This is a genomic window from Paenibacillus lentus, assembly GCF_003931855.1.
Taxonomy (GTDB): Bacteria; Bacillota; Bacilli; order Paenibacillales; family Paenibacillaceae; genus Fontibacillus; species Fontibacillus lentus.
In genome coordinates, this window is the sequence record NZ_CP034248.1 from 2,768,234 (window position 1) to 3,690,979 (window position 922,746).

The following is a 922,746-nucleotide window of genomic DNA, read 5'->3' on the forward strand; positions in this document are numbered from 1 at the left end:
CGGAGCGGACATATGGATTGACGGATTTCAGTCCTTCACCCCGCAGGAATATAAAGCGATTGGCGCGCTCATGTCGGTGGCCTCCTCGATGACCGTATCGCTTACTTTGGATCGGCCTTACGATGATGGAGCTTTGCCGCATGAGCTAAACCTGTTCCATACGACGGCGATTACCTACATGAAGCTCCGTGCACTAGCTGAGGAACACGGTGTTGAACTGAAGGCGGCGGAGGTGCTTGGAACGCGTCCCTTCCCCCGTTTCAAGGATAACGAAATCCTGTCTCATCTGGAATACGCTTATGAGCATCGAATTCCATGGAAGGGATCGGATGCACCCGAGGATTTGGGTTCGTCCTTATCACTACGCTCTGCAGGCAATCGGCGCACGGAAACGGAAGGAGCCGCGCGTGCCATGGTGGCTCTGGCTAGGGAGCAGGGGGCTAGATGGCGGGATATGGCCCTATTCGTTAGAAATTTGGAGGATTATGATCATCTTATTGGGCCGGTGTTTGAGGAATACGGTATTCCTTATTTTCTGGACCAGAAGCGAAGCGTGCTTTATCACCCCATGGTTGAGCTGATACGCGGGGCCATGGATGTTGTATTGAAGTTTTGGAAATATGAAGATGTATTTCGCTGCGTCAAAAGTGAGTTTCTGCTGCCGCTCGATGGCAGCTTGACGCGAAACCATATGGACCAGCTTGAGAATTACGTATTGGCCAGCGGAATTCATGGTTATCGCTGGACGGACGGCCGTCCATGGAAAGGGGCGCCCAGCCTGTCGCTGGATGCCATGGATCATCCGGCAGAGCAAGCGGAGAGCGAGGCAATGCGGCTTCTGGAACGCTGCCGAGAGGCGGTCGTCACGCCGCTAGCCGCATTTGAGACAAGATTGAAGCGGAGCCGCAATGCCCGAGAAATGTGCACTGCCGTCTACAGATTGCTGGAGGACGTTGAGGCAGCCCACCGTCTGGACAAGCTGGCTCATGAAGCTCAGCGCAGGGGACTGCCACAGGAAGCGATGGAGCATCGCCAGCTATGGAATTCTGTCCTTGGTCTTCTCGATCAAATCGTAGAAATGATGGGAGATGAAGAGTTAAGCTTAGACATATTTACTGGAATCATGGAGACGGGCTTGCAGGATCTCAAGCTATCGCTCGTTCCTCCTTCCCTGGATCAGGTGTTGGTTGGGAGTACGGATCGGACGCGCTCCAGTCATGTCAAGCACTTATTCCTGCTCGGAATTAACGAGGGTATTATGCCTGCTAATATACAGGAAGAAAGTGTGCTGAGCGATCAGGAAAGGGTGCGGCTCTCCGAAATAGGCATGGAGCTTGCTCCCGGCCTAACGCGGAGGCTGCTTGATGAGCGCTTCCTCATTTATGAGGCTTTGTCGGCTGCCAGCCATTCTTTATGGCTTAGCTATCCTCTGGCTGATGAAGACGGCAAGGCGCTGCTTCCCTCCGAAGTGATTCGGCATGTGAAAACAATCTTCCCGACGTTATCGGAGCAATTTGTGGCTGAAGCCCCGGCGACGATGGATAGCGAACAGCAGCAGCTGGAGTATGTCAGCCGGCCAGCGCCGACCTTATCGCGGTTAATAGATCAATTACGCTTATGGAGAACCGGTGAGCCTGTATCGCCGCTATGGTGGAGTGTCCTGAGATGGTATAAAGGCCAATCCGAATGGGACGCGAAGGTGACCTATCTGCTTGGCTCGCTGGATTACCGCAATCGGGTTCGCGGACTTACGGCGGCTACGAGCCGCAGATTGTATGGCAAACGTCTTCGCACCAGCGTGTCGAGAATGGAGAAATTTTCGGCATGTCCATTTTCGCATTTCGCGTCTCATGGCTTGAGACTAAAGGAACGGCAAATCTACCGTTTGAAGGCGCCGGATATCGGCCAACTGTTTCATGCGGCGTTGAGCTCGATGGCAATTACGTTTAAGGAGCAGAACCGCAGCTGGGGGAGCCTTACCGCAGAGCAATGCCTGGAGGAAGCGGCGATCGCAGTTGATCGGATTGCACCGAAGCTTCAGGGTGAAATATTGCTAAGTTCAAAGCGTTATGGCTATATCTCCCGCAAGCTCAAAAATATCGTCGGACGTGCCTCCATAATTCTCGGCGAACAATCCAGGCGAGGCAGCTTTGAGCCGATCGGATTGGAGCTAGATTTTGGGCCGGGACAAGCTTTGCCGCCGCTTACGTTCGAGCTCCCGAACGGCTGTGTAATGGAAATCGTCGGGCGTATCGATCGGGTTGACGTGGCGGAGGGGGAGCAGGGGATACTGCTTCGAGTGATCGACTATAAGTCAAGCCAGACGGATTTAAAGCTGCATGAGGTCTATTATGGTCTGTCACTGCAAATGCTGACATATCTCGACGTGCTGCTAACCTCGGCCGAGTCTTGGCTTGGAGAACGCGCTTTGCCCGCGGGCACGCTGTATTTCCATGTTCATAATCCGCTGCTGCAAAGCAGTAATGGCATGCGTCCCGAGCAGGCCGATCTGGAGATGCTGAAACGATTCAAGATGAAGGGGCTATTGCTTGCGGATCGCGATGTCATTTCTAAGATGGACAGTGTGCTAGACAAAGGATATTCCGATATTTTACCGGTTGCTGTCAAAGCGGACGGAGGATTCTACAGCAATGCTTCTGTCGCTACAGAGGAGCAGTGGTATAAGCTGTTACGTTCGGTAAGGCAGAGGATAACTGAAATTGGGACAAGAATTACGGACGGGGACGTACGGATTACGCCCTATCGCATGGGCACAGAAACGGCATGCACCTATTGCGCCTTCAAGCCGGTTTGTCGCTTTGATGAATCGGTGGATGGAGGTTCTTACCATGTACTGAGCAAGCCGGGTAAGGATAAGCTCTGGGAGCTGTTTGAACAAAATGAAGGAGAGGAGGGGCAATGATGAGTAAACCGAAGCCACCAGGCAGCTATTGGAGCGATGATCAGTGGAGAGCGATCTCGCTGTCCGGGAGCAATATGCTGATCGCGGCAGCAGCCGGCTCCGGCAAAACGGCGGTGCTTGTGGAGCGGATTATACAAAAGCTTTGCAATACGGAGCATCCGCTGAGTGTTGACCGCTTGCTTGTCGCTACTTTTACCAAGGCGGCTGCTTCTGAAATGAGGCAGCGTATTCGGGAAGCGCTGGAGAAGGAGCTGGAGCGGGATCCCGGAAATGAGCATCTAGGACGGCAGCTGGCGATGTTGGGCCGTGCTTCGATAACGACCCTTCACTCCTTCTGTATGGAAGTAATCCAAAGATATTATACGTTGATTCCGCTTGATCCGGGATTTCGTATTGCATCTGAGAGCGAAACGGCTCTGCTTCGGCAGGAAGTGCTGGAAGAGCTGTTTGAAGAAAAATATGCGCTTGAGCCGGAGGGCAGCCCCTTTTTGCGGCTAGTTGATTGGTTTGGCGGGGAGCGCGGCGACGATGCCGTGTTTTCGCTTGTCCAGAGACTCTATGATTTCTCGCGAAGCCATCCATGGCCGGATTATTGGCTCCAGCGGGCGGCAGGGGTATTTACTGCTTCGAGCGTTGAGGATTTGGAGAAGAGCGTTTGGGTTAGCAGCATTTTGAACGATACAAAGCTGACGCTGGAGGGGGCTGCACAGCTCCTGCGCCAGGCTCAGACATTGGCCTTGTCTCCCGGCGGCCCGCAGCCTTATGCGGGCACGCTCGAAGAAGACATCGCAATGGTTGAGCATATGCTGGTTTCCGTTAATGAAGGGCAGTGGTCTTCGCTGCATGGACAATTTGATCACATCGTATTCGGGAAGCTGAAGCCCTGCAAGAAGGATCAAACCGATCCTGCGCTGCAGGAGCGGGTTAAAGCGCTTCGTGAGGAAGCGAAGAAGACGATGACCGAGCTGCGTACGCAGCTATTTGGCCGTTCGCCGGAGGCTTTCCTGGAGGAGATGAATCAATTGGCTCCGCTGATGGCTGAGCTGTCTTTATTCGTTACCTCCTTCGCTGAACGATACCGGAAAGAGAAAACGATCAAGGGTTGGCTCGATTTTTCCGATTTGGAGCATTATTGTCTGCAAATTTTACGTCACCCGGACTCGTCGGCGGATAGAGTGGTTCCTTCGGATGCCGCGTTTGAATACCAGCAGCAATTCGAAGAAGTGCTTCTCGATGAATATCAGGATACGAACACGGTGCAGGAGGATATCGTCCGGCTTATTTCGCGGGGAGAGCCAGGCAACCGTTTTATGGTTGGCGATGTGAAGCAGAGTATATATAGATTCAGATTGGCCGAGCCAGGATTATTTCTGCAAAAATACCGGAGCTACGGCGATGACGTAGCGGCGGAAGGGCTTAAAATTGACCTCGCCCGCAATTTCCGCAGCCGTCGGGAAGTGATCGATGCGGTCAACTATTTATTCCGCCAGGTCATGAATGAACGGGTTGCGGAAATATCTTACGATTCACGTTCAGAGCTCGTCTATGGGGAAGGTTATCCTGAGAATGCCGGGGAAGATTACCGCCCTGAGTTGCTCCTGATTGATCGGAGCGCAGATACAGCCGCGGATAGTGAGATGCTGAGATCCGAAGGCGACGGGGAAGGGTCATTGATCGAGGAGGATTTGGCTGATTTGGAGGCAGTTCGCCTGGAAGCTAGGGCAATTGCGGCCAAGATTCGGGAAATGCATCAAAAACCGTTGCGCATTTATGACAAGCACTTGAAGGGATTGCGTCCTGTGGAGTACCGGGATATGGTCATTTTGCTGCGATCAACCCTAACCTGGGCTCCTGCCATGATGGAGGAGCTGAGAAGGGAAGGAATTCCGGCCTATGGAGAATTGAGCCAGGGGTACTTTGAGGCCTCTGAGGTGGAGACGATGTTGTCGCTGCTGAAAGTCATCGATAACCCGATGCAGGATATCCCTTTGGCAGCTGTGCTTCGTTCGCCTCTTTACAATCTATCCGAGGAAGAACTGGCCGAAATTCGATTGGCTTCGCCAAGGAGTAATTACTACGGGGCTCTGCAGGCTTTTATTGCCCGTGATCAAACGCCAGCAGACACTGCGGAAGCTATAGCTATAGCTGCAGGGGAAGCAGATAATATCGGGATGAAATACGATGAGCTGAAGGCTAGGCTAGTCGCCTTTATGGAACAGCTGGAATCATGGAGAAATAGCGCTAGAGAAGGTGAATTGGGCGATCTGATTTGGGATATTTATCGGCAAACGGGATTTTTGGACTGGGTTGGGGGCTTGCCCGGGGGCGGTCAGCGACAGAACAATTTACGAGCGCTGCTTGATCGAGCTAGACAATTTGAGAAATCCTCCGCGTCGCGAGGGCTGTTTCGCTTCTTAAGATATATGACGAGGCTGCGGGAAAGCGGCGGTGATCTCGGAGCAGCAGCTTCTGCCGGCGAGCAGGAAGACGCGGTAAGAATAATGACCATCCATAAAAGCAAAGGGCTGGAGTTCCCGGTTGTTTTTGTGGCGGGATTGTCTAAAATGTTCAATCGGCAGGATTTAAATACGCCATTTTTGATGCATAAGGAAATGGGATACGGACCAAAGTTTGTAGATGAGGCTACGAGAGTGAGCTATCCAACGCTTCCAAACTTGGCGATTCGCCGCCGGGCGCAGCTCGAATTGTTAGCAGAAGAGATCCGGGTGCTGTACGTTGCGCTGACAAGACCGAAAGACAAGCTAATTCTTATTTCATCTGTCAAAAATTTGGCGAAGTCGGTTGAAGCGTGGGGGAATATTCTCGATAGTCGGGATGAGCGGCTTCCGGACTACTTAATCGCTCGTGGGCGCAGTTATCTGGACTGGATCGGCCCTTCGCTCATTCGCCACCCAGCGGCTGAGCAACTGCGGGAATATGCCGGATTGCCGAATCCTGCTTTGGAAGATCAGAACCGCACCGCGCCGGATTGGGTTATCGGCTTCATCGCTGCCGAGCAGTTCATGACCGCTGGTGCCCAAGCAGCAGCAACCAAGACCTGGGCGCCGGAGGAAAAGGCGATGCTGCAAGCACTGGTGTCGGGCGGCCCTGTGCCCATTCGGCCAACGGACGACGCGGAGCTGGACCATGCCGTTCAATCCCGGCTGGATTGGCGTTATCCTTATGAGCTGGCCGGGCGCATTTCGGCCAAAACTTCAGTCACTGAAATGAAGGCGCTGTTGACGCTGCAGGAAGAACCGTCACTAGATTGGTTTGCTGTGGAGGAAGCGCGTGTTGAGCGGCGGAATGCCCTCGAAGAGAAGGTCGAGTATAAGCTGCACTTAAGACGGCCGCGCTTTATGGAGGAGAAGCGGATGACGCCGACCGAACGAGGCACCGCTTATCATGTGCTCATGCAGCATTTACCTTTTGACGGTCAGGCAAGTGAGGATACCGTTCAACTAACACTGCAGCAGCTAGTGGAGAAGCAGATCATGTCCCAGGAACAGAGCAGGGAGATGGATGCTGTGCGGGTTGCTGATTTTTTGCGGAGTCCGCTTGGCGATTTACTTCGACAGGCTGACTGGATCAGACGGGAGATGCCATTTAGCTACGGCTTGTCCGCCGCAGAGGCATATCCGCGCTTTGCTTCGCCTCACGTCGATCCGGATCAACAATCCAAGGCAGCAGGTGGGCTGTCTGTATCCGGCGAACTAGAGGGAACGGAAGCATCGGGACAACTCTCTTTCCAACAGCTTGAGGGCGAGACCGTGCTAATTCAAGGAATTATCGACTGTATATTCGCTGTAGGCGACAAATTATATCTGCTGGACTATAAAAGTGACCGCGTTCTGGAGCATCTTGGGGGCGTGCCCGTCTTAACGGAAACTTATCGCTTTCAGCTTGAGCTGTATGCTAAGGCGATTGAACATATCATGGGGCGCAAGGTAGATGAAAAATGGCTGTACTTTTTCGATCATGGGGAAGCGGTCAAATTATAAAGCCGAGAAGTAGAAGTAGAACCAATTTATAGAGGGGGAGCAGGCCATGCGTATTTTGCATACGGGAGACTGGCATTTAGGGAGGACACTGGAAGGGCGCAGCCGTTTTAGGGAACAGGAGATGTTCATGGATGAGCTGGTACAGCTTTCAAGTGATCAGCAAGTCGACATGATTTTGATGGCTGGCGATGTGTATGATAGCGTAAACCCGCCGGCCGCTGCTGAGGCATTGTTCTACGATACGGTGGCCCGGCTAAATGATCAGGGCTGCCAACTTGTTGTCATTGCTGGAAATCATGACCAGCCCGAACGGATTTCCGCTGTTTCTCCGCTTGTTTCGCAGCGTGGGATTACGCTTGTCGGCCTTCCCTCCTCCCGAAGCGTGACTGTAGATATAGCGCGAAGCGGGGAGCGAGCCGTCATTGCCGCCCTGCCATATCCTTCGGAATCGAGATTATCCGAGCTGCTGGCCGAAGATGGAGATGAGCGAGAGCTTCGCTTGGCATACAGCGCCAAGGTCGGCAAACTTATGCGGCAATTGGCTGGGGAGTTCCGGGCGGATACAGTAAACCTTGCGATGAGCCACATTTATGTGCTTGGCGGCGTGGAATCGGACTCCGAGCGTCCAATTCAAGTCGGCGGCGCTTACACGGTAGATCCTTCAGCTCTGGATGTTGGCGCGCAATATACGGCATTAGGGCATCTGCATCGCCCACAGCTTGTCAAAGGCAGCGGGTTGATTCGTTATAGCGGTTCTCCGCTTGCCTACAGCTTCTCGGAGGCTGGGCAGGCGAAGTCCGTTATGCTGCTTGATGTAGCGCCAGGAAGTATCCCGGTGACAGAGGAGCTCCATCTGAGCAGCGGCCGTCCCCTGGTGCGATGGTCATGCCGGGGGGGATTGGAGGAAGCGCATCGCTGGCTGGAAGAGGGACGGGATAGCCATGCATTTATTGATTTAGAAATCAGTCTGACCGAAGCGATGTCGATGAGCGAAATTCAGGCACTGCGTAAAGCGCATGAAGGAATTGTGCATATCCGCCCGATTTATCCTGGACGTGATGAGGAACAGGCGGTTGCTGCACGCGCCCAAATGCCGGTGCATGAGTTGTTCCGTAAATTTTATCAGCGGCAAAGCGGGGGAGCGGAGCCAGAGGAAGAATTGGTCGACTTGTTTATGTCGCTTGTAGCGGATGAAGAAGCCGCCGTTCATAAAGAGGAGGAGGAGCTATGAAGCCGATATCGCTAAAGCTATCCGGCCTGCAGAGTTATCGAAGCATGCAGGAGATTGATTTTACAGCTCTGTGCGATACGGGGTTGTTTGGGATATTCGGCCCGACTGGAAGCGGAAAGTCCACGATTCTCGATGCGATTACGCTAGCGATGTATGGTAAAGTAGGCCGTGCCTCGGGAGGAACGCAGGGAATTATGAACCATTCGGAGGATTCGTTGTTCGTGGCTTTTACCTTTGAATTGGCATCGGCGCAGGGCGAGGAGCGTTATCGGGTTGAGCGCCGCTTCAAGCGGCAAAACGATATTTCGGTCAGCAACACGATTAGTCGATTCATCGAAATATCACCTGAAGGCGAAAAGGTTGTGGCTGATAAACTGGCCGATGTGACGCGCTGCGTGGAAGAGAAAATTGGGCTGAAGATGGATGATTTTACGCGGGCAGTCGTCCTTCCCCAGGGTAAATTCGCTGAGTTTCTCTCGCTCAAGGGGGCGGAGCGCAGAGCGATGCTGCAGCGTCTGTTTCACTTGGAAAAATATGGCGATTTACTTGCTCAGAAACTGAGCCGTAAAGTGAAGGAGAACGATCAAGCGCATAAAGAGCTTGCTGCAGAGCAGCAGGGACTGGGCGACGCCTCGGAGACTGCGCTGCGCGAGGCGGAGGCTGCGCTGAAGGCGGCCGCGGCATTGGCCGAGGCGCGTCGGCGCGAGCTTGTCGAGGCGCAGCAGCGCAGCGAGAAGCTCGCCAAGGTGCGCGAGCTTAGCCTCGAGCGCAGCGCGCGTGCCGCGCAGCTCGCCAAGGTGCGCGAGCGCGATGGCGCCGTCGCCGAGCTGGAGGCGCGGCTTGCGGCCGCTGCTGCTGCGGAGCGGATCAGGCCGACGCTGGCGGCCTGGAAGGAAGCGCAGCAGCTTGCCGCTTCGCGAGCGGCGGCCGCAGGACAGGCTCGCGAGGCCGCTGCGGTGGCGGCGGAGAGCGCCCGCGCGGCGACGGAGGCGGCTGAAGCGGCCGCGGCTGAGCTTGGGCGCGAGGAGCCTGTGCTGCTGCTCCGCATGGATCAGCTCGAGCAGGCGAAGGTGCTGCAGGCGGAATGCGATGAACTGCAAGCGGAAGTGAAGCAACTGCAAGCTAAGCGTGAGCAGGGAAGTGAGCAGCACCGTCAGCTCGGCGAAGAGCTGGGCAAGCAGGAGCAGCTGCTAGCCAAGGCGCAGCAGCGCAAGCAGGAGCTGGAGGAGCGGTTGAAGCAGAACGAGGTGAAGGCCTCCGATCGCAGACACATCCAAGATGCGCTTTCCCGGCAGCAAAGAATAAATAATGCTCGTGAGGCTCTGAATAAGGCCGAAACGGATGAGCATAAGCATTTGCAGCAGTCTACAGAGGTTAACACCCGCCTGGAGACGCTGATCAAAGAGGAAGCAAGGAATATAGAAGAGCGTCAAGAGCTAATCGGCAAGGCTTGGCAAGTGAAGGAGAGGTTGGCAGGGCTTAAAGCTGCGACGATTGGACTTGAAGAACGAATAGAGCTCCATGACACAGCGTTGAGGCGCTTCGCTAAAGAACGGGACGAGCATCAGTGGTCCTTGCGATTAGCCGAGGCGCTAAGCAGTGGGCAACCATGCCCGGTATGCGGCTCCACTGAGCACCCGTTACCAGCGGCTCCAAATACAGATACAAGCGGCCTTCAATTAGGTGAGTCAGAACTGGAGAAGGTCAGAGTCCTGTTAGCACAGGCACGCGATCTCCGCTACGAGGTGTCCAGAGATTCGGATGCATACAGCAGTATGTTAAGTACGATAGAGGCTCAGGTTGGGAATCAGGCTCATGCTTCAAACCAGGAGCAAGGTGATTTCGCTCTTTTTGCGGCATATCAGGAAGCTGCAGCATCGCGTTCCCTTGAAATCCCTGCATTGCAGCCCATTACTTCTGCTGATGCAGTAGATACACACCAAGTAGATTTGATTATGGAATCTCCTGAAGCAATAACTGTATTGGTACAGCAATATGAAAGCTTGAAGAACGAGCAGGCTGATTGGCGCGATGAGTTCGATGCTATTGAGAAACAAGCTCAATCATTACATCATAAATTAGCTGAAATACAGAGCAAGCTGGCCACGGCTAGGGCAGAGGCGGCCTCGGCTGCCACGTTGGCCGAACAGTCTCGTCAAACCTGTCTGGCATGCCGGGATGACCTTGCTAAACTAGTTCAGGAATGGGAGGAAGAGCATCCTGGTTTTTCTCCTGAGGAAGCAGTAAGCCGAATGGAACAAATTCACGAACGCGACCAGATCACGGAGGAGATCAAGCAACGTTTGCTTCTTAGCATACCTTTTATCGAGGAGAAGACAGCGAAGATCGTTCAGTTACAGCGTGAAATCACCGAACTCGATAAATTATTGCTGCAATGGGAAGTTCAACTCCAGGGCAAAGAGGATTTGCTCCGTGATAAAAAGGCAAGGCTCACGACGTGGATCGGTGAGGAATCCGTCGAAATTCTACTACAGAAAACTCGACAGCGCATTGAGTTGCTGCGGACAAGGGCCGAAGCAAGCAAGCAGCGTCAATCAGCAGCGGAGATAGAACGTCAACGGCTGAGTCAGGAAGATGTGCTGGCGCAGCAAGCTGCCTTGGCCGCTCAGGAGCAGGAAGCGAAGCAGCTGGAGCAGTGGCAGGCAGAATTGGCAGCTTCTCCATTCGATCATGAACAGCAAGTCTCGGAGGCGCTCATGGACGGGGAGCAGATGAAGTCCCTGGAGCAGCAAATTCAATCGCATCGGGATGCCGAGCGAGAGCTGGTGATTAATCTCAAGGAGCTAGAGGCTAAGCTGGAAGGCCGTAATGTAACGGAAGAGGAGTGGCAGGAGTGCAGCGAAGCCTTACGATTGGCCAAAGAGCAGGACGAGGCTGCATTGCAACTGAAGGCAAGGACACAGCGAGATTTAGAGGATCTTGAAAAGAGGCATATCCGCTGGCAGGAGCTCGAGGGAGCTCGATTGAAGCGAGTGCATGAGGCTGAATTGCTTGCAAAGCTTCAATCTTCTCTCCGGGGGAATGCATTCGTGGAGTATGTAGCGGAAGAGCAGTTGATGAATGTCAGCCAGGCCGCCTCACAGCGGCTGCGATTTCTGACGAACCAGAGGTATGCGCTGGAGTGCGATTCCGGTGGCGGATTCGTGATTCGCGACGATGCTAATGGCGGAGTAAAGCGGCCCGTAGCTACTCTGTCAGGCGGAGAGACATTCCTTACTTCCCTGGCCCTAGCATTGGCTCTATCCGCGCAAATACAGCTTCGCGGCCAGTATCCGCTACAGTTTTTCTTCTTGGATGAAGGCTTTGGAACACTGGATCCAGAGCTGCTGGATACGGTTATAACTTCTTTAGAACACCTTCATCACGACCATCTGTCCGTCGGAATTATTAGTCACGTGGCTGAGCTTCGCGCTAGATTGGCCCGTAAGCTGATCGTCATCCCTGCAGAAAGCGGTGGCGAGGGCTCGCGGGTTATGCTGGAGAGCTTGTAGCAGAAGGCCAGCAGATGGAAAGTTTTTATTAAGAAGAGACAACTATTTAACTCGAATTATTATGATTAAAAAAAGGCGTAAAACAATTTCGTGAAAGCGTGATGTACATCACAGATACAGTTTCATCCGGCTGTTATACTACAGTTAGCCGACATCATTTTGCAAGCACCCCGTCGGACGTATTGGTGACAGAGACTCTTTTGGGTCCAATACGTCCGTACGATCAGCGAACTCGTTCTCGAGGGAGCTGGGTGCTTCTTTTTTTTGCTAATTTTAGGTATGATGGTACATATATATTCGTAGGAGGCATTGAAATGGAAAATTGTTTGTTTTGCAAAATTGCGAATGGATCCGTCCCATCAAACAAAGTGTACGAAGATGATACTTTTCTCGTGTTCCATGATATTCAGCCGGCAGCGCCCACACATGTGCTAATTATTCCCAAAAAACATATTGCAACGATGAATGATGTGGGGCCTGAGGATTATGCAATGATCGGAGAATTACATCGTGTAGCCCAGGAGGCGGCGAAAAAGCTGGGGGTTGCCGAGACGGGCTATCGCCTCATCAATAACTGCGGCCCTGACAGTGGACAAGCAGTCTATCATATTCACTACCATTTGATAGGCGGAGCGAAACTTGGTGCGCTTGTTCAAAGTTCCGATTCACACGCCATCTAAAAATTTCAAGTTGAAAATGAATGATAAAAACTAGGTGTTTGGTTGACACCCTATTTATTTTTCCCCTATAATGAAGTGTGATGAACCGTGTTATGCTCTTGGACGGTCTGGTCGGAGGGAGGGAAAACTGGTGTCTGAAACTAAAGTTCGCAAAAACGAGACGATTGATGCTGCACTTCGTCGCTTTAAGCGTTCCATCGCAAAGGATGGCGTATTGGCTGAGGTGAAGAAACGCAAGCATTATGAAAAGCCAAGCGTAAAGCGCAAGAAAAAGTCCGAGGCTGCTCGTAAGAGAAAGTTTTAGGAGGAATTAGCTACCAATGAATCTTAGCGAGCGATTGAACGAAGATATGAAGCAAGCGATGAAGAGTCAAGACAAGTTCAAACTCTCCACCATTCGAATGGTTCGTGCTACGATCAAGAATCTTGAAATAGATTTGAAAAGACCTTTGAACGATAATGAAGTGCTTGATATCCTAAGTCGTGAAATCAAACAGCGCAAAGATGCCCTCCAAGAATTTGAAAATGCAGGACGCGATGATCTTGCTGCAAAGGTCAAAGCTGAAGCTGAGATTATTGCCGTGTACCTTCCTGAACAGCTTACAGAAGAAGAAATTAAAGTCATTGTACAGCAGACCATCCAGGAAACCGGTGCTTCTTCGAAGGCGGATATCGGGAAAGTCATGAGCGCCCTAATGCCCAAGGTCAAAGGCCGGGCAGACGGTAAGCTTGTGAATCAAGCGGTTCAGCAGCTTTTGCAATAGCATACGCAAATGAACACCTTCTACATTCTGTAGAAGGTGTTTTTTGTGTGTAATTAAAGTTAGTGATGTAGACACATGAAATACTGTTGCTCTACGAAACAGCAGCATATGAATTCAAATATAAGCATAATCCAGTTAAACTCCAAGCTGAATTTTATAAAAAGGGTACCTGTTAAACAGTTTATCTCCCCTGCCTCCTTTTTATCCGGCTCTCATAAATTCATTCTCTCTCATAAATTCATTCTTGGGCGCATATTTTGTAGGGTAGAGGAAGGAGGGTTGCCTCAAATGAGCCAGCTATCACGGAGAATTCGCAAATGGGCGGTCGAAGCGCTCGACTTGCCGGGGGATCTTGTATTCGATTTACCGAGGCTCACCATGATCGGCAACAAGCAACTGCTGATTGAGAATCATCATGGCCTAGTTCACTTCTCTCCAGAGGAAATGCATCTTGAGTTAAAGCAGGGGATGCTGAAGGTGGAGGGAGCAGAGCTTGTGATCAAGGCAATCATGCCCGAGGAAATCATGATTGAAGGCCGGATTTTCGGCATTAAATATCAGGGAGTGGAGGAGTGAATCGCGTGAAATCATCGGTGTTATCCCGTTTGCGCGGCAGCGTGACGATTGTCGTCCGTGGTCAGCATCTCGAGAAGCTGATTAATGAGCTGGCCAAGGAAGGCATAGAGATATGGAATGTGCGTTCCCTACCGGAGCGAAAGATGGAGATGGACGTTCATTTGGACGATTATTTCTCCCTTCGTCCATTATTAAAGCGGACAGGCTGCAGGATGTCCGTAAAACACCGCATCGGTATGCCCTTTTTACTGAGCAGGTTGTGGCGCCGCAAGATTTTCATCGGCGGGTTTGCTATGTTTATCGCAACAGTATTTGCTCTCTCCTCGCTTGTGTGGGATATTGAGGTACAAGGAAATGATAAAATATCTACGGAAGATGTACTGCTTGCTGCTCGCGAAGAAGGAATTTATCCTTTTCAATGGATATTCCGCATGCCTAAGCAGGACAAGTTATCGGCTGAATTAACGCGCAAGCTGGCGGGGACATCCTGGGTTGGCGTATCTCGAAGCGGAACGCGAATTACCATCCAGGTCGTGGAAGCAACGCGTCCGAAGGAAGAGGAACTGTACAGCCCAAGCCATCTTATAAGCAATTCTGATGCCATTATTACGCACATTTATGCCGAGCGAGGTCAGCTTGAAGCGAAGAAGCATGATCGGGTAAGGAAAGGCCAGGTACTTATTGCTGGGGTTCAAGGGGATAGCTATGTCGTGGCTAAAGGGGAAATCAGGGGAATTGTTTGGCACGAGTACAACATTGAGGTACCGTTGGTGCGGAAACAGAATGTATATACCGGCGACAAAAAGGTGAAGGGTTATTTGTTTTTTGGCCAAACGGCTTTTCAAATTACCGGCTATGGAAGCAACGGGTTCGCCCATTTCCAAACCCTGACCGAGCTAGACCCGCTAACTTGGAGAAGTCTGAAGCTCCCAATCGGCTGGATGAGCGAGAAGCAGCTGGAGACGACGGAAATTCAATTGAAGATTTCGGAAAAACAAGCAAAAGAAGACGGAATCCAAAGAGCTTTGAGGGACGTTTACGCGAAACATGGTGTCGAATCGAAAATAATAAGTCAAAAAATTTTGCATGAGAAGTCAGACAATGGTAAAGTTTATATGAAAGTGCTTTTTGAAGTAGAGCAGAATATAGCGGAAGAACTTCCGATAGTACATGAGCAAGGAGAATGAGTCTATTTGTCAGAACAAATTTTGCATACAAAAATCACATTACAAAATGCATCTGAAGGGTTATCGTTATTCGGACCACAGGATACCTTTTTGAAGCTGATCGAGCACAACGTAAGTGCTGGAATCGTTTTGCGGGAGTCGGAGATTTCAATCCGTGGCGAGTCCCGTCAGGTGGGAATTGCTAAGCAGTTGTTTGAAGTTCTGCTGGAGCTGATCCGTAACGGCTACATATTGACAGAGAGGGATGTACTCTACGCCATCGATTTGGCGAAGGATCTCCGTGCGGATCAATTGCTTGATTTATTCAAGGGTGAGATTGCTATAACCTATCGTGGAAAGCCGATTCGGGTCAAAACGATTGGTCAGAAGCATTACGTGACGACGATTAAGAAGCGTGACATTGTATTTGGCGTTGGCCCGGCAGGCACGGGAAAAACCTATTTAGCGGTTGTCCTTGCAATTGCTGCTCTTAAGGAAGGCACGGTTAAACGGATTATTCTTACCCGGCCTGCGGTAGAGGCGGGAGAGAATCTCGGATTTCTACCAGGTGATTTGCAGGAAAAGGTAGATCCTTATTTGCGTCCTTTGTACGATGCTTTATATGATGTGATGGGCCCTGAGCAAACAGCTAAAGCTTTGGAGCGGGGCCTAATTGAGATTGCACCGCTCGCCTATATGCGCGGCCGGACGCTTGACGATTCTTTTATTATTTTGGACGAGGCCCAGAACACGACACCGGAGCAAATGAAGATGTTCCTAACGCGACTTGGCTTTGGTTCCAAAATGGTCATTACGGGTGATGTAACACAGATTGATTTGCCCAAAGGAAAGAAGTCGGGGCTGATCGAAGCGAAGAATATTTTGCAGGAAATTGAAGAAATCGGGTTCGTTTATTTTACGGAATCAGACGTTGTACGTCATTCGCTTGTACAGAAAATTATCGTTGCTTATGACCGTGCTGCTGAAAATCAGAGTTAGCCGGATTAGCTTGGAGCAACAGTTAAACTGATCATAGTCTCGTATCTGCTTTAAATGTTTAAATTATTTATATAAGGTTGCCGGGCTTTAAATTTTTCAGGAGGGCTGTCACTATGACCTCAAACGAAACGCAAACGCAAAAAGGTAAAATGCTGCAATCCCGAACAGCCGGATGGAAACATAGCGTATCTGTACGCTATGTTCTGTTTGCGCTGCTTATTATTATGTTCTATGCTAGTTTGGCGCCAAAGCTGTTGCCAGAAACTTATGATATTGCGGTCGGTTTGCCGAGCGACAAAGAAATCCTGGCTCCTATGGAGATTCCGGATACTAAGGCGACATTGAAGGCGCAGGAAGAGGCAGCTGAAAAAGTAGGACAAGTCTATACGATTCTGCCGCTGCGAAATGAGGTTCTCATTGGGCAAATGCTCGATCGGATCTTCCGCCTTAACCAGGATGATCAGGTGTCGACTGAAGATAAGATTAAAATTTATCGTGAAGAACTGCCGCAGCGGGCTGAAGATCATATTCAGAATTTTATTCGAAACAACCGGAATTCGCCCAGTTATTCCGATAAGCTGTTCGAGGAAGTGAACGAGCGGATTAGTGAGCAGGCTTATCAGATTTCTGAGGAGACGTTTATTAAAATCCCTCGCCTGACACCGGAGGATATTAATGAAATGAAGCCTGTGGCTGCTGATATTGTAGCGAGGCTGACTACTGATCAAATTGTGGATGCTCAGACAGCACGTGCCAAGGTTGCAGAGCAGGTGAGCACAAGCTCGTTAAGCAAGCGCGTTTCACGTGAAGTCGTTCAGGAGCTGGCCCGTCTCGCGATTACGGCCAACAAATTCTACGACGAGGAAGCGACAAAAGCAGCTAAAGTGGAGGCGCGGGAGAATACGCCGACCGTATTTATCAAACAAGGGGATGTCCTGGTGCAAAAAGGGGAGAAAATTACCCCGGAGATGTACTCCTTACTGGAAAAGAATGGACTACTTAAGGATGAAGTAAACTACTGGCCGCAATTCGGCTTAGCTATTCTGTCCTCGCTGCTGGCGTTGGGTCTTATTATGTATATCCGCCAATCGGAAGGTGTTAGTCGCTTCAAATATAACAACGCGCAGTTCGTCATGCTGCTGCTGATTATTTTAATTACGATTCTGTCGATGCATGTGGTTAATATCGTTCAGAATGAGCAGCGTCCTTATATCGGCTACATTGCGCCGATTGCAGTAGGAGCTATGCTGATAACACTACTGCTTGACATGTCACTGGCTTATATTTGTTCTATATTGTTTAGTATATTGGCTAGTATTATTCTTAATGTGAACAAAGGACAAATATTTGATTTTCAATTCGGATTTTTTGCTGTTGTGATTTCTTTTGCAGCTATATTTGCGATACACCGAGCTAGTCAGCGTTCGACGCTGCTAAAGGCAGGAATTATGATTACGCTGTTCGGCGCTCTCGCGGTATTTACGCTGATTCTGGTCGATAATAATGGCTGGACGGAATCAAGTACGTTGTATGCTATTGGATTTGCCGTGGCGGGCGGGCTGCTGACGACGATCCTTGTGATTGGTCTCATGCCGTTCTTTGAGGTTACCTTCGGTATCCTTTCTGCCTTGAAGCTGGTTGAGCTATCCAATCCAAACCATCCTTTGCTACGCAAGCTGCTTACGGAGACGCCGGGAACGTATCATCATAGCGTTATGGTCGGTAATTTGTCGGAGGCGGCCGCAGAATCGATCGGTGCTAACGGACTATTGTGCCGTGTCGGATCGTATTATCATGATATCGGGAAAACAAAGCGTCCAAGTTATTTCATCGAGAATCAGAATAATATGGAGAATCCGCATGATTTCATCGATCCTAAGCTAAGCAAATCAATCATTATCGCCCACGCCCGTGATGGGGTGGAGATGCAGAAGGATTATAAGCTCCCTAAGCCGATCCGTGATATTGCGGAGCAGCACCATGGAACGACATTTCTTCACTATTTTTATCATAAGGCGCTTAGACAGGCTGAGGAGCAGGGCATTGAACCGGACTTTACAGAGGAGGACTTTCGCTATCCTGGGCCAAAAGCGCAGTCGAAGGAATCAGCCATTGTCGGTATTGCCGACAGCGTAGAGGCAGCGGTTCGTTCTTTGCGTAAGCCAACCGTGGAACAGGTCGAAACGATGATCGAGAAGATCATTAAGAGCCGTCTTGACGACCACCAATTCAATGAATGCGATCTGACGATGCGAGAGCTGGATGTTATCGCTCAGACGCTCAAGGAAACGGTGATGGGCATTTTCCATTCGCGGATTGAGTATCCGGAAGAAATTAAAAAAGTAAGCAATGGAGAGAAAGACGGGGGGCAGGAAGGCGATGGGGCTAAAGCTTGAATGTAATAATGAGCAGGAAATCCTCGAAATCGGGGAAGATTTAATAGAGTTATTGAATACACTACTGCAAAAAGCGGGAGAGGCTGAGGGAGTCGCCGAAGGTGAAGTAGCCCTGACTTTTGTAGATGATGAGGAGATTCATACGCTTAATCGGGAATACCGGGGGGTTGATCGCCCGACGGACGTGCTCTCTTTTGCTATGAATGAGTCGGTGGAAGATGAACAGGAAATTATTTACGAGCTGGAGGAAGGCGAAGAGCTGGACGGTTTTGGTGATATGCTCGGAGATATCATAATTTCGGTGGAGACGGCGAAAGCACAAAGCGAAGAGTATGGCCATTCCTTGACTCGGGAAATTGGATTTTTGTTCGTCCATGGCTTCCTGCATTTGCTTGGCTACGATCATCAGGATGAAGCAAGTGAGGCGGAGATGATGGGGAAGCAGGAAGCTATTCTCGCCCAAGTAGGGCTGACTCGCTAATGAAGCCCGCACCGAAATGGAGCGACACATTCAGATATGCCGCTGAAGGTATTGTGTCGGCGCTGAGGTCGGAGCGGAATATGCGGATACATTTGATTGCCACAGTTATTGTGCTGCTGGCCGCTATGTATTTTAGGCTTTCAGGCCGTGATATTGCGGTGCTTCTTATTGTCATTGGTCTTGTCATTGCGGCAGAGCTGATTAACACAGCGATTGAATCCATTGTGGATCTTGTCTCGCCGGAGTGGCATCCGCTCGCGAAGAAGGCGAAGGATACGGCAGCTGGTGCTGTGCTTGTCATGGCAATGGTTGCGGTATGCGTGGGATGTTTGTTATTTTATGAGCCGATTAAGGGTTATTTTCAGTAGCTTGCTGATGACGAATTGCGAGAGGGAAATTTTTTTATCGCCTGAGGAGATGATGACAATGGAGAACACGAATTTGCTGTTAGAAGCAATTAAGGCGCGGGCTGCTGCTTATACCCCTTATTCGGGTTTTGCAGTTGGTGCCGCGCTGCTTGATGCGGACGGTCATGTTCATCACGGCTGCAACATCGAGAACGCGGCATACGGCCCGACCAATTGTGCAGAGCGCACGGCGTTATTTCGTGCCATAGCAGATGGACTGGCTCCGCGAAGCTTCCAGGCGCTGGCTGTCATTGGCGAGACAGATGAGCCTATCACACCGTGCGGCGTATGCCGACAGGTTATGCTGGAGCTGTGCAGACCGGACATGCCCGTTATTCTTGGCAACATGAAAGGCGATGTTAGGGAAACAACGGTTGCTGAATTGTTGCCCGATGCCTTCGGCCCTTCGGATTTGCAAAAAGCGTAATTTCGCATGAAATGTAGTATTGCACGAAGAAAGGACTTGACAAAATGGCGAAAACAAAATTTAAATCCGGGTTTGTGGCTATTGTCGGCAGGCCGAATGTCGGTAAGTCGACATTGATGAATCATGTCATCGGGCAAAAAATTGCAATCATGTCCGATAAGCCGCAGACGACGCGGAACAAAATCCACGGTGTATATACGACAGATGACATGCAGATCGTGTTCCTGGATACTCCAGGCATCCATAAGCGACAATCGAAGCTTGGGGATTATATGAATACGACTGCTTTGAATACATTAGGCGAAGTCGAAGCTGTATTGTTCCTCGTAGACGCTTCTGAGGGGCTTGGCGGAGGCGACCGATTTATTATCGAGCGATTGAAGGATATCAAGACTCCCGTTATCCTCGTGATGAACAAGATCGACCGGATCGAACCAGAGCAGTTATTGCCGATGATCGAGCAGTATCGGGATCTGTACGACTTTGCAGAAATTGTGCCGATATCCGCGATGCTTGGCAATAACGTGACCACACTGCTTGAGCAGATCGGTAAATATTTGCCGGAGGGACCGCAATACTACCCCGAGGATCAGATTACAGATCATCCGGAGCAATTTGTCTGCGCTGAATTGATTCGCGAGAAAATTTTGCACTTAACCCGTGAGGAAGTGCCGCACTCCATTGCAGTGACGATCGAGGATATGCGGGTGGAAGACAATGGGATCGTCCATATTTCCGCGGTTATATTTGTAGAACGAGATTCGCAGAAAGGGATCATCATCGGCAAACAGGGTGGGCTGCTGAAGGAAGTTGGAAAGCAAGCCAGACAGGATATTCAAAATCTACTCGGTTCGAAAATTTTTCTTGAGCTGTGGGTCAAAGTAAAGAAGGATTGGCGAAATCAGGAGCGGATATTGAAGGATCTTGGCTTCCACCGAGACGCTTAGCCCATTGATAGATTCGTTTAGGCAAGAATGAGTAGTTAGGGGCTTTGTTTCCCAATTAATTAATATTTGCTAGGAATGGTAGTTATTACATCACATAGTCCAGGCTTGCTGGGTCATCCTATTCTTCATAATGCAGCTTCATTTCCGAAGAAAGGATGAATACGTATGCGAGATTTTTCGTGGAAGTATTTTGCGATGACTGGAGATGTTGATGCTTACATGCTATACAAAGAATCCGTCAGCGATTCCTCAGAGGAAGCTGCGGTAGCGGTGGAGCTAGATACTACGGAGCAGGATGTAGACTCAGCTCTGCTGTAACATCAAGCAGGCTTGGGGGAGGAACATGCTCTACAGGGTGGAAGGAATCGTCATCCGCAGCATGGATTATGGTGAGGGGAACAAGATCATTACGCTGTGTACAGCGACGCATGGCAAGATCGGGGTTCTCGCCCGCGGGGCAAAAAAGGTTAAGAGTCGTCATGCTGCTCTGACCCAGCCGTTTACTTACGGGGAATACACGTTCTATAGACAGAAGGAAGGTCTTGGGACGCTTAATCAAGGTGAGATTATAGAATCTCACTTTTCTTTACGTGAAGATTTATATTCTGCGGCCTATGCGTCCTATGCGTGTGAGCTTCTAGATCGGACACTACAGGATGAAGAAGTTGGCAGCTTCTGGTTCAATCAGCTTAAAGCTTGTCTGGATGGATTATCCGCAGGCAAGGATCCGGAGATCGTCATTCATTTATTTGAAATGAAAATATTGCAGGCGGCTGGTTACGGGCCTGTTATAGAAGAGTGTTTGTCCTGCGGTCGGCAGGACGACACGCATTTCATCAGTCCTCGTCTTGGCGGAAGGCTATGCCGGAGCTGCAGGCACCATGATCCTGCCGCGATGAAGGTTGCTCCGGGAACCTATAAGCTGCTTTCATTGTTTGAACGCATGGATCTTCGCCGCTTGGGCAACGCTGAGGTGAGGGATTCGACGAAAGCAGAGTTAAAAAAGGTCATGCGTGCTTTCATCGATATGCAGCTCGGCCTGCAGTTGAAATCCAGAAATTTCCTTGATCAATTAGACAAATATGAAATTTGACTTTATATTCGTCATTCATGTATTATAGAAAAGATTTCTACTATTATAGACTCGTGCGTTGAATGGGAAAAGTAATGGTTCTTCAACCGGATTAGCGACTTGGGGATAGTGAAAGCCCAAGCCGGAGAGATTCATGAAAGGGCGGCCCAGGAGCACGGTCACGGTCGTGAAAAAGCGGATTTAGCGCAAGCAGTTGCTCATTTGTCAGCCTGCTGTATTGCAAATCAAGTAGGGTGGAACCGCGGGAAGTAACAGCTCTCGTCCCTACGTCTGAACAGCAGGCGTAGGTGACGGGAGCTTTTTGCACGTCATTTACCGTCAGCTGAACACGAACAAGTGTGAAGGAGTTGTGGTTCATGAATTTTCAACAAATGATATTAACGCTGCAGGAGTTCTGGGCAGAGCAGAGTTGCATCGTCGTGCAGCCTTATGATGTGGAGACCGGTGCAGGTACGCTCAATCCGATGACATTTTTGCGTTCAATTGGGCCGGAGCCATGGAATGTCGCTTATGTAGAGCCTTCCCGCAGACCAGCGGATGGCCGGTATGGCGAGAATCCGAATCGGTTGTATCAGCATCACCAATTTCAGGTTATTCTTAAGCCGTCGCCTGACAACATTCAGGAGATATATCTGGAGAGCTTAAAGCGGCTTGGCATTAATCCGCTGGAGCATGACATTCGTTTTGTTGAGGATAACTGGGAGCATCCAGGACTCGGCGCCTGGGGACTCGGCTGGGAAGTATGGCTTGACGGTATGGAGATTACGCAATTTACGTATTTTCAGCAAGTTGGGGGCATCGAGACGAATCCTGTCGCCGTTGAAATTACATACGGAATGGAACGACTCGCTTCATATATCCAGGAGAAGGAGAACGTATTCGATCTGGAATGGGTTAAGGGAACGACCTATGGCGATGTATTCCATCAACCGGAGTTCGAGCATTCTAAATATACGTTCGAAATTTCCGATGTAAAAATGCTGTTTACCTTATTCAACATGTACGAACAAGAGGCGTCCAAGGCCATGGAGCAGCACCTTGTATTTCCGGCTTATGATTACGTCTTGAAATGCTCGCATACGTTCAATCTGCTAGATGCGCGTGGAGCGATTAGTGTAACGGAGCGAACAGGATACATTACGCGCGTTCGAAATTTGGCTCGCCAGGTGGCGGCAACATATCTAGAAGAGCGTGAGAAGCTTGGATTTCCATTGTTGAAGAAAGGGGGCGAAGTCCATGGCTAAAGATTTATTATTTGAAATCGGTCTTGAGGAAATGCCGGCCCGTTTTATTCGTGGTGCTATGGAGCAATTGAGCGATCGGACGGTGAAATGGCTGGACGAGCATCTGATCCAGCATGGAGAAGTTGCTGTATATGCAACCCCTCGTCGCCTGGCCGTACTCGTCAAAGATGTCGCTGAGAAGCAAGAGGACGTTCACGAAGAGGTGAAGGGTCCCTCGCGTAAAATCGCCTTGGACGAAAATGGACAGTGGAGCAAGGCAGCGCTTGGTTTTGCGCGGAGTCAAGGCGCAGATCCGGAGCAATTCACCTTTAAAGAGCTCGGAGGTACCGAGTACGTATATGTCAGCAAGAGCCGAACCGGCGTTGAGACTTCTTCGATCATAGCGGGGGGATTGTCGGAAATTTTGCATGCGATGAATTTCCCTAAAAATATGCGTTGGGGCAGTTATGATTTTAAATTTGTCCGGCCGATCCGCTGGTTGGTAGCTTTGTTTGGAAATCAGGTTGTCGATATCGAAATCGCGGGTGTAAAGTCAGGAAATGTTACGCGCGGACATCGTTTCCTCGGTGGTGAGATCGAGATCGGACAGCCAGCTGATTATGTGGAGGCGCTCCGTAAAGGACACGTGGTCGCCGATGTGGGTGAGCGGCAGGAAATGATACTGCAGCAAATTAATAGCTTGGCAAAAGAGCAAGGCTGGAATATTTCGGTGAAGGAAGATTTGCTGGAAGAGGTACTATTCTTGGTGGAGACGCCGACAGTGTTATATGGCACGTTTGAGGAATCATTCCTTCATATTCCACAGGAGGTACTGATTACTTCAATGCGTGAGCATCAACGTTATTTCCCGGTACTGAATGATGCGGGGGAGCTTCTTCCTTATTTTGTGACCGTGCGGAATGGTAATGCTGATCATATAGAAGTTATTGCCAAGGGCAATGAGAAAGTACTGCGGGCTCGGTTGTCCGATGCTAAATTTTTCTATGAAGAGGATCAGAAGCTGGCAATTAAGGATGCTCTATCGAAGCTGGAAAGCATCGTCTTCCATGAGGAGCTTGGCACAGTTGGCGATAAAGTACGCCGTATCCGGCGTAATGCCGAGAAGCTGGTAATCGAGCTAGGGACCGATACGGGAACCGCTGAAGCGGTTAACCGCACGGCGGAAATTTGCAAATTTGATCTCGTTACCCAAATGGTCTACGAATTCCCTGAGCTGCAGGGCGTGATGGGCGAAGATTATGCTCGCAAGGCCGGAGAATCGGATGCTGTGGCGAAAGCGATCTTCGAGCATTATCAGCCTAGATTTGCTGGCGATGCGGTTCCGGCCTCGGAAGTAGGTTCGATAGTCAGTATTGCTGATAAGATCGATACCATCGTAGGCTGCTTCTCCATCGGCATTGTTCCGACGGGGTCGCAAGATCCTTACGGTCTTCGCCGCCAGGCTGCGGGAATCGTGCAGATCATTCTAGAGCACAAACTATCGTTAACGCTTCCTGCGCTATTCGGAATCGCCTTGGAAACACACCAGCATTTCCATGATTTGAAACGCTCTAAGGAAGAGATATTAAAAGATTTGACGGACTTCTTCGGACTTCGTATTAAGAAGACGCTGTCCGATCATGTCCGTTATGATGTCGTAGATGCGGTTATCTCGGCGGGCTATGATGATGTTGTTTCCGTGATGGCCAGAGGTGAAACGCTGATGGCCGCGGTGAACAATCAAGATGATTTCAAAACGACGGTTGAATCGTTTGGCCGAGTCAGCAACTTGGCCATGAAGGCATCTTCTGAGAAAGTGCGCTCGGATTTATTGAATGAGCCGGCAGAAACACAGCTGTATGAAGCCTGGAAGTCGTTGACGAATGAATATAACGAGGCGTTGGGACAACGGGATGCCGTCAAGGCTCTGCAGTTGATTTCTAGCCTGAAAGGCGATATTACTTTGTTCTTCGACAATGTCATGGTTATGGCTGAGGATGAAACGATTCGGGCCAATCGTTTGGCCTTGCTTAAAGCCATCGATGAAGATTTGAGCATATTTGCTGACTTTAGCAAGCTTGTTTGGGCATAATATCAGATTAAAGGTTGGGAGTCTAATGAATACACGAATTGTTGTTGACGGGGACTCCTGTCCTGTTAAAACTGAAATTGTTGATACAGCTGCAAAGTTTGGTGTCGGTGTACTGATGGTATCCTCCTATGACCATGTGATTAAGCAGGCCAGGGGGGTTACCGTTGTTCAGGTTGACCGCAGCCAGCAAAGCGCAGATCTATACATTGCCAATCATATTGCCAGAAATGATGTGGTGGTTACTCAGGATTATGGACTGGCCGCGATAGCTTTAGCCAAATCTTGCCGGATCTTGTCGCCGAGGGGCGACGAGTATCACTCCGGTAACATTGATTATTTGCTGGAGCGTCGTCATCATCACGCAAAAGCAAGGCGTGGTGGGCGTTATTTCAAAGGTCCGAAGCCATTTACGGATGAAGACCGAAAAAAGTTTATTCAAGTGCTGTCAAAAGTTTTGCGAGATATGCAGGAGAATGTACAATTTTAGCGAATTACTATTTACGTGTTATATAGAGATGAAGGTGATTTGGATGAGTGTCGGACGAATTCCAGAGGAGATCATCGAGGCAGTGCTGCAGCAGCATGATATCGTCGATACGGTAGGCAAGCACGTTCATCTAACTAAACAGGGCAAGTATATGAAAGGTCTTTGCCCTTTTCATTCGGAGAAGACGCCGTCCTTTACGGTTACGCCCGAACGACAAATGTTCCATTGCTATGGTTGTGGCAAAGGTGGAAATGCCATCAGATTCAGGATGGAAATCGAAGGACTATCCTTCCCCGAAGCAGTCAGAGCCATGGCGGAAGAGGCCCATATTCCATTTGAGGATAGAGCCTTTCGGCCAGGGGGTTCCCCTGTAAGCCGGGAAATGGAACAATTACTGCAGGCCCACGAATGGTCTTCCAAGCTGTATCATTTTCTGCTGAAAAATACAGAGCATGGCAAACCAGCCATGGACTATTTGAAGTCAAGGGGGGTTAGCGATAAGGCTATCGATACTTTCCAAATCGGTTATGCTCCGGCACGCTGGGATACGCTTGTACAGTTTTTGGACAAACGCTCGTTTGATCTCAGTGCGATGGAAAAAGGCGGTTTACTGTCGTCTAAACAAGACGGAACAGGATTTGTTGACCGCTTTCGCGACCGGATCATCTTTCCGCTGCATAACCGAAGCGGTAAAGTGATCGCTTTTGCAGGCCGAATACTCGGGGAAGGCCATCCCAAATATTTAAACTCCCCTGAGAGCAGGTTATTCACTAAGAGCCGGACGCTCTACAATCTTCACCAGGCTAAGACGGAAATCCGCAAGTCACGTCAAATCGTATTATTTGAAGGATATGGCGATGTGATCAGTGCATGGGAAGCTGGAGTTCATAACGGGGTGGCTACGATGGGCACGGCGCTGACTGAAGGCCATGCCAGTATGATGAGGACTCTCGCTGACGAAATTATCGTGTGCTATGACGGTGACAATGCTGGACAAGCAGCCGCCTTGAAGAGTATTCCTATATTGGAGGCCGCAGGTTTCCAAATTAAAATTTCACTGATTAGTGAAGGACTTGACCCGGATGAATTTATTCAAAAGTACGGGGCCGAGCGTTTCAGAATACAAGTCTTAGATGGAGCTGTTTCAGCAGTTAAATTTAAGCTTATATATCTGAAAAAAAACCATATACTGCTAGAAGAAGATGGAAAGGTCGCATATATCAAGGATGCTCTGGAAGTTATTGCGCCTCTGCCGTCGCCGACAGAACGGGAGATTTATTTAAAGGAATTGTCTGCCGAGCTGCAGGTTTCATTCGATAGCTTAAAACAGGAATGCAACCAATTCCGCCAAGCCATGCAAAAAAGGTCATCCTATGGGGATAATAACGCCAAAAGGTGGAATAATGTTAGGCATAAAAAAGGCAAGGCTTCCATGCCGACATTACTGCCTGCTTATCATGTCGCGGAAAGGAGATTGTTATCCTTTATGCTCCAGGATTCAGAAGTTGCCCGCTATGTGGGCGATCGCCTTGGAGATAGTTTTAACATCAATGATCATGCGGCGGTTGCTGCTTATCTATACGCCTATTACGCAGGAGGGAAAGAGCCTGACGTCAGCCGCTTTATATCATCCTTGCAGGATGATCGGCTGGAGCAAGTAGTCACTTCCATCGCAATGATGGATACTCCCGAGGAGTGGACGACTCAGGAGTTGGACGATTGTATCCGGGAAATTAAGCGGGTTCCGCTGCAGGCCCAGATTCAGCGTAAGAAGGAAGAAATGGTTTCGGCAGAGCGTGCCGGGGATTTTCTGCGAGCGGCACAAATTGCAAGTGAGATTATAGCCCTAGAGAGACAATAGCTGGATGAATTTTCGCGGATGTTTCTAGGGAGGAGGGAGTCAAGTATGGCGAACGATCAGCATACGGAATCTGAAACAGAACTGACTTTGGATCAGGTTAAAGATCAGCTGATTGAATTAGGTAAGAAAAGGTCTTCGTTGACGTACAAAGAGATTATGGAGAAGCTTTCGCCTTTCGATCAGGATCCGGAGCAAATGGACGAGTTTTTTGAGCATTTGGGGGATTTGGGGATAGATGTTGCCAATGATAGCGACGAGGAGCTCACTCATCGCGGCAGTGATGATGAGGGTCGTGGAGAAGGCGATGAATTTAGCTTTGATGACGATTTGACATTACCTCCCGGAATCAAAATAAACGATCCGGTGCGTATGTATTTGAAGGAAATCGGCAGAGTACCTCTACTATCTGCTGACGATGAAGTTGAACTGGCCAAACGCATTGAGAATGGCGATGAGGAAGCAAAACGGCGTCTGGCAGAAGCTAACCTTAGACTCGTGGTCAGTATCGCCAAGCGTTATGTAGGCCGCGGAATGCTCTTTCTCGATTTAATTCAAGAAGGAAATATGGGTCTGATTAAAGCGGTGGAGAAGTTTGACTTTAAGAAGGGCTTTAAGTTTAGTACCTATGCAACATGGTGGATTCGCCAGGCCATTACACGGGCGATTGCCGACCAAGCTAGAACGATCCGTATACCTGTTCACATGGTAGAAACGATCAATAAATTGATTCGAGTATCCAGGCAATTGCTGCAGGAACTTGGGCGTGAACCGACGCCGGAAGAGATTGCTGCTGAAATGGAGCTAAGTGTTGAGAAGGTTCGTGAAATTATGAAGATTGCTCAGGAGCCTGTTTCGTTAGAGACGCCAATTGGTGAAGAAGACGACTCCCATCTGGGTGACTTTATCGAAGATCAGGAGGCGCTGGCTCCAGCCGATGCCGCCGCATATGAATTGTTGAAGGAACAATTGGAGGACGTGCTCGATACGCTAACCGAGCGTGAAGAGAACGTTCTACGCCTGCGCTTTGGACTTGATGACGGACGGACGAGAACACTGGAGGAAGTCGGCAAAGTGTTTGGAGTAACGCGGGAGAGAATCCGCCAAATTGAAGCGAAGGCACTGCGCAAGCTTCGCCATCCGAGCCGCAGTAAACGGTTGAAGGATTTCCTGGAATAGTTGCGCAACCTTGACCCTTCTGCAGCAGCAGAAAGGTCTTTTTTTTAAAAAGTTGCACAAGTTACCATTACATTTACTTTTTGCCTATTTTTTCTTGCTGATTTTATTTTAGCTTTTTTTCTGGCCTATTGCAAATGAAAATGGTGTGGAGATTTGTTGGATGGAGGGAGTAGTTACTCGGATGAAATTGTCATCAAGATTGCAGCATATCGCAGATCGGCTGCCGCCAGGCTGTCGTTTTGCGGATATCGGTTCGGATCATGCGCTGTTGCCGGTATGGGCGGTAAAGCACGAAGCGGCGTTATCCGCGGTGGCCGGAGAGGTGAATGACGGGCCATTGAAAGCCGCGAAGAGACAAGTGGCCGAAGCCGGGTTAGGTCAGAGGATCGCTGTTCGTAGGGGAGACGGGCTTCAAGTTATTGATTCTGGTGAAGTAGATACGATTACGATTGCTGGAATGGGCGGAGCTTTGATAGCTTCCATTCTGGAGGCGGGACAGGATAAGCTTGCAGGCGTGAAGCGTCTCATTCTACAACCTAATGTGGGAGAGGAATTGGTTCGGCGCTGGCTATTGGATCATGATTGGTATGTAACGGACGAGACGATTCTGGAGGAAGACGGGAAAATTTACGAGATTATTACAGCCGATGCTGTACCTGATGCCAGTAAGCTGAATGAGGAGCTGTATAAGGAGAGGCCATTGCAGCAGGGGAAGGACGATGCAGCGAGCAAGCTGTCGTTGACGAAGGAATTGTTATTGCTGTTGGGGCCCAGGTTAGCGGCAGAAGCAAGTGATGTCTTCTTGGAGAAATGGAATTCTGAAATTGTTAAGCTGGAAAGAATACATCATTCCGTTGCAGCTTCTCAGCTTTCGGCCTCCCAGGATAAGGCGCAGGAATTAAGCTTGATGATTAAGCAACTTAAGGGGGTGCTGGCATGTTTGCCAAAGGTCAGACGGTAATCCAATATATGGAACAATTGGCTCCAAAGCATGTAGCCATGGAAGGCGACAAAATTGGTTTGCAGCTTGGAACGCTGCAGAAAGAAATTCGTAGTGTGCTCATTGCCTTAGATGTAAATGAAGAGGTGGTCGATGAGGCGATTTCATTAGGCGTTGATTTAATCATCGCACACCATGCGATCATATTCAGACCGCTTACGGGACTGCAAACGGACACGCCGATGGGTAAGGTATATGAGAAGCTAATTAAAAACGACATAGCTGTCTATATTAGCCATACAAACCTGGATGTCACCGAAGGCGGGATGAATGATTGGATGGCTGAGGCATTAGGCATTGAGGATGCGACTCCGCTCGAGGATATCCACACAGATAAGTTATATAAGCTCGTTGTTTTTGTCCCGAAGGATCATCATCAGAACGTATTGGATGCTATTCTTAATGCTGGGGCAGGCTGGATTGGAAATTACAGCCACTGTAGCTTTAACCTTGAAGGCTATGGTACATTTATGCCTCGTGAAGGAACCGCCCCTTATTTGGGTCAGCAGGGGAAACTGGAACGCGCGGAGGAAGTTCGCATTGAGACAATTATTACGGACAGCGTACGTACTAAAGTCATTCAGGCCATGCTCAAAAAACATCCTTATGAAGAAGTGGCCTATGATCTTTACCCGATGGATCTCAAGGGTCGCACACTAGGGCTGGGAAGAGTAGGGCGAGTAGCTGAGCCGGTCACGCTGGAACAGTTTGTCGAACGGGTAAAAGAGAAGCTGAATGTTCCGGCGGTACGCGTCACCGGGAATTTGAATCGGCAAATTAAGAAAGCCGCTGTCGTTGGCGGCTCTGGTGGACGCTATTGGAAGCACGCACAATTCCGCGGCGCCGACGTGCTAGTTACCGGAGACATTGATTATCATACGGCGCAAGATGCCTTAATGGCGGGCATTACGCTGATTGACCCTGGGCATAATGCGGAGAAGATTATGAAGCCGAAGGTAGCGGACTGGCTTAAGGACAAACTTGCAGAGCACAAGTATGAAACGAAAGTGCATGCCTCGGCTGTCGATACAGAGCCGTTTATGTTTCGATAACAGCGCATCAGGTAGGTATTGGCGTAAATCGCCAATACTGGCGGTGATTCATACTTGTCATTATGGAGCAATCCTTGTATACTAACAAGTGTTGCCTTCGAAAGTTTGACAGACAATCGCCGGCGGCTTTGCAGCCGCGGGAGGAAAGTCCGGGCTCCGCAGGGCAGGGTGCTGGATAATGTCCAGTCGGCGCGAGCCGAAGGATAGTGCCACAGAAACGGACCGCCGATGGCCGCCGCAAGGCGAGCACAGGCAAGGATGGAACCGAGGTGTAAGAGACCCCGAGGAACGCAGGTGACTTCGTTCCTGGTAAACCCCACTTGGAGCAAGACCTAATGAGACGCAGTTTGTCACCCGCTTGGGGGACAAGCAGCTTTTGCCCGAAGCGCGTCTAGGTTGGTCGCTGGAGCCTTGCAGTAATGTACGGCCTAGATAGATGATTGTCGCTTAGTAGCGGAAGGGTAGTTCCCGATTGACCGCGAACGGTACAGAACCCGGCTTACGGCAAACTTTCATCACTGCAACACGTTGTTACATCGTGAACAGACACTGTGCTGTTCTTACTCCAACAATCAGAGAAGATCGCTAGCATTGCCCGATGGCAGCCAAGCGATCTTCTTTTTATTTATGCTATCTAGTTTCTAATGCCCATTAACGTGGCATCGTCTCCTCCATTAGCTGATTAAGCTTCTGGTCTATATGCTGGGGCCACAGCTGAAGCGGGGCGGCGCTGCCCCCGGCGGCTTCCAGTGCTGCATAGACATCGATTTGTCCATGACCATACAAATTGTCATGTCCAGGATCGCCTAGGTCGATGACATTGCTGCGGATAATGTCCATTACTTCTGTATTCTTCAGGTCCGGATTTACGGAACGAATTAGAGCGGCAAGCGCAGCAACATGGGGGCTTGCCATAGATGTGCCGGATAATGCAGCGTACTGGTTGTCCGGATAAGTACTGGCAATACTCTCTCCTGGAGCAACGACATCGACATAATCGCCATAATTGGAGAATGAAGCTTTTTGCAAATTGTAATCGGTAGCAGATACGGACAGTACTTCCGGATAGGCTGCGGGATATCCCGGGCGTTCCGTATTATCATTTCCGGTAGCCGCGACGAGAACGACATCTTTGTCAAAAGCATACTTGATCGCTTCATGTAAAAACTGGGCGTCAGCGTAATTTCCAAGGCTTAAGTTGATAACTTTGGCCCCGTTGTCCGTAGCCCAGATAATCCCTTGTGCAACGGAGTAGGTCGTGCCCGATCCAGATTGATCCAGTGCTTTAACCGGTAGAATTTTGCCGCCCCACATCATCCCAGCAATTCCTTCTCCGTTGTTGACATTCGCTGAAATAATGCCGGCAACATGTGTGCCGTGACCCACATCATCGATAGGCTCTTCGTCAGGAGCAACGGCGTTATACCCCTTTAGAAGCCGACCTTTCAGATCTGGATGAGATAGATCCACTCCTGTGTCTACTACAGCGACGATGACATCGTTGCTGCCCTTGGATAATTTCCAGCCCCGATTCGTCTCGATAATGGGCAGGTTCCATTGGTATTCCGAGAACAGCATATCGTTAGGAATTTCCAAGGTATCGGCTGCCCTAGCCGTTTCGTTCGTTAAATATAAGTAATGCGGCTCAATAAAGGCGGGCTGCCATTTCTGGACGAAGTATTTTTTCAATTCCTCCATGCTCATGGTTTTGGATTGAAAAATATAGGTGTTGCGAATGGCTCTTGGCTGTTTTGTTGTATCTGATTTAATTTCCGCTTGAATTTGTGCGAGCTGCCGCTTGGATGGGGGCTCGTTAAAAGTTACCACGATTTCATTTTCGTAATAATGGCTTGCTTTCTCATTGTCATGACCGGTTTTTACCGTAATGTCTTTAAGTGTATCGGTATGTACCGATTCAATTTTATATTTCCCCTCTTTTGGATATGGGATCAGGCGCAGGTTTTTGTCTTGGTGTTCCTTTACTCGCTTTAGGATGTGAGTATCCATGATGGCGATGATCCCGTCTTTGTTATGCTTGGAAGGCTCGGCAATGACAAAAAAATGAGGATCCTTCTCGGGAAAGGCGGGTGATTCGTACGCCTCGGATTTGCGGAGTGCTTTGCGCGCTAGTCCTACGTAGTATTCCATTTGCTTCTGGATTTCTGGAGAAGTTCGTTCATTCGTGCTGCGAAACTGCTTGTCCTGCTTTCTCGCCGAGCTATGCAGCATGATTGTATGGAATTGCTTATGCCCTTTTTGGAGCTCCTTAATATCGGCGGTCAGCTTAGGGAGAGATGTGTCTTTCAACTCTGTGGCTAGCTTCCTTAAATGGCCTTTCGAGTCGAGTCTGGCCAGCCTCTCTGTAGCGGTCACGTCCCGACGCAGCATAAGCTGCTTTAATTGTTTTTCCTCGGCCCGTTTGGGCACATTCATCTCCTTGGATTGCTGTATTTGTGGTTTCGTTTGTTGCCTTCCCTGTTGCTTTGGACCCGAATTATGCGTCGGAAAAAATGAAAAAATCGCTATGGCTGTGGATGCGCATACCGCTATTACAACCCATCTACCCCATTTCATGGACATCCCTCCTGCTGAAATAACATGTATCTTTATCTGTAGGTTGAGGAATTCACCTTCATATTATTCTTAATGCCGCTGTATCGATTTGACATTAATTCGGTCGCATAGCCGTCATGTCGGCGGGGGAAAATGTAGACGAGGTGATCATAATGCCAAATGGCAATAAACCGATTGTTAGATGTAGCGTCTCTAATTGTTCGTATTGGGGAGAACAGAATTATTGTAATGCGGATTTGATTATGATCGATATCGACAAGCATGCGGATCGCAAATATGATGCGGAATTCGCAGGCGAGGAATTTGACAGCGATCATAAGGACACCGCCGATTCATCTGCTGCTACTTGCTGTCATACGTTCAAGCCGAAATCATCGTAAGGAGCAGAAAACATAATACTTGGAGGTGTTGAAGATGACGGACGACAACAAGAAGGATAAAGTGGAATTGCTTGATGATGGATTCGAGAGTGATCCGGAGCGCGTGGATTATCCTCGTCGCACCCATCAGGAGGAATACTCTGCCGAGGTAGCACCAACTGGTACGTTCCAAAGTTCACGAGGTGATCGCGAAGCCGATCGGGACGATACGGCTGGCGATACCGGCACAGCCGGTCGTACTGTTGGTTATGTAGGTGTGGGTCTCGGTATTGCCTCCTTTTTTATATGGTCGATTATTTTAGGCCCTCTTGCCGCTATAATGGGCTTTTACGCTTATAGTCAAGGAAACAGGACGTCGGGGGCCTGGGCGATCGGATTGGGGGCAATTGCTACGTTAAGTTATTTCTTTTTGATGCCTTTTACTCGATAAACTATTTTGTTTTAATGCGGACTTTCGTCTTTACACGACGAAGGTCTTTTTCTGGTTAAAGATTTAATTATTTTCGAAAAAAGGTGGTTATTGTCGCATTTCAGGTGTAAAATGTAGGGTAGATTATTCCATGGAGAGAAAGAGGAGTTAAAGAATAAGATGGAAATCGATACGCGCACAATGGGACAGCTGATCCAGCTCCAAATGATGAATGATATCGACCTTCAAGGAACTTCTGTTCAAAGAACCACTTCAGGTAGCGAAAATTCTTTATTTGATATATTGCTGCAAGAATTAATGTCGGCTGAAGGGGAAGAGAAGACCATGACGCAAGACGGCATGCTAGATGCGGGCCAGATGTTGTCAGGTTCGATGGATAATGCCCTTTGGTATATTATGGGAGATCAGATGTATAATGATGCTGAATTTTCCCCTCTTCCTGTTGAGGGTACCTATTCTGCTGGATTGCCCGTTACGACAGGAGTTGGACGGGATATTGACGAGCTTATAAGCCGAGCAAGCAAGGCTTATGGCGTTGCGGAGAGTTTAATTAAAGCCGTCATTGAGACGGAGTCTTCTTTTAACGCTAGTGCCGTCTCGCCTGCAGGAGCTAAAGGGCTGATGCAGCTTATGGATGGAACGGCTAGAGGACTCGGAGTAAGCAATCCGTTTGATCCTGCTCAGAATATCGATGGAGGGACGCGTTACTTGTCCTCTCAGTTGAAGCGTTTTGGCGGTGAGGAGAAGACGGCCTTGGCAGCTTATAATGCAGGTCCTGGACGAATCCAGCGTCTTGGGATCAGCAATGACGTGGAATTGATGGAGAAATTGCACTTGCTACCGAAGGAAACGCAGAACTACATTACTAAGATCGAAAACGCTCGATTAAAGTACGAAATATAACGGTTCGTAGTACAGTTACCCGTATATTGGATTTGCAATAAGTCAGAGATCATTTGAGAAAACGCTGATTCGCTGCGATTTCCCATTTGGTCTTTTTTTTGACAATGACGACATCGCTATGATTCCGGTACAATAGACAAGAATTATATTGATAACTAGGGGGAAGAAATGAAGTATTTTGATCATGCTGCCACAACCCCGCCCCGAGAAGATGTCATTCGTACGGTCACGGAAGTGATGGCTCAGCATTTTGGCAACCCCTCCTCCTTGCATCGTCTGGGGGAAGACAGCAGCAAGCTGCTGAGTAAAGCGCGAGAGGTTTGCGCAAATGTACTCCAGGTGAAGCCAGGTGAAATTGTATTTACGTCTGGAGCAACTGAGAGCAACAATTTGGCAATCAGGGGCATTATGTCCAAGTATCGTCATCGCGGTAATCATATCGTTACAACTTCTATAGAGCATCCTTCAGTATTCGAGACTTGTAGACAATTAGAAAAGGAAGGCTGTGAGGTTACTTACGTTCCGGTTCAGCCTGATGGCACAGTGACTGCGGAGGATGTTCTATCTGCGGTAAGAAACGATACCGTGCTTGTAACTGTCATGCATGTCAATAACGAGACCGGGTCCATTCAGCCGATTGAGGAAATTGGCAAGGACATAAAAAGCCGCCATCCACTCGTTTTCTTTCATGTCGACGGTGTACAAGCATTTGGCAAGCTGCCCTTATCTATTCGAAACAGCCGTATTGATCTGTATAGCTTATCCGCTCATAAATTTCGCGGGCCCAAAGGAGCCGGACTGTTGTATGTCAGGGAAGGAGTAAGCCTTGCGCCGCTACTGACGGGCGGTGGACAAGAAGGTGGCTTGCGCTCCGGAACCGAGAATATCCCTTATATTGTCGGCATGGCCAAAGCGGTCAGATTGGCTGCAGAACAGCAGCCTCACCTTGCTAAGCAGCTAGCTAAGCTGAATCTTGAACTACATGAGGGTCTGCAGCACTTGGGTGGACTTGAGATAAACTCATCTCCACAGGGGGCGCCACATATTGTTCACTTCTCTTATCCGGGGATGAAGGCGGAAACGATGCTTCATATGCTAGAGGAGGAAGGCTTCTTCGTCTCTACGCAATCCGCCTGTTCTTCGAAGCGTAGCGAACCGAGCCGTGTATTGCTCGCCATGAACAAAGAGATGGATTGCGCCCTGTCGGGGATCCGCATCAGTCTGGGGGAAGAGCATACAGAAGAGGATATCAGACAACTGCTGCGTGCCATAGAGCGTACGATGGAGCGCCTGCAAAGAGTGAAAGGTGGAAACAGTTAATATGCTGCAATATGATATGCTACTGTTGCGCTTTGGCGAAATTACCGTTAAAGGGAGAAATCGCAGCCGCTTCGAGAAAGCGGCCTTAGCGCATGTGCAAGACTTGCTGAAGGCTTACCCGGCAACTGAGATCAAAAAGGAATACGGCCGGATCTATGTAGTGCTCCATGGAGAGCCTGCAGCAAAAATTATTGATTTGCTTAAAAATGTATTTGGGGTAACGTCTATTAGTCCCGTTAAGGTGGCGAATTCCGAGATTGAGGAAATTACCGCTCAGGCGGTCAGTTTCATCGAGAGTATGAACATCGCGAAGGAAACGACCTTTAAATTAAATGCGAGAAGAGTGTGGAAGAAGTTCCCTGTCTCTTCTCATGATATGAATCAAATTATTAGCTCACCGATCCTTAAGGCCTGTTCTCATTTAAAAGTCGATGTCCGTAATCCGGAAATTGAGCTGCGGATTGAGGTTAGAGAACAGGGCACCTATCTGTTCTCAGAGGTTGTTCCCGCTGCGGGCGGATTCCCGAGGGGGACGAATGGCAAAGCCATGCTACTGCTGTCTGGGGGAATCGACAGCCCTGTCGCCGGCTGGTCGGCGATGCGCCGGGGGTTGGAAATCGAATGCGTGCATTTCCACAGCTATCCGTTCACGAGCAAGAAAGCGGAGGAGAAGGTTATCGACCTAGCTCAGGTGCTATCCGGGTATTACGGACAAATCAAACTCCATCTCGTACCGTTTACGGAGATTCAGACGACACTGGCACAGGGCAAGCATGACAGCGTTATGATTACGCTGATGCGAAGAGCAATGCTCCGAATCGCCTCAGCCCTTGCGGAGCGGAACAACGCGCTTGCTCTTGTTACCGGAGACAGCCTCGGACAGGTTGCCAGCCAGACACTAGCCAGCATGAACGTGATCGGCCGTGCGACTACGCTACCGATCCTTCGTCCGTTAGTTACGACTGATAAAGAGGAGATAGTTAGCTTAGCACAGCAGATCGGTACTTATGAATTATCTATTCTACCTTACGAGGACTGCTGTACTCTGTTTGTGCCACGGTCTCCATCGACGAATCCCAATTTGCACGTAATTGAGAAGATTGAGGCAGCGCTGCCTCAACTGGACGAGCAAATTAATGAAGCTGTATCGGGAACTGAGACGATTATGATTAGGCCGGGCGAGGCCGTAATCAGAAGATCTGAGGCAGAGCCGGTCGTTCAGGATAAATGGTTTTAGAAAACAAGGTTGCCACTCGCATATGAGTGGCAACCTTGTTTTGCTGTGTGTGCCCGGTCGCGAGGTTTGCTTATCCCTTTTCTAAAACCAGTTTCGATTACAAAGTAAGGTATAGCTTGGCACCTCCAAACATACATCTGTAATGGAGGGATAAGCCTATGGAGCATTTGTTATTGTTATTCGAAATACTTATTATTAATTTAGTACTTAGTGGCGACAATGCGGTAGTTATTGCCATGGCCAGTAAGCATCTTCCCCCTCAACAGCGTAGGCAAGCCGTATGGTGGGGATCGTTCGGTGCGGTGCTGATGCGGTGCATCCTAACATGGCTTGCGGCGATTTTGTTGAAAATTCCCTTTATTCAAGCAGCTGGGGGAGTAATGCTAGCTATGATCGCTTTTAACCTGCTCCAGCACCGCCAGCATACTACTGAAAAAAGGCAAGCCGATACAATCTGGAAGGCAATTCAAACGATTCTCGTGGCCGATTTCATTATGAGTTTGGATAATGTGCTGGCAATTGCCGCATTGGCCGACGGGGATGTTGCGATATTAGTTATCGGCATTGCTGTCAGCATACCAATTGTCATTTGGGGTAGTAACTTAATTTCGGTCTGGTTGCAGCGGTTGCCGATATTGACGTTTGCCGGAGCGGGGATATTAGGTTATACGGCAGGAGATATGATGCTGAAGGATGCAAGATTAGGCATTTTCCTGACAGAAATGCTTCCCTCTATGCATACTTGGATTCCGTTAATCATGGCTGTGGTTGTTATCATTTTCGGATGGCTGGGTAATGGTAGGGCGGCATGAGAGAGTGGCATTTTCGATCATCTTCATATAAACTGGAATTAGGTGGGATGTCACAAAATTGGTGGCCATGTCCCTAATTGTCAACTGGAAGGTGAGTGACGGAAATGTCCGACAACAACAAGCTGATGACCGGAATAATGATTTTGGCTGCTGGCATTATCATCTTACTTGGAAAGTGGGGAGTGTTCAGCTTTCTCGGCAAAGCGCTTTGGCCGCTGATCTTGTTAATTCCGGGCATACTACTGCATATTTGGGTATTTGCCAGAAGAGGTTCTTCTGAACTGCTGCTGCCTGCAGGTATTCTCGTCGTATACTCCATCCTGTTTTTTATTGGCATCATCTGGGGCTGGACGTTTCTGTTTTACAATATGTGGCCTGCGTTTATACTTGGCATCTCGATTGGGTTGTTTGAATACTATGCTTATGCACCGCAGCGTCAGAACGGCATGCTATTGATGGCTGTAGTGCTGGGGGCTTTGTCTATTATTTTGCTGGGGTGGAGCATGTTCTCCTTCTCCTTTGTTTATTTGCTAGCCATCTTGCTTATGGCCGTTGGAATCTGGCTTATTGTTAGTCGTGGGAATAACCGTCGAATCTGGTAAAGGTCTGGAAAGTTCTTGAATTATTTCTGGTTTTGCGTATAATATTAAGGATACGATTAGCGTCGGAAGTTTTCGTCCGACGCTTCTTTGGGTGGTAAATAGGGCAGCTTTTTGTAATACTGTAAAGACACAGAGACGAAAGGATTTGGAGAAATCATATGCACACAAGAAATCATATTCGCAATATAGCCATCATCGCTCACGTCGACCATGGCAAGACAACACTAGTTGATAAGCTGCTACAGCAGTCTGGAATTTATCGGGATAATGAAACAGTGCAGGATCGCGTTATGGATTCCAACGATATAGAGCGTGAACGGGGCATCACGATTCTGGCCAAGAACACAGCAATTACGTATAAAGATTATTTAATTAATATTGTTGATACGCCGGGACACGCCGACTTCGGCGGAGAAGTGGAACGGATTATGAAAATGGTAGACGGTGTTCTGCTCGTGGTCGACGCTTATGAAGGCTGCATGCCGCAGACAAAATTTGTGCTTAGCAAAGCGCTCGAGCATCAGTTGACCCCGATCGTCGTCGTTAATAAGATCGATCGTCCGGCTGCCCGGCCGTCGGAAGTGATCGATGAGGTGCTTGATTTGTTCATCGAGCTGGAAGCCAATGATGAGCAGCTAGAATTCCCCGTGGTATATGCTTCCGCATTGAACGGCACTTCCAGCCTTGATCCAGAACAGCAGGACAGCAATATGCAAGCACTTTATGATACGATCGTTCAGCATATACCAGCACCGACCGAGAACGTGGAAGAGCCGCTTCAATTCCTGGTCACGCTGATGGATTATAATGAATATTTGGGGCGCGTCGCTATTGGCCGGGTCAACCGCGGAATAATTCGCCAAGGGCAGCCGGTCGCAATCATGACGCGGGAGGGCGGCAAAAAATCCGCCCGAATTGAGAAGCTGTTTGGCTTCAAGGGTCTGAATCGGGTGGAAATCGCCGAAGCCGGTGCGGGTGATATTGTGGCGATTGCCGGCATTAAAGACATCAACATCGGGGAGACCATCGCCGACCCGAACCAACCAGAAGCGCTTCCGGTGCTCAAAATTGATGAGCCGACGCTGCAGATGACGTTCCTCGTCAACAATAGTCCGTTTGCGGGCCGTGAAGGGAAATGGATAACTTCCCGCAAGCTGAGAGAACGCTTGATGAAGGAGCTTGAGACCGATGTATCCCTGAGGGTGGATGAGACGGATAGTCCGGATGCCTTTATCGTATCAGGGCGCGGGGAGCTTCACTTGGGTATTTTGATTGAAAATATGCGTAGAGAAGGCTACGAGCTTCAGGTTTCTAAGCCAGAAGTTATTGTAAAGGAAGTCGATGGCGTCAAAATGGAACCGATCGAGCGCTTATTCATCGATGTTCCTGAGGAACACATGGGAACGGTGATGGAAAGTCTAGGCTCACGCAAAGCGGAAATGGTCAACATGGTTAACAATGGTATGGGCCAGGTTCGTTTGGAATTTCTTATTCCTGCACGGGGATTGATCGGATATGGTACGCACTTCCTGACTCTGACTCGCGGTTATGGGATTATGAACCATGCATTTGATAGTTATGGCCCATTCGTTGGCGGGCAAGTCGGTGGACGCCATCAGGGTGTTCTTGTATCGAGCGAGAATGGCGTGTCGACGACGTACGGCATCCTGTCCATTGAGGATCGAGGTATTCTGTTCCTTGAGCCAGGCAGTGAAATTTACGAAGGAATGATCGTCGGTGAACATAACCGTGACAATGATATCGTCGTGAATATTTGCAAAGAGAAGCAGCTTACCAATGTTCGTTCGGCAACCAAGGAAGATACAGTTAAGATGAAGACGCCGCGGCTTCTCTCCTTGGAGCAGGCGCTGGAGTACCTTAATGACGATGAATACTGCGAGATTACACCTAAAAACATCCGTTTACGGAAGAAGCTTTTGAACAAGAGCGAGCGCGAGCGTGCTGAAAAACATCGCAAAATGTCCGAAACCAATTTATAATGGTAAAGTAAGGTTGTAAGAAACAATAATTACTTTACTACCTCGAAGGAGGGAATTGTCTTGCAACAATGGTTTGCCGATCATCCGGTGATTGCGTATATTCTCATTTTTGTATTGGTTACTTTCGTGTACAATAAGGTGTTTCGGGCTCAGCAGAAGCTTCCTTTATGGAAAGAAATCATCTTGTACGTGCTGATGGCGATCGGCTCCTTCATGCTGCTCATCTTTCAAATCGACAAGCTGCCGATTATTCAATGTCTTCTGGTAGCTGTGGTGCTTATGCTTATGGTGCGCATTCGCTATTTCGTAGAAGGGCGCCGCAATAAGAAGAACGCCTCATCTGTTGTTGAAGGTGACGGCGGGACTAATCCGTAGAGGCCGGAAACGGACAAGCGAAACTTTTTGATGTGCTGATACGTTTTTAGACTGAAGGTTAATTTGCTAATTCACATGAAAAAAGGTGTATTAATCCATGAGTTCTACACGAAGTGGCCTGCCTCCTCGGGAGCAAAGCCATAGAAGACCAATGAAGAAAAGCTCACGTAAGAAGAAAAAGAAAGCTAGTGGTTTTAAAATATTTCTAAAAACGCTGCTAACGCTAATGATTGTATTGGCTCTCGGTGTAGGTGTGTACATCGGGTATTTGACTGTGACGCTGGATCAGGTTATTCAAGAAGCGGGAACTGACGAAAAGGTTGCGCCCGAGCAGTCCGCCAAGGTTAAACCATTGACGATGCTGCTTATGGGGACGGACTATCGACCTGAGACGGGAACGTATCTCACCGATGTGATGATGGTTATGGCGATGAATCCGGAGACAAAATCGGCTACCGTCGTCTCGCTTCCTCGGGACACGTTGGTAGAGCTGAAGGGCTATAAAGCGAATAAATTGAACCATTTCTATCCGAACTTTCGCGTCCAGGAGAAGAAAACGGGCATTTCGGCTAGCTATGAAATGAAAACGATGATGAGCAAATATTTCGACCTGAATATTGATTACGTTACCGTAATAAATTTCCAAGGGTTTCGGGATGTTGTCGATTCGCTCGGCGGTATCGATATTAACGTTGATGCAGATATGTGCTATAAGGACACCGCGGATAACACGGACATCAATTTGAAAAAAGGCCAGCAGCATTTATCGGGAGAGGAAGCACTCGGATATGTTCGCTATCGCAAGTCTAATTGTAGGCCGAAAACCAAGGCTTCCGATGATTTCGACCGCAACCGCCGACAGAATGAAGTGCTGCATGCGCTTATCGACCAAGCTAAATCGTTGGATGGTGTCCTTGGAGCCGGGAAGGTGATTCAGTCGGTCGGCAAAAATATGGAGACGGATCTGGAATCCCAGCAAATGAAGAACATCATTTCCGCTTACTGGAGTATTTCTAAGGAAAATGTAGCGTTCATGCCGATCACGGGTCAATGGAAGAGTCCTTATGTCTATTTGAATGCTGATGAACTCGAAAAAGCCAAACAAGCGCTTAATGATGAACTGGCTGGTAATCGGGTGTTAGTTGAGGACAACGGAGAATCTGAGCAGGACGAAGCAGGCAGCTGATGATTGAAGGCAAGTTTTGCCGCGTGATATAATACAATCAAATAGAAGGATTGTATGGGAGGGCTGGTTCATGTCCGAGATTGTTACGCAGTTATCCGAACCGTTGTACAGTGCATTCCAGTCCGAGATGTTTGTGCTGCTGAGCACGGTAGATGCCGAGTCTGGCGGCCCGACTTCAAGTGCGATTTCCTGGATTTATGCTCTTGATCATTCCACGCTGCGCCTTACGCTTGACCATCGCTCACGGCTGGTTGGGAATATCAAGGCTCATCCAAAGGTTACCATTACAGCTTTTGGCGAGGGAACGATTTATGCCATTAACGGCAGTGCGTCCGTCGCTCAAGATCCGCTTAAAGGAGTTCCTTTCCAAATGTGCTGCTTCGATGTGCGCATCGAAGCCGTTCGCAACGCTCTGTTCTACGGAGCGCAGCTTGTATCTGCTCCTGTGTACAAAAAGGTTTACGATCGTCGTGCAGCGGACATGCTGGACACTCAAGTGTTTGATGCCATGAAAAAAGCCTAGCGAGTTGTTTCTCGCTGGGCTTTTTTCGTTGTCTTATCGATTATTTATGTCCTGTGGGGTCCTTTGCATGTTGTTGTTATTGTTGTTTTGCTGATTTTTATTTTGTCGCGATTTAGATTTGTAGGTATGACTTTCCGTGGAAGGTTGGCTTCCTGCTCCTGGCTTGCGTCCCTGCATATCATTTTCGGTTCTCGGAACCGTGTCCCTTGGCATTTGCGGAATGATCCTACCGATAATATCGGCTAACTCTGTCGCAAATCCGGATACGGGATGTCCTGCACGCATTTTATCGCCGATTTCGGCAATCCGATTGTTCAGATCGATATCAGCCGTTACGATAGCACCGGCGCCCTGTGGATCTTTCCGTAACGCCTCAGCCACAGTGTACTTAATATTGCCGACACTAGCTCTTTCCAGATTACCGTCCACATCGATGCCGACAATGGCCGTGTTGCCCATAATAACGCAGTGAGCGCCTTTAACGCCTGGGACTCGCATTACGAGCTGTTCTAGATGAGCTTGCTTCGTAAGCTGACCTTGATTATTGGCATTGGTTACGTTGTTGTTCATATTGTTGGCATTGTCAGTGATAGGCATTCCGTCATTTTCGATGCTCTGAGCCCGCGGGCTATTGTTTTGTTGACTTTGGGGGGAGGGTGATGCCTTTTGTGAAGCTGTTCCACAGCCTGTAAGAAGAATAGCCGTCAATAACAAATACAGCCCTATTCGCATGTTAGATCGATCCTTTCGGGAATAATGTCTGTCTTTACGTTTCCCGTGCATGGGATGAAATATGTATGTGAAGTCAAGAGGCTGCAAAGACAAGCGGTGGAGGGGATAACTGTGAAAAAAATATTTGTATTGGATACGAATGTACTTCTGCACGATCCCAATGCTATTTTTTCCTTTGAAGAAAATGAGGTCGTCATTCCGGCCATAGTCTTAGAGGAGATCGACTCCAAGAAGCGAAACGCTGACGAGCTCGGCCGTAATGCACGGGGAGTCTCCAGGTTACTTGACGGACTGCGTGAGACGGGTCATCTTCACGACGGTGTAAAGTTGAATAACGGCGGAACGGTAAGGGTGGAGCTAAACCACCGTAGCTTCGCCAAAGTACAGGAAATGTTCGGGGACATGTCCAATGACAATCGCATACTCGCCGTTGCCCTTAACTACCATCTCGAGGAGATCGAGCTTGGCTCATCCAGGACGGTCGTGCTCGTCAGCAAAGACGTCCTTGTTCGCATCAAGGCGGACGTGCTTGGCCTTATGACTCAAGATTACCTATCTGACCGTACGGCAGGCCTTAATGAGCTGTATGCAGGACATTCCACCGTTAAAGTACATCCAGCCGTTATTGATGAATTTTATTCTTACCGTTCCCTTCCGATTCAACCGCTGGGGCTAAGCTACGCTCTCTATCCTCATGAATTTGTCATTCTGAAGGATGAAATGGGGAGCGGGAAGTCGGCCCTATTGAAGGTCAGTGAGGATCGCTTGAAGCTTGCGCCGCTATTTCTTAGCAATGAGCCTATCTGGGGGATCAGCGCACGCAATGCCCAGCAGCGGATGGCGCTTGAGCTGCTGTTGAATGACGAAATCCCGCTTGTAACTATTACAGGTAAAGCTGGAACCGGAAAAACCTTGCTTGCACTTGCAGCTGGCTTACTGAAGGTAGAAGATGAGCATAAATATAAAAAATTGTTAATTGCCCGTCCCGTAGTTCCGATGGGCAAGGATATCGGATATTTACCCGGGGAGAAGGAAGAGAAGCTTCGGCCGTGGATGCAGCCTATTTACGATAATTTGGAGTATTTATTCGATACGAAGAAATCAGGGGATATCGATAAAATTCTCTTGGGACTAGGCAGCATCCAAGTTGAGGCGCTCACTTACATTCGCGGCCGATCCATTCCGGGACAGTTTATCATTGTCGATGAGGCTCAGAATCTGACTCGTCATGAAGTCAAAACGATTGTCTCTCGCGTCGGAGAAGGTAGTAAGATAGTACTGCTAGGGGATCCAGAACAAATTGATCATCCTTATTTGGATTCCGCGAGCAATGGGTTAACTTATCTCGTTGAACGCTTTAAGGAACAGGGGTTGAGCGGTCATATTACTTTAGAGAAAGGCGAACGCTCCAAGTTGGCTCAGGCTGCTGCTGATTTACTCTAATGATGATTTGAAGAATATAATAAGTAGCTTAATTGAGCCGCCGGACTTAGTTTCGGCGGTTTTTACCATGTTTTGTAGGGGACAAAGTATGAGGTAATTTGTTACAATAGGGTTTGATTAATGTCGACTGAAGATTGGAACGCGGAGAGGAAGAACAGTTGTGAAGCGTAGAAATCATTGGGTACTTTTTGCTATCCTATTACTTGCTTTGATTAACTTGTCTCCAAGTAAGCAATCAACCCTCATTCGCAATGAGGGAGATACAATTCCAGAATCTATGTCACTTCCGAATCCTAAAGAAGTGCAGGAGCCAGGCCATTTCCGGGTTGCTGTTCAGATGAATGAAGGGGAATTTCTCCGGTTGCAGCAAATGAATGATGAATATATGAATCAAACTGCGGATCAGGTGGATTTAGTAAATATCCCTTTGGGCGAGCAATCGCATCTGACTTTACTGCAGCAATTTGAGCTGGGCGATTCACCCGACGTCCTGTTGCTCCCAAATGATTGGATCCGCAAGTTTGCATCTAGCGGCTACCTCATGCCTGCGGAGCGCTATTACTCCAGTCCTTTGACTGGGGAGGTGCTAGGTGCTTTGTTAGCCCAAAATGAATGGAATGGATATATCTGGGGTGTTCCTTTTGATGTCGATCCTTATGTATTCGCATACAATCCTGACTTGATTCAAGAGCTGGGGTTCGATCAGCCGCCGAAATCAGTTGATGACTGGGAGAGACTCTTATCTGCGTTTAAGAAGCAAAGCCAGATACCAAATCTTCTTGCCGTTGATCAAACCGAGCCTTATGCGGCTTTATCGTTATTATGGCAGTTTGGAGGAAATACGGCTACGGGCAGCCCGTCCATTTTTGAAATCACGGAAGGAATGCAGCGAGGAATACGGTTCTTGGAGGAGATACGGCCTTATTTGCTTCGTTATCATGTTGAAGCACAGCCTTCGCCAAACGTTTGGAAACGAATGTACGACGGCGAAGTTGTGATTTGCCTTGTACGTGCCTCTGACATCAAAAACGGGCAGCATCCGAGAATGAAAATATTTATGCCGGAACCAGGGAATACGGGGAAAGCGATGTGGAACTATGGCCGGAGCTTTGTAGTATCCTCCAAGAGTAGCAATGCTGAAGCAGCTGGGAATTGGATCATGGAAATGACCGTGGCCAGTAAACAGCGGGAGTGGTATGAAATTACGGGACATATGCCTGTATTAAAATCGCTGTATTTTGATTTTGAAAAAAACAAAATACCAGCATGGGTTCCGGCGTCGCTAGTGGGCAGCAAATCAGACGCCCTGCCTGTAAGCAGCATATTGCCTGAGCAAATAGAGCAATTTTCACGCCTATCCATAGAGTTTATGAATGGACATATCGGTCCAGAGCAATATATGAAAGAAATATCGCAAATTGGCGATGAAAAATAAAATAAAGCCAAAAGCAAGAAGCCCTCTAAAGAGAGAGCTTCAGCTTTACCGTTAAGGTTCCCTTCTGAATAGCGGCCTCGTAAGCTTTCACGAAGGGAACTATTTTTTGCGGGTAAAAACCGAGATCAAAATCATTTTGCAGCTCTGTGCGCGTTGTATCGGGTAACTCTAAACCGTTAAATACAAGTCGATCTACATGGAATATAAGGGCGTTTTGAGGTTCGTCCTCTACGGTATAATGACCTTCTACTCGAAGATTGAGGCCTTCCCGGCTACCTGTAGCAACGATTTTCTCTTTCTCGAATATGAAAGCCATGTTGCTGAGAAGCGCATTTTTGCTGTGCAGAAAAGCATTCAAATCTTCCTCGCGAATCACAAGCACATATCCTCCGTTTTCAGAGACTAGGCTGTCTTGATGATCCTTTAAAAAGTCCTGAAAATCCATCATGGCAGAAGCGAGGGCACTGAAGTAACGGCGCACTTCATGTAAACCGACATTTTCCCAATAGGTCGTCAGTTCTTCAATCATAACTCGCAAATGCTCCGGATCGGTGCTCGCTCCCAATTTGCTGTCCACGCTCCGCTGCAGCTCTATCACACGTTCACGCTGCTTCAATAAGTTCTCTTTCATTTGTGTGAGATTGTTGGTTAGCGCCGACAGCTGTTTCTTCGATTTGTTCAGTTTGGCAAGATCTTTCTTGTATGCCGTCAGAATATCTCGATCCCTCTCCATGATTAATTCGTAGTAGTCCAATACCTTAAAAAAGTCCTTCCAGCTGTTTGTCGACAACAGAGCGGTAAGCAAGTCCTCGCGCTCCCCCATATAGTAAGCTTTGAGCCGGGCGCCAGCACGCTCCTGACTGACAAGCATCTTTGCTTCCGTCGTGACTAATGCTTCGGTTAGGTCAAGCAAGGAACGTTCAGCTTCCTGCCTCCTAATCTCAATCCGGGCGATTTCTCTGTCAATTTCGACGATGGACAAACTCTTCTCCAGAATTTCCTGCTCCTCGTTGGAGAGCGGAAATGCGCTGACTGGAGGAATAGGAAAGATCCATGTCAGGAATAATGATGCAATAAGTGCGCTAGAGAAGCAGAAGGATTTGATACGTCTGTTCAAGAGCGTTCCTCTCCTTGGGTTAAATCTATATATATATATGATAACAGTAATTGAAATAGTCTTCACGAAAAAGGGCGCTTCGGCATCGGCCGAAGGCGCCCTTGATTGAAAGAGTGAGTTGAATATACTCGTCCAGCACGCTTATAGATTAGAGAGGTAATCCCATTTGGAAGATCGTCCAATAACTGAAGCCTGTGAAAGCGACGATCATATATCCCCAAAATAGCAGGATATACGTCTTTTCCGTGAATTTCAAGTAACCGAAGATGACGAAAAAAGCAGTTTGCAGGAAAAATAGCAGGGCCATTTCAATATGATTACCAGCGAAGGCCATAAGTCCAATCGTTAACGTGAAAAAGCCTAGGACGCGGTACATGCGTGCCACAAATAAGTCCCCCTTTCGTATGTATCGGCGACATCTCATTTTCTATTCCTCATTATACCCGTTACCCTAACAACTGTAAACGAAAAGTCATAAAAGTTTAACGATTTAGTCTTGATTAGTGATTTGTATTATGGACTGTAAGGAGCGTTTGGGTTGAATTTTCCTCTTTTTATCAAATGAGGTATGACAGCCCATTATTTTGGATATACAAAATAGTATCAAATAGATTCTATGAACTCTATGAGAGGCATAGGATGGAGTAAGAAGCTTTTTTACCGATACACCGGCTCCGGAATCGTGCCCGGAAGACGGTTATATTAGGATGTCGTTAGGAGGTTTTTATAGCATGACAGCTGTGAGACAAGATGCATGGAGCGCGGAGGATGACTTGATTTTGGCCGAGGTAACCTTACGCCATATCCGCGAAGGCAGTACCCAATTGACTGCGTTTGAAGAAGTGGGGGAGCGAATCGGGAGAACGGCAGCAGCTTGCGGTTTTCGCTGGAACAGCTGTGTCCGTAAAAAGTACGAAGCGGCTATTGGCATCGCCAAAGCACAGCGGCAGAAGCGGAACTATATGAAAAAGCAAGGTTCGGTTGCGAATCATTCTTCAATGGCCTCCTTGGCCTCTGTAGATCTAGAAGAGGGACTCTATAAAAGTGAAGGTGCTACAGAAGAGACAATTTCTATCGATGCGGTGATTCGTTTTTTACGTGGGTGGAAGAACACGGTTCAGGAAACGAGCAGATATGTGAAGCAGCTAGAGAAAGAGCTACGCGAGAAAGACGAGGAACTGGCCATTCTGCGTGAAGAGAAGAACCGTCTATCGAATCAAGTGAATGAAGTGCAGACGGATTATCGTGTCGTTAACGATGATTATAAGGCGTTGATTCAAATTATGGATCGGGCACGTCGGCTTGCATTCCTCAACGAAGAGGACGAAGAACAGAAGACAAGATTCAAGATGGATGCGAACGGAAATTTGGAGCGAATCGAATAATGAAATTGTGGTTTAAATCGAAATTCCGGCATGGTCATGCCGGAATTTTTTTGTGCTGCATAGGCAAGGTTTGGTATAAAGGAAATAACAGAAATGCGAAGAGGGTGGACGAAATGAAATTCGACGTGGTTGGAGCCGGGGCGCTCGGTCTAATGTTCGGCTGCAAACTGGCAGCTAGCGGACAGGGGGTACGGTTTTGGACGAGAACAAATGAACAGGCTAAGTTGCTCGTAAAGGAAGGGATTATGCTTCTGGAAGGAGAAGGAAGTTCTCCCATGAATATCACCAGTTTGACAGCTTATTCCCTTCAGGAAGCATCAACCCGATTAGAGACTCAAATGCATGCAGATTGGATAATATTGGCGACAAAGCAGCGGCACATCGACAACGCACTAGTGAAGGCGATGAAGCCAATAATAGGTCATGACACGAAAATACTCTGTCTTCAAAACGGAATCGGACATGTGGAGTTTTTGAGCCAAGCCTTTCCCAAAACCCCCCTTTATGCCGTCATTACGACTGAGGGAGCAAAGCGGAGTGGTTCTTATCAAGTGATTCGCGCTGGCAAGGGAGTAACTACTGTTGGGCATGTAGGGAGTAGTAGTATATGGAAGGAGATAGACTTACAAAATGCAGCGGAAAAATTAATTGATACCTTTGATGCAGCAGGATTTTGCTCGCTTCTGTCGAAAGACATCGATAGGGAGATTTACAGAAAATTATTGATTAATTCAGTGATTAATCCGCTTACCGCCATGTGGCGTATTACCAATGGGGAATTGTTGGAAAGCGAGGAACGGAGAAAGCTGCTTCAGCAGCTATGCGAAGAGGCTATTGCGATTTATGAGGCAAGAAACATCCCGTTTGAGGGAGATGCTTATGATATCGTATCGGAAGTGTGCCGCTCTACGGCGATCAATATGTCCTCGATGCTGAAGGATGTACTGCAGGGAGTACCTACAGAAATCGATTATATTAACGGTCGTCTTGTAGAGATGGCTAAACAATCCGGCATGTCAGTTCCAGGTCACGAAATGATATGGCGGTTAGTTCGCGGATTATACAAATGATATGCCAATTAAGGCATTTTATTACGGAAGTTTATTGAATTGATTTGCACTATTTGCAGGAGGTGGAACCATGAGTCTGCTAAGTAACACATTGGCCGTTCTCGCTATTGTACCTATCATTCCTTTTTTTCTTGCCTATTTTATCCATTATTATTTGAAGAGAGATAAGAAAGCGGCTCTGCTTCTCGCGATGGATGTAACGACGCTATTTCTAATTCTGGCAGCTGCAGCTCTGTTTAATGTCGTGTTTAAATCCGGCTTTGGTCTTTATTTGATTATGATCATTCTGCTTATCGCTGGCGGACTGATCGGCGGTGCCCAGAATCGCCTGAAAGGGAAAGTGGATATCAAGCGTTTGCTTCGCGCGGTTTGGAGGCTTGCGTTTGCTGGCACGGGCGTTGCTTACATTATCTTGTTTTTGATCAGTTTTATTACATATATTTCGGCAGTTTGAACCAACATAACGTAGTGCGAGAAATATATTCATAACTTGCTACTTTTAGCGCTCAAAAATCAAGCATATGATGAAGCCGATAATGTTAAAAGGACTATTTTGTTAAGAAAAAGGAAAGGATTTTATTGACAATAGTTCAATTTTTGAAATTATGTATTGGTTTTTTTGACCGCTGGTTGTATAATCTAAAAACATATACCACAAATTTTTAAGGGGGATATTGCTAGATGAAGAAGAAGAAGAGTCTCTTGCTTCTTTTGACATTGGTATTGGCACTCAGCACATTGCTTGCTGCTTGCGGATCCAATGACAAGGGTGCCTCTAACGGCGGCAAGAACAATACACCAGCTGAGAATGCGAACAGCGGTGAGGTGAAATTGGCTGCGGATCAAACGCTTAGAGTTAACTTGAGTGCAGAACCGCCAACTTTCGATCCTGGCCAAGCACAAGACAGCCAAGCTAACACTGTCCTCAAAACTATGTATGAGGGTCTTGCTCGGATTGACGATGATGGACAACCTGTTCCTGCAGCAGCGGAAAAGTGGGATGTGGACGGTACGAAATATACATTCTACCTGCGTCAAGACGCGAAGTGGAGCAATGGTGACCCCGTAACAGCGCACGACTTTGTATTTGCTTGGGAGCGTGTTCTGAGCCCGAATACGACTCCGGCAGCACCTTATGCATACCAAATGTATTACCTGAAAAACGGTCAAGAATATAATGAAGGTAAAATTACTGATTTTAGCCAAGTTGGTGTAAAAGCAGTTGATGACTACACGTTGGAAGTTGAACTGGTTGCACCAACGCCTTACTTCCTAGGTCTGACTTCTTTTTACACGTTCTACCCTGTTCACCAGTCTGTTAAAGATGATGCGAAATGGGCAGTAGACGCAAGCAAAATGATTGTTAATGGTCCTTTTACATTGACAAGCTGGATTAAAGGTCAAACGATCGAAGTGACTAAGAATGAAAATTATTGGGACAAAGACAGCATTAAGCTGAACAAAATTACGATGTCCCTTGTAAATAGTGGCGCAACTGAAATCACGAGTTACAGAAATAATGAATTGGATCGTGCAGGGCACCCGAACGGGGAAATTCCTACCGACCAAATTCCAATTGTTCAAAAAGAACTGAAAGACGAATTTAAAGTTAAAGGTATTGCAAGTACGTATTACTATCAATTCAACCTGACAGCTAAACCATTTGATAATGAGAAAATCCGCAAAGCATTTGCAATGGCGATCGATCGTCAAATCATCGTCGATAAAGTTACACTCGGCGGACAGCTGCCGGCATTCGGATTTATTCCTCCAGGCATCGCAGGGGTAAATGACGAATACCGTAAAGAGGTTAAAGATGACTACTTTACAGAAAATGTAGAAGAAGCTAAAAAACTTCTCGAAGAAGGCATGAAAGAAGAAGGATACACCAAGCTTCCTGACATTACATTGACATACAACTCCAGTGAAGCCCATAAGAAAATCGCTCTTGCTGTAGCGGATATGTGGAAAAACAACCTTGGCGTTGATGTAAAAACGGAAAACCAAGAGTGGGCTGTATTTATTGAGAACCGCCAAAACCTGAACTACCAAGTAGCACGTGCTGGCTGGAGTGCGGACTATAACGACCCAATGACATTTATCGACATGTGGACTTCCAATAGTGGAAACAACGACATCGGCTTTAAGAATGAAGAGTACGACAAGTTGATCGCTGAAGCGAAAGCTATGGAAGATAACACAAAACGTAACGAAAACTTCAAAAAAGCTGAGGAGATCCTTGTAAAGGATAATATGGCGATTATGCCAATCTACTACTACACGAATGTAGCTGTAGAGAAGCCGTGGCTCAAAGGCGTAACGCTTGATTTCAGCGGTGCGATCGACTATACTCGCGCATACATTACGGATCAACGCAAGTAATCTGAATAAATACTCCGGGATATATATGTGGGTATTCCATATATATCCCGTTTTTTTGTATGTGGTCAAGAAACTTCCAAGCTTTATATAGTTATGGCAATTATATTAAATAGACATTGTGAAAGAATTATCCTAAAATCGATATGTGTCGAAATTTATCAAAGGAGGTGCTAACGGGCATGGTTCGTTATATTGCCAATAAGTTTTTCTATATGTTGGTCTCATTGTTCATTCTGATCTCGGCCACCTTCTTTCTGATGCAAGCAATTCCAGGGGATCCCTTAACCTCAGAGAAACAGGTGCCACCTGCCATTAAGGAGCGTCTGTATGAGCAATTAGGTTTGGATAAGCCCGTTTATCAGCAGTATTTAAAATATTTGGGGAATGTCGTTCAAGGTGACTTCGGAATTTCGATGAAGAAAATCAATCAGGATGTCTCCGACATTATCGGACAAACTTTCTCGACCTCATTGAAGCTCGGGCTGGTTGCGATTGTCGTGGCGGTTATCGTTGGTGTACTGCTCGGAATGCTGGCAGCGCTGTATCATCGCAAGCTGATCGATAATGTGGCGATGGTGCTAGCGGTGCTTGGCATTGCTGTTCCCAGCTTCGTTGTCGCCACCTTGCTTCAGTACGTCTTTTCATCGAAGCTTCAATTGCTGCCAACAATGGGCTTTAATGGGCCGTTGTATTATGTTCTGCCAGTAGCAGCATTGACGGCTCAGCCGATCGCTTTCATTGCCCGCTTGACACGTTCAAGCATGCTGGAAGTGCTGCACGCTGATTATATTAAGACGGCTAAAGCGAAGGGCTTGGGCTGGATGGCTATTTTGTTCCGCCACGTCATTCGAAATGGAATTATGCCGGTTGTTACTTATTTAGGTCCGATGACGGCGAATATCGTTACCGGTTCCGTTGTTATCGAACAAATTTTTGGAATCGGCGGTATCGGCAAGCAGTTCGTTGAGGCCATTAGCACCCGCGACTATCCGGTCATTATGGGGATTACGATATTCTATGGAATCCTGCTGATGGTGGTCCGGTTTATTACGGATATCGCTTATGTATTTGTAGATCCACGAATTAAACTCAGCAAAGGAAAGGAGGGGTAACGGATGGATCTAAAACCAATGAAAATAATGCCGGCCCCTGCTGACCTGAAGCCGGAAGATTTTCGCAAAATCGGCACGGACGAGAGGGAAGCTGAAGTCATTCAGCGTGAAAGTATTTCGGCATGGAAAGATGCTTGGTATCGTTTACGCAGCAACAAACTAGCGATGGGCGCCCTTGGTATGTTGATATTGATTACGCTTGCCGCTATTTTTGGCCCGATGATTTCAGAGTATAACTATTATTCTAACGATTATATGAATACGAACTCACCGCCGTCGGTCGAGCATTGGTTCGGAACTGACGACCTCGGACGCGACGTGTTTGTCCGTACCTGGATGGGTGCAAGAATTTCCCTGATTGTAGGTTTGGCTGCCGCTTGTATCGATTTGTTGATCGGTGTTATATACGGAGGCATTATGGGATATTTTGGCGGACGTGTGGATGAGATCATGAATAAATTTTCAGAAATTCTATATTCGATTCCTTATCTATTGGTTACGATACTGCTTCTCGTCGTGATGGAGCCAAGTCTGGGCACGATTATACTGGCTTTAACCATTACCGGATGGATTAATATGTCCTGGATTGTCCGCGGTGAAATTATGCAGCTGAAGAACCGTGAATTCGTACTGGCTTCTCGTTCGATGGGTGCCGGCTCGGGGCGTCTTTTGTTCCGTCACCTCCTTCCGAATGCGGTTGGTCCGATCATTGTTACGGTTACATTGTCTGTTCCGAACGCGATTTTTGCTGAAGCGTTTCTTAGCTTCCTCGGTCTCGGTGTGCAAGCGCCGATCGCTTCTCTAGGTTCGATGATCAATGATGCGCTTACGGGCTGGTTGTACTTCCCTTGGCGGATGTTGTTCCCAGCTATTCTGATCAGCTTAATTATGCTGTCGTTTAATGTTTTCGGCGATGGTCTTCGTGATGCGCTGGATCCAAAAATGAAAAAATAGGAGGTGGAATGATGGAACCGATTTTACAGGTTAAGGATCTGCATGTATCCTTTCAGGTTAAAGGCGGAGAAGTAAAAGCCGTTCGCGGCATGAACTTCGAGATAGGTAAAGGGGAAACGGTTGCTATCGTTGGTGAGTCAGGCAGTGGGAAAAGTGTCACAGCCCAAACAATCATGCGCCTAATCCCGTCCCCTCCATCGATAATCAAGCAAGGTGAGGTTCTATTCCAAGGACAGGACTTGCTGAAGAAAAGTATTAAACAAATGGAAGCTATTCGCGGTAAAGATATCGGTATGATATTTCAAGACCCGATGACTTCCCTGAACCCAACGATAAAGATCGGTAAGCAAATTACCGAAGTGTTAGTCAAACATCAGAATATGTCAGCGGCTGAAGCTCAAGCTCAAGCGATTGAGATGCTGAAACTTGTCGGCATTAAAAATGCAGAAGCCCGCTTTAATCAATATCCTCATGAATTTTCCGGAGGGATGCGTCAACGTGCGATGATCGCGATTGCGCTGGCTTGCCGGCCAGCTCTGCTGATTGCCGATGAGCCGACGACTGCCCTTGACGTGACGATTCAAGCACAAATTATGGATGTCATGAAGGACATGCAGCAGCGTCTTGGCACATCTATCATTCTAATCACGCATGATCTTGGTGTCGTAGCAGGCATGTGTGATCGCGTAATTGTTATGTATGCTGGCGAGGTGGTCGAAACGGGAACGAAATGGGAGATTTTCAAAAATCCACAGCATCCCTACACTAAAGGATTGCTTCGTTCCATGCCGCGTCTGGATCAGAAGAAGGGTGAGCCGCTTATTCCGATTATCGGGACTCCGCCGGACTTGATTAAACCGCCGCTCGGCTGTCCGTTTGCTGCCCGCTGCGACCAGGCGATGAAGATTTGTGGACGGATTGATCCGGAGGCTACCGTATTTAGCGATACGCACACCGCACGCTGCTGGGATCTGCATCCGATGGCGAAGGAGGCGCAGTCGTCTTGAGTAAAAACTTGATCGAAGTCGAAGGTTTAAAGAAATATTTCAATGTCGGCGGCGGAAACGTGCTGAAGGCCGTGAATAATATTAGCTTCTCTATTGCGGAAGGCGAGACGTTAGGACTCGTTGGTGAGTCCGGTTGCGGCAAATCGACGGCCGGTCGTACGATTCTTCGTTTGTACGAGCCTACTGCAGGTAGCGTGAGATTTAATGGGACGGACATTAACAAGCTGCCTCCGAAGCAAATGAAGGCGATGCGTCGCGATATGCAAATGATCTTCCAGGATCCTTACGCTTCGCTTAATCCTCGGTTTACCGTCACCGATATTATCGGTGAGGCGCTGGACATTCACAAAATGGCCGGCAGCCGGGCGGAACGGAAGAAGAGAGTAGAAGAGCTGCTGGATATGGTTGGGCTTAACCCGGATCATGCGACGCGTTATCCGCATGAGTTCTCCGGCGGACAGCGTCAGCGCATCGGAATTGCCCGTGCGCTCGCGGTTAATCCTAAATTCATTATTTGTGACGAACCGATCTCTGCACTCGACGTGTCCATTCAGGCGCAGGTCGTTAACCTGCTCAAAGACTTGCAGGATCGTCTAGGGTTGACTTATTTATTCATCGCTCATGATTTGTCCATGGTGAAGCATATTAGCGACAGAGTGGCGGTTATGTATTTGGGTCGCATTGTGGAGCTTGCGGAAAGTGAAGAACTGTACGCTAATCCGATGCATCCGTATACGAAGACGCTTTTGTCCGCTATTCCGATCCCTGACCCGGAAATTGAGGCAAACAAGAAACGCATTCTGCTTGAAGACGACGCCAATGGCCCGATTCAGTCGGCGAAAGACGGCGCTTCGAGCGGAGGAGCTTTTGATTTGGAGAATTCGGAGTTGGTTGAGGTATCCAAGGGACATTGGGTATCCATGCCGAAGAAATAAAAGTAGTGCAGATAAGCTCTCTTTGTGACGCGTTGCGCCACGAAGAGAGCTTTTTGCCGGATCCATGAGAATCACTTTGACGGGGAAGGAGTACATTCGGTACAATCGAATGGAGGTTTCCGATAGAACAGGAGGATATGAACCCGATGAACGTTGTTCAAGAGCCTTTACAATCTGGTCAACCGCTGGCGGAGTCTTATTTATCAGACTTTCAAGCAGTGGAGCATTTATTTGGTGGGCATCCGGCTGAAGAAGGAAGTTGGTCGGCTAGACTGCAGTGGCTCGATCGGACGGAGCATCTTCGGGCCGGGCGGAGAGAGCTAGTTCAGCGACTGCGGCAATATAATGAACGGTTTAACCCCAATCCTGCTGTAACGAAATCATTGAGCAAGCTGGGGCAGCCGGGAACCGTGGTTATCGTTGGAGGACAGCAAAGCGGGCTGTTTACAGGGCCTCTGCTTGTCATATATAAAGCCATAACCATCATTAAGGCGGCTGAGCGGGCATCCAAGCAGCTGGGCCGCGATGTTGTTCCGGTATTCTGGATCGCCGGTGAGGATCATGACTGGGATGAGGTAGACCATACATACGTACTCTCGCCCGAGCTTGAAGTGTCCCGAATTCGTATTCCGCGTGAGGATGGTCGCAGAGGCTCGGTCAGCTATACTGTAGTCAAAGCCGAGGAATGGGAGAGGGCAGTCAGAGATCTAGACCAATTACTTCCAGATAGTGAATTTAAAGCGGATCTGCTAGGACAATTAAGGGACGCATTATCCGTTTCCGCTTCATTGACTGAAGCATTTGCAAGATTACTTGGTACCTGGTTTGGAAAGTACGGACTTGTATTGCTTGATTCTGCTGATCCGACGCTGCGTAGGCTGGAGGTGCCGATGTTTGAAGCGATGATTCGAAGCAATGATGAGCTGGAATCTGCTTATCATGCTGCCTCTAGAGACATTACCTCGCTGGGCTACCGCCCACAGGCAGAAGTCGCGGAGGGTGGAGCGAATCTTTTCTATATCGCAGAGGGGGAGCGCTTGCTGCTGTTTAAGCGGGGGGATGTGTATACTGACCGTAAAGGCTTGGTCGCTTTTTCGCGGGAGGCACTTATTGCCGAGCTGCACAGACATCCCGAGCGGTTTAGTAACAATGTGTTAACCCGACCTCTCATGCAGGACTATTTGCTTCCTGTACTTGGCTCTGTCCTTGGTAACGGGGAAATTGCCTATTGGGGTCTTACCGGTAAAGCGTTCGAGCTGCTTGAGCTGCGAATGCCGCTTTTACTGCCTCGAATGTCGTTTACGATCATGGATGACACGACGCAAAAGCATATGGACAAATATAGTTTGTCATGGGAAGATGTAATAGATCATACCGCATTTACAAGGATTAAGGCCGATTGGCTGGCAAAGCAGGATAAGCTGCAGCTTGATGCGCAGTTTGCAGAAATGAAGAGGGCATTTGCCGGCTTATACGATCCGTTAATTGAGCAGCTAGGTCAAGTTGAGAAAGGTTTGATCAAGCTTGGGAACACTAATAAAACGAAGATAATCGAGCAAATGGACTTTTTGCAGGTGCGCGTCAAAGAGGCGATGGAAAGAAGCAATGAAGCTGGCCTGCGACATTTTGACCGCATTGAATTTACCTTGTTTCCCCAGCATAAGCCGCAGGAGCGAGTTTTTAATATTTATGCCTATTTGAATCGATATGGAATTGACTGGATTGATCGTCTGATGGAGGTTCCGTATGAAATGATGGGGCAGCACAGAATGGTTTATGCTTAATGTCGGCTTACGCGGTAGAAAAAGGGTATTCGAGCAGATATTTTTAGGAGGGAATTAACTTGACGACAAAATCGATTCAGAACAGCGTGATTACGGATTTGAAGCTGGCCCCGGAGGGCCATTTAAAAATCGACTGGGTTGAAGCCCATATGCCCGTGCTTAGTCGTATTCGCAAACAATTCGAGCAGGAGCAACCTTTTAAAGGCTTGAAAGTGGCAATTTCTTTGCATTTGGAGGCGAAAACAGCTTATTTGGCTAAAGTCGTTCAAGCTGGCGGCGCCGAGGTTACGATTACGGGGAGCAATCCGCTGTCCACCCAGGATGATGTATGTGCGGCGCTTGTCGAAGATGGCGTAACGGTATTTGCGAAATATAATCCTGATCCGAAGGAATATAAGGAACTGTTGATTCGCGCACTGGAGAACAAGCCGGATCTCATTATTGACGATGGTGGGGATCTCGTCAGCATCCTTCATTCCGAGCGTCCTGACCTGCTTGAGTACATACGCGGCGGCGCGGAAGAAACAACGACCGGTATCCTCCGTCTTAAAGCAATGGAGAAGGAAGGTCAATTAAAATTCCCTATGGTGGCGGTAAATGACGCTTACTGTAAATACTTGTTTGACAATCGTTACGGAACAGGCCAATCGGTTTGGGATGGCATTAACCGGACGACAAATCTTGTCGTTGCCGGAAAAACCGTTGTTGTCGTAGGTTACGGTTGGTGCGGCAAAGGGGTTGCCATGCGTGCGAAGGGGCTCGGGGCGAACGTCATCGTGACTGAGATTGATGCAATCAAAGCGGTCGAGGCTTACATGGACGGTTTTCAAGTTATGCCGATGGTTGAGGCGGCCAAAGTTGGCGACTTCTTCGTAACGGTAACGGGCAACCGCGATGTTATTCGCGGTGAGCACTATGACGTAATGAAGGACGGAGCTATTCTGTCCAACGCAGGCCATTTCGACGTTGAGGTGAACAAGCCGGAGCTGGAAGAGCGTTCCTCCTCGGTGCGGACCGTACGCCGTAATATTGAAGAATATCAATTAAAGGATGGGCGTAAAATGTACATTCTGGCGGAAGGGCGTCTAGTGAACCTGGCAGCAGGTGATGGCCATCCAGCAGAAATTATGGATATGACCTTTGCGCTTCAAGCCTTGTCCTTGAAATATGTAAATGAGCATTATAAGGAAATCGGTGCTTCTGTTGTCAACGTGCCATATGAATTGGATGAACTCGTGGCTCGGAACAAACTGGAAAGCCTTGGAGTCAGCATTGATCAGCTTACTGAAGAGCAGCGTGCTTATTTGGATAGCTGGCAGGAGAACTAAGGTAAGCTTAAATAGGTAGTTGTATTTATTTGTTGACTAAGGCAGTCAGGAAATATACTTTCCTGGACTGCCTTTTTTTGCTTATATCATGTAGCAGGTTTCATGCGTCATGCTTCTCATGCTGAGCAAGAGTATAGGTCATATGCATAATTGAAACCAGGGACTTTAGTCCTTTTGTCAACGCACTTTATACCTAACTGCTTTATGTAAAACCTGGTATTATGCATAGGATTCTAAAAATCAGGGCTTTCTTTAAAAAATAATTTGCTTTCTAGGAGGATTTTAAGCTAGAATGCAGAATAACTAGTCATGAGTGGTGGAAAGTGGTGCAAAGTGGGGGAAAGAGGTAAGGAGTGACGGTTCAATGTTTATGGGGGAATTCCAACATAGCATTGATGACAAAGGTCGGATTATTATACCGGCTAAATTTCGTGAGCTTCTTGGAGCCTCTTTTGTGGTTACCCGCGGTTTGGACCAATGCCTCTTTGTGTATCCGATGGAGGAATGGAGCGTGCTGGAACAGAAGCTCAAAGCCCTCCCTTTGATGAAGTCTGACGCTCGTGCCTTTACCCGCTTTTTTTTCTCGGGTGCGACGGAATGCGAGTGGGACAAACAGGGAAGGGTAAATTTACCGGGAAATTTGCGGCAGTACGCTAAGCTGGAGAAAGATTGTGTTGTTCTGGGTGTCTCTAATCGGGTTGAAATTTGGAGCCGTGACACTTGGGAGCAGTATTTCCAGCAGTCGGAGGATACCTTTAATGACATTGCAGAGAAGCTGGTTGATTTTAATTTTGATTTGTAAACGGTCTGGAGGGCTGCAGCTTGTTTCATCACATCACAGTACTTAAAGAAGAAGCAACAGAAGGGCTGCGCATCAAGCCGAATGGTATTTATGTAGATTGTACCTTGGGGGGCGGAGGGCATAGCTCGGTTATACTGTCCAGGCTTGGAAGAGAAGGCAGGTTAATTGCCTTTGACCAGGATGATTGGGCGCATGATCATGCCAAAGCTAAATTGTCTTCTTATGGGGAGCAGTTAACCTTGGTGCGAAGCAATTTTAGATATTTACAGGAAAAATTGTCCGAATTGGAATGGGTGCCGAAAAAGGAGGGCGTGCCGCAAGTTGATGGCATACTGTTTGACTTAGGCGTATCATCTCCTCAATTTGACGAGGGCGAGCGAGGGTTTAGCTATAATGCGGATGCGCTGCTGGATATGAGAATGGATCAGACAGCCAGCCTCACAGCCAGAGAAATTGTCAATGAATGGCCTGAGCGTGAGATAGCTCGCATTTTGTTCCAGTACGGGGAAGAGAAGTTTTCAAGGCGGATCGCGAAAGTGATCGTAGAGAGGCGCTCAGAGCACCCAATTGAAACGACGGAGCAGCTCGTGGAACTCATTAAAGAGGGGATCCCGGCAGCGGCGCGCCGAACGGGTGGGCATCCGGCTAAGCGAAGCTTTCAGGCCCTGCGGATTGCAGTCAACGATGAGCTCGGTGCATTCGAAGATGGTTTGCACGCTGCGATTCGCTGCCTGGCGCCAGGCGGCAGGGCTTCAGTGATTACCTTCCATTCGCTAGAAGACCGGATTTGCAAGCAGATTTTCGCGAAATTTGTCGAGAAATGCACTTGTCCTCCTGATTTTCCGATGTGCGTTTGTGGGGGAAAGGGAGAGCTGAAGCTCATCAACCGGAAGCCGGTAGTTCCTACAGAACAGGAACTTGTTGATAATCCCCGGGCGCGTTCAGCAAAATTACGCGTAGCGGAGAAATTGCAATCTGTAGCGGAGGAGTAGTGAAATGGCCTATACACGGGGTAATTTGGCGGTAAAAGAAAAAACACAACAACGCGGCTACCAGTCACAGCGCTATCGCGAAACGACCAAGGTCGTCACTCGTAAATCCACGCTTCCTGTGCGGGAGAAGCTGCTGTACATGTTTACAATTGTGTTCTGCGTAGCCGTTATGGGCGGTCTGCTATGGCAAAATTCTAAACTTTATGGCATGAAGCGGGATATGTACAATATAAATTCTGATATCCAGAAGATGAATGCCGAAATGAACGAGCTGATGATTCGGAAAGAAAAGCTGGAGGTGCAAATCCCTCAAGAAGCTGCTAAGCTCGGTTACACAGAACCGAACGAAGAAGGATTTCATGTACAAGTTTCAACGGGGGCAGGCAGCGAAGCTGCGAATTCGGGAGACGCCGCAAAGATCACCCGGAAATAAGGTTTAAAGAGGTTCTAGCCATGATTAAGAGAATTAAATTGCGGACACTACTTATAGGGGGAATAACGACCCTCTTTTTTGCTGTATTGATGGGAAGAGTGTTTTGGATTCAGGTTGTTGAGGCAGATTTTTGGCAGGCCCATGCGGAAAAGGTGTGGTCGAAGAAGAAGACGATTCCGGCTACCCGAGGCAAAATCACAGATCGGAATGGAGAAATATTAGCAGTGGATGCTCCCGCCTACACGGTGGCCGTTAATCCCCAGCTCGTTCATGAGCTTGGCATTCAGGAAGATATCGTGAAGGGACTTCATGAAATTCTAGGGAAGAAAGAGGACGAGCTTCGCGAGCTGTTGAATGCCAAAAATGCAGATGGGAAGTATTACCGGCAGAGAGAAGTGCGTAGTGAAGGCTGGAAGGTTGATCAGGATGTCAAGGTGAAGGTCGAGAAGTTAAGAGATGATCTGGAAAAGAAATATGAGCTTGAAGATGTAGGAATTATTCTCATCAAAGAACAGAAGCGCTATTATCCGAGACGGAGTCTTGCTGCGCATATTCTTGGTTATGTCAATCGTGAAGGCCAGGCCGTTCAAGGGACGGGGATCGAAGCTTCCTACGATGAGCAGCTTAAAGGTCAGGATGGCTCGCTTGAATATAAGAGCGATGGCCGTGGTATAGAAATTCCCAAAGCAAGCGAAATATATACGCCAGTAAAAAATGGCAATGATTTACAGCTGACGATTGACTATACAATCCAGTATTATATCGAAGAGGCGATGAAGGAAGCTTATGCCGAGCTGAACCCGATCAGTATGACGGCGATCGCCGCAGATCCCAACACGATGGAGATTCTGGGCATGGCGAATATGCCGACCTTCGATCCGAATGAATATTGGAAGGACGTCGATCAGAGGAATTTTTACAATCATGCGATTAAATCAGTGTACGAGCCAGGGTCTACATTTAAGATCATTACCTTGGCAGGAGCGGTTCAGGAAGGCTTGTTCAACCCTAACGAAAGCTTTATGTCAGGTAGTATTCGCGTACCCGGCCAAACGATTCATGACGTAAAGCGTTCAGGATGGGGAGCTATTTCGTATTTGGAAGGGGTTAAGCGTTCTAGTAACGTTGCTTTTGTCAAGCTTGGTTATGAGAAGCTGGGACCTGAACTGCTCGAGCAATATGTCCGTGACTTTGGTTTCGGCCAACAGACAGGCATTGAGCTGTCCGGCGAGGCCAAGGGGACGGTAAGTCCTGTATACCAGGCCGACTATGCCGCAATGTCCTATGGGCACGGTAAATTGCTCGTAACCCCGCTTCAGCAGGTAGCAGCGGTAGCGGCGGTGGCTAACGGCGGCAAATTAATGGAGCCGCACATCGTCAAATCCATCACTGACCCGCATACCGGGGAAACGGTAACTACGAAGCCAAAAGTCATACGTGAAGTCATGTCGCCCGAGAAAGCGAAGGAAGTAAGCGGCTATTTGGAGCAGGTCGTCTCGGATAAGGTAATTGGAACCGGGCGTCATGCCTATATCGAAGGATATCGTATAGCTGCTAAGACGGGTACGGCGGTTAAACCGGCCAAGGGCGGTGGATATGATTACTCCAAACAGGTTGTTTCCTACCTTGGATACGCGCCTGTAGAAGATCCGAAAATCATTATTCTCGTACTTATTGACGAACCGAGCAATTCCGAACTGGGCGGCGGGTCTGCTGCCGGGCCGATTGTTAAGAAAATTCTAAATCAAGCGTTGCAGTATATGGGAGTGCCGAAGCAACTAGACAATGCAGAGAATCAGGCAGCATCGCTTACAAGTGACAAAAAGGCCCCGAATCTTAGCGATTTGCCTGTCCAGCAAGCGAAGGATTTGCTGGCAAGCAAGGGGATTTCTTACGCTACTTTGGGGAATGGAAGTAAGGTCGTGTCGCAATTCCCGAAGGTTGGGACTTATATGAAGACAGGGCAGCATATGTACATTTTGACGGAAGAAGGCCAGAACTTGAATATTCCTAACTTAAAAGGCCAATCACTGCGCGATGCGATGGAGTTGTTGTCGGTGCTGCAGGTGTCTGTGAAAACGGTAGGTGAGGGGTATGTTGTTGACCAACAGGTGGCTCAGGTTCAAGGTCAAAGGCAGGTGACGCTTGTACTGGAGCCTCTTAGCAAAGAACTGGTTGATGAAGAAACGGACGAGGCTGCTTTGGATGAAGGGGAAGAGAACCGAGCGGAGGCTGCGGATCAGGATGTTGATAGCTCCACCCCATAGCTTGTTCTAACCCCTGTTTGTCCTGAATAGTCATGATAGCAGTATGATCATGTCTTGAGGAATAAACAGGGGGGGCAATCTATGAAAGTATCTAAGGTTACGGTCAGACGAAGACTGTTGCTGTTGCTGCTGCTGCTGGTTCTGCTTTTTGCGGCCCTGGTCATCAGGTTAGCTTATGTTCAATTAGGCCAAGGAGCGGAACTGTCGGCCAAAGCGGAGGACTCATGGCGCCGTAACATCCCTTTCTCTGCCAAACGCGGAGAAATCAGCGATCGTAACGGGGTTACGCTCGCCTATAATATAACGACGCCGACGGTCATGGCGATTCCGGTACAGATTAAATCCCCAGAGACTACAGCTCGCAGCTTGGCGCCCTTGCTCGGAATGAACGAGGAAGAGATTCTAAAAACGATCACGAAGCGACAATCGATAGTTAGGCTGCAACCCGGCGGACGCAAAATTACGATGGAGAAAGGACAGCAAATTCGTGATTTGGCTCTCCCGGGTATTGTTGTTGCTGAGGATAACAAAAGGTATTATCCTTATGGAGGGCTTGCTGCCCATATTCTTGGATTTACGGGAAGCTACAACCAGGGGCTTACGGGGGTCGAGAAAAAATACGACAGCCAGTTAAATGGGATGAATGGCAGCATTTCGTACTTATCTGATGCCGGCGGCAGGCTGATGCCGGGTTCATCGGAGAAGTATGTCCAGCCGAAAGATGGGCTGAATTTGCAGCTGACGATCGACAAGACGATCCAAAGCATTATGGAGCGGGAGCTCGATCAGGCGATGGCTAGATTGCAGGCAAATTCTGCGATCTCTATTGCTATGAATCCAAAAAACGGAGAAATATTAGCAATGGCAGCGCGTCCTGGATATGAGCCAGGTCTCTACCAGGAGTACCCTGCAGAGGTATACAATCGCAATCTGCCGATTTGGATGACGTATGAGCCGGGTTCTACGTTCAAGATCATTACCCTTGCAGCTGCCTTGGAAGAGAAGAAAGTAGATCTTCTGAACGAAAAGTTTTTTGATCCAGGTTATATTAAGGTGGCTGGCGCTTCGCTTCGCTGTTGGAAAAGGGGCGGACATGGCAGTCAGACTTTTCTTCAGGTCGTGGAGAATTCCTGTAACCCAGGGTTCGTTACGCTTGGACAGCGGCTTGGCAAAGAAACTTTGTTTAAATATATTAAAGATTTTGGTTTTGGCAGTAAGACGGGGATTGATCTTAGCGGTGAAGAGAATGGTATTTTGTTTAAGCTCTCTCAGGTTGGTCCGGTAGAGCTGGCAACAACTTCTTTCGGCCAAGGGGTGTCGGTAACCCCGATTCAGCAGATTACTGCCGTTTCGGCGGCAATTAACGGCGGCAAGCTGTTTAAGCCGTATGTCACGAAATCCTGGATCAATCCTGATACCGGACAGGTTGTCGACGAGGTAGAGCCGACCGTCGTTCGGCAGGTCATTTCCGAAGAAACCTCGAAGCAAGTGAGGAATGCGCTGGAGAGCGTCGTAGCAAATGGGACGGGGGGGAATGCTTTTATCGACGGATATCGTGTAGGCGGCAAGACGGGAACCGCCCAGAAGGTCATAAATGGAAGGTATTCGACGAGCGAGCATATCGTGTCCTTTATTGGTTTTGCGCCTGCGGATGATCCGCAAATCGTCGTGTACACTGCCGTAGATAATCCGCAAGGCATTCAATTCGGGGGTGTTGTGGCTGCGCCGATCGTTCGAAATATTTTGACTGATGCTCTGGAATATATGAAAATCCCTCCTCGTAAGGAGCAGGTGGCAAAGAAGTATAAGTACGGGGAAACGAAAATCGTGGTGGTTCCGGACTTGATTGGCCACAGTGTGCAGGAAATATATGAGGATTTAAATATGAACTTTTCTTTGGCTAAATCGGGGGTAGGCACTATTGTCATCAATCAAGCACCGAAGCCTGGTACAAGGGTAGAGAGCGGCTCGACGATCCGCATCTACATGGGTAAGGAATCGGAAGCTGAGATCGAGCATGAGCATAGTGAATAATATTCCTGAAACGCCATACTCTTGGTGATAATATAAGTGAGTGTAAAAACGAAAGAAATCGACGGAGGGGTCTTATGCTGCTGACAGAGCTGGCTACATATTTAATAGCATCTAGAATACATGGCGATGGAGAGACGCTGTGCCAAGGCATTGCTATTGATTCGAGGCAGGTGAAGGCGGGGGATTTATTCATTTGTCTGCCGGGTTATACGGTGGATGGGCATGATTTCGCTCCTCAGGCTGCTGAGCAGGGGGCAACAGCGCTTGTTGTTGAACGGTATTTGGAACATGTGGATCTTCCGCAGCTTCAGGTCAGGGATAGCAGGCTTGCTATGGCGATCTTAAGCAACGTGTTCTATCATACGCCGAGCTCACGCATGAAAGTGATCGGAGTAACAGGGACGAACGGCAAGACGACGACGACTTATCTCATAGAACGTATTCTTGCGGATCAACAGATGAATACGGGGCTGATCGGCACCATTGAGCGAAAGTACGCCGGGAAGGCTGTTCCAATGCCGAGAACGACTCCGGAGTCATTGGATCTGCAGCATTATTTAAATGAAATGACGGAGAGTGGAGCGGACTATTGTGTGATGGAAGTATCCTCCCACGCGCTCCAGCAAGGACGGGTCAAAGGAACGAAGTTCCGCACCGCGGTCTTTACGAATTTAACGCAGGATCATCTCGATTATCATCATACGATGGAAGAGTATCGGGCTGCGAAAGGGCTGTTCTTCTCTCGACTTGGGAATACCTATGAGAGCGACCCCGAACAGCGCATTTATGCCGTGCTTAATGCAGACGATCCGGCTTCTGACTATTTTGCGAAGCAAACGGCAGCTGAAGTCGTGACTTATGGCGTGGAGAAAGCAGCGGATATTCGGGCTTCGAATATCGTGATTACTGCGCGAGGGACCTCCTTTCACGTTGATACCTTTCAGGGCAGCACTGACATTTCGCTTCGAATGGTGGGCAAATTTAATGTTTATAACGCTTTGGCCGCGATTGCTGCAGCTTTATTAGAAGGTGTTACGCTGAATCGTATCAAAGAGAGCCTGGAAGCTCTGAAAGGGGTCGACGGACGCGTTGAGGCTGTGGATGAAGGCCAATCATTTGCTGTCATCGTTGATTACGCCCATACGCCCGACGGTCTGGAAAACGTGCTGCGTACGGTTACTGAGTTTGCTGTTGGGCGGGTAATTTGTGTATTTGGCTGCGGTGGGGATAGGGATCGGACGAAGCGACCGATTATGGGTCAAATAGCCGCCCGCTATGCACAGCATGTCATCATCACGTCAGATAATCCTCGCACGGAGGATCCTGAAGCGATTCTAGTCGACATTGCCGCTGGACTGAAAGAGGACAACGTGGCCGAGGAGCGCTATGAGCTCATTGTAGATCGGCGTGAGGCGATCCAAAAGGCTATTGAAATGGCAAGCAGTGAAGATGTAGTATTGATTGCGGGGAAAGGTCATGAGACCTATCAATTGATCGGAACAGCGGTGCATGATTTTGACGATCGGATCGTCGCTAAAGAAGCGATAAGGGGCTTGAGCAAGTGATAAAAAGAAACTTGAGAGAAGTAGCAGCCATGTGCGGCGGAGAACTTCGCATGGCGGATGATGCCGAATTGACGATACAAGGTGTTACCACGGATTCTCGAAGTATTTCAGAGAACTGCTTATTTATTCCACTCACAGGAGAGCGGTTTGATGGGCATGATTTTGCAGCGGATTGTCTGGTGTCAGGTGCTGGCGCAGTACTGTGGGACAAAGCTAAGGGGCTGCCGCCAGGCCCTGCTGTTATCGTAGATGATACGCTCGGAGCTTTACAGCGGCTTGCCCAGAGTTATTTGCGGGAAAGCCGGGCAAGGGTCGTAGGAATTACGGGAAGCAATGGCAAGACGACGACGAAGGACATCGTATTCGCTCTGCTCTCCACCACATTTAAGGTGCATAAGACCCAAGGGAATTTCAACAATCATATCGGGCTGCCGTTGACCATTCTTGCGATGCCTGCGGATGCGGATATTGTCGTGTTGGAGATGGGGATGAGCGGGCGCCACGAAATCGAATTGCTATCGAAGCTGGCCGAGCCGGAAGTGGCCGTCATTACGAATATAGGGGAAGCTCATTTGCTGCAGTTGGGCTCTAAACTGGAAATCGCCAGAGCTAAAATGGAAATTTTGGCGGGGTTGAAGTCGGGAGGGTTGCTTGTTTATGATGGCGATGAACCACTCCTTGCGGAGGTACTCCGTGAATCAGCTGCCTCCAACCCGGTTCACTTCAATACGACGACCTTTGGGCTCGATCCTCAGAATGATGATTACCCCGTAGAATTAATGTATATGGATGATAGTATGGTATTTACGTCCAGCGCTGGTGGCGATTCACAGCTTCACTTGCCTCTTCTGGGGCAGCACAACGTTATCAACGGTCTCGCGGCAATCGCCGTGGCTCGTTATTTCGGCGTGTCGGAACAGGCGATTAAGGAGGGGCTATCGGGAGTAAAGCTCACCGGTATGCGGATCGAGGTTGTAAAAGGACGCAGTGGGATTACAATTTTGAATGATGCCTACAACGCCAGTCCAACCGCCATGAAAGCTGCTATCGGGGTGCTGGAGAATATGAAGGGCTATCGGAATAAGATTGCCGTATTGGGTGACATGCTGGAGCTAGGGCCGACCGAGAATGAGCTGCATCGGGAGATTGGTGGCTATATTTCCGCCGGCAAATTGGATCGATTGTTCACCTATGGCGCATTGGGAGCCAAAATTGCCGAAGGCGCTGCCGAGCATTTGGACCAAGAGAGCATTCACGCATATACTGATAAAGCTGAACTCATATCGGAACTGTTGAGTGTACTGCATCCTAAAGATGTAGTGCTCGTTAAGGGATCTCGGGGAATGAGGCTAGAAGACGTCGTGGAGGCTGTCAAAAGCAGCGAACTACATCAATAATACCGGCGAAAGGGGGGGAACCCGTGGATTTTGGACTTATACTGCTAACGATTGGAGTATCATTTATACTGGCTGTCATTTCAGCGCCACTGCTTATTCCACTTCTACGGCGAATGAAATTCGGACAACAGATTCGCGGTGAAGGACCGCAAAGCCATCAGAAGAAAGCGGGTACGCCCACGATGGGCGGTATTGTCATCATATTGGCATTCACACTGGCTTTCCTGAAATTTTCGGTCATTAATACGGATTTTTATATATTGCTCGTAGCAACTCTAGGATTCGGCTTGATCGGTTTTCTGGATGATTATATTAAAATCGTATTTAAGCGTTCCTTAGGACTAACGCCGAGACAGAAATTGTTCGGACAGCTGCTTTTCGCCGGCATCATATGCGCCCTGCTTATTTCTGACGGGCATAGTACTGCGTTAGGTATACCAGGTACGAAAATCTCGTTTGATTGGGGGGCATGGTTCTACTATCCCTTTATTATTCTTATGATGCTTGCTATCAGCAATGCCGTGAATTTTACTGACGGACTTGATGGATTGCTGTCAGGAGTTAGTGCCATCGCTTTCGGTGCTTATGCCGTAATTGCAATGCAGGCCACATCCATCCCGGCTGCAGTATGTGCTGCCGCGATGATTGGCGCGGTACTAGGATTTCTTGTGTTTAATGCCCATCCGGCTAAGGTGTTCATGGGAGATACCGGGTCGCTGGGTATCGGCGGCGCTATCGCTGCCATTGCGATTATAACTAAAAGCGAATTGTTGTTCCTGGTGATCGGCGGGGTATTCGTCGTCGAGATGTTATCTGTGGTGCTTCAGGTGATTTCATTCAAAACACGGGGCAAACGAATATTTAAAATGAGCCCGATTCACCACCATTTTGAGCTTTCGGGCTGGTCGGAGTGGCGGGTCGTCGTTACCTTTTGGGCTGTTGGTTTAGTGCTAGCGGGGTTTGGACTTTATCTATACAAGGGGTTGTAAAATCATGAAACATCCTGAACAATACCGGGGTCGGCAGGTTGTTGTCCTGGGCCTTGCGAGAAGCGGCGTTCAAGTTGCCAAAACCCTGCATCGCCATGGCGCGGTCGTAACTGTAAATGACAAAAAGGACAGAGATCAATGTCCCGAAGCTTCTGAATTGGAGGCTTTGGGAATTTCTGTTCTATGCGGGGGGCATCCCGATGAGCTGATCCATCAGGAGATAGAGCTCGTTATTAAAAACCCGGGTATTCCCTATAGTGCACCGCCCGTCGTTAAAGCGCTGGACCTGGGCATCGACGTCGTCACCGAGGTTGAGGTCGCCTATCATTTATGCGCAGCGCCTATGATCGGCATTACAGGATCTAACGGAAAGACGACGACAACGACATGGATCGGCAATATACTGCAATCAGCTGGCCTACATCCGATTATCGCAGGCAATATCGGAACGCCGCTTTGTGAGTCTGCGGAAGAAGCGCATACGGACAACTGGATGGTCGTAGAGCTTAGCAGCTTCCAGCTAAAGGGGATAGCGCAATTTCGTCCAGCAATCGGCGTGCTGCTCAATGTAGCAGAGACGCATCTGGATTATCACGGTTCAATGGAAGACTATATTTCTTCCAAAGCAAAGCTGTTCGTGAATCAGACGGAAGAGGATACCGCCGTCATTAACTGGGATGACCCGGTTTGTCGTGAGCTTGTCCCTTATATTAGAGCAAAACTTCTCCCGTTCTCTATGACGGAGCGACTACAAGCGGAGGGGGTTTACATTGAACCTCCGTATTTGCCGCATGAACAGCATGGAGGGCTAAGAACTATTGTCTACAAAAGTTCTGAAGGAACTGTGACTGATATTATTCAGGTGGATGAGATCGGCTTGCCTGGTCGTTTTAATGTGGAGAACGCGCTGGCGGCAATTGCCGCCTGCCTCGCAGCGGGGATGAGTTCGGAGCAGCTTGCTTCGCCACTTCGTTCATTCCGGGGTGTGGAGCATCGTCTGGAATATGTAGGTGCCAAAGATGGCGTAACCTACTATAATAACTCGAAAGCGACGAATTCAAAGGCGACAATGATGGCGATCGAGGCGCTGGATGCGCCGATTGTGCTCGTTGCCGGAGGGTTGGATCGCGGTTCTGATTACGTGGAGCTGGTTCCTGCATTTAAGGACAAGGTTAAAGCCGTGGTAGCTCTGGGAGAGACGAAAGAGAAAATAGCTCATATTGCAAAGCTGGCCGGATTACCGGACGCGTTGCTTGTCGATACTGGAGACAGTGCTGCCGATACACTGCGTACGGCTACTCGCAAGGCTGCCGAGCTGGCAGAGCCGGGGGATATTGTTCTGCTATCACCTGCCTGCGCCAGCTGGGACATGTTTGCTTCTTACGAGGAACGGGGACGCATTTTTAAAGAGGCAGTGCATACCCTTTAAGTAGGGGGGTGGAAAAGCCCCTACTTTCAGTTAAGAGGTGGCTTCCACGATGAGCAAAAATCGCATGGCGCCGGATTTCTGGCTAATGTCCAGCATATTGGGACTGCTGGCAATAGGGATTATCATGGTATATAGCGCGGGCTCTGTTCTCGCTTTTCATGATTACGGGGACTCCTTCTATTTCGTCAAGCGGCAGCTGCTATTCGCCATACTAGGGCTTGCGGCGATGTTGTTTATGATGAACCTGGATTATCGCCATTTGCGCAAGTTTGCAAAAATCGGCTTGCTGGTCTGTTTCGCCCTGCTCATCATCGTGCTTATTCCCGGAATAGGCGTCGTTCGCGGCGGAGCCCGGAGCTGGCTCGGCATAAGCTCCTTCGGCATCCAGCCCTCCGAGTTTATGAAGCTCGGGATGATTTTGTTTCTATCCTATTGGCTCAGCAAGGAAGATTACAAGATTACGATGTTTACGAAAGGGCTATTGCCCCCGCTGGGCGTGATGGGCCTTGCGTTTGGCCTCATTATGCTGCAGCCGGATTTGGGGACTGGCACGGTTATGATGGGAGCGGCCCTGCTTATTGTGTTTACCGCGGGAGCAAGGGTTAAACATCTGGCTGGACTGGCTGCAGTTGGCGTAATAGGGTTTGCGGGGCTCATATTGGCTGCTCCCTACCGTTTGCAGAGAATTACCGCCTTTCTTGATCCATGGTCTGACCCGCTTGGAGCGGGGTATCAAATTATTCAATCGCTTTACGCGATCGGGCCAGGCGGATTGGCAGGTCTTGGGCTAGGAATGAGCCGCCAGAAATACAGCTATGTTCCTGAGCCACAGACGGATTTTATCTTCTCTATTTTGGCAGAGGAGCTTGGCTTTATTGGTGGATTGCTAGTTCTCCTTCTATTCCTCATATTAGTATGGAGGGGTATGAGAGTGGCGATGACAGTGGAGGACAGCTTTGGGAGCTTGCTTGCCGTCGGTATTGTCGGTATGGTTGCTGTACAGGTTGTCATCAATATCGGCGTCGTCATCGGTCTCATGCCTGTCACAGGCATTACTTTGCCGCTGATCAGCTATGGGGGCTCCTCGCTCACGTTAATGCTGACAGCGCTTGGTATTTTATTGAATTTATCCCGTTATGCGAGGTGAGAAACTATGCGCGTCGTGCTAAGCGGCGGCGGAACGGGGGGGCATATTTATCCCGCTCTGGCGATTGCGAATCAATGCGGTGCGGAATACCCTGATTCTGAATTTTTATATATTGGCGGAGAACGAGGGCTAGAGAGCTCTTTAGTACCCAAGGAGAATATTCCTTTTAGAGCTATAAATATTACCGGCTTTCGACGAAAACTATCATTGGATAACGTCAAGACAGTTATTCGTTTTATGAGAGGCGTGCGTACTTCCAAGCGCCTATTGCGCGATTTCAAGCCGGATGTCGTGATCGGCACGGGGGGGTACGTTTGCGGTCCGGTTGTATATGCGGCGGCCAAGCTAGGCATTCCGTGCATCATCCATGAGCAGAATGCGGTACCCGGACTAACGAATCGCTTCCTGAGCAAATATGTTTCTACGGTAGCCGTCAGCTTCGAAGGCTCCGGGGCCTCCTTTCCGGCGGCGAAGAAAATAATTTATACCGGAAATCCGCGGGCCACAACTGTATTTGAAGCGGATAAAAATAAGGGATATGTCTCTCTTCGGCTTCCCCAAGGCAGTCCGATCGTTCTTGTAGTCGGCGGTAGCCGCGGAGCGAAGGCCATTAACGAAGCGATGATTGATATGGCCCCTTCTATCGGCAAGCTTGGACATGTTTCATTTATTTATGTTACCGGAGAAAGTTACTATGAAAATACGAAAACAGCGATTGCTGCTAAGCTAGGTGAGATGCCCGGTAATTTGCGGATACTGCCTTACGTGCATAATATGCCCGAGGTACTGGCATGCACCTCGTTAATCGTAAATCGGGCGGGAGCATCTTTTTTAGCGGAAATCACAGCTTTAGGAATACCGTCTATTTTGATTCCTTCCCCGAATGTCACGAATAATCATCAGGAGAAAAACGCGAGATCGCTAGAGATGTCAGGAGCATCTGAGGTGATTGTTGAGCCGGATTTGAATGGCAGCTCATTATTTGCGGCTATAGAACGCATTATGACTGATTCCTCTCTTCACCGTTCGATGTCCGCTGCAGCCAAGCAGCTCGGGAAGCCGGAATCGGCTCATTTGGTCGTGGAAGAAATGCGAAGGCTCGTTCGAAATCAAGGAAAACGTTAAGGATTTGCGGGGGCTGGGCTTTTGTCACACTCTTACTTGAGAGGGCATAAGATACCATATAAATCGTGACAATCCATGCGGGGCAGAAGGATGAACGTCAATCTGCGTCTACGCAAACCCATGCAGCCGGTGAAATTATATGGATAAACCGATCATCGGACGGCCTGATTTCCGTACGGGATTCGGCATGTTAGTCAAGGAGGGATTTTCAGATGCAGCAGTGGATTTCGAAATTGTCAGAACAGGAAGTGGGCGAGGTCATTCCTAATGAGCCAATGTCGAAGTATACGACTTGGAAAATAGGAGGACCGGCCGACGCTCTGATCGTCCCAGAGAACAAATGGCAGCTGGCCAACTTGATACGCCGGCTTTATGAAGAGCGGATTCCTTGGTTAATGGTGGGGAAAGGCTCTAACATGCTTGTTTCCGATAAGGGCATTAGAGGTGCGGTGATCAAACTGGGTGGAGAAATGGAGCAGATCCAATTTCGGGGAACCGAGGTCGAAGCGGGGGGAGGCGCCTCGTTTGTAAGACTGAGCATTATGGCGGGGAAGGAAGGCATGACCGGTCTGGAATTTGCTGGGGGGATTCCGGGAACCGTCGGTGGAGCCGTATATATGAACGCCGGCGCTCACGGGTCTGATGTGTCACGGATATTTAAATCCGCTGAAATTGTTCTGGAGACGGGTGAGTTGGTAACTTATCATGCACAGGATATGGACTTTTCATACCGCCATTCCATCTTGCATGGGAGCCGAGGCGTGGTGGCGAATGCCATCTTCACCTTGGAGGAGGGGGATCGCCTGGAGATTGCGGCCGCCATGGCTTCCTATAAGGATCGCCGCCGAAAGACTCAACCGCTGCAGCAACCGTGCGCGGGGAGCGTATTCCGAAACCCGGCAGGGGATTATGCAGCTAGGTTGATTGAAGCGGCGGGCCTCAAGGGGCGGAGCATAGGCGGAGCGCAAATATCCGAGCTGCATGCCAATTTCATTGTCAATACGGGGCAAGCGACAGCAGAGGACGTTCTCGCGCTCATGGAGCTAATCAAAGATACCATTGCTACTAGGAATGAAATTGCTTTGGTGCCGGAGGTTTACTTCGTGGGTGAACGGTAAACTCGGAGGTGATACATTGGACAAATTGGTGATTGAAGGTGGGAATCCCCTATCAGGAACCATTCAAATCCATGGAGCTAAAAATGCCGCACTGCCTATTTTGGCTGCCAGCCTACTGTCTGAAGGGGCGGTGCAACTTCGAAATGTTCCTCGTTTGCTCGATATTGATGTTATGCTTGGCATTTTGAGCCGATTAGGCTGTAAAACGGTTCACATGGGCGACACCGTCATGGTTGATGCCAGAGGTGCTGATTCCAGCCATGTGCCAGAGGATTTGATGAAGCAAATGCGTTCTTCAATTTTTTTAATGGGGCCGCTGTTAGCGAGATTTAAAGAGGTATGCATCTATCAGCCTGGCGGCTGTGCGATCGGCGAGCGGAAGATTGACTTACATTTGCGAGGACTACAGGCGCTTGGAGCCGTGATTGAAGAGCAAGATCAACAGATTTGGTGCAGGGCAAACAAGCTTGTGGGCAGTGATATTCATCTTGATTACCCGAGCGTGGGCGCCACGGAGAATATTATGATGGCTGCAGCGCTCGCAAAAGGTACAACTGTAATTACGAATGCGGCACGGGAGCCTGAAATTCAGGATTTGCAAAATTTCCTTAACGCGATGGGTGCAAGCATAATGGGGGCCGGCACGGATACCATTACAATACAGGGAGTCGACCGTCTCTATCCCTGCGATTACGAGATTATTCCAGATCGAATTGTGGCGGGGACAGCACTAATCGCTGCAGCAGCCACGAGAGGGACGGTTACCTTAACCGGCTGCAATCCTTCTCATCTTGCCTCATTGCTGCATGTGCTGCGCCGGGCTGGTGTTCAAATCAGTACCTACAATGATATAATAACTGTAAGCAGTATAGGCCGCCTTAAAGCGGTAGAACGCATCGTAACCTCGCCCTATCCATCTTTTCCGACGGATTTGCAGTCTCAGGTTATGGTCTTACTATCTTTAGCAGATGGGGTAAGCTTAATGAAAGAGACAGTGTTTGAAGGTCGTTTCAAACACGTTGATGAATTGGTACGGATGGGTGCAGATATTTCTGTGGATATGAACGCAGCAATTATTCGCGGAATGCCAAGATTGTACGGTGCTACTGTGGAAGCGACGGATTTGAGAGCCGGTGCCGCACTCGTGATTGCCGGATTAGCCGCACAAGGCAAGACGATCGTTGAACAGGTGTACCACATTGACCGTGGATATGATCGGATAGAAATGATGTTTCAGCGATTGGGGGGCATTGTAAGGCGTGATGCTCCTGTGCTGAAGCAGTTGGATCTAGCATGATGATGCCTTGAATTATCCCCTCCAGAGGAGGGGATAAAGGCTTTGTACATTACAAATATATCGGAGAAATGTTATGTCTAAAGCCAATGTACCCGTGTTAAAGCAACCCAAACCGAAGAGGAAAAACAGCAAGAAAATAACCGGGATTTTGATTTTATTATGTTTGTCTCTGCTTGCTGTGCTCTTTTTCCGTTCTTCTTTAAGTAAAATTTCCAGTATAACGTTTGAAGGCAGCGCGTATACTTCCGAGGAGAAATTATTGGAAATTAGCGGACTGGAGCTAGGTGCTCCGTTCTTTGGAACGAGCTCGGAGACGATTGCGAAGCGTATGAAGAAAATTCCATCCATTGAGGTAGCGGAAGTGGACAAGCTTTTTCCTGGAGGAATTATGATCCGTATCAAGGAATATCCGCTGGCAGCCTATGAACTGACCGTCGACGACGGCTTGAAAGGCCTTCTTGCGAACGGGACGAAGATCAGCTTGGGTATCGGATCGATGCCGATGCAGAGGCCGATTTTGACCGGATGGAGGGAGGATGACCCGAATTTGGCTAAGCTCTGTGAGGCATTAGCGCAAATTCCGGAAGAACAGGTCTCTGATATTTCAGAAATCGTACCCTCTCCAACGTTGTCTTATCCTGATAGGGTCAAGCTGTACACAGGCTCTAAATTCGAAGTGGTGACGGCCATTTCATTGCTCCCGGCAAAGCTGGAATACATGAACTTTATTCTGGAGTCTCAGGATCCTGGCATACTTACGATGCTGGAGGCTGACTCGTATGTACCCTACGAGCCTCATGAGGAACAAAATGATACTACTCATGAGTGAAAAACAATGGTAAAATACATTTTATGGGCTAGTTTTTAAAGATGCCTTTTTTCGAAGCTCGTATAAATGGACATAGAGGACTGTAAACCTACTCTATCGCTACCTTTATCCTACTTTTATGCAAAAGATGGAATTCAAAAAAATTGTAGAAAAAAGAGGGAAAGGTAAAACGGCGTTGAATATGTAGAGAGTGCATTTAATATGGTTATAACAATTTTGAATGGGAAATAGGAGGTGCCAGAGCTTGAGCAACAATGACATCATTGTTAGTTTGGACATCGGTACATCCAAAGTTCGTGCTATTATTGGGGAAATTAGTAATGGAACCTTTAATATTATTGGAGTTGGATCTGCCGACTCGGAAGGAATTCGCAAAGGTGCGATTGTAGATATTGACCAAACCGTACAATCGATCCGCAGCGCTGTTGATCATGCGGAACGGATGGTAGGTATTCAAATATCGGAAGTATACGTCGGCATTTCAGGCAATCATATCGGACTCCAAACGAGCCACGGAGTAGTAGCCGTACAGAATGAAGACCGGGAAATTGGGGAAGAGGATATCGAGCGCGTACTGAAAGCGGCGGAAGTGATCGCACTGCCTCCCGAACGGGAAATTATCGATGTGGTCGCCAAGCAATATGTCGTGGACGGACTGGAAGGGATCAAAGATCCTCGCGGCATGATCGGAGTTCGTCTGGAAGTCGAAGCAACAATTATTACAGGCGCTAAAACAGCGATACATAATTTGCTTCGATGTGTCGAGAAGGCCGGGCTGAAGGTAAGTGATCTCGTACTGTTGTCTCTTGGAGCAGGGCAGCTTGCATTATCCAAGGACGAGAAGACGATGGGTTCTGTGCTGGTAGATGTTGGCGCAGGCTCCACCACAATCGCAGTGTTCGAAAGCGGCACAATTATTGCGACATCTACGCTTCCGATAGGGGGAGAGTTTATAACGAATGACATTGCTTACGGCCTACGTACATTAACAGATCAGGCGGAGAAGGTGAAGTTGAAATACGGCTGCGCCTCCATTGAGGATTCGGCGGGAGATGTTACGTTTAAGGTTACGAGAATCGGAAGCAATGTAGAAAAGGAATTTACTCAAGAGGATCTAGCAGCCATCGCAGAGCCTCGCGTCCAGGAAATATTCCAGATGATTCGGCAAGAAGTCAAACGACTTGGTTACAATGAATTGCCCGGAGGTTATATACTAACGGGAGGAACGGTATCCATGCCGGGGCTTCTCAAAGTTGCACAAGAGGAACTGGCTGCTTCCGTGCGGATCGCTGTACCGGATTATATCGGTGTTCGTGATCCTGGCTATACGGGAGGCGTGGGCATATTGTATAAAGTGATCAAAAATATACGCGTACGGAATACCGGTAATGGGCCAAAGAAGGCAACCAATCGGAATAAACCGGTAAGTACCCAGGAAAGCGCGAGCAAACCGGGTATCATGGAACGTCTAAAGAGTTTATTCAGTGAATTCATATAACTTGAAGATGGACGGGCCATCTATGCACAATGAGGGGGAGATGGAAGAGTATGTTGGAGTTTGATTTCGAAATGGAGAGTTTGGCTCAAATAAAAGTCATTGGTGTTGGCGGTGGCGGTAGCAACGCTGTGAACAGAATGATTGAGGGCGGGGTACAAGGCGTCGAATTCATTACGGTGAATACGGACGCGCAAGCCCTGCATTTAGCCAAGTCCGAGCATAAGCTGCAAATCGGGGATAAACTTACCCGTGGACTCGGGGCAGGAGCTAATCCTGATGTGGGTAAGAAAGCGGCAGAAGAATCACGCGAGTTGATTGCCAATACGTTGAAAGGCGCAGATATGGTGTTTGTAACTGCTGGTATGGGCGGGGGCACAGGAACGGGAGCAGCTCCGGTCATTGCGGAGATTGCCAAGGAATGCGGCGCACTGACCGTAGGCGTAGTTACTCGCCCGTTTACCTTTGAAGGACGCAAGCGTTCTTCTCATGCTGAGCTTGGGATCGAAGCTTTGAAGGAGAAGGTAGATACACTTATCGTGATTCCAAATGATCGTCTCCTTGAAATCGTCGACAAGAAGACTCCGATGCTGGAAGCTTTCCGTGAAGCGGATAATGTATTGCGCCAAGCGGTACAAGGCATTTCCGACCTGATCGCCGTACCGGGTCTAATCAACCTTGACTTTGCTGACGTGAAGACGATTATGACGGAGCGAGGTTCGGCTCTGATGGGAATCGGTGAAGCAACGGGTGAGAACCGTGCAGCCGAAGCAGCGCGCAAAGCGATTATGAGTCCATTATTGGAGACATCAATCGAAGGAGCTCGCGGCGTCATTATGAATATTACAGGTGGATCGAACCTGTCTTTATATGAAGTTAACGAGGCAGCTGAGATTGTCATCTCCGCATCTGATCCCGAAGTAAATATGATTTTTGGTGCTATTATCGATGAGAATTTGAAAGAAGAGATTAAGGTAACGGTCATCGCGACCGGATTCGAGCATAAGTCCTCGGAAGTGCTGATCCGCAAGCCGGCAGTAGGTGTTACCGAAACGCAGGATAGCCGAGCAGCATCCTCCTTAAGACCTTTCGGGAATCAACCGAGCGGTGATCAGTTGGACATCCCAACCTTCCTTCGCAACCGTTCACGTCACAATAACGAATAATTTTGACCAAATCTCCCCACTATCTAAACCTCCATTCCACAATAATGTGGAATGGAGGTTTTTTGCATTGCTCGACAAAAGTAGAACTAATCTTCACTCAATTTTAGACAGACTTTACAACTACTTCTCTTTATACTGAGAACAACTCCTCTGGTGCAGGAACGCTTTTCTAGTATCGCGTAAGAAGATTAGGAAGGTTTAGGCAGGTGAGTTAAGTGGTCGTCTATATCGATCTCATATTCCTTCTGAACCTGTTGATCGACGCGAGCTTGCTGCTGATGACAGCCTGGATCAGGAAACAGCGTATAAGGGTGTGGCGAATTACGGTCTCGGCAGCTGTGGGGGCTGCTTATGTTGTTATGATGTTTCTCCCAGAGCTATCCTTCCTATTTACGTTCCTTGTAAAGTTTGCATTCTCTGTCGTTATGCTATGGATTGCATTTGGTTATGCGAGTCTGCAAAACTATTTGCGAAATATGGGAGCTTTCTACATGGTGAACTTTGCGGCTGCTGGCGGTATATTGGGCATTCATTATTTGTTGCAAAGTTCTGGAGAAGTGTGGAATGGAATATGGTATTCAGCTTCCGGGGGACTCGGCTTCTCGCTTGAAGTCGGTTCAATATTTACAGTATTCGTTTTCCTCATCGTTATTGTCTGGTTTAAGATGGTTGTCTCCTCAAAGCGCAATACTGAGCGTGTAGGAGCCAGCTTGGCTGAAGTCAGAGTTCGGATTGAGGAAATAACGGTACAGTGTACAGGGTTGGTCGATACTGGAAATCAGCTTAAAGATCCGCTTACAAGATGGCCGGTTATGGTCATGGAGGCCTCGTTATGGGATCAAGTGTTGCCGGACGATTTTCTTGGCAAATTAGCTGCTGAGCAGGCGGACAACCTTATTATGGAATGGAGCGACGAGGAATTGTTTCCGTGGAGGGATCGCTTGCGGTTAGTGCCCTACCGGGGAATTAATAAAGGTTCTCAATTTATGATTGCTTTGAAGCCGGATGAAGTGTCGATTGTTCGGGAGGGGCGAATCATGACGACGAACCGGGTGCTTATCGGTTTAGATGGGGGGCGGTTGTCTGCAGAGCTGACGTATCGTGCTATTATTCACCCGGTGCTGATCGAAGGCATCGAAGAGGCGGAAGAAGATCATCTTTTAAGTACATCAGGATCGTGATATAGGAGGAAAAAGAAATGCGTGTTCGATGGAAGTTGATGTTGCAATTGCAGTATTATCGGCTTTTGTTCCTATTCGGGCTCAAAAGTGAAGAAATCTACTATATCGGTGGCAGCGAGGCGCTTCCTCCTCCTTTGACGCGAGAGGAAGAAGAATATTTGCTTCAGCGGCTATCCACGGGAGATTCTGCGATTCGGGCTATGCTCATTGAGCGAAATTTGCGTCTTGTTGTTTATATCGCCCGCAAATTTGAGAATACGGGAATTAACATTGAGGATCTTGTGTCGATCGGTGCAATCGGGCTGATTAAAGCTGTTAATACGTTCGATCCCGAGAAGAAAATTAAGCTGGCAACGTATGCATCCCGCTGTATTGAGAATGAAATACTGATGTATTTACGTCGCAACAGTAAAATACGTACAGAAGTGTCTTTTGATGAACCACTTAACATCGATTGGGACGGTAATGAATTGCTCCTCTCCGACGTGCTTGGCACGGAGAATGATACGATCTACCGCAATATTGAAGAGCAGGTCGATCGCAAGCTGCTGCATAAAGCGCTGGATAAGCTGAGCGAACGGGAGAGATTGATTATGGAGCTGCGCTTCGGCCTTGTAGATGGTGATGAGAAGACGCAGAAGGATGTTGCTGACTTGCTTGGAATTTCACAATCTTATATCTCTCGTCTGGAGAAAAGGATCATTAAACGTCTCCGCAAGGAATTCAACAAGATGGTTTAAGCAACCTGATTTGAAGGAATAAAAATACATCCCTAGGAGATAATGATCATTAAGTTTCTCCTTGGGAGGTAAAGACACGATGACCCGAAACAAAGTCGAGATTTGCGGTGTAGATACTGCAAAATTGCCCGTTCTAACCAATGTGGAAATGCGCGAGTTGTTCCGCTCCTTGCAGCAGGACAATGAAAGATCGGCCAGAGAAAAGTTAGTGAATGGCAACCTTAGGCTGGTGCTGAGTGTCATCCAGCGATTCAACAATCGGGGGGAGTTTGTAGACGATTTATTTCAGGTCGGCTGCATCGGACTCATGAAAGCCATCGATAATTTTGATTTATCGCAAAACGTAAAATTTTCCACCTATGCTGTGCCGATGATTATCGGTGAAATTAGACGGTATTTAAGGGATAATAACCCGATTCGGGTATCCCGCAGCCTGCGCGATATTGCCTATAAGGCGCTGCAGATGCGCGACAGCTTAACCAATCAAAATTCCAGGGAACCGACGATCTTCGAAATTTCTGAAGCGCTGGGTTTGCCGCAGGAGGATGTGGTCTTTGCCCTGGATGCAATCCAGGATCCAGTTTCTTTGTTCGAGCCGATTTATCATGATGGGGGAGATCCGATCTACGTCATGGACCAAATCAGCGATGATAAGAACAAGGATGTGTCCTGGATTGAGGAGATTGCCTTGCGTGAAGCGATGCAGCGCTTAAACCGCCGGGAAAAAATGATTTTGTCGATGCGATTCTTCGAAGGGAAGACGCAAATGGAGGTCGCGGATGAAATCGGCATATCTCAGGCCCAGGTATCAAGACTGGAGAAGTCCGCTATTTTGCAAATGCAAAAGCATGTTAAGTCCTAAGCTAGAGGCTCCCTTGGGAGCCTTTTTTTGCTGCTGGGGTACGGGGATTATTTTTATGTTCTTTTAAATGTTTTGCGGACGATCATCATATACATCATACATATGGCTACAGTGAAAGCAGGAAATTGTAAATTTGAACGATAGGCGGGGGGCTAGTATGAAAATTTCTGACTTTCAAACCAAGGATGTTATTAATGTCGTAGACGGAAAACGACTTGGACATATTAGTGATTTGGAGCTTGATTTACAGCAGGGGATCATTGAAGCAATTGTTGTTCCAGTTAATAGCAAGTTCATGGGATTGTTCGGAGGGGGGAGCGATTTAATCATTCCATGGAAAAATATTGTGAAAATCGGTTCTGATGTCGTGTTAGTCAAGATGGACGGCTTGGCCCAGAACGGAACCCAGCAATTCGAAACAACTGTTTACATTGATCGGGATGGGAGAGCCGAGCGCCGAGGCTAGCTGACAATCAAGGCTGGAGTTCAGTCCCTTCGTAAACCCGCCTGCCTTATGGTAAACTGAAGTCTATAGTCTATTTCAGGAGATGCACGAAAGAGGTGGATGATGGAGCCGTTTAATTGGAAAGCTATAGAGATTACCGGGGAGCCGGAAAAGTTCATTCTGGAGAGCTGGAGTAATGCAAGCCCTATGCTTAGTGCAGGGTTTAGCGGACGTAGGGGAGGAGTGAGCGGCTCGCCTTATGATACATTGAACCTGGCCTATCATGTCGGCGACGATCCGACAGAGGTACTGGAAAACCGCCGTATTTTGGCGGAGTCGCTTGGCTTTGAACCTAGCGCATGGACTTGCGGCGAGCAGGTTCATGGAACGCATGTAGCCGTTGTGACGAAGGAAGACAAGGGCCGAGGATACTTTGATCGTGAGGGAGCGTTTCAAAACACGGATGGGCTGGTCACAAACGTTCCCGGAATTTTACTGACTTCATTTTATGCCGACTGTGTCCCGCTTTACTTTTTTGACCCGGTTCATCAAGCCGTAGGCCTGGCTCACGCGGGCTGGAAGGGAACGGTAGGTTATATTGCCGCAGCAGTAATCGAAACGCTGGAACGGGAGTTTGGAAGCCGCAGAGAGGATGTTCGGGCTGCGATCGGGCCATCGATTGGGGATTGCTGCTATGAGGTGGATGAAGTGGTGATGTCGAAAGTAAGAGCAAGAATGGGAGAGGGCGAGAACATCGCTGCATTCGCCACTCCCTCCATCAATCCGGGCAGATGCATGCTGAACTTGAAAGAATTGAATCGAATCATTATGATAAAAGCAGGAATATTGCCGACTCATATCGAATGTACAACATGGTGTACAAGCTGTCATTCCGATAAGTTCTTCTCTTATCGCAAGCACAACGGGGTAACCGGAAGGATGGCTAGCTGGATTGGCATGAAAGTGAGGTGATCCTTTCTTTGTCACTCAAAGATCGGATTCAGCAGGTGGAGCGCCTTGTTCAGGCCGCGTGTGAGCGAAGCGGACGTGACCGGGACGACGTCAATGTGGTCGCGGTGACAAAGTATGTGAGCATGGAGACGACAGGCTTGCTTCTGGATGAAGGCATCGTTCATATTGGGGAGAATCGCCCACAGAAGGCGGTACCAAAATGGGAGGCGCTTGAAGGGCGAGGAGTATGGCACTTCATCGGCCATCTGCAGAGTAATAAAGTCAAGGACGTTATTGGTAAATTTCAATATATTCATTCTCTGGATCGTCTGTCCCTGGCCAAGGAGCTTGAGAAACGGGCAGCGGCTCAAGGAATTACGGTATCTGCATTTCTGCAGGTCAACGTATCTGGAGAAACATCCAAGCATGGAGTCCGTCCAGAGGATGCGGCTCAATTATTGCGGGAAATCGACTCTTTTTCTCACATTAAGGTTATTGGACTAATGACGATGGCTCCAATCGAGGACGATCCGGAGCTAACGCGTCCAGTATTCCGGGGGCTTCGTGAGTTAAGAGATCAGCTGAATGCCCAGAAAATTACGAAGGAACCGTTAACCGAACTGTCGATGGGGATGTCGGGAGATTTTGAAATAGCGATTGAGGAAGGGGCGACTTGGGTACGCCTGGGGACTCTTTTGGTAGGGAAAGGGGAGGAGACGTAATGGGAGTAATGAATCGGTTTATGAATTTTCTGGGCCTTCAGGAAGAAGAAGAAATCGTGGAGCGTGAGAAGCTGCAGGAACAAGAGGAAGTTGAATTTGAGGCGCCAAGCTTTGAAGCTCGCAGAAATCAAAAGATCAACAACGTAGTCAGCATCCACTCACAGAAGAACGTGAAGGTTATCTTATATGAACCGCGTTCCTACGACGAAGCACAGGAAATTGCCGACCATTTGCGCTCGCACAGGTCGGTTGTCGTCAATTTACAAAGAGTACGCAATGATCAAGCGATGCGCATTATTGATTTTCTAAGCGGCACGATCTATGCGCTTAGCGGCAGTATTTCCAAAATCGGCGGCAACATATTTCTCTGTACGCCGGATACGGTAGAAATACAAGGCTCGATTACAGAAATCCTGACAGAAGATCAGGAATATAATAACAGAATGAGGTGAAGGCAGCTTGGGAATTGATATTTATAGAATAATATGGATGCTTCATGATATATATTTTTACATGGTTTTGATTTATATCTTGATGTCTTGGGTTCCGAACGTCCGTGAGAGCTTTATTGGAGAGCTGCTGGGCAAGCTGGTCGAGCCTTTCTTGGCTCCGTTTAGACGATTTATCCCGCCGATTATGGGTGTGATCGATATCTCGCCGATCGTCGCTATTTTCGTCCTGCGGATGGCTGTATTTGGTTTGATTAGCGTGTTGAACTTCGTGTTGAGGTGATATGACCTTTATGCGGGCAAATATATACGAACATTTCCTTCCGGAGGAGCGTCCGTTTGTAGACCGGGTCTGGGAGTGGGTTGTCAATGCGGGGGATTATCATGAAGCGAAATTAAGCGACTTCCTGGATCCACGTCAATGCCACATTGTGGAGAGCCTGGCAAATCGACATGCCGATGTCCACATCCGTCTGGACGGCGGATTCCCGGAAGCGGAGCGGCGGCGGGCACTGATCGCTCCGGATTATCGGGATATTGAAGCAGAGCCGATGGGAATGAAGGTGCTTAGCATTTCCTCCGATGATCAGAAACTGGCCTCGCTTCAGCATGGCGATTACTTGGGGGCCATCCTTGGCCTTGGCCTTAAACGGGACAAGGTTGGCGATATTCATGTCCGCGAGGATGGATGTCATGTCATCGTCACGGAGGAAATATCCGTGTTTCTGGATATGAATCTCCGTCAGGTTCACCGGGTTAACGTTATGACCGAGGTGCTTGAACTTAAAGCGCTAAGAACGGCAGACGCTACGCTTGAGCCGCTGGACATCACGGTGGCTTCTTTACGTTTGGACGGGATTGCGGGCGATGTATTCCGCCTGAGCAGGAGCAAGATTGTTGTGCCGATTAGAGCGGGACGCTGCCGGGTGAATTGGAAGACGGAGGAAGATCCATCCAAGCCGTTAAAATCTGGCGACATTGTAGCACTTCAAGGATTCGGCAGATTCAAGGTGTTGGAGACGGACGGCATGACGAAAAAAGGAAGACACCGTGTCCGAATCGGTAAATTTGTGTGACTACTTTGCAGGAGTTCAGAGATTCCTGTCGAATTTAACAACAACACTTGTGCTGTACATGCTTCCCTTCAGGGGAGGTTTCGAATTTTTTAGGAGGTGCACAACATGCCATTAACGCCGCTGGATATACATAATAAAGAATTTTCCAGACGTATTCGCGGTTACGATGAAGACGAAGTTAATGAATTTCTCGATCAGGTGATTAAAGATTACGAGATTGTGATCCGGGAGAATAAGGAGCTTCAAAGCCAATTGTTGGCTGTACAAGAGAGACTGGATCATTTTGCAAATATTGAAGAAACGCTCAGCAAAACTATCATCGTAGCGCAAGAAGCGGCGGATGAAGTGAAGAATAATGCGAAGAAAGAAGCACAGCTTATCGTCAAAGAAGCTGAGAAGAACGCGGATCGCATCGTCAATGAGTCGTTGGCCAAATCGCGAAAAATCGCTATGGAAGTCGAGGAGCTGAAGAAGCAGGCCTCGATTTACCGCGCTCGCTTCCGGACATTGGTCGAGGCTCAGCTTGATCTGCTCAGCCATGATGGATGGGAATCGCTTGAGGATCGCGATCGGCTTGAGGATCATGAGCGCCAACGCGAGCGTGAAATCAAAGAAATTTACTAATCGTCAGTCTTGTTGACAGGGCGGGTAATAATAAGTTATAACTATAGACATATTATAACGTGCATATGTAATTTGATGATGGGAACCAGTACGCTGTGATTTTGTTCTCAGAGAGTTGATGAATTGCTGCGAGTCAACGTTCAAGACACAGACGGAATATCATCCCGGAGAAGATAAGCTGAGATTTCAGTAAGGAAAGCGTAAGCTTTATCCGGCTGCCGGCCGTTATACCGGCCCCATATGAAGCGTATGGGAGCAAAGTGTCATGTCGGTCGAAAGTACTTCAGAATTGGAAGGACTTTGACGACATGGAACAAGGGTGGTAACGCGAGCACAGGTCTCGTCCCTTATGGGGCGGGGCTTTTTTTGTTCCTAATAATTGTTTGCTGTAAATACTATGGATTGAAAGGAAGTCGCTTTAGAATGAAAAAAGTAGATGTTAAAGAACAGGCGAGAGCTCGTGACCAGCGCATCCTCCATAAATGGAAGCAGGAGAATACATTTAAGCGCAGTATGGAAAATCGTGAGGGGCGGCCGAATTATGTGTTCTATGAAGGTCCGCCTACGGCTAACGGTGCACCGCATATCGGTCACGTTCTGGGTCGGGTAATCAAGGATTTTATTGGCCGCTATCAGACGATGAACGGCTATCGTGTGGTTCGAAAAGCAGGTTGGGATACCCATGGTCTGCCTGTCGAGCTCGGTGTCGAGAAACAGTTGGGTATTTCCGGCAAGCAGGAGATTGAGAAGTATGGTGTAGAGAAGTTCGTGAAGAAGTGTAAGGATAGCGTATTCGAATACGAGAAGCAATGGCGAGAGTTAACGGAAGGGATCGCTTATTGGACCGATCTGGATAACCCATACATCACGCTGGAGAATACGTACATTGAGAGCGTGTGGAATATTTTATCGACAATTCACCAGAAGGGATTGCTCTATCGCGGCCATCGTGTAAGTCCGTATTGTCCATGCTGCCAAACGACGCTTAGTTCCCATGAAGTCGCACAAGGGTATGAAGACGTAAAAGACCTGAGTGCGACCGCAAAATTCAAGCTGAAGGACAGCGGAGAATTTGTGCTTGCCTGGACGACAACGCCTTGGACGCTGCCTGCTCACGTAGCTCTTGCCGTCAACCCGGAGTTGGAATATGTTCGTGCCAAGCAGGAGGATGGTGTATATATCGTTGCCAAAAATTTGGCCGATGATGTCCTCAAAGGCGAATTTGAAGTACTGTCAACGCTGAAGGGCGCCGAGCTTGTAGGCCAATCTTATACCCCGCCGTTTAGTTACGTTGCGCCGGAGAACGGACTCGTTATTTTAGGGGCGGACTTTGTTACAGATGCCAGCGGTACAGGGATCGTCCATATGGCTCCTGCTCATGGTGAAGACGACTATAGAGTGTGCCGCGAGAACGGCGTTCAATTCGTCAGCGTGGTTAACACACAGGGGCGTTATACGGATGAAGTAGCCGATTTCACCGGCCGTTTTGTGAAAGATTGCGATCTGGATATCGTAAAATGGCTGTCTGAACGCGGTCTGCTGTACTCCAAAGAAAAATACGAGCACAGTTATCCGTTCTGCTGGCGCTGCAAATCGCCGCTGTTGTACTATGCAATGGAAAGCTGGTTCATTCAGACAACGGCGGTGAAGGATCAGTTGATCGCCAACAATAATGGCGTACAGTGGTATCCAGGGCATATTCGCGAAGGCCGTTTCGGTAAATTCCTTGAGGATCTAGTAGATTGGAATATTAGCCGCAATCGTTACTGGGGGACCCCGCTTAACGTGTGGATGTGTAACTCTTGTAAAGGCGAATATGCACCTTCCAGCCATAAAGATATGCGAGAGCATGCCGTAGGTGACGTATCCGAAGATCTTGAGCTGCATAAGCCTTATGTGGATGAAGTGAAGCTGCACTGCCCGCATTGTGAAGGCGGAATTATGGAGCGTACATCCGAAGTGATTGACGTGTGGTTCGACAGCGGCTCCATGCCATTTGCGCAGCATCACTACCCGTTCGGCGATAATAAAGTATTCGAGGATCAGTACCCTGCCGATATGATTTGCGAAGGAATTGACCAAACGCGCGGCTGGTTCTACAGTTTGCTTGCGGTATCTACGCTCTTTAATGGTAAAGCTCCTTATAAGGCTGTCATTTCAACAGGCCATATCCTCGATGAAAATGGACAGAAAATGTCTAAATCCAAGGGCAATGTCATTGATCCGTGGGATATTATCAACGAATTTGGAGCGGATGCTTTCCGCTGGGCCTTGCTGTCTGACAGTGCGCCATGGAATAGCAAGCGATTCTCCAAGGGTATTGTCGCCGAAGCGAAATCCAAAGTGGTGGATACGCTGGTCAACACGCATTCCTTCCTGACATTGTATGCTGGAATCGACGGATTCAATCCAGAGGAGCACGAGTTCCGGCCGTCCAAGAGCAAGCTGGATCGCTGGATTCTGTCCCGTCTCAACAGCTTGATCCAGGTCGTGAATAAAGGGCTGGCTGTAAATGACTTCCTGAATCCGGCCAAAGCGATTGAAGGCTTTATCGATGAGTTAAGCAACTGGTATATCCGCCGCTCTCGTGATCGTTTCTGGGGCAGCGGCCTTGGGGAGGATAAGGTATCCGCTTATCAGACGCTGATTCATGTGTTGTTGACACTCTCCAAGCTGATGGCACCGTATACGCCGCTATTATCGGAGGATATTTACACGAATCTTGGCGGCGGGGATAGCGTACACTTAGCGGATTATCCAAAGGCGGATGAAGCTTTGATCGACCAGACGCTTGAAAAGGATATGGAGACTGCGCGTCAAATTGTTGAATTGGCTCGAAATGTACGGAATGAGACTGGGATCAAAACGCGTCAGCCGCTAACGAGCTTGATCGTTTCTATGGATCGTGAATTTGCGGTTGCTGAATACGAAGGAATCATCAAGGATGAGATCAACGTCAAGAGAATCGAGTTGGAGACAAGTGACAGCGGCTTTGTCGATTTCACGCTTAAGCTGAATTTGAAGGTGGCCGGCAAGAAATACGGCAAGAATGTGGGCTTCCTACAGGGCTTTCTGAAGGGACTAGCACCTGAGGAAACTCGCCGTACGGTTGAGAGCGGCTCGATCAAAGTAACCTCTCCGGAAGGGGAAGAACTTCATATTACTTCGGAAGAGCTACTGATCGACAAACAGGCGAAGTCTGGTTTTGCTTCTGCATCGGGTTATGGCATCACGGTAGCGCTGAATACCGATATTACGCCGGAGCTGGAGCAGGAGGGCTGGGTACGCGAGGTTGTTCGCGCGGTCCAAGATACCCGCAAGAAGCTGGATCTGCCAATTGAGAAGAGAGTGCATTTGACTCTCGATGTAGACGATGAACTGAAAGCGGCCATCGAAGCTTTCGAGCAGGTACTTCGCGATAACGTGCTGATTACGGATGTGAAGTTCGCCAAACTGGAGGGCGAAGTTGAGAGCGCAGATCTTGGCACGAAGAAGATTGGAATTCATATCGAAGCTTAATCGTTGAATGGTACTCCCGACTGGCGGCAATAATATTTAGAACGCAAACACAAACGAGCTTAGGCATTCCCTGTTTTAAGGGAACCCTGGCTCGTTTGTGTTCAGTAGTACTTCTAAGTCTGCCTTCAGTAAAGGATGGGATAGCCGGATGATTCAGCGTAGACGGAAAGAAGACGCAGGAAATGCAGTGAATACAGTAAATATAGCAAGTGCACCAAATACACCAGCAGACCCAGCAAACTTAGCAAATACTAATAAGATTCATGATCATGTTGGAAATCCATCGGCCGACGAGAAAATGAACGTCATGTATAACCTGACCTTAAAGTGGGCGCATCAGCTTGAGCAATCGCGAATTACCGAATACTCTGAACTGCTGTATCGTCCATGGAGCTTGATCTGGCGCAATATTCTAGCCGGGACAGCTAGGGGCGTGGGGATCGCCATTGGCTTCACTTTTTTTGCGGCAACGATCATTTATATCCTGCAGATTCTTGGGGCGTTGAATTTGCCAATTATCGGAGACTACATCGCCGATATCGTTCGAATTGTCCAGCGGCAATTAGAGCTCAATACGTATTAGCTTAAGGTGGAGCAATTAGCGGTTCAGGTAGTTTAGTACGTATTCGGCCCGTCGCCTAATGACTCCTCGCTGTCCAAATATTCCGTGGCGCTCATATGCTTGCGGTACTGGCCATTACGATAAAAGAATACCTCTTGACCATAAATGTCTGTAGCGACAAAGCTTTCATAGGGCTCGACGAAGCCATCCAGCTCATTGCTGGCCTCGATTTCCATGTCATTGTAATCATCGATCTCGTCCTCCTCCGCCATAGCCGGGGAGTTCGATGTACCATAGCTCTCGACGATTTGCCAAGCGTCCTTTCCGTCGAATTCTGTCTCGTCAGCACGCTCATCTAGACTGGTGCGGCCGAATGGAGGATGCAGGAATTGCTCCTCGACAGGCCGATGCATGGATACGTTAGACTGGGGACTGTGCTCTTTACAGTAAGCTGTTTCTGGTATCGCCTTTAGGCGCTGAATATCGATCGGCTTCTCGCAGGTCAGGCAGTAGCCGTAAGTTCCATCGGCTATACGTTCCAGCGCGTCTTCTACGCGAGTCAAGTGCAGCTCATCGTGATCAGTGAGTGCCAAATCCTTGCCTCGTTCGAATAACTCTGTTCCGATATCAGCAGGGTGGTTGTCGACCGCGCTGAGTTCGCTGGTATTATCGCGAATGCTTCGGTTCAGACCGTAGTGATCGTTGGCGGACAGTTTGGTCTTGATGGATTGTTGCTCGGAACGCAGCTCGGCTTCAAGCTCTGAAATAAGCTGCTTTGTAAGGTGGGGCATGGTCAGATCTCCTTTCAGCCCGAAAAGTAGTCGCATGGGCATTGGTCATATTCTATTTTGCGTCAATGTACGACAATTTACCTACGGAAAATACTATCTTACATGGACGACTTAATTCCTGCTGTGCTACAATATACAGGGCTTACATGTGGTTAATCCTTCCGCCAGAAGATGCGGGGGAAATGAAAAACGAGGTGACTTGCCGCATGATTTATTTTTTGATAGCGTTTGTTATTTTCCTTATTGATCAGGGAACAAAGTATTTGATAGCTACACGAATGACAATAGGAGAGCAAATTCCCATCATCGGGGACTTCTTCCTGATTACTTCACATCGTAACCGGGGCGCGGCTTTTGGGATTTTGGAGAATCAGCGTTTGTTTTTTATCATATTTACGATCGTTGTCGTTATAGGCGTTGTTTGGTATATGCAAAAAGTGAAGGGATCCCCTAATAAATTGCTGCCGGCCGCTCTTTCCCTTGTATTGGGAGGAACGCTTGGAAATTTCCTGGATCGGTTGTTGACAGGAGAAGTCGTCGATTTCTTGCAGTTTAATTTTGGCAGCTACACATTTCCAATTTTTAATGTGGCCGATACGTCGATTGTCATCGGTTTCAGTTTGATTGTTCTGGATTCATTTCTGGAAATTAAGCGGGAGAAGAAGGCATCAACTGCTCTTGCCGCAGATCAAGAGGATAAGTCATGAATAAACTAACATTGAATGAACATGCAGAAAACAACCCCATGGAATGGCAGGCAGACGAGGCAGCAGCCAAGACGCGGATTGATAAATATGTGAAGCAGCAGCTAGGCGATGATACTTCGCGTACCCAAATCCAAATTTGGATTGAGAATGGGGCTGTGCTGGTGAACGGTTCAACAGTGAAGACGAATTATAAGCTCGAAATCGGAGATTGCGTTACACTAACGGTTCCCGAGGCTGAGTCTGTAGAAATTGTGCCGGAGGATATCCCGCTGGATATTTACTATGAAGACAGTGATGTCATCGTTGTTAACAAACCGCGCGGAATGGTCGTTCACCCAGCGCCAGGGCACTCTTCAGGCACGCTAGTGAATGCCCTGATGGCGCACTGTAAGGATTTGTCTGGGATTAACGGAGAGCTGCGTCCAGGCATCGTTCACCGAATTGATAAGGATACGTCGGGACTGATTATGGCAGCGAAGAATGATAAGTCTCATGCTTCGTTAGCTGCTCAACTGAAAGAACATTCCGTGACAAGGAAGTATTTGGCGCTCGTTCATGACAACCTGAGCCATGATCAGGGAACGGTGGACGCTCCCATTGGGCGGGATCCACATGATCGCAAGATGTATACTGTCATCGATCGCAATAGCAAGCATGCGGTGACTCATTTTCATGTAGTGGAGCGTTTTGGCGATTACACGCTACTGGAATTGAAGCTGGAGACCGGAAGGACACATCAAATTCGCGTGCATATGAAGTTTATCGGGCATCCGTTAGTTGGGGATCCGATGTACGGGCGGAGCAAAGGCATTAAATTTGAAGGCCAAGCGCTTCATGCGGCAGTACTTGGCTTTGTCCATCCAGCAACAGGTGAATATATGGAGTTTACGGCCCCATTCCCTGCAGATATGGAGGATCTGCTGCACTCGCTGAGAAGTCGCTAAGCAGATCGAATTCAATAACACCTTCTGACTGGATTTCGCTGAAATGCGAGTCCGGTGCAGAAGGTGTTTTTTTGTGTTGTTTCATGGTTTCCGGCAAAAAGTGCAAACGATCACGCGATTTATCCATTCTCCGTCTCCTTGGCTTATATGATCATATAACCGTAGACTGTGTGAAGGAGATGGAGGATATGAAAGTAGCAGTAATAAACCAAAACCCGTTTAAAGAAACCTATATTATGCAGCAGCTTGCCGAACGAATCGGCGGAGCTGATTACGGCAAGGAAACAGCCATTTACAAGTTTGAGAAAATCAAGCGCGCTAAGGCAGCTGCAAGAAAGGAATTTCCTGATATTGAACTGATTGACATGGGTGTGGGAGAACCCGATGAAATGGCAGATGCAACTATAGTAGGCAGGCTGGCCGCGGAGGCGGAAAAGCCGGAGAATAGAGGTTATGCCGATAATGGTATAGCTGAATTCAAGGAGGCTGCTGCGCAGTATTTGCAGGATGTCTTCAATGTTCAAGGCATAGATCCGGTGACGGAGATCGTTCACTCGATCGGCTCCAAGCCGGCTTTGGCGATGCTTCCATACTGCTTTATTAATCCGGGCGATTTAGCCCTATTGACGGTTCCGGGATATCCGGTACTAGGAACTCATACGAAATATTTAGGCGGGGAAGTGTATAAGCTATCGCTGACGGAAGAGAATGCTTTTCTGCCTGATCTGGAGACGATCCCGGAGGAAATTGCGCGTAAGGCTAAACTACTTTACTTGAATTACCCGAATAATCCAACCGGAGCCAGCGCGACTTATGAATTTTTTGCTAAAGTTGTTGATTGGGCCCATAAAAATAAAGTCATCGTTGTTCATGATGCTCCTTATGCGGCTCTGACATTTGACGGACTTAAGCCGTTAAGTTTCTTGTCTATTCCTGGTGCTAAAGAGGTCGGTGTCGAGCTTCACTCTTTATCCAAGTCTTATAACATGACAGGCTGGCGCATCGGCTTTGTTGCAGGGAATCCGCTGATTGTAAAGGCCTTTAGTGATGTGAAGGATAACTGTGATTCGGGACAGTTTATCGCGATTCAAAAGGCAGCAGCTTATGCGCTTGCTCATCCTGAAATTACGGAAAGAATAGCAATGAAATATTCAAGGCGGCATGAGCTGCTCGTAAATGCACTGAACAAACTCGGATTCAAGGCGCGGAAGCCGCGAGGCTCTTTTTTTCTATATGTGAAAATACCTAAAGGAATAACAGGCGGTGAAACGTTTGAGACGGCGGAGGATTTTTCCCAATATTTAATCCGGCGCAAATTAATTTCAACGGTGCCTTGGGATGAGGCTGGTCCATATGTGCGGTTCTCAGTTACTTTTGAAGCCAATGGGATTGAGGAGGAGGAAGAAGTCGTCAAGGAGATCAAGCGTCGTCTTGGAAGTATCAAGTTTGAATTTTAAACGGTTTAGTTAATATGTGTTGTATAATTATTAGTATATGTGTATAATTATAAATAAAGTTCTTGGCGATGTGCTTTTCAGCGCAAGGATAAACATCCAATCCTCGTTAAGGTGCCATTCTTTTTTTATCTAGGTTGCCTTCTTGACAAGTTAAGGTGCTTTCTGTCATAATTCACTTAAATCAATAAGCACCTTTAAATCAGTCCCGTGAGGCTGGCAAGGTAACGTGAATGGGTTGTGGGAGACCTGCGCTTTTTATGTGCGGTGGTCTCTGTCATTATACCCACATGATAGTCATGGTCATTTACTGTGGCTAACGACTCCTTGTCTGATTCAGGCAAGGAGTTTTTTTGTGCCTATCACGGAACCAGGTGAACTTATCGTCTTTAGGAGGCTAAAATGATGAGCATCGATACACATGTCATTATGGATGAGACTGCGATTCGGCGGGCACTTACAAGAATTGCGCATGAAATATTGGAACGAAACAAAGGTATTGAGGGATGTGTACTTGCAGGGATCAAAACCCGAGGTGTTTTTCTAGCCAAGCGCCTTGCCGAGCGTCTGGAAGAGATTGAAGGAGCAAGCATCCCATGGGGAGAGCTGGATGTAACATTCTACCGTGATGATCGGAATAAGACGGTGGGAGCAACGAATGATAATTCCTTCAAGCTGCCGATTCATGGCAAGAAAGTCATTTTGTTCGACGATGTACTTTACACGGGACGCACGATCCGCGCGGCGATGGACGCGATTATGGATTGCGGACGACCGGAGAGCATTCAGCTTGCGGTGCTTGCGGACAGAGGTCATCGTGAGCTTCCGATCCGCCCGGATTATATCGGCAAGAATGTTCCAACCTCCAAGTCTGAAGAGATCGAGGTGCTTCTGCAGGAAATCGACGGCTGCGACGTGGTTCGGATTATGCACCATCGGGAGGAGAGCTGATATGGCGATGGCAGCTTCCGCTTTGAGAGAACGCAGCTTGCTCGGCTTGAAGCATTTGAGCAGTGCAGAAATTAACTGGATTCTTGATCGGGCCGCTTATTGGGAAGGTCAAACGGAGAAAGTTATCCCGATTTTGAAAGATCGTTTTATCTCCAATATGTTTTTTGAAAATAGCACACGAACGCGTTTTTCCTTTGAAATGGCGGAGAAGCGGTTAGGCGCGGAAGTACTTAACTTCACTGCCTCCTCCTCCAGCGTTGAGAAGGGCGAATCCATCTATGACACGGTTCGCACGCTGGAATCGATGGGCATCGATGCCGGAGTCATTCGCCTTAAGCCGATTGGCCTCCTCGAGGAGCTCGCCGAGAAAGTCTCGATTCCGCTCGTTAATGCTGGAGACGGCAATAATGAGCATCCGACACAAGCGCTGCTGGATCTGTACACAATGAAGCAGCATTTCGGCGAGCTAAAAGGGTTGAAGGTATCGATTATCGGCGATATTAAACACAGCCGGGTAGCCCGCTCAAATCTTTGGGCTCTGCAGAAATTAGGGGCGCAAGTGAAGTTCTGCGCACCCGTGAGCATGAGAGCGCCGGAGCTGGAGCGCCATGCTCCATATGTATCCATTGACGAGGCGATGTGCAGCGATGTAGTAATGATGCTTCGCGTGCAATTGGAACGTCATGCAGGGGCAGGCATTATGAGCTCGGCCGAGGAGTATAGACTGAATTACGGAATGACGGAGGAGAGAGCAGGTAGGCTATCCCCGCACGTCATTATCATGCACCCCGCACCGGTGAATCGGAATGTAGAAATCGACGACAGCGTGGTGGAGCATTTCCAATCCCGGATCTTTAAGCAAATGGAGAATGGGGTGCCGATTCGGATGGCAGTTATGGAACGAGCGATGAGACACTAGCATGAACATGTTGAATCATCCAGCTTGGTACAGAATGTCTGAACATACCAGTTATATTGAACAGATGTCTAGATTACAGCAACTCAATGAGCGGAGGTAAGTTATGCTACTCAAAATAATAAATGCCAATGTATTGGACGAAAGCGGTCAGCTGCAATTGAAGGATATTTATGTCCGGGACGGAATGATTGCAGAGATTATAGATGCAGGAAGCCAAGGTCAAACGAATGCAGAACAGATCGTCGATGCCGATGGCAAGCTGGTAACTCCTGGGTTTATCGATATGCATGTCCACTTGCGCGAGCCCGGATATGAGCATAAAGAAACGATCGAGACAGGCTCAAGATCGGCGGCTAAGGGCGGCTTTACAACGATTGCTTGCATGCCTAATACACGCCCGGTTATCGATACGCCGGAGACGATTGAGCTTGTGAAGAGCAAAGCTGAAGAGGCGGGACTGGTTAACGTTCTACCCTACGCCGCGATTACTAAGAGTGAGCTTGGTCGTGAGCTGACGGATTTTGCAGCGCTGAAGGCAGCGGGTGCGATCGGCTTTACTGATGATGGCGTCGGCGTGCAAAGCGCGCAAATGATGAAGGACGCTATGGCTCTTGCCGAGTCGCTCGGCATGCCGATTATCGCTCATTGCGAGGATAACTCGCTTGTGGAAGGCGCTCCGGTCAATGAGGGGGAATTTGCCAAGCGGCACGGTTTGAAGGGCATTCCGAACGAGTCGGAAGCAATCCATGTCGGCCGAGACATTCTTCTCGCGGAAGCAACAGGGGTACATTATCATGTATGCCATGTCAGCACAGAGCAATCGATTCGGCTGATTAGACAAGCGAAGGAAATCGGTATCCGGGTGACGGCCGAGGTATGCCCGCATCACTTGCTGCTGGCCGAGACGGATATACCAGGGCTTGATGCCAATTGGAAAATGAATCCCCCGCTACGCTCCCAGCGGGATGTAGAGGCCTGCATTAAGGCTTTGGAGGACGGTACGATCGACATGATCGTTACGGATCATGCGCCGCATAGCGAAGAGGAGAAAGCCAAAGGCATGCAGCTCGCACCGTTTGGAATTGTCGGTTTTGAGACGGCTTTCCCGCTTCTCTATACCAAGTTTGTCTTGACCGGACGTTGGGATTTGTCCCTGCTCGTTCAGCGCATGACGGCTGACCCGGCTCGGGTATTCGGACTTTCCGCCGGCAGATTGGAGCCCGGAGCTCCTGCAGATCTAACGATCGTGGATCTTGATAAGGAACAGGAGGTCGATCCGAGTACATTCGCTTCGAAGGGGCGTAACACTCCTTTTGGCGGGTGGAAGCTCAAAGGTTGGCCTGTTGCAACAATCGTAGGCGGCAAGGTCGTTTGGCAAGAGCAGTAATTATAGTGAATGCCAGCAATTGCAATCATTAAATAGATAGATGAATTAAAAATGAGATGCAGACAAGGGGAATAATATTTCCAAACCTATATTATCTTAAGAAGTTTGGGAACAACAGTGATCGTAGGACATTTAACGTACTTGCCTACATCGATTTCAATAGTTCAACTTAAATTCATACAAATAGATACCAAAGTCGAGCATAAAGGAGTGCGGGGAAATGCAGGCAAGATTGTTATTGGAGGATGGCACGCTATTTATCGGTAAGTCATTTGGCGCAGAGGGCGAATTGACAGGTGAGGTCGTTTTTAATACAGGAGTTACTGGTTACCAGGAAGTTGTATCCGATCCTTCCTACTATGGACAAATCGTCACGATGACTTATCCGCTCATCGGCAACTATGGCATTTCCAGAGATGATTTCGAATCGCTCGTACCATCGATTCATGGATTGGTTGTACGCCGCTATGAGCCGATTCCAAGTAATTGGCGCGCCCAATACAGTCTGGGAGATTTGCTTAAAGAGCATGGCATTCCTGGAATTTCAGACATTGACACGCGAATGTTGACGAGAAAAATTCGCCAGAAAGGTACAATGAAAGGCATCATAACGACTTCTGCAAAATCAGTAGAAGAGCTTCAAGCCATGATGGCTGCAGTCAGCGTTGAGGAACTGCATAACCAAGTAGCAAGCACTTCCACATCATTTTTGTACCATAATCCGGGAGTGAATGAACGGATCGTGCTTGTTGATTTCGGAGCGAAGAATGGGATTCTCCGTCAGCTGAATCAGCGCGGTTGCGATGTAGTCATCGTACCGCATGACACGACGGCGGAGGAGATTCGCCGTCTCAACCCGGACGGCATTCAACTGTCCAACGGTCCTGGCGATCCGAAAGATGTGCCACATGCTGTGCAAATGATCTCCGAGCTGCTTGGTGAATATCCGATTTTCGGGATTTGCCTAGGGCATCAGCTGCTGTCCCTAGCCTGCGGGGCAGATACGGAGAAGCTGAAATTCGGCCATCGTGGCGGGAACCACCCGGTCAAGGAATTGGCAACGGGAAGATGCTATATTACATCCCAGAATCACGGCTACGCGGTGACGGAAGCCTCCATTGCCGGGACGGAGCTGGAAATTACGCATATCAACAATAATGATAAGACAATTGAAGGGGTAAGGCATAAGAAGTATCCGGCCTTTTCAGTGCAATATCACCCAGAGGCATCGCCGGGTCCTCAGGACAACAATTATTTGTTTGACCAGTTCCTGGAAATGATCAGGGAACATAAACAACAAAATCCAAAAAGATCACGTCAGGCTGAAATAATGGCCGCTGCGAAGGGAGAGCTATAATATGCCGATCAATAAAGACCTCAGGAAGATTCTCGTCATTGGTTCCGGACCCATTGTGATCGGTCAAGCGGCCGAATTCGATTATGCTGGAACTCAGGCGTGCCAGGCCTTGAAGGAAGAGGGCGTAGAAGTCGTTCTAATCAACAGTAATCCGGCAACTATTATGACGGACACCAACATGGCAGACAAGGTATATATAGAACCGATTACGCTTGATTTCGTCACCCAAATCATTCGCCAGGAGCGTCCGGATGGATTGCTGCCGACCCTTGGAGGACAGACCGGGCTTAACATGGCGGTTGAGCTGGCTCGCGCTGGTGTGCTGGAGCGCGAAAATGTGAAGCTTCTCGGGACGCAATTAACTTCGATCGAGAAAGCCGAGGATCGGGATTTGTTCCGCGAGCTGATGCGCGAACTGGAGCAACCGGTGCCAGAGAGCACCATCATTACTTCGGTGGAGGAAGCTTTGCGGTTCGCGGAAGAGATCGGTTACCCGGTGATCGTTCGTCCGGCTTATACGCTGGGCGGTACGGGCGGTGGGATCTGTGCGACGGAGGAAGAGCTTAAGGAAACCGTCGCTTCCGGAATTCGGTATAGCCCGATCGGGCAATGCCTGATCGAGAAATCGATCGCCGGCATGAAGGAAGTCGAGTATGAGGTTATGCGCGATGCGAACGATAACTGCATCGTCGTATGTAATATGGAGAACTTTGATGCTGTCGGAGTTCACACGGGAGACAGCATCGTTGTTGCTCCGAGCCAAACCTTGTCGGATCGCGAGTACCAAATGCTCCGCTCCGCATCGCTTAAAATTATTCGCGCTTTGAACATCGAGGGCGGCTGTAACGTACAGTTTGCTCTAGACCCGCAAAGCTTCCAATACTATGTAATTGAAGTGAACCCACGGGTCAGCCGCTCCTCCGCTCTGGCTTCGAAAGCGACTGGCTACCCGATTGCCAAAATGGCTGCGAAAATTGCGCTGGGCTATACCTTAGACGAAATTGTCAACCCGGTTACAGGGCAAACCTATGCTTGCTTCGAGCCAACTCTTGATTATATCGTCAGCAAAATTCCGCGCTGGCCGTTCGATAAATTCGTCCATGCCAACCGTAAGCTTGGAACGCAAATGAAAGCTACCGGTGAAGTGATGGCCATCGGACGGACGTTCGAGGAGTCGATTCATAAAGCCGTTCGCTCCTTGGAGATCGGCACGCACCGTCTATACTTGAAAGGCACTGATCAGTTAACTCAGGAAGTATTGGAGCAAAGGCTCGTTCAAGCGGACGATGAAAGATTGTTCTTGATTGCTGAAGCATTTCGTCGCGGTTATAAGCTCCAACAGATACAAGATTTAACGAAAATCGACTGGTGGTTCCTAGATAAAATCGAGCGCCTTATACAGTTTGAGAAGCAGATTGCATCCGAGCCGATATTAACATATGACACGCTATATGAAGCCAAGCGTTTGGGCTTTACTGACCGCGCGATTGCCGAGTTGCGGGCAGCAGGGCAACCGGGGGGAATGCATATAACGGAGGAGAGTGTGGCTGGGTTCCGTAAGGAGCATAACCTGCGACCGGTATACAAAATGGTTGATACGTGTGCAGCAGAGTTCGAAGCCTCTACGCCTTATTATTACTCGACTTACGAGACCGAGAATGAAGTATTGCAGACCGAGAAGGAGAAGATCGTCGTGCTCGGCTCCGGCCCAATTCGGATCGGCCAAGGAATTGAATTCGACTACTCTACGGTGCATGCTGTCTGGGCGATTCAGAAGGCGGGCTACGAAGCAGTCATCATCAACAACAATCCGGAGACAGTATCGACGGACTTCAACACATCGGACCGACTCTACTTCGAACCGCTTTTCTTTGAAGACGTAATGAACGTGATTGAAGAGGAGAAGCCTGTCGGTGTTATCGTTCAGTTCGGGGGACAAACGGCGATTAACCTTGCCGCCCCGCTTGAAGCAGCCGGCGTCCGCATCATCGGTACCTCCCTGGAGAGTATCGATGAGGCAGAGGATCGGAAGAAATTCGAGGCGTTGTTGTCCAGATTGAAAATTGCCCAGCCTAAAGGCAGTACAGTAACCTCTGTGGATGAAGCGGTCGGTACAGCGCAATCGCTAGGGTATCCGGTTCTAGTACGTCCATCCTACGTGCTTGGCGGGCGCGCCATGGAAATTGTATATTCCGACCAAGAATTGTTGAAATATATGGAAGAGGCAGTTAACATCAACCCACAACATCCAGTGCTTATCGATCGCTATATGCTCGGCAAAGAGGTGGAAGTCGATGCAATTTGCGATGGAGAAACCGTGTTAATTCCGGGGATTATGGAGCATGTGGAAAGAGCTGGGGTACACTCCGGCGACTCCATCGCCGTATATCCGCCTCAGCATGTATCTCCGGAACTGAAACATAAAATAGCAGACATCACGATCAGGATTGCTAAAGAATTGAAGACGGTTGGGCTTGTTAACATTCAGTTTGTTATTTACAATGACGAAGTATATATTATCGAGGTAAATCCACGCTCTTCACGGACTGTTCCGTTCTTGAGCAAGGTGACGAATATTCCGATGGCTAACCTAGCTACACAGTGCATTCTTGGCGCGAAGCTGAAGGATCTGGGATATACAGACGGGCTGTGGCCTGAGACGGATTATGTCTCCGTGAAGGTTCCGGTATTCTCTTTTGCGAAGCTGCGCCGTGTGGAGCCAACCCTGGGGCCTGAAATGAAATCGACGGGCGAGGTAATGGGACGCGATCCGCAGTATGCGAAGGCACTGTATAAAGGTCTTGTAGGGGCTGGAATGAAAATTCCGACGACAGGAGCGATTATCGCTACCATAGCGGATAAAGATAAGGAAGAGGCCGTAGAGATTCTTCGCGGATTTTCCAATCTGGGCTATAAGATTCTAGCGACTGGCGGCACGGCAGCTGCGCTCCAAGCCGCAAATATCCATGTCACAACAGTCAACAAATTAAGTGAAGGATCTCCGAACATTCTGGACTTGATTCGCAATGGGGAAGCTCACTTCGTCATCAATACACTTACTAAAGGCAAGGAGCCTGAGCGCGACGGATTCCGCATTCGCCGGGAAGCCGTCGAAAATGGTATCGTATGTATGACTTCGCTTGATACGGTACGTGCGCTGCTGAACATGCTTGAGACGATCAACTTCTCGTCACAAGCCATGCCTGTTCTGTAAAAGGTTATCCGCTATAATCAAGGAAATTAACGCGGCTCCGGAAGCTTTATGCTTCGGAGCCGCAAGTATGACGGGGGGACAAGTTAAATAATGAGTACATTTGAACAAGCTGCTGGGCGCCTGATGATCGCACTCGATTATCCGACGGCGGAGGAAGCGCGGAAGCTCATTACTGATTTGGAGGGCATTCCTTGTTATATGAAGCTGGGGATGCAGCTGTATTATGCAGTAGGCCCAGACTTTGTTCGGGAACTGAAGAAGCGTGGGTATCGGGTGTTCCTGGATTTGAAAATGCATGATATTCCGAATACCGTGAAGGGTGGAGCTAACAGCGTGACCCGGCTTGGCGTCGACATGTTCAATGTACATGCTGCTGGGGGACTTAAAATGATGGCTGCTGCTTTAGAAGGGGCGAAGACGGCACTTGAAAGCGATCCGTCTCTTGCAATGCCTACTATTATTGCTGTGACTCAGCTAACGAGTACTAGTCAGGAAACCTTGAATCAGGAAATCGGGATTCCAGGAACGATGGAAGAGGCTGTTGTCGCTTATGCGGCATTAGCTAAAGCGGCTGGTTTACATGGAGTCGTCGCCTCCCCGTTGGAAGTACAGGCGATCAAAAAGCACTGCGGGGAAAGTTTCAAGACGATAACCCCAGGTATACGCCCGGCGGGCAGCGCTGCGGGAGATCAGTTCCGCACGCTTACTCCAGGGGACGCAATGCGTCAAGGAACGGATTTTATCGTCGTTGGGCGACCGATTACCCAGGCACAAGATCCACGACGCGCTGCTGAGCTTATTATTGAGGAGATGAAGGAAGCATGGTAAATACTAATCAAATTGCTCTAGAAATAGCTGGGAAATTGCTGGATATTGAGGCGGTCGCTCTGCGTCCTCACCAGCCTTTTACTTGGACATCAGGAATCAAATCACCAATTTATTGCGACAATCGTCTAACGATGTCCTATCCAGACATCCGTGACCTGATCGCAGAATCATTTGCTGCAATCATTCGTCGTGACTATCCACAGACAGAGGTGATTGCAGGAACGGCTACCGCAGGAATTCCTCATGCCGCCTTCGTCTCCCAGAAGCTTGGATTACCGATGATTTACGTACGTGATAAAGCTAAGGGACACGGCAAGGAGAATCTGATCGAAGGCTTGATCAAACCGGGGCAAAAGGTGATCGTCATCGAGGATCTGATCTCGACCGGTGGCAGCTCTATTAAAGCAGCACAGGCTGTTCGAGAGGCCGGTGCCGAGCCGCTGGCCGTGCTCGCCATATTCAATTATGAACTGGACAAGGGCACGCTAGCCTTCCGGGAGGCAGGTCTTCCGCTGCAGACGCTGTCCAATTATGCTTCACTTATCGAGGTTGCTGTGGAGAAAGGCATCGTCAAGCAAGATGATTTGGCATTGCTTAAATCCTGGCGTGAGGATCCGGCGTCATTCGGAGTATAAATTTAAATCAAGCAAAAGAACCATTCCTGCACGAAGGGGAATGGTTCTTTCTATCAAGTTTATTGGTTTAATAGAATGAGTACGAGGAATAACGCTCGGCATTGCTCAGACTTGTCCAAATATCCGGGGTCTCACCGCCGATATGCCAGTAGGCAAATCCGGCGACATCTCGCTCTAAAGCCATCTGGTATTTAAGTGATAGAGAGCGGGAATCCTCCAGCCATATCTGGTGGTGAAGCCCTTTGTTAAAATAAGCCATAGTATACTGAGACAGTGTGCTATTCCAGGAAGGGCTTAGTCTATAACTTTGCATCAGTTCGGTTTGCTCTTCCATGGTAATATAAGTGGAATTGGGAACAGTGACCGAGTTGTTATTAGCTTTGATCACCCAATCGCGGTTATATAAGGGCACCCCGAGAATGATCTTATGATCGGGAACATCCTGCCGCAAAGTATCAAGACCGCTGCGTACCCAAGGCAAAGAGGCAACAGGTCCAGCAGTTGGCCCTCCAGTCCAATGTTCATCATATCCCATCAAGACAACATAATCGGCATATTGTCCTATAGCCTTGTAATCGAATGCTGCCGTCCAATCTGTACCAAGCTCTGGTGACACATCGACTGAGAGAACAGCTCCAACCTCATGCATTTGCTCACTGAGCAGTTTGATAAAGCGGGTGAAGTTAGCGCGGTCATCCGGATGTACATTTTCAAAATCGACGTTGATCCCCTGCAGTCCATACTTTTGCACAAATGCAATAATACTGCGCGTGAAGCTTGTAGTTTTGGACTGCGAGGACAGAAGATCATGCGTCGCTTCCATATCAAAACGGTTGCCGAGCATAGCCCATATCGCTTTGTCATGCTGCTTGGCCCATGTAAGAAGAGAAGTATCCGTATAGTCATCCAGTTGTCCGTCTTCTTTAAGGAAGTACCATCGAGGGGACATCACGTTAACATTGGAATTTAGCAAGCTTTGCTTATACTGCTCGGCCGTTTGTCCATATTGCCAGCCAAGTTGAATTTTGGATGGAATCGTTCTGTCGAATTCTTCGCTCCATGACTTATAATCTAGTATACGATAAAGAAGAGAAGCGGCTTCTTGCCGGGATAACTGTTGCTTGGGTTGAAAAGAGCCCTCGTAGCCAACCATGAATTGCAGCTTAGTTACTGTCTGTACATAAGGAAGCGCCCAAGGGGCAATTTCTGATTGATCCCGGTATGGCGGCAAGGAAGCAGTAGGAGCAGGGTGCTGTTTGAATGCTCGTATGATCCATGCGGCGGCCTCCTGCCGGCTAAGGGGCCGATTAGGGCTAAACGTTCCAGAGCTCGTTCCCGCAGCAAGGCCGATTTCCGTAGCTGCTTGTATGTAGCCGTAGTACCAACTAGATGAAGGAACATCGCTGTAAGATGGCACTTGGGCCTGCACCGGAGTGAGGCGAAGCAAGCGAACTAGTGTTGTCAGAAATTCAGCGCGTGTGATTGATTGTTTGGGAGCAAATCTATCAGGCTCGGTTCCTGTCATTATATTGTTGTTATATAGTGCAATAATTTCTTTTTTAGCATAGCTGTTGTCGATGTCCTGAAAAGGATTGTTCTGCTCCATCGCTATAATGGGCGGCTGCAGACTGCAACTAATACAGATAAAAAGCGTTAGAGTAACTAGAAGTAGTGTTTTTGCGTTCATGCGGCGTATCATGATAATAATCTCCTTTGATCGATAAAGTTCGAGCCACCGTCATCTTAACAAACTTACGCCCGCAGTTCAGTGAATAAATAATGGAAATTATATCTCAATATCGTAAAAAATGTTGTAACTTTTTGCCATGATATTTCGTTTATAATGCTAGACGTGATGGAATTGATAGAGGCGTAAAAATAGGAAGTATAGGAGAACGATAGACAATGATGCGATGGTTTCGCAAAACTGTAAAATCAGAACAATCCGATGATGTCAGCGCAATCTCATATGAACCGCCGCAAGAGGATCATCATGATCAGCTTGACGAGGCGGAACCTGGTCAGGAAGAAATTGCCGCCACAAATGTGTCGACAACGGAACCCGGGGATATTGAAAAATCCGTCGATTCTTCGGAAACTATTTTGTCTGTAAGGGAGGTTCACCGGATGTTTCCGGTAGGCGGGACTGAGCTTCATGTGCTAAAGGGCATCAACATGGAGGTTCGGTCTGGCCAGCTTGTGATGCTTAAGGGAAGATCCGGCTCCGGGAAAACGACGCTGCTTAACATGCTGGGCGGACTGGATCAGCCCTCGAAAGGAGAAATTCTGTTTTGCGGGCAACCGCTGCATCAGCTTAGCGATGACAAGCGTACGATTCTGCGCCGTGATCAGATCGGATTCATCTTTCAGGCCTACGCCTTACTGCCGCTCTTATCGGCATGGGAGAATGTAGAGCTGTCGCTGCGTATGGCAGGCGTGCCTTCCAGCCAATGGAAGGAGCGTGTAACGCAGTGTCTTGAACTGGTTGGACTTGGAAAAAGAATGTTTCATCGCCCATTCGAAATGTCCGGAGGAGAGCAGCAGCGCGTAGCGATTGCCAAAGCGATTGCACATCGCCCTAAGCTGCTATTAGCCGATGAGCCTACGGCGAACTTGGATTCTCAGATGGGCGCGCAGGTGATGGCTGTATTCAAAAATATCATACATACGGAACAAGTGACGATTTGTATGACTACTCATGATCCTACAATCCTGGAGGTAGCAGACCATGTTTATGAAATGGTGGATGGAAAATTTATCGAATAGGAAGACATGGATTCGGACGTTAAGTCTGGTGTCCTTATGTATCGTTCTCATTGGCGCATCCGGTTGCGGATTGCTGCCGAATGAAGAGGAAGAAGAGGATTTGCTGATCATTACCCCACCTACGATTTCGAAGAAACCGGAATACGAGGTGCGCAAGGAACCGATCGAGCTGGATGTGAAGGCTACGGGGAAAATACTTAGCCAGCGGGAGGAGCCGCTGTATTTTTCCAACGATAAGGGTGCAACGCATATTAAGAACGTTCGGGTGAAGGCAGGGGATAAAGTTGCTGCCGGCGATATTCTGATCGAGCTCGACGTTGAAGATTTGCAAAGGCAGCTTCGCAAAAAGCGTCTGGATTTCCGTAAGCAGGAAATCGCGATGAAAGAGGCGCTCCGTACGAAGGATGAGAAAGAGGAATATGAGTTCGAGGAAGCCGCAATTGTATTTGAGGAAGCGCGGCAGGAACTGGTCGATCTCGAGCAGCAGATAGCCGACGGTACTTTGAGAGCGCCATTTGCCGGCACTATCGTATCATTGAAGGCGGAGAAGGGTGCTACGATCAAGGCCTATGAGTCTTTGGGCGTGATCTCAGATACTTCTGCGCTTGTCGTTGGAGCCAGCTTCAGCAAGGAGGATTTGGAGAAACTTGCAGTTGGGATGAAGGCGGAAGTAGATATTAACACGTTTGGCAAGTTTAACGGCAAAGTCAAGGTAATGCCTTCAGCTGTCGATAGCAGCGGAGGGAGTAACAGTAACAATTCTGGCGGGCAAAACGGCAACGCACCCGAGAAGGATTCTATTGATAAATACCTGATTGTTGATTTAGAGAAATGGCCTGAAGATTTGGGACGAGGAACGATACTGACCGTGAGAATCGTTACTCAGCGCATTGAGGATGCAGTGTTAATTCCGATTTCGGCATTGCGGACTGTTGGTTCACGTACGTACGTGCAGGTGGTCGAGCCGGATGGAACGAAACGTGAAGCCGACGTGGAAGTGGGGATTCAGACATCTACCGATGTTCAGATTCTTCAAGGACTAGAGCCGGGGCAGAAAGTAGTGGGTCGCTAATGGGGGTTCCTCTGATACGCTTGCTGTTCCGCAAAATGTGGAACACGAAATGGCTGACGCTTAGTACGTTACTGGGACTTGTCGTCGCCGTCTCTTTCACGGTGAGTATTCCGATGTATTCGGACGGCGCGTTGAAGCGAGTTGTTTCGAACTCCTTAAAGGAAGAAAGTAAAGGCTTGCCCGCAGGTTCACTACTGATGAGTTATCAGGCGGCAGGCGGGGCGAAGACGGATTTTACCGGGCTGGAGAGCGTTCACTCGTATATCGTAAACGAGGTTCCCGAGGAAATCGGGTTCCCGCAGCAAGCTTACGTCAATACACGCTCAATAAGGACATCTGAAGTATATCCGCAGGATCCGACCAAGGTGGACGCCAGCCGTAAAAGACCGATGTCGATCGTCTCCATGAGCGGCCTTACAGATCATATTTCCATCACGAACGGAACTGCATACTCGGATAAAGTTGAAGACGGGGTTATTGAAGCGCTGATGCTGGAAGAAGCGATGTTCCGCCAAGATTTGCATGTAGGTGCAGTGATGGAATATCCGGTGATCGGCAAATCGGATCTGACCCTTAAAGTGAAGATCGTAGGTACTTTTCAGGCTCTGCAGGAGAATGATGCCTATTGGTATCAGGGCTTTGAAGTTATGATGAATCAGTTTTATGTCAGTGAGAAAGCATTTAATGAGGGGTTGCTCCAAACGCTTTCTGTACCGCTTCATAACTCAGGATGGTACTACGCGTTTGATCTCCGGGAGATCAAAACAAGTCAGTTGTCTCCTCTTCAGAGCACGCTGGATCGTCTGAACGTGGAGTTGTACCAGAAGCTGAAGGATACGAAGGTAGATATCTCCTTCGGTAGCCTCCTGGGCGATTTTCGCAAACAAAGCTTGCAGATGCAAACGCTGCTGTTCACTTTGGCCGCACCGATGATTGCTATGGTTTTTTATTATATCGTGATGAATGCGCGCCAATCGCTGGACAAACAGCAGAGCGATATTGCGGTCCTGCGAAGCCGGGGAGCTTCTACTAAACAAATCATATTCATATATCTGCTTGAAGGGCTGCTGCTTGGGCTGGCAGCGATGATCATCGGGCCGATGATCGGATGGTTTATGTCGAAGAGTATTGGCGCGGCGGACGGCTTCCTTGCCTTCGTGAACCGGAAATCGATTCCGGTCGGCTTTAATATGGATGCGATTGCTTTGGGCGGAGCGGCGGTAGTTATTGCGATATTGGCCACGCTAATTCCGGCCATTTCATATGCGCGATCCTCCATTGTTAATGCCAAGCAAAAGCAGGCCCGCTCTGACCGGAAACCAGGCTGGCAGCGATATTTTGTGGACATTGCCCTGCTTGGTATAGCTGGCTACGGTTATTACTTGTTCCTGGATCGTCAAATGATTACGTTCCAAACAGGGATGACTACGGATGAGTTGCAGGTTCAGCCATTTCTGTTCTTTGTGCCTGCAATAGCTATTTTCTCCATGGGATTGTTCTTTCTGCGCGTTTTCCCTTGGCTGCTGAAGCTGATTGGCTGGCTCGGAAAAAAGTGGCTGCCAGTTCCTTATTATTTAAGCTTGACACAGCTGTCGCGTTCGTCGACATCATATTATCCGTTGATGATTTTACTCGTACTGACGCTAGGGCTCGGGGTTTACAATGCTTCGGCTGCCCGGACGATCGACGTGAACTCAACGGAGCGGACGCTTTATAAATACGGCGCGGATGTCATTATGCAGGCTGTGTGGACGGGAACGCCTGAAAAAACAACGAAGCCACCAACTCAGGGACAGGGAAGCGGCCAAGGCGGCGGGCAGCAGGGAGGAAATCCTGGCGCTGGCGGTCCTGGAGGTGGAGGCGGCGGTCAAGGCGGCAATACGCCGCCAGCGAAGATCGTATACAATGAGGAGCCGCCGTTCCAAGCTTTTCGAGAACTTGACGGGGTAAAGCATGCGGCACGGGTGCTGCAAACGAAAGGGAATATTATCGTTTCAGGCCGCTCAGCAGGACAGGGTACCTTGATGGGGATCGATAATATCGATTTTGCCGAGGTAGCATGGTTCCGAAATGACTTGTTTCCTGCGCACCCCAACCAGTACTTGAACCTGCTCGGAATGAATGAAGCCGCTGCGATCATTCCGTCTAATTTTGCCGAGAAGCACAAATTGAAGCAGGGTGACATTTTCTCTGTATCTTTAACGGACGGCGCTCTTGAATTGGCCGTATATGGTATTGTTCCCTATTGGCCGAGCCAGTATCCGGATGATAAGCCTTTTATTATTGCGAATTTGGACTATATTAATGACCAGCTCCCGCTTATTCCTTATCAGGTATGGCTTAAGATGGAGGAAGGGGCTAAGGTAGCTCCACTGATAGAGAAGTTGAAGGAGAAAGAAATTGAACTTTACTCTGTGGAGGATGTTCGCAGCGTATTGGCTGTTCAGAGCAAACACCCTACCCGCGGCGGTGTTTTCGGGATTCTTAGTCTCGGATTCCTGGTCTCTGTCATTGTGTCTTTGATTGGATACGTGCTGTATTGGTTCTTTAATTTATCAGGCCGAGTCGTTCAATTCGGTATTTTGCGAGCGATGGGATTGTCACGTAAGCAGTTGACGTTTATGCTGTTGGCTGAACAAATATTGACTGCTGGCTTGTCTATAGTGCTTGGTATTGCTATCGGTAAAATCGTTGGTAAGCTGTACTTGCCGTTCCTGCAAACTGCAGAAAACGTAACGACTCAGGTGCCGCCGTTCAGGATTATCTTCGATTCCAAGGATACGTTCCAGCTGTATATTGTCGTATTTGTAATGCTGGCCCTAGGCGCCGGGTTGCTGTTCTGGCAAATTCGAAGACTGCGTGTGCATCAAGCGGTCAAGATGGGGGAGGAGCGGTAAGATGGCGATGATTCATTGCGAGGGACTCGTTAAAATCTTTAAAACCGAGGACATTGAAGTTGTTGCTCTTCAAGGGTTGAATTTAACTGTGGAGCAAGGAGAAATGATGGCAATCATCGGGAATAGCGGCAGCGGTAAGTCTACGCTGCTGAATATTCTCGGTGGTCTTGATCGGCCTTCGGCTGGTCAGGTGAGCGTCGGCGGCTGGGATTTGCTAAAAATCCAGGATGAGCAATTGGTTGAGTACAAGCGCAATACGGTCGGGTTTGTATGGCAGAACAACGCCCGTAACCTGCTCCCGTATTTGACGGCGCTGGAGAACGTGGAAATGCCGATGCTTCTTTCCGGCAAGCTGGATCGCGACTACGCGAAGCAATTGCTGGAGTGGGTCGGTCTGAAAGATCGGATGCATAACAAGCTGCACCAGTTGTCCGGGGGAGAGCAGCAGCGTGTTGCGATTGCGATCTCCCTCTCCAATCGACCGAAGATGCTGCTCGCGGATGAGCCGACAGGCTCGGTCGATACAGCAACTTCAGACCAGATTATGCGAATTTTTCGGGAAGTAAACAGGGAACTTGGCATCACTATTGTTATTGTTACACATGATCTGGAATTGGCAGGTAAGGTAGACCGAGTCGTGGCCATACGGGACGGCTTAACAAGTACGGAGTTTTTGAAGCGCAATCCGAATTTGGATCAGGCTGACGGTGTGGCCGGGAGCGATCAAGGGGGGCTTCAGGAGGTTCATGAAGCATTCGTTGTGGTAGACCGAGTTGGCCGCCTTCAGGTTCCAAAAGAGTATTTAGAGGCTGTTGGAATCGGAGGCCGAGCCAGTATGGAATTCGATGGAGAGAAAATTGTGATTACAGCACCTAAACCATTAGAGGGGGATGACAAATGAACAGCAGGTATGGTGGGAAAGGGAAAGTTAGGAAGGTACTAACCTTTGCCTTGGCTGCTAGCTTAACCGTAGGCTTGTTAGCCGGCTGCAGCAGCACGGATAAGGGAAAGGACAGCAAAGAAGAGAAGGTACTGCGTATCGGCATGCTGCATGGCTCGAATGATGATTCCTGGTTCCGGCAGCAATATACAGATATATACGAGTTCAACAATAATGTACGCATCGAAATCGTGCCAGCGGTTGATTCATCCGAATACCGTTACAGAGATTACAGCAATGAACAGTATGTCGAGCCGGACTATTATGAGGGTATGAAGAAATTGATGACGAGCAGCAATCCGGTGGATATCGTCATTGCAGATACAAATACCTTGAAACGGCTGGCCGAGGAGAATTTGCTTAAGCCGCTCGATCCCATGATTCAGGAGGATAAATTCGATACTTCCGATTTTGTCCCTGCGGTCATCGATTCGATCAAGGATATCGGCGGAGACAATAAATTATATGGACTGTCTCCGACCTTTAGCTCGTCCGCACTGTATTATAATAAGAAAATATTCGCAGATGCAGGTATTGAGCCGCCAACGGATGGCATGACATGGGATGAAGTGTTTGAAAAAGCCCGCCTGGTCTCCAAAGGGGAAGGAAAGGATCGGGTATATGGCTTCTCCTTCAATCGCTATCTAGGCAGCGAGCCTTATTGGGATATGCAGTATAGCTATGTATCCACATTGCAGCTGAGAGTGCACGACGAGAAGGCAGAAAGAATGACTGTAAATTCGCCGCAATGGCAGAAGGTATGGGAAACGATCAGCAAGCTCGCGAAAGATAAAATCATCCCGAGTTCGATGAATATGAACATGGATGAGTATTATTCTGAGGAGAATTACAGCCCGATTAGCGGGGATTTGTTCCTGTCGGGCAAGCTTGCCATGATGCTCGGTGAAAGCTACTACATAAATGAGATCACGGAAGCGAACAACAATGCGGATAAGATCAAAAATTTTAACCCTGTAGATTGGGATATCGTTACAATGCCGGTTCATCCAGAAAATCCGGGTATTGGTGGGAATATTTGGGTGGGGAATACATTCTCCATTAACAGCACAGCGCCGAACGCCGAGGTTGCTTGGGATTATATTAAATTCGTGAACGGAGAGGATTTCGCCAAGCTGAGATCCCGCAGTAACTCGTACGAGATGGTGTCCCGTAAATCGCATATTACGCCGAAGGCAGGATTGTCCTATAACATCGAAGCATTTTACCAGTTAAAGCCTATTCCGCCCGACAGTGCCGCGGAAGAAAAGCTCAAGCGTGAGATACCAGGACTGAATAACATACCTCATTCAGGCCGACCGCATTTCCAGGAAGTGCTTGAGAATAAGAAGACGCCGGAAGAAGCACTTAAGGATTGGGAAGAGAAGGGAAATAAAATGCTGCTGGAGCTTAAGAAAAATCCGAACGCGCATTTTAACGAGGATGGCTCGGTATATCAAATGAACTAATAATAAAATCTCGCTGGATTTTAAGCCGGCGGGATTTTTTTTTACTCGATGTTGGGTATTCTATAGCTATGATGACGTCGTATGAAGGTGATCAACAACATGTTCATCGACAAAATACATGAAGGGCAGGAACATCAGATGAAATGGGTGTATTTCAACAAGCTTTACAGAACGAAATTCCAGGCAGGCTGCTTGGCGAAAAGGCTTGTTCAGGACGGTTGGATTTACGGATTTGAGGAAATGAGGGAGGTAGAAATATTTCGTTCGCGTAAAGGAAAATACGGTGTTCGCTTTATTCCATAATTTTTGATGTAAAAGCTTGACGTCATGTATGGTTATCGTGTATATTATTAGTTGTCGCTATTTATTGACGCGGGGTGGAGCAGCACGGTAGCTCGTCGGGCTCATAACCCGAAGGTCGCAGGTTCAAATCCTGCCCCCGCAATTAATAGTCACCCCGTTCCCGGGCCCTTAGCTCAGTTGGTTAGAGCGGTCGGCTCATAACCGACTGGTCGGGGGTTCAAGTCCCTCAGGGCCCATACGAAAGCAAAACCCTTGCTATGCAAGGGTTTTTTGCTGTTTACAGGATTGGTAGATGGTAGATTTGCTCAATAGGGGCAATAAACGGCATCATTATAATCAGTCCTTGTGAGCGACGGCACTGATTTCGATCAGTTGCTCAGGGAACGCAAGAGATGTGACACCAATAAGACTCCCGGCAGGCCGATGTTGCCCCATATAGTCTTTAAATAGTTGAATACAAGGCTCAAAATGTTCTTTCACATTTGTCAGATAAATCTCAACATAAGCGAGATTAGACTTCGTAGCACCAAATCCTGCTAGCACCCGATCAAGGTTTTCCAGCGTCTGCCTGGTTTGCGCCTCGATATCCCCTTCGCCGATGAACGTGCTCTGCATATCATGGGAAAATTGCCCGGAAATGTAGATCGTGCCGTTGACGGAATAACCTTGGGAAATGCCGCTGTTTTCTTCCCAGGCAACACCGTGATTATAAGTTTTAGCCATTTTATTTTTACACTCCTTTAGCTCAAGGTACGATTAGTATAAAATGGAGATAGCAAAAAAAATAGTACGCACTTTATAGATAGATACTATCGGAAAGGATAGTGTAAACATGGGAATGGCGGATTACAAAGGTAAGGTTAAAAATATACAAGATACTCCGTTCGGATATACGTTATCAATCATTGGCGGGAAGTGGAAGATGGTGATTATTTACCTCCTGGCAGAAAACGAACCGATTCGTTTTAACGACCTGAAGAGACAAATTGGGGCCATTACTTATAAAATGCTGAGTTCACAACTTAAAGAATTGGAGGGAGATGGGATGGTCGAACGGAAAGAGTATCCTCAAATCCCACCAAAAGTCGAGTACCGTCTTACAGATAAAGCGAAAACACTGCTGCCTATTTTGGAAGGGTTATGTGAGTGGGGAGCGAAAAATCAACATCATTAAATTTGGTATTAGACAGAAATAAAGGAGGCATGCCGATCGTACCGGGGGCCGCTTAGTTCATACCGCCTTGTCGCTGTCGTCAGCACGAAGGATCGTTGGCGATAGCGCGGCAATTTTGATATTACTTCATATCGATAGGCATGGTGCACAAGCTATGGTTTCATGATCAGTGGCTTGCCTCTTCAAAGTAAATTAAGAATGCCGCCAATCAAAAAAATTGAGCCAAGCATAATAGCAACGACCCCACTAAGTTTTACAGAGTCGATATACATGTCGCTTGGTTCGGACTCACCTTTTACTTTCCATCCTTCGCTCATTCGCCATCCGAAGGTTGGTCTAAGAAAAGAGAATATGCCAATCCCAATAGTAAGTAGCCCTATTAATATAAGTGAAATGGCAAAGGACATCGAATCATCTCTCCCTATTATTGATTATTATTGATTATTATTGATCTGCAAATATTTTAATCATTAAATATTAAACTCCATCCCCCCTTACTTGATGTACCTACTGAATGCTGGAAAGAACAGCTCCAGTAAAGCGGGAATATTGAATAAAAGCAATACAAAAAATGTTATTCGAGTCAACGCCTTACTATAAATACGTTAAGAGCAGGAGTTTGTTTCAATATAAATTTGAAAAGGCCGCTGTCTAATGACAGCGGAGCAGAAACAATGTTATACATTAGCTGTAAATTGGTTATGTCGAAAAGAGCGATACCTAATTTCAGTTATTTTGCTTTAAAATGAAAAAAGGGAGTAGAAAGATATCCTGATGCGTTGCGGCAGTATGGATTTGGAAGGAGCTGCCTCGTCCATGTTGAATAATCATCCCTTTGTAGGTGTCAACATTTGATCGACTAAGTCGCTCATCCCTTGCCAGGAATCCTTGAGTTGATATTCATGCTGGATGTGCGCGTTCCAAGGGCGGGGGATCAGGATCGTTTTTTTGCCAGCTTCACTAGCAGCGATTATATTATGCGGACCGTCATCGATCAGAAGGTCAAAGCCAACCAAGTACTTGCGTTTCGCGACAAAAAAGTTCTCATAGGGGATAAAGGGAAGATGCTTCTGCATCCAATTCCATTTCTCCGGGACTGAAGCGGGGCGAGCTGCCGTGATAACAATAACATCATATTTCGTTGTCATTTTACGAATTTCTTCAATTGTATATTCATCAAAGATATCTAGCTCTTCATAAAGGCCAGGTCTGCCAAAGAAAGCTTCCTCTGTGCATTCCGGATGCCAAATACTGCTGAGGTCGAAGCTGGTAACCTGCTCCATCATAAGTTGAAGGTTTGGATATTGCGTATTATGATAATAGAGTGCTTTAGGTATTAAATGACAGATCGTGTCGTCCATATCGATGGCTACAATTTTTTTGCTCATAATAATAGGGTCTCCTAGCAGTTGACGTAATGTTTATTAATGATTGTATCGAACATCAAGTCCGTTGGCAATTTTAGGTTGCAGGGTGTGTAAACATGTTGATTCTGAATAATAACCTGGGGGTGGGGGTCTTGAAGAATGAATTCTATGTGGGATGGGGAACGTTGGCCTTAATTAATGCCGGTCTCGCGCAAGGGAAGAACAGAAGTGGATTGAACTGGTTCTTGCTTTCTTTATTACTTGGGCCGATTGCGACGCTTATTCTTGTTATTTCCGAGAAAAAGTAATTGAGATTAGCGTTTTTATACGGCAAATGGAGGTCACATTTGTTCCTCCTTCACTATTTCATAAACCACCGGACAATATAGCTGATCAATGACAGAATTACACTAATTAAAATACAGGTTACGATTGGAAAATAAAATTTGACGTTACCCTTATCGATAACAATATCCCCTGGGAGACGTCCAAGGTGGATGAATCTGCCCAGAAAAGACCAGAGCAAGCCCACGATGATGAGGGCTGCTCCGGCAAAGATCAATATTTTCGGCATGTTGTTCATTGAAGCTCTCTCCTCTAAGTCGAATGGTCATTCTTTTTCTGATTTTTCGTAAGCGATTAAGGTAACCTCGTTCCCGGTCGCCCTTGTAATAGCCGCCTCGGCTTCTTTGATGATCGATACTGCCGTTTCCTCTTCATTCAGCAGGGCAACTTGGTAATGGTCAGATGTAATTTCCATCAAATTAACCTCCAGTCGAAATGGATGATACGATGTAGTGTGTCCTGAGATTTCGGCTTGATGTAAGGAGGAGGGAAGGGATACCTTACCAATACCCTATCAAAAAAAACGGCAGATGACTATATCCTAAGCGGTGTCAGTTTTTTGTTAAAAGGACTTGCAACTCTGTACAAGATCGTGTTATAATCATCAATGCAGGATTTTTTGATTTTAATTTTGAAGACATTTAAGAAGGCACTAATTTATGTGCCGGGGTGGCGGAATTGGCAGACGCACAGGACTTAAAATCCTGCGGTAGGTGACTACCGTACCGGTTCGATCCCGGTCCTCGGCATTACGAGAAACAAAATGGTCATTTCAACGTTAAATGTGCGTTGAGATCGCGCAGGTCCTGCGGTGCTTTGCGACAGCTAATTTTTGACGACAGAACTATGAAAACAAACGTCTCACCGTTATATGCGGCGGAGGCGTTTTTTCATGGTAAGATCATGGCAAGATTAAGCTCTCTTGAAAGCGAGCGGCAGTTCTTATACAGATGGATTACCTTGAAGCAATAAATACTTCGTTTGAATTATGAAAAGGGGAATCATCATGAGTGAAGAGATATTCGGCAACGATTGGGATCAGGTACTTGCTGCCGAGATAGGCAAGCCGTATTTCCATGAGCTGATGAATTGGCTGAATGAAGAGTATAGGGTACATACCATTTTTCCGCCTCGATCATACTTATTTCAGGCATTAAAGCTGACGAGCTACAACGATACAAGAGTAGTAATACTCGGACAGGACCCCTATCATGGTGCAGGGCAGGCGCATGGATTAAGTTTCTCTGTGCTGCCGGGTGTGAAAATACCCCCATCGCTGCGAAATATCTATAAAGAGCTATCCAGTGATTTGGGGATCTCCATACCCCCGGAAGGGACTCTGACGGCCTGGGCTGAAGAAGGCGTGCTGCTGTTGAATACGGTGCTGACCGTTCGTGAAGGGCTTCCCGGCTCACACCAGGGCAAAGGATGGGAGAAGTTCACGGATGCGGTTATTGAGGCGCTTAACGAGAGAGAAGAGCCCGTAGTGTTTATTCTGTGGGGGAATCATGCTCAGAAAAAAGGAGCTCAAATTAATACGAAGCGCCATCTTATTATCGAATCGGCTCATCCAAGCCCGTTGGCGGCAAGACGGGGTTTTTTTGGTAGCCGTCCCTTTTCAAGGACGAACGTATTTCTTGAAGCTCAAGGTAAGCGCCCGATCCATTGGGAAGCAATCAATTCCCATGAAATGACGAAAAAGTAGGACAAACGAATTATTTTTTATGAAAAAGGTTACGAAATTAAGCCTAAATGACGATATAAACTCAGTAGAGCTGGGTCTTTACCCCGGTAATAAGTGACAACAAAGGAGAGAAATGGATGATTCCGAACAGGAAAATGACGAAGTGGCTCCTCACTATGGTGCTGCTCATTGCCGCTGTATTCCCGACTAGCGTCTTTGCTGCCTCCGGCGATGTCTTATCAATTGATATTGAAGGCTCCGGGGCAACGCTAGAACTTACGGTAGGCAAAGGAACAAAGCAATTGAAGGTATGGGCGACGGTGGAGGGTTCTTCGGTCAAGAAGGACATTACTCGCGCCGTTAGCTGGTCATCGGATCAGCCTGATACTATTAAAGTAGATAACGGGCTCCTAACGCCGCTGAAGAGCGGGACCGCTACAATTACGGCTGTCTACAACAATTCCGCGGTAGATACGATTGCCGTCAAAGCAGTGGATACATACAAGGATTTGACTCTAGAGTATGCACTGAAGGGGAAATATAAGCTTGGAGCTGACGAGGCGGACCTTAATGTTCAAGCTAAGGCAACCATCGAGAACACGAACGGTTCGTTGGCCGACGTAACTCAGGATACCCAGTGGACCTCCTCTAATACGTCCGTGCTAACGATCGAGAAAGGTAAGATCACGCTTGTTGGAGAAGGTAAAGCGACAATTACAGCTAAGTATGCCGGTTTGACGGCTTCTTTCGAGGCCACTGTCACATCTCCATACTCCGAACTAAAACTTGTGTATGCGAATAACGATGAGCTAGCTGAGGACATTGAGCTGGTTGTCGGTGATCATGAGATTGAACTCAAGGCTAACTCTATTCAAGCGAGCGATCATTCAACGCTGGACGTAACCAGCAAAGCTGAATGGTCGACCTCCGATAAAGGCGTTGCCACAGTTGAGGAAGGCAAGATCAAAGCTGTTGCCGTAGGTAAAGCGACGATTACAGCTGAATATCTGGGAGCAAAAGGTCAAGTGGACGTTTATGTGCGCACTCCATATGAAGTGATTGTACTTAAACCGTCATCCGACCAAGCGCTGTTCATCGGTGAGCGTTTGGAAGCCAAAGCTGAAGTCAGAAGCAGTGCCAATGCGACGGATGATGTAACTGCAGCAGCTGAGTGGACGTCTTCCAATCCCCTGGCTGTTACGGTAGAAAAGGGAGTAATCTCTCCTAAAGCTGTAGGCACTTCTATGGTTAAAGTAGACTATCAGGGCATCAGCAAAAGCATCAAGGTAACAGTTCAACCGACGATTACCAAGCTCGAAGCCGATAAAACGGAGCTGGAATTGTTCAAGGATGAATCGCTAAGTGTACCCAAGGTAAAAGCCACCAAGCTGGATGACGAAGAAACTGATTTCAGCAAGGAAGTTGTTTGGACTTCGAACAATGAGGACATCGTGAAAATTGAGGACGGCAAAATTGTAGCGAAGGATACGGGGACGACCAAGATCATCGCAAAATTGCCTGAATCCAAAGTTACAGCCGGTTCTGCACTCGCGGTTCGCAGCAGTTCGGTCGAAGTAGAGGTTACTGTAAAAGAAAGGGTACTCGCTCTTATCAGCGAAGAGGAAAGGCTGAACCTTGTAGTCGGCGAAGAAAGCCCGTTCCCTAAAGTAGCCGTTGTGTGGGAGAACGGAAATGAAGAAGCAGATATCTCCAGTGAGATAACATGGACGATTTCCAATAGCAATGCGGTTATCAAAGACTCCGCTAACGGTAAAACGATCAAAGGCTTGATTAAAGGATCGGCAACTTTAAAAGGAACGTATTCGAACAAGACGATCAGTATCCCGATTACAGTAGAACAAAAAATTACGAAGATTGTTGTCGAGCCGGTGAACATTGAGCTTAACCTAAAGAGATCCAAGGCGATTAAAGTGACGGGGTACTATTCGAACGGACAGAAAGTAACCCTATCTTCCAAAATGAACTGGCAATCTTCCAATACAAATGTTGCGACAATCAGTTCTACATCGGTTAAGGCCGTTGGGGAAGGCTCCGCTACTTTGACTGGTTCCTACCAAGGTCATAATGCAACTGTCAATGTCAAGGTTGTGCCTAAACTGACCAAGCTGACAGTTGACGAGAAGAAGCTTACGTTAGCCCCTGGAGCTAGCAAGTCAGTTGTCGTAAAGGCCACATATGATACGGGTGTGACATCCGTTGTAACTGGAAGCGCGGAATGGACAAGCTCAAAGCCATCTGTAGCCAAGGTAACAGCCGGAAAAATTGAGGCGGTAGGCAAAGGCAGGACATCGATCAAAGGTAAGTTAGGTGGAAAAACTGTAACAATATCCGTAACGGTAAAATAAAGTATTCATCATTCATCCCAAACATTACTCCAAGTAAAAATAGGGGCGTCCAATAAGTCCCCAAAATAAAAAGTTGAGCGGAAAAACCTAATGTTCTCCGCCCAACTTTTTTTTATTCTGTCGCTTTTCCAGGAAAGCAGTGAGGCGGATGCCCGCCACCTTCAGTAGATTGTGGGCCAAGGCCAAAATCCCTTTTTGTAAATGATTGAAAAGCTAATGGTTGATTCTGGTTAGAGCATCGAATATAATAAGAAGAACAAATGTTCTAATTTGTTCGTTGTCAAAGCGCAAGGTTAGAGCAACTAGAAAAGGACAATGATAATTCAATGAAGAAACGTTATTCAAGTTTTAAGTTTAGTGCAATTATTGCGGGTTTGTTGGCTATGCTGCTGGTGTTATCTGGCTGTTCCTTGGAATGGGAGCTGGATCATTCGGCGAATTTTGACCGTAGATCCACGATAGACTCGGATCGCTTACGCGTCATTTTTCTTGATGTGGGTCAAGGTGCGTCTCAATTGCTAATCAGTCCTTCCGGAAAGACAATGCTTATCGATGCCGGGAATAATGATCAGGAGCAGGCTATGCTTGATTATTTGAAGCAGTACGGTGTCAACCGTCTGGATATTGTGATAGGGACACATCCAGATGCAGATCATATTGGCGGTTTGGATCGAGTGATTGACCATATCGATGTTGGTGAAATTTATATGCCCAAAATTCAAGCAAATACGAAAACCTTCGAATCTTTGCTATTGTCAATTAAAAATAAGGGACTTAAGGTCAAGACGGCAAAGGCAGGCCTTGTCCTCGATTGGGATGACGAGATCAAGGTGACGATGGTTGGCCCTGTTAATGTCTCGGACAGCAAGAACAATATGAGCGCTGTAGTTAAAGTGGTATACGGCAATACCTCCTATTTGCTGACTGGCGATGCTGAGCGTGAGAGTGAGAAGGATATGATGGAATCGGGAGTAGATTTACAGGCAGATGTGCTGATGATCGGGCATCATGGCTCCAAGTCTTCTTCTACGTTAAGTTTCCTGAAGAAGGTTGCGCCGCAATTCGGCGTCATTCAGGTCGGTGATAACAATTATGGACATCCGACTTCGACTGTATTGGAACGGCTTAGCAAGCAGGGGATTGAGGTATATCGCAATGACCTACATGGAACTGTGGAAATTGCTTCAGACGGACATACATACCGGATCACGACCGAGAGGTGAGCGTAATGAAGGTTGGAATCATAGAAGGGTTTGAAGGTGAATATTGCATTATTGAAGTGGATGGCGTTACGAGGGACGTGCCTCGCAGGTTGGTGAGTGTCAGCGCCAAGACCGGCGACGTCGTGGAATGGAACGGGAGTCAGTGGAATACGAATATTCAGCAAACGAAGGAACGAAGCGATTATATAAAGTCTTTGATGAATGACGTGTGGGACGATTAATTGATCGATGTTTGGGGGATGAGTGATGAAATTGTCTAAGCCACTAATTGGGGAGTATCCCCAGCATTTTGAGGAATATATTCGTGATGTGCCCGAGAGTCAGTTATTATCTATACTGGAGCTTCAGCCAGAGGAAGTTATGCTTAAACTGGGTACGCTCTCAGAGGAAGCCGGTAATTATAAGTATGCCGCAGGAAAGTGGAGCCTCAAGGAAGTGCTCGGACATGTAACAGATACGGAGCGCGTGATGAGCTATCGTCTGCTGCGGATTGCCAGAGGGGATAAGACGCCGCTTCCGGGCTTTAGCGAGGAGTTGTTTGTTAGCTATGCTAACTTTGATCGCTTGTCGATCTTACAGCTTCTGAAAGACTTCTCGACCGTTAGGGGAGCTACATTGGCTCTTATCCGTCAGTTAGATGATGAAGCCTGGCAGCGAACAGGTACTGCGTGCGACGAACTAATATCCTGTAGAGCGCTGGCATTTATTATCGCAGGTCACGCGAAGCATCACTTTAAGATGATTCGTGAACGCTATTTACAGCATTAAGGCGAGTACCTTGAACTGTACTGAATTATAAAAGAGCTGCTTATCGATGTATCGTGTACTCGATAGCAGCTCTAATTTAATATGTTTTATGTTATTCTGAGGAAATGATTAATGTCATAGTCCCACTAAGCACGTATGGGCCAAAGGAGACGGGAAGGATAAAATGATCCCCTTTGCTCAACGCATATTGATGATCGCCAAGGAGTAATTGACCCTGGCCTTCAATCACGCTGCATATCGTGTATTTTGTGCTGGCCTCGAGGCTAGCAGCGCCATGGACATCCCATTTTTGCACGGTAAAAAACTCATTCGATACAAAGGAAGTTATCGTTATTCCTTCTCGGCTAAAGGTATCATAGGTTTCCTGTTTGTACGATTGGGGGACTGTCGTGACTTCAATCGCTTTTTCCAGATGAAGCTCGCGGGTATTTCCATCCTTGTCTTTACGATCATAATCGTAGACACGATATGTTGTATCGGAGCTCTGCTGTGTCTCAAGGACAACAATTCCTCTCCCCAGCGCATGAATTGTGCCGCTAGGTACGTAGAAGAAATCGCCAGCCTGCACGGGAACCTTGGTCAGTAATCCCTCCCAGTTCCCTTCCTCTATCCACTTGACAAGCTGCTCCTTGGAATTGGCCTCATGACCGTAAATGATCTCTGCGCCAGGCTCTGCATCGACAATATACCAGCATTCGGTCTTGCCTAATTCGCCGTTCTCATGCTCACCTGCATATTGATCATTCGGATGAACTTGTACGGATAAATCGTCAGATGCGTCTAGAATTTTAGTCAACAAAGGAAAAACTGGTGACTTGGAATGGAATAATTCCTGATGGGAGGACCATAGCTCTCCTAGAGTTAAGCCTTGGTAAGGCCCATCCTTGACAACGCTTTGTCCGTTGGGGTGCGCAGAGACGGCCCAGCATTCTCCTGTTTTCGTATTGGGGATCTCATAGTTGAACAGTTCGGCCAGCTTGCTTCCGCCCCAAATACGCTCTTGAAATACAGGCTTTAGAAAAATTGGCTGTTGATTCATTAGGGGTAACTTCCTTTCTTCTCTTTCAGTGTTTTTTAATATTTCATATGGATTAGGGCTGCAGCCCCGATCAGACCAGCATCCTGATTCAATGCCGCCGGCACAATCGGTGTGCTCTGCCCGGATGGGTTCAACGCGCAATTTTGCACATAGTTCTGTACGGCCTTAAACAGGGGTTCGCCTACTTGTGACACACCTCCCCCAATGACCAACTTCTCCGGATCGAACGTATTGATCAGCGTAACGCAGCCGATGCCGATATAGCGATATACTTGATCGACGAGCTTCCTCATGTCAGTATGCCCTTCCTCAGCCAGCTTGAACACTTCTTTGGAGGTGACATCCCTGCCTAGCAGGCGGGAGGCTCGCTTAGCGATTGCTGTGCCCGAAGCGATAAATTCCCAACAGCCTTGCTGGCCACAAACGCAGTCTCCGGCAGAAGGATCGATAACGAGGTGTCCGACGTCTCCGGCATTACCTGTCGAGCCGGTAATCAGTTTGCCGTGAGAGAATATCCCCGCGCCGATCCCGGTGCTGATCGTAATGAAAATAAAATGCTCGGTATCCTGAGCAGCCCCTTGCCATTTCTCTGCAAGGGCAGCAGCCGTGGCATCATTCTCGAACGTAATCGGCGACGCAAAATGTCTTTTCAAGGAATCAATTAAGGGGAAATTATGCCAAGCTGTCATATTTGGAGGCTTTACGATATGACCTGTCTTCGTATTCAGTGGGCCGGGTGCTCCCACCCCGATGCCAGCTAAATGAGCTTCGTTCAGCTTTTGCTCCGCAAGCATTTGCTTGGCTGCATCGGCCATGCGGCTTACCATATGATGCGGGTCAATCGATAGATCAGTAGGCAGAGATGTCTTAGCACATACTGTTCCAAGCGAGTCGACGATCCCGATGGCTGTCTTGGTACCGCCGATATCGATGCCTATCGCGTATTTTAGTTCCAAGTCGAATACCTCCTGTGTTGCATCTATTTTACTTTACAAACTTGACAAAAGTAAATTATGTAAAGTATATTTAGGTCAAGTTTATCATGTTTTGAGAGGATTGAAAAGAATGGCCCGGAGAAAGAGAGTATCTATGCAGGATATCGCGGATAAGCTGGAAATTTCTAAAAATGCTGTATCGCTTGCTCTTACCAACAAGAAAGGGGTAAGTGATGAATTGCGCAGCCGAATTATTCATACGGCAAAGGAAATGGGGTATGGGCCCTATGCGATCAGCGAGAGCGGCGAGTCTAATATTCTTGTGCTCGTTCCCGAGCGAATTATGAGTTATCAGGATAACGATCATTTTCAATTTTTCCATGATATGATCTGGGGACTAGAGAAAAGCATTCGAAGCAAAGGCTTCAATGCCGTCATTGCTCCCATCGACCGCGAATCCGAACATCGCCTTCAACTGCCGCGCTTGTTTACGGATATTTCTTACCGAGGCATTATATTATTTGGAATTACACATCCTGAATACGCGCGAGTTGTCTGGGAGCAGGAGGTTCGGCTCGTGATGATGGATTCTTACTATCGGGAGCTGCCTTGCCCAGTCGTAACTTCGGCGAATATGGAAGGCGCATATGAAGCTGTGTCTTATCTTATTGACTGCGGACATAAAGACATTGGATTTATCGGCCCTGTCAACTTAACGACTAGTCATGAGGAACGTTGGCTAGGTTATTGGAAGGCAATGCAGAGCGGCGGGCTTAAGATTCGAGGAGAGAATTGCTTGACATCATCGGCAGGTTATGATTATACGGCAGAGGAAATAACGTCTTTCCTGTCCGGGCTTTCTGAGCTGCCTAGTGCTTTTTTTTGCAGCAATGACCGGATTGCCTTTATCTTGGCTGAACTTCTGCAGGAACGGAACATCGCTGTCCCTGAGGAGTTATCCATTGTGGGTTATGATGATCTCCAGTATGACAGCAGCTCGGGCGTGAATATGACAACGATGCGTGTAGAGAAAGAGAGGATGTGTGATGCTGCAGCGACGCTGCTTCTGTCCCTGAATGAACCATCTCGGGAGGCTATTCGCTGGAGTGTAGCTCCAACGCTACTTGTGCGCTCATCTGTGCAAATGAAGGGAGATTGAGCCGTAAGGCAGAGGAGAAGTAAAAATAGTCTGTCATTGTAACATTGCGTAAAGCAAAATAAACGGCTGTCTCTATAAAGAGACGGCCGTTTATTCAATGATGAAATTATTATTTGCTTAAAGCTGCTTCATAACGCTTCTCAACTTCAGACCAATTGATAACGTTGAAGAATGCTGCAATGTAGTCAGGACGCTTGTTTTGGTATTTTAAATAGTAAGCATGCTCCCAAACGTCCAGACCCAAAATAGGGGTTTTACCTTCCATAATTGGGGAATCCTGATTAGGCAAGCTGTAAACAGACAGTTTACCGTCTTTGTCGACCGCCAAGAATGCCCAGCCGCTTCCAAAACGAGTTGTAGCTGCTTTTGTAAAGTCCTCTTTGAACTTGTCAAAGCCGCCAAGCTCGTTGTTGATGGCGTCAGCAAGCTTTCCGGATGGTTGCCCGCCGCCGTTTGGTCCAATCGTTTCCCAGAAGAGGGAGTGGTTGGCATGGCCGCCGCCGTTGTTGCGAACCGCTGTGCGGATGCTCTCAGGAACGCTATCCAGGTCAGCGATCAGATCCTCCACAGACTTGGATTGAAGTTCTGGAGCAGATTCTAACGCAGCGTTCAGGTTCGTTACGTAAGTATTGTGATGGCGATCATGGTGAATCATCATCGTTTGCTCGTCAATATGTGGTTCTAGAGCGTTATTTGGATAAGGTAGAGCAGGTAATTGGTGTGCCATAATTTAAATCATCCTCTCTATTATATGTAATGCCATTTTTTATCCTCACAATGCTTATTATAAATATTACCGAACACTTAGTCAACTTAAATGTATGTTAAGTATATTAAATGGGTAGTTAGTATTGACAAACGGTAGGGCGTTCATCATAATAATTGAACTGTAACGACATCGTACATTTGGGGTGAATACCGTGGGCTTGGGGATCGTTGTAGTTGAAGTATGCGATAGCAATTTGCTTAGTTCGCTAGAGCTGGAACAGCTGGAGGAGGAATATCCCGAAATAGCTGTTCTTCGCTTGGATTGTCTAAGCTTATGCGGGCTCTGTAAGTTAAGACCTTATGCTATGGTTAATGGCAAGCGTGTATTCGCCAAGACGGCCGGAGAGTGCGTGCAGCTCATTAAGCAGACCATCGAGGAGGAGCTTCGAGCTTTTGACAATACAGACGGTTTAGATGATTTAGACATATAGCTTAGTGTTACCTGTTTATTTATACCCTATAGCAGGCAAAAGAAAACCTTCGGCGCTAAAATTAGCGGGCCGAAGGTTTTTTAATATTATGGACTAGAACTTGGTAAAAAGACTTATTCACGATTGGAAATGATATAAATGCATCTTTCCCCATCTTGGGCTAGGCATTCTGTACGTTTGACCTCTGTATTCAATAAAGACTTGAATAGGCTTAATTCGCAATCACAAGCTTGGTTATAGCGGTTAGCGATTTGGGAAATCGGACAGTTATGCTCCTTTAGAACATAATTACCGTCGTCATTTTGCTCGAATTCCGTCATATAGCCATTTTCGTTTTGAATTTGCGCGAGCTTTTTTACTTTCTCGGCAAAAGGGATTCCTTCCATGCTGCTCTCATACTGCAGTTTAAGCTTATCTCGGCGTTTCTCGAAGAGAAGCCTGATCGTTTCTTCGCCAACCTCATTCTCCAGTTCTCCAAGCAAATCAAGGGTCAGTGTATGATAGTTTTTTGGAAAAAGGCCTTCGGCCAATTCAGTTAGCCCATATACCGATGTCGGCCTGCCCATCGTCTGGCGAATCAATTTGGACTCAATCAGTCCGTCTCGCTCCATTGTGCTGAGATGACGCCTTACGGCCATTTCTGTAATTTGCAATTCGGACGTAATTTCTTTGGCGCTGAGGGAACCGGACATTTTCAGCATGTGCAGAATTCGTTCTCTCGTCGGCAGCTTATTTAGTTGGTTCATAATGACACTCCTTGCTAGAATGACATTAGCTGTTGTTCACAGCTAGGACTGCTTCCTGACACTCGCTGCTGCAAAATCCGTGATGCTCATCCTCGCAGGTTTCACAGCAAACATATTGGAGATTGCAGACAGGACAGTTGATATAACGGTCATTCGTATCACCGCAATGGTAGCAGCTGGCGATAACGATATCCTCGTCGGTTCGGTTAATCGGTACGGAGATCCGTTCGTCAAAAACATAACATTTGCCATCGAATAGACGTCCCTGAACTTCGGGATCCTGGCCATATGTGACGATTCCGCCTTCCAACTGGGCTACGTCTTTGAAGCCTTCGTTGAGCAGGAAGCCGGTTAATTTCTCGCAGCGGATTCCTCCAGTACAATAAGTTAAAACTTTCTTATCCTTATATTGGCTTAAGTTATCACGGATCCATTCCGGGAACTCCCGGAATGATTCGACCTCGGGACGAATGGCGCCGCGAAAATGGCCGATATCGTATTCGTAGTCGTTGCGGCCGTCAATGATAATGACGTCGTCCTGCTGCAGCTGTTCATGGAATTCGACCGGTGACAGCCGTTTTCCACTAATTTTATTCGGATCAAGCTCATGCTCATAGCGGAAAGTGACCAATTCTTTCTTGTGGCGGACGAACATTTTTTTGAAGGCATGGCCTTCGACTTCATCGATTTTAAATACGATGTCGTGGAACAACGGATTGGCCCGCAGGTGGTCCATGTATTTCTGCGTTTGCTCTATCGTTCCGGATACGGTTCCATTGATTCCTTCAGACGCGATAAGAATGCGCCCCTTAAGTCCGAGATGTTTGCAATATTGCAAATGCTCGGTAGTAAAAGTTTCTGGAGATTCGATGTGTACAAATTTATAATATAGTAACACGCGGTATGCGGGTTTGCTCATTTTGATCACCTATCTATATTGGATTCTTCTGCATTGTAGTGAATTTTAACTACTTAGTCAATATTAAAGTATAGTAAGTATAGTAACGAAAATCTACAGGATAATTAAAGGAGATATACTTATGCCTCGAACAGTTGGCTTTATTTATGCACACCCAGATGATGAAACGTTTGGCTGCTCTTTTCTGATTCGGCAGATTTCGGATGAGGGTACGAAGGTAGTTTTGCTGACCGCGACGCAGGGTGAAGCAGGGAAGAGTGGCAGGCTTGGTGCAATGACACGAGAAGAGCTGGCCGCAATCCGGGAACAAGAATTGCAGAGGGCCGGAGAGATTTTGGGCATCAGTGAGATTGAGCACTTAAGGATGGGAGACGGTAGGCTTCAGGAAGTGAAGCAGGAGGTGCTTGCTGACCGTATTATCGAATTTCTCAATAAGCATCAAGCTGAAGTGGTCGTTACTTTTCCCGCTGACGGCATATCAGGCCATCCTGACCATATTGCCATTCATCATGCGGTAAATCAGGCGGTTTTCAGCGGGGCATGCAGTTCCGTTCAAAAGCTTTATTATAACGTGATGGGGATTCAGGAGTCCCAAGCTATGGGAACGGCGGTGCTGGAGATCAAAGGAGGGGGGCATGAGGAGGTGAAGGCGAAGGCTTTGACGGCTCATGAATCCCAGATTCTATCGATCGAGCGAGTATTCGGCAAGTTGGACGAGGGTCCGCCTTGGCATTTCTCGCCGGAATTATTCCTGCTCGTGTGGGAGCGGGGGAGCTTTTACCCGGCAAAGCAAGAGCGTTCCATTTTTGATGATTTGCTATAGGGAGTCCAAAGAATTATAAAAAGGCTGCTCCTCGAGAGGAACAGCCTTTTTTACGAATTGTAGTGTTTCAACTTGTGGCTTATGCACCATGGTTAACTTTCAATTGTGGCTTTCCGGCAGGCGCTTCTGTTTTGGTTACTGCTTTGTCTTTGTTGAACAGCCCGCGAAGGTAAGGGAGAACATAGTAGTCTAATCCGATTTTGCCTGCATTAGCTGCGGCTACGATGATCAGTACTTCAAGCAGAAGCATTTGCGCATTCGTGCTTACGGTTCCCGAGAAAAGGAACGCGGCGTTCATTACGAGTCCCATCAGCGCTGCAAAAGTAGTGAAGGTGCCTAGAATCAAACCAAGACCGACTAGAAACTCTCCATAAGGAACGAGGATGTTAAAGACATCTACGCCTGGAAGTGCAACATTTTCTAGGAATACCCCCCACCATCCCTGTACTGTCGGATTCTCACCAGTACTTTTAGCGATAGCTCCAGCGAGGTAGCCTTCGGCATTAAATCCGCCTGTAATTTTGCCCCAGCCTGCTTTCATCCATGCTATACCAAGATAAATTCGAATGACTGTCAGGAACCACATTGCAAATTTATTTGTTCTGAGGAAATTGTTAAACATAATTACCACTCCTTGTTTATAATCCAATTTTGTTTTTTGTTTTTGGGATGATCATCTTTGATGTCTTTATTATAAGTGATTTTTTTCACAACATATGTGATTTAAATCACAATTATTAAATTTTTAATAAATTAATTTTTAACTGTTATAAAAAAAGAAAGCGGAGAAGGATGAGCTTCTCCGCTTTACCTTAAGATCTAGGCGAAACATCTGTCCGCACGACGCCAACATCGGACGCATTAATGGCAAATGAATTGCCGCCCTGTCCTGTGCTGGAGCGAGCGGACTGGGTAACATGGACAACATTCCTGCCATTTTTCCAATGACGTCGCTTATTTGTTTTTTTTGAACGCATTCTCTTCACCCCCCTTCATCAGAGGCTTGGCTCGTTAACTAAGGGAGAAGTCAGCGCTCACGCTTTTTGAAAATTTTCACGTTAATTGCATTGCTTGCTAGGGCGTTTCCTAAATGTGCTTTAGCCTGCGCAGATTGGATGATTTGGATGATCAGATAGCGGTTTTTTCCGACTTTGCGTCGGTAAGTCTTCACATTTGTCCGGATCAATTCCTTCGTCTCCTTTCCGTGAAACGGAACTGATTATAACTATGCAAGGAGTAAGGACAAAGGTATCGGCGAATGGCTAGGAAGCCATAGAACTCCGGAAAATCAGTGGGTGACTTTTTCCAGCAGGTGATCAGGCGTCACTTTGTGGGACAGCAGTTCAGATACGGTCACGAAGGAGTAGCCCCGCTTTTTGAGCTCGGGCAAGATCTGTTTAAGGGCCTCGATAGTTTGATTGCTATTCGCTACATAATCATGCATGAGGACGATGTCGCCGCTGCGTGCACCCGAGAGCACTCTCTTGACGATTTTATTCACACCGGGAGCTTTCCAGTCTTTCGTATCCTGATGCCAAGACCATAGGATGAACTTCAAATCATTCTGTTTGGATACCTGAATGAGCTCTTCATTATAAAAGCCTCCCGGAGAACGAAAGAGTGCTGCTTTATAGCCGGTTGCTTGGAAAATAATCTGCTGGGTTTTGCTGAGTTCATTTTGCATTTTACTTTTCGCCATACCTCGAAACGAAGGATGCTGGTAGGAATGGTTGGCTACCTCATGTCCACGGGCCAGCTGCAATTGAACAATTTCAGGGTACTTCTCGACTCGTTCCCCTACTACGAAAAAGGTAGCTTTAGCGTTGTATTGATCCAGCACGTCTAGAATTTGCGGCGTCTGGCGATGATCCGGGCCATCATCGAACGTCAGGGCAATATACTTGTCTTCGGTAGGTACCTCCCAAACGATATCCCCGCGTTCCTCATAATAGGCTCTATCCTTGAATTGGGATGCTGGTTGAGCGGATGATTGTTGCGGGGTTAAGGGGAAGACCAGGGTAAATATTAGAATCAGCAATCGTGTGTATTTAGACATTTGCCTGCATTCCTCCATTATGCGGTCGTTAACTAACGTTTGTTATTTTGCTGCAATGCAAAGATTTTATCCCTGTTTTAACATAACCGCACATCCAAGCAGGCTTGTTGAAAGACGATGTCGAATAAGATGATTGCGGGGAGGTGATGAGGATGAAGAGAAACCGTGTAAAAACATTCTTCAACACAAATATTGGTGATCTTGAAAAGGAGATCAACGACTGGCTCTACGAAAATAGAAGATTTACCGTCCAGTCTATACAGTATTCTTCACAAGGGGACCATTTTAGCGCCCTCGTATGGTACTTAGTGTAATCATTCTTTTTTCCTCGTATAGACGAACCAAAAAACCTTTGAAGCCAACGGCTTCAAGGGTTTATGGTAGTACGTTCTCAGTTAACCCGATCCTCTCAAAGTAACGCTACAAAGAATAGTTTTTAAGTTTGTTTCTCGCTTCAACCTGCTTGAATAAGCAATATTTAATAATATCCGAGCGAGTCGATTCCTTCATATGAACAAATTCCAGTGATACTTTAAAGTTGTTGTCCGGCAGTTTTGCACAGTTTACAATTTTCCCATAAAACTCGATCGTATTTTGGGAATTGTTTGTCTCAAGGTGCATAATGCCGGCTATGAGCTTCTCTGTCTCAACTGCAAAGCTGCAGAGAAATGATAGTCCTCCCCCACTAATATCCTTTGTCGTCACCTTTATAAATTCATCAATTTCAGAATGCTCTATCGATTTGAGGTTCAAATTTAATTCCACCTCGACGGGGACGCGAAAGAATCGCCTTCTCTGTGCCTTTTTTATACGATCGACGGAGGGGGCTTGGAACCATAGCTGACTATGCAGTAAATTAAGTTGGGTATCAAAGGAGTACAGTGCCCGCTCCTCATTATGAAAATATACAGTTACAGACATATGGTTTGTCACAGACAAATATCGGTTCATACGATTGATTGGTTTTTGTATGTAAATGCGATTGTGATCTTGATGGTTAACTTGTGTTTTATACATGACTCCTTCAAACGTTTGAAGCTCGAGCAGTTGGCCTTTCCAAAACTCGACTATAGCCGATCCTTCCATGATTTATCTCCTTTCGCCAGTATTGCTCTTATTCGATTACAACAAATTCAACTCTACAATACCTATACATGTAAGCGATTCCCGGGGCTGTCAAGTTTTTGTAGAGCCCATTCTTGTAAAATATGGGGTAAGGGGGGGAATCAATGAACATAGAAGGCAGTTATAATTTGTATATTGTGGCACTTTCAGTAGTTATCGCCGTATTAGCATCATACTCCGCATTAAACATAGTGACAAAGATTTCTCTCGCGAAGGGAAAAACCAGGTTCTTTTGGTTGCTGGCGGGCTCCTTAGTGATGGGCAACGGCATTTGGTCAATGCATTTTGTTGGAATGCTGGCTTATCATACGCATATGACGGTTCATTACGATATCTGGTTTACGTTAGGTTCGCTGCTAGCAAGTGTAATCGCTTCATTCATAGCATTTTATATCACCATGCCTCGAAATACGAATTGGTATAAAATCGCCGGCGGCGGCTTCATTATAGGCAGCGGAATCGTCACGATGCACTACATGGGAATGGAAGCCATGATCATACCCAACGCTATCTATTACGATCCAGTTTTGCTGGTGTTGTCGATAATTATTGCATTAGTGGCTTCTTACTTGGCTTTGCTGCTCTTCTTACATTTTCAAAGCGAATCGAAGACAAGTTGGGTTAAGTGGTTGTCGGCAGCCCTCATGGGCATTGCCATTTGCGGGATGCATTATACGGCTATGGAGGCCGTCAAGCTTCAGCATCCTGCAGCGGCCAAAGCGATGGCGCCAACGCCTGCCGGGCAAGAACTATTTTTGCTGCTCTGTGTTATGATTGTCATCTTCATTATTCTGCTCGTATCCTGGGGAGCGCTAATCTTTGAGCGGCACGTACTGGAAAAGTTGGCTTACCTGGACTCGGTTACCGGATTGCCCAACCGCAACGAAATGAACCGCTTCTTCGATTCGCATGTCGGCACTGAAAAGATTGGAGTTCTATTTCTAGATTTAGATCAGTTCAAGGCGATAAATGATACGCTCGGTCATAACATCGGCGATTTGCTCATTCAAGAAGTCGGCATTCGCCTTCGTCAATTCATTCGCGAGGACCAGCAAGCATTTCGCATTGGCGGCGACGAGTTCCTATTCATTATCAAGCAATGCAATACGGCGCGCGCAGAGCAACTTGCCCACAAAATTTTGTACAGCATTAAGCAAGTATACTATATTGAGGGTAATGAATTATACGTCACAGGCAGCATTGGGATCAGTATTGGCTCGATTCAGGATTCCAACCGATCTGTATTGCTCAAGACAGCGGATACGGCAATGTATAGAGCTAAAGGGTTAGGCAAAAACCAAATCTGCTTCTATAGCGAAGAGATGGGCCTTCAGTTAGTTCGTAAAATGGAACTGGAGAAGGATCTCCAGCTCGCCTTGGAAAATAATCAGTTTTTCATTATGTATCAACCTAAGTGGAACGTAAAAACCAACAGCCTGGTTGGATTCGAGGCGCTAATCCGTTGGCAGCATCCAAGACTCGGCCTGGTTGCTCCGGGGGAGTTCATTCAAATTGCAGAAGGGACAGGGCTTATCGTGCCGATGACTAAATGGGCGTTGGAGCAGGCCTGTCGCCAATGCAAAGAATGGCAGTCTCAAGGATTGCAGCAGCCGGTTTCTGTTAATCTGTCGGTTCGGCTGTTTCAAAATGATAGTCTACAGGAACTAGTGCAAAACGTGTTGGATAAATTTGAACTAGCACCTCACTTGCTCGAACTGGAAATTACCGAGTCGATGGTTTTGTACGATATTAACGATATTATTCGTCAGCTCCAAGGCCTTCGTGAGCTTGGCGTACGGGTATCCATGGATGACTTTGGAACAGGATACTCCTCGATTGGCCTGCTTGACCGGCTTCCGATCGACGCATTGAAGCTGGATCGTTTATTTACTAATGATTTAGAGAATCCGAGCAAACGGGCGGTCATTAACGCGATCATTATGATGGCTAACAATCTCCAGCTTGATATCATTGCTGAAGGCGTCGAAAACCAGGAGCATATTGATCTTTTGGCTCGTCTTGGTTGCTATGTGATGCAAGGTTATTATTACGGCGAGCCGATGAGAGAAGCAGAAATTCACGAATGGGTCAGAACCAATGAACACAATATGAGTGTAGTCTGACTGCCGGGATTTTGCAAAATCATTCCATCAATCGGTAGAATTCTTGCAAATCAGTGATGCAGCAAGGATCAATTCTCGTGTTCGATTTTCCAATTGTCGTACCAATCCGTAATATATGTACTTGGCTGTTCATTGAACTCCTCAAGCAAAATAGCAACAAGCAGGCGATATTGCCGGTGGACAGCCAATGAATTTTTATTCGAAGCAAATATTTTCATTAGTGCAAAATGCGCTTCCTCCGCAATAGGGTGCTGATGACATATTTCCAGGTATTTTTCCACGGCCTTCGATTGCTGATGGTTCGACATATACCATTCCGCCATTCGAAATGAGGTGCGGAGCCATAGCATTTTTAACCTCTGTCGTTCACTTTCCGCCCACCAGTAATCGTATTCCTTCAAATAATCATCTTTAAATAATTTCATCATATTCACATAATCGGCAATTGTCGTGTTCTTTAAAGGTAGGCTGGACATCATAAAATTCTCCCATTCCTCGACATCCAGAAGCACATTGTTTAAATTTAAAACATATCCGTCTACAGAGTTCGTGAGCGAAAAATAATCCTCAAATTGCTCCAAAGTTTTTCGAATATGATAAATGATTGTATACAATAAGGAATACGCTCTGTTGGGTTCATATTCGGGCCACAGCAATTCAATTAAAGTCGATTTACGGATGAATTGTCCACGGCATTGCAGCATATATAAGAACAATTCCTGGGCTCGGGTTGTCCGCCAACGCAGCGGCGGTAGCTGCTTTTCTTTAAGAATCATTTGAAAATGGCCTAGCATTTTAATTTGCAGCGATTGGTTTTTCTGGGCCAGCCGATCTAAATCAAACTCGGTATGTGAACGATCAATACGCTGAATTGTATTCATCAACCTTTCCAATTTGACAGGCTTGAGCAGATAATCCAATGCGTTTAACTCAAATGCTCGTACGGCATATGATTCATATCCAGTGACGAACACAATTTTCAAATCCGGTTTCACTTGTAAAATTTCTTCCGCTAATTGAATCCCATCGATTTTCGGAAGTTGGATATCGAGGAAAGCCAGATCGATCGATTGATTAAGTATCTCTTTCTTGCCCAAATCCGGATCGGAAAACTTCCCCACGATTTCAATTTCAGGAATCTGCATTAGCTGGTGTTCTAGATAATCCAGTGCAATAATATCATCATCCAGAAGAATAACTTTCATCGCGCTCTCCCTACATATGTAATAACATCTGTAACAAACTAACAATTCATTAAAATACTATAGACTATCCATCTATACAATCTCTGAACAATTGATTAATTGTTGGCAGGATATGAGATTTTTTGGGTGATGTGGGGGATAAAGCTCTTAACGATATAATCGGCAGCAGGTTCATGATGTATAAATCGAAAAAATAGCGAATCATCACATTTAGTCTGCTGAACCGCTGCTGCCGATTCATTCGTGGCTATTTGCATCCGTGAAAAACAAATAGGGGCTGTCCAATAAAAGAGCTGATACCAAATATGGAGCAATGAAGCAGGAGGCTAGCACTTTTGATAATATGTTATTTCCTGCTGTAAGTCGTAAATCACAGAAGATCATTGACCTTACAAGAACCGGATACTATAAAGTTGAATTTAGGTTTGCCATTTATATACAATCTTGGTTTGCTGGATACTAGGAGGAATTTATCTGAGATGCACTCTAACTTGCAAACAATTTTAGATGGATTAAGGAAAAGAGCAAATAGTAAAAATGAAATATTAATTCAATTATCAGGCGGTGAGGTTGAAATTGCGAAATTTGAATTAAATCCACCCGCCCGAAAAGAAGAGGTTGACTTTATTTCAAAGAAGTATAATGTTAATCTTCCAAATGATTATGTAGAATTTATGTGTATTCATAACGGAGCAATACTATTTGACGTTGGTTTTGGAGAGTTCACCGAAATATATTACTTAAATAAAGTTGACGAATATTCTGAAATAATGCCTGATACAATCAGTGGAGGTCTTATTCCAGTTGCCCATTATCCTTCAGGGACTATTTATTTAGATACTACTCGAGAAAAATGTGTTTTTACGCATGATTCAAGTTCAGATTTCAGTTTTATGTCAATGAATTTTGAAGAGTGGCTGGAAGCTTTAATCTTAGCCAATGGGAAATACTTCTGGGAATGGACTCCACAAATGTTGTATAGGACTATCGACAATAGAGAGTTAATGGTCAAAGAATGGTTAATAAACGGATTTGATTAATAGCTGGATTAATTATGACTAAGGAAAATATTGCGTATTACCAAGAAGACCGCATAGGCTTATGCCTCGGCGGTCTTCGTTATGTTATTAATATATAAATATACAAAAACCCCTAATTAATCTACGGCCGTATTCCAGGCAAGCCCCAATTTATCCCCAGAGCCTCTAAAAGCTCGGACTGGGGTGGTTGAGAACAAAGAAAGAGCCCTTGATACACAAGGGCTCTCGGCTATGATCTGTAGTGGGCTCGAACCACTGACCCCCACCCTGTCAAGATGGTGCTCTCCCAGCTGAGCTAACAGATCAGATATAAATAGTGAAGACAAGAAATATCATAACAGGATTAATTGCTCCTGTCAAACCCTTTTTTACGTATAAAGGCTGGTACGGAGGACGACAATGTTGACAAGCGATGATCTGATGCAGTAAATAAGCAGAAAGGAGGAGAAGGTGTGCGGGTTAAGAGGTATGCGGCAATCGGGAAGCAAGGCACATCGAACATGAAAAAGGCTACAGCGATTGGGGGGATTCTCCTGATGCTGTTAGTCAGCGGCTGCGGTTTGCAGCCCAATGAAGAGACGATGCATAGGCAGCAGCAGTTCCCTTCATGGATCGGTCAATCCGTACGCGGCAAAGTGTATGGGCAATCCGTGCGGGAGCATGTGTACTCAAAGGAAGTAATCACGCCACCATAATAACTATACATTAACAGCTTTTTTTTGTATAATGATGCAGTTTGCAGAGTAAGAAGCAGGGGGAGGGGTATCCATGGCTGCTGTTATTATTGCCGTTAATTCGGAACAGCAATTAGAGAAATGTTTGGAGATTCGCAAGGAAGTTTTTGTGGAAGAGCAGAAGGTGCCGGTCGATCTGGAGATCGATGAATATGATGTAATCAGTCCGGACGCTAATCATGTGTTGGTTGAATTGGAAGGCACGGCTGCAGCAACAGGGAGAATTACGTACTATAAGGATAATAGCGCAAAAATGCAGCGGATCGCTGTTCGCAAATCTTTTCGTTCCCAGGGCCTAGGCAGAATATTGCTCCTTGCTATGGAAGAGCGGGCTAGAGAACTGGGGCTTACGAAGGCCGTGCTGGATGCCCAATGCCAGGCAGAGGAATTTTATGCCAAGCTCGGTTATGAGACGATATCCACAGAGCCGTTTTATGACGCAGGCATACTGCATGTTCGAATGGAGAAGTCCTTATAAACCCTAATATAAATGGGGAACTCGGGCTAAACTATACGCATCCCTTCTTTCTGGGGAACTCATCATGATGAAGGAGATGTGCAATAGATGGCTGTCGATAGCAGAGAGACGTTTATCGCGGTTCAAAGAAACGGGGATGGGAATTTAACCCGATTTAAAACCTCTAGCGGTCGTATTTTAAATTATGAAGACGCGCTGCGAGAAGTGAATGCGGGGGCGATTGCGGGCGTAAACATCTTTAAAGGAAAAGACGGAGAAATGTATATCCGCGGCGATGCGGATGGGGATCCATCGAACAATTTAGACGCACTGCCTACATTTGAATAAGAAGCGTGAGAAGCAGCCTCGGAAAATAATTCCTTGGGCTGCTTTGTTTTTTTCGCAAATTAATGTCCTATAGCTCATATATTTCGTGCTGGCGAAGAAATTCCATTTCCATCGTTTGGCCAATAAAAGCTTCCATTTCATCGCCGTAGTGCATAAGGGATATTAACTTCCGAATATCCGCAGGAAGGGACAGAAGCTCTGCCAGGGTAGTATGAACCTGACCGGGGCCTGTCAGCTGCACCTCATGCAAAATTTTACGGCAGCCGCGCTGATTAACAAGCTCCTCGAGCAGCTTGGGTTGAAAGATCATATCCGCACTATAGAAAATCTCGCCATTGAAGTATAAAGAGTAGCTGTTTTTCCCGGGAATATGAGGTGTGCGGATAATTTCCACAGTGAGGCCGGGAACGAGCTCGGTGGCCTGTCCTTCGCGAAGCAGATGAACATAAAAAGCATCTTCCAGAGATTCTATGCCGTCCTGGCCTAATCCCCCCTTCAGGGTGTTCTCCCATAGCGGCTCTGCCAACTGCTCAGGAACGTAGAGCACGGGTTTTCGTCCATGGCCGTATTTTAAGCGGAAAGCGTACTCCTCGAGTCCGCCCACATGGTCACCGTGAATATGAGTGATCAGGACGGCGTCGATGGTTTGCATCGGCTTGCCTATATGATGTAACGCAAGTGGAGCCGTTATTCCACAGTCGATCATCAATGTAAAATCGTCTGCATACAGCAGCCCGTTATTGTTAAAGTATTGCTTGGCAAAAGCGCCGCCCGTACCAAGCATTTGAAGGCGTAGCGACAATCAATATCCCTCCTGTACGTTCTATGGTATTCCATTTTAATTTACACGATTTTCCTAATCAGTGAAAGCGTCTCTTGTATTCTCGCAAAAATTAAGAGTGATTTTATAGAAAACACCGCAACTTGAGCAGCTTGCAGGAGTATAAATTAACATCAACATGAATCAATTGGAGGGCTATTGATGAATTTGAAATGGAGAAGAGTAATGGTGCTAGTATTGGCATTCTCCCTTACGGGCGGATCCATGCTTTTTGCAGACTCAGCAACACAGAAAGTTAAGCTTTATATGGATGGCCGCGAAGTGGAAGACGGCGGTTACGTGATCGATGGCAAAACATACGTCCCGGTCAGAGAGCTGGAGGGATTAGCTGAATATGATGAAACGACGAAGCAGGTAAACTATTATAAACCCAATGTTCATATTTTCTTGTTCAAGGGCAAGGGGGAGATTTTCTCGGATATCGAGAAAGCCGGCAAGCTTAAATTTAGCGTCTTCTCGCAAATCGACAACCTGAGAACGGAAATATCCGCGGTCAAAGTAGCGATTACAGCGCCGGACGGCACATCCAAAACAATTCAGACCAAGGAAGTTAGTGACACAGGAAGCAACTTTTATTTCGTCACGGATGATTATACGTATGATTTCAAAACTGCAGGTAAATATACACTAGGCTTCTATATGAAGCCGGCTTCAGGCGGTTCCGATTTCATGCTGGTGTCTGAGAAAAGCATCAACGTGCTTAAATAATTCATAATAATTAATATTGTAGGTAGAATGGTTGAATATCGAATTGACCTGCCCTGTGTAAAAATGATACGATACGGAGGGAAACTGACAGGTTCATCCAACACTAACTACAAAACTTTTAAAGTGAGGTATTTCAATGAGCGATCACAAGCATGAACACGGCGAAGCTTGCGGCTGTGGACACGACCACGATCATGACCATGAGCACGAGGAGTTTGTGCTCACGCTGACGGACGAAGAAGGCAATGACGTGGAAATGGTTCTAGTCGAAACGTTCGATGTAGCGGAGAAAGTATATGCGTTGTTGCTTGAGCGGAACAATCCGGAAGCGGACGGCATCATCCTTCGTCTGGAAGAAGAGAATGAGGAAATGGTTCTCTACAACATTGAAGATGAGGACGAGTGGCGTCAAGTGGAGGCGGCTTACAACGAGCTGGTCTCTGGTCAAGATGAAGTGTAAAATGCTTGTCTATAGATCTATCTAAATCTATGGCCTGAATTGAAGAGAAGCTCCCCGGCAAGGGGAGCTTCTTTGGATGTAACGTTTTTTTAGAAAATGGGATCTGCCTCTACAATGACCTTGACCTGATTAATATCTCGGTCTTCCGGCCCCTTGACAGGTAGTCCTACTTCCACGTGATCGACAATATAATCAATATTGTCTTGCGAAATGACTTCCCCAGGAAGGAGAATCGGAATGCCTGGCGGATACACATAGATGAATTCGGCAATAATCCGACCTGCAGACTCTTTAAAAGGCACGACCTCGGTATCGGCATAGAAGGCGTCACGCGGAATGAGTGAGAGCTGCGGAATTTCCGGGATTTTTACGATTAGCTCATTGGCATTATTTTCTTTATAATACAATTTAGACAATTCACGCAGTGCTGTTAGGAGAGTTTTTATCGTTTCCTCCGTATCTCCCGCGGTGATGAAGCAGAGAATGTTGTACATGTCGCTGAGCTCTACTTCGATATTGTAGTGTTTTCTGAGCCAGTTCTCTGTTTCATAGCCGGTAATTCCGAGATGGCGAACGTGAATCGTAAGCTTGGTCGGGTCATAATCATAGGTGGCCTCGCTGCCGAGTATTTCTCGCCCGAAGCAGTACAAGCCTTTAATATTATTAATTTCACGGCGCATATAATGCGCCATGTCCAGTGCTCTTTGGATCATTTCACGGCCATGAAGCGCTAGGTTCCTTCTTGCCGTGTCCAGCGAAGCGAGTAGTAGGTACGAGGTAGACGTCGTCGTCAGCATGCTGATGATGGTTTGAACACGCTGTGGATTTACATAACCGTTCTTTACGTTCAAATTAAGCACGGAGCTTTGCGTCATCGAGCCGCCCAGCTTGTGTACGCTTGTCGCGGCCATATCGGCTCCAGCCTCCATCGCTGACATCGGAAGCTCCTCATGGAAATGAATATGCACGCCGTGTGCTTCATCAACGAGTACAGGCACATCAAAGCTATGGGCCAAGTCCACGATCTCCTTCAGATTGGCACATACGCCAAAGTAAGTAGGGTTGATGACCAGCACGGCCTTGGCATCCGGGTGACGCTGCAAAGCTCTTCGTACGGACGAGGTCGTAATCCCATGGTCGATCCCCAGGTTCTCATCCTGAGCGGGGGAGACGAAGATGGGTTTGGCGCCTGCGAATATAACGGCAGACATGACGGACTTGTGCACATTTCTCGGTACGATGATTTTATCACCCGGAGAACAAATGGACAGGATCATCGTCATGATGGCGCCGCTTGTCCCTTGGACAGAGAAATAAGTGAAGTCAGCGCCGAAGGCGTCCGCTGCCAGCTTCTGAGCTTCTTCAATGACGCCGGTAGGCTGATGTAAATCATCGAGCGGAGCAATGTTAATCAAATCGATCGATAGGGCGTCATCACCTATAAATTCTCGAAACTCTTTATCGGTTCCAAGCCCTTTTTTATGCCCGGGAATATGAAACTGAACGGGATTGCCGGACGCGTGTTTTTTAAGCGCGTTAAACAGCGGTGTGACTTGATGATCCATGAAGGCCATCCCTGCCTTTCCATGCAAAATTTTCAAACAAAATTGAGTATAGCAAAAAGTGAATGGAATGCAAGCGAAGAATGGGGACGAGATAAGATAAAATCAAGCTACTGGGTGTAAGTTACCGCTGTATGCGGATAAACTAGAAGTATCTTACGTTATAGAAGAAAAGGGAGAACGACTGTGGAAATAACGTCCAAACTCGTAAATAGAAAACTGCTAACTCCGACTTTTATTTGCTTGTGGATTATCATGTTCCTGGTGGAGTTCGTGAAGGGAGCTTTAATTGTATCGATATTGCCCGTGTATATGGGCGATGTACTGAAATTGAGCGCGTTTGCGATCGGTTTATCTTTCTCACTGCAATATATTGGCGATAACGTATTTCGCAGCCCTGCCGGCTGGTTTATTGAACGGGTCGGTTTTCGGCTAACGATGTTGTTCGGGCTTCTGATCACCTTTGTTGCCGTATTGATTATTACGGTGGCGGATAAAATGGGAATGATTGTGTTAGGCTGTGCTCTGATTGGAGCTGGCACCGCGCCGCTATGGCCATGCGTTCTTATGGGAATATCAGACGTAACACGCGAGAATAATAATTTCGGCATGGCGATGGGCGTAATTCAAATCTCTAGCTTGGGCGGAACGGGTTCTGGCCCTGTTATCATCAATTTTTTCGTTGATGGCTCTTATCAGCCTGTCTTTTGGTTTCTGCTTGCTCTAATGGGTGTCGTTGTTATTGTCTCCCTGTTCCTGCCTGGTAAAACGAAGCAAAAGATAGACCAAGCGGAGCTGTCCTCAGGAGAGCCTTCCCTCTGGGAAGGAGGAATCCGAGGTGTATGGAATAATGTTCAGCAATCGATTCGGCATATTAAGAAGAATTTGCATGTCAGTCGGCTTTTATTCCCGGCTCTCTTTTTGCAGACCTTTTCGATCGGCTTACTGACTCCCGTCATTACATTATTTGTCCGGACAGAGCTTGGATTGTCTCCCGAGGCTTTCAGTGCACTGTTAGTGACCGGGGGAGGCATTACTGTTATCGGGCTGATCCCGATTGGCCGGCTGGTGGATCGCTATGGAACGAAGTGGTTTCTGCATATCGGCTTCTCGCTGGCTGCCGTGGCGATCGGGCTATTTGCGATGACGCGATCCATTCCGTTTGTGTGGCTGCTCGTCATCCTGATCGGGGTCAGCTATGCCTGTATTTTGCCTACGTGGGATACGATGATATCCCATATGCTGCCCGAAGGGGAGAAGGGGACGGTTTGGGGGTTGTTCCTGACGATTCAGGGCTCAGGGATGGCCGTAGGTCCTATTGTTTCAGGGAAACTATGGGATATGCTTGGCCCCTCTGCACCATTTATGGCCAGTGCCATCGTGATGGCCGCCCTGTTTTTTGTTCACGTCATCATATCACGGCAAAAAAGCAGCTTCCCCCGGGTTAAATAACGGGAAAGCTGCTTTTTTTCTTTAGAAGGAGCCCTTGTATAACGGCAATAGCGTTTCAAAGGTCTGTTCGATCTTACGGGTTAAACCGGCGCCGTCTTGAAGAAGAGGATGATCCCGATCAAGGCGCAATCCGCAGAGCAGCTCGGATTTCTTTACGGTTTTGAGCTTGTCGGCTATTTGCAGCAGGGCATCCTTATCCATATCACGATGGAGCGTACCCTCTGGCTTCATATGATCGGTTGACCAATAAAAATCGGAAGGTACAAGTTTTTGAACTTGGTCGGTATTCTTCTCGAAGAATTTAGCGACAGCTACCTTATTCGGGCTTTCATAAATGACCGCAAAAATAACGAAGAGATGGGTTGAGAACATCCCCACTTGGAAATGGGGCAGCGCCTTATATCCGCGCTTGCTGCTGCTCCAGGCAATCCACGTGTCTTCAGGCGGGTTAATGGTTCTCCTTGCATGCTTGGCTACATGCGGGAACATTTCCTCGCCGCATAAGGCGGACAAATAAGGAGCGATTATCCCTCCAAGCGCTGCGAGCTTAGGCCGAATATTGGCGATGATCGCTTCCATCCGGGGCTCCAGCCCAGGAATAGTCAAGCTATCGAAATCTTGTCCTGTAAAGCCGGCAAATGTCATGATGGTAACCTCCAGCAAAATTATATTGAGCTATACAGCTTGTTTTTTAGACGTACCATGCCAGTATATCATTTTTTAATAAATATAAGCGATTTTATAATTATTTGCGTCACAATGAGCTCAAAACGGGTAAAAATAATCAATATTCTAAGTTACCTCTACATAAGATGAAGTATAAGATAAGGTAAGGAGGGAGTGCCGTGAATAAAAGTTATGAGGTAGAGTATTGCAACCTGGAACTCCGTTTCGAACGTCGGCACATTCAGCAATTGATCCGCGATTTGATTCAAGACGGATATTCGCTTTATTGGAGCGAAAACGAATCTATTTTCATTATTTCCGTTCGTACAGGACGTAAATTGACCAAGCTGCGTTTTCAGCGTCTGGCTAAAGGATACAAGCTGGCAGGAGATTATGTGATTAAGGATGCGAAGCTGGCGGAATGGCTTGAGAAGCTGATTGGGGATCTGCGCGGTCATGCTGTCGTTAAACGGTTTAAGGATCGGCAAATTTTCGTCGAAAGCATTCTGTTTGGTGAAGTTATTCGCTTAGTGGAAATTACGGGTGTAGAGCATAAGGTCATTTTTCAAAAGGGGCCGATCTTGGATATGGAGCGGATAGTGGAACTTCTTGCATCCCAGTCGGCGGAACGTCAAATGGAAAGCTTGCAGAAAGAGCTGGATGAGGAACTGGATCATCTTTATGACGCGATGCAGTCTGGTGACGAGCAGATGATTGAGGACTGTAAAGAGAAGCTGCGCAAGCTTCGTATTCAACTAATTCAACTGGAGTGGTAAGTGAAACGATGCGAATCATAAAAGGGGATTGAAGCGGCTCTTTGAATCATGGAGGAGCCGCTTTTAATATTGTGAGTAAGATGAGAGTTAGATGAAGGGGTTCACTTCTGTACTTCAAAGAGTTAAAATGATATTATTGAAAAAAATATAGATTGCAAAGGATGGAGACCATGTCGAAACAACAAATTGGCGTTATCGGCCTTGCCGTTATGGGCAAGAACCTCGCCCTTAATATTGAAAGCAGAGGGTTCACCGTTTCGGTGTTTAACCGCTCCCCGGAGAAGACACACGATATGCTCGCGAACGAAGCGAAGGGCAAAAATGTGGTCGGTACATTCTCTATTGAAGAGTTCGTTAATTCCTTGGAAGTACCTCGCAAAATTCTGATTATGGTACAAGCTGGTCCAGCTACAGACGCAACGATCGAGCAGCTCCTTCCTTATTTGGATCAAGGCGACATCATTATCGATGGAGGAAACGCCTACTTCCCTGACACACAGCGTCGCAGCAAGGATCTTGAGGCTAAAGGCTTCCGCTTTATCGGTACCGGGGTATCCGGCGGCGAGGAAGGCGCGCTGAACGGTCCGTCGATCATGCCTGGCGGCCAGGAAAGTGCATATAAATTGGTAGAGCCGATTCTGACAGCAATTTCTGCCAAAGTAAATGGCGATCCATGCTGTACATATATCGGTCCAGATGGCGCAGGACACTATGTCAAAATGGTGCATAACGGCATTGAGTACGGGGATATGCAGCTTATTGGCGAAGCTTACCACTTGCTTAAGGACGTACTTGGCCTGGACGCTAAAGAATTGCACGAAATTTTCTCAGAGTGGAATAAGGGCGAGCTGGATAGCTATTTAATCGAAATTACCGCGGACATCTTCTCTCAATACGATGAAGAGACTGGTAAGCCGATGGTTGACGTCATTCTTGACGCTGCAGGACAGAAGGGGACAGGCAAATGGACAAGCCAAAGCGCTCTTGACCTTGGTGTGCCGTTGTCCATGATTACGGAATCCGTATTCTCCCGCTTCTTGTCTGCAATGAAGGATGAGCGCATCGCTGCTAGCAAAATTTTGAGCGGTCCTGCGGCCTCCTCTTTTGATGGTGACAAACAAGAGTTCATTGAAAATGTACGCAAAGCCTTGTTCGCAAGTAAGATCGTCTCTTATGCTCAAGGTTTTGCCCAAATGAGAGCGGCTTCCGATGAGTATGGCTGGGATTTGAAATATGGCAACATTGCGATGATTTTCCGTGGCGGTTGCATTATTCGCTCCCAGTTCCTGCATAACATCAAAGAAGCTTACGACCGTGATCCTGGACTGAAGAACCTGCTGCTTGACCCTTACTTTAAAAATATTGTCGAGACGTACCAGGATGCATGGCGCCAAGTGATCACGGCTGCAGTATCCCGCGGAATCCCTGTTCCGGGCTTCTCCAGCGCATTGTCTTACTACGATAGCTACCGGACAGAGCGTCTGCCAGCCAACCTGCTTCAAGCGCAACGCGACTACTTTGGAGCGCACACCTTCAAGCGCGTCGACAAAGAGGGCGTATTCCACCATCAATGGTTCTAATGCTAATAAACGGTTAAATAAGGCGTCAAAGAGTGGTCTTACCCCTGTCAAGTAGACAGTAAAAAAAGAGGATCAATTTATGCGGCGATCGCTTTCCGGTACTCAACTGGAGAACGGTCGCCGAGTTTTTTTTGGAAACGCTCATGATTGTAAAATTCAATATATTCCTCAATGAGACGACGTGCTGAATGCTGATCGTTCGGACGTTTAAGGTACAGCTGTTCGGTCTTCAAATGGGAGAAAAACGACTCCATGCAGGCATTGTCGTAACAGTTGCCTCGCCTTGAGTGGCTGCCCTGGAGCCCTTGTGCGAGCAACTGAGTCTCGTAAGCCTTGTGCGTGTATTGGAAGCCTTGGTCAGAATGTAAGACTGCATCCTTGCGAGTACCGAGTTGCTTTACTGTGTCCAGCACAAGTTGCAAGTCATTGCGCTCAGAGAGTTCCCAAGCGACAATCTCATTGTTATGCAAATCCATTACAGTCGACAAATAGGTGAAATCGTGACCGATCCGTACGTAAGTAATATCCGTGACTAGCTTGGTAAATGGAGCAGATGCTTGAAAGTCCCTGTTCAAGACATTAGCAAACACGACAGAAGGCTTGCGCCCTGCATTTGGACGCTTCTTGCGGATGACTGACCGGATCCCGAGCTCACGCATAAGCCGTCTGACTTTCTTGCGGTTAACAAGCAATCCTTCCCTACGTAAAGCCGTACACATACGGATGTAACCGAAATAGGGCCGCAAACGGTGAATGGCAAGTATATGCTCCTTCAGATCAGCATCTCGCTCCTGACGTTGTTGCTGGTTACTTAGAGCAGCTTTCCACTTGTAATACCCGGCACGAGACACTTCAGCAATCTTACACAGCATGACTATCGAGTGGTTCCCAATCATTTTTTCGATGGTCCTAAACCGGGCTTGCTTATCCAACTTCCCTCCCCATGTAGATTCGGATTGAGCTTTTTTAGATATTCGACCTGCGCTTTCAGATGCTCGTTCTCTTCCTCGAGACTGCTGAAGTGTTTTTTCGCCCAACGCCCCCGATAATCCTTGAACGATTCACCATTCATATGTTTGCGTACCCAAGTTACAATCTGAGCATCGCTTTTGATCCCCAACTTTTCCTTGATCTGAGTATAGCTCCATTGCTCTTCAATTCGTAAACGAACGGCTTCTCGCTTCGTTTCTTCGTCGTATCGATTAAACTTCTGACCCTTCTTTGGTGGCATAGAAAAATCCCCTCCGGTCTACAGTGTTGAATTCATAATATCATGAACTCTTTTTTCACTGTCTACCGTAAGGGGATAATATCAGAGCGGTTTCGCACTTTGACGCTTTTTTATGTGCCGAAATGTCGGCGCCTGTGTTATGATATGAAAAATAGTTTGCCACCAGCACAGGGATAAAGTAGGTGAAATATTGAGTGTACAAAGAAACAATATTATACTGGTAGGAATGATGGGCACCGGCAAATCGACGGTAGGGGCTGTGCTAGCCGAAATGGCGGGGTATCGCCTCATCGATCTTGACAAGCGTATCGAGGAGGAAATGAGCTGCACGATTCCCGAGCTGTTTGCCAATCAGGGGGAACAGTACTTCCGGGATATCGAGTCGGCTTTACTGCGCAGCGTACTGCAAGAGAGCGATGTTGTGCTGGCTACCGGCGGGGGAGCCGTCCTTCGCGAGGAGAATCGTTTGGCTATGCTGGAAAATGGCTGGGTTGTTGCCCTGACTGCCGATCTAGAGAGCATCCTCATGCGCGTTGGTGAGGATCCGGGCAGACCGCTGCTTGCCGGGGGAGCGAGAGAGAAAGTAACCGTACTTTTGGAGGAACGCAAGCATGCCTATGATTTTGCCCATGTCAAAATCGATACTTCGGGTAAAAATCCGGACACTTTAGCGTCTGAGATTTTAATGCATTACCGCGGTCAATCAAAATAATATTGAGATAAAAGGAGAATATAAATGGACGTTATTGTTAGACCTACTCCCGAGCTAGGCGGTGAAATCGGGGCGCTATCTTCGAAAAATTATACGACTCGTTATTTGTTAGTTGCTGCTCTAGCTGAAGGCACGAGCACGATATACTATCCTGCGCACAGCGAGGACAGCGATGCGATGCGCCGCTGCATCGCCGATTTAGGCGCCGTCTTGGAAGAGGACGATGAGAAAATCGTTATCACCGGCTTCGGCCGAAATCCGAAGGACGTTAAGGAACTGAATGTGGGTAATGCCGGTGCTGTGCTGCGGTTTCTGATGGGAATTGCTTCGCTTTGTCCTGAGGTGACTTTTGTCAATACGTATCCAGATTCTCTCGGCAAACGCCCGCATGACGATTTGATCGTATCGTTGCAGCAGCTTGGCATTGAAGTTGAGCATCAAGGGGGACGACTTCCGATTACGATTCGCGGCGGAAAGCCGAAGGGTGGCAAAATTACGGTATCGGGTGCAGTCAGTTCGCAATATTTAAGCGCCCTGTTGTTCTTAACTCCACTATTGGAGGAGGACAGCGAGATTGAGGTGCTGGATGATTTGAAATCCAAAGTTGTAATTGGGCAGACGCTAGAAGTACTCGAGCAGGCCGGGATTATTATCCATGCCAGCGAGGATTATATGAGCTTCAAGGTTCCTGGGCGTCAGTCTTATCAAGCGAAAACCTATACGGTTCAGGGCGACTATCCAGGCTCGGCGGCTATTCTCGCGGCAGCTGCGGTTACTAAGTCCAATGTAAAGGTGCATCGTCTGGCCGAGCGCAGCAAGCAAGGCGAGCGCGCCATCGTGGATGTACTGCAAATGATGGACGTGCCGTTAACCCACAAGGATGACACCGTGCACGTTCAAGGCAATGGCCGTTTGCGGCCTGTTGAGTTCGATGGCGATGCCGCGACAGACGCCGTGCTTGCCATGGTAGCAGCCGCCGTATTTGCTGAAGGAACATCCCGTTTCTACAACGTGGAGAACTTAAGATACAAGGAATGCGACCGGATCACAGACTATTTAAACGAGCTTAGAAAGGCCGGGGCCAATGTAGAGGAACGCCAAGCCGAAATTATCGTTCACGGCCGTCCTGGCGGCCTTGAGGGGGGCGTAGAGATCAATGCTCATTATGACCACCGCGTCATTATGGCTTTGACGATTGTCGGCCTTCGCTGCCGCAAACCGCTGGTTATTAAGGATGCTCATCACGTCGCCAAATCCTATCCGCAATTTTTCGACCATATTACTGCGCTTGGTGCTTCGGTAGAATGGGTATAACTATCTAGAATAGAGCATACTAGAAAAATTCGAGAGGAGGAGTTAGCAGATGGCCTTTGAAAATCCTAGTCGTGAGGAAATTAAAGAAATTTTAGAAAACGCTGGAAATATTGCCGTTGTTGGCCTGTCTGATAAAACGGATCGCACTTCTTACATGGTAGCACAGGCGATGCAGAGCAATGGTTACCGCATCGTCCCGGTAAACCCGGTGGTGCAAGGACAAATTCTAGGTGAACAGGTTTATGCTGCATTAGCGGACGTACCGGAGCCAATTGGGATCGTCAACGTATTCCGGCGCAGTGAATACACACCAGAGGTGGCTCGGGAGGCGGTTGCAGTCGGAGCTAAGGTGCTATGGCTGCAGCAGGGAATCATTAGCGAGGAAGCTGCAAAAATTGCCGAGGAGGGCGGCCTTAAGGTCATCATGGATCGGTGTATCAAGGTAGAGGACAGCATTTTGCTCGGAAAAAGCCGTCAATAAATCAAAAATGAAGGACCCGCCATTTAGACGGGTCCTCTTTGGACTTTACAAGCACAGACTTAATTCCTTTGACAAATTTGCAAGCATAGGATTACCATAATAGTGCGTGCCTGAATAGCATCGTGATTTTTAGAGAGATGATATCCTATAACAGAGCAGGACATAGGGGGTCTAAACATGATAAAGGGCATCGGTGCAGCAGCGGGCGTCGCCATCGGCAAAGCTTTTGTGCTGCCTGCCTGGGAATGGGATGTGCCGGATCGCCAGATGGATAAGGTGGATTTGGCTGCGGAATTCGAGAGATTATATGAAGGTATACAAACATCCAGAACAGAAATTGAAGTGATGAAGAACGAAGTTAAGGAAGCTGTAGGCGAGGAGGAGTCAAGTATATTTGATGCCCACCTTGCTATATTGGAAGATCCCGTGTTCATGAGTGAAATTCGCGGGATAATCGAACGGCAGTATAAGGCGGCTGAAGTCGCTGTAAAAGAGGCGATCGATCATTTTGTCGCAATGTTTGATCTGCTGGATGATGAATATATGAAGGAGCGGGCGCTTGATATTAAGGATGTAGGCAATCGCCTACTGAAGCATTTGCTAGGCACGCCGGACATTACTCTTCCGGCCGACACCCAGCCATATATCCTCGTGGCTAGGGAATTGTCACCCTCACAGCTCGTACATATGAATCCTGACAATGTTTTGGGCATGGTCACGATGGCCGGAGGCAAGACCTCGCATTCTGCTATCATGGCCAGGGCACTTGGGATACCTCTCGTGTCCGGGCTCGAACATAAGCTTGGGACGCCGTTAAAGACAGGTGATCTGCTTGTCGTTGACGGCGATGAAGGACTTATTTATGTTGAACCTGATCAGGAAATTATTGATCGGTATACGGAAGTAGCTGAAAGACTGCAAAAACGCAAGGAGCAGCTGCAGGTGTTGGCGACGGTCGAAGCAGTCACACGAGACGGTGTCCCATTCCGCCTGGCGGGCAACATCAGCTCTGTCAAGGATTTGGAACAGGCACTCAAATACGGTGCTGAAGGTGCGGGGTTGTTCCGAACCGAGTTTTTATACATGGATCGCACGACCTTTCCAACCGAAGAAGAGCAGTTCGAAATTTATAGACAAGTTGCCGAGAAAGCAGGAAAGCATTCCGTCGTCATTCGAACCCTTGATATCGGAGGGGATAAGCAGCTTGAATATTTTGAGCTCCCGGAAGAAGATAACCCTTTTCTCGGTTATCGCGCAATTCGAATTAGTCTGAATAGTAAAGAAATGTTTAAGACCCAATTGACCGCTATACTCCGGGCCAGCGCTTTCGGAAGCTTGAAAATTATGTTGCCCATGATTTCCTCGCTTGAAGAAGTACGGCAGGCCAAGCAAATATTGGCCGAGGCCAAGTCTGACCTTGACGAGCGCGGTGTCGTGTATGATAATCATATACCTGTCGGTGTCATGATCGAAGTACCGGCAGCGGCGGCTATAGCCGATTTGCTGGCCAAGGAGGCCAATTTCTTTAGCATCGGCACGAATGATCTCGTGCAATATGTTCTTGCTGTTGACCGGATGAACGAGACGATCGCCCATATGTATCAGCCGTTTCATCCCGCTGTACTTCGTATGTTGCGCCAGGCGATTTCCGCAGCACTGGAAGCAGGCATTTCGGTCAGTGTCTGCGGTGAGCTTGCGGGGGATGAGAAGGCTATTCCTCTCTGGCTTCACTTAGGAGTGCGCGACCTCAGTATGTCGCCCCAATCGTTATTGAGAGTGAAGCACCGGATCTTAAATGCCGTAGCTTCCGCGGGGGAGAAAGTCGGTGCCCGTTGTTATCGACTTGCAACAGGCACTGAAGTGGAGGCTGAGCTGACACGCTTTGCCGAAACCTGTATTTGGGAGAGCAGCTAAAGTAATAATAAGAACCAAGAACCGCAAGGAGAAGCGATGAGCAACTTCTTGCGGTTCTTTCATGGCTATAATAAAAGTTATTGGGCTAGATTATAATTTGGCCAAGGCATCGACGAACGCTTTGCCGTATGGAGGCAAGTCCGGTGGGCGACGAGCTGAAATAATATGACCGTCCACGACGACCGCCTCGTCCTTCCAAGTCGCCCCTGCATTTTCCATGTCATCGCGGATTCCCGGCGTAGAGGTTACGGTAACCCCTTGGAGAATTCCGGCAGAGATGAGAACCCATCCCGCATGGCAGATTTGCCCTATCGGCTTTTTGGCCGCATGAAGATCTTTAATGATGTCAAGCACCTTACTATAGCGGCGTAGCTTGTCCGGAGCCCAACCGCCTGGAACAAGAATGCCTTCATAATCGCTGGCATTGATTTCCTCGTAGCTATATTCCGCCTCGGCAGGCACGCCGTACTTGCCGATGTATTTTTTGCCTTTCTCCAGTCCAACGAGATGAACCTCGGCGCCTTCTTCACGAACCCGGTAGATCGGGTACCAGAGCTCCAAATCCTCGAATTCTTCATCCACCAATGCGATGACTTTTTTACCAGTTAGTCTCAATATCCACGCCTCCTCTTTCCATTCGGTCTTGACGAAAATCGATTTCGATATTTTAATTGTATCAAAAATAGAGTTGTTTTTCATATGCCATGCTCTGCTGGCTAGGAAATATTCCTTGCCAATCAAGGAAATAACAAGCATTTGTATCTTCGGACAGGAGATTGTCTCATAAGGGTCGAATACATCAATCATCATCCAAACTCACATTTTTTTGTCTAGACATAAGGAGCCTGACGGGCAGCATAATGAAAAATGATTGTAAGAAGAGGTGGTACTGTGCGCAAACTGTGTCATTGCGGGCAAAAAATGAGCCTCGATTTTAGAGTGCTTATTTTTGGAAGAGTTATTGAAATTGACAGAGTACCGATATTTGAATGTCAGCTATGCAGTCACTACGAGGTGCTTCCGGCCGTCAAATCGGATCTGCTTGCCCTGCTGGATGAGCTAAAGGAGAGTAATGAGCAGGGGCTAGTGCTTTTTAATGAGGTCAATGAATTGGCCGATGTAATGTTTAGTATCTCTCGAACATGGAATCAGATGGAATCTACGTCTACCTCCTTTGAAGTGCTTTTCGAACAAAAATGTAAGGAGCGTATTAATCTTCTGCTAGACGTGTATGGGTGTGCTAAAGAGATGAATGACCGCCAGTGGATGGATGAAATCTCTAAGAGATTGTTGCAAATCTCCGACTTTGTAAATTACAGTCAGTTTTCAGGAGCGAATTAAGCACGGTTTTGGTAAAAATGCTGAGATGAGTTGTGTTTATCGTCTTTTTTTTGTTAATATATCTTATGAGCATGTTTATATATGTCTTGTCGGAAAAAGGGATGGGTATATTATGGCTGCTTTGAAAAGAATTGCTTTCATAGATGAGCTATCAAAGGCTATAGAAGACTCCGTGCGGAGGCCGCTGTTGTTATTCAAACATAGTACCCGTTGTCCCATTAGCTCTGGAGCGCACCGGGAAGTTGTAGCATACTTAAGTCATGATCCCAATGAAGCTGTTACTATGGTGTTATATATGTTGTTGAAGACAGGCTTGTCTCGAATGCAGCGACAGAACGTCTTGGAGTGAAGCATGAATCGCCCCAAGCCATTTTAGTCAAAAGCGAGCAAGCCGTTTGGCATACTTCCCATTCCGACATTACTTCAGAAGCCCTACAGGGAATTCTAGCTGAATAAAGCGCGAACATTGCACAAAGTAAAATTTTGTCGTATCATAAACCTAATTGGAGCTTGAAAATACGGGATGAATGAGTGAAAATCTATTGGCAATGGAGAGAAGAATGTGACGGTTACCATTTATGATGTGGCACGTGAAGCAGGCGTCTCAATGGCCACGGTTTCACGGGTTGTTAACAACAACCCTAACGTGAAGCCGCAAACCCGGAAGAAAGTATTTGAAGCAATTGAACGTTTGGGATATCGTCCGAATGCGGTCGCAAGAGGGCTTGCGAGCAAGAAGACAACTACGGTCGGCGTAGTGATTCCGGACATCTCAAATTCAATCTTTGCAGAAATCGCTCGGGGCATTGAAGACATCGCTAACATGTATCACTATAACATTATTTTATGTAATGCAGATAAGAAGAAGGAGAAGGAAATTCGCGTCATTAACACGCTGCTTGAGAAGCAGGTGGACGGGCTTCTCTTTATGGGCGGAGCAGTGACGGAAGAGCATATGCAAGCTTTCCAAACCTCCTCTGTTCCTGTTGTTTTGTGTGCGACTAGCGACGAGAACGGCTCGATTCCTTCTGTCGATATCGATCATGAGGCAGCAGCCTTCGACGCTGTCAGCACATTGATTCGCCACGGACACCGTGAAATCGCAATGATTAGCGGGACGCTGCAGGATCCGGCAAACGGCTACTCAAGATTCCAAGGATACAAGCGGGCATTGGAAACAGCGGGCATTGAGTACCAGGAGGATTTGGTGCGAATTGGCAACTATCGTTACGAATCCGGTGTCGAAGCTATGAAATATTTCCTAGGTCTTAAGAAGCGTCCAACAGCAATTTTTGCGGCTACGGATGAAATGGCAATTGGGGCGATTCATAGTATTCAGGATGAAGGCTTGAAAGTGCCGGAAGATTTCTCTATTATTAGCGTGGATAATATTCGCATGGCATCGATGGTACGGCCACAGCTGACTACGGTAGCTCAGCCGATGTACGACCTCGGTGCGGTGGCCATGCGTCTATTGACCAAATTGATGAAGAAAGAGACAGTGGAGAGCTCAAAGGTTATTTTGCCGCATGAGACGATTCTTCGATTGTCGGTCAGCCACGTATAATTGACTCGGCTGAATCATCAATTATAGATAGAGAAGAAGATTAAAGACAAATATATGAAAAAGGTTATACGGAAAAAGCTCCTTTACAGGAGCTTTTTTTAGGGAAAAAAAGAGGAGGAGATCTTACAATGGCCGCAACGATCGGGCTCATGGGCGCTATGGATGAAGAAATAGCTCTTCTGCTAAAGCAGGTGGAGCGGCAGAATACGGTTGTGTTGGCTGGAATCAACTTTGTGACCGGCTTGTTTCATGGCAAAGAAGTTGTCGTGTGCAAGTCCGGCGTCGGAAAAGTCAATGCCGCTGCAACAACGCAAGTATTGATTGACCGCTTTGAAGTAGATACCATTCTATTTACAGGAGTTGCTGGCGCGGTACATCCTGAGCTCAATATCGGAGATATCGTAATTTCCTCTTCGTGTCAGCAGCATGACATGGATGCGACGCCTCTTGGTTTTGCTCGAGGGATAATTCCCTATCAGGAAGTTTCGGATTTTCCAGCCGATCGGAAGCTGGTTCGACTTGCGGAAAAAGCTTGCTCCAAGCTGTGCACGGATAACAGCTTTATTGTTGGTAAAGTGTTGTCCGGGGATCAGTTTATCTCAGATTACGACGTTGTGCGTGAGCTCCATGAGAAAATGGAGGGGGCTTGCGTCGAAATGGAAGGCTCTGCGGTTGCCCAAGTGTGCCATATGAATCAAATTCCTTATGTCATTCTTCGGTCGATGTCTGACAAGGCGGATGGTACGGCTGACGTTAATTTTGCCGAATTTACGGTGCTGGCTGCTCAGAAATCCTTCGAAATATTAAATGAGATGGTAGCCGGGCTAAGCCGTTAATCAGGCTCAGGGAAATCCTGTAGTGCAACCGCGAGACTCTCGCGGTTTTTTGCTGTGATTTCAGCTCTGCGAGGAATTCCTTCCCAATGCGTCAGGTCATCGAGCCATTCGGTGGGGAGGCTCACGGAGCTTTGATCCTGCCACCGCTCTCTCCAGGCCTGCGGCAGTTGTGTTCGAGGGTGCTGCTTCAAAGAGCGCTTTAAGGGATGATCAGTCATCTCCAGCCAAAGCAGGCTCCAGGCCCGTGGGACGACGCGCCATATGTCATATCCGCCTCCGCCTAAGGCAACCCATCGTCCACTGCAATACTTATGAGCAAGGCTGTGTATGATGGCAGGCATTTCGTTATAGATGGCCATGCTGCACTGCATATGGGAGAGCGGGTCGAGCGCATGCGCATCACAGCCATGCTGACTGAGGATGAGATCAGGTTTGAAGTAATCTGTTAGGCGTCTAATCGATTGCTCGAAGCATTCCAACCATGATTCGTCCTCGGTGTAGGGCTGCATAGGAATGTTGACGCATGCGCCATAGCCCTGATGCTCGCCCCTTTCCTGAACAAAACCCGTTCCCGGGAATAAATACTTTCCGGTCTCGTGAATGGAATAGGTGCATACCTCCGGATCCGAATAGAAGCTCCATTGTACGCCATCTCCGTGATGCACATCTGTATCGATATAGAGCACTCGTGCTTTATAATGCTGCCGAAGATAGGCGATGGCCACAGAGGCGTCATTATAAACGCAGAAGCCTGCTGCTTTGGCCGAGAGAGCGTGATGCAGGCCACCGGCTAAATGCAAGGCGTGCTGGCAGTGGCCGGACATAACTGCTTCTACAGCTGTAATTGAGCCCCCAACTACATAGGACGCAGCCTCATGCATGCCAGGGAAGAAGGGGGTATCCCCGTCCTCCAGTCCATACTGGGTGGCACGCTTCAGCCAATCGATTTCGGGGGAACCTGAGCTTAACGCTTTAACTGCCTCGATATAGGCCTTTTGATGAATTTGCAGCAGCTCCGACTCCGTAGCCTGGCGGGAACGCAGCATCGATGAGGGCTCCAGAGCACCCATTTCGCTGAGGAGATCAAGCGTTAATTTAAGCCGAATGGGGTGAAAAGGATGGCTGTCGTGAAAATGATAATATATAGCTTTATCGTGGTAAATGAAAAAAGCGCTTCCAGTCATCAGCGCCACTCTCCTTGCTCTCGTGTCATCATCTGTCTGAGCTCTCTCAATACATGAACCGCTGCTGAAAACGAATGCGGTCGAATTGCTCTTCAGATGCCAACGGAACATCACTGCCGATACGAACCATCAGGCAATTTGCCGGGTGGGAGCAAATTTCTGGATCATCGGTTGCATACCAGACCATATCGACGGTTTTCATCAGCCGCTCCATCATTTTACGATAGTCCCACACGCTGAGTCCGCTGCTTTTTAAATCCCAGTGCCAATAATACTCTGTCGTAAACACGATGTACGGCTCCATCTGACCCTGCTCGAAGGCCGTTTGGATCATTTTGGAACCGAGCCCCAAAGAGCGATAGTCATTGGCTACTTCGATCGCTCCAAGCTCAATGAGATCGGGCATGCTTCCTTGGGACCAGCGTTCCATTTCGTCCGGATAATGAAACGTGACATAACCGACGATGATGTCCTGCTCCCTAGCGATGATGATTCGGCCTTCCGGGAGAGCTGCAATTTCTATTAATGCCTCATGCTGGTCCTGGGGTCTGCGGAAAGCGTCCAGATCTGCATGCATCTGAAAGCGTTGCACTAGCTCTGGAGCGACAGGGCCTTCAACAATGATCTCGCGCTCCCCTTTAGATAGGCTATGGCGGATATGCGTTTTATGATGTTCCATTATCGCCGCCTCCTTTGCTCGTTCCCCTCACTTATAACAGAAAAATGAAAATTTGAAAAGTATAGCTCCCTTCAAAAGCGTGTGATATAATGTAATCCGACATAAAACTTTCACAAATAACTCTTGACATTATATTTACAATGGCTTGAAAAATGACACACCGACCTCATAGACGAGTGGATACCGCTTCAGATTTTGAAAATAAGTTGACAGCAATGATCCCTACTCTGAAATCCGCTAATGTGTAGCCGTTTTCATGATGAATTTGCTTTTATGACGAGTTCTAGACAGATTCAAGGGAGGATGAAACAATGAGTCAGCTGCAAGGTGAGTTTATTTCTGAGGTAGCTTCCTCGTCCAACTTAGGGAATTACGAGAAAGCTTGCGCGGAGTTCGATTGGGGCGATGTGGAGAAGCAGTTCTCCTGGTATGATACGGGGCGTGTCAATATGGCTTATGAAGCAATCGATCGTCATGTGGATGCCGGAAAAGGTGACCGCGCGGCTCTGTTATTCAGCGATCCGACGAGGAATGAATCCTACACTTATCAAGAGCTGAGCAAGTTGTCGAACCAATTTGCAAATGTGCTTCGCAGCTTCGGGGTGGGCAAGGGCGACCGTGTTTTTGTGTTTATGCCGAGAAGTCCAGAACTGTATATCAGCGTGCTAGGTGCGCTAAAGGTAGGTGCCGTAGTCGGGCCGCTTTTTGAAGCGTTTATGGAGACGGCTGTAAAGGATCGGCTGGAGGACAGCGGTGCGGTGGCTATTGTGACAACGCCTGCCTTGCTGCCCCGAGTCAAACGGGATGAGCTGCCTATCCTGAAGCATGTATTTCTCGTGGGTGAGAATCTCCCACAGGAGGCAGGGCTGATTGATTTTATGGCTGAGCTGAAGCAAGCTTCTCCGGAGACCGAGATCCAATGGGTTGATCGGGAGGATGGAATGATCCTTCACTACACTTCCGGTTCCACGGGTAAGCCTAAGGGGGTTTATCATGTTCATAACGCGATGATTCAGCACTATCATACCGGAAGGGTCGTTCTAGATTTGAAGGAAGGCGATATTTACTGGTGCACGGCAGATCCGGGCTGGGTGACGGGTACCTCATACGGTATTTTTGCACCTTGGCTTCTTGGTGTGACGAACGTCGTTCGCGGGGGGCGCTTCAGCCCGGGGGACTGGTATCATACGATACAGCAAAATAAAGTGACGGTCTGGTACAGTGCTCCAACCGCGTTCCGGATGCTAATGGGAGCAGGAGAGGACATTATCGGGCAGCATGATCTGTCGTCCTTACGACATGTTCTTTCCGTTGGGGAGCCGCTCAATCCTGAGGTTGTACGCTGGGGCAGCAAAGTATATGGGCTGCGTATTCATGATACATGGTGGATGACCGAGACGGGCGGACAACTAATTTGCAACTATCCCTCGATGCCGATAAAGCCAGGCTCGATGGGCAAGCCGGTGCCCGGCATCGAAGCGGCAATTATTGATGACAATGGTAAGATTTTACCGCCAAACCGGATGGGGAATCTGGCGATTCGAACGCCTTGGCCCGCCATGATGCGGCTCATTTGGAATAACGCTCCGAAATACGAAGAGTATTTTCGTATCCCGGGATGGTATATTTCTGGGGACACGGCATATATGGACGAGGATGGGTACTTCTGGTTCCAAGGCCGGATCGATGACGTCATTAACTCCTCAGGAGAACGGGTCGGTCCTTTCGAAGTAGAGAGTAAGCTGTTAGAACACCCGGCTGTTGCGGAGGCAGGCGTAATCGGCAAACCTGACCCAACGAGGGGCGAAATCATTAAGGCCTTTATCTCCCTGCTGGATGGATATGAGCCTTCCGACGAATTGAAGGCGGACATCGCGCGATTCGTGAAGGAAGGGCTGTCTGCCCATGCGGCACCGCGGGAAATCGAATTTAAGGATAAATTGCCGAAGACACGCTCTGGCAAAATCATGCGCCGTGTTCTCAAGGCATGGGAGTTGAATTTGCCGACTGGAGATCTGTCGACGATAGAGGATTAGCTCATTCTTCTAGGCCCATGGGGGCAAGGTTGAGGTGCGGAGCATGATTGGCCAGGGGACATTAATCGCGGGAAGATTCGCGAAATAGGGAGGGGACGTTCGGCAGACCCTACCTGGATCTAGCTGAACGTCCCGAATGAGGAGGATATTAAATAGATCTGAAACCGCTTGGCAAAGTGCCCGTTCTGCGAATCGTCCGGATTTCTGTCAGGCTTAGACGAGTATTAGAGATGATAATTGAATCAGGATCATTACCTGCAATGATGTCATCCAGATCAGCAATATTGGTTGTACCTCGGAAAACTCGGAAGTTTCCTCTGAAATTCGTCCGGGAGAACAGAACTAAGGTAGCGCCCGAGTTAGGAGAGAAGAAACGCAGGCTTTCAATGTCGCCGAAAGAGCGCTCTAGATTCCGTATACCGACATTGCCGCGAATTACGAATCTGCGCCCTGTGTAGTTCTCGTCTCTAAACAAACGAAGTCTTGGGAAAGTAGCTTGAGAGATATAAGCTTTTTTCATGTCTGTCACCTCCTTCTCGAACAGTATATGAATCCTTCATATGGCTGCTTGGACAGAGTGACCAGTGAAAAAAATAAATTGAGTTTCATAGAAAAAGCTTCCACAGGAACATTACGTTCCATGGAAGCTTTTTTGCTTTAACTTAGCTATTTATTAAATTGTACTGATGCAGAAGGGGTGGATTCACCCAGTGCGTTTATAGCCGTTATTCTAATCCATCCGCTTGCCGCATCGGTTTTAAAAGAGAATTGTGTAGATGGGGTGGAGCCCAATCTGGAATACGTACCGTCTACAGTATCCGAGAAATAGACCTGATAATTCGCAATATATTCTTCGGAAGCATTTGCCCCCCAAGTTACTGTAATTTCCTGATCATTACTTAGCACGCCTACTTGAGCCGGTGCACTAGGCGACACTAAATTATCTAAATCGGGTTCTGGTAACTCATCCTGGCCTGAATCATCCGAATTATGAATCCCTTCCCAACTATCGAAGCTTATAACCGCGCTAGGGGCAGATTCACGTCCTGCAACGTCTACAGCCGTAATGTGATAGGCATAATTTCCACTGGTGCCGGAGTCTGTGAACGTGGTGTCCTGACCAGTCAGCACCACCTTCCCGGTAGACTGGAAGGGCCCTCCGCCTATGGAACGATAGAGTCGATAACCGACAACATCTTTCTCGGTATTTTTGGCAAAGGTAATTTTTGCTGAGCCACCCACCGAAGTCATTTGGACATCGCTAGGTGCCGCCGGATCTTTGCCATCGTCCACCCGGGGATCTAGCTTAGTCGGCGCATCCTCGCCTGCATCCTTCGGCATATAGAAGCTGATCGATTTATGGCCTCCTCTCATACTGGAGAAGGCTTTCTGAAGATCGTCGACTAGCTCTTTAATCGGTTTCTCGCGCTTCATAACCACTTTCTCCAGCAACATATCCGAAGGAGTCGTGTCATGCGGAATATAGTTCACGCCTTCATATATTACATATTTCGCTCGAACCAGCACGTCATCCGGTTCGGTAGGGACGTATTTTGCATTAAATATGTCCGTTACCGTTTTTCCGGCTTGCTTTGTAAGCGCCGTAGGGAGCTTGCCGCTGTAGCCTGAAACGGTCTTGCTCACGATGCCTTCCGGCTTATCGAATTGTTTCTTCTCAAATAGCTCGGGTTTGCTCTCAGTCACTTCGTTCATGACCTTGGCCCAAATAGAGCGAGCTCTTGATTTGCCTGCGTTAGACAGTGTGTTGATAGGTTCCTTGTAACCGATCCAAACACCTAGCGATACGTCTGGGGTGTAGCCCATGAACCACACATCCGCATAATTTTGCGTGGACCCCGTTTTGCCGACGATCGGTATCTTCCCATAGTTTTTAAAATCGCTTTTCAGTGATCTTCCCGTTCCATTGGTAATGACTGTACGAAGCATGTCGGTCATTAAATAAGCTGTCTGTTCAGAGAAAACGCGTTCGGGCTCGACCTTGTGCTTATAGATGACATTGCCTTTAAAGTCGGTAATTTTCTCGATCATATACGCGTCGGTAAATTCGCCCCCATTGGCGATCGTGCTGTAAGCATTCGTCAACTCCTCGACGGTAACCCCATACTTCAGCCCGCCGAGCACGCCGGTTTGCGCACCATAATCTTCTTCCTCGAGCGTGGTGATGCCGAGCTTCTTCGAGAACTCCCAGGCCTGCTCGATGCCCACCGTTTGATTGAATACTTTGACTGCGGGAACGTTCCGTGATTCATTGAGGGCCGTCCTTGCCGTAACTAGGCCCTTATAACCGCCGCTGGCGTTCACGGGAATGTGATAGCCCTTTGAATAGTCTCGCAAAATAATCGGCGAGTCATCGATGATGCTGGCCGGCTGGATGAGCCCAAGCTCCATTGCAGGTAAGTAAGCGGCAATAGGTTTCATCGTTGAGCCGGGTTGTCTTTTCATCTGTGTAGCATAGTTCATTTGCTCGGTATAGAAGTCCCTGCCTTCAATCATACCGAGAATGGCGCCGGAACGATTATCAAGCATAATCGCTGCAACCTGCTCCAGTCCTTTTTTCTCGCTGTATGGGCTGAAGTTGTCAGCGTTCTCGGATACTTTATGCATGGAGTTATACACTTGCTTGTCAATCGTTGTGTATACGCGGTAGCCGCCTGTCAAAAGCTGTTGCCGGGCTTCCTCGAGCAGTTGCGGGCTAGCAAGCACTTCTTCCTTGCTCATTTCAGGGTTATTCATCATAGCGAGAACGAGAGCGCCCTGCCGCTCAGTTTCGAGCATAAGATAAGGGTAAGTCTCATAAGCCTTCTTCGTCTGCTGTGCCAAAGAGGCTTTAATGTCGAAGGCTAAGGCCTCGTTATATTGCTCCCTGCTGATTTTGTTCTCTTCCAGCATTCGTAACAGCACTAGCTGCTGTCGTTTGATTGCACGCGCAAAGGCCTCTTCGTTAAACTCTCCTTTGCCATTAAAAGCAGAATAGGTAGAGGGGAGTTGAGGCAGACCCGCCAAATACGCGGTTTGAGCAATATTGAGATCGTTCAAGTTGGTGATGTTAAATATACCCTTGGCTGCAGCCTTAATCCCATATACCTGGTAGCCATTTGAGCCGTTGCCAAAAGGAACCTTATTTAAATAAGCGGTAATGATTTCCTGTTTGGATAAAAAGCGTTCCAGACGTACGGCAAGCAAAATTTCTTTAACCTTTCGGTTGGCGGTTTTGTCCAGATTAAGGAATACGCGTCTGGCTAGCTGTTGAGTTAGCGTGCTTCCGCCAGTCTGAATATCTTCCTTTAGAAGCCGCTGTTTAACCGCGCGCATTGTTCCTTTGAAATCAACGCCGATATGATGATCGAAGTTATTGTCTTCAATGGCAATAACCGCATCTATTACGGAAGCAGGAATTTCATTGTAACTAATCGGTCGCCTATCTTCTTCCGAACGAAGCTGACCGATTCCTGAACCGTCGCGGAAATAAGCGAAGCCGGTCATCTCATTATGGTTGATTTTCGCCTCTATATCGGCGCGGGAGCGTACAGGATCATCCTTAACGATCGAGGAGACATATCCGAACACGGCGCCTCCCGCAAAGAGAACGGCAGCGAATCCGAGCAGGGTTAACCAGCCTAACGTCGCTCGGACATAGCGCCATTTCGAGCGCTTCGGCACTTTTGCCTTGTTTCTCTGTTGCTTTTTGTTGGAGCTTGTATCGTTATCGCGAGCCATGAAATATCCTCCTTTTTAACAGCAACATTATAGCACAAATTAAGGGATTTGAATGCTCTTTCAAGGAATGGTCATACAGAAAAAACTTCAGATGCCCAGGGGCAGGGGGTTTTCTTAAAAGTATGTATGTAATGACTAACTAAAATCCATATCAATAAAAACCTGGTAAGACATCCTTCATAGTGGGATTCTCAATCAGAAAATATGCAGCTCTTTTCGGGAATAAAAAAACCGACTCTCGTCATAAGGACGAAGTCGGTTTTTGTTCTTATTAACGGTTGTAGAACTCGACGATTTGTGTCTCATCGATGTCCTGGGACAACTCGGAACGTTCTGGCAAACGAATGAATTTGCCTTCCAGTGCCGTGTCGTTGAACTCAAGGTAAGCAGGAACGTGCGAACGGTTCTCCAAAGCTTCCTTAATTGTAGAAAGATTGCGGCTTCTTTCACGAAGACCGATTACATCGCCAGGGCTTACAGAGTAAGAAGCGATGTCGACTTTCTTGCCGTTAACAGTAACGTGGCCGTGGGATACCAATTGGCGTGCACCAGCACGAGAGTTGGAGAAGCCCAGGCGATACACAAGATTGTCTAGACGAGTCTCGAGGAGGAACATGAAGTTCTCACCCGCGATACCGCTCATTTTTTGCGCTTTGTTAAACAAAGTGCGGAATTGTTTTTCGCCAAGACCGTACATGTGGCGAAGTTTTTGTTTTTCTTGAAGCTGCATGCCGTAGTTGCTAATTTTTCTGCGTTGGGTTGGGCCATGCTGTCCCGGAGGGAAAGGGCGCTTCAATTCTTTTCCAGTGCCGCTCAAGGAAATGCCGAGACGGCGGCTAAGTTTAAATTTAGGACCAGTGTAACGTGCCATTGTATAGGTAGACTCCTTTAATTTAAAATTTTCGTTATAGGGTTCTACTTGCGCGGACTTTGTTTATGTGAGCGAAGGATAGAATAAGATTACACTCATCTGCCAGGAAAGTTCAGCCGCTGTCCCGACAGCAACAAAATCCAGAGGGTGCCGCATGCGTTACGCCCCAATCAAAGACCTATCCAGTCTTCATCAACAATATATATTATATGAAATCATTGAATAAAGTCAAGATGTGATTTTTGTATGAAAAGCGAGGTTTATGTCGATAGGGCTTTCGGCCTAAAATAATGTGGTAAAATGATGTGAATTTAATGCAAAAAGACAAGGAAGATAGTAAAATAAACATATAGTCACAGAAATCGGAATCGCAAAAGCAATCATAAAAGTGGAATGGAATTACAAGACGGAACTGACGACCATAGCAGCTGTACTAAATGGACAGAGTTGAATAGCTTAGGTTACCAATAAATCGCCGTATTTCAAGTGCGACGAAAAGGAGTTTTCCTATGGCCAAACAATCAAGAGATGACCCGATGATAGAACCAATTCCGAATTCTTCGCTGTCTATGTTATTTGAAGAAGCTAGCGAACATATGAGTTGGCTGGAGCAGCTTGATATTACAGAGCATGATTACTTATATATTGAACCATTCATTCAGAAAGGCTACGCCGATTGGAAGCAAGAGGTGTCTGAATTACCCGAAATTGGAGGGGCGCGGTGGTTTGTGGCCAATCATCAGGGAGCAATCCTTGAGGCGGATATGCCGATTCTGCCGCTCGTTGCAGAGACGCTGACCGCCAGCGTGCAAACTCTCCAGTGTGCCGTTAGGTCATTTGAGCAACACAGCTGTATTGCTGTTCCGGTTTTTACACGGACGAAAGGTCAATTGTTTACCATATTCGGCTGTGTGTTAGGAGAGGGGCTGGATGCAACGGTGTCTACTCTTCTGGTAAAAACGAATGCCCATTATTTTCGTGCGTGTTTTTACAAGAGAGTTGAAGCCTGGTTCGTGCTTGATTTGCTGACGATTCAGAAGCAGGCAAAACGTGAGGAGCATCGCCGCTCGATATTATTTCAGGCCGTTCAGAAGCTGCATGGCAAAATTGATGTTGACTCCATCTTGTCCGAAGTGTTTGAGAGAATTGCTGGAATGTACCCGGATGCCAAGGTGGAGCTATTGATGTCTCAGGATCATTTAAGCCGCGATCCGAGAGTGAAGTCCCTCCTGCTGCATGGGGAGCAGGAGCATGTATGCGTCCGGGCATTTATGGAAGGCAGAATGCTGCGTAAAGAACTTGAAGGCGCTGAAGGGGAGCCTTTTCTTGAAATTGGAGTACCGCTAATTGGCAAGCAGGGGGTCTACGGGGTGTTTCATTTGCTCCTGCCGCAGGATCAGGTGGAGGAAGTCGATTTACAGCTGATCAGTATGCTAGCCGACACGGCAGGAACGGCATTTGAAAATGCAAAGCTGTATGAGCAGTCCAATCTGTTAATTAGCGAACTACGGCTCATTAATGAACTGACTAAACGGTTGAATCAAAGTCTGCGTCCTAAGGAAGTATTTAAATTCGCAACTGAAGAATTGCTGTCGATCTTTAAGGCCGAATACTGCTGCATATCGCAAATTGCCAAAGAGAACGAGCATTTCGAAGTCATGTCTAGCAATGTACCGTCATTGTCCCAGAAAGAATTTTTTCCGAAGGATTATGGCTTTAGCGGTTTGGTCTACTCTACCCAAGAACCGATTATATTGTCCGATTATAAGGCTTATGGCAAATTTGCATCTAAATTAATGGAGGATACGGATTCCCGCTCCCTTATCGCGGCCCCTTTAATCGTAAGGGGAGAAGTGAACGGCGTCATCATGTTGTCTCACCGGGAAGAGCGATTTTTTTCATATGAGAATTACAAATTGCTGCAAGTTCTGGCTTCCCATATCGGACTAGCCATCGCCAATGCTTCTCTGCATGCCGAGGTGAGAAGAATGGCGAACCGGGATATGCTGACAGGACTGTATGCTCGCCATTACTTGGATGATACGATTCAAGAGTTTCAGAAGAAGGATAACAACGGTTCATTAATCATTGTTGATATTGACCAATTCAAGGGGGTCAATGATACGTATGGGCATCAAACGGGGGATCAAATACTGAAGCAAGTTTGCTCGGTCATTACTGGTACGATTCGCAAAACGGATATTGCCGCCCGGTGGGGCGGAGAGGAGTTGGCCTTGTATTTGCCGGGAGCGAGCATTGAACACGGCCATCAAATTGCAGAGATGATCCGTTTGCGGGTGGAGCAGGAGACAGAGCCCAGGGTGACCGTTTCCTGCGGCATTGCGGAATGGAATCGGGATGATGAGAAAATTAGCGTCGAATCGTTGTTTTATCAGGCGGACATGGCATTGTATAAGGCGAAAAATAACGGAAGAAATCAAACGCAAATAGGTTAATCATAGGAAATTTAAAGTAAGAACTGCCTCACAGTGTGAGGCAGTTTTTGCGATTTTCAGTGAATAGATTCTTGGGGCAGGGACAGCCTACAGCTAACAGTGTATAAACAGTGTATAGCCCGAAGGGAGGAAACAGCAGATGAGTATGAGTCTACTTCACAGGTTCATCCTGACGAGCTTTTGCTTTCTAACCGTAATTATGATGTCGTCCTGCGGATTACAAGAAGCCGAGACCGGCGAAGAATGGTTTAATCAGACTTGGTCTGGCTTGGCTGGTGTTGACACTTTGACTTTTCAGGGCCAGGCTGCACTGTGGCGCGGGGAGCAAAGGGTGCTGGAGCAAAATTTGAGTTATACCGGAAAGTTGGATGACCATCATCGTCTGACGATACGAACGGTGTTATCGGAAGGAGATCCGAGAAGCCTGCTGGCATTTGGGCAACGTACGGGGGAAGTATACGAGACGAAGCTTCAGGCGGTTGAACGGCGTTGGCACATCGAGTCTGATGAAGAGGCTCTCGGTAAAGGCTTGGCAAGGCTAAATCCCCTGGAACAGCTGGAGCATATCCGCAAGGCAAGCAAATCGGTTAAGCTGGAAAGCGGGGCGGCGAGAGGAACAAAAGTGCTGCGCATTGAGCTCGAACCCCAAGATGCTCTTGCTTTGATTAGTGGAGAGCTGGAAGAGGAAATGAGTCAGGTTAAACAGAAATACGAGGGGAAGCTGGCAAAACTACCTGACGCGCAGCAGGCAAAGTTAGCGAGCCAGGCGGAGCGAGTATGGAGCGCCGGGCGGGACCAGCTTGTGCAAATGCTGGATCAAGCCGAATTCCAAACGGTCTACCACCTGACCATCAATGCCAAGACTGGCCTCCCGGTTCGCTTGACCTTGGAATCCAAAGCAGCCTATTTAAGTCCGCAAGGAGTTTCGCAGCAGGAAATATTGCGGACGGATAATCGATTTGCTGACTATAAATAACGACAGAAGCATTATCGAATCAATCCTTGATCTCTTGGAAGAGAATGGGCCATCGTGCTACAATAGAGAATGAATTTACCACTGTTCAACTAGAGAAGCAGCGCCTTATCCTAGTTTATCAGATGCTGCTTATGTAAATCAGAGGAGGCGTATGTCTGTATGCGAGATCCAAGAATACAGAAATTGGCAGAGAATTTGGTTGGATATTCAGTCAATGTTCAACCAGGAGAGAATGTGCTTGTTGAAATGATCGGTAATGAACGGGATTTACTGATCGCGATCATCGAAGAGGTTGGCAAAAAGGGCGGGAATGCTTTCGTTGAACTAACCGACCGAACGGTGCAACGTTCACTTTTCAAATATGCAAGTGAAGAGCAAATGAGAACGTGGGCAGAGATTGATCTGAACCGGATGAAACAGATGGATTGTTATATCGGCATCCGTGCAGGTACGAATGTAAACGAGCTGTCTGATGTTCCAGAAGATAAAATGAAGCTTTACAATTCACTCTACTCTCATCCGGTACATAGTGAGCAGCGAGTGAAGCATACGAAGTGGGTCGTTCTTCGTTACCCGAATGCTAGTATGGCACAATTGGCCAATACTAGCACTGAAGCATTCGAGAATTTTTATTTCGATGTGTGCAATCTGGATTATGCTAAGATGGATCGGGCTCAGGACGCGTTGGCTGATTTAATGAAACGTACGGACAAAGTCCGGATAACTGGTCCAGGTACTGATTTGTCCTTCTCCATTAAAGGGATAGGAGCCATTAAATGTTCAGGAGAGCACAACATCCCAGACGGTGAAGTCTACACCGCGCCGGTAAGAGACTCCGTAAATGGAACGATCAGTTATAATACGCCTACTTTGTATAATGGAATTACGTTCGAGAACATTAAATTCCGTTTCGAGAAGGGGAAGATCGTTGAGGCAACCAGCAACGATACGGACAACCTGAATAAAATTTTGGATACGGACGACGGCTCCAGATTTATCGGTGAGTTTGCGATCGGATTTAATCCTTATATTTTGCATCCGATGAAGGATATTCTGTTCGATGAGAAGATTGCCGGCAGCCTTCATTTCACGCCAGGGCAAGCTTATGAGGAAGCGTTTAATGGGAACAAATCGTCGATCCACTGGGATTTGGTGCTGATTCAACGTCCGGAATATGGCGGCGGGGAGATTTATTTCGATGATGTACTCATCCGCAAAGATGGCATTTTTGTATTGCCGGAACTAGAAGGATTGAATCCGGAGAACTTGAAATAAACGATAATTGAACTTGCTAGGGAAGCGGATTCAATGTATCATGGTAATATATTTATTCCAAAGTGAGACGCGGAGGGATTCTAAGTGGCGAACAACAATCAAGCGGTAGTTGAAATTGCCCAAACAGCGGGCAAATTTGCATCATCGATCGTTCTTCAAGCAGACAATAAGTATATTGATGTAAAGAGTATTTTGGGTCTCTTCACGACGCTCGTGAACACGCAAAGCTATGAATTGCACGTTCACGGACCAGATGCGGACGAAGCGAAGGCAGCCGTATCCGAAGTTTTTAAGAAGCATGGTTTGAACGTGAAGGTCGTAGCCGAATAAGATTCGTTCAAAGAAGCACTCTTGCCGCTTACAGGCAGGAGTGCTTTTTTTGAGAATTTGTGTCTTTTGGCATAGTTGTGGCAAATATCATATCTATTTGGAGACACTTGGGAAGCGGATTATTTTGAGAGGTTCTTGTATTGGCTTCCGATTTCGTCTAATATTAAGAATAGAGTAGATGAGATCGACTTTATGGACATAGGGGGGAAGAAACATGACTTCATCTGATTTGCAGGAGCAACTGAATCTGAAAGCATTAAATCTTCTGCAGGAAGATGCAGATAAAATACAGAAGCTGATCGAAGTACAGATGGAGAACCTGGCTACGCGTTACTGCCCTCTCTATGAGGAAGTATTGGATACCCAGATGTACGGTTTCTCCAGACAGGTTGATTATGCGGTTCGTGTCGGGCTCATTCAAGAATTAACAGGCAAACAGCTTGTGAATAAGCTGGAACGAAATTTAGCTCTGTTATACGAAGCGATGAACAATAGAGAGTAGCCTGTTTAGTAGTAGACAGGCTTACATACTAACAGAAAGCGTACAAGCTGTGAGAGCCACATGCTGTACGCTTTTTTATTTTTATCCTGTTATATTTGGTTTTAAGCATTGCCCGCCATCCTGTCAAACGAGGAAGAATGAAACACCGAGAATCGCGTAGACAGTAAGTAAAAGCAAACCTTCGTACCAGTTCGTCTGCCCATCTTGGGTAATCGATTTGGCGATGAAGACCGATACGCCAATGGCTGCGCTTTACCAAGAAATCCGGCAACGAAGATGACGGAAATAGCGGATATGATAAACTGCAAAGTGGCTGACCAATGTAAGTAATGTCCTACGGCACTGAGTATAAAGAAAATCATTAATAGAGACGGCGTCAAATATTTTCGCATTTGCATCATGGCTCCTCGGCTTGAGTGAAATGGGGTTGCGGATAGTATAACAATACGAATTGAGTTCAAATTAGTATAACCATTTCGTGGAAATAAAAACGATGCAAAAAAAGAATATTCCCCATTTGCTTTAAAAGAGCGAAGGATTTACAATAAATAATAATGAGGTTGAAGGAGGAATGAACCATGACCGAACAATTACAGTTAGATAATGGGCTTATTCGAATTTCAGATGACGTCGTTGCCAAAATCGCTGGGATGGCTGCCCTCGAAACACCGGGAATCGCAGCAATGTCCGGTGGCTTGTCCGAGGGATGGGCGAAGCGGTTAAGTGGCAAGAACGTGCAAAAAGGCGTCACCGTAGAAGTCGGTCAGTTGGAAGCAGCAATCGATCTCCGTATTATTGTGCTGTATGAGACGCCGATTCATGAGGTATGTCGCATGTTGCAGCAGAATGTCCGTGAAGCAGTCGAAAGCATGACAGGACTTAAAGCCGTGGAAGTCAATGTGAAAGTAGAGGGCGTTGCATTTAAGGATGATGAAATCTAACAGTGCAGCGGTTTCGGTACATAGATGGTTTGTGGCAATCTGACCGAACCTGGAATTAAGAAGAAGACTACGGATTCCCGTAGTCTTCTTTCGATTTTATACGATTAGCGTGAATATCTCGAATTCCCCGGTCCACGGGAGGCTTCCTTTACAACGATGGATTTGGTTCGCTCCTGCTTTACAGGAAGAGAGGAGTCGCGCGAGATGCTGAGCACGATGCCCATCGCTCCCATCATAACGAGTAGAGAGGAGCCGCCGTAGCTTATGAATGGCAGAGTCACCCCTGTTATAGGAATCGTACGCGTTACGCCCCCAATGTTGACAAAGGCTTGAATAGCGATCAGTCCCATAATGCCTACGCCTGTTAACAAGCCGAACGTACTTGAGCAGCGCAGTGAGACAAGGAGACCCCTCCATATAAAATAGATGTACAACAATAGGAAAATAATGCTGCCAATGAACCCGAATTCTTCACCAATGACCGAGAAAATAAAGTCATTATAGGCATTCGGGAGGTAGTGTAGCTTTTGAATGCCTTGGCCGAAGCCTGCCCCTGTCACGCCGCCATGTCCAAGTGCGGTCAAGGAATGGATAATGTTATACCCTGTATGCTGCGGATCCGCCCAAGGGTTAATGAATGATGTAATTCGTCCTACTCTATAGCTGCTGCCCATTTGTTTTTCGCTTGGATTGATTTGCTCCAAGAGGGCACCGGCACCGAGTACGATGCTGGCTCCAAGAATAAGCAAAGCGATAGAACCTAAGATATGTTTCAAGTTTGCTCCGCCGGCAAATATAATCAGGCCTGCGGTAGCGACTAGAATCATGCATGAGCCAAAATCGGGCTGTAGCATGATAAGACCAGCCACAAAGCCGACGATGACCATTACGGGAATGTAGCCTGTTCTTAAATCCCGAAAACGATCCCCTTTTTTCGAAATCAGGGCAGCCAGATAAAGTATTGTAGCTATCTTGGCCAGCTCGGTAGGTTGAACGCCGAGGCCGAAAATCATAAACCAGCTTCTTGCCCCAAAGATATCATCAGCTAAAATTGGCACAAGTATGAGCATAATGATAGTTACAATAAAAACGGGAATAAAAAGCTTTTTGAACTTGTCATAAGGAATGTTCATCGTAATGAACATAAGAATCAGGCCGACTCCTCCGAATGCTATTTGACGTTTTGTGAAATACATCAAATCATAACCAAATTTCTCACTTACCAAAGTAATGCTGGAGCTGGAGCTGAACACCATGACAATCCCGAAGCCAACCAATAACAAGGTGAGAATAAGCAGTTGAAAATCGGGAGCTCCGCGTTTGGGCTCTGATTTGCTGTCTCTCATGCCAAGATCCTTAGGCTTCTAGGAGTTGTTTTAGTTCAGTTAGCTTAAGGTTGGCTGTCTTCTGCACGAATGCCGGAATTTCCGATTCGTATTCTAGACCATGCGGGAATGTGGCACGTCCGATATAGACGGCTTCAACTTCCAATACCGTGTCAGGACGCTCCAATTTGCCCTCAATGGCACGGGTGTTGATACGAAGGAAGTATTCGTTGTCATTTGATTCTATTTTGTAATCGTATGTAGCCCGGTAATATTCCCATTGCCAGCGAATAAACCCGACTTTCTCAGCAGATTCGTCCAAATAGGACAAGTCGCTCTTTAATCCGTTTAAACCGGTATTTTCGAGAATCATCGTGTAAAATGCCTCCTTAAAAGTTCTTCTCTCATGATATTATGTTTCAATCACTTGTGCAAGCATAGGAAACGCTTCAAAATAGTGAGGTGACGCTGTTTGTTGCTAATTGCAACATATTGGGGGCTCGAGATTTCTGATACAATAATACTTAATGTTTGACGGCAGGCTTGTTGCCGTTAATTGGGTACGTTATTGACCAAGAAGGAAGTGGAATTCAATGATACAGGAAACGCTAAAAACGTTCTTTCCGGCTATGGTTGAACGGAGGCGGTATTTGCATCGATATCCGGAATTGTCATTTCAAGAGCAGAAGACATCGGCCTATGTTGCAGATGAGCTGAGGAAGCTCGGCTTGGATATAGTTACAGGTGTTGGCGGGAACGGAGTCATTGGAACCATTAAGGGGCAATTACCCGGTAAAACGGTCGCGCTTCGCGCAGACATGGATGCGCTACCGATTCAAGATGAGAAGGCTTGCGAGTATGCTTCACAGGTTCCGGGTGTGATGCACGCTTGCGGACACGATGGACATACTTCGGTATTGCTCGCTGTGGCCGAGTATTTCAGCGTCCGAAAAGAGACGCTGAAAGGTGAAATACGCCTTCTATTTCAGCCGGCCGAGGAAGTATGTCCCGGAGGGGCGCTTTCGATGATTAAGGATGGTGCGCTGAATGGAGTCGACGTCATTTACGGCGTGCATTTATGGACACCGATTCCGGTCGGTACGACAGCTAGCAGACCTGGGGCGTTTATGGCTTCGACAGATGAATTTTTTATCGAGCTGACTGGAAGAGGAGGACACGGCGGAATGCCGCATACCGCGGTAGACAGCGTTGTGGCAGGGGCGGCGTTAGTGCTTCAACTGCAAAGCGTCGTCAGTCGCTCTGTCAATCCACTCGATCCCGCGGTCCTTACGGTCGGCTCGATTCGTGGCGGGACAGCTCAGAACGTAATTGCGGATACCTGTCGATTGGCGGGAACGGTTCGCTGCTTCCATGAGGAGACGCGGAAGACAATTCGCGAACGAATTGAGCAGTTGGCCCATGGAACGGCACAAGCTTATGGAGCGGGCGCGTTCATCGATTATATGGCCGGTTATCCGAGCCTCGTAAATCATCGGGAAGAATTCGAGAGATTTCAACATATTGCGGCGACAGAAGTCGGGCTTACCGTAGAGCATTCTCCGCAAATTATGCCTGCTGAGGATTTTGCTTATTATTTGCAGCAGGTTCCGGGCTGCTTCATGCTCGTAGGGGCCGGAAATCCCGAAAAAAACGCTGTTTATCCGCATCATCATCCGAAATTTGATTTTGATGAAGAAGCGATGCTTCATGCAGCGAGCCTCTTGATCGCGATGACCCAGGCCTTTCAATCGGATCGGCAATAATGCGAAATTGCTTTTATTCTAAATTGCCGAGTGATGAATAATATTGCTGCCTCCTAGGAAATCTAAAAATCATGGAGGGATGGCATAATGAGAAAAGTAAAGGATATCATGACAGATCAAGTAGTTACTGTATCGCCGCAAGATAATATATATGAAGTCGCGGTAAAAATGAAGGATCATGACACGGGCTTCATTCCTGTAGTAGAGGATGGAAGTCGGCTGATCGGCGTTATTACTGACCGCGATCTCGTCATTCGCGCGATTGCGGAGAAGCATCCCGGTTCAACTGCGGTAGAGACGGTGATGACTCGGGGGATCCGCGCTGCATCACCGGACACTCGGGTCGATGATGCGGCTGAATTGATGGCTGAACAGCAAATTCGCCGCCTGCCTGTAACGGAGGGGGAGCGATTGATCGGTGTAGTCTCGATCGGGGATTTAGCTGTACGTAATAATTTTGCTGATGAAGCAGGGGAGGCGCTTAGCGAGATTTCTCATCAAGTTCACTAAATTTATTTTCTGCCCTGAGCAAATTTAAGAGAAGGAGTTCGCATAATGCTTGCGGGCTTCTTCTTTTCCATATCGCATTTTGTTAAGTCATGCTGAATACAAAGCAACTTAAGAACGGTCCTAGAAGAAGGGGGCATTGTTATGGATGGAACGGGAGCGTGTATCGTGCAGCGTGATTTTACCGTGCTGCTGGAAAAGGAGCATCCTGGTTTTGAACAAGCCAAATTGCAGCTGGCTCGTTTCGCAGAGCTGGTCAAGAGCCCGGCTTTGTTTCATACATACCGAATTACGCCGCTTTCGCTGTGGAATGCGGCTGCAAGTGGATGGACTGCGGATGATGTGGTGGAGCGGCTGCGAAATTTGGCGAGATGGGAGGTGCCTGGCAAGGTGGTCTCGGATATACGCACCTGGATATCCCGCTATGGTTCGCTAGCTCTGGTTAAATCTCAGGATGCGCCGAATACGTTCTGTCTTAAAATCCGTGGCACGGATCCATCGCTGCTCCGGCAGTTGGAGAAGGAGCCCGCCCTAACTCCGTTTAGACTGGAGCGGGATGGCAGCAGGCTGCACTTTCCGGCTGTATTCCGCGGTCTGCTCAAGCAAGAAATGGCCCGGCTTGGTTACCCGATCATCGATGAGGCGGGTTACCATAGTGGACACACTCTGTCGCTTGCCCTTCGATCAGTGCTTCCCAACGGTCAACCATTTGCCCTAAGAGATTATCAAGTGGAAGGGGTTCAGGCGTTTGCAGGATCGATAACTTCGGACGGATACCAAGGTAACGGGGGCAGTGGAGTTATTGTACTACCGTGCGGAGCCGGGAAGACGGTCATTGGAATCGCTGCGCTTGAACGCCTGCAGTGCGAGACACTGATCTTAACCTCGAACGTCACTTCTGTGCGGCAATGGATCGCCGAAATATGCCAGAAGACAACGTTAGCACGTGAGGAAGTCGGGGAGTATTCTGGAGACATGAAACAGGTACGGCCTGTCACGGTGTCGACCTATCAGATTTTGACCCATCGGCATAGGAAAGAGGAAGAGTTCAGGCATATGAGCTTGTTTAACGAGAGGGATTGGGGACTGATTATTTACGATGAGGTTCATTTACTCCCGGCGCCCGTATTTCGTGCTACGGCAGACATTCAGGCGACGAGGCGCCTTGGATTGACGGCAACGCTCGTTCGGGAGGACGGGTGCGAGCGAGACGTATTCTCGCTCATCGGGCCGAAACTGTATGAGGTTCCCTGGCGCGACCTGGAGAAATGCGGCTATATCGCTAAGGTTGAATGCCAGGAAATTCAGGTCGCGATGTCTCCTTCCCTTAGAGAGGAATATGAAGCCGCCCAAGGACGCGATAAGTTTCGAATAGCGGCAGAAAATCCCCGAAAAATAGTCTGGCTACAAAAATTGCTTCGTCTGCATGAAGACCGGCAAGTTTTAATCATCGGCCAATATTTGCAGCAGCTGACCCAGGTGGCCGGAGTTCTGCATGCTCCGCTGATTACCGGAAGCACGCCACAGGAGGAGCGAGTCCGGTTGTTTCAGGGTTTTCGCGAACGGCGATTTCAAGTGCTCGTCGTGTCTAAGGTTGCTAACTTTGCGGTGGATCTCCCGGATGCATCCGTGGCTGTGCAAATATCGGGCAGCTTCGGCTCAAGGCAGGAGGAGGCGCAGCGACTAGGTCGGATATTGCGCCCGAAAGCAACGGGAGATGTCGCGTATTTCTATAGTTTAGTATCAGTGGACAGCAGGGAGCAGCACTTTGCTTTGCGTCGGCAGCTGTTTCTCGTAGAGCAGGGATATGAATACTCTATCCGCCCCGATGACGTATCCTGCTTAGATGCTGTCTCCCGGAGGGAGGTGCTTTGAAATTGCAGGGCTATCATCAGTACAACGAGCCCTTCGCAGGGAAGGGGACTCGGAAGTGGAATATAAATGACAGTCATCACGACCTAAAGGATCTGGCGCTGCCTGCACGTTGTGCCCTAGAATTGATCTTTCGCCAGTTCGCCGGAGTCCCCTTTAAGCTGGAGCATTTGTCCAAGGCTGCCAATGGCCGGATAACACCTGCTGATTTACGGGCAGCAATTCCAGAGTTACTTCGTCAGCAATATATAGTTTCCGTATGCAAAGCCTGGGGCGACCGCTTATACTTCATTCCTCAGGAGCTTCTGTACCTGCTTCAACAATATTGGATCAGACCAGGGCTTACGCCGAGGAGCAGCTGCGATGTAAGGCTTGTGAAGGAAGCCAAGCGGGGGCTGGCATTGGATTTGTTCCGGAGTCTCGTCTGGATCGCCTGTAATGAGCTTCCAATTACGGCTAAAGGAACTATTCATCAAAGAGTCTTGACAAAATTAAGTCAGCAAATTGCACTAAGGCAAGAGGATGTGAAGGGCTTGGCCCTTAAATATCCTCATCAGGATGTTTACCCAGAGCATATCGCTATCATGCTAGATATGCTGCTCGAGCTCAACATAATCAATCAGGGTTTAAAGGTATGGGAACTGAATGTGCACGAGCTCGGTCTGTGGTTTAACCTAGATCTAGCCGAGATGAACGAAGTGCTTTATCAAAGGGTTCTATTGAAATTTGTCCCGGCGGACACGGAGCTGCAGCATTTTGTTTTTGTTTTATCGTCGCTTGAATGGCTAGAAGGCGAATGGTATTCGTATGAAAGGTTCATTACTTGGCTTCAAGAGGAACGTCTGCTTCGTCCGGAGATTTCCGAGGACCGGCAAAACTGGATGTGGAGCTGGGTGGAGGCTATGTGCGGGTTCGGCTGGCTGGAGCTGGGCTGCGACCATGCTGGCGGTCATGCTTTTCGCTGGATGTATAGACCTCGGGGCAAGGGATTATCCCCGTCTGCTAGTGCTAAGCCAAGTGAGGATGGACAAACAAATATCCGATTTTACATTCAACCGGATTTCGAAATAATTGTGCCCCCGGAGGTGCCATTTGCTGTTCGCTGGGAGCTGGAGGTCTTCACCGAAAGCGTTGTGACAGACCGCCTGTCCATTTACCGGATTACAAACGATAGTGTTGCTAAGGGGATTCGCTTGGGCCGCTCTCGGGCAGACATATTGTGTTATCTGCATCGATACTCCGCAGGGATTCCAAATAATATAGCCAGTGCATTAGAGGAATGGGGGAGTGAAAAGGGAAAGCCGGGGAATGAAGTGATTTTTCCAAAACTTGATTCTCCTACATCAGGGGCCTGGGAACAAAAAGGGAATCTGTCCGAAGCGGTGATTCCGTGGGGCATCCTCTTTTGTGGGGAAAATATGGCTGCCTGCCGCCTATATGATGCCATTCCTGAGAAGGCTGAATTATTTCCGGGTTTAGAGCAGATTCCTGGAATGTGGCTTAAGATGGCGAGAATCTACCATCCTTCCACGGCCCGACAATTGGTAAGCCAAGCGATACAATGGCAAACGCTGCTTGTACTGCAGATTTGCGGAGAAATGGTCGAGTACCTCCCAAGCCGTTTAGAGGGTGGGGAGGATTGGAGGGTATCTGGAAAATTGTTCACACCCTTCGATCCTGAGGGATATGAGGCTATGCTGGCTCCGAAGGATTGGGAGAACATGTACATACAGCTTCCGGAGATCGACAATAGCTTGGGATAGAAGGCAATCGCAATGAAACCCTTCTGCTCAGAAACTGAATATGTTATTATAATGGAGTCTACTGAAAACTTAATTTGCAGGAATAATATTTGAAGTAGACCATTCTATATAGAATCGAGTTGAAATTCATGAGCGTAACCGAGCTAAAGACGGTCGACATGGCCGAACTTTTGACATGCGCCTATGAATTAGGCGATATGATAAACAATTCTACCGTGGTTTCAGAATATTTGTTCTGGAAGAGACGGGTGGAGGAGGACCCGGAAATTCAGGTTTACAAGAGAAAGCTTGCTGCGCAGAAAGAGCTTTTTGAGGAGACTCAGCGTTTTGGTCACTTCCATCCTAATTACCATGAGGCGAAAGACAAAGTCGCCGAGGTGGAGAAGGAGCTGGAGCAGTTCGAGGCCGTACGCAATTTCAAAGCGGCAGAGAAAGAACTAGATGAATTATTGCATCAAATGTCGGAGACGATTGCTTATGCCGTATCCGACACGATTAAGGTGCCGAGCAATGATCCCAATCCGATCGGCGGCTGTGGAAGCGGTGGGAAGTGCAGTTGTGGATAGGGCAGCCGGATTTTCCATCGGTGAACTAGGAATGAATTGCATCGCAGGCGCAAATGATGAATGGGCGACGAAATAGGGGGGGTCACATGTTTCCGGAACGTACAGGCTATATTATTTGGGTAAGCGATTTAAAGGCGGCAAGAAATTTGGAGAAGTACGGGAGCGTGCATTATTTATCCCGACGAATGCATTACGTCGTCATGTATGTAAATACCGATCGAGCAGAAGACATTATGCGAAATATCCGTAAGCTATCTTATGTTCGCAAGATTGAACGATCCTACCGCAATGAAATAAAGACGGAATATAAGAGAGAAGTTCCAGATAAGACGCAGTATTATGGACTTTAGGTTTTTTTAATATGAAAATTTATAGCCCGTTTGGTGTAAACCTTACAAGAACGACGACGGGATTAATGATGAGCGCCCCTAGGGCGCTCATTATTTTTTTAGATGAGATTATCTTTTCGGTAAAATTTAGTTCTAAGATAAACGCCTCCCTTGTAGAATAATGGAAAGTGATGTATGATTATAGGTAAATATACTTAGTCACAAAGACCTATCAACTACAAGACATGAGGTGTGCGTCATGAGAGACAAGGTTACGGAGCGATGGGGAACTTACGAGGCTTTTCACGTAACTTTAGGCGATAAGAGAGTCTCCGATATCGTGATCACTAACCATGCCATGATGCGGTATCGCGACAGAATAGATCGTACGAATAAAGGATTTGAGAAAATAGCTGGCTGGGCTTGGGAATGTCTCAAGCAGGGACGTATCAAACATTATTATCGCAATGAAGAAGATGTTTATTTGGTAGACGATGATTTGGTGATGGTCGCTGAGTTTGCTGAAATTCCCGGCGAGTATGATTTGGTCGGGAGACCTATGCATCGAATGATTATCGTTACGTTTTTGGGGCGTATGTCCGAAACGATTGAACTTCGAGACCTCAGATCCTATTATTCCTGGCTTAGGCATTCGCGGCGCATGACGCTGATCAAGAACAGCCGTAAACGGAGATAAGTATGAATCCGGCTAGTTCTGGTAAGAGGAAGCTTAAATAAAAAGAGCAGACACGATAAGAGTGTTTGCTTTTTTTGTTGGTCTAGACATGCTATGGTATTGGATAAGAAGGAGTGAAGTCAAGATGGCCTTGAATTATCACCAATTACATATTTTTTATACTGTCGCCCAGCGAGGTAGCTTTTCAGCGGCCGCTCAGGCACTACATATGACACAACCTGCGGTAACAATGCAAATTCAATCGTTAGAGGATTATTTCGGCACGAAGCTGCTGGTTAGATCGACGAAGCGTATTGACTTGACTGAAGCGGGAAAAGCTCTATATCCGTATGCACAAAAAAGCATTGAATTGATGCGCGAGACCGAAAAGGCGATGTCGCAGTTTACCTCCATGCTGGAGGGCCGTCTGCTGCTCGGTTCCAGCCTCACGATTGGGGAATATGTTCTTCCACGATTGTTGGGGCCGTTTGGACGCCAATATCCGCATATTTCGATTGTGCTGAAAGTAATGAATACGACGCAGATTATTGATGAAATCGTCAGCCATCAGCTTAATTTCGGACTGGTTGAGGCTCCGGTGCATCATCCGGATATGATATCTGAACCAGTTATGGAAGATGAGTTGAAGCTGGTCGTGCCTGCCGGACACCCGCTTTCCAGCAAAGGTAAGTTGAGGCTGGAGGAAGTGCTGTCTTATCCATTCGTTCTTCGGGAGAAAGGGTCTGGAACCCGTCAGGTTATGGAAGAACAATTGGAGCGCAGCGGCATCGATCTCGGCGAACTGGATATCGTGATGGAGCTTGGAAGCACGGGCGCTGTAAAATCGGCGGTCGAGGCGGGCTTTGGGCTTACTTTTTTATCGCCCTCATCTGTGAAGCATGAACTAGCTCTCGGATTACTGAATGTACTGGAGATCGAGAATGTAACGTTTAAGCGGCAATTTTATTCGATTCACTTGAAGTCTACGCTGCTTCCGGTATCTGCAGTTACGTTTTTAACTTTTTTACGGGAACAGAAGCTTCCTTTGTAATAATGTTAAGGAGGGATTGGCAATGAATGATACTGCACTTCGAAATCTATACGATCTGCACACTCACACTCGGGCTTCCGATGGCATGAACGCTCCGGCGGAAAATGTACGTTTGGCTAAAGAAAAGGGCTTAGCAGGAATAGCGATAACAGATCATGACACAGTTGCGGGGATTGAAGAGGCGTTTGAGACCGGACAGCAATATGGCATTACGGTAGTTCCTGGCGTTGAAATCAGTACCGTAGCAGATGGACGTGATATTCATGTGCTGGGCTATTATATCGATATCGCGGATAAGAAACTGCTAAGCAGGCTTCAGAAGCTGAGAGCTACGCGTGAGATCCGTAATGATCTGATTCTGGAAAATCTTCAATCTTTAGGAATGCCGCTGACGCTACAAGAAATCAAGGACGGGCTCGGCCGCCCGCTTCACCCCGATGAGAGCATCGGCCGCCCGCATATCGCCGATGCCCTGGTTCGCAAAGGCTATGCCGATAATATGCGAGATGCCTTCGATCGTTATCTCGGTGAAGGTAAGCCGGCATATGCAAGTGTCCCAAGGATATCGCCGGAGGAAGCGATGCAATGGATTCGAGAGGCGGGAGGCGCTCCCGTGCTGGCCCATCCCGGTTTGTATGGGGATGATGAGCTGGTCAAACGAATTATTGCCAGCGGGCAGCCCGTGGGAATTGAAGTATACCACTCCGATCATGGTGTGAGTGAGGAACAGCGTTATTTAGAAATCGCTAGTCAATTTAACTTAGTTCCGACCGCCGGCTCCGATTATCACGGCGTAAGGCAGGGCATTGTATTTCACGGGGACATCGGTTCGCGTTCGGTGCCGCTGCGCGTTTTGGATGAGTTGCGTGTCCGTGCGGGAAGCAAATAGAACAAACCTAAAAAATCCTTCGACCTTGTTCACGGTAGGAATAAAGAGTCGAAGGATTTGTTGTTTTGATCGTTATTTGACTGCATTTGGCAGGCTCTTAATCAGTGTTTCATCCGGCGTGACGAACAGGGTCCGCTGTTGCTCGTAGATGACGAAGCCCGGCTTGGCACCATTTGGTTTGCGAACATGCTTGATCAGCGTGTAGTCAACAGGGACGCTGCTGGATTCTTTCGCTTGGCTGAAATAAGCCGCTAACTGGGCCGCTTCATTCAAAGTTGCCTCTCCGTAGGAAGCGCCTCGAATAACGACGTGGGAGCCCGGAATGTCCTTGGTATGCAGCCAGGTGTCATTATGGCTAGCGAGCCGATTTGTAACGTATTCGTTTTGTAAATTATTTTTACCGACGTAAATTTCGATGCCTTCGGATGAAGTATAGACATGCAGTGTCGGTCGATCATTTTTTTTCTTTTTCTTGTTTTTTCCGCTGCGTTCTCTCAAATATCCTTGCTGGATCAATTCCTCACGTATTTCATCGACATCGTTTAGTGTGGCATGAGCTAATTGCTGGAGCAAGCCTTCTAAGTAATTAATTTCTTTGCGAGCAATGTCCATTTGCTCATCAATGATTTCCAGGCTGTTCTTGAATTTATTGTATTTTTTGAAGTAACGCTGCGCATTTTCGGAGGGGGTGAGCAACGGGTCGAGTGTTATGGTCACCGATTTCTGCTCCTCATCATAATAATTGATGAGCTCTACCTTTTTATCGCCTTTCTCAATTTGGTGGAGAGAAGCGAGAAGCAATTCCCCGGCAATCCGGTAACGCTCGGCGTCCTCGGCTTCCACGAGGTCCTCCTGAAGTTTGGTCAGCTTCTTTATGTTCTTGCTGCGCTCATTTTGCAGAAAACGCAATAGGTCGCTTGTTCTTTGCTTTACTGTGTCGCGCAGCGCTTTTTCCCCATAATAATCCTCCATGCAGGCGCTAATCGAAGGATATGTACGGATATCCTCCTGCACCATGCTCAAAGATACGGCAGAGAATACATGCTTTCCCTTGCTATTGCTCCCGGACATCGGTTGATATTGATGATGGGCGATATCAAGCATCATTGCAGAAAATGCCGACCATATGTCTTCAAGCTCCGGGGTTACCTGGTGACTTTGCTTCATAGCGGAATCATCAGCGCAACTAGCACGGTGGTAGATTTCTTCCGCGATGAGCGGACTGAGGCCGCTGTAAGCTTGAACTAGCCAGAAGCTTGATTTGGTTTCTTCCCCTGCTTTGTGCCAAGCCGATAGAAAGTCCTCCTTGCGAGCTTGGATTGGATTCAGCTTGTGCTGCTCCGGAGGTTCAGTATAAGTAAAGCCAGGCATAACAACCCGGTAGCTGCTGATGGAAGGGGTTACGTGATGGATTCCGTCGTACTGGGTTCCCGTGCTTGGATCGACGAGAATGATGTTGCTGTGACGGCCCATTAATTCGACAATGATTCGTTTAGACGAGATGTCTCCAAGTTCGTCGCGCTGCCTGATATCAAACGCGATAATCCGCTCCATCCCGTATTGGGTGATCGCTTCAATGACGCCCCCTTCGCAGTGCTTGCGCAGCAGCATGCAGAACATGGGAGCTTCCTGCGGGTTCGGAAAGGATTGCTCCGTCAGATGTACTCGCGGATAAGTCGGGTTGGCCGATAATATAAGCCTCCGATTGCCGCCCTGTGAGCGCAGGTTAATAATTATATCGCTGGTGGATGGCTGGTGTATTTTATTAATGCGTCCGCCCACACAAATTTGAAGCTCGTGAACAATAGAACGCGTAACGATTCCGTCAAGTGCCATAAATGTGTAATCTCCCTCTATAAATGCCTTTGCGCTTAGCGCGCTCTCTCTATGATGCCATACTTCATGTAAAAACTTAAGTCCTTCCCTGTGATAATTTAGGACTGGCCCGAATACATTTACCCTAGGTGGAAAAGCCTTCACTCTGTAAAATTGCGTAAATTACGGGAGGGGAATAGAGAGGATGGAACTAAAAAACTGGCACCAGTGGAGTGGAGATGAGCTTCTCGAACGGTTCGGCGTCTCGCGTGAGCAAGGTCTGACCGAGGAAGAGGTTCGGTTTAGACAAGAGCAAAGCGGGTGGAACGAGCTGCAGGAGATGCAGAGTGTGTCGCCGTTGCTCCTCTTCTTGAATCAATTTAAGGATTTTATGATGCTCGTACTGATGGCAGCGACATTGATTTCGGGACTTCTCGGCGAATACTTGGACGCCGTTACTATTATAGCCATCATTATTTTGAATGGGGTGCTTGGTTTTATTCAGGAATTTCGCGCAGAGCGGTCGCTCCGGGCACTCAAACAGCTGTCTGCTCCCCATGCCAAAGTTCTGCGGGAAGGACGCGTCAAAGATATTACGGCTCGAGAGCTTGTACCCGGTGATATCGTCATCGTGGAGAGCGGTGACCGTGTCCCGGCTGATATTCGCTGGCTCGCCACCAATAGTCTTGATGTGGAGGAATCCGCGTTAACCGGGGAATCTCATCCTGTAAATAAGCATGCCGAGACGATCCGGGAGGAAGAGGTTCCGCTTGGCGACCAGAAGAATATCGGTTTTATGGGGACTATGGTGACCCGAGGGAGCGGCCGGGGAGTTGTCATTCGTACGGGGATGGAGACGGAAATGGGGAAGATTGCCGACCTCATCCAGAACACGGAGGTACAGGAAACTCCGCTGCAGCGGAGGCTCGAGCAATTGGGGAAAATACTGATTTATTTGGCGCTCGGTCTGACTATTCTCGTTGTCGTGGTAGGGATCATTCACGGACAACCAGCCGGAAGCATGTTCTTTGCCGGTGTGAGCCTTGCGGTTGCAGCCATTCCTGAAGGCCTGCCTGCAATCGTGACGATTGCTCTGGCATTAGGAGTACAGCGGATGATCAAGCGCAAAGCGATTGTCCGTAAGCTGCCTTCCGTGGAGACGCTTGGCTGTGCCTCGGTGATATGCTCTGACAAGACGGGAACGCTGACGCAAAACAAAATGACAGTAACGCATCTTTGGTTGGAGGGACGTCCGCTGGAAGTGACGGGCGATGGCTATGAGCCGATTGGCCAAATCATGGAGCAGGGTCAGTCTTTGGATATAAAACAAGATCAAAGCCTTCGCCGCCTGCTACAAATTAGCGCCCTATGCAGCAACGCTGAAATTTATGAGGAGGAAGAAGAGGACAATGCACGTAATCGGCGAAAAGACAGGGAAGAGGCTGCTGGCTCCCGCTGGAAACTGAAGGGAGATCCTACGGAAGGCGCACTCGTTACAGTTGCGACTAAAATGGGACTCACTGCGAACTCGTTAAGCAGCATATACAAGCGTGAGAAAGAGCACCCCTTTGATTCTAAACGTAAAAGAATGTCCGTCGTCGTATCCCATCAAGGGGGGACTCTCGCCTTCGTCAAGGGGGCGCCTGATATGCTGCTGGAGCGCTGCTCTTATATATTATGGGAGGGCAAAGTTGTTCCCTTTACGGGCACATTGCGTCAGAAGGTGCAGGCAGCGAATGAAGAAATGGCACGCCGTGCATTGCGCGTTCTGGGGCTGGCGTATCGGGAGCTTCGGCCGCAGGAAAATGTGAACAGCGAAGAGACTGTAGAGTCGCAGCTTGTATTCGTCGGCTTGACCGGCATGATCGATCCTCCGCGGCGTGAAGCGAGGGAAGCGATAACGACCTGTCGCAAAGCGGGAATCAAGACAGTGATGATAACGGGGGATCACGGCTTGACCGCCGAAGCGATCGCCCAAGATTTAGGTATTTTACAGCGGGGTGGGGTATCGATCTCAGGTGCAGAACTGACCTTGATGAGCGATGAAGAGCTGGAGCAGAAGGTGGACAGCACGGTCGTCTATTCTCGTGTATCTCCAGAGCACAAGCTGCGTATTGTAAAAGCGCTCCAGCGCAAAGGCCATGTCGTTGCCATGACGGGTGACGGCGTGAATGATGCCCCTGCCATTAAAGCGGCCGATATTGGAATTGCTATGGGCATTACGGGGACGGATGTATCCAAGGAAGCCTCCTCCCTCATTTTGAGCGATGATAATTTCTCGTCGATCGTTGCTGCTATTGAGGAAGGCCGGAACATTTACGAGAATATCCGCAAATTTATCCGCTATCTGCTTGCTTCCAATGTGGGTGAAATATTGACGATGCTGTTTGCGATGCTGGCCGGCTTACCGCTGCCGCTCATGCCGATCCAAATTTTGTGGGTCAATTTAGTGACGGATGGCCTTCCTGCCATGGCGCTGGGCGTTGATCAGCCGGAGAAGGATCTCATGGAGCATAAGCCGCGAGGAGCGACGGAGAATATTTTTGCCAGGCGGCTCGGTTGGAAAATACTCAGCCGCGGACTGCTCATCGGTTTGTGTACGCTCGGTGCATTCTGGATCACACTGCAAAGCCATTCGGGAGCTGAGAATCAGCTCGTCAAGGCCCAATCTGTAGCGTTTGCCACGCTGGTCATGGCTCAACTGATCCATGTGTTCGACTGTCGAAGCTCCCGCTCTATTTTTCACCGCAACATTTTGCAGAATCGTTTGCTTGTCATCGCGGTACTATCTTCGATTATCCTGCTGCTTGGAGTTATCTACCTTGAACCGCTACAGCCGATTTTCAAAACGATGCCGCTTTCGCTAAGGGATTGGTCTATTACGCTAGTGGCTGCGGGAATTCCGACGTTTCTGCTTGGTGCGGGCAGCGTCTGGTCAGGTCGGAAGAAGCGGCGTAAATACAATAATTCGGGTCCTTTCATGCCAGCAAAGAGTACAAATTTTCGTGCATAAAGTCAATACCTTTCCGAGCCCTTGAAATATAAACTAACCCCATAGTTTAGCTTTGCAGCGCAAAGCGATGAAGGGGTGGTTCAGATGGAGTTCACGAAAATGCATGGGCTCGGAAATGATTTTCTCGTTTTTTATGGGGAGAAGGCCTTGCCTAAGGAAGCTTCTTATCTTGCGCAGAAATGGTGCAATCGCAATTTTGGTATCGGGGCTGATGGATTGGTGTTCATTTTGCCGTCCGAACAAGCGGATTTCAACATGAGAATCATTAATTCGGATGGTACGGAAGCGGAGCAGTGCGGGAATGCCATCCGCTGCGTCTGTAAATATGTTTATGAGAAGGGCTACGTCAGAAGCGAACGGGTAACCATTGAAACGTTGGGTGCAGGCGTACAACAGGCAGTGCTTCAAACTGATTCCGGTGTCGTCACGTCCGTTCGCATTGATATGGGGGAGCCGATCCTTGCCGGCAGAGCTATTCCGACGAAGCTTGATGCCAGCCCGGTATTGGATTGGCCCATAGAAGCCGCTGGCCAGAAGTTCAACGTAACGGCCGTCTCGATGGGGAACCCCCACTGTATTATCTATGTTGAAGACGCAGCATCGTTTGATTTGAACACCTGGGGACCGAGGCTCGAGACCCATCTTTTTTTTCCGCAAAAAACAAACGTCGAGTTCGCTACGATTATTTCTCGCAATCGAGTAGAAATGCGGGTGTGGGAGCGCGGAGCTGGAGCTACGCTCGCTTGCGGAACCGGTGCCTGTGCAACACTGGTCTCCTCTGTTCTTCACGGATATACGAACCGGGCCGCATGGATCGGTCTGCCAGGTGGAGATTTATTCGTAGAGTGGGACGAGGTGGATAACCATGTGTATATGAACGGACCGGCGGAGACGGTATATGAGGGCAGCGTAAATCGGTAATTTAGAAAAAGGCTTGAGACCCGTTTTGATAAGCTGGGGAAGGGGAGCATAGTTAAGTATGGAGATATAGCCACATCATAAATGGACGCCTTTCGGCGTTTTTTTATGATTTCGAAAGAATAAGATGTTCTGGTGGACAAATGTCGCTGTGTACGAATTCAGCAGACGCTTTTTCTAACCATTCAGCCTGAATTTATGGTACATTAGAGTGAAAATATGAAAGTCAGTCCATTTATGAGGCATCATGTTCGCTAGCTTGTGCTAGAGTTCATGGAATAGGTTAAAAGATAAGTTTGAAATAGAATGAGGGCAGTGGAGGTAAGCTATGAGGCCGAACTTACGCGTAAGAATGCAAGAAGAGGTGTTGGTTGGGGATGGTGCGCTGGGTACTTATTTATATCAATTGGGTTTTCCCGTCGGCATTTCTTATGAAGAGTTTAATCTGTTAAGACCTGAAGTAATCGGCGATGTGCATCGCCGTTATATAGAAGCTGGAGCGCAGTTGCTGGAGACGAATACATTTTCGGCGAATTACTATAAGCTTGCGAAATTTGGACTGGAATCCAAAGTGGAAGAAATCAATAAAGCTGCTGTACGGATCGCTAGAAGTGCGGCGGGCGCAGATGCTTATGTCGCTGGTGCCGTAGGATCGATTCGTGGTGGCAAGAGAGTTAATGTCTCCGTACAGGAGCTCAATCAATTTTATGAACAGCAAATTTCCGCGTTGCTGACAGAAGATGTTGATGCGCTGCTATTTGAGACCTTCTATGACTTGCAGGAGATGCGAATTGCGCTCGGTAAGGCTCGTAAATCCACGCCGATTCCGATCATCTGCCAGTTTGCTGTTGATCAGCTTGGCCGTACGCTGGATGGCTATAGTATTAAGGAAGCTTTCGGAATTTTGCGTGAGGAAGGCGCAGACGTTCTCGGCTTCAACTGTCACTCCGGTCCTAAAGGGATTATGAGTGTGATGGAGGACTTAAACGGGCCGCTCGATATTCCGTTGTCCGTATTCCCTAATGCGGGTTTAGCCGACTATGTAGATGGAGAGTATGTATATGGAGCAACCCCGGAGTATTTCGGGGAGAGCGCGGTTTCATTCGCGGATCTTGGAGCGCGGCTTATTGGCGGCTGCTGCGGTACAACACCTGAGCATGTTTCGGCGATTGCCGAGGCGCTCTCCAATTACGCACCAAAATCCCTACAGGAAGGAACGGCACTGCCTCCGGTGCAGCCTTCCATAATCGTGGAGGAGCCGGAGACGTCAATTAAGGACGCTTTCAGCGGACAAGTGTCTGATCCGAGCATCGTCGAACTCGTTAAGGAGAGACATACCGTAATTGTGGAACTGGATCCTCCGCGCGATCTGGATATCCGCAAGTTTATGGACGGTGCAGCCGCGCTAAAGGAAGCGGGTGTCGACGCTTTGACTCTGGCCGATAATTCGCTGGCAGTTACCCGGATGAGCAATATGGCTTTGGGTCATCTTGTTCAGTCTGAGGTTGGACTGCGACCGCTTATTCATATCGCTTGCCGTGACCGCAATCTGATCGGCACCCAATCTCACATGATGGGTTTCGATGCTCTGGGCATCGACCACGTGCTGGCGGTAACCGGCGATCCAGCCCGCTTCGGCGATTTGCCTGGATCAAGCTCGGTGTATGATTTAACATCTTTTGAAATCATCCGTATGATCAAACAATTGAATGAAGGAATAGCCTTTTCTGGCAAGCCGCTGAAGCAGAAAGCGAAGTTCGTCGTCGGTGCGGCATTTAACCCGAACGTGAAGCATTTAAATAAAGCTGTCGAGCGTTTGGAGAAGAAAATAGCTTCCGGTGCTGATTATATTATGACACAACCGGTGTACGACCCAGAGTTGATCGTTGCGGTTAAAGAAGCAACAGCGCATTTGGATATTCCGATTTTCATCGGCATAATGCCGCTGGCTAGCGGGAAGAATGCCGAATATCTGCACAATGAGGTTCCCGGCATTCGGCTTTCGGACAGTGTCAGGAAGCGGATGGAAGGGTTGCAAGGCGAAGAAGGGCGCAAGGTAGGAGTGGAAATTGCCAAGGAACTGCTGGACACGGCATTGGAGCATTTTAACGGCATTTATTTAATAACTCCGTTTATGTTTTATGAAATGAGTGTCATTTTGAGCAATTATGTCTGGGAGAAAACCGCACCTCGACCATGCCACTTGTCTCGTTCATAATTATCAATTACAATAGGGTAACGGATGTGATACCTTTGTCTCACAGTATGACAGGATACGGACAGTCCGCCAGACAATATGGTGGTTATGTTATTCAATTTGAAATTAAATCCGTCAATCATCGATATGCTGAAATCGTTTTTCGTATGCCACGGGAGTGGACGTGCTATGAAGACGGACTACGGCGCATCGTTCAGCGCCATGTTAAGCGTGGCCGGATTGATGTATACATTAGCAAAGAGCGTGATGATCACAGCTCTTTGCCATTTGTATTGAACTCTTCCATCGTGCAGTCTTATTTGCAGGCTGCTGAAGAGCTCAGCCAGGAGTATGGTGTCAGCGCCAATTTAACCGCAAGGGACATTTTATCACTGCCCGATGTGCTTACGGCTCCAGATTTGTCCCAGGATGATCCGTCATCGCAGGACGATGGATGGGAGACGGTCCTGCACGATGGGCTGGAGGAAGCGGTGTCCGGGCTTTTGCGCATGCGGGAGCAGGAGGGTCTTCATCTTGCTCGCGATTTGGAGAGTCGGCTGCTGAAGCTGGACGAATTACACGCAGAGATCTCCAGGCTTGCTCCGGAAGTGGTCAGCGATTACCGTTTCCGCTTGCAGGGGCGCCTCAATGAATTGTTTGAGGGTGCGGTGGATGAGCAGAGGTTTGCGATGGAGATTGCGCTTTTTGCGGATCGATCCAACATCGACGAGGAATTGATCCGACTGAAGAGCCATTTTGAGCAGTGCCGCGGATTACTGAATGCCGGTGAGCCGATCGGCCGCAAACTGGATTTCTTAATACAGGAAATGAATCGTGAAACCAATACGATCGGATCAAAGGCGAATCATTTGGCCTTAGTCAACCATGTTTTAGAAATGAAAGCGGAATTGGAGAAGATTCGCGAACAGGCAGCAAACATGGAGTAACATATACCTACTGAAGCGAATCGAAAAATTAGGGGGAACTACCTAACCATGGCAATTAAACTTATTAACATCGGTTTTGGAAATATCGTATCGGCGAATCGAATCATTTCCATTGTCAGCCCTGAATCGGCGCCTATAAAGCGGATTATTCAGGAGGCGAGAGACCGTCATATGCTGATTGACGCCACTTATGGGCGTCGCACTAGAGCAGTCATCATAACGGATAGCGACCATGTCATTTTATCGGCGGTTCAGCCGGAGACGGTCGCGCATCGTCTATCTATCAAAGACGACGACAACGACGAATAATGGAGAGAACAATGGCAAAAGGGCTACTAATCGTATTATCCGGGCCGTCCGGCGTAGGAAAAGGAACGGTTTGTAATGAACTTAGACATCGTTTGCCAGACCTGGTGTATTCCGTGTCTGCGACAACAAGGCAGCCGCGGCTAGGCGAGGAGCACGGTGTAAATTATTTTTTTAAAACCCGTGAGCAGTTTATGGACATGATTGATAATGACCAGTTGTTGGAATATGCCGAATATGTCGGCAATTATTATGGAACCCCGCGCGATTTCGTTGAGCAGACGATTGAGAGCGGCAAGGACATTATTCTGGAAATTGAAGTCCAAGGCGCGCTTAAAGTGAAGGAGAAGTTCCCTGAGGGGATCTTCGTGTTTCTCCTTCCGCCATCTTTGGACGAGCTTAAAGGGCGTATCCAAGGGCGAGGTACGGAGAGTCAGGCGACGATTGATCATCGGATGTCGGTAGCTGCGGATGAAATCGCACTGCTTAAAAACTATGATTACGCAGTCGTAAATGACGAAATTGACTTGGCATGCAAAAGAATTGAAGCGATCATTACAGCAGAGCATTGTAAAATTAGAAAATAGCGGAGCACGGCTTTGCTGTGATTTGATGATGAATAACTAAAGAGGTGTTGATGAGAATGTTGTATCCATCTATTGATAGAATGTTGGATAAAGTGGACAGCAAATATTCGCTGGTTGTCGCTGCATCCCGTAGAGCAAGACAGCTTAGAGAAGGGGATAAGAGCGAGCTGCAGCAGCCGAAATCCCATAAGCAGGTTGGTGTTGCTCTTGAGGAGATTTACGGCGACTATGTGCGGATCAAGCGAGATGCCAACGGAGACCCCTTAACCGACGACGAATAATGGGCACCGCCTCCGGGTGCTATAGAACACTTTTTTAAGTGCTTTATTTACGACAACCGCGAGGTTGTTGTTTTTTTCTGTAATGAATAGGAGCGAAAGAGAGGGGATCACGTTGTTAACTGGCAAAAAAATATTGTTAGGGATCACCGGCGGTATCGCTGCATTCAAGGCAGCGTCGCTCTGCAGCAAACTCGTGCAACAAGGTGCCGAGGTTCGCGTCATTATGACGGAGTCCGCGACCAAGTTTATTACGGAGCTGACGCTGCAGGCGCTTTCCAAGCATCCTGTCTACACGGATACGTTCGATGAGAAAAATCCGCAAGTCATCGCGCATATCGACCTCGCGGATTGGGCTGATCTGGTGCTGGTTGCGCCGGCTACTGCCAATATTATCGCCAAGATGGCCGTAGGGTTAGCGGACGATATGCTGTCCACGACGCTGCTTGCCACCGAGGCTAAGATCATGCTCGCTCCAGCGATGAACGTTCATATGTATACGCATCCGACTGTGACGCGTAATTTAGCAGAGCTTGCTGCGCGTGGAGTGCTGATGGTAGAGCCGGGCAGCGGCCAGCTGGCCTGCGGCTACACGGGAAAAGGACGAATGGAAGAGCCGGAAAATATCATTTTGGCTGTCGAGGCTTATTTTGCCCGTGAAAAACGTGCGGCTAAGCGACCGTTAGCGGGGAGGAAAGTTGTCGTTACGGCCGGTGGAACTGTAGAGCGACTGGATCCGGTACGCTATATTACAAATGATTCATCCGGAAAAATGGGATTTGCCATTGCAAAAGCGGCTTTGGATTTAGGGGCGGAAGTAACGATTATCGCGGGCAGAACGGATGTGGCTCCTCCGCTTAACTGGGCTGGCTTGACCTTTACTCGCGTGGAGTCTGCACAAGATATGTATGAAGCGGTCAATGCCGTTTGGGCGGATACGGACATCCTTGTTAAAGCGGCAGCCGTGGCGGATTATCGTCCTAAACAGGCGGCTGAGCATAAAATCAAGAAGTCGGGGGATTCCATGACATTGGAGCTGGTCAAGAACATCGACATTTTAGAGACGCTGGGTCAAAAGAAGAAGGCTCAATTCCTGATCGGCTTTGCTGCCGAGACGGATCATCTTGAACAGCATGCCATGGATAAGCTGCGCCGCAAAAACTGTGATCTCCTCGTAGCAAACGATGTGACTGCGGAGGGCGCTGGTTTTGGCGCCGATACGAATATCGTGAATGTCTATGATGCGAATGGGCTGGTGGAATCTATTCCTCGGGCGTCCAAGGACGAAGTCGGGCTGCATATTATGGAGCTGGCTGCGACACGTTTGACGGGAGAGTCGAAGTAATGCATAAAATGGCAAAAGTAATTGTCGATGTGCCGAGCCGGGAAACCGACCGGCCTTTTGACTATTTAATCCCAGAGTCGATGAGCGGCTGGATCGAAGTGGGGAGCCGGGTCGGAGTGCCATTCGGCCGCCGAACCGTACAAGGTTTCGTCGTATCCTTGCATGATCAGTTGGAAATGGATTCGTCCCGGATGAAGCCGATCGATGAACTGCTCGATCTCCTGCCGCCGCTGCCTTCTGATTTGGTGCAATTGGCGGCTTGGATGAGCCGAAAATATGCCTGTAGCATGATATCAGCCTTGCAGGCTATGATCCCATCTGCGTTGAAGGGCAAAGCGGAAAGATATATCCACGTCGCGGATGAGCACCAGAGGGAAGAGGAGCGAACGAGTGAGGGTGTGCTGTTTAATTCGCAGGCTCTGCTAGGTGAAGCCGAACGGGAAATTGTTGCATACATTAATCACTCCGGTTCCGTGACAATGGCTCATTTAAGCGCTCGATACCCGGATCGGATCGAAGTGATTAAAAATTTGCTTGGGCAAGGGATTTTGTTTGAAAGCCAGGCAATTAAGGATAGAGTAAGGAAGAAGACAGTGAAGACCGTAGCTGCGGCAGTCAGTGGGGAGGCTGCGAAGGAGGCGCTGGCCTCGTTCGGAGGGAAGGCTCGCCGCCAGCGTGAGGTGTTGGAGTTCTTGCTGGAAGTGGGTGCTCCCCTATCGATGAAGGAAGTACTGTCTACGCTGCGTGTGACGGCCGGGACGGTTAAGAGCCTTGCAGACAAAGGGTATGCGACGATCGAGGATGTGGAGGTATTCCGCGATCCTTATCAAGATCGACACTTCAAAGCAACGAAACCACTGGAGCGCACACCCGAGCAGGAAGACGTATATCGTTATCTTACGGAAACATTGGATGATCATAGGCACGGTGTGTTTCTTCTCCACGGCGTGACTGGCAGCGGGAAGACGGAGGTATATCTCCAGACGATTGAAAGATGCATCTCACTTGGCCGCCAGGCAATTGTTCTCGTTCCAGAAATATCGCTAACCCCGCAGATGGTGGAACGCTTTAAGGGACGATTCGGCAGCAAGGTTGCTGTCATGCACAGCCGTTTGTCTACAGGCGAGCGTTATGATGAATGGAGAAAAATCCGTGAAGGCCGGGTGCAGGTCGCAATTGGAGCCCGCTCTGCTGTGTTTGCTCCATTCGCCGATTTGGGTCTTATCGTCATGGATGAAGAGCACGAAACGTCTTATAAGCAGGAAGAAACGCCAAAGTATCATGCCCGAGATGTGGCAGTGGAACGAGCCCGTCAGCATGGTGCGGCGGTTATATTAGGGTCGGCAACACCTTCGTTGGAAAGCTATCATGCCGCTCGATCGCAAAGCAACGATCATTTTGCTCCAATGATTCTGGAAATGAATCAGCGGCCTTCTGGCAGTCGATTACCAGGGGTCCATATTATTGATATGCGCGAGGAATTGAGGGAAGGGAACCGTTCAATGTTCAGTCGGGCTCTGCATCAAGGAATCGCCCAAAGGATCGAACGTGGAGAACAGACCGTGCTGTTCCTGAATCGGCGCGGTTACTCGACGTTTGTCATGTGCCGAACCTGCGGTTATGTAGCTGGATGTCCAGAGTGCGATATCTCGCTTACTTACCACCAGAAGTCTGATAATTTGCGCTGCCACTATTGCGGTTACGCCACTCCCGCCCCATCTGTATGTCCCGAGTGTCAAAGCGAACACATTCGTTATTTTGGAACGGGAACGCAAAGGGTAGAGGGTGAACTGTCCAAGCTGTTTCCGGGTATTCGGGTTATCCGCATGGATGTGGATACGACGAGCGAGAAGGGGGCGCATGAACGATTACTGCAGGCTTTTCGAGACAAGAAGGGGGATGTGCTGCTCGGCACGCAAATGGTTGCCAAGGGTCTGGACTTCCCGGATGTGACGCTAGTCGGGGTCATTGCTGCGGATACCGCACTGAATTTTCCAGACTTCCGATCCGCGGAAAAAACATTCCAACTGCTCACTCAGGTCGCGGGCCGAGCCGGGCGCCATCAACTGCCGGGTGAAGTCTATATTCAGACCTATATGCCTGAGCATTACTCGATCATCCATTCGAGCAGGCATGATTATCATTCCTTCGTAAGGGAGGAACTGCAGCATCGCAGAACTTTGCATTACCCACCCTATAGCCGTCTAATTCTTGTGACACTCTCGCATGAACAACTTCCCGTACTGCTTCGTATGGCGGAGAATTTTGCAAGCGAGCTTAGAGGAAGGGCGCAGCGTCTAGGATGGTATGGCGACTTGGATCGGCTGACGCCGGAGGCGCTCGATATACTCGGGCCCGTAGCCTCGCCGCTCCCGCGCATTAAGAACCGCTACCGATTTCAATGTATGGTAAAATATCGGGGAGATCTCGATGCGGTAACCCTGGTCCGCGAGACATCGGCGGCAACGATGGATCAGCTGCGGGACGCCTCGCTGCAAATCAGTATTGATGTAGATCCACAGATGCTGATGTGAGGACGGTCTGTTCATTTTTGAAAGTCCCGATTCTGCCGGAGCATCGATGTGGACAGTTGCATATATATTTTGTAATAAGCAGGTAAATCTATAAAGAGGCAAGAGGAGGATGTTCCCAGAATGGCAATTCGGATTATTGTCCACGAACCGGATGAAGTGCTGCATCAGGTAGCCAAAGAAGTAAAGAAGATTACCCCCAATGTGCAAAAACTCCTGACAGATATGGCGGATACGATGTACGATGCGGAAGGAGTGGGGCTGGCGGCTCCGCAAATCGGAATATTGAAACGGATGATCGTTATTGATGTTGGGGATGATCATGGACTAATAGAGCTTATTAACCCGGAAATTGTAGCATCGGAAGGGGAGCAATTTGGGCCCGAGGGCTGCTTGAGTATTCCCGGATACCGCGGCGATGTGCGCCGGGCTATGGAGGTTACGGTTAAAGGTTTGGATCGTAACGGCAAGGAAGTGACTTATACCGGGACGGAGCTGCTTGCCCGGGCATTCCAGCATGAGATCGATCACTTAAATGGTGTGTTGTATACAGATATCGCCGAAAGAGTGTATGAAATTACGCCAGAGGGCGAAGAGAAGGAGTGACTCGCTGTGAATATCGTGTTTATGGGTACTCCCCAGTTTGCTGTACCCTCTCTCGAATCGTTGCTCCGTGAGGGATACAACGTGGTCGGCGTGGTAACGCAGCCGGATCGGCCGCAAGGTCGGAAAAGAGTATTAACGCCCACGCCAGTGAAGGAGGCCGCATTAAAGCATGGTCTTCCCGTGCTGCAGCCGCAGCGCATGAGAGCGCCGGAAGCGATTGAGGAACTGGCTGCGCTGAAACCAGATCTTATTGTTACCGCAGCGTACGGCCAAATTCTGCCGAAGGCTGTACTTGATTTGCCTAAGCATGGCTGTCTGAACATCCACGGCTCGCTGCTTCCGAAATATCGGGGTGGCGCGCCGATTCAACGCTCGATCATTAACGGCGAGAAAGAGACGGGAATCACGTTGATGTATATGGCGGAAGGATTGGATACCGGAGATATGATAGCAAAATCAGTCGTGCCGATTGAGGATGAGGACACCGCGGGCACGATGTTCGAGAAGCTGAGCATGGCCGGAGCTGAGCTGCTGCTGGAGCAATTGCCGCTTATTGTTGAAGGCCGGGCCGAACGTATTCCCCAGAATGATGCGGAGTCTACATATGCCCCCAATTTATCGCGGGAGGATGAGCGGATCGATTGGACGTCATCTTCGCGGGCGATTTACGACCGGGTTCGAGGATTAGTTCCTTATTCTGGCGGCTACACCCTATGGAATGACGAGGTATTCAAAGTGTGGGCCGTAGCTAAGCCTGTTGCTAGAGCGGAAAACTCTGCCGGCGGACCAACGCCCGGGACAGTATTGAATTTGTCGGAGCAAGGGATCGAAGTGAAGACGGGAGACGGTTCGGTGTTGTTAACTCGGGTTCAGCCAGCCGGCAAAAGGGCGATGGATGCCTCTGAGTTTATTCGCGGCGGGGTTATGCAGCCAGGGACGGTTCTCGTATGAGCAGGGAAAAGGGAAGCCGTCCGAGCAGTGGAATGGAAGGACGGCACGGGAGCGCAGGGAATACTGCGTCCAAGGCTGTCCAGCGGGGTGCCAAGGGCAGCTCTCGTCGCCAGCATAAGTCGTCGGCACGGGATGCTGCGCTGCATGTGCTGACAGGGGTGGAGCAGGAGGGTGCTTACAGCAATTTGCTGCTAAACGCTGCGCTGCAGAAATCGGGCTTGACCGGCCCTGAAGCCGGACTTGCTACCGAGTTAGTTTACGGTACGATATCGCGCAAGAATACGATAGATTATTACTTGGATCAATTCGTAGCGAAGGGAGTCGTCAAGCTGCAGCCCTGGGTGCGGAACTTGCTGCGGCTGAGCTTTTACCAAATCTTTTATTTAGACCGGATTCCGCCGCATGCCGCTGTCAATGAGGCGGTGAACATCGCCAAGCGAAGAGGACATCAGGGAATCTCGGGAATGGTTAACGGGGTGCTTCGGAACGTGCTGCGCCGTAAAGAGGAGCTGAAGCTGCCGGAAGATATGCCCTCAGTGCGCCGGATTGCGTTGGAACATTCCCATCCCGAGTGGTTGGTATCCAGGTGGATCGAGCAATATGGCGAGGAGACTGCGGAGGCCATTTGCCGAGCGAACAATGAGTCTCCTCCCGTTAATGTTAGGGTCAATGGAATGCAAATCAGCCGAGCCGAGCTAATGCATAGAATGGAAGAACAAGGGCTAAAGGTAGCGGCCTCACGGGTTTCTCCTGACGGGATCATTGTGTTGAGCGGTGGCAATATGGCTTTAACCGATTGGTATCGGGACGGTCTGTTGTCCATTCAGGACGAGAGTTCGATGCTTGTAGCCGAGGCTGTTGATCCGAAGGCTGGCATGACGGTGCTGGACTGCTGCGCCGCTCCCGGCGGTAAGACCTGCCATATGGCCGAGCGCATGGAGGGCGGTGGTCGAGTTATCGCGAACGACATTCATCCGCATAAGGTAAAGCTGATCGAGGATCAGGCTGCCCGTTTGCAGTTAGGCAATGTACAAGCTCAATCAGGGGATGCCTTGGAGCTCGATAAACGCTTTGCCCCGGAATCCTTTGACCGTATCTTGTTAGATGCCCCTTGTTCCGGACTCGGCGTCATCCGTCGCAAGCCGGATCTAAAATGGGTGAAGACACCGGAGGATATTTCTGAAATCATCAAGATTCAACAGGATTTACTCGATCGAGCCAGTGTCCTTCTTAAGCCGGGCGGGGTGCTCGTCTACAGCACCTGTACGATTGAACCTGGCGAGAACGAAGAAGTGGTGAAGCAATTCCTTAGCCGTCACCCTGAATTTGAGCCGGCTCCTAAGCTGGCAGAGTGGCAACGATTTAGTCAAGAGGTAAGCAGGGAGAATAATCAAACCGGGATAAACACCGATTCTATCGGTTTGCAAATCCTGCCGCAGCACTTTCATTCGGACGGTTTTTATATCGTTCGTCTGATGAAGCGTACAAATGCCTAACTCAGGCTTGGTAAATGTGGGATTTAATTCCAGGCGATATCCTATATCATAGCCGAAAATGAAGCACATCTCTCGAATCGCACGAAGCGATTAGAAGAGATGTGTTTTTTGCTGATTCAATCTTTTAATTCAGCGCGTATAAGTCTGCCTGCGGACCCGTAATGCAGTGAATTCCGGGACGAATGTCGCAGAGGATGGGTGTATCCAACGGCTTGGAAGGAGAAGTCACCGATTTTTTGAAGTCGGGTAATATTGTGGTCGAAATTTAAGGACGGCGGACGTTATATTGTCATGTCGATCACTTTAGCCGAGATGATTTCCCCACGATGGTGAGAGACACGATGGTGACACATTGATATAGTTAAATAGTCTTAGCAGATTTCTGAGCGGCTTTCACCGGGAATTGTTCGGTTTCTCTTTTCATATGGAAAAACTAGCAGTAAGGCTTGAAACTTACCGCACTTTAGTGTAAAAATGATTTGTGCTAAAATAGAAAGAATGAGTGGGCAACTGCATACGATATACTAATAGGACAGGTGTGTGAAAATGAAACCTTTTATATACGACTACACTTATGAACAACTGCGAGACTGGGCTGTCGAGCAGGGTGAGCCAGCGTTTCGTGGAGGGCAAATCTTCGATTGGCTCTATGTCAAGCGTGTAAACTCTTTTGATGAAATGACGAACCTGTCTAAGTCGCTCCGCCAAAAGCTGAATGATCAGTTTGCCTTCGTCACTTTGAACGAAATTACAAAGTTTGAATCGAAGGATGGAACGGTCAAGTTCTTGTTCGGGCTGCATGATGATCATGCGATCGAGACGGTGATCATGAAGCATAATTACGGCAACAGCATATGCGTAACGACGCAGGTGGGCTGCAAGGTCGGCTGCACGTTCTGCGCATCTACGCTTGGTGGATTAAAGCGAAATTTAACAGCAGGAGAAATCGTTGCTCAAGTTGTGCAGGCCCAGAAAATCCTTGACGCTCGCGACGAACGCGTAAGCAGTATTGTCATTATGGGAACCGGGGAGCCGTTCGAAAATTACGATGCCACGATGAACTTCTTGAGAATTATGATTCATGAGAAAGGCTTGAATATCGGTCAAAGGCATATTACGGTGTCGACAAGTGGAATCGTTCCGAACATTTATAAGTTCGCGGATGAAGATACGCAAATTAATTTGGCCATTTCTATTCACGCGCCAAATGATGCGCTTCGTTCCAAGTTGATGCCCGTGAATCGCCGGTTTCCTTTTGATGATGTGATGGAGTCATTGCGTTACTACATCGCCAAGACCGGGCGTAGAATTACGTTCGAATACGCGTTGATTGGCGGTGTTAACGATCAGGCGGAGCATGCGGAGGAGCTAGCTAGCGTAATTAAGGACATGCTTTGTCATGTGAATTTAATTCCCGTCAACCATGTGCCGGAGCGAAAATATGTGAGAACTTCAAGAAATGATATATTTCAGTTTCAACGCATATTGGCGGATAAGGGAATTAATGTTACGATTCGCCGTGAGCAAGGGCACGACATTGCGGCGGCCTGCGGTCAGCTGCGAGCGAAGCATATGGAGTCTGGTGCGAGGTGATCTGATCTAATGAAAATGGTGTATGTAAGTGACGTCGGGCGTGTGCGCCCTGTGAATGAGGATAGCGCCCGGGTATCCCGCCTGGAGCAAGGCTATACGTTAGGTATTGTCGCTGATGGCATGGGCGGTCACCAGGCTGGGGACACGGCCAGCCAATTGGCGGTAGAGACGATAATTCAGGATATCGATTCACTGGCCCCGGGCCTGTCTTTACAGGCATGCGCCGAAGCGCTGAAAAATGCGATTTTACATGCCAATGAAGTTATTTTTCGCAAAGCCTCGGAGCATGATGAATACCACAACATGGGAACGACCGTCGTCGCCGTGCTTCTTAGCGGTCAGGAAGGAGTCGTCGGGCATATTGGCGATAGCCGAGCATATCAGTACCGCCAGGAAGATCTGACCTTGCTGACGGAGGATCACTCGCTAGTGAATGAGCTTGTGAAGAGCAAGCAGATTAGCGAGGAGGAAGCTAGCGTCCATCCGCGGCGCAACGTGCTGACCAGAGCGCTGGGTACGGATTCGAAGGTGGAGGTCGATTTAGACCACATCATTTTAGAATCCGGGGATATTTTACTGCTCTGCAGCGACGGACTCAGTAACTATGTATCAACGGAACAAATGACCCTCACGCTGGGATTGAACGATCTCTCCTTAGAGGATCGGGCTAACCGCCTGCTTCAGCTTGCCTTGGATGCAGGAGGCGATGACAATATTACCGTCGCCCTGCTTGAACATCAAGAAGCAGCTGGGTCAAGCATAAAGGAGTGGAATTCATGATCGGACACGAATTGGGCGGTCGTTATCAAATTATCGAGCGAATTGGCGGCGGGGGAATGGCGCTGGTCTATAGAGCGCAAGACATTCTTCTTAATCGCAATGTAGCGATTAAGGTGCTGCGTCAACAATTTGTGAACGACGAGGAATTTATACGCCGATTTCGGCGGGAAGCGCAGTCCGCTGCGTCTTTATCGCATCCCAACGTAGTGAGCGTCTACGATGTAGGACAGGAAGAGGATATTCATTTTATTGTCATGGAATATGTGGAAGGCCAAAATCTGAACGAAATCATTAAGGAGCGTGCACCGCTGCAGGTGGACGAGGCCGTTCGCATTGCCTCGCAAATCGCGGATGCTCTGGATCATGCCCATCATAATCAAATCATTCATCGCGATATTAAACCTCATAACATATTAATCGGCCGAAATGGCCGGGTAAAGGTAACCGATTTCGGCATTGCCCGTGCAGTCACGTCTACTACGATTACGCAGACTGGCTCTGTCGTAGGCTCGGTGCATTATTTTTCGCCGGAGCATGCGAAAGGGGTAGCCACAGGGGAGAAATCGGATTTATACTCGCTGGGTATTGTGCTGTACCAAATGCTGACAGGTCAGCTTCCGTTCCTGGGAGAGAGCCCGATCAGCGTTGCTTTGAAGCATTTGCAGGAGCATTTCGAGGAGCCGCGCTCCGTCAATTCGATGATTCCGCAGAGTGTCGAGAACATTATTCTGAAGTCGATGCGCAAAAATCCCGGGGAACGCTATCAATCTGCACAGGAAATGCTGCTTGATTTAGAGACATGTCTGCTGCCTGAAAGGCGGACAGAGTCCAAGCTTTTGTTCATGGACGATGACGATGAGGACAGCACCCGAATCATTCCAGCAATTAAACCTCAAATGATCTCGAATACTAGAAGCGGCTCCAAGCTAACGAGAGATTCACAGCCGGATGAAGAAAGAGCTGAGCCGAAGAAGGCGAGTTTCTGGTCCAAGCCTGTGCTTTGGGTAAGTCTGACCGTATTGCTGCTCCTAGCGATGGGGGGAGTCGTATGGTATGTAAACAAAACCTTCACCTTACCTGAGGTTACGGTTCCAAACGTCATAAATATGAATGAGACGGACGCCGTTAGAACGCTGCAGGAAAAAGGCCTGGAGGTCGGTATCGTAAAACAATTGTATAAAGAAGGCTTCGATGAAGGAATTGTTCATCAACAGAGCAGGCCGGAAGGCGCAGTGGTCAAGGAAGGCGCAATTATAGATTTAACGGTAAGCATAGCCAAGCCGCTGGAGAAGATGCGATCCTTAACCGGAAAAACCTACGAGGAAGCTGTAGCCGAGCTCGTTCAGGCTGGGGTAGATGAGGATCGGATTAGTAAAACCGAGGATTTCAGTGAGGAAGTAGAGACAGGCAAAGTCATGGGCCAAAGTCCGGATGCCGGTTCGGACTATGATCCGGCTACGGTAAGCATTACTCTTAAAGTGAGTAAAGGCAAGAAGGAATTTCCTATGGAGAATTTGGTCGGAATGAGTCAGGAAGATGCGGAAGCCAAAATCAAGGAGCTGGGGCTGAAGCTGGCTAAGGATGGCATCAAGACGGAGCCTAGCTTTGAAACTGAAGCTGGCTTAGTTATCGGACAATGGCCCTATGCGCCTAATAGCTTGGCAACTCCGGGAACCGAGATGGTGTTAACGGTGAGCTCCGGCTATCCGCCGGAAGCTATTAAGTATACGTTTGAAGTACCGGCAGCCCCGGTTGAAGAAGGCAAGAACAGCAAGATTCGAATCGTATACGGAGACGCTCGCGGGGATAATAAAGAATGGGGTACAGAAACGATTAATACGACCCGCACATTCTCCGTAGACTTGGTCTTGGCGCCTAATAAAAACGGTGCAGTCTCCGTCATCCGGGATGGCGAGCTGTTTGACACCTATCTGGTCTCATATATTGATGCCAAGCAGGGGACGGTTCCCGTTCCTCAGCTGCCAGGCAGCCAATATGATGAGAACTCTTATGATCACTGGGACGAGGAAGAGATAGAGAACCCGGAGACGGGACGGATTGATCAAGGAGCTGTAGCTCAAGTCGTTAAGGACAATAAAAATAAAAATAACGGCAATGGCAAAGGAAATGGAAAAGGTAAAGGAAATAAGGTACGGAACAGCAATAACTAGGTACTAGGGAATAGCTAGAAAGAAAACGAAAGTGAGGCCGGCAGTATGCCTGAAGGTTTAATTGTTAAGGCATTAAGCGGATACTACTATGTGAAGCCCCAAGCCTCGGCGGAGGAGAATACCCTCCAATGCCGAGGCCGCGGCATTTTCAAGAAGAAAGGCATAACTCCCCTTGTAGGCGACCGTGTCCTGTATACGCCAACCGAGAATGGGGAGGGCACAGTGGACGAGATCTTGCCACGAGACACAGAGCTCATTCGTCCGCCGATTGCGAATGCCACTCATGCGGTTTTGCTCTTCTCGGTAAGGGAGCCGGATTTGAATCTTCCACTTCTGGACAAGTTCCTGGTACATATCGAGCATGCGGGACTTCACCCGCTCATTTGTCTGACGAAGGAAGATTTGCTGGACGAGGGAGTAAACGGAGCAGAGCGTGATTTGACGAGTCAAGTGGGCGAGCTGTATGAGAAGGTAGGCTACAAGGTCATCGTGACGAGCTCCTTGACGGGAATCGGGACGGATGAGGTAAAGGAGTGGCTTGCTGGAAAAATCAGCGTGTTTGCTGGGCAATCAGGTGTAGGTAAATCATCCTTGTTGAATGCTATGCTTCCAGGACTATCTTTAGAAACAAGCGAAATCAGCCTAAAGCTAGGTCGCGGGCGTCATACCACGCGCCATGTCGAGTTAATTGAGCTTGGTAATGGAGGTTATGTTGCAGATACTCCCGGCTTCAGCCAGCTGGATTTCCTGGAGCTTGGCGTAGAAGAACTCTCCTCTTGTTTTATTGAGTTCCGTGATTATGCGGAGCGGTGTAAATTTCGGGGCTGCAGCCATTTGCATGAACCGGGATGCCAGATCAGAGCCGCCGTAGAGGCAGGCGATATTGTCGCTAGCCGCTACAAGCATTACATGCAATTCTATGAGGAAATGAAAGAAAAAAAACGGAGGTACTAACTTCATGACGAAAATCAACATAGCACCGTCTATTTTGTCTGCAGATTTTGGGAAATTGGCTCTGGAAGTCGCTGAGGTAGAGCGAAGCGGCGCTGACTGGCTCCATGTCGACGTAATGGACGGACATTTTGTACCCAATATAACGTTTGGTCCGCTAGTACTGGAAGCCGTAGCTCCTCATACGAAACTGTTGCTGGACGTACATTTGATGATCGAGCATCCGGAGCGGTATATTGCCGCTTTTGCGAAGGCCGGGGCGAATTTGATCACCGTACATGCTGAAGCCTGCGTACATCTGCACAGCGTCATCCAGCAAATTAAGAAGCTGGGTGTGAAAGCTGGTGTGGCGATTAATCCAGCTACGCCAGCGCTGGCAGTTCGTGAAGTTATTGAGGATCTCGATCTCGTTCTTGTGATGACGGTGAATCCAGGGTTTGGGGGACAAGCATTTATACCGGGGACACTTCGCAAAATATCGCAGATCGCTGAGTGGAGAGAGCAGCTGGGATTAACGGGGCTGCATATTGAAGTAGATGGAGGAATTACCGCCGCTACGGCTCCACTCGTTGTAGAGGCCGGAGCGGACGTGCTTGTCGCTGGAAGTGCCGTGTTTGGCCGAGAGGATCGGGCTGAAGCGATAGCGGAAATTCGTGATAGTTTGAAGTAAACTGTTGCTAGCGAATCATCTTGTCAGGTTGGTATAGGGATGGGCTGTTTCGCATACAATGGGTTACATGAGCAGGGTTCTCATGTAGCCTTTTTTTGTGTCCTTAATACACGGGAAGCAGACTTGGAACATAGACTACAGGTGAAGGCATGAGAATGATGGGGAGGGTGAAGGATGAAATTTTATACATTCAAGCTGCCTAAGTTTTTGGGTGGATTCGTCAAAGCGGTATTGAACACATTTCAGAAAAATTAGGGGAGGGACTTCGTCCCGAAGGCTAATGCGGGAAGGACGCGGCCAAATCCGCTGATCGTGGGCGTTTCTTGCTAGGCAGAGCAGGCAGTGGGACAAAAGACAATTTCGACGTACCTCTTCTACGGAGCCAGACCGCGTTTGGCGGTAGTTTTTCTTGCGATTATAGAATGATTCAACTGTGCTGAGGGTTTATTAATTCTATAATCCACAAAAAAAGCACCTCGAATGACAAGGTGCTTTTTGCTTATATACTTATTACAACCCCTACGCGCGGGTTACTTTACCGGATTTCAAAGCCCGTGTGCTAACGTATACGCGTTTTGGTTTCCCGTCTACAAGAATACGGACTTTTTGTACGTTTACGCCCCAAGTACGCTTATTGTGATTGTTGGCGTGGGATACATTGTTGCCCGTGCTTGGGCTCTTGCCTGTCACATAACATTTGCGAGACATTGATTACACCTCCTAATAACAACCTCTTAAAAACAACACTTATCTATAATATCACAGTAAAAAAAGCGGCGTCAACCAGTGACTTCACTTTATTTCTGGCTTCATTGCTCTTCTTTTATTTATTTCTCTTTCTTCTTATAGTACAATGTTGATTAGTCCATAATAATTTTAGGGAAGGGGAGAGTCGGAAATGGCTATTGAACTGAATACGGAGTATGGGACAATACATATATCCGATGAAGCTATAGCGGAAATTGCCGGATCTGCCGCCATGGAATGTTATGGATTGGTAGGTATGGCAAGTCGCAAACAATTCAAGGACGGCTTCGCCGAATGGATTGGGCGAGAGAACTTGGCCCGTGGTGTGGAAGTGAACCTGGAGAATAATCAATTGTCGATTCATCTTTATATTATAGTAAGTTATGGCACGAAAATTTCCGAGGTCGCACACAACATACAACAAAAAGTGAAATATGTACTAACCGAAGTCATTGGACTAGAAGTTGCGTATGTCAACATCTCGGTACAAGACGTACGTGTATCAAGCTAGGAAGGGGAATTTTCATTGAGTAAGCGTTCTCTGAATGGAACAGATTTTGCCGCTATGGTACTAGCCGGGGCGGAGAGGCTTCACCAGCATGCCGAGCATGTCAACGCCTTGAACGTGTTTCCGGTTCCCGATGGAGACACCGGAACGAACATGAATTTGACGATGACTGCAGGCGTAACTGAACTGAAGAACAATGGTACTGGAGGCGTAGGCAGCCGGGCAGGCGTGCTATCCAAGGGATTGCTAATGGGCGCGCGCGGGAACTCGGGCGTTATTTTATCCCAGTTATTCCGCGGCTTTGCCCGCTATGCTGCTTCTTATGAAGAGCTGAATACCATCCATTTTGCTGCTGCGCTTCAGAGCGGAGTGGATACGGCTTATAAAGCTGTTGTTAAACCGGTAGAAGGCACGATCCTCACCGTCGCTAAGGAAGCGGCCAAGCATGCCGTATTCTATGCCAGACGGACGACGGATATTACAGAGCTGATGACGGAGGTGCTGGCTAAAGCCAAAGAGGCACTCGCTTATACTCCTGAACTGCTGCCTGTTTTGAAGCAGGTCGGTGTCGTAGATTCCGGTGGACAGGGACTCGTATATATTTATGAAGGATTTTTGCAAATATTAACAAACGGAATCATACCAACGGCAGCACCTGAACAGGGACAAGCTGTATCTGTCACATCATCGGCTCCCGCGGCGCCTCGAATTACGTCGAATGCTCCAATTTCCGCTCAGGCGAGATTGGAGACCGAGGACATCGAGTTTTTATATGATATGGAGTTTTTCATCAATCGAATGCTTGGTGAGGCTAAAGACACGCCATTTAATGAAGATCAGTTCCGAGAAGCGCTGTCGAAAAATGGAGATTCTATTATAGTTATTGCGGATGATGAAGTGATCAAGGTGCATGTGCATTCCAAAGCGCCAGGAGAGGTGCTGAATTTAGCTCTGAATTATGGCGAGATTACGCAAATTCAAATTTTGAATATGCGCGAACAGCATCGCGACCTGCTATCGGCGGGAATGGATGCAGCTCCGATGCCGGAATTGTTCGCCGATATACCGGCGGAGAGCTTGCGTCAGGCCGAACGTGCCGAGATGCCTGCAGATGAGTTGGCACCTTACGGTTTTATCGCTGTAGCATCAGGGCAAGGCATCTCCGATATTTTTACGAGCCTAGGGGTCGATGTCGTTTTGTCCGGGGGACAAACAATGAATCCGAGCACAGAGGATTTCGTGAAGGCGATTCATTCAATTTCGGCCCAGCATGTGTTTATTCTGCCGAATAATTCGAATATTGTACTTGCTGCCCAACAAGCGCGTGATCTGCTGGAGGGCGAGCGCGAGGTTACGGTCATTCCAAGCAAGAGTATCCCGCAGGGAATTGCAGCTGCATTCGCGTTCCAGGAAGAAGAAAGCGTTGGGTCGAACAGCGACAGCATGATGAATGCTGTGCTGCATGTGAAGACGGGGCAGGTTACTTATGCCGTGCGCGATACGGTGTTCGATGATCTGGAGATCACAGCCGGACATTACATCGGTATTGCCGACTCTAAAATCGTAGCAACGGAAGAGGGGCTGCTGGAGACGAGTCAGGCTCTGCTTGCTAGAATGCTGGAGGACGGCGACGAGATCGTAACGGTTCTTGTCGGGGAGGAAGCTGCACCCGAGATGACGAATGCACTGGTTTCATGGATTCATGAGACTTATCCGGACGTTGAAGTGGAAACCCATAATGGCGGACAGCCGATATATTATTATTTATTCTCTGTAGAATCTTAGATTTTGCCTAGGAATGGCAACAGAGTTGAAAGGATGGGGGACTCATGAGCCAGGTTGTCATCGTTGCTGATAGTACGGCTGATGTGCCGAAATCTACGGCAGTGGAGTACGGCATTCAAATCGTACCGATGCGTCTTGCGTTTGGCGAGGAATCTTTTTTGGAAGGGATCGACATCACGGCGGAAGAGTTCTATGATAAGCTGACAAAGTCTCGTGAGCTGCCGAAGAGCTCCCAGACATCGCCGTCCCAGTATGCTGAGGTCTACCGTAATTTGCTGGAAGCCAATCCGGGCTCGCCGATCGTATCCATTCATATTTCTTCCGGCATGAGCGGAACGTACCAGTCAGCTTTGCTGGCGAAGACGATGTTGGAGGAAGAGATGGCCACGGATCTGGACATTACTGTCATCGACTCTCTGTGCGCTTCCTATGGTTTTGGCCTTCAAGTGGTTGAAGCCGCAAGGCTGGCGCGGAAGGGGGCTTCCGTAGAAGAGATTAAATCAGAATTAGAACGCCTTGGCCGCAGCCGCAGGCTGTATTTCCTGGTTGATACGCTGGAGTACTTGCAGAAGGGCGGGCGGATTGGCAAGGCAGCAGCTATTCTAGGCACGCTGCTGAACATTAAGCCGATTCTGTCTGTTGATCAAGAGGGCATTATCTACGCGGTGGATAAAGCGAGAGGCCGCAAGAAGGCTGTGTCGCGGGTCATTGAGCTGTTTGTGAACGATTTTGGTAATCACAAGGATTTGAATGTTGCGGTTTGCGACGCTGTGAATCCGGAGCTTGGGCAGGAGTTTGTTGCTTTGCTTTCCCAGCACTTTACACTGCACGAGGTGGTACGGACGAACATCGGTGCCGTCGTAGGCTCACATACCGGCCCGGGAGCGGTAGCTATTTTCGTATGGCCGGCTTGAAGCGAGGGATTTGAATGAGTTTGGATTTGAATGAAATTCGAGTTAAGCAAGTGAACGGCGTGAGTGCTCTCAAAGAGGGAGAGCTTCACGCCTTTGGCGTCTTTACGGTAAATGATTTAATGGAGTATTATCCGTTTCGGTACGAGGACTATCGGCTGCGCTCGTTGGCGGAGGTCAAGGACGGGGATCGGATTACCGTTCAAGCCAAAATTATGGGGATGCCCGTATTGCAGCGCTATGGCCGAAAGTCGAGGCTGACGTGCAAAATGGTTGCTGAGGATTGGATGTTCACGGCCACGTGGTTTAACCGCCACTTTTTGAAGGATCAGCTGACGGCGGGGCGTGAAATCGTGCTCACGGGCAAATGGGATCAGCGGCGCAGCCAGTTGACGGTATCGGAATCGGAATTTCCCGACCGCGGTACGCTGCGTAGCGGGAGCCTGCAGCCGGTATATTCGGTAGGCGGGAAAATTACGCAGAATTGGATGCGCAAGACGATTGGTCAGGCTTTGCAGCAATATGGGGAGATGATTCCGGAAATTTTGCCGCCGGAGCTTCTAAAGAAGTATTCATTGATGCCGAGGCGGCAGGCGATTTGGCGCATTCATCAGCCTCAGGATAGTGAGGAAGGCCAGCAGGCGCGGCGGCGCATGGTCTATGAAGAGCTGTTCCTGTTTCAACTGAAGCTGCAGGCCTATCGGGCGATGAATCATGAACGGATGGATGGAGTCAAGCATGAGGTCGATAATGCGACGATCCGCGAGTTCGTTCGCAGCCTTCCCTTCGAACTGACGGATGCGCAGAAGAAAGTGGAGCTGGAGATATTGCAGGATATGCGTTCGCCATTTTGTATGAATCGACTGCTCCAAGGGGACGTAGGCTCCGGCAAAACGGTCGTGGCAGCCATCGCGCTATATGCGGCCGTCAAATCGGGCCATCAGGGCGCGTTTATGGTGCCGACCGAAATATTGGCGGAACAGCATATGCGCTCATTGTCCCGATTGTTTGAGCCCTTTGGTATTACTGTTGGTTTACTTACAGGAAGTGTAACTGGACGCAAGCGTAAGGATTTGATCGCTTCGATGCAGATGGGGCTGACGGATATCGTGGTTGGCACTCATGCGCTTATTCAGGAGGATGTGTTCTTCCGCTCGCTCAGCCTCGTTGTGACTGATGAGCAGCATCGATTTGGCGTCAACCAGCGCAGCATATTGCGGCGTAAAGGCTTCAACCCGGACGTGCTGACGATGACGGCCACCCCGATTCCCCGGACACTGGCGATTACGGCCTTCGGTGATATGGACGTGTCCACGCTGTCGGAGCGGCCGAAGGGGCGCAAGCCGATTTCGACCTATTGGGTGAAGCACCATATGATGGATCGGGTGCTCGGGTTCATCCAGCGCGAGGTATCCGCGGGTAGGCAGGCTTACTTGATCTGCCCGCTGATTGAGGAGTCCGAGAAGCTGGACGTGCAGAATGCCATCGATCTGCATGTATCGATGCAGCAGGCGTTCCCGAACCTCAACGTCGGACTGCTGCATGGGCGGATGACCGCGGCTGAGAAGGATGAGGTTATGCGTTCGTTCTATGACAATGAGGTGCAGCTGCTCGTTTCGACGACCGTGGTTGAGGTCGGCGTCGATGTGCCGAACGCGACGCTGATGATCGTTATGGACGCGGATCGCTTCGGCCTGTCGCAGCTGCACCAGCTGCGCGGCCGGGTTGGTCGGGGGGAGCACGCTTCGTATTGCGTGCTCATCGCCGAGCCGAAGTCGGAGGTTGGTCAGGAACGAATGAAGGTCATGACCGAGACGGACGACGGCTTCGAAGTGGCCCGACGGGACCTGGAGCTGCGCGGTCCCGGGGATTTTTTTGGCACCAAGCAGAGCGGGGTGCCGGAATTCCGAATCGCGGACATGGTCAGCGATTTCGCGGTGTTGGAGGCGGCGCGGGACGATGCCGCCCAGTTGGTCGGCGACGCGTCATTTTGGACGTCGCCGCAGTATGAGCCGCTGCGTGGATACTTGCAGCGGGAACAGGTGTTTCAAGGCGAGCTGATCGATTGACGCGAGACATAGCCATGGCTTAGTTATAGCGATGGTCACATAGGCCAATACGAGCAATGCCTTCCGTAAGCTGATTTTCAAGTTTACGGAGGGCATTTTTTTGCCCATATGAAGGGGTAGGGGTAAGTTTTGAAATAATATTTTATATATATAATTATATATTGATATTAAGTATCAAAGGAGATATAATGTTAATAAAGAAAGCGATTTCAAAATGAATTAGGAGGTGGGAGGATTTATGTTGGATAAATTAACTACGGAAACCCGAAATGAACGAACGATGCACTTGGATCGCATGAATATAGAAGAGCTGTTGATGGTCATGAATGAGGAGGACGCCAAAATAGCAGGAGCGGTGAAGCAGCAAATTCCCCAGATTGCTAAAGCGGTTCGGGCGATTACGAAAGCACTACGTAGTGGGGGGCGGCTCATTTATATGGGGGCAGGCACGAGTGGGAGAATTGGACTATTGGATGCGGTGGAATGTCCGCCGACCTTCGGGATTTCTCCGGAGCAAGTCATAGGTTTGATTGCTGGGGGAACCAGTGCTTTTATCAAAGCGGTAGAGGGGGCGGAGGATTTGGCGGAGCGCTGCTTGGGCTGTTCGCCATGTCGGAACGGTTCATTGGCTCTGTGGCGATCGGTCCATCTGGCCTCGTTCTTATTCCGCTGATGAAAGGGCCGATGGATTTTGGTATGACGGTATTGGCTTATTTAGCCGGGCTGCTCATATCCTATACCGCGGGGTTTTTGCTTACTTATTTCTTCGGTTTTACAAAGCAGATGCTTGTAGAGCATAATAAGTAAGAGAATCATGGACAGGGGAGATGACGAGTGACGGGAAGCATCGTAGTGCAAATCGAGGCTATGCTGCCGCAACTGCCGGAATCTGAACGGAAGGCGGCTCAATATATTTTGGATGCGCCAGAGGAAGTTTCGAAGCTGAGCATTCATGCCATGGCGGAAAAGGCAGGGACGAGTGCGGCGGCGATTACACGTCTGTGCCGCTCCCTCGGTTTAACTGGCTTTCCGGACTTGAAGGTGCGGCTTTCGGTAGATAATGCCAAGCTGCAGAAGCCGGGCTATTATGATATTGAGCGCGGCGAGACAGTGCATAATGTGATTCAAAAAACGGTGGCCAACAGTCTGCAGGCTATTCAGGATACGGTACTGCATCTGCAGCCGGAACTGATTGAAAAGGTCGTCGGCCTTTTCCGCAAAGCCCCCGTCATTTACATGTACGGAGTCGGAGCTTCCGGGATTGTTGCAGCGGATGCCGCCCAGAAATGGCTTCGCCTTGGTAAACAGGCCTCAGCGCTGCAGGACGGACATTTGCTTGCTGCCGCATTGGCAAGCGCTCCTGCCGATGCGTTGTTTATGGGTGTTTCTTATAGCGGAAATACGAAGGAAGTTGTTCAGTTGTTTCGAGTGGCGAAGCAGTATGGGGTGCACAGCATCGGTATATCCCGGTTCGGAAATCATAAAGTATCCGAATTAGCAGATAGCATGCTGTATACGCCACTTGCACCGGAAGCTACGCTGCGCAGTGGAGCTACTGGTTCCCGGCTTGCGCAGCTCGTCGTCATCGATATACTGTTTTTTGCTTATGCATCTACGCAATTTGAAGCGACCATAGCTAGACTGGGACAAACGCACGAAGCGATTTCCTTCCTAAAATAAAATCTTAATGGATGTTCTGATTAGAAGCAGAGCAACATGTACATCCTATCCGTCATATATTAGTGGGATAGTATGTGACGGGAGGTGTGCAGTCTTGAGTTATCAGCAATATGGGATTAGTCCGCAACTAGTGGAGCGCATTAAGCTGAAAATGAAAAATCCGGCCGTAAAGGAACGCATTAAGGGTCTCGTTGATGGCCTCACGAAAGCGGATTTGCAGGATCGGAGCAAGGTGAGACGCTTGGTTAAATCAGCATCATCGATCCTGAACGAACGATTGACAAGTGTACAGGAGGAGCAGATCGTTCAGTTTGTTATCGCTCAAAGGATTGACCCGCGCAATACGCTTCATTTAATTAAATTGTGGGGGATGTTTAGGTAAGCCTGTAAAGCATGGAATCATTCATTCGTCTATTTTCAAGCTGGTATTATCCCCTTTAAGTAGATACTCAGAACTTGGAGGGGATTCTACATGGCTAAAAGGGCAAATATTTTAAACAAGTCCGTCCATTTCAAATCATAATCTGGTTTAGGCAGCCAAAAGATGACTTCTGATGAATTCAGAAGTCATCTTTTTTAAAGTGCGCTCGGCATGAGCGATACCCGGTTAAAGTTACCTTTTCATCTGTTTACTTGATAGAAGTATGACAGTCCTATACTCAGAATGCTAGCCTTTCATTAGTTCAGCTTCGCTGAGAAAGCGGCGCACAATGTCGATTTGATATTGCACACGGGTTGAAAAAGGAAGGCTCCAGCCCGTTTCTATGGTAACTGCCCTGGCTCCCAAAATGCGGGCCGCGGCGGTGCGGGAAGAGCCGGGGAGTTCATGCAGCCGAAGGTTAAAGTAATGGGAATGGTTGGCGATGCTGCGATTAATGGTTTTGATGACCTTTCGGGCAGCAGGCACGGCAGGGCTGCCCGGATTGGTGATCAGCGTCTGGCCCAGCACTTTGGCATTGCGCTGCGACAGTCCATTTGCTTCATGGAGATCCAAGTACCAGGACGGACGATAGCGTTTTGCGGCTTCAAACAACGCTGCGGACAACGGATGCTTCGCCGCTTGGCCTGCTTTCCGGGGAAAGGTGCGATTCAAATCCGGCACACCGCGAATACGCTGGCGATATGCTTTTTTATTGACGATAGGCACGATCATTAGACTGCCTTTATGAATCAGCAGCTGATCTTTGCCGATCATGCGGACGAGCTTGTTGGCGGCCTGAATGCTGGCGGTTTCATTGCCGTGTATGCCTGCAACGATCATAACGGCCGGTCCAGGGCGGGCGCTTCTTGCCATGTAGTATAAGGTAGAGTAGGGGGTGTTCGGTGATAACGTATATTGTTGTACAAGTATAATCCTCACCTCCACTTCAAATGGGGAGTTGATGGTGAATATACCATTATACATATGCTTAAGAAGGGAGGATGAATTGGACAGGTATCCTATGGATTCAGCCCGTAAAAAGGATCGGATTACCGGCTTTTTGTTCCGCGCAGAATCGCGATCAAATTATTCGTGTATTGTCCAATCGTCAGGCTGACCTGGGATTTTAAAAAATCCTTCGTCATCGTAAACCCATTTTCAGCTCCGCGGCAGATGAAGCGGTAATGAACGTCCAGGCCGTCCATCGATGGCTCGAAAATGCGGATTTGCTGCTCGACCAGCGATTTTCGGCAACGCTGCATATCCTCTCTGATATGTTGGGCGAGCACATTCGTCGCCACGGCATAAAGGGATCTGAAGGTCTGGGATGACATTTCAACCTCCCGCTTCTTCTTCTCGACGACTTGGAGGGCGACAGGCAGAACGATGTATCTTCTGATGGCTTCCATGTCTTTGGCTGTTGGGGGAAAAGGGGCTGGAATCGCTGAATCGTTTGCTGCCGAATTTGTCCCGGATTCACGCCTAGTCAATACGGACTGTTCCTTGTGCTGAGGAAGCATCATCCGGCTTGATTCCCATAGGCCGTTGCCTGTAAGCTTTTTACTCATTTATAGTGTCCTCCAATCTTGCGTGCCCGTTCTCTTGCTTGCCCTGATGTCGTTAATGAGGAGGCCCGGACTATAGCTGCACTACCATAGCGGTCTTTGATCTGATCGGTCACTCGATCCAGTGCACGAAATTTCACCTGATCTTCGAAAAGGGTCAATTGGTATCCGCTATCCGCTGCAAGATTGCTAAGCGCAATCCCTAATCGGCGTACTGGCAGGCTGTTCCAATAACGGTAAAACAGCTTCTTGGCTGCTTCATACACGGTGTTCGTGTGATGGGTCGGATCCGGCATTTTCATTTGCCGGGAGAAACCGATCCGCGCGTCATAAGGGCTGCATAGGCAGCTGACGGTAATCACCTGTCCCATATACCCCTTGCGCCGGCAATCTCGGCATACTTCCTCCACAAGCTCCAGCAAAATAGTGTCGATTTCCTCAGGCTCGGTGTAGTCTCTCGGCAGCGTCATCATGTGGCTGACCGATTTTGGCGCGGCGTCGAAGGTGCGCGGCGTAACTGGGGAATCATCCAGTCCGTTCGCCGTTCTCCACATCACTTCCGCCTGAATATCGCTTTGCTTTCCGAAGCGTGCGCGGAATTTATTTTTCAGCACGGGTAAAGGTGTTTTGGCGATATCGCCAATCTGATACATCCCGAGCCGTGTGAAGTGAGCGGCCATCCGTGAGCCGACTCCGAACATTTTGGGGATCGGCTGTGGCCAAAGTGCGGATGGCACGTTAACGCTGGGTAGAACATACAGCCCGCTCTCATTTTTCTTTGCCCAAATGTCCGTTGCCAGCTTAGCAAGCATTTTGTTAGAGCTGATGCCGATCCGAACCCAGACTCCAGTTTGCTTTAGCACTTTCTGCTGAATGGATTTAGCCATAACGAGCGGATCGTTTTGAAATAGATGAAGGCTTCCGGATACGTCAAGAAATTGCTCATCAATCGAGAAAATTTCGACCAGGTCGGTATATTCCCGATAAATATCCGTAATCATCAGCGATACATCGATGTAATGCTGCATCCGCGGACGCATAACGACGAGCTCAGGACATTTCCGAATCGCTTCACCTAATCGTTCTGCAGTAGTTACTCCGAAGCTTTTGGCGATGGGGCAGGCCGCCAGGATAATTCCTGAACGGCGGGCCGGATCGCCGGCTACAGCCACGGGCTTATTCTTGCATTCCGGATGATCGGCTTTCTCAATGCTGGCATAGAAGCTCTGGCAATCTGCCAAAAAAATAGTTCTATCGCGTGCGTTCTTCATCTCTTGGTGCCTCCCATAGTCTTGTTAGAAGAATCATTAGCTCCGCTTTTACTAAACTTCTCAGCATCCTGAAATGATGAATATAGCCTCGAACCCTATATTCTACCTCGACCCCCAACGTATTCATCGTCGTATGAAGCACTTGAATGTGATACTGGCGCATTTTGCTTCTAAGCATTTTCAGTTCAAGGTGAATGCTGTTCTCAATCTTCTTGAGGTTAAAAATAACCAGATTATAAATTAGCTTGTTCTGATGCAGGCTTAACTCCTGGATATCCCTTGCCAGCATATCGAGTAAAATAGGCAGCAAGGTGTACTCTTTGATGATTTGAATATCTTCTTCTGTCTCGATCATTGAGTTAGTCATGATATTACACCACCATAATGCGAACGTATATTCGTTTATCTATTATATACCGAACGTAGGTTCGTTATGCAAGTGAATTTTATGGAAAATGGATACTTGGCTATAGTTCCTTAATAATATATTTTTTGCAACTAAATGGTTATTTTTTTAGACAGGATTGGTGGGTAAGAAGTCATCTGTAGGACCTTAAAGTCCCATGGGAAATACTGGAATAAAATTACTTGGCATCTATTGAGCCTAGAATAGGACTAGCGTACGTTTTTTGATGGGATTACATAAATTGGAAAAATGATCAAAAACCGCGCCGTTAAGCGATTTTACATCGAGACTTTGGTATCAAATTTGTAACCTTTATGGAAACCGGTGTAAAAATAGAACGAAACTTCGAAAAAAGTTGCGCGTCTAATATGAGCGAACGGCAGGGGCACGGTGTTCTGTGAAAACAGCGACTTGGAAATGTAGCAAGGTATTGCTTCGTTTTTCAAGTCCTTTTCATAAGGACGAGAGGTCCAGTAATTTAAAGGCGATGATGGAATTAACCGGGAAAACCGTGCTAAAAGGCTTTGAATGCACAAGAAAGGGCCCAGATACAAAACGCTTCTATCAGCCTAGTTACTTTATTAGAGTACTTGGTTAATGATAGAGGTAATACGTGAGGAGTGGAGGTGTGAGGGGATCGTACTGGTAAAATCGCCTGCATACAAAAAAATAGCGAGGTGACAGGAGCAAAACCGATGACAACATTAGCACGAAAAAGGCTAGTTATTTTACTTGTACTTGGCGGTATTTTGATCGCCGGGGGAATTTACCTCATCATCTCAAGCCTGCCTCCGTCCCATACAACTTACCAAGCTTCAAATGGTGCAAAAATCAAGTTCCAGACTTCGGGGGACCGATTTATGGAGTATAAGGGCGAGGGCAAATGGCAGGAGATTTTCGTGAAGGGCGTCAACTTGGGAGCTACGGTTCCTGGTCATTTTCCAGGGGAATTCCCGATCACAGAAGAGGATTATTTGCGCTGGTTCAAACAGATCGATGATATGGGCGCAAACGTAATCCGTATTTATACGGTGCATAACCCGGTGTTCTATACGTCCTTAGTTAAATACAACAGGGATAAGGGAGACGATCCATTGTATTTCATTCAGGGTATTTGGTCGCCTGAAGAGCAATTGATCGAGCTTAAGGATGCATATAATCCTGGAATTAAAGATACGTTCCACAAGGAAATCGAAAAAGCGGTAAAAGCGGTGTATGGAGATTTGAAAATACCGGTGCAGCCAGGAGCTTCGGGAGGAAAGTATAGAGCGAATGCAGGGCCTTATTTGATGGCCTGGCATATCGGTACGGAGTGGGATCCCGAAATGGTTGACAACACGAACACGCTTTATGCATCGTCAATTCCGCCTTATAAAGGCAAGCATTTCTCGGCGCTGGAGAAGGCCAGTCCGTTCGAGAGCTGGCTTGCTGAACTGATCGATCAGACGGCTGAACTGGAAGCCGGCTACGGCTGGCAGCATCCGATGACCTTTACGAACTGGGTCACGACGGATGTGCTTGAGCATCCCGGAGAGCCATTGTTCGAGGAGGATTTGGTTAGCGTAGACGCTACGCACATCGAACCGGTGGACTGGGAGGCAGGGTATTTTGCAGCTTATCACGTTTATCCGTATTACCCGGACTTTTTCCATCTTGATAAGACACTGGAGACGATCCCTGACGGGAACGGCGGGTTTAATACGTACAAAGCTTATTTGCGGAAGTTAAAGGAGCATTACAAGGATATGCCGGTCATGGTTACGGAGTACGGCGTACCTGCGTCTTTAGGCGTATCGCATATTGGTCCCGGTGGACGGAATCAAGGGGGGCATAGCGATGCTGAGAAGGCGGAGATCGATGTGTCTTTGACAAAAGATATTTATGACGAGGGCTATTCCGGAGCTATATTGTTCATGTGGCAGGACGAGTGGTTCAAGAAGACATGGAATACGATGCGCTTTGAAATTCCCGAGGATCGCCGTTCTTATTGGCTGAACGTTCTGACGAACGAGAAGCTGTTCGGCATCGTATCCATGGGGCCGGGTAAAGAAGACGACATTATCATCGATGGCGAGCTCAGCGATTGGGATGCTTTGCCGGAAGGTGAAGTCAAGTCGTGGAATAATCCCGCTCCTGGCATCGAACGATTTCGTGTGACGCATGACGAGGCTTACGTGTACGTAGGGCTTACGTTAGCTGAGGATTTTGATCCGGATACCCGACCCATTTATCTGGGGACACATACGCAGCCCGGAGGTAATGAGCCGATTACGGAGCTCCCCGGTATTAAGCTGAGCGATGGGCTCGAAAATTTGGTTGTGATCGGACGGGATGAGGAGACAGAAGTTAGGACGGCGCCGAACTATGACTTCCATCGCCGTCTATATGGACGATATGGTTATTGGATGCTCGATGAACCGACAGAGGAGCAGAAGGTGCAGTTCCAGCCGTGGAAGCTGGCCGTCAGCCTGACGATGTCACCGCCGGATACTCGGTTTAGTCAACCATTTAAGGATATGACGGTTGGCAGTCTCGTACGGGGGACCTCCGATCGGAATGATGCAAATTTCAGTTCACTAACTTCATGGCAATACAGCGGCAATGAAGTAGAGCTCCGCATACCATGGATGCTGCTCGGCTTTGCGGATCCAAGTTCACTTCAGGTCATTGATTATGGCCCGCTGAAGAAAGACCGTACGTTTACGACGGCGGAAGTCGATGGGATTACGTTCGTGCCATGGATGAAGGATCGTCAGAGTCAGGAGGTTTATGGACCAGGCAGTCATGGAGCCGTCGAGTTGGCGGAGCAGCCGAAATATACTTGGTCGCCTTGGGAAACCGTGAATTACACCGAGAATTTAAAATCCGGCTATTATGCGCTGAAAGAGTATTACGAGAGCTTGCCGGAACATCAACCTGAATAATCCGGTGTTTGGTATATAGAAGGGGGAATGTTCTTTATGTATACGCATCTTACCTTGGCTATCTATTTTATTTACGTATGCCTGGGGCTGATCGGGACTGGAATAGTACTTTTATTCATTTTAAAGTTCAATCACTTGCACAAAGTAAAAAAAACTAAGCAATATCTACAGAAGCATCAGGATTATTTTAAATTCATTCAATCTCACTTGAATGGAACCTCGGAGCTTCCTTTGCCGCCGGGCAAGCTGAATGAGCTCGAAGGACGAGTTATTCAACAAAAATTCATCGATTGGATTGACCAGTTCAAGGGCGAGTACCGTGAGAAGCTGGTCAAGCTTTGCCATGATGCGGGTTTTGTCCAGCAAGATATCAAGCTGCTGGATAGCTTGTTCTATGGACGGCGAATTGCGGCAGCGTACCGCCTTGGCGGAATGCGCGCAGCTAAGGCCGTGCCCCGGATGCTGATGATGCTGAAGAACGAGCGTTATACTCCGCTTACGATCGTCGTGGCTCGGGCAGTGGCTAAAAGTGCGGAGCAGGAGGAGCAGCTGAAGGAAATGCTGCAGAACCTGCTTCGCCATGGCAAGCCGATCCACAATATGGCCGCGGATATCTTGATGGAGACCCAGCTTGATGCCAGTCGCTTATTGCTGAAGCTGTTGGATGACGAGAATCCGGATCTCGTAAAAGTGGCGCTCGTGGCGATGTGGGGACAGGCGATTCCAGAGGTGGTTCCTTCCCTGGATCGTTTGGTCGGAGCCGAACAGACGGATGTTCGGGCCGAGGCCGTCAAGCTTTATTTAAGCTCTAACCCGGTGCTTAAGGATGACACGATTAAGAATCTGATGTCCGACAAGGACTGGGAGGTACGTGCCGCCGTGGCGAAATCCCTCGGCTCCCTGCACGCTGCCGGCAGTATTCCGCTCTTGCGAAATGCGCTGAAGGATGCGAATTGGTGGGTAAGGAACAACAGTGCAGAGAGTTTAACGAAGCTGGGAGAGACAGGCTTCGAGGTACTTTGTCAAATTGCGATGAATGGTTCGGGCGTTGAGCGGGAGACCGCGATGTACCATATCGAAAAAGCGATGCTTCAGGATAATGAGCATCAAAAACTCGATCAAATGGTCGCCTATAACAAAAAAAAGCTGCTATACGAACGGTATTTCGGTGTAACCGAGCGCAAACCGATTCGTCAGGTTGCAGCGGTCGGAGGCGATTACACTGCTTAGAGATATATTGCTTATTTACGGACTGTTTGCCATTTACTACGTAATGACGGTCAATACGATTTACTTTACAATCATGGCTTTCTCGTTCCGCAACATTATGACGATTTTTCGCCGGTCGGCTTATTCGAAATACAACACGCTCTCCGGATCGGAGCTCGTGCCTTCGGTATCTTTGCTCGTTCCGGCCTATAACGAGGAGCTTACGGTCATCGAGAACGTGAAATGTTTGCTGACCTTGAACTATCCGACCTATGAAGTGATCGTCATTAACGACGGCTCCAGTGACAATACGCTGGGGGTGCTGCGGGAGGAATTCGGTCTTGAGCCGCTTCCGAATCCGGAAATCCGGAATGCGATCGATTGCCAGCCGATTACTGCTGTCTATTACAATCCTCAGTATCCGCATCTGTATGTAATAGATAAGCCGAACGGCGGAAAGGCGGATTCTCTAAATGCGGGTATCAACCTATCCCATTATCCGCTCATTTCATCCATCGATGCCGACTCTTTGCTGGAGAAGGATGCCTTGATCCGAATGGCTCGGATGTATATGGAGAATCCGGAAGAGACGGTAGCGATCGGCGGGGACGTGCGAATTGCCAACGGCTGCCTGATCGAGAACGGCGCGGTCAAAGAAGTGTCGCTGCCACGCAAAATGTGGCCGATGTTCCAGGCGGTCGAGTATTTGAAGGCGTTTCTGGGCGGCCGCATCGGCTGGAGTTCTATTAATGGACTAATTATCGTGTCCGGAGCGTTCGGAATGTTCCGCAAGGACTATGTTATCGCCGTAGGGGGATATCGCGGAGGATACCCTGGTGAAGATATGAACATCATTATCAAGTTGCATCGCTATATGCTAGAGAACAAGCTGAAATACAGGGTCGCCTTCTGTCCGGAAGCCGTATGTTGGACGCAAGCGCCCGACACTTACCGTATTTTGTCAAACCAGCGAAAGCGCTGGGGACGCGGTAACCTGAAGAACATGATCGAGAATTACGATATGGCCTTCAACCCGAAATACAAGGTGATGGGTTTGCTAACCATGCCGTATAACATTTTTTTCGAAGCACTCAATCCATATTTCAAAATTACGGGATTGCTCGCGTTGATTGGTTATACGTTCATGGATATGACGAACTGGAGAATACTCGTCGTATTCGGGCTTATCAACATATTGAGCGGATATTTGCTTAGCATTGGCGCCCTGTTCCTCGAGGAGCTTGCGTTCAAGCGGTTTACGAAGGTATCCGACCTGGCCCGACTGCTGCTCTTCTCCGCACTGAAATTTGTGGGATATGCCCAACTTGGGGGATTATGGCGAATTCAAGGTCATATTCAGTTTATGCGCAATAACAACTCCTGGGGGACGATGACTCGTACCAGTTGGAAGGAAGAGAGCAAAGCCAAAACGGCTTAGCTTTAGAAATTCTAGGAGTTCTGGAAGGGAGTTGATAGCCGACATGCCTTAGCCCTAGGCAAGGGCTCATTGATCCAAAATGAAAGAAAGGTGGGAGTTCAGATGCCAAATATGGCAGCATTGCAAACTGAAGTCCAGCAATCCAGTTTGTATTTAACTATTGAGCAGTATGTAAAGGAGTCTCCCCAAGAGGCGAGCGGAATTCTATTCATTTATTCCGCAAATGCTCCGTCTTATTTAGAGACGCAAATTCGCGGGGTTTTGGAAACTCAGCCCGGCGTATCCTTTGAAATGTGGAATGGCAACGAGCCTGGAAGTTATATTGTTCTGCTGCCTGGACAGCAGCTCGATGCTGTGCATTTTCAAGGCTTGCTGCTTAAACAGCGGATTCAGGAAACGAATGGAGAGTTGGATCTCCATATAACATTATCGAGTTTTCCGGAGCAAGGGGAACTAAGCGAGCAGGTAATGAAGCAAATGGAGGAGTCCGCCAAACTGAGCCCTTCTGGAGATATTCATATTTTTACGAGACAAGAGTTACGCTCATTGCAAAGCCGTATTCTTATCGTCGAAGGCGATGCTACCGTTCGTGAATTTCTGCAGATCCGCTTGCAGATGCAGGGGTATGAGACGGCTGTTGCCGATAATGGAATCTCTGCGCTCGAGCTTATCGAAAGCTGGAATCCTGATCTGGTGTTGACTGAATTGAACCTGTATGGGATTGATGGTCTGCCCTATATCCATCATATTCAACAGCTCAACGTCAAAAACGTGCCTAAAATCGTAGTATTGACTGAGCAACGCGTGGAGCAGACGATCAGTCTGTGCTTCCAAAATGGCGTGGACGACTATATTACTAAACCGTTCTCGCCGGTAGAACTGGACGCGCGGATTCGACGCTGCATTCACTAACTAAAAAAAATAGATAGAAAAAATATAAACATACTAGATAATAAACGGAGGTTGAAACCTGTGAATAAACAATACCATAATTTGTTGGAAGCTATTGAATCGAAGGAAGCTGTGCTATGTGTCGTGGGCCTTGGATATGTTGGACTGCCGCTGGCTGTGGAGATGGTCAAGCAAGGATTCAAGGTTGTAGGTATTGATTTGGATTCCAGAAAAATTGACAAGATTTACCGTGGGGAATCTTATATTCACGATATCTCCTCCAATACGTTAAATGAAGTGGTGCAATCGGGACGTTTCATTCCAACTACCGATTATGCAGCTCTGCGTGACGTAGACGCTGTCAGCATCTGTGTGCCGACTCCGCTTAGCGAAAATCAGGATCCGGACACTTCTTATATCGTAACTGTAGTGGAGAACATCAAACGTTATATGAGAAAAGGCATTCTGATCACGCTGGAAAGCACGACTTACCCAGGGACGACAGAAGAGCTGATCCAACGTGAATTGGAAAGTATGGGCTACGTGGTCGGAGAGGACTTCTTCCTCTGCTTCTCTCCGGAGCGGGTAGATCCGTCGAACTCAAAATTCAATACGTTTAATACGCCGAAAGTTATTGGCGGAACGACAGAGGCATGCCTAGCGCTCGGCGTTGCTGTATACAGCAGATATGTCGAGACGGTCGTTCCTGTATCGTCGCCAAAGGTAGCTGAAATGTCCAAACTTATCGAGAATACATTCCGCAGTGTGAACATTGCCTTTATCAATGAAATGGCAATGATGTGTGATCGGATGGGTATCGATGTATGGGAAGTTATCGATGCTGCGAAGACGAAGCCATTTGGCTTCATGCCGTTCTACCCGGGTCCGGGAATCGGCGGACATTGCATTCCGCTAGATCCGATGTATCTATCGTGGAAAGCAAAAGGATTCCGTTTCTATAGTCAGTTTATTGAGCTCGCTCAATCGACAAATGATAATATGCCTTATTATGTAGTTAATAAAACATCGAAAATTTTGAATGAGTATGCAAAGTCTATTAAAAAATCGAACATTCTTATTCTCGGTATGGCTTACAAACCGGATATCGGCGATCTGAGAGAGTCTCCGGGACTTGAAGTATATGAATTGTATAAAGATAGCGGTGCGGCCGTGGAGTATTACGATCCGTATGCGACAAGCTTCAAGGATAAGGCTGGAGTCACCGTGCATAGCGTGGAGTATGATCTCGAGAAGTTCAAAACTTATGACTGCATGGTTCTAGTGACGAATCATACCAACCTCGATTACAGTGCCATTGTATCACTGGGCGTTCCGATTCTAGATACACGCAATGCATTCAAGGAATTCAAATCGCCTCACGTCTATAAGCTCGGTCATTCCGTGCAGCATGTGGACGAACAAGAAGAAGTACTTGTTGTAGGCTAGGCCAGAATAATAGCATAGATAAAAACATCAAGAAGGGCTTGGCCCCAATTAAGAAGCGGAGGCGGAGATGGATATCAAATCATTGTACACACGGTATAGAGGGCTAATGATGATAATATCAGGAACAGCTATCTTACTTGCTGCTTTGGTTGTTGTTCTACTTCGTCCTTCCGTCCCGGAAGCGAAGGCGACTTGGCTTTGGGACACTCGGCTAGTGGAGAACCATACGGAAGATATTATTGAATTTGCCAAGGAACAAGGCGTAACGATTATTTTTCTGCAGATTGGAAATGAAGTGAACGACGCCTCCTACCGGCGTTTTGTCGCGGCTGCCAACAAAGCCAAAGTAGAGGTTCATGCCCTGAACGGTCACCCGGAATGGGCTCTACGCGAGCGGCGCAAGGAAGCAACTCGTTTTTTGAACTGGGTCAAACAGTATAATAAGGAGTCCAGGCCAGAAGAGCGGTTCGCAGGCGTTCAGTTTGACGTAGAGCCCTATTTATTAACAAGCTGGAGTACCGAGCAGGAAGCGATGGTTGAGCAATGGATGGAGAGTGCCCGGGTATGGGTTGAGAGCGCCCAGCGCGATCAGCTGAAAATCGGGGCTGCACTTCCGTTTTGGCTCAATGGCATTGAACATGAGGAGCTGGGTGAAGGCCGCGACTTGCGGCAGTGGATGGTGGATAAATTCGATTATGTAGCAATCATGGCCTACAGGGATGCTGCCGAAGCGATCTATGAAGTGGCGCGCGCTACTTTGGAGGAAGCGGATGAGCAGAACAAGCAGGTTTGGGTTGGTGTTGAGCTTAACGAGAGTATGGAGGGCCCGGGAGTTTCTTTTTACGAGCAGCCATTACCATCTGTGAAGCAGGAGTTAAATGAACTCGTCTCGCTAGTTGACAAACACTCCTCGTTTGAAGGCATCGCGGTGCATAGCTACGAATCATGGCGGAATAAGCATGAAACCAAGATTGCACAAAAAACGGACGATACATCTGCGGAAGATGCATCCCCATAGCAATGGCTATACCAACAAGCCCAGCGCCTTAAAGGCACTGGGCGATTTGTTATTGTCGTCTATTAGCAGAAGGAATAATACGATCAGGATATATTTTTTGATATAATGATGGCTATGAGAGTTTATAAAAAGCGATTGGAGCGATTTTTGATGATACTGCATAAAGGAGAGATTTTATTTCGCCAAGGAGACGATGGAAAGTATTTATACCATATTAAAAGCGGCTTATTTAAAGTAACGCGGCTGCACGAGAACGGCAACATGGTTTTGTTTAACATCTTGTATCCCGGCGAAACAGTGCCGCATCATTCCCTAATTTCTCCTAAGGAAATTCACGGCACCGCAATCGCTCTCATTCGCAGCGAAGTAGAGATCATTTCCGCCCAGGAGTGGTATCGCGAGCTGGAAGAGAACCCAGAGAAGCCGCTTGAGGTGGCCCGCCTGCTTCAGGAGAAGGTTCGTTTTATGCAAGAGCGTCTAGACCATCTTACGGTAGGTACTCCAGGCGAGCGATTGGAGCTGCTGCAAAAATGGCTTAGCCATCATGCGAACGGGGCCCCACTAACTGATTATTTGACCCAAGAAGAGATCGGGCAGCTCATCGGGATTAGACGTGAAACGGTTAATCGGCTGTTGCGGGGACAACAGGTATAGTCGTGCAGATTTAGTTTGGGTTGGAGGCGGAGCTGTCCAGGCTGCCGGCAGGCCCAAAAAATTCATAATGGATATTTTCTTCGGGCACGTTCATTTCGTGCAGCGCATGATAAATCGCTTGCATAAACGGTACTGGCCCGCAGAAGTAGAAGTCGGATTGTAAAGGCACTATTGTCGAAAGCCAAGTAGCATCGATGTATCCGCTCTTGTCGCATAGATCGTCAGCGGTTGATGTTTCGTATACCGTATAGCATTTCAGGCGAGGAAAATCGGCGGCAAGTGCCTCGACATGTTCTTTCATAATATGATGCTCCCTGCTGCGGGCGGCGTGTATATACACAATTTCGCGTTCGGAATGCTGCAGTAGTGTCTCCAGCATACTGATCATAGGTGTCAGACCGACGCCTCCGCTGATTAGCGTGACAGGGGATTGCAAATTTTGATTCAACGTAAAATCGCCAGCAGGCGCGCTAAGTTCAAGGATGTCACCTTCCTGTACCCGTTGATGCAAGTAGGTAGATACTATCCCCGCTGGACGATTTGCATCGCCATCCTCGCGCTTTACAGTAATCCGGTAATAGGCAGCTCCTGGAGCTGTAGACAGACTGTAGTGGCGGAGGTGGGTGAATTCCTGCCCTTCCGGCTTTACTTTTACTGTAATATATTGGCCAGGCTCGTAGGTAGCAATAGGATTACCGTCTTGAGGCACGAGATAGAAGGAGGTTGCTTCTGCGGTTTCCTGGACTTTGCGATCGACAATAAAGCGGCGGAAGCCGCGCCATCCTCCTGGCAGCTGTTCAGAATGCTCGTACATATCGGATTCTACACTGATAAACACATCGGCAATGATACCGTAAGCTTTGCTCCAAGCCTCGATAATTTCATCGGTTGCTGCTTCACCAAGTACGGTCTTGATCGCGCCAAGCAGGTTCTCGCCTACAATCGGGTAATGCTCTGGAAGGATACCGAGCGCGCGGTGTTTATGAGCGATGCCGCGAACGACGGGGAGGATTCGCTCCAGTGCATCGATATTTGCAGCAGCGGCATATACAGCGTTGGCCAATGCTGTTGGTTGTTTTCCCTGACGTTGGTTGGCATGATTGAAGATATTCAGCAGCTCGGGATGGTTTTTGAACATCGTTTGGTAAAATGTGCGGGTTATCGTTTCGCCATGTACTTCTAACACCGGAACTGTGGACTTAATGATTTCGATTGTACGGGAGTCAAGCATTACATTACCTTCTTTCCAATTGAATTATCGTTCAAACTTTCTACAAGTATAGAGCGGTGAAACTCCATGAAAGGTGATTATCGTCACACGAAAATTCCCTAAAATGTGAACAAATTGACAAATGCAATGATATTCATCACAAAATTCAAGGAAATAAATATCGGAGATCGAGCTGTTTTGACATCATTGCTGCTGTGTTATAATAAAAATAGATACAAAACCAAAAAAGAAAGGATCAGGATACCATGTGTTCCCGAAGGACGAAATCCCTAAGGACGATTTGGAAACGTTGTGATCTCTCTTACACTTAGCTTCTTCTCGTAGTTATGTCGGTTATTTGACTAACCACCCTACGAAGGAAGCGTGGAATGATGCGAAGGATGATCTCCTCACCAACCATCTTCGTAGGGTGCTGCCGTAAGGTTAACCAAACTACGATAAGAGGGATTGGAAATGGGGAAAAGAGTAAACTGGCAGGCTATTAGCTTCCAGGTAATGATGATGCTGTTGGGTACGTTTTTATTGGCCTTTACGTACTATCATGTCAACTTTCAGAACGGTTTATCTGAGGGCGGATTTGTAGGCCTAGCTTTGCTAGGCAAGTATTTGTTTGATCTGCCGCCAGCCTTGAGTATCATTGTGCTGGATATTCCGGTATTGATTGCCGCTTTATTTTTAAAAGGACGCAAGTTTATTGTTAATACGTTATTTGCATCACTGGCATTCTCGGCATTTTATGAGCTGTGCGAACAGTTCTCGCCGCTCACCTTGAATCTGCAGGCCAATTTGCCAATCGCTGCATTGTTGTCGGGCGTGTTCACGGGAATTGGCGCGGGCGTTGTACTGCGAGTGGGCGGAGCAACGGGCGGAGACGATATGCTGTCCCTCATGATCAGTGAACGATCCGGTCTGAAGATCGGCACCGTCTTTATTTTGATGGATGCCGTAGTATTAGGAATATCCTTGATATATTTACCTTTCACGGAAACGGTATTCACGATTATGGCCGTGCTGATTGCCGGCAAGACGATCACGTGGACCGTCAATTGCGGGAAGCAAGATACCAAAGTTCTCCGTGTGCCATATGCAATCAAAGAGAAAACAGCTCGAGCTTAACTTAAAGCTCGGGCTGTTTTTTTTGCTATGGAACCCAAATAAATAGCCCCGCTTTCCGGGGCTATTCGCATGTTCTATTAATAGGTTCGTTAACTTGATCCGTTATTCTCTGCCTTGTAGATGCTGCGGTTCGTCAAATAAAGGCAAGTATTCTCCGTAGCCTTCCTGCTCCAGCTCCTCCTTGGGAATGAATCGCAGCGCAGCTGAATTGATGCAGTAGCGCAGACCGGTCGGCTGTGGGCCATCTTCAAACACGTGGCCGAGATGAGAATCACTTTCACGGCTACGTACTTCGGTACGAATCATGAAATGGCTCGTGTCCAATTTTTCTTTGATGCTGTAGGATCTCAGGGGTCTTGTGAAGCTAGGCCAGCCGCAGCCAGCATCATATTTATCCTTTGAGCTGAACAGCGGCTCGCCGGATACGATGTCCACGTAGATGCCCTCACCTTCATGATCCCAATATTCACCCGTATACGGTCTTTCCGTGCCGTTATTCTGCGTTACTTCATATTGAATTGGAGTGAGCCGTTGCTTTAACTCCTCTTTGTTGATGGGGCCAGACCAATGGCGTTCGATGAAGTCTTCACGTCCCGAGCCTTTGCGGTATCTACGGTAATGGGCAGGATTTTTCCTGTGATACTGCTGGTGATATTCCTCCGCAGCATAGAACGGGGCGGCTGGCAGAATGGCGGTTACGATGGGGTTGGTAAAGCGTCCGCTCTGCTCCAATGCTAATTTGGATATCTCGGCTTCCCGGCGCTGCTCCTCCGTGTGATAGAAGATTGCGGTTCGATACGAGTCCCCCCGATCATGGAACTGGCCGCCCTCATCGGTCGGATCGATTTGCTGCCAGAATAGCTCCAGCAGCTTCCTGTAAGGAAACACAGAGGGGTCGAATGTAATTTGCACCGCTTCATAATGCCCGGTACGATTAGAGCAAACCTCTTCATAGGTTGGGTTTACCGAATGTCCGCCGGTATATCCGGAGACGATGCCGTAGATGCCAGGTAGCTCTTCAAAGGGCGAAACCATGCACCAGAAACAGCCGCCAGCAAAAGTAGCTAGTTCTTTGTTTGACGTTGGCGTTGTATTCATTATGAACTCCTTTCGTTTCCTTTTAAATTTAATTATATCTTTTTTTGACGAAATCCCCAAACCCATAATAGAAGGATGAGGAGCACGAAATAGGCTACGGCGATAAATGTCGCGATAAAGGGTTGTTCTTCTAGTGTAGAACCTACATAAGCATAAACATAAACGGCTGGCAGCTTGCCAACAAGTGAGCCAAGGATGAAGTGGACGAAGGACATTCCTGTTGCACCGGCATAAATGTTAACCGCTGTCTGGGGAATAACCGGGATTAAGCGGCATATGGCGATCGTTCGGAAAGGTCTGTTGGCTGAGAATTGCGTCAACAGCTCCAATTTCTTGAAACGGGCCAGCCAGCTTGCAGCAGATTCTCGAAATATAGCTGCTCCTCCGTACACGATCGCTCCTGCTAGCGTTGAGCCGAATAGAATAATCGTTCCTCCGCCCAAAGTTCCCATGACATAACCCGCTGCGGCGACCACGATTTTATAAGGCACCACTGGAAAAAGAGCAAGCAGCGTGGAGAGCGCAAACAGCAGCCAGACCGGCGGCGATCCCTGACTCCACGCTGTAAGCTCGTGACGGTAAATATATGTCAGGATGAATAGGATGATATACAGGATTACGACAGACCATTTTTTCATAGGCAGGCCCTCACTTTCTTCCTGTATCATACCAAAGAAGCGATTTACAAGGTGAAGGTTTTTTTGATGTTTGAATGTCGTCTCTGATACCGGCACGTTGTTGTTGGCATTGCACTATCCATTGCTACGGGCACTTTGACGGAACTCCTTGGGAGACATGCCGTAACGCTTGCGGAAGACGCGGTGGAAATAATTATAGTTTGGAAAGCCCGAACTCTCCGCGACATGCTCCAAGGATAATGGACTAAAGATGATACGCTCTCGCGCCATATTCATGCGAATTTCCAGCGTATATTGAATAATGCTGGTGCCGAATGCCTGCTTAAAAAGGAACACTGCCCGGGATACGCTAATGCCGACATGGGAAGCGACGTCCTCCAGTTTAAACGGGGATGAGGCGTTCTCTTCGATATAATTCTTGATACGGTGGGCAAGATAGGTTTGATGTGAGGGAGCCTGATGCTCCTGCAGATTTCGATCGATATCCAGGCATAAAATTTTGAGATAATATTCGGCGATTTTCGGTGAAGGATTAGACATTCTCCGCTGCTCTAGCATGATCTGCCGAAAGGCGCCGAGGATGCCCTCGGACAGCGTGACTTTAAACTTCTGCGGCCGCGCTGTCTGCTGCCACCATTGTTCCACCCAGGCACCGGACAGGAAAATATGATAATCCGCGCTGTCCACCCTATAGTCGCCAGATTGATTCTCCTCGGCTTCAATTTTTAGCTCGTAGGGCTCTTCTGGAGCGAATAGTAGCAAATCACCAGCTTCAAGCAGCTCTAGTTGGCCGTTAATACGCCCGCGGCACCGGCCTGCCGTCTGGAGGCGAATTAAGTAATGTCCTAGTCCATCCTCATTGGTCATGTGGAAAGGCTTGCGATGGATCGAGTAGCCTGCTGTCAGTATTTGCAAGTCATCATGAAGTCTCATGCGTTGTCCTCCATTACTTTGTTAAAAATAATAAGCAGATTGTTCATGTATCAATCATATTATTCATTTTAAATTAGAATCGAATTTATTACTATGTTAATAGAGTGATGGCAAAACAACAACAAGGCTTCGGGGGGGGGGGACCTCAAATGACAGGTATGAGAATCGGAATCATCGGATGTGGTAACATCAGTCCAGCCTATCTGAACTATTTGCAGGATAGCAGCATTGCCAAAGTGACAGCGCTTGCTGATTTGGTCCCGGAGAAGGCAGCGGAACGGGCCAGGGAGTATGGAATTGAGAAGGTGTATACGGTAGAAGAAATGCTTCAGTCCCCAGCCATTGATATCATCCTAAACCTGACGATCCCGGCTTCCCATGCGGCGATTAATATCGCAGCTCTGGAGCATGGCAAGCATGTTTACGCAGAAAAGCCACTGTCTATTTCTCTCAAGGACGCCAAACGTACACTCGCGTTAGCCGAAGCGAAGCAATTGCGAGTAGGATGTGCTCCGGACACATTCCTGGGAGCAGGAATAGAGACCAGCCGCAAGACGATTATGGAAGGACAGATCGGTAGGCCGGTGGCTGCGACAGCGTTCATGATGGGTGATGGGCCGGAGGGATGGCATCCAAACCCGGACTTTTTCTATGAGAAAGGCGGCGGGCCGATGTTTGATATGGGGCCTTATTACTTAACGGCTCTTGTCAATTTGTTGGGACCGATCACTCGCATTAGCAGCTCAGCAGCAAGCCTGATCCCAGAGCGTGTTGTGAAATCCGGCCCGCGAGCAGGAACGCGGATTCCCGTACACACGCCTACACACTATAGCGGAACTATCGACTTCGCAGATGGAGTGATCGGTACCTTAGTAACAAGTTTCGACATTCCTGGGGGCAGTACGCTGCCTCGTATCGAAATATATGGGACGGAGGGCTCCTTGCTGGTTCCCGATCCGAACTGCTTCGATGGCGATGTGAAGCTCCGCAGATATGGCTCGGAAGAATGGAGCATTGTTCCGCCTGCGTTTACGGGAGTCGTCAACGAAAGAGGCAAAGGAATAGAGGATATGGCAAGTGCGATTCTGGAAAATCGGGAGCACCGGGCCAGCGGCAAGCTCGCTTATCATGTGCTTGAAGCTATGCATGCTTTTCTTGCCTCTTCAAACGAAGGAAGGCATATTCATCTGGAAAGCGCTGCCATGTTGCCGTTAGAGGCAGCTTATAGAAGCTTCGGCAAGGCGGTACTTGTATAGGCGAAGAATATTACTGCCCATACTTGAAGGTTATCCAATCCATTAATCATATGAGGTGATAAGTATGACACAATTAGGACTGCAGCTGTATACGGTTAGGGACCATTTGGAGAAGGATTTTGAAGGCACGCTGCGCAAGGTAGCGGAGCTTGGCTATAAGGGGGTTGAATTTGCGGGCTATTACGGGCGTACGCCTGGGGAAGTCACCCAGATATTAAAAGAGACGGGGCTAACCGCCATAGGTGCCCATACACCTTATGATCGTCTTCGGAATGCTCTGGAAGAGGAGATCGCGTTTAACAAGGCGATTGGTAACCGCTATATTATTTTCCCATATTTAGGGGAGGATGAGCGTGACCGTTGGGCGGAAGTCATTGAAGATCTCAAGGTGATCGGCAAACGCTGTGCTGACGCAGGACTTGTGCTTCTTTATCATAATCACGAGTTTGAATTGACGGAGACGCTGGATGGGCAGCCCGTGCTTGATGCGATCTACGAGCGTGTTGATAAAGAGCTGATTCAGGTTGAATTGGACTCGTGCTGGGTATCCTATGCAGGCTTTGATCCGCTAGAGTATATATCGAAGTATAGCGGACGGATGCCATTGCTGCATTTGAAGGATATGGTCAAAAAAGCGGATGGATCGGCGGAGACGGTTGAGCTGGGGCGTGGAATTGTTGAATTGAAGGCGATTGCAGATGCCGCTGTTGACAATCAAGCAGAATGGATTATTGTGGAACAGGACTACTGTGCTAAAGACTCGCTGGACAGCATTGCAGAAAGCATGGAGTGGGTTAAAGCTTATATCCAAGAGGGAGGAAAAATAAATGTCTAAAACATTAAAAGTAGCTATTATCGGTTGCGGGGGAATTGCTAACGGCAAGCATTTGCCAAGCTTGGCGAAACTGCCTGAAGTTGAGATGGTCGCTTTTTGCGATATTATAGAAGAGCGGGCTCAAAAAGCCGCAGCTGAATACGGCGTCGAAGGTGCTAAAGTGTTCACCGATTACCGCGAGGTGTTAAAGGAAGATGTGGATGTCGTTCATGTGTGCACTCCAAACGATTCCCATGCTGAAATCACGATTTCTTCACTCGAATCTGGTAAGCATGTTATGTGCGAGAAGCCGATGGCCAAAACGGCAGAGCAGGCGCGCCAGATGCTTGATGCGGCTAAACGCACAGGCAAAAAGCTGAGCATTGCTTATCAGAATCGTTTCCGCAGTGATAGCTTATTTTTGAAGCAGCTCTGTGAGAATGGTGAACTGGGTGATATTTATCTAGGAAAAGCGCTTGCGATTCGTCGCCGTGCTGTACCAACCTGGGGTGTGTTTTTGGATGAGGAGAAGCAAGGTGGAGGCCCGCTGATCGATATTGGTACTCACGCACTCGATTTAACGCTATGGCTGATGGACAACTATGAGCCAGAAAGTGTTACAGGCTCCGTATTCCATAAGCTGGGCAAGCGGGAGAATGCGGCAAATGCATTCGGTTCATGGGATCCGGAAGAATTCAAGGTTGAAGACTCGGCATTTGGCTTCATTAAGATGAAGAATGGAGCGACAATTATGCTGGAGTCCAGTTGGGCACTGAACGTGGTGGAGACAGGCGAAGCCAAGACACTGCTCTGCGGTACCGAGGGCGGAGCGGATATGAAGGATGGCCTGCGCCTGAACGGGGAGAAGCTAAGCCGGCTGTATGAGACGAAGGTGGACTTCGGTGGTGGCGGCGTCGCGTTCTTTGATGGCGAGGAAGAGTCCGATGCGACTCGTGAAGCAAGATTGTGGGTAGAGGCGATACTGGAGGATAAGGAACCTTTGGTTAAGCCCGAGCAAGCGCTTGTAGTTACCGAGATTTTGGAAGCGATCTACACTTCTGCGAGAACTGGAAAAACGGTATATTTTGACTAATTAAAAAAGGGTTAAGGAGGATTATCCATGAAATTAGGTGTATTTCTCGTTTTGTTTGGCGGACGGCCATTGGAAGAAGCGCTGGATTTGGCGGCAGCTCAAGGACTAAAGGCCGTGGAAATTGGCACGGGCGGGCATCCCGGTAAATCTCACTGTGACCCGGATGTGCTGCTGGAAGACAAGGCAGCTCTGGAGCGCTTCAAGAAAGCGGTAGAATCCCGTGGAATGATGATCAGTGCGCTGAGCTGTCACGGCAATCCGCTGCATCCGCAGAAGGCGATTGCTAAGGAATTTCATGATGCTTTCGTGAAGACGGTACAGCTGGCGGAGCGTCTCGAGGTTCCGGTTGTAAATACATTCTCAGGCTGCCCTGGCGACCACGAGGATGCGAAGTATCCAAACTGGCCGGTAGCTCCTTGGCCAAACGACTTCCAGGAGGTGCTGACCTGGCAGTGGGACAACAAGATCATTCCATATTGGACAGAGTGGGGAAAATATGCTGCTGACCGCAATGTAAAAATCGGCTTGGAGCTTCACGGCGGATTTTCCGTTCACACTCCGGCTACTCTGCTCAGACTGCGTGAAGCCGCGGGTGAAGTTATCGGAGCTAATCTGGATCCAAGCCATATGTGGTGGCAAGGAATTGATCCTGTACAGGCGATTTCTATTCTGGGCCGAGCGGGAGCGATTCACCATTTCCATGCCAAGGATACGTCCCTTGATCCAGTGAATGTCAATATGCACGGAATTACAGATATGCAGCCATATACAGCGATGATGGATCGGGCGTGGCAGTTCCGAACGGTAGGATATGGTCATGATCTCAAGACATGGAGCGATATCATCAGCGCGCTTCGACTGGTTGGTTATGATTATGTCATCAGCATCGAGCACGAGGACGGATTAATGTCCATAGAAGAAGGTCTATCGAAGGCCGTACGCAATTTGCAGGGAATCATTATCGAAGATTCAGCCGCTGATATGTGGTGGGTATAAATGGTTAAGGAAGCAGTATAATAGAATTAGCGGCTACCGCATCGGTAGCCGCTAATTTTTTTGAAACATATTGCGAGAATACGAAAGACCGAGTAGAATTGGAACTTAAAGTGGATTCACTCCTGTTTAATTTTAAGTATAATCAAATATTATCCCAGTGTTCATGTTTAAGAAAATATGATAAGGTTGATATATACTAACTAAACGTAAGTTTTGGGCTTTTTAAGTCCATCGGGTAAAGAGGTGAAGAGCAATGGAAGATGCGCATCATACACTATGTCCGCGTTTTGAGTCTGCTTTCTCGATCTTGGGCAAGCGCTGGAATGGACTTATCATCCATTCATTAATGAATGGACCGAAGCGGTTCAAGGACATTTCTAATCTAATTCCATCGATGAGCGATAAGATGTTGTCTGAACGAATGAAAGATTTAGAGAACGAAGGCATCCTGGTACGACATGTATATCCGGAGACGCCGGTGCGAATTGAGTATGAGCTGACGGAAAAAGGTCTCGCATTGGGGCCAGTTATGGGCGAGGTGCAATGCTGGGCCGAGAAGTGGATCGAATAAGCTGTTCGTGCCGTTACCTGTGACGGATCGGCACGAATAATAAAGAAAGTGGGTGTATTTGTGGCTGAGGTCATTGTGATCGGAGCAGGGCCAGCGGGAGCTAGCGCAGCTTTGTTCCTGGCAAAAGCGGGGAAGGAGACCCTTGTTCTTGACAGCAATACGAGCATGACGAAACGGGCTTGGATTGACAATCATTACGGAGCTGCGGGACTCTCCGGTCCGGATTTACTTCAAATTGGACGTGAACAGGCAGAGAAGTTCGGGGCCAAATTCATCGAAGAGAAAGTAATGGCCATTGATACCAATGGCGGTTCAAAACTGACCGTAAAGACGGAATCAGGCCGCAGCTTTGAAGCATCCCATATTATTTTGGCTACAGGCGTTTTGACCGAATTGGCAAGCTCCATCGGGCTTGAGCTGAAAGATGGTACGGAGCCGCGGATCAAGACCGTCATCCAGACGGACGGCGCGGGCAGAACCAGTAAGCCGCGAATTTGGGCCGCAGGAACGGTGGCAGGAGTGAGCGTCCATACGATTATTACGGCTGGAGATGGAGCCAAAGTAGCTATAGAATTAATTAGTGAAATGAACGGTGAGCGGTATGTTGACCACGATATCCTAAAATAGCATCAAACGAAGTTATATCTTATGATTGATTGAGGGCTGCCCCTGGATAGGGCGAGCCTTTTTTTCGTTTGTATTAAGCACATTGTACAAATGTTACTTTAAGTTAGTCATAAAAAATAGACATTTCATGTGACTGCAATCACAAAGTGTGCAAAGCAGCTCATTTACGATAATTGTATCCTGGAGTCTAGGAGAAATAACTCATGATATGGAGGGCGAGTATCTGTAATTCGCAGGAATTGATTAACCCAGTTATATGTATTAAATATGGATTGCTTATGTTTTTAGGTTTGAGAACTGTCCACCAGTCCGGTATGCTAGAGTAAGAAACTCGATTTGGCATTTACGGAAAGCAGGTGCAGTCATGAGCTACAAATCTGGTTTAATACTAATAATGATCGTAATTACCGCTCTGCTTAGCACAGCCTGTGCAGCACAGCCTATAGAAGAGCCGGAGCCGCTGGTACAGGTAGAAGAGGATAATCATGATGATGACATTACCTTGAAAATCGACGGCAGCACGTTGATCCCGGATGTAACGAGCAACCTTCACTTTGATTATATGGAAGGAATTACTTTGCGACAGGCTCTAGAGAGCAGTCAGACAATTCAGCTTACGAATGAAGGCAAGGGGATATCGTCTGTTGGAGACGTGTCGTTGGATTCTACCTTAGAGTGGGGCGTAAAATTAAATAAGCAGGATTTGAAGCCTGAAGAGTGGAATACGAAGCTGAAAAAAGGCGATGTTATTCTCGTCTATGTCAAGACGGTCAATAACGAGGCGGATCTATCGGAGCAGGGAGCGCTTATTTTAACGGTTAACAATAGCTTAGTGAATAGCGGAGAGCGTCTTCATTATGTGAGCCGTTATGAAGATAATATTACGGTTAGGGATTTGCTGAGAATGAGCGGAATCGTCACATTCAATTTAAACAATAAGCGGATTATCGCCGTAAACGGGCATCAACCGGGAATGAATGAGAAGTGGATCTTAAAAGTGAATCATAAAGAGCTCAGGGAGAGCGGCTTGGAGATGCGCTTGAGGCCGCATGATCATGTGCAGCTGGAGCTTGTTAGAATGTAACAATCCAATCTGTAGGTTCTCATTTCGCGAAAACACAACTGGAATGATTTTTAAGTTGATTTTCGCGAAATGTACTTTTCAAGATGAATGGAAAGAAAAACTATGACAATTATTGTGATAATATTCACAATTGGTGTGAATTAAATCACAATGTATCCGAAATTTTAAGTATATAATTAAAACATCACTTTAGGAAAACGAAGGCTCTAGTCAGAAGGAGGCATTCCTCAATATGAACAATAACAAACAAAAACTAGTCGTCATTGGGAATGGGATGGCGGGAATCAGTACAGTTGAACAAATTTTGAAGCTGTCAACACAATTTGAAATTACCGTTTTCGGAAGCGAGCCGCATCCGAACTATAATCGGATCATGCTCTCGTATGTTTTGGAAGGAAGTAAGACGCTTGATGATATCGTTCTAAACGACTGGCATTGGTATGCTGATCACGGTATTACGCTGCACACGGGAACCAAGGTCGCGAAAATCGACCAAATGAGCAAAGAAGTGGTCACCGAGCAGGGGATGCGGGTACCTTACGATAAGGTCATTATCGCGACCGGCTCCAACTCGTTTATTCTCCCGATTCCTGGTAGCGATAAACAAGGGGTTATCGGCTTCCGCGATATCGCAGACTGCAACCAAATGCTGGAGGCTGCAAAGACGTACAAAAAAGCGGCGGTGATCGGTGGGGGACTGCTTGGTTTGGAAGCCGCCAAAGGATTGGTCCAATTAGGAATGGACGTTACTGTCGTTCACCTGATGGAAGATTTGATGGAGCGGCAGTTGGACCATCAGGCTGCGCTTATGCTGCGTCATGAATTAGAGCGCCAAGGTATTAAGTTCAAGATGGAAGCCCAGACGGTTGAATTGCTTGGAGATGAGAGAGTAAGCGGTCTGCGTTTTGCCGACGATACGGTTTTAGAGGCCGAGTTCGTTGTTATGGCTGTAGGCATCAAGCCGAACGTTGAAGTTGCTAAGAATAGCGGCATTGAGGTGAACCGCGGCATTGTTGTTAATGATTATATGCAGACCTCGATGGAGGATGTATATTCCGTAGGCGAGTGTAATGAGCACCGTGGCGTATGCTATGGACTCGTGGCTCCGCTATTCGAACAAGGCATGGTTCTTGCGAAGCACATTTGCGGCGTGGATACAGCTCCTTACGAGGGTTCTGTCGTATCGACGAAACTGAAAATATCGGGCGTAGATGTATTCTCCACTGGGGAGTTTATCGATGGGCCCGAGCATACAGTCATTGTTAGTAAAGATGACTGGAAGCGCACATATAAGAAAATATTACTCAAAGACGGTGTCATGGTCGGTGCCGTGCTCTACGGAGATATCAATGATTCGGCGGAGCTGCAGAAGCTGATCAAGCAACAGACAGTGATGACCGATGAACTGTATGACACACTGATGGGCTCGGGCTGCTGCGGCGGAGGTGCGAAGAAAACCGCCTCGATCGAGGCCATGCCTGATGAAGAGATCGTCTGCGGCTGTAATGGGGTAACGAAAGGGAGTATCATCGAAGCGGTAACGAGTCAGGGACTGACGACTGTCGATGAGATCAAGGCCTGCACCGGGGCGACCCGTTCGTGCGGCGGTTGCAAGCCGGTCGTAGAGCAAATTTTGCAATATGTGCTGGGAGACGGGTTCGAGACAGCGGCCAAAGAGGGCATCTGCGGCTGTACGACATTGGATCGCGACGAAATTGTTGCCGAAATCAGAACAAAAGGCCTGCAGACGACCAAAGAAGTTATGAATGTGCTGGGCTGGAATGAGCCTGAAGGCTGCTCGAAGTGCCGTCCTGCGCTCAATTACTATCTCGGCATGGTCTATCCGGATACCTATGAGGACGAGAAGGAATCGCGCTTTGTGAACGAGCGTATGAACGCCAACATTCAGAAGGATGGAACGTATACGGTTGTTCCGCGGATGTATGGGGGCGTAACGACGCCGGAGGATTTGAAGAAAATCGCCGATGTCTCTCTCAAATATGATGTAAAAGTGGTTAAAGTCACTGGAGGACAACGCCTAGACTTGATCGGTGTGAAGAAAGAGGATTTGCCGAAGGTTTGGGAAGAGCTGGATATGCCGTCGGGTTATGCCTATGCGAAATCGTTGCGTACTGTTAAGACGTGCGTAGGATCGCAGTTCTGCCGCTTCGGCACCCAGGATTCGATGAGTATGGGAGCGTTGCTGGAACGCAAGTTCGAACGTATTGATTATCCTGCTAAATTTAAAATGGCTGTCAACGGTTGTCCGCGTAACTGTGCGGAAGCCTGCACGAAAGATATCGGCATCGTCGGCAACGATGGAGGCTGGGAAATCTTTATCGGCGGGAACGGGGGCATTAAGGCCCGCCTTGCGGATTCACTGTGTAAGGTGAAGACGGATGAAGAATTAATCGAGGTGTGCGGCGCAATTATTCAGTATTACCGGGAAACTGGCAATTACTTAGAGAGAACCTCGGAATGGGTTGAGCGAGTCGGATTGGAGCACATCAAGGCGGTCGTCGTTGACGATCTAGAGAATCGCCGGGCGTTGATGGAGCGTGTTGAATTTGCTCTACAGCAAGCGGAAGAGCCATGGAGCAAAATGCTGAACGATGACAGCAGCCGCAATAAAATGTTCGACACTGTGGAATTGAAGGGATAATGACCGGAAGGGAGTATAGATATGGGAGCAGAGCAGGAAACACTGTTATATGTAGGAACGCTGGATTTGTTTATGAAGCAGATCGGACGGGTCGTGGAGTGGAATGGCGAGCAAATTGCTATATTTCGCGATTCTGGCGATAACTTGTACGCTCTAGAGAACAAGAATCCGCATCCGAAGGGCGGGCCGCTTGCCGAAGGCATCGTATCGGGCCATTACCTGTACGATCCACTCTATGATTGGAAGATTGATCTGAAGACGGGGCTGGTTCAAGCCCCGGATACCGGGCAAGTCAAGGTATATTCAGTCAAAATAGAAGACGGAAACGTATGGATCGGAGCATAGAGAGAAAATTCATTTAATTGAAGATGGGAGCAAAGGGGAGAGGGCTGTTATGTATACACAGAATCTAGAGGCTATTATCGAAGCGGCAGTAAAGAAAAGGGATGCGATGAAAGAGAGCTTGCCCCGTTATATCGTATCTGCCTTATTGGCCGGCGCTTATGTAGGACTAGGAATCATCCTCATATTTAGTCTCGGCGCTCCGCTGGCAAAGGTGGAATCTCCGATCCAATCGCTTGTAATGGGGGCATCCTTTGGTATTGCCCTCACCCTGGTGGTGTTTGCTGGTTCGGAGTTGTTTACGGGCAATAATATGTTCTTTACAATCAGTACGCTTGCGAAGAGGACAACGCCGACTGATACGCTGAAAAACTGGGTGATTGTTTTCCTGGGCAATTTGGCGGGCGCAGTGGCGTTAAGCCTGCTCATTGTCGGTACCGGCCTGTTCAAGACGGCTGGACCGGATCATTTGATATTCGCTGCTTCTGCGAAGAAAATGGCGGCCCCGATGTCGGAACTATTCTTTCGCGGCATCTTGTGCAACTGGCTGGTTTGTCTGGCGCTTTGGATGGCCAACCGAGCCAAAGATGATATATCCAAATTGGTCCTCATCTGGTGGTGTCTCTTTGCCTTCATTGCCAGCGGCTATGAGCATAGTGTTGCTAATATGACTCTGCTCAGCTTATCTGTCCTGTTGCCGAATCATCCGGAGACGATTTCGATCGCGGGATGGCTGCACAATATGATTCCTGTAACACTAGGCAATATGGTAGGCGGTGTTGTGTTTGTAGGTATGGCCTATTGGTTCATCTCCCCTGTTCGTAACCATCAAGGTATTTCAAAATCGAAATAATACGTTGCATCATATTCCATCAATTAAGGCGTCCTACCGGCGAAATACGGCCGGAGGGCGTCTTTTGTTTATATTACAGCCGTGCCTGGACGACCCCGATAAAGTCCATAGAAATATCTCCTCGAATAGTGGATTTGTCATCCTTACAGCTAGGAAGCCTTATTTTATAATGAGGGTGCAAAGCAATATTACTCATAAATTAGGGAGGTCAAACCGTGAGAAAAAGTTGGATCATGATGTTAAGTCTGATTTTCGTGGCAAGTGTTTTGGTAGCAGGCTGCGGAAAAGGCGACAACTCGGGGGGAACGGTGAGCACGGGTACAAATGGCGGGAATACACCACAGGAAAGTAAATCGGATCCGTTCGAATTAAAGATGCGGCACATTGAAATCGGCGAACCCAACAAAAATCGCCTGGCTCGTTTGGAGGCTGTAAAGAAGAAAGCCGAGGAGCTGGTTCCTGGGTTAACGATTAAATTGGATGGCGTGGATAGTGAGGTGAATCGGAAAGACAAGCTGAGAAGCGAGATGGCTGCGGGAAATCCTCCGGATATTTTCGATGCCTTTGGCAGCCCGGATATCGGCGTTTACGCCAAAGAAGGACTGGTTCTCGACATTGGCCCGATTTTAGATGAGCTGAACTTGAAGGAGCGGTTCATCAACCTGGATCCCTGGACATATGATGGCAAAATTTACGGCTTACCAAAAGGCGGATCGATTGAAGGATATTTCTACAATAAAGAATACTTTGCTGAAAAAGGGCTGGAAGTGCCAAAAACTTTGGCGGAATTGGAAGCGCTTGCTGAGAAAGTGAAGGCTGATGGCAAAGTTCCCTTCGCCCAAGGTTCTAAAGACGCCTGGGTTCCGCTTATGACAACGAATAACTTATGGTCATATTATGCTGGAGCAGATTTCACGGCTGGATTCAAGACCGGTGATTCCAAATGGAATGATCCGAAAATGGTTGAAGCGGTCAGCAAGCATCAGGAGTGGGTGAAGAAAGGTTATTTTAAAAAAGGCGAGCTGGGCATCGACTACAACAGCCAGCGCAACCAACTGCTGACGGATGAAGCCGTCATGATGTATGACGGATCCTGGGCATCCTCGGTGTTCAATGATGCTTTGGGCGCAGATGGTAAGAGCAAGTTCGGTTTCTTCGTTATGCCTCCTGTAAATGAAGGGGATGGATTAAGCACGATGGTTGACTCGAACAATGGTTATGCATTCTCCGCGAAAGTAGCGGACGATCCGAAGAAGCTGGAAGCAGTTAAAGCGTTCATTACGAGCTTCTTCAGTGATGAGGTTCAGCTGCAAAGCCTGAAGGAGGATGGGCTGCTTCCTTCGATGATTCTCAGCGAAGAAGATTTGCAAGCGAATGCCGCTAATGATCTGATCAAGGAAATCATCCTGCGCATGAATGAAGTCGAATATAAATGGCCGGCCTTTGATGCCTTGGTTCAGGCTGAAGTCAATACCGAGCTTAGCAGCGGGATCCACCGCGTGATTGAAGGCGTACAAAATCCTAAAGACATGCTTGATGCCGTGCAAAAAGTGCAAGAAGAAGCGAATGCCGCCGGCGAATAGTTACTGGAATCGCATGAGGAGCACCCCGGGCTAACGGGTGGTGCTCCTTTTCAAAACATAGCTGAATTGCGACCAAGTCAGAATCTGGAGGGTATTTATGAACAAGGCGATGAGAAATCCGCTGATGTATACATTATTTTTAATTCCAACTTTTATCGGTATTATATTGTTTTTCATCTATCCCGTAATCAATGCCGCGTTTTATAGCTTTACCGACTGGAACGGGATTGCGAAGACGTACAATTTTACTGGATTCGCGAACTACACGAAGGCGATGAGTCAAAGCGCGTTTTGGGTGTCAGTCAGAAATAACGGCTTCTTTATTCTGTTTTCAGTGTTTATTCAAGTTCCGCTTATCATCCTGTTCTCGCTCTTAATTGCGAACGTCAAGAAACTGAAGGGGCTGTATAAAACAGCTGTATTTATGCCTTCGGTGATGTCTACGGCAGTCATCGGTATTTTGTGGGGCTTCATTTATGAGCCGGATATCGGATTGTTTAACCATGTACTGGGACTGTTTGGTATTGAGAAAATATATTGGCTGTCGGATCGCAGTTGGGCTATGATTTCCATCCTGATCACGAATGCCTGGCAGTGGACCGGGTTCTATATCGTGATGGTGCTGGCCGCAATCATCTCTATTCCCAAGGAGCTGGACGAGGCTGCGATGATTGACGGGGCTACCGGCTTCCAGCGCGCCATGCGGATCACAATGCCGCTGATTATGCCGATCGTGTCGGTCGTCATTATGCTGTCCATTGCCGGGGCTATGAAGGCTGCGGATATCATTATCGTTATGACCAAGGGCGGCCCGGCAGGTTCAACCGAGGTGATGGCTACCTATATGCTGAAGCACTCCATCACCAGCTTCAAATACGGATATGGGAACAGCATCGCGGTCTTGATCTTTATTTTCACGCTGATCATTACGGCACTCTATCAAGTCCTTGTGGCGAGAAGAACGGAAAGGATCGAATATTAATGACGAAAAAATTCAAGGGCAGCCTGGCTCATATTCTGCTGATGATTTATCTGCTAGTAATTCTCTATCCCTTTTTATTTGTGCTGTTCTCGTCAGTGAAGACGGATAACCTCGCGATCGCAAAAAATCCGTTCGGATTTCCACAGGAGTTCCAGTGGTCCAATTATGTAGAAGCCTGGGTCAACGCGAAAATCAGTACGTATTTCTTGAACAGTTTGTATATCGCAGTGATTGCCGCGGTGGCGACTATCATTATGGCTTCCATGGCTTCTTTTGCAATGACTCGGATGCGGTTCACAAAGGTTAGCCCTGTTCTGTATCAGATCATTATTCTCGGTATTCTTATCCCAGGCAACGCATTGCTGCTGCCGGTATACAATCTGATGCGCACAACCCATTTGCTCGATACGCACTGGGCATTATTAATTCCGTACGCGGCAAACTCTATTCCATTCTCGGTTGTCATCTTAACTGCTTTTATGAAATCATTGCCCAGCGAGATCGAGGAGGCAGCTGTTGTAGACGGACTAAGATTATCTGGTATTTTTACCAGAATCGTGATGCCGCTTACCGTTCCGGCCCTCGTTACCGTCTTTATCGTGAATTTTCTCGGCAATTGGAATGAATTTTTGCTCGCTAATTACTTCTTGTCCGAGGATTCGCTCAAAACACTGCCTGTCGGGATGGTAGGCTTCCGGGATGCCTTTAATATCAACTATGCGCAAATGTCGGCAGGAATTGTCTACAGCGTCGTTCCAGTAATGGTCATCTATGCGATCCTGCAGGAGAAAATTATTGAAGGTTTGACGGCCGGAGGGGTAAAAGGATAGATTAACAGTAGAACGGTAAGACGGTGACAACGAAATGGGGTAGTACTCTGTGGATATCAAGGCGCTGCTCATTGATGATGAGCCTCTAATTCTGAATCATTTGAAGAATGCGCTACCTTGGAATGAGCTTCAGATTGATCTTGTTGGAACGGCTAGGAACGGGGTAAAAGGGCTTGAGCTAGTCATAGAATTCGAACCTGATATAATCCTGTGCGATATTCGAATGCCGCTGATGGACGGACTGGAGCTTCTCCGCGAAATTCGCAAACGAGGCTATGAGACTGAGGTCATTATGTTGACCGGTTATCAGGAGTTTGAATATGCCCGGCTGGCATTGCAGCATGGCGTCAAGGATTATATTCTGAAGCCGATTGATTACTCGGAGCTGAAGAAGGCGGTCGGTAAGCTGGCGAATGAGGTTCGATCCCGAAGATCGGAAAAGCGTTCCGTCGAGAGGCAGATGCAAAGGATGCTCGGACTGGCTCACGAAAAAATGATGTTCGATGTGCTGATGGGCTTTGTGGAAGATCTGCCGGCGTATTGGTTCGCCGAGGATGAACGGGGGAATGGACTTCTATACTCGTTGATTCTCGTAGATCTCGACGGTTATGCGCAGCGTACGGTGTCCTGGACGGATCAGGAGCGCAAGCTGTGGAACTTTGCGGTTCGAAATGTGCTCCAGGAGGCGATTCCGGATCAAGAGCTTCAATATACCGTCGTCCAGTTGCGTCAAGGAGAATGGTGCATGCTGCCGCAGTTTGAGCGCGCGCGCTATGCTGCTGTTTCGGAACAGATGTATGAATGGGCTCGGAAAATTCAGTGCGCCGTCAAGGAGCATATCAAGCTAACGGTCAGTTTAGCCTGGGATCACGGGCCGATTGAAATGAAGGAACTATCCCAGACTTATTTGAAGCTGCAGCGCGGTTTAATGCTGCATGCCGATCATGAGCAGTTGCTTCCTTTTACAAAAGAGAATTCGTCCGGCGATTTGGGAGCGATATCGGAATGGCAGCTTGTGGAGGAAATTACCTCTGGCCTGAGAATGTACGACAAAGCAAAAGTCGAGCAAGGGTTAGAGAGACTAAGGGCTAATCTGCCGCATATTTCTGAGCATTCCGCGCTTGGGATTGAGAAATTTCTGCAATATGGCATTATTCATTTGCTGCGAGAGATGCGAGAGCTGGACTTCATGAATTCCCATGAAGAGGGGATGCTGTGGCAGCATTTGCAGCACAGTCATAATGTGAAGGATCTGCTGAATGTGATTGCAGAGTTGGAAAACCATATTAAAGAGCTTGAAATCAATAAGAAGTCCAGCGAATTGCTGATGATCTCGGCCGGTGAATTTATTGAACGCAATTTGAGTACTGATATTGGGGTCGACGATATTGCGAATTATCTGAATATAAGTTCAAGCTATTTCAGCCATTTGTTTAAACATCATTACGGGGAGACATTTGTTGAGTATTTACGAAAGCAGCGCATGGAGCTTGCCAAGAAGATGCTGCGCCTAACCTCCCGCAGTGTTACCGAAGTGGGGACGCTAGTGGGCTACAGTGATCGGCGTTATTTTTCTAAAGTATTTCAGCGCTATACGGGTGTGACACCGACGGAGTACCGGGAGCAGGAAGAACTGGCGGAGGAGAGCGAAGAAGCGAGAAATGAGCCTGATGGGCAAAAAAATAAACAGCAGGTATAGGATGCACAGCACGTAGAATCTGAATTTAATTGTATCAGCTAAAACCGCCATCGCCGAACAGATCGTTAAACTACATTTGCTGAACTTATGACGCCGCACAAATCGAAAAAGCAACCTCCTCCGGATCGAGATGAGGTTGCTTTATCCATTTGCCTGCCATTAAATCCGGCATATTTCGTTAGGGCATAGCTCACAGTGACAAATGTCCTGCAGCATAACAAGATCTTTAATAAGGATCATACCGTTTACGTACTCGAGCGCGTTTTTCTTGCGTAAATCACTGAGCATCCGGTTGACGCTTTCGCGAGTAGCGCCGATCATGTTGGAGAGATCCGTGTGTGTAATCTTTTTGTTGATGAGAATGTTATCGCCGTGCTTCTCGCCATAGGTATTGCTTAGACGAATCAGGGTCGAGCAGAGCGCTCCCGGCTTTCCGTACATCATCAAGTCCCGGAATTTAGTTTGCGTCAGCCGATGGTGAATACCCATCCATTTCATGAAATCAATGGCGAAATCACAGTGCTGGCAAATCAGAATTTCCAAATCTTTTTGTTCAATAATGCCGATTTCACTGTCTTCAATAACTTCGGCGGTAAAGCTGTGCTTCGTACTAAAGAAGGGATCAGCCTGGCCGACCATGTCACCGCGTCCATACATATAAAGGATAAGTTCTTTGCCTTCGTCCGTAGATTTGGTTAGTTTAATCCGCCCGCGTTTTACGAAGAACAATTTATCGGAGAAGTCTCCTTCCCAGAACAAATGCGTTCCTTCCGGATACGTCTTATCTTTCATAGTTACAAGAAGACGATTGAAATTTTGCTCTGAAAAGCAGTTGGTATTCCCACGGGTCGGGGTTGCTGTTGCAAACTCAGTCATTTTATAATCCCCCTCATACTCCAAATTTTTCTGAAAATTTTAAATTAATTTAAATTAATTATATAACGAACCAGAAGCTTTGGGGCGGCTTACAAGGGCTTAAAAGTGTCTAAATTCTAACATTGTGACTATTTTCACTATCTTAACACCAAAATTCATTGCACAATAGGCGATCGCATGAACGTAATTCAGCGTCAGATTTGTGGTTGAAGGATGTAAGAAGGACGCTCAAGACTCGTTACCTTAATTAATTGTAAATAAGGATGGAATCTGTGAAAAGAAATCGATAATTATGAAAGTTTTTCACTTTTTCTAAAGTTTGTGAAATTATTCACTATACAAACTTAAAATTATATGTTATGATCGATGTAACAAAAAGAGAAGCAAAAGCTTCCGATGGATGAACCAGAAAGTGAAATTATTCACAATACTATCTTATGTAGAGATGAATCACGAATCAGGTTGATCCAGATGAAACTTAGGAGGATGAGAGAAATGGCCGTAAAGAATAATGTGACCACGAAGCAGCAGCCTAGCCCAGAGGATTATATCCAATCACTGATCGACAAAGCGAAGAAGGCAACTGATGCTTTCATGGGAATGGATCAAGAGCAAATCGATAAGATTGTACAAGCGATGGCTCTTGCGGGTCTCGACAAGCACATGCACTTGGCAAAAATGGCTGTAGAGGAAACTGGACGCGGAGTATATGAAGATAAAATTATTAAGAACATGTTCGCGACTGAGTACATCCATAACAGCATCAAGTATGATAAGACGGTTGGTGTCATTGAGGATAATCCTTATGACAGCTTCCAGAAAATCGCCGAGCCGGTCGGAATTATTATGGGGATTACTCCGGTAACGAATCCGACATCCACTACAATCTTTAAAGCGATGATCGCCATTAAGACTCGCAATCCGATTATTTTCGGATTCCATCCTTCCGCACAGCGTTGTAGTGCTGAAGCAGCGAAGATTTTGCTGGAAGCAGCGGTGAAACATGGCGCGCCAGCTGACTGTATCCAATGGATCGAAGATCCTTCCATGGATCGCACGAATGCATTGATGAATCACCCTGATGTGGCATGCATTTTGGCGACAGGCGGTTCTGCAATGGTTAAAGCGGCATACAGCTGCGGTAAGCCGGCACTTGGCGTAGGCCCTGGTAACGTACCTTGCTTCATTGAGAAGAGTGCTGACCTGGATCAAGCTGTTAATGACCTGATTCTATCTAAGACATTTGATAATGGTATGATCTGTGCTTCCGAGCAAGCGGTTATTATCGAAGAACCGATCTTTGATCAAGTGAAGAAGAAAATGATTGCGAACGGCTGCTACTTTGTTAACAAAGAGGAAGCTGCTAAATTAACAGCTGGCGCGATCATTGCTGATAAATGTGCAGTGAACCCTACGATCGTAGGTCAGTCTGCAACCAAAATTGCTGAACTATGCGGTATCGATGTACCTGCCGGAACGAAAATTCTCGTTGCTGAAATTGAAGGTGTCGGACCTAAATTCCCATTATCTGCAGAGAAATTGAGTCCGGTGCTGGCGTGCTACAAAGTGAAAACAGCTGAGCAAGGCATTGACCGCGCACTGGAAGTCGTTCAATTTGGAGGCATGGGACACTCGTCGGTCATCCATTCCAATAATGAAGAAATTATTCAAAAATTCTCGGATCGCATGCCAACTTGCCGGATTCTGGTGAACCAGCCATCTTCGCAGGGCGGTATCGGTGACATCTATAATACGAACCTGCCATCGCTTACGCTGGGCTGCGGATCTTACGGACGCAACTCGACTTCGTCGAACGTAACAGCTGTCAATTTGATCAACGTGAAAAGGGTGAATCGTCGTACCGTGAATATGCAGTGGTTCAAAGTGCCAAGCAAAATCTATTTCGAGAAAAACTCGACGCAATATCTTGCTAAAATGCCGGATATCAGCCGCGTGCTGATTGTAACTGACCCGATGATGGTTCAACTCGGATACGTAGAAAGAGTGGAGCACTACTTGCGTCAACGCCAAACTCCGGTTGCGATCGAAGTATTCTCGGAAGTTGAGCCGGATCCATCGACAACGACGGTAGAACGTGGTACCGAATTGATGGCTAAATTCCAGCCAGACTGCATTATCGCACTCGGCGGCGGATCGCCAATGGACGCTGCGAAAGGAATGTGGCTATTCTACGAATATCCGGATACTGAATTCCATAACTTGAAGCAGAAATTTATGGATATCCGCAAACGGACTTACAAGTACCCACGTCTCGGTCAAAAGGCGAAGTTCGTGGCGATTCCTACCACTTCGGGTACAGGTTCGGAAGTTACTCCGTTCACAGTAATTACAGATAAAATCAACGGCAACACGAAATATCCTTTGGCGGATTACGAGCTGACTCCAGACGTTGCGATCATAGACCCTGAATTTGTATACAGCTTGCCTAAAGTAGCAGTAGCAGACACAGGTATGGACGTTCTGACGCATGCGATCGAGGCATACGTATCGGTCTTGGCTAACGACTATACGGATGGACTGGCGATTAAAGCGATCCAACTAGTATTCCAATACCTGGAGAAATCGGCGCTGACTGGCGACAAGCTGGCTCGCGAGAAAATGCATAATGCCTCGACACTGGCAGGTATGGCCTTTGCCAATGCGTTCCTGGGCATTAACCACAGCTTGGCGCATAAATGGGGCGGTCAATACCATACCGCACATGGTCGTACTAACGCGATCCTAATGCCGCACGTTATTCGCTACAATGCGAAGAAACCTACGAAATTCGCGACATGGCCAAAATATACGAACTTCGTAGCTGACGAGCGCTATGCGGAAATCGCCCGTATTCTTGGATTGCCTGCACGCACGACAGAAGAGGGCGTGAAGAGCTTGATCAAAGCGATCCGTGAGCTGAACAAGAAGCTGGGCATTCCTGAAAGCTTCCAAGAACTTGGCTTCGATGCGAAGGATTTCGAGTCGCGTGTGGATTACTTGGCAGACCGTGCATTTGAGGATCAATGTACGACAGCGAATCCGAAGCTGCCACTCGTAAGCGAGCTTGCTGAAGTATACCGTGACGCGTTCTATGGCCGCTTTGAAGAGTAGAAATTAAAAAGATTAAAATTCTAAAAACTAAAAAATCGCTTGTTCATTAAAATGTGACAAACATCACTCGAAATGTGATGTTTGTCACAATCCTTTTATTCGATCTGTACTATCATTACAAGTATAAGGATCCTTTATACGTTGATGAGTTAAGTGGATTCGAATAAAAGATTTAATAGCTTATCAGTGTCAAAGTTGTGAAAATTATCACAAATTTTAGGGATCCAAGGATGCGGGATTTATAAACCTTCAACCCCGCATACATTATATAAATGGAGGGAATAAAGATGTCGGTGATTGAAAAAGAAGTAAAAGAAGTACAGTCCGCATGGAGAGGCTTTAAAAAAGGCAAATGGATGAAGGAAGTTAATGTTCGCGATTTTATCGACAATAACATTGCTCCTTATCTAGGAGATGAATCTTTCCTGGTAGGACCAACAGATAACACGGTTGCCCTATGGGATATCGTATCCGACCTAACTAAGAAAGAACGGGAAGCTGGCGGAGTACTTGATGTTGACGTGAATACGCCATCCACGATTGTATCTCACGCTCCAGGCTACTTGGATAAAGAAAAGGAGCAAATCGTTGGTGTACAAGGCAGTGAGCCATTCCAACGCACGATCCGTCCGTTCGGCGGTATTAACATGGTGTTCAATGCATGTAAGGCTTATGGATTTGATCTGCCAGAGAGCATTGTTGAGATGTTTACAACGATTCGTAAGACGCATAACCAGGGCGTTTTTGATGCATACACTTCCGAGATGAGAGCGGCCCGTAAGGCTGGGATTATTACAGGTCTTCCAGACGCTTATGGACGCGGTCGGATTATCGGCGACTATCGCCGTGTTGCCCTATACGGGGTAGATTTCTTGATCAAGCAAAAACAAAGTGAGCTGAAAAGTCTTGAAGTCGATGTGATCGACGAGGATGTTATCCGCCTGCGTGAAGAGCTGTCTGAGCAAATTCGCGCACTCGGTGAATTGAAGCAGCTAGGCGAAATGCACGGCTTCGATATTTCCAGACCAGCAACAACGGCGAAGGAAGCATTCCAATGGCTCTATTTTGCTTACCTGGCTGCTATTAAGGAGCAGGATGGCGCGGCAATGTCTCTTGGACGCGTATCATCTTTCCTTGATGCTTACATTGAGCGTGATCTTGCCGAAGGAACGATTACTGAGGTGGAAGCGCAAGAGCTTGTCGACCATTTCGTAATGAAGCTGCGTATCGTCAAATTCCTGCGCACGCCGGAATACAACGAACTGTTTAGTGGTGACCCTACATGGGTAACGGAGTCGATTGGCGGAATGTCTGTACAAGGCACTACTCGGGTAACAAAGAACAGCTTCCGGTTCCTGCACACCCTTTACAATCTGGGTCCTGCGCCTGAGCCAAACCTGACCGTGCTATGGTCTGAGCAATTGCCGGAAGCGTTCAAGAAATATTGCGCCAAAGTATCCATCGAGACAAGCTCAATCCAATATGAGAATGACGATTTGATGCGTCCGATTTATGGAGACGACTACGGAATCGCCTGCTGTGTATCCGCGATGGAAATCGGGAAACAAATGCAATTCTTCGGCGCTCGTGCGAACCTTGCCAAAGCGCTTCTGTACGCGATCAACGGCGGTAAGGACGAGAAATCCGGAGTGCAGGTCGCTCCTGAATATCCGGCCATCACTTCCGAATATCTCGATTATGATGAAGTAATGAAACGTTTCAAGCCGATGATGGAATGGCTTGCTAAGCTGTATGTAAATACACTCAACGTTATTCACTACATGCACGATAAATACTGCTACGAACGCATTGAAATGGCCTTGCATGACCGCGATATTCTTCGTACGATGGCTTGCGGCATCGCCGGTCTATCCGTAGCAGCTGACTCACTTAGCGCTATCAAGTATGCTAAAGTTAAACCGATCCGCGATGAGAACGGCATCGCTGTAGATTTTGAAATCGAAGGCGAATTCCCTTGCTACGGCAACAACGATGATCGAGTGGACCAAATCGCAGTTGAGCTTGTGGAAAGCTTCATGGGCATGATCCGCAAGCATAAAACATATCGCAACTCGCTGCCAACGCAATCTGTATTGACGATCACTTCCAATGTAGTGTACGGTAAGAAGACGGGTACTACACCAGATGGTCGTAAAGCGGGTGAGCCGTTCGCGCCAGGTGCTAACCCAATGCATGGACGGGATAAGAAGGGGGCACTTGCATCCTTGAGTTCTGTCGCTAAATTACCTTATGAGCACAGCCTTGACGGTATTTCCAATACTTTCTCGATCGTGCCTAAGGCGCTAGGGAAAGACCCAGAAATCCGCAAGAATAACCTGGTGTCTATGATGGATGGTTACTTTGGAAGCAATGCGCATCATTTGAACGTCAACGTGTTCGATCGCGAGCAATTGATGGATGCGATGGAGCATCCGGAAAATTATCCGCAGCTGACAATCCGCGTATCCGGTTATGCTGTTAACTTCATCAAGCTGACACGTGAGCAGCAACTGGATGTTATTAACCGCACATTCCATGGATCGATGTAAACAAAATAGGGTATAAAGGCAGTACATGCAGCCATTTTAGAAAGGGTGACGAAACATGCTTAAAGGTCGCATACATTCATTGGAGACATTCGGAACGGTTGATGGCCCGGGCATTCGCTTCGTCCTCTTCATGCAGGGCTGCTTGCTGAAATGTCAATATTGCCATAATCCAGATACATGGAGCCTGACGGACGGGAAGGAAATGACATTAGAAGAGGTGCTGGCTGAAATCGAGCCGTATCTTAACTATTACCGCTCGTCAGGCGGCGGGTTGACTGTCTCCGGTGGGGAGGCTACATTACAAGCGCCGTTCGTTACGGAATTGTTCCTTGAGGTGAAGAAGCGCTGGAATTTGCATACGACGCTTGATACGAACGGTTATAATGATGGCCCTAAAATCATCGACCTTTTGAATGTCACGGATTTGGTCATGCTCGATTTGAAGCATATCGACAACGAGAAGCATATCAAGCTAACCGGGAAACCGAATGAGCGCATGCTGAACATGGCTAGATGGCTATCTAATGAGAGACGTAATATGTGGATCAGGTACGTACTTGTTCCAGGGCTCACCGATGATGAACAAGATTTGCTAAATCTTGGACGATTTATCGGGGAGCTACACGCTGTAGAGAAGTTTGAAATACTTCCTTATCATCAGATGGGCATATACAAGTGGCAGGAGCTAGGCTGGAGTTATCCATTGGAAGGCGTGCCTTCGCCGACGGAAGCGGAGGTTCAGCGGGCACACGATCTGATTGAAGAAGGAAGAAAGCAGACGGTAGCCAAAGTTTTATAATTTTATAAATTTACAGTCAGGGCTGTTCCAATTAGTTATTACTAGTTGGGGCAGCTCTTTTACTTGCTCTTGCATCATCTAATCCTCCCCCTTTTCAAGAGATTTGTTCCCTTACTAAAGAGGAAGGCAGAGTCTATAATATAGATAGCTTCGTAGATAACTTCATAGAGAGCTTGATCAAAATAGGGGGCTTTTCCAAATGAGAAATCGTTTTATGTTAGGGCTGCTCCTGCTTTTTTTCGTATTTGCCTTAACTGTAGCCGGCTGCAAGAGAAGTATTAGCAACAGCAACATCGTAGCAGGGGAGAAAGCTGCATTAATGAATAGGCAAACACAGCTTCAGGATGAGCCTTTTGAAGTTACGCTAAGACACACGCAGGTCGGGGAATCCAAAAAATTTCGGTTAGCCATTCTAAAGGATGTTGTTCAGCAGACTGAAGCGGATATTCCTGGTTTAAAAATACGGCTGGACGGCGTCGATTCCGAGGTCAATCGCAAGGAGAAGCTGCGAGGTGAGATGGCCGCCGGCAAGCCGCCGGATATCTTTGATGTGTTTGGCAGCCCGGATTCTGATATATATGCCCGGGAAGGACTTCTGCTTGATCTGACACCGATCTTGGAGGAGCTTGGACTAAAGAACAAGATCAAAGGACTGGAGCCGTATACACATGACGGAAAGATTTATGGTTTGCCTGCGGGAGCGTCCATCGAAGGCTTCTTTTATAATAAAGCGTATTTTGAGGAAAAGGGGCTTCATGTTCCAAGGACGCTTGCGGAGCTGGAACAGCTGGCAGAGGTCATTAAAGCAGACGGTAAAATTCCCTTTGCCCAGTCCTCTAAGGAAGCCTGGGTTCCGTTAATGACGACAAATAATTTATGGTCATATTTTGCTGGTTCTGAAGTGACATCAGGCTTCCGCTCCGGACAGGCAAAGTGGACTAATCCTGATGTCGTAAAGGCCTTTGAGAAACATCAGGAATGGGTTGAGAAAGGGTACTACAAACCGGGCGAGTTAGCCGTGGAATATATCGATATGAGGAACCAGATCATTAGCGGGGAAGCGATCATGATGATGGATGGTTCCTGGGCGAATTCCGTGTTTCGAGATCCGGTTCAAGCAGGCGAATTAATCGGAAAAATCGGTTATTTTAACATGCCGCCCGAGGCTGAAGGTGATCCTTATATCGTTATGAATGATTTTAACAATGGGTACGGGTTTTCTAGCGCTATAGCTGATGATCCGCGTAAATTGCAAGCGGTTAAACAGTTTATCCAGAACTTCTGGACAGAAGAGATGCAGCTTCGAGGGTTGAAGGAGGACGGGGTGCTTCCCGCCTTAATCATTGACAGTGAGCAATTGTTGGATACTGTGGAGGATCCCTTGATAAAAGATATTTTTAACGGCGTGGAGCAAATCGATATATCCTATCCTGCCTATGACGCGCTGGTGCAGACGCCAGTGAACGAGGCTTTGGGTCTTGGTATTCAGCAAATGATCAGCGGAGCGGTGGAGCCGAAGACGATGCTCGAAGCTCTGGAGCGTACGCAGGACGCAGCAAATGCAGAACTTCCATAGCATTAAATGCCGCAAGGAGATAACTTATGAATCTAAGGATCAAAATGTTGACAGCTTTTCTTGGACTTGTCATTGTGCCGCTATTCATTCTTGGCATCGTTACTTTTCTCGTTACTTTTCAATCGATAGAAAAGAAGCATAGCCAGCAAGCGGAGTATTCCCTCAAGGCGATTAGCTACAGCATTAAAAAGGTCTTTCAAGAGATGGACAATGTGACGGATAACGGAATTTCCAATGAAATTTTTAAAATGGCGCTAACGGCTGAAGATCCTGACTCCCAAAACCTGGTTAGTCAAATCCGGTTGAATGAGAACCAGAAGAACTTTCGGTCGCTGTTGTACAACCATCCTGCGATTGATTACGCCTTTTTATACAGCGAGCGGGGGAATGGTGAGGCCTCTAACGTAGTAACATTATTTAATAAAGAAAGCTTTCAAACTCTTCCTTACGAAAAGTTCAAACTGCATCCTTTGTATGAGGAGGTAAAGGCGCTCAAGGGGCAATCCAAGTGGATCGCTCCATACGAATATCCCGAGTTGACAGGATCTGAAAACGTATTCACACAAATCAGGCTGATCAAGGATAAGCATACGATGAAGGCGCTTGGCATTCTTGCGGTGCAGATAAAGAACTGGGAGTTTGAACGTATTTTTCAAAACTTAAAGCTGGGCAGCGAAATGAAGGATACCCGCTTCATGCTGGTCAATGACGACGGGCTGGTGCTATATGATCATCAGTCTGAATTTGACGGACTAAACATCCAGGCTCACATCGATCATGCATTTCATCCAAGCGATACATATCAGAGCTTTAAAGGGAAATTCAACGGGCAAGAGAGCATTATCTCCATATATAATTTGCAGGCTTATCCTTGGAGCCTAGTGTCTATAACGTCATGGAGCTATTTGTCGCAGGAAATTACGACCTTTGCGAAATGGTTTATCGCCATTCTCTTTATTTGCTTGGTAACGGCGATCCTATTCAACGTGCTGTTTATGAACAGAATCACCGGAAATATCGGTAAAATCGTCCGGTTTATGCGTAAGGTTGAAGCGGGAGATCTGCAGGCCAGGGTGGAAGAAAAGGGCGATGATGAACTATTTTTGCTACAAAAGGGCTTTAACAATCAAATGAATAAAATCAATGAGCTATTCGAGCAGGTTAAGATGGAGCAGAAGCAGAAGGCTAATGCAGAGTTACGGGTGCTGCAGGCGCAAATCAAGCCGCACTTTCTCTTTAATACGCTAGAGTCGATTAACGTTCTGGCGATTCAGAATGAAGGACGGAAGGTGAGCGAGATGGTGCTGCGTCTTGCCAGCATTTTGCGAATTAGCATTCAGGAGAAGGAAGAGATCAAGCTTCGTCTTGAAATCGAGCATTTGTACAGTTACTTGGAGATTCAAAAGAGTAGGTTTGACGATCTGTTTGATTATTCGATCGATATTCCGACAGAAATGCTGCAATATCGGCTGCTTAAGTTAACGCTTCAGCCCTTGGTGGAGAACAGTATCCAGCACGGTTTCGACGGGATTGAATATCCCGGCCAAATTGCTATTACCGGCTTTCTAGAAGAGGACAGGATGGTGCTGCGCATTGAGGATAATGGAATTGGCATCACGGGTGAGCAGTTATCATCCATACAATACACAGAGTTGGAACAGGTGAAATATGAAGCGCTTAAGCCTTATCCTAGTCCGGAGAGACAGGGCCTGGGACTGCGAAGCGTCCACGATCGGCTGCGATTGCAGTACGGGCGAAGATACGGTTTATTTATTTGTTCTGCACCTGGTCAAGGTACGATTATCCAATGCATTATTCCGAAGCAAAGTTAAATCTAGTAAAAAATAATTGAGAAGGCGGGTGTACAGGTTTGGAGACAGCGAAACTAACGCTAGAGCAAAAAATCGGGCAGATGTTTATTTGCGGCTTTCCTGGGATTGTAGCGAATGAAGGGATCAAGGCATTAATCGCCGAACATCATTTAGGCGGGATCATTTATTTTCGACGAAACATTGATAGCGTGGGACAACTGGCCAAGCTTTCCCAGGACTTGCAGCTGTTACCTCGCAGCACGCCAGAAATCCCTCTCTTTATCTCGATGGATCAGGAAGGCGGCATGGTGGCGAGATTGGATCATGATGGCATCAGTCGGATTCAGGGCAATATGGCGCTCGGAGCCGCAAATGATCTGTCGCTAACCGAGGAGGCAGCCGTATTGGCGGCTAAGGAATTATTTTCTCTTGGTATTAATCTCAATTTTGCGCCTTGTGTTGATGTCAATAATAATCCGGCCAATCCGGTAATTGGCGTCCGCTCTTTCGGCGAAGATCCGCGTCGAGTTGCTGAGCACGGAGCCGCCGCAATCCGTGGATATCAGAGCCAGGGAGTCAGCGCTACAGCTAAGCATTTCCCCGGGCATGGCGATACGGCCGTTGACTCGCATCATGGCCTGGCCAGTGTGCCGCATAGCCGGGAGCGGCTGTACAGCGTGGAGCTTTCGCCTTTTTGTAAAGCGATTGAGGCTGGCGTTGATATGATCATGACAGCACATGTTATATTTCCAGCTTTCGAGCCCGAGGCGATTCCAGCGACGCTGTCCCGGCGCGTCCTGACAGACTTACTGCGTAATGAGCTTGGCTTTGAAGGCGTCATTATCACAGATTGCTTGGAAATGCACGCGATTTCCAAAAGCTGTGGGATTGCTGAGGGAGCCGTTCGCGCCATTGAGGCCGGAACTGATATCGTTCTAGTTAGCCATACCTTGGAGGAACAGGTGCGGGCGATCAAAGCGGTACGCGCTGCCGTTCAATGCGGACGACTGACAGAGGCACAAATCGATACATCGGTGGCGCGCATACTGGCATTGAAACAGAAGCGTATCAGTAAATCGCAGGGGATCAATCCTGCTCAATCCACTCGTATTCCGCTCACTCCAAAGAAGGAGAGCGAGCCGCTACTACAACGCATAGCTGAAAAAAGTGTGACGCTTGTAAGCGATCGCAGCGGCAATTTACCTTTGGCGAAGGGAGAGCCTGTGCTCGTCGTTTGGCCGGAGCTGCGTCACCGAACCGAGGTGGATGAGCCGGCTGTTCATCGGTATACGCTAGTCGATGCACTCGCTCCTTACAGAGAGGTGGCCCTAGCTATCGTTGGCACTGCTCCCGACAATTTCGAAATTCAGGACGTTATAGAGAGCAGCAGGAAGTTTAAGCAAGTTATTGTAATGACTTATACCGCGGAAGGAGAAATTTCTAAGGGGCAAATATCCTTAATAAAAGGATTGAATGAAATACATGGTTCTAGTATTATAGTTGTATCTACGCGGAATCCATATGATATTAATTCTTTTCCTGAGATAGGAACATATTTGTGCCTGTACGAGAATCGACAGTATTCACTTGATGCACTTGCAAAAGTGCTAGTTGGGCGGCTTCGGCCACAAGGCAAGCTTCCGGTAGGCCTGAGTTCACATTTTCCGATTGGACACGGCCTGTAGCCTGGAGAGCTGTACGATTCTAATATGGAACTCGTTACCTATAAAACCGGTAAAAGTCCGTATTAATAACGGATTTTTATTGGTTTTTATTTATGTATGCTAAAAGTAGCAACTTTTTATGCTAATCGGCGTTTAACTATAAGCGTACAAGTGACAGTCTTAACAATGGGAGCAAAAGGAGTTTATCAATGAAGTTGAAAAAGATGGTCCTCATCACCGTATCGATTGCTTCACTAGTGACCATGGTTCTACCTGTTAGTGCGGCAAGTACCGTACCTGGAAGTACCCTAAGCACTGAAGACATTGCAGCAGGGCAAATGAACACATTATCAGGTTTGTCGAATACTCAGTCAGGCATACCCGATATAGAAAAGGTAGAGACAGAACAGCCCAGGGAGACAACCCCTTCTGCGGAGGCCGAGGAAGAAACAGGACTTATGGCAATGGGGAACATAAATGCTACTTTAAGCTCTGATGTTAGTCAATTGGTTCTTTTGATGAATAGTAATAAAATGTATCAGAATGGCAAGCTATACTTAGCCTCTCATCCAATGACCGTCAAGGACGGGGTTTCCTATATATCCATTCGAGCGATCGTGGAACGTGCGGGATTGAAATTATCTTATGACAATAAAACGAAAGAGACGATTATTCGGCGGGGCGGTGATGAGCTGCGATTCAAGCTGAACAGCAAGAATTATAAAGTGAATGGAGTCGTCAAGCAAATGAGGGGCGCGTCCTACTCCTCTAAAGACATATTCATGGTTCCGCTGACTTCGATTACGCAGGCACTTGGCATCCCCTACACGGTAAACCAGCAGGAGAAGAAGGTCATTCTCAGCCTGTCGACCAAGCCAGTTGCTTCTTTTAGCATCGGTAATCCGGAAATCTTTGCAGGCGAGACTTTGGTGCAGTATATGCCTAACGCGTACTCTCCTAAGGGACTGCCTATTGTGGAAGAGCAGTGGGAAGGCAGAGAGGAAATATTCATGTCTCCGGGCAGGTTTGTCGTCGGCTATCGCGTCAAGGATTCCAGCGGCCAATGGAGCGATACGTTCTGGCTAACCGTAACGGTGAATAAGCCACATACGCCTCCAGTTGCCAATTTTACGACGAATAAAGACACATACAAAATGGGGGAACTCGTTACCTACACAGATTACAGCACGGACGAAAATAACGCTATTGTGTCCCGGGAATGGTTCAACAATGAGATGGCATTCTTCCTGCCAGGGCCAAAGACCATTCGCTTAACCGTTAAGAATAAATACGGACTCTCTTCGACCGCGGAGAAAACGATCATGATTACGAACGAGACATTGTATTCGCGGGATGATTTCTACAAAATTTATACACCGGTCGGTAGTAAATATTCGTTTGACGGTACCAAGATTCCTACCTGGGAGAAGGTTCCTTATCAATACGAGAGCGAGCCCGTAACGCTAATTCGCAGCAACAGTCCAGAGACGGTCTATTCCGAAGGGATCTTATATCGTGATTCGGCTATCGGGAATACGAGATTTATGCTGCATCATGTGAATGCAACCAGGAAAAGCGTGAAAATGTACGTCGTAGCCACAAACCGTAGTACCGAAACCGCACGCTTGAGCCAGACGAGCTTGGGAATGGGCGGGCCCACGAAATATGCAACGGCCTCAGGCAAAATGTCTGTGCAGCGTTATTTCGAATCGATGCAGTTCGGTAATAAATATAAAGACGTATGGCTTGCGCCAGGCCAGAGCAAAGTCATTTTCAGCGAACTGAGTTCAAATGTAATGCGGCAGGGAGACGTCATATCCTTATTTGCAGACTTATATAGCGATCAAATGATTCAATATCATGTCATTATGCTCCAGAGCACCAGAGATCCCATTAAAGCTCTACAAAATTTAACCGTGCTACCTATGGATAATCACAACCGGGGTAAGTATTATGAAGCGACAAAAAATATTCAATACGGTGAGCTTGTCGGTTTGACACCATCCCGGCTGATGATCGGTGACAATTCCCAAGACCCCTATTTGATCGGGACAGATGGGGCAACGGGAACCTACCAAATGAACGCAGGTAATTTTGGGGTATTGTACCGAATCAAGCTACATCGGGTTGCCCCTCAGACTATCATTACGTTCAACCCGCGCGGAGGACAATATGATGGAGTGATCATGGTGAACGGCAGGATGGTTCAGTTGCCTGAAACTAGCGGGCTGAGGGCTCCTCACGAAGCGGCTGTGCTGCATCGCACGGGTGATCGCGAAGAGACGGTGGAAATGCTCTTTACGGCGGCACCGGGCAGCAGCTTATCTGTTAATTTATTATTCCAGCCTTTACCTGAAATTAAACATTAATTATGGTTATAATCTATGTTTTCGAGGCAGATCAACACAAATTTCGTTGGTCTGCCTTTTTCTGACGCACCCACGGTTGAGAAGGGGCAGCTTCATTGACGCTGCTGTTTTTTTCGGGCATTATTATTAGTGACGCATGCATAACGCAAGTTCAGACGGGAGGTATGCACATGCTGTCGAATGAACAAATTATCGGGATTATGTCTGCCCAGGGTCTGCGGATTACGGATCAACGAAGAACGTTAGCCAAGCTGTTCGCTGAGCGTGATGGTTATTTAACGCCGAAGGATGTTTATGAATATATGGGGAAAATATATAGTGGTCTTAGCTTCGATACCGTATATCGTAACTTGCGGGTAATGGAAGAGCTGGGGGTGCTGGAGCAGGTCATGTTCGAGGATGGTCTTAAATTCCGAGCCAGCTGCAATGAAGAGCATCACCATCACCATATGATCTGTCTGCAGTGCGAGCGAACCTACCCGATTCATTTTTGCCCGATGCCCTTGACGAATGCCCCTGAGCAATTTCAAGTGGTCAAACATAAATTTGAAGTGTTCGGTTACTGTAAAGATTGCCGCCCTGAGCTGGATGGCAAGCGCTTGCCCGAGCACAGCGAGACATACTAACATGGGGATAGTTCGCAAAGCGGCCAAAGGACCGATTATTTTCTATCGCAAATTTATTTCACCGCTTAAACCGCCGACGTGCAGATTCTATCCAACCTGTTCGGCTTATGCTTTGGAAGCGATTGAGATACATGGCGTTCTGCAGGGCTCTTGGCTTGCGGTTAGGCGAATTGCCCGCTGCCATCCATTTCACCCGGGTGGATTGGATCCTGTTCCTCCCAAGAAGACAGGGGGAAGCAGGGAGGTCACAGCTCGACCTGAAGACTAGGCCTCAGACAATCTTGCTCACCTTAATCCATTAGACTGCTTGACAGCCTTTACGTCTTTTTCTAAGATAGAAGATAAACACATGTATATTGTAATGAATATATGATTATTCCGAAGAACGGATGAGTACAAAGAAGGATTCAGTGACAGAGAACCGGGGGAGCTGCAAACCGGTCTGGATCGACTTTGGAAGATGGTCCGGGAGGAACTGCTTTCGAGCTACCTGGCTGATGGGCTAAGGAGGTAAGGGAGTGGCGCGCAATCCGGCGTTAATGGAGGGTCGCAAAGACCGAGTGAGCCTGCTGTCTGTGAAGACGCAGGGAAATTGGGTGGTAACGCGTGAGTCATCTCTCGCCCCATAGGGGGCGGGAGTTTTTTGTTATTTTTGGGGTTGATTATGAAGGAGGAAGATGAAATATGGCTGAGAAAAAAACGTTCTATATTACGACACCGATTTATTATCCTAGTGATAAACTGCATATCGGTCACGCTTACACGACGGTGGCTGGTGACGCGATTGCACGTTACAAACGGCTGCGCGGCTACGATGTGCGCTACTTGACGGGTACGGACGAGCATGGGCAAAAAATTGAACGCAAAGCTCAAGAGAACGGAAAAACTCCGCAGCAGTTCGTCGACGATATCGTTCTCGGCATTAAAGACTTGTGGCGGAAGCTGGACATTTCGAATGATGACTTCATTCGGACAACAGAGCCGCGGCACAAGGCTGTCGTTGAGGAAATCTTTGATCGTTTATTGAAGAAAGGCGACATTTATAAGGGGGAGTATGAGGGGTGGTATTGTACACCATGCGAGTCGTTCTTTACGGAGCGCCAGCTTGTAGATGGCAACTGCCCGGATTGCGGACGCCCGGTAGAGCTTGTAAAGGAAGAGAGCTATTTCTTCCGAATGAGCCATTATGCGGATCGCCTTCTGCAGTATTATGAGGAGAATCCGGATTTTATTCAACCGGAGTCGCGCAAAAATGAGATGATTAACAATTTCATCAAACCGGGATTGGAGGATCTAGCAGTATCACGAACGACGTTCGATTGGGGCGTTCGAGTAAAAGAGGATCCGAAGCATGTTATTTATGTATGGATCGATGCTTTATCCAATTATATTACGGCGCTTGGTTACGGTACGGAAAATCCGGAGCTGTATGAGCGTTACTGGCCTGCGGATGTCCACCTGGTCGGAAAGGAAATCGTCAGATTCCATACGATCTATTGGCCGATCATGTTGATGGCGCTCGATCTTCCGTTGCCTAAGAAAGTATTTGGGCATGGTTGGCTGCTGACCAAGGGCGGCAAAATGTCTAAATCCAAAGGGAATGTCGTCGATCCAAACATGCTGATCGATCGCTACGGTCTTGATGCTACGCGGTATTATTTGCTCCGCGAGGTTCCGTTTGGCTCCGACGGTTCGTTTACACCGGAGAGCTTCGTGCAGCGCGTCAATTCTGATCTGGCTAATGATCTTGGCAATTTGTTGAACCGCACGGTGGCTATGATCGGCAAGTATTTTGACGGTGAGCTGCCAGCGTATCGTCCAAATGTTACGCCATACGATGCGGAGCTGTCGGATCTGGCATTGCAGACGATTCAAAAGGTCGAGGAGGTTATGGAGAATTTAGAGTTCTCTGTGGCTTTGACAGCGATCAGTGCGTTTATCGGGCGGACGAATAAATATATTGATGAGACACAGCCATGGGTGCTTGCCAAGGATGAAGCTAAGCGAGGAGAGCTGGCTTCGGTTATGGTGCATTTGGCCGAGTCACTGCGAATAGCTTCAATCTTACTGCAGCCATTCCTAACTCAGGCCCCGGCGAAAATCTGGTCGCAGCTCGGGATTGAGCCTGGCAAGTTGACCTCCTGGGAGAGCGCAAAATCCTTTGGTTTGATTCCGGCTGGAACGAAGGTTGGTAAAGGCGAGCCTATTTTCCCTAGACTTGATGTGGAGGAAGAAATTTTGTATATCGTAGATTCAATGTCTGGAGGTGCAGAGTCCGTCTCAGAGGCGCCTGCGAAATTACAGGGTACGGATGCTGCTGAGAAACAGGAGACGAAGCCGGAGATTGGTATCGATGATTTTGCAAAAGTTGAGTTGCGCGTAGCGGAGGTTATTGCCTGTGAGCCGATTCCGAAAGCGGATAAGCTGCTTAAGCTGCAATTGGATCTCGGATATGAGCAGCGCCAGGTTGTTTCCGGAATCGCGAAATTTTACAAGCCGGAGGAGCTGATAGGTCGCAAAGTAATCTGTGTCACCAATCTGAAGCCTGTCAAGCTGCGTGGCGAGTTATCGCAGGGCATGATATTGGCAGCTTCCCAAGGAGATAAGCTTACACTGGCGACGGTTTCCGAATCGATGCCGAATGGGGCTGTCGTTAAGTAGGCAGGCCGCGCGATTAACTGATGCTTCGCTGCAGAAAAGTTGTGTTCGATTATTGATTGTTTGTAGATGAGCTATCGAAGTACAGGTTGCTGATGATATGAATGTAACCGCCAAGAGTGAACTGTCCCCCAATCGTTAGAAACATATTAACAGGGGGAGTTACGGTTCGGAGCTTGGCGGTTCGTTTTTTGTTTGTTTCATAATGGCAGTCCAAACCTCCAGCCTTAAAATACATGTACCACCGTTGCCTGCTTGGCCAGTCTGTTTATTTAACCGTCTGGGCGACAACACTAGATGAGACAAGTTGCCAAAAAAATATTAGGCGTTGACAACAGCTTAATGTTGACCCTATAATCCTATTAGTAATAATTACGATTAAGCGAAAATAGGAAGGAAGATTATAATGGCGTCATATATGAAAATAAGAATGGGCTGGAAGTTTGGCGTATTGCTGTTGGCAGCGTTGCTTTTATTGTCCGGATGTGGGAGCAGTAACAGCGAAAGCAAGATTGTTGAAGGCAAGGTCAACGTCGTGACAAGCTTCTATCCAATTTACGAATTTGCAACAGAAATTGGCGGCGAAGATGCGAATGTTCTTAATTTAATGCCTGTCGGCGTGGAGCCCCACGATTGGACGCCACGGAGTCAGGAAATTCTCAATACATCGAAGGCACAGTTGTTTTTCTATAACGGCGCAGGACTTGAGGGCTGGATCGATAGCTTTCTCAAGGGTCTCGGAAGTGATTCTAAGGTGAAGACTGTTGAGGTGAGCCAGGGAATTGCTTTGATTGATAGTGAGGAAGAAGACGGACATCATCATGGAGAAGAAGGTCACGATCATGGACACAATCATGGCCACGATCATGGACATATTGATCCCCATACCTGGGTGAGTCCGAAATCGGCAATGATCATGGCGGAGAATATAAAAAATAGTTATATAGAGGTAGATCCGGCACATCGCGAACAGTACGAAGCACGTTATGAACAGCTGAATACTCGCTTACAGGAGCTGGATGCTAAATTTACCGAGGAGCTGTCCAAAACAAATCGGAAAGATATTGTCGTATCCCACCAATCATTCGGTTATCTATGTCGGGATTATGGACTTTCTCAGCATTCAATTATGGGCTTGACGCCGGAAGCGGAGCCTAAAGCCCAGGATTTGGTCAATCTGTCCAAATTGGTAAAAGAGCGGGGTATCCAGTATATCTTTTTTGAGGAACTAGTATCGGATAAGTTAGTCAATACGCTAGCTTCCGAGGCAGGTGTGAAGACGTTGGTGCTTAATCCGGTTGAAGGGCTGACCAAACAACAGGAGCAGGCAGGGGAAAATTATTTCACTTTAATGGAGAAAAATTTGCAAAATCTCGTTCTCGCTTTACAATAAAGAGAGACATTTTAGCGGAAGGACGGTTAAGATGAAACCGCAGAGCATAGCAACATCGGCACTAGCTTGCCATGACAACATTATCGAGCTAGTCGATATCTCCTTCGCGTATAAAGATAAGAAGGTTATCTCGGACTTTAGCTTTAAGGTAAAAGAACGTGATTTCGTTGGTGTGATCGGCTCCAATGGGGCGGGAAAAACAACTCTGCTGCGAATGATGGTAGGGCTGTTATCTCCTACTGAAGGGGAAATTCTCTTATTTGGACAGCCGATTCGGCGTTTTCGCGATTGGGACAGGATCGGCTACGTGCCTCAGAAGAATTCGTTTAATCCGTTGTTTCCGGCAACTGTAAGAGAGGTTGTCATGTCCGGTCTATATAATAATAAGTTGTTTCGTCGCATCGGAAAGGCGGATCAGTCAAAATGTAACGATGCGCTTGAGGTGATGCGCATACGGGATATCGCGGACAAGCGGATCGGGGAGTTGTCAGGAGGACAGCAACAGCGGGTCTTTTTAGCCAGGGCGCTGATCAATAAGCCGGATTTACTTATCCTAGACGAGCCTACCGTCGGAATCGACGCTCAAACGCAGGAGGATTTCTTTGAACTGATTTTTCATATGCACGCACATCATCACATGACATTTTTAATGGTCTCTCATGATGTGGAAATGATTGAGGAGAATTTGGGCGATCAGCCGCTGGATCGTTGTGGAGCAATCAAGTTTTACGTGAAACATTCCCATGATCAAGAATGCGTGATCCCTGATCTTCAACATTCAATCAATTAGCATTTATAACTAGCTTGCGGAGATGGTTTTGCTTAGCAAAACTCTAAGCTTCTGCTTCCCAAGCTAGTTTTTCTGCGCAAATCAAAGCTTATGCTTACGAAGTAGTTTTGCTATGCAAAACTTGGAGCTTCTGCTTACGGAGTAGTTTTGCTACGCAAAACTTGGAGGAGATGTGAAATTTGGAAATATTAACGGCAGAATTCTTTCAACGAGCACTGACAGGAGGGCTGCTCATCGGAATCACGGCCCCCCTGATTGGAATCTTTTTAGTGCTGCGCCGCTTGTCCATGATTGGGGATACGCTGGCTCACGTTACTATTGCAGGGGTGGCCCTTGGTTTCCTCATTCATGCCAATCCTATTTGGGTGGGATTGGCCTTTGCAGTGCTTGCCTCCTTCGCAATTGAGAAACTGCGAAAAGCCTATAAAGCTTACGCCGAACTATCTATTGCGATCATTATGTCAGCCGGCGTGGCGCTGGCTTCGCTGTTCTTTACGCTCGGGATAGGGTACAATACGGATGTATTGTTTGGCAGTATTTACACCTTAAGCAGGGAAGATTTGTATATTGTTGGTGCGGTTACGCTTGTTGTTATCGCGATGGTTGCCCTGTTTTTTAAGGAGTTCTTCCTTCTGACCTTCGAAGAGGACGCTGCTGCGGTCAGTGGATTGCCAGTTAAAATGTTAAATTTGCTAATCACTGTACTTACGGCTCTCGTTATTAGCACCGCCATCAAAATTGTTGGCGCTTTGCTTGTCTCGGCGTTAGTCACCATTCCTGCAGCATGCAGTCTGCTCATTGCTCGCAGCTTTAAATCATCGGTACTCTTCTCTGTCATCATCGCGGAGATCGCTGTCGTGATCGGATTGATTATGGCGGGGATATGGAATCTGGCACCAGGGGCTACGATCGTACTGCTGCTGATCGGCATGCTGATAGTTATTCTCGTAGGTAAAAAAGGATTGGCAGCGTAAAACTGGAACGATACATTCAACCTCAACATGTAGGATAGGAGGCTGCAATGGCTGATATTAATGTATTGGTAGCGTTGGGGGCAGGCATCGCCTCCTTCATCTCACCCTGCTGCTTACCGTTGTACCCGTCTTATTTGTCTTATATTACGGGCATGTCGGTGCAAACACTGAAGACCGAGCAGAATAAGCGGGAAGTTCGGATGAAGACGATGACGCATACCCTTGCGTTCATTTTGGGATTCTCTGTCGTGTTCTATACGCTTGGCTTCGGAGCCGGCCTATTCGGGGAATTTTTCATTAGTAATCGAGATTTGATCCGTCAGATTTCTGCCATATTAATTATACTTATGGGCTTGTTTCTACTCGGGATTTTTCAGCCGCAGTTTCTGCTTAAAGAGCGGAAAATGGATTTCAAATTGAAGAAGACCGGATATGTGGCTTCCTTTATTTTTGGGATTGGTTTTTCAGCCGGTTGGTCTCCTTGCGTAGGGCCAATTTTAGCTGCGATTATTTCGCTTGCTGTCAGTGAGCCGGGAGCCTGGTTAAGTCTGATTACTGCCTATACGCTAGGGTTTGCTATTCCATTTTTCATCCTGGCTTTTTTTATCGGCAGCACGAAATGGATTACGCGTTACTCTGGAGCCATTATGAAAATCGGTGGGGTATTACTCCTCCTGATGGGGGTACTGCTTTTTACAAACCAAATGTACAAAATTACGATATGGCTGCAGCAGATTACTCCGGAATGGCTTAAATTCTAGATACAGACACACTTGCCAACGGACGAGTACAACATGTATCATGAAATATAGTAGCGATGTTGCATGGATGCGAGTCTATGTCAACTGAGGAAAAGAGGTTCATAAGATGCCAACACCTAGTATGGAGGATTATTTGGAGCGCATTTATAAGTTGATTGATGAAAAGGGATATGCGCGGGTTTCCGATATTGCCGAGGGACTGGAAGTACATCCTTCTTCCGTCACGAAGATGATCCAGAAGCTGGATAAGGACGAGTACGTCATTTATGAGAAATACCGGGGCTTGGTGCTTACGAGCAAAGGCAAGAAGATCGGTAAACGTCTCGTAGACCGACATCACTTGCTGGAGGAATTTCTGGAAATGATTGGCGTTGATGAGGAGAATATTTATAGAGACGTGGAAGGGATCGAGCATCATTTAAGCTGGGACTCGATTACCCGGATCGCCGCACTGGTAGATTACTTTAAGCGCGATGAATCCAGAATTCAAGACTTGCGTGATGTGGAGAAAGAACTCATGAACGAGTCCTAGTTAAAGCATCTGTCTAATGAGGGCAGATGCTTTTCTTTTGCTGCTTTCCAGGATGGAATCTATTTTTTTGAGCAATGAACGCAACTCTTAGGGGCTAATTGACGTTAGAAATAAGGAGACGAGTTAATTTGGACAAATGCAATGACTTATTTATTACTGGAGGTTACTGATGAAGTTTCGTGTATGGTTTATTCCATTTTTGATTTTGCTGCTGATCTGGCCATTCTCTGACCCTACGAGCGCCGTCGCGGCTCGCCCGATCGAAATCATTCTGGATGGCAAGGTATTAACAAGCGATTCGCCTCCATATATTAAGCCAAAGAACGGTGTCACGATGGTTCCGCTTCGGGTAATCAGTGAAGGTTTGGGGGCCCAAGTGGACTGGGTACAAAGCTCAAAATCCGTAACGATCATTAAGGATGGGAATAGCATAGTATTGCGCGCTGGAAGCACAACGGCCGAAGTAAATAACGCGGCAATAAGGCTGGATGTATCGGTGGAGATTAACTCGGGCCGGACTATGGTGCCGTTACGCTTTGTTGGAGAGCAGCTTGGTCTGCAAGTAGATTGGAGCTCTGCGGTTCGAACAATTACCTTGACCTCTCAAGGAGGGGGATTTTCACCGATAGTTGAGCCAACACCAACTCCTGTAACACCACCAAATGAGCAGCCTTCGAAACAGCTGCCAAGTAGCGGCGAAAATACGCAGGAACTGCGGGGAGTTTGGATTTCGACGGTGTTTAATCTTGATTGGCCAACGAAGGCTTCCTACGGGAAGGTGAATCAGCAGAAGGAAGAGTATATTAAGCTGCTGGATGAGATGCAGGACATGGGCTTAAACGCTGTATTTGTTCAAGTAAGACCTACGGCGGATGCCATTTATCCGTCCAAGCTTGTTCCCTGGTCGATATATTTGACCGGAACCGCAGGCAAAGATCCGGGTTATGATCCCCTAGCTTTTATGATTGAGGAAACGCATCGCCGGGGTATGGAGTTCCATGCGTGGTTCAATCCATTCCGGGCGAGCGTGAATACGGATCTCAGCAAGCTGCCAAACAACCATGTCGTTCATCAACATCCGGATTGGATTGTGAAGTTTGCCGATAAGCTTTACATTAATCCGGGCATCCCTGAAGCACGTCAGCACATTATCAATGCGATTATGGAAGTTGTGAATGGCTATGATATCGACGGCGTGCACTTGGATGATTATTTCTATCCATCCGGAGAGACAGCTTCAAACAAGTTCAATGACGATGCCACCATGAAGCAATACAATACGAACCAGCTCAGCAAAGGGGACTGGCGCAGGGATAATATCAATCAATTTGTTCGCGACCTCGGTCGGAGTATTCATGCCGTGAAGCCTGATGTATCGTACGGAATCAGTCCGTTTGGCGTCTGGCGCAACAAGGCTTTGGATATTACGGGCTCGGATACGAAGGCGGGGATGACGGCATATGACAGCACTTATGCTGATGTCAGGACCTGGATTCGCCAGGAATGGATTGATTATGTAACGCCTCAATTGTACTGGAGCTTGACGCGTCAGGAGGTACGCTACGATCTCCTTGTAAATTGGTGGGCCCAGGAAGTTAGGGGGACAGATGTGAAGCTGTATATTGGACATTCGCCTTATAAAATAGGTACACCGGAGATCGGCTGGCAATCAGCAGATGAAATTATCCGCCAGTTGGAATACAACGAACGGATCTCTGAAGTGAAGGGCAGCATCTTTTTTAGCGCGAAAGATTTAAAGAAGAACCCGCTCGGACTTATTCCATTATTGAAATCATATTTCGGCACCTAGGATGACATAGGAATAGCCCCCGTGACATACATAAGCAGTAGACTTGTGTATGGAATGGGGGTTGTTTTATTTATGCTGATAAACGGTGTTTTTGAGGGTGGAGGCGTGAAGGGCATATCTCTGGCAGGGGCCGTCCGCGCATCGGAGCGGTATGGAGCGAAGTTCCACAGGGTAGCTGGTACATCATCAGGGGCTATCGTTGCAGCACTGATCGCGGCGGGGTATTCTGCAAAGGAAATGAAGGAGATTATCTTGGGCACTTCATTCGTTGAGTTTTTGAAAAGATCACCAATCTTTAATGTGCGGCTTGTTGGGCCGGCATTCAGGGTATTACTCAAAAAGGGCTTATATTCTGGAGAGGCTTTAGAGGTTTGGATGCGAAAGCTCATGAAGGACAAAGGAATCCGAACCTTTGGCGATTTGCCAAAAGGCAAATTGACTATTATCGCATCCGATATTACGAGCGGCAGAATATTGATCCTGCCCGATGATCTGCAAAAACTTGGTATATCGCCGCGCAAGTTCGATGTCGCCCGGGCTGTGCGAATGAGCTGCAGTATCCCTTATTTTTTTGATCCAGTATTATTGCGGCTGCCACCTCAGTTGTCGCTGGGGAAACCTTTTTCGGATCAATTTTTGCATATTGTTGATGGCGGGCTTCTAAGCAATTTTCCGCTATGGCTGTTCGATGAGGACAGCTGCAAGCCTCGTAGCGAAATGATCCCGACGGTTGGTTTCCAAATGGTCGGGAAGAATTCGAACCAGCCTCATTTGATTTCAGGGCCGTTTACGATGCTTCAGGCGCTGGTAGAAACGATGTTATCTGCGCATGATGAAAGGTACATCGAACAAACTAACCGTTATCGGACGATTAAAATCCCGACGCTTGGCATAGGTACGACCCAATTCGACATTAGCAAAGAAGAAAGCCTGCTGCTTTATGAATCCGGGCTTCAATCCGGCAACCATTTCTTCGACGAGTGGAGCACCCAGTACTACGAAGAACAGTTCATAAAGTATCAGCAGGCTAGTAAATAACATTAATGGTACTTCGGCATATCCTCATCATTCTTCCCTTTATTCCCCTCGATCACCTGGAACGGGTAATGCTTGCGCTTCTGTCCAGAAGATTGGCGCTGCTCGGCAGCCAATTTGGCCATTGTACGAGCAGAAGGCTTAACTTTAGGGTGTCTTGCCCTGTATTTACGGGGCGGAAATTTATAGAGCCAGACTACGATAGCCAAAAGAACGACAGGAATCAGCAATCTGCTCCAATTCATTTGTCCATTTCCGAAAAGTGAATTAACAACACCAAACGCAGCAAGTCCTATAATAATCCAAAATAGGATAGCCTGCTTCTTCATCGTTTATCATCCTTTCACGGGATCAAGAGCCGTATTAGGGGCTGATTGTTCAATAACACCTTCCCGTTCATATTGTGCATCAAGCTCACGCATTCGGTTGAAGGAAGCAATCGATACCTCGACTTGGTCGTCCTTTGGCTCCTTGGTCGTCAGCAGCTGAAGCCATAGTCCCGGGTATCCGAGGAAGCGGAGCACAGGGATATCGCGAACGGCGTTGGTAAGGCGAAGTAGTTCAAAAGACACGCCGATAACGAGCGGCAAAAGCAGTAGACGAATGTACATCCGCTCCCAGACATTATCCCAGTGGAAGAAGGAGTAGATGATGACACCGACTATAACGGTAAGAATGATAAAGCTGCTGCCGCAACGATAGTGCAGTCGGCTGTACTTCTGAACGTTCTCCACAGTCAGTTCTTCTCCGTTTTCATAAGCTGTTATTACTTTATGTTCTGCCCCGTGGTATTGGAACAATCTTTTGATTACTGGGGTTTGCGAGATCGCCCATAAATAGACCAGCAGGAGAATGATCTTGATGACGCCTTCCAATAGCGTATGCAACGCCCGGTTGTTAAAGGCGTTCAGGAACAAATATTCCTCCAGCACGGCTGGCACCAGCGTAAATAAAATTTTTCCAAAGAGGAAGGACAGGACACCGGCGATGGCAACACCTACGATCATCGTTAGGGAGAAGCCGGACTCTTCCTTTTCCTTCTGCTTGGCACGCTCCTCTGGTTCAAGTTCGTCGTCTGCCATCGCTTCGGCAGAGTAATTTAAATGCTTCGAGCCTTTGGCACTGGAATCGATAATGCTGACAATACCGCGAATAAATGGGATTTTGCGAAGCCGCTTCACCCATGACTTGTCCTGTTTAGGTACTTCTAAAAAAGTAATTTCTCCATCTTTGCGGCGTACTGCAGTGACGTTAACATGCTTGCCGCCAAACATGACGCCCTCTATTACAGCTTGGCCGCCATAAATATTCGGTGTAGATTGCTCGGGCAAATATTTCACCTTCCCTAATTAATGTCGTTGTCGCTAGAATAATTCCATTGTATCTAATCTGGAAAGCAAATTCTAGTTTGTTTAGTCTTTTTCGAAATGCGCATACTAAAACGGCAATTGGAAGTCATGGATGAAGCAGGAAAGGAAGGATAGCGAAATGCCGAAACAACAGCATCAAGAAGAAAGTCGGAGAGATGAAGAAAAGGAAGAAAACGGAACGAATCCATGGAGCTTTGGATTACAGCTCGGTTTTTTTGCAGGACTAATCTGGGGTGGGGCAAGGGCACTGATGTATTTCTTCAGCTTCACCGTTATTTTGCCGGGATATTTGGCGGAGCCCTTTTTCAAGACGCGATTTCTGCAAACACAGGGCGGATATTACGTGGGGTGGCTATTCTTCATTCTGTTCTCGATTATAGCCGCGCTGCTATATACTCTGCTTTTCCGCCGTTTGAAGGGCCCTTACCCGGGTATTCTCTACGGCATCATTTGGTGGGGAATCATTTTTATCGTGGTGGGGCCAATGTTCGGAATGATGAAGCCGATTTCAGAGCTGCCATCGAGTACGCTGATTAGCGAGTTTTGTCTATATTTGCTGTGGGGATTGTTTATCGGCTACACGGCAGCGATGGAATATACCGACGAAAGGCATAGAGAACCGCAAAAAGCGCTGCAATAAGCACAAAAGGCTTCTCAACTACCTCACACCTATGTTAAAATTACTTTTGGTTATTTTGCAGGAAGGGTGTGGAAGGATGTACCGTATCCTGGTATTGAACGGACCGAATTTAAATATGCTTGGGATTCGTGAACCCGGAGTCTATGGATCAGAGGGACTTCGTGAAATTGAGGACAGGCTTTCTAAACTGGGTGAGCAGCTGGGGCTAGTTCTTGAGTTCTACCAATCCAACCATGAGGGATACCTGATCGATAAAATTCATGAAGCGCTGGGTAATTTCGACGGGATCATGATTAATCCAGGAGCATTGACGCATTACAGCTATGCGCTGCGCGATGCCTTGGCCACAGTAAATATTCCTTTTGTTGAAGTGCACATGTCGAATATTCATGCCCGTGAATCATTCCGCCACACATCCGTTACCGCCGCCTTGGCGGTCGGGCAAATTGCTGGCTTTGGAGCATACAGCTATGAGCTGGGCCTGATGGCGCTTTTGCGGCATCTGGAAAGTCGGAAATAAGGAGAGCATACGATGGCGAATTCAAGAGTAAGCCGTCTTCGTGAAGCAATGAAGCAGAAGCGGCTGGAAGCGATATGGATTACCGGAGATATTAATCGGCAGTACTTAACGGGATTTACCGGTTCGTCCGGCTACGTGTTGGTTACGTTGGATAAATCCTATCTGTTGACGGATTTTCGTTATATGACGCAGGCGGCGGAACAAGCGACAGGCTTTGATGTTGTAGAGCATGGCCCATCGGTGGCACAAACGCTCAAGGAACTGCTTGCGGAGCAAAAGATCAGTGAACTCGGATTTGAGGAAGAGAAGGTTGTATACTCCACTTATCGAGCCTATCAAGAAGATTTGGAGCCTGTTAAACTGAAGCCGGTGACTGGGCTTGTTGAAGGCCTACGCATCTACAAGGATGACCATGAGCTGGATCTGATGAAGCAGGCCGCAAAATTAGCTGACCAGACGTTTATGCACATGCTGAACGTGCTTCGTCCGGGAGTGATGGAACGGGATATGGCGCTTGAAATAGAAATTTATATGCGTAAGCAGGGTGCTGCTTCAAGCTGCTTCGATACGATTGTAGCTTCAGGCGAACGTTCGGCGTTGCCGCACGGGGTCGCCAGTGATCGTGTGCTGCAAAGCGATGAGTTTGTCAAAATGGACTTCGGCGCGCTATTGAACGGTTATTGCTCGGATATTACCCGAACCGTGATGATCGGCAAGCCTACACCGAAGCACCGTGAAATTTATGACATTGTGCTGGAGGCGCAGTTACATACCCTACAGCATCTCCGTCCAGGAATGACGGGACGAGAAGCAGATGCATTAGCCCGCGATATTATTACACGGTACGGATATGGAGAACAGTTCGGCCACAGCACAGGCCATGGGCTGGGCATGGAGGTGCATGAAGCTCCTCGCTTGTCCAAGCTGAGCGACGACATTCTTCAGCCAGGGATGGTAGTTACCGTTGAGCCGGGGATATATATTCCAGGCTTTGGTGGGGTGCGGATTGAGGACGATGTCGTCATTACGCAAGAAGGCTGCCGCAGGCTGACAGAGTCGAGCAAGGAGTTTACCGTCATTGATGCTTAATGTACGGCTTTAAAATTGGGTAATTTAAATTATCATACATTAGTTGCAAACTTATTTGATCCTATAGGAGGTTCTATTTGTGATTTCAGTCAACGATTTTAAAACAGGCCTAACAGTAGAATTTGAAGGGGAGATTTTTACGGTGCTGGAGTTCCAGCACGTAAAGCCGGGAAAAGGGGCTGCATTTGTTCGCTCTAAGCTGAAAAACCTGCGTAATGGGAACACGGTAGAGAAAACGTTTCGTGCGGGTGAGACAGTGAGCAGAGCGATGATCGAAAACCGCGATGTACAATATTTGTATGCCAGCGGTCAAGACCACACGTTTATGGATAACGAAACTTACGACCAATTCACATTGTCCGCGGAACAATTGGAATGGGAACTTAATTTCTTGAAGGAAAACATGAACGTCAAAATCATTAGCTACCAAGGTGAAATTCTCGGTATCAACCTGCCTAATAGTGTCGAGCTGCGTGTGGTGGAATCCGAGCCAGGCGTCAAAGGGAACACAGCGACTGGTGCTACGAAGAATGCCAAGATGGAGACAGGACTTAATGTTCAGGTGCCGTTATTCATTAATCAGGATGATATCCTTCTGATAGACACTCGTGAAGGCAAGTATATTTCTCGCGCTTAAACTCCCTTCACATGCTTACCCTAGGGAAGGTAGCGTTGTCCTCCACTCCTGCCGAGTGGAGGATTTTTTATTGGTTATTTTGACTGTGAAATATGACGAAAACTTTGAATTTTATATTGAAAAGCAATGGATTATTGCAGCTCTTTCGTATTATACTGGTTTAAAGCGTTACTGCTTGAATTTGAAGCGATTCTATCTTGAGCTAATCGAGAGTTCGTAACTGTACTGTACTTGGATAGGAAAGTCTATTTTTGGGAGGGTCTGATTTGGCTTTATTTGTCATGAAATTTGGAGGAAGTTCTGTCGGCGATACAGAGCGGATGCAGCGCGTTGCCCGGCGTGTAGTGGAGAAGCAAGATGAGGGAAATCAGGTCGTCGTCGTCGTATCCGCCATGGGCGATACGACGGACGATTTGATTGATCAGGCAAAGTTGCTTAGCAAAGAACCGCCTTTGCGTGAAATGGATATGCTGATGACGACCGGAGAGCAAATTTCGATTTCGTTGTTATCGATCGCGATTCATGCTGAGGGCCGCAAAGCTGTTTCATTTACCGGCTGGCAGGCCGGCTTCCGCACGGATAAGGAACATTCGAGAGCGCGCATTACGGATATCCAGCCTCAGCGAGTGCAAGCGGCGCTGGATGAAGGAAATATTGTGGTTGTCGCCGGATTCCAGGGCATTAGTGAGGACGGTGAAATTACGACGTTTGGACGCGGCGGCTCGGATACGACAGCGGTTGCCTTGGCTGCGGCAATATCCGCGGATTACTGTGAAATTTATACGGATGTGGATGGAATTTATTCGACGGATCCACGGATTGTGAAGAATGCCCGCAAGCTGCAAGAAATCTCTTATGATGAAATGCTGGAGCTGGCCAACTTGGGGGCTGCGGTACTTCATCCGCGTGCGGTGGAGTATGCGAAGCATAATCAAGTCCGACTCGTCGTTCGTTCAAGCTTTAATCATAATGAGGGTACGGTTGTTAAGGAGGAAGCGAAGATGGAACAAGGTGTAGTAGTCAGCGGAATTGCTTACGATAAAAATGTAGCCAGAATCAGTATATTAGGAGTATCTCACATTCCTGGCGTATTGGCCCAGGTGTTTGGTACTTTGGCCGAGGCGAAAATTGATGTAGACATTATCGTCCAGAGCGGGGTTCAGGATGGTAAAGCGGATTTCTCCTTCACTGTAGCGCTCACTGACAGGGAGAGGGCACTCCAAGTGATTAACGGTATCCGCAGCAGTTTGCCATTCGACGAAGTGACTTCGGAGGACGGCTTGGTCAAAGTGTCGATCGTGGGTGCAGGCATGGTGAGCCATCCTGGCGTAGCCGCGAAAATGTTTGATGTCATTTCCAAGGAAGATGTGAACATCAAGATGGTAAGTACCTCGGAAATCAAGGTTTCCTGCGTGATTGAAGGAACGAAGCTTAATGAAGTTGTCAAAGCACTTCACACTGCTTATGGGCTGGACACTGAAAGCCAAGTATTTGTTGGCGGGCCGCAGGATCGACGTTGATTTGATCGATTGATTATAAAGAGAACAAGGTCGTCTTAGCTTGCAGCAATAGCTGTAGGCGAGGCGATCTTTTTTTAATTAATTATTTAATTTTGTTATTTTATCCCTTCTGCGAGTTTAAACATAAAGTATAGGCAAGATGCCTATAGAAGTGGATCGCCGACAGGGAGGACTATAAACGTGTTCGATAACAAAGAATGCTTTAAGGAAATGTTTAAGAAAGAACTGGTCAGTCAACTGGGGAAGCCGATCTCTGACGCAACGGACGCGGATGTTTATAACATACTTGGCCTATTGATCCGGGAAAGGATCGGCCAAGATTGGGCGGAGACGAATCAAAGGCTGAAAGATAACAAAGCTCGACAAGTGTATTATTTCTCCATGGAGTTTCTCATTGGGCGGCAGCTCGGGAATAATTTGTTGAATTTGGGGGTGCTTGAGCTCGTTCGTGACGGACTCCAGGAACTGGGCTTCGATCTAGACGCTGCGGAGGAGGAAGAAAGTGATCCTGGGCTGGGCAATGGCGGATTGGGGCGCCTCGCAGCATGCTTTCTAGACTCTTTAGCTGCGCAGCAGTTACCCGGTCACGGCTGCGGTATCCGATACCGCTATGGTTTATTCGAACAGAAAATTGTGGACGGCCACCAGGTGGAGCTCCCTGATTATTGGCTGCAGCGCGGCAACGTATGGGAGGTCTGTCGGGAGGATAAGAAGGTGGAGGTGCGCTTTGGCGGTCAGGTGCATATGTCGGAACGAGACGGTCAGCTTCATTTCGAACTGTCGGGCTTCGAGAGTATTTGGGCGATACCCTTTGATATTCCAGTAATTGGCAGTGGTTCAAGCCACGTCAATACGCTTCGGCTCTGGAGCGCTAGGCCCGGTAAAGGCTCCATCAAACCGTACACGGGTTATGACGGCAGCTATTATAATTACTTGAATTATTACCGATCGGTCGAATCCGTATCTGAATTTCTGTATCCCGACGATTCCGAATTTGAAGGCAAGCTGTTGCGTTTGAAACAGCAGTATTTCTTATGCTCGGCTGGTCTTCAAAGTATACTTAGAACCTTCGACAAGCTCGAACTGCCCATCACATCTCTGCCAGACAAAGCAGCAATACATATCAATGATACGCACCCCGCACTCGTAATTCCGGAGCTCATGCGGATATTGATGGACGAGAAACATTGTTCCTGGGAAGAGGCATGGCATATTACGAGGCAGACAGTATCCTATACGAATCATACAACGCTGAGTGAAGCGCTGGAAAAATGGCCGATAACTCTGGTAAAGCAATTGCTGCCCCGCATTTATATGATTATTGAGGAATTGAATAAACGGTTCTGTGCCGAGCTTCTAGAGTGTTATTCTGGGGATCAGCAACGTATTTCTCAGCTGGCCATCATTTATGGCGATCAAATTCGGATGGCCAATTTGGCTATCGTTGGCAGCTATAGCGTTAATGGCGTGGCCTCCCTTCATACCGAAATATTGAAAAAACGAGAAATGAAAGCATTCTATGAGCTTTATCCTGCTCGGTTTAACAATAAAACGAACGGTATCTCGCATCGGCGCTGGCTTATGCATGCCAATCCTGATTTGTCGAGACTAATTACCGAGGTAATCGGTTCTCGTTGGATTACTCAGCCCCAGGAAATGATCGGCTTAATCAAATACGCCGAGGATCAAAGTTTTATAGAGAGAGTACGTGAGGTCAAACGGATAAACAAGCTGCGGCTCGCAAAATATGTGCAGGATAAACTGCATATCAGCATTGATCCGGACTCGATTTTTGATGTTCAAGCTAAGCGACTTCATGCCTATAAGCGGCAACTGCTTAATGTACTGCATATGATGCATGTATACAACCAGCTAAAGGATAATCCATCAGCCGATATTACGCCGCGAACATTTCTGTTTAGCGCCAAAGCCGCTCCCGGATATTATTTGGCCAAAAACATCATTAAATTGATTAATACGGTGGCAGATACCGTCAATCGTGATCAGGCTGTCCGCGATAAAATGAAGGTCGTTTTTCTCGAAAATTATTCCGTATCCTTGGCTGAGAAGCTTATTCCCGCTGCAGATGTGAGTGAACAAATATCGACGGCAGGCAAAGAGGCCTCAGGAACCGGAAATATGAAATTCATGATGAACGGCGCGCTGACGATCGGAACTTTGGACGGGGCCAATGTGGAAATGTACAATATGTTAGGCGATGACAACATGTTTCTGTTCGGGCTGCGAGCGGAACAGGTGATGATGTACAATCAGAGCGGCGAATATTCGCCTTGGCAAATTTACAATGTGGATTCACGGGTGAAGGAAGTGATGGATCAGTTGATCCAGCCAGGCCGCTTCTGTTCGGAAGGTCAGGACTTTGAGTCTGTTTACCAATCGGTGCTGCATCATCAAGATGAGTTTTTTGTGCTCAAGGATTTTGATAGCTATGTAGAGGCTCACCTGCGAATTGATCTCGCATATGGCAATCCTAATGATTGGTTGAAAAAGTCCATCTTGAATATCGCCCATTCTGGCAAGTTTTCCAGTGATCATACCATTAAGCAATACGCATCGGATATATGGAATATCGATTCATTCTTACTGTGAAGAAAGGAATGGTATTTCCTATTAGAAGGCCACCGAATTATCGGCGGCCTTCTTTCTATTTTTTGCAAATAAAAAGAGATGACGGGGCATAAGGTAATAGAGACTGGACAAGAAGGGGGTTGTTATCCGGCTATGCTCGATAAATTCGTGACCAGTATGGCGACTATACGAGTAATTTCCGGTTCGATCGAAATCGTTGCCGCCATATTGATGCTTAAGCTGGGGCGGGTCGATAAGGCATTGGCGGTAAACTCTATGCTTGCGTTTGTGGGCCCGACAGTTCTTCTCATCACGACGACAATCGGACTTGCCGGTATGGCGGATAAGTTGTCATGGAGTAAATTGATTTGGATCGGCTGCGGCATTTCATGTCTCTTAATCGGCATTTTAAAGAAATGATAGATTTCCCGTCATAAAGACAAAGTACAGGCATAAACATGAGATATAACACAAGCAAAGCAATAGAGTAGCTGGATTTTGAAAAAGAAGTCTTTGGGGGTACATGGATGAACAACCCTAGCTGGTTAACTGTATTTCCCGATAACATCCGCTCAATGCTTCTAAAGCTGCCTCCTGCCTTGTTCGCAAGGCTGGAAGAAATCCGCATTCGTGAGGGACGACCCTTGGAAGTAAATGCCGCAGGTCGGCATTATTTCCTGACCTCGCATGGCGAATTGACCAGTGATCCGGCCATTGCCTTCTTGCCAGGGAAGCAGGAGGGCAATCGGTTCCTTGATTTAATAACGAATCATTCGCTGTACACGATGGAGGAGGAGCTGCGCAAAGGCTTCATAACGATTGCCGGGGGCCACCGAATCGGACTTGCCGGCAGGACCGTTTTGAGCGGAGGAAAAGTAGAGCATATCAGGGACATAAGCGGTTTTAATGTTCGGATTGCAAGAGAAGTGCTTGGCATCAGCGACCGGATATTGCCTAGTTTGCTCGACTTTAAGCATAGAACCATCTTTCATACATTAATTCTGTCTCCACCCCAGCAGGGGAAGACGACATTGATTCGCGATCTTGCCAGGGGAATCAGCAGTGGAGCCTGGGGACATCCAGAGGCAAAGTGGCCAGGCCTCAAAGTTGGCATTATAGATGAACGTTCGGAGATCGCCGGCAGCAAACGCGGGGTACCCAGTTTTGACGTAGGCCCCCGAACGGATGTAATGGATGGCTGCCCCAAGGCGGAAGGAATTATGATGATGATCCGTTCTATGTCTCCGGACGTGATCATTGTGGATGAAATCGGTCGCCCAGAGGACGCAGACGCTCTCGCCGAAGCCTTGCATGCAGGAGTAAAAGTGATTGCTACCGCCCATGGATCAGATGTGAGCGAGCTGACTCATCGGCCCGCATTCTCCAAGCTGGCTGATCCACCTTTCTTTGAGATGTACGCCGTACTTAATCGCAGTGACAATGAGCTTGCTTTTCGACTCTGGGACGGCAAGCGGAGGGGAATAGACAATTCGGGACTGAATGCGAAGGGCAGGGAGAAATATGGTTAAGATGGTGGGCGCGGCATTGGTGATTCTGGCGGCAACGTTAGCTGGATTAGCGAAGGCAAGACAGTTTGCCAGTCGTCCGAATCAGATAAGGCGGCTCATTCTGGCCCTTAAGCGACTGGAAACAGAAATCATGTATGGCTACACGCCGTTGCCTGATGCCTTGCAGCGCATTGCGGATCAAAGCGGTGAGCCAATCAAAGCATTGTTCGAAGGAGCCGCAGCCCAGATGAATCCGCCGTTAAATTGGACAGCCCAGCAAAGCCTGCATCATGCCGTTGAGACTAGGTGGAAGTATACGGCAATGAAGGCACCAGAGAAGGAGGTCATGCTCCAGCTCGGTTTTACTTTAGGAACAAGCGACCGGACGAATCAGTTGGGGCATATCGCAACAGCCATACGCCAATTGGAGAGTGAGGAGCATGCCGCGCGAGAAGAACAAGGGCGTTATGAAAAAATGTCCAAAAGCTTAGGGCTGCTTGGCGGGGCGTTTATCGTTATTTTGCTCTACTAATGCGACTCCCTCCTATCATCGTGATTGTAACCGCAAAAATGATCGTGAGGTGCCAAATCAATGAACTTAGAAGTGAATGCCATATTTCAGATTGCAGGTATTGGCATCATTATCGCCATGATACACACTGTGCTGAAGCAGATGGGCAAAGAGGACATGGCGCATTGGGTGACTGTGATTGGGTTCGTCGTCGTGTTGTTCATGGTCATACGATTACTGGACAGTTTATTTCAGGAAATTAAATCGATCTTTTTATTCCAGTAGGTGATTTGGCAGTGGAAATGATTCAGATCGTAGGCTTGGGACTGATCGCCACCATACTTATCCTCACCATTAAGGAACAGAAGCCGACTTTTGCCTTTCTCATCGCGATTGCTACGGGCATCATGATTTTTATGTATCTGGTAGGTAAAATCGGTGAAATCATCGAGGTGCTGGAGCAATTGGCCGAATCCTCCGGTGTGCAGATGATCTACCTCAAGACGATCCTAAAAATTATCGGAATCGCCTACATTGCCGAATTCGGAGCGCAAATCGTTAGAGATGCCGGTCAGGAGAGCATTGCTTCAAAAATTGAGCTCGCGGGAAAAATACTTATCATGGTTCTGGCTATTCCAATCATCAGCATCATCATTGAAACCGTGATGAGGATATTGCCTGCTTAACGAAACGGGGACAAATGATGAAAAAGACGAAATTGATCTGGCATAACCGATTCATTCATGCTCTCGTCCTCAGCTTTGTCATCTTGTGGTCTTTACCGGTGTTTGTAACAGCCGCCCCTAATGATGATTGGATTAATAAGCAGGCAGAAGAATTGCCTACGGATCAGGTGGAAATTTACTGGCAGGAGCTGATGAAGGAGTACGGTGGCTTTTTTCCGGATCAGAACATGCCTTCCTTTATGGATATGCTGCTGCAGGACGGAAACGAGGGTGCGTTTAGTGTAAAAGCAGGTGCACTAGGATTATTGAAATATATGTGGCACGAGGTATTGTACAACGGACATATCTTGACGACGATAGTCCTCCTTTCTGTATTCAGCACGATTCTGGAAACACTTCAAACTGCGTTTGAACGTAAACAAGTCAGCAAAGTGGCATATGCCATTTGTTATATGGTCATTCTCATTTTGGCGATAAACAGCTTTCATGTTGCGATTTCATATGCCACGGACGCCATTCGAAGCATGATCAATTTTATGATGGCCATGGTGCCGCTGCTATTCACGCTGCTTGCTTCTATGGGCAACTTGGTTACTGTATCCGTTACACATCCGCTTGTGGTATTCATGGTGCATACGGTCGGAACGGTCGTCTACTCAGTTGTTTTCCCATTGCTCTTCTTCTCGGCTGTCCTGCATATTGTCAGCTCATTGTCTGAGAAGTACAAGCTCACTCAGCTTGCCAATTTATTGCGCACAATCAGCATGGCGCTGCTTGGAGTAATGCTGACCATCTTCCTCGGAGTCATCTCCATCAAAGGGATTGCTGGCTCGGTAGCGGACGGAGTGACGCTTCGGACGGCCAAATATTTGACCGGGAACTTCGTTCCGGTTGTCGGTAAGGTGTTTGCAGATGCTACGGATACCGTTATTTCGGCCTCATTGCTCGTCAAAAATTCAATTGGGCTCGTCGGTGTCATTATTCTGCTGTTTTTATGCGCCTTTCCTGCTATTAAAATCATGACATTAGCATTGATTTATAACCTATCGGCAGCGGTTATGCAGCCGCTGGGAGAGACGCCGATCGTAACCTGCCTTGAGACGATCGGAAAGAGCATGATTTATGTGTTTGCTGCCCTCGCTGCAGTAGGATTGATGTTCTTTCTCGCCATTACGATTACCTTAACTGCAGGCAATGTCACAGTGATGATGAGATAGATGGAATGTGGTGGTGATGACTCAATGACCTGGCTAGCAGAATGGTTGAAACAAATTATTTTTGTTGTGCTAATGGCGACATTCATTGATTTGCTGCTTCCTAACCGTTCGATGGAGAGATATGTAAAGCTTGTAGTCAGCCTACTGATTCTACTGACTCTAATTTCACCGGTGATGCGTTTGTTTGCCCCTGATTCGCAGCAGAAGCTGGAAACGGTTCTTATGAATAGTACGGGAGAAGGGACTTCAGCGTCGGTCGGTACAGACGAAATATTGCATCAAGGAGAGCAAATAAGGATGAGAAGAGAACGTGAAGTGATTGAAATGGCTAGCGAAGAAGCAGCGAAACGGATCCAAGAGCAAATTGAACGGGAAACCGGTCAACGGGTGGACCGAGTAGTCGTTAGACTGGATCGTCCTGAGAGCGGTGCAGAGCCTCTTATCTCGGCCGTTGAGGTGTATATTACTCAGGATCAGGAGTTATCCGGCGCGGACACCCCGTCCAATAATGGACAGGAAGAGGAGCATGAGCAAATATCCATAGCTTCTGTTGAGCCGGTACGCATTCAAGTAGAGCCTCTGGGAGAGGAGGAGGTTGAAGAGGTTGTCAGGAAAAGTGTTCCAGCAATGAGCGAAGAGGCCAGTCCTGGAGCTGAAATGATCGATTCCACAAATAATGCCGCTCAAACATATAGCCTTGCAGAACAAATTACCGATATCCTGCTGCGCAACTGGGAAATCCCCAGAGAACTCGTGCACGTTGTTATCCAAGAAAATAACAAATAACTAGCAAGGGGGGATCATTATGAAGAGTTGGTGGAAGAAGCTGGAGTCGTTCCTTGGGCGAGGTCTGGAGGGCAAGAAGAAACAGAATACCTATCGATTACTTATTATACTCGGATTAATTGGCGTGGCGATCATGTTGCTTAATTCTTTCGTCAATGTAAAAAAGATCGACTCTGGCGGAGCAGGAAGAGAGCCCCCGACAGGACAGGAGGTACTAACGTCAATGTTGACCGAGCAGGGAGCCGCAGCAGGCACCTTTGACGCTATTGAAATGTCGCTTGAGAATAAAACGAAGGAAATTTTGGAGAAAATTGTTGGCGTTGGAGCGGTCGACGTGCTAGTAACGATCGATTCGACGGAGGAGCTCATTATCGGCCGCAATACGAAGGATACGCAGCAATTGACCGAAGAGAATGACAGGGACGGGGGAAAGAGGCATATTACCCAGTATACCCGGGATGGTCAAATTGTTACGAATGAAGAAAGCGGTAGTGAAAAACCGATTGTTACGAAAAAAATCAAACCAAAGGTTCGCGGTGTCTTGATTGTGGCCAGAGGCGCTGAAAATAAGACCGTCAGAAATTTAATTGTTGACGCGGTGGAGAAAGGATTGAATGTCCCCGCATACCGAATATCCGTCGTACCAAGGAAACAATCGCAATAAATGTGAGGGTTCAATTTATTAAAAAATAATTAAAAACAATGATTTAGGAGGAAAACGTAATGAAATCGAAAAGACAGACAATTTGGCTCGTTTCCATGCTCAGCTTAATGGTTATTCTCTCTGCATATTATTTATTTACTGAGGATACCGCAACCAATAAGCCGAAGACGGCTGATGGGAAGCAGGTTACGACGATGGACCAAGCAGCCACTCAGGAAACGATTATCGAGGGTAGCGCATTATCCGATGACGACATTATTGTCTCCGAAGTTACGTTGGAGGATGAGGCCATGGAGGATATGTTGATTTCTCAAGAGCAGCCTGACCAGAATAGCGAGAGCACAGATGCTCCGAAGGAACAGGCAACAAAGAATGAGGAAGCGGAGCAGGATCAGCAGAAATCCGGTGAACAGCCAGAAGCCGCCGACAAGACTGCCGAGGGCATAAAGGATGAAGATGTGCTTAAGAAAGTAGAGTCCGAAGGGATTTTAACGAGGGATTCCTTGACCGCCTATCAGATGGAGCGAGCCGAGCAAAACACGAGAAAGCAGGAACAGCTACTGCAAACGATGAATGATGATAATTTGGAAGAGGCAGTTATGGCTCAGCAACAGCTTAGCACCCTGCAGGATAAGGAAGCGATAATTACAGACATTGAGGAGCGTCTCCAGCAGCAATATGCCAATGCGGTAGTGACCGAGGATAATGATAGCTACAGAGTCGTTGTCATCAGTGAGAAACTTCAGGTGAAGGAAGCTGTCAACATCGTAGACATGGTGATTAAGGAGCTCGGTGTGTCCCAGGACAAAGTCAAAGTACAATACGTTTCTCAATAAGAATTGGGTATTTTAGTCTCGTTTAAATCTACATTTAACAAATGAAGTTGGTGAGTCCAAGAGGAACTTGGACTCTTTCCATTTTGATCGATTGTGATATAATACATAAAGTTATGATGCGAAAAGGCCCGAGCTTTGCGAAAAAGCTGAAGGAGTGAAGTGTAAATTATGTTTAAACTAAATGAAATTAAGGAGCTTATCGAACTGTTGGACAAGACTTCGGTTCATGAGCTTGAAATTGAGAACGAAGGTACAAGACTATGCATTCGCAAGCCAGGCAAAAGTGAGCTTGTTCATGTTCAACCCACGATGGTCTCTCCTGCACCTCAGGCATTAGCGCCAGTGCATGCTGCATCGGTTGCTGTGGACAACGGTCAGGTCGAGGCTGCGGGACAGCATGCGGAAAGCGCGGCTGCCGATGCAAACCTACATAAGATTGTGTCCCCGATGGTTGGAACATTCTATCGAGCTTCTTCCCCGGATGCAAATCCTTATGTAAATGTTGGAGATAAGGTAGGCGTTAAGACTACGGTTTGTATTATCGAAGCGATGAAGCTGATGAACGAGCTTGAGGCAGAAGTCAAGGGCGAGATCGTGGATATTCTCGTAGAGAATGGTCAGCTCGTAGAATTCGGACAGCCTCTCTTTTTGGTGAAGCCGGAATAAATTGCGGTTAAAGGAGACCTTGTTAAAGGTCTTATCTAGCTTTCCAAGGAGGATGGGAGATTAGTGAAATTTCATAAAATATTGATTGCGAACCGTGGTGAAATTGCAGTACGGATTATCCGTGCCTGCCGCGAGCTTGGGATTTCGACCGTAGCCGTATATTCGGAAGCGGATAAGGACTCGCTGCATGTTCGTCTTGCGGATGAAGCTTATTGTATTGGGCCGACATTGGCCAAGGACAGCTATTTGAATTTTACCAACTTGATGAGTGTAGCGACGCTTACCGAATGCGATGCGATTCATCCGGGATATGGATTCCTAGCTGAAAACGCAGATTTCGCAGAGATCTGTGATTCGTGTAACATTACCTTTATCGGCCCCTCCCCGGAAGCTATAACGAAAATGGGAGATAAGTCTGTTGCTAAACAAACGATGAAAAGCGCAGGAGTGCCGGTAATTCCAGGTTCGGACGGATTGATCGACGATTTGGATGAAGCGATTATGGTTGCCCGTGATATCGGCTACCCGGTTATTATTAAGGCTACTGCAGGTGGCGGTGGCAAGGGAATTCGCCTTGCCGAGGACGAAGCCTCGCTCATTCAGCAAATTACGATGGCCCAGCAGGAAGCGCAGAAGGCTTTCGGCAATGCTGGCGTCTATTTAGAGAAATATTTGACAGGCATGAAGCACGTTGAAATTCAGATTGTCGCAGACAAGCATGGTAATGCCGTTCATTTAGGAGAACGGGACTGCTCCGTGCAGCGCAGACGCCAGAAGCTGGTGGAAGAGGCGCCATGCCCAGTGCTCTCGCCTGAGAAACGTCAGGAAATGGGCGAAGCAGCCGTTCGGGCTGCTCTCGCAGTCAATTATTCAGGTGCGGGAACGTTAGAGTTCTTGCTGGGTCCTGATGGTCAATTCTATTTCATGGAGATGAATACGCGCATTCAAGTAGAGCATCCCGTTACTGAAATGGTCACTGGGATCGATCTGATTCAGGAAATGATCTCGGTTGCCGAAGGCAATCCGCTATCATTTAAGCAGGAGGATGTTATCCTGACTGGCTGGTCTATTGAATGCCGGATTAATGCAGAGGATCCGTCACGCAATTTCATGCCTTCTCCGGGCAAGATCGGTTTCTATCTAGCTCCGGGCGGACCTGGCGTTCGCGTAGACAGTGCTGCTTATCCGGGATATGTCATATCGCCGCATTATGATTCTATGATTGCCAAGCTGATCGTTTGGGCTCCAACCCGCGAGGAAGCGATTGCGAAAATGAAGCGGGCCTTGGCCGAATTTGCAATTGAAGGTATTCATACGACCATTCCGTTTCATCAGAAACTATTGGATCATCCCGTGTTTATTAGAGGGGATTTCGATATTAAATTTTTGGAAGAAAATGAGATCTAGATTTCGCTGATTGTTTGTCATAATGATGCTGAAATGATATAGTATTTATAATAAGTGGCAAGCCTCTTTGTCGTGAGGTTTTGTCAAACTTATTGAGAGGTGGATGATAGTTATGAGTACATTGCCTACGGAATTTGAACGTACGGATATCGGAGAAATTCAAATTGCACCCGAGGTTATCGAAGTGATTGCCGGCCTTGCTACGGTTGAAGTTAAGGGTGTTGCTGGCATGAGCGGCGGATTCGCTGGCGGTATTGCCGAACTGCTTGGCAGAAAGAACTTGTCCAAGGGTGTAAAGGTTGAGGTTGGTCAGCGTGAAGCGGCTGTTGACGTTTCCGTTATTGTTGAATATGGCAATCGGTTGCCCGAGGTAGCTACGGAAATCCAACGCAATGTGAAGCGTTCGATCGAAACGATGACCGGACTGACTGTGGTAGAGGTTAACGTACATATTCACGATGTCATTTTCAAGACGGTCGAGAGAAGTGAAGAGACGGAACTGAGCCATAGGGTGAAATAATGATCAAGTTAAGAACCCCCGACGATCACCGTCAGGGGTTTACTATAATTTAAGGAGGCTCTATCCGTCGTGCCCAAAATTTTGGACAGACTTTTGCTATTTATTTACAGCTTAAGTATCGGAATACTATCTGTAATCGCCGTCCTCCTAGTGACGAATGCCGTGCCTGTTGATTTGAAGCAATTTCATGGGAGCTCTTGGATTATTGCTGCGATTAGCGTATCGGCTGTGTTGTTTCTGCTTAGCATTCGCTTCTTTTACATTTCGATCAAACGTGATCGCGGTTCGCTCCCGTCCATTGATCAGCGAACGGAATATGGGGATATTCAAATTTCGGTGGAGACGATTGAGAATTTATCCTACAAAGCAGCTTCCCGGGTACGAGGCATTCGCGACGTGAAGACGCGTATCCGTATTACGGACTCCGGGCTAGAAATTATTGTCCGTGCCCTGGTGGACGGTGAGACTTCCATTCCGGAGCTTACGGAGGAAGTGCAGAAGCAGGTACATGATTATGTCGAGGAAATTACCGGAATTCCCGTTTCTTATGTTTCGGTGTATATTGCTAACCTTGTGCAATCTCCTGTTATCAAAAGCCGGGTTGAATAGGGGTGAAGATCCCGATGAATTGGAAGCAATTGTGGGAGGGTTACAAGGGACGCTTGCTGGGAACGGCGGCAGCGATACTATTTATTCCCATTTATCTGTTTTTCGGATTTTGGAACATGTTATTTTGTGCGCTTCTCCTTTATGTCGGTTATACGATCGGCAAGTATAAGGATCTTGACCAAGGCTCGCTCATCCCATGGAGAGAGCTGTTGGACTGGTTGAATGCGCGCTGGCGCCCTTTTAAATGATTCCCGTGATATGCTGTCCTCCGGAAAAAGAGCTGCATTTTATCTTGCCCATTTTTGTGGAGAGAGCATGTCACGGGTTTTTTTGTTTGAAAATTACGGCGAAATAAGCATTCCAATCGGAAAGGAACATAATAAAATTCAGCAAAGTGTCATAGAACTTGAGCATTTTGGTTCATCATTTAGGATAGGAAGTATAACACGTTGTTCTTATGGAGGTTAAGGAGGAAGCACATGAAACGGAGACTAGCACGAGAAATTGCGATCCAAAGCTTGTACCAAATGGAGATGAACGAGGTTGGTGCGGAGGAAGCAGTATCTATACTTATTGCAGAGGCTGCCGGTGAGAATGAAAGCGAAGTTGAATTGTCAGACGTGAATAAGACGACATCTTTTGTATTGGAGCTCGTAAATGGAACTTGGGAGCACAAGGCAGCTATTGATGAAATGTTGGGCGATTATTTGAAAAATTGGCAGGTTAGTCGGCTGTCCAAGGTGGACAGGCAGATTTTGAGATTAGCTGTATATGAAATGGTATTTCGCAACGATGTGCCCGGCAAAGTAGCTGTTAACGAAGCGATCGAGTTAGCCAAGCATTTCGGCGTAGAGGAATCCGGAAAGTTCGTCAATGGTGTGCTTGGTAAGATGATTCATGAACTGGAAACATTAAAAAACAAAATCTAAAAATGACAAGGGGAGAAGTCTATGTCAGCACCAATTATTAATGGAAAACAGGTTTCGGAAGAAATCAGAACTAATCTTCGCAAAGAAGTGGAGCAGCTTGCTGGGAAGGGCTTTACGCCTGGGCTGGCCGTTGTACTGGTGGGTGAGGATCCGGCATCCCAAGTTTATGTACGCAACAAGGAGAAGGCTTGCCACGATCTGGGGTACTACTCCGAGGTCCACCGGTTGCCTGCTTCCACCACGCAAAAAGAACTGCTTGACCTCGTGGACAAGCTGAATAGCCAAAGCAATATTCACGGTATTCTTGTTCAGCTTCCGCTGCCAGGCCATATCGAGGAGAAGGCGGTTATCGATGCGATCGCAGTGGAGAAAGACGTGGACGGCTTCCATCCGGTCAATGTAGGCAACCTGGTGATCGGCGATGATAGTTTACTTCCTTGCACGCCAGCCGGCGTAATCGAGCTTATCAAGCGTACCGGAATCGAAATATCCGGCAAGCATGCCGTCGTCATCGGTCGCAGCAATATTGTCGGCAAACCGGTGTCCCTGCTGCTGCAGCGCGAGAATGCAACGGTTACGATGTGCCATTCCCGCACGGCGAATATGAAGGAGCTGACGAAGCAAGCAGATATCCTCGTTGTGGCGATCGGAAGGGCTAACTTTGTGGACGCTTCCTATGTGAAGCCGGGAGCGGTCGTAATTGACGTAGGGATGAACCGCCTCGATAACGGAAAATTAGCGGGAGACGTTGATTTTGAAAGCGTGAAGGAAGTATCCGGCCCAATTACTCCAGTTCCCGGCGGTGTTGGCCCAATGACGATTACGATGCTGATGCAAAATACGCTGATTGCAGCCAAGCGGTTTCAGTACTCGCCTGAGCTGAAATGATAAAGGGGGAAGGTAAGACCCCATGGAGCAAAAAATTTATTCGATTAAAGAATTGAATCGCTATATCCGCATGAAGATGGAGTCTGATAAGCTCCTCTCCGAGGTATGGATTCGCGGGGAAATATCCAATTTTACGCATCATTCCAGCGGACATATGTATTTTACGCTGAAAGATAAGGACAGCCGGATTAAGAGCATCATGTTTGCTTCACATAATCAGCGGCTGCCTTTTATCCCGCGGGAGGGAACCCGAGTTATTGCCCGGGGCAATGTGTCGGTCTACGAGCGGGACGGGCAATATCAGTTCTATGCGACACAGATGCAGCCCGACGGGATCGGCAGTCTGTATTTGGCCTTCGAGCAACTGAAGCAGAAGCTGGAGGCCGAAGGGCTGTTCGCGCCGCAGCGGAAGCGGTCTTTGCCTGCGTTTCCTCGCGTGATCGGTGTCATTACGTCCCCGACCGGCGCCGCCGTTCGGGACATTCTGACAACGCTTGAACGCCGCTATCCGCAGGCTAGGGTCGTCCTGCACCCTGTACTGGTGCAGGGTAAGGGCGCGGCGCCGTCCATCGTCAAGGCCATCCGGACGATGAATGCGCTCGGTGAGGCCGACGTACTGATCGTCGGCCGGGGCGGCGGCTCGCTCGAGGAGCTGTGGGCGTTCAACGAAGAGGCGGTCGCGCGCAGCATCTACGACTCGGCGATCCCCGTCATCTCGGCCGTCGGCCACGAGACGGATTTTACGATCGCCGATTTCGTCGCTGACCTGCGGGCCGCCACGCCCACCGCCGCCGCCGAGCTCGCCGTGCCGCACGCCGCCGAGCTACGCGAGCAGCTGCGCCAGCTCGAGAGGGTGCTGCAGCAGGGCTTGCAGCACCAGCTCCGCCAGGCGCGCGAGCGGCTGCGGCGCCTGGCGGCATCGCCGGCGCTGCGCCAGCCGCAGCGCAGCCTGCTCCAGCACGCGGAGCGGCTGGACATGCTGCAGGCGCGGCTTGAGCGCCGCATGCGGGCGCAGGCTGAGCTGACGGGCGCGGCGCATGCTCGCCTGCATCAGCGGCTGCTGCGTTATCACCCGCAGGATACGCTGGCGTTGACGAAGCGGCGCCATGTGGATGCTGAGCGGCTGCTGCGCGCTGCAATGAACGGCACTTTGAAGGAAAAGAGCCAGAAGCTGGCATACAGCATTAGGCAGTTAGATGCCCTAAGCCCACTGAAGGTAATGGCTAGGGGATACAGTCTTGTGTATGACGAGAAAGGGCAGCGCTTGGTGAAGTCGCTGAATGATGTAGAGCCTGGAGATTTGGTCAAGGTAAAGCTGACCGATGGTGAGCTGGATTGCCAAGTATGGGGCATGAGGGGGGAAGGTGACGGCCATGGAGACTGAGAAGCAGAATCAAAAGGAACTGCTGGAGCAACAAGGGCAGGATTACAGCTTTGAGCAAGCGATGAACGAGCTGGAGGAAATCGTATCCCAATTGGAACATGGAGACGTTCCGCTGGAGAAGGCGATCGATCTTTTTCAAAAAGGAATGCAATTATCGCAATTATGCGGCCATAAATTATCGCAGGTTGAACGTAAAATTGAAATGATCATGGAGGCCGACGGAGAGATCGTAAAGAAGCCCTTTGATCCAATGATCGAAGAGAGCGGTGATTCGGTTGGATAAGCTTGCGATCACCCCATATCTCGATGAAATATCTGTTCTTATAACCTCTCATTTACAGCAGGTTCTTCCGGCAGCATGGGAAGTGCCTGCGCGTCTAAAGGAAGCTATGAACTACTCTTTAATGGCAGGCGGCAAGCGTCTCCGTCCGCTGCTTGTTATTGCTGCCGCAGAGGCGCTACAGGGAAGTCGCGAAGCAGCGATCCCTGTTGCCTGTGCCGTTGAGATGGTTCATACATATTCCCTGATTCATGATGATCTCCCGGCTATGGATGATGATGATTTCCGCCGAGGTAAGCCGACGAACCATAAAGTGTTCGGGGAGGCCATGGCTATATTGGCAGGTGACGCGCTGTTGACCCATGCTTTTTATAGTGTCGTTCAGGCCAGCAAGCAACATGGGATTCCCGCTGAAGCCGCGTTGGCCATTGTAGAGGATCTGGCACGTTTTGCCGGGCCTTCGGGCATGGTCGGCGGACAGGTTGCCGATATGGAAGGGGAGCAGGGATTGACTGAACTTGATCAGCTGCGTTATATCCACGAGCATAAAACGGGGGATTTGATCGTATTCTGCCTGAAGGCGGGAGGGCGAATTTCTGCCGCTTCCTCAGAACAGCTGCAAGCCTTGGAGACTTTTGGCCGCTCGATCGGACTCGCTTTTCAAATCCAGGATGACATTCTTGATTTGATTGGAGATGAGAGCAAGCTGGGCAAGAAGACACAAAGCGATGTTAAGCAGCAGAAGGTTACGTATCCTTATTTTACTGGTCTGGAGGGGTCTCGGGCTGAAGTTGAGCGCTTGACTAAAATTGCCAAGGAAGCGATTTCAAATGGAGTCATTCCTCATCCTGAGCGTCTGATCGGCATCGCCAATTACTTAGTGCATCGGGATCATTAGGCAACGAACGTAGAGCTGAACATGGATAACTTCGACAAAAGTTATTCATATGTTATAATTAGTGTCATTATATTAGCAACATGAGAAATCCAATGAAGGAAGCGGGGAATTCGCTTTGCTGCTCTCTCAAATTCATGAGCCCAACGATCTGAAACAATATTCAATCGAACAATTGGAGCCAATAGCTGCTGAGATTCGCCAGTTTCTAATAGAGAAGCTGTCTATGACAGGAGGACATCTTGCGTCCAATTTGGGTGTGGTGGAGCTTACAATCGCGCTGCATTATTGCTATAACAGTCCTAAAGATAAGTTTATATTCGACGTAGGTCATCAGGCGTATGTCCATAAAATTCTAACCGGACGCAAGGATCGCTTTGATACGTTGCGTAAGCATAATGGCTTGTGCGGATTTGTTAAGCGGTGTGAAAGTGAGCACGACGTATGGGAAGCTGGGCACAGCAGCACATCCCTTTCGGCAGCTATGGGTATGGCGCTAGCTAGGGATCTGAAGGGCGAAGACAACAAAGTCGTTGCCATTATTGGCGATGGTGCATTGACAGGCGGCATGGCCCTTGAAGCGTTGAATCATATCGGTCATGAACAAAAGGACTTAATGGTTGTTCTGAATGATAATGAAATGTCGATTGCGCCTAATGTCGGGGCAATGCACAATTATTTGACGAAAATCAGATCTGATAGGAATTACTTGCGTGCCAAAGACGAAGTAGAGCAATTGCTCAAAAAAATTCCAGCGATCGGCGGCAAGCTGGCCAAAACGGCGGAGCGGCTAAAGGATAGCTTGAAATATATGATGGTGCCTGGGGTTCTTTTTGAAGAACTCGGCCTTACCTATTTAGGTCCGGTAGATGGCCATGACCTGGCTGGATTAGTCGATGCATTTAACCAAGCCAATAATGTAAGTGGCCCAGTGTTGGTTCATGTGCTGACGACGAAAGGGAAGGGCTACACGCCTGCGGAAAAGGATTCCCACAAATGGCACGGAATTACGCCGTATAAGATTGAATCGGGTCAATTGCTTAAGGCGGTAGGCAATCCGATGTATACGGAGGTCTTCGGTCAGACGCTAATCGAATTAGCGGAGAAGGATCAGCGTATCGTTGCGGTGACGCCGGCGATGCCGGGAGGCTCCGGCTTAGTGAAGTTTGCGGAACGATTCCCGGATCGGATGATCGACGTAGGTATTGCTGAGCAGCATGCGGCTACGATGTGCGCTGCACTGGCAATGGAGGGGATGAAGCCGGTTTATGCGGTGTATTCCACGTTTATGCAGCGGGCATACGATCAAATCGTGCATGATATATGCCGTCATAATGCGAACGTCATGTTTGCGATTGATAGGGCTGGCTTTGTAGGAGCGGATGGGGAAACGCATCAAGGGGTTTATGATATCGCCTTTATGCGCCACATTCCGAATATCGTGCTGATGATGCCGAAGGATGAGAATGAACTGCGCCATATGATGAAAACGGCGCTAGAATATAATGATGGCCCGATTGCATATCGTTACCCGAGGGTCAATGTTCCCGGAGTCCCGCTCGACAAAGAGTTAGTCCCTATCCCGATCGGGAGCTGGGAGAAGGTTCGTGAAGGGGATCAGGTGGCGATTATTTCTGCCGGTCCTATGGTGCAGGTTGCGGAAGAAGCAGCCGAGGTGCTGAAAAAGGACGGTGTTAATGTAGCTGTTGTAAATGCACGCTTCCTTAAGCCGTTAGATGACAGCATGCTGCTTAGCTTGGCAAACGCTGGTACGCAGCTGATCGTGCTAGAAGAGGCATCGCAAGCAGGCAGCTTGGGAAGTGCGGTGCTGGAGTTCTATGCTGAGCAGGGATTATCAGGAGTCGATGTGTCCTTAATGGGCATTCCGGATCGCTTCATCGAGCACGGCAGCATTAAAGAGCAGCTGGAAGAGGTCGGGTTAACGGCCGAAGCGGTGGTGAAGGAAATACAACAGCACCGTGCAGAACATCAATTTACTTTTGGCAAAAAAGTAAAACCATCATAACAAGACAAAAGTCAGGAGAATGTTATGGCTGTTTCCAAAGAACGTATCGATGTCTTGTTGGTCGAGCAAGGATACTTCGATAGTAGAGAAAAGGCCAAGACCGCTATTATGGCTGGACTCGTATTCGGAAATCAGGAGCGGATCGAAAAGGCTGGAACCAAAGTCCCAAGAGATACAAAAATAACGGTTAAGGGAGCTATTCATCCGTATGTAAGCCGGGGCGGGTTGAAGCTTGAAAAAGCGTTGAAGCACTTCCATATCGATATGAGGGAAAGGGTTATGCTCGACATCGGCTCTTCAACCGGCGGTTTCACGGATTGCGCCCTTCAGCATGGTGCTCGTTACGTGTATGCGATCGATGTGGGATATAATCAGCTGGATTGGTCGCTGCGAAACGATGAGCGTGTGAATGTCAAAGAACGAACCAACTTTAGGTACATGACGCCTGCAGATTTAGATGGTCCGCCCCCTAACTTTGCCAGCATCGACGTATCGTTTATATCACTGCGGATTATTTTGCCGCCGCTCATTGTTCTGTTGAATAAACCAGCGGATATCGTTGTTTTGATCAAGCCGCAATTTGAAGCAGGGCGCGAGAAAGTCGGAAAATCGGGGGTTATCCGCGAGCCCAAGGTGCATCAGGAGGTCTTGGAGAATGTACTTGGTTTCGCGACCGAACTAGGGTACACTTTGCAGGGACTAACTTTCTCCCCAATTACGGGCGGAGAAGGAAATATCGAGTTTTTGGCCCATTTGAGACTACTGCTTCCTGAAGAAACCGAGCAACGTGCTGATGCGGAAATATTACAGCACATTCGCGAAAACTCACTTCGTGTTGTGCAAGAAGCAAAGGATACATTTATTACGAAAAGCCCATCTTATTGATGGGTTTTTTATTTATGTTGCAGATTATAATCTATAACCACCATGACGCTGAAGATTTTTCTATACATTTATTCATGAAGATATTGCACACAGAACATGTGTTCGTTTATAATAGTTTCATACGAATAAATATGTACTGATGTTTAACAATATCCACATGGGAACAGGAGGTTATTCAAAAACGTCGAATTAATCATCTGAGGTGGTTTCGATGGATGAATATACCGATGGTTTTCTCATGGTGGTCATTGCAGGAATTGTGCTCTTCCTCCTTTACAGGGGGGTTAGAATCTGGCTACGTAAACCATTCACGCTCGGCTCAGGGATCGGCTTTGAATTTAATGAGAACATACAGGAGCATCCAGCCGTTGATTTGCTGGAATCTGCGGGCTATGAGATCGTAAGCGACAAGTTGAAGGTTCCGCTGGCATTTCGAGTGGAGGCCCAAGTGATGCACAGTCGGCTATATATCGATTACGTTGTGAGGAAGCATGGAGAATACTATTTAGTGAGGAGAACAAGGGAGCGTCAGCCTTTGGAATGGACAGGCGCTGGACTTCGCAGGGATATTCTGCCTTATCTCCTCCTATATCCTGATTGTGCTGGGGTGCTCTATATCGATGTTGAGATGGGACTAATCAAAGAAATCACCTTAAGTACTGATTTGGATGATGCTGAGCAGGCATCGCATATTACAGATATATGGAGGACGAGATGAAGGGTCAACGGCATATTAAAATTAGGGAAATTATTTCCGGTCATGAGATCGAAACACAGGATGAGCTTGTAGAAGCACTGCGCCAGGCAGGGTTTCAGGTGACGCAGGCGACGGTATCTCGCGATATTAAGGAGCTTATGCTCATTAAGGTGCCTACTGATGATGGAAAGTATAAATATTCGCTGCCCACGGCGCAGCGCTATAATCCGGTACAGAAGCTGCAGCGGGCGCTTGTAGACAGCTTCGTTCATATCGACCATACCGGCAATTTAGTTGTGATGAAATGCTTGCCGGGGACAGCCAATTCAGTCGCAGTTCTGCTTGATAATATGGAATGGCCCGATCTTCTCGGAACGATTTGCGGGGATGATACGATTTTGCTGATATGCCGCGATGAACAGTATAGCCATTACGTTATTGATCAAATTATGGCATTTATTTCGTAATAGGCGGATTAATTATTTATTGTTGTAGATGTAATCATTGGCGAAGGGAGTGCCGTGACTTGCTGGTTCATTTATCCATTCGAAATTTAGCCGTTGTTGAAGCGGTTGATGTCACGTTTGACCGAGGCTTTCATGTGCTAACTGGTGAGACCGGGGCAGGTAAATCAATTATTATAGATGCGCTAGGGCTCATATCCGGCGGCAGAGGCTCTGCCGATTTGATCCGCTATGGCTGCGACAAGGCGGAGATGGAAGCCGCTTTTGAGTTGAAGGAACAACATCCCGTTTGGGCTATTTTGTCCAAGCTTGGCATTGCTGCGAATCCTGGAGATGCGTTAATTATTCGACGCGAAATTAGTGCTCAAGGGAAGAGTACAGCCCGCATTAACGGTCAACTGGTTAATTTGTCCATGCTGCGCGAGGTGGGCGAAAGCTTGATTAATTTACACGGTCAGCATGAACATCAGACCCTATTGCATCCAGAGAGGCATTTGAAGCTGCTTGATGCTTTTGGTGCTGATGACATTTCGCATGTAAAGGCAAGGTATCAGGAAGCTTATTCGGCCTTTCAACAAGTCGATAGAGAATGGAGAGAACTGCAAAGCACTAGTCAACAAGCGCTGCAAATGCTTGATTTATATCGTTTTCAACTGGAGGAAATTGCAGCCGCTGCACTGAAGCCAGGCGAAGATGAATTACTTTCTGAAGAAAAGGTCAAGCTATCCCATAGCGAGAAAATGATGGATTCCGTATCTGGAGCATATAATTTGCTCTATGGTCCCGAAGGACTAGAAGCCATTGCAAAAGCGATATCCCGATTAGAGGACGTGGCGAGTTATGATCCGAAGGGAATTTCGCCGTTGTTAGAGCAATTGAAATCGGCATATTATTTGCTTGAGGATGCTTCGTTTGGATTACGAGATTACCGCGACAACATTGAGTTTAATCCAGATCGTCTAGAGGAGGTTGAGGAACGTTTAGATCTGATCTCCTCGCTCCAGCGGAAGTACGGAGACGATGTCAAAGGAATTCTTCAATATTATGAGCAGATTTCTCTTGATACAGACATGCTTGAGAACAAGGACGAACGATTGGAGAAGCTAACTACGCAGCGGGAAGAACTGCTTCAGGTTGCACTTAAGGAAGCAGCAATGCTTAGCGAGGTGCGTAGGCAAAAGGCTGTAGAGCTTGCGCAGCAAATTGAGGTGGAGCTTAAGGATTTGCAAATGGGTCGTACGAAGATTGAAGTCAAGCTGGAAGTAGCTGACGATCCTCAGGGAGTGGCATGGAAGGGCCGCTTGGTACGTCTTAGCAAACAGGGGATGGATAGTGCGGAATTCCTAATATCGCCTAACCCTGGCGAGCCCCTTCGCTCCCTGAGCAAGATTGCCTCTGGCGGGGAATTATCCCGAATTATGCTCGCATTGAAGAGCATTTTTGCCCGCCATGACGAGGTGCCTGTGTTGATTTTTGATGAGGTTGATACTGGGGTTAGCGGTCGGGCAGCACAGTCTATCGCGGAGAAGCTGTATCGTCTGTCTGGTACGTGCCAGGTGTTCTCAATTACCCACCTTCCCCAAGTCGCGTGTATGGCGGATCAGCAATATTTAATCGAGAAAATCGTGACAGCAGGCCGTACGATGACCAGGGTGGAACATTTGGAGGAAGACGGACGAATTAATGAGCTTGCCCGTATGCTTGGGGGCGTAGAAATTACTGATCGGACACGTCATCATGCGCAGGAAATGCTTAAATTAGCCGAAGCACAGAAGGATGCGAAGTGACGAGTGGAACAATGATTGACAGTAATAAAAGACCACGCCCGGGGTATCTTATAGGTACGCAATTGGCGACCACCTTTTCGTCAAGCGAAAGAAGCTAAGGGAGCGTGACAGCCATTGAACCCGAACCTCAGGAGTAGATTTCTCGGTCTTTTATTTGCCTTCTTCTTTTGTTTTCTTGGCACGTCTGCCGTTGAAGGTCATTCGCCGATACTGCCGGATGAACTGCGTATGTTTCAAGGCCAGGGTGCACAAATCGATTTAGCCATACCGGTACTGGCAGAGGTTAGCGTTGATCGACCGGATGTCGTGATGCTGAACGATCAACCTAACTCTTCTATGAAGGTATCCCTCGGTTCTCCGCTTAAGCTCTCCTCGCTTAGCAGCGGAGAAGCCAAGCTCCGCATGAAGCTTTTTGGACAAATTCCTCTTAAGACAGTTAAAGTAAATGTCATGCCTGATTTAAAGGTCATACCAGGGGGACAAACGATCGGTGTAAAAGTCAAATCCGATGGCATTCTTGTTGTGGGGCATCATTTAGTCAATACAGACAAAGCCAAAATATCGCCGGGGGAGTCGGCTGGAATCCAGCCAGGTGATCTGATTACTCATGTGAACGGTTCTCGTCTTAGAGATGTCCACGAAGTAGCATCTTTGGTGGAGCAGGCAGGCAAGGATAATAAGCAGCTTCAAGTTATTTATAAACGAAACAATCGAAAATTTACTGTATCTTTAACCCCTGCCTTTGACAAACAGGACAAGGCCTGGAGATTAGGGTTATACATCCGCGACTCGGCGGCTGGAGTCGGCACTTTAACCTTCTATGCACCTAATCAGGGTGTTTATGGCGCACTTGGTCATGTAATTACGGATATGAACACGCAGACACCGATTGCCGTAGGTAGTGGGCAGATCCTCCAATCCAGTGTAACATCGATATCCAAAAGTGAGAGCGGAGATCCTGGAGAGAAACGAGCTCATTTTGTCAAAGAAGGCAAAACCCTTGGCACGATAGAGCGAAATACGCCTTTTGGCATATTCGGCAAGATGTCGGAAAATCCAGATTATAGCGTATATAAATCGCCGATTCCTGTTGCATTCTCCGAAGAGGTCAAGGAAGGGCCGGCAGAAATATTAACCGTTGTTGAGGGTCAGCAGGTTGAACGATTTAAAGTGGAAATTGCACATGTGTCCAAGCAGAGTGCGCCTCAGACTAAAGGCCTGGTTATTCGGATCATTGATCCTAGGTTGGTGGAGAAAACCGGTGGGATCGTTCAGGGGATGAGTGGAAGTCCTATCATTCAGAACGGTAAATTAATCGGAGCCGTAACACATGTATTTGTTAACGATCCGAGATCTGGCTATGGCTGTTTTATTGAATGGATGCTGCAAGATGCAGGAATTTTGAAGGGGAATGCGACATCAACCAATCTTAAGGCGAGTTAGCGCCTTAAGATTGGTTTTTTATTTTGTTTTTACTTAGAAAAAGCAGGTTTATAGCAGGTCTATGATTAAAGGCTAAAATTAAGAAATTTTAATTTGGGTGTGATTGTTTTTATTGTTTTTTACCTAGACATTTGCTTCATCAAGGTTTAGACTATATGCTTGTTGAGAATGGAAGGGTGTTTATCGAGGGATAAATTTAATAATTGTGTGTGCGGACGTCAGCATCATGTTAATTACGACATGGATACGTCAAGGCTTGTCGAATAGTGAGGAATTACATCACTATTTGTAAGTAACAATCAATTATATACCAAATGATTAAAAAAATAAATAAAAATAATTTTCGACAGAAGGAATTTACTTTTGAGTGTCGAATCCTTATCCTGGAAGAAGGATTAAGGAAACTCATAACATAAGGAGGAAGTCGTCAGTGCAAAAAATTGAAGTGTTGTTGGCGGATGATAATCGGGAATTCACGAATTTGCTTGCAGAGTACATTTCTGAGCAGGATGATATGGTTGTTTCAGGTATCGCCTATAACGGCGAGGAAGTTTTGGAGATGATTGAACATGCTTCTAAAGTTCCGGATGTGCTGATCCTGGATATCATTATGCCGCACTTGGATGGATTGGGTGTGCTGGAACGTTTACGCGATATAAATGTATCTCCACAGCCAAAGATCATAATGCTGACTGCCTTTGGACAAGAGAATATTACACAACGTGCAGTCCAGCTTGGAGCATCCTATTATATTCTCAAACCATTCGATATGGAGGTTCTTGCCAATCGAATTCGCCAGCTGGTTGGAATTCAAAGTTTATCCTCCAGCAGTTCATCGTCTTCATCCTTTACGAAGTCAAATGTAGTGCCGCTTGGTAAAGGCAAAAATCTCGATGCAAACATTACTTCGATCATCCATGAAATCGGTGTTCCTGCCCATATTAAGGGGTACCAATATTTACGGGAAGCTATCACCATGGTTTACAACAATATTGAAATTTTAGGCGCAATCACCAAAACATTGTATCCTGCGATTGCAGAGAAATTTAAGACGACTCCATCACGTGTTGAGCGGGCGATTCGCCATGCTATTGAAGTAGCTTGGACACGAGGCAATATCGACAGCATAAGTCATCTGTTTGGTTACACGATAAATATTAGTAAATCCAAGCCAACAAATAGCGAATTTATTGCTATGGTGGCTGATAAACTGAGAATTGAGCACAAGGTGAGTTGAAAAGCTGAAGACAAGCGGAATCAAGATGATTGATCTTCCCGATATTTTATCGGAAATTGCTCGGAGACTCCGATAAAGTATTGGGTAATCAGTTTGACATTCCAATTAATATTAACTTCTTCCTTCTAGAGTTAACAACTGCATAAACAATTATGATTTTAGATCGCCCATCTTGTCGGCTACCCCGAGAGATGGGCGATATTATTTTTTTGTAATTAGCGCATTTCACGTCAAAAAACTCCAGAACCATAAGGTAGCTGGAGAGAGAATTAAAAAAAGGTTATGAAGAACAATATCTTCATTCTCATTGTATAATTTTAATAATACAAATTCAAGTAGAATTAGTTGGAAATTTACAAATTCGGCAGCTGCGGCAGTAGGTCTCAGGAATAGTCGAACAGTTGACAAATTTCATACACTCATTATAATGTGAATATGAGCATATGATCATATACGAATGGGGAGTGGGTTTTTAATGGATAAAAATCAACATGCTACATTAAGATCAGACATTATTGACAATGTATCGACCACGTTTAAAGCACTCGCTGATCCGACACGGATTCGTATTCTTTATTTGTTGTCTGAAGAGGAATGCGCAGTGTCCCATATCGCGGAGATATTGGAATTATCACAGTCGGCAGTGTCGCATCAGCTCAGTTTGTTAAGGAATTTACGGCTCGTGAAATATAGGAGAGAGGCTAACACGTTGTATTATTCTTGTGATGATGATCATGTCATTTCTTTGCTGAAGCAGGCGATAAGTCATGTTGATTGTGACTAGGAGGTGAGCTCATATGAAGCATCAAAAGGAATCACATAAACATAATCATGATCATGTTCATGGACATGGACATGGTCACATGCATCATCATTCCGGTCATTTTCACGGTCATACGCATGGGCATGGGTACGAAGGTGCGAGAGCAGGAAATATTAAAGGACTTGTTATTGCGTTGGTCATTACGTCAGGGATCGCGTTGTTGGAGTTTTTTGGCGGAATTGTGACTCGTAGTTTGGCGTTGCTTTCTGATGCGGGTCATATGCTCAGCGATGCTAGTTCTCTCTTACTGAGCCTACTCGCTATTTGGTTCGCTGGGCGTGCGCCGACAGCCACAAAAACCTTTGGCTACTATCGTTTAGAGATTTTAGCAGCATTTCTGAATGGTTTAACCTTGTTTGTTATTGCTGGATTTATTATTTGGGAAGCCTATCAGCGGATTTTCGACCCTCCTACGGTAGCCAGCGGAACGATGATTCTTATTGCCATGGTTGGTCTTCTTGCCAACCTCATTAGTGCATGGACTCTCATAAGGCAAGGTGATGTTAAGGAGAATCTAAACCTTAGAAGTGCATATTTGCATGTGCTTGGTGATGCTCTTGGCTCGGTTGGTGCGATTCTCGCCGGGATTGTAATGTACTTTTTCGGCTGGTATATTTTTGACCCTATTATTAGTGTGTTTGTTGCCTTACTCATATTGAGAGGGGCATGGGGCATTATTACTCAAACGGTTCATATTTTGATGGAAGGCACGCCTCCCTCCATGAATAAAGATGAGGTGTCAGCTCGATTGGGACAGATTGAAGGTGTGATTGAGGTGCATGATTTGCACATTTGGACGATTACTTCGGGAATCGATTCGCTAAGCTGTCATCTCGTCGTAGAATCAAGCAGGGACAGCCAGGACGTACTTCAAACTGCTATTGATTTATTAGAGCAGCAGTTTTCTTTGACTCACGTCACGATTCAAATCGAAGCTCCGCGGACTAGACATGCAGAGCTGCTGGTGTAATTGAAAAGGAGCTGATTCCTATGGATGCAGTTAATCTGGTAAGTTTCACTTTATTCTTAATTTTTTTATCGAGTTATCTTATGAAATTATGGATGCTTCGAGTCAATAGCCAAATAAAAGCGAATGTCCTTGGAAAGTCAGGAAAACCGCTGCAAACTCGGGTCGCAGAAATGGGCGTTAAGGTCGCGACGATGGCTTGGGGAGTGTTATGGTTCGCGTTAAGTATTTTTGGCGATGCGTGGCTCAAACCAATGTCCATTCCTGGTGGAGATGGGAGGACAGTCCTTTTGTTAAGTGCTGCTGGTCTGTTGTTTATGGGGACGGGAATACTATTTTTCATCACTGCGATGCTTAATATGAAGACATCCTGGAGGGTCGGGATCGACAGTGCCACTTCAACGGATTTAATTACAGGTGGCATATATCGTTTTAGTCGAAATCCCGCCTTCGTCGGATTTGATCTCATGTTTATTGGTTTGTCTCTTACCTATTTGAACTATGTAACCTTACTCGTATGCCTCATCAACATCATCTTTATGCATCTGCTTATTCGCCAGGAGGAACGGTACTTGGAGCGCGTTTTTGGGGATACATATCGAAATTATGCAAAACATACCCCCAGATATATCGGATTTCTGAAGTAAATACACGGCCTAGCTTGTCAAAAATGAAAAATCTAGCTTCAATCGCTTCGCTGTTGGCTTTATTAATGTCTCATCAACCACCCTTGATCTAGTTGAAGAACCCGTATCATCAGTTTGTGATACAATAATTGGAGCGGGCTGTAGCTGTAACTGCAGTTCCTACTTGTAATAATGTTGCTTTAAGAGGAGCAGGACAATGAACAATATTTCATTCGACGAGGAAAAATATAAAGCGCTACTTCATGATCCTTCATTATCGGAGCACCAAAGAACGATGATCGAGGAATTGCTGCAAGCGGCTGGACAACTGTCCGCCGAAAATAGGAGACTCCGGCGGACCTTGTTGCGGGTATCCTCCAGCGGCCCCAGGATGTCTACGAAGCTGAAGGATGCATTATATGAATAGAGGTTGACCGCGGAACTCTATCGAAAAAATAACAAAACCCTCTTAACTTGGCTTATAAGGCCTGGTCCAAGAGGGTTTTGTTGTTTATGAAGTCGTATGAAGAGGGAATTGCTTTAAGAAGATGGGTTATTGGTTTTTTTCTTGAAGCGCGGGCCTAAATAATTTCGTTTATGATCGCGGAAATAAATCCAGCCGCCCAAAAAACCGATTCCAGCTGCGAATAAGACAACGCCGAAACCGAAATCAAGCCAATCGAAATGGACATGGGTTAAAGAATCATCACCGTGTCTCGACATGTATAGAAATAAAGCATCCTTCATTTTGAGGAAGCCGACCATTGCTGCAATACCGGGTATTACGAGAATAATGATTGCGATAAAACGGGATATGATTAATTTCATGAGCTCAATAGTTCCTTTCCCCTTAAAGTAAGTCGTGTAAATGATCGATGCTCAGTTATGCTCAGTTTACGTTAATCATACCTTCTTCTTATGAGGCTGTCTATTTCGTTCTTTGTTTGTAATGTGATGAAAACGAGGTACAATAATAAACAAGAAGTATGTCTGGTAATTTTTTGGGGATAGGTGGAGATTGGTTATGACAATAACATGTGATGTAGCGATTCTTGGCGGAGGAACAGGAGGTTATGTGGCGGCGATTCGCGCGGCCCAGCTCGGCAAGCAAGTGGTTATCATCGAGCAGGACAAGCTGGGAGGGACGTGTCTGCACCGCGGTTGTATCCCGAGCAAGGCGCTATTGCGCAGTGCGGAGCTATACGCTCAAATGAAGGACAGCGCTAGCTATGGAATTGAGACAAGTGGGTTAACTCTTGTTTTCCCAAAGGTGCAGCAAAGAAAGCAAGATATTGTGAATCAGCTTCATAGTGGAGTTCAATATTTGATGCGTAAACATAAAATCCAGGTTATCCATGGAAGAGGCAGAGTGACAGGCCCTTCTATCTTTTCGCCTAAAAGCGGGGCTGTTGCAGTTGAGCTGCATGACGGAGAAATGGAAACGATTGTGCCAACCAATCTGATCATTGCGACCGGATCGCGGCCACGAACATTACCAGGGCTGGAGCCCGATGGGCAGTACGTGCTGAGCAGTGATGAGGCCCTGTTGCTGGAAGTGCTGCCATCTTCCATCATTATCGTTGGCGGGGGCGTAATCGGGGTGGAGTGGGCTTCCCTTCTTCACGATTTTGGCGTGAAGGTAACGGTGGTTGAGTCAGCCTCACAGCTTCTTCCGAATGAGGATGAAGAAGTGGCGCGTGAGTTGCAGAGACAACTGCAGCGTCGAGGCATTGAAATTATGACCGGCTATCAGGTACAGCCAGACTCAATGTCAAAGAACGACAAGGGATTGGTCATAATGGCAGCGAAAGGCGAAGAAACGGTACAATTGCAAGCGGACAAGCTGCTGGTATCGGTTGGGCGGCAAGCGAATATCGAGAATATTGGGCTTGAAAATACAGATATCGGTTTGCATCAGGGATTCATCCGCGTAAATGATGCGATGCAAACGACCGAACCTCATATTTATGCGATAGGTGACTGCATCGGTGGATTGCAGCTCGCCCATGCGGCTAGCCATGAAGGGCTGGTAGCTGTGCATCATTTAGCCGAACAGCCGCCTCACGGTTACAATGATCGTCATGTGCCTCGCTGCGTGTACACTCGGCCCGAGGTGGCTTCTGTAGGATTTACGGAAAAGGAGGCAAAGGAGCAGGGGAGGGACGTAAAAGTTGGAAAAGTCCCGTTCTCGGCGATTGGCAAAGCGCTTGTACACGGCGAAAAGGAAGGGTTTGTAAAGGTGATCGCTGATCGTAAGACCGATGATATTATTGGCGTGCATATGATCGGTGCTCATGTAACGGAGTTGATTAGTCAAGCGGCGCTTGCTCAGGTATTGGATGCAACCCCTTGGGAGATAGGTCAGACCGTCTTTGCCCATCCATCGCTGGCCGAAATATTGGGAGAGGCCGCATTAGCTGTGGATGGCATGGCTATTGGAATATAGGCCAGAAATCGAATTAGTCACATAAACAACACAAAGGGTTTAAAGAACATTTTCTTTTTGGGAGGAAAGGGATTATAATAAGGTTAACCCAAGTCTTAGTACCAGGTTTTAAGATAAGAGCAAACATGAATCAAAGACTAGAGGGTTCTAATCAAAGGAGGTAACTCCCATGAACGCAAAAATTTCAACGAAGACACAGCCTAAGCATGAGCAGCTTGGGTTATCAGATGCTGAAGTCGTGGACATGTACAAATATATGCTGATGGCACGCAAGTTCGACGAGCGTAACTTGTTGCTGCAGCGGGCGGGCAAAATTAACTTCCACGTTTCTGGCATCGGACAGGAGGCTGCGCAGGTTGGGGCAGCTTTTGCTTTAGATCGCCAGAACGATTATTTCCTTCCGTATTACCGCGACTATGGCTTTGTTATGTCAGTGGGAATGACGCTGGAGGAATTAATGCTGTCCGCCTTTGCCAAAGCGGATGACCCGAACAGCGGGGGACGGCAAATGCCGGGCCATTTCGGCAGCAAAAGGCTTCGGATCGTTACCGGTTCGAGCCCGGTAACTACCCAGGTTCCGCATGCTGTTGGCATTGCGCTTGCCGCAAAAATGCAGAAGAAGGAATTCGTATCCTTTGTTACTTTTGGAGAAGGTTCCAGTAATCAGGGAGATTTTCACGAAGGATTGAATTTTGCCGGCGTTCAGAAGTTGCCGGTCATTTTCATGTGTGAAAACAATCAATACGCGATCTCGGTACCCGTGAAGAAGCAGCTTGGCGGTAAAGTAAGTGACCGAGCGCTAGGCTACGGATTTCCGGGCATTCGAGTAGATGGTAACGATGCCCTGGAGGTGTACCGCGTCGTGAAGGAAGCCCGCGAGCGGGCGGTTCGCGGTGAAGGGCCGACGCTAATTGAAGCGATGATGTATCGTCTGTCTCCGCATTCTACCTCAGACAATGATCTCGTATACCGCACGAAGGAAGAAGTTGAGGAGAATTGGAAGAAGGACGGAATCCCGAAGATGAAGAACTATTTGATTGAGAATGGGCTTTGGAGTGAAGAGCAGGACGAGGCACTTGCGAGACAAATTCAGTCGCAGTTGAAGGAAGCGATCGAGCGGGCAGAGAATGCGCCCTTTCCTAAGCCAGAAGATACGCTACTGCATGTGTATGCGGATAGCGAAGGGGAGGAATAATCATGCCGGTAATGGAATATATCGACGCTATTCGTCTTGCCATGAAGGAAGAAATGGCGCTTGACGACAACGTATTCGTGCTTGGAGAAGACGTTGGAATTAAGGGCGGGGTGTTCACCACGACGAAGGGACTGCAGGAGCAATTTGGTGAGCAGCGCGTACTGGATACGCCTTTGTCGGAATCTGCAATCGCTGGTGTAGCGATTGGGGCCGCTATGTACGGAATGAAGCCGATCGCCGAAATGCAATATTCCGATTTTATGCTGCCCGCAACAAATCAAATCATCAGCGAAGCAGCCAAAATCCGCTATCGCTCCAATAATGACTGGAGCTGCCCGGTCGTCATTCGCGCGCCGATCGGCGGGGGAATATTCGGCGGCCTGTATCATTCTCAATGTACGGAATCAATTTTCTTTGGAACGCCAGGGCTCAAAATTGTAGCTCCATATTCGGCATACGATGCGAAAGGGCTGCTTAAAGCAGCGGTTCGCGATCCGGATCCTGTATTGTTTTTTGAGAACAAGAAATGTTATAAGCTGATCAAAGAAGATGTGCCTGAGGATGACTATGTCGTTCCCATTGGCAAGGCGAATGTGCTGCGGGAAGGAACGGACATTACCGTAATTGGGTATAGCTTGCCGCTGCATTTTGCGATGCAGGCTGCGGAGGAGCTTGCAGCAGAACAAGGAATCAGCGCTCATATCTTGGATTTGCGTACGCTGCAGCCGCTAGATCGGGAATCGATTATCGCATCAACACGCAAGACTGGAAAAGTATTGATTATACATGAGGATAATAAGACCGGCGGTGTCGGCGCGGAAGTATCGGCTATTATTGCGGAGGAATGCTTATTTGAGCTGGATGCGCCAATTGCGAGGCTCTGCGGGCCGGATGTTCCGGCAATGCCGATCAGCCCGCCGATGGAGAAGTTCTTTATGCTAAGTAAAGATAAGGTCAAGGAAGCCATGCTTCAATTGGCTCTGTATTAATGGGAGTGAGACGATATGTCATCAAATAAAACAGTACAGGATGTCGTGATGCCACAGCTTGCGGAATCGCTCGTATCAGCGACCATTGCCAAGTGGTTGAAGAAGCCGGGAGATTCTGTAGAGCAGTATGAGCCGATTTGTGAGGTTATTACTGATAAGGTAAATGCTGAAATACCATCTACCCTGGATGGGGTCATGGGTGAGTTGCTGGCTGAAGAAGGACAAGAGATCGAGGTTGGAGCCGTGATTTGCAGAATCGAGACAGGAAAAAATGAAGCTGTTAACGCCTTAGCCGGAGCCTCTTCGGCAACTGCTTCTACGGGCCAGCCTCCGGCAGCATCTTTGGATACTGAAGTGCCAGGAGCAACAGGCGATCAATCACAGCGCAGTCGATTTTCTCCTGCCGTTCAGACGCTAGCACAGGAGCATGGTCTAGATCTAAGGGCTATTTCCGGTAGTGGACTTGGCGGCCGAATTACCCGTAAGGATGTGCTGAATTACTTGGAGAGCAACAAAGGCGCAGTTGCGGGCGCCGGGCAAAATGATTACCAAGCCTCCGCCCCGGCCCAAATGTCTCCAGCATCCCGGCAGGTACCAGCGAATACACCGCCTGCAGAGGCATCACCTTCGCTGGCTGATCTAAGCCAGGCGTCCGTGGAGCCCGTGCGCAACTCTGGCCTGCATTTGTCGGAGACGCCGAAAATTCCGACGATTGAAGTTGAGGGCAGCGACCGTTCAGAGTATTTCATCGATGTAACACCAATTCGAAATACGATTGCTACGCGAATGCGCCAAAGCGTGTCGGAAATTCCTCATGGCTGGATGATGATCGAGGTCGATGTGACCAATTTGGTGCAGCTGCGCAATAAGCTCAAGGATGAATTCAGGCAAAGAGAAGGTGTGAACCTAACCTATCTCGCTTTCCTACTTAAAGCCGTTGTCGGCGCCATTAAGGACTATCCGATTATGAATTCCGTGTGGGCGGTCGATAAGATTATCGTCAAGCGCGATATTAACATTTCACTTGCCGTCGGTACGGAGGATTCCGTTATGACCCCGGTTATCAAGAAGGCGGATCAGAAGAATATCGCTGGACTGGCCAGAGAGATCGAAGATCTGGCGACGAAGGTCAGAGCCGGCAAGCTTAAGCTGGATGACATGCAGGGCGGAACGTTTACGGTTAATAATACGGGGTCGTTCGGCTCTATCCTAACTCAGCCGATTATCAATTATCCGCAAGCGGCGATTCTGACGTTTGAATCGATTGTGAAGAAGCCCGTTGTCATTAACGATATGATTGCCGTTCGGTCGATGGCGAATTTATGTCTGTCACTTGATCATCGTATCCTGGATGGGGTGATTTGCGGCAGATTCATGCAGCGAGTCAAGGACAATATGGAGAGCTACTCTCTAGATACACAAGTTTATTAATACAGCTTCATTAAGCCATATGATGTAAGTCTTCATGAATCAATAGAAAGGCGATGAACCGTATGACGAGATCTTTGGAAGTCAGATATTTCCCGATGATGGAATACGGAGAGGCCTGGGAGAGGCAGAAAGAGATCGTGAAGGCGATTGACGAGGGACAGCAGCAGGGACACCTGCTGCTTCTTCAGCATCCGCCAACGTATACGATTGGCTCTTCGCGCCATCCGGAGCACTTGCTGCTGAGTCCGGAGGAGCTGAAGGAACGTGGGATTTCCCTGTTTGAAATCGATCGGGGAGGAGATATTACATATCATGGACCTGGTCAGCTTGTCGGATACCCGCTGCTTTGGCTCGACGGGAATAAGGGGATTGATCTGCATGGTTATTTAAGAGAAATCGAGCAGGTTATCATCAATTACTTGGCTCAGTACGGAATTACAGGTCAGCGGAAATCGGGGTACACCGGCGTGTGGGTGGGGGATGCTAAAATTGCTGCGATCGGCGTGAAATTCAATAAATGCCGCCAGAGAAAAGGATTTATTACAAGCCATGGCTTTGCGTTCAACATTAAATCCGGGATTCAGGAAGAGGGATTCCGCGGTATCATCCCCTGCGGCATTCAAGAATTTGGCGTAACATCTTTGGAGGATATGACAGGGCTTGTCCTTTCGGTAGAACAGGTTGCCCGTGAAATCGTGCCGTATTTTAATGAGGTGTTTCAAATTAACGAGCTTAACGCATACTGGGAATAGCTTGCTCTAGCGAATAAGCAGCGGCTCAAGGAACGCCAGCAGCATAGAGCCAATCATGGCGGATAGCATAAGGTATACGACGAATTTGAACCATTTTTTTTGCATCATAAATTTTAGAAGCTCCTTTAACTTGTACTTGATCTATATATCTTAATATTAGCGTAAAAAAGAAAGCGAGGAAAGTCCAGTGATTAACAAGGACAGAATCATCGCACAGTTTATGCAATTAGTGCAAATCGATAGCGAAACGAAGAATGAGCGAAAAATAGCCGATTTCTTAAAATTCAAGTTCACCGAGCTTGGATTAGATGTCGTCGAAGACGACTCACAGAAGAGAACCGGACATGGAGCAGGCAATTTAATAGCTACTTTGCAAGCAACATCAGGTATCCAAGTGGAGCCGTTTCTGTTCACCTGCCATATGGATACCGTTGCACCTGGAAATGGAATTAAGCCAATCGTTGGGGAGGATGGTTGGATTCGCAGTGATGGAACAACGATTCTCGGTGCGGATGATAAGGCGGGTTTAGCTGCTCTGCTTGAAATAATTCAGGTGTTGAAGGAACAGCAGCTTCCCCATGGGCAGATCCAGTTTGTCATCACTGTCGGGGAGGAATCGGGGCTTCTCGGTGCGAGAGCCATGGATCGGAATCTTGTTGATGCTAGCTTCGGCTTCGCGATGGATTCGAATGGGGAAGTCGGCTCGATTTGTGTGGGCGCTCCGACCCAAACACGAATCGAGATTGAAATATTTGGCAAATCTGCACATGCCGGTGTAAACCCTGAGGATGGGATCAGTGCGATTCAGGTAGCAGGCAAGGCAATCGCCCGGATGAAACTAGGGCGCATCGATGAGGAAACAACGGCCAATATCGGCAAGTTTGAAGGTGGCGGGCCAACGAATGTCGTTACTGATTATGTCAAGCTATATGCCGAAGCACGCAGTCTGTCCCAAGAGAAGGTGGAGAAACAGCTCGCGCTGATGAAGGATGCTGTGGATACGGCTTGCCGTGATTTTGGCGCCAGAGGGGAGTTTACAAGCACTACGATCTACCCAGGCTTTCATCTTAGAGAGCAGGACGCCGTCGTTCAGCTGGCTCAAAAAGCAGCAGGCAAGCTCGGGCTTTCCGGACAAACCTTCACCTCTGGCGGAGGCAGTGATGCTAATATCATCAATGGATTCGGAATTCCAACGGTAAATCTTGCTGTAGGATATGAAGGGATTCATACGACGGAGGAACGCATCAAGAGCGAAGATATCGTGAAACTGGCTGAGTATGGTCTGGAAATCGTTGCGCAAACGGTGAATTCCTAAATGGCGAATCCTTAGTAAAAATTTGATGAAGGTGTCCTGATAACTGAACCTGGGTTGTCTGTGGCACCTTCTTCCTATTAGTTCAGATGGACGGCTCTGGAGTGTTGTAAATTTCTTTGTTGGGCGGGACTCCATATTGTATGCCAATTTGATTTGTTAACAACGAGCAAAGTTTGTTGAATCTTGTCTAGATACTTATCGATTTTGAGCCTGGCCTCTTCGGCAGGATGGTAAAGCTCAATGCGTCTATACAGGTTGGTTATCGTTTCGTGCAAGTAGCAGGATGCCGCGCCAAAACGTGCCTGTGCCATATCGGGGGCTTGCTGAATGAGTGCATTAAAAATGTGGGAAGCTTCCGCATAGTTTGCATCATCATGTAGCATTTCCGCCGAAATAAACGCGGCCTGTTGGAATATGCGCTGGGCGCCTAATGAAAGCGGATCGGGAAGCCGGGAAAGATGATTTTTCGCAGCAATGTTATACCCTTCTCGGTAAAGAGCATCAATGAACAGGCATTGCAGATAATGATCGCCAGATGAAGCCAGCTTAAAGGCTAATTCATTCAATCCATACTTGACTGCTTGACCGATGAAAGCAGCTAAGCGGGAAAAAGGGATGTTCTTGGGCAGGCTGCCTCCCTGAATTTGAAGCTGGCAAATATCGAATAACTGATTCATTTTATTACTGAGCTTTGCATCATCGACCTGTGTAGTGTTTTTCAGGCATCTCTCGATGAAGGCAGTAGCTTGCTCTACGCAGCCGATATGGATCAATGCTTCGGCATACTTCAATCGCATGGGCTCCTCGTGCAGCAGCTCCGGGGTAATCAGCGCTGCAGCGCTATGATAGGCTCCAAGCTGATATAAGATGGAGACGAGTAGATTTTTGCCGTTCGGAAGCTTGTCCTGCTCTATGAGATCCCTTAGCGTATTACAAATATCTTCATCGCTTGTATGGGAGCGATGCAGGTTAAGCCCGATTTGCAGCAATCGCTGCTCATATTTTGGTAAGGGAACTGTCGCGGCTTGCATGAAGGATTCACATCTCTCACTCGTATTCACGGTCGATCACCTTCGAATATAAATTCAGCCGACACGCAATAAAATCTTTCAACTTTCTAGTTGGTTCAGATTGCTGCTGCCATTGGTTTAGCATTATACGAATTTGCCAGGCCTTGCCTTGGGCGCGAAGAGAGTTGTCCGAGAAATAGCTCTTCATCAGCGATACCCCTTTCTTATTCGGGTTTAGTATAATAACAACATATGTTTATAAAGGACAAGTTATGAATGCGAATCATTAGGGAGGATTTCAATGACATCAGCAAACGATAAGTTAAAAGAAACTACCGTATCTACGGAGCATATTTTTGCGGGTAAAGTCATCTCTTTGCAAGTGGATACGGTTCAGTTGCCCGACGGTACCCAGGGTAAGCGGGAAATCGTGAAGCACCCGGGCGCCGTAGCCGTCCTGGCTGTCCATAATGGTCGATTGCTGCTCGTGGATCAATATCGCCAAGCGATGGGGCGCTGTGAGTTGGAAATTCCGGCAGGGAAGCTAGAACAGGGTGAGGATCCGCTGGAGGCGGCAAGACGCGAACTGGAGGAGGAGACGGGGTATCGCTGCAGCCAGCTGACTCTTCTGCATTCCTTTTACACGTCGCCAGGATTTGCCGACGAATTGATTCATTTATATTGGGCCGATGACTTAACTGAAGGTGAAGCATCACCGGACGAGGACGAATTTCTGGAAATCATTCAAGCAACCTTCGAGGAGACGCAGCAGTACATCGCGGAAGGGCGAATTTCGGATGCTAAGACGATTTTAGCCGCCTATATATGGCAGCAAAGACGGTCTGTTCATCACGGAAACCAAGGTATATGAGTATGACCGATAAAGTATCAGTCACAAGCACCGATAGTGTCTGCGGTGGGGAATCCTTAGGAAGGTGCTTCGCAGATCTTCATGTACACATTGGGCGGACCAACGCGGGTAATCCCGTTAAAATCAGCGGCAGCCGGAATTTGACTTTTGGCAATATCGCAAGGGAAGCAGAGGAACGCAAAGGGATCTCCCTGATTGGGATTATCGACTGCCATTCTCCGGGCGTACAGCAGGATATCGATAATTATCTCCAGGCCGGCGAGATGAAAGAGCTGCAGGAGGGGGGGATCGCCTACGGAGGAACGACGATTCTGCTGGGCAGTGAGCTTGAAATTCGCGAGCCGGGGATGGGGCCGGCTCATTTGCTCGTTTTTTATCCAGATATAGCATCGATGAAATCCTTCACGAAATGGCTGGAGAAGTATATGAAGAACGTGCATTTGAGTTCGCAGCGCGTATATGTCCCTGCTCGAAAGCTCCAGCAAGAAGTGTACGAAAGAGGTGGCCTTGTTATCCCGGCGCATATTTTTACTCCTCATCGCAGCATATACGGCAGCTGTGCGCCTCAAATGGCGCAGGTGCTGGATCTTGAGCGGGTTAGCGCTGTGGAACTGGGTCTGAGCGCGGATAGCGAAATGGCGGGTTTGCTCAGCGAACTGGATCCCTACACGATACTTACGAACTCAGATGCTCATTCCCTGGGTAAAATCGGCAGGGAGTATAATGAGCTGCGGATTGCCAAGCCAAACTTCCAGGAGTTTGAGAAAGCTCTGAAAAGGAAAGAGGGAAGAGGGGTAGCTGCCAATTACGGTTTGAATCCGCGTCTAGGAAAGTATCACCGGACATTTTGCGGCGGATGCAGCTATATTATCGACGAGGCGGACATCGCGGTTGAACGTTGTCCATATTGCGGCTCTACGAAGCTGGTGCGCGGTGTACAGGATCGGATACGCTCTATCGCGGATCGGAGAGAACCTGCAGTTCCGGCGCATCGCCCGCCTTATCATTACCAGGTGCCGCTAGAGTTCATTCCGGGTCTCGGGCCTGCAAAATTTGAAGCATTGCTGCGGGCCTTTGGAACGGAGATGAATATTTTGCATCAGGTGTCTGAGCAGGAACTGTCTGAGGTCGTCGGCAGCGAACTTGCCGGAAGCATCTGTGCAGCGCGAGTAGGACGCCTAGCCCTATCTTCGGGCGGTGGCGGAACATACGGCAAGGTTGATAAATCAAAAGGATTGAGCAAATAGAGCATAAGCGAGCGGGCTTGTTCATATTTTTACTAAAGAGGTTTTCGTTCGTTCTAGTAAATCATGTGAACAAATCATGTGAACATTGAAAGGAGTATGCCCGCATGCTTCGACCTTTTCGTTATGCTCTGAAGGATCAGACCCCTTTGTATGTATTTGTATCGGTGCTTTTTCTAATGGGTGTCGTGTTCGGCGCGCTGATGGTCAATGCTCTTACATTTGAGCAGCAGCAGGATTTGTCTCGTTATTTGGGGAATTTCTTTATGTCCGTCAACGAGGGTGGAGCTGATTTTTACCCATTAACGTTATGGGAAGTTGCACTCCTGCATTTGAAATGGCTGGGATTGATTTGGATTTTGGGGTTATCAGTCATCGGACTTCCGGGGATTCTTATTCTGGATTTCCTGAAGGGCGTTCTGATCGGTTTTACCGTTGGTTGTTTAGTGGGCCAATTTACGTGGAAAGGCCTGTTGTTCGCTATGGTATCCGTCGCTCCGCACAATTTGCTTATTATCCCTGTGCTGCTGATTGGCAGCGTGGCGGCTATCGGCTTTTCACTGAATATTATTCGAAATCGAGTGCTGATGAACCGTAGCGGGAGCGCCGCACGCCCTTTTTTGACTTATACGGCGCTAACTCTAGTTCTGGCCGTAGTCATGCTGGGTGCCTCATCCTTTGAAACCTGGGTTACCCCGGTCATGATGGGATGGGTTACTCCGATGATGCAGTAAATAGCCTTGAATCTATTGGTTTTATTGGGTTTGTGGACGGTATAAAGAACAATAAAAACACGAAAAAATCACATTTACTGCGTTTCTTCTGGATTAAGGATACTCCCAAAGTGAATTTTCACTTTTTCGGTAGCATCCTTTTTCATTTTTTTAGTTACATGTGTATATGCCTAAAAATATGGGGAGTCGTCTTCTATGCGACAGATGTTCTCTTTAAGATACGATTTATTCGTTCCAAAAGTAATTTGCTATTTTTGCGAATTTAATTATCTCATAGAAGTAAAACTTTCATCGTAAAAATCCTGGTTGGATTTTTACAACGTCCTCACCTGGTCGCTAGATTTTAATTCCGTTGGCATTATAATTATACTATCCTCATGCTCAATAGTTTTAATTGATCCGACAGTCTTTGGTGGTGTAAGCTCATAATTGTACATATTGTTCTCTGATGAGTACAAAGTTTTCGTTATTCGTAGCTCGCGAGTTTTGAAGTTAATGTTGGTCCATTTAGGGCACAAAGTTCCCCAGAACGTAATCCGCTGAAAGCAAACAAATAAAAAGCCTCTTTATCCCCATAAAGACCGCAATTTACAGCTTCGAGAAATTCACGAAGCTCCTCGTTCTTCAGATATTTCTCTCCAATTAACACGACCAGCAATGATAACCAAACTAATGAGAATTTATCTTCTATTTCCCCTCTAGCAGGAAATGGTTACTACATCAAAAAAGTTACAGGGCCAAACAACAGCTAACGCAGCAAATACGGCAGCAGCGGCAGCGGTTACCGGAATACCGTTTGCATTACGTAATATTATTGTGTATAAACCTCCAATCGATGCTATTTTTGGAGTTTATAGCCTAGATGCGCCCTCATTGATTTCAGTAAATACTTTGAATGTGGGCGGGCGTATCGGAGGTGCTACAAGCCAGCAAGTGTTTGAGATAATTAGCGGAGGGTTTAAGTTTGATTTTATAACATCTATTAGATATTCCGCCACATGGGGGTATACCGTAATGGAGTGAAAAAAATCCCTGTGAGTAGTAACGGGAGGAAAGCTTTGGACTGCATTTCCTCTCGCGGGATATAACAATTCGAAGGGTGTTGAAGATGATCAAAGTGTCTCCCTAAAGTGAAATTTTCTGTCCTCTCCACGTCCCCTTACTGTCCGCACTAAGGCCAATAAATACCTTGTGCTTCTTATAGTATGAATGTAGCAGAGATAAGAATTAGCTACTGAGAACTATAAAAAGCGGAGGTATTTATCCATGGCAAAAACAGATTGGACATTAACAGATACAGTGAAACCGGATGACTTCAATAACATTGGGCGAGAAATTAATCAGTTGCGTATGGATGTGGATCATATTGAGGTTCCAACGGCATCGTTAACGGAAGCGGGGATTGTACAACTTTCGAATGCAACGAATAGTACAAGTGAAGCACAGGCAGCAACCTCAAAGGCAGTAAAGTTGGCCTACGATGCGGCCGCAGCAGCCCAGACTACAGCCAATGCAGCAAACTCAGCATCAGCAGCGGCTTTTCAGCTTGGCAATGAGCGGAAAGCGGAAGTGGTTGCCGCGCTTGTTGCCAAAGGAATTTCGGCATCCACGAGCGAGAGTTGGGATTCGTTGATTGCGAAGATGGCAGGGATTATCAAGGCGACTGGGAATGCTACAGCGGCGCAATTGCTACAAGGTTATACAGCTTCAAACGCAAGTGGGGCATTCACTGGAACGATGATCAACCGTAGCGCAGAAGCACACCACCAACTAGCGACAGATACAGCCAGAGAGCCGGGGATTAGAGTGTTTTTTCAGCCACCAGCTGGGTACTATAATGGCAGCTCGTGGGTATATGCAGCGTCACCGCAGCTTAGTTCGGGTAATCTGCCCAAAGATGTGAACATATTTGGCATACAAGGAATTTTAGAACGGTTAACCACAGCTGAAAAGGAAGCTTTGGCCTATGCTATTACAACTAAAAGTATACCTGCATCGGTCGACGATTCTAACACCGTTTTGGCGCAAAAGATTCACCAAATACCCATGAAGAGAACAGCACAGGGCGAAGGTGTTACAGAATCTAACGGTCATATTGTGGTTCGAGGTATGGATTTTTATCCTCAAACATTTTTCTATCGTTACAAGCGTTGGAGTAATTATTTCGGGGTGGCGCATCGCGGGACTATGTCAACAAGTATCGTAATTGACGACGGTCGTTATAAGACATTCGGAGGTAGTTGGTATCAAGGTGGTCTTAGAATAGATACCAATACAGGCAAAGCTGATGAACCATTCGCATGGTATGCCATCGAATAACGGAAGGAAACTACAACAATTCGAAGGGTGTTGAAGATGATTAGAATTTTTAGATCAACGGATCAACTAGAAGCAATAGAGTTTGCAGATACAGATGCAGTAACCATACAACAAATTATTAAGTTCACAGGGAAAGGAGTTACACTTGATTATGATGCTGATGGCAGTGATAGAGTAGGAATTAAAAAAGATGCTAAAAGTGTCGTCTTAGCTAATCTAGGGCAGTTTATTTACAAAACCAGCAGTAATGAATTGGGCGTTTGTGATTACGAGTACCTGGCATCGAGTTGTTAAGTCTTATTGAAAATGCTGGTCGGTTAGGCGCCCCTATCCCCCCAGGATTGCAAAATGCCGGCCGTCCTGACAGAGTGCTTGTTTATTGATGTTGCGGCCGACGCCGGAAGGTTTAAACGGCCAGAGGTGATCGAAGCGATCATCCAGGGCCATGTGTCTGGACTCGCTAAATACCTGGGGCTAAAACGAAAGGAGGGGGCGGCCGTGGCAAACAAAGCGCCAGATTGGAAAGCAATCGATACGGTAGACATTGGGATGTTGGGAACTATTCTTGGTAGACTGATCAAATAAATGGTATCCGGAAAAAAGGAGCCTTATGACTACGGTCGTGGGGCTCCTTTTCTCGTTTTTAATTATGAAATTATATTTTTTTCAATTCCGTGATAATAGTTAAAACCAGCGTTCAAATACCTCTCTATTAAGTTCTCCTTGATCGTCGGTAATAAACTCCACAACGTCATCATGATTTTTTGCGTTTAATTCATAAATTAAGGCACTGGGATTATCAAGGTATAAGAAATCATACTGCTTCCTTAAAATCTAAACACTTTGTATCAATTAGTCCAGCTTAGAACTCTAGCAAAATGTTTGACTTTGTTGATTAACTCCCCCTATAATGAAAGAAGTGATTGTAGATATGATATCAATGAGCGGCGATTCCTGGGGGAGGGAGAACATGGAAGCAAAGATCGACAAAATCAAGCAGCAGTTACAATCCCAGGGTTATAAATTGACGCCCCAACGGGAAGCTACAGTACGGATACTGCTCGAGAACGAAGACGATCATCTTAGTGCGGAAGATGTTTTCATGCTCGTGAAAGATATAGCTCCTGAAATCGGTCTTGCGACCGTTTACCGTACTCTGGAGTTGCTAAGTGAACTGCATGTCGTTGAGAAAATCAATTTTGGCGATGGCGTTGCCCGCTATGATTTAAGAACCGACACGAGCAAGCATCATCACCATCACCTCATTTGTGTACAATGTGGAGCGATGGATGAAATCCGCGAGGATTGGCTTGGGCCACTGGAAGAAAGGCTGGAGAAAGAGTTTAATTTTACTGTTCTCGACCACCGTCTTGATTTCCACGGGATATGTTATCGTTGTAGAGATAAGGATGATAACAATTCTGAATCCGGCGAATAGAATTTTAAGTCCGAATCTAAAGCTCCACACGGCCGCCGCGCTGTGAGGGGCTTTTTTTAAGGTTACATCATTTAAGAGTTCTTACGGAGCTGAATAATTCAATATTCGCAAGAAAAGTCATCGTCTGTCCCAGTCGATCTGCTGTGAATACTTCGAAAGATATGAATTCTTTTTTGTTATGGAACAAGCCACATAATCCCTCCTCATCTCTTATATAATATACTCAAGGCGTCTGTCCCCGGTCTGCTTTTGCTGGGTGGCAGGCGAGAACGGGTATAGAAAGAGGGAGAGGCTTAATGGTAATCTCACTTCGAAAATGTCTGCAAAGCGTAAAGTTTGTGGCAATTTTTCTAGCTCTGGCTTATTTGTTGTACAAGGTGATGGGGGCATTCGGCGGATATTTGTTCCCGCCAGATAAATACCGTATTCCCGATGGCGCCGCCGTTAAGGCGTTTCAGACGGAGGGAACCGGTGGAAAGGGCTTCGAATATATGGCTAATCGCTTAAAGCTATTTTATTGGTACGGGGAATAAAGAAGAAATACAAGAAAGAATTGGGGGGCGCGAGTCTTGGAACAATATGTTGCCCCATTTATGGGTTATTTAACGGATCATAAAAGGTTGAGTACGGCGACATTGGAATGTTATAAAAGAGACATTGAGCAATTCATCGGTTATTTGCGGGAGCGGGAAATTGTAGAGCCAGGCCAAATGACCAAGGCAGGCGTGAAGCTGTATTTTTCAACGTTAAGCAAGGCGGGCAAGGCTCCGGCCACGATCGCCCGGTCCTCAGTTTCCTTGCGTGCTTTTTTTCAATATTTGCAGCAAGAACGACTTATCGATCATGATCCTGGACATTGGATTGAGTCGCCTAAAATCGACAAGTCTGCACCGCAAACCTTAACCGTGGAGGAAATTGATCTACTGTTGGACAGGCCCGACACTTCGCAAGCACCCGGATTACGAGATAAAGCCATGATGGAACTGCTTTACGCCACGGGCATTCGAGTTTCCGAGTTAATTTCCTTGAATGTTCAGGACGTGGATACTTCGATGCGGTACGTCCGTTGCTCGGGCGGGAAGGAAAGAATTATACCTATAGGTACCCTTACGGCGAATTGGGTTCAGCGATACTTAGAGGAGAGCCGTCCCCGCCTATTAGGAGAGTCTGCCGCCGATGTGCTGTTCACGAACGCGAGAGGAGATCGTCTTACCCGCCAGGGCTTCTGGAAAATCGTCAAGAAGTACGGGAAAGACGCTGGTATCGAGACCGATATTACCCCGCATACGCTTCGTCACTCCTTTGCCGTGCATTTACTGGAAGGCGGTGCAGATGTGAAGTCGGTGCAGGAGATGCTGGGCCATACGGATTTGGTCACGGTGCAAATGTATTTGAACAAAACGAAAACCAATTTGAAATCTGTTTATGAAGCTTTTCACCCTCGTGCCCGAACCCAGGCATCAAAATCATCTGCGGAGTGAGATTTCGTGGAGATTATCAATAATAACCATAGTGATTGAAATGAACCTTGCAAAGGAGATCAAGTATAATGACAACGACATTAACAAAAGGAATGATTCAGGAAGCTGCGGATTATATCCGCTCGAAATCAAGCGTAACGCCGAAGCTAGGACTAATACTCGGCTCAGGTCTAGGAGTACTCGCTGAGCACATCGATGATGCTGTAAGTATCGCTTATCAGGATATCCCTTACTTTCCACAGTCAACGGTAGAAGGACACGCAGGCGAACTGCTGATCGGCTCCGTGCAAGGCACACCTGTAGTGCTGATGAAGGGACGCTTTCATATGTATGAAGGCTACGGGCCGGAGCTAACCGCGTTTCCGGTGCGGGTCATGAAAGCGCTTGGCGTATCCAGGCTGCTTGTAACGAACGCGGCCGGAGGGATAAATACATCTTACGAGCCAGGCGACTTAATGCTGATCTCGGACCATATAAATATGACGGGCAGGAATCCGTTGGTGGGGCCGAATGATCCTGAGCTCGGTGCGCGCTTCCCTGATATGTCGGAGGCGTACAGTCGCAAACTACGTGAGATTGCGAGGCAAGTTGCTTATGAAAAGGACATTCCGCTTCAGGAGGGAGTGTATGTCGGCCTCCTAGGCCCTTCTTATGAGACTCCGGCAGAAATTCGCATGTTCCGTACTTTAGGAGCAGATGCGGTGGGCATGTCCACCGTATCTGAGGTCATCGTGGCGAGACATGCGGGTATCGAGGTATTAGGTATTTCCTGCATTAGTAACATGGCTGCCGGTATTCTTGATCAACCGCTTTCCCATGAGGAAGTCATTGAGACGACGGATCGGGTACGGGAGAAGTTTTTGAACCTCGTGTTGGGAATTATACCGAAGCTGTAAACCGTAATAGCTCTTAATCAATAAAGCGATTTAGTGGCGTTTCCAAATGATCTATATTTAGATCTTCGGAAGCGCCGTTTTTTTATTTTAGCAGGAATATATTGGCTGTGTTTCGCCGATACTAGGTTAGCAGAATCCAATATTTTGTAAAATCTGTTGAAGGAGGACTACTCTTGAGCAAGCGGTTGTTAATTTGGAGTATCGCAGTGCTGCTTACCTTTTCAGTCTGGCCAGGGGCCATCTCTGCCGCTCCGAGCGGGGTACATGAGGAAGGGGATACGCTGCTAGCGGATAGTGCAAACTCTGCGATTTTAATGGATGCCGACACCGGTACGATTATTTATGAAAAGAAAAGCCATGAAAAGCTGCCGCCAGCCAGTATTACGAAAATTATGACGATGCTGCTGACGATGGAAGCAATTGAAAAAGGAACTTTGAAGCTGACGGATAAAGTTACAACAAGTGAATACGCAGCATCCATGGGCGGTTCGCAAATATTTTTGGAAGCCGGAGAGCAGATGACCGTTGATGAACTGCTCAAAGGTATTGCGATGGCATCCGGCAACGATGCTTCCGTGGCGATTGCCGAGAAAATTGCCGGTTCCGAGAAGGCCTTTGTGCGTCTGATGAATGAACGGGCTGCTGAGCTTGGGATGAAGGATACGCTATTCAAAAACTGCAATGGGCTGCCAGTAGAGAATCATTACAGTTCTGCCTATGACATTGCAATCATGAGTCGGGAACTGCTGAAACATCCAGAGGTTACGAAATATACTGGGGCTTATCAGGACTATTTGCGTCAAAATACGCAAAAGCCATTTTGGCTTGTTAATACGAATAAGCTGGTTAGGTTTTATAGCGGCGCCGATGGTTTGAAGACAGGGTATACGTCCGAGGCGAAGTTTTGTTTGGCGGCTACTGCGCAAAGAGACGGGTTGCGGTTGATTGCGGTCGTGCTCGGGGAACCCAATACAAAGACGCGGAATAGCGAGGTTTCCGCAATGTTCGATTATGCCTTCTCCCAGTATACTCTGCTGCCGATCTACAAGGCGGGTGAAATGATCGGGAAGGTTAAGATTCAGAAGGGACAGTCTTCACTGCTGGAGCTGTCCGCTGCGCGCCAATTAAATGTGCTGGTCAATAAGGGAGCAAGCCCGGGCAGCATCACACATAAGCTGGAGGCCCCTGAGAAGCTGGCTGCTCCTATTAAGAAAGGGCAGAACATTGGGAAGCTAATCGTATATCAGGATGATAAGGTGATCCGAGAATTCGAGCTGCAGGCGCCAACCGATATTAATAAGGCAGACTGGTGGACGATGTTTAAGCGCACGGCCTCACACCTCTTTTTTGTAGATTAATAGGTTTTTTCTTCTAGTTTTGTCAAGGAGAAGGAATTCGCGGCAAGCTTATAGAATTGTTGTGTTCATGTCAGGGAGGAGAGTGAACAGACGTGAATTTACATGTGGAAATGGTAAGACACCGTGAGACGCTCATTGTGCGTTTAAGCGGGGAGTTGGATCATCATACGGCCGATGATGTCCGTATGCGAATGGATGAAGAAATTGCACGGGGGGATTGCCGCCATCTTGTGCTCAGCCTGAAGTCCTTGCAATTTATGGACAGTTCCGGGCTTGGAGTTATTTTGGGCAGGTACAAGCTGATCAAGCACAAAGGCGGAAAAATGGTGCTGTGCGACGTAAATCGTTCCGTTTATCGACTGCTCGAAATGTCGGGGCTCTTTAAGATTATGAGTATTGTCGAGAACGAGAGCGCCGCGCTCTCTGAATTGGAGGTCGCATTATGAGCCAAGCCGCCAACAATTTTATGTCGTTGCAGTTTGCCGCAAGGTCGGAAAATGAGTCTTTTGCCAGAGTGGCGGTTGCATCGTTTGTATCGCAGCTTGATCCAACCATGGATGAAATTACAGATCTTAAGACGGTCGTGTCTGAAGCCGTGACGAACTGTATTATTCACGGATACAACAGTGACCCTGAAGGGGTTGTCATGATTTCCGCCCATATTGAAGGGGACACGGTTACTTTAGTGATTGAGGACAAGGGACAAGGAATAGAAGATGTAGAGCTTGCGAAGCAGCCTCTTTACACGTCCAAGCCGGAATTGGAGCGTTCGGGCATGGGCTTTACGATCATGGAGAATTTTATGGACGAGTTCGACGTCACGAGTGAAATGGGTGGCGGTACGTCCATTCGGATGAAGAAGAGGATTGTATCGAAGAAAGCTTTATATAATTAGGGGTTGGATCTATGGATGCTGATGTGAAGCAAACCTCAAGAGAGTTTTTGGGTGATGCCGAAGTGAAGCGGTTGATCGCTCTGAGTCAATCCGGAGATCATGGTGCTCGTGATCGGCTTGTAAACTGCAATATTCGGCTCGTCTGGTCGGTAGTACAGCGGTTTTTGAATCGGGGGTATGAACCCGAGGATTTATTCCAAATCGGCTGTATCGGCCTGCTGAAATCAGTGGATAAATTCGATCTCAGCTATGACGTCAAATTTTCCACGTATGCTGTTCCGATGATTATCGGTGAAATCCAGCGTTTTTTGCGGGATGATGGGACGCTCAAGGTCAGCCGCTCACTCAAAGAAATGGCGAACAAAGTACGCAAGAAGAAGGATGAATTGTCAAAGGTGCTGAATCGACTCCCCACTGTCAAAGAGGTTGCCGACGAACTCGGCTTGACACCGGAGGATGTTGTATTTGCCCAAGAAGCCAATAAACCGCCAACCTCGATTCATGAGACGGTATTTGAGAATGATGGTGATCCGATTACCTTGATGGATCAAATTGCGGATGAGTCGCAGGATCGTTGGTTCGATAAGCTGGCGCTCCACGAAGCTATTCATGGCCTGTCTGATCGAGAGCGATTGATCGTATATTTGCGCTATTTCCGTGATCAAACTCAGTCTGAAGTAGCGAGCCGGCTCGGAATTTCCCAGGTTCAGGTATCCAGGCTTGAGAAAAAAATACTGCAAAATATCCGTGACCAGATTGCTCAATAGTAAGATTGTTCCATAAAGCCTACAAGACCATTTTCAAGAGCGGCTGTCGGTTAATCCGAGAGCTGCTTTTTGCTGTTTGTATAGACGCGCAGTAGCTGCCGCTTTTCATTCACCACGAGTAAAGCCTCCTCTCTATTGGCATACTATGGTCAATTCGTCCTGAAAAGAGGTGTTAGGATGAAACAGAGCCCCGTTATAATCTATTTGCAGCTGCGGAAGCATGTTAAGCTTCCTATTGGCCAGGCTGTACGCCTTCGCGATATAGCGCGCGTTCTAACCGATGCGAAGCTGGAACCAAATCTTCTGGATGTCGTGATCAAAAAGCCCGAGGAGCAAGACGGTAATTTGGTTCTAATCGATATGCTTCAGATTATAGCGAGTATCCAAGCCCGCGCCCCGGCTATGCAGGTGGAGTATATCGGCGAGCCTCAGGTGCTCGTAGAAATGGTCAGGCCGGGCAAGAAACCGTTGTTTCTATTGTTTATACTCGTTTGGCTGCTCTTATTCTTCGGTTCGGCGCTAACGATTATGAATTTTCATGCCGATGTGAGCATGCAGGCGGTTCAAGTCCGCATTGTCGAGATGATTACCGGCGAACGAGATGAACATCCTTACTTATTTCAGGGAGCTTATTCTATTGGTATAGGATTCGGGATGGTCGTGTTTTTTAACCATTTGTTCAAGAAAAAATGGAATGAAGAGCCCACTCCACTGGAGGTGGAAATGTACCTGTATCAAGAAAATCTGAATCAATTCGTGATTTCCGAGGAATATAAGAAGATGTATCGAGCGGCAGAACGGGGTGAGAAGGAGCCGTGATCTCCCCTTGGTCGGCGGTGGTGTTTATTTTCCTTGGCTTGGCTGGTGGTATAGCGGTTGGAGGTGGAATCATTGCTCTTTTCATTGTACTTGATGTCATTCCGAGGCTGGCGCAAATAACGGGCTCTTATGACAAGGTGCATTGGTATGAGGGAGCAATGGTCAGTGGAGCCTTGATCGGTACGGCGGCTGATTTTTATCAGTGGCACTTTCACGGACCGTGGCTGCTCAGCGGTATTATCGGCTTGCTGAACGGCGTGTTTATCGGCTTGCTCGCAGCAGCATTGACCGAGGTGCTTAATGTTTTGCCGATTCTCGCTAAGAGACTTCAAATGCAGCATTATTTGTTCGGGTTACTTCTTGCTATGGTATTCGGTAAAGTAGCCGGCTCATTATTTGAGTTTTTTGTGTATTCCCCTAAGTAGAGGACATCTTGATATGAACGCATGCAGGGAGGTAAAAGTATGACGGATCGGGAGCAAAACGGATTTACGCATAATGAGCAGCATCCACCGGATTTTTTTCCTTATCCGGAGGGATATTCCGTCGAGGAGACGGACAGCGTGGACGAAGAGAAAGGAAAGAGGGACGAGGAGCTACGGAAGGTAAAAATTGAACGTGAACGCTCGGACTCTGTTGAGGAGTCGGTTGTCTATTGGCAGAAAAGCAGTCAGATCAGCGAGGAGTTAGATACAACGAGGAAGACTTTGGAGGAGGTCGTAGGTCTAGGCAAAAGCTTTGATGTCGATTTTCGAGAAATGACATTTGGCGATACGCGAACGGGATTGTTTTTTGTCAGCGGTTTTGCGAAAGAGGATATACTGCAGGAAATACTCAAAAGATTAACTTATTTGTCTCCTGACAATTTGTCCTCTGGTGCTTTGCAAGCCTTTTTTGATCTCTATATCCCGCATATTCAGGTAAAAAAAATCGATAAGCTATCTGATGTCATATTGATGGTATTAGGCGGGATGAGCGCTTTGTTTATTGAAGGAGAGCGGGAAGCTTTAGTGATGGATACTCGTTCTTATCCGATACGAAGTCCTGAAGAGCCTTCGCTCGAACGCGTCGTTAGAGGCGCTCGGGATGGTTTTACAGAGACCTTGCTCACGAACGTTACGTTAGTGCGTCGACGTCTTTGCGACCCAGGTCTAATCTTTGAAATGCACAAAGTAGGACGCCGAACCCAAACCGCGGTTTGCATCGCTTACATCGATGATATTGTAGATAAGACGCAGGTCGAAGCTATACGCGACAAGATTACCTCGATCGATATCGACGGCATTCCGCTTGCGGACAAGCAATTGGAGGAAGCGATTGTACGCAAGGGCTGGAATCCCTATCCACTCGTTCGATATTCAGAGAGACCGGATGTCGTCGCTTCGCATATAATGGAAGGGCGGGTAGTGATATTTAGTGATACATCACCCAGTGTAATTATTTTGCCGACTACATTCTTTGATTTATGCCAGCATGCGGAAGAGAACAGACAGACGGCATTTATGGGGACATATTTGCGCTGGGTGCGTTTTATCGGCATTCTTGCTTCGTTGTTTTTGCTCCCCCTATGGTTGCTGCTGGTTATCCATCCGGAAATGAAGCCGGCTATGATGTCGTTTATCGGCCCGCAGGCTAATGCGAAAATTCCGCTGATCGCTCAATTCCTATTAATTGAATTTGGGGTAGATTTACTACGAATGGCCGCTGTACATACGCCAACGCCGCTGGCTTCGGCCATGGGTCTGATCGCAGCGATATTAATTGGGGATATTGCCGTCAAGACGGGATTGTTCGTCAACGAAGTAGTTCTGTATATGGCTGTAGCGGCAATAGGGATGTTTGCGACGCCGAGCTATGAGCTGGGGCTTGCCAATCGGGCTGTTCGATTGGGTTTGCTAGTCGCCGTAGCGATCTTTGGCGGATCCGGATTTGTAGTAGGTGTAACAGCGTTTGTTATTTGGCTCACCCTAAGACGCTCCTATAACACCTCCTATCTCTGGCCGTTTATTCCATTTAATGCAAAGGCGATGGCAGCGATATTATTCCGTATGCCGGTCATGACATCCAAGCAAAGGCCATCGATCAATAAAACAAGGGATCGTACGCGAATGCCGCGCCAGGAGTAGTTAAATAGGTTGTCTGATAAAAAATACAAATGATCATCGTAAAAATCCATTTTTCAGTTCACCTAATGTTTGTTATACTGGTGTAAAAATTGAAAGTGGAGAGTGCTAAATGTATTTACATGGTACTAGTAAAATTAATGCCAAAGGGCATCTTGAAATCGGCGGTTGCGATACAGTCGATTTGAAGCAGCAGTATGGTACACCGCTCTACATCGTTGATGAAGCACTTGTACGGCAAAGATGCCGCGAATATATGGATGCATTCAAGCAATCGGGTCTTACATTTCAGGTAGCTTATGCGAGCAAGGCTTTCTGTGTGATGGCGATGTGCAGATTGGTGGAGGAAGAGGGGCTGTCGCTGGACGTCGTCTCTGAAGGAGAACTGTACACGGCACTTCAGGCTGGTTTTCCGCCGGAGCGCATTCATTTCCATGGCAACAACAAGACGCTGGATGAACTGGAAATGGCCATTTCCGCGGGTATTGGCTGCTACGTCGTGGATAATTTCACGGAGCTGCATATGCTTCAGGCTGTAGCCGCTGAGAAGGGAATCGCCGTGAACGTTCTGTTGCGTGTAACACCGGGCGTGGAAGCGCACACGCATGAATTTATTTCTACGGGACAGACCGATTCAAAATTCGGTTTTGACATCGGCAATGGCTCAGCTAAAGAGGCTGTCGAGCTGGCTTCCGGCAGCTTGAATCTTCGTTTGCTCGGAGTGCATTCGCATATCGGTTCGCAGATTTTTGAAGTGGAAGGCTTTGAACTGGCCATTGAGCGCGTAGCTCGTTTTGCGAGCGATGTTAAGGAAACGCTAGGTGTCGTTTTCAAGGTGATTAATCTAGGTGGGGGCTTCGGCATTCGCTATACCGGCGATGACCAGCCGCTGCAAGTGTCCCAGTACGTCAAAGCGATTACGGACGCGGTCAAGAAGCATTTTGCTGAAGTTTATGCGCAAATTCCGGAAATTTGGGTAGAGCCAGGCCGCAGTATTATCGGCGATGCTGGCACCACGCTATACACCGTCGGTTCCACGAAAGATATACCAGGCGTGCGCAAATATGTCGCTGTTGACGGCGGGATGACCGATAATCCGCGCCCGGCGCTTTATGACTCCAAGTATGAGGCGATGCTGGCGAACCGGGGAAATGACCCCCATGAAGAGACGGTATCGATCGCCGGCAAGTGCTGCGAGAGTGGGGATATGCTCATTTGGGACCTGGAGCTGCCTAAAGTAAACCAGGCAGATTTACTGGCTGTATCCTGCACAGGGGCTTATAATTATGCAATGGCCAGCAACTATAATCGCATTCGCCGTCCAGCCGTTGTCTTTGTCAAGGACGGGGCCAGTGATGTTGTCGTCAAGCGCGAGACGCTGGATGATATCATTTCCTGCGACGTTATTCCCGAACGTATTTCCAAGCAGCCATCATTTAAATAAGCTCGATAGTTCCGCTGCCAAAATTGGTGGCGGATTTTTTTGCTCATCGCTCAATTTCATAGTAAACTGTAAGAGGTTTGTCTTACTGAGAATAGAGAAGGAAGTGATCCGATATGAAAAAAGGCAAGATCGTACTGGAAAAAGGCGGAGAGGTAGAAATTCAATTTTTGCCGGAAGAAGCGCCGGGAACTGTAGCAAACTTCGAGAAGCTGGCTAATTCTGGATATTACAACGGACTGACGTTCCACCGTGTTATCCCTGGTTTCGTGGCTCAAGGCGGCTGCCCAACTGGTAATGGCACAGGCGGCCCTGGCTACACCATCAAATGCGAAACGGCAACGAATACGACCAAGCACGAGCGTGGAGTGCTCTCCATGGCTCATGCGGGCAAGGATACGGGCGGAAGCCAGTTCTTTATCGTTTATGAGCCACAGCCGCATTTAAACGGTGTACACACGGTGTTCGGAAAAGTAACCTCCGGCATGGAGCTTGTGGACGAAATTCGTCCTGGCGACAAAATGAAGGAAGTTACCGTTTGGGATGAAGCTTAATTTAAGCGAAGCTTGAAGAAGAGTGGCATCGATCGAGAGATCGGTGTCATTTTTTATGAGGATGAGGAGGGTGGGGGGAGGGTGAGGGTGAGAAATAGCGTAGACAGTAATAGAAAAGAGAGAGCACAAGATGAGCATCTTCGTTCTCTCCCTAGAAAGAATCAAACAGGCAGCTACGGATTACTTCTGAGCGTCCGCGGCCTCGTCTTTAACCTCTTCGCGGAAGCCTCTGATACTTTGCAGGCGTCGTTTATTTTTAGCCTCAATTTGGGCTTTCTCATCGCCGCTGATTTCATCGGCATGCTCGCTTAAATAATCCTGTCCCTCGCGGAAATTTTCGATGGTATCCTGAATGGCATCCTGTAACTTTTCCACGTTATCGGAACGATCGTCCGGCTTGGCCATATTAATTACCTCCTTGTCAGTATGTTATTTGTAATTTTCCCGCTGACGAATGCTTTTATGCACACTAGGCCACATGGTTTATTTCTCTGCAAATAGTCCTGCGTGAAACAGTAAGGTCATCATGTTGCAAAAGTCTTGGCTCCGTACGTGGACACTATTTAATACAATACAGGGTTTCTGTTTTTACCCTTCATTTATCTAGCGCATCTAGGGTTGGTTGAGCGTGAGCTGGAACATGCGGCAGGGTCGCTTCGCGCATTAAGCTGGTCACTTGCCCTTTAAGTTCATTTAAAGCCTTTTCATGCCGTCATGGGTTGTTTCATTGTTCCTTTATTTTAATTGTGTTTTTCTTTACCTTTAAGCATGGCGATTTTTTCTTTAATGAATTCTGGAAAAGGAAGCTCTAGCCGTCCATAATTTTCGGCCAGTGAAATAATTTCATTGGCATACCAGAAATAAATACTGCCGATCATGACGGCGTTCGTATTCATCACGATGTCTACATGGTGAGCAATTAACACGGCAAGAAGCATTAAGCCTTTCTTGATCAGTCCCCAGAATGATGCAGCACTGGCGATGCCTCGGCCCTCCTTCAAGCTGGCGAGGATGCCTGTGATATAGTCAGAACCCATTAGAATAATAAGTAATGTCATAGCTGGACTCCAACCTCCATATGTTTGAGCGATAAAACTCCCGATCACGCCAAATATGCCATAGAATCCAATTTCTTTAGCGGTCAGTGGCTTGAGATAGGCGAAGATCAAACCTTTGATCTCGAGTAATTTGGTATAGTTGTTCATTAATCCATCCCCTTCAGTGTAAAAAGTGGAAGAGACCTCTTATGGCAAGAAGTCTCTAGAAACTTACAATATATATACATACCCCTGAGAATCTCCATTAGGATCGTCAATGACAATCCGACTCATTAAGTCGCTAGCCCATTTCACTCGCACCCTGATTCGGGAAGGCTGATCGAAACAGATATGAGTAGGAATAGAGATTCGGCATGGAATATAGGCCGAGATGACATGGATGGTTGCAGGCAAGGTTGCCTTTTCAAATACCCTGATATGGGCAGGAAGGTCCTTATTTTCATTCCTGCGGATAACGATCTTACTAAGTAATAACTTTTCCTCTTGCCCAATGACATGGATAGTACCGGCTAGATATTCGCTTTTTACGACGGAAATTTTAGCACTAAGATTTGGATTTATCACGGCAAGTGTTGTGGGTAGATTTAGTTCTTCAGATACTCTGATGGCTATCCTGCTTGCTAAGCCAATATCTTTCCGTTGTCTTACTCTGATGCGTCCAAATGCAAAATCTCTGCTGACCGTGATTTGTGAGAGGATATCTTCGCTTTTCTTTATTTGAACGTTTAGTTTGGCAGTTAAATCACGCTGCTCTGATTGCCGGACGGTTATTCGTGACAATAAAACGGGAGCTTTAACGATCAAACTGCCATCGATTACTCCCATATTAGCAATCTTGATTCGCGATTTGATGTCTTGATCGTACCAGATTTGATGAATAGTAAGTTTTGCAGTTATGGCTTTGTCATTGCTTTGGCGGACAACAATTCGGTTGTTCCTGAGATCCGCTCTTTCATAGGTGTAAACGGTCTGATCAAGATATTCAATATCCAGTATCGGGCTGTGCCTGCTCTCCTTGGAATAGAACCGCTTGTAGTACTGTTCATTTTCGTCTGCAAGCTTGATCATAAAGCCTTTATTCTGTTGGCTGCCGTTATACCAGTCTTTAACAATGTCGGTAAAATCAACGGAGAGGTAGCCTCCAACGCCGCCTACATCCACCTCCGCAATTTTAATGGTCGGTACCGGCTGGTTGTCCCACGTAACTCCTCGTTCATTCCATTCGCGATCTAACTCATAAATCTCGACCTTCTGAACAGGGGTTCCTTCGAGCTCATGAAATAATTTAAAGTGAGCAGATTTAATGATTTGATCTGCTGGCAGTACAGATATATCAAATTTAACAAAAGAGCGATACTTCTCACTAAACTTAGAGTTGTAACCAACATATAAATCCTGTTCTGTTCCATAGTTGAACTTTGGAGTGCCTTCGCGAACAAAAGCATCTTTGATCGGACTTAGCGATAGCATTTTCGTCGGCGGTTGGACGATTTTGACAATTGCACTGGCTCGGTTGTTAATAGGAATATTAATACGACATGAAAGATTGTCGTGCACTTTGATACTTACTCTTGCTGGTAGATTTTCGTGGTAAATTGGTCTAACGTCTACATAGCCTGTAGCTTTATTGTGCGGCGGTATATATAGCATTGATGGCAAAGATGTCCCGTAAGGAACAATCAGAGAGGACTTGATTTGGTAGCCGTTGCCGTCCACAAGTTCGAAGAGCTCTAGTTCGGTTAGATACGGTCTCTCTCCTGTAGTCATGTAAAGTCTGAAGTATCTATATACTTCATTCGTTTTTAATGGGCTGATTTGTTGAAACAACTCATTGCCCGACCATATCACTGCTGACTGCTCATCAACTGTTACCCAATCCACTCCATCAAAGCTTCCTTCAATCCGAAAACCTGTTAGTCCAGTACTAGAAGCATTTTTTTGAAGGCGATATCCTGATACTGCTTTTGCATTGCCACTTCCTAAATCTAACTGAACATAGGTTCCAACTCCATAGGGCCTCCACATATCATTTAACGAGCTTGGCGATGCTAATCCGTCAAACAATTTCCAGGAGGGATATGAAGTCTCATTTGTGCCAGTTCCAGTTACCACATAAGGAGCAGGCTCATTTGATGAAGTCATTTCAGGAGTAATCTTATTTAATGAATAAGCATTTCGCGGGATGATAATATACTTCTCATCCGTCTTTGGAGTGTCATCAAAGTACATATTAAAGTTATAAAAAGAAGGAACATTGATACTATTAGTTGATAATGCTGTCCTAATCTTCAATCGACCATTGCTTATATCTGTTCCCAGTGGAGCGTTTTGAATAGAGCTTCCATTAGCTAATGGCTTCCACGTAGACCAAGTTCCTCCTCCATCGAGGGATATGGAGGTCTCTACAGTGACGGTGGTGCCAAAAGGGATCTCATCCACCCAAAATGCATTATTTGTTCTTAGTACACCCACTGAAGAAATATCATAGATATGTTCGCGATATGATGTGTAGGATATTCCAGAATATATCTCGCCTTCAGCTAAACGTGTAACATAGGCACTCGGCCTCTTTACTTTGAATTTTAAATATCTAAAACTACCATGGAATGAAGTGACAAAAGTATTAAATGTATTCCCTGTGGAAATTCCATCTTCCCCTAAATAGCTGAAATCAACTCCATTAATACTCCCATAGAATTCAACAAAACGTGGATTTCCTCCAGCCCCTGGATTTAGATTTGTATATAAACAAGCCCCACCCACAGATTGGATAAGGCCGAGGTCAACTACAATATCTTCTTCTATTAAATTGCTATACTGAAACCAAGTAGATTTGTTACCATCTGTGAAAAGTCTGTTTCCAGTGTCTCCGTATCTAGAATCTAAAGGAGAGTTTAATGTCTTTGTATACGGCTTATTCAATGCTAAGTTCGTCTGCATGTTTCGATTTACTAGGGTCAGCTTTCCGTACCCATCAACATATATGTCAGAGTTACTAAAGTATCCTTGCTGCATTTGAGCTTGAGTTTGCTCAATTATTCTAAACATTTTCCACCTTCTTCCATTGTATTGGAATTAGACATAGCCATTTAGACTACATCACATTTAGCCAAGACTTCAAACATTCCGCCTGACTGAGATTGATCTGTTGTTGTAACTCGAATATAAAATGGAACACTCTCTCTTGGATTTAGCGTTTGATTAAAATATAGCGTTTGTTGAGGCATAAAAGGAAGATCACTTTCACTTAGCTCAACTCTAAAATCTTGAGATGGATTTGAAATTGATAATTGAATATTTTTAACGGCATAGTCATAACAATTTTCAAGCAATATTCTCTTTGGGCTTGTGGTTTGACCTGCTACTATTGTTCCAAAGTCGATGAGCATAAGAGTGTTGCCCTTGTTGTCAGAATAGTAGTCTTCAGTGATAGGATCTTTGAAGAAAACATTGTTTTCAGGTTCATAGAAAAATTTATAAAGAAAAAAGTTAGCAGGCGTAGTGGTGTAATAGTGCTTGGTAACGATTAAATGCTCTCCTGTTGGACTAAAATTAATACTTGTAATCGGGTATCCATTTCCAGTTGTTGGTTGGGGCAAATTAGGGTCGATATGAATTTGATCTCCAATGTATGCCGATTCTTTATTGAATTTATATATTGTTAAAGCTCTTTCTGAAGATGAGGATGAGTTTTTAGCTACAACAAGGTAATTCATTTTTTTTGAAAAAGATATTTTGACTCCTGGCATATCTAGTGGGGTATTAGGGAAAATAGGGTCTCCAATCACTCCTGCATTTTCATCGAATGGACATACACAAAAATAAGGGTGTGCTGTTAGAGCAAAGGCTATAAATTTTTCATCAGAAGATAAATCAAAATCATTGATGCGCGAAGCTGCTAGTCCACTAGGCAAAGAAATAGCAGGTCCCATAGAGCCATTTACAATAGAGTTGATTTTAAATTTATCACCAAGGACCTCTATGCGAAGTAGGTATTTATCATTTTTGCTTACTGCGATTTTTGATACTCTATATGGAATTCCACTTGATGTTTTATTAGGTAAAAAAATTCCATTTTCTATATCAAAATCTTGAAATACAATGGAGTAATTGTTTGAATATACGATTCTATTGTTTTTATTGAAAAAAGCTGCAATGTTGTAGCCAGTGCTCGGCTCGTGAGAGATTAGATTTGTAAATCCCTGCTCCAAAGTATTATAGCTAAAAATTCTTAAGTCTGCTCCTGACGTAATATGACTTGCTACTAAGATATACTTTCCGTTTGGTGCAAAATTAACAAATTCAGTTCTGCCGTACCCTCCTTGTGGTGGATTTAACTCAGTAACGGTATTTGTTAAAGGGTCAAACTTATAAGCGCTTGTGGTATAGTTGTAACCAAGAGCAAAAAAATCTCCATTTTCAGACCACGAAGAAAAGTGAATTGCTCCAGTAGGCATTCCAGCGGTAGATATATACCTTAAAGTTGGATCAATCGCTACTGGATATGCCCTGCTAGCATCCTCAATCCACTCATAAGGTGTGAAAATCTTAAGACTAATCACATTTCCGATCTTGATTACTTTATACATACATTGAGTAGTTGCGCTTCCGTTGATTTCATAGGCAACTGGCGGTGGCAAAGTGAAAACAATATCTCCGCTACTGTCCCTAAACTGGATCTCGGAAGAAGTTTCAAACTCATCCTTCTGGATCGTGCCGTCAACGAACATATTAATGTCAGTGGAAAAGTCGATGATTCCATCAACAACAACATTAATTTGTTTACCTGGCAACGTATGATTATAGACTGGTTTAGAGTTCAAAATGGTGTTGTGCTTCAACTCGCCAGCATTCACGATGAACTCATCGTCAATGCCAAGCAACAAATCTTTATAGATCACTTTATTGTCATCAATCTCTGCCTCAGCATCGTTGATTCTTCCAAACCAATCTTCATTACCCTGCTCATCCGCAAATCCTACTCCAAAAGGAGTCCACTCAAAAAAGTGATCTCCGATATCCACTTTGACTGGTGCGTACTCACTAATATTTTTCTTGAAGTAGGTTTTAATTAAGTTCGTTGTATTCTCAAATTCATAGCTGTGCTCGGAGCTTAAAGTAACCTTTAAATCTACGTCTTGTTCATTGCTGCTGGCGTCCAAATATTTCGGCTTCGGAAGCTCGATAGCCTCTAATTTATTTAGTCCTAGACTCATATGCACACCTCCTTATTGAATGATCCAGTTAAGTTCGCTTGCCACGTTTTTCTTCAGTGATGTTTTAATACGATCGATTTCTTTACCGTTTTTTTTGATCACGAATTCTCCGTGCAACGCCTTGTCGGATACCAGTCTGAAATTGAAATGAACGGGATTATCATAGGGAATCACGCATTGTGCCTTGAATTGCAGTGCGTAATTCTCTGCATCCATGCTGGCTTTATAGCCAAAGTTGTAGCTCGTAATTGCAGTATCTCTTACCGATTTCAGCGTTACAGGATTCAACAGGACTTCGGCCGTTTTATAGGAAATAATATCTTTATAATGCAATTGATTTCCCGTAAGGGGAATTGTCTGATCCTTCGTTTCAAAAAATAGCTCATACAATCTTCCGTCGATTTTGAACACGCCACCCCATACCTCGAAATAAAATCTTTTTCCATTGCCGATCAGACCGAATCTAAGCAGTTTGTCCTTGTCGATTGAATTGAAAAGATTTCCAGCCTTGTCATCAAAATTGTATTCAGCTAAATAGGTGTTATCGTTGTATTCGGCCATCCAGATGAACTCTTGCTCCACGGGGGAACAAGGATGAATATGATGAAACATAAAATCGCCTCCCATTGTATTGGAATATGAAAAAGGACACCACAGCGGTGTCCTGAGTGTCATTAAGATATTAAAATTGATAGGCTACCCGGATTAAGAAATCAATGTTGCCAGCGGTCGCTAAAGAGGGCACATTCGCTTGTAGCGTTACTTTAGCATAGTTAGCTTTGGCTCCATCCACCGTACCATTATTAGCTGCACCGGAGATCTTGCCCGCACCGGCACCTTCGGCTTGAATGGTTTTAGTGTTGTTTCCGCCTATTGGAGTATATGAGTTTTCATTCATTGAGTCTACTCGAACCTCGATCCATCGCCCTGTAACGAGTTCTCCTGTATTTCCGCCGTTTTGATCCTGTGTTGTAATCGTACAGTGCTCCATATCCGAAACGTCCGAGGATTTTCCTCTGTTGTTCCAAATTAGTATCGTGAAATCATTTGAAACAGTACCTGCGTCGACAGTCAGAAAATCCAGGGAATTGACCTGAGAAGTCCCGTTGGGTTGCGTAAATTCTACGATTGGTGCGATTGCCATTTATAATCTCCTCCTAAAAAATAATAAAACACTCTAACTAGAGTGTTAAATTTGAATATCAATTTGAACTGTAATGCCTTGAATCTCGGAATCCAGGTCCGTAATATTAAGCCTGAAGTAATCGTTGGTATTTACTTTGTGATCTGAAACTGTATGCGTATTAGATACTAAGCTGCCGATCGGAAAGCTAATATTATCGGTTAGAATATTGTCCCAGATGCCATTATTTTTGAAATTGGCCTCGGAGATTTTTTGTATTTCAATTTCGGTGGGTTGAAATGAGCCGCTGTGTAGACAGAAGGCTTTAATATTTTTTATTTCTCCGGCAAATGGAAAAGAGCTGACCAGCGGCGGAACGCCTGTCAATTTCGGTTTTCCTACCAGGAATATTAAAGTTTTAAGCTCTAATTTATCATGGAATGCAATAAAATCCTCTTTGCTCATTAATCCGTTCACGGTTCTTGAGGCAATAGGGAAGGCCGCCTGAGTAAAATTCTCAATGAGAATCCAATCGAAACCGTCCCAGCGGTAGATATTCCCTGTGTTTCGAACCATGACCGTCCATCCCAGTTCAGGCCTGGGGTAGGTTGTTGCCAAGTCACCAAAATTATTAACTGGAACCTTGTAGATCTTCATGGCATCCCGAATGACAACAAGCGCCTGATCTGCGGCATTCAAGGCCGTCTGAGCTGCTTTGTTAGCATGATCCGCTGAAAGATTGGCTTCTACCGCCGCCTGTGTCGCCGCGGATATTGCATTGTTAATTTCAAGCAGTTTCATATTGTACTTGCTGAGATGATGCAACATTTCGTCAATGATGTCTTGCAGCGTTTTAACGATATCGGGACTTCGTTCAACCATGGCGTACACCCGGGAAGCTGGAAGCAGAATTTGACCTTTTCCCTTGTACTCGCAGAGAAACGTTTTTCCTTCATGGGAGGGATGGAACTGAATTTGCCCATTTCCGTAGTTAACGTGGAATTCATCCGGATCTAGCGTATTCTTATGGATAAAGTCCTCGATATGTACCTCAACCATTCCAGCGATGCGAACTCTGTCCTGAGACGAAGGGATTTCTAACAAAGTAATGATGCCGTTAATGACCGGAAGGGAGTCTGAACGGTCGATGTAAGGCGGGTCCCGCCAAATGACGATCGAGGGATCGTTGTATTGCAATTGTGTTTGCAGTCGTGGCATTGTATCACCTCCTTATAAGTACTTGAATTGGTACCTGAACTGGACTTTGGCTTTCCCGGATAATTTCAATAAATTCGAGCCTGCAGGCAAATTTAAATAGTTATCATTGAAATTGGAATATCTATAGGTGGCTGCCAAGCTGGTTTCAATGTCTTCCTGCTCGTTATCGATATAGATGGTTTCTTGATCGATAAGGTCGCTAAATTTAAATTCCTCAGCTCTACTGGACAGGTTCACGATGCTAAAATCACCGTTCCCTTCTTTGGTAATCCAAATCTCCGGTTTGCAATCCAAGTCTCCGGTATTATCGATGATGATCACAGGTTCAAAGGTGAAAGTAATCTCTTCAAATGCTGGAACGGCAGCGTAATCCGGCGATGATATAATGACTCTATACATCATTTGCGGGTGGTCGATTTTATCGGCGGAGGAGAGATCAGGAATAGCTCCGCCGTTGGTGCAAATCCTCCATTCCGTCCAATCCGCACCATTGCTAAAAGACAGCCTGGTTTGTACGATGATTTTCGTACCAGGTGGGGAAGAGTACTTCCACGATATCTTGGTTAGTGCGCCATCAACTTGCAAAGGTACAGTGAAGGAGGGGGATGTCGAGATGCCTTGCAGATTGCCTAGTTGCAGCCAGTTCATATCATCACCCTTTATTCTATTTTTCCAAATGGACGGAACATGGTCGAAACCCCAGCCTCACGCCATTTGGCAATGCGATAGCTTGACCAGGCGACAGTCCCGTCATTCGTAATATAGCCATTCGAAGTTGCCCACACCGGTTCAAACATCCCCGAATCACCGGCTACGGTGCACACGTAGAAACGACCGTTATCAATCGTGGGGAATACGACTTCGTTCTGAGCATAGGCCTTATTGGCGGTCCAGGTCGTTGCTGCTTTGGTGTCTTCCACTTCAGTTCCGCTGGTTACGGGGAAGGTTGGTTCCTGTACAGCGGAATAACCGGCTTGAATACATTCATAGTAATGTCCGTTATCTGCCGTAGGGACGATAGTTTGGCCAAGCGAGTAGGAGGTTAGGCCTGTCCATGCTGGAGCAGCTCTTCCCGTACGGGTGCAGATCCATCCGGCATATGATCCCACGGCTGGCCGTTCGTTCCAAATCCGATCCCGGATCGTATGATTTCCGCTTATGGGTGGTGCAGGTGCATACCTTTCCGCAGCCGCATCAATGATGTCGAAGTTTTGGCTTAAGTCTAAAATGGTTTGATGTGTTTCATCCGAATGTTCCGGTTTGATGAGTCCTAAACGAGTAGTTAGTGTTGACATTGCAATCTCCTTTCCTTACAGGTCGGTCCAGCGCGTGCCGGAAGGAATATCCGCCCATGTTGTCCTTGATGGGGTTAAAACGAGATGGCCGGCAGGATCAACACCGGTTCTCTCGTGCGTATTATTTGAGAAATGATTTATCCGGTTCGTAAACGGTTGGTCCGCCCAATCGTATTTCTTGGATAAAATGCGCGGCGAATATGCATAGGGCGAATCGCAACGAAAAGTAAGTGTGATGTAGCCTTGCTGCAGGCTATTGTGCACTAATGCTGGTTCATCCACGACCAAAGCATAGTATATTTTTTCAGGCTCCACGCCTAAGTCATTCGTAAAGAATAGCGGCTGGTAGTATTCATGTTCGGTCAGCCATCTTGCTACTTCCCTCAGTTTTTGTGTATTAAATCTTTCCTGGAAGGCAAAAGAAACGTTAAATCGCAGAGGATCTTTCTCTATGCCTTGAAAATAGGGCTGATCTCTTCCTTTGATGGAGACCTCATGAATCTCACGGCTTGCCGCTAAAGGTTCTTCTGACATTCCGTCGCCGCTTAGGCTGACATTTAAGATGCCAAATTCAGCCGACACTCTGCCCGCGTATGAAAAATATAACGAATCGCGAACTGTGATATAGAACACCTCCTTTCCTGGGGTAAAAACTATTGCTTGAAATATTTAATTTTTAGCTGCTGAATTTCATTTTTTCGTTTCCTGTTCTAATAGTGGTAGTTACATCAAGATGAGTTCTTACAGATGATCCAATTAAAGCAATAGGCTGTCCACCTAGCTTGCCCTTTGCACTTCCAGAGATGATTCGACCTTGACCACTACCATAAGTCCCAGGAGATATGTTTCGATAGCGCACGCGCTCAGTGTCAGATGGTACCGGTGGGCTAGCAACCCAAGTTTCATTTGTTCTATCCCCTACTACAGCGACACTAACTCCATCGATTTTCATCTTGGAAGATGCAATCACAGACCCTGTTATCTTAGCATTAGTTTTCCCAGGACTTTCATCCCACTCATATTCGGGATTACCGTGCTCATCGGTACCTGTTCTTCTACGTGTGAAAATATCAAAAGTCACATAATCATCAACAGTCATTTCATACGTCGAACCATCCACAGCCACTCCGGGCATTTAAAATTACCTCCCAAAATATAATAGAGTAAGAAAAAAGCCATCAATAGATGAATCTGTTTAACGGTTAAATCTATCATCATGTGAATACATACTCAGTTCCAGAAAAACTGATTGCGCCAGCAGCTTCTAAACTAATACTATGAGCCTTTATCGTAATATGGCCCTGGCCGTCCGATTGGATCGTAATGCCGTTGTCGGCCAGATCGATGCTTCTTTCGATCGCCGAACCGCTGGAATGGTAGGAAGTTTTTAATCCGCCATCATATTTGTCGATCAACGATTTTCCGCCTTGAGTATTATTCCCGTCCCCGATACCCATTTGAATAAAGGGAGTAGCATTGGGCCTGGTATCGTTAAGTCCGATGACCAATTTATCCCGTTCCTCCATGTCATAAGTCATGACCGGCCAATTCGTTACTTCTGTTGTCATTTGTCCGCTTTGAGAAGCGTTGATCCAATAGAGTAGTTTGCCGTCTGGGAGAGATTTATGCACGGCAGAACCAGGTTTGATGTTTCCTCTAATAAACTTTTGTGTATGGCCGTCAATCCGGATGTAATCCATTGCATTTTCTCGGATCTGACCGGTCAGGGTAGTCATTCTGGATGCGGTTAGATCGGTGACGAAACCGTCCATCGCAGTTACGATGTTGGCAGATAGCAGATCCGTGTCAATGGCTCCGGCGCCTACGATATCCCAGTTGTTCATGAAAATCTTCTTTTGTTCGCTGTCGATCAAAAGTTTGTTGTGTCCATCTGTTACGATTAATTTCTTGAACTTTGCCGTGCCGTCCATGGCTATGCTTGCAATGGCATCGTCAAATTGCTCCGCTCCAAACCAAAGTCCATGGTCAGGATACATCTTGATGACCCCGCCAAGCGCATCACGCAATACGAGGGAAGAGCCTTCAATATGACCATCTTTGAATAGCGAGTTTTTTATTTCAGCGTGATTCGCGAACAAGGAATCCAGCCAGCAATTGCCGTGCATGTCTACACGAAAAGGGGCGTCATTCCAAATGCTTGCGCCCACGCTTATTCCATTGCGGTCCGCGATGAACACTCTTTCATCTTCACCAACCCGCAGATTCCCAATCATATATAAATCTCCGTCCGTGGAGGTGTAGAGCGTTTTTTGAAAAGAACCATTCCGGTTACGTTCCAGTACAAGGCCCTCGTCGGCAGTAATATTCACCCGGTTTAGAATCGTCGTGTTGCTGCAGTCCATAGAAGAAGCATAACGATTCACGAAAATGCCAAACTTATCGGGGGATTCGGACAATAATCCAAGCTTGAGAACTTCCCTTCCGCAGCGGTCATCGATCATGAGCCGTGAGCCTTCAATCGTAAAAACTCCTGTCGTATCGCCGATGACAACCCGTTGGCCGAGGATGATTTTGCCAAGTACCATTTCTGCAATTACACCGTCGGGGGAGATGGCTGTTTCATACTTCAATCCGCCAGAGCGCGTCAAGCCCAATACGCCATGGGTTGCACGCAGAAATCTCAAAGGATCATTAGGGTCGATGATCGTAATGCCTTTGCGGTCAATCACAACGTGTTCATTGGAGGCCATAATAATATCATTGGTGACCTTGTTCCAAAAATTCTCGAACAATTGCGACATTTCGGACACATCGACAATGGCTTTACCCCATTTATGCTTGCTGGTGTCAACGATGATATTCGTATTCGTTGAGTTTTGTATGAATTTCTCCATATCCTTGCTGTCATCGCTAACGTCTTTAATATTGGATAAGGTAAGGCTAATCTCTCGGCCTTCATAGTCGTAGCTGATACTTACAATTCGCGCCGTGACAAATGTATCCGTAGGTTCGTACTTGATATTTACAAAATCGCCGAGTACAAGCTTATGCCAATTTCGTTGTTCGCCGACGATTTCCAGAAAATTCACGATATCGATATCGATCGAAAGCTGAGGCTGCTGCAGCTCTCGCAGCTTTTCCTGAGCTGCATCATAAAGATCATGCTCGTCGACGTACACATCGTCATTGAACTCCCGCTCTATGATAAACTCATTTAGCTCCTGAAGCTGAGCAGGGGAGAAGTTGTTGTTAGCTGCTAAAACAACCTGAAGGGCATCAATCTGATTTTGGATATCGGAAATTTGAGCTTTTTTGTTGTTAATTTCAATTTCCTTCAGCCGCAGCTGATTCTCCTTGTGATCCAGGCTGTATCTCTCCACGATGGCCTGTTCATTGCCTGAACCGGTCCATTCATCGAGGCTGATGTTGGCTACCTGGATGAAAACCCCTGTATTGCCCCCTTGGAGCGTAACCTGAATGGAGGCGACGTCCTTCACTTTGCCAAGCATAGTCCATTGTCCAGAGGGCAGGCTTCGAGGTTGCCCATTGAAGTCGACAGATAGACCGGTTGTATTGTCGGCTTTGATCAATACGGCATAAGCATAAGTGCTGTTTACTTCAAAAGTGTGCGAGGAGCTTCCGGTATGCACATATTTCTCGAAAAACATTTTGCCATCAAATTGCTGACTCAGCACTGTACTTGTTATGACTTTTTCGTTGTTCTTAAGTCTGTTATGCTCAAGGTCTAGTTGATTCAGTTCATCCTCATAGACATTTCGCTGCTTAATGTAGCTTTCAATCAAGCCCGTCTTCGATTGCACAAGCTCTTCGTAGTCGAGCAGGGCGTGGCAAAGGGAGTCGCTCATATGAAAAGAAGAAGAGAGGACTGTTCGTTGGTCATCTCTTCGAAAAGGGTATACAAAGTAGCTAAAGCTCTCAACGTACCCCTGACCCGTGGGATTGACGTGATGGATCGTCAAATCATCTTTTCCTTTTGCCGTAAGCCTAGTGACCATTTGGTCAGCCGAGGTTTGTTTATTCATGCTTTTGAGATATTTGCCGAAGCTGAACGTCAGGCCTCGATTGAGGCCGAATAATTCCGGCTTTTTGAAGCTTACGCTTTTTGCGTCCGTATTAAACTCGACGATGGCATTATATTTGTCAGCAATCGAATATATAGCATCCAAAACTGTACTCGACTGGAACTCAAAAGCGCGATAGGCAAGGTCGAAATCGGCATCGATATAGTCGATGTTCCATACGGTATTGGCCAACATATCCGTCAGTACCTGCCGGCAATAATAGGCTTCGACGCTATAGCTCTTGATCATTTTGTCAGTCAGCATGTGATAGGAGGAATAACATTTTACCGTCATGCTCTCCTGGTCATTCTCGGATGCTTGGGACAGGCTGACCACGATAAACCAGTCGATTTTCCGGCCGCGGACGACTTTGATCAAATATCGCTCACGGATGAGCTCGGCATATTTGTTCTTAATGAGTTTATGATGCCAATTAATTTGCATAGGGATGGTGAATTCTAGTTCGCCTACCTGGTTTAGCGGCTCCTGGATGGAATCATTATAAATATGTTTCAGCTTGCCAATAATTTCACGGTTTGGTTTACAGAGAAAATACTGCGGTTGTATCGGCTTTAAGTTGTAATCAATCTCTCCGAGCACGTGGATATTACCTCCTAAATCGCAAAAAGCAGAGCGGGCCTTCCGAGGAGAAAGCGGCTCTGCCAGCATGTCATTTTTTAAACGTTCCTAACTTAATGGATCTGTTCATCGCGGATTCGAACTTGTTCAACAGGCTGGTTCCCGTCTCGCGGTCATTGGCTTGAATGATGACGGTATCAATCGAGACACCTCCACCAGAAGCCGCTGAAATTGTATTAGCCGTACTGCCGGCTGGCGAGAGGAGAGAGAGCTTCTTGGACATTTCGCCTGCAAAGTTATAAACGAACTGTAGAGGGTTATCCAAGACTACCTCGCCAGTTTTAAGAATGCCTAGTTCTTCATTGGGCCTCAGGGTGCTCTTTATTTTTTTCCACCAGGTTTGAGTCGTGGTTCCAGTTACTCCGACTTCTCCGCCGTTATGGTATAATTGGACGTCATTTTTGTACCATATTCCGGTTTTGTCGTCGCGTGTAGCTCCAATCTGAGCTCCGAGCCGCAGGTTTTCTGCAGCAATCTCATTTCTTCTGTTCTGATTTGTTGCTGCTGCCCAAGCTTTGCTGTTGCCTTTCATGATGCTAATTATTTCTTTTTCTTTATCTGTGAAAGCAGGGGAGATAGAAGATTTGTTGCGGCCAGCATTGTTACTGCTATTATTAGAGTTACTATTACTTCCCATAGGAAAATTGAGTAGCTTATCATAATCCAATTGCATCGCATAGTTTAGGTTCTCGAAAGCCTGGGAAGTATCGAAGGCGTGATTCTTTAGTATAGAGAAAAATGTGTCATACTTGCCCCTTAGTTCATTGAGCGTTGTGTCAACAATTTGAGCATCCTGACTAAGTAGGTTTTTCTTCATTTCATAAAAATACTTCTCATTTTCGAGAATATCTTTATATTTTTGCTGCGTTTTCTCTTTCTCGCTATCGATTTTCTCGAGTGTTTCCTTATGAAGATCGTCTTGATCTTTTTTGATTTTCTCCGTATACTTTTTGCGATCATCCAACTGATCCTGCAGGCCTTCTTTGGTAACAGTTCTTTCACGTTCTAATTTAAAACGCTCGATCTCTTCATCAGCAGCATCCAACTGTTCCTGTAATTCTTTACGTTTGGCTTTGCCTTCCATGGACTGATCCAGGGACCATTTGCCCAGGCTTTCCTGAATCTTCTGCCGTTCTTTGAGTTTTTTCTCCAGTTCGGTTTCATAATCATCCGAGGCATTCTGACGACCGAGCAGTTTGATTTGTTTATTGATATAGTCTTCGAACCGCTTATCTTCCTCGTCGATGTTCTGCATGAACTTTTCGTGCCTTTTGTTTTCTGCTTTGGTGCGTTCTTCAAGGGCATCCAGCTCCAGATCGCGCTGCGTCTCGATCATTTTTTTGAAGTTGCTGATGATCTGATCGGCGTAGGTTTCTCTAATATCCTGGATGGAACGGTTATATTCGTAATTAGCGATTACTAAGTTATGCAGTTCTTTGGTTAATTCTTCTTTGGCTTTTGCTGAGAGATGCTCGGTTTGTATTTGCTCTTCAAGATATTTGATGGCTTCTCGATTAATATCGATTTGCTGACTGGTTAACGAAATTTGCAGAGACAGCTCATTAGAGTATCCAGCAGAATTTTCGCTTACCTGTGCCATTCTAGCTTTAGAAAGCTCAAGCTCCTTATTAACGTTGGAGGCTTTTTCGCTAAATTCATCAAGTTTACTATTAATGATGTCGAGATTTTTACCGTCAATTTCTAATGAAATATCATCGATTTCTTGTAATAATTTTCGCAGATCCGCTTCAAAAAGTTCGGGTTCAAACCCTTTTGCATCGATCGTATTTTGAAACTCTTGATATTCCTGTTTCTTTATATCTCTCTTTTGAATTAAATTACCGACGACATCAGCTTCATATTTTCTCCAATCCTCAGAGTAATCAGAATAATTCGACTGGGTGAATTGAGATTTGTGAATTTTGTCATCTTCGATATCTAGTAAATTTGCATAATAGGCACGAACGCTTTCTAGATAATCCCGCTGACCTTGATAGATTTTGGCATTATTATCGGCTATTTCTTGGACAGCTTGTTTGCCTGCTTCGTCGAGTTCCTTTTGCGAGTGCCCTCCTGTAACAGGATAACTGCTGGATGAGCTGCTGCTAGTTACTCTTCTTGCACCTTGATATTTTTCTGACCAATATTTGCTGTCCAATTTTTGGGTACTTAACCCGCTATTAACACCCATATGGATGAACTCGCCGTTACCCTTATAAATACCGACGTGAGAATTATCTTTGCCCGTGGTATTAAAAAATAAAAGATCCCCTTTTCGCAAGTCTGCTTGATCGACCTTTGTACCTTGTTTGGCTTGTCCAGCGGCAGTACGAGGGAGGTTGATACCTAAAAACTCCTCGAACATTTCTTGCACAAATTGGGAGCAATCCGACACGGCTTGCTTCGTGAATTCCTCATAAGTGCCTTTGAATTTACCAGGGACTTTTTTATATGTGAAAGTACCTTGTAATCCGGAAACGGCAGACAGCATCTTATCGATACTATTTGTTGAACCGCTAGCCCCAGAACTATTAACTTCTTGTTTTACTGGGAGCAATTTAGAAGGGTCTTTTACACCTTCTTCTAAAAGCCTGTTTTTTTCGGCTAATAATTTATTTTCAGCAATTATCGAGTCGCGATACTTTTGAGAATGTTTAGCGTAGCGTTCACGCTGGCTGTTGACTTTATTGATTGCTTCATCAACGGTATTTATTTGCTGTTTAAGCCTTGAGAGCACCTCAATAGTTTCTTTCAAAGTTTCTTTTGATTTCTCGGTTTCTTTTTGATTTTCTTTTTCTGTCTGAGTTAGATCTTTTAAGGCAGCTTCTAATAGCTTCAGCTTGATAGAGTAGTCATCAAGGTTAGCTTCCTCAACGGTTTGCTTAGTAGCGGTACTCCCAAATAGCTGCCTTTCAGCTTGTTTCTCGGTCATTGTACCGTTTGCTATCTTAGCAGCGTATGTCTTGATTAATTCGCTACGTTCTTGTTTAATTAATTCGATTCTCTCAGTTGCATTTTCAATTAAGGTTTGAGTTTCTTTAATATCCGCTTTTATTGACTCTATTTGCTGTTTCTTTTTCGCTTGCAAGAAAAGAAGTATTTCTTCACGACTAAGTTTTGTAACGTCAGCAAAATCGCCATATTTATCATTCAGCCTTTTTATCGTCGATATAGAGAGAGACTGGCCGTCTTCGAGCTCTTTCTCAGCGTCATTCAAAAGTTTCGTTTCTTCTTTAGCATCTTGCAAATACTCGTTCAAATAGCCGATCGTGCCTTGGGTATTTGTTAAGTAACCCGAAAATCCAATGACTTCGTCGTTTTCCCCAAGAACTTCTTTTAATCCACGGAAGCTCTTAGCTGCCTCATCGGCCGCACTTGCTATTCTGCCGATTTCCCTTCCGGTTTTATCATATACCGGCAACCCTGCTTTGCTATTTTTGGATGTTTCGGCTAAAGAAAGGGCCAGATCATCCAAAACTTCAATGTAATCAGGGAATATTAACTTTAAATCTTCAATAATCGCAGCGGTGTCCCCAGATTCAATTGCTTGAGCCAGATCTATTTTATTGTCTTTCAGGTACTGGTTGATATCTGTGGCTAAGTCTTCATATTGAAAGACCAATTCATCTGAATTCGACTTCGTAACATTCATTGTTTCCGAAAAGGAATTACTAAGCTTATCTAGAAAAAGCCTTATATTATGATCTGTCACGTTTGTTTCGTTTACGAGGTTGTTATTGTAGGTTTTAAAAAGATCTGTAAAGTCTTTTAATCCACTATCATATTTGCTTCTAGCATCCTGGAATTCTCCATCAAGTTTGCCCAGTTCTGATCTGGCCGCAGTAACTGCTTGAGTAATGCCGCCATGACCTAATATTTCTTTAGAAAGCCAGCCCTCATCAACGTACTGACCTTTTTCCCTGAATATACGAGCAACTTCATCATTAAGTGACTGAACTTTTTCAATATATTCTTTAGAATTTGTATCCAGCTGGTCGAGAACTGTTCTATTATTATTAATGAATTCTTCAGCGAATAATAGCGCATCAACCCTAGCTGAGGAGTAGTCATGTTTCTGCTGCAACTTACCAACTTTTTTTTGGTTTGAGGTAATTTCTTTCGCGGTGCCTTTTAACGATTCCGCAGATTCTTGATATAATCTTTTGCTTCTTTCTAGATTTAGAGCCTTTTCAGATTCAATAAGCTTATCTATTTCTGCTTTAGATTTGTAAACAGCTTTCCCTTCGGCGGTGTAATAGCTGATGATATCTGGGACAGACTGGGAAGTTTGTTCGAGAGCCTTATTAAAATCTTCTTGAGACTTACTTCGGTCACTGAGTGCTTTACTTAGATTTTCAAGGGATACGATATTGTTTTCAGTATCCGCAATATTTTGCTTTAAATTTTCAAAATACTCTTCTTGAGACTCTTTGGCATTACCGAATAAATTAATGACCTTCTCAAGTACAAAACCTAATGCAGCTAGAGCAAGTCCAACTCCTGTACTTGCCATTAAGCCTCTTAGGGCTATTTTTGCTGCTGTTGCAGACACTCCAAGCGTTGTCATGCCTCGACCAAGCGTTAATACGGCAATCGTGGCTGTTCTAAAGTTTTTACTTACAGTGGCAGCCGAAGTACCAACGATCCCCAGTAGAGTAGGAAGCATACCAAATGTATCAACGCACCGGGTTAGCACCATCATCAAACCTGTCAATACACTCGTTACACCAATAATGGAGTCGTTAATTACGGCATTTCCCATCGATAAGGCGAGCGTGTCCCAGGCGGTTTTCATCGTTTGAATTCTGGCTTCGAGCGAGTTCATGTAGTCGGCATTTTCCCGCATCGCGGATCCTTGAGAGTTGAGGGCCGCTTCGCTTGCTCTCGTGCTGGTGTCATAGTTTTCCATCAGGGCGATGAACCGGGAAAGCTGGGACTGACCGGCCAACTGCAGTGCGGTATTATACTGCTGCTCCTTGCTTAGATTGCTCCATTTGCCGGCAACTTCGTCCAGAACCTCAGATCCATTTTTTACATTGCCATTCATGTCTTTCATGGAAATACCGATGCTGTTCAGTACCTGTTCAGATTCGCCGAGTGTCGTCAGGCGTGAGTAAATCGTGGTCAGTGCGTTCAGGCTGTTACTTTCGGACATATGGCGTCCTACGGACTGCACTACCCTAAATCGAAAAGTGCAGCGGAAACGGTGCTTCCAGGAGTGTCTATACACTCGACCGCTTCTCACACTATTACTAGTGTGTTCAGACTATCGCATCATCTTCACTCTTTAAGCTAAGAAGGGAAGATGTCTCGACATTTAGTCGTTCAGGCTGTATTTAAACTTGCCCCTTGTCGTCCTACTTTGGAAATAGGAGTTCCAAGTCCATTAGTCGAGATTTTCACTGATCAATCACTTGATCAGGCGGCAACGAGTTTACCGATCACTTTACCACTCTCACGCGTGGCCATGGAAATGGCTGTCGTATCACCGATCAGCTTTTCCATGGAAATTCCATAGTTGCTAGCCGCAGTTCCGGCCTGGGTTAAACTGCTGGCTAAATTCTGGCTTGTCACGGAGAATTTATTGTCTACCGCGTTAAGCCTGTCAGCAATTAGAATACTGTCCTCCGCTTCGATATTGAACGCGGACATCGCTGCCGTCATGGTCTGGATCGCTTGATCCGGCTTCAGCTCCGAGATATTTTGAAACAGGGCGGCCGTCTTGGCGAGCAGCATAGTTTGTTTCTCGTCAAAGCCCATACGGCCAACCTTAATCATTAGGTCATTTACTTCACTGATGGAATGTCCCAGCTCATTTGCCGTTTGAATGCTTCCACGCAGCATGCTCTCGAAATCCGTTCCTTCGTTCATGACCCGTTTGAGCTGTGTAATTTGCGTATCGACCTCAAGTATCGTTTTAAGAATGTCCTGCATGCCTTGCTTCAAGAGAGCCTTGTTATTATTAATAAAAGTCTGCGTTTGTTTGTAAATGGTTCTTAATGCTTGGCCGAAGCTTTTCCCGACCTTATCAGTTTCTTGTTTATCGATTTCAATCGTAATCTTGATTTTCTTTAATGAAGGATTCTTTTCGATATCTTTAATGGCTTTGTTCAGCGCGGTGATCGACGGATTTATGTTGATATCGGCCGTAATTAGAATTTTCATATCATTTTCCATGGCTTTCACTCCCTTAAATAGAAAAAATGACCAACCGATGGCCATTTCTACAAACGGTATATTAAATTTCGTCCAGATGGAGTTCTTCAAACTTTGCCGCTAATGCATCGTATTTGAACTGATCGTCGCCTGTGAATTCAAGCCCGCAATGCAGCACAGAATAAGCAACGCTTTTGAGCATGTTTCGGTTGTTATCCGTGACCTCAATGACGAATTCCTCATTCAGCAGAGGGGCAAGAGAGGTCTGGAACGCCTGCAGATCTTTAATGTTGTAACGCTGGACTTCGCCTTCTGTAATAATTTCTGGCTGACCATCGCGATCCAGTACGCAGTGCTCCATGACGAGGTCGAAATATTCTTCCTTATATTGCTGAAAGCGTTCTGCCAATATTTTAATGAATCGAGTTCTCATACGAGAGTTAAAATCCAGCAATTTCAGACGGTATAGAAAAGAGATGACATATTCCAGTTCATGAATAAAAAACTTCAAAACGATTCGCTCCTTTGGCATTTAGTTGTTTTGGATCAGAACGTTTTTAATGACGTCTGTATTTTTTAAATTCGCATGATCGATGTAATCCAGCAGTTCGCTTTGCAGCTCTTTATTGTTTTGGACCAATTCCTCGTACATACTGAATTTTTTCCAGATACGAGAGTAGATTTTTTGGATCTCTGTTTTGTCAAAATGCTCAAAAATGGTCTCGGCGAGCTCACTGTCCAGCATTTTATGGAAAATATCGACTTTTTCCTCAAAGGAATAGTCGGTCCGCTCCGTTAAGGTAGAGAAAAATAATAGAATATGGAGGCTTAAATAATCCATTAATTTATTTTCCTTCATTTCCGAAAATCTGTGATTATACTCGGTGATAAATTCAGAAAAGCTCACGAGCATGTCATCGATTCGCGTGGGCCTGAAGCAGGCATGCACCTCTGTATAGCGCCCATCCTCAAAGCAAACTCGATGAAGCTTGTCGTATTTATCTCCATCTTGAACCAAGTTCTCTAACGTTAGTTTAGTATCTTTTCCTTTATTCGTTCTCGTGGTTTTCTTGCTACTAGCTAGTGTTTTAGCCGTACTGGCCGCTTTGGTCGCCATATTAATCATCTCCTAAGTTCTTATTGATTTGTGTTTGCGATGAGCTGATTTCTTTTCATCTGAAAATGAGCAAAGGATATATTCACTAGCTTTGAGATGAGAAGAAAGGAGGAGGGGTACCCCCTCCAGAGTCCTTACGCCAAATCATCCTCATCGTAAATCCGCATTACGTACAGATCGTGGGAATCGGCCGGCTTCAATGCCTCCATTGGAATATCCAGTGCGGAAGGCTCACCGTCAGGTTGCATGTTGAGGTTCCAGTTGTCCTCGATTTTTGCATTGTCGACCGTAATTTGCGCCGCAAAATCTTTCTGAAGATGATAGTCGCGAACAAGTACGTCTAGGACGAGCTTGAAGCTGCCTGCGAATTTATCGGAGGATGCGCGGATTTCCTTCGTATCCGGACTTGCCGCTGTTTCGTAGTAAACGATGATTTTGCTTTGATCCGGAACTTCGCCGCTCGCGAAGGAAATGGTTTTGCCGCTTACGGTATAACTGTCCGAGGCTGGTGCCGAGGCAATGTATTCGTAGGCTTTGCCCACTGTTCCGTCCGCATGGAGCAGGTTCACGCTGACCAGCGTTCCACTGCTTGCTGGCGTATATGTAAGTGTAGCGGTATCTCCATTCACTACACATACTTCATTTTTAATGACATTCTTTGCACTGGAGGTGACTTCATTGCCAAGCAGCATGCCCAGCATTTCGTTGGAGAACAGAGCATCCTGCAGTACGAATCTTGCAGAACGTCCGCCCGAGAATCCAACCAATTTAGGATTACCGCTGCCGCCCACGGCATATACCGTTTCTGCGGTGTTCTCAATGTTAGACATTTTAAGCGTATCGATTTTAACCTTCAGCTTACCTGTCTCAATATCGAAAAATGATGCTGTTGCAACGTCGCGTACTGCCCATCTATTTGTAACTGCCATAAAAAAACTCCTCCTAATAAATGATTTTTGTCCAATTGATTTCTTGCATATTGATCTTTTTAGCATCGATATTTCCGGTGTAAATGCCTGTGACGACACGGTTGTAATGATCTATATTTTCAAGTCGGTAATAGCCGTCATAGAACTGATAGATGCTCAGCTCAAAAATATTATGGATATTGATGCCGCTGGTTGATTTCCAGGACAGGCCCGATATGATGCTGTGTAAATTCATGACCGGTTTTTTGGCAGGCTTGTTCACCTTGCCCTTCATCAGCTTTTCGATCATTTCTTTGGCTTTGGAATTTCCAGGATTATACTCTTCCTTGTCGTTGGCTAATTCAGCCTTGTTGGCGATTTTTACAATTTCCTGGAAACGTTGAAAATTACCTTCGTGTAAGGTCATCCCATCTCCTAGGTGGAAATAGGGAGCCTCCTCTGCGTCTACAAGCTCGATCTCTTTTTGTAATAGAAGTCTGATCCCGTTGGAAAACGAATTTCGGAAGTGATCGTTCTGCATGAAGAAATAACACGCCAGCACAAATGCCGATTCAGGCACTTTTCCCAAGCCGGATACCCGTGACTTGTCAAACAATAGAGATGACAGTGATTCCATGTAGCTGCTGTATCCCAGCTTAATGACATCTCTCAGCTTCGGTGAGCGAATATAGCCGATATCTGTGACGAACACCGGCTCATTGGCCAGTAAAGCTAGATGAATGTCTTCTTCATGGGTCATTTCGGAGACTCCATCCCTTCCGGTTGATTCATAGTTAAGCACCTCCTTAAAAGCAAAATATTTATTTCAAAGGAATATTACAATTCCTATCACTAATACAAATTAGGATCGATACCGTTAAAGTCTTGATGTATCAACGTTTAAGAGAGTTTTCTATCACTTCACGAACATATGTTCCCTTATTTTTTTCATGCTGTTCCGCTGCCATTCCTTTTGTTTGGCTCGGGAGCATTCGCTGCAGTACTTCTTGCGGTTAGAGGTTTGACGAAGCAGGATGCCGCAGCAGCAGCAGCTCATAATCTTCTCGCCGCGCCACTCCAGGTAGAGATAGATGTAATTTCTGAAATCTCTAATGATGATTCCTGCTGTGTCCTGATCCGCCGCAAACAATACTTTTTTGCTCAATTTCTTGGTATTCAAAGTCGGTTCAATTGCGCCAAGCGTGATGAGATCGTTGACGAGCAGCCCCTGCTTCATGCTATTCGCAGTCACCTTGGCATCTTTGAATATCTCACTACGCGGCGTATTCACCCAATAGGAGTCATTGCCGTTCATCTTGTTGAAAATTTTGCCGTACACCAAGTAGACAAAGGCCAACCTTTCATGAACAAGGCTATTCAAGCTTTTGATGTAGGCCAGTTCTTTGTTCGTGATGACGACTTGCTTAATTTCCAAAAGCGAATGTTCCTGTTTTTCAATCGTTTTAACCCATCGGTCTAAAGTATCCTGCCATTTGACGCTGTTAAATTGGGGATAGTGGGTCTTCATGAAAAGCTCAATCTCCTCGCGAACCTCCAGCCGATTCAATCCAAGCGAATAGTAGTGTTTGATTAAACAGGTTATGGTTTTAGAAATTTTCTGATGGATATAGCCTTCCGTCAGCGCCTGTTGAACCAGCTTTTTTTCGTTAATGATCAATTTCATGCGGGTTTCAGCTCCTTATCATCAAGATCTTTTAACTTTACAGTTTCAAGCGAAAACAAATTTCCGCCGAAGGGAATGCTGCCCTCCAGATCCAGCCGCGGATAAATGATGGTATGACCGTTTCTCTCTAACAAATTGAGTAAGATTTGGTCGCTGCAAATGTCCCAAACGATTTGCTTGGTTGTATTTTTGCTATAGCATAAGTCCAGTAGAATATTGCACACATCTTCTGTGTTGCTGCATTTTTCATACACTTCCCGCTTGAAGGATTGCTTGAACAGCATTCTGGCGGATTTTGCTTCATCTTCCGTCATTCGAGATTTCCTCGCTGATAGGGCATGGCTCTTAACGGCTTCCTGATACCTCTCCAGCACTTCTGCTAATTGTTGATAGCTTCTTTTTGAGTAGGGCTTCGCTGTTTTGTAAATGCTGTAGTCAAATTCCGTTCTGGACGCAGATTCTCTTGTGCGATCGAATGCATCCTCAACCATCCAGCACAATCGGTTCATCACCGAGCTGCTGACGGAGAGGGGCATATAGTTATAGTAATTTTGCAAAAATAATTGTTCGTTGTCTGTTCGTTCTTCTTTGGATATAAGCTCGCTAAGGCTGATTCTGAATCTTTCCATGCAGTTCATTTCATAGGCTTTGATATGACTGCGATATTGTTTTTGCAGCTCGGGATAGATGTATCCGAAAAAATAAGGCTTCTTGTCAGCGAGGATGCGCAGATTCATTTCCCGATCCTTAGAAGCGTCGGCGGCATGGCGGTCATACCACTCTTTGGGCATGTCCTTGCTATTGATGCCTTTCGTTTTATCGATTGCGTTCTGCTGATAATTTTGACCGCATTGAATGCGATAGGTTAATGTTCTATATTCCTTGCTGTCTTTCGGGAACTTGGCGCGGACATCGAACATGGACGTAATCCGGTTTGTGACTTTGCCTATTTCATCGCCGAAGCTGTTTTTGTTCGCTTGGATGGTGTCTTCTTCGGTTACGATTTTTTTCTCGGCGATTTTCTGGACACATACGATGGCAGGCAATTTCTCGATACTATCCAGCAGCACCTTGTTATTAGTAGTGAGAACGGCGTCACCATCCTTGTCCGCTCCGTTCAGTGCATGGGCGGTGGTGTCCCATGAATTGAAAATCGTGACCGTATTCATATATTTGTACCAGTAATTCATTTCCGGTGTATTTTCCAATCGCAGAATTCTGATGTTTTCCGCGCAGGTCATCGGCGCTCTGAAGCAGGCGACCTGGCTGACGTCTCTGTCATTCCAGTATTTTGAATAGAAGGAGCCGGCAGGAAGCAGTCCCGTGACCTCCATGCCGAACATGCTCTGACAGAGGCTGAAGGGATCGCCTGAGATAGTAGAGAAGTTTCCGGCTACTTTTATTACGCCAACCTTGGCGTCGTTAATTCTTTTCCTGATCATTCCGTAAATTTTATTCCTGATGAAAGGATCATGAATGATGCTTGGCTCAGCCATAAGGGCTTTGGAGAAATCATTGCCTTTTTTGTGGAATGTATCTGTTGAAATGTTTTTGCCGTTTAAATACAGGATGCTCTTATAAGGATCGAGTCCTAAAATATCATTGATTTCATCCAGGGTCGGCGTAATTAGCGACCGGATTTGCTCGTCAGACAGATCCAGGGACTGAATGAACTGGTAATTAAGGTTTCGTTCATCCTCCAGCGTCTCCGGAGTCACTTTGGTGACACTGAAGGTGTAGTTGTTTTGCCGGCAGTTCTGGAGATAGTGTTCAAGATGATCATAGGAATCCCATAATTTGAGCATCGAGGCTGTCAGAACAATTTCCACCTGACGGATATCTCTTTCATGTCCCCAAACATCCTTTACGATATAGTTTTCAGCGATCTGCTCCGCAAAAGCATGGAAATCGAATGTAAACAGCATGCCTTTCGCAAATGCATTTCGAATGCAAAAACCGCTAGGTATGTAATTTTCCCCAAGCTGCTTGGCCCATTTTTCGCTAAGGGAAGGGAGGATCAGTCCATAACCATCGCTTTCGTTTAGTTTGATGTCATAATGTTCTTTGTATCTCAATTTGGGAAACTTCTTTGTGACTGAATCGTCAATTTCAATGACATTGTTGAAGAACGAGGTTTCACAATCGTTTACGACCAGAATGCCATTTGGATGGGGCACGGGTGTGCTCGTACTGCATACTAGGGATTTGTAGGCTTCAAGTCTGGCGGGGACAAATGGTATGTTCAGATTCCTGCCGTTATCAATCCTTCTCATTAGCTCGTCGTAGATGTCACAATTTACAAAGACTACGGTACTATTTTTCGCTCCGCTTGTCGTTGCGAGTAATCTTCTATATTTAATACCATTGATATAAAAGCCTTTCTTACTGTTTAAGCGATCATAGTCCTGATTGTTGTCAATAACAACGCTTAGGTAACTGGAAACGAATGAGGCTTTGTATAATTGTTTATATAAAGTGCTGAGCTTTTTTTTATTTGCAGTTATGTTATCTTTCATTTTTAAAGTATGAATCTGATCCCGGATGTTTGATATGTATGGATCTTGATTTTCTTGATGTTCTATTTCCAAAATGAACCGCAGCGCCGTACTATCCGCCAATGCTACGACTTCTTCGTTTCTCATCGCTTCTTCGATCGTAAGGGTAAGATTCCATTTGGCCTTCCGAAGCCTGGAGGAACGAATTTTAAAGACGTAATTTAAAGAAGCTGATAGTTTTCCCAATATAATTACCCCCTGGAGTATAAAGATTCTCTGCTGCAAGGATGATAATTTCCTGCATGTCTTCGTCAAAAATTTCACTTCGGTCGTCGATTTCATCATCGTAGTATAAATCTTGCCAGGTTTGCCTGGAATGTCCGTATCTCATTCATATCACCCCCTCTATTGGTGTTGCCGAAATGGTATTTAAATAAATCGAGATTACTATGAAGATTAAAGATTCTTCTTTAGGAAATATAGATACACACTCGAATATCGCACGTTATTTGTTGGGTTTCCCTATTGAAATCTTAGCCCCAGCATGTTTTAATATGAATGAATCGATGTTACCAATAAGGTAATACTAGCATGGATTTTAACGAAAGGCAAACACTCGTTCTATACAAACCTTTTTATAACTTTATATTAAAATTTGGGCTGCAAAGAGAGCTCGGTCGGAAAAAAGGGGGTGTATTCTTCCTAGTACCTATTGAAAACAATGGCTTGAAAATGATAGCTACTAGAGATATTCTTTTCCTCAAACATTAAAAAAGCGCAAGTATGGATTTCTGTTCGTACTATTTTGCTTAACCATGACCTGTTAGAAAAAGGGAAATTTACAATATATAAAATGAGAGTGATTATATGTATAACTGTATGCATTGTGGCAGTGTTTATTTAAGGAAGAAAGATGCAGATGAGTGTGCAGCAAAAGAGGTTGAAAGCCCGCTCATTGAAGTTGGCAAAGTATTAGTAGACTATTCTTATGACCAGGAAACAATAATCCGATGCTTTAGTATGAGAAGAAGGGGACATAGCATCTCTTATTTATTTGAGTGGCTTGAACCTGAAGATAATGAATGGAAATATGTGTTTACCGTGCATAGCAATAAATGTTTAAAGGAGCAGTTTTTTGATCAATTATTATAAAAAAATGTGACAAGCTTTGTTCTGCAAGGTGTGCTTTTAGATTAGCGCCTTGCTTTTTAGTTTTTTTGATGGTACGATTTTAACGAAGTCAGCAGTTACTTAGAACAAATCCATAATTAAATACTTTAACGTTAACTTCGGGGCAGGGTGAAATTCCCTACCGACGGTGATGACTGCTTCAGCCACTATATGGATGGTTTGAAGCAAGTATAAGTCCGTGACCCGTATGCACTTCATAATAAGCATGCGGCTGAGCCGGTGAGATTCCGGGACCGACAGTATAGTCTGGATGGGAGAAGTAAACGCAGAATATATGACGTATTGAGTACGAGTATATTCAGAACAGTCAAAGCATAACTTGCAAGTTCTAATTTTCACAAAGTTCATTTCGCGGATTGCGGATTATAGCGATCCATTGTGAAATTGAGAGATGCTTGGAGAGTTGGCCGAGTGACGGCGGATTAGGAAGTTAGTCCTTCTATTACCGTTTGTTTGCTTGTATTCAATTCATGCTTTCACTTTGCGTATCATGAACTCTCATTGCCCCATCGGAATTATTCGATGGGGCTTTTGTATTTATTTTTGCATCAGTACAACAGCTGCTCAGTACAGTTTGTCAAGTCAGCGGAGGTGAAACATACTTGGAAATTATTAATGACGAATACTATATGAAATTAGCGCTGGATATGGCGAATCGGTCACAAGGGCAAACCGGTGTTAATCCGGTCGTCGGAGCTGTTGTCGTAAGGGATGGCGAGGTCGTCGGGCTTGGTAGCCATTTGAAGCGCGGAACCCCGCATGCCGAAGTCCACGCGCTGAATATGGCCGGTGAAGCGGCTAAAGGAGGCACCGTGTATGTTACCCTGGAGCCGTGCAGTCATTATGGGGCGACGCCACCATGCAGTGAAGGCTTGATCAAAGCAGGCGTAAGCCGCGTTGTTGTCGCCTGTGAGGACCCGAATCCTCAGGTTGCAGGAAGAGGGATCGAGCTGCTGCGGCGCAACGGGATTGAGGTACAGGTTGGTGTACTGCGAGATGAAGCGATCAAGTTGAACCGTAAATTTATTAAATACATCACGACAAAATTGCCCTATGTTACGATTAAAACCGCGAGCACGTTAGATGGGAAGATCGCTTCAAGAAGTGGAGACAGCAAGTGGATTTCTAATGAAGTAGCACGCGAGCGCGTACATACAATGCGCCACCGTCATAACGGGATCATGGTGGGTGTAGAGACGGTCATCGCAGATAATCCTTCATTAACGACGAGGTTGACAGTACCTGGAATCTCGCCGATTAGAATCGTCGTTGACTCGAAGCTCCGGATTCCCGATGAAGCGACAATGCTTCACGACGGCGCTGCTCAAACGGTCCTGCTTACAACGGCGCAAGCATCCGAAGAAAGACGGGATTCGCTAACCAAGCGCGGTGTGCAAATCATTGTGTGCGGCGAGGGGCCGCAGGTGGATCTTCGCTTAGGTTTGGAGAAGCTTGGTGAGATCGGAGTGTCGTCCGTGCTTGTCGAAGGAGGAGGCCGCCTGAACGGCTCTCTGCTTCAGGAGAAGCTCGTCGATGAAGTGATTCTGTTCCTGGCACCTAAGCTGATTGGCGGCTTGAATGCCCCGGGGAGCTTTGTATTCGACGGCTTTGAGCTGATGAAGGATGCGGTCGCATTAAGCGACTTAACTGTGGAGCAAATCGGCGACAACGTTTGTATCGCGGGGTATCCTGTCTGGGACGCTAATTGAGTGTGCTTATGCTGAACAGCAATGGAATAAAAGCAAACCCTGCATTACCAATTTAACCCAAGGGGTCAGCGTAGTAAACATCAAAAGGAGGAAGCTGCGTGTTTACGGGACTAGTTGAAGAAGTAGGGGCGATTAAGTCGATCCAGAGCAAAGGCGAAGCGATGATTATCCATATAAATGCAAACGTAGTGACGCAAGGAATGAAGCTTGGCGATAGCGTGGCTGTTAACGGAGTTTGCCTGACGGCAACGCAATTCGACCGTTCATCTTTTACAGTTGATGTCATGCCGCAAACGTTTCGCAACACGAATTTAAGCCAGCTTAGATCGGGCAGCAAAGTGAATTTGGAGCGGGCAATGGCTGCAGATGGTCGCTTCGGCGGACATATCGTTCAAGGACATGTGGACGGAGTAGGAACGATCACAGGGATTAAGCAGGATCAGAATGCGGTTGTATTTGAAATAACTCCTGCGGAGAAAGCCTTGTTTAAATACATCATTCCCAAAGGCTCCATTACCATTGACGGGATAAGCCTAACGGTAGTTGCAGCAGAAGGGAATAGTTTCAGCGTATCGATTATTCCACACACGTTGGCAGAAACCGTGCTTGCCTATAAACGTCAGGGTGATTCAGTGAATTTGGAATGTGACATACTTGGCAAATACGTCGAGCATTTGCTCGTCTTCGGCAAGAGCAATACGACTAAGCCGGCAGGGACGGAAGTTCCATCGCCAGGTATTGATATGCCATTCCTAATGAAGAACGGGTTTGCATGACTCGCTTTAATTTAAATATATAAAACAGCTAGAGGAGGGGCATGAATCATGAGTGACATTCAATTGGATCGGGTAGAAGAAGCCATATACGACCTTATGCGCGGCAAAGTGATTATTGTTGTCGATGATGAGGATCGGGAGAATGAAGGGGATTTTGTGGCACTTGCCGAGAAGGCAACGCCGGAAGTCATCAATTTCATGATTAAAGAAGGACGCGGGCTTGTCTGTATGCCGATTACGGCGGAGAGAGCGGAAGAACTGGATTTAAAACCGATGGTTGCGCAAAATACCGATTTTCACGGTACGGCTTTTACCGTATCGATCGACCATATCGATACGACAACGGGAATCTCCGCGCACGAACGTTCATTAACGGTGAAGGCGGTCATGGATCCGGACGCAAAGCCTTCCGACTTCCGGAGACCGGGACATATGTTTCCGCTTATAGCAAAGAAAGGTGGCGTTTTGCGGCGAGCGGGTCATACGGAAGCTGCTGTCGATTTGGCGCGGATGTGCGGATCGTATCCAGCCGGAGTCATCTGCGAGGTTATTAAGGAAGATGGCACCATGGCTCGATTGCCCGATCTTGTTGAAATCGCCAAACAATTTGACTTGAAGCTCATTAGTGTGAAGGATTTAATCCACTACCGGAACGAGAAGGAGAAGCTCGTTACCCGCGAGGTAGAAGTACGTATGCCTACCGATTATGGCGAGTTCCGCGCAATTGCATACAGTAATGACGTAGACTCCAAGGAGCATGTAGCCCTTGTCAAAGGAGAAATCAGCGGTGAAGAACCCGTGCTCGTTCGGGTGCATTCCGAATGCTTGACTGGAGACGTTTTCCATTCGCATCGTTGTGATTGTGGTCCGCAATTCGAAGCGGCGCTACAGCAAATTGAGGATGCGGGTAAAGGAGTCCTGCTGTACATGCGCCAAGAAGGACGGGGCATTGGGCTGATTAATAAGCTGAAGGCGTACAAGCTGCAGGAGCAAGGGCTCGATACCGTGGATGCCAATTTGAAGCTTGGTTTCCCGGCCGATTTGCGGGATTATGGAATAGGGGCACAAATTTTGAAGGATCTTGGCGTGCGAAAGATCCGGCTTCTTACTAACAACCCTCGAAAAATTACCGGACTTGAGGGCTACGGGTTGGAGGTCGTCGAGCGGGTGCCAATCCAGATGAAGGAAAATGAAGACAACAGCAATTATTTGCATACGAAGCAAAAGAAGCTTGGACATCTCCTCAGCTTTGATATTATCGAGCAAAACGAACAGCAATGAAACTAGAAGCTCAGATTAAATATTTTAATATATTAAATAAATAACAAACTAATGGAGGAATTGAATTATGGCACAAGTATTTGAAGGTCATCTCGTCTCGGAAGGTTTAAAATATGGTATCGTGGTTGGCCGTTTTAATGAGTTTATTACGAATAAGTTGTTAAGTGGGGCGCTAGATGCCTTGAAACGCCATGGCGTCAAGGATGAGGAAGTGAACGTAGCTTGGGTTCCGGGAGCCTTCGAAATTCCATTTGCTGCACAAAAAATGGCCGAAAGCGGAAAATATGATGCGGTTATTACGCTCGGCACGGTGATTCGTGGCTCAACTTCCCATTATGATTACGTATGTAACGAAGTCGCTAAAGGAGTGGCGGCGATCGGTCTGAAAACAGGCGTCCCAACGATTTTCGGCATCGTGACGACGGAGAATATTGAGCAAGCGATCGAACGCGCAGGCACTAAGGCAGGGAACAAAGGCTGGGATGCAGCGATGGCTGCCATCGAAATGGCTAACTTGACGAATTTGCTAAAATAGTGCTTATTTAATGTAGTACCCTTTTTAGGGTACTGCATTTTTTATTTAATTCGCGTGTTCAAAGGAAGGCCTTTTGAACTGCCTCTAGGGTGGAGGATGTCCATTGACGACAGTAACCTATAAGCTGGATACCTTTGAGGGTCCGCTGGATCTGCTGCTGCATCTGATCGATAAGGCAGAGGTCGACATATATCAAATTTCGGTAAGTGAAATCACTGATCAATATTTGGAGTATTTGGATAATATGCAGGAGCTGGAGCTGGAAATTACGAGCGAGTTTTTGGTGATGGCCGCTACGCTGTTGTCCATAAAGAGCAAACAGCTCCTACCTAAGCCGCCTGTGATCGAATTCGACGACGATTTCGATTATTTGATGGAGGACGAGGAGGATCCGCGAGACGAGCTGATTCGGAAGCTGGTTGAGTATCGCAAGTACAAGGGAATCGCCGAGCATCTGCATGAGCGGGAATGGGAGCGAAGCCTTATCTTTACGAAAGAGGCTGAGGACTTGACTCCTTTCATGCCTGAGGTCATTGAAAATCCGGTTAAAGGTTTGCATGCCGCCGATTTGATCGCTATGTTCCAGAAGGCTCTGCGCCGCGCCGTAAAACGTAGCTCTGTTGCTCGTATCCATCGGGACGAAATTTCCGTCAAGGATCGGATTCGCGATGTCGTTTCTGCGCTGGAGCGTATGGGAAAAGGGGGCAGGCTGCTATTTTCCAAGCTGCTGCACCCGGAAATGTATCGGCATGAGATCGTCGTAACCTTTCTAGCGATTTTGGAACTAATGAAAATGAAGCAAATCGTTTGTTATCAGAACAAGCTGTTTGATGATATTGTGATGGAGTGGAGAGGGGAAGTAAAGGCAGATGAATTATCGGGACTTGAAATCGATTATTGAGGGATTGCTGTTTCTGGCTGGGGAAGAAGGCCTTAGCGTAAAGCAGCTGGCAGAAGTCACCGAACAGCGTCAAGATATCATTACCGATGCTCTGTTGGATATGAAAGCATCATTTGAAAGGGAGGGCCGAGGACTGCAAATTGTTCAACTTGCGGGAACCTATCAGCTGGCTACTTTGCCGGAGCATGCACCGTTTTTTGAAAGATTGGCATATTCGCCATCCCGTTCATCCTTGTCTCAAGCGGCATTGGAGACGTTATCCATTATTGCTTATCGTCAGCCGATTACTCGCATTGAGGTGGAAGAGATCCGAGGGGTCAAATCGGAGCGAGCGATTCATACGTTGGTGAACAAGGATTTGATTCAAGAGGTAGGACGTGCCGAGGCGATTGGACGGCCGATTTTATATGGAACAACACCAGCTTTTTTAGATTATTTCGGGCTTGGCAGTCTGGAGGATCTACCGGATCTGACCGAGTTTGAAAATACCGACCAGCTAGAGGAAGAAACACAGCTTCTGTTCCAGAAGCTGGAGGAGCAGCAGCTTACATTTGACGACGTAAAAGAGGATTAGCCTGCCAAAAAACGAATGATTTCCTTTTTTTGAAGCATACTATTTCAAGATGTTCATTTGAATTGGTATGGAGGGCTTTCCTGTGTGGATTTGGCTCGGAGTCATCCTGATCCTGCTGCTTGTAATCATCGCTGTAGTCATTATCTTGTTATCTCCGATTAAGTTCCACTTGGTTGTTCGCAAAGTGAAACAGAATGAAGCTGTTCAGCTTGAGGTGACGATGCTTTATGGGGTGATCCGGCTTCGTTACGAAATCCCTTCAATCATATTTAAAAATATGAAAGATGGTTTTAAAGTGGAGCAGCAAAGCTCGAGCAATCTATTGAAAAGTCGGACGGCCAGCAGTGAGCAGGATATTAATAAGGATAAAATTCGCTCTTGGGTAGATCAATTTTATGACTTACTGCAAGCGACGAAGGGACTTAAAAAGTGGACGGCAAGTACGTTAAAGCATATCTCCTTTCATCGATTGGATTGGTCCACGAATGTGGCTCTATCGGATGCAGCCTATACGGCAACTTTATCAGGGGCCCTGTGGGGCTTAAAAACGACCTTAATTGGTGGGTTGTCATGCTACATAGATCTAAAGCAGAGGCCTAGGTTGTTTGTTGTGCCGGTCTTTGACAAGCCGCCGTTATTCGCGACCGAAATGGAAATCAATGGGGAAATACGCTGCGTACGCGCGTTGCATGCTGGATTCGTACTTATTGTTCGGGTATTAAAAATAAAAGGCGGTTTTCAAAAATGGCTGAGTATCGCCGCCCGAGGACAAAAAAAAGGGAGTTCGCGGTCTTAATGGATCGGCGGGCTCCTTTTGTTCTTCAACCCACGCATATTCCGCTTCCTGGCTGCGCAAACTGTAGGAGTGAAGGTAGTTCTTATTATTTAGTTTGAAGAGGAGGAATAATCATGTCAGATCATCCGATCCAAGGGTTAATGCAAACGGCTATGGAAAACATCAAGGATATGGTTGATGTCAATACGATTGTCGGCGAACCGGTGGAAACCCCGGACGGCAGCGTCATTTTGCCGATAAGCCGCGTTGGCTTCGGATTTGCTGCGGGAGGCAGTGATTATAATGTGGATGGAAATAGTGGTGCCTCATCCAGCTCATCAGATAAAGTGCGTCCATTTGGTGGAGGTAGCGGGGGAGGCGTGTCGATCAATCCGATTGCATTTCTCGTTGTAGGCCAGCAGGGTGTGCATATTGTTCCGCTGGATAACCAAACTCATCTGTTTGAGAAAATGATTGATGCCGTCCCTTACGTAATGGATAAAATTCAATCCATGATTCCTAGTAACAGTGCAGGAACGTCTCAGAATGCTGCAAATCAAGGTAATCCTAATGATCATCAAAACAATGGAAATATGTACAGCTAAACACTTAGAGAAGCCGATGAGGTTGACCGATCCTTTCCGCCATTTCGGAAGGGGTCTTTTTTTGCCGGGATAAGTGGACATACTCCCCTTATTTCCCGCATATAGTGTACAAGTATTAGCGCATATAGCGGAGGAGTTTCATAATGATAAAACGGTCGATATTTCGCTTTAGCTTCACAGGAATGATGGTCATATCGCTACTGCTGACCGCAGGTTCCAGTGTTGGAGCTGTAGAAAATAACAAACCTCGTCCACCAAGTATGAATGCCCGGGCCGCTTCTTTGATTGATGTGAAGTCAGGCCGAATTCTGTACAGCCATCACGGAGACGTTGAAATGCCAGTAGCCAGCTTGACTAAAATTATGACGGCCATCGTCGCGATTGAGCATGGGAAGCTGGATGAAATGGTCTCCGTCTCCAAAAATGCTTATCGCAAGGAAGGTTCCTCGATCTATCTGGAGCTGGGGGAAGAGATGACCTTGGAGAACATGCTGTATGGTCTCATGCTTCGTTCGGGTAATGATGCAGCAACGGCAATTGCCGAGCATGTTGGCGGGTCGGAAGAGGGTTTTGTTCATTTGATGAATGAAAAGGTAAAAATGCTGGGGCTTAAACATACCCAATTTCGAAATCCTCATGGTCTTGACGCTAAAGGGCATTATTCCTCGGCCAATGATCTGGCGGTCATTACCGCCTATAGCCTCCAGAATCCGGTGTTTAAGGAAATTGTAAAAACGCCAAGCAAAAAAGCCCCCAACCCGAATAATCCATGGGATTATAAGTGGGATAACAAAAATAAAATGCTTCGTTTATATGAAGGAGCAGATGGCGTCAAAACGGGATATACCAAAACTGCGCGACGCTGCCTCGTCAGCTCGGCAAGCCGTGCCGGGCAGCAGTTAGCTGTCGTTACACTTAATGACGGAGATGATTGGAATGACCATGCAAAGCTGCTTGATTACGGCTTTGCCTATTATCCGCTAAAGGAAATCATCGAGGAGGGGCAGCCCGTTCAGAACGAGTTCGTTACCGGCTCCGGATTCAGTTATGCTTTGGCAAGCGGTGAGTTTGAACGTATTCAGCGAAAGCTGTTTCTTAAAAACGCGCGGGCAAATGATTTTGGCTACCGTGGGCAGATTATAATCTCGTTAGACGGCCGTCAAATCGGGCGGGTGCCTATTTATGAGAAAGGCAGCTTCATTCCCTCGCCGGATCCGGCGAGGGGCAAACCGACATCCAGGTTTGTGATTGCCAGGGGAAGCTTGGGAAATGCGTTTACTGCAGTCATTAGATCACTGTTTTTTGTAGATTAGATTACTTACCCTGTGGGAGAGGGGCTGATCATGTGGTTAATAAAATTTGGCTAGGGCTTATCGTCGTTGGTTTTGCCTTTGCAGCGATAAAAGGGGATATTAATCTTGTCACGCAGGCAGCGTTTGAGGGGGCAGCCACCGGGGTAACCGTGTGCTTCGGACTGATCAGCGTCCTGGTCTTCTGGATGGGCATGATGCGCATGGCTGAGGATGCCGGACTTGTCAAAGCAATATCCAAGCTGCTTGGGCCGGTCGTTACCTATTTATTCCCTGACGTGCCAAAAGAGCATCCGGCGATGGGATATATACTTTCGAACATGAGTGCCAATTTGCTAGGTTTAGGAAATGCCGCGACTCCTATGGGGATAAAAGCGATGCAGGAATTGCAGAACCTTAATCCAGATAAGGAGACTGCCTCGGCTGCAATGTGTACGTTGTTAGCATTGAATACGGCTAGTATCACATTGATTCCGACGACACTGATCGCGATTCGGCTTAACTTTGGCTCTGCCAACGCAGCGGAAATTGTCGGCTCTACGTTGTTAGCTACAGCGATCGCAACAATGGCAGCTATTATTGCCGACCGCTGGTATCGAAACAGAACCTTTCGTCGAACTCCGAATCCGCCTGCTTCTCCATTAACTTTGAAGAGGTGATCGTCCTTGTTAGGTTGGATTAATATGATTTCGGCCTGGGCAGTGCCTGTTATGATTGCGTTTATCCCGCTGTACGCTTTTATGAAAAAGGTACCGGTGTATGAATCGTTTGTTGATGGAGCTAAGGACGGTTTTTCTACAGCAGTAAGCATTATTCCTCACTTAGTGGGCATGATGGTTGCGATCAGTGTGTTCCGAGCATCCGGTGCGTTGGAGTTCTTTGTAGGCTGGATGGGGCCGTTCCTGGAGAAGCTGCATGTTCCCGCCGAGATTTTGCCGCTAGGGATTCTAAGGCCGCTGACAGGAACCGGCTCGCTGGCCTTTACTACAGATCTGATCAAGACGTACGGCCCCGATTCGATGATTGGCCGAATAGCTTCTACAGTTCAAGGTAGTACGGATACGACACTATACGTCCTTACGGTCTATTTCGGAGCCGTCGGGATTCGCAACGGCCGCTATGCCCTGAAAGTGGGGCTTTTCTCGGATATCGTTGGCTTCCTGGCAGCCATCATAGTATGTTTATTGATTTTTGGCTGATGTTGCCGTTTCGACTGTTTATCAACAGCTCGAACGGCTCTTTATTTTTATCGCTATCCTGTCCTATTGTGATTTTTCTTTCATATAGGTATCATGTTTATGAGGTGACTATTAGATAATGGAAAGATTACAGAAAATATTAGCCGGTGCGGGTGTGGCATCGCGTCGCAAATGCGAGGAATTGATTTTGAATGGTCAGGTACAAGTGAACGGAGAAACGGTAACTACGCTCGGGACCAAGGCCGATCCGGCGGTTGATGTTATTACCGTGAATGGAAAACCGATCGGTGCGGAGAAGAAGATCTACATTATGCTTAACAAACCTAAGGGTGTAATAACAAGTGCATCTGATCCGCAGGGAAGAAAAATTGTCACCGATTATTTGAAGGGCATTTCTGAGCGGCTGTATCCAGTGGGCCGCCTGGATTATGATACAGAGGGCTTGCTGTTATTAACGAACGACGGCGACTTTGCCCACCTGCTGACTCATCCAAAGCATCATGTTCCCAAGACCTACTTGGCAACGGTGAAAGGGGTTCCGCACGGAACGGAGCTGGACAAGCTTAAGCAGGGGATTATGCTGGAGGATGGGATGACTTCGCCGGCCGAGGTTGAGTATTACGATGTGGATCCCGAGGGCAAGCAAGCGGTGATCAGTATTACGATTCATGAAGGGCGAAACCGTCAAGTTCGGCGGATGTTTGAAGCGATCCAGCATCCGGTAACGAAGCTGAAGCGGATTTCCTTTGGTGATCTATATCTCGATAATTTAAAAAGGGGGATATACCGCCATTTAAGCAAAGAAGAGGTAGAAGGTCTATTTAAACAAGCTCGTAATGCGGGCAAGCCAAGAAAACGATAGAAGGTCACATAAAGTTCATATTTACCCTAGCTGAATCTATGACACTTTTCTTATAATGTTCATAGGATATTCACTTTTTATCCATATAATATGAGGTTTGTCATAGAAGGGGTGCTGATAATGGGTAGGGCAAGACGTCCAGTACAAATTGTTATTTTGATGCTCATTGTCATTTTGGGCGGCTATGCGATCGGTACGGCCGTATTTGGAGGCGAGGAGGGCATACCTAAAGAAGGTGATAACCCTCCTGCCTTTAATTTGCGAGGTTTAGACGGACAGGTACATAATCTGGAGAAGTACCAGGGCAAGGCGCTGGTGATTAACTTTTGGGCCACTTGGTGTAAGTATTGTGTGAGTGAAATGCCGGCATTACAGACGCAATGGGAGAAATGGAAGGATCAGGACGTGGTCATCCTGGGGATAAATACCGGTGAGGACGATATGACCGTGTCCAATTTCGTGAAGCAGACCGGCGTCGATTTTCCAATATTATTCGATAAGCAGAGTGAAATTGTTGGCAAATATGGAGTAGTACCCATGCCGACAACCTTTTTTGTGAATAAGAGAGGCAAAATAACCTCCATCCATCAGGGTGAGCTAGATTTGAAGACGCTTAACCAACAAATTAACCAGTTGGTGAGATCCCGATGAGAACAGGAGGGCTAGGCATTGATTAAGAATACGAAATGTGAATGCGGGCATCAGAATCCTGTCGGAACGGTGCTCTGCGAAGCTTGCGGCAAACCGCAATACGAGGAGAAGGGTGACAACTCCAGTGAATTATTGGAAATGCGCTATGATGGAGTAGCGCGCCGCTCGCAGCGGGCAAATCCAAATTTTATCGATAAAATCTGGAATTTCTTTTCCTCGGTTAAGGTAGCGGTATACCTGATTACGATTACATTAATTGGGGCTATGCTGGGAACTGTTTTTACCCAGGAAACTATGTTCGTACAAATCGATCCTGAAGCCTACTACAAACGGAAATATGGAACCATCGGTGAAATTTATTATAGGCTCGGGTTATCTGATACGTATAATTCCTGGTGGTTCATTCTGCTGCTCGTCATGATCGGGGCATCGCTCGTCATTTGCAGTCTTGACCGGGTGTTGCCGTTATACAGAGCGCTATCCAAACAGAAAATACGTAAGCATATGCATTTTTTGACCCGGCAAAGGGTCGTATATCAAGGGCCTGTATCTGAGAACGGCGATGCTTGGGTTCAGAAGGCTGTTGCACCACTGAAAAAGAAGGGGTATCGCGTTCATATCGAGAGCGGTGCACTACTTGCGGAGAAGCAGCGTTTTAGCCGTTGGGGGCCGTACGTTATCCATATCGGTCTGATTGTATTTTTGCTCGCTGTTCTATTTCGCGGTCTTCCCGGACTCCATATGGATGAACATTACTGGTTCCCTGAAGGGGAGATTACAGCTATACCGGATACGCCCTATTACTTGAAAAATGAGAAGTTTACTGTGGAATTTTATAATGAGGACGAAATGTCCGAGGAGTTCAAGCAAAGGGGGAAAATCGTACCTAAGCTGTTTGAAACGCAAGCAGTTCTGTATGAATGCGTTGACAATTGCAATGATCCATTGAAGGAACCGACACTTGAGGAGGTAGATCGGCATAATATCCGCGTAAATGATCCACTGAATTATAAGGGCTTCCAAGCATATCAGTTTGATTTTGAAGAAGTGATGCTGCTTCGTTCGGTTCAGGTGACGCTGATCGATAAGCAGACCGGTGAGCACTACGGGAAAATCAAGCTTAGTATGAAAGATCCCCAAACCGAATTTGAGGTCGGGCCATACAAGCTCAAGCTAAAGGATAAGTATTTGGATTTTGGCCTGGATGATCAAAAAAGACCGATTAGCCAATCGGGAGAGCCAAAGGCACCCGCCTTTTTGTTTACGATTACAGGGCCGGGTTTGCCTCCGGACGGAGGACAATACTTTTACTTCCCTTTCTTTGAGCAACAAGCGTTCTTCGAACAAGATAAGCTGAACGAAGCACTTGGCGGAGTGAATGATAGGTTAACGCTCGATGTAATGGCTATGGAGGATGTCGATTATATACGGTTCAAAAGTTATTTGAATATTCGTATCGACCGGGCGATGCCGTTTGTATGGGCAGGCCTTGGAATCGTTATGATTGGACTTATTATGGGCTTCTATTGGCAGCACCGTAGAATCTGGCTGCGTGTTGATGATGGTGTCTTGACACTAGGTGGACACACGACCAAGAATTGGTTCGGTATGAGGCGTGAAGTATCCGCTTTCTTGAAGAATATGGGGATTGAAGTGGATGAGAAGTCTTTGGATAACGGAGGAAACCGGTCATGAATTTATTAGAGATCAGTAAACAGGCATTTGTCATTGCTTTTTTACTCTATTGTGTGGCATTTTGTTTCTATGTGGTGACAATTACGGGGAAAACGTGGAAAAATCGTGATCCGCAGCTTCACGAACGCAAATGGGGCAGAATTTCATTCATCACTTCTACACTAGGTCTTATTACTCATTTGGTTTATGTTTTCACGAGATGGGTCTGGTCGGGACATATTCCAGTCAGTAATATGTATGAATTTATGACCTTCTTGTCTTTAATGATCATATTAGCATTTACGATCTTATATTTAATATATCGTAAATCCTTGCTCGGTTTGTTCGCCACGCCGCTGGCGATCGTCGTCATGGCGTATGCAGCGGTGTTTCCGAAGGATGTGCAGCCGTTGATTCCGTCCTTGAATTCGATCTGGCTGTACATTCACGTGACGCTTGCGGCAGCGGGGGATGCTTTCTTTGCCGTCGGATTTGCCGCAGGACTGATGTGTCTTCTGCGTACGATTGATTTCAAGGGTACCGATAAATCCGCGCGTCGCCAGAAACTATGGCTTGAAATTACGTTTTATTCTATTATTATAGTAGTGGGCTTCATTGTTTCCGTTTTTGCATTCCGTGCCTCGGGTTATGAAGCTATATTTACATCTAATGCTGCTCAAGGTAATGATGCTGGCCAAGTCAGCGTAGCTAAAGAGATCTATAATTTACCGCCGATCGTAGCACCCCATGGCAGCCATTTGGAAAGCACAGATTCTTTCCTTGGTATGAGCAAGCCATTAGTTGAGGTTCCGTCCTGGTTCAAAGGGGTGAATGCAGGTCGAAAGACCAACACTATTGTATGGGCGTTTATTACCGGAACCATTCTATACGGTCTCTTGAGATTTATTATTCGCAAGCCATTAAGCGAAGCTGTGGCTCCGGCTCTGAAGAGCATCGACGCTGATGATTTGGATGAAATTAGTTATCGGGCAATCGCGATTGGGTTTCCGGTGTTTACACTCGGAGCCCTTGTATTTGCGATGATTTGGGCCCAGCAGGCTTGGGGGCGGTTTTGGGGCTGGGATCCAAAGGAAGTATGGGCGCTTATTACCTGGTTATTCTACAGCGTATATCTCCATCTCCGTTTATCGCGGGGATTCCATGGCCGCAAAGCCTCATGGCTAGCCGTACTTGGGTTTATGGTTGTCATGTTCACGCTCGTAGGCGTTAATCTGATCATCGCCGGCTTGCATTCTTACGCGGGCACGGACTAACTGATATAATGTAACCATTACTAGCACAAGCGAATGGGAAGATGATGAAGGGGTTGTTGTTCATGTCAGATCAAGAAAACCGCATTCTCGTAGTGGATGATGAAGAGCGTATTCGCCGTCTGCTCAAAATGTACTTAGAAAAAGAGGGCTATGAAATCGATGAAGCGGAAGATGGTGAGACCGCTCTCAAGAAAGCAACCTCCAATGATTATGGTTTAATTTTGCTAGACGTCATGCTGCCAGGAATCGACGGGGTCGAAGTATGCAGCCGTTTGCGCCAGGTTAAATCAACGCCGGTATTGATGTTAACGGCCAAAGGAGAAGAAATAAACCGGGTACAGGGATTTGAAGTGGGGGCAGATGATTATGTTGTCAAACCATTTAGTCCCCGTGAGGTGATATATCGCGTCAAAGCGATCATGAGGCGTGCTTCGGCTACTGCTTATTTAACCAAGGAGAATGGAACCAGCAATAATATCGTGTTCCCGCACCTTGTAATCGAGCATGATGCTCACCGGGTGACTGCAAGCGGGCAAGAGGTTAGCCTTACGCCAAAGGAGTACGAGCTGCTCCATTACTTGGCAACCTCTCCTGATAAGGTGTTCTCTCGCGAGGAATTGCTGAAGGATGTCTGGAATTACGAATTCTTTGGCGATTTGCGAACGGTGGATACCCACGTCAAGCGGTTGCGCGAGAAGCTGAACAAGGTATCGCCGGAATCGGCTGCCATGATTACTACCGTGTGGGGAGTCGGCTATAAGCTGGAGGTCGCGAAATAAGTGAGCTTCTGGAGAACGCTTGTAGGTAAGCTGTGGATTACGATTATCGGTCTCGTGGCCTTTGTATTAATGAGCATGGGATTATTTCTGTTGCCGTATATAGATACGAATTTCACCGATCCCGTAGCAGTTAAGAAGCTGTTTGTCATCGTTGCCATTATTGGCTTCTCGCTTACGACATTCTTTGCCTTGTTCCTCTTCACGAAGATTACGCAGCCGATGCAGAAGTTGATCGGCGCTGCGGACTCAATTCGTAAGGGGAAATACGACACTCGGCTCTCGTTGCAGACGAGTGATGAAATCGGTGAACTAGCGAATACATTTAATCATATGGCTGAGGAACTGGAGAATACTATCCGCAGCTTAAACCATGAAAAAGAACACCTGTCTAGCGTTTTAAGAAGCATGAATGATGCCGTGATTACATTAGATTGGGAAGGAGCCGTCATTCTGACTAATCCTCCAGGGGATAAGTTGTTATATTTATGGGGCGATTTGCCGGATGAAGAGAATGACGCTCTCCAGTTCAAGGTTCATGGCGAACGATCGATTGCGATCCCCAAGCCTTTGCTCCCGATGTTTCGAAAGGTACTCGATCAGGAAGGCGATCAGAGCGCCAATATTCACGTAAAGCAGAGCGTGTGGTCGGTGCATATGGCGCCGCTCTCGTCGGATGGCGAGATTAGAGGGGCGGTAGCCGTTCTCCGCGATGTGACGGAAGAAGTTCGTCTGGAGAAAATGCGGCGGGATTTCGTTGCCAATGTTTCGCATGAGATTCGGACTCCGCTATCGATGATGCAAGGATACAGCGAAGCATTGCTTGACGGCATGGCTGCTTCTCCGGAAGAGAGTCAGGAGTTGGTACAGGTCATACATGATGAATCACTGCGCATGGGACGCTTAGTGCGCGATTTGCTCGACCTGGCTCGTATGGAAGCAGGGCACACCGACATTGCGATGCATCAGGTTGACGTCAAGGAGCTCATTGAGCGGGTATATCGGAAATTCGCTGTGCGGGCAAAAGAGCACGATGTTCATCTGGAATTGGAGATGGGTACGGGTTCAATGATTGCGGAGGCGGCGAATGAAGATCGATTGGAGCAGGTATTGACCAACTTGCTGGACAACGCCTTTAGGCATACGCCAGAGGGACGTAGCGTCTATATCGCTGCAGCCAGCCAGCAAGGTAAGCAGGGGAAGGAATTGCATATCTCGATCCGAGATGAAGGCTCAGGCATTCCGACAGAGGATTTGCCATTTGTCTTTGAACGGTTTTACAAAGCGGATAAAGCCCGAGTTCGCGGTACAGCGGTGGGCACGGGACTTGGCTTAGCCATAGTAAAAAATATAATCGATGCGCATAACGGCACGATTCAGGTTCATAGCGGAGTAGGCAAAGGGGCGGATTTTCATATCGTGCTTCCTGTCGAAAAGGTACAATAAACGTAAAACATCCTTACTCGTAAGGATGTTTTTGTTGATTTCAGAAGATTAATCTTGTTCATCGTGGAACATCAGTCGAAGGATATACGATAAGCAAAAAAAGAGTTGCTTAGGGGTCGTAATCACACATACGCCTCGAAGCAACTCCTCTTCTAGATATTCAGTTTAGCGCTATTAACCAAATACGATTTGCTGAGCGCTGTTCAACTCTTGAAGACTTGTCAAATCATCAAGCACTTCCTTGGAAACAGTTTTATCCACAGTCAGTACCATGATTGCCTCGCCGCCAATAATTTTGCGTCCAACTTGCATTGAAGCAATATTAACGTCATTTTTGCCGAGCAAGGTGCCTACGCTGCCGACAATGCCTGGCTTATCATTGTGAGAGATAAAGATCAAGTTGCCTTCCGGAGCAATATCTACCGGGAACTTGTCGATCCGTACGATCCGGGCGCCGTACTCTTTTAGCAAAGTACCTGCGATGCGGCGATCCTGGCCGTCTTGTGTCTTCAAAGTAACGCTAATCCGGTTCGTAAAGCCTTTAGTAGCTGAGGATTGCGATACAACCACATCAATGTCGCGCACCTTGGCCAAATGCACCGAGTTGACGATGTTTACCTCGTTTCCGAAGTGACGGGACAATACCCCCTTGATAATGTAGCGTGTTAGTGGTTGAGTATCTACCTCTGCCAGATCGCCGGCATATTCCACATGGATTTCATGTACGGCCTGGTTGTTCAACTGGGCAGCAAACGTACCGATTTTCTCCCCAAGCTCAAAAAACGGTTGTAGCTTGTTCATAACACTTGTCGCGACCGGTGGCATATTAACCGCGTTCTTGAATGGCTCGTTGCGCAGAATGTGCAACACTTGCTCTGATACGTCGATCGCTACATTTTCCTGAGCCTCTACAGTCGATGCGCCCAAGTGTGGAGTAACGATAATTTTTGGATTGTGAAGGAATGGGTGATCCGCTGCCGGCGGCTCCTGCTCGAATACGTCGAAGGCTGCTCCAGCAACGATTCCTTGATCGATAGCTTCAATCAGCGCTTGTTCATCGACAACTCCGCCGCGAGCACAGTTAATGATCCGCATGCCTTTCTTCATCACTGCGAACTGAGGCTGGGAGATCATATGTCTTGTCTCAGGGGTCAGCGGTGTGTGAATTGTAATAAAGTCAGCGTTCCGCACGATTTCATCGATACTGGCAAGCTTCACGCCCAATTTCTCCGCGCGTTCCTCTGTCATAAACGGGTCATAGCCGAGAATGTCCATTCCGAAGGCTTTAGCGCGTTTGGCAACTTCACTGCCGATCCGGCCCATGCCGAGAACGCCCAATTTCTTATTGCGAAGCTCAACGCCGAGGAATTTGCGGTCCCAAATCCCTTGAATCGTCTTGCTGTAAGCTTGTGGAATGTGACGAGCCAGCGCCATCATCATCGCAAAAGCATGCTCGCAAGTTGTAATCGTGTTGCCATCAGGTGCGTTGATGACAATAATTCCACGTTTGGTTGCTGCATCGAGATTGATATTATCAACACCGACGCCAGCGCGACCGATGACTTTCAGATTGGTTGCGGCTTCCATGATTTTTTCAGTAACTTTCGTTTGGCTGCGAACAAGCAAAGCGTCATAGTCAGGAATAATTTGGATGAGCTCATCCTCCGATAGTCCCGTCTTTTTCTCTACTACAACATCGCTTGCGTCCATCAACTGCTGAATACCAAGGTCGCTGATGGGATCTGATACTAGTACTTTGTACATGATTTCTTTCCTCCTAAAAGTTTTGTATATAGCATTGCTTCTTCAGAAAGTCTTCGATACAAAACTTTCTTCGGAAGCATTCGCTTAAGTTTTGTATATAGCATTGCTTCTTTAGAAAGTTTTCGATACAAAACTTTCTTCGGAAGCATTCGCTTAAGTTTTGTATATAGCATTGCTTCTTCAGAAAGTCTTCGATACAAAACTTTCTTCGGAAGCATTCGCTTACGAAACAAATACTATGGCTCGATGCTGTTCCAATGCGTTAGAGAGACGCAGTGTCTGCTTTCAAATAAAGGGTGGTTTACAAAGCATAAAAAAACTCTCAATCCGCACACTACTTCCGTAGTAAGGGACGAGAGTTGTTCGTGGTACCACCCTAATTCGCTGCTTCCTCGCAGATGCAGCCTCAGTTGTCACAAGGACATGTTGATAACGGAGTTCCTCCGACTGCGCCTACTATATCGTTCAACGCAGTTACTCAGGATCGCTGGAGTTCTCATTCCACTACCGGTTTGCAGCACCACCGGCTCTCTGTAAGCTTCGCGATAACTCGTTTCCTTCATCGTGTTTTACAAATTCAATTTTTCATAATGTATCATGACCTGAAGTAAAGTGTCAATACCGTAAATCATGGTGACGGCAGAATCTTGAATAAGCTTGGTATTTTGGTTATGATTTTAGTGTTATCAAAATCCTATGGTTACCGATTATTTACAGGCAGCTGCCTATTGCTCGGTAAAGAAAGGGAGCTCAGGAATGGACTCGCTAGCATAGTAAGTTGATTTCCACCGTAAGAATTCCTTGCCCTGTACCGCTTCAGTATCCATAAGAACGTTGACGATGGATACTAGTGAATTCAGCTTCATCGAGCTCGCTTTGCCGCTATCGATCATTTGGTCAATTTTCGCTGTCATATCCTGAGGAAGGTAAGATACATAAAGATTACTGCTAGTCATTATGTCACTTACAATTTTGTTTTTTACCGCCAGCGGAAAGTTTGTCCATTCTTTGACAGTTATGTTGTCCCGGAAAGAAAAATCGGCAGGAATGGATTTATTGCTCTTGGAAGCCCATTTCATCATCGATGTGTAATATTTTTGCTGGGCTTTCAATCCGTATTTTTCAGCGTTTTTTGTAAATTCGTCGTTGGCTAGCGACTTAACAAGCTCAGCCCCGTTTTTACTTCCGATTTCAATTCGGTCGGCGCTTTCATCAAAGAGCTTCAGACTTTTCAAAACATCAGTTTGTGCATCTTTTAACAAGGGTGAAGACACTGTAATAGAATGCGATTGAATCTGATCATATTGTCTGCTAGCGGCTTCGCGGATTTCCTTCATAATACCGATTGATTTCAATCTGGAGTCACTGCGACTCAATTGATCAACAAGGTCGAAATAATCATCCTTGAATTGCTGGTACGGTTGAAATACCACGTAATAATAGGCGGCCAGATCCTGCTGCTCGTAGGAAGCTGTCGTCTCAAACCCGGAATGATTTGACAGGTGGGCGTATTTGGCCTCGGTCTGGTTAATTCCCATCTTAAAGCCCAGGAAAAAGGTTCCGAAGGCGGCGATTAAGGTAAATAGAAACCCGAGCATAAATAAAATTTCAAAGCGATAAGATTTTTTTTGCATTGTAAGAAACGCTCCTCTTTCAGTATTTTTTAGTCCGAGAGCACTAAGAAAACTTAGAATGCCTGCTAGGATTTTGTGTTTTAACTATAATAAAGGACAGGGTTTGACGAATACTATGAAAAAAAACAAGTTTGGCAAAATAAAAATTCAAAGAGTCGATCCCGGTCAGCTTAATGAGCGCTTATTATTAATTAATCTATACATTACTCAAGGACTTACTTTATTTATCGGTATTATCGTCCTGTTTTTTCAGAAGCGAAACCCGATCTCGGTACTCCAATTTCCAACAAATTATGAATTTTTGCTGTGGGGCTTCGGACTCGCAGCAGTAATGTTCGGTTTTGATTTCATATTGTCGCGTTTCGTGAAAGAGGAGAGCCTCGATGACGGGGGAATCAACGAGATGCTCTTCCGCAATCGTCCTGTTTGGCATATCGTTATCATTTGCGTTATCGTATCTATTTGCGAAGAATTATTGTTCCGAGGGGCGATTCAGCATGCAATTGGTCCTTATTGGACGAGCATTATTTTTGCGCTCATCCATATTCGTTATCTCAGGCATTGGATTCCGACAGGATGGGTTTTTCTAAGCAGCTATGCGCTGGGCTATATTTATATACAGGCGGGTACGTTATGGGCGCCGATTGTATGTCACTTCCTCATTGATTTCATATCGGGACTCGTCATTAAATATCGGAGGGGAAAATGAGTGAACGCTTGAGCAGGATGGAGCGGTATGGTAAGTACCGCAATCCGAAAGACAGACAACATCGATTCAGGGAGAATACCTGGAAGCATCCAGAGCACCAAATATCGAGCGAAGCTAAATCTAGAGTGCAAAGAAGTCGAGTAGTGGGATCGGAAGAGTCATTAAGAGCAAAGCAAAAATCGCAGAAACAGAATCGGGAGTTACCGTTTGATGTTTATACGGAGGGTGTAGCCAAGGCTGCAGCAGAAACTGCATTAAAGAATAAGCAGAGTGATGTTGGGATTTCTGTAAGCCGTCAAGCTCTAGAGGAAGCAGCGCCTACGCTATCAGTAGAGGAGCTGCCCTCAAGGCGGGAGGTATATCCGTCCCAACGGGTAAAGCTGACAAAATATTTTTTTAATACTTTGCTGTTCATCTTTATCGCCGTGATGGTAGCTTTGTTCTGGTGGGGCATTAGCGAATCTCCATGGGGACAGAACCATGGCATGTAAAAGAAGAATTTTGTCAAACGGTATTCAAATGTCATAGACTATGATGAATAATTTCAAAACTGGAACATGCCGATGAAGAGAATCCAACTCGGGGGCGTTCTCGCAAAGAGAACATGGAGATGTGATTCTGCACATACTGCACTAGCTTTCTAAGTTGACCGGCACCGCCCGTTACCGCGGAACCAAAGAGATTGAACGGCTGCAAGCCGTTCGATAAATTGGGTGGCACCGGAGCAGAGTGCTCCTCGTCCCAAAGGATGAGGGCGCTCTTTGTGCTTGTAGGGCAATTAACTAAGAACTCGATTAGGGGAAGGAGCGGTTCAACATTCTATAGATGGGTATTCTATGACATGATATCCATTAAATATAGAGGAGTGGTGCAGCTATGGATCAAGCAAAATTGGAGCAGGATATTATTAAGGCGATTGAGAGCAATAAGTTCGGCTCGTTGGGAACCGTAGAGAATGGCAAGCCGAAGGTGCGTTATATGGCAATTTTTAATGATGGACTGAACATCCATTTGGCAACTAATCGAAAGACGCATAAAGTGGAGGAATTGCAGAAGAATCCCAATATGAGCCTGTTGCTCGGTTATGAGCTCGGCGGGACAAAGGAGCTCGTTGAGATCGAGGGAACTTGTGATATCACAAAGAATGATCAGCTTAGACAGCAAGTTTGGAATGATGATCTGAAGCCTTGGTTTGATGGGCCGGACGATCCGAACTATGTGATTCTCGATGTGACTCCGTCGCGCATAGAGTATACGGCTCAAGGTTCCGAGCCGATGGTGTGGGAAGCGTAAACACATTATTATGATTAAGGGCATTCCGCGTTCGTATCGTCGTGGAATGCCCCTCTTTTAATTGCAACAATTATGTTAGTTAATGCGATTATTTGGAGTCAGCCGAATGCTCAGACTGAACGGATATTGTGTGTGGATCAACGAATCCATAGCCTTCTGCTTTGATCCTGGTGAGCAGCTCATCTAGAGCTTCTGCAGTCCAGGGCAGTTCATGCATGAGGATATTGCTGCCGGGATGAAGCTGTTCCATGACATTTTTGATGATGCCATCTGGCTTGTTCTTGAATTTTGTATCCCAGTCAAGCGAACCGTTAGACCAGGTCATGTAAATCATATCATTTTCTTCAACGATGCCATGGAGCGTGTCATTACCGGAACCGAAAGGCGGTCGAAAAAACCGGGGGCTCTCGCCGATAATTTCTTCGACAATCTGCTGCACATCCTCGACTTGCTTACGGGCGGTGTCTGCGGATTCCTTTTTCAAATCGATATGATCCCAGCTATGGTTACCAATAATTTGACCTCGATCATGAATGAGCTTAAGTAAATCTGGATTGCTCTTGACCCGGTAGCCATTTACGAAAAAAATCGCCTTTGCCTCGTGCTTTTCAAGGGTATCGAGCATTCCCTCCAGCATTGCCTTCTCTTTGGGACCATCGTCAAAAGTTAGCAACACGACTTTCTTCTCGATGCCTTCCGTATTTGGTACTACGCGATACACTTTGTTGATGTGATACTTATACTCTGGAATTACGGGGGCAGCAGGGGTGGAGACTTGCTGCTCCGCACCTCCGGTTGAAGATGGGGCATTTTCTCTGTTTAGCGCGCCCTCATTGCTTTGATCTGTTTCCAGCTCCTTTTGAACAGGAGGGATTACCTCGGAGGACTGGCTTGGGGTGATGTTTGAACCATTCTTCTTAGTGGATGAATGATCCGGGCCGCATGAGCTAAGAATAAGGCAGCAGGCTGCGATGAGCAGCACCTTCTTGTTGAGCAAATAATTCATCTCGCTTTCCGTGTTTCTTCCTGGATTTAATGCGCATGAGTTTGAAACAATACGCGAACACTACAAATGATTTTAACACAATCAAGGAGGTTTTTTTGGATGAAATCTGTCTCATTCTTATGTGGTGCATTGGTCGGAGCGGCGGCTGTTATTTGGTCGACGAAGAGAAACGGTACAAACATGGGCGGTAACAGCAGTAGCGGCATTATGAAACTGGCTGGCTTGTCGACGAGCTCCTCTGGCAAAGAAAGCGGGCAACAGCCTTCAAGCAAAGCAAGCTCTACTACAGCCAGTGAATCCAAGGTGTATCCCAGTTCTCCATCCTCGTCCACTTCGAGTCATTCGAAGGAATACAACATAAAGCAAATTACCGATTTTATCAAGGGAAATGCCGATGTGCGCAGAGAGGTTGAGCAAATTTTAAAAGAGACAAATTCAGTTATTCCCGGGCTATAATTCTTACCGATTTATGGATCATTTTCAGCTCCTTAGAGGTCGAGCAGAAAATGATTCTTTTTTTGTCTATTTTATTGCGTGCATTTAGGTAAGATAAATGATAACATACTTATCAAAGAACCATTTCCAGCACATATTACAGCAGGTTTCATAATCTGTTATAACAAGGCTTGGGGAGGAGGATCCTGTATGAGAATTGAAAGACTTGGCCAAGATAAGATACGGATTTTCCTCACGTTTGACGACCTTAGCGAACGCGGCATTCAGAAAGAGGACATGTGGCAGGAGATTCCCAAGGTTCATGACCTGTTCACTGAAATGATGGATCAGGCTTATAACGAAGTGGGATTTGACGCTACAGGCCCCTTGGCCGTTGAAGTTTTCGCGCTTCCTGCTCAAGGGATGGTCGTCATAGTGACGCGCGGTAAATACGATCACCATCATGGGATCGGATCGCATTATGAGGATGAATTACCGGATGAAGTCTATGAGATGGAAGTAACGCTGGAGCAGAGTGACACCATTCTATATTCCTTTGATGATTTTGAGGTATTGATTGAAGCTGCTCATGTTCTGCAACCTATGCTTACGGAATCTGGAAGACTATTTAAATATAATGGGAAATGGATTCTTCAGCTGGAGCCGGAAGATTTGGAAGAAGGCAGACATCCAGCAGTCATCGCGGTTCTCGCAGAATTTGGCGAGGCAACTTCTGTAACCTCAGCGATACTGGAGGAATACGGCAATAAGGTCATGTCCGAGAATGCGATTGGGGTTATTTGTAGTAACTTCAAACGTCAGGACTAGAACAAGTGCGGTACCCGATGTATCGAAATAGCCAAAGCTTGAATCGTTGTAAGTGGTCGATGAGGGGGGATTACCGTTGATTTTTTTCTCGATTGCGACCGCAGCGGTAGCCCCCGGAATCGCCTTGCTTACTTATTTCTATCTTAAGGACAAGTATGAAGCCGAACCGCTGCATATGGTCATAAAGGTTTTCTTACTCGGCTTTATGATCGTCTTGCCCGTTATGATTGTTCAAAGCGGCTTGATGCTTTGGCTGGGAGAAGGCTCGTTAGTAAATGCTTTTCTAGTTTCGGCCGGCGTAGAGGAAGCGTTTAAATGGTTTGTGCTGTTTCACATGATCTACAATCATACGGAGTTCGATGAACCCTATGACGGGATTCTATATGCCACGGCCATTTCGCTTGGCTTCGCCACCGTAGAGAATGTGATTTACTCTTTTGCACAACAGGCTACAGTAGGAACCTTGCTGATCCGGGCGTTACTGCCTGTTTCAGGGCATGCTATGTTTGGGGTTATGATGGGCTACTATATGGGGCGAGCTAAATTTTCTACGGGAAAAGATAGCCACAGGTTTCTTGCCTATTCGTTGTTACTACCCTTGTTCTATCATGGTCTTTACGACTGGATCTTGGATAATATTACCCACTATTGGATTTGGTATATTGTTCCTTTGATGGCGTTCTTATGGTATGGGGGAATCGGCAAAATGTATAGGGCTAACAAGAGATCACCCTTTCGGCGGCTGCTCAAGGACAGGGTTAACAATACAGAAAATGGGGCATCCTAATGACAGTTATCCATGGTTGATCAATCGTGGAACTGAAAGGGGTGTCTTTTTTTTGTGCGTGTAAAAGTGAAAATTACTTGTAAAACATGTGGTGAGCGATTTATTCTGCGGGGAAAAAAGGAACGTGGAGAAATTGAAACCGGCTTCAAACAATGTCTATGCGATAATCGTCATTTTTTCGACATTGAAGAGGATTTGACTTAATAATTCAGTCAACTAAGCCGCAGGCTATTTTTTTGAATGACTGTAACAAGTGAATAATCTTCCTTCCTTCTAGTCAAACTAATTTCAGTTCTCTGATGGAAGGAGTGTATATGATTTGTATAAACGTTTAAGTGCCATATTGTTTCCGATCGCTGCGGTTCTGCTAGTCGGATCTTTAATGTGGGGTTATCAAGAAAACCAAGAAAAGAATGCGATTCTTATTAAGGCGGAAAATCAGTATCAGCGAGCATTTCATAATCTGTCGTTTCATGTCGACAAGCTGCATGGAGAACTGGGGAATACACTTGCGGTGCATAGTGCTTCCACAGGGGCACAGCGTAAGGGCTTAGTGAACGTGTGGAGAATTACGAGTGAGGCGCAAAACGAAATCAACCAGCTGCCATTGACCTTGCTTCCATTCAACAAAACGGAGGAATTCTTGTCCCGCATCTCTAAATTCTCCTATCAGGCCGGAGTACGTGATTTGACCAAGCAGCCGTTAAGCGAGACAGAAATGAAGAATTTGAAGGAGCTATATAAGAGCTCGGCCCAAATTTCCAAGCAACTGGGGGAAGTACAGGATAAGGTTCTCTCCAAACGTCTTCGCTGGATGGATGTAGAGACAGCGCTCGCGAATCCGAACGATCCACAGGATAATACAATCATTGACGGCTTCAAGACGGTTGATAAGAAAGTTGGGGAATATCCGGAGCTGGACTGGGGCCCGTCCGTCGCAAGCATTTATAACAAACGGTCTGTTAAGAAGCTCGGAGGACATCCCGTAACTGTAAATGATATTAAGAATAAAGCGGCCAGGTTCGCCGGAGTGCAATCCCCGCAAAATATTAAGGTAACCGAGAATGGCAAGGGGACAGAGTGGTCATCCTATACCGCCAAAGTCCAAGGAAACGATCAGTCTGAATCAGTTACGCTGGATTTCACGCGCAATGGCGGCCATCTGATTAACTATTGGAGCGATCGACATATCGGGCCTAAGGCAATCTCTCAAGGTGCGGCGAGAGCAAGAGCGGATCAGTTTCTTAAAAATAAGGGCTATAATGACTTAACGCCGGTGACTTACGACGAGTATGATAATATCGGCAGTTTCACTTTTGTTAGGAAAGATGGAGATGTGCTGATTTACCCAGAGAAAATCTCAGTAAGGGTTGCCTTGGATAACGGTTCCGTTATCGGAATGCAAGCAAGTGATTATGTCTATGAGCATCAAGACGGGATAGAGCGAAAGATGTCTAAGCCCAAGCTTTCGGTCGAGCAGGCTCGCAAATACTTGAATCCGGAATATAAGGAACAATATCATCGTCTTGCGTTAATTGAAAACGATTTGGCTGAAAAAGTGATGACCTATGAATTCGGAGGAGCTATTAACGGCTCGCGGTATCGAATTTACCTTAATGCCGATAATGGGAACGAAGAAGTCGTTGAGCAAATTCGCGATGGCCATGCGAATAGAAATTCAATGTAATATTGCGGTGGCTCAGCAGTTTAGTTAAGTATCAGAGAGACGGATTAGGATGGACGATTCTAATTCGTCTTTTTTGTCATTTTATTCTCTATATTATTTTATTACTCCAATAGACCTATGCCGTGTTATAATCTTATGGTAATAATTATATGATAAGCAAGGTGGTGCAAGATCTTGTTTCCTAGTGTAAATGACCTGTTATATATTCAGGTCGCATCGGTAGATGGTGAGAATACGGATAAGGAATATAAGTCACGTATTGCCGATGTTGAAGACGACACACTCCTGATTGAGATACCGATTGAAAGCGGCAGCGGGCGAATGAGACGGCTGTATATAGGAGATGAGCTGTCGATCTATTTTTTGACCGACCAAGGAATTAAGCATTATTTTAATACATATGTTCTTGGTTTCGCTGATGATATCGTTCAGCTTGTAAGGATTAGAAGGCCTGAACCGGAGATGATTACGAAGGTTCAACGTCGGGATTTTCTGCGAGTTGTGGCCAAGCTGGATCTAGCAGTTAAGCTAAAGGACGGCACTCGTTTCGTTGCTTTGACGGAGGATGTCGGCGGTGGAGGAGTATCTCTCCTCGCGGACAATAAATACGGTTTATCCGAAGGGGAGCAATTATATTGCTGGCTCCTGCTGACATATAAGAATGGTTCCATTGAGCATGTTCCTTTTGAAGCTGAGATCGTGCGTACGAAGAAGCAAGAGACAGGTCGGACTATGCTGATGCTGAAATTTGTCAGTATTTCGGACATGGAGAGGCAAAAGCTAATCCGTTATTGCTTTGAACGGCAATTCGACTTCAAAAATCGCTAAGTATTGAGATGCAAAGCTGCAGATTGCGATTGACTCCCTTCTACTTTGGATAAGATAAAATTATCCAGGAGGGGAGGGAACTTGATGTCGATAGATCAGGATGAGAAGGATTCGACAAATGAGACTGAGGCAGAGGAGTACACCGAGCTGTTTTTAATGTTTAGCAATTGGATGGAGTCGTTGCTTCTCAAGGCTTTAGTCCTCACCATAGCAGGGCTATGCCTTTTTCAAATCTTACTTCGTATGCCTGCGTTGAGAGGCTATATCGCCTCAACGGATCGATTCGAAGGAGTGGCCATCGATCGTCCAGAAGGGCGATAGTGTGGATGGAAAGCAGATGGTCAACGTTTCGATCTTTTGCATCCAACCACGTTGTGTGGTATAATTTTCACGTCGCAGGCAATGCCTGCTTTTTTATTGAGACCGTGTTTTTTGAGGAGGCGTCCCTGTTGGCAAGGACAACGTCATCACATAATGGCAAGATCAACATCGCGATCGACGGACCTGCCGGTGCGGGCAAGAGTACGATTGCCCGGATGGTTGCAAACATGTTGTCATACGTCTATGTTGATACTGGTGCAATGTACCGAGCGGCAACCTGGTATTTGAAAAATCGTGGAATTGAGCCTGAAGAAGTGAATGAAGTGCTTCATACGGTACAAAATTTGGGTATTGAATTAATACCGGGAGAAGACGGACAGCAAGTCCATGTGAATGGGCAAGATGTGACCGCTGAAATCCGCTCGCTTACGGTTAGTTCCCAAGTATCCCGATATGCGCAAATCGAGGGGCTGCGGACCTGGCTTGTGTCTCTTCAGCGGCAAATGGCGCTTCGCAAAGGCGTGGTCATGGATGGACGAGATATCGGTACGACGGTGCTTCCGGATGCTGAAGTGAAAATTTACATGACGGCAACCGTAGAGGAACGCGCTCGTCGTAGATTTAATGAAATGCAAGAACAGCAAGGCATTACGTTGGAAATGATCGCTCGCGATATCGCCGAACGTGATCGGCTGGATCAAGAGAGGGAAGTATCCCCCCTTCGACAGGCCGAGGATGCCATATTGCTCGATACGACGCATTTGACGCCGCAAGAAGTGGCAAACCGTATCGTGTCATTAAGCAGAACTTATTGGGAGAGAGAACAGGAATGATTTATAGCTTTTGCCGTGGTGCATTATTATTGATTTATAAAGCGCTATTCCGTTTGGAGGGGAAGGGGCTTGAGCATATCCCCAAAGAGGGCGGCGTATTACTCTGTTCCAACCATATAAGTTTGCTGGATCCGCCGACGATAGGTGTTCTCTTGAAACGGAAAGTGCATTTCATGGCCAAGAAGGAATTGTTCGACATTTTCGGATTTGGCTGGCTAATTACACAATTAGGCGCGTTTCCTGTCAAAAGAGGTGGCGTTAGCAAGGAGTCAATCAAGACCGCGTTAACCATTCTGCGGACAGGGAAGGTCATGGGGATTTTCCCGGAAGGCTCTCGTGCAGGCGGTATGGGAAAGAAAGGAGCGGCTACCTTCGCGCTTCGCAGCGATGCTGCCATTATTCCTGTAGCCATTGTTGGCAATTATAAGTTATTTAAAAAAATGAAAGTTGTTTACGGAGCTCCAATCGATATTTCGGAGTTCAAGGAGGGCTCGGTTCCTGACGCCGCAGAGCGGGTAACGGAAATCATTATGGCCCGTATTGCTGAGCTTAAGGCTCAGGGTTAGAAGGGCTGGACAAGAGCTTAACATGCATGAAGGCAGGAGGCTTTTGGAAAGCTATCAACATCAAATTGTTTTGAACTTGCTTCAAGCGGGTTTAAATAAATGGGTTGCTGAATTGAGGAGGGTATTGACATGTCGGAAGAAATCAAGAATCAAGAAGCTACTGAGGTGGCGAACCAGGATGAACTGGAACAAATCGTATCCTTGAAAAAAGGGGACACCGTTAAAGGAACGATCGTCAAAATCGAGGACAACCAGGCTTATGTGAGCATTGGATATAAATATGACGGCGTTATTCCTATTCGTGAATTGTCCTCTGTACATTTGGACAGCGCTTCGGATGCCGTTGAAGTAGGCCAAGAAGTAGAGACTAAGGTCGTCAGCATTGACGATGAGAAAGAGCGTCTTGTGCTATCCAAACGTGCAATTGATAGCGAAAATGCGTGGGAAGAGCTGCAAAAACGCTTTGAAAGCCAAGAGACTTTCGAAGTAATTGTTGCCGATGTCGTAAAAGGCGGAATCGTAGCCGACGTTGGCGTACGCGGTTTTATCCCTGCATCGATGGTTGAGCGCCATTATGTAGAGGATTTCAGTGATTATAAAGGTCGTACGCTTCGCGTAAAAGTGAAGGAAATCGATCCTGAGAACAACAAAGTGATTTTGTCACAAAAAGACGTTCTCGATGAAGAGTTTGAAGCGAATAAGCTCAAAGTGATGAGCGAGCTGCAGGAAGGCCAAGTAATCGAAGGTACGGTACAGCGCCTGACTCAATTCGGTGCTTTCGTGGATGTAGGCGGCGTAGATGGGCTTGTTCACGTATCCGAAATTGCTTGGACTCATGTTGATAAGCCATCCGATGTGCTTTCCGAAGGAGAGCAAGTGAAGGTAAAGGTTCTTAAAGTAGATCCTGAGAAAGGCAAAATCAGCCTGAGCATCAAGGCAGCAACACCAGGGCCTTGGGATACGGCTGCAGAGCAATTTAAGACGGGAGATATCGTGAGTGGAGAAGTGAAGCGTCTTGTCAACTTCGGTGCTTTTGTCGAAATTGCGCCTGGAGTAGAAGGACTTGTTCATATCTCACAAATTTCCCACAAACATATCGGTACACCACATGAAGTATTGAAAGAGGGAGAAACGGTTCAAGTTAAAATTCTGGATGTCAACATTGCAGAACAGCGGATCAGCCTGAGCATCAAGGAAACTGAAGAAGCTCCTGCTGTTCAACCGAAGAGTGAGAAGCCGTCCAGAGGCAGCAGTGTTAGAAAAGAAGACTTGAACGATAATCCTAATGTTTCGCTGAACAATCAAGGACTGAGCGTTACTCTTGGCGAACGGTTTGGTGACAAGTTGAGCAAGTGGAAATAGACGGGATTTAGCAGGCATAAAAATCGGCGGCCCCCTAACACGGGTTCGCCGATTTTGTTTTTTTGCCTATGGTTCCTCGGGAGTAAAGAAACCTAGGACGGCTATAATAAATATGTTTACATTTCCGTAATATGGGCAAAATGTACGCTGAAAATGAGCAATGAAACGTTAGCCAATTAATGCTTTTTTTGCTATGATGATAATCGTGAATCATGGACCAGGAGATCAATTTCGTTTAAATATAGGAACAATATAGGAGGTATCCGTATGGCAAGACCCGTTGTGGCTATCGTAGGAAGGCCGAATGTGGGAAAATCCACGATTTTTAACCGAATCATCGGCGACAGGCTCGCGATCGTGGAAGATAAGCCCGGTATTACCCGTGATCGTATTTATGGTGTAGGGGAATGGAACGGGAAGCCGTTTAGTATTATCGATACGGGTGGAATCGAGCTGGGTGATGATGAACCCATTTTGAAGTCGATTCGCATGCAGGCTGAACTGGCGATTGAAGAAGCGGACGTCATTGTTTTCATGTGCGATGCCAAGGCCGGAGTAACGAGCTCTGATGAAGAAGTCGCCAATCTGCTCTATCGCTGCGGTAAGCCGGTTATAGTAGCCGTGAACAAGGTGGATAACATCGGACGAAGCGATCATATTTATGAATTTTACAATTTGGGCTTCGGAGATCCGATAGGCATTTCAGGCAGTCACGGTACCGGTATCGGCGATTTGCTCGATGCGATTGCAGAGAATTTGCCTGAGCAGACAGACGACGAATATGATGAGGATGTCATTCGTGTAGCCTTAATTGGCCGGCCGAACGTTGGAAAATCATCGCTCATTAACGCGATTCTTGGGGAGGAGCGGGTTATTGTCAGCGATGTAGCCGGAACGACCCGCGACGCGATCGATACGCCGTTCGAGAAGGATGGCCAGCGGTATGTGCTCATTGATACAGCAGGTATGCGCAAACGTGGCAAAGTCTATGAGACAACGGAGAAATACAGCGTCATGCGTGCGATGAAAGCGATTGAGCGCGCGGACGTCGTACTTGTATTGATCAATGGGGAAGAAGGCATTATTGAGCAGGACAAGCATATTGCCGGTTATGCTTTTGAAGCGGGCAAGGCATCTGTGTTTGTCGTAAATAAATGGGATGTCGTCGAGAAGGATGATAAGACGATGCAGCAATTCGAACAGAAAATCCGGGATCACTTCCTCTTTATGACCTATGCGCCGATCGTCTTTTTGTCCGCGAAGACCAAGCAGCGCTTGCACAGATTGCTGCCTGTCGTTCAGCATGTCGCGGATCAGCACGCGAAGAGAGTACAGACCCATTTGCTGAATGATGTCATTTCCGATGCAACTGCCATTAATCCGCCGCCAACGGATAAAGGCAAAAGGCTGCGGATTAATTATGCTACACAGGTGTCTGTTAAACCGCCGACGATCGTCGTATTCGTAAACGATCCTGAGCTGATGCATTTTTCCTATGAACGTTATTTGGAGAATAGAATCAGAGCGGCTTTTGATTTTGAAGGCACTCCAATTCGGCTGTTTACCCGCCGGAAGTCTGATGAAGGTTAGGAGAGGGAGAATGTGACATTACCCGTGATTGCAGTAATTTTCAGTTATTTGTTGGGATCGGTCAGCTTCAGTGTTGTGCTGGCGAAGTCCTTGAGAGGAATTGATATCCGTCAGCACGGAAGCGGAAATGCTGGAGCGACCAACACACTGAGAGTGCTCGGCAAGGGGCCGGCGATCATGGTGCTAGCTCTTGATGTACTGAAGGGGATAGCAGCAGTCTGGATCGGCAGATGGCTCGGGGGGGATTATGTGTGGGTTCCACTCCTGTGCGGACTTGCTGCCATCGTGGGCCACAATTGGCCCGTCTATTTCCGCTTTCGCGGGGGCAAGGGGATTGCCACGACGATTGGCGTCATGGCTTCCTTGTTCTTCTTCCCTGCGCTCTACGCAGGAATTATAGCTATTTTATCTATTGTATTTACGAGATATGTTTCTCTCGGTTCTTTGTTGTTTGTTCTTTTGACTCCTCTATTTCTTGTGTTCTCCGGGCAAATAGGTCCTTATTTGTGGACAAGCCTCATTATTTTCGTCTTTGCATTTTGGCGACATCGTACGAATATTGTGAAGCTGGTTCAAGGTAAAGAGAATAAACTAGGCTCCAAGGGAGGTAAACGAGTTGTCTGAGAAAGCGGCCGTATTAGTGGCAGGAAGCTGGGGAACTGCATTAGCCAGCGTTCTAGCTGATAAAATGGATGTGATGATCTGGACTCGTAACGAGGCGCAAAAGGATGAGATTAACGAAGAGCACCGTAATGAACGGTTTTTACCGGGGGTCGAATTGTCGCCGCGCATCGTTGCTACCACGGATATGGGGGAGGCAGTCGCAGGTGCGAAGGCGGTAGTTATCGTTGCGCCTTCCTCAGCGATGCGGGAAGTGGCTCGGTCGCTGAAGGCGTATTGGAACGAAGAAATGACGATCGTGCATGCCACCAAGGGCTTCGAGACGGAGAGCCTCAAACGCATGTCGGTTGTCATTGCCGAGGAACTGGGCTGTGAGGAAGGACGGATCGTCGTTCTATCCGGGCCGAGTCACGCCGAAGAAGTCGTCAAACGCTGCCCAACGACAGTTGTCGTCGCATCTCTAGTTGAGGAGCAGGCACAACGAGCCCAGGATTTGTTTATGAATTCGTATTTTAGGGTGTACACGAATCGGGATATGGTTGGGGTAGAACTTGCGGGTGCGCTCAAAAATATTATTGCCCTTGGGGCTGGCATGTCCGATGGGCTAGGCTATGGCGATAATGCCAAAGCAGCGCTGCTTACGCGCGGGCTTGCGGAGATTACCCGAATCGGGGTAGAAATGGGAGCGAATCCACTCACTTTTGCTGGATTAGCTGGAGTTGGTGATCTAGTCGTGACGGCGACTAGCCGCCATAGCCGCAATTGGCGTGCAGGCTATATGCTTGGTGAAGGGAAATCACTAGATACGGTTCTGAGCTCTATGGGTATGGTTGTAGAAGGAATTCGGACAACGAAGGCAGCGCGTACGATCTCGGAGAAATACCAGGTACAGATGCCAATCGCTCAGCAGTTGTATCACGTTCTGTTTGACGGCATTGAACCGAGGGTCGCTGTGGAGGCTTTAATGGGACGAGATCGGAAGACAGAGATGGAAGTCATGTCATTGGAAACTTGGGAGCAGTGGCATAATTAAGGTTTAGGAATGGGTATTCTCAGGAAGCTCAGCTAAGGATGCACACCTTTTTCGCTTTATTCTCATACAATGTGGGAGAGGAAGGCGAAGGGGGGAGAACATGAGTAAAATTTCCAAAGAGGCCCTGAACGCGATTAACAAAAAAACCGGCAAGCATATTTCCGAAGGTTCTGTAAAAAAGCTGGCGGGCTCAGTGAAGCCATCTACTTTGCAAAGCGAAGCAGAGCTGAGAAAGCTGATTAAACAGGTATCTGCCATGGCTAAAGTACCTGTATCGGAAAATACGATATCGGAAATTATCGGAGCCGTAAAGAAGAGCGGCATGAATCCGAATAATATGGAAGCTCTAATGAAATTAATGCTGAAGAAGTAAGTAAAGGGGCACCGATGAGGTGCTTCTTTTATTTTTCATTAAATGACCGGTATTGCTTCGTTCTGCGTAGCCTGTTTAGATTCAAGATGCTATAATATTCATCATATCAATTATGGTCAATGGGAGAGTTACATTCATGGATGCAATGACGAAGATGTGGTTATCGATTGCAGCAATTCTCGTGATGGGTGTGTCTGTATTTCTGGTAACCTTTGCTCGCACTAAAACGAAGGGCTTAGTGAAAGGCATCTTATCCTTGCTCGCTTTCATTATTATGCTGATTGGTTTTCTAATGGGGCTTGTATCGATAATCTAACAGTTGGTCGGTAAGGACCTACAATGGAAATCCAAGTACAACGGAGCGTAGGAAGAGGTATAAAATGAGTATGGAAATCGCAGAGGAAGGACATCTCCCTATAGTAGCGGCTTTGAAAGAGCTAAGCACCCGGTTAGCTCAAGCTCAGTCTACCTGGCTGCTTGGGGGAAGTTGTGGTTTATGGCTGCAAGGTGTGCCGCTGGAGCGGCCTCCTAGAGACATTGATGTATATTATGATAGAGCTGATGTGAAAAAGCTGCATGCGAGTTTAACTGCGTTGGCGCTGGATGAGCCCATATTGGATGAAAGCGGCTCTTATACTTCCATGCTGAGTCACTATCGGCTGGGTTCGCTAACTATGGAGCTTGTCGGCGGTTTTGAAGTAAAGAAAGGAAACTCCAAGTATCGCACAGAGGTGAACGGCGTATTGTCTGAATATTCCAAATGCATTACGCTAGGGGGTTCAGCGATACAAATAATGCCCCTTGTCCATGAGCTGCTCTTTAATGTGTTGCGGGAGCGTCCAGATCGTTATAATGCTATAGCAGAAGTGATCCGGCAGTCGCCGGAGCCCCACTTAAGTCTGCTGAAAATGCTGCTTGCCCGGAATAAATGGGATGCAGAAACAGTAATAAGCGTGGCGGAACTGTTGGATACTCCAGAAATTGCTGAAGACTGGGAGTCGAAGCGCAAGACATTGGAGGAGCCGAAGTGGAGCTAAGAATCAGATTTTTACCACAGGACAAGTCGGTTAAAGTTCGTTCAGGGACAACCGTTCTTCGAGCGGCACGGGATGCCAGAGTTCATATCACTACTCGTTGTGGGGGTCATGCAGGCTGTCTCATGTGCAAAGTCGAGGTTGAGGCTGAGTACAGTCGAGCCTTAAGCTCTCCTACCTCCGCGGAGCTGCATAAACTGGGTCCGTTGCTGGATCAGGGAATTCGGCTGGCCTGCCAAGCAAAAATTTGTGGTTTGGCTGAGGTTCGCTTGCCGGAAGATCCGCTGAAGGCGGCTATCCGCAAACAGCTCGAACAGCAGCAAGAGGATGATTTATGGTAAGGAAACGCATTGACGTATGATATTGCAAAGGATGAATAGCTTTGAAGAAGACTTTTGTTCGTTATATGTTGCGTACCCTCCTGTTGGTCATGGGTGTATCACTTCTGTCAGGCTGCATGTATCCAGGCGGCAAACGGCAGGAGCAGGGGATATCTTACCGTGAGAGCGTGGAACGAATCCAAAGCGCGGTCGATGCTTTCCAGAAGGATAAAGGGATTTTGCCTATTATTACGGCTGGAGAAGAGGTGCCTAGGTACGAAAAATTCCGAATCGATTTAGATAAGCTGAACAAGCAGGGTTACATCGACGAAATTCCTGCTACGGCTTTCGAGCAGGGAGGAAGCGCTTATTTTCTCGTCATTAATGAGGAAATTGATCCGGTGGTCAAAGTGATGGATCTAGTCACGGTGCAGAAAGTAAACGATGTTCAAAGACTCGTGGATCAATATGGAAGAACTCATTCGGGGCAATGGCCTGTATTAGGAGATTCAGAAGCGTATCCTGGTCTTCATGAGGTCGATTTGCAGAAGATCCGCGGGGAAGAGTATGCGCTGCTTAGTGTATATTCCAGACAGCCGCTACCCTATTTAATTGATGGGGAAGGGCGCGTATATGTTGACTATGCCTGGGATATTATGCAGGTCATCGATACATCCGGCAAAGAGATGAGCGGAGATGAATCCGATCTTAGAGAGCTGCTTACGGAGCAGTCCCACTTTGTGCCGGTGAAATCTCTTCCTTATGTATGGAAGGATGGTTTGCCCATAGCTCAAGTCGACAACTGATTGCCAGTACAAAAAGATGTTTTTAGTTCATGTCCTTCTATGTGTGATCATAGGAGGGCATTTTTCGTATGTCTAGAAATGAAATGACGAACATACAATGGTTATATGGCGGAAACCGTGGTGCGGGAGGTCGCGGCTGAATGGCAAAAAAAAGTAGGCTCGGACGGTATAATCCGTCATAATAGTGCATTTGCTACATATGATGTTACTAGTCCAAATGAATGTACGAGTTATTGTAAATAACGAAGCGGATGCTCTCAAAGCATTTTTCCTTCGGCGAATTTTGAGGAGGGGATATCATTGGTATTGGAGAAAGTGGACATTTACAAGGACATTGCCGAACGCACCGGAGGAGATATCTATCTTGGTGTGGTCGGAGCCGTCCGTACCGGAAAATCGACCTTTATTAAACGCTTCATGGAAACGGTCGTTCTACCGAATATTTCTAGTGAGGCTGATCGGATCCGTGCAGTGGATGAACTTCCGCAAAGCGCAGCCGGCAAGACAATCATGACGACAGAGCCAAAATTCGTGCCGAATAATGCCGTGCAAATCAAAGTAGCAGAAGGATTGGAAGTGAATGTGCGGCTTGTTGATTGTGTTGGCTACGCCGTTGAAGGAGCTAAAGGCTATGAGGATGAGAATGGCCCGCGCATGATCTCTACCCCCTGGTTTGAGGAGCCGATTCCATTCCAGGAGGCAGCGGAAATCGGCACGCGCAAGGTTATTCAAGAGCATTCGACGTTAGGCGTCGTAGTGACCACGGACGGCACGATCGCGGACATTCCGCGCTATTCCTACGTGGAGTCCGAAGAGCGCGTCATTGCCGAATTGAAGGAAGTCGGCAAGCCGTTTGTGCTCGTTATAAACTCTACGCGCCCGACAAGCGAGGAAGCGCAGCAGCTTCGCGGCGAGCTGGCCGTTAAATATGATATTCCGGTTATTGCTTTAAGTGCAGCAACGATGACGGAGGAAGACGTAACAGGTGTTCTGCGTGAGGTGCTTTACGAATTTCCGGTGCACGAGGTCAATGTGAATCTGCCTAGCTGGGTTATGGTGCTGAATGAGAATCATTGGCTTCGCAGCAATTATGAGAATTCGGTCCGCGATACGGTTAAGGATATCCGACGTCTTCGTGACGTCGACCGGGTCGTGAGCAATTTCCTTGAATATGAATTCATCGATCGTGCAGGGCTCAGTGGACTAAACATGGGGCAAGGCGTAGCTGAAATTGATTTATACGCGCCGGATGATCTGTATGACCAAATCCTCATGGAGGTTGTCGGCGTTGAAATCAGAGGGAAGGATCACTTGCTGCAATTAATGCAGGAATTTACGCATGCGAAGAAGGAATATGACCGCTTCGCAGAAGCGCTAGAGATGGTGAAAACGACCGGTTACGGAATCGCTGCGCCGTCCCTCGCCGAGATGGCGTTGGATGAGCCGGAACTTATCCGCCAAGGCTCCAGATTCGGCGTTCGCCTCAAAGCAACAGCTCCATCTATTCATATGATCCGGGTGGATGTAGAGTCTGAATTCGCGCCGATCATCGGCACGGAGAAGCAGAGCGAGGAATTAGTTCGTTATTTGATGCAGGATTTTGAAAATGATCCGATTAAGATTTGGGAATCTGATATTTTTGGCCGTTCCTTGCACTCTATCGTGAGAGAAGGAATTCAAGGCAAAATTGCAATGATGCCGGACAATGCCCGCTATAAACTGCAGGAGACGCTGGGGCGGATTATCAACGAAGGCTCAGGCGGACTGATTGCTATCATTTTATAGAAAAATATTTGTTTATCCCAACCGTGCACTAAGCTGAAATGGCTGTGTACGGTTTTTTATTTTTGCAAATAAGTAAAAACCGATTTACATACTTGGGATTAAGAGATATATTATTCTATATTGAATTTTTTAGATACATATCGAGGGGGAGAAGCAATGAAGAAGATCACATTTTTGCGAAAAAGCCGGATGACAGTGCTAGTTCTTTTATTGGTGCTTGTCGTTAGTGCATGCGGTATTAAGAAGGAGCCAGCGTCAGCTCCGGTTTCGGAGGCGGTGTCAACGTCAGGGCAAAGCGCCGAAGTAGACGTTAGTAATAAGGAGCTTGCAGGTAAGAGGGTAGCCCTAATTATGGAGTTCAATACAGGCACATTCTCGCAGCAGTATGTGCAGGGCGTGACGGAGGAAGTAAAGAAGTTCGGCGGGGAACTGACCACCTTCGTGGCAGAAAATGATAAAGCGAAAATGTCTTCACTACTTGAATCGGCAGTCAATCAAAATTTTGACATTATTTTGACGGATCATGGCGCAGCTGAGTTTTTGGAGCCGGGTATTAAAAAAGCGGTTGAGAAGGGAATCGCGGTTGTCGTGTTCGATGCACAGGTTGAAGTGCCTGGCGTAACGGTGCTGTCTCAGGACGATCAAAGCATGGCGGCATTGTCGCTGGAGCAGTTGAAGAAGGATTCGGGCGGTGAAGGAAATATCGTCAAGGTTTGGGTAGCTGGCTTTGCTCCTATGGAACGCAGGGATGTGGAATATAAGAAGTTCCTAGAGGAGAACCCAGAGATCAAGGAAATCGCGAGTTTTGGAACGGCCTCGAATCCGGCGCTCGATTCCCAGACACAAATGGAGGCGGTCTTGAAGAGATATCCGAAGGGCGAAATCACGGCGGTATGGGCTGCTTGGGACGAATTCGCCAAAGGAGCAGCTAGAGCGATTCAGCTTGCCGGACGTGATGAGATTAAAGTATATGGCATTGATTTGAGTGATGAGGATTTACAGATTATTCAAGATCCAGACAGCCCATGGGTGGCTTCCGCAGCAGTAGACCCGAAGGATATTGGCCGGGTGCAGGTGAGATACGCCTATCAGAAACTGCATGGCGACGAGACGGAGGATAAGGTGGTTCTTCAGGCGGTGCTTGTTACGCGGGATGCGCTGCCTAAAAAACAGGTATCTACAGATGACCTATCCCAATATGTAGAGGGCTGGGGAGGCTCCAAGCAGGGTATTCAAGAATGGATGAAAGAGTATGGCGTAGAGTAGGGAGCTAGGGCTACAACATGCGAAGAGCGCGCCGAATGGCGTGCTTTTTAATTAAAGGGGTGTTGTGAAGTGGTGTCATCGGAAAATAGGACGGAGCAACAATTTATCCTGGAAATGAAGGGAATCACAAAATCGTTTGCCGGTGTCCCGGCACTTCGCGGTGTAGATTTCAGTTTAAGGAGCGGACAGGTTCATGCGCTTCTCGGGGCGAATGGGGCCGGAAAAAGCACATTGATGAAGATCGTATCGGGAGCTTACGAATATGATGAAGGCACGATGCTGTTCAAGGGGCAGGCTGTTAGACATAAATCGCCTGCAGATGCTAAGAAACAGGGGATTCACTGTGTCTATCAGGAGGTAGATGCAAGCCTCGTTCCCCAACTGTCGGTCGCCGAGAACGTCATGCTGGATGCGATCGGAGCCGCGGATAGCAAGGTATGGCTAAGTCCAGGGCGACAGGCCCGAGAAGCCGAGCAAATTCTCGCATCACTCCAAGTGAACATTCCGGTCAAGAAGAAGGTTGCCGATTTAAGTATCGCGGAGAAGCAGATGGTGCTGTTGGCACGCATCGTCCGGCAAGAAGCGAAGGTCATTATTTTTGACGAGCCGACAGCTCCCCTAAGCGGAGCTGAGGCGGATACCTTCTTCCGCATTTTGAGCGAGCTCAAGCATCGGGGGACGGCATGCGTCTTTATTACCCACCGCTTACCCGAAGTGATGGAGCATGCCGATTATGTCACCGTCATGCGGGACGGAAGGAACGTGCATTCCGGTACAGTCGATGAATTAAGCATGGAAGGGCTTGTCACTCAAATGCTGGGTAAAACATTTGCTGAGGAGTTTCCGAAAATCCCGGCAGAAATCGGCGAAGTCATATTGAGCATAAATGGTTTAAAGCAAGGGCGGAAGATCAAAGGCATCGACCTCACGGTGTGCAGAGGACAAATCGTGGCTGTAGTCGGGCTAGTTGGTGCTGGAAAGACGGAAATCACTAGGATACTTGCCGGGGCCGAGCGGCCGGACGGCGGCGAAATTTATATGCAGGGTGAGCTCAAGCGGTTTAAGCAGCCGGCTGACGCGATTCGGGGAGGCATTGTCAGTGTACCTGAAGAACGGCGTAGGCAGGGAATTGTCATTCAGGAGTCCGTGGAGCGTAATATCAGTCTTCCGCTGCTTGATCGAATCAGCCGTTTCAGCTTCATATCTAGAAGGCAGGAGCAGGGGCTTGCCGAGCGTACAATATCCGCGCTGGGCATCAAGACCGCTTCCTCGAAGCTGCCGGTAAAATATTTAAGCGGGGGCAACCAACAAAAGGTCGCAATTGGCAAATGGGTGGAGAAAGAAGCGGATATATTTCTGTTCGACGAACCGACGAAAGGGGTCGATATCGGGGCGAAGAGTGATATTTTCCGCATTATCGGGCAGTTGGCGGCTGCTGGCAAAGGAATAATGTACTTGACAAGCGAATTGGATGAAGGTCTCGGAATTGGAGATATTATCGTGGTCTTGTACGATGGCAGTATAGCCGCCGTGCTGCCGCGCAATGAGGCAACTTTAGAGAAAATTATGTACTTTGCAAGCGGTGGACAGGAGGAAAATTTGTGAAAGATAGATTGATGAATGTAACGTTCCGGTACGGAACGATCACGGTTGTATTGGCGGTCATCGCTTTTTTTTCGATAAAGCTGCCGTATTTTTTTACTTACAGCAACCTGAGCGACATCTTGAACTCGATTGCGATCGTCACCTTCGTAGCGATAGGTGTCACGCTATCATTGGCTGTGGATGGATTTGATCTATCGGTCGGATCGACGGTTTCGCTGACGACTGTTGTCTCGGCATCGCTAATGATTTGGTATCAGATGCCGCTCTATATCGTAATTATTTTTCCGTTATTGATTGGGGCTCTCATCGGTTTGCTTAATGCTTTTCTCATCATCAAAATGCGAATTCCGGATTTGCTTGCAACATTAGCCACGATGTATATCGTTGCGGGTATCCAGAAGACCTATGCCCAAGGCTACACGATTTACAACAATATGCAGTTCCCGGATGGCAGTAAAGCGGCGGGTAAAATGGACAAAACATTTTTGCTGCTAGGTCAAGGCGAGGTGCTGGGCATTCCAATTAGCGTTATTCTTCTATTATTTTTCGTAGCCATCGTACACTTATTTCTAACCCGGACAAAATATGGACGACAAATTTACATTACGGGCGGCAATGAAGAGGCGGCTAGGTTGTCGGGGATTAAGGTGAAAAAAGTTCGGATGTTCGCCTATATGGCATCCGGGGTCTTTGCGGCGATCGGCGGGCTGCTTTTCGCTTCACGGGTCGGCTCCGGGCAAATTGATGCGGGTGCGCCATTATTGATGGAGGCCGTTGCTGCAACTTTTGTTGGTTTCTCCGTCTTCGGCGCGGGAAAGCCGAACATTATCGGCACCTTCATCGGCTCCGTGCTCATCGGGGTGCTCGTCAATGGATTGACGATGATGAACGTGCAATATTTTGCGCATGATATCGTAAAGGGCTCAGTCCTGGTTCTGGCTTTATCCATCACTTTTTACGTACTAAATCGATCTAGGAACTAAAAAGCTTGAAATTATAGATGGGCTGTATTACTATAAGTTTGTTCCGCGCCGTTGTTTGTGGCGGTATATGAACTTTTTTACTGGGCAAAATTCCAGTAATCATGTAAAATAACGTATATTCTGCGGTAAAACGGAAACACAGAATATCAGAGCGACGTAATTTTCTATGGGGAGGTGAATTTTAATGAATAAATCCGATTTGGTAAACCAAGTTGCTGAGAGCACGGAGCTTTCCAAGAAAGATGCAACTAAGGCGGTGGATGCTGTATTTGAGGCGATCTCTACAGCGCTGCAAAACGGTGATAAAGTTCAACTGGTTGGTTTTGGCAACTTTGAAGTTCGTGAACGTTCTGCCCGTAAAGGACGCAACCCGCAAACAGGAGAGGAAATCGAAATCCCTGCGAGCAAAATTCCTGCATTCAAACCAGGTAAAGCGCTCAAAGACGGAATTAAATAAGATTTCTACATATCTTCTCTGATAAAAGAGTCCGTGGGCAATTGTTCACGGCCTTTTCTTTTAGAAGGCTGTAGAGCGTCATTTATCCGATGGGAGGAAGGCACAGGATGGATCAGCACAATCAGAATGCCGGAGGCGGAGACGAGCGCGTAAACAATGGAGATTATTTCGTCGTCAAAGCGAAGGAGCAAGGTGTTCAGGTCATCGGGCTTACCCGTGGCAAGGACACGCGTTTCCATCATACGGAGAAGCTGGACAAGGGTGAGGTGCTCATCGCCCAATTTACCGACCACACGTCGGCGGTAAAAATTAGAGGCAAGGCTGTCGTTATGACTAAGCACGGCAGAATCGATACGGAAGAATGATTTTGATCATGCAGGCATAGCCTGCTTTTTTTAATTGGCGGCGTGCCCAGATAAGCACGCATCTTCTAACTGGTGGAAGTCCAGTCACGGGAAGGGCCAAGCCCCGCGTAGCTAGGTCAATATTCTGTGGGAAAGACATGGGAATGGGATCGGGGAACTTACACGTTATGCGGATGACTTCGTCGTCGTATGCAAGACGAAGAAGGACGCAGGGCGTGCGTACGAAATCATACGTACGATCATGGAGCGATTGGAGCTTACCTTGCATCCAACGAAAACTCGCATTGTCGGACTCTGGACAGAGAAGAAGGCTTCGACTTTCTCGGCATGCACCATCGGAAGGCGAAAGCGGAAACCTCAAAAGGAAAAGTGTACTACACCACCCATCAATGGCTAACCCAGAAAGCAGAAGAATGTATTCGAGAGGTCGTAAAGGAACGTTTGGCACGACCGAATATTAGACATAAGTCATTCCTCGAACATGTGGAATGGCTAAACCCCAAGATTCAGGGATGGCGAAATTATTACTACATGGCCTACAGCCAACAGAGAATGGCAAAGTTGGATTGATACATTTTGCAAAGACTTTCGATATGGTATGCAAAGAAACGGCAACGCTTACGCTGGATGAATTCGTTTCGCGAGGTTAGGTTCTTGGCCACCCATTATGGACTCAAAACGCTCTTGTGATCTGCAAGCACATGAATGAAAGAACGTCGGAAAGCCGTATGAGGGAAAACCTCACGTACGGTTTGATGAGGAGGGGCAGAATGTTCTGCCCTTTACTCTAGTACAATGGGATATAGAGTATGATGAGCATAATATTACTAGGTCATAAACCAAGGAGAATGCCTCATGAAGCGTACCATTATTGTACAGACGCTGTTCATATTATTCGGTTGTCTTGCCTCACTGACAGCCTTATCTTGGCTTACCGGAAAAGCAGGTGATTTTCAACCAGTCAACGCAGCTCTATCAGAGGAGCATGTCCGACCTGCCGAGCTGAAGAATGACAACCTGGTCGATGAGCTCATTGCCTGGCAGCTGCTTGTCCCCGTCGATAAGGTCGAGTTGAGCGGAAGTATCTTAGCGATTGATTTCAAAGTAACAGAGGGAGCGCACAGCGCGGAGTGGCTTTACCAGGGGCTAGCCCAGTCCGTTGATCGTTCATTTCATAACACGAGCAATATTCAGCGGCTGCTGGTAAGATTTATTGCGGAGGATCGGTGGCTTGGAAATAAGTATCTGCTGCTGGCTGCAGATATCCGCAGGGGAGAGTGGCCGGCTGAAGCGCTGGAAGAGCTGAGAACTTGGGGCGACCGCGAACTGAGCCGTGAATTAAAAAGCTGGTTCAGAGTCACGGAGACGAATCTTTGGAAGACGATGATTCACAAGTGAATCGTGCTGGTTAACAAGCTTATATTTTATTGTGAAATAACTGCCGCATCTTGTGCGCAGTGAAATAACATATGCTATAATAGACAGGATTGTGACATCTCTTTGAAATTCATCTGAAATGATGCAGAGATTGTCAGTATTAGCGGCTCGGAGGCAGAGGATGAAACCTTATCGCATAACTGAAATGGCACATAAGTATGTCGAATACGACATGATTACCAACCACACGGCGCTTCCGGATTATCCGGTTGCCCGTGTTCGTTTGCTTTATATGTTTTTAAACATCCGTGACAATGGCAAAATACGGGCGCATGAGACATCGGCGTTAGCGGCATTTCTCGTTCAGCTTGGGCTCGATACGCATGATACCATCGATGTGGATTCGACTTGTAAAGAGGAACGAAGCATGCGTTCCCGCCAGCTAAAGGTGCTGGCGGGCGACTATTTTAGCAGCTTGTTCTACCAGCTGCTTGCGAAGGCCGGACAGATTGAAATGGTGTCTTCCATGAGTTCGGCAATTTGTGAAGTTAATCGGCTGAAGGTAGGACTGTATAACAGGCTAAAAAAGCTCCTGCCTACCGAGGACTATTTGAAGGAATGCACATATATCAAGATGGGATTGTTCCAGTCGTTCTCCCACTTGCTGGATAAGCCGTTGCAGAATTTATGGAGATTGCTGCTGGCTGAGCTTAGTCGCTGCGAGGTTGTGCTTGGCGAGATGAAGGCGAGCAGCCTGTTGCCGGACGAACGCCAAGGCTATGCCTACTTGCGCATTATGGAAACGGGCACTGCGGAAGACAAGGAAGTTCTATCGCGCCGCAAAGTGGACAAGCGCGAATGGTCTTCGCTTCTCGCGAAATATGATGTGAATGAGCAGCTTGCTCATAAGCTGCATCAATCTGTTGAGCGGGTTCAGGCGCTGGTACAGGAGCTGAAGGGCGATAAAGAGCAGTCCGAGCTGACCGCCATCATTGAACCGTTTCGCGCCGCGCTGGCTATGCAGCGGCGTGCGATTCAGGAAGGGTAAGGTGATTGACAAAGATGAGCAATTCTACCTCTGAACCGAAGGAGCAGTTTGTGCATTCGGTGTTTGAGAGCATCGCTCCCAAATATGACATTATGAATGATATCCTCAGCTTCAGGCGGCATAAAGCCTGGCGTCGGTTTACGATGAACAAGATGAAGATGTCGCCTGGGGATACGGCGATAGATCTTTGCTGTGGCACCTGCGATTGGACGATCAGTATGGCGGAAGCCAGCGGCGGGCAAATTACCGGTCTGGACTTCAGTGAGAATATGCTGCAATTCGGCCGTCGTAAGGTAAAAGAACGCGGGCTGGATGATCGTATTTCGCTGGTGCAGGGAAATGCGATGGAGCTTCCGTTCGAAGATAATACATTTGAATATGCTACGATCGGCTTCGGTCTTCGCAATGTGCCGGATCTGTATCAGGTGCTCCGCGAAATGCAGCGGGTTGTAAAGCCGGGAGGCATGGTTGTCTGCCTAGAATTATCTAAACCAACCTGGCAGCCTTTTAAAGGACTTTATTATTTTTACTTCGAGAAGGTGCTTCCACTGCTGGGTAAACTATTTGCCAAACGCTATGAGCAATATAAATGGCTTCCAGATTCGCTGGCTGCTTTTCCTGGAAGGGATGAGCTGGCGGAAATATTTCGAGAGACTGGACTTCAGAAGGTCGAAGCGTATCCTTTAACGGGTGGAATCGCCGCCTTACACATTGGAACGAAGGAGACGCATTATGCTTAGAAAAGCTGTTGTTTTTTTGCAAATGATTAAGTTCGAACATACTGTATTCGCCCTGCCTTTTGCTTTTATGGGTTCGTTGCTCGGCTCGGTAATGATCCATCAGAAGCTGCCGTCCTGGGAGCAGATCGGCTGGGTGCTGCTCGCGATGTTTGGTGCAAGAAGTGCTGCAATGGGGCTGAACCGCCTCATCGATCGGGTAAGTGATAAGAAGAACCCGCGTACAGCCAATCGGGCGATTCCGGCGGGGCTGTTGAAAATCGGGGAGGTCGTTGTTTTTATCATCATATCGTTCGCCCTGCTGTTTTGGGCCGCGGCGGAGCTCGATCCCTTGGCAATGAAACTGCTGCCGATTGCGGTCGTTATGCTTGTGCTTTATTCGTACACGAAGCGCTTCACCTGGCTTTGCCATGTTGTATTAGGCTTAACGATTGCGCTGGCTCCTTTGGGAGGTTGGGTGGCTGTGACGGGCAAGGTGGATCTCACCGCGATGATTCTGTTTGCAACTGTGACGTTTTGGGTAGCTGGGTTCGATATTGTTTATGCATGCCAAGACGAGGAGTTCGATAAAAAGGAGGGGCTGTATTCCATTCCGGTCCGATTTGGAATTGCAGCTTCTTTGAAAATTGCTCAGGCCTTCCATATCGTAACAGCTGTCGGGTTTATCGCCCTGCTGCTGCTGAGTGATCTGGGCTGGTGGTATATTGCTGGAATGATTATCGCTTATCTTATTTTATTCTATGAGCATTATATCGTATCGCCGGGTGATCTTAGCCGATTGCAGACCTCGTTCTTTCTCATGAATGGTGTGCTCAGCATCGTGGTATTCTCCTTTACCTTGATAGATTTGGTGGTGCGGCATAATTGATGACAAGCAGCGAAGGCAGACGTAGGGGGATTGTAGTGGGGGTTACGGGCGCCAGCGGCTCGATTTACGGTGTGAAACTGATTCAATCCTTGCTGCAACTGGGTTTCACGGTGCATCTGGTCATTACGAATGCGGGCTGGAGGGTTATCAAAGAGGAATTGGGCTGGAACACGTCAGATCGCGAAGCTGTGCTTCGCGAGCACTTTGCAGACTGCCCAGGGCAATACATCTACCATCCGATTGCAGATATTGGCGCTTCGATTGCGAGCGGCTCCTATCTGGTCGAGAGTATGATTGTAATGCCGTGCTCCATGGGAACACTTTCTGGAATTGCTCACGGCGCATCGGATAATCTGCTGACTCGCGCAGCGGACGTGATGCTGAAGGAAGGGCGCCCGCTCGTTCTAGTTCCGCGCGAAACGCCTTTGCATGCGATCCATTTGGAGAACATGCTGAAGCTGGCCAGGCTGGGAGTGCGGATCGTCCCCGCCATGCCGGCCTTTTATTTCGGTCCGCAGGATATCGATGACCTGGTCTCTTTTTTGGTAGGTAAAGTATTAGACAGCTTAAGAATTGAACATAATTTGTTTACCAGATGGGGGGAGCAAAGTGAAGAGCAGGGACAATGCTGATGACGTATTGATTGGACGGATAAAATATAGCAATGTCTGGCCTGTATTTCATTATTTTAATCCGAAAGATCTTCCTGGCAGCTCTAGTTTGGTCACCGAGGTGCCTGCGTTGCTAAATCAGAGAATGCTTAAGGGTTCACTTGACATCGCCCCGGTCTCTTCTTTTGCATTCGGACTCGGTTGGGAACGTTTCTTGCTGTTACCGGGATTATCCGTAAGCTCGGACGGCCCCGTCAATTCTATTCTATTATTTTCCCGGAAGCCGGTGGAGGAAATTCGGAATGGCGTCATTGCCTTAACCAATACCTCTGCGACTTCTGTTAATCTGCTTAAAATTATCATGGAGAAGGCTTATGGGGGGAAACCGACATACTGGGACAGTGAACCGAATTTGGATGCGATGATGGAGACCAGTGATGCGGCACTGTTGATCGGCGACCATGCCATAGAGGCGTCCTGGCGCGACCATGATTATATCGTGACGGATTTAGGGGAAGTCTGGAAAAGATGGACGGGTTACGGTATGACTTTTGCGGTATGGGCGGTTCAAAAGTCATTTGCTGAGCAGAACGCTGTTTTTTTATCGTCTGTGTGCTCAGCTTTTGAAGAGAGCAAGCGCCGGAGTTTGAACGATTTAAGCCCATTAGTGCAGCAAGCTTGTTCGCTTATCGGTGGGACAACGCATTATTGGCGTCATTATTTTAACAATCTATGTTATGATTTTAACGATGAGCAGCAGAATGGATTAGCTTTATACTTCACTTATGCTCATGAGCTGGGATTATTGGAGAACGAGGTAAGAATGAATATATGGAGTGACAATACGTTGATACGGGTGAAAGAATGAAACTAATGGATATTTTCGGTACATTGAAGAAAGATATGGACTTCATCGAACGGCAGTTGTACCGGAGCATCGAAGGCGATGAGGAGTTGCTGAATGAGACTTCGCTCCATCTTTTGAAGGCGGGAGGTAAGCGGTTGCGCCCGATTTTCGTGTTGCTGGGCGGCAAATTCGGCACATATGATTTAAATCGGCTGCAGTATGTGGCTGTTCCCCTTGAACTGATCCACTCGGCTTCGCTCGTTCACGACGATGTAATCGATGATGCGGGGACGAGGCGGGGCAAGCCGACGGTGAAGGCAAAGTGGGACAATAAAATAGCCATGTATACAGGGGACTATATTTATGCCAAAGCATTAATGCTGGCCACTCGTTTGCCCGACCCAGAGGTACATCAAATTTTATCTAAGGCACTGGTGCAAATGTCGATCGGCGAAATGGAGCAGATTCGTGATTTTTTCAATACGGAGCAATCCGTCCGCCATTATTTATTGCGGATTCGGCGCAAGACTGCTCTGTTGATCGCGATCAGCTGTCAGCTTGGCGCCGTGGTCGCAGGAGCTTCTCCTCAAATCAGTTCTCTCCTGTATCGATATGGTTACAATATCGGCATGGCCTTTCAGATTCGCGATGATCTGCTTGATTTGTGCGGCACGGAGAAGAGTATCGGCAAGCCCCCGGGCAGCGATATGCGCCAAGGCAACATTACAATTCCAGTAATTTACACGCTTGAACATCGGGAGTTGAGGAAGCCGCTGCTTGAGGCGATCGATGGGATACGCAAAGGCGATGGCGCTGATCATAGTTCCGAAGCGATTAATATTATTAAATCCGGCCCTGGCATAGCGCAGGCGGAGCAGTTGGCAGAGGTTTTTACCGCAAAAGCAATGGCGGCTTTAGACCAGCTTCCAGAGAGTAAGGCAAGAACTCATTTGAAGGAGATCGCTTTATTTGTAAATAAACGTTCTTACTAAGGCAGATGCAGCCTGCAAGCATATGAATTTTGTGGTACCCACATTACCTTTTTTCTGGTAAAATACGCTATAGTTATAGCTTAAATAGATGTGATAATTAAACGAAGTAGTCAATGTGACAACATTATGGGAGGGTAACCATGGAACGGACATTTTTAATGGTCAAGCCAGATGGAGTTCAGCGCGGTTTGGTTGGAAGAATCATTAGCCGCTTTGAAGACAAAGGACTGAAGCTAATTGCAGGCAAGCTTGTGCAAATCACGGAAGAGCAGGCCAAGCGTCATTATGCCGAGCATGAAGGCAAGCCCTTCTTCGAAAGCTTAGTACGTTTTATTACATCGGGTCCGGTATTCGCAATGGTATGGCAAGGGGATGATGTGATTACCTTGTCCCGGATGGTAATTGGCAAGACTCAGGTTACGGAAGCGCTGCCGGGTACGATTCGCGGAGATTTTGCCGCTCATACGCCATTTAATCTGATCCATGGTTCTGACAGCTTGGAGAGCGCAGAACGGGAAATCGCCAATTTTTTTGAGCCTCATGAAATACTTAACTATTCCAGAAGCATTGATCCATGGATATGAGAGATTTGACTTCTGATCCGGTTCGCTTACATCAGGATGACGCTCCCGATCCGGACTACTTAGGTTTTATCCGTAATATTAAACAGCTTACTGGGATTGATTTAGCGCAGTACAAAGAGGCTCAGATGAAACGGCGCTTAACGACGCTTCGAAATAAGAATGGATATTCTTCTTTTACAACATTTTATTCGGCGATGACGACTGACAAGAAGCTATTCTATGAGTTTTTGGACAAAATGACGATCAACGTATCCGAGTTTTGGCGAAATCCGAATCGCTGGGAGACGCTGAGAGATGTTGTTCTTCCCGAGATCGCTGCCGGCAAATCGAGGCTTCGGGTGTGGAGTGCGGCTTGCTCGACTGGAGAAGAACCGTATACACTGGCGATGATCCTGAACGACCTTGGACTTCTTCAGAATACATATTTGCTGGCCACCGATATTGACGATGGTGCACTTGGTAAGGCGGCAGAAGGATTATATCTGGAGCGTTCGCTTAAGGATGTGCCGCCCGATGTGGCGAAAAGATATTTTTCACCAGAAGGCATGATGTTCCGTTTTGACAGTAAGCTTAAGAAGGCGGTTACATTTAAAAAGCAAAATATGCTGCTTGATGAGTTTGAAGAAGGCTTTGATCTCATCGTATGCCGCAATGTCATGATCTATTTCACGGAAGAAGCGAAGCAGAACTTGTACCACCGATTTGCTAAGGCGCTGCGTCCAGGTGGCATATTATTTGTGGGTAGTACGGAACAAATATTCTCTCCTGGCAATTATGGCTTGGAAGCTTCGGAAACTTTTTTCTATCGCAAGAAAGAATGATGTATATTCGTCGGAGACTTGCCCAATACTTGGAATATCCAATGTCGTGGAGGGTTAGTCATGGATAAGAGAAAAGTGATCGATGCTTATCGAAGGGGGTTCCTGACGCCTCAGGAATGCGCGCAAGTGCTCGGTGTGGAACGCGGCCAGTTAAATGGACTGTTGGACTTGCCGACGGATTCGCATCGGATCATCGCGGCTTCGGCAAGCAACCGCCCGGCTTCGAGCTAGTTCTGTAGTAGATTTTATTCGAGCGCACCGTAGTTACTGTGAGGACAGTAACGGCGGTGCGTTTTTAATAGTCTAAGAATTTGTTGGATGAACTTGCATATTCGGAAAGGCTTCCTTGTCAAAAGGAAAGAACGTATACTATAATTAGCAAAGATATGTTCGGATTTTAGCTCTTTACAGTTTAGCGGTTTAAAGGGGGAATGCATCATAAGTTTGCGCTATTTGACAGCGGGAGAGACGCATGGCCCTCAGCTGATTATTGAAGGTACGCCGAGTAATCTCGTATTGGATTTCGAAGCGGGCAGATTGCCCGGGTCTCAAGTTCATGATGAAATCCTGTACACCTCTGAACGCGGATATCACCGAGCTAGCAATCAAGCTTGGCGGCTTTGAGGGCGGAATGACGGATGGAATGCCTATCATCGTACGCGGGGCGATGAAGCCGATTCCTACACTGTATAAGCCGCCACAAAGTGTAGATGACGATACGTGAAGGAGCCGATTACGGCTCAGGTCGAGCGCTCCGACGCATGTGCAGTCCCAGCCTCAAGCGTGGTTCTGGAGCATGTCGTCGCTTGGGAAGTTGCCAAGGCGTTCCTTGAGAAGTTCGGCGGAGATTCTGCTGAAGAGATTGAACGCAATGTGTAGAATTACAATAAACAGATGGAGAGTTATTAATGAGAACGTTAACGGTAGATTTAGGGGATCGTTCATATCCCATATATATTGGTGAAGGTTTGCTGCACAAATCCGGCGATTATTTTCAGCAGCACCAATTAACGACCAAGAGTCCTGTACTGATTGTGTCTGACGAGAATATTGCCCCCAAATATTTGCATGTCGTTGAGAGCTCGCTGCAAGCTAGCGGATATCGTACCGTCAGCTCCGTCGTTAAAGCCGGAGAGAAATCTAAATCGCTGGATGTATTCGAAGAGGTAATGACCGTGGCTATTGAAGGTGGTCTCGATCGTAAATCGACAGTTGTTGCCTTAGGGGGTGGGGTTGTTGGCGATTTGGCTGGCTTTGTGGCGGCGTCATTCATGCGCGGAGTACATTTTGTGCAGATGCCGACTACGATATTGGCGCATGATAGCAGCGTAGGCGGCAAAGTGGCGGTGAATCATCGCTTAGCTAAAAATATGATCGGCGCATTCCATCAGCCTACGATGGTGCTCTATGACGTAGATACGTTAAGAACTTTGCCGGAACGAGATGTTCGATCCGGTCTATCGGAAATGATCAAGCATGGCTTGATCTGGGATGAGAAATTTGCTGATTGGTGCCGGGATAACGCCGAGCGATTGCTGGCGCTTGATCGTGAAGCTCTCACTTATGGACTAACGGAGGGCTGCTCGATTAAAGCAAAGGTGGTGTCCTCCGACGAAACGGAGCAGGGTCTGCGGGCGATTCTTAACTTGGGGCATACGATTGGCCATGCGCTCGAGGCTATAGGCGGATATGGCGAATTCCTGCATGGCGAAGCGATTTCCATCGGCATGGCTGCTTCTGCTTTGCTTGCCGTGAACCGGGGCAGAGATCGTTCTATTTATGAGGAAACGACGGCCTTGCTGCGTAAATTCGGTTTACCTACAACGATTCCCGGACATTTGAATGATGATGACATCATTTCAGCGATGTTGCATGATAAGAAGTTTAAAGAAAATAAAATCGTCTTTGTATTGCCTGTCCGTATCGGAGAGGTAGAAATTGTATCCGACATGACGTTGGATGAAGTGCGTAAAGTGATTACTCAACTGAAGGGGGAAGATCAGCATGTATAATCGAGGCATTCGGGGCGCTACGACGGTCACCCGCAATGATGAGGCGGAAATTTTGCAGGAAACAGCTGTTCTGCTAAAGGAAATTGTAGCTCGAAATGAAATTGAGCCGGAGGATATTTGCAGTGTTTGGATAACGGTGACGGCTGATTTGGATGCTACTTTTCCTGCACGCGCTATTCGTGTGTTGAAGGGGTGGGAGCTCGTGCCCCTCATGTGTTCGACTGAAATTCCAGTCAAAGGGAGCTTGCCAAAGTGTATTAGGTTTTTGATTCAAGTGAATACGAATAAGAGTCAGCGCGAGATGAAGCATGTGTATTTGAATGAAGCAAAGAGTTTGCGTCCAGATTTGGCGGCGTCAAACTCCTAGAAAATTTTAGTTATATACGGTTGCCAACGAGTTTGGAATCATGTATATTTAAAACAGTATTTAGTGTTTGTTTGATGAGCTGAGTAGAGCAGAGATGAGCAGAGTTTAGATGAGAAGCAGTAATTCCTGAGTATAAATAGAAGGACGATCATGATAGATTCGGATATCCGCTTCATGATGAGTAGAGACGTAGTGTCTTTGGCTTATCATTGTTCTTAGGGGATACTGCATTCTGTTGCTGATTTTGTTTCTTGTATTTAAGGAACCTGCGTAGCTGAAGATAAACTTGCGACTCTAACCAACCTCTACTTCGGTAGAGGTTTTTTTTATTTCGGAGTAAAGTCTCTCGCCTAGAGCCGAATGATTTGAAGTGATCATAAACATTGAGGAGAAGGAAGTGAAGGACATGACAACCGCGCATGTAGAAAAGGTAATCAAACTGGCTAAGGAATATAATTTAATCCCTATTGTACGTCCGCTATTGGCGGATATGGAGACGCCGATCCGCATCTTTCGTCGGGTCGCCCAGCGAGATCATGCATTTTTGTTGGAAAGTGTAGAGGGAGGAATCCAATGGGCCAGATATTCCTTCATCGGAACGGATCCTTTCATGATGGTCAAGGCAAAGAAAGGCAAGGTGCTCATCGAGCGGGCGGGAGAGCAGACAGAGTTAGCTGGCAGACCTCTGGAAGAGTTAAAGGCGATTTTACGAAAATACCGGAGTCCGAAGCTACCGGATATGCCTCCGTTTACGGGCGGAGCGATCGGATTTTTCGGTTACGATTTGCTGCAATATTATGAGAAGTTGCCAGCCCATCAAGTAGATGATATGAATTTGCAAGATATTCAGTTTATGTTCTGTGATCGGGTAATCGTGTTCGATCACGTCAAGCAACAAATTTTGCTCGTATCGAATGTTCATATTCAGGAAGGGGATCGGGACGAGGACATCCGCCAGACCTATGAGCAGGCAGAGGGAGCATTGGATGAGATGGCGGATCTGCTGCTGGATGAAGGGCCGGGCGAACGATTGAACCGCAGACCGGTTCCTGGTGATGTTGAACTGGGCGATATCCAGTCCAATATGACCAAGGAGCAATATTTAGAGATGGTGGAGAAAGGCAAGGAATATATCCGGGCAGGTGATATTTTTCAGGTCGTGCTGTCACAGCGCTTCCATATCGAGACAGAGGTGGATCCGCTCCACGTTTACCGGGTTTTACGCACCATGAACCCTTCTCCATATATGTATTATTTGAAAATGGGCGAGGAAATCATCGTAGGAACTTCCCCGGAGGCGCTTGTGAAGGTTGAAGGCGATCGGGTAGAGACGCGTCCTATCGCTGGAACAAGGCCGCGAGGAGCGACGGTGGAGGAAGACCAGGCGTTGGAGGCCGATTTGCTGCAGGATGAGAAAGAGCGCGCTGAGCATGTAATGCTCGTTGATTTAGGACGTAATGACCTTGGCCGCGTCTCCGAATTTGGCACCGTGAAATGCGAAAACTACATGGAGATCGAGCGGTATTCGCATGTGATGCATATGGTGTCCAAAGTATCCGGAAAATTGCGGAGCGACAAGGATTTCTTCGATGCCTTCATCTCTTGTCTTCCAGCAGGTACAGTTTCCGGGGCTCCCAAGCTGCGAGCAATGGAGATCATTGCCGAACTGGAACGGGAAGCTCGCGGTACGTATGCTGGAGCCATCGGATACCTGGGATTCTCCGGAAATATGGACTCTTGTATTACGATTCGGACGATCGTCTTTAAGAACGGCAAAGCGTTTGTGCAGGCCGGCGGAGGAGTCGTATGGGATTCGCTGCCGGAGAATGAGTATCAGGAGTCGATGAACAAGGCGAAGGCGCTGTTGAAGGCGATTCGAACAGCTGAGGCGATGTTTCCGTCCGATCGGGGCGACGAAGCGGTCATCAACCAAGATTATTTATATGAATATACCCCCTAAAGAATATAAGAATGAGGAGGAAGGGACTATGTGTGGACAGCAAATGATACAAACGGTATTTAACCGATTGATACAAGGGCAGAACTTAGAGCGGGAAGAAGCGCGCAGCGTGATGGAGATGCTGATGAACGGCGAACTAACCCATGCCCAGATCGGCGGGCTTTTAACGGCTCTTCGCATCAAAGGAGAGACGGTTGATGAGATTGCCGGATTTGCCGAGGTTATGCGCAATCATGCCAATCGGCTGCATACGGAGACAAAACAACTGCTGGATACCTGCGGTACTGGAGGCTCTGGCATTCATAAATTCAATATTTCCACGACATCGGCTATCGTCGCTTCTTCGGTATCTGTCCGTGTCGCCAAACACGGCAATCGCTCGGCCTCAGGCCGTGCCGGAAGTGCGGACGTTCTCGAAGCACTCGGTGTGAACATTCATCTAAGTGCAGATCAGGCGAAGCATTGTTTGGATGATATCGGCATTTGCTTCCTTTTCGCCCAGTTGTATCATCCTTCTATGAAATATGCGGCGGCTCCGCGTAAAGAGCTGGGTGTGCGTACGGTGTTCAATATGCTTGGGCCTCTAACAAATCCGGCCGGAGCGGATCGTCAGGTGCTGGGCATTTATGATCGGGATAGGACAGAGACGGTCGCTGAAGTATTAAGAGAGCTAGGGCTTAAGCGTGCCCTCGTTGTAACGAGTGACGAAGGATTGGATGAGATTAGCATTTCATCGGCGACGCGCATTTCGGAATTAAGAAACGGCAACGTGACGACGTATGATGTGCACCCAAGCGAGCTTGGGCTTGGAACTTATCCACTAAGGGAGATGATGGGCGGCGACCCGGCCACGAACGCGGACATTATTCGCCGCGTGCTGCAAGGAGAGAAGGGAGCTTATCGGGATGTCGTGCTCGCGAATGCCGGTGCATGCATTTACGTTTCCGGTCTTGCCGACAGTATACGTGAAGGGGTCGTTGTCGCCGCGGAATCGATTGATTCCGGCAAAGCTTATGATAAACTGGAGCAGCTAATTAAAACTACGGAGGCACTTAGCTATGTATCTTGATAAAATTGTTGAAACGAAGCGTCAGGAAGTTGCTGCATTGGCAGCTCAATTCTCACAGGATGAAGCCGAGAGGCTCATTGCAGGCATGAGTCCGACCCGTGGCTTTCACCGGGCACTGACAGAAGGGCGGAAGCGGAAACTTGGACTAATCGCTGAAGTGAAGAAGGCATCCCCCTCCAAAGGCTTGATACGTCCCGATTTCCATCCGGTGGAACTTGCCCGCAGTTATGAGGCGGCTGGAGCGGACTGCATTTCCGTTCTTACGGATGTAGCTTATTTTCAAGGCAGCGGCGACTATCTGCAGGCGATTCGCGGTGCTGTGCAGCTGCCGTTACTACGGAAGGACTTCATTATTGATAAACGGCAAATTTATGAAGCAAGACTGCTTGGAGCAGATGCGGTGCTACTGATCGCGGCTATTTTAGACGATATACAGCTGCGGGATTATTTGCAAATTGCCGCTTCACTGGGCCTTGACTCCCTGGTGGAGGTACATGACCAAGCTGAATTGGAGCGTGTGCTCAGCATGGGAACAGCTAAACTGATCGGCATTAATAATCGTAATTTGAAGACGTTTGAAACAACGCTGCAGGTGACGGCGGATTTGGCGAAGCAGGTTCCTGACGATGTTACGCTGATTAGCGAGAGCGGCATTCAAACGTCGGAGGATATTCAGTTTTTGGCGGGATGCGGGGCCAAAGGCGTGCTCATTGGTGAGACGTTCATGCGCAAGCCGGATGTGGAGCAGGCGGTATATGATGTTATGGGTTCGTTGAACAAAGGCGGACAATAATCTTATAAGTGAAGGGAGCCCCTAAAAAATGAGCAGCATAGCAGTAAAAATTTGTGGACTTCAATCCGTTGAAGTGCTAAAATCTATGGTACACTTACCTATAGATTATATTGGCTTTGTATTCGCCAAGAGCAAGCGCCAGGTAAGCGGGGCTCAGGCTGCTGAATTAATTCCTCTACTTCAGGAATGGATAGCGGGAACCGCCCCGGCAAGCGTTGGCGTGTTCGTTAATCCGACTCTACCGGAGCTTTCGCGAATACTAGCGGAAGCTCCTCTCGATATAATACAGCTGCATGGCTCGGAGACGCCTGATTTTTGCCGGGAAGTGAAGCAAGCGTTTGGAGTGAAGATTTTTAAAGCCCTATCGGTCAAAGATGATGGATCAATTCACAACGAAAGCCCGTTGGCCGGATATGAAGGTGTCATTGACGGTCTGCTATTGGACACGTACGATCCGCTATATGGCGGGGGCTCCGGCAAGACCTTTGCCTGGGAGCGAGCGGAGCCATATAAAGTATGGGCCAATCAACATGGAGTAGAGTTCCTCGCTGCGGGGGGCCTTCACTCCGGTAATGTGGATGAGCTGATCCGCTGCCTCTCGCCGGATGGGGTAGATGTATCCAGCGGCGTAGAGACCGATGGGGTAAAAGATATTACTAAAGTTAGAACATTCGTGGAGAGGGTGAAAGGGAAATGACGCAAGTACCTGACGAACAAGGGCGATTTGGTCCCTTTGGTGGCCGTTATGTGCCGGAGACATTAATGAACGCGCTCATCGAACTGGAGGAGTCCTACCGCAAATACGAGGATGATCCAGAATTTTTGGAGGATATCCGTTATTTATTGAAGCAGTATTCGGGCAGAGAAACTCCGCTATATTTTGCGAAGCGATTGACGGAGCATTTGGGCGGAGCAAAAATATACTTGAAGCGCGAGGATTTGAACCATACCGGGGCGCACAAAATCAATAACGCGATCGGGCAAGCCCTGCTGGCTAAACGGATGGGCAAGAATAAGGTTATTGCGGAGACTGGCGCCGGGCAGCATGGTGTAGCGACTGCGACGGTAGCCGCCTTGCTAGGACTGGAATGCAAGGTGTTCATGGGAGAGGAAGACACAAAGCGCCAGCAGCTTAACGTATTTCGAATGAAGCTGCTTGGAGCAGAGGTCGTTCCTGTTGTGTCTGGTACACGCACATTGAAGGATGCTTGCAACGAAGCGCTACGCTATTGGGTGAGCAACGTTCAGGACACCTTCTACATTCTTGGTTCGGCGACAGGGCCGCATCCCTATCCGATGATCGTGCGCAACTTCCAACGTGTTATCGGCGACGAGACGCGCCGGCAAATTATGGAGGCGGAAGGGCGGCTGCCGGACATGCTCGTTGCTGCGGTTGGCGGGGGCAGTAATGCAATCGGGATGTTCTATCCCTTTGTGAAGGACACAACTGTTCAATTGGTCGGCGTAGAAGCCGCGGGCAGAGGGGTAGATACCGAGTTCCACGCGGCAACGATGACCCATGGAACAAGAGGGGTATTCCAAGGCTCAATGAGTTATTTGCTGCAAGATGATCACGGGCAAGTGCTGCCGGCGCATTCTATTTCAGCGGGCCTCGATTATCCTGGTGTCGGGCCGGAGCATTCGTATTTAAAGGATATTAAGAGAGCGAAGTATGTGCCGATTACAGATGCAGAAGCATTGGATGCGCTTGGGCTGCTAAGCCGTACCGAAGGCATTATTCCTGCGCTGGAGTCTGCGCATGCCGTGGCACAGGTTACAAAACTTGCCCCATCAATGAATCGGGATGAAATTATTGTCATTTGCCTATCTGGACGCGGGGATAAAGATGTTGAGTCAATTATGGCTTATACGGAAGGAGCGGAGCACTTATGAATGCAGCGGCACTGAATGACTTGGATTTGACTTTTGAACGGCTTAGAGCCGAGGGGAAAACAGCGCTTATGCCGTTTATCACCGTCGGTGATCCAGATCCAGAGACGACCGTGGAGATTCTTGTAGCCTTGCAGGATGCTGGGGCTGACATTGTTGAGCTTGGGGTTCCCTATTCAGATCCCTTAGCTGACGGGCCTGTCATTCAGCGGGCTTCCGAGAGAGCCCTCGTGCGGCAAATAACGATCAAGACTTGTCTAGATACCGCGCGCAAGGCCAAGGATCGTGGAGTGACGATGCCGTTTGTGCTATTTACTTACTATAATCCTGCCCTGCAACTTGGGCTTGAGAACTTCTTCGCTATGCTGCAGGAGGCGGAGATTAGCGGTCTTATTATCCCTGATTTGCCATTTGAAGAATCAGCAGAGGTTTTAGCGCTTGCTGATGCGGCTAACATTAGGCTCGTTCCACTCGTTGCGCCGACCTCCAATGATCGGATTGCCCGGATCATGTCCTCTGCAAGAGGATTTATCTACTGCGTTTCGTCCCTAGGCGTTACTGGGGAGAGATCTTCTTTTTATGAGGGCGTAGAACAGTTCATTCATACGGTTAGAGCCCAAACCGAATTGCCGGTAGCGATCGGATTCGGGATCTCAAGCCAGGAGCAGGTTCGTCGCTTCTCGGAAATTTGTGACGGCGTCGTAATCGGCAGTGCAATCGTGCGAAAAATTGAGGAATCCATTCCTCTATTAAAAAATAATGACAGTAAGTCAGAGGGCTTATTGCAAATCCGCAACTTTGTGGCACAATTAAAATCATAGTCGTTATTGAAGGAGGAGCTTTTTGATGCTGCCAAAATCCCGAATAGTCAATCTTCCCGTTTATCAGCCGGGCAAGCCTGCAGAGGAAGTGAGAAAGGAACTAGGCTTGGAGGAAGTTATTAAACTAGCCTCCAATGAAAATCCATATGGCTGCTCTCCACGGGCACGCGCAGCAATTGAAGCGGAATTCGCCAACATCACGCAATACCCGGACGGCAGCTCGGCGGAACTAACTGAGGTGCTTGCCGAGCATTTGGGCGTAAAACGGGAACAAATCATCTTTGGCTGCGGCTCAGATGAAGTTATTGCTTTGATTTGCCGGGCATTTTTGCTGCCTGGGGATGAAACGGTCATGGCTGACCAAACCTTCTCGGTCTATGATACGAATTCACAGATCGAAGGCGCGACCATTATTGAGGTTCCGTTGCAGGGCGGCACGCATGATCTAGAGGGGATGCTGGCTAAAGTCGGCGAGAAGACCAAAATTGTCTGGATATGCAATCCAAACAATCCGACGGGCACTATCGTTTCGGATAATGCTTTGAGGTCCTTCCTGGATCGCGTTCCAGATCATGTTCTCGTTGTAATTGATGAGGCATATGCGGAATACGTTATCGATGAAACCTATACAAACGGGATCAGCTTGTTAAGCAAATATCCTAACGTCATCGTGTTGCGTACGTTCTCCAAAATTTACGGCCTTGCTTCCTTGCGGATTGGCTATGGTGTTGGACAGCCAGAGGTTATTCAGTTAATTAATCGGGTCCGCGAACCGTTTAATACGTCTCGATTCGGTCAAGCGGCTGCCAAAGCTTCTATTGCGGATCAAAAGTTTGTAAAGGAATGCCGCGAGAAGAATGCCGAAGGCATTCAGTATTTAAGTGCCGAGTTTGATCGTCTTGGTCTTGATTACTTTCCAGCTCATGGCAACTTTATGATGGTAAAAGTCAATCAACCAGGCGGAGAAGTATTTCAGGCGATCATGAAGCTTGGTATTATCGTGCGTTCTGGCTTCGGCAAGTACCCGGATTATATTCGCGTCACTGTAGGAACCAAGGAGCAGAATGTTAAATTTATTGCCGCTTTGGAGCAAGTGCTGAACAAAGATCAAGTTCAAGTCTAGCTTGGGTTGGATCACATTGGTTTGGAAATCTAAATCGTAGAAATCGAGTGAGAATTCATGTCAATCAAAGTAGCTATTTTTGGAGTAGGTTTGATCGGCGGTTCCCTGGCACTTTGCCTGAAAGGCAAGCCTGGCATAACTGTTGTAGGACATAGTCACCGTAGGGAATCTCAACGAAGAATTATGGATCGCGGCGTCGTAGACGCCGTGACCTTATCTATGGAAGAAGCGGCGACTGACGCCGACTTCATTTTTTTGTGTGTTCCAGTAAGCAAGCTGGAGCCGTATTTGCAGCAGCTTAGTGAGCTGCCGCTGAAAGAAGGATGCATCATTACAGATGTGGGTAGTACGAAAGCTTCGGTAGCCGCCTGCGCGGCAACATTTAATCGCCCAGGGGTTCATTTCATCGGTGGGCATCCGATGGCCGGGTCGGAACGCTCCGGGGTGGAGGCAGCCTCCTCGCTGTTATTTGAGAATGCGTATTATGTACTGACCCCTTCTGACGATGTTCCCGAGCAATCCTATGAGCGCCTGGAGCAACTCTTATCGCATACGAAAGCACAGATTGTTCGAGTTGATCCGGTGTTGCATGATGAAATTGTCGGAGCAATCAGCCATTTGCCGCATATAATTGCGGTAGCGCTCGTAAATCAAATCCGCGCCTACAATAATGCGGACACCAATGGTTTGTATCGTATGCTGGCGGCGGGTGGTTTTCGAGACATTACGCGGATCGCTTCAAGCGATCCGGTCATATGGCGCGATATTCTCCTCAGTAATCGAGAGATTTTGCTTACTTTGCTGAAGGATTGGAATCGTGAAATGGAGGCCTTCATTCAAGTGTTGGAAGCGAAAGATGGGGAGGGGATTGAGGAAGCGTTTAAAACTGCTAACCAATTTCGCAGCGAACTGCCGGAGCGACGCAAAGGCGTGATTACCTCGCTGTATGATATTTATATTGATGTTCCCGATCATCCTGGTATTATTGGACAGATCGCAACGCAGCTTGGCGATCAGCATATCAACCTTAGCAATATGCAAATCATTGAGAGCAGGGAAGATGTCCCCGGGGTCATGCGCTTATCTTTCCGCCAGGAGCAGGAGATGGAGCGGGCGAAACAGCTGCTGCAATCATTAAATTATAAAGTATATGTGTAATCAGTGCAGGTGCCTAGCACCTTCTGATAAATGTAAATGTAAGCGATTTTAAAAATTGTGTTGACAGGATGAAAACGTATACAATATAATAGAGGTACAGTATGGTTTCTCTCCACTCCTATCCAAATAACTGTTGCTCTAAATTGAGCAGTGACCACTTTGCGAAGTGGTCTTTTTTTTGTTTAATTAAAAATGCTGCAACCATTTGCTTGGCGCTTCCGTCTAGATATTGGAGCATGCTACATAGCTGTTTATTTTTCAAATCCAAATTCTGTGGTATAATATTCAAGGTATGGATGACAGTCTGCTAATTCAGAAATAATTTGGTTTTAAAATATTTTGTTTAGAAACCGCAACTTTTTGGATCCTGTTCGGTAATAAATAAGAGAGAGAGTCGAACGGGAAGAAGCACATGGATGGGCGAGGAGGATCGCACTCAAATGACGGATTCCCAAATGATTCGTGAAATTAAGGAAGGCAATACGGAGCTGTATTCGGAATTAATGCGAAGATATCAACGTAAAATATTGGCCTTCATCTATCACATGTTGAAGAGCGCTCATTTAGAGCTGATGGCAGAAGATTTATGCTCGGAAACGTTCTATAAAGCATTTCGGAGTTTACACTCCTTCCGTGAAGTAGATGCATCATTTTCAACTTGGTTGTATACGATTGCTAGAAATACCGTGCTTAGTGAGTTGCGCAAGCAGCGTGCCGGAAGCGTTCCGTTAGAAGAGAGCGGCATTGTACCGGTAGCACCAAGCGAGCTTGTGCCAGAGCAGGCAATACTTCGGAGCGAGAAAGTTGGATTGGTGCGCGAAGCAATTAACAACCTTCCGGAAAAGCAAAGGTCGGCGCTCATACTCCGCGAGTATGACCAACTGGACTATCAGGAGATCGCGAATGTGCTAGGACAAAGTGTGAGTGCAGTAAAATCTTTGTTATTCCGTGCACGCAGTAGCGTAAAAAGTCAGCTTGAACCCTACTTTTATGAACAGACTTACGAGCCGTATGAAGGGATGAAAAGCAGATGAATTGTAGAGAAGCCCAAGAGCTGTTCGGCTTAATACCCGACTTACCGGACAATCACCCTCAGCGTAAAATGCTGGAGTGGCATATTTTGGGCTGCGAATACTGTGCGGCTGAGTATTCCGTCTGGCAGGAAAGCATGGAGATGTTCCATGAATTGCCGACGGAAGTTTCAGCTGAGGAAGCCGAGCGAATAAACCGTAGAGTTATGGATCGAATCTATGCCGAATCCCCTTGGCTCGCGCCTGGCGGTGAGCATAGTAAAGTGACCAATCGGCTTAGAAGACGTGTGTCGATATGGTCAGCCTGTTTTTTGGCAGTATTCTTGTGCAGCTTTCTCGTTTTTATCATTGGGGGGTACGGCCAGTCCAATCAATCGATCAAACCGGCCACAGGTGTTTTACAGCCTGCAGTGGTAACGGCGGATAGGAGTACCGCTTCGGATTTGCCTATATTTGATCTATCCAGCGTATCAAGGGGGATTGTAGAGCCGTTTGTCGTGCAAATGGGTCCTGCATATCCGCAGTACTGGATGATCCTATCGATGGCAGGAATGGTGCTGGCGTTGATTTCCTTTAAGGGTATACGTCGGTCAAGGAGATAATTGAAATTGAAATTCCAAGCGCTTCTTCCCCTTTACCGGGAAGGAGCGCTTGTATTTAAGAGTGTAACCATATATATTGTTCATCAGCAATGCAAAACTAGGCGGAGGTACTACATGATTGTCGGATTAATTCGTCATGGACTAACAGACTGGAACGCAGCAGGCAAAATTCAAGGACAAAGTGATATTCCGCTCAATGACGAGGGGCGGAAGCAGGCTGTCAAGCTGGCGGAAAGGCTTAAGCATGAAAGCGATGCGCAGCCATGGGATTTTATCATGACTAGCGGTTTATCGCGTGCTCAGGAAACGGGCTCAATTATAGCTGATATTTTGGGCATCCCATTATATGATCCCGATTCAAGATTAATGGAAAGAGCATTCGGTCAAATCGAGGGCTTAACCTCTGAGGAGCGGGAAACGCTCTGGGGCAAAGAGTGGAGCACACTCGATCTTGGCCAGGAGAAGGATGAGGATATTCGCAAGCGCGCTCTTGAATTTATGGAAGAGTTGCACGAACGCTACCCTGATAAGCGAATCCTTGTTGTATCTCATGGCGCATTGCTGGCTCAACTATATATTGCCTTATACGATAATAAATACACGGATCGAATCGGCAATTTATCGCTTACGATTGTGGAGAAGAAGGAACAGCGTTGGGATTTGCTGCTGTATAACTGTACACGGCATTTAGAGGGGAATTAGCAGGGAACGAATAATCCGGCAGAAAAGCCGGGTTATTTTTTTTGCGAGAATTGGAATAAAAGCCGCAAATTTTCCCATAATGGTAGTAAAACAGCGAGGCGGTAAAATATGGACTTGGCGGAAATGCTCACCTTTGCCGATATCGGACAGCTTAGCAGAATAGCGGATCATTATCAATGTGAATGCAATGGAAATTCCAAGCGTGATTTGATACAGTCGATTCTTCAAACGATTGGGCGAAGAGAGTTTATTGAACAACATGTCGATCAATTAAGCCTGGAAGACTTGCGCTTTTTGAATATGCTGCTTTTTGACGGGAGACGCCAGTTCAGTTTGGAAGAGTTGATCGCTTGTGCACAGCAGTCGCGATTCACCCAGGATGCAAAGGATCGTGAGAGTCCCAGGGATGTCATCACTAGATTCAGGCGGCGCGGATGGCTGTTTAACGGTTCGACGGCAAGCACAATGTATTTGTTCGAAGTTCCGGAGGATCTGAAACGACGTTTCAAAGAGACGCTGGAGGCTCGCTTTAAATCAGCGATCCAAGGAGCTGACACAGAGCCAACCGTCTACAGGGAGGAGTACGATCTGCTCCCAAAGGATTTAAGAGAGCTGCTCGATTATGTGCATCAACACGAGATTCCCTTGAATGGGGAGGGTGTCATGTATCGGAGAAATCAGATACAGCTCATGGAGAAGCTCCACGTTGCTGAACCGTTAGTAGGAAGAGGCTGGAGGTTTGGTTATGGCCGCAGGTTCAAGGATTACCCGAGCCGCCTTGCCTTGTTGTATGATTATGCTTATCACATGAAGTGGATTCGGGAGGAAGGTGGGCTATTGGTCTTGACTGCTAAAGGAAACGAGTATCTCGCAGAGAATAAACAGGAGCCGATGATACAGTTTGTTAGCTTTTGGTTAAGACTTTATAAAGGGCCAATCCCTAACTTGCTATCTCTAATGTACTGGATAGAACGATGTTCCACTGAATGGGTAACGGCAGCTTCGCTATTTGAGAGGCTGGAGCTTTTGATCAAACCTTTTTTTTACGACACTCCTGAGTCGATTTTTGAAGAACGCATTTTGCGGATGATGCTGCATTTGGGCATGCTGCGAATCGGTGAAGATGATTCCCGCGAACGATTTGTGCAGACAACTCCATTTGGGAAGCACTGTGTTAAGCAGCTTCAAAAACGTTGAATACTTGTGGAAGTAGGTTCATCTACTTCATTGACAACAGCAAATCATACTGTTACAATCACTCCCAATTAATCGCGGAGGGGTGGTTATCATGTTACTGGAATACCGGGGAAAAAGACCTATTGTAGACGCTTCAGTGTTTGTGGCGGAGGGTGTAAAACTTATCGGTGACGTAACCGTGGGCAAGGAGAGCAGTGTTTGGTTTAACGCTGTGCTTAGGGGAGACCTAGCAGAGATTGTTATTGGGGAAAGAACTAATCTTCAGGACGGAGTTATTGGCCATGTAAACACCGGACAGCCCTTAATTGTTGAAGATGATGTCTCTGTCGGCCACGCCGCGATTATCCACGGCTGTCATATAGGCAAAGGCACTTTAATTGGGATGGGGGCTATCATCTTAAACGGAGCTGCTCTTGGTGAATATGCTTTAATAGGAGCAGGTTCTTTAGTCACGGAAAACACAGTTATCCCCCCTTATACGCTAGTTTTGGGTACACCCGCAAGGGTGGTTCGCGAACTAACGGAAGCCGATTTGCAGCGGATGAAGCTTACAACTGACAGTTATGTAGTGAAAGGAAAAGAATATAGGATCTAGTTGGAGGTGCATCCTATGGATCAGATGAAGGTAACTTACGAAGTGATGCTTGGCCTTGCTGCGGAGATGATATGGGATGAAGCTCTGCGTAAACATCGTTCCGAGCAAATATACAGTGAAATTGATTCCGCTTTGGCCAAGGGTGACGAGGAAGCCTTTCGTGCTTTGACAGAAGAACTGAAAGCGCTGGAAAATTTGAAGGAATGCCGTTAATGGTATTCCTTTTTCTTATTCTTTTAATTTCGTGCGTCCGTGTATATAATGTTTACAGTTAAGGAGGGGGATACATATGAAATTCAGTGATATAGAAGCATCTTCCTGGGAGGAATTGCGTCCATATTTAGATACATGTCTTATTCCGGTTACCGGGCTAACCGGAAGCGAACAACCCTATGAGGTGACGGCTGCGTTGGAGAGATTGAGAGACGTGATGGATTGGATTGAGCTGCCTTTCAAAGGTAGAGTGGTTACTTACCCATCTTTTCAATACGGCAGGGATATTGTTTTGTCGCAAATAAATGAAATATGTCACAATGTCAAGTTGTCTGGTTTTGCCTATATTATTGTCGTGTCCGCTGATGTTGAGCTACCTGCGGATAGGATTACGAATGCGGACCTAATCGTTGATACAAGCTGGATTAAGGGGTTTGAGAGACATGAAGTGGGAGCGGCCTTGGGAAGGGAAATTCAACAAATGTGGATAGAAAACTAAAAAAACTAATTGTGACAAATTATCAACATTTTATACACTCCCTCAGCGTCGGCAGTGCAAAAGGCGATGGATATTCTTGACGCTCTTAGAACCCTAATATATTATTAATATGTCTTACCAAAAGATGTGATATTTATCATTGAAACGGGAGAGAATTGGCTTGCAAAGGGGGTTGGAGAGAGTATGAGTATTCATAACGACGAGCATGAATCATCGCATAAACCGCTTACACGTAAGGAAATGTCCCGCCGGCAGTTTCTTACATATACGCTGGGAGGCGCTACCGCTTTCATGGTGGGTGGGGCAGCACTGCCAATGGTACGTTTCGCTGTAGATCCAATTCTACAGAAGAAAGGCGAGGGGACTTTTGTCAAGGTGGTTGAAGTTAGTAAGATAACCGACGAACCGCAGGAGTTCACATTCGAGTTGCAGCAGCAGGATGGCTGGTACTTGAGTTCAGCGTCACTCGTAGCTTGGATTCGTAAAGACGCCAGCGGAAAAATTTATGCGCTTTCACCGATTTGTAAGCATTTGGGTTGTACGGTTGGGTGGAACAGCAACGCGAATTTTCCTAACCAGTACCATTGTCCTTGTCATGGCGCGTATTATACGAAAGAGGGCAAGCAAATGGCTGTTGCGTCCGCTCCGCTTGACGAATACAAGGTCATGCTGAAGGATGATTGGGTCTATTTGGGGGATATTATCCCGAATAGTATCGTGAAATAAGGAGGCGTAGATTCGGATGTTTAAAAATGTGTACAACTGGATTGATGAACGTCTTGATATCACGCCAATTTGGAGAGATGTGGCAGATCACGAGGTGCCTGAACACGTTAACCCTGCGCATCATTTCTCTGCTTTCGTGTATTGCTTTGGTGGCTTGACGTTCTTTATTACTGTTATCCAGATCTTGTCGGGAATGTTCCTTACAATGTATTACGTTCCTGATATTATTAATGCTTATGCCAGTGTGGAATACTTGCAGACACAGGTCGCATTTGGTCAGATCGTCCGCGGTATGCATCACTGGGGAGCAAGTTTGGTTATCGTCATGATGTTCCTTCATACACTACGGGTATTCTTTACAGGCTCGTACAAAGCGCCGCGTGAGATGAACTGGGTTGTAGGCATGCTCATATTCTTTGTCATGATCGGACTTGGTCTGACCGGCTATTTGCTGCCATGGGACAACAAGGCTTATTTTGCAACGAAAGTAACGCTAGAAATTGCTAACTCTGTGCCGGTTCTTGGGCCGGTCATCAAAGAACTGCTTCAAGGCGGTTCCATCGTAGGGGCTGAGACGCTTACTCGTTTCTTTGCTATTCACGTGTTCTTCCTCCCGGCCGTGCTGCTTATCCTTCTGGTAGGACACTTTATCATGATCCGCAGACAGGGTATTTCCGGTCCACTATAATATTGAGAAGGGAGGCATGAACATGGCTCACGTAGACAAATCGAAATCGAAAGAAAAAGTCGTATTTGTCGGCGATTCGCGCGTACGAAAGGGTAGCGGATTTATCACTCCTCCTGATTATACGGCATATCCCGGTAAGTCGGAGGCATTTATTCCGAACTTTTTGTTAAAAGAATGGATGGTTGGCGTTGTCGTACTTGTTGGCTTCCTAGTATTGACAATTTCGGAGCCGGCTCCACTCGGTTACCCCGCTAATCCAAGCGCATCAGTTATTCCGATGCCGGACTGGTATTTCTTGTTCCTCTATCAGTATCTGAAATATCCATACGCTTCGGGAGACTGGGTTGTACTTGGAACATTGGGTATTCCCGGCGTAGCTTTTGGCGGTTTATTGCTCGCTCCGTTCTTGGATCGCGGGAAGGAACGTCGCTTCTATCGCCGTCCGATCGCCTCCTCGTTGATGTTCCTGTCGCTAGCAGCTATCGTTTATTTGACGAACGTAGCCTGGACGCATTATAAGCATGAGCTTGAAGCGTCTGGAACACAGCCCGAGCATATTCAGCGTGAAGAAGAGGCTCGGGAGAAACGGGAACGAGGGTTGCCTACTTCAAATGCGGTTCGGCAGAAAGAAGTTGCCATCGTGGATAAAGATGATCCTGCTATGGAGTATTATAAGAAGGCAACCTGCATCAACTGCCATGCAGCCGATTTGAAAGGAACCGCTGCTCCTTCACTGCGCGGGATCGGAGACAAGTACAACAAGGACGAAATTCTGACAATTATCAAAGAAGGCTACAACACGATGCAGCCGATGTATCAGGCAGCGACTACCGCGGGTCTGACGGATGAGGATATTGATCATTTGGCTGAATGGCTTGCGAAACAAAAAGCGGAACAGTAAAATAGTAATGAAGTAAAACCTGATCGCTATCATGCGATCAGGTTTTTGGTTTCATAAAACCAAGCAATGCCGGGCGAAAGCATGGTATGGAAGGAGCATGAACGTTGAAGCTTTCTTTGTTATGGGGCCGGGAATTTCTTTCGAGCCGGTTTATATTATGGGCTTTATTTATAAGTAATCTATTAGGAACGATATACGGGTACATATGGTATGGTGCGCAGCTTTGGGATACATGGGCCAACTATCCGCGTTGGCTTATTCCTTTTGTTCCGGATAGTCCGACGGCAAGTCTGTTTTTTACGCTAGCACTGCTTTTTCTAATGTTCCCCAATTCTTTATCAAAGTATCATAGAATTCGGACACTAATTGAAGCGTTAGCAGTCGTGACGAGCGTCAAATATGGCGTCTGGGCTGTAAGCATCATATTCGCCGGGGCTTATCAAGGCGATGTGCTTGTATGGCAGGATTGGATGCTGGTCGTTTCTCATCTGGCGATGGCCGTGGAAGCGTTATTGTTCGTACGACTATTTGCATATGGGTCGATCATGCTGCTTCTCGCCGGTACTTGGACGTTCCTTAATGATTTCATGGATTACTCATTTGGTGTATATCCTTGGCTGCCGCAGGTGCTTTGGGATGATGTCGGAACCGTCATGGTCTTTACCGTGGCCTTAACGGGAATCAGTATAGCTGCTGGATGGATTGCGATGAGAGCCGCAAAAAGAATATAACCCGGTTCTAAGGCGGGACAGCTTGCCATACCATGATTGGTAAGGGGGGATGTCCGTGAATGGGGATAATAATAGACGGGTACTGCTGGTGCTGTTGACAGTGCTGTTATTTATAGGCTGGACTGTACAACTCCCGGGTATGGCCGATGCTATGGGAACGGATTCTACGGTGCTTGCTGAAAAGCGGGATGAGAGATTGAGGAGCCTTGAAGCGGCGACTGAGCGCTTATACCATGCCATGCAGCAGGTGAATACGTCTACAGTTCATCAGGAAATGGATCAATTAATTCGGGCGTTGGAGGGGCTCTCTTTTAAAGGCTTGACATCGGTAGACGGGATTCATGCTTTGGCTGAGTGTATTATGGACACACGCGAGTCTATAAATCAGGTAAAGCTGTCCCCGGAAGCGTGGATGGAGACTTCTGCAAGATTAAGATTGGCTGTAAACAGCTTGACGCATAAACAAAATGCCTTATGGCGGCAATACTATAAAGTGATGTTCAGCAACTTGCAGGATATGGGAAAAGCGCGTTCTGGCGGTAACCGAACGGAATTTAAGGAGGCGCTGCAATCTCTGCAAGCGAACTATGAGTTGATCAGACCAGCAGCAATCATTCAGAGAGAACCTTCGGATGTTCGTAAATTCGATTCATGGCTATCGTATATCGTGAGGCTTGGCAATGAAGCTACCTGGGATGAAGGGGCGCTGAAGGAGGCGATCAGCCAAGGGGCTCCGCTGCTGCAGGAATTGTTCGAGCGCAGGGGGAATGAGCCGGTGTTTCTCCCCCTGATCGGCTCAAGAAGCCCCTGGTATTGGAGCGCCCTGATCGGCGGCTGGATAATGCTCGCTCTGACGTATACAGGAATGCGTAAATATCAAGCGGAGCAAGCCGTTTCTTCTGTACGCAGACCTAAGGGAAATGACGGTTTGTTTAATAAAAGAGAATAAAACTGAAAATAAGCATTACTCTTCGTTTAGCCCTGCTGTGTAACTCAGCAGGGCTAGTCCTCTTTAAAACCCTCTCCGTGCACGTCATGCACATCATTAATGATGATGAATGCTCTAGGGTCTACGGATTTGGCGATAGCCCGTAGACGCCTCATCTCCTGTCTAGAAACGACGCAATAAACCATATGTTTCGCTTGTTTAGAATATGCGCCGACGGCCGGGATTAGGGTGACACCTCGATCCATTTCTTTCGTAATGATATCGGCGATCTCCGGGGCAGAGTCACTAATAATCGTGAATGCTCTGGCCGAATAAGCGCCTTCCTGAATGAAATCGATGACCTTAGAGGCGATGAAGACAGCAACCAGCGTATACAAAATATTCTCCTCCCGAATATAGAAGAGAGAAAGACCGATAATGATAACGTCCAGGCTTAAGATGACTTGTCCCATACTCCAGCCATATTTTCGGCCGAGGATTCTGGCGATGATGTCGGAGCCTCCGGTCGTACCGCCAAACCGGAACACGAGACCAAGACCCGCTCCGAGCGTAACGCCCGCGTAGAGAGAGGCGAGGATATAATCATGCTGGGTCGTAAACGGATTGATCCAGCCGGTGCGAATCATTTTTTCGAATAACCATAGAAAAAAAGACAGAGAAGCGATGCCTATGCCGGTGTAAACAATCGAACGTCCCCCAAGGGTTTTCCAACCTAACAGAAAAAGAGGGATGTTTAGGATGAGGTTGGAGATAGAGGGGGATATCCCGAACGCATAATTCAGCAGGATGGTTATCCCCGTAACCCCGCCTTCCATCAATTGATTGGGAATTATGAAATAAAGCAGCCCAAAGGCGTAGATCGCTGTTCCCAGCATGATGGGAAGTAACGTGCGCAAATAACTTGTAAGTTTGATTGTTCTCATCAAGATCCCTCTCCTGTTAGAAATAAAGTACTGTATTTTCTTATTTTCACCTTATGTAGAGTAGAAGTTAACTCCTATAGTATACCTTTTTACACAGGGATTAAAAAATGATTTGTTTTCAAAACGTCTTTACGATAACATAGGGTTAAAACCTGAGTAAAGACGGGGGAGGCCTAGGCATTGCAAGAGAAAACACTGTCACAAATGCAGCGCGAAGTGGACGAATACATATCACAGTTTAAGGAAGGCTACTTCAGTCCGCTCAGTATGCTTGCCCGAATGAGTGAAGAAGTTGGTGAACTGGCTCGGGAAGTTAACCACCGATACGGTGAAAAGCCGAAGAAACCGGATGAAGCAGACAATTCGATTGAATTGGAGCTTGGAGATATATTATTTATTACAATGTGTTTTGCTAATTCGCTAGGCATCGACCTGACAGAAGCTCATAATAAGGTGATGCATAAATTTAATACCCGCGATGCAGATCGCTGGACCAAAAAGGACACCGATTAGCCTGACTTTTCATATGCTGTAGTAATGACAGCCCATAATCGTGGGGGGACAGCATATGCAGGTGGAACAATATTTGAAGAAAGCCTATCGCAGCATCTTTGATAATGATTTTGAAGGAGCGATTCACTGGTTCGAGCAGGCGCTTTCTGAGGGCCCAGACAATGCGGACATTCATTATCGCCTATCTATTACTTGTGCACGCAGTGATCGATTGGAGAAGGCGATTCATCATGCGCGTTTGGCTGCGACATTAGAGCCCGCCCATTTGGAATATAAATCACATTATGATCGGTTGCAATCCAAAGAGTTGACGGTTTTGGCGAAAAAGCAGCTAGAGCAAGCCAATGCCCGTCATAAGGGCCTGGTTAAATCTGCGGTTACTCTGCTTGAGCGGGCGGTTCATCTAGATCCGCTGTCCGTGATCGCTATGCTGTGGCTTGCGATAGCTTACGGCGAATTGCAGCAGTACTCATTGGCTTTGCGGGCGGTTCAGGAAGCTGCACAGCTTCCTCAGGACGAGGCCATCACAAAGCAGCTTCAAAAATTAGAACAGCGATTTAAATCCGAGATCAATCAATCATCATCCTAGGAAATGTGAGGTAATCATGAAATGACTGAACAAATAAGAGTAGCTGTTGCTGGAGCAGGCGGCAGAATGGGTAAAGAAGTAGTAAAGATGGTATTGGAGGATCCCGATTTTCGTCTCGTAGCCGCCGTGAACTTATCGGATGAAGGATTAGACGCGGGGACACTGGTAGGACTTCCTGCTTGCGGCGTGACGCTAAGCAAAGATTTGGAGCTTGCTTTAGTAGAAGGCAAGCCCCAGGTCCTGGTTGATTTCACTACGCCGCAATCGGCGTATTCCAATACAATGATTGCGATCAAGCATGGGGTCCGTCCGGTGATCGGGACGACGGGGTTCACCCCGGAGCAAATCGAGGATTTGGACAAGCAGTGTCAAGAACGGGGCATCGGCGGGTTGATTGCTCCAAACTTCTCCATTGGAGCCATTTTGATGATGAAATTTGCAGCGCAGGCTGCAAAATATTTTCCTCACCTCGAAATTATTGAATACCACGGAGATCAGAAGCTTGACGCTCCTTCTGGAACTGCGATTAAGACGGCGGAGTTAATCGCTATGAACCGCGAGGAATTGCGTCAAGGTAATCCGGATGAAGAAGAGACGATTGATGGAGCGAGAGGAGGCTATTATAACGGCTTCCGTATCCACAGCGTCCGTCTGCCGGGGGTGTTTGCTCAGCAGGAAGTCATCTTCGGCGGGTTTGGCCAGACCTTGAAAATTCGTCATGATTCATATGAACGTGCAGGCTATATGCCAGGAGTCAACCTGGCGATTAAGAAAGTTCTTGAATATAAAGGCTTGATCTATGGTTTCGAACATTTTGTGGATTGAGATGATCCGCTGCTCAAAAAGGAGATAACGCACATGATGAATATCGCATTTATTGCTCATGATCGTAAAAAAGAAGATATCGTTAACCTGGCTATCGCCTATGAACATGTGTTTAAGGATAAAAAACTTTACTCTACGGGAACGACAGGTGCTCGGATTATGGAAAGCACGAATTTGAAGATTCACCGTTTTCTGTCTGGCCCACTGGGTGGTGACCAGCAAATCGGCTCGCTGATCGCTCAAAATGAAATGGATCTCGTGATTTTTCTGCGCGACCCGCTGATGGCTCAGCCGCATGAGCCGGATATTACAGCGTTGCTCCGTCTTTGCGACGTGCATGGAGTTCCGGTGGCTACGAATATGGCGACAGCTGAAATCTTGATTCGAGCCCTCGACCGGGGCGACTTTGCATGGCGTGAACTAGTAGAGCAGAACAAGCCGGGGTTAGCCTAATGAGCATTAAGCTGGATATACTGGTCATTGGCGCCCATGCAGATGACGCGGAGATTGGGATGTCCGGAACGATCGCTAAGCAGGTAGCGGCAGGGCATAAGGTTGGAATTATGGATTTAACGGAAGCGGAGCTATCATCGAACGGCAATGTTCAGCTGCGGCAAGAGGAAGCTGCTGCTGCTTCGCTGGTGCTAGGACTGGCGCATCGAAGCAATCTGGGACTACCGGATCGTTCACTGCATGCCTCGCCTGAAAATATTGCTGTTGTTACCAAGGCCATTAGGCAATTGTCGCCGGACATTGTGTTTGCTCCCTATTGGGAGGATCGCCATCCGGATCATGTCGCAGCGAGCAAGCTAGTGGAAGAAGCCGTCTTTAATGCTAAGCTGCGCCGGTATATGCCGGAAATCCCGGCAATTTCGGCACCTGATTTATATTACTACTTCATCAACGATTGGAGAACTCCTGATCTGCTTGTTGATGTGACCGCGTACTATTCGCTAAAAGAACAGGCCTTAGAATGCTACCGTTCTCAATTTGGACAGGCCGTTCCTGGAGAGGACGTGGCTCTAACGCCCTTGAACCAAGGTTATGTGGAGCGAGTCAAAGCAAGGGATGCCTTGTTAGGGCAGCGGAAGCTAATTCCCTATGCCGAAGGCTTTGCAGTCAAGTCACCGTATTTAATAGAACTATTCGGATCCAGCAGCACATAAGTTCAAAGAGTAAGGTACAAGAAAATGAAGGAGGTCCCTGAGTATATGGACCCATTTCTAAAAATCGGCATAACCTGTTACCCGACGCTTGGCGGTTCCGGGGTTGTGGCAACCGAACTTGGCAAGCTGTTGGCAGAAAAAGGACATGAAGTTCACTTTATTTCCCACAGTGTTCCTTTTCGCTTAGGAAGTTATCACAAGAACATTTTTTATCACGAAGTGGAAGTTAGTGATTATTATGTATTCCGGTATCCCCCTTATGATTTGTCCCTCGCTACCAAGATGGCACAGGTTGCGAAGCAGCAGAACTTGGATATTTTACATGTGCATTATGCGGTTCCTCATGCGGTTTGCGCTTTATTGGCCAAACAGATGGTGGGAGATAAGCTCAAAATAGTCACCACTCTGCATGGTACGGATATTACCGTGCTTGCGCAGGATGAATCCTTGAAGGATTTAATCAGGCTCGCTATTAATGAGAGTGATGCTGTGACCTCGGTCTCCCGCGACCTTATGAAAGAGACGTGCGAAGTGCTCGACATTACGAGAGAGATAGAACTCACTTATAATTTCGTGGATGAGCGTGTGTACTATCCCCGAGATACGAAAACATGCCGGAGCGAATTTGCCGCTCCCGATGAAAAGGTACTGATGCATATATCTAACTTCCGTCCGGTCAAACGGGTCGGAGATGTAGTCGACGTGTTTCATATGGTGAATGCTGAAGTTCCTTCACAGCTGTTGTTTGTGGGAGAGGGGCCGGATCTGCCGAAGATTCAATGGAAGGTAAAAGAATTAGGAATTGCCGATCGCGTTCATTTTCTTGGTAAACAGGATGATATTGCCCATGTCATTTCGATGGCAGACGTTCTGCTGCTGCCTTCAGAGAAAGAGAGTTTTGGCCTCGTAGCACTTGAAGCGATGGCCTGCGGTATTCCGACTATCGGTTCGCTTGCCGGGGGAATTCCAGAGCTAGTCGCTCACGGTGAAACGGGTTTTCTCTCGCCGATTGGCGATACACGGCAAATGGCCGATGATACGCTCGCACTGTTTAGAGATGAGCAGCTTGCGAATAGGCTGCGAGAAGCTTGTTTGGCTAGAGCGACAGGCGAATTCAGCAGCGACCTTATAACGCTGAGGTATGAGAGTATCTACTACAAAGTGCTTGGACGCAAAATGCCCGTATTGAAGCCGTTGTGTGGATGAGTTTACTGCCGAAGGCAAATCAGTGTATGTGCGAGATTGGTTAATAATGCAAGAGGGCTATACCCTCTGGAGGTTTTGTATCATGTACGATTGGAAACAGGTAGACCCCCTGATGCAGCATCAGGGGGAAAAGGTGCTTAAAACATTGGTGAAATCCGGTCACAGTGCCTATTTCGTTGGAGGCTGCGTGCGGGATGAGCTGATGGGCCGCCCGGTTCATGATATGGATATCGCGACTTCAGCCAAGCCTGAGTCGGTGATGGATTTATTTGAACGAACGATTCCAACCGGCTTGCAGCACGGTACGGTTACCGTAGTGATGGGCGATTATCCTTTTGAGGTTACAACTTTTCGGAAGGAATCCCATTATGAGGATCATCGGCATCCAGCAGCCGTCGAATTTGTAAGCGGTATTGTAGAAGACTTGCAGCGGCGCGACTTCACGATGAATGCGATGGCTCGCAGTCTGGAGGGCGAACTGACCGATCCCTTTCAAGGATTGTCGGATATCCGAAAAGGAGTCATTCGCTGCGTCGGAAAGGCAGAGGAACGTTTTGATGAGGATGCGCTCCGCATGATGCGGGCGATTCGCTTTGCATCGGTGTTCGGTTACCGTCCTGTAAAGAGCCTGTGGCGCGCTTTGATAAATGGAAGGGATAAAATAACTTATGTGGCGATCGAACGCATTAGAGCGGAACTGGAGCGGCTCCTGCTGGGTGCTTATCCGCTCCGAGGGCTGGAGCTCCTACGACGCAGCCAACTGCTGCATCATGCGAAAGCTCCGTTTATAGAACCATGCAAGCTAACTCGGGAAGGTGCAAAGCGGCTTCAAGCGCTGGATTATATGCCGGCCGAGCCCCAAGAGCTTAGGTGGTCGATGCTGCTTCAAGGGCTAGCCATTGCAGCGGCTGAAGCGGAAGTAATCATGAAGGAATGGACGTTCTCGAATCAAGTTGCGATGACAACTTCTCAAATCATGAGGTTCGATGAGGCTTGGAACGAGATAAGGGCCTCCTTGGAACCGGGAGATACCGAGCAGCTTCGTCGCAGTTGGGTGGAGATTGAGCTGCAGTATGGACAGACCATCAGTCGATTATGGTTGGACCGACAAAGCCGCTGGCTGGCTTATCTTGGAGAGGAAGACCGGGCTGCACAGCTTCGTCTTCAGAAAGAAGAAATGCAGTGGCACCTGGCAGTACCTGTGCATGATTTGAAAGAGTTGGCCATTCGCGGCGGCGATGTACTGACTACGTTAGGTTTAAAGGGTGGGCCCTGGCTTGGCGAACTGATGAAGCGGCTATTGCTGCTTGTAGCTGTCGGCGATGTTCCGAACGAGAAGGAAGCGTTGCTTGAATATGTGAAAGCTGTGGTGAAGTGAAAATGAGTCATAGTCGCTTGCTCGATCTGCTGTTATCGCAGCCGGGCCAGTATGTATCCGGTGAGGAGATTAGCCGGAAATTATCGATTAGCCGGACGGCGGTGTGGAAACAGATTAATAAGCTCCGTGAGGAAGGCTATGAATTTGATGCGGTCTCTCGGAAGGGGTACCGACTCATTAGCAAGCCTGAGCGATTAGAATACAGCGGCTTGCTGCAGGCGATGAATACAAAGTCTTTTGGCCGAAAGTTGAAGCTGTTGGAGGTAACGACATCCACGCAAGAGGAGGTTCGCCTGCTGGCGGAGCTAGGAGCTGCGGAGGGGACGCTTGTCATTGCCGAAGAACAGACGATTGGCAGAGGAAGACAAGGCCGGAGATGGCACTCGCCTGCTGGTAAAGGGGTATGGATGAGCTTGTTGCTTCGTCCGCCGCTTCCTTTAACAAGAGCGCCGCAGCTTACTTTGTTAAGCGCGGTGGCGGTATGTCGTGCCATTCGAGCTGTAACGGGAGTAGAGGTGGGTATTAAATGGCCAAATGATCTTCTTGTTCATGGACGGAAAATATGCGGGATATTGTTAGAGTCGATTGGCGAGGATGAAATGATCCGCTATTGTATTGCGGGAGTTGGCATTGATGCGAATCTTGAACCTAGTGATTTGCCGCCTGAGCTACGGACCATTGCGACTTCGCTACAGATCGAAAGCGGCCGAAAGGTTGATCGTGTCGTATTGATCGGTGCGGTTATTGCGGAGCTGGAGAAATTCTATGAGTTATATCTGGAAGAAGGATTTGCCCCGATAGGTCATTTATGGGAGGCGCTGTCGGTTACGACAGGCCAAGATATCACTGTAAAGACGGCTCAAGGAGAAGTGAGGGGTCGAGCGATGGGTCTGGATGAGAACGGAGGACTACTCGTTATGCAAGAAGATCACAGGCTAACCACAATTTTCTCTGGAGAAGTGCAAATTGACGGGTGTAATCCGTAAAAAACTTTGCTATACTGTCCACATAAGGCGGTATCGATGTTTCGAGCTGCACTTATGTGGACATTGTAATGAGGAAGTGAATAACCGTCATGACCGTAAGTATATTCGGTTGCGTCGGATTCTGCTCTGAGCCGAGAAGGACCGAGACAGAAGGGACGAACGAGAAAAGTGACTCTTCTTTGGATTCGGACCTTTTTAGCGCTATAACGATAAAAGGTTTATTTGTCGTTGGCGCGGGGAATTAATCGGTAAACCCATCTATAGGCTTCGAAAACCAAAAGGAGATGAAGAGAATGGCTGCAAAACGCGCTCTAAACATTGTTAATCTAAAAAAGATGAAACAGGATAAAATTCCGCTCACGATGATTACAGCTTATGATTATCCTTCCGCCAGTTTGGCGGAGGAAGCGGGGATCGACATGATTTTGGTCGGAGATTCCCTTGGCAATGTGGTGCTAGGCTATGAGACAACGATTCCGGTAACAGTTGAGGATATGGTCTACCATACTCGGGCGGTAGCACGCGGAGCTCAGCATACTTTTATCGTCACGGATTTGCCGTTTATGACTTATCATGGCAGCATTGATGAGACGCTGCGGGAAGTCAGAAGGGTGATGCAGGAGGGACATGCCCATGCTGTAAAGCTGGAGGGAGGCGCTGAGATCGCCTCTACGGTTCAAGCTGTCGTACAGGCAGGCGTGCCTGTGCTGGGACATATCGGCCTGACACCGCAATCTGTTAATCAAATCGGCGGGTATCGCATTCAAGGCAAAGATGAGAAGGATGCTAGGCGCCTTATGGAGGACGCCAAAGCCTTGGAGCAGGCAGGAGCGTTTGGGATCGTCCTGGAGCTGGTGACCGAAGAGGTTGCTGCCGCGATTTCCAAGGAGCTTGCAATTCCGACGATCGGAATCGGGGCTGGACGAGGCTGTGACGGGCAGGTGCTCGTGTTCCATGATGTACTGAAATATACTTCAGCCTACCGGGAGAAAAAATTTGTGAAGACTTATGCTGACATCGGAGATCAAATCCGCAGCGGCATTTCAGAATATGTAAATGAAGTGAAGACACGAGCTTTCCCAGGGGAGCAGCATGTTTTTGCTGCAGATGAGAAAGTAGTGGATGGTTTGTACGGAAAAGGGAAGGTGGACAGGCAGTCATGATTGTTTTGACGGATATAGAGGACGTAAGAGCGCATTTGCGAGCTGAACGCCTTGCTGCAGCTAGAGAAGGGAAGGAGCTGCAGGTCGGATTTGTTCCTACAATGGGATTTTTGCACGATGGACACGCCAGTCTGCTGCGGAATGCCCGGATGGACAATGATCTCGTCGTATTGAGCATCTTTGTAAATCCGATCCAATTCGGACCAAATGAAGATTTTGAACGTTATCCGCGCGATCGGGACAAGGATATGTCGCTTGCCAAGCGCGAGGGAGTAGACATTGTATTTCTGCCAACGGTAGAAGAAATGTATCCGGAGCCGACCAAGACGAAGGTTCTCGTCTCTGAACTGACGGATCATTTGTGCGGCGCGGCGCGTCCGGGTCATTTTGACGGAGTGACGACAGTAGTTAACAAGCTTCTCAATATCGTCGCCCCGCAGCGAGCGTATTTTGGACAGAAGGATGCGCAGCAAGTTGCAGTAGTCACGCAAATGGTTATGGATCTCAATATGGATGTTGAGATTATTCCGTGTCCGATTGTGCGTGAGGAGGACGGCCTTGCCCTCAGTTCCCGCAATGTATACTTAACGCCAGACGAACGACAGGCCGCGCTTGTGCTATCGCGCTCCTTACGGCAAGCTGAGCAGTTGGCTAGGGAAAGCGAGGAAGCTACGGTAGAGGATCTCTCTCAGGAACTGGTCCAAATGATCGAGTCTGAGCCGGAGGCGAAAATCGACTATGCGGAAGTCCGCCGTTTTCCTTCCTTGGCGTCTTTGCCCGGTTCTATGCGCGTTAAGGAAGTAGAAGGAAAAATATTGCTGGCTGTTGCCGTTAAATTCGGAACGACCCGGTTGATTGATAATGTTATTTTAACGATGGAGGGAGATAAATAGCTATGTATAGAACAATGATGAAATCCAAAATTCATCGGGCTACGGTAACCGAGGCAAATTTGAACTATATAGGAAGCATCACTATAGATGAGGATTTGATGGAAACCGCAGATTTGCTCGAGAATGAAATGGTGCAGATCGTAAACAATAATAATGGCGCGCGCTTAGAAACTTATGTCATTCCAGGACCGCGCGGCAGCGGGGTAATTTGTCTGAATGGGGCTGCAGCCCGCCTGGTTCAGCCTGGAGATCATGTCATCATCATCTCCTATGCGCAAATTTCTGCGGAAGAGCTGAGAAGCCATAAGCCTACAATCGTGTTTGTCGATGACAACAATCGTCCATTGGAGACCGTGGAGCAAGAAACCCACGCCACGGTTCGTTAGAGAAGAAGGCTTCTTGCTGTCCTCTGTCATGCAATTTATGCCTTCGGGAATGAAAAGCCCGCCTGAAACAAAAAATGAACATAAGGCCTCATACTGATTTCATTTTCGTTAAAGGGTGGGTTGCGGATGATGTTTCAACATGTATTTGCGGAAATGAATGAAATGTTGGATGAAATTGCCCGTCATTATCCAATCGCTCAAGGTGTTCATAAACACGAACTCTCCAGGAAGTGGCATCTTCTGCAGCAAATGAGCGACTCCATGATTGAAGAATGGCTTAATTTTGAGGAGAAGATGGGGACGCTGCGCCAAAGCGGTATTCGTCTTGAGGAGAAATGCGAGCTGGATTATCCGGAAATGAACGACGATGCATTTGTGAAAGGTCAGGGGTATTATAAGTTGCTGATGTTTTCTCAATCTCTACTGCAGTTTCAAGCTGTTCTAGAGGAATATCCGGAAAGCTTGATCGGCCGCACTTATTTGGCGATGTGCCACCTTCATTTGGATCAAAGCGATGAGGCTGTGCATTATTTTGAAGAAGTCCTCAAGGCTGCGGCTAATAAACGGCTGCGCTCCATTATTTACAATGCGCTTGGCTGTATTGAGGTGAAACGGGGAGCCCGCAGCAAAGCGAGGGAGTATTTCACCCTGGCTTATCATAGCGACCCCACTTTGCCGGAGCCGTTAGCAAATTGGGAAGCTTGTCTGCACAGTACAGGAAAGCTTCAATATGGCACTCAGCTTATATCTTTGCTGTAGCCGACTTGCAGAAGCGATGCGCGATTCGTTATATTACGGCGCATCGCTTCTTTTGTATTTATCTGTATTAATTTTCAAAACGTCCATCTTCTGTTATGCTGTTAAGAGAAGTAAAGACTGGAACGAAAGGGACCATGGAACGAAAAATGAAATATGCTGTACTTGACTTTGAGACGACAGGCAATCAGTCCTCCGATGAGATCATTCAAGTTGGACTTGCAATTATAGATCATAATTTGACCGTATCCCAGGTATATCATTCATTTATCAAGCCGACGATACCGATCCCACCTTTCATTACGGGATTAACGGGAATTACTGAGGACGACGTCAAAGATGCACCGGACTTGGATGAAGTCATGATGGAAATGGTCCCGCTCCTCAACGATGTTGTGCTCGTGGGGCACAATGTGGCTTTCGATTTTAATTATCTGCAAAGCGCATTGGACAAGACGGGGTATCTTCCGTTTACGGGACGCATTCTGGACACGATGGATTTCTTGAAAATATTTTACCCATCGCTCAGTTCTTACCAGTTAGGGCTCGTTGCCGCCGAGTTTGGCGTTGAACATGAACGGCCCCATCAAGCCGATAGCGATGCGCTGGCGACGGCATATGTGTTTCTGAAATGTTTGGAGGAATTGGCCGGTTTGCCGCTTCTTACCGTACAGCGGTTAGCTGATTTGTTCGCAGGAGAAGACAGCGATTTGGGCTGGTTCTTTGATGCGGCATTGCAGGAAAGAGAGCTGCAGGGCGAACAGAGTACGGATGGATTTGCCTATTACCGTCAATATGCGCTGCAAGTCGAGGATTGGAAGGATATCGTTCCAGCCAGAGATCATATGGTTGACAACCCGCTCGAAAATATCAGCTTCGAACAGTTTATGGAGCAGGTGAGAGAACGGCTGCGCTTGAAGCTGCCTCAGTATGAGGAGCGTGAAGCGCAGAATATGATGCTTGAGGATGTGATGCAGGCCTTCGATGAGGAGAAGCACCTTCTTGTGGAAGCGGGTACGGGTACAGGGAAATCGCTGGGCTACTTACTTCCAGCCATCTATCATGGCGTAAAGCATAATGAGAAGGTCATGGTAAGCACGCATACGATTAACCTGCAGGAGCAGCTCCGGGAACGTGATGTCCCGTTGCTGACCGAGGCTGTGCCTTTTCCTTTTCGCGCAGCAGTGTTCAAGGGAAGAAATCATTATTTGTGTCTGCGTAAATTTGAACATAAAATAAGTAGGAAAGACTTTGCATCTCCCAAAGAAGAAATCATGATCGCGGCGCAAATGGTCGTGTGGCTTACACAAACCGAGACGGGGGATGATGAAGAGCTTAATTTAGGCAATCGCGGCGGAGATTTCTGGGACACCGTAGCGAGTGATTCGGATTCCTGCCTTGGCCGATCATGCCCGTGGTTTAGGAAATGCTATTACCATAGAGCTAAACATGAGGCCGGGGTTGCCGATGTTGTGATTACGAACCATTCGAAGCTGTTCACGGACATTCAGGCTGGGCATCAGCTTCTTCCGGGATATGAGCGGCTTGTCATCGATGAAGCGCATCATTTGGAGGATGTCGCAGGCAAGCATCTTGGCCTTCATATGAAATATTTCACAGTAGTCCATACATTGACCCGTTTGTTCAAGGATAGTAAAACCGGACAACTGCCTAATCTAAGAATCCTGCTTCAGAATACACCAAGTGAGAAGTCGGTGGACTGGTGCGGGATTATCGATGGCATTTATCCGGCGCTTATAGACGTGAAGGAGAGCTGGGATAAGCTCAGCGAGATGTTATTCTCGTTGATGCCCGAACGCAGTGACGCGGCTCCTGGCGATCCTGGACAGTTCGTTCTCCGTTTACACCCGCAGAAGAAGCCTAAGGATTGGGATACGCTTAGCGCGCTCGAAAATCATATTTATGTCCTGCTTGGCGAGGTAGTCCGTAAGGGTGAACGCATGATGAACGATATTCGCGAAGAGCAGGAGGATTATGGAGCAGACAGCTTGCTAACGGATATTAATGGTCTGTTCAAAGACCTGGCAACGGAGCGGGAAGCTATTCGTACGTTTATGAAGCTGGATGACGAGGAAACCGTGTATTGGATCGAAGGAAACGGGAACTACCGCAGTCGCTCTTTGCAGATATATGCGGTTCCAATCGATGTCAGTAAACAGCTCAAAAATTACTTCTTTGACAAAAAGAAGAGCGTGGTCATGACCTCGGCTACTTTGTCCGTGGATAAGTCGTTTCAGTATATGATTGATCAACTGGGACTGCAGGAGGCTGCCGATACCGATCGGCTGCTAACCTCGATGCTTCCTTCTCCGTTCAACTATAGGAACCAGGCTCTGCTGGTCATTCCTCGGGACTTTCCGAGTGTAAAGGGCAGTGTGGGGGACGAGCATTTCGTAAATATGCTGGTGCAGTCACTGGCAGATACGGCAGTAGCTACGCGCGGACGTATGCTGGTGCTCTTTACGTCTTACCGTATGCTGCGACAGGTTTATGAACCGCTGAAGGAGCATTTATCCTCCGAGGGTATTACCGTCATTGGCCAGGGCATGGATAGCGGCAGTCGCACGAAGCTGACTCGTAGATTTCAAGGCCAGGAAGCCTCTGTTTTGCTCGGTACGAGCAGCTTCTGGGAAGGTGTGGACATTCCTGGAGAGGCGCTGACAAGCCTGGCGATCGTTCGCTTGCCTTTTCAGCCGCCCAATCATCCGCTTGTAGAGGCGAAGAGCGAACGGCTGCAGAAGGAGAAGAAGAATCCGTTTATGAAGCTGTCCGTACCGCAGGCCGTCATACGTTTCAAGCAAGGATTTGGGCGCCTGGTTCGCTCTTCGCAGGATCGCGGCATAGTTGTAGTTTACGACACGCGCATCTTGGAATCTTACTATGGAAAGTATTTTTTATATTCACTGCCTGGGCCTAAAATGGAACATATGCCGACCGAGCAAATGGTTCCGAGAATTTCCGAATGGCTTGACGTTTGCGAAGTCCAGGAAGTAAAGGAGCAATAACCGTAATTCATATCGCGCCATTTTAAGGGGAGAAAAGCTATGAAATCAGAGAAAATTTCCGATGCGGTTGTACGCAGATTACCTGTTTATTTGCGTTTCCTCAATGAGCTGAGCCTGCGTGAAGTGCCGACGGTGTCCTCTCAGGAACTAGGTCAGAAACTTGATCTCAATCCTGCGCAAATTCGTAAAGACCTAGCTTATTTTGGGGATTTTGGTCGTAAAGGCATCGGATACGATGTATCATATCTCATTGAGAAAATAAGACAAATCCTAAATTTGGATCAGCAAATCAACGTAGCTCTTGTAGGAGCTGGTAATTTAGGTCAAGCATTGTCCAACTATAATGCATATTTAAAGGATAATATGAAAATCGTGGCGGTGTTCGATGCAGCACCGTCTAAAATCGGTAGCAAAATCAACAATATTACTGTACAGCCGATCGATGAACTCGTTGAAACAGTAAAGGCATTAGGTATTCGGATCGGAATTATTACCGTGCCCCATTTTGAAGCTCAGCGGGTTGCCGATCAACTTGTGGCTGCTGGCATCGGGGCGATTCTAAACTTTGCGCCAACGATATTGAAGGTTCCGCCAGAGGTAAGAATTCATGCGGCCGATTTCACGACGGATTTGCTCAGTCTAGCTTATTATTTGCATGATGGAAAGGAACTAACTTCTAATGAGTCGTAAAATGTTAATTGAGAACGGCACATTTGCCGTTTTGGAGCAGGATCAAACCGTTATCGACGGCTTTATGCTCGTTGAGGATGATCTTCTTACCTATATTGGTTCTGAGCGTCCGGATCACTGCGATGATGCCGAAGTGCTGGACGGCAGAGGACTGTTGTTTCTGTCAGGCTTAGTCAATACGCATGGTCATGCGGCTATGTCGCTGCTCCGCGGCTATGGGGACGACATGGTGCTGCAAAAATGGCTGCAGGAGAAAATGTGGCCGATGGAAGCAAAGTTTACAGGGAGCGATGTATACTGGGGGACGGCGCTGTCTGTACTGGAAATGATCAAAGGAGGCACAACGACCTTTCTGGATATGTATGACCATATGGATCAGGTTGCCCAGGTAACGGAGGAATCGGGTATTCGTGGCGTGCTTATGCGCGGGGCAATCGGTCTTTGTCCGCCGGAGGTCCAGAAGCAGAAGCTGGATGAAGCCGTGGCTTTTGCCCGGAACTGGCACGGAAAAGCCAACGGCCGGATAACGACGATGATTTCGCCGCATGCTCCTTATACTTGTCCGCCGGACTACATCGAGCAATTCGTGCAAGCCGCGCATGATCTCGATTTGCCGATGCATACCCATATGTCAGAGACTCAAGCCGAAGTAGAGCAAAATGTAGCCGATTACGGTGCGAGGCCGGTAGAGCACTTGCTTAAGCTGGGAATGTTCTCTCGCCCGACCTTGCTTGCGCATGGCGTGCATTTGACGGATGAGGAAATTGAAGTGCTTGCCGCTCATAAAGTCGCTATTTCCCATAACCCGGGAAGTAACTTGAAGTTGGCGAGCGGTGTGGCTCGAGTTCCTGAGCTGCTGAAAGCAGGAGTTACTGTGTCCTTGGGAACTGACGGCGCAGCGAGCAATAATAATTTGGATATGTTCGAGGAAATTCGGCTTGCCGCTTTGATCCATAAAGGGGTATCGGGCGATCCAACGGCTGTGCCGGCATTGGAAGCTTTGCGAATGGGCACGGAATACGGCGCGCAATCGGTGTTCCTGAACAATACGGGCAAGCTTGCTGCGGGAATGAAGGCGGATTTCATCGCTCTTAATACAGAGCAGGCGCATTTTGTGCCTAGAACCGATTATGTGTCTCATGTCGTATACTCAGCAGGCCCGAAAGATGTTGAGCATGTATGGGTTGATGGGAAACAAATCGTGAAGCACGGCGTTTGTCTCACATTGGATGAAGAGCGGATTCGCCACGAAGCTCAAGCGGCATTTGAGGGCTTGTTGTCCAGATAATCAGATAGCATTGAGATAGATTTAAGTTTGGTATTAGAGAGGAAGAGAAGGTTGAAGAAGAGAACCCAATGGATCCTGCTCTCTATTCTCATTCTGCTGCTGGTACTCTTCGGCCTTCATCGTTTTTATGTATATATACAGCAGGATATTTGGATTGAGGAGAAGTCGGCGATTCAGTCGGCTAAGCAGCAAACGAGTATTATTTCGGTCGATAAGACGTGGAAATCGGTTTGGGATGAGGTTTGCTGGGTCATTAAAGGGAAGAATGAGAACGGTGAAGAGCTGATGGTTTGGCTTCCGGAGAGCGGAGAAGCCCATGAAGAGCTTCTGGCCAATGGAAAGTCGGAGCAGCAAATCCGGAATATCATCAACCAATCGCTACCCGGGATCAGAATTGTCAGACTCATGCCCGGGATCTATGAGGATGAGTATGTATGGCAGTTGTTTTACAAGGAAGAAGAGCATCATTATTATCAATTCTTCCGGTTCAGCGACGGCTCGGCTTTGCCTGATAAATTCACGCTACCCAATCGATGATCAATGGTAGAGTTTAAGGTTATAAGACACACAGCACTGTGCATCAATAAATATAACAGTTAACAGTAGAAATACCCTCGCTCCATAGAGCCAGGGTATTTTTTATTTTCTAAAAATTTTAAATATATTCATACTTTGGCTTCGATATACGATGTACTAGTATGTTATACTTTTATTTGTAAGTTTTGATAGATCAGAGTATATCAATATTCGCAAGTATTTATATATACTATATAGAAGGAGGCCGCGAATGAAATTACGAATTAGACAAATTGTCGCCATCGCAGCATTCTCTGCTGTATTGTTGTTTGGAGGATGGTTTGGCTACAGCCAATGGGCGATCGAGGCTCCGTTACACAAGCTGGTACAGCAATATGAAGGCGTAAATCATGTTAAATTGAATATTACCCCCAAAGAGGTGGGGGTGAAACTTGATCTTGAAGCTGGTACGGATATAGGCGGGCTTGTTCGCTATATTGAGAAGGATGGCCAACAGCTTTTAGGCAAGCGTTCATTAAAGCTGGAAGTAAAAGATCATTCTTCAGCGGCTTTGGATCAAATTTGGAGTGAAGCACTGTTTTCTGTTGCTCAAGCTATGGAGAGCAGACAATATACGGAAATACAGAGCACGTTGACGCAATTGGAGCAGAAGTATGATACGCTGCGGACAACCGCCGTTATGGACAACGATAACGTCTATCTGACGCTAACCGATGGAGCGGCGAGCAAATACGTTATTTTGCCCCGGATTCCGCAGAAATTGGGGGTGTGGCCCAATGCGTAAATGGATGTGGGAAGTTATTGTCGGATTTGTTCCTGTGCTATTGGTTTTTATGGCATTTATTGGCTTGAATGTAGTTCCGCTTATTATTGCCACGCTCATGGCAGGTGCGGTATTTGCCGCGCTAAAAATGCGTGGAGGCATCACGATTGGTGCGGCTCAGGAGCGGAAGCGGAAAAAAGCAGGTCCTGCCAAGCTGACCTTTGAAGAAATTGGAGGCCAGGACAGCGCGAAACAAGAGTTACAGGAAGCGCTGGACTTCATGGTTCGCCATGAAGAAATTAAGCAATTTGGAATTAGACCGATCAAAGGAATTCTGCTCACCGGCCCTCCGGGAACAGGAAAAACGCTGATGGCAAAGGCAGCGGCGCATTATACGAACTCAGTCTTTGTTGCCGCTTCGGGCAGTGAATTTGTAGAAATGTACGTCGGGGTCGGTGCGGGAAGGATACGTGAATTGTTTAAAGAGGCGCGAACCCGAGCCGCGAAAGAGAACAAGGAGAATGCAATTATTTTTATCGATGAAATCGATGTGATTGGCGGCAAAAGAGAAGGCGGTCAGCAGCGCGAATATGATCAAACGCTGAATCAATTGTTGACAGAGATGGATGGTATCTATTCGGCAGAAGCGCCGCGTATTTTGCTTATGGCGGCGACAAACCGCAAGGAAATGCTGGATGCAGCGCTGTTGCGCCCAGGTCGATTCGACCGCCATATCCAGGTCGATTTACCCGATAAGAAAGGCCGTTTGCATATATTGGAGCTGCACGCGAAGAATAAACCGCTGCAAGAGGGTGTTAGTCTGGAGAAGCTCGCCGAGGAGTCCTTTGGATTTTCGGGCGCACAGCTGGAAAGCGTCATGAACGAGGCAGCGATCTATGCGATGAGAGAAGACAAGAAGGAAATTGAGCAACGCCATCTATCCATGGCGATCGATAAGGTAATGCTCGGCGAACGGACAGACCGGGAATCAACGGAGGAAGAGAAGCGCCGTGTGGCGATTCATGAGCTAGGCCATGCGATAGCAGCCGAAGCAGTGGCACCGGGCAGCGTCAATCAGGTTGCGCTTAGCCCGCGCGGAAGGGCGCTTGGCTATGTCCGCCATAATCCGCAGGAAGATAAATATTTATATACAAAAGCTTATTTAGAAGGCCAAATTATTATCGCCTTGGCCGGGGCGGCCGCCGAGGAGATCTATTATGGCGAGCGCAGCACTGGCTCTAGCAACGATTTTGAGCAAGCGATCAACATCGTGCATACGATGATGACCTCCGGGCTGACTTCCCTTGGTATCGTCAACATGGATATGATGACCAAGGAAGTCCTCATGAGGGAAAATTCGGCGATATTGGATGAACTCGCAGCCAGATCGAAACAATTGCTGATCGATCATTCCACCGTGTTCGACAAGTCGCTGGAAATTCTTTTACGGGAAGAGCGCCTTTCCGGAGAGCAATTTAGATGTCAATTTGGTGACAGTGTCCTTTTACCGGCATAAATCTTGTGCCGGTTATTTTTTTTACTTTTTGTCCGTGCTAAGATATTATTATATGTTGGGTATTAAAAAATTGTATTATTCGACATGAAGGGTACAATATTATGTGTAGACGATGAAAGGATGGAGCGAAGGAACCATGAACTTCAAAAGAATAGGTGTCATTGGCGGCGGCACGATGGGTCAGGGAATTAGCGAAATGCTGGCAGCCAAAGGACTCGATGTGCTTCTCGTAGAAGAATCACCTGAAAAATTAGACCACGCTTATAATATGATAGAAACGAGCTTGGATAAGCAGCTTGAGAAATGGGCTATTACCAAGGCCGAGAAAAAGCTGATTTTGTCTAAAGTCCATAAAGTAACCCATCTTGCTGAATTGGGTACCTGCGATATGGTCATCGAGACCATTTCGGAGGATTTGGATGCCAAAAAAGAGGTGTTCAAGGAGCTTGATCATGTGTGCCCAAGCAACATTATTCTGGCCAGTAACACGTCAACGCTCAGTCTGACAGAAATTGCCGGTTCAACAATGTATCCCGAGCGGGTAATTGGCATGCACTTTATTTATCCGGTATCCAAAATTAATCTTGTGGAAATCATCCGCGGACTCAAAACATCGGATACAACGTTTGAAGAAACCAAGCATTTCGTGGAGGAAGTTGTCGATAAACGCGGTATCATGGTGTATGAATCACCAGGATTCGTTACTTCTCGCATCATTTGCGTCATGATTAACGAAGCGCTGCACGTGCTTGGTGAGGGCGTTGCAACTGCCGAAGATATCGACAATGCCATGCGCGTTGGGTATCAGTTCCAGTACGGGCCGCTTGAAATGGCTGACCGTTTTGGTCTGGACTCCGTATTGGCTGCACTCGAGCGCATGTTCCGTGAATTCGGCGATCTAAAATACCGTCCTTCCTTTGTATTGAAAAAAATGGTCCGCGCTGGAAGCTTAGGTGTGAAGACGGGCGAAGGATTTTTCAAATACGACAAGGATGGTGACCGGTTATGAAAGTTCTTGTAATTAACGCGGGAAGCTCTTCCCTGAAATATCAACTGTATGACATGACGGATGAATCTGTATTAGCTAAAGGTCTAGTCGAACGGATCGGTATGGATTCTTCGATTCTCACTCATAAGCCGACAGGCAAAGAGGAAGTGACCGAGGTTAGTGATATTCTGGAGCACACGACAGCGATTCGTAAGGTACTCGAAAAGCTTACTCACAAAGAGCATGGCGTGCTCCAAGCGATTGATGAAATCGAGGCAGTGGGCCACCGGGTAGTACATGGCGGCGAAGCATTTAAAGGTTCGGCTCTAATTACCGGGGAAGTAAAATCCGAAATTCGCCGTTTATTCGATTTGGCTCCACTACACAATCCAGCATGCATGATGGGGATTCAGGCTGCCGAGGCAAACCTGCCGAACGTCCCGCAAACCGTTGTGTTTGATACGGCATTCCACCAGACGATGCCAGAAAAAGCTTATTTATATGCGATTCCTAAGGTACTGTATAAGAAGCATAGGGTTCGTCGTTATGGATTCCATGGAACTTCGCATGAGTATGTAAGCCACACTGCGGCTGAATTTTTGGGGCAGAAGATTGAGGACTTGAAAATCATCACCTGCCACATTGGAAATGGAGCTAGCTTGACGGCTGTTAAGGATGGCGTCTCTGTTGATACTTCTATGGGCATGACTCCGCTGGAAGGATTGATTATGGGGACGAGAAGCGGAGATTTGGATCCGGCTGTAGTGCCTTTTGTAATGAACAAAGAAGAGCTTACAATTAACGAAGTGAATTCTATGCTGAACAAGCACAGCGGCTTGCTGGCGATATCTGGATCGAGTAGCGATATGCGAGATATTACCGATGGGATGGAAGCCGATGAACCAAATGCTACGCTCGCTTTTGAAATGTATGAATACCGTTTGCGCAAATACATCGGTTCTTATGCGGCAGCGATGAACGGCGTAGACGTGATTGTATTTACAGCAGGAGTAGGCGAGAATTCAGCAATAGTACGCGAGAAGGTATGCGAGAACTTAACTTATCTCGGCGTTGAAATTGACCTTGAGCTGAACAAAATTCGTTCCGGAGATCCGCGTCGCATTTCTACGCCGAACTCTAAGGTAGAGGTTCTTGTTATCCCTACGAATGAGGAACTGGTCATTGCTCGGGATACGCATCGTATCGTTAAAGAAGGGCAATAAAACGAAAGAAATCAGTACAGAGATAGAGGAGATGTTCATGCATGACGAATAAAACGGTGATTCGTCAGGTTAACGAGCATGTCGGTGAGAAGGTCGTCATCGGCAGCTGGCTAAACAACAAACGCTCAAGCGGTAAAATTCAGTTTTTGCAACTTCGTGACGGAACGGGCTACATCCAAGCTGTTGTCGTTAAGAGCGAAGTATCCGAAGATACCTGGAATGCAGCCAAGAGCTTGACGCAAGAGTCTTCGCTTTATGTAACGGGTGTCATTCGGGAGGAGCCACGCAGCCAATCCGGCTACGAAATGACGGTTACGGAGCTTGACATTATTCAATTGACGGAAAATTATCCGATTACACCGAAAGAGCATGGCGTCGATTTCCTGATGGATCATCGTCATTTGTGGCTTCGTTCCCAGAAGCAGCGGGCGATCATGGTCATTCGTGCGGAAATCATCAGAGCGATTCAAGAGTTTTTCGATCAGCACCACTTTACACTTGTTGACCCGCCGATCCTGACCCCAACGTCAGCGGAGGGAACAACGAACCTGTTCCATACGAAATACTTTGATGAGGATGCTTATTTGACGCAAAGCGGTCAGCTTTATATGGAAGCTGCGGCAATGGCCCTAGGCAAGGTTTATTCCTTCGGGCCGACGTTCCGCGCGGAGAAATCCAAGACCCGCCGTCACTTGATCGAATTTTGGATGATTGAACCGGAAATGGCTTTTACCGATCATGAGGAGAGCCTTGTCGTTCAGGAACAGTTCGTTACACATGTCGTCCAATCCGTATTGAAAAATTGTCGATCCGAGCTAGAAGCTATCGGCCGTGATATTACCAAGCTGGAAAACATCCAGGCACCGTTCCCGCGGATTACTTATGATGAAGCTATCGATTTCCTGCATACGAAGGGCTTCGATATTCCTTGGGGAGAAGATTTTGGTGCGCCACATGAAACGGCGATTGCCGAGCAGTATGACAAGCCGGTATTTATCACGCATTATCCGGCTGGCATCAAGGCATTCTATATGAAGCCTGACCCAAATCGGCCAGAGGTCGTGCTTTGCGCGGATATGATCGCTCCAGAAGGCTATGGAGAGATTATAGGCGGATCGCAACGGATTGATGATCCGGAGCTGATGGAAGCCCGTTTTAAAGAGCACGAGCTGTCACCGGAAACGTATCAATGGTATTTAGATTTGCGCAAGTATGGTTCAGTACCGCATTCCGGCTTTGGACTTGGACTGGAGCGGACCGTCGCATGGATTTGCGGACTTGAACATGTTCGCGAGACGATTCCGTTCCCACGGATGTTGTACCGTCTGTATCCGTAAAAGAAAGTAGCCCGGAAATCATCTTTTTCGTTATACAATACAAGTACGGGGTTGCTAGGGATAGGAAAGGTGAGGACGTATGGCATTGACCGAAGGCTGGAAGGTATGGGCCAAAGGAGTCGCTTACGGCATGGAAACCGGTGTTATTTCTGTGCCAGCGGCTCTGATGATCCATTACCGGAAACTCGGTTTAAGTGATACCGAGGTCATGCTACTGCTGCAACTGATTGTCTATAAGCAGACGGAGCAAAATGATTTTCCATCGATAGACCAGTTGGAGGAACGAATGGGAGGAGCGCCTGGTGAGGTCTCCTCCGTCATCCAACGCCTGATGAAGGATCACTTCATCAGCATCGATGTAGAGCTTGATGAACAAACCGGCATCCAATTCGAAAGCTACAACCTGACAGGGATGTATGAACGTTTGGCTCATTGCATTACTGAAGAACGATCAGCGATGCGGCAGCGGACAAGTCAGCGGGAACGTGAGATAGCTGCTGTCCAGCAGGAGGTAAACGAGCGAAATTTATTCGTCATTTTTGAGAAGGAATTCGCCAGACCCTTATCACCGATGGAATGCGAGACGATTTCCGGTTGGGTGGATCAAGATGGATATCCGGAGGATCTTATTTTACTCGCATTAAAGGAAGCCGTCTTTGCCGGTAAGGTGCATTTTCGCTATATCGATCGAATTTTGCTAGAATGGAGCCGCAATCGCGTACAGACGGTTGAGGATGCCAAGGCATATGCTCAGAAATTCCGGAGTATGGGACGTTAGCTACTTAATAGTTATATAGGATTTCAACAAAGAACCTCTTCTTGAGGGAGTGGCAGCCAGTCATTATAATTGCCAAATCTCCGCAAGGAGAGGTTTTTCTTCCTAGCAAACTACTGGATGCTTACGATCGAGGGACGAGCTGTAGCAGCTATGAAGCATCATTCTGATAGTGACAATATGAAGGCGAATTTTTTGCGGGGCGGTCTAGAGGATACATAGATTGAAGAGCGAGTAAGGTATGTTCGTAGTTAATGCAGCAGCGACCTAGCAGCAATACTGAGCGGTTACATTCCAAGAGGATAGAGACGCTAGCGATTACCGAAATCGTCAGCGTCTTTTTTGCGAGGAGTACTTTCAAAGATTTTTTAATAAATATGCAGGGGCAGTGCCAGATGACTTCGTCTATATTTATGGAAGGAGGGGAGAGTCATTGAGGAAAAGACACTTATTCTAAAAATAAAGCAGGGCGACCGCAGTGCATTTAGGGAATTGGTGAAGGCATACGGCACATATGTATTTCGGATTGCTTATTCTGTTCTTCATGATGCAAATGAAGCCGAGGACGCCTCGCAGGAAATATTTTTGCAAATTTACAAATCTCTCCCCGGTTATCGTAATGAAGGCTTTAAAACCTGGTTGACGCGTATTGCAATTCATAAATCAATTGATTTGAAGCGGAAGCGGGATCGCCGTAAGGAGGAGCAGTGGGATCCCGCGGAAGTGTTACATATTGCGCCAGTTCAAGAGGACGATACCTTGCAGCAATTAATGCATGAGGAGCGTAAGCTTCGGCTTCGAAGCCGAATTAAGGAGCTGCCGCCAGGACATCGCGATATAATTACGGCCTTTTATTTAGAAGGAAAAAGCTATGACGAAATTGCCGCAGAATATTCTATTGCTGTGAAATCGGTGGAATCAAGGCTGTACCGGGCGAGATCATGGATTCGGGAGCATTGGAAGGAGGAAGAGTGGCGATGAATGAAAGGGAACTGAATAAAGTAAGCACCAAGGGCAAGAACAATGAGGACAATTTGCTCATCTGGAGCAAATACATTCTTGGCGAGCTGGATGAGCAACAGTCCAAACATGCGGAGTCATTGCTTGTACATGATCCTAATGCACTTGAAGCATACATGGCAGCACTATCCAGCCTTGAGGAGAGGCTGCCCGGACTGCAGCAGGAGGATGCATTCATCGAAGAGCTGATGCATAGGCTTCCTGCTTCAGGTGAGGCGCAGCAAGCAAGAGGGGAAGTTAAGCGGCAAGCTGGTAAACGCCGCATACGCGAGCACCCGCTATTTAATTATGTTATTGCTGCGTCAATTACGTTGTTTCTGTTATCGTTCGGGGTATTTGACCACATGACTTCAGGTGCTTATCATGTCGTCCCTCCTTCCTCGGAGCCGCCATTAAGCGAACGGATTATGGAGAAAACGTCAGGTTGGATTGATCAATTGAAGCCATAAAGTACTCTTTAGAAAGGATGGGTTTATATTGCCAAGATACCGTAACCGCATGCTGGCGTTCATGTTAAATTTTATTCCCGGCCTGGGCCATTTATATTGGGGGCGTAAAGTCCGAGGAATTTTGTACCCGTTATTTTTCTTCGGCGGATTGATGCTCGGCTTCCTGGTAGCCGTTGCAAGCAATGACGGGGGATTTATGCTGGCTGCCGCCATATGCGCTTTTGTGCTTTGGTGCATCAGTATGCTGGATATTACGATTACTCTGCTTAGAGCTCCTGCTGCGGATCTGTCGAGCTATCCGTACGAATCAACGCGTAAAGGCGAGGCGGATGCTGAGCGCTTCTATACGATTTTATTATCGTTTGTGCCTGGTCTAGGCCATTTTCAGCTTGGTTTGATGCAGCGGGGATTATCATTTTTGATCAGCTTCTTCGGCTTGATTACAATAATGTTCGTTATTACCGGCTTGACCAATGAGACCGTATTTCTGTTATTCCTCGGCCTGCTACCGATTATATGGCTATACTGCATGTTCGATGCCGTCCAGCTGGTTCATCGCAAACAGGCTGGAGAGCTGCTGGTTGATCGCACGCTGTTCGACGAGTGGGAATCAGGGCGAGGCGAGGGGAAGCGCAGCAAAGTGCTGGCAACGCTCTTATCCGCCTTCCCGGGGGCGGGACAGATGTATCTCGGAATGCAAAAACGGGGTCTCCAGCTGATGGTATTATTTCTAGGAAGCTTCTATATTATCGATGTGCTGCGACTGTCGTTATTTTTGTTTATCGTGCCGGTCATATGGTTCTACAGTTTTTTTGACGGGCTGCAAGCGACGAGCAGGTACGACCATATACCCCTGGAGGATCGCCCGCTTTTTGATTGGAAAGGGGACAACCAGAACTGGATTGGTTTAATTTTGCTGCTCCTGGGCATCTATTACGTGACAATGAGCTTAATCGTTCCGATATTCAACCGCTTCCTTCCGGAATTTCGAATCGAGTATTTTATTGACACGTATTTGCGACCGGTTATTGTATCCCTAGTGCTCATAGGGGGCGGGTTCAAGCTGCTTTCAAGAAGCAAGAACAAAGGAAGCCGTTATGATGATTATTAATTGGATTAAGAAGAAGAGGCTCTGCATTTCGGCAGAGCTTCTTTTTCGCCTCTAGGGGCTTTTTTTTGCTAAGATAGAGGAGGGTTAACTAGGAGTGAGTAATTTTCCGTTAATAATAAAGGAGAGCGAGCATGTTTAAAATTTTCATCGTTGAAGATGATCCGGGACTGGTCAAATTGCTGGAGGCTTATTTGCATAAGTTCGATTACGACACCTTTGCAGTAACGGATTTCGATAGCATTAAAATACAGTTTCAGCAATTTGCGCCTCACCTCGTGCTGCTGGATGTAAATTTGCCCAAATATGACGGATATTATTGGTGCCGGCAAATACGTAATTTGTCGACATGCCCCATCTTATTCCTATCGGCGCGTGATGGCAAAATGGATCAGGTGATGGCACTGGAAAATGGGGCAGATGACTATATAACAAAGCCTTTTGATTATGATATCGTGTTGGCTAAAATAAATAGCCAGCTCCGCCGGGCCTATGGGACATATGCAGCGGCGCCTGCTGATCGTCCTGTGGATGTATATGGTCTCCATCTGGATCGGGAACGGTTCTGCTTACGATTGGATGAGACTAAGATTGAACTTAGTCATACGGAGATGAAAATCATGGACGAACTGATGATGAAGGTGGAACAGGTTGTAAGCCGAGATCGCCTGTTGGAAAAAATATGGGATGATCAAGTGTTCGTGGATGACAATACGTTAAACGTGTATATCACCCGGGTGCGGAAGAAGCTGTCTACATTAGGCATTGAGGATGCGCTGCAAACCGTGCGCGGCCAAGGCTATCGGCTCGTGCCTAGTTGGGGAGAGCGACGATGAAGCTGTTTTTAAGAGAGCAGCGACCTGTCATCATGATCTATTTTGTACAATTGATTGTAGTGACCTTTGTATACTGGCTGGACGGTTACCGAAATGTCGCAGTCAGTTTGTATGCCGTGCTGTTAAGCAGTTGTCTGCTGACGGGATATCTCGTATTTCGCTATATGACCCACCGCAGCTTCTATCGGAGACTGGAGCAGCCTGTTGCATCGATAGGCGATTTTACCGATGTGAAACCCGAATCTCCTTTGTCTGAAGCATTGCACCGTCTGTTGAAATTGCAATACCGCCATTATTTATCCGAGTTGAACGAGCATACGGAAAAAATCGAAAGCCATATTCAATTCATTAACCAGTGGGTGCACCAAATGAAGACGCCGATTTCCGTCATCCATTTAATGATCCAGCAGGAGAGCGATCCGCGCTCGATGGCGATTGCCGATGAATTGGACAGGCTGAGAAAGGGACTGGACATGGTTTTATATACCGCTCGACTTGATCTGTTCGAGCATGATCTCTACGTTGAGACCCTTGCGCTTGAGAAGGTGGTACGCAGGGCGACCTCCACGCAGAAACGATTGTTTATTCGCGGTAAAGTATTCCCTGTTCTCCACATGGAGCAGCAGTTGTCCATCGTCTCTGATGAGAAATGGCTGGACTTTGTGTTGACCCAGCTAATCAGTAATGCTGTCCGCTATACAACGAAGGAGAACGGTAAGCTGTATTTTCGGGCCAATCAAGAGGGCGGGCGAACCATCCTTGAAATAGAGGATGAAGGTATAGGCATTCCCGGGAGCGATCTGCCACGCGTGTTTGATGCTTATTTTACGGGGGAGAACGGCAGGAAATTCCAAGAATCCACAGGCATGGGCATGTACCTGGCCAAAGAAATATGTCATAAGCTCGGTCATGAGATAGAACTTGAATCGATCGAGGGTAAAGGAACGGTCGTACGAATCTTGTTCTAGTTACATGCGCATAAACGGCTAGCTTACAGAGTTGTAAGAGAAGTGTAAGGTAATAATGTGGCTTATCGGAGCCTAAAAATCGTATACTGTTAGCATCCCTACATTCCTACCAGACAGGAGACATGGACATATGCCGGTGCTAGAGGTAAGTTCATTATCTAAAATTTATGAAGGCAAAATATCCACCAGGGCTCTTCAGGGCGTCTCCTTTCGAATGGAACGCGGGGAGTTCGTCGGCGTAATGGGGCCATCTGGTAGCGGCAAGACGACTTTGCTGAATGTAATTGCCACGATTGATGAACCGACCTCGGGAAAAGTAATGATCGAGGGGCGGGATCCCCACCGGATGAGCGATGATGCAGCCGCATTGTTCCGCCGTCGGGAGCTGGGCTTTATTTTTCAGCAGTTTAATCTACTGGATACCTTGACGATCGAGGAGAACATTGTACTTCCCTTAACCTTGGATGGTACGCCTGTTCGTGAAATGGAAAGCAAGGCCGCTGCGATTGCGCAAAGGTTAGGGATCAGCGAGTTACTGAACAAGTATACGTACGAGGTATCGGGTGGAGAGATGCAGAAGACGGCGATTGCCCGCGCGATGATTCATCGGCCATCGTTAATACTAGCTGATGAGCCGACGGGGAACTTGGATTCCAAATCTTCCCGTGAAGTGATGGAGGCTTTCTCTTCGATGAACCAGGAGGAGCAGGCAACGATATTTATGGTTACGCACGATGCTGTAGCAGCCAGCTACTGCCATCGGGTCATTTTCATTAAGGATGGAAAATTTTATAACGAGATTTATCGGGGCAGCAACCGGCAGGCTTTTTTTCAGAAAATCATTGATATGCTGTCGCTGCTCGGAGGGGATATACATGACCTTTCGACAATTCGCCTTTAACCATGTGCTGCGTAACAAACGAACCTATGCCGCTTACTATTTGAGCAGTTCGTTTTCTGTGATGATATTTTTTCTGTGCGCCTTGTTCTTATTCCATCCCGGCATTCAGGAGAACATGATTTACGATCAAGCGGTTGAGGCGCTGCAGGTCGCGGAAGGCACGGTGTATTTTTTTTCGTTTTTTTTCGTGATCTACTCGGTAGGCTCATTTTTGCAATCGCGGAAGAGAGAACTGGGGATTTTGCGACTTCACGGTATGACTAGAAAACAGCTTAATCGGATGTTGTTCATGGAGAATATGGCCATTGGCGGCGCATCTATGGTGACTGGGCTTATAGCCGGATTAGTTACCGCCAAGTTGTTCCTGATGGCTGGGGCCAATATGCTGGGCATTGATCACCTGAAGTTCCATATATCTTGGTTGGCCGTGCTGCTGACGCTAGGGGCCTTTGCCGTGTTGTTTCTCCTCATCTCGATTTGTACCTCTGGATTGATTGGCAACAATAGGCTCATAGAGCTATTTCAGTCCGGTCAACGTTCAGCCGAACCGCCGAGGAAGTCGCTTGCGTTGTCGAGTTTGGCCATCGGCCTCCTGCTGCTTAGCTATTATTTGGCGGCAACTTCAACCGCGCTGACTGTTGTTATACGTATGGTACCTGTGACTTTAATGACGGTAATGGGGACATACCTTTTGTATACCTACTTCAGCGTTTATTTCGTGGAGGCGGTGAGGAAGCGTCGCAAGCTGTTTTGGCGGAGGACGAATATCGTGACGGTCTCCGCACTGGCTCATCGGATGAAGAAAAATGCTTCGATGCTGTTTCTTGTCACGATCATTTCGACTGTTACGTTTTGTGCGATTGGGGTGTTCGCTTCCATTCATCGATTGTCACATGAATTCAGGCAGGATTATCTGGCAGCGGTCGGTTACGTTTCGAAGGTAAATAATCCGACGGAGAGAGCTCATTTGCAAGAGATTACACGAGAGCTGACAGCTCGGGGATTAACCTATGAAGTCATCAGTTTGCCGATAAAAATCGTAGACGTATTAGAAGGATCGAGTGGGAAGGGAAAGCTTCAGCGTATCCCGCTGATCGCTTTCTCAGATTATGAACGTCTGATCGCCGCAGCGGGGATTCCAGTCGAAGATGAACCGTTGGCAGGCCGGAATGCGCTCATTATGCTGGGGTCGCAGCGTGAGAGACCTTTGCTGAAGGAGCGGCAGCTTGTCTCATACACGATCCCGGGCACCGATCTTAATCTCGTGGAGACAGGGATTACAAGTCATATACCGATTCCAGAATATTTAACCCTCGAACTTGGAGGCAGAATGGAGGGTAAGTTTAGCGGTCTCGTCGTTAGCGATGAATGGATGAGACAGCTTCCGGCAGTCACGGAAGAGGACTGGTACTTTGGGTTTTATTTGGACGCTCTCGAGGAGAGCGAGGGCATTGGCAGTGCTTTGACTCAAAATGGCAAGGTGATCTACGAAGCAAATGAACCCTATGCGATGACGGTAAGCGGAACATTATTTGCCGTTCAGACCAGCATTTACAGCACGATGCTGTTTATTGCGCTACTCGTTGGCACTGTGTTTTTTATCGCAGCAGGAAGCTTCTTGTATTTCAGGCTGTACGCTGATTTGGAATATGATCGAAGACAGTATGCAACAATGTCGAAGATTGGCGTGACGTGGAAGGAAATCAACACAATGGTTACTCGGCAAATCGGACTGCTCTTCTTTGTGCCCATCGGCATGGCGATGATTCACAGCCTATTTGCTTTTATCGCTCTGCAAAGCTATTTTAATTTCTCCATTGCGGTGGAAGCTGGCTTTATTCTCGTTAGTTTTTTTATTGTACAGGTCATTTACTTTTACTTTATTCGCAGAAGGTATTTGCGAAACGTAAGAAAAGCTATTCTATGATAATTACGTGGAGGTTTATATGGAGAACTGGATTACGGAATTTATGGAGCAATTTGGGTACATAGGCATATTTCTGCTTATCGCGTTAGAGAATGTTTTCCCGCCGATCCCATCCGAGGTCATCCTGACGTTTGGCGGTTTCATGACGACTTATACTAACATGACGGTGGTTGGCGTCATTATTGCTGCAACGCTTGGATCGGTGCTTGGAGCTGTCATATTGTACGGAGCAGGCTATATCCTGAACGTTGATCGACTCGAAGCGATCATTGACAAATGGGGTAAATATCTTCGGCTCAAGAAAGAGGACGTTCGCAAAGCGGACGCTTGGTTTGACAAATATGGCTATTGGACGGTTCTGTTCTGCCGTATGATTCCGCTAATTCGCAGCCTGATCTCGATTCCGGCCGGCATGGCCAAAATGAAATTCGGCTTGTTTCTGCTCTTTACAACGATCGGGACGCTGATATGGAATATTATTCTAGTTTCTGTAGGTGCAGCGGTGGGTGGCTCCTGGGAGAAGATCGTAGAATTCATGGATGTGTATTCGAATATAGCCTATGCTGTTATCGGGGCAGGCGCTATTATCTTCCTGATTTGGTTCATCCGCAGGAGGAAAAAGGCTTCTTGATGTAGATGGAAGACCATCTGTCCTATTAAAGGAGTTTTTTGTGCAGGCTTGCTATTAGAAATGGCGCTGAATTATAGCATTCGCCCAGCACATCGGATAAGAAGGGAAGTAAGAGCATGTTATTTTGGGATATTATAAAAGCGATCATTCTAGGCTTAGTAGAAGGTGTTACTGAATTTGCGCCAGTCTCTTCGACAGGTCATATGATTATCGTGGACGATATGTGGCTTAAGACCGAGCAAATATTGTCCTCCAAGTATGCGGCGAATACATTCAAAGTCGTGATCCAGCTCGGCTCTATCCTGGCTGTCTTGGTGGTATTCAAGGATCGAATCCTTAATTTACTAGGGCTATCCCGATTTAGCAGGCAGGTCGTTAGCGCAGGGGAGCCAAGACTGAAGCTAGGTCAAGTCATTGTCGGTCTGATTCCCGCCGGGATTCTAGGTGTGTTGTTCGAGGATTATATCGATGAATATTTGTTCTCGACGTCCACGGTACTGATCGGCCTTGTGCTAGGAGCGATATTGATGATCGCTGCCGATAAATTCGGCCCAAAAGAGCCGAAGATTCAGTCGGTGGATCAAATGACTTATGGACACGCATTCATCGTTGGTTTGATCCAATGTCTGTCGATTTGGCCCGGATTCTCTCGTTCAGGCTCTACGATTTCCGGAGGTGTGCTCGCCGGTATGAGTCACCGCGCAGCGGCGGATTTTACCTTCATCATGGCAGTACCGATCATGTGCGGGGCCAGTGCAATCTCGCTCTTGAAGAACTGGGAATATATGACTCTGGATGTGCTGCCGTTCTTTATCGCCGGATTTATCAGTGCCTTTGTATTCGCTCTGCTATCGATCCGTTTCTTCCTGAAGCTAATCAACCGTATCAAACTGATGCCGTTTGCGATTTACCGGATTGTGTTAGCCGTTGTGATTTGGGTCGTGTTCTTCTAATATGGACGGGAATGGGGTACGAAAGCGCCAATCTCATCCCCGGCTGCAGCAAACTTTATTTCGTGGATCAAAGCAGAACAGAAAGACAAATTCCCAAGTCTGTAAATACCTTCTACCCATCAATTTAATTGATGATTCGGTTTAAAATATGTATTAGTCCTCATGGAGAATACCCATTATGCTTTGTAATGAGCAAATTGCATAAATGGGGGCGGCTTCATGAGGTTTTTTAAATTCTACAGAACGATTAAAATTAGAATTTTGGAGTCTTTTTTGAGCACAGCGATTGGGTTTCCTTGCTAAGCATTATGGCAGGAATTATACGGGGCCGGGGGCAGATTTAGAAGACCCACTGTCAACAATCACGACAGTAGATCATCATGCTTTGGTAACAGCTCACATTGCCCGACATTTAGGGAGTCCGTCGGAAGCCCGTAAATGATCCTATAGGCACCGTCACGGCGGGGGAAGGCGGGAAATCAGCTCTTGTAACTAGTCATTTAATCAAAATGCGAGGGACAAATATCGGTCATGCAGCAGATGAACCAGTCCATACAATAACAGCCGGTGGGCTGCATATCGGAGAAGTCAGAGTCTTCCTGTTGAAATATTACGGCAGCGCCGACAATGGGCAGCAGTTGGGCGAACCGCTGCACACGGTCACAACAAAAGATCGTTTTGGCCTGGTCACAATTCATGGGGTTGATTATCAAATAATCGATATCGGTATGAGGATGTTAGAGCCGTACGAGTTGTTCGCGGCGCAGGGCTTTCCAAGCAACCACATTATTGATGTGGATGCTGACGGAAAAAAGTAATCTAAGAGCGCCCAGGTAGCCCGCTGCGGTAACGCCGTGCCTCCACTGTTTGCCGAAGCGCTGGTAAAGGCGAATCTTCCAGAATTGTGTGTGGGATCAGGAAACACTCTCACTTTTGAGCGATACAACCAAAGATCAGGTCAAATAGCCTTATCGATATGAGGAGGTAGTCCAATTGAAAAGAATATGCTGTATACAAAGGTAACGAACTGCTAGCCATGGGCACTGCTGAAGAATGTGCTGAAGTACTGAAGGTGAAACCGGATTATATTCGTTGGCTCACTACACCAACGGCGAAGAGGAGACTAGCTAAACGGAAGAATCCGGATAGGTGCACAGTCGGGGATATTATTTCTTAAAAGCTTCGGGGTCTTAGCTCAGGCGTTCTGCCGCTTCACAGGCAGCTGAAATTTTATTCATAGATAGGGGGAGAAACATGACCCGACAGTTCTCGCACGAAGAGTGCATATCGCTGTTGGCCAGCATAAGGAGCTCGCCACCCGACGACTGGACGCATGATATTCACACGCTTTCGCCAGGTCCAGCCAAGTTTATTAATAGGGTGAGAATCCCGAGCGGTACGGCAGTTAGAATTTGAACAGATGACTTTATTTTGAAGGGCTTTGTGGCTTAGAAGGGATGAGATGGATTTGTGCTGTATGGATTACTGCGATGTGTAGGTAGATAGTAGACACGAATAGCGTAACAATAAAACAGCCCCCTGATCCTGAGGGTTTTAAAAGCAGGAAGAAGCCTAAGCTTGAGCTACAAAAGATTCGATCAAGGATTTTAATTGATACTTTTCTATTGAGTTAGTCTTACTATCGAGGTCAATTGATTCAAAAATATCTTGTACGCTGTCCCTAACGATCTGAAGATCACGATTTGCTGGAGCGTAATGGCATCCATTTATGATTATTTCGACTTGTTGATAACCCCAGGATTCTCTTATAGTAAAGCTTTGGTTTTGGGAGTTTGAAATATTTACGCCTTTGTCTGGGCTCGCCTCTAAAACTAAATCTTTAAAATGTGTAGAATTTTAATGCGTCTTCGTGCACAACAATAAATGTCTAATTACTTTATTGTCTCAATATTCATATCTTTGAATACCTCCTTATATTATCTGATTGAACATTTTCCAAAAGAAAGTTCGTTTTTTTCATAGTTTGAAAATATAGCAGCATAAATGGGAAAAACGATGCCAGACAAAGGAATGAAGCGTGAGAGTTTTTGATGCCTGAGCATATCGGCGTACCTCAAAGTGTTCGGCGCGGACAAACCACCCAAACCACAGAACGAGTATCCTTACAAAACTACTGCTCCGAAACAGGGGCGCTGGGGGCAATCGTTAAATGTTTCCTCTCAATAATTATACCATAAAGGGGATTGAGGGGAATGGCGATGGCATGGGGACAAGGGGAACTCTTTCCAACAGCAAATGAGCAGGAGATCCAGCGTACGAAATTCCTGCTCGGAAAGTATACAAAAATGATTGCGTTAATGCAAGATTTTGAGAGGTACGAGCTAGAGCTGAAGCAGATGGCCATAGATGGCGAAGCAGCGCGCCGCATCGATCAGGAGGATTTTCACGCGGACAAGACGGCGAATGCAGCCATACTGATTGAAAAACAGCGTTGGGTATATAAGCAATATAAGTTCTACACTCAGCAGCTGCGGCGAGCCTGGGCGCTGATCCAAGACGATGACGCTAAGCGAGCAGTAGAATACCGGTACTTTAAAGGGTATTCTCGCAAAGAAACCCTGTTTTTTTTCCGTCACAGCATGAGCGATAGCACGATCCGCCGCAAGATAGATGATGGTACGGAAACTATTGCGAACACTCTTAAACTGATGGGGTTCTTCGAGCAGGACGATGCGAAATTCTAATTTTTTATAGAGTAAATTTAAATTATGAAGTATGAAAGAGGGAAGAAAGCAATATTCATGCCCTATTTGAATGAATCAATAAAGAAAAGCTGCGGTAAAAAAGCGCTGTAATTATTGTTCTAAAAGCTCAGAAATAAGTTGCAGAAATATTAGTGGATAGGATTAATGATGCTTTACCAAGAAAATTTTACAACAAGTTTATGAAGAATTTTGATGAGAAAATTTGCAAAAATTACTGCGGTATTAATTGAATTACGTGCAGAGAGGATCGAGTTTAGGTCTCATTTAAGTACACTTGTACGTATGAACCCTATATTAGAGAAGTTTCTAAAAAAGTACCTTAACTGGTATTTTTCTTTTGTCTCCACCATAATATATAACTAATTTGTAAAAAAATGAGACAAAAGCATTGCAATATCATTCGCTAGCTGGTACTATGAAATGTATAATTAATCCTAATATGGAATGATTAATTATATGAAGGAAATAATATAATTATAGGGGGTTTAGGGGATGAAAAAAGTTTGTAGTGTTCTAATGTCTTTTGTGTTAATGTTGGTACTTATTCCAAATGTAAGTGCTGATTCCGTTTCAAATTTACAATTCAAAACACCAGAAGCATTAATAAGTTACTCAACTTTCGCAGCTCAAATCTCCAAACAAACCCTTAATATAGCTGGGTAAACCGGAGATCCATTCCTGTAGTTGACAAAATACAGCTGTTTTGTTCTTCTTTGTTTTCGCCTGGGACATTTCGAGAAATAAACTCATGAGCTGCTGAAGTGCAGTCTGGTAATCTAGATCGCGGACCTCATCAGCAAAGAGGAAAAAGAGTCCTCCCAATGTTCGGTCATCACTCGATTGGCGTCGTTCGTATTCCATCGCCAAATATCGGCTGAATACAATCGTGGTGTGGCTAATCAGCTGATCAAAGGAGCGGCCTTGGAATTCGGTTCCCAGTTTTAAGTAGCTTTTGGTGACTTTGAAAAAGGTCTCTATGCTCCAGCGCATACCGTAAATACGTACGATTTCAGTCGCATCAAGCGTCACATCTGTACTTAAAATCGCCAGCCACTCCCGTTTTTTATTCCGGTTGCGGACAAACACAAGCTTCACGGGTAGACCGCAGGCGGTGTGTACGATGATCGAGCCTTTAATATCTTTGGCATTCGATGCAGGAAGGCTTTGAAACACCTCGCGCAGTGTCATTCGCTTGCCTTGAACTAGATAGCGTTGTTTCATTTCTTTAACCATGCCAATCACGGGCAGACCTTGGCCAGTGAGCTCGCGAAGCAGTGGAGCTTGCGTAAACCAGCTATCCATAAGCACGTAATCAGCGGTGAATCCTCCACGTAAGGCTCGTTCCAGCAAGGCTACGACAGCATCCGGCTTTCGAGAAAAGGCCTCCATCCGGCGTTTGTAGCCGTTACTGCGTTTGGAAAGATTCGAAGCCATTTCGCACAGACGGTTGGCTAATTTAGCGGAAGACAGCATGACAAAATCAAGCGGAGCAAAACTAAATCCGTCTGACCAGCCTAGCGTTAGCATAGTGTAACCTTTGGTGAATTTGCCTGTGGAGTGGTCAAATACACGTGCCAAGAGTTCCGCTTTTCTGCTACGATTTCGGCTGAGCACGGAATCGTCAATAATGAACACACGTACCCGGTGGGACGAAATGAGCGATTCGAAATGGTGCACGATTCGAAGACTCAAAGCCTGCAAAAAGCGCCGCCAAGCAAAAGAAGCCTGATTCAAAAAACGGTAGATAACATCCTTGCCGGGAAGATCTGCTCCGCGATCACTTTCCAGGAGTCGAAACCAGTTTTTCCCCTCAAAGACCAAAGAGAACACGATTTGGAAAATCGCTAGACTTGAAAGACCGAAAGATTTAGAAATACCCGCTTGTCGTAACGTTTTTCCGATGTGGAGACTGGCAAAAATTTTGGGAAAGTGAGACTGTTCAGACAGGGAATGTTGTTGTAACATAGGGTTACACACCTTTCTTGTTGGTATGGTTGATTAGACACTTCCATGATACCAAACAAGCAAGGTGTTTTTTTGTCAATACGAGTAAATCTATTGAATTCTTCTTGCGCACTCAAGGGTTTAAGTCATTTTTCTAGGTGCGAAAGTTGAGTAAGTTATTTAGAATCTACCACAAATCAAAAACAATCTACGAACTCTCTCACAAGCGTAACTACTATTGATGAATACAAAAATGCACCGAGGGAAAAGCAAGAAAAGATACTAGAATATTTAAATGATCCTGAGTTTGTAAAAGTAATGTTCACAGCAATTACAACAACGACTGCAGAAGATAATAGTAAACAAACTTTCTTTAATGGTGATTTAGTTATAAGTACAAAGGCAGTTGACAACTCAACCTCTTCATCCTTAATCGGCAGAGGGATATCTCCGATGGCAGTGGGAGATACGATAATAGTTAGTAAAGGCGTCGAATCTACTGCTACAGTTCTAGGTATTGACTGGATTAAAATGAGGACTTCTCTAGAAGTGGAAATTAAAGAAATTGCAAAAGACACCAGTGTAGTTTCTAGAATTTTGAGACATTCTGCTGATGTTATTCAGAACTTTGTGCCTCTTGCGCAGATTAGTGCGAATCCTAGCACTCCATACATCACTAGTGATGGACAGTATGCTTATTTTACTTGTATTTGGGAATTTAAAGAATCGATTTACGGGATGGTTCTTGCCTCAAAAGAATCATGGATCTGGATTAATAAGGCGCAACAATTTGACGGGGGTATATATAATCTTTAATAATTACAGAGAGGCTGTTATATGAAGCGAACCTTAGTTGTATTAGGTATAATACTGGGAGTACTTATTATTTTGATACTATTTGCTGTGTTTATTCTAAATATTGATTTAAAAAGTGAGATTATAGACTTGCCTAATAAAATGCCTAAATAACGTTTTCTTAATAGGTGTATAAAAATGAAACTCAGTAAGACTAGTAAAATTGATACTGCATATTTTACGAATTCTGACCCTAAAATGAACACAACTTGAACGTAATTTGACCCTAAGTTGTGCACCATGTGACGGATTTTCCGTGATAATATGTAAGCATAGAAATAGGCGGGAATGACACGCACGGCTGTATGAATGTGGCGATGAACCGGGGCGTAACTCTTCCTGCCTCTTCTATTATCAAAATAATCTGTAATTAACAGGAATCCAGAGCAAAGGGATTAATAGTTCGGGGAAATCCATAAATTCAGTTTTGACTTCATTTTCCGCAGCTCATTAAAATGGTCTTGCCATACGTATCCAGTTACTAAGTACGTATGCTTTATAGCAAAGAGCGCAGCAATTTTGCGGCGGCCGGGTACGGACGCAAGATTTAACGGATCTCTTTGGCAACAATTACATAAATAATTCGAAGTCGTTCCTTCCTGGAGCGGCTTTTTTATTTTGTCGAACGGAGCGTGATGGATCGTAAAGATTCTCAAATGGTTTGTTAAGGTGACATTCGGTAGATCGGAACAGCCGAGAAATAGAGGTGAACGAAGACATGGCGGGAAACGTAATAAGCTGCGCCGACCGCGATCGGAGCCAAGGCAGTCTAAGAAGTGCAAATGGTGTATTTGGGGATCGTGGACAGGTACAAAGCAATTTTGCAGCAAGCACCGATGTGTTAAGAAGGGAAATCCCTCCTGATGTCGAATTTTGAAAATAGGAGGGAAATTGAGATGTTTGATGTGGTCGCAAATTTGAGAGAATTAAAGGATCTGAGTATTTCAAAGGTTCTAATTTTCACTTCTTTTGTATTGCTGGTGTTAACTTATATCAGGAAGAACATGCCTGAAATAAATAACGAATTTTTAGATACACTGGCACTCTTCTCAAAAAAAATAGGATATGAAGAATGGAAGTCACTTTTTTCGATAATTCAGATAATCAGTGCAGGACTCGTTTTAGTGCTGTTTATTGTTTATATTCTATGTTTGTTTCTTTATGCAATTTATTGGGGAAAACAGGATAATGCTCCGAATCTAAGGATCCAAAGAAGACAGTGGGTTCAAAACAAAATTCCGGTCTATACAATGTTGTCTTGCGCGTTTTATTTAAATTTAATAGGGTATTACTATGTATTAGAAATAGATATCATTAATTATTATGTACCACTTACTATTTCCCTACTTGTGTTGATGACTGGCTTAATTGCTATTTTTGGGAAATATGCTATTCAAAACTATGATCATTAACAGCACCTTAATAGGTGCTTTTTCTTTTCCACATACGCCGTGATTCAAGCCTGATTTTAAACACATATGTTCTGGATGTCCATTTATAGCTGAAATATCATAGAAGGGCAGGGAGGGGCAACAGTGAAGCCGTTCGCCCCTATTTCGCTTGCCCGTATACAGGAATCCAACTCAACACAATAACTGCAAGGGAAAGCTTGTCTTTTGTCGAATTATAGATTAATAACGAAAGGGAGGTAAGGGCATTGAATGATGAACAAAGAGCCATTGAAGCAGTATTAAACTTCTTAAATGATGACACTAAAAAATTTCTTTTGGTAAGAGGCTATGATGAAGACGCCAAATTAAGAGTTGTTTTATCTTGTTTGAATAAAACATTTGAAAGAGGAATCATCAGAACTTCTTCTATGTCAGAAATATCTTTCCTTATTAACCGAGCCTTTAAGAAAAACCATCTACCGACTACAATAAAGTCCACATCTACATATGATCTAGGTAGGATGACAGTTGTTATAAACAGTTATGCTACTTCTACCAAAAATAATCCTACAGGCAACGATAATTGTTTTACTGTCTTCTTCCCTGTTCAAACAGTGTTGAATAATCCTAAACGATATAAAATTTTTCTTGAAGATCTTGCACATACAAATTCAAGAAAAGTAATACTGATTACCACGAATGAGTGGAGTATTGACGAGTGGGATATTGAGAAGCAAGTTGATGAAGTGTATTTTTATAGCATAGAAGAAGATAACCCACAGGTAATGAAGAATTTAAGAAATAATGGAGTGATTTGATATTCAAGCACCCAGCACCTGTGGGTGCTTTTTCTTTGGAAGGAGTGATCGGATGAACATCAAGACTACACCAATCAACCGTGTCAGCGCAGCGGTATACAACCCGCGAATCGACTTACAGCCCGGCGATCTGGAGTATGAGAAGCTGCGGCGGAGCATAGAAGAATTCGGTTATGTCGAACCCATAGTATGGAACGAGCGAACAGGGAACATGGTCGGTGGCCATCAGCGATATAAGATACTGGTCAACGAACTTGGCCAGACCGAGGTGGCTGTTTCCGTCGTGGATACGATCAGCAGGATCGGCTGCTTAACCTGGCATTGAACAAGGTGTCAGGCGGCTGGGGATGACCGAGCACTTGCACGATAGCTCTTGGAGTTACAGGAGTCCGGGGCGGACTTGGATCTGTCGGGGTTTGGTCAGGACGAAATAGGAGATCTGATTGTAGCATTGCCATACGTTCCAGACGTAGATCCCCCGGTGGTTGAGCATGATTTCGACGTAGGCAAGGCGCTCGAGCAAATCGATGAGCCTGAGATGCAGCGCGGGGATGTTTGGCAGCTTGGCCCGCATTTGCTGATGTGTGGTGATGCAACGAATCCGGAAGACATGGCCAGGCTGATGGGTGATGCCAAGGCAGCGTTGGTCGTCTCTGACCCTCCGTATAATGTAGCTGTTGAGAGTGACTCTGCTCGATTAGCAGAAGCCGGCACCAACTCCATAATGAACGATGACATGCCCGCAGAGGAATTTGCGGGTTTTTTGAATGCCGTTTTTCAAAGGTATTCTGAGATCATGGTGCCAACATCGGCAATTCACTCACCTTCCTATCAGCGGGAGTTTGAGAATGCTATGAACGCAGCCGGCATCGTTGTTAGGAGTCAATGCGTGTAGGTCAAAAATGCTGCATCGTTCGGATGGTCGCAGTATCGCTGGCAGCACGAACCGGTCTTTAATGGGCATTTGAAAGGAAAGGCGCCAGCTTGGTACGGCGACCGCCGGCAGTCGACCGTATGGCGTTCGGGTTTGCTCGTTGATGAGCCGGAGCCATCGACAGTGTGGGAGGTATCTCGCGGGGATGTCAGCAAGTACGTTCATCTCACACAGAAGCCATTGGAGTTGCTGGCTATATCGATCAGGAACAGCAGCCAGAATGGAGACATAGTTGTCGATTTCTTCGGAGAAGCGGCTCTACACTGATGGCATGTGATCAACTTGGTCGAGTCTGTCGGACGATGGAGTTGGATCCAAAGTTTTGTGATGTTATCAAGAAACGGCATCAATATATGACGGGTATTGAACCAATGTTACTTCATCGGAAGGAAATTGATTTTCATATTTTCATTATCAGATCTATGCATGTATTAGAAATATCTCCGATATGCTATTCTTTTATAAGGCCTATATATGGAGGGGCGAGAGATGTTAAGAGAAGAACTTGATCGATTGTACACTGATTATGAAGAGGAAGATCTGAAAAAAATACAATTAAGCAAATGTATAAGTTATGGCGATTTAGTGATGAAAGGAATTATACGAGATAACGATAAATTCGCAAATACTGAAGTAATTGTCCTATCTCTCTACAGAAACGTATTGGAACTACTTGATGGTTTATATCTACTAGTGGATCACAACTCTAAAAGCAGTTCCATAGTGGTTCTTAGAAGTTTATTTGAAGCCAGTGCTAACTTTAGCTATCTTCTAATTGATCATGCAAAGATTGAAGAACGGGCCAATTTTTATTATGTCGGCTTTGCGATGGAAGAGATAAAAGCTTGTAAAAAAACACTCTCGCTTGATAGAAAAGGAATTCTCTCTGCAGAAAAGCTACAAAAGAAAATAGATGATCATAATAAAAATTTAAATGGTTATCAACAAAAGAATTATAACGAGTGGAAAAGGCAAAAAAATAAGCTTGTTAAAATAAGAAATAATTCGGATGTCCATTCAAATTGGTATTCAGTTTTCAATGGACCACGTTCTCTTAAGCAACTATCAGAGAGAGTGAATTTGAAAGATGTTTATGATTTGATTTATTCTAATTTTTCTTTAGAAGCACATGGATTCGTTTCTTTAGATGGGATTAGGTTAATAGAAGACGGAGGAGTTCAGTTTCAACCTCTTAGATCTATAGATACATTACAAATGCCAATTTATTTAGGGACGAGGCTTTTCTCGATGTGCACAGCTTACTTACTAAAAACATATTTAAAAGATCAATTGGAGGACTTTAATATTTTCTTTGATGAAATAACAAAATACTTTGATTGATATTTAATCCTTTGGGTTTGTTTAACCGCCTGTAATTAGGCGGTTTTCTTTTCCCAAAATTAAAAGGAAGACGCGCTAACGTCTTCCCATTCACCCAGGGTATCCCCCGGCTGAGATAGCGGCCCGCCACGCGTGGCATTTTGCTGATATCCGCTATCTCGACACCATTCTACACGGAAGCCGAGGGGAACATCAATGGGAACACATGTAGATAATAAGTGTGTTTTGCAAGTAGAAAATGCTTAGTTTTGCAGCCAAAAGTGCTAAACCCACTTGCCAGCATCAAAGTTACATAGGAATTCGTTCCATTGCTTGCTTGAAGCGGAAGCTCTCACCTGTGAAGGAAAGAATATGAGCATGGTGCACCAGACGATCGACGAGTGCTGACGTGAGTTTGGTATCGCCGAATATCGATGTCCATTGACCAAACTCTAAGTTAGATGTAACGATCACACTCTTTTGTTCATAGCAATCCGCTATCACGTTAAATAATAGTTCAGAACCGGTTTGGTTGAATGGGACGTAACCAACCTCATCAAGAATGAGCAAGTCAACTTTTCTCAACTTATCTCGAAATCGGTTAAGTGTTCCCGTCGTAAATTTCTCCTGAAGCATGGCAACTAAATCGGAGGCTCGGTAGAACTGCACCGCATTGCCACGGCGACAAGCCTCCACACCCAATGCCGTTGCCATATGCGTCTTGCCTGTGCCTACGGCACCCATTAAGAGTAAATTCTCCTTGCGCTCTAACCATTCCAATCCCTGAATTTTCTCTGGACTGCTGCCGTTCGGAAAAGTGATATGGTCATAGGCATACCCCTCAAAGGTCTTAATATGCGGAAATCCTGCCTGCTGGACGAGCTTTCCCAGCTTGGCACGGCGGCGTCCGTCCAGTTCCGCACTTAGAATCTGTTCCACAATGCTTCGAATCTCTTCATTTTGTTGAAGCGATACATAGTCCATGACATGGGCCAATCGTAGCTGCCGACATAAATTGGCTAATTCTGTTGGCATGTTAGCTCACCCCCACAAGCTGGTCGTAGCGCTCAAGAGAGCCCTCCAAACGAGTTCCCGGGGGCGACAGCTTCTCCTCCCACGTAATGGGCAAGTCTCGGCTTCCATATTTCATACCAAGGATACCCGTGACGCGGGAAACTGCCGCATCCTGGCCTAGCAAAGCGATTGCCTCTTGGATCTGTTCTATGGTGTACACATCGCTCCAGTGCAACAGCGCCTGAAGGCGCTCTTTTCGCTCAGCCAGATCCTTCACCGTCACATACACGTGCAGTGTCTCCGGCAGCATGCGAAGGAACTGCGAATGTGTAACACTGCGCGGTTTTCTCAACCATCCGCTAAATACTTTCGACCACGGAACGTCCGCCGTTCGTCCCGTGTAAGGTCTAGGCACCTCCCGAATCTTCTGGTGGTGACCGTTCAGGATAACCAGACGATCCCAGAACGTTTGGATCAGCACCTCGCTACCTGGCGCAACCATTCCTAGTAACGGAATCGTCGTATCTTCAATCCGAATTTCCCCGTACTTATTGACTACCGCAGCAGCCAAGCGAAAAGCATCAAATCCATGCTCCGGCAATGTAAGGAGCTTACGTCGGTCATCCTCCCACAGATCAGCGATTCGGCGGTTTTGAGCATAATGCTTACGCTGGTGATCTTGAGTTGCCTGCTCAGCGAAATACGCGACAAGTTGTTCATGGTTTTCATAGATGGGAATGGGGACGGCCCAGTTCCTCTTAGAGTAGCCGCATTTATTTTCCACATGCCCCTTTTCATGACCGCTATACGGATTGCAGAAGACAGCTTCAAACCGGTAATGGGCACAGAATCGCAGAAAGCCTTCGGTTAATTGCCGCTCGCCTCCTTTCTCGATATGCACGACGGCGGCAGACAGGTTGTCGAACCATATCCGCTGAGGAACACCGCCCATCTGTTCGAAGCATTGCTTCATCGCTTCTAAGAAGCATTCCTGATTTTCCGCCGGTGTCGGATAAACGAATGCAGCGTTGCTATGCGGGAAAGACATCACCAGAAGTTTATATGTAAGCATATGGTGCCCTTGGCTTACCTCAAGGGTCGTAAAGTCGACTTGAGCCTCTCCAGGCGGATGTTCTAGTCGTTCATACGTTTTGGCACGTTCCAGTTCCATTTCACTCTTTCGTTTCTGCACATAGGCTAGCACTGTACGTTGTCCGCCTGTAAATTGATGTTCGTCACGTAACCTTTGAAAAATGCGTACACCTGTATGACGTTGCTTTCGGGGGAGCAAGCGGTCCTCTTCCAACCACGTATCGACAATCTCCATAAATGCCCCCATGACTGGACTTCTACTTTTTCGTTTGGCCACAGATACATTCCAGTTAGTTTGATCGGCATATTTTTTTGCTGTTCGCCAATGAACCCCCACACGTTCAGCTATTTCATTTACAGAACAGCCTTCTACTTCGCGTAGAAATCTGATATAGTCTTGTTGAGGCATTTTCAACATCCTTTCATTTCTCCTCTCGCTACGTTGTCGCAAACATAACGATAGGATGATAATGGGATGCTGACAAGTGTCTCTTTTTTGCATCAAAGTTCGGCATTTTTACGCTGCAATATTAGGCACTTTTATTATGCAAGAAACAAATAAGGACATCTTGCTGCAACATGAGCTTGCGGTAATGGAAGGCATTCTTGAAAGTAAGGCAGAGTATCGCAAGATCATTAAAGCCGGCATTGCCAAGTGGGTTAAGGACTTTCAGGACGGCAAGATCGAAATTAAAATGGTCGACGACCTGAAAAAGCTGATAGAAAAAGATATCGAATTGCAGAAGGACGAATTTTAAGATCGTTCTTTTTCAATCTCTTCAATAACCGTCAAGTGACGTTTATACAGGGTTTTTCTTTTGTGACTTAAAAGAATATGATTCATAGCTACACCAAAGAGAACTATCCCAATAAAACTCACAGTAAGATAGGCGGAAGTTCCGTTTTTCAATGCATCAAGAATATCTTGAACGTTTTTGTACCATGAGAAAGAGTCCTTTTTTAGCTCGGTGTTCGTATTTAAAAAGCTTAGCAATGCAACAAAAATGGTAACTGATACCCCCATAACCGTTAACAGTAGTGTTAGTACTAGCTTTAAGAAAACGTCGATTATTTGAGTAAGTGGATTATTGTTAATATCATGCGATTTTACACTAAGTTTCACAATTTTAAATTTTCCAGGTGATAGTTGTTTATAGGACTGGTAAAGAGTATCAGTTATTTTGTAGTCAGAAAATATGTTTTTTTCGTTAATTTTCAAATTCTTAAAAGGCGTCTGTAAGTCTTTTTCAAATCTTCTAAACAAATACCAATCAACGGCAATAAGGAAAATGAAAATTAATGCAACAATAATTTCGTACCAGTGAAATAATTGCATAATAGTACCTCTTTCTATTTATTTATTATTTATTATTTTTATCGGTTGTTTGATTCTCTTAAATTACGGGGGTGGTGATAATGTAATGGCGAGGGCTCGCGATCCGAACCGTGACCATGCCAAAGAAATATGGCTGGAACACGGAGGAGACATCACCAATAGGCGAATAGCCGAGATGCTAGGCGTAGACGAAAAGAAGATTGCTGTATGGAAACAGCGGGATAAATGGAATGTTGTACAACAAAAGCGCGGAGCCCCAAAGGGTAACAAATACAAGTCGGTAACCGTGGCGGTGCTCCTAAAGGTAGAATGCAAGGGGGAAACCGCGGCGGCTCCGGCGGGCCACACGGCAATAAGAAGGCTGTCACCACTGGGGAATATGAAACGATTTTAAGACGAGCAGGAGCTAGTTGACCAGATTGATACCGATCCTGTCCAGCAGGCTGATGAGGCTATTAAGCTGCTGATGATCCGGGAGCGCCGTTTGCTGCAGCGAATCGGAAAACTGATGAACGGTCTGACTGAGAAGCAGCGACGGGTACTTTATGAGCTGAAGGCGATCAAAGAAGCCATGACTGTTCACGATGAAAAAACAGGTGTAACCAAGACGATCCCGGTCACAAGAAATTACTTGGTAGAATCTCAGATTGGGGAGACGTCTTACCGGGCGATTAAGGATATCATTTCTTTAGAAGAAGTTCTAACCCGTATTCAGGACAAGAAGTTGAAGGCCATAAAGCTAATGTATGAAATCTAATATGATATTTCCATTTATGGCTATTTACTATTCCGCCCATTTTGGCGTAAATACGGCTGGGGCATTTCTATTGATCAATATCATGATCGGAATTGTGACCAGTTTCCTGGGGGGATATTTGTCAGATAGCTATGGGAGGAAGCGGGTGATCGTTCTTGCGGAAGTTCTCCGATTCTTTGCTTTTTTTACGATGATGGTGTGTAATTCGCCTTGGTTCCTATCTCCGACGGTTACTTTTTATATGATGACTATACATAGTATATGCTCGGCGTTGTCAATGGTAGCCACACAAGCTATGCTGATCGAGGTAAGCGAGCCGGACGAGCGTAAATGGATGTATTCAATTATGTTTTGGGCAAGTAATTTGTCCATAGCGATCGGAAGTGTCCTTGGAGGCCTATTATTCAAAAATTACTTATTCGAGCTGTTAATAGCCTTGTCTGCTGCTTCATTAGTTACCTGCAATTTGATCATCTTCTTCATTAAGGAGAGTGAGGAGAGCTTTGCAGTTAACCAAGCCAATAAGGGTAGAAATTTGAAGGGACATATCATTCAACTTTTCACGAATTATCGAAATGTTTTTAGCGACAAAGTATTTATGTGGTATGTATTTGCTGGAATTCTTGTTATCTACTGAATTTCAATTAGCTAACTATATAAGTATTCGCTTTGCGCAGGAAATTCCCGAACAAAGTCTATTCGGCTGGCGGATTGGGGGCATTGAACTGACTGGCTTGCTGAGGACGGAAAATACAATTCTTGTTGTCACATACCTGGCTCATCTTCCTCCTGAGCATGCCCGGGCTTCCTATTTGGCTGTGAGCGGGATGAGAAACAGTTTGGCCATGTTAGTGAGTGCGATTACGGTAATCCTAAGCACATTTCTAGAAAAGCTTGGAACAACGCTTTGGATCGCCATTTTGGGTGGGATTGGTTTGATTTTATTCATTTGTATTACGCCAGCCTTGGATAAGCGTGTGAAAATAGAGCAAGAGGAGGGACATAAAAAAGCTGTCTCGGCTGAGACAGCTAATTAATATCAGAAATACAAGATATCTTATTATTTTAATGCCAACCTACGGTACTCCACTTCAAAAATAAATTCGAACGCCTCCAAATGCCGCTTCGCCTCGAAGGCATTTTTGCCCCATACGTAGATACCATGATTGCGCAGCAATATACCTGGGATTTCTGGCTTCAATGCGCCGGGCACAAGCTTGGCAATTGAAAGGATGTCCGCATAATTCGGCAGCACCGGAATTTCAATTGCTGCGTTTTCCTCCCAGATACCAAGTCCTTTGATCAGTTCGATGCCCTGTACTGGAACATAGCCCTGATCTCCATATAATTCGCTCAGCACGTTGTTGAAAACGGTGTGCACATGAAAAATGGCACCGCAACCGGTCATTCGATAGATTTTGGCATGGATCAGCGTCTCGGCACTCGGCTTAAGCTTTGTCGTTTCACAAGGCTCGCCGGCTTCATCTACGAAAAGGAAATCCTCCGGTGTGTGAATGGACTTATCTTTGCCGCTGGAGGTGACCGCGAAATGGAATGAGTCAGGTGAGTACTCTCCAACGCGGATGGAGAGATTACCGCTTGTCCCGGGGAACCAGCCCCGTGCGGCAAATTGCTGCTTGACCTTTCGCAGCTCGTCCAGCGCGGATTGCTTCTCTTCTAAAGAAATAGCTGTAAAACTCATCTTTTTATCTATCTCCTTCACGTTGGATAAGATCGGCCCGGATGTCATAGAACGTATCAAACGGCGTATGGTTTACTCCGAGCTCCTGACATTTCTCGGTCAATCGGGCTCTGGAATACACGCGATCCGCCAGTTTGGCGCCTTCAAAGTCCGTCAGACTGTCCCCGATCAGAATACGTTCGTAGCGGCTGGTCTGGAACTGTCTCATGACGGTCGTTTTGCACATGCCGCAGTCACTGCTGCAATGCTCATCACAGGGAGTAGGCCATGTAATTGTAATTTTATCGGTGCTAAAGTCTGCACCGTTACAATAAATATGCTCATGCGGTATATCGAATGGGGCGAGCAGCGGATGTACAAAGAAATCAATGCCGCCGCTGGTCACGTAAAACGGAATTTCACGGTCACGCAAGTAGCCAAGAAAATCCGCGAATCCAGCTCGAATTCCAGCTTGACCGAGTACAAAATCCGTAACCTCCTGTTTCATGGAGGAGGGGAGCAGGGAGAACATCCGCCCGACTCCCTCGCGGATGGATATGTCATGAGATAATATCCGCTCCATAATCGGCTCGTAGCCCTTAGGCTTAAAGTGCTTCATAATCGCTACGATATTATCGCTTAATGTAATCGTCCCGTCGAAATCGCAGAAGATGACGGGCTGCTTGCGACTAATCATTTTTGTCCTCCCCAAATATCCAGTGCGGCCTTCAATTCCGGCAGGCTTTCTGCGGCCTGCTCCAGCGGTACGCCGTTCAGTGAAGCGTCAATCGCTTGCAGGAAGGCACGACCGCCACTGCTGGCTCCATTCGGATGGCCGTGGATACCGCCCCCGGCATTCACCACAACATCGGTACCGAAATCGCTAATGATCTGCGGAACAAGTCCGGGATGGATACCCGCCGAAGGAACCGGAAAACTGCTGCGGATCGCCAGCTCTGACGTTACTAGCTCGCGTTGGATGGCCAGATTCTCTTCCCGCGGCATGACGACCGATCCGTATGGAGATGGAAAGAGTACGAGGTCAGCTCCGGCGACGCGCATGAGCTTCCCAAGTAACAGTGACGCGGCAATGCCGTAGTGCGGTGAAGGATATAGAGCTCCGGCAAGAGAGGGATGCGCGGCAATCGGCACGGAAATATCCGGATCGCTGCTCAGCTCCTGCAGGACGTCGAACCCGTAAGGCAAAACGTTGAACAAAAGGGCGGATGCGCCTGCATCGATAGCCCGCAGCGCCTGTTCCTTCAGCGTAGATGTGCGCCCGGTCAGGTTAACCGCATAGAGAAGCTCCTTGCCTGTAATGTGCTTGGCTTCTTCTGTAGCTTGACGACAGAGCTTTACGCGCTGCTCAATTGGTGTCAGCGGATTCTCGAACAGAATCTCATCATCCTTGATGAGATCGACGCCGCCTAAGGCTTGAGCCATGAACTGTTCGCGCAGTCCGTCCAGATCATAGCCGATCACGGATTTGAAGATGCTCATGAGCAGTGGGCGATGAGGTACGCCAAGCAGCTCGCGAACGCCTTGGATGCCGAATTTCGGTCCGGAATACGCCCGCATAAAATTATCGGACAGCTTCAGGTCAAGCAGTTTGATTTTGCCGTCCATGGAAATCTTGCCGAAAACAGTAATGATCAGGGCAGGGATATCGGAAGTGAAGTTGACGTCCGGGTAGGAAATAGCTACATCCGCATAACGCTCGCCCGAGACACCGTTTGGAGAGTCGTATACATCGACGTTCTCGACGCGTCCCAGGTGAACACGCATCTCGTCCTGCTTGATCTGCGGCAGCTCCGTCCATGTGCCGACGGTCATGCCGACTGCGATGGATTCGGCTTTTTTGTGGAAATCTGCTTTATCGTCGTAAATACGGTACGTAGCCGTACAATAGCTCATAACAATGCCTCCTTTACTGCTTCACCCATTTCCTTGGAACGTTCGGCGGCTCGATGCACAGCGGCCTTAACAATCCCGTTAAAGCTGCCTGCGGCCAGCGTCTCCAGCGCGGCTTGCGTAGACCCATTCGGGGAAGTGATGTCCTTGCGGAGCTTGGCGGGCTCCTCACCCGTCTCCTTCATCATGGAAGCGGCACCGAGCACGGTCTGCACGGTAAGGTCTCGCGCCTGCCCGGGGGTCAGCCCGCCTTCGATGCCTGCTTCGATCATCGCTTCCATCATGTAATAGATGTAGGCGGGGCCGCTTCCAGATACGCCTGTCAAAATTTCCATTTGCTCCTCAGGTATGACTTGAACCATGCCCACAGCCTCAAACATCGCCAAGACCTGCTTCGTTTGCTCCTCAGTCACTTCAGTGGAGAAGGAGATGCCGGTCGCTCCATGACCGATCGAGCTTGAAGTGTTCGGCATCGTGCGGGCAATTGGCGCTTCATAGCCAAGCAGCGCTTGAATTGTAGAGATAGATAGGCCGGCAATGACGGATACCACTAGCTGATCCTTATTCAGCAACGATCCCAGCGCTTTGAGCGCCTGGCCAGCATCTTTAGGCTTCATTGCCAGGACGATGACCGATGCGGAGGAGAGATAGGCCTCTTTCTCCGCATCGTCGCGTCCTGTCTGAATACCGTAGGTATCTTCTAAGTAGGTCAGCCGCTCCTGATTACTGCGGTTCAGCATGGAGATGGCTTTTGGCGAGGCTACTTTGCGGTGAATTAACCCGCGTACGATGGCCTCTGCCATAGAACCAGCGCCATAAAAGCAGATCGAAGGTTCATTATTCTTGATGTTATTTGTCATGGTATGGTCTCCTTAGCTCCGAATCTGTCCGCTTCCCTGAATAATGTACTTGCTTGAAGTCAACGCTGGCAGTCCCATTGGGCCCCTGGCATGCAGCTTCTGCGTGCTGATCCCGATCTCGGCTCCAAAACCAAACTCAAATCCGTCTGTGAAGCGCGTGGAGGCATTATGATAAACGGCTGCCGCATCCACTTCCTGCAGGAAGCGTTCCGCGTTCGCGCCGTCCTCGGTCACAATGCATTCGGAGTGCTTTGTACCGAAACGGTTAATATGCTGGAGAGCTTCATCCAGGTTATCGACAATTTTAATATTAAGAATATAATCGTTGTATTCCGTGGCGTAATCCTCTTCCAGCGCCGGTTGTGCCCAATCGATCAGGCAGCGCGTTTCCTCGCAGCCACGCAGCTCTACATTGGACTCGCGCAGCTTATCCGCGATATTCGCAAAATGAGACTGTGCGAAGTTTTTATGGATAAGCAGCGTCTCCATTGCGTTGCAGACGGAAGGGCGCTGTACTTTGGCATTAAGCGTAATCTCTGCAGCCATGCTCGGATTTGCTGTCGCATCTAAGAACGTATGGCAAATGCCAGCACCTGTCTCAATAACTGGTACGGTGGCGTTTTGCACGACATTTTGGATCAATGAACTGCCGCCGCGCGGAATTACGACATCCAGCAGTCCGTTCAGCTTAAGCATCTCGTCCACGGAAGAGCGGTTAGGATCTTCGATAAGTTGGACCGCATCGCGCGGTACGGCGCTGGTTGCAAGCGATCCATGGATAATTTCTACAATTTTGCGATTGGAGGACAGGGCAGAGGAGCCGCCCCGCAGTACGACGGCGTTGCCGGTCTTCAGGCACAATCCGATGGCATCGACCGTAACGTTCGGACGCGCTTCATAAATCATACCAATGACTCCTAGTGGGACACGCTTCTTGACGATATGAAGACCGTTCGGGCGCTCGATTGTCTCCAGTGTTTCTCCGATCGGATCCGGCAGTTCTACGATTTGACGAAGTCCTTCCGCGATACTGGCAATCCGCTCTTCTGTTAGTGCAAGCCGATCCAGCAAGGATACGGAGGTACCGTTCTCCCGGCCGCGCTGCAAATCTTCCTTGTTCGCCTCGATAATCGCTTCGCTATGATCGATTAAGGCTTGGGCGCAATCCAGCAATGCCTTATTTTTTTGTTCTGTCGTTAGACTATTCAATACGTTGGTTGCTCTACCAGCTAGCTCTGCCTTTTGTCTTACTTCGCTCATTCGAATACCTCCTCAAAATGGTTAAAGTTTAAAACTTGTGATTTATAACTTTAATGAAATCCATTCATCCCGATGAATGACTTCAAGACGATGGATGCCTTCCAGTTTCTTAATGACTTCTGTGCCCGCTAATCCCATTATCTCTTGTAATTGCTCAGAATCATAGTTCACAATTCCGCGCCCGAGCGTTTCTTTGTCCCGATTGACGACCTCAACGACATCTCCGGCATGAAAATAGCCAAGGGCATGTCTCACGCCGACGGGCAAGAGGCTACGGCCTCCATGAATAAGCGCTTCTTCTGCTCCATCATCGACGGTGAGCGTGCCTAGCGGCGTGGATAAAAATCCAAGCCATTGTTTTTTGCGCGGCAGCGTGGAGGAACGCGTCTCGAAGTATGTCCCTTTGCCCTGGCCTTTCAGAATGTTGCTTAACTGGCCCGGCAGGTTGACTTTTCCTACGAATACAGGCACACCACCGCGGGTAGCAATTTTGGCTGCATCGATCTTCGAGCGCATGCCGCCCGTTCCCACCGAGGAGCCTGCGCCCCCGGCAATAGCGTATATTTCATCGGTGATTTCTTCGACTCGCTCGATGCGCTTGGCAGCGGGATTGATGCGCGGATCCTCCGTGTATAAACCGTCCATGTCCGTTAGAATGATCAATTGATCTGCTCGGATCAAGTTCGCGACAAGCGCGGATAAGGTATCATTATCGCCGAACTTCAGCTCATCGACTGAAACGGTGTCATTCTCATTAATGATCGGTAGTACGTTTTGTTTTAACAATTCCTCTATGGCCATGCTGGCATTGCCCGTTCGCTTGCGGTTCTGGAAATCCGAGCGGGTCAGCAGTATTTGGGCTGAGGAGACGCTATGCATAGACAGTTCTTCGCGATAGCTTTGCATGAGCAGCGCTTGCCCGACAGCGGCAGCGGCTTGCTTCTCATGGAGCAGCTTCGGACGCTCCGGATAGCCTATTTCCCGGAAGCCGGCAGCCACGGCACCGGAGGTAACCAGGAGTACCTGGCAACCGTGAGATTGGAGCCCGGCTAATTCGGCTGCGAAGTAGGCGATGGCTTCTCGATTTAACCCTCCTTCTGGAGAAGTCAGTGAGCTGCTCCCTATTTTGACAACGATACGGCGTAGCATGGAGATCACTCCTACAGTTATGATAATAAAAATAAAAAAAACTCTCGCCCTTGCTGCGCAAAGGACGAAAGTTATACTTCCGCGGTACCACCTTTATTGATGATTGATCTCATCCAACTCAAAGCCCGATAACAGGGGCGCTGTCCGGCTTGTTGGCCGGCCGCTCAGGGATAGGATTCCGCAAGGGCGTTTCGGTAAATTCTCGCAGCCTAAGGAATTTACTCTCTGATCGACGCTGGTCAAACGTACTGGTCCCGTCTTAGCGTTTAGTCAAGTTATAACATCAATTTTGGAATTACTGATAGAATACCACGCGTGTCAAGGCATTGCAAAGTAAAAGAGTTAGAACAGTCCCAGCTTGCCAATACGTTGGACTGCTTCGCGCAGACGATCCTCTCCGCTGAGCAGCCCAACCCGGACATAGCCTTCTCCATTTGGTCCAAATCCAATCCCCGGGGCGACTGCGACCTTGGCTTCGGTCAAGAGCTTCTGGGCGAAGGACGCAGAGTCCGAGCCTCTTGGCACGGGCAGCCAGGCAAAAAATGATCCGCTTGGCCTCTGTGCGGTCCAGCCAATCTTGTCCAGTTCATCGAATAAGGCATTGCGGCGGGATTCATAAACAGCAACGAGCTCGGCGACAGTGTCCTGGGGAGCCGTTAAGGCAACCTTGGCCGCTTCTTGGATACCGCCAAACAGACTGACATAAATATGATCTTGGAGCAAATTGATTAACGAAATGATTTTTTCATTTCCGAGAGCAAAGGCGACGCGCCAGCCAGCCATATTATACGTTTTGGATAAGGTGTAATACTCAACGCCCACTTCTTTGGCGCCTTCGGCCTGCAGGAAGCTAATGGGCTTCTTGCCGTCAAAACCGATAGCTCCGTAGGCGAAGTCGCTCGCGACAACGATCTTATTTTTGGCGGCGAACTGGACGGTGTCTTCGTAGAAGGACAGGGGGGCGGTAGCCGAAGTCGGATTGTTCGGATAATTCAGGAACATTAGCTTCGCCCGCTTACGATCAAGGGGAGATATTGCCCCATAATCCGGTAAATAAGCATTGTTCGCACGCAGCGGCATGAAGGACATTTCTGCTCCGGCTAGGGCAGCGCCCGACCAGTAATCGGGGTATCCAGGATCGGGCACTAGGCACAAGTCGCCGGGATTCAGCAGAATCTGGACAATTTGCACAAGCCCAGTTTTGCCGCCAAATAAGATGGCAACCTCCTTCTCGGGGTCAAGCGATACTCCATAGTCTTCCCGGTAGCGTTGGCAAACCGCTTCCTTGAGGAAGTTGTAGCCCTGGAACGGGGAATATTTATGGAACTGTGGGTTGGCCACCGCTTGCTGTGCGGCGCGTACGATATGATCAGGCGTGGGGCGATCCGGGTTGCCTTGTCCTAAATTAATGACATCATGCCCTTGTGAAATTTCCAGATTCACGCTTTGGACAAGGGAAGCAAAGAACTGCTTCGGCAGTCTATCCATCATTTCCGCAGCATGGATTGGAAAAAGAGGGCTGCCCTGTGATTGATTTTGTCGGCTCATATTCAACACTCCGGTCTATAAAATAGCAATATTCATAATTTAACATGATTTATCCAATATGTATAGAAGGGATTAAGGCCTGAATTCATGCGCAGGACGTTAAAACGGTACTTGCATGGTTAAGATGAGCTGCTTATGATGGTACTCAGGTAACTTTAACGGATGAAAGGAGTGTCAGCATGATTCAACAACAACTAAAGTTGTCATGGAATATCGCCATGATCCAATGTGACATTCATATGGGGCGGCCCGTTGATAACCGGAGAATCGTCGAGCATTGGATGGAAAAGGCGCTGAAAGCTGCTGTTAAGCCGGATTTGCTCGTATTACCCGAAATGTGGAATACGGGTTATGCGCTGGAACATATTCATGAGCTGGCGGATGCAGAGGGGCGCGAGAGCAGGGAATGGATCTCTGAGTTTGCGCGAAATAACGGGGTACATGTCGTTGCAGGTTCGATTGCGGAGAGGCGTGGAGATGAGGTCTACAATACGATGCGGATATTCGCAGACTCCGGTGAAGAGATAGCTGCATATTCTAAAATTCATCTATTCCGTCTTATGGAAGAGGAGAAGCATTTGTCGTCCGGGCAGTCTGTCGTTACTTTCGAATTGGATGGACAAATCCTGGGAGCTTCCATTTGCTATGATATTCGCTTTCCTGAGCTTACCCGCACGCTTGCGCTAATGGGCGCCAAGGTATTGTTCGTTCCGGCTGCTTGGCCTCACCCGCGTTTACATCACTGGCGTACATTGCTGACAGCAAGGGCGATCGAGAATCAAATGTATGTTGTAGCCTGCAATCGTACCGGGATTAGCGGGAAGGACGAATTCTTCGGCCACTCGATGATTATTGATCCGTGGGGGGAAGTGCTCGCTGAAGGTGGGGAGGAAGAGGGCATTGTTACGGGGCGTATTGATTTATCTTTAGTAGATGATGTACGCTCCAGAATTCCTGTATTTGAGGATCGGCGTGCAAATCTGTATCAAATATAAATTCCATCTGCATTAAAATGTTGAAAGAGGCTGTCTCCTGAGCGTTGTCTAGCCTAGGGGACAGCCTTCTTGCTATGCCTCTTCCTTCATGCGTTGTTCTATCGTCTTGCGGAACGTTTCGATAAAAGCTTCGGCCGCTTTGGACAGATACCGTCCTCTGCGATAGGCAATAACGAGGGTGCGGCTTGGAACCGGCTCTGCCAGCGGAACGTAGACGGGGATCAGTTCGCTGCGCTTGGCCCGGGCGATAAAGCGTGGGACAAGGGTGATGCCCATTCCTGCAGCAACGAGTGACTGCACAGTCTCGATGTTGTTGCTCTCGAATACGATATCAGGCTCAAAGCCGGCTGCCCGACATAAATCCATCATGATTTTGCGGAAGCCCTGCCCCTTTTTTAGAACGATGAAGGATTCGCCCTTGAGCTGCTCTAGGGACACGCCTCCTTTCGGGCGGTTGTTTGGGTCGGCAAGATCATGGTTTGGAGGAATGGCGAGATCGATTTTTTCCTCTCCAATGGGTTCGTATGTTAAGGAAGGTTCCTGCAGCGGCAGAGAGAGTAGACTAAGATCAGTGCCTCCGCCGGCCGTAAGCTTCTCCAGGTTCAACGATGTATCTTCAAGCAGGTTAACCTGAATGTCTGGGTACGCCTCTTTAAATGCCGGAAGAACATATGGCAGCAGGTGAGAGCCGGTTATCGGCATGCTGCCGATGATGACGCGCCCGGCGCGAAGTTGAGAAATGTCGTCCATCTCCTGACGAAGCTGTTCTACCGCATCCATAATTTTTCGGGCATGCTTAATAAAACTGGCTCCTGCATGTGTAAGCTCAACAGTACTGGTATTACGCTGAAACAATTTTACGCCGAGCTCCTTTTCAAGTTTGGACAATTGCTGGCTAAGCGATGGCTGAGCGATGTGAAGCTTGTCTGCCGCCCTTGAAAAGTTGCGTTCCTCAGCAATTTTTAAAGTGTATAGGAGCTGCCTTAATTCCATGAAATCACCTTTTTCTTGAATTGGGTGCTGCGATGTGATCCATCTCATGACTGCTATAAGTATATCCTATCATTTTTAAATAAAATATAGGACTTAGTAATGCTTCCGGTAGGCACACTGATCTAAAATTTTATTATTAGGAAAGTTGGTTGTATAATTATTATAAATGGGAATTGGAGGTTGCCGTTCTATGAAAATATGGAAAGAGATTCAGGGCTGGGGATTATCGATTATTATCGGTTTTGTAATCAGCATGTTCATTGGCATTTTTATTATACAACCATATAAGGTGAATGGTCATTCCATGGAGCCTACACTGGATGATAACCAGCGGATATACGCCTGGAAAATATCGCAAACACTGGAAAAACTCCCAAACTATAAAGATATCGTCATTATCGATAGTCGCGTCGATCGCAGCCGCTCATTCTGGGATAGCGTTAACGAGCATCCATTGATTCGTATTTTATCCGGAAATAAGAAGGAAGATTTCTTCTATGTCAAACGCGTTATCGGTCTCCCGGGTGATGTCATTGAAATTAAAGACGGTCAAGTGTACAGAAATGGCGTTATGCTGGAGGAGCCGTATATTAAAGAACAGATGTATACGGAGCAAAGCCAGGTATGGGAAATTCCTGAAGATCATATTTTTGTGATGGGAGATAATCGAAACAATAGCAAGGACAGCCGAATGATTGGGCCTGTGCCGCTTGATCACGTCATGGGTGTCGAAGGATTTAATAAATAGTATCTGTGCGGCATCAATCAAAGGAATAGGATAAGAGACCTGGTCTTACCCCTGTCAAGTAGACAGTAAAAAAAGAGGATCAATTTATGCGGCGATCGCTTTCCGGTACTCAACTGGAGAACGGTCGCCGAGTTTTTTTTGGAAACGCTCATGATTGTAAAATTCAATATATTCCTCAATGAGACGACGTGCTGAATGCTGATCGTTCGGACGTTTAAGGTACAGCTGTTCGGTCTTCAAATGGGAGAAAAACGACTCCATGCAGGCATTGTCATAACAGTTGCCTCGCCTTGAGTGGCTGCCCTGGAGCCCTTGTGCGAGCAACTGAGTCTCGTAAGCCTTGTGCGTGTATTGGAAGCCTTGGTCAGAATGTAAGACTGCATCCTTGCGAGTACCGAGTTGCTTTACTGTGTCCAGCACAAGTTGCAAGTCATTGCGCTCAGAGAGTTCCCAAGCGACAATCTCATTGTTATGCAAATCCATTACAGTCGACAAATAGGTGAAATCGTGACCGATCCGTACGTAAGTAATATCCGTGACTAGCTTGGTAAATGGAGCAGATGCTTGAAAGTCCCTGTTCAAGACATTAGCAAACACGACAGAAGGCTTGCGCCCTGCATTTGGACGCTTCTTGCGGATGACTGACCGGATCCCGAGCTCACGCATAAGCCGTCTGACTTTCTTGCGGTTAACAAGCAATCCTTCCCTACGTAAAGCCGTACACATACGGATGTAACCGAAATAGGGCCGCAAACGGTGAATGGCAAGTATATGCTCCTTCAGATCAGCATCTCGCTCCTGACGTTGTTGCTGGTTACTTAGAGCAGCTTTCCACTTGTAATACCCGGCACGAGACACTTCAGCAATCTTACACAGCATGACTATCGAGTGGTTCCCAATCATTTTTTCGATGGTCCTAAACCGGGCTTGCTTATCCAACTTCCCTCCCCATGTAGATTCGGATTGAGCTTTTTTAGATATTCGACCTGCGCTTTCAGATGCTCGTTCTCTTCCTCGAGACTGCTGAAGTGTTTTTTCGCCCAACGCCCCCGATAATCCTTGAACGATTCACCATTCATATGTTTGCGTACCCAAGTTACAATCTGAGCATCGCTTTTGATCCCCAACTTTTCCTTGATCTGAGTATAGCTCCATTGCTCTTCAATTCGTAAACGAACGGCTTCTCGCTTCGTTTCTTCGTCGTATCGATTAAACTTCTGACCCTTCTTTGGTGGCATAGAAAAATCCCCTCCGGTCTACAGTGTTGAATTCATAATATCATGAACTCTTTTTTCACTGTCTACCGTAAGGGGATAATATCAACCTTCATCGTACAGGGTCTCTTATTTCATATTTTTGTTCTGTATCTAATCCCTTCTATAGTTAAATCCTATAAACGTTATAGAAATTATATCTTGGAACAATGAGTAGAGAGATGATATAGTAATGTCAACATACAAAGCGTAGGTAAAGGTATTTTACGAGTATCCGCTTTGTTACATGTTCGAATCCTTCAGTGGGGTGAATACGATGAGTAATACTAAAAAGACAATGTATGAGAAAATTTGGGACAATCACGTGATTTATGCAGAGGAAGGGAAGCCAAGCATCATTTACATCGATTTGCATTTGGTGCATGAGGTAACTTCGCCACAAGCATTTGAGGGGTTGCGCCTCAGCGGACGTAAGGTGCGTCGTCCAGAGCTGACTTTTGCGACGATGGACCACAACGTACCTACCAAAGACCGCTTTAACATTAAAGATCCGATTTCTAAGCAGCAAATTGACACGTTGACGAAGAACTGTCGTGATTTTGGCGTAACGCTTTATGACCTGGATACGATTGATCAGGGTGTTGTACACGTCATGGGGCCGGAGCTTGGTTTGACACATCCAGGCAAAACAATCGTCTGCGGTGACAGCCACACGTCTACGCATGGTGCCTTTGGCGCACTTGCCTTTGGAATCGGTACAAGTGAAGTTGAGCACGTCATGGCTACTCAGTGTTTGCAGCAAGCCAAGGCGAAAACATTGGAAGTGCGTTTTGTTGGTAAACGCAAACCGGGAGTGACTGCCAAAGATATGATTCTTGGCGTTATTGCCCAGTATGGCACGGATTTCGCAACGGGTTATGTTATTGAGTATACCGGTGAAGCGATTCGCGAGTTGACGATGGAAGAAAGAATGACTGTATGTAATATGTCCATTGAAGCGGGAGCTAGAGCAGGACTGATTGCTCCTGACGAGACGACATTTGAATACTTGCGCGGCCGCGAGCATGTACCGCAAGGTGAAGCATTTGATCGTGCTGTAGCGGAGTGGAAGAATCTTACCACAGATGAAGGCGCAGAATACGACCATGTTGTGGAGTTCGACGTTGATTCATTGATTCCGCAGGTGACATGGGGTACGAGCCCAGGGATGGGAACGAATATCAACGCAACCGTACCACATCCGAATGACTTTGCAACAGAGAATGAACGGAAGGCTGCCGAGAAGGCAATTGAATATATGGGGCTTACCCCGGGAACGCCAATGACGGATATTGAGATCGACTATGTATTTATCGGCTCGTGTACGAATGGGCGTATCGAGGATCTCCGCGCTGCAGCAGAAATTGCGCGAGGCTACAAAGTATCTGACAAAGTGACGGCGATCGTCGTTCCGGGTTCTGGTCGCGTGAAGCTGCAGGCAGAGAAGGAAGGCCTGGACAAAATATTTACAGAGGCTGGTTTTGAATGGCGTGATGCAGGTTGCAGTATGTGTCTTGCCATGAACCCAGACGTTCTGGAGCCGGGACAACGCTGCGCTTCCACCTCTAACCGGAATTTCGAAGGACGCCAAGGCCGTGGCGGTAGAACGCACCTCGTTTCACCGGCGATGGCAGCGGCGGCGGCAATCAAAGGCCGTTTTGTCGATGTCCGGGAATGGAATGTATTGAGCGAAGTCGTTAGCTAAGAAGGCGAAAGAGGGGAGAATTTATCATGGAAGCATTTATTAAACATACAGGCATCGTCGGTCCCGTGGATCGGGTAAACGTGGATACGGACGCTATTATTCCTAAACAATTTCTTAAACGGATAGAACGTACCGGATTCGGACAATTTTTGTTCTATGAATGGCGTTTTGATACGGAAGGCAATGTAAACCCGGAATTCGAACTGAATAAGCCTCGCTATAAGGGTGCTTCAATTATGATTTCCCGTGTCAATTTTGGCTGTGGCTCCTCCCGGGAGCATGCGCCTTGGGCGATTCTCGATTACGGGTTCCGTTGCGTGATCGCGCCATCTTTCGCGGATATTTTCTACAATAACTGCTTTAAGAATGGCATTCTGCCGATCAAGTTGTCTGAAGAGCAGGTAGAGGAATTGTTCCAGCGTACGGCTAAGCATGAGGGATATCAATTGACAGTTGATTTGGAGAGCAAAACGATTACGGACGAATACGGATTGAACATTTCGTTCGATCTGGATGAGCACCGTCGCCAGTTCCTGCTTCAAGGTCTGGACGATATCGGACTTACATTGCAGCATGAGAATTTGATCTCTGCTTATGAAGCGAAGCGGGCAAGCCGCTCCTTTGCATAACGTTAGCCTCACCTTGAAGGACAGCTCCAAAGTCTATTTCATTAGACGCTGGAGCTGTCTTTTTTTGTCTGCTAAATTTAGCAGGAAATTATGAAGAAATGCTCGAAAAATAGATTATAGTCTATGATCTGGGCAATTTTTCTGATAGTATGGGATTAATTAGAAGACGAGATGGGATTGTGTAGATTGTGTATTTACATGTCGCGTCCTGTTGTCGATAAAACGGTAATACCATCACAGCCAGATGGCGGAAATAAAGAGATTGGTAGGGGATACGATGAAGAAGTTAGGTTTTCTGTTAATGCTGGTTGTTTTATTGTGGGCTCTGCCGGGTATAGGACAGGCCTCAGCTGCGAGTAACTCGATTTTCCTTGACGGCCAGGAGCTGGAGCAGCCTGAAGGCGCTCAAGCCGGACTCGTAAACGGTAGCGTCATGGTTCCGATTCGTGTCATATCGGAAGGACTCGGCTATGAAGTCGGATGGGAGAAACAGAACGGAACGGTGTCGATTAAGCAAGGCGACAGATCGCTGCAGCTGTTCATTGATAACGAAAAAGCCATCGTTGATGGCAGCGACATTACATTATCCTCACCTCCTTTGTTGAAGGAAGATACGACTCTGGTGCCACTGCGCTTTGTGGGAGAGCAGATGGGGCTGCAGGTTAGCTGGGATAACGAGACCAAGTCAGCGCATCTATACAGCACAAGCTCAGGCTCGGATAGCGGTGTTGTAAATAGTGGAGCCAGCACGCCCCCGGTGAATGAGGGGGAAGCTGTACCGGGCGAGGATCAGCCTGTAGAGCAGCCTGAAACAAACGGAGCCAGCGGTTCAGAATCAACGACTGCGAACAATCCAAGTTCAAATCTTGCAACGATCAGCGGATTTAGCTTCAGCGATAATCGCCTTATGATTTTAACAGACCGTACTGTTGAGCCTAATGTATTCAAGATGAGTGACCCGGATCGTGTTGTTATCGACGTGCCAAATGCAAAATTTTCCGATGGTTTTAAGGATATATTACCGTTGGATGAGACGAATCGCGGGCAATTCACGGTCGAGGGGTATCCGGAAGTGTCGCAAATTCGCTATTCGCTATTCAGTAATGATCCATCTACAATAAGGTTAGTCATCGATTTGAATGAGAGTAGGGAATTTGTCGTTTCGAAGGAGAATGATCTTACCATTGTCGAATTGACATTGGAGCCCGTGGTTCATTATATACCGACAAGACCTGACGGCAAGAGTCTTGTTGTCATCGATGCTGGCCATGGAGGAACGGATCCGGGAGCCCCAAGCGTAAGCGGGGGGAGTGAGAAGGATGTTAATTTGGCCATTGCCTTGAGGGTTAACGAATTGCTTCAGCATGAGCCGGATATCATTACGGTGTTGACACGAAGCGACGATACATATCCAACGCTCGACGAGCGGGTCATGATGGCAAACGACCTGCTGGCCGACATCTTTATTTCCATTCATGCAAATAGCGGATCTGCAACGGCGTCGGGAACGGAAACGCTGTATACTCGGGATGCCAGCATCCTACTTGCGGATACGGTACACAAGTACGTGCTCGAAGCTACAGGCTTGACGGATCGCAAGGTGAAGAATCAGAACTTGAAAGTGACGCGGGAGACGATGATGCCGGCCATATTACTAGAAACTGGATTCTTAAGCAATCCCCATGATGATGCTGTGCTGAAAGATCCCGTTGTTCAGGAAAGAATTGCGGCAGGCATCGTTGCTGGGATTAAAGAATATCTAGGCCTGCAATAGAAAACAGGGTATAAGGGTATAAAATATAAGAGAGGAGGGATCAATTTGAAAAAATTAATTATTGTCGGAGCGGTACTGCTGCTTGCTGCTTCATTGGCCGGATGCGGTCGGAAGCCCCAGGCGGCTCCAGAGGTAACACCTGAATCACCTCCTGCTGTTGATCCGAATGTCTCCCAGGGAGCGGGACAGAATGGAACCGGGGCTACTGAGCCTGAAATGCAAATCGCGCTAATTAAGCTGTACTTTACCGATGGTGATCTAATGGAGCTTACGGAGGTACAGCGTGAAATCGAATTCCAGGAAGATGAGGATAAATACGCTGCAGCTTTTAAGCAATTGCAAATTGCAGAGAGCGGAATGTTCTCGCTATGGGAGAAGGTTATCTTGAACAAGGCGTCGTTGGCAGATGGTGTACTCGGCATCGATATTCAACTGCCTGACGAAGCGCGGCTAGGATCAGGTGGCGAGGTGTTAGCGATTGATTCGCTAAAAGCGACAATGTTTCAGTTCGAGGAAGTACAGAAGCTTGAGCTTACGGTTGATGGTGAGCAAGTGGAAAGCTTGATGGGCCATGTGGAGCTAGAGCACCCCATGACTCGATAAAATATGACAGTGCGGTGTTTACAAGGACTGTTCCTACAGCTTCATGCTGTTAGAACAGTCTTTTTTTGTACCGCGACTGGCAGGGACTATTGTCGGATAAAAGGAAAGATTACGCAACTTTTGAGGATATAGGGCGTCTAATATGTCGTCTGGTGATGCCGAGAAAAGCAGCTTAATCATCGGTCATCACGAGGTAAAATTTAATGATGGTAGGGGTGACGGATGAAGAAAATTAGTTTCTTGGTGTTCATGCTTGTTTTTATTTTTGCTTTTCCTACGATAGGACAAGCTGCAGGAAGCGGCACAAGTATTTATCTAAATGGAGAAGCGCTGAACTTGCCGAAGAATGGACAGGTTCAGAACGTGAAAGGCAATGTGATGATTCCGATTCGCGTCGTTATGGAGGAGCTGGGTTTTGACGTCGACTGGGAGAAAGGGACGCGCACGGTAACTATAAAGCAAGCCGATACAACGATTAAACTAATTGTCAATCAAAAAAGCGCAACTGTAAATGGCAAGAAAGCAGCTTTGAGCATCGCTCCGATGCTTAAACAGGATACGACGCTCGTGCCGCTTAGATTCGTCAGCGAACAGATGGGTCTCACCGTGGGCTGGGATAATGCGACGAAGACGGTATACCTAATTACCCCGGATCAAGGCGGTGGAGGCGGAGAGGGCAGTAACACCAGTTCTGGCAGCAGCAACTCGGAAGATGGCTCAATTAACCCGAATCCGGTGCCATCACAAAATTTGGCTTCCGTCACAGGAATCAGCTTTGATGCCAATCGACTGATTGTTGCCGTTGACCAAAATGTAAAGCCTAATGTTTTCAAGCTGAGCGAGCCAGATCGGATCGTCATCGATATTCCGGATTCAAGGTTCGATGATTCATTTTCCAGCAATCATTCGCTGGATGCTTTTCAGAATGGCTTCATGGACATCAATGGTTATCCGGATGTAACGAAGATTCGTTATTCGCAGTTTAGTGACCATCCTTCTACGATTCGTATTGTTATGGATTTAACAGGGGCTAGAAATTATTCTTTGCTGAATGCGGACGACGGCTATGTCATTATCGATCTAAACGTGGATCAGAGTTATCCTTCCCGGGGTAATGGAAAGCCGTTAGTTGTCATTGATGCTGGTCATGGTGGAAGTGATCCAGGTGCGATTAGTGTAAGGAAGAGGAGAGAAAAGGACTTCAACCTGGCAATCGCCAAAAAGGTAGAGAACCTATTGAAACATGAAACGCAATTGGATTATATACTTACCCGCAGTACGGACGTCTTTGTAAAGCTACAAGATCGAGCCAAGTTAGCCAATGATATGAACGCAGACCTATTTGTCTCGTTGCATGCGAACAGCGGCTCAGCTACGGCTAGCGGCGTAGAGACGTATTATACGCGGGGGGAAAGTCTCCCATTTGCTAAAACGATGCATAAATATCTCGTTGAATCTTCCGGTTTGCCGGATCGGAAAGTGCGTACAAAGAACTTGCATGTAACTCGTGAAACGACAATGCCAGCGGTATTATTGGAATTTGGTTATTTAAGCAACTCTAGTGATGAGGCTTTGCTGTATACTGAAAAATTTCAGAATAGCGTCGCCCAAGGTGTTGTTGATGGTATTAAGGATTATCTTGGCTTTAAGTGACCGGCGGTTCATAATATAAGTGTTCAGGGAGATGAATTGTACGACTTCCTGAACAATTCCGATAGGAGGAGGAAGTGACCATGAACAAAAAGATTATGCTATCCGGAATTTTGGTGCTTCTGCTCACGGTGACCGCTGGATGCGGTCAAAAGCCAGAGCCAATGCTTGGAGAGAGAGAAGGCAATGTTTCTAACTATGCTGGCAACAGTGAAAACGGCCAGATGAACCAAGAGCCACTGAATAATCCTGACGCTCACGGCTCAGGGAATTCGAATGAAAGCTCCCCAGGGCAGGAGCAGGTGAAGAATATGGTTATTAAAGCTTATTTTACGGATGAGCAAATGGATGCCTTAATTGTGAAGGAAAAAGAAATTTCGTATAGCAATGAGGCTGAAAAGTACAACCAAACCCTAGCATCGCTGCAGCATAGCGGAGCTCCTGAGCTGCTATCTCTGTGGGAGAAAGTGAGCTTTAAAGAAACGAAACTTAAGGATGGCATGCTGACGGTGGATATATTGCTGCCGGATGAGGCTAGGCTTGGGGCTGGAGGAGAATCGCTTGCTCTAGAATCATTAACCGAGGCCTTATTTCAGTTCGATGAAGTCAAATCCATTGAAGTTCTGGTTGACGGCCAGCCAGTAGAAACACTAATGGGCCATGTCGAATTAGAGCATCCGATTCTAAGAAAATAGTCGACTTTGTGGAGGAAATTACACCTCGCTGTCGAACATGGTTAAGAGATCATTTTTTTGAAGGGGAGAATTTAATGTCATCATTTAAACGCAGCTATAGACGAAATTCCAAAAAAGCGGTTTCGGCCATGCTTGCAGCTACGATCAGTTTAAGCGCCGGCGGTGCCGTCCTTGCGGACGAGCCGGCAGGATCATCTGCGAAAGCGGGGTCTAATATTAGCAATTCTGCAAGTACGGCTTTTACATTGTTTAGCGATGTGCAAAGCGGCTTTTGGGCGGAGAAGTATATTTATAAGCTGGCTGCACAGGGGATAATCGTCGGGGATGCAGGCAAATTCCGGCCGAGCGACAGCGTCACGCAGCAGGAAGCAATTACGATGGCGATTCGTTTCATGAATTTGAGCGGAGAACTCGGGAACGGAGATACAGTACCTGAGGATTTGCAAATTAGCGGATACGCTAAACCTTATGTTGAGCTGGCTATCAAGAAGAATTTGATTGACAGAGAAGAAGAACTTGCATCGTTAAAAGCTAATGAGTCTTGGGGACAGAAGAAAGCGTCCCGTGAATGGGTAGCTAAAATTTTGATCCGGGCATTGGATAAAGATGAGGAAGCCAAAGCACTTGGAGCCGGGGCAACGGGGTTTGCGGATCATAACAAAATTTCCGCTAATGTACGGGGCTATGTCAGATTAGCGGCTCAACTGGATATTACCAAAGGGATTGAAGGCAATAAATTCGATCCGCAAGGCAATGTGACCCGAGCGCAAATCGCAACCTTCTTTGGCAAAGGCGGGGAGCATTTAAACGCTAACTATTCAAATGTGTACGAAGGAATCGTAACCGAATTGACGGATAGCAAATTGACCTTATATGTCGATAATCAATTGAAGAGCTTCATACTAGATAACCGCAGCGTATATTTCAATAAAGACTCGCAATTAAAGATTTCCAAGAGTGAATTGAAACCTTATACGAAAGTCATGGCCATCGATAAGGTAGGATCGGCGGCGTATGTTGAAGTGATTGATGCAAAGCAGCAGCTGGAGACTACGGAAGGTACTTTGCTTCGTATTTTGAACGGTAACCGGATCGTGATGCTCGTGAACAATGACTTGGTAGAGTATACTTTCGATGACACAACGGCCTTCCTGGATCAGAACGGGAAGAAGATGGCTGCCAGCAGTCTGACGCCGGAAAGTACGATCATCGTGCAGCGGGAGACTTATACGACTGAGATGAAGCCTGTGCTTGTTCAGGTAAAAGCGGCTTTGGTCAGCAAATCGGGTACAGGCACGATTGATGCTGTAGATGTGACAGGCAAGAAGATATCGATCCGTGACGCTTCGGGTACGGTTGAAACGTTTGCGGTAGATGATCGGACTATTCTGTTATATCAAAGCCAGAAGCTGAACAATCTTAGTGAACTGCGGGAAAACTCTTCTATTAAATATACAGTAAACAATAGTGTGTTGGATTCGTTGGAGGTTACTCAAAGCGTGGAACGTACGGTAACCGGAACGCTTCTGGGGCTGGATCAAAATGGACGGCTAATTACATTCAGCAATGCTAGCGGATATCCTGAAGTGAAGCTGTTAGCGGATAAGACGGACATTATCGTTGGCGGTATCGCTGACGCTACACTTGACGATCTGATCGCTGATTTAAATGGTGGCGACAAGATAGAACTTACGCTGGACGCTGAGGAACGAGTAACGAAGATCGTCGTGCAGGGGCGCCAAACTGAGCAATTGAATGCAGCGAAGGTTGTTAACTACGACAGCAAGTCGAAGACGCTGACTGTATTGGACGGGAATGAGAAGCCTCATGTATTCGTTCTAGATGATAAAACGAAGGTCGACTATAATTCGAACCAGCCTAATTTAGCTGGCATGGAGTCAATACTTAATAAAGATCGGAAGATAAATCTGTCCTATATAGGCAGCCGTGCGCTAAGCGTGCAAATGATTTATAAATATGAAGGAACCTTTGTCTCCGTGAATACTTCGGAGAAGAAGATTACGCTGCTGACCTCCGATAACAAAACGGTCACACTGCCATATCAAGGAACAGCTCCAACTATCGAATTGTACGGAAAGCGCGCGACGCTGAGCGATATAAAGGTCGGCGACCTTGTAGTTGCTATGCTCAGTGCGAACCAGGATGCGGTACAGACGCTGGCGTTGAAGTCCTCCGCCCAATTTGTAGTTAGTTCGGTGGAGACGTCTTATAGCCGAATTAGAGCGGTAAATGGCAATAATGGATTGACGGAGAGCTTCTATGTTGATCAAGCCACTCTGACGGATGAAAATGGGAATCTGATTAAATTATCCAATATTCAAAAGGGCCAAACGATCAATGTTGCCTTTAATGGCCACAAGGCAGTTTCACTGCAAGTTGTAAAATTGACAATGGGCAGTGTACAGAATATTGATGCTTCAACCTTAACGGTCAAAACATTCAATGGTGCGATCGAGTCCTTCCCGCTGACAAGCAGTGTCAAAGTGATGCGTGGAACATCCGTTACCGCGGGAATAGGCGGATTGACGACGGCCGATCATGTGGAGGTACGCAAGGATAGCGATGGCAACCTTGTCGTAAAGGTTCTGACCTCGCTGGAGCGGAAGTTCTCTCGTTATGATGCAAATGCAAGAGAGCTTGTTGTTAAAAGAGCGACCATCGCCGATGATAAATATCGCTTTTTTGTAAATGCAGATACGTATGTTCATCAAGGTGACACGACTATTTCCGTGCAATCATTTAAAGTTGATGATAAAATTGTTTTGTATTTCAACGGGGATAGACTCGTTGAAATCGAAAAACAATAATCATTATTTTCGTGAGAATCACCGTCTTGCTGCGGGATCATTCCCGGGCAGGACGGTTTTCTTCGTGAAGAAAGGTTAGGTGGAGACATGAATGCCGCGGGTGTCCGTCATATTTTGGATTGTATCGGCACTATGTTTCCGGATGCGCACTGTGAGCTCCGTCACAGCAATGCATTTGAATTGACGATTGCCGTACTGTTGTCGGCACAGTGTACCGACGCAACCGTAAACAAGGTGACAGATGATTTATTTCAGAAATATAAGACGCCGGAAGATTATCTTTCCGTTCCGATAGAAGAGTTGGAGCAGGATATTCGACGTATCGGATTATTTCGGAGTAAAGCTAAGCATATTCAGAATTTATGTCGGATTCTCATCGAACAGTATGACGGGGAGGTACCTCGCGAGCACGCCGAGCTGGTCAAGCTTCCTGGTGTGGGCCGCAAGACGGCTAACGTGGTGGTCTCGAACGCTTTTGGCGTACCGGCGATCGCCGTCGATACGCATGTGGAAAGGGTCAGTAAGCGGCTTGGGCTGGCGGGCTGGAACGATTCTGTACTCGAAGTCGAGAAGAAACTGATGAAGCGGGTACCTAAGGAAGAATGGACGATAACCCATCATCGGCTCATCTTTTTCGGGAGATATCATTGCAAGGCCCAAAATCCGCAGTGTGAGATTTGCCCGCTGCTGGATGTATGCCGTGAAGGCAAAAAACGTATGAAAAAGTCACTGGACAGAAAAGATAGAGAAAAGTGACATACAAACCTAGTTAGAAGAGGATGAGACTCCATGAGATGTATTTCTGTGTATACTGACAGTTTTGAACGATTCTCGGATATGTTTGATCAAGTGATTGAGATTGATTTGCGGGAGAATGACGAACGGGAGCTCGAAGGCATTACCGTTAGCGACTCTGGCGAAGTGCCGGGCCATTATTTGGAACGGATGGCCGTGAAACCTGAAGTGGTTGTAATGAAGGATAAGGAGAAGGGGATTACGATTCTTCAGCATGGTAAAGTATTTGAAATTTTAATCCCGTCCGAGGACGATTTGCTTGAATTGCCTTCGGTGTAATCGCCGCGAAGATTACCGCGTGCGCTAGCAAGCTCACCGCCAATAGTGAGGGAAACCTCGCTGTTGGTGGTTTTTTGTTCTTGCTACAGGAATAATACGAGGTATGATAGGAGGAAGTATAAGAATTCAAATTAGAATTAGTGTTGGGAAGTGTTGGCCTAGGGATATGGATTATTATTATCAAGAAACGGAGATAATCGCAACCAGGCACCGAAGAATGTGCTCTGTACTATGTTTTTCTTTAAATAAGCGGGAAGTTCTTTAATTTTTACTGGAAAATTACTAATTACGAGACTTCCCTGTCAGATGCCGCTCATGTAAAATGGATGTATTTCCTAAGACATGGAAGCCAACCTAAATAAGGAGAGTACATATTCATGGAAACGTTGACAATTGGTCGGGACCAGCGGCTTCATGACCGTCTTGGCCGGTTTTTGGATTTATACGAGTCGGGAAATGACTTAAAGTCGTACCGGGAGATTAAGGATTTAGAAAAGAAGCTGGAAGCGAAAGAATTAACGTTGGCGTTTTGCGGCCATTTCTCCGCGGGGAAATCTAGCTTGATCAATAGATTGTGCGGCAAGCAGGTATTACCGTCCGGGCCTATCCCGACTACGGCTAATGTTGCGGCTATACGCAATGGTGAACGGCGAGCAGTTCTTACCCGAACGGAACAAGCGAAAACGTCTAATGATGACATGACAGAGTCAGAAGCTTTGCGTTCCGAGCAAATTGAGCTTAATCTCGATCAATTGGACGATTATTGTCGCGATGGAAATACATATTCGATGATCTCCCTTTGGGACGATGTTCCTATATTGGGTCGATACGGCGTATTGCTCGATACACCTGGCGTTGACTCCAATGATGCTGGCCATGCGCTGGCTACCACTTCAGCGCTGCATTTGGCCGATGTCGTCTTCTATGTCATGGATTATAATCATGTATTGTCAGAAAGCAATCTGTCGTTTGCCAAACGATTGGCCGATTGGGGGAAGCCTATTTATCTTGTTGTCAATCAAATGGATAAGCACCGGAGCAATGAGCTTTCGTTCGAGAAGTACCGGGGCGCCGTCGAGCATGCTTTTGAGTTGTGGGGCATTGTACCGGCAGGCGTGTTCTATATTTCTTTGAAGGAGCTATCCCATCCGTTAAACATGTTAACCCAGCTTGAAGAGACGATTACTTCTCTTTTTAATATTCGGCAAAGATTGTTGGAGTTCAGTGTCGGTTGCTCGCTCTTTCACGGGGCTGAGCAGTTTTTGAAGCGGCAGGATGAGGCGGATGAGGAGGAGATGGAGCGGCTGCTTGAGGAGATCGGCGGCGAAGAGGCGCTGCTAACCGTGCAGCATGAATTATCCTCCTTGGAACAGAAGCTGGAAGAGAACGAAAGTTATATCGATGGATTGCGCGTTAATTTTATGAAGGAACTGGACGCTTTGCTATCTAATGCGCATGTGATGACGCCTGCACTTCGGGACGCCGCTGCATTGTATTTAGAAAGCCGGAAGCCTGGTTTTAAGACGGGATTGTTGTTTCACGGAGCGAAAACCGAGCGCGAGAAGGAGCGCAGGAGGGATGGGTTCTTAGGGAAGCTGCAGGAGCAGACGCTGGCCCAGGTTGACTGGCATGTACGCGACTTGTTGCGTCGTCTTGGGCAGGGCGAGACGCTTTGGAGCGTGGAGTGGGAAAGCCGGCTGGAGGCGGAGCTTCCGCAGGCGGAGGAAGAGTGGATCGCCGGCCCTGCACGCGAAGGCGCACTGCTCTCCGGCGAGTATACGCTTCGCTACGCCGCCGATGTGGCGGCCGGAATTACCGGCCGCTATCGCCGCGCAGCCCTCGCCTTGGCGGATGGGCTGCTCGTGGAGCTGGAGCCACGCCTATCGGCGGCGCAGCAAGAGCTGGCCGCACAGCGCGAGGCGCTGCTAGTGCGCTCCGGCGCAGCCGAACGGCTGCAAGCGCTGCGCGCTGCCGCCAAAGACCGAGCTGCGTGTATTCACGCGCAGCTCGGTGAGCGCCCGTCCCTACCACCCGGCATTTTGCCGGAGGTGAGGGACGTTGCGCAGGCGCCGCCTGCGGGCGAAGCGATGCTCGCCAGCGGCGTTGCAGCCACAAGTAGGGCTGCAACTAGTGCTGCTGCCGGCATGGCCGCAACTACGGCCGCCAGCTCTACCGCAGCTACAGACGGCGCTGCTATTGCACACGCGGCAACGGGAAAAACAGCACCAAGCGCCGCCAATGCCACCGACAACGTCGCAACAACCGCCGCCAGTGGCTCAGCTGTCACTGGCGCCGCGCCTCGAGCCGCAGCCGTGATCAGTGGACGACAGCGGCTGGGCGAGGCGGCCGCGGTGCTGAACGCCGCGGCTGAGGCGCTGGCCCCTTACCCCGCCTTTGGGTCGGGGGTACGGGAGCTGCGCGCCCGCGCAGCCGCATTACGCGGCGGCCGCTTTACAGTCGCGCTGTTCGGGGCCTTCAGCGCGGGCAAATCCTCCTTCGCGAACGCCTTGCTGGGCGCTCAGGTGTTGCCCGTATCGCCGCACCCGACGACTGCGGCAATCAATCGCATCATCGCGCCAGAAGGGGATATGAAGCATGGCCAGGCGGCCATTACCTTCAAGACCGCGGAAGCGATGCGCGAGGATTTGGCTTATTCCTTTGAGGCGCTGCAGCTTGGAGCTTGGAAGGAAAGCAACTGGCTGTCTGAGGTAAAGAAATTGAGGGCGCCGGATGTGCCGCCTTCCGGGCGAGCCCATTTCAGCTTCCTGAAGGCGGCGGCACTAGGCTGGGAGCAGAATGCTCCGCGGCTTGGGAGCTGCGAGCTAACTGGGCTGGAGCAGTTTGCAGAATACGTGTCGGAAGAGAGTCGGGCTTGTTTCGTGGCGGGCATCGATTTGTATTATTCCTGTCCTCTCACCGAGCAAGGCATTGTTATCGTGGATACTCCGGGGGCGGATTCCATTCACGCCCGGCATACCGGAGTTACCTTTGAATATATGAAGAACAGTGATGCATTGCTGTATGTAACCTATTACAATCATGCCTTCTCCCGGGCAGATCGCCAGTTTCTAAGTCATTTGGGCCGGGTAAAGGGGAGCTTTGCGCTCGATAAAATGTTCTTTATCGTCAACGCTGCCGATTTGGCGGCGACGCCGGGCGAACTGTCCAGCGTAGTCGAGCATGTGGAAGGCGGGCTGCGCGCGGCTGGAATCGAATCGCCGCAAATCTATCCTGTGTCCAGCATCGATGCACTGGAGTCCAAGCAAAATGGGGATATGACGAAACTTGAAACGTCGGGATTCTCCTGGTTTGAGGCATCTTTCTTCCGTTTTATCAGCGAAGATTTAGCGGGGCTGGCCGTTAACGCGGCACGTCATGAGCTGCAGCAGTTCATGACGCGGGCCGAGCAATGGGGGCGGACGCTGGCCAAAAGCGAGGAGGAGCGAGAGCAGCTTAAGGCTCAGCTGGCATCGGATCGAAAGCGCTTCATGGAGAAGCTTGGAGAGCTGGCTAGCAATGACAAAACCGTAGAAATTGCGCAGGAGACCGAAGAATTGTTGTTCCATGTGCGCAGACGTTTACAATATCTGGCAGGCGATTTGTATCATGAATATTTTCACCCTTCCCTTCTGCAGGATGACAGAGGAGATATGAAGCGGAAATTTGCGGCCTCGCTAAAGGGATGGATGGCTCAAGTCAGTTTAGAGCTTGAACGTGAGGTTCAGGCGACTTCACTACGCCTGGAGAAAAAGTGCGAGGAATTGCTAGCGAGTGAAGCTCGCGCTTGGCTTGTGAAGCTGCAGCAAGAAATCCAGGTGGTGCCTGGACTGTCGATTTACGCAAACTCAGTCTGGTCGATTCCGAGCATTCAAGAAGAAGGCTTGGAGGACGGTCTTAAGGCTGCCTCATATTGGAGCTATTTCAGAAATCCAAAGTCATTTTTTGAAGGAGGGGGTAAGCAAAGACTGCGTGACGTCCTGGAAGAGCCGTTAAGCGCAAGTGTCAAAGAGGCGGTTCAACGTTGCAAAAACCAGTTGATCCAATTTTATAAAGAAGAAACCTCGGCAAGGTTTGCAGTGATGGCTGCCTCATTTGAAGCGCAGTGGATGGAATGGCAAGATAGCGTGTCGAGCATGTCTGACTTGGTGAAGGCTGATGACTCGTGGAAGGATGTGCCGCAGCGTCTTCAAACCCTGTATCAGAAATTGCATTAAAGAAAACAAAAATATCATCTGAAAAGTAGCGCAGCAGTCGCGAAGAGGGGCAAATGATTAAAATGTTGCAAGCCATCGATGACAGGCGCTACTGGGAGGGAATGACATGGAAGTACTTAGGCAATTAAGAGGTTATTATCAAGAGCGGCGTACCTATTTAGTACTATCAATTTTGTGCTTGGCTGCAGCGACGGGCTTTGGACTTGTATATCCTTTACTGCTCCGGAATCTGATTGACGATGTGATTCGCCCCGGGAATTATGAAGGGGTATTGTGGATTGCTTTGACGGCGGTAGGCGTTGTTGTCATCAAAGCATCTTTACAGTTTTTACATGGTTTTTTCGGCGGAAGACTTGGCAACTATCTCGCTTATCGGCTACGTAATGCCTGCTATGAGAAGCTACAATTTCTATCGTTCCGTTATTATGATAAAGCGAAGACTGGGGATTTGATGTCCCGGTTAACCGGAGATCTAGAGGCCATTCGGAACTTCGTCGGTTTTGGGTTTGCGCAACTGCTCAATCTGGTGCTGATGGTCGTTTTTGGGATGATTATGATGATGTCGATTCATTGGCAGCTCACGCTGATTACGATGATTACGATACCGTTTCTCGCTGCGGTCGCTTTGAAGTTTGAGTCGAAAATTCACCCGGCGTTCCAGGAAATGCGTCTCGCACTGAGTTCATTAACGACTGCTGTTCAGGAGAATGTAACTGGGGTTCGGACCGTTAAATCCTTTGCCCGTGAGCCTTACGAGATGGAGAAGTTCTCGCATCGCAATGAGCGCTATAAGGATAACCAAATTTTCGCTTCGACATTGTGGAGCAGATTCTTCCCTGTCATGGAGCTGCTTGCTTCGATCAGTGTAGCCGTCCTGCTGGCTGTAGGAGGAACTCTTGTCATTAAGGAGCAGCTCACGCTTGGAGATTTGGTTGCCTTCTTCAGCTTAATTTGGTTCATTATTGGACCGATGTGGGGTCTTGGTTTCCATATTAACAACTATACGCAGTCTAAGGCATCCGGGGAGCGTGTGCTAGAAATTCTGAATCAGAAAGTAGATGTGAAGGATGAAGACAGCGCGGTCGATTTGGATTTAGAGAACATGCAGGGCAAGGTGGAATTCGATCATGTTACCTTTGCTTACGGTAACAAAATGCCTGCGGTGACAGATATTCACTTTACGGCGGAACCAGGCTCGGTTATCGGTTTCCTTGGCGGCACGGGCTCAGGTAAATCGACGATTATTCAGTTGCTTATGCGTGCCTATAATGTGAATGAGGGAAGCATCCGTCTTGACGGCAGGGATATTAAGGATATACGCATACAAAGTCTGCGCAGTGCGATTGCAACCGTTTTTCAGGAGACATTCCTGTTCTCTTCTAGTATTCGAAACAATATCGCCTACGGTATGACACAAGTATCGATGGAGGAAATCATTTACGCGGCTAAACTTGCGAAGGCTCATGACTTCATTATGGAAATGCCCGACGGATACGATACCGTTGTCGGTGAGCGAGGGATGGGGCTGTCTGGGGGACAGAAGCAGCGGATCGCCATCGCACGTGCATTGCTGATCAATCCGAAGATTCTCATTTTAGACGATGCAACGAGTGCGGTTGATATGGAAACCGAGCATGAAATTCAGTCGGGCTTCCAGGAAGTAATGCAGGGACGAACGACCTTCATTATCGCTCACCGGATCTCATCGCTTCGTCATGCGGATGAAATTCTAGTGTTGGATGAAGGGCGAATCGTTCAACGAGGCAAGCATGAAGAACTGATCCAAGTTCCTGGACCATATCAGGAGGTGTATCGTATTCAATATGCAGATCATCTGTCCCGGAATAATGAGGGGAATGAAGGGAAGGTGTTGTAGCATGCATACAGAAACCCGCAGCAATCAGGCGTTCAAGGGACAGAAGCAGACAACGCGAATCGAGGAGCGCTTCATTTATCAAGATGATGAGTTAATTGACAAAGCGTTCGACTGGAAGCAGTTCCGTCGGTTATTCTCCTATATGAAGCCATATGCGAGGCAAATGCTGCCGCTTGTGCTCTTGATGACTGTTTTGGGGACGATTACAAAGCTGACGGTTCCCTATTTAACGAGTATTGCAATCGATAAAGCTATTGCACCCGGGTCTGGTAATCCTAGCTTGAAGCTGCTATATATTTTAACGGGGATTATTGTCGCACTTTACATTGTACAGTGGATATCCAGCAGACTTCGTATCAAGTATACAAACATCATCGGACAGAGGGTGATCTATGACCTTCGCTCCGACCTGTTCAAGCATATTCAGAAGCTATCCTTTAATTTCTTTGATAAGCGGCCAGCGGGCTCGGTGCTCGTCCGTGTCACGAATGACGTTAACTCGCTACAGGATTTGTTTACGAACGGTGTTGTCAATTTAATGATTGACTGTGTGCAATTGGCGGGGATCGTCGTTATCCTGCTGCTGATTAACTGGCAGTTGGGACTCGCCGTGATGATAACCGTGCCGATCATGTTCCTGGTTTCCACGAAATTAAGGCAGAAGATCCGGATCGCCTGGCAGGAAGTGCGGATGCGAAATTCCAGGATCAACTCCCATTTGAATGAATCGATCCAAGGAATCCGTGTTACCCAAGCGTATACGCAAGAGCGTGAAAACATGCGCTTTTTCGATATGATGAACTTGGACAGCAAGAAATCCTGGGATAAGGCATCGGCCATGAACCAGATGTTTGGCCCGATTATCGAAATTACCGGCGGATTAGGAACTTTTATTTTGTTCATGCTAGGTGCATACATGATTCAAACCGGCCAACTGACGATTGGGCTACTTGTGGCGTTCAGCAACTATGTAGGGAATTTCTGGGATCCGATTAACCGACTAGGAATGATGTACAACCAGTTGCTCGTCGCGATGGCCTCCTCGGAACGCATTTTTGAATTTATCGATGAGGAGCCGAGTATTACCGATAAGCCTGGGGCAAAGCCGCTTCCGCCAATTGAGGGGAATATTGAGTTCAAGAATGTCATATTTGAATATGAGAAGGGTCGCCCGGCTCTGAAGGGAATTTCCTTGGACGTTCAGCCTGGGCAATCCATCGCACTTGTGGGGCACACCGGATCAGGGAAAAGTACGATTATTAACCTGCTCAGTCGGTTCTATGATACAACCGCAGGCTCTATTCATATCGATGGATTTGATATTCGGGACGTCACCGTTCAAAGTCTGCGAAGCCAAATTGGCATCGTTCTTCAGGATACGTTTATTTTCTCGGGAAGTATCCGCGACAATATTCGTTTTGGCCGGCTGGATGCGACGGATGAAGAGGTTGAAGCGGCAGCCAAAGCGGTGGATGCGCATGGTTTCATCACGAAGCTTCCGCAAGGTTACGAGACTGAGGTGGAGGAGCGTGGAAACGCATTGTCGATGGGGCAGCGTCAACTGCTATCCTTTGCACGGGCGCTGCTCGCTAATCCCCGAATTCTTATTCTTGATGAAGCGACTGCGAGTATTGATACGGAGACTGAGCTGAAAATTCAAGAAGCGTTGAAGGTGTTACTGAAGGGAAGGACGTCATTTATTGTTGCTCACCGTTTGTCTACGATTCGTAATGCGGATAATATCGTGGTGTTGGATCACGGAGAGATCAAGGAACAAGGTTCTCATGAACAATTAATGGGACAAAAGGGAATTTACAGCGGACTTGTCGAAGCTCAGTTTCGTTTTTTGTAATTTTCTGAAGATTTTAATCACATTTTGATGTTGAACCCTTGCTTTATTTCTCATAAAACATGAAAATAGATGGAGACAAATTAACTCATCTTTCAAGGGGGATATCTGTAGTCATGTGGGGTGCTCCTCAATCAGAGCATGCCAAGAGCATAATGCTGCTTGGCAGTGGGGAATTAGGTAAGGAAGTTGTCATTGAAGCTCAGCGGCTCGGTGTCAGATGTATTGCTGTAGACCGTTATGAGCATGCGCCCGCAATGGGAGTCGCACATGAATCCCATGTCATCGATATGTTGGACGGTGAGGCGCTTCGTGCGCTGATTATCCGCGTCTCACCGGATCTTATCATTCCAGAAGTCGAAGCGATTGCGACTGATGTTCTTGTTGAACTGGAACGAAAGGGTTATAAAGTTATTCCGACCGCTGGAGCTACAAGGCTCACGATGGATCGGGAAGGCATCCGCCGGCTTGCTGCAGAAGAACTCGGCTTGCCAACGGCTGATTATCGATTTGCCAGCAGTTTGGAGGAGCTGGAGTCGGCCGCAGCCGAAATCGGATATCCTTGCGTCATTAAGCCTTTAATGAGCTCATCCGGCAAGGGCCAAAGTGTATGCCGGGAACCAGGCGATGTTTCGCGTTGCTGGCAGGCTGCCCTGGAGGGTGCCCGCGCTAAGCAAACGCGTGTTATTGTTGAAGCTTTTGTTCCCTTTATAAGCGAGATTACGTTGCTGACTGTTCGATCTGTCTCAGGAACGCTTTTTTGCCCGCCGATTGGTCATATTCAACGAGACGGAGATTATGTCGAATCGTGGCAGCCCCATGTCATGAGCCCAACTCAGCTTGCAGAGGCAGAGTTCATTGCTCGTCAAGTAACGGATGCGCTTGGGGGTTACGGCGTGTTCGGCGTAGAATTGTTCCTGACGGAAGAGGGGGTCGTATTTAGCGAGGTATCCCCAAGGCCGCATGATACGGGTATGGTCACGATGGTAAGTCAGGACTTGTCGGAGTTCGCGTTGCATGTGAGGGCGATTCTGGGTTTTCCAATTCCCTCAATTGAACTGTTGACCCCTGGTGCCTCCGCTACACTCAAAAGTGATTTTGAAGGAGAGGAATTTGCCATCGCAGGCATAGAAGAAGCTTTGAGGGTGCCAAGAACGCAGGTTCGTGTGTTTGGCAAACCGATTAGCAAACAGGGAAGAAGGATGGCCGTTGCTCTGAGTGGAGCAGAGGATGTTGAAACAGCTCGCAGCCGCGCGAAACAAGCGGCTAGCTCATTAAAGGTGGTAAAGGTCAATGAGTAGTATGGTGTTGGCACCGGCTTTAGTCATTCGCAGAAGTTGTTCCGGAGATGTCGAGCAAATGCTGCCCTTAATGCGCCAGCTTAAATACCCAACGACGCCTAGTGTGCTGTATGAGCGGCTTTGCATATTGGAGAAGCATGCGTATCTGTGTAGTTTGGTCGCTGAATTGGATGGAAAACTTGTGGGCACAACTTTTTTGAAGCAGCATCAGACCCATGATATGATCCGTCCGGTAACACAGATTACGGCGATGGTCGTTGATGAGAAGCACCGCGGTACCGGTGTCGGTCGAGAGCTTGTTGAGGCGGCTGAAGCTTGGGCACGGGAACAGGGCAGCAATCAGCTCGTTCTCTCCGCTGGTGGAGAACGCAATATGCTGGCGAAGTCTTTTTACGAACATATGGGCTTTATATGCCAGGGATACCGTTTAAGCAAGTTAATTAACTCCTAGAGCGTAAGCAGATATCAGACCTTTAAAATAGCTGATTTAGAAGAACCTCGCCATTGGCGAGGTTCTTTCTTGCATTCTATTTGATTGTCGGAGACATGGTTGCAAAGTTTTCTAGATAACATATGAGGGCTGCTGCAGCGGATTATTTCTTCGATAGCAGCATAGTTCACGATAGGTTTCCAGGCGTCCCCGGAACACGAGCTTAAGCTCGGAGCAGGATTCCAAATCCGCAGGAGTTGTGAGGGCGGCGGATTTATTCACTAGATGTACTCCGCCTTGCTGAAATACAGAGCTGACGAATTGGGAGCAGAAGTAAGAGTTTGCTCCGCCGAGCTCCATGTTGAGGATAATGCCGAGAATCCCAAGAAAATTATAGCTGTACAGTTCATCATTTTCTTCAAACTGCCTGACATAAGTACGCATTCGTTCGTAAGTTCTTTGACTGACGGAACAACTATAAATTGCGCAGGTTGCTTTTTCGAATACGCCTGAGTGAATGTTCTCCTTCACAAAACCGCCAAAGACGGGAATGAGAGGATGCTTTCGGCCAAAGCTGTATACTTCGCGCAATTCGGAATCAAATGCAATTGAGGCATGATTATACCGCGCTCTTGTGTACAAACCAATCATTTTTGTGACGATGGTCCGCGGATTGCTCAGCAGAATAAAAATTTGTGTTTCATTATTCATATTTTTCAACCGCCATTTAATTTATAGGTTATGTACTACCAAATATTGATATTACCATGGTATGACAATTCCGTGAATACCAAAACCGTCTTAAGCCGCAAATAAAGCTAGACTATAGTCTTGGCCGCTAGTTTACATTTGGCAATCGATGTTATAAAATCGGGTGGAAATCTAAGAGGGGTTGATCTCCATGTATAAATTAATATTAGCAGATGATGAAGCGGACGTAAGGGAGGGGCTCATAGAGCAAGTCAATTGGGAAAGTCTAGGGTATATGGTCATGGATACGGCGGAGAACGGGAAGGAAGCGGCAGAACTGATTGAGAAACATGTCCCGGATGTCGTTGTGACCGATATTCAAATGCCGTTTATGAACGGCTTGCAGCTGTCGGAATGGATCAGAGCTCATTATCCTTCTACAAAAATTATCATACTTACCGGTTATGAGGAGTTTGAATACGCACAGCAGGCGATCCGATTGCAAATTGATGAATACATACTTAAACCGTTCTCTGCAGGCGAGTTGGCAGCGGTGTTGCAGAAGGTGAAGTATCTTATCGACCAGGAGCTGGCAGAGCACGAGAATATGCAGAGATTGAAGGAGCATTACCGCCAAAACTTGCCGATTTTGAAGAGCTTGTTCCTCTCTTCGCTAGTGTCTCGACGAATACCGGAGGTTGAAATACGGGAGAAGAGCAGGCAGTATGAGCTGGACTTGGAGGGGCGGGGCTATATGGCTTCGGTCATTAGTGTAGACTCACAACAGCTTCCGGAGCGGAAGGAAGGGGATTTCTCGGCAGCCGAATTATCATCTCTGCATAACATGAAGGATAATGAGCTTCAACTGTTTGCAGTGCTGAATATCGCGGATGAAATCATAAAACGGGAACAATTCGGTCGCATCTTCATTCATCATGAAGTCGTCGTGCTGCTCAGCATAAGCGCGGTGGAAGACCAAGAGGATGTTAGCACGAGAACACTGGAGATTCTCGAGGAAATTCGCTTTAGCGTTGAGCGTTATCTCAAGCTACGCGTTACCATTGGAGCAGGTTCGGTCGTCATGAATTTGAGTGATCTTGTGACTTCTTACGAGGAAGCACAGCAGGCGATGGATTACCGTTTGATTCTTGGTCATAATAAAGTGATTTGGATTCATGATGTCGAGTCTCGGCAGAGCATGCCATTCAATTATGACGATACTTGCGAGAAAAAGTTGATTCGCTGCCTTAAGGTGGGAAGCGATGAGGAATTGCATCAATTACTGAACGAGTTATTCTCGGTACTGGTCGACAGCAAGATGTCCTATGAGGATTTCCAAGTGCATGTACTGGAAATGCTAACGACGGTCATTCGAGTTGCTAAAGAATTCGGGTCAACCTGGATCAGTTGTTTGGCGACGAGGGAGCACTTCTTGGATATTTTGCCAAAATCACACGTGTTAGTGAAGCAAAGGCCTGGTTTACAGGTATTTGCGTCAAGTTAAGAAGTTCGATCGCAAGAGATCGGCAGTCCTGCTACAGCCAATTAGTCTCAGAATCCAAGGAATACATCGAAGCCAATTATCATGACAGCGATATTTCAATTAACAGAGTATGCAAGCACTTACATATAAGTACGGGGTATTTCAGCAATATTTTCAAAAAGGAAATGAAAACGACCTTCGTCAATTATTTGCTGGGCGTCCGTATGGAAGCTGCGCAGTATTTACTTCGGAACACAGAATTGAAAGCGTTTGAAATCGCGGAGAGGATAGGTTTTGCCGATCCCAATTACTTCAGCTTCTGCTTTCGGAAGAAATTTGGTATTTCTCCGAAGGAGTATCGAAATGGAGCTGAGTCGCCATGAGACTATGGAAGCATGTCTGCTCGCTGTTCAAGTCATTTCATATACGAAAAATCCAGACGATTATTTCGTTATCGACCACAACGATTACGGTGTTTGTGGTCATTCTTGTCAGCTATATGTTATTTGACCGCTTTTCCAAAGTCTCAGAAGAAAATACATATTTGAACTTAAATCAAATTATTGAGCAAGTGAATGCAAATTTGGAGCTGTATGTGAGTGGAATGGAGGATGTGTTCGAGGTTGCTGAGGCGAAGGTCAACGCGGGAGGAAAGCGAAGTGACCAGACGCTAGAGGAGCAGCTGGGCACGATTTTGAGCACGCGTGAGGATCTTGTGTCGATCGCTCTTTTCTCGATGGATGGGCAACTGGTGCGCAACGTACCTTCTATTCCAATGCGGCAAAATACGAAGCTGACGGAGCAGGCATGGCTCCATGGTTGCGATTTACGGCATCAATTCTCTGTATTTTGATACTGAGCCAAACCATTCTCAGCCGATTGGCGGGCTGCGCGAGGATTTTACAACGCTGGGCTCAGGGAGCATCGGCACGGGACAATTTTCTATACCTAATATTGTGATCATCGCGATAATCGTCTGTCTTATCGTATGGGTCATGTTCAACAAGACAAGACTCGGCAAAAATATGTATGCGATCGGCGGTAATGAGCAGGCTGCGAAAGTATCGGGCATTAATGTTTCCAGAAACCTGATCATCATTTATTCAATCGCTGGCGCATTGTATGGCCTGGCTGGCGTGCTAGAAGCGGCGCGTACGGGCGGCGCTACGAACAACTATGGAAATATGTACGAGCTTGATGCAATTGCTGCTTGTGTTGTCGGTGGAGTCTCGACAACAGGCGGAATTGGCAAGGTTCAAGGTGTGATGGCCGGGGTACTTATTTTTACAGTGATCAACTATGGATTGACATTTATCGGTGTCGGTCCGTATTGGCAGCAAATTATTAAAGGGGCGATTATCGTTGCGGCTGTAGCTTTTGATATGCGCAAATATGCGGCTAAAAAGTAATTATTCCCATAAATTACTCATGCAGTATTCGGACAGTCATGTTAGAATATGACATGATACTCCAAAGAATGTAAGGAGTCTGAGGGAGGAATATACAGCATGAATAAATCAAAGGTGGCAGCGTTTCTGTCAGGTGTGATGTTATTCAGCTTGACAGCTTCGCTAGCAGCGGCTCCATTGTTGACAGGCTCGGGAACGATCTTTGCGGCCACAGCAAAAACAACTCAGGCATCGGCCAAGCAGATGGCTGCCGTATATGCGAAAATCCAAGCTGAAAATGCGGCTAAGGTAGTCGCTTTGGTGAATGTGGAACGAAAAAATGCGGGACTGAAGCCGCTTGTTGTGCATACGAACTTATCCAAAATGGCTAAAGACAAAGCAATTGATATGTACAAAAATAACTATTTTAGTCACAGCTCGCCCAAATATGGATCGCCGTTCGACATGATGGATGCCTACAATATTACTTACCTTTATGCAGGCGAGAATATTGCCAAAGGGCAGAAGACGCCTTCTGAGGTCGTATCGGCATGGATGAACAGCCCGGGGCACAAAGCTAATATCTTGAATTCCAAGTATACTTTAATCGGCGTGGGCTATTACAATGGACACTGGGTTCAGGCGTTTATTGGAAAATAAAAACGGCATGGATAGTTTTTACCCGGCAACTAGGTTTGCCGGGTAATTATTTTTTTGAATAGACTCTTTCATGAACAAGAGCTGTTACGTCATTCTCAAAGGATGACGTAACAGCTCTTGTTCAAGCTTAAAAAATGGGTTATGCAGGGGTCGAACCTGCGACCTGCCGATTAAGAGTCGGCTGCTCTACCAGCTAAGCTAATAACCCTTAGGATTCCTGCAAAAAATATTATACTCCTTTCTTTTTTGAAAATCTAGTTTTTTTATTTGGTTTTTTTATGGATATTACTAAAGGGGGGGACAAGCTGGATTTGCTTATTATTATAAGAAGTTTTATGTTAGATATTAGCTGGAAAGGTTATTAAGGAACAAATGAATCGGAAATAATGGCACAGGAGGACAAGGATCAAAAATGAATTCCACATCACGAATTTGGCGGACAACGGGGATATTATCGTTGTTGTCCACCTTATTGCTTATTGCCGGATTTCTGTACGCGGTGAGAGATGTGATATATCCTGGAGCGGCGGGAAGCGGTGCCGGGCTGAATCAAGGAGCGACCGAAAAATCTAGTGAAGAGTCTGGCCAACCGTTAGAGGAGGCGGACGTGCTGAATGTCGCAGCGATTGGTGACTCGCTTTCCAAAGGGACGGGTGACGATACCGGGAAAGGGTTTGCCCGACGATTCGTGGAACTGATCGTGGAGCAGGGGAAAGATTCCAAGCTGGTGAACAATCTTGGCATTAACGGTTTGACGACGGCTGGTCTCATGGCTCTATTGGATGAAAAGGGAGTCCAATATTCATTAAGCCAGGCTGATATCATCATTTTGTCCATCGGTGGAAATGATCTGTTTGATGGGGCGGGGAATATGCAGTCCGGGGGAAGGATGCCCACGGAATCAGAGCTGGAGCAAACCGTGACGCAAGCATCGAAGCAACTGGGGATGATCGCCGATAAAATTCTGGAGCTGAATCCTGAGGCGCAGCTTGTCTACATTAGCTTATATAACCCGTTTTCCGATTTGCCCGGAATGCGGAAAATTGGCGATGAAGCCGTATCGCGCTGGAATCATACCGTTACGGATGTTTTTCAGGAGCGGGAAAGAACGCTTGTCGTGCCGACCTTCGATTTATTTACATACAACTCGCAGAAATATTTATCCAGTGACCATTTTCATCCAAATGGGATAGGGTATCAGATGATTGCTGAACGGATTATGCAGGGCATTTATTGACGATGCAGCATCAATCATGTGCAAGCAGACATGGCATAAGGAGTGAGATAGATGACGGCGACGGATGAGGCTGTGAAGGGACAAGAACAAAAGGGACGGCAAGCGGTGCTCAGTGTCGAGCGCCTTCGGAAGAAGATCGGACGCAAATGGATCGTACAGGATGTGACGTTCGAAGTACATGAGGGCGAGGTATTTGGTTTTCTTGGCCCCAATGGAGCAGGCAAGACGACAACGATCCGAATGCTGGTCGATTTGATACGTCCGACCGAAGGGAAGGTGACGATCTGTGGCTATGATGTGAGAAGACAGCCAGAGCAGGCGCTCGCGTATGTAGGTTCGATTGTCGAGAATCCTGAGATGTATCCTTATTTGACCGGATGGGAAAATCTGCAGCATTTTGGCCGGATGTTGTCCGGTGTGGATGAGCGGCGGATTGCCGAGGTGGTGGAAATCGTTGGTCTTGACCAGCGTATTCATGATAAAGTTAAGACATATTCGCTTGGCATGCGGCAGCGTCTCGGGATTGCACAGGCCTTGCTTGGACGACCCAGGCTGTTGATTCTGGATGAGCCGACGAATGGGCTCGATCCGAAGGGGATCAAGGAGCTGCGCCTCTTTATTCGGCGGCTTGCCGAAGAGGGCTTAGCCGTATTTGTGTCCAGTCATTTGCTTAGCGAAATTCAATTACTATGTGATCGTGTAGCGATTATTAGCCGAGGCCGCGTGCTTGCGGTAGGCGCCGTCGAAGAGTTGATCTCAGAAAACTCCAATTATATGATATGGGAGCTTGCCCCCCGCGACCACGGGCTCAAACTGCTGGAGGCAGCCGGGGTTACGTTAATTCCTGACGCGGATGCGGTGCTGGATGCTACAATCATTGCTGGAATGAGCGAAGAGGCCATTGTTACGCAAATGGTGCCTGAGGATGTCCAAGCAATCCTTCCTCGCCTTGTGGCCGAGGGCATCCAAATTCACGCTGTTCAAAGAATCAATCCTACATTAGAGCAGCTATTCCTGGAATTGACGGAAGGTGAGAGTATTGAATAGTATGATGGCATTAGTGAAAAATGAAACGATCAAGATGATCAAGAAGAAGCGCTTTTATGTCATTCTGCTGGTTCTGCTCGTTCTTGTACCTATGTTCTCTTATGCACAATTGAGGGCAGCTGAGGATAAACGGAGTAAATTCGGCACAGATTGGCGCCGGGAGGTACAACAGGCGATTACCGATAATCAAAACTCGCTGGGCAGCGACCGCGTGCCGGAGGAGTGGAAGAAATACCGCCAAATTTATATTCAGCAGATGAAATATTACTTGGAGCAGGATGTGAACCCTAGGCAGCCGGGAGCCGTCGCTTTCACGAAGGAATTCTTGGATAATGCGGCGACTTTATTTATTCCGCTGCTCATTATGGGGATCGGGTCGGATATCATTTCTTCCGAACGAACGAGCGGGACAATCAAAATGCTGCTGACACGGCCGATCAGACGCTGGAAAGTGCTGATGAGTAAGCTGATTACTCTGCTGATGTTCGTATCGCTCATCGTCGTGTCCACGTTTGTTGTCTGTTATTTGGTGTCCGGATTGTTCTTTGGCTATAAAGGTTTCAATTTGCCGGTGTTTACCGGATTTAAGCTTCAAGGTGCAGATGTCGATATATCAGGAGTACACGCTGTACCTCAGTGGAAATATATATTGATGCAAATGGGGCTAATCTGGTTTGTTAGTACTATCGTGGCTATGCTAGCATTCATGGTGTCTGTACTCGTCCGCAGTACGGCGGCAAGTATAGTAATTATGATGGCCGCGTTAATTGCCGGCAATATTCTCACGAATTTAGCCTCAGCATGGACGAGCGCGAAATATTTATTTATGGTGAATTTAGGATTGACGCAATATTTGGCGGGAACGCCTGCTCCGATTGAGGGAATGACGCTTGGTTTCTCGCTGGCGGTGCTTGCCGCTTGGGGGTTTGTTTCACTTATTGTTTCATTCCTTGTCTTTACGAAACAGGACATCATGAATTAAAATGTACAAGGAAACCAAAACATCTGTTTGCATTTATGATTAAAATGTCTACATAAAGAAGTATAAAAGGGGGAGCATGAATGGCCGATCAAATCGATTTGTTTGAGGACGCTGCCTTGCCAGGGGCAGGCACAGCGGCTTCAGGATACGACGCGGACGACATTCAAGTGCTCGAAGGGCTTGTCGCGGTACGCAAACGACCTGGTATGTATATCGGTAGTACGAGCTCGTCGGGACTTCATCATTTGCTGTGGGAAATCGTAGATAATGCCGTAGACGAGCATCTGGCAAAGTACTGTTCAAAAATCGATATTTCACTGAATAAAGACGGTTCAGTCACGGTATTCGACAATGGGCGAGGCATTCCAACGAGCATTCACAAAACCGGGATTCCAACCCCGCAGGTCGTGTTCACGATTCTGCATGCTGGGGGGAAATTTGGCGGTTCAGGCTATAAAAAATCAGGCGGCCTGCACGGTGTTGGCGCTTCGGTAACGAATGCGTTGTCTGAGTGGCTTGAAGTAGATATTTATCGTGATGGTAAAATTCACCGCCAGCGCTTTGAGTATTGGGTTGATAAAAAAGGGGTAGAGCATGTCGGCGAGCCAGTGACCGGTCTAGAAATCATCGGCAACACGAACCGGACTGGAACAAAAGTTACGTTCAAGCCGGATATCCGCGTATTTCCTGCAGGTATCGGGCTTAACTATGATACGCTGGCTGAGCGTTTGCAAGAGATTGCCTTCTTGAATTCCGGGCTCAAAGTTACGTTGAAGGACGAACGCTCTGATCGTGCGGACGAGTTCTTCTACGAGGGTGGAGCAAGTCAGTTTGTCCAGTTTCTGAATGAAGGCAAGGATGTGCTTCATGATGTAATCCACTTTTACGCGGAAAAAGAAGATGTCGAGGTCGAGGTTGCTTTGCAATATAACAGCGGATATACCGAGACGCTGGTCTCGTTCGTCAACTCGATTCCTACTCGCGGAGGAGGCACACATGAGACGGGCTTCAAAACAGCTTATACGAGGGTAATGAACGATTACGCGCGTAAGAACGGCATCTTGAAGGAAAAGGACAAGAATTTGGAGGGGACGGATCTGCGCGAAGGGATGATGGCGGTCATCAGCGTGAAAATGGCGGAGGTTGAGTTCGTTGGCCAGACGAAGGATCAACTCGGCAGCGCCTCAGCCCGTAGTACGGTAGATACCGTCGTGTCGGACAATATAGCGCTATTTCTGGAGGAAAATCCACAGGTTGCGCAATTGCTTATTAAGAAGGCTGTACAGGCATCCAAGGCGCGCGAAGCAGCTCGCAAAGCCAGGGATGATATGCGAACGGGAAAAAAGCGCAGCGAGAGCTCTAATCTCGGCGGCAAGCTGACACCTGCCCAATCGAAGGATTTTACACGCAATGAGCTGTTTATCGTTGAGGGTGACTCAGCCGGGGGGTCCGCTAAGCAGGGACGGGACTCGAAAATCCAGGCTATCCTTCCGTTGAAAGGGAAGCCGATGAACCCGGAGAAGGCGAAGCTCGCGGATATATTGAAGCATGATGAGTATCGTTACATTACTTCGGCAATCGGCGCAGGAATCGGGACGGAATTTGCGCTAGAAGACAGCAATTATTCCAAAATCATCATTATGACGGACGCGGACACGGATGGTGCGCATATCCAAGTGCTGCTGTTGACTTTCTTTTATCGCTATATGAAACCGCTGATCGATGCGGGACGGATATATATTGCCCAGCCCCCGTTATATAAAATTACGCGTAAATCCGGCAAGCTGGAGACCGTAAGATATGCATGGACCGATGAGCAGCTTCAAAACTATTTGAAGGAATTTGGTAAAAACTTTGAATTGCAGCGTTATAAAGGGCTCGGTGAAATGAACCCTGATCAGCTCTGGGAAACCACGATGAATCCGGAGACGCGCACATTGCTCCAAGTAAGGATAGAAGACGCAGCGAAGGCCGAACGCCGCGTGTCCACGTTGATGGGCGATAAGGTCGATCCGCGAAAGCGCTGGATCGTCGAGAATGTAGATTTCACGGAGTATGAGGAATAGAGGGTGACATGATTTGAGTTTATTGGAGAACTTTTTGCCGGCCTATCTGGAGGAAGTCGTTGGTGACCGGTTTGGCCGTTATTCCAAATATATCATTCAGGATCGCGCCATTCCCGATGTGCGCGATGGGCTGAAGCCCGTTCAAAGACGGATTCTATATGCCATGTACGACTCGGGAAACACCCCGGATAAGCCATATCGCAAATCCGCTAAGACTGTCGGAGACGTGATGGGGAACTATCACCCACATGGCGATTCTTCGATTTATGAGGGGATGGTGCGCATGGCGCAGCCCTGGAAGATGGGGCATGTGCTCATCGATGGCCACGGAAACTGGGGTTCCCAGGATGATGACCCGGCGGCAGCCATGCGTTACACCGAGGCTAGATTGTCGCCGATTGCGCTGGAGTTGCTTCGGGATATTGAGAAGAGGACAGTTCCTTTTAAAGATAATTTTGATAACACGGCGATGGAGCCCGTTGTACTTCCTTCGCGTTATCCCAATCTGCTCGTCAACGGCGTAAGCGGAATTTCTGCTGGATTTGCTACCGAAATTCCGCCGCATAACCTGCGCGAGGTGATCGATGCCTGTGTTGCGGTGATGGAGAAGCCAAACATGAGCTTGGATGAGATCCGCACTTATGTGAAGGGGCCTGATTTTCCAACCCGTGGTATTATTATGGGAGAAGAAGGTATCCAGGAAGCGTATGAGACAGGCAGGGGCCGCATTTATATTCGTGCGAAAACAGAAATCGAATCACTGCGCGGTGGAAAGCAGCAAATCGTGATTACAGAAGTTCCCTATCAGGTCGTTAAATCTCGCCTAGTTACGGCCATGGAGAACATACGCATAGAGAAGAAGGTCGACGGGATTGCTGAAGTACGTGATGAGAGCGGACGCGAAGGACTGCGGATTGTTGTCGAGCTGCGCAAGGACGCTGATGCCAAAGGGATTTTGGCTTATTTGCTGAAGAAAACCGACTTGCAGGTGACATATAACTTTAATATGGTAGCGATTGTGAACAAAGCGCCTCGTCAGCTTGGGCTAAAAGCAATTCTCGAAGCTTATATCGCGCATCAGCGTGAGGTAGTGACTCACCGGACGCAGTATGAGCTGGAGAAGGCAGAGGATCGGGCTCATGTTCTTGAAGGCTTGGTTAAAGCGCTGAACATATTGGATGAGGTCATAGCAGCCATCAAGGCTTCAAAGAATCGGCAGGATGCGCAGAACAATTTGCAAACGATGTTCGGCTTTACCGAGCGGCAAGCGGATTCGATCCTGACCTTGCAATTGTATCGATTGACGAATCTGGAAATTACGTCTTTGCAGAAGGAACTGAATGAACTTCAAAAGAAAATAAATACCCTTCGGGGAATTTTGGATAGCGACAAGAAGCTGATCGCGGTCATTAAAAAGGAATTGCTTGAAATCCGGGATAAATACGGCATAGATCGCCGTTCAGAAATTCAGGAGGAAGTAGAGGAAATTAAGGTTAACCTGGAGGTTATGGTCGCTCAGGAGGATGTCCTCGTGACATTGTCTAACGAAGGATATATTAAGCGTACGAGTATGCTGTCCTTTACCCGCTCCGGTGGAGAACTTGAAGGATCGGGTGTGAAGGAAGGAGACTACGTGAAGCACGTCTTAGAGGTTGATACACTGCAAAATGTGCTGATATTCACGCAGCGCGGGCAATATTTTGTACTTCCGGTGCACCAAATACCCGAATTCAAGTGGAAGGATAACGGGACTGCGATTGTCAACGTTATCGCTTTGGCGAAGGAAGACCGGATCGTTAGCGTTATTCCCGTAAAAACTTTTGACGAACCAGACACGAGCCTCGTCTTCGTCACAAAACAGGGACAGGTCAAACGTACGTTGCTTAAAGATTACGAAACGAAGCGGTCTGGAGCTGTTGCTGCGGCAAGGGTTGCGGACGGAGATGAAATTATCCAGGTGCAGTTAAGCCAGAGTAATGCTGATATTTTGCTGTTAACGAAGGATGGTATGGCCATTCGCTTTGCAGAAAATGAAGTTAATCCGATGGGACGCGTCACTGCTGGCGTCAAGGGCATCGGCTTGAAGGACGATGACGAAGTAGTGAGTGCGCTTTGGGTGGAAGGCGATGAAGGCGAAATCCTCGTTGTCTCAGATCTTGGATATGGCAAGCGCAGCCTGCTGTTGGATTATCCTATGCAGAGCCGCGGCGGTCGCGGGGTGCAGACGTTTGAGTTCAAGGAAGGCAAGCGCGTGAAGCCGAACGGAAGCCGCATCGTGGGTGGATTCTATTGCAAGGAAGCATTCAATATCATGGTGATGACGAAGCAGGGCGAGTCCTATATCTTTAACTCGGAGTCCGCACCGATAGGTGATCGGAAATCCATAGGCAAGGCATTGGCCGCGGTAGGCAAGGGAGACGAAATTATCGACATACTCATTGTTCCGCAGCGCGAGAATGAAGAACCTGCAAAATAGACAAAAAGTAAATTAAAGAAAGCTCTTCTCTGTGTTTAAGATGTCTGAGGAGAGCTTTCTTCATATAATTAGGCAGTCAGCATGTTCTGGTTGGTCTTTTAGAGGAGTAACTACTAAATACCTTGATGGTTTATTAAAATGGTAACAAAATGGAGGGTGGGTGGAATGGGGAAAGACCATAGAGTTATATATCGTGAAATTCAAAGACCGCATCAAATTTGGATATGGGCGTTCGTCTTACTTTTTGCTTTATTTTCTTGGTACAGCGTGATTCAACAAGTTTTTATAGGAATTCCACTTGGGAGTAAACCTGCCCCGAACATATCTCTAATCATTTTTTGGCTAATTTTTGGGATTATTTTTCCTGCAGTATTGATATGGTTTATAAAACTAATCATTGAAGTTCGTGCTGATGGGGTTTATATCCGCTTTATGCCCTTTCATCTTCAGTATCGAAGGTTTTTATATAAGGATATAGTTAATTATGAGCTTATTGAATATCGTTCTTCCGAATTTGGAGGTTGGGGAATTCGTGTAAATATGAAGGGAGAAAAATCTTATACTATGCATGGCAAACAAGGGATAAAGTTGAAATTGAAAAATGAAACGGTAGTTTTTGGGACACAGAAACAAAATGAAATTATAAATGCTATTGATTCATTAAACGAGAAACATTAGAAATTATTATTCTTAACAGAGGCTTTAGTTCAGCAAGAAAGGAGGAAACCTTAATAAGGTTTCCTTTTCATTCTATTTTCAACATTATATTTTAACAGAGCGTTGTTTTATTCCCTACTCGACCTTTCTATACAAGATTTGACTATGAGCTGGCCTGCAAATTGGAGGATAGATGCTCAATAAAGGCTTGAACAGCCGTATCCATATATGTGTCTTTGCGGTATACGATGCCGACGCTTCTGTACGGTGAGGGCTCGGCTATCGGAATGCTGATCAAGCCCGGATCCTTTAATGTCGCGGTGTAGGATTTAGGCACGACTGTTAACCCTACGTGATGGGCTACCATCTGGCATTGGGATTCCAGGGTGGATAGTTCTATGACGGGGCTAAGCTGTAAGCCAATCTCAGCGCAGGCCGCATCGAGCATCTGCCGTGCGAGAAACCTCGGAGGAAACAGGACGAGAGGCGACTTGGCAAGCTCATCCAGTTCAATGTTGTCTAATTTTGCAAAAGGATGATCGCTGGGGACAATAACGACGAGTTCCTCTTTATATAAAGGGAGGCTAACGAGTTGTTCATCTTTCAGCGGCAGAAATACAACTCCTAAATCTAACTTGTTGCTTAGCAGCCGCTCACGCGTCTCCTCGGTAGCCAGCTCCATTACGGATAGCTCAATACCAGGGAACTGGCGGTGAAAGGAGATGAGGGAATGAATCAGCAGATGATTTCCCGAGCAGCCGATTCTCAGTCTGCCCCTTCTCATTCCAGTAAGTTCGCCGATCACGAGCTTGGCTTGATCTAACTCATGGAATATGCGGCGTGCATGCTCAAGCAGTACGAAGCCGGCTTGTGTAAGATGTATTTTTTTACCCGATCGGTGAAAAAGCGGTGTGCCTAACTCCTCCTCCAGCAAACGGATTTGGTGGCTAAGCGTCGGTTGGGATATGCCGAGATTCTCGGCAGCTTTTGTAAAATGCAGTTCCTCGCTTACTGCGATGAAATATTCTAGCAGCCGATGTTCCAAGTTACTCCTCCTATTGATAGATATGATCTATGATTATAATCGATACCATATTATTGATCAATAATTGAATCAACGTTATAGTAAGAATAGAGTTATTATTCGAGAGGACGTGTCGTAGTATGGATAGCTTGCACATTGAACTAAGTCAGAATTTAAAGCAGAAGCCGGAGCCGAGCGCTCTGGGCTTCGGGCAATATTTTAGCGATCATATGTTTATGATGGAGTATTCGCTCGAGAAGGGATGGCATGATCCTAAAATTATGCCCTACGGGCCGATCGCTCTTGACCCCTCAGCGATGGTGTTCCACTATGGACAAGAAGTGTTCGAAGGAATGAAGGCATATCGAACGGCAATAGGGGAATTAGTGCTGTTCCGTCCGGACATGAACCTGAAGCGGTTAAACGAATCTTGCGAGCGGTTAAGCATTCCACAGGTGGAGCCTTCCACGCTGCTGCAGGGGATAACAGAGCTTATAAAAATCGATGCATCGTGGATTCCGTCAGGCGAGGAGAACGCCTTATATATTCGTCCCTTTATTATAGCTACCGAGCCATGCCTCGGCGTACGAGCTTCCCATACGTATAAGCTGATGGTCATTCTCTCGCCAGTTGGCTCTTATTATCCGGAGGGTATTCATCCAGTCAGCATTTACGTGGAGCAGCGCTACGTTCGGGCATTCCGCGGTGGTACCGGGGCAGCCAAAACGGCAAGCAACTATGCAGCCAGCATTAAAGCTCAGGAGGACGCAAAGCAATCTGGATATTCACAGGTGCTTTGGCTCGATGGGGTGGAGAGCAAATATGTGGAAGAAGTCGGGAGCATGAACGTCTTCTTCAAGGTGAATGGTGAGGTTATTACGCCCGCGTTGTCAGGAAGCATTCTGGCTGGGGTAACGCGTGATTCCGTCATTGCACTGCTGAAATCCTGGGGTATACCTGTAAGTGAACGCAAAGTGGCAATGGAGGAATTGGTCGAAGCGCATAAGCAAGGATTGCTTGAGGAAGCCTTTGGCACAGGCACGGCAGCTGTCATCTCGCCGATTGGCAGCATGAAGTGGGGAGAATTGGAGCTAAGTATTGGCGGCGGCAAAACTGGGAAGTTGTCCAAGAAGCTATATGACACGATCACAGGCATCCAGCGCGGGCAGTTGGATGATTCGCTTGGCTGGAGATATCGGATTGAATAATTTAATAGGGAAGTAATATGGATAAATACAGCATGCAGAGCCAGCCGATATATCGGCTGGTTTTTTAAAATTATGGATTTTATTGGAATATAGGAGGATTTGAAAAAGGAACGGCGAATTAATTAAAGACGTGAAAAGACCGATGCCAATCATGCTGTCTTGCATTCTCATATATAAGTGACTCAACTTTCGCAGCTCAAATCTCCAAACAAACCCTTAATATAGCTGGGTAAACCGGAGATCCATTCCTGTAGTTGACAAAATACAGCTGTTTTGTTCTTCTTTGTTTTCGCCTGGGACATTTCGAGAAATAAACTCATGAGCTGCTGAAGTGCAGTCTGGTAATCTAGATCGCGGACCTCATCAGCAAAGAGGAAAAAGAGTCCTCCCAATGTTCGGTCATCACTCGATTGGCGTCGTTCGTATTCCATCGCCAAATATCGGCTGAATACAATCGTGGTGTGGCTAATCAGCTGATCAAAGGAGCGGCCTTGGAATTCGGTTCCCAGTTTTAAGTAGCTTTTGGTGACTTTGAAAAAGGTCTCTATGCTCCAGCGCATACCGTAAATACGTACGATTTCAGTCGCATCAAGCGTCACATCTGTACTTAAAATCGCCAGCCACTCCCGTTTTTTATTCCGGTTGCGGACAAACACAAGCTTCACGGGTAGACCGCAGGCGGTGTGTACGATGATCGAGCCTTTAATATCTTTGGCATTCGATGCAGGAAGGCTTTGAAACACCTCGCGCAGTGTCATTCGCTTGCCTTGAACTAGATAGCGTTGTTTCATTTCTTTAACCATGCCAATCACGGGCAGACCTTGGCCAGTGAGCTCGCGAAGCAGTGGAGCTTGCGTAAACCAGCTATCCATAAGCACGTAATCAGCGGTGAATCCTCCACGTAAGGCTCGTTCCAGCAAGGCTACGACAGCATCCGGCTTTCGAGAAAAGGCCTCCATCCGGCGTTTGTAGCCGTTACTGCGTTTGGAAAGATTCGAAGCCATTTCGCACAGACGGTTGGCTAATTTAGCGGAAGACAGCATGACAAAATCAAGCGGAGCAAAACTAAATCCGTCTGACCAGCCTAGCGTTAGCATAGTGTAACCTTTGGTGAATTTGCCTGTGGAGTGGTCAAATACACGTGCCAAGAGTTCCGCTTTTCTGCTACGATTTCGGCTGAGCACGGAATCGTCAATAATGAACACACGTACCCGGTGGGACGAAATGAGCGATTCGAAATGGTGCACGATTCGAAGACTCAAAGCCTGCAAAAAGCGCCGCCAAGCAAAAGAAGCCTGATTCAAAAAACGGTAGATAACATCCTTGCCGGGAAGATCTGCTCCGCGATCACTTTCCAGGAGTCGAAACCAGTTTTTCCCCTCAAAGACCAAAGAGAACACGATTTGGAAAATCGCTAGACTTGAAAGACCGAAAGATTTAGAAATACCCGCTTGTCGTAACGTTTTTCCGATGTGGAGACTGGCAAAAATTTTGGGAAAGTGAGACTGTTCAGACAGGGAATGTTGTTGTAACATAGGGTTACACACCTTTCTTGTTGGTATGGTTGATTAGACACTTCCATGATACCAAACAAGCAAGGTGTTTTTTTGTCAATACGAGTAAATCTATTGAATTCTTCTTGCGCACTCAAGGGTTTAAGTCATTTTTCTAGGTGCGAAAGTTGAGTAAGTGAGTAATAGATTACCAGCAAGGGTGCGAATATCCAATATAAGAACGAGCCTATTATATCAAGAGCAATGAGACGGACAGGGGGATATCAGTGCATACCGAGGATTTTGGAAAGTTACTGAGCAAAATAGTGAAAGACTATCAAAGCCATTTGGAAGAGAAGCTTGCGCCAACATTAACTACATCGCAATTGTCGGTGTTAGAAGTGTTGGATCAGAACGGGCAGCTGAAGCCGTCCGATCTGATCCCATTTTTAGCAACGACCCCGGCGGCGGTAACGATGCTTTTGGATCGAATGGAGAAAGCGGAACTTATACGCCGGGATCGAGATGAGGCGGATCGGCGGATCGTCTGGATTTCGATTACAGAAAAGGGCAAGGCCGAGGCCGACCGTGGCATTTCAATTCGTCATGAATATTTGGACGGCGTGCTCAGCCGGATATCCACGCATAATCAGCAGCTGCTCGTGTATTTGATGGGTAAAATTTCAGGGACAAAGTAAGAGTTTTATCAATATAAATAGGCATTATTTCAATATCTGCAGTTTTTATCCTCAACTCATATGAGGTTTATAGATGCAACTGTAGCTAAGTCGAGAGGCGTGTGATCTTTTATCCGAAGGGTCACGCGTCTTTGTTGTTTTATTGGGTGGGTAGCCTCCCTTCTTAACATTACTAAAATGTACAAGAAGTATATGGCTGGGATCGTAGTAGGAAGTGGTCGGGAGAGAGGCATGCTGGTGCGAATTCTTAAGTCTTCTGATGATGCTATACATTTTAATGAAATCTACCTAGATGGATTTGATTGGAAAAGTCACAATCTAATTGTAACTTTAGATGAGCATTATGCAAATAGTGGAATAACATTTGAATAGGTTTGATCTAATTAACCACATGCGAGTGTGATAACCTCATATGGTTTTCTTTCTATAACCAATCAAAAGTTAAGATAATACACGTTTGAATACTGACAGTGAGTGGATATTTATTAACCACTGTATTGGCTCTGCATGTAAAGGGAGCAAGTAGATGGGAACTTAGATGCCCCGTCTACTTGCTAATTGACTAAATTCAGAGCTGCCGTGATAACTCCCGGTAGGTCTGCCGATTCCACAAGCTCCATGGCGCCTCCTCGGGAGGAAGGGAGATCAGCTGCGTTTGTTCCTTTGTGACCGGATGCGGGAAGCCGACATACAGCGACCACAGCGCGATCTGCTGGCCGGGCTTGTTGAAGGCCTGGCCGTACTTCTGGTCGCCGTAAAGCGGGCAGCCAATATGGCTGAACTGCACCCGGATTTGATGGGGTCGCCCGGTGAGCAGGGTAACCTTGATCAGCGTCAGGTTGTCGCTCGCGGCTGTTCCAATGACCTCATAATCGAGAATGGCCTCTTTGCCGCCAGGTGTTCCCTTGGGAACGACGGAGACGGTATTGGTGCGTTCGTTTTTCAGAAGTGTGTTCGTAAGGCGGCCTTGACGCTTGGCAGGCGTACCATGCACGATTGCAAGATAAGTCTTGTCAAAGTTACGGCTGCGAACGGCCTCGGATAACCGTGAGGCGGCCTTGGACGTTTTCGCAAAGATCATTGCACCGCCGACTGGTCGATCCAACCGATGGACAAGTCCTAAATACACATTGCCTGGCTTCTGGTAGCGCTCCTTAATATCCTCCTTCAGCAAGGAGAGGAGGTCGGGATCGCTGCTGGCATCCCCTTGGGTTGGGATGTTAACCGGTTTGACGATCCCCAGCAGATGGTTATCTTCGTATAAAATCTCGAAATCCGAATCCGCCGGATTCCGCTTCTCGATGTTGTTATTCGTAGTCATGAATTACTCCTCCCAGCGGCCGAGAATTCCACAAGGAAGGTTCAGTCCAGAATTCGTGATCGGTAGGCCGATTTCACCAGCGGAGATGCTGCCTCCGTAGCGCTTCTTAACGGTCATCGACAGAATGTTGTGAATCACGGTTGGAGAGATGCCTGTCGTATAAGAGTTGATCAAGAAGAAGAGAGGGTTGTCCGACAGAATGGACAAGCACGACTCCACGAACGGATACAAGCTTGTCTCTAACTTCCACATCTCGCCGCCGGGTCCCCGTCCGTAGGAAGGAGGATCCATGATGATGGCATCATAGCGATTGCCGCGCCGCTGCTCACGTTGCACGAATTTGAATACGTCGTCTGTAATATAGCGGACAGGCCGATCGGCGAGCCCGGACAATGCCGCGTTCTCCTTGGCCCATTGTACCATGCCTTTAGCTGCGTCGACATGTACAACGGATGCACCGGCGGAAGCAGCTGCAACTGTAGCACCGCCCGTATAGGCAAACAGGTTTAGCACCTGAATTGGCCTTCCCGCGCGCTTTATTTTATCCATCATCCAGCTCCAGTTCGCAGCCTGCTCAGGGAATAAACCTGTATGCTTGAAGCTCGTAGGTCGAATATAGAACTTAAGCTGCTCGTACGAGATCGTCCAGCGCTCCGGGATTTGCTTCTTCATCTCCCATTGCCCGCCGCCCGAGGAACTGCGGTGGTAGTGGCCGTGTACATTTCTCCACTGCTGGGATTCGTGCTGAATCGGCCAAATAATTTGCGGATCGGGACGGCGCAGAATGATCTCTCCCCAGCGCTCCAGCTTCTCCCCGCCTCCTGCGTCAATGATTTCGTAGTCCTGCCAGTTGTTTGCTACATGCATTAGTTAATCCATCCTTCCGATATCCTCTGAAAAATCATTATCATTAGAAACTATCAAATGAAACGGACAAGCCGTCTCAGTGCGTTATTTACGCTGCAAACCTTCGGATGTTATTGTACCTCATTATTCCATCTCCATGCTACCCTTTGTAACCGGGGGCAGTATGCCAAAGAGCTGTATTTTCCAACAAATTTACTAAAGCCATTCCGTCCTATCAAGAGCAGAAATAATATCATTGCCCTAACTTGACAACTTTATTGCAGCGAGTTAGCTTTGTAATTATTGTACTAGCGTGTTTGAAGCGTTTTGTGGCATGGAGTTTAGCATAGCAAGGAGGTCTTTATATGGTTGAAGTGAATCGAACTAATAATCAGAAGCAAGTGATCGAAATGCATGATGTAAGCTGGCGGCGCGACGGGAAAACCGTGCTCAATGCGATAGATTGGCAGGTAGCCGAGGGCGAGAATTGGGCTTTGTTTGGCCTGAACGGCTCAGGCAAAACCACGCTGCTAAACATGTTGAATGGATACATTTGGCCGACGACAGGCACCGTTTCTGTGTTAGGGCATAAATATGGTGAAGTGGATGTTAGGGAAATGCGCAAGTCGATCGGTTGGGTTAGTTCATCCCTGCAACAAAAGCTGCATGGTTCTGAGAAGGTACAGAATTTAGTTGTAAGCGGGAAATTTGCTTCGATTGGACTTTATGAAAAACCGACGAGTGAGGATTTTGACCGTGCGGAAATGTTAATGCATCAGTTGAGATGCGGGCATTTATTGGATCGTACGTATCAAACCTGTTCGCAGGGCGAACAGCAGAAACTGCTGATTGCCCGTGCGCTAATGGCGCAGCCCAAGCTGCTTATTCTGGACGAAGCCGCCAATGGTCTGGATTTCATATCGAAGGAAGGACTGCTGGACAGCATTCAGGAGCTAGCGCTGGATAGAGAGGCCCCCCACATGATTTATGTGACTCACCATACCGAGGAGATCGTTCCACCCTTTACGAAGACGCTGCTGCTTCGGCGCGGCGAGGTATTTATGCAGGGTGATACGACGGAAATGTTTAGTGGGGAAATCCTTACTGATTTCTTTGAAATGTCGGTGGATGTTAGCTGGAGAAATGGAAGAGCTTGGTTATCCAAAAAATAATTATAGGCAATTTTAGATATCCAATTTTAGAATCTTCCGTTTCATTGTTACCTTTTGCAATGTGGTGCGTATTACAAAGAAGCGGCGCAAGTTAGCCGGAGAATGATATATACATATGGAGGGGATCCTAAATGGAAGCTGTACCGAACAAACCGAAGAAAAACCCAGGATACCGGGGAGCTATTGCAGTCGTAGTTATCGTGATTTTAGCTATAGTAGGCGTGAATAGTGTAACGCAGGTTCAATATGGTCATGTTGGATTGTATAAAACTTTTGGCAAGCTGAACGATAGCGTGCTTTCGCCCGGGATTCATTTGAAGGTTCCTTTTATTCAAACTGTAATTCAAGTCAATACTCAGGTAACGAAAGCGGAGACAGACACGACCGCATCCTCCAAGGATTTGCAGCCTGTATCCACCCATGTTGTTGTTAACTATTCCGTAAATAAAGAGGCTGCTTTCAATCTGATGAACAACGTCGGCGGTAATTATGAATCCGTTATTATTAATCCTGCGGTACAAGAAGTGGTGAAAGAAGTCACCGCGCGGTATCCCGCTGAGGATTTGATTGCCAAGCGTGATGTGGTAGCTGGAGAAATCAGTGAGCATTTGACCACTAGAATGGCGAAATATGATTTGATCGTGAATGAAATCAACATTGTTAACTTCAAATTCTCGGAAGCGTTCGATACCTCTATTGAAGCGAAGCAGGTTGCCCAGCAGCAGGCTTTGAAAGCAGAGAATGACTTGAAGCGGATTGAAATCGAAGCGAAGCAGAAAATCGCCCAGGCTCAAGCCGAAGCAGAGTCGCTTAAACTGAAGAAGCAAGAGGTTACGCCAGAGCTCGTGCAATTAAAGCAAATCGAGGTTCAGGAGAAAGCGCTGGAAAAATGGGACGGACGCCTTCCTTCTGTGACAGGCGGAGCTACTCCGTTTATCGACATTCAATCATTTACGAATCAACAGCAATAAAGTTGTGTTGCACATCGGTCGAATAAGCTGAATATTTGCGAACTCAGAAGGAAAAAAGGAATGCTAGGAATGCTCAGGCATTCCTTTTTTATTTTTGCGGAACCTTATCGCGTTTAAGATCCAGTAAATCGTCGGGATTACATACTCCGTAAAGTTGAGCAGAGGTGGTAAACTTTCCATTAGTAATTGGTTTGTTTCCACCTGGGAGCGGACAACGAAGAACGATAGAATGCAGGCAAACGCCGTGAATGGAAGAACCAATGAGCTGTGATCCGGTAATTTGAGCAGCACGGATATACAATAGACAGCGATAAATAGCATAAAAGAGATTTTTATAAAAAGACTGGTGAGCCACAAAACGATCAAAATAGGATCTAAAGTTTCTATAAACGATCCAGCCCGTAAGGAGCGAATGAGATCGAGATCCGGATACGTCAGGTTAGCAGCTAAATCTGGGCTTAGAATCATCAGAATTGGCAGCAAGTGCGATAAGATAATGATCAGTGAGGAGATTACCGTAATGGAAATGGTTCGATAAACCTTTTGTGGCGACTTCAAATAAGGCATGATTAGGAATAGGAAGGAAAACTCCCCAAAAATAGGCAGGCTGGTGTAAACGCCCATGCTAACATGCTTGAAGTTCAGGTGGTTAATAAAAGCGGGCAGTACTTCAGGAGATATCTCTGTTGATACCATTAACGGGACACTGATAAAAGCAAGTATGCTAACAACAAAAATACCTAAAGCAGCTGTGAAAATCGTCGTGATGCCGGAACGAGCTGCATAGGCAACACATATCCCGAACAGCAGAGCTATGATCCAGGGTGGAGTTCCAGGCAAATACACTTGAATGAGGAAGTCCTCAAGCTCTCGGAGATTGATCCCGGCAAGCAGCAGATTGACTATCGTAAACCATAACATAACGATAGTATGCGGGACTTTACCTACGATCTTGCGTCCGAACTGAATGATTGTCTCGTTTGGCCGCGAGGCAGTAACTTTGTAGGCGGGGTAAATAAAAACAATGCTTAGTAAGCCGCCGAGCACAATACTAACGGGAGTGGAGTAATGGCTGTTCCGGACGTATACTGCCATTAAAAAAGCGATGACCACCGTAAATATGTACAGATTGAACATCGCAAATATTTGCAAGTGATTCACCTTCTGCATATTTGAACCCTCCCGTTACTTTTATGTTCTAATGGGCATACCAGCCCAGCCGGATGAATCTAAAACATCCGTTCTAAGAAACGATAGAACCCAAGCAGGGCTATATTGATATTCCAGGTATCCTTGACGAGAAAATGAACTTCCAATAAAGTAAGCAGAACCATATTTACGGTTACAAGCTTCCATAGTTTGGCTGTATTGTTATAGTGTTTGCGCCAGTTTGCCCATTCATACAGTGTAATAAGAACAAAAACTAGAGCGATTACAATCACGTGCTCTCCTCCTTGATACTTTTGTAAGCTTCGCCAGTCGATCTAATCCTCACGTTAACAGTGGACTCTATTTCGAGCTCCTTGGCATAGAATTCATTCCAGTCTGAGCTAATCTTCTGCAGTACGTGAGGGTATTTCCAATCAATATAATCCTTGAAATGGAATACGTCGGCCTGCGCCGTACGCGTAGTGTTGATGGCTCGCAAGATTCGATTGCGCATTTCCTGATTGAGTGCTTTTTGCAGCTGAATAAGCTGTGCGTCGTCCTTAAGATCGAGCTTGGAGTCAGAGGCTAGAATTGATGCGGTTCCTCTTGTTTGCAGATGTATGGATGGCACGTTCTCCTTGTGTTTTACTTGTACTTTTGTCTTGACGTTTTCAATATTGAAGGAAACCTCCTTGCCATCGGTGGGCGACTCGATGTTGATTATCATTACTTTGATATTTGAGTCGATCCATAACGAGGTTTTCATATCCTCTTTACTTAGGGTAGGGTTGATCATTCGCCCCTTTTTTAGAATAGCGGCTCCGTCTACACCTAGCCAGGTTTCGGCTTTTTCTAGTTTAGCCGTAATCTCGGGTTGCTTGCCAAAAGCAAGCAGAGGTACAAGGATGTCCTCGGATTTATAACGTGTGCGGAGAATATCTCTCAGTGTTGTGTCGATCGTCTCCTTATCCTCGACATAAGAACGTAGCAGAATGGAAATGAAGCGCTCAAAAGTCGTTGGCGTTTCAACAATTTCCAGCGCTTTTCCTGGGGTTATAAATAGGTTGGCGCTAATATGAAAGGCTATATGTCTGCTGATGAAATCCAGCAAAGGATCAAGCCCACGTTTGGCTAGCTTTTGACTAATTACGATATTTCGAGTTTGACCAAATGTAATGTCCCTGGATATGTCACTCTGAATGTCTTGTAAGGCGTGAGGCAGGCTCTTGCCTGTTTTTGTGACAAAGGCAAAAGGCTTCTGACCCTTCTCGCCAGAACCGCCAACTTCTCCAGGGATCATTCGGTTGGCCAGTGGAAAACCGAGGGTGAGTTCGAACTGTCCATCCTCGGTTAGATCGATCAGCATCAGGTTGGCGAATGCGCGGTCATTCAGTTCTACAGGAGACCAGCAGGCACTGGTACTCATCAAGATGACGCTGGATAGTATAAGCAGTATTAGTCTGTTCCTGAGAATTCTCAACCTCATTCCTCCTTATGCTTTTCCCAACCACGGGCATTTTTCTTTTGGCGTTGTTTATTTTGCGTCAGGAGCACAGGCCGTTTTTGCATGGCCCACCAAGGCGCACGGATTAACGTGTCATTTAAATCCGCCTTAGCTAGCGGAGTGAACGGGGATAAATAAGGCACTCCGAATGACCTGAGATTAAGCAAATGGATATAAAGGATGATCAATCCGCAAGTGATACCGAACAGACCTAAAATGGATGCCATCGCCATAATCGGAAAGCGTAGCAAACGTATCGTTAAGCCAAGATCAAAGTGCGGATTAATAAAAGAGGCGATTCCTGTCAGAGAAACAATAATGACCATCGCTGCCGAGACGATTCCCGCCTGTACCGCTGCAGTACCAATAATGAGCGCTCCGATGATCGATACAGCCTGGCCAATCGACTTCGGGATGCGAATGGAAGCTTCCCTAAGGGCTTCAAATGCGAGCTCCATGATAAAGGCTTCGACAACGGCGGGAAAAGGTACGATTTCTCTAGCCGCTGCGATAGTCATTAACAGCTTGTATGGAATCATCTCGGGATGAAAAGTTGTAATTGCGATATATAAGGACGGAAGCAGAAGGGAGACAAACAGAAACAGATAGCGAATCCAGCGAATCCAAGTTGCTGGAATGTATGACTGATAGTAGTCTTCCGCTGTCTGCAACAGCATCGCCAAAGTGACAGGGGCAATAATTGCTGAGGGGCTTCCGTCCACAATAATCGCTACGCGTCCTTCAAGAAGCGAAGCAATGACAATATCAGGTCGCTCTGTATATTCAATCTGCGGAAAAGGAGAGAAGGGAGAATCTATAATCGATTCCTCTATAATGGATGAGCCCAGCAAACCGTCGATGTCCAAATAGGATAATCTTCTTTTAAGTTCCCGGAGAAGCTCTGGTTTGCAGATTCCTTCGACATAGGCAATGACGAATCTTGTATTTGTTTCGCTGCCCATAATCATCTCTTCCGTCTTGAAGTTTCGGCTCTTTAATCTTCTTCGCATCATGGTCATGTTTGTGTCAAGACTCTCGATGAAGGCTTCTCGTGGCCCGCGAATGACGGATTCGTTCGGGGCTTCCTCGATCGCTCTGGTAGAGAACGAGCTAGCGGAGGGAAAAGTCATCATTCTATGCTCTCCCTCTACGATTAGCGCTATTCCAAAATTAAGGACAGTGGATATCACTTGATTGGTGTCTGTGACGATTTTGATTTCAGAGACGGATAATGCTTTTTCTTCAAACAGAAAATGCGCAAGATCCCCATCTTTCGAAGGGGCGTAATTCAATAATCCGCCTATAATCACATCTTGTATCGTGGTTTGATCTGTCATGCCTTTTAAATAAATTAATGTACAGGCCTGATCCGTATGGATTGTAAATTGCCGGAATACGACGTCGGAACAATTGTTAAGCTGCTGCTTCAGCCACTGTACACGGGATTCCAGACGCTCTTGTTCATTGGTAGGAGGGCGACCGTTCTGTGAAGATGGACTATCGTTGGCTGTCCGGTGGTGCTCCGGTGCTGAAGCATAAGAACTGTTTTTACGTTGTCTGCTCAGCAATCTTCTCCACAATGGCATAGGTCTTCACTCCTCTTAAGTTTGAATCCACAGGTAGTATATAGATTTGCTTAACCTTGATTTTTTATTCTAAAATAGCTGTTATTCATATTTAGTGAGCATAGCGGAAGCAATGCAAGGCAGAATTCGTTTAAAAAAATAAATAATGCTAACCCTATGCCAACGAGCAGCATAAATCGTAGCGAAGTGGTTAAATGTTCATGGGATTTTGAACATTTTGTGAGATTTTATATAGCAAAGGATTGCAAAGTCAAAATACCTCTTCTCTACAGAATGTACTATCATGTAAAGTAGGAATAAGTTAAGATACTTTCGTCATTTATTTTATCTGGAGGCCGCATATGCGAATGTCCTATAAACAAGTTAAATGGTTGATTCTCACTATTCCCACTATAACGATTGGACTGTGGGAGTATGTTCGGCATGAATATTTACTTCCCTATATATCGATGGATTTAGGAAATTGGCTTTCCCCGATCATCGTATTTTTGGTATCTATCCTTCTTTTGACGCAACTTTTTAAGATGATGGAGATGATTCAGACAGAATTGAACGAAGCTAAAGCTCATAAAGCTGCTCTGGAGGAACGAGAGAAGATTGCCCGGGAGATTCATGATGGCATAGCCCAATCTTTATTTCTTTTAAATGCGCAAGTGAACAAAATGGAGAAGGCGCAGGTAACCGATAGAACAACGTTCGACAAGCTGAAGCAAAATATTTTCCGCACGAATACGTATGTGAGACAAGCCATTGCGAATTTGCGTCATCCCGCAGATCCTGCTTCGATATCCTGGGTGCAAGGCCTCAAGAACTTGATTGAAGAGCTGAAGAGGGAATCCGGTTTGGATTTTAAAATAGGGTGGGATATCCCTGAAATGCAGTTATCTGTCAAAGATAGAATTGAACTGCTTGCCTTGATTCGCGAATCGCTCTTAAACATTCATAAACATGCTGCAGCCACTGAGGTACATATTGATGGCTATATCATGGAGAATGGATGGCAGTGTACGGTTATCGATAATGGAGTTGGCTTTGATCTGGGGAAGAACTTAGGCGAAAATCGCTATGGAATTCAAATGATGCGGGATCGTGCGGCGATGATGGGCTGGAAGTTTAATATTGAAAGAAATGGAGCACATACGATCGTTACGATTCAAAAGAACTTCCCTTGACGGTATTTGTCTTAAATCATATAATGAGAACGATTATCATTAACGTGAATTAGCTATTATTAATATCATTAATTCTTTGTCTCGAACTGAACGGTTCGTGCTGGGCAGATGAGGAGAACTTAGTATGACGGAAATGTTAGAAAGTACGAAGAGGACTGAGCGTCTGTCCGTATCGAAGCCGCGAACTAGACCGCTCGTCACATCACTGATCATGTTCGGGGGGATCGCAGCTTTAGTTCTTGGTATAGCGATATCAGTTTCATTCGGAGCAGCGGATATTTATTTCACCACGGTATGGGAAGCCATATTCAGCTATAATCCGGAGCTTACACAGCACCAAATCATTCAGGAAATACGTCTACCGCGTATACTTGGGGGAGCCATGGTCGGCGCTAGCTTTGCCGTGGCTGGAGCGATAATGCAGGGGATGACGCGCAACCCGATGGCGGATTCAGGATTGCTTGGACTTAACGCCGGGGCAGGATTTGCGCTTGCGCTGTGCTTTGCCTTTTTTCCAGGCATGTCGTTCAATTTACTTATTCTATATTCCTTTCTGGGTGCCGGTGCCGGGGCAGGACTCGTCTTCGGGATTAGCTCACTGGCGAAGGGAGGAGTAACTCCCGTGCGTCTTGTGTTAGCGGGAGCAGCGGTGAGCGCATTATTGCTAGCTCTTAGCGAGGGGGTTGCACTGTATTTCCGAGTCGGTCAGGACTTGGCCTTTTGGTATGCGGGCGGAGTTTCTGGAACGAAATGGTTTCAGTTGAAAATTATGCTCCCTTGGGTAGGGGGGGCGATCATTGGCGCGATGATGCTATCTCGATCGATTACGATGCTCAGTCTGGGGGAAGAGGTTGCCGTTGGACTTGGCCAGAGAACAGGACTGGTCAAGCTGGCCGGTACGGTTATTGTGCTGGTTCTGGCTGGATCAGCGGTTGCGGTTGTTGGCTCCGTCGGTTTTATCGGCTTGATTATTCCTCATGTAACCCGGTTTCTTGTCGGTGTTGATTATCGCTCGATCATTCCTTGCTCGGCGATTCTCGGAAGCTTGCTCGTCGTCTTTGCCGACTTGGCGGCTAGAATGGTTAACGCTCCGGTTGAAACACCGCTTGGTGCTCTTATTGCATTAATTGGCGTGCCGTTCTTCCTCTATCTCGCACGTAAAGAGAGGAGGGAGTTATAGGTGGAACCTGTACAAGCAGTATCACCGACTTCAAGCCGTCGCAGAATGAGGCGCGGAGTCATCGTGATGACGATTTTAGGTATTTTAATCATTGGCGCTTTTATTGTAAGTATGAATACCGGATATATCCGTCTGTCGCCGGTAGAGGTGGTCAAGACGCTATTTGGAATGGGAACGGATAAGCAGTCGCTGATCTTGTTCGAGTTCCGGCTTCCACGTATCGTGATTTCCGTATTGATCGGTGCCGGATTAGCGGTTTCAGGCTGTATATTGCAAGGGCTATCCCGCAATGCGCTGGCCGATCCGGGCATCCTTGGCATCAATGCCGGTGCAGGGCTAATGGTGATGTTGTATATTTCTTTCTATCCAACGACATCGATGCGATCTATATTTCTGCTGCCTGTGCTGGCGCTCATCGGCTCAGGCTTAACGGCTGCACTCATCTATGTGCTGTCCTATAAGCGGAATGAAGGAATAGCGCCGACAAGGCTTATTCTAACAGGAATTGGCGTGGCTGCCGGGATCAGTGCGGCAATGATTGTGCTGACGTTGAAGCTTGACCCGCAAAAATATCAGTTTATGGCTACGTGGCTTGCGGGCAGCATTTGGGGCTCCAACTGGAAGTTCGTGCTTGCACTGCTGCCATGGATTGTCGTACTGCTTCCGTATGTATTCTACAAAGCTCAAGTGATGAACGTTCTAAACCTTGGCGAGAACACGGCGACAGGACTCGGAACGTCTGTGGAGAAGGAACGTCTGCTGCTGCTAGCGGCCGCGGTCGGCCTTGCCGGTTCTTCGGTTGCGGTGAGCGGTGGAATCGGCTTCGTCGGCTTGATCGGCCCGCATTTGGCGCGGAGGCTCGTCGGGCCGAAGCACCAGCTGCTGCTTCCGGCTTCGGCCATGACGGGCTCGCTGCTTGTTATTGTGGCGGACACGATCGGGCGTTGGCTCATGCAGCCCTCGGAAATACCGACGGGGATCGTCGTAGCGGTTATTGGTGCGCCTTATTTTCTCTATTTATTGACTAAAATGAAAGCATAATATAATCAAAAAATAAAGCTGTGACGAACTGCGAATTCGGCAGGGGGTCACAGCTTTTTTAACGGAAGATCGCCGATCTGGGGGAGAGTTTTTTATTTTGGGGAAATAGCTCTTGATTAATTATGGGAAAACAGGTATATTACAAAGGCACACTATATTTAGTGCGGATAAATATATGAAGACACCATATATAGTGTATTGGATGGTGGATAAGAATGACTCTAATTAAGAAAGATGCTGCCGATGGCTCATCTCCTGTGGAGGGGCTATTTTTTTACGGGAGGGAATACAGTGCTTATTGTCTATGACTCGAAGACGGGAAACGTTAAGCGATTCGTCAGTAAATTGGATGTAGAGCATGTCCAGATTCGAGAGGGCTTGGTCGTTGACCAGCCGTTTGTGCTCATTACATACACCACTGGTTTTGGCCAGGTACCGCAGTCGACCCTGAAATTTCTGGAGAGTCACGGTGATCTGCTGCAAGGTGTTGCCTCAAGTGGCAATACGAATTGGGGCGTTCGTTACGGACTGGCTGGAGATCAGGTGGCGGAAATGTACTCCGTTCCTTTATTAATGAAATTCGAACTTAGCGGCACCAAGAAGGATGTCGAGCGATTTAAACAGGAGGTTAAGCAAATTGTCTACACTTACTCAAACTCAAACGGTCACGCAAACGCAGATTCCCAATTGGATACAGCTTAATAATGAAATCATGGTGCAAAAGGACGGACAGTTCCAGTTCCATAAAGATCTGGAGGCCGCTCGAAGCTATTTTGTCGATTATGTTAATCAGAATACGGTTTTCTTCCATGACCTGAAGGAGAAAATCGATTATTTAATAGAGCATCAATACTACGAAGAAGAGCTGTTTGCTAAATATGAATTCGCGGACGTAAAAAAGCTGTATGAAGCGTTGTATGCGCGCAAGTTTCGCTTTCCATCCTTTATGAGCGCCTTTAAATTTTATAATAACTATGCGATGAAGACGAATGACGGGACGAAGTTTCTAGAGCGTTATGAGGATCGGATTGCTGTTACGGCATTGTTCCTCGGCAACGGCGATATCCAGAAAGCGAATGAATATGCCGATGTCCTAATTTCGCAGGAATATCAGCCGGCTACCCCAACGTTTTTGAATGCGGGGAAAAAACGCCGCGGCGAGCTGGTCAGCTGCTTTTTGCTGGAGGTTGATGATTCGATGAATTCCATCGGATTCGCAATTAATTCCGCGCTGCAGCTAAGCAAAATAGGGGGCGGCGTCAGTCTCAATCTCAGCAAAATTCGCGCGGCAAGTGAACAAATCAAAGGCTTGGACGGCAAAGCGAGCGGCGTGCTGCCCGTGATGAAGCTGTTCGAGGATGCGTTCTCCTATGCGAACCAGTTAGGTCAGCGGGACGGGAGCGGCGTCGTCTATCTCAATTTATTCCATGCGGATATCCATGAGTTCCTAGATACGAAGAAAATTAACAGCGATGAGAAAATTCGCATCAAGACCTTATCCCTTGGCGTTGTTGCGCCGAATAAGTTCTTCGAGCTAGTGGAGCAGGACAAGGATATGTATCTGTTCTATCCACATACTGTCTATCAGGAATACGGCGTCCATTTGGACGATATGGATTTAACGGCCATGTATGATGAGCTTGTGAATAACCCAAGAGTACGCAAGAAGAAAATCGTAGCGCGCGACCTGATCATCAAAATTGCGCAGACGCAAATGGAATCGGGTTATCCCTATATCATGTACGTGGATAACACGAACGATCAGCATGCCCTCAAAGATATCGGGCGCGTGAAATTCTCGAACCTATGCAGCGAGATTGCGCAGCTGAGCGAAGTGTCGACGATTAATGATTATGGGCACGAGGATGTCATTAACCGCGATATTTCCTGTAATCTGGGGTCATTGAACATCGTGAATGTGATGAAGAACCAGCGGATGAGGGAAACCGTTCATCTGGCGATGGACGCACTGACTGAGGTCTCCGACCGTACCGAGCTGGAGATTGTGCCATCCGTGGCGAAAGCGAACCGGGAGCTGCACTCCGTCGGTCTTGGAGCGATGAATTTGCATGGATTTTTGGCACTGAACCATATTCCTTATGAATCCAAGGAAGCGATTGATTTCGCACGTACGTTCTTTATGATGCTAAATTACTACTCGATTGAGCGCTCCATGTTAATTGCCAAGGAGAGAGAAGTAACGTTCAAGGACTTTGAGCGTAGCGAATATGCGAGCGGGGCGTATTTCAAACGCTATGAGGAGAATGATTATTCACCGCGGACAGACAAGGTCAAGGAATTGTTTGCGGGCCACCATATTCCTACGCGCGAGGATTGGCTTCGCTTGAAGGAGGAGACGATGAAGCACGGGTTGTATCATGCTTATCGATTGGCCATTGCGCCAACTGGTTCGATTTCGTATTTACAATCGTCAACCGCTTCGATTGCGCCGATTACGCAGCGCATTGAAGAGCGGGAGTACGGAGATTCCAAGACAATTTACCCGATGCCGTTCCTGAACGAGAGCAATTACTTCTATTATAAAGAAGCTTACGATATGGATATGTTCAACCTGATCGATCTCGTAGCCGAGGTACAGGTGCATATTGACCAAGCGATTTCAACGATTCTGTACGTGAAGGATAATCTGACGACGCGAGATTTGGCGAAATACTACATCTATGCGCAGAAAAAAGGATTAAAGACGCTTTATTATACTCGCACGAGAAAAAGAACGATCGAAGAATGCATCAGCTGCGTCATTTAAGCTGCAAACAGGAGGAAGAAAGCATGACAAAGTTCGAAGCGGTTAACTGGAACGCACCTGAAACGGATTATACAGAAATGCTCTGGACGCAGAATACGTCGCAATTTTGGCTGGACACGGAAATTCCGGTATCCAAGGACTTGAAGTCTTGGACGGAGCTGAGTGATGATGAGAAGAATACGTTTATGAAGGTATTGGGCGGATTAACACTGCTAGACACAGAGCAAGGGAACGTCGGCATGCCGCTGATTGCCCAGCACGTAGAAGGGAAGCAGAAGAAGGCGATCCTGATTTTCCAGGCGGCGATGGAGGAAATCCACGCGAAGAGCTACAGTACGATCTTTACGACCGTAGCCAGCAGCGAGATGATCGGCGATACCTTCCAATGGGTGCGGAGCAATAAATATTTGCAGTATAAGACGCACCGAATCGATACCTATTATCGAGATATTGAACAGGGGAATCTGCTAAGCCTGTATCAGGCGATGGTAGCTTCAGTGTTCCTGGAGAGCTTCTTATTCTACTCCGGGTTCTTCTACCCGCTATACCTGGCGGGACAAGGCAAAATGGTAGCGAGCGGCGAGATCATTAAGCTGATCATCCGCGACGAGAGCGTGCACGGCGTATTCGTTGGCCTGCTTGCGCAAGAGGTATTCCAGCAGCTAAGTGCGGAAGAACAGGATTTTGCCGAGAAATTCGTGAACGAGCTGTTGATGGATCTATACAAGAATGAGCTGGAGTACACCGAGGAGCTGTATGATCCGATTGGCTTGACCCATGAAGTGAAGAAGTATATTCGTTACAACGCGAACAAAGCGCTGATGAACCTGGGGATTGAGCCTGCCTTTGAAGAGGAAGAGATCAACCCGGTGGTGCTTAACGGTATTCGCACGGAAACGAGCACGCACGACTTCTTTTCCACGAAGGGGAAAGGTTATCAAAAAGGAACCGTCGAGCCATTGCGGGACGATGACTTTGCATTCCTGGATGAAAGAGTGAAGGAATCGAATATTTGGTAATCGAGTCGAATTGAATCACTGAATGATTAACATAAACAAACATCCCATGACACTAGTGCAGTGTGATGGGATGTTTGCTTTTTGCTGCATTATATTGCTGCGGCTATTCGGTCCATTCAGTCGATTAAACTACATCGCGCTTTGGCCGCTATCGTGGCTGACCTGCCACTCGGTGCCGAATCTGTCCTTGACGTTGCCGTAGCATTTGCTCCAGAACGTCTCTTGCAGCTCCATGTGTACCGTGCCGCCTTCTTTCAGTTTATGGAATACGGATTTGATTTCATCCAGGTCAGTGCTGACGAAGGCCAGGGTAATGTTGTTGCCTTGAATGTAAGGTGTTCCCGGGAAAACGTCGGAGAACATCACATTGCTTCCATTAATGTTGATACGTGCATGCATGACTAAATCTTTTGCTTCTTTGGGAAGCTTGTACTCTGGATTCGGCGGTGCTTCTCCAAAGGTCATGATTTGTGGTGCTTCGGTGTTAAATACATCGGCGTAAAATTCTACAGCTTCGCGACAGTTGCCATCAAAATTGAAATACACATCAACAGCCATTTGCCACACTCCTTATCGGATTTAGGATGCTTAACTTCCTTATTGTAGCATTTGGCGAAAGGAAAATAAATTAGTTAGAATTTTAGGTTTTATTTAAAATGTTGTTGAAGTGTGTAATTTCTGGTATATTATATTCACGAACGTATGTTTGTGCCTTGGTTTGATTTTGATTCATTTTTTAAAGATTTTCCTTGGGCAAAGGAATAATGCTTACGGAGATAATGAATATAGCGGAAAATTTAACCTTCGCGTTCCAAAGAGCTTGCATCGTCATTTATCCGAACGAGCAGCTGCAGAAAATGCATCTTTAAATCAATATTGCTTGTACAAATTAAGTCGCTGAAAGGCGGCTTTTGTCTTAGTCGACTTATTTGTTAGCGATTGTTTCGCTAAATCCTATTTTCTCGACAAAAATGAAATATAACTGTTTTAAGTTAAACAGGAAAGGAGCGGCCCAAAGTGAAAAGCTTCTTGGAAGATCTCTATTACGGAAAGCTGTATCCTAACGAGCAGATCGTTTCCGATGATCCTAAATATCGTGCGTTAAATCGCCAAATTTCGGAGATGATGCGGATGTGGAGGCAGAAGCTGTCGGAAGAGGATTTCAGGCAGCTCGAAGCGATGCTGGATTTACAAGGGGAGTCGAATTCGATACATAATATGGAGACATTCGTTCAGGGCTTTAAGCTTGGTGCTTCCATGATGATCGAGGTATTGGACGAAAAAGAGTAGCTTTATTGAAGAAATTTAAATTGGTTTTATAGGAACTATTCTTATAAAGTTGCGTCATATTTCTATAGCAAGAAATTAATGTAAGTGGTGAGGAGAAATTCAATGCTTATGAAGCGTGGGAAATTTGGACGTTGCCGGGCGGCACTCGCGGGGATACTGCTGTCGCTAATCATGCTTGTGCCTCCTACTGCTCAAGCAACCCCACCGGAGCAGATGCCGAGTCAGAAAGGGAAATGGTTATCTGATGTCGTGGCGATCTCAGCAGGGGACTATGCTGTATATGCGATTAAGAAGGATGGAACCGCTTGGGCATGGGGAGGAATGAGAGACCGGGGAATATTGGGTAACGGTTCATTCATCCCGGTCAAGACCCCGGTGCGGATGCATATTGACGAGGTGAAGGATATCGCAGGCGGGAGCATGCATACGTTAATTTTGCGAAAAGATGGCACGGTGTGGGCTACCGGAGATAATAGTGATGGCCAGCTTGGCATCGGTGCGACCTCGGATCAACCTGTTCTTGAACCGGTTCAAGTTACAGATTTGGTCAATATTGTCGCTATTTCAGCGAGTGGTAATCAGAGCTTGGCGCTTGGTGCGGATGGAACGGTCTGGCAATGGGGAAGAAGGAACAGTGTACACACACCTTCATCTGTACCTGCCAAACTGGAGGGGATCCCTGCCATCCAGGCCATTGCGGCAAGTCATTTGACAGTCAGTGCCCTAGACAAGGATGGCCAGGTTTGGATTACCGGATCGGCCGTGACGAACATGAATCCCGATCCCCAATGGGAACCGACTACAGTACAAGGTGATGCGATGGGGAAGGCAATAGCTATTGCGACAGGAAGCCAGAAGGCTGCAGCACTACTGGATGATGGGACGGTTGTCATATGGAAAAACTCTAAAGTATACCCTACAGCGGGTGATTTATTAACTCCCACCAAAGTGAAGCCTGCTGACCAACTCACGCGGTTGGAAGGGGGCAGCTTAATGATGTTTAGCAGCATTAAGCAGGATGGCACAGTATGGGTGTGGGACACCTTTTTGGATGAGACCGAGTATACGGCTGTTCAGGTTGAAGGCATTACAAATGCTATTGATCTGGCAAATACGAGCATGCGGGAGCAGTATGCGCTGCTAAGCAACGGTACGGTGATGAAATGGAATTATTACGGCGGTTCAAGCAAGCCATCTAAACCACAGTTGGTCGAGGATTCCATTCGCGTTGAGATCAACGGAGACAAGCTAGATTTTACTTATCCGCCGACACTTGTGAACAATGTGAGCTATGTACCGCTGCGCGGTGTTTTTGAGCATTTGGGGGCTAAGGTAACCTGGATGAACCAAATGAACACCGTCCACGTCAGTAAAGGAAGCATGAAAGTTGTTATAAATCTCCATACGCTGGACACGACAATCAACGGGAAAAAGGTCGCAGACAACCTTAAGCCGTTCAATGAAAACTATACGACCATGGTGCCGCTGCGTTTCATTGCGGAGGCGCTGGGAGCCAAAGTGAACTGGTCCAACGAGCAGCATAGAGTACGAATCGAGCTGCCAAATCCATAAAATATGAAGGACACCCTCGCATTAACGAGGATGTCCTTTTTAACGAGAGGGGAAGAGATTCGCAGCAGCAAGGGGAACACTCATGTTAGTGTCTCTTGCTGACTATGTTCATGTTTTTGATTAAATTTAGCTGTGATGGTTTGTAATTTGGAGGAATAGCTTTATCTCTAGGCAGGTATTTGTTATATAATATTTTATAATTAAATATAACAATCTTTATTTTGTTATTGTAAATTATTGATTTAGCAGTTAATATATAGATGTTACCTTATGGTGCAATTATTACCGCAAACAGGTCGAGAAGGGAGGGTAGTTAACAAAACGTGAATAAATGAAAAAGAAAGTCGCAAAACCTAAAGATGGAAGGAGATCAATTTATGAAGAATTTGAGGAAAAAATCACTCTCCATATGCATGGCAATGGCTATGATGTTTTCTTTGGTAACCTTGCTGGGAGGACAAGACATTCGGGCTGCTTCAGGTTTTTATGTAAGCGGTACCATCCTGTGTGATTCGACAGGTAATCCGTTTAAAATTCGTGGGATCAATCATGCTCACTCCTGGTTTAAAAATGACTCAGCAACCGCAATGGAGGCCATTGCGGCAACAGGTGCCAATACGGTGCGAATTGTTCTGTCTAATGGACAGCAGTATGCGAAGGACGATGCTAACACGGTGAGTAATTTGTTATCACTAGCAAATCAACATAAGCTAATCGCTATTCTTGAAGTTCATGACGCTACAGGCAGTGATTCAGTCTCTGCGCTAGATCATGCCGTGGATTATTGGATTGAAATGAAGAATGTGCTTGTAGGAAAAGAGGATCGCGTATTGATTAATATTGCCAATGAGTGGTACGGAACGTGGGATAGCAACGGGTGGGCTGATGGTTACAAAAGCGCAATTCCGAAATTGAGAAATGCTGGAATCAACCATACGTTAATCGTGGATGCGGCGGGCTGGGGACAATATCCGCAGTCGATCGTTGATAAAGGGAATGAAGTGTTTAACAGTGATCCGCTGCGGAATACGATATTTTCCATTCATATGTATGAATATGCAGGCGGAAATGCCGATATGGTGAGAGCGAATATTGATCAGGTCTTAAATAAGGGGTTGGCCGTTATCATTGGGGAATTTGGCCATTATCATACGGGTGGCGATGTGGATGAGACGGCTATAATGAGTTATACGCAGCAGAAGGGGGTTGGATGGCTCGCTTGGTCATGGAAAGGAAATGGTGCAGAATGGTTGTATCTGGACTTATCTTATGACTGGGCGGGCAACCATCTGACCGAATGGGGCGAGACGATCGTCAACGGTGCAAACGGGCTGAAAGCAACGAGTACGCGAGCCCCTATTTTTGGGAATTAGGCTATTCAGGAATTCACCAACGACGTAACTTAGGCACTTATGTAATCTAGTGGCAGCAGGTAAGGACACGAACGTATTATCGATTCGTGTCCTTGCTTTGTGTTATTTTTTAATTGAAAAAGATACCGTAGTTCCCTCGCCAGGCTTGCTATCGATTTTAAAGCCGCTACCGTATAGCTGTTTCAGCCGTCTGTCCGTATTGTGCAGGCCAATTCCCGTTCGATTATCGACCTGACGTTCAAGAATGTGCTGAAGCCTCTCATCCTCCATGCCTTTCCCGTTATCTGAAATTCGCACTTCGACTTCATGCTCGCTCTGCTTGATGCAAATCCGTACTTCTCCTCCGGCCAAACGATCCAATACGCCATGGATGACTGCATTTTCTACGAGTGGTTGGATTGTGAGTGGAGGAATTTCGATTTGAATCGAATTATCGACTTCCCAGATGACTTGTAATCGGTCGCCGAACCGTTCCTTTTGGATGTAGAGGTATGACTGCACTAGACTAAGTTCATGCTCTAGCGAAGCGGCTTGATCGGAGTTTTGGAAATCGATGCTGAGTCGGATAAAATTGTCTAGTTCCTCGACCAAGGCGTCCATGCGCTCCATATCCACTCTGCTGAGCTCAGCAATCGCCGTGAATGTATTTAATATGAAGTGTGGCTTGATTTGGGCCTGGAGCCAGGCCGCTTCGATTCGAAGCCGTTCATTGACGGATCTTTTTAGCTTGGTTAAAGATAGGACACGTGATTTCAGCTCGGTCGCCTTCATCGGTTTGGTAACATAATCGTTGGCGCCCACCCGGAAGCCAGCCTCGATGTCTTCGTCTCTGTTGTACGCTGTCAGCAGCAGCACTGGGAGTTCGGACAACGAATACCGTTCCCGAATTCGGGACGTCAGTTCATAGCCGGACATATTGGGCATCATTACATCGCTGATCACCAAATCAAAGTCGCAACCACCGAGTTTTAGCAAAGCCTCTTGACCGCTTGTTGCTGTAATGACTTCATACGATTCAGAAGCAAATATACTCTCTAGCACCTTCAAATTGACGGAATCATCGTCTACTGCCAACAGCCGAATGCGATCGTTGGCTCGCTCCCTCATCGCTGACGTCTCTAAATCAGCTTCTGATGGAGAGGTTGGGAACACGTATGAATAAGGCGAAGTAACCGGTTCAAAAGTCAGCTTGGAGGTATCGGCTAATTTTAATGTAAAGGTAAACACGGAGCCTTCGTTTGACTTTGAACGGGCTGTCATCGTTCCGCCGTGTAACTCGACGAGTTGCTTGCAAATATTAAGCCCAAGGCCGAAGCCGCCGCCTAGCGCGCTAATGCCTTGAACCGCTTGTTCATAGGGCTCAAAAATTCTCTCCAATACTTCTGGTTCCATGCCAATTCCAGAGTCGACCACAGAAACCTTCGCCCATTCCTTCTCGACGGAAGCGTGAATCGACACTTCTCCAGCATATGAATACTTGATGGAATTATGTAGAAGATTGACGAGAATTTGAATCAAGCGGTTCTCATCGGCCATAACGTAGGGAAAGTTGTTAGGAATCCGGTTGCTGAACCGGATCGGTTTGCCCTCGGTCATAAATTGCAGCATGTTGATAACGGTCGCGGTCAGGCTATGTATGGAGACAGGGGTCGGCTGCAATTTGATGCGGTTTTCTTTAAGCCGTCCCAAATCAAGCAGATCGTTCAGCATAAACGACATACGCTGTCCGACCATCATAAGTAATTCAAGATCTTTAGTGCTTTTGTGGCCCAAAGTCTCTTTCTCCCTCTCGGATACGGATTGCAAAATGTTCAAAATGCCATGAAGCGGATTTCGCAGTTCGTGGGCGACTGTGGTCAGAAAATCATCCTTATGCTTGTCCGCTCTTTGCAATTTCCTGGTGAGCTTTTGGGAATCATCAAGAACCTGGAAGTATCGTTTGAACCAGAACGCTGCAAAACAGATGGTCGCGATGATCAGATCGAACGGGTAAGACATCATTTCTATCCGGAGCGCATAAAGGATGAAGAGCCAGATCAAGCTGCTTATCGCCGCGATGGCGGCAAGTAGTAAGAAGATATTCTCTCTGCTGCTCTCAGTGGTTGAACTGAACATGACGACTGGAGCTAACAGGCAGGGAATAAACATGATCAGAATGTAGAAGGGCTGGAGCATAGAAATGTAGGAAGCTGGCAGCAGCAGCACCGATAATATACTCGCAAAGCAGATGATGACGTACAGGAGTGAGCCTGTAGTTTTCAACCAATAAGGTAGATGATAACGAAGCGTCTGTATCAGGAAATAACCACCGCTAATCATGCTGATAAAGAGGATTTTAATGCTCCACTGATAATTGAAAGGAAGCCATACAAGTAACAATCTCTCGCCGTCCAGCAACGTTCCGAGGACAATGCAAGTGATCATGCCGGAGAAGTAGAGCAAGCGCTTATCACGATTACCGATAAAAAATAGCACAATTCCATACAACGCATGGATCATGTAGGCTACGCAAGCTAAGCGAACCATATCATTGGCAAAGTTCATTTCTCGGTTTAGTACACTTTCCAATCCAAACTTTATGGATCGAACCATACCCCCCTTACGTACGTTATCAAAGTTCGCCACTTGAATAACGACATTGAGAACATCTGCGTTCTCCTCCAATGTGTAATAAGCAGTATAGGGGGTATCAAGCGGCTCGTAAGCCTCTTTATGCTTCGCTGGTTGTCCGGTTTGCCCGATCAATTGGCCGTTGACGTACATCTTAGAGGAGGCCGTGATGCTCGTAATATGGAAAGCGTAGGATTTGCCTTGGTTTGGATCGACCAGAATTCGTAAGCGGTATGATCCGAAGCCATAATAGGGATTTGTACTTTGCTTTTTGGGAAATTTCCAGCTGTCCGGAACCGGTATGTAATCGATTGGATCCTCTAAAGCCGTGCTGATCTCACTATTTTGCATAAAAAAGGTGTTCGGATAAAATTCCCACTCCCCATCCAGTCTAACCGTGTGATTCGTGAGCTGTTTCCAGTCTCTTAAATCCAGTTTTCCCTGAACAGCGGTTGGATGAGATGGTGTGGTGAAGAAATGCAGCCAAATGAAGCGAAATCCTGTAAGAACGGATAAAAACAATAGAGATACAAGTAGTATTTTCCTTCTAATCATCATAATTCACCTGAATTCGTTACGCCTTCAAGCTCCTTTTAAATTAAGTATGGGGATAAACTTGCAGTATATCAAGAAAATAATAGTATACGTATATCTATTAACAAATAAACCATATGAGCCCAGATTATATCATCAGAATAGGTCAATTGGAGTGGTAGCCAGGAATAAGGTATCAAATCTACCAAATATAGAAAAAACATCTTGAAAAATCGCCCATTACGAAGTATATTTTAATTAACTTAAATAAGACCATATTTTCCCAAAGATAATACTGGTTTCCAGAAAATCGAATGGGGTCACTGAAAGCGACCGCAGATATAGGAAAGATGGCTATTGTTATCGCTAAAGGGTGAGCTCTATATATGGAATCAGTCGCATTTATGGCTTTTTCAACCATCGAGGGGCTAGGTATTTTTGCATTAATGATGACGATATTCAAGATAAATCCATTGCATTATATTTGGCAAGCCTTGTTCGTTGTCTTACTGATGTCACTCCAAAGTTATTTGCTGCGTAGTGAACTATCACTTTATTATCTAGTACCGATTACTAATATTATGTTATTTATTTTTTTGGTCGCAACGGTGGTCAAAGAACCCTTGGTTGGTGCAGCGATTATTACACTCATTGGCTATACGGCATTCAGTTTGCTGCAGACGATAATCGTAAAGGTCGTATTCGATTCTATTATCGAACCGCAGGCTATTCTGGTCTATGGCTATGCTTTACAGACTTCTAGTGCAATTGCGATCGGGCTTGTGGCATGGCTGCTATATAGGCTCGGGATCGGATTCACGTGGAGTTTTGAAAAAGTCAGGTTTAAGCGTGAGGATTTAATCGTTAGCTCTACCATTTTTGTTGTATTAATATTTTTTACCATCCTTCTTTATCGAAATGAGATATGGTCTAATATATTGTTTTTCTCTATTACACTCTCCTATTTTCTTTATTATGCGGTTAGGAAGGAGAAGAAGGATCATGATCAATTTGATGGCTGATAAGATTGCGGTCGAAATTAAACGAACGGCTCCAGATCACCCTGCCTCAGTCGCCGTTCTTCGCTATTCCATCGCTCTGCTGTTAAACGCCGTACTAATCATATCCATCACATTGCTGCTGTCGGTCTTTACTGGCAGAACGCAAGAAATTATGATCCTTCTTGTGTCATTCGCTATTCTCCGCCAGGTTTCGGGCGGAATTCACCTGAATTCCGGCATGAAATGTGTTATTTCCACTGCTGCGCTGTTTACATTGCTTTCCCTCATCGAACTAAGTTCTTCCTATGTGATGATCATCAATGGGATAGCTGCTCTACTTTGCCTCATTTTTGCCCCATCTAGAATCGAGAAGCAAACGCGCATTTCTGTGAAGTATTATCCTTTGTTAAAATTGGCTTCCGTGCTGATCGTGTGCTCTAATTTTCTAATTATGTCACCGGTTCTTAGCCTTTCCTTTTTTGCTCAGTCCATGCTGTTAATCAAACTAAGGAGGTGAGAATGATGAAGAAAGTAGCCTATGCTAGTGCTTCCATGTTATCTCTCTTCGCTGCGTTCGTTGTATCTACTGCTAGCTTCCTGTATATTTATCAAGGCGAAACACCGGAGGAATTGCTCAAATAATTTTTAATGATTTAGTGCAGAATTAATTTGAATATGAAGCAGAGGGAAACTCAGTGGCGGATTGTTTAGCTGCTGAGTTTCTTTGTTTTTGAGTTTTATTTTTAATAGAGTAAAATAGTTTTTATATGAAATCCCTTCTGTGAGAGAAAAGAGGAACAAGAGATGCTTAATTCAATTCTCAATCATTATCCGCAGGAATATATCGGGGACGCACAGCAGGGGGCGAGCGGCTGGAACAATACGACATACTTTATTCAGGGAAGCCGTCGCCGCTGTGTTCTCCGCATTTATGAAACTCACCAGGATATAGATAAAATTCGATTCGAGCATGCAGTGCTTCAGGAATTGAATCAATTTGCTGTGAGCTTTCGTGTACCTATGCCGATCAGAACGATTACCGATGAGACGATCGTGAAATTGGAGGATGGCAGTGGACGATATGCTTGCATGTTTGAGTACATTGTCGGACTGCGGCCAGAAGGGGATAGTGTCAGAGCAGCTTTCTCTTTCGGAGAAGCCGCGGGCGAATTATTAATGGCTCTGTCGGCAGTTGAGCCCGGCTTGCCACCGGCATACCGACCGTATTACGAGTTGTCCGAGTCTTATCCGGCATGCAGCCCGGATGTCGTATTGGAATTTTGCACTCATCCACCTGAACCATTTAAGGATCTGCAAGAATCACTGAGCAAATTGGCACGAGCCTATCTGGATTTGCTCCAAAAGCTAGATGGATTGGAGAAGCTGCCGCAGCAGCTCATCCATGGAGATCTGAACTATTCTAACCTGTTGGTTGATACGCATGATCCGGGTCGGGTGACGGCACTGCTTGATTTTGAATTTTGCACGAAGGATGTACTGGCGATGGAGCCTGCCGTAATTATTTCCGGGCTGCTGGGTCAAGGCGATCATGAGGATCGGGAAACGGTAAAATTGTTCTGCGAAGGCTTTGGAGGAAGGGTTCGCCTAATGCCGGAAGAGATTGAAGCGATTCCGCTGTTCATGCGCTTGCGTCAAATTGATGTGTTTCTCCATTTTTTGAGCCGCTTCTTTAACGGAACGGATGACCCGCTAGTACTGCGTAAGCAAGTGAAGTCGACTGCCGCTGAGTTGAGACAACTGGAACAGAACGATGCTTGGTTTACGAAAATCTTGATGCAATATATCAGTCTCTAAGACTTCCAAGCTCTAATTACGATATATATCTTATACTAGTGGTTAGTTCACCCCCACAAACAGCTATGACATACACGTATTAGGAAGTGATTACAATTGATGGACAGGCCGATAGATCAGGTTCTGAGGGAAGTTCAACAAAAAGGGAATGTGGCCGAAAGGAATATGCTGATCGAACGCTACCGTCCCTTCATCCTGCGGACAGTTTCTCATGTGTGCAAGCGACAAATCGATTGGAATCATGACGAGTCCAGCGTAGGGTTGATTGCTTTTAATGAAGCCATTAATCGTTATGACGAAACGATGGGCAAGTCATTTGATAACTTCGCTTTTATGTTGATTCGCAATCGGTTGGTCGATGAGTTTCGTAGACAAGGGAAAATAATGAGAGCCGAAAGTGTTGTGTTTGATGATATTCGTGACGAATTTGAGCAGACAGTGATGGAAGTGGCCAGCTCCATGGAAGCTTATGAACGAGAACAAACATCCTCCGAATTGGCCCAGGAGCTCCTGCTCTATGATGAAACATTACAAGAATACGGTGTATCCCTAGAGGAATTAGAGGAATGTTGTCCCAAGCATCGGGACACTCGCAAGAAATTCATTCATATTGCTAAGCATTTTCATGCGCATCGCGACTGGATCGAGATTTTACATAGAACGAAACGTCTTCCGATGAAGGAGATGCTGGATTTTTTCAAGATAAGCCGTAAAACATTAGAGAGAAACCGCAAATATTTGATTGCGCTCGTTCTGATTTATGCTAACGATGAATTTGGGCGGATTCGTAGTATGGTGTCGTTTGCGGATGTGGGAGAGTGATGATGATGCAAGGCATAGTAATGAAAATAACAGATCGTTGTATCGTTGTCCTCTGCGAGGATGGGACATTCCGGAATTTACCGCATCCGCCGGTCATGCCGAGCTTAGGTGACAACCTTTCCATCCCTCAATCGGGCGAATCGAATCAGAGGCATAGTTTGAAGCGATATTTGAAGAAGCATTGGATCTATGCCGCTTCTTTAGTGCTGCTTTTGGGCGTTATTTTCATATACAATAATATGTTGGGATCGAAGCAGACGACGACCTTGGTGGCGATAGATATCAACCCGGGTATAGAGCTGATCGTGAATCAACAAGGCTTGATCGATGAGGTCAACGTGCTTAATGAGGAAGCCAAGCAGCTCTTATCTGGAAAGGAACTAGTGAACCAGGATTTCTACGAAGCGGTTCGATGGCTTTTTGCCCAAGCGGAAAAGTACGGATATTTGAATGCAGAAGCTGAGAATAAATGGATTTGGTTATCGATTGTAGATCTAGGCACTGGAGCTTATTCTATCGATCCGGAGCAAATTATTACTCAAGACATGGGTTATCATGTTGAGGTCTTTACGGCGGATGAGCAGCAGTTGGAGCAAGCAAAGACAGCCGAGCTGACACTGAATAAATATTTCGTGCTAGAGCTGGCGGCAGAGAAGGGAATTAAATTGAATCATGAGCAGCTGCGGAGCCAATCAATTTTGAACTCGCTGCATCAGGCGGGGGTTGATCCAGAGGCCCTATTCGCTAAGCCGCTTCAATCTGGGAAGGATGACTCTTCGAACGAGCTTTGGAATTCTGAGCCGACAGATGGCCTTCATGTGAAGCAGTCTACCGCAATCGGTCAGGAAGAACAAGGGGAAGCTGAGCAGAGGGCTAGGGGAGCCGCTGGTTCTCAGCCTGCTGAGCCTATAGAAGAACAAAGGACTCGTGGGGATCATGAAGCTCCTAGTCAAGAAGAGCAGGTGAGAGCAGGCAGTTTAGATGATAATAGCAGCGCTCGTAATTCAAGCGGAGCGGAATTGTCTGTGCAGAAGCCGCTTGATTCATCCATTGCCAAGGTTCAGGAACGGGCAGCAGCTGATAAAGCGGAGAAGACGCCAAAGACGAATTTTAAGACCGACATTCAAAAGCTGAAGCTGAAGGTCAAGCTGGCGGATGACGGGGAGATCAAGGTCGAATATGAGAACAAAGATGGCCAGCTCGAGGCGAAGGTGGAGAGAAAAAACAAGCAAAGCGAAGAGAAGCAGCAGGGCCAACAGGCTGTCGCCTTTGTCAAGAATGTGATTAAGCATTTGAAACTTCAGGAGAAGAAAGATAGAAAAATTGTAGTGAGCAGAGTTATTTCATCGTTAAATATCAAACAAAATGAGTGGCGTGAAATCGAGATCGAGGTTGAATTTACGAATGGCAGCGAGCTTGAGTTTGAGTCTGTAAATCCATTGAAAGCACAAAAAAACGAAAAAGAGAAAGAAAAGGTAGTTGAGAAAGCGAAAGAGAGAGAAGCCAAACAAAATAAGAAGCAGGCGAAGAAAGAAGCAAAGAAACACAATAAAGACAATAATGATGATGGAGATGATGATGACTAGAATTTTTTGAACGGCCCCCATAAAAAGATCTCATTCAACGTAATAACAGATGTACGAAAAAAAGGTTGGAGGAGGGTTGTGGATGGCGCTGATCAATTGTGATAAATGCGGAGTATTAATGATTTGGAAATCCGCTCATTTATGCAGTGATTGTCTAAGGCTTCAGTTTGAGGAAGTTAACAAGGTGAAAGACTATCTTGCCGAACATCCTCAGGCCAGCATCATGGAGGTGGAGCGGAAGACGAAGGTATCTCTGAGAACGATTCAAGAGATAGCTTTGAAATGATAGAAGAAGATGCCATTACTGGATATGGTATTACTATTATTGTTTTAAAGAGAGGAAGGACATCATGAAGAAACTTAGAGGACTGCTTAGCATACTGCTTGCCAGCATTATGGTTTTTGGCTACTCAGGCCAGATTACTATGGCAAAGGATGTGCGGACGAAAGGATTGGAGGACGGTCGCGTACAACTTGTACTTGAATTTGAGGATATTGAAGAAGCGGAATGGGCTGCAGGCTACATTACTAAAATGCAATCGAAAAAAGTATTACATGGTTTTGAAGATGGCACATTTCGCCCCAATCAGCCGGTGACTCGCGTTGAGGCGATTGTTACAGCGGTTCGCCTGATGGGGCTCGAAGCCGAAGCCAAATCAAAATCCATGGAAACTCAGCTCCATTTCAAGGACGCGGATCAGTTGGACAAGCGTTTCCCATGGGCTAAAGGGTATGTCATTGTAGCACTGGAGCACGGTTTATTTGATGCGTCAGAGGATAAGATCATACCGGACAAGCCAGCAAGTCGCGTATGGGTCTCGAGCTTACTAGTGAAGTCTTTGGGCCTTCAAGACGAAGCGCTTCTCCAAATGACGAAGATTCCTGATTTTAACGATGCCAAGGCCATTCCTGCGGGAGCTGTCGGTTATGTTAATGTCGCGGTGTCGCAAGGAATCGTCAGCGGTTATCCCGATGGCACCTTCAAGCCAAATAAGAGTGTGACCCACGCAGAGATGGCTGCCCTGTTGGATCGTACGAATGATGGCTTGCTTCAAAATCAAGGAGCCGTGTCCATTAGCGGAACCGTGAAGGAGATTCTGTTTACGACGGGAGTCACGGACAATGGGGACAACAAAGCCAACGGACAAATCAAAATTGAGACCTTGAATAAAGAGTTGTCTTCATACGCTATTTCTTCTAAGCTGCTCGTAAAGCATGACAAGAAGTTCATTTTAGCTAATCAGCTTGCCGTAAATGATACAGTGAAATTGATCGTTAAAGACGGTCAAGTTGTTGAAGCAGAGCTATTCATTGCAAAAGAAGCTAGCAAGGACGAGACACCTAAAACAGAGCCGAAACCTCAGCAAAAGTCGAAACAAGATCAAAAGGCGAGTGCAATTACAGAGTTTGAATTTGAAGTTGAATTAGCCGGTAAAGATAAAATGAAGCTGGAGTACAAAAGCAAGAAAGGAACAGCTCAGGCTGAGGTAGAGAAAGCATCTAAAAAGAATAAGGAAAAACTGAAGGGCAAACAAGCAATTCAATATCTGGAGGAGCTTCTTGCCGAAGTGGAATTGACCGACAGCATGAGCAGCAAGGAAGCCGTAGATAAGCTTTTGGCAGCTCTGGACATCAACAGGGATCAAGTGGAAGAGTTGGAGCTTGAGGTTAGGTTTTCTAACGGGAAGCAAATGAAAATCGAAATCGAAAATGACGACGATGACGATGATAACGATGACGACGACGATAACGATGATGATGATAACGATGACGATTAATTAGATAAAAAGCTTTTTAAGGGACCAGTAATCGTGTTATGCGATGCTGGTCTTTATTATGCGCAAATTTGCGCGGCGGCTAATACGTATGAAAATGCACTGTCGCAAGAGAGAATATCTCCTCATGTAGCCATCGTGAATAAAGTGATCTCGCATATGCAGCGCACCGTCGTTCGCATTCTTGCTACGGAGTAGGAGGTTTCGCTGGCCGACCGCTCTTCACTGATGACACAGAGAAGCTGTCTTGTAGCACGACTTCATCTTCATAGACAGCTACACCTATAATAAGGTGTCAAATGTATCCCCTCTGGAATACCTTAAATAGACGTTTACCTATTTTGAGGAGGATATTGACATGATCGATCCCGTTCTGCAATCTCCAGAACTTCGGTTGGCGGCGGATTCCAACCAAGTACTCAACTATCATCGCGATCCGCATAATTATATTACTCAAGTATTTGGCGCACAGCTTCCTGCGATAAGAACCGGCTTTTTCAATGTTCATTTAACGAAAGGCATTATCGTCCAGCCCCACTGGCATACCAATGTTAACGAGATGGTATATGTGATTAGCGGAGAGGTGATTACTTCGGTTTTTAATCCATTTACGCAAAGGCTGATGACGTATTACTTAAGGCCCGGGCAGCTCTCTCTGTTTCCCAAGGGTTGGTTTCACTGGATTATCGCGGAAAGCAACCATGCCCATCTCCTAACGATTTTTGATCAGCCTACACCTGATATTGTGTATGGTTCGGATTTTCTACGCTCGGTTCCGAAGGAAGTGATGCAGCGGGCTTATTGCGTGAATGAAGAAGATTATGCAAGAGCGGTAGCACCGATTAGGGAGTCTGTCATTTTGGGGCCTCCGGTGGGCTGCGGCCGCGACAGCTGAATTTGAGCGCAAATTCTATTTGATGATTCTTCCGTCCGTCTATTGAATATGATCGTGATAAAGACTATACTTTGTATGAATTTATAAGACAAAGACGGTGATCCGAAGACATGGATAGAAACGAGCGGACATAGCGAAATCGATGGCACGCTCCGGAAATTTTTGAATTATAATCAGACAGGGTTTTGAGCCGAATTCCAGGATGAACTAGGATTTCGGCTCAAATTTTTTTGAATCATTTATTTTGCATTATTATCGTAAATTTCTTTTACTGCAACGGGTAAATCCTCAAACTGTATTTCTTGCCAGTAAGTTACACCGCGAAAGGTAGTTGTATATAGTTCGAGATAGGCCCCTTCACGCAACTCTTTGCTAGCGGAAAAACTTAAGTTTTTTTTGCTTCCTTTTTTATTATAGGAGTCCAGGTTATATGAATAGCGGTTGTTTTCTGTCTTCACATTATTATTTTGAACCATAGTATAATAGATCGTTTTTCCTGAAGGATTTTCGGGAGTCAGTTTAGCTGGACTATAAAAGAAAAAAATAAAAGCTGAAATCATTATTATAAATAAACCAACTACTATTAATATTCTCTTCATTATGCCACCTCGCATAGATTCGTTTTAGACAGCGTCTGTTTTCTTTAACCTATTAATTGAAAGGAAAGATCCAACAACAATAAATATAATATTCATTACAAGGAACAGGATGAGTTCAGAATCATTTAAAATGTCCTGGCTGAGAACACCCATGCCAATGGTTAATAAAGAATAGGGGAAGAATAACCCTAGCTTCGCAATGTACATACCTAAGCCGATAAATACGGCACATAAACCGATTCCTATAGGGGCAGCGAAACTGCGAATACGAAGAGATATTCCAAGCTGAATGGTTGCAATGCTGATGGAAGCGATCCAACCACGAACGAGCCAACCTAGAGTTTCTGATGGGAAAGCAGCGGATAACCCCAGTAATTTTCCTGCGCTAAAATAAAGGGCTGCAAAAAATATCTGGACAATAAGAATTAAAATGCTGATTACCCATAGTTTTGCTATATATATACTCGTGATGGAAACTGGGGCAGTGAGAACCATATTCCAGTTATGGTTTATATGCTCAAGCCTACAGAAATAAGCACAAATTATCGCTATAAGGATCGGTAAAAAGAACTCTCCGTAAAATAAGCTAACTTGCGTCCATAGACTATACCATTCATTCTGTAGAACGGTTTGGTTAAAATAATAATTTGCGCATCCGATTAACAAGCTGATCATTGGTAAAATTAATATAATAATCCCGATTCGTGAATGGCGGAGTTTAATCCATTCTGCTGAGATACTTCGTACCATATTAAACCCTCCTATACTTCCTTGCTTGAAATACGCCAGTTGCCGGCTGCATAAAGGATAGCGGTTAGAATTAATGCAATAATAAGCAGTAATGGATCAATTGGTCTTGTTGTATAGGTTGCTGCTTTTTCAGTGAAAAGATAAGTGGCCGGGCTTAGGCCGGTGTAATAAGACCAAATGAAAAATTGACGGATGATTGCAGGGAACAAATCAGCAGTCATGCCTATAAAACCGCCAACCATCCCGAGACAGAGGGCGAATGCCTGATTTTTTAAACTTAATGAGACCCACTGTTGAAGAGCAACAATCGTCGTACTAGTGATCATCGTTCCTAAAATGTATTGCCCCAATAGAATTAGGGGAGCTGGTGATAAAAAATCGTTGGTGAGCCCAAATAAAGTGATTAAAGCAGTTTGTAAAATGACATAGAATAACAGTAATAAAAGGACACAAACATATTTAGCTAAATAAATTTGTTTTCGATTTATATTAGTTGTCATAATCATTTTCCAAGTATTTCCTTTATGTTCCATGTCGCAGACTCGGGAAACGATAATAGCGGAAATGATTGGCAAGAAAAGCCCATTCATGGATGCGACGATAGCTATAACTGCTTCCCATTGAGGGTGGGCAATATTGTTTTTACTCATGGACATACTTAAGGACAGAAAGGCCCAGACCATCTGGGCTAGTAAGAATAAGATGATCATTAGAAATATCCGTTTACGTCGCAGTTTGAAGAACTCCAAGGATAAAGCTATCATTAAAGACTTCGCTCCTTCCCTGTTAATTCAAGAAATATGTCTTCTAAGCTCATTTTGTTTTCTTCGATACGAATTACCTCAATGCCATGATCCACAAGCAATTTGTTGATATGAGCAACTTGAGAATCGCTCATGTAATTAAAGAAGAAGCGATCTTTTTTGGATTCAGCCATAAAGCCATGAGGAAGCAGTGTTTTTATTGCTAATGCATTATCCATTGTTTTTATAGAGATAGATGCCTTGCTTCGTGCTTTTAATAGGCTCATATCCCCTTGAAAAAGTAATTTTCCGTCACTGATAATTCCTACAGAGGTAGCGATTTGTTCAATTTCAGATAATAAATGACTAGAGAGTAAGACAGTCATTCCGTAGCGTTGCGGTAGAGATTTGATTAATTCTCGTATTTCTCCGATACCAGCCGGATCGAGTCCGTTCGTAGGTTCGTCTAGAATTAAAAGCTTTGGAAACGATAATATAGCCATTGCGATTCCTAGACGCTGCTTCATTCCCAGCGAATATTGCTCTACCTTTTTGTTTTTCTGGTTTTCGAGTCGTACAATCCGTAGAGCTTCCTCAACATTTTTGTTTGGAACTTGGCGCAAGCGCTGCATAATACGCATATTCTCGATCCCTGTCAAGTGGCCGTAATAAGATGGTGATTCAATCAAGGAACCTATTTGATTTAAAATGGATTGGCGGTGCTTGCTCCAGTCCTTTCCGAAGATCTTGACATTACCTTCGGTAGGTTTGACTAAGCCCAGCAGCATTTTTAAAGTTGTAGATTTTCCAGCTCCGTTAGGGCCTAGAAAACCATAGATTTCTCCTTCCTTCACTTCCATATTTACTTTATTGACCCGGCATATTTGGTCATAGTACTTAGAAAGATTATTGGTTGCTACAATTGCATTCTCATTCATTATTGAGTTTCACTCCATCCAATTGATCTTAATCATAACTTAGTGGATATTCCTTTCCTAGAAGTGAATCTTACCTTACATGAACCTTAAATTATGTACATAAGGAACAAATCAGCTACTCAAATAAAGATAATTTATGAATTAATGTTATAATGTACCAGGGTGATGAGCATGGATTTGACTAAAAATAAAAAGATTTTAATTGTTGATGATGAATACGAAATTAGAGTCATGATTGAAGGGATTTTGCGCAAAGAAGGTTTTTTTAGAATTTATACAGCTTCGGATGCCCAGACTGCTTTGGCGCTATGTCGTGCAGAAAGACCGGACATTGCGATACTGGATGTTATGCTGCCAGATCTGGACGGGTTTGAGTTGCTTACTCAATTGCGGACGTTTACTCCTATGCCAGTAATATTTCTCTCGGCAAGGGGAGAAGATGAGGACAGATTGCTAGGTCTTGGTTTAGGGGCAGATGATTATATCGTTAAGCCTTTTTTGCCTCGTGAATTGCTATTAAGAATTACGGCAGTGCTGAAACGAGTATATATGCCTATACCAACAGAACAATTTCCAGTCTTTCATCTTGGAGAGATCATCGTAGATTTAGAGAGTGCTACTGTATTAAAGGATCACCGGGAATATCCGTTGACCGCGAAAGAGCATGCACTGCTTGTGAAGTTATATGAGAGCCATGGCCGCATTGTGACTATTGACGCTTTATGCCAAGCAGGGTGGGGCGATGATGGGATTGGTTATGAAAATACCTTAATGGTTCACATTAGACGGATAAGGTCGAAGATAGAAGCTGATCCTTCCAATCCGCAGCATTTATTAACAGTTAGGGGATTAGGATATAAGCTAGTCTTAAAGGAGTAAGAATATGGATGCTGTCAAAGTTATTTTGAGGAGATTTGTAGGTTTCACAATCATGTTGTCCATTTTTTTGCTGGTACTCAATATAGTGATGTTGAGTTTATTAATATCAAATGAAATCAAAGGAGAGGATTCTCCAAAGTCTGTACTACAAAATGTAGTAGCCTCTTTACATAAAGTTGATGCAGGCTATGCTTTGGACGATGACGTGAAAGATAAGCTGCGGCAAAATCAAGCATGGGCCATGCTACTGAATAAAGAAGGAGATGTGGATTGGGAATATCTATTGCCTGCAGAAATACCACGAACTTTTAGCGTTATTGATGTTGCAAAGTTTTCACGCAGTTATTTAATGGGATATCCCGTATTTGTGTGGGAACATAGCGATAGTCTTGTTGTGGTAGGCTTCCCAAAACAGAGCTATGCCAAATATCATTCTTATTTCCTTGTTCAATGGGTCAGTTCATTACCCCTTCGTATAGTTTTAATGATCGTTGGAAATATTGCCATAGTATTACTACTATCTATTATTATTGGCACAAGCTTTGTAAAATCTGTAAAGCCACTAATAGAAGGGGTTCATGCATTAAGCAAAGAGAACCCGATACATGTAGAAGCTAAGGGGATTTTTAGTGATCTTGCATATAGTATTAATTACACTTCAGATATGCTCCAAGAAAAGAATGAGTCGCTTAAAATGAGAGATGAAGCGCGTTCTAATTGGATAACTGGAATATCACACGATATAAGAACACCATTGTCCATGATTCTTGGTTATGCAAGTGAATTGGAAGAGAGTTCCGATGTATCTGATGAACAAAGAAGGCAAGCTGGCATAATACGCCAACAAGGAGAAAAACTACGATCTCTCATTGCTGATTTAAATCTTGTTTCCAAGTTAGAGTATGAGATGCAGCCATTAAACTTAGAAGTAACCCGATTGTCTGCGATAGCTCGGCAGGTCACGACTGATTTCTTGAATAACGGCTTAGATGACCGATATCAGATTAATTTGAATGTAACCGGAGATCATGCAAAAATTCTGGCAGATCGAAAGCTGCTTATGCGGGCAGTCACCAATCTGGTACAAAATAGTATTAATCACAATCCCCAGGGATGCACAATTGAACTGGCAATTCATTATGGTTCTGGGCATTTACCATGTCAATTTATTGTATGTGACAATGGGGTTGGTATTAGTAACCTGGACTTGAAAGACTTATTAGAATTGCCTTATTCTTCACAAAGAAAGACTCCTGTTCGCGCTGGACATGGACTAGGTTTGCCGATGGTAGCTAGGATTGTTAGCGCACATCAAGGCGAACTAAGTTTAAGGAGCGGTTATGGTCAAGGTTTGGTAGTTACCATGTTCTTTCCTTCAATCTAAAAAACAACAAAGCGGTCTTGGTTCTCAGTTGTGTGGAACCGAGGCTGTTTTTGTTTCACGTTTATAATATATAAATGTCAAAAAAATATAATTAAGTTAATTACGAGAAAACTATTTACTTTATGGAATTTTAAGGTTATTATAATGGTAATAAATTCAATAAAAGGAATTAAACTATTAATAGCAAACTAATTTTCTAATTATGATGTATCAGCTTTTTTAAATAAAAGCTATACATATAGAGTTTAGTTAGGAAGGAGGTGTACCTATTATGAATAATCTTAACGTGAATGCAATGGCAGCAATTGAAGACATTAGTGATGAAGAGCTTATGGTTATCACTGGTGCAGCAGCAGTAGCCGCGAGTGGAGGAGTTATTTGTACAATTAGTCATGAATGTCATTATAATTCTGTTTCTCCAGCCGCATGGGCAACTTGCTGTTAAGGCATGAATTTCTCAGAGCACATAACTGTTTTTACAGTTATGTGCTCCATATTTTATACAATGAAATAAGGGGAGGAAATTATGTCTATAGAAAATATATTAAAGAAGTCAACTTGGAGTGACGCAATGTATTTACATGAAAAATATAAATATATTGATCAACATAACCCGGCTGTCAATCATCAAAATGATACTAGAATCAAAATGTGGAAGGATAGATTTGGAAACGACGAGGAGCTACTTAATCATAGGATCACTGCCGAAGGAATGGACTATGATAGTTTTAAAACTATTATCAACTCTGGAAACTTAGATTGTGGTTATACACATTTTGAATGGTACAAGGAACTTGTCAATATATTTCTCAATCAATCAGAATTTAAGGTTAGTGATTATATCAAAATCAATAAAGAAGAGGTGCCATTCCTTGAATTTTCCATGCCATTTCTGAAGAGAACAATTGCTGTTATTCACGAGGGGCTGAAAGATGAGGCTTCGTGGATTGGCAAGAAGAGAATAATCGGTGTAGTGCTATTACTAGTAATGGATAAGGTATTCCATTTATCGGTAAAAACGCTGATATACGAGTTAAATAACTGTAGATTAAACAACGAATTACAGGGTGAGGATCCAACACAAAGATATCAAGACTTCGTAAACCAGAAGATTTCTACCTCTGAAAAAATATTAAAACTATTGTTGGAATACCCAGTCTTAGCAAGAGTATTAGTTGAAAATATGATGAAGATTAATAAAAATATTCTCATTGTCTTGCAACGACTGATTAAAGACCGACAAGAAATTGAGGATTTTTTTGATTTAAAGCTAGGGAATCTAAACGATATTAGTTTTCTAGGAGACTCTCATAATGGCGGAGCCTGTGTTCTTCATTTAAAATTTGAAAATAATGTGAATGTCATATATAAACCTAGAAATTTAGCTGTGGACGTGGGGTTTACTCAATTGCTGGGCTGGTTTAATAATAAACAGCTTGATCAGAAATTCAAAACAGTTAGAACTTTAAATAAGGATGAATACGGATGGCAAGAGTACGTGCCTTATATTGAATGTGCAAATCAGGATGAAGTGTCTAGCTTTTTCCAAAGGCAAGGACAGTATATGGCTATTTTATATGCTATTAATGCTACGGATATGCATATGGAGAATATTATTACTCATGGAGAACATCCTTTCTTTGTAGATTTAGAATCTTTATTTCATAATCAACCCTATGTTCATATAGAAGAAAAAGATGAGTATTCGGCTTTTGAAAAGACAGCGTATATATTAAATGACTCAATTTTGAAAACAAATATGTTACCAGCTTTGGATTCTAACTTCTTATATCATAGTGATTTGAGTGGTTTGGCAGGAGATATTGAACAAATATTAAATACGTATGAAATTTCTAATAAGAATACGGATTTAATGAAAATAACAAGATCAAAAATCACTGTCAAAAAGCATAATCATTTACCTATGTATATGGATGAGGTCATCAATCCCAAGAATTACTTACATAGTGTAAAAAAAGGTTTTATTAATTGTTATCAGCTTATCTTGGAACATAAACATGAATTTATTAACTATCTAGAGGAGTTATTCAAGGGGTGTCTAGTTCGCACGATTATTAGACCAACCATAACCTACTTTACTTTGTTAGAAGCCAGTACGAATCCTAAATATTTAAAGAACGGGATTGATAGAGTATTTCTATTTGATTTCATGTGGATGATTTTGAAGCACGATGATCAAAGAAAGGACTCCATACAATACGAATGCTCTGACTTGTTATATGGTGATATTCCACTATTTAAAACGGTGATAGGAGAAAAGTACTTACTTCATCATAAAAATGATCAAAAGATCATGAATGTATTTACAAAAGATATTTTGTCGTTAACCCAAAGCAAAATACTACGGATGTGCGAAGAGGATATTGAGGTTCAATGGGAATTTGTTGAGAGGACTGTGAGAACTAAATATTTGCTGGAAGAAACATATGCTGTAGAGAAAAGTAAATCTGTAGTAGATGTAGAAAGAATAAAAGGCAACTTGAATAGTACTTACAGTAAAGAAGATTTTCTAAGAGAAGCCATTAGAATTGGAGAATATATTAAGGATATAGCGATATATGGAGATGATGGTTGTACTGTCTCTTGGATCAGCATGGGGATGGACATGGATGAGAAACTGATATATAAGGCTACGGAACTCGGTCTTTATAATGGGGTTACGGGGATTGCTTATTTCTATATGTATCTCGGTAAAGAAACAGGCAATCCTGCCTTTATAGATATGACTAATTTATGCATTAACACAGCTTTGGAAATGATTAAGAAAAATGTGGATAAGAATATCTCTGTTTTTACAGGTTATGGCTCACTTCTATTTTTACTTATGCATAAAGCCAATTTGTTTAATGATGATAAAGCAGTGAAAGAAGGACATGAATTGCTAGGCATTCTCGAAGGATTAATTGATGAAGATAAGCATTTGGATATAATATCTGGATGTGCAGGCACAATGATTACTTGCATTGATTTCTATAAATTATTTCGGGATGAGAAAGCTCTATCAGTGGCAATTCAATGTGGAGAGCATATTTTAGCGAAAGCGAGAACAACAAGCGATGGTCTAGCATGGGTTACCTCTGCGATTAATAAAATACCGCTAAGTGGCATAGCTCATGGAAATTCCGGAATATGCCTTGCTCTTGCTCGTTTATACGAGGTAACAGGGGATGACAGGTACCTGAAGGCTTCTCAATCTGGGATTAAATATGAAGATACCATGTACGATCCTGAAGAGAATAATTGGAAGGATCTAAGATTCGTTGAAGGAACCCACCCTGATGATCAATATGCTTTGTATTGGTGTAATGGTGCTCCAGGTATCGGGATCGCACGTATTGGGATTAGTAAAATATATGAGTCTGACTTAATAAGAAGTGGTATTAAACATGCTATTGAGAAGACGATGTCCGAAGGTTTTACAGAGGTTAGTTACTCGCTTTGTCATGGAGATTTGGGAAACCTTGAGTTAATTATGCTCGGAGAAAAATATTATGAAGAAACCTATTTAGAGGAATTTAGAACTCTGATGAGTAATCACATTATGGGAATGGCCGAAAAAGATAACTTTCATTGGAAGTGCGGAATACCTGGCAGGCAGCAAATTCCTGGACTAATGCTTGGATTGTCTGGAATTGGTTATCAATTGCTTCGGTTATACAATAACCAGCTTCCTTCTGTGTTAATGCTGGAAGGACCTGCAGCCCCCTCTTTCCGAAGTGTGGAAGGTGCTGGGGTGGAGTACAACAATGTATAAAGTTTTCTCTTGGAGGACATATCTAAAGCTCAAGAAAAAGGTTCCCGTCAGATTACAAATGAATCAATACGACTGTGGTCCAAGCTGTCTACAAATGATTTTAGCCTATCATGGTCATGAAACTAATTTTACTGAAATAAAAGAACTTTTTGCTTCTGTAGGAAATGGCAGAGATGGCAGCTCGATGTTAAAAATCAAAGAAGTAGCTCAATTATTTAATTTGGATGCGGTTGGTAAAAGGGGGGGCGCGAACACATTTACTAATGATTTTTTACCAGTTATTTTATTTTGGGAGAATAAGCATTTTGTTATTCTTGAGAGTATTAATAAGAAGGGTCAGTACGTTATAGTAGACCCTTCTTTGGGACGGCAGGTTCTTAGTAAAAGTGATTTTACCCAAAAGTATTCTGGCGTTTTTTTACTACTATATCCGAATGATCAATTTGAAGTTAAAGGGAAACTAAAAAATGAAAGACTGGCTTACTTTAAAAATATTATAGTTAAAAACAAAAAATATTTTATATGGACGATTCTCCTTGCATTATTACTTCAACTGGTAGCGCTTGGGGTTCCAATTCTTATGCAGGTATCTGTCGATACCGCACTAAAAGCCAATCAATACTCTCTATTTACAGTGCTTATAACTGGAATGTTTCTTCTTACGATTACACAACTTTCTTTAACTTATATAAAAGATATATGTATAGTAAAGTTGCAGGAAGCACTAGACAAACAATTAACAAACAACTTTGTTTCTCATATGCTTTATTTGCCGTATAAGTACTTTGAGGTTCGTTCTCGCGGTGATTTAATGCTGCGCGTAAATAGTAATGCAACAATTCGTGAAATACTATCTCAAAAATTTATTTCAACGGTTATTAATCTATTTATGGTGATAGTCACATTCACATACATTTTTATACAATCAAAATTAGTAGCGTGTTCACTTCTCATTTTGGGAATCCTGCAAATGCTTGTATTTTTCGTTTCGAGAAATAAGTTTAAGAAACTAACACAAGTTCAAGTTGTGGCTCAAAGCTTGGCAGGTTCATTTATGACTGAAGTGCTTGAGGGTATTTCAACAATTAAATCTTTGTCTATAGAGGATATGACTGAACAAAAGTGGAGGTTGTTATTTAAAAACCAACTTCGAGCTGTGAAGGAGAAGTCTTATTACCAAACAAGGGTTAATACGATAAACAGTAGTTTTAACTTTTTAATGCCGTTATTAATTCTTAGCATTGGTATTTATCAAATTAATCAAGGTAATATGACCATTGGAATGTTATTTTCTTTTCAATCCCTGGCAGCGTCTTTTCTCGGGCCACTCAACTCGCTCTCTACTATGCTAAACGATTTTGTCATGGCAGATACCTTACTCGATAGGATATATGATGTTTTAAACATTAAAGCAAAGGAAAAGAATGAGGGTGTAGAGCATGCGGAGGAGAAAAACATTGAAATTGAGGGGAATATTACAATAGATAATGTAAGCTTTAAGTATACTGATTTTAGCGAATATGCCCTTAAAGATATTAATATTAATATTTTAGCTGGTCAAAAAGTAGCTCTGGTAGGTAAATCGGGATCAGGTAAAAGTACATTAGCTAACTTGTTGGTTGGTTTGCATATCCCTATTTACGGTCAAATTTATTTTGATAATTATAATCTTGAAGAAATAGAAAAGCATAGCATCCGGAAAAAAATCGGCATTGTCTTACAGGATAATTTTGTGTTTAATAGAACGATTTACGATAACATAACCATTCATTCCCCTCATTCCACGATTGAAGATGTAACTTGGGCAGCACAAATGGCGGAAATTCATTCCGATATAGAAAAAATGCCGATGAAGTATAATACGCTAATCTCTGAATCGGGTGCGAATTTATCTGGAGGACAAAAACAAAGGATAGCATTAGCGAGAGCGCTTGTGAATAGACCTGAAATCTTGTTGTTGGATGAAGCAACAAGTGCACTTGATGCGGTAACAGAGTCTTTAATAAGCCAAAATTTAAGAAAATTGGAATGTACACAAATCATTATTGCCCATCGATTAAGCACTATTATGAACTCTGATGTTATATATGTTCTTGATCATGGTCAAATTTTAGACTCGGGAACACATTATGAGTTGATGAGTAGATGCGAATATTATATGAATTTGGTTTCTAATCAAGTCCAAGATAATAGAACATCTTTAAGTTATTAAAGATAGGACTTGATGTTGAGGGCGAAGCCTTAAGCGTCATCAAGAATAAAGGTTTATGGTAAAAAGTCAGGAGTACTCCTGACTTTTTACTATGTCATAGCGCAACCCAAGCATTTGCAATCAATAATCTCCATGAAATTGACAAATATAGTATTTTAATATAGTATAAATGAATCCATAAAATTCCATATATTAAAATATATGTATCTATTCCTCGTTTGTTTATGTTCTTTTCTCTTATATTCGTACTAGTATTCATATTTTTAACATCTAGATTCAAGTTATCAATTCCTGAACTGACTTCAAAGAATCGGCATCTCTCAGGATTGATTATAAACATGATGAAAGGAGGATTAACGTTATTGTTCAAGGCCTGAGGATCAGTAATTCATTCTGAAACGAGGTGGTTTAAGAGATTAAGAGAGTAAAAGAGTCGGTTGTGAACGTTCTTGATTCTATCCAATCTAAAGGAGGAAAATAAAATGACTGCTGAGGTTATATTAGAACGGAAGTACTCGAAAATTAAAATGTTCTTAGTTGCTGCGGGAACTATGCTCGTTATGCTTGCTTGTTCTGCGGTATTTGCTGATAACGCTTCCGCACACGGTCATGTCATTGACAGCCGTGCGGACTTGTGCGCGAGAGGGGAAAATGTCAATTGCGGCAGAGTCATCTATGAACCGTTCAGCGTAGAGGGACGTGGAGATTTCCCTGAATTTGGCGTACCTGATGGACAAATTGCCAGCGCTGGTATATTCACAGAGTTAGATGAGCAGACTTCTACCCGTTGGCAAAAAGTAAATTTGACAGGCGGAGAGCATACGTTCCATTGGGAAATCGTCGCTAACCACAGCACAAATACTTGGGATTATTATATTACCAAGAAGGGTTGGGATCCGAATTCACCGCTCAAGCGGGCCGATCTGGAGCTGTTCTGCAGATATATTGATGATGGGGCTATCCCGCCGGATGATGTATACCATGATTGTTACATCCCGAATGATCGCGAAGGCTATTATGTAATTGTTGCTGTATGGGATATCGCGGATACGCCCAATGCGTTCTATCAAGTGATCGATGCCAACTTGAGCATTAATCCGTCCGCGCCTACAACGCCAGAGCCTGGCTTTCCAGGTGATCCTAACCGGTTTGGCGAACACCTGATCTGGAATGCTATCCGAATTTACAATGAAGGTGATATTGTCATTCACAACGGGCAGTTCTGGGAAGCTCTGTGGTGGACGCAAAATCAGGAACCAGGAACGACAGGCCAGTGGGGGCCGTGGAAGCTGATCGGTGACGCGCCGCCCCAGTAAGCTTAGGGGTGATAATCAAGCATAATAACTCAGTCATAGAAATGTTTATAAAGTAGGAAGGAGTCCAATGAGTGAAAATTGGGCTCCTTTTGAATTGGGTTGTATAATCGAACAATACATTGGCTCATTTAGACCTGAATTTGAGCGCTCGATCGCTGTCAAAATTATTATATCAAGATAACCTTGATTTTTTAAAATAAACGTGGTAATATTAAATTTGTCGAAATTGAAACGAATTCACATGTTGAACAGAGTCTCATTTTATGATGGAACTTTTCTCAATGTGTGATTTTTTTTATTTTGTGGGAAAATGATCATGTTAAATAATATTTGGAGGTAATAACATGCAAACAGGTACAGTTAAATGGTTTAACGCGGAGAAAGGCTTTGGATTTATCGAAATCGAGGACGGAAATGACGTATTCGTTCATTTCAGCGCAATCGAAGGCGAAGGCTTCAAAACATTGGACGAGGGTCAACGTGTTCAGTTCAATGTGACACAAGGCAATCGCGGACCGCAAGCCGAGAATGTTACAAAAATTTACTAATCTAAGACAAGGCTGCTCCTGCATATTAAGGAGCAGCTTTTCTTCATAGGAGCGGAACAGACCTTTCTCTAAACTTTATTAGAAATGGGGAATGTTGAAGTGAAAGTTAAGTTGATTTTTACGAACAAAGGACAAATCGCTATAGATAATTTCGACAATGGCGAGCTCATTGAGATATTCTCAAGATACATGAAGACACTCACGAAACAATTTGATGTAGAGGCTTCAGTTCCGATTGAGGCCAATCAGAATATTACCGATGAAGGCGCGATAAGAGTATCCCTTACTAACGTTAACTGCGACGTCAATATTTTCTTTAAAGAACTAGGGAAAGATATTAAGGTTCCTTTGAGGAAGAGGCTCGATAAAGACGGGAAATTAGATAACGTATTTAAAATAGAAGTCATTGAATAGCCGGAAAAAACCACTTATTATGCAAGTGGTTTTTTTGTGCTGTTTTGAATCCTGCAACAAGGAAACATATTTCTTGGCTCTTTAGGAAAGAACTAAACTATGTTAACTGAACCCATTGACATTCAAAGAGAAGGTGGTCAAGTGGATTTACATAATGATAACAATATATATAAACCGGGAGATATCGTCTACGTCTTTTACCGCAATCCGCACACCCAGGATGTAGCTCATATCCAGCAGGCGGCAGTTGTGAACCATCCGGATAATCCGCAGGAGCTGGCCATGTTCCTATATGAAACGTATTACCCGCTTTCTCATGAAATGGCAGTCTATACGACACAGGAAGAGGCGGAGCAGGCTTACAGGTATTACTTCGGGACGGCGTCCGAGGAGAGCTTCGAATGATTAACCCTTTTACTCCAAAGCTGATCTACTTTGAGCCGGATGCCTTGGAATATCCCTTGGGGAAAGAGCTTTATGATAAATTTTCAAAAATGGACGTTGAAATCCGCTACACCACTTCGCATAATCAAGTCCGAAATTTACCCGGAGACAATGACTTTCAAAGATATCGGGTAGCGAAATCAACGCTGGTCGTTGGCATTCGCAAAACGCTGAAATTTGACACGTCCAAGCCGTCAGCGGAATATGCCATTCCGTTTGCGACAGGCTGTATGGGACATTGCCATTACTGCTATTTGCAGACGACGATGGGAAGCAAGCCGTATATTCGCACCTATGTCAACGTGGAAGAGATTTTGGAAGCAGCGGATCAATATATAGAGGAACGGGCGCCGGAGCCGACCCGATTTGAGGCCTCATGTACTTCAGATATCGTAGGGATCGACCACCTTACACATACGTTAAAAAGAGCCATTGAGCATTTTGGCCAATCCGAATACGGAAAGCTGAGATTCGTTACGAAATTTCATCATGTGGATCACTTGCTCGACGCCAAGCATCAGGGGAGAACGCGATTTCGCTTCAGCGTCAATGCCGACTATGTTATCAAAAATTTTGAACCTGGGACGTCGCCGTTAGCGCAACGGATCGAGGCGGCTGGCAAGGTGGCGAGAGCCGGTTATCCCTTGGGATTTATCGTCGCTCCGATTTACCTGCATGAAGGGTGGGAGGAGGGCTACTATCATATGTTTGAACGTCTGGACGCCGAACTGCCAGAGGACGTCCGGGAGGACATTACATTCGAATTCATCCAGCATCGGTTTACCAAACCGGCCAAGCGTGTAATCGAGAAAAACTATCCGATGACCAAGCTGGAATTGGACGAGGAGAAGCGGAGATATAAATGGGGCAAGTATGGGATTGGAAAATACATTTATCCAAAAGAAGAGGAGAGGGAGCTAAAGAACCATCTTTACGGGTATATGGAGAAGTTTTTTCCTGAGGCCAGGCTGGAGTATTTTACTTAGATGATGGATACTCCTGTGACTTTTTCTATAGCATAATGCCTCCTATTTTTGTTATTTTTATTAGTGGAGGTGGATTACGCATGAAAGTCAGTTATCCATTAAAAGGAGCGGCAGATTTGAAAGAAATTAAAGAGTCCCTTAAACCCTACGGCGGTCGTTGCGCGAAAATCGTAGAAGGAACTCTAGAATATCAAATCAAAGATGAGAATGAGAACGCAGCATATGAGGCGTTGAAGAATAAAGGCTATATCGAGTAAAAGTCAGGAGAGCTCCTGACTTTTTCTTATGCTTCAATATTTGATTTCTTCAGGACGGGTATCCATATTTCGCTTTTAAAAGTGGGTGAGCTAACATCCTTACTTTCATTCCAGAGGATCTCCGGCCCTTCCGTCTGCTCATAGTTGGAGGAAGGGAACCATTCTGAATAAATACGTCCCCATACATTTTGCAGCGTATCGGGAAACGGTCCAATCGCTTCGAAGACCGCCCATGCTTGAGCCGGGACATGGAGCGATGCAAAGTGAACCGGGCACTCCTTGGTGGTTGCAACACCGATATAATGATCAAGCTCTCCTCGTTCCTCCATTCTGCCCTCAGAAAAGTTCGTCGACGCACTGATCAGTCCCGCTGGTTCTACATTAGAAAGTGACTTAAGTTCCTTGATCGATTCTTCGTTTAAGCTGGACCACATCGAGGCGATCTCCGGATTCACTCCATGGAATATAATCGGGACACGCTTCATCAGTCCAACAATGTAAAAAGCTTCTTTCTCCTCTATACGGTAGTTCATTTCGCTTCCCCCTTGAATGGTTAATTGGAAGGTCATACGCGGATAGGCTTTAAGAGAATGGCCGTTATACCTTGCTTCGGACGGCGTGATGCCATGCAGGCTTTGAAAAGCACGGGTAAAAGCATCTGGGGAGTTATAGCCATATTTCAGAGCGATATCAATGACTTTGGCAGGGCTACCTGTAAGTTCAAAAGCGGCAGCTGTAAGCCTTCTTCGGCGGATGTACTCCGACAATGGAACATTTGCAAGGAAAGAGAACATCCTTTTGAAATGATATTCCGAGCAGGCAGCCAGCCTTGCAACCTCTTTATAGTCGATAGCACATGTAAGATTAGCCTCAATATACTCCATCGCTTCATTCATTTTTTTTAGCAAATCCACGTGGGTAACCTCCTTTATCCTTACCATAGCATCTTCCACATGCTCCTCTCCCGACATTTGGTGCACAGGTTTGCAGGGTGACTCTCTAGAGAAGCCCTAATATAGAACCTTAGGATGATCCGTGAGTTTCATTTCATAATTATAAACTTTGTGGGTTCATTCTTTGAAAGCATATGGAAGAGACTGAAAATTAAAATATGACCAATCGAAGGAAATTTATCCGTAAAAACCCAACTATTGCTGCATACAATTTGTATATATAAAGATTAAAGCTATTTTGGAGAGGAGAAGGATCGGAAATGAAGCTGCTATTTTTTATGCTACCATATCACGGTCATATTAATCCTACTTTATCTGTCGCAGAGGAGCTGGTTCGCCGCGGTGATCAAGTCGTGTATTACACGACAAAGGAGTTTACAGGTAAGGTTGGCAGCATAGGAGCAGAAATCCGTCTGATCGGTGAGGAATTTGGTTTCCAAATGGAGGAGGCGGAGGATGAGCGATTGACAGTTAACCTGCGTTCGGGGGAATATTATGTGGACAACCTGAACCGCCATGTTGCTAAGGCCTCCGATTTGCTGGGAGAAGTACGCCTTGAGAATGCGGACGGTGTCGTATGCGATCCAATGTGCCTATGGGGACGGACCGTCGCCGAACAGTTAGAGCTCCCGAGGGCTTTATTCTTTTCAGGGATTGCCGTAACCGCGGACTCTCCTGTATTCGATTACTTCTCCAGGTTATTCGAAGGAGATATCCCCGAAATCATAACGGATATGTTCCTGAAGTCGGAGCCGCTCATGCTCGCCCCGATCCCGCGGGAGTTCCAGCCGGATTCGGAATATTTAGCGGATAGCTTTGAGTTTATCGGTCCGACAGTCGTGGACAGGGGAATGGAAACGGATTTCCCGTTTCAGGAAATTGCTGATCATCCCACGATATTCATTTCACTTGGCAGCGTACTTCATAATCCTCAATTTTATGATCTTTGCGTGGAAGCCTTCGCGGATACGCGCTGGAAGGTCGTAATGGTGTGTAAAACGCCGCCGGAAAAGGTTCCGGCTAATTTCCTCATTTCCCCTTTTGTTCCGCAATTAAAAATTTTGCAGTATGCCGAGCTTTTCATCTCTCATGGCGGAATGAATTCAGTGATGGAGTCACTCTGGTATGGTGTCCCTCTCCTGATGGTGCCGCAAAGCTCCGATCAGCCGCTTGTCGCTGCCAGGGCTGAGGCGCTGAAGCTAGGGCGGAAGTTAGAGCTTCAGACGCTTACGCCAAGCCAGCTGCTGGAGAGCGCCGAGGAAGTTCTCGCCGACTCAGCAATACTAGAAGGCGTACAGCGGATGCAATCTACATTGCATAATAGTGGCGGCAGCAAGCGGGGCGCAGATGTCATTCAGCAGTACTTTTCGATACCGGTATTTGATTGAGCTGAACTGAACGATGGTAAGCCTTCCAAAGAGGTTTTGGAAGGCTTTTAGATGTCCTTAAATTAGGATATATTAATACAGGAGTCCATGCATTTGAAATACATTAGTGAATAGAGGTACATAATAAATGGGGAATGGTGATAACTCGGATCAATTGAATACGATAACTTATTAAGAATAGGAGATAAGATGACGGACAAAAAAGCAACCGTAGAAGCAGGATGGAACTTTGACAACAGTTATGCCAAGCTGTCGGATATACTTTATACCCTGCAAAATCCAACGCCCGTGCGCGAACCGAAGCTGGTCGTGTTCAACGAATCGCTTGCGGAATCCCTCGGGTTGAATGTGGAAGCATTGCAAGGCAGTGAAGGTGCAGCTGTGTTCGCTGGTAATGAGATTCCCGAAGGGGCTCAGCCTCTCGCTCAAGCGTATGCAGGTCATCAGTTTGGCTATTTCACCATGCTGGGTGACGGACGAGCCGTACTGCTCGGAGAACAGCTAACGCCTCAAGGGGAACGAGTCGATATCCAGTTTAAAGGATCTGGTCGAACACCATATTCTCGCGGCGGCGATGGCCGGGCGGTGCTTGGGCCGATGCTGCGAGAATATATCATCAGCGAAGCCATGCACGCGTTAGGCATTCCGACGACGCGCAGCCTTGCTGTGGTGACGACGGGTCAGCCAGTCATGCGTGAGTCGGAGCAGATCGGCGCGATATTGACTCGCGTGGCGGCTAGTCATATCCGTGTCGGCACCTTCCAGTATGCCGCAGGTCGAGGGGAGCGCGAAGAGCTTCGTGCCTTGGCGGATTATACGCTGCAAAGACATTATCCGGAAGCGTTGGCGAATGCGGAGAATAGCGAGAATCGTTATTTAATTTTGCTTCGGGAAGTGATCAGCAGCCAGGCCAAGCTTATCGCGAAGTGGCAGTTAGTCGGTTTTATCCACGGCGTGATGAACACGGACAACATGACGCTGAGCGGAGAGACGATCGACTATGGGCCTTGTGCGTTTATGGACACCTATGATCCGGCGACCGTGTTCAGCTCCATTGACCGTGAAGGGCGTTATGCTTATGGAAATCAACCTTATATCGGGGCATGGAATCTCGCTAGATTAGCGGAGTCTCTGCTGCCGCTGCTGCATGACGATGAGGAACAGGCATTGAAGATTGCGGAAGAAGCCATTGGCGGTTTTACCGAGCAGTTTCAACGACATTGGCTGGCGGGAATGAGGGCGAAGCTGGGGCTCTTTAACGTGGAACCGGACGATGAAGCCCTGATTAAAGAGATCCTGAAGCTGATGCACAAACACCGTGCGGACTATACGAATACGTTCAGAGCTTTAACCTTCGGCAAATGGCAGGATATGGCGCTATCTGAGGATGCAGAGTTTGAGCCGTGGCTTCAGCGATGGCATTCAAGATTAGACAGGGAGGAGGAGAGCAAGGAAGCTTCGCATCAATTGATGCGGGACAGCAACCCTGCCGTCATCCCCCGCAATCACCGGGTGGAAGAAGCTCTCGAAGCCGCAGAGAAGAATGGAGATTACAGCGTGATGGAGCGGCTGCTAAGCGTTCTCGCGAATCCTTACGCGCACACTGCGGAACAGGAGGAATATTGTCAACTTCCTGAACCGTCTCTGCGTCCTTACCGAACTTACTGCGGAACGTGAATGAAGTGGATGAGAAGTTGGTTAGCGAAGTGAACACGCCGACTTGATACAACACATACTCTATATACTAAGTAAACAAAGGGAATGAAGTGCGAAGGGCTTGATGACAAGCCCTTTTTTGCTGTGCGCCTCTGTGATTAGGAGTAAGACGTTATGGATCGCCTGAACTTCATCTTCTTTTTTTGAATAGCCGTATGCTACACTTAAAATAATGAATAAATTTAATTAGGAGCTTCCTATGCGTACATATTGGATTTGGTTGTTTTTATTATGCGTAACCTGGATCTTTGCACTTCAGCATGCATCCTTAAATACGGCAATGATGACTCCGAGGTTGATGGGCAGCGCATTGTTCTTTACAGCCTATTTCATTTCTCCGTTATTGAGAACGAAGCCGATCCTGCTGGCAATGAACCTGAGCCTCGCTTCGCTTGTCGCCAGTATGGTGTTGTGGCCTGATCCTCTCGGTACGGCTAATCCTTACACCATCCTAGTGTTGTCTTTGATTGCGTGTAAGGCTGCATACAGGTTGCCGCCGATTCAGGCCTGGATCGTAGGCCTTGTTGTTATTCTAAGCGCTGCAGCTCCTGCTGCCACTCATAATCCATCCTTGCCCCCTGTCTATCTCGCATTGCACACGGCTATGCTCGCGGCTGCGCTAATCGCATTTCGCAGCAGTTGGCAGCGGGGAGAGGCGGCGGAAGCACGGAATGAAGCGCTGCTTAGCGAGTATCGGAGAATGAAGCGACATCTCGCCTCGGGCGAAGAGCTGGCCCGCCAAGAAGAGCGGGCTCAAATTGGACGGGAAATTCATGACTCCGTAGGACATAAGCTGACGGCTCTCATGATGCAGCTTGAAGTGTTCCGCATGCAAGCCGAGGGCGAGGCGGAGGTACGAGCTCGGCATCTAAAAGAGCTGGCGCGGGAGAGTCTGGAGGAGACGAGAAGCGCCGTGAAAGCGTTGAAGAGCAATGAGCCTGGCGGATTGCCGGCAATTATGAGACTGATCCGCCAGCTGGAAGCGGATAGTCTGATCAAGATTCATTTTACGGTCAAGCACGGTGCGATGTCTGCGCCATTAACGAATGAACAGTCCATTGCGGTATATCGCGTTGTCCAGGAGGCTCTGACGAATATTATGAAGCACGGTAAATCCCGGGAGGCCGAGGTTACATTCGAAGCCCCTGGGGGCAGCGTATTTCGCTTCGAAATTTCGAATCCCAGTGCGCAAGCAGACACCTTCCGGGAAGGCTTCGGTCTGCAGTCGATGCGGGAGAGAATCGAGAGCAATCGTGGCCGATTTCAGGTCATTCTTCATCATGACCGATTTATTGTCAGCGGTGTATTACCGCTAAACTTACATATGACCCAGGGGGAGACGACCCGATGATCAAAATTTTGCTTGCCGAGGATCAGGCGATGGTACGCCAAGGTTTAAAAATGATGATAGAAACAGACGAAGGGCTTCGTGTGACAGGCGAAGCAGTTCATGGCCGAGAGGCGGTGGAGCTCAACGAGCGGCATATGTTCGATCTGGTCATCCTAGATATACAGATGCCGGTCATGAACGGCTTGGAGGCTGCACGAGTCATTCGTAAAAGATGGCCGGAGCGGAAGGTGCTTATGCTGACGACGTTCAATGACGATGAGTATGCGCTGGAGGCGTTAAAAAGCGGGGCAAGTGGGTATTTACTCAAGGACGCAGAGCCTGAGGCATTAATTCGTTCCATCCGCAGTTGTATGTCAGGCGGACTAACCTTGCAGGATGACGTTGCCGCAAAGGTGATTCCGCGGCTGCTTCGCAGAACCGAGGAGGAGGAAGAGCGTTCCATCGATCCTGCTATTACACCACGGGAACTGGATATTCTGAAGCTAGTAGGTGAAGGGCGGAGCAATCGGGAAATCTCCGATGAACTGGGTTTGACCGTCGGAACCGTAAAAAATCATATGAGCCAGCTGATGGATAAGCTGGAATTGCGCGATCGTACCCAGCTCGCCATCTATGCCATTCGCCATAATATCGTATAGCCAACATTGGAGAAGGTACAGATTTTTAAATCATGCATGACTAGAGTCATGGGTAGAGCGTGAATAGATGACGGAGGACAGTGTGAGCACTGTCTTTTTGTTTGTATACTGACGAATATAACTACAGATTTGGTGTACGGAATTGAAGGAGGCATAGGATATGATAGAAGCCCTAGAGCTAAGAAAAGTGTTCAAAGGAAAGACCGCGGTTGACGATGTCAGTTTTTATTTGGATGAGGGTGAATCCGTCGGTCTGCTTGGGCCAAATGGAGCGGGTAAATCGACAACGATCTCCATGGTATCTTCCTTATTGAAGCCGAATGCGGGCGATGTAAGACTGCATGGAACGAGCGTCATTGGTAAGCCACAGCTCATTCGTCAGGTGTTGGGAGTCGTGCCGCAGGAAATTGCCCTGTATCAGGAGCTCAGCGCCTACGAGAATTTGAAATTTTTTGGCGGATTATACCGCTTGAAGGGTATACAGCTGGAGATGAAAATTCAAAAACTGCTGGAGATGGTCGGGCTGAGTGATCGGCAGAAGGAGCTCATTAAAACCTACTCCGGCGGGATGAAGAGACGGATCAATATCGCGGCAGCGCTGCTGCATGATCCGAAAATCGTCATTATGGATGAACCGACGGTGGGCATTGATCCTCAATCCCGCAACCACATCCTGGATACCGTCAGATGGTTAAACCGCGAGAAGGGAACAACGGTCTTATATACGAGCCATTACATCGAAGAAGTCGAGCAGCTATGCAGCCGAATTTACATCATGGATCATGGTCGGATTATCGCTTCGGGGACGAAGGAGGAGCTGCGCCGGATTTTGTCCGGAGAAGACACCTTATTGCTTCAGCTTGATAAGCCAAGCAAAGAACTGATACAGGAGCTTCGGACGTTGACGCCGATCCGGCAGGTCGAGGAAACCGAGAACGGGTTAAAGCTCATTGCCGCCAAGCAAAGCAATTTGTTATCCCAAGTCGTTCAAGCCGCCGAACGGCATCACATTCAGATCATCAGCATACATGTACACACGCCAAGCCTGGAGGATGTCTTCCTGCATCTGACCGGCCGGACGCTGAGAGACTAGGAGGGAGCGCATTTGATCCCGTTTTTTAAGAAGGATTTCCTCGTTTTCTGGAGAGATCGGAAGGAGCTTCTGATCTCGCTCATTACGCCGATTGTTCTTATTATTATCCTTGGATTTGCATTGCCTGGCTGGATCGAGAATCCAACCAAGTCACTGGAGATCAAAGCGGCCATCGTGAATCTGGATGATGAGCCAGCCGCCTTGCAGCAATTCCAAGAATCGCTGACCTCCCGTATAGCATTGGAAGAAATAACGCAATTCTCCAAGGGGCATGGGGAGCAATTATCACCGATCCGCTCACTTATGGAGCTGCTCCAATCTGAAGAGGTCATGAGCATCGTTCATTTGCAGGAGCTAAGCCGTGAGGAAGCTCATCGGCAGCTGGAGGAGGAACAGATTGAGGCGATCATTACCATACCAGATGGTTTTACGAATGCGGCACTCCACAAAATGCTATTGAACGAGGGAGAGGGAGCGGCGCTCCAGATCATTGCCGGAGAAGCATCCCTTCAGGTAGATGTACTGGGGGAAATCATTCACGGATATATGCAGATGCTGAATTTTCAATCCGCGTTCCAAAATGTCGGGGGCACGGACACAGCCGTTGTAGTTGCTTCGTTGACCGATATGGAGAATGTAGGAGGCCGTGAAATATTACCAGGTGTGGAGACGGTCACTTCTTTTCAATATTACGCCTTGGCAGTTAGTATCGTATTTGCTCTGCTCTTATCCACTACGACAGCCACTAAGGCCGTGACAGAGAAACGGGAGCATACCCTGGAGCGAATTTTGCTTACAGGCTCGCATCCTGTACAATATTTGTCGGGAAAAATGAGCTCTACGTTTTGCTTGTCCATATTGCAGCTTACGATTGTATTACTCATATCGCATTTTGCATTAGGCATATTCCCGGGGCGTTCGCTGCAATTCTGGCTGGGCATGTTCCTGGTTCTGATTTTTTTAGCGCTTTGCGTAGGAGCATTGGCTTCGCTGTTCACCGCCTTGGTGTTCCGGTTGGAAGACTCCGTTGCTAACGGCATTAGTTTTCTTGTTATTTTAATTGCAGGAACAATTGGCGGCAGCTTCGCACCGATCTATGTGCTTCCGAAGTGGCTGCAATCCGCTGGTGAATGGACGCCGAACGGATTTACGTTGGCGGTGCTGCTGGAATGGCTTCAGACCGAGACGGTCACGAATCTGATTGGGGCAATGGTGAAGCTGGGTGTGTTCGCAGTAGTAGCGACATGTAGCGCAATCTGGCTGTTTCCGAGAAGGGGGCGTATCTGATGAATCCGATATTTTTAGCGCAATGGATGAAGGAAAAGCGTTCACCGATCATGGTTCTCGCCTTCTGCGGATTAAGCATTCTGGCTACACTCATGTTCGGGATGGGCATGGACAACAAGATCAAAATCGGTGTCTTCCCTGCGCAAGGAGTTGAAGCATCTATTGTAGAGCAATGGGTGGGTCGTTTAAATGAGAGCGAAGCGATTGAATTCTTCCTTCAGGACGAGCAGGAGGCGCGCTCAGAAGTACGCGGGGGACGTGCCGATGCGGCACTGCAAGTGATGGAGAGGGACTATCGTTTTATTGCAGCCATCGACAATCCGAACATACACATTATGGAGCAGCATGTTCGTACCGTATTTATCGAGGAACTCCAATTGCAGACGGCAGCGGAATACGCTGAAGATGCGGAAGGCTTCCGGGCAGAGGTCGAACGTTATTTGAAACAGCCACCGATCACTGTTCAGCTATATGCTGCTGATGGAAGCGAGCTGGCTAGATATGATATGAGCCTGCAGCTGTTATTCACGTTTACATTATTTCTCGCCGCCTTTACGGTCGGCTTCAAGGTCAATGCCATGACGACGGAGAAAGTCTCAGGCATCTGGAGCCGCATGATTCTATCGCCGATTCGCAAATCGGAGATGTACCTGGGGCATCTGCTGTACAGCCTGCTGATCGGTTTTGTACAAATTCTTATCGTATTTCTTCTCTTCCGTTACGTGATTGGGTTCAACATGGGGAACCACTTCGGAATGCTGATCCTGATTGCCGCGCTGTATACCTTGACGATTGTCTCTTTTTGCATACTGATTGCAGGAATGGTTCGGACTCCTGAACAGTTTAACATGGTCTTTCCATCTTTCCTTCCGATGATGCCGCTTTTAAGCGGAGGATATATGCCGCCGGGGACGATTACGAATAAAATTCTGCTTGGCATATCTGAAGTGCTTCCCTTGAAGCATGCTCTGGATGCCCTGACGGGGATTGCGATCTACAATAGAGGCTGGCTGGATATCTTGCCGTCACTGGCTAAGCTTTGTATTATTGGTGTGATTTGCATGGGGATCGGCATTAACTTGATGGAGCGGCGTAGAGCCTAATTTTCTGCTATATGGGCCCTGTGAAATAGAAAAGAACATGACAGTTCCATGCGGATGGGAGCTGTCATGTTTTTGTATATGAATCTGTTTTATAACGATATGAAAAGCAAGACGGCGGACAAGATCAGTAGAATTAAGATCCATAATGGATTAATATATAATTATCTTGAATATATTGGTATATTAAGTTGATAATGGAACATAGTGAGGTTTGTATGAGGCGAATCAGAACATTTTTAGAAATTTTATATAGACAGACGATTAGCGATAGGAAAATTAACATCGTGATTCTTTGCATCTTAACTCTAGCTTTTTCCTTTTTATTTGTAATCTCACAGGAAGTTATTCAAAAGTTTACTGAATACGGTGAATTAGATGAAGGTGCAAGAACCTATGAAATAAGCTTTTCAGGAATTAACTCTGTAAAGTCGTTTGATGTTATTCTGAAAGAGTTTAGCAGCAGAAATATCGAGAAAATCAAACATATTAATTTGACAGTTAGAAACAACGGAATATTTCATTTGGATCTGATTTTTTCTAGTAACTACAAGGATATATATCCTCAGTCCATGGAAAATAGAATTATTCAGGGTAGAAATTTTAGCGAAAATGAGATAGATGCTGGTGAAGACGTAATAATACTTAGTCAGAGTGATTATTCTGAATTTTATTCAAATGTTAGCTTAGGCGATAGGATCGACTTTTCTGGCTACGATTTTGAATTAATAGGAATTAGCAGGGATGATAATAAAACGAGCTCAGTAATCCCTTACAATACGATCTTAAAAATATCACAATACAACAATAACCCCTTTCGCATGAATGAAGCATTCCTTACGTTGGAAGAGCGGTTAAGTAAAAAAGAAATCCGTAAGATGATCAAGGCAGCGAGAAATAACGATTTAAACGATGCTAATATTCAGATTAAAACTTCATCTTCCTGGATGATGGTAAGTATAATGGAGAATATTTCTGGAAGTGTCATGGCGTCTTTAGTAGTTATTTTTTTCTGTGTTCTTAACATATTTAAAATGATAAAAATATTACACTTGCGAAACAAGAATACTATGATGATATATCGAAACCTAGGTTATGAAAACCTATATATAATTTTAACTTTTGTTGTCGAGATATTTATTTTATTCATGATTTCTATCAGTGTAAGTCACTATATCTCCATTCACTTAGGCTCTATTATTAAGAGTATGAGCTTTATTTAGTGCAGAAAAGGACAGTTATGAGAAAAAAATATGAATTTATAAAGCTATTTATCAAAAACAGTGAGAAAAAATATTTATTGCTTGGTTTTGAGTTAGTAGTATTCTGCTTTCTTTTTCATATCGTTTTTTATAACGTGAATGAGATTAAACATCTTAAGCAAACTTTGGAGAGTATAGGCTCATCTGAGCTTTACCGAGCTGATTATAATTTAGAAAATGTAAATAATATAAATGATGAGTTGAATAAATTAGAGGAAATGTTACCCCAAGGAATACAGCTCCTTGCTCCATCCAAGGGCGTCGCGTTTACGAATCAATACTATGATTATAGGCAAGTTACTGCAAGCTTTTTAACTCCAAATGAAGTGCAACAATATAGATATAACCTTTCAAAAGGTGAATATTTTGACAAACAGCAGGTTCAAGAGGGGATATATCCTGCAATAATACCGGAAGAACTAAGTGGCCATTATAAACTTGGTGAAGTATATAACATAGATATAGTCAAAAAATTTGAGACGATAAAATCGATTAAAATAGAAGTAATTGGTAGCCGTAAAAATAATTATATTTTAGATACCGCTTATGCAAGCACCAATATATTTAATCGAGAGGCTACGATTTTAGTCTTTGATAAATTTAATGAAATGTCTCCATTTTTTTATACAGAATACAAAGGAGACCTTTCTATTACGTTAAAAAATAAAGGTGCTTATTCGGAAAATTTATTTATTTCTATGCTAGAGGATTACGGATTAAGGAATGTAGAAAGCATTGAAGATCGTGTTTTGAAGATAAACAGACTGACTTACAAGGATATGTACATTTATGTCATGTTATTAATCGTTATTGTGCCACTCGTTATTTTCTCCTTTGCCAGTTTTCATTATTTGGAATTTCAGAACAGAAAAAGAGAATACTTCATTTATGTAAGTACTGGGTTAGCTTCAGGTTTCTTTTTTCAATCCATACTTTTACTAAATATTGTTGTTTTTATCATTCCAATTATCTTGCAAGAGCTGATCTGGTTTTTGATTTGCGAGATCAGGGATCTCACATTCTATGGGTTGCACAGCCTGTTGATTTTACTTATGGGTATATTAGCTGCAACAATCGCTTCTTTATTTAACACTTATTTTATAAACAAAATTAAATATGACGATAAAATGTTGCATAAGGAGATTTCTTGTGAATAACGACATTGTAATTTTAAAGGGGATAGGAAAACAATATAGTGCACATGGGTTAGCTATAGACAATATAAATTTATCTGTGAAATCCGGTGAGATGGTCGCAATTATTGGTGAATCAGGTTCTGGAAAAACGACTTTACTGAACATCATCGGAGGAAATATCAAGGAATATTTGGGTCATTACAAGTTTCAGGGGAAGGATTTTAACTCCTTGTCCAAAAGAGAAATAGCAGAAAAGAAAAACAAGTGTATCGGTTATATAATACAAGATTACGGACTAATTGATGACCTATCGGTATACAACAATGTCAAGTTACCCTTATTGTTTAATCAAGACATTAAAATAAATCAGATTAAAGGGTTAGTTATGAGTGTACTAGAAAAAGTAAACCTGTCAAAATTTACGGATAGAAAAGTAAGGCAGTTATCTGGTGGAGAAAAACAGAGAGTTGCGATTGCCAGAGCAATCATAAATCGTCCAACGTTAGTTATTGCTGATGAGCCAACAGCGGCGTTAGATACTTCAAACACGTTTAAAGTCATGGAATTATTAAAGAAAATCAATGTTGAGGAAGGAGTTACATTCATTATTGCCACGCACAATAAGAAGGTTGCAGAAATGTGCAATAGAACAATCATGTTGCAGGACGGAAAAATTGTGAATTAAGGTTTTGTTGTCAAAAGAAGTTTGACGGTTTTTAATGAAACCTGCAGCCAGGGCGATATGACCTGGCTGCAGGTTTGTTTGCTTACTTTTTACGAAAAAATACGATCCACGCCTTGAACCTCTTCCGTCGTTAGCAGGATATACATAGTTCTTAATTTGTTAAATACCTGCTCAGCACCCTTGGCCCCTGGAATGATGGCATCGATCGTTTACGAATTGTTTGTAGCTTGATCCGGATAATGAATGTTCATGGATCGATATAGTCGGTTTGGAGACGTTTTAAGCTTTTCTCCACTTCATCTTTCATGAAGGCAGGGGAGTTGTCCATAACCATCTGATTGTCAACGAACTTGGGAGAGACCTTCGTGGCGATGACGATGTCTGAGCGCTTGCCGCTTTCTTTGACGACTTCGCCAATAAGCTCCTCGGAACGTCCCATTCCGTACATAAATGCCGTATCCAGTAGATTAATTCCGTGGTCGATTTTTCCATACAAAACCGGAGAAGCAATGCAGTGCAGCCCTTCGTGAAATTCCTCATAGTCCGTGGCGTACTGCCGCTGTTTAATCGCCTCCAGATGGTGAAGAAACAGTACGGGATCCGTAAAAGTATGATCTGTCGCTTTCGGTAAAGATAAATTCAAATGCATATTTAGCTGCGCAGAGGGTTCAAGATAGGCTGAAATGACCTTTCCAAGAGCGTTCTGATGCGCAGGCAAAGGCTGCCGACTTTTTGGGACATCATTTCCTTCGTCTGCGCACGATACACTTGATGAACGATGACATGGGTTCCTTCCAGCATCTCGATATAGAGATCCCTCGCCACCTTCACCCCCAACTCGTAAAGAACCTGCATTTTACTCCAATCCACCTGAAAGGCATTCTTTCGCTGTGGAGCGTACATCCCTGGATGCAGCCGATAATACTTATCTGCTTTCAGGACGTATTCCATTTCCTCTAGCGTGTACAAAAGGTGAAACACCGTCGTTTTGTTCAATTTCAGCTCTTCGGAAATCTCTGTTATCGTCAAGATCGGATGAACTTTTAGAAGATCCAACACTTGGAGCCCCTTTTTTAAGCTGGAAACCTCATATCTGGAAATCATACTCACCTTAGCCTCAAATTAAGCTTAGAATAACTCTATTCTGGTTTCAAAAATCATTCTAATTGTTTCGCTATGTGAAATTATATAACAGGAGGGGGAGTGATATGAGGGGAGATTTGGATTTGGGGGAAGTCTTTCGTGAAGATAGTAGGAAACAATATACTGAAGGAATTTATTATAGAAAAAAGAGGATAATTTCAAAATATAGGATATACAAGAATAGGGTATTGGAGAAGTTGAGGGTAAGGGAGCCATTTGAGAGATTGTTTTAGAAGATTCGAATGAATTATTTACTTGTGGAAATTAATCCAAGAATTTTATTTATGGTACAATATACCTAATTGAGTTGCTGGGAGGAAGATGGAAATTGCAAACAGAGCGTTTTATAAACCTTAGAAAACCTGAGTTGGAAAAAATATTTAAGAAAAGCAATATAATTGAGGTTTGGAGAAAAATAGTGAAGAATCAATTGCGCAATATTGATTTAAAAGATCTGTTTGATCACTATGATTTTAATTATAATATTGAGGAAAGAGCAACTACAATACGAAATGATATTTTAAATGGAAATTATAAAGTTTCTCAGGCACTTACATATAGAATCGAAAAAAAATTTGGCGTTTGTAGGCATCTTGTGACTCCGCAACCAACTGATGCTCTGGTTTTTCAGGTTCTTATTGAAAGCGTATCAAAAGAAATTTTAGAAAACCAACCTTCAAAGAATGCTTTTTACTCAAGAGATAAACATAGTGTATCGATCCCTCATGAAGTTGATGAGTATATGCTTAACTGGAGACAACAATGGAAGAAAATGCAGAAAATGATCTATAATTTTACCGATGAGCAGGATTTTATAATCGTTACTGATATTTCTAATTATTATGACAGTATAGATATTAATGAGCTTCGTAAAGTATTTACTAGTTATTCAAAAATGAATGAAGTCTTAATTGACCTTGTATTTAAGATAATAGAAGAGATATCATGGAAACCAGATTACTTGCCATATTCTTCGCGAGGACTACCCACTACTAATATAGAAGGAGTGCGATTACTCGCCCACTCTTTTTTATTTGAAGTAGATGAAGTTGTAAAACAAGCAACAAATGGTAGCTTCGCCCGATGGATGGATGATATAACGATTGGTGTTAATTCGAGGAGGCAAGCTGTCGAAATAATAAGTTCTATATCGGATATGTTAAAGAGTCGAGGCCTTGCATTAAATTTATCAAAGACAAATATTTATGATGAAAAACAAGGTTATTATCATTTTCAAATTGAAGAGAATAGGTATTTAGATAGTATTGAAAAAGTTAAAAAGGGTGACTCTGATTATAAGGAAATATGTAAGGATGTACATAAAAAATTCAAGCAACATTTCAAAGATCAAGGAGCGAAATATTGGGAAAAGGCTACAAAACGTTATATTACAGCTTATGGAAGGCTTGAATCAACAAAGCTGTTAAATGATCTGCCCAGTATATATTCTGAATACCCCAATCTAAGAAGTAACCTAAACCTTTATTTGTCAATTTTAGGATACGAAAAAAATACTTCTGAAAAGGTATTGGAAATAATAAAGAAAATTGATATATTTGATGATATTTCAATGTATCAATTATGTTATTTAGTAACTCAGTGGGAAATCCCTACCGATGAAAAAGCAAAAAAATTCTTAAAAGAGTTTGAAGCGAATATTACAAAGCTTTCATTTAATAGAAGAGTAGCTTCAGATTTTTACTGTTTATTATGGTTCAAAGCTAAATACAATCATCCTGAGGACTTACTTAATTTTATAACAAAATATAAAAATTTATGGCAAACAGAACCATTTTTACGAAGACAAGTAACAGCTATTATTTCAAGGCTTCTAACAACAAATGAGAAGTCTGGGGAAACATTATTAGCAAGTCAGATATCTTCAGGAGTGCCAAATACGGTAACTTTGGCGAGTCAGATTCTAGCTTTTAAAGATTTAGAAAAGTTGGAAAGCAAGATGCTATTTTATCTATTTCCTACTTCTAGTCAACGAGCATATCCACTTCCAAAATTTCTTGTATTATGTTCCGTACTAAATTCCAAAGAAATAAGAAGCGATAGTTCAATAAGAGAAAAAATTATATTAAATATTAAAGATCCGTATTATTTAAAATGGCTCGACCTACAATATAATATTAACTAAAAGTATTCCCGATGGCTTAGAAACAGGTACAGCATTTTCTCATTTATATTAATTAAAATGTACATGAATACTGGAGATAAAAGGATAAAAGTATCTTTCAGGTAAATCTTATCATCCAGCTAATCGTTGAGGAACCTACGCGTTGTATCGATGTGAGACTACATTTAAAAACTTCATGCTGAATGCTACTGTTAAGAGCCGATACCGTTTTAGTGACTAAAGAAAAAAGCAATACCAACGGCACGGAATGACCGTGTAAGTAACTAACCATTCCTTAGATCAAATCGCCCCCAAATCGATAAATTCTACAACCGGCCTTCCGTTACTGCTGTCGTCGTTACGGGGAAGGCATCGGACTTAACAGCTGCTGTTCGGTAATTATCAGCAGAGGAAATCATTTGTTACAGCTTCCGCGTCCGTGGAGCAGATTAGATCCAATTAACAAAGGTGCCTACCGATTTCGGTAATCATATTTTCCATATCGATATGGGCTACAGAACTACAATTATTGACATTAATTTAAAATTAATCCTATTATGAATGTTTATGAAAAATAAAAGTACTTTTTAGCTAATGAAAAAAACAGTGAGTCTAGAAAAAGGGATCAAAATTTGATCCCTTTTTTGTGGAGATTTAATGGCAATTCATTTGCAAACTGCTTTTTTTTGTTCAATTCCAAACTACATTAGCTCTAATATTTAAGTTCGCTTAGGATTATCAGTTTGACCCAATATGTAATCTATACTTACGTTGTAATAATTGGATAACTTTATCAGTACTAGGCTGGGAACATCTAAGTTTCCACTTTCATACCGCGAATATGTTGCTTGCGTAATATTTAAATAGTCAGCCAATTGAGTTTGAGTTAAATCTCTATCTTCTCGTAAACTTCTTATTCTTTTATACATGATTATCACCCAAGCCAAGTTTAACTTATGCAATAACCGCATATTGACTTTTATGCAGTTTTCGTATAATTTTGGGTGTAAGGCAACTTATGGGAATCCATATATAGAGAATACAATCAAATATTATTTTTAAGGGGATGGATCGTCAATGGAAAGCATGATAGAAAAAATCTATAACGGATCACTGCAGCCAGACGTGTACATAAATCCACAAGATCCCGAATACCGCAAGCTGACGAAAGAAACCTCGAACCTTATGGAGGAATGTCAGAAAAGATTTTCGGAAAAAGACTTTAAATTTATCGAAGGTATCATCGATTTATACGGAAAGTCTTACTCTATGCATTCCACCGCGTCATTTATCTATGGGTTTAAAATCGGTGCCCTGATGATGATCGAGGTGTTGAATGTAAAGCCGGAAACATAGAAATGGTTGGTATCTCCGAAGGCCATTAGTCATGCTAAAACACTACTATCTACTTATTTATGGAGTAATTGAAGCTATCATGAGAGCATGGCTAGTCCCTCCGCATCATGATAAAAATTCCCAAAACTGCTATTCTCTTTGTAGAATTTTGTAAAAAGATGTTGTATGCAAAAGCAGGTGAGGGAGATCAGTAGTAAGCAAAGTGTGGATACGGACAGGCTGCTTCAATTGTCCAAAGATATGAAACGCCTTGACCAGATTATTGAAGAGCGGATCATGAGATTACAAGCGGATATTCATAACGTTGCTCAGTCGAGCAGGATGAGATATCCAGAATCGGCTGAAGTACGATCCGCAGCTAATCGTGCGGAAGAAATGCTATATGACATACGCAAGCAGGCGAAGTATTTACACGATCGATTACATAATAAGAGCAATCTGTTGAAATCAATAGCTGGGCAATATGGAGAAGACGAGGCCAAAATCAAGGCTTTGGTGAAGAAAAATCAGGTCAAGTTCACACTACAACCCGGGTTTCAAAAGGAAATCGCCGCCAAATATCCATCGCGCTTTTCGGGTGACGTTATGAAGCTCTTTGGAGTAATTGATTTCGTCAAGTATGCGATTCAACAGGCTAAGGAAATGACACTGGAATCCAGACTGAGCCAATTTAGGGAAGACGAGCATATCAACGCCTATTTTGAAATGCTGCAGAATGGAAATGCTGAAGAGCGTTCATTTGCTGAACAGCAGCTTATGTTAATTAAAAGTGCCTTCGATCAAATCGCTCAATACCAAACGGAATATGCGATATATAGCAAGTTTGGCAACCAGAAGTATATGGATGAAGCTCACCAATTGGCGGAGCAAGCACGGGCACAGCTATCAGCGCTTGGCGTATCGGAGAAGTGGTATGCAGCCGATGTCAATCTAAGAGCTCATTTTATGGGCTCACCGCTGCGTGCGCTTCGGTATGACCCCTACAAAACAGATGGCTCGGCCATGCCTGCCCTGAGTGAACAACGTTTCGCCATTGCATTAGGCATGATTAACTTGAATTATCAAAACTGGGCAAGAGATCGCTATGAATTCATTGAGGCAGGAGCAATTGCAGCAGAAGCAAGACGAAAAGAAATTCCACTTAAAGTAGAGGAATATAACAAGACCATCTCGAAGCAGAATATTGAATATGTGCAGCAGTACCTAGCCGAAATCAATCTATATCGTGGCGAAATAACGGGTAAATATAGTCCTGAGCTGCTAAGGGCGGTCGAAAGATTCCAAGATAACTACAACTCTAGTGAATTATCTGCGGAGCTTCAGTATAAGTTCGAGGTCAATGGCAAGATCGATCATAGAGTCTTAAATTTGATTTATATGAACAAGGATCTCGTCGAAAAATCGCCTCGTAACCTGGATATGTGTCTCATACCCGGGGGCTTGGAGGATACGCGAAGTGTATTTGAAAAAACGATAGATTACTTCAATAAATCCATAGACAGCTTCAAGGAAATCGGCTCCGATATTATGGTGGCAGCAGATGAACGAGCGAATAAGGCGCTGGATTCACCGGGCGATTTTCTGAATTATATTAGCTTCGGCATTCCCAAAGGAATTTATGATGGTTATGCCTACCGAGCTGAAAACAGGCATGAATCTGCTTATACTTATATTGATTGGTTATCCTCGGGAGTATTGTCCGGGGTGTATGAACCGTTTGTAGGCATCTTTACCACGGACGATCCATTTTCCAAACAGCATTGGCTAGATAGTGCAGGGCTGGCCGCTCAAATGTTCGGCATAGGGTATGTAAGAATGCAGCTTAAATCGAACTCCAAAGGCAGCGGCGGATCACTTAACGCTAACACTAACGTAGACTTAAATAAGACAAAGAAAGTAGAAACTGAGCCGAAAAAGACGAATCCAGATCCAGTAGATAATTCTTTGGAAAATAAGGGGAAAGATGAACTACGTGCATGGGTTGAGGCAAATATTGAGCAGAGCGCAGCTGTAAGAGAAGCGTCCAGGTTCGACGAGTATTTGAAGAAAGAGAAGGAATTGCTTAAAGCTATAGAGAAAAAGAAAACAAGCCAGCCTCTTGAGGGGACGGGTGAAGGTGGGGGAGGAAGTAGTCAATTATGGAAACAAGGAACACCTTTAACAGAAGTTAATTACACAGTATCAAATGATGCAAAAAGGCATTTAATTGCTACTAACGATCCAATTAGCGGAAGGAGAGGGGTCAATGGGACTCATAATTCTGACGAGTTTCATAATGCATTAAAATCAACAGGTAAAGATATTGAGAATATGATAAGTCCAGAGGATATTACATATGATGTAGATTTTCCTGGATTAGCGACTATTAAATATAAAATACCGAAAAGCGATGGGAAAGGAACATATTTTGATGAATACAAATATATTGGTAATCCCAAAACAGTATACGATCCTAGGATATACAGTGATCAGCAAATTTATCAGTGGGGCTTGGAAGCAATGAAAAATGGATATTTAAATGGATATTTGATATGTGGTGAAGCATCAAACGGTATGAAATTCGTAGGGTATTTTAGAAACGGGGAAATCACTAATTTTCACCCGGTAACAAGTTTCGATAATTAAATATGCTAAGGAGAATGTTTGTGAATAGAGAAATAATGAGTGAAGAATGGAATATTAATTTTATAAATGGAATCTTTATTAACAAATCAAGGATATTAAAATGCATAGATATAATTTTAACAAAGGAAGGCGTTATTTTTGATGATGTTTGTATGATAGCTACTTACAATATGTATGATAATGATGATCCTGACAAGTGTAAACCTGATGAAGTTGTATTCAGTAAAGAATTCCCAGGATATCCAGAAGAGTTATCATATTTAAAGTACACAGAATTTCAAAGATTAATTGAGGATGGTCTAAAAAAAGTTATTTTTAAATTCGAGGAGAAAGAACAATTGGAAATACTAAATGAATTTGAGAGGGCAAAAGAATCATTGCTAGATAATTAGCATTATGTGTTCACAAACAGGATTGTCGGCAACTTCATATAGCCTTATATAGATATTTCTTATAAATCTGTAATGCGAGCTAACCACCTTGTTGTGAACAGAGTCAGATGGAAGTATTGGAGAGAAATTAGAAATTGTAAAAGAAATATTAAAACAACTAAATCATGCAGGCGATGAATCTAAGTTGGTTGAGTCTAATATAGACAACTCGATTTTGATGAATAATGATATGAGTGATTGCTATTTTTTTAAGTACATCACTCGAAGAAGCGAATTTCTCGGAAGGGTTTGTCAAAAACAAGATAATACAATAACTACGAGCAAACTAAATACTATACAATTAAACACTTATAAAAGCTCATTCCACTCAAATTATGAGTAGGAGTGAGCTTTTATTGTACGCCAAGGTTAGCGGATGGGTGTATGAACCCCTGGTGGCGCCTTTAATCCATACGATCCATATTCCAAAGAGCATTGGCTAGATAGTGCAGGGCTGGCCGCTCAAATTGTAGGCATGGGGGCTGCAAAAATGCAGCTTAAATCGAACTCCAAAGGCAGCGGCGGATCACTTAATGCTAACGTAGAGTTAAATAAGTCAGAGAAACTAGAGACCGAGCCTAAGAAGACGAATTCAGATCCAGTAGATAATTCTTTGGATAATAAGCAGCCTTTTGAGGGGATGGGTAATGGTGGTAAGATAATCTCTAGTGTTGATGATTTATCAGATGTTGCAAAGTCTAAAATCACTACTAGTCAGAGAGCAACATTGAATCAACAGGAAAGAACATACTCGCATTTAACCGAAATGGATTTAAAAGGAGCACAGAGAGACTTAGATGGCGACCCTGTTCCCAAACCAAGTGGAGGTTATTATGATCATGCTCAAGAAGTTTCTGATGCATATCGTGGTTTAGTTGAATTAAAAAGAAGTTGGGAAGGGATGCTTAAAAATCCTAATTTAGATGCTGAACTTCGACAACTTTACACATCTAAGTTGAATGAGGCAAACGCTACAATGGAAAAAATTGAAACTATGTTTAATCCACATGGTGGAGTGTTTCCATCTAAATAATGATTGGAGTAATGTATATGATTAATAGAAAAAAGACATTAAAAGAGTATCTGACTAATGAAGATTATGAAAGTGTAGTACAAAATGCAACAAAGTTTTCTGATATGTCGCTACCTGTGTGGCATTTGGAGATTACAGGTAAATGTCTGTGTGAGTTATCAAACTTCGATTTGATCCGTTGTATTAGACAGGATGTTTTTACAGATTTAGCGACTTTTGAAATTATTGAAAGGATTGATGAACAGAATACACCATTCTATGCTGATATTGATTCAATGGAATTGATGGAAAAGTTATCATCTGTTAATTCGGATATACTATCAGCATATAAGAGTAAATTGGATAAAATGATTGAAAATGTTGAAACGAACGGCTTAATAGATTTAGCGGATATTTGGATGTTCGATGAACAGAAGGAGACGTATCAGGGCTATATCAATATAATAAAGAGTAAAATTCATTGATATTGGTAAGTATTACTTGACTGGTGGTGGGGCCACCCAGTGCCGAATGAAGCCAACACCCAAATGATAGCACATCTAACCCATGTAATACCCGTATAAAGATTTCGTCACTTTGATTGTACGCACATCAAATGCTTTAATAATATAACCTAAATAACGACAGGTCGGTTATGGTCAGATATCACCATGATTGACCTGTCTTTTGTTAGCTTCGGCTTCTCGTAGTTTTTTCACATAAGGAAACGCATCAAGGATATATCAATATAATTAAAAATACGCTCTATATATTCTCTAGCGACATTATATAGAAGGAGTTTTAAGCATGATACAGATATCTGAAATTTCTTGTGTAAAGAAAGAAAACGTAGAATTTGATGATTATATTCCAATTACTGTTAGGTGGGGAGCGAATGAAAGAAGTTTTGATAGAATCTTATATTGGAGGACAGGAGATTTTAAAAAATCGTTATTTGAGATGGGGATTTCAGAGCAAGATGGAAGTTTATTTTCATTAACTTTAACACTGTAGATAGTGGGAAAGTGAAGTTTTCTCAAAATCATGAAGTTGTAACCTCTAGTGTTGTAGGCCTTCCTCTTTTTAACAAAGACACAATATTTAATAATAGTGGTTACTTTGATGATATAGCCGATATCAATGTAGAGGTTAGTAACAATAGTTTTCGTATATTATTTGATCACTCTCCAATTGTATCTCATATTCAAAATGGACGAATATTGTTTGGATTAACCGAACAAAAATTACTCGCTATGATTGAAGTATCTGATATTAGCAAGACAGAACATGAACAATTAAAACTTGCTTTAAATGTTTAAAAATTTTGGGCCACCCATTGCCGAATAAATCACAAAAATTTAAGTTTACATAAGCAAGACCTATTTTAACTTGCATCGTAAGTTGAAATAGGTCTCTTTTTCATATTGCTTAATTTAGGGTTGATTATGGTCAGTACCAATCATAATATTCTAGGCCATCCTATTATTTATTTTCGCCAAAAAGTTGAACAGTCTGCCTTACCCCACTTTAAAATCGATCATATTCTTAAGTAATGAGAAATCGACCGACGATCCTACTGGATATGGACTCAACTTGAAGCTCTTTGGAGTAATTGATCTTGTTAAGTATGTGATAGAGCAGGCCAAGGAAATGACACTGGAATCCAGACTGAGCCAATTTAGGGAAGACGAGCATATCAACGCCTATTTTGAAATGCTGCAGAATGGAAATGCTGAAGAGCGTTCATTTGCTGAACAGCAGCTTATGTTAATTAAAAGTGCTTTCGACCAAATCGCTCAATACCAAACGGAATATGCGATATATAGCAAGTTTGGCAATCAGAAGTATATGGATGAAGCTCATCAATTGGCGGAGCAAGCACGGGCACAGCTATCAGCGCTTGGCGTATCAGAGAAATGGTATGCAGCCGATGTCAATTTAAGAGCTCATTTTATGGGCTCACCGCTGCGTGCGCTTCGGTATGATCCTTACAAAACAGATGGCTCGGCCATGCCTAGCCTGAGTGAACAGCGTTTCGCCATTGCATTAGGCATGATTAACTTGAATTATCAAAACTGGGCAAGAAAGCGCTATGAATTCATTGAGGCAGGAGCAATTGCAGCAGAAGCGAAACGAAGAGAAATTCCACTTAAGGTGGAGGAATATAACAAGACCATCTCGAAGCAGAATATTGAATATGTGCAGCAGTACCTAGCCGAAATCAATCTATATCGTGGCGAAATAACGGGCAAATATAGTCCTGAGCTGCTAAGGGCGGTCGAAAGATTCCAAGATAACTACAACTCTAGTGAATTATCTGTGGAGCTTCAGTATAAGTTCGACGAGGTCAATGGCAAGATCGATCATAGAGTCTTAAATTTGATTTATATGAACAAGGATCTCGTCGAAAAATCGCCTCGTAACCTGGATATGTGTCTGATACCCGGGGGCTTGGAGGATACGCGAAGCGTATTTGAAAAAACGATATATTACTTCAATAAATCCATAGACAGCTTCAAGGAAATCGGCTCCGATATTATGGTGGCAGCAGATGAACGAGCGAATAAGGCGCTGGATTCACCGGGTCATTTCCTGAATTATATTAGCTTCGGCATTCCCAAAGGAATTTATGATGGTTATGCCTACCGAGCTGAAAACAGGAATGAATCTGCTTATACTTATATCGATTGGTTATCCTCCGGAGTATTGTCCGGGGTGTATGAACCCCTAGTAGGCGCCTTTAACCCGGACGATCCATATTCCAAAGAGCATTGGCTAGATAGTGCAAGTCTGGTCTCAATGTTACTGGGTCTTGGGGCTGCAAGAATGCAGCTTAAATCGAACTCCACAGGTAGCGGCGGATCACTTAACACTAACACCAACGTAGACTTAAATAAGACAGAGAAAATTGAAGCTGAGCCGAAGAAGACGAATCCAGATCCAGCAGATAATTCTTTGGATAATAAGGGGAAAGATGAATTACGTGCATGGGTTGAGGCAAATATTGAGCGGAGCGCAGCTGTAAGAGAAGCGTCCAGGTTCGACGAATATTTGAAGAAAGAGAAGGAACTGCTTGAAGATATAGAGAAAAAGAAAACAAGCCAGCCTCTTGAGGGGACGGGTGATGGTGTACCTTCTTATGGAAAGAATTCAGTACCTATAGGACCTTACCAAGAAGTAAATGGATTCCCAGTTAAAGTAAAACCAGGTGCTCAGGAGAAACATATTCCTAATACTCCAAATTATAAACAAGAAATAGCAAATGGAAAAAACAAGAGTATCTTCTATGGGGATAATAAAACGGCACAAGAATTGCTTGATGAGTTTGCAGGTAAAGGTCAACTACTACCAAATGGTAATAAAGAAAGAGTAGACTTTGGTAAACCAATTGGAAAATACTATGATCGTGATACTGGTGAGTATCTTGAAACTACTAGAGGAATGATTCATTACGGAAAAGACGGAGCGCATATAGTGCCATCAGAACCATTAAAGGAGTAAAAAGAGGAGGATACACATGGAATATGACCCTTTAATAAAAGTGTTAAAAAAGTATAAAGATAGTGAATTGATAATAGAGTGGGATAGTGGATTAAAGATTATTGGTGAATCAGACACACTTTTTGAAACAGACAATGGGTTGGATGACGATGATGTAAATTATACTGAATATCATGCAGTTACATTTCAAGTAAATGATATTTTAGTGCATCCTACTAGTGAAGAAAATAGTTTATATAATTGGTTAATACAAAAGAAAGGTACATTAATTGAAATTTCACTTTATGATGATCCGCCAGGTGCAGTTTTTTTATCGGATGGACAAAATGTATGGAAAAGGGATAGTAAAAAATAAAAGCGTTACTTTAAATATATACCTTGATTGGCTTCGTGCCTTTTTTGGTGGGGATACCGAGTGCCGAATAAACCCATCATTCAACCAATAACACAGTTAACCCATGTAATACCCGTATAAAGATTTCACCATTTCGGTTGTACGCACATCAATTGCTTTAATTTTATAACCTAAATAACGCTATTCCGTTACATCAAGCAGGTCGATTATGGTCAGACACCACCATGATTGACCTGCTTCGTATTATTAGGTCGGCCAGAGATTTCTGGTTGGCCTAAATTTACGGCTGTTCTATGATGGTGGTAGCCGGGAGAACGTGGTTGACCTTGGGGTACTAAACCCCGTATAAAAAACTGTTTACCCACTACCCCCAATGACCATGTTTGAGCTGGTTGTGGCTAGTGACCTCGTATCACAAGCGAAGCTGTGGGATTGGAACCATCGGTGGGAACGTCGGCTGAAATTACATTAGGAGGAGAGGATATGGAACCGGTTATTGGCTTAGATGTAGCGAAAGAGAAAAGTGTTATTCAAGCGTTTATGAAGCGAAATGAGGTTTACGGAAAACCTGAAACCATTACACACGATGAAGAGGGATACAGACGTCTTGGTAGCATCATTCAGGAGCTTCAAGTATGAACAGGAGAAGAACCTGTTGTCGTTCTGGAAGCAACGGGTCATTATCATCGCCCAGTAGTGGCATACCTGTCGGCTATTAAGGTATCTTATTTCATCGTCAACCCGTTGTTATCCAAACGCACTAAGAACGCACAACTGCGAAAAGTAAAAACGGATAGAGCAGACGCCTGGCATTTGGCGGAAATGTATTATCGTGGCGACGTGAAGCCGCATCGGAGCTGGGAGGAGTGTTACACAGAGCTTCAGCATGTGACAAGGCAGCATGAGTTTATGAGCTCGCTTTATGTACAAGCAAAGCTTAACGCACGTGCGCTATTGGATCAGGTGTTTCCCGCCTATGAGGAGATTTTCAGCGATTTATTTTCTCTAACGGCACTTAAGACGCTGCAAGCCTGTATATCCAGTGAATCGAAGGAATGGACAGAAGTTATACGTCCGTTTACGGGGAAGTCTCACTCCGAACAATGGATTCGTTCGAAAGCTGAGCATCTCAACATCGTTCATAAACACTGGCTCAAGTCAGAGAGAAGCCTGGCGCAAACGATGATGCTGCAAAGCATGATAACGCTTCTTCTGTCCATGCAGGAACAGCTTCAAACGATAGAGGAGCAGATCAGGCTGTTGGCTGAGAAGATGCCGGAAATAGAACTTATCAAGAGTATTCCGGGCTTAGGGGATAAACTTGCGGCGACAATCATATCAGAGATCGGTAACGCTCATCAGTTTGAAGAAGCAAAGCAGTTGGTGGCATTTGCAGGGATTGATCCGGGTGTACAGAGTTCTAGACAGTTTACAGCTACACGCAACCGGATATCAAAGCGAGGCTCCAAGCGTTTACGACGAGCTTTATTTTTGGCAGTGCAATGCGGATTACGTCGCGGCTGTAACGGGAGGATAAAGAGGTACTACGATAAGAAAAGGCAAGAGGGCAAGCCTTATAAGGTGACGGTGATTGCTTGCGCAAACAAGCTATTGCATCACATCTACGCCATCTTGAAGAAGGGCCAGCCCTACCAGGTATAACCATAATTTTCCATAACCTCCACGGCAATGGAGGTTATTTGGCATATACAAAAGTATATCAGCATTTCAGTCCTAAAGCCAAGGTATTGAGGCTTGACAAGTATTAGCTGGTTTTTTGTTATGTTCGTTTTCTTGTAATTTATTTAAAGTCATCGCAACTGTAGGAGGAATATAACAAGACCATCTCGAAGCAGAATATTGAATACGTGCAGCAGTATCTAGCCGAAATCAATCTATATCGTGGCGAAATAACGGGCAAATATAGTCCTGAGCTGCTAAGGGCGGTCGAAAGATTCCAAGATAACTACAACTCTAGTGAATTATCTGCGGAGCTTCAGTATAAGTTCGACGAGGTGAATGGCAAGATCGATCATAGAGTCTTAAATTTGATTTATATGAAAAAGGATCTCGTCGAAAAATCGCCTCGTAACCTGGATATGTGTCTGATACCCGGGGGCTTGAAGGATACGCGAAGTGTATTTGAAAAAACGATATACTACTTCAATAAATCCATAGACAGCTTCAAGGAAATCGGCTCTGATATTATGGTGGCAGCAGATGAACGAGCGAATAAGGCGCTGGATTCACCGGGCGATTTTCTGAATTATATTAGCTTCGGCATCCCCAAAGGAATTTATGATGGCTATGCTTATCGAGCTGAGAACAGGCATGAATCTGCTTATACTTATATTGATTGGCTATCCTCCGGAGTATTGTCCGGGGTGTATGAACCGTTTGTAGGCGCCTTTAACCCGGACGATCCATATTCTAAAGAGCATTGGCTAGATAGCATAGGGCTGGCCGCTCAAATTGTAGGTCTTGGGGCTGCAAGAATGCAGCTTAAATCAAACTCCACAGGCAGCGGCGGATCACTTAACGCTAACACTAACGTAGACTTAAATAAGACAAAGAAAGTAGAAACTGAGCCGAAAAAGACGAATCCAGATCCAGTAAATAATTCTTTGGATAACAAGGGGAAAGATGAATTACGTGCACGGGTTGAGGCAAATATTGAGCAGAGCGCAGCTGCAAGAGAAGCGTCCAGGTTCGACGAGTATTTGAAGAAAGAGAAGGAATTGCTTGAAGCTATAGAGAAAAAGAATGAGGGTATGGGTAATGGTGTTAGTCGTAATACCATTATTAACTCAGCAACACAGGCTAAAAAAGGCGGAGAGACTGTTGTAGGACATGCTCTACAAAAACATGCAGGAAGAAATCCTGAAATTTGGGGTAAAGTTAAGGGTGGCTCAGACCAAATTAATCAGACAGCACAGAGGCATTTAGAGGAAATTATTGATGCTCCGGGAGATTTCGTTAAAGTTACAAACAATAGGGGAATCACATTCCTAGAAAAGAAATTACCTGATGGACGGGGAGTAAGACTTAATCAAGACGGAACATTTAAGGGCTTTATTGACCAATAAAAGGAGTGGATAGTTTGGAAAACCTTGAAATTATATTAGAGGACTTCCGAAAAGATGAGTTAGACAAGTTAATTTATGATGAACTTAAAATTAACTCATCAGAAGTTAAATCCTCCCATTTCTTTGACAACAACAATGGAGCAGATATTGAATTTCATCAAATCAAAAGTTTCAGGGAAGTACTTTCACCGATTGGAACGGGAAATGTATTTCTGAACCAAATGGAAATAGGATGTAGTATAAAAGATGTGATGGTAATATTTTCCTTTGATAAAGAATTTGGGGATATTACATTTAATTTTTCAGAGAATGAGCTATACGAGGGCAAGAGTTCTGAGGTAAGGCTGAAAGCCAAAAAAATATTAGAAACTCTAGTAGGTCTAAAAGACAAATTCAATATTCCAAATATCAGAATCGGTTTTGAGCCTGCATCTGACGATGACACTTGCCTAGTTGAGATTGGTGAGGAAGTAGTTGATTTAGAGAGTGCTGTAGAATTTATTTTGAGCTAGTACCCAAAACCTTAAGGGGCGTACCACCCTCTTAAGGCTCTTTTTTTGGTGGGGCTACCCAGTGGCGAATGAACCCATTATTCAATCAATAACACTTTTAACCCTTTTAATACCCGTATGAAAATTTCTTCATTCCAATTGTACGCACTTTTCAGATTGACAAATATAACCTAAATAACGCAATAGGGTTACATTAAACTGGTCGATTTTGGTTAGATACCACCATCATTGACCTGTTTTCTATTATCTTTGTTTTCTCCCTTGCCTATGAAAATAATTGATTTCTGTAAATAATTTTCGCAACTATTAAAGGGGGGAGTGGCGATTACTATGACGAGAAGGTTGTCCGAAGAAAAGAAAAACCTTTGCAACTATTCCCATCGTTACCCCGATAGCAAGTGTACTAAGGCTAATCCTCTAAGACCAGGAGGTCTTTAATGTCGATGTCCAATGCTCTGCAAATCGTTTCTAATGTCTCGAAATATGCACTGTGTGTGTCAAAAAACATGTGTTGCTTGAAACTAAAGAAAATGGATTAAACCTTATTTTTGATGGGGAAATACTCAAAAATGGGAATGCCAATGGTTTTCATTATGAAGGGATGCCAAATAGTAATGGTAAAATTGTCGGGAATGTTGACCCACCTAATGAGTTTGGTGTTTATCAAGCCAATGTTGATATTAATGGAGTAAAAGAAAGAGAAAGAATTGCTTGAAGCTATAGAGAAAAAGAAAACAAGCCAGCCTCTTGAGGGGACGGGTAATAGTAGATTACCTGACAGTATGTTAGGGAAAAATGATACAGACCCATTTAGAGAAATTTATGGTCCTGGGCAATTAAATATATATGAAGATGCTTCAATAAGTGCTCTAAGACATGAATATCAACATTTTCTAGACGATATGGCAAAAGGCTACCCTATATTGGATGTTACTTATGAGTTTAAAAATAGAATTATTATGGAACTCAGAGCATACATGGTTGAAATAAAAGAGGCTGACCGAATCGGTAACAAGGCTCTTGCTGAACAACTGTGGAACAACTATAGATCTGAAAGGCAATATCTAATAGATAACTTTAGTCCAATAAATGAATAAGAGGAGCGATGAAGAGTGAAACCTTTAAGTTTATCGAAGGAAATAAGAGAAGGTAAATTAAACGATATTGAAATTATCAAGTGTTTAGATATTCATCATAATCAGGTTTTAGTAAGTGCTATCTATTTAGCCCCCAAATGAACTTGGACAGTACACCCCTTATTCCGATAGAATGAAATCAGTCGGAGGGGAACGCAATGGAAAGAAAACGGTATGATCTGAACTTCAAGAAAAAGGTTGTATCCAAGGGGCATGAAATCGGCAATATGACGGCAGTAGCCAGGCAGCATGATCTTGATCCGAAGATGGTGCTGCGCTGGGCAAGAGAATTGAAACGCAAGGATCTTGACGAATTGGATGGCGATGCTTTGAAGCATGCTTCATTCGTTCCTACAGCCTCAGATTATGCAGCCTTGGAGAAGGAGCACGAGAAGCTTAAGAAGCTCTATGCAGAGCAGGCGCTAGAGAGGGAAATCCTCCGTGACCTGTTAAAAAAAACGAACCCACACTTGCGGATAAAATAGAAATTTCGCAGAAATACATCATGCAGGGCTATTCAATCAGCCTTGTGCTGCGCATTCTGGAAGTGGAGCGTTCCACATATTATGCACATGTGAATCGCCCGAATCAGCAAACTGAGCGAATCCTCAGGAACGGTCGCTCCGCGCCTGGTTACTCATATACGCAAGACAACAAGCGAATTAGCGATGAGCAAATCTGTGAGTGGATCATGGAGCTGTTGGCCGATGAGTACACGTCTGTCTACGGATACCGCAAGCTGACAAAGATGCTGAGGCGCCAGCACCACCTTGTGATTAACAAGAAGAAAGTCTATCGGCTGTGCAAGAAAATGAATGTGCTTCGCCCTCAGCGGAAGCTCAAGGCCAAGCATCCGAAACGACTCGCAAATAACAAAGTCATTACCGCTTCCAATCAACTGTGGGAAACGGATATTAAGTATGGTTGGCTCGAAGGTGAACAGCGCTTTTTCTTCCTGATGAGCATCATCGATGTGTTCGACCGAGCAATTGTTGCTTATCATCATGGCTTGTCCTGCGAGGCTAAGGATCTGGTTCAAATCACGCAGGAGGCACTAATGAAGCGCCAGCTCTTTGACAAGGCGAATCGACCAATTATTCGATCGGATAACGGTCCACAGTTCATTAGCCATCGGTTTGCGGAGGCTTGTGAACAGTTTGGAATTATCCACGAACGAATACCGCCTAAGACGCCGAATAAGAACGCCCACATCGAGTCTTTTCACTCGATCCTTGAATCGGAATGTTACCAGCGCCACGATTTTGAGAGCTACCAACAGGCATATAAGATCGTTAGCGGTTTTATCTACAATTACAATCGCAATCGCATCCATGGAAGCATATATGATATGTCGCCGTACGAATACATGGAAGCAGTCCGGCAAGGCAATGTAAGACCCAAGGAAATCAACGTGTAAGGCATGATCGTCATCAGATGAAAAACTATGAAACATCGAGCGATTCTATGCAATCATTCGAATAAGAGGTGCTGTGTCCAATATTAGGGGGTTAACCCGCTATAAGCCAGATTGTCAGCAGAAAAATGTGTAACGAAGAGATCATTTCTAAACTTTCTTACATCAGCAAATTTAGAGACCCTAATGTAAATAAACTCTTTGGAATCGACACCATAGGGCATTATAGCATAGCGGCACTTTTGGCTATTGATACTCCTGAATCGAAAAGCAAATATGAAGAATTAATGGCTGATCTTGATGAGTGGGATCAAGAAATTGTGGAAAGAATTGCAGCAGGCATGAGTTAGTTAATAACGGTGGTGGGGCTACCCATTGCCGAATAAATCAACAACAATTTAGGTTTACACAAGCAAAGGCTTATTTTAACTTGCATCGTAAGTTGGAATGGGCCTCTTTTACATATTGCCTAATTCAGGGAAGACGAGCAAATCAACGCCTATTTTGAAATGCTGCAGAATGGAAATGCTGAAGAGCGTTCATTTGCTGAACAGCAGCTTATGTTAATTAAAAGTGCCTTCGATCAAATTGCTCAATACCAAACGGAATATGCGATATATAGCAAGTTTGGCAATCAGAAGTATATGGATGAAGCTCATCAATTGGCGGAGCAAGCACGGGCACAGCTATCAGCGCTTGGCGTATCGGAGAAGTGGTATGCAGCCGATGTCAATTTAAGAGCTCATTTTATGGGCTCACCGCTGCGTGCGCTTCGGTATGACCCCTACAAAACAGATGGCTCGGCCATGCCTGCCCTGAGTGAACAACGTTTCGCCATTGCATTAGGCATGATTAACTTGAATTATCAAAACTGGGCAAGAGATCGCTATGAATTCATTGAGGCAGGAGCAATTGCAGCAGAAGCAAGACGAAAAGAAATTCCACTTAAAGTAGAGGAATATAACAAGACCATCTCGAAGCAGAATATTGAATATGTGCAGCAGTACCTAGCCGAAATCAATCTATATCGTGGCGAAATAACGGGTAAATATAGTCCTGAGCTGCTCAGGGCGGTCGAAAGATTCCAAGATAACTACAACTCTAGTGAATTATCTGCGGAGCTTCAGTATAAGTTCGACGAGGTCAATGGCAAGATCGATCATAGAGTCTTAAATTTGATTTATATGAACAAGGATCTCGTCGAAAAATCGCCTCGTAACCTGGATATGTGTCTCATACCCGGGGGCTTGGAGGATACGCGAAGTGTATTTGAAAAAACGATAGATTACTTCAATAAATCCATAGACAGCTTCAAGGAAATCGGCTCCGATATTATGGTGGCAGCAGATGAACGAGCGAATAAGGCGCTGGATTCACCGGGCGATTTTCTGAATTATATTAGCTTCGGCATTCCCAAAGGAATTTATGATGGTTATGCCTACCGAGCTGAAAACAGGCATGAATCTGCCTATACTTATATTGATTGGTTATCCTCGGGAGTATTGTCCGGGGTGTATGAACCGTTTGTAGGCATCTTTACCACGGACGATCCATTTTCCAAACAGCATTGGCTAGATAGTGCAGGGCTGGCCGCTCAAATGTTCGGCATAGGGTATGTAAGAATGCAGCTTAAATCGAACTCCAAAGGCAGCGGCGGATCACTTAACGCTAACACTAACGTAGACTTAAATAAGACAAAGAAAGTAGAAACTGAGCCGAAAAAGACTAATCCAGATCTAGTAGATAATTCTTTGGGGAATAAGGGGAAAGATGAATTACGTGCATGGGTTGAGGCAAATCTTGAGCGGAGCGCAGCTGTAAGAGAAGCGTCCAGGTTCTACGAGTATTTGAAGAAAGAGAAGGAATTGCTAGAAGCTATAGAGAAAAAGAATGAGGGTATGGGTAATGGTGGTAAAAAATTCTCAGACATGAGTGCTGATGAACAATTAGCTATAGCAAAGCATTATTCCCAGAGAGCACCAATCGAAATACCAGAAAATGCGAACATGAAGGCTAAGTCAATGGCTGATGGATATGAACAAATAACCTACAAATGGAATGACGGGACATATAAATACGAAGTAAGATGGCACACTAGAACCTCTGGAGCACCTGCTGACCAAGGAAACACTTGGGTAATTCAAAGGACAATCCCAGGTAGTGGTGGGAACAAACCACAATCCTTCTTCAAGATTGGAGAAAATGAGTGGGTCGAGGGGTACAGATGGTATGATGCAATTGCCGCCAGAAAAGCGGGAACTGCAACTCCAGAGCAAGTTAGAATTTTAGACCAAGGACATTGGAAGGAGTAAAGTATGAAAACGGATATAGTTAATGATTCCTACTATACAGGATTTGAAGGCGAGCCTGAAATTGCTTTTGTCTATGAAAAGCTCAATGAAAGACGGGTTCTTAAAATGTGGACTGGTTATTTTGAAACCATGTTAGATTTAATGTGTCAGTATGAAGCTTACAATGATGGTATCTTGCGTGAATATTACGTTCAAGAAGGTTGGTACGAGGAAAGTCCTTGGGAATTAACAAATCTTGATGCTACTATTCAGTTATTTAAATCATTTAATTTACAAAACGTGGATGTAAAGGCAGTTGAAGCATCTCCGAATATAGTACCCACACTACCTAAAGTTGCATGCGAGATTACACAGTTTTTAGAACATGCCAAGAGTAATGAAAGTAATGTATATATTGTTTATGATTAATCGTATATGTCCCGCACCGCGCACCGCCCAATTAGCGGGTGAGGAATAACGAAGCCAAGCAAATTCGGCAATCTATGGTACTGGGTAAATAGAACTCGGTTGATTAGTGTGAAGCGATGCGCTAACATATTTAAAAATTTGGGTTTTGCCGTTATGGCAAGCCTGTTACTTAATGATCGGATTATTCCAATGTGACAAATTCAAGACTCTAAAAACGCCTTATGCTTTGTATGTCTGGTGTGATTCCTGCTTGTAGAGTGTCTAACCTATAAAGGAAGACAACATGGACGAATATTGTTTGGATTAACCGAACAAAAATTACTCGCCATGGTTGAAGTATCTGATATTAGCAAAACAGAACATGAACAATTAAAACTTGCTTTAAATGTTTAAAAATTTTGGGCCACCCATTACCGAATAAATCACAAAAATTTAAGTTTAAACAAGCAGAGACCTATTTTAACTTGTATCGTAAGTTGAAATGGGTCTCTTTTTCATATTGCTTAATTTATGGTTGATTATGGTCAGTACCAATCATAATTATTTCCGCTAAAAAGTTGAACGGTCTGCCTTACCCCACTTTAAAATCGGTTATATTCTTAAGTAATGAGAAATCGACCGACGATCCTATTGGATATGGACTCAACTTGAAGCTTTTTGGCCTAATTGATCTCGTTAAGTATGCGATAGAGCAGGCCAAGGAAATGACACTGGAATCCAGACTGAGCCAATTTAGGGAAGACGAGCAAATCAACGCCTATTTTGAAATGCTGCAGAATGGAAATGCTGAAGAGCGTTCATTTGCCGAACAGCAGCTTATGTTAATTAAAAGTGCCTTCGATCAAATCGCTCAATACCAAACGGAATATGCGATATATAGCAAGTTTGGCAACCAGAAGTATATGGATGAAGCTCACCAATTGGTGGAGCAAGCACGGGCACAGCTATCAGCGCTTGGCGTATCGGAGAAGTGGTATGCAGCCGATGTCAATTTAAGAGCTCATTTTATGGGCTCACCGCTGCGTGCGCTTCGGTATGACCCCTACAAAACAGATGGCTCGGCCATGCCTGCCCTGAGTGAACAACGTTTCGCCATTGCATTAGGCATGATTAACTTGAATTATCAAAACTGGGCAAGAGATCGCTATGAATTCATTGAGGCAGGAGCAATTGCAGCAGAAGCAAGACGAAAAGAAATTCCACTTAAAGTAGAGGAATATAACAAGACCATCTCGAAGCAGAATATTGAATATGTGCAGCAGTACCTAGCCGAAATCAATCTATATCGTGGCGAAATAACGGGTAAATATAGTCCTGAGCTGCTCAGGGCGGTCGAAAGATTCCAAGATAACTACAACTCTAGTGAATTATCTGCGGAGCTTCAGTATAAGTTCGACGAGGTCAATGGCAAGATCGATCATAGAGTCTTAAATTTGATTTATATGAACAAGGATCTCGTCGAAAAATCGCCTCGTAACCTGGATATGTGTCTCATACCCGGGGGCTTGGAGGATACGCGAAGTGTATTTGAAAAAACGATAGATTACTTCAATAAATCCATAGACAGCTTCAAGGAAATCGGCTCCGATATTATGGTGGCAGCAGATGAACGAGCGAATAAGGCGCTGGATTCACCGGGCGATTTTCTGAATTATATTAGCTTCGGCATTCCCAAAGGAATTTATGATGGTTATGCCTACCGAGCTGAAAACAGGCATGAATCTGCCTATACTTATATTGATTGGTTATCCTCGGGAGTATTGTCCGGGGTGTATGAACCGTTTGTAGGCATCTTTACCACGGACGATCCATTTTCCAAACAGCATTGGCTAGATAGTGCAGGGCTGGCCACTCAAATTGTAGGTCTTGGGGCTGCAAGAATGCAGCTTAAATCGAACTCCAAAGGCAGCGGCGGATCACTTAACGCTAACACTAACGTAGACTTAAATAAGACAAAGAAAGTAGAAACTGAGCCGAAAAAGACGAATCCAGATCCAGTAGATAATTCTTTGGCTAATAAGGGGAAAGATGAATTACGTGCATGGGTTGAGGCAAATATTGAGCAGAGCGCAGCTGCAAGAGAAGCGTCCAGGTTCGACGAGTATTTGAAGAAAGAGAAGGAATTACTTGAAGCTATAGAGAAAAAGAAAACAAGCGAGCCTCTTGAGGGGAGGGGTAATCTAGTCTTCAAATCAGATTATGATGACCATTTAATAAACGTTAAGAAATTTGACCGAGATCCATCAAAAGGTATTACAGGCGGTCACAATATGGATGAGTTCTACAATTATTTCAGGAATGTTTTGAAGTTAGATGATGTGGACTTTATTAACAAGGTAACACCGCACCCCACAATTGACGGAATTATTGAAATTAATTACAAGATACCTAAACTTGATAATAAGGGCAACTTGACTGGAGAGTATAAGTACTTCAAAAATCCCAAAACTGTGTATGACCCATCCAAAATTTCTGAGACGACAATAATCGAATGGGGTAAAGCCGCTATGCAACAAGGAATTGATGCTGGTAGTATTGTCGGAAGAAAAATAACTGGTATTGCTCAGACTGTTGAAGTAATTGATTTTCTATGCAAGAAAACATACTTTCCACGGAAATCCAGAATCGAAAGGATTAAAATATAAGGTGAGTTCCCGTTTGTACGAGAAAAAAGCTTGGCTAGGTGCCTTGCTATTTTCTTAATGTTCTGCACTATGGCAGTCATCAGTGCTTGTTCCTGCACTTTTTCCCGGCCACGCAAACGGGAAATGCGAAGCCCATGGAGCACTTTGGCATCCGCGAAGCTTCGCTCAACTGTTTTACAACGGAGCTTATACAAGATCTGTCCTGAAGAGCTACGGTAATTCGCTTCTACTCGCTCTTTAAACCCTTCCCAAACATGCCGCTGAATTTTACGTTTACGATTTTTGCTTGATGTACAGCTATCCAATAATGGGCATTGGCCACATAAGTCAGGGTTGGACATATATTCTTTGTATCCATTGCGATTGGTTGTGTGGTAAGTCAGCTTAGATCCATTGGGACATATATAAGCGTCTTGTTGCGGGTCATAGGAAAACTCTTCTTTGGGTATAGTCCCCTCTGCTGTAGGGGCATTACGAGTAGCGATGACACTGAAAATACCCATCTCGCTTGTTTTTTTTGCATATGTAGGGCGTCATATATCCTGAATCCAAAGCAACAGCTTCTAACGTATTGTGAAAGTCAAATGTATCGATCTGTCTTTGAAGTCTTTCTATATAAACGGTTGAGTCATTCACATTTCCAGGGGTAACATGGACATCCGTAATGAGATTGAATTTGTGATCGACTGTACGATGATCCAAATAATAAAACCCTTCGGGTTTACCTTTACGCTTCATAAAGCCACTTTCTGGATCGGTGTTACTCACTCGCAGTTTTTTTTCAATCGTTTCGTTTTTCACGGGCGGCAGCGGCTTTTTTCCATGACGCTCTCGTTCTTGATTAACAGCTGTCTCCAATTCTTTTAAATATTCAAGGGGCGTTTCCGTCACAACTTGCATCGATGAACGATTTTTATTCGCGTTAGCTTGGATGTGCGTTGAATCAGTAATGAGAACACGTCCCCCTACCATGTTATGACGGATGGCCAAACGGACTACTTCGTCAAAAATGTCTTGAAAAATGGTAGATCCTTTGAATCGCACATTACGGTTGTAACTAATCGTCGAGTGATCCGGCACAGGATCCGTTAAGCCTAGACCGAGGAACCAGCGGTAGGCTACGTCCGTTTTAATTTCTTGCTCTAATTGCCTTTCGGAGTGAATGCCATACAAATAACCAATCAGCATCATTTTGAAAAGGCGAATCGGGTGAATTGGAGGCCTCCCTAATGTGCCGTGATAGTAGGGGCGAGTCATCTCCGTAATAAATGAAAAATCTACGTTTTCATCAATGATTCGTAGTAAATGATCTTTTGGTACAAGCATATCTATACTAACCAATTCAATTTGATTTCTATCTTGTTGAATGTTAGGCAATTCGCACACCACACTTTCAATATATTACCTATATTATACCAAATTAACGCGGTAATGTGATCTAGATAGGGGCTTTTTCAACAGTCTGAGAAATACAGTTAGCTCATACTTGCGAGAGATATTGACGCCCCGCCACTCCTCTATCCAATTTGTGAAGAGTTCATTAGCTGAATCACTGTTGATACTTATGTCATCAGTGCTTTTTGCATTTTCGGCACAGTATTTTTATCGCGTATCATCAAAGCTGAGAAGGATATTTCTAAAGTATGCCAGATCACGGAGTGTTTTTATAAATAAATCACCATGATAACTCACCCATTGATATTAAAAAAATTGAGCATTTTGCATAATTCCATATATGAGAATTGAATAGCAGGACCTAGACCAACGAAGATCCATATCCAGACGACGATGCAAGCCACTAAATGTATCAATGTTCTCTAGCGGTGCCGCAAGCAATGCGCGAAGAGTCCCTTGTCGACAGTGCCCATCGGCACCTCGGGGTGAATGACTTCTCAGTTCTTTAGCATAAGGTCGTAAGTTCAGGGCGCTGGAGAAGATAGCAAACGATCTTTAAATTCATGTTTTTGAAGTTTTTCAAGGGAAATAGACTTACTTGTAGAATATCTTTCTTGTAGAATATACATAGTGACTTCCCCCCTTGGTTTTTCTTATTTTGTCACTTGAAATCTTCTCCAAGTTGGGGTGAAGTCCTTTTTAATGTTTGAAAACCTTTGTCTAGCAAGGGTTCTGGTTAATGCAAAATGCTTATTTATGTAATTCATTGATGTTATCATGAAAAACAAATAAGTTTGTAGAAAGTCTGGTTGCAAGAAGCCAGACTTTCTACAAACATTGGAGGGCTACTATGCTTGAGACACCTCTTCAGTTTAACGAATGGCATAAGTTAATGAAGCTAAGTGATAGGCAGATTGACTATTTTCATCCCTTATCGTCACTTATTCCAGTTTACGTTTTTCGAATTCTGTAGTTCAACAATCTAAAATTATTTCTTCATTTCATGACGAATTCCCTGAATCCCTCGAAATGCTTTCTCTAGACGCAATAAATTTTGAATCATTCGATAAATTAGTACGCAATATTCTTAGAGATATTGACTTTAATACAGAGGACATACTATATTCTTCAATTAAACAGAAATTGTGTGTAAAAATGTCAATGGATCTGTTAGAATATTCCAAAAGTGATATTTCAAAAATTTATTTGCAAAATATATCTATATAGCAAATAAGATTAAAACCTAATAATAGACGATCAATTGTTTCCAATGCATTCTTATTGGATTCGTTTCATAAATTGGTCGACATGAAGCTTAATCTTATAGAATTTCTCTCAAAAAAGATATTATTAACTATATTGGATTTGAGCCCATGATCATGTAGAAACATCAGAAGAACCTGGCAGGCATCGAAGACCAGATCATTGCCCTTTACGCTAAAGGAGTCTGCACGCGAGAAATTCAGGAGCATCTCAAGAAAATGACCGATGACCGCTGCCGTGAAGCCGATCTACAAAGCAGCAAGCAGCCACAGAGGAAGGAACTTTTTTTATAGTAGACCATGTTTTACATAATAAAGATACAATTATTGATTATCTGGCAATTTTAAATAATTATCCAGTGTTCTTTGTTGCCGTGCATTGTCCTCTTACAGAGCTTGAACGTAGGGAACAGGCAAGGGGAGATAGACAAATAGGGCTTGCAAAAAACAATTAAAATTTGTTCACCAGCAGAATGAGATGAATGAGATCTACGACATAGAAGTTGATATATACAAAGATTCTATTGAATCCTGTGTAAAGTTGATTATGGAAAAGCATCTTCTACTGACCGTCCCAAAGGCTTGCTTGGCTAAAGTGAGCAATAAAATCCACAATCGCTTTATTCCCAGCATCGATGTCGAGGTTAGTAACTAAATTAGCACACAATGCCAAATAAGGAGCGGTCGTTATGTTGTTCGAATCATCAAGAATCAGATTAAGAAAAATGACGCACGAAGATACAGAGCTGTATCACACATGGAGAAATGATATGGATGTGATGCAAACCACCAATCCGTCGTTAGACGTTTATTCCCTGGAGGAAACGAAAGTATTTGTTGATCAGGTCATCCTTGGGGCGCATTCCGCTAAAAGCTACATTATGGTTGATAAAATCAATGAAACGCCCATTGGCGTTGTCTCCTTAATCCTAATTGACTATAAAAACAGAAATGCGGAGTGCATTATTGACATCGGAGAAAAGGAATATTGGGGAAAAGGCTACGGTTCAGAAGGACTGAAGTTACTGCTGGACTATGCTTTTTATGAAATGAATCTGCACAGGGTATCTCTTAAGGTATTTTCGTTTAATGACAGGGCGATTCATCTGTATAAAAAAATCGGCTTTCAACAGGAAGGAGTGATCAGGGAATGCCTATTTAGAGAAGGAAAATGGGTTGATATCATACAAATGGGTATTCTCCAGGATGAGTATTTTAACAAGTAAAATGAAAGGCTGTCTATGATGGTTGAGTCCCCCTTTCTAGAGTCGAGGTACCGATTTTTTTCGTTGATACGTGGATAACACGACTCTTCCTACAATGAATAAGGATCCAAGTAGTTCTATGCCTGTAATCGGCTTGTATAAGATGACAAACCCTAAAATCATGGCTACAACGTTCCATTTTAAAATATCCTGTTGAAAAAAAATACGGGCCATGAGGAGAGCAGCTGCAAACGGTTCCTTCTCAATATTTATTTTGAAAAAAAATGTACAAAAAAGCGGCTGCTGAAGCCCAGCAACCGCATTTTTCCCTGTTTATTGAACTCTCTTGCGCAGCAGCACGAGCAGCCAGATGATGGCTGTGCCGAGGATCGCGTGGCCGAGCCCAGCGATGTGCGGCAGGAAGCTGATGTCGGTGCCGTTGATTTGCAGCATGCCGCGAACCGCCATAGCGCCGATGGTAATGAAGAGGCCCAGGTTATACACGATATACCATACTCCAAAGGACTTCGCTTCATGCACCTTGAACAGCTTGGCAAGAATCAGGGCGATGGTAAAAAAGAGGAAGCCCAGCACTAAAATATGCGTATGAAGGGCAACGAGGACGGTTTCCCCGCTGAAGTTGCTATGCTTGGTAATCTCGCGATAGGCAATGCCGGCAAACAAGCCGAGGATGGCGTAGAAGAAGGACGTATAATACAACTTTTTCATGATTGGTTTCTCCTTTAAAAAAATTTTAAAATTTACGGTCAGTATAGCACGGCTAAATGAACTCCATATGAACACATTATGATAACATTTTAACAAAGTGGAATGATTCATCTTCATGCAAATAAAAAAGCAGCCGCTGACATTGGGTCAACAACTGCCTGCCTAAAGATATGGCACTCTGCATGTTTATACGCGTATGCTATAGGATAAACCAAAATATAAATGATGAATTGCTGTTCTACTCTCTACCGTCAACGATAAGCTCGAGTTCTCCGGTTGTGGAGTCAATCAGCATGCCGTGAACAGGGATATGTGCTGGCAGAAGCGGGTGATTTTTAACGATCCCAACGGTATGGATAATGCCCTCTTTTTCGTCATTGAAGCCGCGGAGCCATTTTCTCAGTCGAATTCCCGAGTTCTCCAACGTGCTCAGTATGTCATCTGAAATTCCGCGCTCTCTCATTTCATTAATCATATGCTCTGAGTTCAGAGATGCCATGCCGCAGCCGGTATGGCCGACGATGAATACCTCTTCAGCTTGTAGCTCGTAAATGGCGAGCAACAGACTCCGCATTACGGATCCAAAAGGCTGAGAGATGACGGCCCCTGCATTTTTAATAATTTTGGCGTCGCCATTACGCAGGTTCATGGCTTTAGGCAATAGCTCGACGAGTCTTGTATCCATACATGTTACGATGGCGATTTTCTTATCGGGAAATTTGTCCGTGATATATGCTTCGTATTCTTTGTCAGTTACAAATTTCTTGTTATGCTCCAGAATAGTTTCAATTTGGCTCATAGGGTCAGCTCCTTTTGCTAAGTTGCAATCAAGTTTAAAATTTCATTAGAATCATCATTCAATACATCGATTCAAAATTTGATTATACGTGGTGTAAAAAGTATCATCAAGGGGTGGGTATAAATTTCTGGATAGGGGTGGGAAATAATATGAATCAGACAACCGCTTCGACTTGGAAACAATTTGATGAATTACAACGGAAAATTAAAAGTTATCACGAAGCTGTAGCTCTGATGCATTGGGATCTTCGCACAGGTGCACCGAAGAAAGGGGCGCAGGGGCGTTCCGAGACGATCGGCATGCTCATGACGGAAGCCTTCAGGCTTCAGACATCGGAAGAGATGGGGAATTTCCTCACCTATTTAAATTCGCCGGCCGTTTTGGCCGAGCTTGATGAAATCAAACAACGGATCATTACCGTTACTCAGGAGGAATACGATCGCAGCGTGAAGATTCCGCCGAAGAAGTACCAGGAATATACGGAGCTTACCGCGCTTGCGGAGACGCTGTGGGAGGACTTCAAGGAAGAAGGCGATTATGCCGGATTCGAGCCTTATTTGGCGCAGATCATTGAGAAGACCAATGAATTTATTGATTACTGGGGGTCCAAGGCAACCCGGTATGATACGCTACTTCATATGTATGAACCGGATTTGACGGTAGAGAAGCTTGATGAAGTGTTTGGACAGCTTCGGGATCGGCTTGTGCCTTTGGTCGAGGCGATTAAAGAGGCGTCTCAGGAGCCGCAAGCTTCCTTTATGAATCAATTGTTTGACAAAGCGCAGCAGGAAAAATTCGGATTGTTTATGCTGGAGCAAATGGGATATGACTTTGAAGCCGGGCGTGTCGATGAAAGTGTGCATCCTTTTGAAATTACTTTGAATCAAGGGGACGTCCGTATCACGACGCATTATCTGCAGGACGACGTGACCTTCGCATTGTTCAGCTCTCTGCATGAGGGAGGGCATGCCTTGTACGAACAGAATGTGAGTCCAGAGCTGGCAGGAACTCCGCTTGGCGAAGGGGCGTCAATGGGCATTCATGAATCCCAGTCCCGCCTGTGGGAGAATTTTATCGGACGCAGCCTTGAATTCTGGACGCGGTATTACGGCGATTTGCAGCAGCATTTCCCGGAACAGCTGAAAAATGTCACCGTGGACGAATTTTATAAGGCGGTGAATCGGGTGGAAAACTCTTTGGTCCGCATTCAAGCCGATGAGCTGACGTACAATTTGCATATCATTATCCGCTATGAAATTGAGAAGCAGCTGTTTAACGATGGATTATCGGTTAGCGATTTGCCTAAGGTGTGGAATGAGAAGTACAAGGCCTACCTCGGCTTGACACCACCGAATGACAGCTTGGGCGTGCTGCAGGATGTGCATTGGTCCGGCGGAAGCTTCGGTTACTTCCCTTCCTATGCGCTCGGAAATATGTATGCGGCACAAATTGTAAACACGATGCGTAAACAATTGCCGAACTTAGACGATTTAATTGCGGAAGGGAATTTTGCACCGATCAAGGAGTGGCTCACGGAGCAAATTTATAAATACGGCAAAAGTCAAAAGCCAGCCGAAATCATGAAGCGGGTTACGGGCGAAGAGCTCAATCCGAATTATTTAGCCGATTATTTGGAGCAGAAATATAAAGCAATCTACGGGCTGAGCTAACAGCTGAATGCAGGATAATAATGAGGAAAAGGTTCAGATTCATCTGTTTGATGAAAGAGACCGTCGCCAGCGACTATAACAGATCGCGGGTGGCGGTCTCTTTGTGCATGTCATAACCAAATGAAGGGCCGCCGCATATTCTTAACTAAAGCTTCTATTAAGAAAGAGGTGACCGAAATGTGGAATAAACGTCATGCCCTATTCTGGATTGCGCTATTTTTATTCCTTCCCGCATTTCTCAGCGGATGCGGAGGTAACGGTCAGTTGCATAAAGTTAAAGTCGGGGAAGTAACCCGTTCCGTCTTTTATGCACCGCAATATGTCGCATTGGAGAAGGGCTTTTTTGAAGAGGAAGGACTGGAGGTGGAATTGCAGACGACAGCCGGAGGGGATAAGACGATGACGGCTCTATTATCCGGTGCAATCGATGTGGCGTTAGTCGGAGCTGAAACCTCCATCTATGTCTACCAGCAAGGAGCGGAAGATCCGGTCATTAACTTTGCACAGCTTACACAGACGGATGGCACTTTTCTCGTGTCTAGGGAACAAATGGACAATTTTGACTGGTCACAGCTTCATGGGGCGGTATTCCTCGGGCAGCGCAAGGGCGGAATGCCGCAGATGGCGGGGGAATTTTCGCTGCGCAAGCATGGCATTGATCCGCACCGTGATCTAGAGCTCATTCAGAATATCGACTTTGCCAACATCGCTGCTGCATACGCCTCGGGCACAGGACAGTTTGTACAGCTGTTTGAACCGCAGGCCTCGATTTTTGAGCGCGAAGGTAAGGGACATGTCATTGCTTCCTTTGGCATGGAGAGCGGTCGATTACCTTACACGGTATACATGACGAAGCAAAGCTACATGAACAAGAATGACGAGGTCGTGCAAAAGCTCACACATGCGATCCACAAAGCGCAAATCTGGGTTCAGGAGCACTCCCCAGCGGAAACGGCGAGCGTGATATCTCCTTTTTTCAAGGATACGGATTTGGATGTTCTCGAGAGCTCGGTTAAGCGTTACTTGGAGCAAGGCTCATATGCCGAATCCCCGGAAATTACGGAGGAGGCCTGGAATAATCTGCTGGACGTCATGGAAGGAGCAGGCGAGCTAAAGGTGCGTGCATCCGTAGATGAGCTGGCTGAGAATAAATATGCGAAGTTCGCCATTAAGTCAGACCCATCGCCGTAAGGAGAGGAAGGTGTTAGGTGTATGGTGCCTATCATTCAACTAAAGCACGTTGATCTGGCTTATGTAACCGATCGTGAAGTTACGCTTGCACTCGAAGATATGAATCTGTCCGCCCAAAGCGGGGAGTTCATCAGCTTGGTCGGTCCAAGCGGCTGCGGCAAAACGACGCTGTTATCGCTGATGGCCGGATTAATCCCCCCTTCAAGAGGACTCGTACTGCTTCATGGCAAGCCCGTAAAAGGGCCTACCCCGGAAGTGGGTTACATGCTGCAGCAAGATTATTTATTTCCATGGCGAACCATTCAGGACAATGTACTGCTTGGTCTGGAACTAACTAATCTGCTTAGCAAGCAAAGCGTAGAATTGGCCGAAGATCTTTTGGAAGGCATGGGGCTTGACGGGACGTCTCATATGTTCCCGCACCAGCTCTCGGGCGGAATGAGGCAGCGGGTTGCGCTCGCTAGAACTCTCGCTACCAACCCGGACTTGCTGCTGCTTGATGAACCCTTCTCCGCCCTCGATTACCAGACGAAGCTGCAGTTGGAGGATCTGGTGGTTGATACGCTCAAGCAGCGAGGAAAGACCGGGATCCTCGTCACGCATGATCTGTCGGAAGCGATCGCTGTCAGTGATCGGGTTATCGTTCTTGGTGCAAGACCTGGCAAAATTCGCAGTACCTTTGAAGTACCGGACAATATCCGCCGGGCGCAGCCTTTTTATGCGCGGGAGGAACCGGGGTTCAATGCTCTGTTCCATGAAATTTGGGGTGAACTCGAAGCATCCGAGAGAAAGGGGAAAACCTGATGAAGGAGGAGCGCTCGGAGGCTACAGTGGCCTCCAATCAACAAGACTTAAGCAGCTTGGATTCACCGATATGGTTATCCCATAAATGGCGGCAGCATCTGCAGGCTAAACGTCGATTAAAGCGAGGAGTATTTGCAGTTCAGTCCTTGATACTACTATTTTTCATTCTCCTATGGGAGCTTGCTGGCCGACTAAAATGGGTCGATGTGCTGATCTTCAGTTATCCGTCCAAAGTCGGGCAGCAAATCGTGAAGGACGTTGTCAGTGGAGAGCTATGGCCTCATCTGGCCATGACGGTATCGGAGACCGTAGTTGGCTTTTTGTTAGGTACTTTGATTGGTACGCTGCTCGCCGTTGTCATCTGGTGGTCGCCGTTTCTGTCCAAGGTGCTTGATCCGTATATGGTCGTGTTTAACAGCATGCCTAAGGTTGCATTAGGTCCGATATTTATCGTGTTGTTCGGTGCCGGATTTACGGCAATCGTCATTACAACCTTATCCATTACCGTCATTGTTACGACATTGGTCGTATATACCAGCTTTAATGAGGTTGATGCGAACTATACGAAGGTCATCCGCACCTTTGGTGGAACTCGAAAGGACGTGTTCCAGAAAGCGATACTACCCGCTTCCTTTCCAACCATTATCTCCACACTAAAAGTTAACGTAGGCATGGCATGGGTCGGCGTTATCGTCGGGGAATTTCTCGTCGCCAAAATTGGCCTTGGCTACCTCATCGTATATGGTTTTCAAGTGTTTAATTTTACGCTGGTCTTGTCCAGTCTCGTTATTATTGCGCTGGTGGCTACAGCCATGTATCAGCTTGTTGTTTATATTGAACGGAAGCTTGTGCGCGAGCAGTAAGTATAACTACAAGATCGCAGTTCTCCCTTCGAACGTTGAGATAGCTTCAATTGTTCGTTGGCGGGTGTGCGATCTTTTTTGATATGGGAGTGACGATTATATCTAGTATGCGTCAATAGACGAAGCAGGGCTCAACCCTTGCATATCATCAGAAATGTCATTGTGCGACAGGTCATAAACATAGTACCATGCTATTCAGGGCAGTTTTTTTATATTTTAAGGATTGTAAGGCGGGATTACATGGGTTTTCGTGTCATTAAAACAGCAATTGCAACATTAATAGCTGTTATCATCGCAGACGCTTTTGGAATTGAAGGAGCGCTATCAGCGGGGCTGTTAGCTATTCTAGGAGTGGAAGTGACGAGGAAACGGAGTCTGCTGACCGTATCTTCGCGTTTTTTTGCGTCAGTTATGGGACTGCTGCTGGCGTTCGGATTATTCTACATACTTGGCTTTCAAATTTGGGTGCTCGTCCTCTATATATTGATCGCATTCCCGCTTATGGCGCGGGCGCAATTCAAGGATGGGATCGTCACTAGCTCTGTCGTCGTTTTTCGAGTATTCGGGGGGGAGGAGCTTAGCCTAAACGTGTTGCTGACACAAGTCGAGCTGCTGGTGATCGGGCTCGGATCTGCGATGCTCGTGAATTTGATCTATATGCCGAAGGAACAAAATAAACTAAGCGAAATTCGGCAGAAAATCGACGAGCTTTTCGCAGACATTTTTAGTCAAATTGCTTTGACTCTTCATCATCCGCAGCATGTGTGGGACGGGAAAGAACTGATTGAAGCTGGCGCCCTGATCGATCAAGGTCTTTCTACCGCCAAGCGAGCGCTTGAGAATCAGCTTGTCTCACCGGATGAGTCCTGGAGTGTATATTTCTACATGCGCAAGCAGCAACTAGAGCGGATCGAGTCGATACTCGAACTTATCGCCCAAGTATTTCAGCGAATGCCGCAGACGGAGATCGCCGCGATGTTGTTCGAACGTTTGAGTCTGGATGTTACGAAGGCGGAATATACCGGAAGAACGGAAGCGATGCTGCTGGAGTGGGAGCAGGAATTCAAGAAAATGGAGCTGCCATCCACGCGTGAGGAATTCGAAATCCGTTCGGCCGTTCTTCAAATTTGTCGGGAGCTCGCGATGTATTTGGAAATTGCCAAAAAAGATAAAGTTCCCGCGAAATCAAAGCGATAGACCGTTTTTCTTAATAATTTGCTTCGTCCAATCAACATTCGCCTATGTCCTGCATACAATTGTAGTGAATGATGTATGGAGGAGGTTCGAACATGTCATCGAAATATCAAAGTAGAGAGATTATAACGAAAGCGATCTGTGGCAAAGGTCGTAAGTTCTCTACCGTAACCCATACCGTGACTCCGCCTCATAAGCCGACGAGCATACTTGGAGCGTGGATTATAAACCACCAGTATGAAGCGGTCTCCGCAGGCGACGGAATTGAAGTTATTGGTACTTACGATGTAAACATTTGGTATTCCTTCAGCAAAAACTCTCAGACTGAAGTAGCCAAAGAGACGATTTCTTATGTAGAAAATGTACCGCTAACCTATTTGGATTCCAGACACCGCTCTTCAACGGTGGAAGTATCTGCGGAGGCAACGCAGGAACCGAGCACCGTTGAAGCGGGTGTAACTGGGGATGGCCGTGTATCCATCCGTGTAGAGCGGGAATTCGCCGTCGAGCTCATCGCTGAAACGAAGATCAATGTCCTTGTTGTGCCGGGCGGCGATTACGAAGACAAGGAGTTCGATTTCGGATCCGATCTGGGTGAGTATGAAGACCTGGATCCAGATCTCCTCGACGACGAGCTGTAGCTTCGGGAGAAACATGCGCTAGGTGAAGATAATCCAATATATGCGGCAGGGGCGGCGTCGTCGAGGGCGGCTGCCCTCTTTTTGTATAAAAAATAAAAAAATACGGATCAGTTTTGTACGAGGGGGTAGGGGAATGGAGCAAATCGGTCATGTTGCGTTGCGTATTCAAGTCAATCCTGGAGCATCTGCCGACAGGCTGTTGGAGGCTTTGAAAACTTTGGCTCGCGGTAAGAGGCTTCGAGTCGAGTCCAGGAAGGTTGGAGAATACAAGACGGAAAATGCGTTAGTATCTTATTCTCAGCTATGGTTAGAAGTCAGCTACATGGCGGCTGCCGGGCGGGCAAATGCGCAGGAGGCCGAACAGAGATTGGAGCCGGCTTCTCGGAGGCTGTCCATCATGAATGAAAATTTGCAAAAATTCCTCAGCAGCTCAATTCATGAGCGACAAAATCGCTTGACAATCAGTGGGCTAAATGCCTCATTGACAGAATCCGGAAACATACCGCATCATATTCGCCAACGCAGATTCATTCGCCGCTATATCGTTCAGGTATTTCATTTACGGGCTACTTCGATCGCAGCACTCGGTGCGGGCGGTATCAACGGACCACAGCTTAGGCAAGAGGAGGGGAGTCGTTCGCTGCTTGAACGCCGGCTTGAAAAAATCGCGGTTCGCACGCTTTATGCCCTGAATCTGCAAATGGGAGAAGTGACGATCCATGCGGGAGAAGATGGTAGATTCACCGTGGAGCATGTATCAGCTATGCCGGATTTTGGCGGGATAGATCAGGCGGAGCTCGCTGCCAAGGCTATTATCAGCCTGCTAGTGGAGCTGAATCATAGCACAGCCCAGGCGAATGGGCCGAAAAAGCTCCTCGGAATGGATCCAGAGTTCCTGCTCTTTAACCGGGCGACAGGCAAAGTGATTCCCGCTTCACGTTATTTGGAGATTGCCGGCGAGGCGGGCTGCGATTCGTTAAGATACCGGGGGGAGCGCCGATTTCCGCTGGCTGAGCTGCGTCCGCAGCCCGGTGGGGAGCCGCGGGAAGTGCTCGTGCACTTACTGCGTGCTTTCCGGATTGCCTATAGAGCGATTGATGATAAGGCATTGCAATGGCAGGCAGGAGGGATGCCCCAACGCGGTTTCCCCCTAGGAGGTCATGTTCATTTCAGCGGGATTCCATTGACCTTTGAACTGCTGCAAGTACTGGATAATTATCTGGCATTGCCGGTCGCAGTCTTGGAGGATCGCCGCGGTTACAAAAGGCGTCCGAGGTATGGTTTTTTAGGCGACTTCCGGCTTCAGAAACACGGAGGATTCGAGTACCGTACCTTGCCCAGCTTCTTAATTTCTCCTCTAGTAACTAAGGGAGTTGTGGCGATCGCTGCACTGATCGCGGGACACTGGGAGCTGTTACAACGAAGGCCACTGCAGAATGAACGAATGTACACAGCGTTCTACCAGGGGGAGCAGCTGCAGCTCCGTAGGGGACTGGCCGAACTGTATAATGATCTGTCTGCACTAGCGGTCTATCCGAAGTACGAGAGCTATATTGCCCCGTTTATGGAAGCGACCATGTCTGGGCGAACCTGGGACGAGACGCAGGATATTCGTAAGGTTTGGAAATTGGAAAACCATTCGTAAGCTGAGGTCGCTTTTGATATAATAGAAGTCTACGAAATGGGCATGGAGGATGAGCATGGCAACCTATACGCCGATGATTCAACAATATTTAAGCGTGAAAGCCCAGGCACAGGATGCATTTCTATTTTTCCGGCTGGGCGATTTTTATGAAATGTTCTTTGATGATGCAATACTAGCCGCCAAGGAGCTGGAAATTACGTTAACGGCAAGAGGGGGAGGCCCGGAGGAGAAAATTCCGATGTGCGGCGTTCCCTACCATTCTGCCGAGAATTATATCCACAGGCTGATCGAGAAAGGTTATAAGGTAGCGATTTGTGAGCAAACTGAAGATCCGGCACAGGCGAAAGGCGTGGTACGCCGGGAAATTGTGAGGGTCGTTACGCCGGGGACAGTCATGGAAGGGAAAACCATCGGGGACAAGGCCAATAACTACATTTTATGTGTTACAGAGCGACAGGGCATGATGGCTATAGCTTCCTGCGATTTGTCTACCGGTGAATTGTATGTAAGTTCCTCGCCTTCTAGCAAAGAGTGGCTAAGAGACGAGGTCGGGCTCTATGATCCCTCTGAGATGATCGGGGACAACGGATTATTGGAATGGATGCGCGAATCCAGCAGTCCTGTAGGCAAACCGATCGTCTATACGCCGTGGGATAAGGCGAAGGATGAGTTGGGACGCAAGCAGTTTGGCGAGGCGGTCTGGGCAAGGCTGGAGCCGGAGCGCCGCGACTGTGTAGCCCTGCTAGTCGGTTACTTGAGCGAGACGCAGAAGCGATCGCTGGGACAGCTTACGAAAATATCCGCTTATGAGCCGGAGCATTATATGATTCTCGATCCGTTCACGCGCCGCAACCTGGAGCTGGTCGAGACGGTTCGCGAACGCTCCAAGCGGGGCTCGCTGCTCTGGCTGCTTGACCGCACGGAGACGTCCATGGGCGCCAGAATGCTGCGGCGCTGGATCGATAAACCGCTTCTGCATCGCAGCCAGGTCGAGGAACGTCTGGAGGCAGTTAGCCATCTGCATAGCGATTTTATACTGCGAGAAGATTTGAAGGAAGCTCTCAAGCAGATTTATGATCTGGAGCGGCTCGTAGGGCGGATTGCCTTCGGCAACGCGAACGGGCGAGATTTAATCGCCCTGAAGCTGTCCTTGCGACAAGTGCCGGCGATCAAAAGGCTGTGCGAGTCCTCGGCCTCGCTAACGCTTGCCCGGATAGCCGGGGATATGGATGAATGCGTGGACTTGGCGGATCAAATCGAGGCTGCTATAGCGGACGAGCCTCCGGTATCCGTTAGAGATGGCGGCATCATTAAGAGCGGTTATCATGAGCGTCTCGATGAACTGCGGGAAGCCGGTACGAACGGCAAACGCTGGATCGCCGAGCTGGAAGCGGCGGAGCGCCAGGCTACGGGAATTAAGTCGTTAAAAATCGGATACAACAAAGTGTTCGGTTATTATATCGAGGTGACTAAAGCGAATCTGTCCTTGCTGCCTGAAGGCAGGTATGAACGGAAGCAAACGCTGGCGAATGCGGAACGCTTTGTAACCCCGGAGCTAAAGGAGAAAGAGACGCTGATTTTGGAAGCGGAAGAGAAGATGGTCGATCTCGAATACGCTTTGTTTACCGAGCTGCGCGAGCAGATCAGCGGGGAAATCACCCGACTGCAGCAGCTCGCCGAGCATATTGCCGAGATCGATGTGTATCGCTCCCTGGCAGCGGTAGCGGCGGACAGCGGCTTTGTGAAGCCAACGCTGATCGATGGCTATGATATGGTCATTGAACAGGGCCGACATCCGGTCGTTGAATCGGTTATGAGCGATTCCGCGTTTATTGCCAACGGAACGACACTGAAGCAGAAAGAGGCCAGTATTCTGCTTATTACCGGGCCGAATATGGCCGGGAAGAGTACCTATATGCGTCAAGTAGCGCTCATCTCGATCATGGCGCAAATCGGTAGCTTTGTTCCGGCTTCAGCGGCCGAAATTCCGATGATTGACCGCATCTTTACCCGCATCGGCGCGGCCGATGATTTAATTGGCGGGCAGAGTACATTCATGGTTGAAATGGCAGATATCCAGGTTATGACGGAGAAAGCAACCTCGCGCAGCTTGATCATCATCGACGAGTTGGGGCGCGGTACCTCAACGAGTGAAGGCATGGCGATTGCCCAGGCGGTTATTGAATACGTGCATGATCATATTGGCTGTAAAGCGCTCGTATCTACGCATTTTCATGAGCTGGCCCATTTGGAGAGCAGTTTGTCGGGGCTTAGAAACTATTCTATGGCCGTTCAGGAGAGCGGGGATAAGGTGCATTTCCTGCGCAAGCTTATTCCGGGAGCGGCGGATACAAGTTATGGGATCTATTGCGCTAGGTTAGCCGGGCTGCCGGGCGGTATTATTGAGCGTGCCTACGGGCTGCTTCAAGGCTTTGAGCAAGCGGCTGCCGAGGTAGCGTCCGGAGGGACAGAGGCTCGAACGGGTCATGACAAAGCCGAGGCGTTGGACAAGACTGGGGATGTAGCGTTGGCTGGAGCGAAGATTGAGGGATCGAGCAACGCAGTGGATCATGTTTCGGGTATGGCTTCGAATGGTGTTCCTAATGAAGAACGGAACAAGGAATCGAGCGGAGCTACGAACGAAGTAACAAGTAACGTACCCGATAAATCGGTGGATGGAAGCCCGGAAGTGGTGCAGCTCTCGATATTCGGCGAAGAAGTGCCTATGCCGAAAGCGAGGCCGACCGAGGAAGACGCGAAAATTCGCAGCATACTTAACATGGTTAATAATGCTGATCTGCTAAATATGACGCCGCTGCAGGCGATGCAGCTTGTCAATGATTTGAAACTGAAAGTAAAAGACTTATAACGAGGAACCGCATTACAAATTACTGATTTGCGGCAGATCGCTGAAAAGCTTGCAGGAAGAGGTGAATGATGATGGCCCAAATTGTTGTTTTGGACGAGCATATTGCCAACCAGATTGCTGCCGGGGAAGTGGTTGAGCGCCCTTCTTCGGTCGTCAAGGAGCTGGTTGAAAATGCTGTGGATGCCGGGGCCCGCAAAATTGAAGTTCAGGTAGAAGAGGGCGGTCTCCAACTCATTCGTGTGACGGATAATGGCTCGGGGATTGAACCGGACGATTGCGAGACAGCATTCTTTCGCCATGCGACAAGCAAATTGCAGACGGGACGAGATTTATTTCAGATCCGAAGCCTGGGTTTTCGCGGCGAGGCATTGCCGAGTATCGCGGCTGTCGCCAAAGTACAGCTGCTGACGAGCAGCGATGACAGCGGACTCGGCCGAGTCATCGTGATGGAAGGCGGCTCTTTGAAGCAGAGCGAGGAGGCCGCGGCTCCGAAGGGTACAGATATTACGATCAAAGAGCTGTTCTACAACACGCCTGCCCGATTGAAATATATGAAGACGATCCAGACGGAGCTAGGGCATATTTCGGATGTAATGTACCGTCAGGCGCTCGCTCATCCGGAAATCGCCATCACGCTTCGCCATAATGGTAATACATTATTGCAAACACAGGGCAATGGCGATTTACTCCAGGTGATTGCTTCGATATACGGCATAAATGCTTCTAGGGCGATGGTTCCTATTAGTGCCGAAAGTCTTGATTACAAAATAAGTGGCTATATCGGGCGACCGGATTTGACCCGTTCGAATCGCAGCGGTATGTCGACAATTGTCAACGGCAGATATATTCGCAATCATGGACTATATCAAGCGATCCTGCGGGCCTATCATACGCTGCTGCCGATCAACCGTTATCCGCTGGCTGTTCTTCAGCTGGAAATGCACCCATCATTAGTCGATGTGAACGTGCATCCCTCGAAGCTGGAAGTTAGGTTCAGTAAAGAGCCTGAGCTGAACAGCTTCGTTGAGGAGAGCATCCGGCAGCTTCTGCAGGGCCAGGTGCTGATTCCACAGGTTGTGAAGCAAACGATTGGCAAGGGAGCGAACCGCTCGGTAATTCAAGAGCAGTTCCATTTTCCGGCGGCGCATGCGGGCGCGGGCGCAGCGAATCTGGGGCTGCCCCCGCAGGACGCCGCCGCGGGGCATCGCCCGGCGCCAGGCCCCGCGGGAGCGGAGCCTGCGCCTGATTTGGGCGCTGCGCGCCGCGAGGGCAGCGGTGGCGGTGGCGGCGGTATAGACCGCCACGATCGCCCCGCGGGCGGCGCAGAGCGCCCTGGCAGCGCGTACATCCTCGGCCGTCCAGAGACGGCCGCAGGCTCCGCCGCGCTGCACGAAGCTGCCCCGCCCTATGGCGGCGGGGCTAGCGCCTCCCCTGGCCGCGATAGCGGGCCGGGGAGCACAGCGGCTGCGCGGCAGATGCCGCAGCCGCCAGGCCGCCCTGCGGGGCGCGGGGGGGCTGCTGCCTCGTACGGCAGCAGCTACGCGCCCGCCCAAGGCGGCCGCATGCCGGAAGCGCTGTACGGCTCGCCAGAGGCGGCGCCGGAGCTTCCGGCCTTCCCGGAGCTGACCCTGATCGGTCAGCACCACGGCACCTACCTGATCGCTCAGAATGAGGAGGGGCTGTATCTCATCGATCAGCATGCGGCTCATGAGCGAGTCAACTATGAATACTACTATGAGAAATTTGGTCAGCCAGCGGATGCGTCTCAAGAACTGCTCATTCCAATCACGTTGGAATTTACATCAGCGGAGAGTGAGAAGCTGAAGGAGCGGCTGAACTGGTTCGAGAGCGCTGGGGTCATCCTGGAGCATTTCGGGGGCGGCACCTTCCGGGTGGTCTCCCATCCGTACTGGTTCCCATCGGGGGAAGAGGCAGCGATTATCGAGGAAATGGCCGAATGGGTGTTGCAGGAACGGCAGATTGACCTGGCGAAGCTGCGGGAGAAATCGTCGATTCTTGTCTCCTGCAAAGCTTCGATTAAGGCCAATCAGAAGCTGACCCCAGAAGAAGCTAGTACCTTGATTCAGAGACTGGCGGCTTGCAAGCAGCCGTATACATGTCCGCATGGCCGACCGATTGTCGTCAGCTTCTCCACGTATGATTTGGAGAAGCTATTCAAACGAGTCATGTGATCGGAGGAAGAAAATTGATAATTACGACCGGAGAGCATGATGCGCCAGCTGCGGTGGAACGTGCCATGGCCCTTGCAGCAAAATCCGGTGCCCGATTCGTTTCAAGAAATCGGACATCGATGGCGAGGCTGGCCGAGCTTCATCCCGGCGAGGACATTCTCGTCGTTCTTGAAGGCGGTGCGCGTCTGCATCGGCCTGGCGAGCAGCCGATGACCTTCCATCCCAGCATGTCGTTTGTGCGGGCCAAGAGGCTGCTCAAAGGGGAGAAGGATACAATGCTGGAAGCGGCAGGCGTGAGGACTGGTGATACGATTGTTGATTGTACGGCGGGACTGGGGTCGGATGCGATCGTATTCTCTCTCGGCGCTGGAAAGGAAGGCAAAGTGATCGCCATGGAGGATTCGCTGCCGCTTTGGGCGCTCCTGCATGAAGGATTCAAGTATTACGTTTCCGGGCTTCAGTCGTTTGACGAGTCGCTCCGACGCATCGATCTGCAGCGCGGACACCACCTGGACTTGCTGCAACAAATGCCGGATCAGAGCGCCGATGTCGTCTATTTCGACCCGATGTTCCGCGACCCGGTACTGGAATCCTCCTCCATTTCTCCTTTGCGTTCATTTGCCAATAATAACCGCTTGGAGGAGGCGGCAATCGCCGAAGCGTGCCGCGTAGCGCGCAGAACGGTCATCTTAAAAGAGAAAATTGGAAGCGGCGAGTTCGAAAGATTAGGATTTCGCGTCTCTGGCCGCGCTCGATCCAAAATAACGTACGGAGTGATTATCCCTTGAACAAGCAACAGAAACCAAAATTGCTCGTGCTTGTCGGCCCTACGGCAGTAGGCAAGACGCGTCTCAGCATTGAAATTGCCAAGGCTTTCTCCTGCGAAATTATATCCGGTGATTCGATGCAGGTGTACCGGGGGATGGATATCGGTACGGCCAAAATTACGCCTGAGGAGATGCAAGGGGTGTCCCATCATCTCATCGATGTTCTGCAGCCGGACGAGCCGTTCTCAGTCGCCCAGTTCCAGGAATGGAGCAAGCGGCTGATTACGGAAATCCATGATCGGGGTCATCTGCCGTTTATTGTCGGTGGAACGGGGTTATATGTCGAATCGGTCTGCTATGAGTATCAGTTTACAGAAGCGGGCGTGGACGAAGCTTTCCGCGAAGCGCAGAAGCGTTTTGCCGCGGAAGAGGGGGTTGAGGCACTGCATCAAAAACTGGCCATGGTAGACCCTGATTCAGCAGCCAGACTTCACCCTAATGATGTTCGCCGAATTGTACGGGCATTGGAGATTTACCACCTGACGGGTGAGACTTTATCGTCTCAATTGGAGGGTCAGACGAAGCAGTCTCCCTATGACTTGTGTCTTATTGGTTTGACAATGGACCGTCAAATGCTTTATAACCGTATTGAACAGCGAATTGACGAAATGATCGCGAACGGACTGGTAGATGAGGTAAAGGGACTGCTGGATAAAGGCTACAACCGGGAGATGATATCCATGCAGGGACTCGGCTACAAAGAAATTGCTGAACATCTTCAGGATGGTGTGCCCCTTCAAGAAGCGATTGAGAAACTCAAGAGGGATACCCGGCGTTTTGCCAAGCGCCAGCTCTCTTGGTTCCGGCGGATGAAGGACATTTCGTGGATCGATGTGGGTGACGGCCAAAATTTTTCCGGGAATTTAAAGGCCGCTCATGCTATAATAGCAGGAAAGTTTTCCGCTGATCTTGAATATAATTCAAAACACTATTGATTTCTATTGGGGGTACGGCTAATGAATAAGTCCATTAATATCCAAGATACGTTCTTGAACCAATTGCGCAAAGAGAGCATCCCTGTTACGGTATTTTTAACCAACGGTTTTCAGATTAGAGGCACGATTAGAGCGTTCGATAATTTCACAATTGTGATCGACAGCGACGGGCGCCAGCAAATGGTGTACAAGCATGCGATTTCGACGTTTCAGCCGCAGCGCAACGTTTCGCTGATGCAAGAAAATCAGAACGAAGCATAAGCGGATTGAAACTTTTTCAAAGCTGTTACGTTTAATGGTATAGGAAATGGAGCAGAGCAACCTGATAAGAGGTTGTTCTTTTCTTTCCGCGTATCATGCGAAAGCGGCAAGAAGGGAGTCAGAGATAACCATGTCTACAAAGAGACCTTCCAGATTGGAAAGAAGCAGCAAGCCGGAACCGAAGACGGTGAAGCCTAAAGCGAAAAGAAAAAAGAAGCTAACGGCTAAAAAGGTGTTGTGGACTTCGTTTTTTACGATCGCGTTTGCTATATTTTGCGCCCTAGCAGGCTATCTGTACATTACGATTAACGGCGAGAAGATACTGGCCGAGAACGAGGGAAAGCTAACGATCTACGAGACATCTAAGGTATATGATCGCCATGGCAACCTGATGGGTGAATTGTCACTGGAAAAAAGTGAGCCGGTCACATCAGAGGAAATTCCTAAGCTTCTGAAGGATGCCTTCATTGCTACGGAAGATAAAAGATTCTATGAGCATAACGGTGTGGACCTGTGGGCGATCGGCCGGGCTGCCGTAAAGGATATCGTTGCGCGCAAGCTCGTTGAGGGCGGCAGCACGATTACCCAGCAGCTCGCAAAGAACATCTTCCTCGACTTTGAGAAGACATTTTTCCGGAAGGCGACTGAAGTGTCGATTGCCATGGCGCTAGAGCGCGACAAGACGAAAGATGAAATTATTACGATGTATCTGAATCGGATCAACTTTGGGGGTACGGTGTATGGTATTAAGGCCGCATCGATACGCTATTTCGGCAAAAGCGATTTGAATGATCTTGAAGTATGGGAAATGGCTACCCTAGCGGCAATGCCGAAGGCGCCTTCCAGATACAATCCGCTTCGTAATCCGGATTTGTCCATGCAGCGTAGAGCTGTAGTTCTCCAACTGATGTATGAGCAGGGTTATATTACTCAGGCCGAAATGGAGCACGCCAAAGCGGTTGTGTATGATTATGAGCCCCCGGCAAGGAATCAAAGCTTCGAAGCTTTTAAGGATTATGTGCTTGAGGAAGCGGAGCGTAAGTGGGGTATTACGGAAGACCAGTTGAACCGCGGTGGATATAAAATTTATACGACGATGGATATGAAGGCGCAAAAAGCACTGGAGAAGGCGTTCGCTAATGATGATTTCTTCGAGAAGAGCAAGGATGATCAGCAGGTTCAGGCATCCATGGTCATAATGAATCACCAGAATGGCAGCCTGGTAGCTCTGCTTGGCGGACGCGATTACCAGCGCAAAGGCTTTAGCCGTCTCGACAGCCGTAGACAGCCGGGTTCGGTGTTCAAACCTATTGTTTCCTTTGCGCCGGCACTGGATACGGGTAAGTTTACGCCGGATTCCATGGTCAGCAATGAAAAGCAATGCTTTGGAAATTATTGTCCCAACAATTTGGGCGGATCCTACTCGAAGACCATCAGTTTTAAAACCGCATTGACGAAATCGATTAATATACCTGCGGTATGGCTGCTAAATGAGGTTGGCGTTGGAACAGGCGTGAAATACGCGACCGAGATGGGAATCACCATGGATAAGGACGACCGTAACCTGGCGATAGCGCTGGGCGGGATGACTTACGGTACAAATACGCTGGAAATGGCGACTGCATTTAGCGTGTTTGCGAATCAGGGCAGATATAATGAGCCTTATTCAATCAAGTCGATCGTTGATCATAGCGGCAAAGAGGTGCACAAGGCAGATGCGCCAAAGCAGAAGCAGGTGCTTAAAGAGCAAACCGCCTATCAAATGACGCAATTGCTCCAGGATGTCGTAAATGAAGGTACGGGAAAAAGAGCTCGTATAAACCGCCCAGTTGCCGGTAAGACAGGAACGACACAGCACGGCATCAAAAATTTGAGAAGCAGCAAGAACCGTGACGTTTGGTTTGTCGGCTACACGCCGGAGTGGACGGGAGCGGTCTGGATGGGCTACGACAAAGTGGATAAGGATCATTTGCTCAACGGAAGCAGTGGTCAAACCGCCGCATTGTTCGCAGCGGTCATGAAGGAAGCGTTGGAAGACGTTCCGGTGAAGGATTTTCCGGTGCCGAAGAACATGCCGCAAGCGGAACCGCCAGTGGTAGATGAGCTTAGCGCACCGAGCGAACTTACCGCTTTATATAGTGAGGAGACGCAGACGGTATCTCTAAACTGGAATGGGGTTGACCAGGAAGGCGCAGTTTACCGTATTTATCGCAAGGAAGCTTCCGAATCGGAATACACCTATTACTTAGATTCGGCTACGACGTCGATCGAAGACTTAACGGTTGTGACGGGAACGAGCTATGAATATTATGTAACTGCGTATGATCCGGTCAATGATATCGAGAGCGGTGCTTCTAATAAGGTAGTGACTGATACTGTAGTAGAAGAAGAGCCTATGGACGATATCGATCCTGACCAGGACGGACTGATCCCGCCTGACCAAGGCCAGGAGGGGATCGATCCAGGTCAAGGACTGGACGGAGATGGCCAAGACGGCCCAGAACAAGGAAATGGTTACGGTAATGGTTCAGGTAATGGTCAAGGTAACGGACCAGGCAATGGCAGTAGCAACGGGAATGGGAACGGAAATAGCAATGGCAATAGTAATAGCAACGGACCAGGCAATAGTTCAGGCAACGGTTCAGGTGTGCCTCCAGGCCAAGGCGGAGCCGGAGATGGCAGTGTAAATTCCGGAGAGTTAGATGGCTCAGGAACTGTTGAGCCCGGAAGCGGAGATGCGGTTACGCCTCCACTGGGGGAGAGCGACATGGTGGATCCATTCGCAAATCCTTCGGACGGCATGAACTCTGGAGGTTAAGCCAAGTCAATATAGCAATGCACTTAGACAAAAAACACCGACATTGTTCCGGTAACGGGAATGCGGTGTTTTTTTGTTACTTTAGGCCATTTGTTATTAATAAAGTTTAGCTGCTTAAATTTCGGTTTTGTGACTCTCTTTCAAATATGGTAAGCTGAAATTACATTGTGTTGAAAGGGTTTATACCATGAAGCGAAAATTTGGAGACCGAGCGAACTGGCGGCGCATTACTCAGCGTCATTTTAAATCCAAGTATGTGGAAAGCGATAAATTTACAGGCTATGTTACGTTGTACACGATTTTCGCACTGCGAGATCCTCTGTGGAAGACTTATGGCGGCCACACATTTCGCATTGCGGACAAAGGTTATACCTGGCTTCAGTATTATCCGAAAGGACAGCACTATGTCGTCACAGCCATGTTCGATGATCAGGGCGATATTGTAGAGTGGTATATCGATGTGTGCAAAAATCAAGGCATTACCGATCAAGGTGTGCCCTGGTTCGATGATTTGTATTTGGATATCGTTGTGCTCAAGAACGGGGAAGTGTTCTTGATGGACGAGGATGAATTGGATGAAGCGTTGACGAAAGGCCACATTACAGTGAAAGACTACGACATGGCGATAGAGACGGCAAAGGCTGTGCTCCACGCGATAAATCAGCAGGAATTTCCTTATTTCAACATGTCTCTGGAGCATTTCCGCAGCGGCTTTATGGATTCTAAGTCGTTTCGGCCAGGAGGTTAATATGTTTCATTTTGGCAAAAGGTCAAACAAGACCACCTATTTCAGCATGGAGCAGGGTAGGCGCAAATTGCGACCGCTGTACATCCGTTGGTTACGCTTTGGACTTGTGCTCATCCTGCTCGGTATCGGCTGGTTTTTGTATGTGCTGGCACAGATCGGCAGTGTGGAGCGAAGTCCCGCAGTTGCAATAAAAGATATGCCCGCAGCGGATGTTGGCATTGTCTTGGGGGCATCCATGTGGGGGGATCGGCCGAGTCCTGGACTCGAAGAACGGCTTCGCCATAGTCTGGAGCAGTATCAGGCTGGAAAATTTAAGATATTTCTGCTTACAGGAGGCCTGGATCAAGAAGGCTACAAATATACAGAAGCCGAAGGGATGGCCAACTATTTAGAAGAGCATGGTGTGCCGCGCGAGGCTATGCTGCTAGAGAACAAGGCGACAAGCACGTATGAGAACTTAAAATTCAGTCAAGAAATAATGAAGGAGCAGGGGCTTACCTCTGCGCTAATAATGACTCATACTTATCATGGGAACCGGGCGCTTGAAATCGCTGAAGCATTGGACTATCGGCATCCGAAGCTGTCCCTGACAAAATCGAAGGTGCTTAAGCCCATTCCGAATACAATGCGGGAAGTACTGGCGTATACGAAATGGAAATTGGTTCAGGCTGGCCTGGCGCTAGGGCTGGATTTATAGTCTTCTAATAAAGGCTCGGAAGAGAGAATACACTGGAAGAAGAGAGTGATTCTACCCCTTATACGAAGAGGTGATTCTACGATGCCAGGGCATGTTATGGCCAGAAGCGGATCTTCCGAAGAGAGGCCATCCAGACAAATCAATGTAATTCTCCGAAATCCCGAGCCCCCTGTCGTAACGCAGAGCGTTCCTGACGCGGATTTGCAGTCAACGGCCAAAGCAATCCCTCAGCAAGGTGTATTCGCAGAGATACAGAAAGAACTAGATCAGCTCATAGGCCTTCATCATATCAAAGACTTAATGTATGAAATATACGCACTGTTGCAAATCACGGATATGCGTTCTGAGGCGGGATTGTTGTCGAATCCCCAAGTGTACCATATGGTGTTTAAAGGAAATCCGGGAACGGGCAAGACGACGGTGGCTAGAATTGTCGCGAAGATGTTCCAGCGTCTCGGCGTGCTCAATAAAGGGCATTTGATCGAAGTTGAACGTGCGGACTTGGTTGGGGAATATATTGGCCATACGGCTCAGAAGACTAGAGATTTGGTGAAAAAAGCGCTCGGTGGCATCCTGTTTATCGACGAAGCCTATAGCCTCGCACGGGGTGGAGAGAAGGACTTCGGCAAGGAAGCGATCGACACGCTCGTCAAAGCGATGGAGGATCAGAAAAATCAGTTTATCCTTATTCTCGCCGGATATTCTGACGAAATGGATTTTTTTCTGCAATGCAATCCCGGCATGCCCTCGCGCTTTCCGATCGTGATTGATTTTCCAGACTATACTGTCGATCAGTTAATTCAAATCTCGGAGGGAATGGCCAAGGAACGGGACTATATTCTGATGCCGCAGGCGATACTCAAATTAAAGCAGCATTTGCTGCGGGAAAAGTGTGAGGGTGAGCATGCCTTTAGCAATGCCAGATATGTCCGCAACGTCATTGAACGTTCAATACGGAGTCAAGCGGTTCGTCTGCTGACGCAGTTTAGCGGCAACAGTGGCTCGCCGGGCAAGCTGGAGTTAATGACGCTGCGGCAGGAGGATTTGAAGCTGGATCTGAAGGAAGAACGGCGCCTATAAGGAGCGAAAGATAGATGACAAACTCGCTGTATGAGACAAATACGGAAATCCCTGATCGGGCAATTCTAGTTAGTTTGAATACCCTGGAAGTTAAAGGAGGCGGGATTGATCCCGCCTATTCTATGGATGAACTGGTGCAGCTCGCCTTGACTGCAGGCGTAGAAGTGGTGGATACGCTGATCCAAAATCGGGATAAGCCTGATTCGAAATGGTTTATCGGTAAAGGGAAGGTCGATGAACTGCATGAAGCTATCCAGGATTACGATGCAAATACGGTCATCTTTGATCAGGAGTTGTCAGGGGCTCAGGTTCGTAATCTTGAAGATATTTTGGATGTGAAAATTATTGACCGGACCCAGTTGATTCTGGATATTTTTGCTCAGCGCGCTAAGACACGTGAAGGAATCATCCAGGTAGAGCTCGCTCAGCTTACTTATTTGTTACCGCGTTTATCTGGCCATGGCAAAAATTTGTCCAGGCTGGGAGGCGGAATCGGTACACGCGGACCGGGCGAGAGCAAGCTGGAGACGGATCGCCGGCATATTCGGCGGCGTATCGGGGAGCTGAAGCGTCAGCTTGAGGAAGTGACGCGCCATCGCAAGCTGCATCGGGAGCGGCGCAAGGAGACCGGTGTCGTTCATTTAGCGCTTGTCGGCTATACGAACGCAGGCAAATCCACACTGCTGAAGGCGCTGACTTCGGCAGACGTATACATTGAGAATCAATTGTTTGCCACGCTTGATCCGACAACCCGCTCGATGGAGCTGCCAAGCGGCAAAGAAGTGATTGTGACCGATACCGTTGGCTTTATACAAAATTTGCCGCATGATTTAATAGCGGCCTTCCGTGCTACGCTGGAGGAGGCGAACGAAGCTGATCTGATCCTGCATGTAGTTGATGCATCTTCACCGATGCGGGAAGATCAGATGCACGTTGTCGATCGCATCCTGGATCAGCTTGGGGCCGGAGGCACGCCGCAAATCGTGCTGTTTAACAAGAAGGACATGTGTTCGCCGGAGCGTCTTGAAATGCTTCCGTCCGGGAAGGGATATTTGAAGGTGAGTGCTTTCGATGAAGGGGACTTGCTGCGTATACGGGAAGCCGTACAGCAGCATTTGGCTGGAGGCACGTATTCCTTCAGTATACCCGCTTTTCGCGGGGACCTCGCTTCATTGCTCTATAGGGTGGGGAATGTGATAGAACGGAGTATCGAGGACGACGTGATTGTTTATCGTGTAGTCCTTCATCAGAAGGATTACGAGAAATATGGCTCTGAGCTCGTTCAATTTAGGAGTGAGTCTGAGCAGAGCAGCGAGTGAGCAAGTCGGCTAAGTGTTTTTTTGCAAACAGAGCATTGAAGATTGATAGATACGAAATTTTAGATGTAAATGTATTTTGAAAGCATGGGCAGAGGAGAGTTTTGACAATATGGCAGTTTTTGCAGAAGAAATCGTAGCATGGTTAGAAGATGCGGAGCAGCAGGTAGCTGAGCAATTCCGAGTAATCGATCGCATTGTCGATCAGAATCAGTGGAAGGTGATTGAAGCCTTCCAACGGCATCAAGTAAGTGATTATCATTTTGCAGGCTCTACCGGATATGGCTATAATGATCGCGGACGTGAAGTGCTTGATCTTGTGTATGCCGATGTATTCGGCGCCGAGGCGGCCCTGGTGCGTCCGCATTTTGCGTCTGGCACACATACGATTGCCACGGCGCTGTTTGGTGTGCTTCGTCCGGGAGATGAACTGCTTTACATATCTGGAACGCCGTACGACACCCTTCATAAAGTCATCGGCGAGCCGGGAGATGGCACGGGTTCACTGCAGGATTTTGGAATTCGCTATGACGAGGTTGCGTTGTTAGAGAACGGTGAGATTGATTGGGATGGTGTGGCTGCTAAGCTGAATGAGCGCACGAAAGTGATTGGGATTCAAAGATCGCGTGGCTACGACTGGCGCGATTCTTTTACGATTGCTCAGATCGGCGAGATGGTTCGCAGGGTAAAGGAAATGCAGCCGGGTTGCATCGTGTTCGTTGACAATTGCTATGGTGAATTTGCTGAAGAGCTGGAGCCGACGCAGGTTGGTGTTGATTTGATGGCTGGATCTTTAATAAAGAATCCGGGCGGGGGATTAGCAGAGACAGGCGGGTATATTTGTGGCCGTGCCGATTTGGTAGAGCTTGCATCCTATCGATTGACTGCGCCGGGTATTGGCGGGGAAGTAGGAGCGATGCTGGGAACGACGAGAGGGATTTATCAGGGGTTGTTCCTCGCCCCGACGACGGTAGGACAAGCGGTAAAAGGAAGTATTCTGGCTGCCGCCGTGCTTGAGCGCGCCGGATTCGAAAGCCGTCCGCGCTGGAATGCAGATCGTACCGATTTGATTCAGGCGATTGCTTTCAGCTGTCCGGAGCAACTGATCGCATTTGTGCAAGGGATACAGCGCGCTGCCGCCGTGGACGGTTACGTTGTGCCAGAGGCTTGGGAGATGCCGGGGTATGAGCATCCGGTTATTATGGCTGCAGGTACATTCATTCAGGGAGGAAGTCTGGAATTGTCCGCTGATGCTCCTGTGCGCGAGCCTTACATCGCCTATATGCAGGGCGGATTAACCTACTCACACGTCAAGTTCGGTTTATTAACAGCCTTGCAAACGATGAAGGATCGGAATTTATTGTGAGAATACCTGACATGCCTGTTGACATGTCAGGTTATCTGACATAGAATATTTTCGTGAAATATATGCGGAAGGTTGAGAGCGGTGAGTGAGGAGATTCGCAGAAACATGGCTTTGTTTCCGATCGGTATCGTCATGAAACTTACCGATTTATCGGCTCGGCAGATACGCTATTATGAGCAGCATCAGCTGATCAGGCCGGCCCGTACCTCGGGGAACCAGCGTCTATTTTCGTACAATGATGTTGAGCGATTACTTGAGATAAAGAAACTGATCGACAGAGGCGCCAACATGGCAGGAATCAAAGAGGCTTTGGCGCCCGCAGTTAAAGAATCTCAGGAAGCAACGGAAATGAATGCAGATACCGAACAGAAACGTAAGGAGCTGACGGATTCAGAGCTTTATCGCCGGCTGAAGCAGGAGCTGGTAACTGGGAACAGAATGGGTCAGGTATCACTGATCCAAGGAGAGTTATCCCGCTTTTTCAAAATCTAGAAATCGATAGGAGAGAGAGAGCTTGAGTTATTCCAAAGAAGACATTTTACGCATTGCCAAAGAAGAGAATGTGCGATTTATCCGTTTGCAATTTACTGATTTGCTCGGAACGATCAAGAACGTAGAAATTCCTGTCAGTCAATTGGAAAAAGCGCTTGATAACAAAATGATGTTCGACGGATCTTCTATTGAAGGATATGTTCGCATCGAAGAATCCGATATGTATCTGTACCCGGATCTGGATACTTGGGTTATTTTCCCATGGGTAGCCGAGGATCGTGTGGCACGGCTTATCTGTGATGTTTACATGACGGATGGCACACCATTCGGCGGAGACCCGCGCAACATATTGAAGCGCGCGCTGAAAGAAGCGGAAGAAATGGGATATACCGCAATGAATGTAGGTCCAGAACCTGAATTTTTCCTCTTTAAAACCGATGAAAAAGGCAACCCCACGATGGAACTGAATGACCAAGGCGGTTATTTCGACCTCGCTCCAACGGATCTAGGGGAGAACTGCCGTCGTGAAATCGTCCTTACCCTCGAAGAAATGGGCTTTGAAATCGAAGCGTCCCACCACGAAGTAGCTCCAGGTCAACACGAGATTGATTTTAAATATGCCGATGCTATTAAGGCGGCTGACCAAATTCAAACATTCAAGCTCGTCGTTAAGACAATCGCTCGTCAGCATGGTTTGCATGCGACCTTCATGCCTAAACCGTTGTATGGTGTGAGCGGCTCCGGAATGCACTGCCATCAATCCCTATTCAAAGGGAAAGTGAATGCTTTTTATGACGAAAGTGATGAGCTTGGTCTAAGTAAGGACGCTCGTCACTACATGGCTGGTATCCTTAAGCATGCTCGTGCATTTGCAGCTGTAACGAATCCGACCGTTAACTCCTACAAACGACTCGTACCCGGATATGAAGCGCCTTGCTATGTAGCGTGGTCATCCAGTAACCGCAGCCCGATGATTCGTATCCCCGCTTCCCGTGGATTGAGCACTCGCGTAGAGGTTCGTAACCCGGATCCGGCGGCTAATCCATATTTGGCCTTGGCAGTAATGCTCAGAGCAGGTCTTGACGGTATTAAGAATGAGCTGGAGCTTGTCGCTCCGGTTGACCGCAACATCTATGTGATGTCAGAGGAAGAGCTGATCGAAGAAGGCATTCCAAGCCTGCCATCAGACCTTAAGGAAGCTTTAAATGAAATGGTTAACAGTGAAGTTATTTCTGATGCGCTCGGCGAGCACGCCCGCACGCACTTATACGAGCTGAAAGAAATCGAGTGGGACATGTACCGCACCCAGGTTCACGAGTGGGAACGTGACCATTATATGAGATTGTATTAATCGAGGAATCCTCTGGCGCTTTGAGCGTCGGGGGATTTTTTTTATAAAATAGATGGCATACAGGTAAGTTACGTTCCACGAAGACACAGCTTAATACAATAAAGAAATAAAAGACGCTCAATGAGCGTCTTTTCCTAACTTATTACCAATGATGACGACGATGTTTTTTTTTCTTATGCTTTGCAATAACCAACGCTTTCTGACCGGGGCGAAGTTTTATGACGCATACTTTTTTACTTGAGGACATAACTATCACCTCCTTTTCAGTTACAATTTATGATTCAGGGAATTAAATTGATTGGACGGTGCTTACTTTGTGCTTTATGCTGCTGGCAGGATTTTCGTTGCTAGCGCTTACAATTACGGTTAGGATAATTATTGAGGTGAATGGGGATGGACAAAAAGTGGTTGGCCGCCGCAGCGGTCTTGATTGGGATACTTACATATCTGTTTGTCGGATTTGCGCACCATTCCGGTAAAATGAGCAGGATTGTAAAGGAGCTCCAAGGGCATGAGGGCAATGGGACGAAGCGTTATCACATTGTGCTGATCGAGCAGGAACGCTATCATCCGTATTGGGAAATGGTGGAGAAGGGCGCAGAACAGGCAGCGGAAGAGTATGCCATCGACATCGAATTTGCCGGAGCCGTCCGGAATAACATGGATGAGCAGCTTAATTTGCTGGAGAAAGCGATCGCCGCTCGGGTAGATGCGATTATTGTGCAAGGATTGAATGAGGAGAAATTCACGCCGCTCATTGATAAAGCGGTAGCGCGCGGTGTTCCGGTTGTGACGATCGATACGGATGCGCCGGAGAGTAAGCGGCTTGCGTATGTCGGCACAGATAATGTGGCCGCTGGCGAGAGGCTGGGACGCCTTGTGGTGAAAACGACAGGCGGATCGGGAAAAATTGGTGTTATTATCGGCAGCGAGCTTGCCGAGAGTCAGCTGCAGCGCCTGGATGGGCTGAGGCAGGTAGTGGACCAGTATAGCAGACTCGAAATTGTCGCGGTACGCAGCTCCAATATTTCGCATATGGAGGCAATCCAGCAGGCGTCTGAGATGCTGCGCAATCATCCGGAGATCAGCATTATGGTCGGCACTAGTGCAACGGATGCGCTCGGGATGCTGCAAGCCGCCAAAAGTTTGAAACGCGATGAACTTACGATTATAGGCTTTGACAATCAGAAGGAGACGCTGGCCGCAATTCGCAACGGCGAGATTCAAGCTACGGTGGCGCAACAACCCTATTTAATGGGCAGGACGGCGGTCAAGCTGCTTTATGATCACTTTCAGGGGGAGCGGCTGCTTCCTGCATACTATACAGAGGTCAAGGTGCTAGATGGAAGTAATGTGCAGGAGGGAGAGAGCCTGTGACAATACGGAGGAAACTGTTTATCTTTATTCCGCTACTCGTAATTTTGCTGAGCTCGGTTTCTTTCTTCCTGTTCGAGAGCGGTAAAACCGTGCAGGAAAGCTATCATTTAATGATGAACCGTATTTTATTATATAAAGAGGTATCTTATGAGGTCGGTGAAAATATGCGGTCGCTGAACCGCTATATTATGCAAATGGATGCAGAGAGCATGCCTGAAGTGATCAAGCATCTGAACGCCGTCAAGGAGCTGAGAGTCGAGCTGGATAGTTTGGCAACAATTGGACCAAGCGATTTGCCGCTGGTCAATTATCGCAATATTATTGATACATTTATCGAGCAGGCCGAAGGGATGATCGTGCAAATCGATGTGCATGATTCGGGCATTATGGCCGGGCAGTATATCGAAGCTGAGAAGACGGAGCGATTCATCCGCGAGGAGGCTCAAGCGCTTGTTGATCTTGAACTGGAACAGTATAAGCCGATTTACCAGGAAATGATGTTTACCTCAGAGCGATTAAATACGCTTGGTATTCTGCTTGTAATTACCGTGGCGGCACTCAGTATTCTGTTAGCGCTCTGGCTTTCGGAGAGTATTACCGGGCCGATCCGCCGCCTTGTGTCCACGGCCAAACAAATTTCAAAAGGGCGGATGGATACGAAGGCGCCGGAGAGGGACAACCATGATGAAATTAGCATTCTGTGCCGAGCTTTTAATGGGATGATCGATAACATTCAACGGCTGATGGCTGAAAATATGGACAGCTTGGAGAAGGATCGCCTCGTGAAGGAGCTGGAGTTGAAGACGCTGCAAAGCCAAATCAATCCGCATTTTTTGTTCAACACATTAAATTCGATTTCCAAGCTTGCCTACATTGAAGGGGCTACGAGAACGAGCGATCTTGCCGTGTCCGTCTCGCGCCTGCTTCGGTATAATTTGCAGAAGCTTGATCAGGCGGTGCCGCTTCGCGAGGAGGTAGAGCATGTAAGCGAGTATATGAAGATCCAGAAGGCGAGATTCCGTGACAGGATCGAATTTGTGATGGATATTGACGAACGAGCACTGGACTGTATGATTCCGTGCCTGACATTGCAGCCGATTTTGGAAAATGCATTCGTTCATGGGATTGAGCAGATGGAGTCCGGGGCCCTGCTGAAGCTCGGGATCAGCTACTCGGAAGCTGGCGTGGTGATCGAGATTCGGGATAATGGCGTGGGAATGAGCAGGGAGACGGCGAATGTGCTACTTCAATCGATCCGTGATAATTCGCCGCGTTATGGGGGGAGGAAGGGACAATCCACCGGTTTAGGCACACATAATGTGTTCAAAAGGCTGCATTTGTTCTTTGACGGGCAGGAGCGCATTGAGATCGACAGTAGAGAGGGAGGGGGAACTACGGTCATGTTCACCTTGCCGTTTCGTACGGTCGCTTAATGAAGTGAAGTGGCATCTTTTCGGAGGTATGGTGCAGCTTAATTTGTCTCGTTTAATTGCATTTTTATGCAGGAATAAGTGTGGAAAAATGGGGGTATGTCAAAATGTATACCTTGCTTATAGCGGACGATGAAGCTCTTGAACGTGAAGGACTGGAGCTTATGATCAGGCATATGATGCCGGACACCTTTACGTTTCTCCATGCGGAGAATGGAAGACGGGCGATTCAACTAGCTGAGGAAGCGAGACCTGATTTTATTTTTATGGATATTAAAATGCCAGGTATTCAAGGGCTGGAGGCAGTACGCGAAATTTCGGCGATATATCCGATGACTAGAATTGTGATGATTACAGCACATGATTATTTCACTTATGCCAAGGAGAGTCTGACCTTAGGGGTTAGCGACTATTTGCTCAAGCCGGCCAAGCGGGAAGAAATGTTAGATGTGCTGAGGAAGTTGATTGATGAGACAGAGCAAACACGGCGGGAAAGAAACGAACAGCTAAAAATGAAGGAGAAGCTGTCGCAGTTAATCCCACTAGCGGAGAATGAGCTGTCCCTTATGCTGATGCTGGAATGCGTGCAGGAGGTAGAGGTTTCACAGCTGGCCAAACTGCTCGATTTGAATTGGCAGAAGGGATATGCGATGGTGCTATCGCTTGCTCGGGATGCGGCTGAAGAGTGGGAAGGATTTCAGTTAGTCAAAAAAGAGGTTTATGAGGCTATTAAACAGTTTGTCAAGCCGATTCTTACCTGCCTCGTCAGTCCCATGGTTGGCCATCAGATAGTGTTGTTCATCCCTTTTTCGCCAGGGCAGTCAGGTTATTCACAGCGTGTGAATTCATTAGACTGGGGCAAGCGTATTAAGGAATTCGTGGAAGAGCGGTTTGGCTACAGGCTTTCTGTCGGTATTGGTTCAATCCGGGAGGGCTGGGACGGAATGAGCCGTTCTTATCGAGAAGCAGCTCGGGTGTGCGCGGATGACCAAAATACTGTTAACGTAAGGCATTATGACGATATTACGATGAGCTCAGGGCAGGCGATGATAACGTCCGATGAAGAGAAGAAACTGCTGGATGCGCTGCTGCGTCAGGATAAGCAGGAGGCATTGAACCGGTTTACCGCGCTTTGGGAGCGGCTTATGCAAAGGAGTGAGCCTGTCCAGCTGACGCATCTGCGGGCAGAAGTGATTGGACTTCTCCTGTATTTATGCCGGGGAACGCAGTCCCGAGGCGGGGTCGAATGGATCTCATTGCTAAGCGGGCTTGAGGATATGGAGGCACTTCGCCATAGTGCGCAATTGTGGTTGGATAGGATTGCAGATGCCATGAAGGAAGATCAGGAGCGCAGCCGTTCACATGTGCTACAGCGGGCACTGCTTTATATCGGTCAGAAGTACAAAGAGGATATCTCGATGGAAGAAAGTGCCGAGTTCGTTAATCTGAGTCCTCATTATTTCAGTAAACTATTTAAGCAGTATACAGGTGAAAATTTTATTGATTACGTGACCCGGCTGCGGATGGAGGAATCTAAGAGGCTAATTCAAGAACAGCGTCTTAGCTTGAAGGAGATTTGCTTTGAAGTAGGATATAACGACCCGAATTATTTTAGCCGAGTTTTTAAAAAGGTGTTGGGTATGACACCTAGCGAGTATCGCCAGCAACTGGAGAAACGAAGTCCTTGTTGATCGACAAGGACTTTTTTGTGTTTAGAACCATATTGTGCTATGAAAAACATGCATTATGAATTTCATTACATACCGCAGCAAGCAATTGCAGGTTAAGTGCAAGGAAGTGCAGGTGATCGCTGGACCACGGTTTCTACTCCGGTGTTAAGATTTCAGTGTAAGCGCAATCATTTATTAAATCGAGTGAAAAGGGGCGAAGGAAGAGTGAGAAATTATATTCAATTTTTACGGATGGGTCTAGCGGCCATTTTGTTGGCAATCTCTCTTACAGGCTGCGGCGTCGTGTCGGATGGCAGTGCCAACACAAAGAATAACGAAGGTACAGGAAATGCAGCCGCAGGCAAAGACGACGGCAAGATTGTCATTGGGCTGTCGATGGACACGCTGAAGGAGGAGCGCTGGCAGAAGGATCGGGATATTTTCTCAGCCAAAGTCAAGGAACTCGGCGGTGATGTGAAGGTGCTGGCTGCGAACGGGGATGATGCCACACAGCTTAACCAGGCGGAGCAGCTGATTTCTCAAGGAGTTGACGTGCTTGTCGTTATCGCGCACAATGCAGAAGCGACCGCGCCGATTGTGGAGAAGGCGCATAAAGAAGGCATCAAGGTTATCGCTTACGATCGCTTGATTAACAATGCGGAAGTGGATTACTATATTTCTTTTGACAATGTCCGTGTTGGGGAACTTCAAGCTCAGGCCATCATTGACCAAGCGCCGACAGGTAATATCGTCTACATCGGTGGAGCTGATACGGACAACAACGCGCATATGTTCAAGACGGGGGCAATGAACATTTTGAAGCCGCTAGAAGAGAAAGGCGATATTAAAATTGTGTATGACCAGTTCTCTAAAGACTGGAAGCCGGAAGAGGCTTTAAAGAATATGGAGAATGCGCTGACCGCCGTAAAGAATGACGTGCAGGGCGTAGTGGCAGCGAATGACGGTACGGCTGGCGGAGCGATTCAGGCTCTGACTTCACAAGGCATGGCCGGACAAATTCCGGTATCCGGTCAGGATGCAGATTTGGCCGCGGTACAGCGGATTGCGGAAGGCACGCAGCAAATGACGGTGTATAAACCGATTAAATCGATTGCCACGAAGGCGGCAGAAATGGCTATGGCGGCGGCCAAGGGGGAAGACATTTCGACGGACACGACGGTGTACAATGGAAAAATTGATGTTCCATCCGTATTGCTCGATCCGATTCCGGTCAGCAAGGATGAGCTATCTATTTTGATCGAAGACGGATTCCACAAACTGGAGGATGTATACAAAAACGTTCCTAAAGATCAATGGCCGCAGTAGTAAGCTTTAACCAAGTAATTCCAGGAAGGGATCAGCGGGGCAGGTGAAGCTGGTAATGCGCGGCAGGGAGCTTCAGCTGTCCTGTCCCTCTACGATAACACGGCGTTATAAGGAGATAGAAGCTTATGAACGTATTAGAAATGGTGAATATCAGCAAGGAATTTCCAGGCGTCAAGGCGCTGGATCAGGTGAACTTCAAGTTGCAGAAGGGCGAAATTCATGCTTTATGTGGCGAGAACGGGGCGGGCAAGTCCACGCTGATGAAAGTGCTGAGCGGTCTGTATCCAGCAGGAACTTACAGTGGTGAGCTGCTCATCGGCGGTGAGAAGAAAGAGTTTCATAATATTGTGGATGCGGAAAAGGCGGGCATTACGATAATCCATCAGGAACTGGCACTCGTGAAAGATATGACGGTAGGCGAGAATATTTTTCTTGGCTCGGAGCCGCAAGCGCGCGGTGTCATCCGCTGGGATGAGTTGTATCACAATGCTGCTCTGTGGCTGAAAAGAGTGGGGCTGAACATTTCACCGCACACAAAAATCGGCAGCATGGGCATCGGTCAACAGCAGCTCGTGGAAATCGCCAAAGCGCTGTCCAAGCATACGCAAATCCTGATCCTGGACGAACCGACGGCGGCACTGACCGAAGGTGAAGTCGCCATTCTGATGAAAATTCTGAATCAACTTCGCAGCGAAGGAGTTTCCTGTATATATATTTCGCATAAAATGCCGGAGGTGTTCGAGCTCGCGGATTCGATTACGGTGCTGCGCGACGGGAAGACCGTAGCGACGCTGGATCGCCATGAAACGAACGATGACCATGTTGTGTCGCTCATGGTGGGCCGTGAGTTGATGGAACGCTACCCAAGGGTAGAGCATACGCCTGGGGAGATCGTGTTTGAGGCAAAGAACTATAATGTATGGCATCCCGAAAAACGGGATCAGAAAGTGATCAAGGCTGTAAATTTCAATTTACGCAAGGGAGAAATTTTAGGGATCGCGGGATTGATGGGAGCAGGTCGTACTGAGCTGGTAAGCAGCCTGTTTGGCGCTTATGAAGGACACGCCGAGGGCGAGGTAATAATCGAGGGCATGCCGGTACGAATTCGTTCAGTGGCTAACGCGATCGAAGCAGGTATCGCTTTGGTCAGCGAGGATCGGAAGCGTCAAGGGCTTGTAATGAACATGGATGTGAAGACCAACACGACGATGGCGACGATGAGCAAGGTATCGAGGCTTGGTGTCATCAACGAGAATGAAGAGATTAAGTGGGGAATGCGTTATGTGCAGGATTTAAAGACCAAAACAGCATCGCTTGAAACGGAGGTCGGCACGTTGTCTGGCGGGAATCAGCAGAAGGTTGTCATCAGTAAGTGGCTAATGTCCGATCCGAAGATTCTGATTATGGATGAACCCACCCGGGGAATCGACGTTGGAGCGAAGTATGAAATATATCATTTGATGAATCAGTTGGTTGAGCAAGGCGTAGCTATTATTATGATTTCCTCGGAGCTTCCAGAAGTGCTTGGTATGAGTGACCGGATTTTGGTCATGAGCGAAGGGAAGTTCGTGCGTGAGTTTGATTGGCGCGAAGCGACGCAGGAGAATATTATGCAAGCCGCAACGGGAGGGAAATAACGATGCTGCAAAACGAACTTCAAAAGCAAAATGCTTCCGTAACGAAAACGTCGCTTTGGGGCAGTTTATTCGGAAAAATGGACGTACGTGCCTATACGATGGTTGGGGCGCTGGTGTTGATTTGGGTTCTGTTCGGTATATTAGATCCTACGTTTTTGACCGCACGTAATCTTTCTAACTTGTTTACGCAAATGTCAGTCACCTCAATTCTGGCTATAGGTATGGTGCTGGTTATCGTCGCCGGCCATATCGACTTGTCAGTCGGTTCGATTGTCGGGCTGACGGGGGGTATTGCGGCCATTCTGAGTAACTGGATGGGGCTTCCGCCGATTATTGTCATCGTTGGCACATTGGCAGCTGGAGCTGTGCTGGGATTGGTGCAGGGCTGGCTTGTCGCTTATAAAATGATTCCTGCTTTTATCGTTACTCTCGGCGGGATGATGGTGTTCCGGGGTGTTCTGATGGGCGTTACCGAATCGATGACAATCCCGGTATCCGATCCCGTGCTGGCCATGCTGGGTAATGCGTACTTTGCCAAAGGATTCGGGATTATTATCGCTGCTATCGCCATTGGGTTGTTCATATGGAGTGCTATAAGAAAGCGTCGTTCCCGGCAAAAGTATGGATTTGAGGTTGCTTCGCTTGGTGTGGATATGATTAAAATTGCTGTGATCTCGCTGCTGATCATCTCATTTGTGCTTATAATGAACAACTATAAGGGTATTCCGTTCCCGATCATCTTTGTTATCGCACTGGCCGTTATCTTCTATTTTCTTTCTACGAAGACGACCTTTGGACGTCATATCTATGCGATTGGCGGAAATAAGGAGGCGGCTCGGTTATCTGGAATTAACATCCATAAGAAGACGATGCTGATCTTCCTCCTCAGCGGCCTACTCAGCTCGATCGCTGCCATCGTCTTAACGTCTCGTCTGGCTTCAGCGACAATTACCGCAGGGACGATGGCCGAGATGGACGCTATTGCCGCATGCGTTATTGGCGGCACCTCGTTAATGGGTGGCGCGGGCACCGTCATCGGCGCCCTGATCGGCGCCCTGGTTATGACCTCGCTCGACAACGGTATGTCGCTAATGGGGCTGGAATCGTTCTGGCAATATGTCGTTAAGGGTTCCATCCTCGTCTTCGCGGTCTGGCTGGACATTTCCAATCGCCGCAAGGGCGTGAAATAATTTCGTATCGGAGCTAAATTAATATATTGATAGCTTAAGACCTTGGGTTTCTCTAATGGGGAGAGATCTGAGGTCTTCTATTGTTGTTACCTAATAACAATTTGATTTTCATTTCAATTTTCATTAAATTATGTATATGTCAAATTTGATGGAAGGGTTGAAATGATGGTAGAAAGTAAGACAAGTGCAAGTAGAGCAAGTATTAAAAAATCGAAAGTAAGCAAACCGGTAGCATTTATTTCAAAGATATTTTTTATTACCTTAGGAGCAATGATTGCCGGGGTAGGCTTGGAACTATTTCTGGTACCTAATGCGATTATTGATGGCGGAATAACGGGGATATCGCTGATGTTAACGAATATTACCGGTATTCCGTTAGGGATATTCCTATTTGTGATAAATCTTCCTTTTGTTTTTGTCGCATATAAACAGGTAGGTAAGAAATTCGCGTTCTCTTCTCTTTACGGTATCGCGGTGCTCTCTTTGACTTCGGGGTTTTTGCATCATGTTGAGGCTTTTACGCATGATAAATTACTTGCCGTACTATTTGGTGCCTTGCTTCTTGGTGGAGGTGTCGGTTTAGTGCTAAGGCTTGGAGGAACGACGGATGGAGCGGAGATTGTAGCTATTTTATTCTCGAAGAAAGTAAATGTTTCTGTGGGGCAGATCATTCTCGTTATTAACATTGTTATTTTTATCGTTGCTGGCTTCTTGCTTGGTTGGGATTCCGCGATGTATTCGATTTTTACATACTTTATTGCATCTAAAATAATGGATATTATTGTAGAAGGCCTGGATGAATCGAAGTCCGTAACGATCATTACAAAGCAATATGAGGAAGTTGCGGAAGCGATTATGAGAAATTTGGGTAGAAGTACAACATACCTTTATGCCAGAGGCGGGATGAGCAAGGAGGAGATGCAAGTCATTTATTGCGTCGTCAGTCGGCTGGAGTTGTCCATGTTGAAAACGGTCGTTCGAGAAATTGATCCTGGAGCATTTATTGCGATCGAGACCGTGTCCGATGTTATGGGGGGCAGCTTTACGAAGGAAAAAGCACACTAATGTGTTAAGAACGGCATGTTTTCTCCTAATAGAAAGTATGAGATTTTCTGCACCATTTATCTTAAAGAAAATCACTTACAATAGCCTTGGGGCAAAAGCTTCAGGGCTTTCTGGTGTTTACAACGGCAACTTATCTCGTTAAGCTCAAAAGAGTAGTATGTGACTGTGATAGCCTTGTTAGAAACAGAATTCAATTAATTATTTAGGAGATATCACTTATGACATTGTGGTTAATTGTATTTATTCTATTAATACTTATGAGCGCAGTATGGATCGTTATCGCCGTAATGAGGTCGAGATATTCTGTGAGTCAGAAAAGTAATGTCATCCAATTTTCTAAAAAACGGCGCTCCTCAATCGATTCGGACATTATTGCTCCAGGCAATCAGAAGTGCTCTAAGTGTAATAGAGCTAAGGAGCTCATTTTTTATTCGAATGATTGGGGCCAGGTTGCCGGATTGTGTAAGGATTGCAGAAAAGAAATAGGCGATCAGCAGGAGCTGTACCCGATATAAAGCACAGATTTACTGCATACCTTCTATAATATATGCGTTCTCATTTACCGCGTTTAGAAGGGAGTAGATACGATGTGCTATATCGAGGTAGAACAAGGGGTAAAAATATTTGTCGAAGATGTTAATCCCGGTCCCGGAAGTATACCGATTCTGTTTATCCATGGCTGGCCGGTCAATCATAAAATGTTTGAATATCAGTGGAATATTCTCCCTAAATATGGGTACCGCTGTATAGGTATAGATTTACGCGGGTTCGGGAAATCGGATCGCCCGTGGATGGGGTATGATTACAACAGACTTGCCGACGATGTGCGCGCTGTCGTGGCATCACTTGGGCTCAACTCATTTATACTTACCGGGTTTTCGATCGGCGGAGCGATTGCCATTCGATATATGGCTCGTTATGCAGGCTACGGGGTGTGCAAGTTAGTGCTGATTTCAGCGGCCGCCCCGCGATTTTCAAAATCGAAGAATTATCCCTATGGACTTCCCGTTGAAGATATAAATGCACTCATTAATCAAACCTATAGGAATCGTCCACAGATGGTGGCGGAGTTCGGGGAGAAATTTTTTTATAGCAAAATTACTCCGGCCTTTCGGGATTGGTTTCAAGATTTAGGACTAGCGGCATCCGGTCATGGCACAATTCAATGCTTGTTTTCTTTGCGGGATGAAGACTTGCGGCCTGATCTGAATCGAATTACGGTTCCGACAGGACTATTCCATGGAGCACATGATCAATACGTTCCTTTTGCATCGGCAGAGGTATTACATCGGGGAATTCCACAATCTGAGCTCTACCGATTTGAGAGGAGCGGGCATGGGGTGTTTTATGATGAACTAGAGGCTTTTAATGAAGCTTATTTACACTTTTTGCGCAAATAGTTAAGTTTATAGTTTGAAAAAAAGGGCGTACCTTTCGGGGTATGCCCTTTCTTCATTGCAATTTTAGTGTAGATCGCGGAACAGGCCGACAACTTTGCCCAATATCGTTACATGCTTTAAACGCAGCGGCTCCATCGTCGGATTCTCAGGCTGAAGACGGATATGATCCTTCTCCTTGTAGAACGTCTTTATTGTCGCTTCGTCGTCTTCGGTCATGGCAACGACGATCTCACCGTTGTTGGCTGTTTGTTGTTTACGTACAATAACATAGTCTCCGCTATGAATCCCTGCTTCAATCATGCTGTCGCCAACGACGGATAACATAAAAATTTCACCATCTCCCGCATATTGCTGTGGAAGTGGGAAATAATCCTCAATGTTCTCCGTAGCTGTTATCGGAACTCCGGCAGTCACTTTGCCAATGACAGGAACGCGTGCTACGGAATGTGCAAACAGACCGAGATTCTCTGAATCTTCTTGTCCAAGCAATTCGATCGCTCTAGGCTTCGTAGGATCACGCCGGATAAATCCTTTCTTCTCTAGCCGATCCAGATGTCCGTGTACAGTGGAACTGGAAGCTAGTCCGACGGCTTCGCCGATTTCGCGTACGGAAGGCGGGTAACCTTTCAATCTTACTTCAGAGCGTATAAATTCAAGAATAGCTTGCTGACGGCTAGAAACTTTCGACATCATCCATCAACCCCATTTAGTAACGTTTGGAAAAATTATAACATAGAACTTCCGTTCGCACAAACATGAGTTCTAAATAATGTGAGTCGAAATGAAGATTATAAGATAACTATATTTATAAGGTACGTATATGAATTAGTCTGTATTAGATTTAAAAGATGTTATAACTGCTATAAAAATAGGGGAACAATTGTTCTAAAAAAACTATTGAATCAAACAAGTGTTCGTGTTAATATAATTTCGAATCATAAGAACATTTGTTTGGAGTGATATTATTATGTTGAGATATAGTACATATCAAAGTATTTATGATCGTAAATCAGATTCACGGGATCAAGGTGCGCTGCGAACAATCTTTTCCCGCTGGAATGAAGGTCTTACTAACTTTATGCCGAATATTTTCTCCAAAACAAGTTTAATTAAAGCAATCCTATTTATTCTGCTAGTGGTGATTGCATGGGCCGGGATGGTTACGGTGGTAGCCTCGTCTCCTGGTCATGCCAATGAGAAGGTAGAAACCGTTGTGGTTAAACGCGAGGATTCACTATGGAAGCTTGCTGTTACTCATAAACCAGGTAACATGGATACGAGAATCTATGTCGATGCTATAAAGAGAGCAAATAATCTAAAAGGCAGCAATATTCAACCTGGGGATATTCTGATTATGCCTATGAAATGATCGGTATTTTCAATCTACCTAAATCCAAGTTTAATTTATGAAAGAAGGAACCACAGGGATCTCTGCAGTTCCTTTTTTTTGCTGTACTACAATCATTGCGGTAGCAAGCGTAGCGAATTAACATGTTAACGGTGCCCTGCAGGAAGGCAGATTGTACTGTTTGACTACAATTGTCTTAACACTTATTCTTGAAGAAGATGCTGTATTGGCAAGATCGCCATTTATCACCCTGTAATGTCGCGTTTGTCGCCCTTATCCAATAGAAATCAAATCTGGGTTTGCTGTCTTGACAAGCTCTGTTTGTCATGTCAATGTAAGGATGAATGCCTTGCGCGATACTGCTGCTTTCATAGCGTCTTGGCTGGTATTTGCATTAGAGGTATCATGATTAAATCATCAGGAGGACAATATGGATATAGATGCAATGGTTAAACGTATTAATGAATTAGCACGTAAGAATAAGGCCGAAGGGCTGACAGAGGATGAGATGCTGGAACGTGCGCAACTGCGTGAGACCTATCTTCAGAACATAAGAAGAAATTTCCGCCAGCAGCTTGAATCCATTGAAGTGGTGGATAAATAAATAGGCCGGCCATTGGTCGGCTTTACATATGAGCAAGGAGGTTCAAAATGATGGAATACGCATATCTTGGCAGAAGCGGTTTAGCTGTGTCGCGGCTATGTTTGGGGAGTATGACCTTTGGTGGTCAAACGGATGAAGCGGAATCGGCCAAAATGATCCATGCTTTTCTCGATCAGGGGGGGAACTTTATTGATACGGCCGATGTGTATACCGAAGGGCGCTCCGAAGAGATCGTAGGCAAGCATATTAAAGACCGACGCTCGGAAGTTATTTTAGCTACCAAGGTTCGTATGCGGACATCACCTGACGTTAACGGGTTTGGCGCTTCGCGCAAGCGGATCATGGACGGTGTTGACGCCAGTCTAAAAAGGCTGGGGACGGATTACATCGATCTTTATCAAATTCATGTGTGGGATGCGGATACTCCAGTTGAAGAGACGCTGCGTGCCTTGGATGATTTGATTTCCTCAGGGAAAGTGCGTTACATCGGATGCTCTAACTATTTGTCATGGCAGCTGATGAAAAGTCTCGGTATCAGCGAATTCAGAGGATACTCCAGGTATATTTCCTTGCAGCAGCAGTACAGTCTAATCAATAGGGAAGCGGAGCGCGAGCTCGTCTCGCTTTGCGCGGAGGAGAAGGTCGGAATTATTCCATGGGCACCGCTGGGCGGTGGATTCTTGACGGGAAAATACCGCCAGGGCAAAGCGCCAAGCGAGGGTCGTCTCGGCACAGCGAAATCTGGAGAAAGCAGTTGGGAGAACCGAGCTTTAGATAAGAACTTTGCGATTTTAGAAGCCGTACTTCAGGTAGCCGAAGAAACGGGCAAAACCCCGGCACAGGTATCGCTGAATTGGCTGCTGGAGCAGCCTTGCATAACATCTCCGATCTTTGGTGCGAGTACGTTCGAGCAGTTCGAGGAGAATATGGGCTCGGTCGGCTGGAGATTGCCGTTTGAGCTGCGTCAACGACTGGATGAAGTGAGCGCACTGCCCGATGAGTACCCCGCCCGATTTTTAAGCAAATTCAGCAGAAATATTTAATCATCTAGGAGGAAGAAGATCGATGGCTTCATTTGACAGAAAAGTTGAGCGCAATCAGATGAAACTGAACAAGAAAGGGAAAAACCCGCTCAATAACAAGGGCAGCGGCCGTGTGGGCTCGGGGAGTACGATGGGACCTAGGGGAGACGGCGATATTTTTAAAGGTAGGAAAATAATCCTTCCGCTCTTATTAGTCCTCTTGGCCGGGCTATACGCAGGTGTGGCTTTAGCGGGCGGCGGAGCAGAGGTAAGTACAACGATGTTCTGGCTTACCATTGTTCTATACGTTATTTTGGCTATTGCTCTATTTCTCAACAAGCCTTATTTGCGAATCAACAAAAATTACTTATTCACGGCGAAGTTTAATCGGGATCGAATGCTTGAAGCCGGTCAAATCAGCAAAATCACAGCATCTGCAAACAAAATCGTGATTACGCCGAAAGCTAGCGGGCAGAACTGGGTGTTCCACCGCAGACGTAATTTGTTTGATACCCCAGCGATGGCAGAACGATTGGAAACTTTCGCGAAAGCACATAAAGTTAATTTCATTAAAGAATAAATGAAGTACAATCTAAAGCAGGGAACATTTCATTATTAGGGAGAAGAGAGGACAGACAGAGATGACAATCAAAGCGGTATGTTTCGATTTGGACGATACGTTGTTATGGGACGAGCGTAGCGTGCATGAGGCATTTAGAGAAACGTGCTTAAAGGCACAAGCGGCGGTAGGTACGAATCCTGAGAAGTTGGAAGAGGCAGTTCGCAAGGAAGCTAGAGCGTTATATGAATCATATGAGACTTTTCCATTCACAAAAATGATTGGGATCAATCCATTCGAGGGCCTGTGGGCCCATTTCTCGGCTGGCGAGCAGCCTGAATTTCGCAAACTAGAGCGGTTGGCTCCGGGATACCGCAAGGAGTCCTGGCGTCTAGGTTTGCTTGCTTTAGGCGTTGATAACGAAGAACTGGCAGCTGAGCTTGCTGAACAGTTTGGCCAAGAACGTCGCTCCCGTCCGCATGTATACGAGGAGACATTTCAGGTGCTGAAGGAGCTTAAAGGGCAAGTAAAGTTGCTGCTTCTTACCAATGGCTGCCCGGCATTACAGCGGGAGAAGCTGGATGGTGTTCCAGATCTAGCCCCATATTTTGACGAAATTATAATTTCCGGGGCGTTCGGCAAAGGCAAACCGGATCCGTCGATCTTCCAGCATGCGCTGGAGCGGCTTGGCGTTGAAGCGAAGGAAGCGATCATGGTAGGGGACAAGCTCACTACAGACATCATTGGTTCGCTTGGCGTGGGCATGACAGCGGTGTGGATCAACCGTGTTGGTCACATGCGGGACGATGAAATTGTTCCAGACTACGAAATCAAACATTTATCCGAGCTTCATGATATTGTGGCTGCAATTAACCAGAACTAACAATAGAAGAAGCTGCTCCGGGCTTCCGTGTCTTGCGGAATCGGAGCAGCTTCTTTTTTCATCTTATTATGGATTTGTTGCCCGAGATCAACAAGCTAGGATTTCTGGAAGGTAGGATCATCGTATGGGTGAGCAATCCAACCATTCTCCTCCACAAAAAGGCGGACAGCTACGACCTTACGCTCATCGGTCAATGTGAAGAAATGAGCCGTATTTTCAGGCACCGAGATCAGATCGCCAGGTACGAGATTAACGTCAAAATAACCTGTTTCATCATCGCCTTTAATGATAAAGGTTCCTGCTCCAGAGATGATGACGCGGATTTCGTCTTCTGTATGCGTATGAATCTGCTCAAATTTAGCAAGGAGTTCCTCGATATTTGGCGTCGCCTCGCTCAAAGTAATGACATCCCACGTGCGATAACCGCGTCGTGCGACCAAATCTTGAATTTCTGCTTCAAAGGTATTCAGAATTTCGCTCTTTTGTTCATCGGATAAAGTGAAATTGTCTTGAAGCTGAGCAGGGAGTTTACCCACGTCCCAGTGTTCATAGATCACTTCGTATCGGCTCAGGAATTTCCGAACATTGTCGTCACCGGAAATAATTTCGTTCGTGTTTCTTATTCTGATTTCCGCCATAGGTTTACCCCGCTTTCGTTTTGATATGATTGCATTATATCTGATACCTTCCCGTGTTGTCGACACCTAAATTGATTTGTGCCTTACGAGTCCATCACACGCCATAAGAGGGTTTGCAGATTCATCTAAATAGATTGGAGCCCTTTCCTTTAACGCTTTGTTCTGTTAAACTAAATGTTAATGTTTTGTGGGAGGGATAAAGATCATGAGTAAGCCTAGCTTAGAGTCCAGAATGAAAGAACGAATATTGATCCTCGACGGTGCCATGGGTACTATGATTCAGCAGGAGGATTTATCACCAGTCGATTTTGGCGGTGAAGAGCTGGACGGCTGTAATGAGATGCTCGTGCTCACCCGTCCTGACGTGATCCAGAGGATTCACGAAAAGTATTTGGAAGCTGGCGCCGATTTAATTTCAACAAATACGTTCGGTGCGACTTCCGTTGTACTGGCCGAATACGATATACAAGATAAATCGCGTGAAATCAACTTGGCGGCTGCCCGCTTGGCGATTGCCGCTGCCGAAAAGTACAGTACGCCAGACCATCCGAGATATGTTGTCGGGGCTTTGGGTCCAACGACAAAAACTTTATCGGTCACAGGAGGCGTCACATTTGATGAGTTGGTCGATAGCTATGAGGAACAGGCGCTTGCACTAGTGGAGGCAGGGGTCGATGTTTTGCTGCTGGAGACGTCGCAGGATACGCTAAACGTGAAGGCGGGCAGTATCGGTATTACCCGCGCGTACGAAGCAACGGGCAAGAAGTTGCCGCTGATGATTTCGGGCACAATTGAGCCAATGGGCACGACGCTTGCGGGACAGAATATTGAGGCTTTCTACATCTCGCTGGAGCATTTGAAGCCGATTTCCTTCGGCTTGAACTGCGCTACAGGTCCTGAGTTTATGCGGGATCACATTCGTACTTTATCCGATATGTCCAGTGCAGGGGTAAGCTGTTATCCGAATGCGGGGCTGCCTGATGAGAACGGTAAGTACCATGAGTCGCCGGAATCACTGGCAAGGAAAATGGGTGCTTTTGCCGAGCAAGGCTGGCTGAACATCGCTGGAGGTTGCTGTGGCACAACGCCAGAGCATATTGCCGCGCTTGTTGAGACGTTGAGACAGTATGCCCCGCGTGAACTTAACGGAAAACACCCCGCTGCCGTGTCCGGTATTGAGACGGTATATCTCGAGGAAGATAATCGTCCGATTATGATCGGTGAGCGGACAAATATTTCCGGTTCGCGAAAATTCAAACGCCTAATTAAGGAAGGAAAGTTCGATGAGGCATCGGAAATTGCTCGCTCGCAAGTGAAGGGCGGAGCGATGGTCATCGATATTAACCTACAGGATACGGATATTGACGAAGCCTATGCAGTGGAAAATTTCTATCCTATGGTTACAAAAAAAATCAAAGCGCCGATAATGATTGATTCCACCTATGATCATATTATAGAGCTGGCGCTCAAATATTCCCAAGGCAAGGCGATTATTAACTCCATTAACCTTGAGGATGGGGAGACGAAATTCGAGCAGATCGTTCCGCTGATTCATCGATACGGCGCTGCCGTCGTCTGTATTTTGATTGATGAGCGCGGACAAGCGGTATCCCGTGAGGCGAAGATGGAGGTGGCTACCCGGGCCTATGAGTTGCTTGTTCATAAATACGGGTTACAGCCGGAGGATATTATATTTGATCCGAATATGTTCCCGGTCGGCTCTGGAGATCCTCAGTATATCGGGTCTGCAGTGGAGACCATTGAAGGGATTCGCATGATCAAGGAGAAATACCCGAGAGCTAAGACGATTCTTGGTCTGAGCAATATCTCCTTCGGGTTGCCTGATGCTGGCCGCGAGGTGCTGAACTCTGTCTATTTGTACCACTGTACAAAAGCGGGCCTCGATTACGCGATCGTCAATACGGAGAAGCTGGAGCGTTACGCATCGATCTCGGAAGAAGACCGCCGCTTAGCGGAGGAACTTATTTTTAATACGAATGATGAGACGCTCGCCGCGTTTGTCGCCGCTTTTCGGGACAAAAAAGTGGAGAAGAAGGTAAAGGCGGATTCTCTCACTCTGGAGGAGCGGCTCGCCAGTTATGTTGTGGAAGGCAGCAAGGAAGGCTTGATACCAGATTTGGAGGAGGCTCTTAAGAAATACAGCCCCTTAGATATTATTAACGGTCCTTTAATGGCAGGGATGGAAGAAGTCGGCCGTCTGTTCAATAACAATGAGCTGATCGTTGCAGAGGTTCTGCAAAGCGCTGAAGTGATGAAGGCATCGGTGGCTTTCCTGGAGCCGTTTATGGAAAAAGACGAGTCCTCCGTTAAAGGTAAAATCTTGCTCGCCACGGTAAAAGGCGATGTTCATGATATTGGGAAGAATCTGGTGGAGATCATTTTATCCAACAATGGTTATCAAATCATTAATTTGGGTATAAAAGTACCACCGGAGCGTATTATTGAGGCTTATCGTGAAGAAAAGCCCGATGCGATCGGTTTATCCGGTCTGCTTGTGAAGTCCGCACAGCAAATGGTTTTAACCGCTCAAGATTTGCGAAACGCAGGAATTGAGGTGCCGATTCTCGTCGGAGGAGCTGCCTTAACTCGCAAATTTACGAAGACGCGGATTCGCCCGGAGTATGACGGTATGGTAATTTATGCCAAAGATGCGATGGATGGGCTGGATTTAGCAAACAAGCTGATGGATCCAGCGAAAAGAGAAGAGATGCAAGCTGCAATGGAAGCGGAGAAAGAGGCTGAGGCCAATGTGGCAGTGGCGGTTAAAGAGCTGCCGAAGCTGACTCGCGTAGAACGCTCCAACATTTCTACCGATGCGCCCGTGTTTAGTCCGCCGGACTTGGAGCGGCATATTCTGCGCAACTATCCGATAAGCCACATTATTCCATATATCAACATGCAGATGCTGCTTGGACATCATTTAGGACTTCGGGGCTCTGTCGAGCAGCTGCTGGCCAAAGAGGATCCAAAGGCTGTGCAACTGAAGGAAACTGTCGATCAGATTTTATATGAAGCAGTTACAGACGGCATTATTCAGGCACAGGCCATGTATCAATTTTTCCCGGCACAATCCTCTGGAAATGAGATCATTATTTATGATCCAGAGGATCATTCCAAGGTACTAAAGACGTTTGATTTCCCGCGTCAACGCGTTGAGCCTTACCTATGCCTGGCGGACTTCTTAAAATCCGTCGATAGCGGCGTTATGGATTATGTTGGTTTCCTCGTGGTGAGTGCTGGTCAAGGAATTCGCGACCGTTCGGAGCAACTGAAGGAAAAGGGCGATTATCTTCGCTCTCATGCTCTGCAGTCCGTAGCTCTGGAAGTCGCAGAAGGCCTTGCAGAACGCGTTCACCATATGATGCGCGATACATGGGGCTTCCCTGATCCGCAAGATATGACGATGAAGCAGCGCTTAGGCGCACGCTATCAGGGAATTCGTGTATCCTTTGGTTATCCGGCTTGTCCTGATCTGGAATATCAGGGGCCACTCTTTGAATTGTTGAAGCCGGAGGATATTGGCGTTGAGCTGACAGAAGGCTTTATGATGGAGCCTGAAGCTTCGGTATCTGCCATGGTATTTGCTCATCCACAGGCGCAATACTTTAACGTTGATAAAGCCTAGCGATAAAATAGCAAAACCCTCCGGACACGGAGGGTTTTGACCATATGGACGGAAGGAGAGAGAAGAATGGAGCTATATTTCTTGGGAACTAATGCAGGCGTTCCTTCGTTAGAGCGTAATGTCACTTCAGTGGCGCTCCGCATGCTTGAAGAACGCCGGACGTTCTGGTTGTTCGATTGCGGAGAAGGAACTCAGCATCAGATCCTTCGTTCTCCTCTCAAGCTTAGCAAGTTAGAGAAGATATTTATTACGCATTTGCATGGCGATCATTTATTTGGTTTGCCTGGGCTGATATCCAGCCGTGCTTATCAAGGTGGGGAGGATCCACTTACAATATACGGCCCGGTCGGATTGAAGCAGTACATTCGTACTTGTCTGGAGCTTAGCGAATCACACATCAGTTATATTTTAGATATTGTCGAGCACGAAGGTGGACTTCTTTTTGAAGATGAATCATTTCGTGTGGAGGCTTCGCAGTTGGAGCATCGGGTGACCAGTTATGGGTATCGGGTGACGGAAAAAGATTTGCCGGGCAAGCTCGATACGGCCGTGTTGGAGAGCTATGGCATTCGTCCTGGCCCGCTCTATGGTAAATTAAAACGGGGCCAGAGTGTTGTAGCACCGGACGGGCGGATACTCCACGCATCCGCGGTACAAGGCAAGCCAAAGAAAGGTAGAATCGTTACCATTCTTGGGGATACTCGGCCGTGCGAGTCCGTGCTTACATTAGCGCGAAATGCCGATGTGCTGGTGCATGAATCCACATTTCTTCATGAGCTGAAGGATACGGCGCATACATACTATCACAGTACGTCTCGCCAAGCGGCTGAGGCTGCTCAGCAAGCGGGAGCAAAGCAGCTGTACTTAACGCATCTAAGCTCCCGATACAAATATGAAGAGCAGTTGATAGAGATGGAGCAAGAAGCGCGGGCTCTTTTTCCGAATTCCATCATTGCGCGTGAGCATGTCTTGTACGATGTGGAACGGACAGTTTATTAAAATTATTTTCCGGGAAAGCGCAGGAAATGACAGGCCGCTTCAAAGTTTGATAAGGACAAAGCGCGGAAACTTATCCTGCTTCGATGCCTTTCGACTTGATGCGGCTCTAATTTGCTTGCCGGAAATTAAGAAGCGGTGAAATTTGCCTCTGCTTTGTTTTTCTATGTAGAATATAAAGAAGCAATCGTTTACGGGAGGGTACCGAAAATGAGGAAAATTCCATTTGTTTTGCATGGCTTTGGTACAATTGCTAAGACGCATATCGTCGCGCTGCGGACGCTGCCTGTTATCAAGAAGCTTCCGTTTGTACCTGTCCTGGATACGCTTGTCACTCGACATCCAGATCTACATAAAGAACAGGCTTTTGCGATGGGCTTTGAACATATTACAGATAGCATTGCGGAAGCAGTTAATCGAAAATCGGTTGCTGCGGTGAGTGTGTGTACTCCTAACGCTCTTCATCCTGACAGCATTCGTGCGGCAGGGGAAGCGGGCAAGGCGATTTATTGCGAAAAACCAATTGCCGATAATTATCATGATGCCAAGCAAGCCGTTGCTGGATTTCCTACACACTTAACAGCGCAGGTTGCGCTAATGTTCCGCTATCACCCTGCGGTTCAGCGAACGACAGAGCTGCTTCGTCAGGAGAGCATCGGCCCAATCCTACAGTGTAAAATATCTTACCTTCGCTCTGGCTATTTAGATCAGGAACGTCCCTTCAGCTGGCGGGTCAGCAGTGATCTATCCGGTGGCGGGGCCATTACGGATATTGGAGTACATGCGCTTGACCTTATTTGTCATTGGTTTGGAGATTTATCTCGCATTGACGGGATAACTGAGACATTTGTGAATGAGCGCAGCACAGAGCCGGGAAGTGAATACAAGGTAGCCATCGAAGTGGATGATTGGGCTGCTTTAAATTATGAGACGGTTACAGGTGTTCGTGGTATGGTGGAAGTATCACGCATAGCATGGGGAAGTGATGCTTTTACCGTTCAAATTGTGGGAACCCGGGGAAGCATTACTATGGACTTGGAGAAGGACACTTATCCAAAGGTACAACTACTTCGAGGTGCATTGAGCCATTGTCCTGAGCCTGCAGGTATGAAGTTGCTTCCGGATGCCAAGGCCACGATGGGTGTATTTGTGGACTCTCATTTTGCAGCATTACATCATTTCATGCTCAGACTTTACGGTAATGATGAATTTGAAGGGCTGGCCCCTACGTTAGCCGATGCATTGCGAGTAGAGAGATATGTGGATCAAGTTCGGATGAAGATAAAGGAGTGAACTCATTGCCTAAGTGGAAAGCTTATTTGATCGATCTGGACGGCACTATGTATCATGGCAACCGTATGATTCCTGGGGCCGACCAATTAATTAATGCTATGAAGTGTAGTCAAATTCCGTACTTATTCGTAACCAATAACTCTTCGAGGACGCCTAGTGATGTGGCAGAACATCTGCAGCAAATGGGGATACCCGCACAAGCGGAGGATGTATGCACCTCTGCTGTTGCAGCTGCAGAATACATTGCAAGTCTGCAGCCAGGTGCAAAGGTAGCACCGATTGGTGAATACGGCTTGACTGAGGCGCTCAAACAGGCTGGATTAACGATTGATACGGATGAACCCGAATATGTGGTGCAAGGCATTGATCGTGGTTTCACCTATGATAAGCTTGCGCAGGCTGCGAGATGGATCGCAAGCGGTGCACGATATATATTGACGAATCCGGATCTGCAGTTACCGGGACAGGAGGGAATTATGCCTGGAGCTGGTACGATTTCAGCTGCGATCGTAGCGGCTTCAAGCGTCGAGCCTGTGATCATTGGCAAGCCATCGAACATTTTAATGAAGCATGCCATGGAACGCTTAGGTGTACGACCTGATGCGACTGCGGTAATTGGGGATAATATGCTTACGGACATTTCGGCAGGCGCTCATGCAGGCTGCGGAACTATTCTGACATTGACAGGAGTTACGAATCGGACTAATCTCCCGGGACTCATGGAGAAGACGGGGGTTACGCCGGATACGATTTGTGAAGATTTGACCGAGGTTCAATCCTTGATTGTAAATTCACTGGAATCAGCTACCTAAGGCATAATGAGATAGAGAAAGGAAAGATGATGATGCCGGAACTGCCGGAAATGGATAATTATCGAATTCAACTATCCAACTATGTTTTGGATTTGCCTATAACTAATATTGTGATTAACCGGGAGAAGTCAGTTAATCTGGAACCGGATGCTTTTATAGATTCCTTGCTGGGGAGACAGATTATTTTTATTGAACGTCGTGGAAAGCACTTGCTGTTCCATCTGGATAATGGGCGGCGCCTCGTGCTGCATTTAATGCTTGGCGGACTTTTATACCTAGGCTCGTCGGATGATCGTCCTGACCGGAATACGCAAATTGAAGTTTCTTTTGGTAACGGTTTGGTGTTATATTTTATCGGGCTAAGGCTAGGTTACCTACACCTGCGTACGGCGAAGGAAGCGGAGGAACAGTTGTCGGATTTAGGACCAGAGCTGCTTGATCGAAGAATGAATGAAGAAAAGTTCATAACAATTTTTAGGAAGCGTCGTGGCAGTCTGAAGACAGCGCTGGTTAATCAGGAGATCGTTGCCGGGATTGGTAACTGCTATGCAGATGAGATCTCGTTTGCTGCCGGACTGCGTCCATCCGCCAAGCTGCAAAATTTGACCGAGGATGATCTGTCGAGGTTATACCAAGCAACCAGGGATGTGTTGATTCATGCTACCGACGCGGGAGGATACATGGAACTTCCGCTGACGAAGGATGATCAGCTTACAGGCGGATTTAATGAACTTTGTCAAGTGTATGATCGGGAAGGGGAGAAATGCAACCGCTGCGGGGATGAGATTGTGAAGACCGAGATTTCTGGTAAAAAGGCCTTCTATAGCCCGGGCTGTCAGCATGAGCGTTAATAATCCGATAGTAGGTGGACACCTCAGTATCCGGGGCGGGTATGCTAGAGCCGCGCAACTCGCTATTACTTCCGGCGCAGGCGCTTTTCAGTATTTTCCCAAAAATCCTAGAAGCTTGACGATCAAGGATTTTGACCGTCAAGATGCGGAACGCTGCCGGATACTATGCGAGAACTATGGTATTTTTACTGTCGCTCATGCACCTTATCCGAGTAATTTGGCGGTGGATATGAATGCAGCCCGCGCACAGTTTGAACGAACTGTGAACTCACTGCGAAATGATCTAGAAATTGCAGAGGCCTGCGGATCTATGGGGATAATTGTTCATTTTGGCATATATAAGGCTGGAACCCCCTTACAAGGTTACCAAAATATTATACAATGTATAAATCATGTGCTCTCCGGCTGGAAAGGCAAAGCTAAGTTGATTATTGAGAATCAGGCTGGTGACCATGGAGAAATGGGTATGACCCTGGAAGAGCTGGTTCAAATTCGCAAGCTATGCCATTCCCCTGAACTTATCGGCTTCTGTCTCGACACGTGTCATGCCTTTGCTTCGGGGATGTGGGTTGGCGAACATGACGATGTATTTGTAAGCAAAGCATCGGCATTGGACTTTTGGAGCGGCTTAACCGTGATTCATTTGAATGATTCGAAATATCCGGCCTATTCCCGTAAAGATCGTCATGCTCGCATAGGTGATGGTTATATTGGAGAGGGAGGCTTTCGCAAGCTGCTTCAGCTGGATGAGGTACAAGGAATACCATGCATATTTGAAAGTGAGAAAGACGAAGAGGGAACCTATAGAGAAGATATGGAACGGGTGAGGCGGTGGGTGAAAGCCTAGTACTGGAAATTCCGCGGGAAAGGACGAAGAATATTGATTCATGTATATATGGATGATTTGCGGCGTTGTCCCATAGGATTTACTTTAGTAAGGACCGTCGATGAATGTATAGAGCTTCTGCGAATTTCCGAAGTCGATATCCTGTCCCTAGATTATGATATGGGCCCAGGAGAAAAGACGGGAGCGGAAGTGGCTTCAGCAATTGCGAGAGAAGGATTATATCCTAGAGAGATTTTTTTACACACTTCGAGTATAGCAGGTAAGAAAAGCATGTACGAAATATTGCATCAGAACAAGCCAGAGAGCGTAATTCTGCATAACGGACCGATTCCATTTGACCGCCTGGATGAAATTGAGAGTTTGACCAGAAGAAGCGCACGTAAATAAATAAGTTAAAATTAAGGCCGTGTGTGAATCCGGCAATGACTTCTGGGGGTACTACGAGTTGAAAATTCAGGAAATGGAACAAAGTAAAACAGGCGACAAGTTAGATGTGGTTAGCCATTGGATTTGTTCAACGAATCATGGCTTTGCGCCGTATGCTCAAGAAGAGCTGCGGAGAATGTTCGGTGCTGTGAAGAGTTCAGTCATCATTCCCGGCGAGGTGCTGCGAGTGACCTTGCAGGAAGAGGTGGGGCAGGTTATCGATGGGCTATTAAGCAAGACGCCTATCTTTTTGCGGCATCTTTTCCCTATCGAATGGGAATGGAGCGTGTTGGAACAAGGGGAATTTGCAGAGGGGATCGATGCTTTGACGGCTTTTGTATTATCTGATCCGAGACTGCTGAATGCAAGTAAAGTAGCTATCCAGCCTAGAAAGTCTGAGCAATCCTTATGGAATAGCACTGCGGCGGGGTTGAAGGAGCTGCTCCAAGACAAATTTTGTGAGCTGAATGCTGAGTTTGTCGTTCGCGATGCGGAATATATCGTTTCTGTATTTGTGGATAAAGAAAAACTCTATGCGGGAATATCTAGACCTGAGCAGAATTTATCCGACTGGAGTGGCGGAGCTGTACGTTTCCAGCGTGAGGAAGGGCAAATCTCCAGAGCGAAATTCAAGCTGCTGGAGGCTGAGCTGACTTTCGGCATCGATTTTACAGCGTTCCGCGAAGCGTTGGATATCGGTGCAGCTCCTGGCGGGTGGACATCATTCTTGCTGGAGCGAGGTCTTAAAGTAACGGCAATAGATCCGGCGAAGATGCATCCCTCTCTAAAGAATCATCCGCAACTTACAGTAATAAGAAAAAATGCTGGAGAGGTGAAGCTTCGGGAGGAGCAATTTGATTTACTTGTCTGTGATATGAGCTGGAGCCCGAAATTAACGGCAAAGCTGGTCAGTGAATTGCTTTATTCGTTGCTCCCTGGTGGAACGGCTATCGTGACCGTGAAGCTGTTGAGTAAGAAGCCGATGGCGCTTATCCAAGAAGTGATCGAGACGTTTCACCAGTCACGAATGCAGGTACAGCGGGCAAAGCAGCTTTTTCATAATCGGGATGAGATTACGTTATATATGATTAAATATTAATGTTATTAAGTAAAATTTATGTAAAAAGTACTTTACAAATCGCAGTATAATCACGTATACTGATTCCAAAATTATACATTAGCTAATGAAGGGAAAGTATCCCATGATTCTGCTCCGGTGTAACCGGGGAGTAGAGGCATGGATGCTTTCCTTTTTTGTGCATGGAAGGAAGAGGTGGTTGCCAATGGTTGAGAAGCTATCTGTCGGTGATATCATCGCTGGCAGATACAGGATCGTGCGATTGATCGGCGCCGGGGGGATGAGTTGCGTGTATCTCGTCGCTGATATGAAGTTGCCTGGCAAGACATGGGCGATGAAGGAGGTGCGCGCTGCACCTCATATGCCTATTTCCATGGAAGAAGAGGCTAAACTGCTCATCGCGCTTAATCATCCAAGATTGCCGAGAATGATCGACATCTACAGACAGTCCGAAACAGGATATTTGTACATGATCATGGACTTTGTTGAAGGAGAACATTTAGATCGTTATGCTGCTGGACGGGGAACTGAATTATCACTGCAAATGCTTGTATCCTTTGGACGGCAAATCTGTGAAGGGCTCCATTACTTACACAGTCATGAGCCGCCGATCATCCATCGGGATTTGAAGCCAGCGAACTTACTGGTGGATCAGAATGGAGAAATTCGGTTTATCGATTTTGGAATTGCGCGAAGATACAAGGAAGACCAGCAGGAAGATACCGTTCTAATGGGATCAATCGGTTTTGCTGCGCCAGAGCAGTATGGGGGCAGACAAAGTGACTGCCGAACAGATTTGTACTCCTTGGGAGCTGTATTGCTGTACTTGGCAACTGGGGGCCTTCATAGCAGTTGGTCTGAAGAAGCCATAAACGTAATGCGATTTAATGGTTATGAACTACTGGTTCCAGTTCTGCGTCGTCTGCTGCAGACAGAGCCCAAGGATAGATACAGCTCTGCCTTGGAGACGAGTCGAATTTTAACGATGATAGCCGATGAGACGCGACAAGAGAAGACTCAGCGAGCAAATCGCTGCAGCGTCATTGCTGTGCTGGGAGCGAGTCCAGGTGTAGGTACTACACATACAGCTATTATGTTAGCCCATACCCTTTCTCAGGTATCGAAGCATGTAGCGATTGTTGAAATGGAGGTGAAATCAAGAGCGTTCCGGCAGCTGGGCCAAATCGTTTCAGGCAGCGAAATAGACAAGAGGGGTCGTTCTACCTCTCCGCAGCGGTTTCGTATTCATACCGTAGATTATATCCGCCATCCGACTCGTGCGGAATGGATCGAGCTGCTTGCAGCAGGCTACGAATATGTAGTGTGTGACATTGGTTCAACTGGACGCAAGGAGCTCCTTGAAGAATTCGCACGAGCTGATCTGCCGATTATTGTTACTTCTGGGGCCGAATGGAGAGAGGAGGATGCGATGTCAATCGGTGAGCGAGTTGGTGAGGGGATCCGGCGTAAATGGGTATGTATCGTTCCGATGGGGGGACGGAACGCCATTCGTAGATTGCGTAAGCCGCTCGGAACTGAACGGGTGCATGAGATCGGAGCGGAGAATGATCCTTTTGAGCCGGGGCAAGAAATGATGTCGACATTGATAAAAATATGCAGCCCTGTGCTTATAAAGCCTATAAGAATGGAAGGCAGAGGTTTTGGTGTAAAAAGAAAACGTTGGAAAGGAAGAGGTAACTAGATGTCCAGACTGAGGCAGCGGACGAAGCAGTTAATTTTTTCTGGCATAGCAGGAGCAGGTATCGTCGGTATTCTCTTTGTGGGTTATGCCTTGCATCAGGTGAAGCACGTGCATCAAGTGAAGGCTTCTCTTGTGAGGGATTATGAAACCCAAATTATGCAGCTGAAGGAGGAGAAGGAGCGCCAATCGATTACAGGCTGGGCGCTTGCCCGTGACATTTCTGCGGGACAACCCATCCATGTAGAAGATATTAAAAGTATTGAATTGCCGATCGATAGCGTGCCCGCAAATTTCATTACATCCAAAGATGAGATTACAGGCAAAAATGCTAAGATTGCTTTGTCGTCGCGAACGCTATTGACATCAGGATTGCTGTATTCAGACGAGCCGACACCCCATGATTTGCGCTGGCGCGAGATGGGATTTGTACAGCTGCCTGCAGCGCTTTTAAAGAATGACATAGTGGATGTGCGTATTCAGTTTCCTACTGGACAAGATTATATTCTTCTGTCTAAGAAGAAGGTAGAGCAATTAAATGGGGAAACGATTACGGTGACATTGGACGAAGTCGAAATACTGTCTTTATCCAGTGCGATTGTTGATGCTTATTTTCATAAGGCCACGATTTATGCACTTGCTTATGTAGAGCCTCAATTGCAGGCTAAGGCAATCCCGACTTACCCGGCTAATGAAGCTGTACTGCAGTTAATCAAGAAGGATCCCAATATTATCTCAAAGGCTGAATATGCGCTATCCCATGCTGCGCGGCGAATTTTAGAGTCAGATTTATCCGGAGTTACGCCTCAGAATGCTGCTGAATTTGCGGGACGTCAGGCTGAACGAACAGCCGTATCGGCAAAGCCCACTTCTGGCGATAGCTTCGAGATAAATCCCTAATACGCTACAAGGAGACGATTTGGTGGAACGATGGATATTTACCGGTGCTGTAGATAAACGAGATCTGCTGCTTTACATATGCAAGGTATTAGCTTCCTCAGGTCGGAAAGTCTTACTTATTGATGCAACCGACAAGGGGAAATATCGATATGTGATTGGCGGGATTGTTAAAGAGAGCGAAATGAGCGAATTTAACGGGTTTGATGTGGCGCGGTTTGGAAGGAATCTGAAAGAAGACCAGATCGAGAACTATGATTATTGTATTTATGATATGGATTTTGTTTCACCTAAGAACGGGCAAATATGGAGCATGACCAAGCAAATCATTTGGGTGACAAGCTATGATCGGTATGAAATTGCTGAGAGCATCGAATTTTTTAGTCAGCTATTCAGGACTTGGCCGAAGCTTCAGGGAATGAGGGTGCATTATGTCTTTATGCGAACGATGGACAGTTACGTCGACGAACAGTACGTGATGAGCATGATGGCTCAACTACCGATCGATTGGGTATCCACTGAAGTACGTATACCGTTGGATGAAGTAAATATTGCAGTGCAAACGGAGAACGAACATTCGCAAACCTTACACATGAATCGGATAACTCGAGCTTATAAACGAGCGATTATGGATTTAATCCTCCTGTTGGCCGGTTGGGAGTTAAGAACGGTAAAGATAGCTTATCGCAAAGCTGAAAGGAGAAAGGCATGAGTAAAATCATATTTTGGGATTTAGGTTATGGAGGCTCCGCGGAAGTTGCAGCTGCCTTCAGTGTACAGGCGGGTCTACACGATAAATATCATTTGTTACTTATGAATTATGGATACTCCGGAACAGGTGTTGAGGAGGGGTTTTTGACGCGTAATCGTGAGTTGGATCGTGATCTTCGCTTACCTGTGCAGGATTATGGCATGGAGGCTTTGATGCGGCTCGCTGAGAGCGGACGATTGTATCAAGCGAACATGATGGATTATACTTATCCGTTACTTCAGGGGCGGCTTGATTTAGCAGATGGCATGCAGACGAATAGCGATCCGAGAGATCCAGCGTATTTTCAACATCTAGAGGCCATTTTGAATATGGCCGAGCGTTATTATGACATTATCGTAACGCAGGTATCTGGCCTTGAGTCGATATTAATGGACAGCCTTCGGGAAGATGATATTCTCATAGCTGTGTTAAGGCAAAATCGGGTCGAATTGGATACGTTTTTTAAATTGGTCGACGTGTCTGATGCAGGTAGGGGAAATAAGCCCATGGCTTTAGTCATTCCACATTATGATGCAGCTTCTAAGTGGAGTTTGCAAAATATAAAGAGACGTTATAACTGTGAGGCACCTATGATCGGCATCCCTTATCATACCGAATTCAATGATGCTTGGAACGGGCAGGATATCATTGGTTTTTTTCGCAGGTACAGATTGCTGAAGGGGCGGGGGTATGAACGAGAGCAGTTCCTTTTTAGCTGTAAAGAGCTTGCACGTTTAGCGCTTACCGGTACAGTGCGAAGCAAGACATCTGCAATCGATGACAAAATGAAAGGGGCGTGAACCGTGAATCACTTCGCGAACCTGCTCGGTATCTTCGTCGTTCTGTTGCTAGGCATCTCATACATTTGGATTAAAGCTCGCACAACAGATAAGATGGCTCCATCTCCAGTGACAAACCTGCATGAGACAGCTTATTCAACAAATACACTGATGGAATATGTAAAGAAGCAGCTTCATGAATTGAGCCGGGCGCAGATCAACGATTGGGGACTAAGCGAGGAAGCCTGGAATCGAAAATTGAAGAGTAGAGCCGAATTGCGAAAAGCGCTTCGAGGATGTACATGGGGCGATCGAAATGATAAGCGTTATGTGAAGTCTTATATTAAGGATTTACTTCTTAAGGGCTGCGGTCTGAATGAGCGTACAATTCATCATTATATCCCTTTTCATCAACGCGAATTACTGACGTCGCAGGATCGCTTTGAAATTATATTATATTTATTCTCTCTTCGTTATGGAGATGAAGCATTATCGATGCTAATCGATACATATCGCTTGGATGTGCCTAAGCATTCAGACGATTTTGATCATGCTGCTTATTATGATATTACGAGCGAAGATATCGACGAAGTATTTTATTTGGAGTACCGGGAGCTTGACTTTTGCGAGAAACTGGACATTCTCGTGCAGCGCGTATATCAGAATTATAAGGGCTTCTCTGTAGTGGATGAAATTCGAGAGCAGCGGATAGATGGTTTTAGCGGAGGCGTCAACGGGATCACTTCCTCAGAAGATGACTGGTACCCTGTCAGTTTTGGCCAATCAGTGGACTGGTGGGCTGAAAATGCGGCGGAAGACGAGGATGGTTATGCGAAATCACGAGTCTGGGACAGCGTGTGGATTTTCTACAAGGGGAAGAGCATTCGCTTATCCTTTTTGACCTTTGGTAGTGAGACGGAGCTCAAGCGAGTTTGTCAGAATATCTATAAATACAATTTGCCTGGACAGTTATCGGAGGCCAATGGCTATAAGGTCAATGAAATGAAGGATGGCTCCAGAGTCGTAGTAGTTCGGCCACCCTTTGCTGAATCATGGGCTTTCTTCGTACGAAAATTTGATATGAGAAGCGCTGCACTGGAACAACTGATTGAAGGTGATAATGCGGAATTTCCTATAGCCTTGCTAAAATTTCTTATGAAAGGCAGTAGAATCACATCGATTACCGGTTCTCAGGGTTCAGGAAAAACAACACTGTTAATGGCTTTGGTCAAACATATTTATCCTTCTTATACATTGAGAGTTCAGGAAATGTCTTTTGAGCTGAACTTACGCAAATTATACAGTACGAGAAATATTTTGACGTTTCGAGAGACGGAGTATATATCGGGGCAGGCCGGACTGGATTTGCAGAAAAAAACGGACGGCACCGTCAATATCCTTGGTGAAGTAGCCAGTGATGATGTGGCTGCTTGGATGATTCAAATGGCTCAGGTGGCGAGCCTGTTCACCTTATTTACACATCATGCCAAAACGTTTCGCAATCTAATCGAATCGCTCCGAAACTCGCTGCTCAAGACAGGGATGTTCCGTGATGAGCATGTCGCGGAAATGCAAGTTGTCAGTGTGATCGATTTCGATATCCATTTGCGCAAGAGTATGACTGGTCAGAGATATATTGACAAAATCACGGAGTGTGACCGAAATGAACGGGGGTATCGTGAACGAGTAGTACTGGAGTATCGTAATGGGAAATATTGCTCCGTAGAGCCAATCTCTGAACGAATGAGAAGGGAAATGAGCCGAGAAATGACAGATGAAGACAACACGGCATTTAAGGATTTTCTCGGAAATTACTGGAGGGAAGAAATTGGAGCTTAATTCCGTATTAATATGGATTCTCTTCATTTGTCTGCTGTTATTCATCTGTTCATTGGCAGCCTCCAAAAGAATGTCGCGTGTTGAGCTGCTTCACGAAGGCGACAATCGGACGTTCAAATCTTACATTCAAAAGCTATTTACTGGATTGCTCATGCGATCGTATGCCTTTTTTATGAGGATAGCTCCCTTGCGATATTATGTGCTCAAAGTTCGCAGCAGATTATCCTTGCTGCATATGTACACTGAGTTTGAGCTTCGCAGGAAGACCATGCTGCTCGTTTATTCTTTCTTGTTTTCTTTTGGTTTAGCAATCACCGTGCTGACATGGATGAATCCAAATCTTCTATTTTTCCTAACTCTATTAATAACGGCGGCTGTAATGCAAGGGCTGTTCCTCGATGGATTCGTGAATCAAATCGAGCGAAAGCTATTGGAGCAAATGCTTGGTTTTTTTGCGTCGGTTCGGCATGCTTATCATCGCCACGGCATGATTAATGATGCCATTGATGAAGCTGCGGATGAGCTTGGCGAAGAAATTGCTGCTCATGCGTATCGCATGAATGAGGCGTTGACAGCTCCTAAGCCGGAGGAGGCGTTGGAAAGATATTATGAAACTGCGCCCAATCGATTTTTAAAAGCATTTGCTGGAATATCAAGTTTGGTGCTGGAATATGGGGATAAAGCGGCTAATCAGGGTTCGATTTACCTGCAAGCGATCGCCAGCTTAACACAGGAAATCCATTTGGATCTAATTCGTCGGAACAAATTAGATTACCTGTTAAAAGGTTTGCATGTCATCGCCCTTTCGCCATTATTTTTTACGAGGCCGATTGAAATGTGGGCAAGGCAGAACTTTCCCTTAATGGATCATTTTTATTTGAGCAAGGCCGGTATTGTCATCAAGATTATGATCTTTTTAATTATTCTAATCTCTTATATATTGCTTCAAAAATTAAAAAATGAAGAGGAGACATTATACCGGGCGGCCGAGCACAAAATTCCCTGGGAAGCTCGACTATACAAAATGCATTGGATAAGAGTCTTTGTTCAATGGTTTGTCCCACCATACTCATCACTTCCTTATTATCGGCTAACTCAGCTGTTTAAAGATAATAATTTAAAAATCAAAGTTGAATGGTTCCAACTCAGGAGGGTAGGCTTGTTTCTTATCAGTTTTTTGTCCGCGATCGTTCTATGTATCACCTTGCATAAAACGAGCCAGAGCAGAATACTGCGGGAACCGCCAGAAAGCACTGTCTTCTTCGGTGCAGTGTCAGGACAAGAAGAGGAAAGAGCCCAGAAAATCGTCGCTTTGGAAAAATTAGCAGTGAAGGAGCTTAACAACTCTTCGGATAGAAGTTACGAGGCTGCTCTCAGGTCGACAGAAGCGTCACTTCATGCTCATGATGAATCAGTGAGTGGCGAAGATTTGGCGGCCATGGCAGATCGGATTATGGATAAACTTGAGCGCTATAACCATGAGTATTTAAAGTGGTGGGAGGTTGCAATCGCATTCGCGGCTGGTTGTGTGGCTTATGAGATCCCGCTTTGGCTGTTATGGTTCCAAAGAAGATTGAGGATTGCAGACATGCGGCATGAAATCTATCAATATATGACGATGATAGGAATCTTTAAGGAACTGGAACGAATTTCGGTGGAGGAAATTTTGGAATGGTTGTATGTATATGCGGTTATTTTCAAAATTCCAATAGAAAAGTGCTTGTTGAATTACAGTCAAGGTGCTGAGGCCGCACTAAAAGAAATGAAAGCGGAGGTATCCTTGGAAGAATTCAGGCGGCTCGTTGATAAGCTGCTGTTAGCAGCAGAGAAGATCACCATTGCCAAGGCATTCGATGATTTACAGTATGAAATGTCGTTTCAATTTGAGCGTCGGCGCCTTGACTATGAAAAATCGCTGGATACCCGGGCAGGACTAGGACGATTAATCGGTTTCTCGCCCATGTATAGCTTAGTATTCGGATATTTGGTCATCCCTCTGATTTGGATGAGCTTCAAACAAATGGATATGTATTTCGAGCATATCCAAAAATTATAAAGGGTAGGGAGGAAATAAAATGAATAACGCTTCATCGGCTTTAAAGGTTGCTGCAGGTATTTTTCTGACGATTGCACTAATTACGATTGTGGTTATTTTGTTCGTATCAGCTCAGGAGGCGACAAAAACCGCACAAAACAATTTTTCTGATATTCAAACAGAGCTTTCACAGGCATCATTTACCGTTTACGACGATACGACCGTCAGTGGCTCGCAAGTGACGAATGCGCTTAGAAAATTCAAGGATCGGGAGCAATTCGGAATTCAGGTTAAAACCGGGAAGAACAAAAACGGTCAATGGTATGGAAATATGCTACGGGTAGGAGACAATGTCTCCATTGAAGACTATGGCGCTGTTGTGAGTGACAAGGTCGGGCATATTAATAATTCCTGGAATGAAATTTTGGATGAATATGTGAATCCGAGCGGCAAGTTTAAGGCTAAAGTAATCAGGGACAATTCTAACGTCGTAAGAGGTATTATTTTTACTCAGACGACGGTGCTGTCCATTCCTTAATGGCATGTATAACACTTTAAAAAGTATGGTGTGGCTCTTGTTCGCTTGCTTGCTTTGCATTAGCGCATTATGGGTTACATTTGATCAGACCAGGCTCGAACATCACGTGCTGAAGCAATTGATACCTTTTACTCAGGGACAGAAGGATAGTATTCATATGACAAACGGGATAGCTGTGCAGCACGAGCAATATACTGGAGCTGAGATCATGCATAGCATACGGGAGCTGGCTTTACATGCTGTCGTTGTTGAAATAGATGGTGTAAGGGCAGATTTGAGCGGAGTAAGCAGCGATGATTATTCTGTACAGGATGCTGCCGTGATTAGTGTGTCTAGCCGTTTGGAATTAACCGCGAGCTATAAAGTTCAAATTGAATATGACGATGTAGGGCGTACGAAAAAAATATCATTTTTTAAGAATTAAGGGGCTGTGGCATGTCAAACGCGCTATCAAAAATTACAGCTGCGATATTGGCTGTCGTCTTACTATATTTAGTGCCGGCTGTCCAGTCGGCTCAACGGGAAGAAGATTATCGGGCGCTTATGGCTTATAATACGTTGGTTCGGTTTACGGATGCGGTTAGAAATAAAGGCTACTTGTCGCGAGGGATGTACAATGATTTTGTAAATGAGCTTGCCACAGCAGGGGGAGAATACATGATTGATATGGAATACAGGCATAAGAAATACCACCCGGAGTACAGCGATCCTGCCGATTCCAGCACCTTCCTTGATCGGTTCAGTGTCCATTATGAAGCCTATTATAGCCAGGATATACTGTCAATTTTGTTTCCGGATGAACCAGCACTCGATAAAAAGGAAGAGCCCATGTATAGAATGGAGGCCGGGGATTACTTCACTGTAACCATTACTCATCTAAGCCGCACGCCGATCACGGTGCTTTATGATTTCTTGTATGGGGAGACGAGAACAAGCAGTTCAGAAGTTTTGAATTACGGGGGCATGGTGCTCAATGAAGATTATTGACTGGGCCATTATTTTCGTGCTGCTTGCAACGCCTGTTCTCTGGATACTTCAGCTTCATACCGGCGATGTGCGCGAGGGTCATCGGTTACAGGTACGTTATACCACTGCACTTCACGTGGCTGTGCAGGATGCTGCTAGTGCTCTGAATCTAAACGAGCTGCAGCAATATGAAACGGGATACGGTTCAGTAAAGTATATGAGAACGGATAAAGATCAAGCATTGTCCGCGTTCATTCAAACCCTATCGATTAATTTCGGAATTGTGGATGATTACCTAAGTCAGGGAACGATGATGGCCTACATTCCAGCGATAGTAATTATCGAATATGACGGGTACTCTGCCTATGCAGTGGATTTGAGCGCTGAGGGTAGTAATATGTCTAAATTTTCTCATCGTTGGAGACCTAAGAAGCCTTATGTATACATGGATGAGTACGGTAATAGCATCGCTTTTACACTTGATGATGCTATAACAGCATATGAGAGTTCCACGGGGCAGTGGTATAGAGGTAAGATGGACGAGCTGCAGCAGGAAACGAACATTCCCTTGCTTCAGGACGCTAGGACGTTTGATCAGGTGAGAAGATTTACGATTATTAACAGTATTCAAGACGATCTTGCCGGATACATGAATCGTCACAATGAACATGCTATGAGACTGGGCGTAAATTATACATTTACTTTGCCGACGCTTTCGCAAGAAGATTGGCTCAATACGTTGAATGATGTCGGTGTACTCGTATTTTTACAAGGTATACCTGTAGGTAGCAGCTATTATAACAATTATGCTTTTGGAGGTGGCCGCGTTGTCCAAAACCGGCCATTGATCGGAGGAGTAGATGACATAACAGGCTTGAAATATCAATATAGAGAAATGTGTACGCAGCGTTATCGTGGTGAACAAATTTTCGCTAATCGGCGAGATGCAGCAGCGAAAGGATATTATGAAATTGTCTGTCCTTGATGCTATAAATAAAACAGTTTCAGAGCTTCTCCTTCTTGTGCTAAAATAAGTTCTTGAATGTCATATAGAAGGAGCATTGGTTGCTAATATGAGTTTATTAACTGTAGAAAACGTCTCCCACAATTTTGGAGACCGGACTTTATTCAAAAATGTCTCGTTTCGTCTGTTAGCTGGGGAGCATGTGGGTTTGGTTGGAGCTAACGGTGTAGGTAAGTCAACTTTAATGAATATCTTGACCGGCCAGGTGCTGAAGGATGAAGGCAAGGTGGAGTGGACTCCGAAGATCCGATACGGGTATCTCGATCAGCATACCAAGTTGACTCCCGGCAAGACGGTTCGTGATATATTGAAAGATGCTTTTCTTCCGCTGTTGGAGCTGGAGAAGGAAATGATGGCGATTACCGAGAAGATGGCTGATGCCTCACCTGAAGAGCTTGAACTACTTTTAGAGCAAATGGGTGAAATCCAGGAGCAGTTGGATATCGGTGATTTCTATATGATCGATGTGAAGGTTGAAGAAATGGCGAATGGGCTTGGTTTGTCTGCGATCGGCCTCGATCGCGACGTGTCTACCCTAAGCGGTGGACAGCGTACGAAGGTGCTTCTGGCCAAGCTATTGCTGGAGAAGCCCAACGTATTGCTGCTGGATGAGCCTACGAACTACCTGGATGTGGAGCATATACAATGGTTAACTAACTACTTGCAGAACTATCCGTATGCTTTCATTCTCATTTCCCATGATACAGAATTCATGAATAAGGTGGTCAATGTTATATATCATCTGGAATTTGCCAAATTGACCCGTTATTCAGCCAATTATGAGAAGTTTCTGGAAATGGCGGATATCAGCAAGAACCAGCATATCGAAGCGTATGAGAAGCAGCAGGAATTCATCAAGAAGCAAGAGGATTTTATACAACGTAATAAAGCCAGGTACTCGACATCAGGCCGCGCGAAGAGCCGGGAGAAGCAGTTGGATCGCCTGGAGCGGATCGATAGGCCCGAAGAAGCTGCAAAGCCTGTCTTTGGTTTCAAGGAATCCCGCGCCAGTGGAAAAATCGTTTTCGAAGGAATCGATTTTGAAATCGGATATACACATGCGTTACTCCCGAAAATGTCGATGACGATCGAACGGGGGGAGAAAATTGCCATCGTTGGCTGCAATGGTGTTGGTAAATCAACGCTTCTAAAAACGATTCTCGGCAAAATACCCCCGATCAGCGGCAAAACGTATCAAGGAGATTTCCTCTTTCCAGCTTATTTCGAGCAGGAGGTTCGTGCAGGAAACGCTACGCCGATTGAGGATGTATGGAATGAATTTCCACATCTTAACCAGCATGAAGTACGAGCTCACCTGGCGCGCTGCGGCTTGAAGAATGATCATATCACTCGCCAGCTTAGAGCGCTGAGCGGAGGCGAGCAAGCCAAAGTCCGCCTTTGCAAGCTGATGATGAGAGAGACGAACTGGATTTTATTCGATGAGCCGACAAATCATTTGGATGTCGTCGCCAAAGAAGAATTGAAGCGCGCACTGAAGGAGTTCAAGGGTACGGTGCTGCTCGTATCTCACGAGCCGGACTTCTATGAAGATTGGGTTACAAAAGTATGGGACGTGGAGCAATGGTCCAATCAGTAAACGGATGCTCCCAGGAAAGGAGCTGATCTGAAGATGCCAGTCAATCAAACAGAAACCTCTATGTCGGCAATAGCGGGTACAAGGGATCGTACGGATCGATACTCACGGCAGGAGCGTTTTGCGATGATCGGCATAGAGGGGCAGCGCAAGCTGTCGACGAGCGCTGTTCTAATTGTAGGGGCGGGAGCGCTTGGAACGGGAATTGCCGAGACACTTGTACGTGCAGGCGTAGGTCGAATAGTTATTGCTGACCGGGATTACGTAGAATGGAGTAATTTGCAGAGGCAGCAATTGTTCGCTGAAGAGGATGCTGAGCACCGTATACCAAAAGCGATTGCGGCCCAAAAGCGGCTGCAAGCGATCAATAGCGAAGTGACGATTGAAGCGCATGTGATGGATGTAACTTATGCTGAAATCGATGCTTTGCTCCCAGGAATCCAGTTGATCTTGGATGCAACCGATAATTTTGATACGAGAATGGTCATGAATGACATCTCTCAAAAGAATGGAATTCCGTGGATATATGGTGCATGTGTCGGCAGCTATGGAATTACGTACACGATATTGCCGGGGGAGACGGCATGCTTGAACTGCTTGCTTGGCACGATCCCGTTAGGCGGGGATACCTGTGATACGGCAGGGATTATACCGCCAACAGTACAGACCGTGGTCGCTCATCAAACAACGGAGGCGCTGAAGCTGCTCACGGGACAAATTGAAAGTCTCCGGGGAACGCTTCTGACTTTTGATTTATGGAGAAATGAGCAGGCCTCACTCAAGATGAATGCGGCCAGAAAGTCAGACTGCCCATCTTGTGGTCCAAATGCGACTTATCCGTATTTATCACATTCAGGATCCCGAAAGACAGAGGTGCTGTGCGGCAGAGATACGGTACAAATTCGGCCAGCTCAACCTCGGAAGTGGGATTTGGAGGAAACGGCTAAAGCACTGGTTCGTTTGGGGGAAGGAACGGTAGAATTCAATCATTTTCTTCTGTCCTACACGATTGGAGAGCGTCGCCTAGTGTTATTTAAGGATGGAAGGGCATTAATCCACGGGACGAAGGATATTGTGGAAGCGAAAGTGCTCTACGACAAATACTTTGGCTAATAGGATTCGTAGATCCTAAATAATATGTAGCAAATCATAAACCATTTCCGGCTAATTAGGGAATGGTTTGTTTGCATTTTGACCATCTTAATAAGTATATTCGGGGTGGTCGATGCATAAAGGTGGGCGGCGATTATTATGGAAGTACACATTTTGTCGGCAGGAGGGGAATCCCAGGAGAGTAGCCGATTATACCGACAGCTGAAGGAAGCAGGATATGAGGTGATTTGGTTCCGTCATAAGGATGTTTCGAAGGAAGAACTGCTGAAACAGCAACCTGATATTATGCTGGTTGAACATGGATTTTCGGAAGTGGACACTCTGGGACTGCTTAGGGCGCATGAAGGTACATTACCGTTCCCGGTAATAGCCATTCTGCTGGAACGTAGCACTGATGAGCTGATTCATGCGTTTGCGGCTGGGGCGAGCGATGTCGTCGATGGCAGTGTGCCGTTCAAAGAGCTGACGATACGCATGGAGCATTTGGTTAGACTGTTTACGAGAATGAACGATGGACAGCCAAGTGAAATCTTCTTTGAAGATTTGCGGATTGAGACAAAGAGCCGTAAGGTGTTTCGCTCAGGTGAAATTATTAAGCTGACGCCGAAGGAATATGATTTGCTCGTGTATCTTGCGAGGCGTGCCAATACCGTATGCCATCGAGATGTCATTTTGCAGGAGGTTTGGGGATATGATTTTGCAACCGGGACGAATGTAGTGGACGTTTATGTCCGCCATTTACGCAAAAAGATCGACCGTGGTCGAGCGCGCAAAATTATTCATACGGTTCGGGGTACGGGCTATATGATGCATTGAGCTTCGAATTCGCTTACCTGTTCTCCAGCCAAAAGAAAACTCCGCTTTAAGGGACCGGCTAATTTTTATTAACCAGTCTGCTTAAAGAGGAGTTATCCATATTTACGTATATTTAATATTACAGTACGCGACGAGCTTTAACATAAGTTCTTTTCCATGTTCCTTTGTTCAAATCAGAGATCGTTACACCCGGCTTGCCATAAGTATGCAGAATTTTACCATTTCCAACATAGACAGCTACGTGAGTGATGTTTTTACCAGTAGAACGACTACCGCTAGAGAAGAATACAAGATCTCCTGCCTTCAAATTCTTTTTGGAAACGGCTTTACCCATTTTAGATTGGGCTGCGGATGTACGTGGAAGATTAACTCCATATTTTTTAAAGATATGTTTCATAAAAGAAGAGCAATCGAATACGCGTGTAGTAGACGTCGATGCACCGAATTTATAAGGTGTACCCATATATTTTTTTCCGAAGTTGACGACTTGAGTTCCTTTAGAAACAGCTACGCTTTCTGCAGATAGGGATGCTGAAGCTGCTTGTGCTGTACCCGCACCGCTAGCAAGCAAAGTACCAAATCCAAGTGCTGATACAATACCTACCGTCAATACTTTTTTGGATATAGTGTGCATTTTCATGTTGTTGTTGTACCTCCAAGTTTTTTTTGATCGGCTTGATTTGAAGTATAACAGGTTTGATACAAGTCATATTTTGGTAGAATTGCTGTGTTTGCCGTCTCCCAAGGCTTTAAAGCCGTTTATTAAAAAACAATTAAAGTTTACAAAATAGTAAGAATAATAGTATTCCATCAAGATAAAAAAGAAAAGAAACCTTGATGTATCAAGGTTCCTATAAGTTTTTCGCTCTTAAATTTATTAGTTACAATTTTGTCTTATGTTAATTTAATTTCTCTTTTTCAATCTCGACTTTGAATGATCAAAAGAAGGCCGCTCTCGATTCGAATTGTTCCTTCTTGTTCTACGAGCTGATTGCTTATACCTAAGGACTGACCCATACGAAGTGTTGCGTTTTCAAGTGGATATTTAAATCCTGTTAAGGAAATACCGGTTACTTCGGGCGTAAGAGGGAGTAAGGATACATAGGTGAAGCCGCGATCCTGGATGACGCTGGTGGAACCGGTAAGTGTAATATAGTTATGGGTGTCGCAAATGGCGCTTTGGATTTGGTGCTGCAGTCCCCGCAGCATAATTTGAATGTTAGCGAGTGTATGATCCAACCTTGTGCCTGTTACGCCCATCATGACGATTTCCGTAGCTTGATGATCTAATGCAATAACATAAGCTAATTCTGTGTCGGTTAAATCTTTATTTACGGGATCACAAGTGATGATCTCACCACTGGCACTTCTGACCTTGTCCAACTCATCCTGTGTAATTGAGTCGAAATCACCAACGGAAATATGAGGATCTATTCCGTGTTCTACAAGAAATAACGCACCCCGATCTGCACCGATAATTAGATCATTCGGACGAATTTCTTCTAAATAGACAGGACTCATATTACCGCCTGCAAAGATAAGCACTCGTTTTTCTGCCATCTCTCTACTTCCTTTCCTTTTGGAACCTACCCCGATTTCAGTATAAAGCAGTTTTCATGCTTGCACAATTTTGCCAATGGAGACTAAAATAAAATGAGGATGGAAGAGGATCAAACGGGTAGATGATCGAAGTAGGGGTCACATTTTGAAACCGCATTGCGCATTATATATGAAGTAAAAAGGGAAGCAATAACAAGCTTCCCCGTGCAGCTAAATTTGAAAGCGTAATCATGGCTGTGAAACAGCTTCTTTTATTAAGCTGTTTTCAACAGGCATTATTTCAGGAAATGAAGCAATGCGTCAGGCAGCTCGTTTTGCCAGAAGCCCCAAAGATGCTTGCCGTCCTTTTCTAGGTATTGAACCTTAGCGCCTCTTTCTTCAAGAAGAACCTTCGTTGTGCGGTTTAGCTCGACAAAGTTATATGTTCCCGTATCGGTTGTGTAGTGATCTTCCTGCAGGCCCACGATCATATATAAAGAAAGGAAGGATAGATCGGACTCCTCAGTTACCAGCTGTTGGCTTTTTTCGTAAAACGCACCGGACAAGCTGATGATTTTGGAAAACAGATCCGGGTTTTTCATTGCGATATGGAGCGATACGGTTCCGCCTAGAGAATCCCCAGCCAAAATTCGTTCCTCGGGTTCGCGGCGAATTGGATATTTGCTCTCTACGTAGGGAATAATTTCTTCTGTGAAGCAAGCGATATAGGCGTTAAAACGGTTGCCGAAAGGAGCGTATTCTTCCGTGCGAACCGAAGTGTCAACCTCTACGCCAACGATGATGAATGGATCTAACCCATCATCCAGAATGAGGCGGTTAGCATGCGTCGCAATTCGGCCGTAATTAAAAAACTCTTCTCCATCCTGACAATATACGACAGGATAACTGAGTATTTCATTATAGCCAGGAGGCAAATAAATGCGCAGAGAACGTTTTTCACCTAAGTGTTTGCTCTCGATTTCCTCCTTGATAATTGTACGTTTTAAGTAGCGCGAATCCGTCATATTACAAAACACTCCCGTCTTTACATTTTTGCTTTTGAATGATTGTTAAGATAAGATAGCCGTCAGTGTAGCTGTTTAGTCTCGTTTGGCCATAATCAGCCGACTGTTATAGTTATTACAATACCCTGTTATACATACAAAGATAACAAAAAAGTATAAATTATCGGAATATCTTTGACTTATGCAGTAGAACAGATATATAATAATTCTATAACAGCTGAATATGATAATCAAATTTTTTGTCGAGGTGAAGAAAATGAGCAAGAGCAAGATTCCTTACGAAGTTTATACAGAGGAAGTCGAAGCTTTGTCCGTGCTATCGCCGGACGGTGAAATCGTTAACAAAGATAAAGTTCCAAATTTAAGTGATGATCAATTGAAAGAATTAATGTACCGTATGGTATTTACCCGTACTTGGGATGAAAGAGCAATTAACCTCGGACGCCAAGGTCGTCTTGGTTTCTATGCTCCAGTATCCGGTCAAGAAGCAACAATGGTCGGAAGTGAATTTGCATTAGATAAGAATGATTTTATTTGCCCGGGCTACCGTGACATGCCGCAGCTTGTATGGCATGGACTTCCATTGTACCAAGCGTTTCTTTATTCCCGTGGCCATCAGCATGGCGGTCAAATTCCGGAAGGCGTTAATGTACTTATGCCACAAATCATCATTGGTGCTCAAGTATTGCACGCTATGGGTATCGCAATGGGTTATAAATTGAAGAAACAGCAGCAGGTCGCTATTACGTACACAGGTGATGGTGGTTCCTCCGAGGGTGATTTCTACGAAGCGCTGAACTTTGCTGGAGTTTATAAATTGCCGGTTATTTTCTTTGTGCAAAACAACGGCTATGCCATTACTACTCCGTTCTCCAAGCAAACGGCGGCGCTGTCGATCGCACATAAAGCTGTTGCAGCAGGTATTCGCGGCGTAAAAATCGACGGTATGGACGTGTTTGCTGTAATCAGCGCTGTACAGGAAGCAAGAGAGCGTGCTCTTAAAGGGGAAGGCGCAACATTGATTGAAGCTGTGACTTACCGTTTCCGTCCACACTCCTTGTCCGATGATACTTCTAAGTACCGTACGAAGGAAGAGGAAGGCGAGTGGAGCGAGAAGGATCCGATTGCCCGTCTTGCTAAATACTTGGAGAAAAAAGGTCTATGGACTGAAGAAGATACAGCTCGAGTTAAGGAAGAAGCAAAAGCAACTGTCAACGAGCAAATTAAGAAAGCAGAGCAAACTGAAAAAATGACCATTCCTGGTCTGATTGATAGCATGTTCGAAACTACACCAAAACATTTGGAAGAGCAAAAAGCAGATTTCCAATAATCGATGCACGACCTAAAGGAGCACGTCTGGATGCTTCGGCATAAAAAGTCTGATTGTTTATAGGAGGATATGAATCTAATGGCACAAATGAACTTAAAAGAAGCGATTCGTGATGCGATGCGCGTGGAATTAGAACGTGATCCTAGCGTTCTGATTTTCGGCGAAGACGTCGGTAATGTCGGTGGCGTATTCCGCGCTACAGAAGGCTTGCAAAAAGATTTCGGTGAAGAGCGCGTGTTCGACACGCCGCTTGCAGAATCTGCAATCGGCGGTATGGCGGTAGGCTTGGGGATTCAAGGATTCCGCCCGATCGCGGAAATCCAATTCGTAGGCTTTATTTTTGAAGCACTGGATCAAATCGTTGTTCAGGCAGCCCGCATGCGTTATCGTTCCGGAGGCCGCTACAATTCTCCGATCGTATTCCGTACACCGTTCGGCGGCGGGGTTAAAGCAGCTGAGCTTCATACGGACGCCCTGGAAGGTTTGATTGCGCAAACTCCGGGTATTAAATTAGTGGTTCCGTCTAACCCATACGATGCCAAAGGCTTGATGATTTCTGCGATCCGTGACAATGACCCTGTATTTTTTATGGAGCACTTGAACCTGTACCATGCTTATCGTGAAGAAGTGCCAGAAGGCGAATACACGGTTGAGATCGGTAAAGCAAAGGTTGTTCGTGAAGGTTCCGATGTAACGATCGTGTCCTATGGCCTCATGGTACACACTGCTGTTAAAGCGGCAGAAGAATTGGAGAAAAACGGTATTAAGGCAGAGGTTATTGACCTGCGTACGCTCGTTCCTCTCGACATTGATACTGTCATCGAATCGGTTAAGAAAACGAATCGTGCGATCATCGTTCAGGAAGCTCAGAAATCGGCGGGTATCGCTGCTGAGGTTATTGCTCAAATTAACGAGAAAGCGATTCTTCACTTGGAGGCGCCAGTACTTCGTGTAGCACCGCCGGATACCGTATATCCGTTTGCGCAAATTGAAGATCAATGGCTTCCGTCTCCGGCTACGATTATCGCAGGAGTGAACAAAGTACTCGAATTTTAATCTTATTGAATTAGGAGGTCTTCCAGGTGGCTAAATTTGAATATCGATTCCCTGAGCTTGGTGAGGGACTGCATGAAGGCGAAATTATAAAAATGCATATCAAAGTCGGCGATAAAGTAACTGACGACGATATTATTATGGAAGTACAAAATGATAAGGCGGTCGTTGAAGTGCCTTGTCCAGTAAATGGTACGGTACAAGAGGTATTCGGTACGGACGGCGCTGTGTTCCGCGTAGGGCAAGTCGTAGCGGTTATTGACGCTGAAGGCGATATTCCAGAGCAGGAAGCTGCGCCGGAAGAGCAAAGTGCACAAGAAGCTGATGCTGCGCAAGGTGGGGCCGACACGAAGGACTCTCCGGCTACCGAGAATCCAGCTGCAAGCCAGGGCAGCGCTGCACCAGCGGCACCTAATCGCGAAGTATTGGCTACCCCAAGTGTTCGCAAGTTTGCTCGCGAGAAGGGTGTAGACCTTAGCCAAGTGCAAGGCTCCGGCAAGGCAGGTAAAATTACCCGCGAGGATGTAGAGGCATTCCTGAGCGGTGGCGGAGCACCAGCATCTGCTCAAGAGACCGCGAAAGCTGAGGATACAGCACCTGCAGCAGCAGCTTCGGCAGTCAGCGTAAGTGCAGAAGAAGAACGCGTGCCGTTCAAAGGTATTCGTAAGGCGATCTCTAATGCAATGGTTAAATCTGCCTATACGGCACCTCACGTTACGATTATGGATGAAGTTGACGTGACTGAGCTTGTGGCGTTCCGTACGCGCATGAAGCCAATTGCAGAGAAGAAAGGTACGAAAGTGACTTATCTTCCATTCATCGTTAAAGCGCTCGTTGCAGCTGCTCGTCAGTTCCCTGCACTTAACGCTTCGATCGACGAAGAGAACAATGAGATTGTATACAAGAAGCATTATGATATCGGTATCGCAACCGATACGGACAACGGCTTGATTGTACCGGTTATTAAGGATGCTGATCGTAAGAGCATTTGGATGATTGCAGACGCGATTCGCGATTTGGCTACTCGCGGCCGTGAAGGCAAATTGGCTGCCAACGAAATGAGAGGCAGTACGATCTCTATTACAAACATCGGCTCTGCCGGCGGTATGTTCTTCACTCCTATCATTAATTACCCAGAGGTAGCCATCCTGGGAACTGGTCGGATTAGCGAGAAGCCGGTTGTGAAGAACGGTGAGGTCGTTGTAGCTCCGGTTATGGCTCTGTCCCTCAGCTTTGACCATCGTCTGATCGATGGGGCAACTGCTCAGTATTTCATGAACTATATCAAAGAGCTGCTCTCCAACCCTGAGCTGCTCGTAATGGAGGTATAACAACATGGTCGTAGGAGACGCTTCTCTTGATATTGATACACTGGTAGTCGGTGCAGGTCCCGGTGGTTATGTGGCAGCCATTCGCGCTGCCCAATTGGGGCAAAAAGTATTGATCGTTGATAAATCAGAGCTCGGCGGTGTGTGCTTGAACCGTGGGTGTATTCCATCTAAAGCATTGATTTCCGCTGCTCACCAATATGAGTCTGCCAAAAATGCGGACGCGTTCGGTATTTCTGTGGAAAATGTAAAGGTAGACTTCGCAAAAACCCAGGAATTCAAGAATAATGTTGTTAAAAAAATGACCCAAGGTGTTGGGGGCTTGCTGAAAGGCAATAAAGTCGAGGTTTTTAATGGTGAAGTGATGTTCATCAATGAGAATGAAGCTCGTGTGTTTAACGACTACGAAGCACCTCGCTACCGCTTCAAGCATTGCATCCTGGCAACGGGTTCCCGTCCGATCGAACTTAAACCGTTCCCGTTCGGAGGTCGCATTTTATCTTCGACAGAAGCATTGGAGTTGCAGGAAATTCCAGGCAGTCTCGTTGTGATCGGCGGTGGATATATCGGTGCGGAGCTTGGTCAAATGCTGTCCAAGTTCGGTACAAAAGTGACGATCATTGAAGGAATGGATACAGTTCTTCCAGGCTTTGACAAAGATATGACTCGTTTGGTAGCAAAAAGCATGGAGAAAACGGGTATTGAGATCGTAACGAACGCAAAAGCAGAAAGTGCTGTACAAACCGACAAGGATGTTACAGTTAAATATTCTGTAAACGGCGAAAGTAAGGAAATTACGGCAGACTATCTGCTGGTTACAGTAGGGCGTCGTCCTAACACGGACGGTGAACTAGGCCTTGACCTTGCAGGCGTTGAGTTAGATGATCGCGGACTTGTTAAAGTTGACCATCAAGGACGTAGTGTATCCAATCCGAAAGTCTTCGCGATTGGTGATATCGTCCCTGGTCTGGCGCTAGCTCACAAAGCTTCTTATGAAGGTAAAGTGGCGGCTGAAGCCATTGCTGGACTGCCATCCGTTGTCGACTATAAAGCTATTCCATCTGTTGTCTTTACAGATCCTGAGTGCTCCAGCGTCGGTTTGACCGAGAAGGATGCGAAGGAGAAGGGCATCAAAGTAAAATCGGGTAAATTCCCGTTCGCTGCCAATGGACGCGCGACATCTTTGAACCAGCCTGACGGATTCATGAAACTGGTTGCTAATGCTGAGAACAATCTTGTTATTGGCGCGCAAATTGTAGGTATCGAAGCATCCAACCTCATTACTGAAATCGCGTTAGCGATTGAAATGGGGGCAACGCTTGAGGATATCTCCTTGACAATCCATGCTCACCCAACGTTGGGCGAAATCGCGATGGAAGCGGCAGAGGTTGTTGAGGGTAAACCAATCCACATTATTTCTCGTTAATTTTTACGTGTTATGACGTAACTCCTAAGAGTTACACAAACTCCTAAGCATATTTGAGGACTGTTCTTAAAGGGATAACCTTTGGGCAGTCCTTTTTTTTCATTTAACGTCCATTTTTATGTAAATAAATTTAAAAGCCTTGGAATTCGAAAAGCGAAGTAGTAGCAGAAAAGTTAGAGGAAGATCAGCTCAACCAGTAAAAGGTATTGTAATTCTATAAATGTGTAAAATCAGTAATTTTGATAAAAGTGATATAAAATAAGTATAAATAATTATTACTTGCTGATTTATACTACTTTTATTTTAATAGATCTTTAGTTCTAGTTTTATGTACAACTTATATATTTTATAAAAGAATTACAAAAAATATACCAAGGGCTATTTAAATAATGGTAAGATGTAACTATAGTTTTTAGTACTTATTTTGGACTAATGAAATCGCTTGCGAAGAAAGGGAGAACGGTTGTATGCAAAAAAAGAATAAGGCCAGATCCCTAGCTATCGCAGTATTGTTGATCATAGGCATTACGATAACTCCTCCGGTAGAAGCGAATCATCCGCTGGTCGTATCATTGAATGGACAGCAACTAAAGTCCCGTTTTGAAGTGAATAACGGCCAAGTTTATGCTCCGCTTTTTTCTCTAGCAGCTGAGCTAGATTATAAAGTGAACTGGGATAGACAGGGCGCTAAAATAAATATCGTCACTGATGATGTAAATCTCCTGCGGAGAGCATCAGGTACTAAGATCACGGAGCAGCAGGTGGCAGACTGGATCGTCGAGCAAGGTGAAGCAGACCGGTATTATTTGGAGGGTTTGTCGATTGAACTGCTTGACCTGGATCGCGATGGGGAATCGGAAATTGTAGCGATGATTGACGGTGGCGTACATTTAGGGAATTATTTTATTTTTGACAGAGACTCCAACGGGGATTACCAATTAATTTTTGAACGCAATTGGAAGGTCGATTCCTTAAAGTTACGCGAACCAATTGAAGTAGGGGATAAGCTGATTTATGAGACGGTTGAACGCACCGGCGGAACTGGACTTTCTGTTGAAATTGTCCACCTTTGGTATATCGAGCAAGGACAGGTAGTTGAAGTTTGGAAAGGAACGGTAAAGGAAATGAATGCAGTGTTCCCGGGATCCTATTCATTAACAGTAGCTGGATACCGTATCCAAGATGGCCTGCTGTATTACTGGAGGACGTTTAGCCCACTTGAGGACGATGCTGAGACCGTACAGGGGACCTCTGAAACCACATTGACTATCTATACATTTGACGGCGCTTCTTTTATAGAAAGGTAATGTCATTGTTTTGAAGACAATTTATAGACCACCTGCTGCAGGGAGATCAATAAAAACTGAATTTATTTGTAAAATAGGAAGAAATCGTTTTTTAAATTCATACTATGGTACAGCGGCGCACCCATTCAAGTAAGTAGAAGGAGTGGTGATTGAGCTGAAGTGCTCCCTTCAAATTGGCATGATCGGTCTAGATACATCGCATGTCAGTATATTTGCCAAGCTGCTGCATCGCGATGAAGCTGAGCCCTCATCGAGGCTATTCGGGGCGACGGTCGGATACGCTTATCCCGGAGGTTCCTCGCGAATGGAATTAAGCTATAGCCGAGTAGATCGATATCGTAATGAGCTCGTTAGTCAGTATGGCGTGCAAATGCTCGATAGTATCGAGGCTGTAGCAGAGGCATCGGATGCGATTATGATCGAATCGGTTGATGGCAGCACCCATTTGGAACAATTCAGAATTGTGGCTCCCTACGGCAAACCTGTATTTATAGATAAGCCTTTTACAACAAGTTTGGAAGATGCTTATGAAATTCTCGCTTTGGCTGAGCGAAATAAAGTAACGATAATGAGTTCTTCTTCACTTCGCTATGCAGAAGCATTGACGAATGCTGTGCAGCTAGAAGAGCTTGGCGAAATCATCGGGGCGGATGTCCGCGGTCCGATGCCCTTCGTGCAAGGGCAGGCGGATTATTTTTGGTATGGCGTTCATTCGGTGGAAATGCTATTTGCAATTATGGGGCAAGGGTGTCGGAAGGTTCATACGATCTGCAGCGGTGATCATGAGGTGATTATAGGTTGTTGGTCAGATGGCCGAATTGGAACTGTGCGCGGGAGAAGGCAGGGAGGCGGCTTTGGGGCAGTCATTCACAGGCACCGTGGAAGTGACTATGTCGACATCCAAACCGGAAGCAAGCCTTATTATGAGAGTTTGCTAGAGCAGGTCATCGATTTTTTTCGCACAGGCCATTCTCCCGTATCGCTTAAGGAAACCCTTGAGATTATTGGTTTTTTGGAAGCCGCTAACCGGAGCAGAGAGACGGGGATAGCCAGTTCATTATAACTTATAATTCATGCTGATAGTTGTGTAGCACCGGAAGGTGCTTTTTTATTCGTTTTTTATATGTTTATTTTTCGCAAAATATGCTGGAACGAATTGTTAAACCGATTTAATTTCATGGCTATCTGGATTACAATAGGATGTACTAATCTGTAATATGTTATCGACCGACTGATCGAGGAGGGATAGGATGATTCAAGGGCTATATGAAGCGCATTTACCTGTGAAGAATTTAGAGGTCTCAATGATGTTCTATAGTAAATTGGGCTTGAAGCTGGCGTGGCATGATGAAGACACGGCTTTTTACTGGATTGAGGAAGGCCGGAGCTGGCTAGGGCTGTGGCAAGGGCAGGAGCATGCAACCCCATATCATCCATCATTACGGCATATCGCTTTTCGAGTTGATTATGAACAGCTGAAGGGGGCTTTGGCCTGGCTCGCATCTATTCAGGTAGAGGCTGTTCCGTTCGGCTCCAGAACGTCGATCGAGCCTTTTGTTCGTCCCCATCAAGGAAATGCTTCAGTTTATTTTGATGATCCGGATGGGAATAGCCTGGAGCTGATATGTCATGTGGTGGTTCCCGAGGAGTTAAGGCATATTAACGATAAGCTGTCTTTCGATGAATGGGAGGAGCTGGCTCGTTCATACTCAAAATAGATGTATTGTACTTGAGGTGTGATAAGCTTGTACGAAGAGCAATTAAAACAGTTGATCGTCGAGTGTGAGCCGTTGTTAAGTGATTTACGTGCCGTGCGGCGGCTAGAATTGCCTCAATGTTACATTGCGGCTGGTTATATTCGAAGTTACGTGTGGGATGTGCTGCATGGATATGGACATCGATTCCGGCATGATGATATAGATGTCGTCTACTTTGATCAGCACTATTGCAGTGAGGAGAGAGATGAGGAGCTGCAACGGCAGCTCATTGATCAGACAGGAAATAAACAGTGGTCGGTCAAAAATCAGGCGCGGATGCATTTGAGAAACGGAGCAATGCCATATACATCGACGTTCGATGCTATGAGCCGATGGCCTGAAACGGCAACGGCCATCGGAGCTCGGCTAACGGCCTGCGAGAAGCTGGAGCTCTGTACGCCGCATGGATTGGATGATTTGTTTGGCATGGTGGTGCGTCGCAGCCCTTTTTTTGCTGATCAGCATTATTATTTGGAACGGGTTCGCAGAAAGAACTGGTTAGTAGATTGGCCATTGTTGACTTGGATCAAAGAGTAAACTGTTTACTTCGTTAATATCGGGAGATTGGCTGCGATAAATAAGATGGACATTATAGGTTATTGAGAGGAAGAATGTGATTATGAGAAGGGTTGATGTAGTATATACATTGCTGGTTAACGAAGAGGGAACAAAGATCTTGATGGTCAAGAATAGCGGCAGGAATTCGTGGACGCTCCCAGGGGGAACGGTAGAGCCGAATGAAACGTTGGAGATGGCGGCAGTCCGGGAAGCCAAGGAGGAAACCGGGCTCGATGTGCAAATTAAAGGTGTTGTCGCTGTCAATGAAGGGAAGTTTACGGAACTTAAGCAGCACGTCGTGTTCATTACTTTTCGTGGTGTCATAGCGGGCGGTCGAATGGAAATTGCCAGGCCTGATGAAATTCTCGCGGTGGATTGGATCGATGTGGAACGGGCCGATGAGCTAATGCCTTTTTATAAAGAAAAGCTTAGGGATATTGTGAGTAGAGATGCAGAAGTTTCTTATTATGATGAGGGGATTATGGCGAAGTAGATAGGAGCGGTGTATTCAAGGATAGTGAACCAAGTTGCAATAAAGGATTTGATAATTTATGGGATTCTTATTTTCCGAGCCAATTTAACTCAAACTTTGCTATAATAACTAAGAATATGACTAAAGACTACAGTTCGGGGTGCGATAAATGAGAGCTTATTTAGATTTATTACAGGATGTGCTGGAGCATGGGACAGTTAAAGAGGACCGCACGGGAACGGGGACGCTGTCCGTATTTGGACGTCAGCTGCGGTTTGATTTAAGCGAGGGATTCCCGCTTGTCACAACGAAACGAATTCATTTAAAATCGGTAATTCATGAGCTGCTCTGGTTCCTCAAAGGGGACACCAATATTGCTTATCTTAAAGAAAATAACGTTCGCATTTGGGATGAATGGGCGGATGAGAACGGTGATCTCGGCCCGGTCTACGGCTCCCAATGGCGATCCTGGGAAGCCCCGGATGGCAGGAAGATCGACCAAATCGCTAATGTAATCGAGGCGATCAAGAATAATCCCGATTCGCGGCGCCATCTTGTCAGCGCTTGGAATGTGGCTGAAGTGGATCAAATGAAACTGCCACCATGCCATTTTGTGTTTCAATTTTATGTAGCGGATGGGAAATTGTCTTGTATGCTGACCATGCGCTCGGTAGATACTTTTCTGGGACTTCCGTTCAACATTGCGAGTTATGCCCTTTTGACACATATGGTGGCTCAGCAGTGCGGATTGGAAGTAGGAGAGTTTATTTGGTCCGGCGGAGATGTTCACATTTATAGCAATCATTTGGAGCAGGTGAAGACGCAGCTGGCACGGGAGCCATATGAACTGCCTAAGCTAGTCATTAAACGTAAGCCGGATTCAATATTTGATTATGTCTATGAGGATTTCGAATTTGTCGGTTATGAGCATCACCCAACGATTAAGGCAACGGTTGCTGTATAAATTCGTGGTTTAGCAGTTTAGCAGAGAAAGGAAGTACTGTATGGGGATATCGTTAATTTGGGCGATGGATCGGAACGGCTTAGTTGGTAAAGGCAATGATTTGCCCTGGAGATTACCTAACGATATGAATTTCTTTAAACAGCAGACCAAAGGCAAGACGGTCGTTATGGGCCGGAAAACCTGGGAATCTTTAAGAGTCAAGCCGCTGCCCGGGCGTCGCAACATCGTGCTTACCGGTGATCGATCGTACGAAGCAGAAGGGGCTGAAGTGGTACACGCTGTGGAGGAGATCCTAAATATTGCAGGAGACGGGGAACTGATGATTATCGGAGGCGGCAGCGTGTATGGACAGTTTATTCCCTATGCAGATCGTTTGCTGGTTACCCGAATCGATGAAAAATTCGAGGGAGACGTTCATTTTCCTTCATTCGATTGGTCGCAGTTCGCATTGGTCGAAGAGATTCCAGGGCTTCGGGATGAAAAAAATTTATATGATCATCGATTTATGATCTATGAGCGCCGCTAGAATCGAATTAGAGGAGTTTCTACTAACTATGATATAATAGAGTCTGCTTCAGAGCTGCGCAGAGCGCAGCTCTTTGTTTTGCTAATGAATGAAACGATATGAATGCGTAATTGTGAAAGAGAGGCGGCTTAATCGATGAAAACGCTCGTAATCGCAGAGAAACCGGACATGGGTCGAACGATCGCTGCCGTCATCGAACCGAAGGCGAAGAACAACCGATCTTATTTGGAAGGCGAACATTACATTATTACCTGGGCGATCGGTCATTTGCTGGGCCTTGCAGAGCCTGATGCTTACGACGAAAAGTATAAGCGATGGAATTTTGGAGATTTGCCGATACTGCCGAAACAATTCAAAATCGTTCCTAACCCGAAAACGAAAGATCAGCTTAAGACGATCGGCGAGCTGGCCAAACGCTGTGATCGCATTGTGAATGCCTGCGATGCCGGGAGGGAAGGACAGTACATATTTGCGCTGATCCAGCAGCAATTGAAACTGATGCAGCCTGTGAAGCGGCTGTGGATTTCCGATTTGACGGCGGAGAGTATTCAAAAAGGTTTCGACAACCTGTATGAAGAAGCTGAGTTCGAAAATTTGACGCAAGCAGCGAGAGCACGAAGTGAAGCGGATTGGTTGATTGGGATGAATGCGTCGCGCGCGTTTACAACCAAACACCGGACGCTCTTATCTGTTGGTCGGGTACAGACGCCGGTGCTAGCGCTCATTTATGATCGGCAAAAGGAGATCGAGAGCTTTGACTCGCTGACGTATTATGAAATCAAGGCGGAGCTGGAACAGCTTGATCGAAAGTACGTGGGAACTTGGCAAGGGGAGCGCATGACGGATGCCCAAAAGGCGGCGGCCATCGCGGATAAAGTGCGGGGTAAGCAAGGTCGTATTAGTGAATATGAGATCAAGGATACGAAAGAATATCCATTTAAGCTATATGATTTGACGCTGCTGCAGCGGGATGCGAATGCGAAATATGGGTATTCGGCGAAGAAGACACTGGATTTGGCCCAGGCGCTCTATGAACGCCATAAAATTATTTCTTATCCCCGAACGAATTCGAACTACGTTACCGAGCAAAATATTGATGGGATGCATAAAGCGCTGCACATGCTGAAGTCAAGTCCATACCAGCAGTTAGCAGAGAACGCAAATCCTCGGCTGGTTCATGTCAATAACAAATCGGTTTGCAATCCGTCGCGAGTGGAGGATCACCACGCGATTCTTCCAACACTTCGACGAGCTGGAACGCTTAGCAAGGAAGAGCAGAACGTATATGATCTCGTCATTCGCCGTTTTCTCTCGCACTTCTACCCACCGGCGGAATATAAGCAGCATTCGGTTTTGACTGAGGTCGAAGGGGAAGCTTTCAAGACGAATATAAAGGAGCTATTATCTTTAGGTTGGAAGGTATGTCAGCCTGAGGACTCTCGTTCAAGCGGCCGTGGAAAGAAAAAGGCTGAGGAAGAGGAGCAGGAGGAGCTCGTTAACGAACCTTTTCGCATCGAGAAGGATGAACCTGTTCAGTGTCTGGAAGCGGAGGTAAAGGAAAAGGCAACTCAGCCGCCGAAAGCTTATACAGAAGGGACATTGCTGAAAGCGATGGAGAGCGCGGGAAAGCAGCTGGAGAATGAAGAGCTAAGGGACGCGATGAAGGATGCAGGCCTTGGCACGCCGGCAACGCGCGCGGCGACGATTGAGCGGCTGAAGAATGTCGGATATATTACGATGCAGGGCAAGCGCATCACCGTGACGCAAAAAGGAAGAACCGCTATAGAGCTTATTCGCCATGCCGGAGTTGAGTTGCTGACTTCTCCAGAAATGACCGGACAATGGGAGCGCAGATTGTATCAAATTTCGAAGGGCGAGGCGGCTAGAGAGAAGTTCATGGATAACGTTAAGCGTTTCACCCTGTCGATCATCGATAAGGTACGTGTACAGCCGAAGGCCGATGCCTCTTTATTTGAGATGGCCGAGGAGGAGCGGAAGGGCAACCGCAGCAAAAGTGCGCGTAGCAAGACGGCCAGCCAGACAGGCAGACGGAGCCAGAAGGAAACGGCTGCTGCAGCGGGTACGAAGAAGTCTTCTACTGCCTCTTCGCCTGGTTCGATGCAGCCATTGGCGCCTTGTCCGCGGGAAGGCTGCGGCGGTCAGTTGATCGAGGGACGCAAGGGGTATGGCTGCACTCATTATAAACAAGGCTGTGGATTTGTAATATGGAAGGAATACGCTGGGAAAAACATATCGGTGAGCATGTTGTCCTCACTTGTCAATAAAGGGCAGACGCAATTGTTATCCTTCAAACAGCCCGAGGGTGATTTTAAAGCTCGAATTGTATTAGCTGATTCGCTGAGTGGGAAGCTTGAATTGAGCAGAGTTGATGAATAATGACAGGATTTCCGGTTACTCCTGAACAAATAACAAGGTTGCCTGATGAGATGGGCAACCTTGTTGTTATCGTGACAGAAGCATTCCACTGCTTCTTGCGCAGCTCTACTGTATGTTCTTCTGAACAATCATGGCCAGGCTCTCGGCGATAATGCCGGGCACTTGCTCTAGGGAGGATATTGTGTACATGGACGTGTTTGTGTCTTTTTTTAGATCAATAAGATTGTACGACCACTCTTTCGGGTGCTTAATATAAATCGTGTTAATTCCGGCAGTAAGCGCAGGTGCAATGTCAGTGCGCAGGCTGTTACCAATCATCCAAGTGTTATTCCGATCAAACGGGCGCGATTGTAAAATTTCTTCCAACGCTTCAGCATTTTTATGCGTACGGATATATATACGATCTTCAAAATAAGCCGATAGTTTCATGCGATCGATTTTGCGCTGCTGAATGAGATCATCACCACCCGTATATAGATTAAGCTCATGGCCTTGTTCGCTTAATACATTAAGCGTCTCCTCCATGTCGGGATAAGGCTCAACCTCTTGGTCATAAACGCTCATTCCGAGCTGTGCTAAACACTCTTCTTCTGCCAAATTTGTATCTCTGCCGATAACAGAGCAGAAATACCGGTAAGTATCAATGAGCGACTCCACAAAATGACTGCTTACGAAACCAACTTTCTTCACGCCTGCAATATCAATTTCCGTTTGCTTAGCGAGGATTGCTTCGGTCGTGAGACGCTCAGTGTCCAACCATTCCAAAAGCTGGCTTGCGAAACGACTCAATATTTCCTCGAAATATTTATTACAGTGGATCAGCGTATCATCTAAATCAAAAATAATTTGCTGTCGTAAACTCAAAAGAAGTCACTCCTTCGTTGCATCGAGCAGGTAAACTATAACCGGATATAAGATTCCAAGAACATGTGTAATTCGGCCACTCCATCCGGGCGAATGCTGAATTTCTCCGTATCGATATCGACAAGGTGAACGCGAAGTAAGCCGGCTACGCGCAGCCGCATGAGATGATGCATGAGCTTGTCTTCGGATTCATTTAAACTATTCATCATTTCCAACAATGATTTCGGTTCAATTGCCACATAACGAAGCAATCGTAGGCGTTCGGGGTTAGCGAGGGCGCGCGTCAGCCTTAGTAGGCAGATCGGCGGCTCATCTTCGTCCTGCTCCGGTATATCAATTGGATATTGAATGAGTAGGACACGGCTATAGAAGCTGTAAGTGTTGATCGGTCTAAAATGGATGGAGGGAACAAGCACGACTTCTTCAATCGGCAGATCCGGCTCTAACACGATTCCACCAGAGGCATATTCTACAAGCGCCTCGGGATCCATTTTATGAAGCAGCGTAGCCTTTTCGGCAGCATCCTCTTCAAGTAAGGGCTTGTACTGCGGAGCAACATCCGCAAAATACAGATTATTCCATTTACGAAGCAAAGGAATATAGCTATGGCGGATTCGCTGAATTTCATCATTTGTCAAATCGGGGATATAGGATTTAATACTATGATAGAGGACATCAATTGTAGCAAGCTCGAGATCATCAAGGAAGGTGTCGACATTGTGACTGGGGCGTTCGACAGCCAATGCATAGAGCACATCATAATCCGTAAAAGGGAACTGTGCAGCAGCAGCAAAAGCTTGTTTTTCATCCATGTCTAAGCGAGAGCCGATGTCTTCAAGCCATTCTATTCCTACATCTAGATTGTTTACCCATTTACGGGTCGTAAATACTATGAAGCTGCTTATGAGTTCATATATTGGAGAAACGTCAACTTTGACATTGTACGCCATGACAAGAAACCTCCCAGACATCTTTACATCATAACTATTATGGCTTGTTTGCTATGAAATTGTCTACTATAATGTTTATTATTGCAGGCAGCTGTTTGTTAGCTTATTTGCATTATATCTTACAAATGATTGGGAAAGTCGTCATCAGTTGACGATTTTCTTTCTTTTTAGTGAAGGAGCAGACATTATTTCTATGGAGTTTCAACAAAAGCGTTTGATTTCGCCTGTGTTTATTCTCATTATGGTAGTTATCGTCGCTGGCTTGAGCCAAGGACTGCTGCTGCCTGTATTATCGATTTTTATGGAAGAGAGAGGGATTTCCTCCTCGGTAAATGGATTGCATGCGGCTGCGCTATATATCGGTTCTTTCGGCATGTCACTGATTGCGGTCAAAGTACTCAATCGCATCGGCTTCAAGAAATTGATTCTCGGAGGATTGGCGCTTGTCACAATCGCATTTCCGCTATTTCCCTTGATTTCCAGTCTTGAGGTTTGGTTTATCCTTCGATTACTCGTTGGGATCGGGGATAATGCGCTGCATTTTGCCTCCCAGCTTTGGATGCTGCTCATCACGCCCCCGCATCAACGAGGCAAGAATATTTCAATTTACGGCATGTCATATGGGATCGGCTTCAGTATTGGACCGTTAGCCATAAAACTACTGCCATTCGGGCGACTTGTTCCATTTCTCCTGCTCGCTATTCTTTTTGCTTTGGTTGCGCTGCTCGTTTATTTGAAAATGCCAGATACAGTGCCTGACAAAATGAACGAGGAACAGGAGCAAGCGCCCGGCCAACACAAGGTTACCCGAATATATCGTTTGGCTTGGTTTGCGCTTATTCCATCGCTATTGTACGGCTATATGGAAGCGGCCATGAACAGCAACTTTCCGATATATGGGCTCCGTACTGGACTGACTGCAGGACAAATATCGACCTTACTACCGTTCTTCGGGATCGGCGGATTGATTCTCCAATTGCCGCTTGGTTATTTAAGCGATCGGTATGGTCGAAAAATGATTCTCATGATCGCTGGCAGCTTAGGCGGTTTGCTATTTATCATCGTACCTTTAATAGGTAGTCATTATTTCGGATTGATGCTGATTTTCATGGTTACTGGAGGCTTGGTCGGCTCCTTTTTCTCTCTGGGACTGGCTTACGCTGCGGATATTCTCCCACGCCACCTGCTTCCTACGGCTAACGTGATCGCTTCTATTCATTTTAATCTTGGTAGTATTATCGGCCCGAATTTAGGCGGGATAGCCATGCATTTTGGTTCGGCTGGATTATTATTTGTATTTTTAGGGTTGTTTTATTTAGTATTTACAATATCAGGTTTTGTTTTCCGTCCAGATAGAAGAATAAATCAGCAAATATGAAGATGGTGTAATGGATTTTCAGAGCTTTTTCCAATAAACTAAAGGAAGAGAAGCATTGACCAAAGGAGAATTGACATGATTAAGGTGAATAACCTCAAGAAATCGGTAGAAGGTAATACCAAAGAAGTACTGCACGGGATTAGCGCGGAATTTGAAGCCGGCGAAATGATCGGAGTCGTTGGGCCTAGCGGCAGCGGCAAAAGTATACTGCTCCAGTGCCTTGCTCTTCGTGAGAGCTGGAATGATGGGGATTACACCTGGGATGATAAAACAATCATTCGCGGGGGCGGAAAAGGAGCGAGGAAATATCGCTCAAAGTGCGCATACTTGGAACAAAACCCAACATTGAATCCCGAGAAGACAGCATTGAAAAACGTGCTGATCGGACAAGCCGGGCAAACCTCGCTGCTTCGGCGCCTGACAGGCATGGTTCGTTCGGATGATTATATGGGAGCTATGGACGAGCTAGAGAAGTTCGGACTGCTAGACAAAGCGCATCTGAAAGCTGGCAATTTAAGCGGTGGAGAGCGACAGCGCGTCGCTATATGTCGGGCGCTCGTGCACGGCGCGGGTTTTATCGCTGCGGATGAGCCTGTCATAGGTCTTGATCCTCATTCCGCGGATAAGGTGATGGCAACGCTCAAAAATTTATGCACGGAGCAAGGAAAGACAGTCGTCGCTGCTCTGCCGATTGAGCTGGCCGAGCGGTTCTGTACTCGGATTTGGGGCATATATGATGGAGAGCTCAAGCTTGACATCAAGGGAAGACGACTTACGGGAGAAGAGAAGCGGCAAATCGATTTAGCATGAAAAGAGTGATATGATGAACGTAAATAGATGGTTTCCCTTATTGGGAGGCACTTTGCTGCTGATTATGCTTAGCGGATGTAACTTTATGATGGATCCCAAATTGTTAATGAAGACCCCGGAGCTAAGCTCAGATAAGGAGACGCTGAGAAGCGTCATCAATGCGGAACTGAAAGGTGCGGAGATTCGGCCCCGTGACGCTGCAGATATTAGCTCGATTCGCGTCGTCGATCTGAATAAGGACGGCGTGATGGAAGCGGTAGTATTCTACGAGACCCCGTTGGAAAAGGTCAAGGTTCACGGTATGATTTTGGAAAACCAGAATGATACATGGGTGCCAAAGGTCAGGTTCGATGGCGAGGGCCAGGTATTAGAATCGTTTGAGCTTAAGGAGGTAACCGGCAATGGAGAGATTAATATCGTTGCAGGGTTCTCCAGCGGGGATAATCAGACCCAGAAAGGTCTTATCGTATATTCATACACGGGTACCTCGGTCGAGAGAGTTCTTGAACTACCTTATAACTACTTCGTAATAGATGATCTAAACGATGATGGTAAGCTGGATATCACGGTTGTTTCGCTGAAGAAAGACCAGTATACAACTATAACGACGTATCAATATGACCAATCGTTTCAGGAGCTGGACAAACTGCAGCTGGATAATGCGGTTAGCGGTTATTATAACGTCGTGCATGGCAATATTACAGCGGATAAGCGGGGCATTATTCTCGATGCCATTTCGGGTGAACTCTCCGGCTATTCGATTATCGTTGTGATGCAGGACGGGGAGCTTGTGGACCTCATTCCGGATCAGAGCTCTACCCTCAAAGATTATCAAATCATGAGCGGAGATGTGAATGATGACGGCATTCTGGAGATCGGGATGCTTGAAACCCCGAAAGGCTGGGAGTATATCGCCTTTGATGACATTCCATGGTTCTTCTCTTACTACCAGTGGGATCCGAACAAGGGCTTGACGTTCGTCATGCAGCAATATATGGACTTGGCGGGACGGTTCTATTTCAATCTTCCGAAGGAATGGTGGGGCAAAGTTACGATTGATATTAAGTCTATCAAGGATGAGCATATCAAATTCATTGATATTGATACAAATGCCACACTTGCGGAAATTCGTTTCTTTACTTTGGCGGAGTGGGATCTGGTTCAGGAAGATTGGGCGTTATTCGCACGTGACAACGATAAAGTTATCGGGTTCCTCAGTCATACCGATTTGAAAGTGAATAAAGGCGAAAAAGAAATAAAGCGATAATCGCTTTCTGTAAGGAAAGGGAGGAAGGCAAAGTTGAGTAAAGTGTTAATCTTGGAAGATGAAGAATCCATTCGTAGTTTTATCGTGATTAATTTGAAACGAAATGGCTTTGAAGTGATTGAAGCGGCTGATGGCAATGAGGCTTTGGATCGGTATAACAGCATCCCGGATATCGATATTGCTTTACTAGACGTTATGGTTCCGGGAATTGACGGATTTGAAGTGTGTCGTAAAATCAGGGAAACCAATGAACGGATCGGCATTATATTCTTGACGGCCAAAGTACAGGAACAGGATAAGGTTTATGCTTTATCCGTCGGGGCGGATGACCATATCAGCAAGCCGTTCAGTCCGACTGAGCTCATTGCACGTATTCAGTCTCTGCTTAGACGGGTGAATGTGTATCGTGAGAACAGTGCGAAAGTAACCTTTACTTCCGGGCCGTTTACACTCGATCTGATCAGTAAGCAGTTTAAGAAAAATGGACAACTGATCGAGCTCACCCCAACCGAGTTTTCTTTGATTCAGTATTTTTTGGAGAAGGAGAACACGCCGCTGAGTCGTGACCTGTTACTGGATCATGTTTGGGGTAAGGAATATATGGGCGATCCCAAAATTGTTGACGTAAATATTCGCAGACTTCGTCAAAAAATTGAGAACAACCCTTCCGAACCGACCTTCCTGCAAACTGTGTGGGGTCATGGTTATAAGTGGAAGGGCGAGGGTCAATGATCAAAAAAGGGATTGGACGCCAAATCGTCCTGCATTATTTCATTGTAGTATTCGTAACCTTGTTCATGGTAGAGGTCATTTTTGCCTTTGCCTTAAGAACGTATTACTACGAAACGATAGAGAACCACATGTCCAATCATGCTACCCGGACATCGGATTTTTATCAGAAATTTGTAAAGTTATACGCTGAGAGGGACCCGGATTATTTTACAGAGATGCTTCGCACGTTTGAGCTGGATAATACGGAATTGATGATCTTGAATCGCAAGGGCGAGGTCATGGCCAGCAGCACTCAGTTTCAGGCGGAAAAGGCGATCCAGACGAGCGATGTGCCACAGGCGTTAGCAGGTGTAGTTGGCACATGGGTAGGAAGACAGTCTACCGGTGAGTGGGCCATGGCTGTTTCTACTCCGCTGCAAGTCCGAGGGGAGAATCGCTATATCGTTAGGTACGTCACTTCACTGGAAGACGTAAATGCGAAGCTGCTGAACTTGACGCTGCTTTCCGTGGGCGTCGGTACGGCCGTTCTCGCCTTAGTTACCTTGTTCAGCATCGGACTTGCTAATTCAATCGTGAAACCTATTAATAATATCCGAGCCGTGTCTGCCCAAATGGCTAAAGGGAAGTTCGATGCGCGAATCAAAGGCAATTATAAATTTGAGCTGGGTGAACTGGCTTCAACCTTGAATTATATGGCGGAGGAAATCGTTCGGAGTAACCAGATCAAGGATGATTTTATTTCTTCGATTTCTCACGAGCTCCGTACGCCGCTTACGGGCATTAAAGGCTGGAGCGAGACGTTAACTTCCGGTGGCTTTGATCCTGAAGAGACAAAGATTGGGATGCAGATTATTTCCAAAGAGACGGAGCGGTTGATTGGCCTCGTTGAGGAGATGCTCGATTTCTCCAAGCTTCAGCAAAACGAAATGAAGCTGGTCATCGGACGGGTTAATTTGAAGGAGTTGCTGCAAGAAACTATGCTGAACGTCTGGGCTAAAGCCGAGCAGAAGCAAATTCAATTGAAGCTTGACGACCGCACGGAGCGTCCCGTGATCATTATAGGCGACGGAAATCGATTGAAGCAGGTTTTCTTGAACCTGGTGGATAATGCGGTTAAATTCTCGAATGAGAACAGTTGGATCCATCTTATTATTTCCTTAAAGGACAGCAGCACAGCACTTGTTCAGGTGGTAGATAGCGGAATTGGGATTAGTGAAGAGCACCTTGGCAAAGTGAGTGACCGCTTCTTTCAAGTCAATCACAATCGGGGCGGCACAGGATTAGGCCTTGCGATCAGTAAGCAATTGGTTGAGCTGCACAAGGGCGAAATGCAGATTCACAGCGAGCTTGGTGCCGGAACTACTGTAATGGTTACACTGCCTTTGTTGGAAATGGTCGGTGAGACGGATTCTGAGGCGGTTTCTACGGAGAATAAGGTAAGCCCCTCAATGGCGGACGAGAATAAATATAATCGGTATGAAGGGGCACCCGAGGATGAATAATCAATTTATGGATGAGATTCATACACCTTATGGTTCATTTGCAATCGTTTCTGCCATTCCATCGCATAAAGTGATTGTGCGTGAAATGTTGATCGAAGCAGCGGAGTGGATGGCTGGAATCGGAGTGCAACAGTGGATACCGCAGCAATTTACCATAGAAGAAATCAACCGATATTTTGCAGAACGAGAAATTTATCTGCTTATCCGGGAAGAGCAGCCTGTAGGCATGTTCACGCTGCAGACCAGTGATCCTGAATACTGGGGAGCCCTTAACGAAGAGGGATTCAGTTATCTCCATCGTCTAACTGTCCGCTCCTCTTGGCGGGGCAAGCAGCTTGGCAGTGCCATGATCGAGTGGGCTGCCAAACGCACAAAGCAGTTGAACAGAGGGGTACTGCGTCTGGATTGCTGGGATGGCAATGAGAAGCTGAATCGTATGTATGAAAGCATAGGCTTTGTCCGAAAAGGTTCAGGAGAGAAGCAGGGAAGAGGATATAACTTATACGAAATGAACATAACTACACAATAATTTTAAGGAGCGGATCATGATGATCCGCTCTTTGTTATATACATAATAATATGGAATTTGGACAAGGCTTCTAAGATGATAATCCTTCCGCACGAAGACGAGGCGTGCTGTCGTATACTTCCTTGAGTATGCGGGAAGGCTGGGTACGGACGGCAGGTTTTGCCAGCACCGTCTCATTTGGGCCGATCACGAGGATTTCGTTGGCTGTCCCTTTGATAATTGCTCCATCTTTGATGATGGCTCCTTCGCCAATGATCGCCCGCTCGATGATAACGTTTCGGCCTATTTCTACGTTTGGCATCACAATACTGTCTTTGATTATTGTATAACGACCAATGACGGATCCGCCAAAAATAACGGAGTGCTCAGCGCAGCCTTCTACCGTGCAGCAATCATGCACCATGGATAATTTGACCTCGGCATGTCGTGCCTTGACGGAGTTCAGCTTCGTCCGTATTTCACGGGTGTACATAGGCCATTTATCGTCTAATAATGCCCATTCGCTGTTCCCGTTCAGAAGATCCATGTGCGCGTCCCATAAACTTTGTACGGTACCGACGTCGCGCCAGTAGCCTTGAAACTTGTAAGCATGCAGCGGATTGTAGCCCGCAAGCATCTTGGGAATGATGTCTTTGCCAAAATCATGACTGGAATGGGGATCGCCCGCATCTTCAATTAAATGTTGCTTAAGAAAATCCCATTTGAACAAGTAGATCCCCATAGAAGCCAAATTGCTTGCTGGTCGCTCCGGCTTCTCAGCAAATTCAATGATCCGATGTTGTTCGTCAATGGACATGACACCAAAGCGGTGTGCTTCCTCCCAAGGGACCGGCATCACGGAAATGGTGGCCGTCGCCCCCTGGCTCATATGGGAATTTAACATCTCGCGGTAATCCATATGATAAATATGGTCACCGGACAAAATAAGGACATTGTCAGGAGAAAACCGATCTACATACTCGATGTTTTTATAGATGGCATCGGCGGTACCCACATATTCCTCATTTCCCGTATGGCCTGTGCCATAAGAAGGAAGCAAAGCAATTCCGCCGTTCTCTGTTCGGGGTAAACCCCAGGCTTCACCATCTCCGATATGCTGATGGAGTGATTCTGCTTCGTATTGTGTCAGAACACCGATCGTATCGATTCCTGAATTTACGCAATTGCTGAGAGGAAAATCGATAATACGGTATTTGCTACCAAATGGCACTGCCGGCTTTGCCTGTTTGGACGTGAGAGGAGATAATCTCCGGCCTTCCCCTCCGGCCAACAGCATGGCAATGCAATTCTTTTTGTTCATGTCGTTTTCCCTCCCTGTGGATTTTCAATGTAGTACTAACATAAACGAGATATGCAGCCCTTGAAACGATATGAAGAAAAAATGGATGACAAGTTTCATTTTATTTTTCAAAGCTAAAAATCGGTATTCAATGTTGAAATAAATGGGTAATTGTGTTGATGGAACTTTATAAAAAAAGCAGGTGATTTATTGTTATCATCAGAACAGTCGTCCAAACAGATTATTTCTGAAAACGATATTTACTTGTTTCATGAAGGTACACTCTATCGCAGTTATTACACGTTCGGTGCCCAACTGAAGGTTGAGGATGGCCGAGCGGGTGTCAGATTTACCGTATGGGCGCCTAATGCGTTGCGTGTTGGTGTAGCGTCTGATTGGAATCAATGGAGTGGTCAAAACGATTTATTATATAAGATACCCGAATCGGGAATTTGGACTCGCTTTTTCCCAGGAGTTGACGAAGGAACTTTTTACAAGTACGAAATTACAGCTCCAAATGGGGACATATTTCTCAAGGCCGACCCCTATGCTTTTCATGCAGAACTGCGACCTGCTACTGCTTCAGTTGTTAAGTCGCTGTCCGGTTATTCATGGAATGATGGCCACTGGAGAAGAAGGAATAGAGTGCCCTTTCGGAGGCCTTTGAACATTTATGAGATCCATTTCGGCACCTGGAAGCAAAAAAAGGATGGCAGTTTTTTCACCTATCGGGAAATGGCCGATGAATTGATCCCTTATGTTGTTAAAATGGGTTATACCCATATCGAGATTATGCCGCTGGCCGAGCATCCTTATGATTTATCATGGGGTTATCAAGCTACCGGTTATTATGCTCCGACGAGCAGATATGGCGAGCCTGCGGATTTAATGTATTTTGTGGACTGTTGTCATCAGGCAGGTATCGGCGTTTTGCTTGACTGGGTACCTGGTCATTTCACAAAGGATGCGCATGGCCTGCGTATGTTCGATGGAACGCCTTTGTTTGAATACGCTGATCCACTGCTGGCTGAGAAGCCGGGCTGGGGTACGCTTAGCTTTGATTTTTCCAAGCCGGAAGTGCGTTCTTTTCTAATATCTAATGCCTTATATTGGATGGATGTTTTTCATTTTGACGGGCTCCGTGTGGATGCGGTCACAAGTATGATCCGTCTGGATTTTGAGAAGAAATCTGGCGAGTATCGGCTAAATGATCAAGGCGGCATCGAAAATTTCGATGCAATTCGATTCCTCCAACAGCTTAATCACACGGTATTCCGATACTACCCGCATGCCTTGATGATGGCTGAGGAATCGAGTGCCTGGCCTCTCGTAACGGCTCCTATAACGGACAGCGGTTTAGGATTTAATTATAAATGGAATATGGGTTGGATGAACGATACGCTGGAATACATCGAGAAACCATTCTGGGAACGGCCGAATCATCATAATTTACTGACCTTTCCCATATGCTACGCTTATTCTGAGAATTTCATACTGCCTTTTTCACATGATGAAGTAGTGCATGGCAAGAAATCATTGCTTGACAAAAATCCTGGAGAATATGAGGAGAAATTCGCGGGTCTGCGACTGTTGCTTGGTTATCAACTTACTTCTCCGGGAAAGAAGCTGCAATTTATGGGCGGAGAATTTGGACAATTCATTGAATGGAAGGATCAAGATCAGTTGGATTGGTTTCTCCTGAAATATGATTCCCATAGGCAAATGCTCGGGTATACAGCGGCGCTGAATAAGTTGTATTTACAAGAGCGAGCGCTGTGGGAGTTGGATCATAGTTATGAAGGATATCAGTGGATTAACCCACATGATGCAGAGCAAAGCGTGATTTGCTATTTGCGAAAAGGCAAGAAAGCCGGAGATACGCTTCTAGTTATCATTAATTTTCAGGCTGTCTGGCGATCGGAGTATCGCGTAGGCGTTCCAAAGCCTGGGGAATACCAGCTTATATTCAACAGTGACGACGCGGCTTTTGGCGGAAATGGAGTGATCCAGGAACAAACTTTAGCTTCCGTAAAGATACCTTGGCATGAGCAGTCACACAGTCTTGTCATGGACATGGCTCCGCTCAGTATGACGATTTGGAAGAAGACGGTGAAGCGACAAGCTGCTTCGACGAAGATGAAAAGGAGGACGAGAGAATGAAAGTGCTGTTTGCTGCGGCGGAAGTAGCACCGTTCATCAAAACAGGCGGTCTGGCCGATGTCATAGGAGCACTGCCTAAAGCATTGCGTCAGGCGGGGCACGATGTTCGGGTCGTGTTGCCGAAGTACCGGGATATGTCCGCTGCATACAGTGACCTCCTTAAGCACTGGGGGGCGGTTGAAGTTCCCGTCGGCTGGCGTCGACAATATGGTGGCATTGAACACTTACTGTGGGAGGAGATCCCGGTTTATTTTATCGATAATGAATATTACTTTGGTAGAGACGGGGTATATGGCCATTGGGACGACGGGGAAAGATTTGCGTTCCTAAACCGGGCCGTGTTGGAAATATTGCCAGCCATTGAATTCGCGCCGGACATTCTGCATTGTCATGATTGGCATACCGCCATGATTCCGCTGCTGCTGAAGGAGCATTTCAGCCATGATCCTTACTACGCTGGCATTCGTACCGTATTCACCATACACAATTTGTTGTATCAAGGATTGTTTCCCTCTGAAGTGCTTGGTGACCTGTTGAGTTTGCCGCACACTTATTATACGCCGGATGCTGTTGAATATAACGGTGCTGTAAGTTTTATGAAAGCAGGCTTGGTGTTTTCAAACCATGTTACAACAGTAAGCCCGACCTATGCGGAAGAGATCAAGACCCCGTATTATGGATATGGAATGGATGGTCTGCTTCGGTCTCTTGGTGATCGGTTATCCGGTATTGTTAACGGTGTGGACACGGATTTGTATAACCCTGCGACCGACAAAGCGCTTGTGGTTACTTATAAATCAAGCAGATTAAAAAAACAGGAGAACAAGATTGCCTTGCAAGAGGAACTAGGCTTGCCGATTTCATCAAGCATCCCTCTCGTGGCTATGGTGACGCGCTTAGTTGAACCGAAAGGGCTTGACCTAGTTATACGCATTCTTGATGAGTGGCTGCAGAGTGACGAGGTTCAATTCGTTATCCTCGGCACAGGCGACCGCGCATACGAAGACTGGTTTAGAGAAGCGGTGTATCGTCATCCCGAGAAGCTGTCCGCACAAATCAAGTTCAGTGATGCGCTGTCAAGACGAATCTATGCAGGCAGTGACTTGTTTCTGATGCCGTCTAAATTCGAGCCTTGCGGGATTAGCCAGCTTTTGGCGCTACGGTATGGCAGTATTCCTGTCGTCAGGGAAACAGGAGGTTTGAACGATACCGTGAAATCTTACAATGAGAAGACAGGCGAGGGGAATGGCTTCACATTTACCAACTTCAATGCGCATGATTTATTACATACGCTGCGTCGAGGGATAAAGTATTATCATCAGCCAGAGCATTGGAAACAACTGATGCGTAATGCTTTTGCCGGAGATTATAGCTGGGGGGCTTCCGCTAAACGGTATATTGATATTTACGAGCGGTTAGACGCACAAACTTCATCATGATTTGAGAATAGGGGCAAATATAGTTTATATACCCCCGATTCATCCACTTCATTAGGGTGTATCGGGGGTATATATTGTTGATCTGCTTATGAGCTATTTTATCTTGCGAAATAATATGCGATAACCGTAAGAGTCTAAGCTAATATTCATGGTTCCTTTATCTGGCATGACACGCTCACCTGTCAGAGCGTCACACCAATCATTCGTATTCATAGGATGTGATAGCGTGCGCTTCTTCTCCGTATTGTTCATCCAAATGGTAAAATGGCCCTTTTCGTCTATTCGCTCGTATATGATGCACGGATCATGGCTGTCTGCATGCAAAAAGCGGAACCGTCCTTCACGTAAAGCGTTGTGTTTCTTACGCAGAGCAATCATCAATTTATAAAAATCATACAGCTCACGATCTTGTTTATCCGGATCCCAGATCATGCATTTCCGGCAATCCGGGTCTCCGTTTCCGGATAAACCGACTTCATCTCCATAGAAAATACAAGGTGTGCCGATATACGTAAATAGAAATACCACACAAAGCTTCAATTTGCGCTTATCGTTGCCAACGCTGGTGAGCAGCCTTGGCGTATCATGACTGCACAGCATGTTGAAGATAACTTCGTTGGTTTGCTGGGGATATCGCATAATCAGAGCGCCCATATCATTAGAGAAGCTATAGCCGTCTATACCGCCATTGAAGAAAGTAAGCACCTTATCCGCAAAGGGATAATTCATCACGGAATCGAACTGATCGCCAAGCAGCCAATTCAAGGAATCGCTCCATACCTCGCCGATAATATAGGCTTCTGGGTTCGCTTTTTTTACAATTTGTCGGAAATCGCGCCAGAAGTGATGATCCACTTCATTGGCAACATCCAGGCGCCATCCGTCAAGATTAATTTCTTTGATCCAGTATTCGGCGACACCTAGTAGATACGCCTTCACATCGGGATTTGCGGTGTTGAATTTGGGCATATTGCCAAAAAAACCAAAAGTGTCGTATGTGGGTACGCCGTTTTTGATTGATGCTGGAAATTCGTTGATATGAAACCAATCGATATATTTCGAATTTTGACCATACTTTAGTACATCCTGAAATGGAGGAAACAGCTCGCTACAATGATTAAACACAGCATCGAGGACAACACGTATTCCTCTTTCGTGACAGGCGTTAACAAGCTGCTTTAAGAGATCGTTATCCCCAAACTGAGGGTCGACGTTCTTATAATCGACCGTATCGTATTTATGATTGGAAGGGGAGGTGAAGAGCGGTGTGAAATAGATCGCGTTAATTCCAAGGTCAGATAAATCGTCGAGATGATCGAGGATTCCCTGAAGATCGCCCCCGAAATAATTATCGGATTTTGGAATGCCGCCCCAGGGCTCGGTATGCTCGGGATCATTGGAGGGATCGCCGTTGGCGAAACGCTCGGGCATGATTTGATAAAACACAGCCTGTTTAGCCCATTCAGGCACTTTGAACACATCGATTTCATGAATGTAGGGGAACTCGTATAATTCTCCTGGCGGCGTGGGAGGATCATATCCGATTCCACTGTCCTGCATATACACGGTTTCACTACCAGCCATCAATTTAAAGGCATAGGAGAGCCGCTTGTACTTAGGTTTTACGGCAAGCTCCCAGTAATCGAACATTGCGTCATGGGCTGCTTTTTCCATTGCAAGTTCTTGATAAGTCGCTTGCCAGTCATACTTATCCCCGGTCATGGCAAATACTTGCTCTACGTCATCCCGTTTGGTGCGCACACGCAGATGAATGGTCGATGGATTATAAGCATATGCCCACTTATCTCGAGGCACGTGGTATAAAGCTTCAAGTAGCATGTGCCCGCCTCCTTTAACATCGTACTACAGCTATTTAATAACCCATTGTTCCTTGTTATGAACCATTATTCCCTGAATAAGCTTCGGGCATGAGTTAATGCGTCAAGTTTAAGAAACCAGAATAATGATTAGCGAAGGTAAGGCTTTAATGAAATGTATCACAGCGTCAATGAATAAATGGACTGATTTATACAATACATTAATGAATAAAGTAAAGAAGAACATAAGAGTATTCCTAGTTTGTTGCGAGGGAGAATGGATTTTTTTGTCAAGTGTTATATAGAAGTAATAGTATAATACTAAACTGTTGGTGTAGTAAAATTGACCAGGGTATAATACCCCCGTAAAGGGCTATGGGAAATATGTCGAAAATTTCTTTTGCATATATATGCATTATGATCTATAATTAGCCCAGTGAATTCGTAAGATGTTGATTTACTTTTATAACAATCGAGGAGAGAGACAGATGAAAAAACGGGGTATATTATTAATGGCAGTGCTGCTGTTAACTACTGTATTGGCAGCTTGTGGCCAGGATAAGGCAGCAAAGAATAGTTCGCAAGGTGCGGGAACGGAGGAGACCAAAAAGCTAATTCTCGGATTGAGCGCTGATTTCCCGCCTTATGAGTTTCATATCAAAAACGAAAACGGCGAAGATGAGATCGTTGGCTTCGACGTAGAAATCGCCAAAGAGATTGCAAAGGATATGGGTGCGGAGTTGGAAATCAAGGATATGGTTTTCTCTTCCTTATTGAATGAGCTTGGAAGCGGTCGTGTGGATATCGTTATCTCTGGACTGAGCCCATCTCCTGACCGTGCTGAATCCATCGAGATGTCGCAAATTTATTATAATGCCAAGCAGGCTGTCGTTGCTCGTGAAGCCGACAAGGATAAATACGCAACACTTGAATCGCTGGAAGGCTTAAAGATCGGCGTACAGAAGAGCTCCATTCAGGAGGATATTGCTAAAGAAATTCCCGGCGCGAAACTGACCTCCCTGGCTAAAATTTCCGATATCATTATGCAGCTGAATTCTGGTCGCGTAGATGTTGCAATTATTGAAGGGCCTGTAGCTGAGTCGTTCGTGAAAAACGTTGAGGGAATCGCCATTACAGACGCTGTGCCTGTAACCGAGGATGAAGGTTATGTGGTAGGAATTAAAAAAGGAAACATAGAGCTGCTTGACCAAGTAAATACCACCTTGGATCGTCTAATCCAGGATGGCAGCATTGAGAAATTCGTAAAAGAAGCTAGTGAACTGTCCATTCGATAATTGAAAGGAAGCTTCTTCACGGAAAAGACAAGATAAGCAGAAAATAGCGGAGAAATTTCGCTATTTTTCTGTTTTTTCGTAAAACCGCCGACATCAGGCTGACTTGTCTTTTAAAATGATAAGGAAGAGTCGGTTTCGGAGCCTCTGCTTCCTATATTCACGTTTTTCGATCATTGGAGGAATGATAGGCTTATGGATTTTTTTGTTGATTTCGGAACGATGTTTTGGGATTATCGCAGTTACTTTTTGACCGGTCTGCAATATACACTGTGGCTGGCGGCGCTCGGGGTATTCTTCGGATTTATTCTTGGTATGTTCATCGCATTGATTCGTATGGCGCCTTGGGGGATCGTCCGCTTTATCGGACACGCCTGGGTAGAATTTCTACGAGGCACTCCAATGCTTGTTCAGCTAATGATTATTCACTATGGCTTAGCGTACATGTTCGATATTAATTTTGATCCCATTCAATCCGGGGCAATTACGCTGTCGATCAATAGCTCCGCTTATTTAGCAGAAATCTTCCGGGCGGGCATTCAAGGTGTGGACCGCGGGCAGAGCGAAGCCGCTCGATCTCTCGGAATGACGAAGGGGCAGACGATGCGCTTCATTGTTATTCCGCAGGCCATCAAAAATGTGCTCCCTGCGATCGGGAATGAATTCGTAGTAATCGTTAAGGAATCCTCGATTGTTTCTTTTATCGGAGTGACCGAAATTATGTTTCAGGCAGGCGCGGTACAAGGGATTACGTATAATGGTATGCTTCCATATCTGATCGTCGCCGTAATGTATTTCATCGTTACATTTACACTTTCCCGAATTTTGGGGCGGTTCGAAAGGAGATTGCAGGCTAGTGATAACCGTTAAGGATTTGCATAAAAAATTCGGTCAATTGCATATTTTGAAAGGCATTGATCTGGAAATTAAACGCGGCGAGGTTGTCGTCGTCATTGGACCGAGCGGGTCGGGTAAAAGTACATTTCTTCGCTGTTTGAACCGGCTTGAAGAGCCGACCAGCGGCGAAATTATTTTTGAGGGCGAGCTTATTACAGAGAAACGCCACAATATCAACAAGACCCGTGAAAAGATGGGGATGGTGTTCCAACATTTTAATTTGTTCCCTCATAAGACGGTATTGGACAACATTTTAATGGCTCCGATGAAGGTCAAGAAACAGAACAAGACTGAGGCTCAGGCCAAAGCGCTAGAGCTGCTGCGAAAGGTGGGCTTGGAAGACAAGAGTGCTGCTTATCCATCCCAACTGTCGGGCGGTCAGAAGCAGCGTATTGCGATAGCCCGTGCCTTAGCGATGGAGCCTCATGTGATGCTGTTTGATGAACCGACGTCAGCTTTAGATCCCGAGATGGTGGGGGAGGTACTTGAAGTCATGAAGGGATTGGCCTTAGGCGGAATGACGATGGTCATCGTCACTCACGAAATGGGTTTTGCCCGAGAGGTAGGCGATCGTATTCTGTTTATGGATCAGGGTGTCGTCATCGAGCACGGCACCCCGCAGCAGGTGTTCGGTTCGCCTCGCAACCAGCGAACGCAAGATTTCTTAAGTAAAGTGCTATAAATAATAAAGCGAGTGTACGAGCATGACCGAGGGTCGTGCTTTTTTTGCTGTGGAGGAAATTATTTAATTTTTGTCATAGCTATTGAAATGAATAATCGTTGATAATACTGGGTTTATTTCCATTGGTAACATTTGCATCCTCTACAGGTTACAATTTTGTGATATATTTAATTTGCCAAAACACTGCTAAGGCAGGTGCGGGGGACGATTTTTGACAAGCTGATGTATCCATGATGAGGAATAGCATCGTTTTGTCTAGGGGTGAAGCACAGATATTTTGTGCCGGGAGCTGTCCTTTTTTCCGAATCCGACAACTAACCTCGCAGGCGTTAAAGGAGGAGCAGCATGTTAAAACAGCTTAGATTTCGTAAATTGGCGATGGGATTGAAGACAGCAGTGATAGCAGTGGGATTAATGGGAGCGCTGAACGCCATGCCAGCTTACGCGGATTCAGTACATACGGCAAAGGACGGAGATACATTTTATCTCTTGGCCAAGCAGTACGGAGTCAATTTGGACAAGCTTATGAAAGCGAATCCGAGCATTGAGGCAAAAAATATTTATGAAGGATTGAAGATTACGATTCCGGGTCAAAGCGTGCAGGTATTTTCTGCTCCAGAGAAAAAAGTGGATGCGCTTTCTTCGCTGAAAGTATTTTCAGCGGATCGGGTTGTTCAAGCCTGGGGGAAAACGTTCAATTACAAGTCTACTATTCATGTAAAGGCTACGGCTTACTCCGCTGCGGCGAGCGAGAACGGAAAATGGGGGCCTGTTGACTATTACGGCAATCCATTGAAACTCGGTACGATTGCTGTGGACCCCAAAATTATTCCGATGGGTACAAAGGTGTTAGTCACCGGTCATAACCATCCTGATTTACCGAAAAATGCGTTTGTCGCTACGGCGATGGATCAAGGCGGCGCGATTAAAGGTAATCGCATCGATATATTTATTCCGGCCAGTCCACAGAAAGTAAGTCAGTTCGGCTTTCAGGATGTGAAGCTATACGTTTTGGATTAAGTGAGAATAAGAAATCTTATTAATTGAGTCATCGTGAAAAGGATGTTCCGCTTGCAAGGTCAGAGATTAGACCAGCCGGGATGTCCTTTTTGCGTTTTCTTGGCACTTACCGGACTTCACTTCATAAAGCTTTCTCTTGATGTAGGAGCTCGGAAATAGTGACGAAACAGTATCCCCGATTTCGCAGAATGCGGATAATGTCGGGCAAAGCTTCGACTGTTCCCGACAAGTTAGATCCCACGCCGCCACCAGCGTGCTGTAGAACGATAGCCCCTGGCCCGACCGCGCTGAGCACGTTATGTTTAACTTTTTCTTTATCGAGCGCCTTCCAATCCAAGGAATCAACGTTCCAGTTGATAATTTTGTAGCCTTGTTGCTTAGCCCATTTTAGCTGCTCTTCGTTGATTTCCCCGTAAGGAGGGCGGATGAAGCGAGGCTTGTAGCCGACAATCTTCTCAATTATCTTCTCGGCTCGCCTGATTTCATTTTTAAAATCTAGCGCAGACTTCTTCTTGAATAAAGGATGGCTGTAGGAATGATTGCCGACGATATGCCCTTCCCGGTGAATTCTTTTCAGTAGTTCGGGATGCTTCTTCGCTCGATTACCCACGACGAAAAAGGTCGCTTTAACTCCATGCTGCTTTAATATATCCAACACTTTTGGGGTGAAGCGGGGATCTGGCACATCATCGAAGGTCAGGGCGATTTGCTTCACATGCGGGCCGCTGAATTTGAAGGTTTCAGAATATTTGCTGTGCAGCTCTCCAAGTGTCATAGGTCTAGCTTCTGTGGCAACAGATTGTTCGGAGGAGGTGGTATCATGGGATGGTACGGGAGTGGCGGAAACGGAGGCCATTCCCATATGAAGCGCCATGCAGATAGCAAGGACAAGCGGCGCTTTGATGGAATTAAACATGGTGTACCATCTCCTTTTGGTGCTGAATTGTTATCTATTGGTATGCCCAACATTGCATATGAATATGACTTTCATTGGGACAGATTATTATTCGTTCTGTTAAGGATTACATCTAGCTACATTTAGCTACAGCTAGTTTCATGTGATAAATGTCACAGACTTGCTCGCGCAAAAATAGCATCTTTAATAAAGCAGTATTTTGGAGTATTCTGTGCTTATTCGCTAGAGAGGTGAGAAAAATATGGCGGAAGTTATAGCAAATGTAGAAGTAGCCCCGAACATATTCAGACTCAAGGCAGCAGGAGCGTTTTCGGGACGGATGGGGCAGTTTTACATGGTTCGGGCGTGGGACAGATATCCGCTGCTCTCCAGGCCACTTAGCATTTTTGATCTAAACGAATCCGGCATAGAGTTTCTATACCAAGTGACAGGAGAAGGGACAAGGCTCCTCAGCGCTTTACGGCCCGGAGACGAGCTTCAGCTGGAAGGTCCGTTTGGAAATGGATTTCCGGAGGTTCAGGCTGGGGCTAGAATAGCCTTGGTGGGCGGTGGAATCGGGATTGCTCCACTTCATTATGCGCTGCGTAATTATCGCGGCTCTGATGTATATTTGGGATTTAGCCAAAATCCCTACTTGACGGAGAATTTTGAAGCTGCTACGACTGGCAAAGTGCTTGTGAACGTGGGCGGTATCGTGCTAGAGCAGGTTGATTTTCACGCCTATGACACGATTATTTCCTGTGGACCGGAACCCATGCTTAAGGCGGTACAGCGCAAGAAATTGGAAACCAAAAGCGAGGCCGATGTCTATGTTTCCCTGGAGAATCGGATGGCTTGTGGTATTGGGGCTTGCCTTGTGTGCAGCGTAAAATGCCTGGATAAGCGGCGAAAGGCATGTGCGGATGGTCCGGTGTTTCTGGCTGAGGAGGTGGTATTCGAATGAGCGATATGACGTGCAGCATCGCAGGGGTTCATTTTAAAAATCCCATCGTCATGGCCTCAGGTACATTTGGCTTCGGTCGGGAATACGGTTCCTTATATGATATTAATCGGTTGGGCGGCATTTGCGGGAAGGGATTAACCCTGAATCCGAAGGAAGGAAATAGCGGGTTTCGAGTTTATGAGACCCCATCCGGTATGCTGAATAGCGTTGGATTGGAAAACCCGGGCGTTACAGCCTTTTTACGCGAGGAATGTGAGTATTGGGCTGGTCTAAACCTAGCTAGAATTGCCAATTTGGGCGGCAATACATTAGAGGATTATGTGGAAGGTGCTCGATTGATTGAAGAGGATGCCCTTCTGCGTAAAACGAGCGGTAAGCAAGCGGTGGATATGATTGAACTCAACATCTCTTGTCCCAATGTCAAAGCCGGCGGATTGGCCTATGGCATAAAGACAGAGATTGCCCGCGAAGTCGTCAGGAAGATTCGCCAAGCAACGACATTACCTTTAATGATCAAGCTCTCGCCCAATGCCGAGGATATTGTCCAAATGGCGCTTATGTGTCAGGAAGAAGGGGCGGATGCGGTATCGCTGGTCAATACCTTCTCCGCCATGAAGATTGACATTCACAAGCGTCGTAGCGTATTTGATAATTTGTATGCAGGACTGTCAGGACCGGCGATTAAGCCGATTGCACTGCGAATGGTTCATCAGGTGAGTAAAGCTGTGACTATTCCCGTGGTGGGAATGGGGGGGATCCAAAGCGCAGAGGATATCCTGGAATACATTATGGCAGGGGCTGCCGTCGTTCAGGTCGGAACACATAATTTCGTCAATCTGCGGGCGGGAGCTGACCTTATCGATGAGCTGCAAATCCTCATGGAGCGGGAGAAAATCGAATCCTTAGATGAGATAAGAGGGATTGTTTAGCATGGAGCGTCGTTATACGGATATCACTTTGCAAGCGATAACTGTAGGCAGAGATCGGCTGCTTATCATCTCAGGGGGAGAGAGGCATATTGGTGCTTCATCCACCGCTTACTGGGAAGACGGGCGCGTGTGTGTACAGACCCATGTCGTTCCCGGCCATAAGGAGCATATACTTAGCGAAGGATACGCACTTCGGGTAGCTGCGGAGCTGCGGCAAACCGTCACGCTGGTCATGGGCATCCATTATGATCAGCTTCAGCGTGATGAAATAGATCGTATTCATAAGCATGTTACTTCGTTAATAGATGGTTATTTATTGCAAACAGCTCAAATGCAGGTTTAAATATCGATTATGGGTAGGTTAATGATGAGGAGCAAACCTTCAAGGTTGCTCCCTTTTTTATTTGAGAGATTGATCTTTAAGTGAGACAAGCTGTAACATGGATACTGTGACAAATGAATAGCAGAATAGTCAGATGGGGGAAATGAATATATGACAAAGAATTTGAACTCTGATAAATTTCGGCGCAATATCGTTTCAGTTCCCGTAGCTCAGGCTAAGATCCTAGCTTATGCCCAACAAGGCGAGATGGAATTGGTTCCGATTTCGGAGGCCAATAATCGAGTTCTCGCAAGCGATATTACGGCTCCGCATCCGTTTCCTCATTTTCGCCGTTCTGGCATGGATGGTTATGCTCTACATAGCCTCGATACGAGGGGCTGCAATAACGAGCAGCCTGTTCAATTGGAAGTTATTGATGATATTCCATGCGGCTCACTCCCTTCGGCAAAGGTGGAACGAGGCATGGCGTCCCGGATCATGACCGGGGCAAAGGTGCCGGATGAGGCGGATGCGGTCGTCATGCTGGAAATGACTGAGACTCTTGAGCATGAAGGCAAAAAGTATATTCGCATTAAACGGGAAATAGAATCAGGTAAAAATATTACACCTGTCGGATTTGAGCTTGCCGATGGAGATCGGATTCTAGAGAAAGGACGACGCATTGGCACGGGTGAAATATCGGTATTGGCCACATTTGGCTACCATTTGGTTCCGGTTGTAGAAAAACCTCGAGTAGCCATATTCTCAACCGGCTCGGAGCTATTACAGATCGATGAACCTTTGCAGGATGGCCGAATTCGCAATAGCAACACGTATATGTTAGTCAATCAGATTCGGGAGGCCGGCGGTGAGCCTTACATGCTGGAAGCGATCGAAGATGATTTAGACAAGGCGAGACAAAGGGTGGAAGCAGCCTTTACCGAGTATGACATCGTTATTACAACTGGGGGCGTATCTGTCGGCGACTATGACATTATGGCGGAGCTCGTCCGTGAACCATCGACGGAATTGCTATTCAATAAAGTATCGATGCGCCCGGGTAGCGTAACAACCGCTGCAGTGAAAGAGGGGAAACTGCTGTTTGCCCTCTCAGGTAATCCGGGGGCCTGCTTCGTTGGCTTCGAGCTCTTTGTCCGTCCATTTATCGGTGCAATATTGGGAGTCTCCAAACCTTTCTTGCCAGAATTTCAAGCGGTATTGGGCAATACCTATCATAAGATCAATAATTTTACCCGATTTGTCAGAGGGAGTTTGACATTTGAGGGCGGAAGGCTTGTAGCTTATCCTGCTCCTTTGGATGAATCAAGCGTCATGGTTACCATCAAAGACAGCGATGTTCTAATTGTTATACCTCCTACCAATGAAGGAGTAGCAGCCGGGAAACTGGTCGATGTGCTTATGCTGCCCGGAGGCAGGTTCACTTAGGAATAGAAGGGAGAAGGTCTTACATGGCGGTTATGCAAATCGTAGGCTATAAAAATAGCGGAAAAACGACGCTGATCTGCAAATTGCTGGAAATTTTTTCTGCTATGAATTTAAGAGTAGCTGTCATAAAGCATGACGTGCATGGGTTTGAGGTGGACCGGGAGCATACGGATACATTCCGCCACCGTCAGTCGGGTGCTATCGCTACAGCGATTACTTCTCCTTGGCGAACGGCGATTATTGAAGAGCAGGAGACGCGGCTCGCCGATTTGATTCAGCATTTTGATCACTATGATATGACAATCATTGAAGGCTTTAAGAAGGAGAGCTATCCGAAGATTGTGATGATTCGCAATAAAGAGGATCTTGCACTGCTTCAGGATTTGACAGAGATCCGCGCTGTTGTGGTTAGGCAGGAGGCAGAGGAGTGCTTGAACCATGAAGGAATGGTTGCTGCTCTTGCCGACTCCTCGCTGCCTTGCTATAAAGCAGATGAAGCTGAAGAGATTGCGAAGCTTATCGTCTTGTCAATCTTATCTCAAGAGAACTAACGGCAAATCCCCCACCAGACAGTTTGTCGGAGGGGTATTTGTTTAGCGTTCTGGCGGCAATAGGGCTAGGATTCAGAGTCGGCTCGCCGCTCAATCGCTTCAGACATCGTTTTGTCAGTAAGATGCGCATATACTTCTGTCGTCTCGGTCGAGGCATGGCCTAGCTGCTCTTTCGTCTTATAGATGTCGTTTTGCAGGTAGTAGTCCGTTGCGAATGAATGACGCAGCTTATGCACGGTTAAATAAGGCTTGCCGAAACGTTTGGCATATTTAATAATCATGGCTTGAATCGCTCGCTTCGTCATCCGCTTGCCTTCCTTTTGGCCATTTGGGAGAGCGACGAAAAGCGCTTTTTCCCGTTTTGGTGTATTATAGCGCGTTTGGCGCAGCTCCAAATATTCGAACAGCTCGTCCTTGGATTGTTCACGGAAGTAGACAGGTGTTTTAAAGCTTTCATCATTGTTTCCTTTTCGGAATACATAGATGATTTTATTGGCTAAATCCAGATCATCGATATTCAAGTTAACGACCTCGGAGACCCGGAGTCCTGAGTTCAAAATAAGGCTGGCGATACAGGCGTCTCTTTCTTTGTTAAGCTCGTGGGCATAGAGTGCCTGCTTGTTGTTATGAACGTCCGCTCCATAACCTTCACGGATATAGCCGATAAATTCAAGCAATTCCTCCTCCTCTAAAAGCTTGCCTTTCAGTTTGGCCGCGGTATCCTTTGGTTTATGAATCCGCTTGATTTCAACCTTAGCCATAATATTGCGTTTTAATAGAGGATAGAAATCCTCGTCCTCGGCAATTTGACTCAAATAGTGGAAGAGAGAGCGCAGCGAGGACATTTTGCGAGAGACAGTAATTTTTGAATTGGTACCTTCGACTCGAGTCGTCAAGTGTAAGCGGAAACCTACGATGCTCTCCATGCGCAAAGTCTCTAAATCAAGCAGTGTAACTTGGGCGTTGCTTTCTGCGGAGGAGAGGCCCTCGGCGCGCAGCCAGCTGAAAAATGTTTCGTAGTCCCGGATATATTCCAGCAAGGTAGAAGGAGAGAGGTCCGGCAGCTTATAATCAATAAATTGTTGGACGAACCAAGGCATATGAACAACTCGCTCGTCGAGCTTTTTACGGTCGATCGCTTTTTGGATATTCATGTAGCGGTACCTCCGAATTTAAACGATTATGCCCTATATTGTAGCACAAACAGAGTAGTACCGGCTTCAGATTCAAATGAATATTCGAAAAAAAGCCCATTGTAATCACTTAAATGAAAAACACATCATATGAATAATTCACAACAAGGAACCATTTTATATTCAGCGTATCTAGTTACTTCTTTATAATTATCATCATCTTCCAACACTCAAGTTTCCACACAAAGTTAAAAGGGAATGGGGATGTTCAACAATGGAGAACTATAGTTAACGACATTAAACATACACGTCATTAACAATGAGATTCCTTTTGTTAATGTCATTAATTAAGTGCGTTCCAACTTATATATATGTTGCTTAAACAAAGAACAACCTGAGGCGGTTAAGCCTCGGGTTGTTCTTGAAATTAAAGCTCTAATTTTTCGATTTCTTCCTTTAGTTTGTTAGCGGAATGCTGGAACTTTTCCAGTTCTTCACCATCTAGTTTCAGATCAAGCACTTCACGAACTCCATTGCGATCTACGATACTTGGTACGCCAAGGTATACATCGGATACCCCGTTATAATCATTAAGGAGGGTGGAGACGTTAAGCACCGAGCCTTCGTCTTGCAGAATGGAGGTGACGATCCGATCGAGCGCCAGAGCGATCGCATAGAAGGTAGCGCCTTTAGCATTGATGATTTCATAGGCCGCATTTTTTGTACTGTTAAAAATATTGGTTCGATCCTCTTCCGTGAATTCCAAATCGATGCCAGCTACATTAGCAAGACTCCACAATGGAACTTCAGTGTCGCCATGCTCACCGATAATATGCGCGTGAATGCTGCGCGGATTGATCTTCTTGTTCTGGCCGATCAAATAACGGAAACGGGCGCTGTCCAGCAGAGTACCCGAACCGATGACCCGATTGGAAGGGAAACCGCTTTTCTTCAGTGAAACGTAAGACAGGATGTCAACGGGGTTCGTCGCTACGAGGATAATCCCATGATCGTTATACTTGACTATGTTCTTAATGATACTATCGAAAATGCTTGCATTACGTTTAAGCAAGTCAATTCGTGTCTCGCCAGGGGCCTGGGATGCACCAGCTGCAATAATGATAATATCAGCATCCTTGCAATCGCTGTAATCGCCAGCCCAAAGTTTGACGCCCCCTGTAAAAGGCATTCCATGATTCATGTCCAGTGCTTCTCCAAGTGCTCTTTCCTTATTTGCATCGATAAGCACCAATTCGGATACCCGTTCACGAAGCAATAATGTATAAGCGGTAGTAGCACCAACAGCACCTGTTCCAATAATAACAACTCGGCTAGATCGTAATTGTGTTGTCAATTCATCATCTCCTTCTAAACTATGACGGATATGTATTAACCCATCTTCATTGTACATGAAACGATTAAAATTTAAAGCATATTCTAAAAAGTTAAAATAATAATTGTCGGATATTTAAAATCGTTGTTAATATAACCTCTTTCAGCTGATCTATTGTCAGTTTTTTTGAATTTTCGCAAATTCTTAATGAGAACTTTGTAACCACAGGGTAACCTTTCTGTAAGGACGTAATCCCTCTTTTTATATTATTCTAGTAATAGATAAAGAGAGAGGGAATTGGTGATGAACATGAAGATGTCGAACAAGGATAACGCGGAGCATAAGAGAAAAACTCGAAAAAAATTGAATAAACGGCTCAACAACCCAGTAATGATACTTGCTTTAGTATTATCCTCTGTTGCAATAATTATGTCCGCAATTGTGGCGACATCTTACATCAAGGTCCAATCCGTAAATTTAAATATCGCCTCTGTCGTAATTCCTAAATTCGCCGGAGGCAACGAGAAAAAGCTTGTACCCCATAAAAACTCCACTGATGCTCAACAACGACTGGATGAATTCGAAGCAACGGAAGCCGATTTCAATTCTGTAACTATCGATATCTCCGATAATGATCAGGGACAGCAGAGCAACATCGAAACTCCTGTAAGTACAGTCCAGCCGTCCACACAGCCTAAAGCATCTTCCCCTAAAGTGGCTTACTTAACTTTCGATGATGGGCCAAGCAAGTATATGGATGAAATTGTAGACATTTTGAATGAATATGGAATCCATGGAACTTTCTTTGTGATCGGCAACCAGATTGAAGGCAACGAGAGCTCGATAAAGTCAGCTTCTGAACAAGGCCATTATATCGGATTACATAGTATGACCCACGATAAAAAGATATTGTACAAAAGCGGAAGCTCACTTAAATTTCTTAAGGAATTCAATAAAGTGCAGAGCATGGTGGAGGAAATTACTGGAAGTAATCCATGGCTGATTCGTGCCCCATACGGTAGTAAACCGCAAATCGACAAGGAGTTCCGGAATGATATCGTTAAAGCTGGATATAAAATGTGGGACTGGACAGTAGACTCCAAGGATTGGAAGTTTCCGGATAGGCCAGATAAAGTGCTTCAGGAGATTAAGCGTCAGGTACATCGGGAAGTGGAAGTTATTTTACTGCATGAGAAAAAACAGACGGTCGAAGCATTGCCGCAGATCATTGAATTTTTAACAAATAAAGGTTATGCCTTTGCGGTGTACAAACCGGATCAGCATTTCTCGGTGAATTTCGCAAACGATTCTCGTCTGTAATGTGCTATTAAACTATCATTAGAGTCTATGATATACTAAGGCTGCAGGTCGAACCTGGTAAGTGAGGTGCTGATATTGAGTTTATACTATAAATTAACCGGGGCGTTGCTGATCTCATGCCTGCTGCTAACATCCTGCACTTCAAATCAGAATGAGGCAATAAGTGCATTTCAGGATGAAGAGGTTGAGGAAGGACAAACCATTACAATAGAGAACCCTGAAGTATTAATGGAACAGACGTCTGCCAATAAGGAGGAGGGGAAGCAATACCAAATCCAAACACGGCTTACTGATTTTCATCTTCTTACTGAGAGTGCAGGCATTGCCTGGGGGTCAACCCGCAGTGAATTACGTCTTTATCTGACTCAGAATAGCGGGAAAACATGGACGAGCATATCTCCAGCTGCCTCTGTACAATTTCCATATCATCCTAAGTATAACCGCGATATTTTCTTTGTTGATGCATCTCATGGCTGGATCGTTCGCAATTCTGTAGGTTCAAGCGATGCTATCGTATTACGTACGCGGGACGGCGGTGCAACCTGGAAGATCGCATCGCTGCCGGGCTCGGATAAAGTTGTTGCGATCTATTTTACGGATGTTAGCCATGGCTGGATATTAGCGTCCAAAGTACACCCGGAAAAGGAAGAGAAAACGTTATATCAAACGGAAGACGGTGGTGTTACCTGGTCTAAAATCATGACCAGTCCGTCTGATGCCGATGCTGAGCAGGACCATGTCCTTCCGAATTCCGGAGGCGAGATATCGATGATCTTTCAGGATCGAATGACTGGTTATGTTAGCATGATCAGCTCCGGCATTCCTAAGCTTTATACTACGAATAATGGAGGCATTAGTTGGTCGGAGGTCGAGGATTTCTTCTCTACGTCCAAATATAAATCTTGCAAGCAGTTTATTGCTGGTGAGATGCAGTTTTTCTCCAATGAGCCTCTAAACGGCTGGATTCCCGTAGGTTGCGTGAAAGAGGGGAGCACAAAATTCAACGGGTATTATACGGCCGACAATGGAGCTACCTGGAGTTTAGCGCCATTTTCGTCATTCTGGCAAACCGGATTGAATGAAGCGCTATCGCCTACTTTTGTAAGCAGCGAGGAAGGGTGGCTATTGCACAATTCAAAGGTTTACCATACTTTAGATCAAGGCCAGAGTTGGAATGAACTTCCGAAAAGCAAGGTGCTTGTAGAGATCTTGGCCGATTACCCGGAGATCGTCAAGCTGAGGTTCTCTTCTAATCAGGTAGGCTGGCTGCTCGTCGCTCAAAGCAATCAGAAGCGCTCTTTATTGCTGCAGACCTTAGACGGGGGTATCACCTGGCGAGTTCTATAAAACAATACATAAAAAGCCATTTTTCTCGTTCATAACGGAAAAAAATGGCTTTTTTGATATTAAATAAACACAAACGTTTGTGAAAATTATCACATTGTTTAATGAGTAGTATGTGATATATTTAACTCAGATAGAACAAGAGCTTCACCTACTTGATAATAGGAGTGATAGTTATGAAAACAAATAATCAAGATCAAGTAACTCGTAACCTGCTGCAATTTTGCTACCACTGTGAAGATGCTCATTTATGTACGACAGAAGAAATGTGTAAAGCTTGCTGGGCCGAGAATGGTGTGTACGAGGCTGATACAGAAGCTAAGGGAGCAGAAGAGACCCGTAAATTGTTACAATCCTACTATGCATAATTTTATATCTAGCGGGCGATCAACATAACCTTCGGTTCAAGGCTCAGGGACCGAAGGTTTTTGTTGTTAATAAACAGCGATTCAGAATGGATGAATTAATCCTTGTAGGTATGACAAGTTTCACTAACCCAGGCATATACATAGAAGAGAAGAATAGGGGCGACAAAAGCACTATGCCCTAATTCTGCTAACCGGCGTGAACATGAGGGAGGGAGAAGGATGCAATCTTGGGTGGAAATGTTCAGCGTGATGAATACTGCACTTCCGATTTTCTTCATCATCATCCTAGGGATCATTCTCATTTCTGTGGGCCGGGGAATACTCAGGTACGCGTCTAACTCGAAACAGCCGCTGCTCATTGTTCCAACAATAATCGTTGGTAAACGTACGGAAGTATCTCATCGCCTAAATACGGATACCGCAGTTAGCCATACAGACAGCAGGTACTTTATAACCTTTGAGGTGGAAAGCGGCGATCGCCTTGAGTTTGCAGTGACTGGGCAGGAATATGGACAATGTGCGGAAGGAGATCAGGGTAAGCTTTCTTTTCAGGGTAAGCGTTACTTAGGATTTGAGCGTTTGGCGAGGTCATCAATGACCATCGATGAGGGGGAGCACGATTACAGGCGTAATTATTAGAAAAAGATACGGAGCCCAAGCAGGGCAGTATAAATAATAAGAGAGCTGTCCTGATTGGGGCGGCTCTCTTTATACTTTCTTAAGAATAAGATAGTGCTTTGATTTGGGCCGTGCTTGCCAGAATATCCTGGGCGACTTTGCGTCCACTCGAGAATGCCCGTTCTGCCAGTTCGCCCTTACCCTCGCAGCCGTCTCCACAGAAATAGAATGGAACTTGATCCAGCTGATTCGGCAGAAGCTTATTTGTGTGGATATTCTTTACGCTAGCGACCATTGCTTTTTTGCTTACCCGCTTGACGGTTGTATTATCGCGCCAACCCGGATAGTATGTGTCGAAAAGCGCTTCCATTTGTAAGGTTTTGCTCTCTAGATATTGTTTCTTCTGATCATCATCTACGAAATCATCGTTTAAATAGGCGATGCCTTGCAGTAACTGACCGCCCTCAGGGACAACAGTATGATCTGTAGCCGAAACGTCACTGATAAACAGTTTGTTGTTCATGTCACTTATATAATGGAAAGGACGATTGAGAACCTTGGAGAATCCAACATCATATACAAGTACTTCAGTGGATGTATTATTCTTGTAGGGTTCAAGCGAATTGCCCCATGGTGTTGATTCTAGCAGCTTGGCAACCTGCTGTACTGGCATGGCGAAAATGACTTGATCAAAGACTAATGATTCGCGAGTTTTAGTATGAAGTAGAAATTTGTCATTTTCCATCGTGATCGACTCAACAGGTTCCTTTACGGCAATTTCCCAATTCTGGTTCTGGGAAATTTTACCCACTAACTGATTTGTGATGGTGGACCAGCTGCCAAGAATGTAGTTAACCGGCTTATGGGAGAGAAACAGGTTCTGATAATATTCAGCGATCACCTCGCCCGACACTCGCCTCGCTTCTTCAGGAGTAATGAAGAAGTTAGAGCTAACTAAATGTTCCCACAGCTCTTTGACATCAGGGGAGGCATTGGATTTATTCAAATAGTCACCTAACGTCGGGTAATTCTTCAACTGATGAATGTTAGTGATCACAGCGGCTATTTCGGCAACGAAGCGAAACTTCTCCATCGTTGTAAGGACGCCGGTCTTCATAATATTTACGAAATCAAGTGGAGCGGGAGTAAGTTGACCATGTTTAGCATATACGACATTACGCTTATCCACCTGCTTGCTATGAAAGCGAAGGTTGAGCTCATTTTCCATATTAAGCAACGTGTGTCTGTCCATGCCGTAAACTGCATGTGCCCCATAATTTAGTGTGAAACCTGATTTCTCATAAGTAAAGGCTCTTCCACCCAACTGTGGGCTACGTTCGAACAATGTTCCTTGTATACCCGGACTGTCGGACAGATAAGCAGCGGCTGTTAATCCAGAAAGTCCACCGCCAACAATCGCGATTCTCATTAGTCGTACCTCCCGTTCGTTTTGTGAAACGGCAATAGCAACCGTTTCTCGCAACATATTGCTCCGAATCGAAGCATCAATTCACTATTAGTATATGCTATTCATGTAAGCGCGTCCATAGAAATAGACACGATTTGTTCAAATTTGTAATCGTATTCATCCCATTTTCTGGTGATACTGGCTTGACGATTCGGTTAAAGCAAAAAAATAGGCACAAAAATGGGCAAATGCACATAGTATATATCGTTCATAAGAGACTGAAGGAGGAAAGCCCGTTGGCTGTCATAAAAGCAAACTCTGGGGATATCAGACTGTTGGCTCGACTCATGCGCGCTGAAGCTGAGGGGGAAGGTGAGCAGGGCATGATGATGGTCGGCAATGTTGGAGTTAACCGTATTCTTGGCAATTGCCTCGACTTTAGAGACATACGCAACATGAATCAAATGGTATTCCAATCACCAGGCGGATTTGAAGCTACTCAGAAAGGGTATTTCTATCAAAGAGCCCGTAATGCCGACATACGCTTAGCAGAGAGGGTAGTTAACGGAGAGCGTGTATGGCCTGCCAGTAACGCATTATGGTTTTTCAGGCCCGCAGGCGATTGCCCGGCTACATGGTACAATCAGCAGAACACAGGAAGGTTTAAGTCTCATTGTTTCTTTACCCCTAGTTTTGATGATTGTCCATCCGTATTCTAGGTGATGTTTAATTTTATTAATAAGTAAGAACCATATTTATGAGGAGGTTTTTGATCCATGTACAATCCAAACTATCAGCCCGTGACTTATAAAATTGGCAGTGGCCAATCTGGTGCCTACGGCGGTGGGAGCAGTTATCCTGCTCAATATTCAATGCAAGGTGGAATGTCTTATCCGCCCCAGGTACCCAGCGGCAGCCCGATGACGACGGCGGGGACAGTTGTTCCGACAGCGATTCCTCAGTTTGAGCAATCGTATATCGAGAACATTTTACGTTTGAATTTAGGCAAGATAGGCACTTTTTACATGACCTATGAGAATAACTCCGAATGGAACGCAAAAGTATTTAAAGGGGTACTCGAAGCTGCGGGCCGTGATCATATTATTATCAGCGATCCGACAACTGGAGTACGTACGATTCTACTTATGGTGAACTTCGATTATGCTACTTTCGATGAGCCATTGGCTTACCAATATCCAGGAACGATCGGAAATCCGCAATCAGCAAGATAATAGATCTTAAACAATAGTATCTGTGTTTAAACAAGGTTGTCCTTTTTAAAGGGCGACCTTGTTGTGATTGCTACTTCTTTCGGGCATGGGACTGCGAAATAGCATTAAACTAGTCGGAAAAGCTAGTAAAAGCAATGTACGGCTGTATCAACAGTAACTTTCTAGGGAAAACAAAATAAATTAGCCTTGTACTCTTGTCTGGTGTCATACGATGCCGTTTGACTGTGTAGTGTATAATAATATAATTAGATGTAAAGGTCATGAACCTGTGTCACATTCAAATTAATTCAAACCGCGAAGGAGGTGTACCTGTTCTCCGCATTGGAAAGCGGGAATAGGAAACGTATTGAGTGACCCTTTACCGAGTATTTATCATGTAGGACTTATGGTGATATTAGTTCTGCTTAACGGATTTTTCGTCTCGGCTGAATTTGCGATTGTGAAAGTTCGCGCAGGCCGAATCGATACCTTGATTGAAGAGGGAAAGAAGAGCGCAATGACGGCTAAAGGACTCATGAGTCGCCTGGACGGCTATTTGTCCGCCTGCCAGTTGGGTATTACGCTTAGCTCTCTTGGTCTCGGATGGCTTGGTGAGCCAGTTGTGGCACGTCTGCTGAATCCGATTTTTCAGCTAACGGGAATAGGGAGTAAGACCGCTTATACTATTTCATTAATTACTGCATTCTTAATTATCGCTGTGATCCATATCGTATTAGGTGAGCTTGCACCGAAGACCGTTGCAGTTCGCAATGCAGAGAAAGTCACGCTGTTATCGGCACGCCCTATGCAAGTATTCTATAAGCTAATGTATCCGATGATTTGGGTGCTGAATAGCATGTCATCCGGCCTGCTTAAAATGTTTGGCATCGCACCGCTCAAAGAGCAGTATGACTCTGCCCATACGGAGGAAGAGATCAGGGGGATGATGAAGGAAAGCAGCGAGATTGGCCTAATTGATAGTACGGAGATGTCACTCGTCGACAACATCTTTGAATTTGCAGATACAACAGCACGAGAAATTATGATACCTCGTACCGAAATGATCTGTTTATATACTCAGAATACGCTGCGCGAAAATCTAGAAATCGCCTTGGAAGGAACACGAACACGTTATCCAGTATGTGCTGACGATAAGGATCACGTGATTGGTTTTATTCATATAAAAGATTTAATCCGTTCGAACTCAGCAAATTATTTAGATTTGCTTCGACCGATCATGGCCGTGCCTGAATCGACTCCGATCAGTGATTTGATGAAGCGTATGCAGCGCAATAAGACGCAAATTGCTATCTTGATCGATGAATATGGCGGTACTTCAGGTCTTGTCACGCTTGAAGATATTGTAGAGGAAATCGTTGGAGAAATTCAAGATGAATTCGACGAGGAACGGCCTGGCATCGAACAAGTAGGAGAGGATTCATATTCCATTGATGGACTTATGCTGATTGAAGCGGTGAACGATCGATTCGGACTAGAGCTCGATTCCGATGATTTTGATACGATCGGAGGATGGTTATATTCAAGAATCCAAGTATTGCCGCCTCAGGTTGGACAGTCTGTGGAATATGGTGGTTATTTGTATATGGTCGAACAAACCGACAACAAGAGAATATCACGTGTAAGGCTCGTCAAGCAGGAGTTGATTCCCTTTGAGGGAGCGGGCGCGTAACTATATAATGTTTGATAAGAAGGGTGTCCAACTAGGACACCCTTCTTTCACAATTAAATCTCCAGACCGTTGGCGATCTTGAGTAGGTCGGTTTTATCTAATTGTCCGGCAGCCAGGAAGTAGATGTCTCCGATCATAAAGGTTATTTGGGCTGTTTTTCCCGGCGTATAGTAAGCAACGGTTCCGTTATTTAAGGTGACCGTCTCGATGTTCTCCTCGTATGGCATCCGAATCATCTCATCTTCCTTTAGTGACTTAAACATCATTGTCAATTGCCCTTGGTCCTTCGTTTCGAATAATAAATATACGCCTTCGATCAAGTTGGTATTTACGGTATCCGGTGAAGAACTCAGTGTGTTAATTAATTCTGCTGAATTAAACATATAGCTCTCCGGCAGATATGTGATCTTTGGCAGCTCAAAAGGCAGGCTGTCACGAAGGTCTGCCAGATGCGTCTTCATGGACATAGGAAATAATTTAGGGCACGGCAGCTCCTCAGGATGCGTCGCGTCTTCGGATGAATCATTTGCGAACGCTACGTTATTATCTTTTAGTTGGCGACCATTCCCAAAAATAATTTGGCTCATGCCGTTTCCAAAGTTCCTTAATTCCTGGTAAATAGGCGAGACTGCTTGTGTCACAATGGGCGGCGTAAATAATACTGCACTAAACAATACGAAGGCAGTAAATACGGTGATTACCTCGTATCGTCGCAGCCATTGTCGTGCTTTTCGGCGTTTAGCTAGCTTCAGAAGCCGGGGCTGGATTTTGCTCCAGGATTGTTGCTTATAACCATCTGTATAGAGAGGAAGCTCCCTGGCGGCCTCTTCAAAAGCTTCATCAAACAGGACGTTAAACTCCGCGGGATATACGGGTTCGCGGGGACTGCTTCGTTTCAATATGGTCACCCCACTCTTTAAACAGCATTTTTTTGATTCCTTCTCGGGTACGGTGCAATCGCTGCCTGACGACATCTTCACTGACGTTCAGCCTTTCGGCGATTTCTTTATAGCTCAGACCCAGCTTCCAGCGATATTCCATCAATAATCGGTATTCCGGCTTTAGCTTTTTTAAGTGTTCGACAATAGCCTCTTCCATTAATTTGGTTTCAACCATGGTCTCGACAGAGCAGGCCGAGTTGATGAAAGGATCTATTTCTATATAAACACTGTCCGTATCCAAATGGTTACGGTACTTTTTACTTTTTCTTAAAAAATTAATAGCTGTATTTCGGGTAACAACCTTTAGCCAGGATTTCATTCCAACTTCGCTGTCGAAGGCAGGCTTATTATCTACGACTTTGAGAAAAGCTTCTTGTATAATGTCTTCCGTTGTTTGATGATCCTTAACGATATAATAGACAGATCCATAAACAAGATCGTAGAAAGCATAATAAATCTCTTCCTGAACGTTCTCCGCCAAGTCGTTGAAATCAGCGACGAGCAACCACTTCAGGCGTTCAGACATGATTTTCTCCTCTCCAATTCCATAAAACCATATTTCATATTCACCTATTAGCATTCTACATGATTTTTGGTGTCAGAGGAATCTTTTCCCTATAAAAGAAAACTTAAACTGAATTGTGAATCTTTCTATTCATCTGTTTTGGGGAGATGACGCGAGGAAGACTTTAATCTACAATGGAGTAGTTGATTGTCCTACAAATAGAAATGGTTGCATCAGGAGAGGAGCTGTGCAAGTAACATGAAACGTTTGGTATGGATGGGATGTTGGGCGTATCTACTGATTGGTCTGGCGCATGTTGTTGTTGGATCGATTATGCCCAATTTGCTTGAGTATTATGGTAAAGAATACACCGCCGGCGGAAGTCTTATTTTTGCGCAATTCGCTGGATTTCTAGTGGGAGTTCTTATATCCCCATTGTTAATATCTAATTTTGGTAAAAGAACAGGCCTTATTATCGCCACAGGTATGCTTTGTATCGCCGAAATATGCTACACTTTGCTGCTTCCTTGGGGATGGATGTATATCGTTGGAACGGTAGCCGGATTTGGATTCGGCATGATTGAAGCGGTAATCGGTACCCTGATTATCGTTGCAGTTAAGAAAGGAACCGCTGTGGCGATGAGCAAATTGGAGGTATTCTTCGGTATTGGAGCATTGGCCATGCCATTGATTGCCGGGTGGCTGATTCGAACTGAAATGTGGCGTTTTTCCTTCCTATTCATCGCGCTATCAGCCTTAATGATGCTACTTGCCTGGATGAGATGTGATTTTGGTGAATTGAATGATTTGCTGAATGCAAAGGGAGCGAAGCAGGAGAAGAAGGGGGCACTTGTTGCGCAATATCAAGGGATCCGGGGGATTTTGCTGCTCGTATTCACGGTTTTCTTCTTCCTTTACGTAGGAACGGAAATGAGCTTTGTGAACTTCCTGCCATCTTTGCTGATCGAGAAATTAGGAACGGATAAATCGACAGCGGCCTTTAGCGTTACTTTATTTTGGATGGCTATGACGATCGGCCGCGTGTTTTGTGGTGTTATTGCAGAGCGTATATCTTATGGCCGTTATGTGTTGTGGAGCTGCGCGGCAAGCCTCGTGTTGATCTCGCTTTTTTCAATTACTAGACAGCTATCGGTCATGTTTATTTTTATTTCACTATTTGGATTGTTCATGTCAGGCTTGTTCTCCATAGCCTTGGTCTTTGCAAGCAAATTACTTCCTGGTGCCGAGGAGTCTACGCCGAGCATATTGATCGCTGCCGGGGGCACAGGAGGGGCTATTTTACCGCTTGCTATGGGAAGCAGTATGGACATTGCGGGAGCAGACACGGCAGCCTGGATGTTATCTGCATTTGTTGCATTATTATTGATTTTAAGCATTTCAGCAATATTTATTGAGCGATTTCGTTCTAAACGTATTGCCGAAGCCTGAACCATTTGCCATAATCAAGGAGAGAAGAATGCGAAAGGGGACAACGAAGTGGGCTGGATGTATGTTGTGATTATAGTTATGGTCATCATCGCAGGTATTGGTACGCTCTTGGTGGGAACATCCAGACAGAATAAGACGGGGAACCCGAGCTATGATAAGCGGACGAAGAAGAACATGGTGGGGTTAACGGTAATGTATGCCGCGTCTATTGTTGTTATTTCCGTGTTGGTTGCGATGATTCTCGATTGATAATTATAAAGGATAAGATGCAAGAAGAGCCAAGCCAGCGTTAGGATTAACGCCAGCTTGGCTCTCGTTCTGTTCTTACGGAGTATTAGAATAATTAAATCGCCCAGTTACCTTTTGAAAAAATTTGTTCCTGCTTGCCATCCGCTGAAATTCCGTAGATATCCATTTCCGCTGAGCCAATCATAAAATCCACATGAACAAGGCTATCATTGATTCCCGCTTTCTGCAGCTGTTCTGGCGACATGCTTGAGCCGCCTTCCAATGTGAATGCATAACCAGCGCCAATCGCCAGATGATTGGAGGCATTCTCATCAAATAATGTGTTGTAGAAGAGAAGGCCAGATTGAGAAATCGGAGAGTCATGTGGAACTAGAGCGACTTCACCTAGATATCTCGAGCCCTCGTCCATCTCCAGCAGTTGTTTCAAAGTATCCTCGCCTTGTTCTGCTTTGAAATCAACGATTTTGCCGTTCTCAAAGGTTAGGGAGAACCGATCTATAATATTCCCGCTATAGCTCAGTGGCTTCGTACTGGTTACCGTACCATTGACGCCAGTCTTTAGCGGCGCTGTAAATACTTCCTCGGTCGGCATATTGGCCAAGAAAGCAACGCCTTTATCATTGTTGCTTTCCGCGGCAACCCATAAATGATCAACCGGCAGTTCAATCGTCAAATCCGTTCCTGGAGCGGTATAGTGCAGTTTTTTGAATTTCTTTTTGTTGAGGTAATCCGCTTTATGACTTAGATTAGCAATATGCTCCTTCCAGGCTGCTACTGGATCAGCCTGATCAACCCGAACGGTACGGAAGATTGCCTCCCAAAGCGCATCGACCTGCTGGTCCGCAGGTAAATGCGGGAATACCTTGGCAGCCCAAGCTTGGGAAGGAACGGCAACGATCGACCAGGTAAAATAATTAGCCATTTGCAGCTGGCGGTATTGGTTCATCGCTTTGTAATAGGTTTTTTGATAATTCGTCAGGCGCTCGGCCTTAACGCCATTCAGCAAATCAGGGTCAGAGGAGATGACATGCAGGATGGCTGCATTATTTTCTACATACTCCAACATTTCACCGGCATACCATTTCGGCTCGTCCAAGAAGGATTCATCAGCTGCCATATCATACCGCAAACGGGTGACAGTATCATCGCTCCAGTTCACTTTGACCAAGCGAGCTCCTTCGTTATAAGCTTCCTTTACAATTAGACGCACTAACTCGGCGGAATCCAGGGTCGCATTGATGATGAGGTTTTGGCCTTTTTGAATTTGAACGCCAATCTTAACAGCTAGTTCGGCATATTTCTGCAATTTCTGTTCGAAATCTGTCATATGATATCCCTCCATGGTTAATAGAAATTAAGCTATCCTTTATTGTACTACGAAACGGAAAGTGTATCCAAGTAACAATGATCTTAAGAGGATATTTACTGCGTTTGACCTAGCCAATGATGAAATCGCCCTCAGGGTACCGATACAGCTCCTTGCGAGATTTAGGCGTAGTTAAGGCGTAGGCCAAAGTTAAGGGGCCGATTCGGCCGAGAAACATAACCAATCCAAGAATGATTTTACTTAAATCTGTTAGTTTCGTTGTTATGTCTAGACTAAGCCCTGATGTGGCAAATGCTGAGGTCGTCTCGAAAAGCAAAGCCAAAAAGGTACGATCCTCAATGGCGGACAGGATCATAGCCGTTAAAATAACAAGGAATAATGCCAGCCAGGTTTGAGTGATCGCCCGCAGGATGGATACTTTGGACAAACGCTTGCGAAAGAATACGATATCTTCCTTTCCGCGAAGCATGGCATACATAGCACCGATTAAAATGGCAAACACAGTCACTTTGATTCCGCCGCCTGTCGAGCCTGGGGCAGCCCCGATAAACATCAGAAGGAGGAGTAGAAATTGCGTGGATTGCTGCATATCTGCCACACTCATCGTCGATACCCCACCAGAGCGTGTGCTGACTGAGTGGAATATCGAGGCGAAAACTTGATCCATGAGCGACAATTGCTGAAAATCCGGGGATTTAAACACCTCCATAACAAAGATCAATAGCGCTCCAACGACAATTAGGATTCCCGACACGGTAAGTACTACTTTGGAATGCAGCGACAATCTGCGGGTGACACGATAGGACAGCAAGTCCGACATAACGATGAACCCAATACCGCCAAGTATAATGAGTACAATAACGACAATATTGACAAAAGGGTCGCTGGCGTAAGCGGATAATCCGCTATAGGGACCATGGACAGAACCGAACAAATCAAAGCCTGCATTGTTAAAAAACGAGATACTGTGAAATACTCCATAATACAATGCTTGCCCAAGTGGCATATCGAACGACCATCTTGCCGCAAGCAGTAGAGCACCAACCGATTCAATAACAAGGGAATATAATGTGACTCGGCGGATTAGCGTGACTAGACCTTCCAGCGTATTTTGTTTCATGGCTTCCTGGAGCACCAGACGATCACGCAAAGAAATACGCCGATTAAAAGCGAGTGCAATCATTGTTCCCATGGTCATAAAGCCTAAGCCACCAATTTGAGCCAGTATCAGCAAAGTGAGTTCCCCAAATAAGGAAAATTGGGTCGCAGGATCAACGACAACGAGTCCAGTTACGCAGACAGCTGATGTGGCCATAAAAAATGCGTTGATTAGGTCGAGTTTCTCTCCGTTGGCTGAAGCTGGGCCTAGCGACAGTAGAAAAGTACCGATTATAATAATAATCGCAAATCCGAAGGTTAATATTTTGGCTGGCGATAAGGAATCTTGCTTTTTTTTGTGTTTCAGCACTAGGATACACCTCAATATCGAACTTCTTGAAATAGATACAAAACGTGTTACGATAGGTTAAGCTGTACAAATAACTCGGCTACGAGTACAGGTATACCGATTATAGAGCAAATTTCGCGAAATTTACACCGGATTATCGGTAAGCCATTATTTTATTTGCAGAGGAGAGTTGCAGCAATGGAACTGCACATCATTGAGGCTAATATGCTTAGACAAGAGGATGGTACTTACATAGGTAAAACTGTTTTTAAAGTGGAATCGCATAAAGCCAATTACGAAATTACCTTCTTTAGCAAAAAGGGTAACGACTGGGACTATAGCTTACATTACGCGGATGAACCGGGAATTGAGGAGCAGTTTCTTATCGTAGATGCACGAATTGAAGAGGATGATGAATGGTTTGATCGGCTGCTGGATGCTGCATGGGATACGCTGCCTGCGGAATGAACCGTTTGAATGAATAGATCCTGTAGGCAGAGGGGGAGGAGATTTCTTGCTACAAAAGCCATTTTATCGTACCTGCTTAGGAATCATTATGGTTCTAACCATTATCCTTTTATTATCTAAGGTTAGCTTTATTTTTATACCGATCGTCACTTTAATTAATATTTTGATTATTCCGGTCATGCTTTCTGGATTTTTGTATTATTTGCTTCGGCCGATTGTCCAGTTCCTGGAGCGAAAGGGATGGAATCGGCTGCTGTCCATTCTAACGATTTACTTGCTGTTCGCTGGAATAGTCACGGTTTTCCTTATCGTTGTCTGGCCTCCCCTGCAAAGGCAGGTGACCGATTTCGTGAACAATGTTCCGCTGCTTCTCAGGGAGCTGCAGTTGCAATTTAACGAATTGCGGCAATCCAAACTTTTCTCCATGTTCAGTGAAGAGAATGCACAGATCTCCGAGAAAATTACGGAATATATCAATTCGGTCATCGAGGCGGCGACGAAGTCGATTTCTCATATCATGGCTTTTCTCAACGAATTTTTTATCGTCGTAGGAACGGTGCCTATTCTGCTGTATTACATGTTGAAGCAGGATGACCGTGTAACGCCATCCTTACTTAGGATGCTTCCCAAACGTTATCGCCGTGATGGCGAGCAAGTCATCCATGAAATCGATAACGGGCTAAAAGGTTTTATTGCAGGACGCATGATAAGCGCGGTATTGCTTGCCGTTATGGGCTTTCTAGGTTTTTGGCTGATTGGTCTGCCATATCCGCTACTTCTAGCGATCGTTGGGGCGCTGTTCAATTTCATCCCTTACTTCGGCCCGTTTCTTGGAGCCATACCTTGCGTTATTGTTGCATTTACCGAATCACCATCCATGGTGTTGTGGGTCATTGTTATCGTTGTTGTTTCCCAGCAGATCGAGGGTAACTTGATCTCTCCCTACATTTACGGAAAAACGATTAATATCCACCCGTTGACAACGATCATTCTATTGTTGATTGCCGGTGATTTTGCTGGCATTCTCGGGATGATTCTGGCCATTCCCGTCTATATGATGGTCAAGGTCATTATAGTTCGTCTGTATCAATTGTTTATGGCTAGCAGGCAGGGGGAAGAGGACGAGGATGAGTCGGAGGATCTCATGCAGCATACGGCTGAATCTACGCAGGAGAAGGTACAACCTTAAGCTCATTTCCTTAGATGGTGAGGAATGTCATATCTCCCCCCCTATCCGTTGAGAGATGATTAAGCTACAGGCTATCATTAATTCTCGGGGGATGATAAGTATGGCAGCAACCGCCAAAGGCGGGAAGTACTTCTACGCATGGAGTACAATACTTCCTGACGGATCTTTTTACCTGCCGGATCAAGCCCTGCAGGAATACAATATTAAGCTGAACTCTAAAATTATTATAATGACGGGCCGCAATACGATGAAAGGCTTCAGCGTCGTTTGCAAAGATTTGATACCAAATTCACCGCTTGCCGCGATTTTTGACAGCTTACCTGAACTGCAGAGTTATTCGATTCCCGAAGGGCAGACCGTTACCTTTAAGGAGCGAATCTTCTGCTGGGCTCTGTTGAACCAGAGCCGATACATTACTTTGCCACTAAAGACATGGCAGCAGTTTGGTTTGCAGCCTGGTGACAAGCTGCTCTGTCTTCGGGCGACTCACTTGGCCTTTAATATTTTGTCAGAAGGTCCTTACATTGAACTGGCCAAGCAAATGAGGGATATTCTTGTGTATGAATAGTTCTTGAATTGTTAAGCTGATTACCACGATGGGCATCTATCCCTCCAGATGGAGTGGAAGATGCTTTTCTTTTTATATCCATAATGGGGAGGAAATTAGGTAATCCTACTTATTAGTTTACATAACAAAAGTTATGGTATGAGGGCGTTTAAATGTACATTAAATGGATTATGAAATGATCCCATAAAATCATCTAAAAAAAGGCCGAATCCTCCGGTGAAGAGGATCGACCTTTTTAGTCGATTAGCCAGAGCTGGCTTAATGCTCTTGTTTGATGATTTTAGCGACGTTGTTCAGCTTATTGCGGATAGGATGCTTGGTTAGCTTCTTGTTTACGATCTTGGCCTCAAAGCTAATAGTATCTCCAATTTCAAGTTCAACCTTCTTCATGGTTGCGCTATGGCTGGACCAAGCGTCGCCGATTTCCATTTCAGGATCGATGACAGCCACATTCTCGTAAATAACTACTTCATCATCATTATCGGAGAAATGGTTCGGTATTGTGGTGAACTCTTTGACCATAGCGATCAGCTTTACTTTGCCTTCGGGAAGCTCGATCCTCGCTTTCGTGGATTTTTTGCCGCTGTCCTTTGCGCTCACTTTGGCTGCTTCCACTGCGTTGTTCTTTGCTTTGTCAGTTTTTTCGTTCACTGCCACCTTGGTAGGAGCTGCTTTCGATTCAGCTTTGCTTTCATTTTTTATCGCTGTCGTGGCTGCTGGATTGTTATCGCCTTCGGCTGAAACAGCCGTGTCTACAGCTTTTATGCCATAATTCGCAGCCTGCATTTCCTTTAGATAAGAAGGATGGATACAGTGCTTCTGATTGTTGCCCAATTGAATGACAGCCGTAATATGATCAACATAGCCAACAATGCTGCAAGCTTCATTTAATCCGTGCCCTTTATAATAAAAAGCTTTCATTTTAGCTGCCTTGTTGGATAGCAGGCCCCATTCCTTACACTTGTCCATCAACTCCGCTTCATCCGCGAAGGTCGTATACGTATCAGGTTCGATCATAAACGTATGCACCATGTTTTCTCCGCCTTTATTGTTTATTCCCTACTATTTTAACATGTTTTACAGTGAAAGCAGCATTTGTCCGCACCCATTCAAGGTCGATACCACGGATCGAAATAAATGAATTATAATTTTTAGTTTAGAAATCTTGCTTTTACATTGATAAACCGTTCAAAACAACGGATCAGGAGTTATACTTGCTAGGGAGGGGAAAAAGTGATGAGAAAATTGGGTCAGCCGCTAACTGATGAGAAATGGCAGGCTATCGTTCAGAATGATACTTCTTATGATCATCAGTTTATATATGCGGTGGAGTCGACCGGTATTTTTTGCAGACCATCCTGTAAATCCCGACCGCCGAAGCGGGAGCATGTGCGAATATTTGACAACGCGCAGCAGGCTCTGGCTGCAAGTTTCCGTCCTTGCAAAAGATGCAAGCCGCTAAGCGGGACGCTGCCTGAGGACGAGTGGGTTGAACAGATTGCAGGATATATTGAGGCCCATTATACACAGAAACTGACGTTGGACATTTTGGCCGATGTGTGCCACGGTAGTCCTTACCATTTACATCGTACGTTCAAACGTGTTAAAGGAGTGACCCCGGCTTTTTATATACAGCAGAAGAGAATAGATAGAGCCTTGGAATATTTGCTGAAAACGGATCAAGCAATTTCTGAAGTGGCTTTGAAGGTAGGTATGGGTAGCACATCTTATTTCATAACCGTATTTAAAAAAAATTATGGGACAAACGCCCGCAGAATACCGAGCCAAGAATATAAATTAATCTCATCGGAGGTGTTGAATCATGAGATTGACAAATAGAGCTGCGTTGTATTGGACCAGGCTGTGCGTGGATAACTGGAATATTTATTTGGCTGCCACAGATAAGGGGCTGTGCTACGTAGGTTCCCATGATAAGTCCTTTGATGAGCTATCCGCTTGGGCGAACCAAAGATATCCGAGATATCCGTTTATTGAGAACAGGGAGAAGCTGCAGCGCTATGTGGAAGAATTAGCCCGATACTTGCAGGGAGGACTCCAGAGCTTCTCCGCTCCGATTGATGTCAAGGGCACATCATTTCAACAATCTGTATGGAAGGCGCTGTGCGAAATTCCCTATGGACAAACATGTACTTATTCCGATATCGCACTTAGAATCCATAAACCAGCCGCAGTTCGTGCTGTTGGAGCAGCTATCGGAGCCAATCCTTTATTGATCGTCGTACCGTGTCACCGTGTCACCGGGAAGAACGGTGCGCTTACCGGTTACCGTGGCGGACTCGATATGAAAGCACGACTGCTCAAACTAGAATCCGAATTTTAAACCAAAATGTTATGCGCCGTAAAATATTGTGTTAAAATGTTATAGATAATTCTAAAACAAGATTTCTAAATATTTGAAATTATGCAAATATAATGCATTATACCTATTGTTTTCTTGATTATTCTCGACTAATCTGGGGATGGGAGACGATATTCACAGATCTGTCAAAGAATGCAGACGTGTGCATTATCTCACCACACCTTAATCGGGAGGATGAATTGTATGAAGAAGAAAATTAGCTTTTTCCTCGCATTATCGTTAGTGTTGACGCTATTTGGAGCGGTTCAAGCTTCCGCAGCGTCCATAACGGTAGACTCTACAATTATCGTTAAGGCAGGAGAAACGTTTGATGGTAAGGGCCAAACCTATGTTGCCAACCCGAAGACCCTAGGTGACGGCAGCCAAGCCGAGAACCAAAAGCCGATTTTCCGTTTGGAAGCGAATGCAACACTGAAGAATGTCATCATCGGTGCGCCAGGAGCTGACGGAGTTCATTGTTACGGGAATTGTAATGTTACTAACGTCACTTGGGCAGATGTAGGTGAAGATGCACTCACTCTGAAATCTTCTGGAACCGTTAACATTACGGGTGGTGGAGCTTACAAAGCTTACGACAAGGTGTTTCAAGTGAATGCAGCCGGTACGATCAATATTAAGAACTTCAAAGCGAACGATATCGGTAAATTGGTTCGGCAAAACGGAGGCACATCATTCAAGGTAGTGATGAATGTGGACAATTGCGACATTTCCAAAGTTAAGGATTCGATTCTGCGCACAGATAGCAAGTCAACGACCGGAAAAATAACGAATACGAGATATTCTAATGTCCCGACCTTGTTCAAAGGTTTTGCATCCGGCAATACGAGCCAGTCCGGAAATACGAAGTATTAATTTAAACTTCATATGATAAAAGCCACGGCCTGCAATGGACATGTTGTCTCTTGCAGGCTTTTTGTTTATTTTAAATATAAATGTTGACCTTCACGCTACGTCAAGGTGTACAGTGTAAATTGTCAGGAGGTGATCCCATGGAATACACCGTGCAGAAACTGGCCCGATTAGCAGGAGTGAGCACAAGAACGCTTCGTTATTATGATGAGATTGATATTCTTAAGCCGGCAAGAATCAACTCGTCAGGATATCGGATTTATGGCCAGATCGAGGTAGACCGATTACAGCAAATTTTATTCTATCGAGAGCTGGGTCTTCCGCTAGAGCAAATTAAAGCGATCGTGAACTCGCCTGCATTCGACGGCGTTGCTGCGCTTCAAGAACACCGTGAGCAGCTACTTGACAGAAAACGGCAATTGGATATCCTCATCTCTAATGTGGACAAGACGATTGCTATGCATGAAGGGAGAATATATATGACTGATCAAGAGAAGTTCGAAGGGTTTAAACAAAAAATGATTGACGATAATGAACGCAAATACGGTAAGGAAATTCGCGAGAAATATGGGGATGAGAAGGTCGATCGATCCAACGACAAATTGCGAGCCATGACACAGGAACAACAGGAAGAGGCTGAGCGGCTAGCGGCAGAGGTGCATCGGGTGTTGGCCGTGGCCTATAAGACAGGCGATCCTTCTAGTCAGGCAGCCCAGCAAGCGGCTAATCTGCATAAGCAATGGTTGTGCTATTATTGGAGCGAATACAGTAAAGAAGCTCATGCTGGTTTGGCGCAAATGTACGTGGATGATGAACGATTCACGGCATATTATGACGGGCAGCAGCCAGGAACGGCACAATTTTTGCGAGATGCCATCTTCATATATACGGGGATAAAACAATGAAAATGAACGCTTCCCATTAAAAAAGGCTCTACGCCCCTGGCGTGGAGCCTTTTTTCGCTTGAAGGGAGAACGCAAAGGAATTATTAGTTTTACTAATCAAAGATATAAGATCATTCTAATTGACCGCCTGAGCACGCTATGATAAGTTTTATTTAATGATAAATTAGATGGTAATACTAGGAATTAATTAAAATTCTATGTATGACTGCGCGAGGTGGGATATTGTTGGAACTACAAGTTAGTAACAGTCCTTTTAGTCAGGAGCAAGCAGAGCTGCTCAATCGTCTTCTTCCTACGCTATCGGCAAATCAGCGCATTTGGCTCAGTGGATACTTGACTGCATTGCAGGGCACTGGTGCAGTAACGGCTGCAACTACGCTTGTTCAAGCAGTGGCTGCTGCGGAACCGGCTATTTCCAAGGAAGTAACTATACTTTACGGATCGCAGACAGGAAATAGCCATGGCCTGGCTAACAAGCTGTCCAAGAAGTTGGAAGAACAGAGCTACCAGGTGACTTTGACGTCGATGAGTGATTTTAAGCCGAATGGACTAAAGAAAATTGAGAACTTATTTATTGTTGTCAGTACGCATGGTGAAGGAGAGCCGCCAGACAGTGCTATTCCATTTTATGAGTACTTACATAGCAAGCGTGCGCCAAAGCTGGAGGGACTGCGTTATTCCGTCCTTGCGCTCGGCGATACTTCCTATGAATTTTTCTGTCAAACGGGGAAGGATTTTGACAAACGCCTGGAGGAGCTCGGCGGTGAACGAATAACTCCACGCGTGGACTGCGATGTCGATTTTGATGAGCCTGCTGCAGAATGGATGGGCCTTGTTCTGAGTGAGCTCGGCAAACGATCTGCGTCAGTCGCTGCCGTGGCCAGTGTTAGCACGACTTCGGCAAACAGCGTTACGGAGTCTGAATTTTCGAGAAGCAATCCTTTTAATGCTGAAGTTTTAGAGAACCTGAATCTTAACGGCCGTGGAGCTCAGCGGGAAACACGCCACATCGAGCTCTCATTAGAAGGATCTAACCTTAACTATGAGCCAGGCGATAGCTTGGGGATTTATCCGGAGAATCACCCGCTGCTCGTTGATGATTTGATTGCAGCTATGGGTTGGAACGGCGAGGAAATCGTCACCGTGAATAAGAACGGCGAACAGCGGAGTCTGCGTGATGCATTGCTGCGCTATTACGAAATCACGGTTCTTACGAAGCCATTGTTGGAGCAAGCCGCACAGCTCAGCCCAAGCCAAGAGCTAAAGCAACTGCTTGAGAAAGGGCGTGAGCAAGAACTGCGTACCTATTTGGCTGAACGCGATTTGCTCGATTTGGTAACGGACTATTCTTTTGCTGGGGTGAGTGCTCGCGAGTTCATTTCGATTCTAAGAAAAATACCTGCCAGACTTTATTCGATTGCCAGTAGCCCCAAGGCATATCCTGAAGAGGTGCACCTGACCGTTCGTTCTGTGCGCTATGAAGCCCACGGTCGCAAGCGCTACGGTGTATGCTCTGTGCAGCTTGCGGAACGGGTAGAGCCCGGGGATACATTGCCGGTTTTTGTTCAACATAATCCAAGCTTCAAACTTCCCGAGAATCCGGATACACCGATTATTATGATCGGTCCAGGGACGGGGGTCGCTCCTTTCCGAGCTTTCCTTGGGGAGCGTGAAGAGACGGGGGCGACCGGGAAAAACTGGTTGTTCTATGGAGACCAGCATTTCGCTACGGACTTCCTATATCAGGTGGAATGGCAGCGTTGGCTGAAAGACGGCGTGTTGAGCCGGATGGATGTCGCGTTCTCTCGTGACACTGACAAGAAGGTCTACGTTCAACACCGGATGCTTGAGAAGAGCCGGGAGGTTTATGAATGGCTGCAAGAAGGAGCCGTGGTGTATGTCTGCGGGGACGAGAAGAAGATGGCCCATGACGTGCATGCTGCATTGGCTGCGATTCTTGAGCAGGAGGGCGGTCTTAGCCCGGAGCAGGCTGCGGAATATTTGACTCGAATGCAGCAGGAGAAACGTTATCAACGGGATGTGTACTAAGCGGGGAGTCCCGAGGATTTCGAGAGGAGAATTGCCAATATGTCAGATAACAACTTAATGTCGCCAAACAGTGCGCCGCACAGCGATGTTGAAGATATTAAAGTTAGAAGTAATTATTTACGTGGAAGTCTAGTAGAGACACTTGAGGATCCAATTACAGGCTCCATCCCGGAAGATGATAACCGGCTGATGAAATTTCATGGGAGCTATATGCAGGATGATCGTGATTTGCGAAATGAGCGTCACAAACAAAAGCTGGAGCCAGCCTATCAGTTTATGCTTCGGGTACGTGCGGCAGGCGGAGTCGTTACGCCAAAGCAGTGGCTAATGATGGACTGCGTGTCCCAGAAGTATGGGAATGGAACTATTCGTTTGACCACTCGGCAATCCTTCCAGCTCCATGGTGTTATCAAATGGCACTTGAAGAAAACCATTCAGGAAGTGAACGAGTCATTGCTCAGCACGTTGGCCGCATGCGGCGACGTTAACCGTAACGTGATGTGTAACCCAAACCCATACCAATCGGAGGTTCATTCCGAAGTATACAAATGGGCGAGCAAAGTAAGCGATCATCTAGATCCGAGAACGAATGCTTATCATGAGATTTGGCTTGACGGTGAAAAGGTGATCGATAGCAATGACAGCCAAGTGGAGCAAGAGCCTATTTATGGCCGTGTCTATTTGCCGCGTAAGTTCAAAATTGGCGTAGCTGTACCGCCATCGAACGATGTTGATGTTTTTTCGCAGGATTTGGGGTTCATTGCGATTGTAGAGAACGGAGAGTTGAAGGGCTTTAACGTCTCCGTAGGCGGCGGCATGGGAATGACGCATGGAGATCCGAAAACCTATCCGCAGGTATCCAAAGTGATTGGCTTCTGCCTGCCTGAGCAAATGATAGATGTCGCGGAGAAGACCGTCACAATTCAGCGCGATTACGGTGATCGTTCCGTTCGCAAGCATGCCCGCTTCAAATATACAATCGATGATCGGGGAATCGACTGGTTTGTTCAAGAGCTGTCGAATCGGCTTGGCTGGAGTTTACAGGAGGCAAGACCGTTTCATTTCGAGCACAACGGTGACCGCTACGGTTGGGTGAAGGGCAGCAACAACAAGTGGCATTTTACGTTATTTATCCAGAACGGCCGCATTAAGGATGAGGAAGATTATAAGCTGATGACAGGCTTGCGGGAAATTGCCAAGGTGCATACGGGCGATTTCCGCCTGACACCGAACCAGAACCTGATTATCGCAAATGTAAGCAGTCAAAAGAAAGGGAAAATTGAAGGTCTTATTAAAGAATATGGCCTGACGGACGGCTTGCACTACTCCGCCTTGCGGAGAAACTCTATGGCATGCGTAGCGTTTCCAACCTGCGGACTCGCTATGGCTGAGTCTGAGCGTTATCTTCCATCCTTGCTGGATAAGATTGAGCCCATGCTGGAGCAAGTCGGCTTGCAGGATGATGATATTGTAATACGGATGACTGGCTGTCCGAACGGCTGCGCCAGACCGATGCTCGGAGAAATTGCTTTTATCGGCAAGGCACCCGGGAAGTACAATCTTTATCTCGGTGGCGGATTCTCTGGCAACAGGCTGAATAAGTTATATAAAGAAAACATCGGTGAAGATGAAATATTAGAATCCTTGCAGCCGATTATTACGCAGTATGCCAAGGATCGCGAAGAGGGCGAGCATTTCGGCGACTACGTCATCCGTGCTGGTTATGTCCAGGAAGTGACGGATGGTCAGAACTTCCATTCTTAACAGAATCGATGGCAACGAGGGTCTTTCCAGTAGGAGAGGCCTTCGTTTTTTTATCATGATCAGTAAACATTGGTTTGTAATAGAGCATTTTGCATAATTCCCTATTTGAGAATTGAATAGCAGAACCTAGACCTAGTTGGTGGTGCATTTTCAGCTAAATCCACTCGGTTTTCAAAAATGGGCAGACCTGCAGAATTTTCTGCGCATTCAAAATTTTAAGCAGCGACTTTTCTGTATTTCTGAGCCATTGCCAGGGCAGAAGCCAGCAATACAATTGCATTTAAATATTGGTGAGTTATGACTTTCTCTATGCCCCAAACATGCATGGCGTCTGCGGTCAAATAGGTTTTCATTCGGGAGTTGCAGCGTTCTACACTCGTTCTTTCTTTGTAAAGTTCTTGCCAACGTTTCGTGTTCCGGTGCGGACTTGAATAACGGCGCAAATCGCTTTTTGTATCAACCTTGAGCACCATTCCATAGTTGGAAGATGAACAGGCTGCCATCCCCAGCGGACAATCCACCTTGCCGGTCGCATGGGGACACCGGAATTTCAGGTGATCGCCATCTACTCCCCAGTATGTCATGGCAAAACCCATGGAGCAGCAAGGTGTACCGTTAGATGTTATACCTGCAGGCGGTTCCTTCTCATTGCGAAGATTCATCGGGATAATCGCTTGCGCTTTGAGCTTCCGTGCCGCTTCATAGTTTTTAAGTTGGTCATACCCAGCATCAAACACAAAGAACTTCACTTTCGCATCGGCAGCCACTTGTTCCATAAGAGCGGGTGCCAGATCACCGTCATTGACATGAGCCGGTGTAACCGAGAGGGCCAGGGGCAGTTCGCTAGCGGTGTCGACAGCAAGATGAAGCTTATAGCCGAACCACTTGACCTTGTTACCAAAGGAGTCAAACTTCGCGCCCCAGTTGGCATTCCCCGTCAGCTCACTTTTGCGCTTCGGCTGTTTCTTCTCGTAGGCATGGATCGCTGCGCTGTCCATCGCCACGTGACTTCCATCGATGATTCCTTCCTGCTTACAGCGTGTGACGAGATCCTCAAACAGACGTTTTGCCAATCCCTTATTCGTTAGCTCAGTGAAAACGCGGCTTAATGTGGCGATTGATGGAGCTTTTCGATCAAGCCTGAGTCCGCATTGGTAACGGAAACGAAGATCCATATCCAGACGACGATGCAAGCCACTAAATGTATCCATGTTCTCCAGCGGCGCTGCAAGCAATGCGCGAAGAATCCCTTGTCGGCAGTGCCCATCGGCACCTCGGGGTGAATGACTTCTCAAATCTTTAGCATATGGCCGTAAGTCCAGGGCACTGAAGAAGATAGGCAAACGTTCTTTAAATTCAAGTTTTTGAAGTTCTTCAAAGGAAAATAGACTTTCTTGTAGAATATACATAGTGACTTCTCCCCCTTGGGTTTTCTTGTTTTGTCACTTGAAAACTTCTCCAAGTTGGGGTGAAGTCCTTTTTTTATGTTTGAAAACCTTTGTCTAGCAAGGGCTCAGGTTAATGCAAAATGCTCAATAAAATAAGGGGAAGGGATACTTTCATAGAAATGGCTCTAATCAATTAATCTATTATATAATTCATCTGATTAATTATATATCGACAATAAAAAAACTTATAAATGCCACGAAAAAAACCACAATATGGACTGTAAAATGTATGCTTTAGGGAGGTCATTTCTTTTTTTGCCTTGAAAAGTTAATTATTGACATCAAAAAAATATTATGTCATTATTGTGTCAATATTGAATCTATGAAACTAAAATTGAATACGAGAGGAGCGCCTATGAAGATTAAAGATATGATGTATGTGGCCTTGTTTGCCGCAGTCATGGCTGTTTTAGGTTTGCTGCCTCCTATTCCACTCCCGTTCATCCCGGTGCCGATTACTGCTCAAACCTTGGGAGTCATGTTGGCTGGCAGTATATTAGGTGCTAGATTAGGCGGGTTAAGTCTGTTCATATTCATTATCATCGTCGCTGCAGGAGCGCCATTATTGCCCGGTGGAAGAGGGGGCTTAGCCGTCTTTGCAAGTCCTACTGGAGGGTACATTTTAAGCTGGCCGATCGCAGCATTGATTATCGGCTATTTCGTACAGCGAGCGTCGACACGCATTAACCTTTGGAAGTTGATTCTGATTAATTCGTTTGGTGGAATATTAGTTATTTACGCCATTGGGATTCCTTACATGTCTATCATTACGGAGGTACCGATGGGGAAGGCTGCACTTGGCAATATTACCTTCATACCAGGCGACTTGCTCAAGGTCGTGGTTGCTTCACTCATTGCGATTCGAATGCTAAAGGTAAATCCTCATATGCTTCATCGTGAAAGCAGCCGCTCACATAAAGCATAACTCCAACAAATTGCGAATGAAACGTTAGGTTTGCCAAAGCAGGCAAACCTTTTTCGACTAACGCTAGAATTTTTTTCGGACGTTACACAACATTGGAGGTTATGCTCATGATTCAATTCTCGGATGTTTCATTTCATTATCCGCACCAAGACACCATAATCCGCAATCTATCTTTTCAAATTCATTCAGGAGAATACTTAGCGATTGTAGGAACCAACGGAATTGGCAAATCTACGGTAGCCAAGCTGATGAACGGCTTGCTGCAGCCAACGGAGGGCCAAGTCAGATTTATGGATTATTGCACGAGCAATGATGAAGAGCTTGGGATGATTCGCGAAAAAGTAGGCATGGTATTCCAAAACCCGGAGAATCAAATTGTCGCCTCTACTGTTTTTGAAGATGTAGCATTTGGTTTGCAAAATATTTGCTTACCTTCTGATGAAATCTTTGCGAGAGTCGGAGAAACGTTGGAGCAAGTAGGGATGCTGGAATACATTCATGCTGATGTCGACTCCCTATCCGGAGGTCAGAAACAGCGCATAGCCATTGCCAGCATTTTAGCCGTAGATCCCGAGGTCATTATTTTTGACGAGTCTACTTCGATGCTCGATCCCGAGGGCAAGGCGCAGGTTCTTCATCTAATCAAACAATTAAATCAAAAGGGAATCACCATAGTAACGATCACTCACGATATGGAGGAACTGTCCGAGGCATCCAGAATCCTTGTGCTAGATCAGGGCAGCATCCGTTACGATGGGACTCCCGCTAAGCTATTCGAAGAGGATTATCGAGAGATACCCGGTCTCGCGGCTCCCTTTATTGTAAATATGAGAGATGTCTTAAGCAGCAAGGGAATTCCTTTGCCGCGCACGATATTTTGCATGGAAGATTTGGTGGATCATTTATGGAAATTACATTAAGAAACGTATTTTTTGCATATAACGAGGGGACGCCGCTGCAGAACGAGGTTTTACGAGATATCAATCTCACTCTGGAGAGCAATAAGATTATCGCGGTCGTAGGACGTACGGGTTCCGGGAAATCTACCTTTGTGCAGCATCTCAATGGCCTTTTGCACCCTACAGGGGGCAGCATCGACGTGGGCGATATCAGGATTGTGCATGATAGTAGAAGGAAGCCACTTCTCTTCGACAAGGTGGGCATGGTCTTCCAAATGCCTGAGCACCAGTTGTTTGAGGATACTGTTCTCAAAGATATATCGTTCGGGCCCAAAAATTTGGGTTGGCCGGCAGAGCTCATTCACAGCAAAGCGCTGCAGGCGATGCAAATGGTAGGCTTGGATGAGACCTATTGCGATAGATCGCCATTTGAACTTAGCGGGGGAGAGAAGAGAAGGGCTGCGATCGCGGGAGTCTTGGTGATGGAGCCGTCCGTGCTCATACTGGACGAGCCTACGGTTGGACTTGATGCAACTGGAAAGCAGTCTCTTATGGAACTAATGTTGGATTGGCACAGGGATAAGCAGCGAACCATCATCATCGTAACTCACGACATGAATTTATTAGCCGAATATGCCGAAGAGGTCATTGTTTTCGAAAGCGGTAAAGTAAAATTGAAAACGGATCCATTGACGCTATTCACCACGCATCGGCGTGATATCGAAGCTTTAGGGTTAAAACCTCCGATCGCGCTAGAGCTCGTAGAGAAATTAAACGCTAGGCTTAGTACGCCTATTCCGGTGAATTCGATCAGGCAGCAAGCGATACAAGCGCAGATCGCTGACTATTTCCTTATTTCCTGCGGAAAACGGGGGAGTTAAAGTATGGCTTTATCCAATCAATTGATTTTCGGCCAATATATCGACAGGAAATCGATCATCCATGAGCTCGATCCAAGAACCAAGCTTCTAATTGTGATGTCATTTATGATTACAGCGTTATTTCTTGCTAGTTTTGTCGCCTATGCCGTATTTACTCTTATCGTTGTTGCCTCTATTATCGTTTCCAAGATCCCGGCTTCATACATCGTCAAAGGGCTAAAGCCCGTATGGCTGATCATTATCGCAACTTCGATCTTTCATATCTTTCTGACACAGGGCGGCGAAGTGCTATTCAGAATAGGAACCGTCTTCATTTATGAAGAAGGCGTAATCAAAGCCATTGCAATAACGGTACGAATTATCCTATTGCTAATCATTGCTACCTTGCTGACCTTGACAACCAAGCTGACCGACCTAACGAACGCCATCGAATCACTACTTTCACCTTTCAAAAAAATAGGTGTCCCCACACAGGAAATTGCCATGATGATGACCTTTACGATCCGCTTTATCCCCATTCTTATGCAGGAAACAGAAAAAATTATGAAAGCCCAGCGGGCTAGGGGCGTCAATTTTTCCTCCGGCAATATATTTAAAAGATTATTGAACTTCATCCCGATTATTGTACCGATTCTTATGATGGCTTTCCAAAAAGCGGAAAGCGCGTCGCTGGCTATCGAAGCACGAGGTTACCGTCCGGGAATGAGGAGAACGCAGCTTAGGAGACTGGCTTTACAGTCTATCGATTATAAGGCGATGGTTGTGGCCGGATTATTTGTGATCGTGCTAATCATACTCAGAATGTGAGGAATAACAATGAGAATAGTGTCTTCCAGCTTTCAGGAGTATCAAGAGCTTATATCCGTATCCCTTGGCAGCAAACCGGCAACAATGTGGATCAAAAACGCCCAATATCTAAACGTGTACACCGGACAAGTCGAGAGGGGCAACATTTATATTTCCACGAACCGTATCGCCTATGTCGGAGATAAGGAATTTGTAGCATCACCAGAGACGTCAATCGTTGAGCTGGAGCAGGAACAGATTCTTGTTCCCGGTTATATTGAACCTCATGCCCATCCCTGTCAAATGTACAACCCATTTACTTGGGGTGACACCCAACTTCGGGGCGGTACCGTTTTATCTATTAACGATAATTTATCCCTGCTTATGCAACTTGGCGAACACAGAGCGATCCAATTCATTGAAGAATTGAATGGCATAAGCCGCCATATGTTTCTGTGGTGGTGCAATTTTGATCAACTGCAGTTGAATAACCGGGATTCGCTGCAGGAATGGCTGCTTCATCCCTTAGTCGTGCAAGGAGGGGAGTTTACGGAATGGTTCAAGCTTCTTCAAGGCGATGAAGAGCTGCAGGAACGGCTGTATATGTTAAAAGGTAAGCATCGTATGAGGGTGGAAGGGCACTTGCCCGGCGTTTCCTATGAGAAAATCAGCGGTATCGCGGCGGCGGGGATCGGAGCGGATCATGAAGCCTTAAATGCGAAGGATGTCCTCAAAAGATTAAGGCTGGGGCTATATGCCACTCTGAGATATTCCTCGATACGTCCTGACTTACCGGACATTTTGCAAGGCCTGGTGGGTGACCCGCGCTTTAATTTGAATCGTGTCATGCTAACGAGCGATGGTCCTTCGCCAAATTTCACGGCAGCGCACAGCTGTGCCAGTATGATCAAGCTATGTATAGAAGCGGGCATTCCCGCCGCTGATGCTTACAGATTAGGTACGTTAAATCCGGCGACGTATTACGGCTTGGACGAGGATTTAGGCGGTATAGCTCCAGGCAAGCTTGCTTGCTTCAATGTTCTTTCTTCACTAAGTGATCCTACACCAATACATGTGATGCAGCAAGGGAAATGGCATGTCTGGAATCGGTGCCAAGTAAATCCTACCGATGAAGCCATGATTTCAGACTGGTTGAAGGCGTATTTTCCATCGTCAAGAATAACGGTAAACCTGACTCCTGCCCAGATCCGAGTGGAAACCGATATCGGCATTGAACTGATCAACGACGTGATAACCAAGCCATATGAGTTTACCGCCAATTCTGAACTGGATGCGGAAGAGTGTTTTATTTCGCTGCTTGACTCCCATGGCCAGTGGGGACTTCATACCCGTTTGAAAGGTTTTGCGACTGGAGTGGTCGCGCTCGCCAGCACCTATAGCGCTTCGAAAGACACTTTGCTAATCGGTAGAAATTTGGGCGTTATGTGCGATGTGTTGCGAGAGCTTAACGATCGAGGTGACGGAATACTGGCTTATTTTGCAAACGGTGAGCAAGTTTATATTCCGCTTCCGTTAGGCGGCACGATGAGCGCCGCGGATATGAGAGCTGTTAGCGATTGTCTGGAACGATTTACGGGATTAATGCGTGAGCACGGCTATCGTTTTCGTGATCCGGCTTATACGCTACTATTTTTAACCGCATCACATTTGCCCAACATCCGTATGTCCGAAAGAGGGTTGTATTTGGTCAAGAACGATGAGGTGATAATTAGTCCGGTACAACTGAATATCGATTAGCGCTTTTCACAACATTCAGTACGGAAGGTGAAACTTATGCTCATTACCGATGTTATTCAAGCTCATGCTGCTAGTCATCCGGATAAAATCGCTCTTATTATAGATAACACCCGAAAAACGTACAAGGAATTATATTGCGGAATCAAGATGGCGGCTCATGTACTACTTGATTATGAGGATGAATTAAATGATGATCGTGATACGATTGTCGGTTTTTTACTGAATAATAGCGTTGAATTCATACAATATTTTTTAGCTGCGACAAAAATCGGTTTATGTTCTGCCTTATTCGACCCGAAGTGGACTGACGTGAATATTGAAGCCATCATCCGCCAATGCCAGCCTGCAATACTTATCGTTGATTTCGATATACTGCCGCGCTTAACCAATATACCTCACACCGCAAAGCTAATTGTCATCGACTCCGATGCTTCGGCGCACTCGCCTATGATCGCCAAATACAACGTAACTGCCGACTGGATCTCATCCGAGCCTCACCGGTTTTCAACGAGCGAAAGCTTGTTTTATATGGGGTTCACCTCGGGAACGACCGGGCTACCCAAGGGATTTGTACGTGCCCAGCGGTCATGGATTGAAAGCTTCACCCGTGCGAAGGAAGCATTTTGTCTTGCTGATAACGATCATGTTCTGGGTACGGGGCCACTTGTCCATTCCTTAACGATCTATGCAGCGATTCAAACCTTGTACCTAGGTGGAACCTTCTACTTATCTCGAAAATTCAGGGCAGAGCTAGCTATAGAGACGCTTGAATCCAATCCAATTACCCATATTTATTTGGTTCCAACGATATTTGAAGCGATTTATCATGCGGCGATCTCTCGTTCGTATAAATTTACTTCAACCACCGTAAGGTCATTAATAACGACAGGCGATAAATGGACGCCGGAGTCGAAGCAAAAGGTGAATCAGATATTTTCCAAAGCCGGTATATATGAGTTCTACGGTGCTTCTGAGTTAAGCTTCGTGACGGTACTTGATCCGGTAGGGAACGAGCAAAAGCCGAGCTCCGTCGGCAAGCCGTTTAGCGGCGTTGAAGTATCCATTCGCAAACCTGACGGTGAAGAAGCAGGTGAAGGCGAGGTCGGCCAGGTTTACATCAAGAGCGGTATGATCTTTTCCGGTTACTTCGAGAATGAAGAGGAGACAAAGCAGGTCATTCAAGGCGAGTGGGCGACTGTAGGTGATTTGGCAATGAGGGATGCCGATGGTTTTCTCTATATGGTGGGCAGAAATAAGAACATGATTATTAGCGGTGGCCTCAACATTTATCCAGAGGAAATTGAGAAAGTGCTGCTTAAGCAGGAGGAGATAGCCGAGACAGTTGTTGTTGGCGTACCTGATGCGTACTGGGGTCAAAAAGTGGTGGCGCTTATTCAGTTCCAAGAGGGGGCAGTACTTGCCGATCAGGATATATTTGCGTTATGCCGAAAGCAGTTGGCCAGCTATAAATGTCCGAAGGAAATTATTCGGGTACATTCCTTTCCTTATACGACAAGCGGTAAAATATCGCGAACGAAAATTATTGACTGGCTAGCCGGAAGGGGGGTGTAGAGCATGGCTATTCCCGTTATCGTAGCGGCGAAACGAACCGCGATCGGCAAGTATGGTGGAATGTTCAAAGAGACTCCGCCCGAGGTGCTCACAGCGGAAGTGATCAAAGCCATCTTGAACGATATGCTCGTGCAGGCTTGCGAGATCGATGACGTTATCCTTGGAAATGTAGTCGGCCCTGGTGGCAACATCGCCAGATTGTCCGCTTTGACTGCACGGCTTCCGGTAGAGGTTCCGGGATTAACGGTGGATCGTCAATGCGGCTCGGGTCTTGAGGCGATCAACATCGCGGCTAGGCTTATTCAGGCCGGAGCGGGCGACGTGTATTTAGCGGGCGGTGTGGAAAGTACGAGCCGAGCCCCATGGAAGATCGAAAAACCACTTTTGTTATATAGTAGGGATTTGCCCGCCGTCATGAACAGAGCGAGATTCTCTCCGGATTTTATCGGCGATCCCGATATGGGCACCGCTGCTAACAATGTTGCGGACAAGTATGGAATCACTCGGGAAGAACAGGATTCATACGCGCTGAACAGCCATCGGAAGGCAGTGCAGTCGCTTCGCAGCGGACGGTTTCATCGTGAAGTCGTGCCGGTCACAATTACCGTTGACAAGGAAATCAGAACCATCGATAAGGACGAATGTCCTCGCTCGAATACGTCGCTAGAGAAGCTGGCTGCTTTACGACCCATATTTGAGGCGGACGGTACCGTAACAGCCGGGAATTCTTGCCCAATCAATGATGGAGCATCCATCGTGCTAATGATGTCTCTGGAGAAGGCGATGGCTTTGGGCATAAAACCGCTCCTAAAATATGTTGATTCGACAGTAGCCGGCGTAGATCCGCATTATTTAGGCATCGGGCCGGTTCCAGCGGTGCGGAAGCTGTTGGCCCGCAACCATTTGTCCGTAAAGGATATCGACATCGTTGAGTTCAACGAAGCCTTTGCCTCCCAGGTGCTGGCCTCTCTCCAGCAGCTGCATATCCCGCCAGAAATCGTCAATGTCGGCGGAGGAGCTATCGCGCTTGGCCATCCATACGGGGCCTCCGGAGCGATACTTGTTACGCGCATGTGCAGCGAAATGCAGCAAATGAAAGCGGCGAGAGGCATTACTACGCTCGGTATCGGTGGTGGAATGGGGCTGGCGACATTATGGGAGAAATGCGAATAGGAGAGGAGGAGGCTGTTTCATGCTGCTTGCCAATCAATCGGCTGCCATAACAGGCTCAAGCCGGGGCATCGGCCGGGCTATTGCGATAAGAATGGCACAGGAGGGCGCGAAGGTCATCGTCAATGGAACCGATGAGAGCCGAGTGCAGGCTGTAGTACAGGAGATTCGTCAGAGCGGTGGTATCGCCGTTGGCGTAGCCGAATCGGTGGGGACAATGGACGGGGGAGCAAAGATCATATCAACAGCCATCCAGCAGTTTGGCCGGATCGATATTTTAGTGAATAACGCCGGGATCATTCGCGATAAAATAGCACACAAGCTAAGTGAAGAAGACTGGGACGCAGTCGTCGATACGCATTTGAAAGGGACATTCACCTGTACGCGGGCGGCGCTTCCAAGCATGAGGGAGCATAAGCACGGCTGCATTATCAATATGACTTCAACAGCCGGTTTGCACGGAACGGTGGGTCAGCTCAATTACAGCGCGGCGAAGGCAGGCATTCTCGGCATGACCTGGACGCTGGCACTGGAATTGGAAAACTACGGAATCAGCGTAAATGCCATTGCTCCAGCAGCTTTAACGGATATGACATTGCCATATGTTGAGAGGGCGAGGAGGGATGCAGCATCCACAGGACAAAGCTTTAACGATGATTATTGGAAGCTCGGAACGCCTGAGGAGGCCGCCGAACTCGCGGTTGCTTTATCATTGCCTCAGAGCCGCGGCATTACCGGAGCTGTGTTTTCTGTAAATGGCGGTGATATTGGACTGTGGGAGCGGCCTCAGCATCATTCGCTTGCCTCACGTAAGGTAGAAGCCTGGGACGCCGTAGAAATTTTCAAGCAAGCTTTAACGAATATAACATAACTTAATCGCCGAATATTCTAGCGAACAACGAACATACGGAGGTGTGCTTTTATTGAAAACGAAACGGATATTCATCGGCATGATGGCCGGAATGGGGAGAGTGAACCGCTGCCTGCCAGTGGCGCTGAAGCTCCGAGAGATGGGACATGAGGTAGCCTTTACGATTTGGGGCAATGCGGGTGCGGCGATGGAGAACGTCGGTTTCCAATCGATTCCGATTCCATCTATTCCAGAACCGAAAGGACAGGTGTTCCATCCTAACTTTATGGATTTTAACCACTTTTTAGCGATGATGGGGTATTCTGACCCAGAATATATGACCAATGAGCTGGAGGCTAGGCTGCGCGTTACGACCGACTTCAAACCGGATCTCGTGATTACCGATTCCAGCCTGTCTGCTGCATTCATCGCTCGAAAGCTTGGAATCCCGCTCGTTTCGATCAATCAATCTTGTTCACTCCCCGGCGGCATGCCTTTTGCTCAGGATACTCCAATTGCTCCGGCTGCTTCTGAAAAAACGAATGGGAAAGGAATTGAAGGGAATTACGATGTCACCGGAGTGCTTAATGAAACGTTAGCTTCGCATGGAATGAAGCAAGCCGACCATGTGCTCTCATTTCTGGCAGGTGATCTCGCACTTGTCCCTAGCATTCCGGAATTTGATCCTGTAGACCAATCGGCATTATCTATTCCGTTGGAATATGTCGGGCCGATGGTGTGGAGAGATGATAGTATGGCAGGCATGCCGCCGTCTTGGCGAGAGCACCGAATCGGTACAAGGAATCGGCGTGTATTCGTATATACGAGCAGACTGGTCGAGTGGGGTGTTGAGAGCGGCGGGCATATTTTCAGAGAAGTGGTTCACGAGCTGGGCAATACGGCTACGGAAATTTTAATCGCTACCGGATTTAATCCGCTAGAGGGAAATGCTGTCGAGATCCCCCCTAATATAAATTTCACGACATATGTGTCTGGGGTCATGGCCGCAGAGCAAAGCGATCTTATGATCCATCATGGCGGTCACGGTAGCTGCATGACAACACTGTTAACAGGCACGCCTTCATTAATCATCCCTACCTGGGCGGAAAGAGAGTTTAATGCCAGGCAATTACAGGGCATCGGGGGCGGCCGCGTGATCAATCCGAAGGATATAACCGGTCTTCAACTGGCAGAAGTCGTAGAATCGATGCTGAACGATGAAGCCTTGGAACAGGCTCGTAAATTACAGCAAGATATTGTTGCGGGAAATTATGGAGGGGCCGAGCGTGCTGCTGAATTGATTAGTGAGCTGTTATAACCCAGCTTGGGGTATGTGAAAGACAATGCTGAGGCTTTATCTGCATCATACATGCCGATACCTTAAGAAAGGAGTCGTCGCCATTGAAAAGTGTTCTGAACATGATGAGGAATCCCGCAGTCTTGCTGCTGTCTGTTTGTATCTTTTTTATTGGCATGGGATATTCCTTGACCTTGCCCTTTATGCCGCTGTTCGGCGTAGAGAAAGTTGGCATGACGCCTTTATCGCTCGGTACCTTTCTGGCTGTCGGATCGTTGTGCGGCATTATTTGCAGTACCATAATTGGGAGATTGTCGGATAAGAAACCGGTCCGAAAATGGATCGTCATCGGCTCGTCAGCCTCGGCTTCCCTAGGGTATGTTTTTTATGCTTTCAATGAAAATTATGTTGTTCTATTCATCGTCGTCTCGACGCTGATTGCGGTTTCTTATGCAGCTTTTCCACAGCTGTTCTCGCTGGCCAGAGAAATTACTGAGAGGGAAGCGAGCGTCGACATCCCCGTCGTGATGTCCGTCATGAGGGCTCTTGTGTCGCTTGCATGGATCGTTGGTCCGGTTATCGCATCCTTCGTTATACAGAAATTTGATTATCAAGGCTTATTTCTTACCGTGGCGGCCATGTATCTCCTAGTGGGACTGTTCGTGTTGTTCTTGCCTGCGGAGACGCAGAATGTGAGACCTACAAATACCTCGACAGAACAGACAACGGCTACAAAAATCAACTTCAAAAATGTGCTCCTGTCACCTCATGTTATTTTTGCCTTGCTGGCTTTTATGGCATTCGAAATCGCCAATTCAATGGGAGGTATTGTCACTCCGTTATATATCACCCAGGATCTGAGCGGGGAAAAGCTTGATGTCGGGATCATTGCGGGAATCAATGCGGCGCTGCAGGTTCCGATCATGATCACTCTGGGACTTATGGCCAAGCGGTTTGGAAGCTCCCTCTTAATGAACTTTGCTGGTCTGTTCGGAGCCGCATATTATTTGTTCCTCATGCTGACACAATCGACAATTCATATTATGGCCGTACAAATTTTGAGCGCGATATTTATCGCCATTGTACTGGGGATCGGGATGACGTTCTTTCAGGATCTTATTCCCAAAATGGTCGGCACAGCAACCACATTGTACAATAACGCCAATATTATAGGCTCAATGGGAGGCGGTCTGCTAGCAGGCCTCATTGGTGAATATTATCCAATCAAAACGGTGATTCTCGCATCAGCCATCCTTTGCTTCATGGGGTTTGCCTTATTAAAAATATCAACCGTGAGCAATGCATCCAGGCTCCGGATAAAGAAAGGAGATTCCTATGAAGGCTAGCGTCGTCATATTGGCATATAATCAGCGAGAAATCATAGAAGTCTGTTTAACCGCTTTAACCCGGCAAAGACTGGAGGAAGACGACAGCTTCGAGGTCGTCCTCGTGGACAACGGGTCAACAGACGGTACGGGGGAAATGATTCAAGGAATAAATGTTGACTATCCGCTGAAATATCGGTATATCCCTAGAACGGAGCAATCGAACAGAGCTGTTTCTAGGAATCAGGGCATCGTAAGCGCTAGCGGCGATATCGTGATTTTGTTGGACGGTGATCAAATTGCTGCTGCTGGATTCATTGCCGAGCATTTGCGCGTACATAAATTTGCTGATAATAAGCTCGTGATCGGCTTTAGGCAATACCTGGAGCAAGGAGCGATTAACGGGGAACATAAGAATGCCCTGTTTGATGAGGCACATATGCCTCCGTCCGAGGAGGATGAAAGGTTCTGGTTAATGGAACGCTTCTCCGAGAATGCAGGCGCGTTTCGCACGGCCTGGCATCTGTTCTTTAGCTGCAATATTTCCGTTAGAAGGGAGCGGCTGATCGGTGTAGGGATGTTCGATGATAAGTTTAAAGGCTGGGGGCTAGAAGACAGCGAGCTTGGATATCGGTTAGAGCAAGCGGGAGGCTCCTTTATTTTCAATAAGAAAGCTCTTGTCTATCATGTATATCATCCTTCCGAATTCAATGAGGATCGGTTTATCGGCTGGCACGCGAATCTGCAGCATTTTATATCTTGCCACCCGGGTTTCGAGGTCGAGGCTCAAAAAATATTGACGGAGTTTTTTAACCCGGAAATTAGATTATCGTGGTGGGATTGTTATGTGCGATTCGAAAATGTTGTCCGTGCCTATCAGGGATATGAGGGTAGCCGTTATCCCGTTAGTGTCATTGTTGTTTATAGGTATAGTACCGAAGTGATTAAAGCTATCGTATCGGAGGCGGCAGCTAGGGAGGTAGCCGTTATCGATAAGACCGTTGAATCCAACCTCGATCTTGTATGCCAGTCGGTCAGGGAAGCTTATGACGTGCTCTATTATCAACAACCGACGGAGAAGCAGCTCGTTGAGTTATATCTCGGCTTTTCTTTACGAGGAATATGGAGACAGCAGGTTTTCGACTGAGCACAATCGAGGGCTAATTCGAGGAATAATTGAAACAGGTAAACGAACGCTTGAATGCGACTATCATACACAATCCCCCCGCTTGTGCCGAATTGAGGAACTGCTTCAAAAAAGTATCAGTCCTTCAAGCTTAGAGGTGGAATGGAATTTACCGCATTGAAACCCTATCGTTAATAGATGGTTGAACCTTTCAAAGGAGCTGAAGCGAGCATGAATTTTGAATTGACAGATGAGCAGAAGCATATCCGACACACAGTAAGAAAATTTGTGGAAGACGAGCTGATTCCTCTAGAGCAGCAGTTGCTTAGTAACGAGCGTGAGGGACGGGAAGGGATTAGCCGGCAGCAACTCAAAGCGCTGCAGATCAAAGCTAGAGGCCTTGGCCTCTGGGGAATCGAAACGCCTGAACAGTATGGTGGAGCCAACCTGGGCACAGTGACGAGTGCTATTGTGAAAATGGAGCTTGGCCGCACCTGCGTGCCTTTCGTGCTAGGAGGGGAAGCGGATAACATTCTGTTCATGTGCAATGAGAAGCAGATGGAGCGGTATTTGTATCCGGTGATTTCCGGCGACCGGCAATCCTGCTTCGCGCTGACCGAACGTTCTGCCGGCTCTGATGCAAACAATATTCAAATGTCGGCCAAACGTACGGTAGGCGGTTGGATCCTCAACGGGGAAAAGGTGTTTATTACGAATGGAAATGAAGCGGATTTTGCGATCGTATTTGCTGTTACGAATTCAGTGCCGGGAAAAAACAAAGGGATCACGTGTTTTCTTGTCGATCGCGAAATGGGCTGGACATCGGAACCCATCCCCACGATGGGCGGAGATAAAAGTCCATCTTTATTGACCTTTGACCGCGTGCTCGTACCGGATGAGAATGTGCTTGGCGAAGTGGATCAAGGGTTAGCGATGGCGATGCAATGGATCAGCAGAGGGCGCTGGGTTATCCCGGCCATCGCGGTAGGTGCCTCAGAGCGGCTGCTGAAAATGGCGATTGTTTATGCAAATGAAAGAGTGACGTTTGGCGAAGCGCTAGCCTCAAGGCAAAGCATTCAATGGATGATCGCCGACTCGGCGGTGGAGATCGAGGCTCTGAAATGGCTTGTCCTATATACGGCATGGAGAGTAGAGCAGCAGTTGGATGCGCGTCATCATGCATCAATGTCCAAGCTGTACGGGGCAGGAGTCGCCAACCAAGTTGTTGACCGTGTGCTGCAGATTTTCGGCGGCATGGGATATTCCAAGGATCTGCCCATTGAGCGCTGGTACCGGGAAATGAGAGTTTGGAGAATTTATGAAGGTACGGATGAAATTCAGCGGCTCATCATTTCCAGAAATCTGCTAAAGGGGAATATCCGGGTCGGCGAATGGGATTAAACGCGTACATATCTAGCCGAACCGCTGTAAGCCAATGTCTTATTCTCCGAGTTGAAGGAAAGAGAGGCATTACGTTGATCGATAAAAACCTCCAGCGAGCAATGAATGGATGGATAATTTTCTAAAGATGACTCATCGGGAGATTTCATATTCCTTGCAAGCTGTGATTCGGCGACGGACTGCACATTGACTTTGGCGTAGACGATATCGCCTTCCACAATCGGTGCATGAAAGCGACACTGAAGACCGCTCAGCTTCATATTTTCCGTTTGCAGCCCCTGCAGCATATTACCGATCATGCCTAATATGAGCATGCCATGAGCAACTCGCCCGGGCAAACCGAATTCATGTGCTTTCTGAGCATCCAAGTGAATCGTGTTGTTATCTCGAGATGCCTTGGCATAAGCGTGGAGCTTATCTCCGGTAATCGTGCCAAGGCAAACGTCGATCAGTGTCGATCCTGGCAAGAGAAGGCTCCTTTGATTCCAAATGTCATATAGCTCGGGGAGATCGGGGAGCAATAGCGACTTGCTCGTTGGATGCGGAACTTCAAGAGAAAAGGGCGCAATCGATTCTGGCTTATCCAATAGCAATAACGTTGTATTTGCATGTAGGATGGGGTGGGCTTGCGAGTTTGTCAGAATCATATCACAATCCAGCAGACACATAACCCCTTGAGAGCCTTTCTTTTTACGTATATTGGATAGGTGAATTTGATAGAACAGTTCCTCATTGTACTGGATATCGCGAATGTAATGAAAAGATTGCTGTCCGTGGATGATCATATTGGCGTCATGTTCGCTTGGCAGCCAAGGAACATAAATGCTCTGCCAAAGAACAATCGGATACGTAAATGGGATACGGGAAGCCTCGCAGCGAAATAGGGGAGGGAAGCCCTGAAGGAACGATTCAATTTGTGTCCTCGTTATAATGGTGCGCTGAGTTGGTGTTGAGGCTCCTAACCACTTTGAATTCATCATATTCATTTCACTCCAATGCTATGTTTTTCCCTAGCGAAATTTCCCAAATCAACCAGGTAAATCAACTATAATCTATGATTTAGTGTCGCATCAATATAAAAAGGAGAAAGGATCAACTCCATTTTATGAAATGACTCTGAAACAGGCAGAACAGACTTTTTAGGAAACTATCTCATCCTAGCTTGAAGCCATCACTTGATAGAGTAGTTAAATAAACAAAAAACAAAATTATGCAATAATAAATAAATACAAACGGGCATAAAACAATAAAAATTTATGTCTTTTTGTTTACTTTTATGGTATTCTAGCTTTAGAATTATGATAAACCTCACATTCTAAGGAGATTGGTTTGGATGAATAACTACATTGCCGTAGACATCGGCGCATCAAGTGGACGGCTTGTGATGGGAACGCTCCACAAGGACAGTGAGCAAATCCAGCTGCAAGAAATTCATCGATTCAGCAATTCCTTTACCGAGAAAGAGGAGCATGACTACTGGGACGTAGATTATTTATTCATGGAAATCGTGAAAGGTTTGCAGAAGGTGAAGAAGGAGGGGGTGGATGCCTGTACGCTGGGCATGGATACATGGGCTGTCGATTATGTACTCCTTGACGACAATGGAAAGCGCATTCATGAAGTGTACGCATACCGGGACAAAAGGACGAAGGAAGCTCCAGATAAGTTGCATCGAAAGATCAGCAGATCAGTGGTTTATAGCAAAACCGGGATTCAAGAGCAGCCGTTCAATACGCTCTATCAGTTATATGTACATGACAGCAATCAACTCCAGCGGGCAGACAAAATTATGATGGTGCCGGATTATCTTTACTATCGGTTGACCGGTAAACTCATGAATGAAATGACGAATGCATCTACGATGCAGCTTTTAAATCTGGATACTAGAGAGTTTGATGAGGACCTGCTAGAAATACTCAATTTGCGCCGGAGCCAGTTTGCTGAATTGACCGAGCCTGGCGTGAAGCTTGGCAGGATTTTGCCTGAGCTGCAGCGTGAGTACGATCTGCCTGACTGTGAGCTCATCGTTGTTCCAACACATGACACGGCCTCGGCGGTAGTAGGGGTACCAGCGCAGACGCATGGCTCCTGGGCGTATATCAGTAGCGGGACTTGGTCTTTACTCGGAGTAGAGCGGCCATCTCCACTGAATACACCCGAAGCGATGATTGCGAATTACACCAATGAATGGGGTGCCTACGGAACATATCGTTTTCTCAAGAACATTATGGGTCTCTGGATGATCCAGGAGGTGCGCAGAGAAACACAGGAGGACATCAGCTTTGCCGAGCTTGTAGAACTAGCTTTACGGGAAGAGCCTTTTCGGTATTTGGTTTACTGCAATGATAATCGATTCCTAAATCCTTCTAGCATGATCCAGGAGATTCGAAATTACTGCCTGGAGACAGGGCAGCCGTCCCCGGATACGATCGGCAAGCTGGCACGCTGTATCTTCGACAGTTTAGCGTTGACGTATAAGGACAGCATCCAGGAGCTGCAAAAATTGACGGATCAGTCCATCGAAACGCTGCATATCGTCGGCGGGGGCGCTAATAATGAGCTTCTTTGCCAGCTTACTGCGGATGTCGCTCAGGTGGAGGTGCTGGCTGGGCCAACCGAAGCTACGGCCCTCGGCAATATCATCGTCCAGATCATTGGCTCGGGGCAGCTGCACGGACTGGAAGAGGCTCGCCGATTTGTCGGCAACTCTTTTCACATAAAGAAATACAAACCTCAGCCCATACAAGGCATGGACGACATTACTTCGCGCTGGGAACAAATCAAAGCAAAAGCAAAGGCAAATCAACCTATATAAAATAACATTCGGAGGTAATTGTTATGGTGCAAAATTTGTGGGAATCATCCAGAGCAACCAATCTTCAGGGAGGTCTTGACCAGCTCGTATACCGCTCGAACCTGATCGGCTCTGATCGCCGGGTTTGCAACTGGGGGGGCGGCAATACTTCCAGCAAGACCATCATTCAAGATTTCAGAGGTCGGGATGTTAAGGTTATGTATGTCAAAGGAAGCGGTTCAGATTTGGCTACAATGAAGCAAGGAAATTTTACCGGCCTGCGCATGGAAGACATCCAGCCGCTGTTCGAGCGTGAGGAAATGTCCGACGAGGATATGGTTGCTTATTTAGCAAATTGCATGATCGATGCGAAGCATCCGCGGGCTTCTATAGAGACGCTGCTACATGCGTTCTTGCCGTTTAATCACGTTGACCATACGCATCCGGATGCCATTATCAGTTTGTGCTGCGCAGACAACGGAAAGGAAATCGCTAAGGAAATTTTCGGGGATCGTTTCGTTTGGGTGCCGTATATCAGACCCGGATTTACCCTATCTAAAATGATTGCCCAAGGCGTACTTGACCATCCGCAAGCGGAGCTGGTGCTCATGGAGAAGCATGGACTGGTCACTTGGGGAGACACATCTGAAGCCTGCTACGCTAAGACAATTGAAATCATTAATGAAGCCGAGCGGTATATTGAGGCTCGCGTGACTGAGAAACCCCTGTTCGGCGGCATTCTCCATCAGCCGCTCCCTAGCGAAGAACGGAAAAGCATCGTCGCGAAATTAATGCCATCGATTCGGGGGGCCGTGAGCGAAGGCAAGAAAATGATTCTTACCTTTGACGACGAGGAGGATGTGCTGACCTTTGTCGGAAGCAAGGATTCAGCTCAGCTTTCTCAGGTTGGTGCAGCCTGCCCGGATCACCTCGTACACACGAAGGTCGTTCCACTTTTCATCGATTGGACGCCGGATGTCGGTGACTTCGAAGGACTCCGCAAGAAATTAATCGAAGGGATTGCCGACTACAAGCAGCAGTACAAAGCTTATTTTGATCGCAACAAAAATGCAGGCGACGTCATGTTCGAAGCCGCGCCGCGGGTCATTCTCATTCCTGGCATCGGTATGATCAACACGGGGAAAAGCTGGGGCAATTCCAAAGTGAGCGCGGCTCTCTACCATCGGGCTATTGCGGTAATGCGCGGGGCAACGGCGCTCGGTCAATTCGTCTCGCTCAGCGAGAACGAATCGTATAACGTGGAATATTGGCCGCTGGAGCTGTATAAGCTTTCCCTGGCCCCTGCAGAAGCCGAATTTTCGCGTAAAGTCGCTTTTATTACGGGTGGTGCTGGCGGAATCGGTAGTGCGACGGCACGCCGTCTCGTGAGCGAAGGAGCACATGTGGTGCTGGCGGATTTGAATCTGGAGGGCGCGCAGCAGGTTGCCGCTGAAATTAACGAGAAATACGGAGAACATATCGCTTTAGCCGTTAAAATGGATGTGACGAACGAGGATATGGTTCGCGCCGCATACGAGCAAGCCGCCTTACATTATGGAGGCGTAGACGTTATCGTTAACAATGCGGGGCTGGCGACTTCTAGCCCCTTTGACGAGACCTCGCTCCAGGAGTGGAATCTGAACATGAATGTCCTTGGGACAGGATACTTCCTTGTGGCTAGGGAAGCCTTTAAGCTGATGAAGGAGCAGGCGCTTGGCGGCAGCATGGTGTTTGTAGGCTCGAAAAACTCTGTATATGCGGGAAAAAATGCAGCTGCCTACAGCTCGGTGAAGGCGCTGGAAGCGCATTTAGCCCGCTGTATTGCGGCTGAAGGAGGGGAATTCGGAATCCGCGTGAATACGATTTTACCAGATGCGATCCTGCAAGGCTCGGCGATCTGGAATTCAAACTGGCGCAATGAACGCGCTGTGGCTTATGGGATTGAGCCGGATCAACTGGAGGAGCATTACCGAAAGCGTACGACGCTGCTTGTCAATATATATCCACAAGACGTAGCGGAGGGAATTGCCTTCTTTGCTTCCTCCAAAGCGGAGAAGACAACCGGCTGCATGCTGACGATCGACGGCGGCGTTCCTGCTGCGTTTACCCGCTAATCATTAACCATTAATTTGTAAGTGATTGCATGCGAATTGCATAAAGAGGAGGGCTTGTCTATGTCAGATAAAGCGTATATGTTATTTGAAGAAGAGCAGAAGCAGCGAGGAATTGATTTGGAGCATGTAAAGGCCAAACTGAAGCAGTTCAAAATCGAGACGCCTTCGTGGGGCTATGGGGATTCGGGGACGCGCTTTAAAGTATTCCAAAAGGTAGGCGTTCCGCGAACCCCCTTTGAGAAGTTGGAAGATGCCGCTGTGGTTCATCGTTTGACCGGACTGTGCCCCTCCGTGGCGATTCATATCCCTTGGGATCATGTCGATGATTACGGGAAGCTGAAAAGCCACGCCGAAAGTCTTGGGCTGTCCATTGGAGCGGTCAATCCGAATTTGTTCCAGGATGATGATTATATGCTGGGCAGCGTGACGAACAGCGATCCGTCCATTCGCCGCAAGGCAACGGATCACCTGCTCGAGTGCGTGGATATTGCTAAAGAGACAGGTTCGCGCGATTTAAGCCTCTGGTTCGCGGACGGCACGAACTACCCGGGCCAAGGTGATATTCGCCAACGCAAGCATTGGATGCTGGAGGCTTTGACTGAGATGTACCGGGCAATGACGGCGGATATGCGCATGCTGATTGAATATAAAGCGTTTGAACCGGCGTTTTATCATACGGATATTGCCGATTGGGGCATGGCCTACAACTATGCGCAGAAGCTCGGACCGCAGGCCGAGGTGCTCGTTGACACGGGACATCATCTGCCTGGCGCTAACATCGAGCATATCGTGGCTTATCTGATCGACGAGAAACGGCTGGGTGGATTTCATTTTAATAGCTATAAATATGCGGATGATGATTTAATCGTGGGTTCGATGAATCCTTATGAATTATTTCTCATTTTCTATCAAATCGTGCTTGCGGCAAACGATGCCGACGAATCAATCCGCGACACAGTGGAGAAGATCGCCTTTATGATCGACCAATCCCATAACATCGAGCAGAAAATTCCGGCCATGATTCGCTCTGTGCTGAACGTACAGACCCAATATGCCAAAGCGCTGCTGATCAATCACGAAGAGGTGGCGGAAGCGGCAGAGCGCGGGGATGTTCTGGGTGCAGAGGATGCAGTGCGGCGAGCATTCGAGTTCGACGTTACCCCGCTGCTTCATGCGGTGCGCGAGGAGAAGGGATTGCCGATTGATCCGATGAAGGCTTATCAAGCTTCCAATTATGCGACTGAGATTTTAGCCCGGGGGAAAGGCGGGGCAAGCTGGTAATACGTTGTCCATTATATAGTAAGTTCTAGAATCATATGGCTAATGTGGTAGTCGATGAAGAGAAGAAGAGATGGAGTGAAGCAAGAAATGCTAGTAGCAGAACGCTATGAATTTATCGTACAAATGATCAATGAAAAGGGAAGCATGCGCGTATCCGAGCTTAGTGAGCTTTGCCGTGTGACTGAGGAGACGATCCGCCGCGATTTGGATCGCTTGGAGCAAGCGGGCCGAATTCGCCGCTCTCATGGTGGGGCAGTAAGCATCAAGCCCAAGGGAGATGCGCCCGAAATTCCGTATGCGGAGCGCGAAATTATGCATCCCGAGCAGAAAATGCGGATTGCAGATGAAGCGGTTAAGCGGATTCAGCCGACAGAGCGCATCCTGTTGGATGCGAGCACAACGGCCTGGTATATGGCGTCCAAGCTTCCCGACATTCCGCTTACCGTACTCACCAATTCAATACGCGTCGCTACAGAGCTTAGCCATAAGGAGAAGATTGAAGTAATCTCTACGGGCGGGCTGCTGGCGAATCGATCCTTATCGTTTGTGGGCCCGCTCGCTGAGCGGTCGCTTGAGTCCTATTTTGTAGATAAGATGTTCCTTTCCTGTAAAGGGGTTCATCTCGAGCGCGGGGTCAGTGAGTCTAATGAATTGCAGGCCCGCATTAAGCAAAAGATGGTGGCGATTGCAGATCAAGTGATCCTGCTAGCCGATGCGAGCAAATTCGGACAACAGGGCTTCACCCATGTCTTGAGCCTCGAACAGGTAAGTGAGGTCATTACGGATGATGGTATTTCGGAGGAAACGCTGGCCGCCTTATCCGATCGATCCATTTCTGTAACGGTCGTTTGATAACTGTTATTGATATTCAATCGGCTCTAGGAAGAGAGGTTTGCCATGAAAGTATCCTTATTTATTACTTGCTTGAGCGATGTCATATATCCGCAGGTTGGTGAAGCGATCGTTCGCATACTTGCGCGGTACGGGGTACAGGTTGATTTTCCCAAAACGCAAACATGCTGCGGCCAGCCTTCCTATAATAGCGGCTATTGGGAGGAAACGCGAACTGCCGCTAGGACATTGCTGCAAGCTTTTGAGGACAGCGATTTCGTTGTATCTCCGTCGGGCTCCTGCACATACATGATTCATCATTACAGCGAGCTGTTTAAAGATGAGCCGGTATGGCTGGGAAAAGCGCAGCGTCTGCAGGAGAAGACCTACGAGTTTACGCAGTTCCTCGTTCAGGTGCTGGGGATCACCGATGTTGGTGCCAGTTTCCCGCATAAGGTCACGTATCATCCTTCGTGCCACGGCAGCAGGCTGCTCGGGGTAAAAGAAGAACCCGTGCAGCTCCTCAGCAACGTGAAGGATTTGCAGTTCGTGCCGCTTCCATTTGCCGAGGATTGCTGTGGGTTCGGGGGTACGTTCGCGATCAAGATGTCAGACATCTCCGGCGCTATGGTCACCGAAAAGGTTGATCACGTGAAGGAGAGCGAGGCCGAGGTGCTCGTCGGACTAGATATGGCGTGCCTGATGAACATCGCAGGGAATTTGCGGTATCGCAACGAACCGGTGCGGGTGATGCATTTAGCTGAACTGCTCTATGAAGGGATGCGGGTGAAATGAGTGCAAAGAATCCAATGGCCGTCGATGTAAAAGCAAGAGCTGAATTGTCCTTGAACGATGACTTCCTGCGTAAGGCGGTGCGTTTTACGACGGAGCGGCTGAGAAACGGCAAGCTGAATGCCGCTGAGGAGATGGGCAACTGGGAGGCGTGGCGTGAAAGAGGCCGTGAAATCCGCCTGCATACGATAGCCAACCTGGACTATTATTTGAATTTATTCGTAGAAAACGCCCGGTCGAACGGGGTGCACATCCACTTTGCAGACGACGCTGCCGAGGCCGTGGATATTTCCCTGAAGATCGCAAAGCGCAAGCAGGTGAAAACCGTCGTGAAATCAAAATCAATGGTCACGGAGGAGCTGCATTTAAACGAGGCGTTAGCGGAGGAAGGCATCGAAGCCATCGAGACGGATCTGGGCGAATATATTATTCAGCTGGCCGGAGAAGGGCCATCCCATATCGTTATACCGGCGATTCATAAGAACCGATATCAGATTGCTGAGCTGCTATCCAAAGAAGCCGGCGAGCCTTTGGCAGCCGACACGCCGGTGCTTGCGGGCTTCGTGCGCAAGAAGCTGCGCGAAATGTTTTTGGAAGCCGATATCGGCATTACCGGATGCAACTTTGCGATTGCCGAGACGGGCTCCATGGTGCTCTTCGAGAATGAAGGCAATGCGCGCATGGTGTCTACGGTGCCAAAGACGCAAATTACGTTTATGGGCATGGAACGGATTATCCCTTCTTTCGCAGATTTGGAAGTCATGGCTACCCTGCTGCCTCGCTCGGCTACCGGACAGAAGCTGACGATGTATATGTCAGGCATAACAGGGCCGCGCAAGCCACAGGATGCGGACGGTCCTGATGAAATGCATATTATTATCGTAGATAACGGGCGCTCTTTGCAGCTTGGCGATCCTGAATTCCAGGAGCTGCTCCACTGTATTCGCTGCGGCGCCTGTCTTAATGCGTGCCCTGTATATCGGCACATTGGGGGCCATGCTTACGGGGGCACTTACAGCGGCCCGATTGGCGCCGTTCTGACCCCCGCTCTCAATGGCAACGTCAACGAGTGGAATGACATTGCTAGTGCATCGAGTCTTTGCGGGGCGTGCTATGAAGCCTGTCCCGTTAAAATTCCATTGCATGACATGCTTGTCTCTCTACGTAGGCGCAAGGTTGAGCAGGGGCAGGGAAATAGATTGGAAACTGCCGGGATGAAGGGCTTTGCCGCGATCGTCGGGAATTCCAAACGGTTTGTGGCAGCTGTGAAGGTAGCGCAAATCGGACAGAAGACTGTTGTCCGGGAAGGCGGCATACCGTTGAAGCTTGGGCCGCTCAGAGGATGGAACAGCTACCGTATTGCTCCTGCTATTGCCAAGCGCACCTTTCGGCAGCGCTGGGCTGAGTTGGAGCAGGAGCTGAAGGAATTCAGCGGGGTTCATGCTGCTCACGTTTTCAAAACAGCCGACAATACAGGATCATCGAGCGTAATAGATCCGGCTATTCGTGCACGGATGGAGAGCATCATCCAGCGGAGACAGATGGGAGGAGAGCATGCTGAATAGTTCTCATGAACATGACCAGGACGACTGGCTGGACAGAATGGAGACGGAGTCAAGAACGAAGCAAAAGCAGTTTATAAGTCGGATTGCAGCTCGGTTAAAGCGGCCGCGAATGATAGAGGCTCCGACTCATCCATTTCGAGGAGCGCCGGAATTCTGGAAGTCCTTCCAGTGGAGTGAGCAGGAACGCATTAAGCAGTTCACGCAAAATTTCATTAGCGTAGGAGGCCATGTTGTCCACTTAGCCTCCATGGAGGAGGTAAGTGCTTTTATCGTAGACAAAGCTCGCGAACTTCAGGCAAAATATCTCGTCAGACAAAACGAGCCTGATCTAGACGAGCTTCATCTGGACTCGAAGCTCTCGGATGCGAAGGTTACCGTATGGAATTCTAATAATGAAACGCCATCCTATTGGAAGGAGCGCTCAGCGGAAGCTGACATCGGAATCGTTATTGCCGATCAAGCGGTTGCCTTTACGGGTTCTGTTGTTGTTACGTCTTCCCCACATAAAGGACGTTCGGTGAGTCTGCTTCCTACCGTTCTTATGATTATCATACCGGTGGAACGGCTCAAGACGAGGCTGGGTGAGGTATTGCTGCAATTCGATGAGCTTGACGCCGGCCAGCTGCCAGCGGGCATTCATTTTATATCTGGGCCAAGCCGCTCTTCAGATATTGAGAACGACCTGACCATAGGCGTACATGGCCCCGGAATTGTGTATGCGCTCCTTGTCGGTTCCAACGATTTTGGATAGGGGAAGTGAAGGTTACCTGAATAATTCAGAGAAATGAATAGTAGGATCTTGATTACGTGGCGCGGATTTTTCCGTATCCTACCTCTTCAATATTCAATTTCAATCCTATACGCTATAATATCCATAGAAACGAAGGGAGATAAATATGTTCGCTTTGATGGGTATTATTGCACTTATTCTTTACAGCTCGTTAGTATTTTATGTTAGTCGCAGCTGCTGGAGTTGGATGAGAGAAAAAACACCTTCCTGGTTCAAATACGTATACATAGGGCTCATTGTACTGCTGTCCACTTCTTTTATTTTAGGCAGAATAGGTGAGGACTTGGTCATGTTCCAGATTCTCGGTGCATACTGGATGGCCGTATTTTGTTTGCTCTTCCTTGTTCTACCGGTGGTCCATGTCAGCTTATGGCTGCTGCGTCTAACCAAGCTATCGCGCTCCACGGCGAAAAAGGGGGCGGGGCTAGTGGTGCTGGGAACGTTATTAACAGCTATCGCTTACGGCACTTTTAACGCCTACAGTCCAGTTGTTCGTGAGTATCGCGTGGAAATTCAGAAGCCTGCTCCAGCAGCAGTAGAGCAATTGAACATCGTTATGGCGGCAGATATGCACTTTGGACAGTTATCGGGGAGGCAGCATGCGGAGAGGCTCGTAGAGCAAATTAATGCCCTAGAACCCGACATCGTATTATTTCCGGGCGATATCGTGGATGACGATCTTCGTCCGTACGAGGAAAAAGGAATCGATCATATTTTGAGCAGCATCTCGGCTAGGTATGGTGTATATGCGGCTTTAGGCAACCATGATCGCTACCGCGGGCAGATGGATCATTTTATCAATGTTCTTGAACAGGGCAATATGACCGTTTTGTATGATGAGGCCATTATGATTAACGATAGCTTCACACTTATTGGCCGTAAGGACCGGATTGATCGAGAACGGGCTCCACTAAGCAAGCTAATGGAGGGAATTGATAACTCTAAACCGCTTATCCTTCTTGACCATCAGCCCTATGATCTGGATATCGCCGAGCAGGAGGGGATCGACCTAATGCTGTCGGGGCATACCCATCGCGGGCAGATCGCCCCGGCACATCTCATTACCGGACTGTTGTTTGAGAATGACTGGGGCCATGTGCAGAAGGGCTCCATGCATTCCATTGTAACGTCCGGATTCGGCTTCTGGGGGCCTCCCATCCGTATTGGCAGTCGATCGGAAATCGTGCAAATTCATGTTACGTTTAGTGAAGAATAAACCAAAAAATTGCCAAACTTTCGTTGGCAGCGACTAGAGCGAGAGACCGTGGACGGTCTCTTTTTTTATGAAATGTACTTGTAATGATTACTGAATCACATAGCTTTCATAAACTTAGGTTTACTTGCTATAAAAAATAAAGTATATTGTTTTAAGTATGGATAACATGGACAATGATTGTCCATGTTGTTTAATACAATAGTAGGTTGTTAAGAGAAAGACAAAGGCGTGAGACGTACTTATGCATATGAAAACAGGCGTTGAACAATCCGTATATGCAATTTTCCTGTTAAGCCTTCTGCCGGACAAAGCGGTACTGCCAGGGGAAGCGATTAGTCAGCAATTGGGAGCCTCAGCCACTTATTTTCAAAAATTGTTGAGAAAACTGGTCAGCGCGGATCTTATCACATCCGTACCTGGTGCAAAAGGTGGCTTCAGGCTGAAGAAGAAGCTAGAGGAAATTCGAATTTATGATGTGTATGTTGCTATAGAAGGGCAGCAGACGCTATATTCCTCCAGCGGCATTTTGAACGATATGCTTGAATTGCAAGCGGAGGATCAATGCTGCCTACTAGCTAATTTGATGCAAGAGGCGGAGACGGCTTGGAAGTCCGTATTAAAGCGAGAAACCATCGCTTATTTAGCCGAAGAAATGCAGGAAGAGCGTTTTAAGAGTAAGCTAGAATGTTTACAAGCCTGGGTTAAGGAAAAAATGGTTTTATAGCAATAGCTTCATTACATGCGAAGGAAGGAGATACTATGAGCAATCATCATAAAAAACTAAGTGAAATTTCATATTCGGTATTAGATCTTGTGCCGATTACTAAGGGAGGGTCACCTGCCGAGTCCTTTAAGAATAGTCTTGATTTGGCTCAGCATGCCGAGCAATGGGGCTATCACCGTTATTGGCTCGCCGAGCATCATAATATGCCTGGAATCGGGAGCTCGGCGACCTCCGTCGTGATCGGGTACATCGCTGGGGGGACAAGCAAAATTCGCGTTGGTTCCGGAGGGATTATGCTGCCGAACCATTCGCCTCTGGTCATTGCCGAGCAATTTGGTACGCTGGAAGCGATGTACCCGGGGCGAATCGATCTAGGCTTAGGGAGAGCTCCGGGAAGCGATCAGAGTACTATGATGGCATTGCGCCGCGATCCGCGGGCAAATGGTCAAGAATTTCCCCAGCAGTTGCAGCAGCTGCGAAACTATTTTGACGAGAATTCACGGCATAATCGCGTGAGGGCAATACCTGGCGAAGGCCAGGACATACCAATCTGGCTGCTTGGCTCCAGCGGTTTCAGCTCCGCGTTAGCGGCGGAGCTGGGATTGCCGTTTGCGTTCGCCAGCCATTTTGCGCCTGAGTACACGGTTCCGGCGTTAACGCAATATAGATCTCAGTTCCAGCCTTCCGAGGTTCTGGATAAACCGCTTGCGATGGCAGGGATCAATGTATTCGCGGCGGATACGACGGAAGAGGCGCACTATCTGGCAACATCGTTTCAGCAGCAGTTCCTCAGCCTGATCCGTAACCATCCTGGCCAAATACCCCCGCCGGTTGAGAGCATGGAAGGGATTTGGACGGAATATGAGAAGGCTTTAGTGATGAAGCAGCTCAAAGCGTCGATCATCGGCAACCCCGACGAGGTGAGAGCACAGCTTCAAGCTTTTCTGGATGAGACCGGGGCGGATGAGCTGATTATTAATACGACGATGTATGATCATAAAGCGCGCGTTCGTTCTTACGAGCTCGTTGCCGAAATTGCTGGCATGAAAGGTTAGTATCGGAATTAATCCCTAAGTAAGGATTTCCTAACGCATCAATTGCTGTGTGGGCCAACTAGCCAGCACCGTACAAAACTCTAGCAATATTCCACAAGCATCGTTCCGGCTTGATCATCTTGATCACCATTTGGTCAGCCGGAACGATTATATATTCTGCATTTTCTGCATTGTATTCCACGCACTTTAACGTGACACTTTATCCCCAATTAAAAAGTCAATTCTACTCACACTTATCTCATGGCATTCAACCGCTGATTGACTAATATTTAGATAATAAAATCCGGTTCATGGATAGCTCACCCTTGCAAACTGAATGATAATTTTTCCAGAATGAAATTCACTGGGTTTATTTTTCTTGCCTAATAATGAACTGAAATGATATAAACACCATTAATCAAGGTTATTACAAATATCTTAAATGCACCTAAGAAAGCAAGATATTATCTTTAGTAAACGTAATATTAGTTATGTAAACTAGATGATTGTGAAAAAGAGAACATTATCCACGCGCTTAAGCAGGAAATATATGATCGTTAATTATTTAATAGATTAAGAGGTTCCGAAAGGTTCAAACTCTTAGGGAGCCTCGACAATTTTCTTTTGACTTACCAAGAATTCGGAGATATAATAGCTATCAGATCAGAAATGATAATCATTATCAATTAGATGATGGTGCTTATTCTATGACTATTAACTGAATTTTAGGGGGACATATTGATGCACAAGAGGTTATTGAGCGTTCTGATGGTTATTGTTGTTATTCTGGTTCTGGCCGGTTGTGGGACCAACCAGGCTGAAAACCCTTCCGCGAATAGCAGCCCAATCGGCAATACTGCTGGCTCAAATACTAACAGCGAATCCGCTGGCGAGCCGATTATACTGAAAGACGCCAAAGGCGAGCTAAAACTGGATAAGCCAGCACAGAGGGTTGTCGTGTTGGAGTGGACATACACCGAAGATATTATTGCGCTTGGCATGCAGCCAGTGGGGAATGCCGATAACGAGAACTACAAGCTTTATGTGACTTCCGAAGCCCCGCTCGATGAGAGCGTAACGGATGTAGGTTTACGCGCTGAGCCAAATTTGGAGACAATCGCTGCGTTGCAACCGGATTTGATTATTGGAAATACAAGAAGTCACGAAGCGATTTATGAACAATTGCAAGGTATTGCCCCGACACTGATTTTCGACTTGTATCCGCAAGAAGGTGAAGGCGATCAGTACATGATCATGGAGGATACTTTTAAAACAATTGCCGCAGCCGTAGGAAAAACAGCCGAAGCTGAAAAGGTTCTTGCGGACCTGGATGCACATTACGCAGAGGCAAAAGAGAAGTTGGCCGCAGCAGGCAAAGATGGCTTCAATTACGTGTTGACACAAGCCTACAGCTACCAGAATGCGGCAACTTTGCGACTTTTTACGAATAACTCATTAGCTGTACAAACGCTGGAGCGGATTGGTATGAAAAATGACTGGACGCCTGAGAAATTCGAGCATTTTGGATTCAGCTCATCGACAGTTGAGGCGTTGCCGGCAGTTCAGGATACGAATCTGATTTACATCGTTCAGGAAGATGATGATATTTTCTCGAATGAGCTCAAAGATAATTCCGTATGGAATGGCCTAACCTTTGTCAAGGAGAATCGTACATTCGCATTGGACAGTACAACATGGGTGTTTGGCGGTCCGATCTCCTCCAAAGTGCTGGTGGATGAAGTTGTATCAACGCTAACGAAATGAGTGTTATGATGAAGCAAATCAACAGGAAGCAAGCGAAATTTAGAACGAGCTGGCAGTTAATTGCAATATTTGGGGGCGGCATAGCCGTCCTCTTCGTTCTGTCTATACTTAGCCTTGGATTCGGGGAGGCTGAGATTCCAGCAGCCATTGTAATGGACGGTTTGCTGAGCCGCCGAGATGTGATGGAACATAATTTACTGTGGGATATTCGTATGCCGCGTACGATTATTGGGCTTTTATCCGGTGCTGCACTTGCCGCGGCTGGCGCTCTGCTGCAAACGATTACGAGAAATCCGCTTGCGGCATCAGATACGTTAGGGATTAATGCCGGGGCTTACTTTATGGTGGTTCTCGGCATGGTTGCATTCCCGGCTGTACAACAACAATTCCCATTTCTGCTTGCTGCTGCAGGAGGACTGCTGGCAGCTCTCGCTGCTTATATGCTAAGCGGGGGCAAAGGCGCCACGCCTGTAAGGCTTGCATTGTCAGGCATGATCGTGTCCATGGTGCTTGGCGCATTTACATCGGCCCTACATATTTTTAATAGTACCAAAACGCAAAATTTATTCTTATGGGGCTCGGGTTCTTTGATTCAGTTAAATTGGGACGGTGTACAGTTTGCCTGGCCTTTTATTTTGGCTTTGCTAGCGGGAGCTATGTTCGCAGGTCGGCAATTCGATACGCTGGAGCTTGATGAATCCACCGCCCGTTCACTTGGGCAGCGGGTAGATCTAACACGGGCAATAGGTCTTGGGATGTCCGTATTGATGGCTGCAATCGTAGTAAGTGTGGTCGGACCTATCGGTTTTGTCGGTCTGGTTGCACCACACCTTGTCCGACTTAGCGGTATCCGTAAGCACAGCTTCCTTATCCCCGCAAGCGCACTGTGGGGAGCGATTCTGATTACTGCTGCAGATACGCTTGCACGAATGGTAAGGAGTAGTGTGGGGGAGATGCCGATCGGCGCCGTAATGGCAATCATTGGCGGCCCCTGGCTTATTTGGCTGGTTCTCACCAAGGTGAGAAATATATCAGGATCTGGGAGCGGGCAGTCATCGATGAGTATAGGAGGCGCCGCACTGCGCATGCGTTTTGCTCCGACGGCGATAAGCATAGCATTAATTCTCCTTGCTACCATCGTAATAAGCTTATCCTTTGGTGGAACGAGAATACCGTTAAGCGAACTATTGGGCAGCGTTGCAGGCGCCAGCGATTCATCGTATTCCGTCCTGCTTAATTTACGGCTTCCGCGTACGCTAGTTGCTGCTTTAGGGGGGATTGCGCTCGCGATTAGCGGTGTTCTAATTCAAAGCGCTGTTCGAAACCCATTGGCTGATGCTTCTATCATCGGTGTAACCGCAGGCGCTGGATTTGGTGCAATGATCGTGCTTGTAGCCTTGCCCACTCTGACGATAGTTGCTCTTCCATTTGCAGCTATGGCGGGGGGAATCATCGCTGCCGCCTTTGTATTCTTTCTGGCCTGGCGTAAATCCTTAAATCCATCCGTGCTCATTTTGCTTGGAATTGCTGTATCGGCCATTGGCTCTGCGGGCATCCAGGTCATGATTATTAAAGCAAGTCTCTGGAATACAAGTGCCTATATTTGGTTGACAGGTTCGACCTATGGACGAAGCTGGCCTCAGTTTTACACCCTACTTATATTTTTGCTGATCCTTGTGCCGATAGCATATTATTTGGCACGGAAATTTGACTTACTGGCATTTGGCGATGAAAGTTCAATTGGGTTTGGTTTGCCGATTCGGGGAACCCGTCTGGCTGCAATGATTCTTGGCGTTTTACTTGCATCGGCAGCCGTTGCCAGCGTAGGGACGATTGGTTTTCTCGGTCTCATGGCACCACATGTTGTACGGATGATGATTGGGCATCATACGAGACGATCTATTATTCTATCTGGACTGCTTGGTGGTTTACTGCTAGTTCTAGCCGACACGATCGGAAGGACGATCATGGCTCCGAAAGAAATTCCGTCTGGTCTGATCATTATGCTGATTGGAGCACCTTATTTTTTGTTTTTGATGTATCGCTCGATGCAGAAGAAAGGGTAGCAGCCTACAAAATTGAAATCCAAGCAATGTTAATAGAAGAAACAGGATATTTATCAAAGCTGTCGAGAAAAGCTCGGCAGCTTAATTTTTTGTATAAGAAAACCCCAGTTTGACTTTAAAGTGATCCCTTAGAATAGACATTGGAAAAACCCCTAGGTTTAACTAATGAATTATAGTGGAACTTGGTCTACTGAATCAACGAGGCAGAAGAAAGGGATATATATCAAGGGCGGTATATGCAGCAGTTGAAACGGGAGAGTGCAATGACGTAAGTTAAGTGGATGAAAAGGGAATTTTATGGTAAGATAGGGCAGAGCAGGAAATCGATCGCGACATTCGGAATCAACTAACGTTTATCCTGTTTACGGGTAAGTCGGTAGGAAAGGCAAATAAAAAATCTTCCAAGGGCAAGCCTGAGAGAGCCTGAGGTTGGCAGACTTTATGTGCACCTTTTTAGGCGTTTGTTGTAACATCCCCTTATAGAGTTGATGGATGTCACCGACTAAGCCGATGGATATGATTACAGATGTTAGTTTATTAATAGAATTCCTGATATGTTGAATATTGAAATTAAAACTAACTTTTTAGTATAGTCTATGTATTTTTGTTATAAGGGAGGTACTTTAATCAGTTTTTATGAGACACATATAGTAATATCTATATTATAATGTAAATAATAGATATTTATGTTCTTATGGTAGTATATTTATAATATACAAAAAGAAGGCTATTATTTGTGATAAAATGGAGTAAAGCAGTTAATAAGTTTCTGGTCATATTTTTTTTAGCTATCGTGTGGATTCAATTTGCATATACCAGTCGAGCTACTTCCATGTATTCATCTGATTGTAATAATCTGAGTGGAGAAATGAAGAGCTATGCATCAGGTTATTACTACAATCATTTGATTCAGAACTAAAGGTATCAACATGTAATCCAAATGCTTGGAGAATGCTTGATTTCCAGGACGGTTTTGAATCAGGCTATGTGAACGGTTGGAATTTAAAAGCAGAATAAAGGACTAAAGAGGGTACATTTGTGAAGAAAAAAATATTAATATCTTTATTTACTGTTCCTTTGGTTGCCGCAACCGTATTTGGTTATATCTATAAGAGTGAACTAAATGTGATTAGTGCACAAAATCAAATTGTGATTGCTTCTGATAAAGCTACTCAAGGTAAAATTGAATATATAAAAGAGACTTTTTCTGACGGAGCTTACATCGTACGTATCCGCGATAAAGAAAATCTCACTGAGATTACAGAAGAATATCGTAATAATAAGCTTCATAACAAACTTATTATTGAAGATGGTGGAAAAAGGATTACTTCGTATGGGCGTGACTTTGAGACTAATAAACTGGTAGGAAATACATGGACAATGCCGGAGAACATAGCAGCTGAAAATAAAAAGTTACTGCAGATCTCGTTGCTGGAGAAGGCAAAAGAAGAACTGCAAAGTCAAAGTTGGACGATCCTTGAATCCTCCACCTCATTAACTGCAGCAGCTTCAAATCAACAACAAGTTGTGACTGAAGATGAATTCCATAAAGAGATTGTTACAATCGATAATAATACGGGCCTCCCGATTAAAAGAGAAATATTTTTAAAAGACAAAAACGGTAATATAGTATATAGCTCGACAAAGACGGAAGAGTACAAATATCTAGATACCATGCCACTGAAAGTTCAAAACCTCTCTCATGAAGAAGATGTAGAAATTAAAGAAATTCCCGCGCCTATTATAGAAGATAAGGTTTTTGAAGGATCATAAACGGCTGATAAAACACTTTTCAAAAGAGGAATCTATAGCAGTCTCGCATCCGCACAAATATAGAATGAAACAAAGAAACCACTTCCTTAAATGAAGTGGTTTCTTCATATAATTGCAATTGCTCTGAATTAATAATTTATTGTTGTGTATCCTCATTAAGGAACATACGTGCTATAATAAGTACGCCAAACACGTATTTTGCGCACTTTCGATTTTGAGCGATTTTTTTGTGAAATGATCACCAGTTATCTATCAAAATATTCGCCATAATATACCATAAAAGAGGAATACATGGATGATATGAGGGATCAACATTGACTACTAAATATGACATCGAAGAAATCTATGCCGAACCTCTTCAGGCATTTAAAATCTGGATGAAGCAGTCGGGGTATACCGAAGCAACGAGAAAAGAGTATATGAGAGAAGTTTATGATTATTTATACTCTCTGGATGAACTGCCGGTTCAACAGGCGGGAAAATTGAACGTGGTCAGCTTTTTGGTATCCAAACAAGATTCGGCTGGCGACAAGACGAGGAATCGGACGCTATCCGCAATCCGTTCCTTTTACGCATCATTGCTTGACTTTGATTTAGCCACAAGAAACCCTGCGCTTGAGGTTAAGAAATCGAAGACGGAGAAAAATAAAATTCCGGTTTATTTGGAGGAGCATGAGCTTAAAAAGGTACTTACCTATGTAGAGGGACGATATCGCGATCGGAATCTGGCCATTTTTCTGTTAATGGGTTACTGCGGTTTACGGGTAGGTGAGGTTCACCGAATGAACCTGTCTCATTTCAAGAGAGATAAGGGTACGCTAGAAGTGCTAGGCAAGGGGCGGAAATGGAACGAGATTCCACTTCCTGATTTAGTCGTAGAATATCTCGGAAAAGTAGAAGAGGGGCGCATCCAGCCCTACAGCGCAAAAGAGGAAGCCTTCTTTGTATCCCAGAAAGGAAGAAGACTCTCGATCCGTCAGATTCAGAAGATTGCTGCGAACGTCTTTGATGCGTTCAAGCAGGATCATCCGCAATTGACTGATTTGAAATTATCCTGCCATAAGCTGCGGCATTCCTTTGCTACGATGCTGTTGAAGAACAACGTCGATATTCGCGTGGTGAAGGAGCTGCTAGGTCATGCCTCCATTGAAACGACGATGATCTACACGCATATTAATGACGAACAGAAGCGCAGCGCCATGACGACGATTGTGGTGCCGAAGATTTGATGATTTGTCTTGAGTTGTATTGAAGTTCAGCATTAATTATAGATCCAAACAACAAAATCCCACGCAGCGTGGGATTTTTTAATTCGTCTTTTTTATTCTTCGACAGGTCTTTGCACCTGAAGAGGTGGAGGGATCAGCCACCCTTTTTCTTTATTCATTTGCAGGATTCGTAAGCCCAGGGCAGCTTTAGTTAGGTGATATTTTCCAAATAATGCGCCTATATCTTCTCTTATGGATTGCCCCATGACGGAACTGCATGCGGTAAGACCAAGTGCGTTCTCGGCTGCAATTTTTGCAGCGATTTCGGGATCGGTAAATCTTGCTCCTGCCGGAATATCCTCTAGTTTAACTGGGGGTCTTTCCGGTAATACAGGGGCGGGTGCAATGCCATTATCCGTCAACAAAGTGTCACATTCTTTAATCTCCAGCTTAGCCTGTTCAATGAGATCCTCTAGAATTTTCTTCAAATCCTGATCCCCAGCATGGTTGAGAAAAGCCTGATAAAAAGAAACTGTGCCTTTAGCCACCATGGAGGCTTGCCATACGCTGAAAATTTCACCATAGTGCATAGGTTCGTCTTTGGGATTACCGCTTAAAATACCCATGTAATTTCTCTCCTTTTAATATATTCTCCTTCATTCTTGACTTATTGTTTGTGATTTATGCTGTTTTATCTGATATATAGTCATGCATGACGTTGGTAAAATATGGGACCTTACTCACTGCATTTACTCTAGTCATCGAGAGCAAACTGGATAGCGACGCAAAATTATATACAGGGGGTATTCTGATGTATTTCTATAAGGAAGACTTAATTAACATGATCGTGCCGGATCAGCCTGATCCAGCAGCTGCCAAGGTACTGCAGGAAACATTAGGTGGTCGTTTCGGAGAGATGCGAACTATGATGCAGTTTTTCTTTCAAAGCAATAACTTTCGAGGCAACGCTACGCAATTTCGAGACTTGATCCGCGGGGTTTTTTTAGAGGAATTAAGTCATGTTGAACTAGTCCAGCATACAATTAATCAACTGCTTACGGGATCTGGTGCTGAACAAGCAGGGGATTCCGGGATAGATGCGGCACCATTGGACGAAGCGATCAAACATGCGAACCCTCATCATTTTATTATGGGTGCGCAAAGCTCTTTACCCGTTGACGCCGCCGGGAATCCTTGGAATGGAAATTATGTGTATGATCATGGCAATTTAATCAGCAATTTATTGGACAATGTCGTACTTGAATCGACAGGAGTGCTGCAGAAAACAAGAATTTATGAAATGAGCAGCAACAAAACCTTCCGAGAAACTCTGGCGTTTCTCATCGTGAGAGATAATGCTCACCAAAACGCCTTTGCCAAGGCACTTGAAACACTGGGAGTCAACTGGGGGAAGCTCTTTCCCGTTCCGAATTATGATATCAATAAATATCCGGAATGCAAGAAATACGTCGATATGGGCTTTCACAATGCGCAATTTAATTTCCGTCTGGATCCTACACGAATTGCTGAAATCTTTAGCGGCCAGACTCCAAGCCGCAACGGAGGAGATTTGCAGGTAGTAACACCGCCTGAAGGATTTCCGCTACCTAACCTGCCTGAGATCCCCAATGAGCACAGCCCAGGCCTGCATGATTTGAATGCATAATAATGTGAACCATATAATTGGATAATAAATGAAATGACTATACTAAAAGAGACCTCGCGATCCTTTAACCGGATTGGAGGTCTTCTTTAGTATGAGTTGCCATTTGGCATTATTGCTCAGTAATCTTAATTTCTTTTATCTGCACTGTCTCTGTCGGTGAGCTCGGCTCGCCGCTGAAAGGGTTGGGTTGAACGGGTGTAGCAGCAATATCCAAAACGACATCCATGCCATCCGTTACTTTTCCGAAAATAGTATAATTCGGTGACCTATTTAACCCGATGCTATCCTCACCCGTACAGATAAAAAATTGGCTGCCATTGGTATTTGGTCCCGCATTCGCCATAGCTACGATACCTGGTTCATATTGATAGTCGGTTTGTTCATCTTCGAAACGGTATCCCGGACCGCCGGTTCCAGTTCCCTCGGGGTCACCGGTTTGGATCATAAAGGACTCGATAATGCGGTGGAAGATAACATCGTCGTAGAAGCCCTGCTTCGATAGAAATACGAAGTTATTGACGGTTTTAGGCGCGTCTTTGGCGAACAGTTCAATGGTAAAGTTGCCTTTGGTCGTTGTGAACTCTGCAGTATATGATTTGTTCGGGTCGATTTCCATAGCAGGAGGGTTGTCCCAACTCATGATTTCTTTCTTGTTACCAGTCTCAGGTTCAACCGGCGGTGCCGTTTGTTCCGCGGTGTTTCCAGCCTTTTGATGGTTAGCGGCTTCTTCTTTTGTCTCACTATTCTTACCGCAACCGCTAACGATGAGAATGGCGGAAATCAGCAGAATAATTGGTAATAGTACATGTTTTTTTCTCATAAACACTCTTCCAGCTCCTTTTTTACAAATCTTGTTTTATCATATCGATTTTTCGCTGAAAATGCCAGCTCAGCAGGAGCTTAAGATCGCATGTTCTTGAAAAAGACAGTATAATATGAAGTAGATAATCATTTGTGATGTAGCTATAGTAGCGATATATGTGAATTTTTAAGGAGATATCATGATCAAAACCATTTCAGATATTGCCGCCATTGCAGGGGTAGCCAAGAGCACCGTTTCCCGGTATTTAAACGGGGGTTCTGTCAGCCAAGCGACACGGCAGCGTATTGAAAAAGTTATTAAAGAGCATCAGTATGTACCCAATACTTTTGCTCAGAGCTTGAAAGCACGGAAAACGAATTTTATAGGAACGGTTGTGCCGCGACTGGATTCATTTGCATCCTCTCAAACATTAATGGGCATCGATGAACAATTGCGGGAGGCGAATTATCAAATGCTCATATCTAATACGAGCCAGGATATGAAGCGTGAAATCGAGGCCATTTACGATTTTGCCAGACAAAAGGTTTCGGGAATTATTCTGCTTGCCGCCCAGATTCATGACGACCATTTAAAAGCGGCGGAGGAGATCAATATTCCCATTCTGCTGCTAGGTCAAGAGAATGACCGTCTCCACAGTTTAATCCACGACGACTATCATGCCGGATACGCAATGGGGAAGCATATTCTAGAGATGGGTCATCGAAATATTGCTTATTTAGGTGTGACAGAGAAGGATATCGCCGTTGGAGTGCGAAGAAAAGAAGGGTTTAAGAAGAGCTTAGAGGGGACGGCTTGTTCGATTTCATACTATGAAACTGGGTTTAAAATGACCGATGCGATGAAGACGGCTTCTGAGCTGCTCGATGAGATTTCGCCATCGATCATCGTTTGTGCGACGGACAATATTGCCCTAGGAGTCATGAAGGCTGCGTATCTCAAGGAGATTGCCATTCCTAAGCAGTTGTCCGTCACAGGCTTTGGCGGATATGATATAACAGAAATCATTCATCCTACCTTAACCACCATTCGATTTTTCTATAAGGAGGCAGGGAAGCTTGCTGCTCATCAAATCATAAAGCTTGTGCAGGAGGAGCAAATAGATCCTGTGACCACTATGGAGTTTGAACTGCTTATGCGAGAAAGCGTTGACAAACGCTAATCTTTTATATTATAATTCGAGACGAAATAAGGTTCCATAATTCATGCTATAAGCTGTTGAATTATGGAACATATTTAAGAGCCGACTTGGAACCGGTTCCTTTTTTTAAAAGTATAATGGAACCGGTTCTATTATCTTAAATGACAAATAAAACGGAGATTATCAACCATGACATTATCAAGAGAGCAAAAGTATAGGAAACTGAATCAGGCTTCAGCTCAGGAACTGGATCAGCTTCAGCAGAAGGTAGCCCATTGTGCTTGGAGGCAATCTTATCATATTCAACCTCCTTACGGGTTATTAAACGATCCGAACGGCTTTTCCTTCTACGAAGGGGAATATCATTTGTTCTATCAGTGGTTTCCGCTGGGAACATTTCATGGCATGAAGTATTGGTATCACACGAAGTCCAAAGATCTTGCACACTGGCAAAATGTCGGGATCGGAATTGAACCCGGTGACTCACAGGATTCTCATGGCGCCTATTCTGGCAGCGGGATTGTCAAAGACGGCGAGCTATATTTAATGTATACGGGTAATACAAGAAACGAAGCTTGGGTAAGGCTTCCTTATCAGAACCTAGCTGTAATGAACAGCGAAGGCAACATTCATAAGAGAAGCGAGCCAGTGATCGCCTCAGTCCCTGATGGATATACCGAGCACTTCCGAGATCCAAAGGTTTGGAGAGCGGGTGACGATTACTATTGTGTGATAGGGGCACAGCGTACGAATGAGACCGGATGCGCCGTCATGTATAAATCGCAAGATCTTCTATCATGGAGTTTTCTTGGAGAGGTTTCTACCCAGCTGAATAACTTTGGATATATGTGGGAATGTCCGGATTATTTTGAATTGGATCATCAGGGTGTATTGCTATTCTGTCCGCAGGGCTTAGTTCCTGAAGGTGATCGCTACCAAAATATTTACCAATCCGGATATGTGGTCGGTAAACGACTAGATGTCAATACCCAGATGCTTGATCACGGAGCTTTCCGGGAGCTGGACAGAGGTTTTGATTTTTACGCCCCGCAAACGACAGAAGCTCCAGACGGGCGGCGAATTCTCGTAGCTTGGATGGGACTTCCCGATGTTAGTTATCCGACTGATCAGCATGGATGGGCGCATTGTTTGACCTTGCCGAGGGAATTGACGCTGCGTGAAGGCAAAATCATTCAGCGGCCAGTTCAAGAGTTGGAGAAGCGGCGCAAAGATGAAGTAAACGCGGAGGCGGTATTGCATAGCGAAGCAAAGAGTTTTTCAGGATTTCAAGGATCTGCCTATGAGCTGATTTGTGAATTTAACGAGGCGGATGCCGATCGATTCGGCATTGAATTTCGTGTCGGAAGCACGGAGAAAACAGTTCTAACATATGACCGTAATATCAAAAAAGTAATCCTAGATCGGTCTTTATCCGGACAGTCAGTTAATTCGGAGTTCGGCAGCGAACGGCGCTGCAGTCTGGATGCAGATACAATTAAGTTTCATCTTTTCGTCGATACCTCTTCCGTAGAAATCTTTGTTAATGACGGAGAAGAGGTATTTACGAGTCGTATTTTTCCAAGTAAGGAAAGTACGCAAATCCGCTTTTTTGCCCATGGGGGAAGCGCTGCATGTCGAGCCTCCTTATGGCAAATATCATGATTCAATTTGAAATGATTTAGAAGATTACAGGATGGTGACAGCGTGGGACAACTATTTGCAATCGGTGAAGTACTCATTGATTTTATTCCTTTACAAAAAGGGAGTGCTTTAAAAGATGTGCTCGCCTTTGAACGGGCAGCTGGTGGGGCACCGGCTAACGTCGCGGCCGCCGTATCCAAGCTAGGCGGGAAGGCCGCGATGCTTACGAAGCTCGGAAAGGACGCGTTTGGAGACTATTTGATTGAGCAGCTGGATATGGCCGGTGTTCATACTGGATTCATCCAACGGACAACGGAAGCTAATACCGGGTTAGCATTCGTATCTTTGCAGGAGGACGGGGAAAGGGATTTTTCATTTTACCGCAACCCTTCATCTGATTTGCTTCTAGCCGAAGCTGAAATTGATCCAGGTATTTTTCAAGGAGATGACATTCTTCATTTCGGGTCGGTCGATTTAGTGGAAAGCCCAATGAAGCAGGCTCATTTAAAAGCGATCGATGCCGTGGAGCGGCGGGGAGGGCTGATTAGCTTTGACCCGAACGTCAGACTACCTTTATGGACAAGTCCAGAAGAGTGCCGGAAGACGATCCAGGCTTTTATTCCAGCCGCTCATATATTAAAGATTTCCGAGGATGAAATTGAATTTATTACGGGCATTCCGTCACCTGAGAAGGCAATAGCGGCCTTATTTCAAGGCCATGTTAAAGCCATCCTCTATACTAGAGGTAAGAATGGTGCGGATTTATATCTCTCGCCGGAAGAGAAGTATGAATGTCAAGGATTTAACGTCGAAGTGCAGGATACAACCGGGGCTGGGGATGCTTTTATGGGAGGTTTTCTATATAAGTTGCTGGATAAGAAAGCTGTACAAGACAATATAACAGAGCTCCTTCGTGGGAATCATCTTGAAATTCTGCAATTTGCCAACGCAACCGGGGCTTTAACAACAATGAAAAAAGGCGCGATACCGGCTCTTCCAAATTTAGCGGACGTGCAAACATTTATCCAAAAGGAATCGAATGAAGGGATGATAACCGATGTCAGAAAATCGTGATATTGCTAAACAGGTCGTGGAGGCCATTGGTGGCAAGGATAACATAGCTTCCTTTGCACACTGTGCTACGCGATTACGCATTATGGTGAATGATCAAAGCTTGATTGATCAGGCTCAGGTGGAGAACATCGATAAGGTAAAAGGAGCTTTCTTAAACTCCGGCCAGTACCAAATCATTTTTGGCACAGGTACCGTCAATCGTATATATGAAGAGGTTGAAAAACTGGGGATCACTGGAACAACAAAGGATGATTTGAAAACTCAGAGTAAAAAACACGGTAATGTCTTTCAAAGATCGGTCCGCACATTTGGTGACGTATTCGTTCCAATCATTCCTGTACTGGTAGCTACGGGACTATTTATGGGACTTCGGGGTTTATTAATGCAGGAACAGATTTTAGCTCTGTTCGGTATGACAGCGAATGATATCCCCGCCAATTTCCTGCTCTTTACCGAAGTATTGACGGATACAGCGTTTGCGTTCTTGCCAGCGCTAGTGGCCTGGTCAGCATTCCGCGTGTTCGGAGGCAGCCCGGTTCTTGGTATCGTACTCGGGTTAATGCTGGTCAATCCCGCCCTGCCAAACGCATATAGTGTGGCGAATGGCTCAGCTGAGGCTTTGACGATGTTTGGATTTATTCCTGTCGTCGGCTACCAGGGTTCTGTACTGCCTGCATTTTTCGTGGGGCTCCTGGGAGCCAAATTCGAGAAAATGCTGCGAAAACGAGTTCCGGAAGCATTGGATTTAATTTTGACACCATTTATAACACTTTTAGTTATGATTACACTTGGCTTGTTCGTTATTGGGCCAGTGTTCCATTCCTTCGAAGAATGGGTATTGCAAGGAACTACCTTCATACTAGCTCTTCCATTGGGGATCGCAGGATTAGTTATCGGTTTCTTACACCAGATTATCGTTGTCACCGGGGTTCATCACATATTCAATTTCCTGGAAATCCAACTGTTGGAGCAGCTGGGCAATAATCCTTTCAACGCGATAATTACTTCCGCTATGGCCGCACAAGGTGCGGCGTGTCTGGCGGTGGGCTTGAAAACCAAGAACGCCAAACTGAAAGCTTTAGCATTGCCATCCTCGCTTTCCGCTTTCCTAGGGATTACCGAGCCGGCGATTTTTGGGGTCAATTTGCGTTATATGAAGCCTTTTGTGATGGGCTTGATCGGCGGAGCGATTGGAGGATTTCTCGCCTCCTTATTCGGTCTTGCAGCGACAGGAATGGCGGTTACCGTTATTCCAGGTACGCTTCTATACTTAAACAACCAGTTGCCTCTGTATATTTTATGTAATGTGGTTGCCATGGCCGTTGCTTTCATCCTAACCTGGTTGTTTGGATATAAGGATAAAATGACCGAGGAACTTCAAGAGGCTGCAACAGCATCTCATGATTCGTCCATTGGACAAGCGGATTCTGCCGCTTCAGAAACAGTAACTGCAACTCCAACTGAACAAGTTGACAAGACAATTGTTGATGGTGGAGCATTATCCATGCAAATTCCATCTCCCGTAGCAGGAAAAGTCTTGCCATTGGAAGAGGTACCTGATCCAGCCTTTGCCCAAAAACATATGGGTGATGGTTATGCCATTGAACCGACCGAAGGCAAAGTAGTTGCACCTTTTGATGGCGTAGTCGCTCATATTATGGACAAAAGTAAGCACGCAGTAATTCTAATGCACGAAAACGGGATGCAGTTGCTGATTCATGTGGGAATCAATACAGTGTCTCTCAAGGGGAATGGATTTACAGCTCATGTTCAATCGGGCGATGCGGTTAAGGCGGGTCAGCTGTTAATTGAGTTTGACCTTGACACGATCAGAGCGGCTGGATTAACTACGATTACTCCGGTAATTGTTCCATCAGATGCGGAGCAGGTAACTGGTCTGACTGTAAATGGAATCGGGCAATCCATTGCCGCAAATCAGGACGAAGTATTGACCGTTCAATTCAAAACAGAATAAACGTATCAGAGGGCTGACGCTAATTCATAGCGTTGGCCTTTTTTGCTCTCAAATCGAGATGTATGCCTTTTAGCATTGGTGGCTTTTGTATAGAGTGGAGCGCAAAAGGAGAGTTTATTAGAATATCAACTTTACATGATCGGAAGGACTGAAGGTATTGGATTTTTTTCAGAGCAACGAGTCGTTAACCGTTTTGGAGTGGATTTTAAGAGCCTTGCTTAGCTTTGCCTTCCTACTCGTTGTTACTAAATTTATGGGTCAGCGATCGATATCCCAACTGAGACTGCTGGACTTTATTATCGCTTTAGTTCTTGGAAATATTATCGCTCACCCGCTCTCCGATGAGAAGGTCGGAATGAAGGGTTCGTTTGTGACAGCTCTTGTACTAACTATGTTATATGTTTCAGCTACCTGGCTAAGCTTAAAATGGCCTAAACTCAAGCGTTTTTTGCATCCAAAGCCAATTACACTCATTCACAAAGGACGAATTCAATATGATCAGTTAACCAAAGCAAGAATTTCAATAGAATATTTATTCTCTGAACTTAGGAAAGAAAAAGTAGAGGATATTCAAAAGGTTGCCCTTGCTTTATGGGAACCGGGCGGAATCGTTTCTGTATTCATGGATACGCCTCATCAGCCAGTTACTCCATCGGATTTAAATTTGAGGACAGAGCCGCTAACTTTGACTAGGCCGATCATCGTTGAAGGTAATGTTGACATGACGCTTCTAAAGGAAATGGGCAAAGATGTGGAATGGCTGCAAGACCAAATTAGGTTGAGTAATTCAAATATTCGCGATGTCATACTTGCAACTGTCAGCTATGGAGGTCACGTGAAGGTTTTTTCAGGCAAACAGCTGGGATAATTTCAATTCCATTTGATTGATAGGAGTGGCTTTATGCTAAAATATTTTGGTGTGTTATTGGTTATCGGTGTCTTAGTAGTTGCCATTATTTCGTTCCAGAAAACGAAAGCAGTTCCCAATGAAAAAGACTTGCTGCAAGTTAAATCCACTTCCGGTGATAAGACCAAGAAAGTCATTCTGATCGTAGTCGATTCTTTGATGGCCACAGCCATTGACAAAGGGATAATGCAAAAGGAGCTGCCTACATTCCAATATTTGATTAAGCACGGTCAATACTATAAGGATCTGGTCAGTTCTTTTCCTACGATGTCAGTCACGATCGATAGTTCTCTGCTAACAGGGACGTATCCGGATGGTCATCATATACCTGGTTTGACCTGGTACTCGGCGAAAGACACAAAGCTTATTAATTACGGGACCGGGCCGATGGAGGTCATCAAGCTAGGAGTTAATCCGGTATTGGAGGATGCATTAATCCATCTTAACGGAAAGCATCTTAATCCGGAGCAGACAACGATTTACGATGACCTGGCTAAGGAAGGGAAGAAGTCTGGGAGCATCAATGGCTTAATATACCGCGGACCGGTGAAACATACCCTTTCTGTTCCACTCTGGATGGATGCATCAACTTCGCTACCTCAATCTCTCGAAGTGAAAGGTCCTGATTTATTAGCTTTAGGTTCTTTTTCCGATCCGTTAACAGAAATCGAGAAGCCAGATGGGTTAACCCACCGTATGGGCATAAATAATCAATATTCGCTTTTAACCGCTGAGTATTTAATCAAGAACAATAAGCTCCCTGATTTTTTATATATATATTTACCCGATTTGGATAAAAAGCTTCATAAACATGGACCTAATGAGCAAAATGGTATTAAAGCTACGGATCAGCAGTTGCAAAGTTTACTGCAAAGCTTCGGCTCGCTAGAGGAAGCTTTGAACCAAGCGATCATCGTCATTGTAGGGGATAGCGGGATGAGTAAAGTCTTGCCAGCAGACGATAACCCGGTTATCGAGCTCTCTTCTTTGCTTAAGGATTATCAAATACTTCGCCAGGAAGAAGGGGTAGCCGGTGATACGGAAATCGTTCTAGCCGTGAACGAAACGATGGCTTACATTTATAGCCTGAAGTCGGACAAGCTAAAAGATATTGCGAGTAATATCAGGACTGATCAACGAATTGATATTATTTCCTGGAAGGAAGGCGAATGGATTAACGTTATCGGAGATGAAATCGCTGAGGTGCTCAGATATAAAATGAATGGGAACCTGACCGATCCTTATGGTCAAAAGTGGACGGTAGAGCAAGCGCCGGATGTACTGGATCTATCCATTAATTCCGAGGATCAAACGATTCGCTATGGCAAGTACCCTGATGTTCTTCGTAGGTTATACGGGGCTTTACATTCACATTCCGGTGAATTTTTGGTGGTGACTGCAAAACCGGGATATGAATTAGCGGACAAGAACTCACCGTCCCACAAAGGGGGAGGGAGCCACGGGGCTTTCGGGCATGCTGAATCGCTTGTTCCTCTTATTATAAGCGGAACGGACGCCAAACCGGAGCATTTACGAATGGTTGACCTTAAAGCTTATCTAATGAAGCTCGTGACTAAGCAGCAGCCCAATATTGAAAAAGGGCGCTAACTCCAAAACAAATCATGACCAAACCAGATAGTTTGTTAATGAATGCTAGGCTACGAGCCTTAAATAAACTGCTTTTCAGAAACGCGACTATCCCAACTAGCAAAAGCCACCAGAGCATAGAGCCGAAAAACACTCCTCCGACCAGTAATGGTACATCATAGGGCGTTTGAGAAAACAAAATGCCGGAAGCCCCGAAAATGCCTATAAACAATAGAATAGTCATCGGATTTGAAAGGGTAAGTAGGAAAGTAACGATATACGATGAGAAGGGGCTTTGTCTGGCAACCTGTTCCTCTATTGGGATATGGCCTCCTGACCGCATAAATTTGATGCCAAGATAACAAATAAATAATCCACCCAGAAGTTGTATAGTTCCTTTAAATTGCAGCAAGAAATCACTAACCCATATCAGGCCAAAACCAGCGATCAGGCCATAAACTGCATCAGCCGTCGCTGCGCCAAGGCCGCTATAAAGTCCGACTCTCATTCCCGATGCTAGTGTTTTCTTGATACAAATAATGCTGATGGGTCCAACTGGTGCTGCTATGGATAAGCCTAAGATGATACCTTTCCAAATCCATTCAGAAAGCATGTGAGCTCACTCCCGTTATTCATCTTCCTTCAGCGTGGAGAGTATAAACACCGTATTCGATCTAACAATGTTAAATTTGCTCTTTAATGTATAGGTAATAAAGCCTTCTAATTCCGAGATCTCCGGTAAGACCACCTTCAGCAGATAATCATACTCCCCGGAAGTGTGATGGCATTCCAGCACAAATTCGGATTTAACAATTGTCTCGCGAAAAAGCTGTGTCTCCTCGGAACCGTGCAGCTGAATAAATATATACACCATACAATTTTGCCCCATGGCTCGCCGGTTTATCTTGACTGTAAACTGTTCAATGACTCCGTTTTTTTCCAATTTACGGATTCTTTCAGCGATCGAAGGGATGGATAAATGGATCGCCTTGCTGATTTCCGAACTAGTAATTCGGCTATTGGCTTTGAGCATTCGCAAAATTTGCAGATCAATATCGTCCATACATAACACTCCTTTTAAAGTAAATTATACAATAATGATTAAATAAATAAATTATAACCCATAATTAGTGTAAATTTATAAGTAATTACATAACAAAAGTTAAAATAATTAAGTTTACGACAATAAAAAGGGGGCTAACTTAAAAATATTATGCAGCTTATAAAAGGCTAACCCTGTTAATAGGGTTAGCCTTTTTGCCATCATTATTTAATCACTTGCTTATAGTGACTTGACCATACCTCCATCAACAAGGAGCGTTTGTCCAGTCGTATAAGAGTTCGCCGACGAAGCTAGGAAAACGACCGTTTTTGCAAGCTCATTCGGTTGGCCGTAGCGACCTAGAGGGATATTCTGCTCTGCGCGTGCACGGATTTCTTCGATATTCGTATTCAGTAATTTGGCTTTCTGTTGATCTAAGTGATAAGTTCGATCCGTCGCCACTCTTCCGGGAGCTACCGTATTAATTAAAATACCTTCAGGCGCGAGCTCATGAGCCAGCGTTTTGGCTAGACCGGCGATTCCTGCACGGTAAGTGTTAGATAGAATAAGACCTTCAATCGGCTGCTTCACGGAAGTCGATGTAATATTCACGATACGACCGCTCACGGAGCGTTTTAAATAAGGGAGGGAGCAGCGAATGAGCCGAATGACGCTCATCAAGTTTTGCTGAAAGGCCTGCTCCCACGCTTCATCCTCCATGTCCTCGAATCTTCCGCTTGGCGGGCCTCCGGAATTCGTAACTAGGATATCTAAGCCTCCAAAAACCTCGGTGGTGGTTTGAACCAAACTCTCAATATCCTGCTTCGCAGCAAGATCTGTTACCTTATAGTGAACTTGCACATCATAGAGCTCCCTGATCTCATTCGCTGCTGCTTTTAAATCGTCCTCATGTCGTGAACAAAGCATAACATTGGCGCCTTCACCGGCAAAGCATGCTGCAATCGCTTTTCCGATTCCTTTGCTTGAGGCAGCTACGAGTACTTTTTTTCCTGCAAGGTTCAAATTCATCCGTCAACACTCCTTGATCATATTTTTATAAAAAATGTTTCATCACAGCTTCCTGATTGGTGTGGCCAAAGCGATAATGACTTCCAGTGCTTTAGCCCCTGCCGCCACAATGAACACGGCTCTGGGATCAGCCCATTCTGACAGAGCAGCGCCGGTCATTGCCCCTAATGGCATGGCTAACCGGGTCAATACCCTGGAGAAACCGAGTACTCGGCCGATCATATCGGAGGGGATTGTCTCTTGCCTAACCGAAGTAACAATCGTGTTCCAAGCCACGTTGCAGACTGTCACCGCAAAGAAAGCGAGACCCGGTGCCAGCCAAAACTGACTGGAGGCCGCAAATAGGAAACCGATCGTTCCGAATGCCAGCAGCATCGGAATCAGCACTCCTCGGCGAAACCGATTCTCCAGCGGGACGGCCAGGAGGCTGCCAATAATGCCCCCAAAGCCTAACAGCGTATAATTAAGACTACTCTGCTGAGCGTCAAGCTGCAAAGTGTTCAACAAGTAGAACATCAGCACGCCAAATGCCGCGCTATATCCAAAGTTACCAATCATCGCTTGGAAAGAGAAGGATAAATTGATCTTGGAACGAACGAGCCATCGAAAGCCTTCCCCGATGTCTTTAAAAATTTGCGAAAGACCGGTTAGCGACTTTGGTGTAACAAAACTCGGCATGAGTATAAGCACGATCAGCGTGCCAAGAAAAGAAACCGTGTCGATCCATAATGCATTGAACCCGCCGATTGAAACAATTAGCGCACCTGCCAATAGTGGTCCTGCCAGCTCTGCAATTTGGTTCGTTAGCTGATAGGACGCATTGGCCCGCGTTAACTGATTCGGCACTAAAGAAGGGATGATCGCTACGATGGATACATCGAACATTAGTGAAAGGATAGTGAGCATGAAAGAAATAACGTAAAGATGCCATAGCTGCAATAGGCCCAGGAGATGAAGAATGGGAATAAGTGCAACTAGCAGCGCTCTAGCGATGTCGGTTACGATCATGAGCTTCTTTCGTTCCCAGCGATCCACCAGGCTTCCGACGACCGGACCAAACAATACGATCGGCAGGACGCTTACCGCATACATCGATCCCATAATCATACTGGATTGAGTTAGTTTATAGGCAATCCAGGGAATCGCGAATGTAAATAACGAATCCCCCAGCCTGGATACGAACATGCCGATTAAGAAGCGAATGTAGGATAGGGGCAATTGCAGCAGCATAGGTGCTGCAATTGCTTTTTCATTGTTAGGATGATTAATCGGGTGTTGTGTCGATACCGATGATTTTGAATTGGTCATGTATTTACCTCATTTATTATAGGGCTATTCTGCAGAATTTCACTGGCCAGCCGCTCTACTAACGGCTCTTGAATAAAGGAATCATGATTTCCGGGAACTGTGATCGCTCTGACACTTTTTGCGAGCTTCCTCCAGCCCAGCGCCGGATCATTTCCCGTTTTGTTGGCGGTGTCCTCAGAAGAGATTACCGTGAGATGACCCTCATAAGGCTGGAGAATATGCTTGGACATGAGACGAATATGATCCCTAATAATCTCAAGATGCTGCTTAATCCACCCAGGGTCATTGTTGTTATAACGTTCTTTCACTTGATGCTGTGAGAGCAGCCAGTTCAATTGATCCGTAGAGTTCATTTGCAGGAAAGATTCTTCCTGAGGAACTTCTTCTTCCTCGAACAAATAGGTGAGAAGATGTTCATCCTGATGTACAAATGGATATGGATAGGCATCTTTGTCCATGATGATCAGGCACTGAACTTCTTCCTTCTGTTTTTTTAAAATCTGGGCCATTTCATAAGCTATCAATCCTCCCAAGGACCATCCCCCCAAATGGTAGGGGCCATGGGACTGCTCAGCTTGTACAGCTTCAACATAGTGTTGAGCCAGAGTCTCCAGATTATTAAAAAATGGCGGATCTATATCTACCATGGGGGATTGGATGCCGATGAAACGGTATTTAGTTTGAATCTTCTGCGCCAATTCATAGTAACTGTGAACGTGTCCTGTAATTGGATGGACACAGAAGAAAGGAATTTTACGATGATCCACGGAGAAAGGGACAAGACAGCGTAACGGATTTCTTACTTTCGAAGGCTGATTTGCTGTCCTTTCGCCGCCGTACTGCAGAAAATGCGACAGCTCCGCGATAGTCTGATATTGAAATAACTGCTTTAGTGATAAGTGCCAACCTTTGACCAGGTTAAAATCAATGGCTATCGGGTGGAGCCTGCGGAACTGGCTAATATATTGTCCCAGATACCTGATATTCAAGAGGTTGTTATATTGCCGAAGCTTCTCCCAAGTGGTGCAAGATCCCTTGCTGCCGAGCAGTTCTCATCTGGTGTTTCGCAATACTTATCACCTACGGCTACATAGCCCCCATCCCACGTAGCGGTTGCCGCATAGCCGGATACGCTCTTATACAGCGGATGATTGCCCTCTAAGATGTGGGACCATTCAATGTGAGCTTCTCCCTCCAACGCAGAAGTGTATCTCTGATTCGACCAGCCCATCGAGAACATCAGGATAGCGAGGGTTACCAGCATGAGTTTGTTCAGGTTTAGACTTTTGGCCACGAGCAAAACTCCTTTCATACCAAATGATTGGTGAAATATAATTACATATCCATTATCAGGGGTTAGTGATTCGAGTGAATATCCTTCAAATTGCTTATATTGCTAGGAAAGAGTACATGCTTCTTCAGCTAGTTTTCCATTGAAAGATGAGGTTCTTCAACAGATCGAAGCAATGTGTCGGTTGATAATAGAGTGACTTTGATGTATATTTTCACTAATTTTGCTTGTCTGATTCATTCAAAATTAGAAAATGAGGATTGTGTAGAAGGAGGAAATCACATGCAAGAAATCATTCCGGTTTCAGAGATTACAAGATTCAGGACCAAAGCCGATGAATTCAATCCATATTCCTGGTATAAAGAGAAGCTGCTTCACGAGACATGTCCGAGCTGCTTGGCATGCCGTAGGAACATCGGAACCTGTTCAAGGGATGGGTGGACACTCTCTTCATGCCGACAAACAAGCAGAACGCGGATATGGTGAATGAATTAAAGGGCAAGGCCGCTCAGGAATATTATTCATTCCTATATCCCTTAGTCTTGGATAAACGCGATCATCTGCAAGAGGATATCATTTCAGATTTGGTCCGGGTGGAGGTCGACGGGGAACGGTTCACCGACGATGAAATCGTGCGGACAACAATGTTTATTTTGGCAGCGGGCATTGAGACGACGAGCCACTTGATGGCCAATACATTTTATTCTTTTCTATATGACGATGATTCGATATATAGTGAACTGAGGCAGGATGCCGGACTGATTGCCAATACGTGGAGGAGATGCTGCGTTACCGTTTCCACATCAGCAAGATGGATCGGACGGTTAAGCAGGACAACACGCTACTCGGCGTAGAGCTGAAAAAAGGGGACGTCGTGATCACCTGGATGAGTGCAGATAACCACGATGAAGCGATGTTCGCCGATCCGTTTAAGCTGGACATTCGCCGGCATAACAGTAAGAAGCATTTAACGTTCGGCAATGGGCCTCACTTCTGCCTGGGCGCTCCGTTGGCCAGATTGGAGGCTGCGATTGTGCTCGAGCAATTCGTTAAGCGGTTTGCCAAAATCGAGTCTGTGCCCGAGTTTCATTTAGAAGATCACCTGCAGCCCTCCGCGGCTGGGCAGTCCTTGTCGTCATTGCCACTTGTCGCTTATGCTTAATATGGAAACTTGGCGGTATGACGTATCTTGAACAGAGCTGACTACAGAACCATAAGGAGACATGGCATGCCGTTTGACTATCGGGAAGATAAGCGAAGCATTCGTTCCAAAGAATTGTTGAAGGAAGCCTTGTTTGAACTTTTTTATGAGAAAGAGTGGAGGCAGTCACCATACAGCATTTAACGAAAAAAGCCAAGCTTAACCGCTTCACCTTTTATCAGCATTACGAGAATAAATACGATTTACTCGGAATGTCGAAGATTTGTTCCACTCCTTGAAAGAAACCGTACTATCTGCCAGCGGAAACAATACCAGCGCGGATACAATCAGTTATGTCTACCTGCTGGCTTTCTATCAGCATTTGAAAGATCAAAGCTATTATTTCAAGGTCATCCTGAATAGGGGATATGAGCTGGACATAATGGAATTGTTCTCCGATATCGTTCAAGAGGCAATGGTTCAGTTCAGCAAGCCCTTGAAGGCGTACCTGCGGAAATCCATTGGCGTTACAGCATTGCGGCCCATTTCTCGGTAGCAAGCTGGTGGCTGCAAAATAATTTTCCATATTCGCCGGAGTACATGGCCGAAGCAGTGCTAAAGCTGACGAAAGAAGCTAGGCATCATGTATTACTATAGAAGTTAAAAGGAGAGGCGGTTTGTTTACACAAAATTCTCGAGGTACCTTTGGGAGGAATACTAATAAAAATGAACTGTTATAAAATTATTAATTTACTAGCCCTATGTATATTTCTTCTAACAGCATGTTCTAATGGACTGAATGTCGCTAGCCCTTCACATTCGAGTAATCAGGATAATCAACACAATGAAGTAAATAATAATGTCCAAAACCCTTATATTGTAGAAAATGATTATGTTGGTGAACAATTGGAACTTGTAAAATTATTAAATTTATCAATAAAATATAGGAATGAAGCCAATTCGGATGAATTTATGAAGCTGATAAGTAGTGAACCAGACACGCCTATTAAGCAAATGAATACAAAAAAAGTTGTGGATATGAAGATTAGCAGTATCGGTGAAATCACTGAATCGCAAGGCTCAATTGTTACTATGACCACCACAGAAAATGATTCTGAAGGCAATTTAGTCATTTACGTTTTCCGAAAATTAAATGGAGAATGGAAAATTTACGATATTGACTAAAGAGTATAGTTGAAATTTGAATTTGGGAGAATCCGTACCGTGAATGGCTTATAGTAATCGGCAATTTTTCAGATGAAATGCTCCTGATTTCTATACTTATAAAGTGGAATGTAGCCAGTAAAATACAACCCTGAACGAATTATTTATTAGATCTTCGGCTATTCGCAGTTAAGCATGTGTAACTCAATGACATGAAATTTGTCATATGTGATCTCAACATTCGGAAGGTAGTTCTTGCATGGTTGATATTCTGAGTCATGGAGCAATTAAACGTATCCCAGTTGACAGGTCTGAATAATTTGTTTAATCTTAATGGCAAGCCCAATTAATGATTAATCATCATTGATTGATCGTTCGTTGATTTGGAATGAAGTAAATAGTAAGCCGATTGGTCAACCAAAGGCTCCTGTACTCGATACCGAGAAGATTTCGGTCGAGACCCAGGGGCCTTTTCTGTGTTCGCAAATCGAAAGGCCGTTACGTATGGGCTAACGGATCATAAAACTCCGAAGAGAAAGGAGCGTTATGGATTATAAAGATGAATTATAAAGATTGGGAACGCATGGAGGAAGCGGATTTGCACTTCCGCAAGCTGGTACGACGATTCGTGAAGGGACGTGACAAAATCACAATGGAGGGCGTTTCGCTGCCCGGAATGCTGATCTTGAACGCCATTAAAAATGGACAACAGCGGCTTGGGGATTTAGCGGATCAGCTTGATTTGACATCTGGTGCGATCACCGCGATTTGCGACAAACTGGAAAGGCAAGGATTTGCCGTCCGGAAGCGAAGTGAAGCAGAACGGAGAATCGTGACCCTCTATATTACCGAACGGGGAAGGAGGATGCTCGAACGTAACCAGGAGGCAGGTACTTACATGATCGATACGATGTTTGGAGGATTTACTTCCACAGAGCTAGAGGTACAAATCTCATTATTTCAGAGGCTGGATGATTCATATAGATGGTTTATCAAAGGAAGTTATCCGTCAAACGAAGCCATCCGACGAAGTTGCTATCCAGGATGCTAATCCCCTGAAGGACAGTTTAAACCGAACAAATCGGTATATTTCCTACTAATTTTTATCATCAAAAATATTAGCGAGCGGGAAGGTGACATATCAATGGGACATCCAACGATTTATCCGACAGGCACAACAGTTGATTTGCCAGACAAGGCATGCAGCGGCTACACGATTTACCAAGCAGCCGATAGTGGCGCGCTGCTGATTGACATGAACGGAAGAGAGGATCATTTAATGGAAAGGACTGCGAGGTTTTAAATCGAGTCGCACTTAGGCGATTAAAAGCAGGAGCGGAGGGATGTAAAATGAGGGGGGAGGGTATCTAATCTGGAATTCACGACTGTTCTTCCGCACTGATTGGATCTTTGTCGGGCTGATCTGTCTTAGGATTGATGGGCTTTCTAACCGACCGTGCGGTCGTGTTGCTCGGGCGGAAATTACTGTCACGGTACGGCGTAGTTAGCACGAATTCGTTAAGGCGTTAGACGTAAACGGATATTGAAATGTTAAAAGGGCACCGATTGAGATTCGGAGCCTTTTAACGTTGTTACTTTTTTGAAAACATATCCGATTGTAAATATTCTGAGATGATTCAAATCTAGTTAACATAATAATTATTATGTTATTTATGAATGAATGGCGAATTCTAGATACTGCATACAATAGTTATATATGATGACAAGTTAAACTTATAGTTAATCATATTAAATATTAATAACCAGAATCATCGATATAGATCATCATTTCTGTTATTCCTTGATACTGTAAAATCAACTGTTGATTCAGCTTTTTCGAGCAAGTTCGAAGGATTTTTCTACGCTTGCCAAGTTTTTCGTGTCCAGGTCATCCAACAATGGCTTCATGTTTTCAATGAAATAGACGGTTTTTCTCAAGCTGCTAATAATAATAATTTTTCTTAATTCACGAGAGGAAAATACCCTATATCCATTATGATGGTTTCTTTCAGATCGAATTACCCCCTCTTTCTCCCATTAGCGAATGGCTGAAGGATTGACTCCGGCAATTTCTGCGACTTCTCCAATTGTCATCACATCTGTTATTTTATAATTTCGGTATTTGGAAAAATCCGCATGTTTGATCATCGTCAGGATCGATTCCACTCTCTGCTTCTCCACTTGCATGTCATGTAGTTGTTAATTGATTAACCAGAGTGCTTCTTCTGTACGTCCTTGTTTAATTTTTCTGATAGATTCGTAGACAGTAGGGATTTCATATCCTTGCAGCAACGCACGAATAGTGATAAAGGCTTGCCTATGAGTAGACGTATAGTATCTTCGATTGCTGGCCGTTCTCGGAACTTCAGGGACCAAATCTTGTTCCTCGTACCTGCGTAAAGTAGTTGTGCTGATAAATCAAGCCTCTGGGAGCAGCTATCCGAAAGATTGCTAATCAAACCTTGGTATATTGCAAGACTATTAGGTGAGAGCTAGAGGGGGGGATATAGCTGTTAGAAAGCCAAAACGAGCGGAGTACAATATGATTTAGAACCTCAGGAAATAGTGAATATAATGATTTTTGTTTTGGAAGGGATGTCGGGCAACAAAAAGGGTTGAAGGAGGGGATAACCCCCGCCCCAACCCTTTTGTACCTCATTACGGCTCAATTCCCCATACAAGCTGATCGTTCATATATCCGGTAACCTGCTCATTGTTTACGAACTCATTACTGGAAGCCTTAAACGAATAATCGTTAGTCTGGTTGTAATCGGACCAATCGTTTTTGGAGAACCGGGCTTGAATTTCTGCGCTCTGGCCTGGATTAAGTATTCCAGCCGAACTTGTAAAGCCAATTTCCAAATAATAATCGGCTTTGGTAACCGGAGTTGCCAGTTTAACGAAATTGCCGATTACATTGGCACTTCCGATACTAGCCCAGTCGCACCAAAAACTTTGTGCACTTTCCCCGTCTACCGTATAGTAATACCGCAGTTTTACATCACTTAACTGAATCGCTGAATCACCGGTGTTGACTACTTTGAATTTGGGTGAAATTCCGTTGGTGGAGGCACTCGTGCTGCCGTTAAAAGCTTGAATCATCAAATCACTCACGGGTACAGGAACACTGCTGTCCACTACATTTACTGTAAGACCAGCGTGATTTCCTCCGCTGAAATGAAAGGCGATTGTATTTTGGCCCAGTGACAACGTGGATAGATAGGAGCTGTTTAGAACGACAGCATCACTTGATGCCGTATAATCCTGACCTGGTTGAAGAGTATAGTTTTCATGCGTTATGCTTGTAAGCTGGTGACCGTTTAAGGTAAGGTTTACGGAAATATCCTGTTGTAGATTCGTCGCTTTATCGAATGTAGCATTCAGGGGCGAAATCGCAGCATTCGATGTTGAATCAACAATGTTAACTTTTAATACAGGATCTCGTCCTTGATTAAAATCAAAAACGATTGAATGCTCGCCGACCGGCAGCTCAACCAGGAATGTCTTTTTCAGAAGCAGTGTACTTCCGTCCAACGTATAATCTTGATTCACGATCAATGCATCGGCCCCTGCTCGGAGAGAGGTCAACGTATTGCCGTTGAAATTCACGGTTATGGCTTTGTCGCTTTGGTTAGACGCATATTTGTCAAATTCAATATTTGTGGGTGAGATGGATGGGCTTGAGATAGGATTGTCATTCTTTAAATCAGGCAGCTCATCCAAGGTGATGACATAGTCGCTTTGATAAAGTGTTGTCAGGGTCTCTGGATAGTTAAAGGCAGTGCTCATTAGATGCTCGCCATACCAGGGGCAGAAGTAGAGCCATCCTGCTTTTTCCTCTGTCAGATTCTGTAGGCTAGGGACGGTGTCGTTCTCCGTCATGGCCACCATTTTTTTACCGTTAGTTAAATTAACAAGCTGATAGAAAATGGCGGTAATGGCATCCTCATTGGGTACGCCGGACAAACCATCATGGCGGTTGTAAATCGTATTGTATTTATCATAGCCAACAAGATCCACCTGATCATCACCGGGATACCATGCCGGAGAAGTGCTATACACGTAGCTGTTGTAGGTCCAAATCAAGTTATGCAGACCGTATGTCTCCGTAAGTTCGGTATAGAGCAGATCCCATAGCTGCTTGTACACCTCTGCGCCTGCTGAAGCCCACCAGAACCACGCGCCTTCACCATTCAGCCCGCCGTTGCCCTCCGCCTCATGATAGGGACGGAAAATAACCGGCACATGGTTATCTTGCAGAATCTGCAGCTGTTCTGCCAAATCCTCAATGGTCATCATCACATATTGATATTCTTTAGTACCGGGAACCACCGCATTGGCAGTATTAAAATTAGTTTCCGTCGGCTTATAGGTAGCGTCCTTCCAATCCACAAACTCCCCGAGCTGATAGGTGGTGAAATTTCGGGGCACATTGATATGCCAGGAAGCTGTCGCGATCCCGCCCCGGTTATTTACCCATTCAATCATCCGATCGGTTGTGCCGTCTTCCCAACCATAGAGCGGATTGTAGTTCATGAAGTCGAACCCGCGGATGGCTGGATACTTTCCGGTTAAATCGTAGATCCAATCAAACTCTAATTCATAATTACCATCATTTCCACTACCGTAAATTTCCTGCTGACCAGAGATAATATGGTCGCCGTAAACCTCCGTTAAATAATTCATTAAAGCTTGTGTTTCCGGTGTGGCCCAGGGATCGGAGAGGAGAGGCTGCACATCCAAGGGATCAAGATCGGCATAATCCACAGTGAGGGTGTCAATATACGCGAAGCCCCAACCGGCCTTGAGTTCGATGGTATTACTGCCTTGATTCAGTTTATGAAAGCCCAAATCAAAATTCGACCATTCGGTAGTATAAGGCAGCATATACGAACCCTTGGTCACGCCATTAACGGTTAAATATTGAAGTCTGCCATTTGGACTGAGCTCCTGCATATATCGGGTGGAGATCGCATACATGCCGGTTTCCGGGACGGTCACTGTAAAGGTGATTGTGCCGGAATTTTGCATCCACACAAATCCGCTTCCAGAGAATCCGGGCTTGGGCTGTCCATAAATTTGTGTCACGACTTGAAGATCGGAGGTGAGCTGAGCGTCTTCTGCTTCAATCGTGAAAAGTGGGGTGTTTGCATGGACGGGAGCTGTCAGCAATCCAAGGAGAAGAGTAAATGCCAGCATTGTTGCACTTGCCCTTTTGAGCCAATCTTTCATTTTCACCATTCCTCTCAATGTGAAATATGATAATAACCATATCCTGAATGCGCTTTCATAGTAGCATATATTCCATAATTTGTAAATATTTAAGTTTGTAAGATTGCCAAAGGGCGACAGAATAAAAAGTAAAAGTAAAAATTCGATGGACATAATAAAAGGTGTGCAAACTAAACACAATTTGCATTACACGGTTAATTCACAAGTACGGGAAATTAATAATGGAGAGGATAATGAGCCTGGAAGATGAAGAAGCACCAGTCCAATGTCACAGGCATTGAGGAACAGATCATTGCGCTTTACGCGAAGGGCGTCAGCACGCGTGAAATTCAAGGTCATCTACAGCAGTTGTATGGCATCGAAGTCTCCCCGACACTGATCTCGAACGTGACGAACAAGGTTATCCCTATGGTCAAGGAATGGCAAAATCGGCCGCTACAGAGCGTGTATGCCGTCGTCTTTCTCGACGCCATTCATTTCAAAGTGAAGCAAGACGGAGCTATTGTCAACAAGGCGGCTTACATGGTCATCGGCATCGATCCTGGATGGGAACAAAGACGTCCTAGGCATGTGGATTGGGAAAACAAGTCGGCCAAGTTCTGGCTCAATGTCTTGAACGAGTTAAAAATCCGCGGCGTACAAGACATTCTAACGTTTCAGCGATCTGCTGCATGGAAGGTTTATGTTGGCGATCGACTTCATAAAGAATAAATATGGCTTTGAACCGGTGATATATCTATTCCGCCCACGGTGCAACAGTTTTTGTTCAGTAAACCAAAGCGTCGAGTCATAATCTGAAATAGTTCTCTGGTGTTTTCCATGTTTTGTTCACCTCTTGGTATATTTATACTGGACATGTTTGTAATATGCAAGTTTTTTGTTGTGTTTTGAATAAATTGAATTTATGAGGTAATTCGACTATTATATAATCATATACTTATACAAAAGGGGAGACCTATGGTGGAGCAAATTCATGAAGCAGCTGAAAAGCTAAAACTTTTGGGTGATAAAACTCGCTTAACGATGTTATCCCTAATGAAAGAACGAGAATGGTGTGTCTGTGAATTTGTCGATATTTTAGAAATATCACAACCAGGAGTTAGCCAACATTTACGGAAATTAAAAGCCCAGGGAATTGTAAAAGAAAAAAAACAGGGTCAGTGGGTATACTACTCACTAAATGTAGATGACAAACCATACATTAAGGATGTGCTGCAGTACATGCCTGATACCAAGACAATTCTTTCTGGCTTAAATAAAGAAGGGGTTACGTCCGTTTGTAAATAAGCAACTTTCCCTTATTGATTATATAAGTAAATAGTTATATAATCATGTACAAATATTTGAATTTACCCAAGATTAGGGTTGATAACTGAAAGAACTGGGGGTTTGAATTAGGTGTCCGTAATCCTGGCATGCATCATTTTTTTGGTGACACTAACGCTGGTAATCTGGCAGCCTAAGAATTTATCGATCGGCTGGTCAGCTTGTGGCGGAGCTATACTAGCACTGCTGTTAGGTGTCGTTGATTTTCAGGATGTCTGGGATGTAACTCAGATTGTTTGGAATGCAACATTAGCTTTTGTGGCGATTATTTTGATTTCATTGATTTTAGACAAGATTGGTTTCTTTGAGTGGGCAGCTCTACACATGGCTAGAGCAGCTCGTGGAAACGGTGTAAGAATGTTTATCTTTGTTTCAATTTTGGGTGCAATCGTAGCAGCCTTTTTCGCCAATGATGGGGCAGCCCTGATATTAACACCGATTGTACTCGCGATGGTTAGGGCACTTCAGTTTGATGAAAAAAAGGTATTCCCGTTTATTATCGCAAGTGGATTCATTGCGGATACCACTTCGTTACCGCTTGTCGTTAGTAATCTGGTGAACATCGTCTCGGCTGATTTCTTCGGTATTACTTTTGCAGAATATGCTAGCCGAATGATTGTTCCAAATCTATTTTCACTTGGTGCGAGTATTCTGGTGCTGTATCTTTTTTTCAAAAAGGGCATTCCCAAAAAGTTTGATTCGTCACAGCTCAAACAGCCGGTTGATGCGATTAAAGACATGAAGTTATTCCGTCTGTCCTGGGTCGTCCTGACAGTGCTGTTGATTGGATATTTTATCAGTGAATTCTTTGCTATTCCTGTATCGCTAGTGGCAGGAGTTATAGCCATCATTTTCTTAATTCTGGCGAGTAGAAGTGCTGCAGTACCAACGGCTGAAGTAGTCAAGGGAGCCCCCTGGGCCATTGTATTTTTCTCCATTGGTATGTACGTGGTGGTTTATGGTTTGAGAAATGCCGGGTTGACGGATTTACTTGCTGTCGTTATTCAAGCTGTTGCTGACCAGGGGCTTTTCGTGACTACAATGGGTATGGGTTTCATTTCAGCTATAATTTCGTCATTCATGAATAATATGCCCACGGTTATGATCGATGCACTTGCTATTGATGCCACAACAGCAACAGGGAAGATTAAGGAAGCTTTGATTTACGCTAACGTCATTGGTTCTGACCTTGGTCCGAAGATTACACCGATTGGATCGCTTGCCACACTATTGTGGCTACATGTGCTCTCATCCAAAGGGGTTAAAATCTCATGGGGGACTTACTTTAAAACTGGTATCGTATTGACGCTACCAACTCTTTTTATTACGTTGTTAGGCTTATATCTGTGGTTATCCATCTTGTGATTTAAATGAGCATTTTGCATAATTCCCTATTTGAGAATTGAATAGCAGAACCTAGACCTAGTTGGTGGTGCATTTTCAGCTAAATCCACTCGGTTTTCAAAAATGGGCAGACCTGCAGAATTTTCTGCGCATTCAAAATTTTAAGCAGCGACTTTTCTGTATTTCTGAGCCATTGCCAGGGCAGAAGCCAGCAATACAATTGCATTTAAATATTGGTGAGTTATGACTTTCTCTATGCCCCAAACATGCATGGCGTCTGCGGTCAAATAGGTTTTCATTCGGGAGTTGCAGCGTTCTACACTCGTTCTTTCTTTGTAAAGTTCTTGCCAACGTTTCGTGTTCCGGTGCGGACTTGAATAACGGCGCAAATCGCTTTTTGTATCAACCTTGAGCACCATTCCATAGTTGGAAGATGAACAGGCTGCCATCCCCAGCGGACAATCCACCTTGCCGGTCGCATGGGGACACCGGAATTTCAGGTAATCGCCATCTACTCCCCAGTATGTCATGGCAAAACCCATGGAGCAGCAAGGTGTACCGTTAGATGTTATACCTGCAGGCGGTTCCTTCTCATTGCGAAGATTCATCGGGATAATCGCTTGCGCTTTGAGCTTCCGTGCCGCTTCATAGTTTTTAAGTTGGTCATACCCAGCATCAAACACAAAGAACTTCACTTTCGCATCGGCAGCCACTTGTTCCATGAGAGCGGGTGCCAGATCACCGTCATTGACATGAGCCGGTGTAACCGAGAGGGCCAGGGGCAGTTCGCTAGCGGTGTCGACAGCAAGATGAAGCTTATAGCCGAACCACTTGACCTTGTTACCAAAGGAGTCAAACTTCGCGCCCCAGTTGGCATTCCCCGTCAGCTCACTTTTGCGCTTCGGCTGTTTCTTCTCGTAGGCATGGATCGCTGCGCTGTCCATCGCCACGTGACTTCCATCGATGATTCCTTCCTGCTTACAGCGTGTGACGAGATCCTCAAACAGACGTTTTGCCAATCCCTTATTCGTTAGCTCAGTGAAAACGCGGCTTAATGTGGCGATTGATGGAGCTTTTCGATCAAGCCTGAGTCCGCATTGGTAACGGAAACGAAGATCCATATCCAGACGACGATGCAAGCCGCTAAATGTATCCATGTTCTCCAGTGGCGCTGCAAGCAATGCGCGAAGAATCCCTTGTCGGCAGTGCCCATCGGCACCTCGGGGTGAATGACTTCTCAAATCTTTAGCATAAGGTCGTAAGTCCAGGGCACTGAAGAAGATAGGCAAACGTTCTTTAAATTCAAGTTTTTGAAGTTCTTCAAAGGAAAATAGACTTTCTTGTAGAATATACATAGTGACTTCTCCCCCTTGGGTTTTCTTGTTTTGTCACTTGAAAACTTCTCCAAGTTGGGGTGAAGTCCTTTTTTTATGTTTGAAAACCTTTGTCTAGCAAGGGCTCAGGTTAATGCAAAATGCTCAAATATAAAGGAGACTATCCATCATGGAAAAAAAGACAATTTACTTCTTGTGCACTGGAAACTCTTGCCGAAGTCAGATGGCCGAAGGTTGGGCTAAGAAATACCTGGGAGATAGCTGGAATGTCTATAGTGCTGGTATTGAAGCACATGGGCTAAATCCCAATGCGGTGAAAGCGATGAAGGAAGTGGATATTGATATTTCCAACCAAACTTCGGATATTATCGACTCCGATTTGCTAAACAACGCTGATCTGGTCGTTACCTTGTGTGGGGATGCAGCAGATAAATGCCCGATTACACCTCCACAAGTAAGACGTGAACATTGGGGATTCGATGATCCTGCGAAAGCCCAAGGCACAGACGATGAAAAATGGGCTGTGTTCCAACGTGTTCGTGATCAGGTAGGAGAACGAATTAAAAGATTTGCTGAAACAGGCGAATAAAAAAACAAACAGCCGAGAGATATCTCGGCTGTTTTTAGAAGGAAAAAATTGAGATTATGATCAGCCATACGCATCAAAAAAAATTGATATGATAATGTTTTTGAGGATTAAGGTGATGCAAATGAAAGGAATGCTAAATTTAACAGATGGCCCCATAACGCCTGTACTTATGAAACTATCTCTTCCCATCATTGCTACAAACTTTATATCAACAACTTATGGACTTGTAGATATGATCTGGGTCGGAAAATTAGGAAGTGGCCCGGTGGCAGCGATAGGAACAGCTAATTTTTATGTGAACTTAGCTGTAGCAATATCTACCATGATAACGATCGGAACAGGGGTAAAAGTCGCACACAGTATTGGTGAAAAACAATCGGATCGGGCAAAAACATACATTAAAAACGGATTTCTAATAACAGCATTAGTCGGGATTGTTTATATGTTGTTTATTATCATGACTAAAGATAAGCTTATCGGCTATTTTGAGTTGGCAGATGCTGAAATAGAGAGGATGGCCACTCAGTTTTTAGTTATTTCGATAATTGGAAATCTATTCAATTTGTTCAATCTGTTATTTAGTACAATCATGAATTCACTCGGCGACAGTAAAAGACCATTTCGAATTTTTACTGTCGGGTTTCTTTTAAACATGATTCTTGATCCATTACTCATCTTCGGTTATGGATCGTTTGAGGGACTAGGTGTTAGTGGAGCTGCACTGGCCACACTATCAGCAAATATAATTTTAACTCTGCTTTTTATTTATAAAACAAAAAACAATGAGTTTTTCTCAAAATATACAAAGATAGATAAGGCAAGTATGAAAGAGGTATTGAAGTTGGGATTGCCTATTTCAGTACAGAGAGTTACTTTTACCGTTATTTCCATCGTTATCGCTAAAATAATTGTAAGTTGGGGTCCTGATGCCATAGCTGTTCAAAGGGTGGGTATTCAAATCGAATCTATATCTTATATGACGATTGGAGGACTTCAAGGGGCAGTAGCAGCCTTCTTTGGCCAAAATTTTGGTGCGAGAAAGATAGTTCGAATAAAAGATGGTTATCGCATCTCTTTATTACTTACAACAGTCTTTGGCATGTTTACTTCACTCATGTTTGTCGTGTTCCCGAAAGAAATCTTTTCACTATTTCTAAATGATCCATCAAGTCTTATGTTGGGCGTTGATTACATGAAGATTATTGGATACTCCCAAGCCTTTATGTGTATGGAATTAATGACTGTAGGAGCGTTCAACGGGCTAGGAAAAACCTATATACCTCCCATTTTTAGTATTATATTGACCGGGCTTCGCATCCCACTCGCCATCTTATTGTCAGGTCCGTTTGGGTTAAATGGGGTTTGGCTATCTATTGCAATAACCAGCGTCCTTAAAGGAATTATCCTCGTGGGTTGGTTTAAAGGAATTCTAAATAAAATGTCTTCAAAATTACTTAATCAAGCTGTTTAAAATGAACGAAAGAAGGGTCTGGAGATGGTTTCATTAAATCATGAGTTTTTGAAGTTGATTAGCGAGCAAAATTTGAATGATGAAATTTTTAAAGGCCAATATGGTTTAGAAAAAGAAAACGTTAGAGTTGACCAAGAAGGTAATCTAGCCTTAACGCCTCATTCTAGGGTATTCGGGAACAAAAGTGAGAATCCTTATATTAAAACTGACTTTTCAGAAAGCCAAGTTGAAATGATAACTCCGGTATTTAAATCTATAGAAGAAGCTTACTCTTTCCTTGAAGCACTTCAAGATATAGTAACACAGGAATTAACCGATGAATATTTATGGCCAAGCAGCAATCCGCCGACACTGCCGTGTGAAGAGGATATTCCTATCGCGAATATGAATGATCCCTTCGAAGATCAATATCGAATTCAATTGGCTCAAAAATATGGCCGAAAAAGACAATTGTTAAGTGGGATTCATTTCAATTTTTCTTTTGATGATGGATTTCTTCGAAAGTTATATGTGGCCTCCAAAAGCCATGATGAATATAAAATGTTTAAAGATCAATTATATCTAAAAGTAGCGAGAAACACGTTGAAATACCGCTGGCTACTCATTTTTCTAACAGGCGCTAGCCCGGTATTTAGTAAGTCCTATATTGAACATTGCGTCTCCTTAAGTGATCATTTAGATACCGAGAGTCGTTTTTTTCCCAATATGAATTCACTTCGAAACAGTGTGTGCGGGTATCGAAATGAAAAACCATACTATGTTTCATTTAACTCCATAAAAGATTATATTCAGGATCTGCAAAACTTGGTTCAATCTAAGGATCTGCTGAGTGCGAAGGAGTTTTATAGCCCCGTTCGAATCAAGTCGGCAAAAGGGGATAATCAACTCCAAAGCCTTCTTGAAAACGGAATAGATTACCTTGAACTTCGCATGTTCGATCTAAATCCACTTTATAAAAATGGGATTAGTCTGCAGACCCTGAAATTCATTCACTTATTCCTGGTATATATGCTTCTTAAAGAGGATGAGCAGTTTAACAAGGAAGAACAACACCAGGCGAATCTCGATGTGGATACCCTAATGATTCGAGGCATTTACGGTAAATTAGGTGATAAAGATTATGCTGCCAGTATGAAAGATAAGGCATTAGACCTTCTTAATACAATGCAAGAAATGATGAATAAAATAATTCCCGAAAGTCAGAAACAAGTCGAATTGATCGAGGAACAAAAGAAAATTATTATCAATCCCGATTTTAGTTTTGCGTCGATCGTAAAGTCAGAAATCAATGAGTCAAATTATTTGCAGTACCATCTAAATAAAGCAAAGGAGTATGCAAAACACAGCACCGAAACAGGGTATAAGTTTGCCGGTTTTGAAGATTTGGAACTGTCGACTCAGTTGTTATTAAAAGCTGCGGTCAAACGTGGAATCCGTTTTGAAATCCTTGATCGCGATGAAAACTTCATTCTCCTACACAAAGAAGACCATAAGGAGTACGTTAAGCAAGCAACCAAGACTTCGTTAGATTCATACAGTACAGTATTGATCATGGAGAATAAAATCGTGACTAAGGAAGTGTTAAAGAGACAGGGTATACGGGTTCCGGAAGGTACTTCATATCATAACATTGAAGATGCAATTCTTGAATATGAGAAGTACAAGGGGAAACAAATTGTAATAAAACCAAAATCGACGAACTTCGGACTGGGCATCACGATTTTCACAAACCAGTTCACTAGAGAAGATTTCCGACAAGCATTTGAAATGGCCTTCGAACATGATAAAACCGTATTACTTGAAGATTTTGTGATGGGGAAGGAGTATCGATTCCTGGTCATGGGAGAGGAAGTCGTTGGTATTCTACATCGGGTACCTGCTAACATAATTGGAGACGGAAAGCATACGATCGAACAACTGATTCACGAGAAGAACAAAGATCCGCTAAGAGGAAAGGGATATAAGACGCCCCTTGAAAAAATTCAGTTAGGAGAAACTGAGAAAATGTTCTTACGGAATCAATTTAAGAATCCTTTTGATGTTCCAGAAATAGGGGAGACGGTTTACTTAAGAGAGAACTCCAATATTAGTACCGGCGGAGACAGCATTGATTTTACAGATGATATTGATGATAGCTATAAACAGATTGCTATTAAAGCCGCAAAAGCTGCCGGTGCCACATTTTGTGGCGTAGACATGATGATTGAAGATACTGGCGTAGGCGCAACGGACCAAAGCTACAGCATTATTGAAATAAATTTTAACCCGGCAATTCATATTCATTGCTATCCATACCAAGGGGTTAATCGAAAAGCAGATGATAAAATACTCGATTTGCTTTTTCCAGAATAAAAGAATGGCCAATACATTGGATTCCAACGGCATATAAACGGGCACCTTTTAGAATTAATCCAAGAAAAAATAAATAAACCGGTTAGTTCACCTTGATCTGTGAACAGACCGGTTTATTTGTTAAAAAATTGGTTAACAATGGGTCAATAAAGATACAACAGATTTATTAATGATAGGACATGTTCACAAAACTCGTATTTCTTTTAGTTTATAATATTTCAATCTAATTATTCATTATATAAGGGTATATACATATTGTGACATATTATATTTTAGTCATTTATTTGTTAGAAATAGATTTAATAAATCTATTTAAAAATAATTTTCAAAAGATTCAAACAACATCACAATAACTTGATCCTCATGAGTTAAACTTTTAATAGCATTAAAAATTTGTAGGAGGTTCTATATGTTTGATTACGCAGATACGCTAAAAGTGAAAATGCGACTTGGACAATATGTCGCACACCGTATTGTAAAGGATGGTTTTACAAGCAAAATTGTTCGTTCACCGGAACAGCTTAACAAAATGGACCGGTTTGAATTGGCAAAGGATTTCTTGTCTTCTAATGAACGTAAGTACTTCGATCGTGATTTGTTTAAAACTCCAGAACCGGAAAAGCTATTAGATGATGTAGCGCGGTATATAGATCAACGAATCCCAAAGGCATATGCGAATTGGTTCAATTACGGAAACAATGTCGATGAGGAATGGTCAGCGGAGAAGTATGGTTTAACCTATCAGTTCGAAGAAAATGGTCTACTGGAAGCGGAAACAAGAGAAAAATCAAACGAATGGAACCCAAATGCTCCAGCAAGTAAAGAGCAAGTACAATATCTTAAAGCTTTGCTTTCACAAGCGGGATACATATTGAAAATTAGTTACGATGACTTGACGAGGGGGAATGCAAGCCAGTTAATTAGTTTTTTAGTGGATGATGACGCACTACCTGCAGATATTCAAAAACTACTAGAATATGAATAAGTTGCGGAGAGATGCGTAATGCTGTAATTAATAACTAACACAACACAGAGATGATGTGTTGTATGTATGTATTATTATGTGTGGTGGACAAACCCGCGTCGCTACGCGGGTTTCTTTAGACATGTTCACAAAATTCGTATTTCTTTTAGTTCACTAATAATATAATTAAATCTTACTAATATAATATATATATATTGTGACACATATTAAATAATTAGATAACACTAGCGACGACATGGAGGTATCATCTCCATCGGCACCACTGAGTTGATTAAAACCATTGAGAGCACCCCAACAAAGGGACGAAGCTCGCGACTTTTGCAAAACAAACCCTGATGCATCTACATTCGCAGAAAAAAGCCTATACGTGTCTCTCGACGACTTGATTGGAACAGACAAGGAAAGTAACGAGATTACGCTGATCGACATCCTTGGTTCAGAAGCTGATAATGGCATCTAGGAAGTGGATCTCAATATTGAGAAGAGCAAGATTTACCGTAACCTGATATTTTGGACGGGAGAGAGTAAGAGGTTGACGTGGGGCGGTTTGGCCTGGACACCGGTGGGAGGTTGTCAAGTATCTGGGAAAATCCAGGATAGAGAAAATGGCTCTCATGAAGCTGTATCACGAGCTTTATAAGGTGAAGCGTTAAGTCATCCGAGTCTGTCTATAGACAGACTCTTTTTGTTGTCAAAATTCAAACGTCTAGTTCAAACCAAGTATGTAGAACCTTTTGAGGAAGATTTTATAATTTGGATCATGATGTGGATATATGGTACCTGGTAGTCTTTGCACTTCTTTGTGAAGCAGGCCTGGGATCAGCACAAATCCCGACTGCAGGTGTGACTTGGGGAGGAAATGAAAACGCTAAATATGGTGGAATAGATGTACGTGTTGAAGTGAGTTCATTGTTGGATAACAACGGATACATTCCAAGGTCAAATACAGTTTTTCAAGTAAAAAACAGATATGCTCCGAAGCGATATTTTGAAAGAAATGCACCCACAAAACGCACTAAGACAAGAAAGATGTTAGGTTCTATCTTAAAGACATGGTTTCTTTAATAGATGCATTCAAAAAATTAATTGAAAAGGTCAAAGGACGGTAACTGGTACATCTTTTTGTTCTCTGTCAAAAATCAGAACTTAATGTCGGGAGACAAGAACATCGTCCCATTGAAAGTCGCTAATATAGCGGTTGCTTTTCTTCTTGTCTTAACTCGAAGACAAGAACTTGTACCCATTGTCGATTTGATGATTATCTAAACAGGGAAATTGACTGATACATTTTACTCTTATTCAAGCGGAACATGGCAGGGTATTTGCGGAAAATGTTGAATAATAAGATTAACAAGCATAATTTGCTGAAAATTTGTTTTGCGACTTAATGCAAGACTGTTAGCAGGTCGTGGTGAGGTTGCTGCCGCCATGGGAGAATTGGATCTTGCATTTAAGTTGAAGGACATGGGCTCTCGCATTCATCTGGAAAACTCGGATTTCCGGAGAGTTGAAGAGGAGCTAAGAGCATCTCAACGCCCTTCGGAACTGGGCTGGAATTGAGTCAGGTGAAGCAACGAGTTAAATTTAAGGAAACACGTGGGGTATACTAATTATGAATTATTTAACTATAAGGACGAAGAAAATGTAAGCATAATGGATAACCCTATTAGTTATAAGCAAAAATTAGTACGAAAATTTGAGATTTAAAGAAGTAAATTAAGATTGTGAGGTACATAGATTTGGAAGAAGAAAAAAGATTACAAAAGAAATTGACTGATTTAAAACGTATATATAACAAAGAAATTGCTAATTTTCACGGTCACCTTGAAGAAGATTATGATTATGAATACGAACCGGAGAGGGATCCTCAATATAGACTTAATCAATTAAGTAGTGAAATAGATTCGGTAAACGAAGAACTACGAAAAATTGAATTTGTTAGAGAAAATGAAATGAAAAAGAACGCATTCAACGGTTTTGATAGTAGCATTGGTTATATGTTTAATGATAAAGAAAGTGAAGTAGATTTATTATCACGAACTCCTCAGGCAAAATCAATATCTCGCTTAATTGCTAATAAGGAAACAAGCCCACCACTATCGATTGGTATCTGTGGACCATGGGGTGCTGGAAAATCGACATTTTTAAAGTTGATTGAGAAAGAACTTTCATCTCTTAACAGTGCTATTGAGAAAGATAACGATGTTCAAAAAAATTATTACAAGACGTATCTTGTTCGTTTTAACCCAGCAGAATATGATGATCAGAATAAAATTTGGTATTCGTTACTCAGAGTACTATACGAGAAATACGAAGCTGAGAAGGGTTATTTAGGAAGAATTTTGTTTTCTTTAAGGAAGTTCATCTACTCTTACAGAAATAATAAGGCTATTTACATTTTAAATTTAATACTCATATTACTAAATATCGTAACAGTCAGTTATTACTTTTTCAGTAAAAACTCCGCTATTGATATGATTAAAAATAGTAAAACAATAATCAATATTGCAGCATTGTTTGTATCTATCACAGCTATAGTACAACTATCTGTCCCATTTTTCAAAAAAATTCAAGTTTTATTGGAACCATTATCAGTTAAGCTTGTGAATAACATGATGTTTCCAAATTTTAGACACAAACTTGGAAACCGCGAAGAAGTAAAAGAGTCGTTGGATGATTTATTAAAACTTTGGCTCAAAAAAAACGAGAAAATTGTGATTTTTTCGGATGAATTGGATCGTTGCTCGGAAAAAACCATCGCTGAATTTTTCAGTGCACTCCAACTCTTTTTATCGTTTGACTCCATTGTTCATGTTATATCTATGAACAAGGAGACAGTTGCTTTGGCTTTAGCAAACAGTAACCAATTTTATTTCGAGGATAATTCATCAAAACAAGATAAGCTTCTTTTTGGAGAAGAATATTTAAAAAAATATATCACTATTTCAGTTTATCTTTCAGAAGAGAGATCTTACAAAAAGTATTTAAATAGTTTAATGGAAACACAACATAATTTTTTCACGATCGAAGAAATAAAATCTATTATTTTAATGATTGAAGAAATGGCTAAAATTAGAAGTATAACACCAAGAGAAGTAAAAAAAGTGATTAACATGTTAGTCCTTGCGAAGGAGCATGTTTTCTTAAATATTAATTTTTCGGAAGTTATAATAACATTTGAAGACTATATAAAGTGGTTTTTATTTAGTTACTTCAATCCAGAAGGCTCAAGATTAGTTATACAAACAATAAATAAATCGTATATTTCAAATAAATTTAAGTCATTTAAAGATTTTTATATAGAAGAGCTTAATAAGGCTTTTGAAGAAAATAATATAACTGCCCACTTAGAAAAATTCATTGATATGAAACTTGAATTTATAATTGAAGCAGAACGCATTGTTGTGAAGCATTTCATCCGTGATTAAGTTAATGACATGACATAAATTCATCTCGTTGCTTTAAAGAAACTTGTACTGAATTTAAAGGATAGGATTATCATAAACGATAAAAGTAAATTATCGAGGACAAGAACATAATACGAAAAAGTCTCTAATTGGGAGGCTTTTTCGTATTATCGGGTTATTGATAATCTTCTGGTTGGACTCTTAATTGAATTGAAGTAGGGGCAACTGTAATTCCATGGAGTTATGAGTTTCTTTGCCTTCGAAACGCATGATTGAGGAAGTTAAACTTAAAGAACATTTAAGAAATCAGTATTAGAAGGAAATAGAGAGGACTCCAAATGTAACTCAAAGATTTCTCAATGAAAAATTAAAACTAATTTGATGTATAGTGATGCTGATTTTGTATGTAAGTTTATTTCAGAATTGATTAAAAACATTAAAATTATAGGAGAGAAAATCTGTATAGAATATAACTTCATATACGAAGTACAAAATAAATTAATTCGTGGTAGAGATTACGACAGCAATAATTTAAAAGTGAATTTCGGCGTTACACAAACGTTGGATGAATTATAAATTAGTAGTAGCTAAGAAAATAACAGCAGTAGGGCACCTTAAAATAACTAGTGCATTGCTGCTGTCAATATAATTACGTAAAATAATAATTTGACGAATAAATATCATTAAAGTATATTAGAATCATGGAGGTTTGTATATTCTATGGATAAACAAATGAAAATGCACTATATGCAACGAGTTGATGAAAAGCTATCAGAATTACCTTGGTATGTTACAGAATTTATCGATAGTAAAAAACGCAAATTATCTCCAACGACACTTCTTAATTATTGCCATGATTACATTATTTTTTTTGATTGGCTTATTGCTGAGAATCTATCTTCATCAAGTCGAAAAGAAATAAACTTAGAAACACTGGAGTTATTAACAGTTCGTGAAGTAGAAAACTTTTTGTCATTCCTGGATTATCAACTTGGAAACAAGAAACTCACGATAAATCGCAAATTGTCCTCCTTAAAATCTTTGTTTGACTACCTTCAGAATAAGGCTGAAACAAGCGATCTGAAGCCTTATCTTCAACGAAATGTGATGGCCAAAGTAGACTTAAATGCCGTCAAAGAAAGCCAAGAAACCATTGCAAACCGAATTGAAGGAAAAATCCTTAGAGAAGATGATTTTGAATCATTTAGGCAATTTGTAGCTTATGATTTCGGCGAAAAACATAAAGATAATAAGCGGATCTTTACGTTTCATCAATTCAATCGTGAGCGTGACACAGCTATTGTTTCGCTGATTTTGGGTTCAGGGCTTAGATTGTCCGAGGTTGCAGGCATTAATATTGATGACTTAGATATGAATAAAGCTTTAGTACGAGTGGTACGAAAAGGTGATAAAGAACAATATGTTTACTTCAGTAAGCAGGCTTTATTGGATATAGAAAATTATCTGCAGATCAGAGAAGCAAGATATTTACCTGAAAAACACGAGAACTATTTATTTATTGCAGCTCCTGTAGGTCGTAAAGGAAAAAGCCGGCGTTTGACACAACGCTCAATTGAAAAGCTAGTTGAAAAATATGCAACTGCTTTTGGGAAACCCTCTCTAACAGTGCATTCGCTTAGACACTCATTTGCAACGCGATATCATTTGGAAAATAACGATGTCCCAAGATTGAAGAATCAATTAGGGCATTCATCTATTCAAACAACAATGATATACACACACTTAACAGATGAAGAGATGCGTAATGCTGTAAATAACATGGATCGATAAACCCGCGTCGCTACGCGGTTTTTCTTAGACATGTTCACAAAATCCGTATTTTGACTAAATATCTAAATTTATAAAACTGTTGATCATTTCTTTCAATCATCATATCATCATCCAATCATCATCGTTTTAACAAAAAATAAAAACCCGTTGGAATTAATCATCAACGGGTTAAAAAATTCAATTTTTCCAACCGCCTACTTGAGCCACAGATCTCCTCCTCTTTTTTATTCGGTAAGAACATCCTCAAATTTCCACATTTCATCACACTCAACACCATGAGACTGAGGCTCCCCTATGTCAGGGAATATTTTTAGTGAACAATTCAGGCACTCTGCAGCGATAGACTTGACCCATATACTCACCGGCGCCCCCTCTTCGTCAGTATCAAAATCTGTTTCGGTACTAACGAGAAGCGTTTTCTTGTTGCAAACAAAACAGGTAACGACATCCATATCAGGAATAGCATTTCCGATCGCATGTGCTCTTTCTTCGACTTGATTAACGTCGAATTCCCAGGCAGGCATTGTGTAGCATGCAAGTCCATATGCCTTAAAAAAAGCTATACGTTTATAATCAATTTGACCTTGACCTGATCTTATTATTTCAGTTATCGGGTCTAATGAGGATGAAGCTTCTTTATACTTCCAATAAGATTCTAGTTCATTATAATTACTGAAATTTAAACATCGAACTGCTAAGGGGAGAACATTTTGAGAAATAAACTGATCTAACTCGTTAATTCGTAAGAGGTATACTCCCTTATGCCAAACACGATTTCTTAACTGGTTTAGATCTACCAAGGTTTGTTTATTATCACTAACAATTTTTGATATGATAGGTATGGTAGTATCATTGAGTTTCATCAAGTTTATTACTCGATTTAGTGATGTCATAAATTCTGCAGTATTATCTTCAGTTAAGTCTTGTGGGTTCTTGTTCAAGAGTATATCAAGGATTATAGCAGAGTTGTCACCATCTAGCTTTACCTTATGGGCTAGTTTTGGATGCACACTTGCCAAGACATCTTTCAATAAAAGTTCGAAAAAATGGTGGAAATGGAATATGCATTGTAGATAAACTTCTTGATAATCTGTATTGTCACAAAATATATCAATTCGTTCCATAGTGAATTCATAGAAGGCATCGACTTCTTCAATGTACATATCCTTAACTATGCCTTTTTCAGAGGCCACCTGGTAAGTTTTAAAATATGACTTAATCGCTAATCTCAACGAAGCAAGGGCTGATTTTGTAACGTTTTCTTTGTTCTTAACCTTTCCAATCATACGCCCATGTTCCTTAGTCAGTCTAAACATTTTCAATTTCCCCCCAGCTAATACCAATAAAGTGAATTCATGAGCAAACTTTAGCAACCTTGTCCTAGGTGCTTCAATTTATCAGATAATAATGTTACATGCTGCCTCGTATCCACACTTGGATCACTAAAATATTGAAACTGCTGCCCCTTGAGACTTGCCCTTTTCGCCCCCCCATCATCGTTTCAAACCCGTTGGAGTTAATAACGGGTTCGAAAAAATTCATTTTTAACATATAGATCAACTCATCAATCAAGCAGCATACATTGCATTATTAGAAATCATCAAATTTAGCTATGAATCCGAGTCCTTGTCCATCGACAGACATACACTTCCAATTTCTAAGCCCAATGTCCCTCGATGGACAAAAAAGTCACTTGTGAAGGCTATAGCCATCATCTTATTATATCTTAACGTTTGATAGAAAATCTTCAGCTACAATTGCGTTAAAGTTAACCATAGTAACTATAAGTTTACTTGTAAAGTAACGATTTAACGGCTCTCTATACCGTTCTAATTCTTTAGCTAACTCTTCTTCTCGAAGCGCTGATACTGCTTCTTTAAATTTATGTTCGACTTCTAAATAGGCAAGCTGCTGGATTCCCGAAATTATTTCCAACATTCTTGTGTCTGTATTGGATTCAGATTCAGATTCAGATTCTGGTTGAGATTTAGTACCATTCACATCTTTTGTGGATATTATTCTACCCGCATAAGGAACTGATAATAAATCAATCATTTTATAAAGCGCTGTTCTGGCAGGACGCACTCTCTTTAATCCTAAATAGGCTTGAAATAATCCGTACTCTATATCCAGATTTGTGTTGTCTTCTCCCACTATCGATTTCGCTCTATGATAATGGATTCGGGCATTATTGAAATTTTCAATTTTTAGGTATGCTTCACCTAATAGAGAATGGATTTCAACTTGTGTAAATATTGAACCTTCGGCAAGAATGATTTCTAAATGTTCTACTACCTCTTCATTTTTATCGAGTCCGCCAAGACACAATGCCATGATATAGTGATAGCAATCTTTGAATGGTTTAATTTCTTCATCAAATTTATCAGGATTGATATTTTGGATGATTTGATAAGCCGCTTGATAATCATTTTTCTCCACACAATTAAACGCCCACATAAAATACGAGGGCATCAGCTCTTTGCTCTCTCTGATAGCTTTGGGGAATGTAGCTAAGAGTTCCTGCGCTTCCTCAATCTTATGGTTTAGCAACAAAGCTGCAATTAATTTTGATGCACTCTCTTCAGTCGGTTCTGGATAAAGTTTATTCATAAATTGAAAATATTCAGGAAGATACTTTTCAGCTTTTTCTTGAAGTAAACTATACAAAACTTCTGATTTCAGTTGAAGGAGGTGTTCTTGTGTTGGCGCGACTCGCAATCCCTCATTGATTGTTGTTATTGCTTCTTCATTAAGATTTATTTCAAAGTAACACTTTCCCAGCCAATAATACGCATGGGGGAAGCGAATGCATTGGTCCCGTTGTTCTACGGCTTTGCCGTAATACCTTATCGCTTCTTCTGGTTCATTATAATAAATATAGTAAACCATTCCCATAGCGCATAATGCTTCAAATAGGTCAGGTTTAGCTGCTAACGCTAGTTCATACATCTCAATTTCTTGTTCATGTTGTAGATTATACCCATACGCTGTTCCGAGATTCTTCATAACTTCTGCATTTTCAGGTAACATCTCGTGTGCCAGTTCAAAGTATTTGATACAACAATCAATATCATTTTGAGTTTCAAGGATAGAAAGATATGATGTGCCCAAGTTGTAATAGATATATCCGAGTTTGCTATTCTGCTCTTCTTCTACATCGAGTAAATTAAGTTGCTCCTCAAAGCATTGGATTCCTATTCGTACTAACCCCGAATTATTTTCCTTCACTCCTTTTTCTGAATATATAGAACCTTTGTGACCGAGAATATTTGCAATGAATTTATCACTAATTTCACGATCGAATTTATCTTCAACCTCAAGTATACGTTCCAAAGCAAGGTCATAATTGAACTGATTATAGTAGATACTTGTCTCAAAAAATTTAAGGGAAATACATTGCTCCGTTGATAACTCCAAATTAAATGCTTCTTGGATTACTGTTAGACATTCAGAATATTTATTCTTCTCAAAAAAATTGATACAAAGGTTGTAGTAATATCGGAAATCTTTAATAACATCCATCTCTTGCCCATCTTCAAGTCTGGGTAGTTGTAATTGTTGTAGTAGTCCTTCTTGTATTGTAGTTAGTAAAGAGAGCGATTGTACTATTTCTTCAATTTTGATATCTGTTCTTAATTGTAATAATCCTAACGATTTCTTATCATTCGGTTGCTCGATTATGTACTCCCTTTGTGATTGAAAAATAATTTTTTCAACGTGAGATATTTTTTCTTCTTGGGTGAAATGGTGATTAGAGAGTATCAAATAATGTTCAATATCCTTCGCTAAATCCTTAGCCTCTACAGTGTGAAAACCAAAATGTCTATCTTCAGAATATTTTTTCTCAAAGTATTGTTTTAGTTTCTTTTCTTCCCAATATATCGTTTTCTCAAATTCATCTTGTTCCGTTTTTGTGGATAAATACCTTGCATAGTGCATTGTTCCTTTGTTTAGTGATTTGATGATTAATTTAATCGTTTCGGTTTGTGCGTTTTTTACCCTATTCCACAAGGCTGTACCACCTTTAACAAATGCACCAATGGCTCCACTTATACCGCTCATTACATCACCTACTATTTTTATTTGAAATATTATGATGCATCAGGTTTATTATAAATCACATTTCATCTATCCTATCTCGTATATTACAACTAACATTTCCCGTTAGCGTAACGAGCCGATGAAACTATATGTGCTCCAAAAGATTCTCAATTGTCAGTTTCCATTGTCCATTAATATTCTCCACTTTATGAATGCTGTATTTGAAGTTGGGAACGAATTGCTTTTATTTGTCCATTTTAAGTACTTTAGAATATGGTAAACGACATAAATAACCCCGCCATTTGTAACAATTTTTTATAGTAAAGACACTGATTTTATACAAATAGCGCTCTAGTAATATTAACACAAATTGAATGTGTGCTGCCCGTTAGCTTAATTGAATTGCATGTGAACATAGTTAGATATTTATCTATTTGATAATCAGAACATGTTCTTGTCTTTTACGGTAATCGGTACAAGTTCTTGTCCTCGGTTCGGGACAAGAACTTATACCAATAAAACCGCTATAATAGTGACTTTCAATGGGACTAATGTTTTTGTCCCCCGACAATAAATAATAAATATGGTTATGATTTCGGGTATTTATTATATCTTAAACATTGAAACATACTGGTCAACGTATTTCTGAAGAATTATATTTTCTTCAAATGGTTGATCATAAACCATCATGGCAACAGTCAGAAGTGTATATGATTTCATGTCCTTAATTTTTCTTTGACTTTCTGTTGACTGGTTTGGACATCTAAATTTTGAATCAATTTCCATCCTATTACCGATAATGACAAACCAACCTAAGGCTATATAAATTGTTACTCCTCTCCTCCCTATCTCGTACATCGTATCGACCATCTATTAAGGAATGATAAAGTAAAAAGAACGCAAGGACTGTTTTGTTGTTCTGCTTTAGCCGGCCCCGTCAGCCTACTACTTTATTTTCTCAGTCTAAGTGTTTATTTTTTGGTCCAATACGATTTTTTCTTTCGTCAGAAACCGATACATCGAGGGTTGGGAAATCCAATTAGAGGTATAGTATTCGTTTTTTCGCTCATTCCCAGCTTTCGTCTGAAATTAACCGAGTGCGCTGGCCATCCGTCAGGCTTAATCCAGCTCGCATTGCCATGGACGAGAAATTTAGCGAAACTGTTTTATTGTACCTACTTTGCTTTACTCTGGACAGTTACCATATCTTGTGATATTGTTACGCTAACAAATCGCGAAGTACGCGTCCTGAAGGCCGGGGGAAGGCATTCCCGGGCTTTTTTTTTGTGTCCTGTACGGTAGAGTATGACTTTCTGTGGGTAGTGGAGGACAGGACCTAAGCTTAAGTCGAGCAAAGTGGACAATATTTTTTGGAGATGAAACCTATGGATCTTTATGCCCACAATGATAGTGTTGCTTTAATGAAGCGCCAACTCCGTGATGTTGAAGAATCCTTCAGCTTTTATAATAGTCGGATTTATGAAGAATACTATTCCTCAGTTCCCCATAAGGATCAGCGACTGTTATTCTCTGTATGGCATTACGAGTTGAATGAGCTGCTTCGTTTTCTTTTCTCGAAATTTCGAGGGAACGGCCATTACAATGCAGAGCCAAGTCGTAAACTTTTAGACATTATTAAAATGATTGGCTCTTTGAAAACGGTGTCTAAAACAACCGAATTTGAATTTCATCTGGATCCATCCTATGACGAACTGTTGAAGAAAAGCAAAAACTTTTTACAGCCGACCAACGGTAGCCCCATCCCGGATGATCTTGAAGAAATTGATCTGATCGATCATCGTAATATTTTTCACCTAAAACACTCCGTATCGGTACCGAGCAATCCATCAAAAGCTTATCCGTTAATTTTCGTTGGAGAAGGTTCCTATGCAAAAGTCCACAAATATAGAGATGAAACTTATGACTTGTGGATCGCTAAAAAGCAAGCATTTGATAACTTGAATGCTACAGAACTCCAGCGGTTCCGGAACGAATATGACGACTTGAAGCAACTTGACTCTCCTTATATCGTCAAAGCTTATGAGTACGATGATCAAACCACTTCGTACACAATGGAATTCATTGGTCTAACACTCGATGAATACATTCGTAAATGGAACGATCGACTTCTTATAAAACAGCGAATTGTGCTGATTAAACAATTGTTCCGAGCCTTTTCTTATATCCATAGTAAAGGTTTTTTACACCGAGACATTGCATATTCCAATATTCTTGTTAAACAACATGATGATGGGAGTGTAATCCTAAAGATTGCCGATTTTGGATTGGCAAAACACCCACATATTCGGTTGACCCGTCCTAGAACGGACTTCAAAGGGTCATTGAATGATTCAAATTTAAGAATAATCGGATTTGAAAATTATGAAGTACGTCACGAAGTCTTTTCACTTGCCTTCATCATATGTTATATCCTTACTGGAAAAAAAGAATTGTCGGCCATCAAGGACGACGGCGTTATTCAATTTTTCGAAACTGCAACAAATCCAGATCTTAATCGTCGCTTTAATAACGTTAAAGAAATGGATGAAACCTTTCAGTTGTTAACACCTCGTATTCTGAATTTAACTTCACGAAAATTATAATAGTAACAACTTGCCATCTCTAGTCTTAGAAACTGTATCTTCCTTATCTTGTTAGATTAGCAAATAGAGATCGAGGATCGACTCCGACCAGCCGCCAAATCTCTACTGTGTACAGCTTTTTTAACCATTAGTGCTTTACTGTTTCGCAACGAAGAGTAACGACTGTATGGGGAAATTAAGTAATAGACTGGATGGCTCATAGAAAATGTATTAGACTGACCCAAGTATTGAAACAGCAGGAGTCATGGACATTATTTTTTGTCCATGACTCCTGCTGTTTCATTCAACTAATGTTCCCCGTTAGTGTAAGTTTTTGTGAAAGGCGCTCAATATATCCGCTTTGAGGGAGATGTATACTTGTGGCTGCAGAGTCGGGTTTGCGTAAATGGTTAAGACTGACAGGCTTTAACCTCCTTCCCCCTCTTTAGCAGCGCACTCAAACCATACTGAGCGCCGCCTGAGCTACGATGATCCTGTAATTATCAAGGAAGTTGAAAACAAATTTAACAATGAGGCTATCCGCCCAATGTATAACGTTCCCTCTCCTTCTGGTTTGCTCGATACTTACGTAACACATTTTATTAAAATCTTGCGTTCACAATAACAAGCGGAGTTTACAAAAGCAGCGACTTCATAAAATAAGATGCATTTCAACGGGCTGAAATACCAATTAATTATAAATCGTAAAACTTAGATGAAGGAACCATTTCAATCTTTTCAGCATCTACACCACATTTAATTAAGCTGTTGAACATTCTATGCTGTTCGTTTTCGCAGTAATAATATACCGTCCAATTGCATTTTTGCTTTGTAAGTATATCAATATATTCGAAATAAGGAATATCAACACCCGCAAGTGAATGACCAAGAATAATAATTTCATCAATATCTTTGTCATTTAAGCTTTGTAGTTTGTAGGTGAATTTATTAACATTTTTATAAGTTTGTTTGTAATATTGCTCCACAACTCTGCAAATACTTATTTCCTTTTCATCAAATATTTTTTCAGCTTTTTTACGCTTTTCTTGAATATTTTCTATTCTTTTTATATTGCCATGTCCTAGTGCAGGATCATCATCACGTCGCCTTAAGGAGCCATGAATATGTATTATATTATTTTCACTCACTTTATACACCGTTTCTAATACTGCTGTATAGTTGAACGTAATATAAATTGCGTCATTAAAATTATTAATAAGGGTTGTTCTGGGCTGTACATCACGGATTCGTATACTTCTTACCCATCGTTTCAGATGTATTGCTAATTGATCTATGTACTTATATTCGTCCAAAAAGTATTGATGTAACGTATCTTCAATACCAATATCACCGCTTTCCAAACCCATGTCTATACTAACAGCTTGCTCAACAATGTCATCTTCATCAATATTAGCGAGGTTAGCCTCTAAGTCATTCCATAACATTTTCTTTTTTGTCTCTTCATCGCGTTTTGGGTAAATGTCATAATGCTCCTCAAAGCAATGAAGGAAGCTAGGGTCTACCTTCTTTAAGTACGCTCTAAAATTCCAATAATTTGTCGCTAATTCATGTTCTCTGTCAAACCCATTTCCTATTACAAATAATTGCACTACTTTATCCCCCTTCGTATTAAATTTTGTTTCATATATATTTTGCAATGTTGTTTGCCTTAGTCAAAGTGCTCATCCGTATTTTGATTAGATAGTACAAGTAGTAGCCACAGCCAAGCAAAACCGGAACCCAGCCATCCCAAGTATCTTCGTTGCCCTTTATCTGAGACGTACAGATATGTTTTGTAATTAACGAAAAAAGGCCGATCGGGAACGACCGGTCTTAACTTCACTACCTCGTTTTTACTGCGGGGGCAGTTGCTTTCTTCTCACTCTAAGCGCACGTTGACGCTTCTCAAGTACTTCGGTCAAAGTGAAATCCTTCCGGACTATTGAAAACCCGCTTTGCTTCTTTGTTTCTATGCTGTCGTCAATGTGGTAGAGTTCAAACTCGTTTGGCTGCTCTCGGTAGACAACGTAAGCCGAGCAATTCCGAACTGGCTTACGCCCCATTGATTTGAGCTCGTTCCGTGTAAGCAGATCGCCTGGCACCTCTTCAGGAAGAAATCTCGGCAAGTCGTTTTGTGGAGAAGGTTGGATCAAATCCTCGGCTGTCTTGGGCGTAACAACAAGGTCCTGTATATCGACCTTCCCCGATCTGCCATTGTCGCTGAAAGTGACAATGACTTGACTCGGGTTTCCAATGTCATCTTTCTGAAAATCCTTAATGATACAGTGCCTACCACGATGCAACAGCTTTTTGGGGTTATCGGGTTGAACATAGAAGCTATCTCCAACCTTAATGGTAACCACCCTTTTTACTTCCCCGAAACTTGAATAAACTAATTGTACTTTACTGTTGTCCAAATAACGAACCTCGTACGTTCTCATTGTTCTTGTCCCTCCATCAGTAAGAGAAAATGAAGCCGTTACTGGGCATCATTACTGTATTTTAAACTTTTATGAGAACGGGAAACGATGGGGCAATCTTACGGTACATGCGGAGTTTGTTCTCCCCGCTTTATTGTCTTCTTTAATACCTACTTGAGTAAAGGCAAATAGAACCAATTTTATCTCAATTATAGGTTAATTAATGTCAAAAATCCATTATGTCAGCAAGTTTGTGCATTGCTTTGCGACAAAAACTTGCTACATAAAAAATAAAAGCCTTTTTAGTAAAACTATTGATTTAAAGATATATAAGTAACTAGTATCGGGACATATGAATTGATTGTGAAATGACAAAAAGAAGCACGTAACTTAATTACGTGCTATTTGAATATTTATCACAATTCCTTGAGCAAAAACCACAGGACAACTAATTTTCGATTCTTTTTAAAACATCTTCCTCTGTATCTTGCCATTTGGCTTCATGTTCGTATGATTTGGCTACTTCTTCAAGAACTCTCCCGACAAATGGATATTCAAAGTATATCCGTTCTGCCATATCGTAATACTTTGCGGCCAACTCACGTTCTTGTTTTCCGCCTTCGTCACGCCATTCAATACCTCGTGAATTCATAATTCCTATACGAAAACCTGTTTGAATCCCAGGTGACAAGTACTCTTCCATCGCCTCACACACTTCTTTGCACGGCCATAACCCGTCTTTTTCAGGAGCCTTTGAAAGCAATTGTCCAATGCACTCTTCTCCAACTTCGGTACGCCCATAAACACCGCATAGACGCCTAACTTCGGCAATCCACTCCTTCAATATCGCAACGTCGATTTCTCCCTCTTCGTTAGTTCCAGGTATCCTTTTTATCCGCTGGAGCAGGCGATAAGCAGTTGATGCAAGTGATGACCGCTGCTCCGAGTCTTCCACTCCCCATTCTTTCGGATCCTCTCCTTCGCCTCTTCTTTTGAAGCAGAGTACTAAAGCTTGAACATACACTAGAGGTGATGTGGAAATTAGACGTTCAAGGTTTGGAATTTCGTGTTCACTGTCGCTGAGAGCGTCAAAAAACATAAACTCTAACCGCGCCATTTCATCCACAGTAACTTCTGACCGTCCATCAAGAGAACTTAATGCCTTAGAGATATGGTAGCTATTTAACCTATATGAACCCACCGGTTCAACATTCACACTGCCTATGGTATACAGGAGCCGCATAAGGCGTGAAGTATCAACATACTTAAAATTCATATGAATAGCATGAAAAGCTGCACGAGGTCGCTGTGCATCCAAAAGACAATCAATGATCTCATTATAATCAACAGTCGTATGTTGAGCCCAGGAGGGAAAAACATTCCTCCAGTAAGCAGCACGGAGTGCTTCATTCCCATCCAAGAGACACCAAGTTGATCTTTCAAATGGTGCGCTTAGGAGTAATCTCTCACGATCATTCGTAGTTAACTCCTCGGCTGTAAGTTGAAGTAACTCAATACGCAAATTATCTTTAATCTCCAACAAAAATCCTCTAAGGCACCACTCGGCTTTTATTTGATAATCTCCGTTTAGTGAAAGTAACTGTTGAATGAATTCGCTTTGTGCTTGGACTCCAGTAACAACTGATGTTAGATATTGCCCAATAACATTAGCTGCATTGCTATCTATAATTAGCTGCTTAATTCCTTCAAAGCCAAATTTGTTCCAAATTTCTTTGATAGCCTCGTGGCGCAATTGGCTAATTTGCTCTTCATGTTTAGAAAAGTCATAGTTCTCTTCTACGATTACATCACTTGATTCAAGTATCCATTGATCAGCAAACAGCCAGGCATAACGAATAATAGGATTATGAGGCTGGAGGAGATCATAAGAATGACGAGCACGATCACGTGTTACCTCACTAAGTTTCCGCTTGCGGCTTAGTCGAGTAAAAGCATACTGTCGAATATATTCCCGCAATACGGCTTTGGCATATTCATTAGTATTTTTTGACCAATCATCGATTAGATCCCAAATCTTATTTTGATCTTTTTTAGGAAGTCCTTGAAGACATTTAACCAGATCTCCGAGCGTCTCCTCGTCATGAGTTGGCCAAGCTATTAAATTATCTAGAGCATTTCGGTTAAAGGTATATCTTTCTTTTTGTGTAACAACCTGCCCAGCTCCTGATGCGTCTCCGCGCCAATTAGGTTTATAGTTGTAGCCTCCTATTTTAGTACCGGATTTAATTTGTTCAATACATATTTCCCAGCCGATAGCTGGAAAACGCTTGATAATAATCTCAAGTACCTTCAACCTTTGTTCCACCGATGCCGCTGTTTGGGGCATCCAAGACCTGAAAATTGCCTTCAGGCTATTAATGGGTTTGTTTCCCCAATTATCTTCAATCTTAACTTGAGAGAGCTGAGCTAATATTGCCGCTACACGCCATAAATTTTTCGGCCTCCATGCAAGGGATTCCAAGCCCCAGAGAAGTCCTGTCCGTGCTGGGCTAGCACCAAATAGATTGCTGTCAACTGGTTTGAGAAGACTAAGAGTAACAGGGTTACTGTTATTTAAGTCCGTCTCTATAATATTCATGAATTCTTCTGGTGCAGCCTCTGCATAGTGTGGAAGATCATCACTATGTGAGAGCATCTTTTCTAATGTCAGTGGTGTTAAGAGCTTTCGGATCAATGTGACAATATGATATTCTACATTAAGACCAAGTCGACTATGAAATAGATTATTGCCATGAACAGATAAAATGACAAGTGTTTCACAGATGCCTGCACGCAATGCATTTGAATGGGATCGTTTTTTGTCGTAAAGTGAGGCAGCCCATCGATCTTTTTCAGGTAACTCTAAAGCTGGGTTAATTTCGGATAATACAAATTCAGCAGCCCTGAAAAAACGATTAAGATCAGCTACTGTCATGACATGCGCAATTGCAAACACTGCATCAATCTTCGAAGCAACACCTCGATAATCACCCACTGACCATACTGGACTGTCCTCTAGCTTAAGCAATGGAGCAATATCGTTTTCAATTATTTCATAACTTTGATCCGCGATACTCGATAATATCTTTTGATCGGCATTTGATTTAAAGTGCCAGGCACCGATTAATGCCATGGGTACAAGAGACTTTGCACTGTCATCATTTCGTGCCCAATCTGGTTTACTAATTGCAGCGTTTTTAGAAAGGCGCCGGCGTAAAATTGTTGGTGACCGCCCAGATTCTCTAGCAAGCCTATCGATATCGCTATCCTCTATTCCCATTGAGGTAAGAGCTTCTTTGAAAGTCTCATGACTAAGTAAGTCAAGTTTAACATCAGGAACAATGTCGACGACATTACGGGGTCTGTATAGAATGCAATGAAGCCGGTTATAAGTGTCAATGAGTTCACGTTCTACAGTATCAGAATAAACGATGGGAATAAATGTTACCTTTGAAGAAACGAGGACTCTTAGAGCATCAGGTGATGTGAAAACTGCCGATAGATCCTTATAATTGTTCAGTTCCTTATCGTCAAACAAGCATGCCAAAAATGCTAGTGCTTCCAAATGAGAATCAGCAGTGACAACAAACGGTTTATTGCTTCCCTTTTCTAGCCAATTCTTAAAGGTCTCTCGATACATAGCAATCGAAGGAGCAAATAATGAAGGTGTAAGATGGGGATCACTAGCATTTGCCCAACGGTTCCATGCTTGATTCAGTGTCTCGTAACCACTAGTTGTTAGGTTAAGTTGCTCCGCAAGCCAAATTTGCGCTGGTACAGATTGTTCTAACCATTGTTCAAGATCATTCGCATCAAAGACTCTGACATTTTTCCATTCACCAGTTGCATTTTTCTCTGTTTCCCATTTTATCTTAGCAGGCCAATTACGAGGGGTGACAAAAATATAAGTACTTTGTATTCTTATGCAAGCTTCAATTGAAGCTAACCGAGCATTAAAATCGTCCCCTGCCTTTACCAATGGATTTTTATCGGTCCCAAACTCCCAGTATGAATCACCTATAGGTACCCAAGGTGTTGCATCATTTGCTTGGACAAAGCCATCAGAGCCCCTACGCTGCGAATTGTCGTAACCTGGGAAATCGACCTTGATAAGTCCGTTGCCAGTTGAGTGCACCAGTTTTCTCAACAGTACAGGAAGTAGACTTCTGGCTTCTAGGTAACGATCAGCCCATTCTTCTATTTGCCTCGCCTTGATTGTCAAGAAGCTGGGAATAAAGTGGTAGATGTTATTGGCCTTCTCAGTTAGTACGATTTCCTGTTGAACGTAAGAGGCCTGCATTTCAAGTAATTGCTTACTGTTTGCGCCAAAGGTATTTTCCAAGCGAACTGCCAAGTCTGTGGTTAACGATGATTCGCCATTAAGAAGAGCAGATAACGATGATTGATCTATCCCTAGTCTTTTGGCGGCTTCTAAATTAGATATTTCTGAGGGAATAATCGTTTGACGTACGTATTTGCCTAAATGGTTATTCATAGTCCCACTTCCTTTCCATCTAAAAGTTTTAGAATAAGTATCGGTCAGATATTCGTTTGCAAATTTTGAAAATTTATAAATAAACCTTACGTCTCTTGAAGCATGCATAGGATTGTATTTTATTAGTACTTTTAGAACTAGTGTAATGGTATAAAATGGATATATCAGACCCACGCACTCTTAATGTTTCTATTTAAATTGTAATCCATTGAAGGAGATCGCTGTCTCATCTTCCCAAACAATATAAGCCAAAATCTATTCTACAGAAGATTTAGCCCGTTTTAAAATCAATTTGGCCTCAATTCTGAACGAATCGATGCCCAAATCTTCTTTGATCCCAGTTAAACTTTTTCTCAGCATAGTTGTATTTCAAAATTAGTCCCAACTAATCTCTTGTTATTATTTCTTATTAAACCATCCAATTTAACCAAATAAAGATAAATACTTTTCCTTGAATAAATCTATGTTGCTCAAACCTAATGAGATCAATGCTGTTGAAAATATAAAAGCTTGAACAAGCCAACCGGTCTTAGGATAAATATCTTGGAACCATTCATTAATGCTTATCTCAATAATTATAGTCTTGTTTCCAACACGCTTTTTTGCCTCTAAGCAATTTTTCTGCCCAGAGTATTTAATTGAATTATGCGCATCAGCATTCCGTATATTTCTATCTAATAATTTTGTAAAGGCTTCATATTGGTAATTCGTTTCCTCATTAAAAAGTTGAATTTTTTTGTGAAGAGTTAGTTTTAGAATATCATCTCTATTTACTTGTTCGCCCTTTGATATTCTCACCAACTCAATACAATTTGCTAATATCATACTTATAAATTCAACCGATTTAGAATAAGCATTGATAAATTGACCCATTACTCTTTTCCTATCTCCCAAACTTTTGTTTTGCTTTCTTTGAAATTCTCCCATTTGATTTATAGCTTCTCTGTGAAGTCTCAACGTTTCAACATAGCTCGATACTCTCTCCTGCTCTGGATTATCTAGAGATCCACGCCAAAAATTTAGAATTGATGCTAATGCGACAGACCTATCTGATTTTATTGCTCCTAAATAAATTTCAACAAAACTATGCATCAATTCTTTCACTTTTTCTTTACCATATTGCGAAAGGTCGCTCTCCCATTCTGATAATATCTTATGTAATTGATCATCCGTACCTAGTACAGACCTTAATTCGATCATTTCGATTGCCTCGTCTCCAAACAGACCTTCCAAGGTTAAATCATCTAACTCATTTAGGGAGTCATGATAATTAATATAATCCATTGGTTTCTTTCTCCTTATGAAATAGTTAATTCAAAAGTACAGTTCGTTTTTTAATTCATTTTTGTAAAGATTAATAACTAGACTAGCAAATTGAGTGACGTATGACTCCTTGCCATAATTGTCTGTAAAATAAAGTATGATTTTACTTATAAATTTCAATAGAAATATCGGATATACTCATCTTTGTCCTCCGGCCTTTCTCTACTTAATCTCTAGGATAATTGACCTCCATAATATCCATAAACGACACTTTAACTACAGCTCTATCATTTTGCATGATATGTACTTTCCCTGTTCTTGAATCCATCTTGTCAATTTGTCCACGAACAGTCTCTTCCCATCCCCACACAGTAAGGACAATTTCAGAGTTTTCGTAATATGCCTCTGTTAATTGGTTTCCCATCTCTTCAAGTACAAATTCGTCTCTCGTGGGTCTCTTCGCTACTTTATTCTTTGCCATTTATTTAAATCCTCCATGATGTTTTAGATAGTGTTGTTATTTCCAATTGTACACCATATCTGTCGTTGTTCTCTGCATCTGTATTAAATAATATCAATCAGAATGCAAGATTACGAAGGCCATTTCACCAAAATTCCCAAATAAAAAAGAGCATCCAATTCTGGACACTCATCTTTTTTAATCGCTTCTCGTATTGCTTATATCCATCATCAATCATTACATCAATTCTACGCACCAAATCATATAAATTAAAATTAAAACTAATCATATCATTATTCACACACAAATCCCACCTTAACCACACTTATCCAAATTTCATTTTAAATTACTAATGAGCTCCACCTTAGAATCGATTTAGTATCCAGATGCTACAAAGGAGAGTAATTCAAAGCAAAAAACAGCATCCTCTTTCACTTAACAGCAATATAAAAAAATATGGAGATATATTAGACAACCTCGTAAGTATGTCTTAGTATCTCCTTTTCTCTTACAGTCAGTTCAATATTATGTTCTAATGCACCATTTCAGCATTTTCATAATTCAACTTAGTTTCCAATGTTTTCTCTCAGTTCATTAACATTAAAAGACTTAATGTAATATTTGTTTCATCTAATAAAACATTACCCTACCACTTCTCCATATCGGCTAAATCTATCCCCAACTCACTCAAGACTATATCTAACAAATATGATGCCCCTGCGGCTCCACCAGAATAATCGGGCGAAATAGCAATTGTTATCAAATCCCATATATACAACTCATTCAAGCCTTTAACGTATTCTCTTATTATTGCTTCTGAAACAAAATCAGACACTCCTATTGCGTCGGTATTATTGAATGCATCAATATCCAGGTCCAGGATGGCAGACCTATTACCTATATACTCTTCAAAACTATTCTTGTCATATGAATTTAAAAATTCTCCTGTATGACGGAATAATTTTGAACTATACTTGCAATTGCTGGGGAGGCAATCTGCATACTCTTCTCGTACATCTGATATATCGTTAAGTTCTAGATTATCTCTCGATACAAAAATCACTTCTTCTACAGTTCCTCTTCCAATCGATGCCCATATAAAATTGTCAATGTGCATCAAATTAGACTCAGGGACTTGACCCGATGATCTGTCATAGCTTCTACTTACCTTCATAATGTCTTCTTTAGATTTTGCATCAAATAAACCTCTTACGATTAGTCCATCTGGCACATCATCAAAATGCGAATCTACATGAACAACTAATGCCCCCTCTTGAATTCTATTCTCTATTTTAGATATCTCCCAAGCAGCAAATGCCCAGTTATGATCTCTCATTATGTACACCCGTTTGTCTTTTGACTGTAGCTTCCAGTCAATATCTTTGCTCCAAGGGTAATTCATTTGATATCCCCCAATCACATTCTTGTCCTGGCTGTATCACCTAATGAAAGTCATATTTTACTTAGATATTTGCTCAATCAATATTGTACAAATATCTCCACCCCACTAATAGAAATTTCGTCTTCTTCAACGTGTTCTTGTTTGGCAATTTCTTTTTTTAAATAAATGTTTAGCTTAATCTCATCTATTGATATGTTTTCGGGAATATAATCAAAACGTACTTCCTTTTCATGTCCATGTACACAGTACACAACGTTAAAAATCTTTGTCATTTCTTCATCACCCTATCTCTGATCTCTTGAAAAAAGTCATATTTCGTCTGTAATCTTAACCGAAACGATGCTACTATTCTTTAAAAGTATTTCTTGATTCGTAATTTGCACTTTTAAAATATAGTCATTCTTATTGGTAATTGATAGCAATTCTCCGCTCACTCCTTTGCTGTTAATGAGTATATTCGGCGACGATTGCCGCAGGATGTAGGTAATTCCCCACTTCCCTCTTGCTCGTGTAAACGCGATTATACATACCCCTGCTGTTAACCTTATCTATTTCCCGTATGTACTTTGGCTGAGCACCTACATCCCGATTGGTGAAGCTTGATGATTCTTGGGGCGTTTTCTATATCCGGAGTCATAGGATTAGAAGTGCATAGCATATGGCTGATTTGCTTTGGAAATCGAATATCATAAGGCCTTTCCAAACAAATAAACACTTTAGACGCGTTGGTCTGAAATGATGCGTAACTGACGGCAATTCTTTGAAATTCTGCATCTTCATTATGTGTTATCGCCTATTGTCGTTTAAATCTTTCTCATTGTATCTTAGACTTTTGGGATAAATGAGTCCTGCCAGTCCCGGAACATGGATGGTAATCATTACTTGACATTTTTTGGATAGAGAAAGCTCTAACTTTACTAAAAACAACAATCCCCTCTAAGTAAATCAGAAAGTTTTCCAATCCACTTTAAGGGGAGCATAATATTAATTCTTTAGGTTATCAATAGTTTCAAGTATATCATTAATAAATCCTTCGATTATTCTCACTTCACTTAGCTTGCGTTTCGATAAAGCTATATTTATTCTGTCTTTTATTTCTACATATTCAAATAAAGTTTCATCGCTCAAATTATTGTATTCTTTGAATAATTCTGAAGGTGTTATATGTAAGGCAAGCATTAATTTCTGAAGGGTTTCTAGAGATATGTTTCTTTCTCCACGCTCAATACCACCAACATATGGTTGCGGTAATTCTACTAATTCACCCAAATCAGCTTGCGTTAGTCCACGAGCTTTACGAAATGATCTAATCCGTTCTCCCACATATTCATTAATCGAAATCATAAATTGACCACCCCTCTATTTAAAGAGTAGGTGTCGTGATACAAATTTTAAATACACTCAAACTATATATTACCATTAGGAAATATATAGTTTGAGATATAAAATTATCATATAAACTACTTTTAATATAGAATGGGGATTTAGATGGATAAAATACCACATCAGTATGTAATAGAAAATGTACTTCAGACAAAAATGAGAGGAAAAGTAGCCTACCAAAGTACGTTCCCTTCTTCTATTGCTTTAAAGTTAACTTACGTGAAACCTTTTAATCATCCTTCCGGTAAGGGTTATCAGAGACCAGCGGATAAAAAGCGTATTGATGATTTTGCTATGTATCTTTCCAAAGGTGACGATGCATTATTTACTCCTATCTTGTTAAATGGGGGCGGTATGTGGGAATTTTCTGCTTATGATAATAACAGAGCATCATATGGAAGATTAATATGTAAAAGCAAAGCTTCACTGATGGATGGTCAACACAGACTTGGAGGAATAAAAAGATACATTGAAGAAACAAACTCTGAAATAAATATTCCTTTTATGGCTTTCCACTATTTAGATGAAGACGAAGAAATTAATTTTTTTGATACAATAAATACAAAAGCAAAAGGAATAAGCTCCTCATTGAGTAAGTATTTAAAAAGAGAATCCGATGAGTTAAGCTGGATCGCTACAGAACTACTAACAATGAGCGAAAGCCCATTTTACCATATTGGTAGCATTACTGGAAAAAGAAGTAAAGGCAGGCACATTACGCTTCAAAATATTTACAGGATGCTTAAGTACTTTTTTAAAGATGTTACGCTTAACTCCTTTACTAAAAATGAAAAACTTGGTCTTGTAATATTGTATTTCAACTCAATAAGAGAACTCTATCCGAATGATTGGATTAATTACAAAGAATATAAACTCACCCATATTGTGTGTTTAGATGCTTTGGCGATATCTGGGTCTAAAATTCTGCTTGATTGTAAAAAGGAAAATAGTATTCATGTTGATTATCAAGCTTTTGGAAAGTCGATTAAGAGACTCAAAAAAATTAATTGGTCTGCAGAAGGACCATTTAAATATTTAAAAGGTATATCTGGTTCAAAAACTTTAGCGATAGAACTATATGAGGTTATGAGTCATTCAAAGTAACACCCCTACACAACCCGAGAAAATACAAGGAGTAGCTTTATTAAGCTACTCCTTGTATTTCTCAAACTGAGAAATTACCCACTTATTATTGTTCTCTGCAATATATTCTTCAGCATTTATTAAAAATTCAACAAGTTCATTTTTAGTGAATTTCTTGTATCGGTTTCTTAGTGAATTCAAATCTCTTCCAGGTTTTATGAAATTGTATTTTGTAGCTGATAATTCCGATTTAAAAGAAGTGCTCAGTGATTTTTTTATCTTCTCTTTTTTGGGGGCATTCTCTTGGTAGTACTTATAGAGATCAGGGTTACTCTTAATAGAGTTAGCATGAATGCCTCTTTTTTCATCATCAATTTGTTTAGATATTTCTGCGATACTTCTGTATGAAACTCTAATACCTTGTTTGATTAATTCATTAATTGATTTTTTGCCTAACTCAAACGTTCTGTTCTTTCGTTGAAGGTATAGATTATCTAACCAAGGTTTTTTAGTTTTCTTTCTGGAATTGAATGTTTGGCTCATAGGATTCATCCTTTATATACATTTCTATACCATCAATTTCCCTTAATTCTAATTTAGTTCTCCTCATAGCTAATTTCATCTTTTTTGCTTCCAATTCTAATCCTAATTCTTTAAAGCGTTTTTCACTTTCTTGTGCCCAAGCATAATATTGTTCAATTTCGTGTCTAAATTCAGGTTGCGGAACCTTAGCTGCACAACCCATGCATGCCATTTTAGTCGGACACACGGAATCAATGGTACATATGCCACCAACTACTTTGGACATAGTACCAACTTTTTCCTTGTATTCTTCATAAATTTCTTTTAGTTCTTTAGGGCTCCTCAGAATTTCTTGTTGAATATCAATATAAGTCATCCAATTATCATGTAATGAATCTATGGTTCCAGAAATTTGAACATGCGTTGGTGCAGCATAATAGCCGGTAACACTTTCATCCTTTTGATGCAATAATTGACGCACTATATCGATAGGAAGTTTTTCAGTTTGAGCTGCATGTGTAGCAAAAGCATGACGCAGTAGATGTGTTGTTAGAATTACCTGCTTACCTTCTACTGATTGAATAATTAAACCATGTGTTAAAAATCGAATTATAGAATTTAAAGTGAACTGATTTACATGTTGATTGTTATATTGAAATACAAATTTTCTTTCATTACTTATCAAGTGTTTTCGTGAACTTATACTATAATTTACTTGTGGTAAGGTATCAGAATTATAATGATTCTTTAATTCTTTGACTATCATTAATAATGATTTAAAAACACTTTCAGGCATATAGTAATTCTCTTCAGTCTCTCTACCTTTTGGAATCAGTTTAAAGATGTAATTTCTTTTAGTAGTTGTATTCTTCCCATCATCAGTAATAAAACAACAATCCGGATCATAGCTTACTTGTAAAATCTCATTAATACGGGCACCTGAGTAAGACTGAATATCCATCGCAAAAATTGCAAACATACAAGCGATGTACAATGGTTCTACATTAATAAAAAGCCGTGACCCATTGTATTGCTGGCTTCTTGTTAAGATAAATCCCTGGGTTAGAACTCCGGGATTCCTTGATTGAAAAGGGTGTATGTTTTCCTCAGTATCATGGCCCCACTTTTCTAAAAATGAGATACCTTCAGTTTTTCTTTTATTAGATGCAAGATTTGACCACGCACCTAAAAGACGATTTTTTAAGATCTCAAAAAACCATAATCCATCTCCTTGAGATCCATCTAAAAGGTTTTTAGATTCGATAAATTCTATATAAAATTCGTTGTCTAAATTCTTATTTAAAGTAAAATAGAGTCTTTCGTTTAAATGTTCAGATTCTTCATAATTAAAGGAAAAAGGCAAGGGTAGATTTTCGTTCTGCACTTTCTTAATTACTTCGTTAGTTATCTCCCGTAATCGTTTTACTTGATTCCACCTTAGATGACATTCAGCCCTTATAGAGGGAAGTAATGGAGCAACTGCTGAACTCTCATCTTTTCGTTTTTTTTGTGCAGAAGTAACTGCCAAGCCTCTAGATTTGTAGTCTCTATTATCAAAAGGGAATTCCGGGAGAAGAAAACTGGTGAAGTATTCTTGTTGCTCTAAATCAATTCTATTTTTCACCCATTTTGATACGTTAAATAAAAATGATTTATAATAGGAAATAAACATTTGTCTTTGTCTGTCTGAATGATGTTTGCAAATCTCACCACTTATGTATAGATGTATATGTGTATAATTTAGATCTTCAATTTGATTAAGCTCTAAAGAAATAAAAATGTCTTGAAATCGTGCATTTAAAGTAGACAACATATTATTGATTGATGCTGGAGATAAATTACGATCAGTAGCACATAATACAGCTAATGAGAACTGATTTAACCAAGGGCGATTTAAACAGTTTTTATAAATATAGTTTAAACTTTGTTTATTTAGAATATCCCATAGGTACTCATCATTAACATTCTTCAGAAAAAGTATCTCTTTATCAAGTACTCCTTCTAATTTTTCATACCAGTCTCTTCCCTCTATAATCTCTGACGTCAATTTCTATTCCATCCCCTTATAGAATTCATTAATCCATTCTATTTCTTCCGTTGGTAATGACGTATTTGCGACTTTATTATGCACTCCATGATTAAGTGAACCACTCAGATATTCTTGTTCATATTTTTGCATTTGTTTAGCCATTATTTCATGAGTCTCTCTAAAGGCTGCCTCATCAAAGTAATGCTCATATACCTTTATTGTTTCAGGATCTTTCCACTTTATATAATTTATTAATTCTTTTTTCTTCATTTCAATTTGACTACTATCACTAGCAGTCTCGTAGATACTTCTAATCATACTAGTAACAAACCAATGCCGAGTTTTGTGTATATTCATTTTTATTTTTGCTTGCTCTGTTATCTTTATCCAATGGTAATAAAAAGTTCGATAGTTATAAGGATCACCATTCCTGGTAAGGAAAATCAATTCATTATCCGATAGTTTAGTGAAAGTTTGTTTATTATAAGCGTGTGTTTTTCTCTCACCATTAACATACCTTATCAAAAGTTTTAATAGATCTTGAGAAAATCTAAGGAACTTAGTTCTTTTTTTCTCACTCCCTTTATTATGAGTAGCGATTTCATATTGATTAATACGCTGTCTATAATCTCCAAGTGTGAGTTCAAGTATTTCACTTACTCTTGCTCCCGTTTCAAAAAGCATTCTTATAATCACTTCGTCTCTTAGAGACCATCCAATCTGTGAACCGGCTCTATAAATAATATAAGGAAGATCTTGATCTGCAATAATACTAGGCTTCCATTCAGTTGCTACTAGCTTAAAATATGAATCAGAATATTTTCGATAAGAAGGCGAGGAGGGTATTTCTGTACCTGCTATTTTTGGAAGGCGTGGCTTGTTCTCACGCATGCTTAAAGAGGTTTTATTCCCAATCTTGATATTGTATTCAGCATCAATTAAAGGGTTTTGAAAAGTATATAATTTTAGATGTAATGCAGTCTTGTAAAAGGATTTTATAGCTGCTAAAAAGTGATTAATGGTTTGTGGACTTTTTCTTGTCATGATAACTAATTGAAAATCTTCCTTAGATCGTAACTTGCATCCCAGTTTATAGATCAGATAATCTTCAATCGCTGCTCTTACAGCTAAGTGATTATCGGACCACTTGACTCTTACCCCTTGATAGTTACTACTTATAGATAGCCACGAAAAGAACCTCTCTAAGGCTTTTAAGTATGATAAAGCAGTGCCCTCACTAATTCTTTTCTGTTGATAGTAATAAAACTTTGTCAAGGGTAGAAAGGGTTCTTTGTCCTGAGTAAAGACTAGCAATGAATATTTACTCTGCACGTTTTTCGGGCATTTGATATGATAATATTCGCTGGCTATATTACCCCTCCTTAATGTGTCATATTATATAAGATCACTTTAATTTTAGATTACATTGAGAATATATTCCACTAAATATTACACTGTATTTTGTACATATGTCTATGCGTTAATGTTGTATTATCCGATGCCCCTGACTTCTTTGAGACACTTACAATATCTCTAAATTGTATCTGAATAACTGATAATAAGGAACTTCCTCTACAGACAAAATGGAACTATAAATTATTGGCAGTATTAACTTATCATATTCTTTATCCTTCCAACTACGTGCTTCTTCAACTAGTTCGTGTACGATTCCCTCTTTATCGAGGAAAATTATTCCAGATAAAAATTGAACCATTGACATTGTGCTTCTGTCTTTAAAATCCTCTTTAAAATAGCTTCTGATTTGCTTAGGTGGATTTATAAAGTACTCAATCAGGTAACCATTCACATATAAATTGCCACGTTCTCTCCAATCACAGTTATCACTAAGAATGATATGGACATCTATATCTGACCGTTTCGATGGACTTCCAGTAATATAGCTTCCACAAACTAATATACCGATAAGCATTAGAACTGTTTCTTGAGACCTGGAAACAACAACATAAAGATGTTTCCCAGGATTTCATTGACTCACCTCACTTTTTCAGGGGTTTCGGATAACTCTAAAAATGTTATCATTTAATGTTAAATTATCCAATGTTTACTTTTATTTGATATGTCAATTAATGATCAAGTACGTGCAGCTGTATAGATAAATACTAATTTGTATTTTGTACATATGTCTATAAATCAATAGCCCAATATCACCTGTTCTAGTTTCTTGATGATTTTCACTATGAATTATGATACCTACCCACTCCACAATTTGAGCTTAATTTGAAATTAACATAAGCAACTTACTTCCAGCCCAAAGTAAATAACCAATTGGGGTGATGATATACATTGAGCGTTCCAAACCTGTTAATGACCTTTGTCTTTTAATTCTTCTTAAGTGTAGGTAATAAAAAAAGGAACCAACGAGTAATAAAATCACTCCCAAATCATTCAGTGTGCTTAACATGAGTATCTTAATCCTCTCCTTCCCTCTCTTCCTGGTTACAGTAGCGATCACGAGGAAACCAACAGCTCCAAGCACTCTCAATACGTCGCTTTTAAACAAAGCTGCCATTAACAATCGACAGTTTTTTGTGGATGTTCATGTGGATTTCGACCTAATAGACAGTGTTTCCAGAGTGTGGTCGTAGTTTAATTTTTAACTGAATTCCAAGCATTAATAAAATCATTAATAGTTTCAAATCGTTCTTCTCGTTCCTTACTAACTGCTCGTAAAGCGACTTCATAAAGTAATCTATTTGCTTCCCATTTTGAAAAAGAATGATCCATTTCGCCACCAAGTAATCCAAAAGCGATAAATCCTTTGAAAAATCATACAGTACTACCATCATAGAAATCAACCGCAACGTACCCTTTGGACTCCACATATTTATAGAATTCATATATGGTATCAAGTGAATGCAATCTTTTCTCTATGGGTAACTGTTTGAATCTGTAGAAAGGCGATTCAGGATGACTATGTTTTGGATGAACGGCAAACAACCAATTTGAATGTAGGCATTCGCCATTAAACCATTCAAATATAGCTGTATACCCATCTTTCGTTTCAAAATGATCAATAAGACTAATAAGATTTGGATGTTCTAATACAACGGCAGTGCAACCTTTAACCTAGAAATTGCATCTCTAGGGTTTCCGGAAAACTCCATTGGTCTACAACCCGCGTATTTAACAAAAAACTTTTTACCGTTCTTTTCAATTCCGAAACTAATGTTACCAGAATCTTGCTGATCAAACACACAAAAAACGGTACCAATAGATTGAAGCCATGTGAAATCGTGCTGATCCTGGAGTTCAAAAGATACATTGTCTACCTTGAACTTAATCGGCTGTTGATTCATATAATCGTCCCCTCACTTTTTGGGGATTCACGTAGGTTTCCAGGGCTATTTATACGTTATCCTCTGATTTTTATTTGCCCTATTATCGATAAAATGTCTTCTCAGAAGACATCACTCCTCTCATTCCTAATACCATAATTATCCATATAATAACTGCAATTTGCAAACCAAAGTTTAGAAGTTCCCAAGCTGCTTGTAATACTACCAAAGAGTTTTATTTGAGCTAGAATCTTTACCTCTTCTCCATTTTTCGGAGATGATTCGCTAATTAGAGCGTCTCAACCAATTTCTGAATCTTTGAATGGGAAATTAAATATACACTACTATTGAAAAATAATATCTCCATATTTCTCCAAATAATCAATTGGAATAGCAAGGCCTACAGTGATAGATTGGTCCCCCTGTGATGTAATTGTTGTGGCATACACAACTGCAATAACATTCCCCTTATTGTTAATAACAGGGCTGCCGCTGTTTCCACTATGAATTGGCGCCTGTATCATGAGCATGGGAAGCTGGCGACTCTCTGATGGGGTTAATCCTAGCACTGTGCCTTCAGTAGCGATTCGGTAGAATGCTAGCGGATTTCCGATGACATGAATAGGATCGCCCTTTTGATACGCTATCTCTGTTTCTAATTGCAGTGTAGGTAGGTTGTTCACATTGTCTCTAATTTTAAGTATGGAGATATCGATCTTGCTGTCACTTACGATAACATCTGCCGGATATGTTGTTCCATTTAAAAATTGGATAATGCCAGCCTTGTCGTCATCCATGACATGTTGATTCGTAATAATAAGTCCGTTTGGAGCGATATTGAACCCTGTACCTTTCCGACCGCCGGTACTAACATTGACAACGGCTTGCTTATATTGCTGGACCTGTTCATCTTGTGATAACTGTGCATCCTTTTTCAAAAACCGTAGTGTCAGTAGATTATAAATCTGTGGTATAAAAGCGATTAGATTACCGAGTAGCAGAATCACCAGCATAATAATAATTGTTTTTTTGATCCATGTTCTTTTGGGTCGGTGATTCAACTCATCCTCTTCAATGTCATCTTCCGGGTTCCAAAATTCTTCTTCCCATTCAAACGGGACATCGGTACCATTAACTGGATCGGCGGATGTTTTGGGATTATTCAGCTCATCGTTACGGATGGAACCCCCCCCTGCTAATGAGAAATAGAATAAAAAAAATGATTTAACATGATTATACCAAATGTTGACAGACTATGATCGGAAACAAAAGGATATACGTATAATACAAGCAAAACAAGCTACGATCTCATCGGACTGCAAAGACAGCTTGCCAAACCTACTCATTCATGAGATAGTTTATGTTTTGCTAATAAGAATATGATAGTGTCGGAGGCGTAAGTGTGCAACGATATCCTTTCTCCTATGATCCGTCAGAACCGTTCGTCAAGCAGGTCGGCGATTGGGTTGCGGATGTTTTTTATGATGTGTTACCTGAACATGGATTTGATGTCCGTGATGAACAAATATTTATGGCTTACCAATTGGAAAAAGCCTATGCCAATAAGAAAACTATTTTTGCAGAAGCTGGGGTAGGCACGGGAAAAACACTCGTATATCTGCTTTATGCAGTTAATTATGCAAGATATACAGGTAAGCCTGCAGTGATTGCCTGTGCAGATGAGTCGCTCATTGAGCAACTTGTGAAACAGGAAGGAGATATAGCTAAGCTTGCCCGTTATTTGGATTTACAGATTGATGCGCGGCTCGGTAAATCCCCTGATCAATATCTATGTCTCAAAAAAATAGACGGCGTTCGTCTTCAGGATGAAGATGCGGCGGTTATTGAAGACCTGTATGAAAATCTTCCTGATTTTGTTCATTCCCCTGGAACGATGCAATCTTTTTACCCTTACGGCGATCGTAAGGAATACCCACATCTGAATGATGAACAGTGGAATAAGATCAACTGGGATTCATTTCAGGACTGTTTTGTATGTGACAAAAGACATCGTTGCGGCATGACCCTATCTCGGGACCATTATCGAAAATCTACAGACCTTATCATCTGTTCCCATGATTACTACATGGAGCATGTGTGGACCTATGAGGGAAGAAAAAGAGAGGGTCAGCTTCCCCTGCTCCCTGAACATAGTTCAGTCGTCTTTGACGAAGGACATTTACTCGAATCGGCAGCACAACATGCCCTCAGTTATAAGCTGAAGCATAGTGCGTATGAAGAGATTATTACTCGTCTTCTAGATGGAGAAATCCGGGAAACGCTAGCCGAACGAATTGAGGATTCCATTGACCAGAGTCAGCTTGTGTTTTCTCTGGTAGCGGAGCAAAGTACAGCGATACCCGGTTCAGATCGTAAACGAATCCGAATGGATGAGAAACTTCTAAAGGAACTGAATCACTGGAAAAGTACAATTGAAGCTATTGATGAAGAATTGGTCTTTGAGAGTGGCCTGTATACGCTTGATGAATATAAGCTTCGTATCGTTGAAGAGCATCTGGAGATGATCCAAACTGCGCTTCATCTGTTCCGTGAGCCTGAAACCTACATTTGCTGGGCGGAAGAAAATGAGGATGGTTCTGCAACACTCGCCATTATGCCGCAAACCGTCAAAGAAGTGCTGCAGGAACGGGTATTCGGACTTCAGATGCCGATTGTATTCTCTTCAGCAACCTTATCGGTAGATGGATCTTTTGATTACGTAGCGGGAAGTCTCGGCATCAGCGAATTTTTATCTTTTTCTGTGGACTCTCCGTACGATTACGAAAAGCAGATGAAGCTATTAGCACCAAATGAACTGCTGCAAGATGGAGAGATTCGGAGTGAGGTTGCCGCGGCGAAAAAGCTGGCCCTGTCGGCCAAGCTGATCAAACGTACCGAAGGACGAGCTCTATTGTTATTCAGAACAATGAATGAGCTGCGCGAGTTTAAGCAAGCCGCTTCGCACCATCCATACTTCGAATCCTATACCATGCTATATGAAGGTGACCGTGAGATTAGCAGCCTCATAGCTGAGTTCCAAAATACAGAGGAAAGCGTGCTCTGTGCGGCAAGCCTATGGGAGGGTCTGGATGTACCGGGACCTTCATTATCCAACGTTATTATTTGGTCATTGCCTTATCCACCGGAAGATCCTGTATTTATGGCTAAACGGGAAGCTGCTGATTCAGCATATGAAGAAGTAGACCTGCCCTATATGCTGCTTCGCTTACGGCAAGGATTAGGTAGACTCATTCGTTCATCGACGGATCAAGGGAGAGCGGCCATCTTGGATGCAGAAGTTTTGCTCAATCAGCATGTCAAAGAGAGAGTGTTAGCAGTATTGCCAGCTGGAGCTATACTTGAAGTAGAATCGTTGTAGTTGTTTAGACGTCCACGCATGAAAGGTGGCTGTCGACAAGAACATGTATTCTTTGCTGTATGACAAGAAGTCTACCTTGAAGTAAGCGAACAAGTGACCTTTGAGACGTAGAACACAATTGGTTATCAAAATCACTGTGCAAAATTGACCATTACTAGCGGGCAGACCGAAAAAATACCCTGTAAGAGAGACTTTTTAACGGTCTCTCTTATAGGGTACATTTTTACACTAGAACGTCGCCAACCGCTGCTACCTAGAGCATCAGCATACCATATATGAATGGAGCTCTTTATATTGGCTATGTCACCGCAAATGACTTTCCACTTTCCCTAGGGTGGATACATCTTTAAACTTCCCGATTTTTGTGCCGTAAGTTCCCCACATTACGGTAATACCTGAAACTGCGACTACGAGCGTGAGCGCCAGTGCGAATCGAGGACTGATTTCCCAAGCTAATCCCGTAGCGAGCGAACCGACAAAAGAGCCCAAATACTGAACGCTGTTGAAAATACCATTCGTCGTCCCCCGATATCCATCCTCAGCCATATCATTGATGCAGCTTTGTGCAAATGTAGAAACACAGATGTAACAGATCATAAACAGTACACTACCCGCCAAAATAAAGCCGTAGTTAGGTTTATAAAACAAAGCAACGCCAACGGCACAGAGTAAAAATAAGGCCTGCAGTAAAATAAAACGGTAGCCTTTCGCTGCAGTTCGAGCTGAAACTTTTAGGGCGATAATCGCGGTGACTACAGCTGGCATAAACACCTTCCACATGCCGTCTGTCCCGGTGATGTTCTGCAGATACATAGGGAGGATATAAAATACAGCCACCATTACATAATTATTGATGAATGCTGCAGCATTTAGTTTTAAATAAACTTTATTACTGAGAAGGTTGATCAAAAGCGGTTTTATGCCTGCCGGAGCGGTTTCCGAAGCTAATGAGTCCGATGCCGCCTCTTTTTCCTTCCGCGACTCCTTCAAGAAGAACAAAATGATCAGCCAGCTTAAGGTAATGATGAGCGCACACCCTAAGAACATTTCGTTGACCGTTAAAATATGGTGCAGCATCGGTCCAAAGGCAAACGAAGCCGCAGCGGCAAATCCGATACAAGCACTCGTAATGCTCATGGCCTTCAGGCGTAACTGTTCGTTCAGTCCGGAGGAAATCCAGGAAAATACAACAGCGATGACCGCACCGCTTCCTTGTAGCGTCCTAGCCACAATCAGCCCATAGATACTTGTGGCGAAGTAAGCAAGGACAAGCCCGACAATGACCTGCCCAAATCCAATCAGAATCACCTTTTTATTGCCGATTTTATCGCTCCATAGTCCGAATGGAATTTGAAACACCGCCTGAGCTAGACCGAATATGCCCAGCGCCACCCCAGCGAGCGTCGGCGTATAACCGCTGAGAGATTTGGAATACACCGAAATAAACGGCATCACCATCGTCATAGCGACCTGACGAATGCTTACGGCAATGCTTAGTATGAGTAAAAACGCGAGCTCTGTTCGTGAAAAAACGCCTGTTATTCCTTTATCGTTCATTGAATCGTCTGCATCCAATCCTGTGGTATGTCCTGATTAATGATCCACGATTTATCAATATGATCGCGGAAATAGCCCGGCGTCACGACCGCTTTAACCTTAACATGGCCAGTCACTCCCGTTTGCTCGCTTCTTCGTCGCTCCAGCTCGACAAACGTCCCGGGCTTGAACTGCACATAATGCGGCGGTTTTATGATGGTTTGCGAATAATTGCGATAGGCGGTGCGTATCTCCTTTAACACTCCCGCAAAGACGTTCATAAATTCAGTCATTGTTTCCTCGGGTAAAGCCTCCACCATTTCAATACCCAAACAATGGTGAACGAAGCAATCCCGGTCCATCCAACCGAAGAACAAATGAGAACCCACTTTCAACTTGAGCCTGTCGGCGGCTTGATTCACGGCTTGGGCAATCTCCGCTTCGTTCAATTTCTCCCCTGTGATATTGATCATGGACACCGTCCGCCCGATGACTTTAATCATTGGGGGCTCTGTCTCTACAAAACTAACCACATCCCCAGTGGTATACCGGTATAGCCCATTGTGGCCGGTAATGATCATTTCATAAGGAATGTCCCGCTTTACATCCGCCAAAGGATATACCTTGCCGCTATCAAGTTCGCGAAATTCAAAATAATATAAATCCGCGTTCAGCATAAGTCCTGCTTCCCGGTCCGAATTGCCGCAGGCATACGCTCCTTCGGTGCCAGAATAAAAATCACTGACCCAAACCTGGTCGCCAAACACGCGACGGATTTGCGGAATAAACGTATCGTAAGGCACGCCCGTGGACAACATGATACGGAAGTTTGGCCATAACTTTAACAAATCGATGCTGCCATCGCGATTAAGCGCCGCTTCCACAATCTTGTTGTATTCAGGCATGCTGGCAAACAAGCTTGCACCCTGGTTCTTAATATAATTTAAAAAGTTCAACGAGAAGCTAGTGATCCCGGTAATACCGACCACGTCGTGCTTAAGAGCATATTTGGCCATTTCAAACATTTTAAGGTCATAGCACTCTAGTTGCATCACCTGATCGGGAACTGGATTTAAATCCTTTAGAATCGGATCATACGAGCTCATGATGCCTGAAATATAGCCAACGGGTACCCCTTCAATATCCCCGATTCTTCTAGGTCCCACCGTTGATAACACTTTGCCGTCCGTCGGCAAAGACCCACCGGACTGTACATAGCCGATTAAATTCCGCAGAGCCCCTCGATACCACTGGTCAAGACTTTCCCGCGTATGTGGAATCAGTTTTGCCGTTCCGGATGAGCCGCTGGTTTTAGCCCAGTGAACAATCGGTTCACAGGTTAATACGCCAGACTTCCGCTGCCCCGCTTCGATATCTACTGCATAACCATTGTAGTCTCTTACTGGTACTGTCTGATGATACTGAGCTGCCTTACGTATTTTGGAAAAGTGAAAACGGCGGCCCACATCTGTCGATGCATTTTTGCGCAATATACTCATCAGTAAATGATGTTGTGTCTGCTCGATGTTTGTAAGTGAATAACGAAAAGCCTCGTAATCATCGTGTAATCGTTCGACCAAGTGCTCTTTCGTAATCATCTCGTATCCATCCCTTTATTCACAGATTCCTTTCATCAAAACCTGTAAAGCTTCTTCCCAAGCTTACTTTAAGGTCAGACCGTGATTATGGAGAAATTAGTGTTCATAGATGATGGATCGTGCCGGAAACTCATTTTCATTTTTTAGTACCCTGACTTATAATAGCACTTTGCCTATATTATGTAAACCAGTCCTGCGGCTTAAATTGAACATTTTTTCACATAACTGTTAGAGCTGACCTTGGACAAGAACATATAGTACTTATAATAAAAAAAGCCGCAAGTACGCGACTGAAAGACACTTCTTAGATTCATCAACGCCCCTCTACGCCAAAACACGAATAGAATGGAATTCCACTCTTATTAGGCATTCTTATTCAGCATGAAGCAGCAACTGATCCAAATCTAGGATTTTAATTTGCTTTTTCGGTAACTGCACAATCAATCGATGTTGTTCAAGAGAAGTAAATTTACGGCTAATTGTTTCTGGTGTTGTACCTAGATACGAGGCTAAATCCTTTTTAGACATCGGCAAAGTAATCGTTGGACTATTACCAGTCTCCTTCTCAACACATTCTGCTAAAAAGGAAATAAGACGGGACTCCACATTTTCAATCGCGACCTGAGTGGTTTGCTTCTCAGATTCCTTCAAGCGCATCGTAACCTCTGACAGTATTCTTAAAGAAATCTGCGGATACTCCAACAAATATTGCTGTAAATCCTCTTGTTTAATTAAACAAATTGACGTGTTCTGCAAGGCTTCAGCGTAATTCTCATGGACGCTCCCGGGTTGAAAAATGGCGAGCTCACCTGTAAAATCTCCTGGATTTAAAATTCGAACGAGCTGTTCTTTTCCGGAGTCAGTTAAGTGGTAAATCCGAATTTTGCCTGTATTGATAATATATAAGGTATCATCTTCCTCACCTGCACGGAATAACAATTCCCCTTTTTGTAATTGAAGTGTTGTGGCTGATTCTGCAATCATATCCATTTGACGATCTTCTAGATGGTTAAAAATTGGAACTAAACGAACGCATTCGGCATATCCTTGGTGATGATGACAACTTTGATTGTTTTTCACTTCATACCTCCTATTTGTAATCATCCATCTCTGCTATCTAATAATTATAGCAAAAGTAAAGTCAAACCATGACTATTCATAACAAAGTAGCAGCTGGCTTTTAAATAATAAAGCCACAGAGAAATCTTGCTTCCCGTGGCTATTTATGGGTCAAGAATGATACGATTGATCTGCTTTCGATAACATATTATATACGGCTGCATAAGTTTCACATACATCTCCAGGAATGGTGTAATTGCCTGTGATTGTTCGTAGCTGAGTAAATTCGAGATCCAAGTTGGGCTTGTTGTTTCCCGCTTCTCTAACTTTTTGATTCATTGCTTCAAATAATTCTCGCACTTCATATGCTTCTGGGTGAGTCTTACCATGGGCACGTGTGATAGCAGTAGTGAACAACTCTAGCTTTTCAAAATCGTTCGTTACAACATCGATAAATGTTCCTGGTTGTTCAGACATCTTGATTCCTTCCTCCTTGAGTGAATTTTGTTATGCATCTTAGGCAGATTTTACTTTTGATTTTAGGACTGGATATCCCAAGTCCTCGATGGCTTTTTCGATATCGCCAATAGCTATCGCTTCTGAATCAAAATCTACTTTTACTTTACTTGCATTGAATAATACATTTACGCTATCTGGATGGATGCCGTTCAATCCTTTTACTGCATTCTCTATCTTTTGCATACATGATGGACAAGATAATGTTTCGAGTTGAATGATTGCCTTTTGCATGGGTTATCTCTCCCCTTTTTTTTAATATTGAGGGTTCGTTTGTTCCGCCTCTTCCTCTTCACAGTTCCAGTATAGCTTTGTTTTGTCTGAATAAAATTGATAGAGATCAAGTTTTAATCATTTTGATTTTTTCCTCTCAAACGAAATCTCAACAATCTCATACCATTCAAGATCACCGCCAAGATACTTGCTTCGTGAACCAACATCCCAATCGACATGTTCATCCACTCACTGAATAATACGCTGGCAAGCAGGACCAGTACCACACCTACCGCAATGAAGATGTTTTGTTTCATGTTACTTGCAGTTGATTTTGTCAGGCCTAATGCGTGTGGCAACCGACTGAAGTCAGAATTCATTAAGACTACATCCGATGTTTCAATCGCAACGTCTGTTCCGTTTCCCATGGCGATCCCGACATTCGCTAAGGCCAAGGATGGACTGTCATTAACCCCATCACCGACAAAGGCTACGATTTGACCTTCTGCCTGCATTTTTTCAATATAAGCTGATTTACCTTCGGGCAGCATATGACCATGTGCTTCAGTCAACCCAAGTTCACGAGCTACTAAATCAACTGTTCCTTGGTTGTCCCCGGAGAGAACGACCAGGTTTTTCACGCCTAGTTTTTTAAGCTTTTGAAGATCTTGTTTGACACCTGGACGGATTTGATCCCGGATACCCATTAGAACTTTCAATTCTCCGTCAACCGCGGTCAAGACAAGAGAGTTCCCGTTCTGTTCAAAGCGTTCTACGTCTCTCTGGACATTTTTGTTTAGTGCTACATTTTCCTTTTCCATTAATGCTACGTTACCAACGGCAATACGATGTCCCTTTACTTTGGCAACAATCCCGCCGCCTTTAACCACTTCAGTTTCTTCTACCGTGGAAAAAGTAGTCCCGCCAATATCTTGTAGAACTGCTTTTGCCAGTGGGTGATCCGATTCACGTTCCACACTTGCCAAATATCCCAGTACTTCCTCCCTATTCGCACCGTAAAATACTATTTCGGCTACCTCAGGGTTTCCAACGGTTAAAGTTCCGGTTTTGTCAAAGACAATCGTGTCAACTTTACTGAAATCATTGATCACTTCGCTGCCTTTTAAAAGTACACCATTCCGTGCGCCATTTCCGATCCCGGCAACGTTGGATACGGGCACTCCGATAACCAATGCCCCTGGGCACCCTAATACCAAAATGGTGATAGCCAGTTCAATGTCACGGCTGAACAGCCCAATCATTAAGGAAAGGATTAGAACAGCAGGAGTATAGTATTTCGAGAAACGGTCAATAAATCGTTCTGCTTCTGATTTAGAATCCTGTGCTTCCTCAACTAATTCGATAATTCTACCAAAAGTTGTATCCTCCCCCACACGATCAGCTCGAATTTGTATCGTTCCGTTTTCCAAGATCGTTCCCGCAAATACTTCAGAATCCACAGTTTTGCTTACGGGTACAGACTCCCCCGTGATACTCGCTTCATTGATGTGACCTTTACCCGTCAACACGGTTCCATCCACGGGAACTTTTGCACCTGTCTTAACCAGCAAGATATCCCCTTCATCTACTTCATCAACCTCTACCTCTTCAAACTCTCCGTTTTCCATTTGTTTCAGGGCACTTTCTGGTGCCATCTCGGTTAATTCTTTAATAGCGGATCGTGTTTTATTCAATGTGCGTTGTTCCAAGAAAGAACCGAATAAGAATAAGAAGGTAACAATAGCTGACTCTTCATAGTTTTGAATTAAAAAAGCTCCAATGACGGCGATGGTAACTAAGACATCAATACTGATGACTTTTACTTTTAATGCTTGATACGCTTGGATGGCGATGGGAGCCCCCCCGAAAACAGAAGCAATGATGAACGACCAGGTGAAAAGAGTGGCATTCTCCAAAGCAAAATGACTAAACAAACCGCTCAAAATCAAAATTCCGCTAATGAGCGTTATCTGGTTTTTCTTCCTAAATATATAGCTTTGCATTTGGACCTCCTACTAGTTTGATTTTTCTTATTGTTGGTGATTCTAGTATAGGATGTTGTAGGATAATAAAAATTGACTGGAATCAAGTTATAAGAAAAAAGGAACCTATCCACATCGGACCGGCCCCTGCTATATTCTCACGATTTGTCGGTTATATTAATCTTTTCGAAGCATGGAGCGAGCTCAGTTCTATTTTTTATTAACATAATCTGCCCAGCAACTACTGGACTTTAGTCGAGGTCAATTACCTCCCGTGGTCTGTACCGAATCACTGGAATTTTCATTAAAATATAACCATGTTTTCTTGGAGGAGTGAGGTTTGATGAAATACGAACATAAAATACGGAGAGAACTTGCCGACTGGGAACAAAAGATGTTCAAACCGCCGGGATGGCTAGAGAAAACATCGAAAACCATCGGAAATCGAATAAACCAGTTCATTCCCCCGAAGGTACACGACATCATTACGACCACCATCCGGTCGATCGTGCGCACGGCCTTGTTCGGCGCGGAATATACGCCTAGCCGTGCGGTAAAAAATTCTCCTGAACTCGAGTCTGCCGATCAGGAAGCGAAGGAGTTGTTTACGCTGTACCAAAAAATCGCGGTTGCCGAAGGTGCCGGCACTGGAGCAGGCGGCATTGTCCTCAGTATGGTAGACTTTCCGGCTTTAATTGCGATTAAGATGAAATTTTTGTTCGAGCTAGCGCATGTTTATGGCTATGATACCAAACACTTTTCCGAGCGGGTGTTCATTCTTAAAGTATTTCAAATGACGTTTTCGGGGCCGGAAAATCGTGCCAGGCTGCTCTCCGCCATTAAGAATTGGCATAATGAAAAGGAACAGTGGCTCTCCGACGCCGAATACTCACACAATATGGACTGGGAGACATTCCAAATCGAATATCGTGACGCCATGGACTTCAGAAAAATGCTGCAGATGCTGCCTGGGGTCGGGGCTTTCGCAGGCGCATGGGCGAATTACACCATTCTTGAGGAGCTGCGCGAATTTGCTATGAACGCATATCGGCTGCGCAGATTGCACGATGATTTCGAGGTTATGGGACAGTCTTCTCCCTAGCGCCATATAAATTCAAGAACAATGGTTGCTTAACAAAACAAAGGCAGTTCTTCATGCGTAATTATTTTCAATGAGCCAACCAACAAATGCTCAGTCAGCTGGGAAGCATCGTCATGATCAGTAGCTGCCGATAAAATCTCGTCACGAAGCTAATGCGTGTCCCTCCGGTTTCTTTCCTGAACAGTACTATCGTGAACATTTCATTTTCTGAAACAACATTCCACTTACTGTCAGCAAAAGAGTCAGTGTAAACCCGTTTACGTGGTGCCTCTACTTCTTCATATACGGATCTACATTTACTAAATGACATTTATAGTGTATATACAATTTATGGGACTTGTGCTTTTATGAAAAATATGAAAAATGGAGTGAATAATTCAATGAGAAAATATATGTTCTTGATTAGTATTATTTCAATTATTGTGCTAAGTGGATGTGTAAGCCAACAGTCTGCCAATAACAAAGTACCTATGAAAAGTGACGTGGATATTAAACAGTTGGTTAGTGATTATAGTAAAGGCAATATAGAAGACCAATCTGCTTCCATTAATTCAACGCATCTAATAGTTACAAACCAGGACAATAGTCAGTTAACCTTTGCGCTGCCGAAAGACGAGTTCTTTGTTTCTATTGCCCCATACCTTGAACAAACACATCCTTGTGCCACCCATAGCTTGACTGGCTGCCGAGGAGAACTGATAAATGAAGAGTTTGATATCTATATAGAAGATAGCGAAGGAAACGTTATACGAGACGAAAAATTAATGTCAAATTCCAGTGGGTTTATTGATTTATGGCTGCCAAGAAATAAAGAATTTCGCATATCAATTTGCCAAAATGAGAAGTCTGTGGAATCCAAGTTTTCAACGTTTGAAAGTGATGACACATGCATTACTACCATGCAGTTGATATAAAAGGCGGGTATCCTCTTTAAAATACAAAAGAGCAGTTGTCTTCGACAAATCTGCTCTTTCTTCTATTTATTTGGCATTAATTAATAATATCAATCTAGGAAATTGATTTTACGGTATAATAATCAAAATCAGCAAATGAGTCGTGCTGATGAGAATCAACCGAGCCAATAAAATTAAACAACCCTGTAAATCCACCAATTTCTCCTCGGACCCCGTTGACACCTTCATCAGATAAATAAGTAGCATCAATATTCTCAATAAAAACGTTCCAGTCCTTATCATCACTCATCCGGTATAAGATATCTGCATAACCTACATTATAAATAACCTTCAGCTCAACCATATTATTGGGGAGCGGAATAGTATGATCAACAAATTCGATGCGCTCTCCTAGTTTAGCCTGTAATAACCTTAAAACGGTTTCACCAAACGATTCTGAATAGGTTAAATGAGCATAAATCCAATTATTTGAATCATAATAAAGCCCCATACCAGCAGTTTCGGAATAATGATCCGGTTGAAACTCGACTTTTGTTTGAAATTCATAATGAAACGATGTCGCACGCGTGGCCATAATAGCTGGATTTACCTGTGAAAAAAGCGAATTCTCTCCGTGAATACGTAAATGTCCCGGACGTTCAATCGTATTCACCCAACTCACTTCCTGATGTCGATAAGCACAGCGGTGATATGTCAAGGGGTTGATTTGTTAGAATTGGAAAATAATCAGCACCAATCTAGACTCTGCCTTGAAAAAGACATCACCAAACTAGACCCGCCATATTGTCAAAATTTTCAGACATGAATGGAGTGCGGGCTAACTGTAAAAAGAGTAGGGTTTTGGAAACCGGTTAGTGGTTCCTCCTCTCGGGTGGTGTGTACATTTTGTTGGTCTTCAGTAGCATGAATACCAACCGTACCAATTTTCGTGCAGAAAGGACGAGTGCTCTTTTGTGCTTATGCTTAGGGACTTCATCGTACTTCTTTTTGTAAAATGCTCCGTACTCTAAGTCGTGCTTACGGACGGAGTCCGCGGCCTGAACGAGATAATAACGGAGATACTTGTTGCCGGTGCGCATGCGAGAAGTTTCTTCCGCTTCGAATTCACCGGATTGGTTTTGGCTCCATACGAGCCCGGCATACTTGGCTAGGTCAGCGTGATTATCAAATCGTTCAATACCGCCGATCTCCGCAATGATGCCAGCCGCGAACACAGGGCCAATCCCTTTCACGGAGGTGAGGGTTTGTGGAACACCCTTCATGATCTTGGCGATCTCTTTGTCTAACTTCTTCACTTCAGACTCCAAGTGCTGGATTACGCTGAGTGTTGTAGCTAAAGAAATATTCACCGGATCGGCCATGGCTTTATCAAGCCGATAGGAAGAGCGGGCAAGTTTCTTTAAGTAAGCCGCGATCTCCTCCGGATTCTCAAAGCGGTTCTTGCCTTTATCTTGTAAGAAATCAATGAGTTCTTCCATGGACATCGCCATGATTTGGTCCGGCTCGAGTTCTTGGATGACCGCCAGACTGGTGTTTCCGAACGTATTGGAGAACGGGTTGTCCTGACGCATCCCGCTGAACTTCAAAAAGACCTGATTTAGGAAATAGGTCTTGTCGCGTTTAATGTTCTTCATCAAGTGAAATCGCGTGCGGGTGAGGCGCTGCAAGGCTTCATATTGGATGATATCTTTCATCTCATGGGGCAGTCGTCCAAATCGCAGATGGTCTGCAATCACCCAGGCATCGATGCGATCGTTCTTCGGAAGGGTGTCGTACCCCTTTTTGAAACGCGCCACCTTCCTTGCATTTAAGACGAAAACTTGGGACTTCACGTTCGGTTCGTAACTTTGTAACTCATTCTTTAGATAATGGGCAAGATGCCAACCTAGATTTGATGTGGCCTCCATCCCAATGTGAAGATGCTCTAGCTTTTCTTTGCTCGCGGTGTCTAACATCTTGTGAATCAGGGTATCCGCCCCGGTTTGATCGTTAGGTACGGCAAAAGAAGCGAGCGATCTTCCGTCTCCATCCATGAACTGTACATGGTGGGAACGTAAGCTTACGTCTATACCAATCAGCATTGGTGACATGGAATCACCTCCTATTGCAAAATAATCAAGCTGATCTCAGACCTGGGTGCCCGTGGAAACCACCGACTTCAGCCTCGTCATCAGCACTCATCCGTAACGCCCGACAATTTCGGGTGCTACTCCCCAGGCGATACGGCGGCGCAACCAGCGGTTAGAACATGAGTGATGGGTCACGGGTAACAGGCTTATTAAGCAGTACCTTTCGGCCCGCAAGGAGGGAAAGAAATTTCCTGAAAAAAGCTTGTCGACCCCATTGTTCCACAGGCAGGCCCGAGAGTAAATACCTATAACGTTCTTGAAACTATGCGACCTCTCGCATGAAGAACAGTAGGCTATGCAGTTGTCAAAGAGCGCATGACAAAAAAGCAAAACAGCTTATGGATAAGCTCGGCTTCCCCTTCCGAAGGGGTGAACCGGGTAAAACAAAGGGGTGAAACTAAGGATGAGGAAGCCGAGACTTCTTTATGCACATGACCGCTCAACTTACGATCCGGATCCATAAGATGAGCCTTTGTGGATGTTGCGCGAAGCTACGCTTCCCCGACTTCCGTTCCTCGCCTTCGGGCTGCGGTACGGGTTCGGCTACATCCTCAACCATGTAGCAAAACTGGTAAATTCACTAAGTCTATTTCTAGCTGTCCGGATCAACTGGAAATTGGCTTAAAATGAGCTTCTAAAAATATTATACGAGGAGTCATAAAGTGTACGCTATAGTTTTCATTTGTAAAATGATCATGTACATCATGAGATAATTTAGGAGATAATTGGACTCCCTTCATACCCTCAACTTCCATTTTGGCCAAATTTGATCCATCTTTCATTTCCAGCCAACCGTCTTCCGTCCACTTCATTTTTTGAATCGATGTTTCGCGTCCTAATGGATTTAGGAGAGTTCCCTCAATCGGGCGCGACATGAGATGAGCTATATACCATTCGCCTGTTTGTGTTTGAACTAATGAACCATGACCTGCTTTTTGCATGATTGAATTTGGATTATACATTTCAAAATGTCCCGCATCAGGATCACCAAGTGAAAAAAGGTGTCGTGGTGAAGATGTAATAATCGGTTCTTTGGATGGATGCGGTTCATATGGGCCAAAAATATTCTTCGAACGTCCGATCTCTACCCCATGCGCATAGCCTGTACCGCCAGCAGCTATAATAAGATAGTAATATCCATTATATTTATATATTTGTGGAGCTTCAGCACATCCACGGGTGGTAAAGCCTTGCGTTACCCGGTGCCAGTTACCAACGATCTCACCGTGGTCTAAATTAAACTCAGCAATTACAATATGTCCAGGCGCTTGATACCCTTGACGCGTTTCCCATTCAAGGATGGAGACATAATGTTTTCCATCCTCATCATGAAAAATGGCTGGGTCGAAACCGATGGATGTTATATAAATGGGATCAGACCAAGGACCATTGATGTCTTCTGCCCACATGGCATAGGAATCTGAGTTAAATTCACAACCTGCCATATTTAACATGTGAGAATATGCTAACCAGTATTTCTTGGTGGATGGGTTATAAGATAAGTGTGGCGCCCAAATCCCAGCCGGTGTAGGCGTTCCCCGTAAATTGACTTCACCATTTTTAAGTACGCAATTGATGAGCTCCCAATTCGCTAAATCCGTTGACTTATAAATTTGTATACCGGGGTTCCAATGAAAAGTAGATGTTGCGATATAGTAAACATCATCAACCCGAATAATTGATGGATCAGGTGCCATTCCAGGTATAATAGGATTTTTAATTAATGTCATATTTCTAGTTCCTTTCTACGTATTATAATCGAATCAACGCGACGTTATTAATTACCCTTTTATTATATTCTCTAGTCACACATTGATATCGCTTTCTTTTAGCTGCTTACCTATATTATAATCATGTTGTATCTAGAAATACGATTGCATATTTCAGGTTTAATTTACCCAAATCAAAGGTGGCTTTTCTAAAATGGATATAAAGGGCTTTATAGGTAGTACAACACAACTTCTTCCCCGTATCGATTGGAATATACGATTTTTTGGAGCGCATAAACAAACAGTTGACTCTAGTTGGTCAATGACTAAGGAATTCCACCATGCTTTTGAAATATTAATTGTGTTAGATGGCGCTCAAGAGACATTTATCGAAAATGAACAATTTATATTAAAAAAGGATGATATTCTCCTTATTCCCCCTGGATTCGAGCATACCAATCAATGTATCTCATCAGAATCTATGACTTATTTTTGTGCGCATTTTGATATAGATGAACCTTCTTTAAGAATGAAGATTATGCGAAACTGCGATTGGGTCTATACCCCTTTAAATCCATACTACAGCAGGTTAAGGGAATGTATTACGAAATGGATCGGAATTTTAGATGAACCAGAAATATTGTTTTCAAAAGCGAAATTAAGAGCACAAGTTGTCCTCTTTCAGTTATTAGAGGTTTTGGTAGATATACAACCAGTAAACACAAATATACGAACAAATCAGTCTATGACTACAGCAAAATATGCTAAAGAAATTGCTGACGCCATAAAGTGGACTTTTAAGAAAAATTTAATTGAGAATAGAGGTAATGTAGATTACACCGTTCACATACAACCTATTATTGCTTCCCTTGGGATCAGCCCCAATTATGGATTAGAAGTCTTTCAAAAAATTTATCATATGTCACCCCGAAAATATTTATCCGATCTAAAATTACAGGAAGCTAAAATTTTGCTTCAACAACCAGAGCTTTCTTTGAATGAGATTGCCAATCGATTGGGTTATAAAAACCTTTCTCACTTTAGCAGGCAATTTAAGAGGTGGACGGGGATAAATCCATCAGATTATCGCAAAAAAACAAACCTTTAACAGGCTTTAACAGACTATCGATAAAAAACACCGATTCTGTTATATTTAATAACATGGAATCGGTGTTTCTTCGTTTTAATTATTATTTTCGCAAAATCTTCTCCATTGCTTTTCCCTTTGCTAACTCATCAATCAGCTTATCCAAATAGCGAATTTCTTGCATCGTTGGTTCCTCAATGTCTTCTACTCGGACACCGCAGACTACTCCTTTGATTAAAGCCCGCGAAGGATTCATTTGGGTAGCCTCCGCAAAGAATGTCTCAAAGTCTGTCTTATTCTCCAGTTGCGCTTCCAAGTCTTCCTGGCTATACCCTGTCAACCAACGGATGATTTCATCGACATCTGCTTTCGTACGACCTTTTTTCTCGGCCTTTGCAACATAATGGGGATAAACACTTGCGAAACTCATTGTATAGATACGATGTTTGGTCATAATACATCCTGCCTTATATGGTTTTCTTTATTATAATAAAAAATTGACGTGTTTAAACCAAAGCCGTTATTTATTTAGCTCAGAAACACTATCGTATACTCTAAATCGATCCGTAATCCGTGGATTAGCCAGTGTAACGCATAGAGGGACCCGTTCACTACTATTATTCCTTTAGAAGCAGGTATACCATAAAATAACGGATGAAGGGAATCTTCCAAATGAATACGTCGGAAATATGAATCCCTGTGTAAAACCAAATGGGTTAGTTGATGTGACAAACATCAAAAAAACATTAAAGGTACGAGTGACAATAATCGTCCATCGGTTCTGACAGCCTGCAGCAAATGACACGGCGCCTTGGGTCGGCTGCTGGAATACAAAGTTCTGCGCTAGAGCCGGAGACTGCGATAGCTGCTGAAACGTACCCAGTAACTGAGGCGGTGGCGGCGTAATACCTGGAGGCAATCCCCCTCCAGGCCCGACTCCTGGTGGTGCCTGAATTCCAGGCGTGGAAGGCACACTACCTGGCGGGATTGGAAAAGGCGCAAATGGAGTGAACGCTCTACTGTTTTTCATGGATCTCACCCTCTCTTATTCGAATCGACATAGATCGTTACACTACAGTATGCACAGGCGTTAGCACATGTTCTTCGAACCGACTCTTCCTCCTAATCTATAGGAACAAAAGAGTACCTATAACACTAGAATTTAGCATTAACTTCAATTAAAAATTACCGCTGCACGATCTGAACAAGGTTCCCACATGTATCATCGAAGACAGCTATTGTGACGTCACCCATTTTTGTCGGCTCCATCGTAAACCTTACACCTTTTTCCATTAACTGTCCGTACTCTGCGTGAATATCTTCAACCCCAAACATGGTTACTGGGATGCCTTCAGCAAATAACTTCTGTTGATACTCTTTTGCGGCTGGATGGTTATTCGGTTCAAGTAAAAGCTCGGTACCCTCATGATCCTCGGGAGATACAAGCGTTATCCACCTAAATTCTCCTGTCGGAACGTCATGCTTTTTTACAAATCCAAGCTTTTCTGAATAAAACTCCAGTGCCTTGTCTTGATCTTGTACGAATATACTGGTACAATAATCTTCATTCTGTTTTTGCCTCCTTTGATAGGTATGACGTATTGTCCTCTGCTAACAATCTGGCTCCAAGCAGCAAAAAACATACATTCGTCAGAAATTTTTTTTGAATACAACAAAAAGCCGCCATGTAGGCGGCAAGCTGCGCATTGATTGAATCTATTGTTCCCGTTATTATAGTTAGCATATTGCTTATGTTATCATTGCCTCATTCTTATTATTTCATGTTCTGCCAGCCTTTGAAGTCGTGAATGGCAAAGCCGGCATAACTTGTATAGCGTGCCAATTGATTATGGGCGGACTGAAGTTCCTTTTCCATCACTTCATTGCTCATGGAATGGAATGAGACCCGGGGGCCCTCTGTGCTTTTAACCGTTTCTACGGCAACAACAATTTTCTTCTTCAGCGTGGATGCTTCCCTCAGCATGGCCTGTGCATTGTCGACAATTCCATTATTGCCCAACGCATGATTCCGATAGTTCATAATGACGAGACAGTCGAACTTCTCCAGCATCCATGCGCTCATACTGTAATTTTTCCCGGGGATATGAACCGTATTGAGCCAGTACGGAACATCCATCGTAATTTTCAAGCCGCTGCCTTTGGTTTCTTTTTCAATCAGTCTCAAATTGTCCATCCAGCTCTCAAGAATCGCCTTGTTGCTCTTTGTCCATTCCTTAAGCGCATAAGGTTCAATATCGAAATGTAGTCCTGTAAAGCTTGATTCCGGGCCAACTGCAGAATTATAAGTTTTGACCCATGTGATGAATTCTCGAATATCCTCCTGCTTTGACTTATAGACCCATTCGGGACGCCCTTCAAGTGCTTCCACTACAATTCCTTCGCTTTTAGCTTTTCGAATAAAGCCCTCATATATCGCTGGATCGATATCTCTATCCACCTGAAGGTAAATAGCTGTTACACCCTTCATTTTTGCGAAGCTTATAATTTTCTCTTGATCCTGTTTGATGATCTGAGTATCCCATATCCATGTTCCTTTCGGAACATGATCCACGGAGGTCATAATGCTCACCAGATTGTGCTTGGGCTGCCACTCCACATTTGCATCCAGGGCTTCACTTATAAAACGCAGCGGAACCATCGTCCTGCCGTTTTTGAGCACGGCCGCCCCTTCAAAGTTTACTCTTTTTCCGTTCACCAGTGCATGATGATCACCAATTACCAAAATAACAGTGTCACGGTTAAGCGAGATCGTAATTTGTTTTAAATTTTCATCCCATTTCGTAGCTGCTCCGAGCTTGTCGGATACGAATGCAAGTGGAACCATTGTAAGATTAGATCTCTGGTCAATATAGGGGTTCTCATCTGGAAATTGTACATCACGCCCATCCACAGATACTCGAACTTCAGAAGCGTAGCTAGCAGGGCTAAACGCAGCTAAGCTTAGCATGATAGCTAACGTGCATATAAGCCATTTTCTCATGGGTGATATCCTCATCTTTGTGAAATTTGTTCTTTTTCTTACTGAGCACACATCGTCACATAATGAGATTATACGGGATGTAATAATTGGAAACAAGGGCAGTAGGTTCATTCGGCTCTACATTCCCCTTTTCGAGCTTAAATTTCTTAACAGCACAAAAAACCGCGCTGTACGCGGTTTTGTGGTGTATTCCTGTCCTCCGGCAAAAGAGTCGCCTTGGAGATTTATTTAATAACTACGTATTCTAAGTTAACAAGTTTTGCATAGGTGATAATTTGGTCTGTTGTTAAGTTTAATGAAACAACGGTATGATGACCGCCGCCATTCTCAATCCAAGCTTTAACCCCGTCTTGGAAGTTTGGTTTAACTTCCCAAAGCACGCGGGCCACTGGCAGTTTTGGTGCTGGAACCTTCGGTTCAAAGGCCGTAACTTCGTTAATCAATAGTTTGTAGTGAGTACCAAAGTCAGCCATTGAAACAACTACGCCGTCCCCACTTTTACCGTCAAACACTAATCGGGCTGGATCTTCACGATCGCCAATGCCTAATGGAGATACAATAATTTTTGGTTTGTTGCTCGCCAATGTAGGATCCACTTCAAGCATATGCGATTGTAGAATGGCTTCTTGACCTGCCGCCAATTCATAAGTGTAATCTTCCATAAAGCCCGTGGATTGGTTGTGGCTCATCACTTTAAGCAGGCGATCAAGTGCAGCCGTCTTCCAATCCCCTTCCCCCGCAAAGCCATATCCTTGGGCCATCAAGCGTTGAACGGCTAATCCAGGAAGTTGCTTCATGCCATGCAAATCTTCGAAGTTTGTAGTGAAAGCATTGTAGCCGCCTTGATCCAGGAAACGTTTTATGGCAATTTCATAGCTTGCTTGTACTTTGACGCTAGCCTCCCAGTGTTCCTTACTGTAAGTCCCGTAATCAAAGTCATAAAGCTCTGCATATTCCGCAAACAAAGCGTCAATTTCTTCTTCTTTAACTTCATTCACGTACTGAACAAGGTCGCCAATGCCAAAGTAGTCCACGGTCCAGCCAAATTGAATTTGTGCTTCAACCTTATCTCCTTCGGTGACGCCCACGTTACGCATGTTGTCGCCAAAGCGAGCGACCTTAATATTGAAGCTTTCATTATAGGCAACGGCGACGTCCATCCATTCTGCAATCTGCTTTTGTACTTCAGGGCGTTCCCAATAGCCTACTACAATTTTGTTTTGTTTCTTCAAGCGCGCATTAATAAAGCCATATTCACGATCACCGTGAGCTGCTTGGTTGAGATTCATGAAGTCCATATCGATCGTTGCCCAAGGGATGCTTTCATTATATTGCGTAGCCAGGTGAAGCAAAGGTTTCTGCAAGAGCTTTGTTCCACGAATCCACATTTTTGCAGGCGAAAACGTATGCATCCAGGTAATGACACCTGCAACTTCATCACGATAGTTGACTTCCTTCATGATACTTGTGATTTTATCTGCGCTGACAGCCAAATCCTGTAATACTAACGGGTAAGGCAAAACTCCGCTTTTATTCAAAGCATCTGTCATTGCTTGAGCGTGTGCCTTAACCTCAGATAATGCCTCTTCCCCATATAGATGCTGTGACCCGACGACAAACCAAAATTGTTTAGCAGCAACTGTTGACATATTCATCCTCTTTTCTATGATTTTATAGATTAATTAATTTTGCCCGTAGTAAGCGTCTTTTCCATGTTTGCGCAAGTAATGTTTATCTAAAATACGTTGTGGTAATTCCTCTGCAAAACGGTTTAATTCTCTCGCAAATAGATTCATTTTCGATACTTCTTCCAGCACAACGCTATTCATTACCGCTGATTTCGCATCTTTCCCCCAAGTAAACGGTCCATGTCCCTTGAGTAAAACACCAGGAACGGCCATAATATCTATGCCACGCTGTTCGAAGGTTTCGATGATTACCCGGCCGGTTTCCGCCTCGTAACCCCGATCCACTTCCTCTTGTGTCAAGAAGCGAGCGCAGGGTACAGAACCATAGAATGTATCAGCATGCGTCGTCCCCATAACTGGAACATCCAGCCCTGCTTGAGCCCAGACGGTCGCCCAGGTGGAATGGGTGTGCACGATGCCGCCAATTTGCGGGTAATGCTTATAGAGCACAGCGTGAGTAGGCGTATCGGAGGAAGGTCTTAATTCTCCTTCGACAACATTGCCTTCCAGATCCACAACGACCATATCGCTGGCTTTCATCGTCTCATAGCTTACACCGCTTGGTTTTATCACGAACAAACCGCTTTCACGATCGATGGCGCTTACATTTCCCCACGTATATTTAATAAGTCCCTGTTTTGGCAATTCCAGATTAGCCTGGAAAACTTCTTCTTTAAGTTGTTCTAACACCTTTCTCCCTCCCATTTCACACTAAATTGTCGACCGCCGCCTTCTCTATGACCAGGCCATTCTTGTATCGTTCCATAAAGATCTCAAACCCTTTTACGTCGACTGGATCAGGATCAATCTCTTGTGACTCAACCTCATTAAACACTTTGTGGTCGAGGTAGTCATCCAAGCGTTCTTGCTGCGCTTTGTTCTTCATGTAAGAGGCTAGAATGGCCATTCCCCACGCCCCGCCTTCTCCAGCAGTGGACATCACGGAGACAGGTACATTCATTGCAGCTGCCAACATTTTTTGACCGACGACCGGAGTCTTAAATAGACCGCCGTGGCCTAGAATACTGTCAATCGCCACGTTCTCTTCCCTGGTCAAAATGTCCATTCCGATTTTCAAAGCGCCAAATGCAGTGAACAGATGAACCCGCATAAAATTAGCCAAATTAAACTTGCCTTCCGGGGAACGAACAAATAATGGACGGCCTTGCTCTAATCTCGTAATATTCTCACCTGAGAGGTAGCCGTAGCTGAGCAACCCGCCGCCATCCGGATCGGCTTCCAGCGCTTTATTCAACATCACGCTGTACAACTGCTCGTTATCTACCTTGTTTCCCATAGCTTCAGAGTACTCGCGGAATAATCCGATCCAGGCGTTGATATCACTGGAACAGTTATTTGCATGAACCATGCCAACTGGACTTCCGTTCGGCGTGGTAACCATATCGATTTCTGGATACACTTTTGTAAGCTCTTTCTCCAGTACGATCATGGCAAAAACAGAGGTGCCGACAGATACATTCCCGGTCCGCATCTTTACGCTATTCGTTGCAACCATCCCGGTTCCGGCATCTCCTTCTGGAGGACAAAGCGGAATACCTGCTTGCAATTGGTTGGACGGGTCGAGAATCTTCGCGCCTTCTGCGGTCAAGACACCGGCCTCTTTGCCTGCGGTATATACCTTCGGAAGCAGATCCTTGAGCTTCCACGGGTATCCCTTGCCAGCAACGAGTTCATCAAACTGCTTGATCATAGATTCATTATAATTTCCCGTGGAGTCATCAATTGGGAACATCCCCGAGGCATCTCCGATACCAAGCGCCTTGTTTCTGGTCAAAAGCCAATGAATGTATCCTGCTAACGTCGTAACATACCGGATTCGCGGGACATGTTCCTCATCGTTTAATACCGCTTGATAAAGATGAGCAATGCTCCAACGCTCCGGAATATTGAATTGGAACAAATCGGTCAATTGTTTAGCTGCCGCACCAGTCGTGGCATTACGCCAAGTCCGGAACGGAACAAGTAGTTCATTCTTTTCATCAAACGCCATATATCCATGCATCATTGCAGAAAACCCGATCGAACCGATCGTTTGAAGGGTAACTCCGTAAGCGCGTTCAATTTCTTGCTTCAATTCGGAGTAAGCCTTCTGCAAACCTGTGATAATATCTTCCAAGCTGTACGTCCAAAAGCCGTCCTTCAACTGGTTTTCCCATTCGTAGCTTCCGGAAGCAATCGTCTGAAAGCTCTGATCAATAAGTACTGCTTTAATACGCGTAGATCCGAATTCAATACCGAGCGAAGTCTCTCCCTTAACGATCGCTCGTTCCATACTCAATCGATTCGACATCACGTGAGTCACCTCTCTGACAGCGCTTTTTTTAAATTATAGAATTGATTTAGTTGTCAACCGAACTGAACAATTCTATAGGCTTTTCTAATTACAATTCAATTATAGTATATTTTCCTGTACGTACATTTGTCAATATAGTATGTTATTTATACATACATCTTTATAAATCGAATAAAGCAGTAATGTTATCTGTGTATAAATATGATGCGCTATTGGATGATAGCATTACCTCTTTTTAATTGTTTCGTAATCATGCTATAATTTGTACATACAAGTATTCTCAATACTCGAACAAATAACGAACAGGTGTGGAAGAAGGAGTACCATGAAACCTAAATACCAATTGATCATTGATGATATAAAAAGCAAAATCCTGGCAGGAGATTTCAGTGTGGGTGAACAGATTCCTACAGAATCTGCTATGCAGTCTATGTATGAAGTCAGCAGGCAAACGGTGCGAAAAGCGATTTTAGAACTATCCAATGAAGGGTTTCTGCGAAGCGAGAAAGGATCTGGCACTTACGTCAGCAACCAATATCGATCGAAATCCGGCGGGAATTCCCATAAGAAGACCATCGGCGTAATCACTACCTACATTTCTGACTACATCTTCCCTTCCATTATCCGTGGGATCGAAAGCAGATTGAACGAGGATAATTATTCGCTGCTATTAGCAAGTACAAACAACGATGTTGAGCAGGAAAAAAAGGCGCTGGAAATGATGCTGTCTTATGGCGTAGATGGCTTAATTATTGAACCTACAAAAAGCAATCTATACAATCCGAATATTGCTTACTACCTTTCCTTTAAGGAGCAGGATATCCCGTTCGTTATGATCAATGCCTTTTATGAGGAAATTGAGGTGCCTTTCCTTTGTCTTAATGATGTGCAGTCCAGCTATTTGGCTACGAAAGAACTCATTTCCAATGGGCACACGCAAATTGGACTTATCGCCAAGATGGATGATTTACAAGGGAAGTATCGAATGAAGGGGTATATTAAGGCGCTTAGCGAAGCCAAATTGCGCTTTGATCCAGAGCATGTTCTTCCCTTCGACACAGAGACAAAGCAAGCGCTGGCCGCAAACCTGAAGGAATTCTTGAGCAAAAATAGAGACATGCTCACAGCCATCGTTTGCTATAACGATGAGGTTGGTATGGAGGTAATCCATGCTTGCAGACAGCTTGATATTTCTATTCCGGAACAATTATCGTTAATAGGCCAGGACAACTCTTATATCGCCAAAAACGCGAATATTAAGCTGACCACCCTGACGCACCCTCAAGAACAAATGGGACGTGATGCGGCGGATTGGGTCATTAAAAAATTGCAAGGTAAGAAGGATCTGCCCAACCATACTTATTATCAGCCCGAGTTAATCGAAGGTGAAACGGTATTAAAGAGAACGTAGATATAGCATATTTCCAACGTTTTAAACTGCCAGTTCGGGGTCGCTGTACTTAAAAATTTGGCGATATCATCAGCGTTTCTATGCCAATCCATCTCTAACTTTTTCAGATTCGACTGATTGCCTGCTTTGGCAGCCGCTACGATTTTTACTGCGATCAAAATCTGCTCTCTCAGCAAATCGGCAGCTTATTACCCGCAGCTTCTCCATAATATGGCTTGATCACATTGCCTATGTCCTGTTGGTTCCGCAATAGACGCTCCAACACGTCCTTCTGGTCTTGACGCTCGGATATGGCGCTGACAATATAGCTTCTTGTCCATATCGTATGGTCAATCCAAACTTTCTGCATATCGACTTTCAACTGCACCATTTTGGAGCTAATGCAATCTATATCTTTTCCCTCGCCTGCCTTCGCTTTTACGGATACTATTGGCCTCATGCCAAAAACAAGCGCCAAGGTTAACAGCGATGTTAGCAGTCGTTTGTTTTTCAAATTCATCTGCTCCTCTGTATGTGTGGAATAAACCAGGCTGTAGTACTGTTTTATTATGGTTGGAATATCCTATTGTATACAGGTTCACATGTGTTTATCGATCCCACAAGCAATAAAGCGAAGGGCTGCCGATCCCACTTAAAGTCAAATGAAAGTTACTCGGAAAACTATAAACAAAAACCATGCTTTGGCATCAAAGCATGGTAATTATTTAAACTAATGTAAAACTGCTAGGTTGATTTTTTAAGTTCATCTATTTATTGAATTCATTAACTGAAAGAAGTATTCAGGTTTGTGAGTCTTATTTAAATTATACCAGGCATGTAGTGTATCTGGTGCAAATACATCTAATTTTTTCAGCACCTCCATCGCAAATTCCAGAGGAGCTACTCCTGATGCAGTAACTAAATTCTCACCAGATACCGCAGGTTCCATTTCATAAAATTTTTCTCCTCTATAATTAGGACAAACCGTTTTAATATACTCCAAGTTATTGCTTGTATGCCTTCTAAAATCTAGGTATCCCGTATTCGCAAGCGCCGTGGTTGCACCACAAATTGCAGCAACAATAGTACCGAGCTTTAAAGCTTCACCAATTTTTTTCAAGATGGGTTGATGAATAACTTCTCCCCAAGTATTCCCTCCAGGTAAAACTAAAAGATCTTTACTCTCGAGAGTACACTCATCAAGGGATATATCGGGTTTTATGTTCAGTCCCCCCATCGTAGTAATCATTTCTTTATTAGCTCCTACTGTAACTACTTTTAAAGAGGATATATCTTTTTTAAAATATCTTCCTGTGTTTAGTTCAGCAATTAAGTATCCATATTCCCAGTCTGACATGGTGTTAAATACATAGAGATAAACCTTTTTTGTTTGCATCCAATAACACTCCCAATCACAATTGATACAGCCAATTATAAAATAACTTCCCTGACAGCTAATGTCAGGGAAGTTATCATACTTGATGAAATTTTATTAATTCCGACAGAATTTCAATAAGTCTTTTCTTTAAATCTTTTGGCTCAATAACTTGAATAGATTTATTGTACGGTAAAAGTAAATAAGGTTCCTCAGAAATGTACGGTGCAACCGCTTTTTGTGTCCGCTCGGATTTCGTTTTTACATCCTGATTGATGTATTTGTTAGTAAACTTTTCGATGACGCCTTCCACTGTAATATTCGTTGCTTTCCCGGAGAAATCCATCCTCACTTTCCTTGCCTTGCCGTACAGGAGCTGCTCCAGCTCCTCTTTGGGCTAATCGCTTAGCTTACACAAGCTTACACACGGAATGAGAAGTCTGTGTAGCTGCTATGAAGAGTGTTGTGAGGCCGAAATTGTTCTAAATAGGCTTCTTAAGTTAAAATTGGCTTAATGCGGTCTTCATTGATGAATATAATGAAGAGTTAGAAAGGAGAGTTTTAAATGTCTTTATTCCCTTATTCTTCATATGACGCTGTAGGGCTCGCTCAATTAGTCCGTGAGAAAGAGGTTTCGCCCAGCGAGCTCATACATGCTGCCATTGAACAAATCAATTTGCATAATCCTGAATTCAATGCGGTCGTACACACCCGTTACGAAGCTGCCATAGAAGAAGCAGGACAAGTCAATATCGATGAGCAGCCTTTTGCGGGAGTACCTATATTATTAAAAGATATATCCCAAGCCATCGGTGGTGAACCTCTGACCTCCGGTTCCCGGCTCTTCCAGCATTATAAAGCCAAATCGGATTCTCATTTTGTCGCCAAGCTTCGAAAAGCTGGGTTTATTCCCATCGGGCATACCAACACCCCTGAGTTCGGACTGAAAAATATTACTGAGCCGCAATTGTACGGCCCGACGCGTAACCCCTGGAATCCTCTCCATTCTTCCGGAGGATCTAGCGGAGGTTCCGCGGCAGCCGTCGCTTCCGGCATGGTTCCGCTGGCAGGTGCAAGTGACGGCGGCGGGTCTATTCGGATACCGGCTTCCTTCAGCGGTCTATTTGGTCTGAAGCCAACACGCGGCCGTACTCCGGTAGGTCCCGGTGTCGGCAGACAATGGCAGGGTGCCTCGATCGATTTTGCTTTATCCAAGACGGTCAGAGACAGCGCAGCTCTGCTTGATGTGCTCCAGATACTGCAGAATGAAGCAGCATTTCAGGTTCCATTATACCCGGGAAGCTATCTCGAAGATATATATCGGACTAAGGATATAATCTATCGTTTTGCCTACACCACCGACTCTCCTGTAGGAACTGAGGTTAGTAACGAGGCCAAACAAGCTGTGCTTCGATTAGTGAAGCATCTTGAAGCGGAAGGCCACTTGGTCGAAGAGAAATTAAGTCCCGTCGACGGTGTACATCTTATGGAAAATTACTACATGATGAATAGCGGCGAAATGGCAGCTATGGTGGTTGACATCGAGCGCTCACTGGGAAGAGCGATTACATCTGAGGATATCGAAATTGAAGGCTGGGTACTGCTTGAAGCTGGACGCAAGCTGTCAGCTGCTGAATATGCACGCAGTCTGACGGCGTGGGATGTAGCTGCTGCCCAAATGAACACAATTTTTGAAACGTACGATTTTTATATTTCACCAGCGACCGCTTTTCCAGCCCCTCCTGTCGGCGAACTTACGCCTGGTCCCGAACAGGTTCAGCATTTACTTGCTGTAAGCGAACTTTCAAAAGAAAAGCAACAAGAATTGATTTATGAAATGTTTGAGCCAAGTCTGACCTATACCCCGTTCACTCAGTTGGCAAATCTGACAGGTACGCCGGCCATGAGCGTTCCGATCTTTCTCACCGAGACAGGATTGCCTTTAGGGGTACAAATTATGTCTTCCAAGGGACGGGAACATGATTTGCTCTCACTTGCTCATGTTTTAGAAAAATCTCCTTTGTGGATCAGAGAACAAACTTCTAGCCAAAACCATTGATGTTTGTTAACCATTGCTACCAGGCAGTGGTGTTACTTAACGAGTGCTGCCTGGTAGTGGTGCTACCTAGCGACAGCAGCTCGATTGTTCATGCTACCTAGCAACTGCAGCTCGACTGCTGATGTTACCTTGCGACCGTAGATCGATTGTTCATGTTACCTAGCAATCGCAGTTCGACTGCTGATGTTACCTTGCGACCGCAGCACGATTATTGATAGTTACCTGGCGACCGCAGCGCGGTTGTTGATGTTACCTAGCGACCGTAGATCGATTGTTCATGTTACCTAGCAATTGCAGTTCGACTGCTGATGTTACCTTGCGACCGCAGCACGATTATTGATAGTTACCTGGCGACCGTAGATCGATTGTTCATGTTACCTAGCAACTACAGTTCGACTACTGATGTTACCTAACGATTGCTATCGCTGTTAACTCGCGGATTAACCACTGTTTAGAAATCTAATGGTTGTATATGCGGCTATTCTAACAATTTTCTGATATTTCGAAGATTTTAGCATAAATAACGCGGACTACGACCGTTAGATTTCTTAAGGGCACACTTTCGATGCATTAACGACTGTGACAATCGTTAGAGATCCTTGCTTAAACGATAAGTTCGGTATCTCAAATTTCCACTAGCAACTGTAAGCAAATTCTTAGCCACAAGCGAACGTAGAATAACTCTAGTGCGACTCTCTGACAGAGCTAGATGAGCGGATAGCTCCCGAGCTTCAAATACGCGCATCAATCTGCGTGCATACCGTAAGGTTTCTTTTTCCGCCCAGTTCAAACCTAACTTTACATCTATCGATAAAAACTTTCCGACGAAAGATAGTACTAACTGCTTGCACATTCCAGGATCGTCTCGAATGGACAAGAAGGCAATTGGTAAAAAGGACCAGTCGTCAAGCACCAACATCGCTTGCTTCATGCATAAATCTTTGAAACGCTCAACCTCAACATCCCTGGCGTGACTTCGATAATCGTGAATTTCGATGCATCCTTTTGCGCCACCGGGCATATATGCTAGATCAAGGTAACGGTACCTATTATTAAAATCACGGACTTCATACTCAGGATACAGATCATTCAAGTTGCCAATCACAGGAAACCATATCGTACGCAGAAATGTCACCGTTCCGTGACTCAACCCTTTTCTCAAAAGTCCACGTCTTCTCGGGTTATCCTCTTCGGCTATATGCCTTGCTAACCAGCTCTCATAAACTTCACCAAACAACGTGCCCATCTCTTCCCCCCTCGTATTAAGCTAACTAAACGAAAAAACCGCTCTAATACGACTATGCATCTCCTGCATCGTATTAAAGCGGTATGTACTTCACACCGTGAACTTAAACTCATTGTACTATACCGAGGCAACGTCAGGCAATCCCTTTCCACACTTACCAACTCAGAAATGGGCGATTATTATTCCTATGGATTCCTATTATCAAAAATATTAAGTAGATAAACCTAGCGACCACGGCACGGTTATTGGATGCTACCTAACGACCACGGCGCGGTTGTTCATGTTATCTAGGCGACCGCAGTTCGACTGTTGATGCTACCTAACGATCACAACTCGCTTGGTCTCACCTAACGACTACGGCGCGGTTATTGGATGCTACCCAACGACTACGGCGCGGTTGTTCATGTTATCTAGGCGACCGCAGTTCGACTGTTGATGCTACCTAACGATTGCCATCGCTGTTAACTCGCGGATTAACCACTTTTTTGGAAATCTAACGGTTGTATGTGCGGCTATTCCAACAATTTTCTGATATTCCGAAGATTTTGGAATGAATAACGTGGAATACAACCGTTAGAATTTCTAAGAACTCACTTTCGATGCATTAACGACTGTGGCAACCGTTAGAAATAAGAGGTGTTTTATAATAGCACAACAACTCAATTCATAGAGCAGCAAGTAAAAAACTAGCCGATACTTCACGGCTAGTTTTTATAGATTCACAAATCTGGGATATGCGAGATATCCGGGATAATCACCCTTACCTTAATAACCAGTCACGCCATGGATATAGGTAAACCAAGGAGTGTCCAGAGCTCCTTGCCCAGGGTTGTAGGTGAAGGAGTACTCGACTGTATCCCCTTGTTGCAGGTTATTTAGAGGATAGCTATAATTACCGTTTCCAGTTGAAGTCATGGCTACGTTCATCTGCACACCGCTATTGACCTTATAGTGCAGATCAGCAAAGGTAGCGCCATGAACATAGAACAGCAAGTCATCGCCTGTTTTCTTCAGGCCGCGCTCCTCATCGCCGATAATGATGGTAGTGGATGGATCCGGCGCATTTCCATCTCCATTTCCGTTTCCATCACCATCCCCAGTACCATTTCCATCACCATTTCCAGGATTCCCAGCTCCGTTTTCCTTATAAACCCGCACATAATCGACCTGCATTGTCGCAGGAATATCGGACGGATTCGGGGTAATGCCGCCGTCAAAACTTCCGCCGATCGCCAGATTCATAATGAGGTAGAACGGCTGATCGAATGGCGCGTTCGGATTGTTCGGTGCGGTTAGCGAATACCATTGTTCATTGGTCACTTTGAAGAAGAACTTGCCATCCACATACCACTTGATGTTGTCCTCTTCCCAAACTACGGAATATACATGAAAATCATTATCAATCGTCTGCCCTTCTGGGAAATGGTACTCGCCTGAAATATGCTGGTTCGCCGGCCATGTTCCACCAAAGTGTACGGCACCGGTCGACATGCCAGGCAAACGTCCTCTCGCTTCCATGACATCGATCTCACCGGATGCCGCCCATGTCCCGTAAGGACTGTCTTGCGGAAGCATCCACAATGCCGGCCAGACACCATTGCCTGTAGGCAGCTTTGCGCGGAAGTCGACTCGGCCATATTTCAGGTTAAAATGATCCTTCGTGTTAACTTTGCCGGATGAGTATTGCGCATACCGGTTTGGATCCTGCGGGAAAGACTTGTGATCGTTCAGAGCCCGGAGATTCAGCTTCCCGTCCTGTACGAACACATTTTCTGGACTGTCGGTATAGTGCTGCAGTTCCGCATTGCCCCACCCCCATGTACCAGGATCATCATTGAGGTAATAGCCTTGCTCGTAGTTCCACTTGCTCATATCAAGCGCTGTTCCATTAAATTCATCTTGCCAGATCAGATCCATGCCCGCAATCGCTGGGTTGCTTGGCGTTCCAATGGCAATATCCTCATGATCACTTACATCTGGACGAGGGGCATTCGGATTGCCGATGAATGTATAGTTCACATAATTATTGCCAATGCTTCCGCCCTTCTGCCCGTTCAACGGATAGCCGATACGAAGTTGAATATCCTCCTGGATCGGCTGGAACCATAATCCATAAATGTAGTCAGCCCAGTATCCCCATTGATTCTTATCAGACATGTTGTTATAACCATTTGCGGAATATGAAAACCCGCTCTGACCCGAATCTCCCAAGTTAACCCATTGCCCATTAATGCTAATCTCGTACACGAAATTATCTAGCTCTGTGCGGATTGGCGCGCCTCCGTCAATCTTAGGCAACGGGATGCCGATCGCACCGCTCGTGTCTGCCGTAAAGGTCGTTCCTTCATAAGGAGTAATAACATATGAATTCCTTATGACCTCATTAAAGTTGATGGTATATACAACGTTAACCAAAGAGGTCTTCGATTCCAATTTGACGTGAATTGACTCCGTTACATTAAACCAGTAGCCGCCGCCACCTTCGGTAAATTGACCAAAGTTTTGATCATAAATCCAGCCGCTCGCTGCATTATTATCGATATCGATCCATGTACTACTGTTTACAGGCTTTACGTAGACCTTCAGATCATCCGCGACAGCTTCATACGTAATGGCCGGGTCGTTATTAAACGTTGGATAAGTAAAACCTGCGCCACCCGTAAAGCCTGCTGTAATCTCCGGCCCTTGAGTAGGGGTCATCGCTGTAATTGTAGTTTTGTTGATGTTCTGAAACTCAAGCATGTATTCCAATGTAATCCCATTCGTTTTGGAGTACAGCTGAACCTCAGTCGTTGCAGAGAGGGTGAACCAATAACCGGTAAAACCTCCGTCGCTCCAGTGCCCCCAGTTCTGGTTATAAATAAAGCTGCTTACACTGTCAATGTCAACCCAGCTGCCGTTCACTTTCACATTAACGCCCACGTCATGAGCAACATCATTCCAACTGGCGGCCCCTCCATTAAATATGGGCATGACGAAACCATAACTGGCTTGTCCTACCCCTGATTTGGAGATGACAGGTCCATCTGCTGCTGAAAAGTATTCCATAGAGGTAACCGCTGTTTCGGCAGCCTGAACCTTTGCAGTTGACCATAATCCAACAGTAGCGAGCATGACGATCGCTAAGAACAAACTTATTCCCTTCTGCAAATACCGCCTCTCCGTCGTGTGAGATCCTTTCATAAATACACTCCCTTATCTATAGTAGATGTACCCAGCCTTAGCGCCTATAAGAAAGCGCTTGCAGCGAGAGTGTCTTTATTTTATCGAATTCCCATTCTGTTGGATAGGTGCCGTATTTAGGATCATGTCCCAATATTTCGGCTCCTTTACAAGGGTTACAGTCTCCCGTATTGAGAGATGTAACCCCGACGACTTGAGTAAGGTCTGAGGGATAAGCATTATCCTTGATGGATCTCATTGAATATCTTCCCGCAGCGGCATGCCCGCTTCAACCAATCGCTTATTGCGAATAAAAAAAGTAGTCAGCACAAGCATGAGCATTCCGGTTCCGATTAACAGCCACTCTATCTTCATCACATCGGCTAGCGGTCCGAAGATCAACATCCCGATGGGCATCATGGAAGTTGAGATCATCCCAAAAACGCCAAATATCCGGCCTAAATAGTTCTCATCCACCTTCTCCTGCAGCATAACGGTCGTTGGTGTATTAAAGATAGGCATCGCCACTCCGAATACTGCCATAATGGCTAAGTATATCCAGAAAACAGGCACAATGCCGAGCGCCAATGAGGACAGCGCCATCACGAAGCTGGCTATAGCCATGGTATACACTTTATTTTTGAAGCCGCCCCATGACGCAATAATTCCCCCTCCGGCCATCATGCCAACGGAAAACGCGATTTCAATTGCAGTTAAGCGCCATACATCGTCACCGAAGCTGCGCGCAACCTGTAGTGGAGTCAAAAAGGCAGCCGGGGCCATGAGTACGAAGAAAAAGGCGAAAAAAACAAAAAATGATTTTAAAAAGGGATGCTGTTCGATATATACCAAGCCCTGTTTGAAATCATCCAGATAGCCTGTCATTTGCCCTTCCGAGGCCTTTTGATGCTTCGGAATTTTGAGGAACACCAACAATGTGAAGATAGCCATTGCCGCTGTAACGACGTCGATTAGAAAAATCATTTCAATCGTTGCGATTGTGAGCAAAGCCGCACTGACAATAGGCGCTATGAACATAGTGATCGCTTGCAGGCTTCCGTTGATGCCGTTTACTTTCGTTAGCTTGTCTTGCGGCACGATTTGCGGCAATATCGCTCCCACTGCGGGGGTCTGAATGCCTGCCCCGAGTGCTCGCACGGCTGCGATGATAAACAGCAGCCATGTCGCTTGGTAGCCTAGTAAAAACATAATGGCCAGAAATAGCGTAACGGCAGCGATCATCGCATCCGCCAGCATAATAAGCAATTTTCGGTTAAAGCGATCGGCCCAAACACCAGCAAATGGCGATAGCAGGAACGTAGGTATAAATCCGCATAGAATATATAGCGTCATCATGATCCCTGATTGTTTCGTCAGCGTAATGTGCCACATTATAGAATATTGCACTAAAGATGAGCCGAATAGTGAGATGGTCTGGCTGCCTAAAAAGAGAAAGATATTCCTCCTCCAATGATCTTTCCTGTTACTTTCGGTTTGTAGCATTATTCAAACCCCTTACCCTCGACTTGATGATTTGACTTTATCACCGATTCTTTTTTGGCCAGCACTGTATTTTAAATTTTTTGCGAAACATCATTGACACGGCAGTTCAGTAACCCTATACACGTTTGTATACAAGATTTCTTTTCGATGGGCGAACTCCTCTTCTGAGAGAATTTGTGGATAGCTCATAATTATCAGCGGTAAATATGTCTCGCCTTCCTGAAGAGGCGGCTGCACATAGTCAAATGGATTGAGCCGGAAACCTAAGCGCTCATAAAAGCCTATTCTCCGTTCTGCAATGTCAGTGTCAGGATATTCCACCTCCAACAGGATGGGCTTGGACGACTCTTCAATATATGACGCCATGATTTTACCACCAATACCGCTCCCACGCGTGTTTGGATCAACAGCAATATGTTCGATGAACCGAAAAGAAGGAAACTCCCATACTGCCATAAACGCGATCACTTGGTTATTACTGTTTGTTTCCGTAATGAGACGGTAATGCGGATCGGCCAGCAGTTCCTTCTGTCCGGCGTAACTTCTTCGTTCACTTGTTGGAAATGAGGCTTCCATCAACGCGAAAATATGTTCAAACTGTTTGTCGTTCATGATAAAATTCTCCCTTATCTAGCCTGTTCTTATACCTCTATTATACTCCCTTTCATTCAAGTATCATTTCACACTTCATTCAGATCTCGCCGGAAGCATGAATAACTTTCCTCCTATAACAAACACTACGCTTATGAGGAGGCTGATGCTTATATGTGTCAACGTTTTTCCATGGCGGCCGAGCTGTCAGAGGTTCGGGAGCATTTTCATATTGAACGGGTCATGTACTACTATAAAAACCGTTATAATATTAGCCCGACGCAAAATATGCCTGTTGTCCTGCAACAGAACGGGGAGCGGATTTTGGATGAGTTTCGCTGGGGCTTCATTCCTTATTGGGGAAAAGATGCAATCAACGCGGATCTCAGAAATGTGCATCAGAATCCGACCTATCGTAAAATGGTGGACAAGCAGCGGTGCGTCATTCCATGCAATGGATTTTATTATTGGAAACAGGAAGGAAAAAGATCGTATCCCGTACGGGTGGTCATGAAAAACCGGAGTATGTTTGGAGTCGCCGGACTATATGAAGTATGGCGGGATGCACGCGGGGAACCCCTTCGCACCTGCACCTTGGTCATGACGGAAGCCAATCCGCTGATTGGGGAATTCGAGAGCCGAATGCCAGCGATTCTTTCCCCGGAGAACATGGCTCGGTGGCTCGATGAGCAGACGAACGATCTCGATGCTCTCGATCCAATTCTACGGCCCCATTCGGCAGAAGAGATGCATGCGTATGCCGTGACGCCGTTGATCGATAACAACAGGCATGACACGGATGAATGTATTCGGGAAATGGATTTAAGCCGGGCGTGGGTAAAGCGCTGAAGTCCCCAGCGCCCGGAGTGAAGTTTTTTAAATCATCTTCATTCCTGCAGATCTATCATCTTTTGAATAGTTAGCAATACCCCATTCTCTTCATTGGATTTGGTAATAAAACTCGCTGCCTTCTTTGTATTCTCGCACGCATTGCTGACTGCAAAGCTGTATTTCGCAATACTCATTAGCTCCACATCGTTTTCTCCGTCTCCAAAAGACATCGTTTCATCGTAGGTTACGCCCAGCATTTCCTGGAGCTTTTTAACGGTTTCGCCCTTATGGGTGTTATACGACGTAATGTCCAGCCATCTTGGTTCAGAATCGACAATATAGATTTGCCCCAGTAGTGTATTTTCCACATGCTTTCTCAAATCAGTACTTCGTCCCTCTGGATCATAGACCGTAATTTTAATGAAATCACTATCCATTTGTTTAAAAGAATCGATTTTAACGACTTTTTCATAGGAGCCTTTGACAACCGTAAATAACTCATCACTAATCGAAGTTCGTATATAGGCCGCATCGCTGGTACAAGCGATAATTGTCATATCCGGATCGAAAGAATCAATTAGCTCTATAGATTTCTGCGCCAGTTCTCTATGAATGGTAAACTCCCTAATAACCTCCCCATCTTTCTTAATTTTGGCCGCGCTATCTCCTAGAATCCACATGCCTTTCCCATGCTCGCCAAATAGCTTCTCAACTCTTTCGCATTGTTTCCCCGTACATGCAACAAACGTAATCCCTTTTTTCTGCATTTCCTTATATACCTGGTTAAACAGTTCAATATCAAATGATCCCTGATTGTTTAAAAAAGTTCCGTCCAAATCTGTCACGACGAGTTTAATCATGTTAATCCCCCTAATTGATCCCTGCAAATCTTCTAAAGATCCGCTTTCGAGTGTTTGTTCAAAATAAAGTTAACTCTCTCCGCACTCAGTAACATGAAAGCAAGCAAAGCAATCACAACCAGCGGAAACAAAGTTAGGCTCGTTTGTGTAGCAAGGAGTCCAAATGCTGGAGGCAGCAATGTGGTTCCTGTGTAGGCAACAGCCATCTGATAACCCATAAGTTTTGCTGAATTCTCTCTGCCAAACCTAGACGGTGTTTCATGCAACAGCCCGGGATAAATGGGCGCCAAGCCGAGTCCGATCAATATGAACCCCGTTAGAGAAAACGAAATCGGTAGCGGAAGCAGGAGAAGAACTCCGCCCACAACACTTATCACCTGGCCGTAACGGATTAGCAAACGATTAGAAACTTTCAGCGTAATAAACCCGGTAATCAACCTGCCCACTGTTATACCGCCATAGTATAGTGAGATCCACCCCGCAGCTGTTTCTGCGGTAATGCTTCTTGCCCCGACCAAGTAACTGGCTCCCCACAACCCTACCGTAGCCTCCACCCCGCAATAGAATAAAAAGGCAATTAGGGTTGGCTTGACGCCTTTAATACGAAGGACATTAACTTTGGCCATCGTCTCCGCCTGCAATTGGTCGCCTTGTACAAGCTCATCATTTTTGGAATGCTCAAGTTTTCGAGCTGCAGCGACCCGTTTCCACAAAGGAAGCGTAGCAAGTAAAATTAAAACGAGTGAAAACTGAATGATGGCAACTGCAGCATAGCCACCTCGCCAGGAGTTTTGATTGGCGATATAAGTTGACATAATGATTGGCCCCATCGTTGCTCCTACACCCCAGAAGCAGTGTAACCAATTCATGTGATGAGCCTTATAGTTTTCCGCAACATAGTGATTCAAAGCCGCATCTACAGCACCTGCACCAAGACCGAGCGGAATGGCCAGAATAACAAACCAAAGCATGGAGGGCGCCACAGAAAAACCAAGCAGTGCTCCAGCAGTCAGAATGCAGCTGAACAAGGTGATGTTGCCTGTGCCCCACCGTTGAATCATGCTCCCGCTTACCAAGCTTGAGACTATAGTTCCCCCCGCTATAATCATGGATACAATTCCTGCAGCTCCGAATGAAGATCCAATGTCTGGCCATATCACGGGCCATGCTGATCCAAGCAGAGAGTCCGGAAGCCCAAGGCTTATAAATGCCAAATAAATAATAATTAAAAACCAAGTAGCCAAGTAAACACCTTCCTCCATCGTCAATGAATATTCCTTCAATATCAGACCTTAGAAATATACTTTATAAAGATTATTTATTTAGTATGCGGCAGGTGTTTTTCTTTGTCAAGATATGTAATGAAAATACCCCCAGAATTTATTCAAGGGGGTGTCGTTAACTGAATTGAACCAAGCTCGGTTCCAGAGATTTGAGTGTTAGCCAGCGCATGCCAGCCTCGAAATCCTGTTGGAATGTCTGTTGTAAAACCAATTCAGGATAGGACGGCATAGGGTGACGAAGCTGATAAGATTTCCATGCCTCATTCCAGACATCAACTTCAACTTTCTCCTGATAGATCACGATTTTGTCTGGAGCAAGAACTGCATTAACCGTTTGAGCGATCTGGCAGGCGGCATCAACAAATGCGGACTTGCTCATCTCGCGCTGCCAATCTGGAGCGTGTGGGAGAAATTTGATTTCTCCGGACATGCCATTCTTCCCTTTAACAATTTTTCCATCTAAATAAATGCCCATGCCTGGCGGATATCTCATTGGAAAATAAATACCGATCACACATTGTTCCAAATCGCTATTTTGCCTCATGCAGTACCCGCTGATTGCTGCGTTAACATCATTCTCGACCATAACAGGCAGTCCAAACCTCGATTCAATTTCCTCAATAATACGCGAACCCTTCAGCTCCTGATGACTGCTTACCATAATCTCCCCATTGACGGCCTGTCCAGGGATGCCTATGCCGATGACCTTAATAGATGGGTATAATGCAAGAAAGTGCTCAATAATCTCATAGAAGCGCTGCCGCTCAAAAACAGGCATGATATATTCTTCTTTTGACACAATATGATCTTCCAGATTTACAATCGATGCTGAAACCAACTCCTGGCCTTGTTCCTCTTTCAAGTAAAGCACGAGCGCAAGACTGAAATCAAAGTTGTAACGATAGGTTTGGGCAGGCCTTCCCCCATTTGATGGAACGGGATCATCTTCAATCAGCTCCCCCAGCTCTAGAAGTTCCTTGACCAGGGAGTTTACTGTAACTACGCTCAGTTTGGTAAGTGAGGCAAGTTGGGGTTTTGTTGCTGTTTCAACCCGTCTCATAACATGGCGAACATTGTTTAGATTAATTTCTTTCATTAAATTGGCGTTTGCTTTTCTCATAGCCCCCCGCTCGCTTATACAGTGTATTATTGATCACAGTTATTAAATATAACTTGATTCTACATGAATATCGCTTTCTTTTCATCCTTTTCAACTTCGTTTTCTCGCAATAAACTCAATTTCTGTTGGAATATTACTGCCAATACTTCGAAATCACTTTTGTTCACGTTCCATAAAGATCTTCCTTCAATTGAAAGAAGACAGCCTATTACCGGCTGCCTTTACTCTGATTATATGATTTCTTTCCGCTTGAATAAGTAGGCAAATAAAATGATTCCCGCAACCGAGCTTAGCGCTGCACATAAGCCTATAACGCCATATCCAGCCTGCAGCCCGCGAAGCAGTCCTATTTGCGAACCGGCTCCGAAAATGCCTTTCGTCATCTCGATAACTCCCCCGATCAGATAGTTGCCAATGACGCTGCCGACTCCCATTAACGTAACCGTGAACGTAATTGCAGTATCACTGCCCTTCGGGTATCTTCTGGCGATAAAAGCCATGACTGTTGGATAAATCATCGCAATGCCGATACCGGCGGCAGCAAATAAAAATGCCAAGTTTTCTCCACCAAAAATTGCTGCAAAAGTACACGCTGCCGATAACCCTGAGAATACAATCAAAGATAACGTAAAACCAATTTTATCGGTTATCGGCCCAAGCAATAGCCGGGCAAGCGCAAAGCATAGGAAAAAAGCAGATAACATCCCTGAAGCCGAAACCGTACTCCAGCCATAGGCTTTTTCCAAAAAGTTAACGAGCCAGCCCCCGACAGCCAGTTCGGATACGACGCCAAACGTTAAGACAAGAACCATTAACCAAATGACAGGGTCTTTCAGCAAGGTTTTTAAAGGTATACGTTCTTCATGTTCTATGTTGTCCCCAGGAAAAGTACTGAAAAGTGCAAATACAATCGGTATGACCGACAAAAGCAGCATGACAAGATACATACCTCGCCAGTCCAGCGTATATCCGTTGATCGTAACCTTCATTAGCCCTGTCGCGATCAATGGTGCGACCGTCGAACTGAGGCCATAGAAGCCGTGGCTTAAATTCATCATCGTTCCCGTGTTTTTTACAAAGATGCGAGCACCCAGAATAGCCAGCCCGATCTCCAGCATCCCGTTCCCAATATACATTAAGAAATAAGACGCTGAAAACAAGGAATAATGCTGCGAAAAGAAAATGAATATCCCCGAGACAGCCATCGCCGCAAAAGCAGTAATCGTTACTCGTTTTATTCCCCATATCTTTGTCAGATACGCAGTAAAAGAGCAAGCAATTAAATAGCCCAGCGCATTAAGCGATAATAGAGTGCCGAGTTGAGATTCACTTAGCATAAAATCCAATTGAATACGTGGAATAGCCGGTCCCTTAATATTTTCTGAAATACCGAATATGATGAACCCGATAAATATTGTAGCCAGCTGCATCGCATATATTTTATTAAATATTCCTGATCGTTTTCCCACTCTTAGCTGCTCCTTATCTGTCATCTTTTTTCAATGACTCGTAGGTGATAAGTTAGACTCTCCAGCGAACTTCGTGTTACCGGAGAGAATTTGGCCGTTTACGATAAATCCAGCACCAGGAAAATGGTTTTTTGGAAACGTGACCACAGCAATTCTTTTTTCTTCCTCAAAGTTTTGTAGATGGTAAAATCCGTAGACCGTCATATTCATATCGTTTTCAACAATTTTGCGAAATCGAAGCCGATCAACAACTACGAATCCTAGACATTCTTTCGTTGTTTTGGAATTTCCTAATATGAGCATTTTGCATAATTCCCTATTTGAGAATTGAATAGCAGAACCTAGACCTAGTTGGTGGTGCATTTTCAGCTAAATCCACTCGGTTTTCAAAAATGGGCAGACCTGCAGAATTTTCTGCGCATTCAAAATTTTAAGCAGCGACTTTTCTGTATTTCTGAGCCATTGCCAGGGCAGAAGCCAGCAATACAATTGCATTTAAATATTGGTGAGTTATGACTTTCTCTATGCCCCAAACATGCATGGCGTCTGCGGTCAAATAGGTTTTCATTCGGGAGTTGCAGCGTTCTACACTCGTTCTTTCTTTGTAAAGTTCTTGCCAACGTTTCGTGTTCCGGTGCGGACTTGAATAACGGCGCAAATCGCTTTTTGTATCAACCTTGAGCACCATTCCATAGTTGGAAGATGAACAGGCTGCCATCCCCAGCGGACAATCCACCTTGCCGGTCGCATGGGGACACCGGAATTTCAGGTGATCGCCATCTACTCCCCAGTATGTCATGGCAAAACCCATGGAGCAGCAAGGTGTACCGTTAGATGTTATACCTGCAGGCGGTTCCTTCTCATTGCGAAGATTCATCGGGATAATCGCTTGCGCTTTGAGCTTCCGTGCCGCTTCATAGTTTTTAAGTTGGTCATACCCAGCATCAAACACAAAGAACTTCACTTTCGCATCGGCAGCCACTTGTTCCATAAGAGCGGGTGCCAGATCACCGTCATTGACATGAGCCGGTGTAACCGAGAGGGCCAGGGGCAGTTCGCTAGCGGTGTCGACAGCAAGATGAAGCTTATAGCCGAACCACTTGACCTTGTTACCAAAGGAGTCAAACTTCGCGCCCCAGTTGGCATTCCCCGTCAGCTCACTTTTGCGCTTCGGCTGTTTCTTCTCGTAGGCATGGATCGCTGCGCTGTCCATCGCCACGTGACTTCCATCGATGATTCCTTCCTGCTTACAGCGTGTGACGAGATCCTCAAACAGACGTTTTGCCAATCCCTTATTCGTTAGCTCAGTGAAAACGCGGCTTAATGTGGCGATTGATGGAGCTTTTCGATCAAGCCTAAGTCCGCATTGGTAACGGAAACGAAGATCCATATCCAGACGACGATGCAAGCCGCTAAATGTATCCATGTTCTCCAGTGGCGCTGCAAGCAATGCGCGAAGGATCCCTTGTCGACAGTGCCCTTCGGCACCTCGGGGTGAATGACTTCTCAATTCTTTAGCATATGGCCGTAAGTCCAGGGCGCTGAAGAAGATAGGCAAACGGTCTTTAAATTCAAGTTTTTGAAGTTCTTCAAAGGAAAATAGACTTTCTTGTAGAATATACATAGTGACTTCTCCCCCTTGGGTTTTCTGGTTTAGTCACTTGAAAACTTCTCCAAGTTGGGGTGAAGTCCTTTTTTTATGTTTGAAAACCTTTGTCTAGCAAGGGCTCAGGTTAATGCAAAATGCTCAATATAAGAACTCGTGAGCTTTTCCCATGAACAAGCTTCGATGGCTCGAATGACTGTCAGAGAGTAAAAACCCAGTCCACTTATTGGACTGGGTTGAGCCTAAAAGAAAATAAGCAATAACGTGCCAACTAAAAAACAATAATACGTAAAATAAATGAGCTTGCCTTTTTTCATAATTCCCATAAACCATTTCATAGCGAAATAGGTCATGAACAGTGTCGCAAGAAAGGCCGCAATATATGGAATTGCCAGTTCGCCTTTATTGGGTTCATTTATAAAATCAGAAAACCCGAGCACGACACCGCCAAGACTTACTGGAATATAGAGCATGAAGGCAAAACGTAGTGCTGTATCCTGTTTAATGCCGCTAGCAATAGCGGAAATAATGGTAGCTCCTGAGCGGCTAATGCCCGGTGTAAGTGCGACGGCCTGCCCTAAGCCAACTAAAATAGCATCCTTAAGCGTCATATCCGCCTCGCCTTTCGTGCCTTTCATATTCCGGATTAAAAATAAGGCAGCACCTGTAACAAATAGCATGATTGCAATGGTCGTCATACTTACACTATCTGCAATAAAATCCTTTAGAAGCACTCCAAGACCAGCTGCTGGAATCGTACCGATGATGATGTACAGCACAAACCGGAAATCGCTTTTGTAGCGCGTATCCTTTGTTTGCAAATAGCGGAATGAATTTGTGATTAAGCGAAGGATGTCCTCTCGATAGATCCAGAGTACGGCGAGTAATGAAGCGGTATTCGTTAAAATCGCAAATGTGAATCCCTGTTCGCCTAGACCTAAAATCTGACTTGCAATCATCACATGTCCACTAGACGATACTGGAATTGGTTCCGTAAAGCCTTGCACAAGCCCAATCACAATCATTTTTAAAATAAATAAAATATCGATCTCTCCCATAAGCCCTCCATCTTTACAGTTCTATCTTGATTTTAGTACTACTCTTTCTATTTTACAAAAAGTATAAAAAAAATCGTTCGATTAATCATACAAAATTATCAGCGAAGTGACAATATCGTCACCTACGAACTTGATCGATGGCGGCTACCGCAACCGTTCTAAATAAGTGGTTAAAGCCTTCTTAAACCACGCTTATTAAAGTAAGAAAGATTTAACTTGCTTATCCGCGGTGCATTAGATATTATGCAAATATAACAATCCGTTTAAAAGTTTAAACATTTGATCCATACAAGTGAGGTTAGCCATATATGGGAAAAGAAGCTCTGAACATTTTTCGGCAATGCCTTCCTGTTCTTCAAACCTTAAGCGATGCGCACCGTCAGGATATCTTGCTCCTGCTTTCCGAAAACGGCAGTCTGACCGTGAATGAAATAACGGAGCGAATGACACTGTCGCGGCCAGCCATTTCCCACCATCTTAAGCAGCTCAAAAACGCTGGCGTGGTTCAGGTCGAACAACAGGGCACACAGCGTTATTATTCATTGTCCCTGGAAAAGTCGGTATTGTTGTTAAAGCAATTATTAACGACACTGGAACGGGATTGCTTATAAATGAGGAGGTATCCGATGGATAATATAACGTCGAATCAGGTCGATCAAATTCTGCAAGCACATCGCCGATATTTTCACAATGGTAACACGCGAAGCATTTCTTTTCGCCTGGAACAGCTAAAAAAGTTGTCCGATGCGATCAAGCGCCATGAACAAACTTTGCTCTCCGCACTCTACAAAGACTTACGCAAAAGCGAATTCGAAGCTTATACAACGGAAATTGGATATACGCAAAGCAGTCTCCGCTATACGATGAAGCAATTACGGAAATGGGCAAAGCCGCAAAAAGTAAGGACCCCCTTCTATCATGTTGGTTCCAAAAGCTATATGTACAAGGAACCTTATGGGATCATCCTCATTATCGGGCCGTTCAATTATCCGTTCCAATTGTTGATCGAGCCGCTGATCGGGGCGATTGCTGCAGGAAACTGCGTCGTTTTAAAGCCTTCCGAGAATACGCCTACCGTTGCAGCCGCCGTCAAACAGCTGATTCAGGAAACGTTCGATGAGGATTACATTCGTGTGATTGAAGGTGAACGAGATACAACCTCGGCTTTAATACACGCTCCCTTTGACTATATCTTTTTTACAGGAAGCGTACCTGTGGGGAGAATTGTTATGGAGGCAGCTGCTAAAAATCTCGTTCCTGTCACGCTCGAGCTTGGGGGCAAAAGCCCTGTCATTGTAGAGAGGACGGCGGATATCAGCGCTGCAGCAAAAAAAATTATATGGGGAAAGATGATTAACACCGGCCAAACCTGCATAGCTCCCGACTATGTACTAGCACACTCGGATATTAAAGATGAATTCATCGAAAAGATGAAAGAAGCCATCACATCCTTCTATGGCTCGGATGCCAGTCAGAGCAGCGATTATGGCCGCATCGTAAATGGACGTCAATTCGATCGATTAGCTGCGATTCTAGAAAAAGATCAAGAAAACGTTATCTGGGGCGGCAAAACAGACAGGGAAGATCTTTATATCGAACCAACCCTCCTTCATACAACTTCCTGGTCGGATGCGGCGATGCAGGAAGAAATCTTTGGTCCGATCTTACCCATTATGGGTTTTGAACAATTAGAGGATGCGATTCAGATGATCATTTCCCGTCCCAAACCACTGGGGCTATATTTATTTACGAATGATAAAAGTGTCGAAAATGAAGTTCTTACCCGTGTCTCTTTTGGAGGCGGCTGTATCAATGACACAATCACGCATGTAGCCAATCCCCATTTGCCGTTTGGAGGCGTTGGGGAGGCAGGTATTGGCGCTTACCATGGAAAATTCAGCTTTGACCTGTTCTCCCACACCAAAAGCATTATGAAAAAAAGTACCAAGTTTGACATGAACATTTTGTTCCCGCCTTACGGCGATAACGTGAAATGGATCAGAAAACTATTGCGTTAAATTTCTTTCTCCATGACGTAATCATCCATCACAAACCCGTTTCCGATGTCAGCTACTTGGGTTCGGATGGTCTTAAAGCCTTTTTTCTCATACACCGCGATTGTAGAGGCGTTATGCCGGTTTACCGTAAGCCAGATGGCATCTAAATTGCGGTTACGGCAAATATCAACCAGCTGTTCCATCGCCTGACTGGCATAACCTTTACCACGGTGTTCTTGTAGAATATAAAATTTACTTAGAAACAACTTACTCTTGTCTTGCTTGATTCCTAAATAACCAATAGGGTAATCTTGGATAGTCATGAAATAATATTCATATCCCTGATTCGTTATTTGATCCGTCAATGCCGGGATCGATTGAAATTTCTCTACCATATACTCGATTTGTTCTTTAGAAATAATAGAGACAAAATACTCGTACCAAATCTCCGATGCCAGCTGGGCCAAAGACGCTATATCGTTCTCGGAATCGATTTTCGTTAAAGACAGCCGCATATAAACCCCTCCAATTTCATTTTTATTCTAATCGATCCGAGAACCTTTGACAATAAAATCTAGGCAGCCGCTTATAACTCTATGACTCAACAGGAAACCAGCCGAGACTGACACATTTCCCTAAATCCCAGCTATCCCAACCGATCCAGCCCGGTTCATTTACCGTATCCAGGAGCAATTTATAATTCCAATAGAAATGGCCGCTGCCTTGCTTCCAAGCCTCTAACTGCGCTTTCGCCAACTGGCTGTAAAATTCTTTTTTATGATCAGCGCTTAGTTTATCCTCCTTAGATTCGAGGCCATGAACGGGAGATAAGCCTCCTGCTGTATCGGTACCGCAGCCATAGGAGTTAAACAGACTCCATTCTCCGCAGATCACCGGGAAATACTGCTGCATTTCCGCGATATCTTTCGCAAAATGATTGTGAATGTACTCGGTATATCCCTCAATGGATTGCTCACAACCGGTGATTTCAGCCATCATTAGGTATTGGTGCGTGTCAAGAACAACATTTTTAAATTCCTCTTCTCGCATGAAATCCTTCCATGCTTTTAGTTCAAAGCCATCATGAATTACAATATACTTCTCTTCTGGAAGGTACCGGCGCATTCTCCGATAGGCCTCCACATAGAATTCTCGCAGAAAATCCAATGAAATCGGTGCACTGCCCGCAGCCAGCTCTGGATCGACCGGCTTGTAACGCTCTTGAACGCCGATCAAATCCCAGATGCGTTCCGTTATGGGTTCATTGAGGACGCCGATTCCCCAGAGACTCTTATTCTGGCCGTATCGTTCCGATAGCTTCTCTAAAAGCTTCAGCGTAAATTCAACGCTCTCAGGCTGCTGAGCCCATTTGCACACACCTGAAATCCCGCCATTATCAAAACCATTTTGGCTTCCAGGCACCGTATGTAATTCGATTAGCACCTGAAGCCCATACTTCTCAGCCCATAAAAAAGCCTTATCCAGCTCATCCACGCAGCCTATAAATGGAGGACAGTCTCCCATGACGAAATAAGGAACTGGGATACGAACGGCATTCAGTCCAAAAGATTTGATGGCAGCAAAATCTCGTTCTGTAATATATTCCTGACGATGTACTTTAATCCGAGCTTCATAGACTTCTTTGGAAAGCTGAGTAGGCAAATAATACTCATCCGCCGCGGTTGTGCCTTCAAATAGACCAGGACTCATCCACTTTTCCAGTACCAGCCAATTTCCAAGATTAACTCCTTTAATATACATCTTCATCCACCCTTTTCTGCTCTCATATTTGTAAGCTCAGGAATAGTGTATGGCAAAGACCAAACATCTTATATCACTTTTTACGCTTTTATATCATATAAGTCAGAAATGATGCGTTGTTTTTGATATACTGTTACTAGAGAGGAAAGGATTTGATCGTATAATGAATACGCTTTATTTAATGCAGTATATCGCTAACCTATTAAATACGAATGTATATAAATATACACTCGAGGGCATTCCTCTTGAGCAGACTTCTTCCCACCAAGATGGTCTCACGAAGCCTGCTGTGTTGGAGAGCTTTTTGCTGGAGGCCTGTTCCCAGGACATTCCGATTATTTTAGCTGCTGACAAACATCAACGTATATATTGCGCGGTCACTATTCCAAAGTTCATTTTTCTGGTAGGTCCAGTATATGTAAAAACCCCTCTAAGATTTCTTCACCACTTACCGATGTCCGATGGGAATTCAGAAGCAACTGTACCTGTATCAGAATGCGACCTCGATTCGTTGGTTCAAGCTTTGCTATTACTGCGAAATTTATTTTGCAAAGTACCCTTGAACGAGAATGTAGTATTCAGTCATAATTTTATTGAAGCTCAGATGAACCAGAACGCAAAAAAGCATTTCTCCGACCTGATATTTCAGAATCAGGAAGCTGGAGAAATGCATAACCCTTATGATCAGGAAGTCCGAGAATTCAACAGTATTCGAAATGGCGACATCAAACAGTTAGAGCAAAGCTGGCGGGAACATTTTAATGGTCAGTATGGTGTTCTCGCTAAGGACGAGCTCCGCGCGATCAAAAACATCTGTATTGTCGTCATCACATTGGCCAGCCGCGCAGCGATCGAAGGCGGCGTATCACCAGAGATCGCCTACTCTCTTAGTGATAGTTACATCTATCAAATCGAAGAATTATCCGACCCCCAGACGATAACTTATTTGTGCCGCGAAGCCGAATATGAATACACCCAGATGGTTCAGGACATCAAAAAGCAGAAGCGAAATCAGACATCTAAGAACAGTAACCATCCTCGAATCAGTCAGTGCAAGGATTATATTTTTAAGCATCTTCATGAGAAAATATATATAAAAGATATCGCCGCAGCATTAAATACGAACGCCAATTATTTGGCAGAGCTATTTATCCGCAGTGAAGGAATCAGCATTAGCAGCTTCATTATTCAGGAGAAGGTGAACTTAGCCAAGAATCTTCTGGTCTACTCCAAGTACTCCTACAGTGAAATTGCGGCTAATCTAGCTTTCTGTTCTCAAAGTCACTTTGGCAAGCATTTTAAAGAGGTGACCAACCTTACGCCAAAACAGTATCGCGAAGCTTTTGGGGTCAGATAACAACCGGTGTTCTGTTTATTTGATGATCTGAACTTCAGGCTCTGGAATGAACCCATATTCCTTGAAGATCGCTTCAGAAATGACCATTTGCAGATGAATAATATCTTCCGAAGTGGCATCATTTACATTGATCAGCATATTTCCATGGTGAGGAGAAATCATTGCGCCCCCGGACCCTGTCCCTTTCATTTGCAGATGATCGACTAACGCGCCAATGGACTTCCCAATATCATAATTATTTTTAAAATAGGATCCGCAGGAATGATGGACAAAATGCTTGTTTTTAGCTCGATACTCTTCGATTTCTTGGATGAATGTCGGGGTATTGGGCTGCGTAAGTCTCTTCATTTCACCCGAGAAAAATGTATAAAACTGCATTAAATTCGATTTATTGTCCTTCATAAGCATATATCTTTCCAGAATCGACTCAATCTCTGGCTGACTTAACAGCGGATAGCCTTCCACGGATATATCCGCCCCGACTATAATCCAGGGTTTATCTTGAAATAGAGATCGTTTATACCCGTACTGGCATTCTTCGACCGGAATACACTGGACCTCTAAATTGGGTTCAGCCATATCCAAATAATAAACTCTGGAGATAACATCTCCGATCTGCCCCTGATAGTACTTAGCATTCATGTAAATGCCTGCACCAAGACTACCCGGTAGCAAATGCGTAAATTGAAAATCTTCGCTTTGAATTAGCTCGCCCGCAAGAGCTAGCATCGCCATCGGTATCCCAGCCGATACAAACCATCTGTTTTCTTTAACCTCGAATTGCAATAGTTCTTTTAGGGATATATACATCTTATTTGCGTTTGGATAGTCAGAAAACAAAACGTTGCTCCCAATTCCAAAAATCGTATACTCCAGATGCTGTTGATTACAATATCGTAGAAGTTCAACTAACTCGCCGACAGTTTGTGGGCTGGCGAAATACTCCGCATTTCCTCCTATGGCATAGGAGCAATGGTTGGCTAATTTCTCCTGCTTTTTAATAAATTGTTCGAGACGACGTGGCTCTTTATGTGAAATCAATCCTGGTCACCTTTCTATCCTTGTGGTCAATTTATTTTATTCGTCACCTATTCATCTTATCATATGAAGCTGATGCCCAAAAATTGAAATAACTCCCTCCGTTCTAATAATTAAATACCGCAGATAGTGAAGCATGTATGAATTTTAAAACATTCTTTAGTCCATTCATCAATTTCGTTAACTATCTGTTTGGTAATCTCAGAGTTTGATGTGTTTATATTACGTTTGAGTTGATTCCAATCTTCTTCTGTAACTTCAGTAGGTCCATAATAATTAAAATCCTTAAAAGTTAGATATAAAAAATCTACTAATTTTGTTTCTGCTAAAGTTTCTTCAGTTAAATAGATTGAATCATTTTTCCAGTGAATATTAGCCAGTTGCCCCTGCATAAATTCGAAAACATCACTACGTGTAAGTTCTTGTTTATTTAGAATTTTCATTAATTCCCTCCCACTATAAATTAATATTTTCTCGCTCTTTCTCACATTTCCTTAGAATTTTAACATTGACTACCTCGAGAGGTGGATATAACGGGAAGTTTATTGAATTTATTTCCTTTCGGCAGTGTGCGGGAACAGAGATTGGAATGGATTTTCCAAAAAAAAGTGGTTTCCGTATGATCGCACCTTGGATATCCACAACACTTCCTTGATGGTTTACCCTCCCATGTCACACGGGGTCTATGCCCTTACATTCCTTCGTTCTACCTCTCAAGGGGTGGACGCCGTTTCTCGCTCCTTTACTGGGTCGTTGCCCTTATGGAATAGTTCCTGCGGCTGATCCGTGCTTCCATTGTCTCTGTATTGATCCTAAGCATATAGTGAGTCTATCGACCTGAACGTGATTGATTTAAGCAGCCAACTGAAGCTGAGCCCGGCGAACCGGTCCTAAGACATCAGCGGCATTGTATACGATTTTCCTTGTGCCTAACGTGTGTAAAATGCGAATCAGTTTTCCACAAAGCGCCACAATAGACTGTTTCTTTTTCAACGGATTGACCTGACGCTGCGTATAATACTGATGCATCGCTTTAAACTCCGGGTTCTTTGCCACCATGGGCAACACGGCTCGGAAAAGTAGTGCTCGAAGACGTGATCGACCTCGTTTGCTGATCGTCGTTCGACCCTTTTTCTTTCCAGAACTGTTTTCTCGCAGGTTAAGTCCCGCGAGACGGATAATCTGTTGACCGTGGCTATACCGAGATAGGTCACCGGTTTCTGCTAGGAAGCCAGCAAGTGTCGTGATTCCTACACCCGGAATAGTGAGCATTTCCTGTGTGCCAGAAATCTGTTTGAGTAATAACTCCACTTGATTCATGATCTCTTCCAGTTGTTGTGTAAATAAGGCGTACTGTTGCATCCAAGTGTGTAACTCTAACTTAGCAGCAGTGGTACCTTCTGTGAGTCCAATGGATTCAGAGGCAGCTTCCACAAGCTTTTCAGCTCGCTTTATCCCTACGGCTCGCTGTACGTCTTGCTTCCATCGCCCGAGGATCGCAGTGGCGCCAAGGGCTACGATCTCTTGCGGCAATGGAAACTCAGTCAACGTGACGAGCGCGGCTTTGCCCTCCCAGCTCTTAAAGACGTTGTTAAACTCCGGGAAAAACCGATCGAGCCAGTTTTGAATCCGTCTTTGGACTTGCCCCAAACTGACCATCGTTTTCTCACGCATATTCATGAGAATTCTCAAATCTGCGTAAACGCTAGTCGGTAGTTGGGGTTCGGTATAGTGACCGTTACGGACAAGATCCGCAATCACTTTGGCATCCTTGTAGTCATTTTTAGTCTGGGAGTTATCCTCCAGTTCCTTGCTCTTATGCACATGATGAGGATTCACGACCACGATACGAATGCCCTTGTCTTGCAAGAACTCAGCCAGGGGAAACCAGTAGTGTCCGGTGGGCTCAATGCCAAACACAATATCTGTTTTGGCGTACTGCCTCTGCAATGCCTTCATCCACGATACGAGTTTCGAGAGTCCCTTACGGCTGTTTTCAAATACACAGTCTTTGCCAAGCTCGATTCCGCGAAAATCGATCGCTCTGGCAACATGGGTGTCCTTTGCAATATCTGCACCGACAACCAAAGTTTGATCTGTAATGTCCAAAATGCGTTGATTCTGTTTCTCTTTTAGCTTATACTTCATTTGAGCGTCCTCCTTCTAATTAGGGCAGTGAATGGTTCGCATTCCAAGACCCAGCATACAGGAGGCGCTTTTTTTGTTCAAATCTCATATTAATTCATTACAGGAATAGCTCCATACTACTTTTGGAATATTACACCATGCGGCTAGAGAGATGCGTACTTATCAGGCACGCCACTATAACAAAAAAAGCCGTCAAACTGACGACTTTTTACGCGTATATTTTTGCAGCCCACCGCAACCTATTATTGTTAATTTCCTCTGCCAGCATCAGCATACGACTTGTTCTGCCAGCTTATGACTGTCTATCACCCGACTTGCACTGATCAGGCAATCATCTGGAAGATCCAAACCATGGAGGAAATCGTCGACTGCACCTGTAAATCCACGGCGATATAAGATACTGTCCCAGCTGCCAAACGTCTCCACTTGTGGAAGTACACCACGCTCCATATACGTAGCTTCATCCAGATTGAGGACAGTTGCCGACCTTCCGCCCCCGTGCAACTCAATTTTCTCTAAGTCAGCCCCCGCTTGCCGCACCATATCAAACGTACTGTACACGGTATTACTGAGCCGTACAGCCCCTGCTCCGTGCAGCAGCCTGCCTGCATCGTCCTTGCGAATATAATGATGAAGCAGTTCATAGTCATGATCCGTCATCCATAATAGCAAGTCAAGCATGTGAATCAAATCATCATATACGGTCTCCTTCGCAGGGCGCTGATGAATCCCTGAACGATGCTTAACCACGGTCACTGAATCGCAGCCCTGACCCCCCGCCATCCACTCCCGGACTTTCCGATACAGGGGAGCATATCTGCGGTTAAATCCAACAGCCAGCAATAATCCCTGAGCTTCGGCAAAGGCAGTCATCTCATTGGACTCCCGCAAGCTATAGGATAGAGGTTTGTCGACATAGACAGACAGCCCACGTTCGAGGCACTGCATAACGATATCAAAATGAGCCTCCGTTGCCGTGTGAACAAAAACTGCATCAAGATCCCAAGACAATACCTCTTCCATATCCGTTGTCCCTCGTTCAATTCGGTACAGATTTTGCATGTCCTGCACTGCCCCTGCAGATCGATTCATCAGCCCAACAATCTCTACATCAGAATGGGATGACAGTAGAGGCAGGTATACTTTGCGCGCGATACTCCCAAGCCCTATGATTGCAACACGGGTTCGTTTAGCCACATTGTCCATCGACGAAATTCACCTCTCTAACAGCCTGGGTACTTACTTCTGAATAACCAAATCAATCTCCTGAAAACGGCTCACTTTTGTCTTCCAACGCTCCTCAACATACTTGACATGTACCGGATGGTTATTGTACGCGTCGTAAGCATTCTGATCAGCAAACACCATGGAGAATCCATAATCAAAATCATTCTTCTCACTCACCTGACGAAACACTTCGAATTGCTCAACGCCAGGAATCGCAGCCAGTTCTTCTCTGCTTACTTGCAGAAAAGCTTCTGTCTCGGGATTGTCCTTACCAGAATGCAATGAAAATGTCACCATATGTCTAATGGAACTCATTCAAATTCCTCCTTCATACTCCGTGATTGCTTGGTTTAACTTAGTCTATTAAATAATAAGCTACTAAAATCCAAATGTATACTGTTTTAGGACAGCAATTTCCTTTTTCAAACTTGCTGCGGCTTTAAGAGTCCAATAAGGATTCCTTAACATCCCTCTTCCGATTGCTACAAGATCTGCATCTTCATTGCCAATAACGGCAGTGGCCAAAGACAGTGGGGTTTTGATTGGAGCACATTAATAAGAACGCCCTCAACAATGAATAAAGACGAGGGCGTTCTTGTCAGGATGCAATTAAATGAGAATAGAATAACAGTTAGTATCTGATTCCACCTTTCTTTAGACTAATTCTCACCGTATACCTTAACTTCCCATAAACGAGGCGTATACCAGTTGCCTGGATTGTTCCAGAGATCCGCATCGACCATGTTGATTCTTACATATCTCGCCGTGGCCGATAGCGTATCAGAGGTAAATCCATACGTTGTGTTTCCCGTTCGATCCAGCGCTACCGTCCAGTTCAGATTATCTGTGCTGGTCTCGATTTTATACTTATAAAACGCCTCAGATCCTTTCACCATGAACCAGGAAATTTGAATGTTCTTGATACTGCTTACGGAGCCCAGGTCCACAGTCCACCAATGCGGCCAGGTCACGCTTGTCCCGACCCATTCGGATTGATAGTTGCCGTCGTTGGCATAGTTTGCTGGATTAGATGCTAATGCAGATTGAGCCGTCGCAGGCTTGCCTTGAGACAGCAGTGAACCGTTCGCTGCACCTTCTACCATTCCTGTTGCCGCATCAATTTTGATTTGGTCATAATACGTCATGGATGCGGTTGTCCCCTCTAAATTAAGCGGTAGCCAAACATATCTCGAGTCGCTTAATGCGCTTGGATTCCAGCGGTCACCCACATAGATAAAGGAGGTGGCGCCGCTGCCCTGTAGCGTTAGTATAAAGGCTGGCTGCGTATAAAAAGTAGCTCTGTCGCCTAACGGCTGTAGATCCGACCATGGCCCATTTATATGGGTTGCCGTGGAATACATCGCCTGATTCGGATACCAGCCGGATGCCCCAGAGGTAATAAGGTAATAAATTGAACCTTTCTTCACAACGGCCGGCGCTTCCCGATGGTCGCCCTCATAAATCATGTTTAATTCCTCAGCGATTTCCAAATAGTCGGGGGTAAGTTTGTAGAGCCTCAAATTATAGTTATTATCTGACGAAGAGAAAAGATAAGCCTGACCGTCCGTATCCTTGAAAATAGTCATATCCCTTGACGCTTTGCCATTCGGTTGGAAGCTCCCGTGATACGTAAACGGTCCCGTTGGCGTGGAGGAAGTGGCTACCGCAACCCTTGCCAAGGTGTATCCGCTGCCATCTTCATAGTGAGCCCACATCACGTATTTTCCCGTCGCATCATTATAGATTACCTTTGGTCGTTCGATCTTTGCATATTGCAGCTCTGAATCTGATGCGGTAGTCAGCGCATAACTGCGCCATGTCCAGGTCTTCAAATCGGTGGATGAGTAAACCGTAACTGCTTTAAAATTGGCGCTGTTGTGGATCTTATCTTCACCGTACCAAAAGTAGGTTGAACCCACCTTAAGAATCGACCCGGCATGCGCCTGCAAGGAATCATTGTTCACGTCTTTCCACGGGGTACCATTTGCAATGGTTACGACTGCTGCATCGGCTTGAGGCAAATCTGTTGACAAACAAACGGCTAATAATACAAAAACGAGCAATAATCCAAACCCTCTTTTCATAAACTTACCTCCTTCATTTGTATTGGTTTACCTCTATTCCATCGTAGAGCGATCCTTGGAATAAGTGCTCACCTCCTCCCCTCATTCATTCGAGTTAAGTGCGCTTCCACATTCTATATATAACAATATATTACATTTATTAACAGTTAAAAATGGCTGGATTTATGAACTTATGATCCTGAAGCCTGCTGAATAATAGGTGTAAATATGTAAAAAAACAAACTAGTCGCTCCTGCACCGTCTACAGCAAAAAAATGCAGCAACCTCAGATTTGTTCAGCCGTAGATGGCGAAATACTTCACAAAACAGTATTCCTTCTACTGGTATGGTTGAACTCCCCAAGCTATAATGAGTCAGGAATAGCGTCAGTTTTACGACCGCACAAGGGGGTGACTTGCATTTACAAGTTAAATAAAATAAGAACGAATGGCCAGTTATATGTAAAGCTGCTACTTGCCATTACTCTTTGCATCGTTGTATCCATCTTCGTAAGTTCTTTCATCTACTATTTTACGTTTATGCGTATTCTACAGAATGAAGCATTCGAGTCTGATCTCGCCAATCTTAGGCAAACAGGAAAAACCGTTGCCAATACAACGGAAAACGCTCAGACGGTCGCTTTTCAGATTTATCGGAACAACGCCATATCCAAGCTTCTGTATTACAATACTCCGAACCCGTTCGACACCCAAGCTGCCATGCTGGATCTGAATAACTACTTGGTAACCATGCCTTATATTCATTCCATCTATGTGTATAATCCGCTCTCAGAAACATATTATATTGCCAGTCGGAATGGACAAAAAGGCATCATCCATGAAAGCGAGCTCCAGGATCAGGACATGATCCAGATTTTGAGCAATTACGGTCAATACAAGCCGTTTACTCCGATCCCCCGGTATATGCATGCGAATAAGGAAACGGAGGAAATTGTAAGCATCTATACCTATCTTTGTTATGATGCTATTGGATTTAACCGGACAATTAACTCTGCTGTCATTGTTAATATATCGGCCTCCTGGATCAATCAAGGATTAGTCGGACAACAAGACAAAGATAAGTCGCGGACATTCTTAATTGACGATCGCCAGGCGATTCTTTCAGCGGAGGACTTAACCCCTGTCATGCTGAGCGCTTCGGAGCTACAGCTGATTGAGCGACTCGTCCTGAACAAAGATTCCGGCTACACTGTTGATCGATTTGATCATTCTAAATCCTTGATTACCTACACAGCCCCAAATCAGTATAACTGGCATTATGTCCGCATCACGCCTTACAGTGAAATTACGATGAAACTGAGAAACATGAAATTGAAAACGCTTCTAATTGCATGCCTAGTTGTAACCATAGGTGTATTCCTAGCCTGGCTCGTCTCGCGCTTCCTTTATGTTCCGATCCACAAAATTGAAAGTCAAATGAAATATCTTGAATCGGAAAAGCGTGACAGCAGTTATACGCTAAGGCAGAATACATTGCGTAAATTGATTCAGATACAGGATTTCAATGTCCAAGCCCAAACGGGAAAGCTAAGAAGCATGGGCATTTCCTTCGATTTTACAAAGCCATACCGGTTGGCTTATTTACGTATTGATCGTTTTAAACAGTTAAAAGAAGAACAGCACAATGATCTGCTTACGTATAAATTTGCAATCATGAACATCGCAACGGAAATATGCTCGAGACAATACACCGTAGATTCCATCGATTTAGAGGATGATAGCATTCTAATGCTCATCAATACGTTTGAAGAATTCCCCTCCCCTTTTGAGACACATGAAATGATGCTCCGTGACATCCAGAACGCGTGTATGGAATATATACGCATAGGATTGACTATTGTCCTGACTCCAGTTACAGAGAATCCTCACGACCTTCATGCAATGTTCAAGCTTGTTAAAGAAGCAACCAGTCAACGCTTCTTCAAAGGATTAGGCTCGATCATCGAAGCGGTTCCACTCATGTCGAATAACAAATATTCCTTTCCTCTCGGGAAAGAGAAACGAATGTTGGAAGCATTAGCCGGAGGAAAAATGGAAGAAGCTAAAGCTCTGTTTGACGAAATTATGCAGGGGACCGTCGGCTATTCCTATCCGGTTGCTCATGGAGCAGCCTCACACCTCTCTGTAACACTAGATAATATGCTTACTGAGATTGAACGCAACAGCTCTATGCAGCTTGGATTAGGAGCTGATTTTACAATTCCGCGAATGGATCAGTACGAAACCCTTGTAGAACTGACAGAAGCATTCCATACATTCTTCGATCTGTTGAATTCGAAGCTGATTGCCAAACGGAACGGCAAGCACGAGGAGCTCATTCACAGAATTAATGATATGATCGAGGCGTACTATCACGATCCAAATTTCAGTCTGAACTATTTAGCCGATGAATTGAATTTGTCCACCTACCACATCAGCCGCGTCTATCGCCAGCATACCTTATCAACAATCGTCGAAATGATCAATCATACTCGAATTAAAAATGCCAAGGCGCTGCTAACGAGCTCTCGCCTCCCGATCTCCGAAATTGCAGCTCGGACTGGCTACACGAACAGTTCCTACTTTTATCGCATGTTTAAGAAGGTAACCGGCGTCACTCCTTCGGAATATCGCAATGCCAACCCGCCAACAGCAGAATAAAAAAAGCAAGCAAGCTGCTCCGTTAACCGGTAAACCGCTTGCTTGCTTTTTTAGCTTTTAACACGATCATTGAATTCCTTTTTCCTTGAGATATGCTATCCACTGCTCTTTGTATGCTTCTTGTACTTTCTCTAGCCCCGCCTGTTTGGCCTTATCCATGAAAGTGTGAAGGCCGGCTTCAACGTCTTTAATCTGGCCTGCCAGCAGCGGGAATAGATACTGCTTCTCCACTTGCTCAAGAGCCGCGCGCTCTGCTTGATATTCGGTATAGTCCTCCGCAAATCCAGTATAAATGTCGGGCTTTTGGATTTGGTCGAGCTCATCGAAAATCTTCTTAACCCCGTCATGACTAGGTTCGAACAACATGAACTCCGGGTTGCGCCATGCCCATCCATTCATGCCTTCCCGCAGAAATCCGTTGCTGTTCGCATCGCCGACCATTTTATAGTAGCCGTTTTCAGCGGTATAGTTCACACCTTCCACGCCATATTGAGTCAGAAGATTATAGCGCTCGTCTAAGACCATCTTTTCATAAAACGCCAGCGCACGTTCCGGGTTCTTACTGCTCTTCGGAATTGCAAAACCATTGTGAATAGGATGTACAGGAGTTGCATAGCCGTTCGACATTCCGAATGGCGTATAGCCAAGCTCCCATTCTGGATGAAGGGATTTCATCTTGCTTAACGTTTGATTGTAACGTGTTGGATTATCGCTTAGAATAGCCGCTGCAGTGCCGTTTGCGATTTTATCTTGGATCGATTCAGTCTCATTCAGTTCGTTTTTAGAGAAGTAGCCTTTGTCTGCCCAGCTTTTGAATTTTTGCAGATCTTCAAGATGCTCCAACGAACCCCAATAAGATACGACTTCACCTGGCGCATGGTAAGAAGCGAATACACCATAGGGCATCGGTCCAACTTCTTGCCGCTGGAAATCCAGATAAGCATCCTGCAAGGTCGCATCCACAGCAGCGCCGATGGCAACAGGCTGCAATTTAGGTTCGTTATGTTTTATTCCCTCTAGATATGCTTCAAATGTCGGAATGTCCACGGGTGTCGGCAAATTGTATTTTTTCCGCAGATCCTCCCGCCAAACAAAACCACCGGTCACATATTCCTTATAGGTAGACGGTACGGTGTAGATTTTGTCATCGATCCGAACGGCTTCCCACATCTCTTGAGGCACAAATTTTTGTAAGGCCGGTGCAGCCTTGGGCAGAAGATCATCGAGCTCTAAGAAAGCCCCTTTCTTCGCATATTGTTGATATTGTGTCCAGTCGGCAGTGAAGATCAGGTCAACCGCCTGTCCAGTGGAGAGCAACAATTTATATTTCTGATCCCAATCCGTCCATGTCGTGAAATTGAACTTTACCGTTGCGTTCAAATCCTGCAATGCCATTTCGTTAATTTGCCTCTCAATCTTAGGCAAATCTTTTGGTGCGTTGCCAAGCATATAGAACTGAAGCTCCACCTTCTTGGAAGTGTCAATTCCCGTTGTTTCAGATACTGAATTCGAAGGTGCTGTCGTGGGATTTAGCGACTTATTACTGTTACTACTGCGGCTACATGCTGTGAAGAGCAACATCGACATGATCGATAACCATATAAGGACAATCGCTTTTTTTCGTTTACTTGCCATGTTCATCCTCCTTTATTTAACTGCATTATGTTAGCTGGACTTGCCAGCTCTAACCTTTTACAGCTCCGACAGTCAAGCCTTTAACAAAATAACGTTGAATAAAAGGATATAGAAGTAGGATCGGCCCAGTCACAACGATCGCCATCGACATTTTCATCGCTTCGGTAGGTACGCCCTCAGATAATGTAACGCCGGCTCCCGCTCCAATATTCGTCAGAAATGCCGAAGTATTGATGATGTTATATAGATAAAATTGCAGCTGATATTTCGTGGGATCACTGATAAACAATGCCGATGAGAACCAATCATTCCAATAATGAAGCGCCAAGAACAAACCGATCGTCGCTAGCCCAGGAACAGCCAAAGGAAGCACAATCCGGTAATAGATGACAAAGTCATTGGCCCCATCGATCTTAGACGACTCAATCACTTCATCCGGGACAGCCGAGCTAATAAAGCTTCTCATGAGAATAATTAGAAACGGTGTCATCAAAGATGGCCAAATTAGCGCGGACATCGTATTCGTGAATTTCAAATAATTCGTGATTAGCATGTAATAAGGAACGAGTCCCCCGCCGAACAAGGTCGTGAAATAGATGAAGAACGAAAAGTAATTACGATACTTAAAATCTTTACGCTGGAGCACGTACCCAGCCATTGTAATGAGCAATAATCCAAGCGCCGTACCAGCGACAGTCACAAATATGGTTACTCCGTAAGCACGGAGCACTTCATCGGGCATCTGAAAGATGACCTTATAGCCTTCCAGTGAGAATTCTTTCGGTATTAAGCTGTAGCCCTGGGTCAGTATGGACTCATTGCTGGATAGTGATGCGGACAAGATTAATAGGAAGGGCAAGAGACATAAGATGCTTCCTGTGATAACAACGATGTAAGCGATTAAGCGGAACCATCTTGCCGTGTTGTCCTCTCTGATTTTCATGTTCTACACCTCTTTCAGAATAACGCATAATCCTTGTTTATTTTACGGATGATCGAATTGACGACGAGGATAAGTGTAAAACCGAATAGGGATTGATAGACACCCGCTGAGGTCGCCATACCCATATCAAAAGTCACGCGCAGCGAGCGGTACACATAAGTATCCAGAATATCCGTCGTGCTGAACAGGATGCCGTTGTTGCCAACCATCTGGTAAAAAAGATCGAATTGGCCTTTCATAATGCTTCCGAGCGCGAATAACAACAGGATCACAAAGGTGTTCCTTAGCATCGGCACCGTAATATGCCAAACCCGCTGGAAGATGTTAGCACCATCCATCTTGGCGGCTTCATAATACTCTTCACTGATCCCGGTAATCGAAGCTAGATAAATGACCATACTATAGCCGAAGTTCTTCCAAAGGTAGAAGAAAATAATGAAGAAGATCCATAGTTTAGGCTTGCTGTACACATCTACTGGCTCCATGCCAAGTTGCTGAAGAACCGTGTTGAGAACACCCTGCTCATAGTTGAACAAGTTGAAGACAATCACACTCAAGATGACAAAGGAAACAAAGTAGGGCAGGAAAAGGATCGATTGCGTGATTTTTTTGAACCATTTACCTTTTAGCTCGCTTAGCAAGATCGCTACCGTGATCGACAGCACATTGCCCAGCACGATGAACACCACGTTATAACCAATCGTATTGAAAGTCAGCTCCAGCAATTTGCCCGATTTCCAGAGGAATTCAAAGTTCTTCAATCCCACAAATTTCATATCGAATAGATTCGTATTGAAATCGAACTGGACGAAAGCATAATAAATACCGATCATCGGCAGGTAGTTATTAATCAAGAAGTAAAGTATTGTCGGCAACAGCATCAAGTATAGAACTTTGTGAGTATTCAGCTCATGCAAAATGCCTTTTTTCTTCAACATCAAGATCATACACCTCCTTCACGTTGTCTTGAATCCAACTATAGGAGTGGAGTAACGGGTTGAATAGTGAAAATACAGCTCAGCTCTGACATATTTGCATGGTTTAGTGTGAACAAATCTGACATTTATGTACCAGCACCAAAAAAGCGCCCGAAAAACGGACGCTCACTGATAACCTCTCTTTATCTTTGCAAGTATAATGATAATAGCCTGTCGGCTGTTAGTCCCCAAGTAAAGTTGTCAATAACATCGCTTCTTCCTCTGACTCCCATCTCCTGACCCATTTTTTTGTTTTTTCCAAGTTTTATCAAATATTGTGCAAACCGTTCAGCGCGGCTGTAATCGTCAACCAAAAAACCATTGTGTTCATGTTTAACTATTTCAGGAATGCCACCAATTTTAGAAGCAATTACAGGCAATCCTGAAGCCATGGCTTCCACATTCACTAATCCAAAAGCCTCGTGCTTTTGGGATGGGCAAACCAAACAATCCGCGATGCCATATATCTTATGAATGTTGGAGTGTTTCTGTTTGCCGAGCCACTTTACAGATACGTTTAATTTTGACGCCAAAGCTCGTAACTGCTTCACGTACGAAGCCCTTCCCCTACCAGCAATAACCACTTGAAGAGGTACCTCTTGCCCGGCATAGCTTGCCGCTTTCAACAGTACAGGTATACCCTTACGAGGAATAACACGTCCAACGAACAAAGCCGTATATTTGTCTTCTATGCCAAACTGATTTCTGTATCTGGATCGATCAGCCGTGGTTGCTGGGCAAAATCGGCCTGTATCGACGCCAAGTTCAACGGTGTGGATTTTTTGTGCAACACCTGGAAAACGGTTTACTAACTTTTGTTTCAGTGAACTGCTGTTAGCAATGATGAGCTTGGCTTGCCTCAAGTATCTTGCAACGTTATTGGCGGGTGGTACAAAGGTAAGTGAATGCAGAAATAAGGTTACCTTCATTTTTGGGAATTTCTTTTGGATGGATGCCATGTAATGAGGACGATTATCAACTTGGATGACGTCAAAAAACTTCCCCTGAATAAAATGAAGAACAGAGGCAATATAAACTTTGGAGGAACCCGATGGAACTCTGACGATAGTTACGCCGCCCTCGCTGCTTTGAGCAGGCAGCCCTTTTGAAGCTCTGCTTAAGACCGTCACCTTATGTTTCTTTGCTAGCTGTTTGGCAATAGCGAGAATGCATATTTCTACCGACCCACTTCCAGGAACAGGGATTTGCTCCGGTGCAACAATCAAGATCTTCACTCTTTCACCTCCCTCTCAGAGCATGAACTGCGCCTGCACTACTATACCTATTCAATCTTTTGGAAGGGGTATAGTCTGTTCACCCTGTTACCACCTTTTTAGCTACGTGGAAAGCAAACTGTTGTTTTTGTAAATTGTATCAATTGCCTGCTCACATAAGGGTGAGTATACATAGAATGTGAAATGGAATCGTCATGCTTCATCAGTTCAATCAGGAGGGAAATATTATAATGAGCGAAAAGAAACCGCGCAGTACTGTGGTGAGTAAATGGGCCAAGACCAAGGTGCTTGTCAAATGTAAAAAGCTTCTCCCATTTATACCGGATACCCAAAAATTCAGTGAGTCCACTTTAAAGAAAATGCTCGAGCTATATAGTATGGTATATGTTAAGCCCGAAATCGGGACTTATGGTAAAGGAGTAATACGTGCAGAACTCCTGAAACCTAATCATTTTACGTATCAAATTGAATCAACGGAAAGAAGCTTTAAGGATTATAAATCATTTTACAATTCCATACAAAATTATATTCAAAAGAAACGCTATATTATTCAGAGAGGTATTCATTTATTGAAATATAACAAACGGCATTTTGATATCAGGGTCATGGTACAGCTTAACCCGGAGGGTAAATGGGAGACGACAGGTCTCATCGGGAGGGTGGCCCATCCTAAAAAAATAGTGACGAATTATCACAGTGGCGGCACACCTATAGATATTAAACCCCTTCTTGCTGTTCACATTTCCAATTACGAAATTCAAAAAATAATTCATACGCTGAACGAGCTCGGTGAATCCACAGCAAAATCCCTTCACAAGAAATACCCTGGACTGAAGCAAATTGGATTAGATATTGGATTCGATCGTACTTGGACACCATGGATTATTGAGGTGAACACCAAACCAGATCCTTATATCTTCAACAAGTTAGCTGATAAATCAATGTATAGAAAGGTGATTCGTTACAAAAAAGCAGCGGCGAAGGTCTAGCCCCGACTAAAATTTTACAGCTGCTGAAGCACTGAAACCGTATAAAAAAGAAAAAAACCGCTTAGGCGGTTTTCCTTTTTTGCCAGGTCTTATTGAACTTAGCCGCTGCGCGCGGCCCACTTGTAAAATATAATCTATATTCTAATCTATGATAGCCGGAATAATATTCTCCTTAATGAGTGTCCAACGATCACGAGGTTGGATGATGAAATCAGAAGCAATCGCTACAACCAAATCTTTGGAAGGAATGCAGCAAATAACATTTCCGCCATCACCTAGTGCTAAATACGCAAAAACTCCATCCTCCTCACGCAACCACCATAAATACCCGTATTTATTCAGGTTCATCTCCACGGATTCCTGAATCCAGGTGCCGGAGATCACTTGCCGATGTCCCCATTTTCCCTGATGAAGATAAAGATGACCAAAACGAGCCATATCCCGTGGCGTTAGCGTTAGCCCCCATCCACCTGCAGTAATGCCCTTTGGATCGTTAACCCATCCTTTCACATGAACCCCGAATAAGTCATCAAATCCAAATGATTTCATGTTATAGTCCTGAATTTCCTTCATGCCGATTGGTTTAAATAAGTATTCGTTGGCGAACTCGCGTGCACTTATTCCGGCGGCGCGAGTAATGATGGCGGAAAGCAGATGCGTCCCTGCCGTAGAGTACTTAAAAGACCCGATGCTTCCTTTTTGTCCTAACATATCCAGCGTATATTCTGTCCAGTCCGGATGCATGCACATTTTGTCCAGTGGTTCCTGCCAGTCTTCAAATGCATAAGGAGCCGTCATGTTGAGCAAATGTCGTAACGTAACTTCACGTTTTTGCCGAACCGCAGCATCCGGGACATATTCCGGGAAAAAATCCAGCACGTGCTGATCAACACCTATAATATATTTAGCATCTATGGCGATGCCAATGAGCGCGGACAATACGCTTTTCGTTACCGATGTCACATGGTGCGCATCCTCCGGACCGTAGCCATTATAATATTGTTCAAATGCAATACGTCCATTTCTCACCACGACAATACCATTAATGTTACTATACTCTGATGATATGATCGTCTCTATCTCTGACAACCGAGTTGAATCCATTCCCAAAGAACTGGGTTCCAACACTTCCCACTCCGCAGTAGGCCAGTAGCTGTTTTGCATCAGGGCATCCCTCACAATTGGATATATTTTATTGGAAAATAAACTTCGGTAACCACATCCATAGGCTCTGCGGTTTGATTAGGGTCAGTTACATACACCTCATAAGGCGAATTAACTAATTCATAACCTTCGATCTCGATCCATTCCCGCAATTTGGCATAAACTGACGTCAGTTCGGAGTATGCACCCTTATATACAGATTTTGCACACAAGCCGCCTGGCAATTCCCTCGACCCGTTTATAGCTTCATTAATGGGGATGGCAAACTCGGTATCATTGCCAGCAGGATCATATTCGGCGCTATGATAGATCGTCATTGGTTTGCCCAGCAGGGTGAGCTTTTCTGTAGCAATCTTTTTATATAACATGCTAAAAAATTTACCATATCCTTGAGCATAATCATTGCTACTCATCGTCCGCCGCAAAGAAAGGATCTTCATCGGCTGAGTCTCAACAAGCTTTACTTTTATATTGTCCAGATATGTCATCAAAGGGATGCCCTTCTCTAAGCTGGAAATATCATGGGTCATTTGTTTAAGAACCAGCTCAACAGCATTTAATTTCTCCTGCATTTCCCTCCTCTTGCTACTAAGGGCGGAGCGAAGCTTCTCTTCAGATTGGTCTTCTTCCCATTCCAGTATAGTTTTAATTTCTTCCAGGGAGAAATGATAGGATTTTAAACGATTAATAAAGAGCATCTTTTTTAGTTGGTGAATAGAATAATACCTATACCCATTTTCATGGTTAATCTCATCAGGGTTAATTAATCCGATTTCGCCGTAATAGCGAAGCGTTTTGGTCGATACGCCGCAGATCTTAGAGAATTCTCCTATCGATAACAAGATGTCACCCCCATTCGTCCTAGAATATTACTACTTTGATTATTTCCAACCATACACCTTCCCCTAGGGGCAAAGTCAACATGTTCTAGCGGGCGGGTTAGTGAAGCAATACTTTTCACGATCGGCATCAAAGAAGCTGGTAAATCATGGGCTCTCCTAATAGTGAAACTTTTCTAAAAGATAATAGCCACGAGCAACATAAAAAGAGGCTGTGTCATGCCAGCCTCTTGTGCCTATCATAAAAAGTACTTAATTCTGTTTTTTGTGTCATTTCATCACTTTTGACGGCCAGTTGCCGTACCAAGCATAGCCTGTCCTTCTTTCTTTCTCGATATCGCTAAGCTTATACTTCACTACACCGTCACGGCCTACGAATATCGGCTTGTTTGTACCGATCTCATAGAAGCGCGCCCAGATCGGTGTCTTTACGCTGGAATCTTTCACGACAACGACGTCACCATTTGTCTTATTGACTTTAATTCCGGTAATTTGAACCGCTTTGAACCAATCTTCAGCTGCTTTAATGGACGTCGCAATCTTCGAATTTGAAGGTCTGGTCTTGAGGAATTTTACGATTGTAGCACTTTCCGAAGCACTTAAGGAAGGCACCTCGTAAGCTCTTGCTCCCGCTGGTTTCAAAGTGGATGAGTCATACTGTTGGCCCCATGCAGTCAGCTTACCATTCACCACGACTTGAGTCTTGAGAATGCAGTCAACACCTTTATCAACGGCCTGCTTGCTTTTTTTCGCTAGACTGTTGTCCACAAAAGAGAAATCACCTTTCTTCTTCGCAACTTCATCGAGTAAGATCATAACATTGATCATGGCATCATCATTATAAGTAATATGTTTATGGTAGCCGGAGCTTTTATAGACTTGCGGCCAGCCGCCATTGGAATATTGCATATTGATCAGGAAGTTAATACCTTTAACGGCTGCGGCTGAATATTTGCTATCCTTTGTCTTCTTGTATTCGCTCGCTAATCTTCTAATCTCTGAGTATGTAGCCTTATTATCAATCGTTGACTTGGCCCACTCCCCCTTAGTTACAGCGTAGTCCTTCCTCCATCCGCCATCTTTCTGTTGATTTTTTAGAATTTCAGAAATACTTGCTGTTGTACCAGATGCGTCTGCAGCTACTACAGTTGCAGTAGGATGTACCAAGACTGCTGGTACCGATAATATCATTGTGAATGCTAGAGCTAAAGATATTGTTGTCTTTTTCATTCGTAATCTCCTTCTTCTCTGTTATGCTAGTATGATAAGAAAATGAAATTAAATGATGTTTATGCAGCCCCCCTGACCAAAAAATAATTCCACTAAAAAGGACACTATATTGGATAATTTACCAATAAGCGAAATTTTATATTAAACTTATCCAGTTTATTTGTCAAATAGTGGAGGCGGTCTTCGCTTCCAAATAAAATTTACTATCAAATAGCTTATAAAATTTTCATAGAGGCTGGAAGCAACATGGTATCTAGAGAGCAAATTGAATTGCATCAAATATGGATTTATATGGCTCATCGATGGGGGAATCTGGCATATCCCTTATTATTTCAACACACTGGATGGCCAGTTGCCGTACCAGGAATAACCCGTTCTTCTTTCTTGCTCAATATCGCTAAGCTTGTACTTTACTACACCATCGCGACCGACAAAAATCGGCTTATTCGTGCTCATTTCGTAAAAACGGGCCCAAATCGGCGTAGTTACGCTAGGGTCGTTCACAACAACAACGTCATCGCTTGTCTTGACAACTCTAATGCCGGTAATTTGCACGGCTTTGAACCAATCTTCAGCTGCCTTAATAGAGGCTGCAATTTGTGAAGTAGAAGATCTCGTTTTTAGGAACTTCACAATCGTAGTGCTTTCTTTTGCGCTTAAAGACGGAACCTCGTAGCTTCTTGCCCCTGCTGGCTTTAAAGTCGAAGAGTCATGCTGCTGTCCCCACGCTGTTAGTTTACCGTTCACAATGATTTGGGTTTTAAGGATACAATCAACCCCTTTATCGACAGCTTGCTTGCTCTTGCTAGCTAGACTACTATCCACGAATGAAAAATCTCCTTTTCGGTTCGCGATTTCATCCAGCAAAATCATAACGTTGATCATGGCATCATCATTATAAGTAATATGTTTGTGGTAACCGGAGCCTTGATAAACCTGCGGCCACCCACCATTGGAATACTGCATGTTAATTAGAAAGTTAATCCCCTTAATGGCCGCGGAAGTATATTTGTTATCTCCGGTTTTCTTATATTCGGCCGCCAATCTGCGGATTTCCGTATATGTGGCCTTGTTATCAATTGTTGATTTGGCCCACTCTCCGCTCGTAACGGCGTAGTCCTTCTTCCACCCGCCATCACTCTGCTGATTTTTTAAGATATCGGCAATGCTAGCTGTCGTACCAGAGGCATCTGCAGCGACAACAGTTACAGCAGGTTGCAGCAATACTATAAATACGGAGAGAATCATGGAAAAGGCCAAAATCAAAGATAACGTTGTTTTTTTCATAGCTAAGCTCCTTATCAAATATTTGTCACCTAAATGGAAGCGCTGCCAATAAGTTATTTTTATTCTAAACTATCCCACTCGAACTTGTCAATTATTTCCTGTCTATCGTTTGACATCTTTTTTGGTAATTCTCGTCAACTCGCCTATTTTTTTGAATATACTGCTTTCATGTTGGTTAAGATATTCGTAACCACTTTAAGGAGGTTTTCATTTTGGGAGAGAATAAAAATATAAAGGCTTTAAACGAACAAGATGTAAGCCGCGAGATACTGACAACACGTCAAGGCCATCCTGTAAAAGATAACCAAAACATTCGAACAATCGGGAATCGTGGCCCAGCCACACTGGAGAATTACCATTTTATTGAGAAGATTTCCCATTTTGACCGAGAAGAGGTCCCGGAACGCGTTGTTCATGCTCGCGGAACTGGAGCTTTCGGTTATTTTGAAACTTACGGAAAGGTCGGAAATGAACCGGTCGAGAAGTATACTCGGGCAAAAGTATTCTCCGGCGCTGGAAAAAGAACACCGTTAATGGTTCGCTTCTCTACAGTAGCAGGAGCAAAAGATTCGCCGGAAACCGCACGCGATCCCCGCGGCTTTGCTGTAAAGATGTATACAGAAGACGGTAATTGGGATCTCGTTGGTAACAATCTAAAGATTTTCTTTATCCGCGACGCGATGAAATTTCCGGATATGATTCATGCATTTAAAGCGGATCCCGTGTCTAACGTGTCGCATCCTCAGCGGATGTTTGATTTCGTCTCACGTTCCCCCGAAGCAACACATATGATTACTTTCCTGTTCTCTCCTTGGGGTATTCCCGCAACATACCGTCATATGCAGGGTTCAGGCGTTAATACCTACAAATGGGTCAACGACAAAGGCGAGGCTGTGCTAGTGAAATATCATTGGGAGCCTAAGCAAGGGATCCGAAATTTGACTCAGGAAGAAGCTAATGCCATTCAAGCAAAAAACGTTGGTCATGCGACACAAGACTTATTTGAAGCAATCGATCGTGGCGATTACCCAGAATGGGAGCTCTTTGTTCAAATCATGGAGGATGGTTATCACCCGGAGCTTGATTTTGATCCCCTTGATGATACGAAGCTATGGCCGGAGGATCTATTTCCATGGCTGCCTCTCGGTCGCATGGTTTTGGATCGTAACCCCGTGGACTTCCACGCAGAAATTGAGCAAGCTGCCTTCGGTACCGGCGTACTTGTTGATGGAATGGACTTCTCCGATGATAAAATGCTTCAGGGTCGTACCTTCTCCTACTCAGATACCCAGCGCTATCGCATAGGTGCAAACTATTTGAAATTGCCTGTGAACGCGCCGAAAGTGCCTGTTCGTACGAATCAACAGCGAGGTCAAATGGATATACGCGATCCGAAAGAATCTGGAGAGAACCCGCATATTAACTATGAACCCTCAATGATTGGCGGCTTTCAGGAAGCAAATATGGAAGATCGTCCTCAACACCGCCCGGTGTATAATGCGGCAGCAATGAGTGCGCCGATCGATCGTCCGAACAACTACGGGCAAGCGGGCAATACATACCGGAGCTTTGAAGATTGGGAACGCGATGAGCTGATCAAAAACCTGTCCGAAGCGCTTGCGGTATGCGACAAACGAATTCAAGAGGCTATGATCGAACACTTCACCCAAGCCGATGAGGAGTATGGCCGCCGCGTGAGGGAAGGTATCGATAAAATTATGAAAAAGATGCAGGAATTGAAACAGGATAACCAGCTACCTGGCCGTGAGGCCGGCAAATCGAAATTTGGTCAAGGCTCCTTGGCTGCGAACGAAGCCACCAAAGAGGCCGTGGAGAAAAGCCACGAAGCTGATCCATACTAGATTAATCTTAATGAATGAACATCCTCGCTGCCATTCGCAAGCGGTAGGTTGATGTGGAATAGTGTCGGGTACTTCGCGCTTGTAACAAGCTCTATCGAACCCTGGTGACGTGCGATGATTTTCCTGCAAATTGCGAGTCCCAGTCCTGTACCATCCTTGTTGGCTGAAGTACCTCGCACAAATTCCATGAACAGCTCTTCCCTTTCCTGCTCCGTAAAACCGACACCATTATCACCAAAGCTCAATACCGCGCTTCCGGCTCTTTTATCGCAAGAGACATAAAGCTCTGTGCCCTCCGGATTATATTTCAGCGCATTGCTGATTAAATTGCCAACAACGCGATTCATTTGCATATGGTCGATCATTACATATAGTGGGGTCTCAGGAATTTCGGCTCGCAATCGGAATCCTGCATGTTCAATTTCAGTGTAAAATTCGGCCATTGCTTGCTGATACCATTTGGTCAAGTTGACTACTTGCAGATCTAGGCTCAGATGATGATCGTCTAATTTTGCCAGCTCGAATAGATCTTGAATCAGCTTGCTCATGTAAGAGGATTTACCATGAATGTACTGCACATATTTGCGCCGCTCCTTTTCGTCTGATAATGGATGGTCGAGAAGAAGTTGCGAATAGCCCAGAATAGACGTTATCGGCGTCTTCAAATCATGCGATAAATGCAGCAATAGATTTTGCTTATGTATTTCGGCCTTTTCCTTATCGGCAGATGCCTGCTGTAATCGTTCAGCCATGCCATTGAAAGCATCACGAATCTCAGCAAACTCTTTTTCCGCTTCGAAATCTAGCCTTGTGCCATAATGAAGCCGTTCCATCTTCTTAATGCCATCAATGATTTGCTGCAGTGGCTTTTTCATTTGCCGAACTGAATATTGTGTGTAAAAATATAAGCCGGTCATAAGAAACACGATGAGAGAAAACAAAAAAATACCAAGTGCGAGAATTGAATTTAACGTCCTTTCGGGAATTTTCCATAACAAGACATAGGTCTCTCCGCTGGTCGCTGCAACCGAATACGCGTGGTAGATCGTGGAATGCCCGCTACGGTAAAGATCCATTTCAGCAAATAGGCGATCATTCTGGTAGGAAACAATATCATCCAGCTTCTCCCCTTCAACCGCTACAATATTCCCTTCTTCATCCACAAGCTCAAGCCATCCGCCATATTGTTCGGGCCAACTACCGTTAAGTTCGCCGCTTGAACTATAAAGATCTGCAGAGTTGATTTGTTTAAAATCAGGAGACTTCTCAATAAAGTGATTCATGATAAAATCCATGTTAATCAAGGACACCGCGATGACCGCCAGCATAAGACCGACTATGGCCAAATAATTGAACAAAAACATCCGTTTCAGCGGCCGCTTGCGAGCACAATACTTATCTTTTTTCAAAACGGTAGCCGAGCCCCCTAATCGTTACGAGATAGGAAGGCTTTCTAGGGTTGTCTTCAATTTTGTCTCTAATCTTGCTAACATACACCATAATTAAGTTCTCATCTCCCATGTATTCCTCTCCCCAGACCTGCTCATAAATATGTGCCTTCGTAAACACACGTCCTGCATGCTTCATCAATAAAGCTAAAATTTTAAACTCATAGGATGTCGTATCCTTCTGCAATCTGCTTTTATATAGCTTACAGCTTAGCAGATCCAACGCCACATCGCCGATTTCGATAAGCTCCGGTTCTTGACGCTCCGCAAGCGCATATGATTCCGTACGGCGAAATATGGCCTGAACCCGGCTCACAACTTCTAGTGGATTGAATGGTTTACTAATATAATCGTCCGCAACGAGTTGCAGACCGTTAATTTTGTCCATATCGCCGGATTTGGCAGATATAAAGAGAAAAGGAACATGGGAGTTCTGCCGCAAATTCCGAAGCAATTGGGTGCCGTCCATCTCAGGCATCATAATATCAGCTAGAACAAGATCAATCTGCTTTTTATGGAAGATATCGAGTGCTTCCTGTCCGTTAGCCGCTTCATATGTCACGTACCCGTAATTTTTTAGGTAAATGGCAAGCAGTTCACGAATCTCCTTTTCGTCGTCAATAATTAAAATTACCTTGATCACAATCACCTCTTGCCTATTCATTTAACATGATATTCCCTTTTGCTGGCAAAGAATCCTGCTAACAAAAGGGAATATGCGGATCAAAATAAGTTATCTGCAAACTTCGATAATACAGCGGCTGCCTCCTTCCTCAACATTGCCTCCTGCGACCGATAATCGACGGCCCCGTGAGCTTTCTCGGTTATATCAGGGCCGTATAGACCTTTTGCTATAACATACTTCACTCCCTTTTGAGCCCAAGAATCTGTTGTTCCGCTAAGTTTCACTTCCTCCGGAGCTGCTTTAAGATGAATCGAGGCCAAATTCCAAACGATCGTCGCCGCTTCACCCCGAGTTATCGGCTGCTCCGGTGAGAAGCGATCGCTGCCAGAACCTTTGATTACACCGAACTCATAAGCAGCTTGGATTTCCTTGGCATAGGGACTTATTTGTACGTCTGAAAATACTGGGGCCTGTCTGGATGGAGCAATACCCGCCCAACGGATGAACCAGGCGATGAACTCCCCTCTTGAAATCGGTTTATCGGGTTCAAAAGCTGCCTCTTTGCTCTCTTCCCCGATGACTTCCAACTGTCGCAGGTGATAGATATAAGGCGCATAAGGGTGATCGTCCGCGATATCAGGATAAGCGGATGGTGGCTGCAGCTTAATTGACCAGCTATCCGACTTCTGATCATAGTAAATGGCTTTTACGGTTCCGTCTTCATTTAAAGCGAATGCGGCTTTTACCCCATTCTCGTCCTCAAACAACAACGGTTCGATCTGACGTAGACGGCGCTCACCCAGTGGATCCGTGGCGATCAGCATGCCTTTATCGGCTTGAATGCGAGTTGTCCACATGCGATTGCGCAGATCACTGTAGACACCTTCGAATTGAGTCAGAGAAGATATTTCGGGAACTTGCTTCGAACCAGCGGAGGGCTTCTCAGGATAATAATGATCCATAAAAGCATCCAATAACGAAAGGCGAAGCTCAAAGTCTTTATTCACATTCACGTAAAGGCCAACATTCTCGTCTGGCAGCAGCCACATAGCGCTATGGTATCCAGGTATATCCCCCCCTTTCTCTACTACGTTGCGTCCGTTATAGATTTGCTGGTTGGAATATTCAAATCCATATGCCATATTAGGTAGCTTGGAATGAATAGCCAACTGAGGCGATATCATCTCGGCTGCCGTTTTCTCCTCTAAAACTTGTTTGTCGCCAAGCTTACCGCCGTTCAGGTAAGCCATCATAAGCTTCCCCATATCTGTACCCGTAGAGAACATGCCGCCCGTGGGAAGAACTGTCGGTACCGTGGCATAATCAGCAATCTGCTCACCCATCACATTATAAGGCACAGCTAACTGCTCTTTGACTTTGGCCGTAAATCGGAAGTCGCTGTTTGTCATTCCGAGCGGGTGAAAGATATGCTCACGTACATAGTCTTCAAAGGGCTGTCCCGTCACCTGCTCAATAACATATCCCTGCATGGTGAAACCAAGATTATCATAAGAATAGTACTTACCGGGCTCACGAACGACCGTGGGAATGCTATTCTTGATAAAGCTTGTTAAGGAAACTTCCCGATTCAAATCTGCCGTAGTCAATTCGGAGGTATCCCCATAATCAAATCCGGTGCTGTTTGTCAATAAATTTCGCATGGTCAACGGAGTACCTGTTTGATTGGGAATCCGAACACCACCCAGGTATTCCGATAGGTCAGCATTTAAATCAATCTTCTCTCGCTCGGCGAGCTGCATTACTGCCATTGCGGTAATCACTTTCGATGCCGAAGCGATTCTAAAGACGGTGCGATCTGGTTCTACGGGCAACTTCCGCTCCATATCGGCATACCCATATCCTTTCTTAGCGAGCATCTTCTCACCTTTTACCACAACGACTACAGCTCCAGCCAAATTCTCCTTGATTTCAGATTCTGCGAAGAAATTATCAAGAAACTGGGCTACTTCCTGCGGATCCTGTGGCCCCTGTTCCAATGCTGCAGCTGTGATGCCTGGGACTATCCCTCCTCCCCCAATTGCATTCGCTAATATTACCGCTCCCAAAGCAACGATGGCTTTGGCCCGGACCACACGCCATTTGTTCATTATTTAGTTCTCCTCTCACTATTATTTGTACAACGCCAGTATAAGCGGCTAATCTTAATCCGCTTTTTATACAACCTTAATGTAAAGTGAATGATTCTATATGAAAAGTTATTCCTTCATATTTAAATGGCATGTCTATGATGAATTACAAGCTTGAAGCTATTTTAGGTAGAGGTGATTAGCATGATCCACAATGTTATTTAAAGCATGGATTGACTACTTTGTTTCATAGGATATTAAAAAGAGATTCTCGTGAGCAGGAGGGTTTATTATACGGGTAAAAGTTCGAAGCGGAGATACGCTCTGGTATTACAGCCAGCTTTTTAATTTGCCTTTACGTCTTGTCATCGATTCAAACCCCGGGCTGGACGCTGCTAATCTTAACCCTGGTCAAGAAGTTGACATTCCTGGCCTGGTGTTTATTGACTATCAAGTAAAGCTTGGCGACTCGGTCTGGAGACTCTCCAGGGAGCGGGGATACCCTCTCGATGCGATTTTATTGCTAAACCAATCGGTAAATCCGAACAATTTAGCTGTAGGTCAGCAGCTTCGGCTTCCGCTCAAAGTCACTTGGTTCGTCGTTGACGTACAGCAGCCTTATGATTATCAAGCGCTTCGCTCCGACCTTAATCGTTTAATCGATATTTATCCCTTTCTTAGACAGCGGAATATTGGAGCCTCCGTCATGGACAAACCGATCCCGGAAATCAGAATCGGGCAAGGAAGCAGGAGTGTTCACGTAAACGGCTCATTTCATGCGAATGAATGGATTACGACACCGGTATTAGTTAAATTTTTAAATGAATATGCACTTGCACTGACAAATAGCGGCGGTATTCGCGGACTCCTTATGTATCCATTTTATGAGCTGGTTACGTTATCTCTAGTACCTATGGTCAATCCTGACGGGGTGGATCTTGTCATCAATGGCCTTCCGGCAGATGAGCCTTATCGCAGTAATGTCTTGTCCTACAATGGTGGCAATACTGATTTTCGGGGATGGAAAGCGAATATTCGCGGTGTCGATCTGAACGACCAGTTTCCCGCTCTTTGGGAACTAGAGGTGGCTAGGAATCCAACAACGGAACCAGGCCCGAGGGATTATCCAGGCACGGCGCCGCTAACCGAACCGGAAGCCATCGCTATGGCTGAATTAACGCGGCAAAGTAATTTCGCACATGTGCTTGCTTTCCATACCCAAGGCAGGGTGATTTACTGGGGCTTCCAGAACCTGGAGCCGCCCATTTCCGAAACGATGGTCAATGAATTTGCCAGAGTAAGCGGCTATGAACCTGTACAAACCATAGAAAGCTATGCAGGCTACAAAGACTGGTTCATTCAAGATTGGAGACGCCCAGGATTTACGGTTGAACTTGGACGGGGCGTGAATCCACTACCCCTTGGACAATTTAATGAAATTTACGAAGAAAGCCTGGGCATACTCTTGGCCAGCTTGTATTTGTAATTATTGTCATTTCTAATGGATTCCTAGTTCAATTTTTTGTTTCTTGCACTTTTTTTGTTACACGAATTTTATGGATACGCCGCTTGCCCACTTCCGCTACTTTGAAAAGGTATCCGTTAAATTCAAATTCAGGTTGCTCCTGCATGGCTGGAATACGTCCCAATGTCCCAATCACAAACCCGCTCAAAGTGTCGTAGCTGCCCTCAGGAAGGTTCGTGTTTAAAATCTCATTTACTTCATCCAGATGGCAGGTGCCTAAAAAAACATGAGTATTCTCATCCACCTGTTCATAATCCGTTTCCTTTTCATCATGCTCGTCAAAAATATGCCCTACGATGTCTTCGATCAAATCTTCCATCGTTACGATGCCTGCTGTACCGCCATACTCATCAATAACTACTGCCATGTGCTCACGGTTCTGCTGAAGCTCCTCCAGTAATTCATCGCCTTTTTTAGATTCTGTTACGAAGTACGGCGATCGAAGGATCGAGTAGATGTCCCACACTCCCTCTTCATTAGATGTCAAATATCTGATGAGATCCTTGACATGCAGTATCCCTATGATACTATCAAGGCCTTCGTCATATACCGGGAATCTGGTAAAGCGCTCTGAAGCTACAACTTTGATGATTTCGTCTCGTGAAATCCCAGCATGAATTGCCTTCATATCAACACGATGCGTCATGAGCTCGGAGGCTGTTTTATCGTCAAAATCAAACAGATTATGGATGATCCTCCGTTCACTTTGTTGGATCGTCCCTCTCTCCAAACCAGCGTCTACCAGCATGCGGATTTCCTCTTCTGAGGCTTCTTCATCTTCTGCATTAGGATCTACACCAAACAACCGGACCACTACATTTGTAGACGCCGTTAACAGCTTAACGAATGGGGATGCCACAATGGACAATGCATTAAGAGGAATGGCTGCAAGCATGGCAATCGGTTCTGGCTTCTTCATGGCCAATCGCTTGGGCACGAGTTCCCCAAACACTAATGTAAAATATGACAAAATAAGCGTGATTGCAATGACAGCCAGCTTATCTAGAAGTGCTGGAGATATTGTCATTCCTAATGAAAGCAAATAGTCCACTAATATGCTTGAAAAACTGTCTGCTGCAAAAGCACTAGCTAAAAAACCTGCCAAAGTAATTCCAATTTGAATTGTCGCTAAAAATCCACTAGGTTCGGAAACCAACTTGTGAATAATAGCCGCTTTTCGATTGCCCTCTTTCGCCAGCAGTCTTATCTTATTATCATTAATAGAAATTAAGGAAATTTCCGATGCAGCAAAAAAAGCATTAACCAGAATCAACACGATCAAAACGATGACTTCAAATGTCAAGTTGTTGTCCTCCTCAAATTAACTTCTCAATAAAAGCAAGGGCACCTTCCAATATTCCTTTTATTAACATTATAACTTATTATGAAGGAAAACAATCATTCAATTCAAAAGACCGTTTCCTAAGGAAACGGTCTTTACAATATTTATATGGTTTTATTATTTTGCAACAATATGCATGAGCTCCTCCTGTTCACGAATTTGCCTGTTCTGGAGTGGGAGCACATCACTGTAGTCCAGTGTGTTCGTAACGATCACCGGTGTAACTGTATGGTAGCCTGCCGCCCGGATCTGTTCTAGATCAAATTCGAGAAGCAACTGTCCTGCTTTTACGCGATCCCCTTCTTGTATATGAGTGCTGAAGAATTCGCCATTCAGCTTGACCGTATCGATTCCGACATGAATCAAAATCTCCGCGCCTTCATCCGACACTACAGCTAGAGCATGCTTCTTCTTAAACGCGACCGTTACCGTCCCATCAAAAGGAGCTACGACTCGTCCAGAATCTGGCTCAATCGCGATTCCCTTGCCCATCGCTTCGGAAGAAAATGCTGGATCCGGCACATCCTCCAAAGAAACTATAGTACCGCTAATAGGACTTAATGCAGTGACACTTAATTTATCAGCAGTTCTATCACCAGAAGGAGCGATCACCGACTTAACTATTTCTTGCCCCTTCTCTTCCTCCTCAACAGGATCTTTAAAGCCCAAAATATAAGTTAGCACAGCTGAAAGAATAAAGGATGTCGTAATTCCTAAAATAAGTCCTGGAAAACCTTGACCACCAGGTCCGTAAAAAATAGGTAAAGTCAAAAGTCCTGGGGCGCCCGATGCAAATGCCTGCGTACCCGCCTGGCCGATGATCGCTCCGCCTACGCCCCCACCAATGACGCCCGCGATAAACGGTCGTTTCAACGGCAGAGTTACTCCATAAACCGCTGGTTCGGTGATTCCGAACAATGCGGAGAGTGTGGCTGAACCAGCCAAAGTTTTCAGCTTTTTATTCTTTGTTTTTAACATAACACCGAGAGCCGCACCCGTTTGTGCAAATACCGAAGCCGTTGCCGGTGGCTTAATACTGTCTTTGCCGTAGACCGCGACATTATTAATGAACACCGGCACAAGTCCCCAGTGAACCCCGAAGATAACGAGCAGCTGCCAGCCTGCGCCAAGGATTGCTCCTGCAAGAAGCGGACTGAAAGCAAATACGGCAAGCAAGGCATCTGCAATGCCGTTACCAACATAGACGCCGAATGGTCCAAACACAATCAAGGTAAGCGGTAACATGATAACTAGAGAGATTAATGGCGTAATAAAATTTTTGACGCTTTCGTGAATATATCGATTACAAAGCTTCTCCAATTTACTCATAATGATAACTGATAGAATAATCGGAATAACCGTTGACGAATAACTCATCATAACGACAGGAATACCAAAAAAATCAATTGGTCCTTCCGTATCTTTTAATGCTGTGATTGATGGATACAAAAGCGCTCCAGCGATCGTCACGGCCGTAAACACATTTCCCCCGAACTTTCTTGCTGTTGTAACGGCCAGCAGTACAGGCAGGAAGTAGAATAAGCTATCCGCTGCTGCAAACAGTATGATATACGTTGGTTCCGTCTTTTCCAGCCAATTGAAATTTTCAGCAATAAGAAGCAGGCCCTTCAGGATACCGGCTCCCGCCATAACGCCTAGCAGAGGAGCAAAAATACTGGAAATAACGTCGATCAGGCTCCCTAACCCAAACCTTCTGGCTTGCGGCTTTTCTTCCGCCTTCGACGAATCCTTCAAAATGCCGGAGATATCTCCGATCGCACTATACACCTCTGGAACGGTATTGCCAATGACAACCTGAAACTGACCTCCGCTCTCCTTCACCGTTATAATACCGACGGTTTTCTCAAGTTTTGCTTTATCCGCTTTGGCATTGTCCTTCAGAACAAACCGCAGACGGGTTGCGCAATGGACAAGAGAGACCACATTCTTCTCGCCGCCAACGCCTTGGATAATTTCTTTTGCTAATTTCTCATAACTCATGACCTGCACCTCCATGCTTCACGTAAAAATGGTAAACTTTGGAATGTAGGGGCAAACAAAAAACCTAAGCAGATGATAAATATTAGACACTTCTGTCCTATTTATCACTACTTAGGTTTTGCCTGCATGACCAGTAACAATCCCATTACAGATGTTATATCGTTGTGTTGGGTATAGAATATAACGCTTTTCATCAATTGTCAACGCATATATTTTTTTGTCGAAATTTCTGCATGTCTATGGGCCGTGTTAACGATTTACTATTCGCTCGATATGTACGGTTAAATATAGCATTTCCTCGCTAGTCAGCTCATGTTCATACTCTTTTTCAACAAATAATTTAATTTTTTCGGTACAGGCAGCAGCTTCCTGGTGCTTCTCTTTAATCATCAAGTAGAGCGACTCATAATTATTATCGTAATGCTTCCCTTTAAATACTCGCTGTGCGAAAAATTTCAAATGGGTAATAAAACGGAATTAACTCAAAGATTCCTCATCGAATTCCGTTTTGTAATGATATTTAACAATATTAATAATGCTCTGCATAAACTTGGTAATATTCATCGTTGTGTTGACTTCTTCGTTCATTTCCGCCGTAATGAGATGAATGGCGATAAAGGCTGCTTCATCCTCAGGAAGCTCAATGCCGAACTTCTCTTTAATCTGATTCAGCGTTCTTAGACCAATCTGAAATTCTTCTTTGTAGAGCTGTTTGATTTCCCATAGCATCACGTTCTTAATTTCCATACCCTTCTGCTGTCTTTCGATGGCAAAATTGATATGGTCGGTCAAGGAAACATAAATATTCTCATTCAATTTCTTCCCTAGCTGCTGTTTGGCATATTGGATCATTTCCTCCACAATGACGACGAGTTCAATCGGCACCTCTCGCAGGAGCATTTTAAAATTAGCAGAAGTCTGCTCGTTTTTCAGCGCAAATACTTTCTCGATCCGGCTCTCGTCAACCTCGTCGCCAGGCTTTTTCTTGAATGCGATCCCCCTGCCCATAACGACCAATTCCGCTCCATCTTCCTGAAAGACGCTGATAACATTGTTGTTAATGACTTTGGCTACTTT

General features: G+C 45.8%; 841 protein-coding genes, 5 tRNA genes, 1 other RNA gene, 28 pseudogenes, 2 riboswitches and 2 other annotated features (2 of these 879 only partly in view). Of the genes and pseudogenes, 654 read left to right on the forward strand and 221 right to left on the reverse strand.

Translation table 11 applies throughout. From position 1 onward, the window contains the following. The 25 genes from addB to rnpB all read left to right on the forward strand — a co-directional run. A protein-coding gene (addB, locus tag EIM92_RS12275) for a helicase-exonuclease AddAB subunit AddB (protein ID WP_125082877.1) crosses the window boundary here: on the forward strand, positions 1 to 2,923 show its 3' portion. Its footprint begins 599 nt before the window's first position; only the last 2,923 of its 3,522 coding nucleotides appear in the window; its start codon lies beyond the left edge, outside the window; its stop codon occupies positions 2,921 to 2,923. Further along, on the forward strand, positions 2,920 to 6,924 hold the full coding sequence (addA, locus tag EIM92_RS12280; RefSeq protein ID WP_125082878.1) for a helicase-exonuclease AddAB subunit AddA: 4,005 nt from the start codon (positions 2,920 to 2,922) through the stop codon (positions 6,922 to 6,924). Before addB ends, addA begins: the two co-directional genes overlap by 4 nt. Positions 6,925 to 6,970: 46 nt before the next feature. Further along, the gene (locus tag EIM92_RS12285) at positions 6,971 to 8,155 is read left to right on the forward strand and encodes an exonuclease SbcCD subunit D (RefSeq protein WP_125082879.1); all 1,185 of its coding nucleotides are present in this window, start codon (positions 6,971 to 6,973) and stop codon (positions 8,153 to 8,155) included. Continuing rightward, the gene (locus tag EIM92_RS12290; RefSeq protein WP_125082880.1) at positions 8,152 to 11,667 is read left to right on the forward strand and encodes an AAA family ATPase; all 3,516 of its coding nucleotides are present in this window, start codon (positions 8,152 to 8,154) and stop codon (positions 11,665 to 11,667) included. Before EIM92_RS12285 ends, EIM92_RS12290 begins: the two co-directional genes overlap by 4 nt. 314 nt (positions 11,668 to 11,981) lie before the next feature. Further along, positions 11,982 to 12,347, forward strand: coding sequence for a histidine triad nucleotide-binding protein (locus tag EIM92_RS12295; RefSeq protein WP_125082881.1), 366 nt, complete (start codon positions 11,982 to 11,984; stop codon positions 12,345 to 12,347). Positions 12,348 to 12,477: 130 nt separating this feature from the next. Next, complete coding sequence (rpsU, locus tag EIM92_RS12300) at positions 12,478 to 12,651, forward strand: 30S ribosomal protein S21 (protein WP_005547957.1); 174 nt, start codon at positions 12,478 to 12,480, stop codon at positions 12,649 to 12,651. A gap of 16 nt (positions 12,652 to 12,667) precedes the next feature. Continuing rightward, on the forward strand, positions 12,668 to 13,111 hold the full coding sequence (locus EIM92_RS12305; protein ID WP_125082882.1) for a GatB/YqeY domain-containing protein: 444 nt from the start codon (positions 12,668 to 12,670) through the stop codon (positions 13,109 to 13,111). Between the two features lie 288 nt (positions 13,112 to 13,399). After that, positions 13,400 to 13,687, forward strand: coding sequence for a sporulation protein YqfC (gene yqfC, locus EIM92_RS12310; protein WP_125082883.1), 288 nt, complete (start codon positions 13,400 to 13,402; stop codon positions 13,685 to 13,687). Between the two features lie 5 nt (positions 13,688 to 13,692). After that, a complete protein-coding gene (gene yqfD, locus EIM92_RS12315; protein WP_125082884.1) occupies positions 13,693 to 14,874 on the forward strand; it encodes a sporulation protein YqfD in 1,182 nt (393 codons plus the stop codon). A 6-nt stretch (positions 14,875 to 14,880) separates the two neighbouring features. Continuing rightward, positions 14,881 to 15,852, forward strand: coding sequence for a PhoH family protein (locus EIM92_RS12320; protein ID WP_125082885.1), 972 nt, complete (start codon positions 14,881 to 14,883; stop codon positions 15,850 to 15,852). 113 nt (positions 15,853 to 15,965) lie between these two features. After that, complete coding sequence (locus EIM92_RS12325) at positions 15,966 to 18,248, forward strand: HD family phosphohydrolase (RefSeq protein ID WP_125082886.1); 2,283 nt, start codon at positions 15,966 to 15,968, stop codon at positions 18,246 to 18,248. Continuing rightward, on the forward strand, positions 18,232 to 18,729 hold the full coding sequence (gene ybeY, locus EIM92_RS12330; RefSeq protein WP_125085156.1) for an rRNA maturation RNase YbeY: 498 nt from the start codon (positions 18,232 to 18,234) through the stop codon (positions 18,727 to 18,729). Before EIM92_RS12325 ends, ybeY begins: the two co-directional genes overlap by 17 nt. Then, complete coding sequence (locus EIM92_RS12335) at positions 18,729 to 19,097, forward strand: diacylglycerol kinase family protein (protein ID WP_125082887.1); 369 nt, start codon at positions 18,729 to 18,731, stop codon at positions 19,095 to 19,097. The genes ybeY and EIM92_RS12335 overlap by 1 nt, the downstream gene beginning before the upstream one ends. A gap of 7 nt (positions 19,098 to 19,104) precedes the next feature. Then, on the forward strand, positions 19,105 to 19,563 hold the full coding sequence (locus EIM92_RS12340; protein WP_125085157.1) for a cytidine deaminase: 459 nt from the start codon (positions 19,105 to 19,107) through the stop codon (positions 19,561 to 19,563). A gap of 44 nt (positions 19,564 to 19,607) precedes the next feature. Beyond that, positions 19,608 to 20,510, forward strand: a complete 903-nt coding sequence (gene era / locus EIM92_RS12345; protein WP_125082888.1) for a GTPase Era — start codon at positions 19,608 to 19,610, stop codon at positions 20,508 to 20,510. Between the two features lie 165 nt (positions 20,511 to 20,675). Next, complete coding sequence (locus EIM92_RS12350) at positions 20,676 to 20,828, forward strand: YqzL family protein (RefSeq protein ID WP_125082889.1); 153 nt, start codon at positions 20,676 to 20,678, stop codon at positions 20,826 to 20,828. 25 nt (positions 20,829 to 20,853) lie between these two features. Then, positions 20,854 to 21,603, forward strand: a complete 750-nt coding sequence (gene recO, locus EIM92_RS12355; RefSeq protein ID WP_125082890.1) for a DNA repair protein RecO — start codon at positions 20,854 to 20,856, stop codon at positions 21,601 to 21,603. Positions 21,604 to 21,959: 356 nt separating this feature from the next. Continuing rightward, positions 21,960 to 22,847 carry a glycine--tRNA ligase subunit alpha gene (gene glyQ / locus EIM92_RS12365; RefSeq protein ID WP_125082892.1) on the forward strand — a complete coding sequence of 296 codons (888 nt, stop codon included), beginning with the start codon at positions 21,960 to 21,962 and terminating at the stop codon, positions 22,845 to 22,847. Further along, positions 22,840 to 24,918 carry a glycine--tRNA ligase subunit beta gene (glyS, locus tag EIM92_RS12370; protein WP_125082893.1) on the forward strand — a complete coding sequence of 693 codons (2,079 nt, stop codon included), beginning with the start codon at positions 22,840 to 22,842 and terminating at the stop codon, positions 24,916 to 24,918. The genes glyQ and glyS overlap by 8 nt, the downstream gene beginning before the upstream one ends. Positions 24,919 to 24,943: 25 nt before the next feature. Next, positions 24,944 to 25,405, forward strand: a complete 462-nt coding sequence (locus tag EIM92_RS12375) for a YaiI/YqxD family protein (RefSeq protein ID WP_125082894.1) — start codon at positions 24,944 to 24,946, stop codon at positions 25,403 to 25,405. Positions 25,406 to 25,448: 43 nt separating this feature from the next. Beyond that, positions 25,449 to 27,266 carry a DNA primase gene (gene dnaG / locus EIM92_RS12380; protein ID WP_125082895.1) on the forward strand — a complete coding sequence of 606 codons (1,818 nt, stop codon included), beginning with the start codon at positions 25,449 to 25,451 and terminating at the stop codon, positions 27,264 to 27,266. A gap of 45 nt (positions 27,267 to 27,311) precedes the next feature. Beyond that, positions 27,312 to 28,442, forward strand: a complete 1,131-nt coding sequence (gene rpoD, locus EIM92_RS12385) for an RNA polymerase sigma factor RpoD (protein ID WP_125082896.1) — start codon at positions 27,312 to 27,314, stop codon at positions 28,440 to 28,442. A 181-nt stretch (positions 28,443 to 28,623) separates the two neighbouring features. Beyond that, positions 28,624 to 29,403: a tRNA (adenine(22)-N(1))-methyltransferase gene (locus tag EIM92_RS12390; RefSeq protein ID WP_125082897.1), complete on the forward strand. Its 780-nt coding sequence runs from the start codon at positions 28,624 to 28,626 to the stop codon at positions 29,401 to 29,403. Continuing rightward, complete coding sequence (locus tag EIM92_RS12395; RefSeq protein ID WP_125082898.1) at positions 29,379 to 30,494, forward strand: Nif3-like dinuclear metal center hexameric protein; 1,116 nt, start codon at positions 29,379 to 29,381, stop codon at positions 30,492 to 30,494. Before EIM92_RS12390 ends, EIM92_RS12395 begins: the two co-directional genes overlap by 25 nt. A gap of 100 nt (positions 30,495 to 30,594) precedes the next feature. Further along, positions 30,595 to 31,011, forward strand: an RNA gene (rnpB, locus tag EIM92_RS12400) — RNase P RNA component class A. Between the two features lie 134 nt (positions 31,012 to 31,145). On the opposite strand, the gene EIM92_RS12405 is transcribed toward rnpB, so the two are convergent. Then, positions 31,146 to 33,068 (reverse strand): S8 family peptidase, encoded by a 1,923-nt coding sequence (locus EIM92_RS12405; RefSeq protein WP_125082899.1) that lies wholly within the window; start codon positions 33,066 to 33,068, stop codon positions 31,146 to 31,148. A gap of 152 nt (positions 33,069 to 33,220) precedes the next feature. On the opposite strand from EIM92_RS12405, the gene EIM92_RS12410 reads away from it, so the two are divergent. From EIM92_RS12410 to EIM92_RS12460, 11 genes are all read left to right on the forward strand, one after another. Next, positions 33,221 to 33,448: a DUF1540 domain-containing protein gene (locus EIM92_RS12410; RefSeq protein ID WP_125082900.1), complete on the forward strand. Its 228-nt coding sequence runs from the start codon at positions 33,221 to 33,223 to the stop codon at positions 33,446 to 33,448. 34 nt (positions 33,449 to 33,482) lie between these two features. Beyond that, positions 33,483 to 33,878 (forward strand): hypothetical protein, encoded by a 396-nt coding sequence (locus tag EIM92_RS12415; protein ID WP_125082901.1) that lies wholly within the window; start codon positions 33,483 to 33,485, stop codon positions 33,876 to 33,878. Positions 33,879 to 34,037: 159 nt separating this feature from the next. After that, a complete protein-coding gene (locus EIM92_RS12420) occupies positions 34,038 to 34,781 on the forward strand; it encodes a lytic transglycosylase domain-containing protein (protein WP_125082902.1) in 744 nt (247 codons plus the stop codon). 168 nt (positions 34,782 to 34,949) lie between these two features. Beyond that, on the forward strand, positions 34,950 to 36,101 hold the full coding sequence (locus tag EIM92_RS12425; RefSeq protein ID WP_125082903.1) for a cysteine desulfurase family protein: 1,152 nt from the start codon (positions 34,950 to 34,952) through the stop codon (positions 36,099 to 36,101). 4 nt (positions 36,102 to 36,105) lie between these two features. Next, the gene (thiI, locus tag EIM92_RS12430) at positions 36,106 to 37,338 is read left to right on the forward strand and encodes a tRNA uracil 4-sulfurtransferase ThiI (RefSeq protein WP_125085158.1); all 1,233 of its coding nucleotides are present in this window, start codon (positions 36,106 to 36,108) and stop codon (positions 37,336 to 37,338) included. Between the two features lie 158 nt (positions 37,339 to 37,496). Next, positions 37,497 to 38,150, forward strand: a complete 654-nt coding sequence (locus EIM92_RS12435) for a TerC family protein (protein WP_125082904.1) — start codon at positions 37,497 to 37,499, stop codon at positions 38,148 to 38,150. Between the two features lie 104 nt (positions 38,151 to 38,254). Further along, positions 38,255 to 38,752 (forward strand): hypothetical protein, encoded by a 498-nt coding sequence (locus EIM92_RS12440; protein ID WP_125082905.1) that lies wholly within the window; start codon positions 38,255 to 38,257, stop codon positions 38,750 to 38,752. 158 nt (positions 38,753 to 38,910) lie between these two features. Further along, on the forward strand, positions 38,911 to 40,752 hold the full coding sequence (typA, locus tag EIM92_RS12445) for a translational GTPase TypA (protein ID WP_125082906.1): 1,842 nt from the start codon (positions 38,911 to 38,913) through the stop codon (positions 40,750 to 40,752). Positions 40,753 to 40,812: 60 nt separating this feature from the next. Further along, complete coding sequence (locus EIM92_RS12450) at positions 40,813 to 41,127, forward strand: YlaH-like family protein (protein WP_125082907.1); 315 nt, start codon at positions 40,813 to 40,815, stop codon at positions 41,125 to 41,127. A 97-nt stretch (positions 41,128 to 41,224) separates the two neighbouring features. Beyond that, positions 41,225 to 42,313, forward strand: a complete 1,089-nt coding sequence (locus tag EIM92_RS12455) for an LCP family protein (protein WP_125082908.1) — start codon at positions 41,225 to 41,227, stop codon at positions 42,311 to 42,313. 70 nt (positions 42,314 to 42,383) lie between these two features. After that, positions 42,384 to 42,836 (forward strand): pyridoxamine 5'-phosphate oxidase family protein, encoded by a 453-nt coding sequence (locus EIM92_RS12460; RefSeq protein ID WP_125082909.1) that lies wholly within the window; start codon positions 42,384 to 42,386, stop codon positions 42,834 to 42,836. A gap of 33 nt (positions 42,837 to 42,869) precedes the next feature. On the opposite strand, the gene EIM92_RS12465 is transcribed toward EIM92_RS12460, so the two are convergent. Then, the gene (locus EIM92_RS12465; RefSeq protein ID WP_125082910.1) at positions 42,870 to 43,568 is read right to left on the reverse strand and encodes a YhcN/YlaJ family sporulation lipoprotein; all 699 of its coding nucleotides are present in this window, start codon (positions 43,566 to 43,568) and stop codon (positions 42,870 to 42,872) included. Positions 43,569 to 43,679: 111 nt separating this feature from the next. On the opposite strand from EIM92_RS12465, the gene EIM92_RS12470 reads away from it, so the two are divergent. Both EIM92_RS12470 and EIM92_RS12475 read left to right on the forward strand, forming a co-directional pair. After that, positions 43,680 to 45,011, forward strand: coding sequence for a PhoH family protein (locus tag EIM92_RS12470; protein ID WP_125082911.1), 1,332 nt, complete (start codon positions 43,680 to 43,682; stop codon positions 45,009 to 45,011). 160 nt (positions 45,012 to 45,171) lie between these two features. Further along, positions 45,172 to 46,446 carry an ABC transporter substrate-binding protein gene (locus tag EIM92_RS12475; RefSeq protein ID WP_125082912.1) on the forward strand — a complete coding sequence of 425 codons (1,275 nt, stop codon included), beginning with the start codon at positions 45,172 to 45,174 and terminating at the stop codon, positions 46,444 to 46,446. A 25-nt stretch (positions 46,447 to 46,471) separates the two neighbouring features. Here EIM92_RS12475 and EIM92_RS12480 read toward each other — a convergent pair whose 3' ends face one another. Continuing rightward, the gene (locus EIM92_RS12480) at positions 46,472 to 47,563 is read right to left on the reverse strand and encodes a coiled-coil domain-containing protein (RefSeq protein ID WP_125082913.1); all 1,092 of its coding nucleotides are present in this window, start codon (positions 47,561 to 47,563) and stop codon (positions 46,472 to 46,474) included. A gap of 148 nt (positions 47,564 to 47,711) precedes the next feature. After that, a complete protein-coding gene (locus EIM92_RS12485; protein ID WP_125082914.1) occupies positions 47,712 to 47,948 on the reverse strand; it encodes a DUF2626 family protein in 237 nt (78 codons plus the stop codon). Between the two features lie 346 nt (positions 47,949 to 48,294). Between EIM92_RS12485 and EIM92_RS12490 the strand changes: the two genes are divergently transcribed. The 38 genes from EIM92_RS12490 (at position 48,295) to EIM92_RS12675 (ending at position 90,757) form a co-directional block, all read left to right on the forward strand. Beyond that, complete coding sequence (locus EIM92_RS12490) at positions 48,295 to 48,948, forward strand: RsfA family transcriptional regulator (protein WP_125082915.1); 654 nt, start codon at positions 48,295 to 48,297, stop codon at positions 48,946 to 48,948. A 113-nt stretch (positions 48,949 to 49,061) separates the two neighbouring features. After that, on the forward strand, positions 49,062 to 50,018 hold the full coding sequence (locus EIM92_RS12495) for a ketopantoate reductase family protein (RefSeq protein WP_125082916.1): 957 nt from the start codon (positions 49,062 to 49,064) through the stop codon (positions 50,016 to 50,018). A 70-nt stretch (positions 50,019 to 50,088) separates the two neighbouring features. Further along, a complete protein-coding gene (locus EIM92_RS12500) occupies positions 50,089 to 50,472 on the forward strand; it encodes a DUF3397 domain-containing protein (RefSeq protein ID WP_125082917.1) in 384 nt (127 codons plus the stop codon). A 227-nt stretch (positions 50,473 to 50,699) separates the two neighbouring features. Beyond that, positions 50,700 to 52,400, forward strand: a complete 1,701-nt coding sequence (locus tag EIM92_RS12505; protein ID WP_125082918.1) for a peptide ABC transporter substrate-binding protein — start codon at positions 50,700 to 50,702, stop codon at positions 52,398 to 52,400. A gap of 179 nt (positions 52,401 to 52,579) precedes the next feature. Further along, entirely contained in the window at positions 52,580 to 53,512 is a 933-nt protein-coding gene (locus EIM92_RS12510) for an ABC transporter permease (protein ID WP_125082919.1), read from the forward strand. A 3-nt stretch (positions 53,513 to 53,515) separates the two neighbouring features. Beyond that, positions 53,516 to 54,466, forward strand: a complete 951-nt coding sequence (locus EIM92_RS12515; RefSeq protein WP_125082920.1) for an ABC transporter permease — start codon at positions 53,516 to 53,518, stop codon at positions 54,464 to 54,466. Between the two features lie 11 nt (positions 54,467 to 54,477). Next, positions 54,478 to 55,473 (forward strand): ABC transporter ATP-binding protein, encoded by a 996-nt coding sequence (locus tag EIM92_RS12520; protein ID WP_125082921.1) that lies wholly within the window; start codon positions 54,478 to 54,480, stop codon positions 55,471 to 55,473. Further along, positions 55,470 to 56,408: an ABC transporter ATP-binding protein gene (locus EIM92_RS12525; RefSeq protein WP_211344363.1), complete on the forward strand. Its 939-nt coding sequence runs from the start codon at positions 55,470 to 55,472 to the stop codon at positions 56,406 to 56,408. Before EIM92_RS12520 ends, EIM92_RS12525 begins: the two co-directional genes overlap by 4 nt. Before the next feature lie 146 nt (positions 56,409 to 56,554). Beyond that, positions 56,555 to 58,192, forward strand: a complete 1,638-nt coding sequence (bshC, locus tag EIM92_RS12530) for a bacillithiol biosynthesis cysteine-adding enzyme BshC (RefSeq protein ID WP_125082923.1) — start codon at positions 56,555 to 56,557, stop codon at positions 58,190 to 58,192. 59 nt (positions 58,193 to 58,251) lie between these two features. Further along, positions 58,252 to 59,520, forward strand: coding sequence for an adenosylhomocysteinase (locus tag EIM92_RS12535; protein WP_125082924.1), 1,269 nt, complete (start codon positions 58,252 to 58,254; stop codon positions 59,518 to 59,520). A gap of 364 nt (positions 59,521 to 59,884) precedes the next feature. Then, complete coding sequence (mraZ, locus tag EIM92_RS12540) at positions 59,885 to 60,322, forward strand: division/cell wall cluster transcriptional repressor MraZ (RefSeq protein WP_125082925.1); 438 nt, start codon at positions 59,885 to 59,887, stop codon at positions 60,320 to 60,322. 20 nt (positions 60,323 to 60,342) lie between these two features. Beyond that, a complete protein-coding gene (gene rsmH / locus EIM92_RS12545) occupies positions 60,343 to 61,314 on the forward strand; it encodes a 16S rRNA (cytosine(1402)-N(4))-methyltransferase RsmH (protein ID WP_125082926.1) in 972 nt (323 codons plus the stop codon). Positions 61,315 to 61,318: 4 nt separating this feature from the next. Then, positions 61,319 to 61,747 (forward strand): hypothetical protein, encoded by a 429-nt coding sequence (locus EIM92_RS12550; RefSeq protein ID WP_125082927.1) that lies wholly within the window; start codon positions 61,319 to 61,321, stop codon positions 61,745 to 61,747. Between the two features lie 20 nt (positions 61,748 to 61,767). Continuing rightward, a complete protein-coding gene (locus tag EIM92_RS12555; RefSeq protein WP_125082928.1) occupies positions 61,768 to 64,014 on the forward strand; it encodes a penicillin-binding transpeptidase domain-containing protein in 2,247 nt (748 codons plus the stop codon). Between the two features lie 81 nt (positions 64,015 to 64,095). Further along, positions 64,096 to 66,048, forward strand: a complete 1,953-nt coding sequence (locus tag EIM92_RS12560; protein ID WP_125082929.1) for a stage V sporulation protein D — start codon at positions 64,096 to 64,098, stop codon at positions 66,046 to 66,048. Positions 66,049 to 66,122: 74 nt separating this feature from the next. After that, positions 66,123 to 67,613 (forward strand): UDP-N-acetylmuramoyl-L-alanyl-D-glutamate--2,6-diaminopimelate ligase, encoded by a 1,491-nt coding sequence (locus EIM92_RS12565; protein WP_125082930.1) that lies wholly within the window; start codon positions 66,123 to 66,125, stop codon positions 67,611 to 67,613. Beyond that, positions 67,613 to 69,010: a UDP-N-acetylmuramoyl-tripeptide--D-alanyl-D-alanine ligase gene (locus EIM92_RS12570; protein WP_125085159.1), complete on the forward strand. Its 1,398-nt coding sequence runs from the start codon at positions 67,613 to 67,615 to the stop codon at positions 69,008 to 69,010. The genes EIM92_RS12565 and EIM92_RS12570 overlap by 1 nt, the downstream gene beginning before the upstream one ends. Positions 69,011 to 69,033: 23 nt before the next feature. After that, positions 69,034 to 69,999: a phospho-N-acetylmuramoyl-pentapeptide-transferase gene (gene mraY, locus EIM92_RS12575; RefSeq protein ID WP_125082931.1), complete on the forward strand. Its 966-nt coding sequence runs from the start codon at positions 69,034 to 69,036 to the stop codon at positions 69,997 to 69,999. 4 nt (positions 70,000 to 70,003) lie between these two features. Continuing rightward, a complete protein-coding gene (gene murD, locus EIM92_RS12580) occupies positions 70,004 to 71,428 on the forward strand; it encodes a UDP-N-acetylmuramoyl-L-alanine--D-glutamate ligase (RefSeq protein ID WP_125082932.1) in 1,425 nt (474 codons plus the stop codon). A gap of 49 nt (positions 71,429 to 71,477) precedes the next feature. Beyond that, on the forward strand, positions 71,478 to 72,575 hold the full coding sequence (gene spoVE / locus EIM92_RS12585) for a stage V sporulation protein E (RefSeq protein WP_125082933.1): 1,098 nt from the start codon (positions 71,478 to 71,480) through the stop codon (positions 72,573 to 72,575). Positions 72,576 to 72,581: 6 nt separating this feature from the next. Beyond that, complete coding sequence (gene murG, locus EIM92_RS12590) at positions 72,582 to 73,700, forward strand: undecaprenyldiphospho-muramoylpentapeptide beta-N-acetylglucosaminyltransferase (RefSeq protein WP_125082934.1); 1,119 nt, start codon at positions 72,582 to 72,584, stop codon at positions 73,698 to 73,700. A gap of 212 nt (positions 73,701 to 73,912) precedes the next feature. Then, on the forward strand, positions 73,913 to 74,818 hold the full coding sequence (gene murB, locus EIM92_RS12595; protein WP_125082935.1) for a UDP-N-acetylmuramate dehydrogenase: 906 nt from the start codon (positions 73,913 to 73,915) through the stop codon (positions 74,816 to 74,818). Between the two features lie 16 nt (positions 74,819 to 74,834). After that, a complete protein-coding gene (murA, locus tag EIM92_RS12600; RefSeq protein WP_125082936.1) occupies positions 74,835 to 76,115 on the forward strand; it encodes a UDP-N-acetylglucosamine 1-carboxyvinyltransferase in 1,281 nt (426 codons plus the stop codon). Positions 76,116 to 76,188: 73 nt separating this feature from the next. Continuing rightward, complete coding sequence (locus tag EIM92_RS12605; RefSeq protein WP_125082937.1) at positions 76,189 to 76,944, forward strand: cell division protein FtsQ/DivIB; 756 nt, start codon at positions 76,189 to 76,191, stop codon at positions 76,942 to 76,944. A gap of 244 nt (positions 76,945 to 77,188) precedes the next feature. Continuing rightward, complete coding sequence (gene ftsA / locus EIM92_RS12610; protein ID WP_125082938.1) at positions 77,189 to 78,442, forward strand: cell division protein FtsA; 1,254 nt, start codon at positions 77,189 to 77,191, stop codon at positions 78,440 to 78,442. 50 nt (positions 78,443 to 78,492) lie between these two features. Then, positions 78,493 to 79,605 carry a cell division protein FtsZ gene (ftsZ, locus tag EIM92_RS12615; protein WP_125082939.1) on the forward strand — a complete coding sequence of 371 codons (1,113 nt, stop codon included), beginning with the start codon at positions 78,493 to 78,495 and terminating at the stop codon, positions 79,603 to 79,605. A gap of 215 nt (positions 79,606 to 79,820) precedes the next feature. Next, the gene (gene spoIIGA, locus EIM92_RS12620) at positions 79,821 to 80,786 is read left to right on the forward strand and encodes a sigma-E processing peptidase SpoIIGA (protein ID WP_125082940.1); all 966 of its coding nucleotides are present in this window, start codon (positions 79,821 to 79,823) and stop codon (positions 80,784 to 80,786) included. A 17-nt stretch (positions 80,787 to 80,803) separates the two neighbouring features. Then, on the forward strand, positions 80,804 to 81,526 hold the full coding sequence (gene sigE, locus EIM92_RS12625; protein ID WP_125082941.1) for an RNA polymerase sporulation sigma factor SigE: 723 nt from the start codon (positions 80,804 to 80,806) through the stop codon (positions 81,524 to 81,526). Between the two features lie 79 nt (positions 81,527 to 81,605). Beyond that, positions 81,606 to 82,388: an RNA polymerase sporulation sigma factor SigG gene (gene sigG / locus EIM92_RS12630; RefSeq protein ID WP_125082942.1), complete on the forward strand. Its 783-nt coding sequence runs from the start codon at positions 81,606 to 81,608 to the stop codon at positions 82,386 to 82,388. A gap of 157 nt (positions 82,389 to 82,545) precedes the next feature. Further along, the gene (locus tag EIM92_RS12635) at positions 82,546 to 82,854 is read left to right on the forward strand and encodes a YlmC/YmxH family sporulation protein (protein WP_125082943.1); all 309 of its coding nucleotides are present in this window, start codon (positions 82,546 to 82,548) and stop codon (positions 82,852 to 82,854) included. A 102-nt stretch (positions 82,855 to 82,956) separates the two neighbouring features. Continuing rightward, complete coding sequence (gene pgeF, locus EIM92_RS12640; RefSeq protein ID WP_125085160.1) at positions 82,957 to 83,805, forward strand: peptidoglycan editing factor PgeF; 849 nt, start codon at positions 82,957 to 82,959, stop codon at positions 83,803 to 83,805. A gap of 8 nt (positions 83,806 to 83,813) precedes the next feature. Beyond that, a complete protein-coding gene (locus EIM92_RS12645) occupies positions 83,814 to 84,506 on the forward strand; it encodes a YggS family pyridoxal phosphate-dependent enzyme (protein ID WP_125082944.1) in 693 nt (230 codons plus the stop codon). Next, the gene (locus tag EIM92_RS12650; protein ID WP_110932184.1) at positions 84,506 to 84,958 is read left to right on the forward strand and encodes a cell division protein SepF; all 453 of its coding nucleotides are present in this window, start codon (positions 84,506 to 84,508) and stop codon (positions 84,956 to 84,958) included. Before EIM92_RS12645 ends, EIM92_RS12650 begins: the two co-directional genes overlap by 1 nt. 37 nt (positions 84,959 to 84,995) lie before the next feature. After that, a complete protein-coding gene (locus EIM92_RS12655) occupies positions 84,996 to 85,238 on the forward strand; it encodes a YggT family protein (protein WP_125085161.1) in 243 nt (80 codons plus the stop codon). Positions 85,239 to 85,248: 10 nt separating this feature from the next. Continuing rightward, positions 85,249 to 86,031, forward strand: coding sequence for a YlmH family RNA-binding protein (locus tag EIM92_RS12660; RefSeq protein ID WP_125082945.1), 783 nt, complete (start codon positions 85,249 to 85,251; stop codon positions 86,029 to 86,031). A 105-nt stretch (positions 86,032 to 86,136) separates the two neighbouring features. Beyond that, complete coding sequence (locus tag EIM92_RS12665; RefSeq protein WP_125082946.1) at positions 86,137 to 86,655, forward strand: DivIVA domain-containing protein; 519 nt, start codon at positions 86,137 to 86,139, stop codon at positions 86,653 to 86,655. Positions 86,656 to 86,721: 66 nt separating this feature from the next. Next, positions 86,722 to 87,006, forward strand: a binding site (T-box leader). A 72-nt stretch (positions 87,007 to 87,078) separates the two neighbouring features. Then, on the forward strand, positions 87,079 to 90,174 hold the full coding sequence (gene ileS / locus EIM92_RS12670; RefSeq protein ID WP_125082947.1) for an isoleucine--tRNA ligase: 3,096 nt from the start codon (positions 87,079 to 87,081) through the stop codon (positions 90,172 to 90,174). 148 nt (positions 90,175 to 90,322) lie between these two features. Next, complete coding sequence (locus tag EIM92_RS12675; protein ID WP_246020957.1) at positions 90,323 to 90,757, forward strand: DUF5665 domain-containing protein; 435 nt, start codon at positions 90,323 to 90,325, stop codon at positions 90,755 to 90,757. Between the two features lie 32 nt (positions 90,758 to 90,789). Here the strand turns inward: EIM92_RS12675 and EIM92_RS12680 are convergent, their stop codons facing one another. After that, positions 90,790 to 91,527, reverse strand: coding sequence for a TraR/DksA C4-type zinc finger protein (locus tag EIM92_RS12680; RefSeq protein ID WP_125082948.1), 738 nt, complete (start codon positions 91,525 to 91,527; stop codon positions 90,790 to 90,792). Positions 91,528 to 91,733: 206 nt separating this feature from the next. On the opposite strand from EIM92_RS12680, the gene lspA reads away from it, so the two are divergent. The 10 genes from lspA (at position 91,734) to pyrE (ending at position 103,923) form a co-directional block, all read left to right on the forward strand. After that, entirely contained in the window at positions 91,734 to 92,234 is a 501-nt protein-coding gene (gene lspA, locus EIM92_RS12685) for a signal peptidase II (protein ID WP_125082949.1), read from the forward strand. Between the two features lie 38 nt (positions 92,235 to 92,272). Then, positions 92,273 to 93,178, forward strand: a complete 906-nt coding sequence (locus EIM92_RS12690) for an RluA family pseudouridine synthase (RefSeq protein ID WP_425464205.1) — start codon at positions 92,273 to 92,275, stop codon at positions 93,176 to 93,178. A 188-nt stretch (positions 93,179 to 93,366) separates the two neighbouring features. Further along, positions 93,367 to 94,635, forward strand: a complete 1,269-nt coding sequence (locus tag EIM92_RS12695; protein ID WP_125082951.1) for an LL-diaminopimelate aminotransferase — start codon at positions 93,367 to 93,369, stop codon at positions 94,633 to 94,635. A 402-nt stretch (positions 94,636 to 95,037) separates the two neighbouring features. Next, positions 95,038 to 95,583: a bifunctional pyr operon transcriptional regulator/uracil phosphoribosyltransferase PyrR gene (pyrR, locus tag EIM92_RS12700; RefSeq protein WP_125082952.1), complete on the forward strand. Its 546-nt coding sequence runs from the start codon at positions 95,038 to 95,040 to the stop codon at positions 95,581 to 95,583. 1 nt (position 95,584) lies between these two features. Next, complete coding sequence (locus EIM92_RS12705) at positions 95,585 to 96,502, forward strand: aspartate carbamoyltransferase catalytic subunit (protein ID WP_125082953.1); 918 nt, start codon at positions 95,585 to 95,587, stop codon at positions 96,500 to 96,502. A gap of 103 nt (positions 96,503 to 96,605) precedes the next feature. Next, entirely contained in the window at positions 96,606 to 97,889 is a 1,284-nt protein-coding gene (locus EIM92_RS12710) for a dihydroorotase (protein ID WP_125082954.1), read from the forward strand. A 220-nt stretch (positions 97,890 to 98,109) separates the two neighbouring features. Further along, positions 98,110 to 99,246, forward strand: a complete 1,137-nt coding sequence (gene carA, locus EIM92_RS12715) for a glutamine-hydrolyzing carbamoyl-phosphate synthase small subunit (RefSeq protein WP_125082955.1) — start codon at positions 98,110 to 98,112, stop codon at positions 99,244 to 99,246. A gap of 1 nt (position 99,247) precedes the next feature. Then, a complete protein-coding gene (gene carB / locus EIM92_RS12720; RefSeq protein ID WP_125082956.1) occupies positions 99,248 to 102,460 on the forward strand; it encodes a carbamoyl-phosphate synthase large subunit in 3,213 nt (1,070 codons plus the stop codon). A 90-nt stretch (positions 102,461 to 102,550) separates the two neighbouring features. Then, positions 102,551 to 103,288 carry an orotidine-5'-phosphate decarboxylase gene (pyrF, locus tag EIM92_RS12725; protein ID WP_211344366.1) on the forward strand — a complete coding sequence of 246 codons (738 nt, stop codon included), beginning with the start codon at positions 102,551 to 102,553 and terminating at the stop codon, positions 103,286 to 103,288. After that, positions 103,282 to 103,923, forward strand: coding sequence for an orotate phosphoribosyltransferase (gene pyrE, locus EIM92_RS12730; RefSeq protein ID WP_125082958.1), 642 nt, complete (start codon positions 103,282 to 103,284; stop codon positions 103,921 to 103,923). The genes pyrF and pyrE overlap by 7 nt, the downstream gene beginning before the upstream one ends. A 67-nt stretch (positions 103,924 to 103,990) precedes the next feature. Here pyrE and EIM92_RS12735 read toward each other — a convergent pair whose 3' ends face one another. Continuing rightward, positions 103,991 to 105,622, reverse strand: coding sequence for an S-layer homology domain-containing protein (locus EIM92_RS12735; RefSeq protein ID WP_125082959.1), 1,632 nt, complete (start codon positions 105,620 to 105,622; stop codon positions 103,991 to 103,993). A gap of 206 nt (positions 105,623 to 105,828) precedes the next feature. Here EIM92_RS12735 and EIM92_RS12740 point away from each other — a divergent pair, with 206 nt between their 5' ends. From EIM92_RS12740 to EIM92_RS12775, 8 genes are all read left to right on the forward strand, one after another. After that, positions 105,829 to 106,689: an ABC transporter ATP-binding protein gene (locus tag EIM92_RS12740; protein ID WP_125082960.1), complete on the forward strand. Its 861-nt coding sequence runs from the start codon at positions 105,829 to 105,831 to the stop codon at positions 106,687 to 106,689. Further along, positions 106,652 to 107,761: an efflux RND transporter periplasmic adaptor subunit gene (locus EIM92_RS12745; RefSeq protein ID WP_125082961.1), complete on the forward strand. Its 1,110-nt coding sequence runs from the start codon at positions 106,652 to 106,654 to the stop codon at positions 107,759 to 107,761. The genes EIM92_RS12740 and EIM92_RS12745 overlap by 38 nt, the downstream gene beginning before the upstream one ends. Then, positions 107,761 to 110,658: an ABC transporter permease gene (locus EIM92_RS12750; protein WP_125082962.1), complete on the forward strand. Its 2,898-nt coding sequence runs from the start codon at positions 107,761 to 107,763 to the stop codon at positions 110,656 to 110,658. Before EIM92_RS12745 ends, EIM92_RS12750 begins: the two co-directional genes overlap by 1 nt. 7 nt (positions 110,659 to 110,665) lie before the next feature. After that, on the forward strand, positions 110,666 to 111,559 hold the full coding sequence (locus tag EIM92_RS12755) for an ABC transporter ATP-binding protein (protein ID WP_125085163.1): 894 nt from the start codon (positions 110,666 to 110,668) through the stop codon (positions 111,557 to 111,559). Continuing rightward, entirely contained in the window at positions 111,556 to 113,064 is a 1,509-nt protein-coding gene (locus EIM92_RS12760) for an ABC transporter substrate-binding protein (protein WP_125082963.1), read from the forward strand. The genes EIM92_RS12755 and EIM92_RS12760 overlap by 4 nt, the downstream gene beginning before the upstream one ends. A 99-nt stretch (positions 113,065 to 113,163) precedes the next feature. Then, positions 113,164 to 113,367, forward strand: coding sequence for a hypothetical protein (locus EIM92_RS12765; protein ID WP_125082964.1), 204 nt, complete (start codon positions 113,164 to 113,166; stop codon positions 113,365 to 113,367). A 68-nt stretch (positions 113,368 to 113,435) separates the two neighbouring features. Next, positions 113,436 to 113,509: transfer RNA gene (locus tag EIM92_RS12770), tRNA-Met, on the forward strand. Between the two features lie 20 nt (positions 113,510 to 113,529). Further along, positions 113,530 to 113,603 (forward strand) — tRNA-Ile (locus EIM92_RS12775). Positions 113,604 to 113,703: 100 nt separating this feature from the next. On the opposite strand, the gene EIM92_RS12780 is transcribed toward EIM92_RS12775, so the two are convergent. Further along, positions 113,704 to 114,090: a RidA family protein gene (locus EIM92_RS12780; RefSeq protein WP_125082965.1), complete on the reverse strand. Its 387-nt coding sequence runs from the start codon at positions 114,088 to 114,090 to the stop codon at positions 113,704 to 113,706. Positions 114,091 to 114,199: 109 nt separating this feature from the next. On the opposite strand from EIM92_RS12780, the gene EIM92_RS12785 reads away from it, so the two are divergent. After that, positions 114,200 to 114,541 (forward strand): winged helix-turn-helix transcriptional regulator, encoded by a 342-nt coding sequence (locus tag EIM92_RS12785; protein WP_125082966.1) that lies wholly within the window; start codon positions 114,200 to 114,202, stop codon positions 114,539 to 114,541. Positions 114,542 to 114,723: 182 nt separating this feature from the next. On the opposite strand, the gene EIM92_RS12790 is transcribed toward EIM92_RS12785, so the two are convergent. Beyond that, complete coding sequence (locus tag EIM92_RS12790; protein ID WP_125082967.1) at positions 114,724 to 114,948, reverse strand: DUF6199 family natural product biosynthesis protein; 225 nt, start codon at positions 114,946 to 114,948, stop codon at positions 114,724 to 114,726. 420 nt (positions 114,949 to 115,368) lie between these two features. Beyond that, complete coding sequence (locus EIM92_RS12795; protein WP_125082968.1) at positions 115,369 to 115,929, reverse strand: 5' nucleotidase, NT5C type; 561 nt, start codon at positions 115,927 to 115,929, stop codon at positions 115,369 to 115,371. A 131-nt stretch (positions 115,930 to 116,060) separates the two neighbouring features. On the opposite strand from EIM92_RS12795, the gene EIM92_RS23700 reads away from it, so the two are divergent. After that, positions 116,061 to 116,216 (forward strand): hypothetical protein, encoded by a 156-nt coding sequence (locus EIM92_RS23700; protein ID WP_164515094.1) that lies wholly within the window; start codon positions 116,061 to 116,063, stop codon positions 116,214 to 116,216. Positions 116,217 to 116,269: 53 nt separating this feature from the next. On the opposite strand, the gene EIM92_RS12800 is transcribed toward EIM92_RS23700, so the two are convergent. Together EIM92_RS12800 and EIM92_RS23705 are read right to left on the reverse strand one after the other, a co-directional pair. Then, on the reverse strand, positions 116,270 to 116,491 hold the full coding sequence (locus EIM92_RS12800; protein WP_125082969.1) for a DUF2905 domain-containing protein: 222 nt from the start codon (positions 116,489 to 116,491) through the stop codon (positions 116,270 to 116,272). Between the two features lie 27 nt (positions 116,492 to 116,518). After that, positions 116,519 to 116,668 (reverse strand): hypothetical protein, encoded by a 150-nt coding sequence (locus EIM92_RS23705; protein WP_164515095.1) that lies wholly within the window; start codon positions 116,666 to 116,668, stop codon positions 116,519 to 116,521. Between the two features lie 248 nt (positions 116,669 to 116,916). Here EIM92_RS23705 and EIM92_RS12805 point away from each other — a divergent pair. The 6 genes from EIM92_RS12805 to EIM92_RS12830 all read left to right on the forward strand — a co-directional run bounded on the left by EIM92_RS12805 (position 116,917) and on the right by EIM92_RS12830 (position 122,294). Beyond that, positions 116,917 to 117,002: transfer RNA gene (locus EIM92_RS12805), tRNA-Leu, on the forward strand. A gap of 269 nt (positions 117,003 to 117,271) precedes the next feature. Continuing rightward, positions 117,272 to 117,958 (forward strand): uracil-DNA glycosylase, encoded by a 687-nt coding sequence (locus tag EIM92_RS12810; RefSeq protein WP_125085164.1) that lies wholly within the window; start codon positions 117,272 to 117,274, stop codon positions 117,956 to 117,958. 116 nt (positions 117,959 to 118,074) lie between these two features. Then, complete coding sequence (locus tag EIM92_RS12815) at positions 118,075 to 120,303, forward strand: Ig-like domain-containing protein (RefSeq protein WP_125082970.1); 2,229 nt, start codon at positions 118,075 to 118,077, stop codon at positions 120,301 to 120,303. Positions 120,304 to 120,629: 326 nt separating this feature from the next. Next, on the forward strand, positions 120,630 to 121,526 hold the full coding sequence (locus EIM92_RS12820) for a ComEC/Rec2 family competence protein (RefSeq protein ID WP_125082971.1): 897 nt from the start codon (positions 120,630 to 120,632) through the stop codon (positions 121,524 to 121,526). Between the two features lie 5 nt (positions 121,527 to 121,531). Continuing rightward, positions 121,532 to 121,747: a DUF3006 domain-containing protein gene (locus EIM92_RS12825; protein WP_125082972.1), complete on the forward strand. Its 216-nt coding sequence runs from the start codon at positions 121,532 to 121,534 to the stop codon at positions 121,745 to 121,747. A 25-nt stretch (positions 121,748 to 121,772) separates the two neighbouring features. Then, positions 121,773 to 122,294: a DinB family protein gene (locus tag EIM92_RS12830; RefSeq protein WP_125082973.1), complete on the forward strand. Its 522-nt coding sequence runs from the start codon at positions 121,773 to 121,775 to the stop codon at positions 122,292 to 122,294. 91 nt (positions 122,295 to 122,385) lie between these two features. Here the strand turns inward: EIM92_RS12830 and manA are convergent, their stop codons facing one another. Together manA and EIM92_RS12840 are read right to left on the reverse strand one after the other, a co-directional pair. Further along, entirely contained in the window at positions 122,386 to 123,333 is a 948-nt protein-coding gene (gene manA, locus EIM92_RS12835; RefSeq protein WP_125082974.1) for a mannose-6-phosphate isomerase, class I, read from the reverse strand. Positions 123,334 to 123,368: 35 nt separating this feature from the next. After that, complete coding sequence (locus tag EIM92_RS12840; RefSeq protein WP_125082975.1) at positions 123,369 to 124,289, reverse strand: ROK family protein; 921 nt, start codon at positions 124,287 to 124,289, stop codon at positions 123,369 to 123,371. Positions 124,290 to 124,398: 109 nt separating this feature from the next. On the opposite strand from EIM92_RS12840, the gene EIM92_RS12845 reads away from it, so the two are divergent. Continuing rightward, on the forward strand, positions 124,399 to 125,427 hold the full coding sequence (locus tag EIM92_RS12845) for a LacI family DNA-binding transcriptional regulator (protein WP_125082976.1): 1,029 nt from the start codon (positions 124,399 to 124,401) through the stop codon (positions 125,425 to 125,427). 109 nt (positions 125,428 to 125,536) lie between these two features. Here the strand turns inward: EIM92_RS12845 and EIM92_RS12850 are convergent, their stop codons facing one another. Then, on the reverse strand, positions 125,537 to 126,154 hold the full coding sequence (locus EIM92_RS12850; protein ID WP_125082977.1) for a superoxide dismutase: 618 nt from the start codon (positions 126,152 to 126,154) through the stop codon (positions 125,537 to 125,539). 193 nt (positions 126,155 to 126,347) lie between these two features. Between EIM92_RS12850 and EIM92_RS12855 the strand changes: the two genes are divergently transcribed. After that, on the forward strand, positions 126,348 to 126,626 hold the full coding sequence (locus tag EIM92_RS12855) for a YuzB family protein (RefSeq protein WP_246020959.1): 279 nt from the start codon (positions 126,348 to 126,350) through the stop codon (positions 126,624 to 126,626). A 113-nt stretch (positions 126,627 to 126,739) separates the two neighbouring features. On the opposite strand, the gene EIM92_RS12860 is transcribed toward EIM92_RS12855, so the two are convergent. Both EIM92_RS12860 and trhO read right to left on the reverse strand, forming a co-directional pair. Then, positions 126,740 to 127,372, reverse strand: a complete 633-nt coding sequence (locus EIM92_RS12860) for a helix-turn-helix transcriptional regulator (protein WP_125082978.1) — start codon at positions 127,370 to 127,372, stop codon at positions 126,740 to 126,742. A 25-nt stretch (positions 127,373 to 127,397) separates the two neighbouring features. Next, complete coding sequence (gene trhO / locus EIM92_RS12865) at positions 127,398 to 128,291, reverse strand: oxygen-dependent tRNA uridine(34) hydroxylase TrhO (protein WP_125082979.1); 894 nt, start codon at positions 128,289 to 128,291, stop codon at positions 127,398 to 127,400. A gap of 121 nt (positions 128,292 to 128,412) precedes the next feature. On the opposite strand from trhO, the gene EIM92_RS12870 reads away from it, so the two are divergent. Continuing rightward, positions 128,413 to 129,114 (forward strand): PIG-L deacetylase family protein, encoded by a 702-nt coding sequence (locus tag EIM92_RS12870; RefSeq protein WP_125082980.1) that lies wholly within the window; start codon positions 128,413 to 128,415, stop codon positions 129,112 to 129,114. 79 nt (positions 129,115 to 129,193) lie between these two features. Here the strand turns inward: EIM92_RS12870 and EIM92_RS12875 are convergent, their stop codons facing one another. The 5 genes from EIM92_RS12875 to EIM92_RS12885 all read right to left on the reverse strand — a co-directional run bounded on the left by EIM92_RS12875 (position 129,194) and on the right by EIM92_RS12885 (position 132,256). Continuing rightward, positions 129,194 to 129,736 (reverse strand): DoxX family protein, encoded by a 543-nt coding sequence (locus EIM92_RS12875; RefSeq protein ID WP_125082981.1) that lies wholly within the window; start codon positions 129,734 to 129,736, stop codon positions 129,194 to 129,196. Between the two features lie 190 nt (positions 129,737 to 129,926). Beyond that, positions 129,927 to 130,091: a hypothetical protein gene (locus EIM92_RS23710; RefSeq protein WP_164515096.1), complete on the reverse strand. Its 165-nt coding sequence runs from the start codon at positions 130,089 to 130,091 to the stop codon at positions 129,927 to 129,929. 50 nt (positions 130,092 to 130,141) lie between these two features. Beyond that, complete coding sequence (locus EIM92_RS23715) at positions 130,142 to 130,300, reverse strand: hypothetical protein (protein ID WP_164515097.1); 159 nt, start codon at positions 130,298 to 130,300, stop codon at positions 130,142 to 130,144. A 102-nt stretch (positions 130,301 to 130,402) separates the two neighbouring features. Next, complete coding sequence (locus EIM92_RS12880; RefSeq protein WP_125082982.1) at positions 130,403 to 131,170, reverse strand: polysaccharide deacetylase family protein; 768 nt, start codon at positions 131,168 to 131,170, stop codon at positions 130,403 to 130,405. A gap of 420 nt (positions 131,171 to 131,590) precedes the next feature. Then, positions 131,591 to 132,256 carry a flagellar brake protein gene (locus EIM92_RS12885; protein WP_125082983.1) on the reverse strand — a complete coding sequence of 222 codons (666 nt, stop codon included), beginning with the start codon at positions 132,254 to 132,256 and terminating at the stop codon, positions 131,591 to 131,593. Between the two features lie 143 nt (positions 132,257 to 132,399). Between EIM92_RS12885 and EIM92_RS12890 the strand changes: the two genes are divergently transcribed. Then, complete coding sequence (locus EIM92_RS12890; protein WP_125082984.1) at positions 132,400 to 134,418, forward strand: bifunctional diguanylate cyclase/phosphodiesterase; 2,019 nt, start codon at positions 132,400 to 132,402, stop codon at positions 134,416 to 134,418. A 68-nt stretch (positions 134,419 to 134,486) separates the two neighbouring features. Here the strand turns inward: EIM92_RS12890 and EIM92_RS12895 are convergent, their stop codons facing one another. After that, positions 134,487 to 135,623 (reverse strand): response regulator, encoded by a 1,137-nt coding sequence (locus EIM92_RS12895; protein ID WP_125082985.1) that lies wholly within the window; start codon positions 135,621 to 135,623, stop codon positions 134,487 to 134,489. Between the two features lie 479 nt (positions 135,624 to 136,102). Here EIM92_RS12895 and EIM92_RS12900 point away from each other — a divergent pair, with 479 nt between their 5' ends. After that, positions 136,103 to 136,663, forward strand: coding sequence for an SMI1/KNR4 family protein (locus EIM92_RS12900; RefSeq protein WP_164515098.1), 561 nt, complete (start codon positions 136,103 to 136,105; stop codon positions 136,661 to 136,663). A 232-nt stretch (positions 136,664 to 136,895) separates the two neighbouring features. Here EIM92_RS12900 and EIM92_RS12905 read toward each other — a convergent pair. Then, positions 136,896 to 136,968: transfer RNA gene (locus tag EIM92_RS12905), tRNA-Val, on the reverse strand. Positions 136,969 to 137,115: 147 nt separating this feature from the next. Between EIM92_RS12905 and EIM92_RS12910 the strand changes: the two genes are divergently transcribed. From EIM92_RS12910 to EIM92_RS12920, 3 genes are all read left to right on the forward strand, one after another. Continuing rightward, a complete protein-coding gene (locus EIM92_RS12910; RefSeq protein WP_125082987.1) occupies positions 137,116 to 137,358 on the forward strand; it encodes a hypothetical protein in 243 nt (80 codons plus the stop codon). 73 nt (positions 137,359 to 137,431) lie between these two features. After that, positions 137,432 to 137,875 carry a GNAT family N-acetyltransferase gene (locus tag EIM92_RS12915; protein WP_125082988.1) on the forward strand — a complete coding sequence of 148 codons (444 nt, stop codon included), beginning with the start codon at positions 137,432 to 137,434 and terminating at the stop codon, positions 137,873 to 137,875. Between the two features lie 87 nt (positions 137,876 to 137,962). Continuing rightward, a complete protein-coding gene (locus EIM92_RS12920) occupies positions 137,963 to 138,202 on the forward strand; it encodes a DUF3892 domain-containing protein (protein WP_055107528.1) in 240 nt (79 codons plus the stop codon). A gap of 67 nt (positions 138,203 to 138,269) precedes the next feature. On the opposite strand, the gene EIM92_RS12925 is transcribed toward EIM92_RS12920, so the two are convergent. Next, entirely contained in the window at positions 138,270 to 139,004 is a 735-nt protein-coding gene (locus EIM92_RS12925) for an MBL fold metallo-hydrolase (protein ID WP_125082989.1), read from the reverse strand. Between the two features lie 186 nt (positions 139,005 to 139,190). Here EIM92_RS12925 and EIM92_RS12930 point away from each other — a divergent pair, with 186 nt between their 5' ends. Then, positions 139,191 to 139,751: a stalk domain-containing protein gene (locus EIM92_RS12930; RefSeq protein ID WP_125085166.1), complete on the forward strand. Its 561-nt coding sequence runs from the start codon at positions 139,191 to 139,193 to the stop codon at positions 139,749 to 139,751. 136 nt (positions 139,752 to 139,887) lie between these two features. Beyond that, positions 139,888 to 140,211 carry a DUF1292 domain-containing protein gene (locus EIM92_RS12935; protein WP_110932228.1) on the forward strand — a complete coding sequence of 108 codons (324 nt, stop codon included), beginning with the start codon at positions 139,888 to 139,890 and terminating at the stop codon, positions 140,209 to 140,211. 89 nt (positions 140,212 to 140,300) lie between these two features. Here EIM92_RS12935 and EIM92_RS12940 read toward each other — a convergent pair whose 3' ends face one another. Next, on the reverse strand, positions 140,301 to 141,776 hold the full coding sequence (locus EIM92_RS12940) for an aminotransferase class I/II-fold pyridoxal phosphate-dependent enzyme (RefSeq protein ID WP_125082990.1): 1,476 nt from the start codon (positions 141,774 to 141,776) through the stop codon (positions 140,301 to 140,303). 183 nt (positions 141,777 to 141,959) lie between these two features. On the opposite strand from EIM92_RS12940, the gene EIM92_RS12945 reads away from it, so the two are divergent. Then, the gene (locus EIM92_RS12945; RefSeq protein WP_125082991.1) at positions 141,960 to 143,225 is read left to right on the forward strand and encodes an MFS transporter; all 1,266 of its coding nucleotides are present in this window, start codon (positions 141,960 to 141,962) and stop codon (positions 143,223 to 143,225) included. Between the two features lie 21 nt (positions 143,226 to 143,246). Here the strand turns inward: EIM92_RS12945 and EIM92_RS12950 are convergent, their stop codons facing one another. Beyond that, positions 143,247 to 143,870: a YktB family protein gene (locus EIM92_RS12950; RefSeq protein WP_125082992.1), complete on the reverse strand. Its 624-nt coding sequence runs from the start codon at positions 143,868 to 143,870 to the stop codon at positions 143,247 to 143,249. Between the two features lie 200 nt (positions 143,871 to 144,070). On the opposite strand from EIM92_RS12950, the gene EIM92_RS12955 reads away from it, so the two are divergent. Beyond that, positions 144,071 to 144,667, forward strand: a complete 597-nt coding sequence (locus tag EIM92_RS12955) for a hypothetical protein (RefSeq protein ID WP_125082993.1) — start codon at positions 144,071 to 144,073, stop codon at positions 144,665 to 144,667. Positions 144,668 to 144,837: 170 nt separating this feature from the next. Then, positions 144,838 to 146,247: an NADP-dependent phosphogluconate dehydrogenase gene (gene gndA, locus EIM92_RS12960; protein ID WP_125082994.1), complete on the forward strand. Its 1,410-nt coding sequence runs from the start codon at positions 144,838 to 144,840 to the stop codon at positions 146,245 to 146,247. Between the two features lie 77 nt (positions 146,248 to 146,324). Here gndA and EIM92_RS12965 read toward each other — a convergent pair. Then, positions 146,325 to 147,478, reverse strand: a protein-coding gene (locus EIM92_RS12965) for an IS3 family transposase (protein WP_125081524.1) whose coding sequence is annotated in 2 segments (ribosomal slippage) — positions 146,325 to 147,217 and positions 147,217 to 147,478 — 1,155 coding nt in all. Because the reading frame shifts where the segments join, the coding sequence is not laid out codon by codon here. A gap of 190 nt (positions 147,479 to 147,668) precedes the next feature. On the opposite strand from EIM92_RS12965, the gene EIM92_RS12970 reads away from it, so the two are divergent. The 4 genes from EIM92_RS12970 to ptsP all read left to right on the forward strand — a co-directional run bounded on the left by EIM92_RS12970 (position 147,669) and on the right by ptsP (position 151,899). Further along, positions 147,669 to 148,190, forward strand: coding sequence for a shikimate kinase (locus EIM92_RS12970; protein WP_246020961.1), 522 nt, complete (start codon positions 147,669 to 147,671; stop codon positions 148,188 to 148,190). A 24-nt stretch (positions 148,191 to 148,214) separates the two neighbouring features. After that, positions 148,215 to 149,504: a 3-phosphoshikimate 1-carboxyvinyltransferase gene (gene aroA, locus EIM92_RS12975; protein ID WP_125082995.1), complete on the forward strand. Its 1,290-nt coding sequence runs from the start codon at positions 148,215 to 148,217 to the stop codon at positions 149,502 to 149,504. Between the two features lie 49 nt (positions 149,505 to 149,553). Next, positions 149,554 to 149,985 (forward strand): CoA-binding protein, encoded by a 432-nt coding sequence (locus tag EIM92_RS12980; protein WP_125082996.1) that lies wholly within the window; start codon positions 149,554 to 149,556, stop codon positions 149,983 to 149,985. 177 nt (positions 149,986 to 150,162) lie between these two features. Next, positions 150,163 to 151,899, forward strand: coding sequence for a phosphoenolpyruvate--protein phosphotransferase (gene ptsP, locus EIM92_RS12985; RefSeq protein WP_125082997.1), 1,737 nt, complete (start codon positions 150,163 to 150,165; stop codon positions 151,897 to 151,899). Positions 151,900 to 151,989: 90 nt separating this feature from the next. On the opposite strand, the gene EIM92_RS12990 is transcribed toward ptsP, so the two are convergent. Further along, positions 151,990 to 152,517 (reverse strand): type 1 glutamine amidotransferase domain-containing protein, encoded by a 528-nt coding sequence (locus tag EIM92_RS12990; protein ID WP_125085168.1) that lies wholly within the window; start codon positions 152,515 to 152,517, stop codon positions 151,990 to 151,992. 273 nt (positions 152,518 to 152,790) lie between these two features. On the opposite strand from EIM92_RS12990, the gene EIM92_RS12995 reads away from it, so the two are divergent. The 4 genes and pseudogenes from EIM92_RS12995 to EIM92_RS13010 all read left to right on the forward strand — a co-directional run bounded on the left by EIM92_RS12995 (position 152,791) and on the right by EIM92_RS13010 (position 155,643). After that, positions 152,791 to 153,240 (forward strand): hypothetical protein, encoded by a 450-nt coding sequence (locus EIM92_RS12995; RefSeq protein ID WP_125085169.1) that lies wholly within the window; start codon positions 152,791 to 152,793, stop codon positions 153,238 to 153,240. A gap of 112 nt (positions 153,241 to 153,352) precedes the next feature. After that, positions 153,353 to 153,696 (forward strand): annotated as a pseudogene (ytxJ, locus tag EIM92_RS13000) (bacillithiol system redox-active protein YtxJ). 106 nt (positions 153,697 to 153,802) lie between these two features. Then, on the forward strand, positions 153,803 to 154,807 hold the full coding sequence (gene ccpA, locus EIM92_RS13005) for a catabolite control protein A (protein WP_125082998.1): 1,005 nt from the start codon (positions 153,803 to 153,805) through the stop codon (positions 154,805 to 154,807). A 128-nt stretch (positions 154,808 to 154,935) separates the two neighbouring features. Then, positions 154,936 to 155,643, forward strand: coding sequence for a 5'-methylthioadenosine/adenosylhomocysteine nucleosidase (locus EIM92_RS13010; protein ID WP_125082999.1), 708 nt, complete (start codon positions 154,936 to 154,938; stop codon positions 155,641 to 155,643). On the opposite strand, the gene EIM92_RS13015 is transcribed toward EIM92_RS13010, so the two are convergent. Next, the gene (locus tag EIM92_RS13015) at positions 155,640 to 156,827 is read right to left on the reverse strand and encodes an acetoin utilization protein AcuC (RefSeq protein WP_125083000.1); all 1,188 of its coding nucleotides are present in this window, start codon (positions 156,825 to 156,827) and stop codon (positions 155,640 to 155,642) included. The genes EIM92_RS13010 and EIM92_RS13015 overlap by 4 nt on opposite strands. 46 nt (positions 156,828 to 156,873) lie before the next feature. Further along, positions 156,874 to 157,506 carry a GNAT family N-acetyltransferase gene (locus tag EIM92_RS13020; protein WP_125083001.1) on the reverse strand — a complete coding sequence of 211 codons (633 nt, stop codon included), beginning with the start codon at positions 157,504 to 157,506 and terminating at the stop codon, positions 156,874 to 156,876. Positions 157,507 to 157,817: 311 nt separating this feature from the next. On the opposite strand from EIM92_RS13020, the gene acsA reads away from it, so the two are divergent. Then, positions 157,818 to 159,542 carry an acetate--CoA ligase gene (acsA, locus tag EIM92_RS13025; protein WP_125083002.1) on the forward strand — a complete coding sequence of 575 codons (1,725 nt, stop codon included), beginning with the start codon at positions 157,818 to 157,820 and terminating at the stop codon, positions 159,540 to 159,542. Between the two features lie 148 nt (positions 159,543 to 159,690). Here the strand turns inward: acsA and EIM92_RS13030 are convergent, their stop codons facing one another. From EIM92_RS13030 to rpsD, 3 genes are all read right to left on the reverse strand, one after another. Then, positions 159,691 to 160,062, reverse strand: a complete 372-nt coding sequence (locus tag EIM92_RS13030; RefSeq protein WP_125083003.1) for a hypothetical protein — start codon at positions 160,060 to 160,062, stop codon at positions 159,691 to 159,693. Positions 160,063 to 160,208: 146 nt separating this feature from the next. Beyond that, positions 160,209 to 163,280: a transglycosylase domain-containing protein gene (locus EIM92_RS13035; protein WP_125083004.1), complete on the reverse strand. Its 3,072-nt coding sequence runs from the start codon at positions 163,278 to 163,280 to the stop codon at positions 160,209 to 160,211. A 271-nt stretch (positions 163,281 to 163,551) separates the two neighbouring features. Then, complete coding sequence (rpsD, locus tag EIM92_RS13040; RefSeq protein ID WP_125083005.1) at positions 163,552 to 164,151, reverse strand: 30S ribosomal protein S4; 600 nt, start codon at positions 164,149 to 164,151, stop codon at positions 163,552 to 163,554. Positions 164,152 to 164,660: 509 nt separating this feature from the next. Here rpsD and EIM92_RS13045 point away from each other — a divergent pair. From EIM92_RS13045 to EIM92_RS13065, 5 genes are all read left to right on the forward strand, one after another. Further along, a complete protein-coding gene (locus tag EIM92_RS13045; RefSeq protein WP_125083006.1) occupies positions 164,661 to 166,607 on the forward strand; it encodes a sensor domain-containing diguanylate cyclase in 1,947 nt (648 codons plus the stop codon). Positions 166,608 to 166,746: 139 nt separating this feature from the next. Then, complete coding sequence (locus EIM92_RS13050; protein ID WP_125083007.1) at positions 166,747 to 167,583, forward strand: hypothetical protein; 837 nt, start codon at positions 166,747 to 166,749, stop codon at positions 167,581 to 167,583. Between the two features lie 159 nt (positions 167,584 to 167,742). Then, complete coding sequence (locus tag EIM92_RS13055) at positions 167,743 to 168,858, forward strand: aminopeptidase (RefSeq protein ID WP_125083008.1); 1,116 nt, start codon at positions 167,743 to 167,745, stop codon at positions 168,856 to 168,858. Positions 168,859 to 168,942: 84 nt separating this feature from the next. Then, on the forward strand, positions 168,943 to 169,188 hold the full coding sequence (locus EIM92_RS13060) for an HPr family phosphocarrier protein (RefSeq protein WP_125083009.1): 246 nt from the start codon (positions 168,943 to 168,945) through the stop codon (positions 169,186 to 169,188). A gap of 214 nt (positions 169,189 to 169,402) precedes the next feature. Further along, positions 169,403 to 169,690 (forward strand): Fpa/YlaN family protein, encoded by a 288-nt coding sequence (locus tag EIM92_RS13065; RefSeq protein ID WP_125083010.1) that lies wholly within the window; start codon positions 169,403 to 169,405, stop codon positions 169,688 to 169,690. Between the two features lie 123 nt (positions 169,691 to 169,813). On the opposite strand, the pseudogene EIM92_RS24220 reads toward EIM92_RS13065, so the two are convergent. Then, positions 169,814 to 169,936: pseudogene (locus EIM92_RS24220) on the reverse strand (calcium/proton exchanger); the annotation flags it as partial. 332 nt (positions 169,937 to 170,268) lie between these two features. Between EIM92_RS24220 and EIM92_RS13080 the strand changes: the two are divergent. Then, positions 170,269 to 170,631 carry an Asp23/Gls24 family envelope stress response protein gene (locus EIM92_RS13080; protein WP_125083011.1) on the forward strand — a complete coding sequence of 121 codons (363 nt, stop codon included), beginning with the start codon at positions 170,269 to 170,271 and terminating at the stop codon, positions 170,629 to 170,631. Positions 170,632 to 170,735: 104 nt separating this feature from the next. Here the strand turns inward: EIM92_RS13080 and ftsW are convergent, their stop codons facing one another. Together ftsW and EIM92_RS13090 are read right to left on the reverse strand one after the other, a co-directional pair. After that, on the reverse strand, positions 170,736 to 171,977 hold the full coding sequence (ftsW, locus tag EIM92_RS13085; RefSeq protein ID WP_125083012.1) for a putative lipid II flippase FtsW: 1,242 nt from the start codon (positions 171,975 to 171,977) through the stop codon (positions 170,736 to 170,738). A gap of 10 nt (positions 171,978 to 171,987) precedes the next feature. Beyond that, on the reverse strand, positions 171,988 to 172,329 hold the full coding sequence (locus EIM92_RS13090; RefSeq protein WP_125083013.1) for a YugN family protein: 342 nt from the start codon (positions 172,327 to 172,329) through the stop codon (positions 171,988 to 171,990). A gap of 220 nt (positions 172,330 to 172,549) precedes the next feature. Here EIM92_RS13090 and EIM92_RS13095 point away from each other — a divergent pair, with 220 nt between their 5' ends. From EIM92_RS13095 to EIM92_RS13135, 9 genes are all read left to right on the forward strand, one after another. Beyond that, complete coding sequence (locus tag EIM92_RS13095; protein ID WP_125083014.1) at positions 172,550 to 173,719, forward strand: M20 family metallopeptidase; 1,170 nt, start codon at positions 172,550 to 172,552, stop codon at positions 173,717 to 173,719. A gap of 87 nt (positions 173,720 to 173,806) precedes the next feature. Then, the gene (locus EIM92_RS13100; RefSeq protein ID WP_125083015.1) at positions 173,807 to 174,229 is read left to right on the forward strand and encodes a CBS domain-containing protein; all 423 of its coding nucleotides are present in this window, start codon (positions 173,807 to 173,809) and stop codon (positions 174,227 to 174,229) included. Positions 174,230 to 174,370: 141 nt separating this feature from the next. Next, the gene (locus tag EIM92_RS13105; protein WP_125083016.1) at positions 174,371 to 176,101 is read left to right on the forward strand and encodes a DNA repair helicase XPB; all 1,731 of its coding nucleotides are present in this window, start codon (positions 174,371 to 174,373) and stop codon (positions 176,099 to 176,101) included. Further along, positions 176,098 to 177,861, forward strand: coding sequence for a helicase-associated domain-containing protein (locus EIM92_RS13110; RefSeq protein ID WP_164515099.1), 1,764 nt, complete (start codon positions 176,098 to 176,100; stop codon positions 177,859 to 177,861). The genes EIM92_RS13105 and EIM92_RS13110 overlap by 4 nt, the downstream gene beginning before the upstream one ends. Positions 177,862 to 177,989: 128 nt before the next feature. After that, entirely contained in the window at positions 177,990 to 178,427 is a 438-nt protein-coding gene (locus EIM92_RS13115; RefSeq protein ID WP_125083018.1) for a YlbF/YmcA family competence regulator, read from the forward strand. Positions 178,428 to 178,513: 86 nt separating this feature from the next. Then, positions 178,514 to 178,777 carry a YlbG family protein gene (locus EIM92_RS13120; RefSeq protein ID WP_125083019.1) on the forward strand — a complete coding sequence of 88 codons (264 nt, stop codon included), beginning with the start codon at positions 178,514 to 178,516 and terminating at the stop codon, positions 178,775 to 178,777. A gap of 238 nt (positions 178,778 to 179,015) precedes the next feature. Continuing rightward, positions 179,016 to 179,453: a hypothetical protein gene (locus EIM92_RS13125; protein ID WP_125083020.1), complete on the forward strand. Its 438-nt coding sequence runs from the start codon at positions 179,016 to 179,018 to the stop codon at positions 179,451 to 179,453. A gap of 124 nt (positions 179,454 to 179,577) precedes the next feature. Further along, positions 179,578 to 180,483, forward strand: coding sequence for a selenium metabolism-associated LysR family transcriptional regulator (locus EIM92_RS13130; protein ID WP_125083021.1), 906 nt, complete (start codon positions 179,578 to 179,580; stop codon positions 180,481 to 180,483). Positions 180,484 to 180,505: 22 nt separating this feature from the next. Beyond that, positions 180,506 to 181,372 (forward strand): PHP domain-containing protein, encoded by an 867-nt coding sequence (locus EIM92_RS13135; protein WP_125083022.1) that lies wholly within the window; start codon positions 180,506 to 180,508, stop codon positions 181,370 to 181,372. Positions 181,373 to 181,444: 72 nt separating this feature from the next. On the opposite strand, the gene EIM92_RS13140 is transcribed toward EIM92_RS13135, so the two are convergent. Continuing rightward, positions 181,445 to 183,208, reverse strand: a complete 1,764-nt coding sequence (locus EIM92_RS13140) for an Rqc2 family fibronectin-binding protein (protein ID WP_125083023.1) — start codon at positions 183,206 to 183,208, stop codon at positions 181,445 to 181,447. Between the two features lie 184 nt (positions 183,209 to 183,392). Between EIM92_RS13140 and EIM92_RS13145 the strand changes: the two genes are divergently transcribed. The 18 genes from EIM92_RS13145 to spoVM all read left to right on the forward strand — a co-directional run bounded on the left by EIM92_RS13145 (position 183,393) and on the right by spoVM (position 204,782). After that, complete coding sequence (locus EIM92_RS13145; protein ID WP_125083024.1) at positions 183,393 to 186,200, forward strand: calcium-translocating P-type ATPase, SERCA-type; 2,808 nt, start codon at positions 183,393 to 183,395, stop codon at positions 186,198 to 186,200. An 84-nt stretch (positions 186,201 to 186,284) separates the two neighbouring features. Then, entirely contained in the window at positions 186,285 to 187,121 is an 837-nt protein-coding gene (dapF, locus tag EIM92_RS13150) for a diaminopimelate epimerase (protein ID WP_125083025.1), read from the forward strand. Positions 187,122 to 187,446: 325 nt separating this feature from the next. After that, positions 187,447 to 189,336 (forward strand): bifunctional homocysteine S-methyltransferase/methylenetetrahydrofolate reductase, encoded by a 1,890-nt coding sequence (locus EIM92_RS13155; protein WP_125083026.1) that lies wholly within the window; start codon positions 187,447 to 187,449, stop codon positions 189,334 to 189,336. 35 nt (positions 189,337 to 189,371) lie between these two features. Continuing rightward, positions 189,372 to 190,262 (forward strand): YicC/YloC family endoribonuclease, encoded by an 891-nt coding sequence (locus EIM92_RS13160; protein WP_125083027.1) that lies wholly within the window; start codon positions 189,372 to 189,374, stop codon positions 190,260 to 190,262. A 48-nt stretch (positions 190,263 to 190,310) separates the two neighbouring features. Beyond that, positions 190,311 to 190,571, forward strand: a complete 261-nt coding sequence (gene remA / locus EIM92_RS13165; protein ID WP_019639066.1) for an extracellular matrix/biofilm regulator RemA — start codon at positions 190,311 to 190,313, stop codon at positions 190,569 to 190,571. A gap of 11 nt (positions 190,572 to 190,582) precedes the next feature. Beyond that, positions 190,583 to 191,155: a guanylate kinase gene (gene gmk, locus EIM92_RS13170; protein WP_125083028.1), complete on the forward strand. Its 573-nt coding sequence runs from the start codon at positions 190,583 to 190,585 to the stop codon at positions 191,153 to 191,155. Between the two features lie 56 nt (positions 191,156 to 191,211). Further along, positions 191,212 to 191,436: a DNA-directed RNA polymerase subunit omega gene (gene rpoZ / locus EIM92_RS13175; RefSeq protein WP_125085170.1), complete on the forward strand. Its 225-nt coding sequence runs from the start codon at positions 191,212 to 191,214 to the stop codon at positions 191,434 to 191,436. Positions 191,437 to 191,548: 112 nt separating this feature from the next. After that, a complete protein-coding gene (gene coaBC / locus EIM92_RS13180; protein ID WP_125085171.1) occupies positions 191,549 to 192,778 on the forward strand; it encodes a bifunctional phosphopantothenoylcysteine decarboxylase/phosphopantothenate--cysteine ligase CoaBC in 1,230 nt (409 codons plus the stop codon). Then, positions 192,778 to 195,312 carry a primosomal protein N' gene (gene priA / locus EIM92_RS13185; protein ID WP_125083029.1) on the forward strand — a complete coding sequence of 845 codons (2,535 nt, stop codon included), beginning with the start codon at positions 192,778 to 192,780 and terminating at the stop codon, positions 195,310 to 195,312. Before coaBC ends, priA begins: the two co-directional genes overlap by 1 nt. 120 nt (positions 195,313 to 195,432) lie before the next feature. Next, positions 195,433 to 195,915 carry a peptide deformylase gene (def, locus tag EIM92_RS13190; protein ID WP_125083030.1) on the forward strand — a complete coding sequence of 161 codons (483 nt, stop codon included), beginning with the start codon at positions 195,433 to 195,435 and terminating at the stop codon, positions 195,913 to 195,915. A 6-nt stretch (positions 195,916 to 195,921) separates the two neighbouring features. Beyond that, the gene (fmt, locus tag EIM92_RS13195; RefSeq protein ID WP_125083031.1) at positions 195,922 to 196,866 is read left to right on the forward strand and encodes a methionyl-tRNA formyltransferase; all 945 of its coding nucleotides are present in this window, start codon (positions 195,922 to 195,924) and stop codon (positions 196,864 to 196,866) included. Continuing rightward, positions 196,863 to 198,362 (forward strand): 16S rRNA (cytosine(967)-C(5))-methyltransferase RsmB, encoded by a 1,500-nt coding sequence (gene rsmB / locus EIM92_RS13200; RefSeq protein WP_211344367.1) that lies wholly within the window; start codon positions 196,863 to 196,865, stop codon positions 198,360 to 198,362. The genes fmt and rsmB overlap by 4 nt, the downstream gene beginning before the upstream one ends. 546 nt (positions 198,363 to 198,908) lie before the next feature. Then, the gene (rlmN, locus tag EIM92_RS13205) at positions 198,909 to 199,955 is read left to right on the forward strand and encodes a dual-specificity RNA methyltransferase RlmN (protein ID WP_125083032.1); all 1,047 of its coding nucleotides are present in this window, start codon (positions 198,909 to 198,911) and stop codon (positions 199,953 to 199,955) included. Between the two features lie 9 nt (positions 199,956 to 199,964). Then, a complete protein-coding gene (locus tag EIM92_RS13210) occupies positions 199,965 to 200,735 on the forward strand; it encodes a Stp1/IreP family PP2C-type Ser/Thr phosphatase (protein ID WP_125083033.1) in 771 nt (256 codons plus the stop codon). Next, entirely contained in the window at positions 200,732 to 202,906 is a 2,175-nt protein-coding gene (gene pknB / locus EIM92_RS13215; RefSeq protein ID WP_125083034.1) for a Stk1 family PASTA domain-containing Ser/Thr kinase, read from the forward strand. Before EIM92_RS13210 ends, pknB begins: the two co-directional genes overlap by 4 nt. 45 nt (positions 202,907 to 202,951) lie before the next feature. After that, a complete protein-coding gene (gene rsgA, locus EIM92_RS13220; RefSeq protein WP_125083035.1) occupies positions 202,952 to 203,860 on the forward strand; it encodes a ribosome small subunit-dependent GTPase A in 909 nt (302 codons plus the stop codon). A 4-nt stretch (positions 203,861 to 203,864) separates the two neighbouring features. Beyond that, positions 203,865 to 204,527: a ribulose-phosphate 3-epimerase gene (gene rpe, locus EIM92_RS13225; RefSeq protein WP_125083036.1), complete on the forward strand. Its 663-nt coding sequence runs from the start codon at positions 203,865 to 203,867 to the stop codon at positions 204,525 to 204,527. A gap of 174 nt (positions 204,528 to 204,701) precedes the next feature. Then, positions 204,702 to 204,782, forward strand: a complete 81-nt coding sequence (gene spoVM, locus EIM92_RS13230) for a stage V sporulation protein SpoVM (RefSeq protein ID WP_055107596.1) — start codon at positions 204,702 to 204,704, stop codon at positions 204,780 to 204,782. Positions 204,783 to 205,046: 264 nt separating this feature from the next. Here spoVM and rpmB read toward each other — a convergent pair whose 3' ends face one another. Then, on the reverse strand, positions 205,047 to 205,235 hold the full coding sequence (gene rpmB / locus EIM92_RS13235; protein WP_110932284.1) for a 50S ribosomal protein L28: 189 nt from the start codon (positions 205,233 to 205,235) through the stop codon (positions 205,047 to 205,049). Between the two features lie 190 nt (positions 205,236 to 205,425). Between rpmB and EIM92_RS13240 the strand changes: the two genes are divergently transcribed. The 7 genes and pseudogenes from EIM92_RS13240 to EIM92_RS13275 all read left to right on the forward strand — a co-directional run bounded on the left by EIM92_RS13240 (position 205,426) and on the right by EIM92_RS13275 (position 212,609). Next, positions 205,426 to 205,785: an Asp23/Gls24 family envelope stress response protein gene (locus EIM92_RS13240; protein WP_125083037.1), complete on the forward strand. Its 360-nt coding sequence runs from the start codon at positions 205,426 to 205,428 to the stop codon at positions 205,783 to 205,785. A 15-nt stretch (positions 205,786 to 205,800) separates the two neighbouring features. Continuing rightward, a complete protein-coding gene (locus EIM92_RS13245; protein WP_125083038.1) occupies positions 205,801 to 207,567 on the forward strand; it encodes a DAK2 domain-containing protein in 1,767 nt (588 codons plus the stop codon). 44 nt (positions 207,568 to 207,611) lie between these two features. Beyond that, the gene (locus EIM92_RS13250; RefSeq protein WP_125083039.1) at positions 207,612 to 208,481 is read left to right on the forward strand and encodes a DegV family protein; all 870 of its coding nucleotides are present in this window, start codon (positions 207,612 to 207,614) and stop codon (positions 208,479 to 208,481) included. Between the two features lie 14 nt (positions 208,482 to 208,495). Continuing rightward, positions 208,496 to 210,547 (forward strand): ATP-dependent DNA helicase RecG, encoded by a 2,052-nt coding sequence (gene recG / locus EIM92_RS13255; protein WP_125083040.1) that lies wholly within the window; start codon positions 208,496 to 208,498, stop codon positions 210,545 to 210,547. Between the two features lie 238 nt (positions 210,548 to 210,785). Further along, positions 210,786 to 211,136: pseudogene (locus EIM92_RS13260) on the forward strand (N-acetylmuramic acid 6-phosphate etherase); the annotation flags it as partial. 245 nt (positions 211,137 to 211,381) lie between these two features. Further along, a complete protein-coding gene (locus EIM92_RS13270) occupies positions 211,382 to 212,227 on the forward strand; it encodes a MurR/RpiR family transcriptional regulator (RefSeq protein WP_125083041.1) in 846 nt (281 codons plus the stop codon). A 94-nt stretch (positions 212,228 to 212,321) separates the two neighbouring features. Further along, entirely contained in the window at positions 212,322 to 212,609 is a 288-nt protein-coding gene (locus EIM92_RS13275) for a stage VI sporulation protein F (protein ID WP_125083042.1), read from the forward strand. 285 nt (positions 212,610 to 212,894) lie between these two features. Here the strand turns inward: EIM92_RS13275 and EIM92_RS13280 are convergent, their stop codons facing one another. From EIM92_RS13280 to EIM92_RS13295, 4 genes are all read right to left on the reverse strand, one after another. Then, positions 212,895 to 213,578: a succinylglutamate desuccinylase/aspartoacylase family protein gene (locus tag EIM92_RS13280; protein WP_125085173.1), complete on the reverse strand. Its 684-nt coding sequence runs from the start codon at positions 213,576 to 213,578 to the stop codon at positions 212,895 to 212,897. 119 nt (positions 213,579 to 213,697) lie between these two features. Then, positions 213,698 to 214,216, reverse strand: coding sequence for a YhjD family protein (locus tag EIM92_RS23920; protein ID WP_211344368.1), 519 nt, complete (start codon positions 214,214 to 214,216; stop codon positions 213,698 to 213,700). Further along, positions 214,213 to 215,484: a DNA polymerase IV gene (locus EIM92_RS13290; protein WP_125083043.1), complete on the reverse strand. Its 1,272-nt coding sequence runs from the start codon at positions 215,482 to 215,484 to the stop codon at positions 214,213 to 214,215. The genes EIM92_RS23920 and EIM92_RS13290 overlap by 4 nt, the downstream gene beginning before the upstream one ends. Further along, positions 215,465 to 215,851, reverse strand: a complete 387-nt coding sequence (locus EIM92_RS13295) for a YhjD family protein (protein ID WP_125083044.1) — start codon at positions 215,849 to 215,851, stop codon at positions 215,465 to 215,467. The genes EIM92_RS13290 and EIM92_RS13295 overlap by 20 nt, the downstream gene beginning before the upstream one ends. A 734-nt stretch (positions 215,852 to 216,585) precedes the next feature. On the opposite strand from EIM92_RS13295, the gene EIM92_RS13300 reads away from it, so the two are divergent. The 7 genes from EIM92_RS13300 to EIM92_RS13330 all read left to right on the forward strand — a co-directional run bounded on the left by EIM92_RS13300 (position 216,586) and on the right by EIM92_RS13330 (position 225,470). After that, a complete protein-coding gene (locus EIM92_RS13300) occupies positions 216,586 to 218,814 on the forward strand; it encodes a glycoside hydrolase family 5 protein (RefSeq protein ID WP_125083045.1) in 2,229 nt (742 codons plus the stop codon). A 36-nt stretch (positions 218,815 to 218,850) separates the two neighbouring features. Beyond that, a complete protein-coding gene (locus tag EIM92_RS13305; protein ID WP_125083046.1) occupies positions 218,851 to 220,044 on the forward strand; it encodes a HEAT repeat domain-containing protein in 1,194 nt (397 codons plus the stop codon). Positions 220,045 to 220,087: 43 nt separating this feature from the next. Further along, complete coding sequence (locus EIM92_RS13310) at positions 220,088 to 221,461, forward strand: glycosyltransferase family 2 protein (protein WP_211344472.1); 1,374 nt, start codon at positions 220,088 to 220,090, stop codon at positions 221,459 to 221,461. Positions 221,462 to 221,563: 102 nt separating this feature from the next. Then, positions 221,564 to 222,373 carry a response regulator transcription factor gene (locus tag EIM92_RS13315; protein WP_125083047.1) on the forward strand — a complete coding sequence of 270 codons (810 nt, stop codon included), beginning with the start codon at positions 221,564 to 221,566 and terminating at the stop codon, positions 222,371 to 222,373. A 60-nt stretch (positions 222,374 to 222,433) separates the two neighbouring features. Continuing rightward, positions 222,434 to 223,798, forward strand: coding sequence for a nucleotide sugar dehydrogenase (locus EIM92_RS13320; RefSeq protein WP_125083048.1), 1,365 nt, complete (start codon positions 222,434 to 222,436; stop codon positions 223,796 to 223,798). A 67-nt stretch (positions 223,799 to 223,865) separates the two neighbouring features. Beyond that, on the forward strand, positions 223,866 to 224,816 hold the full coding sequence (locus EIM92_RS13325; RefSeq protein WP_125083049.1) for a hypothetical protein: 951 nt from the start codon (positions 223,866 to 223,868) through the stop codon (positions 224,814 to 224,816). Positions 224,817 to 224,966: 150 nt separating this feature from the next. Beyond that, positions 224,967 to 225,470: a Crp/Fnr family transcriptional regulator gene (locus tag EIM92_RS13330; protein ID WP_125083050.1), complete on the forward strand. Its 504-nt coding sequence runs from the start codon at positions 224,967 to 224,969 to the stop codon at positions 225,468 to 225,470. A gap of 10 nt (positions 225,471 to 225,480) precedes the next feature. Here EIM92_RS13330 and hmpA read toward each other — a convergent pair whose 3' ends face one another. Beyond that, positions 225,481 to 226,701, reverse strand: a complete 1,221-nt coding sequence (gene hmpA / locus EIM92_RS13335; protein WP_125083051.1) for an NO-inducible flavohemoprotein — start codon at positions 226,699 to 226,701, stop codon at positions 225,481 to 225,483. 453 nt (positions 226,702 to 227,154) lie between these two features. Between hmpA and EIM92_RS13340 the strand changes: the two genes are divergently transcribed. Beyond that, a complete protein-coding gene (locus EIM92_RS13340) occupies positions 227,155 to 227,817 on the forward strand; it encodes a YitT family protein (protein WP_125083052.1) in 663 nt (220 codons plus the stop codon). 102 nt (positions 227,818 to 227,919) lie between these two features. Here EIM92_RS13340 and msrB read toward each other — a convergent pair whose 3' ends face one another. From msrB to EIM92_RS13355, 3 genes are all read right to left on the reverse strand, one after another. Then, complete coding sequence (gene msrB / locus EIM92_RS13345) at positions 227,920 to 228,915, reverse strand: peptide-methionine (R)-S-oxide reductase MsrB (protein WP_125083053.1); 996 nt, start codon at positions 228,913 to 228,915, stop codon at positions 227,920 to 227,922. Between the two features lie 32 nt (positions 228,916 to 228,947). Beyond that, entirely contained in the window at positions 228,948 to 229,553 is a 606-nt protein-coding gene (locus tag EIM92_RS13350) for a TVP38/TMEM64 family protein (RefSeq protein WP_164515100.1), read from the reverse strand. Between the two features lie 114 nt (positions 229,554 to 229,667). Next, positions 229,668 to 230,486, reverse strand: a complete 819-nt coding sequence (locus tag EIM92_RS13355; protein ID WP_125083055.1) for an AraC family transcriptional regulator — start codon at positions 230,484 to 230,486, stop codon at positions 229,668 to 229,670. A gap of 149 nt (positions 230,487 to 230,635) precedes the next feature. Between EIM92_RS13355 and EIM92_RS13360 the strand changes: the two genes are divergently transcribed. The 14 genes from EIM92_RS13360 to EIM92_RS13425 all read left to right on the forward strand — a co-directional run bounded on the left by EIM92_RS13360 (position 230,636) and on the right by EIM92_RS13425 (position 245,878). Then, on the forward strand, positions 230,636 to 231,742 hold the full coding sequence (locus EIM92_RS13360) for a Gfo/Idh/MocA family protein (protein WP_125083056.1): 1,107 nt from the start codon (positions 230,636 to 230,638) through the stop codon (positions 231,740 to 231,742). Between the two features lie 64 nt (positions 231,743 to 231,806). Then, entirely contained in the window at positions 231,807 to 232,577 is a 771-nt protein-coding gene (locus EIM92_RS13365) for a sugar phosphate isomerase/epimerase family protein (RefSeq protein ID WP_125083057.1), read from the forward strand. Beyond that, positions 232,570 to 233,649: a Gfo/Idh/MocA family protein gene (locus tag EIM92_RS13370; RefSeq protein ID WP_125083058.1), complete on the forward strand. Its 1,080-nt coding sequence runs from the start codon at positions 232,570 to 232,572 to the stop codon at positions 233,647 to 233,649. The genes EIM92_RS13365 and EIM92_RS13370 overlap by 8 nt, the downstream gene beginning before the upstream one ends. 27 nt (positions 233,650 to 233,676) lie before the next feature. Continuing rightward, on the forward strand, positions 233,677 to 234,645 hold the full coding sequence (locus EIM92_RS13375) for a sugar phosphate isomerase/epimerase family protein (RefSeq protein WP_125083059.1): 969 nt from the start codon (positions 233,677 to 233,679) through the stop codon (positions 234,643 to 234,645). A 253-nt stretch (positions 234,646 to 234,898) separates the two neighbouring features. Next, on the forward strand, positions 234,899 to 235,216 hold the full coding sequence (locus EIM92_RS13380) for a winged helix-turn-helix transcriptional regulator (protein ID WP_125083060.1): 318 nt from the start codon (positions 234,899 to 234,901) through the stop codon (positions 235,214 to 235,216). A gap of 60 nt (positions 235,217 to 235,276) precedes the next feature. Beyond that, positions 235,277 to 235,843, forward strand: coding sequence for an FAD-dependent oxidoreductase (locus EIM92_RS13385; protein WP_125083061.1), 567 nt, complete (start codon positions 235,277 to 235,279; stop codon positions 235,841 to 235,843). A 364-nt stretch (positions 235,844 to 236,207) separates the two neighbouring features. Then, positions 236,208 to 236,927 (forward strand): hypothetical protein, encoded by a 720-nt coding sequence (locus EIM92_RS13390; protein WP_125083062.1) that lies wholly within the window; start codon positions 236,208 to 236,210, stop codon positions 236,925 to 236,927. A gap of 232 nt (positions 236,928 to 237,159) precedes the next feature. After that, positions 237,160 to 239,589 (forward strand): nitrite reductase large subunit NirB, encoded by a 2,430-nt coding sequence (gene nirB / locus EIM92_RS13395; protein WP_125083063.1) that lies wholly within the window; start codon positions 237,160 to 237,162, stop codon positions 239,587 to 239,589. 21 nt (positions 239,590 to 239,610) lie between these two features. Then, the gene (gene nirD, locus EIM92_RS13400; RefSeq protein WP_125083064.1) at positions 239,611 to 239,934 is read left to right on the forward strand and encodes a nitrite reductase small subunit NirD; all 324 of its coding nucleotides are present in this window, start codon (positions 239,611 to 239,613) and stop codon (positions 239,932 to 239,934) included. 49 nt (positions 239,935 to 239,983) lie between these two features. Further along, the gene (locus tag EIM92_RS13405) at positions 239,984 to 240,784 is read left to right on the forward strand and encodes a formate/nitrite transporter family protein (protein WP_125083065.1); all 801 of its coding nucleotides are present in this window, start codon (positions 239,984 to 239,986) and stop codon (positions 240,782 to 240,784) included. Between the two features lie 215 nt (positions 240,785 to 240,999). After that, positions 241,000 to 242,367 (forward strand): ABC transporter substrate-binding protein, encoded by a 1,368-nt coding sequence (locus EIM92_RS13410; protein WP_211344369.1) that lies wholly within the window; start codon positions 241,000 to 241,002, stop codon positions 242,365 to 242,367. Positions 242,368 to 242,464: 97 nt separating this feature from the next. After that, positions 242,465 to 243,349, forward strand: a complete 885-nt coding sequence (locus tag EIM92_RS13415) for a carbohydrate ABC transporter permease (protein ID WP_125083066.1) — start codon at positions 242,465 to 242,467, stop codon at positions 243,347 to 243,349. Further along, entirely contained in the window at positions 243,349 to 244,179 is an 831-nt protein-coding gene (locus tag EIM92_RS13420; protein WP_125083067.1) for a carbohydrate ABC transporter permease, read from the forward strand. Before EIM92_RS13415 ends, EIM92_RS13420 begins: the two co-directional genes overlap by 1 nt. A 49-nt stretch (positions 244,180 to 244,228) precedes the next feature. After that, a complete protein-coding gene (locus tag EIM92_RS13425) occupies positions 244,229 to 245,878 on the forward strand; it encodes a response regulator (RefSeq protein WP_125083068.1) in 1,650 nt (549 codons plus the stop codon). A gap of 159 nt (positions 245,879 to 246,037) precedes the next feature. On the opposite strand, the gene EIM92_RS13430 is transcribed toward EIM92_RS13425, so the two are convergent. Further along, on the reverse strand, positions 246,038 to 246,754 hold the full coding sequence (locus EIM92_RS13430; RefSeq protein ID WP_125083069.1) for a Crp/Fnr family transcriptional regulator: 717 nt from the start codon (positions 246,752 to 246,754) through the stop codon (positions 246,038 to 246,040). A gap of 495 nt (positions 246,755 to 247,249) precedes the next feature. Between EIM92_RS13430 and adhE the strand changes: the two genes are divergently transcribed. From adhE to EIM92_RS13515, 17 genes are all read left to right on the forward strand, one after another. After that, entirely contained in the window at positions 247,250 to 249,865 is a 2,616-nt protein-coding gene (adhE, locus tag EIM92_RS13435; RefSeq protein WP_125083070.1) for a bifunctional acetaldehyde-CoA/alcohol dehydrogenase, read from the forward strand. A gap of 287 nt (positions 249,866 to 250,152) precedes the next feature. Beyond that, a complete protein-coding gene (gene pflB / locus EIM92_RS13440) occupies positions 250,153 to 252,414 on the forward strand; it encodes a formate C-acetyltransferase (protein WP_125083071.1) in 2,262 nt (753 codons plus the stop codon). A gap of 55 nt (positions 252,415 to 252,469) precedes the next feature. Next, positions 252,470 to 253,213, forward strand: coding sequence for a pyruvate formate-lyase-activating protein (gene pflA / locus EIM92_RS13445; RefSeq protein WP_125083072.1), 744 nt, complete (start codon positions 252,470 to 252,472; stop codon positions 253,211 to 253,213). 199 nt (positions 253,214 to 253,412) lie between these two features. Next, positions 253,413 to 254,789, forward strand: coding sequence for an extracellular solute-binding protein (locus tag EIM92_RS13450; RefSeq protein WP_125083073.1), 1,377 nt, complete (start codon positions 253,413 to 253,415; stop codon positions 254,787 to 254,789). A 26-nt stretch (positions 254,790 to 254,815) separates the two neighbouring features. Further along, complete coding sequence (locus EIM92_RS13455) at positions 254,816 to 256,621, forward strand: cache domain-containing sensor histidine kinase (RefSeq protein ID WP_125083074.1); 1,806 nt, start codon at positions 254,816 to 254,818, stop codon at positions 256,619 to 256,621. Positions 256,622 to 256,659: 38 nt separating this feature from the next. Continuing rightward, positions 256,660 to 258,285 (forward strand): beta-N-acetylhexosaminidase, encoded by a 1,626-nt coding sequence (nagZ, locus tag EIM92_RS13460; RefSeq protein WP_125083075.1) that lies wholly within the window; start codon positions 256,660 to 256,662, stop codon positions 258,283 to 258,285. A gap of 188 nt (positions 258,286 to 258,473) precedes the next feature. Then, positions 258,474 to 260,633 carry a stalk domain-containing protein gene (locus EIM92_RS13465; RefSeq protein WP_125083076.1) on the forward strand — a complete coding sequence of 720 codons (2,160 nt, stop codon included), beginning with the start codon at positions 258,474 to 258,476 and terminating at the stop codon, positions 260,631 to 260,633. A 170-nt stretch (positions 260,634 to 260,803) separates the two neighbouring features. Then, complete coding sequence (locus EIM92_RS13470; protein WP_125083077.1) at positions 260,804 to 261,259, forward strand: Fur family transcriptional regulator; 456 nt, start codon at positions 260,804 to 260,806, stop codon at positions 261,257 to 261,259. A 1-nt stretch (position 261,260) separates the two neighbouring features. After that, positions 261,261 to 261,527 carry a membrane protein insertion efficiency factor YidD gene (yidD, locus tag EIM92_RS13475; protein WP_125083078.1) on the forward strand — a complete coding sequence of 89 codons (267 nt, stop codon included), beginning with the start codon at positions 261,261 to 261,263 and terminating at the stop codon, positions 261,525 to 261,527. A 416-nt stretch (positions 261,528 to 261,943) separates the two neighbouring features. Then, on the forward strand, positions 261,944 to 263,920 hold the full coding sequence (metG, locus tag EIM92_RS13480; protein ID WP_125083079.1) for a methionine--tRNA ligase: 1,977 nt from the start codon (positions 261,944 to 261,946) through the stop codon (positions 263,918 to 263,920). Positions 263,921 to 264,323: 403 nt separating this feature from the next. Then, entirely contained in the window at positions 264,324 to 265,310 is a 987-nt protein-coding gene (locus EIM92_RS13485) for a metal ABC transporter solute-binding protein, Zn/Mn family (RefSeq protein WP_125083080.1), read from the forward strand. 31 nt (positions 265,311 to 265,341) lie between these two features. Next, positions 265,342 to 266,100, forward strand: a complete 759-nt coding sequence (locus tag EIM92_RS13490) for a metal ABC transporter ATP-binding protein (protein ID WP_211344370.1) — start codon at positions 265,342 to 265,344, stop codon at positions 266,098 to 266,100. 179 nt (positions 266,101 to 266,279) lie between these two features. Then, positions 266,280 to 267,074 (forward strand): metal ABC transporter permease, encoded by a 795-nt coding sequence (locus EIM92_RS13495; RefSeq protein ID WP_125083081.1) that lies wholly within the window; start codon positions 266,280 to 266,282, stop codon positions 267,072 to 267,074. Between the two features lie 47 nt (positions 267,075 to 267,121). Further along, positions 267,122 to 267,835 carry a cytochrome c biogenesis CcdA family protein gene (locus tag EIM92_RS13500; protein ID WP_125083082.1) on the forward strand — a complete coding sequence of 238 codons (714 nt, stop codon included), beginning with the start codon at positions 267,122 to 267,124 and terminating at the stop codon, positions 267,833 to 267,835. Between the two features lie 106 nt (positions 267,836 to 267,941). Next, positions 267,942 to 268,367, forward strand: a complete 426-nt coding sequence (gene mntR / locus EIM92_RS13505; protein WP_125083083.1) for a transcriptional regulator MntR — start codon at positions 267,942 to 267,944, stop codon at positions 268,365 to 268,367. 169 nt (positions 268,368 to 268,536) lie between these two features. Next, entirely contained in the window at positions 268,537 to 270,177 is a 1,641-nt protein-coding gene (locus tag EIM92_RS13510; RefSeq protein ID WP_125083084.1) for a family 10 glycosylhydrolase, read from the forward strand. A gap of 72 nt (positions 270,178 to 270,249) precedes the next feature. Continuing rightward, entirely contained in the window at positions 270,250 to 271,215 is a 966-nt protein-coding gene (locus EIM92_RS13515; RefSeq protein ID WP_125083085.1) for a patatin-like phospholipase family protein, read from the forward strand. Positions 271,216 to 271,217: 2 nt separating this feature from the next. Here EIM92_RS13515 and EIM92_RS13520 read toward each other — a convergent pair whose 3' ends face one another. Both EIM92_RS13520 and EIM92_RS13525 read right to left on the reverse strand, forming a co-directional pair. After that, positions 271,218 to 271,541: an SA1362 family protein gene (locus EIM92_RS13520; protein ID WP_125083086.1), complete on the reverse strand. Its 324-nt coding sequence runs from the start codon at positions 271,539 to 271,541 to the stop codon at positions 271,218 to 271,220. A 6-nt stretch (positions 271,542 to 271,547) separates the two neighbouring features. Further along, entirely contained in the window at positions 271,548 to 272,543 is a 996-nt protein-coding gene (locus EIM92_RS13525; RefSeq protein ID WP_125085177.1) for a DUF1385 domain-containing protein, read from the reverse strand. A 157-nt stretch (positions 272,544 to 272,700) separates the two neighbouring features. Here EIM92_RS13525 and EIM92_RS13530 point away from each other — a divergent pair, with 157 nt between their 5' ends. From EIM92_RS13530 to EIM92_RS13705, 36 genes are all read left to right on the forward strand, one after another. Then, positions 272,701 to 273,222, forward strand: a complete 522-nt coding sequence (locus tag EIM92_RS13530) for a YqhR family membrane protein (RefSeq protein WP_125083087.1) — start codon at positions 272,701 to 272,703, stop codon at positions 273,220 to 273,222. A 76-nt stretch (positions 273,223 to 273,298) separates the two neighbouring features. Beyond that, positions 273,299 to 273,742 (forward strand): type II 3-dehydroquinate dehydratase, encoded by a 444-nt coding sequence (gene aroQ / locus EIM92_RS13535; protein WP_125083088.1) that lies wholly within the window; start codon positions 273,299 to 273,301, stop codon positions 273,740 to 273,742. A gap of 12 nt (positions 273,743 to 273,754) precedes the next feature. Further along, a complete protein-coding gene (locus tag EIM92_RS13540) occupies positions 273,755 to 274,831 on the forward strand; it encodes a M24 family metallopeptidase (protein ID WP_125083089.1) in 1,077 nt (358 codons plus the stop codon). 79 nt (positions 274,832 to 274,910) lie between these two features. Then, positions 274,911 to 275,468, forward strand: coding sequence for an elongation factor P (efp, locus tag EIM92_RS13545; RefSeq protein WP_125083090.1), 558 nt, complete (start codon positions 274,911 to 274,913; stop codon positions 275,466 to 275,468). Between the two features lie 266 nt (positions 275,469 to 275,734). Beyond that, positions 275,735 to 276,988 (forward strand): aspartate kinase, encoded by a 1,254-nt coding sequence (locus EIM92_RS13550; protein WP_125083091.1) that lies wholly within the window; start codon positions 275,735 to 275,737, stop codon positions 276,986 to 276,988. 180 nt (positions 276,989 to 277,168) lie between these two features. Beyond that, positions 277,169 to 279,598 carry a glycogen/starch/alpha-glucan phosphorylase gene (locus tag EIM92_RS13555; protein WP_125083092.1) on the forward strand — a complete coding sequence of 810 codons (2,430 nt, stop codon included), beginning with the start codon at positions 277,169 to 277,171 and terminating at the stop codon, positions 279,596 to 279,598. A 132-nt stretch (positions 279,599 to 279,730) separates the two neighbouring features. Then, a complete protein-coding gene (locus EIM92_RS13560; RefSeq protein WP_125085178.1) occupies positions 279,731 to 279,997 on the forward strand; it encodes a YqhV family protein in 267 nt (88 codons plus the stop codon). A gap of 107 nt (positions 279,998 to 280,104) precedes the next feature. After that, positions 280,105 to 281,106: a stage III sporulation protein AA gene (gene spoIIIAA, locus EIM92_RS13565; protein WP_125083093.1), complete on the forward strand. Its 1,002-nt coding sequence runs from the start codon at positions 280,105 to 280,107 to the stop codon at positions 281,104 to 281,106. After that, positions 281,099 to 281,617 (forward strand): stage III sporulation protein SpoIIIAB, encoded by a 519-nt coding sequence (gene spoIIIAB, locus EIM92_RS13570; RefSeq protein ID WP_125083094.1) that lies wholly within the window; start codon positions 281,099 to 281,101, stop codon positions 281,615 to 281,617. Before spoIIIAA ends, spoIIIAB begins: the two co-directional genes overlap by 8 nt. A 60-nt stretch (positions 281,618 to 281,677) precedes the next feature. Continuing rightward, on the forward strand, positions 281,678 to 281,881 hold the full coding sequence (spoIIIAC, locus tag EIM92_RS13575) for a stage III sporulation protein AC (RefSeq protein ID WP_110932348.1): 204 nt from the start codon (positions 281,678 to 281,680) through the stop codon (positions 281,879 to 281,881). Positions 281,882 to 281,892: 11 nt separating this feature from the next. After that, the gene (gene spoIIIAD / locus EIM92_RS13580; RefSeq protein WP_125083095.1) at positions 281,893 to 282,282 is read left to right on the forward strand and encodes a stage III sporulation protein AD; all 390 of its coding nucleotides are present in this window, start codon (positions 281,893 to 281,895) and stop codon (positions 282,280 to 282,282) included. 17 nt (positions 282,283 to 282,299) lie between these two features. Continuing rightward, positions 282,300 to 283,499 carry a stage III sporulation protein AE gene (spoIIIAE, locus tag EIM92_RS13585; protein WP_125085179.1) on the forward strand — a complete coding sequence of 400 codons (1,200 nt, stop codon included), beginning with the start codon at positions 282,300 to 282,302 and terminating at the stop codon, positions 283,497 to 283,499. A gap of 24 nt (positions 283,500 to 283,523) precedes the next feature. Beyond that, positions 283,524 to 284,285, forward strand: a complete 762-nt coding sequence (gene spoIIIAF / locus EIM92_RS13590) for a stage III sporulation protein AF (RefSeq protein WP_164515101.1) — start codon at positions 283,524 to 283,526, stop codon at positions 284,283 to 284,285. Between the two features lie 19 nt (positions 284,286 to 284,304). After that, complete coding sequence (spoIIIAG, locus tag EIM92_RS13595) at positions 284,305 to 284,949, forward strand: stage III sporulation protein AG (protein ID WP_211344371.1); 645 nt, start codon at positions 284,305 to 284,307, stop codon at positions 284,947 to 284,949. Positions 284,950 to 285,008: 59 nt separating this feature from the next. After that, a complete protein-coding gene (locus EIM92_RS13600; protein WP_125083098.1) occupies positions 285,009 to 285,785 on the forward strand; it encodes a SpoIIIAH-like family protein in 777 nt (258 codons plus the stop codon). 168 nt (positions 285,786 to 285,953) lie between these two features. Further along, positions 285,954 to 286,451 (forward strand): acetyl-CoA carboxylase biotin carboxyl carrier protein, encoded by a 498-nt coding sequence (gene accB, locus EIM92_RS13605; RefSeq protein WP_125083099.1) that lies wholly within the window; start codon positions 285,954 to 285,956, stop codon positions 286,449 to 286,451. 63 nt (positions 286,452 to 286,514) lie between these two features. Continuing rightward, positions 286,515 to 287,858, forward strand: a complete 1,344-nt coding sequence (gene accC / locus EIM92_RS13610; RefSeq protein ID WP_125083100.1) for an acetyl-CoA carboxylase biotin carboxylase subunit — start codon at positions 286,515 to 286,517, stop codon at positions 287,856 to 287,858. Positions 287,859 to 287,970: 112 nt separating this feature from the next. Continuing rightward, a complete protein-coding gene (locus tag EIM92_RS13615) occupies positions 287,971 to 288,378 on the forward strand; it encodes an Asp23/Gls24 family envelope stress response protein (RefSeq protein ID WP_125083101.1) in 408 nt (135 codons plus the stop codon). A 69-nt stretch (positions 288,379 to 288,447) separates the two neighbouring features. Next, positions 288,448 to 288,987 (forward strand): alkaline shock response membrane anchor protein AmaP, encoded by a 540-nt coding sequence (gene amaP / locus EIM92_RS13620; protein WP_125083102.1) that lies wholly within the window; start codon positions 288,448 to 288,450, stop codon positions 288,985 to 288,987. A 14-nt stretch (positions 288,988 to 289,001) separates the two neighbouring features. Next, complete coding sequence (locus tag EIM92_RS13625; RefSeq protein ID WP_125083103.1) at positions 289,002 to 289,235, forward strand: DUF2273 domain-containing protein; 234 nt, start codon at positions 289,002 to 289,004, stop codon at positions 289,233 to 289,235. A gap of 231 nt (positions 289,236 to 289,466) precedes the next feature. Next, entirely contained in the window at positions 289,467 to 289,916 is a 450-nt protein-coding gene (gene nusB, locus EIM92_RS13630) for a transcription antitermination factor NusB (protein WP_125083104.1), read from the forward strand. A gap of 21 nt (positions 289,917 to 289,937) precedes the next feature. Continuing rightward, positions 289,938 to 290,804 carry a bifunctional methylenetetrahydrofolate dehydrogenase/methenyltetrahydrofolate cyclohydrolase FolD gene (gene folD, locus EIM92_RS13635; RefSeq protein WP_125083105.1) on the forward strand — a complete coding sequence of 289 codons (867 nt, stop codon included), beginning with the start codon at positions 289,938 to 289,940 and terminating at the stop codon, positions 290,802 to 290,804. A gap of 22 nt (positions 290,805 to 290,826) precedes the next feature. Continuing rightward, positions 290,827 to 292,188: an exodeoxyribonuclease VII large subunit gene (gene xseA, locus EIM92_RS13640; protein ID WP_125083106.1), complete on the forward strand. Its 1,362-nt coding sequence runs from the start codon at positions 290,827 to 290,829 to the stop codon at positions 292,186 to 292,188. Continuing rightward, positions 292,178 to 292,471, forward strand: coding sequence for an exodeoxyribonuclease VII small subunit (xseB, locus tag EIM92_RS13645; protein WP_125085180.1), 294 nt, complete (start codon positions 292,178 to 292,180; stop codon positions 292,469 to 292,471). Before xseA ends, xseB begins: the two co-directional genes overlap by 11 nt. Then, positions 292,464 to 293,366, forward strand: a complete 903-nt coding sequence (locus tag EIM92_RS13650; RefSeq protein ID WP_125085181.1) for a polyprenyl synthetase family protein — start codon at positions 292,464 to 292,466, stop codon at positions 293,364 to 293,366. The genes xseB and EIM92_RS13650 overlap by 8 nt, the downstream gene beginning before the upstream one ends. A 115-nt stretch (positions 293,367 to 293,481) precedes the next feature. Then, positions 293,482 to 295,389 carry a 1-deoxy-D-xylulose-5-phosphate synthase gene (gene dxs, locus EIM92_RS13655; protein ID WP_125083107.1) on the forward strand — a complete coding sequence of 636 codons (1,908 nt, stop codon included), beginning with the start codon at positions 293,482 to 293,484 and terminating at the stop codon, positions 295,387 to 295,389. A gap of 24 nt (positions 295,390 to 295,413) precedes the next feature. Then, a complete protein-coding gene (locus EIM92_RS13660) occupies positions 295,414 to 296,274 on the forward strand; it encodes a TlyA family RNA methyltransferase (RefSeq protein ID WP_125083108.1) in 861 nt (286 codons plus the stop codon). A gap of 211 nt (positions 296,275 to 296,485) precedes the next feature. After that, complete coding sequence (locus tag EIM92_RS13665; RefSeq protein ID WP_125083109.1) at positions 296,486 to 296,992, forward strand: hypothetical protein; 507 nt, start codon at positions 296,486 to 296,488, stop codon at positions 296,990 to 296,992. Further along, positions 296,989 to 297,438 carry a transcriptional regulator AhrC/ArgR gene (gene ahrC, locus EIM92_RS13670; RefSeq protein WP_125083110.1) on the forward strand — a complete coding sequence of 150 codons (450 nt, stop codon included), beginning with the start codon at positions 296,989 to 296,991 and terminating at the stop codon, positions 297,436 to 297,438. Before EIM92_RS13665 ends, ahrC begins: the two co-directional genes overlap by 4 nt. A gap of 59 nt (positions 297,439 to 297,497) precedes the next feature. Next, positions 297,498 to 299,222 carry a DNA repair protein RecN gene (recN, locus tag EIM92_RS13675; protein ID WP_125083111.1) on the forward strand — a complete coding sequence of 575 codons (1,725 nt, stop codon included), beginning with the start codon at positions 297,498 to 297,500 and terminating at the stop codon, positions 299,220 to 299,222. 114 nt (positions 299,223 to 299,336) lie between these two features. Next, the gene (gene spoIVB / locus EIM92_RS13680) at positions 299,337 to 300,665 is read left to right on the forward strand and encodes a SpoIVB peptidase (protein ID WP_125083112.1); all 1,329 of its coding nucleotides are present in this window, start codon (positions 299,337 to 299,339) and stop codon (positions 300,663 to 300,665) included. A gap of 430 nt (positions 300,666 to 301,095) precedes the next feature. Further along, a complete protein-coding gene (spo0A, locus tag EIM92_RS13685; protein WP_125083113.1) occupies positions 301,096 to 301,902 on the forward strand; it encodes a sporulation transcription factor Spo0A in 807 nt (268 codons plus the stop codon). A gap of 475 nt (positions 301,903 to 302,377) precedes the next feature. Continuing rightward, a complete protein-coding gene (locus EIM92_RS13690; protein ID WP_125083114.1) occupies positions 302,378 to 302,686 on the forward strand; it encodes an ArsR/SmtB family transcription factor in 309 nt (102 codons plus the stop codon). 13 nt (positions 302,687 to 302,699) lie between these two features. Then, positions 302,700 to 303,695: a cation diffusion facilitator family transporter gene (locus EIM92_RS13695; RefSeq protein ID WP_246020964.1), complete on the forward strand. Its 996-nt coding sequence runs from the start codon at positions 302,700 to 302,702 to the stop codon at positions 303,693 to 303,695. 80 nt (positions 303,696 to 303,775) lie between these two features. Continuing rightward, on the forward strand, positions 303,776 to 304,339 hold the full coding sequence (locus EIM92_RS13700) for a methyltransferase family protein (RefSeq protein WP_246020966.1): 564 nt from the start codon (positions 303,776 to 303,778) through the stop codon (positions 304,337 to 304,339). A gap of 196 nt (positions 304,340 to 304,535) precedes the next feature. After that, entirely contained in the window at positions 304,536 to 304,745 is a 210-nt protein-coding gene (locus EIM92_RS13705) for a hypothetical protein (protein ID WP_125083116.1), read from the forward strand. Between the two features lie 113 nt (positions 304,746 to 304,858). Here EIM92_RS13705 and EIM92_RS13710 read toward each other — a convergent pair whose 3' ends face one another. After that, positions 304,859 to 305,146, reverse strand: coding sequence for a DUF2627 domain-containing protein (locus EIM92_RS13710; protein WP_125083117.1), 288 nt, complete (start codon positions 305,144 to 305,146; stop codon positions 304,859 to 304,861). A gap of 196 nt (positions 305,147 to 305,342) precedes the next feature. Between EIM92_RS13710 and lpdA (EIM92_RS13715) the strand changes: the two genes are divergently transcribed. The 5 genes from lpdA (EIM92_RS13715) (at position 305,343) to lipB (ending at position 311,131) form a co-directional block, all read left to right on the forward strand. Further along, a complete protein-coding gene (gene lpdA, locus EIM92_RS13715; RefSeq protein WP_125083118.1) occupies positions 305,343 to 306,764 on the forward strand; it encodes a dihydrolipoyl dehydrogenase in 1,422 nt (473 codons plus the stop codon). A 169-nt stretch (positions 306,765 to 306,933) separates the two neighbouring features. Continuing rightward, the gene (locus EIM92_RS13720) at positions 306,934 to 307,959 is read left to right on the forward strand and encodes a thiamine pyrophosphate-dependent dehydrogenase E1 component subunit alpha (protein WP_125083119.1); all 1,026 of its coding nucleotides are present in this window, start codon (positions 306,934 to 306,936) and stop codon (positions 307,957 to 307,959) included. A 2-nt stretch (positions 307,960 to 307,961) separates the two neighbouring features. Then, entirely contained in the window at positions 307,962 to 308,948 is a 987-nt protein-coding gene (locus EIM92_RS13725; RefSeq protein ID WP_125083120.1) for an alpha-ketoacid dehydrogenase subunit beta, read from the forward strand. A 15-nt stretch (positions 308,949 to 308,963) separates the two neighbouring features. After that, positions 308,964 to 310,379: a dihydrolipoamide acetyltransferase family protein gene (locus EIM92_RS13730; protein WP_125083121.1), complete on the forward strand. Its 1,416-nt coding sequence runs from the start codon at positions 308,964 to 308,966 to the stop codon at positions 310,377 to 310,379. A 62-nt stretch (positions 310,380 to 310,441) separates the two neighbouring features. Then, positions 310,442 to 311,131 carry a lipoyl(octanoyl) transferase LipB gene (gene lipB / locus EIM92_RS13735; RefSeq protein ID WP_125083122.1) on the forward strand — a complete coding sequence of 230 codons (690 nt, stop codon included), beginning with the start codon at positions 310,442 to 310,444 and terminating at the stop codon, positions 311,129 to 311,131. 6 nt (positions 311,132 to 311,137) lie between these two features. Here lipB and prli42 read toward each other — a convergent pair whose 3' ends face one another. Beyond that, positions 311,138 to 311,239: a stressosome-associated protein Prli42 gene (prli42, locus tag EIM92_RS13740; RefSeq protein ID WP_125083123.1), complete on the reverse strand. Its 102-nt coding sequence runs from the start codon at positions 311,237 to 311,239 to the stop codon at positions 311,138 to 311,140. A gap of 79 nt (positions 311,240 to 311,318) precedes the next feature. Between prli42 and EIM92_RS13745 the strand changes: the two genes are divergently transcribed. After that, complete coding sequence (locus EIM92_RS13745) at positions 311,319 to 312,446, forward strand: M20/M25/M40 family metallo-hydrolase (protein WP_125083124.1); 1,128 nt, start codon at positions 311,319 to 311,321, stop codon at positions 312,444 to 312,446. Positions 312,447 to 312,523: 77 nt separating this feature from the next. Here the strand turns inward: EIM92_RS13745 and EIM92_RS13750 are convergent, their stop codons facing one another. Together EIM92_RS13750 and mciZ are read right to left on the reverse strand one after the other, a co-directional pair. Continuing rightward, a complete protein-coding gene (locus tag EIM92_RS13750; protein WP_125083125.1) occupies positions 312,524 to 313,507 on the reverse strand; it encodes a hypothetical protein in 984 nt (327 codons plus the stop codon). Further along, complete coding sequence (gene mciZ, locus EIM92_RS13755; protein ID WP_125083126.1) at positions 313,494 to 313,664, reverse strand: Z-ring formation inhibitor MciZ; 171 nt, start codon at positions 313,662 to 313,664, stop codon at positions 313,494 to 313,496. The genes EIM92_RS13750 and mciZ overlap by 14 nt, the downstream gene beginning before the upstream one ends. A 93-nt stretch (positions 313,665 to 313,757) precedes the next feature. On the opposite strand from mciZ, the gene EIM92_RS13760 reads away from it, so the two are divergent. The 20 genes from EIM92_RS13760 (at position 313,758) to EIM92_RS13860 (ending at position 330,396) form a co-directional block, all read left to right on the forward strand. Then, on the forward strand, positions 313,758 to 314,327 hold the full coding sequence (locus EIM92_RS13760; RefSeq protein WP_125083127.1) for an NUDIX domain-containing protein: 570 nt from the start codon (positions 313,758 to 313,760) through the stop codon (positions 314,325 to 314,327). A 2-nt stretch (positions 314,328 to 314,329) separates the two neighbouring features. Continuing rightward, on the forward strand, positions 314,330 to 315,574 hold the full coding sequence (locus tag EIM92_RS13765) for an endonuclease Q family protein (protein WP_125085183.1): 1,245 nt from the start codon (positions 314,330 to 314,332) through the stop codon (positions 315,572 to 315,574). Between the two features lie 104 nt (positions 315,575 to 315,678). After that, positions 315,679 to 316,305, forward strand: a complete 627-nt coding sequence (gene spoIIM / locus EIM92_RS13770) for a stage II sporulation protein M (RefSeq protein WP_125083128.1) — start codon at positions 315,679 to 315,681, stop codon at positions 316,303 to 316,305. A 708-nt stretch (positions 316,306 to 317,013) separates the two neighbouring features. After that, positions 317,014 to 317,328: a hypothetical protein gene (locus tag EIM92_RS13780; RefSeq protein ID WP_125083130.1), complete on the forward strand. Its 315-nt coding sequence runs from the start codon at positions 317,014 to 317,016 to the stop codon at positions 317,326 to 317,328. A gap of 243 nt (positions 317,329 to 317,571) precedes the next feature. Then, positions 317,572 to 318,624 carry a phage tail protein gene (locus tag EIM92_RS13785; protein WP_125083131.1) on the forward strand — a complete coding sequence of 351 codons (1,053 nt, stop codon included), beginning with the start codon at positions 317,572 to 317,574 and terminating at the stop codon, positions 318,622 to 318,624. A 36-nt stretch (positions 318,625 to 318,660) separates the two neighbouring features. Next, positions 318,661 to 318,918 (forward strand): hypothetical protein, encoded by a 258-nt coding sequence (locus EIM92_RS13790; RefSeq protein ID WP_125083132.1) that lies wholly within the window; start codon positions 318,661 to 318,663, stop codon positions 318,916 to 318,918. Positions 318,919 to 318,972: 54 nt separating this feature from the next. Further along, positions 318,973 to 319,209, forward strand: a complete 237-nt coding sequence (locus EIM92_RS13795; RefSeq protein ID WP_246020971.1) for an N-acetylmuramoyl-L-alanine amidase CwlD — start codon at positions 318,973 to 318,975, stop codon at positions 319,207 to 319,209. A gap of 385 nt (positions 319,210 to 319,594) precedes the next feature. Continuing rightward, positions 319,595 to 320,062, forward strand: a complete 468-nt coding sequence (fur, locus tag EIM92_RS13800; RefSeq protein WP_125083133.1) for a ferric iron uptake transcriptional regulator — start codon at positions 319,595 to 319,597, stop codon at positions 320,060 to 320,062. A gap of 296 nt (positions 320,063 to 320,358) precedes the next feature. Continuing rightward, on the forward strand, positions 320,359 to 320,595 hold the full coding sequence (locus tag EIM92_RS13805; RefSeq protein WP_125083134.1) for a DUF4227 family protein: 237 nt from the start codon (positions 320,359 to 320,361) through the stop codon (positions 320,593 to 320,595). Positions 320,596 to 320,631: 36 nt separating this feature from the next. Next, positions 320,632 to 321,543 carry a site-specific tyrosine recombinase XerD gene (gene xerD, locus EIM92_RS13810; RefSeq protein WP_125083135.1) on the forward strand — a complete coding sequence of 304 codons (912 nt, stop codon included), beginning with the start codon at positions 320,632 to 320,634 and terminating at the stop codon, positions 321,541 to 321,543. Positions 321,544 to 321,611: 68 nt separating this feature from the next. Continuing rightward, a complete protein-coding gene (locus tag EIM92_RS13815) occupies positions 321,612 to 322,439 on the forward strand; it encodes a purine-nucleoside phosphorylase (RefSeq protein ID WP_125083136.1) in 828 nt (275 codons plus the stop codon). Between the two features lie 173 nt (positions 322,440 to 322,612). Then, the gene (locus tag EIM92_RS13820) at positions 322,613 to 323,797 is read left to right on the forward strand and encodes a D-alanyl-D-alanine carboxypeptidase family protein (protein ID WP_125083137.1); all 1,185 of its coding nucleotides are present in this window, start codon (positions 322,613 to 322,615) and stop codon (positions 323,795 to 323,797) included. A gap of 92 nt (positions 323,798 to 323,889) precedes the next feature. Beyond that, positions 323,890 to 324,243 (forward strand): anti-sigma F factor antagonist, encoded by a 354-nt coding sequence (gene spoIIAA / locus EIM92_RS13825; protein ID WP_125083138.1) that lies wholly within the window; start codon positions 323,890 to 323,892, stop codon positions 324,241 to 324,243. Then, on the forward strand, positions 324,240 to 324,692 hold the full coding sequence (gene spoIIAB / locus EIM92_RS13830) for an anti-sigma F factor (RefSeq protein WP_125083139.1): 453 nt from the start codon (positions 324,240 to 324,242) through the stop codon (positions 324,690 to 324,692). The genes spoIIAA and spoIIAB overlap by 4 nt, the downstream gene beginning before the upstream one ends. A gap of 11 nt (positions 324,693 to 324,703) precedes the next feature. Then, the gene (gene sigF, locus EIM92_RS13835) at positions 324,704 to 325,459 is read left to right on the forward strand and encodes an RNA polymerase sporulation sigma factor SigF (protein ID WP_125083140.1); all 756 of its coding nucleotides are present in this window, start codon (positions 324,704 to 324,706) and stop codon (positions 325,457 to 325,459) included. A 177-nt stretch (positions 325,460 to 325,636) separates the two neighbouring features. Next, the gene (locus EIM92_RS13840; RefSeq protein ID WP_125083141.1) at positions 325,637 to 326,278 is read left to right on the forward strand and encodes a stage V sporulation protein AA; all 642 of its coding nucleotides are present in this window, start codon (positions 325,637 to 325,639) and stop codon (positions 326,276 to 326,278) included. Further along, positions 326,275 to 326,703 (forward strand): stage V sporulation protein AB, encoded by a 429-nt coding sequence (locus EIM92_RS13845; RefSeq protein WP_125083142.1) that lies wholly within the window; start codon positions 326,275 to 326,277, stop codon positions 326,701 to 326,703. The genes EIM92_RS13840 and EIM92_RS13845 overlap by 4 nt, the downstream gene beginning before the upstream one ends. 39 nt (positions 326,704 to 326,742) lie before the next feature. After that, complete coding sequence (locus tag EIM92_RS13850; protein WP_125083143.1) at positions 326,743 to 328,404, forward strand: spore germination protein; 1,662 nt, start codon at positions 326,743 to 326,745, stop codon at positions 328,402 to 328,404. Between the two features lie 109 nt (positions 328,405 to 328,513). After that, complete coding sequence (gene lysA, locus EIM92_RS13855; RefSeq protein ID WP_125083144.1) at positions 328,514 to 329,845, forward strand: diaminopimelate decarboxylase; 1,332 nt, start codon at positions 328,514 to 328,516, stop codon at positions 329,843 to 329,845. Positions 329,846 to 329,958: 113 nt separating this feature from the next. Continuing rightward, a complete protein-coding gene (locus tag EIM92_RS13860) occupies positions 329,959 to 330,396 on the forward strand; it encodes a peptidylprolyl isomerase (RefSeq protein ID WP_125083145.1) in 438 nt (145 codons plus the stop codon). Positions 330,397 to 330,576: 180 nt separating this feature from the next. Here the strand turns inward: EIM92_RS13860 and tlp are convergent, their stop codons facing one another. The 21 genes from tlp to EIM92_RS23720 all read right to left on the reverse strand — a co-directional run bounded on the left by tlp (position 330,577) and on the right by EIM92_RS23720 (position 357,739). Beyond that, entirely contained in the window at positions 330,577 to 330,801 is a 225-nt protein-coding gene (tlp, locus tag EIM92_RS13865; protein ID WP_125083146.1) for a small acid-soluble spore protein Tlp, read from the reverse strand. A 335-nt stretch (positions 330,802 to 331,136) separates the two neighbouring features. Further along, positions 331,137 to 331,601, reverse strand: a complete 465-nt coding sequence (locus tag EIM92_RS13870) for a phage holin family protein (RefSeq protein WP_125083147.1) — start codon at positions 331,599 to 331,601, stop codon at positions 331,137 to 331,139. A gap of 63 nt (positions 331,602 to 331,664) precedes the next feature. Then, entirely contained in the window at positions 331,665 to 334,502 is a 2,838-nt protein-coding gene (locus EIM92_RS13875) for a DNRLRE domain-containing protein (RefSeq protein WP_125083148.1), read from the reverse strand. Between the two features lie 41 nt (positions 334,503 to 334,543). Then, positions 334,544 to 336,670 carry a Kelch repeat-containing protein gene (locus tag EIM92_RS13880; RefSeq protein WP_125083149.1) on the reverse strand — a complete coding sequence of 709 codons (2,127 nt, stop codon included), beginning with the start codon at positions 336,668 to 336,670 and terminating at the stop codon, positions 334,544 to 334,546. Positions 336,671 to 336,682: 12 nt separating this feature from the next. Further along, complete coding sequence (locus tag EIM92_RS13885; RefSeq protein WP_125083150.1) at positions 336,683 to 337,282, reverse strand: hypothetical protein; 600 nt, start codon at positions 337,280 to 337,282, stop codon at positions 336,683 to 336,685. Positions 337,283 to 337,352: 70 nt separating this feature from the next. Further along, the gene (locus EIM92_RS13890) at positions 337,353 to 337,814 is read right to left on the reverse strand and encodes a hypothetical protein (RefSeq protein ID WP_125083151.1); all 462 of its coding nucleotides are present in this window, start codon (positions 337,812 to 337,814) and stop codon (positions 337,353 to 337,355) included. Between the two features lie 45 nt (positions 337,815 to 337,859). After that, positions 337,860 to 339,011, reverse strand: coding sequence for a hypothetical protein (locus tag EIM92_RS13895; RefSeq protein ID WP_125083152.1), 1,152 nt, complete (start codon positions 339,009 to 339,011; stop codon positions 337,860 to 337,862). A 12-nt stretch (positions 339,012 to 339,023) separates the two neighbouring features. Beyond that, complete coding sequence (locus EIM92_RS13900) at positions 339,024 to 339,659, reverse strand: phage tail family protein (RefSeq protein ID WP_125083153.1); 636 nt, start codon at positions 339,657 to 339,659, stop codon at positions 339,024 to 339,026. A gap of 11 nt (positions 339,660 to 339,670) precedes the next feature. Next, a complete protein-coding gene (locus tag EIM92_RS13905; RefSeq protein WP_125083154.1) occupies positions 339,671 to 340,306 on the reverse strand; it encodes a hypothetical protein in 636 nt (211 codons plus the stop codon). Positions 340,307 to 340,321: 15 nt separating this feature from the next. Further along, on the reverse strand, positions 340,322 to 340,939 hold the full coding sequence (locus tag EIM92_RS13910; RefSeq protein ID WP_125083155.1) for a distal tail protein Dit: 618 nt from the start codon (positions 340,937 to 340,939) through the stop codon (positions 340,322 to 340,324). Between the two features lie 43 nt (positions 340,940 to 340,982). Next, a complete protein-coding gene (locus tag EIM92_RS13915) occupies positions 340,983 to 341,441 on the reverse strand; it encodes a PAAR domain-containing protein (protein ID WP_125083156.1) in 459 nt (152 codons plus the stop codon). 79 nt (positions 341,442 to 341,520) lie between these two features. Further along, positions 341,521 to 344,949 (reverse strand): phage tail spike protein, encoded by a 3,429-nt coding sequence (locus tag EIM92_RS13920; protein ID WP_125083157.1) that lies wholly within the window; start codon positions 344,947 to 344,949, stop codon positions 341,521 to 341,523. Between the two features lie 70 nt (positions 344,950 to 345,019). Continuing rightward, a complete protein-coding gene (locus EIM92_RS13925) occupies positions 345,020 to 350,143 on the reverse strand; it encodes an NlpC/P60 family protein (protein ID WP_125083158.1) in 5,124 nt (1,707 codons plus the stop codon). 263 nt (positions 350,144 to 350,406) lie between these two features. Continuing rightward, positions 350,407 to 351,165, reverse strand: a complete 759-nt coding sequence (locus EIM92_RS13930) for a phage tail tape measure protein (RefSeq protein WP_164515102.1) — start codon at positions 351,163 to 351,165, stop codon at positions 350,407 to 350,409. A 61-nt stretch (positions 351,166 to 351,226) separates the two neighbouring features. Continuing rightward, positions 351,227 to 351,655 (reverse strand): hypothetical protein, encoded by a 429-nt coding sequence (locus EIM92_RS13935; protein ID WP_125083160.1) that lies wholly within the window; start codon positions 351,653 to 351,655, stop codon positions 351,227 to 351,229. A gap of 21 nt (positions 351,656 to 351,676) precedes the next feature. Next, the gene (locus EIM92_RS13940; protein ID WP_125083161.1) at positions 351,677 to 352,261 is read right to left on the reverse strand and encodes a hypothetical protein; all 585 of its coding nucleotides are present in this window, start codon (positions 352,259 to 352,261) and stop codon (positions 351,677 to 351,679) included. A 134-nt stretch (positions 352,262 to 352,395) separates the two neighbouring features. Further along, the gene (locus tag EIM92_RS13945; RefSeq protein WP_125083162.1) at positions 352,396 to 353,190 is read right to left on the reverse strand and encodes a hypothetical protein; all 795 of its coding nucleotides are present in this window, start codon (positions 353,188 to 353,190) and stop codon (positions 352,396 to 352,398) included. A gap of 13 nt (positions 353,191 to 353,203) precedes the next feature. Beyond that, positions 353,204 to 353,929: a hypothetical protein gene (locus EIM92_RS13950; RefSeq protein ID WP_125083163.1), complete on the reverse strand. Its 726-nt coding sequence runs from the start codon at positions 353,927 to 353,929 to the stop codon at positions 353,204 to 353,206. Positions 353,930 to 354,085: 156 nt separating this feature from the next. Next, on the reverse strand, positions 354,086 to 354,853 hold the full coding sequence (locus tag EIM92_RS13955; protein ID WP_125083164.1) for a hypothetical protein: 768 nt from the start codon (positions 354,851 to 354,853) through the stop codon (positions 354,086 to 354,088). Next, entirely contained in the window at positions 354,850 to 357,594 is a 2,745-nt protein-coding gene (locus EIM92_RS13960) for an RNA dependent RNA polymerase (RefSeq protein ID WP_164515103.1), read from the reverse strand. The genes EIM92_RS13955 and EIM92_RS13960 overlap by 4 nt, the downstream gene beginning before the upstream one ends. Next, complete coding sequence (locus EIM92_RS23720; RefSeq protein WP_164515104.1) at positions 357,557 to 357,739, reverse strand: hypothetical protein; 183 nt, start codon at positions 357,737 to 357,739, stop codon at positions 357,557 to 357,559. Before EIM92_RS23720 ends, EIM92_RS13960 begins: the two co-directional genes overlap by 38 nt. 476 nt (positions 357,740 to 358,215) lie before the next feature. Between EIM92_RS23720 and EIM92_RS13965 the strand changes: the two genes are divergently transcribed. The 18 genes from EIM92_RS13965 to EIM92_RS14050 all read left to right on the forward strand — a co-directional run bounded on the left by EIM92_RS13965 (position 358,216) and on the right by EIM92_RS14050 (position 374,887). Beyond that, entirely contained in the window at positions 358,216 to 358,500 is a 285-nt protein-coding gene (locus EIM92_RS13965; RefSeq protein ID WP_125083166.1) for a hypothetical protein, read from the forward strand. Positions 358,501 to 358,629: 129 nt separating this feature from the next. Further along, positions 358,630 to 358,805, forward strand: a riboswitch (FMN riboswitch). 336 nt (positions 358,806 to 359,141) lie between these two features. Continuing rightward, complete coding sequence (ribD, locus tag EIM92_RS13970) at positions 359,142 to 360,248, forward strand: bifunctional diaminohydroxyphosphoribosylaminopyrimidine deaminase/5-amino-6-(5-phosphoribosylamino)uracil reductase RibD (protein ID WP_125083167.1); 1,107 nt, start codon at positions 359,142 to 359,144, stop codon at positions 360,246 to 360,248. A 98-nt stretch (positions 360,249 to 360,346) separates the two neighbouring features. Continuing rightward, entirely contained in the window at positions 360,347 to 361,024 is a 678-nt protein-coding gene (gene ribE, locus EIM92_RS13975) for a riboflavin synthase (RefSeq protein ID WP_125083168.1), read from the forward strand. Positions 361,025 to 361,072: 48 nt separating this feature from the next. Continuing rightward, positions 361,073 to 362,305 (forward strand): bifunctional 3,4-dihydroxy-2-butanone-4-phosphate synthase/GTP cyclohydrolase II, encoded by a 1,233-nt coding sequence (locus EIM92_RS13980; RefSeq protein ID WP_125083169.1) that lies wholly within the window; start codon positions 361,073 to 361,075, stop codon positions 362,303 to 362,305. A 67-nt stretch (positions 362,306 to 362,372) separates the two neighbouring features. Continuing rightward, entirely contained in the window at positions 362,373 to 362,840 is a 468-nt protein-coding gene (ribH, locus tag EIM92_RS13985; RefSeq protein WP_125083170.1) for a 6,7-dimethyl-8-ribityllumazine synthase, read from the forward strand. Between the two features lie 103 nt (positions 362,841 to 362,943). Next, positions 362,944 to 363,741 carry a segregation and condensation protein A gene (locus EIM92_RS13990; RefSeq protein ID WP_125083171.1) on the forward strand — a complete coding sequence of 266 codons (798 nt, stop codon included), beginning with the start codon at positions 362,944 to 362,946 and terminating at the stop codon, positions 363,739 to 363,741. Further along, complete coding sequence (gene scpB / locus EIM92_RS13995) at positions 363,710 to 364,315, forward strand: SMC-Scp complex subunit ScpB (protein ID WP_125083172.1); 606 nt, start codon at positions 363,710 to 363,712, stop codon at positions 364,313 to 364,315. Before EIM92_RS13990 ends, scpB begins: the two co-directional genes overlap by 32 nt. An 82-nt stretch (positions 364,316 to 364,397) precedes the next feature. Further along, positions 364,398 to 365,111, forward strand: coding sequence for a DUF2953 domain-containing protein (locus tag EIM92_RS14000; protein ID WP_125083173.1), 714 nt, complete (start codon positions 364,398 to 364,400; stop codon positions 365,109 to 365,111). Between the two features lie 113 nt (positions 365,112 to 365,224). Then, positions 365,225 to 365,695: a GerW family sporulation protein gene (gene ytfJ / locus EIM92_RS14005; protein WP_125083174.1), complete on the forward strand. Its 471-nt coding sequence runs from the start codon at positions 365,225 to 365,227 to the stop codon at positions 365,693 to 365,695. A gap of 143 nt (positions 365,696 to 365,838) precedes the next feature. After that, positions 365,839 to 367,008 (forward strand): D-alanyl-D-alanine carboxypeptidase family protein, encoded by a 1,170-nt coding sequence (locus EIM92_RS14010; RefSeq protein WP_125083175.1) that lies wholly within the window; start codon positions 365,839 to 365,841, stop codon positions 367,006 to 367,008. 32 nt (positions 367,009 to 367,040) lie between these two features. After that, on the forward strand, positions 367,041 to 367,664 hold the full coding sequence (locus tag EIM92_RS14015; protein ID WP_125083176.1) for a nucleoside recognition domain-containing protein: 624 nt from the start codon (positions 367,041 to 367,043) through the stop codon (positions 367,662 to 367,664). A gap of 6 nt (positions 367,665 to 367,670) precedes the next feature. Then, the gene (locus EIM92_RS14020) at positions 367,671 to 368,204 is read left to right on the forward strand and encodes a spore maturation protein (protein ID WP_125083177.1); all 534 of its coding nucleotides are present in this window, start codon (positions 367,671 to 367,673) and stop codon (positions 368,202 to 368,204) included. Between the two features lie 118 nt (positions 368,205 to 368,322). Then, the gene (locus tag EIM92_RS14025; RefSeq protein WP_125083178.1) at positions 368,323 to 369,066 is read left to right on the forward strand and encodes a pseudouridine synthase; all 744 of its coding nucleotides are present in this window, start codon (positions 368,323 to 368,325) and stop codon (positions 369,064 to 369,066) included. A 120-nt stretch (positions 369,067 to 369,186) separates the two neighbouring features. Continuing rightward, positions 369,187 to 369,717, forward strand: a complete 531-nt coding sequence (locus tag EIM92_RS14030) for a redoxin domain-containing protein (protein WP_125083179.1) — start codon at positions 369,187 to 369,189, stop codon at positions 369,715 to 369,717. Between the two features lie 18 nt (positions 369,718 to 369,735). Continuing rightward, positions 369,736 to 371,412, forward strand: coding sequence for a cytochrome c biogenesis protein ResB (gene resB / locus EIM92_RS14035; protein WP_125083180.1), 1,677 nt, complete (start codon positions 369,736 to 369,738; stop codon positions 371,410 to 371,412). After that, complete coding sequence (ccsB, locus tag EIM92_RS14040; RefSeq protein ID WP_125083181.1) at positions 371,409 to 372,665, forward strand: c-type cytochrome biogenesis protein CcsB; 1,257 nt, start codon at positions 371,409 to 371,411, stop codon at positions 372,663 to 372,665. The genes resB and ccsB overlap by 4 nt, the downstream gene beginning before the upstream one ends. Positions 372,666 to 372,727: 62 nt before the next feature. After that, on the forward strand, positions 372,728 to 373,444 hold the full coding sequence (locus EIM92_RS14045) for a response regulator transcription factor (RefSeq protein ID WP_125083182.1): 717 nt from the start codon (positions 372,728 to 372,730) through the stop codon (positions 373,442 to 373,444). After that, the gene (locus tag EIM92_RS14050; protein ID WP_125083183.1) at positions 373,445 to 374,887 is read left to right on the forward strand and encodes an ATP-binding protein; all 1,443 of its coding nucleotides are present in this window, start codon (positions 373,445 to 373,447) and stop codon (positions 374,885 to 374,887) included. It begins immediately after the preceding gene. 174 nt (positions 374,888 to 375,061) lie between these two features. Here EIM92_RS14050 and serA read toward each other — a convergent pair whose 3' ends face one another. Then, positions 375,062 to 376,651 carry a phosphoglycerate dehydrogenase gene (gene serA / locus EIM92_RS14055; protein WP_125083184.1) on the reverse strand — a complete coding sequence of 530 codons (1,590 nt, stop codon included), beginning with the start codon at positions 376,649 to 376,651 and terminating at the stop codon, positions 375,062 to 375,064. A 345-nt stretch (positions 376,652 to 376,996) separates the two neighbouring features. Next, positions 376,997 to 377,223, reverse strand: a binding site (T-box leader). A gap of 153 nt (positions 377,224 to 377,376) precedes the next feature. Beyond that, entirely contained in the window at positions 377,377 to 378,285 is a 909-nt protein-coding gene (locus EIM92_RS14060) for a hypothetical protein (protein WP_125083185.1), read from the reverse strand. Positions 378,286 to 378,400: 115 nt separating this feature from the next. Between EIM92_RS14060 and EIM92_RS14065 the strand changes: the two genes are divergently transcribed. The 3 genes from EIM92_RS14065 to EIM92_RS14075 all read left to right on the forward strand — a co-directional run bounded on the left by EIM92_RS14065 (position 378,401) and on the right by EIM92_RS14075 (position 380,287). Continuing rightward, on the forward strand, positions 378,401 to 378,994 hold the full coding sequence (locus tag EIM92_RS14065; RefSeq protein ID WP_125083186.1) for a CPBP family intramembrane glutamic endopeptidase: 594 nt from the start codon (positions 378,401 to 378,403) through the stop codon (positions 378,992 to 378,994). After that, positions 378,991 to 379,485, forward strand: coding sequence for a hypothetical protein (locus EIM92_RS14070; protein ID WP_125083187.1), 495 nt, complete (start codon positions 378,991 to 378,993; stop codon positions 379,483 to 379,485). The genes EIM92_RS14065 and EIM92_RS14070 overlap by 4 nt, the downstream gene beginning before the upstream one ends. A gap of 385 nt (positions 379,486 to 379,870) precedes the next feature. After that, positions 379,871 to 380,287 (forward strand): pyridoxamine 5'-phosphate oxidase family protein, encoded by a 417-nt coding sequence (locus tag EIM92_RS14075; protein ID WP_125083188.1) that lies wholly within the window; start codon positions 379,871 to 379,873, stop codon positions 380,285 to 380,287. Positions 380,288 to 380,375: 88 nt separating this feature from the next. Here the strand turns inward: EIM92_RS14075 and EIM92_RS14080 are convergent, their stop codons facing one another. Continuing rightward, a complete protein-coding gene (locus EIM92_RS14080) occupies positions 380,376 to 381,284 on the reverse strand; it encodes a polysaccharide deacetylase family protein (protein ID WP_484217430.1) in 909 nt (302 codons plus the stop codon). A gap of 108 nt (positions 381,285 to 381,392) precedes the next feature. On the opposite strand from EIM92_RS14080, the gene EIM92_RS14085 reads away from it, so the two are divergent. The 58 genes and pseudogenes from EIM92_RS14085 (at position 381,393) to EIM92_RS14365 (ending at position 429,090) form a co-directional block, all read left to right on the forward strand. Further along, positions 381,393 to 381,749: a hypothetical protein gene (locus tag EIM92_RS14085; RefSeq protein ID WP_125083189.1), complete on the forward strand. Its 357-nt coding sequence runs from the start codon at positions 381,393 to 381,395 to the stop codon at positions 381,747 to 381,749. 189 nt (positions 381,750 to 381,938) lie between these two features. Further along, positions 381,939 to 382,556, forward strand: a complete 618-nt coding sequence (locus EIM92_RS14090) for a genetic competence negative regulator (protein ID WP_125083190.1) — start codon at positions 381,939 to 381,941, stop codon at positions 382,554 to 382,556. A 76-nt stretch (positions 382,557 to 382,632) separates the two neighbouring features. Then, the gene (gene prsW / locus EIM92_RS14095) at positions 382,633 to 383,343 is read left to right on the forward strand and encodes a glutamic-type intramembrane protease PrsW (protein WP_125083191.1); all 711 of its coding nucleotides are present in this window, start codon (positions 382,633 to 382,635) and stop codon (positions 383,341 to 383,343) included. A gap of 319 nt (positions 383,344 to 383,662) precedes the next feature. Further along, positions 383,663 to 385,030 carry a germination protein YpeB gene (gene ypeB / locus EIM92_RS14100; RefSeq protein ID WP_125083192.1) on the forward strand — a complete coding sequence of 456 codons (1,368 nt, stop codon included), beginning with the start codon at positions 383,663 to 383,665 and terminating at the stop codon, positions 385,028 to 385,030. Positions 385,031 to 385,204: 174 nt separating this feature from the next. Then, a complete protein-coding gene (locus tag EIM92_RS14105; RefSeq protein ID WP_125083193.1) occupies positions 385,205 to 385,858 on the forward strand; it encodes a flagellar brake protein in 654 nt (217 codons plus the stop codon). A gap of 84 nt (positions 385,859 to 385,942) precedes the next feature. Further along, positions 385,943 to 386,179 carry a hypothetical protein gene (locus EIM92_RS14110; protein WP_125083194.1) on the forward strand — a complete coding sequence of 79 codons (237 nt, stop codon included), beginning with the start codon at positions 385,943 to 385,945 and terminating at the stop codon, positions 386,177 to 386,179. Between the two features lie 128 nt (positions 386,180 to 386,307). Continuing rightward, the gene (cmk, locus tag EIM92_RS14115) at positions 386,308 to 387,012 is read left to right on the forward strand and encodes a (d)CMP kinase (protein ID WP_211344373.1); all 705 of its coding nucleotides are present in this window, start codon (positions 386,308 to 386,310) and stop codon (positions 387,010 to 387,012) included. Beyond that, a complete protein-coding gene (locus EIM92_RS14120; protein ID WP_125085185.1) occupies positions 387,009 to 387,578 on the forward strand; it encodes a lysophospholipid acyltransferase family protein in 570 nt (189 codons plus the stop codon). The genes cmk and EIM92_RS14120 overlap by 4 nt, the downstream gene beginning before the upstream one ends. A 129-nt stretch (positions 387,579 to 387,707) precedes the next feature. Further along, complete coding sequence (rpsA, locus tag EIM92_RS14125; RefSeq protein ID WP_125083196.1) at positions 387,708 to 388,940, forward strand: 30S ribosomal protein S1; 1,233 nt, start codon at positions 387,708 to 387,710, stop codon at positions 388,938 to 388,940. A 267-nt stretch (positions 388,941 to 389,207) separates the two neighbouring features. After that, the gene (gene der / locus EIM92_RS14130) at positions 389,208 to 390,530 is read left to right on the forward strand and encodes a ribosome biogenesis GTPase Der (RefSeq protein ID WP_125083197.1); all 1,323 of its coding nucleotides are present in this window, start codon (positions 389,208 to 389,210) and stop codon (positions 390,528 to 390,530) included. Between the two features lie 12 nt (positions 390,531 to 390,542). After that, complete coding sequence (gene plsY, locus EIM92_RS14135) at positions 390,543 to 391,154, forward strand: glycerol-3-phosphate 1-O-acyltransferase PlsY (RefSeq protein ID WP_125083198.1); 612 nt, start codon at positions 390,543 to 390,545, stop codon at positions 391,152 to 391,154. Further along, a complete protein-coding gene (locus tag EIM92_RS14140; protein WP_125083199.1) occupies positions 391,147 to 392,184 on the forward strand; it encodes an NAD(P)H-dependent glycerol-3-phosphate dehydrogenase in 1,038 nt (345 codons plus the stop codon). The genes plsY and EIM92_RS14140 overlap by 8 nt, the downstream gene beginning before the upstream one ends. Positions 392,185 to 392,284: 100 nt before the next feature. After that, positions 392,285 to 392,557: a stage VI sporulation protein F gene (locus EIM92_RS14145; protein WP_125083200.1), complete on the forward strand. Its 273-nt coding sequence runs from the start codon at positions 392,285 to 392,287 to the stop codon at positions 392,555 to 392,557. Between the two features lie 136 nt (positions 392,558 to 392,693). Beyond that, positions 392,694 to 392,873: a DUF2768 family protein gene (locus tag EIM92_RS14150; protein ID WP_125083201.1), complete on the forward strand. Its 180-nt coding sequence runs from the start codon at positions 392,694 to 392,696 to the stop codon at positions 392,871 to 392,873. Between the two features lie 64 nt (positions 392,874 to 392,937). Continuing rightward, the gene (locus EIM92_RS14155; RefSeq protein WP_125083202.1) at positions 392,938 to 393,594 is read left to right on the forward strand and encodes a nucleotidyltransferase family protein; all 657 of its coding nucleotides are present in this window, start codon (positions 392,938 to 392,940) and stop codon (positions 393,592 to 393,594) included. Then, positions 393,585 to 393,932 carry a 2Fe-2S iron-sulfur cluster-binding protein gene (locus tag EIM92_RS14160; RefSeq protein ID WP_125083203.1) on the forward strand — a complete coding sequence of 116 codons (348 nt, stop codon included), beginning with the start codon at positions 393,585 to 393,587 and terminating at the stop codon, positions 393,930 to 393,932. Before EIM92_RS14155 ends, EIM92_RS14160 begins: the two co-directional genes overlap by 10 nt. A 41-nt stretch (positions 393,933 to 393,973) precedes the next feature. Continuing rightward, a complete protein-coding gene (locus tag EIM92_RS14165) occupies positions 393,974 to 394,717 on the forward strand; it encodes a DUF3939 domain-containing protein (protein ID WP_246020975.1) in 744 nt (247 codons plus the stop codon). Between the two features lie 306 nt (positions 394,718 to 395,023). Beyond that, on the forward strand, positions 395,024 to 396,502 hold the full coding sequence (gene spoIVA, locus EIM92_RS14170) for a stage IV sporulation protein A (RefSeq protein WP_125085187.1): 1,479 nt from the start codon (positions 395,024 to 395,026) through the stop codon (positions 396,500 to 396,502). A 189-nt stretch (positions 396,503 to 396,691) separates the two neighbouring features. Beyond that, positions 396,692 to 397,768 (forward strand): sugar ABC transporter substrate-binding protein, encoded by a 1,077-nt coding sequence (locus EIM92_RS14175; RefSeq protein WP_425464206.1) that lies wholly within the window; start codon positions 396,692 to 396,694, stop codon positions 397,766 to 397,768. A gap of 114 nt (positions 397,769 to 397,882) precedes the next feature. Further along, complete coding sequence (locus tag EIM92_RS14180; protein ID WP_125085188.1) at positions 397,883 to 399,373, forward strand: sugar ABC transporter ATP-binding protein; 1,491 nt, start codon at positions 397,883 to 397,885, stop codon at positions 399,371 to 399,373. Positions 399,374 to 399,384: 11 nt separating this feature from the next. Beyond that, positions 399,385 to 400,356, forward strand: coding sequence for an ABC transporter permease (locus EIM92_RS14185; RefSeq protein WP_425464207.1), 972 nt, complete (start codon positions 399,385 to 399,387; stop codon positions 400,354 to 400,356). 184 nt (positions 400,357 to 400,540) lie between these two features. After that, entirely contained in the window at positions 400,541 to 400,813 is a 273-nt protein-coding gene (locus EIM92_RS14190; RefSeq protein ID WP_110932485.1) for an HU family DNA-binding protein, read from the forward strand. Positions 400,814 to 400,920: 107 nt separating this feature from the next. Further along, positions 400,921 to 401,178: a trp RNA-binding attenuation protein MtrB gene (mtrB, locus tag EIM92_RS14195; RefSeq protein WP_125083206.1), complete on the forward strand. Its 258-nt coding sequence runs from the start codon at positions 400,921 to 400,923 to the stop codon at positions 401,176 to 401,178. Positions 401,179 to 401,326: 148 nt separating this feature from the next. Beyond that, positions 401,327 to 401,575 (forward strand): reverse transcriptase domain-containing protein, encoded by a 249-nt coding sequence (locus EIM92_RS14200; RefSeq protein WP_246021422.1) that lies wholly within the window; start codon positions 401,327 to 401,329, stop codon positions 401,573 to 401,575. Then, positions 401,506 to 401,748, forward strand: a complete 243-nt coding sequence (locus EIM92_RS24225; RefSeq protein WP_246021425.1) for a group II intron maturase-specific domain-containing protein — start codon at positions 401,506 to 401,508, stop codon at positions 401,746 to 401,748. Before EIM92_RS14200 ends, EIM92_RS24225 begins: the two co-directional genes overlap by 70 nt. Positions 401,749 to 402,033: 285 nt before the next feature. After that, a complete protein-coding gene (locus EIM92_RS14210) occupies positions 402,034 to 402,576 on the forward strand; it encodes a hypothetical protein (RefSeq protein ID WP_125083207.1) in 543 nt (180 codons plus the stop codon). A gap of 160 nt (positions 402,577 to 402,736) precedes the next feature. Then, positions 402,737 to 403,603, forward strand: a complete 867-nt coding sequence (locus EIM92_RS14215) for a heptaprenyl diphosphate synthase component 1 (protein WP_125083208.1) — start codon at positions 402,737 to 402,739, stop codon at positions 403,601 to 403,603. 14 nt (positions 403,604 to 403,617) lie between these two features. After that, entirely contained in the window at positions 403,618 to 404,343 is a 726-nt protein-coding gene (locus EIM92_RS14220) for a demethylmenaquinone methyltransferase (RefSeq protein ID WP_125083209.1), read from the forward strand. Then, positions 404,336 to 405,208, forward strand: coding sequence for a UbiA-like polyprenyltransferase (locus EIM92_RS14225; RefSeq protein ID WP_125083210.1), 873 nt, complete (start codon positions 404,336 to 404,338; stop codon positions 405,206 to 405,208). The genes EIM92_RS14220 and EIM92_RS14225 overlap by 8 nt, the downstream gene beginning before the upstream one ends. Then, on the forward strand, positions 405,208 to 405,840 hold the full coding sequence (locus EIM92_RS14230) for a UbiX family flavin prenyltransferase (protein ID WP_125085190.1): 633 nt from the start codon (positions 405,208 to 405,210) through the stop codon (positions 405,838 to 405,840). The genes EIM92_RS14225 and EIM92_RS14230 overlap by 1 nt, the downstream gene beginning before the upstream one ends. After that, complete coding sequence (locus EIM92_RS14235) at positions 405,818 to 406,687, forward strand: menaquinone biosynthesis protein (protein WP_125083211.1); 870 nt, start codon at positions 405,818 to 405,820, stop codon at positions 406,685 to 406,687. Before EIM92_RS14230 ends, EIM92_RS14235 begins: the two co-directional genes overlap by 23 nt. Next, a complete protein-coding gene (locus EIM92_RS14240) occupies positions 406,684 to 407,658 on the forward strand; it encodes a polyprenyl synthetase family protein (RefSeq protein ID WP_125083212.1) in 975 nt (324 codons plus the stop codon). The genes EIM92_RS14235 and EIM92_RS14240 overlap by 4 nt, the downstream gene beginning before the upstream one ends. Positions 407,659 to 407,798: 140 nt before the next feature. After that, entirely contained in the window at positions 407,799 to 408,242 is a 444-nt protein-coding gene (gene ndk / locus EIM92_RS14245; protein ID WP_125083213.1) for a nucleoside-diphosphate kinase, read from the forward strand. Continuing rightward, positions 408,233 to 409,063 (forward strand): CheR family methyltransferase, encoded by an 831-nt coding sequence (locus EIM92_RS14250; RefSeq protein WP_125083214.1) that lies wholly within the window; start codon positions 408,233 to 408,235, stop codon positions 409,061 to 409,063. Before ndk ends, EIM92_RS14250 begins: the two co-directional genes overlap by 10 nt. A 60-nt stretch (positions 409,064 to 409,123) precedes the next feature. Next, positions 409,124 to 409,294, forward strand: coding sequence for a hypothetical protein (locus EIM92_RS23725; RefSeq protein ID WP_164515105.1), 171 nt, complete (start codon positions 409,124 to 409,126; stop codon positions 409,292 to 409,294). Positions 409,295 to 409,585: 291 nt separating this feature from the next. Further along, positions 409,586 to 409,942 (forward strand): annotated as a pseudogene (locus tag EIM92_RS14255) (chorismate synthase); the annotation flags it as partial. Positions 409,943 to 409,971: 29 nt separating this feature from the next. Beyond that, positions 409,972 to 411,075, forward strand: coding sequence for a 3-dehydroquinate synthase (gene aroB / locus EIM92_RS14260; RefSeq protein WP_125083215.1), 1,104 nt, complete (start codon positions 409,972 to 409,974; stop codon positions 411,073 to 411,075). Then, on the forward strand, positions 411,068 to 411,442 hold the full coding sequence (gene aroH / locus EIM92_RS14265; protein ID WP_125083216.1) for a chorismate mutase: 375 nt from the start codon (positions 411,068 to 411,070) through the stop codon (positions 411,440 to 411,442). The genes aroB and aroH overlap by 8 nt, the downstream gene beginning before the upstream one ends. Positions 411,443 to 411,848: 406 nt before the next feature. Then, on the forward strand, positions 411,849 to 413,402 hold the full coding sequence (gene trpE, locus EIM92_RS14270; protein ID WP_125085191.1) for an anthranilate synthase component I: 1,554 nt from the start codon (positions 411,849 to 411,851) through the stop codon (positions 413,400 to 413,402). Positions 413,403 to 413,430: 28 nt separating this feature from the next. Continuing rightward, positions 413,431 to 414,471, forward strand: coding sequence for an anthranilate phosphoribosyltransferase (trpD, locus tag EIM92_RS14275; RefSeq protein WP_125083217.1), 1,041 nt, complete (start codon positions 413,431 to 413,433; stop codon positions 414,469 to 414,471). Beyond that, positions 414,461 to 415,264 carry an indole-3-glycerol phosphate synthase TrpC gene (trpC, locus tag EIM92_RS14280; protein ID WP_125083218.1) on the forward strand — a complete coding sequence of 268 codons (804 nt, stop codon included), beginning with the start codon at positions 414,461 to 414,463 and terminating at the stop codon, positions 415,262 to 415,264. Before trpD ends, trpC begins: the two co-directional genes overlap by 11 nt. Positions 415,265 to 415,292: 28 nt before the next feature. Continuing rightward, the gene (locus tag EIM92_RS14285) at positions 415,293 to 415,961 is read left to right on the forward strand and encodes a phosphoribosylanthranilate isomerase (RefSeq protein WP_125083219.1); all 669 of its coding nucleotides are present in this window, start codon (positions 415,293 to 415,295) and stop codon (positions 415,959 to 415,961) included. Continuing rightward, positions 415,958 to 417,157, forward strand: a complete 1,200-nt coding sequence (gene trpB, locus EIM92_RS14290; protein ID WP_125083220.1) for a tryptophan synthase subunit beta — start codon at positions 415,958 to 415,960, stop codon at positions 417,155 to 417,157. Before EIM92_RS14285 ends, trpB begins: the two co-directional genes overlap by 4 nt. 11 nt (positions 417,158 to 417,168) lie before the next feature. Then, positions 417,169 to 417,975, forward strand: a complete 807-nt coding sequence (trpA, locus tag EIM92_RS14295) for a tryptophan synthase subunit alpha (RefSeq protein WP_125085192.1) — start codon at positions 417,169 to 417,171, stop codon at positions 417,973 to 417,975. 25 nt (positions 417,976 to 418,000) lie between these two features. Then, on the forward strand, positions 418,001 to 419,098 hold the full coding sequence (hisC, locus tag EIM92_RS14300; protein WP_125083221.1) for a histidinol-phosphate transaminase: 1,098 nt from the start codon (positions 418,001 to 418,003) through the stop codon (positions 419,096 to 419,098). A 57-nt stretch (positions 419,099 to 419,155) separates the two neighbouring features. After that, the gene (locus EIM92_RS14305) at positions 419,156 to 420,256 is read left to right on the forward strand and encodes a prephenate dehydrogenase (protein WP_125083222.1); all 1,101 of its coding nucleotides are present in this window, start codon (positions 419,156 to 419,158) and stop codon (positions 420,254 to 420,256) included. A 440-nt stretch (positions 420,257 to 420,696) separates the two neighbouring features. Further along, positions 420,697 to 421,290 carry an RNA polymerase sigma factor gene (locus EIM92_RS14310; protein ID WP_125083223.1) on the forward strand — a complete coding sequence of 198 codons (594 nt, stop codon included), beginning with the start codon at positions 420,697 to 420,699 and terminating at the stop codon, positions 421,288 to 421,290. Next, positions 421,287 to 421,889, forward strand: coding sequence for an anti-sigma factor (locus EIM92_RS14315; RefSeq protein ID WP_125083224.1), 603 nt, complete (start codon positions 421,287 to 421,289; stop codon positions 421,887 to 421,889). The genes EIM92_RS14310 and EIM92_RS14315 overlap by 4 nt, the downstream gene beginning before the upstream one ends. A 114-nt stretch (positions 421,890 to 422,003) precedes the next feature. Then, a complete protein-coding gene (locus EIM92_RS14320; protein WP_125083225.1) occupies positions 422,004 to 422,591 on the forward strand; it encodes a histidine phosphatase family protein in 588 nt (195 codons plus the stop codon). A 108-nt stretch (positions 422,592 to 422,699) separates the two neighbouring features. Beyond that, entirely contained in the window at positions 422,700 to 423,788 is a 1,089-nt protein-coding gene (locus EIM92_RS14325) for a hypothetical protein (RefSeq protein ID WP_125083226.1), read from the forward strand. A gap of 91 nt (positions 423,789 to 423,879) precedes the next feature. Next, the gene (locus EIM92_RS14330; RefSeq protein ID WP_125083227.1) at positions 423,880 to 424,383 is read left to right on the forward strand and encodes a gamma carbonic anhydrase family protein; all 504 of its coding nucleotides are present in this window, start codon (positions 423,880 to 423,882) and stop codon (positions 424,381 to 424,383) included. A 15-nt stretch (positions 424,384 to 424,398) separates the two neighbouring features. After that, entirely contained in the window at positions 424,399 to 424,596 is a 198-nt protein-coding gene (locus EIM92_RS14335; RefSeq protein ID WP_125083228.1) for an IDEAL domain-containing protein, read from the forward strand. A 76-nt stretch (positions 424,597 to 424,672) separates the two neighbouring features. Then, positions 424,673 to 425,095, forward strand: coding sequence for a DUF2487 family protein (locus EIM92_RS14340; protein WP_125083229.1), 423 nt, complete (start codon positions 424,673 to 424,675; stop codon positions 425,093 to 425,095). Positions 425,096 to 425,278: 183 nt separating this feature from the next. Then, on the forward strand, positions 425,279 to 425,821 hold the full coding sequence (locus EIM92_RS14345) for a Rieske 2Fe-2S domain-containing protein (RefSeq protein ID WP_125083230.1): 543 nt from the start codon (positions 425,279 to 425,281) through the stop codon (positions 425,819 to 425,821). Positions 425,822 to 425,837: 16 nt separating this feature from the next. Then, positions 425,838 to 426,509 carry a menaquinol-cytochrome c reductase cytochrome b subunit gene (gene qcrB / locus EIM92_RS14350; protein ID WP_009226991.1) on the forward strand — a complete coding sequence of 224 codons (672 nt, stop codon included), beginning with the start codon at positions 425,838 to 425,840 and terminating at the stop codon, positions 426,507 to 426,509. 22 nt (positions 426,510 to 426,531) lie between these two features. Continuing rightward, positions 426,532 to 427,410, forward strand: coding sequence for a menaquinol-cytochrome c reductase cytochrome b/c subunit (locus EIM92_RS14355; protein WP_125083231.1), 879 nt, complete (start codon positions 426,532 to 426,534; stop codon positions 427,408 to 427,410). A gap of 104 nt (positions 427,411 to 427,514) precedes the next feature. After that, a complete protein-coding gene (locus tag EIM92_RS14360) occupies positions 427,515 to 428,141 on the forward strand; it encodes a DUF1405 domain-containing protein (protein WP_125083232.1) in 627 nt (208 codons plus the stop codon). Between the two features lie 49 nt (positions 428,142 to 428,190). After that, positions 428,191 to 429,090 carry a sporulation protein YpjB gene (locus EIM92_RS14365; RefSeq protein ID WP_125083233.1) on the forward strand — a complete coding sequence of 300 codons (900 nt, stop codon included), beginning with the start codon at positions 428,191 to 428,193 and terminating at the stop codon, positions 429,088 to 429,090. A 53-nt stretch (positions 429,091 to 429,143) separates the two neighbouring features. Here the strand turns inward: EIM92_RS14365 and EIM92_RS14370 are convergent, their stop codons facing one another. Beyond that, complete coding sequence (locus tag EIM92_RS14370) at positions 429,144 to 430,013, reverse strand: YitT family protein (protein WP_125083234.1); 870 nt, start codon at positions 430,011 to 430,013, stop codon at positions 429,144 to 429,146. 204 nt (positions 430,014 to 430,217) lie between these two features. Here EIM92_RS14370 and EIM92_RS14375 point away from each other — a divergent pair, with 204 nt between their 5' ends. The 33 genes and pseudogenes from EIM92_RS14375 (at position 430,218) to EIM92_RS14535 (ending at position 463,515) form a co-directional block, all read left to right on the forward strand. Beyond that, the gene (locus EIM92_RS14375; protein WP_125085193.1) at positions 430,218 to 430,526 is read left to right on the forward strand and encodes a nucleotide pyrophosphohydrolase; all 309 of its coding nucleotides are present in this window, start codon (positions 430,218 to 430,220) and stop codon (positions 430,524 to 430,526) included. A gap of 55 nt (positions 430,527 to 430,581) precedes the next feature. Further along, the gene (locus EIM92_RS14380) at positions 430,582 to 431,115 is read left to right on the forward strand and encodes a tetratricopeptide repeat protein (protein WP_125083235.1); all 534 of its coding nucleotides are present in this window, start codon (positions 430,582 to 430,584) and stop codon (positions 431,113 to 431,115) included. A 21-nt stretch (positions 431,116 to 431,136) separates the two neighbouring features. After that, entirely contained in the window at positions 431,137 to 431,940 is an 804-nt protein-coding gene (gene dapB, locus EIM92_RS14385) for a 4-hydroxy-tetrahydrodipicolinate reductase (RefSeq protein ID WP_125083236.1), read from the forward strand. A gap of 33 nt (positions 431,941 to 431,973) precedes the next feature. Further along, complete coding sequence (locus EIM92_RS14390; RefSeq protein WP_211344374.1) at positions 431,974 to 432,393, forward strand: methylglyoxal synthase; 420 nt, start codon at positions 431,974 to 431,976, stop codon at positions 432,391 to 432,393. After that, positions 432,393 to 433,106, forward strand: a complete 714-nt coding sequence (bshB1, locus tag EIM92_RS14395; protein ID WP_125083237.1) for a bacillithiol biosynthesis deacetylase BshB1 — start codon at positions 432,393 to 432,395, stop codon at positions 433,104 to 433,106. Before EIM92_RS14390 ends, bshB1 begins: the two co-directional genes overlap by 1 nt. A gap of 45 nt (positions 433,107 to 433,151) precedes the next feature. Then, positions 433,152 to 434,312 carry an N-acetyl-alpha-D-glucosaminyl L-malate synthase BshA gene (gene bshA, locus EIM92_RS14400; RefSeq protein WP_125083238.1) on the forward strand — a complete coding sequence of 387 codons (1,161 nt, stop codon included), beginning with the start codon at positions 433,152 to 433,154 and terminating at the stop codon, positions 434,310 to 434,312. Positions 434,313 to 434,394: 82 nt separating this feature from the next. Next, entirely contained in the window at positions 434,395 to 435,690 is a 1,296-nt protein-coding gene (locus tag EIM92_RS14405) for a CCA tRNA nucleotidyltransferase (RefSeq protein ID WP_125083239.1), read from the forward strand. Between the two features lie 2 nt (positions 435,691 to 435,692). Beyond that, positions 435,693 to 436,676, forward strand: a complete 984-nt coding sequence (locus EIM92_RS14410) for a biotin--[acetyl-CoA-carboxylase] ligase (RefSeq protein WP_125083240.1) — start codon at positions 435,693 to 435,695, stop codon at positions 436,674 to 436,676. A 293-nt stretch (positions 436,677 to 436,969) separates the two neighbouring features. Continuing rightward, a complete protein-coding gene (panB, locus tag EIM92_RS14415; RefSeq protein ID WP_125083241.1) occupies positions 436,970 to 437,839 on the forward strand; it encodes a 3-methyl-2-oxobutanoate hydroxymethyltransferase in 870 nt (289 codons plus the stop codon). Beyond that, positions 437,836 to 438,732, forward strand: a complete 897-nt coding sequence (gene panC, locus EIM92_RS14420; protein WP_125083242.1) for a pantoate--beta-alanine ligase — start codon at positions 437,836 to 437,838, stop codon at positions 438,730 to 438,732. Before panB ends, panC begins: the two co-directional genes overlap by 4 nt. Before the next feature lie 2 nt (positions 438,733 to 438,734). Beyond that, a complete protein-coding gene (gene panD / locus EIM92_RS14425) occupies positions 438,735 to 439,118 on the forward strand; it encodes an aspartate 1-decarboxylase (RefSeq protein WP_125083243.1) in 384 nt (127 codons plus the stop codon). A 126-nt stretch (positions 439,119 to 439,244) separates the two neighbouring features. After that, positions 439,245 to 439,877 carry a tetratricopeptide repeat protein gene (locus tag EIM92_RS14430; protein ID WP_211344375.1) on the forward strand — a complete coding sequence of 211 codons (633 nt, stop codon included), beginning with the start codon at positions 439,245 to 439,247 and terminating at the stop codon, positions 439,875 to 439,877. A 146-nt stretch (positions 439,878 to 440,023) separates the two neighbouring features. Continuing rightward, positions 440,024 to 442,900 (forward strand): ATP-dependent DNA helicase DinG, encoded by a 2,877-nt coding sequence (dinG, locus tag EIM92_RS14435; protein WP_125085196.1) that lies wholly within the window; start codon positions 440,024 to 440,026, stop codon positions 442,898 to 442,900. Between the two features lie 39 nt (positions 442,901 to 442,939). Beyond that, positions 442,940 to 443,590, forward strand: a complete 651-nt coding sequence (locus EIM92_RS14440) for a redox-sensing transcriptional repressor Rex (RefSeq protein ID WP_125083244.1) — start codon at positions 442,940 to 442,942, stop codon at positions 443,588 to 443,590. Further along, positions 443,580 to 444,878, forward strand: coding sequence for an amidohydrolase (locus EIM92_RS14445; protein WP_125083245.1), 1,299 nt, complete (start codon positions 443,580 to 443,582; stop codon positions 444,876 to 444,878). Before EIM92_RS14440 ends, EIM92_RS14445 begins: the two co-directional genes overlap by 11 nt. A gap of 51 nt (positions 444,879 to 444,929) precedes the next feature. Further along, positions 444,930 to 445,415: a cell wall elongation regulator TseB-like domain-containing protein gene (locus EIM92_RS14450; RefSeq protein WP_125083246.1), complete on the forward strand. Its 486-nt coding sequence runs from the start codon at positions 444,930 to 444,932 to the stop codon at positions 445,413 to 445,415. A gap of 250 nt (positions 445,416 to 445,665) precedes the next feature. Then, positions 445,666 to 446,199: a hypothetical protein gene (locus EIM92_RS14455; protein ID WP_125083247.1), complete on the forward strand. Its 534-nt coding sequence runs from the start codon at positions 445,666 to 445,668 to the stop codon at positions 446,197 to 446,199. Continuing rightward, on the forward strand, positions 446,192 to 447,694 hold the full coding sequence (locus tag EIM92_RS14460) for an AAA family ATPase (RefSeq protein WP_125083248.1): 1,503 nt from the start codon (positions 446,192 to 446,194) through the stop codon (positions 447,692 to 447,694). Before EIM92_RS14455 ends, EIM92_RS14460 begins: the two co-directional genes overlap by 8 nt. 136 nt (positions 447,695 to 447,830) lie before the next feature. Further along, positions 447,831 to 448,703 carry a 3-hydroxyacyl-CoA dehydrogenase family protein gene (locus EIM92_RS14465; RefSeq protein ID WP_125085197.1) on the forward strand — a complete coding sequence of 291 codons (873 nt, stop codon included), beginning with the start codon at positions 447,831 to 447,833 and terminating at the stop codon, positions 448,701 to 448,703. Continuing rightward, the gene (locus tag EIM92_RS14470; RefSeq protein ID WP_125083249.1) at positions 448,700 to 449,905 is read left to right on the forward strand and encodes an acetate/propionate family kinase; all 1,206 of its coding nucleotides are present in this window, start codon (positions 448,700 to 448,702) and stop codon (positions 449,903 to 449,905) included. The genes EIM92_RS14465 and EIM92_RS14470 overlap by 4 nt, the downstream gene beginning before the upstream one ends. A gap of 41 nt (positions 449,906 to 449,946) precedes the next feature. Beyond that, the gene (gene asnS, locus EIM92_RS14475; protein ID WP_125083250.1) at positions 449,947 to 451,242 is read left to right on the forward strand and encodes an asparagine--tRNA ligase; all 1,296 of its coding nucleotides are present in this window, start codon (positions 449,947 to 449,949) and stop codon (positions 451,240 to 451,242) included. 79 nt (positions 451,243 to 451,321) lie between these two features. Further along, positions 451,322 to 452,020, forward strand: coding sequence for a DnaD domain-containing protein (locus EIM92_RS14480; RefSeq protein ID WP_125083251.1), 699 nt, complete (start codon positions 451,322 to 451,324; stop codon positions 452,018 to 452,020). A 492-nt stretch (positions 452,021 to 452,512) separates the two neighbouring features. Continuing rightward, a complete protein-coding gene (locus EIM92_RS14485; protein WP_246021426.1) occupies positions 452,513 to 452,998 on the forward strand; it encodes an RNA polymerase sigma factor in 486 nt (161 codons plus the stop codon). Continuing rightward, positions 452,995 to 453,486, forward strand: coding sequence for a hypothetical protein (locus EIM92_RS14490; RefSeq protein ID WP_125083253.1), 492 nt, complete (start codon positions 452,995 to 452,997; stop codon positions 453,484 to 453,486). The genes EIM92_RS14485 and EIM92_RS14490 overlap by 4 nt, the downstream gene beginning before the upstream one ends. A 28-nt stretch (positions 453,487 to 453,514) precedes the next feature. Beyond that, on the forward strand, positions 453,515 to 454,597 hold the full coding sequence (locus tag EIM92_RS14495; protein WP_125083254.1) for a hypothetical protein: 1,083 nt from the start codon (positions 453,515 to 453,517) through the stop codon (positions 454,595 to 454,597). A 131-nt stretch (positions 454,598 to 454,728) separates the two neighbouring features. After that, complete coding sequence (locus tag EIM92_RS14500) at positions 454,729 to 455,430, forward strand: response regulator transcription factor (RefSeq protein WP_125083255.1); 702 nt, start codon at positions 454,729 to 454,731, stop codon at positions 455,428 to 455,430. Then, a complete protein-coding gene (locus EIM92_RS14505; protein WP_125083256.1) occupies positions 455,427 to 456,398 on the forward strand; it encodes a HAMP domain-containing histidine kinase in 972 nt (323 codons plus the stop codon). The genes EIM92_RS14500 and EIM92_RS14505 overlap by 4 nt, the downstream gene beginning before the upstream one ends. Before the next feature lie 130 nt (positions 456,399 to 456,528). Then, the gene (locus EIM92_RS14510; protein ID WP_125083257.1) at positions 456,529 to 457,299 is read left to right on the forward strand and encodes an ABC transporter ATP-binding protein; all 771 of its coding nucleotides are present in this window, start codon (positions 456,529 to 456,531) and stop codon (positions 457,297 to 457,299) included. Beyond that, positions 457,274 to 459,226, forward strand: a complete 1,953-nt coding sequence (locus EIM92_RS14515; protein WP_125083258.1) for an FtsX-like permease family protein — start codon at positions 457,274 to 457,276, stop codon at positions 459,224 to 459,226. Before EIM92_RS14510 ends, EIM92_RS14515 begins: the two co-directional genes overlap by 26 nt. A 19-nt stretch (positions 459,227 to 459,245) precedes the next feature. Continuing rightward, entirely contained in the window at positions 459,246 to 459,857 is a 612-nt protein-coding gene (locus tag EIM92_RS14520; protein ID WP_125083259.1) for a DedA family protein, read from the forward strand. Between the two features lie 116 nt (positions 459,858 to 459,973). Further along, positions 459,974 to 460,810, forward strand: a complete 837-nt coding sequence (locus tag EIM92_RS14525) for an undecaprenyl-diphosphate phosphatase (RefSeq protein ID WP_125083260.1) — start codon at positions 459,974 to 459,976, stop codon at positions 460,808 to 460,810. A 292-nt stretch (positions 460,811 to 461,102) separates the two neighbouring features. After that, positions 461,103 to 461,790: pseudogene (locus tag EIM92_RS14530) on the forward strand (DNA cytosine methyltransferase); the annotation flags it as partial. A gap of 1,233 nt (positions 461,791 to 463,023) precedes the next feature. Beyond that, a complete protein-coding gene (locus tag EIM92_RS14535; RefSeq protein ID WP_164515106.1) occupies positions 463,024 to 463,515 on the forward strand; it encodes a hypothetical protein in 492 nt (163 codons plus the stop codon). 633 nt (positions 463,516 to 464,148) lie between these two features. Here EIM92_RS14535 and EIM92_RS14540 read toward each other — a convergent pair. Continuing rightward, the gene (locus tag EIM92_RS14540) at positions 464,149 to 465,501 is read right to left on the reverse strand and encodes an IS4 family transposase (RefSeq protein WP_125081488.1); all 1,353 of its coding nucleotides are present in this window, start codon (positions 465,499 to 465,501) and stop codon (positions 464,149 to 464,151) included. 297 nt (positions 465,502 to 465,798) lie between these two features. On the opposite strand from EIM92_RS14540, the gene EIM92_RS14545 reads away from it, so the two are divergent. The 8 genes from EIM92_RS14545 to EIM92_RS14570 all read left to right on the forward strand — a co-directional run bounded on the left by EIM92_RS14545 (position 465,799) and on the right by EIM92_RS14570 (position 470,819). Further along, positions 465,799 to 466,296, forward strand: coding sequence for a hypothetical protein (locus EIM92_RS14545; RefSeq protein ID WP_125083261.1), 498 nt, complete (start codon positions 465,799 to 465,801; stop codon positions 466,294 to 466,296). A 757-nt stretch (positions 466,297 to 467,053) separates the two neighbouring features. After that, on the forward strand, positions 467,054 to 467,212 hold the full coding sequence (locus EIM92_RS14550) for a hypothetical protein (RefSeq protein WP_164515107.1): 159 nt from the start codon (positions 467,054 to 467,056) through the stop codon (positions 467,210 to 467,212). Positions 467,213 to 467,231: 19 nt separating this feature from the next. Further along, positions 467,232 to 467,747 (forward strand): hypothetical protein, encoded by a 516-nt coding sequence (locus EIM92_RS14555; RefSeq protein WP_125083263.1) that lies wholly within the window; start codon positions 467,232 to 467,234, stop codon positions 467,745 to 467,747. A gap of 245 nt (positions 467,748 to 467,992) precedes the next feature. Beyond that, positions 467,993 to 468,544, forward strand: coding sequence for a hypothetical protein (locus EIM92_RS14560; RefSeq protein WP_125083264.1), 552 nt, complete (start codon positions 467,993 to 467,995; stop codon positions 468,542 to 468,544). Between the two features lie 52 nt (positions 468,545 to 468,596). Further along, positions 468,597 to 468,869: a ParB N-terminal domain-containing protein gene (locus tag EIM92_RS24600; protein WP_342772860.1), complete on the forward strand. Its 273-nt coding sequence runs from the start codon at positions 468,597 to 468,599 to the stop codon at positions 468,867 to 468,869. A 75-nt stretch (positions 468,870 to 468,944) separates the two neighbouring features. After that, positions 468,945 to 469,439, forward strand: coding sequence for a hypothetical protein (locus tag EIM92_RS24605; protein WP_342772861.1), 495 nt, complete (start codon positions 468,945 to 468,947; stop codon positions 469,437 to 469,439). Positions 469,440 to 469,508: 69 nt separating this feature from the next. Beyond that, positions 469,509 to 469,745, forward strand: a complete 237-nt coding sequence (locus EIM92_RS24610; protein WP_342772862.1) for a DNA methyltransferase — start codon at positions 469,509 to 469,511, stop codon at positions 469,743 to 469,745. Positions 469,746 to 469,967: 222 nt separating this feature from the next. Next, positions 469,968 to 470,819: a DUF5677 domain-containing protein gene (locus tag EIM92_RS14570; RefSeq protein ID WP_125083265.1), complete on the forward strand. Its 852-nt coding sequence runs from the start codon at positions 469,968 to 469,970 to the stop codon at positions 470,817 to 470,819. 288 nt (positions 470,820 to 471,107) lie between these two features. On the opposite strand, the gene istB is transcribed toward EIM92_RS14570, so the two are convergent. Beyond that, positions 471,108 to 471,833, reverse strand: a complete 726-nt coding sequence (gene istB / locus EIM92_RS14575; RefSeq protein WP_125081065.1) for an IS21-like element helper ATPase IstB — start codon at positions 471,831 to 471,833, stop codon at positions 471,108 to 471,110. 1 nt (position 471,834) lies between these two features. Next, complete coding sequence (gene istA / locus EIM92_RS14580) at positions 471,835 to 473,322, reverse strand: IS21 family transposase (protein WP_125084303.1); 1,488 nt, start codon at positions 473,320 to 473,322, stop codon at positions 471,835 to 471,837. A gap of 127 nt (positions 473,323 to 473,449) precedes the next feature. Between istA and EIM92_RS14585 the strand changes: the two genes are divergently transcribed. Then, the gene (locus tag EIM92_RS14585) at positions 473,450 to 473,662 is read left to right on the forward strand and encodes a hypothetical protein (RefSeq protein WP_125083267.1); all 213 of its coding nucleotides are present in this window, start codon (positions 473,450 to 473,452) and stop codon (positions 473,660 to 473,662) included. Here EIM92_RS14585 and EIM92_RS14590 read toward each other — a convergent pair. Beyond that, positions 473,659 to 474,240, reverse strand: a complete 582-nt coding sequence (locus EIM92_RS14590; protein ID WP_125083268.1) for a hypothetical protein — start codon at positions 474,238 to 474,240, stop codon at positions 473,659 to 473,661. The two genes, EIM92_RS14585 and EIM92_RS14590, sit on opposite strands and share 4 nt — an antisense overlap. 85 nt (positions 474,241 to 474,325) lie before the next feature. On the opposite strand from EIM92_RS14590, the gene EIM92_RS24230 reads away from it, so the two are divergent. From EIM92_RS24230 to EIM92_RS14610, 4 genes are all read left to right on the forward strand, one after another. After that, positions 474,326 to 474,634: a phage terminase small subunit-related protein gene (locus EIM92_RS24230; RefSeq protein ID WP_246020980.1), complete on the forward strand. Its 309-nt coding sequence runs from the start codon at positions 474,326 to 474,328 to the stop codon at positions 474,632 to 474,634. A gap of 72 nt (positions 474,635 to 474,706) precedes the next feature. Beyond that, entirely contained in the window at positions 474,707 to 474,997 is a 291-nt protein-coding gene (locus EIM92_RS24235) for a hypothetical protein (RefSeq protein ID WP_125083269.1), read from the forward strand. Positions 474,998 to 475,013: 16 nt separating this feature from the next. After that, a complete protein-coding gene (locus EIM92_RS14605; protein ID WP_164515108.1) occupies positions 475,014 to 475,634 on the forward strand; it encodes an MFS transporter in 621 nt (206 codons plus the stop codon). Continuing rightward, entirely contained in the window at positions 475,609 to 476,034 is a 426-nt protein-coding gene (locus EIM92_RS14610) for a hypothetical protein (protein WP_164515109.1), read from the forward strand. The genes EIM92_RS14605 and EIM92_RS14610 overlap by 26 nt, the downstream gene beginning before the upstream one ends. 23 nt (positions 476,035 to 476,057) lie before the next feature. Here the strand turns inward: EIM92_RS14610 and mtnB are convergent, their stop codons facing one another. The 7 genes from mtnB to EIM92_RS14645 form a co-directional block, all read right to left on the reverse strand. Next, a complete protein-coding gene (gene mtnB / locus EIM92_RS14615; protein ID WP_125083272.1) occupies positions 476,058 to 476,699 on the reverse strand; it encodes a methylthioribulose 1-phosphate dehydratase in 642 nt (213 codons plus the stop codon). A 4-nt stretch (positions 476,700 to 476,703) separates the two neighbouring features. After that, positions 476,704 to 477,375: a 2-hydroxy-3-keto-5-methylthiopentenyl-1-phosphate phosphatase gene (locus EIM92_RS14620; protein WP_125083273.1), complete on the reverse strand. Its 672-nt coding sequence runs from the start codon at positions 477,373 to 477,375 to the stop codon at positions 476,704 to 476,706. Then, positions 477,372 to 478,592, reverse strand: coding sequence for a 2,3-diketo-5-methylthiopentyl-1-phosphate enolase (locus EIM92_RS14625; protein ID WP_125083274.1), 1,221 nt, complete (start codon positions 478,590 to 478,592; stop codon positions 477,372 to 477,374). Before EIM92_RS14625 ends, EIM92_RS14620 begins: the two co-directional genes overlap by 4 nt. Next, positions 478,589 to 479,449, reverse strand: a complete 861-nt coding sequence (proC, locus tag EIM92_RS14630) for a pyrroline-5-carboxylate reductase (RefSeq protein ID WP_125083275.1) — start codon at positions 479,447 to 479,449, stop codon at positions 478,589 to 478,591. Before proC ends, EIM92_RS14625 begins: the two co-directional genes overlap by 4 nt. 12 nt (positions 479,450 to 479,461) lie before the next feature. Then, positions 479,462 to 480,709 carry a glutamate-5-semialdehyde dehydrogenase gene (locus tag EIM92_RS14635; protein ID WP_125083276.1) on the reverse strand — a complete coding sequence of 416 codons (1,248 nt, stop codon included), beginning with the start codon at positions 480,707 to 480,709 and terminating at the stop codon, positions 479,462 to 479,464. 42 nt (positions 480,710 to 480,751) lie between these two features. Further along, positions 480,752 to 481,858, reverse strand: a complete 1,107-nt coding sequence (gene proB / locus EIM92_RS14640; RefSeq protein WP_125083277.1) for a glutamate 5-kinase — start codon at positions 481,856 to 481,858, stop codon at positions 480,752 to 480,754. A gap of 342 nt (positions 481,859 to 482,200) precedes the next feature. Beyond that, a complete protein-coding gene (locus EIM92_RS14645) occupies positions 482,201 to 483,406 on the reverse strand; it encodes a pyridoxal phosphate-dependent aminotransferase (protein WP_125083278.1) in 1,206 nt (401 codons plus the stop codon). Positions 483,407 to 483,585: 179 nt separating this feature from the next. On the opposite strand from EIM92_RS14645, the gene EIM92_RS14650 reads away from it, so the two are divergent. Further along, the gene (locus tag EIM92_RS14650) at positions 483,586 to 484,401 is read left to right on the forward strand and encodes a carbon-nitrogen family hydrolase (RefSeq protein ID WP_125083279.1); all 816 of its coding nucleotides are present in this window, start codon (positions 483,586 to 483,588) and stop codon (positions 484,399 to 484,401) included. A gap of 72 nt (positions 484,402 to 484,473) precedes the next feature. Here EIM92_RS14650 and EIM92_RS14655 read toward each other — a convergent pair whose 3' ends face one another. Further along, a complete protein-coding gene (locus EIM92_RS14655) occupies positions 484,474 to 485,394 on the reverse strand; it encodes a LysR family transcriptional regulator (protein ID WP_125085199.1) in 921 nt (306 codons plus the stop codon). 190 nt (positions 485,395 to 485,584) lie between these two features. Here EIM92_RS14655 and lepB point away from each other — a divergent pair, with 190 nt between their 5' ends. After that, positions 485,585 to 486,142 carry a signal peptidase I gene (gene lepB / locus EIM92_RS14660; protein WP_125083280.1) on the forward strand — a complete coding sequence of 186 codons (558 nt, stop codon included), beginning with the start codon at positions 485,585 to 485,587 and terminating at the stop codon, positions 486,140 to 486,142. 84 nt (positions 486,143 to 486,226) lie between these two features. On the opposite strand, the gene EIM92_RS14665 is transcribed toward lepB, so the two are convergent. Next, a protein-coding gene (locus EIM92_RS14665; RefSeq protein WP_125081524.1) for an IS3 family transposase occupies positions 486,227 to 487,380 on the reverse strand; the annotation gives its coding sequence in 2 pieces (ribosomal slippage) (positions 486,227 to 487,119 and positions 487,119 to 487,380; 1,155 coding nt in all). A 292-nt stretch (positions 487,381 to 487,672) separates the two neighbouring features. Between EIM92_RS14665 and leuC the strand changes: the two genes are divergently transcribed. From leuC to EIM92_RS14735, 14 genes are all read left to right on the forward strand, one after another. Next, a complete protein-coding gene (gene leuC / locus EIM92_RS14670; protein WP_211344376.1) occupies positions 487,673 to 489,100 on the forward strand; it encodes a 3-isopropylmalate dehydratase large subunit in 1,428 nt (475 codons plus the stop codon). A 26-nt stretch (positions 489,101 to 489,126) separates the two neighbouring features. Then, a complete protein-coding gene (leuD, locus tag EIM92_RS14675; protein ID WP_125083282.1) occupies positions 489,127 to 489,729 on the forward strand; it encodes a 3-isopropylmalate dehydratase small subunit in 603 nt (200 codons plus the stop codon). A 277-nt stretch (positions 489,730 to 490,006) separates the two neighbouring features. Then, complete coding sequence (locus tag EIM92_RS14680) at positions 490,007 to 491,503, forward strand: N-acetylmuramoyl-L-alanine amidase family protein (protein ID WP_164515110.1); 1,497 nt, start codon at positions 490,007 to 490,009, stop codon at positions 491,501 to 491,503. A 45-nt stretch (positions 491,504 to 491,548) separates the two neighbouring features. Then, positions 491,549 to 492,106, forward strand: coding sequence for a GerMN domain-containing protein (locus tag EIM92_RS14685; RefSeq protein WP_125083283.1), 558 nt, complete (start codon positions 491,549 to 491,551; stop codon positions 492,104 to 492,106). A 222-nt stretch (positions 492,107 to 492,328) separates the two neighbouring features. Further along, positions 492,329 to 493,759 carry an N-acetylmuramoyl-L-alanine amidase family protein gene (locus EIM92_RS14690; protein ID WP_125083284.1) on the forward strand — a complete coding sequence of 477 codons (1,431 nt, stop codon included), beginning with the start codon at positions 492,329 to 492,331 and terminating at the stop codon, positions 493,757 to 493,759. Between the two features lie 80 nt (positions 493,760 to 493,839). Further along, on the forward strand, positions 493,840 to 494,451 hold the full coding sequence (locus EIM92_RS14695; protein WP_125083285.1) for a GerMN domain-containing protein: 612 nt from the start codon (positions 493,840 to 493,842) through the stop codon (positions 494,449 to 494,451). A gap of 74 nt (positions 494,452 to 494,525) precedes the next feature. Further along, entirely contained in the window at positions 494,526 to 497,279 is a 2,754-nt protein-coding gene (locus EIM92_RS14700; protein WP_125083286.1) for an S-layer homology domain-containing protein, read from the forward strand. Positions 497,280 to 497,366: 87 nt separating this feature from the next. Then, on the forward strand, positions 497,367 to 498,035 hold the full coding sequence (gene nth, locus EIM92_RS14705) for an endonuclease III (protein WP_125083287.1): 669 nt from the start codon (positions 497,367 to 497,369) through the stop codon (positions 498,033 to 498,035). 33 nt (positions 498,036 to 498,068) lie between these two features. Beyond that, a complete protein-coding gene (locus EIM92_RS14710) occupies positions 498,069 to 498,353 on the forward strand; it encodes an NAD/NADP transhydrogenase alpha subunit (protein WP_125083288.1) in 285 nt (94 codons plus the stop codon). Positions 498,354 to 498,730: 377 nt separating this feature from the next. After that, positions 498,731 to 502,567 (forward strand): dynamin family protein, encoded by a 3,837-nt coding sequence (locus EIM92_RS14715; protein ID WP_125083289.1) that lies wholly within the window; start codon positions 498,731 to 498,733, stop codon positions 502,565 to 502,567. Between the two features lie 106 nt (positions 502,568 to 502,673). Further along, entirely contained in the window at positions 502,674 to 504,443 is a 1,770-nt protein-coding gene (locus EIM92_RS14720) for an ABC transporter ATP-binding protein (protein ID WP_125083290.1), read from the forward strand. A gap of 1 nt (position 504,444) precedes the next feature. Further along, positions 504,445 to 506,295, forward strand: coding sequence for an ABC transporter ATP-binding protein (locus EIM92_RS14725; protein ID WP_246020982.1), 1,851 nt, complete (start codon positions 504,445 to 504,447; stop codon positions 506,293 to 506,295). A gap of 113 nt (positions 506,296 to 506,408) precedes the next feature. Continuing rightward, the gene (gene purT, locus EIM92_RS14730) at positions 506,409 to 507,593 is read left to right on the forward strand and encodes a formate-dependent phosphoribosylglycinamide formyltransferase (RefSeq protein WP_125083291.1); all 1,185 of its coding nucleotides are present in this window, start codon (positions 506,409 to 506,411) and stop codon (positions 507,591 to 507,593) included. After that, positions 507,586 to 508,044, forward strand: coding sequence for a GNAT family N-acetyltransferase (locus tag EIM92_RS14735; RefSeq protein WP_125083292.1), 459 nt, complete (start codon positions 507,586 to 507,588; stop codon positions 508,042 to 508,044). Before purT ends, EIM92_RS14735 begins: the two co-directional genes overlap by 8 nt. A 111-nt stretch (positions 508,045 to 508,155) precedes the next feature. Here the strand turns inward: EIM92_RS14735 and EIM92_RS14740 are convergent, their stop codons facing one another. Continuing rightward, a complete protein-coding gene (locus EIM92_RS14740) occupies positions 508,156 to 508,734 on the reverse strand; it encodes a hypothetical protein (RefSeq protein WP_125083293.1) in 579 nt (192 codons plus the stop codon). Positions 508,735 to 508,924: 190 nt separating this feature from the next. Here EIM92_RS14740 and EIM92_RS14745 point away from each other — a divergent pair, with 190 nt between their 5' ends. From EIM92_RS14745 to EIM92_RS14760, 5 genes and pseudogenes are all read left to right on the forward strand, one after another. Further along, positions 508,925 to 510,217 carry a response regulator gene (locus tag EIM92_RS14745; protein WP_342772863.1) on the forward strand — a complete coding sequence of 431 codons (1,293 nt, stop codon included), beginning with the start codon at positions 508,925 to 508,927 and terminating at the stop codon, positions 510,215 to 510,217. Between the two features lie 164 nt (positions 510,218 to 510,381). Beyond that, a complete protein-coding gene (locus EIM92_RS24620; RefSeq protein ID WP_342772925.1) occupies positions 510,382 to 510,579 on the forward strand; it encodes a helix-turn-helix transcriptional regulator in 198 nt (65 codons plus the stop codon). Next, complete coding sequence (locus EIM92_RS14750) at positions 510,576 to 511,049, forward strand: hypothetical protein (protein WP_125083294.1); 474 nt, start codon at positions 510,576 to 510,578, stop codon at positions 511,047 to 511,049. The genes EIM92_RS24620 and EIM92_RS14750 overlap by 4 nt, the downstream gene beginning before the upstream one ends. Then, positions 511,006 to 511,605 (forward strand): annotated as a pseudogene (locus EIM92_RS14755) (ABC transporter permease subunit); the annotation flags it as partial. The gene EIM92_RS14750 and the pseudogene EIM92_RS14755, both read left to right, overlap by 44 nt. 99 nt (positions 511,606 to 511,704) lie before the next feature. Beyond that, the gene (locus EIM92_RS14760; protein ID WP_125083295.1) at positions 511,705 to 512,244 is read left to right on the forward strand and encodes a CAP domain-containing protein; all 540 of its coding nucleotides are present in this window, start codon (positions 511,705 to 511,707) and stop codon (positions 512,242 to 512,244) included. Between the two features lie 135 nt (positions 512,245 to 512,379). Here EIM92_RS14760 and EIM92_RS14765 read toward each other — a convergent pair. Next, a tRNA-Lys gene (locus tag EIM92_RS14765) sits at positions 512,380 to 512,452 on the reverse strand. Positions 512,453 to 512,656: 204 nt separating this feature from the next. Here EIM92_RS14765 and EIM92_RS14770 point away from each other — a divergent pair. The 6 genes from EIM92_RS14770 to EIM92_RS14795 all read left to right on the forward strand — a co-directional run bounded on the left by EIM92_RS14770 (position 512,657) and on the right by EIM92_RS14795 (position 520,730). Beyond that, on the forward strand, positions 512,657 to 513,481 hold the full coding sequence (locus EIM92_RS14770) for a GDSL-type esterase/lipase family protein (protein WP_125083296.1): 825 nt from the start codon (positions 512,657 to 512,659) through the stop codon (positions 513,479 to 513,481). 51 nt (positions 513,482 to 513,532) lie between these two features. After that, entirely contained in the window at positions 513,533 to 514,528 is a 996-nt protein-coding gene (locus EIM92_RS14775; RefSeq protein WP_125083297.1) for an ABC transporter ATP-binding protein, read from the forward strand. A gap of 1 nt (position 514,529) precedes the next feature. Beyond that, a complete protein-coding gene (locus EIM92_RS14780; protein WP_425464208.1) occupies positions 514,530 to 515,510 on the forward strand; it encodes an ABC transporter permease in 981 nt (326 codons plus the stop codon). Between the two features lie 80 nt (positions 515,511 to 515,590). After that, positions 515,591 to 517,576 (forward strand): DNA topoisomerase IV subunit B, encoded by a 1,986-nt coding sequence (parE, locus tag EIM92_RS14785; RefSeq protein WP_125083298.1) that lies wholly within the window; start codon positions 515,591 to 515,593, stop codon positions 517,574 to 517,576. A 13-nt stretch (positions 517,577 to 517,589) separates the two neighbouring features. Further along, complete coding sequence (gene gyrA / locus EIM92_RS14790; RefSeq protein WP_125083299.1) at positions 517,590 to 520,052, forward strand: DNA gyrase subunit A; 2,463 nt, start codon at positions 517,590 to 517,592, stop codon at positions 520,050 to 520,052. Positions 520,053 to 520,217: 165 nt separating this feature from the next. Next, positions 520,218 to 520,730 (forward strand): DUF6141 family protein, encoded by a 513-nt coding sequence (locus EIM92_RS14795; protein ID WP_125083300.1) that lies wholly within the window; start codon positions 520,218 to 520,220, stop codon positions 520,728 to 520,730. A 142-nt stretch (positions 520,731 to 520,872) separates the two neighbouring features. Here EIM92_RS14795 and EIM92_RS14800 read toward each other — a convergent pair whose 3' ends face one another. After that, positions 520,873 to 521,754, reverse strand: coding sequence for a LysR family transcriptional regulator (locus tag EIM92_RS14800; protein WP_125083301.1), 882 nt, complete (start codon positions 521,752 to 521,754; stop codon positions 520,873 to 520,875). A gap of 119 nt (positions 521,755 to 521,873) precedes the next feature. Between EIM92_RS14800 and EIM92_RS14805 the strand changes: the two genes are divergently transcribed. Beyond that, complete coding sequence (locus EIM92_RS14805) at positions 521,874 to 522,941, forward strand: branched-chain amino acid aminotransferase (protein ID WP_125083302.1); 1,068 nt, start codon at positions 521,874 to 521,876, stop codon at positions 522,939 to 522,941. Positions 522,942 to 523,123: 182 nt separating this feature from the next. Here the strand turns inward: EIM92_RS14805 and EIM92_RS14810 are convergent, their stop codons facing one another. Next, the gene (locus EIM92_RS14810) at positions 523,124 to 524,476 is read right to left on the reverse strand and encodes an IS4 family transposase (RefSeq protein WP_125081488.1); all 1,353 of its coding nucleotides are present in this window, start codon (positions 524,474 to 524,476) and stop codon (positions 523,124 to 523,126) included. Between the two features lie 245 nt (positions 524,477 to 524,721). On the opposite strand from EIM92_RS14810, the gene EIM92_RS14815 reads away from it, so the two are divergent. Further along, a complete protein-coding gene (locus EIM92_RS14815) occupies positions 524,722 to 525,132 on the forward strand; it encodes a MarR family winged helix-turn-helix transcriptional regulator (protein WP_125083303.1) in 411 nt (136 codons plus the stop codon). Between the two features lie 568 nt (positions 525,133 to 525,700). On the opposite strand, the gene EIM92_RS14820 is transcribed toward EIM92_RS14815, so the two are convergent. Continuing rightward, positions 525,701 to 526,453 carry an RluA family pseudouridine synthase gene (locus tag EIM92_RS14820; RefSeq protein WP_125083304.1) on the reverse strand — a complete coding sequence of 251 codons (753 nt, stop codon included), beginning with the start codon at positions 526,451 to 526,453 and terminating at the stop codon, positions 525,701 to 525,703. A 3-nt stretch (positions 526,454 to 526,456) separates the two neighbouring features. Continuing rightward, positions 526,457 to 527,320: a class I SAM-dependent methyltransferase gene (locus tag EIM92_RS14825; protein WP_125083305.1), complete on the reverse strand. Its 864-nt coding sequence runs from the start codon at positions 527,318 to 527,320 to the stop codon at positions 526,457 to 526,459. 344 nt (positions 527,321 to 527,664) lie between these two features. On the opposite strand from EIM92_RS14825, the gene EIM92_RS14830 reads away from it, so the two are divergent. Next, positions 527,665 to 528,471, forward strand: a complete 807-nt coding sequence (locus tag EIM92_RS14830; protein WP_125083306.1) for an ABC transporter ATP-binding protein — start codon at positions 527,665 to 527,667, stop codon at positions 528,469 to 528,471. Between the two features lie 131 nt (positions 528,472 to 528,602). Beyond that, positions 528,603 to 529,442, forward strand: a complete 840-nt coding sequence (locus tag EIM92_RS14835; protein ID WP_125083307.1) for a prohibitin family protein — start codon at positions 528,603 to 528,605, stop codon at positions 529,440 to 529,442. A gap of 63 nt (positions 529,443 to 529,505) precedes the next feature. Here EIM92_RS14835 and EIM92_RS14840 read toward each other — a convergent pair whose 3' ends face one another. The 4 genes from EIM92_RS14840 to EIM92_RS14855 are packed head-to-tail and all read right to left on the reverse strand — an operon-like array spanning position 529,506 to position 533,681. Continuing rightward, positions 529,506 to 530,612 carry a GerAB/ArcD/ProY family transporter gene (locus EIM92_RS14840; RefSeq protein WP_125083308.1) on the reverse strand — a complete coding sequence of 369 codons (1,107 nt, stop codon included), beginning with the start codon at positions 530,610 to 530,612 and terminating at the stop codon, positions 529,506 to 529,508. A 59-nt stretch (positions 530,613 to 530,671) separates the two neighbouring features. After that, positions 530,672 to 530,884 (reverse strand): hypothetical protein, encoded by a 213-nt coding sequence (locus EIM92_RS14845; protein WP_125083309.1) that lies wholly within the window; start codon positions 530,882 to 530,884, stop codon positions 530,672 to 530,674. Continuing rightward, positions 530,881 to 532,071, reverse strand: a complete 1,191-nt coding sequence (locus EIM92_RS14850) for a Ger(x)C family spore germination protein (RefSeq protein WP_164515111.1) — start codon at positions 532,069 to 532,071, stop codon at positions 530,881 to 530,883. The genes EIM92_RS14845 and EIM92_RS14850 overlap by 4 nt, the downstream gene beginning before the upstream one ends. Positions 532,072 to 532,073: 2 nt before the next feature. Further along, positions 532,074 to 533,681 (reverse strand): spore germination protein, encoded by a 1,608-nt coding sequence (locus tag EIM92_RS14855; RefSeq protein ID WP_125083311.1) that lies wholly within the window; start codon positions 533,679 to 533,681, stop codon positions 532,074 to 532,076. Between the two features lie 347 nt (positions 533,682 to 534,028). On the opposite strand from EIM92_RS14855, the gene EIM92_RS14860 reads away from it, so the two are divergent. The 6 genes from EIM92_RS14860 to nrdF all read left to right on the forward strand — a co-directional run bounded on the left by EIM92_RS14860 (position 534,029) and on the right by nrdF (position 540,860). Further along, positions 534,029 to 534,853 (forward strand): sensor histidine kinase, encoded by an 825-nt coding sequence (locus EIM92_RS14860; RefSeq protein WP_125083312.1) that lies wholly within the window; start codon positions 534,029 to 534,031, stop codon positions 534,851 to 534,853. A gap of 124 nt (positions 534,854 to 534,977) precedes the next feature. Next, positions 534,978 to 536,033 (forward strand): FecCD family ABC transporter permease, encoded by a 1,056-nt coding sequence (locus EIM92_RS14865; RefSeq protein ID WP_125083313.1) that lies wholly within the window; start codon positions 534,978 to 534,980, stop codon positions 536,031 to 536,033. A gap of 45 nt (positions 536,034 to 536,078) precedes the next feature. After that, the gene (locus tag EIM92_RS14870) at positions 536,079 to 537,074 is read left to right on the forward strand and encodes a FecCD family ABC transporter permease (protein ID WP_125085203.1); all 996 of its coding nucleotides are present in this window, start codon (positions 536,079 to 536,081) and stop codon (positions 537,072 to 537,074) included. Between the two features lie 291 nt (positions 537,075 to 537,365). Continuing rightward, positions 537,366 to 537,776: a class Ib ribonucleoside-diphosphate reductase assembly flavoprotein NrdI gene (nrdI, locus tag EIM92_RS14875; protein WP_125083314.1), complete on the forward strand. Its 411-nt coding sequence runs from the start codon at positions 537,366 to 537,368 to the stop codon at positions 537,774 to 537,776. Positions 537,777 to 537,786: 10 nt separating this feature from the next. Then, positions 537,787 to 539,841 carry a class 1b ribonucleoside-diphosphate reductase subunit alpha gene (gene nrdE / locus EIM92_RS14880; protein ID WP_246021428.1) on the forward strand — a complete coding sequence of 685 codons (2,055 nt, stop codon included), beginning with the start codon at positions 537,787 to 537,789 and terminating at the stop codon, positions 539,839 to 539,841. 23 nt (positions 539,842 to 539,864) lie between these two features. Beyond that, positions 539,865 to 540,860, forward strand: a complete 996-nt coding sequence (gene nrdF, locus EIM92_RS14885) for a class 1b ribonucleoside-diphosphate reductase subunit beta (RefSeq protein WP_125083316.1) — start codon at positions 539,865 to 539,867, stop codon at positions 540,858 to 540,860. 129 nt (positions 540,861 to 540,989) lie between these two features. Here nrdF and EIM92_RS14890 read toward each other — a convergent pair whose 3' ends face one another. Further along, complete coding sequence (locus tag EIM92_RS14890) at positions 540,990 to 541,418, reverse strand: VOC family protein (RefSeq protein ID WP_125083317.1); 429 nt, start codon at positions 541,416 to 541,418, stop codon at positions 540,990 to 540,992. A 109-nt stretch (positions 541,419 to 541,527) separates the two neighbouring features. Between EIM92_RS14890 and EIM92_RS14895 the strand changes: the two genes are divergently transcribed. From EIM92_RS14895 to EIM92_RS14910, 4 genes are all read left to right on the forward strand, one after another. Continuing rightward, positions 541,528 to 541,761: a toxin-antitoxin system HicB family antitoxin gene (locus EIM92_RS14895; protein WP_125083318.1), complete on the forward strand. Its 234-nt coding sequence runs from the start codon at positions 541,528 to 541,530 to the stop codon at positions 541,759 to 541,761. A gap of 116 nt (positions 541,762 to 541,877) precedes the next feature. Then, positions 541,878 to 542,150 (forward strand): DUF6809 family protein, encoded by a 273-nt coding sequence (locus EIM92_RS14900; protein WP_125083319.1) that lies wholly within the window; start codon positions 541,878 to 541,880, stop codon positions 542,148 to 542,150. A 108-nt stretch (positions 542,151 to 542,258) separates the two neighbouring features. Then, the gene (locus EIM92_RS14905; RefSeq protein ID WP_164515112.1) at positions 542,259 to 543,722 is read left to right on the forward strand and encodes a stalk domain-containing protein; all 1,464 of its coding nucleotides are present in this window, start codon (positions 542,259 to 542,261) and stop codon (positions 543,720 to 543,722) included. 377 nt (positions 543,723 to 544,099) lie between these two features. After that, positions 544,100 to 545,095 carry a glycoside hydrolase family 5 protein gene (locus EIM92_RS14910; protein WP_125083321.1) on the forward strand — a complete coding sequence of 332 codons (996 nt, stop codon included), beginning with the start codon at positions 544,100 to 544,102 and terminating at the stop codon, positions 545,093 to 545,095. Between the two features lie 102 nt (positions 545,096 to 545,197). On the opposite strand, the gene EIM92_RS14915 is transcribed toward EIM92_RS14910, so the two are convergent. Then, positions 545,198 to 548,263, reverse strand: coding sequence for a hybrid sensor histidine kinase/response regulator (locus EIM92_RS14915; protein WP_246020985.1), 3,066 nt, complete (start codon positions 548,261 to 548,263; stop codon positions 545,198 to 545,200). Between the two features lie 362 nt (positions 548,264 to 548,625). Here EIM92_RS14915 and EIM92_RS14920 point away from each other — a divergent pair, with 362 nt between their 5' ends. From EIM92_RS14920 to EIM92_RS14960, 10 genes are all read left to right on the forward strand, one after another. After that, positions 548,626 to 549,261 carry a hypothetical protein gene (locus tag EIM92_RS14920; protein ID WP_125083323.1) on the forward strand — a complete coding sequence of 212 codons (636 nt, stop codon included), beginning with the start codon at positions 548,626 to 548,628 and terminating at the stop codon, positions 549,259 to 549,261. Next, entirely contained in the window at positions 549,242 to 549,757 is a 516-nt protein-coding gene (locus tag EIM92_RS14925; protein WP_125083324.1) for an accessory gene regulator ArgB-like protein, read from the forward strand. The genes EIM92_RS14920 and EIM92_RS14925 overlap by 20 nt, the downstream gene beginning before the upstream one ends. Positions 549,758 to 549,759: 2 nt before the next feature. After that, complete coding sequence (locus tag EIM92_RS14930; protein ID WP_074048639.1) at positions 549,760 to 549,882, forward strand: cyclic lactone autoinducer peptide; 123 nt, start codon at positions 549,760 to 549,762, stop codon at positions 549,880 to 549,882. Positions 549,883 to 550,044: 162 nt separating this feature from the next. Then, a complete protein-coding gene (locus tag EIM92_RS14935; RefSeq protein ID WP_125083325.1) occupies positions 550,045 to 551,055 on the forward strand; it encodes a phosphotransferase in 1,011 nt (336 codons plus the stop codon). Between the two features lie 99 nt (positions 551,056 to 551,154). Then, positions 551,155 to 551,877, forward strand: a complete 723-nt coding sequence (sigI, locus tag EIM92_RS14940; protein ID WP_125083326.1) for an RNA polymerase sigma-I factor — start codon at positions 551,155 to 551,157, stop codon at positions 551,875 to 551,877. Further along, positions 551,877 to 553,463 (forward strand): anti-sigma-I factor RsgI family protein, encoded by a 1,587-nt coding sequence (locus EIM92_RS14945; RefSeq protein WP_246021429.1) that lies wholly within the window; start codon positions 551,877 to 551,879, stop codon positions 553,461 to 553,463. Before sigI ends, EIM92_RS14945 begins: the two co-directional genes overlap by 1 nt. A gap of 82 nt (positions 553,464 to 553,545) precedes the next feature. After that, positions 553,546 to 553,749: a hypothetical protein gene (locus tag EIM92_RS14950; RefSeq protein WP_125083328.1), complete on the forward strand. Its 204-nt coding sequence runs from the start codon at positions 553,546 to 553,548 to the stop codon at positions 553,747 to 553,749. A gap of 64 nt (positions 553,750 to 553,813) precedes the next feature. Then, positions 553,814 to 555,241, forward strand: coding sequence for an S-layer homology domain-containing protein (locus tag EIM92_RS14955; RefSeq protein WP_125083329.1), 1,428 nt, complete (start codon positions 553,814 to 553,816; stop codon positions 555,239 to 555,241). Positions 555,242 to 555,274: 33 nt separating this feature from the next. Beyond that, a complete protein-coding gene (locus tag EIM92_RS23730) occupies positions 555,275 to 555,436 on the forward strand; it encodes a hypothetical protein (protein ID WP_164515113.1) in 162 nt (53 codons plus the stop codon). A 160-nt stretch (positions 555,437 to 555,596) separates the two neighbouring features. Continuing rightward, on the forward strand, positions 555,597 to 556,133 hold the full coding sequence (locus tag EIM92_RS14960) for a cupin domain-containing protein (protein ID WP_125083330.1): 537 nt from the start codon (positions 555,597 to 555,599) through the stop codon (positions 556,131 to 556,133). Between the two features lie 239 nt (positions 556,134 to 556,372). Here the strand turns inward: EIM92_RS14960 and EIM92_RS14965 are convergent, their stop codons facing one another. The 4 genes from EIM92_RS14965 to EIM92_RS14980 are packed head-to-tail and all read right to left on the reverse strand — an operon-like array spanning position 556,373 to position 559,163. Then, positions 556,373 to 556,732, reverse strand: a complete 360-nt coding sequence (locus EIM92_RS14965; RefSeq protein ID WP_125083331.1) for a YxeA family protein — start codon at positions 556,730 to 556,732, stop codon at positions 556,373 to 556,375. Positions 556,733 to 556,756: 24 nt separating this feature from the next. Then, on the reverse strand, positions 556,757 to 557,482 hold the full coding sequence (locus EIM92_RS14970) for an ABC transporter permease (protein ID WP_125083332.1): 726 nt from the start codon (positions 557,480 to 557,482) through the stop codon (positions 556,757 to 556,759). 11 nt (positions 557,483 to 557,493) lie between these two features. Further along, a complete protein-coding gene (locus tag EIM92_RS14975; protein ID WP_125083333.1) occupies positions 557,494 to 558,246 on the reverse strand; it encodes an ABC transporter permease in 753 nt (250 codons plus the stop codon). Next, entirely contained in the window at positions 558,246 to 559,163 is a 918-nt protein-coding gene (locus EIM92_RS14980; protein WP_125083334.1) for an ABC transporter ATP-binding protein, read from the reverse strand. Before EIM92_RS14980 ends, EIM92_RS14975 begins: the two co-directional genes overlap by 1 nt. Before the next feature lie 171 nt (positions 559,164 to 559,334). Here EIM92_RS14980 and EIM92_RS14985 point away from each other — a divergent pair, with 171 nt between their 5' ends. The 11 genes from EIM92_RS14985 (at position 559,335) to EIM92_RS23735 (ending at position 571,378) form a co-directional block, all read left to right on the forward strand. Then, entirely contained in the window at positions 559,335 to 560,042 is a 708-nt protein-coding gene (locus tag EIM92_RS14985) for a response regulator transcription factor (protein WP_125083335.1), read from the forward strand. 4 nt (positions 560,043 to 560,046) lie between these two features. Further along, entirely contained in the window at positions 560,047 to 561,426 is a 1,380-nt protein-coding gene (locus EIM92_RS14990; protein ID WP_125083336.1) for a sensor histidine kinase, read from the forward strand. Between the two features lie 271 nt (positions 561,427 to 561,697). Beyond that, positions 561,698 to 561,871 carry a type A2 lanthipeptide gene (locus EIM92_RS14995; protein WP_125083337.1) on the forward strand — a complete coding sequence of 58 codons (174 nt, stop codon included), beginning with the start codon at positions 561,698 to 561,700 and terminating at the stop codon, positions 561,869 to 561,871. An 81-nt stretch (positions 561,872 to 561,952) separates the two neighbouring features. Beyond that, the gene (locus EIM92_RS15000) at positions 561,953 to 565,201 is read left to right on the forward strand and encodes a type 2 lanthipeptide synthetase LanM family protein (RefSeq protein WP_125083338.1); all 3,249 of its coding nucleotides are present in this window, start codon (positions 561,953 to 561,955) and stop codon (positions 565,199 to 565,201) included. Next, positions 565,194 to 567,413 (forward strand): peptidase domain-containing ABC transporter, encoded by a 2,220-nt coding sequence (locus EIM92_RS15005; protein ID WP_125083339.1) that lies wholly within the window; start codon positions 565,194 to 565,196, stop codon positions 567,411 to 567,413. Before EIM92_RS15000 ends, EIM92_RS15005 begins: the two co-directional genes overlap by 8 nt. A 482-nt stretch (positions 567,414 to 567,895) precedes the next feature. Continuing rightward, positions 567,896 to 568,729, forward strand: coding sequence for a lytic polysaccharide monooxygenase (locus EIM92_RS15010; protein WP_125083340.1), 834 nt, complete (start codon positions 567,896 to 567,898; stop codon positions 568,727 to 568,729). A 344-nt stretch (positions 568,730 to 569,073) separates the two neighbouring features. Further along, positions 569,074 to 569,277, forward strand: coding sequence for a cold-shock protein (locus tag EIM92_RS15015; protein ID WP_019639749.1), 204 nt, complete (start codon positions 569,074 to 569,076; stop codon positions 569,275 to 569,277). Positions 569,278 to 569,376: 99 nt separating this feature from the next. Further along, entirely contained in the window at positions 569,377 to 569,691 is a 315-nt protein-coding gene (locus EIM92_RS15020; protein WP_125083341.1) for a hypothetical protein, read from the forward strand. 141 nt (positions 569,692 to 569,832) lie between these two features. Beyond that, the gene (locus tag EIM92_RS15025; RefSeq protein WP_125085204.1) at positions 569,833 to 570,096 is read left to right on the forward strand and encodes a transcriptional regulator SplA domain-containing protein; all 264 of its coding nucleotides are present in this window, start codon (positions 569,833 to 569,835) and stop codon (positions 570,094 to 570,096) included. Then, positions 570,093 to 571,121 (forward strand): spore photoproduct lyase, encoded by a 1,029-nt coding sequence (gene splB / locus EIM92_RS15030; RefSeq protein ID WP_125083342.1) that lies wholly within the window; start codon positions 570,093 to 570,095, stop codon positions 571,119 to 571,121. Before EIM92_RS15025 ends, splB begins: the two co-directional genes overlap by 4 nt. Before the next feature lie 80 nt (positions 571,122 to 571,201). After that, positions 571,202 to 571,378, forward strand: coding sequence for a hypothetical protein (locus EIM92_RS23735; RefSeq protein WP_164515114.1), 177 nt, complete (start codon positions 571,202 to 571,204; stop codon positions 571,376 to 571,378). Between the two features lie 26 nt (positions 571,379 to 571,404). Here the strand turns inward: EIM92_RS23735 and EIM92_RS15035 are convergent, their stop codons facing one another. Then, positions 571,405 to 572,292 carry an AraC family transcriptional regulator gene (locus EIM92_RS15035; RefSeq protein ID WP_125083343.1) on the reverse strand — a complete coding sequence of 296 codons (888 nt, stop codon included), beginning with the start codon at positions 572,290 to 572,292 and terminating at the stop codon, positions 571,405 to 571,407. A gap of 299 nt (positions 572,293 to 572,591) precedes the next feature. Between EIM92_RS15035 and EIM92_RS15040 the strand changes: the two genes are divergently transcribed. The 10 genes from EIM92_RS15040 to EIM92_RS15085 all read left to right on the forward strand — a co-directional run bounded on the left by EIM92_RS15040 (position 572,592) and on the right by EIM92_RS15085 (position 583,987). Next, on the forward strand, positions 572,592 to 573,719 hold the full coding sequence (locus tag EIM92_RS15040) for a nucleotide disphospho-sugar-binding domain-containing protein (protein ID WP_125083344.1): 1,128 nt from the start codon (positions 572,592 to 572,594) through the stop codon (positions 573,717 to 573,719). A gap of 189 nt (positions 573,720 to 573,908) precedes the next feature. Further along, positions 573,909 to 575,396 (forward strand): protein adenylyltransferase SelO, encoded by a 1,488-nt coding sequence (locus EIM92_RS15045; RefSeq protein WP_125083345.1) that lies wholly within the window; start codon positions 573,909 to 573,911, stop codon positions 575,394 to 575,396. Between the two features lie 238 nt (positions 575,397 to 575,634). Continuing rightward, complete coding sequence (locus EIM92_RS15050; RefSeq protein WP_125083346.1) at positions 575,635 to 576,786, forward strand: sensor histidine kinase; 1,152 nt, start codon at positions 575,635 to 575,637, stop codon at positions 576,784 to 576,786. Beyond that, a complete protein-coding gene (locus EIM92_RS15055) occupies positions 576,783 to 577,424 on the forward strand; it encodes a response regulator (RefSeq protein WP_125083347.1) in 642 nt (213 codons plus the stop codon). The genes EIM92_RS15050 and EIM92_RS15055 overlap by 4 nt, the downstream gene beginning before the upstream one ends. Positions 577,425 to 577,584: 160 nt before the next feature. Beyond that, positions 577,585 to 578,517: an ABC transporter ATP-binding protein gene (locus EIM92_RS15060; protein WP_125083348.1), complete on the forward strand. Its 933-nt coding sequence runs from the start codon at positions 577,585 to 577,587 to the stop codon at positions 578,515 to 578,517. Positions 578,518 to 578,529: 12 nt separating this feature from the next. After that, on the forward strand, positions 578,530 to 579,804 hold the full coding sequence (locus tag EIM92_RS15065) for an ABC transporter permease (RefSeq protein ID WP_125083349.1): 1,275 nt from the start codon (positions 578,530 to 578,532) through the stop codon (positions 579,802 to 579,804). Then, positions 579,804 to 580,907, forward strand: coding sequence for an ABC transporter permease (locus tag EIM92_RS15070; protein ID WP_125083350.1), 1,104 nt, complete (start codon positions 579,804 to 579,806; stop codon positions 580,905 to 580,907). The genes EIM92_RS15065 and EIM92_RS15070 overlap by 1 nt, the downstream gene beginning before the upstream one ends. 215 nt (positions 580,908 to 581,122) lie before the next feature. Then, positions 581,123 to 582,127 (forward strand): ABC transporter permease, encoded by a 1,005-nt coding sequence (locus EIM92_RS15075; RefSeq protein ID WP_164515115.1) that lies wholly within the window; start codon positions 581,123 to 581,125, stop codon positions 582,125 to 582,127. A 17-nt stretch (positions 582,128 to 582,144) separates the two neighbouring features. Then, positions 582,145 to 583,323, forward strand: coding sequence for a hypothetical protein (locus EIM92_RS15080; RefSeq protein WP_125083352.1), 1,179 nt, complete (start codon positions 582,145 to 582,147; stop codon positions 583,321 to 583,323). Next, positions 583,316 to 583,987, forward strand: a complete 672-nt coding sequence (locus EIM92_RS15085) for an ABC transporter ATP-binding protein (RefSeq protein ID WP_164515116.1) — start codon at positions 583,316 to 583,318, stop codon at positions 583,985 to 583,987. Before EIM92_RS15080 ends, EIM92_RS15085 begins: the two co-directional genes overlap by 8 nt. A 221-nt stretch (positions 583,988 to 584,208) precedes the next feature. Here the strand turns inward: EIM92_RS15085 and EIM92_RS24240 are convergent. The 3 genes and pseudogenes from EIM92_RS24240 to EIM92_RS15095 all read right to left on the reverse strand — a co-directional run. After that, positions 584,209 to 584,471: pseudogene (locus EIM92_RS24240) on the reverse strand (aldo/keto reductase); the annotation flags it as partial. 72 nt (positions 584,472 to 584,543) lie between these two features. Then, a pseudogene (locus tag EIM92_RS24245) lies at positions 584,544 to 584,705 on the reverse strand (IclR family transcriptional regulator domain-containing protein); the annotation flags it as partial. Further along, positions 584,639 to 585,091, reverse strand: a complete 453-nt coding sequence (locus tag EIM92_RS15095; protein WP_281279631.1) for a helix-turn-helix domain-containing protein — start codon at positions 585,089 to 585,091, stop codon at positions 584,639 to 584,641. The gene EIM92_RS15095 and the pseudogene EIM92_RS24245, both read right to left, overlap by 67 nt. 104 nt (positions 585,092 to 585,195) lie before the next feature. Between EIM92_RS15095 and EIM92_RS23740 the strand changes: the two genes are divergently transcribed. Both EIM92_RS23740 and EIM92_RS15100 read left to right on the forward strand, forming a co-directional pair. Further along, positions 585,196 to 585,363 carry a hypothetical protein gene (locus tag EIM92_RS23740; protein WP_164515118.1) on the forward strand — a complete coding sequence of 56 codons (168 nt, stop codon included), beginning with the start codon at positions 585,196 to 585,198 and terminating at the stop codon, positions 585,361 to 585,363. A 95-nt stretch (positions 585,364 to 585,458) separates the two neighbouring features. Further along, on the forward strand, positions 585,459 to 587,273 hold the full coding sequence (locus EIM92_RS15100) for an RNA-directed DNA polymerase (RefSeq protein ID WP_125083355.1): 1,815 nt from the start codon (positions 585,459 to 585,461) through the stop codon (positions 587,271 to 587,273). Positions 587,274 to 587,971: 698 nt separating this feature from the next. Here EIM92_RS15100 and EIM92_RS15105 read toward each other — a convergent pair. Continuing rightward, positions 587,972 to 588,181: a helix-turn-helix domain-containing protein gene (locus EIM92_RS15105; RefSeq protein WP_125083356.1), complete on the reverse strand. Its 210-nt coding sequence runs from the start codon at positions 588,179 to 588,181 to the stop codon at positions 587,972 to 587,974. A 148-nt stretch (positions 588,182 to 588,329) separates the two neighbouring features. Between EIM92_RS15105 and EIM92_RS15110 the strand changes: the two genes are divergently transcribed. The 12 genes and pseudogenes from EIM92_RS15110 to EIM92_RS15165 all read left to right on the forward strand — a co-directional run bounded on the left by EIM92_RS15110 (position 588,330) and on the right by EIM92_RS15165 (position 600,130). Then, positions 588,330 to 588,608 (forward strand): DUF6809 family protein, encoded by a 279-nt coding sequence (locus EIM92_RS15110; RefSeq protein WP_164515119.1) that lies wholly within the window; start codon positions 588,330 to 588,332, stop codon positions 588,606 to 588,608. A gap of 165 nt (positions 588,609 to 588,773) precedes the next feature. Further along, positions 588,774 to 591,233, forward strand: coding sequence for an EndoU domain-containing protein (locus EIM92_RS15115; protein WP_246020986.1), 2,460 nt, complete (start codon positions 588,774 to 588,776; stop codon positions 591,231 to 591,233). Positions 591,234 to 591,253: 20 nt separating this feature from the next. After that, a complete protein-coding gene (locus EIM92_RS15120) occupies positions 591,254 to 591,625 on the forward strand; it encodes a hypothetical protein (protein WP_425464159.1) in 372 nt (123 codons plus the stop codon). Positions 591,626 to 592,154: 529 nt separating this feature from the next. Then, the gene (locus tag EIM92_RS15125) at positions 592,155 to 592,697 is read left to right on the forward strand and encodes a polymorphic toxin type 28 domain-containing protein (protein WP_164515120.1); all 543 of its coding nucleotides are present in this window, start codon (positions 592,155 to 592,157) and stop codon (positions 592,695 to 592,697) included. Positions 592,698 to 592,714: 17 nt separating this feature from the next. After that, positions 592,715 to 593,161, forward strand: a complete 447-nt coding sequence (locus EIM92_RS15130) for a contact-dependent growth inhibition system immunity protein (RefSeq protein WP_246020988.1) — start codon at positions 592,715 to 592,717, stop codon at positions 593,159 to 593,161. Positions 593,162 to 593,483: 322 nt separating this feature from the next. After that, complete coding sequence (locus tag EIM92_RS15135) at positions 593,484 to 593,690, forward strand: hypothetical protein (RefSeq protein ID WP_125083360.1); 207 nt, start codon at positions 593,484 to 593,486, stop codon at positions 593,688 to 593,690. A gap of 11 nt (positions 593,691 to 593,701) precedes the next feature. Continuing rightward, a complete protein-coding gene (locus tag EIM92_RS15140) occupies positions 593,702 to 593,995 on the forward strand; it encodes a hypothetical protein (RefSeq protein WP_125083361.1) in 294 nt (97 codons plus the stop codon). Between the two features lie 274 nt (positions 593,996 to 594,269). Next, positions 594,270 to 596,177 (forward strand): polymorphic toxin type 50 domain-containing protein, encoded by a 1,908-nt coding sequence (locus tag EIM92_RS24250; protein WP_125083362.1) that lies wholly within the window; start codon positions 594,270 to 594,272, stop codon positions 596,175 to 596,177. A gap of 16 nt (positions 596,178 to 596,193) precedes the next feature. Then, positions 596,194 to 596,532, forward strand: a complete 339-nt coding sequence (locus EIM92_RS15150) for a hypothetical protein (protein ID WP_125083363.1) — start codon at positions 596,194 to 596,196, stop codon at positions 596,530 to 596,532. A 483-nt stretch (positions 596,533 to 597,015) separates the two neighbouring features. Further along, positions 597,016 to 598,194, forward strand: a pseudogene (locus EIM92_RS15155) (IS110 family RNA-guided transposase). 197 nt (positions 598,195 to 598,391) lie between these two features. Further along, positions 598,392 to 599,618: a peptidoglycan-binding domain-containing protein gene (locus EIM92_RS15160; protein ID WP_342772926.1), complete on the forward strand. Its 1,227-nt coding sequence runs from the start codon at positions 598,392 to 598,394 to the stop codon at positions 599,616 to 599,618. Between the two features lie 5 nt (positions 599,619 to 599,623). Next, positions 599,624 to 600,130: a hypothetical protein gene (locus EIM92_RS15165; protein WP_246020991.1), complete on the forward strand. Its 507-nt coding sequence runs from the start codon at positions 599,624 to 599,626 to the stop codon at positions 600,128 to 600,130. 409 nt (positions 600,131 to 600,539) lie between these two features. On the opposite strand, the gene EIM92_RS24750 is transcribed toward EIM92_RS15165, so the two are convergent. Continuing rightward, a complete protein-coding gene (locus EIM92_RS24750) occupies positions 600,540 to 600,638 on the reverse strand; it encodes a helix-turn-helix domain-containing protein (RefSeq protein WP_125083366.1) in 99 nt (32 codons plus the stop codon). Here EIM92_RS24750 and EIM92_RS15175 point away from each other — a divergent pair, their 5' ends adjacent. From EIM92_RS15175 to EIM92_RS15210, 8 genes are all read left to right on the forward strand, one after another. Continuing rightward, entirely contained in the window at positions 600,639 to 600,845 is a 207-nt protein-coding gene (locus EIM92_RS15175; protein ID WP_246020992.1) for an EndoU domain-containing protein, read from the forward strand. Further along, a complete protein-coding gene (locus EIM92_RS15180; RefSeq protein ID WP_246020994.1) occupies positions 600,838 to 601,227 on the forward strand; it encodes a hypothetical protein in 390 nt (129 codons plus the stop codon). Before EIM92_RS15175 ends, EIM92_RS15180 begins: the two co-directional genes overlap by 8 nt. 197 nt (positions 601,228 to 601,424) lie before the next feature. Next, complete coding sequence (locus tag EIM92_RS15185) at positions 601,425 to 601,751, forward strand: transposase (protein WP_125080997.1); 327 nt, start codon at positions 601,425 to 601,427, stop codon at positions 601,749 to 601,751. 20 nt (positions 601,752 to 601,771) lie between these two features. Continuing rightward, entirely contained in the window at positions 601,772 to 602,683 is a 912-nt protein-coding gene (locus tag EIM92_RS15190) for an IS3 family transposase (RefSeq protein WP_125080998.1), read from the forward strand. 125 nt (positions 602,684 to 602,808) lie between these two features. Next, on the forward strand, positions 602,809 to 603,030 hold the full coding sequence (locus EIM92_RS15195) for a hypothetical protein (RefSeq protein WP_125083367.1): 222 nt from the start codon (positions 602,809 to 602,811) through the stop codon (positions 603,028 to 603,030). A gap of 210 nt (positions 603,031 to 603,240) precedes the next feature. Further along, complete coding sequence (locus EIM92_RS23930; protein WP_211344377.1) at positions 603,241 to 604,992, forward strand: peptidoglycan-binding domain-containing protein; 1,752 nt, start codon at positions 603,241 to 603,243, stop codon at positions 604,990 to 604,992. Positions 604,993 to 604,995: 3 nt separating this feature from the next. Then, a complete protein-coding gene (locus EIM92_RS15205; protein ID WP_125083369.1) occupies positions 604,996 to 605,400 on the forward strand; it encodes a hypothetical protein in 405 nt (134 codons plus the stop codon). A gap of 647 nt (positions 605,401 to 606,047) precedes the next feature. After that, entirely contained in the window at positions 606,048 to 608,045 is a 1,998-nt protein-coding gene (locus tag EIM92_RS15210) for an EndoU domain-containing protein (protein ID WP_125083370.1), read from the forward strand. A gap of 29 nt (positions 608,046 to 608,074) precedes the next feature. Here EIM92_RS15210 and EIM92_RS15215 read toward each other — a convergent pair. Together EIM92_RS15215 and EIM92_RS24755 are read right to left on the reverse strand one after the other, a co-directional pair. Continuing rightward, a pseudogene (locus EIM92_RS15215) lies at positions 608,075 to 609,371 on the reverse strand (IS1182 family transposase); the annotation flags it as partial. A gap of 423 nt (positions 609,372 to 609,794) precedes the next feature. After that, a pseudogene (locus EIM92_RS24755) lies at positions 609,795 to 610,069 on the reverse strand (transposase); the annotation flags it as partial. A 905-nt stretch (positions 610,070 to 610,974) separates the two neighbouring features. Here EIM92_RS24755 and EIM92_RS24760 point away from each other — a divergent pair. Continuing rightward, positions 610,975 to 611,157, forward strand: a pseudogene (locus EIM92_RS24760) (phosphotransferase-like protein); the annotation flags it as partial. Positions 611,158 to 611,391: 234 nt separating this feature from the next. After that, positions 611,392 to 611,928 (forward strand): GNAT family N-acetyltransferase, encoded by a 537-nt coding sequence (locus EIM92_RS15235; RefSeq protein WP_125083371.1) that lies wholly within the window; start codon positions 611,392 to 611,394, stop codon positions 611,926 to 611,928. Positions 611,929 to 612,240: 312 nt separating this feature from the next. Here the strand turns inward: EIM92_RS15235 and EIM92_RS15245 are convergent, their stop codons facing one another. Together EIM92_RS15245 and EIM92_RS15250 are read right to left on the reverse strand one after the other, a co-directional pair. After that, the gene (locus tag EIM92_RS15245) at positions 612,241 to 612,636 is read right to left on the reverse strand and encodes a DUF2871 domain-containing protein (protein ID WP_125085210.1); all 396 of its coding nucleotides are present in this window, start codon (positions 612,634 to 612,636) and stop codon (positions 612,241 to 612,243) included. Positions 612,637 to 612,874: 238 nt separating this feature from the next. After that, positions 612,875 to 613,435 carry a beta-class carbonic anhydrase gene (locus EIM92_RS15250; RefSeq protein WP_125083372.1) on the reverse strand — a complete coding sequence of 187 codons (561 nt, stop codon included), beginning with the start codon at positions 613,433 to 613,435 and terminating at the stop codon, positions 612,875 to 612,877. A 149-nt stretch (positions 613,436 to 613,584) separates the two neighbouring features. Here EIM92_RS15250 and EIM92_RS15255 point away from each other — a divergent pair, with 149 nt between their 5' ends. The 29 genes from EIM92_RS15255 (at position 613,585) to EIM92_RS15395 (ending at position 649,490) form a co-directional block, all read left to right on the forward strand. Next, entirely contained in the window at positions 613,585 to 615,105 is a 1,521-nt protein-coding gene (locus tag EIM92_RS15255; RefSeq protein WP_125083373.1) for a carboxypeptidase M32, read from the forward strand. Between the two features lie 177 nt (positions 615,106 to 615,282). Then, positions 615,283 to 616,296 carry an ABC transporter substrate-binding protein gene (locus EIM92_RS15260; protein ID WP_125083374.1) on the forward strand — a complete coding sequence of 338 codons (1,014 nt, stop codon included), beginning with the start codon at positions 615,283 to 615,285 and terminating at the stop codon, positions 616,294 to 616,296. 21 nt (positions 616,297 to 616,317) lie between these two features. Continuing rightward, positions 616,318 to 617,100, forward strand: a complete 783-nt coding sequence (locus tag EIM92_RS15265) for an ABC transporter ATP-binding protein (protein WP_125083375.1) — start codon at positions 616,318 to 616,320, stop codon at positions 617,098 to 617,100. Next, complete coding sequence (locus EIM92_RS15270) at positions 617,100 to 617,963, forward strand: ABC transporter permease (protein ID WP_125083376.1); 864 nt, start codon at positions 617,100 to 617,102, stop codon at positions 617,961 to 617,963. Before EIM92_RS15265 ends, EIM92_RS15270 begins: the two co-directional genes overlap by 1 nt. A 240-nt stretch (positions 617,964 to 618,203) precedes the next feature. After that, positions 618,204 to 619,160: an aromatic acid exporter family protein gene (locus tag EIM92_RS15275; RefSeq protein WP_125083377.1), complete on the forward strand. Its 957-nt coding sequence runs from the start codon at positions 618,204 to 618,206 to the stop codon at positions 619,158 to 619,160. Between the two features lie 92 nt (positions 619,161 to 619,252). Next, positions 619,253 to 619,798 carry an outer spore coat protein CotE gene (gene cotE, locus EIM92_RS15280; RefSeq protein WP_125083378.1) on the forward strand — a complete coding sequence of 182 codons (546 nt, stop codon included), beginning with the start codon at positions 619,253 to 619,255 and terminating at the stop codon, positions 619,796 to 619,798. 133 nt (positions 619,799 to 619,931) lie between these two features. After that, positions 619,932 to 621,443, forward strand: coding sequence for a putative amidoligase domain-containing protein (locus tag EIM92_RS15285; RefSeq protein ID WP_125083379.1), 1,512 nt, complete (start codon positions 619,932 to 619,934; stop codon positions 621,441 to 621,443). A 55-nt stretch (positions 621,444 to 621,498) separates the two neighbouring features. Beyond that, the gene (gene mutS, locus EIM92_RS15290; protein WP_125083380.1) at positions 621,499 to 624,312 is read left to right on the forward strand and encodes a DNA mismatch repair protein MutS; all 2,814 of its coding nucleotides are present in this window, start codon (positions 621,499 to 621,501) and stop codon (positions 624,310 to 624,312) included. Positions 624,313 to 624,383: 71 nt separating this feature from the next. Continuing rightward, positions 624,384 to 626,504, forward strand: a complete 2,121-nt coding sequence (gene mutL / locus EIM92_RS15295; protein WP_125085211.1) for a DNA mismatch repair endonuclease MutL — start codon at positions 624,384 to 624,386, stop codon at positions 626,502 to 626,504. A 14-nt stretch (positions 626,505 to 626,518) separates the two neighbouring features. Beyond that, complete coding sequence (locus tag EIM92_RS15300; protein ID WP_125083381.1) at positions 626,519 to 627,292, forward strand: class I SAM-dependent methyltransferase; 774 nt, start codon at positions 626,519 to 626,521, stop codon at positions 627,290 to 627,292. Then, on the forward strand, positions 627,289 to 628,266 hold the full coding sequence (gene miaA, locus EIM92_RS15305; protein ID WP_125083382.1) for a tRNA (adenosine(37)-N6)-dimethylallyltransferase MiaA: 978 nt from the start codon (positions 627,289 to 627,291) through the stop codon (positions 628,264 to 628,266). Before EIM92_RS15300 ends, miaA begins: the two co-directional genes overlap by 4 nt. Positions 628,267 to 628,287: 21 nt before the next feature. Beyond that, the gene (hfq, locus tag EIM92_RS15310) at positions 628,288 to 628,527 is read left to right on the forward strand and encodes an RNA chaperone Hfq (protein ID WP_110932657.1); all 240 of its coding nucleotides are present in this window, start codon (positions 628,288 to 628,290) and stop codon (positions 628,525 to 628,527) included. Positions 628,528 to 628,657: 130 nt separating this feature from the next. Then, positions 628,658 to 631,345, forward strand: a complete 2,688-nt coding sequence (locus EIM92_RS15315; RefSeq protein WP_125083383.1) for a transglycosylase domain-containing protein — start codon at positions 628,658 to 628,660, stop codon at positions 631,343 to 631,345. 187 nt (positions 631,346 to 631,532) lie between these two features. After that, positions 631,533 to 632,093, forward strand: a complete 561-nt coding sequence (locus EIM92_RS15320) for a ribonuclease FAU-1 family protein (RefSeq protein WP_125083384.1) — start codon at positions 631,533 to 631,535, stop codon at positions 632,091 to 632,093. A 1-nt stretch (position 632,094) separates the two neighbouring features. After that, positions 632,095 to 632,790, forward strand: a complete 696-nt coding sequence (locus tag EIM92_RS15325; RefSeq protein ID WP_246020995.1) for a YdcF family protein — start codon at positions 632,095 to 632,097, stop codon at positions 632,788 to 632,790. Between the two features lie 81 nt (positions 632,791 to 632,871). Further along, complete coding sequence (locus tag EIM92_RS15330) at positions 632,872 to 633,870, forward strand: AAA family ATPase (RefSeq protein ID WP_125083385.1); 999 nt, start codon at positions 632,872 to 632,874, stop codon at positions 633,868 to 633,870. 14 nt (positions 633,871 to 633,884) lie between these two features. Next, a complete protein-coding gene (hflX, locus tag EIM92_RS15335) occupies positions 633,885 to 635,189 on the forward strand; it encodes a GTPase HflX (RefSeq protein ID WP_125083386.1) in 1,305 nt (434 codons plus the stop codon). A gap of 109 nt (positions 635,190 to 635,298) precedes the next feature. After that, positions 635,299 to 636,552, forward strand: a complete 1,254-nt coding sequence (locus EIM92_RS15340; protein ID WP_125083387.1) for a methionine gamma-lyase family protein — start codon at positions 635,299 to 635,301, stop codon at positions 636,550 to 636,552. Positions 636,553 to 636,633: 81 nt separating this feature from the next. Further along, the gene (locus tag EIM92_RS15345; protein ID WP_125083388.1) at positions 636,634 to 637,044 is read left to right on the forward strand and encodes a MerR family transcriptional regulator; all 411 of its coding nucleotides are present in this window, start codon (positions 636,634 to 636,636) and stop codon (positions 637,042 to 637,044) included. Between the two features lie 22 nt (positions 637,045 to 637,066). Further along, positions 637,067 to 638,395 (forward strand): type I glutamate--ammonia ligase, encoded by a 1,329-nt coding sequence (gene glnA / locus EIM92_RS15350; protein WP_125083389.1) that lies wholly within the window; start codon positions 637,067 to 637,069, stop codon positions 638,393 to 638,395. Between the two features lie 393 nt (positions 638,396 to 638,788). After that, positions 638,789 to 639,772, forward strand: coding sequence for a sugar-binding protein (locus tag EIM92_RS15355; protein ID WP_125083390.1), 984 nt, complete (start codon positions 638,789 to 638,791; stop codon positions 639,770 to 639,772). Beyond that, positions 639,769 to 641,205, forward strand: coding sequence for a sensor histidine kinase (locus EIM92_RS15360; RefSeq protein ID WP_125083391.1), 1,437 nt, complete (start codon positions 639,769 to 639,771; stop codon positions 641,203 to 641,205). The genes EIM92_RS15355 and EIM92_RS15360 overlap by 4 nt, the downstream gene beginning before the upstream one ends. 80 nt (positions 641,206 to 641,285) lie before the next feature. Next, a complete protein-coding gene (locus EIM92_RS15365; RefSeq protein ID WP_246020997.1) occupies positions 641,286 to 642,893 on the forward strand; it encodes a helix-turn-helix domain-containing protein in 1,608 nt (535 codons plus the stop codon). A 231-nt stretch (positions 642,894 to 643,124) separates the two neighbouring features. After that, on the forward strand, positions 643,125 to 644,198 hold the full coding sequence (gene xylF / locus EIM92_RS15370; protein ID WP_125085214.1) for a D-xylose ABC transporter substrate-binding protein: 1,074 nt from the start codon (positions 643,125 to 643,127) through the stop codon (positions 644,196 to 644,198). 125 nt (positions 644,199 to 644,323) lie between these two features. Continuing rightward, positions 644,324 to 645,835 carry a xylose ABC transporter ATP-binding protein gene (locus tag EIM92_RS15375; protein ID WP_125083392.1) on the forward strand — a complete coding sequence of 504 codons (1,512 nt, stop codon included), beginning with the start codon at positions 644,324 to 644,326 and terminating at the stop codon, positions 645,833 to 645,835. Positions 645,836 to 645,837: 2 nt separating this feature from the next. Further along, positions 645,838 to 647,025, forward strand: a complete 1,188-nt coding sequence (locus EIM92_RS15380; protein ID WP_125083393.1) for a sugar ABC transporter permease — start codon at positions 645,838 to 645,840, stop codon at positions 647,023 to 647,025. Between the two features lie 162 nt (positions 647,026 to 647,187). Continuing rightward, the gene (locus EIM92_RS15385) at positions 647,188 to 648,090 is read left to right on the forward strand and encodes a YitT family protein (protein ID WP_246020999.1); all 903 of its coding nucleotides are present in this window, start codon (positions 647,188 to 647,190) and stop codon (positions 648,088 to 648,090) included. A gap of 218 nt (positions 648,091 to 648,308) precedes the next feature. Next, positions 648,309 to 648,605 carry a hypothetical protein gene (locus EIM92_RS15390; protein WP_125083394.1) on the forward strand — a complete coding sequence of 99 codons (297 nt, stop codon included), beginning with the start codon at positions 648,309 to 648,311 and terminating at the stop codon, positions 648,603 to 648,605. Between the two features lie 72 nt (positions 648,606 to 648,677). Then, positions 648,678 to 649,490 carry an alpha/beta fold hydrolase gene (locus EIM92_RS15395; protein WP_125083395.1) on the forward strand — a complete coding sequence of 271 codons (813 nt, stop codon included), beginning with the start codon at positions 648,678 to 648,680 and terminating at the stop codon, positions 649,488 to 649,490. A gap of 63 nt (positions 649,491 to 649,553) precedes the next feature. Here EIM92_RS15395 and lexA read toward each other — a convergent pair whose 3' ends face one another. After that, the gene (gene lexA, locus EIM92_RS15400; protein ID WP_125085216.1) at positions 649,554 to 650,180 is read right to left on the reverse strand and encodes a transcriptional repressor LexA; all 627 of its coding nucleotides are present in this window, start codon (positions 650,178 to 650,180) and stop codon (positions 649,554 to 649,556) included. A gap of 277 nt (positions 650,181 to 650,457) precedes the next feature. On the opposite strand from lexA, the gene EIM92_RS15405 reads away from it, so the two are divergent. The 5 genes from EIM92_RS15405 (at position 650,458) to EIM92_RS15425 (ending at position 653,906) form a co-directional block, all read left to right on the forward strand. Next, positions 650,458 to 650,859 carry a LysM peptidoglycan-binding domain-containing protein gene (locus EIM92_RS15405; RefSeq protein WP_125083396.1) on the forward strand — a complete coding sequence of 134 codons (402 nt, stop codon included), beginning with the start codon at positions 650,458 to 650,460 and terminating at the stop codon, positions 650,857 to 650,859. 409 nt (positions 650,860 to 651,268) lie between these two features. Continuing rightward, a complete protein-coding gene (locus tag EIM92_RS15410; RefSeq protein ID WP_125083397.1) occupies positions 651,269 to 651,442 on the forward strand; it encodes a DUF896 domain-containing protein in 174 nt (57 codons plus the stop codon). 50 nt (positions 651,443 to 651,492) lie between these two features. Then, positions 651,493 to 652,485 carry an aldo/keto reductase gene (locus EIM92_RS15415; protein WP_125085217.1) on the forward strand — a complete coding sequence of 331 codons (993 nt, stop codon included), beginning with the start codon at positions 651,493 to 651,495 and terminating at the stop codon, positions 652,483 to 652,485. A 22-nt stretch (positions 652,486 to 652,507) separates the two neighbouring features. Continuing rightward, complete coding sequence (locus EIM92_RS15420) at positions 652,508 to 653,044, forward strand: hypothetical protein (RefSeq protein ID WP_125083398.1); 537 nt, start codon at positions 652,508 to 652,510, stop codon at positions 653,042 to 653,044. Positions 653,045 to 653,105: 61 nt separating this feature from the next. Beyond that, positions 653,106 to 653,906, forward strand: coding sequence for an HAD family hydrolase (locus tag EIM92_RS15425; RefSeq protein ID WP_125083399.1), 801 nt, complete (start codon positions 653,106 to 653,108; stop codon positions 653,904 to 653,906). A gap of 95 nt (positions 653,907 to 654,001) precedes the next feature. On the opposite strand, the gene EIM92_RS15430 is transcribed toward EIM92_RS15425, so the two are convergent. Beyond that, the gene (locus EIM92_RS15430) at positions 654,002 to 654,544 is read right to left on the reverse strand and encodes a cupin domain-containing protein (RefSeq protein ID WP_125083400.1); all 543 of its coding nucleotides are present in this window, start codon (positions 654,542 to 654,544) and stop codon (positions 654,002 to 654,004) included. 205 nt (positions 654,545 to 654,749) lie between these two features. Here EIM92_RS15430 and metH point away from each other — a divergent pair, with 205 nt between their 5' ends. From metH to EIM92_RS15535, 21 genes are all read left to right on the forward strand, one after another. Continuing rightward, positions 654,750 to 658,190 (forward strand): methionine synthase, encoded by a 3,441-nt coding sequence (gene metH, locus EIM92_RS15435; protein ID WP_125083401.1) that lies wholly within the window; start codon positions 654,750 to 654,752, stop codon positions 658,188 to 658,190. 66 nt (positions 658,191 to 658,256) lie between these two features. Continuing rightward, positions 658,257 to 659,189 (forward strand): ribonuclease Z, encoded by a 933-nt coding sequence (gene rnz, locus EIM92_RS15440; protein ID WP_125083402.1) that lies wholly within the window; start codon positions 658,257 to 658,259, stop codon positions 659,187 to 659,189. A 207-nt stretch (positions 659,190 to 659,396) separates the two neighbouring features. After that, a complete protein-coding gene (locus EIM92_RS15445) occupies positions 659,397 to 660,479 on the forward strand; it encodes a Gfo/Idh/MocA family protein (protein WP_125083403.1) in 1,083 nt (360 codons plus the stop codon). Between the two features lie 5 nt (positions 660,480 to 660,484). Further along, positions 660,485 to 661,291: a TIGR01457 family HAD-type hydrolase gene (locus EIM92_RS15450; RefSeq protein WP_125083404.1), complete on the forward strand. Its 807-nt coding sequence runs from the start codon at positions 660,485 to 660,487 to the stop codon at positions 661,289 to 661,291. 32 nt (positions 661,292 to 661,323) lie between these two features. Then, on the forward strand, positions 661,324 to 662,142 hold the full coding sequence (locus tag EIM92_RS15455; RefSeq protein ID WP_125085218.1) for an Fpg/Nei family DNA glycosylase: 819 nt from the start codon (positions 661,324 to 661,326) through the stop codon (positions 662,140 to 662,142). After that, positions 662,132 to 662,989: a deoxyribonuclease IV gene (locus tag EIM92_RS15460; protein WP_125083405.1), complete on the forward strand. Its 858-nt coding sequence runs from the start codon at positions 662,132 to 662,134 to the stop codon at positions 662,987 to 662,989. Before EIM92_RS15455 ends, EIM92_RS15460 begins: the two co-directional genes overlap by 11 nt. 36 nt (positions 662,990 to 663,025) lie before the next feature. Beyond that, the gene (locus EIM92_RS15465; RefSeq protein WP_164515230.1) at positions 663,026 to 663,376 is read left to right on the forward strand and encodes a cyclic-phosphate processing receiver domain-containing protein; all 351 of its coding nucleotides are present in this window, start codon (positions 663,026 to 663,028) and stop codon (positions 663,374 to 663,376) included. Positions 663,377 to 663,449: 73 nt separating this feature from the next. Continuing rightward, on the forward strand, positions 663,450 to 664,514 hold the full coding sequence (locus EIM92_RS15470; protein ID WP_125085219.1) for an SAM-dependent methyltransferase: 1,065 nt from the start codon (positions 663,450 to 663,452) through the stop codon (positions 664,512 to 664,514). Positions 664,515 to 664,698: 184 nt separating this feature from the next. Further along, positions 664,699 to 666,195, forward strand: coding sequence for a serine/threonine-protein kinase (locus EIM92_RS15475; RefSeq protein WP_164515121.1), 1,497 nt, complete (start codon positions 664,699 to 664,701; stop codon positions 666,193 to 666,195). Next, entirely contained in the window at positions 666,196 to 667,092 is an 897-nt protein-coding gene (locus tag EIM92_RS15480) for an SAF domain-containing protein (protein WP_125083408.1), read from the forward strand. Between the two features lie 22 nt (positions 667,093 to 667,114). Continuing rightward, on the forward strand, positions 667,115 to 667,801 hold the full coding sequence (locus EIM92_RS15485) for a hypothetical protein (protein WP_125083409.1): 687 nt from the start codon (positions 667,115 to 667,117) through the stop codon (positions 667,799 to 667,801). After that, positions 667,798 to 668,640, forward strand: coding sequence for a hypothetical protein (locus EIM92_RS15490; protein WP_125083410.1), 843 nt, complete (start codon positions 667,798 to 667,800; stop codon positions 668,638 to 668,640). Before EIM92_RS15485 ends, EIM92_RS15490 begins: the two co-directional genes overlap by 4 nt. Positions 668,641 to 668,643: 3 nt before the next feature. Further along, positions 668,644 to 670,458, forward strand: coding sequence for an ATPase, T2SS/T4P/T4SS family (locus EIM92_RS15495; protein WP_246021001.1), 1,815 nt, complete (start codon positions 668,644 to 668,646; stop codon positions 670,456 to 670,458). Further along, the gene (locus EIM92_RS15500) at positions 670,448 to 672,514 is read left to right on the forward strand and encodes a hypothetical protein (RefSeq protein ID WP_125085221.1); all 2,067 of its coding nucleotides are present in this window, start codon (positions 670,448 to 670,450) and stop codon (positions 672,512 to 672,514) included. Before EIM92_RS15495 ends, EIM92_RS15500 begins: the two co-directional genes overlap by 11 nt. Before the next feature lie 19 nt (positions 672,515 to 672,533). Beyond that, entirely contained in the window at positions 672,534 to 673,031 is a 498-nt protein-coding gene (locus tag EIM92_RS15505) for an ABC transporter permease (RefSeq protein ID WP_125083411.1), read from the forward strand. Positions 673,032 to 673,188: 157 nt separating this feature from the next. Beyond that, positions 673,189 to 673,455, forward strand: a complete 267-nt coding sequence (locus tag EIM92_RS15510) for a globin family protein (RefSeq protein ID WP_164515122.1) — start codon at positions 673,189 to 673,191, stop codon at positions 673,453 to 673,455. Between the two features lie 11 nt (positions 673,456 to 673,466). Continuing rightward, positions 673,467 to 674,018: a hypothetical protein gene (locus tag EIM92_RS15515; protein ID WP_125083413.1), complete on the forward strand. Its 552-nt coding sequence runs from the start codon at positions 673,467 to 673,469 to the stop codon at positions 674,016 to 674,018. Continuing rightward, a complete protein-coding gene (locus tag EIM92_RS15520; protein ID WP_125083414.1) occupies positions 674,005 to 674,982 on the forward strand; it encodes a hypothetical protein in 978 nt (325 codons plus the stop codon). The genes EIM92_RS15515 and EIM92_RS15520 overlap by 14 nt, the downstream gene beginning before the upstream one ends. 88 nt (positions 674,983 to 675,070) lie before the next feature. Then, complete coding sequence (locus EIM92_RS15525; protein ID WP_125083415.1) at positions 675,071 to 676,618, forward strand: ABC-F family ATP-binding cassette domain-containing protein; 1,548 nt, start codon at positions 675,071 to 675,073, stop codon at positions 676,616 to 676,618. Positions 676,619 to 676,651: 33 nt separating this feature from the next. Continuing rightward, entirely contained in the window at positions 676,652 to 677,728 is a 1,077-nt protein-coding gene (locus tag EIM92_RS15530) for a MoeB/ThiF family adenylyltransferase (protein ID WP_246021003.1), read from the forward strand. Between the two features lie 138 nt (positions 677,729 to 677,866). After that, positions 677,867 to 678,544, forward strand: coding sequence for a winged helix-turn-helix transcriptional regulator (locus EIM92_RS15535; RefSeq protein ID WP_125083416.1), 678 nt, complete (start codon positions 677,867 to 677,869; stop codon positions 678,542 to 678,544). A 118-nt stretch (positions 678,545 to 678,662) separates the two neighbouring features. On the opposite strand, the gene EIM92_RS15540 is transcribed toward EIM92_RS15535, so the two are convergent. The 3 genes from EIM92_RS15540 to EIM92_RS15550 all read right to left on the reverse strand — a co-directional run bounded on the left by EIM92_RS15540 (position 678,663) and on the right by EIM92_RS15550 (position 681,108). Further along, positions 678,663 to 679,184 carry a C40 family peptidase gene (locus EIM92_RS15540; protein WP_125083417.1) on the reverse strand — a complete coding sequence of 174 codons (522 nt, stop codon included), beginning with the start codon at positions 679,182 to 679,184 and terminating at the stop codon, positions 678,663 to 678,665. 278 nt (positions 679,185 to 679,462) lie between these two features. Continuing rightward, on the reverse strand, positions 679,463 to 680,104 hold the full coding sequence (locus EIM92_RS15545; protein ID WP_125083418.1) for a thiamine diphosphokinase: 642 nt from the start codon (positions 680,102 to 680,104) through the stop codon (positions 679,463 to 679,465). 275 nt (positions 680,105 to 680,379) lie between these two features. Further along, positions 680,380 to 681,108 carry an alpha/beta hydrolase gene (locus EIM92_RS15550; protein WP_125083419.1) on the reverse strand — a complete coding sequence of 243 codons (729 nt, stop codon included), beginning with the start codon at positions 681,106 to 681,108 and terminating at the stop codon, positions 680,380 to 680,382. Positions 681,109 to 681,364: 256 nt separating this feature from the next. Here EIM92_RS15550 and pdhA point away from each other — a divergent pair, with 256 nt between their 5' ends. The 12 genes from pdhA to EIM92_RS15610 all read left to right on the forward strand — a co-directional run bounded on the left by pdhA (position 681,365) and on the right by EIM92_RS15610 (position 694,226). After that, the gene (gene pdhA, locus EIM92_RS15555) at positions 681,365 to 682,438 is read left to right on the forward strand and encodes a pyruvate dehydrogenase (acetyl-transferring) E1 component subunit alpha (RefSeq protein ID WP_125083420.1); all 1,074 of its coding nucleotides are present in this window, start codon (positions 681,365 to 681,367) and stop codon (positions 682,436 to 682,438) included. 78 nt (positions 682,439 to 682,516) lie between these two features. Next, positions 682,517 to 683,494: an alpha-ketoacid dehydrogenase subunit beta gene (locus EIM92_RS15560; protein ID WP_125083421.1), complete on the forward strand. Its 978-nt coding sequence runs from the start codon at positions 682,517 to 682,519 to the stop codon at positions 683,492 to 683,494. A 26-nt stretch (positions 683,495 to 683,520) separates the two neighbouring features. Then, the gene (locus tag EIM92_RS15565) at positions 683,521 to 684,822 is read left to right on the forward strand and encodes a dihydrolipoamide acetyltransferase family protein (RefSeq protein ID WP_125083422.1); all 1,302 of its coding nucleotides are present in this window, start codon (positions 683,521 to 683,523) and stop codon (positions 684,820 to 684,822) included. A 4-nt stretch (positions 684,823 to 684,826) separates the two neighbouring features. Then, complete coding sequence (gene lpdA, locus EIM92_RS15570; protein WP_125083423.1) at positions 684,827 to 686,245, forward strand: dihydrolipoyl dehydrogenase; 1,419 nt, start codon at positions 684,827 to 684,829, stop codon at positions 686,243 to 686,245. Between the two features lie 467 nt (positions 686,246 to 686,712). Continuing rightward, the gene (locus tag EIM92_RS15575; protein WP_125083424.1) at positions 686,713 to 687,552 is read left to right on the forward strand and encodes a hypothetical protein; all 840 of its coding nucleotides are present in this window, start codon (positions 686,713 to 686,715) and stop codon (positions 687,550 to 687,552) included. 145 nt (positions 687,553 to 687,697) lie between these two features. Then, positions 687,698 to 688,615 (forward strand): Gfo/Idh/MocA family protein, encoded by a 918-nt coding sequence (locus tag EIM92_RS15580; RefSeq protein ID WP_342772864.1) that lies wholly within the window; start codon positions 687,698 to 687,700, stop codon positions 688,613 to 688,615. 187 nt (positions 688,616 to 688,802) lie between these two features. Then, positions 688,803 to 689,270, forward strand: a complete 468-nt coding sequence (locus EIM92_RS15585) for a VOC family protein (protein WP_125083425.1) — start codon at positions 688,803 to 688,805, stop codon at positions 689,268 to 689,270. 27 nt (positions 689,271 to 689,297) lie between these two features. Continuing rightward, the gene (locus EIM92_RS15590; protein WP_125083426.1) at positions 689,298 to 689,846 is read left to right on the forward strand and encodes a nucleotidyltransferase family protein; all 549 of its coding nucleotides are present in this window, start codon (positions 689,298 to 689,300) and stop codon (positions 689,844 to 689,846) included. A gap of 82 nt (positions 689,847 to 689,928) precedes the next feature. After that, entirely contained in the window at positions 689,929 to 690,360 is a 432-nt protein-coding gene (locus EIM92_RS15595) for an NUDIX hydrolase (RefSeq protein ID WP_125083427.1), read from the forward strand. Positions 690,361 to 690,508: 148 nt separating this feature from the next. Next, on the forward strand, positions 690,509 to 691,303 hold the full coding sequence (thyA, locus tag EIM92_RS15600; RefSeq protein WP_125083428.1) for a thymidylate synthase: 795 nt from the start codon (positions 690,509 to 690,511) through the stop codon (positions 691,301 to 691,303). Between the two features lie 40 nt (positions 691,304 to 691,343). Continuing rightward, complete coding sequence (locus EIM92_RS15605; protein WP_125083429.1) at positions 691,344 to 691,829, forward strand: dihydrofolate reductase; 486 nt, start codon at positions 691,344 to 691,346, stop codon at positions 691,827 to 691,829. 135 nt (positions 691,830 to 691,964) lie between these two features. Beyond that, positions 691,965 to 694,226, forward strand: a complete 2,262-nt coding sequence (locus EIM92_RS15610; protein ID WP_125083430.1) for a type IA DNA topoisomerase — start codon at positions 691,965 to 691,967, stop codon at positions 694,224 to 694,226. 105 nt (positions 694,227 to 694,331) lie between these two features. On the opposite strand, the gene EIM92_RS15615 is transcribed toward EIM92_RS15610, so the two are convergent. Both EIM92_RS15615 and EIM92_RS15620 read right to left on the reverse strand, forming a co-directional pair. After that, entirely contained in the window at positions 694,332 to 695,090 is a 759-nt protein-coding gene (locus EIM92_RS15615) for an HAD family hydrolase (RefSeq protein WP_125083431.1), read from the reverse strand. A 35-nt stretch (positions 695,091 to 695,125) separates the two neighbouring features. Further along, positions 695,126 to 696,040, reverse strand: coding sequence for an ArsR/SmtB family transcription factor (locus tag EIM92_RS15620; RefSeq protein WP_125083432.1), 915 nt, complete (start codon positions 696,038 to 696,040; stop codon positions 695,126 to 695,128). A gap of 91 nt (positions 696,041 to 696,131) precedes the next feature. Between EIM92_RS15620 and EIM92_RS15625 the strand changes: the two genes are divergently transcribed. The 6 genes from EIM92_RS15625 to EIM92_RS15650 all read left to right on the forward strand — a co-directional run bounded on the left by EIM92_RS15625 (position 696,132) and on the right by EIM92_RS15650 (position 702,258). Beyond that, a complete protein-coding gene (locus tag EIM92_RS15625; protein WP_125083433.1) occupies positions 696,132 to 697,418 on the forward strand; it encodes an MFS transporter in 1,287 nt (428 codons plus the stop codon). 75 nt (positions 697,419 to 697,493) lie between these two features. Beyond that, complete coding sequence (locus EIM92_RS15630) at positions 697,494 to 698,228, forward strand: phosphonate ABC transporter ATP-binding protein (protein ID WP_125083434.1); 735 nt, start codon at positions 697,494 to 697,496, stop codon at positions 698,226 to 698,228. Positions 698,229 to 698,313: 85 nt separating this feature from the next. After that, positions 698,314 to 699,495 carry a hypothetical protein gene (locus tag EIM92_RS15635; protein WP_246021005.1) on the forward strand — a complete coding sequence of 394 codons (1,182 nt, stop codon included), beginning with the start codon at positions 698,314 to 698,316 and terminating at the stop codon, positions 699,493 to 699,495. 33 nt (positions 699,496 to 699,528) lie between these two features. After that, positions 699,529 to 700,227, forward strand: a complete 699-nt coding sequence (locus EIM92_RS15640; protein ID WP_125083436.1) for a response regulator transcription factor — start codon at positions 699,529 to 699,531, stop codon at positions 700,225 to 700,227. Continuing rightward, positions 700,224 to 701,729, forward strand: coding sequence for a sensor histidine kinase (locus EIM92_RS15645; protein WP_125083437.1), 1,506 nt, complete (start codon positions 700,224 to 700,226; stop codon positions 701,727 to 701,729). The genes EIM92_RS15640 and EIM92_RS15645 overlap by 4 nt, the downstream gene beginning before the upstream one ends. Then, the gene (locus tag EIM92_RS15650) at positions 701,722 to 702,258 is read left to right on the forward strand and encodes a GNAT family N-acetyltransferase (protein WP_164515123.1); all 537 of its coding nucleotides are present in this window, start codon (positions 701,722 to 701,724) and stop codon (positions 702,256 to 702,258) included. Before EIM92_RS15645 ends, EIM92_RS15650 begins: the two co-directional genes overlap by 8 nt. Before the next feature lie 70 nt (positions 702,259 to 702,328). Here the strand turns inward: EIM92_RS15650 and EIM92_RS15655 are convergent, their stop codons facing one another. Further along, positions 702,329 to 703,558: a glucose-1-phosphate adenylyltransferase gene (locus tag EIM92_RS15655; protein WP_125083439.1), complete on the reverse strand. Its 1,230-nt coding sequence runs from the start codon at positions 703,556 to 703,558 to the stop codon at positions 702,329 to 702,331. A 189-nt stretch (positions 703,559 to 703,747) separates the two neighbouring features. On the opposite strand from EIM92_RS15655, the gene glgB reads away from it, so the two are divergent. After that, positions 703,748 to 705,697, forward strand: coding sequence for a 1,4-alpha-glucan branching protein GlgB (gene glgB / locus EIM92_RS15660; protein WP_246021007.1), 1,950 nt, complete (start codon positions 703,748 to 703,750; stop codon positions 705,695 to 705,697). Further along, a complete protein-coding gene (gene glgA / locus EIM92_RS15665) occupies positions 705,694 to 707,136 on the forward strand; it encodes a glycogen synthase GlgA (protein ID WP_125083440.1) in 1,443 nt (480 codons plus the stop codon). Before glgB ends, glgA begins: the two co-directional genes overlap by 4 nt. A gap of 93 nt (positions 707,137 to 707,229) precedes the next feature. Here the strand turns inward: glgA and EIM92_RS15670 are convergent, their stop codons facing one another. Beyond that, on the reverse strand, positions 707,230 to 708,975 hold the full coding sequence (locus tag EIM92_RS15670) for an alpha-glycosidase (protein ID WP_125083441.1): 1,746 nt from the start codon (positions 708,973 to 708,975) through the stop codon (positions 707,230 to 707,232). Positions 708,976 to 709,441: 466 nt separating this feature from the next. On the opposite strand from EIM92_RS15670, the gene EIM92_RS15675 reads away from it, so the two are divergent. The 4 genes and pseudogenes from EIM92_RS15675 to EIM92_RS15690 all read left to right on the forward strand — a co-directional run bounded on the left by EIM92_RS15675 (position 709,442) and on the right by EIM92_RS15690 (position 712,844). Continuing rightward, positions 709,442 to 710,248 (forward strand): transporter substrate-binding domain-containing protein, encoded by an 807-nt coding sequence (locus tag EIM92_RS15675; RefSeq protein WP_125083442.1) that lies wholly within the window; start codon positions 709,442 to 709,444, stop codon positions 710,246 to 710,248. 219 nt (positions 710,249 to 710,467) lie between these two features. Further along, positions 710,468 to 711,115 (forward strand): annotated as a pseudogene (locus EIM92_RS15680) (amino acid ABC transporter permease); the annotation flags it as partial. Next, entirely contained in the window at positions 711,102 to 711,824 is a 723-nt protein-coding gene (locus tag EIM92_RS15685) for an amino acid ABC transporter ATP-binding protein (protein ID WP_125083444.1), read from the forward strand. The pseudogene EIM92_RS15680 and the gene EIM92_RS15685, both read left to right, overlap by 14 nt. A 163-nt stretch (positions 711,825 to 711,987) precedes the next feature. After that, positions 711,988 to 712,167, forward strand: a riboswitch (cyclic di-AMP (ydaO/yuaA leader). Positions 712,168 to 712,169: 2 nt separating this feature from the next. Next, a complete protein-coding gene (locus tag EIM92_RS15690) occupies positions 712,170 to 712,844 on the forward strand; it encodes a 3D domain-containing protein (protein ID WP_125083445.1) in 675 nt (224 codons plus the stop codon). A 121-nt stretch (positions 712,845 to 712,965) separates the two neighbouring features. On the opposite strand, the gene EIM92_RS15695 is transcribed toward EIM92_RS15690, so the two are convergent. Next, positions 712,966 to 713,760 (reverse strand): polysaccharide deacetylase family protein, encoded by a 795-nt coding sequence (locus tag EIM92_RS15695; RefSeq protein ID WP_125083446.1) that lies wholly within the window; start codon positions 713,758 to 713,760, stop codon positions 712,966 to 712,968. Between the two features lie 241 nt (positions 713,761 to 714,001). On the opposite strand from EIM92_RS15695, the gene EIM92_RS15700 reads away from it, so the two are divergent. The 5 genes from EIM92_RS15700 (at position 714,002) to mobB (ending at position 717,951) form a co-directional block, all read left to right on the forward strand. After that, entirely contained in the window at positions 714,002 to 714,703 is a 702-nt protein-coding gene (locus EIM92_RS15700; protein WP_125083447.1) for a dihydroorotate dehydrogenase electron transfer subunit, read from the forward strand. After that, on the forward strand, positions 714,700 to 715,632 hold the full coding sequence (locus EIM92_RS15705) for a dihydroorotate dehydrogenase (protein ID WP_125083448.1): 933 nt from the start codon (positions 714,700 to 714,702) through the stop codon (positions 715,630 to 715,632). Before EIM92_RS15700 ends, EIM92_RS15705 begins: the two co-directional genes overlap by 4 nt. Before the next feature lies 1 nt (position 715,633). Continuing rightward, positions 715,634 to 715,975, forward strand: a complete 342-nt coding sequence (lpdD, locus tag EIM92_RS15710; protein ID WP_125083449.1) for a prenylated flavin chaperone LpdD — start codon at positions 715,634 to 715,636, stop codon at positions 715,973 to 715,975. A 150-nt stretch (positions 715,976 to 716,125) separates the two neighbouring features. Beyond that, on the forward strand, positions 716,126 to 717,400 hold the full coding sequence (locus EIM92_RS15715; RefSeq protein WP_125083450.1) for a molybdopterin molybdotransferase MoeA: 1,275 nt from the start codon (positions 716,126 to 716,128) through the stop codon (positions 717,398 to 717,400). 23 nt (positions 717,401 to 717,423) lie between these two features. Further along, the gene (mobB, locus tag EIM92_RS15720; protein WP_125083451.1) at positions 717,424 to 717,951 is read left to right on the forward strand and encodes a molybdopterin-guanine dinucleotide biosynthesis protein B; all 528 of its coding nucleotides are present in this window, start codon (positions 717,424 to 717,426) and stop codon (positions 717,949 to 717,951) included. A 65-nt stretch (positions 717,952 to 718,016) separates the two neighbouring features. Here mobB and xerS (EIM92_RS15725) read toward each other — a convergent pair whose 3' ends face one another. Further along, positions 718,017 to 719,105, reverse strand: a complete 1,089-nt coding sequence (gene xerS / locus EIM92_RS15725; protein ID WP_125083452.1) for a tyrosine recombinase XerS — start codon at positions 719,103 to 719,105, stop codon at positions 718,017 to 718,019. 406 nt (positions 719,106 to 719,511) lie between these two features. Continuing rightward, on the reverse strand, positions 719,512 to 720,438 hold the full coding sequence (locus EIM92_RS15730) for an L-lactate dehydrogenase (protein ID WP_125083453.1): 927 nt from the start codon (positions 720,436 to 720,438) through the stop codon (positions 719,512 to 719,514). Between the two features lie 282 nt (positions 720,439 to 720,720). Between EIM92_RS15730 and EIM92_RS15735 the strand changes: the two genes are divergently transcribed. The 4 genes from EIM92_RS15735 (at position 720,721) to EIM92_RS15750 (ending at position 724,088) form a co-directional block, all read left to right on the forward strand. After that, positions 720,721 to 721,737, forward strand: a complete 1,017-nt coding sequence (locus tag EIM92_RS15735; protein ID WP_246021008.1) for a polysaccharide deacetylase family protein — start codon at positions 720,721 to 720,723, stop codon at positions 721,735 to 721,737. 66 nt (positions 721,738 to 721,803) lie between these two features. Further along, entirely contained in the window at positions 721,804 to 723,084 is a 1,281-nt protein-coding gene (locus EIM92_RS15740) for a VPS10 domain-containing protein (protein WP_246021009.1), read from the forward strand. Between the two features lie 173 nt (positions 723,085 to 723,257). Then, complete coding sequence (locus tag EIM92_RS15745; protein ID WP_125083454.1) at positions 723,258 to 723,449, forward strand: hypothetical protein; 192 nt, start codon at positions 723,258 to 723,260, stop codon at positions 723,447 to 723,449. 219 nt (positions 723,450 to 723,668) lie between these two features. Further along, positions 723,669 to 724,088: a DUF2500 domain-containing protein gene (locus EIM92_RS15750; protein WP_125083455.1), complete on the forward strand. Its 420-nt coding sequence runs from the start codon at positions 723,669 to 723,671 to the stop codon at positions 724,086 to 724,088. Positions 724,089 to 724,167: 79 nt separating this feature from the next. On the opposite strand, the gene EIM92_RS15755 is transcribed toward EIM92_RS15750, so the two are convergent. Continuing rightward, positions 724,168 to 725,496 carry an FAD-dependent oxidoreductase gene (locus EIM92_RS15755; RefSeq protein ID WP_125083456.1) on the reverse strand — a complete coding sequence of 443 codons (1,329 nt, stop codon included), beginning with the start codon at positions 725,494 to 725,496 and terminating at the stop codon, positions 724,168 to 724,170. A 275-nt stretch (positions 725,497 to 725,771) separates the two neighbouring features. Here EIM92_RS15755 and EIM92_RS15760 point away from each other — a divergent pair, with 275 nt between their 5' ends. The 3 genes from EIM92_RS15760 (at position 725,772) to EIM92_RS15770 (ending at position 728,376) form a co-directional block, all read left to right on the forward strand. Then, positions 725,772 to 726,194 (forward strand): cell wall hydrolase, encoded by a 423-nt coding sequence (locus tag EIM92_RS15760; protein WP_125083457.1) that lies wholly within the window; start codon positions 725,772 to 725,774, stop codon positions 726,192 to 726,194. Positions 726,195 to 726,251: 57 nt separating this feature from the next. Next, positions 726,252 to 726,707: a spore coat protein GerQ gene (gene gerQ, locus EIM92_RS15765; RefSeq protein ID WP_125083458.1), complete on the forward strand. Its 456-nt coding sequence runs from the start codon at positions 726,252 to 726,254 to the stop codon at positions 726,705 to 726,707. A 385-nt stretch (positions 726,708 to 727,092) separates the two neighbouring features. Further along, positions 727,093 to 728,376 carry a hemolysin family protein gene (locus EIM92_RS15770; RefSeq protein WP_211344378.1) on the forward strand — a complete coding sequence of 428 codons (1,284 nt, stop codon included), beginning with the start codon at positions 727,093 to 727,095 and terminating at the stop codon, positions 728,374 to 728,376. A 53-nt stretch (positions 728,377 to 728,429) separates the two neighbouring features. On the opposite strand, the gene EIM92_RS15775 is transcribed toward EIM92_RS15770, so the two are convergent. Together EIM92_RS15775 and EIM92_RS15780 are read right to left on the reverse strand one after the other, a co-directional pair. Next, positions 728,430 to 729,275 (reverse strand): DUF4367 domain-containing protein, encoded by an 846-nt coding sequence (locus EIM92_RS15775; RefSeq protein WP_164515124.1) that lies wholly within the window; start codon positions 729,273 to 729,275, stop codon positions 728,430 to 728,432. After that, positions 729,229 to 729,843 carry an RNA polymerase sigma factor gene (locus tag EIM92_RS15780; RefSeq protein ID WP_125085227.1) on the reverse strand — a complete coding sequence of 205 codons (615 nt, stop codon included), beginning with the start codon at positions 729,841 to 729,843 and terminating at the stop codon, positions 729,229 to 729,231. The genes EIM92_RS15775 and EIM92_RS15780 overlap by 47 nt, the downstream gene beginning before the upstream one ends. Before the next feature lie 237 nt (positions 729,844 to 730,080). Here EIM92_RS15780 and EIM92_RS15785 point away from each other — a divergent pair, with 237 nt between their 5' ends. Both EIM92_RS15785 and EIM92_RS15790 read left to right on the forward strand, forming a co-directional pair. Continuing rightward, positions 730,081 to 731,271 (forward strand): MFS transporter, encoded by a 1,191-nt coding sequence (locus EIM92_RS15785; protein ID WP_125083461.1) that lies wholly within the window; start codon positions 730,081 to 730,083, stop codon positions 731,269 to 731,271. Between the two features lie 57 nt (positions 731,272 to 731,328). Then, complete coding sequence (locus tag EIM92_RS15790; protein ID WP_246021433.1) at positions 731,329 to 731,520, forward strand: hypothetical protein; 192 nt, start codon at positions 731,329 to 731,331, stop codon at positions 731,518 to 731,520. A gap of 94 nt (positions 731,521 to 731,614) precedes the next feature. On the opposite strand, the gene EIM92_RS15795 is transcribed toward EIM92_RS15790, so the two are convergent. Next, positions 731,615 to 732,847 (reverse strand): aminopeptidase, encoded by a 1,233-nt coding sequence (locus EIM92_RS15795; RefSeq protein WP_125083463.1) that lies wholly within the window; start codon positions 732,845 to 732,847, stop codon positions 731,615 to 731,617. Between the two features lie 109 nt (positions 732,848 to 732,956). After that, a complete protein-coding gene (locus tag EIM92_RS15800; protein ID WP_125085228.1) occupies positions 732,957 to 734,312 on the reverse strand; it encodes a TrkH family potassium uptake protein in 1,356 nt (451 codons plus the stop codon). Positions 734,313 to 734,492: 180 nt separating this feature from the next. Between EIM92_RS15800 and EIM92_RS15805 the strand changes: the two genes are divergently transcribed. The 3 genes from EIM92_RS15805 to EIM92_RS15815 all read left to right on the forward strand — a co-directional run bounded on the left by EIM92_RS15805 (position 734,493) and on the right by EIM92_RS15815 (position 736,519). Next, on the forward strand, positions 734,493 to 734,762 hold the full coding sequence (locus EIM92_RS15805; RefSeq protein WP_125083464.1) for a hypothetical protein: 270 nt from the start codon (positions 734,493 to 734,495) through the stop codon (positions 734,760 to 734,762). 46 nt (positions 734,763 to 734,808) lie between these two features. Next, positions 734,809 to 735,951 carry an AI-2E family transporter gene (locus EIM92_RS15810; RefSeq protein ID WP_246021011.1) on the forward strand — a complete coding sequence of 381 codons (1,143 nt, stop codon included), beginning with the start codon at positions 734,809 to 734,811 and terminating at the stop codon, positions 735,949 to 735,951. Between the two features lie 100 nt (positions 735,952 to 736,051). Continuing rightward, positions 736,052 to 736,519 carry a hypothetical protein gene (locus tag EIM92_RS15815; protein WP_125085230.1) on the forward strand — a complete coding sequence of 156 codons (468 nt, stop codon included), beginning with the start codon at positions 736,052 to 736,054 and terminating at the stop codon, positions 736,517 to 736,519. A 258-nt stretch (positions 736,520 to 736,777) separates the two neighbouring features. On the opposite strand, the gene EIM92_RS15820 is transcribed toward EIM92_RS15815, so the two are convergent. Then, a complete protein-coding gene (locus EIM92_RS15820; protein WP_125083465.1) occupies positions 736,778 to 737,551 on the reverse strand; it encodes a hypothetical protein in 774 nt (257 codons plus the stop codon). A gap of 204 nt (positions 737,552 to 737,755) precedes the next feature. On the opposite strand from EIM92_RS15820, the pseudogene EIM92_RS15825 reads away from it, so the two are divergent. From EIM92_RS15825 to cysI, 6 genes and pseudogenes are all read left to right on the forward strand, one after another. Continuing rightward, positions 737,756 to 738,320 (forward strand): annotated as a pseudogene (locus EIM92_RS15825) (bifunctional transcriptional activator/DNA repair enzyme AdaA). A 21-nt stretch (positions 738,321 to 738,341) separates the two neighbouring features. Continuing rightward, entirely contained in the window at positions 738,342 to 738,860 is a 519-nt protein-coding gene (locus EIM92_RS15830; protein WP_125083466.1) for a methylated-DNA--[protein]-cysteine S-methyltransferase, read from the forward strand. 222 nt (positions 738,861 to 739,082) lie between these two features. Continuing rightward, a complete protein-coding gene (locus EIM92_RS15835; RefSeq protein WP_125083467.1) occupies positions 739,083 to 739,751 on the forward strand; it encodes a pectate lyase in 669 nt (222 codons plus the stop codon). Positions 739,752 to 739,888: 137 nt separating this feature from the next. Beyond that, positions 739,889 to 740,653 (forward strand): MerR family transcriptional regulator, encoded by a 765-nt coding sequence (locus EIM92_RS15840; RefSeq protein WP_125083468.1) that lies wholly within the window; start codon positions 739,889 to 739,891, stop codon positions 740,651 to 740,653. 225 nt (positions 740,654 to 740,878) lie between these two features. Next, a complete protein-coding gene (locus tag EIM92_RS15845) occupies positions 740,879 to 742,702 on the forward strand; it encodes an assimilatory sulfite reductase (NADPH) flavoprotein subunit (protein WP_125083469.1) in 1,824 nt (607 codons plus the stop codon). A 39-nt stretch (positions 742,703 to 742,741) separates the two neighbouring features. Beyond that, positions 742,742 to 744,466: an assimilatory sulfite reductase (NADPH) hemoprotein subunit gene (cysI, locus tag EIM92_RS15850; protein ID WP_125083470.1), complete on the forward strand. Its 1,725-nt coding sequence runs from the start codon at positions 742,742 to 742,744 to the stop codon at positions 744,464 to 744,466. A gap of 215 nt (positions 744,467 to 744,681) precedes the next feature. Here cysI and EIM92_RS15855 read toward each other — a convergent pair whose 3' ends face one another. Continuing rightward, positions 744,682 to 745,875 carry a transposase gene (locus EIM92_RS15855; protein WP_125081308.1) on the reverse strand — a complete coding sequence of 398 codons (1,194 nt, stop codon included), beginning with the start codon at positions 745,873 to 745,875 and terminating at the stop codon, positions 744,682 to 744,684. A 394-nt stretch (positions 745,876 to 746,269) separates the two neighbouring features. Between EIM92_RS15855 and EIM92_RS15860 the strand changes: the two genes are divergently transcribed. The 12 genes from EIM92_RS15860 to EIM92_RS15915 all read left to right on the forward strand — a co-directional run bounded on the left by EIM92_RS15860 (position 746,270) and on the right by EIM92_RS15915 (position 759,904). After that, a complete protein-coding gene (locus EIM92_RS15860; protein WP_125083471.1) occupies positions 746,270 to 746,839 on the forward strand; it encodes a biotin transporter BioY in 570 nt (189 codons plus the stop codon). A gap of 107 nt (positions 746,840 to 746,946) precedes the next feature. Next, a complete protein-coding gene (locus tag EIM92_RS15865; protein ID WP_164515125.1) occupies positions 746,947 to 747,759 on the forward strand; it encodes an energy-coupling factor transporter ATPase in 813 nt (270 codons plus the stop codon). Continuing rightward, positions 747,744 to 748,619, forward strand: a complete 876-nt coding sequence (locus tag EIM92_RS15870; protein ID WP_125083473.1) for an ATP-binding cassette domain-containing protein — start codon at positions 747,744 to 747,746, stop codon at positions 748,617 to 748,619. The genes EIM92_RS15865 and EIM92_RS15870 overlap by 16 nt, the downstream gene beginning before the upstream one ends. A gap of 3 nt (positions 748,620 to 748,622) precedes the next feature. Continuing rightward, positions 748,623 to 749,426, forward strand: coding sequence for an energy-coupling factor transporter transmembrane component T family protein (locus tag EIM92_RS15875; RefSeq protein ID WP_125083474.1), 804 nt, complete (start codon positions 748,623 to 748,625; stop codon positions 749,424 to 749,426). Positions 749,427 to 749,435: 9 nt separating this feature from the next. Then, the gene (locus EIM92_RS15880; protein ID WP_125083475.1) at positions 749,436 to 751,163 is read left to right on the forward strand and encodes an adenine deaminase C-terminal domain-containing protein; all 1,728 of its coding nucleotides are present in this window, start codon (positions 749,436 to 749,438) and stop codon (positions 751,161 to 751,163) included. 36 nt (positions 751,164 to 751,199) lie between these two features. Beyond that, complete coding sequence (locus tag EIM92_RS15885) at positions 751,200 to 752,735, forward strand: AMP-binding protein (RefSeq protein WP_125083476.1); 1,536 nt, start codon at positions 751,200 to 751,202, stop codon at positions 752,733 to 752,735. A 3-nt stretch (positions 752,736 to 752,738) separates the two neighbouring features. Further along, positions 752,739 to 753,908, forward strand: a complete 1,170-nt coding sequence (locus EIM92_RS15890; RefSeq protein ID WP_125083477.1) for a thiolase family protein — start codon at positions 752,739 to 752,741, stop codon at positions 753,906 to 753,908. Positions 753,909 to 753,927: 19 nt separating this feature from the next. After that, positions 753,928 to 754,776: an SDR family NAD(P)-dependent oxidoreductase gene (locus tag EIM92_RS15895; RefSeq protein WP_125083478.1), complete on the forward strand. Its 849-nt coding sequence runs from the start codon at positions 753,928 to 753,930 to the stop codon at positions 754,774 to 754,776. A gap of 52 nt (positions 754,777 to 754,828) precedes the next feature. Further along, complete coding sequence (locus tag EIM92_RS15900; protein WP_125083479.1) at positions 754,829 to 756,073, forward strand: glycosyltransferase; 1,245 nt, start codon at positions 754,829 to 754,831, stop codon at positions 756,071 to 756,073. Between the two features lie 83 nt (positions 756,074 to 756,156). After that, the gene (locus tag EIM92_RS15905) at positions 756,157 to 757,398 is read left to right on the forward strand and encodes a sugar efflux transporter (RefSeq protein WP_125083480.1); all 1,242 of its coding nucleotides are present in this window, start codon (positions 756,157 to 756,159) and stop codon (positions 757,396 to 757,398) included. After that, on the forward strand, positions 757,388 to 758,524 hold the full coding sequence (locus EIM92_RS15910; protein ID WP_125083481.1) for a glycosyltransferase family 2 protein: 1,137 nt from the start codon (positions 757,388 to 757,390) through the stop codon (positions 758,522 to 758,524). The genes EIM92_RS15905 and EIM92_RS15910 overlap by 11 nt, the downstream gene beginning before the upstream one ends. Positions 758,525 to 758,734: 210 nt before the next feature. Further along, a complete protein-coding gene (locus EIM92_RS15915; RefSeq protein ID WP_125083482.1) occupies positions 758,735 to 759,904 on the forward strand; it encodes an acyl-CoA dehydrogenase family protein in 1,170 nt (389 codons plus the stop codon). Here EIM92_RS15915 and EIM92_RS15920 read toward each other — a convergent pair. Further along, the gene (locus EIM92_RS15920) at positions 759,901 to 760,884 is read right to left on the reverse strand and encodes a MaoC family dehydratase (RefSeq protein WP_164515126.1); all 984 of its coding nucleotides are present in this window, start codon (positions 760,882 to 760,884) and stop codon (positions 759,901 to 759,903) included. The genes EIM92_RS15915 and EIM92_RS15920 overlap by 4 nt on opposite strands. A 353-nt stretch (positions 760,885 to 761,237) precedes the next feature. Here EIM92_RS15920 and rhaB point away from each other — a divergent pair, with 353 nt between their 5' ends. The 14 genes from rhaB to EIM92_RS15990 all read left to right on the forward strand — a co-directional run bounded on the left by rhaB (position 761,238) and on the right by EIM92_RS15990 (position 779,877). Continuing rightward, complete coding sequence (rhaB, locus tag EIM92_RS15925; RefSeq protein ID WP_125083484.1) at positions 761,238 to 762,719, forward strand: rhamnulokinase; 1,482 nt, start codon at positions 761,238 to 761,240, stop codon at positions 762,717 to 762,719. 23 nt (positions 762,720 to 762,742) lie between these two features. Continuing rightward, a complete protein-coding gene (locus tag EIM92_RS15930) occupies positions 762,743 to 764,812 on the forward strand; it encodes a bifunctional aldolase/short-chain dehydrogenase (protein WP_125083485.1) in 2,070 nt (689 codons plus the stop codon). A 60-nt stretch (positions 764,813 to 764,872) separates the two neighbouring features. Further along, complete coding sequence (rhaI, locus tag EIM92_RS15935; RefSeq protein WP_125083486.1) at positions 764,873 to 766,093, forward strand: L-rhamnose isomerase; 1,221 nt, start codon at positions 764,873 to 764,875, stop codon at positions 766,091 to 766,093. 87 nt (positions 766,094 to 766,180) lie between these two features. After that, positions 766,181 to 766,945, forward strand: coding sequence for a DeoR/GlpR family DNA-binding transcription regulator (locus EIM92_RS15940; RefSeq protein ID WP_125085232.1), 765 nt, complete (start codon positions 766,181 to 766,183; stop codon positions 766,943 to 766,945). A gap of 45 nt (positions 766,946 to 766,990) precedes the next feature. Further along, positions 766,991 to 767,719, forward strand: coding sequence for a (Fe-S)-binding protein (locus EIM92_RS15945; RefSeq protein ID WP_125083487.1), 729 nt, complete (start codon positions 766,991 to 766,993; stop codon positions 767,717 to 767,719). Continuing rightward, positions 767,716 to 769,281, forward strand: coding sequence for a LutB/LldF family L-lactate oxidation iron-sulfur protein (locus EIM92_RS15950; protein ID WP_125083488.1), 1,566 nt, complete (start codon positions 767,716 to 767,718; stop codon positions 769,279 to 769,281). Before EIM92_RS15945 ends, EIM92_RS15950 begins: the two co-directional genes overlap by 4 nt. Next, positions 769,271 to 770,032, forward strand: a complete 762-nt coding sequence (locus EIM92_RS15955; RefSeq protein ID WP_125083489.1) for a LutC/YkgG family protein — start codon at positions 769,271 to 769,273, stop codon at positions 770,030 to 770,032. Before EIM92_RS15950 ends, EIM92_RS15955 begins: the two co-directional genes overlap by 11 nt. Positions 770,033 to 770,177: 145 nt before the next feature. After that, a complete protein-coding gene (locus tag EIM92_RS15960) occupies positions 770,178 to 771,287 on the forward strand; it encodes a metallophosphoesterase (RefSeq protein ID WP_125083490.1) in 1,110 nt (369 codons plus the stop codon). 241 nt (positions 771,288 to 771,528) lie between these two features. Next, positions 771,529 to 772,011: an RrF2 family transcriptional regulator gene (locus EIM92_RS15965; protein ID WP_125083491.1), complete on the forward strand. Its 483-nt coding sequence runs from the start codon at positions 771,529 to 771,531 to the stop codon at positions 772,009 to 772,011. Between the two features lie 35 nt (positions 772,012 to 772,046). Continuing rightward, positions 772,047 to 773,066, forward strand: a complete 1,020-nt coding sequence (locus EIM92_RS15970) for an LLM class flavin-dependent oxidoreductase (protein WP_125083492.1) — start codon at positions 772,047 to 772,049, stop codon at positions 773,064 to 773,066. A 720-nt stretch (positions 773,067 to 773,786) separates the two neighbouring features. Continuing rightward, positions 773,787 to 774,809, forward strand: coding sequence for an ABC transporter substrate-binding protein (locus EIM92_RS15975; RefSeq protein ID WP_125083493.1), 1,023 nt, complete (start codon positions 773,787 to 773,789; stop codon positions 774,807 to 774,809). 8 nt (positions 774,810 to 774,817) lie between these two features. Continuing rightward, entirely contained in the window at positions 774,818 to 776,875 is a 2,058-nt protein-coding gene (locus tag EIM92_RS15980) for an iron ABC transporter permease (RefSeq protein ID WP_125085233.1), read from the forward strand. 1,038 nt (positions 776,876 to 777,913) lie between these two features. Continuing rightward, positions 777,914 to 778,648: an ABC transporter permease gene (locus EIM92_RS15985; RefSeq protein ID WP_125083494.1), complete on the forward strand. Its 735-nt coding sequence runs from the start codon at positions 777,914 to 777,916 to the stop codon at positions 778,646 to 778,648. A 314-nt stretch (positions 778,649 to 778,962) separates the two neighbouring features. Then, on the forward strand, positions 778,963 to 779,877 hold the full coding sequence (locus EIM92_RS15990) for a tyrosine-type recombinase/integrase (RefSeq protein ID WP_125083495.1): 915 nt from the start codon (positions 778,963 to 778,965) through the stop codon (positions 779,875 to 779,877). Positions 779,878 to 779,969: 92 nt separating this feature from the next. Here EIM92_RS15990 and EIM92_RS15995 read toward each other — a convergent pair whose 3' ends face one another. Next, complete coding sequence (locus tag EIM92_RS15995) at positions 779,970 to 780,482, reverse strand: DUF3231 family protein (protein ID WP_125083496.1); 513 nt, start codon at positions 780,480 to 780,482, stop codon at positions 779,970 to 779,972. Positions 780,483 to 780,667: 185 nt separating this feature from the next. Between EIM92_RS15995 and EIM92_RS16000 the strand changes: the two genes are divergently transcribed. Next, the gene (locus EIM92_RS16000; RefSeq protein WP_125083497.1) at positions 780,668 to 781,522 is read left to right on the forward strand and encodes a manganese catalase family protein; all 855 of its coding nucleotides are present in this window, start codon (positions 780,668 to 780,670) and stop codon (positions 781,520 to 781,522) included. A gap of 109 nt (positions 781,523 to 781,631) precedes the next feature. On the opposite strand, the gene EIM92_RS16005 is transcribed toward EIM92_RS16000, so the two are convergent. Beyond that, entirely contained in the window at positions 781,632 to 782,342 is a 711-nt protein-coding gene (locus EIM92_RS16005; protein ID WP_125083498.1) for a peptidylprolyl isomerase, read from the reverse strand. Positions 782,343 to 782,523: 181 nt separating this feature from the next. Here EIM92_RS16005 and EIM92_RS16010 point away from each other — a divergent pair, with 181 nt between their 5' ends. The 6 genes from EIM92_RS16010 (at position 782,524) to EIM92_RS16035 (ending at position 790,688) form a co-directional block, all read left to right on the forward strand. After that, the gene (locus tag EIM92_RS16010) at positions 782,524 to 783,504 is read left to right on the forward strand and encodes a LacI family DNA-binding transcriptional regulator (RefSeq protein WP_125083499.1); all 981 of its coding nucleotides are present in this window, start codon (positions 782,524 to 782,526) and stop codon (positions 783,502 to 783,504) included. Between the two features lie 168 nt (positions 783,505 to 783,672). Then, on the forward strand, positions 783,673 to 785,145 hold the full coding sequence (locus tag EIM92_RS16015; RefSeq protein ID WP_125083500.1) for a glycoside hydrolase family 32 protein: 1,473 nt from the start codon (positions 783,673 to 783,675) through the stop codon (positions 785,143 to 785,145). 42 nt (positions 785,146 to 785,187) lie between these two features. After that, a complete protein-coding gene (locus EIM92_RS16020) occupies positions 785,188 to 786,198 on the forward strand; it encodes a carbohydrate kinase family protein (protein ID WP_125083501.1) in 1,011 nt (336 codons plus the stop codon). Then, on the forward strand, positions 786,182 to 788,173 hold the full coding sequence (locus EIM92_RS16025; protein ID WP_125083502.1) for a sucrose-specific PTS transporter subunit IIBC: 1,992 nt from the start codon (positions 786,182 to 786,184) through the stop codon (positions 788,171 to 788,173). Before EIM92_RS16020 ends, EIM92_RS16025 begins: the two co-directional genes overlap by 17 nt. 157 nt (positions 788,174 to 788,330) lie before the next feature. Next, positions 788,331 to 789,041: a DUF421 domain-containing protein gene (locus EIM92_RS16030; protein WP_125083503.1), complete on the forward strand. Its 711-nt coding sequence runs from the start codon at positions 788,331 to 788,333 to the stop codon at positions 789,039 to 789,041. A gap of 33 nt (positions 789,042 to 789,074) precedes the next feature. Beyond that, positions 789,075 to 790,688: an alkaline phosphatase family protein gene (locus EIM92_RS16035; protein WP_125083504.1), complete on the forward strand. Its 1,614-nt coding sequence runs from the start codon at positions 789,075 to 789,077 to the stop codon at positions 790,686 to 790,688. Here EIM92_RS16035 and EIM92_RS16040 read toward each other — a convergent pair. From EIM92_RS16040 to EIM92_RS16065, 6 genes are all read right to left on the reverse strand, one after another. Then, a complete protein-coding gene (locus EIM92_RS16040) occupies positions 790,654 to 791,280 on the reverse strand; it encodes a LysE family translocator (RefSeq protein ID WP_125083505.1) in 627 nt (208 codons plus the stop codon). The genes EIM92_RS16035 and EIM92_RS16040 overlap by 35 nt on opposite strands. Positions 791,281 to 791,295: 15 nt before the next feature. Beyond that, positions 791,296 to 791,730 carry an Lrp/AsnC family transcriptional regulator gene (locus EIM92_RS16045; protein WP_125083506.1) on the reverse strand — a complete coding sequence of 145 codons (435 nt, stop codon included), beginning with the start codon at positions 791,728 to 791,730 and terminating at the stop codon, positions 791,296 to 791,298. A gap of 219 nt (positions 791,731 to 791,949) precedes the next feature. Further along, positions 791,950 to 792,738, reverse strand: a complete 789-nt coding sequence (locus EIM92_RS16050; protein WP_125083507.1) for an SDR family oxidoreductase — start codon at positions 792,736 to 792,738, stop codon at positions 791,950 to 791,952. A 42-nt stretch (positions 792,739 to 792,780) separates the two neighbouring features. Next, a complete protein-coding gene (locus EIM92_RS16055; RefSeq protein ID WP_425464209.1) occupies positions 792,781 to 793,968 on the reverse strand; it encodes an MFS transporter in 1,188 nt (395 codons plus the stop codon). Between the two features lie 74 nt (positions 793,969 to 794,042). After that, complete coding sequence (locus EIM92_RS16060; protein ID WP_164515127.1) at positions 794,043 to 795,035, reverse strand: thioesterase domain-containing protein; 993 nt, start codon at positions 795,033 to 795,035, stop codon at positions 794,043 to 794,045. Beyond that, positions 795,032 to 795,340 carry a hypothetical protein gene (locus tag EIM92_RS16065; protein WP_125083509.1) on the reverse strand — a complete coding sequence of 103 codons (309 nt, stop codon included), beginning with the start codon at positions 795,338 to 795,340 and terminating at the stop codon, positions 795,032 to 795,034. The genes EIM92_RS16060 and EIM92_RS16065 overlap by 4 nt, the downstream gene beginning before the upstream one ends. 407 nt (positions 795,341 to 795,747) lie before the next feature. On the opposite strand from EIM92_RS16065, the pseudogene EIM92_RS16070 reads away from it, so the two are divergent. The 6 genes and pseudogenes from EIM92_RS16070 to EIM92_RS24265 form a co-directional block, all read left to right on the forward strand. Beyond that, positions 795,748 to 796,499 (forward strand): annotated as a pseudogene (locus tag EIM92_RS16070) (cytochrome P450); the annotation flags it as partial. 262 nt (positions 796,500 to 796,761) lie between these two features. After that, complete coding sequence (locus tag EIM92_RS16080) at positions 796,762 to 797,034, forward strand: hypothetical protein (protein ID WP_164515128.1); 273 nt, start codon at positions 796,762 to 796,764, stop codon at positions 797,032 to 797,034. A gap of 170 nt (positions 797,035 to 797,204) precedes the next feature. Beyond that, the gene (locus EIM92_RS16085; RefSeq protein WP_125083512.1) at positions 797,205 to 797,663 is read left to right on the forward strand and encodes a hypothetical protein; all 459 of its coding nucleotides are present in this window, start codon (positions 797,205 to 797,207) and stop codon (positions 797,661 to 797,663) included. A 538-nt stretch (positions 797,664 to 798,201) separates the two neighbouring features. Then, positions 798,202 to 798,693, forward strand: coding sequence for a MarR family winged helix-turn-helix transcriptional regulator (locus tag EIM92_RS16090; protein ID WP_125083513.1), 492 nt, complete (start codon positions 798,202 to 798,204; stop codon positions 798,691 to 798,693). Between the two features lie 93 nt (positions 798,694 to 798,786). After that, positions 798,787 to 798,943: pseudogene (locus tag EIM92_RS16095) on the forward strand (thioredoxin); the annotation flags it as partial. 48 nt (positions 798,944 to 798,991) lie between these two features. Next, positions 798,992 to 799,172: pseudogene (locus EIM92_RS24265) on the forward strand (ABC transporter permease); the annotation flags it as partial. Positions 799,173 to 799,398: 226 nt separating this feature from the next. Here EIM92_RS24265 and EIM92_RS16105 read toward each other — a convergent pair. Further along, a pseudogene (locus EIM92_RS16105) lies at positions 799,399 to 800,057 on the reverse strand (MerR family transcriptional regulator). A 243-nt stretch (positions 800,058 to 800,300) separates the two neighbouring features. After that, positions 800,301 to 802,874, reverse strand: coding sequence for a glycosyl hydrolase (locus tag EIM92_RS16110; RefSeq protein WP_125085235.1), 2,574 nt, complete (start codon positions 802,872 to 802,874; stop codon positions 800,301 to 800,303). A gap of 246 nt (positions 802,875 to 803,120) precedes the next feature. Between EIM92_RS16110 and EIM92_RS16115 the strand changes: the two are divergent. Then, a pseudogene (locus tag EIM92_RS16115) lies at positions 803,121 to 803,465 on the forward strand (transposase); the annotation flags it as partial. 58 nt (positions 803,466 to 803,523) lie between these two features. Here EIM92_RS16115 and EIM92_RS24270 read toward each other — a convergent pair. After that, positions 803,524 to 803,695, reverse strand: a pseudogene (locus tag EIM92_RS24270) (MarR family winged helix-turn-helix transcriptional regulator); the annotation flags it as partial. Between the two features lie 136 nt (positions 803,696 to 803,831). On the opposite strand from EIM92_RS24270, the gene EIM92_RS16125 reads away from it, so the two are divergent. Next, positions 803,832 to 804,161 (forward strand): ArsR/SmtB family transcription factor, encoded by a 330-nt coding sequence (locus EIM92_RS16125; protein ID WP_425464160.1) that lies wholly within the window; start codon positions 803,832 to 803,834, stop codon positions 804,159 to 804,161. 111 nt (positions 804,162 to 804,272) lie between these two features. Then, positions 804,273 to 805,565: an arsenic transporter gene (locus EIM92_RS16130; RefSeq protein ID WP_125083514.1), complete on the forward strand. Its 1,293-nt coding sequence runs from the start codon at positions 804,273 to 804,275 to the stop codon at positions 805,563 to 805,565. 140 nt (positions 805,566 to 805,705) lie between these two features. Here EIM92_RS16130 and EIM92_RS16135 read toward each other — a convergent pair whose 3' ends face one another. Beyond that, positions 805,706 to 806,899 carry a transposase gene (locus EIM92_RS16135; protein WP_125083515.1) on the reverse strand — a complete coding sequence of 398 codons (1,194 nt, stop codon included), beginning with the start codon at positions 806,897 to 806,899 and terminating at the stop codon, positions 805,706 to 805,708. Between the two features lie 148 nt (positions 806,900 to 807,047). Here EIM92_RS16135 and arsC point away from each other — a divergent pair, with 148 nt between their 5' ends. The 8 genes and pseudogenes from arsC to xerS (EIM92_RS16180) all read left to right on the forward strand — a co-directional run bounded on the left by arsC (position 807,048) and on the right by xerS (EIM92_RS16180) (position 817,473). Then, positions 807,048 to 807,467 (forward strand): arsenate reductase (thioredoxin), encoded by a 420-nt coding sequence (gene arsC, locus EIM92_RS16140; RefSeq protein ID WP_125083516.1) that lies wholly within the window; start codon positions 807,048 to 807,050, stop codon positions 807,465 to 807,467. A 121-nt stretch (positions 807,468 to 807,588) separates the two neighbouring features. Continuing rightward, complete coding sequence (locus tag EIM92_RS16145) at positions 807,589 to 808,938, forward strand: MATE family efflux transporter (RefSeq protein WP_125083517.1); 1,350 nt, start codon at positions 807,589 to 807,591, stop codon at positions 808,936 to 808,938. A 54-nt stretch (positions 808,939 to 808,992) separates the two neighbouring features. After that, positions 808,993 to 811,290: a bifunctional glutamate--cysteine ligase GshA/glutathione synthetase GshB gene (gene gshAB, locus EIM92_RS16150; protein WP_246021012.1), complete on the forward strand. Its 2,298-nt coding sequence runs from the start codon at positions 808,993 to 808,995 to the stop codon at positions 811,288 to 811,290. Positions 811,291 to 811,699: 409 nt separating this feature from the next. Next, positions 811,700 to 812,275 (forward strand): hypothetical protein, encoded by a 576-nt coding sequence (locus EIM92_RS16155; RefSeq protein WP_125083519.1) that lies wholly within the window; start codon positions 811,700 to 811,702, stop codon positions 812,273 to 812,275. 217 nt (positions 812,276 to 812,492) lie between these two features. Next, positions 812,493 to 812,928: pseudogene (locus tag EIM92_RS24275) on the forward strand (RNA polymerase subunit sigma-70); the annotation flags it as partial. Positions 812,929 to 813,028: 100 nt separating this feature from the next. After that, a complete protein-coding gene (locus tag EIM92_RS16165; protein WP_125083520.1) occupies positions 813,029 to 813,340 on the forward strand; it encodes a hypothetical protein in 312 nt (103 codons plus the stop codon). A 674-nt stretch (positions 813,341 to 814,014) separates the two neighbouring features. Next, complete coding sequence (locus tag EIM92_RS16175; RefSeq protein WP_125083522.1) at positions 814,015 to 815,703, forward strand: KAP family P-loop NTPase fold protein; 1,689 nt, start codon at positions 814,015 to 814,017, stop codon at positions 815,701 to 815,703. A gap of 699 nt (positions 815,704 to 816,402) precedes the next feature. Beyond that, positions 816,403 to 817,473 (forward strand): tyrosine recombinase XerS, encoded by a 1,071-nt coding sequence (gene xerS / locus EIM92_RS16180; protein WP_125083523.1) that lies wholly within the window; start codon positions 816,403 to 816,405, stop codon positions 817,471 to 817,473. A 224-nt stretch (positions 817,474 to 817,697) separates the two neighbouring features. On the opposite strand, the gene EIM92_RS16185 is transcribed toward xerS (EIM92_RS16180), so the two are convergent. From EIM92_RS16185 to EIM92_RS16195, 3 genes are all read right to left on the reverse strand, one after another. Continuing rightward, on the reverse strand, positions 817,698 to 818,789 hold the full coding sequence (locus tag EIM92_RS16185; RefSeq protein ID WP_125083524.1) for a hypothetical protein: 1,092 nt from the start codon (positions 818,787 to 818,789) through the stop codon (positions 817,698 to 817,700). 403 nt (positions 818,790 to 819,192) lie between these two features. Then, positions 819,193 to 821,535, reverse strand: coding sequence for a tetratricopeptide repeat protein (locus tag EIM92_RS16190; RefSeq protein ID WP_125083525.1), 2,343 nt, complete (start codon positions 821,533 to 821,535; stop codon positions 819,193 to 819,195). A gap of 585 nt (positions 821,536 to 822,120) precedes the next feature. Next, positions 822,121 to 822,372, reverse strand: a complete 252-nt coding sequence (locus EIM92_RS16195) for a hypothetical protein (protein WP_125083526.1) — start codon at positions 822,370 to 822,372, stop codon at positions 822,121 to 822,123. 527 nt (positions 822,373 to 822,899) lie between these two features. On the opposite strand from EIM92_RS16195, the gene EIM92_RS16200 reads away from it, so the two are divergent. Further along, positions 822,900 to 824,117, forward strand: coding sequence for a protein kinase domain-containing protein (locus tag EIM92_RS16200; protein ID WP_164515129.1), 1,218 nt, complete (start codon positions 822,900 to 822,902; stop codon positions 824,115 to 824,117). A 674-nt stretch (positions 824,118 to 824,791) separates the two neighbouring features. Here the strand turns inward: EIM92_RS16200 and EIM92_RS16205 are convergent. From EIM92_RS16205 to EIM92_RS16240, 8 genes are all read right to left on the reverse strand, one after another. Continuing rightward, positions 824,792 to 825,706 carry a bacteriophage abortive infection AbiH family protein gene (locus tag EIM92_RS16205; RefSeq protein ID WP_125083528.1) on the reverse strand — a complete coding sequence of 305 codons (915 nt, stop codon included), beginning with the start codon at positions 825,704 to 825,706 and terminating at the stop codon, positions 824,792 to 824,794. 243 nt (positions 825,707 to 825,949) lie between these two features. Beyond that, on the reverse strand, positions 825,950 to 826,537 hold the full coding sequence (locus EIM92_RS16210; RefSeq protein WP_125083529.1) for a tudor domain-containing protein: 588 nt from the start codon (positions 826,535 to 826,537) through the stop codon (positions 825,950 to 825,952). Positions 826,538 to 826,964: 427 nt separating this feature from the next. Next, a complete protein-coding gene (locus EIM92_RS16215) occupies positions 826,965 to 831,011 on the reverse strand; it encodes a helix-turn-helix transcriptional regulator (protein ID WP_164515130.1) in 4,047 nt (1,348 codons plus the stop codon). 423 nt (positions 831,012 to 831,434) lie between these two features. Further along, positions 831,435 to 832,295 carry a hypothetical protein gene (locus EIM92_RS16220; protein WP_125083531.1) on the reverse strand — a complete coding sequence of 287 codons (861 nt, stop codon included), beginning with the start codon at positions 832,293 to 832,295 and terminating at the stop codon, positions 831,435 to 831,437. Between the two features lie 205 nt (positions 832,296 to 832,500). Beyond that, a complete protein-coding gene (locus tag EIM92_RS16225) occupies positions 832,501 to 832,755 on the reverse strand; it encodes a YolD-like family protein (RefSeq protein WP_125083532.1) in 255 nt (84 codons plus the stop codon). 625 nt (positions 832,756 to 833,380) lie between these two features. Next, the gene (locus EIM92_RS24280; RefSeq protein ID WP_246021013.1) at positions 833,381 to 834,136 is read right to left on the reverse strand and encodes a peptide arginase family protein; all 756 of its coding nucleotides are present in this window, start codon (positions 834,134 to 834,136) and stop codon (positions 833,381 to 833,383) included. 77 nt (positions 834,137 to 834,213) lie between these two features. Further along, positions 834,214 to 834,408 carry a hypothetical protein gene (locus tag EIM92_RS16235; RefSeq protein ID WP_125083533.1) on the reverse strand — a complete coding sequence of 65 codons (195 nt, stop codon included), beginning with the start codon at positions 834,406 to 834,408 and terminating at the stop codon, positions 834,214 to 834,216. A 712-nt stretch (positions 834,409 to 835,120) separates the two neighbouring features. Then, entirely contained in the window at positions 835,121 to 835,480 is a 360-nt protein-coding gene (locus EIM92_RS16240) for a helix-turn-helix domain-containing protein (protein WP_125083534.1), read from the reverse strand. Positions 835,481 to 835,624: 144 nt separating this feature from the next. Here EIM92_RS16240 and EIM92_RS16245 point away from each other — a divergent pair, with 144 nt between their 5' ends. Further along, positions 835,625 to 836,623, forward strand: coding sequence for a DGQHR domain-containing protein (locus EIM92_RS16245; RefSeq protein ID WP_125083535.1), 999 nt, complete (start codon positions 835,625 to 835,627; stop codon positions 836,621 to 836,623). A gap of 45 nt (positions 836,624 to 836,668) precedes the next feature. Here the strand turns inward: EIM92_RS16245 and EIM92_RS16250 are convergent, their stop codons facing one another. The 6 genes and pseudogenes from EIM92_RS16250 to EIM92_RS16280 form a co-directional block, all read right to left on the reverse strand. Beyond that, positions 836,669 to 837,145 (reverse strand): hypothetical protein, encoded by a 477-nt coding sequence (locus EIM92_RS16250; protein ID WP_125083536.1) that lies wholly within the window; start codon positions 837,143 to 837,145, stop codon positions 836,669 to 836,671. Next, complete coding sequence (locus tag EIM92_RS16255) at positions 837,111 to 839,171, reverse strand: site-specific integrase (protein ID WP_125083537.1); 2,061 nt, start codon at positions 839,169 to 839,171, stop codon at positions 837,111 to 837,113. The genes EIM92_RS16250 and EIM92_RS16255 overlap by 35 nt, the downstream gene beginning before the upstream one ends. Before the next feature lie 3 nt (positions 839,172 to 839,174). Then, positions 839,175 to 840,428, reverse strand: coding sequence for a tyrosine-type recombinase/integrase (locus EIM92_RS16260; RefSeq protein WP_246021015.1), 1,254 nt, complete (start codon positions 840,426 to 840,428; stop codon positions 839,175 to 839,177). Between the two features lie 247 nt (positions 840,429 to 840,675). Next, positions 840,676 to 841,083, reverse strand: coding sequence for a hypothetical protein (locus EIM92_RS16265; RefSeq protein ID WP_125083539.1), 408 nt, complete (start codon positions 841,081 to 841,083; stop codon positions 840,676 to 840,678). Positions 841,084 to 841,760: 677 nt separating this feature from the next. Next, positions 841,761 to 842,470: pseudogene (locus EIM92_RS16275) on the reverse strand (serine/threonine protein kinase). Positions 842,471 to 842,793: 323 nt separating this feature from the next. Further along, positions 842,794 to 843,510 (reverse strand): S1C family serine protease, encoded by a 717-nt coding sequence (locus EIM92_RS16280; protein WP_246021016.1) that lies wholly within the window; start codon positions 843,508 to 843,510, stop codon positions 842,794 to 842,796. 341 nt (positions 843,511 to 843,851) lie between these two features. Here EIM92_RS16280 and EIM92_RS16285 point away from each other — a divergent pair, with 341 nt between their 5' ends. Further along, positions 843,852 to 845,828: an ATP-dependent DNA helicase gene (locus tag EIM92_RS16285; RefSeq protein WP_125083541.1), complete on the forward strand. Its 1,977-nt coding sequence runs from the start codon at positions 843,852 to 843,854 to the stop codon at positions 845,826 to 845,828. A gap of 303 nt (positions 845,829 to 846,131) precedes the next feature. Here EIM92_RS16285 and EIM92_RS16290 read toward each other — a convergent pair whose 3' ends face one another. The 6 genes from EIM92_RS16290 to EIM92_RS16315 form a co-directional block, all read right to left on the reverse strand. Further along, the gene (locus EIM92_RS16290; protein ID WP_125083542.1) at positions 846,132 to 847,385 is read right to left on the reverse strand and encodes an MFS transporter; all 1,254 of its coding nucleotides are present in this window, start codon (positions 847,383 to 847,385) and stop codon (positions 846,132 to 846,134) included. After that, on the reverse strand, positions 847,382 to 848,962 hold the full coding sequence (locus EIM92_RS16295; protein ID WP_125083543.1) for a GH3 family acyl-acid amido synthetase: 1,581 nt from the start codon (positions 848,960 to 848,962) through the stop codon (positions 847,382 to 847,384). Before EIM92_RS16295 ends, EIM92_RS16290 begins: the two co-directional genes overlap by 4 nt. 372 nt (positions 848,963 to 849,334) lie before the next feature. Next, the gene (locus tag EIM92_RS16300) at positions 849,335 to 850,066 is read right to left on the reverse strand and encodes a Crp/Fnr family transcriptional regulator (protein ID WP_125083544.1); all 732 of its coding nucleotides are present in this window, start codon (positions 850,064 to 850,066) and stop codon (positions 849,335 to 849,337) included. A gap of 126 nt (positions 850,067 to 850,192) precedes the next feature. Continuing rightward, entirely contained in the window at positions 850,193 to 850,498 is a 306-nt protein-coding gene (locus EIM92_RS16305; protein ID WP_125083545.1) for an iron-sulfur cluster repair di-iron protein, ric, read from the reverse strand. A 39-nt stretch (positions 850,499 to 850,537) separates the two neighbouring features. After that, entirely contained in the window at positions 850,538 to 850,771 is a 234-nt protein-coding gene (locus tag EIM92_RS16310; RefSeq protein WP_125083546.1) for a heavy-metal-associated domain-containing protein, read from the reverse strand. Positions 850,772 to 850,884: 113 nt separating this feature from the next. Continuing rightward, a complete protein-coding gene (locus EIM92_RS16315) occupies positions 850,885 to 852,753 on the reverse strand; it encodes a heavy metal translocating P-type ATPase (protein WP_125083547.1) in 1,869 nt (622 codons plus the stop codon). A gap of 322 nt (positions 852,754 to 853,075) precedes the next feature. On the opposite strand from EIM92_RS16315, the gene EIM92_RS16320 reads away from it, so the two are divergent. Then, positions 853,076 to 853,834 carry an EcsC family protein gene (locus tag EIM92_RS16320; protein WP_125083548.1) on the forward strand — a complete coding sequence of 253 codons (759 nt, stop codon included), beginning with the start codon at positions 853,076 to 853,078 and terminating at the stop codon, positions 853,832 to 853,834. A 380-nt stretch (positions 853,835 to 854,214) separates the two neighbouring features. Beyond that, entirely contained in the window at positions 854,215 to 854,748 is a 534-nt protein-coding gene (locus EIM92_RS16325; RefSeq protein WP_125085238.1) for a CueP family metal-binding protein, read from the forward strand. Between the two features lie 94 nt (positions 854,749 to 854,842). Here EIM92_RS16325 and EIM92_RS16330 read toward each other — a convergent pair whose 3' ends face one another. The 3 genes from EIM92_RS16330 to EIM92_RS16340 all read right to left on the reverse strand — a co-directional run bounded on the left by EIM92_RS16330 (position 854,843) and on the right by EIM92_RS16340 (position 858,607). Next, positions 854,843 to 855,409, reverse strand: a complete 567-nt coding sequence (locus EIM92_RS16330; RefSeq protein ID WP_342772867.1) for a beta-xylosidase family glycoside hydrolase — start codon at positions 855,407 to 855,409, stop codon at positions 854,843 to 854,845. Between the two features lie 190 nt (positions 855,410 to 855,599). Further along, positions 855,600 to 856,838 (reverse strand): IS110 family RNA-guided transposase, encoded by a 1,239-nt coding sequence (locus tag EIM92_RS16335; protein WP_125082078.1) that lies wholly within the window; start codon positions 856,836 to 856,838, stop codon positions 855,600 to 855,602. Positions 856,839 to 857,482: 644 nt separating this feature from the next. Further along, positions 857,483 to 858,607, reverse strand: coding sequence for a family 43 glycosylhydrolase (locus tag EIM92_RS16340; RefSeq protein WP_125083550.1), 1,125 nt, complete (start codon positions 858,605 to 858,607; stop codon positions 857,483 to 857,485). Between the two features lie 193 nt (positions 858,608 to 858,800). Between EIM92_RS16340 and EIM92_RS16345 the strand changes: the two genes are divergently transcribed. Beyond that, positions 858,801 to 859,694: an AraC family transcriptional regulator gene (locus EIM92_RS16345; RefSeq protein WP_125083551.1), complete on the forward strand. Its 894-nt coding sequence runs from the start codon at positions 858,801 to 858,803 to the stop codon at positions 859,692 to 859,694. 82 nt (positions 859,695 to 859,776) lie between these two features. Here the strand turns inward: EIM92_RS16345 and EIM92_RS16350 are convergent, their stop codons facing one another. The 7 genes from EIM92_RS16350 to EIM92_RS16380 all read right to left on the reverse strand — a co-directional run bounded on the left by EIM92_RS16350 (position 859,777) and on the right by EIM92_RS16380 (position 866,673). Continuing rightward, positions 859,777 to 860,127: a DUF2200 domain-containing protein gene (locus tag EIM92_RS16350; RefSeq protein ID WP_125083552.1), complete on the reverse strand. Its 351-nt coding sequence runs from the start codon at positions 860,125 to 860,127 to the stop codon at positions 859,777 to 859,779. A 171-nt stretch (positions 860,128 to 860,298) separates the two neighbouring features. Beyond that, on the reverse strand, positions 860,299 to 860,703 hold the full coding sequence (locus tag EIM92_RS16355; RefSeq protein ID WP_125083553.1) for a hypothetical protein: 405 nt from the start codon (positions 860,701 to 860,703) through the stop codon (positions 860,299 to 860,301). Positions 860,704 to 860,858: 155 nt separating this feature from the next. Next, entirely contained in the window at positions 860,859 to 861,275 is a 417-nt protein-coding gene (locus EIM92_RS16360; protein WP_125085239.1) for a VOC family protein, read from the reverse strand. A gap of 172 nt (positions 861,276 to 861,447) precedes the next feature. Then, positions 861,448 to 862,674 (reverse strand): copper amine oxidase N-terminal domain-containing protein, encoded by a 1,227-nt coding sequence (locus tag EIM92_RS16365; RefSeq protein ID WP_125083554.1) that lies wholly within the window; start codon positions 862,672 to 862,674, stop codon positions 861,448 to 861,450. A gap of 224 nt (positions 862,675 to 862,898) precedes the next feature. Further along, positions 862,899 to 864,323 (reverse strand): L-arabinose isomerase, encoded by a 1,425-nt coding sequence (gene araA / locus EIM92_RS16370; protein ID WP_125083555.1) that lies wholly within the window; start codon positions 864,321 to 864,323, stop codon positions 862,899 to 862,901. A gap of 33 nt (positions 864,324 to 864,356) precedes the next feature. Next, positions 864,357 to 865,052 (reverse strand): L-ribulose-5-phosphate 4-epimerase, encoded by a 696-nt coding sequence (locus EIM92_RS16375; RefSeq protein ID WP_125083556.1) that lies wholly within the window; start codon positions 865,050 to 865,052, stop codon positions 864,357 to 864,359. Positions 865,053 to 865,068: 16 nt separating this feature from the next. Further along, positions 865,069 to 866,673, reverse strand: coding sequence for a xylulokinase (locus EIM92_RS16380; RefSeq protein WP_125083557.1), 1,605 nt, complete (start codon positions 866,671 to 866,673; stop codon positions 865,069 to 865,071). A gap of 328 nt (positions 866,674 to 867,001) precedes the next feature. Here EIM92_RS16380 and EIM92_RS16385 point away from each other — a divergent pair, with 328 nt between their 5' ends. After that, positions 867,002 to 868,087, forward strand: coding sequence for a GntR family transcriptional regulator (locus EIM92_RS16385; protein WP_125083558.1), 1,086 nt, complete (start codon positions 867,002 to 867,004; stop codon positions 868,085 to 868,087). An 11-nt stretch (positions 868,088 to 868,098) separates the two neighbouring features. Here EIM92_RS16385 and EIM92_RS16390 read toward each other — a convergent pair. The 4 genes and pseudogenes from EIM92_RS16390 to EIM92_RS16405 form a co-directional block, all read right to left on the reverse strand. After that, positions 868,099 to 868,580 (reverse strand): annotated as a pseudogene (locus EIM92_RS16390) (glycosyltransferase); the annotation flags it as partial. A gap of 249 nt (positions 868,581 to 868,829) precedes the next feature. After that, positions 868,830 to 869,462: a type 1 glutamine amidotransferase family protein gene (locus tag EIM92_RS16395; RefSeq protein WP_125083559.1), complete on the reverse strand. Its 633-nt coding sequence runs from the start codon at positions 869,460 to 869,462 to the stop codon at positions 868,830 to 868,832. Between the two features lie 76 nt (positions 869,463 to 869,538). Next, positions 869,539 to 869,649: pseudogene (locus tag EIM92_RS16400) on the reverse strand (DNA-binding transcriptional regulator); the annotation flags it as partial. Further along, a pseudogene (locus EIM92_RS16405) lies at positions 869,647 to 869,832 on the reverse strand (hypothetical protein); the annotation flags it as partial. The pseudogenes EIM92_RS16405 and EIM92_RS16400, both read right to left, overlap by 3 nt. A gap of 174 nt (positions 869,833 to 870,006) precedes the next feature. Here EIM92_RS16405 and EIM92_RS16410 point away from each other — a divergent pair. Continuing rightward, the gene (locus tag EIM92_RS16410; protein ID WP_125083560.1) at positions 870,007 to 871,500 is read left to right on the forward strand and encodes an amidase; all 1,494 of its coding nucleotides are present in this window, start codon (positions 870,007 to 870,009) and stop codon (positions 871,498 to 871,500) included. A 589-nt stretch (positions 871,501 to 872,089) separates the two neighbouring features. Here EIM92_RS16410 and EIM92_RS16415 read toward each other — a convergent pair. The 5 genes from EIM92_RS16415 to EIM92_RS16435 all read right to left on the reverse strand — a co-directional run bounded on the left by EIM92_RS16415 (position 872,090) and on the right by EIM92_RS16435 (position 878,023). Next, positions 872,090 to 872,746, reverse strand: coding sequence for a transcriptional regulator (locus tag EIM92_RS16415; RefSeq protein ID WP_125083561.1), 657 nt, complete (start codon positions 872,744 to 872,746; stop codon positions 872,090 to 872,092). A 765-nt stretch (positions 872,747 to 873,511) separates the two neighbouring features. Beyond that, positions 873,512 to 875,929 carry a glycoside hydrolase family 16 protein gene (locus tag EIM92_RS16420; RefSeq protein ID WP_125083562.1) on the reverse strand — a complete coding sequence of 806 codons (2,418 nt, stop codon included), beginning with the start codon at positions 875,927 to 875,929 and terminating at the stop codon, positions 873,512 to 873,514. 37 nt (positions 875,930 to 875,966) lie between these two features. Further along, positions 875,967 to 876,167, reverse strand: coding sequence for a hypothetical protein (locus EIM92_RS16425; RefSeq protein ID WP_125083563.1), 201 nt, complete (start codon positions 876,165 to 876,167; stop codon positions 875,967 to 875,969). Then, on the reverse strand, positions 876,164 to 877,411 hold the full coding sequence (locus EIM92_RS16430) for an MFS transporter (RefSeq protein ID WP_125083564.1): 1,248 nt from the start codon (positions 877,409 to 877,411) through the stop codon (positions 876,164 to 876,166). The genes EIM92_RS16425 and EIM92_RS16430 overlap by 4 nt, the downstream gene beginning before the upstream one ends. 90 nt (positions 877,412 to 877,501) lie before the next feature. After that, entirely contained in the window at positions 877,502 to 878,023 is a 522-nt protein-coding gene (locus EIM92_RS16435) for a GNAT family N-acetyltransferase (RefSeq protein ID WP_125083565.1), read from the reverse strand. A 153-nt stretch (positions 878,024 to 878,176) separates the two neighbouring features. Here EIM92_RS16435 and EIM92_RS16440 point away from each other — a divergent pair, with 153 nt between their 5' ends. Continuing rightward, on the forward strand, positions 878,177 to 878,851 hold the full coding sequence (locus tag EIM92_RS16440) for an SOS response-associated peptidase (protein ID WP_125083566.1): 675 nt from the start codon (positions 878,177 to 878,179) through the stop codon (positions 878,849 to 878,851). Between the two features lie 38 nt (positions 878,852 to 878,889). Here EIM92_RS16440 and EIM92_RS16445 read toward each other — a convergent pair whose 3' ends face one another. From EIM92_RS16445 to EIM92_RS16475, 7 genes and pseudogenes are all read right to left on the reverse strand, one after another. Then, entirely contained in the window at positions 878,890 to 879,693 is an 804-nt protein-coding gene (locus EIM92_RS16445; protein ID WP_125083567.1) for a Cof-type HAD-IIB family hydrolase, read from the reverse strand. A 32-nt stretch (positions 879,694 to 879,725) separates the two neighbouring features. After that, positions 879,726 to 880,937, reverse strand: coding sequence for an MFS transporter (locus EIM92_RS16450; RefSeq protein ID WP_246021020.1), 1,212 nt, complete (start codon positions 880,935 to 880,937; stop codon positions 879,726 to 879,728). Positions 880,938 to 881,091: 154 nt separating this feature from the next. Continuing rightward, positions 881,092 to 882,096: an ROK family protein gene (locus EIM92_RS16455; protein ID WP_125083568.1), complete on the reverse strand. Its 1,005-nt coding sequence runs from the start codon at positions 882,094 to 882,096 to the stop codon at positions 881,092 to 881,094. A 230-nt stretch (positions 882,097 to 882,326) separates the two neighbouring features. Then, the gene (locus EIM92_RS16460; protein ID WP_246021435.1) at positions 882,327 to 883,526 is read right to left on the reverse strand and encodes an MFS transporter; all 1,200 of its coding nucleotides are present in this window, start codon (positions 883,524 to 883,526) and stop codon (positions 882,327 to 882,329) included. Between the two features lie 81 nt (positions 883,527 to 883,607). Continuing rightward, a pseudogene (locus EIM92_RS24285) lies at positions 883,608 to 883,787 on the reverse strand (ROK family protein); the annotation flags it as partial. A 208-nt stretch (positions 883,788 to 883,995) separates the two neighbouring features. Then, positions 883,996 to 885,189 (reverse strand): transposase, encoded by a 1,194-nt coding sequence (locus EIM92_RS16470; RefSeq protein WP_125083570.1) that lies wholly within the window; start codon positions 885,187 to 885,189, stop codon positions 883,996 to 883,998. A gap of 224 nt (positions 885,190 to 885,413) precedes the next feature. Further along, a complete protein-coding gene (locus tag EIM92_RS16475; RefSeq protein WP_125083571.1) occupies positions 885,414 to 886,229 on the reverse strand; it encodes an undecaprenyl-diphosphate phosphatase in 816 nt (271 codons plus the stop codon). Positions 886,230 to 886,537: 308 nt separating this feature from the next. Between EIM92_RS16475 and EIM92_RS16480 the strand changes: the two genes are divergently transcribed. Both EIM92_RS16480 and EIM92_RS16485 read left to right on the forward strand, forming a co-directional pair. After that, the gene (locus EIM92_RS16480; RefSeq protein ID WP_125083572.1) at positions 886,538 to 886,840 is read left to right on the forward strand and encodes an ArsR/SmtB family transcription factor; all 303 of its coding nucleotides are present in this window, start codon (positions 886,538 to 886,540) and stop codon (positions 886,838 to 886,840) included. A gap of 15 nt (positions 886,841 to 886,855) precedes the next feature. Continuing rightward, positions 886,856 to 888,247, forward strand: a complete 1,392-nt coding sequence (locus EIM92_RS16485) for an aldehyde dehydrogenase (RefSeq protein WP_125083573.1) — start codon at positions 886,856 to 886,858, stop codon at positions 888,245 to 888,247. On the opposite strand, the gene EIM92_RS16490 is transcribed toward EIM92_RS16485, so the two are convergent. Together EIM92_RS16490 and EIM92_RS16495 are read right to left on the reverse strand one after the other, a co-directional pair. Beyond that, positions 888,244 to 888,741, reverse strand: coding sequence for a GNAT family N-acetyltransferase (locus tag EIM92_RS16490; RefSeq protein ID WP_125083574.1), 498 nt, complete (start codon positions 888,739 to 888,741; stop codon positions 888,244 to 888,246). The genes EIM92_RS16485 and EIM92_RS16490 overlap by 4 nt on opposite strands. Positions 888,742 to 888,820: 79 nt before the next feature. Beyond that, the gene (locus EIM92_RS16495; protein ID WP_125083575.1) at positions 888,821 to 889,987 is read right to left on the reverse strand and encodes a glycoside hydrolase family 5 protein; all 1,167 of its coding nucleotides are present in this window, start codon (positions 889,985 to 889,987) and stop codon (positions 888,821 to 888,823) included. A gap of 163 nt (positions 889,988 to 890,150) precedes the next feature. Between EIM92_RS16495 and EIM92_RS16500 the strand changes: the two genes are divergently transcribed. Then, positions 890,151 to 891,344, forward strand: coding sequence for a helix-turn-helix domain-containing protein (locus EIM92_RS16500; protein WP_125083576.1), 1,194 nt, complete (start codon positions 890,151 to 890,153; stop codon positions 891,342 to 891,344). Positions 891,345 to 891,359: 15 nt separating this feature from the next. Here EIM92_RS16500 and murB (EIM92_RS16505) read toward each other — a convergent pair whose 3' ends face one another. The 7 genes and pseudogenes from murB (EIM92_RS16505) to EIM92_RS16535 form a co-directional block, all read right to left on the reverse strand. Beyond that, on the reverse strand, positions 891,360 to 892,385 hold the full coding sequence (gene murB / locus EIM92_RS16505; protein ID WP_246021021.1) for a UDP-N-acetylmuramate dehydrogenase: 1,026 nt from the start codon (positions 892,383 to 892,385) through the stop codon (positions 891,360 to 891,362). A gap of 110 nt (positions 892,386 to 892,495) precedes the next feature. Continuing rightward, positions 892,496 to 892,825, reverse strand: a complete 330-nt coding sequence (locus EIM92_RS16510) for a hypothetical protein (RefSeq protein WP_125083577.1) — start codon at positions 892,823 to 892,825, stop codon at positions 892,496 to 892,498. A gap of 409 nt (positions 892,826 to 893,234) precedes the next feature. After that, entirely contained in the window at positions 893,235 to 894,530 is a 1,296-nt protein-coding gene (locus EIM92_RS16515; protein ID WP_125081302.1) for an IS110 family RNA-guided transposase, read from the reverse strand. Positions 894,531 to 894,797: 267 nt separating this feature from the next. After that, entirely contained in the window at positions 894,798 to 895,736 is a 939-nt protein-coding gene (locus tag EIM92_RS16520) for a Gfo/Idh/MocA family protein (protein WP_125083578.1), read from the reverse strand. A gap of 33 nt (positions 895,737 to 895,769) precedes the next feature. Continuing rightward, complete coding sequence (locus EIM92_RS16525) at positions 895,770 to 896,072, reverse strand: Dabb family protein (protein ID WP_125083579.1); 303 nt, start codon at positions 896,070 to 896,072, stop codon at positions 895,770 to 895,772. 63 nt (positions 896,073 to 896,135) lie between these two features. Beyond that, positions 896,136 to 896,282, reverse strand: a pseudogene (locus EIM92_RS24290) (NADPH dehydrogenase); the annotation flags it as partial. Positions 896,283 to 896,416: 134 nt separating this feature from the next. After that, positions 896,417 to 897,841 carry a family 43 glycosylhydrolase gene (locus tag EIM92_RS16535; RefSeq protein WP_125083580.1) on the reverse strand — a complete coding sequence of 475 codons (1,425 nt, stop codon included), beginning with the start codon at positions 897,839 to 897,841 and terminating at the stop codon, positions 896,417 to 896,419. Between the two features lie 389 nt (positions 897,842 to 898,230). Between EIM92_RS16535 and EIM92_RS16540 the strand changes: the two genes are divergently transcribed. Further along, positions 898,231 to 900,480, forward strand: coding sequence for an AraC family transcriptional regulator (locus tag EIM92_RS16540; RefSeq protein ID WP_164515132.1), 2,250 nt, complete (start codon positions 898,231 to 898,233; stop codon positions 900,478 to 900,480). 66 nt (positions 900,481 to 900,546) lie between these two features. On the opposite strand, the gene EIM92_RS16545 is transcribed toward EIM92_RS16540, so the two are convergent. The 4 genes from EIM92_RS16545 to EIM92_RS16560 all read right to left on the reverse strand — a co-directional run bounded on the left by EIM92_RS16545 (position 900,547) and on the right by EIM92_RS16560 (position 905,270). Next, on the reverse strand, positions 900,547 to 902,121 hold the full coding sequence (locus EIM92_RS16545) for an extracellular solute-binding protein (RefSeq protein ID WP_425464161.1): 1,575 nt from the start codon (positions 902,119 to 902,121) through the stop codon (positions 900,547 to 900,549). 43 nt (positions 902,122 to 902,164) lie between these two features. Next, positions 902,165 to 903,058, reverse strand: a complete 894-nt coding sequence (locus EIM92_RS16550) for a carbohydrate ABC transporter permease (protein WP_125083583.1) — start codon at positions 903,056 to 903,058, stop codon at positions 902,165 to 902,167. 14 nt (positions 903,059 to 903,072) lie between these two features. Continuing rightward, complete coding sequence (locus EIM92_RS16555) at positions 903,073 to 903,996, reverse strand: ABC transporter permease (protein ID WP_125083584.1); 924 nt, start codon at positions 903,994 to 903,996, stop codon at positions 903,073 to 903,075. A 182-nt stretch (positions 903,997 to 904,178) separates the two neighbouring features. Continuing rightward, entirely contained in the window at positions 904,179 to 905,270 is a 1,092-nt protein-coding gene (locus tag EIM92_RS16560) for a glycosyltransferase family 4 protein (protein ID WP_125083585.1), read from the reverse strand. A 230-nt stretch (positions 905,271 to 905,500) separates the two neighbouring features. On the opposite strand from EIM92_RS16560, the gene EIM92_RS16565 reads away from it, so the two are divergent. After that, positions 905,501 to 906,259: a YheC/YheD family protein gene (locus tag EIM92_RS16565; RefSeq protein WP_125083586.1), complete on the forward strand. Its 759-nt coding sequence runs from the start codon at positions 905,501 to 905,503 to the stop codon at positions 906,257 to 906,259. 141 nt (positions 906,260 to 906,400) lie between these two features. Here EIM92_RS16565 and EIM92_RS16570 read toward each other — a convergent pair whose 3' ends face one another. The 4 genes from EIM92_RS16570 to pelA (EIM92_RS16585) form a co-directional block, all read right to left on the reverse strand. Continuing rightward, positions 906,401 to 907,423, reverse strand: coding sequence for a serine hydrolase domain-containing protein (locus tag EIM92_RS16570; protein WP_125083587.1), 1,023 nt, complete (start codon positions 907,421 to 907,423; stop codon positions 906,401 to 906,403). Positions 907,424 to 907,434: 11 nt separating this feature from the next. Continuing rightward, positions 907,435 to 908,265, reverse strand: coding sequence for a MerR family transcriptional regulator (locus EIM92_RS16575; RefSeq protein WP_125083588.1), 831 nt, complete (start codon positions 908,263 to 908,265; stop codon positions 907,435 to 907,437). 267 nt (positions 908,266 to 908,532) lie between these two features. Further along, the gene (gene pelA, locus EIM92_RS16580) at positions 908,533 to 909,492 is read right to left on the reverse strand and encodes a pectate lyase (protein WP_125083589.1); all 960 of its coding nucleotides are present in this window, start codon (positions 909,490 to 909,492) and stop codon (positions 908,533 to 908,535) included. A 327-nt stretch (positions 909,493 to 909,819) separates the two neighbouring features. After that, positions 909,820 to 910,779 (reverse strand): pectate lyase, encoded by a 960-nt coding sequence (gene pelA, locus EIM92_RS16585; RefSeq protein WP_125083590.1) that lies wholly within the window; start codon positions 910,777 to 910,779, stop codon positions 909,820 to 909,822. A 212-nt stretch (positions 910,780 to 910,991) separates the two neighbouring features. On the opposite strand from pelA (EIM92_RS16585), the gene EIM92_RS16590 reads away from it, so the two are divergent. Continuing rightward, positions 910,992 to 912,641, forward strand: coding sequence for a catalase (locus EIM92_RS16590; protein WP_125083591.1), 1,650 nt, complete (start codon positions 910,992 to 910,994; stop codon positions 912,639 to 912,641). On the opposite strand, the gene EIM92_RS16595 is transcribed toward EIM92_RS16590, so the two are convergent. The 3 genes from EIM92_RS16595 to EIM92_RS16605 all read right to left on the reverse strand — a co-directional run bounded on the left by EIM92_RS16595 (position 912,638) and on the right by EIM92_RS16605 (position 916,822). Next, positions 912,638 to 914,050 carry a HAMP domain-containing sensor histidine kinase gene (locus EIM92_RS16595; RefSeq protein ID WP_246021025.1) on the reverse strand — a complete coding sequence of 471 codons (1,413 nt, stop codon included), beginning with the start codon at positions 914,048 to 914,050 and terminating at the stop codon, positions 912,638 to 912,640. The genes EIM92_RS16590 and EIM92_RS16595 overlap by 4 nt on opposite strands. Beyond that, the gene (locus EIM92_RS16600) at positions 914,037 to 914,729 is read right to left on the reverse strand and encodes a response regulator transcription factor (protein ID WP_246021437.1); all 693 of its coding nucleotides are present in this window, start codon (positions 914,727 to 914,729) and stop codon (positions 914,037 to 914,039) included. The genes EIM92_RS16595 and EIM92_RS16600 overlap by 14 nt, the downstream gene beginning before the upstream one ends. A gap of 83 nt (positions 914,730 to 914,812) precedes the next feature. Continuing rightward, positions 914,813 to 916,822, reverse strand: a complete 2,010-nt coding sequence (locus EIM92_RS16605; RefSeq protein ID WP_125083593.1) for a serine hydrolase domain-containing protein — start codon at positions 916,820 to 916,822, stop codon at positions 914,813 to 914,815. Between the two features lie 271 nt (positions 916,823 to 917,093). Between EIM92_RS16605 and EIM92_RS16610 the strand changes: the two genes are divergently transcribed. After that, complete coding sequence (locus EIM92_RS16610) at positions 917,094 to 918,287, forward strand: M14 family metallopeptidase (RefSeq protein WP_125083594.1); 1,194 nt, start codon at positions 917,094 to 917,096, stop codon at positions 918,285 to 918,287. Positions 918,288 to 918,315: 28 nt separating this feature from the next. On the opposite strand, the gene EIM92_RS16615 is transcribed toward EIM92_RS16610, so the two are convergent. The 3 genes and pseudogenes from EIM92_RS16615 to licT all read right to left on the reverse strand — a co-directional run. Continuing rightward, positions 918,316 to 919,629, reverse strand: coding sequence for a hemolysin family protein (locus EIM92_RS16615; protein ID WP_125083595.1), 1,314 nt, complete (start codon positions 919,627 to 919,629; stop codon positions 918,316 to 918,318). Between the two features lie 156 nt (positions 919,630 to 919,785). Then, positions 919,786 to 921,669 carry a beta-glucoside-specific PTS transporter subunit IIABC gene (locus tag EIM92_RS16620; protein ID WP_125083596.1) on the reverse strand — a complete coding sequence of 628 codons (1,884 nt, stop codon included), beginning with the start codon at positions 921,667 to 921,669 and terminating at the stop codon, positions 919,786 to 919,788. Positions 921,670 to 921,918: 249 nt separating this feature from the next. Beyond that, positions 921,919 to 922,746, reverse strand: a pseudogene (gene licT / locus EIM92_RS16625) (BglG family transcription antiterminator LicT) (it continues 3 nt past the right edge of the window).

Excerpts from the sequence above, each read along its gene's own strand:
- addA (WP_125082878.1), top strand. The coding sequence starts at position 2,920 with ATGATGAGTAAACCGAAGCCACCAGGCAGCTATTGGAGCGATGATCAG.
- EIM92_RS12285 (WP_125082879.1), top strand. The coding sequence starts at position 6,971 with ATGCGTATTTTGCATACGGGAGACTGGCATTTAGGGAGGACACTGGAA.
- EIM92_RS12290 (WP_125082880.1), top strand. The coding sequence starts at position 8,152 with ATGAAGCCGATATCGCTAAAGCTATCCGGCCTGCAGAGTTATCGAAGC.
- EIM92_RS12295 (WP_125082881.1), top strand. The coding sequence starts at position 11,982 with ATGGAAAATTGTTTGTTTTGCAAAATTGCGAATGGATCCGTCCCATCA.
- EIM92_RS12305 (WP_125082882.1), top strand. The coding sequence starts at position 12,668 with ATGAATCTTAGCGAGCGATTGAACGAAGATATGAAGCAAGCGATGAAG.
- yqfC (WP_125082883.1), top strand. The coding sequence starts at position 13,400 with ATGAGCCAGCTATCACGGAGAATTCGCAAATGGGCGGTCGAAGCGCTC.
- EIM92_RS12325 (WP_125082886.1), top strand. The coding sequence starts at position 15,966 with ATGACCTCAAACGAAACGCAAACGCAAAAAGGTAAAATGCTGCAATCC.
- ybeY (WP_125085156.1), top strand. The coding sequence starts at position 18,232 with ATGGGGCTAAAGCTTGAATGTAATAATGAGCAGGAAATCCTCGAAATC.
- EIM92_RS12335 (WP_125082887.1), top strand. The coding sequence starts at position 18,729 with ATGAAGCCCGCACCGAAATGGAGCGACACATTCAGATATGCCGCTGAA.
- EIM92_RS12340 (WP_125085157.1), top strand. The coding sequence starts at position 19,105 with ATGACGAATTGCGAGAGGGAAATTTTTTTATCGCCTGAGGAGATGATG.
- era (WP_125082888.1), top strand. The coding sequence starts at position 19,608 with ATGGCGAAAACAAAATTTAAATCCGGGTTTGTGGCTATTGTCGGCAGG.
- EIM92_RS12350 (WP_125082889.1), top strand. The coding sequence starts at position 20,676 with ATGCGAGATTTTTCGTGGAAGTATTTTGCGATGACTGGAGATGTTGAT.
- recO (WP_125082890.1), top strand. The coding sequence starts at position 20,854 with ATGCTCTACAGGGTGGAAGGAATCGTCATCCGCAGCATGGATTATGGT.
- glyQ (WP_125082892.1), top strand. The coding sequence starts at position 21,960 with ATGAATTTTCAACAAATGATATTAACGCTGCAGGAGTTCTGGGCAGAG.
- glyS (WP_125082893.1), top strand. The coding sequence starts at position 22,840 with ATGGCTAAAGATTTATTATTTGAAATCGGTCTTGAGGAAATGCCGGCC.
- EIM92_RS12375 (WP_125082894.1), top strand. The coding sequence starts at position 24,944 with ATGAATACACGAATTGTTGTTGACGGGGACTCCTGTCCTGTTAAAACT.
- dnaG (WP_125082895.1), top strand. The coding sequence starts at position 25,449 with ATGAGTGTCGGACGAATTCCAGAGGAGATCATCGAGGCAGTGCTGCAG.
- rpoD (WP_125082896.1), top strand. The coding sequence starts at position 27,312 with ATGGCGAACGATCAGCATACGGAATCTGAAACAGAACTGACTTTGGAT.
- EIM92_RS12390 (WP_125082897.1), top strand. The coding sequence starts at position 28,624 with ATGAAATTGTCATCAAGATTGCAGCATATCGCAGATCGGCTGCCGCCA.
- EIM92_RS12395 (WP_125082898.1), top strand. The coding sequence starts at position 29,379 with ATGTTTGCCAAAGGTCAGACGGTAATCCAATATATGGAACAATTGGCT.
- EIM92_RS12405 (WP_125082899.1), bottom strand. The coding sequence starts at position 33,068 with ATGAAATGGGGTAGATGGGTTGTAATAGCGGTATGCGCATCCACAGCC.
- EIM92_RS12410 (WP_125082900.1), top strand. The coding sequence starts at position 33,221 with ATGCCAAATGGCAATAAACCGATTGTTAGATGTAGCGTCTCTAATTGT.
- EIM92_RS12415 (WP_125082901.1), top strand. The coding sequence starts at position 33,483 with ATGACGGACGACAACAAGAAGGATAAAGTGGAATTGCTTGATGATGGA.
- EIM92_RS12420 (WP_125082902.1), top strand. The coding sequence starts at position 34,038 with ATGGAAATCGATACGCGCACAATGGGACAGCTGATCCAGCTCCAAATG.
- EIM92_RS12425 (WP_125082903.1), top strand. The coding sequence starts at position 34,950 with ATGAAGTATTTTGATCATGCTGCCACAACCCCGCCCCGAGAAGATGTC.
- EIM92_RS12435 (WP_125082904.1), top strand. The coding sequence starts at position 37,497 with ATGGAGCATTTGTTATTGTTATTCGAAATACTTATTATTAATTTAGTA.
- EIM92_RS12440 (WP_125082905.1), top strand. The coding sequence starts at position 38,255 with ATGTCCGACAACAACAAGCTGATGACCGGAATAATGATTTTGGCTGCT.
- typA (WP_125082906.1), top strand. The coding sequence starts at position 38,911 with ATGCACACAAGAAATCATATTCGCAATATAGCCATCATCGCTCACGTC.
- EIM92_RS12455 (WP_125082908.1), top strand. The coding sequence starts at position 41,225 with ATGAGTTCTACACGAAGTGGCCTGCCTCCTCGGGAGCAAAGCCATAGA.
- EIM92_RS12460 (WP_125082909.1), top strand. The coding sequence starts at position 42,384 with ATGTCCGAGATTGTTACGCAGTTATCCGAACCGTTGTACAGTGCATTC.
- EIM92_RS12465 (WP_125082910.1), bottom strand. The coding sequence starts at position 43,568 with ATGCGAATAGGGCTGTATTTGTTATTGACGGCTATTCTTCTTACAGGC.
- EIM92_RS12490 (WP_125082915.1), top strand. The coding sequence starts at position 48,295 with ATGACAGCTGTGAGACAAGATGCATGGAGCGCGGAGGATGACTTGATT.
- EIM92_RS12495 (WP_125082916.1), top strand. The coding sequence starts at position 49,062 with ATGAAATTCGACGTGGTTGGAGCCGGGGCGCTCGGTCTAATGTTCGGC.
- EIM92_RS12500 (WP_125082917.1), top strand. The coding sequence starts at position 50,089 with ATGAGTCTGCTAAGTAACACATTGGCCGTTCTCGCTATTGTACCTATC.
- EIM92_RS12505 (WP_125082918.1), top strand. The coding sequence starts at position 50,700 with ATGAAGAAGAAGAAGAGTCTCTTGCTTCTTTTGACATTGGTATTGGCA.
- EIM92_RS12510 (WP_125082919.1), top strand. The coding sequence starts at position 52,580 with ATGGTTCGTTATATTGCCAATAAGTTTTTCTATATGTTGGTCTCATTG.
- EIM92_RS12515 (WP_125082920.1), top strand. The coding sequence starts at position 53,516 with ATGGATCTAAAACCAATGAAAATAATGCCGGCCCCTGCTGACCTGAAG.
- EIM92_RS12520 (WP_125082921.1), top strand. The coding sequence starts at position 54,478 with ATGGAACCGATTTTACAGGTTAAGGATCTGCATGTATCCTTTCAGGTT.
- bshC (WP_125082923.1), top strand. The coding sequence starts at position 56,555 with ATGAACGTTGTTCAAGAGCCTTTACAATCTGGTCAACCGCTGGCGGAG.
- mraZ (WP_125082925.1), top strand. The coding sequence starts at position 59,885 with ATGTTTATGGGGGAATTCCAACATAGCATTGATGACAAAGGTCGGATT.
- EIM92_RS12550 (WP_125082927.1), top strand. The coding sequence starts at position 61,319 with ATGGCCTATACACGGGGTAATTTGGCGGTAAAAGAAAAAACACAACAA.
- EIM92_RS12555 (WP_125082928.1), top strand. The coding sequence starts at position 61,768 with ATGATTAAGAGAATTAAATTGCGGACACTACTTATAGGGGGAATAACG.
- EIM92_RS12560 (WP_125082929.1), top strand. The coding sequence starts at position 64,096 with ATGAAAGTATCTAAGGTTACGGTCAGACGAAGACTGTTGCTGTTGCTG.
- EIM92_RS12565 (WP_125082930.1), top strand. The coding sequence starts at position 66,123 with ATGCTGCTGACAGAGCTGGCTACATATTTAATAGCATCTAGAATACAT.
- murD (WP_125082932.1), top strand. The coding sequence starts at position 70,004 with ATGAAACATCCTGAACAATACCGGGGTCGGCAGGTTGTTGTCCTGGGC.
- spoVE (WP_125082933.1), top strand. The coding sequence starts at position 71,478 with ATGAGCAAAAATCGCATGGCGCCGGATTTCTGGCTAATGTCCAGCATA.
- murG (WP_125082934.1), top strand. The coding sequence starts at position 72,582 with ATGCGCGTCGTGCTAAGCGGCGGCGGAACGGGGGGGCATATTTATCCC.
- murB (WP_125082935.1), top strand. The coding sequence starts at position 73,913 with ATGCAGCAGTGGATTTCGAAATTGTCAGAACAGGAAGTGGGCGAGGTC.
- EIM92_RS12605 (WP_125082937.1), top strand. The coding sequence starts at position 76,189 with ATGTCTAAAGCCAATGTACCCGTGTTAAAGCAACCCAAACCGAAGAGG.
- ftsZ (WP_125082939.1), top strand. The coding sequence starts at position 78,493 with ATGTTGGAGTTTGATTTCGAAATGGAGAGTTTGGCTCAAATAAAAGTC.
- sigE (WP_125082941.1), top strand. The coding sequence starts at position 80,804 with ATGCGTGTTCGATGGAAGTTGATGTTGCAATTGCAGTATTATCGGCTT.
- sigG (WP_125082942.1), top strand. The coding sequence starts at position 81,606 with ATGACCCGAAACAAAGTCGAGATTTGCGGTGTAGATACTGCAAAATTG.
- EIM92_RS12635 (WP_125082943.1), top strand. The coding sequence starts at position 82,546 with ATGAAAATTTCTGACTTTCAAACCAAGGATGTTATTAATGTCGTAGAC.
- pgeF (WP_125085160.1), top strand. The coding sequence starts at position 82,957 with ATGGAGCCGTTTAATTGGAAAGCTATAGAGATTACCGGGGAGCCGGAA.
- EIM92_RS12650 (WP_110932184.1), top strand. The coding sequence starts at position 84,506 with ATGGGAGTAATGAATCGGTTTATGAATTTTCTGGGCCTTCAGGAAGAA.
- EIM92_RS12655 (WP_125085161.1), top strand. The coding sequence starts at position 84,996 with ATGCTTCATGATATATATTTTTACATGGTTTTGATTTATATCTTGATG.
- EIM92_RS12660 (WP_125082945.1), top strand. The coding sequence starts at position 85,249 with ATGCGGGCAAATATATACGAACATTTCCTTCCGGAGGAGCGTCCGTTT.
- EIM92_RS12665 (WP_125082946.1), top strand. The coding sequence starts at position 86,137 with ATGCCATTAACGCCGCTGGATATACATAATAAAGAATTTTCCAGACGT.
- ileS (WP_125082947.1), top strand. The coding sequence starts at position 87,079 with ATGAAAAAAGTAGATGTTAAAGAACAGGCGAGAGCTCGTGACCAGCGC.
- EIM92_RS12675 (WP_246020957.1), top strand. The coding sequence starts at position 90,323 with ATGATTCAGCGTAGACGGAAAGAAGACGCAGGAAATGCAGTGAATACA.
- EIM92_RS12680 (WP_125082948.1), bottom strand. The coding sequence starts at position 91,527 with ATGCCCCACCTTACAAAGCAGCTTATTTCAGAGCTTGAAGCCGAGCTG.
- lspA (WP_125082949.1), top strand. The coding sequence starts at position 91,734 with ATGATTTATTTTTTGATAGCGTTTGTTATTTTCCTTATTGATCAGGGA.
- EIM92_RS12690 (WP_425464205.1), top strand. The coding sequence starts at position 92,273 with ATGGAATGGCAGGCAGACGAGGCAGCAGCCAAGACGCGGATTGATAAA.
- EIM92_RS12695 (WP_125082951.1), top strand. The coding sequence starts at position 93,367 with ATGAAAGTAGCAGTAATAAACCAAAACCCGTTTAAAGAAACCTATATT.
- pyrR (WP_125082952.1), top strand. The coding sequence starts at position 95,038 with ATGAGCATCGATACACATGTCATTATGGATGAGACTGCGATTCGGCGG.
- EIM92_RS12705 (WP_125082953.1), top strand. The coding sequence starts at position 95,585 with ATGGCGATGGCAGCTTCCGCTTTGAGAGAACGCAGCTTGCTCGGCTTG.
- EIM92_RS12710 (WP_125082954.1), top strand. The coding sequence starts at position 96,606 with ATGCTACTCAAAATAATAAATGCCAATGTATTGGACGAAAGCGGTCAG.
- carA (WP_125082955.1), top strand. The coding sequence starts at position 98,110 with ATGCAGGCAAGATTGTTATTGGAGGATGGCACGCTATTTATCGGTAAG.
- carB (WP_125082956.1), top strand. The coding sequence starts at position 99,248 with ATGCCGATCAATAAAGACCTCAGGAAGATTCTCGTCATTGGTTCCGGA.
- pyrF (WP_211344366.1), top strand. The coding sequence starts at position 102,551 with ATGAGTACATTTGAACAAGCTGCTGGGCGCCTGATGATCGCACTCGAT.
- pyrE (WP_125082958.1), top strand. The coding sequence starts at position 103,282 with ATGGTAAATACTAATCAAATTGCTCTAGAAATAGCTGGGAAATTGCTG.
- EIM92_RS12735 (WP_125082959.1), bottom strand. The coding sequence starts at position 105,622 with ATGATACGCCGCATGAACGCAAAAACACTACTTCTAGTTACTCTAACG.
- EIM92_RS12740 (WP_125082960.1), top strand. The coding sequence starts at position 105,829 with ATGATGCGATGGTTTCGCAAAACTGTAAAATCAGAACAATCCGATGAT.
- EIM92_RS12745 (WP_125082961.1), top strand. The coding sequence starts at position 106,652 with ATGTTTATGAAATGGTGGATGGAAAATTTATCGAATAGGAAGACATGG.
- EIM92_RS12750 (WP_125082962.1), top strand. The coding sequence starts at position 107,761 with ATGGGGGTTCCTCTGATACGCTTGCTGTTCCGCAAAATGTGGAACACG.
- EIM92_RS12755 (WP_125085163.1), top strand. The coding sequence starts at position 110,666 with ATGATTCATTGCGAGGGACTCGTTAAAATCTTTAAAACCGAGGACATT.
- EIM92_RS12760 (WP_125082963.1), top strand. The coding sequence starts at position 111,556 with ATGAACAGCAGGTATGGTGGGAAAGGGAAAGTTAGGAAGGTACTAACC.
- EIM92_RS12765 (WP_125082964.1), top strand. The coding sequence starts at position 113,164 with ATGTTCATCGACAAAATACATGAAGGGCAGGAACATCAGATGAAATGG.
- EIM92_RS12780 (WP_125082965.1), bottom strand. The coding sequence starts at position 114,090 with ATGGCTAAAACTTATAATCACGGTGTTGCCTGGGAAGAAAACAGCGGC.
- EIM92_RS12785 (WP_125082966.1), top strand. The coding sequence starts at position 114,200 with ATGGGAATGGCGGATTACAAAGGTAAGGTTAAAAATATACAAGATACT.
- EIM92_RS12790 (WP_125082967.1), bottom strand. The coding sequence starts at position 114,948 with ATGTCCTTTGCCATTTCACTTATATTAATAGGGCTACTTACTATTGGG.
- EIM92_RS12795 (WP_125082968.1), bottom strand. The coding sequence starts at position 115,929 with ATGAGCAAAAAAATTGTAGCCATCGATATGGACGACACGATCTGTCAT.
- EIM92_RS12800 (WP_125082969.1), bottom strand. The coding sequence starts at position 116,491 with ATGAACAACATGCCGAAAATATTGATCTTTGCCGGAGCAGCCCTCATC.
- EIM92_RS23705 (WP_164515095.1), bottom strand. The coding sequence starts at position 116,668 with ATGGAAATTACATCTGACCATTACCAAGTTGCCCTGCTGAATGAAGAG.
- EIM92_RS12815 (WP_125082970.1), top strand. The coding sequence starts at position 118,075 with ATGATTCCGAACAGGAAAATGACGAAGTGGCTCCTCACTATGGTGCTG.
- EIM92_RS12820 (WP_125082971.1), top strand. The coding sequence starts at position 120,630 with ATGAAGAAACGTTATTCAAGTTTTAAGTTTAGTGCAATTATTGCGGGT.
- EIM92_RS12825 (WP_125082972.1), top strand. The coding sequence starts at position 121,532 with ATGAAGGTTGGAATCATAGAAGGGTTTGAAGGTGAATATTGCATTATT.
- EIM92_RS12830 (WP_125082973.1), top strand. The coding sequence starts at position 121,773 with ATGAAATTGTCTAAGCCACTAATTGGGGAGTATCCCCAGCATTTTGAG.
- manA (WP_125082974.1), bottom strand. The coding sequence starts at position 123,333 with ATGAATCAACAGCCAATTTTTCTAAAGCCTGTATTTCAAGAGCGTATT.
- EIM92_RS12845 (WP_125082976.1), top strand. The coding sequence starts at position 124,399 with ATGGCCCGGAGAAAGAGAGTATCTATGCAGGATATCGCGGATAAGCTG.
- EIM92_RS12850 (WP_125082977.1), bottom strand. The coding sequence starts at position 126,154 with ATGGCACACCAATTACCTGCTCTACCTTATCCAAATAACGCTCTAGAA.
- EIM92_RS12860 (WP_125082978.1), bottom strand. The coding sequence starts at position 127,372 with ATGAACCAACTAAATAAGCTGCCGACGAGAGAACGAATTCTGCACATG.
- trhO (WP_125082979.1), bottom strand. The coding sequence starts at position 128,291 with ATGAGCAAACCCGCATACCGCGTGTTACTATATTATAAATTTGTACAC.
- EIM92_RS12870 (WP_125082980.1), top strand. The coding sequence starts at position 128,413 with ATGCCTCGAACAGTTGGCTTTATTTATGCACACCCAGATGATGAAACG.
- EIM92_RS12875 (WP_125082981.1), bottom strand. The coding sequence starts at position 129,736 with ATGTTTAACAATTTCCTCAGAACAAATAAATTTGCAATGTGGTTCCTG.
- EIM92_RS23710 (WP_164515096.1), bottom strand. The coding sequence starts at position 130,091 with ATGCGTTCAAAAAAAACAAATAAGCGACGTCATTGGAAAAATGGCAGG.
- EIM92_RS12880 (WP_125082982.1), bottom strand. The coding sequence starts at position 131,170 with ATGTCTAAATACACACGATTGCTGATTCTAATATTTACCCTGGTCTTC.
- EIM92_RS12885 (WP_125082983.1), bottom strand. The coding sequence starts at position 132,256 with ATGGAAGGATCGGCTATAGTCGAGTTTTGGAAAGGCCAACTGCTCGAG.
- EIM92_RS12890 (WP_125082984.1), top strand. The coding sequence starts at position 132,400 with ATGAACATAGAAGGCAGTTATAATTTGTATATTGTGGCACTTTCAGTA.
- EIM92_RS12895 (WP_125082985.1), bottom strand. The coding sequence starts at position 135,623 with ATGAAAGTTATTCTTCTGGATGATGATATTATTGCACTGGATTATCTA.
- EIM92_RS12900 (WP_164515098.1), top strand. The coding sequence starts at position 136,103 with ATGCACTCTAACTTGCAAACAATTTTAGATGGATTAAGGAAAAGAGCA.
- EIM92_RS12915 (WP_125082988.1), top strand. The coding sequence starts at position 137,432 with ATGGCTGCTGTTATTATTGCCGTTAATTCGGAACAGCAATTAGAGAAA.
- EIM92_RS12920 (WP_055107528.1), top strand. The coding sequence starts at position 137,963 with ATGGCTGTCGATAGCAGAGAGACGTTTATCGCGGTTCAAAGAAACGGG.
- EIM92_RS12935 (WP_110932228.1), top strand. The coding sequence starts at position 139,888 with ATGAGCGATCACAAGCATGAACACGGCGAAGCTTGCGGCTGTGGACAC.
- EIM92_RS12940 (WP_125082990.1), bottom strand. The coding sequence starts at position 141,776 with ATGGATCATCAAGTCACACCGCTGTTTAACGCGCTTAAAAAACACGCG.
- EIM92_RS12950 (WP_125082992.1), bottom strand. The coding sequence starts at position 143,870 with ATGACATTTGCCGGCTTTACAGGACAAGATTTCGATAGCTTGACTATT.
- gndA (WP_125082994.1), top strand. The coding sequence starts at position 144,838 with ATGTCGAAACAACAAATTGGCGTTATCGGCCTTGCCGTTATGGGCAAG.
- aroA (WP_125082995.1), top strand. The coding sequence starts at position 148,215 with ATGGACGTTATTGTTAGACCTACTCCCGAGCTAGGCGGTGAAATCGGG.
- EIM92_RS12980 (WP_125082996.1), top strand. The coding sequence starts at position 149,554 with ATGGCCTTTGAAAATCCTAGTCGTGAGGAAATTAAAGAAATTTTAGAA.
- ptsP (WP_125082997.1), top strand. The coding sequence starts at position 150,163 with ATGATAAAGGGCATCGGTGCAGCAGCGGGCGTCGCCATCGGCAAAGCT.
- EIM92_RS13010 (WP_125082999.1), top strand. The coding sequence starts at position 154,936 with ATGGCCGCAACGATCGGGCTCATGGGCGCTATGGATGAAGAAATAGCT.
- EIM92_RS13015 (WP_125083000.1), bottom strand. The coding sequence starts at position 156,827 with ATGACTGGAAGCGCTTTTTTCATTTACCACGATAAAGCTATATATTAT.
- EIM92_RS13020 (WP_125083001.1), bottom strand. The coding sequence starts at position 157,506 with ATGGAACATCATAAAACGCATATCCGCCATAGCCTATCTAAAGGGGAG.
- acsA (WP_125083002.1), top strand. The coding sequence starts at position 157,818 with ATGAGTCAGCTGCAAGGTGAGTTTATTTCTGAGGTAGCTTCCTCGTCC.
- EIM92_RS13030 (WP_125083003.1), bottom strand. The coding sequence starts at position 160,062 with ATGAAAAAAGCTTATATCTCTCAAGCTACTTTCCCAAGACTTCGTTTG.
- EIM92_RS13035 (WP_125083004.1), bottom strand. The coding sequence starts at position 163,280 with ATGGCTCGCGATAACGATACAAGCTCCAACAAAAAGCAACAGAGAAAC.
- rpsD (WP_125083005.1), bottom strand. The coding sequence starts at position 164,151 with ATGGCACGTTACACTGGTCCTAAATTTAAACTTAGCCGCCGTCTCGGC.
- EIM92_RS13045 (WP_125083006.1), top strand. The coding sequence starts at position 164,661 with ATGGCCAAACAATCAAGAGATGACCCGATGATAGAACCAATTCCGAAT.
- EIM92_RS13050 (WP_125083007.1), top strand. The coding sequence starts at position 166,747 with ATGAGTATGAGTCTACTTCACAGGTTCATCCTGACGAGCTTTTGCTTT.
- EIM92_RS13055 (WP_125083008.1), top strand. The coding sequence starts at position 167,743 with ATGCGAGATCCAAGAATACAGAAATTGGCAGAGAATTTGGTTGGATAT.
- EIM92_RS13065 (WP_125083010.1), top strand. The coding sequence starts at position 169,403 with ATGACTTCATCTGATTTGCAGGAGCAACTGAATCTGAAAGCATTAAAT.
- EIM92_RS13080 (WP_125083011.1), top strand. The coding sequence starts at position 170,269 with ATGACCGAACAATTACAGTTAGATAATGGGCTTATTCGAATTTCAGAT.
- ftsW (WP_125083012.1), bottom strand. The coding sequence starts at position 171,977 with ATGAGAGACAGCAAATCAGAGCCCAAACGCGGAGCTCCCGATTTTCAA.
- EIM92_RS13090 (WP_125083013.1), bottom strand. The coding sequence starts at position 172,329 with ATGATTCTCGAAAATACCGGTTTAAACGGATTAAAGAGCGACTTGTCC.
- EIM92_RS13095 (WP_125083014.1), top strand. The coding sequence starts at position 172,550 with ATGATACAGGAAACGCTAAAAACGTTCTTTCCGGCTATGGTTGAACGG.
- EIM92_RS13100 (WP_125083015.1), top strand. The coding sequence starts at position 173,807 with ATGAGAAAAGTAAAGGATATCATGACAGATCAAGTAGTTACTGTATCG.
- EIM92_RS13105 (WP_125083016.1), top strand. The coding sequence starts at position 174,371 with ATGGATGGAACGGGAGCGTGTATCGTGCAGCGTGATTTTACCGTGCTG.
- EIM92_RS13115 (WP_125083018.1), top strand. The coding sequence starts at position 177,990 with ATGAGCGTAACCGAGCTAAAGACGGTCGACATGGCCGAACTTTTGACA.
- EIM92_RS13120 (WP_125083019.1), top strand. The coding sequence starts at position 178,514 with ATGTTTCCGGAACGTACAGGCTATATTATTTGGGTAAGCGATTTAAAG.
- EIM92_RS13125 (WP_125083020.1), top strand. The coding sequence starts at position 179,016 with ATGAGAGACAAGGTTACGGAGCGATGGGGAACTTACGAGGCTTTTCAC.
- EIM92_RS13130 (WP_125083021.1), top strand. The coding sequence starts at position 179,578 with ATGGCCTTGAATTATCACCAATTACATATTTTTTATACTGTCGCCCAG.
- EIM92_RS13135 (WP_125083022.1), top strand. The coding sequence starts at position 180,506 with ATGAATGATACTGCACTTCGAAATCTATACGATCTGCACACTCACACT.
- EIM92_RS13140 (WP_125083023.1), bottom strand. The coding sequence starts at position 183,208 with ATGGCACTTGACGGAATCGTTACGCGTTCTATTGTTCACGAGCTTCAA.
- EIM92_RS13145 (WP_125083024.1), top strand. The coding sequence starts at position 183,393 with ATGGAACTAAAAAACTGGCACCAGTGGAGTGGAGATGAGCTTCTCGAA.
- dapF (WP_125083025.1), top strand. The coding sequence starts at position 186,285 with ATGGAGTTCACGAAAATGCATGGGCTCGGAAATGATTTTCTCGTTTTT.
- EIM92_RS13155 (WP_125083026.1), top strand. The coding sequence starts at position 187,447 with ATGAGGCCGAACTTACGCGTAAGAATGCAAGAAGAGGTGTTGGTTGGG.
- remA (WP_019639066.1), top strand. The coding sequence starts at position 190,311 with ATGGCAATTAAACTTATTAACATCGGTTTTGGAAATATCGTATCGGCG.
- gmk (WP_125083028.1), top strand. The coding sequence starts at position 190,583 with ATGGCAAAAGGGCTACTAATCGTATTATCCGGGCCGTCCGGCGTAGGA.
- rpoZ (WP_125085170.1), top strand. The coding sequence starts at position 191,212 with ATGTTGTATCCATCTATTGATAGAATGTTGGATAAAGTGGACAGCAAA.
- priA (WP_125083029.1), top strand. The coding sequence starts at position 192,778 with ATGCATAAAATGGCAAAAGTAATTGTCGATGTGCCGAGCCGGGAAACC.
- def (WP_125083030.1), top strand. The coding sequence starts at position 195,433 with ATGGCAATTCGGATTATTGTCCACGAACCGGATGAAGTGCTGCATCAG.
- rsmB (WP_211344367.1), top strand. The coding sequence starts at position 196,863 with ATGAGCAGGGAAAAGGGAAGCCGTCCGAGCAGTGGAATGGAAGGACGG.
- rlmN (WP_125083032.1), top strand. The coding sequence starts at position 198,909 with ATGAAACCTTTTATATACGACTACACTTATGAACAACTGCGAGACTGG.
- EIM92_RS13210 (WP_125083033.1), top strand. The coding sequence starts at position 199,965 with ATGAAAATGGTGTATGTAAGTGACGTCGGGCGTGTGCGCCCTGTGAAT.
- pknB (WP_125083034.1), top strand. The coding sequence starts at position 200,732 with ATGATCGGACACGAATTGGGCGGTCGTTATCAAATTATCGAGCGAATT.
- rsgA (WP_125083035.1), top strand. The coding sequence starts at position 202,952 with ATGCCTGAAGGTTTAATTGTTAAGGCATTAAGCGGATACTACTATGTG.
- rpe (WP_125083036.1), top strand. The coding sequence starts at position 203,865 with ATGACGAAAATCAACATAGCACCGTCTATTTTGTCTGCAGATTTTGGG.
- spoVM (WP_055107596.1), top strand. The coding sequence starts at position 204,702 with ATGAAATTTTATACATTCAAGCTGCCTAAGTTTTTGGGTGGATTCGTC.
- rpmB (WP_110932284.1), bottom strand. The coding sequence starts at position 205,235 with ATGTCTCGCAAATGTTATGTGACAGGCAAGAGCCCAAGCACGGGCAAC.
- EIM92_RS13240 (WP_125083037.1), top strand. The coding sequence starts at position 205,426 with ATGGCTATTGAACTGAATACGGAGTATGGGACAATACATATATCCGAT.
- EIM92_RS13250 (WP_125083039.1), top strand. The coding sequence starts at position 207,612 with ATGAGCCAGGTTGTCATCGTTGCTGATAGTACGGCTGATGTGCCGAAA.
- recG (WP_125083040.1), top strand. The coding sequence starts at position 208,496 with ATGAGTTTGGATTTGAATGAAATTCGAGTTAAGCAAGTGAACGGCGTG.
- EIM92_RS23920 (WP_211344368.1), bottom strand. The coding sequence starts at position 214,216 with ATGAGTAAAAAGCTTACAGGCAACGGCCTATGGGAATCAAGCCGGATG.
- EIM92_RS13290 (WP_125083043.1), bottom strand. The coding sequence starts at position 215,484 with ATGAAGAACGCACGCGATAGAACTATTTTTTTGGCAGATTGCCAGAGC.
- EIM92_RS13295 (WP_125083044.1), bottom strand. The coding sequence starts at position 215,851 with ATGACTAACTCAATGATCGAGACAGAAGAAGATATTCAAATCATCAAA.
- EIM92_RS13300 (WP_125083045.1), top strand. The coding sequence starts at position 216,586 with ATGACAACATTAGCACGAAAAAGGCTAGTTATTTTACTTGTACTTGGC.
- EIM92_RS13305 (WP_125083046.1), top strand. The coding sequence starts at position 218,851 with ATGTATACGCATCTTACCTTGGCTATCTATTTTATTTACGTATGCCTG.
- EIM92_RS13310 (WP_211344472.1), top strand. The coding sequence starts at position 220,088 with ATGACGGTCAATACGATTTACTTTACAATCATGGCTTTCTCGTTCCGC.
- EIM92_RS13315 (WP_125083047.1), top strand. The coding sequence starts at position 221,564 with ATGCCAAATATGGCAGCATTGCAAACTGAAGTCCAGCAATCCAGTTTG.
- EIM92_RS13325 (WP_125083049.1), top strand. The coding sequence starts at position 223,866 with ATGGATATCAAATCATTGTACACACGGTATAGAGGGCTAATGATGATA.
- EIM92_RS13330 (WP_125083050.1), top strand. The coding sequence starts at position 224,967 with ATGATACTGCATAAAGGAGAGATTTTATTTCGCCAAGGAGACGATGGA.
- hmpA (WP_125083051.1), bottom strand. The coding sequence starts at position 226,701 with ATGCTTGACTCCCGTACAATCGAAATCATTAAGTCCACAGTTCCGGTG.
- EIM92_RS13340 (WP_125083052.1), top strand. The coding sequence starts at position 227,155 with ATGGGGAAAAGAGTAAACTGGCAGGCTATTAGCTTCCAGGTAATGATG.
- msrB (WP_125083053.1), bottom strand. The coding sequence starts at position 228,915 with ATGAATACAACGCCAACGTCAAACAAAGAACTAGCTACTTTTGCTGGC.
- EIM92_RS13350 (WP_164515100.1), bottom strand. The coding sequence starts at position 229,553 with ATGAAAAAATGGTCTGTCGTAATCCTGTATATCATCCTATTCATCCTG.
- EIM92_RS13355 (WP_125083055.1), bottom strand. The coding sequence starts at position 230,486 with ATGAGACTTCATGATGACTTGCAAATACTGACAGCAGGCTACTCGATC.
- EIM92_RS13360 (WP_125083056.1), top strand. The coding sequence starts at position 230,636 with ATGACAGGTATGAGAATCGGAATCATCGGATGTGGTAACATCAGTCCA.
- EIM92_RS13365 (WP_125083057.1), top strand. The coding sequence starts at position 231,807 with ATGACACAATTAGGACTGCAGCTGTATACGGTTAGGGACCATTTGGAG.
- EIM92_RS13370 (WP_125083058.1), top strand. The coding sequence starts at position 232,570 with ATGTCTAAAACATTAAAAGTAGCTATTATCGGTTGCGGGGGAATTGCT.
- EIM92_RS13375 (WP_125083059.1), top strand. The coding sequence starts at position 233,677 with ATGAAATTAGGTGTATTTCTCGTTTTGTTTGGCGGACGGCCATTGGAA.
- EIM92_RS13380 (WP_125083060.1), top strand. The coding sequence starts at position 234,899 with ATGGAAGATGCGCATCATACACTATGTCCGCGTTTTGAGTCTGCTTTC.
- EIM92_RS13390 (WP_125083062.1), top strand. The coding sequence starts at position 236,208 with ATGAGCTACAAATCTGGTTTAATACTAATAATGATCGTAATTACCGCT.
- nirB (WP_125083063.1), top strand. The coding sequence starts at position 237,160 with ATGAACAATAACAAACAAAAACTAGTCGTCATTGGGAATGGGATGGCG.
- nirD (WP_125083064.1), top strand. The coding sequence starts at position 239,611 with ATGGGAGCAGAGCAGGAAACACTGTTATATGTAGGAACGCTGGATTTG.
- EIM92_RS13405 (WP_125083065.1), top strand. The coding sequence starts at position 239,984 with ATGTATACACAGAATCTAGAGGCTATTATCGAAGCGGCAGTAAAGAAA.
- EIM92_RS13415 (WP_125083066.1), top strand. The coding sequence starts at position 242,465 with ATGAACAAGGCGATGAGAAATCCGCTGATGTATACATTATTTTTAATT.
- EIM92_RS13420 (WP_125083067.1), top strand. The coding sequence starts at position 243,349 with ATGACGAAAAAATTCAAGGGCAGCCTGGCTCATATTCTGCTGATGATT.
- EIM92_RS13430 (WP_125083069.1), bottom strand. The coding sequence starts at position 246,754 with ATGACTGAGTTTGCAACAGCAACCCCGACCCGTGGGAATACCAACTGC.
- adhE (WP_125083070.1), top strand. The coding sequence starts at position 247,250 with ATGGCCGTAAAGAATAATGTGACCACGAAGCAGCAGCCTAGCCCAGAG.
- pflB (WP_125083071.1), top strand. The coding sequence starts at position 250,153 with ATGTCGGTGATTGAAAAAGAAGTAAAAGAAGTACAGTCCGCATGGAGA.
- pflA (WP_125083072.1), top strand. The coding sequence starts at position 252,470 with ATGCTTAAAGGTCGCATACATTCATTGGAGACATTCGGAACGGTTGAT.
- EIM92_RS13450 (WP_125083073.1), top strand. The coding sequence starts at position 253,413 with ATGAGAAATCGTTTTATGTTAGGGCTGCTCCTGCTTTTTTTCGTATTT.
- EIM92_RS13455 (WP_125083074.1), top strand. The coding sequence starts at position 254,816 with ATGAATCTAAGGATCAAAATGTTGACAGCTTTTCTTGGACTTGTCATT.
- EIM92_RS13465 (WP_125083076.1), top strand. The coding sequence starts at position 258,474 with ATGAAGTTGAAAAAGATGGTCCTCATCACCGTATCGATTGCTTCACTA.
- EIM92_RS13470 (WP_125083077.1), top strand. The coding sequence starts at position 260,804 with ATGCTGTCGAATGAACAAATTATCGGGATTATGTCTGCCCAGGGTCTG.
- yidD (WP_125083078.1), top strand. The coding sequence starts at position 261,261 with ATGGGGATAGTTCGCAAAGCGGCCAAAGGACCGATTATTTTCTATCGC.
- metG (WP_125083079.1), top strand. The coding sequence starts at position 261,944 with ATGGCTGAGAAAAAAACGTTCTATATTACGACACCGATTTATTATCCT.
- EIM92_RS13485 (WP_125083080.1), top strand. The coding sequence starts at position 264,324 with ATGGCGTCATATATGAAAATAAGAATGGGCTGGAAGTTTGGCGTATTG.
- EIM92_RS13490 (WP_211344370.1), top strand. The coding sequence starts at position 265,342 with ATGAAACCGCAGAGCATAGCAACATCGGCACTAGCTTGCCATGACAAC.
- EIM92_RS13500 (WP_125083082.1), top strand. The coding sequence starts at position 267,122 with ATGGCTGATATTAATGTATTGGTAGCGTTGGGGGCAGGCATCGCCTCC.
- mntR (WP_125083083.1), top strand. The coding sequence starts at position 267,942 with ATGCCAACACCTAGTATGGAGGATTATTTGGAGCGCATTTATAAGTTG.
- EIM92_RS13510 (WP_125083084.1), top strand. The coding sequence starts at position 268,537 with ATGAAGTTTCGTGTATGGTTTATTCCATTTTTGATTTTGCTGCTGATC.
- EIM92_RS13515 (WP_125083085.1), top strand. The coding sequence starts at position 270,250 with ATGCTGATAAACGGTGTTTTTGAGGGTGGAGGCGTGAAGGGCATATCT.
- EIM92_RS13520 (WP_125083086.1), bottom strand. The coding sequence starts at position 271,541 with ATGAAGAAGCAGGCTATCCTATTTTGGATTATTATAGGACTTGCTGCG.
- EIM92_RS13530 (WP_125083087.1), top strand. The coding sequence starts at position 272,701 with ATGCCGAAACAACAGCATCAAGAAGAAAGTCGGAGAGATGAAGAAAAG.
- aroQ (WP_125083088.1), top strand. The coding sequence starts at position 273,299 with ATGTACCGTATCCTGGTATTGAACGGACCGAATTTAAATATGCTTGGG.
- EIM92_RS13540 (WP_125083089.1), top strand. The coding sequence starts at position 273,755 with ATGGCGAATTCAAGAGTAAGCCGTCTTCGTGAAGCAATGAAGCAGAAG.
- EIM92_RS13560 (WP_125085178.1), top strand. The coding sequence starts at position 279,731 with ATGCTCGATAAATTCGTGACCAGTATGGCGACTATACGAGTAATTTCC.
- spoIIIAA (WP_125083093.1), top strand. The coding sequence starts at position 280,105 with ATGAACAACCCTAGCTGGTTAACTGTATTTCCCGATAACATCCGCTCA.
- spoIIIAB (WP_125083094.1), top strand. The coding sequence starts at position 281,099 with ATGGTTAAGATGGTGGGCGCGGCATTGGTGATTCTGGCGGCAACGTTA.
- spoIIIAC (WP_110932348.1), top strand. The coding sequence starts at position 281,678 with ATGAACTTAGAAGTGAATGCCATATTTCAGATTGCAGGTATTGGCATC.
- spoIIIAE (WP_125085179.1), top strand. The coding sequence starts at position 282,300 with ATGAAAAAGACGAAATTGATCTGGCATAACCGATTCATTCATGCTCTC.
- spoIIIAF (WP_164515101.1), top strand. The coding sequence starts at position 283,524 with ATGACCTGGCTAGCAGAATGGTTGAAACAAATTATTTTTGTTGTGCTA.
- spoIIIAG (WP_211344371.1), top strand. The coding sequence starts at position 284,305 with ATGAAGAGTTGGTGGAAGAAGCTGGAGTCGTTCCTTGGGCGAGGTCTG.
- EIM92_RS13600 (WP_125083098.1), top strand. The coding sequence starts at position 285,009 with ATGAAATCGAAAAGACAGACAATTTGGCTCGTTTCCATGCTCAGCTTA.
- accB (WP_125083099.1), top strand. The coding sequence starts at position 285,954 with ATGTTTAAACTAAATGAAATTAAGGAGCTTATCGAACTGTTGGACAAG.
- EIM92_RS13615 (WP_125083101.1), top strand. The coding sequence starts at position 287,971 with ATGAGTACATTGCCTACGGAATTTGAACGTACGGATATCGGAGAAATT.
- EIM92_RS13625 (WP_125083103.1), top strand. The coding sequence starts at position 289,002 with ATGAATTGGAAGCAATTGTGGGAGGGTTACAAGGGACGCTTGCTGGGA.
- nusB (WP_125083104.1), top strand. The coding sequence starts at position 289,467 with ATGAAACGGAGACTAGCACGAGAAATTGCGATCCAAAGCTTGTACCAA.
- folD (WP_125083105.1), top strand. The coding sequence starts at position 289,938 with ATGTCAGCACCAATTATTAATGGAAAACAGGTTTCGGAAGAAATCAGA.
- xseA (WP_125083106.1), top strand. The coding sequence starts at position 290,827 with ATGGAGCAAAAAATTTATTCGATTAAAGAATTGAATCGCTATATCCGC.
- xseB (WP_125085180.1), top strand. The coding sequence starts at position 292,178 with ATGGAGACTGAGAAGCAGAATCAAAAGGAACTGCTGGAGCAACAAGGG.
- EIM92_RS13660 (WP_125083108.1), top strand. The coding sequence starts at position 295,414 with ATGGCTGTTTCCAAAGAACGTATCGATGTCTTGTTGGTCGAGCAAGGA.
- EIM92_RS13665 (WP_125083109.1), top strand. The coding sequence starts at position 296,486 with ATGGATGAATATACCGATGGTTTTCTCATGGTGGTCATTGCAGGAATT.
- ahrC (WP_125083110.1), top strand. The coding sequence starts at position 296,989 with ATGAAGGGTCAACGGCATATTAAAATTAGGGAAATTATTTCCGGTCAT.
- EIM92_RS13690 (WP_125083114.1), top strand. The coding sequence starts at position 302,378 with ATGGATAAAAATCAACATGCTACATTAAGATCAGACATTATTGACAAT.
- EIM92_RS13695 (WP_246020964.1), top strand. The coding sequence starts at position 302,700 with ATGAAGCATCAAAAGGAATCACATAAACATAATCATGATCATGTTCAT.
- EIM92_RS13700 (WP_246020966.1), top strand. The coding sequence starts at position 303,776 with ATGAAATTATGGATGCTTCGAGTCAATAGCCAAATAAAAGCGAATGTC.
- EIM92_RS13705 (WP_125083116.1), top strand. The coding sequence starts at position 304,536 with ATGAACAATATTTCATTCGACGAGGAAAAATATAAAGCGCTACTTCAT.
- EIM92_RS13710 (WP_125083117.1), bottom strand. The coding sequence starts at position 305,146 with ATGAAATTAATCATATCCCGTTTTATCGCAATCATTATTCTCGTAATA.
- lpdA (WP_125083118.1), top strand. The coding sequence starts at position 305,343 with ATGACAATAACATGTGATGTAGCGATTCTTGGCGGAGGAACAGGAGGT.
- EIM92_RS13720 (WP_125083119.1), top strand. The coding sequence starts at position 306,934 with ATGAACGCAAAAATTTCAACGAAGACACAGCCTAAGCATGAGCAGCTT.
- EIM92_RS13725 (WP_125083120.1), top strand. The coding sequence starts at position 307,962 with ATGCCGGTAATGGAATATATCGACGCTATTCGTCTTGCCATGAAGGAA.
- EIM92_RS13730 (WP_125083121.1), top strand. The coding sequence starts at position 308,964 with ATGTCATCAAATAAAACAGTACAGGATGTCGTGATGCCACAGCTTGCG.
- lipB (WP_125083122.1), top strand. The coding sequence starts at position 310,442 with ATGACGAGATCTTTGGAAGTCAGATATTTCCCGATGATGGAATACGGA.
- prli42 (WP_125083123.1), bottom strand. The coding sequence starts at position 311,239 with ATGATGCAAAAAAAATGGTTCAAATTCGTCGTATACCTTATGCTATCC.
- mciZ (WP_125083126.1), bottom strand. The coding sequence starts at position 313,664 with ATGAAGAGCTATTTCTCGGACAACTCTCTTCGCGCCCAAGGCAAGGCC.
- EIM92_RS13760 (WP_125083127.1), top strand. The coding sequence starts at position 313,758 with ATGACATCAGCAAACGATAAGTTAAAAGAAACTACCGTATCTACGGAG.
- EIM92_RS13765 (WP_125085183.1), top strand. The coding sequence starts at position 314,330 with ATGACCGATAAAGTATCAGTCACAAGCACCGATAGTGTCTGCGGTGGG.
- spoIIM (WP_125083128.1), top strand. The coding sequence starts at position 315,679 with ATGCTTCGACCTTTTCGTTATGCTCTGAAGGATCAGACCCCTTTGTAT.
- EIM92_RS13780 (WP_125083130.1), top strand. The coding sequence starts at position 317,014 with ATGGTTACTACATCAAAAAAGTTACAGGGCCAAACAACAGCTAACGCA.
- EIM92_RS13785 (WP_125083131.1), top strand. The coding sequence starts at position 317,572 with ATGGCAAAAACAGATTGGACATTAACAGATACAGTGAAACCGGATGAC.
- EIM92_RS13790 (WP_125083132.1), top strand. The coding sequence starts at position 318,661 with ATGATTAGAATTTTTAGATCAACGGATCAACTAGAAGCAATAGAGTTT.
- EIM92_RS13795 (WP_246020971.1), top strand. The coding sequence starts at position 318,973 with ATGCCGGCCGTCCTGACAGAGTGCTTGTTTATTGATGTTGCGGCCGAC.
- fur (WP_125083133.1), top strand. The coding sequence starts at position 319,595 with ATGGAAGCAAAGATCGACAAAATCAAGCAGCAGTTACAATCCCAGGGT.
- EIM92_RS13805 (WP_125083134.1), top strand. The coding sequence starts at position 320,359 with ATGGTAATCTCACTTCGAAAATGTCTGCAAAGCGTAAAGTTTGTGGCA.
- EIM92_RS13815 (WP_125083136.1), top strand. The coding sequence starts at position 321,612 with ATGACAACGACATTAACAAAAGGAATGATTCAGGAAGCTGCGGATTAT.
- spoIIAB (WP_125083139.1), top strand. The coding sequence starts at position 324,240 with ATGAGCCAAGCCGCCAACAATTTTATGTCGTTGCAGTTTGCCGCAAGG.
- sigF (WP_125083140.1), top strand. The coding sequence starts at position 324,704 with ATGGATGCTGATGTGAAGCAAACCTCAAGAGAGTTTTTGGGTGATGCC.
- EIM92_RS13840 (WP_125083141.1), top strand. The coding sequence starts at position 325,637 with ATGAAACAGAGCCCCGTTATAATCTATTTGCAGCTGCGGAAGCATGTT.
- EIM92_RS13850 (WP_125083143.1), top strand. The coding sequence starts at position 326,743 with ATGACGGATCGGGAGCAAAACGGATTTACGCATAATGAGCAGCATCCA.
- lysA (WP_125083144.1), top strand. The coding sequence starts at position 328,514 with ATGTATTTACATGGTACTAGTAAAATTAATGCCAAAGGGCATCTTGAA.
- EIM92_RS13860 (WP_125083145.1), top strand. The coding sequence starts at position 329,959 with ATGAAAAAAGGCAAGATCGTACTGGAAAAAGGCGGAGAGGTAGAAATT.
- tlp (WP_125083146.1), bottom strand. The coding sequence starts at position 330,801 with ATGGCCAAGCCGGACGATCGTTCCGATAACGTGGAAAAGTTACAGGAT.
- EIM92_RS13870 (WP_125083147.1), bottom strand. The coding sequence starts at position 331,601 with ATGAACAACTATACCAAATTACTCGAGATCAAAGGTTTGATCTTCGCC.
- EIM92_RS13875 (WP_125083148.1), bottom strand. The coding sequence starts at position 334,502 with ATGTTTAGAATAATTGAGCAAACTCAAGCTCAAATGCAGCAAGGATAC.
- EIM92_RS13880 (WP_125083149.1), bottom strand. The coding sequence starts at position 336,670 with ATGAGTCTAGGACTAAATAAATTAGAGGCTATCGAGCTTCCGAAGCCG.
- EIM92_RS13885 (WP_125083150.1), bottom strand. The coding sequence starts at position 337,282 with ATGTTTCATCATATTCATCCTTGTTCCCCCGTGGAGCAAGAGTTCATC.
- EIM92_RS13890 (WP_125083151.1), bottom strand. The coding sequence starts at position 337,814 with ATGGCAATCGCACCAATCGTAGAATTTACGCAACCCAACGGGACTTCT.
- EIM92_RS13895 (WP_125083152.1), bottom strand. The coding sequence starts at position 339,011 with ATGCCACGACTGCAAACACAATTGCAATACAACGATCCCTCGATCGTC.
- EIM92_RS13900 (WP_125083153.1), bottom strand. The coding sequence starts at position 339,659 with ATGAACTGGCTGCAACTAGGCAATCTGCAAGGCATCTCGACATCCCCC.
- EIM92_RS13905 (WP_125083154.1), bottom strand. The coding sequence starts at position 340,306 with ATGTCAACACTAACTACTCGTTTAGGACTCATCAAACCGGAACATTCG.
- EIM92_RS13915 (WP_125083156.1), bottom strand. The coding sequence starts at position 341,441 with ATGCCCGGAGTGGCTGTGGATGGTTCGACGTATGAAATGACTGTTGAT.
- EIM92_RS13925 (WP_125083158.1), bottom strand. The coding sequence starts at position 350,143 with ATGTCCGAAAGTAACAGCCTGAACGCACTGACCACGATTTACTCACGC.
- EIM92_RS13930 (WP_164515102.1), bottom strand. The coding sequence starts at position 351,165 with ATGGAAAATGATATGAAAATTCTAATTACGGCCGATATCAACATAAAT.
- EIM92_RS13940 (WP_125083161.1), bottom strand. The coding sequence starts at position 352,261 with ATGGCGACCAAAGCGGCCAGTACGGCTAAAACACTAGCTAGTAGCAAG.
- EIM92_RS13945 (WP_125083162.1), bottom strand. The coding sequence starts at position 353,190 with ATGGCAGTTACAAATAGATGGGCAGTACGCGACGTTGCAACAGCATCA.
- EIM92_RS13950 (WP_125083163.1), bottom strand. The coding sequence starts at position 353,929 with ATGACCCATGAAGAAGACATTCATCTAGCTTTACTGGCCAATGAGCCG.
- EIM92_RS13955 (WP_125083164.1), bottom strand. The coding sequence starts at position 354,853 with ATGAAATTGATCATTAACGAAAAAAAGCTGGTTCAACAGGCGCTGACG.
- EIM92_RS23720 (WP_164515104.1), bottom strand. The coding sequence starts at position 357,739 with ATGAGATACGGACATTCCAGGCAAACCTGGCAAGATTTATACTACGAT.
- EIM92_RS13965 (WP_125083166.1), top strand. The coding sequence starts at position 358,216 with ATGTATAACTGTATGCATTGTGGCAGTGTTTATTTAAGGAAGAAAGAT.
- EIM92_RS13980 (WP_125083169.1), top strand. The coding sequence starts at position 361,073 with ATGAGTGACATTCAATTGGATCGGGTAGAAGAAGCCATATACGACCTT.
- ribH (WP_125083170.1), top strand. The coding sequence starts at position 362,373 with ATGGCACAAGTATTTGAAGGTCATCTCGTCTCGGAAGGTTTAAAATAT.
- scpB (WP_125083172.1), top strand. The coding sequence starts at position 363,710 with ATGAATTATCGGGACTTGAAATCGATTATTGAGGGATTGCTGTTTCTG.
- ytfJ (WP_125083174.1), top strand. The coding sequence starts at position 365,225 with ATGTCAGATCATCCGATCCAAGGGTTAATGCAAACGGCTATGGAAAAC.
- EIM92_RS14010 (WP_125083175.1), top strand. The coding sequence starts at position 365,839 with ATGATAAAACGGTCGATATTTCGCTTTAGCTTCACAGGAATGATGGTC.
- EIM92_RS14025 (WP_125083178.1), top strand. The coding sequence starts at position 368,323 with ATGGAAAGATTACAGAAAATATTAGCCGGTGCGGGTGTGGCATCGCGT.
- EIM92_RS14030 (WP_125083179.1), top strand. The coding sequence starts at position 369,187 with ATGGGTAGGGCAAGACGTCCAGTACAAATTGTTATTTTGATGCTCATT.
- ccsB (WP_125083181.1), top strand. The coding sequence starts at position 371,409 with ATGAATTTATTAGAGATCAGTAAACAGGCATTTGTCATTGCTTTTTTA.
- EIM92_RS14045 (WP_125083182.1), top strand. The coding sequence starts at position 372,728 with ATGTCAGATCAAGAAAACCGCATTCTCGTAGTGGATGATGAAGAGCGT.
- serA (WP_125083184.1), bottom strand. The coding sequence starts at position 376,651 with ATGTACAAAGTACTAGTATCAGATCCCATCAGCGACCTTGGTATTCAG.
- EIM92_RS14060 (WP_125083185.1), bottom strand. The coding sequence starts at position 378,285 with ATGCAAAAAAAATCTTATCGCTTTGAAATTTTATTTATGCTCGGGTTT.
- EIM92_RS14065 (WP_125083186.1), top strand. The coding sequence starts at position 378,401 with ATGAAAAAAAACAAGTTTGGCAAAATAAAAATTCAAAGAGTCGATCCC.
- EIM92_RS14070 (WP_125083187.1), top strand. The coding sequence starts at position 378,991 with ATGAGTGAACGCTTGAGCAGGATGGAGCGGTATGGTAAGTACCGCAAT.
- EIM92_RS14075 (WP_125083188.1), top strand. The coding sequence starts at position 379,871 with ATGGATCAAGCAAAATTGGAGCAGGATATTATTAAGGCGATTGAGAGC.
- EIM92_RS14085 (WP_125083189.1), top strand. The coding sequence starts at position 381,393 with ATGAAATCTGTCTCATTCTTATGTGGTGCATTGGTCGGAGCGGCGGCT.
- EIM92_RS14090 (WP_125083190.1), top strand. The coding sequence starts at position 381,939 with ATGAGAATTGAAAGACTTGGCCAAGATAAGATACGGATTTTCCTCACG.
- EIM92_RS14110 (WP_125083194.1), top strand. The coding sequence starts at position 385,943 with ATGTCGATAGATCAGGATGAGAAGGATTCGACAAATGAGACTGAGGCA.
- EIM92_RS14120 (WP_125085185.1), top strand. The coding sequence starts at position 387,009 with ATGATTTATAGCTTTTGCCGTGGTGCATTATTATTGATTTATAAAGCG.
- rpsA (WP_125083196.1), top strand. The coding sequence starts at position 387,708 with ATGTCGGAAGAAATCAAGAATCAAGAAGCTACTGAGGTGGCGAACCAG.
- der (WP_125083197.1), top strand. The coding sequence starts at position 389,208 with ATGGCAAGACCCGTTGTGGCTATCGTAGGAAGGCCGAATGTGGGAAAA.
- EIM92_RS14145 (WP_125083200.1), top strand. The coding sequence starts at position 392,285 with ATGAGTAAAATTTCCAAAGAGGCCCTGAACGCGATTAACAAAAAAACC.
- EIM92_RS14150 (WP_125083201.1), top strand. The coding sequence starts at position 392,694 with ATGGATGCAATGACGAAGATGTGGTTATCGATTGCAGCAATTCTCGTG.
- EIM92_RS14155 (WP_125083202.1), top strand. The coding sequence starts at position 392,938 with ATGAGTATGGAAATCGCAGAGGAAGGACATCTCCCTATAGTAGCGGCT.
- EIM92_RS14175 (WP_425464206.1), top strand. The coding sequence starts at position 396,692 with ATGACAGTGCTAGTTCTTTTATTGGTGCTTGTCGTTAGTGCATGCGGT.
- EIM92_RS14180 (WP_125085188.1), top strand. The coding sequence starts at position 397,883 with ATGAAGGGAATCACAAAATCGTTTGCCGGTGTCCCGGCACTTCGCGGT.
- EIM92_RS14185 (WP_425464207.1), top strand. The coding sequence starts at position 399,385 with ATGAATGTAACGTTCCGGTACGGAACGATCACGGTTGTATTGGCGGTC.
- EIM92_RS14190 (WP_110932485.1), top strand. The coding sequence starts at position 400,541 with ATGAATAAATCCGATTTGGTAAACCAAGTTGCTGAGAGCACGGAGCTT.
- mtrB (WP_125083206.1), top strand. The coding sequence starts at position 400,921 with ATGGATCAGCACAATCAGAATGCCGGAGGCGGAGACGAGCGCGTAAAC.
- EIM92_RS24225 (WP_246021425.1), top strand. The coding sequence starts at position 401,506 with ATGCACCATCGGAAGGCGAAAGCGGAAACCTCAAAAGGAAAAGTGTAC.
- EIM92_RS14210 (WP_125083207.1), top strand. The coding sequence starts at position 402,034 with ATGAAGCGTACCATTATTGTACAGACGCTGTTCATATTATTCGGTTGT.
- EIM92_RS14215 (WP_125083208.1), top strand. The coding sequence starts at position 402,737 with ATGAAACCTTATCGCATAACTGAAATGGCACATAAGTATGTCGAATAC.
- EIM92_RS14220 (WP_125083209.1), top strand. The coding sequence starts at position 403,618 with ATGAGCAATTCTACCTCTGAACCGAAGGAGCAGTTTGTGCATTCGGTG.
- EIM92_RS14225 (WP_125083210.1), top strand. The coding sequence starts at position 404,336 with ATGCTTAGAAAAGCTGTTGTTTTTTTGCAAATGATTAAGTTCGAACAT.
- EIM92_RS14230 (WP_125085190.1), top strand. The coding sequence starts at position 405,208 with ATGACAAGCAGCGAAGGCAGACGTAGGGGGATTGTAGTGGGGGTTACG.
- EIM92_RS14240 (WP_125083212.1), top strand. The coding sequence starts at position 406,684 with ATGAAACTAATGGATATTTTCGGTACATTGAAGAAAGATATGGACTTC.
- ndk (WP_125083213.1), top strand. The coding sequence starts at position 407,799 with ATGGAACGGACATTTTTAATGGTCAAGCCAGATGGAGTTCAGCGCGGT.
- EIM92_RS14250 (WP_125083214.1), top strand. The coding sequence starts at position 408,233 with ATGGATATGAGAGATTTGACTTCTGATCCGGTTCGCTTACATCAGGAT.
- EIM92_RS23725 (WP_164515105.1), top strand. The coding sequence starts at position 409,124 with ATGGATAAGAGAAAAGTGATCGATGCTTATCGAAGGGGGTTCCTGACG.
- aroB (WP_125083215.1), top strand. The coding sequence starts at position 409,972 with ATGAGAACGTTAACGGTAGATTTAGGGGATCGTTCATATCCCATATAT.
- aroH (WP_125083216.1), top strand. The coding sequence starts at position 411,068 with ATGTATAATCGAGGCATTCGGGGCGCTACGACGGTCACCCGCAATGAT.
- trpE (WP_125085191.1), top strand. The coding sequence starts at position 411,849 with ATGACAACCGCGCATGTAGAAAAGGTAATCAAACTGGCTAAGGAATAT.
- trpD (WP_125083217.1), top strand. The coding sequence starts at position 413,431 with ATGTGTGGACAGCAAATGATACAAACGGTATTTAACCGATTGATACAA.
- trpC (WP_125083218.1), top strand. The coding sequence starts at position 414,461 with ATGTATCTTGATAAAATTGTTGAAACGAAGCGTCAGGAAGTTGCTGCA.
- EIM92_RS14285 (WP_125083219.1), top strand. The coding sequence starts at position 415,293 with ATGAGCAGCATAGCAGTAAAAATTTGTGGACTTCAATCCGTTGAAGTG.
- trpB (WP_125083220.1), top strand. The coding sequence starts at position 415,958 with ATGACGCAAGTACCTGACGAACAAGGGCGATTTGGTCCCTTTGGTGGC.
- hisC (WP_125083221.1), top strand. The coding sequence starts at position 418,001 with ATGCTGCCAAAATCCCGAATAGTCAATCTTCCCGTTTATCAGCCGGGC.
- EIM92_RS14305 (WP_125083222.1), top strand. The coding sequence starts at position 419,156 with ATGTCAATCAAAGTAGCTATTTTTGGAGTAGGTTTGATCGGCGGTTCC.
- EIM92_RS14310 (WP_125083223.1), top strand. The coding sequence starts at position 420,697 with ATGACGGATTCCCAAATGATTCGTGAAATTAAGGAAGGCAATACGGAG.
- EIM92_RS14315 (WP_125083224.1), top strand. The coding sequence starts at position 421,287 with ATGAATTGTAGAGAAGCCCAAGAGCTGTTCGGCTTAATACCCGACTTA.
- EIM92_RS14320 (WP_125083225.1), top strand. The coding sequence starts at position 422,004 with ATGATTGTCGGATTAATTCGTCATGGACTAACAGACTGGAACGCAGCA.
- EIM92_RS14325 (WP_125083226.1), top strand. The coding sequence starts at position 422,700 with ATGGACTTGGCGGAAATGCTCACCTTTGCCGATATCGGACAGCTTAGC.
- EIM92_RS14330 (WP_125083227.1), top strand. The coding sequence starts at position 423,880 with ATGTTACTGGAATACCGGGGAAAAAGACCTATTGTAGACGCTTCAGTG.
- EIM92_RS14335 (WP_125083228.1), top strand. The coding sequence starts at position 424,399 with ATGGATCAGATGAAGGTAACTTACGAAGTGATGCTTGGCCTTGCTGCG.
- EIM92_RS14340 (WP_125083229.1), top strand. The coding sequence starts at position 424,673 with ATGAAATTCAGTGATATAGAAGCATCTTCCTGGGAGGAATTGCGTCCA.
- EIM92_RS14345 (WP_125083230.1), top strand. The coding sequence starts at position 425,279 with ATGAGTATTCATAACGACGAGCATGAATCATCGCATAAACCGCTTACA.
- qcrB (WP_009226991.1), top strand. The coding sequence starts at position 425,838 with ATGTTTAAAAATGTGTACAACTGGATTGATGAACGTCTTGATATCACG.
- EIM92_RS14355 (WP_125083231.1), top strand. The coding sequence starts at position 426,532 with ATGGCTCACGTAGACAAATCGAAATCGAAAGAAAAAGTCGTATTTGTC.
- EIM92_RS14365 (WP_125083233.1), top strand. The coding sequence starts at position 428,191 with ATGTCCGTGAATGGGGATAATAATAGACGGGTACTGCTGGTGCTGTTG.
- EIM92_RS14370 (WP_125083234.1), bottom strand. The coding sequence starts at position 430,013 with ATGAGAACAATCAAACTTACAAGTTATTTGCGCACGTTACTTCCCATC.
- EIM92_RS14375 (WP_125085193.1), top strand. The coding sequence starts at position 430,218 with ATGCAGCGCGAAGTGGACGAATACATATCACAGTTTAAGGAAGGCTAC.
- EIM92_RS14380 (WP_125083235.1), top strand. The coding sequence starts at position 430,582 with ATGCAGGTGGAACAATATTTGAAGAAAGCCTATCGCAGCATCTTTGAT.
- dapB (WP_125083236.1), top strand. The coding sequence starts at position 431,137 with ATGACTGAACAAATAAGAGTAGCTGTTGCTGGAGCAGGCGGCAGAATG.
- EIM92_RS14390 (WP_211344374.1), top strand. The coding sequence starts at position 431,974 with ATGATGAATATCGCATTTATTGCTCATGATCGTAAAAAAGAAGATATC.
- bshB1 (WP_125083237.1), top strand. The coding sequence starts at position 432,393 with ATGAGCATTAAGCTGGATATACTGGTCATTGGCGCCCATGCAGATGAC.
- bshA (WP_125083238.1), top strand. The coding sequence starts at position 433,152 with ATGGACCCATTTCTAAAAATCGGCATAACCTGTTACCCGACGCTTGGC.
- EIM92_RS14405 (WP_125083239.1), top strand. The coding sequence starts at position 434,395 with ATGTACGATTGGAAACAGGTAGACCCCCTGATGCAGCATCAGGGGGAA.
- EIM92_RS14410 (WP_125083240.1), top strand. The coding sequence starts at position 435,693 with ATGAGTCATAGTCGCTTGCTCGATCTGCTGTTATCGCAGCCGGGCCAG.
- panB (WP_125083241.1), top strand. The coding sequence starts at position 436,970 with ATGGCTGCAAAACGCGCTCTAAACATTGTTAATCTAAAAAAGATGAAA.
- panC (WP_125083242.1), top strand. The coding sequence starts at position 437,836 with ATGATTGTTTTGACGGATATAGAGGACGTAAGAGCGCATTTGCGAGCT.
- panD (WP_125083243.1), top strand. The coding sequence starts at position 438,735 with ATGTATAGAACAATGATGAAATCCAAAATTCATCGGGCTACGGTAACC.
- EIM92_RS14430 (WP_211344375.1), top strand. The coding sequence starts at position 439,245 with ATGATGTTTCAACATGTATTTGCGGAAATGAATGAAATGTTGGATGAA.
- dinG (WP_125085196.1), top strand. The coding sequence starts at position 440,024 with ATGAAATATGCTGTACTTGACTTTGAGACGACAGGCAATCAGTCCTCC.
- EIM92_RS14440 (WP_125083244.1), top strand. The coding sequence starts at position 442,940 with ATGAAATCAGAGAAAATTTCCGATGCGGTTGTACGCAGATTACCTGTT.
- EIM92_RS14445 (WP_125083245.1), top strand. The coding sequence starts at position 443,580 with ATGAGTCGTAAAATGTTAATTGAGAACGGCACATTTGCCGTTTTGGAG.
- EIM92_RS14455 (WP_125083247.1), top strand. The coding sequence starts at position 445,666 with ATGAAATTACGAATTAGACAAATTGTCGCCATCGCAGCATTCTCTGCT.
- EIM92_RS14460 (WP_125083248.1), top strand. The coding sequence starts at position 446,192 with ATGCGTAAATGGATGTGGGAAGTTATTGTCGGATTTGTTCCTGTGCTA.
- EIM92_RS14465 (WP_125085197.1), top strand. The coding sequence starts at position 447,831 with ATGAACTTCAAAAGAATAGGTGTCATTGGCGGCGGCACGATGGGTCAG.
- EIM92_RS14470 (WP_125083249.1), top strand. The coding sequence starts at position 448,700 with ATGAAAGTTCTTGTAATTAACGCGGGAAGCTCTTCCCTGAAATATCAA.
- asnS (WP_125083250.1), top strand. The coding sequence starts at position 449,947 with ATGACGAATAAAACGGTGATTCGTCAGGTTAACGAGCATGTCGGTGAG.
- EIM92_RS14480 (WP_125083251.1), top strand. The coding sequence starts at position 451,322 with ATGGCATTGACCGAAGGCTGGAAGGTATGGGCCAAAGGAGTCGCTTAC.
- EIM92_RS14490 (WP_125083253.1), top strand. The coding sequence starts at position 452,995 with ATGAATGAAAGGGAACTGAATAAAGTAAGCACCAAGGGCAAGAACAAT.
- EIM92_RS14500 (WP_125083255.1), top strand. The coding sequence starts at position 454,729 with ATGTTTAAAATTTTCATCGTTGAAGATGATCCGGGACTGGTCAAATTG.
- EIM92_RS14505 (WP_125083256.1), top strand. The coding sequence starts at position 455,427 with ATGAAGCTGTTTTTAAGAGAGCAGCGACCTGTCATCATGATCTATTTT.
- EIM92_RS14510 (WP_125083257.1), top strand. The coding sequence starts at position 456,529 with ATGCCGGTGCTAGAGGTAAGTTCATTATCTAAAATTTATGAAGGCAAA.
- EIM92_RS14515 (WP_125083258.1), top strand. The coding sequence starts at position 457,274 with ATGACCTTTCGACAATTCGCCTTTAACCATGTGCTGCGTAACAAACGA.
- EIM92_RS14520 (WP_125083259.1), top strand. The coding sequence starts at position 459,246 with ATGGAGAACTGGATTACGGAATTTATGGAGCAATTTGGGTACATAGGC.
- EIM92_RS14525 (WP_125083260.1), top strand. The coding sequence starts at position 459,974 with ATGTTATTTTGGGATATTATAAAAGCGATCATTCTAGGCTTAGTAGAA.
- EIM92_RS14535 (WP_164515106.1), top strand. The coding sequence starts at position 463,024 with ATGGCGATGGCATGGGGACAAGGGGAACTCTTTCCAACAGCAAATGAG.
- EIM92_RS14540 (WP_125081488.1), bottom strand. The coding sequence starts at position 465,501 with ATGTTACAACAACATTCCCTGTCTGAACAGTCTCACTTTCCCAAAATT.
- EIM92_RS14545 (WP_125083261.1), top strand. The coding sequence starts at position 465,799 with ATGTTCACAGCAATTACAACAACGACTGCAGAAGATAATAGTAAACAA.
- EIM92_RS14550 (WP_164515107.1), top strand. The coding sequence starts at position 467,054 with ATGGCGGGAAACGTAATAAGCTGCGCCGACCGCGATCGGAGCCAAGGC.
- EIM92_RS14555 (WP_125083263.1), top strand. The coding sequence starts at position 467,232 with ATGTTTGATGTGGTCGCAAATTTGAGAGAATTAAAGGATCTGAGTATT.
- EIM92_RS24600 (WP_342772860.1), top strand. The coding sequence starts at position 468,597 with ATGAACATCAAGACTACACCAATCAACCGTGTCAGCGCAGCGGTATAC.
- EIM92_RS14570 (WP_125083265.1), top strand. The coding sequence starts at position 469,968 with ATGTTAAGAGAAGAACTTGATCGATTGTACACTGATTATGAAGAGGAA.
- istB (WP_125081065.1), bottom strand. The coding sequence starts at position 471,833 with ATGCCAACAGAATTAGCCAATTTATGTCGGCAGCTACGATTGGCCCAT.
- istA (WP_125084303.1), bottom strand. The coding sequence starts at position 473,322 with ATGTTGAAAATGCCTCAACAAGACTATATCAGATTTCTACGCGAAGTA.
- EIM92_RS14585 (WP_125083267.1), top strand. The coding sequence starts at position 473,450 with ATGCAAGAAACAAATAAGGACATCTTGCTGCAACATGAGCTTGCGGTA.
- EIM92_RS14590 (WP_125083268.1), bottom strand. The coding sequence starts at position 474,240 with ATGCAATTATTTCACTGGTACGAAATTATTGTTGCATTAATTTTCATT.
- EIM92_RS24230 (WP_246020980.1), top strand. The coding sequence starts at position 474,326 with ATGGCGAGGGCTCGCGATCCGAACCGTGACCATGCCAAAGAAATATGG.
- EIM92_RS24235 (WP_125083269.1), top strand. The coding sequence starts at position 474,707 with ATGATCCGGGAGCGCCGTTTGCTGCAGCGAATCGGAAAACTGATGAAC.
- EIM92_RS14605 (WP_164515108.1), top strand. The coding sequence starts at position 475,014 with ATGGCTATTTACTATTCCGCCCATTTTGGCGTAAATACGGCTGGGGCA.
- mtnB (WP_125083272.1), bottom strand. The coding sequence starts at position 476,699 with ATGAGTTTTACAGCTATTTCTTTAGAAGAGAAGCAATCCGCGCTGGAC.
- EIM92_RS14620 (WP_125083273.1), bottom strand. The coding sequence starts at position 477,375 with ATGATTAGTCGCAAGCAGCCCGTCATCTTCTGCGATTTCGACGGGACG.
- EIM92_RS14625 (WP_125083274.1), bottom strand. The coding sequence starts at position 478,592 with ATGAGCTATTGTACGGCTACGTACCGTATTTACGACGATAAAGCAGAT.
- proC (WP_125083275.1), bottom strand. The coding sequence starts at position 479,449 with ATGACAAATAACATCAAGAATAATGAACCTTCGATCTGCTTTTATGGC.
- EIM92_RS14635 (WP_125083276.1), bottom strand. The coding sequence starts at position 480,709 with ATGAGCGAAGTAAGACAAAAGGCAGAGCTAGCTGGTAGAGCAACCAAC.
- proB (WP_125083277.1), bottom strand. The coding sequence starts at position 481,858 with ATGCTACGCCGTATCGTTGTCAAAATAGGGAGCAGCTCACTGACTTCT.
- EIM92_RS14645 (WP_125083278.1), bottom strand. The coding sequence starts at position 483,406 with ATGAGCCGACAAAATCAATCACAGGGCAGCCCTCTTTTTCCAATCCAT.
- EIM92_RS14650 (WP_125083279.1), top strand. The coding sequence starts at position 483,586 with ATGATTCAACAACAACTAAAGTTGTCATGGAATATCGCCATGATCCAA.
- EIM92_RS14655 (WP_125085199.1), bottom strand. The coding sequence starts at position 485,394 with ATGGAATTAAGGCAGCTCCTATACACTTTAAAAATTGCTGAGGAACGC.
- lepB (WP_125083280.1), top strand. The coding sequence starts at position 485,585 with ATGAAAATATGGAAAGAGATTCAGGGCTGGGGATTATCGATTATTATC.
- leuC (WP_211344376.1), top strand. The coding sequence starts at position 487,673 with ATGAGTAATACTAAAAAGACAATGTATGAGAAAATTTGGGACAATCAC.
- leuD (WP_125083282.1), top strand. The coding sequence starts at position 489,127 with ATGGAAGCATTTATTAAACATACAGGCATCGTCGGTCCCGTGGATCGG.
- EIM92_RS14680 (WP_164515110.1), top strand. The coding sequence starts at position 490,007 with ATGAAGAAGTTAGGTTTTCTGTTAATGCTGGTTGTTTTATTGTGGGCT.
- EIM92_RS14690 (WP_125083284.1), top strand. The coding sequence starts at position 492,329 with ATGAAGAAAATTAGTTTCTTGGTGTTCATGCTTGTTTTTATTTTTGCT.
- EIM92_RS14695 (WP_125083285.1), top strand. The coding sequence starts at position 493,840 with ATGAACAAAAAGATTATGCTATCCGGAATTTTGGTGCTTCTGCTCACG.
- EIM92_RS14700 (WP_125083286.1), top strand. The coding sequence starts at position 494,526 with ATGTCATCATTTAAACGCAGCTATAGACGAAATTCCAAAAAAGCGGTT.
- nth (WP_125083287.1), top strand. The coding sequence starts at position 497,367 with ATGAATGCCGCGGGTGTCCGTCATATTTTGGATTGTATCGGCACTATG.
- EIM92_RS14710 (WP_125083288.1), top strand. The coding sequence starts at position 498,069 with ATGAGATGTATTTCTGTGTATACTGACAGTTTTGAACGATTCTCGGAT.
- EIM92_RS14715 (WP_125083289.1), top strand. The coding sequence starts at position 498,731 with ATGGAAACGTTGACAATTGGTCGGGACCAGCGGCTTCATGACCGTCTT.
- EIM92_RS14720 (WP_125083290.1), top strand. The coding sequence starts at position 502,674 with ATGGAAGTACTTAGGCAATTAAGAGGTTATTATCAAGAGCGGCGTACC.
- EIM92_RS14725 (WP_246020982.1), top strand. The coding sequence starts at position 504,445 with ATGCATACAGAAACCCGCAGCAATCAGGCGTTCAAGGGACAGAAGCAG.
- purT (WP_125083291.1), top strand. The coding sequence starts at position 506,409 with ATGTGGGGTGCTCCTCAATCAGAGCATGCCAAGAGCATAATGCTGCTT.
- EIM92_RS14735 (WP_125083292.1), top strand. The coding sequence starts at position 507,586 with ATGAGTAGTATGGTGTTGGCACCGGCTTTAGTCATTCGCAGAAGTTGT.
- EIM92_RS14740 (WP_125083293.1), bottom strand. The coding sequence starts at position 508,734 with ATGAATAATGAAACACAAATTTTTATTCTGCTGAGCAATCCGCGGACC.
- EIM92_RS14745 (WP_342772863.1), top strand. The coding sequence starts at position 508,925 with ATGTATAAATTAATATTAGCAGATGATGAAGCGGACGTAAGGGAGGGG.
- EIM92_RS24620 (WP_342772925.1), top strand. The coding sequence starts at position 510,382 with ATGAAAACGACCTTCGTCAATTATTTGCTGGGCGTCCGTATGGAAGCT.
- EIM92_RS14750 (WP_125083294.1), top strand. The coding sequence starts at position 510,576 with ATGAGACTATGGAAGCATGTCTGCTCGCTGTTCAAGTCATTTCATATA.
- EIM92_RS14760 (WP_125083295.1), top strand. The coding sequence starts at position 511,705 with ATGAATAAATCAAAGGTGGCAGCGTTTCTGTCAGGTGTGATGTTATTC.
- EIM92_RS14770 (WP_125083296.1), top strand. The coding sequence starts at position 512,657 with ATGAATTCCACATCACGAATTTGGCGGACAACGGGGATATTATCGTTG.
- EIM92_RS14775 (WP_125083297.1), top strand. The coding sequence starts at position 513,533 with ATGACGGCGACGGATGAGGCTGTGAAGGGACAAGAACAAAAGGGACGG.
- EIM92_RS14780 (WP_425464208.1), top strand. The coding sequence starts at position 514,530 with ATGATGGCATTAGTGAAAAATGAAACGATCAAGATGATCAAGAAGAAG.
- parE (WP_125083298.1), top strand. The coding sequence starts at position 515,591 with ATGGCCGATCAAATCGATTTGTTTGAGGACGCTGCCTTGCCAGGGGCA.
- EIM92_RS14795 (WP_125083300.1), top strand. The coding sequence starts at position 520,218 with ATGGGGAAAGACCATAGAGTTATATATCGTGAAATTCAAAGACCGCAT.
- EIM92_RS14805 (WP_125083302.1), top strand. The coding sequence starts at position 521,874 with ATGGATAGCTTGCACATTGAACTAAGTCAGAATTTAAAGCAGAAGCCG.
- EIM92_RS14810 (WP_125081488.1), bottom strand. The coding sequence starts at position 524,476 with ATGTTACAACAACATTCCCTGTCTGAACAGTCTCACTTTCCCAAAATT.
- EIM92_RS14820 (WP_125083304.1), bottom strand. The coding sequence starts at position 526,453 with ATGACTACGAATAACAACATCGAGAAGCGGAATCCGGCGGATTCGGAT.
- EIM92_RS14825 (WP_125083305.1), bottom strand. The coding sequence starts at position 527,320 with ATGCATGTAGCAAACAACTGGCAGGACTACGAAATCATTGACGCAGGA.
- EIM92_RS14830 (WP_125083306.1), top strand. The coding sequence starts at position 527,665 with ATGGTTGAAGTGAATCGAACTAATAATCAGAAGCAAGTGATCGAAATG.
- EIM92_RS14835 (WP_125083307.1), top strand. The coding sequence starts at position 528,603 with ATGGAAGCTGTACCGAACAAACCGAAGAAAAACCCAGGATACCGGGGA.
- EIM92_RS14840 (WP_125083308.1), bottom strand. The coding sequence starts at position 530,612 with ATGCAGAAGGTGAATCACTTGCAAATATTTGCGATGTTCAATCTGTAC.
- EIM92_RS14855 (WP_125083311.1), bottom strand. The coding sequence starts at position 533,681 with ATGCCATTGTGGAGAAGATTGCTGAGCAGACAACGTAAAAACAGTTCT.
- EIM92_RS14860 (WP_125083312.1), top strand. The coding sequence starts at position 534,029 with ATGTCCTATAAACAAGTTAAATGGTTGATTCTCACTATTCCCACTATA.
- EIM92_RS14865 (WP_125083313.1), top strand. The coding sequence starts at position 534,978 with ATGACGGAAATGTTAGAAAGTACGAAGAGGACTGAGCGTCTGTCCGTA.
- EIM92_RS14870 (WP_125085203.1), top strand. The coding sequence starts at position 536,079 with ATGAGGCGCGGAGTCATCGTGATGACGATTTTAGGTATTTTAATCATT.
- nrdE (WP_246021428.1), top strand. The coding sequence starts at position 537,787 with ATGGTGCAAAAGGACGGACAGTTCCAGTTCCATAAAGATCTGGAGGCC.
- nrdF (WP_125083316.1), top strand. The coding sequence starts at position 539,865 with ATGACAAAGTTCGAAGCGGTTAACTGGAACGCACCTGAAACGGATTAT.
- EIM92_RS14890 (WP_125083317.1), bottom strand. The coding sequence starts at position 541,418 with ATGGCTGTTGATGTGTATTTCAATTTTGATGGCAACTGTCGCGAAGCT.
- EIM92_RS14905 (WP_164515112.1), top strand. The coding sequence starts at position 542,259 with ATGAAGCGTGGGAAATTTGGACGTTGCCGGGCGGCACTCGCGGGGATA.
- EIM92_RS14910 (WP_125083321.1), top strand. The coding sequence starts at position 544,100 with ATGAAGAATTTGAGGAAAAAATCACTCTCCATATGCATGGCAATGGCT.
- EIM92_RS14915 (WP_246020985.1), bottom strand. The coding sequence starts at position 548,263 with ATGATGATTAGAAGGAAAATACTACTTGTATCTCTATTGTTTTTATCC.
- EIM92_RS14920 (WP_125083323.1), top strand. The coding sequence starts at position 548,626 with ATGGAATCAGTCGCATTTATGGCTTTTTCAACCATCGAGGGGCTAGGT.
- EIM92_RS14925 (WP_125083324.1), top strand. The coding sequence starts at position 549,242 with ATGATCAATTTGATGGCTGATAAGATTGCGGTCGAAATTAAACGAACG.
- EIM92_RS14930 (WP_074048639.1), top strand. The coding sequence starts at position 549,760 with ATGATGAAGAAAGTAGCCTATGCTAGTGCTTCCATGTTATCTCTCTTC.
- EIM92_RS14935 (WP_125083325.1), top strand. The coding sequence starts at position 550,045 with ATGCTTAATTCAATTCTCAATCATTATCCGCAGGAATATATCGGGGAC.
- sigI (WP_125083326.1), top strand. The coding sequence starts at position 551,155 with ATGGACAGGCCGATAGATCAGGTTCTGAGGGAAGTTCAACAAAAAGGG.
- EIM92_RS14945 (WP_246021429.1), top strand. The coding sequence starts at position 551,877 with ATGATGATGCAAGGCATAGTAATGAAAATAACAGATCGTTGTATCGTT.
- EIM92_RS14950 (WP_125083328.1), top strand. The coding sequence starts at position 553,546 with ATGGCGCTGATCAATTGTGATAAATGCGGAGTATTAATGATTTGGAAA.
- EIM92_RS14955 (WP_125083329.1), top strand. The coding sequence starts at position 553,814 with ATGAAGAAACTTAGAGGACTGCTTAGCATACTGCTTGCCAGCATTATG.
- EIM92_RS14960 (WP_125083330.1), top strand. The coding sequence starts at position 555,597 with ATGATCGATCCCGTTCTGCAATCTCCAGAACTTCGGTTGGCGGCGGAT.
- EIM92_RS14965 (WP_125083331.1), bottom strand. The coding sequence starts at position 556,732 with ATGAAGAGAATATTAATAGTAGTTGGTTTATTTATAATAATGATTTCA.
- EIM92_RS14970 (WP_125083332.1), bottom strand. The coding sequence starts at position 557,482 with ATGGTACGAAGTATCTCAGCAGAATGGATTAAACTCCGCCATTCACGA.
- EIM92_RS14975 (WP_125083333.1), bottom strand. The coding sequence starts at position 558,246 with ATGATAGCTTTATCCTTGGAGTTCTTCAAACTGCGACGTAAACGGATA.
- EIM92_RS14980 (WP_125083334.1), bottom strand. The coding sequence starts at position 559,163 with ATGAATGAGAATGCAATTGTAGCAACCAATAATCTTTCTAAGTACTAT.
- EIM92_RS14985 (WP_125083335.1), top strand. The coding sequence starts at position 559,335 with ATGGATTTGACTAAAAATAAAAAGATTTTAATTGTTGATGATGAATAC.
- EIM92_RS14990 (WP_125083336.1), top strand. The coding sequence starts at position 560,047 with ATGGATGCTGTCAAAGTTATTTTGAGGAGATTTGTAGGTTTCACAATC.
- EIM92_RS14995 (WP_125083337.1), top strand. The coding sequence starts at position 561,698 with ATGAATAATCTTAACGTGAATGCAATGGCAGCAATTGAAGACATTAGT.
- EIM92_RS15000 (WP_125083338.1), top strand. The coding sequence starts at position 561,953 with ATGTCTATAGAAAATATATTAAAGAAGTCAACTTGGAGTGACGCAATG.
- EIM92_RS15005 (WP_125083339.1), top strand. The coding sequence starts at position 565,194 with ATGTATAAAGTTTTCTCTTGGAGGACATATCTAAAGCTCAAGAAAAAG.
- EIM92_RS15010 (WP_125083340.1), top strand. The coding sequence starts at position 567,896 with ATGACTGCTGAGGTTATATTAGAACGGAAGTACTCGAAAATTAAAATG.
- EIM92_RS15015 (WP_019639749.1), top strand. The coding sequence starts at position 569,074 with ATGCAAACAGGTACAGTTAAATGGTTTAACGCGGAGAAAGGCTTTGGA.
- splB (WP_125083342.1), top strand. The coding sequence starts at position 570,093 with ATGATTAACCCTTTTACTCCAAAGCTGATCTACTTTGAGCCGGATGCC.
- EIM92_RS23735 (WP_164515114.1), top strand. The coding sequence starts at position 571,202 with ATGAAAGTCAGTTATCCATTAAAAGGAGCGGCAGATTTGAAAGAAATT.
- EIM92_RS15040 (WP_125083344.1), top strand. The coding sequence starts at position 572,592 with ATGAAGCTGCTATTTTTTATGCTACCATATCACGGTCATATTAATCCT.
- EIM92_RS15045 (WP_125083345.1), top strand. The coding sequence starts at position 573,909 with ATGACGGACAAAAAAGCAACCGTAGAAGCAGGATGGAACTTTGACAAC.
- EIM92_RS15050 (WP_125083346.1), top strand. The coding sequence starts at position 575,635 with ATGCGTACATATTGGATTTGGTTGTTTTTATTATGCGTAACCTGGATC.
- EIM92_RS15055 (WP_125083347.1), top strand. The coding sequence starts at position 576,783 with ATGATCAAAATTTTGCTTGCCGAGGATCAGGCGATGGTACGCCAAGGT.
- EIM92_RS15060 (WP_125083348.1), top strand. The coding sequence starts at position 577,585 with ATGATAGAAGCCCTAGAGCTAAGAAAAGTGTTCAAAGGAAAGACCGCG.
- EIM92_RS15070 (WP_125083350.1), top strand. The coding sequence starts at position 579,804 with ATGAATCCGATATTTTTAGCGCAATGGATGAAGGAAAAGCGTTCACCG.
- EIM92_RS15075 (WP_164515115.1), top strand. The coding sequence starts at position 581,123 with ATGAGGCGAATCAGAACATTTTTAGAAATTTTATATAGACAGACGATT.
- EIM92_RS15080 (WP_125083352.1), top strand. The coding sequence starts at position 582,145 with ATGAGAAAAAAATATGAATTTATAAAGCTATTTATCAAAAACAGTGAG.
- EIM92_RS15095 (WP_281279631.1), bottom strand. The coding sequence starts at position 585,091 with ATGATTTCCAGATATGAGGTTTCCAGCTTAAAAAAGGGGCTCCAAGTG.
- EIM92_RS23740 (WP_164515118.1), top strand. The coding sequence starts at position 585,196 with ATGAGGGGAGATTTGGATTTGGGGGAAGTCTTTCGTGAAGATAGTAGG.
- EIM92_RS15105 (WP_125083356.1), bottom strand. The coding sequence starts at position 588,181 with ATGTATAAAAGAATAAGAAGTTTACGAGAAGATAGAGATTTAACTCAA.
- EIM92_RS15110 (WP_164515119.1), top strand. The coding sequence starts at position 588,330 with ATGGAAAGCATGATAGAAAAAATCTATAACGGATCACTGCAGCCAGAC.
- EIM92_RS15115 (WP_246020986.1), top strand. The coding sequence starts at position 588,774 with ATGCAAAAGCAGGTGAGGGAGATCAGTAGTAAGCAAAGTGTGGATACG.
- EIM92_RS15125 (WP_164515120.1), top strand. The coding sequence starts at position 592,155 with ATGCAGCTTAAATCGAACTCCAAAGGCAGCGGCGGATCACTTAATGCT.
- EIM92_RS15130 (WP_246020988.1), top strand. The coding sequence starts at position 592,715 with ATGATTAATAGAAAAAAGACATTAAAAGAGTATCTGACTAATGAAGAT.
- EIM92_RS15135 (WP_125083360.1), top strand. The coding sequence starts at position 593,484 with ATGATACAGATATCTGAAATTTCTTGTGTAAAGAAAGAAAACGTAGAA.
- EIM92_RS15150 (WP_125083363.1), top strand. The coding sequence starts at position 596,194 with ATGGAATATGACCCTTTAATAAAAGTGTTAAAAAAGTATAAAGATAGT.
- EIM92_RS24750 (WP_125083366.1), bottom strand. The coding sequence starts at position 600,638 with ATGTTTTTTGACACACACAGTGCATATTTCGAGACATTAGAAACGATT.
- EIM92_RS15185 (WP_125080997.1), top strand. The coding sequence starts at position 601,425 with ATGGAAAGAAAACGGTATGATCTGAACTTCAAGAAAAAGGTTGTATCC.
- EIM92_RS15190 (WP_125080998.1), top strand. The coding sequence starts at position 601,772 with ATGCAGGGCTATTCAATCAGCCTTGTGCTGCGCATTCTGGAAGTGGAG.
- EIM92_RS15195 (WP_125083367.1), top strand. The coding sequence starts at position 602,809 with ATGTGTAACGAAGAGATCATTTCTAAACTTTCTTACATCAGCAAATTT.
- EIM92_RS23930 (WP_211344377.1), top strand. The coding sequence starts at position 603,241 with ATGTTAATTAAAAGTGCCTTCGATCAAATTGCTCAATACCAAACGGAA.
- EIM92_RS15205 (WP_125083369.1), top strand. The coding sequence starts at position 604,996 with ATGAAAACGGATATAGTTAATGATTCCTACTATACAGGATTTGAAGGC.
- EIM92_RS15235 (WP_125083371.1), top strand. The coding sequence starts at position 611,392 with ATGTTGTTCGAATCATCAAGAATCAGATTAAGAAAAATGACGCACGAA.
- EIM92_RS15245 (WP_125085210.1), bottom strand. The coding sequence starts at position 612,636 with ATGAAAAAGTTGTATTATACGTCCTTCTTCTACGCCATCCTCGGCTTG.
- EIM92_RS15250 (WP_125083372.1), bottom strand. The coding sequence starts at position 613,435 with ATGAGCCAAATTGAAACTATTCTGGAGCATAACAAGAAATTTGTAACT.
- EIM92_RS15255 (WP_125083373.1), top strand. The coding sequence starts at position 613,585 with ATGAATCAGACAACCGCTTCGACTTGGAAACAATTTGATGAATTACAA.
- EIM92_RS15260 (WP_125083374.1), top strand. The coding sequence starts at position 615,283 with ATGTGGAATAAACGTCATGCCCTATTCTGGATTGCGCTATTTTTATTC.
- EIM92_RS15265 (WP_125083375.1), top strand. The coding sequence starts at position 616,318 with ATGGTGCCTATCATTCAACTAAAGCACGTTGATCTGGCTTATGTAACC.
- EIM92_RS15270 (WP_125083376.1), top strand. The coding sequence starts at position 617,100 with ATGAAGGAGGAGCGCTCGGAGGCTACAGTGGCCTCCAATCAACAAGAC.
- EIM92_RS15275 (WP_125083377.1), top strand. The coding sequence starts at position 618,204 with ATGGGTTTTCGTGTCATTAAAACAGCAATTGCAACATTAATAGCTGTT.
- cotE (WP_125083378.1), top strand. The coding sequence starts at position 619,253 with ATGTCATCGAAATATCAAAGTAGAGAGATTATAACGAAAGCGATCTGT.
- EIM92_RS15285 (WP_125083379.1), top strand. The coding sequence starts at position 619,932 with ATGGAGCAAATCGGTCATGTTGCGTTGCGTATTCAAGTCAATCCTGGA.
- mutS (WP_125083380.1), top strand. The coding sequence starts at position 621,499 with ATGGCAACCTATACGCCGATGATTCAACAATATTTAAGCGTGAAAGCC.
- mutL (WP_125085211.1), top strand. The coding sequence starts at position 624,384 with ATGGCCCAAATTGTTGTTTTGGACGAGCATATTGCCAACCAGATTGCT.
- hfq (WP_110932657.1), top strand. The coding sequence starts at position 628,288 with ATGAATAAGTCCATTAATATCCAAGATACGTTCTTGAACCAATTGCGC.
- EIM92_RS15315 (WP_125083383.1), top strand. The coding sequence starts at position 628,658 with ATGTCTACAAAGAGACCTTCCAGATTGGAAAGAAGCAGCAAGCCGGAA.
- EIM92_RS15320 (WP_125083384.1), top strand. The coding sequence starts at position 631,533 with ATGAAGCGAAAATTTGGAGACCGAGCGAACTGGCGGCGCATTACTCAG.
- EIM92_RS15325 (WP_246020995.1), top strand. The coding sequence starts at position 632,095 with ATGTTTCATTTTGGCAAAAGGTCAAACAAGACCACCTATTTCAGCATG.
- EIM92_RS15330 (WP_125083385.1), top strand. The coding sequence starts at position 632,872 with ATGCCAGGGCATGTTATGGCCAGAAGCGGATCTTCCGAAGAGAGGCCA.
- hflX (WP_125083386.1), top strand. The coding sequence starts at position 633,885 with ATGACAAACTCGCTGTATGAGACAAATACGGAAATCCCTGATCGGGCA.
- EIM92_RS15340 (WP_125083387.1), top strand. The coding sequence starts at position 635,299 with ATGGCAGTTTTTGCAGAAGAAATCGTAGCATGGTTAGAAGATGCGGAG.
- EIM92_RS15355 (WP_125083390.1), top strand. The coding sequence starts at position 638,789 with ATGGACAAAAAGTGGTTGGCCGCCGCAGCGGTCTTGATTGGGATACTT.
- xylF (WP_125085214.1), top strand. The coding sequence starts at position 643,125 with ATGGGTCTAGCGGCCATTTTGTTGGCAATCTCTCTTACAGGCTGCGGC.
- EIM92_RS15375 (WP_125083392.1), top strand. The coding sequence starts at position 644,324 with ATGAACGTATTAGAAATGGTGAATATCAGCAAGGAATTTCCAGGCGTC.
- EIM92_RS15380 (WP_125083393.1), top strand. The coding sequence starts at position 645,838 with ATGCTGCAAAACGAACTTCAAAAGCAAAATGCTTCCGTAACGAAAACG.
- EIM92_RS15385 (WP_246020999.1), top strand. The coding sequence starts at position 647,188 with ATGATGGTAGAAAGTAAGACAAGTGCAAGTAGAGCAAGTATTAAAAAA.
- EIM92_RS15390 (WP_125083394.1), top strand. The coding sequence starts at position 648,309 with ATGACATTGTGGTTAATTGTATTTATTCTATTAATACTTATGAGCGCA.
- EIM92_RS15395 (WP_125083395.1), top strand. The coding sequence starts at position 648,678 with ATGTGCTATATCGAGGTAGAACAAGGGGTAAAAATATTTGTCGAAGAT.
- lexA (WP_125085216.1), bottom strand. The coding sequence starts at position 650,180 with ATGTCGAAAGTTTCTAGCCGTCAGCAAGCTATTCTTGAATTTATACGC.
- EIM92_RS15405 (WP_125083396.1), top strand. The coding sequence starts at position 650,458 with ATGTTGAGATATAGTACATATCAAAGTATTTATGATCGTAAATCAGAT.
- EIM92_RS15410 (WP_125083397.1), top strand. The coding sequence starts at position 651,269 with ATGGATATAGATGCAATGGTTAAACGTATTAATGAATTAGCACGTAAG.
- EIM92_RS15415 (WP_125085217.1), top strand. The coding sequence starts at position 651,493 with ATGGAATACGCATATCTTGGCAGAAGCGGTTTAGCTGTGTCGCGGCTA.
- EIM92_RS15420 (WP_125083398.1), top strand. The coding sequence starts at position 652,508 with ATGGCTTCATTTGACAGAAAAGTTGAGCGCAATCAGATGAAACTGAAC.
- EIM92_RS15425 (WP_125083399.1), top strand. The coding sequence starts at position 653,106 with ATGACAATCAAAGCGGTATGTTTCGATTTGGACGATACGTTGTTATGG.
- EIM92_RS15430 (WP_125083400.1), bottom strand. The coding sequence starts at position 654,544 with ATGGCGGAAATCAGAATAAGAAACACGAACGAAATTATTTCCGGTGAC.
- metH (WP_125083401.1), top strand. The coding sequence starts at position 654,750 with ATGAGTAAGCCTAGCTTAGAGTCCAGAATGAAAGAACGAATATTGATC.
- rnz (WP_125083402.1), top strand. The coding sequence starts at position 658,257 with ATGGAGCTATATTTCTTGGGAACTAATGCAGGCGTTCCTTCGTTAGAG.
- EIM92_RS15445 (WP_125083403.1), top strand. The coding sequence starts at position 659,397 with ATGAGGAAAATTCCATTTGTTTTGCATGGCTTTGGTACAATTGCTAAG.
- EIM92_RS15455 (WP_125085218.1), top strand. The coding sequence starts at position 661,324 with ATGCCGGAACTGCCGGAAATGGATAATTATCGAATTCAACTATCCAAC.
- EIM92_RS15460 (WP_125083405.1), top strand. The coding sequence starts at position 662,132 with ATGAGCGTTAATAATCCGATAGTAGGTGGACACCTCAGTATCCGGGGC.
- EIM92_RS15470 (WP_125085219.1), top strand. The coding sequence starts at position 663,450 with ATGGAACAAAGTAAAACAGGCGACAAGTTAGATGTGGTTAGCCATTGG.
- EIM92_RS15475 (WP_164515121.1), top strand. The coding sequence starts at position 664,699 with ATGGTTGAGAAGCTATCTGTCGGTGATATCATCGCTGGCAGATACAGG.
- EIM92_RS15480 (WP_125083408.1), top strand. The coding sequence starts at position 666,196 with ATGTCCAGACTGAGGCAGCGGACGAAGCAGTTAATTTTTTCTGGCATA.
- EIM92_RS15490 (WP_125083410.1), top strand. The coding sequence starts at position 667,798 with ATGAGTAAAATCATATTTTGGGATTTAGGTTATGGAGGCTCCGCGGAA.
- EIM92_RS15505 (WP_125083411.1), top strand. The coding sequence starts at position 672,534 with ATGAATAACGCTTCATCGGCTTTAAAGGTTGCTGCAGGTATTTTTCTG.
- EIM92_RS15510 (WP_164515122.1), top strand. The coding sequence starts at position 673,189 with ATGACAAACGGGATAGCTGTGCAGCACGAGCAATATACTGGAGCTGAG.
- EIM92_RS15515 (WP_125083413.1), top strand. The coding sequence starts at position 673,467 with ATGTCAAACGCGCTATCAAAAATTACAGCTGCGATATTGGCTGTCGTC.
- EIM92_RS15520 (WP_125083414.1), top strand. The coding sequence starts at position 674,005 with ATGAAGATTATTGACTGGGCCATTATTTTCGTGCTGCTTGCAACGCCT.
- EIM92_RS15525 (WP_125083415.1), top strand. The coding sequence starts at position 675,071 with ATGAGTTTATTAACTGTAGAAAACGTCTCCCACAATTTTGGAGACCGG.
- EIM92_RS15530 (WP_246021003.1), top strand. The coding sequence starts at position 676,652 with ATGCCAGTCAATCAAACAGAAACCTCTATGTCGGCAATAGCGGGTACA.
- EIM92_RS15535 (WP_125083416.1), top strand. The coding sequence starts at position 677,867 with ATGGAAGTACACATTTTGTCGGCAGGAGGGGAATCCCAGGAGAGTAGC.
- EIM92_RS15540 (WP_125083417.1), bottom strand. The coding sequence starts at position 679,184 with ATGAAAATGCACACTATATCCAAAAAAGTATTGACGGTAGGTATTGTA.
- EIM92_RS15545 (WP_125083418.1), bottom strand. The coding sequence starts at position 680,104 with ATGGCAGAAAAACGAGTGCTTATCTTTGCAGGCGGTAATATGAGTCCT.
- EIM92_RS15550 (WP_125083419.1), bottom strand. The coding sequence starts at position 681,108 with ATGACGGATTCGCGCTACTTAAAACGTACAATTATCAAGGAGGAAATC.
- pdhA (WP_125083420.1), top strand. The coding sequence starts at position 681,365 with ATGAGCAAGAGCAAGATTCCTTACGAAGTTTATACAGAGGAAGTCGAA.
- EIM92_RS15560 (WP_125083421.1), top strand. The coding sequence starts at position 682,517 with ATGGCACAAATGAACTTAAAAGAAGCGATTCGTGATGCGATGCGCGTG.
- lpdA (WP_125083423.1), top strand. The coding sequence starts at position 684,827 with ATGGTCGTAGGAGACGCTTCTCTTGATATTGATACACTGGTAGTCGGT.
- EIM92_RS15575 (WP_125083424.1), top strand. The coding sequence starts at position 686,713 with ATGCAAAAAAAGAATAAGGCCAGATCCCTAGCTATCGCAGTATTGTTG.
- EIM92_RS15585 (WP_125083425.1), top strand. The coding sequence starts at position 688,803 with ATGATTCAAGGGCTATATGAAGCGCATTTACCTGTGAAGAATTTAGAG.
- EIM92_RS15595 (WP_125083427.1), top strand. The coding sequence starts at position 689,929 with ATGAGAAGGGTTGATGTAGTATATACATTGCTGGTTAACGAAGAGGGA.
- thyA (WP_125083428.1), top strand. The coding sequence starts at position 690,509 with ATGAGAGCTTATTTAGATTTATTACAGGATGTGCTGGAGCATGGGACA.
- EIM92_RS15605 (WP_125083429.1), top strand. The coding sequence starts at position 691,344 with ATGGGGATATCGTTAATTTGGGCGATGGATCGGAACGGCTTAGTTGGT.
- EIM92_RS15610 (WP_125083430.1), top strand. The coding sequence starts at position 691,965 with ATGAAAACGCTCGTAATCGCAGAGAAACCGGACATGGGTCGAACGATC.
- EIM92_RS15620 (WP_125083432.1), bottom strand. The coding sequence starts at position 696,040 with ATGGCGTACAATGTCAAAGTTGACGTTTCTCCAATATATGAACTCATA.
- EIM92_RS15630 (WP_125083434.1), top strand. The coding sequence starts at position 697,494 with ATGATTAAGGTGAATAACCTCAAGAAATCGGTAGAAGGTAATACCAAA.
- EIM92_RS15635 (WP_246021005.1), top strand. The coding sequence starts at position 698,314 with ATGATGGATCCCAAATTGTTAATGAAGACCCCGGAGCTAAGCTCAGAT.
- EIM92_RS15645 (WP_125083437.1), top strand. The coding sequence starts at position 700,224 with ATGATCAAAAAAGGGATTGGACGCCAAATCGTCCTGCATTATTTCATT.
- EIM92_RS15650 (WP_164515123.1), top strand. The coding sequence starts at position 701,722 with ATGAATAATCAATTTATGGATGAGATTCATACACCTTATGGTTCATTT.
- EIM92_RS15655 (WP_125083439.1), bottom strand. The coding sequence starts at position 703,558 with ATGAACAAAAAGAATTGCATTGCCATGCTGTTGGCCGGAGGGGAAGGC.
- glgA (WP_125083440.1), top strand. The coding sequence starts at position 705,694 with ATGAAAGTGCTGTTTGCTGCGGCGGAAGTAGCACCGTTCATCAAAACA.
- EIM92_RS15670 (WP_125083441.1), bottom strand. The coding sequence starts at position 708,975 with ATGCTACTTGAAGCTTTATACCACGTGCCTCGAGATAAGTGGGCATAT.
- EIM92_RS15675 (WP_125083442.1), top strand. The coding sequence starts at position 709,442 with ATGAAAAAACGGGGTATATTATTAATGGCAGTGCTGCTGTTAACTACT.
- EIM92_RS15690 (WP_125083445.1), top strand. The coding sequence starts at position 712,170 with ATGTTAAAACAGCTTAGATTTCGTAAATTGGCGATGGGATTGAAGACA.
- EIM92_RS15695 (WP_125083446.1), bottom strand. The coding sequence starts at position 713,760 with ATGTTTAATTCCATCAAAGCGCCGCTTGTCCTTGCTATCTGCATGGCG.
- EIM92_RS15700 (WP_125083447.1), top strand. The coding sequence starts at position 714,002 with ATGGCGGAAGTTATAGCAAATGTAGAAGTAGCCCCGAACATATTCAGA.
- EIM92_RS15705 (WP_125083448.1), top strand. The coding sequence starts at position 714,700 with ATGAGCGATATGACGTGCAGCATCGCAGGGGTTCATTTTAAAAATCCC.
- lpdD (WP_125083449.1), top strand. The coding sequence starts at position 715,634 with ATGGAGCGTCGTTATACGGATATCACTTTGCAAGCGATAACTGTAGGC.
- EIM92_RS15715 (WP_125083450.1), top strand. The coding sequence starts at position 716,126 with ATGACAAAGAATTTGAACTCTGATAAATTTCGGCGCAATATCGTTTCA.
- mobB (WP_125083451.1), top strand. The coding sequence starts at position 717,424 with ATGGCGGTTATGCAAATCGTAGGCTATAAAAATAGCGGAAAAACGACG.
- xerS (WP_125083452.1), bottom strand. The coding sequence starts at position 719,105 with ATGAATATCCAAAAAGCGATCGACCGTAAAAAGCTCGACGAGCGAGTT.
- EIM92_RS15735 (WP_246021008.1), top strand. The coding sequence starts at position 720,721 with ATGAACATGAAGATGTCGAACAAGGATAACGCGGAGCATAAGAGAAAA.
- EIM92_RS15745 (WP_125083454.1), top strand. The coding sequence starts at position 723,258 with ATGAAAACAAATAATCAAGATCAAGTAACTCGTAACCTGCTGCAATTT.
- EIM92_RS15750 (WP_125083455.1), top strand. The coding sequence starts at position 723,669 with ATGCAATCTTGGGTGGAAATGTTCAGCGTGATGAATACTGCACTTCCG.
- EIM92_RS15755 (WP_125083456.1), bottom strand. The coding sequence starts at position 725,496 with ATGAGAATCGCGATTGTTGGCGGTGGACTTTCTGGATTAACAGCCGCT.
- gerQ (WP_125083458.1), top strand. The coding sequence starts at position 726,252 with ATGTACAATCCAAACTATCAGCCCGTGACTTATAAAATTGGCAGTGGC.
- EIM92_RS15770 (WP_211344378.1), top strand. The coding sequence starts at position 727,093 with ATGGTGATATTAGTTCTGCTTAACGGATTTTTCGTCTCGGCTGAATTT.
- EIM92_RS15780 (WP_125085227.1), bottom strand. The coding sequence starts at position 729,843 with ATGTCTGAACGCCTGAAGTGGTTGCTCGTCGCTGATTTCAACGACTTG.
- EIM92_RS15785 (WP_125083461.1), top strand. The coding sequence starts at position 730,081 with ATGAAACGTTTGGTATGGATGGGATGTTGGGCGTATCTACTGATTGGT.
- EIM92_RS15790 (WP_246021433.1), top strand. The coding sequence starts at position 731,329 with ATGTATGTTGTGATTATAGTTATGGTCATCATCGCAGGTATTGGTACG.
- EIM92_RS15795 (WP_125083463.1), bottom strand. The coding sequence starts at position 732,847 with ATGACAGATTTCGAACAGAAATTGCAGAAATATGCCGAACTAGCTGTT.
- EIM92_RS15805 (WP_125083464.1), top strand. The coding sequence starts at position 734,493 with ATGGAACTGCACATCATTGAGGCTAATATGCTTAGACAAGAGGATGGT.
- EIM92_RS15815 (WP_125085230.1), top strand. The coding sequence starts at position 736,052 with ATGGCAGCAACCGCCAAAGGCGGGAAGTACTTCTACGCATGGAGTACA.
- EIM92_RS15820 (WP_125083465.1), bottom strand. The coding sequence starts at position 737,551 with ATGGTGCATACGTTTATGATCGAACCTGATACGTATACGACCTTCGCG.
- EIM92_RS15830 (WP_125083466.1), top strand. The coding sequence starts at position 738,342 with ATGAGATTGACAAATAGAGCTGCGTTGTATTGGACCAGGCTGTGCGTG.
- EIM92_RS15835 (WP_125083467.1), top strand. The coding sequence starts at position 739,083 with ATGAAGAAGAAAATTAGCTTTTTCCTCGCATTATCGTTAGTGTTGACG.
- EIM92_RS15840 (WP_125083468.1), top strand. The coding sequence starts at position 739,889 with ATGGAATACACCGTGCAGAAACTGGCCCGATTAGCAGGAGTGAGCACA.
- cysI (WP_125083470.1), top strand. The coding sequence starts at position 742,742 with ATGTCAGATAACAACTTAATGTCGCCAAACAGTGCGCCGCACAGCGAT.
- EIM92_RS15855 (WP_125081308.1), bottom strand. The coding sequence starts at position 745,875 with ATGTATATTCTACAAGAAAGTCTATTTTCCTTTGAAGAACTTCAAAAA.
- EIM92_RS15860 (WP_125083471.1), top strand. The coding sequence starts at position 746,270 with ATGAAGATTAAAGATATGATGTATGTGGCCTTGTTTGCCGCAGTCATG.
- EIM92_RS15865 (WP_164515125.1), top strand. The coding sequence starts at position 746,947 with ATGATTCAATTCTCGGATGTTTCATTTCATTATCCGCACCAAGACACC.
- EIM92_RS15870 (WP_125083473.1), top strand. The coding sequence starts at position 747,744 with ATGGAAATTACATTAAGAAACGTATTTTTTGCATATAACGAGGGGACG.
- EIM92_RS15875 (WP_125083474.1), top strand. The coding sequence starts at position 748,623 with ATGGCTTTATCCAATCAATTGATTTTCGGCCAATATATCGACAGGAAA.
- EIM92_RS15880 (WP_125083475.1), top strand. The coding sequence starts at position 749,436 with ATGAGAATAGTGTCTTCCAGCTTTCAGGAGTATCAAGAGCTTATATCC.
- EIM92_RS15885 (WP_125083476.1), top strand. The coding sequence starts at position 751,200 with ATGCTCATTACCGATGTTATTCAAGCTCATGCTGCTAGTCATCCGGAT.
- EIM92_RS15890 (WP_125083477.1), top strand. The coding sequence starts at position 752,739 with ATGGCTATTCCCGTTATCGTAGCGGCGAAACGAACCGCGATCGGCAAG.
- EIM92_RS15895 (WP_125083478.1), top strand. The coding sequence starts at position 753,928 with ATGCTGCTTGCCAATCAATCGGCTGCCATAACAGGCTCAAGCCGGGGC.
- EIM92_RS15910 (WP_125083481.1), top strand. The coding sequence starts at position 757,388 with ATGAAGGCTAGCGTCGTCATATTGGCATATAATCAGCGAGAAATCATA.
- EIM92_RS15915 (WP_125083482.1), top strand. The coding sequence starts at position 758,735 with ATGAATTTTGAATTGACAGATGAGCAGAAGCATATCCGACACACAGTA.
- EIM92_RS15920 (WP_164515126.1), bottom strand. The coding sequence starts at position 760,884 with ATGATGAATTCAAAGTGGTTAGGAGCCTCAACACCAACTCAGCGCACC.
- rhaB (WP_125083484.1), top strand. The coding sequence starts at position 761,238 with ATGAATAACTACATTGCCGTAGACATCGGCGCATCAAGTGGACGGCTT.
- EIM92_RS15930 (WP_125083485.1), top strand. The coding sequence starts at position 762,743 with ATGGTGCAAAATTTGTGGGAATCATCCAGAGCAACCAATCTTCAGGGA.
- rhaI (WP_125083486.1), top strand. The coding sequence starts at position 764,873 with ATGTCAGATAAAGCGTATATGTTATTTGAAGAAGAGCAGAAGCAGCGA.
- EIM92_RS15940 (WP_125085232.1), top strand. The coding sequence starts at position 766,181 with ATGCTAGTAGCAGAACGCTATGAATTTATCGTACAAATGATCAATGAA.
- EIM92_RS15945 (WP_125083487.1), top strand. The coding sequence starts at position 766,991 with ATGAAAGTATCCTTATTTATTACTTGCTTGAGCGATGTCATATATCCG.
- EIM92_RS15950 (WP_125083488.1), top strand. The coding sequence starts at position 767,716 with ATGAGTGCAAAGAATCCAATGGCCGTCGATGTAAAAGCAAGAGCTGAA.
- EIM92_RS15955 (WP_125083489.1), top strand. The coding sequence starts at position 769,271 with ATGCTGAATAGTTCTCATGAACATGACCAGGACGACTGGCTGGACAGA.
- EIM92_RS15960 (WP_125083490.1), top strand. The coding sequence starts at position 770,178 with ATGTTCGCTTTGATGGGTATTATTGCACTTATTCTTTACAGCTCGTTA.
- EIM92_RS15965 (WP_125083491.1), top strand. The coding sequence starts at position 771,529 with ATGCATATGAAAACAGGCGTTGAACAATCCGTATATGCAATTTTCCTG.
- EIM92_RS15970 (WP_125083492.1), top strand. The coding sequence starts at position 772,047 with ATGAGCAATCATCATAAAAAACTAAGTGAAATTTCATATTCGGTATTA.
- EIM92_RS15975 (WP_125083493.1), top strand. The coding sequence starts at position 773,787 with ATGCACAAGAGGTTATTGAGCGTTCTGATGGTTATTGTTGTTATTCTG.
- EIM92_RS15980 (WP_125085233.1), top strand. The coding sequence starts at position 774,818 with ATGAAGCAAATCAACAGGAAGCAAGCGAAATTTAGAACGAGCTGGCAG.
- EIM92_RS15995 (WP_125083496.1), bottom strand. The coding sequence starts at position 780,482 with ATGGGTATTTTAAGCGGTAATCCCAAAGACGAACCTATGCACTATGGT.
- EIM92_RS16000 (WP_125083497.1), top strand. The coding sequence starts at position 780,668 with ATGTATTTCTATAAGGAAGACTTAATTAACATGATCGTGCCGGATCAG.
- EIM92_RS16005 (WP_125083498.1), bottom strand. The coding sequence starts at position 782,342 with ATGAGAAAAAAACATGTACTATTACCAATTATTCTGCTGATTTCCGCC.
- EIM92_RS16010 (WP_125083499.1), top strand. The coding sequence starts at position 782,524 with ATGATCAAAACCATTTCAGATATTGCCGCCATTGCAGGGGTAGCCAAG.
- EIM92_RS16015 (WP_125083500.1), top strand. The coding sequence starts at position 783,673 with ATGACATTATCAAGAGAGCAAAAGTATAGGAAACTGAATCAGGCTTCA.
- EIM92_RS16025 (WP_125083502.1), top strand. The coding sequence starts at position 786,182 with ATGTCAGAAAATCGTGATATTGCTAAACAGGTCGTGGAGGCCATTGGT.
- EIM92_RS16035 (WP_125083504.1), top strand. The coding sequence starts at position 789,075 with ATGCTAAAATATTTTGGTGTGTTATTGGTTATCGGTGTCTTAGTAGTT.
- EIM92_RS16040 (WP_125083505.1), bottom strand. The coding sequence starts at position 791,280 with ATGCTTTCTGAATGGATTTGGAAAGGTATCATCTTAGGCTTATCCATA.
- EIM92_RS16045 (WP_125083506.1), bottom strand. The coding sequence starts at position 791,730 with ATGGACGATATTGATCTGCAAATTTTGCGAATGCTCAAAGCCAATAGC.
- EIM92_RS16050 (WP_125083507.1), bottom strand. The coding sequence starts at position 792,738 with ATGAATTTGAACCTTGCAGGAAAAAAAGTACTCGTAGCTGCCTCAAGC.
- EIM92_RS16055 (WP_425464209.1), bottom strand. The coding sequence starts at position 793,968 with ATGCTGCTGCAATTGCCCCTATCCTACATTCGCTTCTTAATCGGCATG.
- EIM92_RS16085 (WP_125083512.1), top strand. The coding sequence starts at position 797,205 with ATGAACTGTTATAAAATTATTAATTTACTAGCCCTATGTATATTTCTT.
- EIM92_RS16090 (WP_125083513.1), top strand. The coding sequence starts at position 798,202 with ATGAATTATAAAGATTGGGAACGCATGGAGGAAGCGGATTTGCACTTC.
- EIM92_RS16110 (WP_125085235.1), bottom strand. The coding sequence starts at position 802,874 with ATGAAAGATTGGCTCAAAAGGGCAAGTGCAACAATGCTGGCATTTACT.
- EIM92_RS16125 (WP_425464160.1), top strand. The coding sequence starts at position 803,832 with ATGGTGGAGCAAATTCATGAAGCAGCTGAAAAGCTAAAACTTTTGGGT.
- EIM92_RS16135 (WP_125083515.1), bottom strand. The coding sequence starts at position 806,899 with ATGTATATTCTACAAGAAAGTCTATTTTCCTTTGAAGAACTTCAAAAA.
- arsC (WP_125083516.1), top strand. The coding sequence starts at position 807,048 with ATGGAAAAAAAGACAATTTACTTCTTGTGCACTGGAAACTCTTGCCGA.
- EIM92_RS16145 (WP_125083517.1), top strand. The coding sequence starts at position 807,589 with ATGAAAGGAATGCTAAATTTAACAGATGGCCCCATAACGCCTGTACTT.
- EIM92_RS16155 (WP_125083519.1), top strand. The coding sequence starts at position 811,700 with ATGTTTGATTACGCAGATACGCTAAAAGTGAAAATGCGACTTGGACAA.
- xerS (WP_125083523.1), top strand. The coding sequence starts at position 816,403 with ATGGATAAACAAATGAAAATGCACTATATGCAACGAGTTGATGAAAAG.
- EIM92_RS16185 (WP_125083524.1), bottom strand. The coding sequence starts at position 818,789 with ATGTTTAGACTGACTAAGGAACATGGGCGTATGATTGGAAAGGTTAAG.
- EIM92_RS16190 (WP_125083525.1), bottom strand. The coding sequence starts at position 821,535 with ATGAGCGGTATAAGTGGAGCCATTGGTGCATTTGTTAAAGGTGGTACA.
- EIM92_RS16195 (WP_125083526.1), bottom strand. The coding sequence starts at position 822,372 with ATGTACGAGATAGGGAGGAGAGGAGTAACAATTTATATAGCCTTAGGT.
- EIM92_RS16200 (WP_164515129.1), top strand. The coding sequence starts at position 822,900 with ATGGATCTTTATGCCCACAATGATAGTGTTGCTTTAATGAAGCGCCAA.
- EIM92_RS16210 (WP_125083529.1), bottom strand. The coding sequence starts at position 826,537 with ATGAGAACGTACGAGGTTCGTTATTTGGACAACAGTAAAGTACAATTA.
- EIM92_RS16215 (WP_164515130.1), bottom strand. The coding sequence starts at position 831,011 with ATGAATAACCATTTAGGCAAATACGTACGTCAAACGATTATTCCCTCA.
- EIM92_RS16220 (WP_125083531.1), bottom strand. The coding sequence starts at position 832,295 with ATGGATTATATTAATTATCATGACTCCCTAAATGAGTTAGATGATTTA.
- EIM92_RS16225 (WP_125083532.1), bottom strand. The coding sequence starts at position 832,755 with ATGGCAAAGAATAAAGTAGCGAAGAGACCCACGAGAGACGAATTTGTA.
- EIM92_RS24280 (WP_246021013.1), bottom strand. The coding sequence starts at position 834,136 with ATGAATTACCCTTGGAGCAAAGATATTGACTGGAAGCTACAGTCAAAA.
- EIM92_RS16235 (WP_125083533.1), bottom strand. The coding sequence starts at position 834,408 with ATGACAAAGATTTTTAACGTTGTGTACTGTGTACATGGACATGAAAAG.
- EIM92_RS16240 (WP_125083534.1), bottom strand. The coding sequence starts at position 835,480 with ATGATTTCGATTAATGAATATGTGGGAGAACGGATTAGATCATTTCGT.
- EIM92_RS16245 (WP_125083535.1), top strand. The coding sequence starts at position 835,625 with ATGGATAAAATACCACATCAGTATGTAATAGAAAATGTACTTCAGACA.
- EIM92_RS16250 (WP_125083536.1), bottom strand. The coding sequence starts at position 837,145 with ATGAGCCAAACATTCAATTCCAGAAAGAAAACTAAAAAACCTTGGTTA.
- EIM92_RS16265 (WP_125083539.1), bottom strand. The coding sequence starts at position 841,083 with ATGCTTATCGGTATATTAGTTTGTGGAAGCTATATTACTGGAAGTCCA.
- EIM92_RS16290 (WP_125083542.1), bottom strand. The coding sequence starts at position 847,385 with ATGAACGATAAAGGAATAACAGGCGTTTTTTCACGAACAGAGCTCGCG.
- EIM92_RS16295 (WP_125083543.1), bottom strand. The coding sequence starts at position 848,962 with ATGATTACGAAAGAGCACTTGGTCGAACGATTACACGATGATTACGAG.
- EIM92_RS16300 (WP_125083544.1), bottom strand. The coding sequence starts at position 850,066 with ATGATTACAAATAGGAGGTATGAAGTGAAAAACAATCAAAGTTGTCAT.
- EIM92_RS16305 (WP_125083545.1), bottom strand. The coding sequence starts at position 850,498 with ATGTCTGAACAACCAGGAACATTTATCGATGTTGTAACGAACGATTTT.
- EIM92_RS16310 (WP_125083546.1), bottom strand. The coding sequence starts at position 850,771 with ATGCAAAAGGCAATCATTCAACTCGAAACATTATCTTGTCCATCATGT.
- EIM92_RS16315 (WP_125083547.1), bottom strand. The coding sequence starts at position 852,753 with ATGCAAAGCTATATATTTAGGAAGAAAAACCAGATAACGCTCATTAGC.
- EIM92_RS16320 (WP_125083548.1), top strand. The coding sequence starts at position 853,076 with ATGAAATACGAACATAAAATACGGAGAGAACTTGCCGACTGGGAACAA.
- EIM92_RS16325 (WP_125085238.1), top strand. The coding sequence starts at position 854,215 with ATGAGAAAATATATGTTCTTGATTAGTATTATTTCAATTATTGTGCTA.
- EIM92_RS16335 (WP_125082078.1), bottom strand. The coding sequence starts at position 856,838 with ATGTCACCAATGCTGATTGGTATAGACGTAAGCTTACGTTCCCACCAT.
- EIM92_RS16340 (WP_125083550.1), bottom strand. The coding sequence starts at position 858,607 with ATGACATTAATTAAAAATCCTATTATACCTGGAATGGCACCTGATCCA.
- EIM92_RS16345 (WP_125083551.1), top strand. The coding sequence starts at position 858,801 with ATGGATATAAAGGGCTTTATAGGTAGTACAACACAACTTCTTCCCCGT.
- EIM92_RS16350 (WP_125083552.1), bottom strand. The coding sequence starts at position 860,127 with ATGACCAAACATCGTATCTATACAATGAGTTTCGCAAGTGTTTATCCC.
- EIM92_RS16355 (WP_125083553.1), bottom strand. The coding sequence starts at position 860,703 with ATGAAAAACAGTAGAGCGTTCACTCCATTTGCGCCTTTTCCAATCCCG.
- EIM92_RS16365 (WP_125083554.1), bottom strand. The coding sequence starts at position 862,674 with ATGAGAAAATGGCTTATATGCACGTTAGCTATCATGCTAAGCTTAGCT.
- araA (WP_125083555.1), bottom strand. The coding sequence starts at position 864,323 with ATGTCAACAGTTGCTGCTAAACAATTTTGGTTTGTCGTCGGGTCACAG.
- EIM92_RS16380 (WP_125083557.1), bottom strand. The coding sequence starts at position 866,673 with ATGTCGAATCGATTGAGTATGGAACGAGCGATCGTTAAGGGAGAGACT.
- EIM92_RS16385 (WP_125083558.1), top strand. The coding sequence starts at position 867,002 with ATGAAACCTAAATACCAATTGATCATTGATGATATAAAAAGCAAAATC.
- EIM92_RS16395 (WP_125083559.1), bottom strand. The coding sequence starts at position 869,462 with ATGCAAACAAAAAAGGTTTATCTCTATGTATTTAACACCATGTCAGAC.
- EIM92_RS16410 (WP_125083560.1), top strand. The coding sequence starts at position 870,007 with ATGTCTTTATTCCCTTATTCTTCATATGACGCTGTAGGGCTCGCTCAA.
- EIM92_RS16415 (WP_125083561.1), bottom strand. The coding sequence starts at position 872,746 with ATGGGCACGTTGTTTGGTGAAGTTTATGAGAGCTGGTTAGCAAGGCAT.
- EIM92_RS16420 (WP_125083562.1), bottom strand. The coding sequence starts at position 875,929 with ATGAAAGGATCTCACACGACGGAGAGGCGGTATTTGCAGAAGGGAATA.
- EIM92_RS16425 (WP_125083563.1), bottom strand. The coding sequence starts at position 876,167 with ATGAGATCCATCAAGGATAATGCTTATCCCTCAGACCTTACTCAAGTC.
- EIM92_RS16430 (WP_125083564.1), bottom strand. The coding sequence starts at position 877,411 with ATGCTACAAACCGAAAGTAACAGGAAAGATCATTGGAGGAGGAATATC.
- EIM92_RS16435 (WP_125083565.1), bottom strand. The coding sequence starts at position 878,023 with ATGAACGACAAACAGTTTGAACATATTTTCGCGTTGATGGAAGCCTCA.
- EIM92_RS16440 (WP_125083566.1), top strand. The coding sequence starts at position 878,177 with ATGTGTCAACGTTTTTCCATGGCGGCCGAGCTGTCAGAGGTTCGGGAG.
- EIM92_RS16445 (WP_125083567.1), bottom strand. The coding sequence starts at position 879,693 with ATGATTAAACTCGTCGTGACAGATTTGGACGGAACTTTTTTAAACAAT.
- EIM92_RS16455 (WP_125083568.1), bottom strand. The coding sequence starts at position 882,096 with ATGAGAAAAGCAAACGCCAATTTAATGAAAGAAATTAATCTAAACAAT.
- EIM92_RS16460 (WP_246021435.1), bottom strand. The coding sequence starts at position 883,526 with ATGCAGCTGGCTACAATATTTATCGGGTTCATCATATTCGGTATTTCA.
- EIM92_RS16470 (WP_125083570.1), bottom strand. The coding sequence starts at position 885,189 with ATGTATATTCTACAAGAAAGTCTATTTTCCTTTGAAGAACTTCAAAAA.
- EIM92_RS16475 (WP_125083571.1), bottom strand. The coding sequence starts at position 886,229 with ATGGGAGAGATCGATATTTTATTTATTTTAAAAATGATTGTGATTGGG.
- EIM92_RS16480 (WP_125083572.1), top strand. The coding sequence starts at position 886,538 with ATGGGAAAAGAAGCTCTGAACATTTTTCGGCAATGCCTTCCTGTTCTT.
- EIM92_RS16485 (WP_125083573.1), top strand. The coding sequence starts at position 886,856 with ATGGATAATATAACGTCGAATCAGGTCGATCAAATTCTGCAAGCACAT.
- EIM92_RS16490 (WP_125083574.1), bottom strand. The coding sequence starts at position 888,741 with ATGCGGCTGTCTTTAACGAAAATCGATTCCGAGAACGATATAGCGTCT.
- EIM92_RS16495 (WP_125083575.1), bottom strand. The coding sequence starts at position 889,987 with ATGTATATTAAAGGAGTTAATCTTGGAAATTGGCTGGTACTGGAAAAG.
- EIM92_RS16500 (WP_125083576.1), top strand. The coding sequence starts at position 890,151 with ATGAATACGCTTTATTTAATGCAGTATATCGCTAACCTATTAAATACG.
- EIM92_RS16510 (WP_125083577.1), bottom strand. The coding sequence starts at position 892,825 with ATGAAAATTCTAAATAAACAAGAACTTACACGTAGTGATGTTTTCGAA.
- EIM92_RS16515 (WP_125081302.1), bottom strand. The coding sequence starts at position 894,530 with ATGAAGTATAAGCTAAAAGAGAAACAGAATCAACGCATTTTGGACATT.
- EIM92_RS16520 (WP_125083578.1), bottom strand. The coding sequence starts at position 895,736 with ATGGACAATGTGGCTAAACGAACCCGTGTTGCAATCATAGGGCTTGGG.
- EIM92_RS16525 (WP_125083579.1), bottom strand. The coding sequence starts at position 896,072 with ATGAGTTCCATTAGACATATGGTGACATTTTCATTGCATTCTGGTAAG.
- EIM92_RS16535 (WP_125083580.1), bottom strand. The coding sequence starts at position 897,841 with ATGAAAAGAGGGTTTGGATTATTGCTCGTTTTTGTATTATTAGCCGTT.
- EIM92_RS16545 (WP_425464161.1), bottom strand. The coding sequence starts at position 902,121 with ATGAACATGGCAAGTAAACGAAAAAAAGCGATTGTCCTTATATGGTTA.
- EIM92_RS16550 (WP_125083583.1), bottom strand. The coding sequence starts at position 903,058 with ATGAAAATCAGAGAGGACAACACGGCAAGATGGTTCCGCTTAATCGCT.
- EIM92_RS16555 (WP_125083584.1), bottom strand. The coding sequence starts at position 903,996 with ATGTTGAAGAAAAAAGGCATTTTGCATGAGCTGAATACTCACAAAGTT.
- EIM92_RS16565 (WP_125083586.1), top strand. The coding sequence starts at position 905,501 with ATGAGCGAAAAGAAACCGCGCAGTACTGTGGTGAGTAAATGGGCCAAG.
- EIM92_RS16570 (WP_125083587.1), bottom strand. The coding sequence starts at position 907,423 with ATGCAAAACAGCTACTGGCCTACTGCGGAGTGGGAAGTGTTGGAACCC.
- pelA (WP_125083589.1), bottom strand. The coding sequence starts at position 909,492 with ATGAAAAAGACAACAATATCTTTAGCTCTAGCATTCACAATGATATTA.
- pelA (WP_125083590.1), bottom strand. The coding sequence starts at position 910,779 with ATGAAAAAAACAACGTTATCTTTGATTTTGGCCTTTTCCATGATTCTC.
- EIM92_RS16605 (WP_125083593.1), bottom strand. The coding sequence starts at position 916,822 with ATGAACAAATGGCGTGTGGTCCGGGCCAAAGCCATCGTTGCTTTGGGA.
- EIM92_RS16620 (WP_125083596.1), bottom strand. The coding sequence starts at position 921,669 with ATGAGTTATGAGAAATTAGCAAAAGAAATTATCCAAGGCGTTGGCGGC.